At 70.6% G+C, this 922,746-nt stretch carries 782 protein-coding genes, 1 tRNA gene, 10 pseudogenes and 3 riboswitches (2 of these 796 cut by a window edge); of the genes and pseudogenes, 450 read left to right on the plus strand and 343 right to left on the minus strand.

Annotated elements, in window-relative coordinates; genetic code table 11:
- The 6 genes from ACQP2O_RS22400 to ACQP2O_RS22425 form a co-directional block, all read left to right on the plus strand.
- On the plus strand, positions 1 to 790 hold the 3' portion of the coding sequence (locus tag ACQP2O_RS22400) for a copper transporter (RefSeq protein ID WP_433188376.1). 185 nt of this gene lie to the left of the window's left edge; the window shows 790 of its 975 coding nt (coding positions 186–975); its start codon lies beyond the left edge, outside the window; its stop codon occupies positions 788 to 790.
- Positions 791 to 796: 6 nt separating this feature from the next.
- Positions 797 to 1,693 carry a hypothetical protein gene (locus ACQP2O_RS22405; RefSeq protein WP_433188379.1) on the plus strand — a complete coding sequence of 299 codons (897 nt, stop codon included), beginning with the start codon at positions 797 to 799 and terminating at the stop codon, positions 1,691 to 1,693.
- Positions 1,690 to 3,345, plus strand: a complete 1,656-nt coding sequence (murJ, locus tag ACQP2O_RS22410) for a murein biosynthesis integral membrane protein MurJ (RefSeq protein WP_433188382.1) — start codon at positions 1,690 to 1,692, stop codon at positions 3,343 to 3,345. Before ACQP2O_RS22405 ends, murJ begins: the two co-directional genes overlap by 4 nt.
- A gap of 23 nt (positions 3,346 to 3,368) precedes the next feature.
- Positions 3,369 to 4,502: a glycosyltransferase gene (locus tag ACQP2O_RS22415; RefSeq protein ID WP_433188386.1), complete on the plus strand. Its 1,134-nt coding sequence runs from the start codon at positions 3,369 to 3,371 to the stop codon at positions 4,500 to 4,502.
- A gap of 189 nt (positions 4,503 to 4,691) precedes the next feature.
- On the plus strand, positions 4,692 to 5,888 hold the full coding sequence (locus ACQP2O_RS22420; protein ID WP_433188389.1) for a TerC family protein: 1,197 nt from the start codon (positions 4,692 to 4,694) through the stop codon (positions 5,886 to 5,888).
- Between the two features lie 93 nt (positions 5,889 to 5,981).
- Positions 5,982 to 6,476 carry a hypothetical protein gene (locus ACQP2O_RS22425; protein ID WP_433188392.1) on the plus strand — a complete coding sequence of 165 codons (495 nt, stop codon included), beginning with the start codon at positions 5,982 to 5,984 and terminating at the stop codon, positions 6,474 to 6,476.
- Positions 6,477 to 6,484: 8 nt separating this feature from the next.
- Here the strand turns inward: ACQP2O_RS22425 and ACQP2O_RS22430 are convergent, their stop codons facing one another.
- Entirely contained in the window at positions 6,485 to 6,931 is a 447-nt protein-coding gene (locus tag ACQP2O_RS22430) for a MarR family winged helix-turn-helix transcriptional regulator (protein ID WP_433188395.1), read from the minus strand.
- Between the two features lie 230 nt (positions 6,932 to 7,161).
- Positions 7,162 to 7,815 carry an MBL fold metallo-hydrolase gene (locus tag ACQP2O_RS22435; RefSeq protein WP_433188398.1) on the minus strand — a complete coding sequence of 218 codons (654 nt, stop codon included), beginning with the start codon at positions 7,813 to 7,815 and terminating at the stop codon, positions 7,162 to 7,164.
- Positions 7,816 to 7,954: 139 nt separating this feature from the next.
- On the opposite strand from ACQP2O_RS22435, the gene ACQP2O_RS22440 reads away from it, so the two are divergent.
- The 16 genes from ACQP2O_RS22440 to ACQP2O_RS22515 all read left to right on the plus strand — a co-directional run bounded on the left by ACQP2O_RS22440 (position 7,955) and on the right by ACQP2O_RS22515 (position 25,160).
- A complete protein-coding gene (locus ACQP2O_RS22440) occupies positions 7,955 to 8,773 on the plus strand; it encodes an MBL fold metallo-hydrolase (protein ID WP_433188401.1) in 819 nt (272 codons plus the stop codon).
- A gap of 196 nt (positions 8,774 to 8,969) precedes the next feature.
- Positions 8,970 to 11,810, plus strand: coding sequence for an excinuclease ABC subunit UvrA (gene uvrA / locus ACQP2O_RS22445; protein WP_433188404.1), 2,841 nt, complete (start codon positions 8,970 to 8,972; stop codon positions 11,808 to 11,810).
- 180 nt (positions 11,811 to 11,990) lie between these two features.
- A complete protein-coding gene (locus ACQP2O_RS22450; RefSeq protein WP_433188407.1) occupies positions 11,991 to 12,413 on the plus strand; it encodes a Rieske (2Fe-2S) protein in 423 nt (140 codons plus the stop codon).
- A 65-nt stretch (positions 12,414 to 12,478) separates the two neighbouring features.
- Positions 12,479 to 12,931 carry a Rieske (2Fe-2S) protein gene (locus ACQP2O_RS22455; RefSeq protein ID WP_433188410.1) on the plus strand — a complete coding sequence of 151 codons (453 nt, stop codon included), beginning with the start codon at positions 12,479 to 12,481 and terminating at the stop codon, positions 12,929 to 12,931.
- A 217-nt stretch (positions 12,932 to 13,148) separates the two neighbouring features.
- The gene (gene uvrC / locus ACQP2O_RS22460; RefSeq protein WP_433188413.1) at positions 13,149 to 15,134 is read left to right on the plus strand and encodes an excinuclease ABC subunit UvrC; all 1,986 of its coding nucleotides are present in this window, start codon (positions 13,149 to 13,151) and stop codon (positions 15,132 to 15,134) included.
- On the plus strand, positions 15,131 to 16,033 hold the full coding sequence (rapZ, locus tag ACQP2O_RS22465) for an RNase adapter RapZ (RefSeq protein ID WP_433188416.1): 903 nt from the start codon (positions 15,131 to 15,133) through the stop codon (positions 16,031 to 16,033). The genes uvrC and rapZ overlap by 4 nt, the downstream gene beginning before the upstream one ends.
- A gap of 6 nt (positions 16,034 to 16,039) precedes the next feature.
- Positions 16,040 to 17,017, plus strand: coding sequence for a gluconeogenesis factor YvcK family protein (locus ACQP2O_RS22470; protein ID WP_433188419.1), 978 nt, complete (start codon positions 16,040 to 16,042; stop codon positions 17,015 to 17,017).
- Between the two features lie 33 nt (positions 17,018 to 17,050).
- Positions 17,051 to 18,031 carry a DNA-binding protein WhiA gene (gene whiA, locus ACQP2O_RS22475; RefSeq protein ID WP_433188422.1) on the plus strand — a complete coding sequence of 327 codons (981 nt, stop codon included), beginning with the start codon at positions 17,051 to 17,053 and terminating at the stop codon, positions 18,029 to 18,031.
- A 38-nt stretch (positions 18,032 to 18,069) separates the two neighbouring features.
- Entirely contained in the window at positions 18,070 to 18,243 is a 174-nt protein-coding gene (locus ACQP2O_RS22480) for a hypothetical protein (protein WP_433188425.1), read from the plus strand.
- A gap of 297 nt (positions 18,244 to 18,540) precedes the next feature.
- Positions 18,541 to 19,545 (plus strand): type I glyceraldehyde-3-phosphate dehydrogenase, encoded by a 1,005-nt coding sequence (gap, locus tag ACQP2O_RS22485; protein ID WP_433188428.1) that lies wholly within the window; start codon positions 18,541 to 18,543, stop codon positions 19,543 to 19,545.
- A gap of 100 nt (positions 19,546 to 19,645) precedes the next feature.
- Positions 19,646 to 20,836 (plus strand): phosphoglycerate kinase, encoded by a 1,191-nt coding sequence (locus tag ACQP2O_RS22490; RefSeq protein WP_433191114.1) that lies wholly within the window; start codon positions 19,646 to 19,648, stop codon positions 20,834 to 20,836.
- Between the two features lie 2 nt (positions 20,837 to 20,838).
- Positions 20,839 to 21,639 carry a triose-phosphate isomerase gene (gene tpiA, locus ACQP2O_RS22495; protein ID WP_433188431.1) on the plus strand — a complete coding sequence of 267 codons (801 nt, stop codon included), beginning with the start codon at positions 20,839 to 20,841 and terminating at the stop codon, positions 21,637 to 21,639.
- A gap of 129 nt (positions 21,640 to 21,768) precedes the next feature.
- Positions 21,769 to 22,011, plus strand: coding sequence for a preprotein translocase subunit SecG (gene secG / locus ACQP2O_RS22500; protein WP_360878932.1), 243 nt, complete (start codon positions 21,769 to 21,771; stop codon positions 22,009 to 22,011).
- 71 nt (positions 22,012 to 22,082) lie between these two features.
- Positions 22,083 to 22,454: an RNA polymerase-binding protein RbpA gene (locus ACQP2O_RS22505; RefSeq protein WP_360878935.1), complete on the plus strand. Its 372-nt coding sequence runs from the start codon at positions 22,083 to 22,085 to the stop codon at positions 22,452 to 22,454.
- 115 nt (positions 22,455 to 22,569) lie between these two features.
- A riboswitch (ZMP/ZTP riboswitch) is annotated at positions 22,570 to 22,653 on the plus strand.
- Positions 22,654 to 22,675: 22 nt separating this feature from the next.
- Positions 22,676 to 23,941 carry a serine hydroxymethyltransferase gene (glyA, locus tag ACQP2O_RS22510; RefSeq protein ID WP_433188436.1) on the plus strand — a complete coding sequence of 422 codons (1,266 nt, stop codon included), beginning with the start codon at positions 22,676 to 22,678 and terminating at the stop codon, positions 23,939 to 23,941.
- A gap of 151 nt (positions 23,942 to 24,092) precedes the next feature.
- Positions 24,093 to 25,160 carry an N-acetyltransferase family protein gene (locus ACQP2O_RS22515; RefSeq protein WP_433188439.1) on the plus strand — a complete coding sequence of 356 codons (1,068 nt, stop codon included), beginning with the start codon at positions 24,093 to 24,095 and terminating at the stop codon, positions 25,158 to 25,160.
- Positions 25,161 to 25,193: 33 nt separating this feature from the next.
- Here ACQP2O_RS22515 and ACQP2O_RS22520 read toward each other — a convergent pair whose 3' ends face one another.
- On the minus strand, positions 25,194 to 26,033 hold the full coding sequence (locus ACQP2O_RS22520) for a LysR family transcriptional regulator (RefSeq protein ID WP_433188442.1): 840 nt from the start codon (positions 26,031 to 26,033) through the stop codon (positions 25,194 to 25,196).
- 79 nt (positions 26,034 to 26,112) lie between these two features.
- On the opposite strand from ACQP2O_RS22520, the gene ACQP2O_RS22525 reads away from it, so the two are divergent.
- The 3 genes from ACQP2O_RS22525 to ACQP2O_RS22535 are packed head-to-tail and all read left to right on the plus strand — an operon-like array spanning position 26,113 to position 29,710.
- Positions 26,113 to 26,985 (plus strand): PhzF family phenazine biosynthesis protein, encoded by an 873-nt coding sequence (locus ACQP2O_RS22525; protein WP_433188445.1) that lies wholly within the window; start codon positions 26,113 to 26,115, stop codon positions 26,983 to 26,985.
- Positions 26,982 to 27,992, plus strand: a complete 1,011-nt coding sequence (locus ACQP2O_RS22530; RefSeq protein ID WP_433188448.1) for an ornithine cyclodeaminase family protein — start codon at positions 26,982 to 26,984, stop codon at positions 27,990 to 27,992. Before ACQP2O_RS22525 ends, ACQP2O_RS22530 begins: the two co-directional genes overlap by 4 nt.
- 29 nt (positions 27,993 to 28,021) lie before the next feature.
- Positions 28,022 to 29,710, plus strand: a complete 1,689-nt coding sequence (locus ACQP2O_RS22535) for a DUF885 domain-containing protein (protein ID WP_433188451.1) — start codon at positions 28,022 to 28,024, stop codon at positions 29,708 to 29,710.
- Positions 29,711 to 29,895: 185 nt separating this feature from the next.
- Here ACQP2O_RS22535 and ACQP2O_RS22540 read toward each other — a convergent pair whose 3' ends face one another.
- Entirely contained in the window at positions 29,896 to 30,558 is a 663-nt protein-coding gene (locus tag ACQP2O_RS22540; protein ID WP_433191116.1) for a (2Fe-2S)-binding protein, read from the minus strand.
- Positions 30,559 to 30,668: 110 nt separating this feature from the next.
- Here ACQP2O_RS22540 and ACQP2O_RS22545 point away from each other — a divergent pair, with 110 nt between their 5' ends.
- Positions 30,669 to 31,433 carry a class I SAM-dependent methyltransferase gene (locus ACQP2O_RS22545; protein WP_433188454.1) on the plus strand — a complete coding sequence of 255 codons (765 nt, stop codon included), beginning with the start codon at positions 30,669 to 30,671 and terminating at the stop codon, positions 31,431 to 31,433.
- Positions 31,434 to 31,462: 29 nt separating this feature from the next.
- Here the strand turns inward: ACQP2O_RS22545 and pgl are convergent, their stop codons facing one another.
- The 6 genes from pgl to tkt all read right to left on the minus strand — a co-directional run bounded on the left by pgl (position 31,463) and on the right by tkt (position 40,022).
- Positions 31,463 to 32,239, minus strand: coding sequence for a 6-phosphogluconolactonase (gene pgl / locus ACQP2O_RS22550; RefSeq protein WP_433188457.1), 777 nt, complete (start codon positions 32,237 to 32,239; stop codon positions 31,463 to 31,465).
- Positions 32,236 to 33,225: a glucose-6-phosphate dehydrogenase assembly protein OpcA gene (locus ACQP2O_RS22555; RefSeq protein WP_433188460.1), complete on the minus strand. Its 990-nt coding sequence runs from the start codon at positions 33,223 to 33,225 to the stop codon at positions 32,236 to 32,238. The genes pgl and ACQP2O_RS22555 overlap by 4 nt, the downstream gene beginning before the upstream one ends.
- Entirely contained in the window at positions 33,225 to 34,760 is a 1,536-nt protein-coding gene (gene zwf, locus ACQP2O_RS22560; protein WP_433188463.1) for a glucose-6-phosphate dehydrogenase, read from the minus strand. Before zwf ends, ACQP2O_RS22555 begins: the two co-directional genes overlap by 1 nt.
- Positions 34,761 to 35,063: 303 nt before the next feature.
- On the minus strand, positions 35,064 to 36,680 hold the full coding sequence (locus tag ACQP2O_RS22565; RefSeq protein WP_433188466.1) for a glucose-6-phosphate isomerase: 1,617 nt from the start codon (positions 36,678 to 36,680) through the stop codon (positions 35,064 to 35,066).
- Positions 36,681 to 36,873: 193 nt separating this feature from the next.
- The gene (gene tal / locus ACQP2O_RS22570; protein WP_433188469.1) at positions 36,874 to 37,971 is read right to left on the minus strand and encodes a transaldolase; all 1,098 of its coding nucleotides are present in this window, start codon (positions 37,969 to 37,971) and stop codon (positions 36,874 to 36,876) included.
- 8 nt (positions 37,972 to 37,979) lie between these two features.
- Positions 37,980 to 40,022, minus strand: coding sequence for a transketolase (gene tkt / locus ACQP2O_RS22575; protein WP_433191118.1), 2,043 nt, complete (start codon positions 40,020 to 40,022; stop codon positions 37,980 to 37,982).
- A 442-nt stretch (positions 40,023 to 40,464) separates the two neighbouring features.
- On the opposite strand from tkt, the gene ACQP2O_RS22580 reads away from it, so the two are divergent.
- Positions 40,465 to 41,409: a heme o synthase gene (locus ACQP2O_RS22580; RefSeq protein WP_433188472.1), complete on the plus strand. Its 945-nt coding sequence runs from the start codon at positions 40,465 to 40,467 to the stop codon at positions 41,407 to 41,409.
- 17 nt (positions 41,410 to 41,426) lie between these two features.
- A complete protein-coding gene (locus tag ACQP2O_RS22585) occupies positions 41,427 to 42,854 on the plus strand; it encodes a PrsW family intramembrane metalloprotease (RefSeq protein ID WP_433188475.1) in 1,428 nt (475 codons plus the stop codon).
- A 17-nt stretch (positions 42,855 to 42,871) separates the two neighbouring features.
- On the opposite strand, the gene ACQP2O_RS22590 is transcribed toward ACQP2O_RS22585, so the two are convergent.
- Entirely contained in the window at positions 42,872 to 43,339 is a 468-nt protein-coding gene (locus ACQP2O_RS22590) for a DUF2871 domain-containing protein (protein ID WP_433188478.1), read from the minus strand.
- A gap of 294 nt (positions 43,340 to 43,633) precedes the next feature.
- Here ACQP2O_RS22590 and ACQP2O_RS22595 point away from each other — a divergent pair, with 294 nt between their 5' ends.
- A complete protein-coding gene (locus ACQP2O_RS22595; RefSeq protein ID WP_433188481.1) occupies positions 43,634 to 46,921 on the plus strand; it encodes a GH92 family glycosyl hydrolase in 3,288 nt (1,095 codons plus the stop codon).
- A 187-nt stretch (positions 46,922 to 47,108) separates the two neighbouring features.
- Here ACQP2O_RS22595 and ACQP2O_RS22600 read toward each other — a convergent pair whose 3' ends face one another.
- From ACQP2O_RS22600 to ACQP2O_RS22625, 6 genes are all read right to left on the minus strand, one after another.
- Complete coding sequence (locus ACQP2O_RS22600; RefSeq protein WP_433188484.1) at positions 47,109 to 48,050, minus strand: hypothetical protein; 942 nt, start codon at positions 48,048 to 48,050, stop codon at positions 47,109 to 47,111.
- 113 nt (positions 48,051 to 48,163) lie between these two features.
- Positions 48,164 to 49,381, minus strand: coding sequence for a cytochrome P450 (locus ACQP2O_RS22605; RefSeq protein WP_433188487.1), 1,218 nt, complete (start codon positions 49,379 to 49,381; stop codon positions 48,164 to 48,166).
- Positions 49,382 to 49,411: 30 nt separating this feature from the next.
- On the minus strand, positions 49,412 to 51,064 hold the full coding sequence (locus tag ACQP2O_RS22610) for an FAD-dependent oxidoreductase (protein WP_433188490.1): 1,653 nt from the start codon (positions 51,062 to 51,064) through the stop codon (positions 49,412 to 49,414).
- A 90-nt stretch (positions 51,065 to 51,154) separates the two neighbouring features.
- A complete protein-coding gene (locus ACQP2O_RS22615) occupies positions 51,155 to 51,811 on the minus strand; it encodes a response regulator (RefSeq protein WP_433188493.1) in 657 nt (218 codons plus the stop codon).
- On the minus strand, positions 51,808 to 52,974 hold the full coding sequence (locus tag ACQP2O_RS22620; RefSeq protein WP_433188496.1) for a sensor histidine kinase: 1,167 nt from the start codon (positions 52,972 to 52,974) through the stop codon (positions 51,808 to 51,810). Before ACQP2O_RS22620 ends, ACQP2O_RS22615 begins: the two co-directional genes overlap by 4 nt.
- Positions 52,971 to 54,164: a sensor histidine kinase gene (locus ACQP2O_RS22625; protein ID WP_433188499.1), complete on the minus strand. Its 1,194-nt coding sequence runs from the start codon at positions 54,162 to 54,164 to the stop codon at positions 52,971 to 52,973. The genes ACQP2O_RS22620 and ACQP2O_RS22625 overlap by 4 nt, the downstream gene beginning before the upstream one ends.
- Positions 54,165 to 54,298: 134 nt before the next feature.
- Here ACQP2O_RS22625 and ACQP2O_RS22630 point away from each other — a divergent pair, with 134 nt between their 5' ends.
- The 3 genes from ACQP2O_RS22630 to ACQP2O_RS22640 are packed head-to-tail and all read left to right on the plus strand — an operon-like array spanning position 54,299 to position 57,159.
- Positions 54,299 to 55,210, plus strand: coding sequence for an ABC transporter ATP-binding protein (locus tag ACQP2O_RS22630; protein ID WP_433188502.1), 912 nt, complete (start codon positions 54,299 to 54,301; stop codon positions 55,208 to 55,210).
- Positions 55,207 to 56,058: a hypothetical protein gene (locus ACQP2O_RS22635; RefSeq protein ID WP_433188504.1), complete on the plus strand. Its 852-nt coding sequence runs from the start codon at positions 55,207 to 55,209 to the stop codon at positions 56,056 to 56,058. Before ACQP2O_RS22630 ends, ACQP2O_RS22635 begins: the two co-directional genes overlap by 4 nt.
- Positions 56,059 to 56,061: 3 nt before the next feature.
- Positions 56,062 to 57,159, plus strand: coding sequence for a glycosyltransferase family 4 protein (locus ACQP2O_RS22640; protein ID WP_433188507.1), 1,098 nt, complete (start codon positions 56,062 to 56,064; stop codon positions 57,157 to 57,159).
- 67 nt (positions 57,160 to 57,226) lie between these two features.
- Here the strand turns inward: ACQP2O_RS22640 and ACQP2O_RS22645 are convergent, their stop codons facing one another.
- The 3 genes from ACQP2O_RS22645 to pdhA are packed head-to-tail and all read right to left on the minus strand — an operon-like array spanning position 57,227 to position 60,572.
- A complete protein-coding gene (locus tag ACQP2O_RS22645) occupies positions 57,227 to 58,498 on the minus strand; it encodes a dihydrolipoamide acetyltransferase family protein (RefSeq protein ID WP_433188510.1) in 1,272 nt (423 codons plus the stop codon).
- Between the two features lie 8 nt (positions 58,499 to 58,506).
- The gene (locus tag ACQP2O_RS22650) at positions 58,507 to 59,502 is read right to left on the minus strand and encodes an alpha-ketoacid dehydrogenase subunit beta (RefSeq protein ID WP_433188513.1); all 996 of its coding nucleotides are present in this window, start codon (positions 59,500 to 59,502) and stop codon (positions 58,507 to 58,509) included.
- An 11-nt stretch (positions 59,503 to 59,513) separates the two neighbouring features.
- Positions 59,514 to 60,572: a pyruvate dehydrogenase (acetyl-transferring) E1 component subunit alpha gene (gene pdhA, locus ACQP2O_RS22655; protein ID WP_433188516.1), complete on the minus strand. Its 1,059-nt coding sequence runs from the start codon at positions 60,570 to 60,572 to the stop codon at positions 59,514 to 59,516.
- 140 nt (positions 60,573 to 60,712) lie between these two features.
- On the opposite strand from pdhA, the gene ACQP2O_RS22660 reads away from it, so the two are divergent.
- The 5 genes from ACQP2O_RS22660 to ACQP2O_RS22680 all read left to right on the plus strand — a co-directional run bounded on the left by ACQP2O_RS22660 (position 60,713) and on the right by ACQP2O_RS22680 (position 66,061).
- Entirely contained in the window at positions 60,713 to 61,330 is a 618-nt protein-coding gene (locus ACQP2O_RS22660; RefSeq protein WP_433188519.1) for a GntR family transcriptional regulator, read from the plus strand.
- Positions 61,331 to 61,399: 69 nt separating this feature from the next.
- On the plus strand, positions 61,400 to 63,112 hold the full coding sequence (polX, locus tag ACQP2O_RS22665; RefSeq protein ID WP_433188522.1) for a DNA polymerase/3'-5' exonuclease PolX: 1,713 nt from the start codon (positions 61,400 to 61,402) through the stop codon (positions 63,110 to 63,112).
- 166 nt (positions 63,113 to 63,278) lie between these two features.
- Positions 63,279 to 64,406 carry a GNAT family N-acetyltransferase gene (locus ACQP2O_RS22670; protein WP_433188525.1) on the plus strand — a complete coding sequence of 376 codons (1,128 nt, stop codon included), beginning with the start codon at positions 63,279 to 63,281 and terminating at the stop codon, positions 64,404 to 64,406.
- Between the two features lie 13 nt (positions 64,407 to 64,419).
- Positions 64,420 to 64,779 (plus strand): hypothetical protein, encoded by a 360-nt coding sequence (locus ACQP2O_RS22675; RefSeq protein WP_433188528.1) that lies wholly within the window; start codon positions 64,420 to 64,422, stop codon positions 64,777 to 64,779.
- Between the two features lie 214 nt (positions 64,780 to 64,993).
- Complete coding sequence (locus tag ACQP2O_RS22680) at positions 64,994 to 66,061, plus strand: alpha/beta hydrolase (protein WP_433188531.1); 1,068 nt, start codon at positions 64,994 to 64,996, stop codon at positions 66,059 to 66,061.
- Positions 66,062 to 66,118: 57 nt separating this feature from the next.
- Here the strand turns inward: ACQP2O_RS22680 and ACQP2O_RS22685 are convergent, their stop codons facing one another.
- The 4 genes from ACQP2O_RS22685 to ACQP2O_RS22700 are packed head-to-tail and all read right to left on the minus strand — an operon-like array spanning position 66,119 to position 69,786.
- The gene (locus ACQP2O_RS22685) at positions 66,119 to 67,117 is read right to left on the minus strand and encodes a COX15/CtaA family protein (protein WP_433188534.1); all 999 of its coding nucleotides are present in this window, start codon (positions 67,115 to 67,117) and stop codon (positions 66,119 to 66,121) included.
- A 48-nt stretch (positions 67,118 to 67,165) separates the two neighbouring features.
- Positions 67,166 to 68,107: an EamA family transporter gene (locus ACQP2O_RS22690; RefSeq protein WP_433188537.1), complete on the minus strand. Its 942-nt coding sequence runs from the start codon at positions 68,105 to 68,107 to the stop codon at positions 67,166 to 67,168.
- Positions 68,108 to 68,110: 3 nt separating this feature from the next.
- Entirely contained in the window at positions 68,111 to 68,827 is a 717-nt protein-coding gene (locus ACQP2O_RS22695) for an ABC transporter permease (protein WP_433191120.1), read from the minus strand.
- Between the two features lie 47 nt (positions 68,828 to 68,874).
- The gene (locus tag ACQP2O_RS22700; protein ID WP_433188540.1) at positions 68,875 to 69,786 is read right to left on the minus strand and encodes an ABC transporter ATP-binding protein; all 912 of its coding nucleotides are present in this window, start codon (positions 69,784 to 69,786) and stop codon (positions 68,875 to 68,877) included.
- A 98-nt stretch (positions 69,787 to 69,884) separates the two neighbouring features.
- On the opposite strand from ACQP2O_RS22700, the gene argF reads away from it, so the two are divergent.
- The 10 genes from argF (at position 69,885) to ACQP2O_RS22750 (ending at position 78,836) form a co-directional block, all read left to right on the plus strand.
- Entirely contained in the window at positions 69,885 to 70,895 is a 1,011-nt protein-coding gene (argF, locus tag ACQP2O_RS22705; protein ID WP_433188543.1) for an ornithine carbamoyltransferase, read from the plus strand.
- A 67-nt stretch (positions 70,896 to 70,962) separates the two neighbouring features.
- Entirely contained in the window at positions 70,963 to 72,330 is a 1,368-nt protein-coding gene (locus tag ACQP2O_RS22710; RefSeq protein WP_433188546.1) for an MFS transporter, read from the plus strand.
- Positions 72,331 to 72,406: 76 nt separating this feature from the next.
- Positions 72,407 to 73,165, plus strand: a complete 759-nt coding sequence (locus ACQP2O_RS22715; RefSeq protein ID WP_433188549.1) for a helix-turn-helix transcriptional regulator — start codon at positions 72,407 to 72,409, stop codon at positions 73,163 to 73,165.
- Complete coding sequence (gene sufB, locus ACQP2O_RS22720) at positions 73,162 to 74,574, plus strand: Fe-S cluster assembly protein SufB (protein WP_433188552.1); 1,413 nt, start codon at positions 73,162 to 73,164, stop codon at positions 74,572 to 74,574. The genes ACQP2O_RS22715 and sufB overlap by 4 nt, the downstream gene beginning before the upstream one ends.
- A 2-nt stretch (positions 74,575 to 74,576) precedes the next feature.
- The gene (gene sufD / locus ACQP2O_RS22725; RefSeq protein ID WP_433188555.1) at positions 74,577 to 75,695 is read left to right on the plus strand and encodes a Fe-S cluster assembly protein SufD; all 1,119 of its coding nucleotides are present in this window, start codon (positions 74,577 to 74,579) and stop codon (positions 75,693 to 75,695) included.
- Positions 75,692 to 76,006, plus strand: a complete 315-nt coding sequence (locus tag ACQP2O_RS22730) for a non-heme iron oxygenase ferredoxin subunit (RefSeq protein WP_345436417.1) — start codon at positions 75,692 to 75,694, stop codon at positions 76,004 to 76,006. Before sufD ends, ACQP2O_RS22730 begins: the two co-directional genes overlap by 4 nt.
- Before the next feature lie 5 nt (positions 76,007 to 76,011).
- Positions 76,012 to 76,761 carry a Fe-S cluster assembly ATPase SufC gene (gene sufC / locus ACQP2O_RS22735; protein ID WP_433188558.1) on the plus strand — a complete coding sequence of 250 codons (750 nt, stop codon included), beginning with the start codon at positions 76,012 to 76,014 and terminating at the stop codon, positions 76,759 to 76,761.
- Positions 76,762 to 76,763: 2 nt separating this feature from the next.
- Positions 76,764 to 78,038: a cysteine desulfurase gene (locus ACQP2O_RS22740; protein ID WP_433191122.1), complete on the plus strand. Its 1,275-nt coding sequence runs from the start codon at positions 76,764 to 76,766 to the stop codon at positions 78,036 to 78,038.
- 34 nt (positions 78,039 to 78,072) lie between these two features.
- Positions 78,073 to 78,519 (plus strand): Fe-S cluster assembly sulfur transfer protein SufU, encoded by a 447-nt coding sequence (sufU, locus tag ACQP2O_RS22745; RefSeq protein ID WP_433188561.1) that lies wholly within the window; start codon positions 78,073 to 78,075, stop codon positions 78,517 to 78,519.
- A complete protein-coding gene (locus tag ACQP2O_RS22750) occupies positions 78,516 to 78,836 on the plus strand; it encodes a metal-sulfur cluster assembly factor (RefSeq protein ID WP_360879074.1) in 321 nt (106 codons plus the stop codon). The genes sufU and ACQP2O_RS22750 overlap by 4 nt, the downstream gene beginning before the upstream one ends.
- 6 nt (positions 78,837 to 78,842) lie before the next feature.
- Here ACQP2O_RS22750 and ACQP2O_RS22755 read toward each other — a convergent pair whose 3' ends face one another.
- On the minus strand, positions 78,843 to 79,352 hold the full coding sequence (locus ACQP2O_RS22755; RefSeq protein WP_433188564.1) for a hypothetical protein: 510 nt from the start codon (positions 79,350 to 79,352) through the stop codon (positions 78,843 to 78,845).
- A 74-nt stretch (positions 79,353 to 79,426) separates the two neighbouring features.
- Here ACQP2O_RS22755 and ACQP2O_RS22760 point away from each other — a divergent pair, with 74 nt between their 5' ends.
- Positions 79,427 to 80,020 carry an HD domain-containing protein gene (locus ACQP2O_RS22760; protein ID WP_433188567.1) on the plus strand — a complete coding sequence of 198 codons (594 nt, stop codon included), beginning with the start codon at positions 79,427 to 79,429 and terminating at the stop codon, positions 80,018 to 80,020.
- Positions 80,021 to 80,177: 157 nt separating this feature from the next.
- Complete coding sequence (locus ACQP2O_RS22765) at positions 80,178 to 80,660, plus strand: SRPBCC family protein (protein WP_433188570.1); 483 nt, start codon at positions 80,178 to 80,180, stop codon at positions 80,658 to 80,660.
- On the opposite strand, the gene ACQP2O_RS22770 is transcribed toward ACQP2O_RS22765, so the two are convergent.
- Genes ACQP2O_RS22770 through ACQP2O_RS22780 form a run of 3 tightly spaced genes read right to left on the minus strand, consistent with a single transcriptional unit; the run spans position 80,638 to position 82,252 of the window.
- Positions 80,638 to 80,937 (minus strand): hypothetical protein, encoded by a 300-nt coding sequence (locus tag ACQP2O_RS22770; protein WP_433188573.1) that lies wholly within the window; start codon positions 80,935 to 80,937, stop codon positions 80,638 to 80,640. The two genes, ACQP2O_RS22765 and ACQP2O_RS22770, sit on opposite strands and share 23 nt — an antisense overlap.
- A gap of 7 nt (positions 80,938 to 80,944) precedes the next feature.
- Positions 80,945 to 81,421, minus strand: coding sequence for an SDR family oxidoreductase (locus tag ACQP2O_RS22775; protein ID WP_433188576.1), 477 nt, complete (start codon positions 81,419 to 81,421; stop codon positions 80,945 to 80,947).
- Positions 81,422 to 81,424: 3 nt separating this feature from the next.
- Complete coding sequence (locus ACQP2O_RS22780; RefSeq protein ID WP_433188579.1) at positions 81,425 to 82,252, minus strand: alpha/beta fold hydrolase; 828 nt, start codon at positions 82,250 to 82,252, stop codon at positions 81,425 to 81,427.
- Positions 82,253 to 82,343: 91 nt separating this feature from the next.
- Between ACQP2O_RS22780 and ACQP2O_RS22785 the strand changes: the two genes are divergently transcribed.
- A complete protein-coding gene (locus ACQP2O_RS22785; protein WP_433188582.1) occupies positions 82,344 to 83,672 on the plus strand; it encodes a PLP-dependent aminotransferase family protein in 1,329 nt (442 codons plus the stop codon).
- 5 nt (positions 83,673 to 83,677) lie between these two features.
- Here the strand turns inward: ACQP2O_RS22785 and ACQP2O_RS22790 are convergent, their stop codons facing one another.
- Positions 83,678 to 84,217, minus strand: a complete 540-nt coding sequence (locus ACQP2O_RS22790) for a hypothetical protein (protein ID WP_433188585.1) — start codon at positions 84,215 to 84,217, stop codon at positions 83,678 to 83,680.
- Positions 84,218 to 84,350: 133 nt separating this feature from the next.
- Between ACQP2O_RS22790 and ACQP2O_RS22795 the strand changes: the two genes are divergently transcribed.
- From ACQP2O_RS22795 to ACQP2O_RS22805, 3 genes are all read left to right on the plus strand, one after another.
- Entirely contained in the window at positions 84,351 to 85,541 is a 1,191-nt protein-coding gene (locus ACQP2O_RS22795) for a sensor histidine kinase (protein ID WP_433188588.1), read from the plus strand.
- A gap of 148 nt (positions 85,542 to 85,689) precedes the next feature.
- Complete coding sequence (locus ACQP2O_RS22800; protein WP_433188591.1) at positions 85,690 to 86,328, plus strand: response regulator; 639 nt, start codon at positions 85,690 to 85,692, stop codon at positions 86,326 to 86,328.
- Between the two features lie 159 nt (positions 86,329 to 86,487).
- On the plus strand, positions 86,488 to 87,687 hold the full coding sequence (locus ACQP2O_RS22805; protein ID WP_433188594.1) for an alpha/beta hydrolase fold domain-containing protein: 1,200 nt from the start codon (positions 86,488 to 86,490) through the stop codon (positions 87,685 to 87,687).
- A gap of 4 nt (positions 87,688 to 87,691) precedes the next feature.
- Here ACQP2O_RS22805 and ACQP2O_RS22810 read toward each other — a convergent pair whose 3' ends face one another.
- The 4 genes from ACQP2O_RS22810 to ACQP2O_RS22825 form a co-directional block, all read right to left on the minus strand.
- Complete coding sequence (locus tag ACQP2O_RS22810) at positions 87,692 to 88,921, minus strand: EAL domain-containing protein (protein ID WP_433188596.1); 1,230 nt, start codon at positions 88,919 to 88,921, stop codon at positions 87,692 to 87,694.
- Positions 88,922 to 89,073: 152 nt separating this feature from the next.
- Positions 89,074 to 89,469, minus strand: coding sequence for an ABC transporter permease (locus ACQP2O_RS22815; protein ID WP_433188599.1), 396 nt, complete (start codon positions 89,467 to 89,469; stop codon positions 89,074 to 89,076).
- 119 nt (positions 89,470 to 89,588) lie between these two features.
- Positions 89,589 to 90,653, minus strand: coding sequence for a DUF2330 domain-containing protein (locus tag ACQP2O_RS22820; RefSeq protein ID WP_433188601.1), 1,065 nt, complete (start codon positions 90,651 to 90,653; stop codon positions 89,589 to 89,591).
- A gap of 321 nt (positions 90,654 to 90,974) precedes the next feature.
- On the minus strand, positions 90,975 to 91,214 hold the full coding sequence (locus ACQP2O_RS22825) for a hypothetical protein (RefSeq protein WP_433188604.1): 240 nt from the start codon (positions 91,212 to 91,214) through the stop codon (positions 90,975 to 90,977).
- Positions 91,215 to 91,493: 279 nt separating this feature from the next.
- Here ACQP2O_RS22825 and ACQP2O_RS22830 point away from each other — a divergent pair, with 279 nt between their 5' ends.
- From ACQP2O_RS22830 to ACQP2O_RS22870, 9 genes are all read left to right on the plus strand, one after another.
- On the plus strand, positions 91,494 to 93,092 hold the full coding sequence (locus ACQP2O_RS22830) for an ABC-F family ATP-binding cassette domain-containing protein (RefSeq protein WP_433188606.1): 1,599 nt from the start codon (positions 91,494 to 91,496) through the stop codon (positions 93,090 to 93,092).
- Between the two features lie 126 nt (positions 93,093 to 93,218).
- The gene (locus ACQP2O_RS22835) at positions 93,219 to 93,431 is read left to right on the plus strand and encodes a helix-turn-helix domain-containing protein (protein ID WP_141961196.1); all 213 of its coding nucleotides are present in this window, start codon (positions 93,219 to 93,221) and stop codon (positions 93,429 to 93,431) included.
- A gap of 119 nt (positions 93,432 to 93,550) precedes the next feature.
- Positions 93,551 to 94,312 (plus strand): enoyl-CoA hydratase/isomerase family protein, encoded by a 762-nt coding sequence (locus ACQP2O_RS22840; protein WP_433188610.1) that lies wholly within the window; start codon positions 93,551 to 93,553, stop codon positions 94,310 to 94,312.
- 102 nt (positions 94,313 to 94,414) lie between these two features.
- Positions 94,415 to 95,473 carry a biotin synthase BioB gene (gene bioB / locus ACQP2O_RS22845; RefSeq protein ID WP_433188613.1) on the plus strand — a complete coding sequence of 353 codons (1,059 nt, stop codon included), beginning with the start codon at positions 94,415 to 94,417 and terminating at the stop codon, positions 95,471 to 95,473.
- A 145-nt stretch (positions 95,474 to 95,618) separates the two neighbouring features.
- A complete protein-coding gene (locus ACQP2O_RS22850) occupies positions 95,619 to 96,413 on the plus strand; it encodes an aldo/keto reductase (RefSeq protein ID WP_433191124.1) in 795 nt (264 codons plus the stop codon).
- A 242-nt stretch (positions 96,414 to 96,655) separates the two neighbouring features.
- Positions 96,656 to 98,572, plus strand: a complete 1,917-nt coding sequence (locus ACQP2O_RS22855) for an ABC transporter ATP-binding protein (RefSeq protein ID WP_433191126.1) — start codon at positions 96,656 to 96,658, stop codon at positions 98,570 to 98,572.
- A gap of 405 nt (positions 98,573 to 98,977) precedes the next feature.
- Positions 98,978 to 99,223: a hypothetical protein gene (locus ACQP2O_RS22860; protein ID WP_433188616.1), complete on the plus strand. Its 246-nt coding sequence runs from the start codon at positions 98,978 to 98,980 to the stop codon at positions 99,221 to 99,223.
- Between the two features lie 54 nt (positions 99,224 to 99,277).
- Positions 99,278 to 99,832 carry a hypothetical protein gene (locus tag ACQP2O_RS22865; RefSeq protein WP_433188619.1) on the plus strand — a complete coding sequence of 185 codons (555 nt, stop codon included), beginning with the start codon at positions 99,278 to 99,280 and terminating at the stop codon, positions 99,830 to 99,832.
- A gap of 22 nt (positions 99,833 to 99,854) precedes the next feature.
- A complete protein-coding gene (locus ACQP2O_RS22870; RefSeq protein ID WP_433188622.1) occupies positions 99,855 to 100,244 on the plus strand; it encodes a hypothetical protein in 390 nt (129 codons plus the stop codon).
- Between the two features lie 372 nt (positions 100,245 to 100,616).
- Here ACQP2O_RS22870 and ACQP2O_RS22875 read toward each other — a convergent pair whose 3' ends face one another.
- The 4 genes from ACQP2O_RS22875 to ACQP2O_RS22890 form a co-directional block, all read right to left on the minus strand.
- Positions 100,617 to 101,528: a sulfotransferase family protein gene (locus ACQP2O_RS22875; RefSeq protein ID WP_433188625.1), complete on the minus strand. Its 912-nt coding sequence runs from the start codon at positions 101,526 to 101,528 to the stop codon at positions 100,617 to 100,619.
- A 181-nt stretch (positions 101,529 to 101,709) separates the two neighbouring features.
- Complete coding sequence (locus ACQP2O_RS22880) at positions 101,710 to 102,813, minus strand: glycoside hydrolase family 3 N-terminal domain-containing protein (RefSeq protein ID WP_433188628.1); 1,104 nt, start codon at positions 102,811 to 102,813, stop codon at positions 101,710 to 101,712.
- A gap of 176 nt (positions 102,814 to 102,989) precedes the next feature.
- On the minus strand, positions 102,990 to 103,745 hold the full coding sequence (locus ACQP2O_RS22885) for an SDR family NAD(P)-dependent oxidoreductase (RefSeq protein WP_433188631.1): 756 nt from the start codon (positions 103,743 to 103,745) through the stop codon (positions 102,990 to 102,992).
- A gap of 36 nt (positions 103,746 to 103,781) precedes the next feature.
- Positions 103,782 to 104,507, minus strand: a complete 726-nt coding sequence (locus tag ACQP2O_RS22890) for an SDR family NAD(P)-dependent oxidoreductase (protein ID WP_433188634.1) — start codon at positions 104,505 to 104,507, stop codon at positions 103,782 to 103,784.
- 49 nt (positions 104,508 to 104,556) lie between these two features.
- Here ACQP2O_RS22890 and ACQP2O_RS22895 point away from each other — a divergent pair, with 49 nt between their 5' ends.
- The 4 genes from ACQP2O_RS22895 (at position 104,557) to ACQP2O_RS22910 (ending at position 108,751) form a co-directional block, all read left to right on the plus strand.
- The gene (locus ACQP2O_RS22895) at positions 104,557 to 105,117 is read left to right on the plus strand and encodes a MarR family winged helix-turn-helix transcriptional regulator (protein ID WP_433188637.1); all 561 of its coding nucleotides are present in this window, start codon (positions 104,557 to 104,559) and stop codon (positions 105,115 to 105,117) included.
- A gap of 221 nt (positions 105,118 to 105,338) precedes the next feature.
- Positions 105,339 to 106,298, plus strand: a complete 960-nt coding sequence (locus ACQP2O_RS22900; protein WP_433188640.1) for a S66 peptidase family protein — start codon at positions 105,339 to 105,341, stop codon at positions 106,296 to 106,298.
- Positions 106,295 to 107,158 carry a hypothetical protein gene (locus tag ACQP2O_RS22905; RefSeq protein ID WP_433188642.1) on the plus strand — a complete coding sequence of 288 codons (864 nt, stop codon included), beginning with the start codon at positions 106,295 to 106,297 and terminating at the stop codon, positions 107,156 to 107,158. The genes ACQP2O_RS22900 and ACQP2O_RS22905 overlap by 4 nt, the downstream gene beginning before the upstream one ends.
- A 78-nt stretch (positions 107,159 to 107,236) precedes the next feature.
- Entirely contained in the window at positions 107,237 to 108,751 is a 1,515-nt protein-coding gene (locus tag ACQP2O_RS22910) for a beta-N-acetylhexosaminidase (RefSeq protein WP_433188645.1), read from the plus strand.
- Positions 108,752 to 108,784: 33 nt separating this feature from the next.
- Here the strand turns inward: ACQP2O_RS22910 and ACQP2O_RS22915 are convergent, their stop codons facing one another.
- The 4 genes from ACQP2O_RS22915 to ACQP2O_RS22930 form a co-directional block, all read right to left on the minus strand.
- On the minus strand, positions 108,785 to 109,771 hold the full coding sequence (locus tag ACQP2O_RS22915; RefSeq protein ID WP_433188648.1) for an MBL fold metallo-hydrolase: 987 nt from the start codon (positions 109,769 to 109,771) through the stop codon (positions 108,785 to 108,787).
- Between the two features lie 165 nt (positions 109,772 to 109,936).
- A complete protein-coding gene (locus ACQP2O_RS22920; RefSeq protein ID WP_433188651.1) occupies positions 109,937 to 110,485 on the minus strand; it encodes a flavoprotein in 549 nt (182 codons plus the stop codon).
- Positions 110,486 to 110,505: 20 nt separating this feature from the next.
- A complete protein-coding gene (locus ACQP2O_RS22925) occupies positions 110,506 to 112,353 on the minus strand; it encodes a glycoside hydrolase family 15 protein (RefSeq protein WP_433188654.1) in 1,848 nt (615 codons plus the stop codon).
- A gap of 242 nt (positions 112,354 to 112,595) precedes the next feature.
- Positions 112,596 to 113,225, minus strand: a complete 630-nt coding sequence (locus ACQP2O_RS22930; RefSeq protein ID WP_433188657.1) for a YczE/YyaS/YitT family protein — start codon at positions 113,223 to 113,225, stop codon at positions 112,596 to 112,598.
- 143 nt (positions 113,226 to 113,368) lie between these two features.
- On the opposite strand from ACQP2O_RS22930, the gene ACQP2O_RS22935 reads away from it, so the two are divergent.
- On the plus strand, positions 113,369 to 114,787 hold the full coding sequence (locus ACQP2O_RS22935) for a PLP-dependent aminotransferase family protein (RefSeq protein ID WP_433188659.1): 1,419 nt from the start codon (positions 113,369 to 113,371) through the stop codon (positions 114,785 to 114,787).
- Positions 114,788 to 114,875: 88 nt separating this feature from the next.
- A complete protein-coding gene (locus tag ACQP2O_RS22940) occupies positions 114,876 to 115,022 on the plus strand; it encodes a hypothetical protein (protein ID WP_433188662.1) in 147 nt (48 codons plus the stop codon).
- Between the two features lie 83 nt (positions 115,023 to 115,105).
- On the opposite strand, the gene ACQP2O_RS22945 is transcribed toward ACQP2O_RS22940, so the two are convergent.
- Both ACQP2O_RS22945 and fdhD read right to left on the minus strand, forming a co-directional pair.
- The gene (locus ACQP2O_RS22945) at positions 115,106 to 116,071 is read right to left on the minus strand and encodes an alpha/beta fold hydrolase (RefSeq protein WP_433188665.1); all 966 of its coding nucleotides are present in this window, start codon (positions 116,069 to 116,071) and stop codon (positions 115,106 to 115,108) included.
- Between the two features lie 154 nt (positions 116,072 to 116,225).
- Positions 116,226 to 117,035, minus strand: a complete 810-nt coding sequence (fdhD, locus tag ACQP2O_RS22950) for a formate dehydrogenase accessory sulfurtransferase FdhD (protein WP_433188668.1) — start codon at positions 117,033 to 117,035, stop codon at positions 116,226 to 116,228.
- A gap of 94 nt (positions 117,036 to 117,129) precedes the next feature.
- Here fdhD and ACQP2O_RS22955 point away from each other — a divergent pair, with 94 nt between their 5' ends.
- The 4 genes from ACQP2O_RS22955 (at position 117,130) to nrfD (ending at position 122,885) form a co-directional block, all read left to right on the plus strand.
- Entirely contained in the window at positions 117,130 to 117,756 is a 627-nt protein-coding gene (locus ACQP2O_RS22955; protein WP_433188671.1) for an FMN-dependent NADH-azoreductase, read from the plus strand.
- 145 nt (positions 117,757 to 117,901) lie between these two features.
- Positions 117,902 to 121,114: a formate dehydrogenase gene (fdh, locus tag ACQP2O_RS22960; RefSeq protein WP_433188674.1), complete on the plus strand. Its 3,213-nt coding sequence runs from the start codon at positions 117,902 to 117,904 to the stop codon at positions 121,112 to 121,114.
- 2 nt (positions 121,115 to 121,116) lie between these two features.
- Complete coding sequence (locus ACQP2O_RS22965; RefSeq protein WP_433188677.1) at positions 121,117 to 121,953, plus strand: 4Fe-4S dicluster domain-containing protein; 837 nt, start codon at positions 121,117 to 121,119, stop codon at positions 121,951 to 121,953.
- Positions 121,953 to 122,885, plus strand: a complete 933-nt coding sequence (gene nrfD, locus ACQP2O_RS22970; RefSeq protein WP_433188680.1) for an NrfD/PsrC family molybdoenzyme membrane anchor subunit — start codon at positions 121,953 to 121,955, stop codon at positions 122,883 to 122,885. The genes ACQP2O_RS22965 and nrfD overlap by 1 nt, the downstream gene beginning before the upstream one ends.
- Before the next feature lie 21 nt (positions 122,886 to 122,906).
- Here nrfD and ACQP2O_RS22975 read toward each other — a convergent pair whose 3' ends face one another.
- From ACQP2O_RS22975 to selD, 3 genes are all read right to left on the minus strand, one after another.
- Positions 122,907 to 123,680, minus strand: coding sequence for an LppU/SCO3897 family protein (locus ACQP2O_RS22975; protein ID WP_433188683.1), 774 nt, complete (start codon positions 123,678 to 123,680; stop codon positions 122,907 to 122,909).
- A gap of 150 nt (positions 123,681 to 123,830) precedes the next feature.
- The gene (locus ACQP2O_RS22980; protein WP_433188686.1) at positions 123,831 to 124,472 is read right to left on the minus strand and encodes a trimeric intracellular cation channel family protein; all 642 of its coding nucleotides are present in this window, start codon (positions 124,470 to 124,472) and stop codon (positions 123,831 to 123,833) included.
- Between the two features lie 211 nt (positions 124,473 to 124,683).
- Positions 124,684 to 125,691, minus strand: a complete 1,008-nt coding sequence (gene selD, locus ACQP2O_RS22985; protein WP_433188689.1) for a selenide, water dikinase SelD — start codon at positions 125,689 to 125,691, stop codon at positions 124,684 to 124,686.
- Between the two features lie 288 nt (positions 125,692 to 125,979).
- Between selD and ACQP2O_RS22990 the strand changes: the two genes are divergently transcribed.
- The 5 genes from ACQP2O_RS22990 to ACQP2O_RS23010 all read left to right on the plus strand — a co-directional run bounded on the left by ACQP2O_RS22990 (position 125,980) and on the right by ACQP2O_RS23010 (position 130,172).
- The gene (locus ACQP2O_RS22990) at positions 125,980 to 126,246 is read left to right on the plus strand and encodes a DUF6412 domain-containing protein (protein WP_433188693.1); all 267 of its coding nucleotides are present in this window, start codon (positions 125,980 to 125,982) and stop codon (positions 126,244 to 126,246) included.
- A gap of 125 nt (positions 126,247 to 126,371) precedes the next feature.
- Entirely contained in the window at positions 126,372 to 127,076 is a 705-nt protein-coding gene (locus ACQP2O_RS22995) for a YidC/Oxa1 family membrane protein insertase (RefSeq protein WP_433188696.1), read from the plus strand.
- 14 nt (positions 127,077 to 127,090) lie between these two features.
- Positions 127,091 to 127,186: transfer RNA gene (locus tag ACQP2O_RS23000), tRNA-Sec, on the plus strand.
- A 289-nt stretch (positions 127,187 to 127,475) separates the two neighbouring features.
- Complete coding sequence (locus ACQP2O_RS23005; protein WP_433188699.1) at positions 127,476 to 128,828, plus strand: hypothetical protein; 1,353 nt, start codon at positions 127,476 to 127,478, stop codon at positions 128,826 to 128,828.
- A gap of 138 nt (positions 128,829 to 128,966) precedes the next feature.
- Positions 128,967 to 130,172 carry a GTP pyrophosphokinase gene (locus ACQP2O_RS23010; RefSeq protein WP_433188702.1) on the plus strand — a complete coding sequence of 402 codons (1,206 nt, stop codon included), beginning with the start codon at positions 128,967 to 128,969 and terminating at the stop codon, positions 130,170 to 130,172.
- 112 nt (positions 130,173 to 130,284) lie between these two features.
- Here ACQP2O_RS23010 and ACQP2O_RS23015 read toward each other — a convergent pair whose 3' ends face one another.
- The 4 genes from ACQP2O_RS23015 to ACQP2O_RS23030 form a co-directional block, all read right to left on the minus strand.
- Positions 130,285 to 130,797, minus strand: a complete 513-nt coding sequence (locus ACQP2O_RS23015; protein WP_433188705.1) for a DUF4145 domain-containing protein — start codon at positions 130,795 to 130,797, stop codon at positions 130,285 to 130,287.
- Positions 130,798 to 131,026: 229 nt separating this feature from the next.
- Entirely contained in the window at positions 131,027 to 131,935 is a 909-nt protein-coding gene (locus ACQP2O_RS23020; RefSeq protein ID WP_433188708.1) for an NUDIX hydrolase, read from the minus strand.
- Positions 131,932 to 132,765: a protein phosphatase 2C domain-containing protein gene (locus ACQP2O_RS23025; protein ID WP_433188711.1), complete on the minus strand. Its 834-nt coding sequence runs from the start codon at positions 132,763 to 132,765 to the stop codon at positions 131,932 to 131,934. Before ACQP2O_RS23025 ends, ACQP2O_RS23020 begins: the two co-directional genes overlap by 4 nt.
- A 46-nt stretch (positions 132,766 to 132,811) precedes the next feature.
- Positions 132,812 to 133,576, minus strand: coding sequence for a GntR family transcriptional regulator (locus tag ACQP2O_RS23030; RefSeq protein ID WP_433188714.1), 765 nt, complete (start codon positions 133,574 to 133,576; stop codon positions 132,812 to 132,814).
- Positions 133,577 to 133,740: 164 nt separating this feature from the next.
- Here ACQP2O_RS23030 and ACQP2O_RS23035 point away from each other — a divergent pair, with 164 nt between their 5' ends.
- From ACQP2O_RS23035 to ACQP2O_RS23130, 20 genes are all read left to right on the plus strand, one after another.
- Positions 133,741 to 134,169 carry a hypothetical protein gene (locus ACQP2O_RS23035; RefSeq protein WP_433188717.1) on the plus strand — a complete coding sequence of 143 codons (429 nt, stop codon included), beginning with the start codon at positions 133,741 to 133,743 and terminating at the stop codon, positions 134,167 to 134,169.
- Positions 134,170 to 134,194: 25 nt separating this feature from the next.
- A complete protein-coding gene (locus ACQP2O_RS23040; protein WP_433188720.1) occupies positions 134,195 to 134,401 on the plus strand; it encodes a BldC family transcriptional regulator in 207 nt (68 codons plus the stop codon).
- Positions 134,398 to 134,856 (plus strand): hypothetical protein, encoded by a 459-nt coding sequence (locus tag ACQP2O_RS23045; protein ID WP_433188723.1) that lies wholly within the window; start codon positions 134,398 to 134,400, stop codon positions 134,854 to 134,856. Before ACQP2O_RS23040 ends, ACQP2O_RS23045 begins: the two co-directional genes overlap by 4 nt.
- Positions 134,853 to 135,239, plus strand: coding sequence for a WhiB family transcriptional regulator (locus ACQP2O_RS23050; protein ID WP_433188726.1), 387 nt, complete (start codon positions 134,853 to 134,855; stop codon positions 135,237 to 135,239). The genes ACQP2O_RS23045 and ACQP2O_RS23050 overlap by 4 nt, the downstream gene beginning before the upstream one ends.
- Positions 135,236 to 135,577, plus strand: a complete 342-nt coding sequence (locus ACQP2O_RS23055; protein WP_433188729.1) for a hypothetical protein — start codon at positions 135,236 to 135,238, stop codon at positions 135,575 to 135,577. The genes ACQP2O_RS23050 and ACQP2O_RS23055 overlap by 4 nt, the downstream gene beginning before the upstream one ends.
- Positions 135,574 to 135,858, plus strand: a complete 285-nt coding sequence (locus tag ACQP2O_RS23060) for a hypothetical protein (RefSeq protein ID WP_433188732.1) — start codon at positions 135,574 to 135,576, stop codon at positions 135,856 to 135,858. The genes ACQP2O_RS23055 and ACQP2O_RS23060 overlap by 4 nt, the downstream gene beginning before the upstream one ends.
- The gene (locus ACQP2O_RS23065) at positions 135,855 to 136,094 is read left to right on the plus strand and encodes a hypothetical protein (protein ID WP_433188735.1); all 240 of its coding nucleotides are present in this window, start codon (positions 135,855 to 135,857) and stop codon (positions 136,092 to 136,094) included. The genes ACQP2O_RS23060 and ACQP2O_RS23065 overlap by 4 nt, the downstream gene beginning before the upstream one ends.
- Positions 136,091 to 137,266, plus strand: coding sequence for a hypothetical protein (locus ACQP2O_RS23070; protein WP_433188738.1), 1,176 nt, complete (start codon positions 136,091 to 136,093; stop codon positions 137,264 to 137,266). Before ACQP2O_RS23065 ends, ACQP2O_RS23070 begins: the two co-directional genes overlap by 4 nt.
- The gene (locus ACQP2O_RS23075) at positions 137,263 to 137,523 is read left to right on the plus strand and encodes a hypothetical protein (RefSeq protein WP_433188741.1); all 261 of its coding nucleotides are present in this window, start codon (positions 137,263 to 137,265) and stop codon (positions 137,521 to 137,523) included. Before ACQP2O_RS23070 ends, ACQP2O_RS23075 begins: the two co-directional genes overlap by 4 nt.
- Complete coding sequence (locus tag ACQP2O_RS23080) at positions 137,520 to 137,987, plus strand: Pycsar system effector family protein (protein WP_433188744.1); 468 nt, start codon at positions 137,520 to 137,522, stop codon at positions 137,985 to 137,987. Before ACQP2O_RS23075 ends, ACQP2O_RS23080 begins: the two co-directional genes overlap by 4 nt.
- Positions 137,984 to 138,412 carry an ATP-binding protein gene (locus ACQP2O_RS23085; protein ID WP_433188747.1) on the plus strand — a complete coding sequence of 143 codons (429 nt, stop codon included), beginning with the start codon at positions 137,984 to 137,986 and terminating at the stop codon, positions 138,410 to 138,412. The genes ACQP2O_RS23080 and ACQP2O_RS23085 overlap by 4 nt, the downstream gene beginning before the upstream one ends.
- 2 nt (positions 138,413 to 138,414) lie before the next feature.
- Positions 138,415 to 139,071 carry a hypothetical protein gene (locus ACQP2O_RS23090; RefSeq protein WP_433188750.1) on the plus strand — a complete coding sequence of 219 codons (657 nt, stop codon included), beginning with the start codon at positions 138,415 to 138,417 and terminating at the stop codon, positions 139,069 to 139,071.
- On the plus strand, positions 139,071 to 139,325 hold the full coding sequence (locus ACQP2O_RS23095; protein WP_433188752.1) for a hypothetical protein: 255 nt from the start codon (positions 139,071 to 139,073) through the stop codon (positions 139,323 to 139,325). The genes ACQP2O_RS23090 and ACQP2O_RS23095 overlap by 1 nt, the downstream gene beginning before the upstream one ends.
- Positions 139,322 to 139,615 (plus strand): hypothetical protein, encoded by a 294-nt coding sequence (locus ACQP2O_RS23100; RefSeq protein ID WP_433188755.1) that lies wholly within the window; start codon positions 139,322 to 139,324, stop codon positions 139,613 to 139,615. Before ACQP2O_RS23095 ends, ACQP2O_RS23100 begins: the two co-directional genes overlap by 4 nt.
- Positions 139,612 to 139,968 carry a hypothetical protein gene (locus ACQP2O_RS23105; protein ID WP_433188758.1) on the plus strand — a complete coding sequence of 119 codons (357 nt, stop codon included), beginning with the start codon at positions 139,612 to 139,614 and terminating at the stop codon, positions 139,966 to 139,968. The genes ACQP2O_RS23100 and ACQP2O_RS23105 overlap by 4 nt, the downstream gene beginning before the upstream one ends.
- 30 nt (positions 139,969 to 139,998) lie before the next feature.
- Positions 139,999 to 142,044 (plus strand): hypothetical protein, encoded by a 2,046-nt coding sequence (locus ACQP2O_RS23110; RefSeq protein WP_433188760.1) that lies wholly within the window; start codon positions 139,999 to 140,001, stop codon positions 142,042 to 142,044.
- A gap of 396 nt (positions 142,045 to 142,440) precedes the next feature.
- Positions 142,441 to 142,590, plus strand: a complete 150-nt coding sequence (locus ACQP2O_RS23115) for a hypothetical protein (protein ID WP_433188763.1) — start codon at positions 142,441 to 142,443, stop codon at positions 142,588 to 142,590.
- Positions 142,591 to 142,669: 79 nt separating this feature from the next.
- Positions 142,670 to 142,867, plus strand: coding sequence for a helix-turn-helix transcriptional regulator (locus ACQP2O_RS23120; RefSeq protein WP_433188766.1), 198 nt, complete (start codon positions 142,670 to 142,672; stop codon positions 142,865 to 142,867).
- Positions 142,864 to 144,219, plus strand: coding sequence for a tyrosine-type recombinase/integrase (locus ACQP2O_RS23125; protein ID WP_433188768.1), 1,356 nt, complete (start codon positions 142,864 to 142,866; stop codon positions 144,217 to 144,219). The genes ACQP2O_RS23120 and ACQP2O_RS23125 overlap by 4 nt, the downstream gene beginning before the upstream one ends.
- A 266-nt stretch (positions 144,220 to 144,485) precedes the next feature.
- Entirely contained in the window at positions 144,486 to 144,704 is a 219-nt protein-coding gene (locus ACQP2O_RS23130) for a hypothetical protein (protein WP_433188770.1), read from the plus strand.
- A 279-nt stretch (positions 144,705 to 144,983) separates the two neighbouring features.
- Here the strand turns inward: ACQP2O_RS23130 and ACQP2O_RS23135 are convergent, their stop codons facing one another.
- Positions 144,984 to 145,655 (minus strand): transcriptional regulator, encoded by a 672-nt coding sequence (locus ACQP2O_RS23135; RefSeq protein WP_433188772.1) that lies wholly within the window; start codon positions 145,653 to 145,655, stop codon positions 144,984 to 144,986.
- Positions 145,656 to 145,739: 84 nt separating this feature from the next.
- Positions 145,740 to 146,384 (minus strand): HAD family hydrolase, encoded by a 645-nt coding sequence (locus ACQP2O_RS23140; RefSeq protein WP_433188775.1) that lies wholly within the window; start codon positions 146,382 to 146,384, stop codon positions 145,740 to 145,742.
- Between the two features lie 191 nt (positions 146,385 to 146,575).
- Between ACQP2O_RS23140 and ACQP2O_RS23145 the strand changes: the two genes are divergently transcribed.
- Genes ACQP2O_RS23145 through ACQP2O_RS23155 form a run of 3 tightly spaced genes read left to right on the plus strand, consistent with a single transcriptional unit; the run spans position 146,576 to position 149,828 of the window.
- On the plus strand, positions 146,576 to 147,235 hold the full coding sequence (locus ACQP2O_RS23145; RefSeq protein ID WP_433188778.1) for a response regulator transcription factor: 660 nt from the start codon (positions 146,576 to 146,578) through the stop codon (positions 147,233 to 147,235).
- Positions 147,236 to 147,237: 2 nt separating this feature from the next.
- The gene (locus ACQP2O_RS23150) at positions 147,238 to 148,863 is read left to right on the plus strand and encodes a sensor histidine kinase (RefSeq protein WP_433188782.1); all 1,626 of its coding nucleotides are present in this window, start codon (positions 147,238 to 147,240) and stop codon (positions 148,861 to 148,863) included.
- A complete protein-coding gene (locus ACQP2O_RS23155; protein ID WP_433188785.1) occupies positions 148,860 to 149,828 on the plus strand; it encodes a TAXI family TRAP transporter solute-binding subunit in 969 nt (322 codons plus the stop codon). The genes ACQP2O_RS23150 and ACQP2O_RS23155 overlap by 4 nt, the downstream gene beginning before the upstream one ends.
- Positions 149,829 to 149,946: 118 nt before the next feature.
- Here the strand turns inward: ACQP2O_RS23155 and ACQP2O_RS23160 are convergent, their stop codons facing one another.
- Both ACQP2O_RS23160 and ACQP2O_RS23165 read right to left on the minus strand, forming a co-directional pair.
- Positions 149,947 to 150,321, minus strand: coding sequence for a hypothetical protein (locus tag ACQP2O_RS23160; RefSeq protein WP_433188788.1), 375 nt, complete (start codon positions 150,319 to 150,321; stop codon positions 149,947 to 149,949).
- The gene (locus ACQP2O_RS23165) at positions 150,318 to 150,716 is read right to left on the minus strand and encodes a hypothetical protein (protein ID WP_433188791.1); all 399 of its coding nucleotides are present in this window, start codon (positions 150,714 to 150,716) and stop codon (positions 150,318 to 150,320) included. Before ACQP2O_RS23165 ends, ACQP2O_RS23160 begins: the two co-directional genes overlap by 4 nt.
- A gap of 646 nt (positions 150,717 to 151,362) precedes the next feature.
- Here ACQP2O_RS23165 and ACQP2O_RS23170 point away from each other — a divergent pair.
- The 3 genes from ACQP2O_RS23170 (at position 151,363) to ACQP2O_RS23180 (ending at position 153,723) form a co-directional block, all read left to right on the plus strand.
- Complete coding sequence (locus ACQP2O_RS23170) at positions 151,363 to 151,935, plus strand: TetR/AcrR family transcriptional regulator (RefSeq protein ID WP_433188794.1); 573 nt, start codon at positions 151,363 to 151,365, stop codon at positions 151,933 to 151,935.
- 49 nt (positions 151,936 to 151,984) lie between these two features.
- The gene (locus ACQP2O_RS23175) at positions 151,985 to 152,668 is read left to right on the plus strand and encodes an alkylmercury lyase family protein (RefSeq protein ID WP_433188797.1); all 684 of its coding nucleotides are present in this window, start codon (positions 151,985 to 151,987) and stop codon (positions 152,666 to 152,668) included.
- A 254-nt stretch (positions 152,669 to 152,922) separates the two neighbouring features.
- Positions 152,923 to 153,723: a protein phosphatase 2C domain-containing protein gene (locus tag ACQP2O_RS23180; protein WP_433188800.1), complete on the plus strand. Its 801-nt coding sequence runs from the start codon at positions 152,923 to 152,925 to the stop codon at positions 153,721 to 153,723.
- A gap of 42 nt (positions 153,724 to 153,765) precedes the next feature.
- Here ACQP2O_RS23180 and ACQP2O_RS23185 read toward each other — a convergent pair whose 3' ends face one another.
- Positions 153,766 to 155,235 (minus strand): MFS transporter, encoded by a 1,470-nt coding sequence (locus ACQP2O_RS23185; protein WP_433188803.1) that lies wholly within the window; start codon positions 155,233 to 155,235, stop codon positions 153,766 to 153,768.
- An 85-nt stretch (positions 155,236 to 155,320) separates the two neighbouring features.
- Here ACQP2O_RS23185 and ACQP2O_RS23190 point away from each other — a divergent pair, with 85 nt between their 5' ends.
- Together ACQP2O_RS23190 and ACQP2O_RS23195 are read left to right on the plus strand one after the other, a co-directional pair.
- Positions 155,321 to 155,716: a MarR family winged helix-turn-helix transcriptional regulator gene (locus ACQP2O_RS23190; protein ID WP_433188806.1), complete on the plus strand. Its 396-nt coding sequence runs from the start codon at positions 155,321 to 155,323 to the stop codon at positions 155,714 to 155,716.
- An 82-nt stretch (positions 155,717 to 155,798) separates the two neighbouring features.
- On the plus strand, positions 155,799 to 156,722 hold the full coding sequence (locus tag ACQP2O_RS23195; RefSeq protein ID WP_433188809.1) for a hypothetical protein: 924 nt from the start codon (positions 155,799 to 155,801) through the stop codon (positions 156,720 to 156,722).
- Between the two features lie 200 nt (positions 156,723 to 156,922).
- Here ACQP2O_RS23195 and ACQP2O_RS23200 read toward each other — a convergent pair whose 3' ends face one another.
- Positions 156,923 to 157,447 carry a DinB family protein gene (locus ACQP2O_RS23200; RefSeq protein ID WP_433188811.1) on the minus strand — a complete coding sequence of 175 codons (525 nt, stop codon included), beginning with the start codon at positions 157,445 to 157,447 and terminating at the stop codon, positions 156,923 to 156,925.
- Positions 157,448 to 157,537: 90 nt separating this feature from the next.
- Here ACQP2O_RS23200 and ACQP2O_RS23205 point away from each other — a divergent pair, with 90 nt between their 5' ends.
- The 6 genes from ACQP2O_RS23205 to ACQP2O_RS23230 all read left to right on the plus strand — a co-directional run bounded on the left by ACQP2O_RS23205 (position 157,538) and on the right by ACQP2O_RS23230 (position 165,283).
- Entirely contained in the window at positions 157,538 to 158,494 is a 957-nt protein-coding gene (locus tag ACQP2O_RS23205) for a GlxA family transcriptional regulator (protein ID WP_433188814.1), read from the plus strand.
- Positions 158,491 to 159,090 (plus strand): DJ-1/PfpI family protein, encoded by a 600-nt coding sequence (locus tag ACQP2O_RS23210; RefSeq protein ID WP_433188817.1) that lies wholly within the window; start codon positions 158,491 to 158,493, stop codon positions 159,088 to 159,090. Before ACQP2O_RS23205 ends, ACQP2O_RS23210 begins: the two co-directional genes overlap by 4 nt.
- A gap of 337 nt (positions 159,091 to 159,427) precedes the next feature.
- The gene (locus tag ACQP2O_RS23215) at positions 159,428 to 160,300 is read left to right on the plus strand and encodes a helix-turn-helix domain-containing protein (protein ID WP_433188820.1); all 873 of its coding nucleotides are present in this window, start codon (positions 159,428 to 159,430) and stop codon (positions 160,298 to 160,300) included.
- A gap of 425 nt (positions 160,301 to 160,725) precedes the next feature.
- Positions 160,726 to 162,030 (plus strand): L-seryl-tRNA(Sec) selenium transferase, encoded by a 1,305-nt coding sequence (gene selA, locus ACQP2O_RS23220; protein WP_433188823.1) that lies wholly within the window; start codon positions 160,726 to 160,728, stop codon positions 162,028 to 162,030.
- Positions 162,031 to 162,061: 31 nt separating this feature from the next.
- Positions 162,062 to 163,795, plus strand: a complete 1,734-nt coding sequence (gene selB, locus ACQP2O_RS23225) for a selenocysteine-specific translation elongation factor (protein ID WP_433188825.1) — start codon at positions 162,062 to 162,064, stop codon at positions 163,793 to 163,795.
- Between the two features lie 297 nt (positions 163,796 to 164,092).
- Complete coding sequence (locus ACQP2O_RS23230) at positions 164,093 to 165,283, plus strand: RtcB family protein (protein ID WP_433188828.1); 1,191 nt, start codon at positions 164,093 to 164,095, stop codon at positions 165,281 to 165,283.
- Positions 165,284 to 165,496: 213 nt separating this feature from the next.
- Here ACQP2O_RS23230 and ACQP2O_RS23235 read toward each other — a convergent pair whose 3' ends face one another.
- On the minus strand, positions 165,497 to 165,988 hold the full coding sequence (locus ACQP2O_RS23235) for a hypothetical protein (protein WP_433188831.1): 492 nt from the start codon (positions 165,986 to 165,988) through the stop codon (positions 165,497 to 165,499).
- A gap of 221 nt (positions 165,989 to 166,209) precedes the next feature.
- On the opposite strand from ACQP2O_RS23235, the gene moaA reads away from it, so the two are divergent.
- The 4 genes from moaA to ACQP2O_RS23255 are packed head-to-tail and all read left to right on the plus strand — an operon-like array spanning position 166,210 to position 168,315.
- Complete coding sequence (gene moaA, locus ACQP2O_RS23240) at positions 166,210 to 167,199, plus strand: GTP 3',8-cyclase MoaA (RefSeq protein WP_433188834.1); 990 nt, start codon at positions 166,210 to 166,212, stop codon at positions 167,197 to 167,199.
- Positions 167,200 to 167,209: 10 nt separating this feature from the next.
- Positions 167,210 to 167,521, plus strand: coding sequence for a DUF3467 domain-containing protein (locus ACQP2O_RS23245; RefSeq protein WP_360879319.1), 312 nt, complete (start codon positions 167,210 to 167,212; stop codon positions 167,519 to 167,521).
- A complete protein-coding gene (gene mobA / locus ACQP2O_RS23250; protein WP_433188837.1) occupies positions 167,508 to 168,092 on the plus strand; it encodes a molybdenum cofactor guanylyltransferase in 585 nt (194 codons plus the stop codon). The genes ACQP2O_RS23245 and mobA overlap by 14 nt, the downstream gene beginning before the upstream one ends.
- Positions 168,085 to 168,315, plus strand: a complete 231-nt coding sequence (locus tag ACQP2O_RS23255) for a DUF6457 domain-containing protein (protein ID WP_433188840.1) — start codon at positions 168,085 to 168,087, stop codon at positions 168,313 to 168,315. Before mobA ends, ACQP2O_RS23255 begins: the two co-directional genes overlap by 8 nt.
- 155 nt (positions 168,316 to 168,470) lie before the next feature.
- Here ACQP2O_RS23255 and ACQP2O_RS23260 read toward each other — a convergent pair whose 3' ends face one another.
- Positions 168,471 to 169,157, minus strand: coding sequence for a YoaK family protein (locus ACQP2O_RS23260; protein WP_433188843.1), 687 nt, complete (start codon positions 169,155 to 169,157; stop codon positions 168,471 to 168,473).
- A gap of 323 nt (positions 169,158 to 169,480) precedes the next feature.
- Complete coding sequence (locus tag ACQP2O_RS23265; protein WP_433188845.1) at positions 169,481 to 169,687, minus strand: hypothetical protein; 207 nt, start codon at positions 169,685 to 169,687, stop codon at positions 169,481 to 169,483.
- 231 nt (positions 169,688 to 169,918) lie between these two features.
- Between ACQP2O_RS23265 and ACQP2O_RS23270 the strand changes: the two genes are divergently transcribed.
- Positions 169,919 to 170,641 (plus strand): hemerythrin domain-containing protein, encoded by a 723-nt coding sequence (locus tag ACQP2O_RS23270; RefSeq protein ID WP_433188848.1) that lies wholly within the window; start codon positions 169,919 to 169,921, stop codon positions 170,639 to 170,641.
- Here the strand turns inward: ACQP2O_RS23270 and ACQP2O_RS23275 are convergent.
- The 6 genes and pseudogenes from ACQP2O_RS23275 to ACQP2O_RS23300 form a co-directional block, all read right to left on the minus strand.
- Positions 170,631 to 170,951: a hypothetical protein gene (locus tag ACQP2O_RS23275; protein ID WP_433188851.1), complete on the minus strand. Its 321-nt coding sequence runs from the start codon at positions 170,949 to 170,951 to the stop codon at positions 170,631 to 170,633. The two genes, ACQP2O_RS23270 and ACQP2O_RS23275, sit on opposite strands and share 11 nt — an antisense overlap.
- 95 nt (positions 170,952 to 171,046) lie before the next feature.
- Positions 171,047 to 171,223 carry a hypothetical protein gene (locus ACQP2O_RS23280; protein ID WP_433188854.1) on the minus strand — a complete coding sequence of 59 codons (177 nt, stop codon included), beginning with the start codon at positions 171,221 to 171,223 and terminating at the stop codon, positions 171,047 to 171,049.
- 24 nt (positions 171,224 to 171,247) lie between these two features.
- Positions 171,248 to 171,454 carry a hypothetical protein gene (locus ACQP2O_RS23285; protein WP_433188857.1) on the minus strand — a complete coding sequence of 69 codons (207 nt, stop codon included), beginning with the start codon at positions 171,452 to 171,454 and terminating at the stop codon, positions 171,248 to 171,250.
- A gap of 16 nt (positions 171,455 to 171,470) precedes the next feature.
- Positions 171,471 to 171,788: pseudogene (locus tag ACQP2O_RS23290) on the minus strand (proton-conducting transporter transmembrane domain-containing protein); the annotation flags it as partial.
- Positions 171,789 to 172,012: 224 nt separating this feature from the next.
- Positions 172,013 to 172,366 (minus strand): DUF3099 domain-containing protein, encoded by a 354-nt coding sequence (locus ACQP2O_RS23295; protein WP_433188860.1) that lies wholly within the window; start codon positions 172,364 to 172,366, stop codon positions 172,013 to 172,015.
- Positions 172,363 to 173,418: an alpha-hydroxy acid oxidase gene (locus ACQP2O_RS23300; RefSeq protein WP_433188863.1), complete on the minus strand. Its 1,056-nt coding sequence runs from the start codon at positions 173,416 to 173,418 to the stop codon at positions 172,363 to 172,365. The genes ACQP2O_RS23295 and ACQP2O_RS23300 overlap by 4 nt, the downstream gene beginning before the upstream one ends.
- Before the next feature lie 92 nt (positions 173,419 to 173,510).
- Between ACQP2O_RS23300 and ACQP2O_RS23305 the strand changes: the two genes are divergently transcribed.
- Complete coding sequence (locus tag ACQP2O_RS23305) at positions 173,511 to 173,723, plus strand: dodecin (protein ID WP_360879349.1); 213 nt, start codon at positions 173,511 to 173,513, stop codon at positions 173,721 to 173,723.
- Positions 173,724 to 173,798: 75 nt separating this feature from the next.
- Here the strand turns inward: ACQP2O_RS23305 and ACQP2O_RS23310 are convergent, their stop codons facing one another.
- Together ACQP2O_RS23310 and ACQP2O_RS23315 are read right to left on the minus strand one after the other, a co-directional pair.
- On the minus strand, positions 173,799 to 175,190 hold the full coding sequence (locus ACQP2O_RS23310; protein ID WP_433188866.1) for a metallopeptidase TldD-related protein: 1,392 nt from the start codon (positions 175,188 to 175,190) through the stop codon (positions 173,799 to 173,801).
- Positions 175,187 to 176,686, minus strand: a complete 1,500-nt coding sequence (locus ACQP2O_RS23315; RefSeq protein ID WP_433188869.1) for a TldD/PmbA family protein — start codon at positions 176,684 to 176,686, stop codon at positions 175,187 to 175,189. The genes ACQP2O_RS23310 and ACQP2O_RS23315 overlap by 4 nt, the downstream gene beginning before the upstream one ends.
- Before the next feature lie 116 nt (positions 176,687 to 176,802).
- Here ACQP2O_RS23315 and ACQP2O_RS23320 point away from each other — a divergent pair, with 116 nt between their 5' ends.
- Positions 176,803 to 177,507 carry a beta-ketoacyl-ACP reductase gene (locus ACQP2O_RS23320; RefSeq protein WP_433188872.1) on the plus strand — a complete coding sequence of 235 codons (705 nt, stop codon included), beginning with the start codon at positions 176,803 to 176,805 and terminating at the stop codon, positions 177,505 to 177,507.
- Between the two features lie 186 nt (positions 177,508 to 177,693).
- Positions 177,694 to 178,461 carry an enoyl-ACP reductase FabI gene (gene fabI, locus ACQP2O_RS23325; RefSeq protein WP_433188875.1) on the plus strand — a complete coding sequence of 256 codons (768 nt, stop codon included), beginning with the start codon at positions 177,694 to 177,696 and terminating at the stop codon, positions 178,459 to 178,461.
- Positions 178,462 to 178,830: 369 nt separating this feature from the next.
- Here the strand turns inward: fabI and ACQP2O_RS23330 are convergent, their stop codons facing one another.
- From ACQP2O_RS23330 to ACQP2O_RS23345, 4 genes are all read right to left on the minus strand, one after another.
- Complete coding sequence (locus tag ACQP2O_RS23330; protein WP_433188878.1) at positions 178,831 to 180,267, minus strand: serine hydrolase; 1,437 nt, start codon at positions 180,265 to 180,267, stop codon at positions 178,831 to 178,833.
- Entirely contained in the window at positions 180,264 to 180,902 is a 639-nt protein-coding gene (locus tag ACQP2O_RS23335; protein WP_433188881.1) for a hypothetical protein, read from the minus strand. The genes ACQP2O_RS23330 and ACQP2O_RS23335 overlap by 4 nt, the downstream gene beginning before the upstream one ends.
- Positions 180,903 to 180,993: 91 nt before the next feature.
- Positions 180,994 to 182,598 (minus strand): helix-hairpin-helix domain-containing protein, encoded by a 1,605-nt coding sequence (locus ACQP2O_RS23340; RefSeq protein ID WP_433188884.1) that lies wholly within the window; start codon positions 182,596 to 182,598, stop codon positions 180,994 to 180,996.
- A gap of 144 nt (positions 182,599 to 182,742) precedes the next feature.
- Positions 182,743 to 183,681 (minus strand): aldo/keto reductase, encoded by a 939-nt coding sequence (locus ACQP2O_RS23345; RefSeq protein ID WP_360879373.1) that lies wholly within the window; start codon positions 183,679 to 183,681, stop codon positions 182,743 to 182,745.
- A 151-nt stretch (positions 183,682 to 183,832) separates the two neighbouring features.
- On the opposite strand from ACQP2O_RS23345, the gene ACQP2O_RS23350 reads away from it, so the two are divergent.
- Positions 183,833 to 184,651: an undecaprenyl-diphosphate phosphatase gene (locus ACQP2O_RS23350; RefSeq protein ID WP_433188887.1), complete on the plus strand. Its 819-nt coding sequence runs from the start codon at positions 183,833 to 183,835 to the stop codon at positions 184,649 to 184,651.
- 6 nt (positions 184,652 to 184,657) lie between these two features.
- Here the strand turns inward: ACQP2O_RS23350 and corA are convergent, their stop codons facing one another.
- Positions 184,658 to 185,629 (minus strand): magnesium/cobalt transporter CorA, encoded by a 972-nt coding sequence (gene corA / locus ACQP2O_RS23355; protein ID WP_433188890.1) that lies wholly within the window; start codon positions 185,627 to 185,629, stop codon positions 184,658 to 184,660.
- A 103-nt stretch (positions 185,630 to 185,732) separates the two neighbouring features.
- Between corA and ACQP2O_RS23360 the strand changes: the two genes are divergently transcribed.
- From ACQP2O_RS23360 to ACQP2O_RS23370, 3 genes are read left to right on the plus strand one after another with little or no spacing between them, the layout of a single operon-like run.
- Entirely contained in the window at positions 185,733 to 186,395 is a 663-nt protein-coding gene (locus ACQP2O_RS23360) for a histidine phosphatase family protein (protein WP_433188893.1), read from the plus strand.
- Positions 186,396 to 186,405: 10 nt separating this feature from the next.
- Positions 186,406 to 186,957 (plus strand): DUF3090 domain-containing protein, encoded by a 552-nt coding sequence (locus ACQP2O_RS23365; protein WP_433188896.1) that lies wholly within the window; start codon positions 186,406 to 186,408, stop codon positions 186,955 to 186,957.
- Between the two features lie 27 nt (positions 186,958 to 186,984).
- Positions 186,985 to 187,749, plus strand: coding sequence for an SCO1664 family protein (locus ACQP2O_RS23370; protein ID WP_433188899.1), 765 nt, complete (start codon positions 186,985 to 186,987; stop codon positions 187,747 to 187,749).
- A 50-nt stretch (positions 187,750 to 187,799) separates the two neighbouring features.
- Here ACQP2O_RS23370 and ACQP2O_RS23375 read toward each other — a convergent pair whose 3' ends face one another.
- Entirely contained in the window at positions 187,800 to 188,771 is a 972-nt protein-coding gene (locus tag ACQP2O_RS23375) for an alpha/beta hydrolase (RefSeq protein WP_433188902.1), read from the minus strand.
- 194 nt (positions 188,772 to 188,965) lie between these two features.
- On the opposite strand from ACQP2O_RS23375, the gene mshC reads away from it, so the two are divergent.
- The gene (gene mshC, locus ACQP2O_RS23380) at positions 188,966 to 190,228 is read left to right on the plus strand and encodes a cysteine--1-D-myo-inosityl 2-amino-2-deoxy-alpha-D-glucopyranoside ligase (protein ID WP_433191128.1); all 1,263 of its coding nucleotides are present in this window, start codon (positions 188,966 to 188,968) and stop codon (positions 190,226 to 190,228) included.
- A gap of 105 nt (positions 190,229 to 190,333) precedes the next feature.
- On the opposite strand, the gene ACQP2O_RS23385 is transcribed toward mshC, so the two are convergent.
- Positions 190,334 to 191,182 (minus strand): PAC2 family protein, encoded by an 849-nt coding sequence (locus ACQP2O_RS23385; RefSeq protein ID WP_433191130.1) that lies wholly within the window; start codon positions 191,180 to 191,182, stop codon positions 190,334 to 190,336.
- A 101-nt stretch (positions 191,183 to 191,283) separates the two neighbouring features.
- Positions 191,284 to 191,742, minus strand: a complete 459-nt coding sequence (locus ACQP2O_RS23390) for a universal stress protein (protein ID WP_433188905.1) — start codon at positions 191,740 to 191,742, stop codon at positions 191,284 to 191,286.
- 153 nt (positions 191,743 to 191,895) lie between these two features.
- Between ACQP2O_RS23390 and metH (ACQP2O_RS23395) the strand changes: the two genes are divergently transcribed.
- The 9 genes from metH (ACQP2O_RS23395) (at position 191,896) to ACQP2O_RS23435 (ending at position 205,055) form a co-directional block, all read left to right on the plus strand.
- On the plus strand, positions 191,896 to 195,369 hold the full coding sequence (metH, locus tag ACQP2O_RS23395; protein WP_433188908.1) for a methionine synthase: 3,474 nt from the start codon (positions 191,896 to 191,898) through the stop codon (positions 195,367 to 195,369).
- A gap of 88 nt (positions 195,370 to 195,457) precedes the next feature.
- Positions 195,458 to 196,108, plus strand: coding sequence for an HAD family hydrolase (locus ACQP2O_RS23400; protein WP_433188911.1), 651 nt, complete (start codon positions 195,458 to 195,460; stop codon positions 196,106 to 196,108).
- 339 nt (positions 196,109 to 196,447) lie between these two features.
- Entirely contained in the window at positions 196,448 to 196,882 is a 435-nt protein-coding gene (locus ACQP2O_RS23405) for a hypothetical protein (protein ID WP_433188914.1), read from the plus strand.
- A 255-nt stretch (positions 196,883 to 197,137) separates the two neighbouring features.
- Positions 197,138 to 198,136 carry an ABC transporter permease gene (locus ACQP2O_RS23410; RefSeq protein WP_433188917.1) on the plus strand — a complete coding sequence of 333 codons (999 nt, stop codon included), beginning with the start codon at positions 197,138 to 197,140 and terminating at the stop codon, positions 198,134 to 198,136.
- Between the two features lie 47 nt (positions 198,137 to 198,183).
- A complete protein-coding gene (locus ACQP2O_RS23415) occupies positions 198,184 to 199,935 on the plus strand; it encodes an ABC transporter substrate-binding protein (RefSeq protein ID WP_433188920.1) in 1,752 nt (583 codons plus the stop codon).
- A gap of 47 nt (positions 199,936 to 199,982) precedes the next feature.
- The gene (locus ACQP2O_RS23420; RefSeq protein ID WP_433188923.1) at positions 199,983 to 200,996 is read left to right on the plus strand and encodes an ABC transporter permease; all 1,014 of its coding nucleotides are present in this window, start codon (positions 199,983 to 199,985) and stop codon (positions 200,994 to 200,996) included.
- A complete protein-coding gene (locus tag ACQP2O_RS23425) occupies positions 200,993 to 202,045 on the plus strand; it encodes an ABC transporter ATP-binding protein (protein WP_433188926.1) in 1,053 nt (350 codons plus the stop codon). Before ACQP2O_RS23420 ends, ACQP2O_RS23425 begins: the two co-directional genes overlap by 4 nt.
- A 76-nt stretch (positions 202,046 to 202,121) precedes the next feature.
- Positions 202,122 to 203,210 carry an ABC transporter ATP-binding protein gene (locus tag ACQP2O_RS23430; protein WP_433188928.1) on the plus strand — a complete coding sequence of 363 codons (1,089 nt, stop codon included), beginning with the start codon at positions 202,122 to 202,124 and terminating at the stop codon, positions 203,208 to 203,210.
- A 129-nt stretch (positions 203,211 to 203,339) separates the two neighbouring features.
- Positions 203,340 to 205,055 carry an ABC transporter substrate-binding protein gene (locus tag ACQP2O_RS23435; protein WP_433188931.1) on the plus strand — a complete coding sequence of 572 codons (1,716 nt, stop codon included), beginning with the start codon at positions 203,340 to 203,342 and terminating at the stop codon, positions 205,053 to 205,055.
- A 27-nt stretch (positions 205,056 to 205,082) separates the two neighbouring features.
- Here ACQP2O_RS23435 and ACQP2O_RS23440 read toward each other — a convergent pair whose 3' ends face one another.
- The 6 genes from ACQP2O_RS23440 to ACQP2O_RS23465 form a co-directional block, all read right to left on the minus strand.
- Positions 205,083 to 207,596, minus strand: coding sequence for an ABC transporter permease (locus ACQP2O_RS23440; protein ID WP_433188934.1), 2,514 nt, complete (start codon positions 207,594 to 207,596; stop codon positions 205,083 to 205,085).
- On the minus strand, positions 207,593 to 208,387 hold the full coding sequence (locus tag ACQP2O_RS23445; RefSeq protein WP_433188937.1) for an ABC transporter ATP-binding protein: 795 nt from the start codon (positions 208,385 to 208,387) through the stop codon (positions 207,593 to 207,595). Before ACQP2O_RS23445 ends, ACQP2O_RS23440 begins: the two co-directional genes overlap by 4 nt.
- 208 nt (positions 208,388 to 208,595) lie before the next feature.
- Entirely contained in the window at positions 208,596 to 209,273 is a 678-nt protein-coding gene (locus ACQP2O_RS23450; RefSeq protein ID WP_252783550.1) for a response regulator, read from the minus strand.
- On the minus strand, positions 209,274 to 210,461 hold the full coding sequence (locus ACQP2O_RS23455; protein WP_433188941.1) for a sensor histidine kinase: 1,188 nt from the start codon (positions 210,459 to 210,461) through the stop codon (positions 209,274 to 209,276).
- A gap of 75 nt (positions 210,462 to 210,536) precedes the next feature.
- Positions 210,537 to 211,166 (minus strand): 3'-5' exonuclease, encoded by a 630-nt coding sequence (locus ACQP2O_RS23460; protein ID WP_433188944.1) that lies wholly within the window; start codon positions 211,164 to 211,166, stop codon positions 210,537 to 210,539.
- Between the two features lie 53 nt (positions 211,167 to 211,219).
- Positions 211,220 to 212,131: a RecB family exonuclease gene (locus ACQP2O_RS23465; RefSeq protein ID WP_433188947.1), complete on the minus strand. Its 912-nt coding sequence runs from the start codon at positions 212,129 to 212,131 to the stop codon at positions 211,220 to 211,222.
- 97 nt (positions 212,132 to 212,228) lie between these two features.
- Here ACQP2O_RS23465 and ACQP2O_RS23470 point away from each other — a divergent pair, with 97 nt between their 5' ends.
- From ACQP2O_RS23470 to ACQP2O_RS23530, 13 genes are all read left to right on the plus strand, one after another.
- Positions 212,229 to 213,359 (plus strand): site-2 protease family protein, encoded by a 1,131-nt coding sequence (locus ACQP2O_RS23470; RefSeq protein WP_433188950.1) that lies wholly within the window; start codon positions 212,229 to 212,231, stop codon positions 213,357 to 213,359.
- A 9-nt stretch (positions 213,360 to 213,368) separates the two neighbouring features.
- Positions 213,369 to 214,298, plus strand: coding sequence for a tRNA (adenine-N1)-methyltransferase (locus ACQP2O_RS23475; RefSeq protein WP_433188953.1), 930 nt, complete (start codon positions 213,369 to 213,371; stop codon positions 214,296 to 214,298).
- A 238-nt stretch (positions 214,299 to 214,536) separates the two neighbouring features.
- Positions 214,537 to 216,309, plus strand: a complete 1,773-nt coding sequence (gene arc / locus ACQP2O_RS23480; protein ID WP_433188956.1) for a proteasome ATPase — start codon at positions 214,537 to 214,539, stop codon at positions 216,307 to 216,309.
- A gap of 338 nt (positions 216,310 to 216,647) precedes the next feature.
- Positions 216,648 to 218,162 carry a depupylase/deamidase Dop gene (gene dop, locus ACQP2O_RS23485; RefSeq protein ID WP_433188959.1) on the plus strand — a complete coding sequence of 505 codons (1,515 nt, stop codon included), beginning with the start codon at positions 216,648 to 216,650 and terminating at the stop codon, positions 218,160 to 218,162.
- A 235-nt stretch (positions 218,163 to 218,397) separates the two neighbouring features.
- Positions 218,398 to 218,607 carry a ubiquitin-like protein Pup gene (locus ACQP2O_RS23490; RefSeq protein WP_252844060.1) on the plus strand — a complete coding sequence of 70 codons (210 nt, stop codon included), beginning with the start codon at positions 218,398 to 218,400 and terminating at the stop codon, positions 218,605 to 218,607.
- Positions 218,608 to 218,613: 6 nt separating this feature from the next.
- Positions 218,614 to 219,462, plus strand: coding sequence for an endonuclease VII domain-containing protein (locus ACQP2O_RS23495; protein WP_433188963.1), 849 nt, complete (start codon positions 218,614 to 218,616; stop codon positions 219,460 to 219,462).
- 168 nt (positions 219,463 to 219,630) lie between these two features.
- Complete coding sequence (gene prcB, locus ACQP2O_RS23500; protein ID WP_433191132.1) at positions 219,631 to 220,434, plus strand: proteasome subunit beta; 804 nt, start codon at positions 219,631 to 219,633, stop codon at positions 220,432 to 220,434.
- A gap of 49 nt (positions 220,435 to 220,483) precedes the next feature.
- Positions 220,484 to 221,224 (plus strand): proteasome subunit alpha, encoded by a 741-nt coding sequence (gene prcA, locus ACQP2O_RS23505; protein ID WP_433191134.1) that lies wholly within the window; start codon positions 220,484 to 220,486, stop codon positions 221,222 to 221,224.
- Between the two features lie 242 nt (positions 221,225 to 221,466).
- Complete coding sequence (gene pafA, locus ACQP2O_RS23510) at positions 221,467 to 222,825, plus strand: Pup--protein ligase (protein ID WP_345436671.1); 1,359 nt, start codon at positions 221,467 to 221,469, stop codon at positions 222,823 to 222,825.
- An 84-nt stretch (positions 222,826 to 222,909) separates the two neighbouring features.
- Positions 222,910 to 224,274 (plus strand): FKBP-type peptidyl-prolyl cis-trans isomerase, encoded by a 1,365-nt coding sequence (locus ACQP2O_RS23515; RefSeq protein ID WP_433188967.1) that lies wholly within the window; start codon positions 222,910 to 222,912, stop codon positions 224,272 to 224,274.
- A 25-nt stretch (positions 224,275 to 224,299) separates the two neighbouring features.
- Positions 224,300 to 225,208: an FKBP-type peptidyl-prolyl cis-trans isomerase gene (locus tag ACQP2O_RS23520; protein ID WP_433188970.1), complete on the plus strand. Its 909-nt coding sequence runs from the start codon at positions 224,300 to 224,302 to the stop codon at positions 225,206 to 225,208.
- A 73-nt stretch (positions 225,209 to 225,281) separates the two neighbouring features.
- The gene (locus ACQP2O_RS23525) at positions 225,282 to 226,133 is read left to right on the plus strand and encodes a helix-turn-helix transcriptional regulator (protein WP_433188973.1); all 852 of its coding nucleotides are present in this window, start codon (positions 225,282 to 225,284) and stop codon (positions 226,131 to 226,133) included.
- A 33-nt stretch (positions 226,134 to 226,166) separates the two neighbouring features.
- Positions 226,167 to 226,631, plus strand: coding sequence for a DUF3291 domain-containing protein (locus ACQP2O_RS23530; protein WP_433188976.1), 465 nt, complete (start codon positions 226,167 to 226,169; stop codon positions 226,629 to 226,631).
- 101 nt (positions 226,632 to 226,732) lie between these two features.
- Here ACQP2O_RS23530 and ACQP2O_RS23535 read toward each other — a convergent pair whose 3' ends face one another.
- Positions 226,733 to 227,167 carry a hypothetical protein gene (locus tag ACQP2O_RS23535; RefSeq protein WP_433188978.1) on the minus strand — a complete coding sequence of 145 codons (435 nt, stop codon included), beginning with the start codon at positions 227,165 to 227,167 and terminating at the stop codon, positions 226,733 to 226,735.
- A 182-nt stretch (positions 227,168 to 227,349) separates the two neighbouring features.
- Complete coding sequence (locus tag ACQP2O_RS23540; RefSeq protein WP_433188981.1) at positions 227,350 to 228,417, minus strand: DUF3866 family protein; 1,068 nt, start codon at positions 228,415 to 228,417, stop codon at positions 227,350 to 227,352.
- Between the two features lie 50 nt (positions 228,418 to 228,467).
- Between ACQP2O_RS23540 and ACQP2O_RS23545 the strand changes: the two genes are divergently transcribed.
- The 6 genes from ACQP2O_RS23545 to ACQP2O_RS23570 all read left to right on the plus strand — a co-directional run bounded on the left by ACQP2O_RS23545 (position 228,468) and on the right by ACQP2O_RS23570 (position 234,859).
- Entirely contained in the window at positions 228,468 to 229,412 is a 945-nt protein-coding gene (locus tag ACQP2O_RS23545) for a helix-turn-helix transcriptional regulator (RefSeq protein WP_433188983.1), read from the plus strand.
- Positions 229,409 to 230,350 carry a helix-turn-helix transcriptional regulator gene (locus ACQP2O_RS23550; protein WP_433188986.1) on the plus strand — a complete coding sequence of 314 codons (942 nt, stop codon included), beginning with the start codon at positions 229,409 to 229,411 and terminating at the stop codon, positions 230,348 to 230,350. Before ACQP2O_RS23545 ends, ACQP2O_RS23550 begins: the two co-directional genes overlap by 4 nt.
- 161 nt (positions 230,351 to 230,511) lie before the next feature.
- The gene (locus ACQP2O_RS23555; RefSeq protein ID WP_433188989.1) at positions 230,512 to 230,700 is read left to right on the plus strand and encodes a hypothetical protein; all 189 of its coding nucleotides are present in this window, start codon (positions 230,512 to 230,514) and stop codon (positions 230,698 to 230,700) included.
- A 60-nt stretch (positions 230,701 to 230,760) separates the two neighbouring features.
- Complete coding sequence (tatA, locus tag ACQP2O_RS23560; RefSeq protein ID WP_433188992.1) at positions 230,761 to 231,093, plus strand: Sec-independent protein translocase subunit TatA; 333 nt, start codon at positions 230,761 to 230,763, stop codon at positions 231,091 to 231,093.
- Between the two features lie 22 nt (positions 231,094 to 231,115).
- The gene (gene tatC / locus ACQP2O_RS23565) at positions 231,116 to 231,970 is read left to right on the plus strand and encodes a twin-arginine translocase subunit TatC (protein ID WP_433188995.1); all 855 of its coding nucleotides are present in this window, start codon (positions 231,116 to 231,118) and stop codon (positions 231,968 to 231,970) included.
- Positions 231,971 to 232,135: 165 nt separating this feature from the next.
- Positions 232,136 to 234,859 carry a DEAD/DEAH box helicase gene (locus ACQP2O_RS23570; RefSeq protein ID WP_433188998.1) on the plus strand — a complete coding sequence of 908 codons (2,724 nt, stop codon included), beginning with the start codon at positions 232,136 to 232,138 and terminating at the stop codon, positions 234,857 to 234,859.
- Positions 234,860 to 235,026: 167 nt separating this feature from the next.
- Here ACQP2O_RS23570 and ACQP2O_RS23575 read toward each other — a convergent pair whose 3' ends face one another.
- The 6 genes from ACQP2O_RS23575 to ACQP2O_RS23600 all read right to left on the minus strand — a co-directional run bounded on the left by ACQP2O_RS23575 (position 235,027) and on the right by ACQP2O_RS23600 (position 242,593).
- On the minus strand, positions 235,027 to 236,394 hold the full coding sequence (locus ACQP2O_RS23575; protein ID WP_433189001.1) for an extracellular solute-binding protein: 1,368 nt from the start codon (positions 236,392 to 236,394) through the stop codon (positions 235,027 to 235,029).
- Positions 236,391 to 238,340: a hypothetical protein gene (locus ACQP2O_RS23580; RefSeq protein ID WP_433189004.1), complete on the minus strand. Its 1,950-nt coding sequence runs from the start codon at positions 238,338 to 238,340 to the stop codon at positions 236,391 to 236,393. The genes ACQP2O_RS23575 and ACQP2O_RS23580 overlap by 4 nt, the downstream gene beginning before the upstream one ends.
- Before the next feature lie 210 nt (positions 238,341 to 238,550).
- Entirely contained in the window at positions 238,551 to 239,246 is a 696-nt protein-coding gene (locus ACQP2O_RS23585; RefSeq protein WP_433189007.1) for a Crp/Fnr family transcriptional regulator, read from the minus strand.
- 158 nt (positions 239,247 to 239,404) lie between these two features.
- Positions 239,405 to 239,905: a hypothetical protein gene (locus ACQP2O_RS23590; protein WP_433189010.1), complete on the minus strand. Its 501-nt coding sequence runs from the start codon at positions 239,903 to 239,905 to the stop codon at positions 239,405 to 239,407.
- Between the two features lie 206 nt (positions 239,906 to 240,111).
- Positions 240,112 to 241,020: a 5'-3' exonuclease gene (locus ACQP2O_RS23595; RefSeq protein WP_433189013.1), complete on the minus strand. Its 909-nt coding sequence runs from the start codon at positions 241,018 to 241,020 to the stop codon at positions 240,112 to 240,114.
- A 40-nt stretch (positions 241,021 to 241,060) separates the two neighbouring features.
- A complete protein-coding gene (locus tag ACQP2O_RS23600) occupies positions 241,061 to 242,593 on the minus strand; it encodes a SpoIIE family protein phosphatase (protein ID WP_433189016.1) in 1,533 nt (510 codons plus the stop codon).
- A gap of 344 nt (positions 242,594 to 242,937) precedes the next feature.
- Between ACQP2O_RS23600 and ACQP2O_RS23605 the strand changes: the two genes are divergently transcribed.
- The 8 genes from ACQP2O_RS23605 (at position 242,938) to ACQP2O_RS23640 (ending at position 250,465) form a co-directional block, all read left to right on the plus strand.
- Positions 242,938 to 244,056, plus strand: coding sequence for a M24 family metallopeptidase (locus ACQP2O_RS23605; RefSeq protein ID WP_433189019.1), 1,119 nt, complete (start codon positions 242,938 to 242,940; stop codon positions 244,054 to 244,056).
- 162 nt (positions 244,057 to 244,218) lie between these two features.
- Positions 244,219 to 245,367, plus strand: a complete 1,149-nt coding sequence (locus tag ACQP2O_RS23610) for an acyl-CoA dehydrogenase family protein (protein WP_433191136.1) — start codon at positions 244,219 to 244,221, stop codon at positions 245,365 to 245,367.
- Between the two features lie 61 nt (positions 245,368 to 245,428).
- Entirely contained in the window at positions 245,429 to 245,869 is a 441-nt protein-coding gene (locus ACQP2O_RS23615; protein ID WP_433189022.1) for an Lrp/AsnC family transcriptional regulator, read from the plus strand.
- Positions 245,870 to 246,139: 270 nt separating this feature from the next.
- Complete coding sequence (locus tag ACQP2O_RS23620) at positions 246,140 to 246,346, plus strand: hypothetical protein (RefSeq protein WP_433189025.1); 207 nt, start codon at positions 246,140 to 246,142, stop codon at positions 246,344 to 246,346.
- Positions 246,346 to 247,086 (plus strand): hypothetical protein, encoded by a 741-nt coding sequence (locus tag ACQP2O_RS23625; protein WP_433189028.1) that lies wholly within the window; start codon positions 246,346 to 246,348, stop codon positions 247,084 to 247,086. The genes ACQP2O_RS23620 and ACQP2O_RS23625 overlap by 1 nt, the downstream gene beginning before the upstream one ends.
- Before the next feature lie 38 nt (positions 247,087 to 247,124).
- Positions 247,125 to 247,799: a PAQR family membrane homeostasis protein TrhA gene (gene trhA / locus ACQP2O_RS23630; RefSeq protein WP_433189031.1), complete on the plus strand. Its 675-nt coding sequence runs from the start codon at positions 247,125 to 247,127 to the stop codon at positions 247,797 to 247,799.
- 101 nt (positions 247,800 to 247,900) lie between these two features.
- On the plus strand, positions 247,901 to 249,286 hold the full coding sequence (lpdA, locus tag ACQP2O_RS23635) for a dihydrolipoyl dehydrogenase (protein WP_433189034.1): 1,386 nt from the start codon (positions 247,901 to 247,903) through the stop codon (positions 249,284 to 249,286).
- Between the two features lie 123 nt (positions 249,287 to 249,409).
- On the plus strand, positions 249,410 to 250,465 hold the full coding sequence (locus ACQP2O_RS23640; RefSeq protein ID WP_433189037.1) for a ThiF family adenylyltransferase: 1,056 nt from the start codon (positions 249,410 to 249,412) through the stop codon (positions 250,463 to 250,465).
- A gap of 54 nt (positions 250,466 to 250,519) precedes the next feature.
- Here the strand turns inward: ACQP2O_RS23640 and ACQP2O_RS23645 are convergent, their stop codons facing one another.
- Positions 250,520 to 251,341, minus strand: a complete 822-nt coding sequence (locus tag ACQP2O_RS23645) for an NAD(P)H-binding protein (protein WP_433189040.1) — start codon at positions 251,339 to 251,341, stop codon at positions 250,520 to 250,522.
- Between the two features lie 94 nt (positions 251,342 to 251,435).
- On the opposite strand from ACQP2O_RS23645, the gene ACQP2O_RS23650 reads away from it, so the two are divergent.
- The gene (locus ACQP2O_RS23650) at positions 251,436 to 251,903 is read left to right on the plus strand and encodes a MarR family winged helix-turn-helix transcriptional regulator (protein ID WP_433189043.1); all 468 of its coding nucleotides are present in this window, start codon (positions 251,436 to 251,438) and stop codon (positions 251,901 to 251,903) included.
- Positions 251,904 to 252,053: 150 nt separating this feature from the next.
- Here ACQP2O_RS23650 and ACQP2O_RS23655 read toward each other — a convergent pair whose 3' ends face one another.
- A complete protein-coding gene (locus ACQP2O_RS23655; RefSeq protein ID WP_433189046.1) occupies positions 252,054 to 254,804 on the minus strand; it encodes a lectin in 2,751 nt (916 codons plus the stop codon).
- A 198-nt stretch (positions 254,805 to 255,002) separates the two neighbouring features.
- Positions 255,003 to 255,080: riboswitch (S-adenosyl-L-homocysteine riboswitch) on the plus strand.
- Positions 255,081 to 255,094: 14 nt separating this feature from the next.
- On the opposite strand from ACQP2O_RS23655, the gene metH (ACQP2O_RS23660) reads away from it, so the two are divergent.
- Entirely contained in the window at positions 255,095 to 258,736 is a 3,642-nt protein-coding gene (gene metH, locus ACQP2O_RS23660; protein ID WP_433189049.1) for a methionine synthase, read from the plus strand.
- Positions 258,737 to 258,910: 174 nt separating this feature from the next.
- Positions 258,911 to 260,125, plus strand: coding sequence for an MFS transporter (locus tag ACQP2O_RS23665; RefSeq protein WP_433191138.1), 1,215 nt, complete (start codon positions 258,911 to 258,913; stop codon positions 260,123 to 260,125).
- A gap of 204 nt (positions 260,126 to 260,329) precedes the next feature.
- Here ACQP2O_RS23665 and ACQP2O_RS23670 read toward each other — a convergent pair whose 3' ends face one another.
- Positions 260,330 to 260,527: a DUF5999 family protein gene (locus tag ACQP2O_RS23670; protein WP_360879547.1), complete on the minus strand. Its 198-nt coding sequence runs from the start codon at positions 260,525 to 260,527 to the stop codon at positions 260,330 to 260,332.
- A 214-nt stretch (positions 260,528 to 260,741) separates the two neighbouring features.
- Here ACQP2O_RS23670 and ACQP2O_RS23675 point away from each other — a divergent pair, with 214 nt between their 5' ends.
- Complete coding sequence (locus tag ACQP2O_RS23675; protein WP_433189052.1) at positions 260,742 to 261,431, plus strand: HAD family hydrolase; 690 nt, start codon at positions 260,742 to 260,744, stop codon at positions 261,429 to 261,431.
- A gap of 96 nt (positions 261,432 to 261,527) precedes the next feature.
- Here the strand turns inward: ACQP2O_RS23675 and ACQP2O_RS23680 are convergent, their stop codons facing one another.
- Genes ACQP2O_RS23680 through ACQP2O_RS23695 form a run of 4 tightly spaced genes read right to left on the minus strand, consistent with a single transcriptional unit; the run spans position 261,528 to position 266,201 of the window.
- Entirely contained in the window at positions 261,528 to 262,574 is a 1,047-nt protein-coding gene (locus ACQP2O_RS23680; RefSeq protein WP_433189055.1) for an alcohol dehydrogenase catalytic domain-containing protein, read from the minus strand.
- On the minus strand, positions 262,571 to 263,839 hold the full coding sequence (locus ACQP2O_RS23685; RefSeq protein WP_433189058.1) for an aspartate aminotransferase family protein: 1,269 nt from the start codon (positions 263,837 to 263,839) through the stop codon (positions 262,571 to 262,573). Before ACQP2O_RS23685 ends, ACQP2O_RS23680 begins: the two co-directional genes overlap by 4 nt.
- Positions 263,839 to 265,263 (minus strand): trehalose-6-phosphate synthase, encoded by a 1,425-nt coding sequence (locus ACQP2O_RS23690; RefSeq protein ID WP_433189061.1) that lies wholly within the window; start codon positions 265,261 to 265,263, stop codon positions 263,839 to 263,841. Before ACQP2O_RS23690 ends, ACQP2O_RS23685 begins: the two co-directional genes overlap by 1 nt.
- Before the next feature lie 2 nt (positions 265,264 to 265,265).
- Complete coding sequence (locus ACQP2O_RS23695; RefSeq protein WP_433189064.1) at positions 265,266 to 266,201, minus strand: SDR family oxidoreductase; 936 nt, start codon at positions 266,199 to 266,201, stop codon at positions 265,266 to 265,268.
- Positions 266,202 to 266,442: 241 nt separating this feature from the next.
- Between ACQP2O_RS23695 and aroB the strand changes: the two genes are divergently transcribed.
- The 3 genes from aroB to ACQP2O_RS23710 are packed head-to-tail and all read left to right on the plus strand — an operon-like array spanning position 266,443 to position 270,738.
- Complete coding sequence (gene aroB / locus ACQP2O_RS23700; RefSeq protein WP_433189067.1) at positions 266,443 to 267,615, plus strand: 3-dehydroquinate synthase; 1,173 nt, start codon at positions 266,443 to 266,445, stop codon at positions 267,613 to 267,615.
- Positions 267,612 to 269,594 (plus strand): TIM barrel protein, encoded by a 1,983-nt coding sequence (locus ACQP2O_RS23705; RefSeq protein ID WP_433189070.1) that lies wholly within the window; start codon positions 267,612 to 267,614, stop codon positions 269,592 to 269,594. The genes aroB and ACQP2O_RS23705 overlap by 4 nt, the downstream gene beginning before the upstream one ends.
- A 34-nt stretch (positions 269,595 to 269,628) precedes the next feature.
- Positions 269,629 to 270,738: a sugar phosphate nucleotidyltransferase gene (locus ACQP2O_RS23710; RefSeq protein WP_433189073.1), complete on the plus strand. Its 1,110-nt coding sequence runs from the start codon at positions 269,629 to 269,631 to the stop codon at positions 270,736 to 270,738.
- A 108-nt stretch (positions 270,739 to 270,846) separates the two neighbouring features.
- Here ACQP2O_RS23710 and ACQP2O_RS23715 read toward each other — a convergent pair whose 3' ends face one another.
- On the minus strand, positions 270,847 to 272,949 hold the full coding sequence (locus tag ACQP2O_RS23715; protein WP_433189076.1) for a PQQ-dependent sugar dehydrogenase: 2,103 nt from the start codon (positions 272,947 to 272,949) through the stop codon (positions 270,847 to 270,849).
- Positions 272,950 to 273,321: 372 nt separating this feature from the next.
- Between ACQP2O_RS23715 and ACQP2O_RS23720 the strand changes: the two genes are divergently transcribed.
- Both ACQP2O_RS23720 and ACQP2O_RS23725 read left to right on the plus strand, forming a co-directional pair.
- The gene (locus tag ACQP2O_RS23720) at positions 273,322 to 273,876 is read left to right on the plus strand and encodes a M15 family metallopeptidase (protein ID WP_433189079.1); all 555 of its coding nucleotides are present in this window, start codon (positions 273,322 to 273,324) and stop codon (positions 273,874 to 273,876) included.
- Between the two features lie 139 nt (positions 273,877 to 274,015).
- Positions 274,016 to 275,584, plus strand: a complete 1,569-nt coding sequence (locus tag ACQP2O_RS23725; protein WP_433189082.1) for a cellulose binding domain-containing protein — start codon at positions 274,016 to 274,018, stop codon at positions 275,582 to 275,584.
- A gap of 165 nt (positions 275,585 to 275,749) precedes the next feature.
- Here ACQP2O_RS23725 and ACQP2O_RS23730 read toward each other — a convergent pair whose 3' ends face one another.
- The gene (locus ACQP2O_RS23730; protein ID WP_433189085.1) at positions 275,750 to 276,103 is read right to left on the minus strand and encodes a PfkB family carbohydrate kinase; all 354 of its coding nucleotides are present in this window, start codon (positions 276,101 to 276,103) and stop codon (positions 275,750 to 275,752) included.
- A 155-nt stretch (positions 276,104 to 276,258) separates the two neighbouring features.
- Between ACQP2O_RS23730 and ACQP2O_RS23735 the strand changes: the two genes are divergently transcribed.
- A complete protein-coding gene (locus ACQP2O_RS23735) occupies positions 276,259 to 277,467 on the plus strand; it encodes an RNA-guided endonuclease InsQ/TnpB family protein (protein ID WP_433189088.1) in 1,209 nt (402 codons plus the stop codon).
- 187 nt (positions 277,468 to 277,654) lie between these two features.
- Here ACQP2O_RS23735 and ACQP2O_RS23740 read toward each other — a convergent pair whose 3' ends face one another.
- Both ACQP2O_RS23740 and ACQP2O_RS23745 read right to left on the minus strand, forming a co-directional pair.
- A complete protein-coding gene (locus ACQP2O_RS23740) occupies positions 277,655 to 278,656 on the minus strand; it encodes an ADP-ribosylglycohydrolase family protein (protein ID WP_433189091.1) in 1,002 nt (333 codons plus the stop codon).
- On the minus strand, positions 278,653 to 279,369 hold the full coding sequence (locus ACQP2O_RS23745) for a GntR family transcriptional regulator (RefSeq protein ID WP_433189094.1): 717 nt from the start codon (positions 279,367 to 279,369) through the stop codon (positions 278,653 to 278,655). The genes ACQP2O_RS23740 and ACQP2O_RS23745 overlap by 4 nt, the downstream gene beginning before the upstream one ends.
- Before the next feature lie 135 nt (positions 279,370 to 279,504).
- Between ACQP2O_RS23745 and ACQP2O_RS23750 the strand changes: the two genes are divergently transcribed.
- Positions 279,505 to 279,762, plus strand: a complete 258-nt coding sequence (locus ACQP2O_RS23750; RefSeq protein ID WP_433189097.1) for a hypothetical protein — start codon at positions 279,505 to 279,507, stop codon at positions 279,760 to 279,762.
- Between the two features lie 51 nt (positions 279,763 to 279,813).
- Here ACQP2O_RS23750 and ACQP2O_RS23755 read toward each other — a convergent pair whose 3' ends face one another.
- From ACQP2O_RS23755 to ACQP2O_RS23795, 9 genes are all read right to left on the minus strand, one after another.
- Complete coding sequence (locus ACQP2O_RS23755) at positions 279,814 to 280,128, minus strand: hypothetical protein (protein ID WP_433189100.1); 315 nt, start codon at positions 280,126 to 280,128, stop codon at positions 279,814 to 279,816.
- Between the two features lie 369 nt (positions 280,129 to 280,497).
- A complete protein-coding gene (locus tag ACQP2O_RS23760) occupies positions 280,498 to 281,454 on the minus strand; it encodes an N-acetylglucosamine kinase (protein WP_433189102.1) in 957 nt (318 codons plus the stop codon).
- Positions 281,451 to 282,713 (minus strand): 6-phospho-beta-glucosidase, encoded by a 1,263-nt coding sequence (locus ACQP2O_RS23765; RefSeq protein WP_433189105.1) that lies wholly within the window; start codon positions 282,711 to 282,713, stop codon positions 281,451 to 281,453. Before ACQP2O_RS23765 ends, ACQP2O_RS23760 begins: the two co-directional genes overlap by 4 nt.
- Positions 282,710 to 283,606 carry a carbohydrate ABC transporter permease gene (locus ACQP2O_RS23770; protein WP_433189106.1) on the minus strand — a complete coding sequence of 299 codons (897 nt, stop codon included), beginning with the start codon at positions 283,604 to 283,606 and terminating at the stop codon, positions 282,710 to 282,712. The genes ACQP2O_RS23765 and ACQP2O_RS23770 overlap by 4 nt, the downstream gene beginning before the upstream one ends.
- Before the next feature lie 14 nt (positions 283,607 to 283,620).
- Entirely contained in the window at positions 283,621 to 284,568 is a 948-nt protein-coding gene (locus tag ACQP2O_RS23775; RefSeq protein ID WP_433189109.1) for a carbohydrate ABC transporter permease, read from the minus strand.
- 2 nt (positions 284,569 to 284,570) lie between these two features.
- Entirely contained in the window at positions 284,571 to 285,893 is a 1,323-nt protein-coding gene (locus ACQP2O_RS23780) for an ABC transporter substrate-binding protein (protein WP_433189112.1), read from the minus strand.
- A gap of 42 nt (positions 285,894 to 285,935) precedes the next feature.
- Positions 285,936 to 287,135: an ROK family transcriptional regulator gene (locus ACQP2O_RS23785; RefSeq protein ID WP_433189115.1), complete on the minus strand. Its 1,200-nt coding sequence runs from the start codon at positions 287,133 to 287,135 to the stop codon at positions 285,936 to 285,938.
- A gap of 186 nt (positions 287,136 to 287,321) precedes the next feature.
- Positions 287,322 to 288,818, minus strand: a complete 1,497-nt coding sequence (locus ACQP2O_RS23790) for an MFS transporter (protein ID WP_433189118.1) — start codon at positions 288,816 to 288,818, stop codon at positions 287,322 to 287,324.
- Positions 288,815 to 289,444, minus strand: coding sequence for a TetR/AcrR family transcriptional regulator (locus ACQP2O_RS23795; protein ID WP_433189121.1), 630 nt, complete (start codon positions 289,442 to 289,444; stop codon positions 288,815 to 288,817). Before ACQP2O_RS23795 ends, ACQP2O_RS23790 begins: the two co-directional genes overlap by 4 nt.
- Positions 289,445 to 289,534: 90 nt before the next feature.
- Here ACQP2O_RS23795 and ACQP2O_RS23800 point away from each other — a divergent pair, with 90 nt between their 5' ends.
- From ACQP2O_RS23800 to ACQP2O_RS23810, 3 genes are all read left to right on the plus strand, one after another.
- Positions 289,535 to 289,714 carry a CopG family transcriptional regulator gene (locus ACQP2O_RS23800; protein ID WP_433189124.1) on the plus strand — a complete coding sequence of 60 codons (180 nt, stop codon included), beginning with the start codon at positions 289,535 to 289,537 and terminating at the stop codon, positions 289,712 to 289,714.
- Between the two features lies 1 nt (position 289,715).
- Positions 289,716 to 290,060, plus strand: coding sequence for a VOC family protein (locus ACQP2O_RS23805; RefSeq protein ID WP_433189127.1), 345 nt, complete (start codon positions 289,716 to 289,718; stop codon positions 290,058 to 290,060).
- A 64-nt stretch (positions 290,061 to 290,124) separates the two neighbouring features.
- Positions 290,125 to 291,741 (plus strand): DHA2 family efflux MFS transporter permease subunit, encoded by a 1,617-nt coding sequence (locus ACQP2O_RS23810; RefSeq protein ID WP_433189130.1) that lies wholly within the window; start codon positions 290,125 to 290,127, stop codon positions 291,739 to 291,741.
- A gap of 176 nt (positions 291,742 to 291,917) precedes the next feature.
- Here the strand turns inward: ACQP2O_RS23810 and ACQP2O_RS23815 are convergent, their stop codons facing one another.
- On the minus strand, positions 291,918 to 292,448 hold the full coding sequence (locus ACQP2O_RS23815) for an FHA domain-containing protein (RefSeq protein WP_433189133.1): 531 nt from the start codon (positions 292,446 to 292,448) through the stop codon (positions 291,918 to 291,920).
- A gap of 105 nt (positions 292,449 to 292,553) precedes the next feature.
- Positions 292,554 to 293,729, minus strand: coding sequence for a cytochrome P450 (locus ACQP2O_RS23820; protein WP_433189135.1), 1,176 nt, complete (start codon positions 293,727 to 293,729; stop codon positions 292,554 to 292,556).
- Positions 293,730 to 293,753: 24 nt separating this feature from the next.
- On the opposite strand from ACQP2O_RS23820, the gene ACQP2O_RS23825 reads away from it, so the two are divergent.
- Entirely contained in the window at positions 293,754 to 294,578 is an 825-nt protein-coding gene (locus ACQP2O_RS23825; RefSeq protein ID WP_433189138.1) for a hypothetical protein, read from the plus strand.
- Here the strand turns inward: ACQP2O_RS23825 and ACQP2O_RS23830 are convergent.
- Positions 294,560 to 295,111 carry a hypothetical protein gene (locus tag ACQP2O_RS23830; RefSeq protein ID WP_433189141.1) on the minus strand — a complete coding sequence of 184 codons (552 nt, stop codon included), beginning with the start codon at positions 295,109 to 295,111 and terminating at the stop codon, positions 294,560 to 294,562. The genes ACQP2O_RS23825 and ACQP2O_RS23830 overlap by 19 nt on opposite strands.
- 170 nt (positions 295,112 to 295,281) lie before the next feature.
- Between ACQP2O_RS23830 and ACQP2O_RS23835 the strand changes: the two genes are divergently transcribed.
- Positions 295,282 to 296,880 (plus strand): serine/threonine-protein kinase, encoded by a 1,599-nt coding sequence (locus ACQP2O_RS23835; RefSeq protein WP_433189144.1) that lies wholly within the window; start codon positions 295,282 to 295,284, stop codon positions 296,878 to 296,880.
- Between the two features lie 25 nt (positions 296,881 to 296,905).
- Here ACQP2O_RS23835 and ACQP2O_RS23840 read toward each other — a convergent pair whose 3' ends face one another.
- Positions 296,906 to 298,342 carry a KamA family radical SAM protein gene (locus ACQP2O_RS23840; RefSeq protein ID WP_433189147.1) on the minus strand — a complete coding sequence of 479 codons (1,437 nt, stop codon included), beginning with the start codon at positions 298,340 to 298,342 and terminating at the stop codon, positions 296,906 to 296,908.
- Between the two features lie 100 nt (positions 298,343 to 298,442).
- Between ACQP2O_RS23840 and ACQP2O_RS23845 the strand changes: the two genes are divergently transcribed.
- From ACQP2O_RS23845 to ACQP2O_RS23870, 6 genes are all read left to right on the plus strand, one after another.
- Positions 298,443 to 299,468, plus strand: a complete 1,026-nt coding sequence (locus tag ACQP2O_RS23845) for an L-erythro-3,5-diaminohexanoate dehydrogenase (protein WP_433189149.1) — start codon at positions 298,443 to 298,445, stop codon at positions 299,466 to 299,468.
- Positions 299,465 to 301,060 (plus strand): lysine 5,6-aminomutase subunit alpha, encoded by a 1,596-nt coding sequence (locus ACQP2O_RS23850; protein ID WP_433189152.1) that lies wholly within the window; start codon positions 299,465 to 299,467, stop codon positions 301,058 to 301,060. Before ACQP2O_RS23845 ends, ACQP2O_RS23850 begins: the two co-directional genes overlap by 4 nt.
- Entirely contained in the window at positions 301,057 to 301,884 is an 828-nt protein-coding gene (locus ACQP2O_RS23855; protein WP_433189155.1) for an OAM dimerization domain-containing protein, read from the plus strand. The genes ACQP2O_RS23850 and ACQP2O_RS23855 overlap by 4 nt, the downstream gene beginning before the upstream one ends.
- 46 nt (positions 301,885 to 301,930) lie before the next feature.
- Positions 301,931 to 302,344 carry a hotdog domain-containing protein gene (locus ACQP2O_RS23860; protein WP_433189158.1) on the plus strand — a complete coding sequence of 138 codons (414 nt, stop codon included), beginning with the start codon at positions 301,931 to 301,933 and terminating at the stop codon, positions 302,342 to 302,344.
- Positions 302,345 to 303,009: 665 nt separating this feature from the next.
- Positions 303,010 to 304,671, plus strand: coding sequence for an apolipoprotein N-acyltransferase (gene lnt, locus ACQP2O_RS23865; protein WP_433189161.1), 1,662 nt, complete (start codon positions 303,010 to 303,012; stop codon positions 304,669 to 304,671).
- A gap of 12 nt (positions 304,672 to 304,683) precedes the next feature.
- Positions 304,684 to 305,427, plus strand: coding sequence for a polyprenol monophosphomannose synthase (locus ACQP2O_RS23870; RefSeq protein ID WP_433191140.1), 744 nt, complete (start codon positions 304,684 to 304,686; stop codon positions 305,425 to 305,427).
- Positions 305,428 to 305,478: 51 nt separating this feature from the next.
- Here ACQP2O_RS23870 and larA read toward each other — a convergent pair whose 3' ends face one another.
- The 7 genes from larA to ACQP2O_RS23905 form a co-directional block, all read right to left on the minus strand.
- Positions 305,479 to 306,759, minus strand: a complete 1,281-nt coding sequence (larA, locus tag ACQP2O_RS23875) for a nickel-dependent lactate racemase (RefSeq protein ID WP_433189164.1) — start codon at positions 306,757 to 306,759, stop codon at positions 305,479 to 305,481.
- Between the two features lie 132 nt (positions 306,760 to 306,891).
- Positions 306,892 to 307,332: a hypothetical protein gene (locus tag ACQP2O_RS23880; protein WP_433189167.1), complete on the minus strand. Its 441-nt coding sequence runs from the start codon at positions 307,330 to 307,332 to the stop codon at positions 306,892 to 306,894.
- 181 nt (positions 307,333 to 307,513) lie between these two features.
- Positions 307,514 to 308,446, minus strand: coding sequence for a non-homologous end-joining DNA ligase (gene ligD / locus ACQP2O_RS23885; RefSeq protein WP_433189170.1), 933 nt, complete (start codon positions 308,444 to 308,446; stop codon positions 307,514 to 307,516).
- A 67-nt stretch (positions 308,447 to 308,513) separates the two neighbouring features.
- Positions 308,514 to 308,786: a hypothetical protein gene (locus tag ACQP2O_RS23890; protein WP_433189173.1), complete on the minus strand. Its 273-nt coding sequence runs from the start codon at positions 308,784 to 308,786 to the stop codon at positions 308,514 to 308,516.
- Positions 308,787 to 308,964: 178 nt separating this feature from the next.
- Positions 308,965 to 309,672 carry an SAM-dependent methyltransferase gene (locus ACQP2O_RS23895; protein WP_433191142.1) on the minus strand — a complete coding sequence of 236 codons (708 nt, stop codon included), beginning with the start codon at positions 309,670 to 309,672 and terminating at the stop codon, positions 308,965 to 308,967.
- A gap of 108 nt (positions 309,673 to 309,780) precedes the next feature.
- A complete protein-coding gene (locus ACQP2O_RS23900) occupies positions 309,781 to 310,020 on the minus strand; it encodes a tyrosine-type recombinase/integrase (RefSeq protein WP_433191144.1) in 240 nt (79 codons plus the stop codon).
- Positions 309,945 to 310,319, minus strand: coding sequence for a hypothetical protein (locus ACQP2O_RS23905; protein ID WP_433189175.1), 375 nt, complete (start codon positions 310,317 to 310,319; stop codon positions 309,945 to 309,947). The genes ACQP2O_RS23900 and ACQP2O_RS23905 overlap by 76 nt, the downstream gene beginning before the upstream one ends.
- A gap of 31 nt (positions 310,320 to 310,350) precedes the next feature.
- On the opposite strand from ACQP2O_RS23905, the gene ACQP2O_RS23910 reads away from it, so the two are divergent.
- Positions 310,351 to 310,743: a DUF5919 domain-containing protein gene (locus ACQP2O_RS23910; protein WP_433189178.1), complete on the plus strand. Its 393-nt coding sequence runs from the start codon at positions 310,351 to 310,353 to the stop codon at positions 310,741 to 310,743.
- A 102-nt stretch (positions 310,744 to 310,845) separates the two neighbouring features.
- Here the strand turns inward: ACQP2O_RS23910 and ACQP2O_RS23915 are convergent, their stop codons facing one another.
- On the minus strand, positions 310,846 to 311,034 hold the full coding sequence (locus tag ACQP2O_RS23915) for a hypothetical protein (RefSeq protein WP_433189180.1): 189 nt from the start codon (positions 311,032 to 311,034) through the stop codon (positions 310,846 to 310,848).
- Between the two features lie 237 nt (positions 311,035 to 311,271).
- Complete coding sequence (locus ACQP2O_RS23920) at positions 311,272 to 312,195, minus strand: alpha/beta hydrolase fold domain-containing protein (protein ID WP_433191146.1); 924 nt, start codon at positions 312,193 to 312,195, stop codon at positions 311,272 to 311,274.
- Between the two features lie 244 nt (positions 312,196 to 312,439).
- Here ACQP2O_RS23920 and ACQP2O_RS23925 point away from each other — a divergent pair, with 244 nt between their 5' ends.
- Positions 312,440 to 312,775, plus strand: a complete 336-nt coding sequence (locus ACQP2O_RS23925; RefSeq protein ID WP_433189183.1) for a hypothetical protein — start codon at positions 312,440 to 312,442, stop codon at positions 312,773 to 312,775.
- A gap of 503 nt (positions 312,776 to 313,278) precedes the next feature.
- Here ACQP2O_RS23925 and ACQP2O_RS23930 read toward each other — a convergent pair.
- Positions 313,279 to 313,401: an SAM-dependent methyltransferase gene (locus ACQP2O_RS23930; protein WP_433189186.1), complete on the minus strand. Its 123-nt coding sequence runs from the start codon at positions 313,399 to 313,401 to the stop codon at positions 313,279 to 313,281.
- Between the two features lie 197 nt (positions 313,402 to 313,598).
- Between ACQP2O_RS23930 and ACQP2O_RS23935 the strand changes: the two genes are divergently transcribed.
- Positions 313,599 to 314,114, plus strand: a complete 516-nt coding sequence (locus tag ACQP2O_RS23935; protein WP_433189188.1) for an FxsA family protein — start codon at positions 313,599 to 313,601, stop codon at positions 314,112 to 314,114.
- Between the two features lie 63 nt (positions 314,115 to 314,177).
- Here ACQP2O_RS23935 and ACQP2O_RS23940 read toward each other — a convergent pair whose 3' ends face one another.
- Positions 314,178 to 314,522: an RNA polymerase-binding protein RbpA gene (locus tag ACQP2O_RS23940; protein WP_252783493.1), complete on the minus strand. Its 345-nt coding sequence runs from the start codon at positions 314,520 to 314,522 to the stop codon at positions 314,178 to 314,180.
- A gap of 1,086 nt (positions 314,523 to 315,608) precedes the next feature.
- Here ACQP2O_RS23940 and ACQP2O_RS23945 point away from each other — a divergent pair.
- Positions 315,609 to 315,878, plus strand: a complete 270-nt coding sequence (locus tag ACQP2O_RS23945; protein ID WP_433189192.1) for a helix-turn-helix domain-containing protein — start codon at positions 315,609 to 315,611, stop codon at positions 315,876 to 315,878.
- A 144-nt stretch (positions 315,879 to 316,022) separates the two neighbouring features.
- Here the strand turns inward: ACQP2O_RS23945 and ACQP2O_RS23950 are convergent, their stop codons facing one another.
- A complete protein-coding gene (locus tag ACQP2O_RS23950; protein ID WP_433189194.1) occupies positions 316,023 to 316,415 on the minus strand; it encodes a tyrosine-type recombinase/integrase in 393 nt (130 codons plus the stop codon).
- The gene (locus ACQP2O_RS23955; RefSeq protein WP_433189196.1) at positions 316,412 to 317,257 is read right to left on the minus strand and encodes a phage integrase central domain-containing protein; all 846 of its coding nucleotides are present in this window, start codon (positions 317,255 to 317,257) and stop codon (positions 316,412 to 316,414) included. The genes ACQP2O_RS23950 and ACQP2O_RS23955 overlap by 4 nt, the downstream gene beginning before the upstream one ends.
- A 498-nt stretch (positions 317,258 to 317,755) precedes the next feature.
- Between ACQP2O_RS23955 and ACQP2O_RS23960 the strand changes: the two genes are divergently transcribed.
- On the plus strand, positions 317,756 to 318,145 hold the full coding sequence (locus ACQP2O_RS23960) for a CPCC family cysteine-rich protein (protein WP_433189199.1): 390 nt from the start codon (positions 317,756 to 317,758) through the stop codon (positions 318,143 to 318,145).
- A gap of 6 nt (positions 318,146 to 318,151) precedes the next feature.
- Here ACQP2O_RS23960 and ACQP2O_RS23965 read toward each other — a convergent pair whose 3' ends face one another.
- The gene (locus ACQP2O_RS23965; RefSeq protein WP_433189202.1) at positions 318,152 to 318,517 is read right to left on the minus strand and encodes a hypothetical protein; all 366 of its coding nucleotides are present in this window, start codon (positions 318,515 to 318,517) and stop codon (positions 318,152 to 318,154) included.
- A gap of 691 nt (positions 318,518 to 319,208) precedes the next feature.
- On the opposite strand from ACQP2O_RS23965, the gene ACQP2O_RS23970 reads away from it, so the two are divergent.
- Positions 319,209 to 320,123, plus strand: coding sequence for a hypothetical protein (locus ACQP2O_RS23970; RefSeq protein WP_433189205.1), 915 nt, complete (start codon positions 319,209 to 319,211; stop codon positions 320,121 to 320,123).
- 27 nt (positions 320,124 to 320,150) lie between these two features.
- Here the strand turns inward: ACQP2O_RS23970 and ACQP2O_RS23975 are convergent, their stop codons facing one another.
- Positions 320,151 to 320,294: a hypothetical protein gene (locus tag ACQP2O_RS23975; protein WP_433189208.1), complete on the minus strand. Its 144-nt coding sequence runs from the start codon at positions 320,292 to 320,294 to the stop codon at positions 320,151 to 320,153.
- A gap of 90 nt (positions 320,295 to 320,384) precedes the next feature.
- On the opposite strand from ACQP2O_RS23975, the gene ACQP2O_RS23980 reads away from it, so the two are divergent.
- Positions 320,385 to 321,347 carry a DNA glycosylase AlkZ-like family protein gene (locus tag ACQP2O_RS23980; RefSeq protein ID WP_433189211.1) on the plus strand — a complete coding sequence of 321 codons (963 nt, stop codon included), beginning with the start codon at positions 320,385 to 320,387 and terminating at the stop codon, positions 321,345 to 321,347.
- 70 nt (positions 321,348 to 321,417) lie between these two features.
- A complete protein-coding gene (locus ACQP2O_RS23985; RefSeq protein ID WP_433189214.1) occupies positions 321,418 to 321,735 on the plus strand; it encodes a MazG nucleotide pyrophosphohydrolase domain-containing protein in 318 nt (105 codons plus the stop codon).
- A gap of 159 nt (positions 321,736 to 321,894) precedes the next feature.
- Here ACQP2O_RS23985 and ACQP2O_RS23990 read toward each other — a convergent pair whose 3' ends face one another.
- Both ACQP2O_RS23990 and ACQP2O_RS23995 read right to left on the minus strand, forming a co-directional pair.
- Entirely contained in the window at positions 321,895 to 323,214 is a 1,320-nt protein-coding gene (locus tag ACQP2O_RS23990) for a B12-binding domain-containing radical SAM protein (protein ID WP_433189217.1), read from the minus strand.
- 15 nt (positions 323,215 to 323,229) lie between these two features.
- On the minus strand, positions 323,230 to 323,841 hold the full coding sequence (locus ACQP2O_RS23995) for a dTMP kinase (RefSeq protein ID WP_433189220.1): 612 nt from the start codon (positions 323,839 to 323,841) through the stop codon (positions 323,230 to 323,232).
- Between the two features lie 622 nt (positions 323,842 to 324,463).
- Between ACQP2O_RS23995 and ACQP2O_RS24000 the strand changes: the two genes are divergently transcribed.
- Complete coding sequence (locus tag ACQP2O_RS24000) at positions 324,464 to 325,252, plus strand: DUF6879 family protein (RefSeq protein ID WP_433189223.1); 789 nt, start codon at positions 324,464 to 324,466, stop codon at positions 325,250 to 325,252.
- Here the strand turns inward: ACQP2O_RS24000 and ACQP2O_RS24005 are convergent.
- Both ACQP2O_RS24005 and ACQP2O_RS24010 read right to left on the minus strand, forming a co-directional pair.
- Positions 325,237 to 326,124 (minus strand): helix-turn-helix domain-containing protein, encoded by an 888-nt coding sequence (locus tag ACQP2O_RS24005; protein WP_433189226.1) that lies wholly within the window; start codon positions 326,122 to 326,124, stop codon positions 325,237 to 325,239. The two genes, ACQP2O_RS24000 and ACQP2O_RS24005, sit on opposite strands and share 16 nt — an antisense overlap.
- 290 nt (positions 326,125 to 326,414) lie before the next feature.
- Entirely contained in the window at positions 326,415 to 327,017 is a 603-nt protein-coding gene (locus ACQP2O_RS24010; protein ID WP_433189229.1) for a TetR family transcriptional regulator, read from the minus strand.
- Between the two features lie 594 nt (positions 327,018 to 327,611).
- Here ACQP2O_RS24010 and ACQP2O_RS24015 point away from each other — a divergent pair.
- Together ACQP2O_RS24015 and ACQP2O_RS24020 are read left to right on the plus strand one after the other, a co-directional pair.
- Positions 327,612 to 328,463, plus strand: a complete 852-nt coding sequence (locus ACQP2O_RS24015; RefSeq protein ID WP_433189232.1) for an alpha/beta fold hydrolase — start codon at positions 327,612 to 327,614, stop codon at positions 328,461 to 328,463.
- 861 nt (positions 328,464 to 329,324) lie between these two features.
- Complete coding sequence (locus ACQP2O_RS24020; RefSeq protein WP_433189235.1) at positions 329,325 to 330,191, plus strand: alpha/beta fold hydrolase; 867 nt, start codon at positions 329,325 to 329,327, stop codon at positions 330,189 to 330,191.
- A 115-nt stretch (positions 330,192 to 330,306) separates the two neighbouring features.
- On the opposite strand, the pseudogene ACQP2O_RS24025 reads toward ACQP2O_RS24020, so the two are convergent.
- The 3 genes and pseudogenes from ACQP2O_RS24025 to ACQP2O_RS24035 all read right to left on the minus strand — a co-directional run.
- A pseudogene (locus ACQP2O_RS24025) lies at positions 330,307 to 330,587 on the minus strand (IS5/IS1182 family transposase); the annotation flags it as partial.
- 110 nt (positions 330,588 to 330,697) lie between these two features.
- Positions 330,698 to 331,270 carry a TetR/AcrR family transcriptional regulator gene (locus tag ACQP2O_RS24030; protein WP_433189237.1) on the minus strand — a complete coding sequence of 191 codons (573 nt, stop codon included), beginning with the start codon at positions 331,268 to 331,270 and terminating at the stop codon, positions 330,698 to 330,700.
- 154 nt (positions 331,271 to 331,424) lie between these two features.
- A complete protein-coding gene (locus ACQP2O_RS24035; RefSeq protein WP_433189240.1) occupies positions 331,425 to 331,892 on the minus strand; it encodes a winged helix-turn-helix transcriptional regulator in 468 nt (155 codons plus the stop codon).
- Positions 331,893 to 331,983: 91 nt separating this feature from the next.
- On the opposite strand from ACQP2O_RS24035, the gene ACQP2O_RS24040 reads away from it, so the two are divergent.
- The gene (locus ACQP2O_RS24040) at positions 331,984 to 332,487 is read left to right on the plus strand and encodes a PaaI family thioesterase (RefSeq protein ID WP_433189243.1); all 504 of its coding nucleotides are present in this window, start codon (positions 331,984 to 331,986) and stop codon (positions 332,485 to 332,487) included.
- A gap of 217 nt (positions 332,488 to 332,704) precedes the next feature.
- Here ACQP2O_RS24040 and ACQP2O_RS24045 read toward each other — a convergent pair whose 3' ends face one another.
- From ACQP2O_RS24045 to ACQP2O_RS24060, 4 genes are all read right to left on the minus strand, one after another.
- Positions 332,705 to 333,772, minus strand: coding sequence for an alkene reductase (locus tag ACQP2O_RS24045; RefSeq protein ID WP_433189246.1), 1,068 nt, complete (start codon positions 333,770 to 333,772; stop codon positions 332,705 to 332,707).
- Between the two features lie 587 nt (positions 333,773 to 334,359).
- The gene (locus tag ACQP2O_RS24050) at positions 334,360 to 336,552 is read right to left on the minus strand and encodes an ATP-binding SpoIIE family protein phosphatase (RefSeq protein ID WP_433189249.1); all 2,193 of its coding nucleotides are present in this window, start codon (positions 336,550 to 336,552) and stop codon (positions 334,360 to 334,362) included.
- Between the two features lie 95 nt (positions 336,553 to 336,647).
- On the minus strand, positions 336,648 to 338,537 hold the full coding sequence (locus ACQP2O_RS24055) for a propionyl-CoA synthetase (protein ID WP_433189252.1): 1,890 nt from the start codon (positions 338,535 to 338,537) through the stop codon (positions 336,648 to 336,650).
- Positions 338,538 to 338,718: 181 nt separating this feature from the next.
- Positions 338,719 to 339,630: an alpha/beta hydrolase gene (locus ACQP2O_RS24060; protein WP_433189255.1), complete on the minus strand. Its 912-nt coding sequence runs from the start codon at positions 339,628 to 339,630 to the stop codon at positions 338,719 to 338,721.
- 123 nt (positions 339,631 to 339,753) lie between these two features.
- Here ACQP2O_RS24060 and ACQP2O_RS24065 point away from each other — a divergent pair, with 123 nt between their 5' ends.
- From ACQP2O_RS24065 to ACQP2O_RS24080, 4 genes and pseudogenes are all read left to right on the plus strand, one after another.
- Positions 339,754 to 340,263, plus strand: coding sequence for a winged helix-turn-helix transcriptional regulator (locus ACQP2O_RS24065; RefSeq protein WP_433189258.1), 510 nt, complete (start codon positions 339,754 to 339,756; stop codon positions 340,261 to 340,263).
- 271 nt (positions 340,264 to 340,534) lie between these two features.
- Positions 340,535 to 341,086: pseudogene (locus tag ACQP2O_RS24070) on the plus strand (enoyl-CoA hydratase/isomerase family protein); the annotation flags it as partial.
- A 148-nt stretch (positions 341,087 to 341,234) separates the two neighbouring features.
- Positions 341,235 to 341,504: an enoyl-CoA hydratase/isomerase family protein gene (locus ACQP2O_RS24075; RefSeq protein ID WP_433191148.1), complete on the plus strand. Its 270-nt coding sequence runs from the start codon at positions 341,235 to 341,237 to the stop codon at positions 341,502 to 341,504.
- 279 nt (positions 341,505 to 341,783) lie between these two features.
- On the plus strand, positions 341,784 to 342,797 hold the full coding sequence (locus ACQP2O_RS24080; protein ID WP_433189261.1) for an NADP-dependent oxidoreductase: 1,014 nt from the start codon (positions 341,784 to 341,786) through the stop codon (positions 342,795 to 342,797).
- Positions 342,798 to 342,922: 125 nt separating this feature from the next.
- Here the strand turns inward: ACQP2O_RS24080 and ACQP2O_RS24085 are convergent, their stop codons facing one another.
- Both ACQP2O_RS24085 and ACQP2O_RS24090 read right to left on the minus strand, forming a co-directional pair.
- On the minus strand, positions 342,923 to 343,051 hold the full coding sequence (locus ACQP2O_RS24085) for a CGNR zinc finger domain-containing protein (RefSeq protein ID WP_433191149.1): 129 nt from the start codon (positions 343,049 to 343,051) through the stop codon (positions 342,923 to 342,925).
- 131 nt (positions 343,052 to 343,182) lie between these two features.
- Positions 343,183 to 343,530 (minus strand): annotated as a pseudogene (locus ACQP2O_RS24090) (ABATE domain-containing protein); the annotation flags it as partial.
- Between the two features lie 49 nt (positions 343,531 to 343,579).
- Here ACQP2O_RS24090 and ACQP2O_RS24095 point away from each other — a divergent pair.
- A complete protein-coding gene (locus ACQP2O_RS24095; RefSeq protein WP_433189264.1) occupies positions 343,580 to 344,452 on the plus strand; it encodes an alpha/beta fold hydrolase in 873 nt (290 codons plus the stop codon).
- 184 nt (positions 344,453 to 344,636) lie between these two features.
- Here the strand turns inward: ACQP2O_RS24095 and ACQP2O_RS24100 are convergent, their stop codons facing one another.
- The 7 genes from ACQP2O_RS24100 to ACQP2O_RS24130 form a co-directional block, all read right to left on the minus strand.
- Positions 344,637 to 346,088 carry a DHA2 family efflux MFS transporter permease subunit gene (locus ACQP2O_RS24100; RefSeq protein WP_433189267.1) on the minus strand — a complete coding sequence of 484 codons (1,452 nt, stop codon included), beginning with the start codon at positions 346,086 to 346,088 and terminating at the stop codon, positions 344,637 to 344,639.
- 125 nt (positions 346,089 to 346,213) lie between these two features.
- Positions 346,214 to 346,912 (minus strand): SDR family oxidoreductase, encoded by a 699-nt coding sequence (locus ACQP2O_RS24105; protein WP_433189269.1) that lies wholly within the window; start codon positions 346,910 to 346,912, stop codon positions 346,214 to 346,216.
- Positions 346,913 to 347,410: 498 nt separating this feature from the next.
- Complete coding sequence (locus ACQP2O_RS24110; RefSeq protein ID WP_433189272.1) at positions 347,411 to 348,427, minus strand: NADP-dependent oxidoreductase; 1,017 nt, start codon at positions 348,425 to 348,427, stop codon at positions 347,411 to 347,413.
- Between the two features lie 471 nt (positions 348,428 to 348,898).
- Positions 348,899 to 350,509, minus strand: a complete 1,611-nt coding sequence (locus ACQP2O_RS24115; RefSeq protein ID WP_433189275.1) for a 4-coumarate--CoA ligase family protein — start codon at positions 350,507 to 350,509, stop codon at positions 348,899 to 348,901.
- A 149-nt stretch (positions 350,510 to 350,658) separates the two neighbouring features.
- Positions 350,659 to 351,585 (minus strand): alpha/beta fold hydrolase, encoded by a 927-nt coding sequence (locus ACQP2O_RS24120; protein ID WP_433189278.1) that lies wholly within the window; start codon positions 351,583 to 351,585, stop codon positions 350,659 to 350,661.
- A complete protein-coding gene (locus ACQP2O_RS24125) occupies positions 351,582 to 353,105 on the minus strand; it encodes a flavin-containing monooxygenase (RefSeq protein ID WP_433189281.1) in 1,524 nt (507 codons plus the stop codon). Before ACQP2O_RS24125 ends, ACQP2O_RS24120 begins: the two co-directional genes overlap by 4 nt.
- A gap of 62 nt (positions 353,106 to 353,167) precedes the next feature.
- Entirely contained in the window at positions 353,168 to 354,115 is a 948-nt protein-coding gene (locus ACQP2O_RS24130) for a 3-hydroxyacyl-CoA dehydrogenase (protein WP_433189284.1), read from the minus strand.
- Between the two features lie 343 nt (positions 354,116 to 354,458).
- Here ACQP2O_RS24130 and ACQP2O_RS24135 point away from each other — a divergent pair, with 343 nt between their 5' ends.
- The 5 genes from ACQP2O_RS24135 to ACQP2O_RS24155 all read left to right on the plus strand — a co-directional run bounded on the left by ACQP2O_RS24135 (position 354,459) and on the right by ACQP2O_RS24155 (position 361,264).
- On the plus strand, positions 354,459 to 355,760 hold the full coding sequence (locus tag ACQP2O_RS24135; protein ID WP_433189287.1) for a PucR family transcriptional regulator: 1,302 nt from the start codon (positions 354,459 to 354,461) through the stop codon (positions 355,758 to 355,760).
- A 235-nt stretch (positions 355,761 to 355,995) separates the two neighbouring features.
- Positions 355,996 to 358,107 carry an MFS transporter gene (locus tag ACQP2O_RS24140; protein WP_433189290.1) on the plus strand — a complete coding sequence of 704 codons (2,112 nt, stop codon included), beginning with the start codon at positions 355,996 to 355,998 and terminating at the stop codon, positions 358,105 to 358,107.
- Between the two features lie 234 nt (positions 358,108 to 358,341).
- Positions 358,342 to 359,451 (plus strand): zinc-binding dehydrogenase, encoded by a 1,110-nt coding sequence (locus ACQP2O_RS24145; RefSeq protein WP_433189293.1) that lies wholly within the window; start codon positions 358,342 to 358,344, stop codon positions 359,449 to 359,451.
- A 49-nt stretch (positions 359,452 to 359,500) separates the two neighbouring features.
- Entirely contained in the window at positions 359,501 to 360,046 is a 546-nt protein-coding gene (locus tag ACQP2O_RS24150; protein ID WP_433189296.1) for a 2,4'-dihydroxyacetophenone dioxygenase family protein, read from the plus strand.
- A 156-nt stretch (positions 360,047 to 360,202) separates the two neighbouring features.
- Positions 360,203 to 361,264 carry an alpha/beta fold hydrolase gene (locus ACQP2O_RS24155; protein ID WP_433189299.1) on the plus strand — a complete coding sequence of 354 codons (1,062 nt, stop codon included), beginning with the start codon at positions 360,203 to 360,205 and terminating at the stop codon, positions 361,262 to 361,264.
- Between the two features lie 488 nt (positions 361,265 to 361,752).
- On the opposite strand, the gene ACQP2O_RS24160 is transcribed toward ACQP2O_RS24155, so the two are convergent.
- Positions 361,753 to 362,712, minus strand: a complete 960-nt coding sequence (locus ACQP2O_RS24160; RefSeq protein ID WP_433189302.1) for a GlxA family transcriptional regulator — start codon at positions 362,710 to 362,712, stop codon at positions 361,753 to 361,755.
- Positions 362,713 to 362,909: 197 nt separating this feature from the next.
- Between ACQP2O_RS24160 and ACQP2O_RS24165 the strand changes: the two genes are divergently transcribed.
- From ACQP2O_RS24165 to ACQP2O_RS24175, 3 genes and pseudogenes are all read left to right on the plus strand, one after another.
- Complete coding sequence (locus tag ACQP2O_RS24165; RefSeq protein WP_433189305.1) at positions 362,910 to 363,827, plus strand: alpha/beta hydrolase; 918 nt, start codon at positions 362,910 to 362,912, stop codon at positions 363,825 to 363,827.
- 603 nt (positions 363,828 to 364,430) lie between these two features.
- Positions 364,431 to 365,366: pseudogene (locus tag ACQP2O_RS24170) on the plus strand (NADP-dependent oxidoreductase); the annotation flags it as partial.
- Between the two features lie 33 nt (positions 365,367 to 365,399).
- Positions 365,400 to 366,158 (plus strand): annotated as a pseudogene (locus ACQP2O_RS24175) (nuclear transport factor 2 family protein); the annotation flags it as partial.
- Between the two features lie 86 nt (positions 366,159 to 366,244).
- Here the strand turns inward: ACQP2O_RS24175 and ACQP2O_RS24180 are convergent.
- The 3 genes from ACQP2O_RS24180 to ACQP2O_RS24190 form a co-directional block, all read right to left on the minus strand.
- The gene (locus ACQP2O_RS24180; RefSeq protein ID WP_433189308.1) at positions 366,245 to 366,556 is read right to left on the minus strand and encodes a hypothetical protein; all 312 of its coding nucleotides are present in this window, start codon (positions 366,554 to 366,556) and stop codon (positions 366,245 to 366,247) included.
- 265 nt (positions 366,557 to 366,821) lie between these two features.
- A complete protein-coding gene (locus ACQP2O_RS24185) occupies positions 366,822 to 369,158 on the minus strand; it encodes an ATP-binding protein (protein ID WP_433189311.1) in 2,337 nt (778 codons plus the stop codon).
- A 919-nt stretch (positions 369,159 to 370,077) separates the two neighbouring features.
- Positions 370,078 to 371,133, minus strand: a complete 1,056-nt coding sequence (locus tag ACQP2O_RS24190) for an aldo/keto reductase (protein ID WP_433189314.1) — start codon at positions 371,131 to 371,133, stop codon at positions 370,078 to 370,080.
- A 239-nt stretch (positions 371,134 to 371,372) separates the two neighbouring features.
- On the opposite strand from ACQP2O_RS24190, the gene ACQP2O_RS24195 reads away from it, so the two are divergent.
- A complete protein-coding gene (locus ACQP2O_RS24195) occupies positions 371,373 to 371,981 on the plus strand; it encodes a TetR/AcrR family transcriptional regulator (RefSeq protein ID WP_433189317.1) in 609 nt (202 codons plus the stop codon).
- A 338-nt stretch (positions 371,982 to 372,319) separates the two neighbouring features.
- Here the strand turns inward: ACQP2O_RS24195 and ACQP2O_RS24200 are convergent, their stop codons facing one another.
- The gene (locus tag ACQP2O_RS24200; RefSeq protein WP_433191151.1) at positions 372,320 to 372,985 is read right to left on the minus strand and encodes a VOC family protein; all 666 of its coding nucleotides are present in this window, start codon (positions 372,983 to 372,985) and stop codon (positions 372,320 to 372,322) included.
- 560 nt (positions 372,986 to 373,545) lie between these two features.
- Here ACQP2O_RS24200 and ACQP2O_RS24205 point away from each other — a divergent pair.
- From ACQP2O_RS24205 to ACQP2O_RS24215, 3 genes are all read left to right on the plus strand, one after another.
- Positions 373,546 to 375,378, plus strand: coding sequence for a flavin-containing monooxygenase (locus ACQP2O_RS24205; RefSeq protein ID WP_433189320.1), 1,833 nt, complete (start codon positions 373,546 to 373,548; stop codon positions 375,376 to 375,378).
- A gap of 84 nt (positions 375,379 to 375,462) precedes the next feature.
- A complete protein-coding gene (locus ACQP2O_RS24210) occupies positions 375,463 to 376,230 on the plus strand; it encodes an SDR family NAD(P)-dependent oxidoreductase (RefSeq protein ID WP_433189323.1) in 768 nt (255 codons plus the stop codon).
- Between the two features lie 329 nt (positions 376,231 to 376,559).
- Positions 376,560 to 377,213 (plus strand): TetR/AcrR family transcriptional regulator, encoded by a 654-nt coding sequence (locus ACQP2O_RS24215; RefSeq protein ID WP_433189326.1) that lies wholly within the window; start codon positions 376,560 to 376,562, stop codon positions 377,211 to 377,213.
- A gap of 186 nt (positions 377,214 to 377,399) precedes the next feature.
- Here the strand turns inward: ACQP2O_RS24215 and ACQP2O_RS24220 are convergent, their stop codons facing one another.
- Together ACQP2O_RS24220 and ACQP2O_RS24225 are read right to left on the minus strand one after the other, a co-directional pair.
- Positions 377,400 to 378,101 (minus strand): hypothetical protein, encoded by a 702-nt coding sequence (locus ACQP2O_RS24220; RefSeq protein ID WP_433189329.1) that lies wholly within the window; start codon positions 378,099 to 378,101, stop codon positions 377,400 to 377,402.
- A 149-nt stretch (positions 378,102 to 378,250) separates the two neighbouring features.
- Positions 378,251 to 380,272: a GH36-type glycosyl hydrolase domain-containing protein gene (locus ACQP2O_RS24225; protein WP_433189331.1), complete on the minus strand. Its 2,022-nt coding sequence runs from the start codon at positions 380,270 to 380,272 to the stop codon at positions 378,251 to 378,253.
- Positions 380,273 to 380,429: 157 nt separating this feature from the next.
- On the opposite strand from ACQP2O_RS24225, the gene ACQP2O_RS24230 reads away from it, so the two are divergent.
- Positions 380,430 to 381,167, plus strand: a complete 738-nt coding sequence (locus ACQP2O_RS24230; RefSeq protein WP_433189333.1) for an esterase/lipase family protein — start codon at positions 380,430 to 380,432, stop codon at positions 381,165 to 381,167.
- Positions 381,168 to 381,269: 102 nt separating this feature from the next.
- Here ACQP2O_RS24230 and ACQP2O_RS24235 read toward each other — a convergent pair whose 3' ends face one another.
- From ACQP2O_RS24235 to ACQP2O_RS24255, 5 genes are all read right to left on the minus strand, one after another.
- A complete protein-coding gene (locus ACQP2O_RS24235; protein WP_433189336.1) occupies positions 381,270 to 381,833 on the minus strand; it encodes a TetR/AcrR family transcriptional regulator in 564 nt (187 codons plus the stop codon).
- A gap of 88 nt (positions 381,834 to 381,921) precedes the next feature.
- On the minus strand, positions 381,922 to 382,257 hold the full coding sequence (locus ACQP2O_RS24240) for an SPW repeat protein (protein ID WP_433189339.1): 336 nt from the start codon (positions 382,255 to 382,257) through the stop codon (positions 381,922 to 381,924).
- A gap of 141 nt (positions 382,258 to 382,398) precedes the next feature.
- Entirely contained in the window at positions 382,399 to 384,459 is a 2,061-nt protein-coding gene (locus ACQP2O_RS24245) for a serine/threonine-protein kinase (protein WP_433189342.1), read from the minus strand.
- Between the two features lie 136 nt (positions 384,460 to 384,595).
- Entirely contained in the window at positions 384,596 to 384,772 is a 177-nt protein-coding gene (locus tag ACQP2O_RS24250) for a hypothetical protein (protein WP_433189345.1), read from the minus strand.
- A 13-nt stretch (positions 384,773 to 384,785) separates the two neighbouring features.
- Complete coding sequence (locus ACQP2O_RS24255; protein ID WP_433189348.1) at positions 384,786 to 385,427, minus strand: TetR/AcrR family transcriptional regulator; 642 nt, start codon at positions 385,425 to 385,427, stop codon at positions 384,786 to 384,788.
- Positions 385,428 to 385,639: 212 nt separating this feature from the next.
- On the opposite strand from ACQP2O_RS24255, the gene ACQP2O_RS24260 reads away from it, so the two are divergent.
- Complete coding sequence (locus tag ACQP2O_RS24260) at positions 385,640 to 386,767, plus strand: glycosyltransferase (protein ID WP_433189351.1); 1,128 nt, start codon at positions 385,640 to 385,642, stop codon at positions 386,765 to 386,767.
- A gap of 98 nt (positions 386,768 to 386,865) precedes the next feature.
- Positions 386,866 to 387,138 (plus strand): LysR family transcriptional regulator, encoded by a 273-nt coding sequence (locus tag ACQP2O_RS24265; protein ID WP_433189354.1) that lies wholly within the window; start codon positions 386,866 to 386,868, stop codon positions 387,136 to 387,138.
- Positions 387,139 to 387,222: 84 nt separating this feature from the next.
- Here the strand turns inward: ACQP2O_RS24265 and ACQP2O_RS24270 are convergent, their stop codons facing one another.
- The 3 genes from ACQP2O_RS24270 to ACQP2O_RS24280 form a co-directional block, all read right to left on the minus strand.
- The gene (locus tag ACQP2O_RS24270) at positions 387,223 to 387,501 is read right to left on the minus strand and encodes a hypothetical protein (protein WP_433189356.1); all 279 of its coding nucleotides are present in this window, start codon (positions 387,499 to 387,501) and stop codon (positions 387,223 to 387,225) included.
- 231 nt (positions 387,502 to 387,732) lie between these two features.
- Positions 387,733 to 388,212: a dihydrofolate reductase gene (locus tag ACQP2O_RS24275; protein WP_433189359.1), complete on the minus strand. Its 480-nt coding sequence runs from the start codon at positions 388,210 to 388,212 to the stop codon at positions 387,733 to 387,735.
- Complete coding sequence (locus ACQP2O_RS24280) at positions 388,209 to 389,006, minus strand: thymidylate synthase (RefSeq protein ID WP_433189362.1); 798 nt, start codon at positions 389,004 to 389,006, stop codon at positions 388,209 to 388,211. The genes ACQP2O_RS24275 and ACQP2O_RS24280 overlap by 4 nt, the downstream gene beginning before the upstream one ends.
- 60 nt (positions 389,007 to 389,066) lie before the next feature.
- Here ACQP2O_RS24280 and ACQP2O_RS24285 point away from each other — a divergent pair, with 60 nt between their 5' ends.
- Positions 389,067 to 390,047, plus strand: coding sequence for a threonine ammonia-lyase (locus tag ACQP2O_RS24285; protein ID WP_433189364.1), 981 nt, complete (start codon positions 389,067 to 389,069; stop codon positions 390,045 to 390,047).
- Between the two features lie 112 nt (positions 390,048 to 390,159).
- Here the strand turns inward: ACQP2O_RS24285 and ACQP2O_RS24290 are convergent, their stop codons facing one another.
- The 3 genes from ACQP2O_RS24290 to ACQP2O_RS24300 form a co-directional block, all read right to left on the minus strand.
- Entirely contained in the window at positions 390,160 to 390,705 is a 546-nt protein-coding gene (locus tag ACQP2O_RS24290) for a hypothetical protein (protein ID WP_433189367.1), read from the minus strand.
- 30 nt (positions 390,706 to 390,735) lie between these two features.
- Positions 390,736 to 391,254: a hypothetical protein gene (locus ACQP2O_RS24295; protein ID WP_433189370.1), complete on the minus strand. Its 519-nt coding sequence runs from the start codon at positions 391,252 to 391,254 to the stop codon at positions 390,736 to 390,738.
- A gap of 106 nt (positions 391,255 to 391,360) precedes the next feature.
- On the minus strand, positions 391,361 to 391,834 hold the full coding sequence (locus ACQP2O_RS24300; RefSeq protein WP_433189373.1) for a hypothetical protein: 474 nt from the start codon (positions 391,832 to 391,834) through the stop codon (positions 391,361 to 391,363).
- A 264-nt stretch (positions 391,835 to 392,098) separates the two neighbouring features.
- On the opposite strand from ACQP2O_RS24300, the pseudogene ACQP2O_RS24305 reads away from it, so the two are divergent.
- From ACQP2O_RS24305 to ACQP2O_RS24320, 4 genes and pseudogenes are all read left to right on the plus strand, one after another.
- Positions 392,099 to 392,239 (plus strand): annotated as a pseudogene (locus tag ACQP2O_RS24305) (helix-turn-helix transcriptional regulator); the annotation flags it as partial.
- Positions 392,240 to 392,257: 18 nt separating this feature from the next.
- A complete protein-coding gene (locus tag ACQP2O_RS24310; protein WP_433191153.1) occupies positions 392,258 to 394,468 on the plus strand; it encodes an ATP-binding protein in 2,211 nt (736 codons plus the stop codon).
- A gap of 113 nt (positions 394,469 to 394,581) precedes the next feature.
- A complete protein-coding gene (locus ACQP2O_RS24315; protein ID WP_433189376.1) occupies positions 394,582 to 394,794 on the plus strand; it encodes a hypothetical protein in 213 nt (70 codons plus the stop codon).
- A gap of 12 nt (positions 394,795 to 394,806) precedes the next feature.
- Entirely contained in the window at positions 394,807 to 395,256 is a 450-nt protein-coding gene (locus tag ACQP2O_RS24320; RefSeq protein ID WP_433189379.1) for a hypothetical protein, read from the plus strand.
- Between the two features lie 110 nt (positions 395,257 to 395,366).
- Here the strand turns inward: ACQP2O_RS24320 and ACQP2O_RS24325 are convergent, their stop codons facing one another.
- The 18 genes from ACQP2O_RS24325 to uraD all read right to left on the minus strand — a co-directional run bounded on the left by ACQP2O_RS24325 (position 395,367) and on the right by uraD (position 412,186).
- Positions 395,367 to 395,828 carry a nucleoside deaminase gene (locus ACQP2O_RS24325; RefSeq protein ID WP_433189381.1) on the minus strand — a complete coding sequence of 154 codons (462 nt, stop codon included), beginning with the start codon at positions 395,826 to 395,828 and terminating at the stop codon, positions 395,367 to 395,369.
- 80 nt (positions 395,829 to 395,908) lie between these two features.
- Positions 395,909 to 396,682 carry an urease accessory protein UreD gene (locus ACQP2O_RS24330; RefSeq protein WP_433189383.1) on the minus strand — a complete coding sequence of 258 codons (774 nt, stop codon included), beginning with the start codon at positions 396,680 to 396,682 and terminating at the stop codon, positions 395,909 to 395,911.
- Positions 396,679 to 397,332, minus strand: a complete 654-nt coding sequence (ureG, locus tag ACQP2O_RS24335; protein WP_433189386.1) for an urease accessory protein UreG — start codon at positions 397,330 to 397,332, stop codon at positions 396,679 to 396,681. The genes ACQP2O_RS24330 and ureG overlap by 4 nt, the downstream gene beginning before the upstream one ends.
- Positions 397,333 to 397,345: 13 nt before the next feature.
- On the minus strand, positions 397,346 to 398,047 hold the full coding sequence (locus tag ACQP2O_RS24340; RefSeq protein ID WP_433189389.1) for an urease accessory protein UreF: 702 nt from the start codon (positions 398,045 to 398,047) through the stop codon (positions 397,346 to 397,348).
- 10 nt (positions 398,048 to 398,057) lie between these two features.
- The gene (locus tag ACQP2O_RS24345) at positions 398,058 to 399,755 is read right to left on the minus strand and encodes an urease subunit alpha (protein WP_433189392.1); all 1,698 of its coding nucleotides are present in this window, start codon (positions 399,753 to 399,755) and stop codon (positions 398,058 to 398,060) included.
- Complete coding sequence (locus tag ACQP2O_RS24350) at positions 399,748 to 400,050, minus strand: urease subunit beta (protein WP_433189395.1); 303 nt, start codon at positions 400,048 to 400,050, stop codon at positions 399,748 to 399,750. The genes ACQP2O_RS24345 and ACQP2O_RS24350 overlap by 8 nt, the downstream gene beginning before the upstream one ends.
- A 55-nt stretch (positions 400,051 to 400,105) precedes the next feature.
- Positions 400,106 to 400,408 (minus strand): urease subunit gamma, encoded by a 303-nt coding sequence (locus ACQP2O_RS24355; RefSeq protein WP_360893825.1) that lies wholly within the window; start codon positions 400,406 to 400,408, stop codon positions 400,106 to 400,108.
- An 82-nt stretch (positions 400,409 to 400,490) separates the two neighbouring features.
- A complete protein-coding gene (gene alc, locus ACQP2O_RS24360; RefSeq protein WP_433189399.1) occupies positions 400,491 to 401,528 on the minus strand; it encodes an allantoicase in 1,038 nt (345 codons plus the stop codon).
- Between the two features lie 3 nt (positions 401,529 to 401,531).
- The gene (gene allB, locus ACQP2O_RS24365) at positions 401,532 to 402,857 is read right to left on the minus strand and encodes an allantoinase AllB (protein ID WP_433189402.1); all 1,326 of its coding nucleotides are present in this window, start codon (positions 402,855 to 402,857) and stop codon (positions 401,532 to 401,534) included.
- Positions 402,854 to 403,234, minus strand: coding sequence for an allophanate hydrolase-related protein (locus ACQP2O_RS24370; RefSeq protein ID WP_433189405.1), 381 nt, complete (start codon positions 403,232 to 403,234; stop codon positions 402,854 to 402,856). The genes allB and ACQP2O_RS24370 overlap by 4 nt, the downstream gene beginning before the upstream one ends.
- Complete coding sequence (locus ACQP2O_RS24375) at positions 403,225 to 405,534, minus strand: xanthine dehydrogenase family protein molybdopterin-binding subunit (RefSeq protein WP_433189408.1); 2,310 nt, start codon at positions 405,532 to 405,534, stop codon at positions 403,225 to 403,227. Before ACQP2O_RS24375 ends, ACQP2O_RS24370 begins: the two co-directional genes overlap by 10 nt.
- Complete coding sequence (locus ACQP2O_RS24380; RefSeq protein ID WP_433189411.1) at positions 405,531 to 406,892, minus strand: 8-oxoguanine deaminase; 1,362 nt, start codon at positions 406,890 to 406,892, stop codon at positions 405,531 to 405,533. The genes ACQP2O_RS24375 and ACQP2O_RS24380 overlap by 4 nt, the downstream gene beginning before the upstream one ends.
- Positions 406,889 to 407,362: a (2Fe-2S)-binding protein gene (locus tag ACQP2O_RS24385; protein WP_433189413.1), complete on the minus strand. Its 474-nt coding sequence runs from the start codon at positions 407,360 to 407,362 to the stop codon at positions 406,889 to 406,891. Before ACQP2O_RS24385 ends, ACQP2O_RS24380 begins: the two co-directional genes overlap by 4 nt.
- Positions 407,353 to 408,222 carry an FAD binding domain-containing protein gene (locus ACQP2O_RS24390; RefSeq protein WP_433189416.1) on the minus strand — a complete coding sequence of 290 codons (870 nt, stop codon included), beginning with the start codon at positions 408,220 to 408,222 and terminating at the stop codon, positions 407,353 to 407,355. Before ACQP2O_RS24390 ends, ACQP2O_RS24385 begins: the two co-directional genes overlap by 10 nt.
- Positions 408,223 to 408,224: 2 nt before the next feature.
- Positions 408,225 to 409,097, minus strand: coding sequence for a factor-independent urate hydroxylase (pucL, locus tag ACQP2O_RS24395; RefSeq protein WP_433189419.1), 873 nt, complete (start codon positions 409,095 to 409,097; stop codon positions 408,225 to 408,227).
- 2 nt (positions 409,098 to 409,099) lie between these two features.
- Positions 409,100 to 409,411 carry a hydroxyisourate hydrolase gene (gene uraH / locus ACQP2O_RS24400; RefSeq protein WP_433189422.1) on the minus strand — a complete coding sequence of 104 codons (312 nt, stop codon included), beginning with the start codon at positions 409,409 to 409,411 and terminating at the stop codon, positions 409,100 to 409,102.
- Position 409,412: 1 nt separating this feature from the next.
- Positions 409,413 to 411,461, minus strand: a complete 2,049-nt coding sequence (locus tag ACQP2O_RS24405) for a zinc ribbon domain-containing protein (protein ID WP_433189425.1) — start codon at positions 411,459 to 411,461, stop codon at positions 409,413 to 409,415.
- 206 nt (positions 411,462 to 411,667) lie between these two features.
- Positions 411,668 to 412,186 (minus strand): 2-oxo-4-hydroxy-4-carboxy-5-ureidoimidazoline decarboxylase, encoded by a 519-nt coding sequence (gene uraD, locus ACQP2O_RS24410; RefSeq protein WP_433189428.1) that lies wholly within the window; start codon positions 412,184 to 412,186, stop codon positions 411,668 to 411,670.
- Positions 412,187 to 412,376: 190 nt separating this feature from the next.
- Between uraD and ACQP2O_RS24415 the strand changes: the two genes are divergently transcribed.
- A complete protein-coding gene (locus ACQP2O_RS24415) occupies positions 412,377 to 413,891 on the plus strand; it encodes a PucR family transcriptional regulator (protein WP_433189431.1) in 1,515 nt (504 codons plus the stop codon).
- A gap of 28 nt (positions 413,892 to 413,919) precedes the next feature.
- On the opposite strand, the gene ACQP2O_RS24420 is transcribed toward ACQP2O_RS24415, so the two are convergent.
- Positions 413,920 to 414,798 carry a maleate cis-trans isomerase family protein gene (locus ACQP2O_RS24420; RefSeq protein ID WP_433189434.1) on the minus strand — a complete coding sequence of 293 codons (879 nt, stop codon included), beginning with the start codon at positions 414,796 to 414,798 and terminating at the stop codon, positions 413,920 to 413,922.
- 234 nt (positions 414,799 to 415,032) lie between these two features.
- Between ACQP2O_RS24420 and ACQP2O_RS24425 the strand changes: the two genes are divergently transcribed.
- From ACQP2O_RS24425 to ACQP2O_RS24435, 3 genes are all read left to right on the plus strand, one after another.
- Positions 415,033 to 415,941, plus strand: a complete 909-nt coding sequence (locus ACQP2O_RS24425; RefSeq protein ID WP_433189437.1) for a LysR family transcriptional regulator — start codon at positions 415,033 to 415,035, stop codon at positions 415,939 to 415,941.
- A 251-nt stretch (positions 415,942 to 416,192) separates the two neighbouring features.
- On the plus strand, positions 416,193 to 417,209 hold the full coding sequence (locus ACQP2O_RS24430) for an MFS transporter (protein ID WP_433189440.1): 1,017 nt from the start codon (positions 416,193 to 416,195) through the stop codon (positions 417,207 to 417,209).
- A 160-nt stretch (positions 417,210 to 417,369) separates the two neighbouring features.
- The gene (locus tag ACQP2O_RS24435; RefSeq protein ID WP_433191155.1) at positions 417,370 to 417,855 is read left to right on the plus strand and encodes a DUF3830 family protein; all 486 of its coding nucleotides are present in this window, start codon (positions 417,370 to 417,372) and stop codon (positions 417,853 to 417,855) included.
- Positions 417,856 to 417,912: 57 nt separating this feature from the next.
- Here ACQP2O_RS24435 and ACQP2O_RS24440 read toward each other — a convergent pair whose 3' ends face one another.
- Both ACQP2O_RS24440 and ACQP2O_RS24445 read right to left on the minus strand, forming a co-directional pair.
- On the minus strand, positions 417,913 to 419,382 hold the full coding sequence (locus ACQP2O_RS24440) for an amidase (RefSeq protein WP_433189443.1): 1,470 nt from the start codon (positions 419,380 to 419,382) through the stop codon (positions 417,913 to 417,915).
- Positions 419,382 to 420,386 (minus strand): D-2-hydroxyacid dehydrogenase, encoded by a 1,005-nt coding sequence (locus ACQP2O_RS24445; RefSeq protein WP_433189446.1) that lies wholly within the window; start codon positions 420,384 to 420,386, stop codon positions 419,382 to 419,384. Before ACQP2O_RS24445 ends, ACQP2O_RS24440 begins: the two co-directional genes overlap by 1 nt.
- A gap of 258 nt (positions 420,387 to 420,644) precedes the next feature.
- Here ACQP2O_RS24445 and ACQP2O_RS24450 point away from each other — a divergent pair, with 258 nt between their 5' ends.
- The gene (locus tag ACQP2O_RS24450; protein WP_433189449.1) at positions 420,645 to 421,409 is read left to right on the plus strand and encodes a maleate cis-trans isomerase family protein; all 765 of its coding nucleotides are present in this window, start codon (positions 420,645 to 420,647) and stop codon (positions 421,407 to 421,409) included.
- 18 nt (positions 421,410 to 421,427) lie between these two features.
- Positions 421,428 to 422,138 carry a GntR family transcriptional regulator gene (locus ACQP2O_RS24455; protein WP_433189452.1) on the plus strand — a complete coding sequence of 237 codons (711 nt, stop codon included), beginning with the start codon at positions 421,428 to 421,430 and terminating at the stop codon, positions 422,136 to 422,138.
- Positions 422,139 to 422,147: 9 nt separating this feature from the next.
- On the opposite strand, the gene ACQP2O_RS24460 is transcribed toward ACQP2O_RS24455, so the two are convergent.
- The 5 genes from ACQP2O_RS24460 to ACQP2O_RS24480 all read right to left on the minus strand — a co-directional run bounded on the left by ACQP2O_RS24460 (position 422,148) and on the right by ACQP2O_RS24480 (position 425,738).
- A complete protein-coding gene (locus ACQP2O_RS24460) occupies positions 422,148 to 422,873 on the minus strand; it encodes an SDR family oxidoreductase (protein WP_433189455.1) in 726 nt (241 codons plus the stop codon).
- A gap of 156 nt (positions 422,874 to 423,029) precedes the next feature.
- Positions 423,030 to 423,677: a Rieske (2Fe-2S) protein gene (locus ACQP2O_RS24465; protein WP_433189458.1), complete on the minus strand. Its 648-nt coding sequence runs from the start codon at positions 423,675 to 423,677 to the stop codon at positions 423,030 to 423,032.
- A gap of 3 nt (positions 423,678 to 423,680) precedes the next feature.
- Positions 423,681 to 424,283 carry an RNA polymerase sigma factor gene (locus ACQP2O_RS24470; protein WP_433189461.1) on the minus strand — a complete coding sequence of 201 codons (603 nt, stop codon included), beginning with the start codon at positions 424,281 to 424,283 and terminating at the stop codon, positions 423,681 to 423,683.
- Positions 424,284 to 424,329: 46 nt separating this feature from the next.
- Positions 424,330 to 425,283, minus strand: coding sequence for a metallophosphoesterase family protein (locus tag ACQP2O_RS24475; protein ID WP_433189464.1), 954 nt, complete (start codon positions 425,281 to 425,283; stop codon positions 424,330 to 424,332).
- Entirely contained in the window at positions 425,280 to 425,738 is a 459-nt protein-coding gene (locus ACQP2O_RS24480) for a plastocyanin/azurin family copper-binding protein (RefSeq protein WP_433189467.1), read from the minus strand. Before ACQP2O_RS24480 ends, ACQP2O_RS24475 begins: the two co-directional genes overlap by 4 nt.
- A 248-nt stretch (positions 425,739 to 425,986) precedes the next feature.
- Between ACQP2O_RS24480 and ACQP2O_RS24485 the strand changes: the two are divergent.
- From ACQP2O_RS24485 to ACQP2O_RS24535, 11 genes and pseudogenes are all read left to right on the plus strand, one after another.
- Positions 425,987 to 426,160, plus strand: a pseudogene (locus ACQP2O_RS24485) (DUF5999 family protein); the annotation flags it as partial.
- A gap of 98 nt (positions 426,161 to 426,258) precedes the next feature.
- Positions 426,259 to 428,199: a glycoside hydrolase family 15 protein gene (locus ACQP2O_RS24490; RefSeq protein WP_433189470.1), complete on the plus strand. Its 1,941-nt coding sequence runs from the start codon at positions 426,259 to 426,261 to the stop codon at positions 428,197 to 428,199.
- Positions 428,200 to 428,342: 143 nt separating this feature from the next.
- Positions 428,343 to 429,596: an extracellular solute-binding protein gene (locus ACQP2O_RS24495; protein ID WP_433189473.1), complete on the plus strand. Its 1,254-nt coding sequence runs from the start codon at positions 428,343 to 428,345 to the stop codon at positions 429,594 to 429,596.
- 71 nt (positions 429,597 to 429,667) lie between these two features.
- The gene (locus tag ACQP2O_RS24500) at positions 429,668 to 430,552 is read left to right on the plus strand and encodes a carbohydrate ABC transporter permease (RefSeq protein ID WP_433189476.1); all 885 of its coding nucleotides are present in this window, start codon (positions 429,668 to 429,670) and stop codon (positions 430,550 to 430,552) included.
- Entirely contained in the window at positions 430,549 to 431,460 is a 912-nt protein-coding gene (locus ACQP2O_RS24505) for a carbohydrate ABC transporter permease (protein ID WP_433189479.1), read from the plus strand. The genes ACQP2O_RS24500 and ACQP2O_RS24505 overlap by 4 nt, the downstream gene beginning before the upstream one ends.
- 127 nt (positions 431,461 to 431,587) lie before the next feature.
- Positions 431,588 to 432,349, plus strand: a complete 762-nt coding sequence (locus ACQP2O_RS24510) for a GntR family transcriptional regulator (protein WP_433189482.1) — start codon at positions 431,588 to 431,590, stop codon at positions 432,347 to 432,349.
- A gap of 190 nt (positions 432,350 to 432,539) precedes the next feature.
- Complete coding sequence (locus ACQP2O_RS24515; protein ID WP_433189484.1) at positions 432,540 to 432,767, plus strand: 4Fe-4S dicluster domain-containing protein; 228 nt, start codon at positions 432,540 to 432,542, stop codon at positions 432,765 to 432,767.
- A gap of 22 nt (positions 432,768 to 432,789) precedes the next feature.
- A complete protein-coding gene (locus ACQP2O_RS24520) occupies positions 432,790 to 434,220 on the plus strand; it encodes an ABC transporter substrate-binding protein (RefSeq protein WP_433189487.1) in 1,431 nt (476 codons plus the stop codon).
- On the plus strand, positions 434,217 to 435,086 hold the full coding sequence (locus tag ACQP2O_RS24525) for an ABC transporter permease (protein WP_433189490.1): 870 nt from the start codon (positions 434,217 to 434,219) through the stop codon (positions 435,084 to 435,086). The genes ACQP2O_RS24520 and ACQP2O_RS24525 overlap by 4 nt, the downstream gene beginning before the upstream one ends.
- A gap of 79 nt (positions 435,087 to 435,165) precedes the next feature.
- Positions 435,166 to 435,969 (plus strand): ABC transporter ATP-binding protein, encoded by an 804-nt coding sequence (locus ACQP2O_RS24530; RefSeq protein ID WP_433189493.1) that lies wholly within the window; start codon positions 435,166 to 435,168, stop codon positions 435,967 to 435,969.
- Entirely contained in the window at positions 435,969 to 438,710 is a 2,742-nt protein-coding gene (locus ACQP2O_RS24535; RefSeq protein ID WP_433189496.1) for a fumarate reductase/succinate dehydrogenase flavoprotein subunit, read from the plus strand. Before ACQP2O_RS24530 ends, ACQP2O_RS24535 begins: the two co-directional genes overlap by 1 nt.
- A 112-nt stretch (positions 438,711 to 438,822) precedes the next feature.
- Here ACQP2O_RS24535 and ACQP2O_RS24540 read toward each other — a convergent pair whose 3' ends face one another.
- The 3 genes from ACQP2O_RS24540 to ACQP2O_RS24550 all read right to left on the minus strand — a co-directional run bounded on the left by ACQP2O_RS24540 (position 438,823) and on the right by ACQP2O_RS24550 (position 441,229).
- On the minus strand, positions 438,823 to 439,278 hold the full coding sequence (locus tag ACQP2O_RS24540) for a DUF6069 family protein (protein ID WP_433189499.1): 456 nt from the start codon (positions 439,276 to 439,278) through the stop codon (positions 438,823 to 438,825).
- A 135-nt stretch (positions 439,279 to 439,413) separates the two neighbouring features.
- Entirely contained in the window at positions 439,414 to 440,427 is a 1,014-nt protein-coding gene (locus tag ACQP2O_RS24545) for an RNA polymerase subunit sigma-70 (protein ID WP_433189502.1), read from the minus strand.
- Between the two features lie 112 nt (positions 440,428 to 440,539).
- Entirely contained in the window at positions 440,540 to 441,229 is a 690-nt protein-coding gene (locus ACQP2O_RS24550; RefSeq protein ID WP_433189505.1) for a cytidylate kinase family protein, read from the minus strand.
- A 243-nt stretch (positions 441,230 to 441,472) separates the two neighbouring features.
- Here ACQP2O_RS24550 and ACQP2O_RS24555 point away from each other — a divergent pair, with 243 nt between their 5' ends.
- The 12 genes from ACQP2O_RS24555 (at position 441,473) to ACQP2O_RS24610 (ending at position 450,832) form a co-directional block, all read left to right on the plus strand.
- Positions 441,473 to 442,684 carry a cytochrome P450 family protein gene (locus ACQP2O_RS24555; protein WP_433189508.1) on the plus strand — a complete coding sequence of 404 codons (1,212 nt, stop codon included), beginning with the start codon at positions 441,473 to 441,475 and terminating at the stop codon, positions 442,682 to 442,684.
- A 38-nt stretch (positions 442,685 to 442,722) separates the two neighbouring features.
- Positions 442,723 to 444,996 (plus strand): FdhF/YdeP family oxidoreductase, encoded by a 2,274-nt coding sequence (locus tag ACQP2O_RS24560; RefSeq protein ID WP_433189511.1) that lies wholly within the window; start codon positions 442,723 to 442,725, stop codon positions 444,994 to 444,996.
- A gap of 203 nt (positions 444,997 to 445,199) precedes the next feature.
- Positions 445,200 to 445,826 carry a hypothetical protein gene (locus tag ACQP2O_RS24565; RefSeq protein ID WP_433189514.1) on the plus strand — a complete coding sequence of 209 codons (627 nt, stop codon included), beginning with the start codon at positions 445,200 to 445,202 and terminating at the stop codon, positions 445,824 to 445,826.
- A 5-nt stretch (positions 445,827 to 445,831) separates the two neighbouring features.
- A complete protein-coding gene (locus ACQP2O_RS24570; RefSeq protein ID WP_433189517.1) occupies positions 445,832 to 447,019 on the plus strand; it encodes an SRPBCC family protein in 1,188 nt (395 codons plus the stop codon).
- A 23-nt stretch (positions 447,020 to 447,042) separates the two neighbouring features.
- On the plus strand, positions 447,043 to 447,441 hold the full coding sequence (gvpJ, locus tag ACQP2O_RS24575; protein WP_433189520.1) for a gas vesicle protein GvpJ: 399 nt from the start codon (positions 447,043 to 447,045) through the stop codon (positions 447,439 to 447,441).
- 1 nt (position 447,442) lies between these two features.
- Positions 447,443 to 448,228 (plus strand): GvpL/GvpF family gas vesicle protein, encoded by a 786-nt coding sequence (locus ACQP2O_RS24580; protein WP_433189522.1) that lies wholly within the window; start codon positions 447,443 to 447,445, stop codon positions 448,226 to 448,228.
- A gap of 4 nt (positions 448,229 to 448,232) precedes the next feature.
- Positions 448,233 to 448,475, plus strand: a complete 243-nt coding sequence (locus tag ACQP2O_RS24585; protein ID WP_433189525.1) for a gas vesicle protein GvpG — start codon at positions 448,233 to 448,235, stop codon at positions 448,473 to 448,475.
- Between the two features lie 34 nt (positions 448,476 to 448,509).
- The gene (gvpO, locus tag ACQP2O_RS24590) at positions 448,510 to 448,917 is read left to right on the plus strand and encodes a gas vesicle protein GvpO (protein WP_433189529.1); all 408 of its coding nucleotides are present in this window, start codon (positions 448,510 to 448,512) and stop codon (positions 448,915 to 448,917) included.
- Positions 448,914 to 449,393 carry a gas vesicle protein gene (locus tag ACQP2O_RS24595; protein ID WP_433189531.1) on the plus strand — a complete coding sequence of 160 codons (480 nt, stop codon included), beginning with the start codon at positions 448,914 to 448,916 and terminating at the stop codon, positions 449,391 to 449,393. The genes gvpO and ACQP2O_RS24595 overlap by 4 nt, the downstream gene beginning before the upstream one ends.
- Complete coding sequence (locus ACQP2O_RS24600; protein WP_433189534.1) at positions 449,386 to 450,177, plus strand: GvpL/GvpF family gas vesicle protein; 792 nt, start codon at positions 449,386 to 449,388, stop codon at positions 450,175 to 450,177. The genes ACQP2O_RS24595 and ACQP2O_RS24600 overlap by 8 nt, the downstream gene beginning before the upstream one ends.
- Positions 450,178 to 450,263: 86 nt before the next feature.
- Positions 450,264 to 450,488, plus strand: a complete 225-nt coding sequence (locus ACQP2O_RS24605; protein WP_433189537.1) for a gas vesicle protein — start codon at positions 450,264 to 450,266, stop codon at positions 450,486 to 450,488.
- Positions 450,485 to 450,832, plus strand: a complete 348-nt coding sequence (locus ACQP2O_RS24610; protein ID WP_433189540.1) for a gas vesicle protein K — start codon at positions 450,485 to 450,487, stop codon at positions 450,830 to 450,832. Before ACQP2O_RS24605 ends, ACQP2O_RS24610 begins: the two co-directional genes overlap by 4 nt.
- A gap of 162 nt (positions 450,833 to 450,994) precedes the next feature.
- On the opposite strand, the gene ACQP2O_RS24615 is transcribed toward ACQP2O_RS24610, so the two are convergent.
- A complete protein-coding gene (locus tag ACQP2O_RS24615) occupies positions 450,995 to 451,618 on the minus strand; it encodes a LysE family translocator (RefSeq protein ID WP_433189543.1) in 624 nt (207 codons plus the stop codon).
- Positions 451,615 to 453,219, minus strand: coding sequence for a DUF885 family protein (locus ACQP2O_RS24620; protein WP_433189546.1), 1,605 nt, complete (start codon positions 453,217 to 453,219; stop codon positions 451,615 to 451,617). The genes ACQP2O_RS24615 and ACQP2O_RS24620 overlap by 4 nt, the downstream gene beginning before the upstream one ends.
- A gap of 23 nt (positions 453,220 to 453,242) precedes the next feature.
- Between ACQP2O_RS24620 and ACQP2O_RS24625 the strand changes: the two genes are divergently transcribed.
- Entirely contained in the window at positions 453,243 to 454,745 is a 1,503-nt protein-coding gene (locus tag ACQP2O_RS24625) for a PLP-dependent aminotransferase family protein (protein ID WP_433189549.1), read from the plus strand.
- Positions 454,746 to 455,006: 261 nt separating this feature from the next.
- On the opposite strand, the gene ACQP2O_RS24630 is transcribed toward ACQP2O_RS24625, so the two are convergent.
- Positions 455,007 to 461,537: an RHS repeat-associated core domain-containing protein gene (locus tag ACQP2O_RS24630; protein WP_433189552.1), complete on the minus strand. Its 6,531-nt coding sequence runs from the start codon at positions 461,535 to 461,537 to the stop codon at positions 455,007 to 455,009.
- 564 nt (positions 461,538 to 462,101) lie between these two features.
- On the opposite strand from ACQP2O_RS24630, the gene ACQP2O_RS24635 reads away from it, so the two are divergent.
- Together ACQP2O_RS24635 and ACQP2O_RS24640 are read left to right on the plus strand one after the other, a co-directional pair.
- Positions 462,102 to 463,010 carry a hypothetical protein gene (locus tag ACQP2O_RS24635; RefSeq protein WP_433189555.1) on the plus strand — a complete coding sequence of 303 codons (909 nt, stop codon included), beginning with the start codon at positions 462,102 to 462,104 and terminating at the stop codon, positions 463,008 to 463,010.
- Between the two features lie 266 nt (positions 463,011 to 463,276).
- Positions 463,277 to 464,038 (plus strand): N-formylglutamate amidohydrolase, encoded by a 762-nt coding sequence (locus ACQP2O_RS24640; RefSeq protein WP_433189558.1) that lies wholly within the window; start codon positions 463,277 to 463,279, stop codon positions 464,036 to 464,038.
- Positions 464,039 to 464,125: 87 nt separating this feature from the next.
- Here ACQP2O_RS24640 and ACQP2O_RS24645 read toward each other — a convergent pair whose 3' ends face one another.
- Positions 464,126 to 465,184 carry an RICIN domain-containing protein gene (locus tag ACQP2O_RS24645; protein ID WP_433189561.1) on the minus strand — a complete coding sequence of 353 codons (1,059 nt, stop codon included), beginning with the start codon at positions 465,182 to 465,184 and terminating at the stop codon, positions 464,126 to 464,128.
- A 166-nt stretch (positions 465,185 to 465,350) separates the two neighbouring features.
- Between ACQP2O_RS24645 and ACQP2O_RS24650 the strand changes: the two genes are divergently transcribed.
- Positions 465,351 to 465,983 (plus strand): hypothetical protein, encoded by a 633-nt coding sequence (locus ACQP2O_RS24650; protein WP_433189563.1) that lies wholly within the window; start codon positions 465,351 to 465,353, stop codon positions 465,981 to 465,983.
- A 347-nt stretch (positions 465,984 to 466,330) separates the two neighbouring features.
- Here ACQP2O_RS24650 and ACQP2O_RS24655 read toward each other — a convergent pair whose 3' ends face one another.
- Entirely contained in the window at positions 466,331 to 466,486 is a 156-nt protein-coding gene (locus ACQP2O_RS24655; RefSeq protein ID WP_433189566.1) for a hypothetical protein, read from the minus strand.
- A gap of 487 nt (positions 466,487 to 466,973) precedes the next feature.
- Between ACQP2O_RS24655 and ACQP2O_RS24660 the strand changes: the two genes are divergently transcribed.
- A complete protein-coding gene (locus tag ACQP2O_RS24660) occupies positions 466,974 to 467,348 on the plus strand; it encodes a hypothetical protein (RefSeq protein WP_433189569.1) in 375 nt (124 codons plus the stop codon).
- Positions 467,349 to 467,397: 49 nt separating this feature from the next.
- Here ACQP2O_RS24660 and ACQP2O_RS24665 read toward each other — a convergent pair whose 3' ends face one another.
- The 3 genes from ACQP2O_RS24665 to ACQP2O_RS24675 form a co-directional block, all read right to left on the minus strand.
- Positions 467,398 to 467,796, minus strand: a complete 399-nt coding sequence (locus tag ACQP2O_RS24665; protein ID WP_433189572.1) for a hypothetical protein — start codon at positions 467,794 to 467,796, stop codon at positions 467,398 to 467,400.
- Positions 467,797 to 468,053: 257 nt separating this feature from the next.
- On the minus strand, positions 468,054 to 469,067 hold the full coding sequence (locus ACQP2O_RS24670) for a LacI family DNA-binding transcriptional regulator (protein WP_433189575.1): 1,014 nt from the start codon (positions 469,065 to 469,067) through the stop codon (positions 468,054 to 468,056).
- Between the two features lie 138 nt (positions 469,068 to 469,205).
- Positions 469,206 to 471,689, minus strand: coding sequence for an ATP-binding protein (locus ACQP2O_RS24675; RefSeq protein ID WP_433189578.1), 2,484 nt, complete (start codon positions 471,687 to 471,689; stop codon positions 469,206 to 469,208).
- A gap of 215 nt (positions 471,690 to 471,904) precedes the next feature.
- Here ACQP2O_RS24675 and ACQP2O_RS24680 point away from each other — a divergent pair, with 215 nt between their 5' ends.
- A complete protein-coding gene (locus ACQP2O_RS24680) occupies positions 471,905 to 474,289 on the plus strand; it encodes a xanthine dehydrogenase family protein molybdopterin-binding subunit (protein ID WP_433189581.1) in 2,385 nt (794 codons plus the stop codon).
- Positions 474,290 to 474,293: 4 nt separating this feature from the next.
- Here ACQP2O_RS24680 and ACQP2O_RS24685 read toward each other — a convergent pair whose 3' ends face one another.
- Positions 474,294 to 475,679, minus strand: a complete 1,386-nt coding sequence (locus ACQP2O_RS24685; protein WP_433189584.1) for a cytochrome P450 — start codon at positions 475,677 to 475,679, stop codon at positions 474,294 to 474,296.
- 234 nt (positions 475,680 to 475,913) lie between these two features.
- On the opposite strand from ACQP2O_RS24685, the gene ACQP2O_RS24690 reads away from it, so the two are divergent.
- Positions 475,914 to 476,774 carry a haloalkane dehalogenase gene (locus ACQP2O_RS24690; protein ID WP_433189587.1) on the plus strand — a complete coding sequence of 287 codons (861 nt, stop codon included), beginning with the start codon at positions 475,914 to 475,916 and terminating at the stop codon, positions 476,772 to 476,774.
- Positions 476,775 to 477,236: 462 nt separating this feature from the next.
- Positions 477,237 to 478,838: an FAD-dependent oxidoreductase gene (locus ACQP2O_RS24695; RefSeq protein WP_433189590.1), complete on the plus strand. Its 1,602-nt coding sequence runs from the start codon at positions 477,237 to 477,239 to the stop codon at positions 478,836 to 478,838.
- A 25-nt stretch (positions 478,839 to 478,863) separates the two neighbouring features.
- Here the strand turns inward: ACQP2O_RS24695 and ACQP2O_RS24700 are convergent, their stop codons facing one another.
- The 3 genes from ACQP2O_RS24700 to ACQP2O_RS24710 all read right to left on the minus strand — a co-directional run bounded on the left by ACQP2O_RS24700 (position 478,864) and on the right by ACQP2O_RS24710 (position 484,989).
- The gene (locus ACQP2O_RS24700; RefSeq protein WP_433189592.1) at positions 478,864 to 480,114 is read right to left on the minus strand and encodes an MFS transporter; all 1,251 of its coding nucleotides are present in this window, start codon (positions 480,112 to 480,114) and stop codon (positions 478,864 to 478,866) included.
- Positions 480,111 to 481,475, minus strand: coding sequence for an MBL fold metallo-hydrolase (locus ACQP2O_RS24705; protein WP_433189595.1), 1,365 nt, complete (start codon positions 481,473 to 481,475; stop codon positions 480,111 to 480,113). The genes ACQP2O_RS24700 and ACQP2O_RS24705 overlap by 4 nt, the downstream gene beginning before the upstream one ends.
- 163 nt (positions 481,476 to 481,638) lie before the next feature.
- The gene (locus tag ACQP2O_RS24710) at positions 481,639 to 484,989 is read right to left on the minus strand and encodes a hypothetical protein (RefSeq protein ID WP_433189598.1); all 3,351 of its coding nucleotides are present in this window, start codon (positions 484,987 to 484,989) and stop codon (positions 481,639 to 481,641) included.
- 232 nt (positions 484,990 to 485,221) lie between these two features.
- Between ACQP2O_RS24710 and ACQP2O_RS24715 the strand changes: the two genes are divergently transcribed.
- Both ACQP2O_RS24715 and ACQP2O_RS24720 read left to right on the plus strand, forming a co-directional pair.
- Complete coding sequence (locus ACQP2O_RS24715) at positions 485,222 to 487,549, plus strand: ATP-binding protein (protein ID WP_433189601.1); 2,328 nt, start codon at positions 485,222 to 485,224, stop codon at positions 487,547 to 487,549.
- Positions 487,550 to 487,711: 162 nt separating this feature from the next.
- Positions 487,712 to 488,479, plus strand: a complete 768-nt coding sequence (locus ACQP2O_RS24720) for an NYN domain-containing protein (RefSeq protein WP_433189604.1) — start codon at positions 487,712 to 487,714, stop codon at positions 488,477 to 488,479.
- 27 nt (positions 488,480 to 488,506) lie between these two features.
- Here the strand turns inward: ACQP2O_RS24720 and ACQP2O_RS24725 are convergent, their stop codons facing one another.
- Positions 488,507 to 488,857 (minus strand): DUF3054 domain-containing protein, encoded by a 351-nt coding sequence (locus ACQP2O_RS24725; protein WP_433189607.1) that lies wholly within the window; start codon positions 488,855 to 488,857, stop codon positions 488,507 to 488,509.
- 426 nt (positions 488,858 to 489,283) lie between these two features.
- Here ACQP2O_RS24725 and ACQP2O_RS24730 point away from each other — a divergent pair, with 426 nt between their 5' ends.
- Positions 489,284 to 490,588: a cation:proton antiporter gene (locus ACQP2O_RS24730; RefSeq protein WP_433189610.1), complete on the plus strand. Its 1,305-nt coding sequence runs from the start codon at positions 489,284 to 489,286 to the stop codon at positions 490,586 to 490,588.
- 141 nt (positions 490,589 to 490,729) lie between these two features.
- Here ACQP2O_RS24730 and ACQP2O_RS24735 read toward each other — a convergent pair whose 3' ends face one another.
- Genes ACQP2O_RS24735 through ACQP2O_RS24745 form a run of 3 tightly spaced genes read right to left on the minus strand, consistent with a single transcriptional unit; the run spans position 490,730 to position 493,109 of the window.
- On the minus strand, positions 490,730 to 491,140 hold the full coding sequence (locus tag ACQP2O_RS24735; protein ID WP_433189613.1) for a VOC family protein: 411 nt from the start codon (positions 491,138 to 491,140) through the stop codon (positions 490,730 to 490,732).
- Positions 491,137 to 491,793 carry a hypothetical protein gene (locus tag ACQP2O_RS24740; protein WP_433189616.1) on the minus strand — a complete coding sequence of 219 codons (657 nt, stop codon included), beginning with the start codon at positions 491,791 to 491,793 and terminating at the stop codon, positions 491,137 to 491,139. Before ACQP2O_RS24740 ends, ACQP2O_RS24735 begins: the two co-directional genes overlap by 4 nt.
- Entirely contained in the window at positions 491,790 to 493,109 is a 1,320-nt protein-coding gene (locus ACQP2O_RS24745; protein WP_433189619.1) for an APC family permease, read from the minus strand. The genes ACQP2O_RS24740 and ACQP2O_RS24745 overlap by 4 nt, the downstream gene beginning before the upstream one ends.
- 1,078 nt (positions 493,110 to 494,187) lie before the next feature.
- On the opposite strand from ACQP2O_RS24745, the gene ACQP2O_RS24750 reads away from it, so the two are divergent.
- The 16 genes from ACQP2O_RS24750 to ACQP2O_RS24825 all read left to right on the plus strand — a co-directional run bounded on the left by ACQP2O_RS24750 (position 494,188) and on the right by ACQP2O_RS24825 (position 513,168).
- A complete protein-coding gene (locus ACQP2O_RS24750) occupies positions 494,188 to 495,126 on the plus strand; it encodes a ParB N-terminal domain-containing protein (protein WP_433189622.1) in 939 nt (312 codons plus the stop codon).
- 95 nt (positions 495,127 to 495,221) lie between these two features.
- The gene (gene pepN / locus ACQP2O_RS24755; RefSeq protein ID WP_433189625.1) at positions 495,222 to 497,732 is read left to right on the plus strand and encodes an aminopeptidase N; all 2,511 of its coding nucleotides are present in this window, start codon (positions 495,222 to 495,224) and stop codon (positions 497,730 to 497,732) included.
- 25 nt (positions 497,733 to 497,757) lie between these two features.
- Positions 497,758 to 498,771, plus strand: coding sequence for an FAD-dependent oxidoreductase (locus tag ACQP2O_RS24760; protein ID WP_433189628.1), 1,014 nt, complete (start codon positions 497,758 to 497,760; stop codon positions 498,769 to 498,771).
- A 299-nt stretch (positions 498,772 to 499,070) separates the two neighbouring features.
- Positions 499,071 to 500,036, plus strand: coding sequence for a 3-oxoacyl-[acyl-carrier-protein] synthase III C-terminal domain-containing protein (locus ACQP2O_RS24765; RefSeq protein ID WP_433189631.1), 966 nt, complete (start codon positions 499,071 to 499,073; stop codon positions 500,034 to 500,036).
- 17 nt (positions 500,037 to 500,053) lie between these two features.
- Complete coding sequence (locus ACQP2O_RS24770) at positions 500,054 to 501,877, plus strand: HAD-IIIC family phosphatase (protein WP_433189634.1); 1,824 nt, start codon at positions 500,054 to 500,056, stop codon at positions 501,875 to 501,877.
- A gap of 1 nt (position 501,878) precedes the next feature.
- Positions 501,879 to 502,139, plus strand: a complete 261-nt coding sequence (locus ACQP2O_RS24775) for an acyl carrier protein (protein WP_433189637.1) — start codon at positions 501,879 to 501,881, stop codon at positions 502,137 to 502,139.
- Entirely contained in the window at positions 502,136 to 503,464 is a 1,329-nt protein-coding gene (locus ACQP2O_RS24780; RefSeq protein WP_433189640.1) for a lysine N(6)-hydroxylase/L-ornithine N(5)-oxygenase family protein, read from the plus strand. Before ACQP2O_RS24775 ends, ACQP2O_RS24780 begins: the two co-directional genes overlap by 4 nt.
- A 24-nt stretch (positions 503,465 to 503,488) precedes the next feature.
- Positions 503,489 to 503,854 carry a cupin domain-containing protein gene (locus ACQP2O_RS24785; RefSeq protein ID WP_433189643.1) on the plus strand — a complete coding sequence of 122 codons (366 nt, stop codon included), beginning with the start codon at positions 503,489 to 503,491 and terminating at the stop codon, positions 503,852 to 503,854.
- The gene (locus tag ACQP2O_RS24790) at positions 503,851 to 505,446 is read left to right on the plus strand and encodes a class I tRNA ligase family protein (RefSeq protein ID WP_433189646.1); all 1,596 of its coding nucleotides are present in this window, start codon (positions 503,851 to 503,853) and stop codon (positions 505,444 to 505,446) included. The genes ACQP2O_RS24785 and ACQP2O_RS24790 overlap by 4 nt, the downstream gene beginning before the upstream one ends.
- 31 nt (positions 505,447 to 505,477) lie before the next feature.
- The gene (locus ACQP2O_RS24795) at positions 505,478 to 506,722 is read left to right on the plus strand and encodes an ATP-grasp domain-containing protein (RefSeq protein WP_433189649.1); all 1,245 of its coding nucleotides are present in this window, start codon (positions 505,478 to 505,480) and stop codon (positions 506,720 to 506,722) included.
- Between the two features lie 10 nt (positions 506,723 to 506,732).
- Positions 506,733 to 507,587 (plus strand): dimethylargininase, encoded by an 855-nt coding sequence (gene ddaH / locus ACQP2O_RS24800; RefSeq protein ID WP_433189652.1) that lies wholly within the window; start codon positions 506,733 to 506,735, stop codon positions 507,585 to 507,587.
- Positions 507,588 to 507,598: 11 nt separating this feature from the next.
- Positions 507,599 to 507,925, plus strand: a complete 327-nt coding sequence (locus ACQP2O_RS24805; RefSeq protein WP_433189655.1) for a hypothetical protein — start codon at positions 507,599 to 507,601, stop codon at positions 507,923 to 507,925.
- 13 nt (positions 507,926 to 507,938) lie between these two features.
- Positions 507,939 to 509,744 carry an ABC transporter substrate-binding protein gene (locus tag ACQP2O_RS24810; protein WP_433189658.1) on the plus strand — a complete coding sequence of 602 codons (1,806 nt, stop codon included), beginning with the start codon at positions 507,939 to 507,941 and terminating at the stop codon, positions 509,742 to 509,744.
- A 40-nt stretch (positions 509,745 to 509,784) separates the two neighbouring features.
- The gene (locus tag ACQP2O_RS24815; RefSeq protein WP_433189661.1) at positions 509,785 to 511,026 is read left to right on the plus strand and encodes an ATP-grasp domain-containing protein; all 1,242 of its coding nucleotides are present in this window, start codon (positions 509,785 to 509,787) and stop codon (positions 511,024 to 511,026) included.
- A complete protein-coding gene (locus ACQP2O_RS24820; RefSeq protein ID WP_433189664.1) occupies positions 511,023 to 512,267 on the plus strand; it encodes an MFS transporter in 1,245 nt (414 codons plus the stop codon). The genes ACQP2O_RS24815 and ACQP2O_RS24820 overlap by 4 nt, the downstream gene beginning before the upstream one ends.
- A 10-nt stretch (positions 512,268 to 512,277) precedes the next feature.
- The gene (locus ACQP2O_RS24825) at positions 512,278 to 513,168 is read left to right on the plus strand and encodes a TIGR03621 family F420-dependent LLM class oxidoreductase (RefSeq protein ID WP_433189667.1); all 891 of its coding nucleotides are present in this window, start codon (positions 512,278 to 512,280) and stop codon (positions 513,166 to 513,168) included.
- Positions 513,169 to 513,228: 60 nt separating this feature from the next.
- Here the strand turns inward: ACQP2O_RS24825 and ACQP2O_RS24830 are convergent, their stop codons facing one another.
- Entirely contained in the window at positions 513,229 to 513,576 is a 348-nt protein-coding gene (locus ACQP2O_RS24830) for a hypothetical protein (protein WP_433189669.1), read from the minus strand.
- On the minus strand, positions 513,566 to 514,768 hold the full coding sequence (locus tag ACQP2O_RS24835) for an amidohydrolase family protein (protein ID WP_433189672.1): 1,203 nt from the start codon (positions 514,766 to 514,768) through the stop codon (positions 513,566 to 513,568). Before ACQP2O_RS24835 ends, ACQP2O_RS24830 begins: the two co-directional genes overlap by 11 nt.
- 322 nt (positions 514,769 to 515,090) lie before the next feature.
- On the opposite strand from ACQP2O_RS24835, the gene ACQP2O_RS24840 reads away from it, so the two are divergent.
- The 6 genes from ACQP2O_RS24840 to ACQP2O_RS24865 all read left to right on the plus strand — a co-directional run bounded on the left by ACQP2O_RS24840 (position 515,091) and on the right by ACQP2O_RS24865 (position 522,362).
- Complete coding sequence (locus ACQP2O_RS24840; RefSeq protein ID WP_433189675.1) at positions 515,091 to 516,143, plus strand: LacI family DNA-binding transcriptional regulator; 1,053 nt, start codon at positions 515,091 to 515,093, stop codon at positions 516,141 to 516,143.
- 212 nt (positions 516,144 to 516,355) lie between these two features.
- Positions 516,356 to 517,309, plus strand: coding sequence for a 5-dehydro-2-deoxygluconokinase (gene iolC, locus ACQP2O_RS24845; RefSeq protein ID WP_433189678.1), 954 nt, complete (start codon positions 516,356 to 516,358; stop codon positions 517,307 to 517,309).
- Positions 517,302 to 518,171 carry a Cgl0159 family (beta/alpha)8-fold protein gene (locus ACQP2O_RS24850; protein ID WP_433189681.1) on the plus strand — a complete coding sequence of 290 codons (870 nt, stop codon included), beginning with the start codon at positions 517,302 to 517,304 and terminating at the stop codon, positions 518,169 to 518,171. Before iolC ends, ACQP2O_RS24850 begins: the two co-directional genes overlap by 8 nt.
- The gene (gene iolB / locus ACQP2O_RS24855; protein ID WP_433189684.1) at positions 518,168 to 519,007 is read left to right on the plus strand and encodes a 5-deoxy-glucuronate isomerase; all 840 of its coding nucleotides are present in this window, start codon (positions 518,168 to 518,170) and stop codon (positions 519,005 to 519,007) included. The genes ACQP2O_RS24850 and iolB overlap by 4 nt, the downstream gene beginning before the upstream one ends.
- Positions 519,004 to 520,860: a 3D-(3,5/4)-trihydroxycyclohexane-1,2-dione acylhydrolase (decyclizing) gene (gene iolD, locus ACQP2O_RS24860; protein WP_433189687.1), complete on the plus strand. Its 1,857-nt coding sequence runs from the start codon at positions 519,004 to 519,006 to the stop codon at positions 520,858 to 520,860. Before iolB ends, iolD begins: the two co-directional genes overlap by 4 nt.
- A gap of 8 nt (positions 520,861 to 520,868) precedes the next feature.
- Positions 520,869 to 522,362, plus strand: coding sequence for a CoA-acylating methylmalonate-semialdehyde dehydrogenase (locus tag ACQP2O_RS24865; RefSeq protein WP_433189690.1), 1,494 nt, complete (start codon positions 520,869 to 520,871; stop codon positions 522,360 to 522,362).
- Positions 522,363 to 522,418: 56 nt separating this feature from the next.
- On the opposite strand, the gene ACQP2O_RS24870 is transcribed toward ACQP2O_RS24865, so the two are convergent.
- The 5 genes from ACQP2O_RS24870 to ACQP2O_RS24890 form a co-directional block, all read right to left on the minus strand.
- Positions 522,419 to 523,486, minus strand: a complete 1,068-nt coding sequence (locus tag ACQP2O_RS24870) for a HEAT repeat domain-containing protein (RefSeq protein WP_433189693.1) — start codon at positions 523,484 to 523,486, stop codon at positions 522,419 to 522,421.
- A 121-nt stretch (positions 523,487 to 523,607) separates the two neighbouring features.
- The gene (locus ACQP2O_RS24875; RefSeq protein ID WP_433189696.1) at positions 523,608 to 525,743 is read right to left on the minus strand and encodes a glycoside hydrolase family 3 C-terminal domain-containing protein; all 2,136 of its coding nucleotides are present in this window, start codon (positions 525,741 to 525,743) and stop codon (positions 523,608 to 523,610) included.
- A 117-nt stretch (positions 525,744 to 525,860) separates the two neighbouring features.
- On the minus strand, positions 525,861 to 526,052 hold the full coding sequence (locus tag ACQP2O_RS24880) for a hypothetical protein (RefSeq protein WP_433189699.1): 192 nt from the start codon (positions 526,050 to 526,052) through the stop codon (positions 525,861 to 525,863).
- A 118-nt stretch (positions 526,053 to 526,170) separates the two neighbouring features.
- Entirely contained in the window at positions 526,171 to 528,447 is a 2,277-nt protein-coding gene (locus tag ACQP2O_RS24885) for a protein kinase domain-containing protein (RefSeq protein WP_433189702.1), read from the minus strand.
- A 54-nt stretch (positions 528,448 to 528,501) separates the two neighbouring features.
- Positions 528,502 to 528,678 carry a hypothetical protein gene (locus ACQP2O_RS24890; protein ID WP_433189705.1) on the minus strand — a complete coding sequence of 59 codons (177 nt, stop codon included), beginning with the start codon at positions 528,676 to 528,678 and terminating at the stop codon, positions 528,502 to 528,504.
- A 319-nt stretch (positions 528,679 to 528,997) separates the two neighbouring features.
- Here ACQP2O_RS24890 and ACQP2O_RS24895 point away from each other — a divergent pair, with 319 nt between their 5' ends.
- The gene (locus ACQP2O_RS24895; protein ID WP_433189708.1) at positions 528,998 to 529,975 is read left to right on the plus strand and encodes a hypothetical protein; all 978 of its coding nucleotides are present in this window, start codon (positions 528,998 to 529,000) and stop codon (positions 529,973 to 529,975) included.
- 100 nt (positions 529,976 to 530,075) lie between these two features.
- On the opposite strand, the gene ligA is transcribed toward ACQP2O_RS24895, so the two are convergent.
- Together ligA and ACQP2O_RS24905 are read right to left on the minus strand one after the other, a co-directional pair.
- Positions 530,076 to 532,070 (minus strand): NAD-dependent DNA ligase LigA, encoded by a 1,995-nt coding sequence (gene ligA, locus ACQP2O_RS24900; protein ID WP_433189711.1) that lies wholly within the window; start codon positions 532,068 to 532,070, stop codon positions 530,076 to 530,078.
- Positions 532,071 to 532,286: 216 nt separating this feature from the next.
- Complete coding sequence (locus tag ACQP2O_RS24905; protein WP_433189714.1) at positions 532,287 to 533,264, minus strand: Lrp/AsnC family transcriptional regulator; 978 nt, start codon at positions 533,262 to 533,264, stop codon at positions 532,287 to 532,289.
- Between the two features lie 110 nt (positions 533,265 to 533,374).
- On the opposite strand from ACQP2O_RS24905, the gene ACQP2O_RS24910 reads away from it, so the two are divergent.
- Positions 533,375 to 534,826, plus strand: coding sequence for a carboxylesterase/lipase family protein (locus ACQP2O_RS24910; RefSeq protein ID WP_433189717.1), 1,452 nt, complete (start codon positions 533,375 to 533,377; stop codon positions 534,824 to 534,826).
- A 76-nt stretch (positions 534,827 to 534,902) separates the two neighbouring features.
- Positions 534,903 to 535,592 carry a GNAT family N-acetyltransferase gene (locus ACQP2O_RS24915; protein ID WP_433189720.1) on the plus strand — a complete coding sequence of 230 codons (690 nt, stop codon included), beginning with the start codon at positions 534,903 to 534,905 and terminating at the stop codon, positions 535,590 to 535,592.
- Between the two features lie 28 nt (positions 535,593 to 535,620).
- On the opposite strand, the gene ACQP2O_RS24920 is transcribed toward ACQP2O_RS24915, so the two are convergent.
- On the minus strand, positions 535,621 to 536,622 hold the full coding sequence (locus ACQP2O_RS24920) for an alcohol dehydrogenase catalytic domain-containing protein (RefSeq protein WP_433189723.1): 1,002 nt from the start codon (positions 536,620 to 536,622) through the stop codon (positions 535,621 to 535,623).
- Positions 536,623 to 537,142: 520 nt separating this feature from the next.
- Here ACQP2O_RS24920 and ACQP2O_RS24925 point away from each other — a divergent pair.
- The 6 genes from ACQP2O_RS24925 (at position 537,143) to ACQP2O_RS24950 (ending at position 541,661) form a co-directional block, all read left to right on the plus strand.
- Positions 537,143 to 537,688 carry a TlpA family protein disulfide reductase gene (locus ACQP2O_RS24925; RefSeq protein WP_433189726.1) on the plus strand — a complete coding sequence of 182 codons (546 nt, stop codon included), beginning with the start codon at positions 537,143 to 537,145 and terminating at the stop codon, positions 537,686 to 537,688.
- A 112-nt stretch (positions 537,689 to 537,800) separates the two neighbouring features.
- Positions 537,801 to 538,004 carry a hypothetical protein gene (locus ACQP2O_RS24930; protein ID WP_433189729.1) on the plus strand — a complete coding sequence of 68 codons (204 nt, stop codon included), beginning with the start codon at positions 537,801 to 537,803 and terminating at the stop codon, positions 538,002 to 538,004.
- 133 nt (positions 538,005 to 538,137) lie between these two features.
- Complete coding sequence (locus ACQP2O_RS24935) at positions 538,138 to 538,680, plus strand: MauE/DoxX family redox-associated membrane protein (protein ID WP_433189732.1); 543 nt, start codon at positions 538,138 to 538,140, stop codon at positions 538,678 to 538,680.
- 25 nt (positions 538,681 to 538,705) lie between these two features.
- A complete protein-coding gene (locus ACQP2O_RS24940; RefSeq protein WP_433189735.1) occupies positions 538,706 to 539,275 on the plus strand; it encodes a peroxiredoxin family protein in 570 nt (189 codons plus the stop codon).
- A complete protein-coding gene (locus ACQP2O_RS24945; RefSeq protein WP_433189738.1) occupies positions 539,272 to 541,203 on the plus strand; it encodes an ABC transporter ATP-binding protein in 1,932 nt (643 codons plus the stop codon). Before ACQP2O_RS24940 ends, ACQP2O_RS24945 begins: the two co-directional genes overlap by 4 nt.
- Positions 541,200 to 541,661, plus strand: a complete 462-nt coding sequence (locus ACQP2O_RS24950; RefSeq protein ID WP_433189741.1) for a S26 family signal peptidase — start codon at positions 541,200 to 541,202, stop codon at positions 541,659 to 541,661. Before ACQP2O_RS24945 ends, ACQP2O_RS24950 begins: the two co-directional genes overlap by 4 nt.
- Before the next feature lie 89 nt (positions 541,662 to 541,750).
- On the opposite strand, the gene ACQP2O_RS24955 is transcribed toward ACQP2O_RS24950, so the two are convergent.
- The 8 genes from ACQP2O_RS24955 to ACQP2O_RS24990 form a co-directional block, all read right to left on the minus strand.
- Positions 541,751 to 541,948, minus strand: coding sequence for a helix-turn-helix domain-containing protein (locus tag ACQP2O_RS24955; protein ID WP_433189744.1), 198 nt, complete (start codon positions 541,946 to 541,948; stop codon positions 541,751 to 541,753).
- A gap of 132 nt (positions 541,949 to 542,080) precedes the next feature.
- On the minus strand, positions 542,081 to 542,983 hold the full coding sequence (locus ACQP2O_RS24960; RefSeq protein ID WP_433189747.1) for an IS5 family transposase: 903 nt from the start codon (positions 542,981 to 542,983) through the stop codon (positions 542,081 to 542,083).
- 107 nt (positions 542,984 to 543,090) lie between these two features.
- On the minus strand, positions 543,091 to 543,714 hold the full coding sequence (locus ACQP2O_RS24965; RefSeq protein ID WP_433189750.1) for a hypothetical protein: 624 nt from the start codon (positions 543,712 to 543,714) through the stop codon (positions 543,091 to 543,093).
- A gap of 183 nt (positions 543,715 to 543,897) precedes the next feature.
- The gene (locus ACQP2O_RS24970; protein WP_433189753.1) at positions 543,898 to 544,758 is read right to left on the minus strand and encodes a GNAT family N-acetyltransferase; all 861 of its coding nucleotides are present in this window, start codon (positions 544,756 to 544,758) and stop codon (positions 543,898 to 543,900) included.
- Between the two features lie 73 nt (positions 544,759 to 544,831).
- On the minus strand, positions 544,832 to 544,960 hold the full coding sequence (locus ACQP2O_RS24975; protein ID WP_433189756.1) for a hypothetical protein: 129 nt from the start codon (positions 544,958 to 544,960) through the stop codon (positions 544,832 to 544,834).
- Complete coding sequence (locus ACQP2O_RS24980) at positions 544,957 to 546,072, minus strand: radical SAM protein (RefSeq protein WP_433189759.1); 1,116 nt, start codon at positions 546,070 to 546,072, stop codon at positions 544,957 to 544,959. Before ACQP2O_RS24980 ends, ACQP2O_RS24975 begins: the two co-directional genes overlap by 4 nt.
- Positions 546,073 to 546,098: 26 nt before the next feature.
- Positions 546,099 to 546,419, minus strand: a complete 321-nt coding sequence (locus ACQP2O_RS24985) for a hypothetical protein (protein WP_433189762.1) — start codon at positions 546,417 to 546,419, stop codon at positions 546,099 to 546,101.
- Positions 546,409 to 546,789 carry a hypothetical protein gene (locus tag ACQP2O_RS24990; RefSeq protein WP_433189765.1) on the minus strand — a complete coding sequence of 127 codons (381 nt, stop codon included), beginning with the start codon at positions 546,787 to 546,789 and terminating at the stop codon, positions 546,409 to 546,411. Before ACQP2O_RS24990 ends, ACQP2O_RS24985 begins: the two co-directional genes overlap by 11 nt.
- 383 nt (positions 546,790 to 547,172) lie before the next feature.
- Here ACQP2O_RS24990 and ACQP2O_RS24995 point away from each other — a divergent pair, with 383 nt between their 5' ends.
- Complete coding sequence (locus ACQP2O_RS24995) at positions 547,173 to 548,636, plus strand: hypothetical protein (protein ID WP_433189768.1); 1,464 nt, start codon at positions 547,173 to 547,175, stop codon at positions 548,634 to 548,636.
- A gap of 51 nt (positions 548,637 to 548,687) precedes the next feature.
- On the plus strand, positions 548,688 to 549,221 hold the full coding sequence (locus tag ACQP2O_RS25000; protein WP_433189773.1) for an NUDIX domain-containing protein: 534 nt from the start codon (positions 548,688 to 548,690) through the stop codon (positions 549,219 to 549,221).
- Positions 549,222 to 549,323: 102 nt separating this feature from the next.
- On the opposite strand, the gene ACQP2O_RS25005 is transcribed toward ACQP2O_RS25000, so the two are convergent.
- From ACQP2O_RS25005 to ACQP2O_RS25030, 6 genes are all read right to left on the minus strand, one after another.
- Positions 549,324 to 551,102: an IS481 family transposase gene (locus tag ACQP2O_RS25005; RefSeq protein WP_433191157.1), complete on the minus strand. Its 1,779-nt coding sequence runs from the start codon at positions 551,100 to 551,102 to the stop codon at positions 549,324 to 549,326.
- Positions 551,103 to 551,304: 202 nt separating this feature from the next.
- Positions 551,305 to 553,083: an IS481 family transposase gene (locus tag ACQP2O_RS25010; RefSeq protein ID WP_433191157.1), complete on the minus strand. Its 1,779-nt coding sequence runs from the start codon at positions 553,081 to 553,083 to the stop codon at positions 551,305 to 551,307.
- A gap of 371 nt (positions 553,084 to 553,454) precedes the next feature.
- Complete coding sequence (locus tag ACQP2O_RS25015; RefSeq protein WP_433189776.1) at positions 553,455 to 553,835, minus strand: hypothetical protein; 381 nt, start codon at positions 553,833 to 553,835, stop codon at positions 553,455 to 553,457.
- Positions 553,836 to 554,437: 602 nt separating this feature from the next.
- A complete protein-coding gene (locus tag ACQP2O_RS25020; protein ID WP_433189779.1) occupies positions 554,438 to 556,021 on the minus strand; it encodes a hypothetical protein in 1,584 nt (527 codons plus the stop codon).
- 599 nt (positions 556,022 to 556,620) lie between these two features.
- Entirely contained in the window at positions 556,621 to 557,175 is a 555-nt protein-coding gene (locus ACQP2O_RS25025) for a hypothetical protein (RefSeq protein WP_433189781.1), read from the minus strand.
- A gap of 774 nt (positions 557,176 to 557,949) precedes the next feature.
- The gene (locus ACQP2O_RS25030; protein WP_433189784.1) at positions 557,950 to 558,975 is read right to left on the minus strand and encodes a LacI family DNA-binding transcriptional regulator; all 1,026 of its coding nucleotides are present in this window, start codon (positions 558,973 to 558,975) and stop codon (positions 557,950 to 557,952) included.
- 197 nt (positions 558,976 to 559,172) lie between these two features.
- On the opposite strand from ACQP2O_RS25030, the gene ACQP2O_RS25035 reads away from it, so the two are divergent.
- The 5 genes from ACQP2O_RS25035 to ACQP2O_RS25055 all read left to right on the plus strand — a co-directional run bounded on the left by ACQP2O_RS25035 (position 559,173) and on the right by ACQP2O_RS25055 (position 564,956).
- Positions 559,173 to 560,438: a sugar ABC transporter substrate-binding protein gene (locus tag ACQP2O_RS25035; RefSeq protein WP_433189786.1), complete on the plus strand. Its 1,266-nt coding sequence runs from the start codon at positions 559,173 to 559,175 to the stop codon at positions 560,436 to 560,438.
- A 38-nt stretch (positions 560,439 to 560,476) separates the two neighbouring features.
- On the plus strand, positions 560,477 to 561,397 hold the full coding sequence (locus tag ACQP2O_RS25040) for a carbohydrate ABC transporter permease (protein ID WP_433189789.1): 921 nt from the start codon (positions 560,477 to 560,479) through the stop codon (positions 561,395 to 561,397).
- Positions 561,394 to 562,212, plus strand: coding sequence for a carbohydrate ABC transporter permease (locus ACQP2O_RS25045; RefSeq protein WP_433189792.1), 819 nt, complete (start codon positions 561,394 to 561,396; stop codon positions 562,210 to 562,212). The genes ACQP2O_RS25040 and ACQP2O_RS25045 overlap by 4 nt, the downstream gene beginning before the upstream one ends.
- 100 nt (positions 562,213 to 562,312) lie before the next feature.
- Positions 562,313 to 564,028, plus strand: coding sequence for an amylo-alpha-1,6-glucosidase (locus ACQP2O_RS25050; protein WP_433189795.1), 1,716 nt, complete (start codon positions 562,313 to 562,315; stop codon positions 564,026 to 564,028).
- Positions 564,029 to 564,081: 53 nt separating this feature from the next.
- Positions 564,082 to 564,956 (plus strand): IS5 family transposase gene (locus ACQP2O_RS25055; RefSeq protein ID WP_433189798.1). Its coding sequence is split into 2 segments (ribosomal slippage): positions 564,082 to 564,475 and positions 564,475 to 564,956, totalling 876 coding nucleotides; the frame shifts between segments, so codons are not numbered across the junction.
- 9 nt (positions 564,957 to 564,965) lie between these two features.
- Here ACQP2O_RS25055 and ACQP2O_RS25060 read toward each other — a convergent pair.
- The 18 genes from ACQP2O_RS25060 to ACQP2O_RS25145 form a co-directional block, all read right to left on the minus strand.
- Positions 564,966 to 565,511, minus strand: a complete 546-nt coding sequence (locus tag ACQP2O_RS25060) for an N-acetyltransferase family protein (protein WP_433189801.1) — start codon at positions 565,509 to 565,511, stop codon at positions 564,966 to 564,968.
- Positions 565,512 to 565,571: 60 nt separating this feature from the next.
- Positions 565,572 to 566,357 carry a respiratory nitrate reductase subunit gamma gene (gene narI, locus ACQP2O_RS25065; RefSeq protein WP_433189804.1) on the minus strand — a complete coding sequence of 262 codons (786 nt, stop codon included), beginning with the start codon at positions 566,355 to 566,357 and terminating at the stop codon, positions 565,572 to 565,574.
- On the minus strand, positions 566,354 to 567,028 hold the full coding sequence (gene narJ / locus ACQP2O_RS25070) for a nitrate reductase molybdenum cofactor assembly chaperone (protein WP_433189807.1): 675 nt from the start codon (positions 567,026 to 567,028) through the stop codon (positions 566,354 to 566,356). The genes narI and narJ overlap by 4 nt, the downstream gene beginning before the upstream one ends.
- Positions 567,025 to 568,752, minus strand: coding sequence for a nitrate reductase subunit beta (gene narH / locus ACQP2O_RS25075; protein WP_433189810.1), 1,728 nt, complete (start codon positions 568,750 to 568,752; stop codon positions 567,025 to 567,027). The genes narJ and narH overlap by 4 nt, the downstream gene beginning before the upstream one ends.
- Positions 568,753 to 568,834: 82 nt before the next feature.
- Complete coding sequence (locus tag ACQP2O_RS25080) at positions 568,835 to 572,533, minus strand: nitrate reductase subunit alpha (protein WP_433189812.1); 3,699 nt, start codon at positions 572,531 to 572,533, stop codon at positions 568,835 to 568,837.
- Positions 572,534 to 572,535: 2 nt separating this feature from the next.
- A complete protein-coding gene (locus tag ACQP2O_RS25085) occupies positions 572,536 to 573,759 on the minus strand; it encodes an MFS transporter (RefSeq protein WP_433189815.1) in 1,224 nt (407 codons plus the stop codon).
- A gap of 284 nt (positions 573,760 to 574,043) precedes the next feature.
- Positions 574,044 to 575,750, minus strand: coding sequence for a CehA/McbA family metallohydrolase (locus tag ACQP2O_RS25090; protein ID WP_433189818.1), 1,707 nt, complete (start codon positions 575,748 to 575,750; stop codon positions 574,044 to 574,046).
- Between the two features lie 109 nt (positions 575,751 to 575,859).
- Entirely contained in the window at positions 575,860 to 576,618 is a 759-nt protein-coding gene (locus ACQP2O_RS25095; protein ID WP_433189821.1) for a maleate cis-trans isomerase family protein, read from the minus strand.
- Between the two features lie 35 nt (positions 576,619 to 576,653).
- Positions 576,654 to 577,685, minus strand: coding sequence for a leucyl aminopeptidase (locus ACQP2O_RS25100; protein WP_433189824.1), 1,032 nt, complete (start codon positions 577,683 to 577,685; stop codon positions 576,654 to 576,656).
- Positions 577,686 to 577,798: 113 nt separating this feature from the next.
- On the minus strand, positions 577,799 to 578,662 hold the full coding sequence (locus ACQP2O_RS25105; RefSeq protein WP_433189827.1) for an alpha/beta fold hydrolase: 864 nt from the start codon (positions 578,660 to 578,662) through the stop codon (positions 577,799 to 577,801).
- Complete coding sequence (locus tag ACQP2O_RS25110; RefSeq protein ID WP_433189830.1) at positions 578,655 to 579,314, minus strand: isochorismatase family protein; 660 nt, start codon at positions 579,312 to 579,314, stop codon at positions 578,655 to 578,657. Before ACQP2O_RS25110 ends, ACQP2O_RS25105 begins: the two co-directional genes overlap by 8 nt.
- Positions 579,307 to 580,023 carry an SRPBCC family protein gene (locus tag ACQP2O_RS25115; protein ID WP_433189833.1) on the minus strand — a complete coding sequence of 239 codons (717 nt, stop codon included), beginning with the start codon at positions 580,021 to 580,023 and terminating at the stop codon, positions 579,307 to 579,309. The genes ACQP2O_RS25110 and ACQP2O_RS25115 overlap by 8 nt, the downstream gene beginning before the upstream one ends.
- Positions 580,020 to 580,514: a (2Fe-2S)-binding protein gene (locus tag ACQP2O_RS25120; protein WP_433189836.1), complete on the minus strand. Its 495-nt coding sequence runs from the start codon at positions 580,512 to 580,514 to the stop codon at positions 580,020 to 580,022. Before ACQP2O_RS25120 ends, ACQP2O_RS25115 begins: the two co-directional genes overlap by 4 nt.
- Positions 580,511 to 582,844 (minus strand): xanthine dehydrogenase family protein molybdopterin-binding subunit, encoded by a 2,334-nt coding sequence (locus ACQP2O_RS25125; protein ID WP_433189839.1) that lies wholly within the window; start codon positions 582,842 to 582,844, stop codon positions 580,511 to 580,513. The genes ACQP2O_RS25120 and ACQP2O_RS25125 overlap by 4 nt, the downstream gene beginning before the upstream one ends.
- Positions 582,841 to 583,671: an FAD binding domain-containing protein gene (locus ACQP2O_RS25130; protein ID WP_433189842.1), complete on the minus strand. Its 831-nt coding sequence runs from the start codon at positions 583,669 to 583,671 to the stop codon at positions 582,841 to 582,843. The genes ACQP2O_RS25125 and ACQP2O_RS25130 overlap by 4 nt, the downstream gene beginning before the upstream one ends.
- Positions 583,672 to 583,687: 16 nt before the next feature.
- The gene (locus ACQP2O_RS25135; RefSeq protein WP_433189845.1) at positions 583,688 to 585,070 is read right to left on the minus strand and encodes an MFS transporter; all 1,383 of its coding nucleotides are present in this window, start codon (positions 585,068 to 585,070) and stop codon (positions 583,688 to 583,690) included.
- A gap of 131 nt (positions 585,071 to 585,201) precedes the next feature.
- Positions 585,202 to 586,470: an FAD-dependent oxidoreductase gene (locus ACQP2O_RS25140; RefSeq protein ID WP_433189849.1), complete on the minus strand. Its 1,269-nt coding sequence runs from the start codon at positions 586,468 to 586,470 to the stop codon at positions 585,202 to 585,204.
- Positions 586,471 to 586,693: 223 nt separating this feature from the next.
- On the minus strand, positions 586,694 to 587,173 hold the full coding sequence (locus tag ACQP2O_RS25145; RefSeq protein WP_433189852.1) for a MarR family winged helix-turn-helix transcriptional regulator: 480 nt from the start codon (positions 587,171 to 587,173) through the stop codon (positions 586,694 to 586,696).
- Between the two features lie 203 nt (positions 587,174 to 587,376).
- Here ACQP2O_RS25145 and ACQP2O_RS25150 point away from each other — a divergent pair, with 203 nt between their 5' ends.
- On the plus strand, positions 587,377 to 588,915 hold the full coding sequence (locus ACQP2O_RS25150; RefSeq protein ID WP_433189855.1) for a purine-cytosine permease family protein: 1,539 nt from the start codon (positions 587,377 to 587,379) through the stop codon (positions 588,913 to 588,915).
- Positions 588,890 to 591,604 (plus strand): hypothetical protein, encoded by a 2,715-nt coding sequence (locus ACQP2O_RS25155; RefSeq protein ID WP_433189858.1) that lies wholly within the window; start codon positions 588,890 to 588,892, stop codon positions 591,602 to 591,604. The genes ACQP2O_RS25150 and ACQP2O_RS25155 overlap by 26 nt, the downstream gene beginning before the upstream one ends.
- Before the next feature lie 11 nt (positions 591,605 to 591,615).
- Here the strand turns inward: ACQP2O_RS25155 and ACQP2O_RS25160 are convergent, their stop codons facing one another.
- Positions 591,616 to 592,260, minus strand: a complete 645-nt coding sequence (locus ACQP2O_RS25160) for a TMEM175 family protein (RefSeq protein WP_433189861.1) — start codon at positions 592,258 to 592,260, stop codon at positions 591,616 to 591,618.
- 107 nt (positions 592,261 to 592,367) lie between these two features.
- The gene (locus ACQP2O_RS25165; RefSeq protein WP_433189864.1) at positions 592,368 to 593,759 is read right to left on the minus strand and encodes a PLP-dependent aminotransferase family protein; all 1,392 of its coding nucleotides are present in this window, start codon (positions 593,757 to 593,759) and stop codon (positions 592,368 to 592,370) included.
- A 109-nt stretch (positions 593,760 to 593,868) separates the two neighbouring features.
- Between ACQP2O_RS25165 and ACQP2O_RS25170 the strand changes: the two genes are divergently transcribed.
- On the plus strand, positions 593,869 to 594,978 hold the full coding sequence (locus ACQP2O_RS25170; protein ID WP_433189867.1) for a YbfB/YjiJ family MFS transporter: 1,110 nt from the start codon (positions 593,869 to 593,871) through the stop codon (positions 594,976 to 594,978).
- A gap of 16 nt (positions 594,979 to 594,994) precedes the next feature.
- Here ACQP2O_RS25170 and ACQP2O_RS25175 read toward each other — a convergent pair whose 3' ends face one another.
- The 3 genes from ACQP2O_RS25175 to ACQP2O_RS25185 form a co-directional block, all read right to left on the minus strand.
- Positions 594,995 to 595,699 carry a DUF998 domain-containing protein gene (locus ACQP2O_RS25175; protein ID WP_433189870.1) on the minus strand — a complete coding sequence of 235 codons (705 nt, stop codon included), beginning with the start codon at positions 595,697 to 595,699 and terminating at the stop codon, positions 594,995 to 594,997.
- Between the two features lie 14 nt (positions 595,700 to 595,713).
- Positions 595,714 to 596,250, minus strand: a complete 537-nt coding sequence (locus tag ACQP2O_RS25180; RefSeq protein WP_433189872.1) for a MarR family winged helix-turn-helix transcriptional regulator — start codon at positions 596,248 to 596,250, stop codon at positions 595,714 to 595,716.
- 137 nt (positions 596,251 to 596,387) lie between these two features.
- On the minus strand, positions 596,388 to 597,506 hold the full coding sequence (locus ACQP2O_RS25185) for a S1 family peptidase (protein WP_433189875.1): 1,119 nt from the start codon (positions 597,504 to 597,506) through the stop codon (positions 596,388 to 596,390).
- A gap of 530 nt (positions 597,507 to 598,036) precedes the next feature.
- Here ACQP2O_RS25185 and tcuA point away from each other — a divergent pair.
- From tcuA to ACQP2O_RS25210, 5 genes are read left to right on the plus strand one after another with little or no spacing between them, the layout of a single operon-like run.
- Positions 598,037 to 599,560, plus strand: a complete 1,524-nt coding sequence (tcuA, locus tag ACQP2O_RS25190) for an FAD-dependent tricarballylate dehydrogenase TcuA (protein ID WP_433189878.1) — start codon at positions 598,037 to 598,039, stop codon at positions 599,558 to 599,560.
- Between the two features lie 48 nt (positions 599,561 to 599,608).
- Complete coding sequence (locus tag ACQP2O_RS25195; protein WP_433189881.1) at positions 599,609 to 601,048, plus strand: aldehyde dehydrogenase; 1,440 nt, start codon at positions 599,609 to 599,611, stop codon at positions 601,046 to 601,048.
- Between the two features lies 1 nt (position 601,049).
- Entirely contained in the window at positions 601,050 to 601,847 is a 798-nt protein-coding gene (locus tag ACQP2O_RS25200; RefSeq protein ID WP_433189884.1) for an N-acyl homoserine lactonase family protein, read from the plus strand.
- 2 nt (positions 601,848 to 601,849) lie between these two features.
- Positions 601,850 to 602,986 (plus strand): alcohol dehydrogenase catalytic domain-containing protein, encoded by a 1,137-nt coding sequence (locus ACQP2O_RS25205; protein ID WP_433191159.1) that lies wholly within the window; start codon positions 601,850 to 601,852, stop codon positions 602,984 to 602,986.
- A gap of 10 nt (positions 602,987 to 602,996) precedes the next feature.
- Complete coding sequence (locus tag ACQP2O_RS25210) at positions 602,997 to 603,866, plus strand: enoyl-CoA hydratase/isomerase family protein (protein WP_433189887.1); 870 nt, start codon at positions 602,997 to 602,999, stop codon at positions 603,864 to 603,866.
- A 52-nt stretch (positions 603,867 to 603,918) separates the two neighbouring features.
- Here the strand turns inward: ACQP2O_RS25210 and ACQP2O_RS25215 are convergent, their stop codons facing one another.
- The 3 genes from ACQP2O_RS25215 to ACQP2O_RS25225 form a co-directional block, all read right to left on the minus strand.
- Positions 603,919 to 604,059, minus strand: a complete 141-nt coding sequence (locus ACQP2O_RS25215; protein ID WP_433189890.1) for an NUDIX domain-containing protein — start codon at positions 604,057 to 604,059, stop codon at positions 603,919 to 603,921.
- A gap of 116 nt (positions 604,060 to 604,175) precedes the next feature.
- On the minus strand, positions 604,176 to 604,370 hold the full coding sequence (locus tag ACQP2O_RS25220; protein ID WP_433189893.1) for a hypothetical protein: 195 nt from the start codon (positions 604,368 to 604,370) through the stop codon (positions 604,176 to 604,178).
- 373 nt (positions 604,371 to 604,743) lie between these two features.
- Positions 604,744 to 605,700: an NADP-dependent oxidoreductase gene (locus ACQP2O_RS25225; protein WP_433189896.1), complete on the minus strand. Its 957-nt coding sequence runs from the start codon at positions 605,698 to 605,700 to the stop codon at positions 604,744 to 604,746.
- 88 nt (positions 605,701 to 605,788) lie between these two features.
- Here ACQP2O_RS25225 and ACQP2O_RS25230 point away from each other — a divergent pair, with 88 nt between their 5' ends.
- On the plus strand, positions 605,789 to 606,367 hold the full coding sequence (locus ACQP2O_RS25230) for a TetR/AcrR family transcriptional regulator (RefSeq protein WP_433189899.1): 579 nt from the start codon (positions 605,789 to 605,791) through the stop codon (positions 606,365 to 606,367).
- Positions 606,368 to 606,484: 117 nt separating this feature from the next.
- Here ACQP2O_RS25230 and ACQP2O_RS25235 read toward each other — a convergent pair.
- Positions 606,485 to 606,688: pseudogene (locus ACQP2O_RS25235) on the minus strand (IS630 family transposase); the annotation flags it as partial.
- A gap of 38 nt (positions 606,689 to 606,726) precedes the next feature.
- Positions 606,727 to 606,954: an EAL domain-containing protein gene (locus ACQP2O_RS25240; protein ID WP_433189901.1), complete on the minus strand. Its 228-nt coding sequence runs from the start codon at positions 606,952 to 606,954 to the stop codon at positions 606,727 to 606,729.
- A 587-nt stretch (positions 606,955 to 607,541) separates the two neighbouring features.
- Between ACQP2O_RS25240 and ACQP2O_RS25245 the strand changes: the two genes are divergently transcribed.
- Positions 607,542 to 607,781, plus strand: coding sequence for a DUF397 domain-containing protein (locus ACQP2O_RS25245; RefSeq protein WP_433189904.1), 240 nt, complete (start codon positions 607,542 to 607,544; stop codon positions 607,779 to 607,781).
- Positions 607,782 to 608,262: 481 nt separating this feature from the next.
- Here the strand turns inward: ACQP2O_RS25245 and ACQP2O_RS25250 are convergent, their stop codons facing one another.
- Positions 608,263 to 609,066 (minus strand): SDR family oxidoreductase, encoded by an 804-nt coding sequence (locus ACQP2O_RS25250; protein ID WP_433189907.1) that lies wholly within the window; start codon positions 609,064 to 609,066, stop codon positions 608,263 to 608,265.
- Between the two features lie 68 nt (positions 609,067 to 609,134).
- Between ACQP2O_RS25250 and ACQP2O_RS25255 the strand changes: the two genes are divergently transcribed.
- Positions 609,135 to 609,905 (plus strand): SDR family NAD(P)-dependent oxidoreductase, encoded by a 771-nt coding sequence (locus ACQP2O_RS25255; RefSeq protein WP_433189910.1) that lies wholly within the window; start codon positions 609,135 to 609,137, stop codon positions 609,903 to 609,905.
- Positions 609,906 to 609,964: 59 nt separating this feature from the next.
- On the opposite strand, the gene ACQP2O_RS25260 is transcribed toward ACQP2O_RS25255, so the two are convergent.
- A complete protein-coding gene (locus ACQP2O_RS25260) occupies positions 609,965 to 610,729 on the minus strand; it encodes a crotonase/enoyl-CoA hydratase family protein (protein WP_433189913.1) in 765 nt (254 codons plus the stop codon).
- An 89-nt stretch (positions 610,730 to 610,818) separates the two neighbouring features.
- On the opposite strand from ACQP2O_RS25260, the gene ACQP2O_RS25265 reads away from it, so the two are divergent.
- Together ACQP2O_RS25265 and ACQP2O_RS25270 are read left to right on the plus strand one after the other, a co-directional pair.
- Positions 610,819 to 612,033 carry a thiolase family protein gene (locus ACQP2O_RS25265; protein WP_433189916.1) on the plus strand — a complete coding sequence of 405 codons (1,215 nt, stop codon included), beginning with the start codon at positions 610,819 to 610,821 and terminating at the stop codon, positions 612,031 to 612,033.
- A gap of 39 nt (positions 612,034 to 612,072) precedes the next feature.
- Positions 612,073 to 612,834: an SDR family NAD(P)-dependent oxidoreductase gene (locus tag ACQP2O_RS25270; protein WP_433189919.1), complete on the plus strand. Its 762-nt coding sequence runs from the start codon at positions 612,073 to 612,075 to the stop codon at positions 612,832 to 612,834.
- Between the two features lie 54 nt (positions 612,835 to 612,888).
- Here the strand turns inward: ACQP2O_RS25270 and ACQP2O_RS25275 are convergent, their stop codons facing one another.
- The gene (locus ACQP2O_RS25275) at positions 612,889 to 613,380 is read right to left on the minus strand and encodes a nuclear transport factor 2 family protein (protein WP_433189922.1); all 492 of its coding nucleotides are present in this window, start codon (positions 613,378 to 613,380) and stop codon (positions 612,889 to 612,891) included.
- A gap of 66 nt (positions 613,381 to 613,446) precedes the next feature.
- On the opposite strand from ACQP2O_RS25275, the gene ACQP2O_RS25280 reads away from it, so the two are divergent.
- Positions 613,447 to 614,418, plus strand: coding sequence for an LLM class flavin-dependent oxidoreductase (locus ACQP2O_RS25280; protein ID WP_433189925.1), 972 nt, complete (start codon positions 613,447 to 613,449; stop codon positions 614,416 to 614,418).
- Positions 614,419 to 614,511: 93 nt separating this feature from the next.
- Here ACQP2O_RS25280 and ACQP2O_RS25285 read toward each other — a convergent pair whose 3' ends face one another.
- Positions 614,512 to 615,654 (minus strand): CaiB/BaiF CoA transferase family protein, encoded by a 1,143-nt coding sequence (locus ACQP2O_RS25285; protein WP_433189928.1) that lies wholly within the window; start codon positions 615,652 to 615,654, stop codon positions 614,512 to 614,514.
- Between the two features lie 65 nt (positions 615,655 to 615,719).
- On the opposite strand from ACQP2O_RS25285, the gene ACQP2O_RS25290 reads away from it, so the two are divergent.
- Genes ACQP2O_RS25290 through ACQP2O_RS25300 form a run of 3 tightly spaced genes read left to right on the plus strand, consistent with a single transcriptional unit; the run spans position 615,720 to position 618,804 of the window.
- Complete coding sequence (locus ACQP2O_RS25290; RefSeq protein ID WP_433189931.1) at positions 615,720 to 616,136, plus strand: Zn-ribbon domain-containing OB-fold protein; 417 nt, start codon at positions 615,720 to 615,722, stop codon at positions 616,134 to 616,136.
- Positions 616,133 to 617,335 (plus strand): thiolase family protein, encoded by a 1,203-nt coding sequence (locus ACQP2O_RS25295; RefSeq protein ID WP_433189934.1) that lies wholly within the window; start codon positions 616,133 to 616,135, stop codon positions 617,333 to 617,335. The genes ACQP2O_RS25290 and ACQP2O_RS25295 overlap by 4 nt, the downstream gene beginning before the upstream one ends.
- Before the next feature lie 8 nt (positions 617,336 to 617,343).
- On the plus strand, positions 617,344 to 618,804 hold the full coding sequence (locus ACQP2O_RS25300) for an aldehyde dehydrogenase (RefSeq protein ID WP_433189937.1): 1,461 nt from the start codon (positions 617,344 to 617,346) through the stop codon (positions 618,802 to 618,804).
- 12 nt (positions 618,805 to 618,816) lie between these two features.
- Here ACQP2O_RS25300 and ACQP2O_RS25305 read toward each other — a convergent pair whose 3' ends face one another.
- Positions 618,817 to 619,941, minus strand: coding sequence for a hypothetical protein (locus ACQP2O_RS25305; RefSeq protein WP_433189940.1), 1,125 nt, complete (start codon positions 619,939 to 619,941; stop codon positions 618,817 to 618,819).
- A gap of 95 nt (positions 619,942 to 620,036) precedes the next feature.
- Here ACQP2O_RS25305 and ACQP2O_RS25310 point away from each other — a divergent pair, with 95 nt between their 5' ends.
- The 3 genes from ACQP2O_RS25310 to ACQP2O_RS25320 are packed head-to-tail and all read left to right on the plus strand — an operon-like array spanning position 620,037 to position 623,359.
- Positions 620,037 to 620,822 (plus strand): crotonase/enoyl-CoA hydratase family protein, encoded by a 786-nt coding sequence (locus tag ACQP2O_RS25310; protein ID WP_433189943.1) that lies wholly within the window; start codon positions 620,037 to 620,039, stop codon positions 620,820 to 620,822.
- A 7-nt stretch (positions 620,823 to 620,829) separates the two neighbouring features.
- Entirely contained in the window at positions 620,830 to 623,052 is a 2,223-nt protein-coding gene (locus ACQP2O_RS25315) for an acetate--CoA ligase family protein (RefSeq protein ID WP_433189945.1), read from the plus strand.
- A complete protein-coding gene (locus ACQP2O_RS25320; RefSeq protein ID WP_433189948.1) occupies positions 623,036 to 623,359 on the plus strand; it encodes a putative quinol monooxygenase in 324 nt (107 codons plus the stop codon). The genes ACQP2O_RS25315 and ACQP2O_RS25320 overlap by 17 nt, the downstream gene beginning before the upstream one ends.
- Positions 623,360 to 623,382: 23 nt before the next feature.
- Here ACQP2O_RS25320 and ACQP2O_RS25325 read toward each other — a convergent pair whose 3' ends face one another.
- Positions 623,383 to 624,492, minus strand: a complete 1,110-nt coding sequence (locus ACQP2O_RS25325) for a nitronate monooxygenase (RefSeq protein ID WP_433189951.1) — start codon at positions 624,490 to 624,492, stop codon at positions 623,383 to 623,385.
- A gap of 70 nt (positions 624,493 to 624,562) precedes the next feature.
- Between ACQP2O_RS25325 and ACQP2O_RS25330 the strand changes: the two genes are divergently transcribed.
- The 5 genes from ACQP2O_RS25330 to ACQP2O_RS25350 all read left to right on the plus strand — a co-directional run bounded on the left by ACQP2O_RS25330 (position 624,563) and on the right by ACQP2O_RS25350 (position 630,351).
- Positions 624,563 to 625,531, plus strand: a complete 969-nt coding sequence (locus ACQP2O_RS25330) for an alpha/beta hydrolase (protein ID WP_433189954.1) — start codon at positions 624,563 to 624,565, stop codon at positions 625,529 to 625,531.
- Complete coding sequence (locus tag ACQP2O_RS25335; RefSeq protein ID WP_433189957.1) at positions 625,528 to 625,947, plus strand: nuclear transport factor 2 family protein; 420 nt, start codon at positions 625,528 to 625,530, stop codon at positions 625,945 to 625,947. The genes ACQP2O_RS25330 and ACQP2O_RS25335 overlap by 4 nt, the downstream gene beginning before the upstream one ends.
- A gap of 107 nt (positions 625,948 to 626,054) precedes the next feature.
- Positions 626,055 to 627,515, plus strand: coding sequence for an aldehyde dehydrogenase (locus ACQP2O_RS25340; RefSeq protein WP_433189960.1), 1,461 nt, complete (start codon positions 626,055 to 626,057; stop codon positions 627,513 to 627,515).
- Positions 627,516 to 627,526: 11 nt separating this feature from the next.
- On the plus strand, positions 627,527 to 628,759 hold the full coding sequence (locus tag ACQP2O_RS25345) for a cytochrome P450 (RefSeq protein WP_433189963.1): 1,233 nt from the start codon (positions 627,527 to 627,529) through the stop codon (positions 628,757 to 628,759).
- A 20-nt stretch (positions 628,760 to 628,779) separates the two neighbouring features.
- Positions 628,780 to 630,351, plus strand: coding sequence for a class I adenylate-forming enzyme family protein (locus ACQP2O_RS25350; RefSeq protein WP_433189966.1), 1,572 nt, complete (start codon positions 628,780 to 628,782; stop codon positions 630,349 to 630,351).
- Positions 630,352 to 630,467: 116 nt separating this feature from the next.
- Here ACQP2O_RS25350 and ACQP2O_RS25355 read toward each other — a convergent pair whose 3' ends face one another.
- Genes ACQP2O_RS25355 through ACQP2O_RS25370 form a run of 4 tightly spaced genes read right to left on the minus strand, consistent with a single transcriptional unit; the run spans position 630,468 to position 634,486 of the window.
- On the minus strand, positions 630,468 to 631,280 hold the full coding sequence (locus ACQP2O_RS25355) for an alpha/beta fold hydrolase (protein WP_433189969.1): 813 nt from the start codon (positions 631,278 to 631,280) through the stop codon (positions 630,468 to 630,470).
- 8 nt (positions 631,281 to 631,288) lie between these two features.
- Entirely contained in the window at positions 631,289 to 632,515 is a 1,227-nt protein-coding gene (locus tag ACQP2O_RS25360; RefSeq protein ID WP_433189972.1) for a cytochrome P450, read from the minus strand.
- 38 nt (positions 632,516 to 632,553) lie between these two features.
- Positions 632,554 to 633,414 (minus strand): SDR family NAD(P)-dependent oxidoreductase, encoded by an 861-nt coding sequence (locus tag ACQP2O_RS25365; RefSeq protein ID WP_433189975.1) that lies wholly within the window; start codon positions 633,412 to 633,414, stop codon positions 632,554 to 632,556.
- The gene (locus ACQP2O_RS25370; RefSeq protein WP_433189978.1) at positions 633,407 to 634,486 is read right to left on the minus strand and encodes a zinc-binding dehydrogenase; all 1,080 of its coding nucleotides are present in this window, start codon (positions 634,484 to 634,486) and stop codon (positions 633,407 to 633,409) included. Before ACQP2O_RS25370 ends, ACQP2O_RS25365 begins: the two co-directional genes overlap by 8 nt.
- A gap of 215 nt (positions 634,487 to 634,701) precedes the next feature.
- Here ACQP2O_RS25370 and ACQP2O_RS25375 point away from each other — a divergent pair, with 215 nt between their 5' ends.
- From ACQP2O_RS25375 to ACQP2O_RS25385, 3 genes are all read left to right on the plus strand, one after another.
- The gene (locus ACQP2O_RS25375; protein ID WP_433189981.1) at positions 634,702 to 635,976 is read left to right on the plus strand and encodes an ABC transporter substrate-binding protein; all 1,275 of its coding nucleotides are present in this window, start codon (positions 634,702 to 634,704) and stop codon (positions 635,974 to 635,976) included.
- A gap of 106 nt (positions 635,977 to 636,082) precedes the next feature.
- Positions 636,083 to 638,869, plus strand: a complete 2,787-nt coding sequence (locus ACQP2O_RS25380; RefSeq protein WP_433189984.1) for an ABC transporter permease subunit — start codon at positions 636,083 to 636,085, stop codon at positions 638,867 to 638,869.
- Positions 638,866 to 639,627, plus strand: coding sequence for an ABC transporter ATP-binding protein (locus tag ACQP2O_RS25385; RefSeq protein ID WP_433189987.1), 762 nt, complete (start codon positions 638,866 to 638,868; stop codon positions 639,625 to 639,627). Before ACQP2O_RS25380 ends, ACQP2O_RS25385 begins: the two co-directional genes overlap by 4 nt.
- 81 nt (positions 639,628 to 639,708) lie before the next feature.
- Here ACQP2O_RS25385 and ACQP2O_RS25390 read toward each other — a convergent pair whose 3' ends face one another.
- Positions 639,709 to 639,903 carry a ferredoxin gene (locus ACQP2O_RS25390; RefSeq protein WP_433189990.1) on the minus strand — a complete coding sequence of 65 codons (195 nt, stop codon included), beginning with the start codon at positions 639,901 to 639,903 and terminating at the stop codon, positions 639,709 to 639,711.
- 98 nt (positions 639,904 to 640,001) lie between these two features.
- Here ACQP2O_RS25390 and ACQP2O_RS25395 point away from each other — a divergent pair, with 98 nt between their 5' ends.
- Entirely contained in the window at positions 640,002 to 641,648 is a 1,647-nt protein-coding gene (locus ACQP2O_RS25395; protein ID WP_433189993.1) for a GMC family oxidoreductase, read from the plus strand.
- Between the two features lie 12 nt (positions 641,649 to 641,660).
- On the opposite strand, the gene ACQP2O_RS25400 is transcribed toward ACQP2O_RS25395, so the two are convergent.
- On the minus strand, positions 641,661 to 643,796 hold the full coding sequence (locus tag ACQP2O_RS25400) for an acyl-CoA dehydrogenase family protein (protein WP_433189996.1): 2,136 nt from the start codon (positions 643,794 to 643,796) through the stop codon (positions 641,661 to 641,663).
- 86 nt (positions 643,797 to 643,882) lie between these two features.
- Here ACQP2O_RS25400 and ACQP2O_RS25405 point away from each other — a divergent pair, with 86 nt between their 5' ends.
- The gene (locus tag ACQP2O_RS25405) at positions 643,883 to 645,502 is read left to right on the plus strand and encodes a flavin-containing monooxygenase (protein ID WP_433189999.1); all 1,620 of its coding nucleotides are present in this window, start codon (positions 643,883 to 643,885) and stop codon (positions 645,500 to 645,502) included.
- Positions 645,503 to 645,860: 358 nt separating this feature from the next.
- Here the strand turns inward: ACQP2O_RS25405 and ACQP2O_RS25410 are convergent, their stop codons facing one another.
- From ACQP2O_RS25410 to ACQP2O_RS25430, 5 genes are all read right to left on the minus strand, one after another.
- Entirely contained in the window at positions 645,861 to 646,388 is a 528-nt protein-coding gene (locus ACQP2O_RS25410) for a hypothetical protein (protein WP_433190002.1), read from the minus strand.
- Positions 646,385 to 648,025, minus strand: a complete 1,641-nt coding sequence (locus ACQP2O_RS25415; protein ID WP_433190005.1) for a CHAT domain-containing protein — start codon at positions 648,023 to 648,025, stop codon at positions 646,385 to 646,387. The genes ACQP2O_RS25410 and ACQP2O_RS25415 overlap by 4 nt, the downstream gene beginning before the upstream one ends.
- A gap of 61 nt (positions 648,026 to 648,086) precedes the next feature.
- Positions 648,087 to 648,989 carry an IS5 family transposase gene (locus ACQP2O_RS25420; RefSeq protein WP_433189747.1) on the minus strand — a complete coding sequence of 301 codons (903 nt, stop codon included), beginning with the start codon at positions 648,987 to 648,989 and terminating at the stop codon, positions 648,087 to 648,089.
- 61 nt (positions 648,990 to 649,050) lie between these two features.
- Entirely contained in the window at positions 649,051 to 650,376 is a 1,326-nt protein-coding gene (locus ACQP2O_RS25425) for a tetratricopeptide repeat protein (protein WP_433190008.1), read from the minus strand.
- Positions 650,369 to 651,496, minus strand: a complete 1,128-nt coding sequence (locus tag ACQP2O_RS25430; protein WP_433190011.1) for a hypothetical protein — start codon at positions 651,494 to 651,496, stop codon at positions 650,369 to 650,371. The genes ACQP2O_RS25425 and ACQP2O_RS25430 overlap by 8 nt, the downstream gene beginning before the upstream one ends.
- A gap of 349 nt (positions 651,497 to 651,845) precedes the next feature.
- Between ACQP2O_RS25430 and ACQP2O_RS25435 the strand changes: the two genes are divergently transcribed.
- Entirely contained in the window at positions 651,846 to 652,079 is a 234-nt protein-coding gene (locus ACQP2O_RS25435) for a hypothetical protein (RefSeq protein ID WP_433190014.1), read from the plus strand.
- 257 nt (positions 652,080 to 652,336) lie between these two features.
- On the opposite strand, the gene ACQP2O_RS25440 is transcribed toward ACQP2O_RS25435, so the two are convergent.
- From ACQP2O_RS25440 to ACQP2O_RS25450, 3 genes are read right to left on the minus strand one after another with little or no spacing between them, the layout of a single operon-like run.
- Positions 652,337 to 653,467 carry an acyl-CoA dehydrogenase family protein gene (locus tag ACQP2O_RS25440; protein WP_433190017.1) on the minus strand — a complete coding sequence of 377 codons (1,131 nt, stop codon included), beginning with the start codon at positions 653,465 to 653,467 and terminating at the stop codon, positions 652,337 to 652,339.
- A gap of 52 nt (positions 653,468 to 653,519) precedes the next feature.
- Complete coding sequence (locus tag ACQP2O_RS25445) at positions 653,520 to 654,737, minus strand: acyl-CoA dehydrogenase family protein (protein WP_433190020.1); 1,218 nt, start codon at positions 654,735 to 654,737, stop codon at positions 653,520 to 653,522.
- A 4-nt stretch (positions 654,738 to 654,741) separates the two neighbouring features.
- Positions 654,742 to 656,250 (minus strand): class I adenylate-forming enzyme family protein, encoded by a 1,509-nt coding sequence (locus ACQP2O_RS25450; protein WP_433190022.1) that lies wholly within the window; start codon positions 656,248 to 656,250, stop codon positions 654,742 to 654,744.
- Positions 656,251 to 656,343: 93 nt separating this feature from the next.
- On the opposite strand from ACQP2O_RS25450, the gene ACQP2O_RS25455 reads away from it, so the two are divergent.
- The 3 genes from ACQP2O_RS25455 (at position 656,344) to ACQP2O_RS25465 (ending at position 660,138) form a co-directional block, all read left to right on the plus strand.
- Complete coding sequence (locus ACQP2O_RS25455) at positions 656,344 to 657,426, plus strand: hypothetical protein (protein ID WP_433190025.1); 1,083 nt, start codon at positions 656,344 to 656,346, stop codon at positions 657,424 to 657,426.
- A 154-nt stretch (positions 657,427 to 657,580) separates the two neighbouring features.
- On the plus strand, positions 657,581 to 659,023 hold the full coding sequence (locus ACQP2O_RS25460) for an aldehyde dehydrogenase (RefSeq protein ID WP_433190027.1): 1,443 nt from the start codon (positions 657,581 to 657,583) through the stop codon (positions 659,021 to 659,023).
- The gene (locus tag ACQP2O_RS25465; protein WP_433190030.1) at positions 659,023 to 660,138 is read left to right on the plus strand and encodes an NDMA-dependent alcohol dehydrogenase; all 1,116 of its coding nucleotides are present in this window, start codon (positions 659,023 to 659,025) and stop codon (positions 660,136 to 660,138) included. Before ACQP2O_RS25460 ends, ACQP2O_RS25465 begins: the two co-directional genes overlap by 1 nt.
- 59 nt (positions 660,139 to 660,197) lie before the next feature.
- Here ACQP2O_RS25465 and ACQP2O_RS25470 read toward each other — a convergent pair whose 3' ends face one another.
- Entirely contained in the window at positions 660,198 to 660,917 is a 720-nt protein-coding gene (locus tag ACQP2O_RS25470; protein ID WP_433190033.1) for an SDR family NAD(P)-dependent oxidoreductase, read from the minus strand.
- Positions 660,918 to 661,054: 137 nt separating this feature from the next.
- Here ACQP2O_RS25470 and ACQP2O_RS25475 point away from each other — a divergent pair, with 137 nt between their 5' ends.
- The 13 genes from ACQP2O_RS25475 to ACQP2O_RS25535 all read left to right on the plus strand — a co-directional run bounded on the left by ACQP2O_RS25475 (position 661,055) and on the right by ACQP2O_RS25535 (position 674,988).
- Positions 661,055 to 661,825: an enoyl-CoA hydratase/isomerase family protein gene (locus ACQP2O_RS25475; RefSeq protein ID WP_433190036.1), complete on the plus strand. Its 771-nt coding sequence runs from the start codon at positions 661,055 to 661,057 to the stop codon at positions 661,823 to 661,825.
- A 62-nt stretch (positions 661,826 to 661,887) separates the two neighbouring features.
- Positions 661,888 to 662,796 (plus strand): SDR family NAD(P)-dependent oxidoreductase, encoded by a 909-nt coding sequence (locus ACQP2O_RS25480; protein ID WP_433190039.1) that lies wholly within the window; start codon positions 661,888 to 661,890, stop codon positions 662,794 to 662,796.
- 8 nt (positions 662,797 to 662,804) lie between these two features.
- Complete coding sequence (locus ACQP2O_RS25485; protein ID WP_433190042.1) at positions 662,805 to 663,986, plus strand: amidohydrolase family protein; 1,182 nt, start codon at positions 662,805 to 662,807, stop codon at positions 663,984 to 663,986.
- Between the two features lie 7 nt (positions 663,987 to 663,993).
- Positions 663,994 to 665,091, plus strand: coding sequence for an FAS1-like dehydratase domain-containing protein (locus ACQP2O_RS25490; protein ID WP_433190045.1), 1,098 nt, complete (start codon positions 663,994 to 663,996; stop codon positions 665,089 to 665,091).
- A gap of 122 nt (positions 665,092 to 665,213) precedes the next feature.
- Positions 665,214 to 665,957: a FadR/GntR family transcriptional regulator gene (locus ACQP2O_RS25495; protein ID WP_433190048.1), complete on the plus strand. Its 744-nt coding sequence runs from the start codon at positions 665,214 to 665,216 to the stop codon at positions 665,955 to 665,957.
- Between the two features lie 325 nt (positions 665,958 to 666,282).
- A complete protein-coding gene (locus tag ACQP2O_RS25500; protein ID WP_433190051.1) occupies positions 666,283 to 667,458 on the plus strand; it encodes an acyl-CoA dehydrogenase family protein in 1,176 nt (391 codons plus the stop codon).
- Between the two features lie 7 nt (positions 667,459 to 667,465).
- Positions 667,466 to 668,533, plus strand: coding sequence for an acyl-CoA dehydrogenase family protein (locus tag ACQP2O_RS25505; protein WP_433190054.1), 1,068 nt, complete (start codon positions 667,466 to 667,468; stop codon positions 668,531 to 668,533).
- An 18-nt stretch (positions 668,534 to 668,551) separates the two neighbouring features.
- A complete protein-coding gene (locus ACQP2O_RS25510; protein ID WP_433190057.1) occupies positions 668,552 to 669,838 on the plus strand; it encodes an acyl-CoA dehydrogenase family protein in 1,287 nt (428 codons plus the stop codon).
- A 35-nt stretch (positions 669,839 to 669,873) separates the two neighbouring features.
- Positions 669,874 to 670,911 (plus strand): phosphotransferase family protein, encoded by a 1,038-nt coding sequence (locus ACQP2O_RS25515; RefSeq protein ID WP_433190060.1) that lies wholly within the window; start codon positions 669,874 to 669,876, stop codon positions 670,909 to 670,911.
- Complete coding sequence (locus ACQP2O_RS25520; protein ID WP_433190063.1) at positions 670,911 to 671,867, plus strand: LLM class F420-dependent oxidoreductase; 957 nt, start codon at positions 670,911 to 670,913, stop codon at positions 671,865 to 671,867. The genes ACQP2O_RS25515 and ACQP2O_RS25520 overlap by 1 nt, the downstream gene beginning before the upstream one ends.
- Before the next feature lie 18 nt (positions 671,868 to 671,885).
- Positions 671,886 to 673,508: an AMP-binding protein gene (locus tag ACQP2O_RS25525; protein WP_433190066.1), complete on the plus strand. Its 1,623-nt coding sequence runs from the start codon at positions 671,886 to 671,888 to the stop codon at positions 673,506 to 673,508.
- Between the two features lie 23 nt (positions 673,509 to 673,531).
- Positions 673,532 to 674,338, plus strand: a complete 807-nt coding sequence (locus ACQP2O_RS25530) for a CoA transferase subunit A (protein WP_433190069.1) — start codon at positions 673,532 to 673,534, stop codon at positions 674,336 to 674,338.
- Positions 674,335 to 674,988: a 3-oxoacid CoA-transferase subunit B gene (locus ACQP2O_RS25535; RefSeq protein ID WP_433190071.1), complete on the plus strand. Its 654-nt coding sequence runs from the start codon at positions 674,335 to 674,337 to the stop codon at positions 674,986 to 674,988. The genes ACQP2O_RS25530 and ACQP2O_RS25535 overlap by 4 nt, the downstream gene beginning before the upstream one ends.
- Here ACQP2O_RS25535 and ACQP2O_RS25540 read toward each other — a convergent pair.
- Positions 674,985 to 676,223: a CaiB/BaiF CoA transferase family protein gene (locus tag ACQP2O_RS25540; protein ID WP_433190074.1), complete on the minus strand. Its 1,239-nt coding sequence runs from the start codon at positions 676,221 to 676,223 to the stop codon at positions 674,985 to 674,987. The genes ACQP2O_RS25535 and ACQP2O_RS25540 overlap by 4 nt on opposite strands.
- 25 nt (positions 676,224 to 676,248) lie before the next feature.
- Positions 676,249 to 677,742, minus strand: a complete 1,494-nt coding sequence (locus tag ACQP2O_RS25545) for an acyl-CoA carboxylase subunit beta (protein WP_433190077.1) — start codon at positions 677,740 to 677,742, stop codon at positions 676,249 to 676,251.
- 94 nt (positions 677,743 to 677,836) lie between these two features.
- Between ACQP2O_RS25545 and ACQP2O_RS25550 the strand changes: the two genes are divergently transcribed.
- From ACQP2O_RS25550 to ACQP2O_RS25565, 4 genes are read left to right on the plus strand one after another with little or no spacing between them, the layout of a single operon-like run.
- A complete protein-coding gene (locus tag ACQP2O_RS25550) occupies positions 677,837 to 678,994 on the plus strand; it encodes a thiolase family protein (RefSeq protein WP_433190080.1) in 1,158 nt (385 codons plus the stop codon).
- Positions 678,991 to 679,392 (plus strand): Zn-ribbon domain-containing OB-fold protein, encoded by a 402-nt coding sequence (locus ACQP2O_RS25555; RefSeq protein ID WP_433190083.1) that lies wholly within the window; start codon positions 678,991 to 678,993, stop codon positions 679,390 to 679,392. The genes ACQP2O_RS25550 and ACQP2O_RS25555 overlap by 4 nt, the downstream gene beginning before the upstream one ends.
- A 1-nt stretch (position 679,393) precedes the next feature.
- Entirely contained in the window at positions 679,394 to 681,205 is a 1,812-nt protein-coding gene (locus tag ACQP2O_RS25560) for a biotin carboxylase N-terminal domain-containing protein (RefSeq protein ID WP_433190085.1), read from the plus strand.
- Between the two features lies 1 nt (position 681,206).
- The gene (locus ACQP2O_RS25565) at positions 681,207 to 682,829 is read left to right on the plus strand and encodes a flavin-containing monooxygenase (RefSeq protein ID WP_433190088.1); all 1,623 of its coding nucleotides are present in this window, start codon (positions 681,207 to 681,209) and stop codon (positions 682,827 to 682,829) included.
- 83 nt (positions 682,830 to 682,912) lie between these two features.
- Here the strand turns inward: ACQP2O_RS25565 and ACQP2O_RS25570 are convergent, their stop codons facing one another.
- From ACQP2O_RS25570 to ACQP2O_RS25580, 3 genes are all read right to left on the minus strand, one after another.
- A complete protein-coding gene (locus tag ACQP2O_RS25570) occupies positions 682,913 to 683,569 on the minus strand; it encodes a DUF4982 domain-containing protein (protein ID WP_433191161.1) in 657 nt (218 codons plus the stop codon).
- Positions 683,570 to 683,855: 286 nt separating this feature from the next.
- The gene (locus ACQP2O_RS25575) at positions 683,856 to 685,334 is read right to left on the minus strand and encodes a glycoside hydrolase family 2 protein (RefSeq protein ID WP_433190091.1); all 1,479 of its coding nucleotides are present in this window, start codon (positions 685,332 to 685,334) and stop codon (positions 683,856 to 683,858) included.
- Between the two features lie 219 nt (positions 685,335 to 685,553).
- Entirely contained in the window at positions 685,554 to 687,032 is a 1,479-nt protein-coding gene (locus ACQP2O_RS25580; protein WP_433190093.1) for an AAA family ATPase, read from the minus strand.
- A gap of 179 nt (positions 687,033 to 687,211) precedes the next feature.
- On the opposite strand from ACQP2O_RS25580, the gene ACQP2O_RS25585 reads away from it, so the two are divergent.
- From ACQP2O_RS25585 to ACQP2O_RS25620, 8 genes are all read left to right on the plus strand, one after another.
- On the plus strand, positions 687,212 to 687,643 hold the full coding sequence (locus ACQP2O_RS25585) for a universal stress protein (protein ID WP_433190096.1): 432 nt from the start codon (positions 687,212 to 687,214) through the stop codon (positions 687,641 to 687,643).
- Positions 687,644 to 687,730: 87 nt separating this feature from the next.
- On the plus strand, positions 687,731 to 690,445 hold the full coding sequence (locus tag ACQP2O_RS25590; RefSeq protein ID WP_433190099.1) for a GNAT family N-acetyltransferase: 2,715 nt from the start codon (positions 687,731 to 687,733) through the stop codon (positions 690,443 to 690,445).
- Between the two features lie 183 nt (positions 690,446 to 690,628).
- Complete coding sequence (locus ACQP2O_RS25595; RefSeq protein WP_433190101.1) at positions 690,629 to 691,726, plus strand: 4Fe-4S dicluster domain-containing protein; 1,098 nt, start codon at positions 690,629 to 690,631, stop codon at positions 691,724 to 691,726.
- Positions 691,719 to 692,207 (plus strand): Crp/Fnr family transcriptional regulator, encoded by a 489-nt coding sequence (locus ACQP2O_RS25600; RefSeq protein WP_433190104.1) that lies wholly within the window; start codon positions 691,719 to 691,721, stop codon positions 692,205 to 692,207. Before ACQP2O_RS25595 ends, ACQP2O_RS25600 begins: the two co-directional genes overlap by 8 nt.
- Positions 692,204 to 693,007 (plus strand): FAD/NAD(P)-binding protein, encoded by an 804-nt coding sequence (locus ACQP2O_RS25605; RefSeq protein WP_433190107.1) that lies wholly within the window; start codon positions 692,204 to 692,206, stop codon positions 693,005 to 693,007. The genes ACQP2O_RS25600 and ACQP2O_RS25605 overlap by 4 nt, the downstream gene beginning before the upstream one ends.
- Positions 693,008 to 693,766 (plus strand): oxidoreductase, encoded by a 759-nt coding sequence (locus ACQP2O_RS25610; RefSeq protein ID WP_433190108.1) that lies wholly within the window; start codon positions 693,008 to 693,010, stop codon positions 693,764 to 693,766.
- A complete protein-coding gene (locus ACQP2O_RS25615; protein ID WP_433190111.1) occupies positions 693,753 to 695,045 on the plus strand; it encodes a Ni/Fe hydrogenase subunit alpha in 1,293 nt (430 codons plus the stop codon). Before ACQP2O_RS25610 ends, ACQP2O_RS25615 begins: the two co-directional genes overlap by 14 nt.
- Positions 695,042 to 695,512, plus strand: a complete 471-nt coding sequence (locus ACQP2O_RS25620; protein WP_433190114.1) for a hydrogenase maturation protease — start codon at positions 695,042 to 695,044, stop codon at positions 695,510 to 695,512. Before ACQP2O_RS25615 ends, ACQP2O_RS25620 begins: the two co-directional genes overlap by 4 nt.
- A gap of 8 nt (positions 695,513 to 695,520) precedes the next feature.
- Here the strand turns inward: ACQP2O_RS25620 and ACQP2O_RS25625 are convergent, their stop codons facing one another.
- Positions 695,521 to 697,926 (minus strand): glycoside hydrolase family 65 protein, encoded by a 2,406-nt coding sequence (locus ACQP2O_RS25625; RefSeq protein WP_433190117.1) that lies wholly within the window; start codon positions 697,924 to 697,926, stop codon positions 695,521 to 695,523.
- A 331-nt stretch (positions 697,927 to 698,257) separates the two neighbouring features.
- On the opposite strand from ACQP2O_RS25625, the gene ACQP2O_RS25630 reads away from it, so the two are divergent.
- A complete protein-coding gene (locus tag ACQP2O_RS25630) occupies positions 698,258 to 699,106 on the plus strand; it encodes a universal stress protein (protein ID WP_433190120.1) in 849 nt (282 codons plus the stop codon).
- Positions 699,107 to 699,198: 92 nt separating this feature from the next.
- Complete coding sequence (locus ACQP2O_RS25635) at positions 699,199 to 700,065, plus strand: universal stress protein (protein ID WP_433190123.1); 867 nt, start codon at positions 699,199 to 699,201, stop codon at positions 700,063 to 700,065.
- A 156-nt stretch (positions 700,066 to 700,221) separates the two neighbouring features.
- Here the strand turns inward: ACQP2O_RS25635 and ACQP2O_RS25640 are convergent, their stop codons facing one another.
- Positions 700,222 to 701,058: an HAD family hydrolase gene (locus ACQP2O_RS25640; protein WP_433190125.1), complete on the minus strand. Its 837-nt coding sequence runs from the start codon at positions 701,056 to 701,058 to the stop codon at positions 700,222 to 700,224.
- A gap of 158 nt (positions 701,059 to 701,216) precedes the next feature.
- Positions 701,217 to 701,624: an Hsp20/alpha crystallin family protein gene (locus tag ACQP2O_RS25645; protein ID WP_433190128.1), complete on the minus strand. Its 408-nt coding sequence runs from the start codon at positions 701,622 to 701,624 to the stop codon at positions 701,217 to 701,219.
- Positions 701,625 to 701,910: 286 nt separating this feature from the next.
- Between ACQP2O_RS25645 and ACQP2O_RS25650 the strand changes: the two genes are divergently transcribed.
- Both ACQP2O_RS25650 and ACQP2O_RS25655 read left to right on the plus strand, forming a co-directional pair.
- Positions 701,911 to 702,747 carry a universal stress protein gene (locus ACQP2O_RS25650; protein ID WP_433190130.1) on the plus strand — a complete coding sequence of 279 codons (837 nt, stop codon included), beginning with the start codon at positions 701,911 to 701,913 and terminating at the stop codon, positions 702,745 to 702,747.
- Positions 702,748 to 702,784: 37 nt separating this feature from the next.
- Positions 702,785 to 703,297: a flavodoxin domain-containing protein gene (locus ACQP2O_RS25655; RefSeq protein ID WP_433190133.1), complete on the plus strand. Its 513-nt coding sequence runs from the start codon at positions 702,785 to 702,787 to the stop codon at positions 703,295 to 703,297.
- A gap of 144 nt (positions 703,298 to 703,441) precedes the next feature.
- Here the strand turns inward: ACQP2O_RS25655 and ACQP2O_RS25660 are convergent, their stop codons facing one another.
- From ACQP2O_RS25660 to ACQP2O_RS25670, 3 genes are read right to left on the minus strand one after another with little or no spacing between them, the layout of a single operon-like run.
- A complete protein-coding gene (locus tag ACQP2O_RS25660; protein WP_433190136.1) occupies positions 703,442 to 704,122 on the minus strand; it encodes a CBS domain-containing protein in 681 nt (226 codons plus the stop codon).
- Between the two features lie 48 nt (positions 704,123 to 704,170).
- Complete coding sequence (locus tag ACQP2O_RS25665) at positions 704,171 to 704,632, minus strand: pyridoxamine 5'-phosphate oxidase family protein (RefSeq protein ID WP_433190139.1); 462 nt, start codon at positions 704,630 to 704,632, stop codon at positions 704,171 to 704,173.
- A 12-nt stretch (positions 704,633 to 704,644) separates the two neighbouring features.
- Positions 704,645 to 705,091 carry a pyridoxamine 5'-phosphate oxidase family protein gene (locus tag ACQP2O_RS25670; protein ID WP_433190142.1) on the minus strand — a complete coding sequence of 149 codons (447 nt, stop codon included), beginning with the start codon at positions 705,089 to 705,091 and terminating at the stop codon, positions 704,645 to 704,647.
- A gap of 245 nt (positions 705,092 to 705,336) precedes the next feature.
- Between ACQP2O_RS25670 and ACQP2O_RS25675 the strand changes: the two genes are divergently transcribed.
- The 3 genes from ACQP2O_RS25675 (at position 705,337) to ppk2 (ending at position 709,459) form a co-directional block, all read left to right on the plus strand.
- A complete protein-coding gene (locus ACQP2O_RS25675) occupies positions 705,337 to 707,943 on the plus strand; it encodes a cation-translocating P-type ATPase (protein ID WP_433190145.1) in 2,607 nt (868 codons plus the stop codon).
- A gap of 83 nt (positions 707,944 to 708,026) precedes the next feature.
- A complete protein-coding gene (locus ACQP2O_RS25680) occupies positions 708,027 to 708,449 on the plus strand; it encodes a CBS domain-containing protein (protein ID WP_433190148.1) in 423 nt (140 codons plus the stop codon).
- Positions 708,450 to 708,643: 194 nt separating this feature from the next.
- Positions 708,644 to 709,459, plus strand: coding sequence for a polyphosphate kinase 2 (ppk2, locus tag ACQP2O_RS25685; RefSeq protein WP_433190151.1), 816 nt, complete (start codon positions 708,644 to 708,646; stop codon positions 709,457 to 709,459).
- A gap of 127 nt (positions 709,460 to 709,586) precedes the next feature.
- Here ppk2 and ACQP2O_RS25690 read toward each other — a convergent pair whose 3' ends face one another.
- From ACQP2O_RS25690 to ACQP2O_RS25700, 3 genes are all read right to left on the minus strand, one after another.
- Positions 709,587 to 710,303, minus strand: coding sequence for an acetate uptake transporter family protein (locus tag ACQP2O_RS25690; protein ID WP_433190154.1), 717 nt, complete (start codon positions 710,301 to 710,303; stop codon positions 709,587 to 709,589).
- Positions 710,304 to 710,601: 298 nt separating this feature from the next.
- Positions 710,602 to 711,957 (minus strand): acyltransferase family protein, encoded by a 1,356-nt coding sequence (locus ACQP2O_RS25695; RefSeq protein WP_433190157.1) that lies wholly within the window; start codon positions 711,955 to 711,957, stop codon positions 710,602 to 710,604.
- A 140-nt stretch (positions 711,958 to 712,097) separates the two neighbouring features.
- Positions 712,098 to 712,295 (minus strand): hypothetical protein, encoded by a 198-nt coding sequence (locus ACQP2O_RS25700; RefSeq protein ID WP_433190160.1) that lies wholly within the window; start codon positions 712,293 to 712,295, stop codon positions 712,098 to 712,100.
- 238 nt (positions 712,296 to 712,533) lie between these two features.
- Between ACQP2O_RS25700 and ACQP2O_RS25705 the strand changes: the two genes are divergently transcribed.
- The gene (locus ACQP2O_RS25705; protein WP_433190162.1) at positions 712,534 to 713,808 is read left to right on the plus strand and encodes an APC family permease; all 1,275 of its coding nucleotides are present in this window, start codon (positions 712,534 to 712,536) and stop codon (positions 713,806 to 713,808) included.
- 85 nt (positions 713,809 to 713,893) lie between these two features.
- Here the strand turns inward: ACQP2O_RS25705 and ACQP2O_RS25710 are convergent, their stop codons facing one another.
- On the minus strand, positions 713,894 to 715,471 hold the full coding sequence (locus ACQP2O_RS25710) for a Mur ligase family protein (protein ID WP_433190165.1): 1,578 nt from the start codon (positions 715,469 to 715,471) through the stop codon (positions 713,894 to 713,896).
- Between the two features lie 1,008 nt (positions 715,472 to 716,479).
- Between ACQP2O_RS25710 and ACQP2O_RS25715 the strand changes: the two are divergent.
- Positions 716,480 to 716,899 (plus strand): annotated as a pseudogene (locus ACQP2O_RS25715) (polysaccharide deacetylase family protein); the annotation flags it as partial.
- Between the two features lie 100 nt (positions 716,900 to 716,999).
- Here ACQP2O_RS25715 and ACQP2O_RS25720 read toward each other — a convergent pair.
- Both ACQP2O_RS25720 and ACQP2O_RS25725 read right to left on the minus strand, forming a co-directional pair.
- Positions 717,000 to 718,736, minus strand: a complete 1,737-nt coding sequence (locus ACQP2O_RS25720) for an FUSC family protein (protein WP_433190167.1) — start codon at positions 718,734 to 718,736, stop codon at positions 717,000 to 717,002.
- Positions 718,737 to 718,885: 149 nt separating this feature from the next.
- Positions 718,886 to 721,681 carry a helix-turn-helix transcriptional regulator gene (locus ACQP2O_RS25725; RefSeq protein WP_433190170.1) on the minus strand — a complete coding sequence of 932 codons (2,796 nt, stop codon included), beginning with the start codon at positions 721,679 to 721,681 and terminating at the stop codon, positions 718,886 to 718,888.
- 180 nt (positions 721,682 to 721,861) lie between these two features.
- On the opposite strand from ACQP2O_RS25725, the gene ACQP2O_RS25730 reads away from it, so the two are divergent.
- The 14 genes from ACQP2O_RS25730 to ACQP2O_RS25795 all read left to right on the plus strand — a co-directional run bounded on the left by ACQP2O_RS25730 (position 721,862) and on the right by ACQP2O_RS25795 (position 736,750).
- A complete protein-coding gene (locus tag ACQP2O_RS25730) occupies positions 721,862 to 722,776 on the plus strand; it encodes an MBL fold metallo-hydrolase (RefSeq protein WP_433190173.1) in 915 nt (304 codons plus the stop codon).
- Between the two features lie 21 nt (positions 722,777 to 722,797).
- Positions 722,798 to 724,282, plus strand: a complete 1,485-nt coding sequence (locus tag ACQP2O_RS25735; RefSeq protein ID WP_433190176.1) for a carboxylesterase/lipase family protein — start codon at positions 722,798 to 722,800, stop codon at positions 724,280 to 724,282.
- A gap of 41 nt (positions 724,283 to 724,323) precedes the next feature.
- The gene (locus ACQP2O_RS25740) at positions 724,324 to 724,716 is read left to right on the plus strand and encodes a RidA family protein (RefSeq protein ID WP_433190178.1); all 393 of its coding nucleotides are present in this window, start codon (positions 724,324 to 724,326) and stop codon (positions 724,714 to 724,716) included.
- 7 nt (positions 724,717 to 724,723) lie between these two features.
- The gene (locus ACQP2O_RS25745; protein WP_433190181.1) at positions 724,724 to 725,518 is read left to right on the plus strand and encodes an IclR family transcriptional regulator; all 795 of its coding nucleotides are present in this window, start codon (positions 724,724 to 724,726) and stop codon (positions 725,516 to 725,518) included.
- A 166-nt stretch (positions 725,519 to 725,684) separates the two neighbouring features.
- On the plus strand, positions 725,685 to 726,617 hold the full coding sequence (locus ACQP2O_RS25750) for a PDR/VanB family oxidoreductase (protein WP_433190184.1): 933 nt from the start codon (positions 725,685 to 725,687) through the stop codon (positions 726,615 to 726,617).
- Between the two features lie 28 nt (positions 726,618 to 726,645).
- Positions 726,646 to 727,872: a cytochrome P450 gene (locus tag ACQP2O_RS25755; RefSeq protein ID WP_433190187.1), complete on the plus strand. Its 1,227-nt coding sequence runs from the start codon at positions 726,646 to 726,648 to the stop codon at positions 727,870 to 727,872.
- Positions 727,873 to 728,069: 197 nt separating this feature from the next.
- A complete protein-coding gene (locus ACQP2O_RS25760; RefSeq protein ID WP_433190190.1) occupies positions 728,070 to 728,666 on the plus strand; it encodes a hypothetical protein in 597 nt (198 codons plus the stop codon).
- A gap of 230 nt (positions 728,667 to 728,896) precedes the next feature.
- Positions 728,897 to 729,256 carry a CU044_2847 family protein gene (locus tag ACQP2O_RS25765; protein ID WP_433190193.1) on the plus strand — a complete coding sequence of 120 codons (360 nt, stop codon included), beginning with the start codon at positions 728,897 to 728,899 and terminating at the stop codon, positions 729,254 to 729,256.
- Positions 729,257 to 730,201, plus strand: a complete 945-nt coding sequence (locus tag ACQP2O_RS25770) for an AAA family ATPase (protein ID WP_433190196.1) — start codon at positions 729,257 to 729,259, stop codon at positions 730,199 to 730,201.
- Positions 730,202 to 730,203: 2 nt separating this feature from the next.
- The gene (locus tag ACQP2O_RS25775; RefSeq protein ID WP_433190199.1) at positions 730,204 to 731,940 is read left to right on the plus strand and encodes a hypothetical protein; all 1,737 of its coding nucleotides are present in this window, start codon (positions 730,204 to 730,206) and stop codon (positions 731,938 to 731,940) included.
- Positions 731,941 to 732,169: 229 nt separating this feature from the next.
- On the plus strand, positions 732,170 to 733,279 hold the full coding sequence (locus ACQP2O_RS25780; RefSeq protein ID WP_433190202.1) for a CHAT domain-containing protein: 1,110 nt from the start codon (positions 732,170 to 732,172) through the stop codon (positions 733,277 to 733,279).
- A 1-nt stretch (position 733,280) separates the two neighbouring features.
- Positions 733,281 to 734,468, plus strand: coding sequence for a hypothetical protein (locus ACQP2O_RS25785; RefSeq protein WP_433190205.1), 1,188 nt, complete (start codon positions 733,281 to 733,283; stop codon positions 734,466 to 734,468).
- Positions 734,469 to 734,484: 16 nt separating this feature from the next.
- The gene (locus ACQP2O_RS25790; RefSeq protein WP_433190207.1) at positions 734,485 to 735,489 is read left to right on the plus strand and encodes an AAA family ATPase; all 1,005 of its coding nucleotides are present in this window, start codon (positions 734,485 to 734,487) and stop codon (positions 735,487 to 735,489) included.
- Positions 735,482 to 736,750 carry an SAV_2336 N-terminal domain-related protein gene (locus ACQP2O_RS25795; protein WP_433190210.1) on the plus strand — a complete coding sequence of 423 codons (1,269 nt, stop codon included), beginning with the start codon at positions 735,482 to 735,484 and terminating at the stop codon, positions 736,748 to 736,750. Before ACQP2O_RS25790 ends, ACQP2O_RS25795 begins: the two co-directional genes overlap by 8 nt.
- A 99-nt stretch (positions 736,751 to 736,849) precedes the next feature.
- Here ACQP2O_RS25795 and ACQP2O_RS25800 read toward each other — a convergent pair whose 3' ends face one another.
- Together ACQP2O_RS25800 and ACQP2O_RS25805 are read right to left on the minus strand one after the other, a co-directional pair.
- Positions 736,850 to 738,316 carry an ABC transporter substrate-binding protein gene (locus ACQP2O_RS25800; RefSeq protein ID WP_433190213.1) on the minus strand — a complete coding sequence of 489 codons (1,467 nt, stop codon included), beginning with the start codon at positions 738,314 to 738,316 and terminating at the stop codon, positions 736,850 to 736,852.
- Between the two features lie 23 nt (positions 738,317 to 738,339).
- Positions 738,340 to 739,836, minus strand: coding sequence for an exo-alpha-sialidase (locus ACQP2O_RS25805; protein ID WP_433190215.1), 1,497 nt, complete (start codon positions 739,834 to 739,836; stop codon positions 738,340 to 738,342).
- 443 nt (positions 739,837 to 740,279) lie between these two features.
- On the opposite strand from ACQP2O_RS25805, the gene ACQP2O_RS25810 reads away from it, so the two are divergent.
- Genes ACQP2O_RS25810 through ACQP2O_RS25820 form a run of 3 tightly spaced genes read left to right on the plus strand, consistent with a single transcriptional unit; the run spans position 740,280 to position 745,623 of the window.
- Positions 740,280 to 741,743 carry a glycoside hydrolase family 28 protein gene (locus ACQP2O_RS25810; protein WP_433190218.1) on the plus strand — a complete coding sequence of 488 codons (1,464 nt, stop codon included), beginning with the start codon at positions 740,280 to 740,282 and terminating at the stop codon, positions 741,741 to 741,743.
- 13 nt (positions 741,744 to 741,756) lie between these two features.
- A complete protein-coding gene (locus ACQP2O_RS25815; RefSeq protein WP_433190221.1) occupies positions 741,757 to 743,073 on the plus strand; it encodes a DUF1593 domain-containing protein in 1,317 nt (438 codons plus the stop codon).
- 24 nt (positions 743,074 to 743,097) lie between these two features.
- Positions 743,098 to 745,623: an amylo-alpha-1,6-glucosidase gene (locus ACQP2O_RS25820; protein ID WP_433190224.1), complete on the plus strand. Its 2,526-nt coding sequence runs from the start codon at positions 743,098 to 743,100 to the stop codon at positions 745,621 to 745,623.
- 4 nt (positions 745,624 to 745,627) lie between these two features.
- Here ACQP2O_RS25820 and ACQP2O_RS25825 read toward each other — a convergent pair whose 3' ends face one another.
- Positions 745,628 to 746,839 (minus strand): hypothetical protein, encoded by a 1,212-nt coding sequence (locus ACQP2O_RS25825; protein ID WP_433190227.1) that lies wholly within the window; start codon positions 746,837 to 746,839, stop codon positions 745,628 to 745,630.
- A 263-nt stretch (positions 746,840 to 747,102) separates the two neighbouring features.
- On the opposite strand from ACQP2O_RS25825, the gene ACQP2O_RS25830 reads away from it, so the two are divergent.
- The gene (locus tag ACQP2O_RS25830; RefSeq protein WP_433190230.1) at positions 747,103 to 750,621 is read left to right on the plus strand and encodes a glycosyl hydrolase; all 3,519 of its coding nucleotides are present in this window, start codon (positions 747,103 to 747,105) and stop codon (positions 750,619 to 750,621) included.
- Between the two features lie 66 nt (positions 750,622 to 750,687).
- Here the strand turns inward: ACQP2O_RS25830 and ACQP2O_RS25835 are convergent, their stop codons facing one another.
- Positions 750,688 to 754,674: a glycoside hydrolase family 2 TIM barrel-domain containing protein gene (locus ACQP2O_RS25835; RefSeq protein ID WP_433190233.1), complete on the minus strand. Its 3,987-nt coding sequence runs from the start codon at positions 754,672 to 754,674 to the stop codon at positions 750,688 to 750,690.
- A 21-nt stretch (positions 754,675 to 754,695) separates the two neighbouring features.
- Between ACQP2O_RS25835 and ACQP2O_RS25840 the strand changes: the two genes are divergently transcribed.
- On the plus strand, positions 754,696 to 756,903 hold the full coding sequence (locus tag ACQP2O_RS25840; RefSeq protein WP_433190235.1) for a glycoside hydrolase family 15 protein: 2,208 nt from the start codon (positions 754,696 to 754,698) through the stop codon (positions 756,901 to 756,903).
- Positions 756,904 to 757,302: 399 nt separating this feature from the next.
- Here ACQP2O_RS25840 and ACQP2O_RS25845 read toward each other — a convergent pair whose 3' ends face one another.
- From ACQP2O_RS25845 to ACQP2O_RS25860, 4 genes are all read right to left on the minus strand, one after another.
- Positions 757,303 to 757,629 carry a hypothetical protein gene (locus ACQP2O_RS25845; protein WP_433190238.1) on the minus strand — a complete coding sequence of 109 codons (327 nt, stop codon included), beginning with the start codon at positions 757,627 to 757,629 and terminating at the stop codon, positions 757,303 to 757,305.
- 94 nt (positions 757,630 to 757,723) lie between these two features.
- Positions 757,724 to 758,068 carry a hypothetical protein gene (locus ACQP2O_RS25850; RefSeq protein WP_433190241.1) on the minus strand — a complete coding sequence of 115 codons (345 nt, stop codon included), beginning with the start codon at positions 758,066 to 758,068 and terminating at the stop codon, positions 757,724 to 757,726.
- 320 nt (positions 758,069 to 758,388) lie between these two features.
- Entirely contained in the window at positions 758,389 to 759,534 is a 1,146-nt protein-coding gene (locus ACQP2O_RS25855; RefSeq protein ID WP_433190244.1) for a MalY/PatB family protein, read from the minus strand.
- A gap of 46 nt (positions 759,535 to 759,580) precedes the next feature.
- Positions 759,581 to 761,236, minus strand: coding sequence for an APC family permease (locus ACQP2O_RS25860; protein WP_433190247.1), 1,656 nt, complete (start codon positions 761,234 to 761,236; stop codon positions 759,581 to 759,583).
- A gap of 185 nt (positions 761,237 to 761,421) precedes the next feature.
- Here ACQP2O_RS25860 and ACQP2O_RS25865 point away from each other — a divergent pair, with 185 nt between their 5' ends.
- The 3 genes from ACQP2O_RS25865 (at position 761,422) to ACQP2O_RS25875 (ending at position 764,704) form a co-directional block, all read left to right on the plus strand.
- Positions 761,422 to 762,351 (plus strand): LysR family transcriptional regulator, encoded by a 930-nt coding sequence (locus tag ACQP2O_RS25865; RefSeq protein ID WP_433190250.1) that lies wholly within the window; start codon positions 761,422 to 761,424, stop codon positions 762,349 to 762,351.
- Positions 762,352 to 762,593: 242 nt separating this feature from the next.
- Entirely contained in the window at positions 762,594 to 763,205 is a 612-nt protein-coding gene (locus ACQP2O_RS25870; protein ID WP_433190253.1) for a methyltransferase family protein, read from the plus strand.
- 314 nt (positions 763,206 to 763,519) lie between these two features.
- Positions 763,520 to 764,704 (plus strand): cytochrome P450 family protein, encoded by a 1,185-nt coding sequence (locus ACQP2O_RS25875; RefSeq protein WP_433190256.1) that lies wholly within the window; start codon positions 763,520 to 763,522, stop codon positions 764,702 to 764,704.
- Here ACQP2O_RS25875 and ACQP2O_RS25880 read toward each other — a convergent pair.
- Positions 764,661 to 767,777 carry a hypothetical protein gene (locus ACQP2O_RS25880; RefSeq protein WP_433190257.1) on the minus strand — a complete coding sequence of 1,039 codons (3,117 nt, stop codon included), beginning with the start codon at positions 767,775 to 767,777 and terminating at the stop codon, positions 764,661 to 764,663. The genes ACQP2O_RS25875 and ACQP2O_RS25880 overlap by 44 nt on opposite strands.
- 119 nt (positions 767,778 to 767,896) lie before the next feature.
- Positions 767,897 to 768,526 (minus strand): hypothetical protein, encoded by a 630-nt coding sequence (locus ACQP2O_RS25885; protein ID WP_433190260.1) that lies wholly within the window; start codon positions 768,524 to 768,526, stop codon positions 767,897 to 767,899.
- A gap of 287 nt (positions 768,527 to 768,813) precedes the next feature.
- Between ACQP2O_RS25885 and ACQP2O_RS25890 the strand changes: the two genes are divergently transcribed.
- Positions 768,814 to 769,785, plus strand: a complete 972-nt coding sequence (locus tag ACQP2O_RS25890; RefSeq protein ID WP_433190263.1) for a YihY/virulence factor BrkB family protein — start codon at positions 768,814 to 768,816, stop codon at positions 769,783 to 769,785.
- A gap of 58 nt (positions 769,786 to 769,843) precedes the next feature.
- On the plus strand, positions 769,844 to 771,622 hold the full coding sequence (locus ACQP2O_RS25895; RefSeq protein ID WP_433191162.1) for a gamma-glutamyltransferase family protein: 1,779 nt from the start codon (positions 769,844 to 769,846) through the stop codon (positions 771,620 to 771,622).
- Positions 771,623 to 771,670: 48 nt separating this feature from the next.
- Here ACQP2O_RS25895 and ACQP2O_RS25900 read toward each other — a convergent pair whose 3' ends face one another.
- Positions 771,671 to 772,537 (minus strand): aminoglycoside phosphotransferase family protein, encoded by an 867-nt coding sequence (locus ACQP2O_RS25900; RefSeq protein WP_433190266.1) that lies wholly within the window; start codon positions 772,535 to 772,537, stop codon positions 771,671 to 771,673.
- Between the two features lie 108 nt (positions 772,538 to 772,645).
- On the opposite strand from ACQP2O_RS25900, the gene ACQP2O_RS25905 reads away from it, so the two are divergent.
- The 3 genes from ACQP2O_RS25905 to mtnB are packed head-to-tail and all read left to right on the plus strand — an operon-like array spanning position 772,646 to position 775,043.
- The gene (locus tag ACQP2O_RS25905) at positions 772,646 to 773,725 is read left to right on the plus strand and encodes a hypothetical protein (protein ID WP_433190269.1); all 1,080 of its coding nucleotides are present in this window, start codon (positions 772,646 to 772,648) and stop codon (positions 773,723 to 773,725) included.
- Entirely contained in the window at positions 773,722 to 774,414 is a 693-nt protein-coding gene (gene mtnC / locus ACQP2O_RS25910) for an acireductone synthase (RefSeq protein WP_433190272.1), read from the plus strand. Before ACQP2O_RS25905 ends, mtnC begins: the two co-directional genes overlap by 4 nt.
- Positions 774,411 to 775,043 carry a methylthioribulose 1-phosphate dehydratase gene (gene mtnB / locus ACQP2O_RS25915; RefSeq protein ID WP_433190275.1) on the plus strand — a complete coding sequence of 211 codons (633 nt, stop codon included), beginning with the start codon at positions 774,411 to 774,413 and terminating at the stop codon, positions 775,041 to 775,043. The genes mtnC and mtnB overlap by 4 nt, the downstream gene beginning before the upstream one ends.
- A 33-nt stretch (positions 775,044 to 775,076) precedes the next feature.
- Here mtnB and mtnK read toward each other — a convergent pair whose 3' ends face one another.
- From mtnK to ACQP2O_RS25940, 5 genes are all read right to left on the minus strand, one after another.
- Positions 775,077 to 776,291 (minus strand): S-methyl-5-thioribose kinase, encoded by a 1,215-nt coding sequence (gene mtnK / locus ACQP2O_RS25920; protein ID WP_433190278.1) that lies wholly within the window; start codon positions 776,289 to 776,291, stop codon positions 775,077 to 775,079.
- Positions 776,288 to 777,319 carry an ABC transporter permease gene (locus ACQP2O_RS25925; RefSeq protein ID WP_433190281.1) on the minus strand — a complete coding sequence of 344 codons (1,032 nt, stop codon included), beginning with the start codon at positions 777,317 to 777,319 and terminating at the stop codon, positions 776,288 to 776,290. The genes mtnK and ACQP2O_RS25925 overlap by 4 nt, the downstream gene beginning before the upstream one ends.
- Positions 777,316 to 778,827 carry a sugar ABC transporter ATP-binding protein gene (locus tag ACQP2O_RS25930; protein ID WP_433190283.1) on the minus strand — a complete coding sequence of 504 codons (1,512 nt, stop codon included), beginning with the start codon at positions 778,825 to 778,827 and terminating at the stop codon, positions 777,316 to 777,318. The genes ACQP2O_RS25925 and ACQP2O_RS25930 overlap by 4 nt, the downstream gene beginning before the upstream one ends.
- Positions 778,818 to 779,897, minus strand: a complete 1,080-nt coding sequence (locus ACQP2O_RS25935; protein WP_433190286.1) for a substrate-binding domain-containing protein — start codon at positions 779,895 to 779,897, stop codon at positions 778,818 to 778,820. Before ACQP2O_RS25935 ends, ACQP2O_RS25930 begins: the two co-directional genes overlap by 10 nt.
- A 118-nt stretch (positions 779,898 to 780,015) precedes the next feature.
- Entirely contained in the window at positions 780,016 to 780,087 is a 72-nt protein-coding gene (locus ACQP2O_RS25940) for a putative leader peptide (protein ID WP_433191164.1), read from the minus strand.
- Positions 780,088 to 780,178: 91 nt separating this feature from the next.
- Between ACQP2O_RS25940 and ACQP2O_RS25945 the strand changes: the two genes are divergently transcribed.
- A complete protein-coding gene (locus tag ACQP2O_RS25945; protein WP_433190289.1) occupies positions 780,179 to 780,760 on the plus strand; it encodes a 1,2-dihydroxy-3-keto-5-methylthiopentene dioxygenase in 582 nt (193 codons plus the stop codon).
- 68 nt (positions 780,761 to 780,828) lie between these two features.
- Here ACQP2O_RS25945 and ACQP2O_RS25950 read toward each other — a convergent pair whose 3' ends face one another.
- Positions 780,829 to 781,476, minus strand: a complete 648-nt coding sequence (locus tag ACQP2O_RS25950; RefSeq protein WP_433190291.1) for a hypothetical protein — start codon at positions 781,474 to 781,476, stop codon at positions 780,829 to 780,831.
- Between the two features lie 126 nt (positions 781,477 to 781,602).
- On the opposite strand from ACQP2O_RS25950, the gene ACQP2O_RS25955 reads away from it, so the two are divergent.
- From ACQP2O_RS25955 to ACQP2O_RS25975, 5 genes are all read left to right on the plus strand, one after another.
- A complete protein-coding gene (locus ACQP2O_RS25955) occupies positions 781,603 to 782,634 on the plus strand; it encodes a BMP family ABC transporter substrate-binding protein (RefSeq protein WP_433190294.1) in 1,032 nt (343 codons plus the stop codon).
- Complete coding sequence (locus tag ACQP2O_RS25960) at positions 782,634 to 784,136, plus strand: ABC transporter ATP-binding protein (RefSeq protein WP_433190297.1); 1,503 nt, start codon at positions 782,634 to 782,636, stop codon at positions 784,134 to 784,136. Before ACQP2O_RS25955 ends, ACQP2O_RS25960 begins: the two co-directional genes overlap by 1 nt.
- Positions 784,133 to 785,173 carry an ABC transporter permease gene (locus ACQP2O_RS25965; protein WP_433190300.1) on the plus strand — a complete coding sequence of 347 codons (1,041 nt, stop codon included), beginning with the start codon at positions 784,133 to 784,135 and terminating at the stop codon, positions 785,171 to 785,173. The genes ACQP2O_RS25960 and ACQP2O_RS25965 overlap by 4 nt, the downstream gene beginning before the upstream one ends.
- Positions 785,174 to 785,303: 130 nt before the next feature.
- Positions 785,304 to 786,164, plus strand: a complete 861-nt coding sequence (locus ACQP2O_RS25970; protein WP_433190303.1) for an ABC transporter permease — start codon at positions 785,304 to 785,306, stop codon at positions 786,162 to 786,164.
- On the plus strand, positions 786,161 to 787,153 hold the full coding sequence (locus ACQP2O_RS25975; protein WP_433190306.1) for a nucleoside hydrolase: 993 nt from the start codon (positions 786,161 to 786,163) through the stop codon (positions 787,151 to 787,153). Before ACQP2O_RS25970 ends, ACQP2O_RS25975 begins: the two co-directional genes overlap by 4 nt.
- Before the next feature lie 21 nt (positions 787,154 to 787,174).
- Here the strand turns inward: ACQP2O_RS25975 and ACQP2O_RS25980 are convergent, their stop codons facing one another.
- The 3 genes from ACQP2O_RS25980 to ACQP2O_RS25990 form a co-directional block, all read right to left on the minus strand.
- Positions 787,175 to 788,515, minus strand: coding sequence for a serine/threonine-protein kinase (locus tag ACQP2O_RS25980; protein WP_433190309.1), 1,341 nt, complete (start codon positions 788,513 to 788,515; stop codon positions 787,175 to 787,177).
- Positions 788,516 to 788,657: 142 nt separating this feature from the next.
- On the minus strand, positions 788,658 to 789,095 hold the full coding sequence (locus ACQP2O_RS25985) for a hypothetical protein (protein ID WP_433190312.1): 438 nt from the start codon (positions 789,093 to 789,095) through the stop codon (positions 788,658 to 788,660).
- 191 nt (positions 789,096 to 789,286) lie between these two features.
- The gene (locus ACQP2O_RS25990; RefSeq protein ID WP_433191166.1) at positions 789,287 to 789,913 is read right to left on the minus strand and encodes an SRPBCC family protein; all 627 of its coding nucleotides are present in this window, start codon (positions 789,911 to 789,913) and stop codon (positions 789,287 to 789,289) included.
- A gap of 28 nt (positions 789,914 to 789,941) precedes the next feature.
- Here ACQP2O_RS25990 and ACQP2O_RS25995 point away from each other — a divergent pair, with 28 nt between their 5' ends.
- Positions 789,942 to 790,583 carry a TetR/AcrR family transcriptional regulator gene (locus ACQP2O_RS25995; RefSeq protein WP_433190314.1) on the plus strand — a complete coding sequence of 214 codons (642 nt, stop codon included), beginning with the start codon at positions 789,942 to 789,944 and terminating at the stop codon, positions 790,581 to 790,583.
- A gap of 26 nt (positions 790,584 to 790,609) precedes the next feature.
- Here ACQP2O_RS25995 and ACQP2O_RS26000 read toward each other — a convergent pair whose 3' ends face one another.
- Both ACQP2O_RS26000 and ACQP2O_RS26005 read right to left on the minus strand, forming a co-directional pair.
- A complete protein-coding gene (locus tag ACQP2O_RS26000; RefSeq protein ID WP_433190317.1) occupies positions 790,610 to 791,506 on the minus strand; it encodes a Vgb family protein in 897 nt (298 codons plus the stop codon).
- Positions 791,507 to 791,625: 119 nt separating this feature from the next.
- Entirely contained in the window at positions 791,626 to 794,943 is a 3,318-nt protein-coding gene (locus ACQP2O_RS26005; protein ID WP_433190319.1) for a right-handed parallel beta-helix repeat-containing protein, read from the minus strand.
- Positions 794,944 to 795,100: 157 nt separating this feature from the next.
- Between ACQP2O_RS26005 and ACQP2O_RS26010 the strand changes: the two genes are divergently transcribed.
- Entirely contained in the window at positions 795,101 to 796,354 is a 1,254-nt protein-coding gene (locus ACQP2O_RS26010) for a S8 family serine peptidase (protein ID WP_433190322.1), read from the plus strand.
- 237 nt (positions 796,355 to 796,591) lie between these two features.
- Positions 796,592 to 797,203 carry a sigma-70 family RNA polymerase sigma factor gene (locus ACQP2O_RS26015; RefSeq protein ID WP_433190325.1) on the plus strand — a complete coding sequence of 204 codons (612 nt, stop codon included), beginning with the start codon at positions 796,592 to 796,594 and terminating at the stop codon, positions 797,201 to 797,203.
- Between the two features lie 13 nt (positions 797,204 to 797,216).
- Here ACQP2O_RS26015 and ACQP2O_RS26020 read toward each other — a convergent pair whose 3' ends face one another.
- The gene (locus ACQP2O_RS26020; RefSeq protein ID WP_433190327.1) at positions 797,217 to 797,936 is read right to left on the minus strand and encodes a TetR/AcrR family transcriptional regulator; all 720 of its coding nucleotides are present in this window, start codon (positions 797,934 to 797,936) and stop codon (positions 797,217 to 797,219) included.
- A 44-nt stretch (positions 797,937 to 797,980) separates the two neighbouring features.
- Between ACQP2O_RS26020 and ACQP2O_RS26025 the strand changes: the two genes are divergently transcribed.
- Positions 797,981 to 799,090 carry an FAD-dependent oxidoreductase gene (locus ACQP2O_RS26025; RefSeq protein WP_433190330.1) on the plus strand — a complete coding sequence of 370 codons (1,110 nt, stop codon included), beginning with the start codon at positions 797,981 to 797,983 and terminating at the stop codon, positions 799,088 to 799,090.
- Between the two features lie 135 nt (positions 799,091 to 799,225).
- Here ACQP2O_RS26025 and eccCa read toward each other — a convergent pair whose 3' ends face one another.
- Positions 799,226 to 803,164 (minus strand): type VII secretion protein EccCa, encoded by a 3,939-nt coding sequence (eccCa, locus tag ACQP2O_RS26030; RefSeq protein WP_433191168.1) that lies wholly within the window; start codon positions 803,162 to 803,164, stop codon positions 799,226 to 799,228.
- Positions 803,165 to 803,513: 349 nt separating this feature from the next.
- On the opposite strand from eccCa, the gene eccD reads away from it, so the two are divergent.
- From eccD to ACQP2O_RS26140, 22 genes are all read left to right on the plus strand, one after another.
- Positions 803,514 to 804,911, plus strand: coding sequence for a type VII secretion integral membrane protein EccD (gene eccD, locus ACQP2O_RS26035; RefSeq protein WP_433190333.1), 1,398 nt, complete (start codon positions 803,514 to 803,516; stop codon positions 804,909 to 804,911).
- A 33-nt stretch (positions 804,912 to 804,944) separates the two neighbouring features.
- Complete coding sequence (gene eccB / locus ACQP2O_RS26040; RefSeq protein WP_433190336.1) at positions 804,945 to 806,408, plus strand: type VII secretion protein EccB; 1,464 nt, start codon at positions 804,945 to 804,947, stop codon at positions 806,406 to 806,408.
- A gap of 161 nt (positions 806,409 to 806,569) precedes the next feature.
- Entirely contained in the window at positions 806,570 to 806,896 is a 327-nt protein-coding gene (locus ACQP2O_RS26045) for a WXG100 family type VII secretion target (protein ID WP_433190339.1), read from the plus strand.
- A gap of 52 nt (positions 806,897 to 806,948) precedes the next feature.
- Entirely contained in the window at positions 806,949 to 807,272 is a 324-nt protein-coding gene (locus ACQP2O_RS26050; RefSeq protein WP_433190342.1) for a WXG100 family type VII secretion target, read from the plus strand.
- A gap of 124 nt (positions 807,273 to 807,396) precedes the next feature.
- Positions 807,397 to 807,861 (plus strand): type VII secretion system-associated protein, encoded by a 465-nt coding sequence (locus tag ACQP2O_RS26055; protein WP_433190345.1) that lies wholly within the window; start codon positions 807,397 to 807,399, stop codon positions 807,859 to 807,861.
- A 55-nt stretch (positions 807,862 to 807,916) separates the two neighbouring features.
- The gene (locus tag ACQP2O_RS26060) at positions 807,917 to 811,210 is read left to right on the plus strand and encodes an AAWKG family protein (protein WP_433190347.1); all 3,294 of its coding nucleotides are present in this window, start codon (positions 807,917 to 807,919) and stop codon (positions 811,208 to 811,210) included.
- Positions 811,211 to 811,272: 62 nt separating this feature from the next.
- The gene (locus tag ACQP2O_RS26065; RefSeq protein ID WP_433190350.1) at positions 811,273 to 811,743 is read left to right on the plus strand and encodes a YbaB/EbfC family nucleoid-associated protein; all 471 of its coding nucleotides are present in this window, start codon (positions 811,273 to 811,275) and stop codon (positions 811,741 to 811,743) included.
- The gene (locus ACQP2O_RS26070; protein ID WP_433190353.1) at positions 811,736 to 812,098 is read left to right on the plus strand and encodes a hypothetical protein; all 363 of its coding nucleotides are present in this window, start codon (positions 811,736 to 811,738) and stop codon (positions 812,096 to 812,098) included. Before ACQP2O_RS26065 ends, ACQP2O_RS26070 begins: the two co-directional genes overlap by 8 nt.
- 9 nt (positions 812,099 to 812,107) lie before the next feature.
- Entirely contained in the window at positions 812,108 to 858,895 is a 46,788-nt protein-coding gene (locus ACQP2O_RS26075; protein ID WP_433190354.1) for a protein-glutamine glutaminase family protein, read from the plus strand.
- The gene (locus ACQP2O_RS26080; RefSeq protein WP_433190357.1) at positions 858,892 to 859,308 is read left to right on the plus strand and encodes a hypothetical protein; all 417 of its coding nucleotides are present in this window, start codon (positions 858,892 to 858,894) and stop codon (positions 859,306 to 859,308) included. The genes ACQP2O_RS26075 and ACQP2O_RS26080 overlap by 4 nt, the downstream gene beginning before the upstream one ends.
- On the plus strand, positions 859,305 to 859,994 hold the full coding sequence (locus tag ACQP2O_RS26085; RefSeq protein WP_433190360.1) for a type VII secretion system-associated protein: 690 nt from the start codon (positions 859,305 to 859,307) through the stop codon (positions 859,992 to 859,994). Before ACQP2O_RS26080 ends, ACQP2O_RS26085 begins: the two co-directional genes overlap by 4 nt.
- 267 nt (positions 859,995 to 860,261) lie before the next feature.
- Positions 860,262 to 863,417 (plus strand): hypothetical protein, encoded by a 3,156-nt coding sequence (locus tag ACQP2O_RS26090; protein WP_433190363.1) that lies wholly within the window; start codon positions 860,262 to 860,264, stop codon positions 863,415 to 863,417.
- Positions 863,418 to 863,442: 25 nt separating this feature from the next.
- Complete coding sequence (locus ACQP2O_RS26095; protein ID WP_433190366.1) at positions 863,443 to 864,798, plus strand: RICIN domain-containing protein; 1,356 nt, start codon at positions 863,443 to 863,445, stop codon at positions 864,796 to 864,798.
- 82 nt (positions 864,799 to 864,880) lie between these two features.
- Positions 864,881 to 867,076, plus strand: a complete 2,196-nt coding sequence (locus ACQP2O_RS26100; protein ID WP_433190369.1) for a BTAD domain-containing putative transcriptional regulator — start codon at positions 864,881 to 864,883, stop codon at positions 867,074 to 867,076.
- A 330-nt stretch (positions 867,077 to 867,406) separates the two neighbouring features.
- The gene (locus ACQP2O_RS26105; RefSeq protein WP_433190372.1) at positions 867,407 to 867,814 is read left to right on the plus strand and encodes a four-helix bundle copper-binding protein; all 408 of its coding nucleotides are present in this window, start codon (positions 867,407 to 867,409) and stop codon (positions 867,812 to 867,814) included.
- A 203-nt stretch (positions 867,815 to 868,017) separates the two neighbouring features.
- Positions 868,018 to 868,680 (plus strand): hypothetical protein, encoded by a 663-nt coding sequence (locus ACQP2O_RS26110; protein ID WP_433190375.1) that lies wholly within the window; start codon positions 868,018 to 868,020, stop codon positions 868,678 to 868,680.
- 152 nt (positions 868,681 to 868,832) lie between these two features.
- On the plus strand, positions 868,833 to 869,525 hold the full coding sequence (locus ACQP2O_RS26115; protein WP_433190378.1) for a YcnI family protein: 693 nt from the start codon (positions 868,833 to 868,835) through the stop codon (positions 869,523 to 869,525).
- Positions 869,522 to 870,199, plus strand: coding sequence for an SCO family protein (locus ACQP2O_RS26120; RefSeq protein WP_433190380.1), 678 nt, complete (start codon positions 869,522 to 869,524; stop codon positions 870,197 to 870,199). The genes ACQP2O_RS26115 and ACQP2O_RS26120 overlap by 4 nt, the downstream gene beginning before the upstream one ends.
- Before the next feature lie 28 nt (positions 870,200 to 870,227).
- A complete protein-coding gene (locus tag ACQP2O_RS26125; protein ID WP_433190383.1) occupies positions 870,228 to 871,442 on the plus strand; it encodes a Dyp-type peroxidase in 1,215 nt (404 codons plus the stop codon).
- Positions 871,443 to 871,462: 20 nt separating this feature from the next.
- On the plus strand, positions 871,463 to 871,681 hold the full coding sequence (locus ACQP2O_RS26130; RefSeq protein ID WP_433190386.1) for a hypothetical protein: 219 nt from the start codon (positions 871,463 to 871,465) through the stop codon (positions 871,679 to 871,681).
- Positions 871,678 to 873,867, plus strand: coding sequence for a heavy metal translocating P-type ATPase (locus ACQP2O_RS26135; RefSeq protein ID WP_433190389.1), 2,190 nt, complete (start codon positions 871,678 to 871,680; stop codon positions 873,865 to 873,867). The genes ACQP2O_RS26130 and ACQP2O_RS26135 overlap by 4 nt, the downstream gene beginning before the upstream one ends.
- Complete coding sequence (locus tag ACQP2O_RS26140) at positions 873,864 to 874,328, plus strand: copper chaperone PCu(A)C (protein WP_433190391.1); 465 nt, start codon at positions 873,864 to 873,866, stop codon at positions 874,326 to 874,328. Before ACQP2O_RS26135 ends, ACQP2O_RS26140 begins: the two co-directional genes overlap by 4 nt.
- A 129-nt stretch (positions 874,329 to 874,457) precedes the next feature.
- On the opposite strand, the gene ACQP2O_RS26145 is transcribed toward ACQP2O_RS26140, so the two are convergent.
- Both ACQP2O_RS26145 and ACQP2O_RS26150 read right to left on the minus strand, forming a co-directional pair.
- The gene (locus ACQP2O_RS26145; RefSeq protein WP_433190393.1) at positions 874,458 to 875,054 is read right to left on the minus strand and encodes a cation transporter; all 597 of its coding nucleotides are present in this window, start codon (positions 875,052 to 875,054) and stop codon (positions 874,458 to 874,460) included.
- Between the two features lie 29 nt (positions 875,055 to 875,083).
- Positions 875,084 to 875,353: a hypothetical protein gene (locus ACQP2O_RS26150; protein WP_433190396.1), complete on the minus strand. Its 270-nt coding sequence runs from the start codon at positions 875,351 to 875,353 to the stop codon at positions 875,084 to 875,086.
- Positions 875,354 to 875,462: 109 nt separating this feature from the next.
- Positions 875,463 to 875,635, plus strand: a riboswitch (M-box (ykoK) riboswitch).
- A 363-nt stretch (positions 875,636 to 875,998) separates the two neighbouring features.
- Between ACQP2O_RS26150 and ACQP2O_RS26155 the strand changes: the two genes are divergently transcribed.
- The 3 genes from ACQP2O_RS26155 (at position 875,999) to ACQP2O_RS26165 (ending at position 881,857) form a co-directional block, all read left to right on the plus strand.
- Complete coding sequence (locus ACQP2O_RS26155) at positions 875,999 to 877,348, plus strand: magnesium transporter MgtE N-terminal domain-containing protein (RefSeq protein WP_433190399.1); 1,350 nt, start codon at positions 875,999 to 876,001, stop codon at positions 877,346 to 877,348.
- Positions 877,345 to 878,682: an NRAMP family divalent metal transporter gene (locus ACQP2O_RS26160; RefSeq protein ID WP_433190402.1), complete on the plus strand. Its 1,338-nt coding sequence runs from the start codon at positions 877,345 to 877,347 to the stop codon at positions 878,680 to 878,682. The genes ACQP2O_RS26155 and ACQP2O_RS26160 overlap by 4 nt, the downstream gene beginning before the upstream one ends.
- 316 nt (positions 878,683 to 878,998) lie before the next feature.
- On the plus strand, positions 878,999 to 881,857 hold the full coding sequence (locus tag ACQP2O_RS26165) for a choice-of-anchor P family protein (protein WP_433190404.1): 2,859 nt from the start codon (positions 878,999 to 879,001) through the stop codon (positions 881,855 to 881,857).
- Between the two features lie 98 nt (positions 881,858 to 881,955).
- On the opposite strand, the gene ACQP2O_RS26170 is transcribed toward ACQP2O_RS26165, so the two are convergent.
- Both ACQP2O_RS26170 and ACQP2O_RS26175 read right to left on the minus strand, forming a co-directional pair.
- Complete coding sequence (locus ACQP2O_RS26170) at positions 881,956 to 883,200, minus strand: SGNH/GDSL hydrolase family protein (protein ID WP_433190406.1); 1,245 nt, start codon at positions 883,198 to 883,200, stop codon at positions 881,956 to 881,958.
- Between the two features lie 83 nt (positions 883,201 to 883,283).
- The gene (locus tag ACQP2O_RS26175; protein ID WP_433190407.1) at positions 883,284 to 884,435 is read right to left on the minus strand and encodes an exo-beta-N-acetylmuramidase NamZ family protein; all 1,152 of its coding nucleotides are present in this window, start codon (positions 884,433 to 884,435) and stop codon (positions 883,284 to 883,286) included.
- A 180-nt stretch (positions 884,436 to 884,615) separates the two neighbouring features.
- Here ACQP2O_RS26175 and nagZ point away from each other — a divergent pair, with 180 nt between their 5' ends.
- The 12 genes from nagZ to ACQP2O_RS26235 are packed head-to-tail and all read left to right on the plus strand — an operon-like array spanning position 884,616 to position 897,076.
- Entirely contained in the window at positions 884,616 to 886,067 is a 1,452-nt protein-coding gene (gene nagZ / locus ACQP2O_RS26180; RefSeq protein ID WP_433190409.1) for a beta-N-acetylhexosaminidase, read from the plus strand.
- A gap of 7 nt (positions 886,068 to 886,074) precedes the next feature.
- Positions 886,075 to 887,031 (plus strand): GNAT family N-acetyltransferase, encoded by a 957-nt coding sequence (locus ACQP2O_RS26185; protein ID WP_433190411.1) that lies wholly within the window; start codon positions 886,075 to 886,077, stop codon positions 887,029 to 887,031.
- Positions 887,028 to 887,729 carry a PIG-L deacetylase family protein gene (locus ACQP2O_RS26190; protein ID WP_433190413.1) on the plus strand — a complete coding sequence of 234 codons (702 nt, stop codon included), beginning with the start codon at positions 887,028 to 887,030 and terminating at the stop codon, positions 887,727 to 887,729. The genes ACQP2O_RS26185 and ACQP2O_RS26190 overlap by 4 nt, the downstream gene beginning before the upstream one ends.
- Before the next feature lie 7 nt (positions 887,730 to 887,736).
- Positions 887,737 to 889,380: an ABC transporter substrate-binding protein gene (locus ACQP2O_RS26195; protein WP_433190415.1), complete on the plus strand. Its 1,644-nt coding sequence runs from the start codon at positions 887,737 to 887,739 to the stop codon at positions 889,378 to 889,380.
- Positions 889,377 to 890,354 carry an ABC transporter permease gene (locus ACQP2O_RS26200; protein WP_433190416.1) on the plus strand — a complete coding sequence of 326 codons (978 nt, stop codon included), beginning with the start codon at positions 889,377 to 889,379 and terminating at the stop codon, positions 890,352 to 890,354. Before ACQP2O_RS26195 ends, ACQP2O_RS26200 begins: the two co-directional genes overlap by 4 nt.
- Positions 890,354 to 891,235: an ABC transporter permease gene (locus ACQP2O_RS26205; protein ID WP_433190418.1), complete on the plus strand. Its 882-nt coding sequence runs from the start codon at positions 890,354 to 890,356 to the stop codon at positions 891,233 to 891,235. Before ACQP2O_RS26200 ends, ACQP2O_RS26205 begins: the two co-directional genes overlap by 1 nt.
- Positions 891,232 to 892,263 carry an ABC transporter ATP-binding protein gene (locus ACQP2O_RS26210; RefSeq protein ID WP_433190420.1) on the plus strand — a complete coding sequence of 344 codons (1,032 nt, stop codon included), beginning with the start codon at positions 891,232 to 891,234 and terminating at the stop codon, positions 892,261 to 892,263. Before ACQP2O_RS26205 ends, ACQP2O_RS26210 begins: the two co-directional genes overlap by 4 nt.
- A 42-nt stretch (positions 892,264 to 892,305) precedes the next feature.
- Positions 892,306 to 893,298 carry an ABC transporter ATP-binding protein gene (locus ACQP2O_RS26215; protein ID WP_433190422.1) on the plus strand — a complete coding sequence of 331 codons (993 nt, stop codon included), beginning with the start codon at positions 892,306 to 892,308 and terminating at the stop codon, positions 893,296 to 893,298.
- 48 nt (positions 893,299 to 893,346) lie between these two features.
- The gene (locus ACQP2O_RS26220) at positions 893,347 to 894,510 is read left to right on the plus strand and encodes a DUF5005 domain-containing protein (RefSeq protein WP_433190424.1); all 1,164 of its coding nucleotides are present in this window, start codon (positions 893,347 to 893,349) and stop codon (positions 894,508 to 894,510) included.
- The gene (locus tag ACQP2O_RS26225; RefSeq protein WP_433190425.1) at positions 894,510 to 895,505 is read left to right on the plus strand and encodes a DUF4432 family protein; all 996 of its coding nucleotides are present in this window, start codon (positions 894,510 to 894,512) and stop codon (positions 895,503 to 895,505) included. Before ACQP2O_RS26220 ends, ACQP2O_RS26225 begins: the two co-directional genes overlap by 1 nt.
- A complete protein-coding gene (locus tag ACQP2O_RS26230) occupies positions 895,502 to 896,269 on the plus strand; it encodes an SDR family NAD(P)-dependent oxidoreductase (protein ID WP_433190427.1) in 768 nt (255 codons plus the stop codon). The genes ACQP2O_RS26225 and ACQP2O_RS26230 overlap by 4 nt, the downstream gene beginning before the upstream one ends.
- The gene (locus tag ACQP2O_RS26235; protein ID WP_433190429.1) at positions 896,270 to 897,076 is read left to right on the plus strand and encodes an SMP-30/gluconolactonase/LRE family protein; all 807 of its coding nucleotides are present in this window, start codon (positions 896,270 to 896,272) and stop codon (positions 897,074 to 897,076) included.
- 97 nt (positions 897,077 to 897,173) lie between these two features.
- On the opposite strand, the gene ACQP2O_RS26240 is transcribed toward ACQP2O_RS26235, so the two are convergent.
- From ACQP2O_RS26240 to ACQP2O_RS26265, 6 genes are all read right to left on the minus strand, one after another.
- Positions 897,174 to 900,254: a glycoside hydrolase family 38 C-terminal domain-containing protein gene (locus ACQP2O_RS26240; RefSeq protein ID WP_433190430.1), complete on the minus strand. Its 3,081-nt coding sequence runs from the start codon at positions 900,252 to 900,254 to the stop codon at positions 897,174 to 897,176.
- Between the two features lie 25 nt (positions 900,255 to 900,279).
- Positions 900,280 to 901,086, minus strand: a complete 807-nt coding sequence (locus ACQP2O_RS26245) for a carbohydrate ABC transporter permease (RefSeq protein ID WP_433190432.1) — start codon at positions 901,084 to 901,086, stop codon at positions 900,280 to 900,282.
- Positions 901,079 to 901,963, minus strand: a complete 885-nt coding sequence (locus tag ACQP2O_RS26250) for a carbohydrate ABC transporter permease (RefSeq protein WP_433190434.1) — start codon at positions 901,961 to 901,963, stop codon at positions 901,079 to 901,081. Before ACQP2O_RS26250 ends, ACQP2O_RS26245 begins: the two co-directional genes overlap by 8 nt.
- A 4-nt stretch (positions 901,964 to 901,967) precedes the next feature.
- A complete protein-coding gene (locus tag ACQP2O_RS26255; protein WP_433190436.1) occupies positions 901,968 to 903,233 on the minus strand; it encodes an ABC transporter substrate-binding protein in 1,266 nt (421 codons plus the stop codon).
- 154 nt (positions 903,234 to 903,387) lie between these two features.
- Positions 903,388 to 904,083 carry a FadR/GntR family transcriptional regulator gene (locus ACQP2O_RS26260; protein WP_433190438.1) on the minus strand — a complete coding sequence of 232 codons (696 nt, stop codon included), beginning with the start codon at positions 904,081 to 904,083 and terminating at the stop codon, positions 903,388 to 903,390.
- 33 nt (positions 904,084 to 904,116) lie between these two features.
- Entirely contained in the window at positions 904,117 to 904,371 is a 255-nt protein-coding gene (locus tag ACQP2O_RS26265) for a hypothetical protein (RefSeq protein ID WP_433190440.1), read from the minus strand.
- Between the two features lie 48 nt (positions 904,372 to 904,419).
- Here ACQP2O_RS26265 and ACQP2O_RS26270 point away from each other — a divergent pair, with 48 nt between their 5' ends.
- Positions 904,420 to 906,630: a tetratricopeptide repeat protein gene (locus ACQP2O_RS26270; RefSeq protein ID WP_433190441.1), complete on the plus strand. Its 2,211-nt coding sequence runs from the start codon at positions 904,420 to 904,422 to the stop codon at positions 906,628 to 906,630.
- A 5-nt stretch (positions 906,631 to 906,635) separates the two neighbouring features.
- Here ACQP2O_RS26270 and ACQP2O_RS26275 read toward each other — a convergent pair whose 3' ends face one another.
- The 3 genes from ACQP2O_RS26275 to ACQP2O_RS26285 all read right to left on the minus strand — a co-directional run bounded on the left by ACQP2O_RS26275 (position 906,636) and on the right by ACQP2O_RS26285 (position 909,728).
- Positions 906,636 to 907,877 (minus strand): MFS transporter, encoded by a 1,242-nt coding sequence (locus ACQP2O_RS26275; protein ID WP_433190443.1) that lies wholly within the window; start codon positions 907,875 to 907,877, stop codon positions 906,636 to 906,638.
- A gap of 298 nt (positions 907,878 to 908,175) precedes the next feature.
- Complete coding sequence (locus ACQP2O_RS26280; protein ID WP_433190445.1) at positions 908,176 to 908,841, minus strand: NAD(P)-dependent oxidoreductase; 666 nt, start codon at positions 908,839 to 908,841, stop codon at positions 908,176 to 908,178.
- A complete protein-coding gene (locus ACQP2O_RS26285) occupies positions 908,838 to 909,728 on the minus strand; it encodes an NAD(P)H-binding protein (protein WP_433190447.1) in 891 nt (296 codons plus the stop codon). Before ACQP2O_RS26285 ends, ACQP2O_RS26280 begins: the two co-directional genes overlap by 4 nt.
- A 142-nt stretch (positions 909,729 to 909,870) precedes the next feature.
- On the opposite strand from ACQP2O_RS26285, the gene sigI reads away from it, so the two are divergent.
- The gene (gene sigI / locus ACQP2O_RS26290) at positions 909,871 to 910,740 is read left to right on the plus strand and encodes an RNA polymerase sigma factor SigI (RefSeq protein ID WP_433190448.1); all 870 of its coding nucleotides are present in this window, start codon (positions 909,871 to 909,873) and stop codon (positions 910,738 to 910,740) included.
- A 78-nt stretch (positions 910,741 to 910,818) separates the two neighbouring features.
- On the opposite strand, the gene ACQP2O_RS26295 is transcribed toward sigI, so the two are convergent.
- Positions 910,819 to 912,285, minus strand: a complete 1,467-nt coding sequence (locus ACQP2O_RS26295; protein ID WP_433190450.1) for an FAD-binding protein — start codon at positions 912,283 to 912,285, stop codon at positions 910,819 to 910,821.
- A 245-nt stretch (positions 912,286 to 912,530) separates the two neighbouring features.
- Here ACQP2O_RS26295 and ACQP2O_RS26300 point away from each other — a divergent pair, with 245 nt between their 5' ends.
- Complete coding sequence (locus tag ACQP2O_RS26300; RefSeq protein ID WP_433190451.1) at positions 912,531 to 915,833, plus strand: DUF4132 domain-containing protein; 3,303 nt, start codon at positions 912,531 to 912,533, stop codon at positions 915,831 to 915,833.
- Between the two features lie 175 nt (positions 915,834 to 916,008).
- Positions 916,009 to 916,443 carry a DUF6196 family protein gene (locus ACQP2O_RS26305; RefSeq protein ID WP_433190453.1) on the plus strand — a complete coding sequence of 145 codons (435 nt, stop codon included), beginning with the start codon at positions 916,009 to 916,011 and terminating at the stop codon, positions 916,441 to 916,443.
- Positions 916,444 to 916,522: 79 nt separating this feature from the next.
- On the opposite strand, the gene ACQP2O_RS26310 is transcribed toward ACQP2O_RS26305, so the two are convergent.
- Entirely contained in the window at positions 916,523 to 916,819 is a 297-nt protein-coding gene (locus ACQP2O_RS26310) for a LysR family transcriptional regulator (protein ID WP_433190455.1), read from the minus strand.
- Between the two features lie 234 nt (positions 916,820 to 917,053).
- Entirely contained in the window at positions 917,054 to 917,794 is a 741-nt protein-coding gene (locus ACQP2O_RS26315; RefSeq protein ID WP_433190456.1) for an SDR family NAD(P)-dependent oxidoreductase, read from the minus strand.
- A gap of 89 nt (positions 917,795 to 917,883) precedes the next feature.
- Between ACQP2O_RS26315 and ACQP2O_RS26320 the strand changes: the two genes are divergently transcribed.
- The 3 genes from ACQP2O_RS26320 to ACQP2O_RS26330 all read left to right on the plus strand — a co-directional run bounded on the left by ACQP2O_RS26320 (position 917,884) and on the right by ACQP2O_RS26330 (position 919,262).
- Positions 917,884 to 918,195, plus strand: a complete 312-nt coding sequence (locus tag ACQP2O_RS26320) for a class I SAM-dependent methyltransferase (protein ID WP_433190458.1) — start codon at positions 917,884 to 917,886, stop codon at positions 918,193 to 918,195.
- A gap of 78 nt (positions 918,196 to 918,273) precedes the next feature.
- Positions 918,274 to 918,825, plus strand: coding sequence for a TetR/AcrR family transcriptional regulator (locus ACQP2O_RS26325; protein ID WP_433190460.1), 552 nt, complete (start codon positions 918,274 to 918,276; stop codon positions 918,823 to 918,825).
- 206 nt (positions 918,826 to 919,031) lie between these two features.
- A complete protein-coding gene (locus ACQP2O_RS26330) occupies positions 919,032 to 919,262 on the plus strand; it encodes a TetR family transcriptional regulator (protein ID WP_433191170.1) in 231 nt (76 codons plus the stop codon).
- A gap of 159 nt (positions 919,263 to 919,421) precedes the next feature.
- Here the strand turns inward: ACQP2O_RS26330 and ACQP2O_RS26335 are convergent, their stop codons facing one another.
- A complete protein-coding gene (locus ACQP2O_RS26335) occupies positions 919,422 to 919,853 on the minus strand; it encodes a hypothetical protein (RefSeq protein WP_433190461.1) in 432 nt (143 codons plus the stop codon).
- 163 nt (positions 919,854 to 920,016) lie between these two features.
- Between ACQP2O_RS26335 and ACQP2O_RS26340 the strand changes: the two genes are divergently transcribed.
- Positions 920,017 to 920,508: a TetR/AcrR family transcriptional regulator gene (locus tag ACQP2O_RS26340; RefSeq protein ID WP_433190463.1), complete on the plus strand. Its 492-nt coding sequence runs from the start codon at positions 920,017 to 920,019 to the stop codon at positions 920,506 to 920,508.
- Between the two features lie 114 nt (positions 920,509 to 920,622).
- Here the strand turns inward: ACQP2O_RS26340 and ACQP2O_RS26345 are convergent, their stop codons facing one another.
- Positions 920,623 to 921,480 carry a hypothetical protein gene (locus tag ACQP2O_RS26345; RefSeq protein WP_433190465.1) on the minus strand — a complete coding sequence of 286 codons (858 nt, stop codon included), beginning with the start codon at positions 921,478 to 921,480 and terminating at the stop codon, positions 920,623 to 920,625.
- Between the two features lie 133 nt (positions 921,481 to 921,613).
- On the opposite strand from ACQP2O_RS26345, the gene ACQP2O_RS26350 reads away from it, so the two are divergent.
- From ACQP2O_RS26350 to ACQP2O_RS26360, 3 genes are all read left to right on the plus strand, one after another.
- Complete coding sequence (locus tag ACQP2O_RS26350; protein ID WP_433190466.1) at positions 921,614 to 921,778, plus strand: hypothetical protein; 165 nt, start codon at positions 921,614 to 921,616, stop codon at positions 921,776 to 921,778.
- A gap of 14 nt (positions 921,779 to 921,792) precedes the next feature.
- The gene (locus ACQP2O_RS26355; protein ID WP_433190468.1) at positions 921,793 to 922,215 is read left to right on the plus strand and encodes an ArsR/SmtB family transcription factor; all 423 of its coding nucleotides are present in this window, start codon (positions 921,793 to 921,795) and stop codon (positions 922,213 to 922,215) included.
- A 149-nt stretch (positions 922,216 to 922,364) separates the two neighbouring features.
- Positions 922,365 to 922,746, plus strand: the 5' portion of a protein-coding gene (locus ACQP2O_RS26360) for a VWA domain-containing protein (protein WP_433190470.1). Its footprint extends 566 nt past the window's final position; 382 of the gene's 948 nt are visible here — the first part of the coding sequence; the start codon lies at positions 922,365 to 922,367; its stop codon lies off the right edge, out of view.

Below are 922,746 nucleotides of genomic sequence, written 5' to 3' on the forward strand. Positions count from 1 at the left end.
TGACTACGGCAGTCAGGTCACCGACGCGGTCGCGGCGCAGGTCGTCGCCGGCCGGCTCAAGGACCAGAGCGTCGTGTTCGTCGAGGCTCCCGGCGCGGACGACCAGATGCGGGCGCAGACCGCCGACATGGTGCAGAAGGCCGGGGCGCGGATCAGCGGTTACGTCACGCTGCAGAGCAAGTACCTCGACCCGAACCAGCTGGCCACGCTGAACGAGCTCACCGACCAGCTGAAGCCCGCCGGCCTGACCTTCCCGGCCGACGCGACGTCGTACGACCGTACGGCGAGCGAGCTGGCGTCGGTGCTGGTCACCAAGCAGGCGTCGCGCAACGGCCAGGAGGACCCGGCGGCCGGGCAGGTCCTGTCCGGTTTCAAGGAGGCGGGTTTCCTGACTTTCAGCGGGCAGCCCGCGACCCGTGCGACACTCGCCATCGTGATCGCGCCCGCCGCCGCGAGCAACGCCAAGAACGCCGATGCCCAGAACAAGGCGCTCGGCGCGTTGCCCATCGCCCTCTACACCTACGGTGGGGGCACCGTCGCGGTGGGCGACCCCGACTCGGCGACTCAGGGCGGCATGATCAAGGCGCTGCGCGACAGCGACGATGCCGACGGGCACGTCTCCACCGTCGACACGGCGGACGTTCCGGCCGGTCGGCTGGCCGCCGTGCTCGCGCTGGCCGCCGCCAAGCAGGGCAAGGCCGGTGACTACGGCATCGGGTCGAAGGTGGACGGACCGCTCCCGACCCCGGTGCCGACGCCCACGCCGACGACGACGAAGACGAAGAAGTGAGGCGGCATGCGTAAGGCAGTGGCGGGGGCCGTGCTGGGTGCGGCGGCGGCACGGGCGGCGTACGTCGCGCTGACCAGCCGTCCGCCTCGCGACGAGAAGCTCTGGGTGCGGACCAACCACCGCGGTGAGCCGGTGACCCTCCTCGAAGGGCCCGCGTTCGTGGTGGGCGCGGTGACGGCGGTGGCCGTGGCACCGGGCGTGCCGGCGCGGATGCGCGCCGCCGCGATCCTCGCGGGCGGTGCCACCGGCGCCCTCGGCGGCTACGACGACCTCGCCGGGTCCGGCGACTCCCGGGGGTTCAAGGGCCACCTTTCGGCGCTCGCCCGCGGTGAGGTCACCACGGGCGCGGTGAAGATCCTCGGCATCGGTGCCGCCGGTCTGGCCGCCGCCGTGGTCGCCGGCAGCGGCGCGCCCACCCGCCGGGGCGCCCTGCTCGACGTCCTGATCAACGGCGCGCTCATCGCCGGCACCGCCAATCTGCTCAACCTGTTCGACCTGCGGCCCGGCCGGGCGATCAAGGCGGGGCTCCTGGCGAGCCCGCTGGTGTTCGCCGCGCCGTCGCCCTCGATGCCGCGCGGCCGGTTCGCCGGGCTGCTCAGCGGCTCGGCCGTCGCGGCCGCCCCGCTCGGCGCGGCGATCGCCCTGCTGCCGGAGGACCTCGGCGAGCGCGCGATGCTCGGCGACGCGGGCGCGAACGCCTTCGGCGCCCTGATCGGCCTGTCGGCGACGGGCCTGAGCCGCCGGTCCCGCCTGGGCATTCTCGCGGGCGTGACCGCGCTCAACGCCGCGAGTGAGGTCGTCAGCTTCACGAAGGTGATCCGGGCGACGCCGCCGCTGAACTGGCTCGACCAGCTGGGCCGCCGTCCCGTCGTACCGGAGGCGCGTCCGTCGGGCACCCCGTGACGGCACCGGACGTGACCGAGGAGGCCGGGGAGACCACCGTCGGCCGGGGGAGGGGCCTCGCCGGCGCCGCCGTCCTCATCGGCGTCATCACCATCTTCGCCCGGATCGTCGGGTTCTCCCGCAGCCTCGTCCTGTCCCACACCGTCGGCAACGACTGCCTGGCCACCGCGTACTTCACCGGCAACCAGGTGACGAACATCGTCTTCGAGGTGGTGGCGGGAGGCGCGCTGGCGGGCCTCGTCATTCCGGTCCTGGCGGGCCCCGCCGCTCGCCGGGCGCCGGAGGCCGGCCGGATCGCCGCGGCGCTGATGACCTGGACCGTGCTGATCCTCCTGCCCCTCACCCTGATCGCCGCCGCGGCCGCCCGCCCCCTGATGGCGGACGTCCTCGTCCGCGGAGCGGTGCCGGGCTGTTCGCGCGACCAGGTGATCGACGCGGGCACGCGCATGCTGGTGGCGTTCGCCCCGCAGATCCTGTTCTACGGGCTCGCCGTGGTGCTGTACGGCGTACTTCAGGCGCACCGCAGGTTCCTCGGCCCGGCGCTGGCCCCCCTCGTGTCGAGCCTCGTCGTCATCGGCGCGTACCTGGCGTTCCTGTCGACCGGCGCGGCCTACCGGCAGGCCGCGAACCAGCACGACCTGTCCACCGTCACGCGGGGCGCGGAGCTGACGCTGTCGGTCGGGACGACCCTCGGCGTGGTGGCGCTCGTCGTCACCGTGGTCGGCCCGGCGGCGCGGCTGCGGCTCGGGCTGCTGCGGCCCACGCTGAGGTTCCCGCCCGGCGTCGCCGCGCGCATCCGGCGGCTGGCCCTGGCGGGTCTGGCCACGCTGGTCGCCCAGCAGGCCGCCTGGGGCATCGTCATCATCCTCGCGAACGCGAGGGGCGGGTCGGGCGCGCTGGCGGTCTACCAGTACGCCTGGGCGCTGTTCCAGCTCCCGTACGCCGTCCTCGCCGTCCCGCTGGCGACCAGTGCGTTCCCCGTCCTGTCGGCACGTGCGAGCGACGGGGACCAAGAGGGCTTCGACCGTACCGCCGCGTCGACGACGCGCGCGATCGTGCTGCTGTCCTGCGCCGGGGCGGCCGTGCTGGCCGCGACCGCGCTTCCCGTGGCGCGGGTGTTCCTGCTCGGGACCAAGGGGGGCGTGCCGCCGTCGGATCTGGCCCGCGCGATCGTCGCCTTCGCGCCCGGCCTCATCGGCTACGGGCTGATGGCGCACATCGGCCGTGTCCTGTTCGCCGCCGGCAAGGGACGGGCGTCGGCGGTCGCCCAGGTGACCGGCTGGATCGCGGTGATCGCCGCGGAGATCGCGCTGGTGGAGGCGGCGGGGCGGCGCGACGCCGTCGCCGCGCTCGGGCTGGGAAACTCGATCGGCATGACGCTCGCCGGCGTGCTCCTGCTGATCACGGTGGCGCGGACCCGCGGCAGGACGGCGTTCCGCGGCATGGGGCGGGCGGTCGCGACGGGGCTGACCGGCGCGGCGGCCGGGTACGCCGCAGGAGCCGGGGTCGTGGCGGCGTTCGGTGCGACCGGTCTGGCCGCCAGCGTCGGGGTGGGTGTCCTGGCCGCGCTGGCCGCCGGCGCCGCCTTCGCCGCCGTCGCGTACGCGGGCGACCGGAACGATCTACGAGGCCTGATCGGGCGGAGACTGTGACGGAGAGGACGGCCGGAGTGGTGATGGACGGACTGAAGGTCGCGCTCGTGCTGGCGACGGCCGCAGGCGGGCTCGGACGGCACGTCCGGTCGGTGGCCGACGGCCTGCGGGCGCGCGGCGCGAAGGTCGTCGTCCTGGGTCCGGCCTCGGCCGACGCGCTGTTCGGCTTCACCGCGTCCGGCGCGGCGTTCGCCCCCGTCGAGATCGCCGACCGCCCGCATCCTCTGGGCGACGTACGCGCGATCGCCCGGCTCCGGCGCCTCACCCGGGACGCCGACGTCGTCCACGCGCACGGTCTGCGGGCCGGCGGGCTGGCCGCGCTCGCCCGGGTCCGTACCGTTCCGGGGCCGCTGCGCCTCGGCGCGGCGGGTCCGCCGCTCGTCGTCACGCTGCACAACGCCTCCATCGCGGGCGGCCTGACCGGCGCGGCCTACGCCACGCTCGAACGCGTCGTCGCGCGGGGCGCGACCGAGGTCCTGGGCGTATCCCCGGACCTGGAGGAGCGGATGCGCTCGCTGGGCGCGCGCTCGGTGGGGCTCGCGCTCGTCCCCGCGCCGGCCGCTCCGCCCTCCGACGACCCCGAGGCGCCGAAACGCATCCGCGCCGAACTCGGCGCCGGAGACCGCCCGCTCATCCTGACGGTGGCGCGGCTGGCGGACCAGAAGGGACTGCCGACCCTGCTGGACGCCGCCGTCGGCTGGGCCCGGCTGGACGCCGCGCCGCTGGTGCTCATCGCCGGGGACGGGCCGCTGGAGGCGGAACTCCGCGACCGGATCGCGGCCGAACGCCTCCCGGTGCGGCTGCTCGGCCGCCGTACGGACGTCGCCGACCTCCTCTCCGCCGCCGACGTCGCCGTCGTGCCGAGCGTCTGGGAGGGGCAGCCGCTGATCGTCCAGGAGATCCTGCGCGCCGGCCGGCCTCTCGTCGCCACGCGCGTCGGCGGAGTGCCCCGCATGGTGGGGGAGGCGGCGCTGCTGGTGCCCTCGGGAGACGCCGCCGCGCTCGAACGCGCGGTATCGCGGGTGCTCGACGAGCCCGCGCTCGCCGACCGGCTCGCGGCGGCCGCCGCCCAGCAGGCCTCCCGGCTGCCGACCGACGAGGACGCGCTCGACCAACTCGCCTCGGTGTACGCACGGGTCACCTCGAGCACAGCTTGATCACACCTCGGTACAACGAAGGTAAGCCTTTGTATATAGTCAGTGCCCAGGAGGGGAGTATTCCTTCGCGGCAGTGTCGTCACCACGGTCCCAGGAGCCACATGCGGCCCGGTGCTGTCGGCCCTCATCGATGAGTGAGGGCGGAAGAGACCTCCGGGGCCGTTGCCTGCCACCGGAGGAAGTGCTCTTGTGAACGTCACCCTTTGGGTCTGGGGTCTCACCCTGCTGGGGCTGCTCGCGTTCATCATGTTCGACCTGTGGGTGGTCGACCGTGGAAAGCCACGCGACTTCTCCATGCGGCAGGCGACCGGGTGGGTGACGTTCTACGTCCTCCTGGCGATCCTCTTCGGCATCGGCCTGCTGTTCGTGGTCGGGGCCGACTATTCGACGCAGTTCTTCGCCGGTTACCTCACCGAGTACAGCCTCAGCGTCGACAATCTCTTCATCTTCTATGTGATCATGGCGCGGTTCGCCGTTCCCCGGGCCAACCAGCACAAGGTCCTGCTGATCGGCATCATGATCGCGCTGTTGATGCGAGGGATCTTCATCGCCGTGGGCGCCGCCGCCCTGGCCCGGTTCGAGTGGCTGTTCTACATCTTCGGCGCGTTCCTCATCTGGACCGCGTACGGCCTGGTGCGCGGTGAGCCCGACGAGGACGAGTACGAGGAGAACATCCTCGTGCGCTGGATCCGCCGGGCCGTCCCGACGACGGAGGAGTACCACGAGCACCGGCTGACCGTCCGCATCGACGGCAAGCGCCTCATCACCCCGATGCTGATCGTGATGGTCGCCATCGGATCGACCGACCTGCTGTTCGCCCTCGACTCCATCCCCGCGATCTTCGGGCTGACCAAGGAGTCCTACCTCGTCTTCACCGCCAACGCCTTCGCGCTGATGGGGCTGCGGCAGTTGTACTTCCTCCTCCGGGGACTGCTCGACCGCCTCGTGTACCTCAGCAAGGGGCTCGCGTTCATCCTGGCCTTCATCGGCATCAAGCTCGTCCTCGAGGCGATGCACACGACCTGGTTCCCGAGCGTCCCGGAGATCTCGACCGCCCTTTCCCTCGCCGTCATCGGGGCGACGATGTTCGTCACCACCGTCGCCAGCCTCATCAGGGTCCCGCGCGGTGAGGCGGAGGACCGGGAGTCCGGAGAAGGACCCGGTCAGGCCGTCGCCGACGGCCCCGGCCCCGGTCCGGCCGTTCCCGCTCCGGCGGTCCCGGACGCCTCCGGCCCGGTGCCGGAGGCGGGCACGGACCAGGATCCCGGCCGCGACGACCCCGAAGGCGACGCCGGCCCGGAGCCGGACGACACCGCCACGGACGAGACCGACACCGACACCGGCATGACCGACGTCGACGCGCGGGCCGGGCGCACGCGTCGCTGACCGCCTCGCCAGGGCGCCTTCATCGGGGATGTCCCGGAGCAGGTTTTCGCCCTGTAACGTGATCACAGGGGAAGATTTCTGGGGAAGGTACGCATGCGCTTGCCCTCGGTGGCGCCCGCGGTGACGCGGACGATCTCGATCGTGCTGGCGGTCGCCGCCGTCGGCATCCTGCTGATCACCGCCCTCGCCGACCGGCACGGCAGTCGCAGGCCGGACGCCCGGCCATCCCGCCCCGCCTCACCGGTGGCAGAGTCCACCATGCCGGGAAGCGTCGACCTGCCGCCCAGCACCGAGCCCGCGACGCCGCACGTGCGTGCCGCCGATGCCAAGGCCTGGCTCCGCAAGCTCGCCGGCAAGTGGAGCCAGGACGGGGGGAAGGACTACTTCCAGTTCCAGCGCGACGGCACCGGTCAGTGGATGGCGTTCGGCCAGAAACTGTGGAGCGGCAAGGCCACCCCGCGAAACGCGACGACGTTCGACCTGTCCGACCTCACCGGCCAGGGCGCCTCGTATTGGCGGGTCGAGTTGCAGAGCGGCAACAAGAGGCTGTTCTTCGTCGGCCTCCAGAAGACCTACCGCAAGGCCTAGGCGGGCCCTCAGGTCTCGGCCAGGTCCTCGAGGACGTCGAGGGCCGAGACCAGCGCGGCGCGCTGCGCGGGCGACAGGGTGCCGAGCCGTTCGACGAGGAACGCCGACCGCTCGGTGCGCAGCTGTTCGAGCTGGCGGCGGCCCTCCGGGGTGATCTCCAGGAGTGTGGCCCGGCGGTCGTCGACGTCGGGAGTACGGCGCAGCAGGGACTGGGCCTCGAGGGAGGCGACCAGGCGGCTCTGCGTCGGCGCGCTGACCCCCTCGGCGGCGGCCAGGTCACCGAGGCGCACCGGGCCGATCGCCTCCACGCTGGCGAGGGTCGACGCCTGGCTGGACGTCAGCGTCTGCGGGCCGTGCTGGCGGAGGCGACGGCTCAGCCGACCCAATGTCATACGCAGCCGTGCCGCGAGCTCCACGTCCGTCAGACCCTCGGTCTCGGCCACCTGCCTGGTCACGCCCGTCATGCCCCTTTGCCCGGCTCGCGTTCGCGGCGCGCTCCGCACGCCCCTCTCCACCAATCATCCCCTCATCGCAGCCGCCGAAATGCCGATCCGCGGCCTGGAGGATCTCACGGTGTATCCGATCAACGTCCGATTTGCGACGATCGTGGCGCATTGTGGCCAGGATCACCAACCCGGGCGGGTGGACCCGGGACGACCACCTGCCGCCTGGGGCCGGCGCGCGATCACCAGCCGCGGGCGCGCCACTCCTTGAGGTGCGGGCGTTCGCGGCCGAGAGTGGTGTCCTTGCCGTGGCCCGGATAGACCCACGTCTCGTCCGGCAGGGTGCCGAAGACCCGCTCTTCGAGGTCGTCCATCAGCTGGTTGAACAGCGTCGCGTCGCCCCAGGTGTTGCCCGGCCCGCCCGGGAACAGGCTGTCGCCGGTGAACAGGTGCGGCGTGTCGCCGTCGCCGTACAGCAACGCGATCGACCCGGGGGTGTGGCCGCGCAGGTGGATCACGGACAGGGTGTTCTGCCCGACGCGGACGGTGCCGCCGTGCTGGACCGGCTCGGTGACCGGCAACGGCAGGACCTCGGCGTCGTCAGGGTGGGCGACGACCGACGGATGCGTCGCGTCGACGACCGAGCCGAGCGCGCCCCAGTGGTCCTGGTGGCGATGCGTCGTGACGACGCGGGAGAGGGGGGCGTCGCCGAGGAGCTCGAGCAGTCGCTCCGGCTCGGCGCCGGCGTCGATCAGGACCTGCTCGCCGGTGGCGGTGCAACGCAGGAGGTAGGCGTTGTTGTCGAACGGCCCGACGGCCAGTTTGGAGACCGTCAGGCCGGGCAGCTCGCGGACGTCGGGAGGACCGCCGACCTCGACATCGCCTGTGTAGGACACGCGCTCTCCCTCCAGTCGGTCAACGGGGACATGGCCGCCGACCCGTCCATCCTTTCACTCCCGCGTCGCTCGTCGCTCCGTCCGGCGGATGCCCGCGGCGGTACCCGGACCCGCGCCCGTCCGGACGTAGGCTCCGATCATGGACGAAGATCTGCCGATCTGCCGCACGTGCGGGGTGCAGTACGGCGCGTCCCGCTCGGACTGCCCGATCTGCGAGGACGAACGGCAGTACGTCGGGTGGGGCGGCCAGCAGTGGACCACGCTCGCCGAGCTGCGGGCCGCCGGGCACCGCGGCAAGGTCGCCGAGGAGGGGCCGGGCATCGTCGGCGTCGGTACCGAGCCGCCGACCGCGATCGGGCAGCGGGCGCTGCTCGTCCGCACTCCGTCGGGCAACGTCCTCTGGGACATGATCACCTACCTGGACGACGATCTCCTCGCCCGGGTCGCCGACCTCGGTGGCGTCGACGCGATCGCGATCAGCCACCCCCACTTCTACGGCTCGATGATCGAGTGGGCGCACGCCTTCGACGCGCCCGTCTACATTCACGCGGCCGACCGGGAGTGGGTGGCCCGGCCCGACGAGTCGATCGTCTTCTGGGAGGGCGAGACCCGGGAGATCGGCGACGGGCTCACCCTCGTGAACGCAGGCGTGCACTTCGCGGGCGGCCAGGTGCTGCACTGGCGCGACGGCGAGGACGGCAGAGGCGCGCTGCTGACCGGCGACATCTTCACCGTCGTCCCGGATCGCCGGTACGTCAGTTTTATGTACAGCTACCCCAACCTGATCCCCGAGCGCCCCCGGATCATCCGCCGCGCCCTGCGCCGCATGGAGCCGTTCCCGTTCGAGCGGGTGTACGGCGGCTGGTGGCGGCGGGTCGTCGCCGCCGACGGTGCCGCCGCCGTACGCCGGTCGGCCGGGCGTTACCTCGAACGCGCCCTCGACGACGGGCCTGAGTAGACGACGGGCCAGAGTAAAGGTCGCATGAGCCCCACCGGCCTCCCGCGTTTCGGTGGCGATCTCTCTTCGAACACGTGTACGGTTCTGCTGCGACGAGGAGCCCGCCGTCAGGGGCGACTGGAAGAAAACCGTCCGTCTCCTCGTTAGCCTGAAGCTGACCTGTCTCAACCAGGCTCTAGGGGATAGCGAATACGCCGTGGCTGACCGTCTCATCGTGCGCGGAGCGCGTGAACACAACCTCAAAGACGTCTCACTCGATCTTCCGCGCGACGCGCTGATCGTGTTCACCGGTATGTCCGGCTCTGGGAAGTCCAGCCTGGCGTTCGACACGATCTTCGCGGAGGGCCAGCGCCGCTACGTCGAGTCCCTGTCGGCGTACGCCCGTCAGTTCCTCGGCCAGATGGACAAGCCCGACGTCGACTTCATCGAGGGGCTGTCCCCTGCGGTCTCGATCGACCAGAAGTCGACGTCCAAGAACCCTCGCTCGACCGTCGGCACCATCACCGAGGTCTACGACTACCTCCGTCTGCTGTGGGCCCGCATCGGGCACCCGCACTGCCCGGTCTGCGGCCGCCCGATCTCCAAGCAGACGCCCCAGCAGATCGTCGACCGGGTGATGGAGTTCGACGAGGGCAGCCGGTTCCAGGTGCTCGCCCCGGTGATCCGCGGCCGCAAGGGCGAATACGCCGAGCTGTTCCGCGACATGCAGACCAAGGGCTTCTCCCGCGCCCGCGTCGACGGCAACCTCGTACGCCTCGACGAGGCGCCCAAGCTCAAGAAGTACGAGAAGCACGACATCGAGGTCGTCGTCGACCGGCTGAGCGTCAAGGACGGTTCGCGCCGCCGGCTCGCCGATTCGATCGAGACGGCGCTCGGGCTCACCGGCGGCACGGTCATCCTCGACTTCGTCGACCTGCCCGAGGACGACGAGCAGCGCGAGCGGATGTTCTCCGAGCACCTCTACTGCCCGTACGACGACCTGTCCTTCGACGAGCTCGAGCCGCGGTCCTTCTCGTTCAACTCCCCGTACGGCGCCTGTCCCGACTGCACCGGCCTGGGCACCCGCATGGAGGTCGACCCGGAGCTGCTCATCCCCGACCCGGAGAAGACCCTCGAGGAGGGGGCGATCTCGCCGTGGTCGAACGGCCACATCAGCGACTACTTCCTGCGGCTGCTCGGCGCGCTCGGCGACGCGCTGGGCTTCGACCTCGACACCTCCTGGGAGCGGCTCCCGGCCAAGGCCCGCAAGGCGATCCTGCAGGGCCACGACACGCAGGTGCACGTCAGCTACCGCAACCGGTACGGCCGGCTGCGGTCCTACTACACGACGTACGAGGGCGTGATCCCGTACGTCCAGCGGCGCCACTCCGAGGCGGAGAGCGACTCCAGCCGGGAGCGGTTCGAGGGCTACATGCGGGAGATCCCGTGCCCGTCGTGCGAGGGCAAGCGGCTCAAGCCCGTCGTCCTGGCCGTCACGGTCAACGAGCGGTCGATCGCCGACGTGGCCGCCATGCCGATCGGGGAGTGCGCGAAGTTCCTGCTCAACATGGAGCTGAGCGAGCGGGAGAAGCACATCGCCGAGGCGGTGCTGAAGGAGATCAACGCCCGGCTCGGCTTCCTGCTCGACGTCGGCCTCGACTACCTCAGCCTGGACCGGGCGTCGGCGACCCTGGCCGGAGGTGAGGCGCAGCGCATCCGCCTGGCCACCCAGATCGGCTCCGGGCTGGTCGGCGTGCTGTACGTCCTGGACGAGCCGTCGATCGGGCTGCACCAGCGCGACAACCACCGGCTGCTCGAGACGCTGATCCGGCTGCGCGACATCGGCAACACCCTCATCGTCGTCGAGCACGACGAGGACACCATCCGGGCCGCCGACTGGGTCGTGGACATCGGCCCGGGCGCGGGCGAGCACGGCGGTCAGATCGTCGTCAGCGGCACGGTCGAGGAGCTCCTGGCCAGCGACGGCTCGATGACCGGGGCGTACATCTCCGGCCGCAAGGAGATCGCCGTCCCGGCGACCCGCCGCAAGCGCCAGCGCGGGCGCGAACTGGTCGTCAAGGGCGCCCGCGAGCACAACCTGCGCGACATCGACGTCGCGTTCCCGCTCGGCGTCTTCACCGCCGTCACCGGCGTGTCGGGGTCGGGCAAGTCGACGCTGGTCAACGACATCCTCTACACCTCGCTGGCCAAGAATCTCCACGGGGCCCGCACGGTGCCCGGCCGGCACAAGCGGATCAACGGGGTCGACCAGCTCGACAAGGTCGTCCACGTCGACCAGTCGCCGATCGGCCGCACCCCGCGGTCCAACCCGGCCACCTACACGGGCGTGTTCGACCACGTCCGCAAGCTGTTCGCGGCGACCGCCGAGGCGAAGGTCCGCGGCTACCAGCCCGGCCGGTTCTCGTTCAACGTCAAGGGCGGGCGCTGCGAGGCGTGCTCGGGCGACGGCACCATCAAGATCGAGATGCAGTTCCTGCCCGACGTCTACGTGCCCTGCGAGGTCTGCCACGGCGCCCGGTACAACCGGGAGACCCTCGACGTGCACTACAAGGGCAAGACGATCTCCGAGGTCCTCGACATGCCGATCGAGGAGGGCCTGGAGTTCTTCGAGGCCATCCCGGCGATCCGCCGCCACCTGCAGACGCTCAACGACGTCGGTCTCGGCTACGTCCGGCTCGGCCAGCCCGCGCCGACCCTGTCCGGCGGCGAGGCTCAGCGGGTCAAGCTCGCCTCCGAGCTGCAGCGCCGCTCCACGGGCCGCACGATCTACGTGCTCGACGAGCCCACGACCGGCCTGCACTTCGAGGACATCCGCAAGCTGCTCGGCGTGCTGAACGGCCTCGTGGACAAGGGCAACACCGTCATCGTCATCGAGCACAACCTCGACGTCATCAAGACGGCGGACTGGATCATCGACATGGGTCCGGAGGGCGGCTCGCGCGGCGGCACCGTCGTCGCGACCGGCACCCCCGAGGACATCGCGAACGTCGGGGAGAGCCACACGGGCCAGTTCCTCGCCAAGATCCTCGGCGTCTGACGGAAGGCACCGGCCGGAGGCCCGCTCGCCCATCAGCGGGACGGCCTCCGCCGCGCCGCGAGTGATGCTCCCGGAGTGCGACGGCCTGGTGGTGCCTCGGGTCATCTCGGCTGGAACCGGGCGATAGCATGAGGCCGCGATGTACTACAGCGTGTAGTACATGACCCCGTGGGGAGACGGATGACAGAGGAAGCGGTGGGCTGCTGCTCCCGGCGGCGGCTGCTGGGCACGGCGGCGCTGGCGAGCGCGGGGATGGTCGGCCTCGGCGCGTGCGGGACGCGGTCGGCGAAGGCCATCGTGCCTCCGGCGATCAAGGGCAAGGTGATCGCCCGGACGGGGGAGATCCCCGTCGGCGGCGGCAAGATCATCGACAAGTGGAAGATCGTCCTGGCGCAGCCGTCGCAGGGGACGTTCAAGGCGTTCACCGCCACCTGCACCCACCAGGGATGCACCGTCGGCAGCCCGGAGAACGGCGTGATCACCTGCCCCTGTCACGGCAGCGAGTTCAACGCGACGGACGGATCGGTCAAGCAGGGACCGGCCGGCGCACCTCTGCAGGAGTTCACCGTGCGGGTGCAGGGCGACGGAATCATTATCGAATAACGTTGAACCGAACGGACATGCCCTCCGTGAAACCCGGATGTAGACCCGAACACGAGGAGGAGTCCATGCCGTTCGATCCCTCGGCCGCTCCGGCCGCCGGTTCCACGGACGCCGACACCGAACCGGGCGCGGCGCCGACGCGCCGTGGCATGCTGCTCGGCGTCGGCCTGGCCGGCCTCGCCGGCACGCTCTCCGCCTGCGGCGGTTCCGGCTCGAAATCGGCGAGCAGCAGCGACGGGCTCGGCAAGTCCTCCGACATCCCGGTCGGCGGCGGAAAGATCTTCAAGGACCAGAAGGTCGTCGTCACCCAGCCGAAGAAGGGGGAGTTCGTGGCGTTCAGCGCGGTCTGTACCCATCGAGGCTGCACGGTCGGCACGGTCTCCGACGGCACCATCGACTGCCCGTGCCACGGCAGCAAGTTCCACATCAGCGACGGTTCCGTCGCCCACGGCCCGGCGGCGCAGCCGTTGCCGAGCAAGTCCGTCAAGGTGGAGAACGGCGAGATCAAGCTGGCCTGACCGCACGGGACGAGCGGCCGGCGGGCCGGGGGCTCGCCGGCCGGACCACCGCGGTGACGGTCGACACGATGAAGGTCCCCTTAGTGCGTCAATGACGAAAACCTGACGGTGCAGATACGCCGTCGTTCCCGCAAGTCGCCGATATTCACAGGTGACGCATATCACCCCAAATCACCGCTGAAGCCGCCTCGCTCCGCGAGCGCATTAGGCTTACGGCGTGGCAGATCCGGCGACCTATCGGCCCGCGCCCGGCTCCGTACCTGAATCGCCCGGGGTCTACCGATTCCGCGACGGGACCGGCCGGGTCATCTACGTGGGCAAGGCGAAGAACCTCCGTGCCCGGCTGAACTCCTACTTCGCCGATTTCGCGGGGCTGCACCCACGCACCCAGACGATGCTGCAGACCGCCACCGACGTCGCCTGGACGGTCGTCGGCACCGAGGTCGAGGCGCTCCAGCTGGAGTACTCCTGGATCAAGGAGTTCGACCCGCGGTTCAACGTGAAGTACCGCGACGACAAGTCCTATCCCTACCTCGCGGTGACGATGCACGAGGACGTCCCGCGCGTGCAGGTCATGCGCGGCGCCAAGAAGAAGGGCGTCCGCTACTTCGGCCCCTACTCCCACGCGTGGGCGATCCGCGAGACCGTCGACCAGCTGCTGCGCGTGTTCCCCGTGCGCACCTGCTCGGCCGGGGTGTTCCAGCGGCAGCGTCAGATGGGCCGGCCCTGCCTGCTCGGCGACATCGGCAAGTGCGCCGCGCCCTGTGTCGGGCGGATCACCGAGCAGGGCCACCGCGACCTGGCCGAGGACTTCTGCGCCTTCATGGCGGGCGACACCGCGCGCTTCATCAGGGCCCTCGAGAAGGACATGAAGGCGGCCGCCGCCGAGCAGGAGTACGAGCGCGCGGCGCGGCTGCGCGACGACATCCGGGCGCTGCAGCGGGCGCTGGAGAAGCAGTCCGTGGTGCTGGGTGACACCACCGACTGCGACGTGATCGCCTTCACGGACGACCAGCTCGAGGCCGCCGTGCAGGTCTTCTACGTCCGCGGCGGGCGCATCCGCGGCCAGCGCGGCTGGGTGGTCGACAAGGTCGAGGACGTCACGACCGGCGAGCTCGTCGAGCAGTTCCTGCTCCAGATGTACGGCGAGACCGCCTCCGAGGCGGTGCCCCGGGAGATCCTCGTGCCCGCGCTACCGCCCGACACCGACGCGGTCGTGGAGCTGCTCGCCGAGCACCGGGGCGGCCGGGTCGACCTGCGCGTGCCCCAGCGCGGCGACAAGAAGACGCTGATGGAGACCGTCGAGCGCAACGCCGTCGAGGCTTTCAAGCAGCACAAGACGCGCCGGGCGACCGACCTGACGACCCGCAGCAAGGGCTTGCAGGAGCTCCAGGACGCCCTGGAGCTCGAGCAGGCGCCGCTGCGCATGGAGTGCTACGACGTCTCCAACCTCCAGGGCACCAACGTCGTCGCCTCGATGGTCGTCTTCGAGGACGGCCTGGCCCGCAAGAGCGAATACCGGCGGTTCTCCATCAAGACGGTCGAGGGCCAGGACGACGTGCGCTCGATCCACGAGGTGATCCGCCGGCGCTTCAAGCGCTACCTCGAGGAGACGGAGAAGACGGGCGAGCTGGACGTCCTGGGCGAGCCGGAGGCCGGCGGGCCGATCGACCCGGAGACCGGACGGCCGCGCAAGTTCGCCTATCCGCCGAACCTCGTCGTGGTCGACGGCGGCCCGCCGCAGGTGGCCGCCGCCCAGCGGGCGCTCGACGAGCTCGGCATCGACGACGTCGACGTGTGCGGCATCGCCAAGCGGCTGGAGGAGATCTGGCTGCCCGGCGAGGAGGACCCGGTGATCCTCCCGCGCAACAGCGAGGCGATGTACCTCGTGCAGCGGCTGCGCGACCAGGCGCACGACTTCGCCATCCGGTACCACCGGTCCAAGCGCAGCAAGGGCATGCTCGTCAGCGAGCTCGACGACGTCCCCGGCCTCGGCCCGGGCCGTCGCAAGGCGCTGATCAAGCACTTCGGGTCGGTGAAGCTCCTCAAGGAGGCCGGTCCGGACCAGATCGCGGAGGTTCCTGGCATCGGACGCCGTACGGCTGAGAACATCGTCGCGGCGCTGCGCGGCAACGACGGGGCCGCACCAGGCGCTCAGGACGGGGCGGCGTCACCGGCCCAGGACGGGGGAGGCAGGACGTGAACCACACGACAGGGGCGAATCTCACGGGCGGGCCACAGGTGCCCGACATAGTGATCATCACCGGTATGTCGGGCGCGGGGCGGAGCACGGCGGCCAAGTCGCTGGAGGACCTGGACTGGTTCGTCGTCGACAACCTGCCGCCCGCGCTGCTGGCCACGATGGCCGACCTGGCCGAGCGGGGCAAGGGGGCGGTGCCGCGCATCGCGGTCGTCGTCGACGTGCGCAGCCGCGCCTTCACCACCGACCTGCAGTCGGCCTTCGACGACCTGGAGGCGCGGGGCGCGCACCCGCGCGTTGTCTACCTCGAGGCGTCCGACGACGTCCTCGTCCGCCGCTTCGAGAGCGTACGCCGGCCGCATCCGCTGCAGGGCGACGGCCGGATCGTCGACGGCATCGCCCGCGAGCGTGACCGGCTGCGCGAGGTGCGCGCCGAGGCCGATCTCGTCCTGGACACCAGCGCGCTGAACGTCCACGAACTGCGGGCCAAGATCGTCGAGTTCTTCGGCGGCGAGGCGTCGGAGTCGAGCCTGCGCGCGACCGTGGTCTCCTTCGGCTACAAGTACGGCCTGCCCGTCGACGCCGACCTGGTCGTCGACTGCCGGTTCCTGCCGAACCCGCACTGGATCCCCGAGCTGCGCCCGCAGAACGGCCGCGACGCGGCGGTGCGCGACTACGTGCTGTCCCGCCCGGGGGCCAAGGAGTTCCTCGACTCCTACACCGAGGTGCTGCGGCTCCTCGTGGAGGGGTACGAGCGCGAGGGCAAGCACTACGTGACGCTCGCCGTCGGCTGTACCGGCGGCAAGCATCGCAGTGTCGCCATGGCCGAGCAGTTCGGCGCCCGGCTGGGCGACGAGGGGCTCGAGGTAAGGGTCGTCCACCGGGATCTGGGACGGGAATAACCGCACGTGACTTCCCCCAAGGTCGTCGCCCTCGGCGGCGGGCACGGATTGTTCGCCTCGTTGTCCGCGCTGCGGCGCGTCACCGACCGCCTCACGGCCGTGGTGACCGTCGCCGACGACGGCGGGTCCAGCGGCCGGCTGCGGCGGGAGCTCGGCGTCCTGCCGCCCGGCGACCTGCGCATGGCCCTGGCCGCGCTGTGCCAGGACGACGACTGGGGGCGCACCTGGAGCGAGGTCGTCCAGCACCGCTTCCGCAGCCAGGGCGAGCTGCACGGGCACGCCGTGGGCAACCTGCTGATGGTGGCGCTGTGGGAGCTGCTCGACGATCCGGTCGCCGGCCTCGACTGGATGGGGCGGCTGCTGGGCGCGCAGGGACGGGTGCTGCCCATGGCGTCCGTCCCCCTCGACATCGTCGCGGAGGTCCGCGGCGCCGACCCGGAGCGGCCGCAGGAGATCACGCACGTTCAGGGGCAGGTGGCGTGCGCGAAGACGCCGGGACAGGTGCTGAGCGTCTCCCTGGTTCCCGCGGACCCGCCGGCCTCCCCGGAGGCGCTGCGCGCCATCGAGGAGGCCGATTGGGTCGTCTTCGGGCCCGGCTCCTGGTTCACCAGCGTGCTACCCCACCTGAAGGTGCCGGAGCTGGCCGGCGCGCTGCTGCGCACCTCGGCCCGGCGGATCGTCGCGCTCAACCTCGAACCCCAGCCCGGCGAGACCGATGACTTCTCGCCGCAGCGGCACCTGGAGGTGCTGCGGGCGCACGCCCCCGACCTCCGGGTCGATGTCGTCCTCGCCGACCGGAATGTCGTCGAAGAGCGCGATGTTCTTGAAAAGGCGGCACGTACCCTCGGTGGAACGCTCGTGCTCGCCGACGTGGCGGCCGGAGATGGATCTCCACGGCATGATCCGGCACGGTTGGCCCAAGCGTTCGCACAGATCTTTGTCAGCGGCCACTGTCCCCGGCAAGATTCCGCGAGACTGCCCTGACGGGATGATGGCTACAGGGGGAGGATCACATCCATGGCGATGACCGGCGTGGTGAAGGACGAGCTGAGCAGGCTGTCCGTCATGAAGCCGTGCTGCCGCAAGTCCGAGGTGTCGACGCTGCTGCGCTTCGCCGGGGGCCTGCACATTGTCAGCGGGCGCATCGTGATCGAGGCGGAGCTCGACACCGGAGCCGCGGCGCGACGTCTGCGCAAGGACCTCGCCGAGGTCTTCGGTCACAGCTCCGACGTCGTGGTGCTGGCGCCGAGCGGCCTGCGCAAGGGCAACCGGTACGTCGTGCGGGTGTTCCGCGACGGTGAGTCCCTGGCCCGCCAGACCGGCCTGATCGACAACAACGGCCGTCCGGTACGGGGCCTGCCCCGGCACGTCGTCTCCGGCGGCGCCTGCGACGCCGAGTCGGCGTGGCGCGGGGCGTTCCTGGCGCACGGGTCGCTGACCGAGCCCGGCCGGTCGATGTCCCTCGAGGTCACCTGCCCCGGGCCGGAGGCCGCCCTGGCCCTGGTCGGCTCGGCCCGGCGGCTGCGGATCCACGCCAAGGCGCGCGAGGTGCGCGGCGTGGACCGCGTCGTCGTCCGCGACGGCGACGCGATCTCGGCGCTGCTGACCCGGCTCGGCGCGCACGACTCGGTGCTCGCCTGGGAAGAGCGCCGCATGCGCCGTGAGGTGCGCGCGACCGCCAACCGGCTGGCCAACTTCGACGACGCCAACCTGCGTCGTTCGGCGCGGGCCGCGGTCGCGGCCGGAGCGCGCGTCGCGCGCGCCCTGGAGATCCTCTCCGACGACGCGCCGGAGCACCTCGTCGCCGCCGGCCGGCTGCGGCTGGAGCACAAGCAGGCGTCGCTGGAGGAGCTCGGGCAGCTCGCCGACCCGCCGCTGACCAAGGACGCCATCGCCGGCCGGATCCGGCGGCTGCTGGCCATGGCCGACAAGCGCGCCATGGACCAGGGCATCGCCGGCACCGAGGCCAACGTCACCGCCGACATGCTCGCTCCCTGATCAGGTCGGAAAAATCTCGGGGAACATGGAAGCACGCCGTGGAGATCGCCGCTGAGATCCCCTTCGCGTCCGTCCGGGCGGTCGAGCTCTGGCCGATCCTGCACGAGGCCCCCCGGGAACACTCTGTGAGCTCCGCTGAGGCACCGCCCGGGGACCTGCCGCACCGCCTGGTGCGGCAGGTCCCCGGCGCCGCTTCCACGCCCGCACGCTAGGCCTCACGGGCCTCGCTGCCCGGAAGCAGTCCCCTGAGTGACGACCGTCACGTCGCATGAATCGCCTTTTCTGTATCGATTTGGTCTAGACCATTAGGTCTAGACCAAATACGCTTTCCGTGGTCCGCCGCCCGCCATCGGATGTTGGCTCCCGGCAGGGCGGCGGACCGGTCGCTTCCCACCCGGTGGTTACAGTCACATCACACCGGGTTCGGTAGGGTCGACCTGAGAACACATACGTCAGGTTCACAGGCCCCGGTGACGTCCGGGGAATCGAAGCATGAGGAGATCGGTGCCGTGACCATCCGGGTTGGCGTTAACGGCTTCGGCCGCATCGGCCGCAACTTCTGGCGAGCGCTGAACGCCGCCGGTGGCGACGTCGAGGTCGTGGCGGTCAACGACCTCACCGACAACGCCACGCTCGCTCACCTGCTCAAGTACGACAGCATCCTCGGCCGGCTCTCCGAAGAGGTGAAGGCCGGCGCGGACGAGATCACCGTGGGTGGCAAGACCATCAAGGCCTTCGCCGAGCGCGACCCGGCCAAGCTGCCGTGGGGCGACCTGGGCGTCGACGTCGTCATCGAGTCGACCGGCCTGTTCACCGACGCCAACAAGGCGAAGGTCCACGTCGAGAACGGCGCGAAGAAGGTCATCATCTCCGCGCCGGCCAAGAACGAGGACGTCACGATCGTCATGGGCGTGAACGACGACGCCTACGACCCGGAGCTGCACACCGTCATCTCCAACGCGTCCTGCACCACCAACTGCCTGGGCCCGATGGCGAAGGTCATCAACGACACCTTCGGCATCGAGCGTGGTCTGATGACCACGATCCACGCCTACACCCAGGACCAGAACCTCCAGGACGGCCCGCACAAGGACCTCCGCCGCGCCCGCGCCGCCGCCATCAACATCGTCCCGACCAGCACCGGGGCGGCCAAGGCCATCGGCCTCGTCCTGCCGGCGCTGAAGGGCAAGCTCGACGGCTACGCGCTGCGCGTCCCGGTGCCGACCGGCTCGGCCACCGACCTCACCGTCACGGTCGGTCGCGAGACCAGCGTCGAGGAGGTCAACGCGGCGCTGCGCGAGGCGGCCGAGGGCCCGCTGCGCGGCATCCTCACCTACACCGAGGACCCGATCGTCTCCTCCGACATCGTCACCGACCCGGCGTCCTGCATCTTCGACTCCGGGCTCACCAAGGTGATCGGTGACCAGGTCAAGGTCGTCGGCTGGTACGACAACGAGTGGGGCTACTCCAACCGTCTCGTCGACATCACCAAGCTGGTGGGCTCGCGCCTCTGACGGGCTGCGGGCCCGGCCGGCAACGGCGACACGAACGAGCGCAGCAGGTGGTGAGCCTGCTGCGCTCGTTCCCACACGACCAGGAGTGCGATCAATGAGCATGTCCACGATCGACGATCTCGGCGACGTGCGCGGCAGGCGGGTGCTGGTCCGCTCGGACCTCAACGTTCCGCTGCAGGACGGCGTGATCGGGGACGACGGCCGGATCCGGGCCAGCGTCCCGACCATCACCAAGCTCGCCGACCAGGGCGCCCGCGTCATCGTGTGCGCCCACCTCGGCCGCCCCAAGGGGCAGGTGAAACCGGAGTTCTCCCTCGCCCCCGTCGCGAAGCGGCTGGGTGAGCTGCTGGGCCGCGAGGTCCGCTTCGCCGCCGACACCGTCGGCGACTCCGCGCAGGCGACGGTCGACGCGCTCCAGGACGGCGAGGTCGCCCTCCTGGAGAACCTCCGCTTCGAGGCCGGCGAGACCAGCAAGGACGACGCCGAGCGCGGCGCGTTCGCCGACCGGCTCGCCGCCCTCGCCGAGCTGTACGTCGGTGACGGCTTCGGCGCCGTGCACCGCAAGCACGCCAGCGTCTACGACGTGCCGCAGCGGCTCCCGCACGCGGCCGGCGGCCTCATCGCCGCCGAGGTCGAGGTGCTGCGGCGTCTCACCGGCGAGCCCGCCCGGCCGTACGTCGTGGTGCTGGGCGGCGCGAAGGTCTCCGACAAGCTCGGGGTCATCGCGAACCTCCTCGGCAAGGTCGACCGGCTGGTCATCGGCGGCGGCATGGCGTACACCTTCCTCAAGGCCCAGGGCCATGAGGTCGGCAACTCGCTGCTGCAGGAGGACCAGCTCGACCAGGTCCGCGGGTTCATCGAGGAGGCGCGCAAGCGCGACGTCGAGCTCGTGCTGCCGGTCGACGTGCTGGCCGCCACCGAGTTCGCCTCCGACGCGCCGCACGAGGCCGTCGACGCGACCGCCATCCCGGCCGACCGGGAGGGCCTGGACATCGGCCCGCGCACCCGTGAGCTGTTCGCGAGCAAGCTCGCCGACGCGGCCACGGTCTTCTGGAACGGCCCGATGGGCGTCTTCGAGTTCGACGCCTTCGCCGGCGGCACCCGCGCGGTGGCCGAGGCGCTGATCGCGTCGAAGGCGTTCACCGTGGTCGGCGGCGGCGACTCGGCCGCGGCCGTACGCAAGCTCGGCCTCCCCGAGGACGGCTTCTCTCACATCTCGACCGGTGGCGGCGCGAGCCTCGAGTACCTCGAGGGCAAGACGCTGCCCGGCCTGGCCGTTCTGGAGGACTGAACGTGGCCGCCAAACCCGCACCGCCGCAGCGCAAGCCGCTGATCGCCGGCAACTGGAAGATGAACCTCACGCACTTCGAGGGCATCGCGCACGTCCAGAAGATCGCCTTCGGCCTCAGGGAGGCCGACTACGAGGCGGTGGACGTCGCGCTGCTGCCGCCGTTCACCTTCATCCGCAGCATGCAGATGCTGGTGGACGCGGACAAGCTGCAGCTGACGTACGGCGCGCAGGACGTGTCGGCCCACGACAAGGGCGCCTACACGGGAGAGATCTCGGCGCTGATGCTCGAGAAGCTCGGCTGCGCGTACGTCCTGGCCGGGCACTCCGAGCGCCGGGAGTACCACCACGAGGACGACGCGCTCGTCAACGCCAAGGTGAAGCAGGCTTTCAAGCACGATGTGACGCCGATCCTGTGCGTCGGCGAGGGCCTGGAGATCCGTAAGGCGGGCGAGCACCTGTCCCACACGCTCTCCCAGGTCGAGGGCGGGCTGCAGAAGGTCTCCGCCGAGCAGGCGCAGCGCGTCGTCATCGCCTACGAGCCGGTCTGGGCGATCGGCACCGGCGAGGTCGCCACCCCGGAAGACGCGCAGGAGGTGTGCGGCGCGATCCGGAAGCGGCTGGCCGAGCTGTACAGTGGAGATCTCGCCGAGCAGGTCCGCGTGCTCTACGGGGGCTCCGTCAAGGGCGGCAACATCGCCGGGATCATGGCGAAGCCGGACATCGACGGAGCGCTCGTCGGCGGAGCGAGCCTGGACGCGGGGGACTTCGTCAAGATCTGTAGGTATCGCGAACTGCCGGTGTGATCTAGCGCATCAGACTGCGCGTTTCTGCTGAACCACGCGGTAGAACGTCGTACCCTCGGTAACGGATGACCTGAACACGAGAACATTCCCCGTGAAGAGCGGGGTGAATCACGAAAGCGCTGGGCTGCTGTGATCATCGCAACTTCCATCGTGCTCATCATCACGAGCGCGCTGATGGTGCTGCTCGTCCTCCTGCACAAGGGCAAGGGCGGCGGCCTGTCGGATCTGTTCGGCGGCGGTATCAGTTCGTCGCTCGGTGGGTCGTCCGTGGTCGAGCGTAACCTCGACCGGCTCACGATCGGCACGGGCGTGATCTGGTTCGTGGCGATCATCGCGCTGGGTCTGTTGCTCAAGCACGGCCACCACGGCTGAGCAGCCCAGACCCGCAGTGTGTTGACGCCGTCGCCCCTCGCTGCGGCGGCAAAGGAAGCGAGGAGTAGTCCGTGGGTAGTGGCAACGCTATTCGGGGCAGCCGAGTCGGTGCTGGCCCGATGGGAGAGGCCGAGCGTGGCGAAGCGGCACCGCGTGTGTGGGTGACCTTCTACTGCGCGAACCGGCACGAGTCCCGGCCGAGTTTCGCGACCGACGTCGCGGTTCCCGACCAGTGGGACTGCCCGCGGTGCGGGTTCCCCGCCGGTAAGGACCCTGAGAACCCGCCGGCGCCGCCGCGTAACGAGCCCTACAAGACGCATCTCGCCTACGTGAAGGAGCGGCGCAGCGACGCCGACGGCGAGGCCATCCTCGAGGAGGCTCTGGCCAAGCTGCGTGCCGAGCGTGCTGCGATCGCGGCCGCGATGCAGCGCGCCCGGAACTGACTCCGCAGATCGTTCATATGATCGGCCCGGTGGCCCGCCTCGGCGGCCACCGGGCCGATCGTATGAGCGGGCACCCCAGCGCGGCGGCCTGAGCCGGGGCGGAGCTTTCGGTACGATGTGAGTCCGCGACTGGCGCATGAGGTGGAGTTCACCACCGGGGAGCGAAGAAGATCTGGCACCGCGCGCCTGGGTGCTGGGAGCCGAGCCCGTATGGAGGCCCCATGCACCAGCCAGCGCTGTCCCATCTCACCGCGGCCGATCCCGACCTGGCCGGTCTCATCGAGACCGAGGCCCGCCGCCAGCACGACAAGGTCCGCCTCATCGCCTCGGAGAACTACGTCTCCCCGGCGGTGCTGGAGGCGACCGGCTCCGTCCTGACCAACAAGTACTCCGAGGGCTATCCCGGCAAGCGCTATTACGAGGGCCAGCAGGTCGTCGACCCCGTCGAGGAGCTGGCCCAGGCGCGCGCGCGTGAGCTGTTCGGCGTCGACCACGCCAACGTCCAGCCGTACTCCGGCTCGCCGGCCAACCTCGCCGTGCACCTGGCGTTCCTGAACCCGGGCGACACGTTCCTGTCGCTCGAGCTCGCCCACGGCGGCCACCTCACGCACGGGTCGCCCGTGTCGATCTCCGGCAAGTGGTTGCGCCCGGTGCACTACGGCGTCGGCCGTGAGACCGGCCGCGTCGACATGGACCACGTGCGCGACCTCGCCCGCGCGGAGCAGCCGAAGGTGATCTTCTGCGGCGGCACCGCGATCCCGCGGACGATCGACTTCCCGGCGTTCGCCGAGATCGCCCGCGAGGTGGGCGCCGTCCTCGTCGCGGACATCGCGCACATCGCCGGGCTCGTCGCCGGCGGCGCCCACCCGTCGCCGGTCGGGTACGCCGATGTCATCACCACGACCACGCACAAGACCCTCCGCGGCCCGCGCGGCGCCATGATCCTGACGACCGCGGAGCACGCGACCGCGATCGACAAGGCGATCTTCCCCGGCCTGCAGGGCGGCCCGCACAACCACACGACCGCCGCGATCGCGGTGGCGCTCCGGGAGGCCGCCCGGGAGGAGTTCAAGGCGTACTCCCGCCAGATCGTGGTGAACGCCCAGGCGCTCGCCGCCGCGCTGACCGAGCGCGGGTTCGACCTGGTCTCCGGCGGCACCGACAACCACCTGATCCTCATCGACCTGACCGCCAAGGGCATCGGCGGCAAGCCGGCCGCCAAGGCGCTCGACCGCGCCGGCATCGAGCTGAACTTCAACACGGTGCCCTTCGACCCGCGCAAGCCGTGGAACCCCTCGGGCATCCGGCTCGGCACCGCCGCGATCACGACGCGTGGCCTCACCGAGGAGCACATGCCGTTCATCGCGGCGTCGATCGACCAGGCCGTCGCCGCCGCGGATGACGAGGCGGTCCTCGACAAGATCGCCGCGGAGATTCGCGAACTGCTCGCCGGCTTCCCGATGCCCGGCTGGACCGCGACGCCCTGACCCGCCATCGATGACGAGGGCCCGGCGTCTCGGGGCGCCGGGCCCCGTCGCGTTCGGCCCGGAGAGCGCTGATCTCGCGGAAACGGTCACGTAGCGACCCGGAAACAGCGATGCGGAACGCTGGTCCCGTTCAGCCGCCGAAGGGGATCATATGCCGCTGCTCCGCGTACGCACCGAGATCGACGACCGGCCGGGCCGCCTGGCCGTCCTGACCGCCGCGCTGGCCGCGCAGGGGGCGAACATCCTCGACCTGTCCGTCCAGGTCGACGCGGACGGCGTGGTGGACGAGTTCGTCGTGGACGTGCCCACCGGAACGACCGCGGAGGCGCTCAGCGTCGCCGTCGCGGCCGCCGCGGGCCGCCGGACCAGCGTCGTTCCGGCGACCCCGCACGAGCTCATCGACGAGCCGAGCCGCGCGCTCTCCCTCGCCGTACGCCTCCGGTCCAACCCGCGAGCCCTGCCGGAGATCCTCGCCGAGCTGCTGCGCGCCGACAGCGCAGAGTGGGTGGCCGGCCCGGCCGCGCTCGACGAGCAGCCCGATCCGGCGACGATCAGCGTCTCCGTCGGGCACCTGCGCGGGGTCCTGCTGCACCGGAAGGGGCTGCCCTTCACGCTTACGGAGATCGCCCGGGCCAACGCCCTGGTCCGCTCCCTGCTCCCCGCCCACGGCCCGGCTCCCACCCGGCGATGCCTGACCCTCGGCGACGGCACCGAGATCACCGTGCGGCCGCTGACGCTCCTCGACGCCGACGGCGTACGGGACCTGCACGCCCGCTGCTCGAGCGAGAGCCGGCGCCGCCGCTACTTCAGTGCGCGGGACGACATCCCGGAGCGGCTGCTGCGGGTCTTCTGCGACCGCGCGCACGGGCTGACCATGGCGGCCGAGGGCCCGGACGGGTCGATCCTCGCCCTCGCGCACCTGATGTACACGCTCGACCCAGGCGTCGGTGAGCTGGCGTTCCTCGTGGAGGACGGCTGGCAGGGCCGAGGCATCGGGGCGGTGCTGGCCCGCCGTCTCCTCGCCGTCGCGCACGAGCAGGGCCTGGCCGAGGTCCGCGCGACCATGCTGGCCGACAACTCCCGCATGCGCGCCCTGCTCGACGGCCTCGGCGGGCGATTCCTGCGGTCCGACGACCCGAGGCTGCTCGACGCGCGCATCGCGCTCGGCCCCGACCGTACGGAAGCGCTCGAACCGACGCGGGCGGGAGCGGCACGGTAGCCCAGGTGGGCCCGTCACCCGGTGGAGAAGATCTCAGACGAGGCCGCGCAGGACCGCTTCGACGGCATCGACGAGAGGGTCGCCTTCGGTGCCGGACCTGCGGATGAGGCCGAGCTCGACGTCGGGCAGGGCGGGGAGCCGGGCGGTGTCGGCGGCAGCGGTCAGGTCCGCGTCGAGGTTGGCGGGCAGGAGCGCGGCGACGCCCAGCCCGGCGCGGACCGCGGCGAGCACACCGGCAAGGCCGGTGCTCTCGAAGACGACCCGCCAACGGCGGCCCGCGGCGTCGAGCGTGTCGAGCACGGGCGCCCGCCATCGGCACGGCTGGGAGAACAGGACGAGCGGCAGCGGGTCGGTCCGCGTGTCGAATCCGGGGGCGAACGCCCAGGTCAAGGGAAGCCGCACCGACCACCGTGGCGGTTCGGGCAGGTAGGTCGGGTCGCAGAGCGCGAGATCCAGCCGCCCGCTCTCGAAGGCGTGGCGCATCGCGGGCCCGGAGACGCTAATCACCTCGAGCGTGGCGTCGGGGTGGACACCGGCGAAGTCGGCCAGGGCTTGGGGCAGCCGGGCGGCGGCGAGGTCTTCGATCAGGCCGATGCCGCAGTGTCCGGTGAGCATGTGGCGTGCGTCGGTGAGCGCCTGGGCCGACAGCGCGAGGATCCGTTCGGCGTACGGCAGCAGAGTCTCGCCGGCCGGCGTCAGCGTCACTCCCGAGGACGTCCGATGCAGCAGTGGCCGGCCGACGGTGCGTTCCAAGCGGCGTATCTGCTGGCTGAGGGCCGGCTGAGTCTGCTCCAGCGCGGCGGCGGCGCGGCTGATGCTGCCGGCGCGGACGGCGGTGACGAAGGCGCGGAGAAGGCCGGTTTCCAAGTCCATCGGCATAACGAACCGTTATAGCCGGGGGTGACATATCGCCACTTCCTTGGGGCGGTCGCCGGTGGATAGCGTGCCGACCGTGCGTTACCACCACGTCGATGTCTTCACGCGAATGCCCTACAGCGGCAACAGCCTCGCCGTGTTCCCCGATGCCTCCGGCCTGGACGGCGCGCAGATGGCGCGGATCACCAAGGAGCTCCGGCATTTCGAGTCGATCTTCCTCGAGCCCGGTACGGACCGTCGGACCTACCGGGCGAGAGTGTTCGATCTCATCGAAGAGCTGGACTTCGCGGGGCATCCGGTGATCGGGGCGGCATGCGTGGCGCACCATCTGACCGGCGACAGCGCGGCGGAACGCTGGACGATCCGGTTGCCGGCACGGACCGTCACGGCGATGACCACGCGCCGCGGGCCCGGTCACTACTTGGCGGTGCTCGATCAGGGTGGAGCGGAGTTCCTCGGCGCGCCGGCGGAGTCGCGTCGCGCCGAGATCGCCTCCTGGTTCTCTTTGAGCGAGGCGGAACTCGACCCGATGCTCACGCCGGAGGTCGTCTCCACCGGTCTGCGCTACCTCATCGTGCCGGTGGCCCACGAGGCCCTGGCCCGCGCGCACATCGCACCGCCCGATCTGGACGCCAAGCTGGCGGAACTCGACGCGCAGTTCGCGTACGTGCTCGACGCCGCCGCGTTGGAAGGACGGCACTGGAACAACGACGGGCTGGTCGAGGACGTCGCGACCGGCAGCGCCGCCGGTTGCGTGGGGGCGTACCTGCGCCGCCACGGCCGCGTCGGCGACGGCGAGACGGTGACCCTGCACCAGGGGCGCTTCACCGGACGGCCCAGCGAGATCACCGTCCGGGCACACGGGTCCGGGACCAGCGTCGGTTCGGTCGAGGTCGGCGGCGACGTCGTGCTCGTGGGAACCGGAACCCTCGACCGGGTGCCGTCGTGAACGGTGCGGCCCCGCACTTCGGCGCCGAGGCCATCCGCGCCGTCGTCGGGTTCGAGGATCTCATCGAGCCGGTGTCCGCGGCGTTCGCCGACTTCAGCCGGGGGCTGGGCGATTCACCGGTCTCGGTGTTCGCCCCGGCCGGTGCGGACGGCGACGTGCACGTCAAGTCCGCATGGCTGCCGGGATATCCGATCTTCACGGTGAAGGTGGCGACCTGGTTCGCCGAGCGGGCCCGCCGGGGCGGCTCCGCAGGCGCCGGGATGGTCGCGGTCTTCGACGCCGAGACCGGCGACCTGCGCGCCCTCCTGCACGACGACCATCATCTGTCCGACGTCCGTACGGCGGCCGCGGGAGCGCTGGCGACGCGGATCCTGGCCCGCCCCGATGCGGCGACGCTCGGGGTGCTCGGCACCGGCGTGCAGGCATATCTGCAGGTGCTCGCCGCCGCTGCCGAGCGCCCGATCCGTACGGTCCGGGTCTGGGGGCGCTCCCACGCGGCCGTCGAACGACTGACCGCGGCACTGCGGGCCCGACGCCCGGACCTGCGGGTCGACCCGGTCGGCACCGTGCGTACGGCGTGCGCGGGTGCCGATGTGCTGATCACCGCGACGGCCAGCAGAGAGCCGCTGGTCGAGGCGGCATGGTTGAACTCGGGGACCCACGTCACCGCGGTCGGCGCGGACGATCCCGGGAAAGCCGAGCTGTCTCCGGCGTGTCTGCTGCGAGCCGACCGGATCGTGGTCGACAGCCGGGCGCTGAGCGCCGTGCACGGCGACCTCGCCCTGGCGAGGGCCGAGCGCGTCGAGCTCGACCCGGTCCCCACCGAACTCGGCGAACTGCTCGCGGGGAGCGCACCCGCCCGAACCCGCCCGGAGGAGATCACCATCTGCAAGCTCATCGGCCTCGGCGTGCAGGATCTCGCCGCGGCCGCCGTGACCTTGGAACGACTGACCAGCGGCCGGATCCCGGCGCATCGGCCGGCGAGTGTGGAGGATCTGCGACGATGAGCATCGCCGCCTGCTGACCGGAGAACCACATGCCAAAGATCAGGCCGATCACCGCGGTCGACCGAGTGATGGACGGCTTCTTGGACGAGTACGCGGCGCTCGATCCGATCGCGGCGACCGAGTTCGGCGTGTCCGGCCATGAGGAGCGCCTGCCGGATCTGTCACCGGACGGCCTCGCCGAGATCTCCGCGCTGCGACGACGCACCCTCGCCGCGCTGGACCGTGCCCGCCCCGAGGACGCCGTCGACCGGGTCACCGTGGCCGCCGCGCGCGAGCACCTCCAGGTCGCCGAACTCCTCCGGGACGCCGGAACCGAGGAATCACGCCTGAACAACATCGAAAGCCCGCTTCAGGGAGTACGGCAGGTCTTCGACTCGATGCCCACCGCCACCGTGCGGGACTGGGCTGCCATCGCGACGAGGCTCGCCCGGGTGCCCGAAGCGATCGGCGGATACGTCGCGTCGCTGCGCACCGCGGCGGCGGACGGGCGGATCAGTCCGCGACGCCAGGTACAGGCGGGGATCGCACAGAGCCGCGCGTGCACCGGACCGGACGGCTTCTTCGCCCGCCTGGCCGCCGGCGCGGGGCCACGGGATGGCGTCCTCCCCGACTCGGTCCGCCGCGATCTGGAACGCGGCGCGCGCGCCGCCGCCGCGGCCTATGAGGAACTGGCCCGTTTTCTCGCCGACGAACTCCTTCCCAAGGCGCCGGACGAGGACGCCGTCGGCCGTGACATGTACGCGCTGTTCTCCCGGTCGTTCCTCGGCTCCCAGGTCGACCTGGCGGAGGCCTACGAATGGGGGCAGGAGGAGCTCGCCCGCATCACCGGGCGGAAACGTGACATCGCCCGGCGGATCCTGCCCGGAGCGACGGTCGGCGAGGCGATGGAGCACCTGACGGCCGATCCGGCCCGCAGGCTGTCCGGCGTCGACACCCTGCGCGCGTGGATGCAGGAGAAATCCGACGCGGCGGTGGCCGCCCTCGCCGATCGCCACTTCGACATCCCCGCCGCGATCCGCACACTGGAGTGCCGTATCGCCCCGACCAGCACCGGGGGCATCTACTACACCGGGCCGAGCGAGGATCTCACCAGGCCGGGCCGCATGTGGTGGGCGGTCCCGGCCGGAGTCACGGAGTTCTCCACCTGGCGCGAGCTGAGCACCGTTTACCACGAGGGCGTGCCCGGCCACCACCTGCAGATCGGGCAGACCGCACTCCGCCGCGAGGAGCTCAACCGGTGGCGCCGGCTGGCGTCCTGGGTGGCCGGCCACGGCGAGGGCTGGGCGCTGTACGCCGAACGCCTCATGGCCGACCTCGGCTTCCTCGATGACCCCGGAGACCATCTCGGCATGCTCGACAGCCATTCCTTCCGGGCCGTCCGCGTGGTGATCGACATCGGTTTCCACTGCGGATTCGCCGCCCCCGCGGAGGCCGGAGGCGGCGCGTGGACGCCGGACAAGGCGTGGCGGCTGCTCGCCGCTCATTCCGCCAAGAACGCCGCCCGCCTGCGCGAAGAGCTCGATCGCTACCTCGGCTGGCCCGGACAGGCCTCCGCGTACAAGCTCGGCGAGCGGTCCTGGCTGCGGCTACGCGACGAGGTGCGCGCTCGCGAAGGCGCCGCGTTCGACCTGAAGGCCTTCCACCACAGGGCACTCGCCGTCGGCAGCGTCGGTCTCGACGTGCTCCGCTCGGCGCTGTCCGGAGAGTTCGACCATTGACGGGGCGGGCTAGGGTCGTGGGGAGTCGTACGGAGGGGGCACCCGATGACGATGCCGTCTTTTCCGCCCGAGTTCCCCGGCGCCCCGAAGGGGCCGTCGTAGCTCGCCCGTAGCCACGGTGGCACACGAGGCGTGTGAGCCCGTCTCCATCGTGCGGAGACGGGCTCAGAGTTAGGTCCGGAGGCTCAGAGGAGCGCGCAGTCGCCGCACTTGCCGCCGCCCGGTACCCGGTAGTAGAGGCAGCAGCTTCGCCGGCGGAAGCCGTAGCGACCGAAGCCGCCGGTTCCCGCCAGCGGAGACCCGGCGAGGAGCTCCTCGGCGAACCGCAGCGCCGTCCCGGAGACCGGAGGACGGGCCCGGGAGACGACCGTCATCGCACCGACGAGGGCCGACGCCGCGTTGCCCCACAGCAGGCCCTCGGCGACCGGCGTGACCGCCCGTACCGCCGCGACCAGCGGTGCCAGGTGATCCTCGATCACGACGCGACGGAGCGTGGGCAGGTCCGCGGGAAGCGCCGCCGCGCCCGGCGTCGCCAGGAGGATCGGCCCGGGGGAGGCGGCTCGCCAGTAGGTACGGGCGGGATCGAGGTCCGGCACGCGGCCGTGGACGACGGCGGTGGCGAGCGCCGGCGACCAGAGACGGCCCGCGACTCCCTGGAACAGCAGGGAGGCCGCGACCCGGTCCTCGGACGTGCCGAGACGCACCCGTACGGCCGCGATCTGGTCGGGCAGCGCGGGACCGTACAGCTCGGTCAGCGGCCGCCACAGCGGATGGTCCGCGACGTCGGGGTCGACGGCGACGGAGAAGTACGGCCCGACCCGGGCCACGTCGGCGAGCGCCTCGTCCATTGTCACCTGCGAACCCTGTCTCATCGCGCTCGAGCCTGCCCCGGCGCACCGCGTCCGGTCAAACCAGGCCCTGGACCGATCACCGTCACGGTTCTGGGAGCATGGAATGCGTGATCTACGACCATCCTTGGGCGTACGAGCTCGCCTGTTCGTTCCGTGACGTCGGCGGCGAGGTCGACGTGCTGCGGCGCTGGGCGGGCGACGCGCGGAACGTTCTGGAGCTGGCGGCCGGGCCGGCGGAGCACGCCCGGGAGTTCGCCCGCCGGGGCGTGGCCGCGACCGCTCTGGACCTCAGCCCGGCGATGTGCGCCTATGCCCGTGAACGGGGGAGCGGGCTGCCCTTGGAGGTCGTCGAGGCCGATATGACCGACTTCAAGCTCGGCCGCCGCTTCGACCTCGTCATCACCATGCTCGACTCGACGGCGCACCTGATGACGCTGGACGCCTTCGTGGCGTACCTGCGGTGCGTCGCGGAGCACCTCGCCGAGGACGGGCTCGCGCTGATCGAGATGAGCCACCCCGCCGACCGGCTCAGCGAGACGCCTCGCGTCTCGGCGGCGTGGGCCGTGGAGAAGGACGGTGCCAGCGCCCGCGTCCGGTGGGGTGAGCCGTCGGATGAGATCGATCCGATCACCCAGATCGTCGAGGACCACGTGACGATCGCCATCGACGGCGGCGACGTGATCCAGGGCGTGGTGCCCTACCGCTTCTGGACGGCGACCGAGCTGGACGCGGCGCTCCGGCTCGCCGGCGGCCTCACGGTGGAGGCGCAGTACGGCGACTTCGACCCCGGCGTGCCCCTCGACTCTCCGGAGGCCTGGCGCATGATCACCCTGCTGCGCCGGTCGGCCGGTGCGGGGCCCTCATCCGGCTGAGCCCGGACGAGAGCCCCCCAGGGCCAGCCTCACGGCGAGGCGATGCGGCCGATCTCGGGCGGCAGCTGGCTCGCGGCCGCCCGGTCGAGCAGGAACAGCGTGCGCTGCCGGCCGCGGGCGCCCGCGCCGGGGACCTGCACCGGGCCGGCGTCGGACAGCGCCAGGTGCACGGCGCCCGCCTTCGACTCGCCCGCCGCGATGATCCAGATCTCCCGCGCCGTGTGGATCGCCGGCAGGGTCAGGGAGAGGCGGGTCGGCGGCGGCTTGGGCGCGCCGTGCACGGCCACCACCGGACGCTCCTCCTCGTAGAGGGCGGGCATGCCGGGGAACAGCGAGGCGACGTGGGCGTCCGGACCGAGGCCGAGCATCAGCACGTCGAACGACGGGACGACCCCGTGGTCCTCCGGGCGGGTCGCGGCCCGCAGCTCGGCGGCGTAGTGCTCCGCCGCGTCCTCCGGGGTCAGGCCCGAGTCGGTCGACGGCATGGCGTGCACCCGTTTCGGGTCGACGTCGACGTGGTCGAGCAGGGCCTTGCGCGCGCCGGTCTCGTTGCGCTCCTCGTCACCCGTCGGCAGGTAGCGCTCGTCGCCCCACCAGATGTCCAGGTGTCCCCAGTCGACGGCGTCCCGGGCGGGGGTGGCCGCGATCTCCTCGAGCACCGCGGTGCCGACGCCGCCGCCGGTCAGGACGAGGTGCGCCCCGCCGCGGGCCGCCTGGACGTCGACGAGACCGGTCACCAGGCGGGCCGCGACGGCCTTGGCGAGCAGGGACTGGTCCTGGTGGACCAGCACGGACGGGGCGGTCACGACTTCTTGCCCCTCCCGGCTCCGCGCGGGGCCTTCGCCGCGGCCGGAGCCGTCGCCGGAGCGGCGGCCTCGGCGGGCTCGTCGAGACCCTTGGCGCACCGCAGGACGGCCTCGCGGTAGACCTCGTCCGGGTCGAGGCGGCGCAGCTCTTCCGCCAGGAGCTCGGACGTCGGCCGCCGGTGCAGCGCGACCTGACGGTCCGGCTGGTCGGGCCGGGACAGCGTCGCCACACGGCCGTCGGGCCGGGTGATCGCGACGTCGCCGCCGTTGGTCGTGGTGAGGCGTACGGCGGTGATGCCCGGCCCGTGCGACTCGGTCACGGCGCACGGGATGGCGAGACGCACCGACAGCCACGAGGCGAGCAGCGCGGCGCTGGGATTCTGCGGCTCGGCCTCGACGATCGCACCGGTGATGTCCTCGCGCGGCTGGTCGAGGATCGCGGCCAGCAGCGAGCGCCATGGGGTGATACGGGTCCAGGCGAAGTCGGTGTCGCCGGGCACGTACGCCCCGGCCAGCCGGGTCAGCGTGTCGATCGGGTCGGTGCTGCCCTTGGCGTCGGTGACGCGGCGCTGGGCGAGCGCGCCGAGCGGCTCGTCGGCCGGCTTGCGCGGAGCCACGCCGGGCCACCAGGTCACGACGGGCGTGTCCGGGACCAGCAGCGGCAGCACGACCGAGTCGGAGTGCTCGATGAGCTGGCCGTACAGCCGCAGGATCACGGTCTCGCCGGGCCCCGTCTCGCCGACGCGGACCTCGGCGTCGAGCCGGGGCTCCCCGTTGGCATGGCGGGCGATCACCGCGATGATCCGGCACGGGTGCTCGCGGGCGGCCTCGGTGGAGGCGCGGACGGCGTCGTACTGCGCGGCCTCGTCGGTGTAGATGACGAGGGTCAGGACCTTGCCGGTCGCGGGTCCGCCCATCCGGTGCCGGGCGGCGCTCAGCGCGTCCTGGATCTTCCGGGTGGTGGTGTTCGCGAGGTCGATGTTCATCAGAGTCGCCTCCACGCCCGGCCGTCGCGGGCCATCATCTCGTCCGCGGCCTTCGGCCCCCCGCCGCCCGACTTGTACGGTTCGGGCTTACCGTGCTTGTCCCAGTACTCCTCGATCGGGTCGAGGATCTCCCAGGACAGCTCGACCTCCTCCTGACGGGGGAAGAGCGGCGGGTCGCCGATGAGCACGTCGAGCAGCAGGCGCTCGTACGCCTCGGGGGAAGATTCGGTGAACGACTCGCCGTAGTCGAAGTCCATGTTCACGTCCCGGACCTCCATGGAGGTGCCGGGGACCTTCGAGCCGAACCGCATGGTGACGCCCTCGTCCGGCTGCACGCGGATGACCAGGGCGTTCTCCCCGAGCTCCTCGGTGTCCGTGACGGCGAACGGCAGGTGCGGAGCGCGCTGGAAGACGAGCGCGACCTCGGTGGCGCGGCGGGTCAGCCGCTTGCCGGTGCGCAGGTAGAACGGCACGCCCGCCCAGCGGCGCGTGTCGACGTCCAGGCGGACCGCGGAGTAGGTGTCGGTACGGGAGTTCGGCGGGATGCCCTCCTCCTCGAGGTAGCCGCGCACCTTGACGCCGCCCTGCCAGCCGGCGGAGTACTGCCCGCGCACGGTGTAGGCGCCCAGGTCCTTGGGCAGGCGTACGGCCGACAGGACCTTCGCCTTCTCCGCCCGCACGGACTCGGCCGCGAACGACACCGGCTCTTCCATCGCGGTCAGCGCCAGCAGCTGCAGCAGGTGGTTCTGGATGACGTCCCGTGCGGTGCCGACGCCGTCGAAGTAGCCCGCCCGGCCGCCGATGCCGATGTCCTCGGCCATCGTGATCTGCACGTGGTCGACGTAGGAGCGGTTCCAGATCGGCTCGAACAGGTTGTTGGCGAACCGCAGCGCCAGGATGTTCTGCACCGTCTCCTTGCCGAGGTAGTGGTCGATCCGGAAGATCGACTCCTCGGGGAAGACCTCGTGCAGGATCGCGTTGAGCTCCTGCGCGCTGGCCAGGTCGTGTCCGAAGGGCTTCTCGATCACGACGCGGCGCCAGGAACCCTCCGACGGCTGCGACAGGCCGCTGGCCTGCAGCTGCTTGACGACGTCCTGGAAGAACTTCGGCGGGATCGACAGGTAGAACGCGTAGTTGCCGCCGGTGCCGCGCTTCTCGTCCAGCTCCTTGACCGCCATGGCGAGGGCCTCGAACGCGCCCGGGTCGTCGAACGTGCCCGGCACGAAGTGGATGCCCTCGGCGAGCTGGTTCCAGACGTCCTCACGGAACGGGGTACGGGCGTGTTCCTTCACCGCGTCGTGCGCGAGTTGCCGGAAGTCCTGGTGTGCCCAGTCACGGCGAGCGAACCCGACGAGCGAGAAGCCCGGCGGCAGCAGGCCCCGGTTGGCGAGGTCGTAGATGGCGGGCAACAGCTTCTTACGGGACAGATCACCGGTGACGCCGAACAGCACGAGCACACACGGCCCGGCCACCCGCGGCAGCCGCTTGTCCCGGGGATCGCGAAGCGGGTTGAGCGCCTCTAGAGCCCTCTTCATCGCGTGTCTCCGTTCCCGTCGGCTTCGTGTTCATCACAGGGAGTACGCGGCGGCGCCCCGATCGTCCCGGTGGGCCATCTCATGCCCAACTTCCCTGTCCTTCCTAGTGGCGCCCGGGCGGTGGGCCGCCTTGGCGTCGTCCTCTTCGTTCAAGCGGCCGTCCGTGCTCGGCCGAGCCGGTGACCATCTTTCGCTAACCCTCGTATCGCGCGCGATCTTCCCAGCGTCGCAGGATCTACACGGTCAGGTACCGGAAAGGCGGAGAACCCGGACAGGAACCAGGATGGCATGCTCGGCTCTCCCTCAGTCGCCTAGGGCGGTCTCCAATTCGGTGAGGCCGGCCGCGCGGTCCCGCAGGTGCAGCCGGACGGCCGAACGGCCCCGGGAGCGCAGCGCGCGTAGATCACCGAAGGCCTGGGCGAGTTGCAGCGCCTTCAGGCCGTACGGCCGGCCGGGCACCTCGACGTCCCGTTCGACCGCGCCGGTGATCTGGACGACCAGCCCGCCCGGAGGGCCGTCCTTGTGGGCCTGGCCGGTGGAGTGGAGGGCCGCCGAGCCCCAGCCGAAGCCGACCGGGACATCGCGGCGCCGCCGGCCGAGCAGCGGACGCAGGCGAGCGGCGGCGGCGTCCGCGACGCGGTCCAGGTGGGCGATCACCGCGAGGTGCCCGCGGTCGGGGACCGCGCGGAGCACCGCGTCGAGAGCGCTCCGCAGGTCCTTGGCCCCGTGGAGCAGCTCCGCGGGGCCGTGCACCTCGACGGCGCCGTCCACCAGTGCCGGCTCGCCGGCGATGAGCGTTGGGGCGGCGCCGTCCTCCGAACCGCGCAGCAGGGCCGAGACCGCGCTCTGGGACTCGCGCAGCGCGGGCTCGTCGAACGGGTCGACGCCGATGATCCGGGCGGCCACGGCCATGGCGTAAGCCCACAGCGGGAACTGCGCGCCGAGCGGGCCGGACACCGCGAGGCCGGGGCCGCCGACCCGGTCGCCCAGGGCGAGGAGCCACCGGTCCTCGCCGGATCCCAGCGCGCCCACGTCCTCGACGGCGATCGGCACGACGCCCTTGCCGTCCTTGCCCGTCGCCGCCGCGGTCAGCTGCTCGACCCAGCCGGCCAGCCCGGGAAGGCCCGAGCCGTTGTCGGCGATGATCAGTTTGTCGCGGCCGTGCGCGGCGGCGGCGCCCAGCGCCGCGCCGAGCGTCAGGCCCGGATTGTCGTACGGCGGGCGAAGGGCGGGCAGGAGGGCGGCGGCCTCGTCGAGCAGCCGCTCGACGTCGGCCCCGGACAGCGCGGCCGGAAGCAGCGCGGACGCCGACAGCGCCCCGAACCGGCCGGTCGTCTCCGGGTCGGACAGGACCACCCGGTAGCCGGTCTCCTTCGCCCAGGACTCCATCGGCGAGCCCGGGTCGGTGACCACGACGATCCGCTCGGCCGGATCGACGCCCGCCGCGCGGAAGGCCCCCTCGAAGACGCGGCGCAGGGCGTCGGTCTCCATCGTGAGACCGCTCTTGTCCGCCACCACCAGGGCCGTGCGGTCCGGCCGGTCGTCGAGCGCGCGGCGCACCTCGTGCGGATCGACGGTGTCGAGCACCGTCAGGTCGGCGCCCTGCCCATGCGCGATCACGTCGGCGGCGCGTGCCGAACCGCCCACCCCGGCCAGCACGACCCGGTCGAGTCCCGCGAACCGGTTCACCAGCTCGGACAGCTCGGGAAGCAGGCGGCGGGACGTCTCCGGCGCGTCGACCCAGCCGAGCCGGCCGGCGGCCCGGCCCGCCGCGTCCGCGCCCCACAGGCTGGCGTTCTTGGCCATGAGCGCCGTGGGCACGCCGTCGTAGGTCAGCCGCCCCAGGGCCTTGTCGGTGCGGCTGACGGCATCGCCCTCGACGGTCACGGACACGCGTCCGGCGGTCACTCGCAAGGTCACGGCGTCTCCTGGCCCGATCCATTCGCCACGCCCCTGCGAGCGGACCCCGCCGGACGTGGGGTGTCGTTCGTTTCTCGCGTCCGGACCCCGGCATACCCGGTCCGACGCGTGTCACTCACAGTACATGGATGATCGCGAGACGCGCCCGGCCGGCTCCGTCGGGTGACGGTCACCGGCCGGGCGAGGCACCAGATCAGGCCTTGTCGCGCAGCTCGCTCTTGATGCTGTCGAGCAGCTCGTTCCAGGACGCCTCGAACTTCTCGACGCCCTCCTCCTCGAGGACCCGGACGACGTCGTCGTAGTCCACGCCGGCCTCCTTGAGGGCGGCCATGTGGGCACGGGCGTCGTCGTAGAAGGACCGCACCCGGTCACCGCGGATGTCCGCGTGGTCGGCGACGGCGTCGAGGGTCGGCTCCGGCATCGTGTTCACGGTGTCGGGGGCGACGAGCTCGTCCACGTACATCGTGTCGGAGTACTCCGGGTTCTTGACCCCGGTCGACGCCCACAGGGGCCGCTGGACGCGCGCGCCCGCGTCCTTGAGCGCCTTCCACCGGTCGGTGCCGAACTTCTCCTCGTACAGCGCGTACGCGAGGCGTGCGTTGGCGATGCCCGCCTTGCCGGCCAGGTCCGTGCGGCCGAGCTTGTCGAGGCGCTTGTCGATCTCGGTGTCGACGCGGCTGACGAAGAACGACGCCACCGACGCGATCTTCGACAGGTCGTGGCCGTTGGCCCGCGCCTTCTCCAGGCCCTCGAAGAACGCGTCGATGACCTGGCCGTACCGCTCCAGCGAGAAGATCAGCGTGACGTTGACGCTGATGCCGTGCGCCAGCGTCTCGGTGATCGCCGGCAGGCCGGCGAGCGTCGCCGGGATCTTGATGAAGACGTTCGGCCGGTCGACCATCCACCACAGCGCCTTGGCCTCGGCCGTGGTCTTCTCGGTCTCGTGCGCCAGCCGCGGGTCGACCTCGATCGACACGCGGCCGTCGAGGCCCTCGGTGCGGTCGTAGACCGGGCGCAGCACGTCGGCGGCCCAGCGGATGTCGTGCGTCGTGATGGCCCGGGAGGCCTCCTCGACGTCGACGCCCCGGACGGACAGCTCGCGTACCTGCTCGTCGTACGCCGAGCCCTTGCTCAGCGCCTTGGAGAAGATCGTCGGGTTGGAGGTCACGCCGACGACGTGCTTCTCGCGGATCAGGGCCTCGAGGTTGCCCGTGCTCAGGCGCTCCCGGCTGATGTCGTCCAGCCAGATCGACACGCCCTCGTCCGAGAGCTTCTTCAGGATGTCACTCATGTCTCTCCTCAGTTGCCGGTCGTTTCACCACGCCCGCCGATGCCCGCCTTGATCAGGCTGGACCCGGCCGCGGCGACGACGCGGTCGGCGGTGAAGCCGAACTGCTGGAACAGGGTCTTGTAGTCGGAGGAGGCGCCGAAGTGCTCCAGGCTGACCGACTCGCCGCAGTCGCCGACGAACGCCCGCCAGCCCAGGCCGATCCCGGCCTCGACCGAGACGCGGGCCCGGACGGAAGGCGGCAGGACGTGGTTGCGGTAGGCCTCGTCCTGGCTCAGGAACCACTCCACGCACGGCATCGACACCACCCGGGTCGGCGTGCCCTTGGCCTCCAGGATCTCGCGCGCCTCCACGGCGATCTCGACCTCGCTGCCGGTCGCGATCAGGATGACGTGCGGCTGGTGGTCGGACGCCTCCGCGAGGATGTAGCCGCCCTTGGCGGTGCCCTCGGCGCTCGCCATCTCGCCGCGGTCGAACACCGGAAGCTTCTGCCGGGTCAGGCAGAGACCGGCGGGCCGGTCCGTGTGCTCGAGGATCGTGCGCCAGGCGACGACGGTCTCGTTCGCGTCGGCGGGCCGGACGACGTCCAGCCCGGGGATGGCGCGCAGCGCCCACAGGTGCTCGACCGGCTGGTGCGTCGGGCCGTCCTCGCCCAGGCCGATCGAGTCGTGCGTCCACACGTACGTCACCGGCAGCTTCATCAGCGCCGCGAGGCGCACGGCGGGGCGCATGTAGTCGCTGAAGACCAGGAACGTGCCGCCGTAGGGCCGGGTGCCGCCGTGCAGGGCGATGCCGTTGAGGATGGCGCCCATGCCGTGCTCGCGGATGCCGAAGTGCAGTGTGCGGCCGTAGCGGTTGCCGGGCCAGTCCTTGGTCTGGAACTCCTCGGGGATGAAGGACGGCTCGCCCTTCATCGTGGTGAGGTTGCTCTCCGCCAGGTCGGCGGAGCCGCCCCACAGCTCGGGGAGGACCGGGCCGATCGCGGTCAGGATCTCGCCGGAGGCGCCGCGGGTGGCGATCTGCTTGCCGGCCTCGAACTCCGGCAGCTTGGCCGTCCAACTGTCCGGCAGGCGCCGCGCGGAGATCCGGTCGAACTCGGCGGCCCGCTCGGGATTGGCGGCGCGCCAGGCTTGGAACTTCTGGTCCCATTCGGCGTGCAGCGCCCGGCCCCGCGTGATGACCTCCCGCGAGTGGGCGAGCACGTCCTTGGGCACGTCGAAGGAGACGTTCGGGTCCAGGCCGAGGATCCGCTTTGTCGCCGCGACCTCCTCCTCGCCGAGCGCCGCGCCGTGGGCCTTGCCGGTGTTCTTCTTGTTCGGCGCGGGCCAGCCGATGATCGTGCGGAGCGCGATGAACGACGGGCGGTCGGTCTCGGCCTTCGCGGCCTCCATGGCCTGGGCCAGAGCCTCGACGTTCTCGTGGTAGTCGCCGTCGGTGGTCCAGTCGACCCGCTGCACGTGCCAGCCGTAGGCCCGGTATCGCGCGTCCACGTCCTCCGACAGCGCGATCGCGGTGTCGTCCTCGATCGAGATGTGGTTGTCGTCGTAAATGACGGTGAGGTTGCCGAGGCGCTGGTGCGCGGCGAGGGCGCTGGCCTCGTGGCTGATGCCCTCCTCGATGTCGCCGTCGGAGGCGATCGCCCAGATGTAGTGGTCGAACAGGCTCTTCCCCGGCGCGGTGTCAGGGTCGAAGATCCCCCGCTCCCGGCGCGCGGCCATCGCCATGCCGACGGCGTTGCCCAGGCCCTGGCCCAGCGGCCCCGTCGTCGTCTCGACGCCTCGCGTGTGGCCGTACTCCGGGTGCCCGGGCGTCTGGCTGCCCCACTTGCGAAGCGCCTTCAGGTCGTCCAGCGACAACCCGTACCCCGACAGGAAAAGCTGAATGTAGAGCGTCAGGCTGGAATGGCCGGCGGAAAGGACGAACCGGTCCCGGCCCGGCCACTTCGGGTCGGTCGGGTCGTGGCGCAGGAACCGCTGGAACAACAGGTAGGCGGCCGGAGCGAGGCTCATGGCCGTGCCGGGGTGGCCCGATCCGGCCTCCTCGACGGCGTCCATGGCCAGCGCGCGGATGACGTCCACGGCCCGCCGGTCCAGGTCGGTCCATTCGAACGAGTTATCAGAATGCGTACTCACGAGACGCTCCAGGCTCCTCTCGACTACGTGTCAGTGTCCCCGCGACCCGTCCCCAGCCGAAAAGAGCCCGTGACCAGGCCACTGCCGGGGCCCGTAGTGAGCCTATCGCTCACGTCGCCACCGCCTTGACAGGTGTTCCTTCATGGTCAACGCCGCGACCCTCATACGGCATTTCCGTAAGATGCCGGGCTTAACCCGTTGTGCCGCGCCCACCCCGGTGACGGGGTGCGCGGGGACCGGCATTACAGTGATTGCGCGGTCCAGCCCATAGGGCGGCGGCCCGATCACAGCCGACTGGCGGCAAGGAAACCCGAGGATCAGACACAGTGTCCCTTAACGTCGTGAACGCGCAGGTGAACATCCGGTGACGGTGGTCATCAACCGTCCGGCGAGGACTCCCGCGCCGCCCACGCCCGGCCGTCGACCGTTCGGCGCGCTGGTCCGTGCCTATGTGGCGCTGACCAAGCCGCGCATCATCGAGCTCCTGCTCATCACGACGATTCCGGTGATGTTCCTCGCCGCCGGCGGCCTGCCGCCGCTGTGGCCCGTCATCGCCACCCTCGTCGGCGGCATGCTCTCGGCGGGCGGCGCCAACGTACTGAACTGCTACATCGACCGCGACATCGACGCGAAGATGCGCCGCACCCGCCGCCGGCCGCTGCCGATGGTGCAGGTCACGCCGAAGGAGACCCTGCTCTTCGGGATCGCCCTCTCCGTCGCCTCCACCGTGTTCCTCGCGCTGGCCGTGAACCCGCTGTCCGCCGGGCTGTCGGTGTTCGCGATCCTGTTCTACGTCTTCGTCTACTCGCTGGTGCTCAAGCGGCGCACGAAGCAGAACGTCGTGTGGGGCGGGATCGCCGGGTGCATGCCGGTCATGATCGGCTGGTCCGCCCTCACGAACAGCATGTCGCTGACCCCGGTCGTGCTGTTCCTCGTGGTGTTCTTCTGGACGCCGCCGCACACCTGGACGCTGGCCATGCGCTACCGCGAGGACTACGCGGCGGCCGAGGTGCCCATGCTGCCGGTCGTGGCCACCGAGCGGCGGGTCGCCGTCGAGGTGATCGTCTACACGTGGGTGACCGTGGCGTGCTCACTGGCGCTGTGGCCGATCGCCCACACGACGATCTTCTACCCGATCGCCGCGGCCGTCCTCGGCGTCGCCTTCCTCGTCGAGGCGTACCGCCTGCTCGGCCGGGTCCGCGCGGGCATCACCGGCGCCGTGCTCAAGCCGATGCGCTACTTCCACCTGTCGAACGCGTACCTGGCGCTACTCTTCCTGGCGGTCGCGATCGACCCGCTGCTGCACTGACGGGTTAACCTCCCGGCATGGCGCGTGTTGATCCAAAGGCGATCCTCGAAGGTCGCATGCCCGGCCGGGCCCCCGTCGGACTGATCATCGGGCTGGTCGTCTCGTCGGTCTGTGCGATCGTGGTCCTGGGCATCGACGCGGTGAACGGGGCGCCGTTCATCGTCGGGTTCGTCCTGGCGATCCTCCCGGTGCCCCTGCTGATCTCGCTGGTCCTCACCCTCGACCGGCTCGAACCCGAGCCGTGGCGTGCGCTGCTGTTCGCCTTCATGTGGGGCGCCGGCGTCGCCGTGCTCGGCGCGCTGATCCTCAACACCGCCGGGTACGAGCTGCTGACCAAGCCGGTGTTCGGGGAGCGGGGCGAGCTCGTCACCGCCTCCGTCGGCGCGCCCCTGGTCGAGGAGTCACTGAAGGGCGCGGTGCTCTTCGGCTTCCTGTGGTTCCGCCGCAACGAGCTGGACGGCCTGACCGACGGCATCATCTACGCCGCCATGGTCGCCCTCGGGTTCGCGATGATGGAGAACGTCGGGTACTACATCCGGGCGTTCCACCAGCACAACCTCGAGGCCGTCTTCATCATGCGCGGGGTGATCTCCCCGTTCGGGCACCCGCTGTTCACCTCGATGACCGGCCTCGGCGTCGCCTACGCCGCCCTGCACCGGGGTGCCGCCCGCGTCGTGGCGCCCGTCGTCGGGCTGTGCGCGGCCATGCTGCTGCACGGTGCCTGGAACTTCTCCACCGCCTTCGGCCTCCAGGGCCTGATGATCGCCTACGGCATCGACTTCCTCATCCTCATCGGGCTGATCGTCACCATCCGGTGGGAGCGCCGCCAGACCGTCAAGCTGATCCAGCGGCACCTGCCGATGTACGCCGGAACCGGCCTGGTCACGCCGCAGGACGTCAACATGCTCGGCAACCTCAAGCTGCGCCGGCGCGCCCGCCAGTGGGCCCGCATGGCGGGCGGCGCGCGGGCGGCGCGCGCGATGGCCGACTACCAGCTCGCCGCCACGGAGCTGGCGCTGCTGCACCAGCGCGCCGAGCGGCACGTCGCCGAGCCGACCTGGTTCTACCGCCGTCGGCAGGACCTGCTGAACCTCATGCACCTGGCCCGCCAGGCCTTCCAGGGCCGGCAGCCGCGGCCGCTCGTGCCGCCGTGGGCCGGACGCGGCGAGTCCGGGTTCCTCCAGCCGGGCCCGTCGTACGGCCCGCCGCCGCCCGGCCCGTTCTCGGCCCAGGGCCCGTACAACCCGCCGGGCCCGTACGGCCCGCAGGAACCCCAGGACACGCCGCCGTACGGTCCGCAGGAACCCCAGGACAGGCCGCCGTACGGCCCGCCCGGTCCGCAGGACACACCGGGACCGAACGGACCGCAGCGTCCGGGACCGTACGGGCAGGGGCCACAGGAGCCTCCGGGCCCCTACGGTCCGGGTCCACACCGGCCGCTCTAGGGGCCTCACGGCGCGGTTCAGCCGTCGGTGAGCGGCTCGGCCGGGGCGACGCCGCGCGCCGTGCCGCGGTCCGCGATCTCCCGCCGGGCGGGGATGCGCTTGCCGAGGGCGATGAAGAACAGGATCAGGCCAACGGTCAGCAGGATGTGCCCCAGCCCGGCGACGAGGGCGATGGCGTCGCCGCTCCCGTGTCCGAGGACGGTCAGCGTCCCGTGGAGCGTCATCATGGCGACGGTCACCGCGAGACCGGCGTTGTAGATCCAGAAGAACCAGCCGAACAGTTTGCTCGTGCTCAGGGCGAACTGCTTCTCCAGCATCAGGACGATGAGGAAGAACAGCATCCCGAGCGCGAGTACGTGGGTGTGCACCAGGCCGAGCTGCGACTGGCCGGTGAAGTGCTTGATCTTGGTGACCTCGCGGTAGTAGAAGCCGCTCACCAATCCGATGATCATGTACAGGTGGGCGGCGTTATAGATCTTCTTCACGGTTCCTGACCTCAGGGTTGGTACTCGACTCAAGTGGCCCAACCCTTCCGCGCCGCCCGATCGCCATCAACGACGGAATCGGTAACGTCTGTTGACTCATCGCTAATCAATCGCGGGTGTGGCGATCGCGATCCCGATGACGCCGGCGTGACTCGGGAACATCGGTGTGGCCGGTATTGCCCATTGACTGTGGAGTGACACAGATCAACAATGCCGGTAACCCGTGACAACGTTGTCATGATTCTGCGGTGGTCCTCCGCCAGCGCACCCTGTGACCTCCCCAGAGGAGCAGTTGTGTTCAGACGCTCGCGTGCCCGATTGGCGGGCCTCGTCGGCCTCGCCCTGACCTCCCTGGTCCTACCGGTCGTCCCCGCCCACGCGGCAGCCCCCGACCTCGCCTCCTACGTCAATCCGTTCGTCGGCACCCAGGACGGCGGGCCCGACTTCGGGCACGGCGGCGGCGCCGGGATGAACTTCCCCGGCGCCGTCACTCCATTCGGGATGATGCAGTGGAGCCCCGACACCGTCCGCAACTCCGGCGGTGGCTACAAGTACGAGGACAACCGCCTGCGCGGCTTCAGCATGACCCACATCTCCGGGCCCGGCTGCACGGGCGCGCAGGACTTCCCGGTCATCCCGTTCTCCGGGCCGGTCACGACGTCGCCCGCCACCCACGGCACCGACTACGTCCAGACCTTCAAGCACGAGAACGAGCAGGCGTCACCCGGGTCGTACGCCGTCACGCTCGACTCCGGCGTGAAGACCGAGCTGACCGCGACGCAGCGGGCCGGCGTCGCGCGGTTCACCTTCCCCACCGACAAGGTGGGCACGCTGCTGCTCAACGTGACGGGGTCCATCAACGGCGTGGACGACGCCGAGGCCACCGTCAAGGGCAACACCGTGTCGGGCTGGGCGAAGACCGGCGGGTTCTGCGGCGCGGACACCAAGTACTACGTGTACTTCACCGCGACCTTCGACCGGCCCTTCCAGACGTACGGCACGTGGAAGAACGACTCGGTGGAGCCGGGTGAGGACGCCGTGCGCGGCAGCGCCCCGGCGAAGGTGCCCCAGCAGACGCAGAAGACCTTCGGGCGGTTGAACAACGGCCCCGAGGGCCGGCCGATGCCGCAGCGCTCCCCGCAGGCCCTCGCCCGTGACGTCACCGTCAAGGGCCCGGGCTCGGGCGTCTACCTGCAGTTCGACACCAGCAAGGCCCAGCCGGTGCAGATGCGCGCCGCGGTGTCGTACGTGAGCGTCGACGGCGCGAAGCAGAACCTCAAGAAGGAGATCGGCGGCCGGGGCTTCGACTCCGTGCGCGACGCCGCGCACGCCGCGTGGAACAAGCGCCTCGGGCAGATCAAGGTGAGCGGCGGCGCGGACGACCGGCTGCGGACCTTCTACACCGCGCTCTACCACGCGATGCTCCAGCCGTACATCTTCGACGACGTCGACGGCACCTACACCGGGTTCGACTACCGCACCCACAAGGTGAAGAAGGGCCACCACCAGTACGCGACGTTCTCCGGCTGGGACATTTACCGCAGCGAGGCACAGCTCATCGCGCTGCTGGCGCCGGACGTGGGCGCCGACATCGCCCAGTCGATGTACAACGACGCGCACTCGGTCGGGGACGTCTGGGACCGCTGGTCGCACCAGAACACCATCACCGGCGTCATGAACGGAGACCCGTACCACTCGATCGTGTCGACGATGTACGCCTTCGGCGCCCGGGACTTCGACGCGAACGGCGCGCTGGCCGCCATGATCAAGGGCGCGAACCGGGTCGGGGAGGACAAGAACACCAGTTACACCGAGCGGCCCGGCAACGCCGACTACCTCAAGCTCGGCTACGTGCCCGCCGACCCGGCGACCACGCTGGAGTACGGCATCGCCGACTTCGGCATCGCCCAACTCGCCCAGCGCCTGGGGGACAAGAGCACCTACCAGGACTTCATGAAGCGGGCGCACGGCTGGGAGACCATTTACAACCCGCAGAACGACTGGATCCAGCCGCGCTTCGCGGACGGCTCCTTCCTCACGCCGTTCGACCCGGCCGACTCGAACTGGTACGTCGAGGGCAACGGCTCGCAGTACCACTGGATGGTCTACGACGACGTCGCCGGCCTGTTCAACGCGATGGGCGGCCGCGACCAGGCGGCCAAGCGGCTCGACACCTTCTTCACCAAGCTCAACGCCGGCTCGCACGAGCCGTACGCCTACCTGGGCAACGAGCCGTCGCTGCAGTCCCCGTGGCTGTACGCCTGGGCCGGGCAGCCGTACAAGACGCAGGACGTCGTGGCGCGGGCCCGCAAGGAGCTGTTCAAGCCGACGCCGGGCGGCCTGGTCGGCAACGACGACCTCGGCACGATGTCGGCGTGGCGGGTGTTCGCCGGACTCGGCATGTTCCCGGCGATCCCGGGCCGCGCCGAGATGGTCCTGAACAGCCCGGAGTTCCCGCAGATCACGGTCACACGGTCCAGCGGCCAGAAGATCACCATCAACGCGCCGGGGGCGTCCGACACCGACAAGTACGTGCAGTCGCTGAAGGTCGGCGGCAAGGCGACCAGCCGCGCCTGGCTGCCCGAGTCGTTCGTCGCCTCCGGCGGCCGGCTCGACTACACGCTCGGGGCCCAGCCGAACACCACCTTCGGCAGCGACCCGAAGGACGCCCCGCCGTCCTTCGGCACCGGCGCCCGCCCGTTCCTGTCGGCGACCACGCCGGGCAACGCGTCCGTCGAGCCGGGCGGCTCCGTGGAGGCGACCCTGCGCGTGCAGGCCGTCGGCACGGGCGACACCGTCACCTGGACCGCCAAGCCGCCGGCGGGCATCACCGTCACGCCGTCCTCCGGCACGCTGAAGGTTCCCGACGCCGGCCACGCCGACCAGAAGGTGACCATCTCGGTGGCCGCCGACCAGAAGCTGGACTACTACTCGGCGCCGATCGAGCTGACCGCCTCGGGACAGTCGGTGGGCACCACCGGCATCACGCTCAACGTCGCCAAGCGCGGCACGATCGAGTGGTACCAGAACAACGCCGGCATCTCCGACGACGGCAAGCAGGGCAACGCCAACTTCGACGGCGGCGGGTGGAGCTACTCCGCGCAGGCCCTCGCGGCGGCCGGGCTCGCCCCCGGCCGGCCGGTGACCTGGAACGGCTTCACCTTCACCTGGCCGAACCGCAAGCCCGGCCAGCTCGACAACATCCAGGCGAACGGCCAGGCCGTCGACCTGCCCGACGCTTCGAAGGGCGCGTCCAAGCTGGCGTTCCTCGGCTCGGCGGGCAACGGCAACGCGCCGTCGACGGTCACGATCACCTACACCGACGGGTCGACGGCGACGGGCAAGCTGGAGTTCAGCGACTGGGCGCTCGGCGCCGACGCCTACCCGCCGCAGTACGGCAACGAGATCGTCGCCAAGACCCCCTACCGCAACGGGTCCGACGGCAACCAGCAGAAGCTCAACATCTACGTGTTCGGCGCCACGCCGATCGCGCTCGACGCGAGCAAGCAGGTCAAGAGCGTCACGCTGAACACCCCGTCAGGCGGAGGGTCGCTGCACGTCTTCGCCTGGTCCTTCTCCTGAGCGAGCCCCGGTGAGCCCGCCGACGGGCTCACCGGGCCTCCTGACCCCCGCGCTGCCCCGGTGTGCCCACGCACCGGGGCAGCACCCTCCAGGGCCTGTCTCAACGCCTCCGTCCTACTGCGCGGGGTCCAGGCGGCTTTCGCCGCCGTGCCGGACGGGTGCTGCCGCGATGGTGATCCTCGTCATGTCAGGCGGGGATGGGGCGGTGTTCACCCAGGCGAATCGGGCGGCCGGTCGTGTCGAGCACCACCCGCCCGCCGACCGGGCCGGTCAGCGTGACGTCCAGAGTGCGCGCCGTCCCGAAACCGGGGCAGTCGCCGGTGCGGCCGGTCACCGCGCTCCCGACGACGATCGCGTGCGGCGACTCGTAGACCCGGCTGCGGACGGAGCGCGCCCCGCACTTACCGTCGGGCGTGAGAACCGTCACGCGCAGCCGCAGGGGGTCGCCGGGGACCGCGTCGAGCCCGTACACGGGATCGCCTCCCGGAGCGGTCGAGGGCGTCGGAAGCGCGCCGACGGTCTCCGGCCGGACCGCCACCCGCACGACCGGGCTCTTCAGCTTCGGGACCGTGAACCACCAGGCGGGGACCTGCGCGACGCCTCGGCTGGTGTGCAGGGAGACCGGCCCGAGCCGGGCACCCGTCACCGTGAGGTCGCATTCGGGGCACGGCACGGCGGACGCTCCCGTCGCCGCGTCCGGCGGCGTGGTTCCCGGGCTCGCCTTATTCGGGACCGTCCGGCTCATCGGCCCGCGGTCCAGCGCCGCGTACGCCTCCCGGGCACTGGTCAGCGGAAGGGAGAGCGTCCGGCCGTCGGGCCAGCGGACCGTGCCGCGCCGGGGCGCGTTCTCGGGCAGGCGGCCGCTGAGCCGGTAGGCGCCGATGCGGTACGCGAGCCGGGTGGTGTCGGTGAAGCCGGGGTCGCGCGGAAGGAGCGTGAGCTCTTCGAGCGGCACGAAGCCGGAGGTCCACGCCTTCGGCCTGCCCGCGGCCTCCCACGTCGCGACCACCTGCGCGGCACGCTGCCTGAAGTCGTCCTTGGCGGGCCTCGACCCGCCGGCGGTCCGCTGGCCGCAGGCGGTGAGGGTCAGCGCGAGTCCGGCGGCGACGGCGATCAGACGAGAGCGCATGACGGCCTTTCGGCGGAGGACGAGCCTGTTAGACGCATCCCCGCGGTGGGCGGTTCCCTTCGCGAGGCCCCGTACGCCGACGGCCGTCCGGGACCTCGCGCGCTCCGAACGGATCAGCCGGCGACGCCGTCGACGTCGACGAGGAGGTGGCGTGGCCCTCGCAGGCCCGCGCTGGGTCGGTACGGCGGCGGATCGGTGACGAGGCGGGGGTTCCGCAGCCGTTTCGCCAGCTCGCTGAGGGCGATCTGCACCTCCAGCCTGGCCAGCGGAGCGCCGAAGCAGTAGTGGATCCCGGCGCCGAAACCGAGGTGCTCGTTGTACCGGCGGTCCGGGATGAAGCGGTCGGGCTCGGGCACGTGCTCCGGGTCGCGGCTTCCCGCTGCCAGCGCCAGGGCGATGGGCGCGCCCTTGGGGATCGTGGTCCCGGCGATGTCGATGTCCTCCAGGGCGACCCGCGAGGAGATGAACTGTACCGGCGGCTCGTAGCGCAGGAGCTCCTCGACCATGTAGATCACCAGATCGGGCTCGTCGCGCAGCCGGTGGATCATCTCCGGATGGCGGAGCAGGGTGAGCATCCCGTTCGTGATCAGGTTGACCGTCGTCTCGTGGCCGGCGACGAGCAGCAGCGAGCCGGTGACCACGACGTCGGCCGGCGACATGGCGCCTTCCGGGCCCTCGTAGCCGATCAGGCCGGAGAGCAGGTCGTCGCCCAGGTTCTTCCGCCGTTCGTCGGCGAGCCCGCCGAGGTACCGTCCGAGCTCGAGCTGCGCGTTCTCCCGGCGCCGCTCGCGCTCGGCCCGGTCCGCCTCCCCGGGGCCGATCGATTCCGCGATGGCGTCGGCCCACACGTGGAACCGCTGCTCGTCCTCACGCGGCACTCCGAGGAGCCGGCAGATCACGGACACCGGGAACGGGTAGGCGATGTCGTCGACGATGTCGATCCGCGTCCGGCCGGCGACGCCGTCGATCAGGCCGCCGACGATGCGGACCATCTCGGGCCGCAGGTTCTCGATCCGGTGCGGCGAATGCGGCGGGCCGAAGTGGCGCATCGTCAGAGCGCGGAGCCGGTCGTGCTCGGGCGGATCGGTACTGATGAAGCCGGGCAGACCCGTCGGCTCCTCCTCGGACCCGGGCGGCCGCGGGCGGTTGCGACGGTCGGAGCTGATGCGCGGGTCGTGCAGCAGCGCGACGATCTCCTTGTAGCCGCTGACGACATAGGTGCCGTCCTCCTGCCGCTCCACCGGCGTCTTGCGCAGTTCGGCGTACAGGGAGTACGGGTCGGCGCGGTGGGACTGGTCGAGGATCTGCTCGAAGACGCTGGACGGTGCCATGGCGGCGCCTCCTCGTGACTCGTTCATCGGTCAGCGGTGCACCAGGGTGGCGCGGCGTTCGGCCGGATCGTGCCCGGTCACCACCACGGTGACCTGCGTCGCCTCGAGCCGCTCCGGAATCTCGGCCGGGACCGGCCGCAGCGTCTCCGGCCGGTCGGCGGCGCGGAACTCGGGCGGGAAGGGCGCGGCCCGCTCGATCAGGTCCTGGTAGAACTCCAGCCACATCGCCCGGTCGAACGTGACCGCCGCGGTGACACGGCCCCGGTAGCCGTAGACGGCGACGAACCGGCGCTCCTCCGTGGAGCCGTGCGCGATGACCACCTCGTCGGCGAAGGTCGGCACGCCGACGGACTTGATGCTGGTCCCGAACTGGTTGGACCAGAACACCGGCAGTGACAGGTGCGGCCAGCGGTGCGCCTGGTCGCTGAGCATGTTGTGCGCGGCGATCTCGGCCTGGGCGACCGCGTTGCCCCAGTGCTCGAGCGTCATGAACTGGTAGTTGTAAACCGGGTGGGGGAAGCGCGCGACGTCGCCCGCGACGAAGACGTCGTCGGTGACCAGACCGTTGATGTCGACGGCGCGGCAGCCCGCGTCGCAGGCCACCCCCCACACGCCGGCGGCCAGCCCCGAGTCGCGCAGCCACTCGACGTTGCGGATCGCCCCGAGCGCGACCACCGCGACGTCGGCCTCCACCGTGTCGCCGTCGGAGAGCCGCGCGGCGCGGAGCCGGCCGTCCGCGTCGCCCTCCAGGGCCTCCACCGTGACGCCGCACCTCAGGTCCACGCCGTGCGCGCGCTGCATCTCGGCCGCGACTTTGCCGATGACGCCGCCCAGCGCGCCGATGAGCGGCGCCGGACCGCGTTCGGCTACGGTCACCGGGAGGTCCAGGTCACGGCAGACCGACGCGACCTCCGAGCCGGTGAATCCCGCGCCGATCACCAGGACCCGGCGTGGGCGTGCGGCGAGACGCTCCCGGAGCCGGGACGACTCCTCGATCGTGCGCAGCGGGAGGACCCCGTCCAGCGCGGCCTCCTCCGGGTTCGGCCACGGCCGGGCGCGCGCACCCGTCGCGATCAGCAGCCGGTCGAAGCCGATCTCGCGGCCGTCGGCGAGCCGTACCGTCTTGGCGGCCAGGTCGAGTCCGGAGGCGGCGACGCCGGGCAGCCATTCGGCGTCGACCTCGCGCAGGCGGGGGAGCAGCGTGTGATCCGCGGGCACCCGCCCGGTCAGCACCTGCTTGGACAGCGGCGGACGGTCGTACGGCTCGTACGGCTCGTCCCCGATCAGGGTCAGTGAGCCGGTGAAGCCGTCGCGGCGGAGCACGCCCGCGGCACGCGCCCCGGCCAGCGAGGCGCCGACGATCACGATCCGGCCGGTCTTCCGGAACCAGTCACCGACCGGAGGGGAGACGACCGTGCCCGTCCGCATTCCCCGGTGCTGGGTCGCCATCTGGTCGAGGTGGATGGCCTGAACCGGGCAGGCCGCCGCCGCGCGGAGGACGTGCTCGCGCTGCGCCTCGTCCGCGTCGGTGTCGTACAGCAGCGCTTCCTCACCGTTCATGGCGAACACGTCCGGCGCGAGAAACGCGCACTGGCCGTACCCCTGACATCGTGTGAGATCGACGATCACCCGCACGGCGCACTCCCCCCTGTCGTGCGCGACCGCCCGGCGAACCCGGCCCACACCGGCGCGGCGGCCTTCCCCCGTTGTCCGTCCGAGACCTACCCTGCGTTCCAGCCGTTTAGGCAGGCCACAGGCCGGAGCCGGGGACCGTCACCGGGAGGGCGCGACCAGGCCCGTCTCGTAGGCGATGATCACGAGCTGGACCCGGTCGCGGGCGTCCAGCTTGGTGAGCAGCCGCGTCACGTAGGTCTTGACGGTGGCGATGCTGATGACCAGCTCGGCGGCGATCTCGGAGTTCGACAGGCCGCGCCCGACGAGGGTCAGCACTTCGTGCTCCCGTTCGGTGATGCCGTCGAGCGTGCGCCGCCCTGGAACGGGCCCCGGGCGGCCGGCGAACTCCTCGATCAGGCGGCGCGTGACCTTCGGCGCGATCAGGCCGTCCCCGTCGGCGACGACGCGGATGGCGGCGAGGATGTCGTCCAGCGCCATGTCCTTGACGAGGAACCCGGCCGCGCCGGCGCGCAGCGCGCCGTACACGTAGTCGTCATCGTCGAACGTGGTGAGGACGACGACGTGCGTCGAACCCGACCCGGCCGTGATCTCCCGGGTGGCCTCGATCCCGTCCATGCCGGGCATCCGGATGTCCATCACGACGACATCCGGCTCGAGGCTCTGGGTCAGCTCCACCGCCTCGGCACCGGTTCCGGCCTCGCCGACGACCTCGATGTCGGGGGCGTCGGTGATGACCATTTGCAGCGCGGTGCGCACCAGCGGCTGGTCGTCGGCGAGAACAACGCGGACGGTCATGTCACTCCTGTCGGTAGGGGGAGGCGGGCCGTCACGCGGAAGCCGCCTTCGGGGTGTGGTCCGGCGGTGAAGTCGCCGTGGAGCAGGGCGACGCGTTCGCGCATGCCGACCAGGCCGTAGCCGGTGCCGGGGGTGGCGCTGTGGCCGCGCCCGCCGTCGGTGACCTCGATGGTCAGGTCCTCGTCCTGGTAGTCGATGGACACGGTGCAGGATCGGCTCTCGGCGTGCCGTACGACGTTGGTGACGGCCTCCTGGATGATCCGGAACGCCGACAGGTCGACGTCCGGGGGGAGCGCACGTCGTTCTCCGTGCCATCGGACGTCGACGCGGACGCCGGCGGCCGTGGTGGCCTCGGCGAGCCGATCGACGTCCGCCAGGCCGGGCATCTCGTGCAACGGCGCTGCCTCCGCTTCCGCCTGGCGGAGCGCGCCGAGCATCCGGCGCAGCCCGGACAGCGTCTCCCGGCTCGCGGTCTCGACCTCGCCGAGCGCCTCGCGGGCCCGGGTGGGTTGCGTGTCGATGACCCGCTTGGCCGCGCCGGCCTGCAGGGCGACGATGCCGATGGTGTGCGCGACCATGTCGTGCAGTTCGCGCGCGATCCGGAGCCGCTCGGCGGTGACGGCGTCGGCCACTGCGCGCGAACGCAGCGCCGCCGCGTGCTCGCGGCGCTCACGGAACAGCCTGCCGACCACGTAGGCCGTGGTCACCGCCAGGACGGAGATCTCGGCGTTGGTCGTGAGATCCGTCCCGGAAGAGAAGAAGGCGGTGGCCAGGGACTGCAGGACGAGCGACAGCACCACGGCAGCGGTCGAGACCCGTGAGCTCCGGGTGGCGACGATGTACGCCAGAGCCAGATCCGCCACCAGAAAGGTAAGAAACGGGGTTCGGGGAGCGCCCATCCGCTGGGGCCCGGCCAGCACGACCACGAGGACACCGCCGAGGAGCATCATGACCAGCGCGAACAGCGGAACCCGCCGGAGGACGCCGATGAGCAGGCTCATCGACAGCATCGCCGCGATGAGCTGGGCAGGGCTGTATTGCGGGCTGTATTGCGGTCCCATGCGCGGCGACGCCAATTGCGACCAGGCCAGCGCGAAGGGGTAGAGGACGGCTCCGGCCCAGGCCACGATTCCCCTCATCCGCATCGCAGGAGCGCGCATCATGCGACATCCACGGGGAGAGGGAGGCGGACCGTGACCCGGAAGCCGCCTTCGGGGTGTGGTCCGGCGGTGAAGTCGCCGTGGAGCAGGGCGACGCGTTCGCGCATGCCGACCAGGCCGTAGCCGGTGCCGGGGGTGGCGCTGTGGCCGCGCCCGCCGTCGGTGACCTCGATGGTCAGGTCCTCGTCCTGGTAGTCGATGGAGACGGTGCAGGATCGGGTGTCGGCGTGGCGTACGACGTTGGTGACGGCCTCCTGGATGATCCGGAACGCCGACAGGTCGACCTCTGGCGGGAGCGGCCGGGGTTCTCCCCGCCACCGTACGTCGACGTGGACACCGGCGGCCGTGGTGGCCTCCGCCAGCCGATCGAGGTCTGCCAGGCCGGGTAGATCGTGGAGCGGTGCCGCCTCTGCTTCAGCCTGCCGGAGAGCGCCGAGCATCCGGCGCAGCCCCGACAGCGTCTCCCGGCTCGACGTCTCCACCGCCTTCAAGGCGTCGCGGGCCCGGGTGGGCTGGGTGTCGATGACTCTCCGCGCCGCTCCGGCCTGCAGGGCGACGATGCCGATGTTGTGGGCCACCGCGTCGTGCAGCTCGCGGGCGATGCGGAGCCGTTCGGTGGTCACCGCCTGCGTGGCGGCCTGGGCGCGCAGGTCCTCGGCGTGCTCTCGCGCCTGGTGCGCCGAGTTGCCGATGAGCCAGGCGATGGCGGCGGTCATCGCCACGGCCAGCTCCGTCGAGGTGCCGATGATCCACCCGGACAGAAGCCGGACGGCCAGGTACCCGCCCAGCGTGGCGAACGCCAGACCGGCCGCGGCGCGCGACGTCCGGCGCTGCCCGGTGGCCGCGATGAACCACAGGGCGACGTCGACGGAGAGGAACTGCGACAACGGGATCGCGCCGACGCTCAGCGGGAGCGTCCCGAGGACGGAGCCGGCGAGCAACAGGACGAGTGCCGTGAGCGGCCGCCGCCGCAGCAGGCCGCTGCCGATCAGCGTGAGAGCGGTGGCCACCGCCAGCCACGTCCGGCCGTCCCACCGTTCGAAGAGGACCCCGGCCTGGACCGAGGGCATGCCCTCACCGGGCAGCCGCACGCGGATGAGGAACGTGAACACCGTGCCGGCGCACCAGGCCGCGGCCGTCCACGCGCCCGGCGGAACGCGCCTGAGCAGGGGAGAAAGGGGCACGGCGGACATGCCCGAATCGTAATGGTGCGATCTCCGCGCCGGCATCGGACCACGGGTGTACGACCACGGTCGGTACGCGAGCCCCGCGAATGCCGACGACGGCTCGATGTGCGCGGAGCCCGGCCCGCGACACCGTTGGCCGCGTGATCGAAGTGAACGGACTGACGAAACGCTATGGATCTAAGACGGCCGTCAATGGATTGACCTTCACGGTGCGTCCCGGACATGTCACCGGATTCCTCGGACCGAACGGCGCGGGCAAGAGCACCACGCTGCGGATGATCCTCGGGCTGAACGAGCCGACCAGCGGAACGGCCACCGTCGCCGGCCTCCCGTTCCGCGACCGCCCGCGCGGGCTGCGGCACGTCGGGGCGCTGCTCGACGCCCAGGACGTGCACGGCGGCCGCACCGCGTACGCGCACCTGTCCGCGCTGGCGCGCGGCAACCGGATCCCGCGTCGCCGGGTGGACGAGGTGCTGCGCGAGGTGGGCCTGACCGAGGTGGCGCGCCGCCGCATCGGAGGCTTCTCCCTCGGCATGAGGCAGCGGCTCGGCATCGCCACCGCCCTGCTCGGCGACCCGCCCGTCCTGCTGTTCGACGAACCGATCAACGGCCTCGACCCCGAAGGCGTGCGATGGGTCCGGGGCCTGTTCCGGCGGCTGGCCGCCGAGGGCCGGACCGTGTTCGTGTCCAGCCACCTCATGAGCGAGATGGAGCACACCGCCGACCACCTCATCGTCATCGGTCGCGGCGAACTGATCGCCGACGAGAGCCTGGCGGCGTTCGCGGCCCGCGGCACACCCCAGGGCGTGACCGTGCGCACCCCCGACGCCTCGTCGCTGACGGCCGTCCTGACCGCCGACGGCGCGACCGTCCGGCCGGACGGCGATCGGGCGCTCACGGTCACCGGACTGAGCGCCGCCCGCATCGGCGAGCTCGCCTTCCAGCACCGGATCATGCTCCACGAACTCGCCCCCCGCATCGCCTCCCTGGAAGAGGCGTTCATGGAGCTCACCGCCGACAGCGTCGAATACCTAGCCGGAGACGCCCGATGACCGCACCGACCACCACCGTCCGCCCCACCGCCACCGAGCCCCGGGCCCGGTTCCGCGACCTCCTCGCCGCCGAGTGGACCAAACTCTGGTCGCTCCGCTCGACCTACTGGACCCTGCTCCTCAGCGGGCTGGTCATCATCGGGCTGAACGTGAACGCCGCCGTCGCCGACTACCGCAACTGGCCGCACTACGGCGCCGACATCCGCGCCATCTTCGTCCCGATCTGGGCGATGCGGGACGCCTTCCCGGACGGCGCCGGCCTGCTCCTCATGCTCGCCACCGGCAGCGTCGGCGCCATCACGCTCACGGGCGAGTACGGGACCGGGCAGATCCGCACCACCTTCGCGGCCGTACCGGCTCGCCGTTCGCTGGTGACGGCGAAGCTGATCGACGTGACGGTGGTCATGCTGGGCTACGGGACGGTCGTCGCGGGCACGTCCTTCTGGGCGACGCAGGCGATCCTCTCAGGACGCCACGTCGGCATGTCGATCGGCTACCCCGGGGCGTTCCAGGCGGTCGCGGCGTCGGCGGTGCTGGCCCCGGTGTGCGCGCTCATCGGCATGGGCATCGGCGCGATCGTCCGGCACAGCGCGGCGACCATGGTCATCACGGCCGCGGCCCTTCTGCTGCTGCCGCTCTTCTTCACCGACCACTACCGCTGGACGGCCGACATCAAGCACGCGCTGCCCGCCAGCGCTTGGGAACGCCTGACCGACCTCGGATACGGACGCTTCGGCTTCACCGTGCGCCATCCGACGACGACCACCGAGGCGTGGATCGCACTGGCCGTGTGGGCGCTCGCCTCGGCGGCCGTCGCCATCACCGTCGTCCACCGTCGCGACGTGTGAACCATGGGCTCCACGCTCATCGTCACCAACGACTTCCCGCCGCGGCTCGGCGGCATCGAGACGTTCGTCTACGAACTGGCGCGCCGGTTCCCGCCCGGCGAGGTGGTCGTATACACGTCCCGCGAACCGCACGGGGACCGGTTCGACGCGGGGCTGCCGTTCCCGGTGGTGCGGGACCGGGCCCGTACGCTGCTGCCGACGCGTGAGGTGGCCGCGACGGCGGTGGCGCTGGCGAAGGGGTACGGGTGCGACCGGGTGTGGTTCGGCGCGGCCGCGCCGCTGGGCCTGCTCGCCGGCCGGCTCGGCCTGCCCTCGGTCGCCACCACGCACGGCCACGAGATCTGGTGGGCGTCGTTGCCGGGGTCGCGGCAGGTGCTGCGCCGCATCGGTGACCAGGTCGACACGGTCACGTACCTGACCGGATACACGAGGCGGCGGATCGCCCGGGCGTTCGGCCCCCGGACGCGCACGACCCGGCTGGTGCCGGGCGTGGACACCTCGGTGTTCCGTCCGGATGCCGGCGGCGCGGCGGTCCGGGAGCGGTACGGCCTGGGGGAGCGGCCCGTCATCCTGAGCGTGTCACGGCTGGTGCCGCGCAAGGGCCAGGACCGGCTGATCGGCGCCCTGCCGCTCGTGCGCCGCGCCGTGCCGGACGCGACCCTGCTGATCGTCGGGGCGGGACCGTACGAGGACCGGCTGCGCCGCCTCGCCGGGGACGGGGTGGTGTTCGCGGGCGGGCACCCGCACCACGACCTCCCGCCCTTCTACGCCGCCGCGGACGCCTTCGCGATGCCGTGCCGGAGCCGGTTGTCGGGTCTGGAGGTCGAGGGGCTCGGGATCGTCTTCCTGGAGGCCGCCGCCGCCGGTTTGCCGGTGCTCGCCGGGGACTCCGGCGGTGCCCCGGACGCCGTACGCGACGGGGAGACCGGGCACGTCGTCGACGGGCGGTCGGTGCCGGCCATCGCCGACCGGCTGGTCGAGCTGCTGACCGACCCGGGCGCGATGGGGGAGAAGGGCCGCGCGTGGGTCCGCGCGGAGTGGAGCTGGGACCGCTCCTACGAGCGCCTCCGCGACCTGCTGGCGCGAGCGGCCATCCGATGAATCAGCAACGGAGCCAAAAGCGCCCTCCCATGTTGGCCGTGGAAGGGCGCCCTTCGGCGTACGTGACTCAGGCGACGATGCGGAGCGGGTTCTCCAGCAGCTCGGCCAGCTCGCCGAGGAACTTCGCGCCGGTCGCGCCGTCGCAGGCCCGGTGGTCGACGGACAGCGTGAGCGTCAGCCGGTCACGGGCGGTGAACTCGCCGTCGTCGCCGACCACGACGTCCTTGCGGGTCGCGCCGACGGCGAGGATCCCCGCCTCCGGCGGGTTGATGACGGCGGTGAAGGCGTCGACGCCGAACATCCCGAGGTTGCTGACGGTGAACGTCCCTCCGGACATCTCCTGCGGGGTGAGCCGCTGCTCGCGCGCCCGCCCGGCCAGCTCCCGGGTCTCCTCGCCGATCTGCGACACGCTCTTGCGGTCCGCGTCGCGGATCACCGGGACCACGAGGCCGTCCTCCAGCGCAACGGCCACGCCGACGTTCACGCGCTTGTGCACGAGGAGGTTGTCCTCGGTGAACGAGACGTTCAGCACCGGGTTGGCGCGCAGGGCCGTCGCGCACGCCTTGACGATGAGGTCGTTGACGCTGACCTTGGCCGGGTTGAGGGCCTCGTTCAGCGTCTTGCGGAACGCGAGCAGCGCGCCGACGTCGATGATCCGCGTCAGGTAGAAGTGCGGCGTCGTCTGCATGCTCTCGGTCAGCCGGCGGGCCGTGACCTTCCGGATCCGGCTCAGCGGCACCCGCTCGACGTCCGGGTCCTCCGCCACCGCGGGCGCCGGGGCCTGCGGAGCGGGCGCGGGGGCCGACGCCGGCGCGGCCGGGGCGTTCTTCAGCGCGGCCTCGATGTCGGCGCGGACGATCCGGCCGCCGGGGCCGGAGCCGGACAGCGAGGTGAGGTCGATGTCGTTCTCCCGCGCGAGCCGCCGGGCGAGCGGGGAGGACGGCGGGCGCGACCGGGTGCCGTTGGCCGGCGCGGTCTCGACGGCCTGCGCCGGGGCGGGCGCGGTCGCGGCTGGAGCCGGAGCCGGGGCCGCCACGGTCGCCGCAGGAGCGGCGGAGGCCGCCTCGGTGACCGGCGCCTGCCGCGCGGCCGGGACGGTCTCGCCCGCGCCGACGAGGGTGGCGATGGGCGTGCCGATGGTGGCGGTCTCGCCCTCGGCGACCAGGATCTCGCCGAGCACGCCGTCCTCGTATGCCTCGTACTCCATGAGGGCCTTGTCGGTCTCGATGTCGACGAGGGAGTCCCCGGCGCTCACCTTGTCGCCTGGCTTCTTGTGCCAGGAACTGATGACGCCTTCCTCCATGGTGTCGGACAGGCGGGGCATGAGAATGTCGGACATGGATCTTCCTAACGGCCGGTCGCGCGGACGGTGTCGCGGACGGCGGTGACGAGCGATTCGGCCGACGGCAGGGCGGCCAGTTCGAGCGGCTTGGAATAGGGCAGCGGCACCTCGGCCATGGCGACCCGGCGGACCGGCGCGTCGAGCCAGTCGAACGCGCCCTCCTGGATCGTCGCGGCGATCTCGGCGCCGATGCCGTACGTGAGCCAGTCGTCCTCGGCGACGACGGCGCAGCCGGTGCGGCGGACCGACTCGACGACGGTCTCCCGGTCGAGCGGGCGCAGGCTGCGCAGGTCGACGATCTCGGCGCTGATGCCGTCGGTGGCGAGCTTCTCGGCGGCCTCGGCCGCGACGTGCGCCATCCGCGAGTACGCGACGATCGTCACGTCCGTGCCCGGCCGGGTCACGGCGGCGCGGCCGATCTCGGCGGGCTCGAGGTCCTCGAGGTTCTCGGGCACCTCGCCGCGCGTGTTGTACAGCGCGAGGTTCTCCAGGAACAGCACCGGGTCGTTGTCGCGGATCGCCGCCCGCAGCATCGCCGACGCCTCGGCGGGCGTGCTGGGGGCGAGGACCTTCAGGCCCGGGATGAAGGAGTAGAACAGCTCGACGTTCTGCGAGTGGGTGGCCCCGAGCTGCTGCCCGCCGCCACCGGGCGTGCGGATCACCATCGGGACGCTGCACTGCCCGCCGAACATGCCGTAGATCTTCGCGGCGTGGTTGACGATCTGGTCGAGCGCCAGCAGCGAGAAGTTGATCGTCATGATCTCGACGACGGGGCGCAGGCCGAGCATGGCCGCGCCGATCGCGGCGCCGACGAAGCCCTCCTCGGCGATCGGGGTGTCGCGGACGCGCTTCGGCCCGAACTCCTTGAGCAGCCCCTCGGTGATCTTGTACGAGCCCTCGAAGACGCCGATCTCCTCGCCCATGACGAAGACGTTCTCGTCGCGCAGCATCTCGTCGCGCAGGGTGTCCCGGAGGGCCTGGCGGTAGGTCATGGTCGCCATGTGGATTCTCCTCAGAAGACCGGGTCGGCCGGCAGGCGGCGGGACTCGCCCCGTACGGGGCTGGCGTAGGTGTAGTCGAACAGCGTCGACACGTCCGGGTGCGGGCTTTCGTCGGCGAACGCGGCGGCGTCGTCGACCTCGGCCTTCACCTCGGCGTCGAGCTTGTCGCGAGCCTCCGCGTCGAGGACACCCGCCTCCTCCAGCTCCAGCGCGAAGTGGGCGAGGGGATCTGCGGCCTTGAGGGCGTCCTTCTCCTCCGCCGTGCGGTAGCGGGCCGGGTCGACGACCGAGTGGCCGCGCAGGCGCGGGCTCGTCGTCTCCAGCAGGAACGGCTTCTGCTCGGCGCGGGCCCGCTCGACCGCCGCGTGGGCGGCCTCGCGTACGGCGACGATGTCGGCGCCGTCGACGCGGGCACTCTCCATGCGGTAGGCGGAGGCCCGGCGGTACAGCTCCGGCTCGGCCGAGGACGCCTCGACCGTGGTGCCCATGCCCAGGCCGTTGTTGATGACGACGAACACGATCGGCAGGTCCCACAGGGCGGCCATGTTCAGCGACTCGTGGAAGGCGCCGATGTTGGTCGTCCCGTCGCCCATCTGGCACATGACGACCTCGTCGCCGCCCTTGTACGACACGGCGAGCGCCGCGCCCGTGGCGAGCGGGAGCTGCCCGCCGACGATGCCGTACCCGCCGAGCAGCCGCGCGTCCAGGTCGAACATGTGCATCGACCCGCCCCAGCCCTTGGACACGCCGGTGCTGCGGCCGTACAGCTCGGCCATGACCCGGCGGGCGTCGATGCCGCGGGCGAGGGCGTAGCCGTGCTCACGGTAGTTCGTGAACAGGTAGTCACGAGGCTCCAGCGCCGCCATCAGCCCGGTGACCGTCGCCTCCTCGCCGAGGTTCAGGTGACAGTAGCCACCGATCTTGGCTTCGGTATATGCGCGGGCGGCGCGTTCCTCGAACCTGCGTATCAGCAGCATCTGCCGGTAGTACGCGACGAGCGTCTCCGGCTCGGGTCGCGCCTTCCGGGTCCGGGTCCGGCGTGCCGGAGTCCTCGTCTTGGTGTCACCCATCGAGGTCTTCCCTTCGTGCTCGGGCGCTGCGATGGGGTTCCCATGACTTGCGCCCATACAATCAGGAGGCGATCAATGATCGATCATAGATCAGTCATATTAGAGTTCGTCCACGTTAGCGGCAGCTACCATGGAGTAACATGAACGCCTCTTCCGCTTTGGTGCGTACCGGCCTCGGCGACCAGATCCGCCAGGTGCTCATCGACGGCATCACCTCCGGCCGGTGGGCACCCGGTGAGCGTATCGTCGAGCGCCGCATCGCCGTCGAGCTCGGCGTCAGCCAGGCGCCCGTCCGTGAGGCGTTGCGTCATCTCGAGGCTCTCCGGCTGATCGAGACGCTGCCCAACCGCGGCGCAAGAGTGCGCGATTTCACAGACGAGGACCTCGCCGAGGTCTTCCCCGTCCGCGCCGGGCTGGAAGAGACCGCCGCCGACCTCGCCGTTCACCGGCTGGCCGGCCGGGTCGACGCGCTCGAGGTCCACATCGCGCGCCTCGCCGCGGCGACGGACCCGGGAGAGGTCATGCGGCACAGCATCGCGTTCCACCGCGAGATCGTGGAGGCGTCCGGCAACCGTCTGCTCCGCTCGGTGTGGCAGTCGCTCGGTATCGAGGTCTGGACGACCCTGTCGCTGCGGCGCCGGGGCACCGAGCTGTGCGGCAAGGCCGCCGAGCATACCGACATCACCGAGGCGTTCCGCCGTCAGGACCCGAGCGTCGGCCGCCTGCTCCACGCCCACGTGATGAGCTACGCGCCCTGACGGCGGTCGTGAGAGCCGCCCTCGCCGCCGGGCCGGAGAACGTCGGGGGTGCCTTCTAGGATCAGGAGCATGGGGCGCCCTAACGACGACGTCGCGGCTCTGTTCCAGGAGTTCGCCGACCTGCTCTCGATCACCGGTGAGGCCGCGTACAAGGTGCGTGCCTACGAGAAGGCGGCACGCGCCATCGGCGGATATGCGGAGGACGTCACCCGGCTCGACCTCAAGGGCCTGCGGAAGATCCCCAACGTCGGTGAGGCGATCGCCAAGAAGATCCTCGACTACCAGCAGACCGGCACGATCCGGCAGCTGGAGGCGCTGCGCGAGCGCATCCCGGCGGGCGTGCGGGCCCTCACCGCCATCCCGACTCTCGGGCCGAAGAAGGCCATGGTGCTCTACGAGGAGCTGGGGATCTCTTCGGTCGAGCAGCTCGCCGAGGCGATCCCGGCCGGCCGGCTCGAAGGCCTCAAGGGCTTCGGCGCCAAGACCGAGGAGAACATCCTCCACGGCATCGAGCTGCTGCGGCACGCGGGCGAGCGGGCGCTCATGGACGTCGCCACCGAGCTGGCCGAGGAGATCGTCGCCGAGCTGTCCCCGCTCGCCGGGCGGTGCGCGTACGCCGGGTCGCTGCGGCGATGCCGGGAGACGGTCGGCGACGTCGACATCCTCGCCACCGCCGAGGACTCGGGCCCGCTGATGGCGGCGTTCACCGCCCTGCCCTTCGTCACCGAGATCATCGGCAGCGGCGAGACCAAGACCTCCGTCCGTACGGTCAAGGGGCTCCAGGTCGATCTGCGCGTCGTGCCGCCGGAGGCGTGGGGCGCGGCGCTGCAGTACTTCACCGGGTCGAAGGCGCACAACGTCCGCACCCGCGAGATGGCCGTCCGCGCCGGGCTGAAGCTGTCGGAGTACGGCCTGTTCTCCGTCGAGACCGGCGAGCTCATCGTCTCCGCCACCGAGGAGGACGTCTACGCGCGGCTCGGCCTGCCGTGGATCCCGCCGCCGCTGCGCGAGGACGAGGGGGAGATCGAGGCGGCGCTGCGCGGCGAGCTGCCCCGCCTCGTCGAGCTCGCCGACCTCCGCGGCGACCTGCACACCCACACGAACCTGACCGACGGCGTCGCCTCGCTGGAGGACATGGTCGCCGCCGCGGCCGCGCGCGGCAACGAGTACTACGCGATCACCGACCACGCGCCGAACCTGTTCATGCAGCGCATGACGGACGAGAAGATGCTCGCCCAGCGGGAGGCCGTGCGGGCGCTGCAGAAGCGCTACCCGGACATGACGCTCCTGCACGGCACCGAGCTGAACATCGACCCCGACGGCGCGGTCGACTGGCCGGCCGAGTTCCTGGCGGGCTTCGACATCTGCGTCGCGTCGGTCCACTCGCACTTCACCCAGGACCGGGAGGAGATGACCCGCCGGATCGTCCGCGCGGTGGAGAACCCTCACGTCCACGTCCTCGGCCACCCCACCGCCCGCAGCATCGGGCGCCGCGCCCCCGTCGACGCCGACTGGGAGGCCGTGTTCGCGGCGTGCGCCCGGTCCCGGACGATCCTGGAGATCGACGCCTTCCCCGACCGTCTCGACCTGCCCGCCGATCTGATCCGGCACGCCCGGCGGCACGGCGTGAAGTTCGCCATCGACAGCGACGCGCACGCCCCCGGCCACTTCGACAACCTCCGCTACGCCGTCGGCACGGCCCAGCGCGGCTGGCTCACCCCGGACGACGTCGTTAACACCTGGCCGTTGGAGCGCCTGCGCGCTTACCTTAATGTCGGCTGAACATTCCGATATGCGTCATCGACCTGGCGATGACATTTTTAATCGCAAGGAAGTTTAATGTTCAACCGATGATCTGATCGGTTAGCGTGTCTCCGTTCGAGCGGAACGGAGTGAATTTTCCTTGGGCGTAGGTATCGGCCGCAGTGGGCGGATCGGCGACCTTCAGGTGACGAAAGTCGCCACGGCCGAAACCGTATCCGCCGGCGAATGGGACGCCCTGATCGGGCCCGATGGGTTCTATTCGAGCCACGAATGGATCCGTTCGCTGGAACTCGCGCACGGCGCGGACCCGGTGATCGTCGCCAGGGCCGCAGGCGGCATCGCGGGCGTGGCACCCACCTGGGGCGGCGATCCGGCCGACCGTGAGCTGTTCTCCCTCAGCGCGCTCGCCGGTGGCCTGGCCGGGCCGTGGGGTCGGCCGTTCCTGTGGATCGGCGGCCGGCGGGCGACCGCCAACGCGGTGCCGTGCGCCCCCGGAGAACGGCGGGAGGAAGTTCTCCGCGCACTGCTGGCGGAGGCGCGCGCGGAGGCCCGGCGCCGAGGGGCGGCCGGGGTCGTCTGGCCGTACCTGCCAGGGCCGGCAGCACGTGAGCTGGCCGGATCGGCGTCCGGCGCCCGCGCCCTGCTGCAGACGGCGGACACGATGCTGCACGTTCCCGCCGACGGCATGGACGGCTTGGCGGACACCGCCCGGCGCGAGGACCGCAACAAGTGGCGGCGGGAGTCCAGGGCGTTCGAAGCGCACGGCGGCACGGTCGAATGGCGATCGCTCGCCGATGCGGCGCCCGACCGGATCGCCGAACTCGTCGCGGGAACACGGGCACGATATGGATCCGGCGGCGGCATCGAGCGGATGCGCCGCGTGCTGGCCGCCCAGCAGACCGCGGGGGTGGCACGTCACGCCGTCGTCTGCCTCGCCCGACATGAGGGCCGGATCGTCGCCGCCGCCGTCTTTTATCGGCATCACGATTGGCTTTATGGCCGTTATTGGGGAGTCGATGAGGATGCGCCACCGTTCGCCTATTACGTGCTGACGCATTACGCGGCGGTGAATTGGGCCGCCGCCCACGGTCTTCGCCGGATTCATCTGTCGGTGTCGGCGTGGGAGGCCAAGGTCCGCCGCGGTGCACGACTGTTCCCGCTGGCGATGGTGGTCGCCTCGGCTGACGGCTTGCCCGACCTGGTATCCGACGCCGACGTCGCGGCGCACAACTCCCGTGTCGCCGGTTCCTGGCGCGAACGTTTCCGGTCCCGGCCCGAGGCGCTCGACGCCTCGTGGCAGCAGTGGTTCTGAGAGAGGGCATGAAGTGATCTACCTGGTGTACACGTTCCGGCCGACCCCCTACGCGCAGGAGAATCTGCCGGAGTTCTGGGAGTGGGTACGGGACCGCGAAGACTGGTTCTACGACGGGCTCGACATGGTGCTGGAGACCGACTGGTTCGTGCGCACCATCGGCCCCGACGTCCACTGCGTCGAACACTTCGTCGCGTTCGCCGACGAAGCGGCCTGGGGCGCATACCGCCGGGCGGTCGCGGACAAGAGCCGTGACCCGAAGTGGGAGACGCGCCGTACCGAGCAAGGCCGGTGGTACGACATCCTGGACGCGCGGATCCTGACCGATCCGCCGGTGCGGCTCGGCCGAACCTCGACGGTCACGCCTGCGTGATCGTGCCACCGCGGCACCCGGGTGTCCCACGCCGGGAGGGCCGGGCGGCAACCTTCACGTCAGGTGAACGCGGAGTACACGCGAAGGACACCTGTGATCAAGCAAAGGTGAACCTGAGGGCCCCTACGATCGGCCCGCGATACACGCATATTGAGCCGCCATCCAGCTTCTGTTGCGGCGATGCTCAGTTCCATGCCTTTCGGGGAGGCCACGGGTGAGTCTGCTGGGCTGGCCGCTGCTCGTCCTGTCGATCCTGCTCGCGGTCGCCGCGCCGGTCGGCTGTGCGCTGCTGTGGGGGCGGGTGCGAGGCACGGGCGCCTGGCCGGTGAGGGTCTCGCTGATCGTGCTGAGCCAGGTGACGGCGGTCCTCGTGGCGGGCGTCGGCCTGAACGACCACTTCGAGTTCTTCGCCTCGTGGAGCGACCTGACCGGTCAGAACGGCGCCGACGCGCCCATCCAGCAGCAGAACGGCGGATCCGAGCCCCTGGGGCGCGGTCTGTCCAAGCGCCTCCGCAAGGACTTCCGGCCCGACCACGGCAAGAACACCTTCTCGGCGGAGCTCGTGGGCGCCAAGTCGGGGATCCGCAGCAAGGTCTGGGTGTGGCTGCCGCCGCAGTACCAGCAGCACCCGCAGCAGCGGTTCCCCGTCATCGAGCTGTTCCCCGGCTTCCCCGGCACACCGGTCACCTGGCTCCACACCATGCAGGGGCCGAAGAAGCTGCAGGAGGCGATGAAGAAGGGCGCCGCGCAGCCGTACATCCTCGTCGCGCCGACCATCACCGTGGTCCCCGGCCACGACACCGAGTGTGCCAACGTGCCGCACGGCCCCAAGGTGGCCACCTGGCTCGCCGAGGACGTCCGGCGCATCGTCACCGAGAACTTCCGCGCCCTGCCCGACCGCGACGCCTGGGGGACCATGGGCTACTCGACGGGCGGGTACTGCGCCGCCAAGCTCACCGCGCAGTACCCCCACCTGTTCCGCGCGGGCGTCAGCATGTCCGGCTACTTCACCCCGTCCACGGCGGCGCTCGCCAAAGTGCAGGGAGAGAACGTCCCCGCCCTCCTGGAGACCAGGCACCCGCCCATCGACCTGCTCCTGACCGCCAGCAAGCAGGACCCCGGCACCACGAACGCGGTGAACACGATGGTCAAGGCGGCCCGCCCGCCCTCGATCGTCTACACCTACGTGGTCCCGCGCGGCGGCCACAACATCGGGGTCTGGACCGCCATGCTCCCCAAGTGCTTCCAATGGCTCACCACCAAGCTCACCCACGCCTCCTGAGCCCCGCCCCTGCCCCCTGAGCCCGAGAGGGCCCCACGGGGCCGGAGCGCGGCCGTGTCAGGTGCCGAGAGAGGCGGCCGGAGCGGTGTCGCGGGTGGCGGCCGGGGGCTCCGGCGCCGGGGCGGCGGGCATGGGGCCGCGGTCGCGGAGCGCGAAGACCACGCGCAGGGTCGCGATCCACACGAGGGCCGCGCCCAGGACGTGCGCGACGACGAGCGTGCCGGGGACGTTGGTGAAGTACTGAACGTAGCCGATGACGCCCTGCGCCAGCTCCACCACCAGGAGCTCGAGCGCCCGCCGCTGCACGCGCGTCGGGGCACTGGTGAGGCGGAGGCCGAGGAGCAGGGCGAAGGTCAGCCCGACCGTGGCCCAGACGATGTCGACGTGCAGCTGGGCGACCTGCTCGATCTGGAAGTCGTAGCGCCGGGCCTTCGGGTCGCCGGCGTGCGGTCCGGTGCCGGTCACGACGGTGCCGGCCACCAGCAGCAGGAACACGACACCCGTCAGGGCGCGCCCCAGCCAGACGAGCTCTTGGCGGACGAGGCTCCGGGCCGGCTCGTCGCCCTCGTCCGCGCGCACCCACAGGACCACGGCCGCCGCCAGAATCGCCGGCGACAGCAGGAAGTGCACGGTCACCGCGACCGGGTGCAGGTCGGTGAGAACGACGATGCCGCCGACGATCGCCTGCGCCACCACGCTGAACGGCTGGATCGCGGCCAGCCCCACCAGGCCACGGCGCCGGGGACGCAGCCGCAGCGCCGCGACGAACACCAGCGCGCCGAGCGCGAGCACGAGGAAGGTCAACATCCGGTTGCCGAACTCGATCGCCATGTTGACGGCCGAGTGCTCCGGGGTGTGCGTCGGCACCAGGCTGCTACCGGTGCACTTCGGCCACGTGGGGCAGCCGAGACCCGAACCGCTGACGCGCACGGCCGCGCCCGTCGCCATGATCAAGGCGTTGCCCACCACGCTCGAGAGCGCGAGCCCGCGCAGGGAGGCGGGCGTGGGACGCCACACGAGGTCACGGAGCCGGGTCAGCGGGTTATCGGATCGCACGTCCTTCATCGTACGAGCGCCCGCCCATGCCCCGGATCCGGGTCCCTGTCAGGCCTCGGGGGCTTCGGGTGGGGACTGCTGGGAGCGGGTGGCGCCGACGCAGGCGGCGATGACGCAGCCGATCGCGAGCCACTCGCGCCACTGGAGGATCTCGCCGAGGAAGACGAGGCCGACCAGGGCCGCCACCGCGGGCTCCAGGCTCATCAGGATGCCGAACACCTGGGCCGGCATCCGGCGCAGCGCCTCCAGCTCCAGGCTGTACGGGATGACCGAGGACAGCAGGCCGACGCCGAGGCCGATCAGCAGGATCTTCGGGTCGAGAAGCGCCGATCCGCCGGTGGTGATCCCGACCGGCATCATGGCGGCCGCCCCGACGACGCTGGCGATCGCGAGGCCGGTGGATCCGGAGAACCGCTTGCCCGTCGCCCCGCTCAGCAGGATGTACAGGGCCCAGCCGACCGCCGCGAGCAGCCCGAACGCCACGCCCGTCAGTGAGATGTCCCCGCTGCCGCGGGCGAGCAGCGCCACCCCGCCCAGCGCCAGGACCGCCCAGATCAGGTCGAGCCGGCGTCGCGACGCGACGATCGCGACGGTGAGCGGTCCGAGGAACTCGATCGTCACCGCCACGCCGAGCGGGATCCGGGCGATCGCCTGGTAGAAGCTGAAGTTCATGCCGGCGAGGGTGAGGCCGAACAGCACGGCGATCCCGAGGTCCCGCAGGGAGTGCGCGCGGCGCAGGTCGCGTAGCGCGGAGCGGGCCATCACCGAGAGGACGACGGCCGAGGTGAGCAGGCGCAGCGTCACGATCGCGTCCGGGGAGATCTGGCCGAAGAGGTTCTTGGCCAGGCCGGCGCCGACCTGCACCGAGACGATGCCGAGAATGATCAGGGCCGGCGGCGGCACCGAGCCCAGGGACAACCGGGGACCGGCGGGGCGGGAACGGAACCATCCGGCGCGGCCGTAGGAACCCGGGGTGTCAGCGAGCGCCATGCGTCACTCCCACTTGAAGAAGCGCGCGGCGAGTGCCAGGCCGAGCACCGCCCACACGGCGAGGATCACCAGATCGCGGACGGGGAACCCGGCACCGTGCTGCAGTACCTGACGCAGCCCGTCGGCGAGCGCGGAGATCGGTAGCAGTTCGAGTACCGACCGTACGCCGCCGGAGAACTTTGTCAACGGAAATACGACACCGCCCAGAACGAGCAGGAGCAGGTAGACGAGGTTGGCGGCGGCCAGGGTGGCCTCCGCGCGCAGGGTGCCGGCCATGAGCAGCCCGAAGCCGCTGAACGCCGCCGTGCCCACGATCAGCAGCAGGATGACGGTCGCCGGGTTCCCGTGCGGGCTCCAGCCGAGCGCGAACGCCACGACGCAGAGCACGACCGCCTGCAGGACCTCGACGGCTACGACCGTGAGGGTCTTCGCGGCGATCAGCCCGGACCGGGGGAGCGGCGTCGAGCCGAGGCGCTTCAGCACGCCGTACCGGCGTTCGAAGCCCGTCCCGATCGCCTGCCCGGTGAACGCGGTGGACATCACGGCGAGCGCCAGGATGCCGGGGGCGAGGAAGTCGACCCGCTTGCCCGCGCCGACGTCGAGCAGCGGCGCGGCGCTGAAGAGGACGAGCAACGCGATGGGGATGATGAGGGTGAGCAGCAGCTGCTCGCCGTTGCGCAGCAGCGTGCGCAGCTCGTACGCGGTCTGGGCCCGGATCATCCGGGACGCCGGCGCAGCGCCGGGCGAGGGGGTGAAGGTCAGGTCCGTCACGAGCGGAGCTCCCGTCCGGTCAGTTCCAGGAACACGTCTTCGAGGGTCCGCCGCTCGATCCGCAGGTCCTCGGTCATGACGCCGTTGGAGGCGCACCAGGCGGTCACGGTCGCCAGCAGCTCGGGCACGAGATCGCCTTCGATGACGTAGTGCCCGGCCGGCGACTCCTTGGCCATCGTCGCGGGCGGCAGCGCGGACAGCAGCTCGTCCAGGCCGAGCCCGGGGCGTGCCCGGAAGCGGAGCTGGCGCTCGGCGCCGGTCAGCGAGGACGGCGGGCCGGAGGAGATGACCGTCCCGTGGTCGACGATCACCACCTGGTCGGCCAGCCGTTCGGCCTCGTCCATGTGGTGGGTGGTGAGGATCACCGCGACGCCGGCGGCCTTGAGGTCCTCGACGAGCTCCCACGTCGCGTGGCGGGCCTGGGGGTCGAGGCCGGCGGTGGGTTCGTCGAGGAAGACCAGCTCGGGGCGGCCCACCACCGCGGCGGCGAGGGCCAGCCGCTGCTGCTGGCCGCCGGACAGGCGGCGGTACGGCGTACGGGCCGAGGCGGTGAGGCCGAGCCGCTCCAAGAGCGCGACGGGGGCGAGGGGCGTGGCGTAGAAGCTCGCGATCAGGCTGAGGAACTCCCCGGCGCGTGCGTTGGTCGGCACGCCCCCGGACTGCAGCATCACGCCGATGCGCGTCTTCAGCTCCGGGTCGCGGGGGTCGCGGCCGAGGACGCGCACGGTGCCCGCGTCGGCGCGCCGGTAGCCCTCACAGATCTCGACCGTGGTGGTCTTGCCCGCTCCGTTGGGGCCCAGGAGGGCGGTCACCTCGCCGTGCCGGGCGTCGAATGAGAGACCGTCGGCCGCGGTGATTATGCCATAGCGTTTGACCAGGTCATTCACTGCGACGGCGAGGGGTTCCATGCCCCCGAGTCTAGGAGGGGCGGCTCGGCGCGACGCATGGACCCCGGAGATCTTTCTGAATATTGATTCAGCTAGACGCATGACGATACAGTCGGTCCATGTCACTGGGAGGTCACATGCTGCGCGGCCGGAGCTTCCTCAAAGAGCTCGACTTCACCGCCGAGGAGTTCCGCTCGCTCGTCGACCTGGCCGGCGAGCTGAAGGCGGCCCGCCGCGCGGGCACCGAGCAGCCCCGCCTGACCGGCCGCAACATCGCGTTGATCTTCGAGAAGACCTCGACCCGCACGCGCAGCGCGTTCGAGGTCGCGGCGCACGATCAGGGCGCGCACGTGACCTACCTGGACCCGTCGGGCTCCCAGATCGGGCACAAGGAGTCGGTGAAGGACACCGCGCGGGTGCTGGGCCGGATGTTCGACGGTATTCAGTACCGCGGCAGGCGCCAGGCGGACGTCGAGGTCCTCGCCGCGCACGCCGGCGTCCCCGTTTGGAACGGTCTCACCGACGAGTGGCACCCGACCCAGAGCCTGTGCGACGCGTTCACGATGGCCGAGCACGCGGCCAAGCCCCTGGGCGAGATCGCCTTCGCCTACCTCGGCGACGCGCGCAACAACATGGGCAACTCCCTGCTCGTCATGGGTGCCCTGCTGGGCATGGACGTCCGGCTCGTCGCGCCCGGCGGGCTGCTGCCGTCCGCCGAGGTCCAGGCCGCGGCCCGCGCCCTGGCCGAGCGCAGCGGCGCCCGGATCACCCTGACCGACGACGTCGCCGAGGGCGTGCGCGGCGCCGACTTCCTGCACACCGACGTCTGGGTGTCGATGGGCGAGCCGAAGGAGGTCTGGGCCGAGCGGATCGCGCTGCTCAAGCCGTACCAGGTCAACGCCGAGGCGCTCGCCGCGACCGGGAACCCGTCGGTGCGGTTCATGCACTGCCTCCCGGCGTTCCACGACCGGGAGACGACGGTCGGCGAGGAGATCTACGTGCAGTTCGGCCTGGAGGGGCTCGAGGTCACCGACGAGGTCTTCGAGTCGGAGGCCTCGATCGTCTTCGACCAGGCCGAGAACCGCCTGCACACCATCAAGGCCGTCCTGGTCGCGACCCTCGCCCGCTGAACCCGCCCCAGGCCGTCGCGGCGACGTTTCGGCGATCGTCTAAACGAATGCGGGCCAGCATCGGGGCATGTTCGCCCTGAAATCCGGCACGCGGTCCCGGCCGCGGGCCGGAGCGCTGCCTCTGCTCGCCATCTGCCTCGGCTATTTCATGGTCATCATCGATGCCACGGCGGTGACCCTGTCGCTGCCCGCGCTGGGTCGTGACCTCGGCGGCGGGATGGGCGTCCTGCAGTGGGTGGTCGACGGCTACACGCTCACGTTCGCGACGCTGCTGCTGTCCGCCGGCGCGCTCGGCGACCGGGTGGGACCCCACCGGGTGTTCTGCGCCGGGCTCCTGCTGTTCACCGTCGCCTCGGCCGCCTGCGGGATCGCGCCGACCGCGGCCCTCCTCGTCGCCGCGCGGGTGGTGCAGGGCGCCGCGGCGGCGATCCTGGTGCCGTCGTCCCTGGCGCTGCTGCAGGCCGCCAACCTCGATCCGGCGGCGCGCGCCCGGGCCGTCGGCGTGTGGGGCGCGGTCGCCGGGATCGCGGCCGCGTCGGGTCCGGTGTTCGGCGGGGTACTGACCGACGCGGTGAGCTGGCGGGTCGTGTTCTTCGTCAACGTGCCGATCGGGCTGGTCGCCCTGCTGCTGACGATCCGCCACGTCGTACGGCCGGAGGGGCACGGCCGGCGGGGGATCGATCCGGGCGCGCAGGTCGCCGCGGTCGCCGCGCTCGGCCTGCTGACCTTCGCCCTCATCGAGGCCCGGACCCGCGGCTGGCTCTCGCCGGCCGTCCTCGGCGCGCTGGCCCTCGCCGCGCTGTCGGCCGCGGCCTTCGTCGCGGTCGAGCGGCGGTCGGCGAACCCGATGCTGCCCCTGAGCCTGTTCCGGAGCCGGCCGTTCTCCGGCGGCAACGCGGTCGGACTGCTGATCAACCTCGGCTTCTACGGCCAGCTGTTCGTGGTCAGCCTGTTCTTCCAGGACGTCCGGCGGATGAGCCCGACGACGGCCGGCCTGGCGCTGCTGCCGGAGGGGATCCTCGTCTCGGTGGCGTCGTTCCTGTCCGGGCGGCTCTCGGGCCGGTCCGGCACTCGCCCGACGATGCTGATCGGGTTGTGCACGGGAGCGGCCGGGCTGCTCGCGCTCATGGCGGTGGGCCCGCGCACGCCGTACCTGCTGATCATGCTCGGGCTGATGGCGGTGGGCTTCGGGATGGCGTTCACGATGCCGGCCGCCACCACCACTGTCGTCGAGGCCGCGCCGCCGGAGCGGGCGGGCGTCGCCTCGGGGGCGGTCAACGCGGCCCGGCAGGTCGGCAGCACGGTCGGCGTCGCCCTGCTCGGCACGCTGGGCGGCGGAGGCCGGCTCGCGGCGCCGATGGCCGGCGCGGGCGCGGCGTTCCTCCTCGGAGCCGTGGTCGTGGCCCTCACCGTACGGGAGGGTCCGCGCAGGTGAGGCAAGGCTCGCCTTAGTGATGCGGATTACCGGGATCCGTTTGTGTCGGGGGAAGGAATTAGGCCACACTGATGTTGTGAAAAACGTGACCGAGACCACGAGCGGCGACCCGGCGGTCGCCGGCGTGCCCGCGCTCGGTCCGAACCACACCGAGCGCACCACCCGCGCCCGGGTGGCGCGTCTGATTCTTGAATATGGTCCCATCAGCGCCTCGGCGCTCGGACAGCGGCTCGGGCTCACGCCCGCGGCCGTGCGCCGCCACCTCGAGCACCTCCTCGACGAGGGGATGATCGAGGAGCGGCGGAGCCGTCCGCAGTCCAGGCGCGGGCGCGGCCGTCCGGCCAAGCTGTTCGTCATCACCGACGCCGGGCGCAGCGCCTTCGTGCACGCCTACGACGATCTCGCGGCCAACGCCCTGCGGTTCCTGGCCGACAAACTCGGCGAGGAGGCCGTCGCGGAGTTCGCCCGCCGCCAGGTGAGCGACCTGGAGGCGCGCTACGGCGCGTCGATCCGGGAGGTTCCGCCGCAGCAGCGGGCGCAGGCCCTCGCCGAGGCGCTGTCCGTCGACGGCTACGCCGCCTCGGCCGGCACCGCCCCGGCCGGCGGGCAGCAGCTGTGCCAGCACCACTGCCCGGTCGCGCACGTCGCGGCCCGGTTCCCGCAGCTGTGCGAGGCGGAGACGGCGGCGTTCGGGCGGCTGCTCGGCGTCCCCGTGCAGCGGCTGGCCACGATCGCGCACGGCGATGGAATATGCACGACCCACGTGACGTCACGTGAACTGACCGAAAAAACCGATAAGAACGACAAGCAGGACTCCGGAGGCACCTCCGCATGACTACGGCAGCCCATCCCGAGCTCGAAGGGCTCGGAAACTACAAGTTCGGCTGGGCCGACTCTGACGTGGCCGGCGCCTCGGCCCGTCGCGGGCTGTCCGATGAGGTCGTCCGCGACATCTCGGCGAAGAAGAACGAGCCCGACTGGATGCTCGACCTTCGCCTGAAGGGCCTGCGCCTGTTCGGCAAGAAGCCGCTGCCGACGTGGGGCGCCGACCTCACCGACATCGACTTCGACAACATCAAGTACTTCGTCCGGTCGACGGAGAAGCAGGCCGCGTCGTGGGAAGAGCTCCCGGCGGACATCAAGAACACCTACGACAAGCTCGGCATCCCCGAGGCGGAGAAACAGCGCCTGGTGGCCGGCGTCGCGGCCCAGTACGAGTCCGAGGTCGTCTACCACCAGATCCGCGAGGACCTGGAGCAGCAGGGCGTCATCTTCCTCGACACCGACACCGGCCTCAAGGAGCACCCGGAGATCTTCCAGGAGTACTTCGGCTCGGTGATCCCGGTGGGCGACAACAAGTTCGCCGCGCTCAACTCGGCCGTGTGGTCGGGCGGGTCGTTCATCTACGTGCCGCCGGGCGTGCACGTCGAGATCCCGCTGCAGGCCTACTTCCGGATCAACACCGAGAACATGGGCCAGTTCGAGCGGACGCTGATCATCGTCGACGAGGGCGCGTACGTCCACTACGTCGAGGGCTGCACCGCGCCGATCTACAAGTCCGACTCGCTGCACTCCGCGGTCGTCGAGATCATCGTGAAGAAGAACGCCCGCTGCCGTTACACGACCATCCAGAACTGGTCGAATAACGTCTACAACCTCGTCACCAAGCGCGCCGTCGCCTACGAGGGCGCGACGATGGAGTGGATCGACGGCAACATCGGGTCCAAGGTCACGATGAAGTACCCGGCCGTCTACCTCATGGGCGAGCACGCCAAGGGCGAGACGCTGTCCATCGCCTTCGCGGGCGAGGGCCAGCACCAGGACGCGGGTTCGAAGATGGTGCACGCCGCGCCCAACACCTCCTCGACGATCATCTCCAAGTCGGTGGCGCGCGGCGGCGGCCGCACGAGCTACCGCGGCCTGGTCCAGATCCAGGAGGGCGCCGAGCACTCCAAGTCGACGGTCAAGTGCGATGCGCTGCTGGTCGACCAGATCAGCCGCTCCGACACCTACCCCTACGTCGACGTCCGTGAGGACGACGTCGAGATGGGCCACGAGGCCACCGTCTCCAAGGTCTCGGAGAACCAGCTGTTCTACCTCATGAGCCGCGGGCTCACCGAGGACGAGGCGATGGCGATGATCGTGCGCGGCTTCGTCGAGCCGATCGCGCGCGAGCTGCCGATGGAGTACGCCCTCGAGCTCAACCGCCTGATCGAGCTGCAGATGGAAGGAGCGGTGGGCTGACAATGGGCCTCGAGACCAAACCGCTGTCCACCCTCCACGAGCACTCGTCGTACGACGTCGACGACTTCGCCGTGCCCACCGGGCGCGAGGAGGAGTGGCGGTTCACCCCGCTACGCCGCATCCGCGACCTGCACAAGGGCGCGGCCGCCGACGGCAAGGTGATCGTCGACGTGTCCGCGGCGCCCGAGGTCACCGTCGAGACGGTGTCCCGGGACGACGAGCGCGTCGGCAGGGCGTACGTCCCGTCCGACCGCGTCAGCGCGCAGGCGTACGCCTCGTTCACGCAGGCGACCGTGGTCACCGTGCCGAAGGAGGTCGTGGCCACCGAGCCGACCGTCCTGTCGCTGCGCGGTGAGGGCGGCGGCGTCGCCTACGGCCACACGACCATCGTCCTGGAGCCGTTCGCGCAGGCCACGGTCGTGCTGGAGCACACCGGCTCGGCCGCCTACGCCGACAACGTCGAGTTCGTCGTCGGCGACGGGGCCTCGCTCACGGTGTTCAGCCTGCAGAACTGGGCGCCGGACACCGTGCACCTGTCACACCAGCACGCCAAGCTCGGCCGCGACGCGCGGTTCAAGAGCTTCCTCGTCAGCCTCGGCGGCAAGGTCGTGCGCATCGCCCCGACGGTGGCCTACGACGCGCCCGGCGGCGACGCCGAGCTGTACGGCGTGTACTTCGCCGACGGCGGCCAGCACCTCGAGCACCGCCTGCTCGTCGACCACACGCAGCCCAACTGCCGCAGCCGCGTCGACTACCGCGGCGCGCTGCAGGACGAGGACGCGCACGCCGTCTGGATCGGCGACGTGATCATCCGGGCCGAGGCCGAGGGCACCGACACGTACGAGCTCAACCGCAACCTCGTGCTCACCGACGGCACCCGCGTCGACTCGGTGCCGAACCTCGAGATCCTCACCGGCGAGGTCGCCGGCGCGGGCCACGCCTCGGCGTCCGGCCGCCTCGACGACCAGCACCTGTTCTACCTCCAGGCGCGGGGCATCCCGTACGACACCGCGCGGCGGATGGTCGTGCGCGGCTTCCTCGGCCAGCTCGTCGAGAAGATCGACCTGCCGCAGATCCAGGAGCGGGTCCTCGCCGCGATCGACGAGGAGCTCGACCGATGAGCTTCACGCGCGCCTGCTCGCTGTCCGAGCTGCCCGAGGAGGGCGCGCTCGCGGTGGAGATCGACGGCACGCCGGTGGCGGTCGTCCGCACCGGCGACGACGTCTACGCCATGCGCGACGTCTGCTCGCACGCCGAGGTCGCGCTCAGCGAGGGCGACGTCTACAACCACACCATCGAGTGCTGGCTGCACGGCTCGTGCTTCGACCTGCGCACCGGCAAGCCCACCAACCCGCCGGCCACGCAGCCGGTTCCCACGTACCCAGTGAAGATCGAGGGCGACGACGTGTACGTGTCGCTCAAGGAGTCCTGAACACCATGGCCACGCTTGAGATCCGCGACCTGCACGTCTCCGTCGAGGACAAAGAGATCCTCCGGGGCGTCGACCTGACCGTGAAGGCGGGCGAGACCCACGCGATCATGGGGCCGAACGGCTCCGGCAAGTCGACCCTCGCCTACGCCATCGCCGGTCACCCGAAGTACACCGTCACCGGCGGCGAGGTGCTCCTGGACGGCGAGAGCGTCCTGGACATGAAGGTCGACGAGCGCGCCCGCGCCGGGCTGTTCCTCGCGATGCAGTACCCCGTCGAGGTGCCGGGCGTTTCGGTGTCGAACTTCCTGCGCACCGCCGTCACCGCCGTGCGCGGCGAGGCGCCGAAGCTGCGGGAGTTCTCCAAGGAGATGCGCCAGGCGATGGCCGAGCTGCAGATCGACTCGGCGTTCGCCCAGCGCAACCTCAACGAGGGCTTCTCCGGCGGTGAGAAGAAGCGCCACGAGATCCTCCAGCTCGAGATGCTCAAGCCGAAGGTCGCGGTGCTCGACGAGACCGACTCCGGCCTCGACATCGACGCGCTGAAAGTCGTCTCCGAGGGCGTCAACCGGTTCCGCGCCGGCGACACCGGCGTGCTGCTGATCACGCACTACACCCGCATCCTCCGCTACGTGAAGCCCGACTTCGTGCACGTCTTCGCCGCCGGCCGCATCGTCGAGCAGGGCGGCCCGGAGCTGGCGGAGCTGCTGGAGACCGAGGGCTACGAGAAGTTCACGAAGGCGGGCGCGTCCGCGTGAGCATCGACGTCGAACGGATCCGGGCGGACTTCCCGATCCTGACCCGCACCGTCCGCGACGGGCGGCCGCTGGTCTACCTCGACAGCGCCAACACCTCGCAGAAGCCCCGCCAGGTGATCGACGCCATCGACGACTTCTACGCCGCGCACAACGCCAACATCCACCGGGCGACGCACCAGCTCGGTGAGGAGGCGACCGAGGCGTACGAAGGCGCCCGGATCAAGGCCGCGAACCTCATCGGCGCGGCGAGCGAGACCGAGGTGGTGTTCACCAAGAACATCTCCGAGGGCATCAACCTCGTCGCCTACGCCATGGGCAACGCGGCCACCTTCGGTCCCGAGGCCGAGCGGTTCCGCGTCGGCCCCGGCGACGAGATCGTCATCACCGAGATGGAGCACCACTCCAACATCGTGCCGTGGCAGCTGCTCGCCCAGCGCACCGGCGCGACGCTCCGCTGGTTCGGGGTGACCGACGACGGCCGCCTGGACCTGTCGAACATCGACGACCTCATCAACGAGCGCACGAAGATCGTCGCGGTCGCGCACCAGTCGAACGTCCTCGGCACGATCAACCCGCTGCGTCTCATCGCGGACAAGGCCCACGCGGTCGGCGCGCTCGTGCTCGCCGACGGCGCCCAGGCCGTGCCGCACATGCGGGTCGACGTCCAGGAGCTCGGCGTCGACTTCTACGGCTTCACCGCGCACAAGCTCTGCGGCCCGACCGGCATCGGGGTGCTGTGGGGCCGCGCCGAGCTGCTCGAGACGCTCCCGCCGTTCCTCGGCGGCGGTGAGATGATCGAGACGGTGGCGATGGAGGGCTCGACGTACGCGCCGCCGCCGCACAAGTTCGAGGCCGGCACGATGCCGATCGCCGAGGCCGCCGGACTCGGCGCCGCCATCGACTACCTCACCGAGCTGGGCCTGGACGAGATCGAGGCGCAGCAGAACGAGCTGCTCGCGTACGCGCTCAAGTCGCTCACCGCCGTCGACGGCCTGCGGATCATCGGCCCGGTCGACGCGGAGGACCGCGGCACCGCCATCTCCTTCACCCTGGAGGGCCCGGACGGGCGGGAGATCCACCCGCACGACGTCAGCCAGGTGCTCGACGCCCACGGCGTCGCGGTGCGCGCCGGCCACCACTGCGCCAAGCCGCTGCACAAGCGCTTCGGTGTCACCGCCAGCACGCGCGCGTCGCTGTACTTCTACAACACCCGCGACGACGTCGACGCGCTCGTCGAGGGGCTCCGGGAGACGCAGAAATTCTTCGGCGCGGTCTGACGTTGCACCGATCGGCCGTTTGGAAGGGGAGCAGATGCAGCTCGAGTCGATGTACCAGGAGATCATCCTGGACCACTACCGGAACCCTCATCACAAGGGTCTCCGGGAGCCGTACGACGCCGAGGTGCACCATGTGAACCCGACCTGCGGTGACGAGGTGACGTTGCGCGTCAAGCTGGACGGCGACGAGGTCGTCGACGTGTCCTACGACGCGCTCGGCTGCTCGATCAGCCAGGCCAGCGCGTCGGTGATGACCGACCTCATCATCGGCAGGCCGGTGACGGACGCGATGGTGACCGGCGACGAGTTCCTCAAGCTGATGCAGTCCCGCGGGCAGACCGAGCCCGACGAGGACGTGCTCGAGGACGCCGTCGCCTTCGTCGGAGTGTCGAAGTACCCCGCCCGTATCAAGTGCGCCCTGCTCGCCTGGATGGCGTGGAAGGACGCGACCGCGAAGGCCATGGAAGGCAACAACTCATGAGCGACACGAAGGCCGCCGAGGACGACGTCCTCGAGGCGATGCGCGACGTCGTCGACCCCGAGCTCGGCATCAACGTCGTCGACCTCGGACTGGTCTACGGCGTCAACATCGGCGACGACAACGTCGCCACGCTCGACATGACGCTCACGAGCGCGGCCTGCCCGCTCACCGACGTGATCGAGGACCAGACGGCGAGCGCCCTGGAGGGGCTCGTGGAGAAGGTCACGATCAACTGGGTGTGGCTGCCGCCGTGGGGCCCGGACAAGATCACCGAGGACGGGCGGGAACAGCTGCGCGCCCTGGGCTTCAACGTCTGAGCCCGGTCAGTCGAGGCCGGCGTGCCGCCGCCAGCCCGTCGGCTGCTGGGAGTTGGCGATCCACTGGTCGGTGTAGCGCAGGATCGCCGTGAGGGCGTCGAGCGCGCCGGCGGGCCCGCCGGTGCGCCATGACGTCTCCACGATCGTGTGCGCCCGGTGCGGGGTCTCGCACCGGCACGCGATGGTCAGGCTGGCACCGAGCCGGCAGTGGTTCGGGTAGAAGTCGACCGTCTCCATCCGGATCGCCACCTCGAGCCAGTCGTCCCCGGCCTCGTAGGTGTGGCAGTCGTAGATCCGGTGCGCGGGCGGGTGCCACATCCACTGGCCGGGCTGCGGCCCGGGGCCTTCGCCGGTGGCCGCCGGGGCCGGATGGCGGGCGTGCCACTGGCCGGTGAGGGTGAGGAAACGGGCGCGGATCTCCGGGCCGTCCCACGCCGGTCCGAAGACCTCGGTGAGGGGGAGCGCCCGAGGCCATATCCACACCGCGATGGCATGATCGTCGGGCGGATTCCTCACCGTGCAATGATGCCGCGAGCGTACGGCTTCGCGCAGGCTCACGGGCGATCGAGACGACCTCGTGACGATGCGCGGTGACTCGGGGAAAGGGCACAGTGGAGATCTTCACCAACTGGCGCACGTGGGAGCAGGCCCGCGCCGCTCTGGCCTCGCGGCCGGTCGATCTGGCGACCCTCGATCGGGCCGCCGAAGCCGCGCTGCGCTGGCACGGCGAGCAGCGGCGGCCCACCGGCGCCCCCTACGTCGAGCACCTCCTCGAAGCGCTGGAGGTGCTGGTCCGCGGCGTCGGCGTCACCGAGACCGACCTGCTCGTGGCGGCCCTGCTGCACGACGCGGTGGAGGACACCCCGGCGACGCTCGCCGACGTCGAGGCGGGGTTCGGCCCGGTCGTCGGGGAGCTGGTGGACTGGGTGACCAAGCCGCCGGTGCAGGGGAAGGCAGCCAAGCGGGCCGCGAAGGTGTCCTACCTGCGGCGGCTGCGCGACGCGCCCCGCGAGGCGATCCTGGTCAAGCTCGCCGACCGGGTCAGCAACGTCCAGACCCTGGACCGGATGCCGCTGGACTTCCAGCGCCGCTACCACGCCGAGACGGTCACCTACATCGTGCCGCTGGCCGCGGGCGAGCCCTGGTTCGCCGACTGGCAGGAGCGATTCGCCCACCTGCGCTGACCGGACGAGATGTCGGGCGCGATTCGCCCACCTGCGCTGACCGTTCGAGGCGTCAGGCGCGATTCGCTCACCTCGCCGATCGAGCCTCGGCCGTACGCGATGGCGATTCGCTCACCTGCGCTGACCGCGCCCCCGGCCGTACGAGATGATCGCGGGCATGGAACGCCAGTGGACGGTCGAGGAGAGCGTCGTCATCGACGCGGCGCCGGAGCGGGTGTACGAGGCGGTGGCCGACCCGCGCCGCATGGGCGAGTGGAGCCCGGAGGTCTTCGCGGTCTGGGTGCGCGGCCGCCGCGTGGTCCCCGGCCTGCCGTTCGTCGGGTTCAACCGCATGGGGCCGCGCGTGTGGTTCACGAACTGCCGGGTCACCGAGGCGGTGCCCGGCAAGGCCTTCGCGTTCCGGGTGACGAGCTTCGGGATCCCGGTGGCCGTGTGGGGCTACCGGGTCGACCCGGCCGAAGGCGGGGCGACCCGGCTGACGGAGCACTGGGAGGACCTGCGGCGGGACAACCGTGGAGCGGGGTTCGTCTCCCTCCTCGGCAGGGTCTTCACCGGCGTCCCCGCGGAGGGGCGCGCCGACGTCAACTGGCAGGGCATGCGCACGACCCTCGCCCGCATCAAGACGGCGCTGGAACGCTGACCGACCGGTCCACCGCGAACGCCGCGAAGCTCTGGGCCACGGGCATCAGCTCGATGACGTTGATGTTGACGTGGGCCGGCAGTGACGCGGCCCAGGACACGGCCTCGGCGACGTCGTCGGGGCCGAGCGGCCGCATCCCGGCGTAGACGGCGTCGGCCTTTTCCCGGTCCCCGCCGAACCGCACGGTGGAGAACTCCGTGCCTCCGCACATGCCGGGCTCGACGCAGGTGACGCGGACGCCCGTCCCGTGCAGGTCGCTCCGCAGGTTCAGACTCACTTTTTGGTCACTCTTGGCGATCGCATGGTACCGTTCTGTGGTCAATACGCCCCGTGCCCAGGCGACGCGGGGCACCCTCCTTGGTCCTATAGCTGTGCAGGCTGGACCGATAGCGTCCGGAGGGACGTGCCACGCGGGTCGGCGGCTTTGCCTGCCGACACCAGGGGACGAAGACGATTGGTGCATACCTGGCATCCAGCCGGGGCGATTCCTCAGGATTCCTCAGAATTCCTGAGCCAATCAGAGACGCTGAACTGATGGACGAACGGAACTCCGCGGGCAGGGTGGCGATCGCGTGCTCGACCGCCGTCCTGTCCCGGACGTCCAGTTCGAGCGGGTGGACGGCGCCGGGATGGTCGGCCGCCAGTTCGGCGAGCAGGTGCGCTCGGCGCGCCGACGCGACGACGCGTGCGCCGTCGGCGGCGAGACGGCGGGCGATGGCGGCGCCGAATCCGGTGCTGGCACCGGTGACGAATGCGATCACGGCTCAGCGCTCCTCGGGGATCGTGGCGAGGAACTTGCCCAGCGCCTCGTTGAACTCGGCCGGCCGTTCCAGGTTGGGCATGTGCGCGGTGCCCTCGATCACCACGAGCGTGGATCCCGGGATGACCTCGTGCATGAGCCGGGCGTCCGCGATCGGGGTGAACTCGTCGTCGCTGCCGACGACGATGAGCGTGGGGACGCGGACACGCGCCAGGGATGCGACGTAGTCGGGACGCTCGGCGCGGCCGCGCTGCGCGGCGGCGGCGCCCTCCGGAGGCGCTCCTCGCATCATGCCGAGGACGTGTTCGGCCACCGCCGGGAACCGCCGGATGTTGGCCGGCGCCACCATCTTGGGCAGGACCTCATCCGCGTAGCCGCCCATGCCCTCCCGGACCAACCGGTCGGCCATGGCGTTGCGGGCCCGCCCGCTCTCCTCGTTCTCCGCCTGGGGAGTCGTGTCGGCGAGCAGAAGGCCGCGCAGCCGCTCCGGGAACAGGCGGTGGAACTCCATGACGATCTGGCCGCCCATGGACAGGCCGCCGAGCACGATCTCCTCGACGCCGAGGTGGTCGAGGAGGCCGGCGATGTCCTCGGCGAACGCCTGGAACGGCGTTTTACCCGGGACGACGGTGCTCCGGCCGTAGCCGCGCAGGTCCGGCACGATCACCCGCCGCGTGTCGATGTGCTCGACCTGGGGCGTCCACATCGAGCGGTCGAAGGGGTGACCGTGGACGAGCACCAGCGGCGGAGAGGCGCCGTCGGAGCGATGATCGTCGTATTCGATCGTTACCTGGCCATTGCGGAAAACGCCCATGTCCTGTGTCTCCTTCATGGGTCATGCTTGACGGATCGATGCTATTGACGCCAATATCTCGGTGCAATAGTTAAATTGCTCTCGGTGCAATGTTGGCGTGGAGGCGGGTATGGACGACTACCGGCGGATCGCGGACGCGCTGGCGGCGCAGATCACCGACGGCCGCCTCCGGCCGGGGGACCGGCTGCCGCCGCAGCGGCAGTTCGCCCGCAGGCACCGCATCGCCGGTTCCACCGCGGCGCGGGTGTACGGCGAGCTGATCCGCCGCGGCCTCGCCGTCGGTGAGGTGGGGCGCGGCACCTTCGTCCGCGCCGCGGCCCCGGCCGGTGAGCCCGCCCTCGCCGAGCCGGCCCGGGCGCGGGTCGACCTTGAGCTGAACTTCTCTCTCCCGCCCGAGCAGCCCGCGCTCCTCGCGGAGAGCCTCGGCGGCCTGCTGCGCCCCGACGTGCTGGCCGGGGCGCTGACCCCCATGGGAGCGGCGGGCACGCCGGCCGTCCGGGAGGCGGCCGCCGCGACGCTCGCCCGTCCCGGCTGGACCCCCGACCCCGGGCGCGTGCTCATCGCCGGCAACGGACGGCAGGCGATCGCCGCGGCGCTGGCGGCGCTGGTGCCCGCCGGCGACCGGGTCGGCGTCGAGGAGCTGACCTACCCCCTGGTCAAGGGCATCGCCACCCGCCTCGGCATCACGCTGGTGCCCCTTGCCATGGACGAGTCCGGCGTGCTCCCGGAGGCCATCCGATCGGCCGGGCCGCTGCGCGCGGTCTATCTCCAGCCCACGCTGCACAACCCGCTCGGGGTCACCATGCCCGAGTGCCGGCGCGCCGAGGTCGCCGCCGCACTGTGCGACCTCGGCGTCTACGCCGTCGAGGACGCCATCTACGCCTTCCTCCGCGACGATCCTCCGCCGCTGGCCGCACTGGCGCCGGAGCGCGTCATCGTCGTCGACAGCCTGTCCAAGCGGGTGGCCCCGGGCCTGACCGTCGGCTTCGCCGTGCCACCGGAGGCGATCGGCGACCGCGTCGCCTCGGCGCTGCGCTCCGGCGGCTGGACGGCCTCACGCTTCGCCGTCGAGGCCGCGACGCGATGGCTGACCGACGGCACGGCCAGGACCCTTCAGGAGATCAAACGCCGCGACGCGGCGGCCCGCCAGCGGCTCGTCCGCGAGCATCTGGCCGGATTCGCCGTCGAGGCCGATCCGCAGGCCTTCCACTGCTGGTGGCGGCTGCCCGATCCTTGGCGGGCCGACACGTTCGTCGCGGCCGCCGCCCGACGCGGCATTGCCGTCACCCCGGGCGCGGCCTTCACCGTCGTGGTGTCCCGCGCGCCCAACGCCGTCCGCCTCGCCCTGTCGGCGCCGCCGATCGACACCCTGGCCGCCGCTCTCGAGACGCTGGCCGCCCTGGCCAGAAGCGCTCCTGAGGACGTTGAGGTGGAATGAGTGGTTCAGGTCTTCTTCGGTTTGGCGGGCCAGATCGTGTAGGTGATCGGCCACAGCGCCCAGATGCCGAGGATGACCGTGAGGCGGCCCAGCCAGCCGCTCAGCGCGGCCGTGCGGTCCGCGTCGCCGACCAGGGCGATCGCCGCGAGGAGGAGCGCACAGGAGATCGCCCAGGCGATGACGGCCTTGCCGAACTCTCTCCACTCGTGCCGGGCGCGCGCCCGGCCGTAGCGGGGCGGCTTGCTCGGCGGCGGCCCGCCCGCGAACCGGTGCGCGAACCGCTCGTCGGCCCAGCGGATCATCCCGTGGCCGAACGCGACCGAGAAGCCGAGGTACGCGGCGGCGAGACCGTGGGGGAAGCCGGCCGTCGCGCCCCGGCGCAGGTCGACGACCGTGGCGATCAGCAGGGCCAGGTCGGTGAGCGGCACGCAGAGCAGCAGCGCCGCGCCGAGCCCGCGCCGGCGGGCGAGGTAACGGGTCGCCAGCCCCGCGAACAGGAACAGCCAGAAGCCGACCTCACAGCCGGCGATGATCAGGAAGAGCACGGTCCCATCGTCGGCCGGGAGACCTCGCCGGACGCTCGTCGCGGGTGATGAATCGGGGGTCCTCCTTTCGATGTACGCGTCGATCGGCCTCTGGCCGGTGCGAACGCCGTCGGGGGGATGGTGTGATCGACCCATGAGATGGACGACGCGGCAGGACGCGTTGCTGGCCACCGCCGCGCTCGCCGGGGGCGCGGTGATGCTGGCCGCCCACTCCTACATCCACTGGCCCGGGCGGCCCGACCCCGGCCCGCTGTGGCGGGCGATCCCGCTGCTCGGCGTGTGCGCGGCGATGCTCTTCCGCCGTACCGCGCCGATGGCCACGCTCGCCATCGCCACGCCCGCCGTCGTCGCGGATGCCGTCCTGGGGACGAGCTTCCCGACTGTCGCGATCTTCACCGACGCGCTTTACGCGGCGGCGCTGTACGGACCGGCGGCCTCTCCTCGCCGGCTGCTGACCGCGACCGGAGCGGTCACGCTCGCGCTCACCGGCGTCATCAGCCTGCTCGACGCCAGCAGTCCCGGCACGATCGTCACCAACCTGGCCAGCCTCGCGCTGGTGCTCGTGGTGCCGGTGCTCACCGCGATCGTCGTCCGCGAGCACCGCGACCGGGCCGAGGCGGAACGCGTACGCGCGGAGCAGGCCGCCCAGCTGGCGGAGGCGGAACGCGTACGCGCCGAGCAGGTCGCCCGGCTGGCCGAGCTGGACCGCCGGGAGGCGGTGGCCGACGAGCGCGCGCGGATGGCACGGGAGCTGCACGACGTCATCGCCAACCACCTCAGTGCGGCCGCCCTGCACTCGTCGGCGCTGCTCTCGGTGCCGGACATGGACGCCGCGGCCGTACGGAGAGCGCTGGAGGTGATCAGGGAGAACAGCGTGCAGGGGCTCGCGGAGATGCGCCGCATGATCGGACTGCTGCGCGGGAGTGAGGGCACCGGCGCCGCGGCGCGTCCGCGCCTCGACGACGTCACCGCCCTCGTCGAGCGCACCCGGCGGGACGGCCTCACCACCCGTCTCACCACGGACGGCGAGCCCGCGGAGCTGCCGGCCGCCGTCGAACTGGCCGCGTACCGGATCGTTCAGGAGTCGCTGACCAACGTCGTCAAGCACGCCGGCGACGGTGAGGCGGCGGTCGCGATCACACATGGCCGGGACGCCGTCACCATCGTCGTCGACAGTCCGCTCGGCGGGAGGACGGGGATTCTGGGGACCGGCACCGGACTCATCGGGATGCGCGAACGGGCGTCGCTGCTCGGCGGCTCATTCACCGCCGGCCGAGACGGCGGCCGATGGCGGGTCCACGCCCGGCTTCCGGTGAGCGGATGAATGGATCCAGGCCCGGCTTCTGGGTGGGTGGATGAAGGGGTGCACGCTCGGCTTCCGGTGGATGGATGAACGGGTCCAGGCCTGGCTTCTGGGTGGGTGGATGAATGGATCCACGCCCGGCTGCCGGTCGGCGAATGAAGGAGAGAGTATGACCATCCGGGTACTGGTCGCCGACGACCAAGCGGCCGTACGGGCCGGGCTCGTGCTGATCCTGGGCTCCGCGCGCGGCATCGAGGTCGCCGGTGAGGCCGCCGACGGCCGGGAGGCGGTCGCCATGGCCCGTGAGCTTCGTCCGGACGTGGTGGTCATGGACATCCGGATGCCGCGCCTCGACGGCATCGCGGCCACCCGCGAGCTGGCCGGCGTGGCCGACGTCCTCGTGCTGACCACCTTCGACCTCGACGAGTACGTCTTCGGAGCGTTGCGCGCCGGCGCCGCCGGTTTCCTTTTGAAGGACATCGACGCGAATCGTCTCATCGAGGCCGTACGGCTGGTCGCCGCCGGGGACGGCTTCATCGCGCCGGCGGTCACCCGGCGGCTGATCTCGGCCTTCGCCGCCACCCGCCCGCCCGCCGCCACCGGACCGGTGGCCGCGCTCACCCCTCGGGAACGCGACGTGCTTGCCTGTCTGGGGGAGGGGCTGTCCAACCAGGAGATCGCGGTCCGGCTCGCGATGGCGGAGACGACGACCAAGACCCACGTCAGCCGCATCCTCGCCAAGCTGGGGCTGCGCAGCCGCGTCCAGGCGGCGATCTACGCCCAGGAGATCGGCCTGACCTCGGCCTGAATCCCGATCGCGAAGCCCCGTCCGGCCGTCGCCTGCCCGGATCTCAGAGCCCGGCCCGGACCTCGTCGTCGGCCCGCCCCCCACGGCGTGTGGCTGTGGTCAGGTTGTCGGCGCGCGCCCTGTGGTGGATGGTGAAATCGGCTGATCCTCGGAGGCACGATGCCGTACGTTCTCCTCGCCTCGGGCGTCCTCGCGTTGCTGACCACGGTCAACGCGCTGCGGCCGCGCCGGGGGCGCCTCCTGCTCCCCGGCTTCTTCGTCGCGTGGCTCACGATCGAGCTCGCGCCCTGGGTCCTCGTGATCGAGGCGGTGGTCACGGCGCTCATCGCCGGTGCGGGAGGTCTCGCGGGCCCGGCCGGCTGGGCGGGGATCGCCGCGACCGTCCTCGGCTGGGCCGGACTGGCGGTGGTCATGGCGCGGGCACGGCGGACGACGGTGACCGTCCGGGAGTGGAGCGCGGAACTGGAGCTCGATCCGGGGGAGCGGGCACCGGCGTTTCCCCGGTCCCACGTCGTCTTCCCCGTCCTCATGACCCGTCGTTCCGGGGTGACGCGGACCCGGAACATCGCGTACGGGGACGAGCCGGACATGCGGCTCGACGTCTACCGGCCGTCCGCGCCGGGGGAGCGCCGCCCGGGGATCATGGAGGTGCACGGCGGGGCCTGGATGATCGGCAGCAAGCGGGAGCAGGGGATCCCGCTGTTGAACCACCTCGCCGCCAACGGCTGGGTGGGCGTCAACGTCGACTACCGGCTCAGCCCGCGCGTGAAGTTCCCCGACCACCTCATCGACCTCAAACGGGCGATCCGGTGGTACCGCGAGCACGCGACGGAGTACGGGGCCGACCCGGACTTCCTGTGCGTCACCGGCGGGTCGGCGGGCGGCCACCTCGCCGCCCTCCTCGCGCTCACGCCCGGTGTCCCGGAGTACCAGCCGGGGTTCGAGGACGTCGACACGACCGTGCGGGCGGCCGTGACCTTCTACGGCGTCTACGACATCGTCGCCCTGCTGGACGGCGGCTCGAAGACGTTCGCGTCCGCCATGGAACGCCACGTCATGGGCGCACGGCGGGCGGAGCACCCCGAGGCGTACGAGAAGGCCTCACCGGCGCACTGGATCAACGCGGACGCGCCGCCCTTCCTCGTCGTCCACGGGAGCCTGGACACGCTGGTGCCGGTGACGCAGGCGCGCTCCTTCGCGGAGCGGCTGAGGGAGGTGTCGGCGGCCCCCGTGCTGTACGCCGAGATGAAGGGCGCCCAGCACGCCTTCGACATCTTCCCGTCGTACCGCACGGCCCGCGTCATCGAGGGCGTCGAGCGTTTCCTCACCTCGGTGCGGCGGGCCGAGCACCCCGTCTGAAACGTCAGTGATCGAGCGCGGACAGGCTGCGGATCAGGTCGCCGACCCGCGCGATGCCCAGACAGCGCCCGACCTCGTCGATCACCACGAGGTCTTCGTAGACGCGCTCGGCGTCGTTGCCCGCCGCGCGGAGGGCCGCGATCGCCGGCACCGTCCGGGGGACCGGCCGAGGCGCGTCGGCGAGCCGCGCGGCCGGCTTGTGGGCGTGCAGGGCGTGGCCGTACGCCCCGGCGAGCCGGAGCAGGAACCGGGTGCGGTCGACCATGTGCCGTGGGCGCTGGGCCTGGTCGACGAGCACGACGCTGCTGGTGGCCGGATCCGCGTTGAACACCGTGAGCACCTCTTCGGCGGTGGCCGTGTCGGGCATGACCGTCGCCGGCATCATGAACTCCGTGACGCGCGGACCGAGCCGGTCGCGTTCGACGTCGCGCGATCCGACCGGGACGTTCACCGGCACCCCGGGCAGCCACTGCGGAGACGCCAGCAGCGGTCCCTGCGCCAGCCGCACCCCGCGTCCCCGCAGGTGGGTGAGCTGATCGTCGGAGATCACGCCGGGGGCGAGCACATGACCACCGATGCGGCGGCCGAGCGCGACCAGAGCCTCGGCGATCGCGGAGCGCCGGGGGTCCGCGGTGGCTCGCCGGGTCACCTCGGGCGTGAGCATCAGGATCGTCGGGGCGATGTCGGCGACGAACCGCGTCGGCAGGTCCCCCGCCTCCACGGCGAGCAGGTACCCGCCCGAGCGGATCCCGCCCAGCCGGGCGGCGGCCTCGTCGAGTGACACCCCGGCCGTGTCGCCCGTCACCCCCAGGATGACGCCGCCCGGTCGGCGGCCCAGGCTCGCCAGCGTCCGGTGCAGCCGCTCCATCGGCCGGTCGTAGGCGAGCGTGCCCATCCGCAGCACGAGCAGGACGGGGAGCAACGTCTCCCGGCGGGACAGGGAACGGGCGGCGAGGATCGCGCAGTCGACGTCGAGATCCGGATCGAGGACCGGGGGACCGGGTACGGAGGGCGCCACGGCGACGACGGTTCCGGCATCGAGGTCGACGATGGGGTGGAAGGTGACGTGTGCCGTAGGCGGGACGTCCGAACGCCCCGCATGCGCCGAAGGCGAGACGTCTGGACGCGCCGCGAACGCGGACTCCGCGCGCGCTGCGTGCGTCGAAGGCGAGACGTCGGGACGCCCCGCGAACGCGGACTCCGGGCCGCCGGGGGCGGCGGCGAAAGCGGTCACGAGACCATTCTGCGACCTCTTCCGCGCCTTTGGGTGGCTCTGACCTCACTATTCATCGGAAATTTCACAGCTTGCCGCTGTTTTGATATCGGGCGGGGTCGTGTTGTGGTAAGTGATCTTCCGTAACCTCCCGGGGCGGGGAGCTGCGCCGGTCAGTACGTGCGGTTGAGCATCACGATCGACAGGAAGTAGGTCACGCCCGCGACGGCGGCGAGGCCGGCGAGAAGGCCGATCTCCGCGCCCCGCAGCGCCTGCACCAGCATCGCCGCGACGATCACCCCGACGAGCACGTCACCGGTCATCGCGGCGGCGCGCAGATGGATCCCCGAGCGCCTGCCGACTCCGAACGCCTCGTGCGTGGTGAGGACCGACTCGCCCCGGCGGTAGGCCAGCAGCACCCCGTAGCCGAGGAGCACCGCGAACCCCACCAGGCCCGTCGACATGTGCCCTCGGGTGGCCTCGGTGGCTCCGATCGCCACACCGGCGGCGACGGCGAGCGCCGGTGCGATCCACCGGCCCAAGCGCCGGCGTTCGGGAGCGATCCACATGCCCGACATCCTCCCACCGGGTCGCGGTTCCCAAACCGACGGTGATGAAAATGGCGATCACCGGTCAGGGCGCGGCAAATCGAGTCTCACCCGACCAACCGACCCCGACCACCCCTTGGTCACGAGGGCTCTGGGACGCGTCCGCGGCGTGCGCGCCCGGAACGCCGGGCCACCAGCACGACCACCACGGCCACGAGCGCCACCACTGGCGTCCCGAGCAGCCACAGGAAGGCCGGCACGCCCAGGAACGTCACCAGGCCGCCCTCCACGTAGTCCACCTGCTGGTAGGGCGTGTCGCCGGCATTGGCGAACGTCAGGTCGTCTGTGAAGTCGGACGGGGGGATCCCCTGGCGCACCACCTCGGTCAGGAACGCCCCGCCGCCCAGCAGGCCGCGCAGGCCGGGGGAGGAGACCTGTGCGGGGCTCACCCGGCCCGCGTACGTGGTGAACAGCCCGAGGCCGCGGACGGTGACCCGATGGGGCGCGAGGACGTACAGGTGCACGGCCTGGGGCGTGCTCGCCAGCCGCGACAACCGGATCGGGTAGACCGGCGCGGCGGTCGTGAACCTGATGCGCAGCGGATCGAGCTCACCGGTGAGCGGGCCGCTCTCGGGGGCGAGCCTGATCGCCGTGTAGGTCCACTGCCGCGCCACGTACGGTTCGAGCGCCTGGGAGAGCCGGCCCTTCAGGCGGTAGCCATGGCTCGTCAGCCAGGACGCGAGCGCGTGCGAATCGCGGGCGGACAGCGTCGTGACCTCGAAGGGGCCGAGCCGCTGCTGCTTGAGCACCCCCACGCCGCCGGGCATCCTCGGCGCCGGGGCGCCCGCCACGCGGGCCGGGCCAAGGTCCGGGAACCAGTGCCGGCGCTTCACGACACGGGGTTCGGTGAGGCGGTCGAGCTGCTCGAACCAGCCGCGTTCGCCGAGCGTCACCGTGGCGCGGGCCGGGGTCGGCATCAGCCACGCGGCGTCACGGGCGCTGGACCGCACCGACAGGCGCATGACGATCTCCTCCGCCGAGCCGTCGTAGCGGACGATGGAGGTCTCCTCGGCGACGTTGACTCCGGAGTCCGTCGAGGTGATGAGCGCCCCGCAGCCACAGGCCCAGGACGGTCGGACGACGCCCATTGCGGCCGCGGCGACCACGAGGGGGATCAGGAGCCGGGCGAGCGATCTTCCACGCATGCCGGCTCAGACGAGGGCGACGTCAGAACGGTTGCGGGCCGCGGATCACGATCTGGACTCGGCGCGGTCCGCCGGTCAGGGGGATGGGGGGTCAGTAGGGGAGCACGCGGCCGGAGGGGGTGCGCAGGTCGAGCTCGGCGGCTGAGGTCGGACGCGGGCGTTTGACCTTGACCTGCTGGATGCGGCGCATCGGACGATCTCTCCTCGGAGGTCAGGGGATGGAAACGGTCGATATCCACTCTCGTTGCGGGAACGGTGCGCGACTACGGGAGGACTCCCCGTATGGGTACGCGTTCCCGGGTGGCCGGGCGGGGATACGCGTCACTCCCGGCCCAACCGCCGCAGGAGTACCGCACGCCGTTCCTCCAGCTGCCCGAGGAGTGCTTCCTGCTCATCGGCGTTCTCGATCATCGCGGCACTCTCGGCGGGATCGGTCGCGCCCTCGTCCCGGTCGCCGATCCGCCGGCGCATCTCCTTCAGCTCCGGGCGGACGGACGCGATGTCGTCCTCCACCACCCGGAGCTCCTCCTCCAGGTCCTCCCTCGACTGATCGTCGGCCATGTCACGGCCTCCCGTCCTGGTCGTGCGGTCCGCCGTGCGCGGCGGGCCGGTCGCCGTACACGTTTCCCCCTGATCCCGGTCGCCACACGTGGAAGATCACCGAGTTCGCCCCGTCGGAGGCGGCGATGCCGAGATCCCCGGCGTTGTCCCTTACACTGAGAGCATGCTTGCGAGCTGATCAGGCGCTCCTTGGGCGCGGCCGGGCCGGACGAGGCCCCGGGCGGCGCCCTTTTCGTCGTCCCCGCCTCTCCCAGCCCGCCCCCCAGGAGCGTTCTCACTGTGATCACCGCCCGTGACATCGAACTCCGCGCCGGTTCCCGTCTGCTGCTCGACGGAGCCACGTTCCGCGTCAACCCCGGCGACCGGGTCGGCCTGGTCGGCCGCAACGGGGCCGGCAAGACCACCCTCACCAAAGTGCTCGCCGGAGAGGGTCTGCCCGCCGCCGGCGAGGTGACGCGGTCCGGCACCGTGGGTTATCTCCCGCAGGATCCCCGCACCGGCGACCTGGAGGTCCTCGCCCGCGACCGGATCCTGTCCGCGCGCGGACTGGACGAGGTCATCAGGGGGATGCGCCAGGCCGAGGAGAAGATGGCGACGGCCGAGGGCGCCGAGCGCGACAAGGCCGTCCGCCGCTACGGTCGGCTGGAGGACCGGCTGCACGTCCTCGGCGGCTACGCCGCCGACGCGGAGGCGGCCTCCATCGCCTCGAGCCTGAGCCTGCCGGACCGGGTGCTCGGCCAGCCGCTGCGGACCCTCTCCGGCGGTCAGCGCCGCCGGGTCGAGCTGGCCCGCATCCTGTTCTCCGGGGCCGACACCCTCCTGCTCGACGAGCCGACCAACCACCTCGACGCCGACTCGATCACCTGGCTCCGCGACTTCCTGAAGTCGCACCAGGGCGGACTGATCATGATCAGCCACGACGTCGGCCTGCTCGACGCGGTCGTGAACAAGGTGTTCCACCTCGACGCGAACCGCAACGTCATCGACCTCTACAACGTCGGCTGGAAGACCTACCTGACCCAGCGGGAGACCGACGAGCGGCGCCGCAAGCGCGAGCGTGCCAACGCCGAGCGCCAGGCGAACACCCTGCAGACCCAGGCCGACAAGATGCGGGCCAAGGCGACGAAGGCGAGGGCCGCGCAACAGATGGAGCGCCGTGCCCAGCGCCTCCTGGCGGGGGTCGAGGACGAGCGTCAGTCCGACAAGGTGGCCAAGATTCGGTTCCCCGCGCCGGCCCCGTGCGGCAAAACGCCGCTCATGGCACGAGCTTTGTCCAAATCGTACGGTTCGTTGGAAGTCTTCGCCGATGTCGACCTAGCGGTTGATCGGGGCAGCCGAGTGGTCGTCCTGGGCCTCAACGGCGCGGGCAAGACGACCCTGCTGCGCATGCTCGCAGGCGTCGAAAAGCCCGATACGGGCGAGCTTATCGACGGGCACGGCCTGCGCCTGGGGTACTACGCCCAGGAGCACGAAACGCTCGACGTCGACCGTACCGTGCTGGAGAACATGCGGTCCGCCGCCCCCGACCTTCCGGAGACGGAGACGCGCAAGATCCTGGGCTCCTTCCTGTTCACCGGGGACGACGTCGAAAAGCCCGCAGGCGTGCTCTCCGGGGGCGAGAAGACCCGCCTGGCGCTCGCCACTCTCGTCGTGTCCAGCGCCAATGTGCTGCTGCTCGACGAGCCCACGAACAACCTCGATCCGGCGAGCCGCGAGGAGATCCTGGCGGCCCTCCGCACCTACGCCGGGGCCATCGTTCTGGTGACCCACGATGAGGGTGCGGTGCAGGCGTTGCAACCGGAAAGAGTGATCTTGCTTCCGGATGGTGTAGAGGACATCTGGAGTGACGAATTTTCCGATCTCGTGGCACTTGCCTGACCTGCAGCGCAACCTTGACCCAAGGAAGCAGATCTTTTCTGGCGTAGTGGGTAGCCGATCGCGCGCGAATGTCTGATCATGGCTGGGGATAACGCAGCGGTCACCGCATCACTACGGGAGGTACTCGTGGCCGAGACCCTAAAGAAGGGCACCCGCGTGACCGGTGCCGAGCGAGATAAGTTGGCGGAGCAGTTGAAGAAGCGTTACGACTCCGGCGAGAGCATCCGTGCCCTGGCTGCAGCAACCGGACGGTCGTACGGCTTCATCCACCGCATCCTCACCGAGTCCGGCGTGAACCTGCGCGGACGCGGTGGGGCTACCCGCGGTAAGAAGTCCTGACGGACTAGCTCCCCCCAACTCTCGGCGCCGGACCGCATGAGAGGCCACCGTGCCCGACCCGCTAGGGTCGGGCACGGTGGCGGGCCCTCCGCCACGACGCACACGCCAGAAGGAGCGTCATGGCGGATTCACCGCTCACCACCGCCGAGCTCGAACGAGCCGGTCTGCGCCTCGACGTCGACGACGCCGTGGCGACGATCACTCTGGCCCGGCCCGAGCGGCGCAACGCTCTGACCTTCAGCACGTGGCGGACGCTCGCCCGGATCGGCGAGACGCTGCCCGACGGTGTGCGCGTCGTCGTCGTACGCGGCGACGGACCGTCGTTCTCGGCAGGGATCGACCTGCGCCTGTTCAGCCCGGAGGGCGTTCCCGGAGAGGACACCGCAGGCCCTCGCGACGAGGAGTTCATCGCCGGCCTGCAGGCCGGCTACCTCTGGCTGCGCCGCCCCGACATCGTCTCCGTCGCCGCCGTTCACGGGCACGCCATCGGCGGCGGCTTCCAGCTCGCGCTAGCGTGCGACCTGCGCGTGGTCGCCGACGACGTGAAGTTCGCGATGAAGGAGCCCGCGCTCGGCATCGTCCCGGACCTCACCGGCACCAAGCCGCTCGTCGACATCGTCGGCGTGCCCCGGGCCCTGGAGATCTGCCTGACGACCCGTACGATCTTCGCCGACGAGGCCGCCCGCCTCGGCCTGGCCGAGCTGGTCGTGCCCGCCGCCGAGCTCGACTCCGCGGTCGCCGACCTCGTCGCGGCGATCCTCCAGGTTAAGCCGGAGACGGCGGCCGCGACCAAGCGTCTCCTGCGGCAGGCCCCGCACAACACCCTCGAGGAGCAGGCGGCGGCCGAGCGCCGCGAGCAGGTGCCCCTCCTCGGCGGCTGAATCGCGCGCCGGCGTCAAGTAGACCGCGTCTACAAGCCACGGTCCGCCCTGTTGTGCCGGTGGCTGTTCCACGCCTCGAGCGCGACACGGCAGACTCGCCCCATGGACGATCTCGTGGATCCGATCGTGGCCAAGGCGATGCGCCGGGAGGCGCCGACCCGCGACGAGGCCCGTGCGGTGCTCGGCGTCTCCGACGCGGGCACGCTCGAACTCGTCACGGCGGTCGCGCGCGTACGGCGGGAGTTCTTCGGCGACCGGGTGAAGCTGAACTACCTGGTCAACATGAAGAGCGGCCTGTGCCCGGAAGACTGCTTCTACTGCTCCCAGCGCAAGGGGTCCGACGCCGACATCCTCAAGTACTCCTGGCAGGACACCGAGGAGATGGTCCGCGCGGCCGACAAGGCCGTCGCGCGCGGCGCTCGCCGGGTGTGCCTGGTGGCCAGCGGCCGCGGACCGGCCCAGCGGGACATCGACCGGGTCGGCGACGCCGTCCGGGAGATCGCCTCCCGCGACGTCGAGGTCTGCGTGTGCCTCGGCCTGCTCAAGCCGGGCCAGGCCGAGCAACTGCGCGAGGCCGGGGCGTTCGCCTACAACCACAACCTCAACACCAGCGCCGAGCGCTACGGCGACATCTGCACGACCCACGGCTTCCAGGACCGGGTCGACACGGTCAACGAGGCGGCGGCGGCCGGGCTGTCCCCGTGCTCCGGAGCGATCTTCGGCATGGGAGAGAGCGACGAGGACGTCATCGACGTCGCCTTCGCGCTGCGCGAGCTGAACCCGGACTCGGTGCCGGTGAACTTCCTCATCCCGTTCGAGGGCACGCCCCTGGCCCGCACCTGGGAGCTGACGCCGCTGCGCTGTCTGCGCATCCTCGCGCTGTTCCGGCTCGTCTTCCCGGACGTCGAGGTGCGGCTCGCCGGCGGGCGGGAGATCCACCTGCGGAGCCTGCAGCCCCTCGCGCTGCACGTGGTCAACTCGATCTTCCTGGGCGACTACCTCACCAGCGAGGGGCAGGCCGGCGACGACGATCTGCGGATGATCGCCGACGCGGGGTTCGTCGTCGAGGGCGCCGACGAGGGGAAGGGCCCGGAGGCCCGGCACGACCTCGTCGCCGTCCGCGACCGCGGGATAGGGACCGACAAAGAGGGCAATACGTGATGGTCCGCCCCCCAGGGGCTGAACCGGCCCCGGCCGGAGGCGCGTTCCGGCCGGGGGCCTACCGTGGGGCGAGCACATGACGACTAGGGAAGGACTCTTCCTCGTGACCACCGTCCCGACCGTGACCCTGAACACCGGTGCCGCGATGCCGCAGCTGGGGTTCGGGGTCTGGCAGGTCCCCGATGAGGAGGCCGTCTCTGCGGTCCGCACCGCCATCGAGGCGGGCTACCGCAGCATCGACACCGCCGCGGCGTACGAGAACGAGGCGGGCGTCGGCAAGGCGATCGCCCCGCCCGAGGTGCCCCGCGACGAACTGTTCGTGACCACGAAGCTGTGGAACGGCGACCAGGGGTACGACCGCGCGCTGCGGGCCTTCGACCTGAGCCTGGACAAGCTCGGCCTCGACTACGTCGACCTCTACCTGATCCACTGGCCCCTTCCGGCCAAGGACGCCTACGTCGAGACCTGGAAGGCGCTCGAGAAGGTGCACAACGAGGGCCGCGCCAGGGCGATCGGCGTCTCGAACTTCCAGATCCCGCACCTGCGGCGGCTCTTCGAGGAGACGGACGTCGTGCCCGCCGTCAACCAGATCGAGCTGCATCCGTACCTCCAGCAGGAGGAGCTGCGGGCGTTCCACGCCGAGCACGACATCGCGACGGAGGCCTGGAGCCCCCTCGCCCAGGGCGGCACGCTGCTCAAGGACGACACCATCGCCCGGCTGGCGGCCGAGCACGGCAGGACCCCCGCGCAGATCGTCCTGCGCTGGCACGTCCAGATCGGCAACGTGGTGATCCCCAAGTCGGTCACGCCGTCCCGTATCCGCGAGAACATCGAGGTCTTCGACTTCGACCTGAGCGACGACGACCTGGCCGCCATCGCCCGCCTGAACCGCGACGAGCGCACCGGACCGGACCCGGACACCTTCAACCTCGGCGCGTGACCGGCTTCGGCGGCCCGACGGAGGCGCGATCGTGGACACGAGCCCCGTCCGGGCGTCGTAGGTCCTCGGCCTAAGTCCTTCTCCGGCGCATGGCCGATGGCGCGGCCCTCGCGAATGGCGCAGGCTGTTCGTGAGGGCCGCGATCGGCGTTCTGGAGGGTGGGAATCAACCGCCGGTCCGGTACGTTGTCGCGGACGCTTACATGATTACGTGCTGAACCCAACGGGAGGGTCGCCGTGGGCATGCCGGACAACGGCTGGATGATGATGGCGTCGTTTCGCCGTGACAAATCCGTCGTCAAGGAGCGGTTGAAGGCCGGGACGGTCCGGCGCATCGCCGGTTACGCCCGCCCCTACATCCGCGAGCTCATCCTGTTCCTGGCCCTGAACGCCGTCGCCGCGGTGATCGTCGTGGCCAATCCGCTGCTGCTCAAGTCGATCATCGACAAGGGCATCGTGCCGCACAAGAGCGGCGTCGTCCTCGGCCTCGCCATCGCGGTCGGCGGCCTGGCCCTGATCGAGGCGCTGATCGGGCTCGCCCAGCGCTGGTACTCCGCGCGCATCGGCGAGGGTCTCATCTACGACCTGCGCACCGAGGTCTTCGACCACGTCCAGCGCATGCCGGTCGCCTTCTTCATGCGGGCGCAGACGGGGTCGCTGGTCAGCCGGCTCAACAGCGACGTCATCGGCGCCCAGCGCGCCCTCACCACGACCCTGTCGTCGGTCGTCTCCAACGTGATCAGCCTGCTGCTGGTGCTCGGCACGATGTTCCTGCTGTCCTGGCAGGTCACGTTGATCGCGCTGGTGCTGACGCCGATCTTCATCTTCCCCGCCAAGTGGGTGGGGCGGCGGCTGCAGAAGATCAGCCGGGAGCAGATGCAGCTGGACGCGGAGATGAGCTCGCTGATGACCGAGCGGTTCAACGTCGCCGGCGCGATGCTCGCCAAGCTGTACGGCCGCCCGGAGGAGGAGTCGGCGGGGTTCGCCGACCGGGCGCGGCGGGTGCGCGACATCGGCATCACCTCCGCGATGTACGGACGGGTCTTCTTCACCGCGCTGACGCTGGTGGCCTCGCTCGCCACCGCCATGGTGTACGGCGTGGGCGGCACGCTCGTCGTGAACGGCGGGTTCCAGCTCGGCACGCTGGTCGCCCTGGCGGCGCTCCTCACCCGGCTGTACGGCCCGCTGACCGCGCTGTCGAACGTCCAGGTCGACGTGATGACCGCCCTGGTCAGCTTCGACCGCGTCTTCGAGGTGCTCGACCTCAAGCCCATGATCGATGAGAAGCCGGACGCGGACCCGCTCACCGCGAACGACGACCCCGAGTCGGCCGACGACGGTGGCGACGCCGCCCCGGCGATCGAGTTCGACGACGTGGTCTTCAGCTACCCCGCGGCCTCCGAGGTCTCCCTCGCCTCGCTGGAGTCGATCGCCCGGGCCGACACCGCGCCGGCCCGCGAGGTGCTGCACGGGGTGACCTTCCGCGTCGAACCCGGAACGATGACCGCTCTGGTGGGGCCCTCAGGGGCCGGGAAGACGACGATCACCCAGCTCGTGTCCCGGCTGTACGACGTCTCGGACGGCGCCGTACGGATCGGCGGCCAGGACCTGCGGGACGTGACCCTGGAGTCGCTGCGCGGCACCATCGGCGTGGTCACCCAGGACGCGCACCTGTTCCACGACACGATCCGCGCGAACCTCGAGTACGCCCGGCCCGGCGCCACCGACGAGCAGCTGGCCGAGGCCCTCCGGGCCGCGCAGATCTGGAACCTCGTCGCGAGCATGCCCGACGGCCTCGACACCGTCGTCGGCGATCGGGGCTACCGGCTCTCCGGCGGCGAGAAGCAGCGCCTGGCCATCGCCCGGCTGCTGCTGAAGGCCCCGTCCGTCGTGGTGCTCGACGAGGCGACGGCCCACCTGGACTCCGAGTCCGAGGCGGCCGTGCAGCGGGCCCTGAGCACGGCGCTCGCGGGCCGTACGTCGATCGTCATCGCGCACCGGCTGTCGACGATCCGCGAGGCCGACCAGATCCTCGTGATCGAGGACGGCCGCGTCGCCGAACGGGGCCGGCACGAGGAACTGCTCGACGAGGGTGGCCTGTACAGCGAGCTGTACGACACGCAGTTCGCCCGGCAGAGCCTCCCCGACGCGGTGCACTGACCGACCGTACGCCCGGGCCGGCGCCGCCCGGAGTCGAGCGCGTCGGCGAGGGAGGGGCCGTCAGGAGTCGGTTGCGTCGGTGGGGGAGCGGAGGTGCCCGGGTCGGCCGCGCCGGCGGGCGCTGGAGTCGGGCGCGTCGGCGGGGGACGGGCCGTCAGGAGTCGGTTGCGTCGGTGGGGGAGCGGAGGTGCCCGGGTCGGCCGCGCCGGCGGGCGCTGGAGTCGGGCGCGTCGGCGGGGGACGGGCCGCGGGGAGTCGGTTGCGCCGACGGAGGAGCGGAGGTGCCCAGGTCAGGCGCGCCGGGGTCGGTCGCGTCGGCGGAGGAGTGGGGCCGCCGGGCGTACAACGGCCGATCGCGGGTAGACGATCTCATCGAGCACCCGTCCGCGAGCGAAGGGAACGGTCATGGTGATGCCGGATGACCGCGCCCGTACCCATATCCCGCCGCCGGTCGAGCTCTGGCCGATCAGCGAGCTGATGCGGCAAGTCGGCCGCGTCGTCGCCGAGGAGCTCGAACGCCCTGGCCGGAGCGCTGGGAAGGATCAGGCGCGGGAGCACGCACCCCGGAGGCCGCGACCGGAGCCGACGAGGTCCGCCGAGCGGGGGCAGGAGCCGGAGACGGCCGTCCAGCCCGACGGCCACGACCGCTGACCGCGTGCCGTGATTCCCAGGAGTAAGCGGTGGCGGGGAGGGTAGATCCACCGCGTGAGCGCTGCGTATAACGCACGGGCACTGTGGGTAACCGTCGTCGCGGCGAGCGCCTGCGTGAGCGGTCTGCTGCTGACCGGCGCGCGGACGGAAGGGGCCGACCCGCCGGCGCCCGGCGCGCCGTCGGCGTCTCCCAGCGCGGAGTCCGGCACGGAGTCCGGCACGGAGACCGCAGCTCCCGGGCCGGCGTACGCGAACCGGTCCCGCGTGTTCGGCCTGGTCGAGGCGGGTCCCACCACGGACATGGTGCTGTTCGCCCCGGCCCGCAAGGTGCAGCCCGGAGGGCCGGAGACGGTCTACCCGGCGAACGTGGGGCCGTACGTCCGGCTCCGGCTGGCCTCCGGTGCCGCGATCCGGGCGTCGGCCCCGATCGCGAACGAGGGCGTCACCGACTGGGTGCGCGGGGTCCGGCTGAGCCCGCAACAGTTCCACACGCTGCTCTTGAAACTTCAGGAGCGGCTTCACCCGCTGCTGGACCGCTCGCACATGTTCGAGCTCTGGTTCGACGCCCAGGGGCGGGTCACGCGGATGCAGCACTACTTCAGTCCCTGAGGGACGCGAATCGGGGGAGAGGATGAGACGTTCGCTCGCCGTGGCGGGCGCGGCGTTCGGAGCCGCGCTGGCGGTGGCCGGCTGCCACCAGGAGACCGGGCCGCCGGACGCGGACCTCTCCCATCACCGGACGATGAGGGCCTTCCGCGTCCACCACGAACGTGGGCCGGCCCACCGCGGGGACGGGGACGCCTGGACGGGACGGGCGATCAGGGAGAGGGTGGCCCGCGAGGTCACGCCGGTCCCGCTCCGACCGCGTCCGCCGACGCAACCCGAGAACGGCTGCGCCTCCTCCCACCGATCGGATCGCGGCGCCGCGGTGCACTGTGTCCAGCGGTCCGGGCAGGACGTCGACCGGTCGGGCGACACCGTCGTGCGCGACAACGGCCCGGACGACGGCTCAGACGACTGACCGCCCGGGGTTCCACCGGCCAGTCGCCCCAGGGCGTGCGGACCCACGCCCCGGCATCACGACCGCGAGTCGCACCGACCGGGCGCGGAGAGGACGCGGGAACCAGGACGCTCAACGCCGTTCGGAGCGTCCGGCCGAGCACGCACGGCTCATGCTCAGCCCTTTGGAACGGTTTCACCTGAGCGCATTCTCATGGCAACGCCGCCGTCGCGCGTTCTGGTGAGTCTGAGATCAGGCGGCGAATCGTCACTGCGGAGTTGAGTGCGATGTTGAAGAACAACAGGCGCGGAGTGCGGCGGATCACCGCACTCGTCGTCGGATGCGGCGCGGCCGGGCTCGCGATCGGCTGGCGCTATGCCGAACGAGCGCGGGTCACGACGTCGATGACCGGTCGGTGAGCCGGTAGCCCAGGCGGGTGAGCTCCATCCCGGCGACCTTCTCGACCTGGGTGATCTGCTTGGGCGTCAGCTCCTCCTGCCACCGGCCGACACCTCCGTCGTGGACGCCGTACAGCGCGGTGCGGGAGATCCGCTGGTCGAGGTAGTCGGACACGGCCGAGATGACGTCCCGCGGCCGTGCCACGAGCTCCTCGTAGCGGACCGTGAGCAGCTGCTCCTCCGGCGTCTGGGCCCGGAGCCGGGCGCTGAGCCGGATCGATCCCCGCCAGCGCAGCGCGCACTTGACGGCGACTCCGGCACGCGGCCAGCGGAGGCGCTCGGTCACGTCCTCGACGCCGAGGAACGGGTTCGGGAACACCTCGTCGAGGTTGGCGAACCCGGGCCGGAACCACGCCAGGCAGCGCTCGTCGGTGAGCATCCCGGCGACGGCGTCGCGGCCGTCCCGGATCACCTGGATCAGCTGCGCGTCGGGGAAGGCGTCCAGCAGCACGTCCGTGCTGTAGATCAGGTCGGGGGTGGCGTCGCCGAACCGCTGGACGCCGCGCGGATCCCCGCACGTGCCGTCGGCCCCGATCCGGCCCAGCTCCCGGCACTCCGCCGGGCACTCTCCGCAGCCCTCCCGGGTGACCTGCCAGCTGTGCGCGTACGCGTCGCGCAGCACGCGCGCCGCGCCCTGTCCCCGTTCACTGGCGATCGAGGGACGCCGGGCGAAGGCGTACACCGTGCGGACCACACCGGGCCGTCCCATCGTCACGTGGAACGCGGCGGTGCGCCGCAGGGCACGCGCCAGCAGGTCCGTGCCCGAGTGGGGGGCGCCCAGGAGGAAGACCGGGCGTCGGACCTTGGTGCCGTTGACCACGAGGATGTGGGAGGGCGTCGTGCGCATGGGGTCCATAAGTCTGCCATCCCGGTCAGGTCGCCATCGCCCTGATCGCCACTCATGGGGGCCTCTCTCCGGATGCGTCGGCCGTGCCCACGACCGGTTGATGGACACACCGGATCGTAGTGCCCGAAACCCGGATTTTGCCGCAGGCACGTTCGATCAAACGCGGAACGCATCGCCGGGCTCAGCCGAGGGCGCGACGCAGGGCCGCGACCCGCGCCCCGGCGGCGTCGAAGTCGCCCCGGTCGAGCCGGCCGTTCCGCAGAGCGCCGGCCAGGCCGGCGACGACCGCCTGCCCGTCCGCGACCCGCTGGGAGCACACCAGGATGAGGTCGATCCCGGCCTGTGCGGCGGTCACCGCCCGCTGCGCGTACGTGCCGAACGCCGTCAGCGCGCCGGCGTTGATGGCGTCGCTCACCGTTACGCCCCGGAATCCGAACCGGTCGCGCAGCTCACGGAGGACGACCGGGGACAGGCCGGCGGGCCGAGCCCGGTCGAGCGCCGGATAAACGGCCCACGACGGCATGACGAGCTCGACGCCGGCCGTGATCGCCGTAGCGTACGGTGGCTGGTCGACGCGCTGCAGGTCGGCGCGGGAGACGTCGAGCGTGACGGGTCTCAGGTCGGTGTTCTCCCCGGCCCCGGCCGCGCCGAGCCCGGGGAAGTGCTTGACGGTCGCCGCGACCCCGGCCTGTTGCTGCGCCGTGACGAAGGCGGCGCCCAGCCGACCGCACACGGCCGGATCCGTGCTGTACGAGCGCCCGAGCCGGTCGGCGAAGTCGCCTTCGACGCGATGGACGTCCAGCACGGGAGCGAGGTTGACGTTCATCCCGACGCCCGCGAGCAGCCGTCCGGCGGTCTCGCCCGCCCGGCCCGCGGACGCGAGGGGGTCGGACGCCGCGCCGATCTCCTTCTGCGACATGACGGGGCCGCCCGGCAGGCGTCGTATCCGGCCGCCCTCCTGGTCGGTCATGAGCAGCAGGGGGGCCTGCGCCGGCCCGGCCCGCCGCGCGGCGGCCTCCAGCCTCCGGATCTCCGAGGCGATCTGATCCAGACCCGTGACGTTGTCGGCGAAGAAGATCACGCCTCCCACGGTGCCGGCCCGGATCTGATCGAGCAGGGGCTGCGGCACGGCGGATCCGGAGTAGGAGAAGATCACCCGCCGCCCGGCCTGCTGCTCCGGCGTCGGCGCGTTCGCGGCGGCCGCGCGCGCCGGCCCGAGGGCCACGGCGGTGAGCCCGGCCCCTGCGCGGATCGCGTCCCGTCGGCTGATCGGTCGATGCGTCATGGCCGTCAGGCGCCCCGGTGGTGCGGGGCGCGCCTCCTCCCGCTCCTGAGGCCCGCCTCGGCGGGCGGCCGGATTCGGACTCCTCCTCCGATTGTGGAACAGCGCCCTGTCCGGACCGCGACCCGGGGGCCGGTGGCACGGCCCCCGCCGCGGCCGTCTCCGGACCGCGGAGCGGGTCAGCCGCCCATGATGTCGTCGGTCATGCGCTGGTTGCCCGCCAGCAGGCCGCCGTCCACGGGCAGTGTCGTCCCGCTGATCCAGGCGGCGTCGTCCGAGGCCAGGAAGGCCACGGCGGCGGCGACGTCGTCCGGGGTGCCCACCCGGCGGAGGGGATACCAGCCCGCGACCCGGTCGAGGACGCCCGGGCTGCGCCGTTCGCGGTCGTCCCACGTGCCGGTGCGGATCGTGCCGGGCGCGACGGCGTTGCAGCGGATCCCCTGCGGGCCGTAGCGGACCGCGACGCTGCGGGTGAGGCTGAGGATCCCGGCCTTGGCCGCGCTGTAGGCCTCGTTGCCGACGTGGACGAGGCCGTTGACCGAGGCGACGTTGACGATCGCGCCGCCGCCCCGCTGGAGCATCGCGGGCAGTACGGCCTGTGTGCACAGGAAGGTCCCCTTCAGGCACAGGTCGACGTCCCGGTCCCAGGCATCCTCGGACAGCGTCTCGAACGCGGCGTCGGTCGCGCCGCCGGCGTTGTTGACGAGGACGTCCACGGGCGTGCCGGTCAGGGCGGCCCGGACGCTCGCGCGGTCGGTGACGTCGACGGTGACCGCCCGGGCGCCGGGGATCTCATGGGCGGTGCGCTCGGCGCTCGCGGCGTCCAGGTCGGCGACGAGGACCTCGGCGCCCTCCGCGCCGAACCTCCGGGCGATCGCCCGCCCGATCCCCGTGCCGGCACCGGTCACCGCGACCACGCGTCCAGAGAATCGCATCCCCCGATCATGCAGCACGGCCCGTGGACCGTGCGGTCAGCGGCCCAGGAGCGATCCGCCGTTGACGTGGATCACCTGGCCGGTGATGTGCCCGGCCGACGGGGACGCCAGGAAGGCCACCGTCGCCGCGACCTCGCCCGGCGTGCCCGCCCGGCCGTTGAACGTCTGGGAGTTCAGCCACTCGCGCCGCTCCTGGGTCAGCGTCCCGCCGAAGAACTCGGTGTCCTCCACCAGTCCGGGTGCCACGGTGTTCACGGTGATGCCCCGGGGGCCGAGCCGGGCCCCGAGGTCGGCGGCCAGGTTGTGCACCGCCGCCTTGGCCGCGCCGTACGCGCCGCTGCCGCGCGCGCCGGCGATGGACCCGAACAGGATGACCCGGCCGTCGTCGGCGAGGCGGGGCGTCAACGCCGTCGTCACGAGCACCGCGCTGATGACGTTCTGGTCGTACTGCGCCAGCCACCGCTCGCGCAGCCCCGCCAGGTCGCCGTCGCCGATCGGCGGAAGGCGGCGCTCGGCGTTGCCGCCCGCGTTGTTGACCAGCACGTCGACCCGGTCGGGCAACTCGGCGAGCGCTCCTTCGACCGCGGCCGGGTCCGCCGCATCGAACGCCACCGCACGCGCCCCGATCGCGGCGGCGGTCTCCTCCAGCACCTCCTTACGGCGCCCGGTGATCGTCACGTCCAGGCCCTGCTCGATCAGCGTCTCCGCGATCGCCCGGCCGATGCCGGTGCCACCGCCGGTCACCACGGCCGTCCGTGTCATCACAAGCCTCCTTGTTTAGGGCTAAACAACGTCGGCTACGCTAGGCGCCGTGCAGGCTGAACGCAAACCCGATCCTTCCGTCCGCGAGCCCGACGCCGTCGACGAGATCCAGCACGCCTGGCTGCGGGAGCTGCCTGGCGTCCCCGTGGAGTCGATCGGAGTGATCACCCGGGTGTGGCGGGCGGCGAAGATCCTCGGTGACGAGCGACGCCGCACCCTCACCCGGCTCGGGATCGACAGCGCGACCCTCGACCTGCTGTCCACCCTGCGGCGCGCCGGCCCCCCGTACGCCATGACGCCCGCCCGGCTGAAGGACCAGTGCCTCGTCACCGCCGGCGCGATCAGCCAGCGGGTGGCGCGCGCGGAGGCCGCCGGGGCCGTCCGCGCCGTCCGCAGCCCCGGCGGCCGTACGCTCCACGTCGAGCTCACCGACACCGGGCACGCGCTGATCGAGGGCAGCGTCGAGCGGCTGCTCTCCTACGAGGACGACCTGATCGGCCACCTCAGCCCGGCCGAACGCGACCGGCTCACCGAACTGCTGCGCAAGCTCCTCGACGGCCTGCTCGAACGCGGACCCGCCGACTCCCGGATCGGGCCGCCGGAGGACTGACCGGCGGCCGGAGATGAGACGGGCCGCGATCGTCCAGGGGTGGCGGACGCCGTATGATCACTTTGCCCGCCGCATGATCAGCGAGCCGATCGGGGAGGTTCTGACCGCCTGCTGTCAGAGGTGGGCTGCCGCCGAGGGCTCCGGCGCGCGACACCTGACCTCTTCCGCTGCGGGGGTTTTTGGTGTCATGCTCTGACGCAGCACATAACAAGGAGGGGCGGATGCGCGACCCCGGGGGCGGTCAGCCATCGTCCCTCCATGCCGGGGATCGAGTCGCCGTCGTCGCCCCCAGCGGTCCGGTGGATCCTGACCGCCTTGAGCGCGGTGTGGCGGTGCTGCGCGACCTCGGTCTCGAGGTCACCATCGGCCCGCACGTCCTCGACACCGCTCCCGGCCTGGCCTACCTCGCCGGCGCCGACGCCGACCGCGCGGCCGACCTGCAGGAGGCCTGGTGCGACCCGCGGGTCGCCGCCGTCCTGTGCGCCCGCGGCGGCTACGGCGCGACGCGGGTCCTCGACCACCTCGACTGGACCGCGCTCCGCCGCGCGACCCCCAAACTCCTGCACGGATCCAGCGACATCACGGCCCTGCACGTGGCCTTCGGGCGGCGGCTCGGGGTGGCCACCTCCTTCGGGCCCATGGTCGCCTCACTGATAATCGCCGACGCCGAACCGGAGGCGGTCGCCCACCTGCGCGCCGGCCTCTTCGACCGGGGAGCGTCCGTGCACGGCACGCACGCGCTGCGCGGAGGCCGCGCCACCGGCGTCCTGACCGGGGGCAACCTCGCCCTCCTGACCTCCCTCGTCGGCACGCCGTACGCTCCGGAGTCGGCGACCGGGCGCGTCGCGTTCCTCGAAGACGTCCATGAGGCGCCCTACCGCGTCGACCGCATGCTCACGCAGCTTCGCCAGGCGGGCTGGTTCGACGGCGTCGCCGGCGTCGTCCTCGGCACCTGGACCGGCTGCGGCGACCTCGACGCGGTGTTCGCCGACCGCCTCGGTCCGCTCGGCGTCCCGATCCTCACGGGCGTGCCGGTCGGGCACGGCCCTCGGCAGCTCACCATCCGGCTGGGCGTTCCCGTCCTGCTCGACGCGGACGCGCTCGTACTCCACCCGGGCGTGCCGGACGCCCGGGGGCGGCGGACCGGACCTCCGGGCGCCTTCGCGGGGGAGACACCATGACGACCTTCGAACGCCGCGACCACCGGCCCGCCCCGGCCGGCGGCGATGACCGGGCCCTCGACTCGCTCGTCGTGCTCGTGGCCGAGAGCCACGGCTACGGCTGCCGTCCCGTCCAGAACGACGCCATGCTCCTCGACGGCCCGCAGCGCCTGCACATCGGCATGCGCAACCTGCGGCAGCTGGCCCGGCAGGTGCCCCGCGACGACTGGCCCGCACTGGTCGCCGACCACGTCGGCACCATCATCACCGCCATCGAGGAGCCGCTCGACCTGCGCGACTTCCCGCTGGTCCGGGGCCTGCTGCGGGCCCGCGTCTATCCGGCCGAGGCCCGCACCGGCCGCCTCATCTGCCGGCCGTTCGCGCCCGGGCTCATCGAGGCGATCGTCGCCGACACTCCCACGACCGTCCGCACCATCGTCACCGACGACGCCCTGACCTGGCCGGTGACGGCCGATGAGCTGTTCGCCGTCGGCCGCGACGGCGTGCGCGCGGACGGCCCCCTGGAGTGCGACGTCATCGACGACACCGGCATCCGCGTGCTGGAAGGGCAGACGTTCTACGCCGCGACGCACCTGCTCTGGCTGGACGCCTACCTCGATCCGGGGCCGTACGGCGCGCTCGCCGTCGCGCCGACCCGGAGCGCGATCGCCGCCTGCGCGATCCGTAAGAACACCGCGCTGGTCACCGCCGAGCGGCTGCACGCCTTCGCGCGCAACGCCTACGACGAGGGGCCCGGCTCGCTCACCCCCGAGCTGTTCTGGAGCCGCAACGGCAGCCTGACCCTGCTGGAGACCCGCAACGTCGGGGGCCGCCTCGTCCTGCCCGCCGACTTCCTCCAATTCCTCGACAGCCTTCCCTAGGCGTACTGACGACAGAGACCGAGTACGGGCCTGGCGGGTGAGTCGTTCTGCGATGAGACTGGGCGTGTGGCGACTGAGGTGAGCTTGATACCCGCCCCCCGCCGGCTCGAGTGGCTGGGAGGCTCTGGGCCGTTCAACGGGAATGTGCGTACCGAAGTGGATTCGTCGCTCGCGCCGGAGGCGTACCGGCTGACCGTGTCGGCCGACGGCGCCGAGATCGTGGGCGGTGATGAGGCCGGCGTCTTCTGGGGCCGTCAGACCTTGCGGCAGCTGCTGGGCCCGGACGCCTTTCGCCGCGCCCCCATCGCGCGGGAACCGGTCACGGTGCCGTACGTGACGATCGACGACGCGCCGCGTTTCGCCTGGCGGGGCTTCATGCTCGACGTCGCGCGACACTTCCTGCCCAAGGAGGACGTGCTCCGCTATGTCGACCTGCTGGCCGCCCACAAGCTGAACGTGCTGCACCTCCATCTCACCGACGACCAGGGGTGGCGCGTCGAGATCGAACGACACCCCCGACTGACCGAGATCGGCGCCTGGCGGCGGCGGACCCGCAGGGGCTGGGGCGAGCCGGTGCTCTGGGACGAGCGACCGCACGGCGGCTTCTACACGCAGGACGATCTGCGGGAGATCGTCGCGTACGCGGCGGAGCGGCACGTCACGGTCCTCCCGGAGATCGACCTGCCGGGTCATTCGCAGGCGGCCATCGCCGCCTATCCCGAACTGGGGAACGCCGACGTCATCGACACCGCCGCGCTGGAGGTGCTGACCGACTGGGGCATCAATCCCAACGTGCTGGCCCCTACCGACGCCGTGCTGCGTTTCTACGAGGATGTCCTGGAGGAGGTGCTGGAGATCTTCCCCGGCCGGTTCGTCCATATCGGCGGTGACGAGTGCCGCAAGGACCAGTGGCGCAAGTCGCCCACGGCCCAGGCGCGCATCCGTGAGTTGGGGCTCAAGGACGAGGACGAGCTTCAGTCCTGGATGATCCGACACTTCGGCCGCTGGCTCGCCGCGCGTGGACGGCGTCTCATCGGCTGGGACGAGATACTGGAGGGCGGCCTGGCGGAGGGCGCCGCCGTCATGTGCTGGCGGTGGTACAGGGGCGGGATCGCCGCCGCGGAGGCCGGCCACAGCGTGGTGATGTGTCCTCAACAGGAGGTCTACCTCGACCACGCCCAGGCCCACGGTGCCGACGAGCCCGTGCCCGTCGGGTGGGTGCACACGCTCGAGGACGTCTACCGGTTCGAGCCGATACCACCCCGGCTGACCGGCACACCGCACGCGGCGAACGTCATCGGCACCCAGGCCAACCTGTGGACCGAAGTCGCCGAGGACCGCGGCCGGGTGGACTACCAGGCGTTCCCCCGGCTCGCCGCGTTCGCCGAAGTGGCCTGGTCGGACCTGCCAGGCCCGGATGAACGCGACTTCGCCGGCTTCGAGCGCCGGATGAACGACGCGCACTACGCCCGCCTGGACGCACTGGGCGTCGGTTACCGCCCGCCCACCGGACCCCACCCGTGGCAGCGACGCCCCGGCATCCCCGGACGGATGCACGGCAAGCCCCGGAAGACCTGGCGGATGGCGGACTGACCCGCTTGCCGTGACCCGCACGGGCGCGGCGGCTCAGGATGCGCTGTGCTGGTGCTGCTCGGGCAGGCGGCTCTCCGGGTGCGCCCACAGCACGACGTTGTCCGGCCGTGAGTCCGTCGCCTCCTCCCACTCCCGCCGGAAGAACGCGAGGATCTCCCGGTCCGAGTAGCGCAGACTGAAGTGGGTCAGGACGAACAAGGTCTCCGGGTGAGCCTCGACCACGGGCCGGAGCCGGCTCCACACCGTGTGCCCGACCCGATTCGCACGATCCATCTCGGCATCGTCGATGAAGGTGCACTCGGTGATGACGACCGGGTACTCGAAGAGCCATGGATTCCGCTCGAACACGTTCACGTGCGTGTCACCGAGGAAGGCGAACAGCGGCCGGTGGACCTCCTCGTCGACCTCGACGCCCTCCGCGCGGTTCCGCGCCATGATCCGGCCGAATTCCCCGCCCCGGCCTTCTCGCGCCAGCGACCGCCGCAGCTCCTCGAACTCCGGCCGCAGCGCCTTGCGCCGCTCCGAGAAGGCGTATCCCACGCACGGCACCTTGTGCTCGCATTCCACCACCCGCACGCGGTGTCCGCGGCGCCCGAAGACGAACTCGTCGTCCTGCCGCACGCCGTGCAGGCGGTAGCCGCCCGCCAGGGCCGGGTCGAACCCCGCTCCGTGGTTCAGCTCGGCGGAAGCGCGCAGGTAGGACTCCACGTACGGCATCGCCTCGGCCGGCAGGTAGATGTCCGTGCCCGAGTCCTTGGAAGCGAGGTAGTCGAGGTCCTTGGAATGGTCGTGGTGGGTGTGCGTCAGGAAGACCGTGTCGACCTGCCGCCCTTCGCACAGCCCCGCGTCGAGGCTGCACCGTAGCTCGGGGATGTGAAAGAAGGTCTTGTCGTTCGCGCGGGAGTAGCCGCTGAGGGTCAGCTCGGTCCCGGGAATCCGCCAGGTCTTCCACTGCCGGAAAGGATGCGCCCGTTCCAGCAGCTCGGGGTGGCCGGGCCGTTGTGCCGGAATCCGCGTCATCGGGAGCGCCTTTCCAGGAACGGTCGTGGGCGGCGCGTCCCCACCGCCGTGATCAAGTGTCCGCGATCGTAGCGGCCGATCTACCGCGGACACAGCGATTTTCGTGCGGCCCGCCGCCGGGCGAGGGCGGTCCGGCCGCCACCGCGCCCTCGGGATGCGGCACGGTCATCCCGTCGAGTAGGTCCGGTCCTTGAGAGCGTCGATCACCAGGTCCCAGGGGTAGTCTCCGCCTCCGCTCCCAGGGGGCGACGGCTCATAGACGCCCGGGCCGTACAGGACGTTCACCCCGGCGGCGCGCAGGACGGCGAGGCTCTGGTCGAACGCCGGATGCCCGGCTTGCGCGCTGTTCAGAGCCGGTGCGGCCACGAGCGGCAGGCCGAGGCCGATCGCCTCGGTGAGGAGCCCCAGCGCCAGCGTGTCGCTGATTCCCAGCGCCCATTTGTTCAGCGTGTTGAAGGTCGCCGGACAGACCGCCATGGCATCGGCGGCGGGCAGCACGTCAGGCTCGTCGGGGTGCTTGTAGTCGTGACGGACAGGGTGACCGGTCTGCGCGGCGAGCGCATCGGTGTCGATGAACTTCCGGGCCTGCGGCGTGGAGATGACGCAGACGTCCCAGCCGTCGGCCTGAAGAAGTCCCACCAACTCCGCGATGCGGCGGGCTCGCGGGGATGCGCAGGCGATGAGGTAGAGGACGCCGCGTGACTGTTCGCTCATGCCGGTGATTCAACCGTGGCTCAGGTCGCGGCGCGTGGGCGGCGGAGGCCGTCGTGGCCGTCGAGGTCGTAGGCGGTGAGCACGAGGGGCACGTGGCTGAACGCCTGCGGGAAGTTGCCGACCTGACGGCGCAGGCGCGGGTCGTACTCCTCCGCCAGCAGGCCGACGTCGTTGCGCAGGTCGAGCAGCCGCTCGAAGAGCTCGCGGGCCTCGTCGACCCGGCCGATCTGCTGCAGCGCGCCGGCCAGCCAGAAGCTGCAGGCGAGGAACGCGCCCTCGCGTCCCGGCAGGCCGTCGACGCCGTGCTCCTGCTCGCCGGTCTGGTACCGCTCGACGAAGCCGTCGACGGTGAGCTCGCGCTGGATCGCCTCGACCGTGCCGACGACGCGCGGGTCGTCGGGAGGCAGGAAGCCGACCCGGGGGATGAGCAGCAGGGCGGCGTCCAGCTCCTGCGACCCGTACGACTGGGTGAAGGTGCCGCGGTCGGTGTCGAACCCCTTGGCGCACACCTCGCGGTGGATCTCGTCGCGCAGCGCCCGCCACTTGTCCAGCGGGCCCTGGCGGTCGAAGGTCTCGATCATGCGGACGGCGCGGTCGACCGCGACCCACGTCATGACCTTCGAGTGGACGAACTGCCGCCGCGGTCCGCGGACCTCCCACAGGCCCTCGTCCGGGTCGCCCCAGTGCTCCTCCAGGAAGCCCGTCAGTGCGCGCTGCAGCGACCAGGCGTGCCGTTCGGGCTGGATGCCGCTGTTCAGGGCGAGGAACAGCGAGTCGGCGACCTCACCGAAGACGTCGAGCTGCAGTTGCTTGGACGCGGAGTTGCCGACACGGACGGGCCGGGAGTCCTCGTACCCGGGCAGCCATGGCAGCTCGTACTCCTCCAGCCGGCGCTCCCCGGCCACGCCGTACATGATCTGCAGATCCTGAGGCTCGCCGGCCACGGCGCGCATCAGCCAGGACCGCCAGGCCTTCGCCTCGTCGCGGTAGCCGCTGCGCAGCAGCGCCTCGAGGGTCATCGTCGCGTCGCGCAGCCAGCAGAAGCGGTAGTCCCAGTTGCGCACCCCGCCGATGGCCTCCGGCAGCGAGGTCGTGGCGGCGGCGATGATCCCGCCGGTGGGCTCGAAGGTGAGCGCCTTGAGGGTGGCCAGGGAGCGTACGACCGCGTCACGGTACTGGCCGTCGTACGTGCACTGCTGTGCCCAGTCGGTCCAGAACCGCTCGGTGCCCTCGAGGGCCTCGTACGGGTCGACGTCGCGCGGGGCGGGCAGGTGCGAGGGGTGCCACGTGCACACGAACGGCAGCGAGTCGCCCTCGCAGACCACGAACGTCGCGCGGTGCGCGAAGTCGCGGCCCTCCAGCTCGATGGGGCTGCGCAGCCAGACGGAGCCGGGACCGGCGATGCCGGTGAGGTGGTCGCCGGTGCGGCGCATCCAGGGGATGACCCGCCCGTAGTCGAACCGGAGCCGCAGATCGAGGCGCATGGGGACCCGGCCCGACACGCCCTCGATGATGCGGACGACGTCGGCCGCGTCGCCGCGCTCCGGCATGAAGTCGATCACCCGGACGGTGCCGTCCGGGGTGTCCCACTCGGTCTCCAGGATCAGGGTGTCGCCGCGGTAGCGGCGGCGCGTCGCCTGGCCGCCGGAGACCGGGGCGATCTGCCACCGGCCGTTGTCGGGCGTTCCGAGCAGGCCGGCGAAGCAGGCGGGGGAGTCGAAGCGCGGCAGGCACATCCAGTCGATCGAGCCGTCCCGCCCGACGAGCGCGCAGCTGAACAGGTCGCCGATGAGCGCGTAGTCCTCGATACGTCCGGGCACCCCAGCCCCCTCTTTGTAGCGGATCCCCGTCGTACCGTAGCGCTCCATCGCGGTCGCGCAACCGTCAAACCTGCCCGTTCCGTGTGTTGTTTACCGGTGAATCGGGCGGTTACGTCTCCTCTGTCCCTCGCAACGGTGCGTGGACCGAGGAGATGACCCTTCGCGGTCGCTGCTCGGCGCGGTGCTGATGATCAGCCGGTCGTTCCTCTACAACGCGATCTTCTTCACGTACGGGCTGGTGCTCACCCACTTCTACGGCGTCGCCGACCACGACGTCCCGAAGTACTTCTTCAGGGTGCGTTCCCGCCCTCGGCCGGGACGGGCACGGCCGGGCGCCGGGGCGCGTCGTCTCGCTTCGACGCCCGCTTGATCTGCAGCATCGGGATGAAGACGTGCGTGAGCGGGCCGATGGTCACCGCGTAGACGAGCGTGCCGATGCCGACGGTGCCGCCCAGCACCCAGCCGACGGCGAGCACCGTCAGTTCGATGCCGGTCCGGACGACGCGGATCGAGTGCCCGCGCGCGGCCAGGCCGGTGGTCAGGCCGTCGCGCGGCCCCGGACCCAGCCCCGCCCCGATGTAGCACCCGGTCGCGAACCCGCCGACGATGATCGCGGTGACGAGGTAGCCCCAGCGGAGGGCGAGGGTGCCGGGATGGGGGAGCGCCCACAGGAAGAGGTCGGCGAACAGGCCGACGAGGATGGCGTTGCTGATCGTGCCGATCCCGGGCCGCTGGCGGAGCGGGATCCACAGGGCCATCACGGCCACACCGGCGATGATGATCCACGTGCCGATCGACAGCCCGGTCTGGCGGGCGAGCCCTTGGTGGAGGGTGTCCCACGGGTCGTTGCCGAGCCGTGAGGCCACCTGGAGGGCGATGCCGAGGCCGTAGAGGGCCAATCCGACATACAGCTGGGCCAATCGGCGGACGATCACTGGTCTCCTCTGAGCGTTGGGCGAGTCTGCCTGCGGATCCTTGGTGATCCGCGGACGCCCGTCCGGGATGTCCCATTCCCTCATGGAAGTGGCTTGCCGATTAAGGGCCAATCAGGAAAAGTGGCCATATGGCGTCTCGGACGATCAATGCCACCGGCCTTGCCCGGCTTCTCGGCGGTACGCCGGAGGGCCGGCCCCTGTACGCCGCACTGGCGCGGAGCCTCCGGGGTCTCGTCCTCGACGGCCGGCTCCCGCTGCGAACGCGGTTGCCCGCCGAACGCGACCTCGCGGCCGCCCTGGGGCTGAGCCGGACGACGGTGACCTCCGCGTACGACGCGCTGCGCGCCGAGGGATACGTGGAGAGCCGCCAGGGCGCGGGCAGCTGGACGGCGCTGCCCGCCGGCAGCCCCGGGGCGGCGCGTCACGGCCTCGCCGAGGACCGGACGCTCATCGACCTGGCCTGCGTCGCACCGCCCGCGCCGCGCGGGTTCGAGGACGATGTCGCCGCCGCCGTGGCCGAGCTCCCGTGCTACACCCGCGGGCCCGGCTACGAACCGCTCGGACTGTGGACGCTGCGCGAGGCCATCGCCGCGCGCTACACCGCCCGCGGCGTGCCCACCCTGCCGGAGCAGATCCTGGTGACGACCGGCGCGCAGCACGCACTGTGCCTCGTCGTCCAGGCGTTCGTACGCCCCGGCGATCCGGTGCTCGTCGAGTCACCGACCTACCCGCACGCCCTCGACGCGCTGCGCCGCGCGGGGGCGCGCCTCGTGCCGGCGGGCGTCAACGCCGGCTGGGACCCCGAGCTCATCACGAGCGGACTGCGGCAGTCCGCCGCCCGGCTGGCGTACCTCATCCCCGACTTCCAGAACCCCACCGGCCTGCTCATGGACGACGACGTCCGTGCCGCGGTGGTGGCGGCCGCGCGGGCCACCGGAGCGTACGTCATCACCGACGAGACCTTCACCGAGCTGGCCGTGGACGATGTCGCGCGGCCGCGCCCACTCGCCGCCCACGACACCGACGGGCGTGTGATCAGCATCGGGTCGGCGTCGAAGGTGTTGTGGGGCGGCCTGCGGATCGGGTGGATCCGGGCGACCCAGGCGCTCGTCCGCAGGCTGGTCGAGGCCCGGGAGTCGGTCGATCTTGCCAGTCCGGTGCTGGAGCAGCTGATCGTCGCCGGGCTGCTCGGCCGCATGGACGCGGTGGCCGGCGAGCGGCGTGCCATGCTGCGCGAACGGCGCGCGGCCCTCGTCGACGCCCTGCGCCGCGAGTGCCCGGACTGGGAGTTCACCGTCCCGCCGGGCGGCCTGTCGCTGTGGGTACGGCTGCCGGGGACGTCGAGCACGGCGCTGGCGGCGACCGCGGCCCGGTACGGCCTGCACGTCGTGCCGGGGACGGCCTTCGGCGTGGACGGCGTCCTCGACGACCACGTGCGCGTGCCGTACGTGCTCCCGCCAGAGGTGCTGCGAGACGCCGTCTCCCGGCTCGCCGCGGCCTGTCGCGAGCCCGCCGGCGCGCAGCCGCCTCGCCCCGCGTTCGTCTAGGGGGTTTCGGTCGCGCGGTGAAGGAGAAGCACTCCTACGTCGACGGAGCGGCGATGCAGGCGGCGCTGGCCCCAGCCGGGGTCGCCTCGTGACCCGCGCGGCCGCCGAGCGCGACGGCGCCGCGCCGGCGGCGGCACGTCGCGACGGTCCCATGCTGGGCCCGAACCTCGTGGCGGAGCTCCTGGGAATGGTGGCGGCGACCGGTGAGGAGCGGGCCGCGGTGCGCAGTTCATGACGCTCTCGCTGCGGCTCATGAGACGCCTGCCGCGCGCTTGACGCCACGGCCCGGCGTCGCCTCGCCGGGCCGCCGTGGTGCGGTCAGGGGGCGGCGGTGTGATCGATGTGGTCGGCGATGAGCCGCGCGATCTCCTCCGGCTGGGCGAGGAGCCCCCAATGCGACATCGGGACCGGCCGTACGCGCAGGTGCTCGGTGAAGGGGCGAGGGGCCTCGGCGGCCAGCGCGGGGGTCGCGTAGGCGTCCTCGGTGGGCACGATGACCTGCGTCGGCACGGTCACGTGCGGCGAGACGCCGGTCCGGCGCGCGCTGCGGCTCAGGCCGAGCATGTTGGCCCGGTACAGGTTCAGGCCCGCGACGGCGTCCTGGAGCAGCGTCGGGGCGGGGTGACCGTCGCCGGCCGGGATGCCTTCGGCCCGTTCCAGGCGCCGGCTCCAGCGGCCGGCCAGCCAGTGTCGCCAGACCAGTTCGGGCACCACCGGCACCTGGAAGGCCGCCATGTACCAGGAGTGCAGCAGCTGCCGCGCGGCGGCCGGCACGCCGGAGGGCCGTCGCAGGCGGGACCGGAACCAGTGCGACGCGTGGTCGAGGCAGGGCCCGGAGATGGACGTGAACGAGGCGAACCGCTCCGGCGTCGCACGGACGGCCTCCCACGACTGGATCGAGCCCCAGTCATGGGCGGCGAGATGCACGGGCGCGTCGGGGGAGACGGCGTCGAGCACGGCCCTCATGTCCGCCAGGAGATGACCGAACCCGTACGCCTCCCGACCCGACGGGCGGGACGACGCTCCCGCGCCCCGCACGTCGTACGCCACGACGTGGAACCGGCCGGGAGACCGGTCGGGGTCGGTTGGTCGGGGTCGGCCGGGAGGTCGGTCGGGGTCGGTTGGTCGGGGCCGGCCCGCCAGCCGCGCGGCGACCCCGTCCCAGACGGCGTGGGTGTCCGGGTAGCCGTGCACGAGCAGCACCGTCGGCCCGGAGCCGCGCTCGTACACCGCCAGGTCGACGCCGTCGCCGCGGATCCGGCGCGTTCGCGTGTCGTCGGGCATGGGGTCCACCGTACGGCCGCGCGCTCACCACCGCACTCGCCGCGTGCCCACTTCCACGCTCGCCGCGCTCGTTCCGCGACCGGATCGTTCCTCACCGGCCGTCTGCCGGTCTCCAGCCCCCTGTCGGGGGCCCACCCAGCCTCGCTCGCCGCGGTCAGTCCTTGAGGCGCTCGGCCCCCGAGTAGACGTTCATGGACTGCCCGCGGAGGAAGCCGACGAGTGTCATCCCGGACTCCTCCGCCAGCTCGGCGGCGAGTGAGGACGGCGCGGACACGGCCGCCAGCGCCGGTATCCCGGCCAGCAGGGCCTTCTGGGTGAGTTCGAACGACGCGCGGCCGCTGACCAGGAGCACGTGGCCGGCCAGCGGCAGGCGGCCGTCCTTCAGCGCCCACCCGATCACCTTGTCGACGGCGTTGTGCCGCCCGACGTCCTCACGGAGGGCGAGGAGCGCGCCGGTCGCGTCGAACAGCCCGGCGGCGTGCAGCCCACCGGTCCGCTCGAACACCCGCTGCGCCTCGCGCAGTGTCTGCGGCAGGGAGACCAGGACCTCCGGGTCGAGCACGGTCGCGTCGGACCGGACGTCGTACGTCGCCCGCTGCCGGATCGCGTCGATGCTGGTCTTCCCGCACACCCCGCACGCGCTGGTCGTGTAGAAGGAGCGCTCCACCGAGACCTCCGGCGGGCGTACCTCCTCGGCGAGGGTGACGTCGACGACGTTGAAGGTGTCGGTGTCGGCGCAGTAGCGCATCGCGGCGACGTCGGAGGCCGCGCGGATGACGCCTTCGGCGTACAGGAACCCGGTGATCAGGTCGAAGTCGTTCCCCGGTGTCCGCATGGTGACCGACAGCGGACGTCCCGCCAGGCGGATCTCGAGGGGTTCCTCGACGACGAGCGTGTCGGGCATCGCTCGGCGTCCTCGTTCGTCGATGTGCGCGATCCGCCGTCGCACGGTCACTCGGCCCATGATCCGACGGTACCGCTTGAAGAATCGGACCACAGTCCGGTAATCTCCGAGGCCACGGATAACCGGACTGTGGTCCGATTGAGAGGATGAACCGATGAGTCGTCTGCTGCACATCTCCGCGTCGCCGCGCGGTGACCGATCCGCGTCGCTGACCCTCGCGCGCGCCTTCCTGGACGCCTACCGGGAGGCCGCACCGGGGCGCGTCGTCGACACCTTCGACCTGTGGGACGGCACCCTGCCGGCGTTCGGGTCGCCCGCCGCCGCCGCGAAGATGGCGGTGTTCGCGGGCGAGGAGCCGGTCGGCGAGCAGGCGGACGCCTGGCAGGCGGCGCGGGAGACCTTCGAGCGGTTCGATTCCTACGACCGGTACCTCTTCAGCGTCCCGATGTGGAACGCCGGAGTGCCGTACATCCTCAAGCAGTTCATCGACGTCGTGTCCCAGCCCGGCATGGTCTTCGCGTTCGATCCGGAGCAGGGCTACACGGGCCTGCTGCGCGGCAAGAAGGCGGCCGTCGTCTACACCGGCGCCGTCTACGGCGAGGGGCGCGGCCCCGCCTTCGGCAACGACTTCCAGCGGCCCTTCTTCGAGGACTGGCTGCGCTGGGCGGGGATCACGGACGTCGAGGCCGTGGAGTTCCGGCCGAACCTCGTCACCGCCGACGCGGACGCCGGCCGCCGCACGGCGCTCGCCCGCGCCCGCGACCTCGGCAAGGCCTTCTGAGCGCACCGAACCGGACTGAACGGCAGGGCCCGCCGGACCTCCGGCGGGCCCTTCGCGGTTCCGGGGAGAAACATGCTTCAACAGCCGCGAACGGGGAAAGGGGCGGGCGAGGAGGAGATCTACCGGGAGGGGGCGACGAGCGGACGTGGGCATCGACGCCTGGCCGGTGATCCGCCAGCTCACCGGCGCCGACCGGCTGGGGCGGGGCCGGGCGGCGCGTTCCCGGCGCACGGACGCCCTCGTCGCGCGCACCGAGACGGCCGACCGAGTAGCGGACTCCATCTGCCCGTACTGCGCGGTCGGCTGCGGGCAGAAGGTCTACGTCAAGGACGAGAAGGTCGTCCAGATCGAGGGGGACCCCGCCTCGCCGATCTCCCGCGGCCGGCTGTGCCCGAAGGGCTCGGCCAGCAAGCAACTCGTCACGTCGCCGACTCGGCAGACCACGGTGCTGTACCGCCGGCCGCATACCACCGAGTGGGAGCCGCTCGGCCTCGACGAGGCGATGGACATGATCGTCGACCGGGTGCTCGAGGCTCGCCGGGATGGCTGGCAGGACACCGTCGAGGACAAGAAGGTCCGGCGCACGATGGGCTTCGCGCACCTCGGCGGCGCCACGCTCGACAACGAGGAGAACTACCTCATCAAGAAGCTCTGGACCGCGCTGGGGGCGATCCAGATCGAGAACCAGGCCCGTATTTGACACTCCGCCACCGTCCCCGGTCTGGGGACCAGTTTCGGGCGCGGCGGCGCGACGACGTTCCAGCAGGACCTCGCCAACGCCGACTGCATCGTCATCCAGGGTTCGAACATGGCCGAGTGCCATCCGGTCGGGTTCCAGTGGGTGATGGAGGCGAAGGCGCGCGGGGCGCGGATCTTCCACATCGACCCGCGGTTCACCCGCACGAGCGCGATGGCGCACCGGCACCTGCCGATCCGCGCGGGCGGCGACATCGTCCTGCTCGGCGCGCTGATCAACCACGTGCTGAGCGGCGGCCACGACTTCCGCGAGTACGTCCTGCGCTACACCAACGCCGCGGTCCTCCTGAACGAGGACTTCCGGGACACCGAGGACCTCGACGGGTTGTTCTCCGGCTACGACGCCGACACCCACTCCTATGACCCGGAGACCTGGGCGTACGCCGACGGCGGTGAGGAGACGGCGCCCGCGGCCGGAGCGCGCGAGGAGCAGGAACCGCACCGGCCCTCATCAGGCATCACCCACGAGCATGGCCCCGGCGCGACGTACGAGGCGACCGCAGCGCGGACCGGTCCCGCCGAGCACCGCGACGAGACGCTTCAGCATCCGCGCTGCGTCTACCAGGTGCTGAAGCGGCACTTCGCGCGCTACACGCCGGAGATGGTCGAGCAGGTCTGCGGCATCTCCCGGCGCGACTTCGCCGAACTCGCCGACACGGTCGTCGCGAACTCGGGGCCGGACCGCACCACCGCCTGGGTGTACAGCGTCGGCTGGACCCAGCACACGGTCGGCGCGCAGTACATCCGCACCGCCTCGATCCTGCAGCTCCTGCTCGGCAACATCGGGCGGCCCGGCGGGGGCATCCTCGCGCTGCGCGGCCACGCGAGCATCCAGGGCTCCACGGACATCCCCACTCTGTTCAACATCCTGCCCGGCTACCTGCCGATGCCGTACGCCCACCACCACGAGGACCTCGACACCTACCTCGAACGCGCCGCGGGGGACACCGGCTTCTGGGGGCGCAAGCGCGCCTACATGGTCAGCCTTCTCAAGGCGTGGTGGGGCGACGCCGCCACCGAGGACAACGACTTCTGCTTCGACTACCTGCCGCGCCTCACCGGCGACCACGGCACGTACCAGACCGTCCTCGACCAGATCGACGGCATGGTCAAGGGCTACTTCCTCATGGGGGAGAACCCCGCCGTCGGCTCGGCGGCCGGTCGGCTGCAACGTCTCGGGCTCGCCTCCCTCGACTGGCTGGTCGTCCGGGACCTGCAGCTCATCGAGAGCGCGACCTTCTGGAAGGAGGGCCCGGAGATCGAGTCGGGGGAGTGGACCCCGGAGGAGATCGGCACCGAGGTGTTCTTCCTGCCCGCGGCCTCCCACGTGGAGAAGGACGGGACGTTCACCAACACCCAGCGTCTCCTGCAGTGGCACCACAAGGCGCTCGACCCGCCGAACGACGCCCGCAGCGACCTGTGGTTCATGTACCACCTGGGCCTGCGGATCCGCGAGCGGCTGGCCGGCTCCGCCGACCCGATCGACCGGCCCGTCCTCGACCTCACCTGGGACTACCCGGAGGAGGGCCCGTACCGCGACCCGTCCGCGGAGGCGGTCCTTCGCGAGATCAACGGATACGACGCCGAGGGGAGGACACTCAGCGGGTTCACCGCGCTGAAGGAGGACGGCTCGACGACCAGCGGCTGCTGGATCTACTCCGGCTGCTTCACCGACGACGTCAACCAGACCGCCCGACGCAAGCCCGGCTCGGAGCAGTCCTGGGTCGCGCCCGAGTGGGGCTGGGCGTGGCCGTCCAACCGCCGCATCCTCTACAACCGCGCCTCCGCCGACCCGCGGGGCCGCCCGTGGAGCGAGCGGAAGGCCTACGTCTGGTGGGACGGCGAGCAGTGGACCGGCCACGACGTCCCCGACTTCGAGAAGACCAAGCCGCCGTCGTACGAACCGCCGCCCGGCGCCACCGCCGAGGCCGCCCTGGCCGGGACCGACCCGTTCATCATGCAGACGGATGGCAAGGGCTGGCTGTTCGTCCCGCGCGGCCTGGTCGACGGACCGCTGCCCGCCCACTACGAGCCGCAGGAGTCGCCGGTGCGCAACCTGCTGTACGGGCAGCAGGCGAACCCGACGCGGCAGGTCTACCCGCGTCCCGGCAACCGCTACAACCCCGTCGGCGGCGACGTCTACCCGTACGTCGTCACGACCTACCGGCTCACCGAGCACCACACCGCGGGCGGCATGAGCCGGTTCCTGCCGTACCTGTCCGAACTGCAGCCGGAGATGTTCTGCGAGGTGTCGCCGGAACTGGCCGCCGAACGCGGCCTCGTCCACGGCGACTGGGCGACGATCATCTCCGCGCGCACCGCCATCGAGGCCCGGATCCTCGTCACCGACCGCGTCAGGCCGCTCCGCGTCCACGGCCGCGTCATCCACCAGGTCGGGCTGCCGTACCACTGGGGCTCCGCCGGCGTCGTCCGCGGCGACTCGGCCAACGACCTGCTGCCGATCGTGCTGGACGCGAACACCCACATCCAGGAGAGCAAGGCGGCCACCTGCGACATCCAGCCCGGTCGCCGCCCGCAGGGCCCGGCCCTGCGCGCCCTGGTGCGCCGTTACCGCCGCATGGCCGGGATCCCGGAGGACTGACCATGAGCAACAGCCTGTACGGACCGCTCCCGGACGTCGCCGAGGACGCCGGCTACCCCGATCCGCCCGAGCGCCGGGGATTCTTCACCGACACCTCCGTCTGCATCGGCTGCAAGGCGTGCGAGGTGGCCTGCAAGGAGTGGAACGCCGTCCCCGACGACGGCTTCACGCTCACCGGCATGTCGTACGACAACACCGGCGCGCTCGGCGCGAGCACGTGGCGGCACGTCGCGTTCGTCGAGCAGACCCGGCAGCATCAGGTCGGCGACGGTGACGGGACCCGCTGGCTCATGGCCTCCGACGTGTGCAAGCACTGCACCCACGCCGCGTGCCTCGACGTCTGCCCCACCGGCGCGCTGATCCGCACCGAGCTCGGCACGGTCGTCGTGCAGGAGGACATCTGCAACGGCTGCGCCTACTGCGTGTCCGCCTGCCCGTACGGCGTCATCGACCGCCGCGAGGACGACGGCCGCGCCTGGAAGTGCACCCTGTGCTACGACCGGACCGGTGACGGTCTCGAACCCGCCTGCGCCAAGGCCTGCCCGACCGACTCCATCCAGTACGGTCCCCTCGACGAACTACGAGAACGCGCCCAGACCCGCCTGGACGCGCTCCACGAGGACGGCGTGACCGAGGCGCGCCTCTACGGCGAGGACGAGAACGACGGAGTCGGTGGCGCGGGCGCGTTCTTCCTGCTCCTCGACGAGCCCGAGGTGTACGGACTGCCGCCGGACCCGGTCGTCACCACCCGCGACCTGCCCGCCATGTGGCGGTGGGCCGGCGGCGCCGCACTCGCCCTGGCGGGGGGAGCGGCCCTGTCGTTCCTCGGGAGGCGCTGATGTCGCGGGGCCGCGAGGAGCGCATGGTTCCGCGCGCGGAGTTCCGCTCCTACTACGGCCGCCCGGTGCTGAAGAAGCCGCGCTGGAAGGCTCCGCACATGCCCGTCTACCTCTACCTGGGCGGGCTGTCGGGCGCCTCCTCGACGATGGCGGCGCTGGCTGACGCGACCGGACGGCGCAGGCTCGCGCTGACCGGCAGGCTCACGGCCGCGGCGGCGGGCACGGCGGGTGCCGGGGTACTCGTCGCCGAGCTCGGCCGTCCGGAGCGGTTCTTCAACATGCTGCGGGTCTTCAAGCCCACCTCGCCGATGAGCGTCGGCTCCTGGGTCCTCGCCGGGCAGGGCGGCTTCACGATGGCGGCGGCGGCCTCCGCCGTCACCGGGATCGCCCCGTCGCTGGGCCGCGCGGCGGGCATGGCCTCGGCAGTGACCGGGCCGATCGTGGCGACCTACACGGGCGTGGTGCTGGCCGACACGGCCGTGCCCGCCTGGCACGAGGCCTACCGCCACCTGCCGCTGCTGTTCACCGGCAGCTCACTGGCCAGCGGCGGCGCCATCGGCATGATCGCCACGCCGCGCGGCGAATCGGGGCCGGCCCGCCGGATGGCACTGCTCGGCGCCGGACTCGAACTGGCGGCCGCCGGGGCCCTCGAGCGCGGCGTCGGCATGCGCGAGCGGCCGGAACTGATCTCCGAGCCGTACCGGATCGGACGCGCGGGCGTCCTGATGCGCTGCGGGCGCGCGTTGACCGCGGTCGGAGCGGCCGGCACTCTCGCGGCGGGGCGGAGCCGGCTGGCCGGCGTCCTCGCCGGCCTGTCGCTCACCGGAGGCGCGCTGTGCACCCGCTTCGCGGTGCTGTACGCCGGGCACACCTCGGCCGAGGATCCGAAGTACACCGTCGTCCCGCAGCGCGAGCGCCGTACCGTCCCATGAGCGCCGGGCCCCGTCCGCAGGTCAGAGCTTCTTCATGCAGAGCACGAAGCTCATGAAGGTGTAGGTGTTGCGCCGGCGGTACGCCGCCGTGTAGCCCGGGACGCTCTTGCACTTGTCCCAGTCGGACGTGCCGCTGTACCGCTTGAGCACCTTGTAGACGCCCGAGTGACAGCTCGAGTCCTCCAGGTGCGGCTTCGTCGACGAGCCGGTGTTCTTGACGCAGTCACCCGGCTGCGCCGTCGCAGCCGCGTCCAGCGTCGGCGAGGACGTGGGCACCGAAGGGCTTTCAGACGGATCGACCGTGGGGTAGCCCCCCGTCGGCGACGTGGTCGGCAGCAGCGGCGACGTGCTGACGGCGATCGGCGGCTTCTTCTTGTCATCGCCGCCGCTCAGCGCCACGGCGGTCGCGATGCCACCCCCGAGGACGACCAGGGCGGCCACGATCGACACGACGATGACCGGCCCGTTGTTCTTCCGGCCTCCCCCCGGCGGCGGCCCCCAGCCTCCGGGTCCGCCCGGCTCCGACGGGCCGTACCCGCCGCCTCCGCCCCAGCCGCCGCCGGGCGGCTGACCCCCGGGCGGCTGAGCGCCGTACGGCTGCTGCGGGTCGTTCGGGTAGTACGGCGACTGCTGGCCTTCGCCGGGATAGCCCCCCTGGCCCGGGTAGGGCTGCTGGCCCTGCCCATAGCCCTGACCTGGCTGACCTGGGTACGGCTGCTGGGGAGGGTAGCCGCCCTGACCCTGCGGTTGGTTGGAGTACGGCCCCTGGCCGTAGCCCTCAGGTGATTCGTGCACGGACAACCGCCCCTCGTTGCATAACCCCACAAAGCTGTACTAGCCAACTAGTCTGCGGCCCGCTGTGCAAACCGGCTTTAACCTAAGACGTTAGGTTTCGGCTCCTGGATCCCACTGATCCGCGCCTGACCGAAGCCGGACAGGAACGTTTCACGTGCGGTCCTGAATGCCGCGCGCCCGCGGCATTCGCCACCGTAGCCGGATCGCCAGCAGCCGGACCCCGAACGCCAGCGCGGCCGTGACGAGCGTCACGACGTATCCGCGCGCGCCCAGACCGTACGCGATCGTGGCGGTCGTCGCACCCAGGAGAGCGGGGACGATGTACAGCTGGCGATCGTGCAGGACGTTCGGCACCTCGCGCGCCAGCACGTCGCGCAGGATGCCGCCGCCGATCGCCGTCGTCACCCCCAGCGCGACCGCGGCCGGCGATCCCAGCCCGAACGTGAGGGCCTTCGTCGCGCCCGCCACGCTGAACAGCCCCAGCCCGGCGGCGTCGAGCACCAGCACGATTCGGCGGATGCGTTCCAGATGCGGATGCCAGACGACGGTCAGCGCGGTCGCCACGAGCGGGACGGTCGTGTACCCCAGATCCCGGAACGCCGCCGGCGGCACATCCCCGATGACCAGGTCGCGCAGCACCCCGCCACCCAGCGCGGTGATCTCCGCGAGCACCGCCATGCCGACGACGTCGAAACGCTTGCGCACGCCGACCAGCGCGCCGGTGATCGCGAAGACGAAGATCCCGGCGAGGTCGGCGACGTACTCCACGTCGGTACCGTGCACGGAGCTCACAGCTGGGATCATGCCGTGTCCGCCCCCGAACCGGCCACACGGGGTACCGCCTCGGTGACGTACGGAAACGCATCAGCGGACGACCAGGGCGTTCCGGCGGGGGTCGTGCTATCGGACGACCAGGGTGTGCGGGGGCGTGCTATCGGACGACCAGGGTGTTCCGGGGGGCGTGCTATCGGACGACCAGGGCGTCCGGCCCCCCGGGATCGTGCTACCGGACGACCAGGGCGTCCGGCCCCCGGGCGATGAGCTCGCCCACCACCGGCGCGCCGGGCACCTCACCGGCGACGAGCAGCCCGCCGGAGGTCTGGGCGTCGGCCAGCAGCAGCCGGTCCTCCTCCGGCACCCCGCCGAAGTCGGCGTGCGGCGTCACCCACGCCAGATTGCGGCGCGTCCCCCCGGAGACGTATCCCGCGCGGACGGCCTCCCGCGCCCCCTCCAGATAGGGCACGGCCGCGGAGTCCACCACCGCCGTCACGCCGCTCGCCCGCGCCATCTTGTACAGGTGCCCCAGGAGGCCGAAGCCGGTCACGTCGGTCGCGCAGCGGTGACCGCGTTCCAGCGCGGCCCGCGACGCCTCGGCGTTCAGCGTCGTCATCGCCGCGACGGCCTCCGGGAAGACCTCGCCCGTCGCCTTGTGCCGGGTGTTCAGCACCCCGATCCCGAGCGGCTTGGTGAGGGACAGCGGAGTGCCCGGCCGCCCGGCGTCCAGGCGCAACAGCCGCCCCGGATCCGCCAGCCCCGTCACGGCCATCCCATACTTCGGCTCCGGGTCGTCCACGCTGTGCCCGCCCGCCACGTGACAGCGGGCCTCGCGCGCCACGTCGAGCCCCCCGCGCAGGACCTCCCGCGCGAGCTCCATCGGAAGCGTGTCCCGGGGCCAGCCCAGAAGGTTCACCGCGACGACGGGGACGCCGCCGACGGCGTACACGTCCGACAGGGCGTTCGCCGCCGCGATCCGCCCCCAGTCGTACGGATCGTCGACGACCGGCGTGAAGAAGTCGGCGGTGGCCACCACCGCCCGGTCGCCCTGGATCCGCACGACCGCGGCGTCGTCGCCGTCGTCCAGCCCGATGAGCAGATCGTCCGGGCGCTCCGCGTCGATGAGCCCGGCCACGACCTCCTCGAGCTCCCCGGGCGGGATCTTGCAGGCGCATCCGCCGCCGTGCGCGTACTGCGTCAGACGGTAGGTCGCCCCGAGCGCTCCGCTCTCTCCCATACCGCGAAACCTACCGCGCGGCCGTCTCCCGGGCCCGGGACACCGGATCGACGGGAACCGGTCCGGTGACACGGGATCCACGGGGAGCCGGACGGGGACATCGGATCCATGGGACCAGGCCGGGGCACTGGATCCGTGGGAAGCGGGCCGGGCACTGGATCCATGGGACCGGGCCGGGGCACTGGATCCATGGAAAGCGGGCCGGGGACATCGGGGGTCCACGGGAACCGAGCCTGATAAATCGGATTCGTGGGGAACCGGGCGCGGATCAAGTGCGTCATTCAGGGCATGGCCCGGGTACTCGCGGCAGCCGTCGCGGCAATGCTCGCGTGGTGGGATCTCACCGACGCGCTCACCCCGTCGGCCGTCCTCTTCGTGGCCGCGACCCTGGCCGTCGCCGGGCTCATCGTCCTGGCCGTCCACCATGCCCCGACGGCGATCGCCGCGGACACGCCCGTACGCGCCGCCGCGCTCCGCGACCGCGCGGGCCGCTCCGCGCTCGTACGGCTCCGCGATCCCGACGCACCCGGCCGCCCGCGCGTCCGAGCCCCGTGAGACGAGGCGTTCTCGCCGCCGTTTCTTGATCACTGATGCCTGCCGCGTCTGCGTACGCGGCGGACACCGGTGACGGGCGCGGCCCTTCCGCCTGTCCACGATCTGCTCGAAGGGGCTCTTCTCCCATGCTCGCTGTTCTCGACGGCGCCGTCCGCGTCGCGTACGACCTCGTCACCGGACTGACCTCCGCCCTCCACCCGCTCACCGGCGGCCTCAGCGCCGCCCTCGCGATCGTCGTCTTCACCGCCGCCGTCCGCCTCGCACTGCTTCCCCTGAGCCGCCGCCAGGCCGCCGCCGGCCGAGCCCGCCTCCGGCTCGCCCCTCAGGTCGAAGAACTGAGGAGACGCCATCGCGACGACCCCCTGCGCGCCCACCAGGAGGTGACCGCGCTGTACCGGGCCGAAGGCACGTCGATGTTCGCCGGCATCGGCCCCGCCCTGCTGCAACTGCCCGTCTTCACCGTCGTCTACCGGCTGTTCCTGTCCCCGTCCGTCGGCGGCCACGCCAACCTGCTGCTCGCCCAGACGCTCTTCGGCGTGCCGCTCGGGCGGCGCTGGCTGCTGTCGGCGGGCGCCTTCGGCCCGCACGGCCTGGTCTTCCTCGCCGTCTTCGTCCTGCTGGCCATGGTCGCCTGGTGGACGTCGCGCCGCATGTTCGCGGGGCAGACTCCTCAGCCGGGAGCCATCGGGGCGGTCATGCGCCTGCTGCCGTTCGGCACCGTCCTGGTCGCCGCGTACGTTCCACTCGCGGCGGGCCTGTACCTGCTGACCTCCACCGCGTGGAGCGCAGCCGAACGCGCCATTCTCTGGCGTGGCACCACCGTGGGATGAGTAGGCTCAGCGGCGGAGGCGGGAGGGCGCCTGGTGGCCCCCGAGGTCTTCAAAACCTTTGGACGGCGCTCGGCGTCGTCGGCGGGTTCGATTCCCGTACGCCTCCGCCACTTCCCCTAATGTCCCGCTGACCAGGGAAAACGTCCCTGTCGACGCGCGTTGTGCAGGCCGCAGCGGGTGCCATGCTGTGCCAGCCTCGGCCTGCCCGTGCCAGCAGGCGCGGAATATACGCGGAATGATCTTCCTCTGCCTGGCCTGCCAGGCGGGGGGGGCCAAGTGACGGCGGCCGCCGCCCGGGCTGCGGCGCCTCGTGGCTACGTCCAGATCCCTCGATCGTTGCTGTACTCCTCCGGGCACAGCGCCTTGGCCGTGTGGGTCTGGGCGACCTACGAAACGCTCATGCCGCACGGGCTCGGTGGCGGCCGCGTCCCGGCGATCGCCCGCCGGCGGTTCGTCGCCGAGCGGGCCGGGACGTCGACGACCGCGCTCGACGACGCGCGCCGCCAGCTCCTGGCATCTGCGGCGGGCGGGCCGTACCTGTCCCGGTCGGCTCCGCGGGGTGCGAAGCGCAGCGTGAAGCACGCGGTCCTTCGGCTGCCGGGGGAGACCGGCGAGGCCTTCGCGCCGACACCGTCCTGGACGCTGGACCTAGTGTGGGCCGGGCGGCGTCGCCCGGTCGGCCGCGTTTCTCCGGATGCCTGGAGGCTGTATGCGGCGTGCGTCGATCGCGCCTGTCGCGAGGGTCGACCGCAGGCCTTCGACAGCACGGCGGGCCGTCTGGGGGCAGTCCTGCGAGCCTCGGCGGCCACCGGACGCCGCCGTCTGGCCGAGTTGGAGGGCGCCGGGCTTGTCGAGGTGACCGAGCGGCCCGGCGGCTGGCTGTCGATCCGCGTCGTCCTCGACGTCGACGAGGCCGCCGGCGTCGCCGAGACCTACGTCCGCGAGGGTCGGCGGCGCGTCCAGCCGCGTCAGGACCCCTCGCATATGGCGGCACTCACCCCGGGCAAGAACCGGCAGGAACCCCTTGCAGTTTCCGGCCCTCCACAGGAGTCACCCATCAAGGAGACACCAGTTGAGGAGGCACCGGCGGTTCCCGCCGTAGGCGAACAGACCCGCCGTTACGCGCGGGCGCGCGCGACGGCCGAGGTCGGGAAGCCGAAGACTCCGCGCAAGGGACGACCGACGCCGAAGCGGCCACAGCGGCGGGTGCCGCGCGCGGCCTCCGAGCTGTACCGGACGCTGCCTGTCGAGCTGATCCGGCACATTCCTGAGCACGGCTCCCGGCGGGTGCTGTCGGCAATCGCCGCGGAGCTGGAGCACCGCAGCCCGGCCGAGCTGGCCGACCGAATCGCCCGCAACTGGGAGCACTGGCGCTACCGGATCAGCGCGAGAGAGCCGGTACATGACCCGGTGGCTGTCGCGATCCGGCTCGCCCGCCGGGGCATCGACTGCCCGGACGTCCGCTGCGAGGACGGCCACCAGCTCGACCTGGACGCTACCTGCAAGGCCTGCGACCAACGTCAACCGGACACTCGGGCGAGGGCATGGCGCTCTGCGCTGACGTGCGAGCTCAAGATCGACGAAACTAGTGAGCCGTCACCGGATTGCGTCGACGTGCCGACGGTCGAGGCGATGAAACCGAACGTCGACGTCGCCCGCTACAGCGCCCTCGCCCGAGCGCTCCTTAACGCGCGTACCGATGCTGAGCGCGACGAGATTTTCGTCCAACGGGGCCTGGCTCGCTTGGCCTAGGCCTTTCGACTGTCCGAGATCACGTACATCCGCGACTCAGATTGCCCGCTCAGGCGGGATCTTCCGCGATTCACCTGCTTGCGCCAGGACACTTTGAGATGATGGCTGGTATCCGGTTTTTCTATGATCACAGATGGGATGCGGGTAATCGTGACAGATCCAGCCGACGGTGAAGGCGTTTTTGAAGTGGCAAATGAAGCTTCGATGGACCCGGAGAATCTGGGTAGCGATACGTTTGGATTTGAGGGCGAGCGATCTCGGCACGCAGAAGATTGGGGCGAGAAATATCGACTTGCTCGGGGACAGTACGAATCGTTCAAATTGCGCCTCGAGGCGCTTATTACGGACCTTATTCGCAGGTCGGAAGTTGATATAATACAGCTGGACACAAGAACCAAAGAGGTGGCGAGTTTTGTCGAAAAAGTCCAGAGAAAGGGGCAGCGTTATTCTAATCCACTCGACGACATGACTGATCTTGTCGGCGTCCGAGTGATAACACACTATGTTGAGGATGTGGCATTGATTGGCAAGCTAATCGAGCGAGAATTTCGAATTGATGCTGAAAATTCTATCAACAAAAGCCATTTGCTAGACCCTGATCGCTTCGGTTATGTCTCGGTCCATTTCGTAGCTTCCATTTCTGAGGCGAGGGAGGATCTGCCAGAGTGGAAGCCATACAAGGGGATCAGATTTGAGATCCAGGTTCGAACTGCGCTGCAACATGCGTGGGCGGCCGTCAATCATAAGCTTGACTACAAGTCGTCCCGCGAAATCCCGTCTGAACTGCGACGGCGACTGTTTCGACTCAGCGCGCTATTTGAACTAGCGGATGAGCAGCTATCGGGAATTCGCCGAGAGAGCTCTCGTATCAGCAGCGAATATGCTGCAGGGATTCAAGGTGGAAATTTTGACCTTCCGCTCAACAAGCTTTCGCTTGATGCCTACCTTAAATATCATCCGACGGTTGCGGCGGCCAGGGCTGCAATGGAAAGCTCGGGGCATCTTCTGTCAGACGAATCCGCCCTCTCCGATGAACAGCGAGAACTGGTGCGGCATAGGCTTCTTATCGCATTGCGGGCGGTGAGCATAGATAGCCTATACGGCTTTGATAGCTTTATCAGAGAAGAACTCCCATTGAGCTTGAAAGCAGTTTCTTCTGAGCGGAGAGAATCCAGCAAGGCGGGCATAAGTGCGGCCTTTGAAGTGCGTCTTTCGAGTAGATTGTTTGTTGCGAGAGGCGTTGCGAAGGAGGCCTTCCGTAAGGTTTTCAGTGAGGATAGTTGGGATAAATATGAGCTCGACCGTGAAAAGTACCTGGAGCTCGTGGAGGCAGTCCGAGGCTGAGTCGTTCGCGTCTTTCATCTGTCGCTAGGTTTTCGCATAATCGTGCCGCAATATGCCTCAATGTGTTCTAGCGCCAGAAACTCCCTTCCGGGAAGCGGGTCGGCTGGTCTTCTTACTTGCCCTGTTCGCGTCTAGCTTTAAATTGCTCGAACCGTTTTCGCAATACATAAATGTGATCTAGGAGCGCCTCGGTGAAGGCGAGAGCATCTTCAGCATCCACCCTGGCGACAGGCTGGCCAGTGTAGTGTGCGCCTTCATTGCCGACTACTCGTAGCGCATCCATCCATTCAGCCAAAGTATCATTTATTAGGCCGGATTCTTTAAGTTTCTCAAGACTTCTGGCTAGCGTTCTCTCTTGTACATTGTTTTCCTTGCATGTGCCCTCAAGTGTTCGGCGAACCATAACCACGGCGGCCGTGTATGCTTTGGCTTTAAAGCAGCTCGTCGCCTCGTTGTATTCTCGTCGTAGCGCCTCGGGAACTTCGAAGCTCAGATTTGGAGTTCCCGGATAAATGGTGTAGTAATCGCCGTGCTCGATGCCATCGCCGTAGTCTTCGCGAACCGAAACAGAGACCCCGCCGCAACTTCCGCACTGTTCCAGATTGTACTCTGTAGGAAGCTGCACTATATTATTTGGGAACTGTCTATACCGCCCATCGAAAGCGCGGCCTCGATTTTGGGCTAGGGACGGCTTCTCACAGTCCGGGCAGATGAACGCACGTGCCTGGGGATCGCCTGTCTCGTTCGACATATGAGTATTATCGCGCGTTGGCTCCAAGATGTCACCATCCATGCCATATTGCGCCTCATCGTTTCCTCAGAACGATTTTGACGGCCGGAGATCTGGCGGCGACCTAGCCGAGGACCCGCTCGCCGTCATGGATTCGCACGTACGGCCAGCCCCTATCAAGCGCGTCGAGTAGACGGACGGCGAATGCCTCTGCCATTCGGCCGGTGACCGCGTCGCGATCGAGCCATGCGACGGCGGCGGCCTCCTCGGTCGGATGCGGCTCACCGGATAGTGGCCGACAGCGGAAGACGAGTGAGACGATTCCGCGCTTCATGTTCTTGTAGACGCCGGTGAGCACCTCGGGCTCGACGTGGACTCCGGTCTCTTCGAGAACTTCCCGTCGGACGGCGTCGCGGGGGTCTTCGTCGAGTTCGACGATGCCGCCTGGTTGCACCCAGGCGCCGTTGTCCGCTCGCTTGATCGCGAGAATACGGCCGTCTTCTCTCACTACAGCGGCGCCCGCGCTGACGGAGTGACGGGGAAGGCTGGCTGGGTAGCCGTGCTTCTCGCCGACGGTGAACGTCCTCGTTCGCGCTTCTTCAGGGCGAAGCAAGGTGACCCCATTATGTGTACGTATGGCCGGTGCAGCGCTAGCGCGGTAGGCGTCCAGCACCCGGTAGGCGAATACTTCTGTCGTCAGCGCGGCGACTTCATCGGGTGAGACCCAGCGGAATGCGTCAGCTTCGGGGTTCGTTGTGAGCTGGCCGCCGAGGGCGCGGCAGCGGAAGGTCAGCGCGACGATGCCGTGGGCTATGTTCTTGTACACGCCGGTGAGGGCTTCGGGCTCGACGGTGAGTCCGGATTCTTCTTTGACTTCGCGGCGGAGCCCGTCGGTGATGGTTTCGTCCAGTTCCAGGACGCCGCCTGGAGGTTCCCAGCGGCCGTTGTCGCGTCGGCGGACGAGCAGCGCCCTGCCGCAGTCGTCGATGACGATGCCGGCGACGGCCACCGAGTGGCGAGGAAGGTCGCTCATCTCGTCTCATCCTCGCTCGGCTTCGGCTCGGGGAAGGCGATGAGGGCGGCTGCCTTGTCGTCGTGTGTCTTGGGGCGGCGCCAGCGCTCGCAGTTAGGGTCTCCGGCTTCCGCCTTATGGACAGTGTCGACGAGCGCCTCCAGTCCATCGGTGAGAGCGAGGGCCAATGCCGATGGCCAGGACGGTGGGACGTGATATTCGTCGATGCCGCAGCTGACGCCGTCGGTGACAGCCAGGACGGCGCGTACGTCTTCAGTGGGCCAGCTGCGGACGATGGCGCGATGGCCGGCCTCTGGGGTCGCTTCGGCGATCCAGTAGCCGTCGGGACGGTTCATGCGCGCAAGCTTGGCTGGCCGTGTGGCGCGGATAAGCTCCTGCAGGTCGTCGATGTGCTGACCGGCGTCGCGCCGCAGCCCGGCGACGACCACGTCGTGGCGGCTGTCGCGAAGAACGTCAGTGCCTCCGTCGCGGCCGAAGACGACGATGGGGCTGTCGCCGAGGACCAGGCATTCGATGTGGTCGTCGTCCCACCGGGCGATCGAGACCGTGCTCGCCGGCGCTTTCCCAGGGATGAGGGAGTGCTTCTTGGCGACGTGGTCGATGGCGGTGGCGAGGACATCGGGGAGTTCGGCGGCCGGATCGACTTCGAGCAGTTCGAGGATGCGTTGACCGAGCGCGTCGGGGTACCAGCCGCTGCGATCTCCGTCCGAGCGCAGCGGGCTGACGCCGTCCAGGACAACGACCGCATTGTCGGCGGCGAAGACGCGGTCTTCGGACCGGCCATCTTCCCCTGGGCGCTCGGCGATGTGAACGCGCGCTGGCGGCCTCATTCGCCAGGCCTCCCTGCGCGATGTGTCATCCGGCGTTCCTCCAGCCTCAGTCCGTCACCGGCATTTCGTAGCAGAAAACGTACCGGTCGCCGGCCAGGATGCCCTGCAGAAGCTCGATCGGTTTGTCGTTCGAGAACGAGACTCGGTGCAGTTCGGCGACAGGCGTGCCGGGCTCCAGCCGCAACGCACGGACCTCATCCGGCGTCGGCATCCGCAGAGCGATCTCTTCACGGACCCGGGTGAGCGGGTAGCCGAGCTCTTCCAGGACCCTGTAGCCGCCGCCGGGCCCGGTGCGCTCCTCCATGATTCGTGTGCCGGTCACCAGGTCGAGTCGGTAGTAGCTGTCGGCGAGCTGTGATGGGTGGTCATCGATCCAGAAGCGCCGTCGGCGGACGAACACCGGCGTCTCGGGCGCGAGGTCGTACCACTTCGCCACCCATTCCGGCGCGGGGACTTCGGCGAGTTCGGTGACCTCCTGGCGCCACTTCAGTCCGAGCTCTTCGACTTCTGCCTGGAGAGGTGCCTTGCCCTGGTCGCGACGCCATCGCGCGTAGCGGTCGGATCCCACGCGGAGGACGGGAGGGCGTTCCCGCACGAACACGCCGCGCCCCGGCATGCCGACGACGAGCCCTTCGGTCTTCAGGAGGCTCACGGCCTGGCGGGCTGTCTGTGCCGAGGTCCCGTACCGCTCGACGAGTTCGCGTTCAGAAGGCAGCCGGGCACCGGGTTCGAGCGCACCGCTGTGAATGTCGTTGCGCAGGTCATCCGCTATCTGCCGGGAGGGAGAGCGCGGGTCCGTCGGGTCGATCATCCTCACATCCTACGCAACCTCACTAGCGAGGTTGTTGACCCGGGTGCCGTCAGAGGGTTACCGTGCCTGCAAGCTCACAACCTCACTAGTGAGGTACCGAGATGGGGTAGCTGTTCTCGATGAGCTTTCTGTCCGATTAGCCCCCGTTTTCCCGTGAGGTCGATGTGCACGGCAAGGACGTTGAGCCCGGCGGCCTATACGCGCTCCGCCCCTGGCAGAAGAGGGGAAAGCCGCTCCGCTGCGTACGAGCGATCCGCGCGGAAGGTGCGTCGCTGGTCTATGAAGGCCCCGACGGGCAGGAATGGCTCGGCAACCTCTCTCGCGTCGTCGGGCCGTGGCAGCCCCACGAAGACGCCCGCCTCGCCGCGCGTGAGGCGGTCGAGGAGCTGTACCAGGCGCAGGAATCCCATCCCGGACGGATGGTCTTCGGATGCGCCGTAGCGGTCGAGCACGGCTATCGCGACTTCCGCATTCATGTGACCTGCGAGCTCGAGGAAGCCCAGCGTCTCGCTGAGCTGATCTCCGTACCGCAGCGTACTGACGACAGCGGCTCCGGTGCTGGCACACCGGAGCCGCCCATCGAGTCGAGCTGAGTTCCCAACGAATGGAGATCGACCCATGCCCACCGTAGCCGAACCGTTCCAGCCCGAACGGCTCATGACCTCGGCCGAGGTCGCAGAGGCCTTCCGCGTTGATCCGAAGACCGTGACGCGCTGGGCGGCGGCCGGCCGGATCCGGAGCGTCCGGACGCCGGGTGGTCACCGCCGGTTCAGGGAGTCTGCCGTCCGCGCACTCCTGGAGGAGACCGAGGGGGCCGACCGATGACGCGGCACCCTCACGAGCCGATCACCCGGCAGAGCGACGTCGGGCACTCGTTGCCCGATCAGATGGAGCGTTTCCAGGAGCTGACCTGGCGCGATCTGTACGCCCGATCGATCGCGGCGCTCAAGGAGCGCGACCAGTACGACCCGACCCGCCACGGCGACGCGGCGGACTGCGCGCCGCTGACGCTCGCCGAGCACCTGGAGGTGCTGGCGCTCGGCGACGCGATCGGCCGGCACTTCCGGCACCCGGCCCACGTCGACCAGGCCGTCAAGGCCGGCGCGAGCTGGCGGCAGATCGCCCAGGCGCTCGGTGAGGACGAGCAGGCCGTACGCGAGGCCTACCGGTCGTGGGCCGACGGCCAGCGGCACCTGCACCAAACCAGCGACGGCGCATTCGGGCTCAGCGAGGCCGAGCACGCCGCGGCGATCGCCCGGGCGGGAGGTGAAGACCGATGACACGCCAGACCTACCCGCGCTCCGTCGACCGGGGCATCGGCGACGACGTCACCGCGCTGCCGGCCTCCGTGCTGCGTCACCGCGTCGCCCTGGGTGACTGCTCGGGCCTGGCCACCAACGAGTGGTTCCCGCCGGAGCCGGACGTCAAGTACCCCGAGGCGCGCACCAAGTACGAGGCCGTGGCCAGACAGCTGTGCGGCGGCTGCCCGGTCATCGCTGAGTGCCTGGAGCTGGCCCTGCGGGCCGAGTCGCGGCCGTTCGTGATCCCGCACGGCGTCTTCGGCGGCCGCGCGCCGTGGGAGCGCCAGGCGCTGATCCGCGCCCGCCGGCGCCGCGCTCACGCCGCCCGTCTGCGTGACCAGGCGGAGGAGGTGTCGGCATGACCAAGCGCGTGATCAGCATCGAGATCGACGTAGCGGGCCTGGAGGGCTACAGCGACGCGTTTTTGGTGACCTGCTGGCACGTCGCCCAGGCCAACCCGCAGGACGGCTTCGCCACCGAGACTCCCGGCGAGCTGGCTGAGCGGATCGGCCGAGAGATCATCCGCCGCTGGCTGGCCACCGTTCAGCCGGAGCTGTGGCATCACCAGGGCCGCCACTACTACTGGCGCGAGCTGACCAAGCTCGCCCGGTACCAGCCCAGCGACCCGGAGTGGACGAACGGGACCTGGGTCCCACGCGCTCTGGACGAGACGCCCGAGGCCGCAGGGGGTGCCTCGTGATCATCCCCCTCCGCCTTCCGAACGGGCTGCCCGACCTGGGCCGCCTCGGCGAGTGGGCCGCGGTCTGCGACCGGTGCGATGACCGTCGGCCGATCCAGAAATGCTCGACGTGGTTGGTCGGCCGTAGCACCAATGCGGCCGTGTACTGCCCGCCGTGCGCCTTCGCGCTGGCCGCCGAGCTGATCGGCCAAGTCAGCAGGTGCCGCCTGGCCCTGGTCCGACTCCAGACGGCCGTCCCCCGGGCCATCGCCGCGCTGGCCCGCAAGGAGGTGCACCAGTGAGCAAGCAGACCACCACCCATAAGCAGATCGAGTTCTTCGTCGTCATGACCGTCCAGGGAAACGTGGACGGCATCTTCCGGGCACAGACCCGGACCACGACCGGTGCCTTCGACCCGGCCACTCGTGCCCACATCTTCGCGTGGATGCAGAAGCACTTCCCGCCCGAGCTGGCCGGCCTCCCGGTGGTGTTCTTCTCCGCCGAGCCGAACCGCATCGCGGGGGAGGTGCCGGCATGACGAAGGCTGCCAAGCTCGCCCAGGCCGCCAAGGCGGCCGCCGAAGTGCGGGCCTACCAGACCGACCCGGACGTCGTCGCGCTGCGCGTCGAGCGAGTGCGCGGCTGGGTCGACCGCCTCATCTGGACCGGCATGGTCCTGGGGCTGCTGTTCACGATGGCCAACGTCGCGCACTTCGCCGCCGGCGACGCCAAGAAGTGGACGCTGCCGTGGACCACCGCCTGGCTGCTGGACCCGATGGTCTCCCTCGTCCTTATCGGCGTGCTGATGGGCGAGCAGGTCATCAACCGGCACAAACTGGAGGCCGGCGGCTGGGTCCGGACCACCAAGTGGGTCGCGCTCAGCGGCACGTACGCGATGAACACGTGGTCGGCCTGGGCCGCGCTGAACCCGGCGAAGATCCTGCAGCACTCAGTACCCGTGGCGATCGTGTTCTGCGCCGCCGAGGCGGTCGTGACAATTCGCCAGAAGATCACCGAGGCCGTCACGGTCGCCTACGAGCAGGCCGCCGAACGGCGCACCGCTCTGGAGCAGACCCGCGCGGATTCCGCACCGTCCGCCACGGACGACAGGCAGCAGATCCGCACGCAGTCCCGCACCGAGCCCGCACCGTGTGCGGACGAGACCCGCACGGACAATCCGCACGCGCCGGTCCGCGCGGAATTTCCGCAGCCCGCGCCGCATGCGGATTCCGCACGTCCCCTCGCCCGCGTTCCCGCAAGCGGAAACGGGAGCGGAAACGCTGTCAGGTCCGCGGACGGGGCTCCGCCGGTCGACCGGGATGCGCTGGTGGCCGAGCTGGCCGAGCAGATCCGCGAGGCCATTCGTGCTGGTGAGAAGTGGCGTCCGGACTATCCGGAGCTCATGGAGCACACCGGCTACAAGCGCCGCTGGTGTGAGGAGGTCGTCCGCGACGCCCGCCACACCGTGCTCCGCGCGGACGCCCCTGAGGACGACACGGACTCGTCCGCGGATTCCGCACCGGACAGCGACCAAACCCGCGCGGAGACTCCGCAGGCCGTCCGTGCGGAGGCCACGCGGAACGCCCCTGCTTCGCCGGATGCGGATTCCACCAGCGTTCCCGCACGCGGAAACGACACCGAAGACGCCGACCCGGCCCACGACGCGGCCGAGGCCACCGAACTGGCCGGGGTCGGGGGTGAGCGGTCATGACGACGGTCACCGGTACCGACATGCGTCAGCGGCTGCGCCTGCTGGAGTGCCAGCACGCCGAACTGCTCGCCCACGCCCGCGCGGCCGTCGCGGCCGCCCGGCGCGGGGAGCTAGACCCGACCGGCTACATCGCCTGCCTCCTGGAGGAGCGCGGGCAGCTCCCGCCGCCGGAAGCGACCCCGGGCGAGCTGCTGGCCCAGGCACACGAGTGCGGCGCCCTGGTGGAAGCCGCCCTGGGAGGAGGTGAGCGGTCATGACCACGCCGACCACGACGCCGTCGCTGCTGGAGGCCGAGCTGGCTGCCGTGCGCGGCGAGCTGGCCCGCGTCGACGGCAAGTGCTCCACGCTGGCCGGCCTGGCCGGTGCGGCGCTCGCGCTGCTGATCGCCTCGCTCAAAGGCAGTGACTTCGCCAATCCGTGCTGGTGGCTGGTGGGGACGGCGACCCTGCTCATGGCCGGTGCGGCCCTGGCGCTGCTGACGGTGCTGCGGCCCCGTCTGGGCACCACCGGGTTCCGCCGGTACGCGGCCATGACCACTGCGCAGATCGAGGGCCTGGCCCACGCCAACGAGATCAAGCGGACCCGGTTCGCGGCCGAGGACCTGCGGACCCTGTCCGAGATCGTCAACCGCAAGTACCTCGGGCTTCGCCTGGCGGTCGACCTGGTCCTGGCCGCGGTTGTGTGCGTCGCCGCCGCGCTGGTCGAGGCGGTGATCGCATGACCGCCCCCACGATGGTCCAGCAGACCTTCCCGCACGTCGCCCGCAAGACGTTCCAGGGCGACGCGGCCTCGGTCGCCGAGGTGCGGGTGTTCCTCGCCCAGGCGCTCGCCGGCACCGGCTTCGACGTCGAGGACGCGGTCCTGGCCGTCGACGAGCTGGCCGCCAACGCCGTCCTGTACAGCCGCTCCCGCAACGACAAGTTCGACGTGTGGGCCGGATGGTCCGCCTCGATCCTCCAGGTCCTGGTGGTCGATGAGGGCCCGCTGCCCGAGACCGAACGGCCGGTCGAGCTGGAGCGCTGCGGCGGGCAGGGCCTGCGCATCGTCAAGACGCTGACCAGCGACTACGGGTCCTACGACGACCCCAACGGATGCCACGTCGCGTGGTTCCGCCTCACCCTTCCGGCCGACCCCAAGGGGGCCTGACTATGAACAACTTCGACATGCTCGCCCGCACGCTCCGTCGACAGACCATCTCCCGCTCGACGATCACGGCCGTATTCGCGGCGATCGGCGCGGTCGGCGTCACCGTCGCCCACCTGGAGATCCCGGTCCGCCACGGCGCGGCGGTCGCCATGCTGGCCGGCCTCGGCGTCGTAACCCTGCTGGACCTACCCGCGAACTGGATCCAGGCCCGCTATGAGCTGCGGATACCGTCCTGGTCGCCGCGTTCCTGGTCCGCCGGGCGCCGCTGGTACGGCCCGCACCGGCCGGTCACGGTCGTCACCGGCACCGAGGTCCAAGTCGGCATCGCCCTCGACTGGACCGACTCAGGTGGTGAGTACGGCGCGGGCATCTGGGTCCTCGTCCTGACCTGGACCAAGGACCCCCAGGCCACCACCACCGCCTGGTACCCGCTGTCCCAGCTTCAGGCCCCGTACCGACCGCGGCTTCCGCGCCGCCGGATCCGCTGGGCCTCGATGTTCCGCTGCAAGGCCACCGGTCAGCGGCTGTTCACCAGCGGGCACCGGCACGCACACCGTCTCGGCCCGCGCTACCGGTGCCGCCCGAGCCTGTGGAGGCTGTGGCCGGCCCTGGTCCGCGAGACCGGCCTGCCCGCCCTCCCTCGTGGGGATGAGCGCTGATGGCCCGCAAACTCCGCGTCCCGAAAGTCGTCGACACGTTCGCGGTCGCCTTCATCGCCGGCGGGATCACCTGGATCGCGCTGACCTCGCACTACCTGCGCTGCCCGCACACCCCGGCCCTGGTCATCTCCTGCGTGGCCGGCGGGATCGTGCTCGGCACCTACGTGCGGCGGCCGGTGCTGCGACTCGGCCCGGTGCGGATCAGCATCGGCTCGGCCCGCCACGGCCGATCGCGGAAGGGGGCCCGGCGATGAACCACATCCCCCTCATCACCGACGCCGAGCCCCGCCGCTTCGACGTGCGCGGGATCGCCCGCGGGATCTGGTCCGTGGTCGTACTGCTGGTCAGCGCGGTCGACCACTACCTGGCCGCGCTGTTCGGCATCCCACCCCTGGCCTGGTGCGCCCGCCAAATCGGCGGCGTGATCCGCGACGCCTACCGCCAGGGCCGCTACGGGCCCGCCAGCGACTGCACCACCGTCGTCCAGGCCGTCTACGACGGCGAGTTCGTCGACGACCAGCCCCAGCGGAAGGAGACCCGTTGAGCAGGAACCGCATCCCCGAACTCGAGGTCATCGAGTTCAAGGGCGCCCAGTCCATCGCTGAGTACTCCCGCAAGGCCCGGGCGCTCGGCCGGGACCTGGCCGCCGAGTTCGAAGCGGCATCCGAAGAGATCAAGGCGGTGCTGGCGGCCCAGTCGGGCCACCCGCTGCTGTTCGGCATCGATGTGAAGATGCGGGCGCGCAAGGTCGCCCGCCGCCTCAGGCGCGCTGCCGAGCTCGGCCAGGGCATCGCGACCGAGGCCGTGCGCTTCAACAGCGAGTTCCGCATCCAGTTCGCCGAGGTCATCAACCCCCGGCCTCGCCGCAACAAGAAGTTCGACTTCAACGACGAGTAACCCCAGCCCAGACGAAGGGAGTTGACGCTGATGGCTCGCAAGGGCGCCAACACGGTCACGGTCATGGAGGACACCTCCATGGAGCGGCTCGTGGCCCGTGGCATCTCCAAGCTCGCGCCGCTGGCCCCGCCGTGGATCGTGGTGGTCCTGGCGGTCATCGGCGCGGCGATCTTCCACCACATGTGGGGCCGACCGGGTACGGCCCCGTGGGCGGCGATCCTGCTCACCGCAGGGACGCTGGTGCTCACGGGGCTGACCTGGCTGGTCACCCACGAACGACGCGGCCCGATCGGCCGCGCCCACTCCACCCTCACCACCTTCCTCGCCGGCGGCTGGATCACGGCCGCGACCATCACCGGGCCCGGTGCTCCTGCCGTGAAGTCCCTGGCCGTCGGCGGCGGCGCGATCCTCGCCCTGTCGTGGAACATTCGGCACGTGATCCGGGATCACCACGGCGATGGCCAGCCCGGCGACGCGCTGAACTTCCTGTTCAACCGGAGCAAGGACACTTTCGGCCTAGAGGGCGCCCAGGCCCACACCAAGAAGGCCGGCGAGCACAAGATCGAGGCCACCCTGTCGCTGCCATCGGGTGAGAAGTCCGTCGACGACGTGCAGAAGAAGGTCGACTACATCGAGGGCGGCATGGGCCTGCCGCCCGGCTCGGTCAGCATCGCCCCCAACCAGGACCGCGCCGACTTCGCCCACATGACCATCTCCGACCCGCGCGTGATGAAGGCCCCGATCCCCTTCCCGGGTCCCTCGCTGGCCGGTGCCTCGATCGCCGCGCCGATCCGGCCCGGCCTGTGGCAGAACCTGGACCCGGTCCAGTACGTCATCACCGGCCACCACCTGCAGCTCATGGGCATGGTCGGCTCGGGCAAATCCATCGGTGGGGCCTGGAACATCCTGGCCGAGGTCGTCACGCGCCACGACGTGGCGGTGTTCGCCGCCGATATCACCAAGGGAGAGCAGACCCTGGGCCCGCTGCGCCCGGCGCTGCACCGCTTCGAGACCACCGAGGCGGGCGTGAAGAAGATGCTCAGCGAGCTGCACTTCCAGGTGAAGCCTCGTACGGACTGGCTGTCGGCCCACGGCTACCAGAAATGGGTCGAGGGCTGCGGGCTGGCGTACTGGCTGGTCTGGCTGGAGGAGTTCCCCGACATCGGCGACGCCATCGACATGGAGCTGTTCATCAAGTTCCTCAAGGCCTGCCGCTCAGCCGGAATCGGCGTGGTCATGTCCCTGCAGCGCAGCGACTGGACCCAGATGCCCACCATCGCCCGCGGCCAGCTCGCCAAGATGTGCTTCGGCGTCGCCGACCCCGATGACGCCGACTTCGGCCTCACCACCATGCAGGACAAGCGCGGCGCCCGCCCGGACCTGTGGCAGAACAAGCAACCCGGCATGGCCTACCTCGACGCCCCCTCCATCCCCGAAGAGCTGGTCGCGCTGCCCCTGCGGACCTTCGCCTGGGGCGAGACCGACAACGAGGCCAACGAACGCATGCACGCCTACACCGCCAACTACCCTGCGGCCGCCAAGAAGGCCGACCACTTCACCGCCGAGCTGATGACGCCCGGCGGTGCGGCCGCCACCGCCCCCGCCGGCGGGTCGGTGCTGCTGACCAAGGCCCAGCGAACCCGCGCCGCCGGATCGGCTACGCCACCCCCGGCGATCGCGGCGGCCGGTGCCGAGCGCGAGGACCAGGACGACGAAGAGGACGTGACCGACGTGGCAGCCGAGTACCTCAAGACCGACGACCCCAACCCCGACAACACCGCAGGCCCCGACGACCCGATCGACGAAGACGGCTACGACGACTTCACCTTCGCCGAACCGCCGGGAGACAAGCTCCCACCCGAAGAAGCCCGCCGGCTGCTGCTCGGCACGATCGAGGACTGGGCCGCCGAGGGCCGCGAGCACTTTCAGACCAAGGACCTGGCCCCGGTCTGGATCCGCGCGAAGATGACCCGCCAGTGGGCCCAGAACCACATCCGCGCGCTCATGAAGGACGGCGTCCTGGAGCGCGACGACGAAGGCCGGTACGTCATCCTGCGCCGCCCGGAGGCCGCGTGAACCGCGCGTCGTTGCACCCCTCGTTGCGCCCCGCGCGGGGGCCGGGGGGTGCAACGCGCGGCCGGGTCCCAGGTCACACGCCCGTTGCACCCCGCGTTGCACCAGCGCATTGCGCCCCCGTTGCGCCCCCCCGTTGCACCCGCGTGCGGGCATACGCCACGCGCCTCACGAGCGCGCACGCACAAGATCAACAAGCGAGCGCGCGCGCATCCCACGCGCAGCCCTACGGGCGCGCACGCGCACGGGGCGCGCGCACGTCGCACACACGCGCCGGCCGCGCCCGGAGGTCCGCCGCGAAATTTTCTGCGGGCGGGTGTCACACACCGACTCCGCGCTGCACCTCCATCGGGATGAACGCACAACAAGGGACGCCGCTGTGGAGGAGGAGACGCTGTCATGAAGATCCGCCTCATGGGCCTGCCGCAGGAAGTCAACGAGGCCGCCGACCGCATCAAGCAGGTCCTGGACGTCATCAACGACTCCGGCCATCTGCGGCCCCGCGGCGACCACCGCCAGGTCTCCGTCTACCTCGACGTCCGCCTCTAACCCGGGCGGCCCCGGCGCCCAACACCGCCAAGCATCACGCGCCGGGACCGCTGCCCCCATAGAAAGGAGCACCTTCACGATGACACGCCCCAAGAGCTCCCAGTGGCTCACCGTGCAAGAAATCCTCGACGAACTCGGCATCCCACGCCGCACGTGGCAGCGCTGGCGCGCGCTCGGCCGCACCCCCAAGCGCATGACGCGGCTGCCGAACGGCGAACTGCGCATCCGCCGGATCGACTACGACGCCTGGCTCGCCGACCTTGAGGTCGACGCGTGAAGTCCTACGACGTCAAGTTCTGGAAGACCAAGAAGAACGCCTCCAGCAAGACGCCCTCCTACGTCGTGCGCTGGATCGTCGCCGGCAAGGAATGCTCGAAGACCTTCCGCGGCTCGGAGCTGGCCGAGAACTTTCTGTCCGACCTTCGGCAGGCGGCCCGCCGCGGCGAGTGGTTCGACACGGACACCGGCCTGCCCGAATCGATGCTCAAGGCCAAGAACGCCCGTACCTGGCTGGAGTTCGCCGAGGCGTACGTGCGGATCCGCTGGCCGCACCAGGCGGCGAACTCTCGGGCCTCGGCGGTGGATGCGCTCCTGGTGGTCACAGTCGCGTTGGCGGCCGAACGCAAGGGCCGGCCCGATCGGGACCTGCTTCGCCGAGCGCTCCGTGACCACGTGCTCGTGCCGGAAGACCGCCGACGCGAGCTGCCCGCCGAGGTTCGCACGGCTCTCCGCTGGCTGGAAGCGGCGTCTCTGCCCCTCACCGACCTGGAGGAGCCGCGCCACGCCCGGGCCGTGCTCGAGGCCCTGGCCGTACGCCTCGACGGCGCTGCGGCCGCGACGAACACCTTCCGGCGTCGGCGCGCGGTGTTCCACCACGCACTGGAGTACGCCGTCGAGCTAGGCGAGCTGCCGGGCAACCCCCTCGACCGAGTCAAGTGGAAGCCGACCAAGCAGAACGACGTCGTCGACCGACGTGTCGTCGTCAACCCGCAACAGGCTTGCGAGCTCCTGGCGGGCGTCACGTACGTCGGCCGGACCCGTGGCCCGATGCTCGCCGCGATGTTCGCCTGCATGTACTTCGCCGCGTTGCGGCCGTCCGAGGCGATCGGGCTACGCCGGCAGGACTGCATCCTGCCCGAGCGCGGTTGGGGCCAGATCACCGTCACGAAGACCAGGTCCTACACCACCAAGCGGTTCACGGATTCGGGGGAGTCCTACGACGAGCGCGGGCTCAAGCACCGCGACGGAGACGAGGACCGCCCCGTGCCGATCCCGCCGGATCTGGTGGCCATCCTCCGGGCGCACATCGCGAAGTTCGGGACGGCCCCAGACGGTCGGCTGTTCTTCACTGGAGGCGGCGGCGCATTCGGCACCGAGTACATCCGCATCTGGAAGCAGGCGCGCCCCTACGGGCTGACGCCCGACCAGGTCGCCTCGCCGCTGGCCGCCCGGCCGTACGACCTCAGGCACGCCGCCGTGTCGCTGTGGCTCAATGCCGGCGTCCACGCTCCCGAGGTCGCCGAGCGGGCCGGGCACAGCGTCGACGTCCTGCTGCGGGTCTACGCGAAGTGCATCGACGGCCAGCGCGAGATCGCCAACCAACGGATCCAGAAGGCCCTGGCGGAATGATCGACAACGAGACCTCACGGAATTTACGCGGAATGATCATCACCCCTATGTCGCCTGCGCCGGGCTCCGGCGCAGGTCAGACGGCACATCGCCCCGTAGATCATCCGTTCTCTTCAAAACCTTTGGACGGCGCTCGGCGTCGTCGGCGGGTTCGATTCCCGTACGCCTCCGCCACTTCTCCTAATGCCGCACTAACCTGGAAAGCGGCGCTGTCGACGTGCGAGCAGACTGGTATGCGGGGCCATCGTGGATCAGGAGTGCACAGGGTGAGTCGTTCCAGAGTGCGCAGACTGGTGATGATCGCCATCGCGTCGGCGGTGGTCACCGGAATCGCGGTGATCCGTTACGCGGCCGCGTCGACCACGTCGTCACCTCCGCCGGACACCGGCTCCACGGGCAGCCCGGTCCAGCCGTCTCCGACGACCCAGTACTGGACGCCGGAACGCATGCGCAACGCCAAGCCGGCGGAGATGCCACCGCCCTGAGCCGCCTGGTCAGACCGGCGCGCGGGCGGCTACACGGCCCGCGGGAGCAACGGAACGGCCATTGGCGATAGAGGGCCCGCAGAACGTGGTGGCCCCCGCTGACGCACGTGCAACCCCTACAGCCGCGTCGACCTGGTCCTGACCGCCCAGGCCGCGATGGAGCCTGGACCGCGCGTCCTGAGGGGGAGGCCACGGAGGCCGCCAGGTGATGACGCCGGCATGAGCGGCAGGACGGCCTCAGGCGCGCATTGACGTGCGGGCACGTCCGGAGCGGGCCGCTCAGCGCAGCTGGTCGGTGGGCTGTGTCGCCTGGGAGGGGGTGGCCGCCAGGCTGGCGAGGACTTTGAGGCGCTCTTCGGAGGTCGTGCCTGGTTCGGCGGTGTAGAGGGTCAGGTCGTGCACGGCCCGGTGGGACATGGGCAGGTCCAGGGACTGGTAGGTGAGCTCGAGGAGGCCGACCTCGGGGTGCTGCAGCCGCTTGGTGCCGTCGTGGCGGATGCGGACGTCGTGGGCGGCCCACTGACCGCGGAAGTCGGGGCTGAGGGTGGACAGCTCGCCGATGAGCTCGCGCAGGGCCCGGTCATGGGGTTCGCGTCCGGCTTCCGCGCGCAGCAGTGCCGCGGTGATGGCGGCGGCGGAGTCCCAGTCGACGAATAAGCCCTGGGAGCCGGGGTCGAGGAAGATGTAGCGGGCGACGTTGGGGCAGCCGTGCTCGTCCGTGGTGATGCTGTCGAACATCGGCGTGTGCAGGGCTCGGGCCAGCGCGTTGTGGGCGATGACGTCCTGGCGGCCGTTGCGCACGAACGCGGAGGACATCGTCATGGAGTCGAGCAGCCACTGGATGCGGGGCGGGACCGGGACGTCCTTGCGGCGGGACGGCGTGCGGTGGGCGGGCCGGGCGGTGCGCGCAAGGTCGAACAGGTAGGTGCGTTCGTCCTCGTTCAGCCGCACGGTGATCGGCGCGAGTCGGCGCGCTCGCACACCATCACAGCCCGCGGCGGGACCGGCATCCGTACTTGTACTCAGACGCGGTGATCAAGGAGCGTCGGTGAGGAGGGCGCGGCCGAGCGCGTACGCCTCGGTCAGGTCGCTGCCGTGGTAGCTGAGGACGGCCAGGTCCGCGAGGTGGTGATCGGCGTTCACCGCGACCGTCTTGGTCAGCCGGCGGAACAGCGGAGCGTCGGACATCGAGTCGCCGTAGGCGACGCATCGTGTGTGCGCGAGACCGGCCCGCTCGCATATCTCCTCCACGATGCGGACCTTGTCATCCGGGGTGAGGACGTTCGCCGGATCGAGCGGTTCCACGAGGGGCAGCGCCGGGAACCGGGAGGCCACCACCTCGTCGAAGCCCAGTTCCAGGAGGTGTCGGGCGAAGAAGTCAGGCGACATGGTGATCACCATCGACCGTTCGCCGCGTTCGCGGATGTCCGCGCAGACCTCGCGGATGCCGGTCAGCCACGGACTGGAGGCGAAGGCGTCGGCGACCGCCGACGGCGTCAGGTCCCGCCACATCCGGTGGATGGCGGTCGAGAAACCCCGGGTGTCGATCTCACCGGCGGCGAACCGCGCCTCCAGCTCGACCAGCTCCGCGGTCGACCCGAGGCGCCGGGCGATCTGCAGGCTGGCCGTCGTTCCCTCGAGGAGGGTTCCGTCCATGTCGAAGACGTGCAGCGATCCCACGGCAACCCAGTGTGGATGATCACGCCGCACGGCACCAGCGAATAAACGCAGGACGAGGGACGGCGGTACCCGGCCGGCACCTCGGCTCCGAACCTCGGAATGAGCCCTGAGTCCCTCGTGCGGCCACAACCCTGCGAGTTATGATCACCGGCGGCTCCGCGCCCGGAGCCACCAGCGCGAGGAGACCTGCGATGGTGAGAGCTCTCCTGGTGGAGGACGACCGGCGCTTCGTGGCGGCCCTGACCAAGGCGCTCGGCCGGTGCGGGTTCGAGGTCGAGCACGCGCCCGGCGCGGTCGCCGCGCTGGCCGCACCCCCATGCGACATCGTCCTGCTGGACCTCGGCCTGCCGGACGGCGACGGCCTGGAGGTGTGCCGCCGGCTGCGCGACCGCAGCGAGGTCGGCATCATCGTGCTGACCTCGCGCGGCACTGAGCGCGACCGGGTGATCGGGCTGCGTGCGGGCGCCGACGACTACCTGGTCAAGCCGTTCGGCATGGCCGAGTTGCAGGCCCGGATGGAGGCGGTGCTGCGGCGGGCCCGCCCTCGGCACGACGGGGTACGGGTCGTCGGCCGGCTGACCGTGGATCTCGCGGCCCACACGCTGACCGTGGGCGGTGAGGCCGTCCGGGTGACGCCCAAGGAGTTCACGCTCCTGGCACGGCTGACCCGTGAGCCCGGCGCGGCCGTGGAGCGCGAGACTCTGCTGCGAGAGGTGTGGGGCACCTCCTGGCAGAGCCGTTCGCGCACCCTCGACGTGCACATCTCGACGCTCCGCGGCAAGCTCGGCGACGAGGTACGGATCGAGACGCTGCACGGCGTCGGCTACCGCATCGTCGCCTGCGGGGAATGAGGATGCGGCGGCGCCTGTATCTGACCTACCTACCGCTGCTGGCCGCCGCCGTACTGGCGATGGCGTATCCGCTGGCGACCGACGTGGCCGCCCGCTACTCCCAGGCGATGTACATCGACCGGGCGGACGACACCGCCCGCTTCGCCTCTCTCGCCGAGACGGCGCTGCGCACCGGCCGGACCGCCGCTCTGCGTGCCGAGCTGCGACAGTACGACACCCTGTTCGGGATCCGGGTGGCCATCGTGGATCGGGACCGGGCGCTCGCCATCGGTTCCCGGCCTGGCCTCGACCTGCGTCCCGGGCCCGTACGGGACCGGATCGAGGAGGCGCTGACCGGCGAGAGCATCCACGTGAACCGCACGACCTGGCCCTGGCAGCACACGCCGATGGTCGTCGCCAACCCGGTCACCAACGACGGCGAGGTGATCGGCGCCGCCGTCACCATCTCCCCGACCGGGCGGCTCCGGGCGGGGATCGTCGATACCTGGGGCCGGCTGCTGGCCGGAACCCTGCTGGCCGTCCTCGTGGGCGTGGTGGTGGTCGCGCTCGTCGCCCGGTGGGTGCTGCGGCCGGTCGCCGAGCTAGATCTCGCCGCGCACGCGCTCAGTCAGGGACGGTTCGGTGAGCGGGTGGCGAGCGGCACCGGGCCACCCGAGTTGCGACGGCTGGGCGCGTCCTTCAACGCGATGGTGAGCCAGATCGCGGTGCTGCTGGAGCGACAGCGCTCGTTCGTCTCCCACGCCAGCCACCAGATGCGCACGCCGCTCGCGGCGCTGCGGTTGTGGCTGGAGAACCTGGAGCCTTCGGTCGGCCCCGGCGGACGCCACGACCACGCGATGGCGCTGGAGGAGGTCGGCCGCATGGCCCGTCTCTACGACTCGCTGCTCGCCTTCGCCTCCGCCGAGGCCAGCGCGGTCAGGGCGGTGGACGTGGACGTCGCGGCGGCGGCGCGGGACCGGGTCGACGGGTGGCGGGAGCTCGCCGCGCGGCGCGGGGTGCGGATCACCGGCCCAGAGCCGGGGGAACTCCATGCTCGCGCCGCCCCCGACACCTTGGACCAGGCACTGGATGTGATCATCGACAACGCGGTGAAGTTCTCCGGGCGGGGAAGTACGGTGACGGTCGCCGTCGAGGCCGTCCCGCCGGATCGGGTGGCGGTGTCCGTCACCGACACCGGCCCCGGCATGACCGCGCAGGAGGCGTGCGACGCGCTCCAGCCGTTCTGGCGGCGCCCCGCCGATCAGAACGTCGAAGGCTCCGGACTCGGTCTGACGATCGCGCACGCACTGGTCGCCGCGTCGGGCGGGCGGCTCGACCTGTCCGCCGCCGAACCGCGCGGTCTGCGGGTGCGGATCGAACTGCCCGCCGCGTCCGCCCGCGTGACGTCCGCGGTACGTGAGACGCCGGCCGTGCCGGGAACGCCGACCGCACGGACCGTGCTGGGAGCGCCGACCGCACGGACCGCACGGACCGCGCCGACCGTGCTGGGAGCGCCGACCGCGCCGACCGCGTCGGGAACGCCGGCCGCGCCCGGAGCGCCGGCCGCGCCGGGCGCGTCCGGGGTGTCGGCCGGACCTGGGACGGAACGGCCGGTGCCCGAACACGCTGAGACGGAGGGCGAGCGATGAGGGCGGCGGTCGTCCGGGCACTGGCGCTCACGGCGCTGGCCGGCCTGGCAGCGGCCGCCGCGTGCCGTCCGTCCACCCCTCCGCTGACGCCGCTCGTGATCGCCACCGGTGGGGAGGGCGGGGTCTATCGTGCGCTCGGTGAGGCGTTCGCCGCCACCCTGCACGACCGCTGGGGAGTGCACGCGACGGTGCTCACCACGGCGGCGTCCATCGAGAACCTACGGCTGCTCCGCGTCGGGAAGGCGGACCTGGCCTTCACGACGGTCGACTCGGCCGACCTGGCGATGCGCGGACAGCCGCCCTTCTCCACCGCGGTCCGGATCTCGGCCCTCGCCGGGCTGTACGACGACTACCTGCAGATCGTGGTCCGGGCCGGCGCCTCCATCAGCACCGTGCAGGACCTGCGCGGACGCCGGGTGTCCACCGGCGCCGCCGGATCGGGAACCGAGATCGTCGCCGACCGGGTGCTGCACGCGGCCGGCCTCGGCGGCGAGGGCGCGATCGTGCGGTCCCGGCTGTCGGCGAGCGCGTCAGGGGAGGCGCTGCGAGCCGGACGCATCGACGCGTTCTTCTTCACCGGAGGGCTGCCGACGCCCGCCATCGCCGAACTCGCTCGGACGGTCCGGGTCCGCCTGCTCTCGGTCGGGAGCATCGCCGCCGATCTGCAGCGTACCTATGGGGAGGTGTACCTGGCCCGGTCGATCCCCGCGGCGACGTACGGGATGGAGCACGAGGTGCCGACGCTGGCGATCCCCAACGTACTGGTGGTGCGCAGTGACATGCCCGTGGCGGAGGCCCGGGAGGTGACCGCGCTGCTGTTCGCGAGCAAAGCGCGGTTGGAGGAGGTGCACGCGCAGGCCCGGCGGCTGGACCGGCGCGCGGCGCTGGCGACCTTCCCGGTGCCTCTGCACCCCGGCGCGGCCCGCTACTTCCGGGAGACGAAGGTCTGGGTGTCGGGCCGCTGAGGCGGTCGACGGACGGGCGTTCACGGGTGGGGCGTCCGCGGGGGACACCCCACCCGTGGTGCTCAACCGGACCGGCCGACGGGCACTGGGACGCGGGCGGTCGGGTGGGCCGACCTGATCAGCAGTGCGTCACCTGCTTGACCGACCGGATCGTCGGCTGGGTCGAGGGCAGGACGATGGGGACGGGCGCGACGTAGACCTTGCTCTTCTTATGGCCCGCCACCTTGAAGCACTTGTCCCGGCGCCCACGGAGGTCGAGTTTCAGGTAGTGCGCCGCCTTGCATCGGTTGTGGTAGTAGACGTTCGCGCTGTAGGCGTAGCCGTAGCTGTACGACCATGCGATGCAGCCGCTCACCCCGCGCTCCATCGTGTGGACGGTGCCGCTGGCCGCCGCGGCGGGCACTGTGGCGTTCGCCGGGCACGCCAGGGCGGATGCCGCGGCGGCCGCGGCGGTCACCAGACCGACCCGCAGGGCGGTCCTCGAGGCGCTCACGAGCACTTCTTCACCTGCTTCACGCCCGTGACCGACTCCGGGAACGGGACGATCGGCGGCTTCGGCGTGGGGACCGCAGCGTGGCCTTTCTTGTGGCCCTTTACGACGAAACACCAGTCGCGAGACGCGGATACCCAGATCTTGATGTTGTGCGTGGTCTTGCAGCGGTTGTGCCAGTAGACCGTGGTCGTGGTGATGCCCGGGTTGTAGGAGTAGGCGAAGCAGCCGCTGACGCCACGGGTCATGGTGTGCATGGTGGGTCCGCTCGCCGCCGTCACGGCGCCGGCCTGGCCGGTCGTGGCGGCGTCGGCGGAACCGGCGGCGAGCGCCAGCCCGGCGGTGGCGGTGACGGTCGCGGCCGAGAGGCCGATGGCGCGTTTCACGGGAAGCCTCATTCGAAGTCTCCTGCCTCAGTGCGTTCGTGTGCGGAGGCACACCCAGCTACTACCGGCTGCCGGTTTCGTTCCCATGGGCCCGACGTGATGCGCTTCACAACTTAAGAAGGATGATCTTCTCTGGCGAGCGTTCGAACTTTTCTCTTACAAGTCGTTAACATCTTGAATGGCGGCAGATCTTAAAGAAATGTAAAGGCGCCGTGAGTGGCCTGTGGCCGACCTGGAATGACGGGCGTCGGACTGCCTTGAGCTCGGGACGCGCCTGAAAGATTGAGGTGCCCGAGACGCTACGCCGCCTCCGGCCGGTCCGGTGTGGCAGCCGGCATGCGAGCGGGATACGCCGTGGACACCGGCGTTGTTTTTACGGCGTCGCCTTCGGCGAACGGAATTCTCGGGCGTCCGCCGCCGGCCGTCGAACCGCGCGGGCCAAGGCGCTCGCCGCGAAGGCCGCCCGACCCGAGGATCACCGTACGCCTCGCGACTAAGCCCGCATTCCGGCGGCGTCGTGACGGTGCGACGCTCCGGGCGCGCGGGATGAGCCTCCCGCAGGCGGCGGCCGGTGCGGTGCCTCGGCCGGCCCCACCAAGTCGCAGGCGCCGGATCCGCGCCTTGCCGCCGTACGATACCGATCTGTATCGTACGGGCCATGACCGGAACGAAGGACGCCCGGGTCCGGCTGCTGCGGGCGGCCGAGGCGATGTTCTACGAGCAGGGCATCGGCAACACGGGCATCGACGAGCTCGCCGCGCGGGCCGGCGTCGGCAAGATGTCGCTCTACCGGCATTTCGCGGGCAAGGAGGAACTGGTAGCGGAGACGCTGCGGCAGCGCGACGCGCGGCACCGTGCCTGGCTCCTGCCCGAGGAGCCCGGTGATCCGCGAGGTCGCCTGCTCGGGGTCTTCGACCGCATCGCCGAAGCGATCGAGAGCGGCGACGGCACCTTCCGCGGGTGCCCGTTCGTCAAGGCCGTCAGCGAACTGGAGGACGCCGCTCACCCGGCATGGGCGGCGGCACGTGAGCACAAGGCCCGCCTGATCTCCGCGCTCGTCCGGCTGGCGGCCGAGGCGGGTGCGGCGGACGCGGACCGGTTGGCCGGCGACCTGCTCGTGCTCATCGACGGAGCGGCGGTCCAGGGCGTCATCCGGCAGGACGCCGCACCGGTCCGCGCGGCCCGGCGAATGGCGGCGCTGGTGATCGACGATGCAACGGGTGCCGGATGATCGACGATGCGTCCGGTGCCGGATGGCCGACGATGCGACAGGGGGACGGATGAACGAGGAACGGCGGCTGGAAGGCCTGCGCACGGCGGTCTACGCCACCCTCGCGGAAGAGAGTCGCTCGCCGTCGGTGGGTGAGCTCGCGGCCAGGTGGGGGCGCTCGCCGGAGGAGACGGTGCGGGGCCTCCAGGAACTGGCCGTCCGTCACGCCATCGTGCTGGGAGCGGCCGACGACGTGATCCGGATGGCCCATCCCTTCTCCGCCGCCCCGATGGGATTCGTGGTGTCACCGCTGGACGGCCGCGACGACCGTCACTGGTGGGGTGGCTGTGCGTGGGACTCCTTCGGGATCAGCGCCGCGCTCGGGCTGGAGGTCCTGATCGACACGGCGTGCCCGGAGTGCGGCCGGCGCCATCGCGTCACCTCCGGGCCCGAACGGCCACCGGAGCCGGAGCTGACCGTGCACTTCCCGCTGCCCGCCGCACGGTGGTGGGACGACGTCGTCGCCACCTGTTCCAATATCCGGATGTTCTGCTCACCGGACCATCTGGCCGCCTGGACGTCGCGTACGGGACGGACCACGGGCCGGGCCGTCGGCGCGGCCACCGTCTGGGCCCTGTCCCGGCCCTGGTACGGCGACCGGCTCGCCCCGGACTTCCGGCCGCACGCCACGGAGCACAACCAGCGGCTGCTCACCGAGGCGGGCCTGGTCGGAGACTTCTGGCGGCTGCCCTGACCGTCGTGCCCTCGAGGAGCGGCAGGCCGCTCTGCGCTCCGAGTGATGGGCCGATGCCTTGACGGGGCGGATGCCTTGACCGGGGTCGGCGGCCTGACGGGGCGGATGCCCTGATCGGGCCGATGGCCTGACGGGGCCCGATCGCCGAAAGGCGCTCGCGTCGGCCTGCGGCTGGAGCGCCTTGCTGTACGCCTCCCGTCGGGAGCGGTGGGGGCGGGGTCCCGTGCGGCGCGGGGTCACGGGACGATCGGATGGTGCAGATCACCTATGCGACCCAGGCCGCTCCGGGCGGCGTCAATGAGGACTGCGTGGTGGCCGGCCCGGACTGGGCGATCGTGCTGGACGGGGCGACCGCGCCGGCCGGCGTCGACAGCGGGTGTGTCCATGATGTCGCGTGGCTGGTGCGCCGGCTCGCGGCGGCGCTGAGCGCCCGTCTGGCGGACGGTTCCGGCGGATCGCTCGCGGACATCGTGGCGGAGTCGATCGAGCAGGTGTGCGCCTCGCACGGCGGAACGTGTGATCTGTCCAACCCGGACAGCCCTTCGTCGACGGTCGCGGCGATGCGCCGGCGTAACGGCATGGTCGAGTGCCTCCTCCTGGCCGACTCGCCGATCGCGGTACGCCGCCGCGACGGATCGCTCCACGTGGTGGAGGACGACCGCGTTGCGCATCTGCCGGGCGGGCGTCCGTACACGCTGGAGAAGGTACGGACGCACCGGAACCGGCCGGGCGGATTCTGGGTCGCGAGCAGTGTGCCGGAGGCCGCCCACCAGGCGGTGACGGCGGCCTTCCCGGAGACGGAGGTCGAGGAGATCGCCATGTGCACCGATGGGGTCACCCGGCTGATCGACCACTACGGCTACGACTGGCCGGGGCTGTTCGGCTCCTTGCGGACCGGCGGCCCGGCCCACGTCATCGACCTGGTACGGCGGGCGGAGCGGGAGCAGCCGATACCGGGCGCGAAACCGCACGACGACGCCACGGCGCTGTACGCGACCTGCGGGGGAGTCGGGCCCTCTCCGGAGGCCGGGAGTACCCGCCCCCGCAACGACTGATCACCCGGGGACGGCTCCCCGGGTGACCGAATCGAGGGTGGGTCAGTCCAGCGCCTCCAGCGCCGCCTGCCGCGCAGTGCGGCGGCGCAGCAGCGGGACCAGCGTGATGGCCAGCCCGCCGAGGGCCACGGCCGTGACGAAGATCAGGCCGGGCCGGTAGTCGGCGAGCATGGTCGCCGGCGAGCGGACCGCCGACCGCGCGTCATCGCTGGAGATGATGGCGGTGGTGACGGCCAGGACCAGGGCGGCGCCGACCTGGCCGGCGGTCTGCACGAGCCCGGCGGCCAGGCCCTGCTCGTCGTCTTCGACGCCCGCGGTGGCCTGCACGTTGATGGACGGGAAGCCGAGGGCGAAGCCGACGCCGAGCAGCAGCGCCGTCGGCAGGATGGCGACGACGTACACCGGGTGGGTGTCGACCCGCAGGAACAGCAGGTAGCCGATCGTCATCGCGACCATTCCGCCGACGATGAACCGGGCCGTGCCGAACCGGTCGATCATCGTTCCGGCGAACGGGGCGCTGAGCGCCACCAGGAGCCCCGTGGGTAGCAGCGCCAGGGCCATGGTGATCGGCTTCCAGCCGAGGACGGACTGCAGGTAGAGCGTGACGATGAACTGGAACGCGGTGTAGGAGCCGAACAGCGCGACGATCGCGAGGTTGGCGCGGACGAGCGTGCCCTTGCGCAGGATGCCGAGCCGGATCAGCGGGTGCCGGACACGGCGCTCGACCAGCACGAATGCGCCGAGGAGCAGGACGGCGGCACCGAAGAGCGCGAGCGTCACCGGGGCGGTCCAGCCGCGGCCCGGCGCGGACACCAGGTCGTACACCAGGAGCAGCATGGCCGTCGTCGAGGTGAGTGCCCCGAGGATGTCATGGCCGCCTTCGGACGCCGCCCGGTCGCGGGGGATCAGGGAGAGCCCGGCGACCAGCGCGATGATCGCGACCGGAACGGGCATCAGGAAGGTCCAGCGCCAGCCGATCCCGGTCATGAGACCGCCGAAGATCAGTCCGGAGGAGTAGCCGCTGGCGCCGAACACGGTGTAGATCGACAGGGCCTTGTTGCGTGCCTTGCCCTCCGCGAACGTCGTCGTGATGATCGACAGCCCGGTGGGCGCGGTGAACGCGGCGCTGACGCCCTTGATGAAACGGGTGGCGATCAGGAGCGGGCCGGAGTCGACCATGCCGCCGAGCAGCGAGGCGACGGCGAAGACCGCGAGCGCGATGAGGAAGACCCGCCGGCGGCCGAGCAGGTCGGCGGTGCGGCCGCCGAGCAGCAGCAGTCCGCCGTAGCCCAGGACGTATCCGCTGACGATCCACTGGAGGCTCGACGTGGACAGGCTCAGGGCCGAGCCGATGGACGGGAGCGCGACGCCGACCATCGACACGTCGAGTCCGTCGAGGAAGAGGACCAGGGAGAGAACGGCGAGGATGCCCCAGAGCCGGGCGGACCACCGGTGTTGATCGGCCGGGGCGCCGGGAAGGGTGCGTGAGTCTGGGAGTGCTGTCGTGGTCACCGGACAGAAGTTACATGCACATGCATCAGATGTCCAAACATTAAATGTGTTTGCATTTGATGTGCGAGCATGCTATGGTCCGGCCATGACGGAGACGGGCGAAACCGAGCTCGTGCGACGCTGGCGTGACCTCCTGGCCTGCTACAGCACGGTCTCGTGTGCTCTCGATCGCACGCTGCAGGAGGCTCACGGCATCGGGATGAGCGAGTTCGAGGTGCTCGATCGGCTGGTCGACGCCTCGTGCGAGAAGTCCCGGATGCACGACCTCGCCGATGCGATGTACCTCAGCCAGAGCGCGCTGTCGCGTACGGTGGCCCGTCTGGAGCGCGACGGCCTGCTCGAGCGCAGCATGTGCGCCGACGACCGGCGCGCCATCTTCGTGAAGCTCACCGCCGCCGGGCGAGAGCGGCACGAGGGGGCACGCAAGACGCAACGCGCCGTCCTCGCCGAGCATTTCACGGCCACGCCGGCCACGGTCTGACCACCGCGGGTTATCCTCGGCGGAGACCGTCCTCCACCACCCCGCGCCGTGTCCTGGCCGACAGGGCGACGGCAGGAGACCCGTGCAACCCGCATCCGGTCGGCCCCCGGCCTCACCGCATCCGCGGATCACCGCGCCCGGGCGCGAGCTGAGATCTCTCGGGTTCGGCGACGACCCGATCGCCCGGCCCCTGACCTACCCGGGCCGCCTGCCGCCCGGATCGGGCCTCCTCGTCGACGGATGCTTCCTCGGCCTGCACGCGGATCACCGATCGCCTGCCCCTCGGTCCGCCGACCAGGCCGCACGGACGGGACGCTGGATGCTCGACACCTCCGCGGTGGCACCCCATGCCTTCGGCGGACCGGAGATCCCACTCGACGACGCCCTGCGGTCCTGCGGCCGGCCGCTCATGGCCGACCGCCGGCCGATCCTGGCCGTCGGATCGAACGGCTCGCCCGCCCAGATCGTTCGCAAGCTCGCGGGGCGGGCACGCGTGGTCGTCCCGATGACGTACGCGCGGGTGGACGGGCTGGTCGCCGGCGCCTCCGCGCACGTGAGCAGGCCGGGATACGTCCCGGCGGCACCGGTCCTGGAACCGGGCGCGAGCACGGAGCTGGTGGTCCTGTGGCTCGACGACGAGCAACTCGCCGCCGTGGACGCCACCGAGCCGAACTACCACCGGACGCGGCTGCCCGCGTCGGCGTCGGCCTCGCTGCCCGGCCTGGGCCGGCTGCGCGCCTGCGACCTGTACGTCGGGCGGCACGGCTGCCTCGTCGACCAGAGCGGCGCCCCGATCCGCCTGGCCGGTCAGCAGGAGCTCCTGGCCCGGCTTCTCGCGACGTCCCCGGGCCTGTCCACGCTGACCGGCGCCCGGACCCCGGAGGAGTTCGTCGCCCGGACCCGCTCCGAGCCGGGGCTGCGCGACGCGGTCCGGCGGCTCTGGCGGCGCGAGCGACGAGTACTCGTCCAGCCGGAGCTCCCCGCCGGTCCGACGGCCACCCCTTGATCACTCGGGCAGAGCCCTCGCCCTTCCACGCAGAGCTCCCCGGCGGGTCGACGGCCGGGCTCTCACGCGCCGCTCCGTCGGAGCCCCGTACGTCCGCGTTCTCCCGCGTCGCCTCGCTGGAGCTCCGTATCGGGTCGATGGCCGGGCCCTGATGCCTTGCTTCGCTGGAGCTCCGTACCGGACCGATCGTCGCGGCCTGATCACTCGCCGACGGCCCCGTCGATGAGTTCCCGGACCACGTCCAGCTGCCCGACGTGCCGCGCGTACTCCTGCAGCAGGTGGAACAGGATCCGGCTCAGCGCCGGGCGGACCGCCGGCGGCGTGAACCGGCCGCCGGCGGCTGCCACGTCGGTCAGCCGCGCCCCCGCGACGATCTCCCGGGAACGCCGGCACTGCGTCATGAAGAAGGCCGTGACGTCCTCGACGGTCTCGTCGTCGGCGACATGCCATCGGCCGTCCGACCCGTCGTCGCCCCAAGGGTCCACGACCTGCTCTCCGGCGAATCCCCAGCACAGCCAGCGCCGCTCGACGTGGGCCAGGTGCTTGAGGAGCTCCAGAGGTGTCCAGCCGCTCGGCAGCACGCTCGTGCGCAGCTGTCGTTCGGACAGGCCCTCGAGCTTGCGCAGGAGGGCGTCCCGGTAGAAGTCGAGGTACGCGGCGAGAAGATCGGCCGGGTCGCTCATCTTCTGCGGCGGCTCGGGCGCGGGGTCTCTGGCGGCGATCACCGTTCCGACGGTAGCGGCTCTCAGGGCATGGCGTGATCCGTGGGGTACCCGTCATTGACGCCATTCTCCCGGCCGGACGAGGCTGGGGACATGGACGCGCCCCAGGTCACCCTCGTCGTCTTCGACGGATTCCAGCCGCTCGACCTCGTCGGGCCGCACGAGGTCTTCGGCCACGCCGGATACCGGTGCCGGATCGTCGCTCCGGGGGCCGGGCTCGTACGCTCGCGCAGCGCGCTTCCGATCCACGCGGAGTACGGCGTGGCCGACGTCGACCCCGGTGGCGTCGACACGCTCATCGTGGTGGGCGGGGCGGGCGTCGACGAGGCCCGGCGGGACCGGGCGCTGGTCGAATGGGTGGCCGCTGCCGGAGCGGGCGCCCGGCGTGTCGCGTCCGTCTGCAGCGGCGTCTTCCTGCTGGCGGCCTCGGGCCTCCTGGCCGGCCGCCGCGTGACCACCCACTGGAAACGCCGCGACCAGCTGACCGCCGAGCATCCGGAGCTGACCGTCGACTGCGAGCCGATCTTCATCCGCGACGGGAGGTTCTGGACGTCCGCGGGGGTGACCGCCGGCATGGACCTGGCGCTCGCCCTGGTCGAGGAGGACCTCGGCCGGGACCGGGCCCACGCCGTCGCCCAGGAGCTGGTGATGTTCCTGCGCAGGCCGGGAAGCCAGTCCCAGTTCAGCGTTCCGCTGTGGTCGGCTCAGCCGTCGAGCGACCCCATCCGCCTCGCGGTGGACGCCGTGCACGCGGCCCCGGGGGACCGCCACGGCGTCGAGGACCTGGCCGCCAGGGCCGGTCTGAGCCCCCGTCACCTGCAGCGCCGGTTCACCGCCGAGCTCGGCGTGCCCCCGGCGGCGTACGTCGAGCGCGTGCGCGTCGAGGCGGCGCGCCGCGCGCTGGCCGAGGGCGACGACCCCGTCGACGCGATCGCCCGGCGATGCGGCTTCGGCACCGCCGAGACGCTGCGCCGGGCGTTCCACCGGCACGTCGGCGTTCCCCCGTCCGACTACCGGGACCGTTTCCGATCAACGAAGGAGTACGCATGACGACCTACGGACTGCTGGTGTTCGACGGGGTGGAGGAGCTGGACTTCGTCGGGCCATGGGAGGTGTTCACGGCCTCCTCCATGCTCCGTGACGGGGCCGACACCGCGGTAACGATCGCCGAGCGGCCGGGTCCGCTGCGCTGCAACAAAGGACTCCGCGTACTGCCCGACCACTCCTTCGGCGATCACCCGCCCCTCGATGTCCTGCTGGTTCCGGGCGGGAGCGGCACCCGGCGCGAGGTGTCCAACCCGGTCTTGATCGACTGGCTCAGGCACGCCGACGCGGCTTGGGTCACGAGCGTGTGCACGGGTGCGCTGCTCCTCCATGAGGCGGGGCACGCTCGTGGACGCAAGGTGGCGACGCATCACGCCTTCGAGGACACGCTGGAGGCGCGCGGTGACATCACGGTCGTACGGGACGCGCGCTATGTCGTCGACGGGCACCTCGTCACGAGTCAGGGCGTCTCGGCGGGCATCGACATGGCACTGTGGCTCGTCGGTCGCCTGCACGGCAGGGAGCACGCCCGGGCCGTCCGCAGGTACATCCAGTACGAGCCGGCACCGCCCTACCTCGCCGACGAGCCGGTCGGCGCCTGAGCGCCGGCCCGGATCCCCTGGTCTCTCGGCCGGAGCTTCGCCCCGCCACCACGCGATGCGCGGTGGCGGGGCGCTGTAATCAGTGTCACAAGATGGGAAGGGCGGCGGCCGAGGTGATTGCCGTGCTGCTATGCATGCGGGTAGCGCGTGCAAGGTCGCCGGCTCGGTTCGTCATCGATTCGCCGTACCTCGCACGCTAAGGTATATTGCGTCGCAAGTTTCACTAAAGGTTGCGACGGCGATTTCTTGACACCATTACGGCTGACCTCTATAACGGTTATGCCATGTAGTAACGCACGGCCGAGGGAGTCTCGTCGGTCGGCTGGGGAGGACAAAGGTGCCCGGGCCCAGTAGTGGCACGGTTCGTAACCGTAGACTGGCCACAGAGCTGCGCCGCCTCCGTGAGAGAGCCGAACTGACCGGTGATGACGTCGCCGAGCATCTCGGCTGGTCGGCCTCGAAGGTCAGCCGGATTGAAAACGCCCGTCAAGCCCCCCGTCTAGGAGACGTGAGGAGCTTGCTGGAGCTCTATGGTGTCGAGGGCACGTACCGCGAGCAGCTTCTCCAACTCGCCAGGGACGCGGTGCGCAAGGGATGGTGGGAGGCCTACTCCGACGCCCTTCCCGAGCCGTACGCCTCCTATATCGGCCTGGAGATGGAGGCGGAGGAGATCTTCCAGTGGGAGACTCAGGTCGTCCCCGGTCTGCTCCAGACGGAGGCCTACGCGTCGGCGATCGAGCAGTGGCTCCATTCGATCGAGATGGTCCCGCCGAGCCGGGTGGACGCCCGCGTGGAGACGCGGCTGGCGCGCCAGTCCGTGCTCACCCGTGAGACGCCGCTGCGGCTGTCCATCGTCCTGGACGAGGCCACCCTGCTGCGGCGTTACGCGGGCATGGAGGTCATGCGCGAGCAGCTCGAACACCTCCTGGAATTGGCGGAACGGCCCAACATCGCCCTCCAGGTCCTTCCACTTGACGGGCCCCATCCGATCACGACGGGGTCCTTCACGCTTCTGCAGTTCCCGCAGGTCGGTGGCATAAAGTTTCACGATGTCACATACATCGAGCACCTGAACGGTTGCTCGTATCTCGAAGAAGAGACCGAAACCTACCGGCACCGGCTCAGTTTCGAACGACTCAGTGCAGAGGCGCTCGACCCGGCGGAATCCATGGAATTGATCTCCAGGACGGCCCGGGATGCGTGGGGATAATTGGTGAAAGGAGGTGAGAATGATGGGGAAGACAGTCGAGCATCCCGGTGCCATCTGGCGCAAAGCATCTCGAAGCATGGCCAATGGGGCGTGCGTTGAGGTGACTTCGATGTCGTTGACCGCGCCGCAGGACGGCGCTTCGGCGGCGTCGACGGATAAGCATTCATAATTGAATAATTTTGAATAATCAGATCGCTCGCAATAAGCATATTGTGGGCGATTGTGCGTGAAATAGCGGTCCACTTCCTTCGCGGTGTCGCGAAGGAAGTGGACTCTCCTGACGTTTCGCGGACGCGCGCCGGGCGGGGCACCGCCGGACGCCCCGGCGTACCGTGACGGGCGGGAACGACCTGGCACGGGACGGGAGACCGCCCGGCACCGCGCGTTCCGTGACGGCCGGGATGCGACGGTCGTAGGTTTCTGGCATGGACTCTCGACGCCGGGTTCCGCGTACGGACGCCGTGCTCGCCGACCCGCGGCTCACGGAGGCGATGCTCCGGCTGGGACGCGGCACCGTGAAATCGGCGGTCGCGGCCGCGCAGGAGCGCGCGCGGCACGGGGAGATCACCGCTGAGGACGTGGCCGACGCCGCCGTCGCGTCCCTGCCGCCGTATGCGACGACCCTGCGCCCCGTGATCAACGCGACGGGTGTGCTCCTTCACACCAACCTGGGCCGTGCCCCGCTGTCCGTGGCCGCCCGGGAGGCGGTGCTCGCCGCCGCCGGATGCACCGACGTCGAGTACGACCTGGCCACCGGCCGCCGCGCCCGGCGCGGCCGCGGCACCCTCGAGGCCCTGGCCGAGGCCTGCCCGGCGGCGGAGGCGGTGCACGTCGTGAACAACAACGCGGCCGCCCTCGTGCTGGCCGCCACGGCCCTCGCACAGGGCCGGGAGATCGTGATCAGCCGCGGCGAGATGGTGGAGATCGGGGACGGTTTCCGCCTCCCCGACCTTCTCGTCTCCACCGGCGCCCGGCTGCGCGAGGTCGGCACCACGAATCGCACCACCGCCGCCGACTACGCGGCCGCGCTCGGCCCCGACACCGGCTTCCTCCTGAAGGTCCATCCCTCCAACTTCCGGATCGAGGGCTTCACGGCGCAGGCGTCGGTACGTGAACTGGCCGGGCTGGGTGTTCCCGTCGTCGTCGACATCGGCTCCGGCCTGCTCGCCGCCGAACCGTCCCTGCCCGAAGAGCCCGACGCCGCGACGGTGCTGCGGGACGGTGCCGCCCTCGTCACCGCCAGCGGCGACAAACTGCTGGGCGGCCCGCAGGCCGGCCTGCTGCTCGGCCGGGCCGACCTGATCGAACGCCTGCGGCGGCACCCGCTGGCCCGCGCCCTGCGCGTCGACAAGCTCACGCTCGCCGCTCTGGAGGCGACCGTCCGCGGACCGCGGACGCCCACCGCACACGCCCTGCACGCCGACGCCCGCCCCCTGCGGCAGCGGGCCGAACGCCTCGTCAAGGAGCTCACCGAACACGACGCCCTCGCCGTCGAGTCGACCGCCCGGATCGGCGGGGGCGGAGCGCCCGGCGTCGAACTGCCCAGCGCGGCCGTCAGTCTCCCCGCCTCGTACGCCGAGCCGCTACGCCGCGCCGGGATCGTCGGCCGGATCGAGTCGGGCCGGCTGCTCCTCGACCTGCGAACCGTCCCCGCCGACCTCCACGACGCCGAGCTGGTCCGGCGGGTCGAGCGGGCCGTCGGGGCGGGGGAGGAGCGCCGGTGCATGTGATCGCCACCGTCGGGGCGGGGGAGGAGCGCCCGTGCATGTGATCGCCACCGCCGGCCACGTCGATCACGGCAAGTCCACGCTGGTCCGGGCGCTGACCGGGATGGAACCGGACCGCTGGGCCGAGGAACGCCGCCGCGGCATGACCATCGGCCTCGGGTACGCCTGGACGACGTCGCCGTCGGGGGAGCGGATCGCGTTCGTGGACGTCCCCGGCCACGAGCGCTTCGTCACCACCATGCTCGCCGGCGTCGGGCCGGTGCCCGCCGTGATGATCGTGGTCGCCGCCGACGAGGGCTGGATGCCCCAGTCCGCCGAGCATCTGGCGGCGATCGACGCCCTCGGCGTCCGCCACGGCCTCCTCGTGGTCACCCGCGCCGACCTCGCCGAGGCCGGCGCCGCCCGCGACCAGGCGGCCGCGGAGATCGCCCGCACCGGCCTGGGGCAGGTCGAGGCGGTGACCGTGAGCGGCACCACCGGCGCGGGCCTGCCCGCCCTGCGCGACGCCCTCGACCGGCTGGTCGCCCGGCTTCCCCCGCCCGACGTCACCGCGCCCGTCCGGGTCTGGGTCGACCGCGCCTTCACGATCAAGGGCAGCGGCACGGTGGTCACCGGCACCCTCCCCGCCGGGACCATCCAGGTCGGCGCCGAGCTCCGCCTCGGCGGCCGCCCGGTACGGGTCCGAGCCCTGCAGACGCTCAAGGAGACCGCCGAAACCGTCGCCGCCGTCGCCCGTGTGGCGATCAACCTGCGCGGCGTCGACCGCGACGAGGTCGCCCGCGGCATGGCGCTGACGAGCGACGAGTGGACGCTCACCGACCTCGTCGACGTGCGCCTCCATGGTGCGGCGGCCCGGACGCTGCCCCGCGAGCCGGTCCTGCACATCGGCTCCGCCGCCGTCCCCGTACGCCTGCGGCCCCTGGGCGACGACACCGCGCGGCTCGTCCTGACCCGGCCGCTGCCGCTGCACATCGGCGACCGAGCGCTGCTGCGCGACCCGGGCGCCCGCCGCGTCGCCGGGGTCACGGTGCTGGACGTGCGGCCGCCGGAGCTGCGGCGGCGCGGGGCGGCCGCGGCGCGCGCCCGGGAGCTCGCGTCCGGCACCCCGGATGCCGCTGCGCTCCTTCGCAGGTACGGGCTGATCCGCGAACACGACCTCCGGGCGATGGGCGTCTCGTCGGACGCGGAGCCCATCGCCGCCGACTGGCTCGCCGACCCGCCGCACTGGGCCGCCCTCCGGCACCGCCTCGCGGAGGAGGTGCGCAGGCACGCGGCGGCCGACCCGCTCAATCCCGGTCTGCCGGTCGAGGCGGCCCGCTCCGCGCTCGAGCTGCCCGACCGCCGCCTGGTGGACGCGCTGGTGGAACCCCCGCTGCGCCTCGGCTCCGGCCGGATCCACGGGCCGGGCGGCACCGCCCTCCCGCCGCCGGTCGCCGACGCCGTACGGCGGCTGCGCGCCGATCTGGAGAAAGAGCCGTTCCGCGCCCCGGAGGCGGGCCGGCTGGCCGAGCTCGGGCTCACGGAGCGGGCGCTCGGCGCGGCCATGCGCTCCGGTGCCCTGCTCAAGATCGCCGATGGGATCGTCCTGCTGCCGGGCGCGGACGCCGAGGCGGCGCGCGTCCTGGCCGGACTGCCCCAGCCGTTCACGGTCAGCGAGGCGCGCCGCGCCCTCGGCACCAGCCGCCGGGTGGCGGTGCCCCTCCTGGAGTACCTCGATCGAGGTCGCGTCACCGTACGAGCGGAGGACGGCCGCCGCACCCTCACCTGACGCCCGCAGGGCCGGGAATGCCCGTCGTCGGAGGCCTTGCCGCTGCCGGGTGACCGGCACCACGTCCGCCGGACGCCGCAGGGCAAGCCCGGACGCCGCAGGGCAAGAACTCGGACGCCGCGGCCGTGGACCTCCACCCGGACCCCACGGGGCGGGGACTCCGCCGCTGCCGGGTGGCCCGGACCGCGTCCGCCGGACGCCGCGCACCCGTCACCGAGCATTAATTCGGTTGAACCGGGCAGGGCCTGTCTGGCGTCATAGACCCCGGCTCACCGACGATCTGGAGAGGAGATGGTGATGCCGTACACGATGAAGGGCGGCCACGTTCCGATCCGGATGTGGACCGACCCGGCCGACGTCGAGACGGTGGCGCTCGACCAGCTGCGCAACGTGTCGAGCCTGCCGTGGGTGCACGGCCTCGCGGTCATGCCCGACGTGCACTACGGGAAGGGCGCGACCGTCGGATCGGTGATCGCGATGCGGGACGCCGTGGCGCCGGCCGCGGTCGGCGTGGACATCGGCTGCGGGATGACCGCGGTCAAGTCCAGCCTCACCGTGGCGGACCTGCCGGACGACCTGAGCCGTCTGCGGGCGAAGATCGAGAAGGCGGTTCCGGTGGGGCGCGGGGCGCACAAGGTGCCCGTCGACCCCTCGGCCGTACCCGGGCTGAAGGAACGCGGCTGGTACGAGTTCTGGAAGCGGTACGACGAGCTGGCACCGGTCGCGCGGTCCCGGCGGGGCAAGGCGACGTCGCAGCTCGGCACGCTCGGCTCGGGCAACCACTTCCTGGAGGTCTGCGCCGACGACGAGGGCTCGGTATGGATCGTCCTGCACTCCGGGTCGCGCAACATCGGCAAGGAGCTGGCCGAGTACCACATCGAGGCCGCGATGCGCCTGCCGCACAACCAGGACCTGCCCGACCGCGACCTCGCCGTCTTCATCAACGGCACCCGGAAGATGGAGGAGTACCGCCGGGACCTGTTCTGGGCACAGGACTACGCGCGGCGCAACCGCGCCACGATGATGGCCCTCACCCAGAACGTCGTCACGCTGTTCTTCGCCGGCAAGCGGGTCCGCTGGGACGACGTCATCTCCTGCCACCACAACTACGTGGCGGAGGAGGTGTACGACGGCGTGGAGCTGCTCGTCACCCGCAAGGGCGCGATCCGGGCGGGCGACGGGGACCTGGGCATCATCCCGGGCTCGATGGCGACCGGCACGTACATCGTGCGCGGACTGGGCAACGAGAAGGCCTTCAACTCCGCGTCACACGGCGCGGGCCGGAGGATGAGCCGTAACCAGGCGAAGCGGTCGTTCACCGTCGACGACCTGATCGAGCAGACCAAGGGCGTCGAATGCCGGAAGGACTCCGGGGTGATCGACGAGATCCCCGGAGCGTACAAGGACATCGAGTCGGTGATCGACGCGCAGTCCGACCTCGTGGAGGTCGTCGCCCACCTGCGCCAGCTGATCTGCGTGAAGGGCTGACGGAACGCCCGCCGGGCCGCGGCCCGGCGGGCGTCCTCATGCCATCCCGGAGCCGTTGAGCCGTCCCCACCCCAGAGGTGGGGACGGCTCCGGCGTGCTCACGGCAGTGCTCGCCTCGTCGCCGGCTCGTTCCTCACCGGCCGCGGATCGCCGACCGGGCCCCTACCGGGGCTCAATCTCGCTCGGCGGCTCGCCGCTCGCATACCGTCGGTCTCAGTCCATCCAGGGCTTGAGAGGACCGACCTTGATCTTCGAGCTCGGGTTCTTGGCATTCCACCGGACCGGCTTGAACGTCCCGTCGTGGCGCATGATCGAGACACGGACGTACGCCGGACGGACGGTGTGCTTGCCCCCGGTCGTGTAGGACAGGTGGAACACCGCCTGGTGCTTCGGCCCGACCAACACCTTGCCCGGGGTGCCCAGCCAGAAGCTGATGACCCGGTGCTTCTTGTCGAGCAGCTGGACGAGCGGCCGGCCGCTGAGAAGGCAGTTCTTCTTGCCCTTCGTGCTGATCGACAGCGGCTGGTCGACCTTCTTGCGCACGACGTAGTCGTGGGCGAAGGCGAGGACCAGCTTGTTCTTGGCGACCGAGCAGGCGGCCGGCTTGGCGGTCGGGGAGACGGCGGCCTGCGCCGGGGACGCGAGACCGAACGCGGCGATCGCGCCGGCGACGCCGGTGGCCGCGAGCGTGGTGCTGAGCTTCACCTGGGTGACTCTCACTCTCCGTAGGAGGCGGCTCCCGCTGGGCGCGGGAGGGACGGGCGCCCCGTCCGGTCACCATGATCATGTAACTTCACGGGGCCGTTCCGTGCTTTCTGGAGAAAAGCCGAAAGATCGCTCGACGTCACAAAAGGCCAGCGGGTCGCGCAGATCGTCGGTGTGGCGACATAGGCTGAAGTGTCCGTATCGATAGAGGGGGTTCGTCCGTGCTGGTGGACGGCTTCGGCCGGGTCGCGACCGATCTTCGCGTGTCGCTCACCGACCGCTGCAACCTGCGTTGCACCTACTGCATGCCCCCGGAAGGCCTCGAGTGGCTGCCCAAACCGGAGCTCCTCACCGACGAGGAGGTGATCCGCCTGGTCGCCGTCGGCGTCGAGCGCCTCGGGATCACCGAGGTCCGCTACACCGGAGGCGAGCCGCTGCTCCGCAGGGGGCTGGTGGACATCGTGGCGCACACCACCGCGCTGCGCCCGCGCCCGCAGGTGTCGCTGACGACCAACGGCATCGGCCTGGCCCGGCTCGCCGAGCCCCTGCACGACGCGGGCCTCGACCGGGTGAACGTCTCCCTCGACACGCTCGACCGTGACACGTTCGTCCGGCTCGCGCACCGAGACCGGCTGCCGGACGTGCTCGCCGGGCTCGACGCCGCCGAGCGCGCGGGGCTGCGGCCGGTGAAGGTCAACACGGTGCTCATGCGCGGCGTCAACGACCAGGAGGCGGTGCCGTTGCTGCGCTTCTGCCTCGATCGAGGCTACGAGCTGCGGTTCATCGAGCAGATGCCCCTGGACGCCCAGCACGGCTGGCGGCGGGAGAACATGGTCACCGCCGATGAGATCCTCGACCGGTTGTCGGCGGAGTTCACGCTGGTCCCGGAGGACGCCGCCGCCCGCGGCAGCGCTCCCGCCGAGATCTTCCTCATCGACGGCGGGCCGGCCCGGGTCGGCGTCATCGGTTCGGTCACCCGGCCGTTCTGCGGAGCGTGCGACCGCGTCCGGCTCACCGCGGACGGCCAGATTCGCAACTGCCTGTTCGCCCGCGAAGAGTCCGACCTGCGCGGCGCCCTGCGCTCCGGCGCGTCCGACACCGAACTCGCCGAGCGCTGGACGGCCGCCGTGGCGGCCAAGCGCGCCGGCCACGGCATCGACGACATCGGTTTCCTGCAGCCCGCACGTCCGATGTCCGCGATCGGCGGGTAAAAAGGACGACGTGACGGAGCAGCCGCGCGAACACCGGGTCGAAATCAGCGTGCCGCCCGACCACGAGGTCGGCGTGTACGCCGGCTTCGCCTCCGTGTGGCGCACCCAGGATTCCTTTGTGATCGACTTCTCCACCGCGGTACGCCCGCCCGAGGTGATGGAGGACACCGAGGACGGCACCTCCTACGTCCACGTCCCGGCCCAGGTGGTGTCCCGCGTACGGATCCCGCCGAGCCAGGTCTGGGAGCTCATGAAGGCCCTCGAGCAGAACCTCAGCGCCTACGAGCGGGAGAGCGGCAAGAGCGCGCATGACGACGGGTGATCCCTACGACGCCGTGATCCTCGCCGGCGGGGCCGCGTCGCGACTCGGCGGCGCCGACAAGCCCGGAACGCTCGTCGGTGGCCGGTCGCTGGTGTCCCGCGTCGGTGCGGCGGTGGCGGACGCGGAGCGGATCGTGCTCGTCGGGCCGGACCGCCCGGAGCTGCCCGGCGCCATCACCGTACGCGAGGATCCGCCGGGATCCGGGCCGGTTCCCGCGCTGCGCGCCGGGCTGGCGCAGGTCCGGGCGCCGTCGGTGGCCGTCCTCGCCGCCGATCTGCCGTTCCTCACCACAGACGACGTCAACGCGCTGCGCCGCCGGGCAGGGGGCCGGTCCGGGGCCGTCTTCGTCGATGACGGGGACCGGCCGCAGTGGCTGGCCGGCGTGTGGCGGACCGCGGGCTTGCGCGCCGCCCTCGCCGGGTACGCAGGTGCTTCGTTGCGGGGGCTGATGGCGCCGCTCGAGCCCGCCCACCTGAGAGCGACCGGGCACCGCCGGCCCGCGTGGTACGACTGTGACACGGAGGACGACGTCGCCGAGGCGTCACGGCTGATCGAGGAGAACCGTGCTTGACGAGTGGCTCGATACGGCATGCGCGGAGTTGGGCATCGACCCCGCCGAGGTGGACCGAGACCTGATCCTCGACCTCGCGCGCGACGTCGCGCACGGGGTGGCGCGACCCGCCGCTCCGCTCACCGCCTACCTGCTCGGGTTGGCCGTGGGCCGAGGCGAGCCCGCGCGAGACGCGGCCGCCCGCGTCACCGCGCTCGCCGCCGGCTGGGACGCGAAGCGCTGATCCCGCGAGGCGTCGAGGCGGAAGCCGCCGACGCCGTGAGGCGCTGCCCCTGTGAGGCGCTGCCCCTGTGAGGCGCTGCCCCTGTGAGGCGCTGCCCCTGTGAGGCGCTGACGGCGCGGGGCGCTGACGCGGAACCGGCGGTCTCTGGCCGGCGGTCACGATCGTCGGTGGGAAGGCGCGGTGGGGCGGAGGACGACGGTCGTCACGACGATGAGGGCGGCGGCCAGCGGAAGCGCCGGTGCCGTAGGGCGCGCCCAGGTCAGAAGGATCGCCTCGAGCGCGGCGCCGGCGAGGGCGGCGGCCAGCACGGCCAGCCGCCGTCGCATGGTGTGCGGGGAGCCGGTCGTGGCCAGTTCGGTCATGAGCGCGGTCAGCGTTCCGGTGAGATAGGTGGTGGCGGCCCCGCTCACCGCGAGCGTGTTGACCGCGGTGCTCTGCACGCCCATCGCCGCGGCGGACACCGCGATCAGCGTGATCTGCAGAGCGGTGGCGGGACGGGCGGCCGCGGCAAGCCATGCGGTCAGCACGGCGGCCTGTGCCGCCGGTACGACGCTCAGTGCGCCGATGACGCGTCCGGGCCACGGGCCGGAGTCGGCGGGCCCGGTTCCCCTGAGCCATGAGGCCGCGCCGAGCACCCCGACGGCGTACGCCGCGATCGACACGGCGGCGCGCACGGCGGCACCGGGGTCGGTGTGGACGACGGCGACGCCGAACAGCACGAGGTTGCCGGTCATCACACTGGTGAACACGGCACCGAGTGCGACGAAGCTGAACGCGTCGGCCGCTCCCGAACCCAGGGCGAGCAGCACGATCGCCGCCGTGACGGCTCCCGGCCGGGGCATGCCCCCCGGCCGTGCGAACCATCGCGGCCGACGACGCGACCGGGCCTCGGAGGACCGCGCGATCCACCGGTCCCGCGCCGACCGCGCGAAGCGTCTCCCCGGCCTCACATGGATCGTGTTCCCGCCCGCGCACATTCCAGGCAGCCCCGCGCACGTTTTAGGCCGCGGGCGGTCGTTCCCGTCCGTCCGGCGTGGATGTCGGGTCGCCGCACGGATGTTCCAGTCCGTCATGCGTTTCAGGCCGTCGCGCGCATGGTCCAGTCCGCCTCGCGTGCACTGCGGCGTGTTCCAGGGCTGCCGCACCCGCGGACTCGGTGAGGCGCTCAGCGAACCTCTTCGACCGGGACGGTGTCGCGCAGGAAGCCCCGGCGCGACAGGAACTCGCTCAGGTGTTCCTTGTGCTCGTCGCAGGCGAGCCAGACCTTCCGCCGGTCGGGATCGTGGATCTTCGGGTTGTTCCAGCGCAGGGCCCATCGGGCGTCGGCCCGGCAGCCCTTGGCGGAGCACTGGAGGGGTTCGGAACCGGTCACCGTCCCAGTCTGACGGATCCCCGGTTCTGCCGGGGCCGTCGTACGGCCCCGCCGAGCCGTCGTCGCCTGTGATACTGGTCATCCGCATCTCACCCTGACTGTCCGTATTTATGGGCGTTTGTTTGCGTTGTGAGTTCGCGGGGTACGCGGGGCGCAACGGTTGAGCAGACAGCCGACTCCGCGTGGGCGGGGCGCTGTCGCTCGCCCAGGGTCGGCGGACAAGGAGGCATCGTGCCGACCCATCGTGGGTCCCGGGACGTCATCGACGTTCTCACACGGGATCACCGCCGAGTCGAGGACATGTTCGTCCGCGTCATCGCGCTCTCTCCCGGAGACGGACGACGCCGTTACGTCGTGGCGAGAGTGATCACTGAGCTCATGCGCCACGCCGCCGCCGAGGAGGAGTATCTCTACCCGGCGGTTCGCGCGCACGTGCCGGACGGGGACCGGCTCGCCGCGGAGAATCTCGCCGCTCATGCCCGGGCCCGTCAGACGGTCAAGGAGCTGGACGGCCTCGACCCGTCCGACGCGCGGTTCGAGGAGGTCTTCCGCCGCCTGGTCGGGACGACCCATGAGCACCTCGCGGACGAGGAGGCGAACGTCTTCCCCCGTCTGGCCGGTGCCTGCGATCCCGACATGCTTCGCGAGCTCGGCAGGAAGGTCGAACGCGCCGAGCGGGCGACGTGCGCCTGGCCGTCCGCCGGCACGGCGGACGTTCCGCCGACCGAGGGCTGGGCCGGATGGTTCCAGCGCGGGTTCGGCGGGTGGCCCGCACGCGGCTTCGATCCGCCCGCACGCGGACCCGGCGGGTGGCCCGCACGTGGGTTCGGCGGGTGGCCCGCACGTGGGTTCGGCGGGTGGCCTGCACATGGGTTCGGCGGGTGGTTCGCACGCGGGTCTGGTGGGTTGCCCGCACGTGGGCTGGACGGGCGGTCCGCCCGCCTCACACCGTGAACAGGAGCAGGCCGAAGAACGCCACCCCCGCCGTTAGCCAGGCGGCGTAGTCCCCGACATGGCCCGAATGCGCCGCCCGGAGACGCGACGTCACCGGGCGCAGGACCCGCGGTGTCCGATGCCGCAGGCTGAGCACGGCGACCACGGCCGCCGGCACCACGCCGACCGCTCCGCTGAGGACGCCCGCCGCCGTCCAGGGCTCGAGTGGCGCTGACGCGGCACGCCACGGGCGGCCGTCCAGGACCGCCGACGCGTAGCCGCGGTGGTCGACGGAGAGCGCCGCCGCGTGCGACACGCCATGCCCGCTCACGAAGCCCGAGCACGGCGGCGCCGAGGACGAGGAACAGGCCCGGGGCGAGCATGGTCCAGGGAAGGTGGGACGGCTGCGGCACCGTCTCGGCGTCCTCATACTCGGCCGAACCACCCTCCGCCGGGGGCGAGCATGGTCCAGGGAAGGTGGGACAGCCGCGGCACCGTCTCGGCGTCTTCACGCTCCGCCGGACCGCCTTCCGCCGGTCCGACGCCCCGGAACACCCACAGCCAGACGCGCAGCACCGCGGCTGCCGTCAGGGCGGACGCCATCACCCCGACCGGGGCGGTCTACCACTAGCCGATACGGCCGGCGGCCTCGTCCATGAGGGACTTGCCGGCCCACAGGCCGAACGGCGGTGCTCCGGCCAGGCCGAGCCCGCTGAGGAGGAAGACCGTGCCGGACACCCGTATCCCGCGACCGCGGCCGTGCAGGTCGTGTTCGTCGAGGGTCCCGAACCGGTTGAGCAGCCTTCCGGCGGCGAGGAAGAGTGTCGGCTTCACCCCGGGCGTGGCCGAGCACGTAGTACGCCGCCCCGGAGAGGGAGTCGCGGTCCAGGGCCGCGACACCCACCAGGAGAACGCTCACGTGGCCGATGGTGGAGTACGCCAGCAGCCGTTTGACGTGGCGTTGCAGCACGCACATCCGGGCCGGCCCGGCGCCCGGGACGGTCTGCCCGAACGTCGCGCAGTACGTTCGTGCGACCGCGTGGACGCCGAGCTCGACCATGACGCCGGAGAACAGCACGCACACCGGGGTGGGGGCGACCGCGTGGGCGTCGGCCGGCCATGCGCCTAGGGGGCGGCTCTCCTGGGGCGTGCGTCCCGAAGCGAGGATGGCCGGATCCGGCGATCGGGTGTCCTGACTGGGCCTCTACAGTTTGTCAGACCGGCCGGCCGGAGAAATGGCGACGCCGGGAGGATACGGGGGCAATCCTCCCGGCGTCGCGATCATCGGTGTTCCGACGGGGGCCCGGAACACCGGCACGGGCGCCCCGACGGGGGACCAGAGCGCCGGTACAAATCGTACACCGAACCCCCCCTGAGTTAGTCAAGAGATTGTCACGAGCCGATTTCGTCGTGAGGGCCGGAAATCTGTTTTCGGTCAACGTCGTTCCCCTCATATGGTGCGAATCGGGCACCAGACTCAGGTTCGCGTCCGCCGTTGGCAAAGATGACGGCAACGTAGGGCAACACGACCGATCCGATCAGCGCGACGACCGCCAGCCACCGCCAGGCGCCGGGCAGCGCGAAGGCGAAGAGGATGCTCAGCAGGAAGCAGAGCGCCCGGATGCCCATCATGATCAGGTACCGGCGCTCGCGGTACATGATGTCCTCGGACAGCGGCTTGCGCGCGTCCGTCACCGTGTAGACCACCGGCTGCTTGTGGCGCCGGCCCAGCGGTTTGACCCTCACTCCTCCACGGTAGTCCCCGGGTGGGTACGGGCAAGCCTCCGGGTGATCTCCGCCGTCGTGGCCGTCCCCGCCAGCCCCATCGCCCGCGTCAGCGCGTCGGCCAGCTCCGTCAGCCCGGCGGTCACCGTGTCCGCGCCGCCCACGGCCAGGCACCACAGCGCCGGCTGTCCGACGAACACCATGCGCGCCCCCAGCGCCAGCGCCCGGAGCACGTCCACGCCCGTACGGACGCCGCCGTCGGCGTACACCTCGACGGCGTCGCCCACCGCGTCCGCGACCTCCGGCAGGGCCTCTGCCGTCGCGACGGCGCCGTCGAGCTGCCGCCCGCCGTGGTTGGACACCCACACGCCGGCGGCGCCCTCCGCGACGCACTCCCGCGCGTCGTCGCCGCGCAGGACGCCCTTGACCACGACCGGCAGGCCGGAGACGTCCCGCAGCGCGGCGACGTCGGCGTAGGTCACGTCCGGCGCCTGCTCGGCGAGGGCCCGGTCGAACCCCGGCCCGAGGTTCACCCCGAACATCTCGTCCGGGATCAGTCCGGCGTCCCGGTCGCGGCGCCGCCGCCCGAGGTAGGGCGTGTCACCCGTCAGCACGATCGCCGTCGCCCCGGCCGCGGCGGCACGCCGTACGAGCTCTCGCGTCAGGCCGCGGTCGCGCAGGACGTACGCCTGGAACCACCACGGACCCGCTTCGGCGGCGACCTCCTCGATCCGCCGGGAACTGCGGGACGAGACCGTCAGCAGCGCACCCGCCCGCCGAGCGCCGCGCGCCATCGCCACCTCGCCCTCCGGATGGGCGAGCCGCTGATAGCCGACCGGGGCCACGCCGACCGGTGTCGGCAGCTCGCGGCCGAGCACGCGGACCCGCGAGTCGATCCTCGAGACGTCGCGCAGGACCCGTGGCCGTAGCCGTACGCCGCGCCAGGCCGCCTCATTGGCGGCGAGGGTCGTCTCGTCACCGGCGCCGCCGGCGTAGAAATCGAAGACGTCGGGTGCCAGGACCTGCCGCGCCCGTTCGACGAGCCGCTGGTGGTCCGCTTCGCTGGAGAACACGGCAGCCAGCCTGCCCCACATCACCGCATGGGGCGCGCGGTGGGCGGGAAGAAGCCGATCAAAGCCGTCCATCGCCTCGCGGGAGGAACGCCATGACGGATCGGACGTATCGGGTAACGGAGATCGTGGGCACCTCGCCGGACAGCGTGGACGCCGCGATCCGCAACGGCCTCAGGAGAGCCGGGCAGACGCTGCGCCACCTGGACTGGTTCGAGGTGATCGAGGTGCGCGGGCAGATCACCGACGGGGAGGTGGCGCACTACCAGGTCGGCCTGAAGGTGGGCTTCCGCCTCGAGGACTCCTGAGCGCGACGGTGCCGACGTGCGGCGCGGTGGCCGGACCCCGGTCGCCCCCCGTACGGAGGCGGCCGGGACGGCCGGTCAGCTGGCCTTGCTGACCGTCGACATGTTGAAGTCCCGGATCCGCAGCGGCGGCATGGCCGTCCGGGTGAAGTAGTCCGACCACTCGCGCGCGAGCGTCCGCCCCGTCGCACCGGCCTCCGCGACGCGCTGCAGCATCCCGACCGGGCTCTCGTTGAACCGGAAGTTGTTGACCTCGCCGACGACCTCGCCGTCCTCGACGAGGTACACCCCGTCGCGGGTCAGCCCGGTGAGCAGGAGCGACTGCGGGTCCACCTCGCGGATGTACCACAGGCAGGTGAGGAGCAGCCCGCGCCGGGTGCCGGCGATCATCTCGTCCAGCGTGGCGGTGCTGCCCGGCACCTCCATGAGCAGGTTGTCGACCCCGGGCGTGAAGGGCAGGCCGGTCAGCCGGGCCGAGTGGCGGGACTGCATCAGCGCGGAGAGCCTGCCCTCGGAGATCCAGTCGACGGGGGGCAGCGCGACGCCGTTGTCGAACGCCGACGAGTCGCGGCTGGACGCGTGCGCGACGACGAACGGCGTGCACTCGAGGCCGGGCGCGGCCGGGTCGCTGTACAGCCGGACGGGCGTCTCGGACAGGCTCTCGCCGACCCGAGTGCCCCCACCGGGCTTGCTGAAGACCGTACGGCCGTCGTGGGCGTCGCGGGCCCCGGCCGACCAGTACAGGTAGACCATCAGGTCGGCGACCGCGCTCGGCGGCAGCAGCGTCTCGTAGCGGCCGGCGGGCAGGTCGATCCGCCGCTTCCCCCACTCGAGCCGCCGGGCGAGCTCGTCGGCCATCCCGGCGACGTCGACGTCGCGGAAGTCGCGCGTGCCCACGCCGTTCCACGCGGACCGGGACAGGTCGGCGGACTTGGCGTTCAGCTCGACCTTCCCGGTCGGCTCGTCGGACCGGAGCCGCAGCCCGGACGACGTGCCGAGGAAGGTGCTGTGCATCGAGTGCTCGGCGAAGCCGTAGAGCCGGCGCGCGTTCGCGTCGGCGGCGGCGAACGCCTCGCCGAGCGCCGGCGCGAAGCCCTCGAAGACGCCGATGGACGTCTCGGCGGCCGGGTCCTCCCAGCGGCCGGACGGGCCGGCCTCGGACGCGTCGACCAGGGACGTGGCGTCCTCGGCCGGGGCGTTGTCGGCCGCCGCGCGCTCGGCCGCGCGGACGAGGTCCTCGATCTGGTCCTCGGTCACGCCCGTACGGGACATGACCCCGGTCGAGACGCCGTCGGCCTTGTTCTTGATCGCGATGACGGTGAGCCGGCGGGACCGGGCGACGCCGTTGGTGGTCAGCGTGTTGCCGGCCCAGCGCAGGTTCGTGCCACTGGACTCATCGGCGATGACGACGCAGTCGTCCGTGCGGGACAGGGCGAGGGCCCGCTCGACCGTCTCCTGCGGGGTGGTCACTTGCCCGCCTCCTTCACCGCGTTGAGGATGTTGACGCCGCGGAACAGCGCGGAGGGCGCGCCGTGGCTGACCGGCGCGACCTGGCCGGGCTGTCCCTTGCCGCAGTTGAACGCGCCGCCGAGGACGTAGGTCTGCGGCCCGCCGACGGCCTCCATCGAGTTCCAGAAGTCGGTGGTGGTCGCCTGGTAGGCGGCGTCGCGCAGCTGCCCCGCGAGCCGGCCCTTCTCGATCTTGTAGAACCGCTGGCCGGTGAACTGGAAGTTGTAGCGCTGCATGTCGATCGACCAGCTCTTGTCGCCGACGACGTAGATGCCGCGGTCGACCCCGGCGATGAGCTCCTCGGTCGACGGGCCGTCCGGCGCCGGCCGCAGGGAGACGTTCGCCATCCGCTGCAGCGGCATGCTGGACGGCGAGTCGGCGAACGCGCAGCCGTTGGAGCGCTCCGCCCCGGTCAGATGGGCGATCCGCCGGTCCAGCTGATAGCCGACGAACAGGCCGTCGCGGACGATGTCCCACTGCTGGGTCTCGACGCCCTCGTCGTCGTAGCCGATGGTGGCCAGGCCGTGCTCGGCGGTGCGGTCACCGGTGATGTTCATGACCTTGGAGCCGTACTGCAGGCTGCCGAGCTTGTCGGGCGTCGCGAAGGACGTGCCGGCGTACGCGGCCTCGTACCCGAGCGCGCGGTCGAGCTCGGTCGCGTGCCCGATCGACTCGTGGATGGTCAGCCAGAGGTTCGACGGGTCGATGACGAGGTCGTACGTCCCGGCCTCGACCGACGGCGCCGCGAGCTTCTCGGCGAGCAACTCGGGAATGCGGGCCAGCTCGTGGTCCCAGTCCCACCTGCCGCCGGTGAGGAACTCATAGCCCTGGCCCACCGGCGGGGCGAGCGTACGCATCGTGTCGAACGCCCCATCGCGGATGCCGACGGCGTTCAGCACCGGGTGCAGCCGCACCCGCTGCTGAGTGGTCACGGTGCCCGCCGTGTCGGCGTAGAACTTGTTCTCCTTCACCTGCAGGAGCGACGCGTCGGCGTGCGCGACCCGGTCGTCGCCCAGCAGCCGGGCGCTCCAGTCGGCCAGCAGGGCGATCTTGTCCCGGACGGCCACGTCGAACGGGTCGACCTCGTAGGAGGAGATCCACACCCGCTCGCCGTGGGTCGGCTCGGCGGCCAGCTCGATGCGCTCGCGGTTGATGGCCTTGGCCACCTTGGCCACCTCGACCGCCTGCTCGGCCACCCGGACGGCGGCGTCGGTGGTCAGGTCGATGCCCGCCGCGAACCCCCACGTGCCGTCCAGGATCACGCGGACGGCGAAGCCGACGTCGTCGGCGTCGAGGGCCGTCTCGAGGTTGCCGTCGGACATTCGCAGCGTCTGATGGCGGATCCGTTCGAGGCGGAAGTCGACGTGCTCGGCGCCGAGGTCGCGCGCTCTGGACAGTGCCGCGTCGGCCAAGGCGCGCGACGGCAGGGCGGTGAACTCTGGATCGATCTCTCGCACGGATGCAACCTATCGCGTCCTACAAAGACCGACCGGTGTCCCTTGGCGGTGGCGTCCTCGTGTTACCTATCGGTAGCGCAATAGGCTCGCCACCGACCGAACTGGAGGTTTGTCGAATGAGTCGCTCCGTCCTCGTGACCGGAGGCAATCGCGGAATCGGGCTGGCCATCGCCCACGAGCTGAAGAACACCGGGGACGCCGTCGCCGTGACCTACCGTTCCGGCGAGCCCCCCGAGGGCCTGTTCGGCGTGCGCTGTGACATCACGAGCGTCGAGGACGTCGACGCGGCGTTCGGCAAGGTCGAGGCCGAGCAGGGCCCGGTCGAGGTGCTGGTGGCCAACGCCGGCATCACCAGGGACAACCTGCTCGCCCTGATGAGCGAAGAGGAGTTCACCTCCGTCCTCGACACCAACCTCACCGGCGCCTACCGCGTCGCCAAGCGCGCGGTACGCGGCATGATGCGCAAGCGCAACGGCCGGATCATCCTCGTCTCCTCCGTCGTCGGGCTGCTCGGCTCCGGCGGCCAGGCCAACTACGCCGCCTCGAAGGCCGGGCTGGTCGGCTTCGCCCGATCGCTCGCCCGTGAGCTCGGCTCCCGCAACATCACGGTCAACGTCGTCGCGCCCGGCTTCGTGGACACCGACATGACGGCGGCGCTGGGGGAGGACCGCCAGGCCGAGATCAAGAAGCAGATCCCGCTGGGCCGCGTCGCCCGGCCCGTGGAGATCGCCAAGGCCGTCCGCTTCCTGTCCGGGGAGGACGCCGCCTACATCACGGGCGCGGTCATCCCCGTCGACGGCGGCCTCGGCATGGGCCACTGACCGTCGGGGCACCGAACCGGCAGCCGATCACCGGCCGGCCATCCACGGGCACCCGCGGCCGGCGGGCCGGCTCCCCGGGGAGGGCGGTCGGTGGATCGGCTCCCCGGGGAGTGACGATCGGCGCATCCTGACAACGAGCAGCGGGCCGCAGCGCACGGCGGCCGATATCTGGAAATGGGACAGCGAATGGGCATTCTCGACGGCAAGCGGATTCTCGTCACCGGCGTCCTCACCGACGCCTCCATCGGCTTCCACGTGGCACGGCTGGCCCAGCAGGAGGGCGCGAGCGTCGTCGTGACCGGTTTCGGCCGCATGTCGCTCGTCGAGCGCATCGCCAAGCGGCTCCCGGAGACCCCGCCGGTGCTCGAGCTGGACGTCACCAGCGCCGAGCACCTCGACGGCCTCGCCGCGAAGGTCTCCGAGCACGTCGACGGGCTCGACGGGGTCGTGCACTCCATCGGGTTCGCGCCGCAGAGCGCGATGGGCGGCAACTTCATGAACACCCCGTGGGACGACGTCGCCACCGCGGTGCAGATCTCGACCTACTCGCTGAAGTCCCTCACGGCCGCCTGCCTGCCCCTGATGAAGAACGGCGGCTCGGTCGTGGGCCTGGACTTCGACAACGCCACGCAGGCCTGGCCGGTGTACGACTGGATGGGCGTGGCCAAGGCGGGCCTGGAGTCCACCGCCCGCTACCTCGCGAAGTACCTCGGCCCCGACGGCGTGCGGGTCAACCTCGTGGCCGCCGGGCCGCTCAAGACGATGGCGGCCAAGAGCATCCCGGGCTTCGAGGAGTTCACGAACGTCTGGCCGGAGAAGGCCCCGCTGGGCTGGGACGTCGCCGACCCGGAGCCGACCGCGAAGGCATGCGTGGCGCTGCTGTCCGACTGGTTCCCCGCGACGACGGGCGAGATCGTCCACGTCGACGGCGGCGTGCACGCCGTCGGCGGCTGACCCGCCGGCCCGACCGTACGGACCGCCGCCGCGAGGGGGCCGGCCGCGCCCCGCGCGGCCGGCCCCCTCGCGTCCTGTCGGCGCCGTCCCGTGCGGCGGAGCGCGTGTCGGCGTCGTCCCCGAGCTGCGGACCACCCGTCAGCGCTGTTCCCGGCGGCGGACCACGCCGGGCGGTCGAGCGCAGGGAACCGCCCGCGCACACCGACCTCGAACTCTGTCTGGATTTCATGGCAGGCCCTCTTCACCGGGGCACCGCCATCCGCCAGGCGCCCGCCGGCCCGGACCGCCTCGAACGCCTCACCGACGAGATGATCGCCGCCTTGGCCGCCTGACCACAGAGGTCGAAGCGACACGAGGCTCGTACGGCGGTCAGCGGCAGGCCGCGAGGACGGCGTCGGCGACCTCGCTCACATGGTCGGCGCCGTGTGGCCGGGACGGCAGCAGGTCGGTCAGGTAGGCGAAGACCAGCCGCCGCGACGGGTCGGCCCAGGCGATGCAGCAGTTGCTGCCGTTGTGGCCGAACGCCCGCGGGCTGCTGAGGCGGCCCATCGCCGGGCTCAGGTCGCGTCCCGGAACCGGGCCGCCCAGTTGGAAGCCCTGCGACCACCGGATCGGCACGCCGAGGAAACGGTCGACCTCACCGTCGCTGGAAGGCCGGGTCGCCTCCTCGACCGTCGCGGGCCGGAGGACCCGTGCGCCGTCCAGCGCGCCGCCGTCCAAGAGCGCCTGGTAGAAGCGCGCCAGATCGCGCGCGGTCGCGGACACCGCTGCGGCGGGGATGACCGCCTCGCGCGTCGAACGCCGGTTGAACAGCATCGCCGCCGGCCGCCCGGCCACGCCGGCGGAACGCACCGGAACATGCCGGGGCCACAGCGCGCGGGGGAGCCCCAAGTGGATGTCGGTCAGGCCGAGCGGATCCAGGAACGCCTCCCGGAGCAGGGCGCGCACCGGCGTTCCGGCGACCCGCTGGACCAGCTCGCCGAGGATCACGCCGTAGGTGAGGATGTGATAGGCGGGGACCCGGCCGGGCGGCCATCGCGGACGGGCCCGCTCGACCTCGCGTACGGCCCGCTCCCAGTGCCGCATGGCCAGCGCGTCACCCGCCACTCCGCGGGCCACCGGGACGCCGGACCGGTGCTGCAGGACCTGCCGCACCGTGACGTCCTCCTTGCCGCGCCGACCGAACTCCGGCCAGTACGCCGCGACGCGCTCGTCGAGCTCCAGGTCGCCTCGCTGGGCCAGCAGGTGGACCAGCAACGCCGTGACCGGTTTCCCGGCCGAGAACAGGCAGAACAGCGCGTCCGGGCGGCAGCCGATCGCGCGGTCGAGGAGCACCCGCCCCTCCCGCAACACGCACAGCTGCGCCGCGCCGCCGCGCGCGCCGACGAGCTCAAGGGCACGGGACAACCGCGCCGGGTCGACACCGAGCTCCTCGGGCGCGCGTTCCGCCCAGTCGGTCAACGGCCCTCGCCATGGGCGTGAGCCGGGCGGGCCGACGCCGGGTTCGGGCGGCGATATCGCGTCGATGGGCGGGGTGATGCCGGGTTCGGGTGGCGATGCCGTGTCGATGGGCGGGGTGATGCCGGGTTCGGGTGGCGATGCCGTGTCGATGGGCGGGGTGATGCCGGGTTCGGGTGGCGATGCCGTGTCGATGGGCGGGGTGATGCCGGGTTCGGGTGGCGATGCCGCGTCGACGGGCAGGGAGACGCCGGGTCTGGGCGGCGATGCGGTGTCGTCGGGCGCGGGCGGTCGCTCGAGCGGGGACGACGATGAAGCGCTCCGGCCACGGCCGAGGGCACCCGTCAACGGGAGCGCGGTCGGCGCAGGCGGCGGTTCAGCACGCTGAGGTTCAGTGCCGTGACCGCGCCGATCAGGCCGGAGGCGGTCGCCACGAGCAGCGGCGGGACCGGCTCTCCCGCCGGATCGCTGGCGGCCACCAGGCGGGCCGGCGTCTGCTCCTGGCGGACCGGTGAATCCTGCGGGTACACGAGCGGGTTCTGGGAGGTGATGTCGGGCAGCGCGGGGCCCTGCTGCTGGGGCGCGGCCACCTGCGGCGCGCCCCCGGTCGTGCCCGCCGCCGGGGGAGCGATCGGCTGATCCACCGAGCCGGATCCGGATCCACCGCCCGAACCCGAGTGCGACCCGCCATCCGAGCCGGACCCCGAGTGACCGGAGTGCCCGGACGACGGCCTGGTCTTCGGCGTGGACCTGGGCTTCGGCTTGGAGGATCCGCCCGACTTCGGCGGTGCCGCCGGTTTGCCCGTACCGCCGCCCAGGATGCTGCAGAGGAGGGGACCGAGCTTGCATTCGCCCGCCGTACGGACCGTGGAGCGCGAATCCGCCGACGCCGGACCGGCGCCGACCGTGAAGAACACCACCGCGCCGGCGGACACCGTCGCCGACGCGGCGCCGACGCGCCGCCAGTCTCGCCTTGAGGCCATGTCGCTTCGCTCCCCTGAGTCGTCTCCCGTTGTTACTGACAACTGGTCCAACGAGACGAGCGTTACATGGAAACGCGCGAAACGATAGGGCTTACAGGTCCGCCATGTTCTCGCGCAGCAGCGCGGTGAGGCGGGTGCGGCGGGACGGCTCGGCGCGATCGCGCACCGCGCGGGCCAGCTCCGGGCCGGCGGCGTGCACCACCGACAGGTGCCGCCGCGCCCGGCTGAACGCGCCCACCGTCAGCGGCCGGGACAGCGCGCCGCCCGCCTCCCCGGGCAGCACGGCCACGACGGCCGGCCAGAGCGTGCCCTGGGCACGGAGGACGGTCACCGCCCAGCCGTGCCGCACCACCGCCGAGGGGACCGTCGCCTTGCCGGACGGGAACGCGACCTCCAGCATGCCCCGGCCCGGGTCCGTGCCGATCACCGAGCCGAACTCGCCCGCCGCCGCGCTCGGCAGGTCCGCGACCGCGACGACCCGGTCACCGGCGTCGTACGGGCCCGGCCCGGGATTGAGCCTGTCCTTCAGCGCCCGGTTGAGCGCGTCGGCGCCGGCCTCCCCGCGGCGTACGGGCGTCACCGCGAGGATCTCCTCGACCGGGATGCCCAGCGCGCGGGGGATCGAGTCCGTGACGAGCTGGACCGCGCGGTGCGCCGCCTCGCGGGCCTCGGCCGCCGGGACGATGACGACCTCGCGGTCCGGGGACTCCACCGCGGCGAGGGTGCCCTCCCGGACCGCGGCCGTGAGCCGGCCGATGACGTCCTGCGGCGTGGCCGGCAGCTCTGTCACCGGCACCGTGCCGGAGGCGATGACGTCGGCGAGGACGCGGCCCGCGCCGGACGGCGACGGTGCCGCCGGGTCGCCGGCGAGTACCAGATGCGTGCCGTCCATGCAGGCCTCGACGAGCGCGGCCGCGCGCTCGACGTCGAGGGTGCCGGCCTCCGCCACGACGACGAGGTCGGCCTCGAGCGGACGGTCCTCCCCGCGGGAGTAGCCTCCCGGCCCCGGCTCCAGCAGCAGGTGCAGGGACCGGGCTCCGCCGAGCGCCTGCGCGGCCCGGTCCGTCGGGGCGGTGACGATCACTCCGGGGACGTCGCGCAGCCCCCTTAGGGCCTCCTCCACGGCCTGCGGCGCCCCAGCCAGCACGCTGACGCCGCTCTCGAAGACCGCCGCCGGGACGCCGTCGGCGGTGGGCAGCGGGTCGGCCGTGGCGGTCAGCCGCGCCAGGCCCTCGGCGACCGTCTCCTCCGCGGTGGTGAGGCGGGCCAGCCCGAGCAGCTCGCTCTCGGACGCCTCGTCCATCACGGCGGCGATCTCCCCGGCGGCGATGGACGCGCGCAGCGCCTCCACGGCGTCGCCCGGATCGAATGCCTCCAGGGCCGACAGGACCGCCTTCGCGGCGGTGACCGTGTGGCCATCGCCCGCAGCCCGCAGCAGCAGGTGCGCGGCGAGTGCGGCGGCGCGGCGCGGATCGTGCGGCCCGGCGTCCCCGCCGAGCAGCCGGCGGGCGAAGAAGTCGGCCTGCTCGGGCCGTACGCCGGGGATCTCCAGCAGCCGCCATGGGTCGTCGCGCAGGATCTTGGGGGCGGCCTCGCCGAGGCGGGCCAGCGCCTCGGGCGCGAGCCGGGCCGGAACGTCGGTGGCCGCGAAGAGCTCGGCCACCTCGGAGAGGGGGCCGGAGAAGGTCTCAGTCATCGCTCGCTCACTTTAGTGCCGCCGCGCCCGGCGATGGGCCCGGACGATCCGGACAGTGGGGGACGGCGGCGTACCCTCGCTCCCGCGAGGCCGGCCGGACCCGCGTCGGCCCGTCGGACGCCCGCGTATTCGACGGGCGGGGCGTCACTCGGATGAGACGTCGTCGAGCGCGTCGCGGATCTCGGCCGGCAGGGCGACCTCCTCGGCCTTGAGGATCGCGGCCAGCTGGACCGCCGTACGCGCCCCGATGATCGGGGCGGCCACGCCGGGCCGGTCGCGCACCCAGCTGAGCGCGACGGCAAGCGGCGAAACGCCGAGTCCCTCGGCGGCCGTGGACACCGACTCGACGATCTGGGCGCCCCGCTCGCTCAGGTATGGCTGCACGAACTCGGCGTAGTGCGGGGTCGCCGCCCGTGAGTCGGCCGGGATGCCGGTGCGGTACTTGCCGGTGAGCACCCCGCGGCCGAGCGGCGAGCAGGGGAGCACACCGACGCCGAGCTCGGCCGCCGCTGGCAGCACGTCGTCCTCGATGTCGCGTCGCAGCAGGGAGTACTCCACCTGCGTGGAGACGATGGGCGTGCGGCCCGGCCAGGCCTTCTGCCAGGTCGCCGCGCGGGCAAGCTCCCACGCGGCGAAGTGCGACACGCCCACGTAGCGCGCCCGGCCGGAGCCGACGGCGTCGTCGAGGGCGGACAGCGTCTCCTCGAGCGGGGTGTGCGCGTCGTACGCGTGCAGCTGCCAGAGGTCCACGTGGTCGACGCCCAGCCGCTCGAGGGAGTCGTCGAGGGCGCGCAGCAGGTGACGCCGTGAGGCGTCGCGCATGCCGTCCACGGTGAGCACGGCCTTCGTGGCGATCACCAGGTCGTCACGGGCGACGACCTGGCCGATGAGCGCGCCGAGCACCCGCTCGCTCTCGCCGCCGCAGTAGACGTCCGCGGTGTCGACCAGGGTGCCGCCCGCCTCGACGAAGGCGGTGAGCTGGGCGGCGGCGTCCTCGACCTCGGTGTCCCCGCCCCACGTCATCGTTCCGAGGCCGAGGCGGGAAACGGCCAGCCCGCTCCGGCCGAGGTGACGCTGTTCCATGCCTGCGGAGCGTATCGGCAGTCAAGGGCTGCGTCCGCACTCGGGACACGCCCACCCACAGGACGTCCCAGGGCCGTCGCGGCACTAGGCTGCCATCGTCATTCGGCGATCCCGCGCCTGCCGGCCGGGTGTTCAAGGAGAGACCGGACTCGTGAACTTCGTGCAAGCGACCGTGTTGGGCATCGTGCAGGGCCTCACCGAGTTCCTGCCGATCTCCAGCTCGGCACATCTTCTGATCGTGCCGCGGCTGCTCGGCTGGAAGGACCCGGGTGCGGCGTTCACGGCGGTCATCCAGCTCGGCACGATGCTCGCGGTCCTGCTCTTCTTCTGGAAGGACATCGTCCGCATCATCAGCACGTGGTTCCGCAGCCTCTTCGACAAGGAGCTGCGCGGCCACCTCGACGCGCGGATGGGGTGGTACGTCGGGCTCGGCACGATCCCGGTCTCGGTCGTCGGCCTGGCGTTCAACCACCTGATCGAGGGCCCGGCCCGCAACCTCTGGATCAACGCGGCCTCGCTCATCATCATGGGCCTGGTGATGATGGTCGCCGAGTGGGCGGGCCGGCAGAAGCTCGAGGTCGGCGACCTGAACATGCGGGACGGCCTCATCATCGGCGGCTTCCAGTGCCTCGCGCTGATCCCCGGGTCCTCGCGGTCGGGCTCCACCATCACCGGCGGGCTGTTCCTCGGCTACACGCGCGAGGCCGCGGCGCGCTACTCCTTCCTGCTGTCCATCCCGGCGGTGGTCCTGTCCGGCCTGTTCGAGCTGCGCAAGGTGAGCGACGGCGGCCTGCCGGTCGCCGGCACGGCCGTCGCCACCGTCGTGTCGTTCGTGGTCGGGTACGCCTCGATCGCCTGGCTGCTGAAGTTCCTGGTCCGCCACTCGACGCTGCTGTTCACCTACTACCGCGTGGCGCTCGGCGGCGTCCTGATCGGCCTGCTCGCCGCCGGGGCGATCACCGCGACCTGAGCCGCGTCAGAGCCAGCCGCTCTTGCGGAACCAGCGGTACAGCCCGACGCAGATCGACAGGATCAGCAGGAGCGCCACCGGATAGCCCCACGATTCCTTCAGCTCCGGCATGTGCGTGAAGTTCATGCCGTACACGCCGGTCACCATCGTGGGCACGGCCAGGATGGCCGCCCAGGCGGAGATCTTGCGCATGTCCTCGTTCTGCTGCATGCTCACCTGGGCCAGGTGCGCGTTCAGCACGTTCGTCAGCAGCTCGCTGTGGGAGTCGACGCGCTCGTCGACGCGCAGCAGGTGGTCCAGGACGTCGCGGAAGTACTCCAGCGCCCCGTCCGGGAGCTGGACCCGGCCCTTGACGATGTCCTGCAGGACCGGGATGAGCGGGTCCTCCGCGCCGCGGAACTCCAGCACCTCGCGCTTGAGGTCGTAGATCCTCTCGGTCACCGTGACGCGCTGCGGGGAGAAGACCTCGCGTTCCAGCTCGATGATGTCGGTCTCGACCTCGTGCGCGATCGTCTCGTACCGGTCGACGATCTCGTCGAGGACGGTGTAGAGGACGGCCCCGGGCCCGTAGGACATCAGGTCCGCGTCGCCCTCCAGGCGCCGGCGCACCTCCTTGAGAGGGCTGCCCTGCCCGTGCCGGACCGTGATGACGAAGTCGGCGCCGACGAACAGCATGATCTCGCCGACCTCGATGTCGGAACTCTCGTCGACGTAGTGCAGCGTCTTCACGACGACGAACAGCACGTCGCCGTAGCGTTCGAGCTTGGGCCGCTGGTGAGCGTTGACGGCGTCCTCGATCGCCAGCGGATGGAGCTGCAGTTCATCGGCGACGAGGTCGAACTCCTCGCGGGTCGGCTCGTGCAGGCCGATCCACATGAAGGCGTCGCCGTTCTCGCGGGCGAGGTCGAGGGCGTCGCTGAGATCGCCGTCGACGGTCTGCCGCTCGCCCTTCCGGTAGATGGCGCAATCCATGATCATGGCAGCACATTGTCGCGTATCGGGGGTTAACAAATCGTCCAATACTGCCTACCCACGGAAACGCGCGGCAAGCACCGTCCGTACTGCGGCTAGAGTTCACCGGGTGGCCACACTTCTGCTGGTACGCCATGGGCTGACCGAGATGACCGGGCCGGTGCTCGCGGGCTGGACACCGGGGGTGCACCTGGACGAGCGCGGCCGGCGGCAGGTCGCCGAGCTCGCGGCGCGGCTCGCGCCGGTGTCCCTGGACGTGATCGTCTCGAGTCCGCTGGAGCGCTGCCAGGAGACCGCGCGGGCGATCCTGGCCGGCCGTGACGGTCTGGGCGTCCAGACCGACGAGCGGTTCGGCGAGGTCCGGTACGGCGAGTGGACCGGCCGCCCCCTCGAGGAGCTGGCCAAGGAGGACCTCTGGAAGGTCGTCCAGGCGCACCCGAGCGCCGCCCGGTTCCCCGGCGGGGAGTCCCTGGCCGAGGCGCAGCACCGGGCCGTGTCCGCGGTCCGGGAGTGGAACGCCCGGCTCGCCCCGGAGGCCACCTACCTCGTCTGCAGCCACGGCGACATCATCAAGGCGATCGTGGCCGACGCGCTCGGTCTCCACCTGGATCAGTTCCAGCGCATCCAGGCCGATCCGGCGGCCCTCACCGTCCTCCGATACACCGAGCTGCGCCCGTTCCTCGTCCGCCTGAACGACGTCGGCGGCCGAGTCGACGATCTTCTTGCGAAGTCGGGGCGGGACAGTGACGCAGCGGTCGGCGGCGGAGCGTAGGGTCATCCTCATGCCGGTCATCGCATACGACATGCCCGACAGGTTCGTGGCGGGCACCGTCGGCCAGCCGGGGGATCGCGCCTTCTTCCTTCAGGCGCGGGACGGACGTCGCGTCACCAGCGTGGGGCTGGAGAAGTTCCAGGTGACGTTGCTGGCCGAACGCCTCGAGGAGCTCTTGGACGAGGTCCTGCGCCAGGGCGGAGGCGCCCCGATGGTGCCCGCGGTCGCGCCCGTCGAACTGCAGGACGACGAGCCCCTCGAGCAGCCGATCGAAGAGGAGTTCCGGGTCGGGACCATGGCCCTCGCCTGGGATCCGGAGGATCAGCGTGTCGTCATCGAGGCCCAGGAGATGACCGAGCGCGAGGACGACGAGGCCGACATCGGCAGCGACGACCCCGCCGTCGCGGTGCTGCGGGTGACCATCACCGCGGCCCAGGCCCGCGCGTTCGCGCAGCGGGCCCTGAAGATCGTCGCGGCGGGCCGGCCGCCGTGCCCGCTGTGCGGGCTCCCGCTCGACGCCCAGGGTCACGTGTGCCCTCGGCAGAACGGCCATCTTGGCTGAGACCTCGATCCCCTGGACACTGAAGCCATGAGTCAGCCCTCCAGGTCCGGCGTCGGCGGTGACGGCGCACTGACGCCGGCCGACACCGAGGCCGCCCTCCGCCTCCTGCAGCACGGCGACATCACCGTCGAAGGGCGACTCGTCGCGGCCAGCAACGCGACGCTGTACTGCTCGATCACGCACGACGACCTGCGGGCCAACTGCGTCTACAAGCCCGTGTCCGGCGAGCGCCCGCTGTGGGACTTCCCCGACGGCACCCTGGCCGGCCGTGAGGTCGCCGCCTATCTGGTCTCCGAGCAGATGGGCTGGCAGGTCGTGCCGCCGACCGTGCACCGCGACGGCCCCTTCGGGCCCGGCATGGTGCAGCTGTGGATCGAGCACGACACCGAGGTCGACCTGCTGGCGCTGTCGCGCGGCGACGACCCGGCCGTGCGGCGCATGGCCGTCTTCGACGCGGTCGTCAACAACGCCGACCGGAAGATCGGCCACCTCCTGCCGATCCGGAGCGGCCACGTCTACGGCTGCGACCACGGGGTGTGCTTCTCCGCCGAGTACAAACTCCGCACCGTGCTGTGGCAGTGGCGGGGCAAGACCCTCACCTCCGAGGCCGTCGACGCCCTGCAGCGGCTGCGCCGCGCCTTCACCCGGGACGGCTTCGCCCGCCGGCTGTCCGCGCTGCTGACCGGCGAGGAGATCGAGGCGATCCACGGCCGGATCGAGCTCATGCTCAAACACCGGATCCACCCCTACCCGCCGGAGGATTGGCCCGCCATCCCGTGGCCGCCCCTGTAAGCCCGTCGTCGCCCGCGCAGAGCCGGACCACGGTCGGGGACGGGCAGCGGCTACTGGGGTGAGCCGGTCGGGCTGGGGGAGTCGCGCACGGGGCCCGGCGCTCCGGCCTTCGTCCAGCCCTGGGCGAGGAACCCGAAGGCGTCCGGGAGGACGCTGCGCACGTAGTCCCAGTCGTGCTCGCCGGGGCGCACGTCGAGCACGGCCGGCACCCCGGCGGCGTCGAGCAGCTTCTTGAACCGCTGCGGCTCGCCCTTGATGACGTCGTTGTCATCGTTCTCGGCGGCGGACAGGAAGATCCGCAGCCGCCGGGCGGCGGCGAGGTTCTGGTCCGGCCGGTTCGCGGCGATGACGGCGTCCTTGTCGGCGAACATGTGCGACGGGTCGTCGACGTGGAAGTAGCCGGAGATCGAGGTCACCGAGCCGAACACGTCGGGGTGCCGCAGCGCGAGGTTCATCGAGCCGTACCCGCCCATGGAGAAGCCGCCGATGGCGCGGTGCGCGGCGTCGCGGTGATGCCGGCCCTCGACGGCGGGGATCACCTGGTCGAGCAGCCGGTCCTCGATCCGGTCGGACCCGTCGACGGCGTTCGCCCATTCGGTGTCGTCGTGGTGGCTGCCGTTGCCGTCCGGCACCGCCAGCACGAACGGCGTGCCGCCGTGGGCGACGTACGCCGCGACCTGCCGGGCGAGCCCCTCGTCATCGACCAGCGTCTTGGGGTCGCTGGGCACGCCGTGCAGGAAGTACAGGACGGGCAGCTTGCGCGTCTCCGGCACGTCCGGACGCCACACGTACACCCCGTACGCCTTGTGGTCGGCCGGGTCGGTGACCTGGATCTGCGTCAGCCCCGGGCGCGCCGGGGACGGGGTGTCGGCGTCGGCCGGGCGGCGGGTGTCGGCCGCGCCGTGGTGCAGTCCCACGGTGACGGTCACGTACGCGAGCCCGAGCGCCAGCGCGAGCGTCGCCGCCCACACGGAAAGGCCCGCCAGCGGCGGGCGACGGCGTTTCCTACGGTGTTTCGACACGGCGTGGACTCAGACCTGGGGGAGGGGGCAGGCGCAACCAGACTTCCATATCGCCGATGGACCAGCAGTTATTCCACGCCACATGGGCGACTCTTTACCCTTTGCCCGCGAGGCGGAACCGTGTCCGGGTTTAAGAATGATCGTCCGTGGGCCGAACCTGCCCGACGGCCCGCCCGGCAGCTGCGGTTAGGCTGCTGGGTATGCGATCGTGGCCCGCCCCCAAGGTCCCCAGCCTGGCCGAACACGGCCTTCCCACGCCCGGCGACGTCCGGTTGAGCGTCTACGACTCGGCCGCCGGTGTCGTACGCCCCACCGATCCCGGCCCGACCGCGCGGATGTACGTCTGCGGCATCACGCCCTACGACGCGACCCATCTGGGTCACGCCGCGACCTACCTCGCGTTCGACCTGGTGAACCGCGTGTGGCGCGACGCCGGGCACGACGTCCACTACGTGCAGAACACCACCGACGTCGACGACCCCCTGCTCGAGCGTGCCGGGCAGACCGGGGAGGACTGGCGGGTGCTGGCCGAGCGGGAGATCGAGCTGTTCCGCGACGACATGACCGCCCTGCGCGTGCTTCCTCCCCGTGAGTACGTCGGCGCCGTCGAGTCGATCCCGCTGATCGTCGAGTTCATCGACCGGCTCCGGTCCAAGGGCGCGACGTACGAGCTGGACGGCGACGTGTACTTCCCGGTCTCCGCCGACCCGTCGTTCGGGTCGGTGAGCGGCCTGCCACCGAATCAGATGCTGCCGCTGTTCGCCGAGCGCGGCGGCGATCCCGGCCGCAAGGGCAAGAAGGACCCCCTGGACGCCCTCCTGTGGCAGGCCGAGCGCCCCGGCGAGCCGGCCTGGGACTCTCCGTTCGGCCGGGGCCGGCCCGGCTGGCACGTCGAGTGCTCGGCGATCTCCGTGCACAACCTCGGCATGGCCTTCGACATCGAGGGCGGCGGCTCGGACCTGGTCTTCCCCCACCACGAGATGGGCGCCTCCCACGCCGAGGTCGCCACGGGCGAGCGCCCGCACGCCAAGGCGTACGTCCACGCGGGCATGGTCGCCCTGGACGGCGAGAAGATGTCCAAGTCGCGCGGCAACCTCGTCTTCGTGTCGCGCCTGCGCGCCGACGGCGCCGACCCGATGGCGATCCGGCTCGCGCTGCTCGACCACCACTACCGGTCCGACTGGGAGTGGACCGCGGACGATCTGACCCGTGCCCAGGCACGCCTGGCCCGCTGGCGGGAGGCCGTCCTGCTGCCGGCGGCGCCCCCGGCGGCCGACGTCGTGGGCCGGATCCGGCGGCACCTCGCCGACGACCTCGACGCGCCCGCGGCGCTCCTCGCCGTCGACCGCTGGGCGGACCACGCCCTCGACGTCACCGACGAGGACCGGGAGGCGGATGCCGCCGCGCCCGGGCTGGTCCGTGCCGCCCTCGACGCGCTCCTCGGCATCGAACTGTGAGACTCACCCGGCGAGGCGCGCGCCTCGCCGGGCTCTCCGGGGCCCGGCCGGACCGTTCACCGCCCCGGCGCCTCGCCGGGGCGTTCGGAGCCGCGGGCTCTTCGGCTATTCGGAGTCGCCGCGGCGACGCAGGTAGCGCTCGAACTCCCGGGCGATCGCGTCGCCGCTGGCCTCCGGAAGCTCGGTGGCGTCCTTCTGCTCCTCCAGGGCGCGGACGTACTCCGCGACCTCCGTGTCCTGCTCGGCCAGCTCGTTGACGCCGTTCTCCCAGGCCCGCGCCTGTTCGGGCAGCTCGCCGAGGTCCACCGAGATGTCGAGGATGTCCTCGACCCACCGCAGCAGCGCCAGCGTCGCCTTCGGGGACGGCGGCTGCGCCACGTAGTGCGGCACCGCGGCCCACAGGGAGACCGTCTCCAGGTCGGCGTTCGCGCACGCGTCCTGCAGCACGCCCAGGATGCCCGTCGGCCCTTCGTACCGGGCCGGCTCGAGCCGCATCCGCTTGGCCAGGCCGGCGTCGGAGGAGGCCGCGGTCACCGGCACGGGACGGGTGTGCGGGGCGTCGGCCAGGAGCGCGCCGAGCAGCACGACGGTCTCGGCGCCCAGCTCCAGCATGATGCCGACGAGGTCGCGGCAGAACGCCCGCCAGCGCATGTTCGGCTCGATGCCGTGGATCAGCACGACGTCACGGTCGGAGCCCGGCAGCTTGGCCACCGACAGGCGGGTCGTCGGCCAGCTGATGCGCCGCGTCTGCCCGTCGACCATCTCGACGGTGGGCCGCGTCACCTGAAAGTCGTAGTAGTCGTCCGGGTCGAGCGCCGCCAGCGGGGTGGCACCCCAGCTCTCCTCCAGGTGGGTTATCACTCCGCTCGCCGCTTCGCCGGCGTCGTTCCACCCTTCGAAGGCGGCGATCACCACCGGCTCGACGAGCTCCGGCACATCGTCGAGCTCGACCACGCGCTGCCTCCCCATCGACGTCCGATAAACGACATCTCCAGCCTATGTCCTGTACGCGCCCTGGCGTCCCCTTGAGATCACGTCAGGTTCCACGGCGGCCGTCACCGGCCGTCGGTCGTCCGGACGATGAGGACGTCACAGGGGGAGCGGTGGGACAGGTTCGCCGGCACGGAGCCCAGTATCCGGCCCGCGAGGCTGTTCAGCCCGCGGTTGCCGACGACGATCAGGTCGGCGTGGCGGCTGCCGGCCAGTTCGACCAGGGTGTCGACGGCGTCGCCCTCGACGGCGACCTCGTCGATGTCGCGGGCCCCGGCGGCGACGGCCCGCTCGCGGGCGGCGCGCAGCGCGTCGTCGGCGGGCGTGGAGCCCTCGACCTTGTAGGCGAGGTCGCCGAGCCGGTCGGCGGCGTGCTGACGCTCGCGGGCGGGCATCGGGTGGTAGGCGCAGGCGAGGACCAGCGTCGCACCGGCGTCGGCCGCGATCCGCGCCGCGGCCTCGACCGCCCGGAACGAGGATGTGGAACCGTCGGTGCCGACGAGGACGGTGCTGTACGAACCCACGGGCCCTCCTTGGTTTGATCCGTAAGTCACAACGCGCCTCGACCGTAACGGTTACGGAACGCACGCGGGCCGAGACGTCGATCACTCTTCCCGCCAACGGCCCGGGGCGCGCACCCTCGGCGCCCGGGCGGGCCGCCGATAGGCTAGGGGCCCATGAGCGCGACGCCAGAGACCCTTCGCCAGGCCCTCCGTGACCGTGTCGTCGTGGCCGACGGCGGCATGGGGACGATGCTCCAGGCGGCGGGCCCCACCCTCGACGACTTCGAGGGCCACGAGGGCTGCAACGAGATCCTCAACGTGACCCGCCCCGACATCGTTCGCCAGGTGCACGCGGAGTACTTCGCCGCCGGTGTCGACTGCGTCGAGACCAACACCTTCGGCGCCAACCTCGGCAACCTCGGCGAGTACGGCATCACCGAGCGCGTCGAGGAGCTGTCGGAGGCCGGAGCACGGATCGCGGGTGAGGTCGCCGCGGAGCTGTCGACGCCCGACCGGCCGCGCTGGGTCCTGGGCTCGATGGGCCCCGGCACGAAGCTGCCGACGCTCGGCCACGTGCCGTTCCGCGAGCTGCGCGACGCGTACGAGCGCAATGCCGCCGGCCTGATCGCGGGCGGCGCGCACGCCCTCATCGTCGAGACCTGCCAGGACGTGCTGCAGGCCAAGGCGGCCATCGTCGGCGCCAAACGGGCGATCGCCAAGGCCGGCACCGACACGGTCCTCATCGGGCAGGTCACCATCGAGCAGAACGGCGCGATGCTGCTCGGCTCGGAGATCGGCGCGGCGCTGACCGCCCTGGAGCCGCTCCAACTCGACGTCATCGGCCTCAACTGCGCGACCGGCCCGGCCGAGATGAGCGAGCACCTGCGCTACCTCGCCCGGCACTCCACCACCGCGCTGTCCTGCATGCCCAACGCCGGGCTGCCGGAGCTGACCGCCGACGGCGCGTTCTACCCGCTGACGCCGGATCAGCTCGCCGACGCGCACGACACCTTCACCCGGGAGTTCGGCCTGTCGCTGGTCGGCGGCTGCTGCGGCACCACCCCCGAGCACCTGCGCCACGTCGTCGAAAGGGTCCGGGGCCGGGAGGTCGCCGCCCGCCGGCCGCGGCCGGAGGCCGGCGCGGCCTCGCTCTACCAACACGTGCCGTTCCGGCAGGACACCTCCTACCTGGCGATCGGCGAGCGCACCAACGCCAACGGCTCCAAGGCTTTCCGGGAGGCGATGCTGGAGGGCCGCTGGGACGACTGCGTCAAGATCGCTCGCGACCAGGCCCGCGACGGCGCCCACATGCTCGACCTGTGCGTCGACTACGTCGGCCGCGACGGCGTCGCCGACATGAAGGAGCTGGCGTTCCGGTTCGCCACCGCCTCCACCCTGCCGATCGTGCTCGACTCGACGGAGCCGCCGGTCATCCAGGCCGGGCTGGAGATGCTGGGCGGCCGCGCCGTGATCAACTCGGTCAACTACGAGGACGGCGACGGCCCGGAGTCCCGCACCGCGCGGCTCATGCCGGTCGTCAAGGAGCACGGCGCCGCGGTCATCGCCCTGACGATCGACGAGGAGGGCCAGGCCCGTACGGCTGAGTGGAAGGCCCGGGTCGCCGACCGGCTGATCGCGGACCTGACCGGCACGTGGGGCATGCGGCCCGAGGACATCATCATCGACTGCCTGACCTTCACCATCGGCACCGGCCAGGAGGAGTCGCGGCGCGACGCCGTCGAGACGATCGACGCGATCCGCGAGATCAAGCACCGCCACCCGACCGTCCAGACCACGCTCGGCCTGTCCAACGTCTCCTTCGGCCTCAACCCGGCCGCCCGCATCGTCCTCAACTCCGTCTTCCTCAACGAGTGCGCCAACGCGGGCCTGGACTCCGCGATCGTGCACGCCTCCAAGATCCTGCCGATGGCGCGGATCCCCGACGAGCAGCGCCAGGTGGCGCTCGACCTCGTCTACGACCGGCGCCGGGACGGCTACGACCCGCTGCAGCGGTTCCTGGAGCTGTTCGAGGGCGTCGACGCCGCCGCGATGCGCGCCGACCGGGTCGCCGAGCTGGTCGGCCTGCCGCTGTGGGAGCGGTTGAAGCGCCGCATCATCGACGGCGAGCCGGACGGGCTGAACGCCGACCTGGACGAGGCCTTGGGCGGGCGACCGGCGCTGGAGATCGTCAACGACGTGCTGCTCGACGGCATGAAGACCGTGGGTGAGCTGTTCGGCTCCGGCGAGATGCAGCTGCCGTTCGTGCTGCAGTCCGCCGAGGTGATGAAGAACGCCGTGGCCTACCTCGAGCCGCACATGGAGAAGAGCGACGAGGGCGGCAAGGGCCGGATCGTGCTGGCCACCGTCAAGGGCGACGTCCACGACATCGGCAAGAACCTCGTCGACATCATCCTGTCCAACAACGGCTACGAGGTGATCAACCTCGGGATCAAGCAGCCGATGTCGGCGATCCTCGACGCCGCCAAGGAGCAGCGCGCCGACGTGATCGGCATGTCCGGCCTCCTGGTCAAGTCCACGGTGATCATGAAGGAGAATCTCGAGGAGCTCAACTCCCGGGGGCTCGCCGACCATTGGCCCGTGCTGCTCGGCGGCGCGGCGCTGACCCGCGCCTACGTCGAGCAGGACCTCGCCGAGCTGTTCGAGGGGGAGGTCCGCTACGCCCGGGACGCCTTCGAGGGACTCCGCCTCATGGACGCGGCCATGGCGGTCAAGCGCGGCGAGGAGGGCGCGGCGCTGCCGCCGCTCCGGCGCCGCCGCGTCACCGGCGGCGCGAAGCTCACGGTCACCGAGCCGGAGGACATGCCGAAGCGCTCCGACGTGGCCACCGACAACAAGGTCCCCGAGCCGCCGTTCTGGGGCGACCGGGTCGTCAAGGGCGTCCCGATGGCCGACTACGCCGCCTTCCTCGACGAGCGCGCCACCTTCATGGGGCAGTGGGGCCTGCGCGGATCGCGCGGCGGCGACGGCCCCTCGTACGAGGAGCTCGTGGAGGCTGAGGGGCGGCCCCGGCTGCGGGCGTGGCTGGACCGCATCCAGACCGAGGGGCTCGTCGAGGCCGGCGTCGTGTACGGCTACTTCCCGTGCGTGAGCGAGGGCGACGACGTGGTCGTGCTGGACACCGACGGGTCCGAGCGCACCCGCTTCACCTTCCCCCGGCAGCGGCGTGACCGGCACCTGTGCCTCGCCGACTTCTTCCGGCCCCGCGAGTCCGGGGAGACCGACGTGATCGGCTTCCAGCTCGTGACGGTCGGCCCGAAGATCAGCAAGGCCACCCAGGAGCTGTTCGAGAAGAACGCCTACCGCGACTACCTCGAACTGCACGGCCTGTCGGTGCAGCTCGCCGAGGCGCTCGCCGAGTACTGGCACACCCGCGTCCGCGCGGAGCTGGGATTCGGCGCCGAGGACCCCGGCGACCTCGAGGAGTTCTTCAAGCTCGGCTACCGGGGCGCGCGGTTCTCCCTCGGGTACGGCGCCTGCCCCGACCTCGAGGACCGCGCCAAGATCGTCGAGCTGCTGCGCCCGGACCGCATCGGCGTGACGCTGTCGGAGGAGTTCCAGCTCGTCCCCGAGCAGTCCACCGACGCGATCGTCGTGCACCACCCGGAGGCCAAGTACTTCAACACGTGACACCTGAGCTCCATCGCTCCGTTTCCCACCGCGGTGTCCGCTGCGGGTACGCTTCGTTGCCCCATTTCCGCGGGGGACCTGGGAGGAGATGGTGCGGGTGTTGCAGGCGGTCCTGTTCGACATGGACGGGTTGCTGCTCGACTCCGAGCGGCTCTGGCTGGAGGCCGAGGCCGAGGTGATGGCCTGGCTCGGCGGGTCGTGGGGGCCGGAGCACCAGGAGTTCCTGGTCGGCGGCTCGCTCGACCGCACGGTCGCCTACATGCTGGAGCTGACCGGTACGCCGGCCGCCCCCGAAGAGGTCGGACGTAGGTTGCTCGACGCGATGGCCGGACTGCTGCGCGCCGACGTCCCGCTGATGCCGGGCGCCCGCGGCCTGCTCGACGAGGTCCGCGCCGCCGGCCTGCCGTCCGCGCTGGTCTCCTCCACCCACCGGGCGCTGATGGAGTACGCCCTCGACGGCCTGGGGCGCGACAGCTTCACCGTGACGGTGGCGGGCGACGAGGTGAGCCGCACCAAGCCCCACCCTGAGCCGTACCTCGCGGCGACCCGCCTTCTGGACGTCGACCCGCGTCGCTGCGTCGCCCTGGAGGACTCGCTCAACGGGGCGACCAGCGGCGCGGCCGCCGGCTGCCACGTCGTCGCGGTGCCCAGCGTGGTGCCGATCGACGAGGCGCCGCGCCGTACGGTCGTGACCTCCCTGCGCGAGATCGACCTGGACCGCCTCCGGGCCCTGATCTGACCGGCCACCTCAAGGATCGTCCGACCGGCCGCCTCAGGGGTCGTCCGACCGGCCGCCTCCGGGCCCTGATCCGACCGGCCGCCTCAGGGATCGTCCGACCGGCCGCCTCAGGGGTCGTCCGACCGGCCGCCTCCGGGCCCTGATCCGACCGGCCGCCTCAGGGATCGCCCCGGGTCATGCCGGGGGAGTACCCGGAACGGTCCCGGAGGAGGAGTGCCAGACGCGTCATGACGTGTCACGATGGAGAGGTCACGACAGGGGTCGGGGTGAAGGCCCGGCCGGTCCGGCGGCGTCCGCCCGCGCCGGAAGGGTCGCCCCCCGCAGCGGTGAGGTGCGTCAATGAGCGATGTCCTTCTGTTCACGATCAGCCTGGCGGCCACGGTGCTGGGCCTGCTGGGCAGCTGGGGTGCCTACCGCAGGCGCGGGGCCGCCTCGGGCATGCGGGGCGCCGCCTGGTCCATGGTGCCGATGGGCGCCTACCTCACCGGCCTGACCAAGTTCCTCGCCGATCTGGCGTTCAGCCCGGTCAAGTGGGTCGGAGTGGCCCTGTTCGGGCTCGGCGCGCTCCTCTACGTCGCCTCGGGCGTCATGCTGCGCAAGGGTTCCCCGGCCGAGGACGAGGCCGGTCGCAAGAGCGCTCCCAAGGCGCCCAAGAGCGCGTCCAAGGGTGCGGCGAAGGGTGAGCTCGAGAGCCGCCGGGCGGCTCCGGGATCGGCGGTCGACCCGGACCTTGCGGAGATCGAGAAGATTTTGAAGAACCGCGGTATCAGCTGATGACCTGCGAAGATATGAAAAGAGAGTAACGCTCCGCGTCCGGAGGCTCACGTCTCCGCAGATCACGTCTGCCCTTGATGACGACGAGATCACAATCGAGACACGGGTACTAGCGCGAGGCTGCTCACGGGCGTGAGAGTCATTCAGGAGAAGGTAAGTTCCCTCTCCGATGGGCCGTAAAGGTCGGAGTTTTCCTGCTCAGGGACTTCGTGACGGTCCTGTGATGCATGCGGCCGAACGTGGGAGGTACCTGTCGTGACCGCACCGATCGAGGTCACCGGATCGGAGCTCGAGGCACAGCCCGATGCCGTCCTCGGTGGCGCGCGCAAGATCGAGGGGCGCTCGCTCGGTCAGATCGCGCTGATGCGGCTGCGGCGCGACAAGCTCGCGATGATCGGCGGCATCGTGGTGATCCTGCTGATCCTCATGGCGATCATGGCCCCGCTGCTGAGCTCCTGGTTCGGGCACCCGCCGAGCCAGTTCCACCAGGACCAGATCGACCCCAACCTTCAGCGCCCGCTGCACGGCCCGTGGCACTCGGGGATCAGCGGGAAGTTCCCGCTCGGCGTCGAGCCGACCAACGGCCGGGACATCTTCAGCCGCATCGTCTACGGCGCCCGCATCTCGCTGCTCATCGCCTTCCTGGCCACGCTCCTGTCCGTCGTCATCGGCACCGTCCTCGGCATGGTCGCCGGCTACTTCGGCGGCTGGGTCGACACGATCATCGCCCGGGCGATGGACGTCTTCCTCGCCTTCCCGATCCTGCTGTTCGCCATCGCGCTCGGCGGCGTCGTGCAGGGCAAGGCGTTCGGGCTGTCCGGCAACGGGCTGCGCATCGCCCTGCTGATCTTCGTCATCGGCTTCTTCAACTGGGCCTACATCGGCCGGATCATCCGGGGCCAGACCCTGTCACTGCGCGAGCGGGAGTTCGTCGACGCCGCGCGGGCGATGGGAGCACGCGCACCGTACATCCTGTTCCGTGAGCTGCTGCCGAACCTCGTCGCCCCGATCCTCGTGTACTCCACGCTGCTGATCCCGACGAACATCCTGTTCGAGGCGGCGCTGTCCTACCTCGGCGTAGGCGTCAACGAGCCCACGCCCACCTGGGGCGGCATGCTCTCCCAGGCGGTACCGATCTACTCGCTCGACCCCTGGTTCATGATCGTGCCCGGTGTCGCGATCTTCGTGACGGTGCTCGCGTTCAATCTGTTCGGCGACGGTCTCCGCGACGCTCTGGATCCGCGGACCCGCTGACCACTCGCTTTCCCCAAGAAATGTCCCACAAGGAGGAACGTAGCCAAATGAGGAGATCAATCCCTCTCGTCGCGACGGGGCTCGCGGCGACCCTCGCCCTGGCCGCCTGTGGCGGCGGGAGCGGTGGTTCGAGCGGGAGCAGCAGCGGTGACGGCTCGTTCAACGCCGGCCTCACGCGGGTGGTGAACCCGTCGACCAAGACGGGCGGCACGCTGCACCTCGCCAACGCGGGTGACTGGGACAACGTCGACCCGGCCGACACCTACTACGCGTTCTCGTGGAACTTCGCGCGGTTCTACGGACGGACGCTGATGATGTTCAAGCCCGCGGTGGGCAAGGCCGGCCTGGAGCTGACCCCCGACCTCGCGCAGGGCCCGGGCCAGCACAGCGCCGACCTGAAGACCTGGACCTACAAGATCAAGCCGGGCGTCAAGTACGAAGATGGCACGCCGATCAAGACCCAGGACATCAAGTACGACATCGAGCGGTCGCTGGACAAGAAGACGTTCCCGAACGGGCCGACGTACTTCAACGACTACCTCGACACGCAGGGCTACACCTCGCCCTACAACGACAAGACCCCGGGCAAGCTGGGCCTGAAGGCCATCGACACGCCGGACGACTCGACGATCGTCTTCCATCTGAAGAAGCCGTTCGGCGCGTTCGACTACTTCGCGATGCTGCCGTCCACGATGCCGGTGCCGCCGGCCAAGGACACGGGCGCGAACTACAAGCAGCACGTCGTCGCCACCGGCCCGTACAAGTTCGAGAGCTACACGCCGAACAAGTCGATCGTGCTGGTCCGCAACACCAACTGGGACCCGAGCACCGACCCGAACCGCAAGCAGCTGCCCGACCGGGTCGAGGTCCAGCTCGGCATCAACGCCGACGACGTCGACAACCGCCTCATCAACGGGACCCTGCAGAGCGACGTGCAGAGCACCGGCGTGCAGGCGGCCGCCGCCGGCAAGATCCAGTCACAGCCGCGGCTGAAGAAGAACGCCGACGCCGCCCCGACGGCCCGCCTCTGGTACGTCGCGGTCTCCGGTGACGTCGCGCCGTTCAACAACGTCCACTGCCGCAAGGCGATCGAGTACGCCGCCGACAAGCAGGCCATGCAGACCGCCTTCGGCGGCCCGCTCTCGGGCGGCGACATCGCCACCCACCTGATCATGCCGGTGCTGCCGGGCAGCAAGGACATGAACCCTTACCCGTCCGGCCCGGACAACCACGGCGACGTCGCCAAGGCCAAGCAGGAGCTGGCGGCCTGCGGCCAGCCGAACGGCTTCAAGACCTCCATCAGCGCCCGCACCGAGCGGACCAAGGAGGTCAACGCCGCGCTCGCGCTGCAGCAGAGCCTCGCCAAGGTCGGCATCCAGGCCGACATCAAGAAGTACCCCCAGGGCGACTACTTCAAGCTGTACGCCGGTAAGCCGGAGTACGTGAAGAAGAACGGCCTCGGCCTGATGATGATGGCGTGGGCCGCGGACTGGCCGGAGGGCTTCGGCTACCTGTCCCAGATCGTCGACAGCCGCGTCATCCGTGACGCCGGCAACACCAACCTCGGCGTCAAGGACCCCGTGGTCGACCAGACGCTGGACAAGGCCGTGGTCACCGCCGACACGAACGCCCGGAACGACCTGTGGGCCCAGATCGACGCCAAGGTCATGGACGACGCCTACATCGTGCCGTTCCTCAACGTGAAGGGCCTGATGTACCGGCCGCCGTCCGCGAAGAACGCGTACATCAACCAGGGCCTCAACGGCGAGTACGACTTCGTCCAGATGGGCGTGAAGTAACTTCTCTTCCCTAGAAGGCAGGTGAAGGCCGTCGGTGGCCGGGCACTGTGGTCACATTCCTCATCCGGCGTCTGCTCGCCGCGATCGCGTTGCTCGTCATCGTGAGCATGGTGACGTTCGCGATCTTCTTCCTCGTGCCGAGGCTGACCGGGGCCACCACCGCGGACCTCGCGTCCCGGTACGTCGGCAAGAGCGCCGGTCCGCAGGCGGTCCACGAGGTCGAGATACGGCTCGGGCTGAACAAGCCGCTGGCGATCCAGTACTGGAACTTCGTCAAGGGCATCATCATCGGCGCCCACTATGACGCCGGCCCCTCGAAGGTCTGGTGCGGGCCGCCGTGCTTCGGCTACTCCTTCATCAACCAGACGCCGGTCTGGCCGACACTGCTCGACCGGGCTCCGATCACCCTCTGGCTCGCGGCCGGCGCGGCGATCATCTGGCTGCTGTTCGGCGTCTCGGCGGGCGTCGTGTCCGCGCTGAAGCGGGGCACGGTCGTCGACCGTCTCTCGATGGGCCTCGCGCTGGCCGGAGTGTCGCTGCCGATCTACTTCACCGGCCTGCTCTCACTGGCCATCTTCCGCGACAAACTCGAATGGTTCCCCGACGCCGGAACCTACGTCGGATTCACCGACAATCCGCTCCAGTGGGCGTCGAACCTGGCCCTGCCCTGGGTCACCCTCGCCTTTCTCCAGGCGGCGCTGTACGCCCGGCTCACCCGGGCGGGCATGCTCGAGACGATGGGGGAGGACTACATCCGGACGGCGCGCGCCAAGGGCCTGCCCGAGCGCACCGTGATCGTCCGGCATGCGCTGCGGGCCACGCTCACCCCGGTGCTGACCATCTTCGGCCTGGACCTGGGCATGCTGCTCGGCGGCGCGGTGCTCACCGAGAGCACCTTCTCCCTGCCCGGGCTGGGCAAGTTCGCCATCGACTCGATCAGGAACAACGACCTCCCGAGCGTGCTCGGCGTGGTCATGCTCGGTGCGTTCTTCATCGTGCTGGCCAACCTCATCGTGGACGTCCTGTACGCGGTGATCGACCCGAGGGTGAGGCTGTCGTGACCGAGGACCAGACCGCCGCCCCGGCGGCGCCCCGGGCCTTCCTGGAGGTCCGGGACCTGCGCATCCACTTCCCGACCGACGACGGCCTGGTCAAGTCCGTCGACGGGCTGTCGTTCAGTCTCGAACGCGGCCGCACGCTCGGCATCGTCGGCGAGTCCGGCTCGGGCAAGAGCGTCACCAGCCTCGGTCTGCTCGGCCTGCACAACCGCCGCAACGCCAAGGTCTCCGGCGAGATCTGGCTGGACGGTGAGGAGGTCGTCGGCTCCTCCCCGGAGCAGGTCCGCCGCATGCGCGGCCGGAAGATGGCGATGATCTTCCAGGACCCGCTGTCGTCGATGCACCCGCTGTACACGATCGGCGCCCAGATCATCGAGGCGTACCGGATCCACAACAACGTCAGCAAGGACGTCGCGCGCAAGCACGCGATCGACATGCTGGGCCGGGTCGGCATCCCGCAGCCGGACCGGCGCGTCGACGACTACCCGCACCAGTTCTCCGGCGGCATGCGGCAGCGCGCGATGATCGCCATGGCGCTGTCCTGCGACCCCGAGCTGCTCATCGCCGACGAGCCCACCACGGCGCTCGATGTGACGGTGCAGGCGCAGATCCTCGACCTGATCCGCGACCTGCAGGAGGAGTTCGACTCCGCCGTCATCATGATCACCCATGACCTGGGCGTGGTCGCCGAGCTGTCCGACGACATCCTCGTGATGTACGGCGGACGGTGCGTGGAGTACGGCTCGGCCGAGGACATCTTCCACCGGCCCGAACACCCCTACACCTGGGGCCTGCTCGGCTCGATGCCGCGCCTGGACCGCGACCGGTCCGAGCGCCTGCTGCCCATCAAGGGCTCCCCGCCCAGCCTCATCAACGTCCCGGTCGGCTGCGCGTTCAGCCCCCGCTGCGCCTACGCTGAGCTCAACCAGGGTCGCAGTGAGACCGAGCGGCCGGAGCTGCGCGAGATCGCGCCGGGCCATCGGGTCGCCTGCCACCTCGCCAGAGACGACCGGCGGCGCATCTGGAACGACGAGATCCGGCCGAGGCTTTGAGCAACAGCGGCGGCCGCGCGGCGCCGGCGGTCGACGGACGGCACCGGCCCGAGGGCCGGAGTGAACTGGAGAGACAGTGACTACACCCGACAGCGAGGTCGTGGCGGAGCAGCGGCCGGCCGACGACGGCGACGCGCTGCTGGAGGTCCGTGGGCTGCGCAAGCACTTCCCGGTGACCCGCGGCGCGGTGGTCAAGCGCCAGGTGGGCGCGGTCAAGGCGGTCGACGGCATCGACTTCACGGTGCGGCCGGGCGAGACGCTCGGCCTGGTGGGGGAGTCCGGCTGCGGCAAGACCACCACCGGACGGATGATCACTCGTCTGCTGGAGCCGTCGGACGGCCAGATCATCTTCGAGGGCCAGGACATCACCCACGTCTCCCAGGGGAAGATGCGGCCGCTGCGGCGCGACCTGCAGATGATCTTCCAGGATCCGTACTCGTCGCTGAACCCGCGCAAGACCGTCGGCTCGATCATCGGCGCGCCGTTCCGGCTGCAGGGCATCGAGACCGAGAACGGCGTGAAGCGGGCCGTCCAGGACCTCCTCGAGGTCGTCGGGCTCAACCCCGAGCACTACAACCGATACCCGCACGAGTTCTCCGGCGGTCAGCGCCAGCGCATCGGCATCGCCCGCACCCTCGCCCTGCGGCCCAAGCTCATCGTCGCGGACGAGCCGGTCTCCGCGCTCGACGTGTCGATCCAGGCGCAGGTGGTCAACCTCCTGGAGGACCTGCAGGAGGAGTTCAACCTCACCTACGTCGTCATCGCCCACGACCTGTCGGTGGTGCGCCACATCTCCGACCGGGTCGGCGTGATGTACCTCGGCAAGATGGTCGAGATGTCCGACGGCAAGGGCCTGTACGAGAGCCCGATGCACCCCTACACCGTCGCGCTGCTGTCGGCGGTCCCGGTCCCCGACCCGACCAAGCGCAAGGGCCGCGAGCGCGTCCGGCTGCAGGGCGACGTGCCCAGCCCGCTCAACCCGCCGCCGGCCTGCCGATTCCACACGCGGTGCTGGAAGGCCCAGGAGATCTGCGGCAAGGTCGAGCCGCCGCTCGTCGAGATCCTTCCCGGGCATCGCGTCGCCTGCCACTTCCCGGAGAACGCGCCGGAGGGCGCGGGCGAGAAGGTCACCAAAGCGGCCGAGGAGGCCGGCCTCGCCGACTAGGGCGGCCACCGGATCGCACGCCCGCCCCCGCGCCGCCGACGGCGCGGGGGCGGGCGTTTCTCATGAAGGTGGCGAAGCTCTCACGGCATGCGCTTGGTGCAAACATGCACTCGTTGCAATGATTTACGTGTGAGAGGTAGATTCGCGGCCTGCGCCGTCCTCCTCGTGCTCGGCGTCGCCGCCTGCGGCGGCGGACGTGGCACCGTGCGCCCCGGCACGTCGTACGACCAGGCGTCGTCCCGGGTCGTACGCCCGTCGACGGCCCGCGGCGGCACCCTGCGCCTCGCCGTCACCGACGCCCCGGTCTCTCTCGACCCCGGCGACATCGGCCTGGCCTACGAAGCGGACCTCGCCCGCCTGTACGCCCGCTCCCTCGTCACCTACGCGCCGGCGCCCGGAGCGGCGGGCCTGCGCCTCGTCCCGGACCTGGCCGAGAGCCTCGGGCGGCCGAGCGACGGCGGCCGCACCTGGACGTACCGGCTGCGGCGCGGCCTCACGTACGAGGACGGCACCCCCGTCCGGGCACGCGACGTCAAGTACGCCGTCGCCCGCAGCGGCTACACCGCCCAGCTCACCCACGGGCCTCGCGACCTGCGCGAGGCGCTCGCCGGCACTTACTGGGGGCCCTACCTCGACCGCGACCTGGACCACTTCACCGGCGTCACCACCCCGGACGACCGTACGGTCGTGTTCCATCTGCGGCATCCGGACTTCGACTTCGACCAGCTGGCGGCGAGTCCGCAGACCGCGCCCGTGCCCCCGGCGAAGGACACCCGGCTCGCCTACGAGAAGCACCCCCTGTCGACAGGGCCCTACCGCTTCGCGCGCCACGACGTCGGCACGGGCTTCACGCTCGTCCGCAACCCGCACTGGCGCGACGACCCGAACCGCGCGGCCCTGCCCGACCGCATCGAGGTGACCGAGAGGGTCGCCGCCGCCGACCTCGACTCCCGGCTGCGCGCCGGGTCCCTCGACGCCGACCTGGCCGGTGCCGGGGTCCAGCCGGATGCGCGCACCGCGATCCTCGCCTCGCCCGCGGCGAGAGCACGGGCGGACGACCCGCCGACCGGGCTGGTGCGCTATGCCGCGCTGTCGACCGGCGTCGAACCGTTCGGTGACGTCCACTGCCGCCGCGCCGTCCAGTACGCCGTCGACCGGTCCGCAGTCCAGCACGCCTATGGCGGCCCCGCCGCGGGCGCCCCGGCCACGAACGTGCTGCCGCCCACCGTCACCGGGTACCGTCCCGCCGACCCGTACCCCCGTGACCTCGCGCGGGCCCGGCGGGAGCTGCGGGCGTGCGGCCGCCCCGGCGGGTTCACCACGGGCATCGCCGTACGCGGGGACCGCCCGGGCGACGTCGCCGCCGCCCAGGCCCTGCGAAGGTCCCTGGCGGACGTCGGCATCGGCGCGCAGGTCACCACCCTGTCGGCGTTCCAGTGGGGCAGCACCGCCGGGTCGCCCGCTTACGTCCACCGGCACGGCCTCGGCGTCCTCATCGACGCCTGGGCCGCGAACCGGCCCACCGGCTACGCCTTCCTGCGGCCCCTGACCGGCCCCATCGCGAAGGTCAACAACCCGAACCTCATGGAACTGAGCGACCCGCACGTCGACCGGATCCTGACCGAGGGGGCCGGGACCTCCGACGACCGGCGCCGGGCGGACGCGTGGGCCGAGGCCGACCGCGCCGTCATGGAGTCGGCCGCCTTCGTGCCCCTCCTCGCCGAGAAGACCGTGCTGTACCGGCCGGACACCCTCACCGGCGTCTACGTCCACCCGGCCTACGGGACGTACGACTACGCCGCGCTCGGCCTGCGGCCCGGTCCCCGGACGACGGCGTCCCCCTGACCGTGCGGTCAGGGGGACGGCCCGGACTCACTCGAAGGCGATCGCCTTCAGCACGTCCATCCGGGAGGCCCGCCAGGCCGGCCAGAGCGCCGCGAGGACGCCGATGACCGCCGCCAGGACGACGTAGCCGATGAGGGTGGAGACCGGCACGCTCAGGACGTTCACGCCCTGGTCGCTGACCGCCCGCTGCACGCCGATCCCGAAGATCACGCCGATACCGATGCCGAGCACCGCGCCGAACAGCGCGATCAGCACCGACTCCAGGCGGATCATCCGGCGCGTCTGCCGGCGGCTGGTGCCGATGGCCCGCAGCAACCCGATCTCCCGCGTCCGCTCGATCACCGACAGCGCCAGGGTGTTGATGATCCCGAGCCCGGCGATGATGATCGACAGCGCCAGCAGCACCGTCAGCAGCGTCACGAACTGGTCGACGCTCTTCTGGACGCTCTTCTTCACGTCCGACTGATCCTGCACCTGCAGGTCGGGGTAGGCGCTCAGCGCCTGCTCGATGCCCTTCTTCGTGGCGGCGTCGGCCTTCGTCGTCTTGATCATCAGGCCGGTGCCCGTCGGACGGTCCGTGTGCGCCAGGTACGCCGGCAGCGCCAGCACCCGCGAACCCAGGAGCGGATTCTTGGCGTACACGCCGGCGACCCGTATCGAGGCGGTCTTCCCGTCGGGGAAGCGGACGGGGACCGTCGAACCCACCTGAAGATGGTCGGAGGTGGCGGTCGGCTCGGCCACCAGCAGACCGTCGTCGCCGAGCTCCGTCGAGCCGGACACCAGCGACAGCTTGGCCGTCTGCTTCAGGTCGTCGGGGCGGTCGGTGGCCAGGAACGACTGCGCCTTCTTCCCGACCGCGAACCGGCCGGAGTACAGCGCCGTGACCAGTTCGACGCCGGGCACGGACCGCACCGCCTGCGCGGGCTCGGCCGGGCTGAACGCCCGCGCCGTCGCGGAGACCATGTAGTCGGCGGCGAAGCTCTTGTCGACCTGCCGGGAGATCGACGCCTTCGCCGACGCGCTCATCACGTTGATCCCGCTGACCAGCGCCAGCCCGATCATCAACGCCGACGCGGTCGCCGCCGTACGGCGCGGGTTGCGCAGGGCGTTCTGCTTCGCCAGGCGGCCCGGCGTGCGGAACAGCCGTGGGTAGACCGCGCCGACCACCTTCACGACCGGGCGCGCGATCACCGGCGCGAGCATCGCCACGCCGAGGAAGACCAGCGCCAGGCCCACGCCCAGCAGCGCCAGCCCCGACCCGCCGAGCCCGAGCCCGGCGAGCACGACGCCGGCGACGGTCAGCAGCGACCCGATCAGCACACGGATCCGCAGCGACCGCTGAGGCATGGCGACGTCGTCGCGCATCGCGGCGACCGGCGGGATCTTCGCTGCCCGGCGGGCGGGGAAGTAGGCCGCCACGACCGTGACCACCATGCCGATCGCGTACGACCAGACCACCGGCTTGTAGGTGAGGGCCAGTCCACCCGAGAAGTCGGCGCCGAGCGCCTTGAACAGCTGCCGCAGCAGCAGCGCGAGGCCCACGCCGGCGGCCAGGCCCATCGTCGAGCCGACGAACCCGACGCCGATCGCCTCGCCGAGCACCGCGCGGGTGACCTGCCGGCGCGAGGCGCCCACGGCGCGCAGCAGCGCCAGCTCGCGGGAGCGCTGGGCCACGAGCATCGAGAAGGTGTTGAAGATGATGAACGCGCCGACGAAGATCGAGATCACCGCGAACACCAGCAGGAACGTCCGGATGAACGAGAGGATGCGCCCGACCTCGCTCTTGTTCTCGTCGCGCATCTTCGTGCCGGTGATCGCCTCGTAGTCCGGCGACGGCAGCACCTGCTGGATCCGGTCGCGCAGCGCCGTCTCGGAGACGCCGCCCTGCGCGGTCACGGTGATGTCGCTGAACCGCCCCGGCTTCAGCAGCAGCCGCTGCGCGGTGCGCTGGTCGAAGGCCGTGACCGTGGCGCCCATGAGGTTGCCGGAGTCGACGACCCCGACGACCGTGACGGTCTGCGGCGGCCCCTGGACGATGACGCGGGTCTGATCCCCGACCTTCAGGCCGGCCTTGGCGGCCGCCTTGTCGTCGATGGCGACCTCGCCCGGGCCGGTCGGGCCGCGTCCCGCCTTCAGCGGGAAGTCCTTGTTGTCCGGGTCCCAGTCGGTGCCCAGCTGCGGCGCCCCGGACCCGCCGACCACCTTGCCGTTCTTGCCGACCAGGGCGGCGAAGCCGCCCACCGAACCGTGCACCCGCCCCACGCCCGGCACCTTGGTGATGGTCGTCACCAGGGACCCGGGGAGCGTCGGCGCCTCGGCGCCGTTCTCGCCGTCCCCGCCGTCGACGACCTTCTTCGGCCGGACCTGCACCGCGACGCCCTTGCCGGTCTTGGAGAACAGCTGGTCGAACTGGCGGCTCATCGTGTCGGTGAACACCAGGGTCCCGGCGACGAACGCCACCCCGAGCACGACCGCGAACGCCGTCAGCGCCAGGCGTAGCTTGTGCGCGACCAGGTTGCGCACGGTGACCTTGAGTATCACCGGGAGCCGACCCCCGGCAGCTCGAAGCCCTTCATGCGCTCCAGGACCTTCTCCGCCGTCGGATCCGCCATCTGGTCGACGAGGCGCCCGTCGGCGAGGAACAGCACCAGGTCCGAATAGGCCGCGGCCACCGGGTCGTGCGTCACCATGACGACCGTCTGGCCCATCTCCCGCACCGCGTTGCGCAGGAACGACAGGACCTCCGCGCCCGAACGGGAGTCCAGGTTGCCGGTCGGCTCGTCCGCGAAGATGATCTCCGGGCGGCCGACGAGGGCACGGGCGCACGCGACCCGCTGCTGCTGACCGCCGGACAGCTCGCTCGGCCGGTGCTTCAGCCGGTCACGCAGCCCGATCGTGTCGATGACGGTGTCCAGCCACGCCTGGTCCGGCTTACGGCCGGCGATGTCCAGCGGCAGCGTGATGTTCTCCAGCGCCGTCAGCGTCGGCACGAGGTTGAACGCCTGGAAGATGAACCCGATCCGGTCCCGCCGCAGCCGCGTCAGGCGCTTGTCGTCCAGCCGGGTCAGATCGACGTCCCCGATGAACACCCGCCCGGCGCTCACCGCGTCCAGACCCGCCATGCAGTGCATGAGGGTCGATTTCCCCGACCCGGACGGCCCCATGATCGCGGTGAACCGGCCCGCGGGCAGATCCACCGACACCTCGTTCAGCGCGACGACCTTCGCGTCACCCCGGCCGTACTCCTTGGTGATCCGCTCGGCGCGCGCGGCCGGCGCGGCGACGACGGGACCGGGCGGACCGCCGGTCACGGGGGAGGGGATATCGGTCACGGAAGAGGCTCCCTGCTCGCATGTCGGGGGTGTCGCAGATGAGACTAAGACGCGGCGCGAACGGTTTCGTCGGCCCTGCGAACGGGAGCATGATTCCACCCCCAGACGGAGCGATCCGGCCGTCTCCTCCTGCGGGAGGAGACCCTCTCGGAGGAGTGACCTCGGGGAGCGGCCCCAGGGGAGCGGCCCCCGGGAAGCGGCCCGCCGGCTATCCCTGGCCCGGCTGGGTGAGGCCCGTCTCGTAGGCGAACACGACGGCCTGCACGCGGTCGCGCAGCCCCAGCTTGGCGAGAAGGTTGCCCACGTGGGTCTTCACCGTCGTCTCGCTGACCACCAGCTCCGCCGCGATCTCCGCGTTCGACAGCCCCCGGGCGACGTGCCGCAGCACCTCCAGCTCCCGCTCGGTGAGCATCCGCAGCCCGCGCGGCGGCGCCGTCTCCCGCACGGCCGGCAGCCGCGTCGCGAACTTGTCCAGCAGCCGCCGCGTCACGCTCGGCGCGACGATCGCGTCACCGGCCGCCACGATCCGGATCGCGGTCACCAGATCCTCCGGCGGCGCGTCCTTCAGCAGGAACCCGCTGGCCCCCGCCCGTACCGCCTCGACGACGTACTCGTCCAGGTCGAACGTGGTCAGGATCAGCACCCGCGGATCGTGCGTCGCCGCGCCCTCCCGGACGATCCGCCGCGTCGCCTCGATCCCGTCGACGCCCGGCATCCGGATGTCCATGAGGACCACCTCCGGCAGGAGCGTCCGGGTGAGCTCCACGGCCTGCGCGCCGTCGCCCGCCTCGCCGACCACCGCGATATCCGGCTCCCCCTCGAGGATGAGCCGGAAGCCGGTGCGCAGCAGCGGCTGATCGTCGACGAGGAGCACCCTGATCGTCACCTAGACCTCCAAGGGGAAACGGGCGCGGACTTCGAAGCCACCGCCGGAGCGTGGCCCGATCCGCAGATCGCCACCATAAAGGGCGACGCGTTCGCGCATGCCCACCAGCCCATGCCCACGGCTGCCGTTGGACTGTCCAAGCCCGGCCGCCAGCCCCCGGCCGTCGTCCTCGACCTCCACCGTCAGGTGGCGGTCGGTGAAGTGAATGCGCACCCACGCCCGCGCCTGCGGGCCGGCGTGCTTCAGCGTATTGGTCAGCGCCTCCTGGATCAGCCGGAACGCCGCGAGGTCGACGCCCGGCGACAGCGACCGGCTCTCCCCCTCGATCCACAGCTGCACCTGCATCCCCGTCTCCCGCAAGTGATCCACCAGCTCGCCGACGTCGCTCACCCCGGGTTGCGGCGAAAGCTCCCCGCGCACCGGCTCGGCCTCCGTCCGCAGGACCCCCACCACACGCCGCATCTCGCCCAGAGCCGTACGCCCCATCTGCTCGATCGTCGTCAGCGCGTCCCGTACGGCGTCCGGATCCCGCTCGAGGATCCGCCGCGCCGCACCCGCCTGCACGGTCATCACGCTGACGTGGTGGGCCACCACGTCGTGCAACTCCCGCGCGATGCGCGAACGCTCCTCCGTGCGCGCAGCCCGCGAGTCGGCCTCCCGCGCCCGTTCCAGACGCCGCGCCCGGGCCTCGAGCTCGTCCAGGTACGCCCGGCGCAGCCGCAGGCTCCGCCCCAGCCACCAGACGCCGATGAACAGGATCGAGTTGGTCACCGTCGGCCAGAAGTCGGCGCCCAGCGAGATCAGCATCCCGATCAACGCCATCAGCGTCGCCGCACCGGCCGGAAGGCTCGTCGCCAGCCCGCGATGCGCCGCGACCGTGTACGTGGCGATGAGCAGGGCCACGGCGGGCGCCGAGATGTCGTACCCCGCCGCCGTCAGCGCCAGGCACACGCCCGTCGCGAACGCCAGCACCACGACCGGGGCCCGCCGCCGCACCGTGAGGGCCAGCAGGGCCATGGTGCCCAGCACGAGGCTGAAGGCGTCCGGCCGCGTCCCCGTCGCGGTGTCGTCTCCCTGAAGCGTGGCCGCGGACAGGAAGGCCGCCGCCATTAGAACGGACATCACCGCATCCGCCATGATCGGATGCGCCTCCAGCCACGCGCGGCGACCACGGATGAGCTCGGACACACCCACACGTTAGGGCGTGTGGCCGGATGTGGTCCCCTCCTGCGCGCGGATCCCGTCTCCTCCTGCGGGAGGAGGTCACCCGTCCTCCGGGGTGTTCCAGGCCATCAGGTTCTGCAACAGCTCGGCCTGCTCCATCGCGTCGTCGAGCGCGTTGTGCGTGTGCGGCCGCCGGGACAGCAGGTGACGCGGCATCCTCCCCTTGACCGACCGGGTCACCGTCTCCCCGGACCTGGCGGCGTACAGCGTCTTGAGGTCCAGGAAACGCGAGTGCCCGAACGGCGATCCCGTCTCGGCGAACCTCACGAAATACCAGTAGAGGAACATCCAGTCGAAGCCGAGCGGATACGCCGCGAAGACCGCCTTGCCGCCTTCCGCCGCCGTGACCTCCCGTACCCAGCGTGCCGCCGCCGACATCGCCTCCGCCGGGTCACGGCCCTCCCGGATCAGGCGGTCACGATCCAGGCCGCTGACCGCCAGCGCGTCCGCGTCGTAGGAATCGCTGATCGGCCGCAGCTCGGCGTAGAACGTCGTCGCCTCCGGATCCCGGCGCACGAACGCGCGGCCGTCGTACGTCCCCGCGACCGTGAGCCCGAAACTGATCATCGAGTACGGGCCGGGGATCGGGCCGTCGGCCTCCACGTCGGCCGAGATGTACACATCCGGGGCGGACCGGCCGCCCGGCCGCGACGTCTCGTTCCGGCTCATGGCAGCAGATCATGCCCCTGACAGGGCACACCGGTCACCTGGTTTTCCGGCCCTCAGACGTCGTCGCGTGGGTCGCGTGGGGACACCTCGTCCCGCAGCGCCGCCGCTCCCGCGGGCGCGGCCGGCAGCGGCGGGGGCTCGCCCCCGAACGAAGGGCAGCGCTGCTGATGGTCGCACCAGTCGCACAGTCGGCTCTTGCGCGGCCGCCACTCACCGGAGTCCATCGCCCGGCGGATCGCCTGCCACAGCGCGTCGACCTTCCGCTCGGTCGCCCGCAGGTCGGCCTCGTCCGGGGAGTAGCGCAGGATCTCACCGTTGCCGAGATACATCAGCTGCAGCAGCCGCGGCACCGTGCCGCGCAGCCGCCACAGCACCAGCGCGTAGAACTTCATCTGGAACAGCGCCCGCGCCTCGAAGTCCGCGCTCGGCGCCCGGCCCGTCTTGTAGTCGACGACCCGCACCTCGCCGGTCGGAGCGACGTCGAGCCGGTCGATGTAGCCCCGCAGCTGCAGCCCCGAATCCAGGACCGTCTCCACGTACAGCTCACGGCTCGCCGGCTCCAGCCGCCGCGGATCCTCCAGCGCGAAGTAGCGCTCGACCATCGTCCGCGCCTCCGCCAGCCACTCCGCGCGGGCCGCCTCGTCGTCCGCGCCGCCCTCGCCGTCGAAGAGGGTCGCCAGCTCCGGCTCCTCGGCCAGCAGCCGATCCCACTCCGGCCCCAGCAGCTCCAGCGCCGCCGCCGGCGTCCGCCCCGCCGCCGGGATGTCGTACAGCCGCTCCAGCACCGCGTGCACGAGCGTGCCGCGCACGGCCGCCGGACTCGGCCGCTCCGGGATCCGGTCGATCACCCGGAAGCGGTACAGCAACGGGCACGTCATGAAATCACCCGCCCGCGACGGGGACAACGTGCCGATCACGCTGGCGTCGCCGCCCGAACGGGCCGCGCCGGTCTCGATCGCCGTCATGCCCGCAACCCTAGGGGAGACCCGCGACAGAATCGGGCCGGAACCGCGCCCCGCGAGCTTAGGCCGCCTTGACGACCCGCCGCGTACCATTCCGAACGTGGCAGACAGCACCCCCCGCGACGGCGAACGCCCCACCCGCCCGGGAATCCTCATGGGCCGGCCGTTCGGCATTCCGGTGTACGTCTCGCCGACCTGGTTCATCGTCGCGATCATCATCACGGTGATGTTCGAGCCCACCGCGCTGCGCATCGTCGACCGGCCGGAGAGCTTCCTCGTCGCCTTCGCCTACGCCGTGCTGCTGTACGCGTCCGTGCTCGTGCACGAGCTCAGCCACTCCGTCGTCGCCCGGAGATTCGGCCTCCCCGTGCGCGCCATCACGCTCCACATCCTCGGCGGCGTCTCCGAGATCGAACGCGAGCCCCGCACGCCCGGCCGTGAGTTCGCCGTCGCGGCCGCCGGCCCGATCCTGTCCCTCGCCCTGGCCGCCGGCGGCTTCGCCGCCCTCCACCTCGCCACCCTGCCCCCGGTCGGCGAGCTGCTCCTCGAAGCGCTCACCGTCGCCAACCTCATCGTCGGCGTCTTCAACCTCCTGCCCGGGCTGCCCCTCGACGGAGGCCGCATCGTCCGCGCCGGCGTGTGGAAGATCACCGGCAGGCAGCGCACCGCCACCGTCACGGCCGGCTGGATCGGCCGGGGCGTCGCCATCGCCGTCCTCGCCGCCAGCGCCGCCATGTCCGTCACCGGCGGCAACCACTGGCTCACCGTGCTGTGGGGCGCCCTCGTCGCCTCCTTCATCTGGATGGGCGCCGGCGAGGCCATCCGCGTCGCCGAACTGCGCGAGCGCATCCCCCTCCTCAACGCCCGCGCCCTCGCCCGCCGCGCCGTCCGCGTCCCCCAGGACCTGCCCCTCGCCGAGGCCATCCGCCGCGCCCGCGAGGCCCGCGCCGGCGCCATCGTCGTCGTCGGACCGGACGGCGCCCCGATCGGCATCATCAGCGAGAGCGCCGTCAACGCCACCCCCGAACACCGCCGCCCCTGGGTCGACGCCTCCGCGGTCACCCGCACCCTCGACCCCGATCTCATCCTGCCCGCCGACACCGCCGGCGAGGACCTCCTCGCCGCCATCCAGCGCGCCCCCGCCACCGAATATCTCCTCGTCGAACCCACCGGGGAGATGTACGGCGTGCTCGCCACCGAGGACGTCAGCCGTACGGTCGCGAGGCCGTAGCCTTAGAACATGACCGAACCCTCCATCGCCGGTTCCCGCATGCCCAAGGTCCCGCACGGACCGTTCCGTCCCGGCGACCGGGTTCAGCTCACCGACCCCAAGGGTCGCATCAACACCATCACCCTCCAGGCCGGCAAGCTCTACCACAGCCACAAGGGCTCCATCCCGCACGACGAGATCATCGGCAGCCCCGAAGGCACCGTCTTCCGCTCCTCCGGCGGCACCGAGTACCTCGCCTTCCGCCCCCTCCTCTCGGACCACACTCTGCGCATGCCGCGCGGCGCCGCCGTCGTCTACCCCAAGGACGCCGCCCAGATCCTCGCCGCCGCCGACATCTTCCCCGGCGCCCGCGTCGTCGAGGCCGGCGTCGGCTCCGGAGCCCTCACCTGCTGGCTCCTGCGCGCCGTCGGCGAGCACGGCCACGTCTCCTCCTACGAGCGCCGCGCCGACTTCGCCGACATCGCCCGCGCCAACGTCGAGGGCTACTTCGGCGGCCCGCACCCCGCCTGGAGCCTCACCGTCGGCTCCCTCGAGGACGTCCTCGCCGACACCGACGTCGACCGCGTCGTCCTCGACATGCTCGCCCCCTGGGAATGCCTCGACGCCGTCGCCAAGGCCCTCGTCCCCGGCGGCATGGTCTGCGCCTACGTCGCCACCACCACCCAGCTCTCCCGCGTCGTCGAGGCCCTCCGCGAGCACGGCACCTTCGCCGAGCCGTACGCCTTCGAGACCCTCGTCCGCTCCTGGCACGTCGAAGGCCTCGCCGTCCGCCCCGACCACCGCATGGTCGGCCACACCGGATTCCTCGCCACCGCGCGGCGCCTCGCCGACGGCGTACGCCCCCCGGCGCGCCGCCGCCGCCCCGCCAAGGGCGCCTACGCCGACAGCGAGACGACGCCCCGGGAACCCGCCGCCGAACCCGATCTGTCCGGAGAGTGACGAGAATCTCTCCACCACGAACGGCCCTGTCCGAACGCGAGGACTTGCGCCGTTCGGCCCCCGAAGCGATCTTTTTGTCCTAGACCGGGGGCTTCCACCGCAGGTCCTTCAGCTCTCAGACCTGCCACTTCATCCAGAACATGGTTCCCACGCCACGACACGAGTACCCACGGGCCAGGTTACGGAAGCGCTCGGGATAGGTAGGGTTTCAGATAGGTCGTCGTCTCTGCCTGAGGAGGTGACGAGCGTGGCCGCTCGTGACGATGCCGGGGCGCGTAAGGCGCAGCACGAAAAGGAGGTCCGCGACCTCCAGACGCAGGTCTCCTTCCTGGAGGAGGAGATCTCCGTGCTGCGCCGCAAGCTCGCGGAGTCCCCCCGACAAGTTCGTGTACTCGAAGAGCGCCTTCACGAGGCGCAGGCAAGCCTGGCCGCTGTTACGGGCCAGAACGAACGTCTCGTGGCGACTCTCAAGGAAGCCCGAGAGCAGATCATCGCCCTGAAGGAGGAGGTCGACCGGCTCGCGCAGCCACCGTCGGCCTTCGGAACGTTCCTCGCCGCGCGCGAGGACGGCACGGTCGACATCTTCACCGGCGGACGCAAGCTGCGGGTGAACGTCAGTCCGGGCATTGAGATCGACGAGTTGCAGCGTGGCCAGGAGGTCATGCTCAACGAGGCGCTCAATGTCGTCGCCGCGCTCGAGTTCGAGACGCAGGGCGAGGTCGTCATGCTGAAGGAGGCCTTCGAAGACGGCGAACGCGCCCTCGTGATCGCCCACGCCGACGAAGAACGTGTCGTCAAGCTGGCCGAGCCCCTGCGCGGAGTGGCCCTGCGCGCCGGCGACTCGCTCATGCTCGACACCCGATCCGGATACGCCTACGAGAAGATCCACAAGGCGGAGGTCGAGGAGCTCGTCCTCGAAGAGGTCCCCGACATCTCCTACCAGGAGATCGGCGGGCTCGGACCGCAGATCGAACAGATCCGCGACGCCGTCGAGCTGCCCTACCTCCACGCCGACCTGTTCCGCGAGCACCAGCTCCGTCCCCCGAAGGGAGTCCTGCTGTACGGCCCGCCCGGCTGCGGCAAGACCCTCATCGCCAAGGCGGTCGCCAACTCCCTCGCCAAGCAGGTCGCCGAGAAGACCGGAGCCGAGGGGAAGAGCTTCTTCCTCAACATCAAGGGCCCCGAGCTGCTCAACAAGTACGTCGGTGAGACCGAGCGGCACATCCGCCTCGTCTTCCAGCGGGCCCGCGAGAAGGCCTCCGCGGGAACCCCCGTGATCGTGTTCTTCGATGAGATGGACTCCATCTTCCGCACCCGCGGATCCGGTGTCTCATCCGACGTCGAGAACACCATCGTCCCCCAGCTGCTGTCGGAGATCGACGGTGTCGAGGGCCTGGAGAACGTCATCGTCATCGGCGCCTCCAACCGGGAGGACATGATCGACCCGGCGATCCTCCGCCCCGGCCGTCTCGACGTGAAGATCAAGATCGAGCGTCCCGACGCCGAAGCGGCCAAGGACATCTTCTCCAAGTACATCCTCACCGGCCTGCCGCTCCACCCCGACGACCTGAAGGAGCACGGCAACTCGGCGGACGCCACCGTCGACGCGATGATCCAGCGGGTCGTCGAGCGGATGTACAGCGAGACCGAGGAGAACCGCTTCCTGGAGGTCACCTACGCCAACGGTGACAAGGAGGTCCTGTACTTCAAGGACTTCAACTCCGGCGCGATGATCCAGAACATCGTCGACCGGGCCAAGAAGATGGCCATCAAGGACTTCCTCGACCACGGTCAGAAGGGCATGCGGGTCACTCACCTTCTCGCCGCCTGCGTCGACGAGTTCAGCGAGAACGAGGACCTGCCCAACACCACCAACCCCGACGACTGGGCCCGCATCTCCGGGAAGAAGGGCGAGCGGATCGTGTACATCCGCACCCTCGTCTCCGGAAAGCAGGGCACGGAGGCCGGGCGTTCGATCGACACCGTCGCGAACACCGGGCAGTACCTCTGACCCAGCACCACCCCGTGGCGGCCGGAACACCCGTTCCGGCCGCCACGCGGCATTTCCGGCACCCGTACGGCCCCGGACAGCGCCGTGCCGGGCCGCCTCGTGCCCGGGACCGCACCCGGCAGCGCTACGGCGGGTGAGGCCGCACCCGGCCGCGTCGGGCACGCCCACGGCCCCGTCACGCCGCCCGTGACACCTTTCCGCCCCGGCCCGTCCGCCGTCCCCAGCGGGCCTGTGGTGACCGTTTGCGGGCATCCCCGGCCTGCTCTCACGACGCGTTTCGCATCACGATCCCGCCGCGCCGCGCGGGACCACGGCCATGGCGCATTAGGCTCAGACCTATGAGCGTGCGGCGGGTGATGGGTATCGAGACCGAGTACGGCATTTCCGTGCCCGGTCAGCCAGGGGCCAACGCGATGGTGACCTCCTCGCAGGTCGTCAACGCCTACCTCGCGGCATCGGCGGCGAAGGCCAGGCGGGCGCGGTGGGACTTCGAGGAGGAGAACCCCCTCCGCGACGCCCGCGGCTTCGACCTGGCGCGGGAGGTCGCCGACCCCTCCCAGCTCACCGACGAGGATCTCGGGCTGGCCAACGTCATCCTGACCAACGGGGCCCGCCTCTACGTCGACCACGCCCACCCGGAGTACTCCACGCCCGAGTGCACCAACCCCCGGGACGCCGTGATCTGGGACAAGGCCGGAGAGCGCGTCATGGCCGACGCCGCCGCCCGGGCCGCCCGGGTGCCGGGCACCCACCCCATCCAGCTTTACAAGAACAACACCGACAACAAGGGTGCCTCCTACGGCTGCCACGAGAACTACCTCATGCGCCGGGAGACCCCGTTCTCCGACATCGTCCGGCACCTCACGCCGTTCTTCGTCACCCGGCAGGTGGTCTGCGGCGCCGGCCGGGTCGGCATCGGCGTGGACGGCCGTGGCGATGGCTTCCAGATCAGCCAGCGGGCCGACTTCTTCGAGGTCGAGGTCGGCCTCGAGACCACCCTCAAGCGCCCCATCATCAACACCCGTGACGAGCCGCACGCCGACCCGGAGAAGTACCGCCGGCTGCACGTCATCATCGGCGACGCGAACATGAGCGAGGTCTCCACCTACCTCAAGCTCGGCACGACGGGCCTGGTCCTCGCGATGATCGAGGACGGCTTCCTCACCGTCGACCTGTCGGTGGACATGCCGGTCGCCACCCTGCGGGCGATCTCCCACGACCCGAGCTGCAAGCACCTGCTCACGCTGCGCGACGGCCGCAAGATGACCGCCGTCCAGTTGCAGATGGAGTACCTCGAGCAGTCCCGCAAGTACGTCGAGGACCGCTTCGGCAGCGACGTCGACGACCTGACCACCGACATCCTCGCCCGCTGGGAGTCGGTCCTGCAGCGGCTCGGCGAGGACCCGATGCAGCTGTCCCGCGAGCTGGACTGGGTCGCCAAGCTCGAGCTCCTCGAGGGCTACCGCAGCCGCGACGGGCTCGACTGGTCCCACCCGCGCCTGCAGCTGGTCGACCTGCAGTACTCCGACGTCCGCGCCGAGCGCGGCCTGTACAACCGTCTCGCGGCCCGTGGGCGCATGGAGCGCATCATCTCGGACGCCGACATCGAGGCGGCGATCGAGAACCCGCCGGAGGACACCCGGGCCTACTTCCGGGGCCGGTGCCTGCGGCAGTACGCCGACTCCGTCGCGGCGGCGTCCTGGGACTCGGTCATCTTCGACGTGCCCGGCCGGGAGTCGCTGCAGCGGGTCCCGACTCTCGAGCCGCTGCGCGGCACCAAGGCGCACGTCGGGACGCTCCTGGACCGCTGCCGCACCGCCGCCGACCTCGTGACGGCCCTCACCGGCGAATGACCCGCACGCCCGCCCGTACGCCCTCCTAGGACCGCGTGCGGGCGGGCGTTTGAGCGGGTGGCGGCTGTGATCGCTGCACAGTTGTGACGGCTATGCCCGTTTCGCGGAGATCGCCACCGGCGATAACGGCGTCAGAAGACCAACCGTCGATCGGCGTGGCACACGGTGCGTGATCCACTCCATGTCGGCGGGCGACGATAGAGTCAAGGTCTCGGCACGAACGGGAGGATCACTCATGGCAACGAGGGACACCGGCGGTCAGAAGCAGACGACCCGGCGCGAGGAAGAGGTCGACGAGACCCAGGCCGCGCCCAGCGAGGACGTCCAGGAACGCCAGGAGAAACTGACCGACGACGTCGACGCAATTCTGGACGAAATCGACGAAGTACTAGAAGAGAACGCAGAAGAGTTCGTTCGTAGCTACGTACAGAAAGGCGGGGAATGATAGGATATGTCCGAATTTATTCCCGCCACCAAGACGTGCCCGGACTGTGGGTTAGAAAAGCCTGCATCTGAGTTCCGGCGTAATGTCAAGCGTCCGGACGGCCTCGGCTTCTACTGTCGTGACTGCGTCTCTCGGCGGGAGAAGGACACCTACCGGAAGCGGCGAGAGCGGCAGGGCAAGACGGTTCGAGAGCGAGTCGAGGCGCCGGAGGGCCACAAGTGGTGCCCCGGCTGCGAGAAGGTCAGGCCTCTGGAGGAGTGGGGGCGGAACAGGCGCAGCCGGGATGGTTATAACTCTTATTGTCGTGAGTGCAAGAATGCGCGGAGCGCTCGTGACTATCTCAAAAAGACGCATCAGCTGACTCCTGAAGACGTGCAGCGCCTGATCTCGGAGCAAGGCGGCGTCTGTCTCATCTGCATGAAGGCGGCAGCGGAGCACGTGGACCACGATCACGTCACCGGTGAGCGGCGTGGGGTCCTCTGCTTCAACTGCAATGTTGCCCTGGGGCAGTTCAAAGACGACCCGTGGATACTGAGACGCGCGATCGAGTACCTCACGGGAGGGCTCATCGGTCTCCGGCCCAGGAGCGACGGAACGCTCGAGGTCGCAGAGGTCCGCCGATCCCGCCGGCCGGTGGGGGACGACTGGCCGGACAGGGATTTCGCGGTGCTCGACGCGCGGATCCGAGGGGCCTCGGACGCCCCTTGGGAGACCGATGTGATGGTCGCGAGTGCGGAGCCGACGGAGTTGCGGTTTCCCCCGCTGGACCTGAGTGATCCGGGGTTTCCCGATCTTGAGGTGTTGCCGCGGGAGCCGCTGGGGGCGCCGGAGTATGTGTTGACGGCCGCTGACTGAGGCGGTCGGGTTCGCCCTGGGCGGACGGGGGCAGGGATCACGCGGAATGCGCCTGACGTCGCAGTGACAGTAGGGTCTGAGTTGCGGAGGCGCATCGCATCCGTTGCCTTTGGAAGGAGTCGTGTGACGTCGCAAGGTTCCGCGCCGGGGCGTCTGCCGGGCGCGTTCATGAGCCAGGGCCCCCCGTCGTTCACCGAGTTCCTGTCGTCGTACTCGCCGGGGCTGCTGCCGGGGTCGCGTGAGCTTCCGGCGGGGGTGTCGGCCGGGGATCAGATCCCGCACGGCACGACGATCGTCGCGATCACGTTCCCGGGCGGTGTCGTGATGGCGGGCGACCGGCGGGCGACTGCGGGCAATGTGATCGCTCAGCGGGACATCGAGAAGGTCTACCGCGCCGACGAGTACTCCGTCGTCGCGATCGCGGGCACCGCGGGCATCGGCCTCGAGGTGGTGCGCCTGTTCCAGGTCGAGCTGGAGCACTACGAGAAGATGGAGGGCCGTACGCTCTCGCTGGAGGGCAAGGCCAACCGGCTGGCCACGATGGTCCGGGGCAACCTCGGCATGGCTCTGCAGGGGCTGGTGGTCGTGCCGTTGTTCGCCGGCTACGACGAGGACCGGGACCAGGGCCGGATCTTCAGCTACGACCCGGCCGGCGGGCGCTATGAGGAGCACGAGTTCTACAGCATCGGCTCGGGGTCGGTGTTCGCCAAGGGTGCGCTGAAGAAGCTGTTCCGGGGGGACCTGGAGGAGGAGGACGCGGTGATCGCCTCCCTTCAGGCGCTGTACGACGCGGCGGACGACGATTCGGCCACCGGCGGTCCGGACCTGGCGCGCCGCATCTTCCCGGTGGTCGCCGTGGTCACCTCCGACGGGTTCCGGCGGGTGCCGGACGAGGAGGTCGGTGGTCTGGCGGAGCGGGTCGTCGAGGGGCGGATGCAATCGCCCGGCGGGCCGTCGGCTCCGCTCCTGTAACGTCCGCGATCGAGTACTGAACGAGTAGTAAGGAACGCCACCGGTGTCCATGCCGTTCTACGTGTCGCCCGAACAGCAGATGAAGGACAAGGCCGACTACGCGCGTAAGGGCATCGCGCGCGGCCGTAGCGTCGTCGTGCTGCAGTACGACGACGGCATCCTGTTCGTGGCCGACAATCCGTCCCGTGCGCTGCACAAGATCAGCGAGATCTACGACCGGATGGCGTTCGCCGCGGTCGGCAAGTACAACGAGTTCGAGAACCTCCGTCAGGCCGGTGTGCGCTACGCCGACGTCAACGGGTACATGTACGACCGCCGTGACGTGACCGCGCGGGGCCTGGCGAACGCGTACGCGACGACGCTGGGCACGGTGTTCACCGAGATGAACAAGCCGTACGAGGTGGAGCTGGTCGTCGCGGAGCTGGGTGAGGACGCGGCCTCGGACCAGATCTACCGGCTGACCTTCGACGGGTCGGTCGCGGATGAGCGCGGTTACGTCGCGATGGGCGGGCAGGCCGACCAGGTCGCGGCGGCGCTGCAGGAGCACTTCGAGGAGGGGCAGCCGCTGGCGCGGGCGCTTCGGCTGGGCGTGCGGGCGCTGGAGCGGCAGGACGCCGACCGGCACCTGCAGGCGGAGCAGCTGGAGGTCGCGGTGCTGGACCGGAACCGGACGCACCGGCTGTTCCGGCGGTTGCCGGCGGCGCGGATCCGGGCGCTGCTGGAGGAGGCGGAGTCCGCCGAGCCGCAGGATGAGTCGGGTTCTGAGGCGGGGGACACCGCCGCGGAGTGACGTGATGGTGCCCGTCGTGCCTTCCGGGGCACGGCGGGCGTTCTCAATTTATTGATCTACAACGTAAAGGCCATGACCGGTGGTGATCACCATTGTGCCTGGTCACGGCCCTGCAGGCGGTGCTCCGGCCCGCCGTCGAGCCCGCCGAGCGCCCGCCGCCGGGTGGGGGCCGACACAACCGTCACGTCATCCGCTCCGCGATCTCTACCGTCGGCGGCCTTCGGACGCATAGCCTTGCGGATGTGGATAGGCGCATCTTCGGGTTGGAGAACGAGTACGGCGTAACGTGCACCTTCCGAGGGCAGCGGCGGTTGTCACCTGATGAGGTGGCGCGGTACCTGTTCCGCAGGGTTGTGTCGTGGGGCCGTAGCAGCAACGTGTTCCTGCGCAACGGGGCACGGCTGTACCTCGATGTCGGCAGTCATCCTGAGTACGCGACGCCCGAGTGTGACAGCGTCGACGAGCTCGTCGTACACGACAAGGCGGGGGAGCGGATCCTGGAGGGTCTGCTGGTCGACGCCGAGCGGCGTCTCCGCGAGGAGGGCATCGCGGGTGACATCTACCTGTTCAAGAACAACACCGATTCGGCTGGCAACTCCTATGGCTGCCACGAGAACTACCTGGTCGGGCGGCACGGCGAGTTCGGCCGCCTGGCCGACGTACTGATCCCGTTCCTCGTCACCCGCCAGATCATCTGCGGCGCCGGCAAGGTGCTGCAGACTCCCCGGGGCGCGGTGTACTGCGTGAGCCAGCGCGCCGAGCACATCTGGGAGGGCGTGTCGTCGGCGACGACGCGGTCGCGGCCGATCATCAACACCCGGGACGAGCCGCATGCGGACGCGGAGCGGTTCCGCCGGCTGCACGTCATCGTCGGCGACTCGAACATGAGCGAGACGACGATGCTGCTCAAGGTCGGCGCGACGGACCTCGTGCTGCGCATGGTCGAGGCCGGGGTCGTGATGCGCGACCTGACGCTGGAGAACCCCATCCGGGCGATCCGGGAGGTCAGCCACGACATGACCGGCCGGCGGAAGGTGCGCCTGGCCAACGGCCGGGAGGCCAGCTCGCTGGAGATCCAGAAGGAGTACCTCGACAAGGCGCGGGAGTTCATCGACCGGCGCGGCGCGGATCCGGTGGTGCTGCGGGTGCTCGATCTGTGGGAGCGGACCGTGCGCGCGGTCGAGACGGGTGATCTGGACCTGGTCGCCCGCGAGATCGACTGGGTGACGAAGTTCCAGCTCATCGAGCGGTATCGGCGCAAGTACGACCTGCCGCTGAGCTCGCCGCGGGTGGCACAGCTCGACCTCGCGTACCACGACGTGCACCGCGGCCGCGGCCTGTACTACCTGCTGGAGCGCAAGGGCGCCGTCGAGCGGGTGGCCCGGGACCTGGACATCTTCCAGGCCAAGTCGGTGCCGCCGCAGACGACGCGGGCGCGGCTGCGCGGGGAGTTCATCCGCAAGGCGCAGGAGAAGCGGCGGGACTTCACGGTCGACTGGGTGCACCTGAAGCTGAACGACCAGGCACAGCGGACGGTGCTGTGCAAGGACCCATTCCGGTCGGTCGATGACCGCGTCGACAAGCTGATCGCGGGAATGTAGGGCGATCTCACGCTACCTTTAGATGCCCGCTGACAGGGTGGGGGCCCTGTCGCGATAGTCGTCGACCCGCGAACGGTGGAGAAGATGTCTGAAGTCAAAGGCCGCGCGCAGACGCGTACGGACGAGCCGCAGGACGCCGAGGGGGTGGACGCCTCGGCGGCGGACGCCCCGGCGGGCGGCGAGCCCGGAGCCGCCGAGCGGCCCGAGACGGAGGACACGCGCGCGGAGACCGAGGAGCCGCAGGACACCGTGGGCGAGTCCGAGGAGGCCGCTGAGGACGCCGAGGATGCCGCCTCCGGCTCCGAGGCGACCGACACCGACACCGACGCCGAGGCCGGCTCGGGCGAGGACGACGCGGACGACGAGCCGAAGAGCCGGTTCGCGCATCCGGACCCGATCAAGCTGAAGATTCCGGCGGCCAAGGAGATCACCCAGACGGATTTCCAGCCGCACGCGCTGGGCGCCAAGGGCCGTGGCGCGCCGCGCTCGGGCACCCGCGCGCAGGCGAAGCGGCGCAGGATCCTGTTCGTGACGGCCGCCGTGGTGCTCGTCGGGCTGGCGACCGGCGCGGCGGTCTGGTACGAGACCCTCCCGCCGCCGTCGGTCAAGGTGACGGGGGCGTTCGGCAAGGCGCTCTCCCTGAAGGCCCCCGGGGACAAGGCACCCGTCAAGAGGCAGGTCAAGGAGGTCGTCCGCGGCTCGGGTGCGACCGTGGCCAACGGCGACCTCGTGGTCGCCCAGCTGGTCGCCTACAAGTGGGCGGCCAAGGGCGGCGGCAAGGAACAGCTGAACACCTACAGCAAGAAGCAGCCGATCATCGGCCAGTCGGGCCAGCTGACCGGGCTCTCCCCGCTCGACAAGGCGCTGGTCGGCCGCAAGGCGGGCACCCGGCTGGTGATGACCCTCCCGTACGGGGAGGTCGGTCAGCAGATCGCCCAGTCGCTGCAGCTCGCCAAGGATGACGACCTGGTCGTGGCGGTCGACGTGCTCAACGCCTACGGCAAGACCGCGTCGGCGCAGGGCACGCCGCAGAAGGTCGACGATCCGAAGCTGCCGACGGTGACCGCCGGGGCGGCCGGCGCCGCGCCGACGGTCAAGATCCCGTCCACGGGCGCTCCCGACAAGCTCCAGGTCAAGACCTTGATCCAGGGCAACGGCCCGGTGGTGCAGAAGGGGCAGACGCTGATCGCGCAGTACCACGGCGTGCTGTGGCGCAACGGGCAGGTCTTCGACTCGTCCTGGAAGCGCGGCGCGCCGGCGTCGTTCCCGATCGGCGTCAAGCAGGTCATCCCGGGCTGGGACACCGGCCTGGTCGGCCAGAAGGCCGGCAGCCGGGTCCTGCTCGTGGTGCCTCCGAGCGACGGATACGGCAAGCAGGGCTCCCCGCAGGGTGGCATCAAGGGCACCGACACGCTGGTGTTCGTCGTCGACATTCTCGGCTCGTACTGATCGCCCGGTGTCCGGAGGTTCACGCATGCGGCGGGTGGCCGCGCTGGCGGTGCTCCCCCTCGCCGCCGTCACGGCGTGCAGTGGGGGCGACCTGCCCGACGGGCTGAAGGTCGCCGGCGTCGTGGGCCGGCAGCCGACGGTGACGATCCCAGGGTCGTCACCGTCGGGGAAGCTGAAGGTCGAGACGCTGCGCAAGGGCAAGGGCCCGGAGGTGGCCGACGGCGACCTCGTGGTCGCCAACTACGTCGGGTACCGCTGGAACGGCGGCGACCACAAGCTGGTCGCCAGCAGCTACGACGCCGGGCGGCCGGCGATGTTCCCGTACGGCCGCCTGGTCACCGGCCTGAACAAGGCCCTCGAGGGCCAGCGGCCGGGCGGCCGGGTGCTGGCGGTCATCCCGCCGAACCAGGGTTACGGCGCGGGCGGGTACGCGCCGTGGCAGATCGGTGCGAACGACTCCATGGTCTTCGTGCTCGACGTGATCGCGACATATCACAACGGCGCGAGCGCGCAGGGTCAGCCGCAGTTGCAGAACGACCCGGCGATGCCGCAGGTGACGCCGGGGGCGACGCCGAGGATGAAGATCCCGTCGACGGCGCCGCCGGGGCGGCTGCGGGTCCGGACGATCATCCAGGGGAGCGGTCCGCCGGTGCAGGCGCACCAGCTCGTCGTCTTCCACGATCTCGGGCAGGTCTGGCGGACGGGCAAGGTGTTCGAGGACTCGCGGGGCCGGGGACGCCCGGACTCGGTGGTGGCCGGAGCCGGTCAGATGATCAGCGGCTGGGACCGCGCGGTGGTCGGGCAGCGGGTCGGCAGCCGCGTGCTCGTCGTCATCCCCTCGAAGGACGGGTACGGCGCGACGGGACACGCCGCCTCCGGGATCAAGAAGAACGACACCCTGGCCTTCGTCATCGACGTCCTCGCGGCGTACTGACCTGCCGGGCAAGGACGCCGGCCGTCGCCGTCCGATGGGCGGGAGTGTTCCGCGCCGTCCTTAGACTCGGCGTGTGGACGACGTCGAGGCCATCGCGGCCCTGCAGGACCCGGTACGCCGCAGGCTCTACGAGTACGTGGCCGGGCAGGATCACGAGGTGGGCCGGGCGGAGGCCGCGGACGCCGCCGGCATCCAGCGCACCCTGGCCGCCTTTCACCTCGACCGGCTGACCGACGTGGGTCTGCTGGAGGCGATCTACCGACGGCCCGCCGGGCGCACCGGCCCGGGGGCCGGACGCCCTGCGAAGCTGTACCGGCGTTCGGCGGCGGAGCGGGTGGTGAGCGTGCCGCCGCGCGACTATCGCGCCGCGGCCGAGTTGCTCGCCGAGGTCGTGGAGACGGTCGGCGGCGAGGAGGTCCTGGAGCGGCTGGCGCGGGCCCACGGCCGGTCCGCCGGAGCCGCACGGCCCGAGACCGTACGAGCCGAAAGGGCCACCGGGGCCACGCACGCCGAAGGGACCGCCGAGGCGGTACGAGCCGCTGGGGCTGCCGGGACCGCACATGCCGAAGGAGCTGCCGGGACCGTACGAGCCGATGGGGCTGCCTGGACCGCGCACGCCGACGGACCGGCTGAGAACGGCGCGGGCGCGGCTCCGGACGGGGCCGGGAACGAGATGGGCGACCGGGTGGAGGGCGCGCTGGCGGCCCGGGGCTATGAGCCGTACCGCGAGGGCGAGCAGGTGCGCCTGCGCAACTGCCCGTTCCACGCGCTGGCGGTGGAGTTCCCGCCTCTCGTCTGCGGAATGAACCTGGCGCTGCTGGAGGGCCTCCTGGAGGGCCTGGGGCCGACGGGGATGGCGGCGCGCATGGATCCGCGGCCGGGGGAGTGCTGTGTGGTGCTGGCTTCTAAAAATAATGACAGTTGACATAGATTGCCGAGCGATGGTCTGCTGGCGACCATGACCGACCACCACCTGGCCCAGCTCAACGTGGCCCGGCTCCGCGCGCCCCTCGACGCTCCGGCGATGGCCGAGTTCCTGAGCCTCTTCAAGCCCATCAACGCCCTGGCCGACTCGGCGCCGGGGTTCGTCTGGCGGCTGACCGACGGCGAGGCCGACGACGCGACGAGCATCCGGCCCTACGGGGACGATGTGATCATCAACATGTCGGTGTGGGAGTCGCGGGAGGCGCTGTGGGACTTCGCCTACCGGTCGGCCCACCTCGACGTGCTGCGGCGGCGCCGCGAGTGGTCCCTGCGCATGGCGGAGCCGTACATCGTGCTGTGGTGGGTTCCGGCGGGCCGGATCCCGGCGGTGGAGGAGGCGCGGGAGCGGCTCGAGCGGGTGCGCCGTGACGGTCCCGGCCCGGCGGCGTTCACGTTCCGGCAGATGTACGACCCGGTCGGCCACCTCGTCGAAATGTGATCTACAGCGTAAAGGCCATCACGGAAATCCCGATGTGACGGCCCGGCCGTGCGGCAGACGCCGGAGCGCATGCTCCGGCGTCTTTGTGCTCTGTTGCCGTTTCACCATCCATGGGAGACCGCGACGTTGGTGTTCGCGTTACTGATCCCGAAATTGTTGGACACCACATTGACGTTACGGTTTGCATTCCCGTCGAAGCCGCCGAAACCGCCGTCGCCGAAACCGTCGTCGCGGAAGCCCGCATCGTGGAAGCCGCCAGGGCGGAAGCCGAATTCGTGGAAGCCTCCGAAGTGCCGGAAGTGGTGACGCGGGAAGAAGAAGCCGTGGTGACGGAAGTGGCGATGGTGCCGGAAGTGGCGGTGGCGCCACCACCAGCCGTCGCCGTACGGCGCGCTCGCGCTCACCTGGGCCGCGACGGCGCTGACGTGCGTCGGTGCCGCGATGCTCTGGGCGGACGCGGGCGAGGTCATGAAGAGCGTGCCGGCCGTCGTGGCGATCGCCGCCAGGCCGACAGAGGCGTTGATCCTGCTGGGCACGGTGTTCTCCTCGCTGCCGGAAAAGCGGGAAGGCCGGTAGAGATATGCTCCTCTCCTGAGATATGGCCTTCGACTTCCAGCATCCTCCGGTGCTGTACCGGTAAAACAATCAAACGGTAATGAGAAGGACATTTCCGTGCGGCTTGGGCGATTCTCGACTTAGGATCTATGCCGTAAAGGCGTCACCTTAGGAGATTTGCGACATGGCGGCCGGCGGCGGCGACGGCCAGGAACCCCGCGCGGTCCTCGTCCAGGCCCCGGCCCATGGTCGACACCCGCACCGGCGAGTCGCGCACCGCTTCGTCGAGGCCGTCCACGGGCACGGTGACGAGCTCGTGCCGCTCGCCGAGCGGCTTCGCCTCGGCCCGCACCCGGTCCCCGAACGCGCCCGGCAGATCCGGCACGACCACCTGAGCCCGGGCCAGCGCGACGCGGCCGTAGGCGGTCAGGCTGTGGTGGGAGATCCCTCGGTGGCGCTCGCGGGCGTCCGCCTCGCTGACCCGCAGGGACGCGACGGGGCGGCCCTCCAGGACGGCGGCGGCGTTCACCGCTTCACCCGCCGACACGCCCGAGAAGCCCCACCGCGTGCCCGTGCCGAGGTTGCCGGGGCCCTGCGCGACGATCGCCACCTCGGCGTCCAGCACCAGCCGCGCGGCGAGCAGGCCGGTGTGCAGGGTCACGGCCTCCAGGTCCCCGCCGAACGCCTGGCCGACGGTCACCGTCGCGGCCAGCGCCCCGGCCTCGCGCAGCGCCGCGATCGTCCGGGAGAACCAGGCGGGCAGCGCGCCGCCGTCCGGCATGACGTAGACGACGCGGGTGCCGGGGCGGTCCAGGTGCAGTCCCGCGATGATCGCCGGCAGCGCCGAGTGCAGGTCGGCGACGACGACCGGCATGCCGCCGACCGACTCGGCGTCGCGCAGGACCTCGTGGTGCGCGGAGTCCTGCTCGTCCGCGCCGAGCACCGTGGCCTGCAGCGGGGTGTAGCGTGCCTTGACCAGATGGCCTGGACCGGACGGATCGGGCGGGAAACGGTCGGGTACCGCCACCACCATCGCGTACCCTCCGGTGCCAAGCCCCATCGCGAGCGCCGTCGTGTTCAGCAGCACGACGTCGCCCGGGTGGGGCCGTCCCACCAGCGCCGGATAGGCCAGGGCGCGGGCTTCGCCGTCGTCGATCGTGACGTCGAGTTCGACCGCTCCGGGCCATTCGCGGCGTATCTTGACAACCGTGCCTTTGCGCCATCGGATCACCCGCCAACGGTAGCGTCGGAGGCCACGGGGACGGGCCAGAAGGAGTGACGATGTCGCGCCGCAAGACCGAGCGGCTGCTCAATCTCGTGGTGTGCCTGCTGGCCACCCGGCGGTACCTCACCGCGGAGCAGATCCGCCAGGCCGTGCCGGGCTATCCCGGCGGGGACGAGGCGTTCAAGCGCATGTTCGAGCGCGACAAGGAGGAGCTGCGCGAGCTCGGCATCCCCTTGGAGATGGGCAGCGACGGCGACGAGGAGGCCGGCTACCGGATCCAGCGCCAGGCGTACGAACTGCCGGAGATCCAGTTCGCCCCCGACGAGGCCGCCGTGCTCGGGCTGGCCGCCCGGGTCTGGCAGCGGGCCAGCCTGGCCGAGGCGGCCTCCGGGGCCCTGCTGAAACTGCGCGCGGCCGGGATCGACACCGACGAGGCCGCCTCCCTCGGCGTCGAGCCCAGGGTCGGCGCCGACGAGCCCGCGTTCCCGGCGCTGTGGCGGGCCGTCCGCGACCGCCGGCCGGTCACCTTCGAATACCAGGGCGTCGGGCGCAGCGGCCCGCAGCGGCGTCACCTGGAGCCGTGGGGCGTGGTCAGCAGGCGCGGTCGCTGGTACGTCGCCGGCCATGACCGGGACCGCGGGGAGACCCGGGTGTTCCGGCTCAGCCGCATCAGGGGCGAGGTCGTCGCCGACGGCCCCGCCGGCGCGGTGACGGTCCCGGAGGGCATCGACCTGCGGGAGGTCGTCACCTCGATGGGCGGCCCGGTGCCCGGGCGGCGCACGGCCACCGTACGGCTGCGGCGCGGCGCGGCGGACGGCATCCGGCGCTGGGCGGCGAACATCCGCCGCGAGGACGACGAATGGGACCTGGCCGAGCTGACATTCGCCGAGGTCGAGCGGCTCGCCGACTACCTGGCCGGGTTCGCCGACGACGTCGTGGCCGTCGACCCGCCCGACGTACGCGACGCGATGATCCAGCACCTGAAGGCGGTGTGCCAGTGAGCTCCTCGGAACGACTGCGGCGGCTGCTGGCGCTGGTCCCGTACGTCATCAACCGCAGCTCGGTCAGCGTCGAGGAGGCCGCCGCGGCCTTCGGCGTGACCGAGAAGCAGATCATCGACGACCTCAACCTCCTGTGGTGCGTCGAGCTGCGCGCGCCCGACCCGTACTGCCCGATCGACCTGTCCTACGAGGGCGGCGAGATCGTGGTGTGCGAGGCGGAGTCGATCAGCCGGCCGCTCCGGCTCGACGTCGACGAGGCCGCCGCCCTGCTGGTCGCGCTGCGCACGATCGCCGAGATCCCCGAGCACGGCGACGCCGTGAGCCGGCTGATCGCCAAGCTTGAGGAGGCGGCGGGTGCCGCCGCCCGGCCGAGCAGCCAGGTCGCCGTTGAGCTGGACGTCCACCCGGACGTTCTGGTCCAGGTGCGGTCGGGGCTGGACCAGGGGCGTCGCCTGCGGATGACCTATTACGTGCCGGGCCGGGACGAGAACACCGAGCGCGACGTGGACCCGATGCGGCTGCTCATCGTCGACGGCTGGTCCTACCTGGAGGGCTGGTGCCGCCGCGCCGAGGCGGTGCGCCTGTTCCGCCTGGACCGCATCGTGGATCTGCAGGTCCTCGACGTTCCCGGGAGCATCCCGGACGAGGCCGAGCCGCTCGACCTGGACGACGGGCTGTTCCGCCCGTCACCCGAGGACGTGCGGGTGACCTTCGAGCTGTCCCCGGCCGGGCGCTGGGTCGCCGACCACTACCCGTGCGAGAGCGTCACCGAGCTCGGGGAGGGCCGGGTCCGCGTGGTGCTGCGCACCCCGGACGTCCGCTGGGTGCGGCGCCTGGCGCTGCGGCTGGCGGGCAGCGGCCGGATCACCGAGCCCGTCGACCTGGCCGCCCAGGTCCGCGAAGACGCCGCCCGCGCCCTCAAGCTCTACGACGCGTGATCGCACGCCGTGAGCGGCGCGCGTCGTCTGGACTGAGGAACGGCGGGAGCGAAACGACCAGAGCGTGAGCGGGCGCGTGGGGCGCCCGCGAACCGCGCTCGCGGAGCGAGCGCCATTGAGCAGGGGGAGACGTCGCGCCGGTGATTCGCTAGTGTCTGCCTGTGCCGTGGATGATGCTTTTCGTCGCGCTGGCCTTCGCCGGGCTGATGGTTCTCGGTGGCTGCGCGATCAAGGTGTCGCTCGCGGTGCGTGGTCTCGGCCGTGAACTGCGGCGGACCAGGGAGCGTCTGGAGCCGGAACACGCGAAACTCGCCCGTGAGATGCGGCGTCTTGAGGGGGCGGGGGAGTGAGACATCCGGCCCGACGGCGTACGATCGGGTGAGAAAGAGCCACTGCTGAAGAGGACTGACATGGATCTTGGCCCGTGGGAAATCGCGATCATCGCGGTCGTCATCCTGGTGCTGTTCGGTTCTGCCAAGCTGCCCCAGGCCGCCCGTTCGCTCGGCCGGTCGATGCGCATCTTCAAGTCCGAGACCAAGGGCCTGATCAGCGACGACGATGACGAGCCGCGCCCGCAGTCGCAGCCGCAGGACCCGCGTGCCCAGGCTGCACGGCTCCGGGAGCAGGCGGCGCTGCTCGAGCAGCAGGCTGCCCAGCAGCCGCGGCTGAGCGGTCCGGCTGAGGATGGCACCACGATCAGCGGCGTGCCGCTGTCCCAGACGGAGCACGGCAAGAAGTCCTGACCGACCGCCACAATTAGGGATCATGACGACCAAGCCGTCGCGGAGTGCGAACCCTGATGGGCGCATGCCGCTCATGGAGCACATCCGCGAACTCCGAAGCCGCCTGCTCAAGGCCATGCTGGCCATTCTCGTGGGCACCGGCATCGGGCTGTGGCAATTCGACCGTGTCTGGAGCTTCCTCCAGCAGCCGTACTGCCAGCTTCCCCAGCAGAATCGTCTGGGTAAGGGCTGCGGCTTGGTCGTCAACGGCCTGACCGAAGGCTTCTTCCTCAACCTGAAGATCGCGCTGATCGTCGGCGTGGTGCTCGCCTCGCCGATCTGGCTGTACCAGCTCTGGGCGTTCGTCGCGCCGGGGCTGTATCAGCGCGAGCGTCGCTGGACGTACATCTTCCTGACCGCCTCGGTGCCGCTGTTCGTCGGCGGCGCCTTCCTGGCCTACGTCACGCTCGACAAGGGGCTGGGCATCCTGCTCTCCTTTGTCCCGCACGGCACGACCGCGCTGGTCACGGTGACGAGCTACCTCGGCTACGCGGTGGCGATGCTCCTGATCTTCGGGGTGACGTTCGAGCTGCCGCTGTTCGTCGTCATCCTCAACCTGGCGGGCGTCCTCACGCACGCCCGCATCAAGAAGTCGCGCCGGCTGATCATTTTCGGCCTCTTCGTGTTCGCCGCGGTCGCCACGCCGAGCCAGGACCCCTTCACGATGCTGGCGCTTGCGCTGCCGACCGTCGTGCTGTTCGAGGTCGCCGAGGTCATCGCCTACATCCATGACCGGCGTAAGGCCGCCCGGCCCGACCCGTACGCGGACCTGTCCGACGACGAGGCCTCGCCGCTCGACCTGCCGGACGGCGAGATCGAGGACGGCGAGCGCGTCTAGGGCCTGTCTCGAAGCGCCGCCGTCCTACTGCGCGGCGCTCGCTACGGACCGGGACTTCGAGACGGGCCCTAGGGCCTGTCTCCAGGCCCCGCCGTCCTACCGCACCGAGCGGCCGATCGCGGGAGCGCAGCCGTTTCGGTCAGCGGTGGTCCGTAGGCTTGACCCATGACCACCCCCGCGGAACGCTACGCCGCGCACCGGCAGCGCATGGCGGTCTTCACGCCCGCACTGACCGAGTTCCAAAGCCTGTACGACTTCGACCTGGACTTCTTCCAGGTCGACGCCTGCCGCGCGCTGGAGGACGGCCACGGCGTGCTGGTCGCGGCGCCCACCGGGTCGGGCAAGACCGTCGTCGGCGAGTTCGCGGTTCACCTGGCGCTGGCGGGCGGCCAGAAGTGCTTCTACACCACCCCGATCAAGGCGCTGTCGAACCAGAAGTACGCCGACCTCGTGCGCCGGTACGGCACGGGGAAGGTCGGCCTGCTCACCGGCGACAACGCCATCAACGGTGAGGCGCCGATCGTCGTCATGACGACCGAGGTCCTGCGCAACATGCTGTACGCCGGGTCGCCGACGCTGTCGGGGCTGGCGTACGTCGTCATGGACGAGGTGCACTACCTCGCCGACCGGTTCCGGGGCGCGGTCTGGGAAGAGGTGATCATCCACCTTCCCGAGTCGGTGCGGCTGGTGGCGCTGTCGGCGACGGTCAGCAACGCCGAGGAGTTCGGCGAGTGGCTGCAGGAGGTCCGCGGCGAGACCACCGTCATCGTGGACGAGGAGCGCCCGGTGCCGCTGTGGCAGCACATGCTGGCCGGCAACCGGCTGTACGACCTGTTCGTCGACGACGATCACACGAAGGTCAACCCGGACCTGCGCCGGTTCGCGCTCGACGACCTGCGGCGCACGAGGATCAACCAGAGCCGCCGCAGCGGCCGTCGGCGCGAAGGCCGCCCCGAGCGTTACCGGCCGCCGTCGCGCGCCGACGTCATCGACCGGCTCGACCGCGCCGGGCTGCTGCCCGCGATCACCTTCATCTTCAGCCGCGCCGGCTGCGACGCGGCGGTCGAGCAGTGCATGTACTCCAGGCTGCGGCTCACCACGAAGGAGGAGGCCGAGCAGATCCGAGCGCACGTCGAGACGCGCACCGCCGACATCCCGCGGGCCGACCTGGAGGTCCTCGGCTACGGCACGTGGCTCGCCGGGCTGGAGCGGGGCCTGGCCGCCCACCACGCGGGCATGCTGCCGACGTTCAAGGAGATCGTCGAGGAGCTGTTCACCGAAGGGCTGATCAAGGCGGTCTTCGCGACCGAGACCCTGGCGCTGGGCATCAACATGCCCGCCCGCACCGTCGTGATCGAGCGCCTCGTCAAGTGGAACGGCGAGATGCACGCCGACCTGACCCCCGGCGAGTACACCCAGCTCACCGGGCGGGCCGGGCGGCGCGGCATCGACGTGGAGGGCCACGCCGTCGTCCTGTGGGCGCCCGGCATCGACCCGGCGTCGGTGGCCGGCCTGGCCGGCACGCGCACCTACCCGCTGAACTCCAGCTTCCGCCCGTCGTACAACATGGCCGTGAACCTCGTCGGCCAGGTCGGCCGCGAACGCGCCCGTACCCTCCTGGAGGAGTCCTTCGCGCAGTTCCAGGCCGACCGTGCCGTCGTCGGGCTCGCCAAGCAGCTGCACCGCAACGAGGAGGCCCTCGAGGGCTACCTGGAGGCGGCGACCTGCGACAAGGGCGACTTCATGGCGTACGCCCGCCTGCGGCAGCGCCTGACCGAACGCGAGCGGGAGCTGGCCCGGGAGCGGTCGGGCGTCCGGCGGGCGGAGGCCGCGCGCTCCCTGGAACGCCTGCGTTTCGGGGACGTCATCATGGTCCCGCACGGCCGGTTCGCCGGTGCGGCGGTGGTCCTGGAGCCGGGGGCCGGGAAGCGCTCCGACGACCCGTCCCCGCTGGTCCTCACCATCAACCGGCAGGTCAAGCAGCTGGCGCTGGCCGACTTCCGGGGGCCGGTGGAGCCGGTGGACCGCATCAAGATCCCGCAGTGGTTCAGTCGCAGGTCGGCGCAGCACCGCCGCGACCTGGCCTCGACGCTGCGCAACAAGACGGCGCACCTCGACAAGCCTCGTCCGCAGAAGCACCCGGACTCCACGCGCGAGGACCCGGAGATCACCGACCTGCGGCGGCGGCTGCGTGAGCACTCCTGCCACGGCTGCGCCGACCGGGAGGACCACGCACGCTGGGGCGAGCGCTACTTCCGGCTGGAGAAGGAGACGGCGGCGCTGCGCCGCCGCGTCGAGGGCCGCTCGCAGGTGATCTCCCGGACCTTCGACCGGGTCTGCGCCGTGCTCGAGCAACTCGGTTACCTCGACGGCGAGCGGGTCACCGACGAGGGCCGCAGGCTCGGGCGCATCTACACCGAGCTGGACCTGCTCACGGCGGAGTCCCTGCGCGCCGGCCTCTTCGACGACCTGGGGCCCGCGCAGCTCGCCGCGGTCGTGTCGGCGCTGGTGTACGAGTCCCGGCAGCCGGAGGACGGGCGGGCGCCCCGCGTGCCCAGCGGCCCCGTACGGGAGGTGCTCACCGAGATGATCCGGCTGTGGGGTGAGCTGCAGGAGATCGAGAAGGACCATCGGGTCGCGTTCCTGCGCGAGCCGGACCTGGGCTTCGCCTGGGCGGCGCACCGGTGGGCGAGCGGTGATCAGCTGGACGCCGTGCTGGCCGACGCCGACCTGACGGCCGGTGACTTCGTCCGCTGGATGAAGCAGCTGCTGGACATGCTCGGGCAGGTCGCGGACGCCGCCCCGTCCGGCAGCCCGGTGCGTCGCGTCGCAGGCCGGGCCATGGACGCGATCCGGCGCGGCGTCGTGGCCTACTCCTCCGTCGGCTGAGTCCGCGGGGACGGCCGGGCCCGTCCGGTCCGCCGCGGCGGGCGGGGTGCCGCGACGACATGTTGCGGTGCATCCGGCTCGGCCGCCCGGCCCGGTCCGCCGCGCCGGGCGCGCCCGGCGGGCCGCGGCGGCGGCCCGCTCCGGTCCGCTCGGCTCAACCGCTCGGCTCAGCCGCACGGCCGGCGCGGGTCGGCGCGGACCGGCCGTCCGGAGTACGCCGCGCGGAGCAGCCGGGCGAAGGCGGCGTAGTCCACATTTTCTGCCTCGAACGCGGCGGCGCGGAAGCAACGCCGGAAGACCTCGCTGAACACCTGGTAGGCCGGGGTCACCGGGCGCGGACGCGCTTTCGCGATCGCCTGCCGGATCTGGGCGGCGAGCTGGGCGAGATCGGCCTGCCCGATCTGCTGTTCGCTCGGGGAGGACCTGGGGCAGGGCCGGGGCGTCTGGTACGCCGACTCCCGGGTCGGCGCGAACCCTCCGCAGGCGAACAGCTCGGCCTGCGCGTTCCGGTCGGTGAGGTACTCGACGAGACGGCGGGCCTGGTCCTGTTTCTTGCCGAAGGCCGAGATGGCGAGGTTCTGGCCGCCGAGCACGCTCGAGCCGGGCAGCGGTGACACCCCGAATCTCAGCCGGCCGCCGCCGCGCATCCGCGGGTCGGCGGCCAGCACCCGGAAGGCGTACGGCCAGTTGCGCATGAAGGCGGTCTTGCGGTCCTCGAACGCCTGGATGCTCGAGGCCTCGGTCGCGTCGGCCGCGGTGGGGCCGACGCCCCGCCCCCGCAGTTCGGTGTGGAGGGCGGCCAGCGCGGCCCGGATCTGCGTCGCGTACGCGTCGACGACCACCCGGTCGTCGTCGACGACGTCACCGCCGAACCCCCAGATGAGCTCCAAGGCGTTCACGGTGCCGCCTTCGTAGTCGGCGAGCTGAAGGGAGTAGCCGGCCTCGAAGCCGCGCGCCTCGGCCGCTTCGGCGGCCTGGCCGAGCAGGTCGGGCAGGCCCACGGGCGGCTGCCGCCGGGCGTCGTTCCAGTAGTACAGCAGGCCGACGTCGGCGTTGACCGGCAGCGCGTACACCGTGCCGTGCCAGGTCACCGACTGCCGCAGCTCCGGCAGGAAGTCCGGATCCCAGCCGTGCGGCAGCGGGAACGGGACGATCGCCTTCCTCTCGGCGAACTCGGCCGTCCAGGGCGCGTCGAGTTCGAGCACGTCGTAGTCGCAGCCGTGCGCCTCCGAGGTCGCCGCGAGCTGCGCGCGCTGCAGGTCGGCGAGGCCGGAGATCTCCACGAGCCGCGCCTGCAGGTCGGGGTCGTCCTGGTGTTGCGCGTTCCACTCTCGGATGAGCGCCTGGCGTTCGCTCGAGGCGCTGACGTCCGTGCCGCCGGCCACCACGAGGCCGGTGTGCCCCGGGCAGGGGGTACGGCCGGCCGAGTCGCTCCACGGCGCCAGCGGCACCAGGACGGCCAGCACGCCGAACACCACGCCGGCGAGCATCGCGGTCCGGTGATTCCGGAGATGGCGTCCCAGCATCCGTCTCATCCCCCGCCAGACTGCGTCGTGAGGTCGAAGACCGACGTCACCACGTCGCTCGGCTCCCGATCGCCGGCGTCCACGCATCGTACGGACGCTCCCAGGGCCTTGATCGCCGCCGATCCGGCACAGGTGTCGGTGCCGGTCAGAACGACGACCGGGCGGGTCCTCAGCGCGCGTTTCAGGGCCGCGGCGCGGGCCCGGGGGTCGGCCGCCTCGGATCCGCCGTCGGTGAAGACCACGACGGCCGCCTGCGGGTAGGCGGCGACCCGGGCGGCCGCGCCGCCGATCGCGTCGTAGAGCGGAATGTCGCTGCCCTGCGGCGTCAGGCCGTCGAGCGCGGTGCCGATCGCGCCGCGGGGACCCGGGGGAGCCGCCGGACGGATCGGGGGCTGCCCCTGAATACGGGAGAAGGCGTCGAGTTCGACCGTGTCGGTGTCGTGGACGGCGGTCTGTGCTGCGGTCCGGGCGACCTGGACGGCGTAGGTGAACCGGGAGCCGCCCTGTGAACGGCCGCCGCTCATCGAGCCCGACACGTCGAGGGCCATGGCGATGTGCAGGGGAGGCCGGACCTGGGCGAACCGGGACAGCGCGTCGTCGATCTCCGCCCGTCGGTAGGGCCGGACGGCGACCCGCGGCCTCGGGCCGAGGTAGAGACGGCCGTCGCTGGAGTCGGCGGTGCCCGCGCGGCCGGCCGTGTCGCGGAACGCCTCGCTCCGCAGCCGGCCGCGGCCGAGCCAGCGCCGGAAGTCGTCGATCTCGTGCGCCCGGCGCGCCGACGACTGGCCGTCCCACGTGACGCGGATGAAGGGGTAGTCGAACACGCGCGCGTCCGACACCCAGTGGACGGCGAGCGGCGGACCGCCCCCACCCGGGGCCGGGCAGGTGGTGCCCAGTGCCCGGCCGTGCCCGTAGTCCTCGATCACCTGCTCGGGTGCGATCACGGCGATGCGCTCGGGCGCGACGGGCCGGCGCCGCAGCCCGCACAGTAGCGCGGCGGAGTCGCTGAGGGGCAGGTCGGCGCTGCCGAGCGCGTGCTCGGTGGCCTGCGGATCACCGAGCGCGCCGCTGGTGTACAGGTCGACGTCGGCCAGCGCGCCGATCTCCGACACGTCCGGGCTCGCGCGGTAGACGCGCTGCACGCCGTTGCGGCGGGCCGCGGCGAGGAGCTCGCCGAGGCTCGGCCGGTCGCGGCCGGCCAGCGCGTTGCGCAGGTCGTCACTGGCGGAGGCGGAGATCCCGACGACCAGCGGTGAGCTGCCGATCGACCCTTCGTCCGCCAGCCGTACACCCGGGTGGGGCGCCGCGAGGAGCCGGTCGGCCTCACCGGAGGAGGCCGGGATGAGGATGTCCGGCTGGAGGGCGCCGCGGCCGCCCTCGCCCGCCCCCGGTACGGAGTACCAGCCGTTCTGGAAGCCGGACGCGACGTTGAGGACGCTGCCGGAGGCCGCCACGGTGATCCGCACGGGCGGGCATCGGGCCTCGGCGGTGTACTCCGCGGCGGCCCGCGTCAGGGCCGTGAGGTTCTCCGGCGCGGTCAGCACGCGCAGGTCGATGGGCGGAGCGCACGATCCTCCGAACACCGCGGCCACCGTGCCGGTGGCGGCCCAGCCGAGCGCGGCGACCAGGGCGGCCGTCAGGCCGAACGCGAGGAGGGATCGGCCGAGCCGGGACAGCTGCCCGCCGGCGTGATCGGCCCACCCGCGGAGCCACTTGGTGATCGTGTCCTTCTCGCGGGCCAGGACCGCGAGGCCGGACAGCGAACTGGCAACGGCGATCACCCAGGTCAGCGCGATCGAGATCTGGTCCAGATGGCGCAGGACGAGGGCCGCGCCGATGCCCGCCACGGGGATCAGGAAGACGAGGAGCTGCCACAGGTTGGTGACGACTTCCAGGACCTCACGCAGAACCTTCGACCGCCCCGGCCCACCGCCGGGCGATCGATCGCTCGTCATCTGGGAGTGACGCTCCCCTCAGCGCGGGGGGTTACTCGGGGTGATGAAGTGTAACCGCCCTGGTCCCCGGGCTGTGTGGCATATGACGCACAGGCTTCGCGGGCCGCGCGGCAGGACACGCGTCGCGGCCGTCATGCCTACCGCGCGTACGGCGACACCCGCGCGCCGCAGCTGCGCGCGGCGGCATCCGCCGACCGTACGCGCGCCGGCTCAGCCGTCGTCGTCGCGCTCGGCGATGTCGTGCAGCGCCTCCGGACGCAGGATCACGATGCGCATCCGGCGGGTCACCACGATCCCCTCCCGGCGCCAGACGGTCAGCGCCCGCGCGACCGTCTCCCGGGCCCGGCCGATCATGGTGGCGAGCTCCTGCTGGGTGAGGGGCAGCGGCAGGGTGACGGACCCGCCCGGGCCCGGCACGCCGTAGCGCTCGGCCAGGTCCAGCAGGAGCAGGGCGAGCAGCTTCGGGCCGCTCGTCCCGACCTGTGAGGTCATCCGCCGGTCGGCGTCGTCCATCCGCCCGACCATCACCCGCGCGAGGACCTGCGCCGCGTGCGCGTGACTGTTGAGGAAGGCGGCGAACTGCTCGGCCGGGATCGCGAGCGCGCGGACCTTGCCCAGCGCCTTCACGTTCGCCGACCGCGGCCGGCCGTTCAGCCAGCCGCTCTCGCCGATCGTGTCCGACGGACCACGGATGGCGAGCATGACCTCCTGACCGTCCGCCCGCCCGGCGGTCACCTTCACCCAGCCGTCCAAGATGATCAGGACGTGATCGGGATCGGCGCCCTGGCTGCACAGCAGCGTTCCGGGCGCATACTCACGAGTCCGACCCGCCGTACGCAACGCGGCACGTTCGGACTCCTGCAACGCCTGCCAAAAACCGTTCCTGTTCGCGAGGATCTCCTGCACCCGATCTCCGTCTGCCCGTGACGGCAGAGGTTCGCTATTGAACCTCATTACCTCCAGTGGACCCAATAAAGGGGAAATCTGTCTAGTGGTCGGCACCCGGGTCATGGGGAAGGGGAGCGGAGTTTCCACGCCCGGATGCCGGCCGGTCCGTGTCGCCCTCAGTGACCGAAGGCCGCCGCCGTCGCGGCGGCGCTCCAGGCGAGGAACGCGGCCCCTGAGACGTATGCCCAGGCCAGGGCCTTCCGGGTGAGGATCGAACGGTGGCGGGTGGCGGCGGTCAGTAGCCGCAGTTGCCGGAACGCCGGGGCGGCGAACTCCGGCATGTCCGGCGGGGTGATCGCGATGAAGCGATGGAAGTCCTCCTGGGCCCCGGCGGTGACGGCGTGGGCGCGCGCCAGGAGCAGCAGGACGTACGCCAGGCCGACGGCGACGGGGAGGAGCGCGGCCAGCAGCGCGCGGCCCGGGGTGGATCCGTAGAGTGCCTCGATCGTGCGCCACTGCAGCACCAGGCCCATGGCGCTCGTCGTGACCGTCCACCCGGCGAAGGCCGTGGCGTGGTTCGAGCGCTGCGTCATGGCGAACATCTCCGTCACGGTCGCGAACGCCGCCTCATCGTCTCCAGGCGAGACCGGCGTCCTGCGGCTGAGGGTGGGCGTCATGGGCAGCCTTCCTCCTGTCAGGATTGCAACTTTCACTGACCCTGTCACTGAAATGAGAACGCTGCAGATGCCGCGGTAGTGCGCCAAATGACGCTTTTGCTGCAAACAGTCACCCGCTGGTCACATGACGGGACCAAGAGGTTTCAAACCCACCCGCTGGGAAACGGCGAAAGGTCGGTCCGAGCGCTGAGAACCGCCGGGGAGGGTCAGCCGGCGGCGACCGCGGCCAGGAGCCGGTTGACCGGGCTGTCGAGGCTCCAGCGCTCGCTCAGCGCGACGAGGCGCTCCGGATCGCGCGGCGTGCGCGGCACCTCCGCGTCGAACGCCGGAATGGGGATCCGTGTTTCGACCCTGACCACCGTCCGCGCCGCCGCGAGATAGTCCCGTGCCTTCTCCAGCTTCAGCCGGCTCCCTGCGGGGAAACCCGACGTCTCGCCCTCGTCGAGGGCGCGCTCGATCCCCTCCAGGTCACCGAACCGGGTGATCAGCGCCGCGGCGGTCTTGTCGCCCACGCCCGGAACGCCGGGCAGCCCGTCGCTCGGGTCGCCGCGCAACGTGGCGTAGTCGGCGTAGGCGCGGCCGGGAATGCCGTACTTCGCGGTGACCTCGGCCTCGTCGACGATCTGCAGGGCCTTGATCCCACGCGCCGTGTAGAGCACCCGCACGGGCTTGTCGTCGCGGACGAGCTGGAACAGGTCGCGGTCGCCGGTGACGACGTCCACCTCGCCGTCGTGCACGGTGGCCAGCGTGCCGATGACGTCGTCGGCCTCGTAACCGGGAGCGCCGACCCGGGCGATCCCGAAGGCGTCGAGGACCTCCTCGATCACCGGGACCTGGGTCGCGAGCGCGTCCGGCGTCTGGTCGCCGCCGTCCGGACCCACCCGGTGCGCCTTGTAGGACGGCAGCGCCTCCACCCGGAACGCCGGCCGCCAATCCGCGTCCATGCACGCCACGAGGGAGTGCGGCGCGCGGTCCCGGACGAGGCGCGCGATCATGTCGAGGAGCCCGCGTACGGCGTTGACCGGCGTGCCATCGGACGCGGTCACCGACTCGGGGACCCCGAAGAACGCGCGGAAGTACAGCGACGGCGTGTCGAGCAGCATGAGTCCACCCACGCCGCCATCCTCTCAGCTTCGCGCCGTGGCCCGCCGCGGGTCAGACGATCTGGATGGCCACGACGCAGGTGTCATCGTTGGGGTTGGGAGCGCCGAACGCCGACAACACCCGGTCCAGGACGGTCTCCGGGTCGTTGCTGCCGACCGTGGACGCGACGCGCAACAGCAGGTCCAGGCCGACCTGCAGGTCGCGGTCGCGCCGCTCGATCAATCCATCGGTGTAGAGAAGTAGCAGGTCACCCGATTCCAGTGGCGTCGTCGCGACGCCGAACTCCGCGTCCTCGACCGCGCCGAGCAGCATCCCCTCCGGCGGGTCGAGCGTCGTGGCCTTGCCGTCGCGGATCAGCAGCGGCGGGAAGTGCCCGCCCTGCGCCCACGTGAGCGTGCGGGTCTCCGGATCGAACCGGCCGGCCAGCGCCGTGGCGGTCAGCGACGTCGGCCAGTGCAGCGTCAGGCGGTTGAGCCAGGCCAGCAGGCGGTCCGGCGATGCTCCCGTGAACGCCAGTCCGCTGAGGCCGTTGCGCAGCCGGGCCATGGCTGCCGCGGCGTTCCGTCCATGTCCGGAGACGTCGCCGATGGCCAGGAACACCCCTTCCCCGTCGATCGCACTCGTCTCGTACCAGTCACCGCCGACGCGGGCGAGGATGCCGGCCGGAAGGTAGCGGACCGCCGCCCGCAGGCCCGGCTTGTCGATGACGCGCGGCGGCAGGGGCAGGATCGACCGCTGCATGTCGATGGCGTGGCGCCGCTCCTCGTCGACGCGGAGCTGCTCGAGCTGCCGCCGGGAGGCGGTGAGCGCCCGCTCGCCCCGGCGCCAGCCCGTGACGTCCTGGTAGACACAGCGCACGGCGACGGGCCGGCCCGCCCCGTCGACGACGGGCTCTCCGATCAGCCGCAGCTCGCGGGTCTCCGCGCCGCGCCGGATGTGGATCTCGCTGTCGACCGCCTCCCTGCCGTCCACCAGCGTGCTGACGAGGTGGGCGGTGAGGGGGACGTCCTCCGGCACGACGACCGCGGCGAGCCGGTCGAGCGGCAGCGGCCCGTCGGCCGGGTCACGCCCGAAGATCACGTAGACCTGGTCGGACCAATGGCTCGTGCCGGTCGCCGGCTCCCACACGCCGCAGCCGAGATTGCCGAGGCGCTGGGCGTGCTGGAACTGGTCGAGGCGATCATCTGGGGCCGGCCGGGAGGGCGGCCCGGAGCGGACCGGCGGGACGGTCTCGGGCGGACACGGGGTGACGGCCGCCGGCGCGGAGTCACCGGTGTCGTCGGCGGGAGAGCGGGGCACCGGCGGGGACTCGCCGTCGCGCTGCTCCGTGGCGAACATTAATGACGCGGCGTCCTGCGGGGAGATGCCGCTGTCGCGCGCGATCTGGAGGAGATGCGTGTAGGCGGCGTCGACGCCGCACCGCAGGCGCTCGGCCAGAGCGCCCTTGGCCTGTTCGACGGCGGCGGTGGTGCGGAGCCTGTCGCGCAGCTGCTCGTTCTCGGCGAGGAGCTGCTCGACCGTCGCCTCCGAGGTGCCCGCCTGCTGCTCTTGGGGCGTGTCGCCCGTGGTGTGAGGGAATCCCATGGAGACCACTTTCGATGGTGATCGTCTGCGGGGCGATTGTGGATCTGCTCGTTGAGATGGTCGTCGGTCGGTCGGTCGGGAATGGTGTGACACACGGGGCGGATGGGGCTCTCGCTCGCCCTGTGCACGCCCTGAGCGTGTACGTCATGGTAGCGATTTTCGCTGTCCGTGATGGGGTTATCGCACACAGCGAGCATCGTCCATCGCTCTTGTGCGCGTCTTGTGCACGCTTCCGCGGCGGCCGGGACCGGCGGATCGGGCCATGGAGCGCTGGCGGATACTCGAGGTGGAAGGCGAGGAGTAGATTGCCGCCGTCATGTAGGTCTCACAGGAGAGGGAACGGTGTGACTAGCCCGAAAGCCCTATTCGAGCCCGACCGTCTCGCCCGGGTGCGCGAGGCGACCGCCGAGTCCGGACTCGGCGCGCTGCTGCTGACGCCAGGGCCGGACCTGCGCTACGTCACGGGCTACGACGCCATCCCGCTGGAGCGGCTCACGTGCCTGGTGGTGCCCGCCGCGGACGATCCCTTCCTGGTCGTGCCCCGGCTGGAGCTGGCCGCGGCGCAGGCGTCGACCGCGGGCGCGCTCGGTGTCGAGCTGGTGCCCTGGGGCGAGCTCGACGACCCGTACGCGCTGGTCGCCGCCCGGCTGCCGCGCGACCTGGGCCGCGTCGGCGTCGCGGACCGGATGTGGGCGGTCATGGCGCTGCGGTTCCGCGACGCGATGCCCGGCGCGGAGCAGGTCGCGGCCGGTTCGGTCCTCGGCGAGCTCCGCAAGCGCAAGAGCGCGGCGGAGGTCGAGGCGCTCCGGGAGGCGGGCGCCGCGATCGACCGGGTGCACGGCATCGTGCCGGCGCTGCTGAAGGCGGGGCGCACCGAGCGGGAGGTGGGCCGCGACATCGCCGAGGCGATCGTGGCCGAGGGGCACGCGACGGTCGACTTCGTGATCGTCGGCTCGGGGCCCAACGGCGCGAGCCCCCACCATGAGCTGTCGGACCGGGTCATCCAGGCCGGCGAGCCCGTCGTCGTCGACATCGGCGGCACCATGCCCAGCGGGTACTGCTCCGACGAGACCCGCGTGTACGCCGTCGGCGAGGCGCCGGCGGACTTCCACGCCTACTACGCGGTGCTGAAGGACGCGCAGGAGGCGGCCCGCGCGGCCGTACGCCCCGGGGTCACCCCCGAGGCGGTCGACGCGGCCGCGCGCGACGTCATCGCGGCCGCCGGGTACGGGGAGTACTTCATCCACCGCACCGGCCACGGCATCGGCCTGGAGACGCACGAGGAGCCCTACATCGTGGCGGGCAACACCGAGCCGCTGGAGCCGGGGATGGCCTTCTCCATCGAGCCGGGCATCTATCCGGGACCGCACGGGGCGCGCATCGAGGACATCGTCGTGTGCACCGCCGACGGTCACGAGAGCGTGAACCATGTGAGCCGCGACCTCATCGTCGCGGGCGGCTGACCTGCCGCCGGACCGGTCATTACGGGCCGGTCCGGCGGAAGTTCGTCCCCGAATGCCGGATTGTGTCCCGCGGTCGATGGCAATCAGTTACTTGGACGTCCTACTATTTTCCCGATGTGTCCCCTCAGCGTGGAGGGGCCATGGCCGGGAGGCGAGTGGACGATGGGCGTTGATCGTGAACTGCCGACGCCGGAGGCGTACGACCTGCTCGAGCTGACCCGTGACCTGGTCACCGCCGAGCTCGCCCCGCGGGCGGCCGCCGACGAGGAGTCCGGCCGGTTCCCCCGTGAGGTGTTCCGCACGCTCGGACGGGCCGGGCTGCTGGGCCTGCCCTATCCGGAGGAGTGCGGCGGCGGGCAGCCGTACGAGGTGTACCTGCAGGTCGTGGAGGAGCTGGCCGCGGGCTGGCTCGCGGTCGGCCTCGGAGTGAGCGTGCACACCCTGGCGTGCTTCCCGACCGCGGCGTACGGCTCGGCCGAGCAGCGGGAACGGCTCCTGCCGGACCTGCTCGGCGGCGACCTGCTCGGCGCCTACTGCCTGTCGGAGCCCCACTCCGGGTCCGACGCCGCCGCGCTGACCACCAAGGCCTTCCACGACGGCGGCGCGTACACGATCAACGGCACCAAGGCGTGGATCACCCACGGCGGACACGCCGACTTCTACACCGTCTTCGCGCGCACCGGCGCCGACAAGAGTCGCGGCATCTCCTGCTTCCACGTCCCCGCCGGCACCGACGGCGTCCGTGCCGCACCGCCGGAGAAGAAGATGGGCCTGCGCTCGTCCCCGACCGCCCAGATGCACTTCGACGACGTGCTCGTCCCCGAGGGCGACCGGATCGGCGCGGAGGGACAGGGCTTCCCGATCGCGCTGTCGGCGCTGGACGGCGGGCGGCTCGGCATCGCCGCCTGCGCCGTCGGCGTCGCCCAGGCGGCGCTGGACACCGCGGTCTCCTACGCCCGCGAGCGCCGTCAGTTCGGGCAGCGGATCGCCGACTTCCAGGGCCTGCGGTTCATGCTCGCCGACATGGCCACCGGAGTGGCGGCGGCCCGGGCGCTGTACCTCGCCGCGGCCCGCCGCCGCGACGCCGGGAGGCCGTACGGCCCGGAGGCGGCGATGGCCAAGCTGTTCGCCACCGACACGGCGATGCGGGTGGCCACCGACGCCGTCCAGGTGCTCGGCGGCTACGGCTACGTCACCGACTTCCCCGCCGAGCGGTTCCTGCGGGAGGCGAAGGTCCTGCAGATCGTCGAGGGCACCAACCAGGTCCAGCGCATGGTCATCGGCCGCCACCTCGCCGGCCCTGGGAAGTGATGGCGTAAGCGGCGACGGTGCGTTCCCCCGCGAAATCGTCCATCGCGATAGGTTCTGAGGCGTGGAGGACATCGACCGGCAGATCGTGGCCCTGCTCGCCGAGGACGGCCGCATGAGCTTCACAGACCTGGCGCGCGAGACGGGGCTGTCCGTCTCGGCCGTGCACCAGCGCGTACGGCGGCTGCAGAAGCGCGGTGTGATCAGGGGTTACTCGGCGGTGCTCGACCATGAGGCGGTCGGTCTGCCGCTCACCGCGTTCATCTCGATCAAGCCGATCGACCCGGCGGCGCCGGACGACGCGCCGGAGAAGCTCGGCCACCTTCAGGAGATCGAGGCCTGCCACTCGGTGGCGGGCGAGGAGAGCTACATCTTGAAGGTGCGGGTCGCCTCACCGTTCGCGCTGGAGGAGCTCCTGCAGCAGATCCGGGCCGCGGCCAACGTCTCCACGCGGACCACGGTCGTGCTGAGCACCCCCTACGAGGGCCGCCCGCCCCGGCTCTGAACGCCGCCGCTCAAACCGGTAGCGGCGGCTGGGATCCCAGCGGCCCCGGGTCGTCGACTTACTATGTAAAGGACGCGGCCTCTTCGTTCTCGCACCGCGGGAACCCCGGATCCGCCTCCGAGCCCACCGGAGTCCCCGGTCCGCGAAGAATCCGCCGGGATGGCGGGGACTCGCCACAACTCTGCCGTGCGGATGCCGTGGGCAGGGCGTTCGGAAGGCATTGCCGCGCGGTCGTCGCCTTCCCCGGGCCCGCTGGCGAAAGTACTCGCCATGGCGACACGAATGCGCCGGGGCACGGCCTCGGGCACAGGGGATTGGCTGCTGGTGTTCCTCCAGGCGAGGGACGCGCCGCCGCGCCGCTGGCACGGCGCGGCGACCGGGCCGGGGGAGTGGCTCCTGGTCTTCCTGGAGGCCGCTCGGGCGGGCCGGCCGATGGTCCTCGGCGGCCTCGAGCCGGTACGCGCGAGGGGGGCCTAGTGGTCACGAGGATGCTCTTCGCGGCCCTGCTCGGCGCTCTCATCGGCGGCGCCGAGCTGGCCGGCCGCTACCAGGACAAGCCCGCGTCGGCGGTGTTCTCGCCGTCCGGGATGCTCTACGTCATCGTCAACGCCTCCGCGTCGACGCTGGCGCTCATCCTGGCCGAGTCGATGGGCTGGCGGTTCGCGCTGCCGGAGGGCGCTCCGCCCATCGGCGCCGACGTCGCGCAGGTCATGGCCGCCGCGGTCGGCTCGGCCGCGGTCTTCCGCTCCTCCTTCATGATCGCTCAGGACAAGGGCGTCAGCATCGGGCCGATCCTCCTCCTGTCCGGGCTGCTGAAGATCGTCGACGCGGCGATGGACCGCAAGCGGGCGCTCAGCCGGCTGGCGGGCAACGACCTGCACGGCCTGTCCTTCGCCCGCGACCACGCCGCGCTGGCGGAGCTGTGCAGCCACGCGCTGCGGCGGTACGAGCTCGCGGAGGCGCAGCGCCTCGGTGAGCTCGCCGCCGACCTGCGGGCCCGCGACGACCTGACCGACGCCGACAAGCTGGACTGCTTCGGCCTGGAGCTGAGCCGTCTCGTCGGCGAGCGGGCGCTGCGCAAGGCCGCGGAGCGGCTCCGTGACCGCCCGGCGCTGGAAGACGTGGCCGTCACGGTCGAGGACGTCCAGGAGGTGGACACCGAGTTCACCTCACGCCTGGGTGGAGGGAGACGGCTCGCCCGCCGTTCGGAATACTGAGTGTCGGCACACTCAGCGGACGGACGGAGGAGGAGCCCATGGCTGGACCGGCGGCACGCGTGGGAGAGCTCGCCCAGGCGGTCAAACCACGGCTGCGCGGCTGGCTGCACGCCGGCACCTTCCCGGCCGCGCTGGTCGCCGGCATCGTCCTGGTGGCGCTCGGCCCCACACTGTCGGCGCGGCTGGCCGCCGCGGTGTACGCGGTGACGTCGGCGCTGCTGTTCGGCGTCTCGGCGCTCTACCACCGCGGGCACTGGTCGGCGCGGGCCGAGGCGGTGTTGCGGCGGTTCGACCACGCCAACATCTACCTGATCATCGCCGGCACCTACACGCCGTTCGCGCTGCTGGCGCTGCACGGTACGGCGCGTACCGTGGTGCTGTCGGTGATCTGGTCGGGCGCCGCCGCCGGGGTGCTGTTCCGCATCGTGTGGGTGGGCGCGCCGCGCTGGCTGTACACCGCGCTGTACGTCGGGCTCGGCTGGGTCGCGGCGGCGGTCATGCCGCAGCTGCTGAACGGCGCGGGCTGGGCCGCGCTCACCCTGGTGTGCGTGGGCGGTCTGCTCTACAGCGTGGGCGGCCTGGTGTACGGGCTGCGCCGCCCGGATCCGTCACCGCGCTGGTTCGGCTTCCACGAGGTGTTCCACGCCTTCACGATCGCCGCGTACGTGGCGCAGTACATCGCGGTCTCGTTCGTCGTGTACCGGGCCGCCTGATGATCCATCTCGACGGCGAGCGCTGAGCCTGTGATCGAGGTCCGGGCGACGCCGGGGACGGTGTCGGCCGGACCCACCAGCGGGCAATATCGTTACTGCTCATGAGCACTCATTTCGACGTCGTCGTTCTCGGCGCGGGCCCGGGCGGGTACGTCGCCGCGATCCGGTCCGCCCAGCTGGGCCTTAAGACCGCGGTCATCGAGGAGAAGTACTGGGGAGGCGTCTGCCTCAACGTGGGCTGCATCCCCTCCAAGGCCCTGCTGCGCAACGCCGAGCTGGCGCACATCTTCACCCGTGAGGCGAAGACGTTCGGCATCCAGGCCAACGGCGAGGTGCGCTTCGACTACGGCGAGGCGTTCCGCCGCAGCCGGACGGTCGCGGACGGCCGGGTCAAGGGCGTCCACTACCTGATGAAGAAGAACGGCATCACGGAGTTCAACGGCCGGGGCACCTTCACCGACCCGAACACCATCCAGGTGGGCGGCGAGACCGTCACGTTCGACCACTGCATCCTCGCGACCGGCGCGAGCGCGCGGCTGCTGCCGGGCACGTCGCTGAGCGACCGGGTCGTGACGTTCGAGGAGCAGATCCTCAGCGAGGACCTGCCGGGCAGCATCGTCATCGCCGGCGCGGGCGCCATCGGCGTGGAGTTCGCGTACGTCCTGAGCAACTACGGCGTCAAGGTCACGATCGTGGAGTTCCTCGACCGGCTCGTGCCGCTGGAGGACGAGGAGGTCTCCAAGGAGCTGGCGCGCCGCTACCGCAAGCTCGGCGTCGACGTGCTGACCTCCACCCGCGTCGAGGGCATCGACGAGTCGGGCGAGAAGGTCCGCGTCACCGTCTCCAAGGACGGGCAGCAGCAGGTCCTGGAGGCCGACAAGGTGCTGCAGGCGATCGGCTTCCGGCCGAACGTCGACGGTTACGGCCTGGAGAAGACCGGCGTCCGGCTGACCGAGCGGGGCGCGATCGACATCGACGGGCGCGGCCGCACCAGCGTGCCGCACATCTTCGCGATCGGCGACGTGACCGCCAAGCTGATGCTGGCGCACGCGGCCGAGTCGATGGGCATCGTCGCCGCCGAGACCATCGCGGCCGCCGAGACGATGGAGCTCGACTACGTGATGATCCCGCGGGCGACCTACTGCCAGCCGCAGATCGCCAGCTTCGGCTGGACGGAGGCGCAGGCGCGGGAGAAGGGCTTCGACGTCCAGGTCGCCAAGTTCCCCTTCACCGCGAACGGCAAGTCGCACGGCCTGGGCGACCCGACCGGCTTCGTGAAGATCCTCAGCGACAAGAAGTACGGCGAGCTGCTCGGCGCGCACCTCATCGGCCCGGACGTCACGGAGCTGCTGCCCGAGCTGACCCTCGCCCAGCAGTGGGACCTGACCGTCCACGAGGTCGCGCGGAACGTCCACGCCCACCCGACGCTGGGCGAGGCGGTCAAGGAAGCGATCCACGGCCTGGCCGGCCACATGATCAACTTCTGATCTCGTGCGACGCGGGCCGCCGGCGGCGGCCCGCACGACCGGGAGTCATCTCGGGGGTTGCGCCGTCAGAGGAGTCGATATTTACTTGACCAAGTCAAACTTAACGTTGACGAGGGCAAGAAAATGATCGATCTTGATGCTTTCGCGGGAACGCTCGACGCCCCGTCCGGGCACAGCTGGCGCCCGGTGATCGTGCGCCTGCGCCCGGGGGAGATGGGCCGTTTCACGATGCTGTGCCGGCGGCGGGGCATCGCGGTCATCGACACGATCGACCGCCAGCTCAGCGAGCTGGCGGCCGTTCGGCTGCCGGACCGGCCGGGCGAGCACGAGCGGTACGCCCGGGAGGTGGCGGGCGACCACGTGTCGGCCTACGGTGCCTGGGTCCATCTGCCATGGATGTCGCAGGTCGCGCACGTGCTGCCTCCCTCGGACTACTTCGAGGTCGTCACCGCGCGCAACCAGCTCAAGATCACGCGTGCCGAGCAGGATCTGCTGCGGAAGAAGCGGGTCGCGGTGATCGGATTATCCGTCGGTGGTGAGGCGGCGGTCGCGCTGGCCCAGGAGCATCTGTGCGGCCACATCGTGCTGGCCGACCATGACCGCCTCGATCTGTCGAACCTCAATCGTCTGGGCGCGGGCCTGCACGATCTGGGTCTGCCCAAGACCCGTATCGTCGCCCGCCGGATCGCCGTGATCGATCCCTATCTGGAGATCACCCTCGTCGAGGAAGGCGTGACGGAGGACAACGCGGCGGAGTTCGTGGCGGGCCTCGACCTCCTCGTGGACGAGTGCGACGGGCTCGCGATCAAGCACCTCGTGCGGCGGCTCGCCAGGGAACGGGGAGTCGACGTCGTCTACGCCGCCGACGAGCGCGGTTTCCTGAGCGTCGAGCCGTACGGCGCCGATCCGGGCCTGGAACCGTTCCACGGTCTGGTTGCAGGCCGTCCCGAGACCTACCTCGACGGGCTCATCGCCTGGCTCGGCGGGCGGGAGGAGCTGTCGGAGCGGTCACGGCGTTCGGTCGAGCTCATCGGAACCTCGCTGTCGGGCTATCCGCAGCTCGCCGGCGAGGCGAGGTACGCGGCCGGGCAGGTCGCCCATGTCGCGCGCCGGCTCCTGCTCGGCGAGCGCATGCCGCCCTTCCATGGTCACCTGGGTCCCGAGGAGTTCCTTCCATAGAAAGGGCTCGCTCCGGCGGGCCGCCGGACGGCGGCCCGCGCGGGCCTCGAGGGCTTATGCCCGGAAGGCGTCGGCGTGGTCGCGCGCCCAGGTGGCGAAGGTGCGCGCGGGGTGGCCGGTCAGCTCCCGCACGGCCTGAGTGAGCTCGACGGGGACGCCGTCGTTGGACGCCCACCAGTCCAGGAGGGAGTCGGCGAAGGCGGCCGGGACGTGCTCGGCCATCTCCTCCTTCCACTCCTCCCGGGTGACCTTCCGGAAGCGGATCGGCCGGCCGGTCTCCCGGCTCAGGATGTCGATCTGCTCGGCGAAGGTGAGCGACTCCGGACCGGTCAGGGTGTACGGGCGGCCGCCCAGGCCGGGGTCGGTGAGCACGGCCAGGGCGGCCTCGGCGACGTCGGCCTCGTGGATCGAGTCGTTGTGGGAGCCGGGGAAGGGCAGGCTGATCGGCCGGCCCGACCGCAGGCTCCAGCTCCAGGCCAGCGCGTTGCTCGCGAACGCGCCGGGGCGCAGCGACGTCGCACGGATGGAGGAGGCGGTCAGGGCCCGCTCCACGTCCAGGTGGTTCTTGGCCACCGTGCTGTCGTCGGCGTTCGGGGCGAGGACCGCGGAGGAGGACAGCAGCACGATGTGCTCGACGCCCGCCCCGGTGGCCTCCTCGACGAACGCGCCGATGTGGGACGGCGAGGCGTACAGGAAGACCGAGGTCACGCCCTTCAGGGCGGCGGCGAAGGTGGACGGGTCGGTCAGGTCGCAGCGGATCGTGTCCGGGCTCTCGGGGGTGCTGGAGGCCGCGCGGACGGCGAGCCCCCGCTCCTCCAGCAGGGCGATGAGGTGCCGGGCGACGGCGCCGCGGCTTCCGGTGACGAGGACGGTCATGGAGATTATTCCTTTCGCATATACTTTGTCACGCGGATTCTGTGTGACGAAGTATCTTCGTGACGAAGGTAAATTTGAGGCATGGAGGTGCCGGGTGTCAAACCGGGCGGAGTTGCTCGCGCGTGTCGTGGGGGAGAGCCAGCGGCACTATGCCGCGTACACGCTGTTCAATCAGGCGATGGCCGACCGGATCGGGCTGCACCCCACCGACGTGCAGTGCATCGCGCTGCTCGACCTGGAGCCCGGGCCGGTGACCACCGGGGAGATCGCCCGGCTCACCGGCCTGGCGTCAGGATCCGCGTCCCGGCTGGTCGACCGCCTGGAGAAGGCCGGCTTCGTGCAGCGGCAGCCCGATCCGAACGACCGCCGACGGGCCCTCGTCGCTCTCGCCCCCGACGCGGCCGCCCGGATCGCGGAGGCGTGGGAGACGCCGGGACAGGCGTTCGGTGCGGTGCTCGAGCGCTACACCGACGAGCAGCTGGAGATCATCGTCGACTATCTCCGCCAGGCCGCCGACGTGGGCCGCGACCAGGCCCGCCGTCTCACCACCGAGACACCGTAGGCCGCGTCCGGCGGATCTCCGTCCCGCTCGCAAGGGACGGCCCCGCCGGACACGCCCTGGCCGCGCCCGGCGGGGCCGTCCGTCACCGAACAGCGCCCCGCCGTGCGCGGAGTGCGGGGCGGGCGGGCACCCCGCACTCCACTCCGTGCCTCAGCCCGGCAGCGTCCACTGCTGGGCGGCGGTCTTGTTACAGCCGTAGATCTGCAGCTGGGTGCCGTCCGTGGTGCTGCTGTTCGGATCGTCGAGGCACTTGCCCGATTCCGGGTTGGTCAGTGCCTTGTTCGCCGTGTCGTAGGTCCACTGCTGCGCGCCGGAGGTGTTGCAGTCCCAGAGCTGGACCTTCGTGCCGTCGGCGGTGCCGCTGTGGTCGACGTCCAGGCACTTGCCGAAGGCCGTCAGCGTGCCGTCGCCCTGCACCGTCCACTGCTGCGCGTTGGAGTTGTTGCAGCCGTAGATCTGGACGTGCGCGCCGTTGGCCGCGGAGCTGTTCGCCACGTCGACGCACTTCCCGGCGATGCCGGAGGTGATCGGGCCGGTCCGGGTGGTCGTGCCTCCGGTGCCCGGGTAGGACGGGGGAGCCGACGAGGCGGAGGTCGCCCACGAGGTGTTCGCCGTCGTGCCGAGCGTCAGGCTGAGCGTCCCGCCGCCGGTCGCGGCCGAGGCGGGCAGGTAGGCGTTGTTCCAGTCGCCGCCGTTCCAGGTGGCGCTCTGCACGTACGGCACATCCGTCGCGGCCTGCGGCGCGTTGATGGTCAGTTTGTTGCCCGTGCTGAGGGTGATGACGACCTGGGTGAACAGCGGGCTGCCGAGCGCCAGGTCGGCCGTGCCCGGCGTTTCGGGGAACATCCCCATCGCCGACCAGACGTACCAGGCGCTCATCGTGCCGAGGTCGTCGTTGCCGACGCCCCACCCGGTCGGGGAATCCGGCCACAGCTTGTTCTGCACGTTCCGGATGACCTCCTGCGTACGCCACGGCCGGCCCACGTAGTCGTACTCCCACGGCAGTTCGACGCTCGGCTCGTTGCCGAGGTCGGCGTGGTCGCCGCCGCTGCCGTCGTACGCCGCCAGCACGTGGTCGAGGTAGCTCACCATCCCGGCGTTGCCGCCCTTCGCGTCGGCGAGGCCGCGGACGTTGAAGGGCACCATCCCGGTGTACTGCCACGACGTGCCCTCGACCATCTCGGTGCCGCTCGTCGCGGAGAAACCGCCCGCCCACGGCCCGCTGGCCGTACGCGGCTGCATGAAGCCGCTGGAGGTGTTCAGCAGGTTCTTCCAGTTCTGGGCGCGGTCGACGAACTTCTTCTGGTTCGCCGTGTCACCGAGCGCACCGGCGAACGCCCCGAGCGCGAAGTCGGCCGTGTCGTACTCCAGGGTCGTCGAGACGGACCCGTAGTAGTTGCAGCAGCCGTACGTCCCGTCGCTGGGCAGGTAGCCGATGCTCGAGAGGTAGTTCAGGCCGGGCCGGTCGTTGTTCGTGACGGTGGCCTGGTGGACCATCGCGTTCTTCGCCGCGGTCGTGTCGAAGTCCCGGCCGCCGAAGGCGTAGATGTCGGCGATGATCGAGGCCGCCGGGTCGCCGACCATGACGTAGGACTCGCCGTTGGCCTGCGCCCACTTCGGCAGCTGACCGCCCTGCGCGTAGTCGTTGACCGCCGATTGCGCCACGTCGCTCGCCTGCGTCGGCGCGATCATGCCGATGAGCTGGGCTTGGCTGCGGTAGATGTCCCAGCCGGAGTAGTTGGCGTACTGCGCGTGCCCGGAGGCGGCGGTGTGCACGGTGTTGTCGAACCCCATGTACTGGCCGTTCGCGTCGCTGAACACGTTGGGATGCAGCAGCGCGTGGTAGAGCGACGTGTAGAAGACGTGCTGCTGCGCGGTGGTGCCGCCGGCCGTCTGGATCTTGCCGAGCATGGTGTTCCAGGCGTTGTGCGCCGCCGTACGGGTGCCGTCGAAGTCGAAGTTCGGCACCTCGCCGTCCCGGTTCGCCTTCGCGTTCGCGTCGGAGGTGTACGAGACCCCGACCCGGGCGGTCACCACGTGGTTCGCGGTCGTGTCGAAGGTCAGGTATCCGCCGTTCGGGGCGGCCAGCGGTGCCGCCGCGGTCCCCGCCGTGCCGTGCAGGCGGGGCTGGTTGGGCCGGTCCGCCGCGTGCGGTGACACGGCCGTGCGGGTGGCGTGCGCGGTCGACTTCTGGGCCAGCCGCCCGGCTCCGGCCCGCACGCCGGACGCGAGCCAGGTCCCGGTGCTGAACGGGTGGTCGAAGGCCACCGAGAAGTGCAGCGTGTAGGCGTTGCCGGCACCGCAGAACCGGCCGCTGGTCACCGAGCCGACGACCTCGGTGTTGCCGACGGTCTGCCAGGTCGTCGCGGAGTCGCCGTTCTGGCTGCCGGTCAGCTTGAACAGCAGGTTCGCCTGGGTGGTGGACGGGAAGGTGAAGCGGCCGACGCCGCCTCGCGTCGTGGTGGTCAGCTCGGTCTTGACGCCGTTGCCGAGCGTCACGCCGTAGTACCCGGGGGACGCCGACTCGTTCGCGTGCGAGTACGCCGAACTGGCCGAGTCGGGGGAGGTGACCGCGCCGGTCGTGGGCATGATCGGCACGTCACCGTACGCGCCGCAGCCCGGTCCGGCCATGTGGGTCAGGCTGAACCCGGTGATCGTGGAACTGTTGTAGGAGTAACCGCCGCCCAGGGCTCGGCTGGCGGTGTCGGGACTCCACTGCAGCATGCCGAACGGGACGTCGGCGCCGGGGAAGTCATTGCCTCCGTTGGTCGTGCCGAGGAGCGGGTTGACGAGGGAGGCCGGGTCGGAGACGAGCGTGGCGGCGCTCGCCGGGGCGGGGAGAAGCACGCCCACCACCAGAAGACAGGGCAGGAGGACGCGCAGGGGGCGGAGGAGTCTCATTTCTGACCGCCGTTTCGCGGGGGATCAGGGCGGATGACAACGTTGTCGAGTGGTTCTTATGTCGCCATTTCTGGCAAGTCAATACCTTTGTCAGCAGTCGGCCACCCGGGTCGGCTCGGCGTGCGTCACCGTCCGGGCACCGCCTCGAAACCCGGTGTCCATCTTTCACGGCGTCAGATCTTGATACGCTCGATCTCATAGGCCGAGAGGCGCTGCAACGGGCTCAGGCCCGCCACGCTCGGCCGCCATCGATGTTCGCAAGGGCGCCTCCCAGTAAACGGGAGGTGTCGGTGACCACATCAGCGAACCACGACGGCCAGGAGCGCGCGGCCCGAACGCAGGCGCTGCGCGACCTGCTGGACCGGCGGATCGCGGTCCTCGACGGCGCCTGGGGCACCATGCTGCAGGGTGCCGGGCTGACGCCCGCCGACTACCGGGGCGACCGGTTCGGCGACCATCCCCGTGACGTCACCGGCGACCCCGACCTGCTCAACCTGACCCGCCCGGACGTCATCCTGGACGTGCACCGGCGCTACCTCGCCGCCGGCGCCGACATCACGACGACCAACACGTTCACCGCGACCAGCGTCGGCCAGGCCGACTACGGGCTGCAGTCCCACGTGCGGGAGATGAACCTGGAGGCCGCGCGGCTCGCGCGCCAGGCCGCCGACGAGGTCGGCGGGCGGTTCGTCGCCGGCTCGGTCGGCCCGCTCAACGTCACGCTGTCGCTGTCCCCGCGGGTGGAGGACCCCGCCTACCGGGCCGTGACCTACGACCAGGTCCGCGAGTCGTACGCCGAGCAGATCCAGGCGCTCGCCGACGGCGGGGTCGACCTGCTGCTGATCGAGACGATCTTCGACACGCTCAACGCCAAGGCCGCGATCACGGCCGCCCGCGAGGTCGCCCCGGACCTGCCGCTGTGGATCTCGGTGACGATCGTCGACCTGAGCGGGCGGACGCTGTCCGGCCAGACGGTCGAGGCGTTCTGGAACTCCATCGAGCACGCCGAGCCGCTCGTCGTCGGCGTGAACTGCTCGCTCGGCGCCGCGGAGATGCGCCCGCACGTCACCGAGCTGTCCCGGATCGCCGGCACCTACACCGCGTGCCATCCCAACGCCGGCCTGCCCAACGCGTTCGGCGGCTACGACCAGACGCCGGAGGAGACCGCCGGGCTGCTCGCCGAGTTCGCCGACGGGGGAGCCGTCAACGTCGTCGGCGGTTGCTGCGGCACGTCCCCGGAGCACATCGCGCGCATCGCCGCCGCCGTCACCGGGCTGACACCGCGACCGGTCCCGGCCCCGGAGAGGCGCACCCGCTTCAGCGGCCTGGAGCCGTTCGAGATCGCCCCCGACACCGGCTTCGTCATGATCGGCGAGCGGACCAACGTCACCGGCTCGGCGCGGTTCCGGCGCCTCATCGAGGCCGACGACTACCAGGGCGCGGTCGACGTCGCCGCGGAGCAGGTACGCGGCGGCGCGAACATCCTCGACGTCAACATGGACGCCGACCTGCTCGAAAGCGAGCAGGCCATGACGACGTTCCTCAACCTGATCGCGACCGAGCCCGAGGTCGCCCGCATCCCGATCATGGTCGACAGCTCGCGGTGGAGCGTGCTGGAGGCCGGGCTCAAGTGCGTGCAGGGCAAGGCCGTCGTCAACTCCATCAGCCTCAAGGAGGGCGAGGAGCCGTTCCTGGCGCAGGCGCGGCGCATCCGCGACTACGGCGCCGGCGTCGTCGTCATGGCCTTCGACGAGCAGGGCCAGGCCGACACCACCGAGCGCAAGGTCGCGATCTGCGCCCGAGCGTACGACCTGCTGACGCGGGAGGCCGGGTTCGCGCCCGAGGACATCGTCTTCGACCCGAACGTCCTGGCCGTCGCCACCGGCATCGCCGAGCACAACGGCTACGCCAAGGCGTTCATCGACGCGCTCCCGCAGATCAAGGAGCGATGCCCCGGCGCCCGCACCAGCGGCGGCATCTCCAACCTGTCGTTCTCCTTCCGCGGCAACGACGTCGTACGGGAGGCGATGCACTCGGCGTTCCTGCTCCACGCCGTACGCGCCGGGCTGGACATGGGCATCGTCAACGCCGGCCAGCTCGCCGTCTACCAGGACATCCCCGCCGACCTGCTCGAACTCGTCGAGGACGTGCTGTTCGACCGGCGCCCCGACGCCACCGACCGGCTCGTCGCCTTCGCCGAGACGGTGAACGGCAAGGGCACCCAGCGGACGGTGGACCTGTCCTGGCGGGACGCGCCCGTGGAGAAGCGGCTGGCGCACGCCCTCGTCCACGGCATCGTCGACTTCGTCGAGGAGGACACCGAGGAGGCCCGGCAGCGGGCCGCCCGGCCCCTCGACGTGATCGAGGGTTCGCTGATGGACGGCATGAAGATCGTCGGCGACCTGTTCGGGGCCGGGAAGATGTTCCTGCCGCAGGTCGTCAAGAGCGCCCGGGTCATGAAGCGCGCCGTCGCCTACCTCGAGCCGTACATGGAGGCGGAGAAGGAACAGGCCCGGCTGGAGGGCCGCGCCGAGGCTGAGCGCGGCAACGGCAAGGTCGTGCTCGCCACCGTCAAGGGCGACGTGCACGACATCGGCAAGAACATCGTCGGCGTCGTCCTCGGCTGCAACAACTACGAGGTCATCGACCTCGGCGTCATGGTCCCCGCCGCCACCATCCTCGACACCGCCGTCGCCGAGAACGCCGACGCCGTCGGCCTGTCCGGGCTGATCACCCCGTCCCTGGACGAGATGGTCGCCGTCGCCGCCGAGATGGACCGCCGCGGCCTGAAGATGCCGCTGCTGATCGGCGGTGCCACCACCTCGCGCCAGCACACCGCGGTCCGGATCGCCCCGGCGTACGACGGCACGACCGTCCACGTGCTCGACGCCTCCCGCGTCGTCGGCGTCGTCTCCGACCTGCTCGACCCCGACCGGGCCGAGGAACTGGACGCGAGCAACCGCGCCGAGCAGGACCGCCTGCGCACCGAGCACGAGACCCGTCGGCGCAGCCCCCTGCTCACCCTCGAGCAGATCCGCGCCAACCCCGAGCGCGTCGCGTACGACGACCTGCCCGTCCCCGCCTTCACCGGCGTACGGACCGTCGAACCGGAGCTGACCGAGCTCCGCGAGATGATCGACTGGCAGTTCCTGTTCCTCGCCTGGGAGCTGAAGGGCAAGTACCCGGCGATCCTGGAACAGCCGGTGGCGCGCGAGCTGTTCGACGACGCCAACGCCCTGCTCGACCAGATCATCGCCGACGGCTCCCTGCGGGCCCAGGGCCGGTACGCCTTCTGGCCCGCCCACTCCGAGGGCGACGACATCGTCCTCGACGGCGGCGAGCGGTTCCCGATGCTGCGCCAGCAGACCGCCAAGCCCGAGGGGCGTCCCAACCGCTGCCTCGCCGACTACCTGGCCCCCTCCGGCGACCACCTCGGCGGCTTCGCCGTCGCGGTCCACGGCGCCGAGGAACTGGCCGCGACGTACGAAGCCGCGGGCGACGACTACCGGGCGATCATGGTCAAGGCGCTCGCCGACCGCCTCGCCGAGGCGTTCGCCGAGTACCTGCACCTGAAGGCGCGGCGTGAGTGGTTCGAGCCGGACGCCGACCCGGCCATCGAGGACCTGCACGCCGAACGCTTCCGCGGCATCCGCCCGGCCCTCGGCTACCCGGCGAGCCCGGACCACAGCCAGAAGCGAACGCTGTTCGGTCTGCTCGGCTCGGACGAGATCGGCATGGGCCTGACCGAATCGTTCGCGATGACCCCGGCGGCGAGCGTCAGCGGCCTGGTGTTCGCCCATCCGGCGTCCCGGTACTTCACCGTGGGCCGCATCGGCCGTGACCAGGCCGAGGACTACGCCGAGCGCTGCGGCGTCCCCCTCGCCGAGGTCGAGCGCTGGCTCCGCCCGAACCTCGCCTACGACCCCGAGTGAGGGAGGACCTCAGGGGATCCTGAGGTCCTCCTGGTCAGTGCCCATGATCCGGACCGACCCCTGACGGCATCGGGCCGCCGGGCGCCGGTCCGGATCGGCTGGGCGCGGGTACCGGTGTGCTCTCGATACCGTGGTCGCTCGCGATCTTGACGACCACGGGTCCAAGGAGTTCCCATCGCCTCGCCACGCAGCCTCGTCTTCTCGGCGTTCACGGCATTTGCCGCCTTCGGTGCTTTTTGGGGCGTCTGGGGTGCCTCGGTGCCCCGGGTGCAGGACCAGGCCGGGGTCGACGACGGCGAACTCGGGTTCGCGCTGCTCTTCGTCGGCGCGGGCGCTCTTCCGGCCATGCTGCTGGTGGGCAGGGCCCTCGACCGCTGGGGGCTGAAGGTCGCCGCCGGCGTCATCGCCCTGCTCGGCATTGTGGGAGCCGTACTGGCGCTGACGGCGGTGAACCTGCCGAGCCTGTGCGCCGGGCTGGCCGTCGCCGGAGCGACGAGCGGCGCGGCCGACGTGGCCATGAACGCGGTGGCCGGACGGGCCGAGAAGATCGCCGGACGGCCGGTCATCACCCACGCCCACGGCACGTTCTCCGCCCTCGTCGTGCTCGCCAGCCTCGGCACGGGGGCCGCCTCCGCCGCGTCCTGGCCGCTCGCCGTGCCGTTCATCGCGATGGCCGCCGTCGCCGTCGTCGCGGGCGCGGCCCTCCTCCGGACGCTGCCGCCGAACACCGCCGGCCACGATGAGGCCGACGCGGGCACCGGCCCGGCAGAGGCGTCGTCCACCGCCCGATCCCGTTACCTTCCCCTGCTTCTCGTGGGGGTCCTGGGCACGCTCGCCTTCGCGAGCGAGAACGCCCACCAGAGCTGGAGCGCCGTCTTCGCCCAGGACGAACTGCATGCCGGGGCGTGGCTCACCACGGTGGCCCCTGCCGTCTTCGCCGGAACCGTCGCGATCACACGCTTCTCGATCGGCGGACTCAAAGACGGCCACGCGCGGACCGTCGTCCTGACCGGCGCGCTCGCCGCCGCACTCGGAGCGCTGATCATCGCGGCCGCCCCCACCCTGCTGGTGGCCGCGCTGGGGCTCGTCCTGGGCGGAGCGGGGACCGCCGTGCTGTTCCCGACCCTCCTCGGCATCGTGTCGCGTGACGTCGACGAGGCGTACCGGGGCCGTGCGACGTCGATCGTCGGCACGGTCTCGTACCTGGGCTTCCTTCTCAGCCCGGTCTACGTCGGCCTGTGGGCCGACGCCGTCGGGCTCCGCGGGGCCATGGTCGCGGTCGCGGCCCTCGGCGTCGCCCTGTTCGTCCTGGTGCCACCGCTGCTCCGCCTCGGTGGCTTCGCCGGCAGGAGGACCGCGCGAACATCACCGGGCCGTGTGGACGCATGACGACGCCTGCTGGAGGCCAGAGGCCGCGCTAGGAGGGCTTTCGGCGCACGAAGTGGGCGCCGGAGCCGACACATGGGGGCATGTCGGCTCCGGCGCCCATTGGGGGGACCCGGGGGGTTCGGGTGGCTCCGTCACGAGGCTCACGCGGCGGCTCGGGGCCTGCCGAGGGCCGTGTCGTCGCGCGTTCGCGGCGGCGCGTGCGGGCTATGCGGCCACGGGTTCGAACATGTCGTCGTGGATGGGGACACTGCGGCCGTCGGGCAGCAGCTCGCCGGTGTCGTCGAAGACGATGACGCCGTTGCAGAGCAGACCCCAGCCCTGCTCGGCGTGGTACGTGACGAGGCGGGCTGCGTCGTGATCGGGAGCGTCCGCGGACGGGCACTTCGGTCGGTGCTGGCACATTGCGGATCTCCCCCTTCTGGCTGGTCGTGGTGTACCTCTTCCAGTTACAAGAATGCCTCGGATCTGACGGCTGCGAAGTGGGACAAATACCTGCGTGGGTACCCGAACCGCCGCCTACGTATACGTAGGCCGGTCCGATCCTCGGTCTCAGCCGTGGCCACTGAGGCTGGAGGGGGCCGAGGTGCCTGCGGGCCGCCGCCCCTATGCTGTCGCCGTGGACGAACTGGCGGACGCCCGCGTGGAAGCTGTTCTGTTCGACTTTTCCGGCACGCTGTTCGACGACACCGGGGTGCTGGACCCGGCGGCCCTCGTCGCGACGGCCGCCCGCCACGGCGTCGAACTCGACCAGGTCATGGCCGCCGACGTCATCCGGCGGACCCTGCGCCACGTCGACTCGCCCGAGGGCTTCGCGGCGCGGGAGGGAAGCGACCTTTCCCCGGAGGCGCACCGGGCGGTGTGGACCAGGTTGATCGCCGAGGCCGGGCCGTTCGGGCCCGACCTGGTCGCGGCGCTCTACGCGTGCCTGACCGCCCCGGAGGCGTGGCTGCCGTACCCGGACACCGTGCCGGTGCTGCGCGCCCTGCGGGACTCCGGCGTCCGCACCGGGGTGCTCAGCAACATCGGCTGGGACATCCGGCCGGCGTTCGCGCGGGTGGGCGCGCTGGAGTCGCTGCACACCGTGGTGCTGTCCTGCGAGCACGGGATGGCCAAGCCGGATCCCGCGCTGTTCGCCGTGGCCTGCGAGCGGCTGGGCGTCTCCCCGGACCGCGTGCTGTACGTCGGGGACGACCCGGTGAAGGACGGCGCGGCCGTGCGCGCCGGGCTGCCCGTCTACCTGCTGCCCAGCGAGCGGTCCGTGCGCACGCCGCGGGGGCTCACCGCCGTGCTCCGGCTGGTCCGCTGACGGCGCCGGCCGCCGGCCCGGCCGGACTGGCCGCCACAAGTGCGGCGCATGAGCACAGATGATGCGAATGGGCACCATGTGGCGCGCAACGGCGGGTCAAGGACGGGCCAGCACCTTGCCGAATCGCCGTTCCGCGGCGAGTCGGCTCAGAGTGGCCGGCAGCTCGGACAGGGACACCTCGGCGATGATCAGCCGCTCGACGCCCAGCCCGTCCGGGGAGTCGGACAGCGCCCGCAGCGCGCGCCGGAAGTCGTCGGGCGTCGTTCCGTAGCTTCCTCCGACCTGGACCGGTTTGCCGCGCCACTCCGCCGCCTGAACCCGCTCGCCCCGCCGCAGGCGGTCCAGGTCGCAGGCCAGACCGGGCAGCCGGTCGCCCGCGGCGGTGCCGCCGTAGAGCATGACGAGCCCGTGGCGGTGCGCCAGCCGCAGCGCGTGCTCCAGAAGTTCCGGCAGCACGAAGCTGGTGGCGACCACCACGATGTCGTGGGCGTCGGAGGACGTCTCGCCCAGGGGCGCGCCGCCGGTCTTGGGGAGCATCCGCCGCGCGGCGAGGAAGGCCAGCCGGTCGGCGGCACCGTTCACGATCAGGACGCGGGCGCCGGCGGCCTCGGCCAGCCGGGCGATGAGCACGCCGGCCGTTCCCGCGCCCAGGACACAGACGGTCGCGCCGCGAAGGTCGGAGCCGCCGAGATGGCGGCTGATCATGGTGAGGCAGTGCGCGGCGCACGCGAGCGGCTCGGCGAAGACCAGGCGGCGTTCCCCGACCCCGGCCGGGGCCGGCGGCAGGGCCCGTACCAGCGCGTCGCCGTCCCCACCCGCCCACATCGAGCGCGCGAAGCCGGTGCTCCGCAGCACCGGAACGTTCGGATCGAGGCAGACGCGGGCGCCGACCGGCAGGCGGGGAGTCGAACTGCGCGCCACCACGCCGACCAGCTCGTGGCCGAACTGGCTCGGCCCCGGCCGCCGGCCGGCGATCTCTTTCAGGTCGGAGTTGCAGATCCCGATCAGTGCCGGTTCGACGAGCACCGCCTCCGGTGTGTCCGGGCGGCGGGGCCGGGCGCGGGACAGCCGTGGCCCGGAGCTCGTCAGCTCCACGCTCAGCGGCGCCGCTCCCCGCGCCGCGGTGTCCGATGCGCCGCTCACGGCCGCAGTGTCTCCAGCGCCTCGCCGAAGCGGTCGGCGATCAGGCCGGCGTCCTCGGCCGTCAGCACCAGCGGCGGCCGCAGCTCTATCACGTTGCCCTGGCCGTGCTCGGACACCCGCGTGATCACCGCCCGGTCGGTGAGGGCCTTGTTGAGCGCGGTGGCCAGCCGGGGGGAGCGGGCGCCGTCGGGCTCGACCAGCTCGACTCCCAGCATGAGGCCGACGCCGCGCACGTCGCCCACGCAGGGGAAGTCCGAGCGGAGCGCCCGTAGCCGCTCCAGCAGCACGGTCCCGGTCGCGCGCACGCCGGCGAGGAACTCCGGGCGGCGCACCTCGTTCAGGGTCGCGACGGCGGCGGCCGCGGACAGGGTGTGGCTGCCGTAGGTGAACCCGTGCATCGAGCGCGGCATGCCCACGAGGCGTTCCTCGGTGAGGATCGCGGCGAGGGGGAAACCGCTGCCGGTCAGCCCCTTGGACAGCGTCATCATGTGCGGGGTCACGCCGAAGTGCTCGGCCGCGAACAGCCGGCCGGTCCGGCCCAGTCCCGTCTGGTTCTCGTCGAAGATCAGGATGATGTCGCGTTCCTCGCAGAACTCCTTGAGCCGCCGGAGGTAGCCCGGGGGCGGGACGACGTTGCCGCCCACCCCGCTGATCGGCTCGATGATCATCGCCGCGACGCTGCCCGAGCTGGCGTAGGTGATGAAGTCCTCGATCCGGTCCACGCACCACATGCCGCAGGTGTCCGGAGTCTGCCGGTAGAAGCAGCGGAAGCAGTACGGCTCGGGCACGTGCACCGCCCCGGGCAGGTGGTACGGGAACGGCGCCCGCATCCGCGACGTCCCGTTGTAGCTGGTGGCGGCGACGCTCTGGCCGACGTGCCCGCGGAACGGCACGATGACGTCCCGTTTGCCGGTGATCCACTGGGCGATCTTGATGGCGCCCTCGTTGGCGGTGGAGCCGCCGGAACTGCGCAGGTTCACGCGGGTCAGCGCCGGCGGGCTCAGCTCGACGAGCAGCTCCATGACCTGGTCGGTCGGCGTCGTACGGAACGAGGAGCTGGCGAACACCAGGTCGCCGAGCTGGTCCCGGACCGCCGCCAGCACGGCCGGGTGGTTGTGCCCCAGCACGAGGTTGAACGTCCCGGACACGCAGTCGAGATACTCCCGGCCGTCCGCGTCCCAGACGCGCACGCCCTCGCCGCGGACCAGATGGACGTCGCCCAGCTCGTAGTAGGCGAACGCCTGCGGGTCGGAGCCGGCGTCCATCACCCGACGTCCAGACTGGCCAGCTGCGCGGTGACCCAGGACTCCAGGGTCCACGGCCGGGCGGTCTCGCGCCGCCGCTCCGCCGCCTCGGCCCGTTCCTTCGGGTCGGCCAGCAGCCCGGCGGCGATCGCCTCGGCCTGCTCGATCAGGTCGTAGGGGTTGACCGTGCGGCACACCGGGGCGAGGATCTCGGCCGCGCCGGCCATCTCCGACAGCACGACGTCGGCGTCCCGCTCGTTCACCAGGGGCGCCTCGAAGACGCTGAGGTTCTGGCCGTCCACCGTGGAGTTGAAGATCAGCAGGTCGGCCCGTTCGAAGCAGCCGAAGGTGTGGCCGACCTCGTTGTCGCAGTGCGTGCGTACCGTGTCGGCTCCCAGCGTGGCGTTGGCCTCGGCGACGGCCTGCTCCACCCGTCTCTGGTACTCGGCGTTGGCCGTGACGTACAGGCGGTTCGGGTTCATCCGCACGAGCATCCGGGTCCCGCGCAGGCGCTCGTTCCGCTGGACGGCCAGCACGAAGGCCTGGACAGCGCGCTCGCCGTTCTTGATCGGGTCGGTGCGGCCGGAGTGCACGACGAGCGGGCGGTCGCCGGCCCATTCGGCGATGCCCGCGGGCAGCCGCGCGTCACGGCGGTGCAGCGTCTCCGGGCTGTACCCGAGAGGCTGGGTGCGCACCTTGGTCAGGTGGCCGGCGCGCCGTACGGTGCAGGCGTCCGTGTCGACCTCGGCGTCGGGCAGGAGGTCGGCCACGCAGGCCAGGAAGTTGGCCGTCCAGCGGTGGGCGAAGAACCCGATGGTGTCGGCCGCGAGCATGCCCTCCAGCACGCCGGTCCGGATCGTCCGGGGGAGGATCCGCCAGTAGTCCGCGGACGGCCAGGGAATGTGCACGAACAGCAGGATCGGCGCGTCCGGGCGCCGGGCCCGGAGCCGTTCGGGGACACGGACGAGCTGGTAGTCGTGGACGAGGAAGACCGGGTCGGGCTCGTCCGCGGAGCGCCGCAGCAGTTCACCCGCGAAGTCCTCGGTGAACTCCCCGAACCGCTCCCACGCCTGCCGGGTCTCCTCGCCGAAGGACGGCTGGGTCCAGCGGTCCCAACCGTAGTTGTTCCCGGCCCACATCAGCTCGGCGGTGAAGAAGTTCTGCACGGTCCGGAAGGCGTCGCGGTCGTGGCGCAGCTGGTGGAGCCGTACCGTGCGGCCCGACGGCAGCTCGATGCTCATGCCGTCCGGGTTCTCGATCGCCGCCCGGTGGTCGTCGTCGCTGTCCGCGCTCACGATCCACGCCACGTCCAGGTACCCGGCCTGCTCGGCGACCACGTTGCCGGTGCCGCCCGGGGCCAGCCACGCGCGCAGCCGCCCGGTCTCCGGCTCGGGGGCGTAGCTGACCACCGCGCGTTTGCTGGCGAGGAAGACCCGCTTGCTCACTCTCACTCCTCCACGGATCGGGGGGCGGGGACGGTGAAGGGTGTTTCGGGGGAGAGCGCACGCCCGGCCAGCCGGCGGGTGCCCTCGTCGACGTCCACCGGCCACAGGCCGGCCAGCTCCGGCAGGTCGGCCGCGTACTCGCTGTGCAGGCAGGCATTGGCCGGGCGGCAGGCGTAGGCCGTACCCGCCTTGCGGACCGGACGGATCAGGCTCTCGTCCAGCCCGAGGCCCCGGGCGATCCGGCCGGCCCACGCGTACCGCGAGAGGCGATCGGGCCCGGCCAGGTGCAGCACACCCGTCCGCCGGGTCCGCACGAGCTCGGCCGACCAGGCGGCGACGTCGTCGACGAGCACCGGGGTGTTCCAGTGGTCGGGCGGGGCCTCCACCGGAAGCCCCGCCCGGAGCCTGCGGACGCAGGTCGTGAAGTAGTTGGGCCGGTGGCCGTCGGGGTCCCAGCCGTAGACGAGGCTGACGCGCAGCACCAGGGCGGAGCCGGTGTCCAGCAGGGTCCGTTCGGCGGCCAGCTTGGCGCGGCCGTACGCGTTGGCGGGCGCGACCTCGTCGGACTCGCGGTGGCTGTGCCGGGTGCCGGCGAAGACGTTGTCCGTCGAGATCAGCAGGACGGGACGTCTCCCGAGGGCCTCCGCGAGGTTGGCCGCGCCGTCGCCGTGCGCGGCCATCGCCTCCTCGGGATGCCGCTCGCACCAGGTGATGTCGGAGGGGCCGTGCACGACGACGACGGCGTCCGGCGCGACGAGGCGGAAGGCGTCCCGGCAGGCCCAGGGATCGCGTACGTCCAGCTCTCGCCATTCCATGCCCGTCGAGGACCGGGCCGTCGGCGGTCGTCTGGAGCACAGGACCGCCCTGCCGCCGAGCGCGCGGATCCGGGCGCCGATGCGCCCGCCGAGATAACCGCTGCCGACCACCATCGTCAGCATGGGCGGGCCTCGCGCCGGGCGGATCCGTCGACCCGCGCGGCGGCCGGCCCGTTGCGAGCGGAGCATGTCGCATCCGCCGGAGATCTCACCCGCTCGGCGTTCCGGCCGGCGCCCTCAGATGTACGCATCGACCCACATCATTGGCAAATCTCCCATTTGACAAACATGGTGACTTAGGGGGTTACCGAATCTGATTCGGGGGTAAACCCGACTCATTTGGTTGATCTCGGTAAGGAGGAAGATGGCCGAAAGCGGCTATGTCGTTCGTGATCGCATCCCGTTGTCCACGAATCCGTCGGCCATTGAGCTGAAAATCAACCGAGAGGACACCTACCGCATCCACGTCGTGCGTGATTCGTCGGCGGCCACCGAGGCGCTCCTCGCCGAACTCGACGGCCGCCGCGCCGCGGTGATCACCGAGCGGACCGTCGCCTCGCTTCCCGCATACCGGATCACCGGCGCCCTCGGCGAACGCGGGAGACTGCTCGGCAGCATCGCCATCCCGCCGGGGGAGCGCAGCAAGAGCCTCGACACCGCCTACCTGCTCATCGACTGGCTGGCCCAGCTCGGCCTGGCGCGGCGGGACGTCGTGGTCGCGCTCGGCGGCGGAATGATCATGGATACGGTCGGCTGGGTGGCCAGCGCGTACATGCGCGGCGTGCCCTACGTCAACGTCCCCACCACCCTCCTCGCCCAGGTCGACGCGGGGCTCGGCGGAAAGGTCGCGGTCGACCACAACGCCGCCAAGAACCTGGTCGGCGCGTTCTACCAGCCACGCGCCGTCATCTCGTGCCTGGAGTTCCTCGAGACGCTCGACCCGCGGCAGGCGCGCGCGGGTCTCGCCGAGGTCGTGAAAAAAGCGGTCATCGCCTCCCCGGAACTGTTCCAGTTCATCGAGCAGAACGCCGATGAACTGGTGCGATGCAGTCCCCGGCCATCCGAGACGCTGGTCCGCGCGGCCAGCACCATCAAGTGCGAACTCGTCGGACGCGACCCTTATGAGGTCGACCTGCGCCGCCCGCTGAACTTCGGGCACACCGTCGGGCACGCCGTGGAGACGACCACCGGGTACGGCCCGGTGCTGCACGGTGAGGCGGTGGCCTTCGGGATGGCCATCGCCGTCGACATCTCCCGGGCCCGCGGCCTCCTCGCCCCGGCCCTCGCCGACCGGATCACCCGGCTGCTGACCGGCCTCGGCCTGCCGGTCCGCCTGGAACAGCTCCGGTCCGTACCGCCCGTCGAGGACGTGCTGGCCGCACTGGACAAGATCCGTGAGATCCGGGACGGCAGCCTGCGTTTCGTGCTCCCGGTCGAGCTGGGCACCACCCTCATCGCCGATGACGTCACCGAGGACGAGGTGCGGGCCGCCCTCCTGCGCAACGTCGCGGAGGACGTCCCGGCGGGCCGCCGATGACGGCGCTGTGGGCGGTCGACGCCGGCGGCAGCACCACCTCGGCGATCATCTCGACGGGCGTCGTCCGGACGTACGGGCCGGTCAATCCCGCGTCCGTCGGCGCCGACGCGGCCGACCGGACCCTGCGCGCCCTGTTCGGCGAGGTCGCCGCCGCACTGGACGGCCGGCCGGGAACCGGGTGGATCGCCACCGCGACCGTGGACCTCGCCGACCCGGGCGGGGAACCGGACCGCCTGCGCGCGCTCGCCCGCGAGGCGGGCGTGCACGGCCGGCTGCTGCTGTCCAACGACGCCCTGCCCTGGCTCGTCGCCCCGCCTCTCGACGGCCGGGGCGTCGCGCTGGTGTGCGGCACCGGGTCGGGATTCATCGCCGCCGGTGACCGTGCCGCCCTGACGCGGGTGGGCGGCTGTGAGTACCTGGGCAGCGACGAGGGCAGCGCCTTCGACCTCGGGCTGGCCGGGCTCCGCGCCGCCGTCCGCGCCGAGGACGGCCGGGGCCCGGCGACCGCGATCGCCGCCCGGCTGGCCGACCGGCACGGGGCGGCCCCGGCCGAACTGGCCCGCCGGCTCGCCGCCGAGGCGTTCCCCAAGGCCGCGGTGGCCGCCCTCGCGCCGGCCGTGTGCGACGCCTGGCTGGACGGCGACGGTCCCGCGGCCGCGCTGGTGTCCGCCGCGCTCGACGAGCTCGTCCTGGGCGTGCGCGCCGCCCGCGACCGGGCCGGCCTCACCGGCCACTGGTCCGTCGCCGCCGGCGGCGGTGTGCTGCGCGGCTGCCCCCCGCTGCTGACCGAACTCACCCGGAGGCTGCGCTCCGAGCTGTCGGCGGCCGAGGTCGTCCCGGTCACCGAACCGGTGGCGTCCGTGCACGCCGCGCTCCGGAACCACGTTCGGGACGGCCGGGTCCACCCGCCGGACGGGCCGGCCGGCGGCGCCACCTGGCTCATCGACCTGGACCCGGCGCCGCGCCGCGCCCGGCCGAACCCCGCACCGCCGCCCCCGGAGGCCGGCGACCCGCAGGTGCGCGTCGGACTGTGCCTGGCGGCCTGGGGCGGTTCCGGGCTCGCCGCGGCGCTCGAGCAGGCCACGCTGGTCGAGGCGGACGCCGTGGACCTGCCCACCGACACCACCTCGGGCCTGCTGGATCTGGCGCGCTGGTCCCGGGACGAGGCCTACCGCGCGGAACTGCGCGCCGCGCTCGCGGGCGGGCGCGTCGGCTGCGTGAGCAACAGCCGGGACACCCAGCTGCTGCTCGGCCCGCACGGCCCGCACACCGATCCCGTACTCGACGGCTCCGAGCAGGCCAAGCGCGAGCACGCCCTGCGGCACGCCCTCGACACGGTCCGGCTCGCCGCCGACCTGGGCGCGCCCCACGCCCGGCTGATGTTCGGCGTCCCGGACGTCGCCCGCTGGCTCTCCTGGTGGCACAGCACCGTGAGCTGGGCCGACAACGTCACCGACTGGTGCGAGCGGGCACGGCCGGTCCTGAGGCTGGCCGCCGAGCACGGCGTGACACTGCTGGTCGAACCGCATCCCAAACAGGTCGCCTACGACCGGGCCAGCGCCCGGCACCTGCTCGACGCGGCGGCGCGGGCGGAGCCGCGCGCCGCGGTCCGGCTCTGCGTCGACCCGGCCAACCTCGCCGCCACGGGACACGACCCGGTGGACGCGGTCCGCGGTTGGGGCACCGACCTCGGCGCCGCTCACGCGAAGGACCTGCAGGTCTGGAAGGGCGCCGAGGCGCCGCGCGGAGCGGGCTGGTCCCGGTACGGTCCAGGGCCGCCGATCCGGTTCCGCGCCCTCGGCACCGGCGGGCTGCCCTGGCCGGCGATCGTCTCCGCGCTGCTCGACGAGGACTTCCACGGCGTGCTGTACGTCGAGCACGAGGACGCCCTGCTGCCCCGGGAGCAGAGCGTGGGCGTCTCGGCACGGCTCCTGCGCGAGCTGCTGCCGCGGGCCCGCCCGCAGGGGCGCACATGGTGACGGACCGGCCGTCTCACTTCCGGAGGAGGACCCGATGACCCTGCAGGACGTGCGCGCGGCGCTGCTCGCCGGTGGTCTCGGCGAGCGGATGGGCCGGCTGACCGACGCCATGTGCAAGCCGCTCGTCCCGTACGCCGCGTCCTGCCGTCTGGTCGACTTCAGCGTCGCGAACGCGGCCCGCTCCGGGGTGCCCGAGGTGGTGCTGCTGTCCCTGCATCGGGAGCGGGACCTGATCGACCATCTCACGTCGCACTGGGACGGCAGGGGAGTCCGGGTGAACTTCGGCCCCCATGACGAACTCGTACGCTCGGGCGATCTCGCGGCCGGTGCCCCGCTGCCGCCCCGGCCCGCCGAGTCCGGCACCGCCGACGCCCTCCTGAACAACGCCGAGTACCTGTTCGCGCCCGGCGCGAGAGACGTCCTGGTGCAGCACGCCGATCACGTCTACGTCTTCGACTACGGGCCGATGGTCGCGGCGCACCGCGCGGCCGGCGCCGACGCGACCATCGGGGTGCAGCGCATCGAACGGCGCTTCGTCCACCTGTTCGGCATGGTGGACGTCGACGCGGACCTGCGCGTGCGCCGCCTGGTCGAGAAGCCCGCCGAGCCGACGTCGGACCTGGTGTTCACCGCGTTCTGCCTGTTCCGGGCGGACGTGCTGGAGGAGGTGCTCACCTCGCTCGCCGCGCTCGGCGAGAACGGCTGGCGGCACGACATCAGCCGGGACGTCCTGCCCGTGATGATCGGGGAGGGACGTCGTGTCCTGGCCCATCCGATCTCCGGATACTGGGCCGACATCGGCACCGTGGAGCGCTACCACCTGGAGCAGATGCGGTTGCTCGACCGTCCGTTCCCGCTGCCGCCGGAGACTCTCCCGCGCACGCTGGCCGACGCGCCGCCTCGCTTCGTCCCCCACCTGCGCAGCCTCGTCGGGGCGGGTGCCGACGTGCCGCCCGGCGCGGTCGTACGGTCCAGTCTGCTGTACCCCGGGTGTGTCCTGGAGCCGGGGGCGGAGGTGGATCGGTCGGTGGTTCTCCCCGGCGCACGCGTGCGGGCCGGGGCGCGCCTGAGCGGCGCGGTGGCGGCGGTCGGTGAGGACGTCACGGGCACGCGCACCGGCCTGGCCGACCTGGGACCGGCCTGATCGACCGTGGGCCGCGGGTACGAGCCCGGGTCGAGCGGCGTCACCGACGCCTGTCAGGGCGGTCGCGCGGCGGCCGGCGGGCGCTTCCGCCGACCGCCGCGCTGCCTGTCAGGACACCGAGACGTGGAAGATCTGGTTGTCGCTGTTGTGCGCGGTGCTGTCCTTGTCGCCGCCGTTGGAGGTGGCCAGCCAGATGCCGCCGTCCGGCGCCGGCTCGACGGTGCGCAGCCGCCCGTGGGCGCCGTTCAGGTACTCCTTGACGTTGGTCAGGTCGCTCCCGCTGATCTGCTCGCGGTAGAGGCGCGTGCCGCGCTCGCACGCGACGTACAGGTAGCCGCGGACGATCGTGATGCCGCTGCAGGAGCCGTCGGCCACCGGATACGTGTGCTTGGGCGCGATGAACCCGGACGTTCCGCAGGTGCCGGACGTGCCCTCGCAGGACGGCCAGCCGTAGTTCCCGCCCTTCGTGATGAGGTTCGTCTCGTCCATGACGCTGTTGCCGAACTCCTGCTCCCACAGGCGCCCCTGCGCGTCGAACGCCAGGCCCTGCACGTTGCGGTGGCCGTAGCTCCACACGGCGTTGTGGAACGGGTTGTCCGCCGGGATCGAGCCGTCCGGGTCGATCCGGAGGACCTTGCCGTTGAGGCTGCTGGTGTTCTGGGCGTTGTCGCCGTTCTGCGCGTCACCGGTGCCGGCGAACAGGTACTTGCCGTCGGGGCTGAAGCGCAGCCGGCCGCCGTCGTGGAACTTGTTGCGCTGGATGCCGGAGACGAGAACCTGCTCGGTGCCGGTCTGCAGCGCGTCCGCGGACGGGTCGTACTTGATCCGCACGATCCGGTTGTCCGACGGCGAGGTGTGCATGATGTAGAGCCAGTGGTCGGAGGAGAAGCTCACCGGGTTGATCTCCAGCCCGGTCAGGCCGCCCTCGCCGTCGGTGCTCTGCACGTTCGGGACCGTGCCGATCGTCTTCTTCGCCCCGGTCCTGGGGTCGAGGTGGACGATGGAGTGCGCGTCGCGTTCGTTGAACAGGATCGTGCCGTCGGGCAGGGTGACCAGACCCCAGACGACGTCGTCGTCCGTGCCGACCTGGGTCACCACGCAGACGCCCTCAGCGGGGGTGCACTGCGAGCTACCGGAGGTCGTGACGTCCAGGACCGGCGTGCTGCCGTCACTCTCGTTGCCGTTGCCGTCGTACGCCGTCACCTGCAGGTGGTAGGTGGTGTTCGGCGTCAGGCCGTCCACGGTCGCGCGCGGGGTGTCCGCGTCCGACGCGCCGATCCGCGTTCGGGTTCCGCCGGTCACGTCGTAGACGCGGTAACCGGCGACGCCCACGTTGTCGGTCGAGGCGGTCCAGGCCAGGTCGATGCCGGTGCCGGTCACCGCGGTGGTGTGCACGTCGGCCGGCGCGGTCGGCGGCGTGTGGTCGTCGGACGGAGGCGTCGTCACCGACAGCGTGCCGCTCGGCTGGGAGACGTTGCCGGCCGCGTCGCGGGCGTTCACGTAGAAGCCGTACGCCGTGTTGGGGTTCAGGCCGCCGCAGGTGCCGGTCAGCGTCGAACCGTCGACGCTCGCGCACAGCTGGCCGTCATGGTAGACGTCGTAGCCGGTCACGCCGGTGTCATCGGTGGAGGCGGTCCAGCGGATGGTCGCGCTGTTCGGCGTGTCGCCGACGAGGGTGGGGGTGCCCGGCGGGGCCGGTGGCGTCGTGTCACCGCCGATGGTGCCGTAGACGCCGTACTCCTGCAGCGAGTACCCGTGAGAGGAGTCGCTGCGACACCGCTTTGAACCGTACACCCGCACGTATCGCCCCGTGCCGTCGAGCGATGTCAGGTCCTCGACGCCGCCCTTGCCGCTGGTCGTCGAGTAGATGCGCGTCCAGGTCGCCTGGTCGTTCGACGTGTCGATCTCGTACGCGGCGGCGCACGAGGCGTCCCACTGCAGGCGCACCCGGCTGATGTGGGCGACCGCGCCGAGGTCGACGTAGATCCACTGGGGATCCTTGCCCGAGGCGCTGGCCCACCGTGTCGACGAGTCGCCGTCCACGGCGTTCTTCGCGGCGCAGCAGCCGCCGGACGAGGACGCCGTCACGGGCCGGTTCAGCGACAGCAGCTGATCGGCCGCGACGCCTCCCGCCGCGTGCGCGCTCGCCGCGGTCGCGCACATCGCCGTCACGAGCGCGAACAGGGTTGTTCCAAGCCTCCGCCGTCTCATCCAGTCCTCCTATGTCTGGGCGGGGGCGTGCCGCTTCAGCGACACCGCGGGGCGCGTGTCACCCAGGGGATGGGAACGGCTCGCCGTTCTCTCGCATGCCGGTCGGACCGGCATGCGTGAAAACCTTTGCAGGATCTCTGACTGCATTATGAGCCAGACATCGGATGAGTCAACGCGAAACACGCCGCTGCCGGAGCGGCGGTGCCGCTGCGCGGGTTCATCGCCCTCCGCGACGGGGGACGGCGTGGATGCGATCATGGAGGCGATGGCGGTCGGCTCCCGGCGAATGGACGCTTCTTGCTGTTGCTCAGTGATCCTCGGGTCCAGCGGGTTCCTGTGATCGACTGCGGGGAGCCTCTCGCCGACGTCGGTATGGTCCCGGGCCTGCGCCTGGATTCGCGCGAACGGGACGCCGCGGGCGCCTACGGCCGTGTGCGGGCGGGTGTCCTGGACCGCCTCGGCGCAGCGGCCGCGATGCTTCCCGATGGGGTCGAGCTGCTCGTCATCGAAGGCCATCGCACGACCGCTGAACAGGCTCGGCGGTTCGCGCGTCATGAAGAACGCCTTCGGAGCGAAGGCGTCAGCGACCCTGCCGAGCTGCGGAAGCGGACCAGCGCCTTCGTCTCTCCCGTAGACGTCGCTCCGCACTGCGCCGGTGCCGCGGTGGATCTGACTCTCGCGGCCGCCGGCGCTCTTGAGCTTGATATGGGCGGTCCGGTGAACGGCCACCGTACAGGCCAGGAGGACACCTGTCCGATGAGCGCCCCTGTCTCCAGTACCGCTCGAGCCAACCGTGACCTGCTGGCCGAGGTGATGACCGCCGTGGGATTCGTCAACTACCCCACCGAGTGGTGGCACTGGTCATTCGGCGATCGCTACTGGGCTTTGACCACCGGCGCGGAGAGCGCGGTCTACGGACCGATCTGACACTCCCGGGGGCGAGGTGCCGGTACCGGTCGGCGCGGCCTTGACTTGGACGGTGTGACCGGGTAACAACTAACAGGAAAGCTTACTAAAAGCTTTCTCGGGGGCCATCCTTCCTCCTCTCCCCGCCAGGAGCGAGACGTTGAGACGCCTATTCGTCACTCTCGCCGCGACGGCCCTGCTCGCCGGCTTCGTCGTCGCCCGCCCCGCCCACGCGGCCACCGCCGCCACCGCCACGTTCGCCAGGACCTCGAGCTGGGACACCGGCTACCAGGGTCAGTACACGATCAAGAACACCGGAACCGCGACGATCAGCGGCTGGACCGTGGAGTTCGACCTCACCGCGTCGACCACGGTCGGCACCTACTGGGACGCGCTGCTCTCGAAGTCCGGTGACCACTACACGCTCAAGAACCGCGAGTACAACGGGCAGATCGCCCCTGGTGCCACGGTGAGCTTCGGATTCGTCGTCTCCGGCACCGCCGACCCGTCCGGCTGCCGGCTGAACGGCGCCTCGTGCGACGGCGGCAGCGGCGGCGGCGACACCCAACCGCCGTCCGCGCCATCGGGCCTCAAGGCGACCGGCCACACCTCGTCGAGCGTGTCGCTGTCCTGGACCGCCGCCACGGACGACACCGGCGTCACGGGATACGAGGTCTTCCAGGGCACGACCCTGGCGACCACGGCCTCCGGCACGAGCGCCACGGTCACCGGGCTCCAGCCTGCGACGACCTACACGTTCAAGGTGCGGGCCAGGGACGCCGCCGGAAACCTCTCCGCCTTCTCCGCCCAGGTGAGCGCGACCACCGACGCCGGTTCTCCGCCGCCCTCGGGCAACCGGCCGTACGTCGCACCGTACGTCGACATGGGCTCCTGGCCGACCCCCGTCCTCAGCGATATGGCGCAGGCGGGTGGGCTCAAGGGCTTCACCCTCGCGTTCGTGACGAGCGCCGGCTGTAAGGCGAGCTGGTTCAACGCCTACGATCCGAGGGCCGCCTGGCAGAAGGACGAGATCGACAAGCTGCGCGCCGCAGGCGGCGACGTGAAGATCTCCTTCGGCGGCGCGTCCGGCATCGAACTCGCCCAGGCCTGCGGCGACGTGAACGCGCTGTACACCGAGTACGCCGCGGTCGTGGACGCCTATGGCGCCAAGTACGTCGACTTCGACATCGAGGGCGCCGCGGTGGCCGACACGGCGTCGATCGACCGGCGGTCGCAGGCCCTGGCCCGGCTGCAGCAGAGCCACCCCGGCCTGAAGATCTCCCTCACCCTGCCGGTGCTGCCGGAGGGCCTGACCTCCGACGGCCTGAACGTCGTCACGTCCGCCAAGAACGCCGGGGTCGACCTCGACCTCGTCAACGTCATGGCCATGGACTACTACCGCTCCGTCGACTACGGCGACGCGGCGGTGCAGGCCGCACAGTCCACCCACGACCAGCTCAAGACGCTGTACCCGGGCAAGACCGACGCCCAGCTCTGGGCGATGGTCGGCGTCACCCCGATGCTCGGCGAGAACGACGACCACAACGTCTACAACCAGGACGACGCCCGCCAGCTCGTGACCTTCGCCAAGCAGCACCACCTCGGGATGCTCGCGTTCTGGGAGGAGACCAGAGACCGCAACGCCTGCACCGGCGCGCTCTACCAGTGCACCAACATCCCGCAGCAGCCCTACGAGTTCTCCAAGATCTTCGCCCCGTACACCGGCTGACCTCACCGCCGCTCGCCGGTGCTCACGCGCGAACCGTGTGAGCACCGGCGAGCGGCACGCTCGCCCGCTGGACGAACTGGAGCGCCGAGGGTGCGGTCGCCTATCCCAAAGCGCGCGGGTCGTTCCCGTCAGCGGTGGCCGCCTGCCCCCAAGGGTCGTTTTCCGTCATGCCCCGTCGAGGAGACGATCGACGTCCGTGCGGGTCGGTGCCGTCGCCGGGCCGCGGCGCGTGACGGCGATCGCGGCGGCGGCGTTGGCGCGCAGCGCGGCCCGCGCCGGTGACAGCCCTTCGGCGAGACCGGCGACGAAGACGCCGACGTGCGCGTCGCCGGCGCCATTGCTGTCGACCGCCCGTACGTCGAAGGCGGGGACGCGCAGGACCTCGGCTCCGGGCATGGCGAGGACGCACCCGGCCGGGCCGATGCGGACGATGACACGACGGTGAGCACGGAACTCGCGCCGACGCCGAAGGCGATGTGGAGGATGCGAGCAGGGCGTACGCGGCGGTGGTCTGTTCACCTGCTCCTCCGAGGGACGTTGCGGCCTTCAGGTCGGGGAGGAATTCGGACTCCGTCAGGAACGGCCCGGCCCAGCCGGGATGGTCCAAAAACGGAATTCACCGCAATTCGACGAACCGCTTTACGCGTGCGCATGTCATCTGTAAGTTCGCGGTCATGCGGACGGCGTACAAGTGCCGGGCCTACCCGGACCCCGAACAAGCGGCGGTGTTCAGCCGCACGTTCGGGTGTGTGCGCCTGGTGTGGAACAAGACCCTCGCCGAACGCCACGCGGCGTATCACCAGCGGGGCCAGAAGACCTCCTACAAGCAGACCGATGCGGCGCTGACGGAGTGGAAGAAGACCGAGGACCTGGCGTTTCTGTCGGAGGTGTCTTCGGTTCCGCTGCAGCAGACGCTGCGGCATCAGCACGCGGCGTTCGCGAACTTCTTCGCCGGTCGCGCCAAATACCCCCGCTTCAAGAACCGCAACTCCCGCCAATCCGCGCACTACACCCGCTCGGCGTTCCGGATGAAGAACGGTGAGTTGTACATGGCCAAGACGGCCACGCCGCTGAGGTTCGTGTGGTCCTTCGACGATGTCGAGGTGTCCACGCTCAACCCCACCATGGTCGTCATCTCCCGCGACACGGACGGCCGCTGGTACGTGACGTTCGCCATCGACACCGACACCCCCGAGCCCATGGACGAGGCCGGGCACGCCATCGGCGTCGACCTCGGGATCAAGGACTTCGCGGTCACCTCCGACGGGGAACGCATCGCCAACCCCCGCCATCTGGAACGTAAGGCCCGCAACCTGGCCCGCTACCAGCGGCGCATGGCCCGCTGCCAGCGCGGGAGCATGAACCGCCGCAAGGCCAAGGCCAAAGTCGCCCGCGCCCACCGCAAGATCCGCAACGCCCGCGCCGACTTCCTGCACCGCACCAGCACCAACCTCATCCGCAGAGCCGACACCATCGTCATCGAAGACCTCGCCGTCACCAACATGGTGAAGAACCGGACACTGGCGCGGGTGATCTCCGATGCGGGGTGGGGGGAGTTCCGCAGACAGTTGGAGTACAAGGCCGAACGTGCCGGGCGGCGCCTGGTGGTGATCGACCGCTGGTACCCCTCCTCCAAGACCTGCTCGGTCTGCGGGCACCTGCTCGCGGCGCTGAGTCTTTCCACCCGGCACTGGACGTGTCCGGGCTGCCGCACCCGGCACGACCGGGACATCAACGCGGCCAAGAACATCCTTGCGGCTGGTCAAGCCGTAACCGGGCACAGTCCCGGTGATGCCTGTGGAGCTGGTGTAAGACGGCAAGGGTCCTCCCTTCCGCAGTCGGCGCTGAACCAGGAAACCCGCGCCGCGAGGCGCCCGGCCTAAGCCGGATCGGCCACAAGGCCGACGGGAATCCCCCTCCCTCGGGAGGGAGGAAGTCAACACCTCCCAGCCGACCCTCGAACCGCCGCGGCGTTCCTCGTCGGGCACGGGCTCGATGCCGCGGGTTTCGACGGCGCCGACCTTGTTGTGGTTGGACATGGGGACCTTCTCAGGGGATCTAGTGGGGCGGTCAGGCCCCGTGACGCAGGGTGAGGAGGCGGAGCGCCAGGTCGTCGAGCGGGAGGTCGTTGACCCGGCGCACGGTCGCGACGGCCTCTTCGGGCAGGGAGCGGATGCCGTGGCAGGCCCCCGCGATGGCTCCGGCGATCGCCGCGATCGTGTCGCAGTCGCCGCCGAGTGAGGCCGCGAGCAGGCATGCCTGCCAGGGGTCGTCGGGGTACAGGGCGAGGACCGCGAAAGCGGCCGGCACCGACTCCTGGGTGGCCACGCTGGTCCCGACGAGGTCGTAGATGTCCTCGGCGGCGGCCGCGACGGGCCGGTCGGCCACGAGACCGGTCGCCCACCGGATGCGCGCGGCGATGTCGGCGGCGGCCACCCAGTGACCACGGCGGACACCGGCGGCCGCGGCGCGCTCGGCGTGCCGGACGGCCTCTTCGACGTCCGCGCCGTCGATTCCGGCGCTCACGGCCGCCGCGACGGCCGCGGCGCCGGCGAGGGCGACGCTGGTGTTGTGGGTGACGCTGCTCGCCTCGACGACGCTGTCGAGAAGGGCGTCGGGTCCGTCCCCGCCGGCGGCGATGCCGACGGGCGTGATCCGCATGGCGGCGCCGTTGGTGTCGCCGTAACGGCCGGCCTCCTCGACCGGCGTGCCACCGGCGACGGCGGCCACGGCGCGTTTCGTCGAGGGGCCGAGCAGGTCCAGCGAGCCCCGCCGGCGCATGTCGTCCTCCCACTCCAGCAGGGACCGCGCCAGCACGAGCGGGTCGATCCGCCCACCGCCGTCGATCAGCAGGCGGGCGAGCAGGACGGCCTGCTCGGTGTCGTCGGTGACCGCTCCGGCCGGCATTCCGGCTGCCAGGGGCTGGTCGGGCGGAGCGGCCTCGAATCCGGTGAGCGTCCCGAACGTCTCCTGGATCCGCTGGCGGGGGAGCGACTGGGTCGGCATGCCGAGCGCGTCACCGATCGCCAGCCCGTACAGCGCTCCGAGGGCACGGTCGGCGGCACCGGTCATGAGGAGGCCCCGAAGCGCAGGTGCAGCTGGAACCGCGCCGGGTCGAGCAGGCTCTCGACGTGCTCCACGAGGTCACCGGCCGCGGTCCAGCTGACGCGCCGCGTGCGGAGGAACCACTCACCGGGCCGGCGGCCCAGTTCCTCCGCGTCGGCGGTCTCGAGGGGCCCGGCGGAAACCCATTCGTCGCCGTGGTCGGCGTACAGCCCGACGGAGGCCAGGGTCGCGGTCAGTGATCCTTCGATCAGGCCTCTGGCGGGCAGGTCGAGCAGGCCGTCGACGCCGGGGATGCGGCTGCGCTCCAGCGATACCGCCGGCCCGTCCGCCAGGGTCCGTACGCGGTCGACGGCGAAGAACGACGACGACTCCAGGCCGAGCCGCTCCGCGAGGCCGGGGTCGTCGACCTTCTCCAGGCGCAGCAGCCGGGTCTCGGTGGCCACGCCCTGGTCGGCCAGCGCGCGGGCCCAGCCCAGCCCATCGTCGAGAAGGCGACCGTCGAAGGTGACGAACGATCCCTTGCCCGAATGGGTCGCGATGAGCCCTTCCCGGCTCAGCTCGGTCAGCGCCGAGCGAATGGTGTTCCGGCTGACCGAGAACCGGGCGGCGAGGGCGTGCTCGCCGGGCAGCCGGCTGCCCCGCTTCAACCGGCCCGCCCGGATCTCCCCGGCGAGGGTGCGGGCGATGTTCTGATGCTTGAGGACAGGAGCGTCCGTCATGTCCACCCCTGTTCCCTGACCTGTTCAGACATGTCCAGCACCGTACGCTGGGGACATGTAGCCAGACAACCCCCCAAAACAGACATTCGGTCATCGATGTTGCCGGGGTGTCGCCGGTCCGTGATGCTGATCGGCATGCCAGGGCAGAGGAAGCGGAAGCGGCGGCGGGAAGAGCTGCGACGGCGAGCCAGGGCCGCGTACGAGGAGCGGGCGGGGCGCTGGGAGGTCGTCTTCCAGACCTGCGACGAAGCCGAGTGGGAGGACTTCAGGCGCCGCTTCGCGTCCGAGTTCGAGGTGACCGATCCGTCGATGGTCCGGATCGACATGTTCTGCGGGCGACTGGTGCAGCCGACTACCTACCGGATGAGCGTGTTCGTGCCGGCGTCCGAATAGCGCGATCGGGTCGCGCCCTGCGAAACGAGCGCGACCCGATGACGAATACTCTTAGTCGATCTCGAACTGCCGCTGACGCTCGGCCTGGCGCTCGAACTGGTTCTGCCGCTCCGCCTGCGCCTGCGTGTTCCGCGCGATGGCGATGTTGTTGTTCCGGTTGTGGATCCGGATGCGGAGGTGGTTGAACAGCTCGTTCTGGTTGGCGTTGAAGTTCCGGTGGTGCGAGAAGAACCGGAAATGGCTGGAGCTGCCGCAGCAGCCGCCGCCCCAGGCGGGAACCGACGCAGACGCGGCCGAGCCTGTGAACAGGGCCCCGGCGGCCGTGGTGAGGAACAGGCCGCCGATGATGCACGTCTTCTTCAGCACGTCAATCTCCTTTTGTCGGAATCAAGCGATAGCCGTCGCTAGCCGCGCTCTCCCGCTTTTCGGGACTGCGCTGCAATTTGTAGCATTCCCCGGTAGATTCCCGACAAGACAAGTGCAAGGTAAGATGGCAACAAAGGCGCAGTCCTGCAAATCGGACCTATCGTGCTGTATAGCGGTTAGAGGCCGCATTGGCCGCTAGACCGGGCAGAACCCTTCGTCTGGCCGACCATATCGACGCTTAGCGGCGCTTTGTCCGATACGCAGCCGTGCTACAAGACAGGAAAAATCCCGACATCACGGCTGAAGCTCGCTGAGTCCTTTCGTTGTGACAGGCGACCGTCCTCCCTCACACCCCCCCGCGATCACGCCCTAGCCGAAATGGGCGCGCAGGCGGTCGTACGCCTCCGGTGGGGCGTTGGCGGCGTCGAGGCCGAGGAGGGCGGCGCCCAGCAGTGGGGGAGCCTCGACGACGACGGGCTTGGCCTGCGGGGCGAGGCCCGCCAGCCGGTCCTCGATCGCGGCCATCAGCAGGGGATGCCTGGCGGCGAGGACACCGCCACCGAGGACGACCTCCACCGGGACGTCGAGCAGGTCCAGGCGGCGCAGCGCCACGGTGGCGAGCGCGACGATCTCCTCCGCCTGGCGGTCGACCAGGCTCCGCGCGACCGGGTCGCCCGCCGCCGCGACCGCGAACAGGACCGGGGACAGCTCTCCCAGCCGCGCTTCGGAGAGCTCCCCGAAGTGGATCGCGAGCGCGACGTCCTCGACGCCGGCGCGGCCGAAGTGCGCGGCGACGGCGTCGGCCAGGGCGGTGTGCGGGCCACGGCCGTCCTCGGCGCGGACGGCGTGCCACAGCGCCTCCTCACCGAGGTGGTGACCGCCACCCCAGTCGCCGGTCACCCGCCCGATCGAGGGGAACCGCGCGACCCGCCCGTCGGGGGCGACGCCGGCGCAGTTGATGCCCGCCCCGCACACGACCGCGACACCCCACGGCTCGGTGGCTCCCGCCCGCAGCAGCGCGAAGGTGTCGTTGCCGACCCGTACGCCGCGGCCCCACCCGCGTTCGGTGAACAGCCGGTGGAACCGCTCCTCCTCCACGGGCAGGTCGACGTTGGCCAGGTAGGCCGAGACGTGGTCGACGGGCGTGCCCGCCCCGGCCGCCGAGAGGGCGCGCGTGACCGCCTCGGCGACGGTGCCCACCGCCTCGGTCACGCCGTCGGCGACCGGGCGGAACCCGTCGCCGCGCGCGGTGGCCAGGACCTCGCCGGCGGCGGTCAGCACGGCGACGTCGGTCTTGCTGTTCCCGCCGTCGATCGCCAGGATCACGCGTTCACCGCCCAGGGCAGGTGGGCGGCGTTCGCGGCGACGAGGCGGGGGGCGAGCTCGTCGGCGATGCTCGCCTGCCCGATCAGTGGGTTGGCCAGCAGCGCGTCGGCGACCCGGTCCACGCCGCCCTTCAGCGCCGCCTCCAGGGCCAGTTCCTCGTACGCGGTGACGTGCGCGATCAGCCCGGCGTACAGCGGCTCGACCGGGTCGACCGGCAGCGCTTCGGGCCCGGACGCGGTGATCCGGGCCGGGACCTCGATCACCGCCTCGTCCGGCAGGAACGGCAGCCGGCCGCCGTTGCGGAGGTTGACGACCTGGACGTCGCCGCGGTCGCCGGCCAGGGAGGCGACCAGGTCGACGGCGGCCTCGGAGTAGTACGCCCCGCCGCGTTCCTCCAACAGGGCCGGTTTCTCGTCGAGCGCGGGGTCGGCGTACATCTCCAGCAGCCCCTCCTCGATCACCGCGACCTGCTCCGCCCTCGAGGGTGCGTGCAACTGCTCGGCCACGACCGCGTCGTGCTCGTAGAAGTAGCGCAGGTAGTACGACGGGACGACGCCGAGACGGCGGATGAGGGCGGCCGGCAGCTCGAGGTCGGCGGCGATCTCCTCGGCGTGGTCGGCCAGCAGCCGCGGCAGGACGTCCTCATCGTCGAGGTACACCGCGCGTTCCCAGGTCAGGTGGTTCAGGCCGACGTGCCCGAGGCGTACGCGGTCGGGCCGGACGCCGAGCGTGGCGGCGAAGCGGCGCTGGAAGCCGATCGCGACGTTGCACAGGCCGACCGCCCGGTGCCCGGCGTCCAGCAGGGCCCGGGTGACGATCCCGACCGGGTTGGTGAAGTCGACGATCCAGGCGTCCGGTGCCAGCGCGGCGACCCGGTCGGCGATGTTCAGCACGATGGGCACGGTGCGCAGCGCCTTGGCCAGTCCGCCCGCGCCGGTCGTCTCCTGCCCGACGCAGCCGCAGTCCAGCGGCAGGGTCTCGTCGACGTGGCGGGCCGCCTGCCCGCCGACGCGCAGCTGCAGGAGCACGGCCGAGGCCCCGTCGACGCCCTCGTCCAGGTCGGACGTCGTACGGATCGTTCCGGGGTGCCCCTGCCGGGCGAAGATGCGCCGGGACAGCCCGCCGACCAGGTCCAGGCGGGTCTTGTCCGGGTCGACCAGCGCCAGCTCCGAGACCGGCAGGGTCGAACGCAGGCGGGCGATGCCGTCGACCAGCTCCGGCGTGTACGTCGACCCGCCGCCGACCACACAGATCTTCATCCCTTCACCCCTGTCAAGGTCACGCCCTGGATGAACACGCGCTGTGCCAGGAAGAACACCACGATCACCGGCAGCACGGTCAGGAGCGTCGCGGCCATGGTCAGGTTCCACTCGACATGGTGGGCGGCACGGAAGGTCGACAGGCCCACCGCGAGGGTCCAGGTCTCCGGTTTGGTGTAGATGAGCGGGCCGAAGTAGTCGTTCCAGGCGTAGAAGAACTGGAACAGCGCCACCGCGGCGATCGCCGGCCGGGCCATCGGCAGGATCACCCGGATCATCGCCCGGAACTCCCCGCAGCCGTCGACCCGCGCCGCGTCGGTGTACTCCTTCGGGATCGTCAGCAGGAACTGCCGGAGCAGGAAGATCGAGAAGGCGTCGCCGAACAGCAGCGGGAGGATCAGCGGCCACAGCGTGCCGGTCAGGTGGAAGCGCGCCCAGAGGATGTACAAGGGCACGATCGTCACCTGCGGCGGCAGCATCATCGTCGTGATGACCAGGACGAATGCCAGCTTGCGGCCGCGGAAGCGGAACCTCGCCAGGGCGTACGCCACCGGAACGCTCGAGACCAGCATGAAGGCGGTGGCCAGGACCGCGTAGATCAACGTGTTGGCGACCCAGTGCAGCATGACGCCGTTGTCGGTGGTCAGCGCCTTCCAGAAGTTCCCCCAGTGCCAGCTGCTCGGCCACAGCGCGCCGGTGAGGGTCTGGTCGGAGCTCATCACCGCGGTGAGGAACATGAAGATCAACGGCGCCAGGAACATGATCGCGAGGGCGATGGCGATCGCGTGGGTCGCCGTCCAGTACAGGAAGCGCCGCCCGCGCCGCCCTCGTATGCTGGGCCGCGGCGACGAGCCGACGGCCGGTGGGCGTACGGCGAGAGTCGTGCCGGTCATCTGTTTCCCTCCTTTCAGTCGTCGCCGAACGCGTGGAACCGGCGGAGCAGGATCAGGGTGAAGAACATCGCGACGGCGAACAGCACGAGGGCCAGCACGCAGGCGTAGCCCATGTTGAACTGCTGGAAGCCCTCGTTGTAGAGCGTCTGCGGGAAGGTGAGCGACGCCCCGTCCGGATAGCCGGGAGCGGTGGTCGTGCCCGCCTGGTCGGCGTTGCCCTGCGAGACATGCGCCGCGACCATCGCCTGCGTGAAGTACTGCAGCGTCTGGATGACGCCCGTCACGGCGGAGAACATCAGCACCGGCGAGATCGTCGGCAGCGTGATCTGGCGGAACTGCTGCCAGGCGTTCGCCCCGTCGATGGCCGCCGCCTCGTACAGCGCCTTGGGCACGTCCAGCAGCGCGGCCAGCAAGATGATCATGACGTCGCCGATGCCCCACAGGGCCAGGAGCGTCAGGCCCGGCTTGGTCCACGTCGGGTCGTTGAACCAGTCCGGAAGGTGGATGCCGACCTTGGCGAAGAGGCCGTTGATCGGCCCGGTGCCGGGGTTGACCACGAACACGAACGCGACCGTGGCGGCGACCGGCGGGATCAGGAACGGCAGGTAGAAGATCGAGCGCAGGATGTTCCCGCCTCGTTTGATCTTCGTCAGCAACTGCGCGAGGCCGAGCCCGAACAGCACCCGCAGCGGCACCATGACGACGACCAGCCACAGGGTGTTCTTGATCGCCGTCCAGGCGTACGGGTCCTTGAACAGGAACTTGTAGTTCTCCAGCCCGACGGGCGTGAGCTGGAACAGGTTGTAGCGGAAGAAGGAGAAGTAGACGGTCGCGGCGAGCGGGTAGGCGAAGAACAGCGAGAACCCGACCAGCCACGGGGACATGAACGCCAGGACGCGGAGCCGGTGACGGCGGCGGGCATGCGCCGCCGTCACCGGGCCGGCCGAGAGCACGGCCGCCATCGTCAGCCGCCCGCCAGCTTCAGGGCGCTGTTGACCTTGTTGTCCAGGTCGGTGAGACCCTGCTGCAGGTTGGGCACCTTGCCGGGTTCCCACTGGTCCTGCACGAAACTGTCGAACTTGACGACGAAGTCACCGCCGTTGACCGTCGACGGGATCGTCGTGCTGTTCGGGTTCTTGAACACGTCCAGGAAGGTGTGGAACTGCGGTGGCAGCGTCAGCTTCGGCGAGGACAGTGCCGGGATCGTGCTCGGCACGTTGCCGAGGCCGTTGGCGAAGGTGACCAGCGCGTCGGTGTTCGTCGTCAGGTACTTCACGAACTCCCACGACGCCTGCGGGTGCTTGGCGCCGCGCGGGACTCCGACGATGGTGCCGGTGACGAAGCCGCCGCCGTAGGCGTTCTGCCGGTCGTCGTTCACCGGCACGGGCGTGGTGTCGTACTGGACCTTCGGTGCCTCGTCCTGGAGGAACTTCACGCGCCATTCGCCGTCGATCGCCATGGCGACCTTGCCCTTCTCGAACGGGTTGGAGGCCTCGAACTCCTGTCCCATCGAGTGGACGAACTTCTTGACGTTGTCATAGCCGTACCAGTCGAGCAGGCTCTTCTCCCACTGCAGGTACTTGGCGAAGCCCGGGTCGGTGGCGAAGTTCGCCCGCCCCTGGCCGTTCAGCCAGTTGACGCCGAAGCTCGGGGCGACGTGCTCGCCCACGTGCTCGTAGTACGTCACCGAGGGCAGGAACCCGGCGACCTTTATCGTGCCGTCCGGGTTGCGGACCGTGAGCTTCTTGGCCAGGGCGGTCAGCTCGCTGATCGTCTTCGGCGGCTGGTTGCCCTTCATCAGTGCCTTGTTGGAGTACAGCGCGTAGTCGTCGGCGAGCAGGGGGAGGGTGCAGCGGACGCCCTTGTACTGGGTGTAGGTCTGCACGGTCTGCGGGAAGACGCTCATGTCGACCTTGTCCTTCTTCAGGAAGGGCGTCAGGTCCTGGAGCGCGCCGCTCGAGCAGAACTGGCCGACGTTGTTGGTGGAGAAGGACGAGACCACGTCCGGCGGGTTGCCGCTGCGGATCGCGTTGAGGATCTTGGTGTCGTCCTGGCCCTTCACCAGTTTGACGGTGATGTTGGGGTGCAGCTTGTGGAACCCGGCGACGGCGGCGTCGAACGCCTGGACCTCGTGCGGGGCGCTCCAGCCGTGCCAGACCTCGATGGTCTGCGGGGCCTCCGCTTTGGGCCCGGACTCGGTGGCGGACCCGCCGCTGCCCGCCGTACAGGCCGTCGCGGTGAGGGTGACGATGAGGGCGGTTACGAGCCGCCGATGGCGTGGGAACACTCCTGTTCTCCTTAACGCGGCCGGCCGGGGAAACGGTCGGGATCAGGGTTGGCGAACGGTGTTGGAGAAGATCTGTTCTCGGGTCTCGCCGAGGGCGAGGTGGAGCGCGCCGGCCAGGACGGGATCGCCGCCGACCGAGCTGAGCAGCACTGGGGGACGAGGGATGGTCATCGAGTAGAGCTCACGCGCGACTTTGCAGCGCAACGGTTCCCCGCCGGCGATGGGGGTGTCGCCGGCGAGCACGATCAGTTCGGGGTCCAGGACGCTGACGATCGCGGCCAGGCCGGTCGCGAGCCGGGCGCCGAGCTCGCCGAGCCCGGCCGCGGCCCGTTCGTCGCCGGCCTCCAGCGCCGTACGGGCCCGGTCGACGATCTGTCCGGCGTCGCTGCCGCGGAAGCCGTGCGCGCGCAGCAGCTTGAGCACGGCGGGCGCGCCCGCGACGGCCTGTAGACCACCGGTGTTGGCGCGGCCCGGCTCGCGGATGATCGGAGCGGCGGCGACCGGCATGTAGCCGACCTCGCCGGCGCCTCCGGTCGCGCCGCGGACCAGCGAGCCGTCGAGCACGATCGCCATGCCGATGCCGGCGCTGACCCACAGCAGGACGAAGTTGCGGGATCCCGTGGCCTGACCGTGCGTGAGCTCGGCCATGGCGACGAGGTTGACGTCGTTCTCGACGGCGACGGGCCGGCCGATGCCGTCGCGTAGCCGGCTGAGCAGGTCGGGAATGTGCCAGCCTGGAAGGTGGGAGGCGTACCCGAGCCGCTCGGTCCGCGGGTCCAGGGCGCCGGGGAGGCCGATGACGATCCGGTCGATCCGGTCGAGGGCCAGGCCGGCGGCCTCGGCGGCGCCCTCCACGGCGGCCCGGGCCCGCGCCACGGCGTCGCCGCCGGAAGTGCCCGGCGTGTGCAGCTCGAACGTTCCGGTGACGGCGCCGGTGAGGTCGGCGACGGAGGCCCGGATGCGGGCGCGCCGGACGTCCAGCCCCGCGACGTACCCGGCGTCCGGGTTGATGCGGTACAACTCCGCCGTGCGCCCCGGCCCGCCCTCGCGGATCCCGTCGAGGACGACGAGGCCCGCCTCCCGCAGCCGGGTGAGGAGCTGGGAGGCGGTGGGCTTTGACAGGCCGGTGAGGGCTCCGATCTCGGGCCGGGTCAGCGGGCCCCGAGCGAGCAGCGCTTCCAGCGCGGCGCGGTCGTTGATGGCCCGCAGCAGGCTGGGAGTCCCAGGCGTCGAGGTGGTCACGGCGTCTCCGCTGCTCAGGCGTGGTTAGGAAACTTTCCTAACCCATGTGCGGGAACCTACGACCGTCGGCTCCCGGCGTCAAGACGGTGCGACGCACTCGTTATCGAACGACGGCTGTGTCGGCCTGGGCGCCCCGGTCCGCGCCCGCGCGGGGCCTGGAACGCCGCCGGCGGGAGGCGGCCGATCTCAGGCGGGTCCGCGGCGCGCCGGTGACGGCCGGGCGCCGGTCGGGTCCTGGCGCGGGGCGGGATGCTCGCCGCCCGTGGGAATGGGCAGGTCGCGCATGAACAGGAGCGCCGTCAGGGCGAGCAGTCCGGCGACGGTGCCGCCCCAGGCGACGGTGGAGCCGGTTGCCGAAGCGGTGGGGGCGGCCGCGGCGTGACCGCCCATCAGGGACTGGACGCAGGCCAGGCCGAACGCGCCGCCGATCTGCTTGGTGAGGGCGGAGCCGGCGGTGGCCGTGCCCATGTCGGCGTGCGGCACGCAGCTCTGAGTGGCGATGGTGATGCCGCCCATCGCCGGTCCGATGCCCAGCCCGATGAGCAGCAGCCACGTGCAGGCCAGCACGAGCGGCGTCGTGGCGTCCAGGGTGAAGAACGCCGCGGTGCCGGCGGTGAGCAGCCCGGCGCCGGTCAGGAGCGCGGGCTTGGCGCGGCCGCTGCGCAGTACGGCGGCGGCGGTGAGCCGATTGCCCAGCGTCATCCCGATCAGCAGCGGGAGGACCAGCAGGCCGGAGACGGTCGCCGACGCGCCGCGGACACGCTGGAAGTACAACGGCAGCAGGATCCCCACCGGCAGCGCCGCGACCTGGAAGAAGAACCCGGCGCTCAGCAGTGCCGTGTACGTGCGGTTGCGGAACAGCCGCAGCGGCAGGACGGGGACGGCCGCCCGCCGCTCGACGGGCACGAGCAGGGCGAGCAGGGTGAGGCCGCCGAGCAGGGAGCCCGCGATCGGCGGATCGGTCCAGGACCGGGACTCCGTGGCGGTGGCGTTGCCCTTGAGGCTGAGGCCGATCAGGATCAGCGAGAGGCCGGCGGTGAGCAGGAGGACCCCGGCCGCGTCGAGGCGGCCGGCGTGCGCCGTGGCGGGCCGATGCCCGGGCAGTGCGAGGACGAGGACCGTCGCGGCGGCCAGGCCGATGGGAAGGTTGAGCCAGAACGCCCAGCGCCAGCCGGCGTGGTCGGCCAGCAGACCGCCGACGATCGGGCCGCCCACCATGCCGAGCACCATCATCGTGGCCAGCGCGGTCTGCATGCGGATCAGTCCCTGCGCGCGGCCGGGCGGGTACAGGTCGCGGATGAGGGCCATGCCGAGGGTGAGCAGGGCGCCGGCGCCCACGCCCTGGACCGCACGCGAGACGATCAACGTCTCGATGGAGCCGGCGAGGCCGCAGGCGAGCGAGCCGGCCAGGAAGATCGACAGCCCGCCGAGCAGCAGCGCGCGGCGGCCGTACAGGTCGGAGAAGCGCCCGTAGACCGGCACGCTGACCGAGGAGGTCAGCAGGTAGGCGGTGACGAGCCAGACGTACCAGGAGCCGCCGCCGACCTGCTCGACGATGCGCGGCAGCGCGGTGCCGACGACGGTGCCGTCGAGCATGGCCAGGAAGGCGCAGCCCAGCAGGGCGAAGGTCACCAGCGTCCGGCGACGCGGCGCGAGTGCGTCGTACGCGGCGACCGCGGTCACCGAGCGTCCTCGCCCGAGGAGATCGCGCCGTGCAGGAACAGATCCACGAGTTCTTCGGCGGTCAGCGGGTCGGGCGCGCCGGTGCGACCGGCGGACATCACCACGAGCTGGAAGGCGTCCGCCAGTCGTTCGGCGGAGAGTCGCAGCCGGTCCTGGTCGGGCTCGAACAGGGCGGCCAGCGCCGCGCGAGGTGCCGCCAGCCCCGCTTCGCGATCCGGGAGGCGGCCCTCCGCATCCGGCTTGGGAGGCTCGAGCCGCCCGGTCGCGGCCAGGGCCGAGATCACGGCGCCCATGCGGGTCAGGTAACCGCGGATCACCTCGGCCGCCTCGGTGAGCCGGTCCGCGAGCGGCTGATCGAGCGAGATCGCCTCCAGGTGCCGGACGGTGTCGTCGGGCCGCAGGGCCTCGGCCACGCAGGCCTTGAGCAGGGCGTCCTTGTCCGGGAACACCCGGAAGATCGTGCCTTCGCCGATGCCCGCGGCTCTGGCGACCTTCGCCGTCGTCACCGAGGCGCCGTACTCGACGACGAGGGGGAGGGCCGCGGCGACGATCATCGCGCGGCGCTGGTCGGCGTCCATGGCCGGCGCGCGGCGCCGGGAAGGCGTGGGGGAGCTTTTTTCCGTCATGCCTCCACAGTATGGAGTGAGTACTCACTCCGTCAATCGATCGACACGCGAGCTAGAGAGTTAGAAAGCTAGTGTGCTAGCATCGGCCTCATGGGTGATGCGGAGGTCAAGCAGTTCAACGTGTACCTGCCGGTGGAGCTGATCAAGCAGGTCAAGCATCACGCCATCGAGGAGGGCATGTCCCTGTCGGCGTTGGTCGCCGACGCGCTGCGCGCCTACCTCGACGACGCACACAGGCAGCGACGGCAATCGTCTGAAAAGGAGTCATGACATGGCGACCGAAGGGTTCGAAGCGGTTTTCCTGGAGACCCACAACTGGGGAAAGACCGCGAAGTTCTTTCAGTCCCTGGGGTTCGAGCTGGAAATCGCCACCGGCGACGATTCCGGCGTGTTCCGCAACGGCGAGGGTCCTTTTCTCGTCGTCTCCGAGATCCCCGAGGACCGAGAGCCCAAGATGCAGCTCGCGCTGAAAGTGGCCGACGCGGACGCGTTCCGTCCCGGTCCGGCCGTCGACGTGGTCACACCGTTCGAGAACACCCATTACGGGACCCGCGAAATGATCGTACGCGACCCCGACGGGCGGCTCTGGAGCCTCCAGGCTCCCGCCAAGAGCTGACACATTTCGGCGGTTCGAACGGCCTGATCGCGTTTGCGCCTGCCCGGCGAACGGAGGGATACGAATGAGCGGATGGCGCGGCAATCCATGGGCGGTGTTGCTCACGCTCAGCCTGGGATTCTTCATGACGCTGCTCGACCTGACGGCCGTCAACGTCGCCATCCCCAGCATGATCGACAAGCTGCACGCGTCGCTCGACGAAGTGCTGTGGGTGATCAATGTCTACATCCTCGTCCTCGCCGCGCTGCTGATCACCTCCGGTCGACTGGGCGATGTGCGCGGGCCGCGCACGATGTTCATCTGGGGCGTCGCGCTGTTCACGGTGGCGTCCGTGCTGTGCGGCGTGTCACGGGATCCGGCCCAGCTCATCGCCGCCCGCGCCGCGCAGGGCCTGGGCGCGGCGACGCTGATGCCGCAGACGATGACCATCATCATCGGCACCTTCCCGCCCGAGCGCCGAGGCGCGGCGCTCGGCGTCTGGGGAGCGGTCGCGGGCGTGGCCACGATCGCCGGGCCCACGCTCGGCGGTCTCCTGGTCAGCGCGGCCGACTGGCGCTGGATCTTCTTCGTGAACGTCCCGATCGGCGCGGTGGTGCTCGCGATGGCCGTCAGGCTCGTGCCGGACCTTCGGCACGGCGTCCGCCACAGACTGGACGTGCCGGGCGTCGCGCTCGCCACCGCGACGCTGTTCGGCCTCACCTTCGGGCTCACCGAGGGCCAGCGGTACGACTGGAACACCGGGATCTGGGCGCTGCTGGGCGGGGCCGCGCTGCTCCTCGTCGTCTTCCTGATCTACCAGGGCACCCGGCAGCGCGGTGAACCGCTGCTGCCCTTCAGGCTCTTCCGCGACCGTGATTACGCGGTCATGAGTCTGGTGTCCGCGGCCGTCCAGGTCGGAATGATCGGCCTGTTCCTCCCGGTGATGATCTACCTGCAGTCGGTGCTGGGCTTCGGCGCGCTGAAGGCCGGCCTGGTCATGGCGCCGGCGATGGTGGTGTCGGCATCCGTGTCGCCGCTCGCGGGCCGGATGTCGGATCGGATCGGCGGCAAGTACATCCTGATGACCGGTCTGGCCCTGTTCGCCATCGGCATGGCCTGGCTCGCCGCGGCCGCCGGCGTGGGTCGCGCTTGGTACGTGTTCCAGCCGCCGCTGATCGTTTCCGGGTTCGGCATCGGCTGCGTGTTCGGCCCGATGATCACCGTCGCGATGTACAACGTGGAGCCCAGGATGGCCGGGGCCGCCTCCGGTGTGCTGAACACGATCCGGCAGATCGGGACGGTCATCGGCAGTGCTGCGGTCGGCGCGGTGCTGCAGAATCGCCTCGCCGTCTCGCTCCGGCACGAGGCGGCCGAGCGGGCCGCCGCCCTTCCGGAGAGCGTCCGCGGTCAGTTCGTGGCCGCCTTCAAGAACACCGCCGAGGGCGGCCTGGAGGTCGGCACCGGGCAGACCGGCGCGGCGATCACGCTGCCGCCGGGAACGCCGGCGAGCGTCGCGCAGCACGTTCAGCGGGTCGCGGCGTCCACGTTCGAGCACGGCTTCATCCACGCGATGCGGCCGACCTTGGCGCTGCCCATCGCCGTGATCGCGGTCGGCGCCGTCTCGTGCGCCTTGGTACGACGCCGACCGTCCGACGCCCGGCCCGCCGCTCCGGAGGCCGTCGACGTGGGCACCTCGGCCTAGGGCCTGTCTCGAAGTCCCGCTGTCCTACTGCGCGGTGTCCAGGCGGCGCCTCGCCGCGTTGTCGTCGGTCGCCAGCCAAAACCAGGCTGACTCCCTCCTCCGCCTTGCGAGGCACCACCTGGACACCGCTCGCTACGGACGGGGACTTCGAGACAGGCCCTAGAAGGCGGCGAAGGTCAGCCGGCGGTCAGGATGAACCGCTGCCGGCCGAAGGTGATCTCATCGCCGGGGCGCACGCGGGTCGGGCCGGAGATCCGGTACCCGTTGACCTGGGTGCCGTTCATCGATCCCAGGTCCGACAGCAGCCAGGCGTTCCCGGCCCGCCGCAGCTCCGCGTGGAGTCGGGAGACGGTCAGGTCCGTGACCACGAACTCACACGTCGGCGCCCGCCCGATGACCAGGCGCGCCCGATCGCGCGGGGGGAGGACGAAGCGCGGGAGGCGCGGGGCGCGCCAGGCCGCCTCGACGCGCGCCGTCATCGACGACAGCGAGGAGACGACGCCGGTCAGGCCGCGCACGATGCGGTTGCCCGGCGGCAGGTCGTGGACCAGCTGGGACAGCTCCGCCTGGGTACGCGCCTGAAGCGCGGATTCGACGCGTCGCTCGAACGTCTCGTGCGACAGCCGGCCCTCGGCTGCGCGGTCGCGGAGCACCCTCAGGACGCGGTCGCGATCTTCGTCCGAAGCGCGTACCGGCAGGCCCTCCATGACAGGAAGTATCGGGTCCGAAAAGTCCCTTGTCCAGCAACGCCCCGCCGTCCCTCGTCAGGGCGCGGCGAAGATCGTTGATCTACAATGTAAAGGCGGTCGGTTTCACGAAATCTTCGAAGAACCGTCCCACCCGACGTCCAGCACGGAAGGCTTCCGGAAGACCAGTCCCTCCGGCGTGGCGGCACGGGTCAGGCGGAGGCCCGGCAGGCGCAGCAGCGCGCCCAGGAGGGTCGTCGTCTCCAGGCGTGCCAGGTGCGCGCCGAAGCAGAAGTGCGGGCCGTGTGCGAACGCCAGATGCCGGTCGACGTCGGCCCGCCGGAGGTCGTACCGGTCCGGATCGGCGAAGACGGCCGGATCCCGGTTGGCGGCGGCGATCGAGACGCGAACGAGGTCGCCCTTGGCGATGCGGGCGCCCCCGAGGGTGACGTCCTGGGTGGCGTAGCGGTCCACCACCGAGGCGGCGGGCTCCAGGCGTACCGACTCCTCGATGGCGGCGGGGAGAAGGCCCGGCTCTTCGCGCAGCAGCCTCACCAGGTCCGGACGGCTCAGCACGTGGAGGACGGCGTTCGTGATCATGCCTTCGGTCGTGTCGATGCCGCCGAACATCAGCACCGCCGCGTTCGCCACGACCTCGTCCGTCGTCAGGTCGCCGGCGGCGGTGACCAGGAGCGGGGGAGCGCCGTCCGCCGGTGCGCCCCCGTCGTCGGAGAGCGCCGCCTCGACCTTCGCCCGCAACCGCGTGTACGCGTCCGTGGCGTTCGCCGGACGGCCCGCCGTGATCGCCGAGACCGCCGTGACGAACGCGTCGTACCACGACCGTACGGTGGTGGCCGTGACGTCCCGCAGGCCGAGGGCCTCGGTGACGACGGCGACGGCCAGGGGACCGGCGAGGTCGGCGCGGACCTCGGCGTGCCCGCGCGCCGCGACCGCCGAGATCAGCCGGTCGACCTCGCTCTCGACGAACGCCGTGAAGCGGGAGCGCGTCTCGGCGGGCCGGAACCGGCGGGCGAAGGCGTCACGGTGCCGGGTGTGCTCCGCTCCGTCGAGGGAGAGCATGCTCGTGCCGACCACCTGCGCCGTCGAGAAGCGCGGATCGTCGACGGTGAAGGCCCGTGCGTCGCGCATGACCTGGAGCGCCAGATCGTGCCGGGTGACGAGCCAGCCGTCGAAGTCCGGGATCCACGAGACCGGCTCGGCCGCGCGCAGCCGGGCCAGCACGGGATGCGGGTCGGCCTGCAATTCTTCGATGGTGACATCGGCACCGACAGCGAACTCCATCAGCCCAGACTAGGCTCACGCCTCGTGTCGATCTTCACCCGCCGCCGCGTTCTCATCACCGGCATCGGCGGAATCGCCGCGCTCGCGGGTGCCGGCACCGCGTACGGTCTCGTCGAGGAGGATGTGCTGCCCGGGCGTTACCGGCTGGCGCCGTATCTGGGGAAGTGCGGGACGATGCCGCCGCTTCCGAAGGTCGCCCCCGGCGCGGTCCAGCAGGTGCGCTTCTCGGCGAGCGGCGGCACGGCGCAGGCCGTGATCGGATATCCCGCCGGCGTGACGAAGAACCTTCCGGTCGTCGTGCTGCTGCACGGCTCGGACGGGGACGCCCGGACGCCGTTCGACGTGTACGGCATTCAGCACTTTCTCGCCGACGCGGTGCGCCGGGGCGCCGCCCCGTTCGCCGTGGCCGCGATCGACGCCTGGGCCGACGCGCAGTGGCGGCCCGCACCGGTGATCACGCGCGACCTGCTGCCCTTCCTCCGCGACCGCGGACTGCCGACGAGCCGGATCGGGCTTCTCGGCTGGTCGATCGGCGGCCGGGGCGCTCTGCTGCTCGCGTCCTCCCTGGGGGCCGACCGGGTCGCCGCGGTGGCGGCGGCCTCGCCCGCGCTGACGCGCTCGGACGACGCCACGCTGGCACCGGCGCTCGCGGGTGTCCCGGCGTCCCTGACCTGCGGGCGCGACGACCCGTTCGCCGCCCCGACCAGGGATCTGCTCGCCCGGCTTCGCCGCGCCGGTCGGGCCGAGGTCACCGGCGGCATCCACGCCGGCTGCCACGACGCGGCGTTCCGCCGCCGCATGCTGCCGGACCAGGTCGCCTTCCTAGCCCGTCACCTCTCCCGTGCGTGACCTTCCGAGGCGCGGACGCGCAGGTCGCGGATGGCGGCCAGGACCTTTGCGCGGTTGCCGGCGGCCTTGATCCAGGCGGGGAGGCGTTCGACGAGGCTGCCGGACCCGGTGTACGGGTGGCGTTCGCGCAGCCGGGCCGTGACGTAGCCCTCCAGCACGTCCAGGTGGGCGGCGTTGTAGGCCCACAGGGTCCGCCCGCAGCACCGGCGGGACAGCCACAGCGGCAGCCCGAAGAACGGGTCGTCCGGGCCGGTCAGGCGCGGCACGGCCAGCGGGGGACCGCCGGCGAAGTACAGGTCCGCGTCGCCCTTCCGCGCGGGCCGCGGGGACCAGCCGCGGGTGTGGCCGCAGCCGGGGCAGGTCAGGCGGTGCGGCTCGGTGAGGCGTGCGACGGCGTACCGCCGGCACGCCCGGTGGTCGGGGTGGACGGTGACGTGCGCCCGGCCGGCGCAGCGCGGGCAGACCACGAGGATCTCCTGGGCGAAGTCGAACAGCCGCCACCCTCGGTCCCGGAACCGCTCGTCGTCGCGCACATCTCATGATCGCAGGCCGGTCTCCCGGCACCGTCCGGCGGCCGTCGGAACCGGTCACGGACCGCTCATCGGCGGTGATCGAGAGTTGCCGGAACGAGGCTCATGATCGCTAAGATCGCCCGGATGCACGGCTGGCGTGCACGAACAGATCATCACGGAGCAGCCCGACCATGGAGGCACTGCGCGCCGGCGACCCGGCCGAGACCGGAGGGTACCGACTGCTGGCCCGGCTGGGCGCCGGTGGGATGGGACAGGTCTACCTCGGGCTGTCCCCGGGTGGCCGCCACGTCGCGATCAAGGTGATCCGCAGTGACTTCGACAGCCCCGAGGCGCTGGCGCGATTCCGGCGCGAGGTGGCGACCGTACGGGAGCTGCGCAGCCCGTTCACCGCGGCGCTGGTCGGCGCCGGCCTCGACGCGCCTCCGTACTGGCTGGCCACCGAGTACGTGCAGGGACCGACCCTGTCGCAGGCCGTGGCGCGGTACGGGCCGCTGCCCGTCGCGACCTGCCTGCGGCTGATGGCCGCGCTCGGCGAGGCACTCGCGGACGTTCACGCGCGCGGGGTGCAGCATCGCGACCTCAAGCCGCACAACGTCATCCTCGCCCCGGACGGCCCGCGTCTGATCGACTTCGGTATCGCCCGGGGCGACGACCAGACGGCGATCACGCACACCGGCGCGGCGGCGGGCACGCCCGGGTATCTCGCGCCGGAGGTGATCCGGTGGCAGCAGATGAGCCCGGCCGCCGACGTCTTCGCGCTGGCCGGGACGATCGCGTACGCGGCGACCGGACGCCCGCCGTTCGGCGTCGGCGACGTGCACGCGGTGATGTACCGCAGCGTTCACGCGCCCGTCGACGTCGCCGGGGTCGACCCGGGCCTGGCCGGGCTCATCGCGCGGTGCGCGGACAAGGATCCGGCGGCGCGGCCCGCCGCGGGGCAGGTGCCGGCTCTGTGCGGCGTCCAGGGCGCGATCGCCGACGATCCGGCGTACCGGCGGCTGCTCGAGCTGACCGAGGCCCCGCCGCCGGACCTTCCGACGGCGGTCGCCCACGGCCTCGTCCCGCCCGGCCACGGCGAGACGACCACCCGATCGGTGCCGGTCGTCCGTTCCCGCCGGACCCTGTTCGGGGTGATCGGCGGCGGCGCGGCGGCGGCCGTCGTCGCGGGCGTGCTGCTCTTCCAGTTCGCCCCGGGCCTCGGCGACAAGGGCGGCACCCACTCGGGGCAGGCCGGGACCGGCGGCCGCTCCCCGGGCACCGGCACCGGCTCCCCGGGCACCGGCGCCACCGGCTCGCCGACCCGGCCGACGTCCGCCGGGAAGCCCACGGACGTCTTCGCCAAGGAGACCGACCCGGACTTCGACGCGCTCGCCTGGTCCGGCGGTCGGTGCGCACCCGCCGTGCGTACCGAGGGCTCCTCGGGCGCGCTGGGACTCCAGTGGTCGGCTCCCCGCGAACCGGCGAAGCCGAAGACCAGCGCGGACGTCGCGTTCCGGGCACAGAACGGTGCGCCCGGCGGCTACTACGTCGCGGCCGAGATGCGTCCCCCGGTCGCGCTGCGCGGTAACCACGTCACCGGGGTCGTCAAGACCCGGCCGGTCCAGGTGACGGGATCCGCCTGGGTGACGCTGCACTATCCGCGGGACTTCACCCAGCCGAAGGACTGGGCGTACGACCTGCAGACCGGCGACTGGACGGTGATCTGGTACCACGTCCACCCGAACGGGGACGCCTACTACGTCGGCTGCGACGGGTTCGCGGTGTCCTGAGGGCCCGCCCCCGCGGCGCCCTCGGTCAGTCCGTGATCAGGGCCTCGGAGGCCGTGCGGCTGGCGGCGGCCAGGTCGGCGGCCTTGCCGGGGATCTCGCGGGCGTGCGCGCGCCACCAGGCCTGCCCCGCCTCGGGCAGGGTGTGGATCGGGTCGTAGTACTCGTAGCGCCGGTTGAGGGCCTCCGGGTCGTCGCTCTCCAGGGCGGTCCGGTAGTTCTTGGTCCAGTAGGAGATGCCGCGCTCGGTGTCGTACTCGGCGACCTGGTGCACCCAGCGCTTGCCGACGTACGGCACGTCGCAGACGATGCGGGGCGTGGCGAAGCCGGGCAGGTAGCCCATGATCCCGTGCTGCAGGCGCTGCGCCTCGCCGAGGGACAGCCGCCAGTGCTCGCTGAACGGGATCATGTCGCACAGGTAGAAGTAGTACGGCAGCACGCCGTTGTCCTGCAGCGCGAAGCACAGGTCGAGGAGCTCCTCGACGGTGGTGTTGACGCCGCGCAGCAGCACGCCCTGGTTGCGCACGTCGCGGACGCCGGCGTCGAGCATCGCCCGCGCGGCCTTGGCGACCAGCGGGGTCATCGACTGGGCGGTGTTGACGTGCGTGTGGATCGCCAGCTGCGCGCCCCGGGAACGCGCCTTGGTCGCCAGGCGTTCGACGCCGGCGCGTACGTCGTCCTGGAGCCAGTGCTGGGGCAGGCCCATCAGCGCCTTGGTGGCCAGCCGGATGTCGCGGATGTTGTCGATGTCGAGCAGCTGGTCGACGAAGGACTCCAGGCGCGCCCACGGCATGTTGGCCACGTCGCCGCCGGAGACGACGACGTCGCGGACCTGCGGGGTGCGGCGCATGTAGTCCAGCATCGTCTGGACCCGGTCGGGCTGCTTCAGCGTGAACTTGTGCTTGTCGATCTGCGGGGTGGAGTTGCCGACCAGGTCCATGCGGGTGCAGTGCCCGCAGTACTGCGGGCAGGTCGGGAGCAGCTCGGCGAGGACCTTGGTCGGGTAGCGGTGGGTGAGGCCCTCGACCGCCCACATCTCCGCCTCGTGCAGCGAGTCGCGGCTGGCGACCGGGTGGGAGGGCCAGTCGGTGCGCCGGTCGCTGAACACCGGGAGCATGTAGCGGCGCACCGGGTCGGCGTAGAACGCCTCCGTCGAGCTCACGTCCATCGTGTTCAGCATCTGCGGCGGCACCAGCATCGACATGGTCGCCCGCTCGCGCTGGTCACGTTCCAGGTCGGCGTAGAACTCCTCGCTCAGCAGGTCGCCCATCACCTGGCGCAGCTGGCGGATGTTCTTCACGCAGTGCGAGCGCTGCCACTGTGCCGACTCCCACTCCGCGGCGGTGACCGCACGCCAGCCGGGGAACCGCCGCCAGTCGGGCTCGACGAGCTCGTGGTGACGGTAGGCGTACGGCTGCGGGTGCCCTCCGGGCGCGTGCGCGGACTCCGCGGCGACAGCGGTCACAATGCCCTCCAGGATGAACTCTTGCGTTAGCCTGACGATACGAGAAATATTCTTCTAGAGCCAAGCGTACCCAGAAGATTTTCCGTCAGCGAGGTGAGGGATGAGAAGTTCTCCGGTCGGTCTGCACCGGGTCGCCGAACCGCCGGGCGTGCTGCCGCAGGCGGCCGACCGCCTCGACACCGACCCCCGGATCCACGACGACGAGGTACGGCTGCGGGTCGAGCGGCTCAACCTGGACGCCGCCTCGTACCGGCAGCTGCACACCAAGCACGGCGGCGATCCCGGCCGGATCCGTGCCGAGGTCGCCGAGATCATCGAGACGCGCGGGAAGATGCACAACCCGGTGACCGGTTCGGGCGGCATGCTGATCGGCGTCGTCGACGAGGCCGGACCCCGTTCCCCGCTCGGGCTGCGGCCCGGCATGCGCGTGGCCACCCTGGTCTCCCTGACGCTCACCCCGCTGAAGATCACCGACGGCCTCGCCCGCTGGGACGGACGGAGCGAACAGGTGCCCGCCGAGGGGCACGCGATCCTGTTCGCCCGCTCGATCGCCGCCGAGCTGCCCGCCGACCTGCCGCCCGAGCTGTCCCTGGCCGTCCTCGACGTGTGCGGCGCACCCGCCCTGACCTCCCGCGTCGTCGGCTCCTACGCCTCGCCGACCGTGGCGGTGCTGGGCGCGGCGGGCAAGAGCGGCTCGCTGTCCCTGGCAGCCGCCCGCCGCGCCGGCGCCAAGCGGACCGTCGGCGTGGTGCCGAACGAGACGGAGGCCGCGCGGCTGTGCGCCTCCGGCCTGGCCGACGAGGTCGTGCTCGCCGACGCCCGCGACCCGATCGCGCTCGCCGAGGCCGTCGGCGGCACCGGAGCCGACGTCACGGTCGTGTGCGTGGACGTCCCCGGCTGCGAGCACGGCGCGATCCTGGCCACCGCCTCCGGCGGCACGGTGATCTTCTTCTCGATGGCAACGTCGTTCTCGGCGGCGGCGCTCGGCGCCGAAGGGCTGGCGGCCGACGTGACCATGCTGATCGGAAACGGGTACGTCCCCGGTCACGCGGAGCTGGCCCTGGACCTACTGCGCGCCGAGCCGAGCCTGCGCAAGATCTTCGAGGATCGGGTGGAGACGGAATGACGAAACTGGATCTTGACCCCCAGGTGGTGCGCAAGGCCCGGGCACTGGCCGAGCGCGCCGCCCGGCCGGTGATCGAGATGGCCCGCACCCACACGACCGTGTCCGTGGAGCGGGCGCAGCTGCGGCTGGCCGGCCTCACCGGCGCGGACTCCGACGGCCTGCCCTGGGTCAACCACCTCGTCGACGCCGTACGCGACCAGGTGGGCCTGGAGCACGGCGTGGCGCTACCCGTCTTCGACGCCCTGCTGCGCGAGCCGTACGAGGACCTGGGCGACCTGGCGCGGGCCGCCGCGCTGGGCGCGGTGACCTTCCGCCTGCCGGCCGGCGGCGACGCCGACACGGCCGCCGAGCTCGCTCGCCGCGCGGCCCGCCACGGCATCGGCCGCATCGACGCGCGCCGTGCCGAACGTGCCGCGATGCTGCGCGAGACCGGCGACCCCCGCCAGCCCTGGATCTACCTGATCGTGGCCACCGGCGACATCTACGAGGACATCCCGCAGGCGCAGGCCGCCGCCCGCGAGGGCGCCGACGTCGTCGCGGTGATCCGCTCCACTGGGCAGTCGCTGCTGGACTACGTGCCCGAGGGCGCCACTCGTGAGGGGTACGCCGGGACGTACGCCACGCAGGAGAACTTCCGGCTCATGCGCGGCGCGCTCGACGACGTCTCCCGCGAGCTCGGCCGGTACGTGCGGCTGACCAACTACGCGTCGGGTCTGTGCATGCCCGAGATCGCCACGCTCGCCGGGCTCGAGCGCCTCGACATGATGCTCAATGACTGCATGTACGGCATCATCTTCCGCGACATCAACCCCCGGCGGACCTTCATCGACCAGCGGTTCTCGCGGCAGATCCACGCCCGCGCCGGCATCGTGATCAACACCGGCGAGGACAACTACCTCACCACCGCCGACGCCGTCGACGCCGCCCACACCGTCGTCGTCAGCCAGCTGCTGAACGAGCGGTTCGGCACGGAGGCGGGCCTGGCCGACTGGCAGCTCGGCCTCGGCCATGCCTTCGAGATCAACCCGGCGATCCCCGACTCCTTCCGCCTGGAGCTGGCCCACGCCCAGCTCGTACGGGAGCTGTTCCCGGACGCGCCGCTGAAGTACATGCCGCCGACCAAGCACATGACCGGCAACATCTTCGCCGGCTACCTGCTGGACGCCTTCTTCAACCTCGCCGGCGTGATGACCGGCCAGTCGATCATCCTGATCGGGATGATGACGGAGGGCATCCACACCCCCTGGCTGTCCGACCGCGACCTGGCCCTGGAGAACGTCCGGTACGTCCGGGACGCCTGCGGCGCCCTCGCCGAGGACTTCGTCCCGCGTCCGGACGGGTTCATCGTCCGGCGTGCCCGGCAGGTGCTGTCCGAGTCCGTCGACCTGCTCGAGCGGATCTGCGACGACACGCTGCTGGCCGCGATCGCCGACGGGACGTTCGGGGTGACCCGCCGGCCCGCCGACGGCGGCAAGGGCCTGGACGGCGTCGTCGAGCGCGCCGACGGCTACCTCAACCCCGTCCTGGAGATCCTGGAGTCGGAGGACCCGCACGCGGCCGCCGTGCCGACGACCGCAGGGAGCGCAGAATGAGACCGCAGGACGCCACCAGGACCGACCGGCCCGACGTCCAGGACCTGCCGTCGATCATCCGGCCGTACGGCGACACGACCGGCGACGCGATGGTGCAGGTGTCGTTCACCCTGCCCGTGCCCGCCGGGAAACGCGCCGAGCTGGCCGCCCTCCAGCTGGCCGGGAAGATGGGCCTGGATCCGGCCAGTGTCGTGCATTCCAAGGCGATGGGGCCGAACTTCACGTTCTTCATCGTGTACGGCAAGGTCAACCACCTCATCGACTACGTCGGCATCGAGGTGCCCGAGGGCCGGGAGTACCCGCTGCTGTCGGGCAAGGAGATCGATCTGGCGATCCGCAGCGTCCTGAACCGCCGCATGGTCGTCGTGGGGGCCTGCATCGGCACCGACGCGCACACCGTCGGCATCGACGCGATCCTCAACGTCAAGGGATTCGCGGGGGAGAAGGGCCTGGAGTACCACCGCGAGATCCAGGTGATCAACATGGGCGCCCAGGTGACGGTCGAGGAGCTCGTCGAGCGGGCCAAGGCCGAGAACGCCGACGCCGTGCTCGTCTCCCAGGTCGTCACCCAGAAGAACGCCCACATCCACAACACCAAGCAGATGGCCGCGGCCTTCCACGCCGCCTATCCGACCGCGGTCGGGCCCGGCATGGGACGGCCGCTGCTCATCGCGGGCGGACCGCGCTTCGACACCGTCACCGAGCAGGAGCTCGGCGTCGACCGCATCTTCGGCAAGGGCACCACCCCCGGCGAGGTCGCCGGCTACCTCGTGCACGCCCTGCTGCCCAGCTGGACCCCCGAGAACCCCGCAGAGGACGCATGAGCGAGCGGAGCGAGTGAATCATGAGCGCAGCACGTCTGGAGGCCGCGTGACCACCGCACCCGAGGGCGGTGACCCGCGCGTCGGCCTGACCGTCACGCACCGCCGGTACGTCCCCTACGCCCACGCCCACTACGGCGGTGACCTCGTCGACGGCGCGTACGTCCTGGGCATGTTCGGCGACGTCGCCACGGAGGTGTGCATCCGCGACGGCGGCGACGAGGGCCTGTTCGCCTCCTACGACGACGTGCAGTTCCGCGCGCCCGTCCGCGCCGGAGACGTCCTGGAGGCGACCGCGACGGTGGTCCGGGCGGGGCGCCGCAGCCGCACCGTCGCGTTCGAGGCGCGGGTCGTGTGCCGGGCGCGCCCGGACAAGGGCCCGTCCGCCGCCGAGGTCCTCCCGGAGCCGATCGTCGTCGTGACCGCGACCGGGACGGTCGTCCTACCGCACGCCGGAACGTGAGCGGCGGACCGACACGCGATGAACGGCACGGATCCGAGGGATTTCCAGGTCCTGTCACGGCCCTGCTGACCTGCGGAGACGTGGCAATCCGCAGGTCGGGGCCGCCTTGACATCGCTCCGGATCTCGATAGGTTGCCTGAACGTCCACCGCAGGACTGACCGGTCGGCCGACCGGGGCGCCGCGAATCTTGCGCCGCGACGGGGGTTGCGAGCACGCGCCGGCTCAGGCGCCCATCCGTCCGTGCCAGACGCACGATCTCGCGACCGCCCAAGGCCGGAGCACCCCGGCCGGCGGGGGGTGGAACTCGGTAAGGGCCTGGGCACCCATCAGACAACGGACTACGCGCTCGCCGCCGACGAGACGGGTCCGGTTCGAAGGGAGCGCCCGGGTCCTCTTCCGTTTTCGCCCCTTTTGGCCTCGGACGGCTTCCGCCTCCTCGCGTTCCGTCGGCCGCGGTCCTCTTCCGTTGCCCTTGCGATCCACCGGCCCGGGTACTCTGCGTAGTCCGGCGGGGCCTCTCGTACGGCCGCCTGCCGCCCGGCGTCCATCTTCCGTATCCCCGGGCGCTGCGGCTTCTGCCCGGAAGTGGGATCATCCCTAAGAAGCGGCGTGCCCGTATCCCGGGTAGCGTTCCGCCGAAGGTCCGACCTGATGAGGAGTGCCGGTGGCGTCAGAGATGCTCGCCGAGAAGACGCCCGCCGCCGTCGAAGGCGGCCGGGCGTCGCGAGTTCCGGCCTGGCTGCCGCGCCCGGCGGGCGTGGTGGTGGCCGGTCTGCTGCTGGCTGCGGCGTTCCCCCCGATCGGGTGGTGGCCGCTGGCACCCGTCGCCACGGCGATGCTCGCGCTGCTGTTCCGCGGCCGCACCTGGCGGCGCGGGCTCGCGCTCGGCATGCTGTTCGGCCTGGCGTTCTGCTTCCCGACCTTCGAGGGCCTGCGGCCCGTCGGCCTGGACGCGTGGATCGCACTGAGCATCTTCGAGGCGCTGTACTTCGCGCTCCTGGGCGCCGGCCTCGCCCTCGTCACCCGGCTGCCCGGCTGGCCCGTGTGGACGGCCGCGCTATGGATCACCGAGGAGCTGGTCCGAGGCCGGGTGCCGTTCGGCGGGTTCCCCTGGGCGCGGCTGGCGTTCAGCCAGAGCGCCTCGCCACTCACCGGCTACGCCTCGCTGGGCGGCGCCCCGCTGGTCAGCTTCGTCACCGCGCTCACCGGCGGGCTGCTGGCCGCGGTGGTCCTGCTCCTGTGGCGCCGCCGGACGGCCGCCGCGCGCCCCGAGGCGGTCGAGGACGCGATCGCCGACGCTGACACTGACGCCGCCGAGCCCGCCACCGCCGACCCCGCGCCGGGCACGGCCCCGGGGCGCCCGCTCCGCTGGGTCGCGGTGGGGTTGGCCAGTGTGCTCGCGCTCGGGCTGATCGGCATGTTCGTCCCCCGCCCGACCGGCGGACGCAAGGTGACGGTCGCGGTCGTGCAGGGCAACGTGCCCCGTGCCGGCCTGGACTTCCTCGGCCAGCGCGAGGCCGTCCTGAACAACCACGCCCGCGAGACGCACCGGCTGGCCGAGCAGGTCCGCGCCGGGAAGCTGCCGCGGCCCGACCTGGTCATCTGGCCGGAGAACTCCAGCGACCTCGACCCGTACGCCGACGACCAGGCCCGCGGGGTGATCGACGCGGCGGTTCGCGACATCGGCGTGCCCGTGCTGGTCGGCGCCGTCATCGACGCGGGCGACGGCGAGCACGTCGAGAACCGCGGGATCGTCTGGAGCCCCACCACCGGGCCCGGCGCCTACTACGTCAAACGCCACCCGCTGCCGTTCGGCGAGTACATCCCGATCTTCCGGGGCCTGCTGAAAAAGCTCATCACCCGTTTCGATCGGGTTGGGGAATTCGTCAAGGGCCGTTCACGCGGATCCCTTCAGCTCGGTCCGGTGAAAATCGGAGACGTCATCTGCTTCGAGGTGGCCTACGACGGACTCGTGCGGGATGTCGCCGACGCCCCGCTGCTCGTTGTCCAGACCAACAACGCCACGTTCGGGAAGACGAGCCTGCCGCCGCAGCAGTTCGCGATGTCGCGGATGCGCGCGATCGAGCACGGGCGCAGCGTGCTCGTGGCCTCCACGAGTGGGATCAGCGGCATCATCGCCCCGGATGGCAAGGTTCTGACGCAGTCAAAGGAATTCACTCCGGATATTCAGGTGCGCAGCGTGCCACTGCGCACCTCGCGTACCCTTACTGATCACCTGGGTGCCGCGCCGGAGTGGGTGCTGGCGCTGCTGGGATTTGCGGCCGCGGTCGCCGCCGGCTGGAGAACACGGACGAGGAAGGCCTGACCGGTGCAGATCATGGAGGACATCGGGCGGGTGCTCGTGATCATCCCGACGTACAACGAGCGGGAGAACATCGAGAGCATCGTCGGCCGGGTGCGCGCCGCCGTGTCCGAGGCCGACATCCTGGTCGCCGATGACAACAGTCCCGACGGCACCGGAAAGATCGCCGACGCGCTCGCCGACGACGACGAGCAGGTCCACGTCCTGCACCGGGCCGGCAAGGAGGGCCTTGGCGCGGCGTACATCGCCGGTTTCCACTGGGGGATCGAGCACGGCTTCGACGTGCTCGTCGAGATGGACGCCGACGGCTCCCACCAGCCGGAGGAGCTGCCCCGGGTGCTCAGCGCGCTCGGCGAGGCCGACCTGGTCATCGGCTCGCGGTGGACCCGCGGCGGAACGGTGGAGAACTGGCCGATCAACCGCGAGATCATCTCGCGGGGCGCGAACCTCTACGCGCGGATCATGCTGGGTTTCCCGGTGCGCGACTCGACCGGCGGATTCCGCGCCTACCGCGCGACGACCCTGCAGAAGATCGACATCGACGGTGTCTCGTCGCAGGGCTACTGCTTCCAGGTCGACCTGACGCTGCGCACGGTGCGCAATGGCCTGCGGGTGACCGAGGTCCCGATCCGGTTCGTCGAACGCACCCACGGTGCCAGCAAGATGAGCCGCTCGATCATGATCGAGGCGTTCACGCGGATCGCCCAGTGGGGCTTCGCCTACTGGCTGGGCCGCCTCACCGGCCGCGGCCGCCGCTGAGCCACGCCTAGGGCCTGTCTCAGCCCACCGCGCGATGCCCCGGCCGCCCGGTCATCGCGCCGTCCCGGCCAGGTACGGGATCGTCTGCGGACCCTCGGGCAGCACGCAGAGCCGGGCGCCGGGGCCTGCCGCCGCCAAGGCGGCGGCGACGGTGGCGGAGATGTCGCGGGTCTGCTCCAGATGGGCGGTGGCGAGGTCGGCGTCGCTGAGGTGGCCGGTGTGCATGACGACCCGGCTGCCGGACTGGATACGGGCCTGGATCTGCACCTGCCACTGGTCGGGCACCGTCTCGGTGCGGGCGCTGATGGCGTCGAACAGCTCCTGCGGCGAGGACGCGGAGGCCAGGACCTCCCGGTAGGAGCCGTGGTCGGGGAAACCGTCGCGGCACTCGGCGGCGCAGACGATCGTGCCGCCCGGGCGGACGACCTGGTAGGCGGCGGACATGCCCTTGACCGCCTGGTACAGGTTCTGGTCCAGGGGGAAGCCGGAGTTGGTGGTGACCACCACGTCGAAGGGCGCCTGGACGGGCCGCATCGCCATGCGCTTCGCGGCCGCCGTCGCGGCGGCGTGCATCGGCGACAGGTCGCCTCCGAAGGCGGCCACGACGTCCTTGTCCCGGTTGAGGACCACGTCCATGGCGAAGGTGACCCCGGTGGCCTCCGCGATCGCCCGTACGTCGTCGTGGACCGGGTTGCCGTGCGTGACGCCCCAGGTCGCCCGCGGATCGCCGATGCGGGCGGCGTCGTGCAGCACGAGAACGGTCTCCAGCGCGGCCAGCCCCGGGGCGACGAGTTTCGGCCCGCCGGAGAACCCCGCGAAGAAGTGCGGCTCGACGAAGCCGGTGGTGATCCGTACGTCGGCCTCGGTCCACTCGCGGTTGAGCCACACCGGCACGTCCTTGCCGAACCGTCCCATCCAGGTGAGCTCGTCGAGGCGCCGCGCGTCGTGGTTGACGATCCGTACGGCATCGACGACCTGGTCGCCGAACATCTGCCGTAGTTCGGCGTCGGTGTTGCCGCGGTGGGTGCCGGTGGCGATCAGGATCACGACGTCCTCCAGCCGGACGACGCCGTCGAGTTCGGCCAGCAGCGCCGGGACGACCAGCCGGCGGGGCTGGGGCCGAGTGCCGTCACAGACCGAGATCGCCACCGTCTGACCGGGGCGTACCCGCTCGCGCAGCGGCGGCCCGGCGACCGGGTGACGCAGCGCCGCGCGCACCAGGGCGACCTGGTCGGCGGCGGCCTCGTGGTGAACGGGCTCGACCACCGTGGTCACCTCGCGGGCCACGTCGATGTCCAGCCCCGACTCGCCGTACGCCAGGTGCACTCGCATGATCCGTCCTCCGGAAGTCGGTGCCGGCGGTCAGGGGGCGCCTGGTCGCCGGCGGTGCCGTTATGCGCTGGTTCACGCCGACTCCGGTGGAGCGTATCGGGGCGGCCCGGCCCGGGCCGCCTCGAGGGCGCGCTACCCCGCGTAGGCGCGGCAGGAGTCGTTCTGGTCGGTGCCCAGGCCGATGACGGTGACGTGGTTCAACGAGCGCACATTCTTGATCAGCAGGGTGTGCCGGGTGTCGCCGCCCTTGAAGGCGTAGGTGACGCCCGAGGTCGCCGGGTCGCCGGTGACGGGGTTGTCGTCGGCGTCGTCGGCCTCGAAGTTGAGGGTGATGGGGGTCTTGCCCACCTGGGCGGTGACCTGCACGTCCGCGCCGGTGACGCGGTACGAGACGGTCGTGCACGTCGGGGCGTCGCTGTCGCCCTTGGGAGAGGCGGTGGGCAGCGGAACGCCGGCGGCCGCGCCGCCGGTCTTGGCGGATGCGGCGGTCTTGTCATGATGCGCGGATCCGCTGCCGCAGCCCGCCAGGCCCAGGCCGGACACGGCGACGAGAACGAGCACATGCTTGCGCACGAGGACACTCCAGAGGTGAGGGGAACGAGCGGCGACCCGTCGCGCGGGCCGCCGGATCGGGACCGGCCGGGACGCCGGGGAAACTCTGCTTCCAACACCATGATCCCGCAAATGGACACGCCGGAAGAACATCGGGAGAAGCCACGAATCCGGGCCTTCGCGCATACAGGAGGGAAGGGCGTCAACCGGGGTCTTCGCGGTGGACCTCACGGGGCTGCTTGTCCGGGCGCAGCCCCCGCCAGCTCGGGTGCCGCAGGACGCCGTCCGGGGTCCACTCGCCGAACGCGACCTCGCCCACCAGCGCGGGCCGCACCCAGTGCGCGCGCCGGGCGACCTCGCGGGGCGCCGGCGGGTCGAAGGGCTCCTCGTCCCGGGCCAGGGGCGCCAGCCGCGCGGCCATGTCCCGCAGGTCCGCCTCGGTGAAGCCGGTGCCCACGTTCCCCGCGTACCGCAGACGGTCCCCGTCGTAGACGCCCAGCGAGAGGGATCCGATCAGGTCGGCGCGGCGGCCCGCCCCGGGGATCCACCCGGCGACCACGACCTCCTGGTGACGGACGTTCTTCACCTTGATCCAGGGCCCGCGCCGCCCCGGGTGGTAGCGGGACCGCAGTGGCTTGCCGACGACGCCCTCCAGGCCCTGGGCCAGGCCCACGGCGAAGACGGCCTCACCGTCGCCGCGCCACCAGGGCGGCACGCGTACGGGCTCCTCATCGAGGCCGAGCGCGTCCAGGCGGTCCCGCCGCTCGGTGTAGGGGAACGGCAGCAGCGACTCATCGTCGAGATGGAGAAGATCGAACAGGTAGTACTGGACCGGCACGGACCGGACGAGCCGCTCGCCGGGGTGCTGGACGTGCATCCGCAGCTGAAGCGTCGCGAAGCTCGGGCGGCCGTCGCGCAGGGCGACGATCTCGCCGTCGAGGATCGCGGGGCGGGGCAGCACCCGGGCCAGGCCGGCCAGCTCGGGGTAGGAGTGTGTGATGTCCCTGTCGTTGCGGGACCTCAGCCGCAGGCCGCCCTCCTGGACGTAGGCGACGGCCCGGACGCCGTCCCACTTCAGCTCCCAGCCGTAGGCGTCCTGGCCGGACGGCAGGGACCGCCGCAGGAGGGCCGTCATGGGCCGGATGAGCCGTGGAAGTCCGGCCAACCGGAGCTCCGGTGACCTTCTCCGGTACGTGCGGGGCTCAGCCCACCGGCATCGCCTCCCGGACGCGGTGCTTCATCCGCTCGGCCCGCTCACTCGGCGTCTCCTCGCCGTACTCCTCCTCCATCCGCAGGGCGACGCCGAGCGCGAAGAAGGTCGGCGCCCACTCGCCGACGAAGATCCCCCAGCGGTCCGCCCGGTCCATACCGGCCTTCTCGGCTCGCATCGACATCGCCCAGCTGGCGATCGACGCCATGATCGATCCGAAGCCGGCGATGTACATCATGTCGGACGTGATTCCGGCGCGGCGCATGAGCCTCAGCATCGTAACCCCCCGTTGACCTGCTGTTTTCTTTCGATAGGAAGCGGTACCCGGGGCCTGGGCCACTACGCCGACGCGGTGTTCAAATCGCCGTCAACCGGTGCCCGTTGGGCCGCGCGCCGTACCCGGAAGAGGACGGACCGGCCACGGAACCGATCTCCACCAGGGCTCAGCCCTTGCGCGCGACGCCGCCCGCGCAGGCCACTTCGGGCGGCTCGCCCCAGGGGTTCGGCTCGGGGCGCCACCGGGGCACGGACACGACACCGGGCTCCAGCAGTTCCAGGCCGTCGAAGAACCCGGTGATCTGCTCCATGCCGCGGGGCGTGTACGGGACCGCGCCGCTGCCCGCGTTGTACGCGCGGATCGCCTCGACGTACGCCGGATCGGTGTCGGTCCCGTCGTGGCTTCCGGCCGGCAGCGCCGCCACCAGCCGCCGCACGATCGAGCGCGCCTCCTCGTCATCGGGGACCAGGCCGAGGATGCCCATCAGCATGAGGCCGACGGGCCGGGTGAAATCCAGCGTCCTGGCGGCCTCGCGCAGGATGAGGTCGGGATCGCGGACGTCCGCCTCCAGGTAGTCGGTGACTCCCTCCGGGCTGCTCGTGAGCAGTGCCTGGGCGTGCACGAGCACGAGCGGATCGTTGTCGACGTAGACGACGCGGCACTCCGGGGCCACCCGCTGGGCGACCTCATGGGTGTTGTCGGCCGTGGGCAGGCCGGTCCCGATGTCCAGGAACTGGCGGATCCCCGCCTCGCCCGCCAAGTGACGGACGGCACGGGCGAGCATGTGCCGCGAGTGGCGGGCGATGTCGGCCATGCCGGGGAAGGCGGCGCAGATTCGCTCGGCGGCCGCGCGGTCGACGGGGTAGTTGTCCATGTGTCCCACTGACGCAGCATGGCCGTGTTTCCGCAGGTAGGAGGCTTGCCCTACGTGGAGGTAGCTGGACCGCGTCATCGTTTTGTCACCTCGCTGCGTTCGTGCAGGTCAGGCGCGTGCCGGTACGCCCGCGCCGCCGTCGTCGGGGTCATCGCCGGAGAACGCGTCATCGATGGCGGAGCGCGTCCGGTCATCTTCGGTCGGCAGGAGATGCCCGTAGATGTCGGAGGTGACATGGATGGAGCCGTGCCCCATGCGCCGTTGAAGCGCGGTCAGTGACGTGCCTGCGGCGATCTGGAGGGAGGCGTAGGTGTGGCGGAGTGTGTGGAAGGTGACCGCGTCCGGCAGGCCCGAGCGATCTGGGACGCGCGGGACATGTCACGGTGGTTGCCCGCTTTGCCGTTCGCCCGCGTGAACACCAGTTCCGCGTCACGCACGGTTGAGCCGTCCGTGTGGGCGATGTCTTGGCGCGTCGGGGGGAAGCCCGCGCGATGCTTGATCAGCGCGTCAGCGACCATGTCAGGCATCGGGACGACCCGCTTGGACCGCTTGGTCTTGGGAAGCCCGAACATGCCGCGCGGAGTGATCTGCCGGTCGACCTTGACCGTCCGTGCCTCCAGGTCGACCCGATCCCAGGTCAGCCACACCAACTACTTCTTGTGGCTGGAGCACCCCAGCTTGCGAAACGTCCTCCGGCGCAAGGCGGAGAGTGGTTGCCGCATCCGGTTCCTCGTCGGAGACCCGGACAGCGAGATCACCCGGCATCGGGAAGAACTCGAAGCTGTGCCGCTGACAGTGAGCACACGGATTAGGGTCACACTCGATGAGCTCTCCAAACTGGAGGGAGTCTCTGGGATCGAGACCCGTTTCAGCGACGAGCACATCGCCATGAGCGTCTTCGTTTTCGACGAAGACATGCTCGTCACCCCACACCTCGCCAGGCTGGTCGGGCACGACTCACCGATGCTGCACATCCGGCGACACCAGAACGAAGGACTCTACGACCGCTTCGCGTACCACGTCGCCGAGCTTTGGGAGTCCGGCCACGTCGAGACACCGGCATCTAGCTGAGCCCGTCTCTGGACGGGCGGGCTGTCTCTGCATCGGTTGAAGTCTTGTCTAGTCCCGGTTGATGTTTGACAGTTGTGTCCCGGCTGATGCTTGACGGGTGGGCTAGGAACCATGGCCGGCCTTGCGGGGCCGGTGGGCTTTGGTGTTCCGCACCGGTGTGGTGGTGGTTCGCCGGACGGTGCGGGTGTCGTCGGTGCCCAGGTCGATGGTGAAGACGGTCTCGGCGACGTGGACGGTGATGGTCTGTCCGGCGTGCAGCCGCCCCAGGGCGATCTTCTGCCCGCAGACCAACTTCGCTCGCCCCTCCGGGGTCGCCTACGGCCATCAACCGGCCTCACCTCCCGTAGTCAGAGAACGGCCGGGCGGGAATCGGCAGGCCCGCCGGAATCCGGGCTGCGGGCGGCGCTCCGCGCCGTCCTCGCCCGTCCCGGCGGCCTGCCACCCCGCCCTCCGTCCCCGACACGAACCGCAGCCCGACCGCCGCGCCAGCGTCCGTAGGACCGGATCAGGCCCTGTACAAACGCTCGTTCACTCCACCCGTAGCGCTGTTGAGAGGAAGTCAACGCTGGCTTTGACCAGCGGGCGATGGTCAACACCCTCGAAAACGTGATCGGCATTATCGATAGGCATGAACCGAGCGTTCGCACCTGCGCGGTCGTAGGCATCGGCGAGCATCCTGCTCTGATCGACCGGAACGAGCCGATCTTCGACGCCATGAATTATCAAAATCGGCGCTGCTCCGGAAGACACGTGCGTGACCGGACTGGCGATGGCGGCGCGCTCCAGCACCGTCTGCACCGGCGCACCGAGCAAGCGGGATACAACTGAGTCGGGAGCATCATAGTCATCGGTCGCCAGCGGATGCGACTGAGCCTGCATACTGGCCAAATGCGCTGGACCGTACCAGTCGACACAAGCCTGAACGGCGCTGCTCACACCCGTCACACCTAGATCGCCCTCAAGGTCCCCGCGATGCCCGGTGACAGCGAGTAGAGCAGCGAGATGCCCACCGGCCGAGTCACCCCAGGCCCCGAATCGACCAGGATCAAGTCCAAGCTCGACCGCGTGGTGACGCAGCCAGCGCACGGCAGCCTTCACGTCGTACAACTGGGCGGGAAAAATCGCCTCTGCGCTGAGTCTGTACTGGACACTGGCGACAGCGATGCCAGCGTCCAGCAGACCGTCTCGGATGAGATCCACCGGAACCGGCGTGGGGTACGGCTTATTGGTCCCACGCATCCAAGCTCCGCCATGGATCCACAAGACAACCGGGACCGGTCCGCCGCCGACGGGCGTTACCAAGTCAAGCAGTAGAGGGCGGAATCCATCCACATGCGCCACGACGGCATCCCGGTAGATCATCCGGTCACCGCGTCTGTCGGCCGACGGCGGACCATCAAAGCGCCCAGATGCCAGACCCCTAGGCCTGAGCGTTCCCGTGTCTTCGGGCATTTCTTCTCCGATCAAGCAGGCCAACGGTAGTCGTTCGATCCACTCCCGTAAGCGTTCGGCATCGATCCACAGCAGGATAGATGATCAACCAATCCCTCCGGATCAAGATCACCCTGCGGCGGCATGCAGCGACAGTGGGGGACCTCGGCGGCAAGGCTTCCCATCTGTTCGGCGTGGGTCGAAGACCGGGGCGAAGAAGGTCACCTCGGGCTGAATGATCGCTGTAGTGCGTCGTGGTGAGCTGATGGAGACTCAACAGAGGGAAGACCGCGCCCGGAAGGCACGGACCGTGAGCCACGACCAGGACCACGCCAATCTCGTCGCCCAGTGGGCGGAACAGCTCCGCCGCACCGGAGGCCTAGACGCCCGCTACACCGATGACGAAGACCTCGCGCGCTACCGCCGCATCGGTCGCGACGCGGGCAAGCTGCTGGACCGGCCCGTGCAGACCGTTGCACGACACGGCATCATCCACGTCAGCCTCACCGACTGGGGAGACAACCCGCTAGAGACCCGCCTCGAAGACGCGCGGACCCGCAACGCCATCGACAAAGCGTTCCGCGCCTACCCCGAACGCTGATCAGAAGGTCAGGCGCGGAGCCGACCCGAGAGCCCCGGTTGCGCGACCCGTGAGACGTCCCAAGCTCACGGCCCAGCCGGGTCGCCCAAAACGTCCACTGACACGGCTTACGGCGAGCCTCCTACGGGGACGCACACTCGGCCATCGCGGGCAGCGGCACACCGTGCCCGTTCGCCCCGGCAAGGCTACGCGCCCCCGCCCTCACCGCAAGCCGCGCCAGCGGCCGCCCCGGTCCACCCTCCCTCACGGCCCCGCCCACCCAACGCCCGCACCGCTTGAGCTGATCCGGCAACGTCCCACCGTCACCGGTCAACACCCCCGATGACGCGCGATGACCAGACCCCCGCCCCGTCATCACCACGTCACCCGAACGGGCCGGAACGCCCCCCAGCAGACCCGAACCCACACGCACGCCAGCACCCCCAAAACGCCGACTGGCCTGGACAGACACCACCGCACCGGATTACGCCGGAACGGCCAGGAATGCCCAGGCCAGCCGTAGGTCAGTTGTTGTCCTTGCCGCCGAGGAGGACGTTCCAGACGCGGGCCGAGTGGGGCACGGTGTTGTCGATGCGGGATTCCGGGGCGGACCCGGAGCCCGATGGCGCGCCGGCGATGAGAGCCACCTCCTGATCCGGTGTCTACAGATCCTAAACGCCGGAAGGGCGCTTCCCGGAAGAGGTGCGCGTGGCCGGGGCCGGCCGCCGTCGACGCCGGGCGGGCGCGGCGTGTCCGCCGGGAGCGAAGCGGGAACTCTCCGCACGGCCAACTCGTCCCCCGGCCGCGTCGGTGAAGCATCCATTCGGCACGTCACAATGGAGACATGCTCCCTGCGGTGCTGTTCCTCGCGTTCCTGTTGCTGCCCGTCCTGGAGATCTACGTCATCATCCAGGTGGGCGAGCTGATCGGCGGCTGGCCCACGGTCGCGCTGCTGCTGGCCGAGAGCCTTCTGGGAGCGTGGATCATCCGGCATGAGGGCCGCCGGGCGTGGCGGGCGCTGAAAGAGACCTTCGGGAACGGCGGCATGCCCGACCGCGAGCTCGCCGACGCCGGACTCGTACTGGTCGGCGGGGCGCTGCTGCTGACGCCCGGCTTCGTGACGGACGTTTTTGGATTCCTGTTCGTGCTGCCGTTCACCCGGCCGCTCGTACGCCGCCTGCTGTCGTGGTACGTCGGACGGCGGATGTCGGCGGCGCGCCGCCGGGCCGGCCTGCGGCTCGGGGACCTGAGCGGGATGTACGGACCCGGGGCGAACGAGCCGGAGCCAGGTGCGGGTCCGGGGCCGCAGGTCGTGCGCGGCGAGGTCATCGAGGACGACCGTCGGGGCGAGCGGCGCTGAGAACACGCACGAGCCGTGCCGCCGAGGGGCGTACGGCACGGCTCGTGTGCGTTCGGTGTTCGGTTACGCGGTCCTCCTGCGCTGGGCGCGCAGAACGGCCAATCGCTCGGCCAGGACCTCCTCGAGGTCTTCGATCGTGCGGCGCTCCATGAGCATGTCCCAGTGCGTGCGGGGCGGTTTACCCTTCTTGGACTGAGGCATCTCACCGTTGACCATCAGGGCGGTGGCGCCGCAGCTCCGGCACTCCCAGGTCATCGGCACCTCGGCCTCAGCGGCCAAGATGACGGTGAACCGGTGGCCCTTCGGGCAGTCGTACATGACCTCCTGACGAGGGGCCAGGTCGGTGTTTCGATCATTCTCGTAGCTCGTGGCTCCGAGGCGGGTGCCGCGAAGTGCGCGCTCGGCCATCGTGACGTGCCTCCCAGACGGCTTGCGTTCTCCTAGCGTGAACGCTGGATACCGAGACAAGATTCCCGTCTTGGCCTTGATCCAACCCTGGGAAGACTCACCGTTTTCCCGGGTCAACCAGGCTTCCCTCGCCTGAGCAGCAGTAACAGCCTATCAACCCGCGCCGGTGTGGGGTGCTGGGGACTACGGATCGGTCACGATCAGATCGCCTGGCCCGGTGCGGTTCGGGGCGTTACGCGTAACGGTTACATCATTGATGTCACACTCCGTAGTGGTCGATGCAGGCCACGGCTCTCACGCTGTTCGCGCTTGAGGGTTGATCCAGAGGGCTGGGGGCGGGCCGACATGAGCCGCGAGGCGCTGGACCAGCATGCCGCCCGGCTGGCACCCGGACAGACCACGGCCCAGACCCAGCAGAAACGTTTCGATCGTGGCCGTGAGACCCGGCATGGGCGCCGTTGGTGACCAGTGGGACCAGACGGGGCCCGGGTGGCGTACAGGGCCGGAAGCCGGTTGCCGACCACGCCGCGCTGGAAGCCATCCGGTGGTCGAGTCGGGCCCGGAGCAAGCGGTGTCCAAGAACATCTACCCGGGCGCCGGTCGGCGAAGGGCCGGCCACGGAGCGCCGGGGCCCGGTATGAAGTGCCATGCAGTTGATGATGACTACGGATGTGTTGGCGCGGCGTTCGGGATCGAGTGCTTGACCGGGGTGCAGACCCTGCCGGTGGGGCCGCGGATAGGTCTCCGCGACGATCGTGAACAGGGCTTGATCCACCTGTTGTCGGTGTTCCCTCGGCGACGCGAAGAACCCTCGGATGGGCCGTATGGGAATCTACACTCGGAGGTTCCTGTGAGTGTCGTGGTGATCGTCTTCGGCCCGGCGCTTGTTCGGCACCGCCGCGGTGCCCCTGCTGCGGTCAAAGTGGGGAGACGCTACCTTTGGGCATGTCGGGCCCATCTGCTGACGCCGTGCTTACCCGTTGCTGATCCTCTCGCCTTAAGGTGACGACTCGCCGATCTGCGTCTCGATGCGGTCGTTGACCCTGCCGGGTCGGCGTCTGGTCGTTGTACGGAGCGGTGCCTTACATGTCCATGGCTTGGCTGGGCATGCTCAGCTGGAGAGGGGTGAATGGAACCGTGGCGTCTAAGTATCCCCGGCGTCCCCCAGAGCCGGATCCGGAGATTTATATTACCGAGGTCCGTCTTGCCGAACGCTTTGGTTGTAATCGCGACACGTTGTACGAGCTGCGCCGCCAGAAGCGGATACCGTTCATGCGCGTATCGAACCGCATCGTGTACCGGATCAAGGATCTTGACCGGATCGAGCAGGTGTTTTTCTATGATGCGGCAGACTGACTTGGGATCTGCAGCGGTGCCTGTCGACCCGTTCTGCCCTTGATCACGCGATCCGCTCGCGACACGGTGCTAGTTGATGCGGGGTCCGCGAACGACCCACTCGTGACGCGTTGGATTGCCTGCGGTCGGCTTTTGGGAGGTGTGTCAGGCGACTGGGTGCAGTCGCCGGAACCGTCGTTGTATTTTATCGCCGTCGCTGTGGCGCCAGGTAAGGTCGGCGATAAAAGGTTGGAGCTCGGCTATTTGGGGATCGGTCAGGCGATCAACCGCGTAGTGGCTGGTAGCGCCAGTCAATCGGGTGTGTCCCAGGAGCCTTTTGATCTGATCGGCGGTGGCGCCCCGATCTTGTACGGCTTGGCTGAAACCCCGCCGCAGGGCATGCGGGGTGATGCGATGGTCGTAGCCATGCTGGACGAGGGCGGCTTCGCGGGTTGTGGCGAAGCCGCGTTCTGCAAGGCTGCGGTAGATCCGCCCGCCGCGTGGGGCCGTGAACAGCCAGTCGCTCGCCTTGCGGCTTTGGATCCGTCGTTTGATCATGACGATGAGCGGGTCGTCGTCCTGGCGGGGAGGGGGACGTCCCGGAAGGCGTTGTCGGATTTTCCTCGGTCGGTGGCGACTCTCGTCCCGCCCTCGATACCTGCTCGCTCGACCTGGCGGATCCGGAGCATCCGGCGATCCAGATTGATCGCCCCGGCGGTGAGCACCGCGGCCTCTTGCCATCGAAGGCCGGTCCCATACAGCTGGGTCGCGAAGTCCCCGAGCAGTTCGGAAACGCCGTAGCAGTGGTCCAGGAACATCGGCGCGTCCTGCAGTTCGAGCGCAGGTTTCATCGTGCGTCTGTCGCTGATCTGTTTGAGGGCGGCCCGGCAGGGGTTGGCGCGTTCTCGCCACTCTCGGTCAATGGCGTAGTCGAAGATCGGTGACAGCCTGCCGCCGATCAGGACCTTGAGGGTGCTGGCGGCCAGGTCGGCCTGCTGCATCACCGCATCGACGTCTTCGACGCGGATGTCGTTGATGTGCTTGTCGCCGAAGTGTGGGTAGCAGTGCTTGTTCAGCGCGTAGCGGTACTTGCGGAGGTAGCCCGGATCGGCGGTCCGGGTCTGGAGGTAGAGGTCGGCGACCGCCCGGAAGGTGCGGGTCTGGGTCTTGACCGGGCCGGTGGCCCGCGACGCCCTGCGTGGCCTGCTGCCGTAGGTCTTCCCCAGTTCACGGGGATCGCAGTAGTCGTTGGCGACCAGATCCAGGGCGAAGCGCAGGACCTCGGTCTTGTCGGTGTTGGTATAACTCTTTGTCCCCCGGCCCCACCGAACGCGGAAGCGCTGGGGGCTGTGCTTAGTCGCCTGCAGCGTTGTGATCTTCGGGATGCCCTTGAGACGCACGTCAGCCCCCTGTCGTCTCTGGTTGGAGAGGGTGTAAGGCCCTCTTCCAGCGGGTCGCCGCGAGCAGCATGCTGGACACCAGCAACACCGCCGCGATCCCCGGCTGTGATGGACGGCTACCCGAGGCGTGAAGTCCCTCGGTGGAGGCCGCCCTCCTCGAAGGCGATCGGCGTGTAGGCGAGCGATCGGGCCACTCACGATTGGCCGCTCTCCGTCGTCTTCGCCCCCAGGACTCGGTGCTGTCCGTTGTGAGGTTTGGGGCCGCCGCCGGGCCTCTGGGGGACTGCGGAGGCGTCGCTGGCGTCGCTCAGCCGGGGAAACCCATACCCAGCCGACTGCCCTGCCCTCCACTCGAGCCCGGCTGAACCCGATCACCTGCGTGACGGCGGAGCTGAGATTGTCATACCGGACCTTGCCGGTCGGCACTCCTTTAATACGCGGGTCTCGATGTCAAGCCCTGGGGAACTCGCTGGGGGCTCCGTGGTGCAGTGAGGCAGGATGACGGCCGTGATCAATTACCCGTGCGTGTGCTGCGGTCATCGGACTCTCGGCTGGCCACCGGGCTCGTTTGAGATCTGCTCGGTGTGCTTCTGGGAGGACGACCGCGTGCAGCTGCGTTGGCCTGACTGGGCAGTGGGCGCCAACCGGACCTCGCTGATCGAGGCCCAGGCGAACTTCAAGCAGTTCGGCGCATCTGAGGAACGATTCGTGGCCAAGGTCCGGCCGCCTCGGGACGACGAGCCGTTGGATCCGCACTGGCGCCCCATCGACCTTGAGCGCGACGTCTTCGAGCGCCGGGGCGAAAGGGATGCCCCATGGCCCGATGACTGCACGGTGTTGTACTGGTGGCGCTATCGCGACGCGGGATCTTGGCGTCGCAGTAGCTGAGGCACGTCAGGAAGCTTCTCCATCGAGTCGGCTGAGGAGTCCGTCGAAGATCTGCTCGCGGGCCACCTGTCCCTTGGCGGCCGCATCATCCCGCTGGCGTTCGAGGGTGGGCTGGAACTCGATTGCGGTGACGAAGAAGGTGCAGGACTCGCAGATCGACTCGAAGTGGCAGTCCATCTCGACGGGGCGAGCGCAGTATCCGTTGCCGAGCATGCGGCGGTGCATCTGCCGGCGGAGCTTGGCCATCTCCGAGCCCTCGGCGTCCGCCGGCAGTTGGCGCGGGCCGTCGTAGAGGGCCTCCACCTTCTCCGAGACCGCGAAGTACTCGTCCGCGACGGTCCGGTCGGCGATCCGCGCGTAAACACGTGTCATGGACAACGACCGTGATGGTCCGTGCCGAAAGCCCTGCTTCACCGTCTTCGAGCCGGACCGCCTTCGGCCCTCGCCGCGGTTTCTTCTGTGCGGTGATGAACGCGAAGATGTCGGCGGTGACGATGTCGGCCGGTTCCTTGGGAACCACCGAGAAGAAGACCTTCAGGTCGTAGGCGGTGGCCAGCAAGGTGTTGGGCCGGCAGCGTGCCGCCACGAACTCCAGGTAGTCGTCGACCACGGCGTGTCCGAGCGATGCCACGGGGTGCCCAGCGGCATCGACGCGTCGTACCAACTGCGGCTGCCAGGCCATCCGGGCTGCTCGACGGGAGCGACCATCCTGACCGGGAACACGGGATCGCGGAAGAGTCGTCAGCCACATAACCGCCCAGCACGCTGATGGTATGCACGTGGTCCTCGAAGAACGCCTCCTGCCCGCAGGATGCGCTCACGCGATGGACGGCGGCCGGCCTGTCGCCGGTGGGCCGAACTCCGCGAGCTGATCGCCAGTGAGCGGCCTCAGGCTCTTGGCACGGCCGACTCAGGGGTGAACGATCGCCCTTGAACCCGAACCAGATCCCGACGAAGGGGAGGGGTGGGCATGCAACGGTGGGACTCCTCGTCACCGACCGGCAGCGGCCACGATGCAGGGCGCAGACAGTTCCTGCGCAGCGCCGGGGTTTTCGGTGCCGCTATGACCGTCGGCGTCGGCAGCACTCTCGGCGGCCGGGACCTGATGCAGACCCACGTCGCTGCGCGGGCCGCCCTCGGGAGGCTGGACAACCTGTACGGGGCGCCGACCGTCTACGCCCAGGCGCTGCGCCAGCATCGCCAGGTCCTCACCTGGCACGCCACCGTGCGCACCAGCGCGCAGCGACGGCAGATCGCGGCCCTTGCCGCTGACACCGGTGGCTTCGTCGCCTTCCTGGCCAACGACATGGGTGCCACCCGGGCCGGGATTACGCACTACAGCGACGCCATCAGCTATGCCCAGCAGGCGGGCGATCTGTCGTCATGGGTCGCTTTGCGCGGGCAGCTGAGCCGGGTCCTGGCCGACCAGGGGCGTGACCAGGATGCCTTGGCCCTCGCCGATGCAGCGGTGCGCCGGGCCGGCACCCAGGCCCATCCCGCCGTACGGTCCTGGCTGCACGCCGTACGCGCCCACCACCATGCCTGCCAAGGCGACGTCCGCGCCGCCCAGACCGATCTCGCCATGGCCTGGGCGCTGCTCGAGCGCGCCGACGACGGCGAGGTCCCCGCCTACATCGGCTTCCTTGATGCCGCCGAACTGTGGAAGTGGACCGGCCACGTCACCGTCGCACTTCTACGCCGGGATGAGGTCAGCCCATCGGTGCTGCGTGCGGGCGAGACCGCGCTTGAGCAGGCCCGCGTTGCCTGGCCGGCTTCGGCCGTCCGTGGCTCAGCCGAGATGCTCACCGCGAGCGCCCGCGTTCGCGCTGCTGGCCGAGACCTGGACTTGGCGGCCGCCCTGGCGTCTCGATCGGTAACGGTCGCTCGTCAAACTGGATCCGCGCGGAACCTGCGCGCAGCCCTGACCACCCGGGCGGTCATCGTCGAACCCCGCCCGAGGCCAGTGTTGTTCCTCTAGCCTCCCTATGTGACCCGGGTGTTCTCATCACTCACAGGAACGGCCGTCCATCACCTCAGTGAGCCGGATGCGGCTGCGCTGTGGGAGCATCTGCTCGCTCGTCAAGGGCTCGCTCCCAACAGCCGCCAGGGTTCCGTTGTCGAGGTCGCAGACGCCACGCTCGGTCTGCATGCCGCTCGGCTACCGTCCCCGTTCGGGATCGTCGCCTCCCGCAGTCGTGACCCGGGTATCCCGCTGACGTTGTTCTCCAAGGCGGTGCGTGTGGAGCTGCTGACCGTGCGCTGCATGCGCAAGACTCTGCACGCGCTGCCGCTTCCCCTTGCGGCCGCCGCGCACTCGGCAACGCTGCGTTTCCGAGCACGCGACGCTCGGCGTGCGGCCGTCAACGCCGGCGTCAGCGATGAGGACCTGGGTCGCGCCGTCGACCGGATCCTGACGGTCCTAGAAGCCGGGCCGTTGCAGCACCGGGTGCTCGAACAACGGCTTATGAGCCAGGGAATCCCTGTGCCGGTCGGCCGGATCGCCATCAAGACTGCGTGGGAGAACGGCCAGATCGTCTACGGCAACGCCACCACCGCCTGGAACCGTGAGGCGCGCACTTTCGCCCTTCCCGCCACCACCTTTCCCGGCTTCGTACTCGACCTCGACCGGGGACGCGCGCTAACCACGCTGATCGAGGCGTACTTCGACCGGTACGGCCCGGCCACCATCCGAGACGCGACCTGGTGGTCTGGGCTGTCGGCCGCAGACATCCTCACCGCACTGTCCTCCTGTGGACGCGAAGTGGTCCGCGTCGGTACCCCGTGGTCCGACGCCGATGCCCTGATGTTCGCCGACCGCCTGGAGGACTTCCGGACGGCCGATCCGGTCACAACGGGGGTGAATCTCCTCGCCCACGAAGACACTGCCCTGAAGGCCTACCACCAGACCCGCACCCGCTACCTCGGCGACCTGCCTCAACGCCGGGCGTTCAACCAGATCGGCGAGGCACTGCCCACCGTCATGGTCGACGGGCGGATCGCTGGGACCTGGCAGTGGGACCCAGCCCGTCGCGCCGTGGTGGTCTCCCTGGCTCGCGGCCGGACCACCGCCTCCCAGCGTCGGCAGGTCAAGAACGCCGCAGACGCCCTCACCTCGACCCTCCGCCAAGGCTGGGTGGCAACCAGAACCTCGGCCATCGACGCCGACGGTCGGCAACTGCTGCTGACCGGGACCAGCGAATGAGCCGTACGCGGCGTCGATACGCGCTACCGTCGCGACTCACCAGTCCCACAACGTCGCAGGGATCACACACATGGACGCGCTGGCACCCAGAGCCTCACTGGCCGATGTCCAGGACTACGTCGCGAAGATGGAAGTCGAACGCGGCCTGGACCACCTCGACATCGACTCCCAATGCCTCAAGCTCGGCGAAGAGGTCGGCGAGCTTTACCGCTCGGTGCGCAAGGCCAACGGCGATCCGTCCGATCCGAACGGCCGCGTCGTGGACATCGCCGAGGAATGCGCTGACGTCTTGATCCTGGTGGCCTCCATCGCCAACCGGAAGGGGATCGACCTCGAGGCGGCATTCCGTGCCAAAGAGGCCAAAAACAACCATCGCACCTGGGTCTAACACCTCACCGCCCGCTCCCGATGCCCAGGCCAGCAACCGGCCGGTCCGCTCGTCCAGATCGGTCCATGAGGAGCTCCGAGCCGGAGACGACGCAACAGCCCGTCGGCAGGCTGACGACGCAACGGCGGGCGCCGGACGGGATGCTTGGGCGCGGTCAGGTCAGCTTTGGGGGCCCCAGGTGGCTTCTACGAAGGCACGTAGCCGCGCGTAGGAGGACTCCACCTCGGCCCACTGCTCGTCGGTGCCCCACCAGCGACGGGTGTTGTGGTGGATATGGAACCTCGACCAGTCGCCGTCCCAACCGGGCTGCAGGTGCGTGCCGGTGATCTGGTAGCGGTCTGGGTCGGCATACACCTGGGTGCCGGGAAGCGGAACGAACCGGAACAACGCCACGCGCGCCAGGTGGGGGGCGAGCTCTTCCAGCAGGGAGATGGTCTCGTCGGTGGTGGCGTCGTTCTCCCCGGGGAAGCCGTGGATGACGAAGACTTTCGCGCCGATCCCGGCATCGGCCGTCATCCGTACGGCGTTGCTGATCTGGGTTCGGCGCGTGTTCTTGCGCATCGCTTTTAGCAGCGGCTCGTTTCCGGATTCCATCCCGTACTTGATTTCGATGCAGCCCGCGGCGGCCATCTTCTTCAGCAGGGGAGCGTCGACGGTGTCGACGCGCGACAGCGCCGACCAGCGCAGGCCAAGGTCGGCGATCTCGTCGCAGATCGCTGCGACCTTGCCCTTGTGGACGATGAAGTTGTCATCGACGATCGCGAATCCCTCGATCCCGTAGGCGTTGATGAGGTGCTCGAGCTCACGGCGGGCCGAGGCGGCGCCTCGGTATTGGATGCGGGATTGAGCGGCGGCGCAGAACGCGCACGGGAACGGGCAGCCGCGCGAGAACATCACGTGCGCCATCTCGGTGTCGGTTCCGGCCAGCCGGTCGGACATCACGACGTTCTGGCGGGGGAGCAGGTGACGGGCGGGCAGCGGCAGCTCGTCGATGTTGCGCATCAGCGCCCGCGGGGGCCCTTGGATGATCTGGCCGGTCGCATCCCGCCAGTAGATGCCAGGGATCCCGGTGAAGTCCCGGCCGAAGTCGGCGCTGCGGTGGAGCAGGTCGAGGATGATCTCCTCTGATTCGCCGTCGGCGACCACGTGTGCGTCGAAGTCGACCAGCGACTCGGTGGGATAGAAGTTGGCGTGGACCCCGCCCACCATGACCAGGCAGTCCGGGGCGAACACCGACGTCTTGCGGGCGGTGAGCATTAACCTGTACGTGGCAGAGGAGGCGAGACTGAACCCGACGGCATCGAAGCCGGTCAGATCGAGAGTCGTCCGGGTCGGGGTGACCGCTTCGATGACGGCCTCGTGGCCGGCCTGCTCGATCACCGCGGCCAGATACAGCACACCGAACGGCGGGAACTCTTTGCGGGCCTCCTTGAACCGGGCCATGTCGTAGACCTCGGGGTACAGCAGTGCCACGCGCACGCGATCACCTTCCATTCACTGGTCGGCCGAAACAGAGACAAGATCGTTGATGAGCGCCAGGACCTCCGCGGCGACACGGGCCGCCGGACGGCCGGTGGTGTCCACGGTGGCCAGCGGGTAGCCGACCTCGGACAACAACTGTCCGGCCCCGGCGTACAACGCCGCCTCCCGCTCGCCCGCCGCAGTGCCGCCCTCGTGGAACCGGCTGTAGGTGCCCCGCGCCGCAGCGCGCGCCCGACAGGTCGCCGACTCGCCGGTGAGCAGCACCGCCAGATCCGGGCGGTACATATGCCGGTACACAGCCATGATGAAGCCGGGATCGGTCCCGTCCAGCTGGTCCAGGACCAGAGCCGTCGGCACGTACCGGTCGCAGACCACCACCAAGCCGTCATCGAGGGCGGGAATGATCACCTCGGCCTGGTGGTGGTGCCGGTCGGCCGCCATGAGAAACGTCAGCGCCAAACCGTGCAGTTCGTGGGTGGACGAGCGCGCTAACTTCCCCATCGGCGACTGCGACGGTTGTCCCGTCGCCAGCGCCGGAACACCCCGCTCGAGGAGCGCATCAGCGACCAGCCGAGTCACGGTGGTCTTGCCCACGCCACAGGGCCCGTCCACGGCGACCAGCACGCCAAGCCTTCCGTGCTGTGGCGCCATCACTGGCGGATCAGTGGGTGTGCTGGCGTCCGTCGGGCCTGCTGATGGGAGCATCGCACGACTCCTTCGCACGGCCGAAGACTCACCTACCGCTGGGCGGGGTGCCAGCGGCGATCAGGAGTGCCGCGCATGCGCTGTCGGAAGACCTTCCGGGATCGAGAGTGCGCCGCGGAAAGCGTCGGCGCCAGTGACACCTCACTGCACTCCCTCGCGCCATGGCTTCATGTGGTCGCCATCCCGGCGCCATGCGCGCGTATGGTCGAGCGCCGACGCGCCCACTGCTCGATTGTCCGACTGGCTCCCTCCGGAAACCGGCCAGCCTGCTTTCACGCTGCTTCTGAGCACATCAGCACCTCAACCGGAACCGTCCACTAGCCTCGCCGCTCGGCGGCATGATCGACCCAGTGGGTCACAGTCCGGCGTCTTTCCCCGCCTGTTGCGGGGCTCCCCAGAAGGCATACGTGCGTAGCACCGTTGCGCGCTAGGAAGTTCACAGACATTCACACCGACCGGCACCCGTTCCTTGACCGCCGGCCGGGGCCACCGTCATGGTCGAATGGTTCACGCTCGAGAATGGTCTCGGTCAGGAGCCCTCATGCCTGAAACCCCCGAAGCACCCCACAGCGCTGCTCCAGGGGACGTCGACTTCGTTGGGGTCGACGATGGTTCACCGGCCAACAAATGCCCAGCCGTCCTCGTGGTCCCCGGCACCGGCGACATCCTGCAGGTTGGCCGGCGGGTCACCGACCCCGGCACCCTTGCCCAGCTGTCCCGGCACACCTCGATCGCCGATGACGAGGTCGCGATCTGGACTCCAGCGAACCTGAAGCAAATCCTGCTAGAGGCTCTCACCGGCGCCTACGAACCAGGCCAGACCGGACCGGGCGAACCGGCCTTCGAAGACCTGCTGGCCGCAACCGAACGGTCCGTCGTGCACCTGGAGGCCCGCGATACCTACGACGCCACCGACCCAGCGTTCGTGAAATGGCAGACCGACGGCGACACCACCTACACGTGGGACGGCTGGATCGACCTGGTCGGCGGCGTCGTGGCCCGCGGCGTACGGTTCCGCCGCCTGAGAATCGTGTCCGAGCCGGTCAGCGACTACATCCGCTGGGAACACGCCATCAGCTACGGCAACCTCAAAGCGGGCGAGGAACTGCGCTGGCTGCCCCGCCACCTCGCCTACGACCTACCGCATCCCGTCGCCGACTTCTTCATGTACGACCAACGCCTCATCGCCTACAACTTCACCGCTGGCGACGGCACCGACACCGGCCGGATGGAGTACGTGGCCGACCCCCGCAAGATCCTCCCGATCGTCGGCATGTTCGAGATGCTCTGGGAGCGCGCCATCCCGCACGCCGACTACACCCCATCCTGACCATCCAACCGGGCAAGGGCGGCGCGGACCCGCCTCGTCGCCGCCTCGCCGGTCTCCGCCAGCGACCACAACCGATTCCACGTGGCGACATACAGCGCGACCTCGGCGGGCTGAGTCACCGACAGATAGCCCGACACCAGCTCCACGGTCACCAGATGGCCGTCGGTGATGTCGAACGGCTCCTCCGGATGCACCGCCCGCCGGCCAGCATCGACCGGAATGATCCCCAAGAACACGTTCGGCCGCCGCCGGACCTCCAGCAGATACCGCAGCTGCTCACGGTGCAGCTCCCGCGCATACGGCCGGTACCACAACACCGGCTCCTCCAGCAGGAAAAACCAGCGGGCGTCCGGCCGGCTGAGAAGCCTTTGACGGTCCATCCGTTCGGCCACCGCATTTGCGACCTCGCCGTCCGGATCGTCCGTCTCCACCGCCTGCTCGACGATTACCCCGGTCAACGCCGCACGGGCGTAGGCCTCGGTCTGCACCATGCCGGGAAACACCTTCGGCTGATACGACCGCGCCAGAGCCAGCTCCTCGTACTGCTGCCGGATCGACTTCTGCGCCGCCTCCAGACCGCCCCTGTTCAGCTGCTCGTACGGGACCCACATTCTTGCGACGGCCGCCTGCTCTTGGAGCAGCTCTTCCGTCCGGCGCTCGGAGACGCCGCAGATCGAACACCACAACCGGACATGACGAGCCGAGATCGTCCTCCGCCCGTTCTCGATCATCGAAACCTGCGAGGCCGACTTCCAACCGGCCAAAGACGCGAACGCCCGACCCGAGATGTTCCGGGACTCCCGTAGACCGCGGAGCTCGCCGCCCAACAGCTCTCGAGCTGCCTGAGCGGACGAAGATGGCGACGAAGGCATGGTCCCGCAATCATGCCCACCCGAGCACGATGGCCGGTTGAGACTTCACCGAGATTCACACCGATCCACATCGCATCGCACTTTTAGGTTTTCACGGCCTCAGATCGCGAAGCCGTGCCGTCGCGGTTGCACCGAAGCGGGTTCCCAGCGGACTGTCTGGATCCTTCTTTGGGGGCGGGCCGGCGATCGCCTCTATGTGGCGCGGAGTCGACGCCGTCTGGGGCCAAGTGGTGTGCCGCCCAGGCGTAACGGGCGACCTGTGGTGCGGACGGGTGCGTTCTGTGGCTACGTCACTTCGAGGTCCCGGCGTTCTTATGCTCGACGCCCAGCAGCGCGAGGGCGTTGTGGATGCCCTGCTCGAGGAGTTCATCGGCGAGTTGCCCGTCGGCGAGGGCGCGGGAGAGCTGCAGGGTCCCGGCCATCATGGCGTAGGCGCTGAGCGTCTTGGTGCGGACGGAGGGCGGATCGTCGGGTGCCAGGCGGGCGGCGATGCCGTCGATGACAACCAGTACGCCGTCGGTGTACGCCTGCTTGGTCGTGTCTGCGCAGCGCCCGATTTCGTCGAGCAGGGCGGCGGAGGGGCAGCCGTCGTCGAGGCTGTCGCGGTGATGGGCGGACAGGTACCACCGCACGATCTGCTCAAGCCCGGCGCGGCCGGGTGCCGCCTGCGCGACGATGTTCGCGTTCTGTGCCTGCAACTGGTCGGCGACCGCGGTGGCCACGAGGTCGTCCTTTGATGTGAAGTGGGTGTAGAAGGCGCCGTTGGTCAGCCCTGCGTCCTTCATGAGTGTCGAGATGCCCGAGCCGTCGATGCCGTCCCGCTTGAACCGGCGGCCGGCCATCTCGATGATCCGCTGCCTGGTCGCCTGCTTGTGCATTTCCCCGTATCGCACCGCACGCTCCTTCGCTCGCCGGAAGAGCCGCTCGCCCTCTGCGGCTCCCTCGTCTTATTGTATTGCGAACGTAATCTAATGACGTCGGGGGTGCCGGCGACCGCTCGGTCAACGGCGGGGTGCCGCCGGGCGGCCTCGTGCCCACTCTCGCGACAGGTCGTCTCGGTGCCGGCTTGGGCTCATTCCGTAGCGCGCCGCGGGCTGCCGTCTGCCGCGAGGGCCCACTTGCGCCCCGCGGTCTCTCGTGCATAGTATTACGAGCATAATCTAATAGCTCCACCCCGGAAGGTGCCGCCCTCGCGCTCGGCAAGGCGGATTCCGAGGTGATCGGAACGAGTCGGAGGATGTGGGGTCATCCGTCGTGACGGCTGATCTTCCTCGAGCTCGATGCAATCGGCGACGCGCAGGTCTACAGCGTGGTCGAGCAGGTGATCGGCGAATTCGGGTGGATCCACGATCTGGTCGACAACGCCGGCTCGGCGCATCGGGCGCCGGCGAAGAGGACTCCGTCCCGCAGTCCCAGCACGTCTTCGGTGTGCTGCGCGAGCAGACCGGCGAGATGCCGCGCACACCCGCCAACAAGGGAAGGACATCATGAGTACGTATCTGGCAGACAAGGCAGAGGACCTCGCCGTCGCGGGTCCCTCCGCGCGGTTCACCTACCGGCGGATGGGTCCGCAGGGCGGCGTCCCGCTGGTCCTGCTGAACCGCTTCCGCGGGACCATCGACTGGTGGGACCCGGAGTTCCTGGACTACCTGGCCGCCGACCACGACGTGATCGTGTTCGACAACGTCGGCGTCGGCTACACCGACGGCGAGCCGCGCGACTCCCTCGAAGGATTCGCCGAGGGAGCCATCGAGTTCATCGAGGCACTCGGCCTCGCGCAGGCCGACCTGCTCGGCTGGTCCCTGGGTGGCATCGTGGCCCAGCGCGTGGCCCTGCGACGCCCCGAGCTGGTGCGCAAGCTCGTCGTGGCGGGCAGCGGCCCGGCCGGCTGGGTGCCCGATGCGCCGCCCTTCAGCGAGAAGGTCCTGGGCATTATGGCCAAGCCCGATGCCGACCTGGAGGATATGCTGTACCTGTTCTACCCCGAGACGGACACGGCCCGCGCCTCTGGGCGCGAGCACTTCGGCCATGTCTCGACCCGGCTCGCCGCCGGCGGCCCGGCGGTCTCTGAGGCGGCGGCGCAGGGCATGCTGACCGCGGCGGGCACTCTCCTGGCGGCCCCCTTCGACCAGGTGGTGGCGGAACTGGAGGCCATCAAGCATCCCGTCCTCTACGCCAATGGCCTGAACGACGTGATGATCCCCGCCCACAACTCCTACGTCGCGGTCCAGCACCTCGACAACGCCATCCTCGTGCTCTATAGCGGCGCCGGCCACGCCTTCCTCTTCCAGTACGCCAAGGCCTTCACCAAGCAGGTGGTTGACTTCCTCGCCGCCTGACCACGCCGACTCCGAACGATGCAGGGCGGCGTCCGATGACCCATCGTGCAGGCGCCGTCTCACGGCTGTGTGAGGCGGCGCCTGCACGATTGTCGAACGTCACCACCACAAGACCCGGCCGGCAGCCGGTGCGTCCCGGCGACGTGACCTCACGGAGGTGGCCCATGCTCAACCTGGCTGTCCTGCTCAGCCCGCGTGCGCCATGAGCGCCGAGCCATCGACGCCGTCTCCCTGAACCGGCGGCGGGCCGTGTCGCTGATCCGCCGCATCGTCGCCGACAGCATCGCGCGGGGAGATCATCAAGGGCCCCGTCCTCATCGCCAGTGAGGCGCACGACGGGTTGGCCTCCGCCGCGGTCTCCTTCTTCGCCGTCCGGTGACGTGCGATGAGGTGCTGTCCAGCACGATCACGCATGGCCGCACGCGCTGCCATCGGGGGTGGGCAAGCCACGGTAGTCGCCCTGCCGGGCGAGCGGGCAAGGGGCGCACATGACCTCCGGCATCGCGCTGGAGCCCGTCGGCGATCGTCGACGGCGTCCAGGTCCGAACCACGGCCGCCGCGGTATGAGCACCTGCTCCACGACGTGAACGAGACCGCCGGCAGAACCGATTCGCGATTCCGACGATGACGTCATCTCGTTCGGCTCGCCTACTTGCAGCCACATAGAATTACGGTCATAATTTAATCGTCGACGTGATGCTGAGGGGCTCGACCGCCCAGGGTTCCGAGTCCCACGGCCTTTGATCGTCGACCCCGCAGACTGCAGCCGCAGCCGGGAGACGCAGGTGACTGCTCCGCGCCCTCCCCCTCCATGAAGGAGGGGAGGCGTGCTCGCAGAACCCCCCACCGAAGGGCACGACCGTGAATGACTCACAAGAACAACGAGGCGACGTGGTGACGTCGTACGAGAACGCACCGACCCGCACCACCACTGCCGGGGGAGTGACCTTCGCCTACCGCGAGCTCGGTCCCCGGTCCGGCTTCCCGGTGGTCTTTCTCAACCATCTCGCCGGGGTCCTCGACAACTGGGACCCTCGGGTCGTCGACGGCATCGCCGCCAAGCGCCGGGTCATCACGTTCGACAACAGGGGCGTCGGCGCTTCCACTGGTTCGACGCCGCGCACCATCCAGGCGATGGCGAGGGATGCCGTCACCTTCATCCGGGCGCTCGGGTTCGAGCACGTCGATCTCCACGGCTTCTCCATGGGCGGCATGATCGCCCAGGCGATCGCCCAGACCGAACCGCAACTCGTCCGTAAGCTGATCCTCACGGGTACCGGCCCTGCGGGCGGCGAGGGCATCAAGAACGTCACCCGGTTGTCCCATCTCGACACCGTTCGAGGACTGCTCACCCTTCAGGACCCGAAGCAGTTCCTCTTCTTCACTCGTACCGCCAACGGGCGTCGGGCCGGGAAGGAGTTCCTGGCCCGCCTGAAGGAGCGCACGCACGACCGGGACAAGGCGATCTCCCTCAGGTCGTACGGTGCCCAGCTCAAGGCCATTCATCGCTGGGGGCTGGAGCAGCCCCACGATCTCTCCGTCATCCACCAGCCCGTGCTCGTTGCAAACGGTGAGAGCGACAGGATGGTTCCGTCGAAGAACTCGGCCGACCTGGCGCGGCGACTACCGAACGGCGAGTTGGTGATCTACCCGGACGCCGGCCACGGCGGCATCTTCCAGTTCCACCGGCAGTTCGTGGAGACGGCTCTCGAGTTCCTCGAACGGTAGTAGGCGCGAAGTACGGTCGTCGCATGGGCCGAGGACGTTGCCTTAAGAGCCGTGACGCCCTTCGGGCAGCGGCTCGAGTCACCCGTTCGGAGTTGCCGACCTGCTTGCTTCCTGGTCATCCGGCGATGGTGAGGCGATGCGGGACGGCGATATTGAGCTTGGCGTGGTGGACGCCACGGAGCGGCGGCTTCGGTGGATCTTCCAGCTCTTCGGCCGGGCGAAGACGTTCTCGTCGCGCGAACGGGCTTCGCGGTGTGGGCGGTTGTGTTCCTCCTGCCAAGCCGGCAGTTCGGTCTGGCCGCGCTCGCGACGGTGCGCGATTACCAGGCCGGTGTCCGGGTGGCCGCCACCCGCGATTGTGGTTCTGCTGACGGCGTGCTTCGCATCGGATAACTCTCACGCCTTGCAGTCGTTGCCCTCGGCCAAATCTGCCTCGCGGCTGGCCGGTGCGAGGTGAGGTTGGAGAAGCCTCCCGGCGACGCCGTGGGCGGCCATGAGCCATCCCCTCAGTTCATGAATGTGAGGGCGTTCTCAATTCCCCGCTCAAGGACCTCATCGGCGAACTTCCGGTCGGAGAGGGCGCGGGACAGTTGCAACGTCCCCACCATCATGGTGAAGAGCCCGATGGCCTTGCCGCGAGCTGACTGCGGATGCTCAGGTGTCAGGCGGGCGGCGATCTCTTCCACGATGTCCCGCGCGCCGTCGGTGTAGGCCTGCTTGGTCCCGTCCCCGCAGCGGCCGATTTCGTCGAGCAGGGCGGCGGAGGGGCATCCGACGCCGGGGTGGTCCCGGTGCTCAGGCGAGAGATAGTCGCGAACGAGGTCCTCGAGTCCCGGGCGGCCGGGCCGCAGAGTGCCGTACCTCGCGACCTGCGTGCGCAGTTCGTCGGCCACGACATGGGCGACGAGGTCGTCCTTGGACGCGAAGTGGGCGTAGAAGGCTCCGTTGGTTAGCCCGGCATCCGACATCAGCGTGGAGACGCCCGAACCGTCTATGCCGTCCTGCTTGAACCGATGGCCGGCCTTCTCGATGATCCGTTGCCGCGTCACCTGTTTGTGCTCCTTGGCGTAGCGCACCACGAGCTTCCTCCATTCGCTGGGTTAGGCCATTGCCTCGCGCTCAAGCCTAATCTATGGTCTGACACCCGTAATATTATGATCGGTAGGTCACGTGAGGGCTGTGGTTCCCCCCGTGCGTCGCTACACCTCGGCCTGCGAGTCCCAGGCCGATGGCTCACGACCGCAGACGAGCACCAGGTCCCAGCCGGGCAGTGACTTCCCCAGGGGTGAGGGCGGAATGCTCCGCGGAGCACTCGACGACGACGCGGACCGGAGCGTCGCAGTCAGAGTGACGAACGTCCAGTACGGGGCCCTCGGGACCGAGGGTGTACGTCTCGCCCCACTGGCTCAGCGCCATCAGGACGGGCCACAGGTCCCAGCCCTTGCGGGTCAGGCGGTACTCGTTGCGGGAGCGGCTGCCGGGCTCCTGGTAGGGGGCGGTCTTCAGGACGCCGGCCCAGATCAGCTTCCGGAGGCGGTCGCTGAGGACGGCCTCCGACAGGCCGATGTGGCGATGGAAGTCGTCGAAGCGGCGGACTCCGTTGACGGCGTCACGCAGGATCAGCAACGTCCATTTCTCTCCGACCACGTCGAGCGTGCGCTGGACGGGACAGTTCTCCGTGCTCGCCTCAAGCCACTCCATCCTGCCATCGTAAGGGCCTGGCTTCGTCATTGACAGTCAGGTGACGCGAGGCTAGCTTCACTTGAAAAAGCCAGATGGAGGGCGCTCGGCCGTGGGACGAACACGTACGTATCACTGGGAAGATCCCACCATCCTCGCGGAAGCCGCCGGACGCATGGCCGGCATCGACTTCCTGCGCGACGTGCGTGCGGGACGACTGCCGGGGCCGCCCATCAACTACACCATCGACTTCACCCTGGACGAGGTCGAGCCCGGCAGGGCGGTCTTCTCCCTGACGCCGGGTGAGGAGCACTACAACCCGATCGGCAGCGTGCACGGCGGCATCTTCGCCACTCTGCTGGACTCGGCAGCGGGTTGTGCCGTCCAGTCCACCCTCCCGCAAGGCATGGCATACACCTCACTCGACCTGACGGTGAAGTTTCTGCGGCGGATCACCGTGGACACGGGCACGGTGCGCGCCATCGGCACGGTTGTCAGCAGGGGCCGTCAAACCGCCCTCGCCCAGGCGCAGTTGGTCGACGGGACGGACCGTCTGCTCGCCCACGCCACCAGTAGCTGCCTGCTCTTCCCGGTGCTTCCTCCCTCTCAAGGATGACCCTCAGTGGCGGCCGGTGAATCGGGCCTGGCCACCGACGCACCGCGAGGTGATGCCGGATTCCCTCGTAGCTTGGCGCATAACGACGGGGCGCGAGGTGAAGCGGCTGTGGCGCACGTCGGTAGCGGTGCAGTAGCTCCTCGGGTCGCGGGCCACCGTGCGCCACAGCTGTATCGAGGTGCCCGAAGTCGGTGATTCCCGCATGCACCGGGCTTCGTTAGGCGGCGTGGGTGGGGTAGTCGGTGTAGCCAGCCGCGCCACCGCCGTAGAAGGTGGCGGGGTCGGGGGAGTTCAGGGGTGCGCCGGAGCGCACGCGCTCGACGAGGTCGGGGTTGGCGAGGGCCATGGTGCCGACAGTGATGACGTCGGCCAGGCCGTCTTCGATGTCCTTGGCGCGGGTGGGAATGTCAGCACCGGCCCGGTTGAGTATCAGTGTGGTCGGCCACAGCTTGCGGAGGGTGAAGAGGAGCTCCTCGTCGCCGCCGTGGCCGATGTGCAGGTAAGCGAGGTTGAGGGAGGCGAGGGCGCGCAGGAGGTGCGGGTAGAGCTCGTGGGGGTCGCTCTCTGTGAGGTCGTTGAGTTGGAAGGGGTTGCCAGGAGAGATCCGGATGCCGGTTCGGCCGGCGCCGATCTCGTCGGCCACGGCCGTGGCGACCTCCACCGCGAAACGGATGCGGTTGTCGAGGGAGCCCCCGTACTGGTCGGTGCGTTGGTTGGCGCTGGGGAAGAGGAACTGGTTGACCAGGTAGCCGTTGGCGCCGTGGATCTCGACGCCGTCGGCGCCGGCCGCGATGGCGGCCGCGGCAGCGCGCCGGAAGTCGTCGACCGTCGCGGCGACCGCCTCGGTGGACAGCTCGCGCGGCACCGGCATTTCCTGGAGCCCGGACGCGGTGAACGTGAGACCCGCCGGCTTGATCGCGGAGGGGGCCACCGGCAGCCGGTGGTGGGGGGTGTTGTCCGGGTGGGAGATTCGCCCGGCGTGCATCAGCTGGATGACGATGCGCCCGTCGGCCTCGTGTACGGCGTCGGTGACCTTGCGCCAGCCCGCGATGTGTTCCTCGGTGTAGATGCCTGGGGTCACCGGGTAGCCCTGACCGTCGGCTGAGGGCTGGGTGCCCTCAGTGATGATGAGCGCGTGCGAGGCGCGCTGGGCGTAGTACTCGGCGTTCAGCTCGGTCGGTACGCCGTCCGGGGTGGCCCGGCTGCGGGTCAGTGGGGCCATGGCCAGCCGGTGCGGCAAGGAGATCTCTCCGACGGTGGTCGAGTTCCACAATGCGTTGAGCATGGGTGGTTCCTCAGGTAATGGGTGGTGGATCGCTAAGGGCGGGGGCGGACGCCGTGTGGGCGTGGTCGACTGTGCGGACACCGGGCTTTCCTGCTTCTGAGCCCGATGGCACACCCGTCAGGACCCCCTACCGGTCGAACTGCCCGTCGGCCGGGTTTATAAAATTACGTTCATAATACTATGTGTCGAGGTGGGCGTCGCAAGCGGGGTCCCTGGGGTGAGTCAAGAAGCCTGCGGCCATGTGTGCGGAAGCGGACGCGGCCGGGAACCTTTCACCGGCCTCGCCGGCAGACTGCTCGGTCGCGCCGCCAACCGTCTGTTCAGCCCGCTCCGATGTGAACCGGCACCCCGGCCGACGGCAGCGTGACTTCCAGGGGATGGCCGCGTTCCCCGCGGCACGCGCCCGGCGGTGCCGCACTGAAGTTCATCGGTGGGGTTGCCCGCAACACGACATGCGCACCCGTGCGTCACGCCCAAGGACGCCAGTGGCGGCACCACAGTCGGTCGCCATGGCCCGGATCGCCGGCCTCACGACGGCGCCGGCTCGAGCCATCGTCTTCGACATCCTCTGTAGCTCGCGCAGAACCTCACGCCAGAGCGGATGAGACTTCGGCAAGGGAGGCTGGAATCAGCTGCTCCGCCCAGATGACCTTGCCTTCGCGGCTGTGCCGTGTGCCCCAGCGTTCGGTGAGCTGGGCGACGAGGAGCAGGCCGCGGCCGCCTTCGTCGAGGACCCGGGCACGGCGCAGGTGAGGGGCGGTGCTGCTGGCGTCGAAAACTTCGCACGTCAGAGTGGATTGGAGGATCATCCGTAGTTGGATGGGGCTCTTGCCGTAGCGGATGGCGTTCGTCACCAGTTCGCTGACCACGAGCTCAGTGGTGAAGGCCATAGCTTCCAGACCCCAGGCGGCCAGCTGAGCGGACGCGTGGACGCGGGCCTTGGAGACGACTGCCGGGTCGCAGGGGAGATCCCATGTGGCGACGTGATCGGCGTCAAGAGCTCCGGTTCGTGCCACAAGGAGGGCGATGTCATCCGCAGGGCGGCTGGGCAGCAGCGCGGACAGCAGTTCGTCACAGGTCTCCTCGAGCGACGCCGGTGCTCGGGCGAGGACGTCGCGCAGCAATGCGAGGGCGGTCTCGACGTCACGAGAGCGGCTTTGGACGAGACCGTCGGTGTACAGAACCAGCCAACTGCCCGGTGGCAGTTCGAACTGGGCGGTTTCGAAGGGGAGCCCGCCCAGGCCCAGGGGCGGGCCGATCGGCAGCTCAGGGAAGTCGACCGCGCGGGATGCGGTGGCATCGCCGTCAGCGGTCGGGGGAGTCACCATGGCCGGCGGAATGTGTCCGGCGCTGGCCAGGGAGCACATGCGGGAGACAGGGTCGTAGACCGCATACAGGCAGGTGGCGCTGATCTCGTCCGTGCCCCGTTCCTCCTCGCGCTGCAGGCGGATGACCACGTCATCAAGGTGTGTCAGCAGTTCGTCGGGCGTCAGGTCGATGTCCGCCAGAGTGCGGACGGCCATCCGCAGCCGGCCCATGGTGGCCGCGGCATGGAGGCCGTGACCGATCACGTCTCCCACGACGAGCGCGACGCGGGCTCCGGAGAGCGGTATCACGTCGAACCAGTCGCCTCCCACGCCCGCTCGCGATCCGCTGGGCAGGTAGCGCGATGCCGTCTCTACGGCGGACTCCTCCGGCACGTGCTGCGGCAGCAAGCTGCGTTGGAGGGTGAGTGCGGTGGAACGCTCCTGGGTGTAGCGACGGGCGTTGTCGATGTTCACCGCTGCTCTGGACACGATCTCCTGGGCCAGAAGCAGCTCATCGTCGTCGAAGGGGGCAGCCGTTTGACGGCGGACGAACTGTGCAAGTCCCAGTGGGCTTCCACGGGCCCACAGCGGGACCAGGCGCATGGAGCGGAGGCCCAAGGCGCGCAGGGCGGGCTCGTGGTCCGCCGACATCGCCAACCATGTGGGGACGTCGCCGGCGGTGGTGCGGAGCCGGAGGGGCTGTCCGCTGGCCAGCACGCAAGCCGGCTCCGAGCCTTCCGGATACGCGTACGTCTGTCCTGTGACGACTCCCGGGTCCGGACAGCTGTCCGAGACCGACTGGGCGACTCGGCGGAGCGTCGGAGGTCCGGCTACCACGTACGTCCCCTCCTCTTGGAGGGCGGAGGAAAGGAGGTCGACGGTGACGAGGTCTGCGAGGTGGTCGGTACCGACGTCCGCCAGTTCCTGCGCGGTACGGGTGGTGTCCAGGGCGGTCCCGATCCGTGTCCCGGCCTCGTTTATCATGATCAGCCGCCGCTGCAGCCAGCGGTCGCGTTCCCTCTGGTATGCCGCGACGGTCTGTTCCGCCGTGCGATCGACGTACTCGAAGGCCATCGCGCTCAGTGTGACCGTCGTCGCGTTGATCAGCTCCTGGGACCCGGCGACACGAGCTGTTTCCGTATAAAGCTGATGAAGCAGATCTGCGTGGACGAGCCGATAGATACGAAGAAGCTGGCTGATCGGCACCCCGTGATCAGCGAGTCGGCAAGCGAACTCGATGGCGGCAGGCGGTGTCCTGACCTCGGTCATATCAAGGTCGCGCTCCAGGAAATCCAGACTGGCGGCGACGTGTTCGGACAACGCTACCGGCGCCAGGGCGGCGATGTCCTTGTACTTCCACACCTCGGGAAGCTCGCCGCGCAGGTGTCGCAGGATCACGTCGACCAACTGATCCGCTCGGGGTGCGAGGCCTCGAGCGAGATCGCTGAGGAAGACATTGGCGTCGGTCCCCATAATCAGAATGTACCCACACCCTGGTCGACGGGCCGTGCCCTGCGGAGTCCGGTGGACGCGCTCGCCCACCGTCGGCCAGGCCGTGAGTCAGCCGTTCAGGGGGTGTGACCGGAACGGCGGAGAACAGGGCGCAGGACCTCGATGACGCCGGGGTCGTCCACCGTGGAGGGGACGGGTTCGTCGCGGCCATCGGCGATGCCGCGCATCGTCTTGCGCAGAATCTTTCCCGAGCGGGTCTTGGGCAGGGCGGCCACGACCGCGACGTCCTTGAGAGAGGCGACGGCGCCGATGCGCTCGCGTACGAGCTGGACGAGTTCGGCCTCGACCTCGCTCGGTTCGCGGTTGATGCCGGCTTTGAGGACGACGAAGCCGCGGGGTACTTGTCCCTTCAGGGCGTCGGCGACGCCGATGACGGCGCATTCGGCAATGTCGGGATGGGCGGCCAGGGCCTCTTCCATGCTGCCGGTGGACAGCCGGTGTCCGGCGACATTGATGACGTCGTCGGTTCGGCCCATGACGAAGACGTAGCCGTCGTCGTCGATGTGGCCGCTGTCGCCGGTGAGGTAGTAGCCCGTGTAGGCGGAGAGGTAGGAGGCGACGTATCGGTCGTCGTCCTTCCAGAGAGTGGGGAGTGCGCCGGGCGGCAGGGGGAGCCTCACGACGATCGCACCGTCGACGCCCGCGGGCGCCGGCTCGCCCGAAGGGTCGAGGACACGTACGTCCCAGCCCGGCAGTGGGCGGGTGGGGGACCCGGGCTTGATGGGAGCGGCCTCGATGCCCACGGGGTTGGCGACGATGGGCCAGCCGGTCTCGGTCTGCCACCAGTGGTCGATCACCGGGATGCCCAGAAGTGCGCTCGCCCAGTGATAGGTCTCGGGGTCGAGGCGCTCGCCGGCGAGGAAGAGGTGGCGCAGGCCGGTCAGGTCGTAGTCCGCGGTGAGCGTTCCCTTCGGGTCCTCCTTGCGGATGGCCCGGAAGGCGGTGGGTGCCGTGAACATGGTCTTGACCCGGTGCTCGGCGGCAACGCGCCAGAACTGGCCCGCGTCCGGGGTGCCGACCGGCTTGCCTTCGTACAGGACCGTCGTGGCGCCGACGAGCAGGGGCGCGTAGACGATGTACGAGTGCCCGACGACCCAGCCGACGTCGGAGCCGGTGAACATCGTCTCGCCCGGGCCCACGTCGTAGACGGCTCCCATCGACCAGTGGAGGGCGACCGCGTAGCCACCGCAGTCACGCACGACTCCCTTGGGTTTTCCGGTCGTCCCTGACGTGTAGAGGATGTAGAGGGGATCAGTGGCGGGGATGGGAACGCAGTCGGCCGGCGCTGCGGCGGCGACCAGGTCGCCCCAGTCGAGATCGTCGGGTCCCAACTCGGTCGGCTCCTGCGGGCGTTGCAGGATCACACTCTTCTCGGGCTTGTGGACCGCGAGTTCGATCGCCCGGTCGAGCAGGGGCTTGTAAGCGATGACACGGTTGCCCTCGATGCCACAGGAGGCGGAGACGACCACCTTGGGAGCCGCGTCATCGATACGGAGGGCGAGTTCGTGCGGCGCGAACCCACCGAAGACGACCGAGTGGACCGCGCCGATACGTGCGCAGGCCAGCATCGCGACAACGGCCTCGGGGACCATCGGCATGTAGATGACCACACGATCACCGTGCCCGACGCCGAGCTGCGCGAGTGCTCCGGCGAAGGCCGCCACCTCGTTCCTCAGCTGCGCGTAGGTGTAAGTGCGCCGAGTGTCGGTCACCGGTGAGTCATAGATGAGCGCGGGCTGTTCGCCGCGGCCGGCTTCGACGTGCCGATCGACCGCGTTGAAACAGACGTTGAGCCGCCCGCCGGGAAACCAGCGATAGAAGGGCGCGCCTGAGGAGTCCAGGGCGCGTTGCGGAGTGACATCCCAGTCGATGCCCTCTGCCGCCTTCAGCCAGAAGCTCTCCGGGTCTTCGGTACTGGCACGGAAGACATCCTCGTATATCCCCATCGCGCACTCCTTTGCGGCTTCGGGGCCGGGCTGCGGCGGCGGTGTACACAGCGGTGTGGGACACGAATACCCCATGCCGGACGCCATGGTCCAGCAGGCCTGCGCGGACCCGGCCGGCATATGTTGGACAGGGCTGCGACCGGGTGCGCCGAAGCCCTGCGTCAACAAGCGGCTCTTCTGGTCAGGCACCGAGGTGCTTGCGGAGCCACTGCCCCATCTGCCCGATCGCCTCGTCCACCTCGGGCACGCGGCCCGCGCCCAGGACGAACGAGTGCTGTCCCTCGGGCAGTGAGTGGACCTGGGAGGTGACCTTGAAATCGGCGAGCCGGCGGCCGAGCTCGGCACCGTCGTCGGCGAGGGTCTCGTACTCGCCGTAGTAGACGATCGTGGGCGGGAGGCCGGTCAGATCGGCGTTCACGAGGCTGATTTGGGGGTCGGCGAAGTCCACTGCGGGGTCCTGCAGCCAGGCTCCTCGGAAGAGTTCGAGGGTGGCGCGGCTGAGCATCTTGTCGTTGTCTTCGTTCTCGTCTACCGACGGGTTCTGGATGGTGAGGTCGGTCCACGGCGAGACGCTGACGATCGCGCCCGGGGTCGCCTCACCCTTTGCGAGCAGACGCAGCGGCAGCATCACCGCGAGGGTGCCGCCGATGGAGTGGCCGGTACTGCCGATGTTCCGGGGCTCGTAGCCCTGCGAGAGCAGCCACTGGTAGGCCGTCTCGGCGTCGTCGAGCTGCGCCGGGTACGGATGTTCCGGCGCCAGGCGGAAGTCCACGACGAGGGAGCGGGCGCCGGCCGCCTTCGCGATGTGGCCCGCGGCCTTGCGGTCGGAGTGCATCGAGGCGGTGACCGACCCGCCGAAGTGGAAGTGGAGCAGGGCCCGGTCGGGGTCGGCGCCCTCGGGGATGGCCCACAGGGCCGGGACGCCGCCTGCGTCAACCTCCGCGTAGGTGACGCCTTCCGGCTCGGTGGACGCCTTGTGGTTGGAGTCGACGATGTCGCGGATGACGGCGAGATCGAGGCCCGGCGTCGCGGACTTCGCGCTCACTCCGGCGAGGAACTCGGCGAACTCGTGTGCTTCCTTGCTTACGCCCATGATGGCGCTCCTTCTCAGGCGGGTGCCGTGCCGGGGGTTTCCGCGCAGCGGCCGGATCGATGTGCTGGTGACGCTACTATCTGAGTATTAGAAAGTAAACTCAGGCTCGGCTAGAATCCCTCCATGGACGCGTGGAATGAAGCTCGTACGGCCGTCGACCTGGATCCCGGCCTCGAGCGGGACATGTCGAACTGCTCGATCGCGCGGACCCTGGAGATCGTGGGTGAGAAGTGGACGATCCTGATCCTGCGAGAGATCTGGTACGGCGCGTCCCGGTTCAGCGACTTCGAACGCATCCTGGGCTGTCCCCGTAACCTGCTCGCGGCACGACTGCGAATGCTCGTCGAGGAAGGGATCCTGGCCACCGAGACGTACAAGGAGCCCGGCTCGCGGAGCCGGCCGAAGTACGTGATCACTTCCAAGGGCATGGATCTGGTACCGGCGGTGATGGGGCTCATGCAGTGGGGCGATCACTACTGCGCTGATCCCGAAGGGCCCGCCGTAATGGCGCGACACCAGGCGTGCGGCGCGCACGTCGACGTCCACCTGCGGTGCGCGGAGGGTCACTCCGTGCCAGCCGAGGAGATAGAGAGCGTCCCTGGCCCCGGCTTTCGAACGAAGCCGGCCGAGTGAGACGGACCGACCGCGGGCCGAGGTCGGTCGGGGCGGTTACGGCACCGGACGGTGCGTGGCGTTCATCCGGGGATGAGTTCGGCGCTCCGCTCGGTGACCTCGTCCCGCAGAGCGGTCCACAGGGTTCGTACGGCGGGGTGCGTCACCGCCTCGCGGCGAACAGCCAGGGTGATGGGGAGTCGGATGTCGATCTCGTTGGCGAGCAGCCGGTGCAGTCGCGCTCGCTGCGCCAGGAACGCCGGGAGAACGCCGATACCGGCCCCCCAAGGCGCTCAACGCCCTGACAGCAGGCATGGTCGCCGCCATCGACCGTGCACTCGCCGCGTGGGAGCGCATGCCGCTGTCTGCTGTGGTGCTCGCCAGTACCAGCACGAAGGCGTTCTGTGCCGGCAGAGACATCCGCACTATTCGCGAGCACAGCCTTGCCGGGGATGCCGAGGCCAGTGAGTGGTTCTTCGCCTCCGAGTACCGGCTCAACGCCCGGATCGCCGAATATCCCGTCCCGGTCGTGTCGCTCATCGACGGCCTGTGCATGGGCGGCGGCCTCGGCCTGTCCGTCCACGGCGCCCTCCGCGTCGTCACCGAGAACGCGGTGCTGGCCATACCCGAGACCGGGATCGGGTTCTTTCCGGATGTCGGGGCCAGCTATTTTCTGTCGAGGCTGCCCGGCGCGATCGGTATGTACCTGGGACTGACAGGGCGCCGGCTCGACGCGGCCGACGCCCTGTACACGGGGCTGGCCACGCACTTCGTCCCCATGGACGGGCTCGACGTGGTCGGGGACGCCCTGGTCGACAACCCCGGCGACCCGGTGGACGTCGTTCTCAACCGCCTCGGCGGCGCCTGCCCGGTGGCGGATAGGGGGCTGGCGAAGGCATGCGGGGACGTGGACTGGGCGTTCGGCGCCCCCGACACTCGGCGAGATCGAGAGACGCCTGCGCCACCTCGATACCCCTTGGGCGGCAGCCACACTGGCCTCTTTGGAGCCCGCCTCGCCGCAGAGCCTGGAGATCACCCACGCCCTGCTGGCCCGGGGCGGGCAGCACACGTTACGCGAGTGTCTCGACACCGAATTCGCCTTAACGCGCACGACCATCCGCACGCCGGACTTCCTGGAGGGCGTGCGCGCGGGCCTGGTTGACAAGGACCGCAGTCCCGTCTGGCAGCGAGCGTCGCGCGGCGGACCACGCTGCCGGCCAGACTTCGGAGACTGGGTTTATTTTTCTATACTCAGCTGCTAGCGTTGTCCGCGTGCAGACGGGATCCCTGCGTGCGACGAGCCCGTGTGGCACAGAAGAGAAGTCTCGCGGTGGCCATGAGCCCTGAGAAGGGGCCGTTTGCGTAGGCGCTTCCGATTGACCGGCGGGCCTCCGCGGTCATCCACCAGGTGCGGACCCGGCGATCGAGCGGATAGACCGGCTGCTCCGGCGGCGACTTGAGGCCCGAGGTGGAAGACCGCCCGACAAACACATCGACCGCCGAGAAAACCACTGAGAAGATCACGCAGAAGGCTGGCTGACATGAAGGCATTCGTCGTCGAGAAGTACGGCAAGGACGGCGTGCGCGCCGCTGAGGTACCCGAGCCCACCGTCGGGGACTGCGACGTCCTGGTGCGGGTGAGCGCCACCAGCATCAACCCATTGGACAAAATGGTCCGCAACGGGGAGTTCAAGCAGCTCCTGAAGTACAAGGCACCGTTCGTGCTCGGTCACGACGTGGCAGGCATCGTGACGCGGGTCGGCTCCGCCGTACGCGACTTCAGAGTCGGCGACGCGGTCTACGCTCGTCCGCGCGACCTGCGCGTCGGAGGCTTCGCGGAGTTCATCTCGATCGACCAGGACGATGTCGCGCTCAAACCGGAGTCGCTCACCCTGCAGGAGGCGGCCGCGGTTCCGCTCGTGGCCTTGGCCGCCTGGCAGGTTCTCGTCGACCGTGCCCGCGTCAGGCCGGGGCAGAAGGTGCTCATCCATGCCGGTGCCGGTGGCCTCGGGTCGACGGTCATCCAGCTCGCCAAGCACCTCGGCGCCACGGTGGCGACGACCACGGACACCCGCACCGAGGAGTTGGTGAGGAGCCTCGGTGCCGACATCGTCTTCGACTACACCAAGGAGGACTTCTCGAAGGTGCTGTCCGGCTACGACCTGGTGCTGGACTCCGTGGGTGGGGCGAATCTCGAGAAGTCGCTGACCGTACTGAAGCCCGGTGGCCTGGCCATCAGTGTCGTGGGCCCGCCGACCGCCGGGTTCGCCAAGCAGCTCGGCGCCCCATCGTTCCTGGGTGTGGCGATGAACATGCTCAGTCGCAAGGTCCGCAAGCAGGCCAAGGCGCTGGGTGTGCGCTACCAGTTCTTCTTCATGCAGGCCAATGGCTCCCAGTTGCGCGAGCTCGGCGCCCTCTACGACAGCGGGCGGCTCCGCCCGGTCATCGACCGGGTCTTCCCGTTCGACCAGACACTCGAGGCGATGGCGCACGTCGAGCAGGGCCGCACCAAGGCTGGCAAGGTCGTGGTCTCGATGGTGCCCGACAACCACTGAGATCGGGCTTTACGACAACCTGGTCCATGGCCAAGGCCCTGCGCCTGTCGCCTGTCGGGGTTGATCACGGTGGCCATCCGTGAGTCGGGCGCGGTCGCATCAGGCGATTTACGCGAACGCCTCCGTCAGCCTTCGGGGGCGCGCTCACTTGATCTGGCTCGGGCCTGATGGAGACGGACCTTGGTGCGATTTCCGCAGCGGGACATGGAGTACCAGCGGCGGTTGTGGGCGGGGGAGTGGTCCAGGAAGCGCAGGGCGCAACGGCCCGCCCCGCGGACGCGTACCTGCCGGATCTCGGCGGACAACAACAGGTCGACGCCGTCCTGCGCGATGAGCGCAAGTGAAACATCAGGATTGTCGCTGAGACTCGCGGTGCCGACGGCATCCAGGTGCTCGTCGACGATGGCGAGCTGCAGAGCGGGCCGGGGGCAGCTGCTGCCGATCGGTTGAGCAGCGTCACGTCGCCGGATGTGGGCAGCTGGCCGTCGGCGACCGTTAGTACGGCCCGATCGATCACCTCGCGCAGCCGTCGGCCGGACGCCAGAACTTCCGCCGTGGCAGGCATGGGTGCGCCCGGCGAGAGCAGGGCGGCGGCCTGGAGCCAGCGCACGAGGTCGTCCGGTTCCCGGAGCGTCTCACCCGGGGCGGTTCTCCACCGGTGCCGAAGGGTGTTGACGAAGTCCAGACAGGGGCGCCCGCCGTGCCAAATCCACTCGCTGTCCGTTGCCAGCACATTAGATTAACCCTCTAAGACGGTTAAATACGTGTAGGGGAGGCGGACCATGAGCCAGCCGACAGTGACGACCGGAGTCACGCAGGTGGACGGGCTCCGTCTGCACTACGTCCGTGCAGGATCCGGACCTCTGCTCGTCCTCCTCCATGGCTGGCCGCAGACCTCCGACTGCTGGCGGCCAGTGTTGGGAGAGCTCGCCGCCGACTTCACCGTCGTGGCTCCCGACCTGCGCGGGTACGGCCTGAGCGACAAGCCCACGACTGGCTACGACAAGCGCCGGATGGCCGCAGACATGGCCGGCCTCGTCGAGGCGCTCGGCTTCGAGCGCGCCGCGGTCGTCGGCCATGACCGTGGCGCCCGCGTGGGGCACCGCTGGGCGCTGGACCGCCCGGACCAGGTGGAACGGCTGGCCGTGCTCGACATCGTGCCCACCCGGGAGATGTTCCGCCGACTGGACGCCTCACTCGCCTCCGGGTACTGGCACTGGCTGTTCCACATGCAACCCGATCTGCCCGAGCGCCTCGTGGGACGCGATATCCGTGGGTATCTCGAGTACTTCTTCGAGCGGTGGACCTACAACCGCCACGGACTGACTCCCGAAGCGGTCGACGCCTACGTCCGCGCGTTCTCCCGTCCGGGCGCCATGCGCGCGAGTTTCGACGACTACCGTGCCATGGAGCAGGACATCGCGCTCGACGACATCGACGTCGCCGAAGCCCGCCGCCTCACCATGCCGGTGCTGGCGCTGTGGGGTTCCGCGGGACTGCCCGCCCGCCTGCCCACTCTGGAGATCTGGCGCGCGTACGCGGACGACGTCACCGGTGCCGAGATCCCAGAATGCGGCCACTTCATCCCGGAGGAGCAACCGGAGGCGCTGCTGGCGCATCTGCGGGCCTTCCTGGACGGCGGGACGAACCGGTGACCCCGCCACCGTGACGGAAACGGCGCCCCTACGATCAAGCGAGCACATGGCCGGCCAGGCAAGCCGTTCGACGGGCCTCGACCACGGCGTGATTTCCCCGCACGGCGAACGCGCCTGGAAGGCAGGACTGGCCGAGGAGGCGGCCCAGCCACAGCTGGCACAGTCGCCCCCCTCAACGCGGGCCTCAGATCGCGACCGGGGCGCCGGCCGGGGCATCCCCCGAGGCCAGGCCGGCAGCCGGACCATCGGCCTTGCGCTGGCGGGGCATCAGGAACGCCAGCACCGCCGCCAGGGCGACTGCACCGGCCCCGACCCAGAGCGCTGGGACCAGCCCGTCCACGAACAGCGAGGCGGACTCGTAGCCGCCTTGGGCGGAGAAGACGGCTGCCAGCGATGCGACGCCGATGGCTCCGCCGACCTCGCGGATCGCGCTGTTGGCGCCGGAGGCGATGCCCTGTTCCTGCGGCCGGACCGTGCTCATTACGAGGTTCGCGCTCGGGGCGAAGAACATCCCCATGCCGATGCCGCAGACGATCAGTGCCGGCAGCAAGGTGGTGTACGACACCTGCGGCTCTACGGCCAGCGCCCAGAGCCCGAGGCCCACCGCGTTCAGGGCTATCCCCACCGCGACGACCGGACCGCCGCCGATACGGTCGGACAGCGCCCCGGCCAGCGGCCCTGCGATCATGGGCATGGCAGTCCAGGGCAGCATCCGCACCCCCGCCTCCATCGGCGAGTAGCCGCCGACCGTCTGCAAGTACTGGCTGAGCAGGAAGATCGCCCCGAACATGCCCAGGAACATCAGCAAGCTCGCCACGTTGATCGCGCTGAAGGCACGGTGGCGGAAGAGCCGCATCGGCAGCATCGGGTGCTTGGCGTGCAGCTCGTAGAAAACGAAGGCGACGAGCAGGGCTGTACCCCCGATCAGACCGCCCAGGTCCGGAACGCTGGTCCAGCCCTCCGCGTTGCCGCGCACCAGTGCGTACACGATGCCGAACAGGCCGCCGCTGGCCAGCACCGCGCCGGCGAGGTCGAGGCTCGGGTCCGGGCCGTGGTTCTCGTCCAACCGCAGCCGGGCGAGCGGGATCAGCGCCAGGCCGAGTGGGACGTTCAGCCAGAAGATCGCCTGCCAGGCGATGTGCTCGGTGAGTGTGCCGCCGATGAGTGGTCCGGTGGCGACGGCGATGCCGCTGGCCGCACCGGAGATACCGAAAGCCGTACCGCGCCGTTCGGCCGGGACGGCCGCCGACAGCAGGGTGAATGTCAGTGGTGTCACGATCGCGGCACCGAGGCCCTGCATCGCACGGGCGGCGATCAGTTCGTTCATACCCGGTGCGAGTGCGGCCGCGGCCGAGGCGGCGGTGAAGATCCCGAGCCCGATGACGAACAGCCGTCGGCGGCCGAAGCGGTCGCCGAGGGAAGCGCCGAACATGAGCAGGACAGCGAAGGTGAGGGTGTAGGCGCTCACCGTCCATTCGAGGTCGTCGAGACCGCCGCCGAGGTCCTCGCGGATGGAGGGGAGAGCGGTGGTGACGACCAGATTGTCGAGCGCGGTGATGAATCCGGCCACGCTGGTGATGAGCACGGCCCATACGGTGGTGCCGCGCCCGGCCGGTTGGCTGCGGTGCTGTTGCATGACGTCCCCTTGCCAGACGTGATCAGTGTTCGATCAAATGGATGTGGAAGTCGGCACGCGACGGCGCGCCGTGAGATTCCGGCCCTCGGTGTCCAAGGGCTCAACGGATTCCTGGGCGGCTGTCCTCAGGGGAGCTGCGGGTACAGGACTGCGACGCCCCCGGACAGCGCGGCCTGCGCCTGGCGGGCGGCGTTGTCCGCAAGGATCTCGTAGGCGCCGGCGGCGATGCCGTCGACGGCGATCCGGGCGATGTCTGCGGGGTCGGACTTGGCTGCGGTGACCTCCCGGACCATGTCGGTGTCCATGTAGCCGACGTGCAGTCCGGACACCCGGATGCCTTGGTCAGCGAGCTGCACGCGCAGGGCGTTGGTGAGCGACCACTCCGCGGATTTGGCGGCGCAGTAGGCGCCGATCTCCGGGAAGCTGACCCAGGACAGGCCGGACAGGATGTTCAGGATCGCCCCGCCGCCGTTGGCTGCGATCTGGGGCGCGAAGCTCCGGATTACCGAAAGGGTGCCGAAGCAATGGGTGTCCATCTCCAGGCGGATGTCGTTCAGGTCGGCGGCGAGCAGGTCGGCACCGCTGGATGACCCCGCGTTATTGATCAGGACCGTCACGTCGTCGGTGGCCTCGGCGGCGGCCGCGACGGAGGCCGGGTCGGTGATGTCCAGCGCGATCGGTTTAACGCCCGGCAGGTCGACCTGGTCGGGGTTGCGGGCGCCGGCGTAGACGGTGGCGCCGCGGCCGAGCAGTTCGGCGGCGAGCGCCCGGCCGAAGCCCCGATTGGCTCCGGTGACAAGGGCGGTGCTGGTGGAAAGGTCCATGGAGAGTTCCTGGTGAAGTAGGAATGGCATGCTGATCGGACCGACCGCGCCGCTGGTGTTCCCGGTCAGCCGCTGGGCAGGTGGTCGGGCCGGTGTGGTGACCGTTGGGTGCGGCTCAGGCGGTGGGGCTGGACCGAAGGGAGACCAGGGCGCTGGTGGCGTGGCCTGGTCCATGAGAGCTGTCGGACGAGTCGTCGTTCGTGAGGACTCACCGCCGTTAAATTATGATCGTAATACTAAGTAGGTAGGCCAGTGATCGCAAGCGCTCCGCGCGGAGAGGGGGAGGGGCGCGTCGTGCCGCCGCAGAGCTCGGTGCTGTCCGTGACGTCGCCCCGGATGGTCCGAGGCGGTGCCGAACCCCGTCGTCGGCAATGAAGGCCGCCGTCGTTCCGGTGCGTTTCCGGCTGGCGCATGGCGTGCACCGATCGTGCTGCGACCAACACGCGAGGGGCCTGCCGTGCGCACGGCAGGCCCACGCGCAGTCCGCTGAAGGCGGACTCAGAGTTTGACGATCATCTTTCCGACGTTCTCGCCCCGCATCAGCGCGAGGAAGGCGTCCAGGGTGTTGTCGAGGCCGTCCCTCACGGTTTCGCGGTAGTGGAGCTTGCCCTCGGCGAGCCAGCCGCCGACCTCGCGGACGAAGTCCGGCTGGAGATCCAGCTCCTCGCTGAACATGAACGCCAGGATGTCCGAACGCGTGACGGACAGGTTCCACAGGTTGCGCGGCCCCACGACCTTCTCGTCGTTGTACTGGGAGACCATCCCGCTCAGGACGATCCGTGCGTGCAGCTTGAGTGCGCCGATCGCCGCCTCCAGGTGCTCGCCCCCGACGTTGTCGAAGAAGACGTCGATGCCGTCCGGCGCCGCCTGCGCCAGCTGCTCGGCGACCGGCCCGTTCTTGTAGTTGAACGCTGCGTCGAAGCCGTACTCCTCGACCAGCAGCTTGACCTTCTCGTCCGAGCCTGCGCTGCCGATCACCCGTCCGGCGCCCTTCAGCTTGGCGATCTGGCCGACCTGGCTGCCGACCGCGCCAGCCGCGCCGGAGACGAAGACCGTGTCGCCCTCCTTGATCTTCGCGAACCGCTCAAGCCCGATGTAGGCGGTGAGGCCGGTGACGCCGAGCACGCCCAGGTAGGCGGTGAGCGGCGCCAGATTCGGGTCCACCTTCTGGGCGGTCGCCGCGTCGATGACCGCATAGTCGCGCCAGCCGAGGACGTGCAGCACATGGTCGCCGGGCGCGAAGCCCTCGGCGTTGGAGGCCAGGACGCGGCCGACCGCGGGGCCGTCCATCGGCGCGCCCACCTCGTACGGCTCGATGTAGGACTTCTTGTCGCTCATCCGACCGCGCATGTAGGGGTCGACCGAGAGGTACTCGTTGGCGACCAAGAGCTGTCCTGGGCCGGGTGCGGGGATGTCCACCTCGCGCAGCGAGAAGTCGGACGCCCCCGGCCAGCCCTCTGGTCGGGCGTCCAGGTGCCATGCACGTGCGGTGGTGGGCAGGGTCTGCTCGGACATGTGGATCAAGTCCCTTCGGTGGGGAGGTGGTGCTCGGATGTGTCGCGGCAAGCCCGCCGTCTGCGCTCTGCCCGGCTTCCGAGACCATTGGCTTATGATCATAATATTAAACCGAAGGGATTGGCGGCTGCAAGGCGGGCGCGCCCGCAGCGAGTTGAGGAGCTCCTCCATCGTCCGGTCGCCTGGGTCGACATCGGTCCCGGATCGCACCGAGCGGTTCCGACGCCCGCTTGGCGGCCTCGCAGGCGGCGTCGGCATGTTCGACGCGCGTCGCGGCCGGCGTGCCGTCGATGAGGGGCGTGAGCTGGAATGCGAGCGTGTCGCGGTCCGCATCACGGGCTGTGGCGGCCGGGTCGCGCCCCCCCGGGCGCGGACGGTGCGCTTGTGCTCGGCGGTGATGGCGTGCGCGGTGCTGCCGGGTCGTACACCGTGCAGGCGGGCGAGATCCTCGGGCCGGATGCGCGTGTGTCGTCACGCGGTCGGGGCGCGGAGGTCCTTGCGCAGGATCTTGCCCGATGCGGACTTGGGGATGATGTCGATGAACTCGACCCGCCGGACCTTCTTGTACGGGGCCACCTGGCGCGCGACGAATTCGATGACTTCGTCCGCGGTGAGGTCGGTGCCGGGTCGGCGGACGATGAAGGCCTTGGGAATCTCCTCACCGTCGTCGGTGACTCCGATGACCGCGGTGTCGGTGATGGCCGGGTGGGTCAGCAGCAGGGCTTCGAGTTCGGCGGGCGGAACCTGGTAGCCCTTGTACTTGATCAGTTCCTTGAGCCGGTCGACGATGAACACCCGGCCCGTGTGATCGACGCGGGCGAGGTCGCCGGTGTGCAGGAACCCGTCGGGGTCGATCGTGGCAGTGGTCTCTTTCTCGTTGGCCAGGTAGCCGGTCATCACGTTCGGCCCCTTGACCCACAACTCGCCGGGCTCGCTCAGCCCCTCCGTGGGGTAGGTGACCTCGTTGCCGGTGGCGGGGTCGACGATCTTGTTGATCGTGTTGGGGACGGGCCATCCACAGGAGTTGAGTGGTGCGATTTCACCGAAGCGTTCCTGGCCGCCGTCCGCAGGCATGCAGTGGCTGACCGGGCTCAGTTCGCTCATTCCGTAGCCCTGGATCATCCGCACGTCCAACCGCTCGGCCACGGCGGTGCCGAGTTCGGCGTCCAGTGGTGCGGCGCCGGACAGGATGGTGTGCAGTGATGACACGTCGTACTGGTCGACCAGTGGATGCTTGGCCAGCGCCACCGCGACCGGAGGTGCGATGAAGCCGTAGGTGACGCGGTGTTCCTGGATGGTGTCAAGGAATGCGGCCAGATCGAACCGGGGCATGACGACCAGTGTCGCTCGCGCCTGCAACGCGGCGTTGAGCAGCACGGTCATGCCGTAGATGTGGAAGAACGGCAGCACCGCGAGGACCCTGTCGTCGGACCTCATTGCGAGCAGCGGCCGGATCTGCGCCATGTTGGCCACCAGGTTCTGATGGGTGAGCATGACGCCCTTGGGGTTGCCCGTGGTTCCGGAACTGTAGGGCAACACCGCCAGGCGCGTGGCGGGGTCGAGGTCGATCTGTGGTGCCGGGACGTTGTGGGCGAGCAGGTCGTCGGCGTTGGCGTGTCCGGTGGCGGCATCGCCGTCGCCGTCCAGGACGATCAGACGCTCTGGCGCGATCCCGACTGTCCGTGCCGCCTCCTGCGCCTGCGGGAGCAACGCACTCACGGTGATCAGCATCGTCGCGTTCGCGTCGGTGAGCTGTTTGGCGATGTCGTGGGCGGTGAACAACGCGTTGATGGTGGTCGCAGTGGCGCCCGCCCGCAGAATGCCGTGGAAGGCCACGGCGAACAAGGACGAGTTGGGCGCCAGCAGGCCCACCACGGCCCCGGCACCGATACCGCGAGCGGCCAGCCCGCCGGCCGTCGCGTTCACCCGCTCGATCAGCTCCCGGTAGGTGGTCCGCGCGCCACCGGCGGCATCGATGAGCGCGATCCGGTCCAGATCCGACTGGCCGATGTTTGCGAAGAGCAGGTCGAACACGCTCACTTCGGGGATATCGACGTCGGGGAACGGGCTGGCGAAACCCATGAACGGCCTCCATTGGTCGTGCAGCGATCAGAGAGTGGTCGCTGCGCCCTGCGACAACGCGATCAGGTGGACATTGTGTGCCGCTGTGCCGAACAGCCGGCTGGTCAGCAGCAAGTTCTGGACCATCCTGTCGACGACACCAACACGCCTCAGGGCGAGGCCGCACGGCGACGGGAGGCGGCATGCCGAGGTGTCGAAGCCGCCGGCGATTGAACTGAAGGGCCGGTTGCGCGTTCGGCCGTTGTGAGGAACGCCAGCACTCGGGTGGCGAAGTCGTCGGGGCACTCGATCTGCGGCATGTGACCGACACCGGCGAACAGTTCGTGCTCGGCGTGCGGGAGGAGTCGACGCGCGGTGTCGAGGTGAGCGGCGGGCAGGATGCGGTCGCGGTCGCCCCAGATGACGAGCGTGGGGCGTGGATGCTTCGCGGCTGCAGCGGTCAACTCCGCGCGCCAACCGGCCTTGACCCCGCGGAAGGTGGCGAGCGCACGCGTGGTCTCGAGAAGTACCGTGCTCGTGTCCGGTCGGCCGGCGATGGCCAAGGCGTGCTCGATGCGCGCCGTTGTCACCAGCCCTGGATCGGCGAACGTCAGGCGTTCGGTCATCCGTGCACTGCGACGCGTGGTCCGCCGGCCTAGTAGATCGCCGAGGACGGGGACGGCCAGCAGCCGTAGCGGAAATGCGACCTCGGTGCCGAAGCCCGCGCTGTTGGCCAGCACTAGGCTCGCGATCCGTTCCGGATCCAGGACGAGCAGCTGCATGGCGAGCGCACCGCCGAGCGAGTTGCCGATCACGTGCAGAGATCTCTGCTCGCCAAGGATGTCGAGCGTCTCGAGCACGCCGCGTGCCAACACCTCCAGCGTGGCGTGCTCGGGCGAGCGGGCCGAGAACCCGGAGCCGGGAAGGTCGAGGGCGATCACACGGTGAGTACCGGCCAGGCGTGGGTACTGGGGTGCCCAGTCCTCGAGGCTGCGGCCGATGCCGTGCAACAGCAGCATCGGCGGGTTGGCCGGGTCCCCTTCGACCCGGACGCGGGTCCGACGGCCGCGGACGGTGATCATGGCCGGTGTGCTCATACAGCCGCTCCCGATGGGGCCGTCACAGCCGCTCCCAGCGTCGCGTCGGTGAACATCAGGGCGGGGTCATCGATGGGGTCCTTGCCCAGCAGGACGCGGTCGAGCTTGTAGTTCTGGGCGACCTTCCAGGGGCCGTGTGATCCCTGCTGGGGGAACAGGTGCATGGCGCGGCTGAGATATCCGCTGCCCATCTCGATGTAAGGCCGTCGGGTGAGCGTCGGGTCGTTGGCAACCGGGGTGACGGTCGCATAACCGTGCTGGTCCATATAGGCGAGCAGCCGACAGAACCAATGGGCCACCAGGTCGGCCTTGAGGGTCCACGCGTGGTTGACGTAGCCGACGGTGAAGGCGAAGTTGGGAACGTCACTGACCATCAAGGTCTTGTAGAGGAGGTGATCGTTCAGGTTCACCTCCTCTCCGTCGACGTGGAGTGGAATCTTGCCGAAGGGCACCATGTTCAGTCCGGTGGCGGTGACGATGATGTCGGCCTCCAGTTCGGTGCCGGACTTCAGCAGGATCCCCTTCTCGGTGAAGCGGACGATGTGATCGGTGACCACCGAGGCCGCGCCGTTGGAGATGGCCTTGAACAGGTCGGAGTCGGGGACCACGCACATCCGCTGGTCCCACGGGGCGTAGTGCGGGTTGAAGTGAGTGTCGACTTCGTACCCCTCGGGGAGCGCACCCGTGTTGACCTTGCGGATCAGCGCGCGCATCTGCTTCGGGAAGCGTCTGCTCGCGCCGTACAGCATGATCTGCTTGTTGATGTTGATCTTCCGGGTGATCGCGTAAGCAATGGGGTCCGGCAGGAGGCGGCGCAGCGTGTTGGCGATTGGGTCCTGGCGCGGGGCCGGCATGACGTACGACGGTGAGCGCTGCAGCATCGTGACGTGACCGGCGGTCTCGGCCATGGCCGGGATGAGGGTCACGGCAGTGGCGCCACTGCCGATGACCACCACCTTCTTACCGGCGTAGTCGAGGTCCTGGGGCCAGTGCTGCGGGTGCACGATCTCGCCCCCGAAGTCCTCACGTCCCTCGAACGCCGGGGTGTAGCCGTTCTCCGTGTCGTAGTACCCGGCAGCGGAGAACAACATGGTGCACGAGACGTCGATCTGCTTCCCGTCACTCATCCTCTGGAGCGTGACGGTCCAGAGCCCCTCCTCCGACGAGAAGTCCGCCCGTATCACCTTGTGTCCGAGGTGGATGTGCCGGCCGAGGTCGTTCTCGTCGATCGTCTCCTGTAGGTACTCGAGGATTTCGTCACCGTCGGCGATCGCGTTCTCCCTGGTCCAAGGCTTGAACCCGAAACCGAACGTGTGCAGGTCGGCGTCGGACCGGATGCCGGGGTAGCGGAACAGATCCCACGTCCCGCCGATCGCGTCGCGCGTCTCGACGATCGCGAAGGTCTTGCCGGGCTGCTCCGCCCTCATGTGGTACCCCATGCCGATGCCGGTGAGGCCGGCACCGACGACGAGGACGTCGACGTGCTCGAAGTCGATGGTCTTAGCGCTGCTTCCGCTCATGTCGGTTCTCTCATCTCGTTTGCGGCAAGGCGCGGTGTTGGTGGTCCGGCGGACGCCCAGGGCTACTCCGGCAGCATCAGGGACACGATGTCGGCGACGGCGGAGATGTGGGGGGCGTCGAGGAAGCCGGGCCGGGCGTAGGCCGGGTCGGGGTACTCGTAGTAGCCCTTGCCCGTCCGTACCCCCAGCAGTCCCTTGTCGAGGAAGTGCTCCTTGATGTAGTCCGCGTTGGCGCTCATCTGCGCATCGCTGCTCTCCCTGCCCCAGAAGACCAGGACGTCGTACGCGGTCTTCATGCCCACCATGTCCAACATGCCCAGCGGTCCGACCGCGCGCCCGCCGATCATGAACGTGCGGTCCACGTCTTCAGGTGTGGCGATTCCGTTGGTCACCAGGGTCTGAGCCGCATTGACCAAGGGAACGAACCAGGTGTTGACGATGTAGCCGTTCTGCTCCTTGAGTACGGGGATCGGCACCATCCCGATCTCGACGGCGAACTCTCCCACCTGCGTGAGGGTCGCCCGTGAGGTGCCCGGGTGAGCCATCAGCTCGGCGAAGTTCATCGCCCAGATCCCGTTGCCGAAATGCAGTGCGCAGAACTGTTCCGGGCGGCCGGTGTCCGAGGCGAAGTCGCTGGGCAGGAAGGTGGAGGAGTTGGTCGCGATCAGGATGTCCGGAGACAGGAGCCCTGCCATCTCCTGGTAGACGGCAGACTTCACTTCCGGGATCTCCGGCACTGCCTCGATCACAAGGTCGGCATGTGCCACGGCTTCGGCCAAGTCGGTCGTGAACCTCAGCCGATTCCTGGCGGCGGAGATGTCCACCTGGCTCGCACCGAGTTCGGACAGGTAGATGTCGGCGTATTGGTCGTGCGCGGTCCGGCAGCGCTCGATGGCATCCTGCGCGATGTCGTACACGACGACCGTCTTGCCGTTGAAGGCGCTATGCCAGGCGATCTGCCCACCCAGCACACCCGCCCCAAGGACCGTGAGGTTCTCCAGACGCGACATGAGCAATCGTTCCCTTCCTCAGCCGACGCGCACGCAACCGTGACGCTTCGCGGGGGACTGCATGGCCCCACGCGCGTTGCCACAGGCTGATGCCGATGTGCGATTTCCTGTCACCCGGCGCCGGTGTGAGCGCGGACACAACGTAAGACGATGGCAAACTCTTGTGCTCGTGCAGCAACACCAACGTCGCCCTCGGCGTTTGTCGTCACGAGACAAGCGACTGTCCGGCCGGGTTTGAGACCCGGGCCACGACTCGGGGAGATTCCGCCGGTACCGGCGAATCGGAACAGCCGCCATCGGGGCGCTGTTGACACCCGACAATCGTGCGAGTAATCCGGGCGACATGGAGGTTGCCTGGCCACCGATCCGCGACGAGCCCGCATACATGGTCTGGCGCGACGTGCTGCAGCCCATCGCGGTCGAGATGCGCCTGTCCGCTGCCGGCATCGCCGAGCAGTCGATCTCACGTGGACGAGACGAGATTCCGCGCATGTTCCCCGAGGCGCAGATCATCGACGAGGCCACCTCCAGCACCGAGGAGAGCCTGCGCCAGCTCGCGCAGATCGTCGAGTTCGGGGAGGACCCGAGAGAGGCCGAGCCGCCGCTGTCGACCATCGCGATCGTGCGCGCCACGGTGTGGCGGCAGGTTCCGCTTGCAGACCACATGCGGTTCTACCGTGTGGCCCAGGAGGTCCTGTGGGAATGGCTGCTCGCGCGCCTCACCACGACCTCGCGCGACGCAGCGCAGCTGGCAACCGCGATGGAATTGATCTCAGGCTGGCTCTTCGCTTACGTGGATCATGCCTTGGTCCGCGTGGAGCAGGTGTACGAGTCCGAGCGAGAGGCGTGGCTGCACGGAGCCGCTGCCGCTCGAGCCACCGCGGTGGAGGACGTCCTCGCCGATCGGGAACGCAACCCACAAGCCGCAGCCAGGCGCTTGCGATACGACCTCAACCGCCACCACATCGCGATCATCGCGTGGGTGGATCACGTGCCCGACGGACGCGAGCCACTGGTCCTGTTGAGCGAGTCGATCGCCGACATTGCTCGGTTCCTCAAGGCTGAGAGCAGCATCACCCACCCGTTGGGGGCTCTGGCGATCGTCGGCTGGCTCAGCGGCCGCGGTTCCTTCGCCACCGACGCCACGAAGGCGCTCGACAACGCTTCCCGAGGGCTACACCTCGCCCAGGGCGTCAGTCTGGCCGCCGGCGAGCCGGGCTACCAGCTCAAGGGGTTCCGCCGCACGTATATCGAGGCTGGTCACGCGAGACGAGTCGCATCTCTGGTCGATCATCACGGCGCGACCCTGACGCGGTACCGCGACGTCGCGCTCGCGGCACTTTGTACTGCGGACAGTGATCACGCGCTGACATTCGCCAAGCGCGTCCTGGGACCGCTGGCCAACACCGACGAGGTCACCGCTCGGCTGGCGTCAACGCTGGCGGCCTACTTGCGTGCGAACCGGAGTCGGACACGGGCCGCAACGTTGCTGGGGGTCCACCCCAACACCGTCAGCTACCGGGTCAACCAGGCCGAGGAACTCCTTGGCCGCAGCGTCAGCACCGACAACCTCGAGCTGCAGGTCGCGCTGGCCCTGCTACCCACGTTGCAAAAGCTTGAGCACACCCGGGCTCTCGAGAGCTGACACGCACGCGGTTCGGGTCGGCACTGTCCATCGGTCTCAAGCACGCCACGTGTTCGGGGCCGCTCAGACTCCGCAAGCATGATCGTCGCTGCGTGGCTCGGCGGCGGCTGACCGGCGATGCCGGCTGCCGCACCGTGAGGAGCCCTGTCCGTCTCGTCGTTGTGACCGGCTCACAATCAACGCCTCGCGCATGTCGCCCAGACACATGGACGCTTGGCTGTGACGCGGACCACACTTGCTGGCAGTCGATCACACCCCGCTACTCGGGGTTCCGCAGCTGACGTGTGAAGACACCGCGTCCGTCCTCGCTCATGAGCGCCGTCGAATTTCGACCAACGCAGAACCACGTCCGCGCGCTCCATCGCGCCCGATCAATCGAGGTCTCGTGACTGCAACTCCTGCCACCACCCAGTCCCCACCCTCCGGCGTCCGCCGGCTCTGGGACCGGGAGCTCCCTCACTACCCGGATACGGCCGCGCGGTGGACGTACCTCGCCATCACGGTCGTCATCACCGTGGCCCTGTACTACCAGCTGTACGTCCAGGGATCGGTCGCCACCCGCATCATCGCCGAGTACGGGTTCTCCTTCACCGAGTTCGTCTTCGTCACGGTCATCGGCTTCGCCGTAGGGGCATTCGCCGCTCTGGCCGCAGGCCTGGCGGACAGGTGGGGGCGTGTCAATCTCGTCGTCATCGGCTTGCTCCTCACCGGCCTGCTCACCACCTTCGCAGTGCCCAACGCGCCGAACAAGACTGCCTATACGGCCTTGATGGCCTTGGTCTTCCTCGTCGAGGGCGTCATCTTGATCGTGACACCTGCCCTCATCCGCGACTTCTCGCCACAGATGGGCCGGGCAGCCGCGATGGGCTTGTGGACCCTCGGCTCCGTCGTCGGCTACCTCGTCGTCACGTCAGTGTCGAGCAACACGGTGGACAGTCATCCCGACTGGCGCTTCCAGTTCCACCTCGCCGGTGGGTTGGGCCTCGCAGCGTTCGTGCTCGCCGCGCTCGGCTTGCGCGAGCTGGCTCCACGCCTACGCGATCAGCTTATGGTCAGCACCCGCGACCGCGCCCTCATCGAGGCGCGGGCCCTCGGTCTGGACGAGGAACAGGCGCTCAAGGGTCACTGGCGTCAAGTCCTGAAGGCGGATGTCGTGATCTCGGCCCTGGCCATCAGCACGTTCCTCATCTTCTTCCTCGTCGTCGTCGGTTTCCTCGTCGTCTACATGGCCACCGTCTTCGGCTACAGCGAGGCTCGCGCGAACTCGCTGGGCAACTGGTTCGCGGGCAGCACTGCCGTGGTGCTCGTCGCAACGGGCCTGCTGTCGGACCGGCTCCTGGTGCGCAAGCCGTTCATGATCGTGGGTGCCGCGCTCAGCGTGTCCGGCACCATCGGCTTCACACTGGCAGCGACCGAGCCGTCGACCGGCTACCGCACCTTCGTCGTCTGCTTCGTCCTGGCGGGGACAGGACTGGGCATGGCCTACGTCGCCTGGATGGCGAGCTTCACCGAGACGGTCGAGCGACACAACCCCGCCGCGACGGCCACCGGCCTGGCGATCTGGGGTTGGATCCAGCGCCTGATCGCGACCGTCGCGGTGGCGGCCCTCACCCTGGTCGTCCCCGCGACGTCGGTGCTGGCCGACAAGGGATCACGACTCGCCAAGATCGTGAAAACGTACCCGGACCAGGTCGCCGTGCTGCGGAAGGTCGACGCATCCACCCTGGCCGTGCTCCGGAACAACCCGAATGACCCGAACGCGCGAACGTCCGCACTGTCCGCTCTGTCCGGGGCGCCGGCGGCCGACGTCCGCAAGGCGATCACGCTCAGCACGAAGTACGCCGACCAGATCGCCACCAGTAAGGCGATCGAACCCGCGACGCTGCAGGCATTGGGCACACACCCGACGGACACCGGCACCCGCACCCAGGCCATCCAGCAGATCACGAGCGCCCTCGGCATCTCGACGGACGCAGCTGTGCATCGGCTCGATGCCCTCGCTGCGGTTCCGTCGGCCGATCTCGCCTTCCTCCGGGCCACCGGGCCATCGATGGAACAGGCTGCGACCCGTCTTCAGTCGGTCTCCAAGGTTCCCGCCGAAGACCTCGCCTACCTGTCCGCGAACGGCGCAAAGGTGAGCCAGGCGCAGAAGGACAACCCCCGGCAGTGGCAGCGGTGGTGGTGGTTGTGTGCCATCGGCCAGTTCCTCTTCATCCCGGCCATCTTCTTGATGACGGGTCGATGGAGCCCGCGCAAGGCGCGCCAGGACGCTGAGGCGCACGAGCGCATGGTGACCGCCGAGCTCGACGCCTTGGCTTCTGAGAGCAACGCCCCGCAGTCCACCTGATCCGCCCCCGAACGCCCCCGTTGCGGGGGCGTGTGGTCCGTTCGCCTCGCCTCGCTCGTGGTTGTCGTCTCACCACAACGACCAGCCAGAACTTGGCGTTCGGTAACGAGCGGCTCGCCGCGTCGCGCTCGTACGTTGTGCCGAAGGTCACGATGACGAGGTGAGGGTTCCGTCAGCACCGTGACCGCTGTCACCAGGGTGGTGAAGTCTCCCATCACTCGGAGGAGGAGTTCCATGGACAAACGCGACTCGCCCCACAGCATGGACGCGGTGGTCATGATCAACGGTGGCCTCAACCTGGTCACCGCGCCAATCCCCACTCCCGGCTCTGGCGAGGTGCTGGTCAAGGTGCTCGCCACGGGGATCTGTGGCAGTGACCTGCACTGCCTTGCGCACACCTCCGAACTGCTGGCCAGCACCAAGGCGGCAACAGGCATCGATCTCTTCAAGATCGATGAACCGGTGGTCATGGGGCACGAGTTCTGCGCGGAGGTCGTGGAGTATGGTCCCGAGACGCGCGGGACCATCCCGCCCGGCACCCGCGTCGCGTCGCCCGGGTTCCTCCTGCGCGAGCCGGTCGTCCTCCTGGGCTACGGCGGCCCCGACATCCCAGGTGGCTACGCCGAGTACATGCTCCTCTCCGAGGACCTCCTGATCCGGGTGCCGGACAACGTGCCCGACGAGATCGCCGCCCTCACCGAGCCAATGGCCGTTGCCCTGCACGCCGTCAACCGCGGCGACCTCAGCCCCGACGACGTCCCCCTCGTCATCGGGTGCGGCCCCATCGGACTCGCGGTGATCGCCATCCTCAAGATGCGGGGCTTCGGGCCGATCGTCGCCGCCGACTTCTCGCCCTCGCGGCGAGCCATGGCCACGGCCCTCGGGGCCGACGTCGTCGTCGACCCGCGCGAGACCTCGCCGTACGAGTCGTGGAAGGAGGTCGCCGCCACTTCGGACCCCACACGCATGGGACCCCCGAACGTCATGTTTCCGCCGGGATTTCGACCGTCGACAGTGTTCGAGTGCGTCGGCGTGCCGGGCATCATCCAGCAGATTCTGGCCGGCGCGGCCGCCAACTCCAAGGTGGTCGTCGTGGGTGTCTGCATGGAGCAGGACTCGTTCCACCCCACCGTCGCGATCCTCAAGGAGATCGACCTGATCTTCAGCATCGCGTTCTCCCTGGAGGAGTACGCCGAGGTCCTCGGGCACCTCGCCTCCGGCGCACTGCAGGCCGCGCCCCTGATCACCAGCCGGGTCGGCCTGCACGAGGTGCCCGAGGCATTCGCCCGCCTTGCCGACCCCGAGAAGGAAGCCAAGATCGTCGTCCTCCCCGCCGCCCGCTGATGCCTCACACCCACTCGTTCTCAGCGCTGAAAGGCAGGCTCGCTCCACGATGACCGCCACCGACATCACCTCCGAGAAGACGGCGAGCAAGGTCCCGGTCTTCTCACTCCCGCAGACCGAACTGCTCACGGTCAACATGGCCGACATCCCGGTCCTCAAGGACTCTCTGGGCCCGGGCATCGACTTCCAGCCGCTGTTCCTTGACCCCGAGATCGGCGTGTGGTCGGTCATCGGCACGTTCGCCCCCGGCGTCGAACTGCCCATCCACCTCCACACCGGCCCGGTCCACGGCTTCACGCTCAAGGGCGAATGGTTCTACAAGGAGTACCCGGACCAGCCACAGACCGAGGGCTCCTATCTCTATGAGCCGGCCTCGTCGGTCCACACCTTCGCCGTCCCGGAGACGGCCACCGAGCCGACGATCGTGCTGTTCATCGTGTACGGCGCCAACGTGGCCTTCACCGACGAGGGCAAGTTCCACTCGGTCCTGGACGCGGTCACCGTGATGAAGCTGACCGAGCAGGCCGCCCTGGCGCAGGGCATCCCAACGGTCAACTATCTGACGGGTGGCACGGCCAAGTTCAACAACGCCTGATCCCGTATGCCGGATGGCCGGTCCGGGTGTTGATCCGGCAGCCGGACCGACCGACCACCACCCCATCACCCCACAGGCCACCCGCCCGAGTCATCTGGGCAGTGGCCCGCCCTGGCCGTCGCCGGGTTCGCGAAACCCGGAGAGAAGGAACCCGTCATGGCCTTCACTGATCACCCCACGCGCACCGTTCGTACCAACGGTCAGCGCATCCACCTGCACATCGCCGGCACGATCGGCCCGCTGATCCTTTTCTGCCACGGCTTTCCGGAGTCCTCGTACTCCTGGCGTCATCAGCTCGACGCACTCTCGGAGGCCGGATACCGAGCCGTAGCCATGGACATGCGTGGCTACGGCCGTTCGTCCAAGCCCGCCGACCTGGCCGCCTACTCCATTTCCAGGCTGGTGGAGGACTGCGTTGGCGTCGTCGAGGCCCTTGGAGACTCGACCGCCGTCATCGTCGGACACGACTTCGGTGCGCCGGTGGCGTGGACCGCCGCATGGACCCGCCCCGACGTCTTTTCCGCGGTAGTGGGTATCAGCCTGCCGTTCGCCGCACGCGGGTTCGCGGCCCTCCCCGGCGATCCGTTCGGCAAGGTCCGGCCGAGCAAGGTCCACCTCGACCTTGCGGGCCCGGACCTCGTCTTCTACCAGGACTATTTTGCCCACCCCGGCCACGTCGCCGAGCAGGAGATCGAGGAGGACCTACGCTCCTGGCTGACCGGTGGCCTCTACAGCCTTTCGGCCGACCGCCCCATGCCATCGGAACTCGCCGCGGTCGACCTCCTGAGCCTCCCCTACGAGTCGGTCGTGGAGTTCGTGCGCGCCTCGATGTGCATTCCGAAGGGCGAGAAGTTCGCCGTCCGGATGGAGGTGCCGGACGAACTGCCGGGCTGGCTGAGCCAGGACGATCTCGACTATCTCGTCGCGGAGCTGGAACACAGCGGGATGCGGGCCCCGCTGGCCTATTACAACAACATCGACCTGGCCTGGGAGGAGCTGGAGAGGTTCGATGGGCGGCCCCTGACGGTGCCGGCACTGTTCATCGGCGGCGACCGCGACGTGGGCACCATTTGGAGCCAGGAGGCCGCCGCACGGTCGCACGAGCTGGTCGAGGACCTGCGCGGATCAGTCATCGTCCCGAACTGCGGGCACTGGATCCAGCAGGAGCACCCCGAGGCGGTCAACCGGGAGATCCTGGCCTTCCTCGAGGGGCTCTGACCCTCCGATGTCCCGGCGCCTGCGGCCGTCCAGGCTCCCGCGACGACCGGATACGGGTGGAGGTCTGTTCGCTGAGCTCGACATAGCGGCAGCGTCGTGCCGAAAGATCAATACCGGCTGGCGAGATCACTGGCCATGTTCTGGGAATGCCGTCCTATCTGGGACATCTGCCTATTCGGCCTTGCGTTGATCACCAGCGAGCGCCCTCCCCATCGGTGCCTGCTGGCTCAATCTGCGAGAGGGCTGATGACGACTGTTCCGCAAGGCGCCCCGGGCCGGCGCTTCGCCCCTGGCGGGCATGCTTCCGGAGGGAAGACGGCCTCCTTGCGAAACGTCTCTTTGGTGGTCTGGAACCTACGGCTGGCGTGGCATGGGACAACACCGGAGGCGCCGGCCGTGATCGAGGTGCTCGTTTCCGGTTTGCGGCGAGGTCCCAATGCCGGGCCGGTTCATCGCCGTGTTCGGAGAGGGATGCCTGCGGGTGATGTTCAGCGGTTGGGCGACAAGGCGCCGCGGAAGGTGCGCCGGTAGACGAGCGGGGAGACACCGATGGCGGCATGCAGGTGTTCTCGTAGCGACGTGCCGCCAGCGAAGCCGACTTGGCCGGCGATCTCGTCCACCAGCAGGTCGGTGGTTTCCAGGAGGTGTCGTGCCCGGTCGACGCGCTGCTGAATCAGCCAGCGTCCCGGGCTCATGCCCACCTCTTTGGTGAAGCGGCGGACGAAGGTGCGCAGGCTCATGTGGGAATGCTCGGCGAGGTCTGCCAGGGTCATCGGCTCGTGGAGGTTCTCCAGCGCCCACTGGCGGGCGGTGGCCGTTCCGCTGGCCGTGGTCTCGGGCACCGGGTGCTGGATGTACTGCGCCTGTCCTCCTTCGCGCCATGGGGGGACGACGCACATGCGGGCCACCTGGTTGGCGACTTCGCTGCCGTGGTCCTTCCGGATGATGTGCAGGCAGATGTCGAGCCCGGAGGCGGCACCGGCCGAGGTCAGCACGTCTCCGTCGTCGATGAACAGGACGTCAGGATCCAGTGCGACCAGTGGGAACCATTCGCGGAACAGGCCCGCAACCACCCAGTGAGTGGTGGCCGGCCGTCCGTCGAGGAGCCCGGCGGCGGCGAGGACGAAGGCGCCGGTGCAAATCGATACGAGGCGTGTGCCAGGAGCCACGGACGCGAGCGCCTCCACCACGGCCTGTGGCACTTCCCGGGTGACGGCGGTGGTGACGAAGGGTGGAATGAAGACGGTGTCAGCGGTGCGCAGTGCCTCGGGACCGTGCTCGACGGTGATCGAGAAGTCGGAGTTGGTGCGGACCTGGGGGCCGTCGACGGTGCAGGTGAGGACCTCGTAGCGGCCGTCCGCGGCCCCGAAGACCCGGCTGGGAATGCCCAGTTCGAAAGGGTATACGCCGTCGGCGGCCAGAACGACGATTCGGTGAACGTGCGCCATGGCAGGATCCCGTCGGAAGTTGGCATTCATGCCATGAAGACTGAGTTGACTTTCTAAACCTAGCACTTCTAAGGTCGGATGCGACAGTCGAACCGGCTGCGCACCTCCGCAAGACGCCCTCGCTCCTCACGCGTTCCCGAAGGTAAGGAGCATGCGGGTCTTTGGTGCGCCCCAAAGATGCCCCATGGAGGTGCCGCGTGTCTGATCACGCCGCCGTTGAGCTGAGCCCAGAGGCGATCGAATTTGCGGACTGGATGGCCGGACTGGTGATTCCCGAGTCGGAGTTGGATGCGACGCGCACCCGGGTGGAGAGCGTCCATCTCAAGGCTCGGGAGCCCGAAGGCGTCACCTATCGGGAAGTGGATACGGGTGGCGTTCTGGGGATCTGGTGCGAACCGGTCGACTCCAACACCGACTATGTTCTCCTGCACAGTCACGCTGGCGGCTCCGTGCTGTCGTCGGGATTCGTCGACCGAAAGCTCGCAGGCCATGTCGCGAAGGCCGCGGGGGCTCCGGTACTGGTCCTGGACTTCCGGCGGGCACCGGAACACAAATACCCGGCTCAGCTGGACGATGCGGAGGCGGCCTTCAACTGGCTGCTCTCCGAAGGGTATGTGCCGGGGAACATCATCACGATCGGCCACTCGATCGGCGGGTTCATCGCTGTTGCCCTGGCGCTTCGCCTCCGAGACAAGAAGCTGCCCCTGCCCGGCGCCATCGTGTCGATTTCCCCCTGGTGCGACCTCGAAATCGCTAACGAGACCATGGACACCAACGCCGAGACGGACAAGATGCTCAGCAAGGGACTGCTGGAGTTCTTCCGGGAGTCCTGGGTCGGCGGCACGGGCATCGAGTTCACGGACACGAGGATCAATTTGAACCGCGCAGACCTGAGTGGTCTGCCCCCGACCCTCGTCTCCTGGGGAACGTACGAGATCCTTGCGGGGGAGGACGAGGAGTTCGCTGCTCGCGTCAAGCATGCAGGAATCGACACGGCGACCGTTGTAGTGCCCGGCGGCCAGCACTCATACATCTACGGCGCCGGCCGCGTGCCGGAGGCCGACGCCGCAATCGCGCAGATCGGCGCGTGGGTCCGCGAAAAGATAAAGATCTGACCGGTCCGAGCTTGGCAGCGGCAAGATCCGTTCGGCGGAAGGTGCGACGACATGCTTGCCGCACGACTGAACCTTGATGCGCTGAGTCCGGGGTCAAGGAGTTGCCCATCCCGGAGCCACAGCCGGGGTACACGTGAGAGGGAGAGCCGCCGGGGTCTGGCTCTCGGGCCGAGCCTGACGGCGAAATCGCGGCAATGTCGAAGGGCTGCGAATCCGGGATCCCGGCCAACGTGGATGCCGGCGTCACCGCGTTCTCAGCCAAGCCGCCGTCGAAATCGAGACCGATCGTGTCGTGCCGGACGCTGTGTCCGCGCGGTGGGCCGCTATTGCACAAACCGCACAGATCAAGCCCGGTGAAGCGGTGAGGGCGTGAGGGTCGGCGGTGTCGAGTCGCCGGGCCTCGGGCGTCGCAGCGGCCGTCCGTGACCCCGAAGCCCGGCTGGGAATGCCGAGTTCGAGAGGGCGGGCCCCGCCGACGGCTGGCGCGACGACCGGCGAACGTACGCCATGGCGCGATCCCGTTGAAAGTTGGCATTCATGCCATGGCGTCGAAGAGCGACAGGCAGCGACGCTGGACGCATGACGAACACCATCACCGCCACGATGCGCGCCATCCGTCAGGAAGCCCACGGTTCTCCCGAGGTGCTCAAGGAGGTTGAACTTCCCCGGCCCGAGCCAGGCCTGAGTGAGATCCTGGTCGCCGTCCGCGCGGCCGGCGTCAACCCGACCGACTGGTGGAACCGCGCCCAAGCCCTGACCATCGACCGCCTGCCACTCGTCTTGGGCTGGGACGTCTCCGGAGTGGTCGAGGCCGTCGGTACCGGCGTCACCCTGTTCAAGCCGGGTGACGAGGTCTTCGGCATGCTGCCCTACCCCTACGGGGTCGGCTCCCACGCCGAGTACGTGACGGCCCCTGCCCGCTCCTTCGCCCACAAGCCCGCCGGCATCGACCACGTCCAGGCTGGTGCCCTCCCGCTCGCAGCCCTCACGGCCTATCAGGCACTCGTCGATACCGCCGATGTCCAGCCCAGGCAGCGCGTGCTCATCCACGCGGCCGCCGGCGGAGTCGGTCACCTCGCCGTCCAGATCGCCAAGTCCCGCGGTGCGTACGTCATCGGCACGGCCAGCGCCGCCAAGCACGACTTCCTGCGGTCCCTCGGAGCGGATGAGGCCATCGACTATCACACGGTCGACTTCGCCGAGGCTCTCACGAACATCGACGTGGTCCTCGACCCGATCTCGTTGGACACCGGCGCCCGCGCCCGCTCGCTCGCCGTACTGCGCCCGGGCGGCACTCTCGTCTCGATCCTGCCGGTACCCATCGACGCCGAGGAGCTGGCGAAGATCGCCGAGCGGGGCATCCGTTTCGAGTCCCTCCTCGTCGAGGCCGACCGGGCCGGAATGCAAGCCATCGCCGGCCTCGTCGAAACCGGCGCCCTGCGCGCTCACATCGAGGCCACCTTCCCGCTCGCCGAGGCGAGCAAGGCCCACGCCCTCGGCGAGACCGGCCGTACGACCGGCAAGATCGTGCTCACCGTGGAGGGGACCGGGAAGGCGCAGATTGCCGTCCGGGTTCTCAGGGCCGCGTTCGAGGGGGGCGACACGGCCGTCATCGATCGTTTCGTGCGGCCGGACTACATCCAGCACAACCCGCTGGCCGCCGACGGCCCCGAGGCCATGAAGGCCTTCGGTGCCGCCTGGCTGCAGCAGTTCCCGGACGCCACGTACGAGGAGAGTCGGGTCATCTCCGAGGGCGACCTGGTGCTCCTGCACTCCAGCGGCGTCCTGACCCCCGGCACCCCCGGGCTCGCCGTCTTCGACATCTTCCGTTTCCGGGACGGGAAGATCGCCGAGCACTGGGACATCCTCCAGGAGGTGCCGGCGACCACGATCAACGGCAACGACATGTTCTCCACGCTCAGCCGGCCGCAGGCCGGAGCGCCGGGGCAGCGGTGGTTCACCGCGTACAACAAGAAGCTCGTCACCGACTACGTCGACCAGCTCCTGGTCCGCAAGGACTTGGCCGCCATCGACACGTACCTGGCCCCCGAGTACCACGAGCACAGCCCGAACATCCCCGACGGCGTGACGGGCGTGAAGGCCGGGCTGAGTGCGTACTTCGAGCAGTTCCCGCAGCTGAGCGTGGCGCCGAAGCGGGTCATCGCGGAGGGCGATCTGGTGGCCGTCCACAGCCACTACGTGGACACGCCGGGCGAGCGCGGCCGGTCGGTCATCGACCTCTTCCGGGTGCGGCACGGAAAGATCGTCGAGCACTGGGATGGCTCGCAGGACGTGCCGGAGACCTCCGCCAACGACAACACGATGTTCTGACGGCCGCCGGGTCGTTAGCGGGCGCGTTACGACGCTGGGTAGCGGTCTCTAAAATATCTTCGCCGTTCAGCTCTCCGTTTCGCGCTTCAGGAAGAGAGAAGCATGGACGCATTGGGGCACGGGGTGTTTGTGACGCCCGCCATCTCGCAGAGCACCGGCACCCTGAACCTTCCCAATGGGGATTCCATGGTGTGGTCGCCGATCTCGAGGACCCTGATCTCTGGCGAGCGCGACGCTGTCGTCGGCGAGGAGGAGCCGAGCCTGGAGGGGAACGCGCTCATCCCGATCACAGCGACGGCGTGGCCGGCCGCAAAGACCCCGCCCGAGCGGACGACCCCGCCGACATCGGCCGCTCCCGGCGCTACCTCGACGACGCGGACCGGCTGCTGAAGGCTCACCCACACCTGTGACCTGGCCCTGGGGACGGCGCATCGGGAGAAGCCGGCCCCAGGGCCGCATCGGGGCGACCTGGGGGCGAGGGATCGATCTGTTCCCGTCATCGATCATCATGCCGACCGACCGTGATCGTCGGCATCGGCAGAAATACCTGCTCCCTACCCGAAGAATCGAGGCTCGGGGCGAAGCCGCCGCACCGCACTCGCGTCATCGAAGTCGTCCACCACCGCAAGGTCACCAAGCAGCGCTTGGCCGCCGTCGGAGCGTTTACGGTGTGTCCTCCTCCGATGCCTTCTGTACGATCACCCAGGTCGCGACCTGGGTGCGGGAGTTGACGCCGAGTTTGGCCATGATGTGCTCGACGTGGGCCTCGGCGGTGCGCGGGGCGATGACGAGGGTGGCGGCGATCTGCTTGTTGCTCATCCCTTGGGCGACTAGTTCAGCGACCTCCCGCTCTCGTGCGGTCAGCGGCGAGGATGTCGTCACCGCCGCCAGGATGTCCGGTCCGCCTTCTGCCCGGGCGCCGACTGCCTCGGCGATGGCCTGCTCCACCGTCAACTGGCAGCCTTGCCGCAGCGCACGGGTAAAAGCTTGTTCTCCCAGGCTGTTCTTCAAAGCGTCGAGACACTGATGATGACGGCGCGGGAGCAGTACAAAGGGAGCGATCCCGGCGGAGCGGCCGACGGTCTCGGCGGCACCCAGCATTCGGGCCGCGTCTTCGCGGTGACCCTGGCCGGCGAGAGCCAAGGCCAGGATTTCGATCGCCGACGTCATGTTCTGCCGGTCGTTGAGAGCACGCCCGACCAGCAAGCTCTCCCGCGCCGCATGGATGGCGCGTTCGTTGTCGCCGCAATTCCACATGTGGAAGGCGAAGGATATGAGCGCCCAGGCACGGCACCAGCTGTCTCCGGCGCGATGGGTCAGCGTGAGGGCGCGCTCGAACGGCTCCTTGGCCCGCGGCTCCTGGCCCAGGCAGCCGAGGACCGCTGCGAACACAGGCAGGGTGAGCACGACACCGAATTCGTCGCCCACGGCGGTGTACTGTGCCACGGCCCTTTCCAGCAGAGTCGCTGCTTGCGCGTGGTCGTTCTGCCAGTAGGCACCGAACCCGCAGACCATGTATATCTGGGCCATATAGGGCGGGTCGTCCAGCCGATCGGCCAGTGCCCGGGCTTCGGCGATCAGCGGTCGGCCCGCCGCGAAGTCGCCAAGGAGGTACGCGAGCAAGGCGTCGGCGCATAGTGCTCGTCCGCGGGTCGTGGTGGGCGCGGGGTTCGCGTGCAGCATTCGGTCCAGCCAATGGCGGCCCTCGTTGTAGAACGCGTTGGCCAGCCAGTGCGGCCGGTGCAGGTCGGTGGCCATGCGCAGCCCGATCTCGGCCTGGCCGGGCTCGGTCAAGCAGAAGTCCATGGCGGCGCGCAGGTGGGCGTGTGCCAGCCGGAGCCGGGTGAACCAGGTCGCCTGCTCGGGCCCGTACCATTTCGCGGCCGCCTGCTCCGCCAGATGGGCATTCCAGTCGCGGTGCCGGTACAGAAGTGACCGCCGCTCGGGTTCGGCCAGGTGCATCTGGCCGAACTCGCGGATGGTCTCCAGCATGCGGTAACGGGCCTGGCCGGCGTGTTCCTCACGCAGCAGCAGCGATTTGTCCAGCAGGGCGTCGATCAGGTCGATCACGTCTTCCTGCTCGATGCCGTCGCCAGCGCAGACGGCTTCCACGGCCTCCAGATCGACGTGCCCTGGGAAGATCGACATACGGCTCCACAGCGCCTGCTCGGCGGGTGACAGCAGCTGGAAGCTCCAGTCGATCAGGGCGTGCAACGTCCGATGTCGTGGCACGGCAGCTCCGTGCCCGCCGGTCAGTAGGCGGTAGCACTGGCTGAGGTGCTCGGCGAGCCGGCCTACTGACAGGTTCCGTAGCTGCACTGCGGCCAGCTCGATCGCCAGCGGGATCCCGTCCAGGTGACGGCACAATCGGGCGACGTCGCGCTGATTGTCCTCATCCACACAGAAACCGGGCGTCACGGTGGTGGCACGATCCACCAGCAGGGTGACCGCGTCGAAGAGTTGCAGCGCCCTGGGGGTCAGCGCTTGATCGGGTTCGGGGACGGACAACGGCGCGACACTCAGCTGTCGTTCTCCGGTGATCCCGAGCGACTGTCGGCTGGTGGCCAGGATTCGCAGCGTGGGCACGGCGCGCAGGAGATGCCCGGCGAGCCCCGCACAGGCGTCCAGCAGGTGCTCGCAATTGTCCAGCACCAATAGCGTCCGCTTTGAAGCCAGGAAATCAATCAGCGCCTGTAGCGGGGTGGCTCCGGAGTGGTCGTCGCGCAGGCCGATCGTTGCGGCCACGGTCTGCAGGACGAGCGCGGGGTCGGTGAGACTGGTCAGGTCCACCAGCCAGACGGAGTCATGGGCGCGGTATTGCTGGGCTGCCGCCCGCCGGGCCAGCCGGGTCTTACCGACACCACCCACCCCGATCAAGGTCACCAATCGGGAGACGGTCTGCAGCCGCCTGATCTCGGCCAGTTCCTGCCTGCGGCCCACGAAACTGGTCTGATCAGCCGGAAGGTTGCCGGCCTGCCGCGCGAAGCTGGGACCAGCCACGAGATAACGCTAGGACAGGCAAAGTCGCTGGTCAACGGATGCGGATTTGCTCCGATGTGCCCTGCTCAGAGGTGGATGGCAGCGAGCGTCATCCAGCACCCGCGGAACGTCGACCTACGCGAGGCCACCCCTCTGCCACGGCTCGACGCCTGGTCGAGCAAGTAGTTCGCCCCGCACCGTCGCACCGAGACCATCGCGGCCATCGCCACCGTCACGGGCACCGAACCGGAAGAGGACGCGATCACCACTCCTGCGCCTCGTCGCGCAGACAGATCTCGCCGTCCCCGACCTCCGTGACTGTTTGGCGCTGAACACCACGGTGGAGTTCGGCCGCACGGACGAATCCGTGACGGCGCTGGTGCCAAGGCATGTCCGACCGCATCGAGGGTGCCTTTCGCGCCCTGATCGGGGAGGGGCAGCGCGCCGGGGAGATCGTCCCTGGAGTGACGCGAAGGTCCTCCCTGCCTGCTGCTGAACACTGTCAACGGCATGCGGGCTCACGGCCCGTGTCGAGTCGGGCCCGAACGCCTCCTCGGGGTCCGCGACCAACCACTTCGGTGCCACGCTCAGCTGCGGGCCGGCACTTCGCGCCCGCCACGCCGGCGCGGGCTGTGCTCGTGGTACTCGGGGCCCACGTATGTGTCGATGGCGGCCTCGCGGACCGGGAGCTTCCTGGGGGATGTCCCGATGCTCGGCGGTCTTCCGGTCCTGGAAGCGGAAGACGGCGAGCCTGGGGGCGCCGGGGGTCAGGACGCCGCTGGAGTGCAGGAGTACCAGGGCGCCCCTGGGAGATGACTCGCTTGGTTCGTAGATGATGCGTCTCTGGTCCGGTTGGGCCGACCGCCGGGTGGCTGCCGTCGGGTTGCCGGGCTTCTGGGGCAGAGCGGTTCCCGAGGGCCAGGTCCCACGCCTTCGGGTGTCAGGCCACCGGCGTGGCCGGGGGGAGCATGCGGTTGTCGTCGCCTCCCTGGACGGCGTCTCGGACGCCGGCGCTCGCCTCGTGGGGCACGCCGAGAGGGATTGCGCTGACGACGGACAGGCGTGCGAACTGCTTCGAGGTGAGTTGGGTGTCCAGGGTGCCCAGGTAGTCGTCGAGCTGGGTGAGGTTGCGCGGGCCGATGATCGGGATGAATGAAGTAGACGCCTGGGAGGCACGCTCACGGAGCCAGGCCACCGACACCTGGGCGGGCGTCGCGCCGGTCTCCTCGGCGATGGCTAGGACGGTGTCGACGACGGCGGTCTTCTGCTCGGTGCTCTCGGTGTGGATGACCGCCTTGAGATCGGTCAGCCGTCCCTCGGCGCTTCGGCGGTACTTGCCGGTGAGCAGTCCACCGCCGAGCGGGGACCACAGGGCGGCACCGAGTCCCAGGCTCTCGGCCATCGGTAGCAGCTCGCGGTCGGCGGTCCTCTCGACGAGGCTGTACTCGAGCTGGATGCCCGTGACCGGTGCCCAGTTCTTCAGGTCCGCGAGGGTGACGGCGCGGGAGACACGCCATGCGGGGAAGTTGGACAGGGCGGCGTGGAGGATCTTGCCGGACCTGACCAGGTCGTCCAGGCCGCGCAGGATCTCCTCCATGGGCGTGAGGTCGTCGGGGAAGTGGACCCAGTACAGGTCGATGTAGTCGGTGCCGAGGCGCTTCAGGCTCGCCTCGAGTGAAGCGACCATGTTCTTGCGGCTGTTGCCCGTCCTGGAGATGCCGGGTTGTGGGGTGGCGCCGTTGGTGAACTTGGTGGCCAGGACGAAGTGGTCCCGGTCGGCGGCGACGAATTTCCCCACCAGCTCTTCCGACTCGCCGAACTGGTAGCCGTCCGCGGTATCGAGAAACGTTCCGCCGGCCTCGGCGAACCTGTCGAACATTCGGCGTGACTCGTCCGGGTCGGCACCGGCACCCCAGCCGGTGCCGAAGTTCCCTGTGCCGAGTGCGTACTCGGAAACGCGTAGTCCTGTTCGTCGTCCGAAAGTCGTGTAACGCATCAGGTCTCCTTGGTGCTGATTTCGCATCGATGGTCGGGGCGGGTGAGGCGTCGAGCAGGACGATGGCCCGGCGGGGCAATCAGGGGGCCGAGCGAGCCCTGGATGGATGCGGCGCCGACGAACCACCCATCCGCGTGCGGCGCGATGCCGGGCGTGGCTAAGTAAGACGATCGGTCTACTTAGAACTCCACTGTAGCTGGGCCACCAGCCTATGTAAAACGATCGGTATCCTTAAGGTTGTGATCGAACCTCACCCCGTACGTCGGCGTCGTGGGCGTGGCGCCCGGGAGCGGATCCTGAAAGCGGCGACCGAGCTGTTCACGGCGCAAGGGATCAACGCGACCGGGATGGAGCAGCTGTCGACCGTCGCCGAGGTGTCGAAACGCACTCTCTACACGCACTTCCCCAGCAAGGACGAACTCGTCGAGGCATACCTGCAGTCCCTGGAGGACGATCTCCTACCCGTCGCCCCGTCGCTCGCCCAACCGACACCGAGCCCGCGTGAGCAGCTCCTCGCCGTCTTCGACTGGAAGCTGCCGGAAACCACCGTTCCCTTCCGGGGATGCCCGTTCCTGAACGTCAGCGTCGAGGTACCCGACCCCGGGCATTCCGCCCACCGGCTGGCCGCGGCATACAAGAGGGAGTTCGCCCGCCGCCTTACGGACATCGCACGGCAGGCCGGGGTCGCCGACCCGGAAAACCTCGGTGAGCAACTGGCACTGCTCTTTGACGGCGCGGCCGCACGCGGCACCGCGCTCAACAACAGCCACACCGGCGCGTGCGCGCGATCCATCGCAGAGGTGTTGGTCGATGCCGCCCTCGCCGGCGTCGGCCGGGCATCTCCGTGATGAGGTCGGCAACCTTCCGCGCGAAGTCGTCACCATCCGTGACGGACGGGAAGGCGGGCCGACCGTCTCGGAGCCGCCGCCCGGGAACACGCGTGGCCTCGAAACGCCGGGCGGCGAGCGACCGGCAGCCGACGCAATCCGGGGCAGGCGCGGGAATCCATAAGATCGCAGCGCAGCTCGAACTCGTGGCGTTCGGGGATCGTGGCGGCCGCGCGAACCTTGACCAGAATCCACACGCTGACCTTCATTGGTCGCGCCGAGCTCGGAGAACGGTTGTATCAGCATGTGGGATCCGTTCGTGCATCGCTGATGCACCCTCCCCGCGCGGCAGGTTCGCGTCAGCTGATCTGTTCGGCTAGGGCGACGATGATGCCGGCGGGGCCGCGGAGGTAGCAGAGCCGGAAGATGCTCTCGAATTGCGCGACGTCACCGAGGAGTTCGGCGCCGTGGGTGCGGAGGCGGGCGATGGTGTCGTCGATGTCGTCGACGGCGAGCATGACGTGGTGCAGGCCCAGCGTGTTGGGCCGTGGGTTGTCCGGCTCGGCACCGGACACCGCGGGGGTGTGGTACTTCGTCAGCGCCAGCCTGCTGTGGCCGTCCGGGGTCCGCATCATCGCGATGTCGCTCCGGACGCCGTCGAGTTCGACGGCGCGGTCCGCCCAAAGGCCTTCGATATGCCCCTTGCCTGGACCGGGCGACCTGACGGCGTAACACCGCCAACTGATGGCGCAGCACCAGGATTTCCGCCTCCTTGGAGACGTCCGCGGAGAAGCAGGGCAAGGGCACCTCGGATGAAGATCAGATAGACCAGGCGCAAAGCCATGAACCGGGATCCTGCCGCTCTCAGGCAGGGCCCGCACCCCGAACGGAAAAACCCAGGTCACGTCGCGAAGCCGTGCGGTCGCGGGCACCGGAAGAGCCATTGGGCCGGCACAGTGTGGCCGTGCCGAACCAAATGAGACTCCCGCGCGGGATGGTGCTGGAGCCGGTGGCGTACAACTCATTGCGGATAGGGCGGCCGCCACCGGTTTGGCGGTGGCCGTGCGCCGGGCTGGTCTGCGTGGTCGCGGCCGTTACGCGTTACACCCCGAGTCACCCGTATCAATTCTTTGGCGTCCCTGCTGTGATTTGCATGGATGGCCCTTTTGTAACTCAGAGTCACAGAACTGGGATCCCGCTGCATGTTCCTGGGCGATGTTTTTGCAGGTCAAGGCCAGCATGGCGGCATACCGAGACAAGATTCCCGTCTTGGCCTTGATCCAACCCTGGGAAGACTCACCGTTTTCCCGGGTCAACCCCGCTTTCCCCCTTCGAGCTGCATGAACGATCTATCGGCGCATGCCCGAGTGGGTGCTGAGTCGACGGCTACCAGGTCACCGGCAGTTCATAGACGCCATAGACGACACCGTCCTCCTTGGACGGCGGCTTCCCCAGGTCGGTCGCCAGGCGCAGGGTGGGGACGCGACACGAGATTAAGTCAACGAGTTGACTTAATCTCGTAGGAGATCTTCGATCCCCGACGCTTCGCGGCCACCCGGAAGGACCCAGAGAGGAAAGGACACGCATGTCCGTCCCCCGCACCTCCTCCCGCCCCACTGACCCCGACCCTGACCTCGACTTCGATCCCGACGCCCTGCGGGCCAAGTACCGTGCCGAACGCGACCGCCGCATCCGATCCGACGGAAACGCCCAATACCAGGGCACCGGCGGTGAGTTCGGCTACTACGCCGACGACCCCTACGCCGACCCGGAGTTCACGCGAGAGCCGCTGCACGACCGGGTCGAGGCGCTGATCGTCGGCGGCGGGTTCGGTGGCCTGCTCGCCGCCGCCCGATTGCGGCAGGCGGGCGTGGAGTCGATCCGGGTGATCGACAAGGGCGGGGACTTCGGCGGCACCTGGTACTGGAACCGCTACCCGGGCATCCACTGCGACATCGAGTCGTACGTCTACCTGCCGCTGCTGGAGGAGGTCGGCTACATCCCCAAGTGGCGGTACGCGCCGGGGGAGGAGATCCGGCAGCACGCGCGGGCCATCGCCCGGCACTTCGACCTCTACGACGAGGCCTGCTTCCAGACACAGGCGACCGAACTCCGATGGAACGACGCCGAGGCGGAGTGGGCCGTCTCCACCGATCGCGGCGACCGTATGCGGGCACGCTACGTGATCGTCGCCACCGGAACGCTCAGCCAGGCCAAACTCCCCGGCATCCCTGGTATCGAGACCTTCCAGGGACACACCTTCCACACGAGCCGCTGGGATTACTCCTACACGGGAGGCGACGCGAACGGCGGCCTGCACAAGCTGGCCGGCAAGCGCGTCGCCCTGATCGGCACCGGCGCGACCGCCATCCAGGTCGTGCCCCACCTGGGACGGGACGCGAAACACCTGTACCTGTTCCAGCGCACGCCCTCCTCCGTCGACGTACGGGACAACCGCCCCACCGACCCGGACTGGGCCAGGTCACTGAAGCCCGGCTGGCAGCGGCACCGTATGGAGAACTTCCTCAAGGTCGTCACCGGCATCCGGACCGACGAGGACCTGGTGGACGACTCCTGGACCAGCAGTGCCCGGCTCCAGGAGAAGCTCGTCCCGACCAACGCCTACCGGGACGTTCCGGCCGAGGAGCGCGAACGCGCCTACGAACTCGCCGACTTCCAGAAGATGAACCAGATCCGCGCCCGGGTCGACGCCGTCGTTCAGGACCCGGCCACGGCGGAGAAGCTCAAGCCCTGGTACCGCTACATGTGCAAGCGGCCCACGTTCAGCGACGAGTACCTGCAGACCTTCAACCGGCCCAACGTCACCCTCGTCGACACCGCCGACACGCACGGTGTCGAGCGGATCACCGAGAACGCCGTCGTGGTCGGGGACCGGGCGTACGAGGTCGACTGCGTCATCTTCGCGACCGGCTTCGAGGCCGGCATCTCGGGGATCCTCTCCGGACGACTCCCCGTGTACGGACGGCGAGGTGTCCACCTGTTCGAGGCCTGGTCGCAGGGTCCGAAGACGCTCCACGGGTTCTACACCCACGGTTTTCCCAACCTCTTCCAACTCGGCCCGACGCAGAGCGCGGCCGCCGTGAACTTCGTCCACGTCCTCGACGAACAGGCCACCCATGTCGCCGAGGTCGTCGCACAGGCTCGGGAGCGCCGGGCCCGGTACGTCGAGCCGTGCCCCGAGGCCCAAAACGCCTGGCTGGCCACACTTCGAAAGAACGCGCCCGACCTGTACAAGTTCAGGGCCGAGTGCACCCCCGGTTACTACAACAACGAGGGCATGCCACCGGAGCGGAATGAGGCGTACGCCGACGGGCCGGTGGCCTTCCACGAACTGCTCCGGCGCTGGCGCGAGGACGGCGGCGTGGAGGAGGTGCTCGTGGAGGCGGAGCGGGCGTGACCACCACGTACACCGGCCGCTTCGGCGATAGCCGCGGGCCGGCTCACGGAAGACCACAGGCAGTCCAGAGAGAAGGTGCGTCACATGATCGGTACGGGACTCGAAGGTCGCGGTGTCGTCGTCACCGGAGCTGCGTCCGGAATCGGCAGGGCCACGGCCCTGATGTTCGCGCGGGAGGGTGCGAAGGTGCTGGTCGCGGATCTCGATCGGGCGGGTGCGGAGGAGACGGTCAAGGAGATCGAGGCCGCTGGGGGAGTCGCGCTGGCAGTCGTCGGTGACCTGAGTGACCAGCGGGTCGTGGATACGGTCGTGGAGCGGGCCATGGAGGCCTTCGGCCGTCTGGACGTCCTGGTGAACAACGCCGGGATCATGGACCGCATGTCCGCGCTCGGTGAGACCGACGACGCCGAGTGGGAACGGGTCATCCGGATCAATCTGACGGCGCCGTTCATGCTGACCCGTGCGGTCCTGCCGCACATGCTGGCCGCCGGACGCGGCTCGGTCGTCTTCACCGCGTCCGAGGCCGGTCTGCGTGGTGGTGCGGCGGGTGCCGCCTACACCGCTTCCAAGCACGGCATCGTCGGTCTGGTGAAGAACCTGGCCGTCATGTACCGGGGGCAGGGCATCCGCGCCAACGCCGTCGCCCCCGGTCCGACCGCGACCAACATGCGCGTGGACGCCGGTGAAGGGGCCCACGGGCCCGCCGTCATCGGCGGGTTGATCGGTGCCGGTATCGGCCAGCTGGGTTCGGCGGAGGAACAGGCGGCCGCCATCGTTTTCCTGGCCTCCGACGCCGCGTCCTTCGTCAACGGCGCCGTCCTTCCCGTCGACGACGGCTGGGCCGCCGTCTGACAGCAGGGGACCTACGCCTTCCGGCCGGCGCCCGCGGTGCCGACCGCCTCGGCAGGGGCCCCGGGTGCCGTGGCGCTCTTGCGCTGCCGGGGGAGGAAGGAGGCCAGGAGCACGGCGACGAGGGCGGCGTCAGAGGTTCGGCCGTGTCAAGCGGGGCCGGTTGAAGCCGGCGCGAACGCCGGGTGGCGGGGTCGTGGAGGGGGCGCCCGAACCGGCCGTGTTCTTGCGTACGCTTTCGTGGCTTGACCTCGCCGACCAGGTCGAGGGTCTGCGGGGGCTTGGGGACGGGCCGCCGCGGACTGGTGTGATGTCCCGAAGTGGTGGTGATGATGGCCGGCAGGACGAGGCGGGATGAGCAGGTCAGTGCGACGAGGGAGGCGCTCCTGGCCGCGGCGGAGCGGCTGTTCGCCGAACATGGGGTGCATGCGGTCGCCAACCGCCAGATCAGCGAGGCCGCCGGGCAGGGCAACAATGCCGCGGTCAGCTATCACTTCGGCACCAAGGTCGATCTGGTACGCGCCATCGCCCGCCGGCACACCGAGGGGATAGAGGCCGGCCGGCTGCGCATGATGGCCGACATCGGCGACTCCGTCGACCTGCGGGACTGGGTGGCCTGCGCGGTTCGCCCCGTCACCGAGCACGTGGAGGCTCTGGGTTCCCCCAGTTGGTACGCGCGGTTCATCGCCCAGGTCACGGCCGATCCGGCACTGCGCGCGGCCACCGTCGAGGAGTTCGCGGCCGGCTCACCGTCGATGCGGAAGCTGCAGGAGGGCCTGGATCGCTGTCTGCCCGACCTGCCCGCCGAGGTGCACGCCGAACGCGCCGCCATGACGCGTCACCTGATCACGCAGATGACCGCGGAACGGGAGCGCGCCCTCGCGGACAACGCGCCGACCTTCCGCGCCACCTGGCGTGAGGCGGCGAACGGCCTGATCGACGCCATCGTGGCCCTCTGGCAGGCGCCGGTCACGCCGGAGGGCTGACCGCCGGCCGACTTCGGCCGAGCCCGTCGGACCGGGCGACGACCTGACGGAGGCGGGTGTCGTCGGCGTGGCGATGGGAACAGCCCGAGGCTCACGCCGGCGACGTACACCGTGCGGTCACGCTGGGCGGCTGAAACGGAGCTTGCGGATGCTCCACCCCTGCAACGCCCTGCGCCCGGTCTTCGGTCAGCCGGTGAACTTCGGCTGCTTCGTCACCGGGGATGCTGCCGGAGCCTCGCTCGCCGGGGAAGACGTGGCGTCGCTCGGTGACGGCTCCGGATCGCTGTCCGATGGAGACGGCTCAGGAGAGTCCGAGGTCGGCGTCGGTGTCGGAGTCGGGGTCGGCTTCGGGCAGTCCTTCCCGGCGATACTTCCCTGCACGTGCGCGTACTGGGAGTCTTCGACCATCCGCTCGCAGTACGTCCGATACACCCACCGCCACGGGTTGATCCCCGTCGTGGTCGCGTCCTTGCCGAAGTAGTGCAGTGGCCATTGACCGGTCGGCGGGTCAGCGGTGCCGTCGTACTGCTCGCCATCGACGCAGTGAGGTGAGGTCGTACTCGTCACCGCGTAGTCACCGCTGCCGCTGAACCGGCCTTCCACCTTGTTCACGATCGTGTCGCCGGAGTCGGATTTCGTTCCCGGTACGGTCGTGAAGTGCCCGGCGTCGCGGATGTGCACCGTCCACGTGCCGTCGGTGCTGCCCGGCGCGAACGTCGTCGTCCGCGTGAACGCGTCGAGAGCCCACGGCGGTGAGGAGTTCTCGGGGTGGTTCGTGAACGTAGCGGTGCAGGTCGGCAGCTTGCTGCCGGTGTACGCATACGCGACCGCCGGCACGGCGAAAGCCCCTGCGGCAACCGCCGTGGAAACGGCGAGAAGTCTCCTCATGCGAACTATGACGCTTGGCAGGCACTGGAAGATCGCAGGGTGTCCTGTTCAGGACACACATGACTGAGAGTCAGGTCTCGCGCTGCCCGGAGTCAGATGCCCGCCTGTTCAAGCCGGGCCGGTTCTTCCGCCGGTGACACCGGCGGGACTCACTGCCACGCCAGCTCGCCCGTGCCGCGAACCGTCCGGCCGTCCCGAGTGAGCACTCCGATCGGCCCCACGCCCCGAAGCCGTCCCGAACCGTCAGGACGGACCGTGAGCGTGCGGCTTTCGAAGTGCCCGCCCCCGCCGCACCGCATCCGCCCGTCGGCGGTGGGTTCCACGCCGAGCAGCCGCAGGTAGCCCAGCAACGGCTGGGCGTGGCTGTGCAGGTTGGCGACCGGGTACGCCTGCATCGCGACGCCGAGCGCCGGGAGGGCCCACGTCTCCCCGGGACGATCGCTCTCCGGAGCGAGGTAGGCGTCCGGGCCGGAGAGCGTGCCCGCCCACGTGCCGGGATAGGCCGCCGAATGCGCGTGCAGGGTCATGCGCCGCCACTCGTCCCACGCGAGGCCGGGATCGTGGCGCGCGGCCGCCCAGATCAGGGTCATGTTGATGGAGAACCACACCGAACCGCGATCCCCCTGGCGGGACGGCGGGCGGACCCGCGCACCGAGCGGTGACCCTGCCCGGCAGGTCTCGTCGATCGTGGTGAGCAGCGCCCGTGCCCGCGCGGGGTCGGCCGCACCGCACAGGATCGCCCACGGCTGCACCTCCAGCCAGAGGTCGTTGTCGCCGACCGGGTCGGCGCCGGGGCCGTGCGCGCGCCGGAACCAGCGGCCGTTCCATTCACTCGCGACCCGCTCACGAAGGTCTGCCGCGTACGCGCGGGCCTCCACGGCGGTGGCGGTGTCACCGAGCCGTTCGGCCAGTCCGGCGTACACCGGAAGCACCCATGCGGCCATCGCCGAGTTGAGCACGGACTCGCCGTGCTCGATCATCGCCTCCCGGTCGATCCCGGTCTCGCCGAGCGCGAGGTCGTTCCAGTCCGCGTTGAGGATGCGCACGTGACCGTGCTCGCCCACGCCCACCTCGTCGATGAAGAACCGGAACTGCCGCCGGAGGTTCTCCTCGAGCGGCACCGGATCGGCGCGATGGCAGGGGTGGTACGGCACCGGCCGCGCGAAGGCATCGAGGTCTCCGGTCGCCGCGGCGTACTCGGCGGCCAGCCACAGCGCCCACAGGTTCTGGTCGGACGGCCGGAACAGCTCGGTCCAGGGTCGTTTTCGACCGTCGAGCGCGTACGGCAGGTCGCCGTCCGGGCTCCCCCATGCGCAGGTGTTACGAAGCACCGACAGGGCGAGGTCCGGTTCGATGTAGACCAGCGGCAGCGCGTGCTGCAGCGGGTCCCGCGCCGCGCCGTTGAAACCGTGCCGGAACGAGTATGCCGAGCCCTGGTCGAGAGTGTGGCCTCCGAGGACCCCGTCGACGCATGCTCCCCCGGTGAGGAGGGCCGCGTGCCACGGGACCTCGGCGGCAGCCTCCGGCGCCCGCCTCGCCGCCGCCGACGGGAGCCGTTCCCGCAACGCGGTCAGGCTGCCGGAATACAGCGCGGCGGGGTCCGTGGGCGAACACCCGTCGTCCAGCCCGAACCGGAACCACAGCGTCCGGCTTCCACCCGGCGGCAGATCGACCTCGACCGTCAGGGCCAGCGGTCCCGACGCGGCGGTGACCCGCTCGCCGCCGATGTTCTCGAGCAGCACGGCCTGGCCTTCAGCCTCGGCGCCGCCGTGGCGCGGGCCGAACTCCAGGTCGACCAGGCGTGGGCGCACCACCCACTCCTCGGTCAACGCGCGACGCATCACCGCGTCGTTCCGGTTGACGACCTCGATGCGGATCAGCGCCCACGGCGCCTCGCCCTCGGGGCACAGCACGGTGCGCTCCAGCGTCGCGGTCTCGTCCGCCACCCGGACCCGGGAGAAGGTCGGCCCGAACACTCCTGTACGGGCGCCCTCAGTAGACAGCCCGCCCAGCCGGGACACCCCGGTCCGCTCGGTGATCCACCGGCATCCCGTGTGCTCATCCCACAGGCCGCTGCGCCCCTCAGTGTCCGCTGCCAGGGTGATCCGGCGGTTGCCCAGGTGCACCCGGTGCCCGGTGGCGGGCGGGTCGATGATCGGGTCCCAGGTCATGCCGGCATCTTGATAAGCGAAGGCCGGAAGGCCCTCGGCTCGCGTCCAATACCCGAACACGCTCACTTCTTCACGCCTCCCAAGGGCAGTACGGGGTTCGGTGCGCGTACATTGTGATGCGTCACGACCTATTTCCTCACTCGAGGAAGGGGACATCGTGCACTCACCGGATTCACCCCGCCCGCCGGGTGCGAGATCCGCGCTCGTTTCCGGGCTCGCCGCCCTGCTCACGCTGATCGGATTCGTCTCCGCCCTTCCCGCGCGCGCCGCCGTCCGGGAGCCGGTCCTGCTCATCAGTGGTTTCGACGCTCAACGGACCTCTCTCGACGGCTTCGCGTCCTGGCTTCGGTCCGAAGGGGACACCGTCTACACCATGCAGTTGCCCGGCTCTCCCCCCGGGACCACGGCGATAAAGGAGGCGGCGGCCGTCGTCGCCTCGGCGGTCACGCGGATCCGCGGAGCCACGGGTGCGTCGCGGGTCGACATCGTTGCGCATTCCGAAGGGGGGCTCGCCGGGCGCTACTACGTCAAGTACCTTCGCGGACTCGATCGGGTCGCCACCTTCGTCGACGTGGGAACGCCGAACTACGGCGTCGTCGTGGCGGTCCTGTGCGCGGCCATCTGGCAGGGCTGCGCCGACATGGTGCCCGACTCCGCCTTCTTGAATGAGCTGAACGCAGGAGATCCGACCCCTGGCACGATCCCCTATTTCCACCTGTTCAGCGACAACGGTAATGAAGAGAAGGTGTCCCTTCCGGGCGCGACCAACGCGAGCGTCCAGTCGTTCTGCCCCGGACGTGTGGTCGACCACGCCAAGGAATTCGACGACATGGCGATGCGTCGGCTCATCTCGTCGGCTCTCCACGGCGGCCCTCTCACGACCGACTGCTCGTGACCGCACCTACCCGACGTCAGCGGTGACCGGACCGGGTGCCCGCGACCGGGTCGACGTCGGCATCGCAGGGCGCCGGCCGGCGCCCGGACGAGTTGGAGAAAGTCACGCGCCGAGGGCGTGGACGATGAGCTCGGCGACCGCGTCGGGATCGATGTGCTGGCCGGTGAGGTGCTGAAGGCCCTCCTGGTAGAGCAGGACCGTGGCGAACGTGGCCGCGGCGGCCTCGAGGCGTGCGGCGTCGCCGCGGCTGCCGGGCAGGGTGAGTTCGAGCGCGCTGCGGGCGCGCCGTACGACCTCGGCGTTGACCCGCCTGAGACGCTCACGGGCCGAGCCGTGCGTGTCGGCCTCGCGGAAGAGGATGCGGCGCATGGTCGGCGAGGCCTGCAGCGGAAACCGTCGCGCGAGCCGGGACAGCGCGTCGGCCGGGTCACCGTGCGCGGTCTCGGCGTCGGAGACCTCCTCGACGAACGTTCGCTCGTGGATCAGTGCGGTCAGGACGTCGATCTTCTGCGGGAAGTAGTGGAAGACCAGCCCCTTGGGGACCCTGGCCCGTTTGGCGATCCCCGCGGTGGAGGAGCCGTTGTAACCGGCCTGCGCGAAGAGCTCCTCGGCGGCGTCGAGAATCCGGGTGCGTGTATCGGCGGATACGTCATGTGACCGTCTCATACGCCCTCCCGGTGTTATTTCGTGGAACCGCCGAAAAGAGTCGCGGCCCCTGAGCGGGTGCGCCCAGGGGCCGTCTCGGGGCCTTGGCTCATGTCGCCGCTGACGTGCTCCGAACCTGGATCGCATCCCACACGCCGACAATAGTCGCGACGCCGCCGGCGATCCATGCCGTCCAGGCCGCGGCGTCCGAACCCGTGAATCCGAAGGCCCACGGCGAGACGAAGATCAGCGCCGCGAAGGCCGTTGTCGTCCACGGCAGAGGGCCCGCCGCCGACAGGAGCGCGTACAGACCCGAGAGCGCGAGCAGGGCGCCGAGCACCATGAGGGGCTGCTTGCCCGCGTTGTCCGCCCACAGGCCGGGGGCGAGCAGTACGGCGAGTCCGGCCAGAAACGCGACCGCGTTCTGCCACGTGATTTTACCCATTGGGCCGCCTCCAGGAGGTCCGATGTGGAGGTCTTGTCCCTTCAAGAATTCCCTGACTGACCGCCCGGTCAATCGGACCGGAATGGACATATGAGAGAAGTGAGAAAGATAGTTTTATGTAGCAACTGCGGGGCGGGCCTGCTACGCGTGCAGGCCGTACAGGGTGTTCTTCTCCACGGCCGGGGAGCAGGTGAGGATGAGAGTGTTGTCGCTGGTGGTGGCGACTCGCTGTGGCTTGATGGCGTGGTAGCTCCACAGGAGGCGTCCGGTTTCGGCGTGCAGGGCGTAGGTCATGTCGTGAAAGCCGGTCAGGTAGACGACGCCGCTGAACGGGCCCCAGACGCCCCCGAAGCCCGTGCCTTCGAACTTCCACCGCTCGGATCCGTCGGTGACATTAAGAGCGTGCAGCGTGTTGGCGCTGTCGTCGATGACGTACACCGTCGACCGGTCGGCCACCGGCGCCGTGTCGGCCTGCCCGAACGCGGCCTTCCAGCGGACCTGCCCGGTCTTGGCGTCGAGCGCGCAGAACGGCGATGATTTCTGACCGCCCGCATACACCGTGTCGTTGGTGGCGAGCGGAGGGCCGAAATACCTGCCGGCGGCGAACTGCCAGCGCTGCTTGCCCGTGACCGTGTCCATGGCGTAGACGTTCGGAGCGGTCATTTCACTGCCGTCGGCGAAGGCCACGATCGTGTCGGAGACGCTGATCCAGTCCGTGTCGACGGCACCGGCGCTGTACGTCCATCGCCGGTGGCCGCCGGCCCGATCCAGGCAGATCAAGGTCGAGGGGCCAGAACCGTCATCGGCCCAGCCCGCCACCGCCGTGTCCACCACGTCGAACACCCAGAAAGGAGCCTTAGCGGACCATAGCTGCTTCCTGCTGGACTCCTGGAGCGCGTAGAACCGGGATTCGGTGGCCACGTAGAGCGCGTTGTGACTCTGGGCGACCGCGCGGATCATCGTCGGCACGCCGGGAGCGGTCCACTTCCAACGGCGCGCGCCGTTCTTGGGATCCAGGCCGGACAGCGTCCCGTCGACCTCGCCACCGTCCTTATCGGCGTTCTCGGCCATCAGGACCGTATTCCCGGTGGCGACCGCGGTCGTTTCGCCCGGGGTGATTCCGATGTTGACGGTCAGCTGCCACAGGGTCCGGGGCGGGTTGACCGGGTGCGTGTCGACCGGTGCCGGGCTGGGGCCGTTCGTACGAGGCTTCTTCCGGCTGCCGGTCAGGAGTGCGGGGGCGCTGAGCGCGGCGGTGACGGCGACCGCGGCCGCACCTCCGGCGGCCAGGACGCGCCGACGGCTGAGCCCGGAGGGCACAGGCAGGGTTCTGGTCGCCACGCGGGTGTCGGTCTGCTCGACGAGGGTCGGGGTCTGCTCGACGGGGGTCGGGGCGACCATCACCGGTGGCACGACGGTGGCCAGGATCTGGGGGACGGTCGGCCGCGCCTGGGGATGTTTGTCCAGGCAGGCAGTGATCAAGGGCAGCAGCGCATCGGGTACGCCGGTCAGGTCGGGTGGGTTGTGCACGACCCGGTACAGCAGGGCGGGAGTGGCGCCCGCGCCGAACGGGGACCGGCCGGTGGCGGCGTAGGCGAGCACCGCGCCGAGGGAGAACACATCGCTGGGTGTCTCCACGGGCCGGCCGTTGATCTGCTCGGGGGACATGTAACCCGGGGATCCGATCGTCACACCGGTACGGGTCAGCGCGCTGGCCTCGGCCGCTCGAGCGATACCGAAGTCGATGACGCGGGGGCCGTCGTCGGCGAGCAGGATGTTGGAGGGCTTCAGATCACGGTGGATCAGCCCGGCGGCGTGGATCGCCGAGAGCGCGTACGCCAAGCCGGCGGCCAGGCGGCGCAACTGGGCCTCGTCCATCGCACCGTGATCGATGATGTGGTCGGCCAACGAGGAGCCCGGAATGTAGGCGGTGGCCAGCCACGGGGTCTCGGCGTCGGGGTCGGCGTCCAAGACCGCGGCGGTGTAGCGGCCGTCGACCGCGCGGGCGGCGTTGACCTCGCGGGCGAACCGGCGGCGGAAGTCGCGTTCCTCGGCGAGCTCGGGCCGTACCACCTTGATGGCCGCCTCACGGCCCTCGGCGTCGCGGCCGAGATAGACCCGCCCCATCCCGCCCGCGCCAAGACGACCGACCAATGCGTACGGGCCGATGTTCGCCGGATCTCCCGGCGCGAGCGACTCCACCACACCCCCACACGCACGCGATCATCCGGACATGGCACCGGACCTTCCGGGCCACCTTAGCGATCACTCGCGAACCGGGCGATCCGTGGCGGTGCCCGCCTTCAGGCGGTCCGCTCAACGGCGTGGGCGGTCGTGCCTATTCATCGCTGGGCGGGGCCATTCCGGCTCCGGGCAGGCCGGCGTAGAAGTCGCCGCTCGAGCAGGAGGTGAGTTCCATCTGCATGCCCCAGGGGGTCAGGAAGTAGAACCAGCGTTGGCCGGCGATGGGGGAGTCCGAGGCGACGCCGTTGGGTCGGAATGAGCACGCGGTCATCCGATGGCAGGTGTCAGTCCCTCTGCTGAGGGCGATCGAGCAGGGCGGCGGACAGTGCTTCCCTGAGCCAGGTCTCGGACTCCTCGAGCGACCAGCCGAGGTCGTCGGTGCGGATGAAGTAGGCGGAGTTGCAGAGATGGAGCCAGAGCAGATCGGTGGCTCGGGAAACGTCCACGCCTTCGCGGAGCGCGTCCATCTCGGCGAGCCGGCGGGCGGTCAGTGACAGCCCACGGCGCATGCTGGCATGAGCGATCTGCTGGATCTCCCGCACGCTCGGCTCCTGCGGGGCAGCGGCGGCGACCTGCCGCATCAGGCCGGACCACTCCTCGAACTTGACGCGTGTGGCGTGCACGATGAAGTGAACCAGCTCCTGCGGCTCCTCGATCGACTCGATCCGGGCGAGGATGCGCGGGATGTCACTGGCGGTGGTGCCGGACTCGATCAGCGTGCGGAGCAGTCCGTGCTTTCCGCCGCCGACCGCATACACGGTCGCCGGCGCGACGCGAGCACCCCGGGCGATCTCCTCGACCTTCGTGGCGAAGTACCCCTTCTGGACGAACAGGTCGCGCGCCACGTCCAGGATCGCCTGACGTGTGATCTGGGCGTACTCGGCCCTCCTGCCCATTCGAGCAGCGTTGCCCCGCGGTTGTGCCATGCCGGTGATCCTAGCTTTGCTACTCTCAATAGAGTCGACTCTGATGAGTGGGGCGAACTCTACAAACTGTGGGGCGGTCGTGGTCGCGGGTGGGTCCGTCACCATCGCCGGGATCGAGACGAGGCCGTCCCCGTAGTTGTGCGTTCCGCTCTTCAGGAACGTCGTGCCGGAAACACCCGGCTCACCGACTCGAAAGGGACGACACCCCTGTCATGAAAGCGCTCTTCACCACCTTCCCCGCGTACGGCCATCTGCTGCCGATGCTTCCGCTCGCCGAGGCGGCTGCCGCGGCAGGGGACGAGGTGGTCATCGCCGCAGCAAAGGATCTGCACGCGACGGCCGGCGACTTGACGACGCGTGCCCTCGGACCGTCGTTGCCCGACATCCTCGCCGAGAACACCAGCCGCTTCGGGCGGGACGTTCTCGGTTACCGGGCCGACGATTCTGATCTGCTCGCCGAGAACGTGGCCCTGTTCACGACGACCCGCGCCGACATGGCCTTCGACGAACTGTGTGAACTGACCGCGGAAGAGCGGCCGGATGTCATCGTCGCGGAGATGTGGGACTACCTCGCGCCGCTGGTGGCGCGGCGGCTCGACATCCCGTGGGTGACCTTCGTGCACAGCCCCGCCACTCCTATCGACGCCGCTCTCGAGGGCGGCCTGGCGAGGACGTTGGAGCAGCGTGGGCTGACGATGCCTGCCCGGCGGGCGACCGTCCAGCTGTGGCCGGAGTGGCTTGAGAGTGAGCAGACCCCTGCTCGGGATGAGGCCGTGTTCGCGATCCAGAACGTCCCGTACAACACCTCCGCGATGGTCGACATCCCCGCGTTCGACGGTGAACGCCCGGTGGTGCTGGTGAGCCTCGGTACGGTCGTGGACGACCTGGCGCTGCTCAAAACCGCTGTGCGCGCTGTGCTCGACGCCGGTGCCGATGCCCTCGTCACGACGGGGTTCACTACAGGAGCGGAGGACATCGAGGGCGACTCCGGCCGGGTGCGCGCCATCCCGTTCGCTCCGATGGCGCAGCTACTGGACCGGGTCCAGGCAGTGGTCGCCGCCGGCGGCTCGGGGACCACACTCGCTGCGCTCTCACGCGGCCTGCCACTGGCCTTCGTGCCACGCATGGCGAATAACCCGCTGGTGGCGTCCGTCGTCGCCGGCTTCGGAGCCGGTGTCGTCTGCGACGACCCGGCCAAGCTCACGGCGGCGGTGCCGATGCTGCTGGACGAGCCGGAGCTACGAGCACAGGCGCGGGCCGCGTCCGAACTGCTGGGCGGGCGCCCCGCGCCGGGCGCGGTGTGGTCGGCACTGCAGAACCGGGTCGGTCAGGCCGGGTGACGAGATGCCGGGGTGAGTGCGGCGCACCCGCCCCGGTCAGGCGTTCGGGGTGTTGACGGGTGGTGGCAGGACCTCACTCGCATTCACGGAGGGAATGCATGGACTTCCGGTCGCTTCGTTTTGCGATCACGCTTGCGGAGGAGTTGCACTTCGGCCGGGCCGCGCAGCGGCATTACATCGGTGCGCAGCCGTTCGGCCGGCACATCCAGGAGCTGGAGCGTGAACTGGGCGTCCGGCTGTTCGAACGCAACAGCCGGCGAGTCACCGTGACCCAGGCCGGCGCGCGGGTCCTGGCCGAGGCCCAGGCCATCCTGAACGCAGTGGACGCGCTCACCGACTCACGCACCAATGGTGGAGGGCCGGTGCCATAGATATGGCACCGACCCTCCACGGCTTGGCCATCGCGCCGGTGGGGCGGGTGACCGGTCAGGAACCGCGGACAGCGCCGATCTTGTTCACGTCGTGAAGCCGTTGACGTTGAGAGGCGGCGAACCGGCCGCCCGCCAGGCCGCCTCGTCCTTCTTGGTGGGGAAGGCGACCTGAACGTCCAGCGGCAGGCGCGACCGGAGCCGCATGCCGGTCTCGCCGGGCGGGGTGCATGCCCAGCTCTCGTCGCTGCTCGCGCCCCTCGCCTGGAACGTCTGGGGCTTGCCCTGGGGGATCGGGCTGCCCTGGGGGATCGGGCTGTGCTGGGGGATGGGGGTGGCTTTCGGGCCGGGCTGTTGGGGCTCCATGGGCGCCAGGTGGTCATCCCACGTGCGCGTCCGGCTGTACCAGCACGTCCCATGGGTGGCGGGCTGCTTGGCGGCCGTCTCCGCGCTGGCCAGCAGGAACGGTTCCCGCAGTGGGCGGACCCGCTGGTCGAGCGGCTCGCCTCCGGGGGGACCGTCAACGCTGTCTTCGGCCCGGTGCGATCGATCTTGCTTGGTGTGGAACCGCCGGCTCGGCGTGTGCCTCGCGGCTGGTCAGCGAGTTTTGCCGGTAGCCCAGTCCCAGGTCAGGAACCGGTAGTGCAGCCCGGTCGATGACTCCTGCCACGCCCCGACGGAGTCCGGCGGGCGTCCCACGCCCGGCGCGTGCGTGTCGCCTTCGAAGGACTCCTGGATCTCGGTGACCACGATCCGGTCCGCGATCGGCAGCGCAGCGCGATACACCCCCGCGCCGCCGATCACCCACACGTCCCCGGACACCGCGGCGAGCGCCTGTGGCAGGTCGGGGAACGTGTCCACGCCCTCTTGCGGCGTGCGCGACAGCACAAGATTGCGCCTGTTCGGCAGCGGGCGGAACCGCGGTGGCAGCGACTCCCATGTGCGGCGGCCCATGAGCACGGTCGCGCCCGCGGTCACGGAGCGGAAGTGCTTCGAGTCCTCGGGCAGGTGCCACGGCAGGGTGCCGTCGCGGCCGATGACGCCGTTCGCCGACTGCGCCCAGATGAGCCCGATCACACCGCCACCGGTGCCTTGATGCCGGGGTGCGGGTCGTAGCCGTCGAGCGTGATGTGCTCGTAGGTGTAGTCGAACAGGCTGTCCGCCGGCTTCAGGCTCAGCGTGGGGAACGGACGCGCTTCGCGCGTGAGCTGCGTGCGGACCTGGTCCTCGTGGTTGTCATAGATGTGACAGTCGCCTCCGGTCCAGACGAAGTCACCGACGCCGAGGCCCACCTGCTCGGCGATCATGTGCGTCAGCAGCGCGTAGCTCGCGATGTTGAACGGCACGCCGAGGAACAGGTCCGCGCTGCGCTGGTACAGCTGGCAGGAGAGCCTGCCGTCGGCGACGTAGAACTGGAAGAACGCGTGGCACGGCGGCAGCGCCATCCGGGGGATGTCGGCGACGTTCCACGCGGACACGATGATCCGCCGAGAGTCGGGGTTTTCGCGCAGCGTGCGCAGCACCTGGCTGATCTGGTCGACGTGCCCGCCGTCCGGGGTCGGCCACGACCGCCACTGCACGCCGTAGACCGGGCCGAGATCACCGTCCGGCGCCGCCCACTCGTCCCAGATCGTGACGCCGTTCTCCCGCAGCCACGTGACGTTCGCGTCGCCGCGCAGGAACCACAGCAGCTCGTACGCGATCGAGCGGAAGTGGACCTTCTTCGTCGTGATCAGCGGGAAGCCGTCGGCCAGCCGGTAGCGCAGCTGGTGACCGAAGATCGACCGTGTGCCCGTGCCCGTGCGGTCCTCCTTACGGGCGCCCGTGTCGAGCACGTGGCGGAGCAGGTCTTCGTACTGCGTGTCCGGCATACCCATGAGCCTAGACGAGCGCGAGGCCGACGGTCGCCAGGGGCGCTACGCTGCTGTGTCGTGCAGGAGACGCGCCTCGACACTGCCCGGATCCGGGCGGCTCGCCGGGTGATCGACCCGATTTTTCGCGACACACCGCTGTACCGCTGCGAGGCGCTGGAGCCCGGCCTCGGGTGCACGGTGAGCATCAAGCTCGAAACGGCGAACCCGGTCCGCAGCTTCAAGGGCCGTGGCACCGAGGTCGTCGCGAGCCTGCTCGCCGGCAACGGCTCGCGAGCCGTGGTGTGCGCCAGCGCGGGCAACCTCGGCCAAGCCCTCGCCTGGTCCGGTCGCGGCCGGGGGCTCGACGTCACCGTCGTGGCATCCCGCTTCGCGCCCGCGGCCAAGCTCGATCGCATCCGCGCGTTGGGTGCCACGTTGGAGCTGGTGGACGGCGACTTCGACATGGCTCGCGAGCGGGCGGCGGCCATCGCGCGACACGACGGCATCCGGCTGGTCGAAGACAGCCTGGACATCGAGACCTGCGAGGGCGCGGCGACCATCGGCCTCGAACTGGTGGACGCCGAGCCGTCGTTCGATGCCGTCCTGATCGCCCTGGGCGGCGGGGCGATGGCCACCGGCGTGGGCCACGTGGTGAAGGCCTTGGCACCCGACGTCGAGGTGATCTGCGTCCAGCCGCTGGGCGCACCGGCGATGACACACTCCTGGCGCCGGCGGCGCGTCATCACCACCGACTCGACCGACACCATCGCCGACGGCGTCGCCGGCCGGCGTCCCATCCCGGCCGTCCTGGACGACCTCCTCCTGGTCGCCGACGACGCCGTCTTGGTCCAGGAGGCGTCGATCATGACCGGTATGCGGATGCTCCTCGACCACGCCGGCCTCGTCGTCGAGCCCTCAGCCGCGCTCGGCATCGCGGCGATCCTGGAAGACCGTGACCGATTCGCCGGCCGCCACGTGGTCACCATCGTGTGCGGCAGCAACGTCGACGTGGACGCCTACCACCGCTGGGTCGGAGCGGCTCCCATCCACCGGTCTTGACGGCTGGCAGCACCGCGTCCGGTGGAGGTGTTCCTCGATCGCCTTACCGGCCCGCATGTGCTCACCGGCCACGGCCGAACCGAGGTTCTTGAGCCGCAGTCGTGCGGTGGGGTCAGCAGAAGTTGACGTCGCCGGAGCCGGGGTTGGTGACTCCCCCGCTGAAGCTCCAGGTCGGGGTGTCGGCGGAGCAGAGGTAGTCGAAGGTGCCGTAGTCGTGGATCTCCAGATACCCGTGGTAGGTGCGGACGTTGGAGGGGGCGGAGTAGATCGACAGGGGCTGGCTGTCCCACCAGTACGTCCCGTCGGGTGCCTCGACGGGGGCGGTGACGGTGCCCGAGCCGGAGGATGTGGATGTTCCGTTGGTGACGTAGATATAGCCGTCCATGGTGAAGCCGTAGACGGAGGAGGTGATGTGCGCCTCGGTGTAGGCGTTGTGGCCGGGGACGCCGTCGATCGTGTAGTTGCAGGAGTTCCACGCCAGGTAGTAGATCCCAACCTGGCCGAGGTCCGAGCTGAGTTTGTGGATGGGGCCGAGAACCTGCTTGCCACAGGAGGCGGCCTGCGCGGGCATGGCCGGGGCGGCCGCGACGGTGGTGAGGGAGGCGGCGGCGACCGCCGCGCCCACGACGGCGGTTCTCAGGCGGTGGCGTGGTTTCATGATCTTCCTTTCGATGGGGTGGCCGAGCCGTCAGGCGTTGGGGAGACCCCAGTACTGGTAATTGTTGTTGGTGTTGCAGCCGTTCTCCCTGAACAGCAGGCTGCTGGGTTGTCCGGAGTCCAGGCAGGCGTGGATGTCGTAGGTAAAGAACTGGTAGTTGAAGCTCTTGTAGTTGTTGCCGGTCAACGCCCAGATCTGGCTGGAAACCTGTCCCGGTTTGCAGATATCGACCGAGGCCTTGTCGTCCTTGACGGTCATGCAGTTCTTGCTGGCGAGGTTGTAGACCCGCACGTTGTGGATGCCGTTGGTGTCGCCGTTGTAGGAGGCGACTTCCCATTTCTGCCAACTGCTGTTATTGCAGCCATCCAGATACAAGCGCGTTTCGCCGTTGTGCTGTGTGAGGCATTTCCCGCCCTGCTTGGCCTGGATGTGGACACTCGGGAGGAAGATGTCGGCATGGGCGGGGCCGGTCATCAGAGCACCCGTGACGGCGGCGGTAGCGGTGACGGTCGCGGCGGAGCGGAGTTTACGGCTGGACAGGAGCTTCATGCATGCCTCCACGGAGTCGAGGTGAGTTTCACCTGGGTGATCCCGATCAGGGGATGTGGCTGAAAGTGCTTCGCGACGAGACCGGCTTCGACTTACAAACCGGGGATTACCAAGCAAGCGGGACGGAGCCGGATTCGACGTCGCCGGAGATTTCTCCGGAGTCCATCAGACGGGCGCGGGCGAATACGCGCGCGATGCCCCTGCCGCCGGGAATGGGGACGAACTTCGACCACTCGTAGGCCGATCCGCTGCCGACCGGGTTGACGGCCGGACCGATGTTCTGGCCGACGCCCCACTGGATGCTGCCGTCCTGGTACTGGACGCCGAGCTCGGCGATGAGGTGCACGTCGGTGTTGCCGCCATGGTAGGTGATCTTGGCGACGGCGATGTGGCTGTCGTAGTCGAGGTAGACGCAGGGCTGCGCGGTCCAGCCGTGGCCGAGCGGGCCGTCGGTCTGGACGCCGTTGACGATGCGACAGGCATGCCAGACGTCGACGGCGTGCGCGGGTGTGACGGCGAGTGCGAGCGTGGCGGCGACGGTACCCGCGGAGGCGAGTCCGGTGGCGAACCAGCGTTTCACGGAGGGTGTCTCCTTCGTTTCGGATTGATGACGGCCGGGACGAGGGCTACGCATCGGCGTGCTCGTCGGCGCTTCGGGTCGGCCACACACGTGCACCGCCAAGGGTGCGCTCCAGGTCCTCGTTGGCGGGCACTCCTTGCCGGCACTTGATGAGAGTGACCATGACCTTGACCGCCTTGAACATCGTCCGTAGACAGGAGCGAGGACTCCAGGCAGAATCGCTGGCAGAAATTTCGGCAGTTTCACCGCGAATCGGGGGATCGGGTGCGCGGCCAGTCACACGCAGGGCTTGGTGCCGCGCTCCGCGCGCGGCGGATCGAGGCCGGGCTCACACAGGAACAGCTCGCCGAACGATCGGGGATGAGCGTACGGGCGATTGGCGATCTGGAGCGCGGCAAGGTTTCCAGGCCGCATCGCGAGACGGTGCGACTGCTCGCCGAGGCGCTCGGACTCGACGAGGAGGGAAGCCGAGATCTGATGCGACGCGTCGGCCCGCAAGCCCTCGCCGACGGCCCCGCCCTGGATCTGCCGACTCACCCCTCGGCCCGCAATACGGTCATGGTCACCGAGAAGATCGAAGCACCCCGGCCATCGGTCTCGACGGTCTCCGTCGACGAGTCCGCGAGCACACCCCCGGGCGAGCCGCGCCGATCGCCCTGGCCCGCACCGGCCCAGTTGCCGGCCGACATCCCTGACTTCACCGGACGCGCCGTGGAACTGCATGTAGTGACCAGCAGTCTGGACAGTGACGCGGCATCCGCGAGAGTGACCGTCGTCACCGGCTCGCCGGGGGTGGGGAAGACGACCCTGGCATTACACGCCGCCCACCGACTGCGCCACGTCTTCACCGACGGCACCCTGTTCACCGACCTGCGTGGGGCCGGCACAGCCCCCCGGGACCCTGGGGACGTCCTCAACTCCCTGCTCAGATCCCTGGGCGTGCCAGGCCGAACCATTCCTCCCGGCCTGGCCGATCGGTCGGCGCTGTACCGGTCGATACTCGCCGATCGCGCGGTCCTTCTCGTGCTGGACAACGCCGCCACCAGCGCCCAGGTACGGTCGCTGCTACCCGGCGGAGGTCCGAGCGCCGCGCTGGTCACCAGCCGCGCCCAGCTGACCGGCCTGGTAGGCGCGACCAGGCTCGACCTGCCGCCTATGAGCGAGCTGGAGGCCACCGCCCTGTTCGCGGCCACGGCAGGCCACGGGCGGGTGGCGGATGACGACACTGCCGTCACAGACGTGATCACCAGCTGCGGTCGGCTACCTCTTGCGGTGCGGATCGCCGGTGCCAAGCTCGCCTCCCGGCCGGCATGGTCGGTGCGGCACCTGGCCGACCGGCTGGCCGACAGGCATCGCCGGATGGACGAACTCCACGTCGAAGACCTCGATGTGCGCGCCAGCCTCATGCTCAGCTATCGCGGGCTCGGACCCGCGGCCGCACAGGCGTTCCGGCTGCTCGCACTGCTCGACTATCCGGCCTCCTCACTCCGTACGGCGGCCGCCCTGCTCAACGTGCCCGCCTCGGACGCCGAACACCTCTTGGACCAACTGCTCGATGCCCACCTGGTGACCAACCCGGCACCAGACCGCTACAGCTTCCACGACCTACTCCGCAGCTTCGCCAAGGAGCAGGCGCTCCGCGAAGACTCCGGCGATGTGCGTCGCCGATCCCTCACCCGCGCCGTCCGCGCCTCCCTCACCGACCTCGCCGGGCAGGTCCCGCACCCCCGGCCCGACGCAGTGCCCCAGGGAACCGGCCGCACAGCGGAACCGTCCCGCGCCAAGCGGACGGGCGAAGCGGTATCCGACGTCGAGCAGGACAACCTGGTTGCCGCGATCATGCTCGTGACCTCCACCCCCGAGCTGGATGCCGCCCTTGCCGCACAGCTTCTGGAACTCCTTCAGCGTCCGCTCATCCTTTCCGGCCGCTGGGACGACCTGTCCCGCTGCGCGGCCGCCGTTGAGCACGTCACCGGAGGCTGGGCCCAGGCGACAGCCCAGCGCGTCCGGGCTCGTATCGCGATCCACCGCAACGAGCGGGCCACCGCACGGCGGCTCCTGTCCATCACCCTCGAGCAGGCCCGCGCGACCGGTGATCGCCCCGGTGAAGCCAGCAGCCTCATCCTGCTCGGCACCTTGCACGGCCGCTCCGGCGACCACGACGCAGCGGTCGCCGCCCTCGAACAGGCCATTACGGTCGGGCTGACCATCAACATGCCGGTCCATATGATCATGGCCCACAACTACGCCGGCGAACAGTACCTCCACCTCGACCGGCCCGATACCGCGCTCTACCACCTCCGGACCGGGCTCAGCCTGGCCCGCGACAACAACGACGAAGATCTCATGGCCATGGCGCTCTACCTCCTTGGCGCCGCCCACAGCCGCCTCGGCGACCACCACACCGCCCTCATCCACCACCATGACGCCCTCCAACTCGCCCGGACGCGCGGCTCGGCCCACAGCGAAGCCATCGCTCGCCTCCACCTCGGCCGAACCCTCCAGGCTGCCGGAAGGCACGACGAAGCCGACAGAGCGCTCGCCATCGCAGTAGAAGGCTTCCGGGCGCACGGCGACCACCACAGCGCAGCACAAGCACTCGCCGCCGCCAAATCCCTCAGCGGGACGGTCTGAAACTCACCGCGGACGGACCTCCACGATGCCGGCACCGTGTCCACCGTTCGGTGGACACGGGAATGACCGGATCACCGATCGCATGAGGTGCCCGCTGCCGCGACGCTGGCGGTATGGATGAAACGTCGGTGCGCGTACATGGTCGGCCCACGCGGTACGGCGACGTCGCGGTGAACGACGTCGACCTCGGGCGGCCCATCCGGCGGCGCCGGCTCCGCATCGGCATCGCGTCGAAGACGTCGGCCGAGCGGCTCCGGCTCGCAGCTTGGTGGTCGTCATGGCCGCAGCGCGTCGACGGATCCATTCTTGTCCCGAACTTCGGCTGAAGGAAAGTACTGATGCACGCAAAAGATGCTGAACTGGCCGCCGCTTTGACCGAGCAACTCGGCGACGAAAAGATCGTGGCGGCCGCGTACGCCAGAGTCGACACCGCGCTCAGCCCCGCGCGGATGCTCTCGCCGCTCGGTAACTACCTCATCGCCAGGCCCGCCGCTCGCGCGGCGGCGAAGAAGATGACCGAAGAGACCGACATTCCGCTCGACGCGGCCGTCGTCTTCGGCATCAGCGACAGTGCCCTGCACGTGTGGGCCGCCGACCCGATGCTCAACCGGGTCGGCGAGCATCTCGGCCAGATTCCGCTGGAGCGCATCGCGTCCATCAAGGTCGAGGGCGGCAAGAGCTGGCAGCCGGTCACGATCAGCATGGCCGACGGAAAGGGCGTCGAGCTCGAGGGCCGGGGCTCCATTCACGCGGTCGCAGCGGAGTTCGACAAGCGCAAGGCCGGATAGCCCGGCTCGTGGGCGGCCGGGCTGGAGCGTCGTCGGGGCGGGGCGGACCGTGAGCTGCTCATGCGACCGTTCCCCCGCCGGCGCTCCTCGGGGAACGACGCCACTCGTACTCACGAGCTCTCGCCGATGTCCTCGTTCCAGATGTCGGGGTGTTCCCCGATGAAGGCGGTCATGAGCCCGGCACACTCCGGGTCGTCGAGTACGACGACCTCGACACCGTGCCCGGCCAGCCACTCGTGGTGGCCCTCGAACGTCCGCGCCTCGCCGACGACCACCCGGGAGATGCCGAACTGCAGGATCAGCCCGCTGCAGTACCAGCACGGCGACAGCGTCGTGGCCATGGTCGTGCCGCGGTACGTGAGCTGCCGGCCGGCCGCGCGGAACGCCGCGGTCTCGCCGTGGGTCGACGGGTCGTCGTCCTGGACCCGCCGGTTGCGCCCACGCCCGAGCAGCCGCCCGTCGGCGCCGAACAGCGCGGCCCCGACCGGGACGCCGCCCTCGGCGTACCCGGCGCGCGCCTCCTCCAGCGCGACGTTCAGCATCGCGGCGTCATCGACGACATCACTGGTCATGGGCCCACTATCGCCGCGCGACCCGGAAAGGGGAATGGACAAGACGCCCGGATCTCGATCCACCGCCGGAGGACCGCACGTCAGGTGAGGAGGCGGCGGCCCCGTTCCAATCGCTCGCGCAGCCGTACCGTGTCGGCGGCCATGGCCGTCACCAGGACGCCGGGGCCGGCGAGCGGCAGCACGGCCAGCCCTTCGTCGGCGTACGGCTCCGCGGTGACGCCGGTGACCAGCAGGGTGCCGACGGCCCCCGCGTCGCCGAGCACGGCGCCGCTCGTGGCGTCCTCGTCGATCCGCAGCTCGTGGCGGAGCAGCGGCTCCGCGCCGACCGTGACATCGAACCGGCCGACGTAGCGGCCGGCGGGCTCACCGTGGCGGCCCAGCACGATCTCCTCCCGCCACACCAGCTCCGCGCCTTCGGCGAGCGTCACCTCCGCACGCGCCCGGTGGTCGCAGCCGGCCGCGGCGATCACGGGTTCGGGACTGAAGACGAGCCGCGCTCCGGCCGCGACGTCGGCCCGTACGACCAGGCGTGACGCTCCCGCGTTTCGGCGTCCCGGCAGGACGAGCGTTGCCGCCGCCGAGCGGACGTCGAGCCGCGCGCCTGGCCCGACGTCGATGGTCAGCTCCAGGTCGTCGCCCCCGAGCGGCCCCGCCCCCGCACCGACCAGATAGACCGACTCGCCGCACTCGCGCAGCGCGAGCGGACCGTCGGAACGCAGCCGCGTGATGCGGATCCGCCCGCCGGGGCCGCACTCGGCGCGCACGGCCGCGCGCGCCGCGAAACCGGTGCGGCCACCCGTGTCCCGGCCGGTGTCCGTGAGAGCGGTCGCGTGGCCTCCCGTGGCCAGGGTCACGCGGGTGCGCGTTCGGCGAGGGCGGAGCGGACCCAGGCGGTGACCTCCGGAACGTCCGGGCGCTCGCGCAGCGAGGTGAAGGCGATCGGCAGGCCGGCCCGCACGCGTTCGGCGTCGCGTGCCATGACGGTCAGGTCGGCGCCGACCAACGGCGCGAGGTCGGTCTTGTTGATCACCAGCAGGTCCGCGGTGGTGACCCCCGGGCCGCCCTTGCGGGGGACCTTGTCGCCGCCGGACACGTCGAGGACGAAGATCTGCCGGTCGACCAGCCCGCGGCTGAACGTCGCGGTGAGATTGTCACCACCGCTCTCCACGATCACCAGGTCGAGGGGGCCGTGCCGGTCCTCCAGCGCCTCGACGGCGTCGAGGTTGGCGGAGATGTCGTCACGGATCGCCGTGTGCGGGCAGCAGCCGGTCCGGACGGCCGCGATCCGGTCGTCGTCCAGCACGCCGTTCCGGCGCAGGAAGTCGGCGTCCTCGGTCGTGTAGATGTCGTTCGTGACGACGGCCAGCGCGACCTCGTCGCGGAGTAGGCGGCACAGCGCGGCGACCAGGGCGGTCTTGCCGCTGCCGACCGGGCCTCCGATGCCGAGCCGCAGGGCACGGTGCGCGTGCGGCTCGTGCGGGTCGTGGCTGTGGTCCAGTCCCACGGGGCCTCCGATCTCAGGATTCGAACAGGCGGAGTTCGGCCTGCTGGTGAAGCTCGGCGAACACGTCCAGCGCGGGCGCGGAGGCCGCGGGCAGGTCACCGGCGCGTACGCCCTCGGCCGCCTCCGCCGCGACGGCGTCGATCCGCCCGGCGAGGCCCGCGAGCATCCGGTGCACGCCCAGGGGATCGAGCCCGAGCAGGCGGACCGCCGCCGAGGCCGGACCGGTCACGGAGCCGTACGCCGCGATCTGCGCCGCGCGTTCCGGAGCGCCGTCCGCGGCGGCGACCGCGGCGCCGAGCGCGACCGGATGGTGCGGGCTGCCGGACGCCGCGGCCAGGCTCTCCAGCACGGGACCGGGCCAGGTGGCGCGGGCGACGCGCAGCAGCGCCCGTCCCTGCGCCCGCGAGGCCCGCCGCTGCGCGGGCGACGGCGTGCGCGCGTCGGCCTCGGTGTCGAGCCGGGCCCAACCGGCACTCGGCGTCGTTTCCGCGAGTGGTGTGTGGGCGCCGGCTCCGGGCCGTGCGTGCGCGCAGGCGGCCGCCGCCAGGCCCGCCGTGACGAGTCCCGCGGTCGCGAGTCGGCCGCGCAGGAAGCCGGCGAGTGTGGCCAGATCGTGGACGACGCCGGTCGCGGCGGCCGTCTCGAGGCCGCCCGAGTGCGCGTGCCCGCCCGCGGGGAGCCGGGAGTCGGCGAGCAGCAGCAGCGCGGCGTCCATCAGGAGTCCATCAGAACAGGAAGTACCGCTGGGCCATGGGCAGCTCGGAGGCGGGCGCGGGCTCGACCTCGTTCCCGTCGACGCTCACCGTGAACGTGTCCGGGTCGACCTTGATCTCCGGCAGCGCGTCGTTCAGCGGCATGTCCGCCTTCCCCACCCGCCGGGTGTCGTTGACCGCGACCAGGCGCCGCCGCACCTCGAGGCGCTCGGCGAGGCCGTCGTCCAGCGCGGCGGGGGCGACGAAGTGCACCGATGTGGCCGGGGCCGCGGTGGCGCCCCACATCGGGCGGGGGAACACCGGCTGCGGCGTCGGGATGGAGGCGTTCGCGTCGCCCATCTGGCCCCAGGCGATCATGCCGCCCTTGAGCACGACGTGCGGCCGGACACCGAAGAACGCCGGGTCCCACAGCACCAGGTCGGCGAGCTTGCCCACCTCGACGGAGCCGATCTCCGCGTCGAGGCCGTGCGCGATCGCCGGGCAGATCGTGTACTTGGCGACGTAACGACGGGCGCGCAGGTTGTCGTCCAGGCCGCCCCGGTGGCCTTTCATCACATGCGCGGTCTGCCAGGTACGGATGACGGTCTCGCCGATCCGGCCCATCGCCTGGGAGTCCGAGCCGATCATCGAAATCGCGCCGATGTCGTGCAGGACGTCCTCGGCCGCCATCGTGGTCGGGCGGATCCGCGACTCGGCGAACGCGAGGTCCTCCGGCACCGACGGATTCAGGTGATGGCAGACCATGAGCATGTCGAGGTGCTCGTCGAGCGTGTTGACCGTGTGCGGCCGGGTCGGGTTGGTCGAGGACGGCAGGACGTTCGGGTACCCGGCGGCCGTGATGATGTCCGGCGCGTGCCCGCCGCCCGCGCCCTCGGTGTGGTAGGCGTGGACGGACCGGCCGCCGACGGCGTTCAGCGTCGACTCGACGTAACCGGCCTCGTTGAGGGTGTCGGAGTGCAGGGCGACCTGGACGCCCGAGACGTCGGCGACGCGCAGGCACGCGTCGATCGCGGCCGGAGTCGACCCCCAGTCTTCGTGCAGTTTGAACCCGGACGCGCCGCCGCGCAGCGCCTCCCACATGCTCTCCTCGGACACCGTGTTGCCCTTCGCGAGCAGCGCCACGTTGACCGGGTAGGGATCCATCGCCTCCAGCATCCGGGCCAGGTTCCAGGCGCCGGGGGTCACCGTCGTCGCCTTGGTGCCCTCTGCCGGGCCGGTGCCGCCGCCGATGAGCGTGGTGACACCAGCGCCGAGCGCCTCGTCGACGAGCTGCGGGCAGATCAGGTGGACGTGCGAGTCGACCGCCCCGGCCGTGAGGATCCTGCCGTTGCCGGCCAGGATCTCGGTGGACGGGCCGATCACCAGGCCGGGATGGACACCGTCCATCGTGTCCGGATTGCCGGCCTTGCCGAGCGCGACGATCCGGCCGTCGCGCACCCCCACGTCGGCCTTGACCACGCCCCAGTGGTCCAGCACCACGACCCCGGTGATCACCAGGTCGGGTGCCCCGTCGGCGCGTGTCGCCATGCCCTGGCCCATGGACTCGCGGATCACCTTGCCGCCGCCGAAGACCGCCTCGTCGCCCGCCCCCACACCTCGGGACAGATCCTCGGTGACCTCGATGAACAGGTCGGTGTCGGCCAGGCGCACGCGGTCGCCGGCGGTCGGTCCGTACAGCTGGGCGTAGCGGGAGCGCGAGATCTCAGTCATGGCGCAGCCCCGGTACGACCGCGCGCCCGGCGAACGGCACCAGCGACACCTCGCGGGCGATTCCCGGCTCGAACCGCACGGCGGTGCCCGCGGGCACGTCGAGCCGGTGGCCGCGCGCGGCCACCCGGTCGAAGTCGAGCGCGTCGTTGGCCTGCGCGAAGTGATAGTGCGAGCCGACCTGCACCGGCCGGTCCCCGGTGTTGACGACCGTGATCGTCGTACGTGGACGGCCGGGGTTCAGCTCCACCCGGCCCTCTCCGGTCACGATCTCGCCCGGGACGGATCCGGCGCTCATTCGAACCTCCCTCTGGGCGGAACCTCCGTGGCCTCCTCGCCTCGGGCGAGGGGCGTCATGGGATCGGCCGATGGACGGTGACGAGTTTGGTGCCGTCGGGGAAGGTCGCCTCGACCTGCACGGAGTCGAGCATCTCCGGAATCCCCTCCATGACGTCCTCGCGGGTGAGCACGGTGCGCCCGGTCTCCATGAGCTCGGCGACGCTCCGCCCGTCGCGGGCGCCCTCCAGGACATAGGAGGCGATGACCGCGGTCGCTTCGGGATGATTGAGCCGCAATCCGCGGGCGCGCCGGTCGCGGGCGAGGCCGGCCGCCACGTGGATCAGCAGCCGTTCCTGCTCGTGTGGGCTGATCAGCACAGCTGGACGCTACCTCTCGCTCGAGCCCGCGGGAACGGGCCGGTCATGGATGTAACAGGAACTTCACGTGAGCCGGACGGAGTCAAGAATCGAAGGCGTCCCAGCGGTCGCGGAGGGCCCGCTCGCCGTCGGCCGTCAGCTCACCCCAGACACGGAGCCGGCCCACGCCGCCGTCGGGGTAGATGTCGAGCCGTACGTGCGTCACCTCGGCCGGTGGGGCGGCGGCGTCGAGCCGGAAGCGGTGGCGGCCGTCCGGCTGGATCCGGGTGGGCGGCAGGAGAGGGGCCCACTCCTCCGACACCCGGGCGTCCCGGCCGGAGAGCGCCGCCCAGCCCGGGGCGTTGTACTTGAGGTGCGTGGTGTCGATCTCGACCAGCCTCGGCCTGCCGGGGGCGGCCAGTTCCACCGTGACCCAGTCGTTGCCGTCGTCGCGCCGCCGCGCGGTCTCCCAGCCCTCGCCCTGGTGGCGTGGCAGGCCTGGGGCCAGGATGTTCTCCGGCGCGGAGTAGAACAGGTTCGAGCAGTCGGTGACGCGCGCGCCGTTCTCCAGCGCGGCCAGGTCCACCGTCAGGCCGGTCAGCAGCCGTGGATCCGGGACGACCTCGCCGTGCACGCGGAGCCGCGCGACACCGCCGTCCGGGAAGATGTTCAGGCGGACATGCGTGAACCTCCGCGCCGCCAGGACCGGGAAACGGTGCTCGGCGTCCCCGGTCAGGGGGCTCCGCGGCACGATCTCCACCCACGCGAGGGCGGCCAGCTCCTCGGCCGACGGATGGCCTTCCGCCGCGCAGGCCTCGACCGAGGCGTAGGCCGGGAAGTTCCCCCGGAACCAGGCGGTGTCGATGACGACCCCCCGGATCACGCCGGGCAGCCCGAGCCGGACCAGGGCCCAGTCGTGGCCGCGGTCGTCGACCGTCAGCCCGAGCGCGGACGGCCGCCGCCGGGCGGTCTCCCAGCCGTCGTAGACCTGGCCCTTCCGGCCGAAGGTCTCCGCCTGATGCCCGGCCGCCCAGGGGTTGATCAGGTTCTCCCGTTCCGCGAAGGACTCGTCGCTCGCGGCGAGGACGGAGCCGCCGAGGTTCCGGACCGCCAGATCCGGCAACGAGGTGAAATCGGCCATCGATCAACCCTCCGCGACCGCGGAGCGGCTCCGCAGGAGGCGCCCGCGAGGCGTGTCGCCCACGACCTCGCCGCGTAGCCAGGTGGCCCGCACGACGCCGGTGAGCTCGCGGCCCGCATAGGGCGTGACGCGGTGACGGGTCCGTAGCGCCGCCGGGTCGACGGTGAACGTCTCGTCCGCGGCGAAGGCCACGAGGTCGGCGTCGTTGCCGACCGCGATGGCGCCCTTGCCCGGGACGCCCGCCAGCGCCGCCGGCGCGGCCGACATCCACCGCACCACGTCCGCCAGGTCGTGACCGCGGCGGCGCGCCTCGGTCCAGACGGCGGGCAGGCCGAGCTGCAGGGAGGAGATCCCACCCCAGGCCTCGTCGAATCCGCCGCGCTTGAGCTCGGGTGGGCAGGGCGAGTGGTCGGTCACGACGCAGCCGACCACTCCGGCGGCGAGGCCCTGCCAGAGCCCGTCCCGGTTGGCGGCGTCGCGGATCGGCGGGCAGCACTTGAAGTGGGTGGCGTCCGCCCGGATCTCGGCGGCCGACAGCGTCAGGTAGTGCGGGCAGGTCTCGGCGGTGATCCGCACGCCCCGGGCCTGTGCCCGGGCCAGCGGCTCGAGGCAGTCGGCGGCCGACAGGTGCAGGATGTGCGCCCGTACCCCCGTCGTCTCGGCCAGCCGGATCACCTGCTCGACCGCCTTGTGCTCCGCGCTCGGCGGCCGCGCGGCCAAGAAGGCGTCATAACCGCCGTCCGCCGGGGCCGACAGCGACCCGGGGTCCTCGGCGTGCACGATGACCAGCCCCCGCAGTGACGCGATCTCGGCGAAGGCCTCCTCCATCGCGTCATAGGTCAGCGGCGGGAACTCCGGCACGCCGGAGTCCGCGGTGAAGCACTTGAAGCCGAAGACACCGCCGTCGTGCAGGGCCCGCAGCTCCCGCGTGTTGCCCGGAACGGCGCCGCCCCAGAAGCCGACGTCCGTGAAGCACCGGCCGGCCGCCGCCTCCTTCTTGACGGCCAGCGCGGCGGCGGTGGTCACGGGCGGGAGCGAGTTGAGCGGCATGTCCACGATCGTGGTCACGCCGCCCGCGGCGGCCGCGCGGGTCGCCGTCGCGAAGCCCTCCCACTCCGTACGGCCCGGCTCGTTGACGTGAACGTGGGTGTCGACGAGTCCCGGAAGCAGCGCGATGTCGCCGAGGTCCACGCGGGTCCCGGCCGGCAGAGGGTCATCGTGGTCGCCGACGGCGGCGACCCTCCCGTCCCGCACGGCCACGGCCGCGGGCCGCTCTCCGTCCGGGAGCAGCGCGCGACGCGAGCGTACGACCAGGTCGTACGGGCTCATGAGGAACGTCCCCGGTAGGCGGGCCAACTGCCGTATTCGGTGATGTCGACCAGTTCGGGGAAGGACGTCGGCGGGCGCCGCAGCACCATCGCCAGGGAGGAACTGCCGTCGACCAGCTCGATCACGCCCAGCTCCAGCTCGGGCGGCTCGGCCGGCAGCAGCCGGTCACGCAGCACGTCCATCGCCACGTCGTAGACCTCGCCCGCGACACGGGCGCCGCCGTGCGCGACCGGGAGGAGTCCGGGGAACCGGTCGCCGACCGCGAAGAAGCGATACCGCGGCGCGGTCGTGGTCTCGGCGACCAGCGGCGCGCCGTCCAGGAGGCGGTGCAGCGGCCCGCCGCGCATCGCCCCGCCGTTGAGGAACATCAGTGGCATATGTGCTCCGGTCGGATCGGTACTCGGGTGAGCGCCCTTCCGGTGGCGTCGCGGACGGCCGCGACGATGGCGGGCGTGGAGGAGAGCGTGGGCGGTTCTCCCGCGCCGCGCAGCCCGTACGGGGCGGCCGGGTCGGGACTCTCGAGGATGTCCAGCCGCATGGGCGGCATGTCGAGGATCGTGGGGATGAGGTAGTCGGTGAAGGACGGGTTCCGGACGAGGCCGTCCTGGACGACGATCTCCTCCATCAGCGCCAGCCCGAGGCCCTGCGCGGAGCCGCCGTGGATCTGGCCTTCCAGCGCGAGCCGGTTCATGATCTTCCCGACGTCCTGGACGGCGGCCAGCTCCACCACCTTGACCAGGCCGAGCTCCACGTCGACGTCGACCACGGCGCGGTGCACGCAGAGCGCGAGCTGGACGTGGCTGTCGCCCTGCCCGGTCACCGGATCCATGGCGACGGTGCGCCGGTGGCGGTATTCGCGGGTCTGCTCGACGACCCGGTCACCGAGGATGTCGGCGATCTCGGCCAGCGCGCCCGCCGACGCCGACACGACCTTTCCGCCGATGAGCGACAGATCGCCGAGGGTCGTACCGAGGCGTTCCCGGGCCAGCGCGAGGAGGTCCGCGCGGACCGCCTCGCAGGCCGCCTTCACCGCCCCACCGGTCATGTAGGACTGGCGCGACGCGGAAGAGGAACCCGCGTCGCCGACCCGGTCGTCGGCGGGCCGCACGGTCACCCGGTCGACGCCCAGCTCGGTACGGGCGATCTGCTCCTGCAGCGTGACCAGGCCCTGGCCGACCTCGGCGGCGGCGGTGTGCACGACCGCCGTCGCCTCGCCGCCGACGGCCTCCAGCCGTACCCGGGCGGTCGAGTAGTCGTCGAAGCCCTCGGAGAAGCAGATGTTCTTGATGCCGACGCCGTAGCCGACGCCGCGGACCACTCCCTCGCCGTGGGTGGTCTGGGAGACACCGCCCGGCAGGTCACGCAGGTCGGTGGCGCCCGGCGGCACGGGCAGTGGCATGGCCTTCAGCCGGGTGAGCATCTCCTTCAGCGGGGCGGGCGAGTCGATGACCTGGCCGGTGGCCAGCTTGGACCCCTGGCCGGCGGCGTTGATCCGGCGGATCTCCACCGGGCCGACGCCACACGCCTCGCCCAGCCGGTCCATCATCGACTCGTAGGCGAAGCAGGCCTGCACCGCGCCGAAGCCCCGCATCGCGCCGCACGGCGGGTTGTTGGTGTAGACGCCGTACGCGTCCATCCGCAGGTTCGGGACCTCGTACGGGCCGACTCCGAGCGAGGCCGCGTTCGCCACCACGGCGAGCGAGGAGGAGGTGTAGGCGCCGCCGTCGAGGACGATCTCGGCGTCGGCGTAGAGAATCCTGCCGTCGCGGGTCGCGCCGTACTCGTAGCGCATCAGCGCGGGGTGCCGGTGCACGTGGCCGAAGAACGACTCGTACCGGTTGTAGACGATCTTGACCGGCCGGCCGGTGTACAACGCCAGCATGCCGGCGTGGATCTGCATCGATAGGTCCTCGCGGCCGCCGAACGCTCCGCCGACGCCGGCCAGCGTCATCCGGACCTTCCCGTCGGGCAGACCGAGGCAGGGCGCGATCTGCCGGAGGTCGTTGTGCAGCCACTGGGTGGCGACGAACAGGTCGATCCCGCCGTCCTCGGCCGGCACCGCCAGGCCGGACTCCGGCCCGAGGAACGCCTGGTCCTGGATGCCGACGGAGAAGTCACCGGACACGACGACCTCCGCCCGCGCGCGGGCGGCGGCCACGTCTCCCACCCGGACCGGCTGGTGGCGGACGATGCCGCCGCGCTCCTGGACCCTGAGGCGGTCCGGGTCGGCGATCACGGCGCGCGCGTCGGTGATCGGTTCGAGGACCTCCCACTCGATCCTGATCTGCTCCGCCGCGTGCCGGGCCGTCTCCGGGTGGTCGGCCGCGACCAGCGCGATCGGCTCGCCCTGGTGACGGACCTCGCCGATGGCGAGCACGGGCTGGTCGGCGTGCTCCAGTCCGTACACCTTGCGCCCGGGCACGTCCTCGTGTGTGAGGACCGCCTCGACGCCGGGCACCGCGAGTGCGGGGCCGAGGTCGATCGAGCGGATCCTGGCGCGTGCGTGCGGGCTGCGCAGCGTCACGCCGAACAGCATCCCGTCGATCCACAGGTCGGAGGCGAAGGCGAACTCGCCCGTGACCTTGAGCGTGCCGTCGGGCCGGAGCAGGCTGTCGCCCACCCCGCCCCGGCCGGGGGCGAGGACGCCCTCGGCCGCGCCTGCCGGAACCGTCGTCACAGGACCTCCTTCGCGAGTTCCATCAGGCGGCGGCGCGCGTCGGCGCCGGCCCTGCCGATCTCGTGCTGTGGCGCGGAGACGAGTTCGTCGTCGTCGACCACCGTCCGGCCGCCCACCAGCAGCCTCGCCAGCGGCGGCGAGTGGCCGTGGACGAGCGCGACCACCGGGTCCTCCACGGCGGCGTGGAAGCCGTCCATCCGCCAGACGGCGATGTCGGCGAGCTTGCCGGTCTCGAGCGAGCCGATCTCGTTCTCCCGGCCCAGGAGCCGCGCGCCGCCGAGGGTGCCGAGTTCCAGGGCCTGCCGGGCGGTCAGCGCGCTCGGCCCGTACCTGGCCCGCTGCAGGTACATGGCCTGTCGGAGCTCGCCGATCAGGGGGACCATCTCGGCCGACGCCGCGCCGTCCACTCCCAGACCGACCGGAACGCCGGCGCCGAGCAGGTCGCGGACGCGGGCGATGCCCGCGCCCAGCCGCGCGTTCGAGCTGGGGCAGTGCGCCGTGCCGGTGCCCGTCTCCGCCATCGTGGCGATGTCGGAGTCGCTCAGGTGGACGGTGTGCGCGAACCACACGTCGCCGCCGAGCCAGCCGACCTGCTCCATGTACTCCACCGGCGTGCGGTTCAGCCGCTCGCGGCAGTACTCCTCCTCGTCGAGGGTCTCGGCGAGGTGGGTGTGCAGCCGTACGCCCTTGGCCCGCGCCAGGCCGGCCGACTCGACCAGCAGGTCCCTGCTGACGGAGAACGGGGAGCAGGGGGCCACCGCGATCCGCAGCATGGAGGAGAACGAGTCGTCGTGGTAGGCGTCGATCGCGGCGGCGGTGGCCTCGAGGATGTCGTCGAGACTCTCCACCACCTCGTCCGGCGGCAGCCCGCCGTCCGACCGACCGCGGTCCATCGAGCCCCGGCAGGGATGGAAGCGGACGCCGACGCGCCGGGCCGCGTCGATCTCGGCGGCGAACAGGTCGCCGCGCCCCTTGGGAAAGATGTAATGGTGGTCGGTGGTGGTCGTGGCGCCCGACCTGGCCAGCCAGCCGAGCCCGGCGGCCGCCGCTCCGCTCACCACCTCGGCGTCCATCCGCGCCCAGATCGGATAGAGCGTCACCAGCCAGTCGAACAGCGTGTCGTCCTTGGCCAGCCCCTGAGAGGCCCACTGGTAGAGGTGATGGTGGGTGTTGACCAGGCCCGGGGTGACCAGGCAGCCTCGGGCGTCGATCCGCTCCGCCCGGTCCGCGCCGGCGACGGACGGCGCCGGGCCGGGCCCGATCGCGGTGATCCGGTCGCCTTCGACCACCAGATGGCCGTCGGGGATCTCGGCGCCGGCGACCGGCGCGAGGTAGGCCCCCTCGATGATGACGGTCATCGCCCGGCGGCCTTCAGCTCGGCCGCACGGCGTACGGCGTCCAGGATCTTCTCGTAGCCGGTGCAACGGCACAGGTTGCCGGCGAGCGCCTCGCGGATGTCCGCGTCGGAGGGGTCGGGCACCCGCGTGATCAGGTCGTCGGCCTGCACGAGCAGGCCCGGTGTGCAGAAGCCGCACTGCACGGCTCCGCACTCCACGAACGCCTGCTGGACGGCCGTGAGCCCGTCGGCGGAGGCCAGGCCCTCCACCGTCCGCACCTCCCGGCCCTGCGCCTGCCCCGCGGCGACGAGGCACGCGCAGACCGGAACGCCATCGAGGTAGACCGTGCACGAGCCGCATTCGCCCTGCTCGCAGGCGTTCTTTGCCCCGGGCAGGCCCAGGCGCTCGCGGAGCACGAACAGAAGGCTCTCGCCCTCCCACACGTCGTCGGCGACCTGTTCCCGGTCGTTGACGCTGAACTTCACGCGCACTCCAGGGCTCCCTTCCGGTGGTCGTTCCACGCCCAGGTCAGGGTCCGGCGCGCCATGACGCCCAGCGCGTGCCGGCGGTATTCGGCCGTGCCGCGCACGTCGTCGATCGGGCTCGCCGCCGCGCCGACCAGCTCGCCGAAGCGCTCGGCCACCGCCCTGTCCAGGTCGGCGTCCCAGTCCGCCTCGCCGGCCAGGAACTCCTCCGCCGCGTACGCGCGGAGCGGGGTCGGAGCGGCGGAGCCGACCCCGGTGCCGACGCGCCGCTCGCTCGGCAGGAGCGCGATGGAGAACGAGCAGACCGCGATCACCATCGCGTTGCGGGTGCCGATCTTGGAGAAGTACTGCGGGCCCGTCACGGGCGGCAGCCGGAACGCGCGGATCAGTTCGTCGGGCCGCAGCGCGTTGCGCTTGACGCCCAGGTAGAACTCGGTGGCCGGGATCGTCCGGACGCCCCGGGCCGCCGATTCGACCTCGTACACCGCACCCGCCGCCAGCAGCGGCGGATGCGCGTCGCCGGCCGGTGACGCCGCGCCGAGGTTGCCGCCGACCGTGCCGCGGTTGCGGATCTGCGGCGAGCCGACCGTACGGGCGGCCTGCGCGAGGCCGGGCAGGCGGTCGGCCAGCTCGGTGATCAGCCGGGTGTACGAAACGCCCGCTCCGACGCGCACGGACCCGTCGGGCAGCGGCTCCCAGGTCGCGAGCTCGCCGACCGGGCCGAGGTCGAGCAGCGCCGCAGGGCGCTGCACGCCGAAGTTCAGCTCGACCATCACGTCGGTGCCGCCCTGGATGGGCAGGGCCTCCGGGCGCTCGGCCTTGGCGGCGAGCGCCTCCTCCCAGCTCGTGGGGCGCAGGAAGTCCATGCTCACTCCCAGGCGAATCCGGCGTCGGGTGCGTCGTCGGCGAGGACGGCGCCCTCGATCAGGCCGTACGGGCGGTCGGCCGCGAAGAACACCTCTTGCGGGTTGTCCAGGCCGAAGGGCTCCAGGTCGACCGTGAAATGATGCTTGTTCGGCATCGCGAGGCGGATCTCGCAGATCTCCTCGCGGGCGTTCAGGACCCGGCATCCCATCGCGTACAGCGTCTGCTGGAGCGAGAGGCTGTGGGTCCCGGAGAACGCGTCGAGCATGGCCCGGCGCGCCCGCTCGTACGACGCGCCGAAGGCGTCGTGCTCGGCCCGATGCCGCCACGCGGCGCTGACCTCGGTGGCCAGGACCCGGTCGTGGGTCGGCTCGAGGGTCGTGTACTCGTCCTCGATGAAGCCGTGGAACTCCGAGCCGGTGGAGTTGAGGACGGTCAGCCCCTTCAGCCCGGACACGATCGTGGCCTGGCGCGACGGCCCGTCGTGGTGCACGACGCAGGTGCGGATCTCGCGGCCGGACCGGACGAAGGAGTGCTGCCTGCCTCCGTACGTCGGGATCCGGTCCCAGAAGTACTCCTCGACCTCGACCCGCGCGTGGTGGATGGTCGGCTGCGAGTTGACGAAGTGCCGCGCCAGCAGCAGCGCGAACTCCTCGATCTCGGTGATGCCGTACTTCCTGGCGAAGGCGAAGACCGTGTTCTTCTGGCTGTCGGTCGGCAGGACCGCCGCGTTGTCGCCGTTCCGATGGACCGCGTCCAGGTCACCGGAGAGGGAGACGCTGACATTGCAGTCCTTGATGTGGTGGACGCGGCCGTCCCTGGTGATCCGAACGACCCGCGTTTCGGCCTTGCCGTACCTGTTCGGACCGAGCCGCACGGCTAGCTCCCGCGGTAGGTGGAGTAGGCGAACGGGCTGAGCAGCAGGGGGATGTGGTGGTGCCGCTCGGCGTCGGTGATCGTGAACGCCACCGTGACCTCGGGGTAGAAGTCGGAGATGCCCTCGGTTTCGAAAATCAGCCGGTGGACGCCCGCGCCGGGAGCCGGCCAGTCGCCGAACCGCCCGTCGGCGTCGGTACGGCCTGCGGCCACCGGCTTCCAGGATCCGTCGGCCGCGCGGCTCTCGAGCCGTATGGGCACGCCCTCGGCGGGCCGCCCGACCGCGGCGTCCAGGACGTGGGTGGACAGGGACATCTCAGCGGTCTCCTTCCGTGATGAGCGTCTCTGATCGGCTTAGGGATCCGTAGTCACAATGGAGTGTTGTGGCTGGGGGATCTGTCCACCGGGGTGGGGTGGAGTGGGCGTTCAGGTGGAAGCCTGCGCCCAGTGCCGCCCCTCGCGGCCGGTGCCGTGGACGGTTCCGGCCGGTGGTGGGGGTGTTTGAGCTGATCGTGCGCACGCCCTGGTACCGGCAGGCCGCGCGTGGCGGTCTGTGGTCCGTGTGAGCGCGTCCCTCCGGACGCTGACCCACCGACTTTTGAGGGCCGTGGGTGGAGGGTGCCCCGCGTCGCCTGGGCGCGGGGCGTGGGGTTCGGCGGGGGGTGGGGCCGGTCTTGGACCGGTCACCCCCGCTGGCTGGAGGAGCGGCGGTCAGGGCGATGACCGCACTCGCTTCAAACTTGTCGATGATGCGGCCGATGGCCATGTGGCCGGTGGCGCGGTCGAGGGTGGTGTGGTGCTGGTGGGTGAGGCCGCGGGCGGCGATGCGGCGCCACGCGCCGTGGTCGCGGTCGCCCTGCCAGCCACAGTGCGGGTCGGGGCAGATCGCCCATTTCCAGCCGGGTGTGGTGGGCCGGTCGGGTGCCTTGCAGTGGCGTAGCGGCAGCAGACACTGTGGGCAGTGTTTGGAGGTGTTGGCGGCCGGGACGGTGACGACGGCAATACCGGTCTCGGCGGCCAGGTGCCGCATGTTGCCGACGACCTGCCCGCGCACGGCCTGGGACAGGCGGGTGTTGAGGGTGCGGCCCATGCCTTTGGCCTCCATCGACCGCAGATCCTCCACATAGATCACACTCGCCCCAGCGGCGATCGCCTGGTCCACGACCCACCGGGCGGCCGACCAGGCCAGCGCGTCGTTCAGGCCCGACCGGCGATCGGCCACGTACTGGCGTTCGGCCGTCAGCACGGCGTGTTTGACGACCAGGTGGTGGCCGTCCTGGTCGGCGATGAGGCGGGCGTAGGTGTCGGTTTTGGCGTGCAGGTGTTCGCTGTGGCGGCGTAGCCGGTGCTGGCGGGCCATCACCCCGGCTGCCCGGAACATCGCCCCGGCACCGAGTGCGGTGATGGTGCCGTCGGGATGCAAGCGGCAGGCCCCGGCGCTGAGCAGGGTGTTCAGGCCCCAGTCCACGCCCAGCGCCGTCGTGTGACCCTTCCGTTCGGCTTTGGAGACGGGATGGGAGAACGCCAGGTCGGCATGCACCCTGCCACCAGCTGGCCCGGTGGTGGGGCGGAGTGTGGGCAGGTGCAGCACCGCGTCCGGTGGGACGGTGGGCGGCAGTGTGATCGGGCAGACCACCCAGGTCCAGTCGGCGTAGGAGCGCGGATCCGGGCGGGTGGGCAACTGCACGCGCAGCAGCACCTTGGCCGGGTCGTCGTCGGCGCGTTCCAGGGTGGCCTGTTGCCGGTCGACGGCGGCCAGCACCAGCATCCGCGCCGCGCGCGGCGCCTCTTCCAGTTCGAACACATCGACCGGAAGCCGCCCATGAGCGTCGAGAAAGACGGTGATCTGCCGGGTGCGCGCCTTGATCACACCGCTGGTCAGGGACCGGCCGTCGGGGATCGTCTCGCGGACGGTGTCCCATTCGGCGGCCGTGCGCTTGTCCGGGTCGGCAGGCCAGGTCGCCAGGATCCCGGCGACCGTCTCGGCGCGGTGCTGCGCACCGCGCAGGATCCGCCCGGCTTCTTCTTGCGCCATCCGCACGATCCGGTCATTGATCTTGACCCCATCGGGGACCCTCACGCCCCAGCCCAGGCGGCGCAACGCCATCCACGCATTCGACGGCAACGCGCGGCCCGCCGCATCCACCCCGGCGGCCAGCACGGCCACATCCCCGGCGTTCCAACGCTCGGCTAGCAGTCCGGCGGCCATCCCAGCAACCAGGTCCGCGCCCCAGCCCACCCGCTCGGCCACCGTCCGGGCCGTCAGGGCCTGTCCGGTTTTCTCATCCACCCCGCCACACAGCAGCGCGTGGGCGGCCGCGGTCCGCGCCACCTGACCGGCGGCCAGGGCAACCTTACGGCTCATGCGACATGACCGGATGACATGCGACCAAGCATGTACGCACAGTAGCGGCCTGTATCCGGAACCCGCTCGATGATTCGAAAATTCGAGCGAGACCGGCCCATCAGGACGTCGACCGCCTACCAGCGAAGCGTCATCGAGTGCAGCCCGCTTTCGCCATCGTGAGCAACCACAGCGACTCGACGCTCTCCAGTGACCGCTACGCAACATCACCGATCCCTAAGGAAACCTGTGAGCCTGGCGAGACGAAGATCGACGATCTTGGCCAGCTCGGTGCGGACGACGCGGCGCTCGGTCTCGACGTCGTGGTCCAGTCGGGCCCGCAGCTCGGCGAGCAGCTCGGCGGCGCTCCGCCCGGTGGCGCAGATCAGGAAGACATGGCCGAAACGTTCCTCGTACGCCACGTTACTCTCGGCCATCTCCCGCCGGATCTCCCCGGCGGCCGCGTCCATCCCGGACTGCTCGCCGCGGGACCACCGGGCCTCGCGCCCGGCTCCGGCCGGCCGGTCCCCGATCCGGGGATGGGCGGCCAGTGCCTCGAGGACGTCGTCCCAGCCCAGCCCGGCCAGGGCGCGGGCCGAGGCGGCCCGCAGGGCGGCCAGGTCGTCGTGGTGCCCCGCCGCGACCGCGCGGGCCCATCGGCGGGAGGCGCAGCAGGTCAGCAGCTCCGCCTCGGACGGCGCTCGCGTAGACTCATCCGGCCTCCCTTGATCGGACCGTGCCGCCACCGCGCCTCCTCACCCGTTCGCCCATTCCCGGCAAGTACACATAGGCCGGACGGGGTAGGTCGAGACGCAGGACCTCCGAACCGTGACCGCCGGCCTCTGCGGTGTTCCGTAGGTTCCTCCAAACTCGGCCGTTCCGCCGCGACACCGCCCGGTGTCCACTGATCGGAGACGATCGACGAAGGGAGCCTTCATGCGGCTGCGGAGTCTCCTGGCCATGCCCGATCTGCGGCTGGAACTCGTCACCGGACACGGTGAGCTCGACCGGACGATCCGCTGGGTGGTCACCACCGACCTGAAGGAGCCCGGCCGCTACCTGAGCGGCGGTGAGCTGGTCCTGTCCGGCCTCGTGTGGCGGGCCCGTCCCAGCGACACCGAGATCTTCGTGCGGGCCCTGGCCAAGGCCCGGGTCTCCGCGCTGGCGGCCGGGGACGCCCAGTTCCACACCATTCCCGCCGACCTGATCGATGCCTGCCGCCGTCGCGGCCTGCCGCTGTTCCGGGTGCCGGAGGACGTCGCCTTCGCCAGCGTGACCGAGCAGGTCATGCGGCGTCTGTCGACCGCTCGCGCCGCCGACCTGACCGCCGTGCTGGGCCGTCACCGCCGCCTGGTCGAGGGCGTCACCGAGGGCTCCGGCCTCGGTCCCCTTCTTGATCTGATCGGCCGTGACCTGGGCATGCGCTGTTGGGTGCTGGCGCCTCCCGGCCGGCTGGTCGCCGGCTCCCATGACCTGCCCGACGCCTTTTCGCGCGCCGACCTGGTCCGCGCCTTCCTCACCGCCCCGCGCCTGCCGGTCCCGCTCCCGGGCCGGGACCTCTCGATCCTTCCCGTCGCCGGGGACACCACGTCACGCGTCGCCGACTGGCTCCTCGTCTGCGAGGGCGACTGGACGGAGTGGTCCGCCGAACGCCAGGCCCTGATCTCCGAGCTGACCGCGATCGTGGCCATCGAGCGCGCCCGCTCGGACGATCGCGTGAGCGCCGGGAGACGTCTGGCCCAGGAGCTCGTACGTCTCGTCGTGGCCGATGCCGCCACCACCGAGATCCTGCCCCGCCTGGAACTGGCCGGGCTCGACCCCGCCGCCGTCATCGCCGTGGCCGCGAGCGCCGAGCGCGCACCGCGTCCGGACGAGCTCTGCCGCCTGCTCCGCGAGATCCTTCCCATCGGGTCCGCCGTCGGACTCGTCGACGACGAGGCGGTCGCGCTCGTCCCGGACGCCGGGCCCGACCTCGCCGGAGAGATCCGGCGGGCGCTCCTGGCCCTGGCCCCCGGGCTCACCGACGGCGGCCTGGCGGTGGGCGTCGCCAAGGCCACCACCGCGGAGGGACTGCGCGGCGCGGTCAAGGAGGCCCGCCACGCCCGCTCGCTGGCCGTCGGCGGCACCGGCCCGGTCCGGGTCGTCGGCCCCGGCGAACTCGCCACCCACGCCCTGCTGCTGGCGAGTGTTCCCGACGACGCGCGGACCATGTTCAGGGATCGCGTGCTCGGACCGCTGTGCGCCTACGACGAGGCGCACCGCACCGACCTGATCCGCACGCTGGAGGTCTTCCTCCAGGTCTCCGGCTCCTGGACCAGATGCGCCGACCAGATGCACCTCCACGTCAACTCGGTGCGCTACCGCATCCAGCGCATCGAGGAGCTCACCGGCCGTGACCTCGCCTGTCTCGAAGACCGTGTCGACCTCTTCCTGGCCCTCCGCCTCCGCTGAACGGAAGCAGGCTCCGGTCGTGGATGTGTCAGTTGAGGAGCGGGTCATCGGGCGGGGGAGGAGGGTCCAGAGCCTCGAGCATCTCCCCGTCGCCGAGCGCCTGGCCGGCCAGCGCGACCTCGGGGAACGTCTGGCCGGTCGGTAGCTGTGGCACCGGTCCGATCCCGAGGCGGGCGGCCGGGTCGATCAGCGCCTGATCCGGCCCGACCGCCGATACGTTCATGCGCCGGAGCGCGGCCCACATCGTCACCTGGTTGGCGGAGAGCACCGGACGTTGCAGCTCGGCCTCCAGGTACGGGATCACGTCGTAGGTGGGGAGATTCGTGCAGCTGATGAACAGCGCGTCGGCGGCGCCGACCATCGCCTGGCGAGCCATCTCCGCGACGTCGCGATACGGGACCTTCCATATCTCCCGCGTCAGGCCGAGGTAAGCCCGCCCGGTCACCGCGACGCCCGCCTCGCCGAGAAAGTCCTCCAGCGAGTCGGTCACCGATTTGGTGTACGGGGTGACGATCGCGACATTGCGCGCACCGATCTCCGCCAGCGCTTCGAGGAGCGCGCCCGAGGTGGTCACCGCGGGTAGCTCCGCGGCCTCGGTCATCGCCATGGACATCGCCTGTTCGCCCGCCATCCCGCCGACGAAGCTGCCGGAGGTGCACGCGTAGGCGACCACCTCGGGCCGCACCGCGTGCAGCGCGCGGACGGCCTCACGCAGCGTCTCGTGCTCGCTGACGATCCGCGCCATGTCGAGGCTGACCTCGACCGGGACGAACGGCGTGCGCGTCAGATACAGCGACGTGTCGTCCGGTACCCATCGCCACAGCTCGCGGTCGAGCGCGAAGTCGAACGGCGCGACGACGCCGATGCCGCGCTGCGGGATCGGACCGCCGAGAAAGGTGAGCTGCAAGACGACCCCCTTAGGGGCGAAGGGTACCGGGCAAGATCGCATGTTGCTGACTGTCGACAATCTTCTGCCGTCAGGGCGCACGGCAAGGCGTACGGCCGGATGTGGTCGAAGCGCGAAACACGAGGCCAGCGGGGTGGACCGCCGGTAAGAGCTCGGGTGTCACGGGATCAGTCTGCGATGCGGCCCGTCGTCGCACCAGCAAGAATTTCCAAGGTCTGGCATTAGCATCCCTACATGTTCGAGGTGCGTCGGCTCAGGCTGCTTTGGGAGTTGGCCGCGCACGGGACGATCGCAGCCGTGGCCGAGGCCTGCGCGCTGTCACCGTCGGCCGTGTCGCAGCAGTTGTCGTTGCTGGAGCGGGAGGTGCGCACCCCGCTCCTCATCCGGGATGGCAGACGCCTGGTACTGACCGAGGCGGCCCGCATTCTCGTCGCGCATACCGAGCGCGTCCTGGCCGAGCTGGAACAGGCGCGCGCGGAGGTGGCGGCGCTCGACCACAACGTGCGGGGGACGGTGGGGCTGGTCGCCTTCCCGAGCGCGGCGGGCGTGCTCGCCGCGCCGGCCATCGCCGAGTGCCAGACGACCTATCCGGACCTGCGCGTCCTGCTCGGCGAAGAGGAACCCGAGCAGAGCGTGGCGGGCCTGCGGGCCCGGCGAATCGACGTCGCGCTGGTGTACGAGTACAACGTCCTGCCACGACTGCAGGACGCCGGCATCGAGCTACAGCCGCTGCTGCACGAGCCCCTGCTGCTGGCCCTGCCGCCGAGACGCGCCACCCAGATGGGGGACGGTGGTTCCGGCAGCCTCGAAGGGCTCAGCCAGGAGCGCTGGATCGCGCCGGGCAGCGACAGCGCGCTGCGGTCCGTGCTGGTGCGGGCCTGTAACGCCGCGGGGTTCGATCCGCAGCTGGACTACATCAGCGACGACTACCGGGTGATCATGGCGCTCGTGCAGGCCGGAGTCGGGGTGTCGCTGATCCCTCGTCTCGCGGCGGAACAGCTGGCCGCCGAGGTGCGCCTGCAGCCGGTCACCGACCTGCGGCTGAACCGCACCGTGTCGGTGGCCGTGCGGTCGGGCAGCGGCGGCGACCCGGCGATCGCCGCACTCGTCCGCGCGCTGCGTCGTGTGGCCGGGTGCGAGTGAGCGCCCATCGGCCCGCGCGTCCGTCGCGCGGGCGCATCGGCGGGAGCTTCCGCTCGGTAACCGCTCGGCCACTTGCCAAATGATCGCCAAGCTGTTGTCATAACCGGATCGTGTCGACATTCGATTGTCGACAAGAGGGCAGTCGGCTGCGGAGGGGCTCCGGCTGCTGCTTGTCCGGCTTGTCGTAAATCAGCGACATCGGATGTGGGCAGCCGAAGGTTCTGGACAGACGGGCGGAAGGGATCACCGCGATGGGCAACGCCATCGAGTGGTTCGACTACGGCATCTACGGATACCTGGCCAGCTATGTGGGCAAGGCGTTCTTTCCGGCGCATGACTCCACGACCCGACTGCTGTCGACCTTCGGCGTCCTGGCGATCTCTTTCGCGATCCGCCCGTTCGGCGGGATGTTCTTCGGGCCGCTCGGCGACCGGCTCGGGCGGCAGCGCGTGCTCGTGCTGACGCTCACCCTGATGTCGCTGTCCACGTTCGCGATCGGCGTGCTGCCCACCTACGCCGTGATCGGCGTCTGGTCTCCCATCCTGCTGATCCTGGCGCGGCTGCTCCAGGGATTCTCCACCGGCGGTGAGTACGGCGGTGCCGCCACGTTCATGGCGGAGTACGCGCCGGACGACAGGCGCGGCTTCTACGGAAGCTTCCTGGAGTTCGGCACCCTCATCGGCCTGAGCGTCGGCGCGTCCATGGCCACGCTGATGTCGACGCTCTTCAGCGACGCGACCGTCTCCTCCTGGGCCTGGCGGGTGCCGTTCCTGATCGCGCTGCCGCTGGGCGGGATCGGCCTTTACCTGCGGACACGGCTGGAGGACACCCCGATCTTCGAGGAGCTCGCCGCCCGCGGCGAGACCGCGAGGGCGCCCTTCCGGGAGACCCTCAGGTACTGGCGGCCGATCCTCATCCTGATGGGCTTCGTGCTGCTGCTGAACGTCACCGACTACGGCATCCTCACCTACATGCCGACGTACCTGAAGGACGTGCTGGGTCTCAGCGAGGTGGCCGGCGACGCGATCCCGCTGGCCGGTGATGGTCGGCATGATGGTGGTGATCGCGCCGATCGGGGCGCTCTCCGACCGGATCGGGCGCAAGCCGATCATCCTCACCTCGTGCATCGGCTCGATCCTGCTGTCGGTGCCGCTGGTGGCGCTGATGGGCGTCAAGAACATGGCCGCGACCGTGGTCGGCCTCATGCTGCTGGCGTTGCTCCTGCTTATGCCGGAGACAGCCGGGCATTCACTCCGCGGACGCCGTGACCCGGCCGCGACCGAGACGGCCTCGGGCATCTTCGAGGGCGTACGCGGCGTGGCGCCGACCGTGGGAATGGCCGGATCCGAAGCCGCCGGCGGCTGACGAAGAGACCGTCCCGCCAAGCCGAATCGCCGAACGATCGGAGGATCGACAGTGGATCGCTACATCGAGATCACGCTTGAGAAGCGCGGCGTGAGTTGCGTCGCGAAGCTGCTGGACGACAGGGCCCCGCGTACCTGCGAGGCGGTCTGGAACGCCCTGCCCCTGGGCAAGGACGTCTTCCACGGCAAGTACGCCCGCAACGAGATCTACACGCTGGTGCCGGCGTTCGCCGAGGTCGAGCCGGGCACCGAGAACCCAACGATCACCCCGATCCCCGGCGACGTCGCCTACTTCTCCTTCGCCAACTGGCAGCTGAACACCAGCTCGCACGGATACACGCAGGGAGGCCGTCCGCAGGAGCACGAGAGCATCGTCGACCTCGCGTTGTTCTACGAGCGCAACAACCTGCTGCTCAACCCGGACACCGGCTTCGTACCCGGCAACATCTTCGCCACCATCACCGAAGGCCTGGACCGGATGGCCGAGGCGGCGCAGGATCTGTGGCTGTCCGGTGTGATCGGGGAATCCCTCACCTTCAAGCGCGCCTGACCGGTTCCAGACGGAAGTGGGGCCGGGCGAACGCCCGGCCCCACCCCCCCTGCTCGATCAGCCGTGCGGCCGGACCGGGCCCGCGGACACGACCCCATCGCTCACCAGCGCCTCGAAGAGCGTGTGAGAGGCGCGCAGCACCAGCGCGTCCCGGTGCCGGGCGGCGACCAGTTGCACACCCACCGGAAGTCCCTCCGCGGTCGTTCCACAGGGCACACTGGCCGCCGGCTGCTGAGTGAGGTTGAAGGGGTAGCTGAACGGCGTCCAACCGGTCCAGCGCTCGAGACCGCTGCCCTCAGGGACCTCCCGGCCGGCCTCGAAGGCGGGTATCGGGATGGTCGGGGTCACCAGCAGGTCATGGCGTTCGTGGAACGCGCCCATCTTCCGGCCCAGCGCCATGCGCTCGTCCACCGCGCCGAGGTAGTCGAGGGCGCTCATGGCCGCTCCCTGCCGGCATATCTCCCGCAGCCCGGGGTCGAGCCGCTCCAACTGCTCGGCCGTCAGGTGCTCGACCACCTTGGCCGCGCCGGAGAACCACAGGGTGTGGTAGGCCTCCACCGGATCGGCGAATCCGGGGTCGACCTCCTCGACGTGCGCACCCGCCTCGGCGAGCAGCGCGACCGCCCGTCGCACCCGGGCGGCCACCTGCGGATCCACCGGCGCGCCCGCCAGGGTCGGGCTGTAGGCGACGCGCAGACCGCGTACCCCGCCGGCTTCAGGGGCGATCTCGGCCCGGAAGCTGCCCGCGTACGGCGCGAGAGCCGACCAGTCGCGGCTGTCGGCGCCACAGATCACGTCCATCATGAGGGCCGCGTCCGCCACGGTACGGGTCATCGGCCCGGCGTGGGCCAGCGTGCCGAACGGGCTCGCCGGGTAGAGCGGGATCCTGCCGTAGGTGGGCTTGAGGCCGAAGATGCCGCAGAACGCGGCGGGGATGCGCACCGAGCCGCCGCCGTCGGTGCCCACCGACAGCGGGGCCAGGCCCAGCGCGACGCCGGCCGCACTGCCCCCGCTGGATCCTCCGGAGGTGCGCGAGGGATCCCACGGGTTGCGCGTCACTCCGGTCAGCGGGTTGTCGGTGACTCCCTTCCAGCCGAATTCCGGAGTCGTCGTCTTGCCGACGAAGACCGCTCCGTGCTCGCGCAGCCGGGCCACGCTCGGCGCGTCCTCGTCCCAGTCGCGGTCGGGGTCCACGCTCAGCGAGCCGCGCAGCGTCGGCCGGCCCTTGGTGAGCAGCAGGTCCTTGATGGAGACCGGAACGCCGTCGAGCAGGCCCTGGGGTTCACCTCGGCGCCAGCGCTCCTGCGATTCCCGCGCCTGCGCGCGCGCCGTGTCACCCTCGATCAGGCAGAAGGCGTTCACCAGAGGGTCGAGCCGTTCGATGCGGTCGAGCACGGCATCGACCACCTCGACGGGGGACAGGCTCCGGTTCGCGTACGCCGTGACCAGCTCTGTCGCGGTGTACGCGCAGAGTGCGTCGGCGCCGGGACCCTCCGTTGCGGTTCTGCCGTCGTCGAGCTCGGTCATCAGATGCCCTCCTCGATCTTCGGGGTGTCCGCCGCGGCCACGGGCACGTACCCCAGCTTCTTGTCCACGATGTTGTGCAGGGGACGGCCGGTCACCCAGCGCTCGAAGTTGCTCAGGAAGACCTCGGCGAGGTCTTCCAGCCAGCCGTGTGTGTCGGCCGACATGTGCGGGGAGACGAGTAGCCCGGGGGTCTGCCACAGCGGGCTGTCCTCGGGCAGCGGCTCCTCCCGGAACACGTCCAGGGCCGCCCCTCCCAGCCGGCCCTCGCGCAGCGCCGCCACCAGGTCGTCCTCGACGACCAGCGGGCCGCGGCCGACGTTGATGAAGCGCGCGCCGCGCTTCATCCGGCCGAACGTCGCGGCGTCGAACATGTCGGCCGTCTCGTCGGTCAGCGGCGCGGCACTGACCACCCAGTCCGCCTCCGGAAGCAGCCGGGGCAGCTCGGCGAAGCCGTGGACGCGGCCGAAGTCCGGATCGGCCGCACGGGCGGTGCGTGCCACGAGTGCCGTTCGCAGGCCGAGCGCGGACAGCAGCTGGGCCGTGGCGCGCCCGATGGGGCCGCCGCCCACCACCACGGCACGGGTGCCGGCCACCCGTTCCGTCTCCCGGTGCCGCCAGACGCGAGAGCGCTGCAGGTCGTACGTGCCGGGCAGATCCTTGGCCATGGCCAGTACGAGACCGGCCACGTACTCGGCGATCGGCCGCTCGAAGACCCCACGGGAATTGGTGATCACGGCGTCCGAGTCGATCAGCGCGGGGAAGATCAGGCGATCCACACCGGCGCTGGCGGTGTGCACCCACCGTGGTCCGCCGTGGGCGGGCCAGGCCTCGGGCAGGGCGTCGGTCAGGAAGTCCCACACCAAGAGGACGTCGGCCTCCGCCAGCGCCTCGCGCAGGCCCTTCTGCGTGACCTGCCGTAGCCGGGCCGCCTGACCTAGACGTTCCAGGAGCGGTGGTCTGTCGTCCCCGAGAACCACGACGACAGGGGGTCCGGTCTCGCTCATCAGGCGCCCTTCAGATCGCTGCGACGTGCTGGGGGTCCCGCATGCCCGGGCGGGAGCCTTCCGGGCATCCGAAAACGCCGCCTCGTCATGGTGTTGACACGCTAGGTACCCGTTCCTACTGTTGTCAACAATCTACATATCGGTGCCGAGGTGGTTCGGCACGCGCCACTCTCCTCGGCCACGGCCCGACTTATTGCCGAATGTCAACAGGCTGCAAGGCGACTTAGACTGTCCCCTGCTTCGAAAGGGCGCTAACGCATGACTGACCGGACCGCGACGGTGGGATTCCTTTACCCGGGATATTCCGCGGAGGATGACTACCCGCTGCTGGAGAGCAAGGTCGCGGGCGGAGTTCGGCTTCCCCTCGTGCATACGGACATCGGGGAGGACGCCCACCGTGTGGACGCTCTGCTGGAGATGGGGGCGATCCACCGGCTGGCCGACCGGGTGGGACGGCTCAAGGAACACGACGTCGACGCGGTGGTGTGGGCCTGCACCAGCGCTAGTTTCATCTACGGGTGGGACGGCGCCCGGCAGCAGATCGAGGAGCTCTCGCGGGTGAGCGGCCTGCCGGCGTCCAGCACCTCTTTCGCCTTCGCGCACGCGGTGCGGGCACTGGGCGTACGCCGCCTCGCGGTGGGCGCCACCTATCCCGAGGACGTCGCGGCCTATTTCGTCCGCTTCCTCGAGGCCTCGGGCGCCGAGGTGATCCAGGTCTCCGGCCGGGGCATCATCACCGCCGCGGAGGTGGGCACGCTCGGGCGCGAACAGGTGCTCGAGCTGGCGCGCTCGAACGATCACCCTGACGCCGATGCCGTGCTTCTTCCCGATACCGCACTGCACACCGCCGCATGGCTCGACGAACTGGAAGAGGCCGTCGGCAAGCCGGTCCTGACGGCGAATCAGGTCAGCGTGTGGGAAGGTCTTCGGCTGGCGGGGGACACCCGGCCGCGGGATGGGCTCGGTTCCCTTTTTCGAAGCACCCACATCATCGCTCCTGTGGGAACTGAGGAGCGGCCTTGACAAAGGAACGAACGCACCATGGCGGAATCGAGAACGCTGCGGCCGCTCAAACGAGAACCGGCGGTGACCATCATCGCGTCTCGGCTGACCGACGCGATCATGGACGGCACGCTTCCACCGGGCGTTCAGCTCGGTGAGGCGGAGCTGGCCGCGCAGCTCGGCGTCAGCCGCGGCCCGTTGCGCGAGGCCCTGCAACGCCTCGTGCAACAGGGCATCGCCCGAAGTGTGCCCCACCGCGGTGTGTTCGTCATGACCCTGAACGAAGACGACGTGCGCGACATCTACCTCGCCCGGACGGCCATCGAGTCCGCCGCCTGCCGTCTGGTGCTGCAGCAGAATCCGCAACGTACCGCCGACCGCCTGGCCAAGGTGCACCGCGCCATGGCCACTGCCGCTCGCAAGGGAGACCCGGCCGCCCTCAGCGCGGCCGACATGGAGTTGCACCAGGTGCTCGTCGAGGAGTCGGGCAGCGTCCGGCTGAAGCGGATGGCGGAGACCCTGTTCGTCGAGACCCGGATGTGCATGACCGCGCTGGCGGACGAATACCCGATGCCGGTGGAGCTGGTCGAGGAGCACGCCGCGATCATCGAGGCCCTGCGCGCGGGCGACGAGGCGCGGCTGTACGCCCTGCTGGACGACCACATGCAGGACGCCGTCCGTCGGCTGACCGGTCACGGCCGGCTCACCGACCCGTCCGGACCGATCGCGGCGGCCGACCGGACGGCCTGACTTTGTGTCTTAGGTCAGGCCGCCGTCGACGGCGATGCTCTGGCCGGTGACCCATCGGGCGTCATCGGAGGCGAGGAAACCGACGACATCGGCGACATCCTCGGGTCGGCCGACCCGGCCCATCGGGATCCTCCGGGCGATCTCCTCGGTGGGAAGGCCCAGCGTCGCCCTCAGTCCGTCGGTGTCGGTCAATCCGGCCAGCACGCTGTTGACGGTGATGCGCCGAGCGGCGGCCTCGCGGGCGAACGTGCGCACCAGTTGCTCGCCGGCCGCCTTGCTCGCCGAATACAGCGCGGGTGGGTTGCCCGTCCGAGTGAGCGACGAGGAAATGAACACGATCCGGCCATTGTCCCGTAGCCGGGTCGCGGCCTCCCGGAGCGCCACGAATGTGGCGCGGGCATTGGCGCTGAACGTACGGTCATAATCGTCGTCGTCGGCCTCGGCGATGGTGCCGTAAGCGACTCCGTAGGCGTTGTGCACGAACACGTCGAGGCCACCGTAATGCTGTTCGGCGGCCTGGAAGAGCGTGCGCAACTGCGCCGGATCGGTCACGTCCGCCTGTACGACGGTGGCCCGCTCGCCGGACTTCTCGATGGCCGAGGCGACGTCTTTCGCGGCGTCGAAGTCGTTCTTGTAGTTGATGATCACGCGCATTCCGTCAGCGGCCAGTCGCGAGGCTATGGCCCGGCCGATCCCTCGCGAGCTCCCCGTGACCACGGCGACCTTGTCCGTCATGACGCCTCCCCGATCGTATGAGTATCGAATGATATGCAAACCATACATCATCTGAGTCGAGATCCGAGGGAGCCGTGTCCAGTACGACGCAGCGTTGGTCTTCCGGTGAGTTGCTCGATGGCGCCGCACTCGTCACCACGGTGGCGGCTCGGTCCGTCAGGCGGAGGAGACGTACACCTGGATGATGCCGGCCGCCACGCGTACGGCCATCCGCGGCAGAGCCGGAAGCGGTGCCGGAAGCCGGTGGTGGAGGACGGCGCCGTCGAGCGCGAAGAGCGCCTGATGGCAGGGGCAGCGCAGCCGTGCGCCGCCTTCCAGATGCAGGCGGCATCCCTGGTGCGTGCACACGCCGGAGACGGCGCGCAGCCGGCCGCCGTCGCGGGTCACGAAGCCGGTGACACTGCCGGCGTCGAAGGAGCGCACCGCGCCCTCCGCCAGGTCGGCGGCGGCGACCACCGGGTGCCACCGGCCGCTGTCGGGGATCATCGTGCCGTCGCCCGGCGGTGTCTCGCCACCGGTGAGCGCGCGGTCGATCGACACTCCCGCCACGGCGCCGGCCCCGGCGAGCGCGCCTCCCAGGACCAACCGGCGTCCGACCGGCATCGGCGCTCGCGCGACGTCCGGCTCCGCCAGGCGACGGTGCAGGTCGGCGACGAACTCCTCGCGCGGCGCGTCCGATCCCGGGCGCGCGGCACGCAGCTCGATGGCGAGGCGGAGCGCGTCGGCGTCCGCGTCGTCGACCGGGAAGGTACGCGGGCGGCGGCCCTTGAGCAGATCCTCGACGTAACGCCGGAGACCCTTCATGGGTCACCTCCCCATCCTGTCGTCCCGGCGATCCTCTCGCAGGACCTCGGCCGCGAGCCTGAGCGCACGATGCTGGAGGACCTTCGCGTTGCCGACGCTGACTCCCAGCTCCCGCGCCGCCTCACGGATCGAGTAGGACCGGAGGAACCGCAGTTCGAGGACGCGCCGGTAGCGGTCGGGCAGCGCCGAGAGGATCCTGGCCACGCGTTCGGGCGAACGACCGTCCTCGGGCGGCCGGCCGAAGTCGGCCGCCACACGTTCGATGTCGATGGCGGTGATCTCGTGCCCGAGCGTCCGGCGCCAGTGCGCGGCCAGCACCGAACGCGCGGTCGCCAGCAGGTACGCGCGGACCTCGCCCACGCTGGCGGAGGTCCGCAGCGGGCGCAGGGCGGCGAGGAAGACCTCGGCGGTGAGGTCTTCCGCGTCCGGCCGGTTGCCGACCTTGGAGAACATCAACCGGTAGATGCGATGCACGTTGTCCAGGTAGATGGCCTCCCAGCCGGTATAGGCCTCACCCTCCACCAAGCGGAGCGGCGTCCGGGGCTCGGAAGAAGTCTCGGCATCCGGCCCCGGGCGCTCGCGCCGGCCCGGGATCCAGCGGTCCATGACCAGCCCCCTTCACCATTTTCACATGGCGGTACGGCCAGGGCCCTCAGCCGAGCTTCTCGTCGCGGATCGCCAGGGCGTGCCGGCCTCGTACGTAGCCGACCTCGCGGATGCCGAGGGCGTGCCGCAGTCTGCCGGCCGGCAGGGTGACCGGAGCGGGCGCCGGACCGACCCCGGGACGGGGCAGCGGGTAGGCGGTGGTCGTGGCGCTGTGGAAGGTGACGTTGCCCTCGGTCTTGGTGAACAACTGGTGGATGTGGCCGTTGAGGCAGGTCACGGACGCGAAGCGGCGCAGGAGGCTCAGGGCCTGTACCGAGTCGTCGGTCGCCCAGCCCCAGTTCGGGTACAGCGCGAACATCGGGATATGGCTGAACACGACGATCGGTGTGTCGCTCGACAGGCCGGCCACGTCCTTGCGGATGAAGTCGAGTTGCTCGGTGCCGAGATGGCCGAGCTTGCTCATGTGCAGCGTGTTCACCAGCGCGATGAAGTGCACGCCCCGCACGTCGAAGCTGTACCAGCCGTCCCCGCGGGCACCGGCGCCGAAGGCCTTGCGGTACTTCTGGCCCGCGTCGTCGATGGAGTCGTGCTCGCCCGGCACCGTGAAGACGTGACCCGTCTTCAACCCGGTCATCATCTGCTTGACCTGGTCGAACTGGCCCGGTGTGGCCAGGTGGGTCAGATCCCCGGTGTGGATGACGAAGTCCGGCCGGTGCTCCAGCGCGTCGATCCGGTGGAGCGCGTCGGAGAACGAGTCGGCGACGTCGGTGTTCGCCGGTCCGTGGAAGCCGATGTGGCTGTCGCTGATCTGCGCGAACCGCACCGTGGCGTTCGCGGGCAGGGCGTCGCTCGAGTCGGCGACGCGGCTGACCACCTCACCGGCGGCGACCGCGAGGACGACCGCGCCGCCGAACCACGCGCTGTGCCGGAGCAGCTGACGTCGGGTCATGCCGGCCGGGTCGTTCTGGTCTTCGGGCGTCGGCGTGTTCGGCGCGTTCATGGCCGCACCACCACCGTTCCGCGCATGAACGGGTGGATCGTGCAGGAGTACGGGTAGCTGCCGGGCTTGGTGAACGTGAACCGGAACGTCTTCCCGGATCCCAGTGTCGGGGAGCGGAACGCGCCGCCGTCGGCCGTCACCGTGTGCGGCTCCTCGTCCTGGTTCGTCCAGGTCACCGTGGTGCCGACCTTGACGGACACCGACGCGGGCCCGAACGCGAAGCTCTTGATCGACACCGCGTTCGCGGCGACGGGAGCGCCGCGCGGCGCGGCGCCGGAGCCACCGGGCATTTTCATCCCGGGCATCGCATTGCCGGGCGCGTTCGGCCGCGGGGCGGGCTGGGAGCTTCCAGCCGCCGGCCCCCAGCCGCAGGCGGCCTGCACGGCCAGCCCGCCGATGGCCACGAGCGCCGCGGGCCGGCGTCGCCCGCGCGCGAGGTGTGTGTAGAGGTTCATCTGTCGTCCCATCCGTTCCGCCTGGGCGGACGTCGTCGCGTATCCGCTGTTCGCGGACCTTCGACCACAGATAGGACCGGGGGTTACACCGTGATCTCCGAATACCGGCCGTAACCTCCCCGCCTATCTCCTTTCGAGGGGTTCGCCGCCCGACCTGGCCGCTGCTGCCAGAGCCCCGGCGGCACGTACTCGACAGATCACCTTGATGCCGCGGATCGCGTCCGTGGCCCCGTTTTCGGAGGTATGCCATGTGCCGCCATCGACCGCACTGCCCACCGGCCGACGCCGTCGACCGGGACGCCGCCCACACCGTCGCCTCCCATCCCGAGCAGGGATGGAGCCTGCTGTGCAACGGCGTCATCGTCTTCGACGACACGGGAGAGCTCTTGCCGGACGGCGGCGTCGTCCCGCCGCACCGGCCGACCGATGTCCCTCACGGTCCCGTACCGCGACCACGGCCTGCGCGGCCTCGTCCGCAATGGCGACACGCACGCTGCGGCCGCGACCGAGGAGGTACGGCGTGAGCACCCGGCCGATCAATGATCACGGCCTCTTGTCGGACTGCCGCTCGGCCGCGCTGGTCACGTCGGACGGCTCGGTGGACTGGCTGTGCTCGCCGCGCTTCGACAGCCCGGCGACCTTCGCCAGGCTGCTGGACGAGGACGCCGGCCACTGGTCCATCCGCCCTCGCGGTCCCGCGCAGGTCACCCGCAGGTACCTGGAGGACACCCTCGTCCTGGAGACGACCTTCCACACCCGCGGTGGCACGCTCGTGCTCGTGGACGCCCTCGCCCTGGGCGACCGCGAGCGCGGGCACCGCCTGGGCGTGTCCTCGCCGGGTGTCCTGCTGCGCGAGGCGATCTGCGTCCAGGGGCGCGTCGACCTCGAGGTGACCTACGCTCCGCGTCCCGAGTTCGGGCTCGTCCATCCGCTGCTGGAATCTCTCCCCGGTGCGCTGGTCGCGCGCGGCGGTGCACAGGTGCTCACGCTGTCGACGCCGATCGACCTCCGGGTGAGCGGTTCGATCGCGCACGGCACGGTCGCGCTCCGAGCCGGCGAACGCCTCGGAATGGCCCTGCACGCCCGCCCGTGCTGGGAGGTGGAACCGGTGTGCTGGAGCCCGCGTGCCGTCCACCGCCGCATCATGGACACCATCGCCGGCTGGCGCTCCTGGTCCCGGCTGCACGCCGACTACCACGGGCCCTGGCAGGACGAGGTGGGACACAGCGGACGAGTGCTGCGCGCGTTGACCTTCGCCCCCACGGGAGCGATCGTCGCCGCGGCTACCACCTCCCTGCCCGAACGCATCGGCGGAGAACGCAACTGGGACTACCGCTACACCTGGATCCGCGACGCCAGCCTCACCGTCCAGGCCCTCACGACCGTCTCCTCGTGCGACACAGAGCAGGAGGCGTTCTTCGCCTTCCTCGCCCGGACCGCGGCCACCCAGCTCGACCGGGGCGTGGACCTGCAGATCATGTACGGCATCGGAGGCGAATGCGATCTGACCGAGCGGCCGCTGCCGCACCTGACCGGCTGGCGCGACAGCGCGCCCGTGCGCGTCGGCAACGACGCGTGGCGCCAGCGCCAGCTGGACGTCTACGGCGAGATGCTCGACGCCGCTCACCGGCTCTCCGGTCACACCACCGAGCACCGCCTCGACGCCGTCACGCGCGCCTTCCTGCTCGGCGCGGCCGACGCGGCGGCCCGCCGCTGGCGGGAACCGGACCAGGGCATCTGGGAGATCCGCGGGCCCAGCCGCCACTTCCTGCACTCGAAGCTCATGTGCTGGGTGGCCCTCGACCGAGCGATCGCCCTGGCACCCGCCCTCGGCGCCACCAGCCGCGTCGACGACTGGAAGCGCACCCGCGCCCAGATCCGCGCCGCGATCCTCACGGAGGGCTGGAACCCGGAGACCGGCACGTTCACCCGCGCGTTCGGCGACACCGACCTCGACGCGTCCGCGCTGACCATCCCCATCGTCGGCTTCCTGCCCGGCGACGACCCTCGCGTCCGCGCCACGGTGGCGGCCGTCGCCACCCGCCTGACCGACACGCGAGGCCTGGTCCGCCGTTACGACGCCGCCGACGGGATCGCCGGGGAAGAGGGCGCCTTCCTCCTGTGCACCTTCTGGCTCTCCCACGCACTCGCCCTCACCGGCCGGCGCGCACCCGCCGAGCAGGCGTTCCGGACGGCCGCCTCCTACGCCAACGACGTCGGCCTCCTCGCCGAAGAGGTCGACTCCGTCACCGGGGAGCCCATCGGGAACTTCCCCCAGGCGTTCAGCCACGTCGGCCTGATCAACGCCGCGCGCGCCATCCGTGACACCGCGCGCGGACGGCCCACGGCCGCAGAGACACCGGTTGCGGCCATGGCGTGCCGCGCCAGGACGCTCACGCCGGCACCGATGCGTCGGCGCCTGTCCCGTACGGCCGAAGGCGGGGCGCGGCGAGAGCCCTGATACGCCGAGTGAATCCCGTGAAAGCGGATGAAAGGCCATTGCGGCTTGATCGGCTGATTGTTGTGCTTTTCGCAGCCCCGCGAAGCCCTCCGTCCGCGACCGGTCCGACCTGTCGCGGGCGGATTCCGGTGATCGGAGATGGTATGCGAAGGACCTTGGCCGTCTGCGCCGCCCTGCTCGCCGCCCTCGGCGCGGGCTGCGCGACCAGTGGCACGTCCGGTCAGAAGCAGGCCGACCAGAACGCCCCGGCCACGCTCACCTACTGGTCGACCGGAGGCGACGACGACACCGCCATCTTCCAGGGAGCGGCCGACCTCTACCACCGGTCGCACCCCCGGGTGACGATCAAGGTCCAGACACTGACCTGGGACGACGCGTACGCCAAGATCCTCGCCGCGGTGACCGCCCGCAACGGACCGGACATCATCTCCGGCGGTATGACGTGGGGCATCCAGTTCGGCCGCAGGGGCGGCATGGTCGACCTGCGCAAGTACGGGATCGACCCGCTCAAGGCGCAGGCACATCCGGCCCAGTGGAAGTCGGCCGTCTCTCCCGACGGCACCATCTACGGCGTCCCGCTCGACATGTCCACCGAACTCCTCTACTACCGCACCGACCTGCTGAAGAAGGCGAACGTGGCCGCGCCGCCGAAGACCTGGGAGGAGCTGACCGCCGACATCGGCAAGCTCAAGGCGGCCGGGGTCGCGCGGCCGTTCAGCATCGACTGGGGAAACCTCGACTGGATCGGCTACTTCAACTTCCTCTATCAGGCGGGCGGCTCCTTCTACACCCCGGACTGCAAGCCCGCGCTGGACACGCCGCAGGCGCGCCGGGCCCTGGACTTCTACGTCGGCCTCTACCGCACATACGGCGCGCCGACCGCGAACATCAGCGGCGAGAACGCCCTGGAGACCGGGACCGCGATGACGTACGCCGGGAACTGGATCGGCAACACGATCACCGCCTCCAAGCCGAAGCTGAAGGGCCGGTGGGCGGTGACGACGATCCCGGCGGGCCCGGTGAACCCGACGGCGTTCATCGGCGGGCGCGCGATCGGCGTGATGTCGTCCAGTAAGCACGTCGCCCAGTCGGTCGACTTCATCAAGTTCCTCTACTCCGACCAGGCGATCGAGACGATGGCCGGCGTCGCCAAGGGCCGCGGAGTGCCCTACCTTCCGCCCCGGCCCGACCGGCTGGACCGGGTGGACCTGACGCCCGGCGAGCGCACGGCCATCGCCGAGTCGTTCAAGACCGGCGTCGCCGCGCCCGGCTGCCCGGGCTGGGACGAGAGCGCACCGGAGGTCGCCAAGCAGCTACAGGCCGCCATCCTCGGCAAGGCCGATGAGGGGACGGCGCTACAGCGCAGCGCGCAGGTGATGCAGCGGAACGCAGGATGACGCGCGGTGCCGCGAGCGCCGAGCGACGCTCCATCGCACGACCGTATCCGGCTGAGGGGAGCCGGACGCGGGTGCGGCGTGGCGCCGTGTCGTACGTGATGTTGCTGCCGTTCGTCGCCCTGTTCGTCGCGTTCCTGCTGTGGCCGCTGGCCAACTCGCTGTACCTCAGCCTGACCGACTTCGACGGGATCAACGCCCCGCGGTTCACCGGGCTCGGGAACTTCCGCCGGATGCTGCACGACGACCGGTTCCGCCACGCCCTGTCCAACACCGCGCTGTACGTCGTCGCGACGGTCGTGCTCACGACGGTGCTGTCGCTGGGGATCGCGCTGGCCTTCCGGAGTTCGGCCTGGCGGGACCGTGTGATGCGGACGATCTTCTTTCTGCCGTCGGTCACCTCCACGATCGCGATCATGCTGATCTGGAAGTGGATCTTCGATCCGAACGACTTCGGGCTGGCCAACACGGTCATCGGCTGGTTCGGCCATGGGCCGGTCCAGTGGCTGGCGACCCCCGGCCTTAGCGTGCCGATCCTCGTGCTGATGGCGGTCTGGGGCGGCATGGGCTACGGGATGGTCATCTTCGTGGCCGGCCTGAACGCCATCCCCGAGGAGTACTACGAGGCCGCCCGGATCGACGGGGCGTCCACCTGGCAGCAGTTCCGCCGGATCACTCTTCCGCTGCTGCGCCCGGTGACGACGTACGTCGTCGTAACCTCGCTGATCGGCGCCTTCCAGGTGTTCGAGGCGGTCTACATCGTCTACCGGACGCAGGCCAACACCATCGGCGGCGTCCTGGACTCGGCGCTGATGATCGTGCCGTACCTGTACGACATGGGGTTCACGCACTTCCAGCTCGGCTACGCCTCGGCGATCGCCTGGGTGCTGTTCGCCGTCATCTTCGGGATCAGCCTGGTCAACCTGCGCGCCGGCCGGGCGCTGGAGGAGATCCGATGACCGCCACGGGAGTCACCGGCCGGCGTCGGGACGTCCGGGGAACGCTGCTGCGCCTGCCCTTCTACCTGCTCGCGCTGACCATGATCGCGCCGTTCTACTGGATGCTGATCACCGTCTTCAAGCCGTTCTCCGAGGTGACTCGCCAGCCGCCGTCCTTCGTGCCGGAGCATCCGACGTTCGACTCCTTCTACGATCCGGCCTGGACGCCCGCCCGGACCTCGGCCGCGCACACCAACGGGTTGTTCCAGCGTTTCCCGCAGGTGTCGCTCGGGTTCTGGCGCTTCCTGATCAACAGCCTGCTGATCACGACGACGATCACGGTCGGCTCGCTCCTGATCTGCTCGCTGGCCGCGTACGTCATCGCCAAGCACCGGATCCGCGGCCGGCGGGTGATCTTTCTGGTGATCGTCGCGTCGATGATGGTGCCATGGCAGACGACGCTGGTGCCGAACTACGTGATCGTCCGCAATCTCGGCTGGCTCGACACCTACCAGGGGTACATCGTGCCCGCGCTGGCCAAGGCGTTCGTCGTGTTCTTCCTCGTGCAGTACCTGCACGCGATCCCCGACGAGCTGATCCAGGCCGCCCGCGTCGACGGCGCGGGGGAGTGGCGGATCTGGTGGCGGATCGTGCTGCCGTTGCTCCGGCCGGCCCTCGCCGCCATGTCGATCCTCATCGTGCTGGCGGAGTGGAACAACTTCCTTTGGCCGCTGATCATCGTGCAGAGCGACCGGATGGCGAACGTCCCGGTCGCGCTGGCCCGGATGAACTCCTACTACGTCGGCGCGCAGAGCGAGGGCGCGATCATGGCCGGGGCCCTGCTGGCGTCGCTGCCGACGATCGTCTTCTTCCTGGCCTTCCAGCGGCACTTCACCCGAGGGATCGTCCTGTCGGGTATGAAGGGCTGAGCCGCCGGGTGGCGGAACCACCGGTCGAGGGGGCGTCGATGCAGGTCAGTGCGGTTTGTGGCTGAATTCGGGTGGCGTGACTCCGGCGCTATTCCCTATTCCCGGTTGACTTTGTAGGGTTTTGTCCGTGTCCAGAACGGAAGTCCCGGTGCTGTCGCTGACCGACGCGCGTCGTCGGCGTGCCGACCGCGCCCGCCAGGTCGCCGACATGCTGCGCCGCCGGCTGCACGTCGGCGTTCTGCCGGGGGAGCCCGAGCTCGTCCGGGAGTTCGGCACCTCACGGAACACCGTGCGCGACGCGCTCGACCTGCTGCGCGCGGAAGGACTGATCGAACGCCTGCCCGGCGTCGGCACCGTGGTCGTGGGCCGGAAGTACGCGCACGGCCTCGACCACCTGCTCGGGCTGGCCGAGACGCTCCACTCCCACGGAGAGGTCACCAACGAGCTCCGGGCGACCGGACTGATCACCGCACCGCCGGCCATCACCGCGCGGCTGCGCCTGCCCGACGGCGAGCCCGTCGTCTACATCGAACGGCTCCGCCGCCTGGCCGGCAGCCCGCTCTCCCTCGATCTGACCTACCTGGTGCGCGACGTGGGAGAGCCGCTGCTGCGCGAGGACCTCGCCCACAACGACGTCTTCGTGCTCATCGAGCGGCTCACCGGGACGCGCCTGGGCACCGCCGACCTGACCGTCGAGGCGGTCAACGCCGACCAGCACTCGGCGGCCGTCCTGGAGGCGGCCCCGAACTCGGCGCTGCTGATGGTCGAGCGCCTGACCCACCTGGCCGACGGCCGGCCGGTGGACCTGGAGTACATCCGCTTCCGCGGCGACCGCCTGGCCATGCGCGGCACGGCGCGGCGGGACCCGGCCGAGGAGGCCGGAGCATGAGGGGGCCGGCGGACATACGGCGACGCCACGGCGTACGGCTCGTCCGCCGTCTCCACGTCGACCTGCGCCGTCAGGCCGGAGCCCTGTGTAGCCGCTGAGAGCGGGGCTGGACCCACGCCCTTCGCGAAGCCGCGCCGCGATGTCCGGCGCGATCACCTTTCACCGCTGGTACGGCCTTCGGAGTCCCACCATGCCTCTTGTCAACCATCGTGCCGACGTGCCCGTGACCGTCGACGAGTCGCTGTGCATCGCCGGCTGCACGCTCTGCGTCGACGTGTGCCCGCTGGACGCCCTGGCCATCCACCCGGAGACCGGCAAGGCGTACATGCACGTCGACGAGTGCTGGTACTGCGGCCCCTGCGCGGATCGATGCCCCACCGGCGCCGTGACCGTGAACATCCCCTACCTGCTGCGTTGACGCTGCGGAGCGCGAGAACGAGATGCGAACAACGAGAACGCCCGCCCTGCTTGCCGCCCTGATCCCGATCGTCGCCGGCTGCACCGTGGCCGGCAACGCCGCCGAGGGGACCATCCGCGTCGTCGTCGGCTACCAGTCCAAGACCATCAACACCGTCACGGCCGGCACACTGCTGCGCTCGCTCGGCTCGTTCGAGTCCCGGCTCGCCGCCCTCGGCCGGCGGACCGGCAAGAAGTACACGGTCGTCTGGCAGGACTACGACACCGGAGCGCCGATCACCGCGCAGATGATCGCCGGGAAGATCGACATCGGTTCCATGGGCGACTACCCGCTGCTGATCAACGGGTCCCGCTCCCAGGCCCAGGGCGGTGACGCCGTCACCGAGATGGTGTCCGTCACCGGGTACAACCTCAAGGGCGCGCTGAACGGCGTCGTTGTCGCACCGGGTTCGAGCGCCCGGACGCTGCGGGACCTCAAGGGGCAGGCCGTCTCCGCCAGCGTCGGATCCGCGGGGCACGGGACGCTCGTCCAGGCGATGCGGAAGTACGGTCTCGACCCCGCCCACGACGTCCGGATCGAGAACCAGCAGCCGCCGGTCGGCACGTCGGCGCTGCAGTCCGGCAGCGTGAAGGCGCTGGCCCAGTTCGTCGCCTGGCCCGGCCTCCTGGTCCAGAAGGGGCAGGCGCGGCTGCTCTACGACGGCGGCTCGCTCGACGTCCCCACCTTCCACGGGGTCGTGGTGCGCAAGAGCCTCGCCGGTGCTCGGCCGGACGTGCTGAAGGCCTTCCTCCAGGCGCAGATCGACGCGACCCGCTACCTCCACACCGAGCCGGTCAAGGCCGCGGAGCGCGTCGCGCGGGCGACCGGCCTGCCCCCGGAGGTGGTCTACCTGTACAACGGCGCCGGCGGAGTGGCGACCTTCGACCTGACGATCAAAGCCCCACTGCGGGCGGCCTTCGAGCACGACATACCGTTCCTGAAGTCGATCGGCGTGCTGCAGAAGCCGCTCGACCCCGCGAAGTTCATCGATGACAGCTACCTGCGGCAGGTGTACGGCGGCTCCTACGCCACGGACGCGGCGGCCACCGCGAACCCGGCCGCCATCACCGGGACGGACGCCGCCTGCCACGTTCCCGTCAAGGACGCGGCGACTGCGGGTGAGATCTGGCTGAACGGCGAAGAGGCCACGCACCCGGCGGCCGATCCCGTCTGCCTGCTCCGCGGGATCCGGGCGTTCCAGGACTCCGGCCGGACGGTCCGCGCCGCGTATGTGCCCGGCGCGGCGACCGGGACCCGGTGGTTCGCCGACAAGATGGTCTGGGTGCTGGACCCCGCGGCCGCGAAGGACCGTCGGCTCATCCCGTTCACCACGCCGGAACAGGCGCGCGCCTACCTCGCCGGGCACGCCGGCGCGAAGACCGTCGCGTACGCGGAGGCGGTGAGCGCGGCATGAGCGGCCTGGTCACCCGGCGAGAGGACACGCGCCTCCGGGCGCGGCCCGCGCGGGAGACGACGCCGCCCCTCGCGCCGCCCGCGGCTCCGCGCCTCCGGCGGGTGGCGCTTCGCACGGCGTCCGTGCTCGCCGCCCTCCTGATCTGGCAGGCGGTCACGGCGACGAACCTGCGGCTGGGGGTGCGGTTCGACCGCCTGCCCGGCCCCATCGAGGTCGCCCGGCAGTTCGCCGACCACCTCGGCGGCGGCCAGTACTACCTCGACGTGGCGCAGAGCCTGGTCCGGATCCTGACCGGATTCACACTGGCCGCCGCGCTGGGGATCACGGTGGGCGTCCTGGTGGCGCGGTCGCGGCTCGCCGAGGACATCCTGCAGCCTCTCTTCGAGCTGGTCCGCCCGATCCCCGCGATCGCGATGGTGCCGGTCGCCATCCTGATCTTCCCGAAGAACGAGCAGGGGATCGTGTTCATCACCTTCGCCGCGGCGTTCTTCCCCATCCTCGTCAGCACCCGGCACGCCGTACGGGCCCTGCCGACCGTGTGGGAGGACGCGGTCCGGACCATGGGCGCCGGACGGTGGCGCGTGCTGTGGAGCGTCGTGCTGCCCGGCGCCCTGCCGGGGGTGTTCGGCGGGCTGTCGATCGGCATGGGCGTGGCCTGGATCTGCGTGATCTCCGCCGAGATGATCTCCGGCGACTACGGCATCGGCTACCGGACCTGGCAGGCGTACACGATCGTCGACTATCCCGGAGTCATCATCGGCATGCTCACGATCGGCCTGCTCGGCAAGTTCACCTCGGGCGCCGTGGAGCTGGTCGGCCGCCGGGCCACGCGCTGGCTCCCCGCCGAGGCGAGGAGCCGGTCATGAACGTGCTGGAACCGCGTACGGAGGAGCCGGTCATGAGCGCGCTGGAGCCGCGTGGGGAGTCGCGTGGGGAGGAGCGGTCATGAGTGTGCTGGAGTCGCGTGCGGAGGAGCAGATCGTGAGCGCCCTCGAACTGCGCGCCGAGGACGCCGCGCTCGGCTACCCCGGCTCGCCCGTCATCACCGGACTCGACCTGTGGGTACGGGCCGGGGAGATCCTGGTCGTCGTCGGGCCGTCCGGCTGCGGCAAGTCGACCCTGCTGCGCGCGTTCGCCGGCCTGCTGCCGGCCTCTACGGGCCGCCTCCTGGCCGACGGCGCGCCGATCACCGGGCCGTCCTCCGACCGGGCGCTGATCTTCCAGGACGACGCTCTGCTGCCGTGGCGATCGGTCCGCCGCAACGTCGAACTGCCCCTCGCCGTGCGCGGCGTACCCCGGCGGGAGCGGAGGGCGCGGGCCGAGGAGTGGCTGCACGGGGTGGGCCTGGGTGAAACCGGGGACCGGCTGCCGCGCGAGCTGTCCGGCGGCATGCGCCAGCGGGTCCAGCTCGCCCGCACGCTGGCCGGCGCCCCCCGCGCCGTCCTGATGGACGAGCCGTTCGGCGCGCTGGACGCCCAGACCCGCGCGGTGATGCAGCACCTGCTCGTCGGCGTGTGGCAGGCCGCCCCCACCACCGTCGTCTTCGTCACCCACGACGTCGAGGAGGCGCTCCTGCTCGGCGACCGGGTCGCGGTTCTGGGCCCGGCCGGGATCGAGGTGGAGATCGACGTCTCCGATCCCCGGCGACCCGATTCACCCCTGCGCGAGGAGGAGCGGACCCGGATCCTCGCGGCACTCGGTACCCGCGCCGGCGTGCCCGCCGGAGCGGCCGGAGAGGAGAGCGGCTGATGGACGTCCCCCCGCCGAGTACGCGGCAGGAACTCCGCGCCGACGTGGTGGTCGTCGGCGGCGGGACCGCCGGGACGATGGCCGCGATCACCGCGGCCGAGCACGGGGCCTCCGTGCTCCTGCTGGAGAAGGCGCACGTCCGGCACTCCGGCGCGCTGGCGATGGGCATGGACGGCGTCAACAACGCGGTCATCCCGGGCCGCGCCGAACCCGAGGACTACGTCGCCGAGATCACCCGCGCCAACGACGGCATCGTGAACCAGCGCACGATCCACCAGACCGCCACGCGGGGCTTCGCGATGGTCCGCCGGCTCGAACGCTACGGCGTGAAGTTCGAGAAGGACGAGCACGGCGAGTACAACGTCCGCCGGGTGCACCGCTCCGGCAGCTACGTCCTGCCGATGCCCGAGGGCAAGGACGTCAAGAAGGTGCTCTACCGGGTGCTGCGGCAGCGGTCGATGCGCGAGCGGATCCGCATCGAGAACCGCGTCATGCCGGTGCGCGTGCTCACAGACACCGGGAGGTCGGCCGGGGTGGGTCGGTCGGGTGAGACGCGCCGCGCCGTCGGCGTCGTGGGGTTCGACACGCGCACCGGGGAGTTCACGGTCGTCTCCGCCGGCGCGGTCATCCTGGCGACCGGCGCGGCCGGACGGCTCGGCCTGCCCGCCAGCGGCTATCTGTACGGCACGTACGAGAACCCGACGAACGCCGGCGACGGCCACGCGATGGCCTACCACGCCGGCGCCGAGCTCAGCGGCATCGAGTGCTTCCAGATCAACCCGCTGATCAAGGACTACAACGGGCCCGCCTGCGCGTACGTCGCCAATCCCTTCGGCGGCTACCAGGTCAACGCCACGGGGGACCGGTTCGTCGACTGCGACTATTGGTCGGGGCAGATGATGTCCGAGGTCAAGCGGGAGATCGACTCGGCGCGTGGGCCGATCTACCTGAAGCTGACCCATCTGCCGGGCGAGACGATCGACACCCTCAAGGGCATCCTGCACACCACCGAACGGCCGACCCGCGGCACGTTCCACGCCGGTCGCGGCCACGACTACCGCACCCACGACGTGGAGATGCACATCTCCGAGATCGGCCTGTGCGGAGGGCACTCATCCTCGGGCGTGTGGGTCGACGAGAACGCCGCGACCACCGTGCCGGGCCTGTACGCGGCCGGCGACCTCGCCTGCGTGCCGCACAACTACATGATCGGCGCCTTCGTCTTCGGCGACCTGGCGGGCGCGCACGCCGCCGCCCACGTGAAACACGGCACCCTGCCCGAGGACCAGATCGCCGCCGCGCACGAGCTGATCTACCGGCCGCTGCGCAACCCCGACGGCCCGCCGCAGGAGCAGGTGGAGTACAAGCTGCGCCGCTTCGTCAACGACTATGTCGCCCCGCCGAAGACCGCGGCCAAGCTGGAGATCGCGGTCGAGACGTTCACGCGGATGGAGCGGGAGATCGCCGCGATGGGCGCCCGAGACCCGCACGAGCTGATGCGCTGCGTGGAGGTCACCTTCATCCGCGACTGCGCCGAGATGGCCGCGCGGTCCTCCCTGGCCCGCACCGAGAGCCGGTGGGGGCTGTACCACGACCGCGCCGACCTGCCCGAACGCGACGACTCTTCGTGGTTCTGCCACCTCAACCTGCGCCGCGCCGCCGACGGGTCCATGGAGTTCCTGAAGCGGCCCGTCGCACCGTACATCGTGCCGGTCGAGGAGTTCACCGTGCCCGAGGCGGACCCCGAGCCGGTCGTCCTCGGCCCGGTGGGCGGCACGTACCGGCCCGTGAGCCCGGAGGAGGAGACCGCCACCCGCCTCGGCGGCCGGGGAGGCGGACGGTCGCCGCGCATGCTGGAACTCCTCGAACTGGTCGAGGAACGCCCCGAGCTCGGCCGGCTCCGGCCCTACCTGACGGACCCCGACCCGAAGGTCCGCAGGGCGGCCGTGACGGCCCTGACCGAGGTGGTGCCGGACGGCGTGGCCGTCGCGCTCGCCGAGCGCCTGGACGACGACCACCCGTCCGTCCGCCGTGCCGCCGCCATCGGCCTGCGGGAGCTGGTCGAGGTGCTGCCGGCCACCGAAGAGGTACGCGCGTGCCTCACCCGGCGGCTCACCGCCCGCGACCCGCTCGCCCGCGCCGCCGTCCTCGACGTGCTGCGCGCGCTCCGCCTCGCCGATCAGAACGCCTTCACCGGAGCGCTCACCGACGAGGATCAGCGGGTGCGTCTGCAGGCCGTCCGGGGGCTCGTGTCCCTGGACGCCGCCGAGACCGTCACGCGCGCCGCCGCCGACCCGTCCCGCGAGGTACGGGTGGCCGTCGCCCATGGGCTGGGGGCGATCGGCTCGCCCCTGTCGGCCGGCGCCCTGCGCGAACTCGGCGCCGACCCCGACCCGCTGGTCCGGGCCGCCGCTCTCGAGGCGTTCGCGCCGATCGGCTGCCCGCCGCCCCTGGACGCCGACGCAACGGCCGCGCTCGGCGATCCGGCCTGGCAGGTGCGGACCGGAGCCGCACGCGGCCTGGCCGGCGCCGAGGGCGCGGTCGCGATCGGCCCGCTGGTCAAGGCCCTGGCAGACTCGCACCTCGACGTCCGCAAGGCGGCGGTGATCTCACTCGGCCGGTGGGCCGCCGACCCGGACGCCGCCGAGGCGCTGCGCAGGGCCCTGGACGACGGCGACGCGGACGTACGCGGCTACGCCCGCCACGCGCTGGGCCTACGTGGGGCGGGCACGTCGCGCTGACGGCCGGCCACCGAAGCCGATGTGCGCGGCCACTCGACCCGGGAGAGGGTCAGATCCCGGCTCAAGCCGCCGCGCACGCCCTTGCGCCGCGCGTTGTCCCGCTGCGGGATCGTCAATCGGTCCGGGTGCGGAGGCTCCGCGCCAGGGTGGGGACCATCACCGTCGCGGGAACGAGGTGTAGCCCGAGGAGGGCGGTGGTGGTGGCGGTGTTCGCTCCGGAGAGGAGGGGCGGGATCAACGAGATCGCGGTCAGCGACACTGCCGTCCACACGAATCGCTCGGCGGGGCGAGCGCTCCAACGAAGAAGAGCGACGGCAATGACGATGCCCACGACCGAGAAGAAGCCGGTCACCACGGCGAACCCGGACAACGGGATCGTCTCGCCACCATCGGGGACCTCGAAGTCGACGCCGATGGCCTGGGCAAGCGCAGCGGCGAGGGTGGTGGCCACCATCGCTGCGAGCGTGGCAACGAAGCCGGTGACGGCGAGCCCGCGGACTCGGTGGGTGTGGCCGGCCTGGCCCGATGCCGGGCCTGCGCCGACCCCGGTGTCATTCATGCTGTTCATGTCATCCTCCATCATTCGGTGACCGGCGTAGGGGTGTGTTGACGGGCATGTGACGGTCCTGGCCCTGGGGGTGACGCTTGGCCGCGACCACCGCGACACGCGCGCCACCGCGCAGCGCGAGCGTCCGCACCGGGACTACTCCGTGCCGTCCGCCGGCAGGCGCTCCGGCAGCCCGAGCCGCGGGAACTGGTCGTCGTGGAATGTGACGATCTCGGTGATCGCCCCGCCGGTGACGCGCAGGACGTCGATCGTCAGCGGCAGGTACGCGCCCTCCCGCTTCCGCCAGAGGTAGAAGGCGACGGCGGGCTGCCGGTTCACGGAGGTGAGGACGGTGCGCAGGTGCTTCATGCCCTCGAAGCCGCTCTCGACCCAGCCGTTCACCACTGTGTCGCGGCCGACGTACAGGCCCGGCGTGGGCGGCATCGAGAAGCGGACGTCGTCCCGCAGCAGTGCGGCGAGCCCGTCGACGTCCGTGGCCACGCTGGCTTCGGTATAGCGGCGCACCAGCTCTCGCGTTCCGGCGTCCTCCTCGCCGCCGGTCCAGTCTTGCCGCTCGGCGGGAAGGTGCTCCCGCATTCCGGCGCGGGCCCGCTGTAGCGCGCTGTTCACGGAGTTGACGGAGTCCCCGAGAAGCTCCGCGACGTCCTTCGCCGGCCAGCCGAGCACGTCCCGCAGGATCAGCACGGCCCGCGGGCGCGGCGCGAGGTGCTGGACTGCGACCAGGTACGCCAGCTCGATCGTCTCCCGCGCGACGGCGACGGTCTCCGGCTCGTCCGCGTCGCCTGCGGGCAGCTCGTCGAGCAGGCGGTCCGGGTAGGGCTGCAGCCACAGCACCTCGCCGCCGGTCGCGGGCTCCGGGCGGCGCTCGGCGAGCAGGTCCAGGCAGGCGTTGGTGGCGATCCGGTACAGCCAGGCCCGGAACGTCGACCGCCCCTCGAAGGTCTCCCGCCGCCGCCAGGCACGGAGGAACGTCTCCTGCACGGTGTCCTCGGCGTCCTCGAACGACCCGAGCATCCGGTAGCAGTGCACGTGCAGCTCCCGCCGATGCCGCTCCGCCAGCCCCGAGAACGCCGGCTCGTCGACCTCGCCCAGACCGCTCCCGCCCAGACCGCTCCCGCCCAGCTCCTCCAGCCGCGTGTCCGCACTCATCACGTCATCCTTCCGCCTCGTCGTTTCCCGTCGTAGGTGTGACGGGTGCGGGCGCGACAACTCATCACCAGGGGGCGGTCGGCCTGGCTGATCCAGTGATTTTGGGTACCGGTCAGTGCGGTCTGACTTCCCATGCAGGCCGCTGGAGCTCATCGTTGTTCACGATGATGTCGGCGTGGTCGGTCGGACGGTCCTGAGCGAAGTAGAGCTGTTGGGAGGGGATGTAGCGGTCGCGCCAGGACCGCTCGATCTCGGTTGCGTCGGCGGTGAGTCCGGCCAGTGCTGTGCCTCGGGCCTGGGCGCGATCCAACGTCCGATCGAACGTGACGGCCATGAAGATGCTCAGGTCCCACCGGTCGAGCAGCTCTGGGCGCAGGAGGAAGACACCGTCGAAGAGCAGCACAGCGTCCGCGGGGGCCGTGGTGATCGGGAGGGACAGCGTGGTGTCGGTTTCCCGGTGGTAGACCGCTGTCTGGAACCTTCGATCTCCGTCCGGGCCCAGCGGGTCGAGCAGCACCCGGCGCATCGCGTCGTGGTCGTGGGCGTCGAAGTAGCAGCCTTCGGCCGAGTACTGGCCGCGTCGATAGCGCTGGGCGCGGGGGAACAGGAAGTCATCGATCGTTGCGCGGATGACTTCGCGGCCCTGCGCGCGGAGGACGACGGCGAGTTCGTCGGCCAGCGTGGTCTTGCCCGCGCCGGGCGGCCCGTCGATGGCAACCCTTAGCGGGTGCGTGGTCGTGGCGGATCCGATCTCCGCGGCCAGTCGGCCGAGGAGATCGTCGCGGGTGCCGTGTTGCATCATCTGTCCCCTTGTCCGTTCGCCTACCGTACTGCACCAGATATATCGACTCGATATATCGAGATGATACGTGTAGTTGATGCTCTTGTGCCGGTCGTCGCTCCTGTCAGCCGCTTTTGCTCCAGCCGATCGGGCGGATATCGATCACGGGGCCGTCGCCTTCGTCTGTCCATACGGCTTGTAGCCGGTTCGGCGCCCACTTCCGGTCGCTGACGTACGAAGGTTGTGGATGAGCGGAGGCGTCCGGTGCCCGGTACATTCAAGGCGGTGCAGCCGATGAAGATCGACTCCGAGTTCGTCACGGATCCACGCGCCACGTACGCCCGCCTCCGCGAGCAGGGACCGGTGCATCGTGCCCTGGCCCCGGACGGAACCGAGGTCTGGCTGGTCACCCGGTACGAGGACGTACGCAAGGCGCTGGCCGATCCGCGGCTGTCGCTGGACAAGGCCCGGTCCAACGGCGGGTACAAGGGCTTCTCGCTGCCGCCCGCCCTGGACGCGAACCTGCTGAACATGGACCCGCCGGCCCACACGCGGCTGCGCCGGATCGTGGCGAAGGGGTTCACGCCGCGCCGGATCGAGCGGCTTCGGCCCCGCGTACGGGACGTCGCCGAGGAACTGCTGGACGCGCTCGACGGACGCGACGAGGTCGACCTCCTCGCCGCGTACTGCGCGCCGTTGCCGATCGTCGTGATCTGCGAGCTCCTCGGCGTCGACGCGGCGGACCGGCCGGACTTCCGGTCCTGGACCGATGGCCTGCTCGCGCCCGAGAGCCCGCAGCAGGCGCGCGACTCGCTGGGCTCGTTGTACCGCTTCATCCTCGGCCTCATCGCGGCCAAGCGGGCGACGCCGGGTGAGGATCTGCTCAGCGCGCTGATCCAGCTCCGCGACGAGGAGGACCGGCTCAGCGAGGACGAGCTGACCTCTGCGGCGTTCCTGGTCCTGTTCGCCGGCTACGAGAACACCATGCACCTGCTGGGCAACGGCCTCGTCGCGCTGTTGACCCGCCCGGAGGCGCTGACCAGGGCGCGCGCGGAGCTTACGCCGGCCGTGGTGGACGAGTTGCTGCGGTTCGACCCGCCGCCACAGCTCGCGATCCGGCGGTTCCCGGTGACGGACGTGGAGATCGGCGGGGTGACGATCCCGGCGGGGGAGACGGTCATGCTCTCCCTGGTGTCCGCCCACCACGACCCGGACCGGTTCCCCGATCCGGAGCGGCTCGACCCGAGCCGCACCGACAATCCGCACCTCGGCTTCGGGCACGGCCCGCACTACTGCCTGGGCGCGTCGCTGGCGCGCACGGAGGTCGAGGCGGGCATCGCCGCGCTGCTGGACCGGTTCCCGCACCTCGCGCTCGCCGTCGACGAGAAGGATCTGGAGTGGCGCGACTCCTTCCGCAACCGCGGGCTCCGCGCCCTCCCGGTCATTCTGTCCGGATCCGGGAGATGTCATCCTTGACGCGGACGGGCGCCGAACCCGGGAACAGGAGAACAGCGATGTCATCGCGCAGGCCCGCTACCGACGATGCCGACGACACGCGGATGGAGGTCACTCCGCCGGAGCGCGCCGCGGCCGGTCTCCCCGGCGTCCGCGCCGGCCTGGGCGAGGCGCTGCGGGAGATGGGGCCGCGCCGCACGGCGCTCACTCTGCTCCGCGTGAACCAGAAGGACGGGTTCGACTGCCCCGGCTGCGCCTGGCCGGAGGGCGACCACCGGCACGTCGCGGAGTTCTGCGAGAACGGCGCCAAGGCCGTCGCGGAGGAGGCCACGACCAGCCGGGTGACGCGGGAGTTCTTCGCCGCCCACCCGGTGACGGAGCTGGCGGAGCGGAGCGACCACTGGCTGGGTAAGCAGGGCCGGCTCACCGAGCCCATGCTGAAGCGGGCCGGGAGCGACCACTACGAGCCGGTCTCGTGGGACGAGGCGTTCGCGCTGGTGGCGACCGAGCTGAACGCGCTGTCGTCCCCGGACGAGGCCGTCTTCTACACCTCCGGCCGTACGTCCAATGAGGCCGCCTTCGCCTACCAGCTCTTCGTCCGGGCGTTCGGCACGAACAACCTGCCGGACTGCTCGAACATGTGCCACGAGTCGTCGGGTTCGGCGCTGACCGAGACGCTCGGCGTCGGCAAGGGATCGGTGCTGCTCGAGGACCTGCACACCACCGACCTCATCTTCGTGGTCGGGCAGAACCCGGGGACCAACCACCCGCGCATGCTGTCCGCGCTGGAACGGGCCAAGAAGGCCGGGGCGCGGATCGTGGCGGTCAACCCGCTGCCGGAGGCCGGGCTGATCCGCTTCAAGAACCCGCAGAAGGCGTCCGGGTTGGTGGGCCGGGGCACGCCGCTGGCCGACCTGTTCCTGCAGATCCGGGTCAACGGCGACCTGGCGCTGTTCCAGGCCCTGAACCGCCTGCTGCTGGACAAGGACGCCGTCGACCACGACTTCCTGGCCGCCCACACCGACGGGTTCGACGAACTGGTCGCCCACCTGCGCACGCTCGACTGGGCGCAGGTCCTGGAGGCGACCGGGCTGTCGCGGGAACAGATCGACGAGACGCTCGCCGAGGTGCTGAAGGCCGAGCGGATCGTCGTCTGCTGGGCGATGGGGCTGACCCAGCACAAGAACTCCGTGCCGACCATCCGCGAGGTCGTGAACTTCCTGCTGCTGCGCGGCAACGTCGGCCGGCCCGGCGCGGGGGTGTGCCCGGTGCGCGGGCACTCGAACGTCCAGGGCGACCGGACGATGGGCATCTACGAGAAGCCGGCGCCGGCGTTCCTGGACGCGCTGGGCGCCGAGTTCGGGTTCGAGCCGCCGCGCGAGCACGGCGTGGACACGGTCGCGGCGATCCGCGCGATGCGGGAGGGCCGGATCGGGGTCTTCTTCGGCATGGGCGGCAACTTCGTCCGGGCGGCCCCGGACTCGGCGGTGACCGAGGCGGCGATGCGGACCTGCCGGCTCACCGTCCAGGTGTCCACCAAGCTCAACCGCTCGCACGCCGTCGCGGGGGAGCAGGCGCTGATCCTGCCGACGCTCGGCCGTACGGAGCTGGACGTACGGGCGAGCGGCCCGCAGTTCGTGTCGGTCGAGGACTCGATGGGAATGGTGCACGCCTCGCGCGGCCGGCTGCGGCCCGCCTCCCCGGAGCTGCTGTCGGAGGTCGCGATCGTGTGCCGACTGGCCCGGGCCGCCCTGCCCGGCGCGGAGATCGACTGGGCGGCGCTGGAGGACGACTACGACCGGATCCGGGACCACATCTCCCGGGTCGTCCCGGGCTTCACCGACTACAACGCCCGCGTCCGGCGGGAGGGCGGGTTCACGCTGCCGCACGCCCCGCGCGACGAGCGGCGCTTCCCGACCGCCTCGGGGAAGGCCCGGATCACGGTCAATCCCCTGGAGGTGCTGCGGGTGCCGGAGGGACGCCTGCTGCTGCAGACCATCCGGAGCCACGACCAGTACAACACGACCGTCTACGGCCTGGACGATCGCTACCGGGGGGTAAAGGCCGGACGCCGCGTGGTGTTCGTCAACCCGGCCGACCTGGAGGCGCTCGGGATCGCCGACGGCGCCCTCGTCGACCTGGTCGGCGAGTGGGCCGACGGTGTGGAGCGTCGGGCGCCCGCCTTCCGCGTCATCGGGTATCCGACCGCGCGCGGCTGCGCGGCGGCCTACTTCCCCGAGACGAACGTCCTGGTCCCCCTCGACAGCACGGCCGACGTCAGCAACACCCCGACGTCCAAGTCCGTGATCGTCAGGCTCGAACCGGCGGGGTGACGGACGGTCGTGTCCGGCCGCTTGCGCAGCGTGTTTTGGGGGCGACCCTGGGGGTAAGGCGAAGCGTGTTAGACGGACGAATTGATCGTATATGCGCCTGATTTCGACGTTTCCGGCATCGGGGGATCGCCGAGTTCGAGATCGGTCCAGGGCGGTGCGGGGCACGGTCACCCGCCCTGGCGACGGCGCTAAGGGGGACGATCATGAAGGACGGACTGCGGATCGCCCTGGCCGTCGGCGCCGGCTATCTGATGGGGCGCAGGCGCAAGATGAAGCTGGCGTTGACGCTCGCGGCGGCGGGGGCGTCCGGCCGTATCGCCAAGGACCCGGCCGGCCTGGTCAGGCAGGGCACCAAGCTGCTCAGCGCCTCTCCCGAGGTCAAGGTCCTGACCGAGACCGTTCGCGGACGCCTCGTCGAGGCCGGCAAGGCCGCCGCCGTCACGGCGGCGAGCAGCCAGATCGACGCGCTGAGCGACCGCCTCCAGCGGCGGACCGACTCTCTGCTCCAGCCGCGGACGCCGGGTGGCGCGCGGGAGGACGAGGAGGCCTACGAGGCCGAAGGCTACGACGAAGAGCGTGCGGAACGCCCGAAGCGTCGGCCTCCCGTCGGCCGCGGCCGGCCCCGCGTCTCCCGGGAGGACGTCGAGGAGCGGCCACGGGCCGCACGGCGCGGGACCAGGGCGGAAGCCGCCGACGAGGATGAGGACGTCGAGCGGCCGCGGGCCGCCCGGCGCGGTGCGGATGCCGGGGACGAGGTCGACGAGGAGAGCGAGCGGCCACGCCGGGCCGGCCGGTTCGGCGGGTCACCCGTCCGGCGGACACGGAGGTGAGCCCCGTGACGGAGGCGACGCGCTCGGCCAGGGAGGCGGCACGCTCGGCGACCCGACCGCTGGAGGAGGCCACCGAACGCCTCCCCGGCGGCGAACTGCTCAAGAGCCTGCACACCGACCGGCTGCTCAATGAGGTCCAGGGCCTGATCACCGCCATGGCCACGCGAGCCCTTCTCCGCCTCATCAGCCGGGTCGAAGGCGCCGCGGACCGGCTCGGCGACTACTCCGAGCACGGTGGGGGCGGCCTGCTGCCGGCGCTGACGGGAGGTGCCGGAGGCGGTCTGGTGTCGGCGGTGACCAAGGGGGGCGGCGGTCGGCTGCTGTCCGTCCTGACCGGGGGAGGCGAAGGTGAGTCGCTGAAGGACCGGCTCGCCCCCGGGTTCAACGCGCTGAAGGCGTTCGCCAGGACCAAGCTCGAGCAGAAGGCGCGCGGGGGCAAGGGCGGCAAGGGCAAGAAGCTCAAGGTCACCAACATCGTCGAGACGCTCGACGTCGGCGTGCCGGTTCGGCTGGCCTACGACCAGTGGACCCGGTTCGAGGACTTCCCGTCGTTCACCAAGAAGGTGGAGGACGTCCACCAGGAGTCCGACGAGAAGGTCCGCTGGAAGGCCCATATCCTCTGGTCGCACCGCGACTGGGAGTCGACCATCATCGAGCAGGTCCCCGACCGGCGGATCGTCTGGCGGTCCAAGGGCCCCAAGGGCTACGTGGACGGCGCGGTGGTGTTCAGCGAGATCGGGCCGGACCTGACCCGCATCGCGCTCGTGCTGGAGTACCACCCGAAGGGGTTCTTCGAGTACACCGGCAACCTGTGGCGCGCCCAGGGACGCCGTGCGCGCCTGGAGTTCAAGCACTTCCAGCGGCACGCCATGACCCAGGCGATCCTGCGTCCGGACGAGATCGAGGGCTGGCGCGGGGAGATCCACGACGGTCAGGTCGTCAAGGACCACGAGACCGCGCTGCACGAGGAGCAGGAGGGCCGGCCCGCGGAGCGCGCGAAGTACGGCGCGGACGAGGAAGAGCCGGAACGCGCGGAGCGGCGCGGACGCGAGGAACGGTACGCGGAGGAGGAAGCCGAGTACGAGTACGACTACGAGGACGAAGAGCCCGGCGAGGAGTTCCGGCGCCGCGAGGCCGTGAGCGGCGGGCGAGGGGACCGGCCGGACCGGGCACGCCGCGAGCGTCGAGGCTGACCGAGGACACGTTGGGGGGGACCATGACCACGGCAGTGGAGCCGGCGGGCGGGGGCGGCATGGGGCGGCCTTCGGCGGGCGGCCTGGCCGACGTCATCGACACGATCCTGGACAAGGGCCTGGTCATCGACGCGTACGTCCGGGTTTCGCTGGTCGGCATCGAGGTGCTGGCCATCGACGCGCGCATCGTGGTGGCCAGCGTCGAGACCTACCTGCAGTTCGCCGAGGCGGCCGGCCGCCTGGACCTGACCCGGACCGAGGAGCAGGGGATCCCCGGACTGATGAAGGACATTCAGGAGGGCGGCGCCAAGCACAAGACCCGGGGCGCCATCGAGGGCGTCGGCGAGAAGTTCCGTGAGTTCGTGGGCGTCGATGACGCCGAGCGGGCCGCACGGCGGCGCCGCCGCACAGGGGAGGAGTGAGATGGCAGCACCCGAGCAGGCCCCGGATGCGCAGGAGGAGCGCGCCGTCGGCTGCTACGTGTACGGCATCCTGCCCGGAGACGTCGAGGTGAGCCCCGACGCGCGCGGCCTGCGGGACGGCGACGTCGACCTGGTCCGCCACGGGCGGATCGCCGCCCTCGTGAGCGAGATCCGGACCGGATCCCCGATCGGCCGGCCGGAGGACCTCACCACGCACCAGCGGCTGCTGGACGAGGCGGCCGTGGAGGTCCCGGTGCTGCCACTGCGCTTCGGCGCGGTGCTGACGAGCCGCGAGGCCGTCGAAGACGAGCTGCTGGCCGCCAACCACGACCAGTTCCTGGCCGCGTTGAACGAGATGGAAGGGCGCGTCGAGTACGTTCTGAAGGGCCGTTACGAGGAGCGTGCCGTGCTCCGCGAGATCCTGGCCGAGGTCCCCGAGGCCGCCCGCCTCCGCGAGGAGATCCACGGCCGGCTCGAAGAGCTCACGCGCGACGCCCGGATCCGGTTGGGCGAGGTCATCAACCAGGCGATCTCCTCCAAGCGCGAGGCCGACACCCAGCGGGCCGTCCAGGCGCTGTCGGGCCACGCGGTGGCGACCGTCCTGCGCGAGCCGACGCACCACGAGGACGCCGTCCAGACCGCATTCCTCGTCGAGACCGAGCAGCGGCAGCAGTTCGAGAAGGCCGTGGAGGAGTTCGCCCGAGAGTGGCAGGGCCGCGTGAGCCTCCGCCTGCTCGGCCCGATGGCGCCGTACGACTTCGTCATCACGCCGAGGCCGGGAGGGTGATCCGGTGGGGCTGATCTCGTCGATCCTCACGTTGCCGGTCCTCCCGGTGAAAGGCGTGGTCAAGCTGGGCGAGGTGATCCAGCAACAGGTCGAGCAGGAGCTCACGAGCCCGATGGCGATCCGCGCCCGGCTCGAGGAGCTCGAGCGGCAACGCCAGGCCGGCCTGATCTCGGAGGAGGAAGAGGCCGAGGCACAGCAGGAGATCCTCGGCCGTCTGATCGGCGGTCGGACCACCGGCGCTCCGTAAGGGGTCCCGGCCGTCCCGCCGGAAGGGAGAAACCGTGTCCGCCAGCCGCAGAGACCGGCCGGAACGCGCGCGCGGGCGGCGGCTCGACGAGTCCGACGAGGACTACGCGGCCGAGTACGAGGACGCCTACGAGGAGGACGAGCCGGAGACGCGGCCGAGGCGTCGCCGCGCGACCTCGGGCGCGCGGCTGTCCGCGGCGGAGGCGGCGAAGGCCGCGCTACGGGAGATCACCACGCTGACCGGCAAGAACGCGGAGAGCGTGACGTCCGTGCACCCGGCGGAGGACGGCTGGGTGGCCGGCGTGGAACTGCTCGAGGCGCGCCGCGTCCCCTCCTCCTCGGACACGCTCGCCCTCTACGAGGTCGAGATCGACGACGGCGGCGACCTGACGTCGTACCGCCGGATCCAGCGGTACCCGCGCGGCCGCGGTGAGGCGTCATGACCCCGGGCGAGCCGCGCGGCGGCTACGTCACTCCGTACGGTGCGGGGCAGGGCGGCGGACGCGAGCCCGCCAACCTCGGCGACATCCTCGAGCGCGTCCTGGACAAGGGCATCGTGATCGCCGGCGACATCCAGGTGAACCTCCTCGACATCGAGCTGCTGACCATCAAGCTGCGGCTGCTGATCGTGTCGGTGGAGACCGCACGGGAGCTGGGCATCGACTGGTGGGAGCACGACCCGTGGCTGACGGGTGACCGGCGCGGCCTGGAGGAGGAGAACCGCCGGCTGCGGGAGCGGGTCGCCGACCTGGAAGAGGACCGGGGCGGCCAGCGGGCCGGCCTGGGAGAGAAGCGGCGGGCCGCCGGTCTGGAGGAGGGCCGGGGCGGGCGGCGGGCCGTCGAGGCCCCGTACGAGGAGTCGTCCGGCCGCCCGGACCCGGAGCGCCGCCGTACCGATCCGGAGCGCCGCCGTGACTGAGTCCGGAACGTACCTGTACGCCATCGCCCGGGACACTGGGGCGGTCCCGCCGCCGGGTCTGACGGGGCTGCTCGGCGCGCCGGTGCGGACGATCACGGAGGCGGGGCTCGTCGCGTACGCCGGGACGGTGCCACTCGAGCAGTTCGGCGAGGAGGGCCTGAAGCGCAACCTGGAGGACCTGGCGTGGCTGGAGGGCACCGCCCGCGCCCACCACCAGGTCGTGGAGGCGGCCGCGGCGGTGGGCCCGGTCGCTCCCGTCCGGCTCGTGACCGTCTACCGCGACGACGACCAGATACGCCGTCTGCTGCGGGAACGCGCCGAGGAGTTCACCGACGTGCTCGCCCGGGTGACCGGACGCCGGGAGTGGGGCGTGAAGGTGTACGCGACCACCCAGCACACCCCATCCGGCGACGTGCGGACGCCCGGACCTTCGGAGCAGGCCATCGGACGGCCCGGCACCGCGTACCTCAAGCGCCGCCGGACGGACCTGCACACGCGCGAGGAGGCGTGGCGCAAGGCGGCCTCGCGCGCCGAGCGGATCGACGCGGCCCTGGCCGAGATCGCGGTGGCGCGCCGCCACCACCGGGCGCAGGACCCGCAGCTGTCCGGCCGCGACGACTGGATGGTGCTGAACGGCGCGTACCTCGTCGACGACGATCGAGGCGATGAGTTCGCCGCCACGGTCGCCGCCCTTCGCGAGCCGGAGCTGGAGGTGCAACTCACCGGGCCGTGGGCGCCGTACTCCTTCACGATCTCCGAACCCGGCGCGGGAGGGCCCGCGTGACGGTCGACCGATCCACCGGGTACCCGCCGACCGCACGAAGCGGCGCAGACCGCTCCACCGGATACTCGCCGGCCGCGCGGAGCGGCGTGGATCGCTCGTCCGCGCGGGGCGGCGTCCCCGCACAGCGTGTGGCGCTCGTCGACCTGCTCGACCGTCTGCTGGCCGGCGGTGTCGTCATCAGCGGCGACCTGGTCCTGTCCATCGCCGACGTCGACCTCGTCCGGATCTCGCTGCGGGTGCTGATCGGCTCGGTCGGCGGGGACGACGTCATCGCCCCGCGAGACCCCGAACGCCGGAGGACGGCACCATGAACGATCGCATCCACGCCCGAGATCCGGACGCCGTCCACCCGGCGGGCGCCCCGGTTCGCCGCGGTGGCCGGCGCATCGAGGCCGACTCCGAGACCGTCCAGCGCGACCTGGCCCAGCTGGTCCTCACCATCGTCGAACTCGTACGGCAACTGGTCGAACGCCAGTGCATCCGCCGCGTCGACCAGGGCGACCTGTCCGACGAGCAGGTCGAGGAGATCGGCGTCACGCTGATGCGCCTGGAGGAGGCCATGGAGGAGCTGTGCGACCGGTTCGACCTGAAGATGTCCGACCTCAACCTCGACCTCGGCCCGCTCGGCACCCTCCTGCCCACCGACGGCGACTGATCGCCGTGATCCCGTCCGCCGCCATGCGGGCGGCGCATGGCACTCCCGCAGGCCACGCTCGCCCCCTCGCGCGGCGGTGATGGCGATCGCCCGGCCGTTGCCGACCGGGGCCTCCGGGTCGTCGTACGTGCGGGTTCCGGCACCGATCACCAGGAGCGCCGGTCAGGGCACTCCGGCAGCCGTCAGGAGTGCGAGGCAGAGGTAGACGGCTGCGGCCGGATACCGCAGCCGATGCCTGTTCTGTGCGAGTCGGCCGCTGAGCGCGGCGCCGGCGAGGGCGTAGCACAGGTCCATGCCGAGGGCGATGACCAGGAAGACCGAGCCTAGTTCGAGCATCCGGGTCCGAGTCGCGCCCGGCCCTAGCCCGGTAGGCAGGAACTGTGGCAGGAATGCCAGGAAGAACAGGGCGACTTTCGGGTTGAGGACATTGACGAGTACGCCGGAGCCGTAGGCCCGGAGTAGTCCGCGACCGCCGGGCGCGGGTGCGGTCGCGGGGCCTTCCGACTTTCCATGGCTTGTCAGGGCGCTCACACCCAACCAGGCAAGGTACCCGGCGCCGGCGTACCGCAGAACCGCGAAGGCCACCGGGGAGCGGGATACGAGCGCGGCCAGGCCGAAGGCGGCTGCCGCCACATGGACGAGGGTGGCGGTCTCCACTCCCAGTGCGGAGGCGATGCCCGCCCGGCGCCCCTCGACCATGCTGCGGGTGATGATGTAGAGCAGATTCGGGCCGGGGACGAGGATCAACAGCAGCGATGCCGCTGCGAACGCGGGCAGTGAGGTCATCCGCGATCCAGGGCGGTGTCGAGGAGCCCCAGCGGGGGTGCGCCGAGATCGAGCAGCGCGTTGTGGAAGCGGGGCAGCGTGAAGCTGTTGCCCCAGCGTTCCTTGGCGCGTCGGCGCAGGTCCACGATCGCGAACTTGCCCCAGGTGTAGCGCCCGTAGGTGGGGTCGAACAGGCCGCGACGGGCCTCGTGTTCCGCGGCCGGCCCGGCGAGCGAGGCGTCCTCGGCGAAGCGTTGGGCCGCGTCCGCCACCGTCATCGCCCCGGTGTGCAGGCCGATGGCGCAGGCGAAGCGGGTCACCCGCCGCAGCGCGTCCAGGGCGACGGCCACACCGACCCGGGGGTCGGCGCCGCGGAAGCCCTGTTCCAGCGCCAGTTCCTCGCAGTAGTGAGCCCAGCCCTCGACGAACACCTCCGACTGGAGCGTACGGCGCACGTCGCTGGTGGCCCGGCGCAGCGCCCTGAAGTGGCTGGCATGCCCGGGGGCGACCTCGTGGACGGCCATGTTGGGCAGCACGGTCCGGTTGAACCCGGTCGACAGCCACTGCTCGGTCTCCGCCTCGCTCCAGGACGGCTCGGGCAGTGAGATGTAGAAGCGGCCCGGCGCGTCGGCTTCGTAGGGCGCCGCGCCGAAGAATCCGGCAAGTGCCCGGCGCTGGGAGTCCGGCATCGGCCGGACCTGCACCTCCACGTCGTCGTAGGGTGTGAGCCGGTGCTCGGCGGCCCAGGCGACCGTCTCCTTCACCAGTTCCTCGAACTCGGGGAGCACCTGGTCGGGGCCGGGGTGGTCGGCCTGCAGGGCCCGCAGGGTGTCCGCGGGCTCCGCGTGCGGGCCGACCCGTCGCAGCGACTCGTCCCGCAGGGCCCGCAGCCGGTCCCGCTCGGCGTCCGCCCGGGCGGACAACTCGCCGAGGTCCACCTCGCACGCCTCCGCCGAGCCCAGCAGACGGGCGAGCCCGGTCCCGCCTAGAGCCGCGGACGGCGGACCGGAGACCGCGGCCTGCTCCATGTGGCCGAGCAGCCGGTTGAGGGCCACGCGGGCGTCGGCGTGCACCGGGCCGCGTTGCGGATCGACGAAGGACGCCAGCCCGCGGGCGAGCGGCAAGGTGGCCTCGGCCAGTGGCGCGGGCGCCCGGTCCAGGGCCGTGACGGCCGCGTCCACCGCGGCGGGCCAACCACGCAGGTGGGCCAGGCGGGCGACGGCGCGCTCGGGTTCCGGCGCGTACTCGCGGTCGTAACTGGACAGATCTAGGTTCTCGATGTGCCACAACGGGTTGACCCGGTGCAGCTCCAGTTCGCCGAAGCGGACGCGGAGCGCGTCCTCCACCGCGGCGGCGTGCGCCTCGTCGTGGGCGTCCGAGTACGGTACGGTCCCGGCGGGCCCACCGAGGGCGGTGAGACCGCGCCGGACGCCGGCCGGGGACAGATCCTGCAGGACACCGTCGTACTCGTGCCGTCCGGCGTCCTGCCGGGCGGCGAAGACGTTCAGGTCGCAGATCGCCCTGAGCCGGGCGTCGAGCGGAGCGGGGATGGTCACGGAAAGGCCCTTCGCCGGCGGACTATTGATGCCTACTCGCTTAGCCTCTGACCTGCGCGGAGCCATCACCCGTGCCAATGGGGGGAGAAGTGGACCGTATTGACGACACGTCCGAGCCGACCGTGCTGCTTGAGCTGCTCGGCGACTGGACGTCCGCCCCGGGGCCCCGGTACCGAGGGCTCGCCGAGGCGCTCCGCCATACAATCCGCACCGGCGACCTTCGGCCCGGCGAGCGGCTCCCGGCCGAACGGCGGCTCGCCGAGGCGCTGGCCGTCAGCCGGGCTACCGTGGTCGCCGCCTACGACACGCTGCGCGCCTCAGGGTTGGTGGAGAGCCGACGCGGCAGCGGTACCCGGGTCGCGCAGGCGGCTGGAGCCACCCGCTCCCCGGTCGACGGACGGCTGCGCGGCAGCCGCGCTACCGCGATCGTGCAGCGACTCCTCGGCAGGCCACAGAACGTGATCTCCCTGGGGCAGGCCGCCGAACCCGGCGGGCCTGACCTGCGCGCGGCGCTGCTCGACCTGGTGCACGAGGACCTGCCCAGCCTTCTCGGCGATGCGGGATACCACCCGGCCGGCCTGCCCGCGCTGCGTAGCGCGATCGCCGCCCACCACACCGCATGCGGGCTGCCGACGACGCCTGACCAGGTGCTGGTGACGAGCGGGGCGACGCAGGCGATCGGGCTGACGGCCCAGCTGTTCGTCGGCCGCGGGTCCACCGTCCTGGTCGAGTCACCCGGCTGGGCGGGCTGCCTCGACCTCTTCCGCGCCGCCGGCGCCCGACTCGTCGGCGTGGCCACCGACTCCGACGGCGTCCGCATCGACGCGCTGGCGGCTGCGCTGGCCGAGCACCGGCCCGCCCTGCTGTACGTCATGCCGACCTTCCACAACCCCACCGGCGTCCTGATGTCGGCAGGACGCCGCCACCGTGTCGCCGAGCTCGCGGCCGCTCACGGCGTCGCCGCGCTGGAGGACAGCGCCCACGAGGCCGCCCTCGTCCCAGGCCAGGCCCCACCGCCGATCGCCGCAGCGCCGGCGGCCCGGGGCGGAGCGGTGCCCGGCGCACCGGTGCTCACCGTCGGTTCGCTGACCAAGGCGGTCTGGGGCGGTCTGCGCATCGGCTGGCTCCGCGCCCCTGCGGAGATCCTCGAACGCGCCGCCCGGCTCAAGGCCCTGGCCGACCTCGGCAGCCCGCTGCTGGACCAGGCCCTCGCGGCGAGACTGCTGCCACGGCTGCCCGGGCTCGCACCCGAGCGCGAGGCACTCCAGCAGCAACGCCTCTCCACCATGGGAGAGCTGCTGTCCCGTGGGCTTCCGCAATGGCGCTGGCAGCCCCCCGACGGAGGCTCGGTCCTGTGGATCGAACTGCCAGGCGCCACGGACGCCCAAGTCTTCGCCCAGATAGCACTCCGGCATGGTGCGGAGGTCGTTCCGGGCGCTGCCCTGGATGTCACCGGTGCCCACGACCACTGCATCAGGCTTCCCTACGCCTTCCCTCCTGCGACAGCCGCCGCGCTGGTCGACCGCCTCACAACCGCCTGGGCCGAGTACTCCACGTCACGCGGCACTGCCGGATACAACGGATCGTGGTAGAGCAATCCCGGCAGGGCGTCCCGGCCCGACCCAACAACCTCGGTGAAGCCGTCGAGTGAACCGTGACCAAACACCGCCACCATCTGCGCGACCTCCCTTACCGCCGCCGTACCCCGCCCCCGATCGCTTGCTCAAGTCCCGCCGGCACGCCCTGTACGGTCCCCGGATTCGCCCCGCACACCTGGATCAGCAGGTCGCCGTGGCAGGCGAGGAGCGACCCGGCCGGCACGTCCCGGCGGCACATCATGTCGTCACTCGTCGTTACTCTGTTTCGCCACACTCTTCCTGATGGCTCCCGGTCGGCGTATTGCCCTTCGCATGGCGGCCGCGTCCCGTCGTGTTCACGTGCTTCCCCTGGACGGCCAGTGAGTTGTACGTCTTTACTGCCGCCCGCAGGCCCCAACCGATCCGGACCAGTTGCTTCACCGTCGCAGTGATCTTCGGGAACGGGGTCGCGGTGTCGGGGAGTTGCGACGTGAAGTTCCCAGCGCTGTCGTACGCCAACCTGCCCGTTCTGATCGCCTCAACGATCCGGGGGATCCGTCCCGCGCGGTTGAACAGGTCGTACGCGTTCTCATGTTGGCCGATGTAATCGGGCGGCTGGCTGCCCTCCGGGAGTTCGTTCTGGTTGTGGACGAGCACGTCGGTGCCGCCGGCGTCTGCGAAGTACGTGTGAGTGCCGGACACCGTGAGGTTTCGGACCTCGGCGTGCCGCGCCGTATGCACGTCGATTGCGTTGACCTGGACACGGGCACCCGACGCCGTCTGGAGCCACATGCCGGGCCGCAGCCGCGCCGCATCGACCCAGGCGCCGAGGTCCGTGACCCAGAACGGGTGGTTGTCCGTCGCGGTCAGGGAACGGGTTCCGTGTCCGGTGGCGACGGTGATCGTGACCAGGCGTTTGGTGCCCTCGCCGGTGATCACCGTGTCGACACGGCGTGCCGTCGTGCGGCCCGTCGCTGGATCGACGGTGCGGACCTTGTCGCCGGCCCGCACCTCCTTGATCGGCTTGCGCGTACCGTCGGCCATCAGGATCTTTGTGCCGTCGGTGAGGCTGTTCGGCGTGCACAGATCGGTGTCGTCCGGCTTGGTGCCCATCGGGTCGGTGAGGTCCGTTGGGGCGTCGAACGCGTACGTGTACAGGTCGGTGTCACCGGACGCCATGCCCAGCGGATCGGCGCTGGTGAACCGCCCGTCGGCCGGGCTGTAGTAGCGGGCGCGGTAGTAGTACAGGCCCGTTTCATCGTCCTCGCGGCCGGTGAAGCGGAACGGGTTGCCGTTGTCGTCGCCGCGGACCGTGGTGGCGCCGAACGGTTCGTAGGTGTAACTCGACTGCACGGCGCCCTGGTCGTCGGTGAGCGCGACCGTGCTGCCGAGCGCGTCGGTCAGGTATGTATCCGACGGCCGGTACACCTCGGGCTTGGCGGACGAGCCGGAGTCTTTTTCGGCGGCCGACCGCGAGTAATACTGGTCGATGCCGCCGGACAGCAGATTCCACGCCTGTCCGCCGGTCCGCTCCTGCACCGGGTTGACGCCGTCGTACACGTACGTCGTGCCCTGATCGCCAACGGTTTTGCCGATGCGGCGGCCGAACGCGTCGTAGCGGAACGAGGCCGTGCTCCCCTGGCCCTTCAGGCCGGTGAGCAGGCCGCGCGCGTCCCACGTGTACGAGGTCGCGCCGGCGCGCGTGAGGTTGCCGTCGCGGTCATAGGTGAACCCGGTAGTGCCCTGCTGGGTGAGCTGGTCGGCCGCATCGTAGCCTGCCTGCACCGAGCGCGGGACCGTGGTGCGCGCGTACGATCCGCTCAGCTCGGCGACGCTGCCGCCGGCGTCGTATCCGTACGCCAGGGCGCCGAGGCTGCCGTTGCCGTGCCGGTAGTCGATGCCGGTGACCTGGTCGGCGCTGTCGTAGCGGTACGTCTGGGAAACACCGCCGGGCAGTGATTCCGCGATGAGCCGGGCGGCGCCGTCGTACCGCAGACCGACCTTGTCGTCACCCTGAGCGACTCCGGTCAGGTCTCCGGCGGGGTCGTGACTGTAGGTGATCTTCGGTTGGCCGCTGACCGTCATGCCGGTCCGCTGGTCCGCGGCGTCGTACTCGTAGGAGATCGTGCCCTGGCCGCTCGTGGTCCGGGTCATCCGGTCAAGCCCGTCGTAGGCGTAGGTGATCGCCCCGGTGCGGGAGTCGTTCGCCTTGATCAGCCGGTCCCCGGCGTCATAGCCGCGTGTGACCGTGCCGCCGTCGCCGCTGTAGGCCGTCGTGACCAGGCGGTCGAGCGCATCGTAGGCGTACGTGGTGCCTCGGCCGCTCGCGGACGTCAACTTGGTCAGATCGCCGCCGCGGTCGTAGGCGTACCGCGTCGTCCGCTTCAGCGGATCGGTCTGCGCCGTGAGCCGGTCCGTCGGGTCGTACGCGTAGCGGGTGACGGAGCCGCGCGGGTCGGTCGACAACGTGATGTTGCCGTTGCCGTCGTAGCCGAACGACGTCGCGTGGCCGAGCGGGTCGGTGAGCGCCACCAGGTGATCGGCCGCGTCGTACGCGCTGGTCGTGGTGGCGCCCGCGAGGTCGGTCTGGAACAGCACCCGCCCGGCCGCGTCGGTGAACATCCGCGCGGTGCGGCCCAGTGGGTCGGTGATGGCCGTCGGGTCACCCATGGTGTACGCCACCCGTGTCGTGTGCCCGAGTCCGTCGGTGACGGAGGTGACCTGGCCGGCCGCGTTCGCGGTGAAGCGGGTCGTCCGGCCGGATGCGTCCCGCATGGCGCGTAGATCGCCCTGCGTCCCGTACGTGAACCGCGTCGTGTGCGCGGCCGGGTCGGTCATGGATGTGGGCTGGTCGTACGGTCCGTACGTGAAGGTGGTCGCGCGGGCGTTGGCCGTGCCGGCCAGGCGGGTGATCTTGGTGACGTCGCCGTCGGCGTCGTACGCCAGGTCGGTGCGCCGGCCGAGCGGGTCGGTGATGGTGGTCGGGCGGTCGGTCGTCGGGTCCAGGGTCAGCTTGACGGTTTGCGCCTGGTCGGTGCCGTACGCGGAGGTGTCGCTGGTCACGGCGCCGTCGGCGTTGAACGTGACGCGGCGGACGTGGCCGCGCGGGTCGGTGACGCGGGTGGCGGTGACGTTGCCCTTGTCGTCGGTGGTGTACGCGAAGGTGTACGTGCCGCCGTCGGCGGCTTTCTGCTCGGTCACCCGGCCCGCGCTGTCGTAGGTGTTGCGCAGGTACGTCGTGCCGCGAGGGTCGGTGATCGAGGTCATCCGGCCCTTGGCGTCGTAGGCGTACTTGCTGACGCCGCCGCGCGGGTTCGTCACCGACATGAGCAGGCCGCCGGTGTTGTAGGTGTAGTGAACGGTACGGCCGGTGTTGTCGGTCGCCTTCGTGAACCGCCACTTGTCGGGGTCGCCACCGACGTTCTCGTGGGTGTAGGCGAGCCACTTGCCGTTCGGGGAAGTGACCTGCGCTATCGCGCCCCGCTCGCGGCGGTTGCCGTCGGTGTCGATCTTCGCGGGGTCACGGGTGATGGTCGTGGTGTTGCCGTACGGATCGCGGATCGCGCGCAGCGGGCCCTCGTCGTTGAAGACCAGCTCGGTGCCGTTGGCCTCGCGCAGTGTCCAGCCGTTGCCGTTCCACGCCATGGTGGCGTTCTGGAACTCTCCGGAGCCGGGCGCGGCGCGGTATACGACGGTCTCGAACTGGTCGAGCCCGACGTCGGGCGGTGCCTGCGTGGTGATCAGGTCGAACCGGACCCGGCCGCCGTCGGGGCGGATCAGGTACGCGGTGTTGTATTGCGTGTCGAAACCGGTGGCCCACAGGTACAGGCCCTCGTCGAAGTTGCCTCCCGCGCCGAACGCGTGGACGGTCGCGTCATCCTGCCGGTACGTGCGGTGCACCGCGATCGGCTGCGTGTCCGGCAGCGATAGGTCGGTGTGCTGGTCGATGAGCAGGCCGGTGGCCAGGTCGACCGGATCGCCGTCGCCGGCCGGGTTCGGCGCCTGCGGTGGGCCGCCGGGCGGTGCGCTGGTGCCGCCGGGCGGCAGGATCATCGCGCCGGTGAACTGGTACACGCGCACGCCCTTGTCGGGAACGACCTGCGTCCCGTCGGGAGTCACCGTGCCGTGGCCGTAGACGTACCAGCCGCGGCCCTTCGGGTCGTACTGGGTGAACGGCACACGGGTGCCCGGCCACAGATGCCAGTAGTTCGGGTAGACGATGCGCGCGCCCGAGGGGAACAGGTACGCCCCACCCGGCTGGATCGTGTAGTAGATCGGCACCGGGCTGTTCTTCGGCAGCGGGAACGGCGTGCGGTCCACCGGGATCGCGGTGATCCCCACCTTGTGAACGATCTTGCCGGAGGAGTCCCGGATCACCGTGCCCTTCGGGATGTGCACCTCGAGGCCCGGGATGCGCGGCGTGCGCAGCACCGTCTCCTTGCCCGTCGGCGAGCCGATCCGCTGTTCGTGGGCGGTGTCGAGCAGCGGCATCCAGATCGTCTGTGGCAGCCGCGTCGTCGTGCCGGGGGCGAGGTCCACCGCCTCGTCGAACAGCCCGTACGACCGGCCCTTCCGGTTCGCGCTGCTGCCGTCGATGTGCAGAACCTGACGGCCGGCGGGGACGCCGCGCAGCAGGAAGGCGCCGTCGGCGCCGGTCATGGTGCGTGCGTCGCCGACGCTGACGGTCACGTCGGGCAGCGGGTCGCCGTTCAGCGTGAGCGCCCGCCCGGACACCGCGGTCACGCCCCGCGCCACCTGCAAACCGACGGGCGTGTCGAGCGGCGCGCGGCCCCAGCCGGTCGTCCACGGTCCGCCGCTCAGGCTCGCCTTGGCGGGCCGCCACTCCTGCGTTCTCGGTGCGCCGCCCGCCCGAGCGGCACCCGCGCGCGACGCCGCGTTCGTACCGGCGCCGTTCGTCTGGGCACTGGTATCGGGGGCGCTTTCCGGTTTCGCCCCGGCGGCGCTACGGGTCAATGTGACGGTCGCCGAGCCGGTGGTGCCGCGCGGGTCGACGACCACGTCGTACGGCAGCTTCTCGTAGCCGGGGATCGGCTGCGGCAGCGCGGGCAGCACGAGCTGGTCGCCGTCGCCGCCGGTGAACGATACGCCCCACGGCACGTACACGGTGAGCGCCGGGTGACGGGCGAACGTGCTGCCGGCGACGTGCAGCGTCAGGGTGTCGCCCGGCGAGCCGGTGAACTGCAGGAGCGCGCTTTCGCCCGGCTTGTCCGCGGTGACCTTGGTGCCGCCGCCGACGGTCAGCGTGCTGACCTGCGTGATACGGGCGACGCGCACCCTGACCGAACTGGTCTCGCCACGGTACGGGCCGACGATCAGCCGGTGCGTTCCGGTCGCATGCGGGATGAACGGGATGCCGCCGCTGCTCGCCGGCAGCAGCACGCGGTCGCGCACGTTCTCCCCGTAAGGCCCGGTCACCCGGGTGAAGACACCGAAGTCCTTGCCGCCGGCCGGGTCGGAGTAGCCGACCGATAGCGGCTGATTCTTCGTGGCGGAGAACGTCAGCTCGGTGAACTGGCCGGGGCGCAGCGCCCGTACGGTCGCGGCACCGCCGACGTCGACCGTGCCGGTGGCGCGGGTCGACAGCGTGACCGTGGCCGAGCCATGCCCGGCGCCGTCGGGATCCAGCACCAGCAGGTAGTCACCGGTGACCGGCACGGTCTGCGGGAACGGGTACCCGGCGTCGCCGACGAACCAGCCCGGCGGTACGAAGTCCTCGACGAACGCCGGCTTGCCGTCCTCGCGTGTGTACATGTAGCCGGGCGGGCGGTCGTACTGCTCACGGCCGAAGCCCGCACCATACGGGTCGTACGCCGGCGCCCACAGCTGTGTCTTGATCGTCGAATGGGTGATGCCGAGGTCGAGCTTCTGCCCACGCACGGCGTGGAACCGCAGCAGCGCGATCTTGCCGACGTCGATGTTCACCCGCTTGCTCGCGCCGTCGACCGCGATCGTCCCGGTGGACTGGACGTCCGCGGCCGTGTACGCGCCGGGCTTGGGAAAGATCGTGCGTGGCACCGGGAAGAACGCCTGCACACTGGCGGCCGTCCCGCCCGGCGTCTGCACGGAGACCGGGCCCGCGCCTGCCGCGTCGGGCACCGTGACCCGGAGGGTGCGGGACGTGGCGGAGGTGACGCGGGCGCGAGTGCGGCCGAATGTGACGACATCGTGCGCCACATCGGCGAACCCGCTGCCGGTGATCGTGACCGTGTCGCCCCGGTCGCCTACGGTACGAGACAGCTTCGTGACGCTCGGGCGTGGCTGGGCGGCGGTGACGGTGAACCGATCGTGCGCGGTCGCGGTGGCGCCGTGCGCCCGTACCGTGACCGTGCCATCGTGTGCCCCCTTCGGCACCGTCACGGTGAGACTCGACACGGACGCGCTGGTCACGGCGGCGCGCCTGCTGCCGAACGTGACGGTGTTCTGCCCGGGTGCGGCCGCGAACCCGGTCCCGGTGATCACCACGCGCGTGCCCGGTGCGGCCCGCTCCGGAACGACGCTGAGCACGGACGTCTTCGATGTCGGGTACCGGTTGATCGCAGTGAGGTTCCCGGAGGCGTCGTAGTCGTACCGCGCCGTGTCCCCATGCTCGGCGCTGACGCCGGTCAGCCGCCCGGCCGCGTCGTGCGCGTACCGCACCGGCCCGGCCGTGCCGGCCGGTTCCGTCGATGCGGGCCGCGCGCTCACCGGCGCCGAGGGCAGCAGCGCCACCGCGAACGTGGCGACCACCCCCGGGATCGCCCACCTGGTCGTTCGTCGTGTGGTGCGCAGTACCTGCCCCGTCGACACGGTCCCTCCTCGCCCGAGATGCCCCGACCGAATAGGAAACCCCGCCGCGCCCGAGATCCGCAGCACAGTTCAGGACGGCCTTAAAAAGCCAGGTCAGCGAGTCGCGGTGGTGCGGAGGATTGCCACGCCTTGGTAATGTCTCACGGTGGTGTAGGAGATCTCGGCGCGGTGTGGGCCTGGCCGACGAGTCCGTCGGCGAGCACTGCCTCGATCACCTCGTGCAACTGCACCGAGTCGCGGCGGGAGCGGATGTCTCGACGGAGTTGTCGTGTTAGCGCCCGCGTCGTCGTGACGGTAATTATCACGGGTGCGGTCACGGCGTGCGGTTCGGGGCACGACCGGTCGGCCAAGTCCAGCGGCGTGACCGGTGTGTCTCCGGTACCAGGTGGCGCGCCTGCCTGGCACCGGATGGCGAGACTGCCGCTTCGGGGCATCGGCGGCCTGGACGATGTGTCTGCGGCCGATGCGCATGCCGTGTTCGCCGTGGGACATACCGGGACCGGACAGGCCGGTACGCCCAGCCATCCGTACGCGGTCCGCTGGGATGGAAGCCGCTGGACGGAGATGACCGAGGGGCTGCCCTCGTCGGTTCTGCTCAAGGACGTGGCGGCGGTATCGGCCACCGATGTCTGGGCCGCCGGAGGCGACCTGGTTCATGGCGGCAACCAGGTCTTTCACTGGGATGGCAGGTCCTGGCGACCTGTTCCGTTCAGCGCGCTGCCTGGAGCCGGCCCGGCCGATGAGTTGCGGTTGACGGCTGCCCCCGGCGGGCCTGTCTGGCTGAACTACTTCCCCGGGATAGAAATTGAGCTACCGAGGCATTCCACGCTGCTGCGCTGGGACGGCCGTCGATGGCGTCGTCAGTCGCTGCCGTGCGCACGAGGCTGCGGCGTAGACCGGTTGACCGTGGGGTCGGCGTCCGACGTATGGGCCACCGGCACCGACGACCGGCGGCCGCTGGCCGCGCACTGGGACGGCCGTCGGTGGCTGCGCACGGTGTTGCCCTCGGCGGGCACTGTGGCCGGAGCCGTCGTTGCCTCCTCTCCCGGCAACGCGTGGCTGCCGGAATATGCGTGCGCCTCCACAGAGAAGGCGCAAATGCACGATGCCACACCTGTCTTGGTCTGCACGTCCTCGCGGCTCCAGGTGGCACACTGGAACGGTCGCCGCTGGAGCGCAAACGCGTTCCCCGCACCCCTGCCGGGTCAGCCGGTCGAACGGCACGCGTACGCGGCCGCCGACACCGCGGGACGCCTACGACTCCTCGCGCCCACCGGGGACGCCGGCTCCGGCGACCGCTACCTCTACTTCGATCGGGAACGATGGTGCGTCGGTGCGGCGCCCAAAGACAGCGAGGACGTCACCGCGATGGCGGCCGTGCCTGGAACCTCCGCCACCATCGCGGTGGGATCGATGCCACCGGATTCCTTCAAAAGCGAGCCATTCGCCATGTTCAGCGGCCCGCTGAGGTAACGACGGGAGTGGACCTCCCCCGTATTCGGGGCGGACATGGTCCCGACCGGGTGGCGGGTCGATTGGCGGGGATCGCCATTCCGGGTGCTGCGCTACCGGGCCAGGATGTGGTGGGCTGGAGCCTGGTCGCGATCATTGGCGCCGGGCGGGGTTGGTGTCGATGTGCGCGAGTCGGCTGCTTCGGCGGGATCAGGCTGGTGATCGGTGTGGGTCCGAACGGATCCGGGGTGGGCTTCGAGGTCACGGTCGGGGACGGTGGGTCCCCAGTGATCCTGCATGTTCCGCATGGATCCCGCGCTTTGACCGCTCATGCTCGCGAGAGGATCCTGCTCGATGATGCCGCGTTGTCCGGCGAGTTGGACCACATGACCGACGCGCACACCGGGCTCATCGCCACTCGTGCCGCCAAGGGCGCCGACCTGGCCCCGTGGATGTTCAGTAACCGGCTGTCCCGGCTGGTCATCGACCCCGAGCGGTTTCCCGACGAGCGCGAGGAAATGCGAGCGGTGGGCATGGGCGCGGTGTATCTGTGCACCTCGCACGGTGCGAGGCTGCGTGCCGAGGATCCCGACCACGTGGAGGACCTGCTTGCTCGGCACTACCGCCCTTACGCCGCCGCCATGGCCGCTTTGGTGGACGCCCGCGTGGCCGCGACGGGCCACGCGGTGATCCTTGACCTGCATTCCTATCCCAGCCGCGCCTTGCCGTATGAGTTGCACGCGACAGGCGACCGGCCTGCCATTTGTCTGGGCGTCGACTCCTTTCACACTCCTGGCTGGCTGCGTGAGGCCGCGGTGGAGGCGTTCTCGTGCTTCGACGACCTTGGCGTGAACACCCCCTTCGCCGGTAGTTATGTCCCGCTCAAGCATCACCAGCAGGCCAAGGCGGTAATGGCACTGATGATCGAGATCCGCCGAGACCTCTACATGGCCGAACCCGGAGGAGCCCCCGGCGAGGGCATCACAGCGGTCGTACACGCAATCACGAACCTTGTCGACGCGGTGGTCACGACCGGGCGCCGCCGCTGAATGGGCCCGTTCATGCCGCCCTGCCCCGCCGCCGCTGTAGGTTCCGCGATCCTGTGAGCACTCGCAGGCCCGTGCTAGCGAGGGCGGTTAGACGCGGCCGTTGGTGATGTCTGTGAGCTTCCACCGCTGGCCGGGGCCACCGTCGCAGGTGCGGACCTGGAGGGGAGCGCCGCCTTGCACGGCTGTGAGGCAGGTCTGCTGATCATCGGTGATGAGGTACCAGTTGCCGTCTGCTGGGTGGAACGTCCAACGTTGGCTGGGGGAACGTTCGTTCACGGTGAGGGTGGTCGTGCCGGTGGGCGAATGGTCGATGACGGCGCCTTGGGCGAATTTCGCTACACCATCGGTTCTGTAGGTCTCGATGAGAGCCTGCCGCTCGTCGGGGAGGCCGGCCCTTGTTCCGAACCAGATGGCCCAGCGTTGGGAGTCGGTTGCGTTGGGCTGTGCGGCGCGGGGGTAGTTGCCTGCCTGCGTGTGAGTCTGGACGTCATCGATCGCCAAGCCGTTGGCGGAGTGAATCCTGGCTACTCCGCCGTATCCGATCGGGGGCGATGTCTCAGGGCCGAGTGTGAACGTGTGACCGTGGAGCTCAACGGCTCCCATCACCACTGCCGTCGCAGCCGCCCCTGTCAGTGCGATGAGCAGGACAATCATGGGCCGCTTCGGCGGACGCCAAGACCGGCTGACCGGCTGACCGGCGTCCGGACCGATCGCGGTGGAAGGATCCGGCACCGAGATATCAGGTTGGTTGCCGGTGTCCAGTGCGTCGGCGGGTGCTGCTGCCGGCAGTCCGGCGCTTCGCTCATTGGCGAACTGAAGGTCGCCGGGGGATTGGGCGGGCGTGAGCGGCTGCTTGGAGGCCGAGGCTGCTTCCCACAACGGTTTAATCGCATTCAGGTGGATCTGCCGTCCATGGTCGTCACCGCCGGTGCAGGCCTTCACGAACGCCTCGATGAACGGCCAGTCCGGGCATCGTTCCCCGTTCAGGTTGGCCGAGACCGAACTCTTGCCGTAGCCCGGCATCCGCTCGGCCACCCGTCGCACCGACAGGCCGTGCTCGTCTGTCAGCTCCCGTAGAGCCTTGGCGAGCGTGTTGTACTCGACCCACTCCCCGCGCAATTCGCCCCACTCGGACTTCCTGGCCATCAGCGCGACCGCCCTTGCCGGTCAAGCGTCACCGAGCGGCCGGACATCGCTTCTGTCCGGAGTTCTCCTGGTCGGACACTGCTCCGGACAGCTGGACACTGTCCGCCACGACTACTGCTGGGAGGGCGCAGCAAGCCGTCACATCCTTTCTTACGAGGAGTTCGTCATGAGCAAGTTCTTCCGGCTGTCCGTCGCGACGGCGGCCCTGACCGCAGCGGGGTTCGGCATCTGGGCCCTCGCCCCCGCAGCCGCCCCTACCACCGCGGCGTCTCATGCCCGGCCTGCCACCACCGGCGGCCGGCACTCTGCCCCTGCCGTGCGCCGAGCGGATTCCGCTGTCAAGGTCATGGCAGTGGACGACCCGGTCGGCGGTGGCGGTGGCGGCCCCAGCGTCGGCGTCAACTTCAACATCGATCTCGTCCAGCTCGGCAACTCGATCCGAAGCTGGGTGAAGTCCTCTACCACCCAGCAGGAGATGGTCGAGAACGCCGCCAACACAGCGTGGTACGCCGGTCATCAGCACTACAACGTGATCGTCTGCAACCTGAACAGCGGCTGCCTTGCCGGCAAACTGCAGGGCGTGGCGGCCTACACCTCCTTCACCTTCAACGGGGACGTCTTCGGTGTCTGGATGTTCGACCACGGAGAGTTCCGGATCTGGGGGGACGGCGGATACGAAAACTGGTACATGATCGGCTGGTTCTACCGCTACAACGACGGCCCCGACGGGTGGGGGAACAACGACGGAGAGCGCGTGGGGACCGGCAAGAACGTGCACTTCGACTCCCCGCCCGCTTGATCCGCGAGGCCGCCGAGACGGACCCGCCCGAGGTGGTGGTGTGACATCGGCGGCGACGCCGATCGCCGCGCACGTCCGGCTCACGCCGTGAGCCGGACGTCCGTTACTGTCTCCAGGCTCTGCACCGCTCCGGAAGGACCACTACAAGCGCAGGAGCATGTCGATTTTGGCGTCACTAACGTAGAGGTAGTACTTAAACGACACACTGCCCCCAACCCGGTCAATCTCGCGACGATCGTGACGTATACAAGTCTCCCGAAGGCAAGCGAGTTCGTCTACTGCAACGGCCATCTGCAGTCGTTGCTCATTTAGCCCGGATTTTACTCCCGGGCATCTGCGGCGTGCGGTCACTGACCGTAAGAGAACCGAAGGTCGGCGAAGAGCAGGTGGTTGAGTCGCCGCCGAAGGTGCCCGGTCTTGCTCTGATCAGGAGTTTCATCGGGAGTGAGCAGGGTGAACTTCAGTGAGGTCTCGCCGCCCGCGGCCGTCAGTTCGAAGTGCACCTGGTCGTTGGGTCTACTTGGCCAAAGCGATGACCATACGACCCGGTTGGGCTTTTCGGCATCCAAGACCCTCGGCTCTACTTCATCGGAGAGCAGGTTCAGCCATGGCCGAGATCCCTGCCGATGAGGCTCCATAAGCGACTCCCAGACCACTGACGGTGGGGCTGGAAGTTTGCGCGCCCTCGAGCCGATTTCGATCACCTCAGAAGCGTATGTGAACTCGCACGGCGCTCGATCTTTCAACGACAGCCAGGTATACCGCTCCGCGGCGGATGAGGGTGTCGTGGGCTCGAGGCACGTTCCCGAGGGCGCGCTGGTTACTCGGGCAGATCCGGGTTGGGGCAGGGGAAAGCCACGCCCGTTGTCCGGCCCCGCCAGGCGGCGGAGCCGGTCGGCGAGCAGGTTGGTCGCGATGCCGGGGAGGCCGTCGATCGGGTCCCGGTAGCGGGCCACAGGCCACCGGCGGCGGAAGCCGACCGTAGCCGAGATGACCCAATACCGCCGGGCTCTGGACACCCCCGAGCGGCGCCAGGCCTCTGCCGCACTCCCCGGCCGAGTCCTGGCCAGCCGGGCCTTCTTCGCCGAGGTCGAGGCCGGCCTTGCGGACATTGCCCACCTGCCGACACTGATCGTGTGGGGTGACGCCGACATCGCCTTCCGTCCCCAGGAGCGCGAACGCCTGGAAGCGACCTTCACCGACCACAAGACCGTGATCGTCGAGGGCGCCGGCACCTACGTGGAGTCCGACGCACCCGAGGAGTTCGTCGCCGCGATCCGCAACTGGGCAGCGACGCAGCTCGCAGACACGAGTCGTGCGGGTGCGACAGACCTACTAGGCCAATCTCACCCGCCCCGGTCGTGACGGCAGCGCGCAGCAAGACGCGCCGAAGGCTCGGATGTCTGCGCCGCGGTCAGTCTTCGTTGTCGCTGGGCGGAAGCGCGAAGACGTCACCACGAAGACAGTTACTCCGAGGTCCCGGCAACAAGGGAGCCGGTTCGTCGATCACGATCCGCGCACCCCACCCACCGACCGCCAGTCCGTCGGCGGCATGACCGGAAAGTCGGCTGTCGGCTGCGTCGCCGAGCAGACCGACATGCTCAAGAATGACGAACAGCGCGTCCGCGGCGCAGGTCACCGTCCCGGAGGCTTCGGCGGCGCTCGCGTCCGGATTGAGTTCGCGGTAGATCCGGCGCGCGACCGTTAGGAGACGACCGGCGTCGGTCACGGTGAAGTCGCGCCGCAGCCGGAGGGATAGGGCCATTCCGTTGACAAGCGGATCGTCCCCAATGACACGGTCATCGCCCGGCATGCGGACACGATACGGGATAGATACCCGTGTGAGGCGGCACGCTCCCAACATCGTTCAACGCGCCCGTTCCGCCGATCAAGGGAGGAAACGCTGCGCCCAGCCCCGGCCGTGGCCAGACGTGTACGACAACGGCATGAGCGGGCGTCCAAGTCACTCCGCGCCGTTCAGCCCGCGCGAAGGACGTCCAGAGCGCGCCGACACACGGCGTGCCAGGCGTTAGGTCACTGCGCGAAACCGAATTTTCGAGCGGCACAGGGTCAGGCCGGGGCCGTGGAGTCGCGGATGATCAGACGACACGGCATCCGGTGGACGCCCGGGGTGGCGCCGCCGTCGATCGCGGCGAACAGCTGCTGCGCCGCCGTGCGGCCGAGACTCTCCAGGTTCATGTCGACGGTGGTCAGCGGGGGCCTGGTCTCGGCGGCCAGCACCTCCCAGTTGTCGTAGCCGACGACCGCCACGTCGTCGGGCACGCGACGGCCGCGTTCGCGGGCCGCGTCGATGAAACCGGCGGCGATCTGGTCGTTGCCGCACACCACGGCATCGGGCTCCGGGTCGGTCCGGAACACCATCTCCGCGGCCTGCCGCCCCCACCGCTGGGACCACGCGCCGTGCCACGCCTGGCCGCAGAGCGTCAGCCCGGCGTCCTCCAGGGCCGCTCGTACGCCGGCGGCCCGGTCGAGGGCGGCCTGGTAGTCGACCGGCCCCGTGATGTGGGCGATCCGGCGGCGTCCCAAGGCCAGCAGGTGCTCGACGGCGAGCCGCGCGCCGCCGACGTCGTCCGGCACGAACGAGACGTCGCCGGGGTCCTCGGACGGGGCGTACGCGTAGACGACGGGGACCGGCAGGCCCCGGCTGAGCGAGGGGCGCGGGTCGGTGCTCTGGCCGACGACGATGAGCCCGTCGACCCGGTGACTCAGCAGCGTGCGCAGGTGATGCTGCTCGCGGATGGAGTCGCCGCGGGCGTCGCAGAGCAGAACGGCCATCTCGCCGACCCCGAAGGCGTCCTCGGCGCCGAACAGCACCGGGATGCCGAATCGCCCGACACTGTCGCTCGTGAGCAGTCCCACCATCCGGCTCTGCCCGGACAGGAGGCTGCGGGCGATGGCGTTGGGCCGGAACCCCAGCTCCTCGGCGGCCTGGAGAACGCGCTCCCGGGTCTCGGCGCGGACCTGCGCCCGGCCGTTGATCGCCTTCGAGGCCGTCGCGATGGACACCCCGGCCCGCGCCGCGACATCCGTGATCGTGACCGCTCGTGGTCGCTGAGCTGGCAAGGAGAAACCCTTTTCGGTAGCCGCCGAGATGATCGCTCATGAACGTCGTTGACAGGCCGAGAATAAAAGCTTACGCCACCGAAAACGTTTCAGGTCAGGAGGCAGCTGGCGGCGGTCCGATGGTCGTGAGTCGAGACTTCACGGTGGCGTCTCGCCTCCTGGACGGTCGGCGGCATCCTCCCGCTGCGCCGTGACCCAGGCGGCGATCTGGGAGCGCGAGGTGAAGCCCAGCTTCTTGAGGATGTTCTGAGTATGGCCCTCTGCCGTACGGACGGCGATCACCAGTTCCGCGGCGATGTCACGGTTGCGCATGCCGGCGGCGACGAGCTCGGCGATCTGCCACTCACGCCGGGTCAGGGCGCCGACGGTGGCGGCAGGCCCGGGCACGGATTCCCCGCCGGCGGGAGGCCGGGGGCGGGCCGGCGACACGTCGTCGGTGCGGTACGCACCGGCCTCGGAGCGAGTGACCGCGCGAGGGTGCCCCTGGGCGCCGTGCCGGTCGGCCGTGGCCTCCAGCGCGTAGTCGAGCGCCTCCTCCCTCGTGCGCTCCGCGCCCTCGCGGAAGGCGGTCTCGTAGGCGGTGTCCCCCAACGCGCGGCGCGCCGTCGCCACCGCCTTCTCGTGCCCGGCGACGAGATGCTCGAACGTCGACAGGCGTGCCCCGATCGCTTGCAGGATCGCCTCCGCGGCGCCCAGCAGGCGCGCGCCGCGCTCGGCCCGGTCGTCCGCGACGGTGCTCCAGGCCATCACCTCGACGGCCAGGCCGCTGACGACGGCGTCGTTGAACGGCCGTTTGAGCAGGACGCTCTCGTGCGCGGCGGCGACGGCTCGCCGGTGCTCACCCTGACGCGACAGCGCGATCGCGAGAGCGTACAGGGCCAGGCACCGGAGCCAGCGCTCGCCGCAGGCGACGCATTCGGCCAGGCACTCCTCGTACAGCTCCCGGGCGCGGTCGTGCGCGTCCAGCAGGGACAGGGCCTGGCCCAGCTCGATCTTGTCGTGGATCGCCCCGGCCGCGTCGCCGGCGACCTCGTGATGGGCGAGCGCCTGCTCGCAGAGCGGCGCCGCGTCGGTGGAGTCGCCGCCGAACAGCGCCGTCAGGCCGAGGACCTGCGCGATATAGCCGGCATCGGCCTCGGGGAGAGAATCGCCGCCGAACTCCTGGACGAGCGCGTCGACCTCGCGCATCCGGTCGATCGCGGCGGCCCGGTCGCTGAGCAACAGGGCCAGGTAGGCGTCGACGTAGAGGCCTTTCAGCCGGGCCGAGCCGGATGCCGTGTCGGCGGCGAGCAGGCGGCCGAGCCAGTGCCGGCCTTCGTGGAGCAGGCCACCGCCGACCCAGTAGAAGCGCAGGGCGGCCGCGATGGTCAGTCCCGCCGTCACATCGCCACCCTCGGCGAGGCTGAAGTTCAGCGCGGAACGCAGGTTGGCCAGCTCCGACCGCAGGCGGGCCAGCCATTCCAGCTGTGCCGGACCGAACCACTCCCGCTCGGAGCGCTCGGCGATCCGCTGGTACCAGTCTCGGTGCCGCCGCCGCAGCATCGGCAGCTCACCGGACTCGGCCAATCGTTCCTGCCCGTACTCGCGGAGCGTCTCCAGCAGCACGAACCGCACCTGATCCCCGTGCGGCTCACGCAGCACGATCGACTTGTCGACCAGGGAGGACAGCAGATCGTGCAGCGCTTCCGGCGGCAACGTCTCGTCGGCGCACACCGCCATGACGGCCTCGATGTCGAAGCGCTCGGCGAACACCGACAGCCGTGCCCACAGCACCTGCTCCGGCACGGAGCACAGCGCGTGACTCCAGTCGATCAGCGCACGCAGGGTCTGCTGGCGGGGCACCGCGGTCCGGTAGCCGGAGGAGAGCAGCTCGAACCGGTTCGTGAGCCGGTCGAGGATCTGCTGGGCCGACAGGGCGCGCAGCCGTACGGCCGCGAGTTCGATCGCGAGGGGGATCCCGTCCAGGCGCCGGCAGATCCGGGCCGCCGTGACGTGCGATCCCGTGTCGGTCCGGAAGCCGCCCACCACCGATTCGGCGCGGTCGAGGAACAGCGCCACGGCCTCGCTCTGGGTGAGGTCGGCCGCCTGCGGCTCGTGATCGAGCGGGGGAACCGACATCGGCGGCACGATGAGGATGTGCTCTCCGGCGATACCGAGCGACTGCCGGCTGGTGGCGAGGACCCGCACGTCCGGGCAGTGCCGGAGAAGGACGTCGACCACCGAGGCGCAGGTGTCGTGGAGGTGCTCGCAGTTGTCCAGGACCAGGAGCAGCCGCCGGTCCTCGAGGTACTGCGTGAGACTCGCGAGGGGCTGCCGCGTCGAGTGGTCACAGGCGCCCACCGTGACGGCGGCCGTCAGGGCGACGAGCTCGGGGTCCTCCAGCCCGGCGAGCTGGACCAGCCACGCGCCGTCCGCGAAGGATCGATCGAGATCGGCCGCGACCCGGAGCGCCAGCCGGGTCTTGCCGACCCCGCCGACGCCGGTGAGCGTCACCAGCCGTGCCTGCGACAGCAGACGCCGGACCTCGGCCAACAGGTCTCTGCGTCCGACGAAACTCGTCACGTCGGCCGGAAGATTGCCCTTGCGCCGGCGTGTCGGTCGTTCCCAATCGGCGCACGTCATGGACACACGATCGATCGAAGTCGGCAATCCCGTTGATCACTCACTGTACGGTACAATTTACCAGGCGTGATCCGAGATCTACTGCGGCGTCCCGCGGGGATGAACGACGCGGTCCGCGCCGAGTCCCGCACCCAGGCCGGCCCCGGCCGTGCGCCCCGGTGCCGGGGCGTCGCCGGACGACACGCCTCGGTCGTCCGGTGGCCGAGGAGGACGGCATGACCGATGCGCGCTCGGCGAGACCATACGTCGCGTCGCGGTCCCAGTACGGCATCGGCGCCGCGCGCCTCCGCGTCGAGGACGCCCGCCACCTTCGCGGCCAGGCCCGCTTTCTCGCGGACATCGCGTTGCCCGGCATGCGGGACGCGGTCTTCGTGCGCAGTCCCGTGGCGCACGGCCGGCTGCTCGACGTGCGGCCGCCCTCGGACACCCCGTCCGGCGCCTGCTGGACCGCCGCCGACCTGGGCGCGTCGGCGCGTCCCGTGGCCGCCACCGGCGCCCTGCCGGGCTTCCGCGCCGCCGCCTATCCACCGCTGGCGACGGACACGGTGCGTTACGTCGGCGAGCCGATCGCGATGGTCCTGGGCGATGACCGGGCGGCCGCGGCGGACCTCGCCGACCGCGTCGACGTGCGGATCGAGGCCCTCCCGGCCGTCAGCGACCTCGACCAGGCCCTCGCCGAGCGGCCGGCGCTCGTGCACGAGTCCTGGCCCGACAACGTCTACGTCCGCGTCGCGCGTTCCTTCGGCGACGTGGAGGCCGCCGCGCGGGCGGCGGACGTGTCGATCACGCGGGAGTACCGCATCGCCCGGCAGTCCTGCGCGCCCCTGGAGTGCCGGGGCGTCATCGCCCACTACGACCCCGGCATGGACCAGCTGGTCGTCTACTCCGCCACGCAGTTCCCCCACGTCCTCCGCGACGCTCTCGCCGAGCGGCTCGAGCCGGAGGTTCGGCGCCTCCGGGTGATCGCGCCGGACGTCGGCGGGGGCTTCGGCGCCAAAGTGTCCCTGTATCCGGAGGAGCTGGCGATCGCGGCCGCGGCGCTCCGGTGCGGCCATCCGATCCGGTGGGTGGAGAGTCGCCGGGAGCACCTCGTCGCCGCGACCCAGGCGCACGGCCATCGCATACGGGTCACGGCCCACGCCTCCGCGAGCGGTGCGATCCTCGCCGTCGAAGCGGAGATCGTCGCCGACGCCGGCGCGTACTCCATCTGGCCCTGGACCGCGTCGATGGACGCGACCATGGCCGCGGCGATGATCCCCGGCCCGTACCGGATCCGCGACTACCGGTTCACGAGCACGACGGTCGCGACGAACAAGGCCCCACTGGGCCCGTACCGCGGAGTCAGCCGTCCGGTGGCCTGCTTCGCGATCGAGCGCACCGTCGACGAGCTGGCACGCCGCCTGGGCGCCGAGCCGTACGACCTGCGCGTCCGGAACATGGTGCGCCCGGAGCAGATGCCCTACACCTCGGTGGCCGGCAGGGTCTACGACAGCGGTGACTACCCGGAGGCCGTACGCCAGGCGGTGAAGCTCATCGGGCACAACGCCTGGCGATGCCGGCAGCGGCAGACGGACCCGGGGGAACGCACCCGGATCGGCATCGGGTACGCCGCGTTCACCGAGCAGACGGCGCACGGCGTCGCGGAGTGGGTCAACCGGGGCATACCCGTCACGTTCGGGACGGAGAGCGCCCGCGTCGTCCTGGACGCCACCGGGAGGCTCACCGTGGCCTGCGGGATCAAGGAGCTGGGCCAGGGGCTGGAGACCTGTCTCGCCCAGGTGGTGGGCGAGGTGTTCGACGTCGATCCGGGCGCCGTCGCCGTCGTGCAGGGCGACACCGCCCTGACCCCGCGCGGGGACGGGACGTTCTCCTCGCGCAGCATCGTCATGGCCGGCGGCGCCGCGCACGGCGCGGCGACCACGCTCGCGGCGAAGGTACGCCGGGCCGCCGCGGCCCTGCTCGACCGCCCGGCCGACGAGCTGCGGTTCGCCGACGGCCGGATCGCCGGCTCCGACGCGTCGATCACCCTGCGGGAGCTGGCCCGGACCTTCCTCCTCCGCCCCGAACGCGTCCCGGCCGAGATCGAGCCGGGGCTGGAGGCCACCTGCCACTACCGGCCGGACGTGCAGACGGGCGCCTTCACGTACGCGACGCACGCCGCCGTGGTCGAGGTGGACCTCGACACCGGGCTGGTCCGGGTCCTCGACTACGCGGTCGCCGAGGACTGCGGGACCGTCGTCAACCCCCTCATCGTGGACGATCAGATCGTCGGCGGAGTCGCCCAGGGCATCGGGACCGCGCTCCTGGAGGAGCTGGTCTACGACGGCGACGGCCGGCCCCGGGCGACCTCACTGACCGACTACTTCCTGCCAGGCGTGTCGGACGTCCCGCGCATCCGCGTTCATCACCTCGAGACGCCGTCCCCGCACACGGTCCACGGCGTGAAGGGGGTGGGTGAGAGCGGGGCGATCGCGCCACCGGCGGCGATCGCCAACGCCGTCAGCGACGCTCTCGCCGCGTTCGATGTCTTCATCGGGGAGGTCCCGCTGACCCCCGCCCGGGTCTGGACGGCCCTCCGCGGCGCCGGCAACGGGCCCTGAGGCGTCAGCGCCCGCGCCACCAGCCGACCAGGGAGTTCCACCATCGGGGGCGTTCCGCGCCGGCCGCGGCGGCCTGTGGCGGTGCACTGGCCGGTGGTACCGGCGCCGACGGGGCGGGCGTCTCCGGTCGGCTCATCGCCGGGGCCGGGGCCGGCTGGGACGACACCGATGTGGGCGGGAAGCGGACCGGCAGCGCGGTCAGCGCGCGGTGGAACATCCCCGGCCGCCACTCCAGCCGGTCGGCGGGAACCGCGAGCTCCATGTCGGGGACGCCGTCGAGAAGGCTCTCGACCGCGATGGAGGCGATGAGGCGTCCGTGGCCCTGTGCCGGGCAGGTGTGCGGCCCGGCACCCCATGCCAGGTGCGCCCGGTTGCCCGCCCGGCGATCCGTCACGAGCGACGGGTCGGTGTTCGCGGCGGCGAAGCTGATGACGACGGGCTGGTCCGCGGGCAGCCGGACCCCGGCGAGCTCGGCGTCCTGCCGGGGATAGGTCGCCGCGTAGTTGGCGATGGGCGGGTCCGTCCAGAGCACCTCGTCGAGGGCGTCCTCGACGGGCAGGCTGCCGCCCGACAGGTCACCGGCGAAACGGTCGTCGGACAGCAGGAGCAGCATCGTGTTGGCGATCAGGTTCTGCTCGGGCTCGGTCCCGCCTCCGAGGAGGGTGACGAGCTGGTGCAGCATCTCCTCGTCCGTCAGCCGCGTCGGATGGGCCATCAGCCAGGAGGTCACGTCCGCGCCCGGCTGGGAGCGTTTGAGGGCCACCAGCTCCATGAGGGCCTCGCCGAGGATCACGTTGGACTTCTCCGGGTCGACGCCGTCGAAGATCCCGCTCATGCCCTCCACCAGGCGGTCGCCGATCGTCGTCGGGCAGCCGAACAGCGAGTTGAACACGTACAGCGGCAGGACGCGGGCGTACTCGGTGATCAGATCGGCTTCGCCGTTCGGCGCGAACCGCGCGATGAGCAGATCGGCGCTGCTCTCGACGTAGCCCCGCAGGAGGTTCGGGTCGACGCGCGCCAGGCTGTCGGTCACCGCCGCCCGCAGGCGCGCGTGGACGCTGCCGTCGCTGAACAGGGCGTTCGGCCGGTAGCCCATCATCGGCAGGAGCGGGCAGTCGGGCGGGACGGTCGCCTGCCAGCGGCGGGGGTCCTTCGGGAACGTGATCGGGTCGCGCAGCACCTCCAGCGCGGCCTCGTAGCCGATGACGAGCATGCCCGGCACGCCGGGCGCGAGCTCGACCGGCGCGACGGCGCCGTGCCGGCGCAACTGGGAGTAGGTCCGTGCGGGGTCGGCGGCGAACTCCGGCCCGTACAACGGGGCGGAGCCGGAGTGGGCCGGGCAGCCCGGCGGCGGCGACGAGGGACCGGTGGCGGAGGAATCGGAGGTCACGCGGACTCCTGTTCGGAACGGGGGGCGGGGACTCGGCGTAACGACCGGCGCGCCTGCGTCCACCGGGCACGGGGGATCGGACGGCGAGGATCCCAGGGGGCTCTCGTGAGGCCAAGAGATTACAGCTGGTGATCGTCATCTACCAGTGCGATGCGGTATTCCGGTCGCGCCGTTTTCGTGTAAGTTAGTCAACTGACTCAGGCGAGTCGCAATCGATGACGGAGAGGTCCTGCCATGCCCACCCAGCGCGTTCTCGACTCGACGATCTTCTACCGGGAGATCGGAACGGGCGTCCCGATGGTGTTCCTGCACGGGAACCCGACATCGTCGTATCTCTGGCGGAACATCCTGCCCGCCGTCGGTGACCGGGGCCGGCGTCTGGCCCCGGACCTGATCGGCATGGGTGATTCCGGCAAGCCGGACATCGACTACACCTTCGATGACCACGCTCGGTACCTGGACGCGTGGTTCGACGCCCTCGGCCTCGAGAGCGTCGTGCTGATCGGCCATGACTGGGGCGGTGCGCTCGCCTTCGACTGGGCCGCCCGTCATCCCGGCCGGGTCCGCGGGGTCGCCTTCGCCGAGACGATCCTGAAGCCGATGTACGGACCGGAGTTCCCCGAGGCCGGCCGCGGGCTGTTCGAGACGATCAAGACTCCGGGGGCGGGGGAGGCCCTGATCCTGGAGCAGAATGCCTTCATCGACCAGTTGCTGCCGAAGAGCGTCGTCGGCTCTATGAGCGAGGAGGACCTCGCGGAGTACCGCCGGCCGTATCCCACGCCGGAGAGCCGTCGGCCCCTCCTGCAGTGGGCGCGGGCGATGCCGCTGGACGGACGGCCCGCCGACATCGTGGCCAGAGTCGAGCGGTACGACGAGTGGCTGGCGACCAGCGCCGACGTCCCCAAGCTCCTGCTCGCCTTCGAACCCGGACCCGGCGCGATGACCGGCCCGGACAGCGTCGACTGGGCCGCCGCGAACATCGCGAACCTGGAGATCACCCGGCACGGGATCGCCGGGCATCACGTCCAGGAGGACCAGCCCGAGGCGATCGCCGCGGCCATCTCCGCCTGGGTGGACAAGCACGACCTGCGATGAGCCGGCCGCTCGGCGATGGGGACGTCCCTGATCACCGTTAGGTGGTGTCGGTCAACCCACGGTGACGACCCGAGGTATGCTGGGGGCGACGTCAAAAAGTTACACATCCCCACACGATGACGTCGCCCTCTTGCATACCGGCCGCCGCCGTCCCCGCGTGTCGCCGAGTAGCGGGCGGCCGTTCACAGGAGCGTCTCTGATCGGCTAGGTGATTCCTGAGAGATCCTCAGGAATCATCCCGGCTGGATGCCGGGCATGTGCCAATCGTCTTCGTGCCCTGGTGTCGGCGGCCAGAGCCGCCGACCCGCGTGACACGTCCCTCCGGACGCTGTCGGCCCAGCGTGCACGGCTATCGGACCGAGGAGGGTGCCCCGCGTCGCCTGGGCACGGGGCGTGCTGATAACAGAACGGTATCACGAGAACACTGAAAGTGACTAAGAAAAGAAACGAGCCTTCCCCCAAATGGAGATTCACACCGATGTCCTCGTCGTGGGCGGAGGACTGGGCGGCGTCGCCGCCGCGCTGGCGCTGCTGAAGGCGGGCCGTTCGGTCGTGCTGACCGAGGAGTACGACTGGATGGGCGGTCAGCTCACCAGCCAGGCGGTGCCGCCCGACGAGCACACCTGGGTCGAGCGCTTCGGCGTCACCGCCGGCTACCGCGCGCTGCGCGACGGGATCCGCGGCTACTACCGCGACCACTACCCCCTCACCGGGCGGGCTCGCGCCTGGGGCGAGCTGAACCCCGGCGCGGGCTGGGTGAGCCGGCTCTGCCACGAGCCCCGCGTCGCGCTCGCGGTCATCGAGGCCATGCTCGCCCCCTACCGCGGCTCGGGCCGGCTGCGCGTTCTCCAGCCGTACCGGCCGGCCGGGGCGGACGTCGACGGCGACCGCGTGACCGCCGTGACGCTGGCGCACCGCGACACGGGCGCGCGGGTGACCGTCTCCGCCCCGTACGTGCTGGACGCCACCGAGACCGGCGAGCTGCTGCCCCTGACGGGCACCGAGTACGTCACCGGCTTCGAGTCGCAGGCCGAGACCGGAGAGCCCAGCGCGCCGGCGGAGGCCCAGCCGCAGAACATGCAGGCCATCTCGGTGTGCTTCGCCATCGACCACGTCGACGGCGACCACACGATCGAGCGGCCGAGGACCTACGACTACTGGCGGGAGTACCAGCCGGAGTTCTGGGGCGACCGCCTGCTGTCCTGGCGGGCGCCGGTGCCGCGCACGCTGGAGCCGGTCGAGCGGTCCTTCACCCCCAACCCCGACGGCGACCCGATCGACGTCCTCGGCGACCAGCGGCGCTTCGGCGGTGACCTGGACCTGTGGACGTTCCGCCGGATCGCCGCGCGGCGCAACTTCGAGGACGGCGCCTACGCCAGCGACATCACGCTCGTGAACTGGCCGATGATCGACTACTTCGACGGCTCGATCATCGACGTCCCGGACGCCGATCGGCACCGGGAGGCCGCGCGCGAGCTGTCGCGATCGGCGCTGTACTGGATGCAGACCGATGCGCCGCGACCGGACGGCGGCACCGGATACCCGGGCCTGCGCCTGCGCGGCGACATCACCGGAGGCACCGACGGCCTCGCCCAGGCCCCCTACATCCGGGAGTCGCGCCGCATCCGCGCCCTCTACACCGTCCCCGAGCAGGACCTGTCCCTCGCCCTGCGCGGCGACGAGGGCGCCGTCCGCTACCGCGACTCGGTGGGCATCGGCATGTACCGGATCGACCTGCACCCCTCGACCGGCGGCGACAACTACATCGACGTGGGCTGCTCGCCGTTCGAGATCCCGCTCGGCGCCCTGATCCCGCGGCGCATGGACAACCTCCTCGCGGCGGCGAAGAACATCGGCACCACCCACATCAGCAACGGCGCCTACCGCCTGCACCCCGTCGAGTGGAACATCGGCGAGGCGGCGGGGACCCTCGCGGCGTTCTGCCTGGACACGTCCGCGACGCCGCACGCCGTCCGCAAGAAGGACGAACTGCTCGCCGACTACCAGGACCGGCTCGTCCGGTCGGGCGTCGAGCTGCACTGGCCGCAGGTGAGGGGCTACTGATCCGGTTCTGCCGGGTTGCGGGTCTTCACCGGTGCGGGTGGGTTTCGTACATGCGCGTCGCCACGGTCAGTCCGGAGGCCGCGGTGAGGGCGGCCACGGCCCAGATGGCGGTGGTCAGGCCGTAGGCGTCGGCGAGGGCGCCGGCGAGCAGGGCGCCGACGGCGAAGCCGCCGTCGCGCCAGAGGCGGTAGACGCCGACGGCGCGGGCGCGCCAGGCGGGGTGGGCGACGTCGCCGATGGTCGCGAGCAGGGTGGGGTAGACCAGCGCGGTGCCGGCGCCGAGCAGGACCTGGGCCGCGGCCCACAGGGGGAAGGCGGTGCCGACCGCCACCAGGGCGATGGCGGCGGCTTGGGTCAGCATGCCGGCGGTGATCAGGTGCTTGCGGCCGATCCGGTCGGACCACCAGCCGGTGACCAACTGCCCGACGCCCCATACCGCGGGGTAGAGGGCGGCGAGCACGCCGATCGCGGCGACGGACAGGCCGTGGGCGGCGAACAGCAGGGGGAAGATGCCCCACGCGAGGGCGTCGTTGAGGTTGTTGACCATTCCGGCCTGGCTGGCCGCCGACAGGGCCCTGTCACGGGCGCTGGTGATCCAGGCGACCTGGCTTGTGGTGAGCTCGCCGTCGGTCGGCGCGCGGTGACGGGCGGCTTCCGCGCGGGCGTGGGTGCGGGTCTCGCGGACGGCCAGGGTGGACAGGCCCAGGGCCAGGGCGGTGTAGGCGGCGCCGAGCAGGAACGGGCCGGGCCGTAGCCCGGCGTGGGCGGCGATGGCGCCGGTGGCCATGGCGGTGGCGGCCATGGCGACGTAGCCGGAGGCTTCGTTGCAGCCCATCGCCAGCCCGCGGCGGGTCGGCCCGACCAGGTCGATCTTCATGATGACGGTGGTGGACCAGGTCAGGCCCTGGTTGATGCCGAGCAGGACGTTGGCGAACACGATCCAGCCCCAGGCCGGTCCCCAGATGAGCAGGACCGGCACCGGGAGGGCGACCAGCCATCCGGCGACCAGGACGGGCTTACGGCCGTAGCGGTCCGACAGGGTGCCGGCGAAGAAGTTGGTGATCGCCTTGGCGGCACCGAAGGCCACGATGTAGGTGAGGGCCGCAGTGTAGGCGGACAGGTGGAAGACCTCGCGCGCGAGCAGGGGCAGCACGGTGCGTTCTTGGCCGAGCATGCCGCCGACCAGGGCGTTGACCGCCACCAGAAGGGTGAACTGGGCCAAATTGGCGCGCAGCCCGAGCCGGACGCCGTGGCCGGGCGCGCCGGTCGTGGTCACCGGCCCTCCTCCAGGGGGCGGCCGGTGGCCCGCACCCAGTCGGCGGGCCCGCCGACCAGCACGGCCACGTCGTCGGCGCCGCCGCGGGCCAGGATGCTGGCGGCGGTCACGGCGCGCTCGCCGTGCCCGCACATCACCACGGTGCCGGCCGGCGCCGGCTCGGGCCACCGGGGCAGGGCGCCGAGTTCGGCGTGCCGGGCGTGGGGGATGTGCCCGGCCGCGTACTCGGCGTCCTGCCGTACGTCGAGGACGGGGCGGTCGCCGATGCGGTCGGCCGTGACCAGCCCCAGCGTGCGTACGGGCCCGCCGCTCGCCCGCCAGGCGTCCATGCCGCCGTGCAGCCGGCCGGCGAGACGGTCGTAGCCGATCTTCGCCGCCTGCCACGCCACCTCCGCGCCTTCCTGGCCGGGGCCGAGCAGGAACACCAGCGGCACGTCCGGCGGGAGCAGCCAGCCCAGCCAGGTCGCGAACGCCTCGCGCAGCGGGATCGAGACGGCCCCGGGAACGTGCCCGGCGGCGAACTGCTCGACCGGGCGGACATCGACCAGCTGCGCGCCCTGGGCGCGCAGCTCCCGTACGGCCGCCGCGGTCAGGGGCGCCGGTTCCACGACGGCCGGGAGCAGGGCGGGCCCGCGCCGGTTGACCTCTGCGAGCCGGTCGAAGTACGCGGGGTAGGAGCCGAGGCCGTCCAGGAGGCGCTGGGCGAAGGTGTTCTCGTCCGGCGTCGCGAGCAGCGTGTTGGTCCTCTTCTGGCCGCCGATGGTGGTGGTGCGCTCGGTGCCGGGCGGGGCCGAGCAGTACGAGCCCGCCCCGTGGGTGGGCCACACCGCGATCCGGTCGGGGAGGGCGGCCAGGCGCTGGAGGGAGCGGTACTGGGCCCGGGCGAGCTCCTCGGCCCGGTCGGCGCCGAGCAGGTCGGTACGGGCGGCGGAGTTCACGATCAGCGAGCCGCCGGTGAACACGCCCAGCTCCCGGTCGCCGTCCAGCAGCAGATAGGACAGGTGCTCGTCGGTGTGGCCGGGCGTGGCCAGGGCCCGCAGCCGCAGCCCTCCCAGGTCGACCTCATCACCGTCCGCGAGCGGGGTGTGGGCGAAGGACCGCCGTCCGGCGGCGGAGGCCAGCACGGTGGCGCCGGAATCGTGGGCGAGCTGGACGGCGCCGGACAGGAAGTCGGCGTGCAGATGCGTGTCCGCCGCGTAGGCGACGTCCAGGCCGCGCCGCCGCACGGCGGCCCGCAGGCTGCGCAGATCCCGGCCGGCGTCGACGACCAGGGCGCGGCCATCGCCAAGGTCGAGGAGGTAGGCGCTGTTGCCCAGGCCTTCATCGACCAGCGGTATCAGGTGGTCCTCGGCGAAACCCACGAAGTCCTCCAACCACTAACCCGAGGTTAGTGCGGCAGGAAGCGTTTCGGGCGGAACGCCATCACGTCCACAACCGTCCTCGGCCTCCCCTCAGTCCATCCGGGCCTCCCCCGCGCGGCCATGGTCACCTCGGTATCTTCGGCGGGCCGAGTCTCGAATGGCGTCATTCCTGGGCGGTGTGGATCGTCTTGGCGACGAAGGCGACGTCCGGTGCGGTGTGGGCGCGCAGCCCGCGCAGGAGATCCCGCCACGCCTGCGGCCAGCCCGCGCGGGGCCCGTGGCGCTCGGCGAGCGCGCACGCGAACAGGCCACCGGCCAGGTCGCCCCGTGCGGCGAGCCGGGCGGCGTGCGGGTACACCTGGTCCGGCTCGGGTAGATCGTGGCGGGCGAAGACGGCCTGGGGATGGCGCCCCTCGATCGGTCCGTCGGCCAGCGCACCCGCGACGTGCAGGATGGCCAGTGGCCCGCCCGTGCACCGGTCGGCCAGCGCGTCGACGGCCTCGGCGGCGCAGGGGGAGTCCCACCGCAGGGTGGCGGCGGTGAGCTCGCCCGCGAGGGGTTCCGGAAGGCGCCCGTCCACGGCGCGGACGGCGCGATCGGCGCTGCGGCGGTCGTGCGCGGCGGTGCCGCGGACGACGCCCACCAGCGCGGTCAGCCGTTGCAGGGCGGGCAGGTCGCGGTCGGCCGCGGCGTCGGGCAGGTCCGGTGCGGCGGCCAGTTCGGCCGCGACCGCGCCCAGCTCCGCTGCGCCGGCGCCCTCGGCCACGCAGCCGACGAGCGCGGACAGGGCCGCCCGCCAGCTCCGCGTCTCGCCGAGGTCGGTGATCAGGGCGGCGAGCACGGCCGGTGCGTCCGGCGCCCAGGGTGCCCACGCCGGGATGGCGGTCAGCGCCGCGTCCCGCGCTTCCGGGTCCGCGGACCGGGCCACGCGCACCACCAGTGCGGCGTACTCCGTCCGGAACCGTTCGTCGATCTGCAGCGGCAGCACGCCGAGGACCTGGCGGGCCAGGTCCCGTGGCCCCTCGGCGGCCTCGGTCAGGATCCGCCGCACGGCCGGCTCGGCCAGGTGGTCGCGGACGGCCGAGACGATCGCCGCGCGCACGTCGCGGTGCTGGCCGGGGTCCTCCCACGCCGCCGTGACGAGGTCCATCGCCTCCGGCACCCGGTTGCGCAGCAGGATCCGCAGCGCCTCCTTCCGTGCGGTGATCTTGCCTTCGGTCAGGACCGGCCCGAGCTCGCCCGCCAGCGCCGACGGCGGCACGAAGCGCGCGGCCCGGCTCGCGGCGTACACGGCGACGTGCGCGTCGTCCGAGGAGGCGTGCGCGAGCAGGTCCGGCAGGACGTCCTGCGGGGACGCCGTCCACGCGGCGGCCGTGAGCGCCACCCGGCGGATGTAGCCCTCCGACGCGAAGTAGGGCCGCAGTCGCGTCGCGGTCGTCCCGGGGACGTTCGCGATGGCCGAGACGGCGGCCGCCCGCTGGCTGTCGGGCACGCCCGGCGAGGCCGCGGCGCGTTCGAGGAGCGCGAGGTACGCGTCGCGCTGCCGGCCGGTCCAGCGCCGGACCCACGACCGCGCCGCGATCGGCACGTAGGTCACGTCCGCGCGCTGGAACCGGCCCGCCGGGGTGTTCCGGCTCAGCACGAGGTGCAGCAGGTCGGTGCGCCCGAGCGCGATGGCGGCGAGGACCGCGGGGATCGCGACCGTCGACGGATCGCGCTCGACGACCACCGCGACGCGCTCGTCGCGCGTGCGCGGCGGAGCGAGCCAGAGCTCGATCGCCCGGCGCAGGACGAAGTCGCTGGTGGCCTCCAGCGCCGCCCGCAGCGCGTCCTGGATCGGGGCGAGGTCGTAGGCGCGGCGGCCGAGTGACCGGGCGAGGATCAGCGCGAGGCGGTGGTCGTCACGTCGCGCCGCGTCCCGCAGGTAGGGCGCCAGCGTCGCGGCGAGGCGGTGTTCCTGGCCGCGCCTCAGCACGTGGTCGAGCCGGCCCAGCGTGAACATGCCCGCATGGCCCGTGAGGCGCGTGAACAGGTCGAGTCCGAACACCACCAGCTCGCCGTCGTCGCGGATCGCGCCCTGGCGGCAGAGCACGGTGGCGATCTGGGAGATCGTGTGGCGGGTGGCGTGGGAGCAGTCGCGGGCGTCCAGCGCGTCGTCGGTGAGTTGTCCGACCGCCGCCGCGTGGAGGGGCAGCAGAAGGTTCTCCGGGACGGCGACGAGCGCCCGCAGCGCGGTGCCGCGGACCGGGTCCTGCTCGTTGCGGAGCCGCCCGAGCGATTCGAACATGCGCGTCAGCACGTCCGGGTCGCCGGTACGGCCGGCACAGTGGATCAGCAGCCGGTATCCGGTCGCGCGCTCGTCGGCGTCCGGCCGGCGCGTCAGCTCGCCCAGCACCGGCAGAGCCTCGTCGTACGGCAGGTGGGCCGTCAGCTCCCGCACGCGTGCGGGCGTCTCGGCGACGTGGCGCAGACCCAGCATCCGGCGGGCCTCCCTGATCCGGACGGCGCGGGGCAGCACGTCCAGCAGAGCGTCGCCGAGCTCCGCCTCGCTCAGGTCCACGCCGCTCATCGCGGCGTCGAACAGCCGTCCCCGCCGCGAGGGCGCGAACGCGACGAGCAGTCCGCTCAGCGCGTTCTCGTCCTCCCGCACCGCCCGTGCCACGGCGGCCAGGTCGGTGTCGTCGAGCCGGGCGAGGCGGTCCCGTAGCGCCCGGCGGCCCAGGAGGTATCGCAGGTGCCCGCGGTGCCGTTCGGACAGCAGCAGGCGCAGCATGCGGTCCGGCTCGGCGGCCAGCAGCAGCCCGGCCCGCCTTTGCAGGGCGTACGGCAACCCGGGGGTGTGGCAGTGACGTTCCAGCAGCGTGACGACCCGCCCGGGGTCATGCGGCACCGCCGCCGCGATCCCGTCGCCGTGCCGGTTCCACCAGGCGTTCCGGGCCCCCTCGGGCAGCTCGGCGAGCCGCCGCTCCGCGTGATCCAGGATCGGGCCGGGGTGTGCGTGGCCGAGGCGCTTCCAGCTCGCCACGGCGTGCGCCAGCGCGTCCAGCCGCGCCCGTACGACCGTGTCGCCGCATGCCGGCAGCAGCGCCACCGCCTCTTGATCGCCAAACCGGTCGGCGACCGGGCCGATGAGCGCGTCGGCGAGGTCCGTCCGCCGCCGCTTGCGGACGGCGTCGTAGATCACCGCGCGAACCGCGGCCGGAGCGTCCTCGAGCCGTTCCAGGAGCGGCTCCGGGCCGACCCCGTACTTCACGCCGTACCGGATCGCCTCGCACGCGAGCTGTGCGTCCGGGTCCTGCGTGGTCCGCCCGATGTACCCGAGCGACGCGTCGTCCCGTACGGCCGCCGCGATGAACAGCGCGAGGGACCGCTCGTAGTTTCCGCGCGCACCCAGCCCGTCCAGCAGGCCGGCGAGGGCGGGGTCGCCCGCCAGGCGGCGCAGTTGCGCCAGCCGCTCGCAGCGCCGCTTGTAGGTCAGTGGCTCGATCTCGTCCAGCAGGTCATCGACGCGCATGGCGCGCCATCTTGCCGCATGGACGGCCCGGTTTCACCGGGATTACCCCGCCCGCCGCCCGTCCTCGGTACCCCGGTCATGCGCACCGGCGCGTACACGATCACCGGCTGCCCGGGCCTGGGCGTCGACGGTGTTCGCCCTGGTGGCGCGCGAGATACCAGGAAGATTAGGGTGTTCATGTCGGCTTGTCGCAATCGACGGCGAGCACGGCCGGAGCCGATACGAGGCGTCGATGACCATTGCCACGTCGGGCACCTCGAAGCGGAGGAACGATCTCGGCCTTCCCGCCGAGGTGACCAGCTTCATCGGACGTCGGCAGGAGGTTGCCGACGTCAAGCGCCTCCTGTCCGCTTCACGGATGGTGACCCTCACCGGTCCGGGCGGTATCGGGAAGACAAGGCTGGCGCTGCGCGTCGCCACCGAACTGCGGCGCGGCTTCCCCGACGACGTCTGGCTGGTCGAACTCGCGGAGCTGGACAACCCCACGCTGCTGCCCGAGGCGCTGGTCGCCGCGCTGCAGATTCAGGATCACTCGGCACACCGGCCCATCGACGTACTGGTCGAGCGGCTGCGTGACGATCGGATGCTAGTGATCTTGGACAACTGTGAGCATGTCCTCCACGAGTCCGCCGTGCTGGTGCAGAGGCTGCTGCCCTCCGTTCCAGGGCTGCGGATCCTGGCCACCAGCCGGCAACCGTTGGGGATCTTCAGCGAGCAGACGTTCACCGTTCCCACGCTGTCCCTGCCGGATGGACCGCGGCATGGCGCGGCGACGACGTCCGACGCCGTCCGGCTCTTCGCCGAGCGGGCCGAGGCGGTGCTGCCCGAGTTCGCCGTCACGGAGCAGAACCGGGATGTCGTCGATCGGATCTGCCGGCGTCTGGACGGCCTTCCGCTGGGTATCGAACTCGCCGCCGCACGGCTGCGCGTGCTGTCCGTCGAGCAGTTGCTGGACCGGCTGGACGACCGTTTCCGGCTGCTCAGCGCGGGATCGAATGCCGTCGCGCCCCGGCACCGGACACTCCGCGCCCTGATCGACTGGAGTTACTCCCTGTGCACCGAGAACGAGCGCCTGCTGTGGGCACGCGTCTCGGTGTTCACCGGCAGTCTGGACCTGGAGGGGGCCGAGGAGGTCTGTTCCGGGGACGGCATCGCCCGTGACGAGATCGTCGGTCTGGTCATCGGCCTGGTGGAGAAGTCCGTTCTCGTCCGCGATGAGTACCCGTGCGGGGTCCGCTACCGGCTGCTGGACACGATCCGCCAGTACGGCCGGGAGCGGCTGGCCGCCTCGGGTGAGGAATCCGCGGTGAAACGGCGGTACCGCGACTACTACCGGCGGCTCTCGCGGGAGGCGAAGGCCCGGCTGTTCGGCCCGGGGCAGGCCGAACTCCTCACCCGGCTGCGCGTGGAGCACCCGAACCTGCGCACCGCCCTGGAGTACTGCCACGCCGAACACGCCGGGCTGTGCATCGACATGGCCAGCGACCTCCTGCACCACTGGATCACCAGCTGCCACATGGGGGAGGGGCGTGTCTGGCTCGAACAGGGGCTCGCGGACAGCGGCGGCGGCTCCGAGGTCAGGGCCCGGGCACTGTGGGCGTGCAGCTGGCTCGCCATCATCCAGGGCGATCAGGCCTCGGCCACGAAGATGCTCGCCGAGAGCAGGGCCCTCGGTGAGCGGCTCGGGCTGGAGCCGGTCCTCGGGTACGTCGCCCTGTACTCCGGGATGGTCGCCATGCACGAGGGAGACGGCGCGTCGGCGGTCCGGTTCTTCGAGGAGGCGGTGGCCCGTCACCGCGCCACCGAAGATCCTTTCGGCGAGGTTCTGGCCCTGACCCGGCTGTCCCTCGCGTACTCCGTCCTCGGGGACGCGGAACGCGCCATCGCCGCCGCCGAGGACAGCCTGTCCGTCTGTGACGCCCACGGAGAGCACTGGCAGAAGGCGTCCACGATGACGGTGCTCGGCATCGAGGCCTGGCGCGAGGGCGACACTCGGCGCGCCGCCTACCTGGAACGGGAGAGCCTGCGGTTCAACCGTTCGCTCGGCGATTCGCTCGGGGTCGGCTTGAACCTCGAGGTGCTGGCGTGGATCGCCGCCACCGAACGGGATTACGAGCGGGCCGCCGCGATGCTGGGCATCCTGCGGAACGTCTGGGAGGCGGTCGGCGTGCCGCTGCCGGGATACGCCCATCTCGCGGGCTACCACGACGAATGCGAGTCCCGTACGCGCGAGGCCCTCGGCCGGTCGGCCTTCCGGGCGGCCGTCGAACGAGGCGCCAGGCTCTCCGATGACGAAGCGCTCGCCGACGTCCTCGACGAGCCCACGCCGACGGCCGGCCGGTCCGGCGGGACCGACCGGTGGTCGCCCTTGACCCGGCGGGAGACGGAGATCGCCCGGCTCGTCGGTCAAGGAATGAGCAACAAGGAGATCGCGGCGTCACTGGTGATCGCCCAGCGCACCGCCGAAGGTCACATCGAGCACATTCTCCGCAAGCTCGGGTTCACCTCCCGCGCCCAGGTCGCCACCTGGGTCGCCGAGCAGGCCGCGCCCGCGGACTGACGGACCCGATCGCGTCGACGCGGGGACCGCCCTCGACGGCGGGATCCGGCACCTGGTCGGCCATTCCATGCCCGAGCAATGCGCGCCGGCCTGGCGTCCTGCCACACTGGCTGCGGGTCCGACCTTGGCCTCCCGGTACCCCCGAGACGAGGAGAAGCGCCTGTGGTCAGCGAGAATGCTGCCAAACTCGCCGTGCTCATCGACGCCGACAACGCCCAGTCCTCGGTGATCGAGGACTTGCTGGCGGAGGTCGCGAAGTACGGCACAGCGCATGTCAAACGGGCGTACGGCGACTGGACGGGCACGAGCCTGAAAGGCTGGAAAGAGCAGTTGCTGACCCAGTCGATTCAGCCGATCCAGCAGTTCGCCTACACCACGGGCAAGAATGCCACCGACGCCGCGATGGTCATCGACGCGATGGACCTGCTGTACACCGGGCGCTTCGACGGCTTCTGTCTCGTCTCCAGCGACAGCGACTTCACTCGCCTGGCCGCGCGTATCCGCGAGTCCGGTCTGACCGTGTACGGGTTCGGTGAACGGAAGACGCCCAAGCCCTTCGTCTCGGCCTGTGACAAGTTCATCTACATCGAGAACCTCAGCTACGCCACGGGCCCGGCCACTCCCACCGACGTCTCGCTGAGGCCGGCTCCGTCGGCGTCGGCCGCGAAGCTCAAGGCGGATACCGCGCTGGTGAATCAGCTGCGCAACGCCGTGGAGGCGGCCTCCGACGACGACGGATGGGCCCCGCTCGCCAACGTCGGGCACATCATCACCAAGCAGCGCCCCGACTTCGACTCCCGCAACTACGGATACGCCAAGCTCAGCGACCTGATGACCGCCACGACCCTGTTCGCGCTGGACCGCCGTAGCCCCGGCGACGGAAAACAGGCGGTCATCTACGCCCGGGACAAGCGCCGCCAGGGCGGCTGACCTCGCTCCAGGCCGTGGGGCGTGGCGCTATGCCCGCACGAGTCGGTAGGCCACGGCACGCCAGCCGAGCATGACCAGCCCGAGGAAGACCAGCGCGACGAGTATGAAGGTCACCGCGGTCCCCTGACCGGAGACGACGCGCAGCGCCATACCGGCGGCGACGGTCACCAGCCAGACGCCGACGCCGGTGCCCGCAAGCGCCGTGGGTCGCCGCCAGGCCCGGGTCACCGCCCAGCCGATCAGTAGTCCCAGCAGGAACGGCCAGGCCGTCTTCGCGATCCCGGCGATGGTCTCGCCCTCGCTGTGGCCGGCCCGCCCGATCACCACGAACGCCATCACACAGCACAGGTCAAGGACCACCGCGGTTACCGAACGCATGTGCGTCAGCGTACCGACGGGCGCGTGATGGTCGGCTCCGCCACCCCACCATCCGACCCGAAGCGAGCGCGACGGCGTGTTCAACTGAATCGATACCGCAGTTGAACACACGGGTCGGCGGGCGCGGCCGAGCGTGGGCATTTCCGTGGCAACCGCCGGGGCGATACCGTCATTTGACCGCAGAGTCATTCCTCAGGAAAACGAGAAGTCGTCACCGGCGTGATGTGAGCAAAAGGTTGGCATCCGTCCATGTGTGAAGCCTTTTCCTTGACTCACTCGGCATTCCCGGGTGAGGATGCGCCCTGTCGATCAGAACGGTAAGTCGCGGTGAAATTCGGCACCGCGACGCCGGACGCGAATGCATTTCTCGTGGTCGCGCCGGACACGCCGCGTTCTGTGACTCTTCTGAGGAGTGAGGAACTGCTCATGGCACCTGTCGCCCCTCTCAACAGTCACCAACTATTGGTGTTCCTTCTCCAAATCGGGTTGCTCCTGGGCTCCGCGCTCGTGCTGGGCCGGTTGGCGCGGCGGCTGGGCATGCCGGCCATCGTCGGCGAATTGTTCGCCGGGGTGCTCTTGGGGCCCTCGTTGCTCGATCACGTGGCGCCCGGGTTCGCGGGGTGGCTGTTGCCACAGCGGCCTGACCAGCAGCATCTGCTGGACGCGGCGGGGCAGTTCGGTGTCCTCCTCCTTGTCGGCATCACCGGCATGCACATCGACCTGGACCTGGTCAAACGCCAGGGCATGACGGCGGTACGCGTCAGTGCCGGCGGCCTGCTCGTACCGCTCGGCTTGGGGATCGGCGTCGGTTTCATCCTCCCCGGCTCACTTCTGGTCGCCGGCGAGGACCGTACGGTCTTCGCCTGGTTCCTCGGGGTCGCGCTGTGCGTGAGCGCGATCCCCGTCATCGCCAAGACGCTGCTGGAGATGCGGCTGCTCCACCGCGACATCGGCCAGCAGATCGTCAACTCGGCGGTGGTGGACGACGCGGCCGGATGGCTGCTGCTGTCGGTCGTGTCGGCGATGGCCACCACGGGAGTGCACGCCTCCGGTGTCGCGAGGTCCGTGGCCGGCCTGGCCGGAGTGGTCGTGTTCACCATCGTCCTCGGGCGCCCGCTCGTGCGCGTCATCATGCGGCTCGCCGATCGATCGGAGGGCGAGGGGGTCGGCGTCGCGGCGGCCGTGGTGGTGATCTTCCTGTGCGGAGCCGGCACCCAGGCCCTGGGGATGGAGTCGGTCCTGGGCGCCTTTATCGCCGGCATCCTGCTCAGCTCGGCGGGCTGGGGCGCGGGCTCGGAGCGGCTCGCGGCGCTGCGGACGTTCGTGATGGCCGTGCTGGCGCCGCTGTACTTCGCCACCGCCGGCCTTCGCGCGGACCTCACCGCACTCACCCGGCCGGCCGTCGCGGTCACGGCCGTGGCGGTCCTCCTGGTCGCGGTGATCGGCAAGTTCGTCGGCGCTTACACCGGGGCCCGGGCCAGCCGACTCGGCCACTGGGAGGCACTGTCCCTGGGTGCGGGGATGAACGCCCGGGGGGTCATCGGGCTGGTCATCGCGATGGTCGGACTACGGCTCAACGTACTGTCCACGGCGATGTACACGATCGTCGTCCTCGTGGCGATCGTGACGTCGGTGATGGCGCCGCCGATCCTCCGCTACGCGGTGCGCCGGATCGAGGTCACCAGCGAGGAGGAGCACCGGGAGCGGGTGCTGCTCGGCGGATATCGATGATCACCATCCCCGTGCCGATCCGAAGGTGATCACCATCCCCGTGCCGATCTCAAGGTGATGACCATCCTCGTGCCGATCCGAAGCGGTCTTCCCGCGGGCGTACGCCCGCGGGAAGACCGCTTCGGATCGGGGTCCGGAGAGTCAACGCTCCTGGTAGCGGACGAGTTCGATCAGCAGCGCGGCGGGACGGCGCGAGTACATGAACGCGACCTCCATGCCCTCCTTGGCGCCGGCGCACGGCCGCGCGTCGATCGGGACGAACCCGTGTCCGCGCAGCCGGCCGAGCTCGGCGTCGATGTCGTCCACGACGAAGGCCAGGTGGTACAGCCCGGGTCCGCTGCGCTCGAGGCGACCGGCCACCGAGGAGTCGTCGGTGACCGGGGAGACGACCTCCACGGCGGGCTGGCCCGGGTACTGCCAGAACTCGCAGGCGACGCCGTACGCGTCGGCGATGCCCGCGTCGGTCTTGGACATGCCCAGCGCGGCCAGGAAGACGCCGACTCCGGCGGGGTCGTCGCTCGCGAGTCCAACGTGGTCGATGCCGAGGATCATCCGGACTCCAATCTCGTGAACCGCAGGTAGCAGTAGTCGTCCAGCATCTTGGCCAGCGGTCGGCCGGGCCGGCCGATCAAGTCGGCCAGCTCCTCTTCGGCCAGGCCGGCCTCGGCGAGCAGTGCGGTGGCCCACGCGCGGCCGAGGCGCTGGTGCGCGGCGTACGCCGCGGCGTCACGGGCCCCGTGCAGGTGGTCGGCGATCGCCTCGTCCCAGGGCATGAGCGCCTTGGGGCGCAGCGCGTGGAGCAGCTTGGACGCCGCGGTCGGCCCGAGCGCACGCGGCCGTACGGGGCTGCCGACCTGCGCCGCGACCAGATCCGCGTAGCACTCGCCGAGCTCGGCGATCGCCTCGTCGGTGAGAGCGGACAGAGCGGTGTCCTCGTCCGGCAGTGCGTGTCGCCGGCGGGCCCACCACGCGCCGACGCCGAGGTCGAACAGGTCAGGCTCGCCGGGACGCGGGTATCTGATCCGGCAGCCCCAGGAGTTCAACCAGGTCAGCAGGGCGCGCCGGTGCGCGGGCACGGTCAGGTCGGGTCGGGGTGCGGTCGCCAGCGCGAATGCCGCGGACGCGCGGTCCACCCCGGTGAAACCGGCGAAGGCGGTGACGGCGGCGCGGAGGCTCTCCAGGTCGGGCCTGAGGTCGGTCGTCACGGGCTGCTGCTCTCCGGTGCGTCGAGGGCGGGTACGGGCGGTGGCGCGATCTCGTGGCGACGCCGGCCCACCCGCAGGTACAGCAGTGCGGCGCCGGTCACGAGCAACGGCCAGACGAGGTAGATCCCGGCCATGACGAGCAGCGCGAGGACCCCGGCGAGCGACACCAGAGCCGCGATGTGCGCCTTGCCGCCGCGGGGGAGCAGCTTGATCGCCGCGGCGACGCCCACGGCGTACACCGTCGTGAACTGGCCCGTGGCGAGCAGCACGAGCGGCCGGGTGCCCACGCCGGTGCCGATGACGATGAACAGCGCGAGGAAGTAGAGGGCCGCCACGACGACGAGGCTGCGTCGCGGTACCTCACCCGCCATGCTGCCCCGCGACAGGCCGCGGGGGAAGGCGCCGTCGCGGCTCAACGCGGAGCCGAGCTTCGCGGCGGCGGCGCAGTAGACGTTCATGGTGGCGAGTGTGACGAGGGTCGCCACGATCGCGGCGAGCACGCGGGCGTTCCCGCCGAGTCCTCGCGCCATCAGCTCGCCCAGTGGTGCCTCGCTGCTCCCCGCGGACGCGCCGAGCACGGCGATGATCGCGAAGGCCAGGGAGACGTACAGCGCGCCCACCGTCACGACGGCCACCGCGGTCGCCCGGGGCAGGTCGCGACGCGGACGGCGGAACTCCGCGGCCAGGTGCGTGATGGCCTCCCAGCCGGCGAAGCTCCACACCAGCAGCGCCGCCGCCGGGCCGATGGCCGTCCACCCGTGCGGCGCGAACGGCGTCAGGTTGTGGAGCCGGGCGTGGGGGAGGGACAGGGCGATCGAGACGAGAAGGAGGCCGACCAGCAGCCCGGCGAACGCGAACTGCAGCCGCCCGGTCAGCTGCACGCCCACGGCGTTGGCCACGGTGACCACGACCGTCATCGTCACCGCCGTGATGACCGTGGTCGTCGTCCCGCCGCCGAGGGCGGCGGAGACGTACGCGCCGCCGAACAGGGCGGCGGCCGACATGCCCGGCGGCACCGCGAAGAAGAAGCACCAGCCCACGACCGCCGCGGCGCGTTCTCCGAACGCCAGGCGCGCGTACGTCGAGACGCCCCCGGCATCGGGATGGCGGGCGCCGAGTGCGGCGAAGACCGCGGCGAGCGGCGCGGAAAGGACGACGAGGGCGAGCCAGGCGAGGAGCGACGCCGGTCCGGCGACTCTGGCGGCGAGCGCGGGGAGGGCGATGACCCCCGTGCCGAGCACCGCGCCCACGTACATCGCGGTCCCCTGAGCCAGGGTCAGCCGGCCTGCGGGATTCTCTGGAATTGTGTCCGCCACGAGCGCCTAGCCTTCCATATCCGCACCCCGTCATCCAGGGAGAAATGAGCCGTCCCATTTCGCGGTGTGTCACGGAGCGCTGACATATTGCGCTGCCGGATACCGCGTGCACGGTGTCCGGTATGAACGATTTTGAATTCTCATCGGCTCATGAGATTTCAGTTCACAGGCGGCTCACCAGCCTGTTCGGCGAAAGCGACTCCCGGACATCGGGTCATGGACCTGACTCGTTCCTGACCCGTCCGGCCCTCCGGGGCGGCACGGCCGTGTCCGAGATGGCCCGGTCCAGGTGTCGTTCGGGGACCCGTACGCGTGGCCGCCGACCCGCGTCGATGTCGCGTGGCGTCGATGCCCCGTGTCCACCCGCCCGCGCCTGGCGTCGCGTCCGGCACCTCTGCCCAGGGTGCGTCGGGTCCGAGGCTGTGCGTGTCGCGAGCGGCCGGGCCGGCGTCGGCGCGGCCGTGTGTCCGCGGGAGCCGTGCACAACACCCATTCCGGAAAGTGCGAACGTACTTGAACTAACTTGCGTCACATCTGACTATGAACTTCACTCCAGTCACAACCTTAACAGTGTGCGCCCTGTCGGATCGGTCTCACCGGTCACTCCGGTCGGGTCCGTGCGCACTAGTGACATCTGACTCGCTGGTCAGCGCGACGACATGCCTGCTCATCGGCCTCAGGTGTGGGTTTCGGCTGTCCGACCAGATTGCTTCGGGTCGCCTAAAAAGGCAACTTTCTATCTCCGAAAAGGCCAAGAATCGCTTCTCCAAGAGTCGCCCGCGCTCGTCGCTGACGGCGCTCCGTAAGCGATCGTCGTCGGTCGGTAAGCGTTCGAATAATTGCGCATCCGCGAAGGCTATGGCAGCCTACTTTCGAGCTACAAAGGCCGTAGATCAATTTCGCCTGCCGTGGCTACCTTCCGGATCTTTCTGCATTGTTTCATGGTACGGAGGCGGGGTCGTTGTTCGAAGTAAATGAGCGGGGACGGGCGCACGATGGAGGAAAAGAATCCATTGCGCACCCACACGATGACCTCCTGTCCGACGCGCCGGAGACCGGCCCGATCACCCTGGTACCGGTGGATTCTCTGCTGCCGGCCGACTCGCCTCGACTGGCCGGGGAGGACGCGGCGCACACGCGGGTCCTGGCCGGCCTCGAATCAAGACTTCCCCCTATTCTCGTCCATCGCGAAACCATGCGGGTCATCGACGGAATGCACCGCCTCATGGCCGCGAAGATGTGCGGATCGAAGACCATCGAAGTGCGGTTTTTCGACGGCACCGAGGCCATGGCGTTCCTGCTGGCGGTCAAGTCGAACATCACCCATGGCCTACCGCTCTCGCTGGCCGATCGGGAGGCCGCGGCGGCTCGGGTCATCGGCTCCCGGCCGGAGTGGTCCGATCGGGCGATCGGCGCCGCGACCGGGCTCTCCGCCAAGACCGTGAGCGCGATCCGTCAGCGTGCAACTGCGGATTCCCCGCAGTTGCACGCCCGGATCGGCAGGGACGGGCGCGTGCGCCCCCTCGACGCCAGCCAGGGACGGCTGCGGGCCAGCGAGATCATCCGGAACCGGCCCGACGCGGCACTCCGGGAGATCGCGCGAGAGGCGGGCATCTCCGTAGGGACGGCTCGTGACGTGCGTGAACGGATAAAGGACGGCCGAGATCCGCTACCGCTCAAGCAGCGCGCGACGGAGGGGAAGGCCGCCGCCCCCGCCGCCGCGCGGCCGGCCGTCCGGCCGCCTCTGCTGCGCCGCCCCCGGCGGAGCGTCGAGGTCATCGACTGGGGCTCGACGCGGGAGAAGCTGAGGGCCGATCCCGCGTTGAAGTACGCCGAGTCCGGTCGGCAATTCCTGCGCTGGTTCGACGCCCACGTCGTCGGCCTAGACGACTGGAAACTGGTCGTCGACGCCGTCCCTCCGCACTGGGCGAATGACATCGTCGTGCTGGCTCGTTACTGTTCTGACCGATGGCTGGATATCGCTCGACAGGTCGAGCAGAATTGCAGCACTTTGTAGGGCGTTCATCAGGCGCTGACCAGGTCAGGCATCCGGCATCAGCATTTACGCGGAGCGTCAGATGACTTGACTCAACCGTCATGGAGGGTAACCGAATGCGCAGTCTTACTCGTATCGAGGCCGCGGGGCGAAGTGCGTTGCTGAGCGTTCGCTCGTACCACGTCGACCTTGATCTGACGACCGGACCGAGCATCTTCCGCTCCACGACGACGATCGCGTTCGACGCCACCGATCCGGATGAGACCACATTTCTCGATATCAAGCCGGAGACACTGCATTCGGCGTACCTGAACGGCAGGCCATTGGACGTCGGCGCGCTCAGCGACGGACGGCTGCCGTTGACCGGTCTCGCGGCGCGGAACGAGATCGTCGTGACGGCGGACATGAGGTACTCCCGAGAGTGCGAGGGCATGCACCGCTACGTCGACCCCGCCGACGGCCAGGTATACCTCTACACGTTCGTCTACGTCGACAACGCGCCCCGCGTGTTCGCCTGCTTCGACCAGCCGGATCTCAAGGCGCCGTACACCTTCACCGCGACGGTTCCGGACGACTGGACGGTGCTGGGCACCAGCGCCGCGGTCAAGACCGGGCCGGGCCGCTGGGAGCTGGCCGAGACACCGCCGCAGGCGACGTACCTCACCGCGCTGGCCGCCGGGCCGTACGCCTCCTTCCACACCGAGCACGGCGGCACCACCCTCGGCCTGCACTGCCGGGCCTCGCTGCGGGACTCCCTCGCCCCCGACGTCGACGAGGTCTTCGAGATCACCGGGCAGTGCCTGGACGCGTGCGGGCGGCTGTTCGGCGTGGAGTATCCGTTCGGGAAGTTCGACCAGCTGTTCGCTCCGGAGTTCAGCGTGCTGTCGCTCGACCATCCGGGCCTCGTCCTGCTCAGGGAGCTGTACCTGTTCAGCTCCGCGGCGGCCGTCAGCGAGCGTGAGACGCGCGCCGTCGTCCTCGCGCACGGCATCTCGCTCATGTGGATGGCCGGCCTGGTGACGAACAGATGGTGGGACGACCTGTGGCTCGGCCAGGCGTTCGCCGACTACCTGGCGCACCGGGTGTCCAGCGAGGCCACCCGGTTCCCCGGCCCGCCGACGACCTTCGCGGTGCGCCGCAAGGCGCAGGCGTACGTCGCCGATCAGCGCCCGTCGACGCATCCGATCAGTCTCGAGGGGCCGGACGTGCAGACCGTGCTGCTGGAGATGGACCGGATCTCCTATTTCAAGGGCCACTCGGCGCTGCGCCAGCTCGCGGCGCGGGTCGGGGACGACGCACTGCGCGCCGGCCTGCGGATCTATTTCGAGCGGCACGCGTACGGCAGTGCGACGTTCAGCGACTTCATGGCCGCGTTGAGCACGGCCGTGGGCACCGACCTCAGCGGCTGGGCGGACAAGTGGCTGAAGTCGGCGAACGTGAACACGCTGTGGCCGGAGATCACGATCGCGGACGGCCGGGTTCGTACGGCGGCGATCTGTCAGTCCGCGCCCGACACCCACGCGACCCTGCGGCCGCACACGCTCGACGTCGGCCTGTACGGCCCGGGCGAGGCGCGGACGACGCTGCGCGTCCAGGTGGAGGGGGACCGCCGCCCACTGCCGGAGCTCGCCGGCCGGCCGGCGCCGTCGCTGCTGCTGCTCAACGACGGCGACCTGACGTACGCGAAGGTCAGGTTCGACGCCGCGTCGCTGGCCGCCCTGCCGGACCTGCTGCCGACACTGGCCCCGATCAACCGGGCGATGGTGTGGTGCGCGCTGCTGCTCGGGGTCCAGGACGGCGTCTTCCCGCCTGCGGACCATCTCGCGCTGGTCTGCCGGATGATCGCGGTGGAGACCGAGCCGTCCATCCTGGCCGAGGTTCTCGAGCAGGCTCGCGACGACGTCGCCGACCGCTTCCTCCTGCCCGAAGAGCGCCCGGCGGCACTCGACCGCATCGCCGAGAGCCTGCGGGAACGCCTCGCGCGGACCGGCGCCGGCGACGAACGCCAGATCACGCTGTTCCGCGCGCTGATCGGCTCGACCGCGGAGGCCAGGGAGCTGCGCGGCTGGCTCGCCGGCACCGGGCTGCCGGCCGGGCTCACGCTCGACGCCGACCTGGCCTGGCGGGTCCGCTACCGGCTCGCGGTCCTGGGCGCGCTGACGGAGGCGGAGATCTCCGCCGCGTACGACGCCGATCCCACGAGCGACAGCGAGCAGTTCGCCACGAAATGCCGTGCCGCCCGCCCCGATCCGGCGGCGAAGGAAGCGGCCTGGAACGCGATCATCAACGACACCGGCCTGTCCAGCTACACGCTGTGGGCCCTCGCCGAGGGGTTCTGGCAGCCGGAGCAGGACGAGCTCACGGCGCCGTACGTCGAGCGGTTCTTCGCGACGATGCCGGAGGCGGCCGAGCGGCGCGGCGACCTGGTGCTGGACGTCCTGCTCCGCTTCCTCTACCCCCGGTACGCCGCGACGATCGAGACCCTGGAACTGGCCGGCGCCATGCTCGCCCGCGAGGACGTTCCGTTGCCCCTGCACCGCCGGGTGACCGACTTCACCGACGACCTGCGGCGCGTGGCCGAGGCGAGGGACCGGCAGGTCCGCCGGACGACCGCGATGTCGCGGTGAGCCCGGGTTCCGGCGAGGAGGAGTCATGCGGATAGCGATCATCGGCGGCGGCATCGCCGGCGCCCTGCTCGCGCTCCGGCTGCGCCAGGCGTCCCGGCGGGTCGAGCCGGTCGTGTACACCGGCTCGTCCGCCGACGCCTCCGGCGCTTCCGGCGGTCTGACCCGCGCGTTCGAGAGCGACCCGGAGGCGTGCCGGACCGCGGCCGAGAGCCTCGCCGAGCTGCGGGCGAGCGCCACGCTCCGCGACTGGGCCGGATTCCGGGAGATCGGATCGCTTTACCTCCTGCCCGCCGGCGCCGACCCGGCCGGCCCGGTCGCGGTGGTCGATGAGGTGCTGCCCGGGTCGGCCGTGGTCCTCGACCGGGAGGGTCTCCGGCGGGCTTATCCGTTCCGTGACCTCCCGGCCGGCGCGCTCGGCGTCGCCGAGCGTCACGCCGGCCACATTCACCCGGACCGGCTGCGCGCCGCCGCGCTCCGCGATCCCGGGATCTCGGTACGCCGGACCCCGGTCCTGGCGGTCACGCCGAAGGCGGAGGTGCGGCTGCCCGACGGATCGACGCTCGGTCATGACGCCGTGGTCGTGGCGGCCGGTGCGTGGACGGCCCGCCTGCTGGCCCGCAGCGGCCTGCCCGCCGACGGCCTGCGCACGAAGCAGATCCAGTACACCGTGTGCGCCGCCGACATCCGCGGCCTCGGCGCGTTCGTCGACGAGCCCACCGGTTTCTACGGCCGTCCGGCCGAACCCGGGACGTTCCTGCTGGGCCTGCCCGGTGACCGGTGGGGCATCGATCCGGACGCGGTGACGCCCGACGCGGACCTGACACGCCGGACGGTCGCGCACGCGCGCGACACGTTCGGGGTCCCCGTGGAGCCGATCCGTACCGTCGCGTCGTTCGACTGCTACCACGATCCGGCCGGGCTACGGCTGCGCCCGGTCGCGGCCGGCGCACCGGTCTTCACCTTCACCGGGGGCAGCGGCGGCGCCGCCAAGACGATCCTGGCGACCAGCCGGATCGCGGCGGCGGCCCTGCTGGCCTGAGCCCCGACGGCGCGGCCGCCGGCTCCCGTTCGGGAGCCGGCGGCCGCGCCGTTCTTGCTCGCAAGGGGCATTCGATATGACGCCGGCCGCATTCGTTCACCTGTCAAGGCTGCCCGATCGTACGCCTTTTCGCGGTTGATGATTATTCGCCGCCGTTCAATATCGGCGGCTATTGCCGCTGAACGCCTCCACGGGACAGAATTTCGGCGTATCGGGCAAAAGAAGGAGTGGTGATGGCGGGTCCATCGGTAGATTTCGGAATTGTTGGATTCGGATATTCCTTCGGCGAAGACCAGGACGTGGAAAAGACGGTCGGGTCCTATGTGACGGACCCGGAGCGGGTACTTCAGTGGGGCTATCACACCTTCCACCGGGCCGCGGACGGCGTCACCGCCACCGACCTGGCGGCCGAGGCCGCCCAGGACGCGCTCGACCGCACGGAGCTGAGCGTCGACGACATCGACCTCGTGGTGCTCGTGACCTCGGAAATGCCGGAATACCCGCACTGGGATTCGTCGGCGGCGCTCGCCAGAGAGCTGAAGATCAGCCAGGCGCAGACGCTCCTGCTCAATGAGGGATGCGCGTCAGGCGTCACCGGCCTGGGCATCGTAGCCGGAGTCCTCGCCGTTCAACCAGAGATCGAGACCGTTCTCTTCACCGCGGTCAACCGGGTCAGCGAGTACCACCGGAACCGCATGAAGGTGAATAACGCGGTGCACAGCGACGGGGCCGTCGCCGCCGTTCTCCGCCGGGGTCACCCCCGCAACCGGTGGCTGTCGACCGACCAGTTCACCGACCCCGACCTGTGCGACTGGTTCCGTACGGACTACGGCGGGGCCGTCGCGCCGGTGGCGCCGGAGGGATGGTCCAGCCTGACGGCCCCGGCCGGGCACGAGCGGGTGCAGGAGCACTTCCAGAAGGACCCGCGCCGGCTGCGGGAGTTCGCCGGGCAGGCCATCGCGCGCTCCGTCGAGGTCATCGAGGGGGCGTGCCGCCGGGCGGGCGTGAGCCGCGACGACGTCACCCACGTGATCTACATCAACGACAGCGCGGACTCCATCGACGACATCGCCCGGCCGTTCGGCGTCCCGCTGGAACGGACCAACGCCGCGATCTCCGTCACGCACGGGCACATGGGCGCCGCCGACCAGCTCGTGTCCCTCGGCCAACTGATCGAGCAGGGCGCCATCGCCCCCGGTGACCTGGTCGCGCTGACCGGGATCTCCATCGGCATGCGCTGGTACTGCACGCTCGTCCGGCACTGAGGGCGGTGACGAACCCGATGGGTGACACCACCCTGAACGAACTGCGGGCCGCCGTCGCCGAGCACCGGCTGCCGGCACCGGCCGTACGCCGGGCGCTGGCCGGATCCACCGACGCCGCCCTGATGCGGAAGGCCGGCCGGCTGCTGGCCGGACTGGAGGCCGAGGACGCCCCGGCCGTGACCGTGGCGGTGCACGCGACGTTCACCGCCGGCTCCTTCGAGCCGCTGCTGCGCGCCGCGCTCGTCGGCACCGGGCTCGTGCCCGCGATCGAGCACGGCGAGTACGGCACCTTCGACCTGACCCTGGCCACGGCCGCCTTCACCGCCGACGTCGTCACGCTGCTGCTGGACGCGGCGTACTTCCTGCCTCGCGACTGGAGCGCCGACCTCGAGACGCTGGAGAAGCACGTCGAGGCGCGCCTGGCGGAGTTCCGGAGCCTGCTCGCGGGGGCCCGGGAACGCACATCCGCGCTCCTGGTGCTGCACACCGTCCCGCTGACGGCCGAGGTGCGCGACGCCTTCATCAGCGTGCGGGCGCGGGCCGGCGTGGCACGCCTGTGGTGCGAGCTCAACGCGTCTCTGCTCCGCCTCGCCGAGGAGGACGCCCAGGTCGTGACCGTGGACCTGGCCGGGGCGCTGGCCGAGGCGCCGGTGCCCGTACGGGACGCGCGGCTGCACCGGTACGGCGACATGCCCTACACCGACGGCGCGCTGCTCGTCCTGGCGCGGCAGGTACGCCGGGTCGTGCAGGCGAAGCGGGGGCTGTCGCGCAAGGTGCTCGCCCTCGACCTGGACAACACCCTGTGGGGCGGTGTCGTCGGCGAGGTCGGCGCGCAGGGCGTCCAGCTCGGCGGCCTGTACCCGGGCAACTGCTACCTGGAGCTGCAGCGCACCGCGCGACGGCTCCGCGACCAGGGCGTCATCCTGGTGCTGGCCAGCAAGAACGACCCGCAGGTGGTCGAGGAGGCGCTCACCGGGCATCCGGAGGTGCTGCTACGCCCGGACGCCTTCTCGGTGCGCGCGGTGAACTGGTCCGCGAAGGCCGGCAACCTTTGTGACGCCGCGCGGTCGCTGGGCCTGGCCACCGACGCGTTCGTGTTCATGGACGACTCGGACTTCGAGCGCGGCCACGTCGCCGAGGAACTGCCCGAGGTCGCACTCGTCCCGGCCAACGGTGATCCCGCGTACCTCGTGGGCGCGCTCCTGGACGACGGCTGGTTCGACGTCATGGCGCTCACCGAGACCGACCGCCGGCGCCCGGAGCTGTACCGGACCCGCGCGTTGCGCAGCGACTTCGCCACCGGCTTCGGATCCTCCGAGGAGTACCTCGCGGAGCTGGGCATCGAGGTGGAGATCGCGCCGGCGACCGGCTTCACCGTGGCCCGCCTGGCGCAGCTCGCCGCGCGGACCAACCAGTTCAACCTGACCGGGATCCGCTTCGACGAGGCCGAGACCGCCGCCATGAGCGCCGACCCGGGGCACCTGGTCGCCTCGATCGCGGTGGCGGACCGCTTCGGGGACGACGGGATCGTCGGAGCCGTCTGGGTGGACCGCCGGGCCGGGGCCTGGAAGGTGCTGAACCTGGTGCTGAGCTGCCGCGTCCTCGGCCGCGGCGTCGAGCTCGCGATCGCCGGATGGCTCCTGCGGACGGCACGGGACGGCGGCGCCGGAACGGTCGAGGGCCGGTTCACGCGCTCGCCGAAGAACGGCGTGGCCGCCGACTTCTGGACGCGGGCCGGATTCACCCAGGCCGGTGACGGCGAGGCGTTCGCCTTCGACCTGAGCGACGAGCTCCCCGACATCCCGGAATGGATCACATTGCGCGAGCGGAGTGACGACTGAAATGAGCGCCTCATCCACGGTCGAGCCGACCGTGCTGGAGATCCTCGGCGACATCCTGAGCGAGACGCCCGACGGCCTTTACGCCGAACCGGTCCTCGCCGCGCACGGGTGGGACAGCATCGCCTCCCTCGAAGCCCTCGCGCAGCTGGAGGACCGGCTCCAGATCACGCTGGACCTGCGGTCCTTCCACGCCGCGCACACGGTCCCCGACATGGTCGCCCTCGTCACGGACGCGGTGGCCGGCAAGGCGCGCATCCCATGACCAAGAGACCCCGTATCCCGGAATCCCTGGAGGACAGAGTGGAGCGTCAAGAAGTCGAGCTACTCGCGATCGGCGCCGGTCCGGCGAACCTCGCCCTGGGCGTGGCGCTGGAGGAGATGGCGCTCGAGGAGATCGCCCACGACACGCTGATCATCGAACAGCACGACAGCGTGGAATGGCAGCGGGGAATGCTCCTGCCCTGGACCCAGAGTCAGGTGTCGTTCCTGAAGGACCTGGTGACCCTGCGCAACCCGCGGAGCCGGTTCTCGTTCGTCAACTACCTGCACTCGGTCGGCCGCCTCGACGAGTTCATCAACCTCGGCAGCTTCACGCCGTACCGGCTGGAGATCTCCGGCTACCTGCGCTGGGTCGCCGAGTCGCTGCGCGCCGTGCGTATCGAGCACGGACGGCGCTGCGTCTCGATCAAGCCCTGCCACGCGAGCGACGGGCAGGTGGACGAGTGGCTGGTCGAGCTGGCCGACGGCGGGCAGATCGTCTGCCGGAACCTGGTCATCGGCGCCGGGCGGGACACGCACATCCCCGCCGAGTTCTCGGGACTGCCGCGGGCGCGGGTGATCCACAGCACGGAGTTCTCGGCGCGCGTCGCCGACCTGGACACGGGCGACCCGCTGCGGGTCGCGGTGATCGGCGGTGCGCAGAGCGCCGCGGAGATGCTGTGGGCGACCTACCAGGGCTTCCCCCGCGCGCGGTGCACGATGGTCATGCGGTCGATCGGCCTCAACGCCTACGAGACCAGCAAGTTCACCAACGAGCTGTTCTACCCGTCGTTCATCGACGAGTTCCACGCGGCGCTGCCCGAGGCCCGCGAGCAGCTCCTGCGTGAAATGCACCGGACCAACTACGCCGGCCTGGCGCCGAACATGCTCGACTCCCTGTACCGGGCGATCTACCAGGACCGGCTCACGGGCACCGAGCGGCTCCGCATGGTCACGATGGCGGAGGTCACCGACGCGCGCATGGACGGCGGCGACGTCGTGCTCACCCTCGCCGACCGCAAGAGCCACCGCGTCGACGAACTCCGCTGCGACGTCGTGATGCTCGGCACCGGCTTCGTCCGCGGGATGCCGCGGATGGTGCGCGACCTGGCGGCGACGGCCGGCGTCGGCGAGGCGCGCGTGAGCCGCAACTACCGGATGGACCTGCCGCCGTCGTTCACCGCGGGCTGCTACCTGCAGGGCGTGAACGAGGCCACTCACGGCATCGCGGACTCCCTGCTCAGCGTGCTGGCCGCCCGCTCCGAGGAGATCGTCACCGAGCTGCTCGCCAGCCGCCACGACCCCGAACTCGTCCTCAACACCCACTGACAAGAAACCCACGAAGGAGCCACCGTGGAGATCCGCAAACTCGACCGGGACAACCTCAAACAGGACAACGGGCTGATCGCGCAGCGGCTGATGCCGTGGCCGGTCCTCAACGCGCCGTTCGAGGGATCGTGGTGCGTCGTCGAACCCGGCGCGTCCTCCGGCGCCCACGGGCACCACGAGTACGAGATCTGGGTCGCGATGACCGGCGCCGCCGAGATCATCAGCGAGGGGAAGCGGGTGCCGTTCGTCGCCGGCGACATCGTCCACTTCCCGCCGGAGCAGCGCCACCAGGTCGTCAACGACGGCGACGCCGACTTCGAGATGTACGCCGTGTGGTGGGACGCCGAGATGACCGAGCGGTTCAGCGCACGCCACGGCGGGCCGGCGTGACCGCCGGCGGGCGCCCGGCGATCGTCGTCGCCGCGACGCCGACCTCCAACGGCGACCTGCACGTCGGTCACATGGCCGGACCGTACCTCGCCGGCGACGTCTACAGCCGCTACCTGGCGGCCACGGGCCGCCCGGTCATCTACACGACCTGCACCGACGACAGCCAGAGCTATGTGATCACGACGGCGCACCGGAAGGGCGTCCCGCCCGAGCGGCTGTGCGCGACGTCGACCGAGGCGATCGAGCGGACCCTCACGGCGATGGGCATCTCGATGGCCGGGCTGCCGCCGATCGACGACCGCTACCGCGAGACCGTGCTGGAGTTCTTCACGGCCCTGCACGAGGCGGGACGGCTCCGGCTCCGCACCGTGCGCCTGCCGTACGCGAACGGCGCCTACCTCTACGACGGGCTGCTGACCGGCACCTGCCCGGCCTGCCTGAGCGGGAGCAGCGGCGGCGTCTGCGAGGGGTGCGGGCACCCGAACAACTACGACGAGCTGCTCGATCCCCGCTCGACGCTCGATCCCGACGCGCCGGTGACGTTCCGCGAGCAGACCATCCTGGTGCTGCCCATGGAGGAGTACCGCGACCGGCTCACCGCCTACTTCGCCGCGCGGGAGGGGCGCTGGCGGCCGCACGGCATGCAGCTCATCCACGAGCTCCTCGACCGCCCGCTGCCGGACATTCCGGTGACGTTCCCCGGCACCTGGGGTGTCGCGGCGCCGTTCCCCGAGACCCCCGGGCAGATCTTCTATCCGTGGGTCGAGGCCATGCCGGCCGTGATGTACAGCACGTGGTGGTCGGCGGCACAGCGCGGCGAGCGCGCCGAGTCGGTCGACGCGCACTGGCGCAGCGAGCAGGGCGCGGAGCTCGTCTACTTCCACGGCTTCGACAACGTCTACCACTGGGGGCTGCTGGACCTGGTCCTGCTGATGGCCCACGGCGACCGCTACGTCCTGCCCGAGGTGAACGTCTGCAACGAGTTCTACGAGCTCGAGGGGCAGAAGTTCTCCACCAGCCGGGATCACCTCATCTGGACCGCGGACCTGCTCGCGGAGGTGCCGCGCGACCTCGTGCGGTTCCACCTCGCGCTGACCGCGCCGGAGTACCAGCGCACCGACTTCAGCGTGGCCGCGCTGCGCGAGGTGACCGGCCGCCGGCTGGTCGAGCCGTGGAACGCCCTCGCCGACGCGCTCTGGCTCACGTCGGCGGGTGCCGGCGACGCGCCGCTGCCGACGTCGGAGACGGGACGGCGGCGGGCGGAGATCCTCATCGAGCGCGTCCGGCTCGGGTACGAGCTGCCCAGCTTCTCCAGGGTGGCGGACACGATCGCCGGCCGGCTCGAGGGCCTGGCGGAGGAGGCCGCGGTCGCGGACGGCGAGCCCGTCGCGCTCGGCGACCTGTTCCTGCAGGTACGCGCGCTTTTGGCCTGCGCCGCGCCCATCCTCATCGACGTCGCCGCCGAGGCCGCGGAGGCCGGCGTCGACCTCGGTCTCGCCGCCGCGCAGCCGGCCGAGATCGGCGCGTTCCCGCTCCCGCGCCTGCGGACCGCGGACGCCGGCGAGACGACCGGCGTACGGGCCGGCGCCTGATCCCGATGACCCACTCACGGACGGGTACGCCATGAAGCTGCTCACCATCGAGACGCGCCAGTATCTGAACTACTACCACTCCCGCTACAAGCAGGTGCAGGACCTCGGCATCGACCTGTACGTCCTGAACGGCGAGGGCACCGAGGACTTCTGGCCCGCCGACCACTACCGGTTCGTCGGGAACAAGAAGATCGACGACATCGTCGCCCTGGCCCGCGAGTGGCACGCCGTCGAGAAGTTCGACGGCGTGATCACGTTCTCCGAGTCCGCGGTCATCACCGTCGCGGCGGTCGCCGAGGCCCTCGAGCTGCCCAGTATCGGCGTCGACGCCGCGGTCCGCAGCCGCAACAAGTACCTGATGCGGCAGGCGTACGAGAAGGCCGGCGTGCCGATCCCGTCGTACCGGCTGGTCCCCGAGCTGTCCGACGCGCTGCGGGCCGCCGAGGACTTCGGGTACCCGGTGATCCTCAAGCCGACGCTGGGCGCGGGCAGCCACTTCGTCTCCCGCGTCGACACGCCTGAGGAGATGGCCGAGCGGTTCGCCCAGGCGGCCGACGGCATCAAAGAGATGTTCTGGGTGAACTCCGAGGCCGACGGCGTCGACCTGGGCCCGAACGGCCTGCTCGTCGAGTCGTTCCTCGACGGCAAGGAGTACCTGATGGAGGCCGTCGCCTGGGACGACGAGGTCTACCTCGGCTCGGTCGTGGACCGGATCACCGCCGAGGGCGCGACGTTCGACGACGACGTCCACCACGCGCCCACCTCGCTCGCCCCGGAGGACGTCGCCAAGGTACAGCGCGCGGTCAAGGCCGCCGCGCACGCCCAGGGGCTGCGGCGCAGCGTGATGCACGCGGAGGTCCGCTTCCACGAGGGGGAGCCGTACCTCCTGGAGATCGCCGCCCGGGTCGGAGGCGGCGGTCTGGACATGATCGCCCGGCTGACCGCCGACCACGACCCGATCGCCGCGGTCGTCGACATCGGACTGGGACGGCGTCCTGAGGTCCGGCACTTCCAGCCGACCGGAGTGCACGTCACGGCGATGTGCCTCATCTGCGACGAGGGCGTCGTCGAGCACGTCGAGGTGCCGCCGGCGGTGAGCGAGTCGGACCAGGTGTTCCTGCTGAAGATCACCGCACGTCCGGGGGACGTGATCAAGAGGCCGCCGAACGGCAACACGATCCTCGGCTTCCTCGGCACGACCGGCAGGTCAGAGGCCGAGGCCTTCCGGACCATGAACGAGTTCGCCGACAAGATCAAGGTCACGTTCGCGAAGTAGCGGGGGAGCAGTGTCCGTACCAGAACAGATCGATGACACGCGTGCCGGCCGTCCGGCGCGCGTGTCCCGGCGCCGTCGTTTCCTGATGTGCCCGCCGGCCCACTTCGACGTCCGCTACTCCATCAACCCGTGGATGGACCCCGGCAAGCCGACCGACGCGGCCCTGGCCGTCGCGCAGTGGGAGCGGCTGCGGAGCCTGTATCTCGGGCTCGGCCACCAGGTCGAGGTGATCACTCCGTCGCCGGGCCTGCCGGACATGGTGTTCGCCGCCAACGGCGCGACCGTCGTCGACGGCAGGGTGCTGGCCGCGCGGTTCCGGTACCCCGAGCGGGCCGCCGAGGCGGGGGCCTACGCGGACTGGTTCCGCGAGCGTGGCCATGAGGTGCACGAACCCGTGTACGTCAACGAGGGCGAGGGCGACTACCTCGTGGCCGGCGACCGGATCCTGGCGGGCACCGGATTCCGTACGGACCGGCGGTCGCACGCGGAGGCGGAGCGGTTCCTCGGCCGCCCGGTGGTCGCCCTGACCCTGGTCGACCCGCGCTTCTACCACCTCGACACCGCCCTGGCCGTCCTCGACGACGACCAGATCATGTACTACCCGGCGGCGTTCTCCGCCGGCAGCCGCGCGCTCCTGCGCGAGCTGTACCCCGACGCGATCCTGGCCACCGACGCCGACGCGGAGGTGTTCGGGCTCAACGCGGTCTCCGACGGCCGGTACGTCGTGCTGGCCGAACAGGCGACCCATCTGATCGACGAATTGTGGGCGCGTGGATTCGTGCCCATCAGCGTGGACCTGTCGGAACTGAAGAAGTCCGGCGGTGGCGCCAAATGCTGCACGTTGGAATTGCGTGCCGATCGATGAAGGTGCGGACAATGATCGATTATGACGGCCGCCGGTTCCGTCCGGCGGAGGCCGCCGAGAGCGGCCGGGTGGCGATCTACCGGCAGGACGGCGACCTGCTCTGGGGCGAGTTCACCGGGGGCAAGGCCCGGCGCGGTTCGCTCGCCGGGCGATGCGCTCCCGACGGCTCGCTCGACTTCGCCTACTGCATCGTCCTGGACAGCGGAGAAGTGATCTCCGGGCACTGCCGGAGCACCCCGGAGTTCCGCTCCGACGGCGGCGTCGACCTGCGCGAGGAGTGGGAGCGCTTCGGCGCCCACGCCTCCACGGGCGTGTCGTACCTGACCGAGATCCGATAGCGGGAGGGACCCGATGACGCAGCAGACCACCGCCGTGGCGACGGCGGGCGGCCGGCCGAAGAAGGGCGGCGTGGTCACCTGGGCGATGGCCCCCGGGTTTCCGCCCGCCGTGATCTTCCCGTTCACCCCGGCGGAACGCATGGGGATGCGGAACAACTACGAGTTCCAGATGCTGATGTACCGGCCGCTGTACTACTTCGGCAGCCGCGGTACGCCTGAGGTGGACTACGAGCAGAGCATCGGCGAGCCCCCGCAGTGGAGCGACGACGGCCGCACGGTGACCATCAGGATCAGGCCGTGGAAATGGTCGAACGGCGAGACGTTGTGCGCGGACAACGTGCTGTTCTGGGTCAACCTCATGAAGGTCAAGGGCGAACGCTACGGCGAGTACGTCCCCGGCTATTTCCCGGACAACTGCACCTCGTACGGCAAGCTGGCCGAGGACGTCGTCTATTTCACCTTCGACAAGCCGTACTCCAAGAAATGGGTGCTGATGAACCAGCTCAGCACCATCACCCCGCTGCCGAAGGCGTGGGACCGTACCGCCGACGGCCCGGCGAACGCCTCCGGTGACACCGCGGACGTCCTGGCCGTCTACGACTACCTGATGGAGCAGCAGGGCAACATCGTCGACGAGGGCAACGCGCACCGGACCCGCTGGCCGGACAGCCCCCTCTGGAGCGTCGTCAGCGGACCCTGGCGCCTGAAGAGCTACACCCTCGACGCCGTGGTCACCTTCGTCCCCAACGAGCACTACTCGGGGCCGAACAAGCCGTACCTGGACGAGTTCCGGCAGATCCCGATGCCCTCCGACGACGCGGAGTTCGAGATCCTGGGGCGCGGGCCGGACGGGCCGGGCTCGGTGCAGGTCGGCTACCTGCCGCTGAGCTTCTCCACGGAGCCGACCACCGACCCCACCCAGGGCGGCCCGAACCCCCTCGACGAGCACTACCGGCTCGTTCCCCAGGTGGCGTACTGCATCCGGTACACCAGCCTGAACTTCAACAACCCCACCGTCGTGGGGAAGATGTTCAAGCAGACGTACATCCGGCAGGCCCTGCAGCGGACGCTCGACCAGGACTCGGCCGTCCGCGACATCTACCACGGGTACGCCTACCGCCAGGACGGCCCCGTGCCGGTCATCCCGGTGACCGATCTGGTCGCGCCGGAACTCGTCGGCGGGACGGGACCGCTGCCATTCGACCCCGAGGCGGCACGCGCGCTGCTCGAGGCCAACGGCTGGGACACCAGCACGACCCCGGCCGTGTGCGTGAACCCCGGCACCGGGCCGGGCCAGGCGGGGGAGGGCATCCCGGCGGGCACGCGGCTCAGCATCCTGCTCCGGTACGTCGAGGGCCGGCCCGCCCTCACACGGTGGATGCGGAAGTACAAGGAGGACGCCGCCGCGGCCGGCATCGAGCTCCGCCTGGAAGAGGTGTACGGCTCGATCCTCGTCGCGGAGGACGCCCCCTGCGTGCCGGGTCCCGGCGTGCCGTGCCTGTGGGAGATGTGCTGCTGGAACGGCGGCTGGGCGTACCACTATCCGAGCGGCGAGATCCTGTTCAAGACCGATGCCGGCGGCAATTTCGGGCACTACTCCGACCCTCGTTGCGACGAACTGGTCGAGCGGACCGTCACCAGCGACGATCTGGACGCGCTGTACGAATTCCAGCGCTTCATCGCCGAAGAGGTGCCGGTCATCTTCAGCCCCAATTTCCCGATCCGGCTGTTCGAGGTGGACAAGAGACTCGGTGGCTTCGAGCCGGTGAATCCGTTCGGGATGCTCAACCCCGAGAACTGGTACTACACCGAGGACTAGGGGGTGTCCGGTGGACACCTCATGGCGGAAAGGGCGGAAAATGGCCGAGCAACGTGACCCTCTGCTGCTCGTGGTCGCGACGGGTATGCGCACGTACCGCGAATACCTGCTGCGCTCCATCGGCACCCGATTTCGCATTCACCTCTTCCACGTCAGCGAGCCGACCTGGGAGAAGGAGTACATCAGCGGCTGGACGGTCGTGCCGAGCACGATCGACGGCCCGGCCATGGCCGAGGCGGCCGTGAAGGTCCACGCGCAGGAGCCCGTGGCCGGCGTCCTGTGCTGGGACGAGGGCCGGATCCACGCGACCGCGTACGTCGCCGAGGCGATCGGCGCCCGCAACGGCGACCCGGCCGTCATCTGGCGGCTGCGCGACAAGTGGCAGACACGCGCCGCGCTCGACGCGGCCGGTGTGTCCCAGCCGCGATCAGTCGCGGTGAAGACCCTCGACGAGGCCCTGAAGGCCGCGGAGCGGGTCGGCTATCCGGCGATCCTCAAGCCGCGCGGACTGGGCGCGAGCCTCGGCGTCGTCCGCGTCGACGACGCCGGTGAACTCCGCGACCGGTTCGCCTTCTCCCGCGACACCAAGGCGCCGGACCCGGTCGTCTACAGCACCGACCAGCCGCTCCTCGTCGAGGAGTGCGTGACCGGCGAGGAGATCAGCGTCGACGCGCTGGTGCAGGACGGCAAGGTCACCCCGCTGTACGTCGCGCGCAAGGTCGTCGGCTACCCGCCGTACGCCGAGGAGATCGGTCACTTCGTCGACGCCGCCGACCCTCTGCTCGGCGACCCGGCGCTCCTCCAGGCGCTGCAGGACACCCACACCGCGCTGGGCTTCCTCGACGGCTGGACGCACACCGAGTTCATGCTCACCGACGGCGGGCCGCGGCTCATCGAGGTCAACGGCCGGCTCGGCGGCGACATGATCCCGTACCTCGGGATGCTGGCCACCGGCGTCGACCCGGGCCTGGCGGCGGCGTCCGCGGCGTGCGGCCTGGCGCCGGACACCCATCCGGTGCGCCGGCGCGTCGCGGCGATCCGTTTCTTCTACGTCGACGAGGAGGACACGACCATCGGATCCGTCGCCTTCGACGAGGACGCCCTGCCGGCCGCGATCGAGCGCGCGGTCGCGGTCGCCACGCCGGGCGCCGTGGTGTCCCCGCCCCCCAAAGGCACCGTGTGGGGCCGGATCGCCTTCGCGATCGCCGTCGCGGACACCGCCGAGGAGTGCCTGCGCGCGCTGGACGGCGCGGAGGCCGCGCTCACCGTCACGACGGGATGACCATGGCGATCGACATCGAGGCCGAGGAGAGGGGGACCGTCGCCGTCTGGAACACCTTCCGCGAGTCACAACTCGCGGTGAAGGTGCTCCTCGTCGGCGTCTTCCTGAGCCGGCTCGGCGGATTTCTCAACATCTTCATCGTGCTGTACCTCGCGGCCAAGGGGTACTCCACCGAACGGTCGGCGCTCGCGCTGAGCGTGTACGGCGCCGGCGGGGTGGCCGGGCTGCTCCTCGGCGCGACGCTGGCCGACCGGCTGGGAGCACGGAACTCCGCCGTGCTCGGCATGACGGCGACCGCCGTGCTCACCGCCTCACTGCTCTACCTGCCCGGCTATCCGGCCGTGCTCGTCGCGGTGGGCCTGGCGAGCGTGGCCGCCCAGATCTACCGGCCGTCCTCGGCGTCGCTGCTCTCCGAGCTGACGCCCGAGGACCGGCAGGTGATGATCTTCGGGATGTACCGGTTCGGGCTGAACCTCGGCGCGACGGCCGCGCCTCTCCTCGGCTTCGCGCTGTTCTACCTGGGCGGCCGGGAGTACACGCTGCTGTTCTGGGGCGAAGGGCTGATCGCGCTCGCGTACGCGGCGCTGGCGCTCGTCGCGATCCCGGCCCGCTCACGTCCCACGACCGGCCCGGACGCCTCGGCGGAGTCCGGGCCGGCCCGCTACCTCGCGATGTTCCGCGACCGCCGGTACCTGCTGTTCCTGTTCGCCACGATGCTCAACGCCATCGTCTACGTGCAGTACCTGTCCACCCTGCCGCTCGAGGTGAAGGCCGCCCACGTCTGGGTGCTCTGGTACACCGTCGCGGTCTCGCTCAACGGGCTCATCGTGGTGGTGTTCGAGCTCCCGCTGACGAAGATCTCTCAGCACTGGCCCACCCGGTTCACGGTCGGCCTGACGTTGACCCTCGTCGGCCTCGGCAACGCCTGTTACGGATTCCCGATCTCGCCCGTCGTGATCATCGGCGCCACGCTGGTGTGGACGCTGGGCGAGATCCTCGGCGGGCCCTCCGTCTTCGCCTATCCGGCGATGGCGGGCCCGCCTCGGCTGAAGAGCCTGTACATCGGCGGCTTCCAGTTCATGCACACCCTCGGCACGGCGGTCGGTCCCATCATCGGCGGCGCCCTGTTCGTCCGGCTCGGGCATGGCGTCTGGCCGGTGATGGCCCTCATCGGGCTGGCCGCCGCCGTGCTGGGCGTCGCCGCCATCCGTCCCACCGATTCCCCTGATTCTCGTCACTAGGAGGAGACAAATGCGCGACTTCCGATTCGGCTTCACCTTGGGAAACGTCCCGTCATACCGGCAGCTTGCGGACACGATGGCCACCGCGGAGGGATACGGCTTCGACATCGCGCTGGCCGTGGAGCACCTGGGTACCGGGCGGACGTCCCCGTTCCAGGGCCTGCTGGCCGCCGCGACCACCACGGACCGGCTGCGGATCGGCACGTACGTGCTGAACAACGGCTACTGGAACCCCACGATCCTCGCGCGGGAGGTCGCCACGGCCGCCCGGCTGAGCGGCGGCCGGTTCGAGCTCGGCCTCGGCGCCGGCATCGTCAAGGAGCAGTACGACGCCGCGCGGATCCCCTGGCACGCCTTCGGCGAGCGCATGGACGGGCTGGCGGCCACGATCGAGGAGGTCGACGCGCTGCTCGCCCTGGAGGAGGACGTCGAACGCCCGCCGCTGCTGCTCGGCGGGGCCAGCGAGCGCGCGCTCCGGCTCGCCGCGGAACGCGCCGACATCGCGAGCTTCGGCGGGCGCTTCCAGCTGCCGGGCGAGCCGCCGGGCACCATGCGGATCATCAAGGCGGACGAGGCGGACCGGCGCGTGGAGTTCTTCCGCGAGATCGCGGGGTCGCGGGCCGACGAGATGGAGTGGAACGCCTTCGTCCTGGTGGTCGAGGTGACCGACGACCGCCGTGCGGTGGCCGAGCGGATCGCCGCCGAGAAGGTCCCCTACCTCCAGCTGGACGACGTACGGGACGCCCTGGAGAGCCCCTTCATGCTGATCGGCACGGAGGAGGAGATCGCCCGGCGGATCCTGGAGAACCGGGAGCGCTACGGCTTCTCCTACATCTGCGTGCAGCGCCCGCACATGGACGTCCTCGGGCCGATCATCAAGCGCGTCCGCGACCTGGCCTGACGGCTACGACGAAGCGGCCCGGCCCCTTTCGGGGGCCGGGCCGCTTCGTCGTCGGGCCCGTCATCCGGTGGCGGACCACTCCTCGATGACCCGGCGCGACACCGGCACCAGCGTGGTGTGGTACTCCTGGATCATCTTCATCACCGGCTCTTCGTACTTCTCCTCCCACTCCTTCGTGGCGTAGACGGACGGCGCGAGCTCATTCCGCACCTCCACCGACGGGAAGGCGCGGATCAGGAAGTAGCCGTCGTCGTCGGTCGGCGAAGGGCCGTGCGCCAGCACGGTGATCCCGCATTCGCGCATCAGTGGAATCGTGCCGTCGCGGCTGATCCGGTGAAATTCCGGCCGCGCGTCGGGGCTCACTGTGAAAAGCCGGATCTCAAGGATCCAGTCGTCGTCATTTGACACGCCGGCCCGCCTTCCAGACTCCGGTGATGTGGTCGGGCTCGGCCATGATCGCCATGTCCGCCAGGGGATCGACGTCGAGGGTGATGACGTCGGCGTCGTACCCGGGCTGCAGCTGCCCGGAGCGCGGCGCCTGCGGGCCAAGAGTCGCCGGGCCGTTGGCCGTCGCCGCCTCGATGATCTCCAGGGGAGTGAGCCCGATCTTGGCGAGCAGCGGCAGCTCGCGGCCGTTGCGCCCCCAGGAGTTGAGCATGTCCGGGCCGCTCGCGGAGATGTCGGTGCCCGAGGCGATCGTGACGCCGTGCTCCCGGGCGATGGCGATCGCCTCCGCGTGCCGGCCCATCGTCTCCTCGAGCTTGCGCACGGCGTACGCCGGGACCTCGTCGCTGTGGTCGAGGAGCTCCTGGAAGATGGTGCGGGTGGTGACGAGGATGGCGCCGCACTCCCGCATGGCGACGGCCGCCTCTTCGTCGAGGTAGGTGCCGTGCTCGATCGTGGTGACGCCCGCCTCCAGCGCCGCCATGATGCCCGGCTTGCCGTGGCAGTGCGCGGCGACGATCCGGTCCGCCATCCCGGCCACCTCGACGATCGCGCGCAGCTCCGCGCCGGTGAACTGCTGGTGGATCGGGTGGTCGACCTCCGACAGCACGCCGCCGGAGGCGTAGACCTTGATGAGCTTGGCGTTCTGGCGAAGCTGCTCGCGCGCGCCCCGTACGCACTCCGCGGGCCCGTCGACCAGCGTCAGCTCGCCGCCGAGGTGGCTGTAGTCGCGCATCCACGACAGCGGGTAGCTGTGCATGTCGCCGTGCCCGCCCGTGGTCGACAGGGTCGACCCCGCCGCGTAGATCGACGGGCCTTCGACGGTGCCTTCGGCCACCGCGCGGGCCATGTGGATGCCGAGGCCGCCCACCTCACGGACCGAGGTGACGCCAGCGCCCAGGGCCGCCCGCAGATCGCTGCTGACGCGTGCCGCCCGCAGCGCGATGGGCTCCTGGAGCATCACCGTCATGTCGGCGGACCGCAGGCCCATGAAATGCGTATGGCTGTCCCACAGCCCCGGCATCACGGTGGGCGTGCGGACGGCGGTGACTCCGGGCGTCGCCGGCGCTTCCGCGGCGGGTCCGGCGTAGCTGATCGTGCCGTCGTCGAGAATGACGACGGCGTCGCCAATGGGGTTGCCTCTTCCTGGAATCAATTGATCCGCTTCGATACGCTGCAACATATTCGCAGCCAATCAACATCTCCGACGAATAACAATGAATCCGCGCACTCGGAATGTTGAACGCGACGGCGAAATGACGCATTCTAGAATGCGGCGCACCGGTCAGCGCAAGAGCGCTTCGATGAACCGGGCGGCGTCGGTGACGCCTTCGACGGCGTCCTGGACGGAGTGTCGTCCAGCCCGAATGACTGTGTTGTCCGTATCTCTTCGTCAAGGGGCAATTTAGATCGATCTACACTGTTGGTGAGGCGGTTCAGCGAGAAGCCCCTGCCACAGCCGAGGTCCCGGAGGTCGCATGTCCACCCCTAAGGCGTCCCGCCCCTCGGGCTCGAAGGGGGGCCCATCGGACGCGGGCACGGGGCGACGGCCGACCCTGCTGGACGTCGCGCGGCGTGCGGGCGTGTCGCGGGCGACGGCATCGCTGGTCATCCGCGATGCGGCCGGCCCGAGTGCCGAATCCCGCGAGCGTGTGCGGAAGGCGGCCGCCGAGCTCGACTACCGCCCTGACCAGGCCGCACGGTTGCTCCGGCGCCGGAACAGCCGCCTGATCGGGGTGATGTTCACCGTGCACGAGCCGTTCCACGCCGATCTGATCGAGAGCATCTACGCCGCCACCGAAGAGGTCGGCTATGACGTGGTGCTCAGCGCCGTGGTCCCGAGTCGTGGCGAGCGCCGCGCCCTCGAGGCGCTCATCGCCTCCCGCTGCGAAGCGGTGGTCCTGCTCGGTGCGGGCGAGGCAAGCACCACCGATTTCGGCAACCGGTTGCCGGTGGTGGAGATCGGCCGCCCGCCGAACGAGACGGTGTTCGACGCGGTCCACACCGCCGACGACGAGGGCGCCCGCCTCGCCGTGGACCACCTTGTCTCGCTGGGTCATCGCGACATCGTCCACGTCGACGGCGGCGACCAGCCCGGTGCCGTCGAGCGGCGGTCGGGCTACCTCGACGCGATGCGCCGCCACGGACTGCAGGACCGGGCGCGAGTACTGCCCGGCGACTACACCGAGTCGTCCGGCTTCGCGGCGGCACGCGCCCTGCTCGACGACGGCGAACTCCCCACCGCCGTCGTCGCGGGCAACGACCAGTGCGCCATCGGACTGCTCGTCGAACTGCGGCACGCCGGAATCGACGTCCCCGGTCGGGTCTCGATCGTGGGATACGACGACAGCCGGCTCGCGCGGCTCGCGCACATCGACCTCACCACCGTGCGCCAGGACGCCAAGCAGCTGGCCCGGCTCGCCGTCCAGGCCGCCGTCGAACGGCTCGACAAGGGCCTGGACGGCGAGACATGGGTCTTCCGGCTCGCCCCCCACCTGGTGGTCCGCGGATCGACCGGTCCGGCACGCTGACGGACACCGCTGGCATCACCCTCCTGGCGGGAACACGCAGGGAGTTCAGCCGAGAGTCGGCGCCATTTCGCGATCAGGTGATGGCGTCGGTCGTGCCTGTATCGACAGCATGTATGTATGTGTCTATGTCTGTATGTCTTGACAAAGTCACGTAGCATCGACAGTGTTCGGCTCAAGCCGGTGAGAGCAAACGCGGAAGGCGGCGAGCACCCATGACCGCACAGTTCGACCTCGTGACGATGGGCCGGATCGGTGTGGATATCTATCCGCTACAGACCGGCGTGGGCCTGGAGGACGTCACCTCGTTCGGTAAGTACCTCGGCGGCACCGCGACCAACGTGGCGGTGGCGGCCGCGCGGTACGGCCGGAGATCGGCGGTCGTGACGAAGACCGGCGCGGACCCGTTCGGCCGGTTCATCCACCGCGCGCTGCGGGAGTACGGAGTGGACGATCGCTTCGTCGGCACCTCCGAGCACCTGCCCACGCCCGTGACGTTCTGCGAGATCTTCCCGCCCGACGACTTCCCGTTGTACTTCTACCGCTTCCCGCAGGCGCCCGATCTGGACCTGCGCGAAGAGGACATCGACTTCGACGCCGTGCGCGAGGCGAAGATCTTCTGGGTCACCGGCACCGGCTTCTCGGAGGAACCCAGCCGGTCGGCGACCCTGGCGGCGCTGGAGGCGCGTGGCCGCAGGGGCATCACCGTGCTGGATCTGGACTACCGGCCGATGTTCTGGGAGTCGCGCGAACACGCGCGGGAGTGGGTGGGCAAGGCGCTCGACCACGTCACGGTGGCCGTCGGCAACCTCGACGAGTGCCTGACCGCCGTCGGCACCGACCGGCCGCGCGAGGCGGCGAAGGCGTTGCGTGACCGGGGGATCTCGCTCGCCGTCGTCAAACAGGGCCCCGAGGGCGTGCTCGCGGTGGACGACTCCGGCGAGGTCGTGGTGCCGCCGGCGCCGGTCGAGGTCGTCAACGGGCTGGGCGCGGGCGACGCGTTCGGCGGCGCGCTGTGTCACGGGCTGCTTTCCGGCTGGGACACCGAGCGGATCATGCGCTTCGCCAACGCGGCGGGCGCGCACGTGGCGGGGGAACTGGCCTGCTCGGACGCCATGCCGACCGAGGAACAGGTACTGCGCAGACTGGAAGGGACCCAGGGTGTCTGACACCGTGCGGCGGATCGTCGCGAAGCGGGTGCACGAGCCGGAGGCGATCGCCGAGGCCGCCGCGAACCGCGTGCGGGCGAAGTCGCCGTTCAACGACAAGGGCCGGATGATGATCATCGCCGCGGACCATCCGGCACGCGGCGCCAACGCCGTCGGCGGCGACCCGCTCGCGATGGCCGACCGCGGCGAACTGCTGGAGCGGCTGTGCCTGGCGCTGGAGCGCCCCGGCGTCACCGGCGTGCTGGCGACCCCGGACGTCATCGACGACCTGCTGCTGCTCGGCGCGCTGGACGGCAAGACCGTGATCGGCTCGATGAACCGTACCGGCCTGGCGAAGTCCACCTTCGAGATCGACGACCGCTTCGCCTGCTACGACGCGGAGTCCATCGAACGCATGCGCTTCGACGGCGGCAAGACGCTGACCCGCATCTGCCTCGACGATCCCGCGACGCCGAGCGTCCTGGCGAACACCGCAGCTGCGGTCAACGACCTGGCCGCGCGCAGGCTGATCGCGATGGTGGAGCCGTTCGTGTCGGTGTGGACCGACGGACGGCTGCAGAACGACCTGTCGCCGGAGGCGGTGATCCGCTCGATCACGATCGCCTCCGCGCTGGGCAGGACGTCGGCCTACACGTGGCTGAAGCTGCCCGTGGTGGCCGACATGGAACGGGTGCTCGCCTCGTCGACACTGCCCGCCGTGCTGCTGGGCGGCGAGGTCAAGGACCCGGACGCGGCGTTCGCCGCCTGGCAGCACGCACTGTCCCTGCCGACGGTGCAGGGGCTCGTGGTCGGGCGATCGCTGCTGTATCCGCACGACGGAGACGTCGCCAAGGCAGTCGACACGGCAGTGGGGTTGACATGAAGTCGTATCGGGAGGCGGGCAGCACCGCCGAAGGTCCGTTCAGCACGGTGGTCACGCCGGAGTCCGCGGGCTGGGGCTACTCCGGGCTGCGGGTGCTCGAGCTGGACGGCACCGAGACCGTCGGCACCGGTGACGCGGAGGCGCTGGTCCTGCCGCTGTCCGGTTCCTGCACGGTCAGCGTGGATGGGCAGACGTTCGAACTGGCCGGGCGGACCGGGGTGTTCGACGCGGTCACCGACTTCGCCTACCTGCCGCGCGACGCGGAGGCGACGATCACCGGCACCGGCCGCTTCGCGCTGCCGAGCGCGAAGACGCGCAAGCGCCTGCCCGCGCGGTACGGGCCGGCGAGCGGCGTGCCCACCGAACTGCGCGGCGCGGGAAACTGCAGCCGCCAGGTCAACAACTACTGCCTGCCGCACACGTTCGAGGCCGACCAGTTGCTGGTGTGCGAGGTGCTGACGCCGGGCGGCAACTGGTCGTCGTACCCGCCGCACAAGCACGACGAGGCGCGCGAGGGCGAGAGCGAGCTCGAGGAGATCTACTACTTCGAGGTCGCCCGTGACGGCATGGCCTACCAGCGTGTGTACGGCACCGCCGAGCGGCCGATCGACGTGCTCGCCGAGGTGCGCAGCGGCGACGTCGTCCTCATCCCGCACGGCTGGCACGGACCGTCGATGGCCGCGCCCGGCTACGACCTGTACTACCTCAACGTCATGGCCGGGCCGGGTCAGGAACGCGCGTGGCTGATCTGCGACGACCCCGCGCACGGCTGGGTGCGCGGACTGTGGGAGTCGCAGGACACCGACCCGCGCCTGCCGTTCGGAGGTGCGCGATGAGGCTCACCACGGCGCAGGCGCTCGTACGGTTCCTGGCCGGCCAGTACTCCGAACGCGACGGCGTCGAGCAGCGGCTCATTCCCGGCATGTGGGGCATCTTCGGGCACGGCAACGTGGCGGGCATCGGCCAGGCGCTGCTGCAGTACCGGGACGAGATGCCGTACTACCTGGCTCGCAACGAGCAGGGTCAGGTGCACGCGGCCGCGGCGTTCGCCAAGATGCGCAACCGGCTGCAGACCTTCGCCTGCACCGCCTCGACCGGTCCCGGCTCGACCAACATGATCACCGGCGCGGCGCTGGCGACCACCAACCGGCTGCCCGTGCTGCTCTTGCCGTCGGACATGTTCGCCACCCGCTCCCCGGATCCGGTGCTGCAGCAACTGGAGGACACGCGCGGCGGCGATGTGACCGTCAACGACGCGTTCCGCCCGGTGTCGAAGTACTTCGACCGCGTCACGCGCCCCGAGCAGCTGATCCCGGCGGCGCTCGCGGCCGTGCGCGTGCTGACCGATCCGGTGGAGACCGGCGCGGTGACGCTGTGCCTGCCGCAGGACGTGCAGGCCGAGGCGTACGACTGGCCCGAGGAGTTCTTCCGCCGCCGCGTCTGGCACATCGGCCGGCCGGTGCCGGAACCCGAGGCGGTCGAGCGGGCCGTGGCACTGCTGCGCGGAGCCGAGAAGCCGCTGATCGTCGCGGGCGGGGGAGTCGTGTACTCCGAGGCCGAACGCGAACTGCGTGCCTTCGCCGAGGCGACCGGCATCCCCGTGGCCGACACGCACGCCGGGAAGGGCGCCGTGCCGTGGGACCACCCGTGCGCGGTCGGCGGCATCGGTTCCACCGGCACGTCGGCGGCCAACGCGCTGGCCGCCGAGGCCGACGTCGTGCTCGGCATCGGCACGCGCTACAGCGACTTCACCACCGCCTCGCACACGGTCTTCGGCAACCCGGACGTGCGGTTCGTCAACCTCAACGTGGCCCGGCTCGACGCCGCGAAGCACTCCGCCGAGATGGTCGAGGCCGACGCGAAACGCGGCATCGCGGCGTTGCACGAGGCGCTGTCCGGCTGGCAGGTGGACGACGCGTACCGCGCGCGGACGCGCATGCTGGCCGACGACTGGAACCGCAAGGCCGACGAGTGCTTCCACCTCGGCCACGGCCCCCTGCCCGCGCAGACCGAGATCCTGGGCGCGCTGGGCGAGGCGCTCGACGACCGCGACGTGGTGATCAACGCGGCCGGTTCCATGCCCGGCGACCTGCAGATGCTGTGGCGGGCACGGGATCCGAAGGCCTACCACGTCGAGTACGCGTACTCGTGCATGGGCTACGAGGTCGCCGCCGGCGTGGGAGCCAAACTGGCCGCGCCCGACCGCGAGGTCGTGGTGCTGGTCGGCGACGGCTCGTACCTGATGATGTCGCAGGAGATCGTCACGATGGTCTCCGAGGGGCTGAAGGTGATCATCGTGCTCGTGCAGAACCACGGGTTCGCCTCGATCGGCTCGCTGTCGGAATCCCTCGGCTCGCAGCGGTTCGGCACGTCGTACCGCTACCGCGCCCAGGACTCCGGGCAGCTCGACGGCGGCAGGCTGCCCGTCGACCTCGCCGCCAACGCCGAGAGCCTCGGCGCCACGGTGCTGCGCGCGTCCACCGTGGAGGAGTTCACGGCCGCGATCGCCACCGCCAAGGCGAACTCCACGACCACCGTCGTGCACGTCGAGACCGACCTGTTCGGGCCCAACCCGCCCGGCAGCGCCTGGTGGGACGTGCCCGTCAGCGAGGTGTCCGAGCTGGAATCCACGCGGAAGGCCTACGAGACCTACGCCGCTGCAAAACGTACCCAGCGTCATTACCTGTAGGAGCAGGCGTGAAGACCATCGAACACTGGATCAACGGCACCACAACCCCGGCGAACTCGACCCGCACGGCGCCCGTCTACGACCCCGCCACCGGAGCCCGCCAGGCCGACGTGCTGCTGGCCGAAACGGCCGACGTGGACTCCGCGGTCGCCGCCGCGAGCAAGGCCTTCGTGGCGTGGGGCGACTCGTCGCTGTCCCAGCGCGTCAAGGTCATGTTCGCCTTCCGCGAGCTGCTGGTGAAGCACGAGGACGAGCTCGCGCGCATCATCTCCAGCGAGCACGGCAAGGTCATCGACGACGCGCGCGGCGAGATCGTACGGGGCCGCGAGATCGTGGAGTACGCCTGCGGGATCGCCGACGCGCTCAAGGGCGACTTCTCCGACCAGGTGTCGCGCGGCGTGGACGTGCACAACTTCCGGCAGCCGCTCGGCGTGTGCGCCGGCATCACGCCGTTCAACTTCCCGATCATGGTGCCGCTGTGGATGCACCCGATCGCGATCGCCACCGGCAACACGTTCGTGCTCAAGCCCAGCGAACGCGATCCGTCCGCGTCCGGGTTCGTGGCCGAGCTGTACGCCGAGGCCGGGCTGCCCGACGGCGTGTTCAACGTCGTCAACGGCGACAAGGTCGCGGTGGACGCGATCCTCGACCACCCGGACATCGAGGCGGTGTCGTTCGTCGGCTCCACCCCGATCGCGAAGTACGTGCACGAGCGCGCCACCGCGAGCGGCAAGCGGGTGCAGGCGCTCGGCGGCGCGAAGAACCACGCCGTCGTGCTGCCCGACGCCGACCTGGAGTACGCCGCCGACCACCTCACCGCCGCCGCCTTCGGCTCCGCGGGCCAGCGCTGCATGGCCGTTTCCGTCGGCGTCGCGGTCGGCTCGGCCGGCGACGCGCTCGTCGAGATCCTGGCGCGCAAGGCCCGCGAGGTGAAGGTCGGCCCCGGCTCCGACGTGAGCAACGACATGGGGCCGCTGGTCACCGAGGCCGCCCGGCAGCGGGTCGTCGACGCGGTCGCGACCGGCGCCGAGCAGGGCGCCACCGTGGTGGTCGACGGCCGGGACCTCACCGTCGCCGGGCACGAGGACGGTTTCTTCGTCGGCCCGTCCCTGCTCGACCACGTCACCACGGACATGAAGGCCTACACCGAGGAGATCTTCGGCCCCGTCCTGTCGATCGTGCGCGCCGAGACCCTCGACGAGGCCATCGAGATCATCAACGACAACCCCTACGGCAACGGCACCGCGCTGTTCACCGCCAGCGGCGAGGCGGCACGGCGGTTCCAGCGTCAGGTCAGGGTCGGCATGATCGGCGTCAATGTGCCCATCCCGGTGCCGATGTCGTACTACTCCTTCGGCGGCTGGAAGGACTCGCTGATCGGCGACAGTCCGATCCACGGCGCCGAGGGCGTGCGCTTCTACACCCGCCCGAAGGTCGTCACCACGCGCTGGCCCGCGACGGAGACCCACACGGCGGCGTTCAACTTCCCCACCTCGAGCTGAGGTCGTCTCGGATGAGTGGTGCGGAACGCCTCGGGCGTTCCGCACCACCCGATGACTCACTCCGCGTCGGCGATGTTCCCGAGAATGCGTTCGGCGCGTTCGCGGACCGCGGCGTCGGTGTCCGCGAGCCGTCCTTGCGCGATTTCACCGATAACCGATGCCGCCGCCCGCCGGACGGCGGGAGTCACGTCGGTCAGAAGCGGGCGCACCACGTCGAAGACGACGGTGGCATCGGCGTCCTGCTGTGCGCGCAACGCTCTCACCGCCTGCAGCCGTACCGTGGGATCGGTGTCGCGGAGCGCGGGCACGATCGCCGACGTGGCGCCTTGGCTGCATCCGGTGGCCAGTGCCCACATCGCGGCGGCGCGCACGCGCGCCGGTCGCGGCGGTACGGCGGCCGCTCCGAGATTCGCGATCTGCAGCGCGGAGGGGCGCCGATGCTGCAACAGCCGCGCCGTCACCCCTGTCGTCCGCGCGGCCCACACCGCCTCCTCGACATCGGGATGCCCCAGAGAATCGCCTGGCCGGTCGAAGTCGTTCTCCCGAAGCCGGGAGCGGCCGCCGGAGACCTCCCTGTCCAGCCAATCCTCATACCAGGCGATGAAGTCCCGGGCCGGGTGAAAGATGGGGTCGAAGAAGTCGTTGTCCTTCTCGACCACGACCATCCGTCCGCGTCCCGGACCGCTCACCACCAGCAGGGTCCAGATCTCGGCGGAATCGTGGTACCTCCATTCCTCGTCGTACTGACGATTCAGCCACAAGGTGCCGCAGGACAGCGCATCGGCTCCGTGACCTCGCGTCCACGCGGGCCCCGCGAATTCCTCAGGGTGAAACGGGAAATCTTCGGTCAGCCTCACGTGGCGCCGATCCGGATCCAGGGGTTCCAGGCCCCGGTACGGCCCGGCGCCGCCGTCGCCCAGCGTCGTGACAAAGGCGCGGTACTCCTCCGGCAGCCGTACTCCGTGGCGTTCTTCGAACGCGATCACCGCGTTCTCGGCCAGGACCGGCTTCAGAACGTATCCCTGCGGGGTCCGTACGTCCGGCCGGCTTCGATCCCGCAGCGTTTCCAGCTTCGCCGCGACCCGGCCGAGCCGCTCCGCGACCGACTCCGCATTCCCGCTCATGAGCCCCGCCCGCACACCCTTTCGTTCCGAGCCGAAGAGCCGACGGCCCGCGTCCTCCATTCCTACTGGAGCCGTTCGTCGGTCGCACCGGACGGGTGCGCGATGGTTCCCCGATGCCGTGTCAGGAACGCGTCGCGCCGGCGACGTGGACCGTGGCGCGAAGGGGCAGGTCGCGGGACGAGTCGCCGACCGCGACCTGGTACGAGCCGCGAACGGTCGTCCAGGCGTGTGCGGCTGTGTCCCAGACCGAGAAGGCGCGTCGGTCGAGGGTGAACGTCAGCCGCCGCGTCTGGCCCGGCCGCAGGGACACCTTCTGGAAGCCCTTCAACTGGCGGGGCGGTTCGCCGGCGACGGCCGGGTCGCTCACGTACACCTGCGCCACGTCGGTGCCGGCCCTGCGCCCGGTGTTGGTGACGTCCACCTGGACCGTGACCCTGCCGTCACGCGCCGGCACCGGGCTGACGTGCAGTCGCCCGTACCGGAAGGTGGTGTAGGACAGGCCGAAGCCGAACGGGAACAGCGGCGTGATGTCCTGGCCGTCGTACCAGCGGTAGCCGATCTGCAGACCTTCGGAGTACGTCGCCGTGCCCCCGACGCCGGGCCACCGCTCCGGCGTGTGCGCCGGGGTGTCACCATCGGCGCGCGGGAATGTCACCGGCAGCTTGCCGGACGGGTTGACGTCCCCGAACAGGACGGCGCTCACCGCGTTGCCGTCCTCTTCTCCGGGGTACCACGCCTCGACGACGGCGGGCACCTTGTCCAGCCACGGCATGAGCACCGGCGCGCCGCTCTTCACGACGACGACGGTGTGCGGGTTGGCCGCCGCCACCGCCGCGACGAGCCGATCCTGGTCGCCGGACAGGGACAGGCCGGTTCGGTCCTCTCCCTCCTTCTCGGAATCGCCCACCATGACGACCGCGACGTCCGCCGACCGGGCGAGCGTCGCGGCGGCGGTCGCGTCGGAGCCGTCGGCGTACGACACGGTCGAACCGGACGGCAGCCGGTTCTTGATGCCGGTGACCGGATCCACCGTGTAGAGGGGCAGCACCTGCGAGCTGCCGCCGCCACCGGTGTGCGCCGCGCCGGCGTACGGCCCGATCACCGCGACCGACCGTGTCCGGGTGGGATCGAGCGGGAGCTGCGCGCCGGAGTTCTTGAGCAGCACGGTGCCCTGCTCGGCGATGCTCCTGGCGACGGCACCGTCCTGCTGGGCGGGGATGGGAGCCGGCGTGAGCGGCCGGTCGAAGAGACCTGCCCGGATCATGACCGCGTACCGCCGCGCGATCATCCGGTCGATCACCGACTCCTTGATCTGGCCCGCCTCGATGGCCTGGCGCATCGCGGTGTCGAAGTACGTGCCGGTCGGCATCTCCAGGTCCTCACCGGCGAGCGCGGACGGCACCGCGCTGTGCGTCGCGCCGAAGTCGGACTGCACGAACCCGTTGAAACCCCACTGTCCGCGCAGCACGGTGTCCAGCAGGGAGGAGTTCTCGCATGCGTAGGACCCGTTCACCTTCGGGTACGCGCACATGACCGATCCGACATGTCCCTCCTTCACCGACGCTTCGAAGGCGGGCAGGTAGATCTCCTGCAGGGTCCGCTCGTCGATCCGCTCGTCGACGGTCAGCCGGTCGGTCTCCTGGTTGTTGGCCGCGTAGTGCTTGACCTCGGCGATGACGCCCTTCCGCTGGATGGCACGGATGTTCGCGACCGCCAGCCGCCCGGCGAGGTACGGGTCCTCGCCGTAGGTTTCGAACGTCCGGCCGTTCTGCGGGACGCGCGTCAGGTTGATGTCGGGTGCCTCGATCAGGCTGTGCGCCAGGTCGCGGGTCTCGTTCGCCTGCACCGTCCCGTACACCTCGGCGAGGCGGGTGTCGAAGGTCGCCGCGAGGCCGATCGGCGCGGGCATCGCGGTGGCGGGCTTGTACGGGCGGTCGTCGCTGTGGCCGATGCCGGCCGGACCGTTCGTGATCCGCAGGGGCGGGATACCGAGCCGGGGGACGCCGGGGACATAACGGAGGTGCTCGGCGTCCTGGATGCCGTGCAACTGCGAGATCTTCTCGTCCAGCGTCAGCTGAGCGACGAGCCGCGCCGCCCGCTGCTCAGGAGTGAGGGTGGCCTGCGCCGCCTGCCGTCCGGGAACCGCACCCGGGGAGAGACGCGCTGCCGTTGCCACTCCCGGCGTCGCGACGAGGGACGCGATCAACGCCGTCAGGCCGGCCAGGCCGCCGGCGGCCCGGGGAGTTCGAATGCCCATTACGCCCACCCTCACCGTACGGAGACGCCGTTGAGAGCGTGCAAAGGTTTTCCCGTCCTGTCAAGACCGCTCATCGGACGGCAAGGCGCCCCCCTGGAGGGGAGCGGGGCGCATTTGTCAGCTCAACAGCACGATGAGCAGCTGACGGAGCGACCACCACAGGCAGACGACGCAGCCCATGATCGGGGCGCCGTGCAGGCGTAAAGCGCGGAGGAGCCGGCGGGGACGTGACGGCTGCGAGCGCAGCCTGAAGGCCTCTGGCGGAGGCGGCCAGTCGTCGCCGTAGTCCATCCAGTAGCCATCGTCCATCGCGCCCCTTTCAGTCCCTCCGCGGTAAAGACGTGCCACGGCGAGCTACGGATGACGACGCGGAAGGCCTGCTCCTCCGCCCGTTCCGGACGCGGAGCGGCGCCCTGTCGGGCCAGGCTCAGCGGAGCTTCCAGAGCCGGAGGGCGCCGTTGTCGTACCCGAGGGCCAGTGTCGTCGCGTTGGGGCTGAAGGCATGGGCCCGGACGCCGCCGGGCTGAGGGGCGAGGTCGTTCTCACGGGTGGCGTAACGGGTGGTCGCATCGCTGATCCATACGTGGAGCGCTCCGCTGCAGCTCTCCTCTGTGACCGGGCAGTTGAAGCTCGCGAGCGTGCCGCCGGTGGTACTGAACGCGATCCAGTTGCCGCCGTACCCGGGTGACGGGGTGATGACCTGGCGGGTCGTGACGTCCCAGAGCCGTACACCGTTCTTCGTGGTGGTGCCGTCGCAGCCGCCGGCCAGGGCCTTGCCGTCCGGGCTGAAGGACAGCGAGCGTACGCCCTGGTCGCAGGGGCCGCCGTCGGAACCGGTGTTGATGACGCCGTTGGCGCGGTCACCCGTGACGTCCCAGAGGCGGACGACTCGCGTTCCGGGTGCCCCGGAGGCGTTGTCGCTGGTGGCGAGGGTCCTGCCGTCGGGGCTGAAGGCCATGCCGAGGATGTGGCCGTGGACGGAGAAGCTCGCCGTGACCCGACCCGTGGCCGTATCCCACAGCTGAACGATGTCCTGGTACACGTCCTTGGCGTGGGCGTCGTTGGTGGCACTGGCCAGGGTGCTCCCATCCGGGCTGAACAGCAGGGACGGGCCGGTGATGTACGCCCCGAGGAGGCCGCTGCGGGGGAGGGTGTCGGTCATCTTGTCGTTGAACAGGTCCCACAGTTCGATGCGGGTGCCGTAGCCGCTGACGTCGCTGGCAGCGGCCAGGGTCGTGCCGCCGGAGCCGAACGCGAGGGCGAGGACGTTCCCCGGAGCGGTGAGAGTGGTCGTGTTGCTGCCGGTGGACACATTCCACAGCCGGATGGTGCGCTGATGCCGGCTGGCGCTGGCCAAGGTCGTGCCGTCCGGGCTGAACACGGCGTGATCGACACTCGCTCCCTTGGCCAGGAGGGTGTCCGGGGACAGGGTGGGGGTGCGCACTGCGGTGGGCGCCCGCGACCGTGCCTTTCCCCGTGCGGGTGATGAGGAGAAGCTGAGGGCCGTCGCGGTGCCGAGCGTCAACGCCAGGGCCGCAGCCGCCGCCAGCATGGCGCGGGTGCGTCGCGTCAGCCGCGTACGCGGGCGAGGTCGCGCCGGGCCGAGCGCGGGCGGTGCCTGGTCCGCCCGGGTGGCCGCCTGACCAGGACCGGGCTGATGCGTCACCCCTGGCTTGGACGCGACCGCGAGCGCGTCGGACGGTCCCGCGGCGACGAGTTCACGCGCCTTCGGGGCGGTGCCCGTACGCTCCGGCTCGGCTGAGGGCGGCTGGGCAGGGGCGCCCGATCGCGTGTGGCCCATGCCGGAACCGTCCAGGGCCGGAGGCGCGCTGCCGGGGGTCGCCCTCCGTTCGGCGACCATTGTGGTGACGGCCGGCGGCAGCCACCGGGTCGGCAGGTCGGGCGCCGTGCCGAGGGTGTCGAGGACGGCGGCCAGAGTGGGCCGGTCAGCGGGGTTCTTGGCCAGGCACGCGGTGATCAGATCGGCGAGTCGCGCCGGCAGTCCGGCCAGGCGGGTGAGGTCGGGCTGGTCGTGGACGACGCGGTAGACGACGGCGTGGGCCGCCCCGGTGCCGAAAGGACTGGTGCCGGTGGCGGCGAAGGTCAGCACCGACCCGAGGGAGAACACGTCGCTCTGCGGCCCGAGCGGGTCGCCTCGTCCTTGTTCGGGTGACATGAACGCCGGGGTACCGACGATCGAGGTCGTGTGGTGGGTGGCATCCAGGGCCCGGGCGATGCCGAAGTCGATCACGCGGGGTCCGTCGTCGGCCAGGATCACGTTGGCGGGTTTGAGGTCGCGATGCACCAGGCCGCGGTCGTGGATCGCGACCAGTCCCTCGGCCAGGCCGGCCCCTAGAACGGCCACCGCCGTCGCGGGCAGCGGCCCGTGTGCCCGCACCGCCTCGTGCAGGGACGGGCCTGGGACGTAAGCGGTGACCAGCCACGGCTGATCGGCCTGCACATCGGCGTCGACGACCTGCGCGGTGTAGAAGCCGCCCACCCGGCGGGCCGCCTCCACCTCGACGGCGAACCGCTCCCGGAACCGCGCGTCGCCCGCCAACTCCGGCCGGACCAGCTTCACCGCCACCGGCCGGCCGCCGGGTGAACGCCCGAGGAACACCTGGCCCATCCCGCCGCCGCCCAACCGCCCCTCCAGACGGTACGGCCCCACCCGCTGCGGATCGGCCGCCTCCAGCGGACCCATCGATACCTATCCTCGAATCAGAGGAACATATCTGTCTATCTGGATCGAATCTTTTCACGAAATGGCCCTCCCCGTGAACCGGCCGTCGATGGTCGCGCGGCGGATGCCGTCGATGTCCTCGTTGGGGACAGCGGCTGCGACGATCCGGGTGTCGAGGTACTGGATCAGGCGGGCCTTGCCGTCACCCCCCAGGGCTTGCCGGGGTCGGGGGTGCCGATCAGGTGTGCCCACTTCGTCGAGGGCGGGTCTGTCGGGGGTGGGTCTTCGAAGAAGCCCAGCTCTGCGCGCGGCGTCGTCGGGCCGCCGCCATAAACCTCGGTCGTTACCTCTCCGGAGGGCGCGGGGCCGCCGAGGCGGCTCCTCGGTGGCGACCCGCCGATGAACCGCGAATGAATTGTGGACGGTCCTGCCTCGGACGCCGTGAGCTGGCCGCTTGCGGACACTCCGCAGGTATAGGTAAATCACTGGATATCGGCTCTCATTGCTGCCTGTCGACCCGAGTCAAGGAATTCGTTGAGGTCGGGCGACGCGATGAGTAATGGGAGACCGAATGTCGTACGTACGCCGATGGGTGCTGTCGGCGGGGGCCGCGCTGGCCCTCATGATCGGATTCGCGGGAGCGGGCGCGACCGCGCACGCCGCCCCGAACCCCGCCGGGACGACGAGCGCGACCGCGCGCCTCAGCGACGGCCAGGCCGTCGACTCGGCGGCCGCCCTCAAGAAGGTGGCCGACTACTGGACCCCGGAGCGGATGCGTCACGCCACCCCGGTTCCGGAACAGACTCCGGGCCCGCTGACCAAGGCACTGCCCACTCGACCGAGCGGCCCGCGGGGCTCCACTCCGCCGGCCAAGCCCGCCGCCTCCGGCTCAGTCTCGCCGATGATCACCGAGTCGGCGGTGGCCGGCAAGGTCTTCTTCCACAAGCCGAGCGGCGGCGACTGGGTCTGCTCCGCGAGCGCGCTGAACAGCGATTCCAAGCAACTCGTCATCACGGCCGGCCACTGCGTCCATGAGGGCGCGGGCGGGAACTGGATGCAGAACTGGACGTTCGTGCCGCGCTACCGCAGTGGAGCGCGGCCGTTCGGCACGTTCGCGGCCAAGGAGTTCCGCACCTTCAACTCCTGGATCAGCAGCAGCGACCTGAGCCGCGACGTCGGCATGGTGACGACCTGGCCGCTCAACGGCAACAAGCTCGTCAATGTCGTCGGTGGCCACGGCCTCAACTGGAACTGGGGGAATTCCGTCGCCATCACGATCCTCGGCTACCCCGCCAACGCGAACAACGGTGAGATCCAGCAGTGGTGCCAGGGCACGACCAGTGACGGCGGCGGAGGCACCATCAAGCTCCAGTGCAACTTCAACGGCGGCTCCAGCGGCAGCGGCTGGCTGATGAACTTCAACGACAGCACGGGACTCGGGCAGGTCGACGGTGTGATGAGCACACTCGACAGCACGGGCTGGAACCGGGCGTCCTACTTCGATGACGCGGTGAAGGCCATGTTCGACGCCCAGGGCGGCGTGACCTGACAGATCGACGCCCGGTGGCCCCGCTGATGCCTGGACTGGCATGCGGGGCCATCGGCCTGGATCAGGAGTGCACAGGGTGAGACGTAGGGCAAGCACCCGTTCACGAGAGCACGCCGGCCTCGGCCAGCCACTGCCACAGCTCGTCCTGCCGGACGACCGTGACGCCGAGCTTCTCGGCCTTGGCGGTCTTGGCGGCTCCGACGTTGTCGCCGGCGAGCAGGTAGTCGGTGTTGGCCGAGACCGACGAGGCGGTCGTCGCCGCCGCCTGCTCGACCAGGCGCGTGACGTCCGGGCGGCTGATCTTCGCGCCCGAGCGCGGGTCGGTGAACGCACCGGTGATCACGGCCGATCTACCCTTCAGCGGCGAGTCGCTCGCGGCCGCCGCGTCGAGCGGCCGGTCCTCGTCCAGCACGTCGAGGTCGACGCCGCGCTCACGCAGCATGGCGATCTCCTCCTTGATCTCTGTGCGGGCGAAGAACGCGACGACGCTCGCGGCGGCTTTCGGGCCGATGTCGCGGATCGCCACCAGGTCCTCGGCCGTCGCCGCGGCGACGTCCTCGATGCGCTCGTAGCCGGCGAGGCACAGGCGCTTGGCCGTGCCCTCCGAAGCCATCGGGATCGCCAGGCCGATCAGCGCGCGCCGTAGCCCCATGCCCTTCGAGGATGCGATTGAGTCGACCATGTTCCTGGCGCTGACCTCGCCCATCCGCTCATAGCCGAGCAACTGCTCAGCCGTCAGGTCATAGAAGTCGCTACGGCGCTTGAGCACACCGTCCTCGGCGAGCTTCTCGATCCAGACGTCGCCGACGCCCTCCATGTCGGCCGCCTGCCGCGAGGCCCAGTGCATCAGCCGGCGCGTCACCTGCGCCGGGCACTGCAGGTTCACACACCAGCGCTCCTCGCCGGTGCCGCGGACCTCCAGCTCGGAACCGCACGACGGGCAGTGCGCCGGCGGGATGATCTCGACCTCGGTGCCGTCGCGCTCCTCGGGCAGCGAGCGGCCCGCGAACGGGATCACGTCGCCGCGCCGTACGACCGCCACCATGTCCCCGATCCGCAGGTCGCGCTCACGGATCAGCCTGGGGTTGTGGAGGGTGACGTTCTCCACGGTCACGCCGCCGACGAACACCGGCGCGACCCTCGCGCGCGGCGGAACTCGGCCGATCTTGCCCACTGGCCACTCCACCGACAGCAGCCTCGTCAGCTTCTCCTCCGGCGGGTACTTGAACGCGATCGCCCCGCGCGGCTCGGCGCTGTTGAAGCCCGCCGCGTCGAACGCCTCCGGCTCGTGCAACCGGACGACCGCGCCGTCGATGTCGTAGTCCAGCCCGTCGCGGCGGGCGCCGATCTCCTCGATCGCCGCCAGCACCTCCTCGGCGCTCGCGCAGACGTACTGGGCGACCGGCTCGAAGCCCGCCGGGATCTCCAGCGCGGCGCCGTCACGGTCGGCACCGAACGCGAAGAACCGCAGCAGCCGCCTGGCGGCCGCGGCAGCCGCGGGGTCCTTCAGCACCAGCGTCCCGGCCGCGCCCGACCGCGGGTTGGTCAGCGTACGGTCCGGGTGCGCCTCGTTGTAGGCGGCCCACACCGACCGCAGCATCACCGCCTCGCCGCGGACCTCCACACGCCCCGGCGCGTCGATCTCGACCGGCAGACCGGGAATCACGTACCGCACCTTCTCGGTCACCAGCTCACCGACCGTGCCCGTGCCGCGCGTGGCGACATGGTCCAGGCTCCCGTCGAGGTAGACCACGCTGAGCGAGAGCCCGTCGAGCTTCTCCGACACACGGAACACCTGGCCGCGGAAGCGCTCGCAGAAGGTGCGGATCTGCTCCTCACCCGTCGCCTTCGCCAATGAGAGCATCGGACGCGCGTGCCGCACCGTCGGGCCGGTCAGCTCCGCGGGCGCGTTGACCTTGCCGAGCGGGCTGTCGGCCGGCTCCAGCTCCGGGTGCTCGGCGACGAGCGCCGCCAGCTCGTCCTTCAACGCGTCGTAGTCGGCGTCTGGCAGCGGGCTGTCGCCGGTGCCGTAATACAGGTCGTTCAGCCGCTTGACCTCAGCGGTCAGCTCAGCAATGCGCTCACCTATGTTCACCCCCCCGATTAAACGTCAGGCCACCGACATCCACGCCCCGCAGAGCCCGCCGGGTGCTCGGCACGGACGGGAAGACGCGCCCCGGGAACGCCATCGATACGTTCCTCCGACCCGACCGCCGGGCCATGCTTCGGCCGGAGAACGCCACCGCACCACCCGGTCACCGGTCGCGCGTCCGGCGCTGCGCGACGTTGCCGAAGACGACGTGTGGTCCGCTCAGAGGCTTCCTGGGCGGACCAGACCGGTCCGTTTGACCCCGGCCAGGATGGGGGTGACCTCGACGGTGGAGACGTGGTCGAGGGCACCGATGGTGTCGCTCAGGAAGTGGTAGAGCGCGTTGAGGTCGGCCGCGGCGACGGCCACGAGGAGGTTGGCCGGGCCGGTGGTGGCGGAGGCGAAGCGTACCTGCGGGTGGCGGCTGAGCCGCTGGCCCGTCTCCTCCAGGCCACCGGGCGCGACCGTGATCCATAGGAGCGCCTCGGTACGGATGCCCAGCCGGGCGAGGTCGACTTCGGTCGCGAGTCTGAGGGCCTGGCCGCCCACCAGCGCCTCCAGCCGGCGGCGGGCGGTGAGGGGAGTGGTGCCGGCGCGGGCGGCGAGGTCGGTATAGGAGGCTCGTCCGTCCTCGATCAGCGCGGCGATCAACTGGTGGTCGACGGGCAGGAGGGCGGAGCGGGCGGGCGCGGCGGAGGTGTCCGGCCGCAGGCCGGCCAGCTCGGCTTCCGACAGCAGCCCGCCGCTCCAGTCGAAGGCGGCCGGGAAGACCCGCAGGAGGACATGAGAGGTCCACGACTGGACCGCGGGTGTGGCGGGCAGGTCGCGCAGCAAGAGCGTGTTGCGTGCGTCCGGCCCGTCCAGGAACAGGATGGTGCAGATCTCGTCGCCACCGCCGAGGACGTCCACCCAGATGGTGTCGGGACGACGGGCCAGGGTGGCGGCGATGGCGCTGATCCGGTTGGGCCGGCACCGGATGCGCAGGGCCAGCGGAATCAGGTCAGGGAACCACACGGGGTTGCGCACGGCTGTGGCCCGCAGCGTTCCGTCGTGGAACAGCGGTGCCGCACGACGCACCACGGTGCGCTCCGAGATGCCGAGGACGCGGCCGACCGTGCGCCACGAGGCACGAGGCGAGGCCAGCATCGCGGCGGCGATCCGGCTGTCCGTGTCATTCAACCGATGGCCTACTTTCTCCATATCATGAGATAATATGTCCTGTATTCGCGCCCAACATCCCGGTTTCTGGCTCAGATGGGTGCTCCCGGATAGAACGGCTCAGAGCGACCGAGACCAGAGAGGGGAGCACGATGACGGGCACCGAAGGCCGGATCGTGGACACGGATCGCGGCAAGGTCAGAGGCGTCGCGCAGGGCGAGGCGATCTCCTTCCGGGGAATCCCTTATGCCGCGTCGCCGGTCGGTGAGCTGCGTTTCGCGCCGCCACGGCCACACCCGGGATGGACCGGGGTGAGGGAGGCGACGCAGGCCGGACCGGCCGTCCCGCAGGCGGCCTCCCGGCTGGAACAGGTGATGGGGCACCGCGTGCCGGACTGGAACGAGGACGGCAGCCTGACCGTCAACGTCCACAGTCCGCTGCGGACGTTCGAGGACGGTGCGGCCCGTCCGGTCCTGGTCTGGTGGCACGGGGGCGGCTTCACCAGCGGCTCCGGCGGATGGGACTGGTACGACGGGGGCCCGCTGGCCGCCCTGGGCGACATCGTGGTGGTGACCGCGAACTACCGGGTGGGCCCGCTCGGCTACCTGTACCTGCCGGAGATCGGCGCCGCCAACCTCGGCCCCCAGGACCAGGCCGCCGTGCTGCGCTGGGTGCAGGACAACATCGCCTCGTTCGGCGGCGACCCGCGCGACGTGACGGTCGGCGGGCAGTCGGCCGGGGCGTACTCGGCCCTGTCGTTGGCGCTCGATCCGCAGACGACGGGACTCGTCACCCGGGTGCTGCTGGAAAGCGGCCCCTTCGGCCTGCCGCCGCAGGACCCGCAGAACGCGGCCGAGAACGCCGAGGCGTACCTGCGGCTGCTCGACGTGGCGAGCGACGCGGACGCCGCGACGGCCCTGCGCGCACTGCCCGTCGAACAGCTACTGTCCGCCTATGGCCGGCTCGCGGGGCGACTCGCGCGTCCGGGCAACGTGGCCCCGCCGATGTATCCGGTGCTCGGCGGCCCTGGTCTTCCCCGCTCCTGGCAGCGGGCGCTCGCCGACGGCGCCCTGGACGGCAAGGCGCTGCTGATCGGTACCACCCGGGACGAGGCGACGGCCTTCTACGCCTTCGACCCGCGCATCCAGAACCTCACGTCCGCCGGCGCGCTGGACATCCTGACCGGTCAGATCGGCGAACAGGCCCACGAGGTCTACCAGCGGCATGCCGCCCGGCTTCCGCGGGCGACGCCGGCGCAGATCTTCACCGCGGTGCAGACCGATGAGCTGTTCAGCGACGGCGCGCTGCAGATCGCCGACCACCACGCGGCAGGTGGCAACGCGACCTACGTCTACCGATTCGACTACCAGCCGGCCGAGGACGAGCACGCCTTGGGCGCCACCCACTGCGGCGAACTGCCCTTCCTATTCAACACCTTCGACGCCTACCCGGACAGCGCGATGCTGGGCAAGCCCACAGATTCCGAGCGGACCCTGGGACACGGCTTCGCGACCGCGGTCGCCGAGTTCGTCACGACCGGATCGGTGAACGACTGGCCGCCCTACGCGCCCGCGACGGCCACGCGCATCCGGCACTTCGGCTGAGGGGAGGCGAGGGCGACCTGGTGTGGGCCCGTACGGAATCCTGATAGAGCCCGTACGAGACGAGAGGTGCAGCACGATGGGGAACCGCGACGCCGTCGCACTCGATGACCCGGTGGGCGAATCACTCCGCGGTCGCCACGCACATCTCGCCCGCCGATGGGGCCGGGCCGCCACCTACCTGCCGGAAGTCGCGACCTTCTCCGCGGTGACCGCCGACCCGGATCCGGAGGAGTGGGCCGACCTCGCCCGGCTGCTCGGCCCGGGCGAGTTCGCCGACATGTTCGGCTGCCCCGCGACCCCGCCGTCGGACTGGGAGCCGGTCTTCGTCCTCCAAGGCCGGCAGATGGTCTGGCCCGGCAGCAGCCACCCCGATGCCGAGGCCGGTGTGGTCGAACTGGGCGCGGACAGTGTGCCCGAGATGCTCGACCTCGTCGCGCGGGCCCAACCGGGGCCGTTCTGGCCGCGCACCCATGAACTCGGCACCTTTCTCGGCGTCCGCGACAACGGCACATTGGTGGCGATGGCGGGCGAACGGCTCCGGCCACCGGGATGGACCGAGATCAGCGCCGTCTGCACGGCTCCCGAGGCGCGCGGGCGAGGCCACGCCGCCCGCCTGGTCAGCGCGCTCGTCGCGCGTATCCTGGCGCGCGGCGAACGTCCCTTCCTGCACGTGGCCGAGACGAACACCGGCGCCATCGGTCTCTACGAGCGGCTCGGTTTCGAGACCCGAAGGCACGTGACCTTCCGGGGGTTCCGCACGCCCTGACGGCCTCGGGCACTGGTGGAGAGCCTGCTCACTTCCCGCGGGCGGTGTCCAGGACGATGCGGAAGCGGGGAGCTCCGGAGCGCAGCCGGGCAACGGCTTCGCCGGCCTGTTCCAGCGGCATGCGCTCGATCATGGGGCGTACGCCGGTGGTGACGGCGAACTCCATCGCCTCCTCCGTCTCGTGTGCGCTGCCGGTCAGGTGTCCGGTGATGGTGTGGCCGTTCACGACGAGCCGGGCGACTGGAACGGTCAGGGATCCGGCGTCGACACCGATGAGGGTGAGTTGTCCGTGCGTGTTCAGCCCGGTGAGGAGTTCGTCGACGGGGGCGGTGGAGGAGGCGGTGTAGACGATCAGGTCCGCGCCGCCGAGTTCCTTCAGGGCGGCTCCGGGCGTCTGGGCGTTGCCGTCGATGTAGTGGTGGGCGCCGAGGCCGCGGGCGAGTTCCTCGCGGTCCCCGCCCCGGGCGATCGCGATGGTCTCGTAACCGAGCTTTGCCGCGAACTGAACGGCGAGGTGCCCCAGTCCACCGATCCCGAACACGGCGACTCGTCCGCCCACGCGCGTGCCGGCCCCGCGTACGGCGTTGAAGGTCGTCACGCCCGCGCAGCCGAACGGTGCCGCCTCAGAGAGGTCGAGACCGTAGGGGATGCGCGCGAGCGCGTCGGCGGGCACGGTGATGCTCTGCGCCCAGCCACCCGGATAGGACAGGCCGGGCACCTTGCGTTCGGGACAGTGGACGACGTCACCGGCGCGGCAGAACGCGCAGTGCCCACAGCTGCCGCCGAACCAGCCGACGGCCACGCGGTCCCCGACCGCCCAGCCTTCGACCTGGCCGCCCAGTTCTGCGATGACCCCGGCGACCTCGTGTCCCGGGGTGACCGGAAAGGAGGCACCCGGGCCGGTGGCTGCGGCCGTCGCGATGTCGGCGTTGCACACTCCGCTCGCCGTGACCGACACACGGACCCACGTGCCCATCGGCGATGTCGTCTCCGCCACGAAGGCTTTCAGCGGCGCTCCGGGCTCAGTCACGGACATGGTGATGGCGGAGTCTGACACAGCGCTCCTTCCGCTTGGGACACGACGGTTTATATAGCTGATCGTTATGATTAATCGGCAGAAGTCCCACCGTAGATAGCGGAAGACGAGCCCGGTAGGGGACATCCGCGAATGCAGTGATAAGGCATGCTTATGGTGGGTCGCCGGAACCTCGAAGGACTCCGGTACGCGCAGGCGGGCGCCGAGGCCGAGTCGTTCAGCGCCGCTGCGCGGGCGTACGGCGTCACCCGGCCCGTAAGGATTACCTCATCCTCGTACCCGAGGCGCGCGTCTACGACGCCACCTGAGCATCCCCTCCCGGCCCTGTCACGGCGCCGGGCGTACCTGTCCCTAGCCGGATCAACGTGTGCCCGTGTGCGGAGGGATGGGCCGCTGGAACCAGGGATTTTGGGTCGTTGCATATCCGGCATTGCAGCAAGATCACTTTTAGACGATCATGGGCGCGTGGCCGCGGCCTACCGGTTCCCGTAGGTTCTGGGAGAGGACGCATGTCGTGATATTCGCTGTAGTGGGGCTGGTGCTGGTCGGCGTCGTCGGTGTGCTGAACCTGGCGATCCTTCTGGTCATGCTCCGTCGGTGGCGAGAGCTGGATGCCGCAGGCGGCTTTCCCACTACCGGAGCCGTCTCCAACGTCCGGATGATCGATCGGATTCCGAACTTCTCGGCCCATGCCCTCGACGGCACCGCCGTGACGGAGCGGACCCTGCTCGGGAAGGAGACCCTGGTCGGATTCTTCTCGCTCACGTGCAAGGCCTGCGTCGAGGCCGTACCCGTCTTCGCCGGGCACGCCGAGCGGCTGCGGGCCGCCGGGGGGACCTCCCTGGCGATCGTCCACGGAGACGACTCGGCCGACAGCGAGCTGGCCGCGATGCTCAGCGACGTGATGGACATCGTGATCGCCGAGGACTCGAAGGCCGAGCTGTCGCAGCGGTACGGAGCCAAGCACTACCCGACCTACGCCTGGTACGGCCCCAACGGCATGGTGACCTCGGCGGGCGTGGGCCTCGCCGCCCTGCGCACCGAACTGGCCGCCACTTAACGCGCCGAAGCGCCACCCCCATGCCCCGCGGGCCTCGTCCGCCGCGTTCGACCCTTTCTCGGCGGCACTCGGCCCGTGCGTGGAAACAGTTAACCCCCCACAAGGAGGAACCATGTTCCAAAGCGTGACCCAGCGTGTCACCCGCGCCATCGAGACGCTGCTTCCCACGACCACCGCCGACGCCGGCTGCACGCCGGACTCGTGGATGGAGTACAAGGAAATGGGCGGCACCTGCTTCGGGCGCACCTGCTCGCTCAACGGTGCCTGTGTGACTCACTGCGGCGCCTGGTACAGCTACAGCCAGAACTACTGCTGACGCCTCGCCGGCCTGCGTGACGGCCGGCGTGGCCGCCCTCGCCGAGGGCGGCCACGTCGGCTCCGGCGTTCCCCGAACGCATGGGCCCACTTCCGTCAGGGGCGCTCACGCACCACCTCTTCCAGGAGTTTCCGTGCTGTACGTATCGCTCGCCTGCCGCGTCACTCTGGCGTTGGTGATGACGCTGGCGGCGGTGGCCAAGCTGCGCTCACCAGGTGTCTTCGCCGCATCCCTGAAAGGCTTCGACTTCATCCCCGCGCGGCTGCGCCGCCCGCTGGCCGTGCTGGTCCCGGCCGCCGAGCTGCTCATCGCGCTGCTGCTGGCCCTGCCCGCCACCGTCACCGTCGGTTTCCTCGCCGCCGCGCTGTTCTGCTGCGGCCTGACGGCCGTCCCGACCCTCGTCGTGGCCCGCGGGAAGAAGGTGAAGTGCGCCTGCTTCGGCGCGAGCGAAGTACCTATGAGCGGCTGGCACATCGCCCGCAACGCGGTGCTGCTGGCGGCGGCGATCCTGGGCTCGCTCGTGGCGCTGTCCCTAGGCGACGGCGTTCCCGGCCAGGTGCCGGGGATCGCCCTGGCCGTGGTCTCAGCGGGCGTGCTCACCGCATTGACCGTCTTCGTCGATGACATCGCCGCGCTCTTCCAGTCCCCGGTCGCGGCCGGGGACCTCGGCCGGTGAGGCACCGGAGCCGGAAAGGACATCCGTGGAATACCTCGTCGCAGGGCTCGTTCTCGTCGCGGTGATCACCGCGCTGAACCTCGTGCTGACCGTGGCCGTGGTGCGTCGCTGGCGTGCCCGCCTGGGCGCTCCGCCGGCCGCCCGGCACCATGGCCACGACCACGGGGACCCGGAACTGGGCATCGCGCCCGGAGACCGGATGCCCGAGTTCACCGCGACCACCGCCGACGGCGCGACGGTCACCAGGGACGAACTGGCCGGCCGGCCGGCGCTGATCGCCTTCCTGTCCCTGGACTGCTCGAGCTGCGACGACAGCGTGCCGGAGTTCGCCGAGCACGCGCGCCGGGTACGGGACGCGGGAGGCCAGGTGCTCGCCACGGTGGTCGGCGTCGACGCGGCCGGCAGTGAACTGGCCGCCCGGCTCGCCGGCGTCGCGGACCATGTGGTGCCCGAATTCCTCGACTCGCCCGTCGGCGCCGCCTTCAAGGTCCGTTTCTACCCCGGGTTCGCCCACTACGGCCCCGACGGGGTCGCCACCGCCGCCGGCGTCGGCCTGCAGGGACTGGGCGAGACCGCGCTGCCCTCGATGCCGTGAGCGGCGACGATGACGTGACGGAGTCCGGCGTCTCCGTCATCCGCGGGATGAAGGCGGCCTACGCGCTCGCCTGGCAGGCATGCCCCGGCATGCTGTTCCTCCAGCTCGTCATGGCGGTGATCGGTGGCACGGCGCCGGTGGCCACCGCGTGGCTGACCAAGGTCGCGCTCGACGAGCTCACCGCCGCCCACCCCCGAACCGGGGCGCTGGTGTGGATGGCGGCCGGCATCGGTGCCCTGGGAATCGCGATGGCCTCCAGTTCGGCCGTCACCACCTATGCGCAGGGGCGTGCCCGGCGCGCCATCGGCCTGCTCTCACAGGACCGGCTGTTCGACGCGGTCAACCGGATGAACGGGCTGGCGCGCCTGGAGGAACCGCGCTTCCACGACCGGCTGCGGCTGGCCCAGCAGTCCGCCGAACACGCCCCGGACCAGCTCGTCCAGATGGGCCTGTCCACCCTGCAGGGGACCCTGGGCATCGTCGGGTTCCTGGGCACCCTGGTGGCGATCAACCCGATCATGGCGGGCGCCGCGCTGGCCGCCGCCGCACCCGCGATGATCGCCCATCTGACGCTCAGCCGGCGGCGGGCGGGCCTACTGTGGCGCACCAGTCCCGGGATGCGGCGCAAGATCTTCTACCAGATGCTGCTGACGGACCTGCAGGCCGCCAAGGAGGTCCGCCTGTTCGGGCTGGGAAGCTTCCTGCACGGCCGGATGCTCACCGAACTGCGCGCGGCCAACGACGCCGAGGACCGGCTGGAGCGAGGCGTGGTGCGCGTCCAGGTCTTCCTCGCCGCGCTCGGGGCGCTGCTGGCGGCCGGGGGGCTGGTGTGGGCCGTGCACGCCGCGGCCGCCAGGACGATCAGCATCGGCGATGTGTCGGTCTTCATCGGCGCCCTGGCCGGGCTCCAGTCCGGGCTCAGCTCGCTGGTGCAGGGCATCGCCATGGGACATCAGTCCGCTCTGGTCTTCCACCACTATCTGACGGTGGTCGGGAGCCGGGACGACCTGGCCGGGCCCTTGCAGCCCCGGGAGCTCGCCCCGCTGGCCCACTCCATCGAACTGCGCGATGTGTGGTTCCGCTACGGCGAGGACGCCCCGTGGGTGCTGCGCGGGCTGAATCTGACCATCCCGTACGGCACCAGCCTGGCCGTGGTCGGGCTCAACGGCGCCGGCAAGAGCACGCTCGTCAAGCTGCTCTGCCGGTTCTACGATCCGCAGCGCGGTGCCGTGCTGTGGGACGGGGTGGACATCCGCGACGTTCCCGTGGCGCAGCTGCGTCAGCGGATCGGGGCGGTGTTCCAGGACTACATGGACTACGACCTCACCGCCGCCGAGAACATCGGGCTCGGGGACCTGGCGGCGATCGAGGACCAGGAGCGGGTCCGCGCCGCCGCCGAGCGCGCCGGGGTCCACGAGACCGTCGAGCGGCTGCCGGTCGGCTACCAGACGATGCTGAGCAGGGTGTTCCACGCGGGAGACGAGGAGGACGACGATGAGGAGGCTGCACGGACGAGCGGCGTCCACCTCTCCGGCGGGCAGTGGCAGCGTTTGGCGCTGGCCCGCGGGCTGATGCGTCAGGGCCGCGACCTGATGATCCTGGACGAGCCCAGTTCCGGCCTCGACGCGATGGCCGAGGCGGCGGTCCACGACCGGCTCCGGGAACTGCGCGCGGGCTCCACCAGCGTCCTGGTCTCCCACCGGCTCAGCGCCGTACGCCGCGCCGACCGGATCGTCGTCGTGCAGGACGGCCAGATCCTGGAGAGCGGCGACCACGCCACCCTCATCGCGTCCCCGGACGGCGTCTACGCCCAGCTCTTCCGCAGTCAGGCGGAGGGCTACCAGGAGGACCCGGCGCCGCCGGCGGGCAGCGCCGCGCCGCTGCCCGGGGAGAGCGAGACGGCGCCGACCACGATGGCCGCCGGATGAGCCAGGCCCTGAGCTGGGCCGTCGCGGCGGCGCTGATGATCGGGGCCGTGCTGGCAGCCCGGCTGCTGCTGTCCACCGTCACCGTACGGGGCGGCAGCATGACCCCGACCCTGCACCATGGTGATGTACTGCTGGTGCTGCGCCACCGCCGCCGGGCCAGGCCCGGCCGGCTCGTGGTCGTCCAGCGGCCCGACCGGCACACGGGGTGGAACGGCCCCGTCGACCTTTCTGGCGCCGCCGGGTGGTACGTCAAACGGGTCGTCGCGGCGACTGGGGACCCGGTACCAGCCTGGGTGGCGGGGGACCGGCCCGGCCGCGTGCCGCCGGGCATGCTGGCGCTGCGCGGAGACCACCCCAGCTCGGAGGATTCGAAACAGTGGGGCCTGTGCCCGACGGACCGGATGTACGGAGTGGTGCTGCTGCGGCTGCGCACCGGGGACGAGCGAACCACCGCCTGATCCGGAAGCGGGATCAACCGTGCCGTCGGGCGGCGACGGTGGAGGACGAACGTAGGGGTAGCTTCACAGCACTACAACAACAGACGGGCTCACGATCGGCCACGGGCAGCCGCCCCGGCCCGGGCACCCAGCCATCGTGACGGACCGGCCGCCGGGAAGCACCGCACGATCAGTGCCACGCCTTGATGCGAACAGCCCACCTGCGGGCCGATCTCACGCAGCGACAAACCGCGCGCTTTCAGCCGAAGTGCCAGTTGCCGCTGCTCCATCGTCAGATGCGGCCGCATCCACAGCCTCCTTAGCTCATCGAGAAATCCTCTCGACTCACCGAGCCTTTTGCGTGGACTACTTGAATCCGCCCACTTCTGTCCCAGTTGATGCTTGGCGGTCGATCTATGATGAGTGCTCTAGGGCCTGTCTCAAAGGCAGGTCAGCCAGTCGTTGATGACGGCGATGTGGAGTGTGGCCTCGTAGCGGACGGCGAGCTTGTCATACCGCGTGGCCACCGCACGGTGTCGTTTAAGCCGGTTGATTCCACACTCCACGGCATGGCGCTGCCGGTAGTCGATCGCGCAGAACCGGGGTGGCCGGCCACCGCGGCTGCCCCGGTTCTTGCGGTGCCGGATCTGGTCGGTCTTGAGCGGGATCGTGCACGAGATGCCCCGTCGGCGCAGGTAGGCACGATTCGCGCGTGAGCTGTAGGCCTTGTCGGCCCGGACCTTGCCGGGGCGTTTGCGAGGACGACCCGCACCCACCCTGGGCACGCTGATCGCCTCCAGGACGGGCTGGAACTGGGGTGAGTCTCCCCGCTGGCCGGCGGTGATGAGCAGGGACATGACTTTTTGTCCCTGCTCGCACGACAGGTGGATCTTGGTGGTCAGCCCGCCTCGTGAACGCCCCAGCCCGTGATCGGCTGGTTCGCCGCCGACTGTGTCGGGAGGTTCTTTCTGCTGATCCGGGCGGGTGCGGGCCCCGGCGGCGTGCTGATGGGCCCGGGCGATCGTGGAGTCCACGCTCACCTCCCAGGTGATCAGCCCGGCCGCATCGGCCCGGGCCTGCAAGCCGGTGACGACCCGCGCCCATACCCCCGCCCGTTGCCAGCGGCGGAACAGCGAGTACACCGCCTGCCAGGAGCCGTAGCACTCCGGCACATCCCGCCACGGCGCGCCTGCCCGCACCCGCCACCGAATCCCATCGATGAGCTGCCGTTTCGTCCACTCCGACGGCCGACCTGGCCGCTTGGCCACCGGAAGCAGCGGCTCCAAGCGCGCCCACTGCTCATCGGTCAGGTCGAACCGCCTCGTCACCGCTAGGGTGGTCACGAGGTCTCCGGTATTTCAGGTTCTTCTTGGTCGATGAACCCTCTACCGGAGACCTCTTTGCTTAGCGATCACGACACACCGTCACACACCGGACTTCGAGACAAGCCCTAGCTCACGTCGGCGGCGATCTCCATCAACCGGGCGACTGCCAGGAGGTCCCGCACGCGGAAGTAAGCGACCTGGTCGTTGCTCCACAGGCCAGGCTGCGTGAGGCGCAGCTGAAGTTCGGCGATGCAGTCGGAAAGCATCTGCCGCTGGTCCATCGTCAGTGGACCGCCCGAGTCAAGAGACGCAATCACGCAGGAGTTCAGGTTTTCTTTCAGCTGGTCGGGCGGCGCAAGGAGAGCAGGGAGACGGGCACGCTGCCAGACCTTCAGGGCGTGCAGGGCCGCCTGCCGGGGGGTGCCATACCAGTGTCTGGGGAAGTGGCTGGGGTTCGGGTCTTTGGGCCGGGGGCTTCGCTGGCCTCGACGTTTTGCCTGCCGACGCATGGCTGCGTACTCACGGACCTCGGCCTGCCAGCCCTCACGGCTTGCGGTGAGCGCATCGAGGGCCCGCAGGAGGGATGCTTCATCGCGTTGGAACGGCCCCGCGATCTCCTCCAAGAAGCTCAGGCCCGCATGGAAGCCGATCGGCCGATACAGCTGAACACACGATCGGAGCGCTGATACCCGGCGGCTGTACGGCAGGCGCGCATTACGCACCTTTCGCGCGTAAGTGCCGAAGCTCACGCGAAGAGGTTAACGGGTGGGTGCCAAGCATGTGGCGGGACTGAAGAGACAAGCATCTATCGGGACACAAGCCGGGCTGCTGGGCGTACAACCATCGGTTGATGGGAGACGTTTCGTTATCGGACACATGTGCGCGAAGATCGAAGCACTCGACGAGCGCACCAAGGATCTCTGATCACGGGCTCAGGAACCGACGCCAACGGCGTGCATGAAACCGAGCGTCACGAGTCTTTCTGACAGGTAGAGTTGTTCGGCCGGTGTGCCGACGGAGGCTTGAAGGACCTTATGGCCGGCACCGTTCGCTCGGCCCCAGGCCATCGAGGCGCGCCACAGGTTCCGTCCATGACCGCGGCTCCGGTAGCCCGGATGGACGGCGAAGTACTGGGGCGGCTGGATAATGGCACCGGTCGAGTCGGTCATTGTCGCCAGTGGACCAATGGCACCTACGATGCGATCATCCTGCACCGCAACCAGGACAGGCCCGTCGTCGATTCCGGCTTGCATCCGTTGGTAGAGGAAGGCGAAGCCCTCAGGGCCGATCTCCTCAGTGAACGCCGGGAAGGTAGAAGCGTACGGGCAATCCTTCAGGCTCATCACCGCCCCGGAGTCACCCGGTTCCTGATCTTCGAAGGTCTTGAGCATCAAGCGCGTGCGTGCGCCCTCGCCCATGTCGTCGAACCAGATGAGACGGCCAGTCGCCGCGCCATAGGTAATCATCCATGTTCGGGACCACTCGCTCGCATGACCGACATCGGGCTCGCCGTGCCCGTAGTAGTGGATTTTGAGCACGCCGCGCCCACGAGTCGACAGTGTCGGAATCACCGTGAGTTCGGGCCGGTGGATGATCTCTTGTGTGATCACCCGTTCGTCTTTCGTTGAGGACCAGCGCCGGTCTTTGTTGTAGGGCAGGAAATGGCCTGTGTGAGCGACTGACGCCACCGCGTCGAAAAGTTCTGCGGATAGGGCCTGTGGTCTGACCGGTCCGAGCGTAGGGACGTACGGAACGGAAATCGCCGAGCTGAGCCAGTCCCACCGGAATCTCACGCAACTAGTATAACGAAAGTCACACATGAAACAGGCTCCGACCTAAAAGCCGGAGCCTGCTTTGATCTTTCGATCAGAATGGGTTGTCGTCACCTGCGCTGCATGAGCGCAGGTTGCCGTCCGACAGTGCGTCGATGTCGTCCAGGAACGTGATCTCATCGCCCGACATGGGCGGCGCCGGCTGGAGCAGGTCCACGGTCATTTTTCCTCCTCTCTGGGCTCTCGGTGCTGGCAGTAGGCCGCCAGCGGTGCCTTGGCCTTGCGGTAGAGCTGGACGAGCGGCATGCATGTGCCGCAGGTGCCCTGGAGTTGGCAGCCCGAGCAGCCGCCTTGACGTAGAAGTAGCCGATCGGCGATCGAGCCCAGCCGTGCCAAGCCTTCGACGCCTTCCTCCATGAGAGGGACGTTCGGGTCGCGTCCCACCTTGCAGATACTCGCCTTGCCGAACGGGTCGACGTGGAAGAAGGTGTGACCGGCGTTGCAGCCCTTGAACACCTGGCGTTTGCGCAGGTGTTCCTTGGACTGTGACGGCAGCGTTTCGGCACCGCCGTAGATCGTCGGCACCATGTTGACGTACTCGTCCATCGGGATGCCCAGGCGGTCGGCGAGGGCACGCATCTGGTCGACCTCGTGGGCGTTGTGCTTGGTGACGATCATGCTGAGTGCGAGGGGGAGACCCGCCTCGTGCCCGGCGTGCAGTCCCTTCATGAACAGGCGGTACGCGCCCTTGCGCCGGGTCAGCCCGTCGTAACTCTCTTCGGTCGCGCCGTACACGCTGAGCGTGATGCGGTGCGGGCGGCACGTGGTGAGCAGGTCGAGGACTTTTGGATTGAACAGCCGGGACCCGTTGGACAGGAGAGTTAACATCATGCCCAGCTCATAGGCGCGCTGGTAGACCTCGCGGAACAGGCGGTCGATCATCGGTTCGCCGCCGGTGAGCTGGAGCCAGAGGACACCTGCGTCACGCAGGATATAAAGCAACCGTTCGCGGTCTGGCCATTCCAGGCCCTCGAATTTCTTCCGGCCGAGATAGCAGTGTTCGCAGTCGTAATTGCAGCCGAGGTTCAGTTCGTAGGACGCTCGGCCATATCCGTATCCGCTGTCCATGCGGATGAGGGTGGTCTCCCGCAGTGGGCGGTCAGAGATGTCGATGCTCCATGCGTTACGGGCCGATTCGGTGAGCCAGGCCGGTGCGGAACTGTCGGCCTTCGTGATCTCCTCATATCTTGCTTGAGAGATCTTGATTCCGTTCGGCTTGCCTGGGCGAAGTATGACGTGGCTGCCGAGGAAGGGACTGACGATCAGTTCGTGCATGATGCCTCTTCTTGGAGTCGCGTTCATCAGCGGACCATGTGCTTTGGGCGGGCTGCTGGCCGGGAGGGTTCGGAGCGCTCACCAGGTGAGCCGCGTCCCTGGTTGTGGTGTTGGGGAGGGCGCGTCGTCCGCCGGGCCGGGGCGTTCGTGTGCTCCTTGCGGAGGTAGTTCTCGGCCTTGGCCATACGAATGGCCAGGCGATCCGGATCGGTGTCGTAGATCCAGAAGGCGTTACGCAGATGCCCTGGAAGCGCCACCAGCATCAGGTACCGCTGGTCGGGCAGCACGATCCATCCAGGGTGATCTGCCATGAGATCGGACGCCACGGCGTCCAGGTCACGCGTCATGCCGTCGCACCTCCGCCGTCAGGGCGGTACGAACCGCCGGCGCTCCCGTGCGGGTCCAGGCATGCGCGGCGATGGCAGCAGCCGCCCCAGCCGGATCCGTCACCGGGTGGCTGCCAGCCCTCGAATCCCAGCCGAAGTAGTCACCCGTCACCGCGATCACGACGACAAGCCGCCCCGTGGCTGAGTGGATGAAGGCGGCCGGCACCGCGTCACTCATTCCGACCTGAAAGCCGAAGCCGGCCAGTTCTCGCGCCAGATCGGCTAGGAGGCGTATCTCTCGCTTGTGCTGTTCCGCGCTGTCCACCGAAGCACCCTTCTGGTTGGACGCGGGACCGGTGGCGGAGGCGTTGAAGGTGTGGATCGACGCCACCGGTCCCGCAGCTCATCACGTCACCCAAGTCGACGCGTCTGGCCGGCTTAGGCAGACCGTTCGGCCCGCATACTCGGCGACGAGGTCACCCGCCGGGCGATCTCGGCGAGCAACGCTTGACGTTCGGACTCTGTCAAGCCCGTTGTTGTCCTCTTCCGTGCCTGCTTATTGCGTGCCTGGTCAATCGACGCGACCTGTCCCGAACTCCGCATGCGAACAAGGTGGCCGACGGCGCCCGGCAAACCCATTCCCTAGCGTCATGCCCTGCGGATATACCTCGCCTGGGTATACGATCGGGGCCTGAAGGCGCAGCGGGAGGTGCGATGTCAGGCGGCGTAGTCGCTCCTGTCAATGTGCCGGACTCACTGTGGAGCCGGTCCGAGATGACCACGGCCCTCGAAGTGGCACGATCTTCAGGGGACGTTGGTCCGCTTCTGAAACTCGTGGCCCAGTACGCCGGAGCCTCTCAGACCCAACTGGCGGTCGCGTTGGAGACGACCCAGGGCAAGATCAGCAAGTACATCAACAGCCTCGTTCGCGTTGAGAAGCTGGAGATGTACCAGCGCATCGCCGAAGGCATCGGGATGCCCGACCATGCGCGGATGTCCCTCGGCCTCGCGCCACGGTCTGTCTCTTCGCATCCGTTGCCCTCCACTCCTCGTCCAGCCACCCAGTCGGAAGCTGTCCAGTCAGATCGGCCGAACACGCCCGAGGCGGGCGGAACGGCAGCAATAGCGACAACAGCCATGCAAGGCTTGACAGCGGAGATTACGAATCTCGTACTTACCGGTCTCACTGGTGGCGCTGAACCTGGCCAAGACGCTGACCGCGACGCGGGACGATCGTTCGCGTTGCTCCGTGACTGGTGCAGAGATCAGGACAGGCTCCCTCCGGGCGTCCTTCACTTCTCACCGGGTCGTCTCAGTCTTGAGCAGCTCAGACAGCTAGAGATCACTGCTGATGCCTTCCGCGCCTGGGATCACCAGTTCGGCGGGGGCTTGCGACGCAAGGCGGTCATCGGCCAGCTCAGCGAGGTCTCTGACCTGCTCGACGAGCCCCAGCCCAGCGCTATAACCCGTCGGCTCCTAGGCATAACCGCCCGTTTGGCGATCACCGCCGCACAGATGTCCGACGACACTGGTCACCGAAGCGAGGCCTTCCGGTACCTGGGGCTCGCGCTCAAGGCGGCCAAAGAGGCCGGCAATCATTCGCTCGGAGCCCGTGTCGCCAACTCGATGGCCCGCAAACATCTGCAGTCCGGCGTCGACGGGCAAGGCGTAGCGCTACAGCTTGTACAACAGACAAGAACATCGCTCGGTCAGCGCCTCGGCCCCGACACGACTGCCTTGCTGATAACCACTGAGGCATGGATCCACGCGCACCACGGTGCCGACACCGCGGTCCATCGGACCCTCGAAGAGGCCGCCCAACTCGTCTCCCAACAGGGCAGCACCGCCGGACTCTTCGGCGTGGCGGAGCTCGCGGGGGTGGCGGGGGCTTGCTTTGAGGTTCTGGCGAAGAGCAACCAGGCGAAGGCAGTGCATTACCTCGCTGAGTCCGAGCGTCGAATCAACGAAGCGCTCAACTTGCGCGACGGACTGTACGTCCGCAGTCGTGCCCTCGACTTCGTCGGGCTCGCCAACGTCCATCTCGCGCAGGGCGAGGTGGAACAGGCATGCCAGGATGCCCGGACGGCGATTGATCTAGCCGCTGGGCTCCGCTCCCCCCGAGTCACGAAGCGTCTCCACGCGTTCGCTGTCGGAGCGCTCGAACTTCATCCGGACGAGGATGGGGTATGGGAACTGGCCGAGTATGTCCGCGCCAAGCTTCCCGTAGTCTCGATGTAGATCGATCCTTGCCCGCATCCCACGAGACCGTTCAACAGAAGGAGCGCCGACATGGAGTGGACGATCCACGGACGCCGGGCCATCTACGAAAGCCCGTGGATCAGCCTTGACCTCGTCGATGTCGAGCTACCTGACGGCCAGCGGTTCGAGCAGCATGTAGTCCGCATGGCGCGTCCTGTGGCGGGAGCCGTCGTCGTTGACGATCAGCACCGTGCCCTCCTCATGTGGAGACACCGGCACGTGACCGACACATGGGGGTGGGAGATCCCGACCGGCCGCATCGACGAAGGTGAATCGCCGGAGGAGGCCGCACGCCGGGAGGTCGAAGAGGAGACCGGCTGGCGCCCAGGCTCCTTGCAACTGATCGTCGCTTCCCAGCCGTCCAACGGCTCCATCAACACCGAGCACTATCTGTACCGTGCGGACGGCGCGCAACACATCGGCCCGCCGACCGACATCACCGAAGCCGAACGCATCGAGTGGATTCCGCTGTCCGAGATCCGGTCCCGAATCGCAAAGGGCGAGATCGTCAGCGGCCCAACATTGATCGCCTTGCTCCACGTCCTGTCCGAAGCAACAGCCTGACCGACCAGCAACCGGCGGAACAGACGAGCCAGCCGGGCTACTGAGTGTCTAGTCCCACCTGATGCTTGACAGTTCTGTCCCGGCTGATGCTTGACGGGTGGGCTAGGAACCATGGCCGGCCTTGCGGGGCCGGTGGGCTTTGGTGTTCCGCACCGGAGTGGTCGTGGTCCGCCGGATGGTGCGGGTGTCATCGGTGCCCAGGTCGATGGTGAAGACGGTCTCGGCGACGTGGACGGTGATGGTCTGACCGGCGTGCAGTCGCCCCAGGGCGATCTTCTGGCCGCAGACCATGATGACGCCGGTGTTGCTGGCCCGCCGCTGGACCGTGACCGGCCCGTCCGCCGGTGCCGGGGGCGGACCGGCCGGGCGGGCTCCCCGCAGCCGCCGAACCTGCTCGGCCGTGAAGGGGTTCGGGCGGGTGCGCAGCAGCTCGCGGGTGTCAGGGTCGAAGAACATCAGCGTCGTGGCGTCGATGCGGATGCTCACCCGGCGTCCCGCCAGGATCTCAGCGGCCAGGACCAGGCGCCCGGCCAGGCCGACGTTGCCGTCCTTGCTGACGGTGCGGTCGACCTCGACCGCTTCCCCGTGTTCGGGGTTGGGCAAGGGCGGTGGCCCGGCCTTGCGGGCACCTGCGGCCCGCAGCGCGGTCAGATCGGCCGCCGACAGGTGTGAGCGGACGCTCTTGAGCCGGGTTCCGGCGGCGAGCAGGTGGATGACGTCGGCATCGGCCCAGAACGTCACCGTCATGCCCGCGCGGGCCGGTCCGAGCCAGAACTGCTTGCCGGCCAGGGCCATGTTCCCGCTGGCGGGCACGACCCGTTCGAACTCGATCGCCTCTCCATCCCAGACCCGTGGAACGAGCGCTTCGGCGACCGTCTGTTCCGCAGGAGCCGGCGGTGGCGTCGGCTGCTGGTCGCCGACGGTGGCCAGGCGGATCGGCGCGGGCAGCCGCAGCGGCAGCACGTCTTGTTCGGCCTGGGTGCGGGCGGTGCTGAACCGCTCGACCGGGGTGGCCATGTTCAGGGCCTGATGGGGGCGGCTGCTGTTGTATTCGCCCACCCAGCCGGTGACGGCGGCCTGGGCTGCGGCCAGATCGGGGAACGGGACGGCCTCATCCAGCAGCTCACGGCGCAGACTCCCGTGGAACCGCTCGATCTTGCCGGTCGTGGTCGGAGACCGGGGCTGGGTGAGGCGGTGGACGATGCCGTTGTCCCGGCAGATCCGATCGAACAACACCTCACCGCCATGCCCGAACCGGTCGGTGAACTGCTTGCCATTGTCCGTGAGCACCTCTTCGGGCACCCCAAAGGCACCCAGCGCGTTCGCGAACGCCAGGCACACCGCCCGCCCCGTCGCCCGCTTGACGACCGAGGCGATCACGCAGAACCGGGAGTGGTCATCGACCCCGGTCACGACCTTGCACTCGGTGCCATCGGTGAGGAACACACCGCCGACGATGTCCATCTGCCAAAGCGCCATCGGCTCGTCCCGCTCCCACCGGCGGAACTCCCGGCGGCTGCCCCGACGCTTGCCCGGCTCGATCAGCCCATGGCGCACCAGGGCCCGATACACGCTCATTCGTGAGGGCACCGGGTCGACTCCCAGGCGGCCGAGTTCGTGGACCAGGCGGACCGGGCCCCACCGCGGATGCTTGCGCCGCAGCTCACACACCACCACTTCGACCTCGGCCGCCAGCTGATGCGGGCACGAGACCGGCCGCTTCGACCGGTCCATCAACCCCGCCAGCCCCGCGTCCTGATACCGGCGCAGCCACGAGTGGACACTCTGCCGCGAGACCCCGAACCGGGCCGCGACCTCGGTCACCGACACCCCCGCCTGCACCTGCAACACCGCCCGATACCGCTGCTCGACAACGGACAACTCCACCAGGGCCAATCCCGGCCTCCCACCGCGCGAAGTCCGCAAACGAACACGCGACAGCAAAACCGATCAGGCACCCGTCAAGCATCTGGTGGGACTGAAGTGACAAGCATCTACCGGGATACGACAAAGCCGGGCTACTGAGTGTCTAGTCCCACCTGATGCTTGACAGTTCTGTCCCGGCTGATGCTTGACGGGTGGGCTAGGAACCATGGCCGGCCTTGCGGGGCCGGTGGGCTTTGGTGTTCCGCACCGGAGTGGTCGTGGTCCGCCGGATGGTGCGGGTGTCATCGGTGCCCAGGTCGATGGTGAAGACGGTCTCGGCGACGTGGACGGTGATGGTCTGACCGGCGTGCAGTCGCCCCAGGGCGATCTTCTGGCCGCAGACCATGATGACGCCGGTGTTGCTGGCCCGCCGCTGGACCGTGACCGGCCCGTCCGCCGGTGCCGGGGGCGGACCGGCCGGGCGGGCTCCCCGCAGCCGCCGAACCTGCTCGGCCGTGAAGGGGTTCGGGCGGGTGCGCAGCAGCTCGCGGGTGTCAGGGTCGAAGAACATCAGCGTCGTGGCGTCGATGCGGATGCTCACCCGGCGTCCCGCCAGGATCTCAGCGGCCAGGACCAGGCGCCCGGCCAGGCCGACGTTGCCGTCCTTGCTGACGGTGCGGTCGACCTCGACCGCTTCCCCGTGTTCGGGGTTGGGCAAGGGCGGTGGCCCGGCCTTGCGGGCACCTGCGGCCCGCAGCGCGGTCAGATCGGCCGCCGACAGGTGTGAGCGGACGCTCTTGAGCCGGGTTCCGGCGGCGAGCAGGTGGATGACGTCGGCATCGGCCCAGAACGTCACCGTCATGCCCGCGCGGGCCGGTCCGAGCCAGAACTGCTTGCCGGCCAGGGCCATGTTCCCGCTGGCGGGCACGACCCGTTCGAACTCGATCGCCTCTCCATCCCAGACCCGTGGAACGAGCGCTTCGGCGACCGTCTGTTCCGCAGGAGCCGGCGGTGGCGTCGGCTGCTGGTCGCCGACGGTGGCCAGGCGGATCGGCGCGGGCAGCCGCAGCGGCAGCACGTCTTGTTCGGCCTGGGTGCGGGCGGTGCTGAACCGCTCGACCGGGGTGGCCATGTTCAGGGCCTGATGGGGGCGGCTGCTGTTGTATTCGCCCACCCAGCCGGTGACGGCGGCCTGGGCTGCGGCCAGATCGGGGAACGGGACGGCCTCATCCAGCAGCTCACGGCGCAGACTCCCGTGGAACCGCTCGATCTTGCCGGTCGTGGTCGGAGACCGGGGCTGGGTGAGGCGGTGGACGATGCCGTTGTCCCGGCAGATCCGATCGAACAACACCTCACCGCCATGCCCGAACCGGTCGGTGAACTGCTTGCCATTGTCCGTGAGCACCTCTTCGGGCACCCCAAAGGCACCCAGCGCGTTCGCGAACGCCAGGCACACCGCCCGCCCCGTCGCCCGCTTGACGACCGAGGCGATCACGCAGAACCGGGAGTGGTCATCGACCCCGGTCACGACCTTGCACTCGGTGCCATCGGTGAGGAACACACCGCCGACGATGTCCATCTGCCAAAGCGCCATCGGCTCGTCCCGCTCCCACCGGCGGAACTCCCGGCGGCTGCCCCGACGCTTGCCCGGCTCGATCAGCCCATGGCGCACCAGGGCCCGATACACGCTCATTCGTGAGGGCACCGGGTCGACTCCCAGGCGGCCGAGTTCGTGGACCAGGCGGACCGGGCCCCACCGCGGATGCTTGCGCCGCAGCTCACACACCACCACTTCGACCTCGGCCGCCAGCTGATGCGGGCACGAGACCGGCCGCTTCGACCGGTCCATCAACCCCGCCAGCCCCGCGTCCTGATACCGGCGCAGCCACGAGTGGACACTCTGCCGCGAGACCCCGAACCGGGCCGCGACCTCGGTCACCGACACCCCCGCCTGCACCTGCAACACCGCCCGATACCGCTGCTCGACAACGGACAACTCCACCAGGGCCAATCCCGGCCTCCCACCGCGCGAAGTCCGCAAACGAACACGCGACAGCAAAACCGATCAGGCACCCGTCAAGCATCTGGTGGGACTGAAGTGACAAGCATCTACCGGGATACGACAAAGCCGGGCTACTGAGGCGGATGAGACCTTTCTCTACGTCTTCAAGGGCGCCCCGCTACGCGGGCCGCCGGCGGCCGACCGGCCCTCGGGCCGGGCTGCGGCCTCTGCGGGCCGGTCCCGTCCCGAGACCGAACGGCCGCCCCACCCGATACGGAACACCAACGAAGCCGAAGAACGACCGCTCACGGCTCGGATCTCGTCCGCGTCGTGCCTGTCGCGCAGCCTCAGCCGGATTCGCCTGATCAAGTAACGAAAAGTGCGATCACTGCTGCGATCCCTGACGCCGCTCCGCCCAACGCGCTCACGGTTGCCACGCGGTCTTGGGGGGACGCCCAAAGACCCCGGTTTAGCTCGCGCCAGGCGTGCGGAATGAAGACCATCTTGAGCTTCTGCCACTTATGGTGCCTGAGCCTACAGCCCATCAAGAGACCATGGGCATTGTTGCGGCAGAGCGTCCCATCACGATTGTCCGCCCCACACCAGCCGGGAGCTTGGAAGAGGAAGTAAGCCACTGTCATCACCGACAGAAGGATCAGAATCGCCGGAGCAACGCCACCGAACCACCAGACAACAGCCAAGATGGCCAGAAGAAGGTAACCCCAGTACCGCTTAATCCCCGTCACGCAACGCAACATAGTTTGACGGCTTGTCGACGTGAAGAGTTAAGGCCGTATCTGGCCACGGACAAGCGAGGCGAAGCCGACACCAAGGCCGTGACGATCGCCGTGGGTGGTTGCGCGCCGTTCGGGTTGGGGCGATCGGCTGCCGCCCCCGCTTCCGTTCCTCGGGCCGTGAACGGCCCTGCGGTACGGGTCGGGGTTGCCCTCGATCACGGTGGTACTCTCGCAGGTCAGCGCGATGCGACCAGTCTGAGCGCGTGCAATTAGCGTGCAACTAGCCAGGGTGAACAGGGGGCAAAAGGGGTCACTCGCGGGCTGTCGGCACCGCAGGTCAGAGGCGCTGAAGGCTGATCTTCATTTAATTCCCAAGCTGGTAGCGTGGGTTCGATTTCCGTCACCCGCTCCAACAGTCAAGGCCCAGGTCAGGACGTGAATCCCGACCCGGGCCTTGACCGTTTTCAGAGCCTTAACGATCTCCCGTGCAATTAGGCCACAGGCACCAGCACGCCCGCCGCACCGCCGTCGCCGTCATCCTCGCGGTTGTCGCGCTGAGCCTTCAGGAGGGCATCGAGGCCCTGGGTGATCGCCTGGTCTTCTACACGTTGTCAGTGTTGGGCGATCCACTTGACCCCCACGCCCCCCCACGCCCCGGTGCCGTCATCCCCTTGCTGCTGCACATTTATCCCGTAGCCCGCGAAGCTGATCCAGCCGTTGCGGTCGCCTCTCCCTTGGACCTTTTTGGCGGTCACGCTGTTGAGGTCGGCGTTGTCTGCGGCCACGGTTCCCCAGGTTCTTGTCCCGTTCTGGTATACGTTGAGTCCGCTCTTGGGGAAGCTGATCCATCCGTCGTCGGTGTTTTTTCCTTGCACCCAGTTGGTGTTCACGCCGTCGAAGGTGGCTTTGTCGGCCGTTAGGCTGCCTGTTTTGATGCTCGTGGTGGCGGTGAGTTTGTCGACGGTGAGGTCGCCCGCTCCTTGGACCTTTTTGGCGGTCACGCTGTTGAGGTCGGCGTTGTCTGCGGCCACGGTTCCCCAGGTTCTTGTCCCGTTCTGGTATACGTTGAGTCCGCTCTTGGGGAAGCTGATCCATCCGTCGTCGGTGTTTTTTCCTTGCACCCAGTTGGTGTTCACGCCGTCGAAGGTGGCTTTGTCGGCCGTTAGGCTGCCTGTTTTGATGCTCGTGGTGGCGGTGAGTTTGTCGACGGTGAGGTCGCCCGCTCCTTGGACCTTTTTGGCGGTCACGCTGTTGAGGTCGGCGTTGTCTGCGGCCACGGTTCCCCAGGTTCTTGTCCCGTTCTGGTATACGTTGAGTCCGCTCTTGGGGAAGCTGATCCATCCGTCGTCGGTGTTTTTTCCTTGCACCCAGTTGGTGTTCACGCCGTCGAAGGTGGCTTTGTCGGCCGTTAGGCTGCCTGTCTTGATGCTCGTGGTGGCGGTGAGCTCGTCCACGATGGGGCCGCGTACCTGAACGGTCGTGGCGAGGAGGTGTTGCTGGTTGGTTCTGGTGGAGGTGGCGAGGAGGGTGTAGGCGGTGTCCCGCTTCGGGGCATCGGCGCCCTTCAACGACACGGTGTACCTGCCCTGCGGCCCGGCAGACGAGGTGACGGGTTTGCGCCCACCCGGGAACAGGATCTCGTAGGTGAAGTCTGCGGACCCTTCCCAACTCAGCTCGGTCGTTGTTCCGGCGTCGATAATGTCGTGGTCCAGGCGGAAGTCGCGCGGCGCCCGTGCGGTTTTCGCCAGCGCCACCGCCGTATAGCGGTTCTTGGCTGTCAGACCTTGTGTTTTGGCGGACTCGGTCACCGTCAGCGCCGCCAGGCCGGCGGCCTTGGCGACGGTGACGTTCTTCAGTGTCAGCACCATGTGGTCACCGGGCTTCAGGGTTCCGCCGCCAGCGGCAATGAGCCGGAAGGTTTTGGGGTCCGGCTGCTGGACGGTCACCGGGCTGGCTTGGGGCTGAGTCCGGTCTTTGTGCCAGCCCTTCGCATTGATCTGGGTGGTGTGCGGGGTGAGGTCATCGGTGCCGTCGCCGAGAGGCACCACCACATCGATGCTGTACCAGGTCGCATCGCGCTGCTGTCCGGTGTAGGTCACGACCAGGTACACCGTCGCGGTGGACGGAGACGGGCTGGTGCCGGATGCCTCCAGCGAGGCCGGGTCGGTGACGACGGTGTAGGTCAGCACGGTCATGGTCGCGACTCCTTCACCTGAAACACGGCGCAGGCCAGTGACCCACGCGCCAAGAAAGGAATGGGCAGGCAGGACAGGCAGCGACACCGGTAATACAATCCGAAACCCACCGCTTGACCCGCAGAACAGCACCCCCCTAGATCCAAACCCCGGTAGGAGAACGCGACAAGAGCACTCGGGGTTGCCAAGACAGGGCGATTTGGCAATACCATCACTGTCTTGACAGATATCGTAACAACGGGTCACAGTACGCGTCCGAGCACGGCAAGCTGGCGCCGACCGTGATCCTGCCGGTACGCATCGAGGAGGTAGTGCGCGCCGAGTGCTAACGCTGGTGCTAACAACCGCCCTGGACGATCTTGGACAGGTCTGGACTGGTGGGCGGCCGAACGCCAGGTCACAGGCCGAGTCTGGATGGCCGTGGACAGGCATAGCCTGACTCGTAATGAATGTGTAAGCGCCGCCGATGGCCATCCTCTACGCCGCCGCCCCAAAGCAGTTTTTTGCTGAATAGTGCTCTGCGGTTCGCTCAATGTTTCGGCTTCACGGGAATCCGGGTACTCATCCCAGTATGGGCATAAATGGCCGACGCGTACGGGTTAGTCCGCATCCAGGCCAATGCCGGACGATCTAGCTAGCTCCCGGCGCATTGCAGCCATTAGCTGCAGACGCGCGTCTCGCACTTGCTGAAAGTTATCATTCAGCAGGGCATGCGCTGCTTCTTTTATGTCTTGCTGTGCTGTACCTAAGCCATGGTCAGTTGAAATCCCCAGCCGACAGGTGACGTCTAACAACCGGTCTTCGACTTCATCAACTAGGGCCCGCACTTCCCTCCCTGCTAGAAGATCTGTTTCATAGGTCAGTTTGTGGTAGGAGCGCTCGATCTCGTGTATCTCGTCTTCCAGGTGGCCCGGCTCGCTGTCCGAAATAAGGGCCCAGCTCACTCTACGCAAGAGTCGAACCCAATCATTGGCCGAGCTATGAATCGCTCGAAAAGTTTGTCGCTTCTCGTCCGTCCACCGGTTTCTTTCCGCATGCACACGCTGATCGGATTCTCGGCGCAGTTGTATGCGTTGGCCGAGCCAGCCACTGGCCAACGTCGTCACGGCACCCGCCAAGGTCCCTAGTAACCCGTAAAGCGCGGCTCCATCCATAGGAGATAACTATCTCAGACGTAGCGGTTCGCCAACAGCCTCGGCATGCGAGGCCAGACAACGCAGTACTGGGGTCCGGCTGACCATGCTGCCAGCTAGCCGCCCGCCGTTCGGCAGCGCGATCGGCTCCTTACGTGCCTACGGGATATACGCGGGATGGACGGAGGCGTCAATGGTCCGGAGTATGGTTTGAGCACAGGTCACGCATGATGGTGGTTGCGATCGCCGACCCTCTGTAAAGCCGTCGGCTCGTCTTGGCGGAGCCGATCGCCCGCGTCGGAGGGTTCAGCGTCCCGGCTCCTCGGGCGGAGTACGCTGCTTGTGGGTAGCAGGTGGGTACACGAAGCGTTCTGATCGAAGATTGCGCAGGTCAGAAGTGCTTCAGTCGTTGCGTTCCTAAACCGTGTGCCTGTCGATCGTTGCAGTCGGTAGAGCGGCTCGCTGGCAGCTATCTGAGCCCGGACGGTGGTCTAGACGCCCACATGGGGGCCTTCGCAGCGTGCAATTAGCCACGGCGATCAGAAGTCAATAGGGGTACTCACGCGTAGCCGCATCTGCAGGTCAGTGGCGCTGAGAGCCGGTTTCCCTTAATTCCTCTGCCACCATGTGACGCTGAACTGTGCATGTCGGGTCGGAACGCCGCCACCCAGGCGTTGGTCTCTATTCGCCTCACCTAGCGAACCGGTTCGACAGTGCTCAGCCGAGAAGGGCCTGCGCCAGCCGCCGGGCCGACCGCGGTCGAACGGCACCGGCGCGCGTATCGAGACGCCGTCGTCAGCGGAGCGGGTCGTGGGGGCGGGCGGGTGCGGTTGTTCCGCGCAGGGAGATGGGTGGGGCGACGAGGACGTGGCGGTGTGGGGTTGCGGGATCGGTGATGCGTTGGATGAGCATCTCCACGGCCTGGGCGCCGAGTTCGTCGGCGGGCACGTCGGCGGCGGTGAGGGGCGGGTGGAGGTTCTCCGCCCAGTCCTGGGCGGCGACTCCGGCGATGGAGAAGTCCCTGGGCACCGCCAGGCCCGCCTGGGCCAGTGCGTGGTACATACCCGGGATGGCGGCCTCGTTGATGGTGGCGACGGCGGTCAGGTCGGGGTGCTCGGTGAGGAGTCGTTCGACGCAGGACATGCCGGACTGGGCGTCGTCGGCGCAGCAGGTCTGCACGCCCTCCAGGTCGCGTTCGGCGATCGCGCGCGCGAAGCCGGCCTGGGCTCGGTGGCCGGGGCCGTACCCTGCCGCCACCAGTTCCGCGGAGCGGTTGACCAGGGCGATGCGGCGGTGGCCCAGGTCGGCCAGGTGATGGACGCATCGGGAGATCAGCGTCTCGTAGTCGATGTCGACCCAGGACATCTCCTCCGGGCGGGCGGTGCGGCCGATGCCGACGAACGGCAGTCCGGTCTCCCGTAGGCGGGTGACCCGGTCGTCCTCCAGCCGGATCTCCATGACGACGACGCCGTCGACGCGTCGGCTGCCGACCACGCGCTCGAACGAACGGTCGTGCTCACCCCCGGACGGCGACAGCAGGACGTCCAGGTCGGCGCGTGCGGCGGCGTCGACGACGCTGGCCACGAAGCCGAGCTGCATGTCGGTCAGGCGCCGGCCGGCCGGCGGGATGACCAGGCCGATCGTGTGGGTCTTGCCCTCCTTGAGCGCCTTGGCGACGGCGTTGGGCCGGTAGCCGAGCTCGTCGATGACGCCCTGGATGCGCCGCCGGGTCTCCTCCGACACCGGGCGCTTGCCGCTGAGGGCGTACGAGACGGTGCTGCGTGACACGCCCGACCGCCTGGCGATCTCCCCGATGTTCACCAGCGCTCCCTTGCTCGATCCACCCGACCCGCCACATCGTAGGTCGAATCGAGTGTACGGGAGGACGAGGTCCAGGTTGCGGTGGTTTTTCGCGGTAGCCCATTGACGTGTGCGAATGTGCGGTCCTATGTTCATGCGAACCGATTCGACACCAGACGGAAACAACCGCGCAACGCGGGGCAGTGGAGGTCACAATCATGGGATCAGTGGCAACGAGCCGGCGTGCGGCCGGCCTGATCCTCGCGGTCCTGGCGGCCGCGGGCGGCATGGTCGCGTGCTCCACGTCGTCCGGCGGCGGTAACGATCAAGGGGGTGCGGCCCAGGGCGGGACGTTCACCGTCTGGGATCCGTACCCGCAGTACGACAACGGCTCCGACTGGGTGAAGCTGCTGGACAAGTGCGGCGCCCAGGCCGGGGTGAGCGTCAAGCGCACCGGCTTCGACACCAGCGATCTGACCAACAAGGTGCTGCTGGCCGCCCAGCAGGGCAACGCGCCCGACGTGCTCGTCGTGGACAACCCGGTCGTGTCCACGCTGGCGGAGGGCGGCATCCTCACGACCACGGCCGAGAACAAGCTCGACACCTCCGCCATCGCGCCGAACCTGCTGGCCGCCGGGCAGCGTGGCGGCAAGACGTACGGCGTCCCGATCGGCGCCAACACGCTGGCTCTCTACTACAACAAGAAGGTCCTCGCGAAGGCCGGGGTGGACATCGCCTCGGTCAAGGACTGGACGTCGCTGACCGCCGCCCTCCAGAAGGTCAAGGCCGTGGGCAAGAAGGGCATCACCTTCTCCGCGATCGGCACGGAGGAGGGCAGCTTCCAGTTCCTGCCCTGGTTCTGGGGATCCGGTGCCAACCTCACCAAGCTGGACTCCCCGGAGGGCGTCTCGGCGGCGACACTCTGGACGGACTGGCTCAAGAAGGGCTACGCCCCCAACTCGGTCATCAACAACACCCAGACCACGAGCTGGCAGGAGTTCGCCGCCGGCGACTACGCCTTCGCCGAGAACGGCACCTGGCAGCTGGCCAATGCCAAGAAGGCCGGCCTCTCGTACGGCATCATCCCGATCCCCGGCCGGAACGGCGGCACGGCGCCGGCACCGACCGGCGGTGAGTTCGTCAGCATCCCCGTACAGAAGAAGACGGCCCGCTACACCACATCCCAGAAGCTCGTCACCTGCCTGACCAGCACCGACAACTCGCTCACCACCACGACGACGCTGTCGTACGTCGCCCCCACCACGCAGGTGCAGGCCAAGCAGGTCGCCGCGAACCCGGAGCTGAAGGTGTGGGTGGAGGCGGTCAAGGCCGCCAAGGGCCGGACCAGCGACGACCTCGGCACGAAGTACCCGAAGATCTCCGAGCCGATGTGGGGCGCGGTGCAGGCGGGCCTGAGCGGGGCGAAGAGTCCGCAGCGGGCGATGGCCGACGCGCAGGCGACGGCCGCGAACGCGACGCGATAGGCAGTCGGGTGATACAAGCACAGACGACCGTCCGGCCCTTGCCGGCGCCGGGACGCGGTGGCCGGCGGGCGCCGCGCCCCCGGTCCGGCCAGTGGGCGGCCTGGGCCTTCCTGACCCCGGTCGTCGCCTATCTGCTGGTCTTCTACGCCTATCCGCTCTACCGCAACATCGACCTGAGCCTGCGCGACTACACGGTGCGCTCGTTCGTCCAGGGCGACGCGCCCTTCACCGGGCTCGCCAACTACGCCAAGGTCCTGCGCGACGCGACGTTCGGTCCCGCCCTGTGGCACACGGCGGTGTTCACGCTGGTGTCGCTGGCCTTCCAGTTCGGGATCGGGCTCGCGCTGGCCGTCTTCTTCCACAAGAACTTCCGGCTGTCGGCCACCCTGCGGGCGCTGTTCCTGATCCCGTGGCTGCTGCCGCTGATCGTGTCGGCCTCGACCTGGTCGTGGATGCTGAACAGCGACTCGGGTGTCGTCAACGCCGCGCTCGGCGTGTTCGGCGTCGGGCCCGTCGACTGGCTGACCTCCCCGGACTGGTCGCTGTGGTCGGTGACCATCGCCAACATCTGGATCGGCGTCCCGTTCAACCTGGTCGTCCTGTACGCCGGTCTGCAGGCGATCGACCCGGCCATCTACGAGGCGGCCGAGCTGGACGGCGCGAGCGCCTGGCAGCGGTTCTGGAGGGTGACCTTCCCGCTGCTGCGGCCGGTCTCGGCGATCACTCTCCTGCTGGGGCTGGTCTACACGCTGAAGGTGTTCGACATCATCTGGATCATGACCAAGGGCGGGCCGAGCACGTCCTCCACCACGTTCGCCACCTGGTCGTACCGCCTCGGGTTCGGCAACCTGCTGCCGGCCTTCGGGCCAGGGGCAGCGGTCGGGAACCTCCTGATCCTCGCGGCCCTGATCTTCGGACTCATCTACATCCGCGTGCAGCGAAGGCAGGCCCTCACATGAGCACCGTACGGCGCCGCGGGAAGACCGTGATCGGGCTGGTGCTGACCGCGGTGATGCTGTTCCCGGTCTACTGGATGATCAACGTGTCGTTCACCCGCGACCAGGACATGCGCAAGAGCCCGCCCTCGTTGTTCCCGGCCGGCGGCACGCTGGAGGGCTACCGAGCGGTCTTCGATCAGCAGTTGCCCTACCTGGGCAACAGCATGGTCGTGGGGCTGGGCACGGTGGCGCTGACCCTGCTGATCGCGGCGCCGGCCGCGTACTCCCTGGCCAAGCTGCGCCCGCGCGGCAGCGGAGTGCTGAGCTTCGTGCTGCTGATCGCCCAGATGATCCCGGGGATCATCATGGCGATGGGGTTCTACGCCGTCTTCCTGGGCGCCGGGGTGCTCAACACCGTCCCGGGGCTGATCGTGGCCGACTCCACGCTGGCGGTCCCGTTCGCGGTGCTCGTCCTCACCACGTTCATGTCCGGCATCCCCGAGGAGCTCCTGCAGGCGGCCCGAGTGGACGGCGCCGGGAGCCTGCGGACCTTCCGGTCCATCGTCCTGCCGGTCAGCCGCAACGCCCTCATCACGGTGTCGCTGTTCACGTTCCTGTGGGCCTGGTCGGACTTCATCTTCGCCAGCACCCTTGACGGCGGAGGCCGCCGCCAGCCGATCACCCTCGGCATCTACCACTACATCGGCAACAACAACCAGCAGTGGAACGCCATCATGGCCACCGCCGTCGTCGCCTCCGTGCCCGCCGCCGTCCTCCTCGTCATCGCTCAGCGCTACGTCGCCGCCGGTGTCACGGCGGGTGCGGTGAAGAACTGACCCGCCACCGCGACAGAAGCGACTCGCCTTTCATGACCGCCACCGCGACAGAAGCGACCGGCCTTTCATGACCGCCCGTGACAGAAGGGACCCGCCTTTCATGACCGCCGCCGCAGGCCCGGCGTTCTCCCCGCAGGAGATTCCGTTCAGTTATCGCGGATCATGGTTCGACCTCTCCTTCGTGGTGGGGGAGAACACCTACGCACGGGACGTCCACCTGGTGTCCCACCAGAACGGCATGCATCCGATCCTGCGGCTGATCCCCACGATGGCGGGCGCCCGCGCCGAGACGACCGTCACCGCCACGCCGTACCGGCTCACCTGGACCTGCGACGCCGGCCGGATCGACCTCGCGTACGAGACCCCGGACACGGTGCGCGTACGCGGTCACGGCCTGGGCCTGCGCCTGCCAGCGGCCGACCCGGACCTGACGCCGTTCAGCGGACCGTACTTCTACCAGGATCCCCGCGACGGCTCCTGGGTGTTCACCGTCTACCAGACCGGGCGCCGCTACCGGGTCACGCTCCTGGCCGGACGGGTCGCCGGGCAGCCGGGCGTGCAGGCGCTCGGCACGGCCGAGCGCGGCATCGTGCTGCCGGGCGACGGCGAACCGTGGGAACTCGCCATCGAGGAGTACGAGACCGCGCGCGCCCCGTACGCGAGCGAGACCCCGTTCGCGGAGGTGGTCTCGGCCGCCCGAGCCGCATTCGAATCGTTTCGCGACGCGGCGGCGCCCTGGCGCAGCGACCGGACGCCCGCCGCCGAGCTCGCCGCCTATGTCCTGTGGTCGGCCACGGTCCGACCGGCCGGCTTCGTCACCCGGCCCGCCGTGCTGATGTCCAAGCACTGGATGGACAAGGTCTGGAGCTGGGACCACTGCTTCAACGCGATCGCCCTCGCCGACGGCCTGCCGGACCTGGCCTGGGACCAGTTCCAGTTGGTGTTCGACCACCAGGATGCCGCCGGCGCGCTGCCCGACTCGATCACGCACTCCGAGATCCTCTACAACTTCGTCAAGCCGCCCATCCACGGCTGGGCCCTCCGGCGGCTGCGTCCGCCGCACGATGGCGAACCGGACGAGGTCTACCGGAGGCTGGAGCGGTGGACCTCCTTCTGGCTGACCTCCCGGCGCGCCCCCGGCCACGAGCTCGCCCACTACCAGCACGGCAACGACAGCGGCTGGGACAACGCCACCACCTTCGATCCCGAGCGCGTCGTCGAGACCGCCGACCTGGCGGCCTTCCTCGTCCTCCAGATGCGCGAGCTCGCCCGTCTGGCCGCCGAGCTGGCCCGGCCAGGCGAGTCCGCTCACTGGGGGCGGGCGGCCGACCGCATGCGCGACGCACTGCTCGCCGAGCTGTGGACCGGTGAGCGCTTCGTCGCCCGGGGCGTGCGCTCCGGGCGGACCTGGTCCAGCGCTGGCCTGCTCGACCTCATGCCGATCGTCCTGGGGGATGAACTGCCCGAAACCGTACGCGCGACGCTGGCGGCCGCGGTCGAGACGCACCTGACCGCCTTCGGGCTCGCCACCGAACTGCCCACCTCACCGCACTACCAGGACGACGGGTACTGGCGCGGACCGATCTGGGCGCCGTCCACGATCCTCATCGAGGACGGCCTCCGCCGCGCGGGATACCCGGACCTGGCCGACGAGATCAGCGCGCGCTTCCGCGCCCTGTGCGAGAAGTCGGGGTTCGCGGAGAACTTCGACGCCCGCAGCGGCACCGGTCTCCGCGACCGCGCCTACACCTGGACGGCCGCCGCGTACCTCATCCTCGCCGCCGCCCACGAGCGCCGGGCGAAGACGACGCCGTGAGGCCTCTAGGGCGCGTATCGAAAGTGGATTTTGACATGGGATGATCTTGGTTCATGCCGCGTGGAGACCTGACGGATGAGCAATGGGCGGTGCTGGAGCCGCTGTTGCCGAAGGGCAAGAAGCCCGGCCGACCGCCGACATGGGCCCGGCGGCAGCTGATCGACGGCATACGGTTCCGGGTCCGCACCGGCATCCCTTGGCGGGACCTGCCCGAGCAGTACGGACCGTGGGGCCGGGTATACGACCTGTTCCGCCGCTGGCAGCGCAACGGTACCTGGCAGCGGATCTTCACCGCGCTGCAGGCCTGGGCGGACGTCAAGCACCTGATCACCTGGGACCTGAATGTCGATTCCACCGTTGTCCGCGCCCACCAGCACGCCGCCGGAGCGTGCAAAGGGGGGACCTGCAGAAGGAGCCGCCCGGCGGCGTCACTGCCGAGCCGGCCGACCACGGCCTTGGGCGCTCGCGCGGCGGCCTGACCACGAAGCTGCACCTGGCCGTCGAGCAGGGGCAAAAGCCCATGTCGATCGTGGTCACGGCGGGGCAGCGGGGTGACTCCCCGCAGTTCGAGGTCGTCCTGGGCCGTATCCGGGTACCCCGCCTGGGGCCGGGCAGGCCCCGCACCCGGCCTCGGCGGGTCCGCGCCGACAAGGCATACGCCTCCCGCGCAAACCGCGCCTACCTGCGGCGACGCGGGATCCGCGGCACCATCCCGGACAAGGCCGACCAGGCCCGCAACCGCAAGAAGCGCGGCTCTCGCGGCGGTCGGCCGCCAAAGTTCGATCCGGAGGACTACAAGGCCCGACATGCGGTCGAGTGCGGCATCAATCGCCTCAAGAGGCACCGGGCCGTGGCCACGCGATACGACAAGCTCGCGGTCCGCTACGAGGCGACCGTCCTCGTCGCCGCCATCAACGAGTGGCTGTGACCAGCCACATCACGATGCCGCCGCATAGCAGTGAATGGCCACCAGCTGAGACGGGCCCCATCGTTGCTCGACCGTAGCCATCAGTTCCCAGCCCAGCCGCTTGTAGAGGGCAGCCGCAGCGGTATCGGACGCCACAACGTCGAGCACCGGGTGCAGACCACGACGTCGTGCTTCCTCCACGGCATGGCCGATCAGCAGTGCACCGATGCCATGCCCCCTGGCCTGCGGGGCGACGAACAGCCGACTGACCACCGCAGCCAGGGCCTTGCTCGTCCCGTTCCGCTCGCTCCACAAGCCGGGGGCCAGATCTCCCTCGCCGCCGCGGGACAAGCTGACATGGCCAACGAAGCGGCCGCCAAGTTCAGCAACCCAGACTCCCAACAGGGAGTCGTGCGACAGCCACTCATCAGGCTGGTCGGGCCAGTTTACCGGGTAACCGTCACTTTGATGGACTTCCGCGAGAACCCGTACACACGTCTCGACATCGCCATCAGTCCTCGGCCGGATCTGCAGATCTGACCTCTCCACGCCAGCCCCGAGGCTCTCGATGTTCATTTCGGCATGGAAGCACAGGGCACAGAACCACAACCAACCACTTTCGATACAGGCCCTAGGTCAGGGGAGGGGCTCCCACCCGCGGCGCGGTGGTCGTTGGCCGAGGGCGGTGTCGCGGCTGCGGTAGACGATGTAGGGGCGGGTGAGGTAGCCGAGCGGTGCGGTGAGCATGTGCACGAGCCGGGTGAACGGCCAGATCGTGAACAGCAGGAGTGCGCTGAGCGCGTGCAGCCGGAACAGGATCGGCACACCCGCCATGGACTCGGCGCGCGGGCGGAGATAGAAGACCGATCGGAACCACGGCGAGACGGTCTCGCGGTAGTCGTAGCCGCCGCCGACGGTGTTCGCCGCGACGGTGGCGGACAGGCCGAGCACGATGACGAGCGTCAGGACGGCGTACATCGCCTTGTCGTTGCGGGTGGTGGCGGAGAAGACGGGTCCGACGGTGCGGCGCCGGTAGATGAGGATGGCCAGGCCCACCAGGGTGCAGAAGCCCGCGACGGTGCCGAGCGCGACGGCCGTGACGTGGTAGGCGTGCTCGCCGATGCCGACCGCGGTGGTCCAGCTCTTGGGGATGACCAGGCCGCCGATGTGGCCGAGCAGTACGACGAGGATGCCGAAGTGGAACAGCGGGCTGCCGATGCGCAGCAGGCGGCTCTCGTACAACTGCGAGGAGCGGGTGGTCCAGCCGAACTTGTCGTAGCGGTAGCGCCAGATGTGGCCGAGCACGAAGACGGCGATGACGACGTAGGGGAGGGCCACCCACAGCAGGATGTCGGAGGTGGCGACCTGAGCGGAGTGCGCGCCCGCCGTGACGTGGTACGGGATCGGGCCGGTGGCGGTCATGGCCGTGCTCCTGACTGGTCGGGCTGGACGACGGAAAGGGACGGGTCGCCGCCGAACGGCGCCAGACCGACCTCTTCCTCGGGCGGGCCCTCGGCGGCCAGGCGCGCGACGGCGTCGTGGTGCCGGCCGGTGAGCGGTGGCAGCGTGGCCGACACGGCGTCGAGTACGTCGCGCCACGGCGAGCCGGCGTCGGTGAGGGCCAGGCGGAGCAGTTCGAGCCCGGCCCGGTGTTCGGACAGCAGCCGCAGGCCCGCGTCGGCGTCGCCGATGGCGGCGAACTCCAGGACGACGGCCAGGTGGTCGGGCAGTTCACCGTCGTCGAGGATGAGGCCGGCCGTGGTGTAGGCGTGCTTGAACCGCAGCAGCGCCATGCCGCGTTTTCGGGTGTCGCCGTAGGCGTAGTAGGTCAGGTAGAGGCAGCACCGTTTGCGGTGGTCGAACGTCGCGACGTAGTCGGCGGCCAGTTCGGGCAACGGCGTCGTGTCGAGGTGGTCGAGGAAGCGCGTCAGCGGCGCGGCCACGCCGTCCGGCAGGGCCGCCACCGCGCGCCGCAGCAGCGGGCGGCGGGCGAGCAGTGCCTCGTCCGGGTAGCCGAGGAGCAGCGAGGCGGTCTGCCACGCGGCGGCACACTGCGTGTCGGTGAGCGTCGTCGTCCGCCTGCGTTTGATCATGGCTTCGGCTCCGTCTCCGCGGCGCCGGAGTCGGCGGGTGGGTTGGTCCCGCCGGGGCCGGGCTGCTCGCCGTGGCGTGGCGGGAACAGCCCTTCGGGCAGGCCCTTGCCGTCCCAGTTCAGCAGGTTCACGCGGCCGCGCAGATGTTCCCGCTCGGCGGGGACGTCGCTCGTCTGGCGCTGGCGCAGCATGTGGAAGTTCTCCACGGCGATCGGGGCGGCGCCGCCGGAGGCCTCGCCGAACGGCCCCCAGCCGGTCATGCCGGGCCCGCCTTCATAGTCGAGGCTGCACTCGGTGGCGAGTTCTTCGAGCTTGTGCGCGTTCTCGGCGTGCGCCGGCGGGATGACGTAGCGGTCGTCGTACTTGGCGAGGGCGAGCAGGTGGTACATCGCGTACATCTGCTCGCCGGTCATGCCGACCCGGGCGGGGATCGCCTCGTCGGGATCCCGGCCGAGGTTGATGTCGCGCATGTACGACCGCATCGCGGCCATGCGGCGCAGCACGGCGTCGACCGGTGCCGGGTCGCCGGCGGTGAACAGCTGCGCGAGATAGTCGACGGGGATCCGCAGCGCCTCGATGGCGGCGAACAGGTTGCCGGCGTTCTCGGCGTCGTGGCCGGTGTCGCGGACGACGTCGACGACCGGGGACAGCGGCGGGATGTACCAGACCATCGGCATGGTGCGGTACTCCGGGTGCAGCGGCAGCGCCACCTCGTAGGTGTTGATCAGGGCCCAGATCGGTGATCGCCGCGCCGCCTCGATCCAGTCGTGGGGGATGCCGTCGCGTTCGGCGGCGGCGATCACCTCGGGGTCGTGCGGGTCGAGGAAGACCTGGCGTTGCGCCGCGTACAGGTCGGTGTCGTCCGGCGTGGACGCGGCCTCGAGCACCTTGTCGACGTCGTAGAGCATCAGGCCGATGTAACGCAGCCGGCCCACGCACGTCTCCGAGCAGACGGTGGGGATGCCGACCTCGACGCGCGGGAAGCAGAAGGTGCACTTCTCGGCCTTGCCGGTGCGGTGGTTGAAGTAGATCTTCTTGTACGGGCAGCCGGTGACGCACATCCGCCAGCCGCGGCAGCGGTCCTGGTCGACCAGGACGATGCCGTCCTCGGACCGCTTGTAGATCGCGCCCGACGGGCAGGAGGCCGCGCAGCTGGGGTTGAGGCAGTGCTCGCAGATGCGCGGCAGGTAGAACATGAACGTCTTGTCGAACTCCAGCTTCACCTTCTCGGCGATCTCACCGAGGATGACGTCCCGCTTCCCTGTCTCGGCGGCCCCGCCCAGGTCGTCGTCCCAGTTCGCCGACCAGGACACCTTGATGTACTTCCCGGAGATCAGCGATCGGGGGCGGGCGACCGGCGTGTGCTCCTGCAGCGGCGCGTTCGTGAGCGTCTCGTAGTCGTACGTCCAGGGCTCGTAGTAGTCGCCGATGCCGGGCAGCTTCGGGTTGGCGAAGATGGTCAGCAGCTTGCGCGCCCGGCCACCGGCCTTGAGCGTGAGCCGGCCCCGTCTGTTCAGCGTCCAGCCGCCCCGCCAGCGCTCCTGGTCCTCGTACTGCCGCGGGTAGCCCTGGCCCGGCCTGGTCTCGACGTTGTTGAACCAGACGTACTCCACACCGGAACGGTTCGTCCACGCCTGTTTGCAGGTGACCGAGCAGGTGTGGCAGCCGATGCACTTGTCGAGGTTCATCACCATCGCCATCTGCGCCATGACGCGCGGGCTCATGGTCGCGCTCCCCTTCTCACTCGCTCCGCGGGCGGCTCGTCCCTCACCGCCCACTCCGCTCGCTCGGCGGCTCGCCGCTCCATCAGTACTCCACCTCCTGGCCGCGGCGACGGATCACGGTGACCTCGTCGCGCTGGTTGCCGGTGGGGCCCAGGTAGTTGAAGGCGTAGGAGAGCTGGGCGTACCCGCCGATCAGGTGGCTGGGTTTGATCAGCAACCGGGTGAGGGAGTTGTGGATCCCGCCCCGGCGGCCGTTCGTCTCGGTGCGGGGCACGTCGATGAGCCGATCCTGAGCGTGGTGCATGTAGACCGTGCCTTCGGGCATCCGGTGCGACACGATCGCGCGGGCGACGACGACGCCGTTGCGGTTCACCGCCTCGATCCAGTCGTTGTCGGCGGCACCGATCTTGGCGGCGTCCTGCGTGCTCATCCAGATCGTCGGCCCGCCGCGCGACAGCGACAGCATGAACAGGTTGTCCTGGTATTCGGAATGGATGGACCACTTGTTGTGCGGGGTGAGATAGCGGACCGTGATGCCGAGCTCGCCCTGTTCACCGACGCGTGGTTCGCCGAACAGGTCGTGCATGTTCAGCGGCGGCCGGAAGACGGGCAGCTGTTCGCCGAACTCGGCCATCCAGTCGTGGTCGAGGTAGAAGTGCTGCCGGCCGGTGAGAGTGTGCCAGGGTTTGAGCCGCTCGACGTTGATGGTGAACGGGGAGTACCGGCGGCCGCCGGATTCGGACCCGGACCATTCGGGTGAGGTGATGACCGGGGTGGGCCGAGCCTGGGTGTCGGCGAAGGTGATCCGCTTGCCCTCGTGCTCGGCTGCCAGGTCCGCCAGCCGGGTGCCGGTGCGGCGTTCGACGGCACGGAACCCCTGGGTGGCCAGGCGGCCGTTCGTGGTGCCCGACATGGCGAGGATCGCCTCACAGGCGTCGACGTCGCGGGCGAGGGACGGGCGTCCGTCGGCCGGACCGCCGCGGATCACACCGTTCTTCTCCTTCAGGTACTCCACTTCCTGGCCCAGCTCGAACGTCACGCCCTTCGTCGTGGCGCCGAGCGTGTCGACGAGCGGCCCGAGCGCCGTCATCTTGGCCGCGATCGCCGGGTAGTCCCGCTCCACGACGACGAGCTTGGGCATGGTCCGGCCGGGCGCCGGCTCGCACTCGCCCGCCGCCCAGTCGGCGACCCTGCCGTGCGGGGTGGCCAGCTCATCGGGTGTGTCGTGGGCCAGCGGCAGCGCCACGACGTCCTTGCGCACGCCCAGGTGCCCGCCGGCCAGGCGGCTGAAGGTCATCGCGATCGTCTGGAAGGCGTCCCAGTCCGTACGGGTCTGCCAGGGCGGAGCGATCGCGGGGTTGAAGGAGTGCACGAACGGGTGCATGTCCGTGGTGTTCAGATCGTGCTTCTCGTACCAGGTCGCGGCCGGAAGCACGATGTCGGAGTACACGGTGGTGCTGGTCATCCGGAAGTCCAGTGACAGCAGCAGGTCGAGCTTGCCGGTCGGGGCCTCCTCCCGCCAGACGACGTTCCTCGGTCGTCTGCCCGGCGGGGCCTCGGTGGCGCGGACCGCGGAGTCGGCGCCGAGCAGGTGCTTAAGGAAGTACTCACTGCCCTTGGCCGAGGAGCCGAACAGGTTGGCGCGCCAGACGGTGAGCACGCGCGGGAAGTTCTCCGGTGCGTCGGGGTCCTCGCAGGCGAATCGCAGTGCCCCGCTGCGCAGCCCGGCGATGACATGCTCGGCGACCGGGACACCGGCGGCGTCGGCCTCGTCGGCGAGGTCGAGCGGATTGCGGTCGAACGTCGGGTAGGACGGCATCCAACCGAGGCGGGAGGCCTGGGCGATGACGTCGGCGGTGGCCTTCCCGGCGAGCAGGCCGTTCGCGGCCGGACCGGCCAGGGCGTCGGCGCCGAAGTGGTCGTAGCGGTACTGGTCGGTGTGCAGGTACCAGTACGCGGTGCCGATCATCTGACGGGGCGGGCGGGACCAGTCCAGGCCGAAGGCGACCTGGGCGAAGCCGGTGATCGGGCGGACCTTCTCCTGCCCCACGTAGTGCGCCCACCCGCCGCCGTTGACGCCCTGGCAGCCGGTGAGCGTGGTCAGCGCGAGGAACGCCCGGTAGATGGTGTCGGAGTGGAACCAATGGTTGGTACCCGCCCCCATGACGATCATCGACCGGCCGCGCGACTCCTCGGCGTTGGCGGCGAACTCCCGGCCGATGCGGGCGGCGGCCTGCGCGGGCACGCCGGTGATGGTCTCCTGCCACGCGGGCGTGTACGGCCCGGTGGCGTCGTCGTAGCCGGTCGGCCACGCGCCCGGCAGCCCCTCGCGCGCCACCCCGTACTGGGCGAGGAGCAGGTCGTACACCGTGGTGACCAGGTGGGCGCCGACCCGCCGCACCGGGACGCCACGCCGCAGCGTGCCGGCGGAGCCGTCCGGGGCGTCGAAGCGCGGCAGGTCGACGAGCACACCTGGCTCGTCGCCGCCGGCCGCCGACAGCAACGGGTCCGCGTCACCGAGGTCGAGGTTCCACCGGCCGGCGCCGGATTCGCCGTACCGGAAGCCCAGCGAGCCGTTCGGCACCAGCGGGCCGCCGGTCGTCGCGTCCAGCAGCACCGTCTTGAACGCGGCGTGTTCGGTGCCGGCCTCGGCGCCGGGCAGGTCGGCGGCGGTCAGGAACTTGCCCGGCACGTAGCCGTCGCCGGCCGGCTCCAGGCGAACGAGGAACGGCAGGTCGGTGTACCGCTTGACGTAGTCGGTGAAGTAGTCCACCCGCCGGTCGACGAAGAACTCCCGCAGGATCACGTGCCCCATCGCGAGCGCCAGCGCGCCGTCCGTGCCGGGCTGGGCGGCCAGCCACTCGTCGGCGAACTTGACGTTGTCCGCGTAGTCGGGCGAGACCGCCACGACCTTCTGCCCCCGGTAGCGGGCCTCGGCCATCCAGTGCGCGTCCGGCGTCCGGGTGACCGGCAGGTTCGACCCCCACATGATCAGATAGCCGGCGTCCCACCAGTCACCCGACTCCGGCACGTCGGTCTGGTCGCCGAACACCTGCGGGGATGCCACCGGCAGGTCGGCGTACCAGTCGTAGAACGACAGCATCGTGCCGCCCAGCAGGGAGATGAACCGCGCGCCCGACGCGTACGACACCATCGACATCGCCGGGATCGGGGAGAACCCCACGATCCGGTCCGGCCCGAACGTCTTGACGGTGTGCACGTGCGCGGCGGCGATGACCTCGGTGACCTCCTCCCAGGACGCCCGCACCAGCCCGCCCTTGCCGCGAACCGACTTGTACGCCCGGGCCTGCTCCGGGTCGGAGACGATCCGCGCCCACGCCTCCACCGGATCCCCCGTACGGGCCCTGGCCTCGCGGTACATCTCCAGCAGCACGCCGCGCACGTACGGGTACCGCACTCGGGTGGGGGAGTAGGTGTACCAGGAGAACGCCGCCCCCCGCGGGCAGCCGCGCGGCTCGTACTCCGGCCGGTCCGGGCCCACCGACGGGTAGTCGGTCTGCTGCGCTTCCCAGGTGATGATCCCGTCCTTGACGAACACCTTCCACGAGCATGAGCCGGTGCAGTTCACTCCGTGGGTGGAACGCACCACCTTGTCGTGCGCCCATCGGTCCCGGTAGAAGGAGTCCGCCTGGCGTCCTCCGGACTTGTGCAACGTCCGCAGGTCCGCAGAGACCTCCGCGCGGGTGAAGAACCGGCGGGTGGCCACCAGCGCGTCGGTCAGCGGCCCGTCCATCCGTGACCGTCCGTCGCCCGAGCTCATCCTCACTCCTTCCGGTCGCGAGCGTCATCGGCGACGGCCCGGCCCGGCTGCGCCGCTCGGCGCACGGCCGTCGCGGTGAACACGGCCGCCGCCACGGCCACGATGGACAGCAGGCCCAGGCCGACGCCGTAACCGCCGTAGGCGCCGTAGATGGAGCCCATCACCAGCGGCGGCACGAACCCGCCCAATCCACCGGCCGCGCCCACCACCCCGGTCACCGCGCCGACCTTGTCCGCCGGAGCCAGGATCGCCACGAGAGCGAAGGTCGCACCGCTGCCCGCGCCCAGCGCTGCGGCCATCACCAGGAACGCGATCGTGCCCACCGGCATCAACGGCAGAGTGAACGCCTGCACGGCCGCGCCCACGGTGACCAACCCCAGTGACACGGTCAGTACCCGCACCGGGCCGAGCCGGTCCGACAGCCAGCCGCCGACCGGGCGCATCACGACCGCCAGGACCACGAACCCGGCCATCCGGTTCGCCGCGTCCGCTGGCCCCAGCCCGTATTCGGTCTTCAGGTAGGTCGGCAGGTACACCGAGAACGCCACATATCCGCCGAAGACCACCGCGTACAGCGCCGATGCCTGCCAGGTCACCCGCAGCCGGGCGGTCCCCACCAGCCGCCGCACCAGCGGCTCGGTCGGTGCCGTACGGCCGGGCGCCTCCCGCAGCACCAGCGCCGCCGCCACCGCGTACGCCGCCAGCAGGATCGCGGAAACCGCGAACGGCGTCGCCGTCCCCCAGGCGTCGACCATCTTCACCGTCGTCAGCGCGCTGATCGCGGTGCCGCCCATTCCGACGCCGAACACGCCGATCGCCAGGCCGCGCCGCTCGGGCGGGAACCACTGGTTGAGGAACGGGACGCCCACGGCGAACGCCGTGCCGCCGATGCCGAGGAAGAACCCGCCGAGCTCCAGCTCGCCGATCGACGAGTGCCCGGCCAGACCCAGGTACAGCACGGGGACGATGGTCGCCGCCGACACCAGCGGGAACATCACCCGCCCGCCGAACCGATCGGTGAGCGCCCCGACCGGAATGCGCCCCACGGATCCCACCAGCACCGGGACCGCCACCAGCAACGCCTGCTCAAGGGAGCCGAGATGCAGCGCGTCCTTGAACCGGGGACCGAGCGGGCTCAGCAGGGCCCACGCCCAGAAGTTCACCGCGAACCCGAGCGTCGCCATCACCAGCATGACGACCGGACGCCCGGCCGGCTCGGTCCTCACCTCGCCCGACCGTGGCCCTGCCCGTTCCAGCGATCTGCCCATCGCTCGTACCTCCGCCGCGCACAAGCGTCACCATGCGTGATGGACCACATATCCGGTTCTGCGCGGCGTACTCGCATCGATCGCCTGGCTTTAACCTCCGTTTCCACCCTGACCGATGGCGATCAGCCGGCGGCAGGGACCTTCGTCCCTGCCGCCGACGCCGTCCCGAAGGCGTGTCGGCAAGAACTTGTCGGCGACACGCCGCGTGCGGCGGTTTCTCCCGATCGGGTACGGCGGATGCGTCAGGCGCCGGAGCGCCGGAGGAAGACCGGGTTGGTCAGGGCGGCCATCGGGCCCCACATGAGGTTCGGGCCCATCGTGTTGCCCTTGCCGGGCGTGCCGTCGGCCATCGGATGCCGGACCTCCGCGCGCACGTAGGCGGCGAGCGAGGTGGTGGTCTGCCACACGACGCTGCCCGAGCCGGAGGCGGGCAGCGACTCCTGGTGCATCTGACCCTCGTCCGTGATGAACCGGACCGTGCCGTTCGGCACGCCCTCGACGTCCAGCCGTACCTCGATCGGAGCGCCGGTGGGTGCGGTCAGCGTCTCGCCGATGCCGGCCTTGCGCCCGTTGCCGGTGACGGCGAACGTCAGCTGCACCGTGTGCGACTCGGCGATCCAGGTGCGGCCCGCGCGCAGGCCGCCGAGAATGGCGTCGGTGGCGAGGTCGTCGGCGTACACGACGTTGTGCGGCAGGCCGATGACCTGCGGTTCACTGTGGGCGTCGCTGTTGCCCATCGCCGGGAGCCAGCGCTTGCCCGTGCGCACGGCCTCGCCCAGCTTCGCGTCCCAGGTGTCGACGGCGGACTCGTCGTCGTAGGTCCAGGGGCCGTTCCACACCTCGACGAGGTCGGCGTCGTCGTACCCGAACTTCCACTGGCAGGCGACGTACGGGCAGTACGGATGCGCGGGCACCACGAGACCACCGACGCTGTGCACCTGCTGTGCGAAGCGGCCGAACGCGTCGTCGCGCGAACGATAGCGCCAGTCGATCCAATCCCCGGCGGGCAGGCCGAGGGCCAGCCAGTGACCATTGCGGGTGGTGACCTCCTCGCCGGTGACGATGAGCAGATCATCGCCGGCGTACTGCCCCCAGACGCCATGGGACGCCGAGGTGTTGTGGTCGGTGGAGACCATGAAGTCGAGTCCGGCCGCCCGGGCGCCGGCCGCGACCTCGGCGGGCAGCCTCTTGCCGTCGGAGTACACCGTGTGCAGATGACCGTCGCCGCGGTACCAGGCGCGACCGCGGCCCTTGGCGCGCTTCGGCGGGTAGTTCGGGGTGAAGGCCGGGCCCGGCTCGCCGTACGTCAGCGTGATCTGGACCTGGTAGTTCATGCCCTGCGGCGCCACCTGGTACGGCCCGAGGACGATGTGCCAGGTGCCGGGGTTGACCGGGCCGGGCAGGTAGCCGGGGGTGGCCTCGCTGTTGCTGATCTCGAACGACGTGCGGAACCCGCCGGACCAGCCGCGGAAGCCCTTGCCGCCGAGCTTGAGACCCCGCTCGTCGAAGACGCCGATGTCGCAGGAGTTCCCCGGGGTGCCGGCGGGGACGGCCGGCTTGTCGTAGGAGTACTGCACCGCGATCTTCTGCACGCCCTTCGGGACCTCCACCGGGAGGTACACGAAGTCCGCCGCGCCCGTCGCGAGATGCCCCGTCACGACGCGGGTCACCTGGCCGTCGGCCGGGACGTCGCCCTTCGTGGTGTCGGCCCGGGCCGGGGTGAAGGAGATCGGGGCGAGGGTGAGCGCGACGCCCGTCGCGGCCGCCATCAGCATGCGCCGCCGGTCGACGGTGTCCGCGCTCGGCTGCACACCGTCGTCCACGCCGGCCGCCAAGGGGGCGGTGCTGTGCTCACAGATCTCGTCGCGGCACATGGTGTCCTCCTCAGGTCGGGGAACGGCACGTCCGCGCCGCATCGATGCCGGATACTCCTCCAGCCGATCGAACATCAGATGATCTTCGCACGAATGACGCGAATCACGCGTGTGGCGGACAGGAAGGGTAGGGCTCGCGAAACAAATCGGTAAGGGCCGGGACGGTGCCCGGCCCTTAGCGATGTCAGAGGGTGTACTTGCCGTTCAGCAGGCTCCCCGCGCCAGGGACGGTGGGGGACAGGCCCAACTGCTCCAGGACGCAGAAGGCCGTTGCCGTCGCCGCCGACAGGACCGGCAGGCCCGCTTCATCCTCGACCGTCTGGATGGCGGACAGGGACGGCATCTGGACGCATGCCGACAGGACCAGCGCGTCCGCTCCGGCCAGATCGAGCCGCCGCCAGTGCTCGCGCAGATCCCCCGGATCGAGGCGGCCGACCGCGAGGTTGTCCGAGACCTCCAGGCTCAGCGCGTCCACGACCTCCACCCCGGATTCCTCGAGGTACTCGACGACCTTTCCGGTCAGCGGCTTGAGGTACGGCGTGATGATGGCGATCCGCCGCGCCGAGAGAGCGCCGAGCGCGGCCAGCAGCGCGCCCGCACTGGACACGACCGGCGCCTCGGCACTCTCCTCGCGCAGTACCGCGCGGATCGAATCCTCGGCGACGCAGTGGTAGCCGGGCCCCTGCGCCATGATGGCGACCAGACAGGCGGTCGTGACGACGTCGGGGCGCGCGTCGGCGAGTTCCAGAGCGGCCCGCTCGGCCTGCGCGTTCATCGCGATCAGCTCTTCGGGGGTCACCTGCCGCATCCGGGCCCGCGCGCTGTGGAACACGAACCGGTCGCCCGGCTCGACGTCCTCCCGAGCCCGCATCATGCGCGGCAGCTCCGTCTCCATGGTCAGATTGGAGCTCGGCACGATCAGGCCGATGTGGTGGTCGGTCACGTCCGCGGCCTCCTCTCGGGCGGATGCCGGGGCGGTCACCGCCGCCCCGCCGGGCGCATCTCGGGGACGACCACGTCGCCGTCGCGCACGACGGGCTCGTCGTCGAGGAACAGGCTGCAGCCGCGCATGGGGATGTCGAAGTGGCACGGCGTGTCGTTCGGGCCGCCCAGCTCGTTGTTCGGGCCGATGGAGAACATGACGTTCCCGTAGAAGGAGCGCAGCTCCATGCCCATGCCGCCGGGGAACTGCATCAGGCCGTGCCAGTGCGCCCGCTCGTCCAGGCCCCATCCGACGTGCGACATTCCGTACCCGCGCGGGTCGTCGAAGGACGTGATGTACGACGACAGCAGCTCGGCGTCCAGCCCGCCCCGGATGTCGGTGATGAATCCCTGCTCGATCGTGAGCGTGACCGGGCTCTGCACGTACGTGTTGAACGGAAGCAGCACGTCGCCCGGCGACAGCACGATGGTCCCGTCCACCCCGTCGTCGGCCCCGCCCGTGAACACGAACGCGGCCGGCCAGTGGTCCCAGCGCCCGGGCTGGTCGGTGCAGCCGTACTCGCTCATGGTCGGGTAGACGCCGAGCCGGTAGGTGACGTCCGTCCCCGCCGGGCTGGTGATGCGCATCGAGGTCGCCTTGCCCAGCAGTTCGGCGCCGACCTCGACCCGCTCCCGCAGCTCCCGCGTCGGCATCAGCCGCGCCAGCAGCGGCGCCGGTTCGACGACGGTCAGGATCCGTGTCGCCGCGTCCTGGATGGCGAACTGCTCCTTGCTGAAGAGCAGGAATTTCAGGTCCACCAGCATGTCCGCCTGCTTGAACGCCTCCACCACCTGCGGATTGGCGCCGAGCGCGGTCTGCCCGACCGCCCACGCGCCCGACGCGCTCGACTCCTCCGGCAGCCGCACATGGTAGGCGGTCGCCCCCAGGCGTTGGGCGGCGAAGAGGAAGGCGTCCGCGTAGTCCAGCCGCTCGGCTCCCTGAGAGAGCACGGCGATGGTCTCGCCTTCGTGTACGCCGCTCATCGTCAGCTGCCGCACGCAGATGTCGTTCAACAGATTCTGATCCATCGCACCTCCCGCGATGAGGCCCCAGTTAATCCGAACACGGACTATCCGGTCCGGACGAAGCCCAGCTCCTTGGGGCAGATTGATTCGGACTATTCGGGCGTAAGCCCTGGCATTCAGTTCTTGCCGGCCGGGTCCCCGGGTACCCACTGCGAGAGCGCCTCGCGGAGGGCGGCCAGAGCGCCGCCGGGGTTGTCCCAGAAGACCATGTGGCCGGCGTCGGGGATCTCGACCAGGCGGGCGGCGGGGTTGGCGCGGGCGGCCTCCGCGGCGCCGGACTGCGTGACGACGGGGCTCTGCGCGCCGTACAGCAGCACGGACGGGGCCGGTACGGCGGGCCAGGTGTCGAAGAAGTCCTCGGTCTCGAAGCCCTGATGCGTCGCGGCGATCGCCTCCGCGCCGCAACTCGCGAGCCAGCGGGCCCGCAGCTCCTGCTCGCGGCGCGGCCATCGTGGCCACGACAACGCCACCTCGTCGGCGTCGGTGCCGCGCCTCGCCTGGTCCAGCTGAGACTGGAAGGCCGAGAGCGTGGTCGGGTACGGACCGCGAGCCGGGCCGCTCATCGGCGGGTCCACCAGCACGCTCCCGCGCAGCGGCACGGCGGATCGGGCGGCGGCGACGGCGGCGATCCGGGCGCCCATCGAGTGCCCGAGCAGCAGCGGGCGGTGCAGGTCCAGCCCCCGGATCACCGCCTCGACGTCGGCCGCGTAATCCTCCAGCGTGTACGAGGCGCCGTCGTCGGACAGCCCGCGGCCGCGCACGTCGAGGACGATCGGCCGGACCAGATCGGTCAGCTCGCGGGCGACGAAGTCCATGCTGATCGCCGGGCTGGTGATGCCGGGCACGACGACCAGCGGTAGACCCTCACCGCCGTAGTCGAGGGCGTGCAGCTGCAGGGAGCCCGACCGGACCCAGCGGCCGAGCGCGGGAATGTCCGCCAGGTCGGCGAGTGCGGACTGGGAGAGGACGCGGTCAGACATGCTGGGGGCTCCTGCCGAGATAGCCGAGGGCGTCGGCGAGTGCGATGACGTCGCCGTACTTGGCCTGGATGTCGAAGAGCGCGGCGTCGTGCGGGCCCGCGGCCCGGTCGCCGCAGCACTCGCGCGGCACCAGGACCGAGAAGCCGGACTGCACCGCGTCCACGACCGTCGCGCGGACGCAGCCGCTGGTCGTCGCCCCGCAGACGACGACCGTGTCGCAGCCAGCACCGGTGAGGATCGAGGCGAGCGAGGTGCCGAAGAACGCGGACGCGCCTTTCTTCACCACGAGCACGTCCTCGTCGCGGCGCGGCAGGCGCTCGTCGACCGCCACGGCCGGGCTGCCCTCCCGCAGCGCCCGCATCCCGGGTGCCTTGTCCAGCCAGCGCACGACCGTCCCGTCCGCCTCGGCCGGGGTGTAGGCGATGGTGGTGAAGACGACCGGTACGCCGGCGTCGCGCCCCGTCTCGAGCAGCGCGGCCGTGGCCGCGACCACGTCGCCGAGGTCCGCGCCGGAGGGGTACGCCGGGTCCGTGAACCCGTTGGTCAGGTCCACGACGACGATCGCCGGTCGCCTGCCCCGCTGGACGGCGGCCCCGAACCCGGCGGTCGCGTAGACGTCGTCGGTCCGGCGTCCGTACATTCCGTCAGCCACGGCGCAGCTCCTTCAGCTGTTTGGCCTGCGATCGCACGGTGGCGATCAGCCAGCCCTGCAACGCCCCGAACGCGAACGCGGCGACCACCGGCGCGTACTTGGCCGCCGACGGTGGCACCAGCATCGCCAGCCCGTCGAGCTCCGCCGCGGCCACCCGCTCCGCTGGCCGGTGCGGACCGGAACGGACGGCCGCTCCGGCCCCATCGGAGCGCTCGATGCCGGGGGAGTGCCCGACGCCGGCGGCCAAGGCGGGTTCGGCGGTCCGGTCGGACTCGACGAGGACGGCCAGGTTCCGGGCGAACTGGGCGAGGAGGCGGTCGGACACCGTGACGATCGCGCCCTTGCCGAACTGGGCGAGCTTCCCCCGGATCAGCAGGTCGGTCGTCAGCCGCAGCACCGCGCCACCGGGCGCCTCGTCCACCGAGAGGCGCACCTCGGCCTCGGCGTCGCCGCTGCCGCGCGTGTCGGCGCCCCGCCCCTGGAGGCGCAGGTGCCGGCGTTCCGGATCGGTCTCCAGGAACCGTACGGTCCCGGCGTACTCGGCGGTGATCGGCCCGACCTTGACCTTGATACCGCCCTGGTAGGTGTCGCCGTCACGGCCGTGGATCGACGCACCGGGCAGGCACGTGACGACCCGTTCCACGTCGTTGACCAGTGTGAACACTTCGTCGGGCGAGGCGTTCACCGTGATCTCGTTGTCCAGGATCATTGCCTTCCCTCTCCGCGTCGTTCGCGCGCGCAGCCGTCGATCGCCTCGACGATGGTCTGGTAGCCGGTACACCGGCACAGGTTGGCCGAGACGACCTCGCGGATCTCCTCTTTGGTCGCCTGCGGCCGCTCGGCCAGGAACCCTTCGGCCAGCATGAGGAAGCCGGGCGTGCAGAAGCCGCACTGCAGCCCGTGGTGCTCCGAGAACGCGCGTTGCAGATCGCTCAACTCGTCGTCGCCGTCCGACAGTGACTCCACCGTGCGGATGTCGGCGCCCTCGGCCTGCACGGCGAACATCAGGCAGGCGCGCGCCGGGGCGCCGTCGACCAGCACCGTGCAGGCGCCACAGACGCCGTGCTCGCAGCCGACGTGGGTGCCGGTCAGCCTGAGGCCGTGGCGCAGCACGTCGACGAGCGTGTGGCGAGCCTCGACCAGGACGTCGTCGTACGCCGTGCCGTTGACGGTGAGACTGATCAAGATCTTGTCGGTCATAGCGTCGCTCCATGGCGCTGTAGCGCGCGCTGTACGGTCTCCGGCCGGATGGGCGTGTCGTCGAGTTCCACCCCGGTCCGGCGCAGCGCGTCGTTCACGGCGTTGAGCACGGCGGCCGGTGCGCCGATCGTGCCGCCCTCGCCCGCGCCCTTCGCGCCGCTCTCGGTGAACTCGCACGGCGTCTCCAGGTGGTGGATCGCGACCTCCGGGATCTCCAGGGCGGTGGGCACCTTGTAGTCGATGAAGCTCGCGCACGACGGCTCGCCCTGCGCGTCGTAGGTCACCTGCTCGAACAGCGCCCCGGCGATGCCCTGCGCGATGCCGCCCCGGCACTGGCCCTCCACGACCTGCGGGTGGATGGCGACCCCGCAGTCCTCCACGCACACGTACCGCAGGATCCGCACCCGCCCGGTGCCCGGATCCAGTTCGACCACCACGCCGTGGGCGGCGTTGGAGAACGTGCCGTCGCCCTGCACGTCGAACGACGCTCGGGCGGTCAGGCCCGGCTCGGCGCCGGCGGGCAGCAGGTGCGCCTTCAGGTACGCGACGTCGGCGATCTCCTCGAACGACACGCTGCGGCCGTCGTGCGCCCGGACCGAGCCGCAGTGCAGCTCGACCTGGTCGCGCGTGGTCTCCAGCAGGTGCGCGCCGAGGCGCAGCAGCCGGTCGGCCAACGCGGTCGCGGCGCGGGCGACGGCGCTGCCGCCGATGGTCGCCGAGCGGCTCGCGAAGCTGCCGAAGCCGTAGGTGACGCGGTCGGTGTCGCCCTGATGGATCTTCACCTGGGCGAGGTCGAGGCCGAGCCGGTCGGCGACGATCTGGGCGAGGGTGGTCTCGTGGCTCTGGCCGTGGCTCAGGGTCCCGGTCGTGACGGTCACGGCGGCGCTGAGGTCCATCCGGATCTCGGCCAGGTCGTAGCCCGGCACCACGGCCATCTTCCGCTTGGCGAACGCCGCCGAGCCGTAGCCGGTGCGTTCGCTGAAGCAGGAGTAGCCGATCCCGACCACCCGGTCGGCGGAGTCCCGGACCGAGTACCAGTCCTCGTCCCGGAGTATCCGCTCGCACAGGTCGAGCGACTCCAGGTAGGAGCCCGGGTCGTAGGTGACGCCGTTGACGCCGGTGTAGGGGAACTCGGTGATGAGGTTGCGGCGCCGGATCTCGACCGGATCCACGCCCAGTTCGCGGGCGGCCCGCTCGAACAGCCGCTCCACGACCATCACGATCTGCGGCCTGCTGACGCCCCGGTACGGCGCGGTCGGCGCCTTGTTGGTGGTGACCGCGCGGCCCCGGACGCGATACGCCGGGACCCGGTAGACGCCGGGCAGTTCGGCGGAGGCCATCAGGGGCTCGATGCCGGCCGTGAACGGGTAGCAGGAGTAGGCGCCCATGTCGCACACCACGTCGGCGTCGATCCCGAGGATCCGGCCGTCGGCGTCGAACGCCGCCCGCAGGTCGTAGCGCTGCTCGCGGGCCAGGAACGAGGCGGTCAGCGCGTCCTTGCGGTCCTCGATCCACTTCACCGGCCGCCGCAGCCGCAGCGCCGCCGCCCCGGCGGCGATCTCCTCCCGTCCGACCACGCACTTCAGTCCGAAGCCGCCGCCCATGTCGGGGACGACGACGCGGACGTTCCGCTCGGCCAGGCCCAGGCAGTCGGCCATGACGGTGCGCACCAGGTGGGGCACCTGCGTGCAGGTCTGGACGAGCAGTTGCTCGTCCCGCGCGTCCCAGTTCGCGACGGCGCCGCGGGTCTCCAGCGGCAGGGCGTTCTGCCGGCCGGTCTTCATCCGCACGTTCACCACGCAGGGCGCGGCGGCGAAGACGTCGTCGATGCCCTCGGTCGCGAACATCGACACGTCGACGAGCGTGTTCGCCGTGGCGGCGGCGTGGACGAGCGGTGCTCCCGGCGCGAGGGCCTGCTCGTCGGAGACCACCGGCGGCAGCACGTCATAGGTCACCTTGGCGGCCTCGAGACCGTCCTCGACCGCGTAGGGATCCTCGGCGAGCACGATGGCGATCGGCTCCCCGACGTACCGGACCCGGTCCCGCGCCAGGACGGGCATCGCGGTCGGCACGAACTCGCTGAGCGGCCGGTCGAGCACCGCGGTGATGTCGCCGAGCTCCAGGTCACCGGCGGTGAAGGCCGCGACCACTCCCGGCACCTCGAGCGTCCGCGACAGGTCGACGCCCGTGACCGTTCCGTGCGCGACGGTGCTGCGGACGAACTGCGCGTGCAGCATGCGCGGTAGGTGGAGGTCGTCCACGAACCGGCCGCGCCCGGTGAGGAGCCGGGGGTCCTCCCGGCGCGCGACCGACGTCCCGACCCAGCTCATCGCCACATCGCCTCCTCACAGGCCCGGGTGACCAGGGTCCGGGTGAGGACCCTGCGATAGGTGCCGTCGCCGTTGCCGTCGCTCGGCGGATCGATGGCCGCCGCGGCGGCCTCCGCGCACTCGGCGAACACGTCGGGGTTCCGGCCGCCGGCCAGCACCGCCTCGGCCTCTGGGACTCGGACCGGGGCGGGCGCGACCCCGCCCAGCGCGACGCGCCCGTGGTCCAGGTCGACGGCGGCGGCGACGACGGCGAAGTCCCCGTGCCGCTCGGCGAACTCGCTGAGCGCGGCCCGCCGAGCCGCTCTCGGGAAGACCACCTCCACGATGAGCTCGGCGGGCTCCAGCGTCGTGGTGTAGAAGCCGAGGAACAGGTCGCCGGCCGGGACGACCCGCCGCCCGTCCGGCCCGTGGACGACGATCTCGGCGTCCAGGAGCACCGCGAGCAGGCACCATTCGGCGGTGGCGTCGGCGTGGGCGAGGCTGCCGCCGACCGTGCCCCGCGTACGGATCGGCAGGTGACCGATCCACCGCATCGCCTCCCGGATCACCTGGAAGCCCGGCCCCAGCTCGGCGGTCTCCACCTCGTGGTGGGTGGTCAGCGCCCCGATCCGCAGCGCGCCGTCGGTGCTGAGGCGGACGTACGCCAGGTCGCGCCGCAGCCGCCCGAGGTCGATGAGGTGGGCGGGCCGGGCCAGCCGGAAGTTCATCATCGCGACCAGGCTCTGGCCGCCCGCGATGACCTTGGCGTCCTCGCCCAGTTCCGCGAGCAGCCGCACGGCGCCGGCGACGTCGCGAGCCCGGTGGTAGGTGAACGATGCGGGTTTCATGATCCCTTCTCTGGCGTCAGGCGGATTCGGCGATCGGGGCCGGCGCGGGGACGGTGGGAGCGTCGGCGTCCAGGTTCCGGCCCTTGGTCTCCGGCCCGGCGATCGTCATCCAGACCACGGCGACCAGCACGAACGCGGCCGTCACGGTGAACGTCATCGTCAGTCCCAGCTGCGGCCACAGGACGCTGCCGAAGATGAACGGGATGAATCCCGAGGCGATCCGGCTCATGCTGGAGGCCCAGCCGAATCCGCTGGCCCGCAGCGCCGTCGGGTACAACTCGGCCACGTAGGCGTACAGCACCGGGATCGTGAACTGGATGACGAACCCGAAGACCGCGATCCACAGCAGCGCCACCGAGTGGACCTTCAACGTCGACGCGAACAGCACCAGGACGGCGGACGCGAGCGGCGCGCTGATCCCGATGACCCACTTACGCCCGACCACCTCGACGAGGAACGCGGACAGGATCACGCCGACGGCCCCCACCGCCGTCATCGCCGTGGTGCCCGAGAACGCCGCGTACGAGCCGTAGCCCTGGCTCTTCAGAATCGTGGGCAGCCACGTCAGCGACACGTAGTACACCAGCATGATCGAGACGAACAGCAGCCAGGCCACCGAGGTGATGCGCGGGCTGTAACGCCAGATCCGGGCGAGTTGCGCGAATGTCGCCTGCACGCCGCGCGGCGCGCGCGGCCCCGGGGCGACGATGGCGTACGGCCTGCTCTCCGCTCCGGTGCGTGCGACCAGGTCGTCGATGACAGCGCGGGCCGCCGCCTCCCGGCCGGCCCCGGCGAGGTAGAGCGGCGACTCCGGCACGCCGCGCCGTACCCAGAACAGCAGCAGCGCGGGGAGGACCATGACGGCGAGCATCCACCGCCAGTTCCCGTGGACGGGCAGCAGCGCGGTGGCCACCAGCCCGCACAGGGTTCCACCGATCGGCCACCACACGTCCATCGCGGTGAGCACCCGGCCGCGCTGCCGGCTCGGCGTGAACTCGCCGACCAGCGCGTAGTCGACCGGGATGCAGCCGCCGAGGCCGACGCCCGCGAGGAAGCGGGCCGCCAGGAAGAAGTCGTACGTTGGCGACAGCGCGGCGAGGACCGAGAACAGGGCGAACACCAGCAGCGTGAGGCTGAAGGCCTTCTTCCGGCCCACCCGGTCGGCGATGGTGCCCCAGACGACCGCGCCGACCGCCATGCCGATCAGGTTGGCGGTGGCGACGAGACCCTTCTCGGCGACCGTGAGGTCGAAGTGCTCGGCCAGCAGGGGAGTGAGGTAGCCGTTGAGCGTGACGTCCCAGGCGTCGAACATGTAGCCGAGGCCGCCGATGATGAAGATCTTTCCCTGTACCCGCCACCTCCAGGGCAGGCCCTGAACGATCTCGCTTCCCGTCCCCATGTAGACTCCAGCTGTTTCGGAGAGAGGTGGAGCGCGCTGGTACGCGCTTCCCTGACCGACGCCGCCCGCCGCGCCAACGGCGGTGACGTCACGATCCTTCGGGGCCGCGGTGCCTCGCGAGCCCCGGAGGATCAGCCGTGAAACTGGTACGCGAACCGCTCCTCGTCAGGATCGTTCAGGGGCGTACCACTCCACAGCCACTCGTAGGAGACGTTGGACTCGCCATCGAAATTCTTGAGTCTCGCGTCACGTCGCCTTTGCTCGGGCCCGTCGGGTAGGTGGTAGAACGCCATGTTCTCCCAGGCGGCGTCCTGCACCATCCCCGCGTGCTTCGCCCGTCGCGCGACATAGCGCATGAGGGCGTGCCCGACCCCCTCGACCGGGACGGAGCCGAGCTCCTCCGCGAGCACCGCCGCGTCCTCCATCGCCTGCGAGGCGCCCTGCGCCTGGTAGGGCAGCATCGCGTGACAGGCGTCACCGAGCAGCGCGACGTGGCCGTCCACCCAGACCGGGTCCCGGCGCCGGTGGTACATCGCCCACGCGGAGATGTCGCCCTCCGCCTTGGAGAGCATCGCGGCGACCCGGTCGTCCCAGCCGGGGAAGGCGTCCACGAGCTCCTCGACGGTCGCCGACGCGGTCCACTGGTCGCGCGCCTCCGGGGAGCAGGGCACGATCGCCACGACGTTGAGGTACTCCCCGCCGCGGATCATGTAGTGGACGAGGTGCCGGTCCGGGCCGTACCAGATCGTGCTCTGGAAGCGGTCCACCAGCCAGCGCGTCGCCGGATCCGCGGCGATCTTGTCGCCCGGAATGAGCGCTCGGTAGGCCATCTCGCCGGAGAACACGAGCGTGTCCGCGAAACCCAGCAGGTCACGCACGCTCGATCTGATGCCGTCGGCACCGATCAGCACGTCCGCCTGATGCGCGTCCCCGGTCTGGGTGACCGCGACCGGCCGGGCCGGGTCGCTCTGGTCGATCTCCACGACCTTGCTGCTGGTCCGTACCTCGACCACCGGCCCGGCACCCTCCGCGTCCAGGCACGCGTCGAGCAGGACCTTGTGCAGGTCGGCGCGGTGGTAATGCCAGTACGGGGCGTTGAACTCGCGCTTGCAGAAGTCCCCGAGGCTGGTCAGCCCGATGACGCTGCCGTCCTGCCAGCGGCGGCGTACCTGGTCGAGGGGCTCGGTGCGGATGGCCTCGAGCCGAGCGCGCAGTCCGAGACCCAGCAGAACGCGGCTGGCGTTCGGCGCGGTCTGGATGCCGGCGCCCACCTCGCCGAGCTCGGCGGCCTGCTCGAGGACGGTGACGCGGAGCCCGCGCCGACGCAGGGCCAACGCGGCCGTCAGTCCTCCGAGGCCGCCTCCCACGATCGTGACGTCGTATGACTGGCTAGCCGGCACTGCTCCTCCTCCACACCCGTGTTCCGCAACACGCGTCCGCCGTTCACTACAGGATGGGAACGGAGTGCAAGCCGCCACAATTCAGGCATTTCGGCGGCGGCCAGCGGTTCGTATGACGGAAGCGCGAGCTGGTGTTCGCAGGAACTAATCCGAACACGGACTATCTCGGAAAGCAAGAGCCTGGGACGGATGGAACGACACGGAAACGCGGAACGAACGTTCGTCAGCGGTCGTCGAGCAGGCTTTCCCAGTGGCCGGCCAGCCTGGTGAGCTCCCGCATGATCCGATCGCGCTCGGCGCCCTCGTAGCCGCGCAGCAGTTCCTCGTCCAGCGTGCGGGCCAGCCGGTTCACCTCGGCCAGCCGCCGCCGGCCCTCGTCGGTCATGAAGAGCAGCTTGCGTCGGCCGTCGTGCAGGGCGGTCTGCCGGACGATCAACCCGGCGGCCTCCATCCGGCGGACGACATCGGTCATCGTGGACCGGTCGAGTGCGACCGACGATGCCAGCGACCCCTGGTCCATCCCCGGATGGCTGTCGACCACGGTCAGCACCGCGAACTGCGGACCGGTCAGCACCGGGTCCACGACCCGCGTCCAGAGCGCGACGTACGACTGATAGATCCGGCGGGCCAGGTATCCGGGGGCGGCCATCAACGCGGGAGGCGTCGTGACCGCCTCCCGCGCCCGCTCGGCATCGGCTGTCATGCCTCTACCTTGCCACGGCCTCCGCGGTGCGCGAGGTCCCGGGTGATCCCAAGCCCGAGGGCTCGGGCCCTTGCTTTTCCAGATAGTCCGTGTTCGGATTACCTCTCGCACGTGGAGCCCCCGCTTCCGACGGTACGGAAGGCGGGTCGCCGTCGAATGCCCGGCGTACGCCAGAGCGTGATCATCACCGAAAAGGACCGGGAATGAGCACAGAAGAAATCACGGATCGGCCGAATACCGGCTCTGGCATTGAGAAGAACGGGATCAACCCGGTGTCCGATGCCGAACGGCGAGGCACCCCCAGAGGACTGTTCGGGATCTGGTTCTCGTGGAACGTCTCGATCCTCGGCGTCAGCTACGGGATCTACGTGTTCTCCCTCGGGCTGAGCGTTTGGCAGGCGATCGTCGCCGGCATCGTCGGCTACGCGGCGTCCTCATTCCTGGTCGGTGTGCTCGCCGTCGGCGGGCCGCGGACCGGACTGCCCACGCTCACCCAGACCCGCTTCGCGTTCGGCATACACGGCAACAAATTCCCGAGCTTCTTCGCCTATCTGTCGAACGTCGGTTGGAAGGTCACGATCATCACACTGGCGTCCACCACCGGCGCCGAACTCTTCGCCAGGCTGTGGCCGTCGGTCTTCGCCTCCTCGAACGGCAAGGCGACCGTGACGGCCATCGTGCTGTGGTTCGTGGTCGTCCTCGCCGTCACCATGACCGCGGCGGTCTTCGGCCACGAGCTGATCACCCGGATCGAGAACTGGATCGCCTGGTTGACGGGCGTGATGACGATCGCGTTCATCGTGATCATCATTCCGCACGTGCACTGGAGCAGGCTCGGCAGCACCCCTGACGGCTCGGCCTGGGCGTTCCTCGGCGGCATCGTGATGGCGATGACGATGGTCGGCATCGGATTCCTCAACTACGGCGGCGACTTCGCCCGGTACCTGCCGCGGCGGACCAGAGCGCGGGGCGTCATCGGCTGGACGGCCGGCGGCATCACACTGCCGGTCGCCGTACTGCTGATCCTCGGCGTACTGCTCGCCGGCAGCGACCACGCGCTCGGCGAAGCGGCCGCGGCCGACCCGATCGCGGCGCTCACCGCGCTGCTGCCGTTGTGGTTCTTCATCCCGTTCTCGGTCGTCATCGTCATCTCGCTGATCGCGGCGGCCATCACCGGCCTGTACTCCTCGGGTCTGGCACTGCTCGCCCTGGGCGTGCCGCTGTCGCGCGCCGCCACGACGGTGATCAACATGGTGGTCATCTCCGCGGGCGCGTTCTACCTGCTGTTCATCTCCGACTCGTTCCTGGCCACCTTCCAGGCGTTCCTCGCGCTCATCGCCGTGGTGATGGGAACGATGGGCGGAATCCAGCTGCTCGACTTCATCCGGCAGCGCCGACTCGGCTGGAACGTCGGCATGGCACAGGCGGCCGGGTACGGCGGACGGGCGGGCCGGTGGACCGCGCTCGTCTCGCTCGCGGCCGCGACCGTGGTCGGTCTCGGTATGGTCACCTCGAGCGACAAGAACATCGGACGGGTCGTCGGTTTCCTGCTCTCCAAGAGCCAGGAGAAAGGCGTCATCGGCCAGACCAACATGGGTGTGCTCATCGCGATGGCGATCGGCATCGTGCTCTACGGCCTGCTCACCTTCGTGCTGAAGTTCGACGTCCCTCCGAACTTCAGCAAGGCGCCCCAGCTCCAGGAAGGCGGCCTCCGAGATGGCGAGCAGCCCCGCGTGGCGTGAGCCCGATCCATGGCACGCCCCCGCGACGTACTGGTTCTGGCACCGGCTTCCGACTCCTGCGGAGATCCGGGAACAGGTCGCGCAGATGGCACGGGCGGGCTTTCGTTCCTTCCAGATCCAGGCCCGCCTGTCCTTCCCGCGGCAGGAGTACCTGAGCGAGGATTACCTCGCGGCCTGCCGGCTGGCGGCCGACGAAGCGGCCGGGCACCGCATGATCATCGGTGTCTACGACGAGTACAACTGGCTCTCCGGCCACGCGGGCGGCCGTACCGTCGAAGGCCATGACGAGCTGCGCGAACGCCATCTCTTCTGGTCGACGGCGCAGCTCACGGACGCGGGAACCGACGTCGAGTGCACGGTGGACGACATCCACCCCACGGACGTCGAGTACCTCCTGGACCCGGGGATGCACTGGGTCTTCGAGAACGGCGAAGTGCGGTGGGACGAGTGGGAGCTCGTCGCGGCCCTGGCGCACCCGGCCGGTGACGTGACCGACGAGGCGCAGATCTGCGATCTCACCCAATCGGCCCGGATCGGTTCGGCCGGTGCCGACGGCTGCACTGTCGTCGTTCCCCGCGATGCGCTTCCCACGGGATCGACCGCGGTGACCGTCTTCGTCGCGGCCCGATGCGCGACGAGCCGGATGATCAACTACCTGCTTCCCGAGGCGGCGGAGCGTTACACGGACGTCGGCTACGCCCCGTACGCCGAGGCGTTCGGCCCGCACTGGGGCAGCACGGTCAAGTACGCGTTCTTCGACCAACCGCACGCGTGCTTCTTCCGCTGGCGTCAGCATCACGGGCATGTCGGCTCGTCGCTGATGTACACGCCGGAACTCGGCCGCCGATACGAGGCCGAGCACGACGCCCCCTTCCGGCGTTCGCTGCTGGCGCTCGTGCGCGACATCGGCCCGATGACGCCCGCACGCCGCTGCGACTTCTTCGAGACCTACTCCACGCTGGGCATCGACGGCTTCTTCGGCACCCTCGCCCGCTGGTGCCGGCAGCACGGCATCGCGCTGTCGGGGCACGAGGTCCTCGGCCATGTCTCCTCATGGGACCCGACAGGGACGATCATCACCGACGACCCCCGGACGAACTTCGGGACCGACTACTTCGGGCTCGACCGGTGGCGGGACCACACCGCCGTCGACGCCCGGAACACGGATCCGCAGCTCAGCGCGAAGTTCGGCGACTCGGTCGCGCGGGCGAACGGCCGCAGCGGATGCCTGGTCGAGCAGTACTTCGGCAGTACGGCGACCGGGTCGCACTTCGCGGCCGGACAGTGGGAGCTCACCCTGCGGGACCTGCGCGCGCAGACGATCCGCCACCACCTGCTCGGCGCCCGCCAGCTGCTGACGCACGCGTTCTGGCAGACCGACGGGGACGACCGCGAGGAGATGTTCACGAACCCGCGTTTCGACTTCGCGCCGGGGGTGAACTTCGAGCCTTGGTTCCCATATCACCGCGCGTTCGCCGAAGAATCCGGCCGCCTGTCGGTGTTCCTCGACGACACGGAGCCACAGTGCGAGATCGCGGTCGTCTACCCGCTACGCAGCAGCTGGGCCGGTGGTCCAGCGCACCCGTACGGTGAGCACACCGCCTTCTGGACCGAGCATCTCGCGCGGAAGGGCTACGGCTATCACCTGGTCGACGAGCGCGACGTGCGGGCCGCCGCGGTCGAAGACGGGTGCATGGCCATCGGCGGACGCCGGTACCGCGGCGTGGTGCTGCCGGGCGTCGAGGTCGTACGGGACGGATCGACGGTCGACGTGCTCGCCCGGTTCGTCGACGCCGGTGGCACGCTCCTCGCGTCCGGACCGCTCCCCGGTGCCACGCAGGCCGGCGGTGTGGACGCGACGCTGGCGGCGCGGATGGCCGGCCTGTGCGACGCGGCGACCATGTCCTACTGGCCGGAACCACCCTCCGCGCGGCAGGTCGAGGTGGTCCTGCGCCCGCTGCGTGCCCGGCACGCCGTCGTGGAGGTGGACGACCCGATGGGCTCGGCGGACTCCGGCGAGACCGTGTGGCAGTACGCGGGCCGCGACGCCGCGGGCACCCGGCTGGCTCTGTTCAACGACGCCGACCATCCCAGAACGGTGGCCGTCCGCCCCTCCTCGACTCCGGCCGAGGTGACCCGATGGCGGCCCGAATCGGGCGCGATCGAACCGCTGCGGACCACAGATGGCGCGTCGCTCACGCTCTCCCTCGCGCCCTGGGAACTGGTGTGCCTGAGTCTCCGCGACGGGACCACGCCCGTCCCCGGCGACCTGGTGCTGGCGGAGGGCTGGACCCTGCGCGCCGCAGGGCCGGAGATCCCGATCCGGGTGGACCGCGGCTGGGAGCTGCAGGGCCTCGCCGAGTTCTCCGGCATCGGCGAGTACCGGCTCACCTTCACCATTCCCGCCGGGGATCTCGCGTGGCCCGACTGGGAACTGATCCTGCCCGTCGTCGACACCAGCGCCGAGATCGAACTCAACCGCACACCGCTCGGCCGGTACGGCTGGGGCCCGATCCGCCGCGCGGTACCCCCTGGTCTGCTTCGCGGCCAGGGCAACGACCTGCGGGTGCACGTCGCCTCGACGGCCGCGAACCGCTACTACGCCGGTACGTCGCAGCGCGCCACACCCGCCCCCTGCGGGCTCGGCGCCGCCCCGCTGTTGCGCCCCAACTTGGAAGGCGCGAGCTGACGCACGTGAGGTCAGGCGGGCTGGACCTGCCGCTGCGCCACCCGCGTGGCGACGCGCGTGACGCCCGCGGCCGCGATCCAGCAGAGGTACGCCCAGTTGCCGGCGAACGCGACGGGGATCGACACGGCGAAGCAGGCGGCGATGGCGGCACTGCGCAGCATCGCGTTGGTGAAGCGTTCCGGCGGCGTGCCTTCGGCGGCCAGCCCGGCCCGTCGTACGTGCCAGGCCATCAGCAGGAACAGCAGGCTGGTCACCGTCTCGATCAGCGCGTAGAAACCGAAGCGCAGCTGGAACGCCCCGTCGCCGGCGAGTACCTTCGTGGCGAACGGGATGAGCACGACCATCAACAGCCACAACCCGTTGAGCGAGCCGAGGATCCGGTCGAGGCCGCGCAGGCCGCGGAGGACGTTGCGGTGCGCGGACCAGTGGGCCCAGATGACCACGAAGCTGATCAGGAACGCCTTGTACTCGGGTTGCGCCTCGACCGCCGAGTGCCACAGCTCGGCATTGGTACCGCCCTTGGGAACGGGCAGCTCCAGAGCGAGCAGAGTGATCGCGATGGCCACGACGGCGTCGGTGAACAGCAGCATGCGTTCGACGACAGGGCCCTCATGCTCACTATCGGGCTTCTCCACAGCTGACTCGGTCTCCGTCACAGCGGTCACCGTAGCAGCGCGATGGGCTACGCCCGGATCATCGTCACCGCGAAGCGGAGGCGGCATGGCCCGGTCGGTCACGCCTGGAGCGGGCTCCACCCCAGCCTTCACTCCCGCTCTTCGAGGGCGGTGGTGAGGGCGGTCAAGGCGGCCGGCCAGGCGTGGCCCGGTGGTGTCGCGTAGCCGATGACGAGGGCGTCCGGGTTCGGTGCGGCGGTGTAGCGGCTCATGTCGTTCACGGCCACACCCGCCCGGTCCAGGCGGGCGAGCATGTCGCGCGTGCCCTCCGGCAGCGGCACCACCGCGTGCAGGCCGGCCGCGACGCCCGTGGCCCGCCGCGGCGGCGTACAACCGGCGAGCGCGCGGACGAGTTCATCACGGCGACGCCGGTAGCGCAGGCGGCACCGGCGTACGTGCCGGTCGTAGTCGCCGCGGTCGATGAGCTCGGCGAGGACCAGGTGGTCGAGTGTGTTGGAGTGGCGGTCGGCGAGACGCTTCTCCGCCAGGATCGCGTCGAGCAGGCGCGGCGGCACGACCAGCCAGCCCAGGCGAAGACCCGGTGCGAGGGTCTTGCCGGCGGATCCGGCGTAGAGCACGTGGTCCGGGGCGAGGCCCTGCAGGGCACCGACAGGCTGGCGGTCGTACCGGAACTCACCGTCGTAGTCGTCCTCGAGCACGAGACCACCGGTACGGCGGCACCATTCCAGCACGGCGGCGCGCCGGTCCGCGGACAGCTGCGCCCCCGTCGGGAACTGATGCGCCGGCGTGAGCACCGCCATCTCCACGTCCAGTGCGCCGAGCAGGTCGGTGCGGGCGCCGTCGTCGTCGACGGGAAGGTCCACCGACGTCAGGCCGGCTCGGATCAGCGCCTCGGGCACCTCCGGCAGGCCGGGGGATTCGACCGCGACCCGCACGACGCCGGACCGGGCGAGCGCGGCGCCCACCAGCGCGACCGCCTGCCGGTATCCGGTGCACAGCACGACGCGGTCCGGGTCGGCGTCGACGCCGCGGACGCGGGCCAGGTACGCGGCGAGGGCGCGGCGCGCGGCCAGCGGACCCCGCGGGTCGCCGTAGGTGAGGGCATCGGACGGCCCGGCGTCCAGCACGCGCCGTGTCGCGGTCAGCCATGCGGTGCGCGGGAAGATGCCGAGGTCCGGCCGGCCGGGGCGCAGGTCGTACCGCGGCGCGGACTCGTCGTCGTCCGGCGCCGCCGATGCCGTGGCGCGGCCAGGGGTTCCCGCGACGTACGTGCCCGCGCCGCGGCGGCTCGTCAGGTACCCCTCGGCGACGAGCTGGGTGTAGGCGTCGGCGACGGTGTTGCGGGCGACGCCGAGGTCGGCCGCGAGCTGGCGGGAGGAAGGCAGCCGCGTCCCCGCTCCGAGCCGGCCGCCGCGCACCGCGGCGCGCAGCGAGTGCTCCAGCCCGGCACGCAGGCCGGTACCACCGGTCCGCTCCACGTACAGGTGCAGGTCCACACCCGGCTTGGCCCAAGAATTCATCTGCCGATTGGACCATGAGTGTGGGCCATCACCCCCTTAGCGTCCTCCCTGGACGATCGACCGGGGAGGTACGGCGATGAAGTGCCCTCGGGGGTGGATACTCGCTCTGATGCTGGTGCCGGCCGCCGCGAACGGGTTCGGGCGGTTCTCGTACGGCCTCCTCGTGCCGGCGATGCAGCACCATCTCGGCTGGTCGAGCCTCACCGTCGGCGGGCTGAGCGCCGCCAACTCCGCCGGTTACCTGATCGGCGCGGTCGTCGCCGACCGCGTGCTCACGGTGTTCGGTGAGCGCGGCGCCGTGCTCGGCCCGCTCGCCGTGGCCACGCTGACCGTCCCCGCGTGCGGCGCGACCGGTGACGTCGCCGCGCTGCTGGTCCTCCGGCTGGTCGCCGGAGCGGCGGGGGCCATCGCCTTCATCGCGGGCGCCGCGGTGCTGACACGGCTCACCGCCGAACGCGAGACACGCGCCCTGGGCGTGTACTTCGCCGGGCCCGGGCTGGGCATCGCGGTCTCGGCTCTCCTCATCACGCCCGTCGCGGTCACCGGGCACTGGCGTACGGGCTGGCTGCTGGCCGGCGCGCTGTGCGCGGTGTGCGTGGCGCTGGTCGCCCCGGTGCTGGCGCGGATGCCGCTCGCGCGGCCGGTCCGGGGCGGCCGCCCACGCTCGTGGGAGCGCCGTCGCGTCGGCGCGCTCCTCGCCTCGTACGGGTTGTTCGGCGCGGGCTACATCACCTATATGACCTTTTCCGTCGCCTACCTGCGCGGCAACGGGCGCACGCCGGGCCAGCTCGTATGGCTCTGGTTCGTTCTCGGCGCGGCCGGCATCGTGATCGGCCTGACGCTGGCCGCGCCGCTGAGCCGGATCGGCGGGGGCGGTGGCGTCGCCGTGCCGGTGGCGATGACCGCGCTGGCGTCGGCCCTTCCCCTTCTTTCGGGCAGCCGCGCGGTCGAGCTGGCCTCCGCGGCGCTGTTCGGCAGCTTCTTCTCGGTCAGCGCGACCGTCACCGCCTCCGCGCGCCAGAGCCTGCCGCCCACCGAGTGGCCGCCCGCGATCGCCGGCCTCACCGCCGCGTTCGGGGTCGGGCAGTGCGCCGGTCCGCTCATCAGCGGAGCCATGGCCGATGGCCCGTACGGTCTGCGCGCCGGGCTGCTCACCGGGACGCTGTTGCTGGCGGCGAGCGCCGTGTGCGCCCTGTTCCAGCCCGGCGTCCCGGCATAGGCGACGCTGAGATCGGTCAGCGATCGCTCCCGTCGCGTCCGAGCCGGACGACGTGGGCGGCCACGGCGATGCCCCAGATCGCGCCGCCGAATGCGATCGTTCGCTGAGTCAGTCCCTGATATGCGGCCGTCTGGGGTGCCAGTATCGCGATCAGGCCGATGATGAAGACGACTCCCAGCAGGACCGAGGGAACGGTGAACCGGCGCCACTGTGGCAGGCGCTTGAAGCGGCGGGCGAGCACGAACGGCGTGACGATCAGCACGAGGACGCATGCGAAGCCGGTCGCGCTGTGCACCTGCGCATGCCAGGAAGTGGTCGCGTGGGCCTGGTCGCAGCCGTCGGCGGCCCGGCAGTCGAGCCGGAACGCCGCGTCGGTCAGGTCTTGAATCCCCGAGAGTGCGGCCAGCCAGGGCCCGGATCGGCCGGCTCGCCCGTCGTACGTGAGTGACGGACGCAGCCCGAACAGGATGAAGGCGATACTTCCGGCACCGGCGAGCGCCTGCGGGATGAGGTACGCCCACGCGTGCGGGGCGGTGAGGGCGCCCATGTCGCTGATGTCGTCGTGAACCGGGCTGTAGGCGGGGCCCTGCCATGCGCCGGCCACCAGCCACGTGCACACGGCGACGATTTCCGAGATCAGGCCGATCGATCCCCATCGGGCTAGGGAGCGGGGCGCGGGTCGTGCGGCGGTGCTGCGGGACGCAGGTCGTATGCCGGTCATGGTGTGCCTTCCCTTCACGAGCCCGACGGGGCCGTGGTCGGCGAGCCGTCGTCCGGGCGCGCGGACCGCTGGTGAGCCGCCGCTCGCCGCACCTTCGGTGTGGTCCGGATGCGCCGGGCGTGGCGGGCTCGCCGCTCGGACCCGTCGGCGAAGAACCGGACCAGGGTGTCCAGCTCGGATACGGAGTAGCGGTCAAGCTCGGCGGTGGCCTCTGCGGCGAACGGTTTGAAGATCTCGGCGACGCGGGTGAGGAGGGCGGGCGTGAGCTGCACGAGGAAGCGGCGCCGATCGCCGGGGTCCCGGGTTCTGCAGGCGTATCCGGCCCGTTCCAGGCGGTCGAGTGCCGTCGTCATCGCCGACTGGCTGAGACCGGCGTGTTCGGCCAGCTCGGTCAGGCTCAGCGGCCGGTCAAGGAGTAGGTCGACGCATCGAAGATCGGTTCGGTTGAGCCCCAGTCGTTCGGCGACGGCCTGGTCGAAGGCGTCGATCTCGCGCTGGTAGCGCCGGATCGCGGCGGACAACCTCGCGACCGTGATCTCTCTGTCGGGCATAACTCCGACTATAGGATATTCCGAAAATCGAAGCATCTACCGAACAGGACAGGTCGACCCGGCGGCTCGGCCATGAGCCGGAGCCGCCGGGTCGACCAGGTGTCGGACGCCGGTGTCCACCACCTTCGTCCGCTTTCTCAGGGCTGGGGCCTGTCCCACAGCGTGAAGGCGAAGTTCCGCAGGACGGGGGTGACGGGCTGGTAGAACGTGGTGCCGCCGACGGAGCAGTTGCCGGAGCCGCCGGAGAGCATTCCGAGTCCGGTGCCGCCGGCGTAGAACGGGCCACCGCTATCGCCCGGCTCGGCGCAAGCCGTCGTTTGGGTCAGACCATTGACCGTTTCGCCACTGCCGTAGGTCACGGTCACATTGAGCGCCGTGACGGTGCCACCGCGGACACCGGTGGTGCTGCCGCTTCGCTGTACCGCCTCGCCGACGAAGGCGTCGCCCGAACCGGAAATGAACTGCCTGGTGCCGGCGACCGTACCCCAAACGTGGATTCCGGCAGTGTCGTATTCGACGACGCCGTAGTCACCGCCGGCGCCGAAGACGTTCGCTTGGCCCGAATTGCTGCCGAGACGGCTGGTCAGGCCCTGGTTGGCGAACCAGGTAGAGCTGAGGTGCGTGCAATGTCCGGCGGTAATGAAGAAGTGCCGGGCACCGTTGAAAACATTGAAACCCAGTGAGCAGCGTGCCGTGCCCCCTGCAGCGCTTGCGTAGATGGCCGTGCCGTCCAGCATGGTGGGGCCATCGAGCGTGCTCAGCCTTCCGTTGAGAGGCACGATCCTGGCCGCCGGACCGAGCCTGCCGGCGACGGACCTGAGCTTGGTCAGCTTGGAACCGGTGACGGATTCGTCCGCTGAGATCACGACCTGGTCGGTGGCGGGGTCGATCGCCCACGCGGTACCGGGGATCCGGGCAGAGCGGTCGAGTTCGTCGGTCGCCCTGGTGAGGTCGGCGTGGCTGCGAGCGACCATTCGCGGGGTCGCGCCGGCCGCACGAACGCTCTGGGCCGCGGCGTTGTCGGTGACGGTGACGGTGAGCCGACCCGTCGCCTTGTCGAAATACGAGCCGACGCTTCGGTTGTCGCCCAGGCGTTCGGCCAGCGTGGTCGCGAGGTTCGCCAGATGTTGCCGGTCGGTCGGCGCGGTCGGTTTCGGCGATGGCGACGCCGCGGCCTGCGCACTCGGCATGGCAGCCGAGAAAACGGCCGTAACAGCCATCGCGACCACACATGAGAATGAAGCGATCTTGACCACGGTCCCTCCGGACGGATTCCTTGGACGCGCCGGTCATAATTGACCGCGTCCCCGTTCCGTCAGGACGTTAGGTGATTCACAAGACAGCGCGAATCGGTCGAATTGTGCAACCCGGGAAGCCGGTGATGGGTAATTTCACCCACGCGCTGCATTGACGCGATCCAGGCCGCGCCCGCCTTTTTCGCGCACGATGGGACCGATTCGTGGGCGTGGTGCAGGTGCCGAAACGGGTGCGGGGAAATCAGTCTTGCCGTGAGCTGTGCTCGTGTTCGCGCGAGCCTGCCGGTGGGCCGCCGTCGACCGCTGTCATGAACGCACGGCTCCTGGCCGGCGGCGTCATGGTGGCCGCCGCCGCGCTCCTGCGCGGCTCGCGGCCTCGACGCGGGTCCTCGGAGTAGAGATAGAGTATACTGATATCGGTAATCCTCGGCCAAAGGCTTCGTGGTCGCGGGTGATCGAACTGGTCTACGTGACTCGTCTTTCGTGTGCTAGGCCGATGCACTCAGTGCACCGAATGTGAGGTTGGGTCGATGATTCAGACCGAAGTGCTCGTGGTCGGCGCGGGTAATGCGGCGATGTGCGCGGCGCTCGCGGCCAGGGAGGCGGGTGCCGACGTCCTGGTTCTGGAGCGGGCTCCCGAGGCCGAACGCGGTGGCAACACCGCGTACACGGCGGGTGCCATGCGCACCGTCTACGAGAGTGTGGCCGACCTGCGGGCGTTGATGCCCGACCTCACCGACGACGAGGTCGCGAGCACCGACTTCGGGGTCTACGGCGCCGAGACCTTCTACGGCGACATGGAGCGGGTCACCGACTACCGCGCCGATCCCGACCTCGTCGACGTGCTCGTACGGAAGAGCCACGAGACGCTGGTCTGGCTGGCCGGCAAGGGTGTCCGGTTCGCGCCGGCCTACGGCCGTCAGGCGTTCAAGGTCGACGGGCGGTTCCGGTTCTGGGGCGGGCTGACGGTCGAGGCGGTCGGCGGCGGGCCCGGCCTGGTCGAGACGGAGCACACGGTCGCCGCCGAAGCCGGCGTCGAGATCCTCTACAACAGCCGCGCCGTCAGCCTGATCGCCGACGACTCGGGCGTACACGGCGTGATCGCGGTGATCGACGGCGTCACGACCGAGATCAGCGCGCGCGCCGTCGTGTTGGCGACCGGCGGGTTCCAGGCCGACACCGAGTGGCGAACGCGCTATCTCGGCCCGGGTTGGGATCTCGCCAAGGTCCGCGGCACCCGGTTCGACACGGGGGACGGCCACCGCATGGCGCTGGAGGCCGGAGCCTCCCCGGCGGGCCACTGGTCGGGTTGCCACGCCGTGGGATGGGATCGCAACGCGCCCGAGTACGGCGATCTCGCGGTCGGCGACGGATTCCAGAAGCACAGCTATCCGCTAGGGATCATGGTCAACGCCGACGGGAAGCGGTTCGTCGACGAGGGCGCGGACTTCCGCAACTACACGTACGCCAAGTACGGGCGCCGCATCCTCGAACAGCCCCATCAGTTCGCCTGGCAGGTGTTCGACCAGAAGGTGGCGCACCTCCTGCGCGAGGAGTACCGCATCCGCGAGGTCACGCGGGTGCAGGCGGCGACGCTCGAAGAGCTCGCCCGGCGTCTCGACGGCGTGGACGCCGACGGCTTCCTTGGCGAGGTCGCGGCGTTCAACGCGGCGGTGCGGACCGATATCGCCTTCGACCCGACCGTGAAGGACGGCCGCGGCACGGTCGGTCTCGCCGTGCCCAAGTCGAACTGGGCCAACCCGCTCACCGACGGACCGTTCCTGGCGTTCCAGGTGACCTGCGGCGTGACGTTCACGTTCGGTGGCCTCCGCATCACCCCGCAGGCTCAGGTGTGCGGCGCCGAGGGCCCGGTGCTGCCCGGCCTGTTCGCGTGCGGCGAGATCGTCGGCGGGCTTTTCTACCACAACTACCCGGGCGGCACCGGCCTGACGGCCGGCTCGGTGTTCGGGCGCATCGCGGGAACGCGGGCCGCCGCCTACCAGCCCAAAAAGGTATCCCCAAGGTCGAGGGTGACGTCCGCCGCAGTGCGTTGATCTTCTCCTATTAGAGTATACTTTTTATGGATGGAGGGAGGAGAGGCCATGCGTGAGCTGGGCATGATGATCGGAGGCCGGCCGACGGCGGCCGACGACGGCCGGACGTTCGCGTCGGTCGATCCGTACACGGGCCGCGAATGGGCGACCATCGCGCGCGGAAGCGCGGCCGACGTCGACGCGGCGGTACGCGACGCGGACACCGCCTTCCGGTCCGAAGCGTGGCGAGCCCTGACCGCCGGGGCACGTGGCGCCCTGCTCGTCCGGCTCGCCGACCTGGCGATCGAGCGGCTCGACGAGCTGGTCGAGATCGAGTCCCGCGACAACGGCAAGTCCCGCAAGGAACTGCGTGCGTCCCTGCGCACGATGGCCGCCTGGTACCGGTACTACGGCGGCCTGGCCGACAAAGTGCAGGGCGACGTCATCCCCGTCGACCGGCCGGCCTCGCTCAACTACACGGTGCACGAGCCGTACGGTGTCGTCGCGGCGATCCTGCCCTGGAACTCCCCGCTGCGCCTCGCCGCCTGGAAGATCGCACCCGCGCTCGCCGCCGGCAACGCGGTGGTGCTCAAACCGAGCGAGCACGCGAGCGCGTCCAATCTCATCTTCAACGCGCTGTTCGAGGAGGCCGGTCTGCCGCCCGGCATCGTCAACGTCGTCACCGGGTTCGGCCCGGACGTCGTACCGGCGCTGATCGCGCATCCCCTGGTCAAGAAGGTCTCCTTCACCGGCGGTGTCGCCGCCGGGACACTCGTGAGCGAGCTGGCGGGCCGGCACCTCAAGCCGTGCACCCTCGAACTCGGCGGCAAGTCACCGCAGATCGTGTTCGGCGACGCCGACCTCGACCGCGCCGCGGACGGCATCGCGGCCGGAGTGTTCTTCTCCGGTGGGCAGACCTGTCTGGCCGGGTCGCGGCTGCTCGTCCACGCGTCGGTGCACGACGCGCTGCTCGAACGAATCGTCGACCGGGCCAAGAAGGTACGCCTCGGTGACCCGGCCGACCCGGAGACGGACGTCGGCCCGGTCGCGACCGCCGTCCAGCATCAGGCGATCGCCGAGCACATCACGGCGGCCCGTGCGACCGACGCCGTGCTGGTCACCGGCGGCGACACCGAGGACGGGCGCTTCATCGGGCCCACGGTGTTCGACGAAGTGGCGCGGGACAGCCGGCTCTTCCAGGACGAGGTCTTCGGGCCCGTGCTGGCCGTCACCTCCTTCGACACCGAGGACGAAGCGGTCGAACTGGCCAACGACACCCCGTTCGGCCTGGCGGCCGGGATCTGGACCCGCGACATCGGCCGGGCCCATCGCGTCGCCGGCCGGGTGCAGGCAGGCACCGTCTGGATCAACACGTACCGCAACACGGTTCCCCAGTCGCCGTTCGGCGGCTACAAGGCGTCGGGCGTCGGACGCGAGAGCGGCTTCGCGGGAATCACCGAATACCTGCAGGTCAAGAGCGTCTGGGTCGATCTCGGTGGAGGCGGCTGACATGGACTACCGCATCTTCGCCCTCAGGTACGGATCGAACGGGCGACGACGGCGCTTCGAGAACGTGATCCACAACCGCCCGGCCGACCGCCCCGAGGCGTCGATGCCGATGGACTTCTTCGTCTGGGCGATCGTCTGCGGCGATCGCGTGGTCCTCGTCGACACCGGTTCCGGGCCGGAGACGATGACGGCACGCGGCCATGATCACCTGCGTTCGCCGGTAGCGGCGCTGGCCGACATCGGGCTCGGGCCCGCCGACGTCGGCGACGTCATCACCACGCACATGCACTGGGACCACGCCGGGAACGTGCTCGACTTTCCGGACGCCCGGCTGCACGTCCAGCGCACCGAACTCGCCCATGCCACCGGACCGTCGATGTGCAGCGGCTTCCTGCGCCGGCCGTACGACCTGCCGCAGGTGAGTGAGTGGCTGCAGGCGCTCTACGGCGGCCGGGTGACGTTCCACGACGGCGACGACGAGATCGCGCCCGGCATCTCGATCCACCACGTGGGAGGCCACACACCGGGCATGCAGGTCGTCCGGGTCGCCACCGAGCGCGGGCCCGTCGTCCTCGCCTCGGACGCCGTGCACTACTACGAGAACCTCGACGCCGAGAACCCGTTCCCGGTGCTCGTCGACACGATCGCGTACGTCGAGGCGCTGCGCACCGTCGCGCGGCTGGCGGACGGGCCGGACCACATCATCCCCGGCCACGATCCGCTCGTACGGACGCGCTTTCCGAGTACGGCGGAGGGCGCCGTCGCGCTGCACCTCGAACCGGTGGCGGTGCCGTCGTGAGGATGCGCGCAGCGGTGCTGCGGACGGCCGGTTCGGCCAGGCCGTTCGGCGGGAGCCGGCCGTTCGAGGTCGCCGAGGTCGACCTCGAGGGCCCCGGGCCGGGCGAAGTGCTGGTACGGATCGCGGCTGCGGGCGTCTGCCACTCGGACCTCTCCGCCGTGACCGGTGACCGGCCACGGAAGCTCCCGGCGGTCGCCGGCCACGAGGCGGCCGGGGTGGTCGAAGACGTCGGCGCCGGGGTGAGCGGGCTCACGGTCGGCGACCACGTGGTGATGGTGTTCGTCGCCAGCTGCGGCGACTGCGCCGTGTGCCTGTCCGGGCGGCCGAACCTGTGCACGTCGTCCTGGCAGGCGCGCGCCGACGGGACGCTGCCGACCGGCGCGCGGCGCCTCAACCTGGCCGGGGAGCCGCTGAACCACTGGAGCGGCGTCTCGGCCTTCGCCCAGTACGCCGTGGTCACCCCGCAGTCGCTCGTACGCGTCGACGCCGACATCCCACTGGACATCGCCGCGATCTTCGGGTGCGCCGTCGTGACCGGCGTCGGCGCGGTGCTCAACACCGCGCGGCTCCGCCCCGGCTCGTCGGCCGCGGTCGTCGGGCTCGGCGGAGTCGGCCTGAGCGCGCTCCTCGGCGTGGTCGCGGCCGGCGCGACGCGGATCGCCGCCGTCGACGTGTCGCCGCGGAAACGCGAACTCGCGAGGTCGCTCGGCGCGACCCACGTGTACGACGCGGCGCGGCCGGACTGCGCGGAGCGGATCCTCGACGATTTCGGCGCGGCCGACCACGTGCTCGAGATGGCCGGCGCCGCGCCCGCCGCCCGGCTCGCGTACGCGATCACCGGTCGCGGCGGCACGATGGTCACCGCCGGGCTGCCCGATCCGAGCCAGCGGCTCGACGTTCCGCTCGCCGACCTCGTGGCCACCGAGCGCACGCTGAAGGGCAGCTACATGGGGAGCGCGTCGCCGCGCCGCGACATCCCGCGCTACCTGGACCTGTACCGCGCGGGCCGGCTGCCGGTCGACCGGCTCCGCTCGGCGACTCTGCCCCTCGACGAGGTCAACGAGGCCTTCGACCGCCTGGCGTCCGGGACGTCGGTGCGCGACGTCGTGGACCCGTGGCAACCCACCGCGAACAGCTAAGGACGGCAACGTGGACGACGATGTGCTCTTCGAGAAGGATTCCACGACCCACATCGCCCGGGTGACGCTGAACCGCCCGGCCAAGCTCAACGCGATGACGCTCGAGATGTACGACCGCATCGTGGCCTGCCTCGACGATGTGGCCGAGGACGACGACATCAAGGTCGTCATTCTGCGCGGGGCCGGCGAGAACTTCACGTCCGGCGTGGACATGGGCGAGGTCTACAACTGGTACGACTCGCCGAACGGGGCGGGTGACGGCAGCGGCGATGGTGAGCGCAAGCGCCGGCCCAGCCAGCGCCGCCGCCTGGTCGTGGACCGGAAGACGTCGCGTGTCTACGACCGCGTCACGTACCACCCGAAGGTCACGATCACCGAGGTCCGGGGCTTCGCGCTCGGCGGCGGGTTCGAGTTCCTCATGGGGTCGGACATGTGCGTGGTCGGCGACGACGCAAAGGTCGGGATGCCCGCGACCCGCTACCTCGGTCCGGTGCTCGGCGACCTGCACCTCTTCTTCCACCGGCTGGGTCCGGTGCTCGCCAAGGACCTGCTGCTGACCGGCCGGATCGCGCCGGCCTCCGAGCTGGCGCACCTCGGGATCTTCACGCGGTTCGTCCCCGCGGACGAGGTGCACGCCACGGCCGAGGAACTCGCGGCCCAGGTCGCGCGCATGCCGGCCGACGGGATCGTCATCGCGAAGGAGGCGTATCGGCTCGTCGAGCAGAGCATGGGGATGGCCCTGTCGGAGGTGTGCAGCTACCTGCTGCACGCGTACGGGACGAACCTGCAGTTCGAGAAGGACGAGTTCAACTTCGTCCAGAAGCGGTCGGCGGGCGGCCTCGCCGAGACCTTCGACAAGGCCGACCGCCACTACGGCTGATCCGGTCTCACTGGTCCATCTGTATCGCCGTTGAGGGACGGCGGCCGACTGACTACCAGCCGTGGAGTGCGAGGGTGGCCAACCGCAGGTCGGTGGGATCGATCCGGACGCCGACCTCTTCGTATGCTTCGCGGGTGGCGCCTTCGGTGACGGGCTCGCCTTCGTCGAGGTGGCCGCTGGGCAGGTGGAGCATGCCGTCGCAGTAACCGGTGCCCTAGCGTTCCAGGAGCAGGATCTCGTCGTCGCGTTCGAGGATGACGTGGACGTCGATGATCGACCGGTACCGCTCTGGCATGCGTCCTCCTGTGGTCACTGATGCGTGGGCGACCTTAGCGTCTGGACGGACGTGACGACTTGCCCGGCGAGGAAATCGGCATCGTGCTTGGCCGAATCCAGAAGCAGCACGGGAATGCCGTCGCGTGCGAGCATGTCCGTGACATCCCGGTACGGGCGGGTCTCGGCGAGCACAGCGCGCACCATGTTGACGCTCAGCTGCTCGATCATGGCCCGGGACGTCACCTGAGCAACGCCGGCGACGGCCGCAGTAGGCCGGGATCGAGGAGGTGGGGAGCGGATGGCCGAGCCCGTCACAGCATGCCGGTTAACCGTCCACGACGGGCCTACACCTAACGCAGCTGGTCGGACAGGGCCACACCAACCCTCTGCGATCCGCAGGGCGACGATCATCATGGGCTCGGCATCGGGAACGCCAGTGCCGGCGATCGCGCGGTGGTCGCCGTGGACAAGGACACCGTCCGCGGCGTCATTCTCGGTTGCAACGAGAAGAGCATCCCACCCTGGCCCCTTAGCGGGCGGGAGGCCGTCCCCGCCTGATCAGTGACGACGACATCGCGTTCATCGTCGCGACGGACCTGATCTAGAGGTCGATGACGACCTTGCCGTGTACGTGCCGGCCGGCCTGGAGCTCGGCCGCGCTGCGGATCTGCTCGATTGGGAAGCTCGCCGCGACAGGCACCCGGAGTCGGCCCGCCGCGACCAGGCGAGCGAGCTCGTCCAGGGCGCCGACAGCGGCGTTCGCGCCGTTGGCCGTCGACACGCCCTCGACCTGCGCAGCGATGGTGCAGATGCGGCCGTCCGGGACGCCGAGTTCCCTTGCGGCGCGCACTGTCTCCGTCCCGTGCAGATCAATGGCGGCGGTGACGCCGCCGGGAGCGAGTGCTCGGACCCGGTCGGCCAGGCCGTCGCCGTAGGCGACCGGCTCGGCTCCGAGATCGCGCAGGAAAGCAGCCGATGTCGCCGATCCCGTCCCGATCACGCGCGCTCCGGCGATCCGGGCCAGCTGGACGGCGAACACCCCGACCCCGCCCGCCGCGCCGCCGATCAGCACTGTGTCGTCCGGGCCGGGGCCGACCACGGCGAGGGCGGCGGATGCCGTGCGGCCGGCGATCGCGAGGGTGGCGGCGGTGCGGTCGTCGACGCCGTCGGGGGTGTGATGGGCCTCGTTCGCCGCGGTTTCCCCGGCCGGGTCGACCACCACGAAGTCGGCGACCGCGCGGGACAGGGCGCTCCCGAAGACCCGGTCGCCCGGTGCGAAGCCGGTCACCCCGGCGCCGACCTGGTCGACCACTCCCGCGTAGTCGGTCCCGAACCCGGCCGGGAGGCTCAAGCCGAACCGGGCGGCGGTGTCCGCGTCGGCGGTCATGATCCAGTCCATCGGGTTCAGGCCGGCCGTGGTGACCCGCACCCGGACTTGGCCCGGACCAGCCTGCGGCACGGGAATCTCCCGGATGTCCAGGACTTCAGGGCCGCCGAACGAATCGAGCCGGACCGCCCTGCCCCTGCCCGTCGACGGTTGATCACTCTGTTGCTGCATGGACGCCTGTCTCCTTGGATTGGGGGGCGCGGCGAAACGGACTATGCTCCGGTTAGAAGACCTTAACACAACCGGAGCGTGATCCGTTTTGACTGAGCCGGAGAGGCGCCCGCCACGGGCGGACGCAGCCCGCAACCGCGACCAGTTGCTCGCGGTGGCGACCCGCGTGTTCGTCTCGGCTGACGGCGAGCCGTCGATGCGGGCGATCGCCCGTGAGGCCGGGGTCGGCATCGCCACGCTCTACCGGCACTTCCCGACCCGCGAGTCTCTGGTCGACGCGGTCTACCGGGACCAGGTCGTGCGGCTGACGACCGGAGCCCGTGAGCTGCTCGGCCGGCTGGCCCCGGCCGCGGCGATGCGGCGCTGGATGGACTTGTTCGGGGACTGGATCGCGACCAAGAACGGCATGCTCGACACGCTGCTCGCGATGATCGAGTCGGGTGAGATCGCCCATGCGCAGACACGGACCGAGCTACTGGCGGCCATCACCGCGATTCTCGACGCAGGCCGCGCGGCGGGCGACCTCCGTTCCGACGTCACCGCCGAAGACATCGCCGCCTCGCTCATCGGCATCTTCACCGTGGCCCCCCGGCCCGGGCGCAAAGCCAAGGCCGACCGCCTGCTGAACCTCCTGATGGACGGCCTCCGGCCCGCGCCGCCCGGCTGAGCCGCCTCGAACCGCGGGACGTCTACGTAGAGTAACGAGCTAGCGCTCTGTCTAGATAGCTTCGCAGGGTTGGTCAGGCGGCTGGGGTGAGGTGTTGGCCGCCCCAGCGGATGCCTTTCTCGCTGCGGACTCGTGCGCGTTCGCGGCGTTGTGCGCGGAGAGGTTGTCCAGGATGAGATAGATCGGTGCTCCGTCCGGGCGGGCGGCGCGGATCGACTTCAACGCGGCCAGGGTGTTCGCGGCGGACTTTTTCTCGTGGACTACGCCCCAGAGGGTGTCGTCGCCGACGGGGTAGCAGCCGTGGAACTGCCGGACCCCGTGCTGCTGAAAGTGTCGCCGAACTAGGGCAGTTCGAGGTGCTATACGGCGGTCGAGTACTTAACCAAAGCAGGGTAGGTGGCGTAACCCCGGCCGTAGTCATCGATCGACAGCCGTACGCCCATCTGGGCAATGAGGGTGAGGTTGCGTCGGACCGTACGGCAGAGCTCCAGGGGCTCCGTCTCGATGAACTCCAGGACGAGCAGTGTGGGAGACAGCCCGCTGTTGAGGAGGAGGTCCGCGATCTCCTGGGGGAAGCATGCAGGCACCGCGGAAAGACGTTGACCGACAGCTCAAGCCCCGGCAGCCCGAACTTGGCCACCTGCGCGCACGCCTCCAGGCGCACCAGCCGGTCGTACACCTCGGCCTCGAGAGGTGTGAGGCGGGCAAACACGGCCGGGTTGGTCGAGAGCGCCTCCAGCCGCATCGTGCCAGGACCAACAATCGGCATGTAGTGAACGACGGGCGCCGTTGCCTCCGTATAGGGGAAGCGCCCGTGTCCCTCATCACGGGTGCTTCCCCTCACCGAGACGGCGACGGGGTGACTGGGGGGATAACGCAGCCGCCGCCGTCCCGGAGCTTGTAGACGGGGTAAAGAGGTGTGGCCGGCGAGTGTGGCCACGAGGTGGCAAGGTCTACCGACTGCAGCGCTTGCGTCCGGTACCTCGGCACTTGGGGCAGGAGCGGCCAAGGCTGGTGATGAGACCGCTGCCCTGGCACCGGCTACAGGGACCGAAGAAGTAGATGGCCAGTCTCCACACGGCGAACACGATGCCGAGGGCGATGAAGGCCCGGACGCCCTCGCTCATAGCGCGAACCTCTGCTCGGCCCAGACGAGCTTGCCGCCCTCACGGCAATGGGTCGCCGACCAGTTGACGCACAGGTACTCGATGATGCCGAGTCCGCGGCCGTTCGTGTCGAGGGCATCGGCCTGGCGCTTGGTCGGCAGCGCTGGGTTGATGTCCCAGACCTCGGTGAAGAGGCTGGGCCGGTCTCCTCCCGCGCCATCTGGCGCAAGAGCACGCGCAGCAACGGCGGCGAAGGCGCGTGCGTTGAAGTAGCTGCCCTCGACGAGGGCGTCGCCAGCAACGACTGACCCACTACAGCCGAGAAGCCCTGACCTATGCTTGGCCGGTCCGGCTGAAGTCGATGAGCAGGTCCATCAAGGTCACGGGCCGACTGTGCCAGGTGTCCCGTAAGCGCGCATCCCCGTTTCCTGCAGGACGGGGCTTCGGCCGTCACGGGGTACCAGGGGGGAGGTTCTTCCTCCGGAGAAGATCGAAGCGATACCCATCCTGGCAGCTCGTGCTTCAGAGAAGCCTTTTTGAGCGGCGAAGCGGTGATTCTGGTCGTGCGCGGGTTCGACGTTTTCCCCGAGGGGCCGATCCGATCTGGCTCGGGCCGCGGCTGCTGACCACGCCGGACGCCGCACCTGGCCCGGCAGACCGCCGCGAAAGTCGCCTGGATCCTCGCCGAGGACATCGGCCGATACCTGCGGGGAATCCGTTGGCCCACGCCGCGAAGGCCTGACCGGCCGTCCGTGCCGGGCGCGTCACTCGTCTCGAAGGAAGGCCGCGTCACAAGCGGTCGAGGACTGACCGCGCAAACTCCTCGTCCTCGACGGTGTGCCGCTCAGCGACGAGGCGGGTCGCGTCCGCGCCGATCGGGACCCGCAGTGGAGGGTCGTCGCGGCCGACGAGATCCGCGATGGCCTCCGCCGCCTGTTCCGAGGTCAGGGCGTCGACGCGCATCCCCTGGATGAGCCGGTACGCGCGCTCGGTGAAGTCGGCGTAGTCGGCGTCTTCGACCTCGACCGGCGTCCGGTTGCTGCCGAACGACGACACGACCGCGGCCGGCTCGGCGAGGACGACGTCGATGCCGAACAGCGCCAGTTCGAGCCGCAGCGACTCGCTCAGCGCCTCGAGCGCGGTCTTGCTGGCGACGTACAGCCCGAGCAGCGGATGTCCGCGCAGCGCGGCCGAGCTGACGGTGATCACGCGGCCGCGCCGGTTGGCGCGCATCGCCGGCAGCAGCGCCTGGGCCACGCGCAGCATCCCCCAGACGTTCGTCTCGAAGACGCGCTGCGCGATGTCGATCGGCATCGCCTCGAGCGGCGCCCAGGCGGAGATCCCGGCGTTGCTGATGAGGACGTCGACCGGTCCGGCCGCCTCAGCGGCGGCGGCGACGGACCGGGCGTCGGTGACGTCGAGTTCGAGACGTGACTCGACCGGCAGGCCGGCCAGCGTGGCGACGTTCCGCGCCGTCGCGACAACGTGGTGACCGCGCTCGTGTAGTGCTGTGCACAGTGCCCGCCCGATGCCCGACGAGCAACCCGTGACGAGGACGCGGGCCGGATCGCCCTCGCTCCACCCCATCGACATATCGACCCTCCCGTTGACAGCCATGAAGACGATATCAGTATCCTAAATACTCGACGAGAGGAGTCTGAATGGACATCGAGGGCGCATCCGCGATCGTGACCGGCGGCGCCGGTGGGCTCGGCGCCGCGACGGCGCGCCGGCTCGTGAGCCTTGGCGTCAGTGTGGTGATCGCCGACCTCGCGGAGGACGCCGGAGGACGGCTCGCCGACGAGCTCGGCCCGGCCGCGCGTTTCGTGCGTACCGATGTCACCGACGAGTCGTCCATGCGGGCCGCCGTCGACGCGGCGAGCGAGAGCGGTCCGTTGCGGATCGCCGTCGCCGCGCACGGCGGGCCGGTGGCGGGTAGCCGCATCCTCGACCGCTCGAACCAGCCCTACGACCTGGACGTCTTCCGCCGTACGCTGGACATCTACCTGGTGGGCACGTTCAACGCCCTGCGCCTGTCCGCCGCGCGGATGGTCGAAGCACCGGCCCTCGACTCCGGCCAGCGGGGCGTCGTGATCAACACGGCGAGCATCGCCGCGTTCGAGGGGCAGATCGGCCAGTCCGACTATGCCGCGGCAAAGGGCGGCGTCGTGGGCCTCGGCCTGGTCGCGGCCCGTGATCTCGCGCCGCTCGGAATCAGGGTGATGACGATCGCGCCCGGCACGTTCTTCACGCCCGCGTTCCAGATGAGCGAGGAGGACGCGCAGGAACGATGGGGCGGCGCGATCCCCAATCCGCGGCGAATGGGACGCCCGGACGAGTACGCCCGGCTCGTGCAGGCCATCGCCGAGAACGACTACCTCAACGGCGAGGTCATCCGCATCGACGGCGCCCACCGCTTCGGCCCCCGCTGAAAAGGCCGCTCGGCCCCGGGCCCATCGAGCGACCGGCGGTGGGCCGGGGTCGGCGAGTGTCAGTGGCCGGTCCAGATCGGTGCTCGTTTCTCGGCGAAGGCGAGTGAGCCTTCACGGGCGTCGTCCGAGCGCAGGATCCGATCGATGAGGGGTTCCTGCTCGGCGAAGCCCTCGTCGACCGTACGGTCGCCCGCTCCGTCGAGGATCTGCTTGGTGACCTGCACGGCGAGCGGTCCGTTCGGGGTGATCTGGCGCGCGAGGTCCAGTGCGCCTTCCAGGGCCGCGCCGCTCGGCGTGAGCTCGTTCACCAGGCCGTACCGAAGGGCGTCCGTGGCGCTCATCGGCTCGCCGGTCAGTGCCAACTGCATGGCGATCGCCCGCGGGATGCGGCGGGGCAGGCGGAGCAGGCCGCCGGCCGCGGCGACCAGGCCGCGTTTGACCTCCGGGACGCCGAATCGCGCGTCCTCGGCCGCGACGATCAGGTCGCAGGTCAGCGCGATCTCGAAGCCGCCGGCCAGCGCCCAGCCCTCGACCGCGGCGATCATCGGCTTGCGAGGTGGCCGCCGGCAGATCCCGGCCAGGCCGCGCCCCGGCAGTGTCACGTCCTCGCCGGCGAGGAACGCCTTGAGATCCATTCCCGCGCAGAAGTTGCCGCCGGTTCCCGTGATGATCCCGAGTGACAGGTCGTCCCGTTCGTCGAGTTCGTCCACGGCGGCCGCGATCACCTCGGTCACCTCCCGGTTGATCGCGTTGCGCGCCTGCGGCCGGTTGATCGAGATCACGAGCACTCGATCGAGGTGTTCCACGATCACGCTGTCCGCCACGTGTCCGCTCCCGGGTTCGAGAAGAGGGTGATTTTGGAAATATAGTATACTCTTATGGCAGTTGTAGTCGCGAGCAGCCTGGAGCCGCCGTGCCGTCCGCAGTGATCGTTGATGTCGTCCGTACCGGGTCGGGCAGGGGCAAGCCGGGCGGTGGGCTGTCACGGGTGCATCCCGCGACCCTGCTCGCGACCGCGTTGCTCGCGCTGATGGATCGCACGGACACCGACCCCGCCCTTGTCGACGACGTCATCGCCGGCTGCGTCACGCAGAGCGGCGAGCAGACGCACAACATCGGCCGTACGGCACTGCTCGCCGCCGGGCTGCCCGAGTCGATCCCGGCGACGACCATCGACCGTCAGTGCGGTTCGAGCCAGCAGGCGATGCACTTCGCGGCCCAGGGCGTCATCGCCGGCGCGTACGACGTGGTGATCGCGTGCGGCGTCGAATCGATGAGCCGCGTCCCGATGTTCTCGTCCGCCCAGGGGATGGACGCGAACGTGGGGCCGATCCGGCTCCGGTACCCGCACGGGCTCGTCCAGCAGGGCATCTCGGCCGAGCTGATCGCCGCCGAGTACAAGCTGAGCCGCGACGCGCTCGACGAGTTCGCCGCGCGTTCGCACCGGCTCGCCGCCGCCGCGACGATCGGTGGCGCGTTCGCCGACGAGATCATCCCGGTACGGCTCGACGACGAGCGCGACGTCGTCTTCGATCGGGACGATAGCGATGTCGTCTTCGATCGGGACGAGACGATCCGGCCGAGCACGACGGTGGCCGGGCTGGCGGATCTGCCGCCGGCGTTCCGCGACGCCGCTCTCTCGCGCCGGTTCCCGCAGATCGGCTGGAGCGTCACGGCCGGAAACTCCTCGCCACTCACCGACGGTGCCTCGGCCGCGCTGATCATGAGCGAGGAGTCGGCCGTACGACTGGGGCTGCGGCCACGCGCGAGGTTCCACGCGTTCGCGGTCGTGGGCAGCGATCCCCTCCTCATGCTCACCGGGCCGATCGCCGCGACCGAGCGGGTGTTGCGGCGCGGCGGCCTCACGATCGACGACATCGACGCCTTCGAGGTCAACGAGGCCTTCGCGTCGGTTCCGCTGGCGTGGCAGGCCCGATTCTCCGTCGATCCGGACCGGCTCAACCCGCGCGGCGGGGCGATCGCCCTCGGCCACCCGCTCGGCGCCTCGGGCACCCGCATCCTGGCGACGATGATCAACTACCTCGAGTCGACCGGCGGGCGGTACGGCCTGCAGACGATGTGCGAGGGCGGCGGGATGGCGAACGCGACGATCATCGAGCGGCTCTGACCACCTCTTTTCTCCAACTCCGCGAAGGCAGGTAGTCCGATGAAGCTGACCGAAGGCGTCGCCGTCGTCACCGGGGGAGCCTCCGGTCTCGGCGAGGCGACGACACGCCGTCTCGCCGGCGACGGAGTACGGGTCGTCATCGTCGACCTGCCCGGATCACGCGGCGAGAAGCTCGCCGCCGAACTCGGTGAGCCGGTGGAGTTCGCGCCCGCCGACGTGACGAGCGAGGAGGACGTCGTCTCCGCACTGGACGTCGCGGAGTCTCGGGGCCCGATCCGGCTCGTGGTGAACTGCGCCGGAATCGGCACGCCGGGCCGCATCATCGGCAAACGGGGACTGCTGCCGCTCGAGCAGTTCCGGCGCGTCGTCGACGTGAACCTGGTCGGCACGTTCAACGTGGTCCGGCTCGCGGCCGACCGCATGATGCGCAACGAGCCGATCGACGGCGAGCGGGGCGTCCTGCTCATGACCGCGTCGGTCGCGGCCTTCGAAGGGCAGATCGGCCAGATCGCCTACTCGGCGAGCAAGGGCGGCGTCCACGCGATGACGATCGTCGCGGCCCGCGACCTCGCCGACAAGCAGATCCGCGTGAACACGATCGCGCCCGGCATCTTCCTCACGCCGATGCTGATGACGCTGCCCGAGGACGCACGCGCCTCACTCGGCGCGCAGATCCCCCACCCGGCCCGGCTCGGCGACCCGAGCGAGTACGCCGACCTGGTCTGCGCGATCGCCGCCAACCCGATGCTGAACGGCGAAACGATCCGCCTCGACGGCGCGATCCGGATGGGCCCGCGCTGACGGTCGCCGTCGACATGATGCCGCGGCTCGCCGGGTGCCGTGCCCCGGGGCGGTTCACCGGTCGGTCCGCCGGTAGAAGGCCGGGAGCCCGCCCTCCAGTGGGATGATCTTGATTCGGGTCAGCCTGCTGGACGTGATCCGCCACGCGCCGTCCTCCTGCGCGTAACGGTCCACGTAGTGGCCGAAGCCCCGGAAGCCGACCGGCGGCGTGGTGCCGAGCGTCTCGTAGTAGTCCGACATCGCCCAGGTCCCGGTCGCGTCGCCGGCGCCGACGACCTCGATCTCCGGCAGGAAGCCCTGGTGGGCCATGCGCGCGTTCTGCGACATCGCCGCGATGTACTCCACGATCGCCGGGCGGCCGACCACCTGCTGAGGACCGCCCCCGACCACGGCGTCCCGGGCGAAGACCTCGCCGAACTCCGTCCAGTTCTGCTGATCCATGTGGCGGAAGTACCGGGCCTTGAGTTGCTTGATCGCCTCGATGTCGGCGAGTCGAGCGCAGTCCGGACAGCGGTCCGGCGCGACCGGCGGTTCCGGTGAGTCCACGATTCCACGCTCCCACTGACGGTGCCTGAGTGCTAAAAAGGATACTAAATCCCTGGGAAGTGGCCCATGAAACTCGGCATCTACCTCGACATGCGGAACCCGCCGCCGTGGTCGCGCACCTGGCGCGACCTCTACCGCTCGACACTCGACCTCGTCGCCGCCGCCGAACGGCGCGGCGCGCAGGCCGTCTGGCTGACCGAGCACCACGGGTTCGAGGACGGCTACCTGTCCCAGCCCCTCGTCCTCGGGGCCGCCCTCGCGGAGCGTACGACCTCGCTCCGGATCGGGACGGCGGTGGTCCTCGCGCCGTTGCGCCATCCGCGGCACCTGGCGGAGGAGGCGGCGCTCGTCGACGTGCTCTCCGGCGGCCGGCTCGAACTCGGGCTGGGCGCCGGGTACGTACGGTCGGAGTTCGAGACCTTCGGCGCGGATGAGGCGCAGCGTTACCGGACGACCGCCGCCACGGTCTGGCACCTTCGGTCCTGGTTCGAACGCGGCGAGATCAAGCCCGCTCCGGTCCAGGACCCGCTGCCGGTCTGGCTGGGCTATCAGGGGCCGCGCGGCGCCCGTACGGCCGGGTCGCTCGACGTCGGCCTGCTGAGCCTCGACCCCGGCCTCTACCGGCACTATCTCGCCGGCCGCGCCGATGCCGGGATCGATGGCCCGGGCCGGGTGGGCGGCGTCGTCGATCTGCTGCTGGTCCGCGACCCGGAGCGGGCGCTGGAGCAGCTCCTGCCGCATCTCGCGTACCACCTCAACAGCTACCGCCAGGCGATCGCCGACGGCCGCGGCCGCACGCCCCGCGTGCTGAAGGTCGACGAACTGCGCGAGGAGTTCCGCGCCACCGGCGCGGTTCGCGGCTACCGGATTCTCGACGCCACCCGGGCCGCCGCCGAACTCACCGCGCGAATCGACGGCCTGCCCGTCGAACATCTGCTGTTCTGGTGCCGCATCGGAGGGATGCCGGACTCGATGGTCGAGGAGCATCTCGACCTGCTCTTCGGCGATGTCCGGACGGCGCTCATCGCGGACCGGTGACCGAGCGAAGCCAGGAGATCGAAGGCACGGCCACACCAAGAGGGTCCATGACCGAGGAATCAGCGTGCACAGCCCGCCCGGTCACAGGAGGGCTCATGACCTGTTCCGGCCGTCGCGGAGCGCCCCGCCGTTCAGGAGTTCGTCGACGCCCGGGACGCCCCAGTCCTCGAAGACCTCCCGGCTGTGAGCGCCCGCCGCCGGTGCGGCGGGACCGATGCGGCCGGGCGTACGGGAGAAGCGGGGGGCGGGTGCGGGCTGGAGTACGCCGTCGCGGGTCACGAGCGTGCCGCGGGCGGCGAGTTGCGGGTGGTCGGCCGCCTCCGCGAAGGACAGGATCGGCGCGACGCACGCGTCCGTTCCCGCGAAGACCTTCGTCCACTCCTCCCGCGTTCGCCGGCGGAAGGCGGCGGCCAGCGCCGCGCGCAACTCCGGCCAGCGTGACCGGTCGTCCTGCGGCGGCGGGTCGTCGAGTGCGAGCAGCCGGACCAGCTCGGCGAAGAACCGTGGCTCGATCGCGCCGACCGCCATCCATTCGCCGTCCGCGGTCTCGTACACGTCGTAGTACGGCGCGCCCGTGTCGAGCGGATTGACGCCCCGTTCGTCGCGCCACATCCCGGCCGCGCGTACGCCGTGCACGAATGCCGTCAGGGACGCCGTGCCGTCGACGATCGACGCGTCGATCACCTGGCCCTGTCCCGACCTCTCGCGCTCCCAGAGGGTGGCCAGCACGCCGACGAGCAGGAACATGCTGCCGCCGCCGAAGTCGCCCAGCAGGTTGAGGGGCGGCTGCGGCGGCCCGCCCTCCCGGCCGATCGCGTGCAGTGCCCCGGTGACGGCGATGTAGTCGATGTCGTGGCCGGCCATCCGGCTCCACGGGCCGGCCTGCCCCCAGCCGGTCATGCGCCCGTAGACGAGGGCCGGGTTGCGGGACAGGCAGATCTCCGGCCCGATGCCGAGACGTTCGGCCACGCCGGGGCGGTACGGCTCGAGCAGCACGTCGGCCCGGTCGATCAGCGCGAGCAGCGCGTCCGCCCCGGCCTCGTTCTTGAGGTCCACCACCACGGACCGCCGCCCGCGCCCCAGCACCGGCCAGGGCGGATCGGCGGGCAGCCCCGGCCGGTCGACGCGTACGACGTCGGCGCCGAGGTCGGCCAGGAGCATCGCGCAGTACGGGGCCGGCCCGAGACCGGCGAGCTCCACGACCCGTATTCCCGCCAGTGGACCGAAATCCGGCACAGGGCCTCCAGATGAAGCGCCGAGGGAGCTATCCTGATTGAGGATACTTTATTGAAAGGCGATGCATGCCGACCGAGATCCCCCTGGTGGCCTACCTCGCACTCGGCGAGCGCCCCCACCTCGTCGCCCATCAGTGCCGCGACTGCGCCGCGCGGTTCTTCGACCGGCGCAACGCCTGCGCCTCCTGCGGCGCGCAGGCCGGATTCGACGACGTCGAGCTACCGACCGAGGGCGTGCTGCGCACCTTCACGATCGTCTCGGTCGCCGCACCCGGCGTCCGCGTGCCGTACGTCGCCGGGGTCGTCGACCTCGGCGGCACCAGCGTGCGCGCGAACCTCGTCAACGTGACGCCCGAACCCGATCGGCTGCGCTCCGGCATGGCGGTCCGGCTGGCCACGTTCAGCCTGGGCGAAGACCGCGACGGCGTGACCGCGATCGGCTTCGGCTTCGAGCCTGCCGACGGAGGAGAAGAGAACTCGTGAACGTATGGATTCTCGGCATCCACATGACCAAGTTCGGCAAGCACCCGGACAAGGATCTCGTGGACCTCGCCGCCGAGGCCGCACTCGGCGCGCTCGGCGACGGCGGCGTGTCCATCAAGGACGTCCAGGTCATCGCGGCGGGCAACGTCACCGGCGGGCCGGCCGGCATCGGGCAGCGTTTGCAGAAGCAGATCGGGCAGACCGGCGTGCCGGTCTACAACGTCACCAACGCCTGCGCGACGGGCGCGACCGCGCTGCGCACCGCCATCATGGCGATCAAGGCCGGAGAGGCGGACCTCGCCCTGGCGTTCGGCGTCGAGAAGCTCTCGGGCGTGGGCCTGCTCGGCGTCACCGGAACCGCACGGGCCGACGGCGAGCCGTGGACCCCGGCCGGCCGGTACGGGAACGTCGCGCCGATGGACGGCTGGGTCGGCACCGAGACGATGCCGGGGGTCTTCGCGCAGATCGGGATGCAGTACCTGCATGAGCACGCGTACGAGGGGGTGCCGCTGGAGCTGTTCGCCCGGATCAGCGAGAAGAACCACGCCCACTCCACGCTGAATCCGCTCGCCGCCTACACCAGGCGGCTGAGCCTGGAGCAGATCATGAACGACGTGATGGTGGCCTACCCCAACACGCGCCCGATGTGCTCGGCCAACTGCGACGGTGCGTCCGCCGCGGTGCTCGTCTCGGAGACGGCGCTGAAGAAGCTGTCACCCGAGCAGCGTCGGCGGGCCGTGAAGGTGTCGGCGTCGGTGCTGACGAGCGACCCCTGGCAGGAGGCATGCCAGGTGCTGCCGGACGTCAGCACGCTGACCCGCCAGGCCGCGGCGACCGCGTACGAGGCCGCGGGTGTCGATCCGGGCGACCTCGACCTCGTCGAGCTGCATGACTGTTTCGCCACGGCCGAGCTGATCCACTACGACAACCTCATGCTGTGCGAGCCGGGCGGCGCCGTGGACCTCTTCGAGAGCGGGGCCACCTGGCGGGACGGCCGGCTGCCGGTCAACGTGTCGGGCGGGCTCCAGTCGAAGGGCCATCCGATCGGCGCGACGGGTGTGGCGAACGTCTGGGAGGTGTGCCAGCACCTGCGCGACGAGGGCGGTGACCGGCAGATCGACGGCGCGCGTGTCGGCCTGGCCCACGTCATCGGGCTCGGGTCGGCGTGTGGTGTCCACATTCTCGAACGCGCCGCCTGAGGAGCGCTATGACCACCATCGACCAGCAGGCCTTCTTCATCGACGGAGGCTTCGCGAAACCACACGGCGACGACCGCCTCGACGTGATCAATCCGGCGACCGAGGCGCTGACGGGCAGCGTGCCGCGCGCCGTCACCGCGGACATGGACGACGCGGTCGCTGCGGCGCGCCGCGCCTTCGACGAGACCGACTGGCCGCACCGGCCGCACGCCGAGCGCGCCGAACTGCTGCGCGCCGTCGGTCGGGGCCTGGCGGCTCGCAACGACGAGATCGCCCGCATCATGACCGACGAGAACGGCGCGCTGTACCGGCTGAACACCCACACGGTCGGCCACGGGTTCTGCTCGTACTACGCGGACCTGGCCGCCGAGGTCGAGTGGGAGGAGTTGCGCCAGGGCGCCGTCGGCCCCGCCGTGATGCGGCGCGAACCGGCCGGCGTCGTGGCGCTCATCGTCCCGTGGAACGCGCCGCTCGCCCTGCTCATGGTCAAGCTCGCGCCGGCGCTCGTCGCCGGGTGCACCGTCATCGCCAAGCCGGCCCCCGAGACGCCGCTCGACACGTACCCGCTCGCCGAGGTGCTGCGCGACGCGGGGATTCCGGACGGCGTGGTCAACATCGTTCCCGGCGACGCCGAGGTGGGCGACCACCTCGTGCGCCACCCCGGCGTCGACGGCGTCAGCCTCACCGGCAGCGTACGGGCCGGCAAGCGGATCATGCAGGTCTGCGCCGACCGGCTGGCCCGCGTCCACCTGGAACTCGGCGGGAAGTCGGCCTCGATCCTGCTCGAAGACGCGCCCCTGGACGATGCGATCGCCGGCACCCTCGGCGCGTTCCTGCTCGTCAACGGGCAGGCGTGCGCGGCCCTCACCCGGACGCTGGTGCCGCGCCACCGGTACGCGGAGGTCGTGGACGCCCTGGCCGCGGCGGCGAGCGAGGCCGTCGTCGGCGATCCCTACGACGAGTCGTCCGACCTGGGCCCCATGACCTGCCGGCGGCAGTACGACCGGGTGCTGGGCTACCTCGAGACCGGTAAGGCCGAGGGCGCGCGGGTCGTCGCCGGCGGCGGGCGCGCGGCGGGGTTCGACCGGGGGTTCTATGTCGCGCCGACCGTGTTCGCCGACGTCGACAACGGGATGCGGATCGCCCGCGAGGAGATCTTCGGACCGGTCAACTGCGTGATCCCGTACGACACCGTCGAGGAGGCCGTCGCGATCGCGAACGACAGCGAGTACGGCCTCTCCGGCGCGGTGTGGGGCGAGGACCTCAAGCGGGCGATGGACGTCGCCCGCCGGATCCGCACCGGGACGTTCACGCTGAACGGCTACACGCTCGATCCGCACATCCCGTTCGGCGGCTTCAAGGCGTCGGGGATCGGCCGGCAGAACGGGATGGCGGGCCTGGAGGCGTTCGTCGAGCTCAAGTCGGTGCACGTGACACCGGCACAGGCGACCGCCCTCGGGTACCGGTGACCGGGTGCTCCGCTAGGAACGGACGCGGATCTCGTAGAGCGAGCCGTCCGGCTCGTGGTACTCGCCGGTCGAGAAGCTGCGGCGCAGGCATGAGATGTACATGCGGTCACGGTCGAAACGCAGCTCGTTCCAGCCGCCCTGGAGCCCCTCCGCGAAGACGTGGGTCTCGCCGGAGGGGTCGACGCGGAGGATCTTCGAGTCGTACGGCAACGGCCCGGGCTCGGCCTTCGAGACGTGCATGAAGTTCGTCGCGCCGAACTCGAACAGGAACGTGTGCCCGCCGTACGGGCCGAACTCCGGCGGGGCGACCTCGGCCATCGCCCAGCCGATGTCGCGTCTGGCGACGGGCTCGGTATCGATCTTGTCGCCGTCGATGACGTAGTACTCGATGACGTTGTGTCCCGGGTCGTCCACCTCGAAGCTCGAGTTGGGCATCCCGCCGAGCAGCAGCTTGCCCTCGAGCTCCGGCCCCCACACCGGGGGAGCGTAGAAGAGGAAGTACGGCATGACGGGGGAGCCGAACGCCTCCTCGAGGATGATCAGCGGCCTGCATTCGCGGTCCGGGGTGATCTGGTAGATCACGCAGTTCATCATGGTCTGGCACAGGTAGGTGCCCTCGTGCGGCGTCCCCGCGCGTCCGAAGCCGCCGATCATCATGGCGCCCGGCGTGCCGCCACCGGTCGTGCCGGCGTGCGGGATGTCGACGAACGTCTCCGGCGCCGGCTCGCCCTCGACGAGGCGGTACAGCCGGTGACCGCTGAGCGCCCCCTCGCGCCCGCCCTTCGCCTGGCCGGGGAAGAAGATGTCCCCGCCGAAGTCGCCGAACTCGGCCGGGGCGCGGCGGATCAGGTACGGCATGCCGGGGACCGCGCCGGGCTCGAACAGCCGGGAGTGCTCACCCTCGCGGGTCAGCCGGTGGATCGTCCCGTGCCCGGCGTACGGGACCCAGACCTCCGGGTCCTTCTGCGGGCCGTGGTCGCTGAAGTAGAGCGTCCCGTCGTCCTCGACCCAGCCGAGGATCGGGTCGTACAGGAACTCGCCCGCGTCGATGACGACCCGGCCCTCGAAACCGTCGTCCTGGACGCGCATCTTGTACGCGCACTCGGCCATCAGCTGCGCATGGGGCACCGTCGTCATGACTCTCCTATCGCGATGAGGTGAATTAAGGCTACTTTGTAGCCCCAGCGAAAGCCAAGGCTGGCAGGATGAGGGAAAATAAGTACACTGAAATAGTGAACGCAGCGCTTATGAGTCGGAACGGTCCGGTAGCGGTCATCACGCTCAACCGGCCCGAGGTCCGCAACGCCGTGAACACCGAGATGGCGGTCGCCGTCGGTCGCCTCCTGGAGGAGGCGAACGACGACCCGGAGGTCCGGGCGATCGTGATCACCGGTGCGGGCGACAAGTCCTTCTGTGCCGGCGCCGACCTCAAGGCCGTCGCAAGCGGCGCCGGGAAGCCGCTCGACCCCGATCATCTGGAGTGGGGCTTCGCCGGCTTCGTACGCCACGAGATCGACAAGCCGCTCATCGCCGCGGTCAACGGGTTCGCCCTCGGCGGGGGAACGGAGATCGCCCTGGCGTGCGATCTGGTCGTCGCGTCGGCGACGGCGAGTTTCGGCCTTCCCGAGGTGCGCCGGGGACTGGCCGCGGGAGCCGGCGGGCTGGTGCGCCTGAAGCAGCAGATCCCGATCAAGGTGGCCATGCGACTCACACTGACGGGGGAGCCGATGAGCGCGGCCGAGGCGGAGCGATGGGGCCTGGTCAACGAGGTCGTCGAGCCCGGCGAGCTGCTGCCCGCCGCGCTCAGGCTGGCCCGGTGCATCGCCGAGAACGCGCCGCTGGCCGTGCGGTGGAGCCGGCGCGTCATCCTCGAACTCGACGACGGCTCCCGGGCGGGAGAGCAGACGGGCTGGCGGATCAATGAGCAGGCGACCGAGGCGATCCGGGGGAGCGCCGACGCCGTCGAAGGGGCGCGCGCCTTCGCCGCCAAGCGGGCCCCGCAGTGGAAAGGTGCGTGATCGCCTCATGGCTGACGCCAGCGAGCCGGCCGGCTCCCCTTCCGGCGACGTGACGCGGCCCGGCGACGTGACGCGGCCGTGGACGCCGGCCCGTCTCGAGCGGCTCTTCACCCCGCGCTCCATCGCGCTGGTCGGCGCCTCGGAGCGCTCCAGCTGGGCCCGCATGCTCCTGAGCTCCCTCGAGCGCACCGGGTTCCCGGGGCGGATCGAACTCGTCAACGGCCGCGGCGGCGAGGTCTTCGGCCGGACGGCCCTCGCGCGGCTCACCGACCTGCGGGAGCCGGTCGACGCCGTCTACGTCATGGTCCCCTCCCATCTCGTGCTCGGCTCGGTGCGGGACGGGCGCGACGCGGGCATCCGGAACTTCGTGGTGCTCACCTCCGGGTTCGCCGAGGCCGGGGACGACGGACGGGCCGCGCAGGAGGAACTGCGCGGCCTCGCGCTCCAGGACGACCTGGCGATCATCGGCCCCAACACGATGGGCTTCATCAACGCGACCGACGCCATCACCCTGATGCCGAACTCCCTGGCCGGGCTGCCCAAGGTCGGCGACGTCGCGCTGGTGACGCAGAGCGGCGCGCTCGCGGGTGCGATGCTGCGCCACTGCCAGGCCCAGGGCATCGGCGTCAGCAAGGTGATCGCGCTGGGCAACGAGGCCGTGATCGGCGTCGCCGAGGTGATCGACTACCTGGTTGACGACCCGCACACCCGCGCGATCGCCGTGATGATGGAGGCGATCCGCTCGCCGGAGGAGTTCATCCGCGTCGCGGGCCGCGCGCTCGACGCGGGCAAGCCGATCGTCACGCTGAAGGCGGGGCGGACCGAGGCCGGCGCCCGGGTCGGCGCCGCGCACACCGGCGCGATGGTGGACGACGACCGGGTCGTCGACGCCGCCCTCCGCCAGTTCGGCGTGATCCGGGAGTCCTCCCTGGAGGCCCTTGTGACGACCGCTTCGGTGCTGACGCGGCAAGGCCGTCCGCTCGCCGGCGACCGCCTTGCGGTCATCGGCATCTCGGGCGGCGCGTGCAACATCATCGCCGACCGTGCCGAGGACGAGGGCTTGCGGCTCGAACCGTTCAACGCGCCCACCCTCGCGTCTCTGCGGGGGCTGATCTCGGGGTACGGCGCGCTCAACAACCCCCTCGACGTGACCGGCGCGGCGGTGAGCCGGCCCGAGCTGTTCGCGAACATCATCGACGCGGTGACCCGGGACGGCGACGCCGACGCGCTGCTCATCCAGCACGACATACCCGGGCCGAACACGTCGGCCATCGAGACGTTCACCGGCGTCCTGCGCGCCGCGGCGGACAACGACCGCGTGCCGGCCTTCGTCGTCGGGAGCGTCCCGCAGAACCTCCCCGACACCGGCGAGTGGTCGCAGGTGCCCGGCGGTGAGCGGATCCTGCCGTGCGGGATGGACCGCGCCGTCGCCGCCCTCGGCCGCGCGGCGTGGTGGGGCGAGCGATACCGTCGCGGATCACGCCGGCCCGCCTGGTCGGGCCCGGCCACGGATCTCGAGGTGCCCGAGCACGCGGCGGGCGAGATCTGGGGCGAGGACCGGGCGCGGCCGCTGCTCGAAGCCGCCGGCTTCCCCCTCGTCCCCGCGACCGTCGCGGCCACGGTCGACGACGCCTTGGCCGGCGCCGAGCGACACGGGTTCCCCGTAGCCCTCAAGGCCGTCATTCCCGGACTGGCCCACAAGTCCGACATCGGCGGCGTCGAGCTCGGTGTCGGCGACCCGGAGGAACTGCGGGTCGCCGCCAAGCGGATCACCGAGCGCGTGACCGCGGCCGGGCACCGGCCGGACGGTTTCCTCGTCAGCCCGATGCGCCCGCCCGGCGTGGAGCTGATCGCCGGAGTGGTGCGCAACCCGCTGTGGGGCCCGGTGCTGGCGGTCGGCTTCGGCGGAGTCCGGGCCGAGGCGCTCGGCGACACGGCGCTGCGCGTCCTGCCCGTCGACGAGCGCGATGTCCGCGAGATGCTCGGCGAGCTGCGGGGCGCGTCCCTGCTGCGCGCGCCGCGAGGCCTGCCGCCGGCCGACATCGACGCCGTCGTCGCGGCCGTGCTGGCCCTCGCCGCGCTGGCGGAGTCACTCCCCGACGACCTCGAGTCGATCGAGGTCAACCCGCTCTGGGTCCACGGCGACCAGGTCGAGGGCCTCGACGCGCTCATCACCTGGCGACAGCAACCCACCCCGGTAACAGAGGAGCAGCATGACGGCCACGCCTGACGCATCGACGGAGAAGTTCGCCTGCCTCGTCCGGACCCGGGCACACCCGGGTCGCGGCGACGAGCTCATCAAGGGTTACGCCCCGGTGTTCGCCCAGGTCAGCGAGGAGAAGGCAACAGAGGTGTTCACCCTGAGCCGCTCGGTCGACGATCCGGACCTGTTCTTCTGCTTCGAGATCTTCAGCTCCCGGGCCGACTTCGACGCCCACCGGGCCCACGCTCTCGCCGGCGATGCGCTCGACGCCCTCAACGCGGCGACCGCGGAGCGAGAGTACGTGTGGGGCATCCCCGTCTGGTCGAAAGACTGAAGAACGCCGCGCGCACCCGCGGGTCAGGCCGACTCGCGGGTGCCGGCGCCGAGGCGCTCGACGACCTCGACGTACTCCTCCACCATGTCGAGCACGACGCGCCGGGCGGGGCGCACGGTGTTCAGCGAGCCGACCACCTGCCCGACGAAGTAGTTGATCAGCCTGCTCGCGCCGCTGTCCGGCGTGTGCGCGCCGCGCTGGATGCGCGCCCGCGCGTCGGCGGTCAGGACGATCTGCAGCGGCATGGGCAGCGGGTCGGGGTTGCCCGGATCCTCCCACTCGTCGGTCCATGCCGAGCGCAGCTGGCGGGCCGGCTTTCCCGTGCTGGCACGCGACCGGATCGTGTCGCTCGACGTCGCCCGCAGGAACTTCTGAACGACCGCCGGATGGGTCTCGGCCTCGGTGGTCGTCAGCCAGACCGAGCCGGTCCACACGCCCTGCGCGCCGAGCGCCAGCGCGGCGGCGACCTGACGTCCGGACGCGATCCCGCCGGCCGCCAGCACCGGCAACGGGGCGACCGTGTCGACGATCTCGGGGACGAGCACCATCGTCCCGATCTCACCGACGTGCCCGCCCGCCTCGTACCCCTGGGCGACGATGATGTCGACGCCGGCGTCCCGTTGCCGCTCGGCGTGCTCGCGCTTCCCGACCAGCGCGGCGACCGGGACGCCGCGTTCGTGCGCACGCGCCACCATCTCCGGCGGCGGTGGCCCCAGCGCGCTCGCGACCAGCCCGACGCGGTGCTCCAGGGCGGCCTCGATCAGTGCCGCGCTGTGGGCGGCCATCGCACTGGACACGGTGCGCACCGACCCCGGGTCGGGCAGCGGCGGGACGCCGTAGCGGGCCAGCAGATCGGCGACGAACTCCTTGTGCGCCTGGGGGAGGAGGTCCTCGACCCGGACGGGCCTGTCCGTCTCCGGGGCGGGCAGGAGGACGTCCACGCCGTACGGCTTGTCTCCGACGGCGTCCTCGATCCAGGTCAGCTCGTGATCGAGCTCCTCGACCGTGGTCCCGCTGATCCCGAGGACGCCGAGCCCGCCGGCGTTCGAGACCGCGGCGACGACGTCACGGCAGTGGCTGAAGGCCACGATCGGGAACTCCATGCCGAGGGTCCGGCACAGCTCGGTCTGCATGCGCTGCCTCCTGTCGGTCGGCGCGTCCACTCACTCGCGCCCTGTCGACTCTATAGAGTATACTTAAATCATGGAAGCCACGGATCCGGTGCCGTTGGACCCGGAGATCGCCGCCGTGTTCGCCGCACTCCCGCCCGGGACCTTCGACTTCGACGAGTGGACGCTCGAGACCGTCGCCGCCCGGCGCGCCGAGCGGGCGGCGCTTCCCGCCCCGGTGCCCCCGCCGACGACGACGGTGTTCCGCGACGAGCAGGTCGACGGCGCCGTACGGGTGCGCGTCTACTCCCCGCCCGATCGGCTCGCGCCGCCGCGGCCCTGCGTCTACTGGATCCACGGCGGCGGCTACATCAGCGGCAGCGCGCTCACCGTCGACCCGCGCCTCAACCGCTGGGTGGAGACGCTGGACTGCGTGATCGTCGCCGTCGACTACCGGCTGGCGCCCGAGCATCCGTACCCGGCCCCGCTCGAGGACTGCTTCACCGGGTTGACGTGGACCGTGGCGCACGCGGACGAGCTCGGCATCGACCCGGCGCGCGTCGTCGTCGCCGGTTCGAGCGCGGGAGCCGGGCTGGCGGCGGCGCTCACGCTGCTGGCCCTGGATCGCGGCGGGCCGTCGCCGGTTCATCAGGTGCTCATGTACCCGATGCTCGACGACCGGCAGAGCACACCGTCCAGCCGGATGGACGGCACCGTGGTCTGGGGCCGGCGGGCCACCGCGCTCGGCTGGCGCGCCTACCTGGGCACGGCCGTCGCGGACGTGCCCGCGTACGCCGCTCCGGCGCGGGCCGTCGACCTGGCCGGCCTCCCGCCGGCGTTCGTCGCGGTCGGTGGCGCGGACCTGTTCCGCGACGAGAGCGTGGCCTACGCCGCCCGTCTCCTCGCGGCCGGTGTCCCGACCGAACTGCACGTCTACCCGGGCGCGCCACACGGCTTCGACGTGATCGTCCCGGCGGCCGAGGTGTCGCGGCGCTGCGACGCCGAGCTCCTCGGGGCGCTCCGGCGCGCCCTCCGTCCGACAGTGCGGGGAGCCCCGTCATGAGCCTCGGCGTCGAGGACCGGCTCGCCATCGAGGACCTGATCGTCGGCTACGCGACGGCGCTCGACACGCAGGACTGGGACCTGTGCCGCTCGTGCTTCCGGCCCGACGCCCGTACGACGATGGACCGGGTCGGGGAGTTCGACACGTGCGAAGCGCTGATCGCGCGGCTGGCCCCGCGACTCACGATCTTCACCGCGCTCCAGCACTTCGTCTCGAACTTCGTCATCCGCGGGGACGGCGACACGGCGACGGCGCGCAACCACTTCGTCTCCCACCACGTGCCTAAGGACGGGGCGCCCTACACCTACGGCGGTGTCTTCGAGTTCGACGTGGTCCGCGATGCCGACGGATGGCGGTTCGCCGCGCACGCGATCCGGATCCTCTGGGAGGCCGGCACGCCACGTCCGGTCGACTGAGTCCGCGTCCCTTGGCAATGGCCAACGACGACAATAGAGTATACGGAATTGGGTCGGCGGGCTCATGGCGCCCACAACGCGACCGGTGACGACAAGAGGTGCGTACCATGATCACTCACGACGAGCTGTTCATCGGGGGCCAGTGGGTCAAGCCCGATTCGGACGCGACGTTCGACGTCATCTCGCCGTCGACCGAGGAGGTGGTGGGACGGGTCCCCGCGCCCTCCGCCGAGGACGTCGACCGCGCCGTACGGGCCGCCCGCGAGGCGTTCGACAACGGCCCGTGGCCGCGCACGCCGGCCGCCGAGCGCGCGGCCGTGCTGCGCCGGATCGCGGACGGGCTCGAGGCGCGCGCCGACGAGCTCGCCCCGCTCATGACCGCCGAGGCCGGCACTCCGATAGCGATCAGCCGACGCGCGCAGGTGCTCGGGGCGATCCCGCACCTGCGGTTCCACGCCGACCTCGTCGAAGGGTACGAGTTCGGCGAGACACGCGAGGGCGTCTCGATGCGTGCCGCGATCCTGCGGGAGCCCGTCGGCGTCGTCGCCGGCATCGTCCCGTGGAACGGCCCGCTCGTGCTCGCGCTGATGAAGCTCGCGCCCGCGCTGGCCGCGGGGTGCACGTTCGTCTGCAAGCCGCCGCCGGAGACCCCGCTGGCCTTCAGCGTCCTGGCCGAGGTCTGCGAGCAGGCGGGCCTGCCCGAAGGGGTGCTGAGCATCCTCCCCGGCGACCGTGAGGTGGGGCGCGTCCTGGTCGGGCACCCCGGCGTCGACAAGGTGGCGTTCACCGGCAGCACGGCGGCCGGGCAGTGGATCATGGGGGAGTGCGCGCGGCAGATCAAGCGCGTCAGCCTCGAACTCGGCGGGAAGTCGGCGGCGATCATCCTCGACGACGCGGACGCCGAGGTCGCCATCGGGCAGCTGCTGCCGATGGCGACGATGCTGTCGGGGCAGATGTGCCTGCTTCAGTCGCGCGTCCTCGTCCCACGGCAACGCCAGGCGGAGTTCGTCGACGCCTTCTGCGACGCCGTCAGCGCCCTCAAGGTCGGCGACCCGTACGACGCCGACACCTACTACGGACCGCTGATCGCCGAACGGCAGCGCGAGCGGGTCGAAGGCTACATCGCGGCCGGTCTGCGGGAGGGCGCCACCATGGTGCTGGGGGGCGGGCGGCCGAAGGACCTGCCCAAGGGCTGGTACGTCGAGCCGACCGTCTTCGCCGACGTCGACAACGGCATGCGGATCGCCCGTGAGGAGATCTTCGGGCCGGTCACGTCGATCATCGCCTACCACGACGTGGACGAGGCGATCGCGATCGCCAACGACACCGACTTCGGCCTGGCCGGCGCGGTGTACACCGCCGACTCGTCCCGCGGCTTCGACGTCGCCCGCCGGGTGCGCGCGGGGACCTACGGCGTCAACGGCTACGGAACCGACGCGGGGGTCCCGTTCGGCGGGTACAGGCAGTCCGGTCTCGGGCGGGAGAACGGCCGGGAGGGACTCGACGCCTACCTGGAGACGAAGGCCGTCGCGCTCCCCGACGGATTCGCTCCCTTCGCGACGGCCTGAAGGGCGTGGCCATGACGACGGACCGGCCGGTCATCGAGTTCGACCACCTCTCGGCGCGGTACGCCGCCGATCCACTCGAGGTCTACCGCGAAATGCGGGAGCGGTGCCCCGTGGCGTGGACCGACGCCCACGACGGCTTCTGGGTGACCTCGACGTACTCCTCGGTGTTCGCGGCGAGCCGCGACGACGAGACCTACTCCTCGAAGAAGGGGCGGCACGGCGACCTCGACCACACCGGGGTCGTCATTCCGTCCGAACCGACGCTGCGACTGCTGCCGATCGAGGTGGACCCGCCCGAGCTCCGCCCGTTTCGGAAGGTGATGAACCCCGCCTTCGGCCCGAAGGTGGTCGCCCGGCTCGTCCCCGAGTTCGAGCGCCTCGCGGCGTGGTGCCTCGACCAGGTGATCGAGTCCGGCGAGATCGACTTCGTGGAGGACCTCGCCAGCCCGGTGCCCGCGATGGCGACCCTGCTGCTCGTGGGGCTGCCGGTGGAGGACTGGCCACGGCACTCACGGGCCTTCCACGGCCTGGTCGCCAACGCTCCGGGCACCCCGGAGCACGCCGAGGCGCTCGAACTGATCCACGGCATCGCCGGGACGGTGCTGACGGAGATCGCCGACCGCCGGCCGCATCCCAGGGACGACCTGCTGACCATGCTGACCCAGGTCGAGATCGACGGCCGCCGCCTGGAGGACCACGAGGTCGGGTCGATCATTACGACGACGCTCGGCGGGGGCATCGACACCACCACGGCGCTCATCGCGAACGCCCTGGTGTACCTCGACGAGCACCCGGAGCACCGCGCCCGCCTCGTCACCGACGACGCGTTCATGAGCTCCTTCTGCGAGGAGATGCTGCGGTACTTCAGCCCGGTGCAGGGCTTCGCGCGTACGGTCACCAAGGACACCGAGCTCGGCGGCTGCCCGTTGCGGCGCGGCGACCGGGTGTTCCTGAGCTGGGCCGCCGCCAACCACGATCCGGAGGTCTTCGACGAGCCGGAGCAGATCATCCCGGACCGGTTCCCCAACCGGCACACCAGCTTCGGGATCGGGTCCCACCGATGCGTCGGCTCGACGCTGGCCCGGGCCGAGTTCGCCGTGGTGGTGCGCGAGGTGCTCCGGCGGATGCCGGACTACACGCTGGCCGACGGCGCCGTGCGCTACTCCAACGTCGGCACCGTCAACGGGTGGCATCGCCTTCCGGCCAGGTTCACCCCGGGCGAGCCCGCGAGGCCGGAGGCATGAGCGAGCGGAGCGAGCGAATCATGAGCACAGTGCGCCCGGTCACTCCGCCGACGAAGGAGGCCTCGTGTGCCGGGCTGCTCGTCGCCGACCTCGTCGCCGCCGGCGCCTCGCGTGCGCTGACCGAGCGGGTGGCGCTCACCGGTGACGGCTGGACGATGTCGTACGGTCGGCTCGCCGACGACGCGCGCCGCTGGCACCGGCTGCTGCACGAGTCGGGCCTGCGGAGCGGCGAACGCATCGCGATCCTCGCTCTCAACGGGCCGGAGTACCTCGGCGTGCTGTACGGCGCCTCGATGTGCGGTGCCGTCGTCGTGCTCCTCAACACCCGGCTCGACGCCGCGTCGATCCGCTACCAGCTGGAGGACTCGGCCGCGCGGCTCGTCATCGTCGACCCCGCCCACCACCGGCTGGCGGCCGATGCGGGCGCCTTCGACCTGCCCGCCGTCACGCTGGACGCCGACTACCGCGACCGGTTCCGCGCAATCGAGCCGGCACCGGCCGGGACCGTACGCCCCGACCCCGACGGCCCCTTCGTCCAGCTCTACACGTCCGGCACGACAGGGCGGTCGAAGGGGTGCGTGATCTCGCAGCGCGCCTGGGTGGCGTCGGCGACGAACCTCGTGACCGCGCTCCGCCTGACCGACGCGGACGTACACATCGGCGCGGGGCCGTTCTTCCACGTCGCGGGCCTGGGGACGGCGATGTCCGTGCTCTCCGCGGGCGGGCGGCTGGTCTTCGGGTCCAGCCGTTCCCTCGACGAGTCATGGGAGCTGGTCGCCCGCCACGGCGTCACGATCGGGACCTTCGTGGGCGGCGCCGTCGTCAACGCGGCCCGGCATCCGATGAGCGCCACGCACGCCGGAACCCTGCGCGTGCTCACCGGCCAGGCCGGCAAGCACACACCGGCGGAGCACCGGGAGATGGCCGAGCTGGTGCCGCACGCCGGCTACGTCGGCATCTACGGATCCACCGAGGCCGGTAACTTCGCCACCTGCACGACCCGCGCCGATGAGATCGCCCGCCCCGGCACCGTGGGCCGGCCGCTGATCGGCTTCCGCGCCGCGGTCGTCGACCCCGATGACCGCCCGCTCGAGCCGGGGGAGGCGGGCGAGCTCGTCCTCCGCGGCGGGAGCGTGATGTCGGAGTACTGGGGCCTGCCGGAGGCGACGGCCGAGACCCTCCGCGGCGGCTGGCTGCACACCGGCGACGTGATGCGGATGGACGAGGACGGCTACCTCTACATGCTCGACCGGCTCAAGGACATGGTGAAGACCGGCGGCGAGAACGTCTACAGCATCGAGGTGGAACAGGTACTGCGGCGGCATCCGGCGGTCCGCGACTGCGCGGTGATCGGCGTACCCGACGCGCGTTGGGGCGAAGGCGTCAAGGCGGTCGTCGTGCCCGCGTCCAATGCCGAGGCCGACGTCGAGTCGCTCGACGCCTGGTGCCTTGAGCGGCTCGCGGCGTACAAACGGCCCCGGTGGTACCAGTTCGAGGACGCCCTGCCGACCAACGGCGCCAAGGTCGACAAGAAGCGGCTGCGCGCCGACCACGATCCCCGGACCTGCGTCCGGCTGCCGGAACGGCGCTGAACGTCGGCGGAGCCCCCGCGCGGACTCCCCGGGGGCTTCGCCGTACGGACGGGATCGGGTCAGGCCCGGCTGCGACCGGAGTGCATCGGGTCAGGCGCGGCTGGAACCGGGCGGCATCAGGTCGGGCGGCCGGAATCGGGCAGCGTCTCAAGCCAGCGCCGTACGGCGGTGGCGAACCGTTCCGGTGCTTCCTGATGCAGGAAGTGGCCGTGCTCGGGCCAGAACTCGATCGCGTCGAGGGGCCCGCGCTGTAGCCGGCGTTCGAGGGCGACTTCGGCTGGTTTGTCGCCACCGTAGAACGCCAGGGTCGGGACGCCGCGGCGCGGCAGATATCGCTCGGCCACGACTCTGCGTCCGAGCCCGTCGGTGCCGTCCTGCAGACCGACGATCGTGCCCAGGACGGCGCCTTCGTCCGTGCCGAGCAGTCGGCGGCGATGCCAGATCGGGATCCAGGACGGGGTCCGCTCGCTGTAGAAGAAGTCTCCGTAGAGCTCCGCGGCGACCTCGTGCGGCGCGCGCCGGAGGGCATCGACCACGGCGGCGAGCCTGGCATCCTCCCCGTGGTAGACGGGATCGACCAGGACCAGCGCGCGCATCACCTCGGGGTGTTCCACCGCGAGCACCGAACCGATGAGCGTTCCCAGTGAATGCCCGATGATGACGGGCCGTACCAGGCCCAGCCGGTCGATGACCTCGAGCGCGTCCGCGGCGAACGCACGCGGGGCGTAGGCACCGGGCACCCCCGCGGAACGGCCGTGTCCACGGTTGTCGATCGCGACGCACCGGTGATCGCGGGACAGGTCGGCCATCAGCCATGCCCAGTCCGACCCATCGCAGCCCCAGCCATGGATCATGAGAACGGCATCGGGCCCCGATCCCTCTTCGGCGTAGAAGATCCGGCGTCCGCCGTCAACCTGAACGTAGGGCATGGCCGGGCTCAGCCGCCGACGAGCAGGTGCAGGCTGTCGAGCCCCCGGACGTAGCCGAAGTGCCGCTCCACCGGCTTGGCGGGGTCCAGCGTGTAGCGCGGCATCCGCCGGTGGATCTCCTCCATTGCCACGCGCATCTCCGTCCGGGCCAGGTGCGAACCCGCACACCGGTGGATGCCGCCCCCGAACCCGAAGTGCGGGTTGGGATGCCGGGAGAAGTCGATGCGGTACGGATCGGGGAACTGTTCCGGGTCACGCCCGGCCGCGCCGTACATGACCATCAGCATGTCCCCGGCCTTGATCGCCTTCCCGCCGAGCTCGAGGTCCGTGGTCGCCTTCCGGCAGTCGTTGACCAGGCCGTCGAAGCGCATCAGCTCCTCGATCGCATGCGGCACGAGGGAGGGATCCGCGGCGAGCTGGTCCCGCAGGTCCGGATGCGTGGCGAGGTGGTGGATCGCCAGTGACAGCTGCGCGGTCACCGTGTCCAGGCCCGCCGACCAGAGCAGGCAGGCGATGCCGACGAACTCCTTGAGCGTCAGGGGCCGCGCGTCGTCGAAGCGCGCCTTGACGAGGTTGCCGATCAGGTCGTCGCCGGGGTCGGCGCGGCGCCGGCGCTCGTTGAACACCTCGGTGAAGTACGCCTGCAGTTCGGCGTTGACCGTGGCGAAGACCTTCTTCTTCTCGGCCGGGTCGTAGGTGTGCAGGATCTTGTTCTTCCAGTCCAGGAAGGTGCCGAGCTCGGATTCGGGCAGCCCCATCAACGGGACGAAGATCAGCGATGGGTACGGCACGGCGAAGTCGGCGAGGAAGTCGCATCGTCCGGCGTCGACGATGCCGTCGATCAGCTCGCCGACCAGGGCGTGCATGCGCGGCCGGAGCGCGGCGACGACACGCGGCGACAGCAGCGGGTTCAGGATCCGCCGGTACTTGCCGTGGTCCGGAGGATCGATCTGGGTGGGGATGTCCGGCCCGAGCTCGGTCTTTTGAATATGCGGAATTACGTTCTGGTGTGAGGAGAACAGGTCGGGGTTCTGCAGCACGAAGCGGCAGTCCTGGTAACGCGTGATCACCCAGAAGCCGCCCATGACCTCGCTGCGCGCGACCGGGCATCCCACCCGCAAGCGGTCGACCTGCGGATACGGGTCGTCCTGCAGCTCCGCGTTGTAGAGGTGGAAACCTCGGGCGAGTTGCTCGGCGTCGGCGACTCCCGTGTGCTCCTCGGGTGCGGCGCTCATCCGCTTCTCCCAGTGCTTGGAGATATTCAGTGCACTCTTTATAGCCTCTTCTGGTGGGGAGCACCAGAGGCCGGCCCTTCGTCGAGCGCGTCGAGGATGGGCCCGAGCCGGGCCTCCACCCGGGCCCTCGATCCGGGGTTGGTGAACACGTAGAACCGGTCCCGCTCCACGGCGGCCACGGCCGCCGCCGCCACCTCCTCCGGAGTCAGCCCCGGCCCCCAGCGCGCCTGCCGGCCTCCGGCTCCGGGGGCGACGGCCCACGGCCTGCCGTCTCCGACCTGGGCGAGCCGGTCGTGTTCACGCGACGCGAGTTCCGTGCTCACCGCGCCGGGGCACAGGACCGTGACGCCGACCGGCGCGCCCCGCGCGGTGAGCTGAGCCCGCAGCGACTCCGACAGCGCGACGACCGCGTGCTTGCTCACGGTGTACTCGGGGATGAGCGTGCCGGACGTGACCCCCTGCATCGACGCGGTGTTGACGACGTGGCCCGCCTCACCGGCCGCCAGGATCACCGGGAGGAACGCCTGGATGCCGTGCAGGACACCCCAGAGATTGACCGCCATCACGCGCTGCCATTCGTCGATCGGCAGCTCCCACAGGGGGTCGCCGGCAGGCCCCATCACGCCGGCGTTGTTGCACAGCACGTGGACGGTGCCGAACCTGGCCAGCGCGGCGTGCCGCAGCTCGAGCACCTGCTCCCGGTCCGAGACGTCCGTGCTCGCCGTCATCACCTCGGCGCCCGACGCGGACAGCTCGCGGCCCACCGCCTCGACCCGTGGCCCGTCGACGTCCGCCAGGACGAGCCGGGCGCCTGCGGTCGCGAAGGCGCCGGCGAGGGCCTTGCCGATTCCGTCCGCGGCGCCGGTGATGACGGCGATCCGGCCGGCGAGGTCAGTCATACGTGATCACCGAACGGGTGACGCGGCCGTGTGTCATGTCCTCGAACGCCGCGCCGACGTCCTCGAGACGGATTGTCTTGGACACCAGCGACCCCAGGTCGAAACGGCCCGCCTCCGCCAGCTTGACGATCAGCGGGATCAGCTTCTGCGCGTCGCCGCCCGCGAAGATGGAGCCCTTGATGGTCTTCCGGCTGAGGACGAGGTCGGCGGCGCCGAGGGACACGACCTGGGCCGGATCGGCGGCTCCCACGACGACGATCGTGCCGCCGCGGCGGGTGATCTCCCACGCCGTCGTGATCGTCACGGCGGAGCCGACCGCCTCGATGGCGACGTCGACTCCCCGGCCCTCGGTGAGGTCCGCGACCTCGGCCGCCAGACCGTCGCCGGGCGCGAGCGCGACCGACGCGCCGAACCGCACGGCGGACTCGCGCTTGCGCTCGACCGGGTCGATGGCCACGACGCGGGCCGCGCCCGACAGCACGGCCGCCTGGATCGCCGACTGGCCCACACCGCCGCATCCGATCACGGCGACGATCATCCCGGGCTCGACGCGCGCGGTGTTGAAGACGGCACCCACGCCGGTCACGACCCCGCAGCCGACGAGCGCGAGCTGCTCGGCGGGCAGGTCGGTGCGTACCGGGATCACCGATGACTCGTGCACGGTCATCATCTCGGCGAACGTTCCCAGCCCGGCGTACCCCTGAAGCGGGGCACCGGTGCCGTCGACGAACCTTGGGGTGGCCACCAGCGTGGAGATCTGCTCGCAGGTCTGTGGCTCGCCCCGGACACAGTAGAAGCACGCTCCGCAGGCGCCCGCGGCGGAGGTGATCACGCGGTCGCCGGGGCGTATCCGGCGCACGGCCGAACCGACCCGCTCGACCACGCCGGTTCCCTCGTGCCCGAGCACCGCCGGGACGGGTGCGTGCAGACCGCCGTTCAGCACCGACAGGTCGGTGTGGCAGACCCCGCTCGCCGTCAGGCGCGTCACCACCTCGTGCGGGCCGGGGTCGGCCGTCCGGATCTCCCGCACGACGAGCGGACGCTCCCGCGCTTCCATGACTGCTGCTCGCATCGGCTGCTCCCTTCTGGCCGCCAAGCCTACGTCGGCGGCACCGGTTGAGGATACTTATCTATCCATCAAAGTCTCGTGGCCGTTCTCGATCTCCCGAGCCACCAGGGCATGGAGTCTGGTCATTGACGCACTGTGGGCGGACACGTATATTGCGCTCACCTAAAAGAGTGTGCTCAATAACACATTCTAAAGATCACGGCGCTGAGAGGGAGAACATGAAGCCTCGAAGGCGGCTGAGCTGGATGGCGGGCCTCGCCTGTGTCCTGCTCGCAGCAGCGGCATGCGGGAAAAGCGGCGGCGACACGTCGCCCTCGGCGAACTCCACGGTCGCACCGGCGGCCGCCCCGACGCTCAGTGGCGACCCGGTGGTCATCGGGTCCATGTACCCGGTGAACGCGGCGCTCGCGTCGTTCCCCGATCTGCAGTACATGGCCCAGATCGCCGTCGACGTCGTCAACGCCAAGGGCGGCATCAAGGGCCGCCCGTTCAAGTGGGTGCACTGTGACGACAAGGGCGACCCCAACGTGGCGGCGACCTGCGTCAACCAGCTGATCAACCAGGACAAGGTGCAGGCGCTCGTCGAGTCCGTCGGCCTGCAGGGCAACATCGCCTGGCCGGCGATCAAGAAGGCGGACATCCTCAACTGGTTCAACGTGCCGATCTGGCCCGACGACGGAACGAGCCCGCTGTCGTACCCGGCGGGCCTCGGCATCTACGCGCACCAGAACGTCGGCCTGCTGGTCAAGCAGGGTGAGTTCAAGAAGGTCCGCTGCCTCAGCGCGACCGGGAACGTCTCTCCTAAGCTCTGCGGCTTCGCCCAGGCCTCGCTCGCCGCCAAGGGCGTCACCGACTTCAAGAACATCTTCTGGCCGCCCGGCACCACGGCGTTCCAGCCGTACGCGTCCAAGGTCCTGGCCGACGGCGCCGACGCCGTCGTCGTCGCGATCAGCGACGCCGGGGCCGCTCCCGTCCTGCAGGCGCTGGCGGACGCTGGCGCCAACGTCACCGCGCTCGCGCCCAGCACGTCGATCGGCAGCAAGTCGATCGACGTGGCGAAGAAGAACAACATCCCCCTCCGGGTGGCGGGCAGCTGGGCGGTGGACCCCGCCAGGTTCAAGGGACGGCAGGAGATGCTCGACAACGTCCAGCGGTACAGCAAGGCCGTGGGCGCTCCGGCCACCATGGACACCACCAGCGACAACGCCTTCAACATCTACCAGGGCATCGTGTCCCTGGCCGCCGTGATGAACGGGGCGAAGTCCCTCAAGACGGCCGATCTGCAGGACTACATCAAGACACACCCGATCGCGACCGGTGTCGCGCCGCCGCTCGACTGGACCAAACCCGGTCCGGTCCCCGCCAGCCCGCGGATCGTGCAGATCTACGGAACCCCGGAGAAAATCGACGGCGGCAAGGGGCTGGTGTCGGACTCGACCACCTGGAGCTCCAGCTTCCCCGGCGTCTCGGCAGTGTCCTGCTGCACGCCATGACGAAGCACAACGGCCACGTCGCCGCCGAGCACGTGCCGTCACGGGGACCGGCCCGGCCCCCGGGCGGCGGAGACCGCGGCGTGCGAACACGAGGGAGCGTGCTCAGGTGACCCAGTTGTGGACCTTCATCATCGTCGGGCTCACCGCCGGCGGGGCCTACGCGCTGACCGCGATCGGCGTCGTGACGATCTACCGCGGCTCCGGCGTGCTCAACTTCGCCCACGGCGCGATCGGCATGGCCGGGACGTACGCCTTCTGGGAGTTCTACGAGAACGGCGCCGCGACGCACGGCCTGTTCTCACTGGCGCGGTGGCCGGTCGGCGCCGCCATGGCGGTCGGGATCGGCGCCGGCGCAGTGATCGGCCTGCTCGCCTACCTGCTGGTCATGTACCCGCTGCGCAACGCGTCGGAGCTGGCGCGGGTCATCGCGACGCTCGGCATGCTGCTGATCGTCCAGAACGTCGCGCTGCTGTTCTACTCGTCGGAGACCACCGTCATCCCGCGGTTCCTGGGGCGCGGGAGCTTCCGGCTGTTCGGCGCCCCGTTCCGGTACGACTCGGCGACCGTGCTGGTCGTCGTGATCGTGCTCGCGATCGGGCTGACGCTGCTGTTCCGCTACACCCGTCTCGGCCTCTCCGCGACCGCGCTGCAGGTCCAGCCGGTGGCGGCGGCCACGCTCGGCATCTCACCCCACCCCGCGGGCATCATCACCTGGACGCTGGGCGGGGCGCTGGCCGCCTCCGCCGGCATCCTGGTGGTCCCCGCCATCGGGCTCTCGCCGACCCAGCTGACACTGCTCATCAACTACGCCCTGGCCGCGAGCCTCGTGGCCAAGTTCCGCAACTACTTCCTCACCGTCGCGGTGGCGCTCGCCATGGGCATCGCCGAGTCGGTGATGATCTACTACAACGTCCCCGACTGGGTTCGTCTCATGACCCCGTTCGCCGTCATCCTCATCGCGCTCATCGCGGGCGGGACGGCCGTGCCGGGCCGTGGGTTCGCCGAGAGCCGCCTGCCGCAGGTGGGCTCGGGGCGCCTCCAGCCCGTCCCGACCGCGATCTGGATGGGCGTGGCCGTCTTCGCCGCCTTGGGGTTCGGCAACGGCTGGTCGATCTCCGTGGCGAACGCCGCGATCGCCGCCCTGGTCAGCCTCGCGATCGTCATCGTCACCGGCTACGCCGGCCAGATCAGCCTCGCGACGTACGCCTTCATGGGCATCGGCGCGATGGTGGGGGCGCACGCGGTGGCGTCGTGGGGCCTGGGCTACCCCATGACCATCGTGCTGGGCACGCTCGGCGGCGGCCTCGCCGGGCTGCTGCTCGGGCTGCCGGCCATCCGCGTCCGCGGCATCGACCTCACCGTCACGACGCTGGTGTTCAGCATCGTCATCGCCAACACCGTGTTCATCTCGGCGGTCTTCATCGGCAACGACGGTTTCAGCGGGATCGTGGTCCCGACGCCGAAGCTGTTCGGCCTCAACCTCGACCCCGGCGTGCACCCGGCGCGGTTCACGATCCTGTGCCTGGCCGCGCTCCTCCTGGTGGGTCTCGGCATCGCGAACCTGCGCAGGTCGGCGGCCGGCCGCCGGCTGCTCGCCGTGCGCGCCAACGAGCGCGGGGCCGCGGCGCTCGGCATCTCGGTCGGCGGCGCCAAGGTCGCGGCCTTCGCCCTGGGCGGGGCCATCGCGGGACTGGCCGGTTCGCTCGCGGTGTTCCGCAGCCGGACCGTGACGTTCGCCGAGTTCGACGTCTTCAAGTCGATCTTCGCCCTCGCGTTCACCATCGTCAGCGGCGTCGGGTACGTCGCGGGGGCGATCTACGCCGGTGTGATCAGCGCGGGCGGGCCGATCTCCTACCTCTTCCACGGCGTGTCGTCGAAGGTCGACCTGATCCTCGCCATCGCCTCGGGACTGCTCGTCGTGCAGATCATGCTCCAGAACCCCGACGGCATGATCCCGCTGTTCCGCCGTCAGGCGGGCTGGGTCCGCGAACGGGTGCGGCGGCACGGGGCCGCGGCCCGGAAGGCCCGGCACCGGCAGGACGAACTGGCGGAGCCGGAGCCCGTCGCGGTGCCGTCGGCCCGTCCGGGTGACAGCCTCCTCCGGGTCGACGAGCTCAGCCTCCACTACGGTGCGGTGCGCGCGGTCGACCAGGTGTCGCTCGAGGTGCGCGCGGGGGAGATCGTCGGCGTGATCGGGCCGAACGGGGCCGGCAAGACGAGCCTCATCGACGCCATCACCGGGTTCGCCCACAAGACCGGGGGCTCGGTCCACCTCGGCGGCGCCGACATCGCCGAGTGGAACATCCGGCGGCGGGCCCGGGCCGGGCTCGGCCGGACCTTCCAGAACCTGGAGCTCTTCTCCGACCTGACCGTCAGGGAGAACCTCCTGGCCGCGCACGACCCACGTGGCGTCGGCGCCTACTTCGGCGGATGGGTGCGCCCAGGCAACGACCGCCTCTCCGGCGCCGCCGCGCAGGCCGCGAGCCTGCTCGGCCTGAAGGAGTGGCTGGACACCGAGATCCGCACCCTTCCCCAGGGCACCCGGCAGCTCGTCGCGGTGGCGCGGGCGCTGGCGGCCGGCCCGCGGGTGCTCTGCCTCGACGAGCCCGCGGCAGGGCTGGACCAGGCCGAGCGCGACGCGATGAGCCGGGCGATCCGGCTCGTCGTCGAGCGGCTGCGCGTCGGCGTGCTGCTCATCGAGCACAACATCGACGTCGTGTCAGGGCTGTGCGACCGCGTCGTCGTCCTGGACTTCGGCGCGGTGGTCGCCAGCGGTCCGCCGGACGAGGTGCTCGCGTCGGACATCGTCCGGCGGGCCTACCTGGGGTCCGGGGAATCGCCGCGTGACGACGACCTGGAACGGATGGCGCTCGAAGGCGAGGTGGACCGATGACGACCGACGCGACCGGTATCCGCACCACGGGACTCGATGTTCGGGACCTGTCGGCCGGGTACGGCACGGCACCCGTCGTGTCCGGGCTGAACCTCCACGTCGACCCGGGCGAGGTCGTCGCGATGCTCGGCCGGAACGGGGCCGGCAAGACGACGACGCTGATGGCGGTCGGCGGGTTCCTGAAGCGCTGCACGGGCACCGTCGTGGTCGACGGCGTCGCCGTCGGCGGCGCGCCGCACCGCCGCATGCGCCAGAGCATCGGGCTCGTGCTCGAAGGGCGAAGTGTCTTCGCGCCGTTGACCACCGCGCAGAACCTCAAGGTGGGGCGGGTGGAGGCGGCCGAGGCTCTGGCGGTGTTCCCCGAGCTCGAGGCGCGCCTGCACGTCCGGGCCGGAAACCTGTCCGGGGGCGAGCAGCAGATGCTCAGCCTCGCCCGGGCGATGTGCCGGCGCCCGCGGGTCTTGCTGCTCGACGAGTTGTCCTTCGGGCTCGCTCCGGTCATCTGCGACCGCCTGTTCTCGGGCATCAGGCGGTTCGCGGAGGAGCACGGCATCGCCGTGATCGTCGTCGAGCAGCACCTGCACTACGCCGCCATGGTCGCCGACCGGGCGGTGGTGATGAACCAGGGGGAGATGGCTCTGGAGCTCCCGTCGTCGCAGTTGCTCGGCCGGGCCGGTGAGATCGAGCGACTCTACCTCGGCGGCCCGGACGTGAGCGATGCGGAGCCGGATCTTTCGACCTCGCCGGGCTCTCCCTGAACGGGCGACGACGAGATGGTCCCACGATGCCTGATAAGAGGATCCTCTTATCAGGCATCGTGGGGCATGGTCGATGGATCGTCAGTCGTCCTCGAGCGTGATCGCCTGTTCGGGGCATCCGCCGGCGCCGAGCTGCGCGGCGGCCTCCAGCTCGGGTGTGATCGTCTCATGCTTGAGCACGCTGAATCCCTCGTCGTCGTAGTCGAAGACCTCTGGCGCGAGGCTGAAGCAGCGACCGTGCCCGGAGCATCGGCTCCGGTCGAGGTGGATGCGCATGACGTCCCTTTCGGATGGCGGCCGGCGCCCGAAGGGCAGGACAAGACCAGTAGAGCAATTTAGTATACCGAATATCGTCGCGCGAGGGAGTCTGACCCATGAACCAGCGCCCCGACTACATCGTCATCGGAGCGGGCTCGGCCGGGTGCGTCCTGGCCAACCGCCTCACCGAGGACGGCCGCAGCCGAGTCCTCCTGCTCGAGGCCGGCGGCGAGGACCGCACCCCGTTCATCCGGATACCGGCGGGCTTCCCGATGTTGGACCCGGAGAAGTACAACTGGCGCTACACCGCCGAGCCGGATCCCAGCCGGGGCGGCATCGTCGAGCACTGGGGCGGCGGCAAGGTCGTCGGCGGATCCAGCTCCATCAACGGCCAGGTGTGGACGCGAGGCAACCGCGCCGACTACGACGAGTGGGCCTCGCTCGGCTGCGAGGGCTGGGACCACGCCTCGGTGCTGCCGTACTTCATGCGCGCGGAGAACTTCCGGGGCGGACAGGGCCGGCTGCGGGGCCGGCGAGGGCCGCTGCACGTGTCGTATCCCCGGTTCGACCACGCCATCACCGATGCCTTCATCGCGGCCGCTCAGCAGGCCGGCCTGCCGTTCAACGCGGACTACAACGACACCGTGCAGGACGGCGTCGGGTACGGGCAGCTGAGTCAGCGCCGCGGGTGGCGCAACAGCACTGCCCGCGCGTACCTGGCGCCGGCCCGCAGGCGCCGGAACCTGACGGTGGAGACGCACGCCCTCGTGACCCGGATCCTGCTGAAGGACGGGCGGGCGACGGGCGTCGAGTACCGGAAGGGCGGGCAGACCCGGCAGGTACGGGCGCGGCGTGAGGTGATCCTCGCCGCGGGCGCACTCGCCTCGCCGAAGGTGCTCATGCTGTCGGGCATCGGGCCGGCGGATGTGCTCGGCGAGCACGGCATCACCGTGAGCGTGGACAGCCCCGGCGTCGGTGCCAACCTGCAGGAGCACATCTACGCCACGATGGTGTACTCGGTGAACATCCCGACGCTCAACATGGAGCTCACGCCGATGGGGTTCCTGCGGCACGGTCTGGACTTCGTCGTACGCGGGCGCGGCGCGGTCACCGTGGCGGCCGCCCACTCGATCGCCTTCGGCCGGCTCCCGGTGGACCGCGGCCGACCCGACTACGAGATCATCTTCGCGCCGCTGGGCCTGAGCGGAGCGGTCCCGGGGACCGACGCCGGCGAGGGCGTCGAATACCGCCACGACGTCAACGAGCTCAAACCGATGAAGATCTCGACGTGCATGGCGCTGCCGTCGGTCAGCCATCCCAAGGCCCGGGGCCGGGTCACCCTGCACTCCGCCCGGCCGGAGGACAAGCCGAAGATCGAGCACCGGCTCCTCGCCGAGGAGGACGACATCGCCGCGCTCACGGCCATCTGCCGGCGGACGCGCGACATCTTCCAGCGCGACGCGCTCCGCCCGTACGTCGTCGGCGAGCACCTGCCCGGTGACAAGATCCAGTCTGACGCCGACTGGGCGGAGTACTTCCGGAGCTACTCGTGGCGCGGAGAGCACCCGGTCGGCACGTGCAAGATGGGGCTCGACGAGATGTCGGTGGTGGATCCGCAACTGCGCGTACGCGGTGTCGAGGGTCTGCGCGTGGTGGACGCGTCCGTCATGCCGACGCTCATCACCGGCCACACCAACGCGCCGACGGTCATGATCGGGGAGCGGGCCGCCGACCTCATCCGGGCCACCGCGAGCGAGACCTGATCGCGGGCCGCGTCAGCGCGGCAGGCCGAGGGCGCGGGCGACCAGGTTCCGCTGGATGTCGATGGTGCCGCCACCGACGACCTGCTTGATCGACAGCCGGAGGTTGTACTCGAACGCACCCCGGCCCGGCACGCCCGCCACGTTCTCCCCGAGCGCCGCGGCCGGTCCGAAGACGCGCAACGCGGCCTCGCTGAAGTCCTCCAGCAGTTGAGTCGCGAGGATCTTGGCCATCGGGGCTTCGAGGCGTGCGCCGCCGCCGGTCTTCGCGGTGGCCCGCACGCTCGCGTTGACGAGCACCCGGGACGCCTGCAGCCGGGCGGCGAGTTCGCTGATCAGGTGCCGCTTGGCCGAACCGGCGGCGCCGACCGTCCCCTCGGGATCCTTCCTGATCTCGGCGAGCATGTCGTCCATCAGGCGCAGCAGGTGAGAGGCGGTGTTCGCCATGGCGACGCGTTCTTGTGCCAGCGCCTCGCCGATGACCTTCCAGCCGCCGTTGACCTCACCCACCCGGTCCGCGTCGGGGACGCGGAAGTCGTCGAAGAAGGTGGAGCAGGAGATCTCACCGGACAGCGCCGTGTGCTGCCGCACCTCGAACCCGGGCCGGTCGACGCGCGTGAGGAACACGGTGATGCCGGCGTGCGGGGGTGTGGCGTGCGGGTCGGTGCGGGTCGCCAGCCACACCCACTCCGCCCGGTGTGCTCCGGTGCCCCACATCTTCCGGCCGTTGACGATCCAGTCGTCGCCGTCGCGCACCGCGGTGGTGCGCAGGCCGGCCAGGTCGGATCCGACCTCCGGCTCGGAGTAGCCCAGGTAGAAGGGGAAGTTCCCGGAGGCGAGCAGCGGGAGGTAACGGGCCTGCTGTTCTGGGGATCCATGCCGGATGATCGCCTTCCCGAGCAGGTCCGCGGCCCCTTTGCCCATCACGTGGATGCGCTGGTACGCGAGTTCCTCGCTCAGGACCATCTGCTCCTCGACGGTCGCCTCCCGGCCGCCCGCGCTCGCGGGCCACGACAGGGTCAGGTAGCCGCCCTCGACAGCGGCCTCACGCAGCTTCTGATCGTTGCGGTCGTCGAAGTGCACGACGGCGGCGGCCGGACGGAACGGCTCGGCGAAGCGGCGAACCTCCTCGCGGAACCGCTCCGCCCGCTCGCCGAGCTCCGGCACCGGCAGCCCCTCGGTGGAGTCGATCAGCATGTCGGCCACGTCACCGGCCCGCAGGGCGATGCCGTCGAGCGCGCTGACGTCCGCGTTGACCCGGCGGAACAGCCACGGCGCGTCGTGCTCCTCGAAGTACCCCGAGGCGGCGAGCGTGTGGTGTGCGCCGAACTGCGCCTCGACCGCCGCCGGCGCCGCGAACCGTACCGCGATCTCGGCGGCGAGCGGCCAGGTGCGGCGGTCGGCGAGGTAGCCGTCGACGGCCTCGCGGATCAGCGCCCGCGACGCCGTCATGGCGGTCGCCCCGTCGACGGCGCGATGCGACACGGCCTGGAACGCGCCGATCGGCCTGCCGAACGCGACGCGCTCCTTGGCGTGCGCGATCGAGTACTCCACCGTGCGCTCGGCCGCGCCGGCCGCGCGGGCCGCCAGCCCGAGGCGCAACAGCGCCTTGGCCTGCTCCGTGGCGTCGCGCCCCGGTGCCGCCCGCCACGTGATGGCGCCGGACAGCTCCACGTCCGCCCAGTGCGGGCGGGCCAGGCCGGGCGTCTCGGTCACCGCCGCGATCTCGCGCAGGACGACCTCGCCGTCCAGTACGAGGAGCACGTGGGTGGCGCACGAGGCGGCCTCGACGAACCGTACGGACGACGAGCCGGCGGTGCCGGTCGCGGCGACGGGGCGGACGTCACCCGCCGTGATGGCGCGCACGAGTTCCCCGTCATCGGACAGCAGCGTCGCGGTGACGTAGACGTCCATCAACGGCAGCGGGCACGCCACTCGGCCCAGGCGCGCCGTCGCCGCCACCACGGCGTCGAGCGCGCGATCGTCGGCCAGCGCCGTCCATCCGTGCCGCGCGCCGTCCTGCCACACGGCGCGCAGCAGGCCGCCGTCCCGGTCCTCTCCCGCGGTGCAGGCCCGGGGCCACAGCGATGACAGGACGCCGTCGACGGCGTCGGAGAAGTGCCGCAACTCACTCGTCGACAGTCCAGGCATGCCACGTCCCTCCGCCGATCACTTTTGGGGAATAAGGTATACTCTTATCGTCTAAGGGTGGAAGTAGCGAGTCGCGGGAGGCGTGGGTGGACGAGGTCGACGCCGTGGTGATCGGCGCGGGATTTGCCGGGTTGTACCAGCTGTATCGCCTGCGTGAACTGGGATTCTCCGCGCAGGGCTTCGAGGCCGGCAGCGGCGTCGGCGGCACGTGGTTCTGGAATCGGTATCCCGGAGCCCGCTGCGACGTCGAGAGCATGGACTACTCTTATTCGTTCTCCGAGGAGCTCGAGCAGGAGTGGGAGTGGACGGAGCGATTCCCGACTCAGCCGGAGATCCTGCGTTACCTCAACTATGTGGCCGACCGGTTCGAGCTGCGTCGCATGATCCGGTTCAACACCCGTGTCACGTCCGCCAGGTACGACGACCGGACCGCCCGATGGGCGGTCACCACCGACCAGGGTCAGGAGATCTCGGCCCGATTCGTCATCGCCGCCACCGGCTGCCTGTCGGTGTGGCAGATACCGGACTTCCCGGGACTCGAGTCGTTCCAGGGCAGCGCCTTCCACACCGGCAACTGGCCGCACGAGCCCGTCGACTTCACTGGCCTGCGCGTCGGGGTGATCGGCACCGGATCGACCGGCATCCAGGCGATCCCGCAGATCGCCAAGCAGGCCGCACACCTGTTCGTCTTCCAGCGCACGCCGAACTTCAGCGTGCCGGCCCGCAACCACCTGCTCACGGCGGAATACCAGGCTTTCCGCAAGACGACCTACCGCGAGTACCGGGAGCGGGCCAAGGTGTCCGGCGGCGGCCACTCGGCCATCCTGCCGACGAAGTCGGCGCTCGACGACACCGACGCCGACCGCCGGCGCGAGTACGAGCAGCGGTGGCAGAAGGGCGGGGCGCCGGCGATGCAGATGGCCTACACCGACCTGATGACGAACCCCCAGGCCAACGAGACCATCGCCGAGTTCGTCCGCTCGAAGATCCGGGAGACCGTCAAGGACCCAGCGGTCGCCGAGAAGCTGACGCCGGCCGACTACCCGTTCGGCGCCAAGCGGCTGTGCGTCGACATCGACTACTTCGAGACGTACAACCGCGACAACGTCACGCTGGTCGACGTCCGCGACGCCCCCATCGAGAAGATCACCCCACGGGGGATCGCCACCGGTGGGCGGGAGTACGAACTCGACGCCATCGTGTTCGCCACCGGCTACGACGCCATGACCGGACCGCTGCTGAGCATGGACGTCCGCGGCCGGGACGGGAAGCCGCTGCGGGATGCCTGGGCGGCGGGACCGCGCACCTATCTGGGCATCCAGGTCACCGGTTTCCCGAACCTGTTCACCATCACCGGGCCGGGCAGCCCCTCGGTGATCAGCAACATGGTGGTGTCGATCGAGCAGCACGTGGACTGGGTCAGCGACTGCCTGGTCCACATGAGAGAGCACGGCGTCGAGACGGTCGAGCCGGTCGCCGAGGCCCAGGACGCCTGGGTCGCCCACGTGAACGACGCCGCCGCCGGGACCCTGTTCGTACGGGCCAAGTCCTGGTACCTGGGTGACAACATCCCGGGCAAACCACGGGTCTTCATGCCGTTCGTGGGCGGGGTGGGCGTCTACCGGAAGAAGTGCGACGAGGTCGTCGCCAACGGCTACGAGGGATTCGTCATGTCTCCCCGCCAGGACCGCCAAGCGACCGGCTGAGGAGACGGCAGAACGCGGAGACATCCCGAACGACCTAGGGCAAACGCACAGGGTGCTCCGTACGGTTCAGAGTACGGTGGCGTGCCGTCAGCCTGACCGCCGAGCAGGCCACAGCAGCGAACTCGCCGGTCTGCGGGCAACAGGGCTCTCCGAGCATCGGCCCAGGTCAACGATATCCGTTGTGCTTGCGGCGGATGATACGGCGACACTACGCCGAAGCCTTGGTCCCGCCCTACCTCCCGCCAGCGCTTCCCGCCGTAACCAGCGCGCTGGCGGTACTGAGTCGGCGCCTCGGCCGGGCGATCGACTGGCTCGCTTCCGGGCCAGCTCAGCCCGAGGCGACCGCAGCGGCTAGGCCCTAGCCCAGCGGCGGCGGTCCAGGAGGGCCACCGCCGAGAAGGCGGGCGATGACGGCGGACAGTTCGCGGAGGAGCGGGGCGGACGAGGCGGTCTTGGTCAGCCGGAACTCAAACTCCGACTTGCCCTCCTTGCGTATGATCCGGATGTCCACCTTGGTCTGCAGCCAGGCGACCAGCGCGCCTAGCACGACGGCCGCGGTGGCGGCGGTCTCCACGGACATTTGCTCGTCCGCGGGCGGGTCGGCCAGAACGGCACCCGCCGACTCCGCGGTGTCGGGGTCCTCGGCGATGTGGGTCAGCAGCCGACGGGCGGCTGTCAGCATCCGCTGTTCCGGCAGCCCGGAGATGGTGACGGACGGCTGCTCGCTAACCCGCAGCAGTGCCGAGAGCAGGGACTCGGCCTCGTCCGCGTCCAGAGGAGTACGGGTGGTGTCGGTTGTGCCGATGTCCTCCGCGATTTCCTGCAGGGACAGCAGGACGGAGCGGCCGGACAGGTCGGCGATGGTGCGGGCGGCGAACGTGGTCATGGATGCCTCCAGTTGTCGGAACCGTCGCCGAAGAGAGCAAGGGCCGCCCAGTGATAGGGGTGGGCGTCCCAGGGCCGGCCCGGAGTTTCGAGCATCTTCTTCTGGGCATGCCAGAAGGTCCGCCACAGCGGTTGGTCGGGGTCGGACCGCAGGCCGCGGTAGAAGTCGACCAGGAGCTGCCGCGAGCTGTGCTCGTCGACGTTCCACAGCGACGCGACCACGGTGTCTGCACCGGCGTACAGCAGCGCCTGGACCAACCCCTCGAGGTCTCCGGCGGCGTGTTCGTCCCTCAGGCCGGTCGCACAGGCACGCAGGGTCAGCAGCCGGGTGGGGAGGGCGCTGCGGCTGAGGTCCCGGGCAGTCAGCAGATGATCGAGCCGAGCGATCAGGGCCTGCCCCTCGGGCATTTTGCTCGGGCGGCGGCCGTTCTGGGCCAGCAGCAGTCCCGAGTCGAGGGGTTCCCGGGTGTCGAAGTATCCGTGGCAGGTGATGTGGGCGATGGCGGCCGTGCCCAGCCGTTGGAGGACCGCTTGGCGGGTCGCGTCCTCCCCGGTCAGCGCAGTGACCGGCCAGCCCGCGGCATTCAGCAGCTCGGCGTCGCCCTCCAGCTGCTCGGGCACCGGGTCCTCACGGGCCGCCACCGCGGCGCAGAAGACCTCCGGCGTACGGTGTCCCTGCTGCGCCTGATGGCGGGCGGCCGAGTGCAGCAACGCGCTCGCACTGCTGACATACACGACGGCGTGCCGGGCGGCGAGCGGCGGGCCCTCGGGGGTAGGCACCGCGGACAGCGGCAGCCCGGGCAGTGGGCCATCCCCGGAGACGTACAGCAGCTCGCGGCCGCGAGTCAGGGGCAGGAAGGCGGCCAGCAGCGGGGTCAGCTCGGCCAGGAAGGAGATGTCGCGGCGCCAGGGACGCCGTGGGTGCAGCGGTGCCCTGGGAGGGAAGTCGTCCGGCGTGCCGTCGAAGGTGTGCCGCAGCTGCCGTGCCAGGTCGGCGATCCGCTGCTCTCCCACCGGTACCCGTGAGACGGTCAGCCGGTCAGTGCCCGGTACGTAGGTGAACACGGTGGTCGTCCTGGCGCCGCAGTGGAAGGACACGAAGGCGATGTGCCCGGCGTCGGGCAGGGATTGCAGGTGGCGGCGGAGGTCCGCGAATCGATAAGGCCGGCCTCGACGGAGCCGCGCGTAGTCCGGGGCGTGTGCGGACATGCTGTCGTGGACCTCGGCGAGCCGCGCCGCTGCAGCGCGGTGTTGTTCGACGGTGGGGGACGGGTCGGCGAGCGCGGCCAGCAGCTCGTCCTCCGCGCGCCGCAGGTCCTCGGGGACGCCGTCGGGAGGTGCCATGGGCGCCCGCGCCATCTGCCGGAGGAGGGCTCCTGCGCGGATTTCCTCGTGCAGGTCGAATGCGAGCTCGGTGGACGTGCGGGAGTCGGGCAGCCGCAGATCCTGCTCGTGGTCGAGAAGCAGATCCGCCAGCCGCAGATGGATGCCGCGATAGTCCTTCACCACCGCGTGGTGGTCGGCGGACGTGCCTGCTGTGTCGTCGAAGTCCGCGGCCATTCCCTCGCGTGCCTGCCAGAGGACGTCAAAGGCCTCCTGCAGGATGCCAGGTCGGCCTTCCTGTTCATGCCAGAGCATCAGGCCGTCGACCAGTTCTCCGGCAGCGGTCAGCCGCCACTGCCGGCCCCTAGGGCCTGTCTCAAAGGCAGGTCAGCCAGTCGTTGATGACGGCGATGTGGAGTGTGGCCTCGTAGCGGACGGCGAGCTTGTCATACCGCGTGGCCACCGCACGGTGTCGTTTAAGCCGGTTGATTCCACACTCCACGGCATGGCGCTGCCGGTAGTCGATCGCGCAGAACCGGGGTGGCCGGCCACCGCGGCTGCCCCGGTTCTTGCGGTGCCGGATCTGGTCGGTCTTGAGCGGGATCGTGCACGAGATGCCCCGTCGGCGCAGGTAGGCACGATTCGCGCGTGAGCTGTAGGCCTTGTCGGCCCGGACCTTGCCGGGGCGTTTGCGAGGACGACCCGCACCCACCCTGGGCACGCTGATCGCCTCCAGGACGGGCTGGAACTGGGGTGAGTCTCCCCGCTGGCCGGCGGTGATGAGCAGGGACATGACTTTTTGTCCCTGCTCGCACGACAGGTGGATCTTGGTGGTCAGCCCGCCTCGTGAACGCCCCAGCCCGTGATCGGCTGGTTCGCCGCCGACTGTGTCGGGAGGTTCTTTCTGCTGATCCGGGCGGGTGCGGGCCCCGGCGGCGTGCTGATGGGCCCGGGCGATCGTGGAGTCCACGCTCACCTCCCAGGTGATCAGCCCGGCCGCATCGGCCCGGGCCTGCAAGCCGGTGACGACCCGCGCCCATACCCCCGCCCGTTGCCAGCGGCGGAACAGCGAGTACACCGCCTGCCAGGAGCCGTAGCACTCCGGCACATCCCGCCACGGCGCGCCTGCCCGCACCCGCCACCGAATCCCATCGATGAGCTGCCGTTTCGTCCACTCCGACGGCCGACCTGGCCGCTTGGCCACCGGAAGCAGCGGCTCCAAGCGCGCCCACTGCTCATCGGTCAGGTCGAACCGCCTCGTCACCGCTAGGGTGGTCACGAGGTCTCCGGTATTTCAGGTTCTTCTTGGTCGATGAACCCTCTACCGGAGACCTCTTTGCTTAGCGATCACGACACACCGTCACACACCGGACTTCGAGACAAGCCCTAGGGGCGGCATCACGGGCGAGTTCACGCAGCTTCACCGTCGCTGCGTCGTGGCTCCCGTGGCGCCGGACCAACCCACCGAGGGCACGCCCCAAGGACCAGGTGAGCAGCCAGTCGTCCTGCTCGTCGTCGATGAGAGTCATGCAGAAGAGCGTGGCCGTCTCCAAGAGCTCGTCGTCCCCGGGGAGAACCTTGTGTAGCCGCATCAGGGTGTCGAGGACGCCTTGCCTGGTCGCGTCGGCGGCGATGGCGCTCCAGAATCCGTTGGTGTACGCGGTGAGCGCCCCGGCCGTGTCCTCCTCGCCGCGGGCCAGGTCGCCCAGTCGGAACCAGGCGGCGGACTGGCTGGTGCCGGTCGCCTCCAGTTTCTCGAAGATGCCGAGTACGTGCAGGTAGTGGGAGCGCGCGGCTTCCCGCTCCCCGACATCGCACAGTGCCGTCCCCAGGTTGTTGAGTGCCGCGACGAACCACTGCGGGTCGCGCAGCGACCGGGTGAACGCCACGATCCGGCGGTATTCGGTGACCGCCTGCCGGTAACTGCCGGACTTGCTGTAGGAGGCCGCGAGGCAACTCCACGCCCGGAAGCTCCATGGAGCGGCACCGGAGCGTTCGGCGTGGTGGAGCGCCCTGCGGTAGGCCACCCGGCCGAGCCGGTAGTCGCCGACGTCCTCGAGGAGGAGTCCACGCAGGATGTGCAGGCGCGCGGCGGCGACTTCCACGTACGCCGAGTCCGTGCCCACGGAGGACGGCGAAAACTCCACGTCTTCCAGGACGTCGAGCGCATCCCGGGCGCGCCCTGCCTGGCGCAGCAGCTCCGCCAGCCCCAGCCTGACGCTGGTGATGGCAAACAACTCGACCGGGTCGACGGACGGGACCTCGGTGGCCCGGCGTGCGGCCCGCACCGCCTCGTCCAGATCTCCTCGGTCGACCAGGTCGGCGACGCCGCGTTCGAGCACCGCCCGCGTCAGATGCTCCGGCAGTTGAATATCATGTAGCCAGCTGCCGCGCCTGCGGCCGGCTTCGGTCTGCTCGTACTCCTCTGCCAACCTCTCCAGCATGGCGCGGTGCTCCTCGACCATACTGGCCAGGAATTCCACCAGCGCTGCCTCTGCGGAGCGTCCGCACTCCGCCAACCGCAAGCGGCGGCTGCGGAGTTCGGTGAGTAGCCCGTCGATGTCATACGGATCCTCGACGTACGTGCCGAACAGGGCCGTTTCCACCTGCTGAGGCGTCTCCGCGGCCAGCAGCCGGTCCGCCACGGCTCGCGCACGCTCACCCATTGCCGCCGACCTCGGCGCTCAGCGAGCCGGCTCCGATCCCCCGCAGCATCTTGTGGACGTCTTCCCGGTCCCGCTCGGTCGCGGCGGTCTGCAGGGCGCGCACACAGTGCCTACGCGCCTCGGCGTAGTCGTGCCTGTGCCAGTGGAACTGCGTCAGGTGGAAGTGCACGTAGTGGTCGCCGTCCCGATCCGCGGCGAGTTCCTGGGCCGTACGCAGGGCTTCCGCCCGCTCTCCCCGCGAGTTCAGCGCCATGACCAACCCGATCCGGTACTCCGGGGCGTCCGGGTTCTGTCTGAGCCGGTCACGGATCTCCGCTTCGGCCTCCGGGTCGCCCTCGATGGCCCTGCCGATCAGATCCACGGAGTGACGTCTGTGCGCGGCGACCTCCGCCTCGAAGGACGGATCGGGGCGGGACACCATCCGGATGCCCTCCAGCACCTTGGAGTGCGGGGCAACCGCTTCCAGCCTCCGCAGTGCCTCCGCCCGTTCCTCGAATAGTTGCGCCTGGGTGAGCACGGCAACGAGGAGTTCCAGCGGTGCCGGGTCGGACGGGTCCTCGACGTGTGCGGCGCGAGCGGCGGCGAGCGTGTCGTCCAAGGTGACACGTTGGCCCGGGGAGAACATCAGGAAAACCAGCAGCTTGGCCAGCCGGAGCCTGTCGCCGCGCTCGCCGCGGCTCACGGCGAGGCGTTCACGGAGAGCGGCGACCTGCATTTCCTTCAGCCGCAGTATTCTCGCGGCCTGGTCGCGGACTTCCAGGAGCTCCCGTGACTTCGCGTCCACCTGAGCCACCAGGGCCGGATCGTGGGCGAGCGCCTCCCGAGCCCGCCGGAGCGCGTCGGCCGCTCCGTCGGGCCGGTTGCAGAGGAGGCAGGCGGTGGCCAGGTTGAGCCAGACCGTAAGCGAGTACGGGCGCAGGCGCGTCAGGTGCTCCCACGCCCGCGCCGCCTGTTCCGGACGGCCGCATACGGACAGTGCCAGCGCATACCTCCGGAGGTGTGCCGGGTCGCCTTGGGCCGCCCGCCCGGCGAGGGCCGCGAGCCGCTGCGCGACCGATCCTGGGGACAGGGCACGGAGCTCCTCCGCCAGCTCGCTTTCCCCAGGGGTGTCGTCGAGCATCCAGAACCATGACACCGGCATGTCGGCAACTCCCCCGTGGTGCTCCGCGCGTGCCCCGCGCCGGCACGGCGAACCCTTCTCACCGTACTCCGCCGTTGGCCTGAATGTACGTCAGTGGCGGCGCCGTCAGGGTACGAATCAGACGCCGCGTGATTCCCGGCCGCACGGCGTACCGGCTTCGAACGACTTGTGTCGGAGATGGCGGCCTCCCCCGGCCGACCGCTACTCAATACCTGAACTGCTTCCTCCGGGCCTCATCAGTAGACCATTCGGCAGACGGCCAAACAGCCCGCGACGGCGTCGGACGGTTCGGTCTGCGTGAAACCTCGCGGTGCCTCCCTCTCCGGACGTGGCCATGAAGGCGTTAACGGTTCAGTCGGTCGAGGAGACGCGAGACGCGGACTGGTTCGAGTTGGCGGTGGTGCACCACACAGACTGCGGGTCTGGGTTCTTCGCTTACGAGGGTCTTCGTCATGGCTTCGCCACTCGCGGCTTCGACGACGCGGAGCTCGCCAGACGGGCCGTCCTGGACCCGGCGGCCACCGTTCCCGGCGATGTCGAGAAGATCATCAACGCGCCGTAGGTCTCACCCAGAATCAAGGTCTCGGGTTACTCCTACGACGTTAAGACCGGCCTGGTCACCACCGTCGCACCGCCACGGTCCCGCCAGGACCGCTGACCCACGCACTGAGCCTGGCCTGCTCCGCGAGCGCACGTACGCCACGAAACCGGACGACAGAAATCCGCTGGCCACAGGCGATCCAGCAGAAGCTCCTGCGTATAGCTGAGGGGAATGTCTGGTGGATCACCGGACACCCCCTAGCCTGTCCTGCCTGCCGCTCAGCCGTCGAGGAGCAGTCGCGCCAGGCGTTCGCGCTGGACCGACGGGTCGCCGAGGTAGAGCTCGTCGAACTTCGCGCGTTTGAACAGGCGATGGCAGTCGTGCTCCCAGGTGTAGCCGATGCCGCCGTGTACCTGGATCGCGTCGCCCGCCACCTTCGTCGCCGCGTCCCTCGCGTACGAACTCGCCACCGCGACGAGCCGGCGAGCGTCCCTGCCCTCATCGAGCGCGGCCGCCGCCCCGTCCACGGCCACCGACGCACCCTGGACGAGCACGTACATGTCGGCCAGCTTGTGTTTGATCGCCTGGAACGAGCCGATCGGCCGGCCGAACTGCTCCCGCTGCTTCGCGTATTCCACGGCCATGTCGAGGGCGCGCCGCGCGACCCCCAGCGCGTCGGCCGCGAGTACGAGCGCCGCGCGGTCGAGCATCGCCGGGAACGCGTCCGCGCCGCGCGGCAGGCGCGCGGACGCGTCCACGCGCACGTCGCGGAACACCACGCCGGACAGCCGGTGGGTCCGGTCGACACCGAGCAGTTCGGTCGTCTCGACACCGGGGGTGCCGCCGGGAACGGCATAGAGCTCGGGCTCCGCCCGCCCGGCGCGGCGGGCGGCCACCACCAGGAGGTCGGCGTCCTCGCCGTCCAGGACGAACCCGGCCTCGCCGCGCAACACGGTGTCCTCGCCGTCGCCGGTCGCCTCCACGTCGAGCAGTTCGGGCCCGAGGCGTCCCGACCGTCCGGTGAGCAGCGCGGCGCTCCGCAGGCGGCCGGCGGCCAGGCCCGGGAGCCAGCGCTCCCGCGCGGCGGCGTCGCCGCCCACGGAAACGGCGGTGCAGCCGAGCACGGCGCTGGACAGGAACGGCATGACGGTGAGGTGAGCGCCGAGCTCCTCGGCGACGACGACGGCCTCGAGCAGACCGGCCCCCGCACCGCCCCACTCCTCGTCGACCAGCAGGCCCAGCCAGCCGAGGCCCGCGGCCTGCTCGTACGCTGACGGGTCCACGGTCTCGGCCGCCCAGACCGGTCGCGGGCCACGAGCCGCCGCCTGCTTCAGCACGCCGCGCACCGACTGCCGGAACTCCTCGCGTATCTCCGCGCGCTCGGGGTCGATGCCGGGGACGTCGCTCATGAGCCCTCCTCCGTCGGGGGAGGGACCGGACTCCCGTTGCCCATCGATCCGCTCATGGTTGTGGCTCCCGTGGCAGGGCGAGGACGCGTTCGCCGATGATGTTGCGCTGGATCTCGTTGCTGCCGGCCGCGATGGTCCAGTTCCATGACTTGAGGTGGTCGATCATCCAGTGTCCCGAGGTCCAGGTGGTGGCGAACTCGCGCCGTTCGTCGAGCATCGCCGGCATGCCCTGCATCCGCAGGGCCAGCCCGGTCAGTTTCTGCAGGGTCTCGCTGTACATGAGCTTGACGATCGAGCCTTCGGGGCCGACCTCGCCGGTCAGCTCGACGCTCTGCGCCAGCCGCTGCCCGAGCAGGCCGAGCACGTCGACCTCCGCGGCACGTGCGGCCAGGTCCTGCCGGAACGACGCGTCGTCCGCGGCGGTCCGGCCGACTCCTGCCGGCGTCACCCGCGCCCGCACGGCGATCTCGTCGAGGGCCACGGCCAGCCTGGCCTGCAGCTCCAGGATGTTGAAGACCCGCTCGGTGGCCAGGGTCGTCTGGGCCATCCGCCAGCCGGCGTTCTCCTCGCCGAGGCGGTGCGCGACCGGTATCTCGGCGTCGGTCAAGAACAGCTCGCAGAACTCCTCCGTGCCGGTCGCCTGCCGGGTCGGTCGCAGTTCGACGCCGGGTGAGTCCAGGTCGAGCATGAACATCGACAGCCCGCGGTGCTTGGGCGCGTCCGAATCGGTACGGGCGAGCAACAGGCACCAGGAGGCCTGGTCCGCGTAGCTCGACCAGACCTTCTGCCCGTTGACGACGTACACGTCGCCGCGGCGTACGGCCCGGGTGCGGAGCGCGGCCAGGTCCGATCCGGCCTCTGGCTCGGAGAAGCCCTGACACCAGATCTCGCCGTCGAGGATCGCCGAGAGGTGGGCGCGCTGCTCCGCCGAGCCGTACGCGATCAGGGTCGCGGCGATGTGCGCGAGCGAGATCTCGAGCAGCCGGGGCTGCGGAAAGTCGGCCCGGACGAGCTCCTCCTGGATGATGAGCTGTTCGCGGAAGCTGAATCCGCCGCCGCCGTACTCGGCGGGCCAGTGGGTCGCGAGCAGCCCGGCCGACCGCAGCAGCTGTGCCTGGCGGATGTTGAAGGCGCGGAACCGTTCCTTCGTCGCGGTCTTGAGCTCGTCGTGCCAGCCGGCGGGCGTGTTGGCCGCGAGCCACGCGCGGACCGCGTCCCGGAGCCGATCGTGGTCGGCGGACGGCGTGATACGCGTCGGGAGAGCACTCATGGCCTCAGCCCTTCAGCAGGTCGAGCAGTTGCCGTTGGGCGATCTTCATCGTCGGCGTTCGCGGGAGCGCGCCGACGGTCCGGATCCGGACCGGCACCGCGTACGGGGCGAGGTGGCCGCGTACCCAGGTCTGCAGGTCGGCTTCCAGATCGGGCCGGTCCGGCGCGCCGTCCCGCAGGACGACTGCGGCGCCGGGCACCTGCCCGAGGCGCGCGTCGGGCAGCGCTACGACCGCCGCGTCGGCCACGTCGGGGTGCCGGCACAGCACGGCGGCGACCGAACGCGGATCGACCTTGAACCCGCCGCGGATGATGACGTCGTCGACGCGCCCTTCGATGAACAAGAAGCCGTCCTCGTCGATGCGGGCGAGATCGTTCGTTCGGGTCCAACCGCCGGGCTCGGCGCCCGCGATCTGCGGGGCGCGCGCGAGGAGTACGCCCACGGCGCCGGGTTCCAGGTCGCGGCCGTCCCCTGGGTCGACGATGCGGAGCTCGACGCCGGGGTGCGGGCGGCCGACACTGCCGCGTTTCGCCGTTCCCCAGCGGCGCCGGTCGGCCATCGTGAGCCCGGCGAGCGCCCCGGAGAACTCGGTCGCGCCGTACGACACGATCACCGGCACGTCGTACCTCTCCTCGAACGTCCTGGCGAGCTCCGGATCGAGCGGCGCCGAGCCGGAGCGGACGACGCGCAGGCTCGTCAGCCACTCCTTCGGGATCTCGGCGTCGACCACCATGCGCATGGCCGTCGGGACGAGGAGTGCGACGACGACCTTGTGGTCGCGGACGGCCTGCCCCCACGCCCGGGGCTCGAACCGCCGCATCAGGCAGATCCGGCGCCCGGCGGCCGCGGTCATCGCGATGTCGAGGTACGACGTGATGTTGAACAGGGGCAGATCGATGATCGAGGTGGCCTCGCGCAGCCGCGGCGGTGCGTCGGCGCGCTTGCCCTCGTGATGCACTGTCGCGCTGTACACGGCGTGCGCCAGGCCGTTGAGCGTCACCGCCACGCGCTTCGGCGGACCGGTCGTACCGCTGGTGAGCATGGTGGCCGCGGTGCCGGACCCCGCGGTGAAGTGGTCCGCGCCCGGAGCGTACGCGGTCTCGGGCACGGCCGCCGCGCCGTCGTCACCGAGCTGTACGCCCAGCCCGCCGGCGGTCCGTACGGCGTCGGCGAGGCCGGGACGGGCCCAGTCGGCGGACAGGCCGACGAGGGCGGCGGGCCGGTTGGCCCTGACGTCGTCGGCGAGCGCGGCGTCGGGCAGCAGCGGGCTGAACGTGAGCACGGGACGCCGGGCGCGCAGCGCGGACAGCAGCACCGCCACGCAGAGGGGATCGTTGCGGAGGATCACGCCAACGCTCTCGTCGGCGGGTACTCCGGCGCCGGCGACGCGTGACAGCACCTCGTCGCCGCGAGCGGTGAGCTCGCCCCAGGAGTACCACCGTCCCTCGAACCACAGGGCCGGAGCGTCGGCGTCGAGATGCGCGACCTCGTCGATGACGCGGGCTAGTTCCATGACTCCCCGCCTTTGCGATGTCGGTTCTGGCACCGAAATTCCATAATAGAGTATACTACATTCGCCTTACTGGCTGAGACCGGGAGAGCGATGATGACCGACCGATTCACCGGCAAGCTGCTCGGAGTGGTGGAGGGGTGCACCAACCCGGAGAGTGCCGAGATGCTCGAGGACGGTGAGACCTTCGTCTTCGGCAACTGCCGGCTCGACGTCGGGTTCCCGTGGTTCCGGGAGAGTCAGGGGCTGGTCTACCTCGAAGGAGAGGCGTTCGTGACCAGGGCGCGCATCTCGCGCGACGGCGAGGTCACGGTCGAGGAGCGCAGGCTGATCGACGGGCTCACCACGACGCTCGGCTGTGACGTGCTCCGGGCCGACATCGAGGCGTTCCCGCGCGGCACCGCGTTCATCGTCGCGGACGGCAAGCCGATCGCGCATCCGGACGGTTCCGGTCCCGCCGACGCGCGTCCGCACGTGCTCGCGTTCGACCCGATGAGCGGCGAGGTTCGCGGCCGCGTCCCGCTGTGGGAGGGCTCGCGGATCGCGCGGCGCTTCGAGGCGCTGGAGATGCCGAACGGGCTGGCGATCGACGCCGACGGGAACATGTACATCGCCGACTGCCCGCACACCAACCCGGGCGTCGATCCCGCCCTGCCGCCTCCGGTCTCCCCGGCCGTGTACCGCATCCCCGCCGCCGCTCTGGGACCGCTGGTGCGCGACGAGCCCGGGGCCGCCGACGAGGTGACCCGGGTGGTGATGCCGGGGTACGTGAACGGCTGCGCGGTCTCGCCGCTGGACGGCGTGTGCTGGGGCGTCAGCTGCTCGCCGGTCGATCCGGTGGGGGGCGGCGTCTACCGGCTGCCGATGAGCGCCTTCCGGTCCGGTGTGCAGCCGCCGCCCGTCCACCGTGACCTCGGGGAACTCGACGGAGTCTGCGTGACGCGGCGGGGCACGGTGGTGGTGACCGCGCCGATGAAGAACGAGATCCACGCCTTCACGGCCGATGGCGGGCACTTCCTGGTTGGCGGCGCCGGGCTGCCGACCCGGATGCCGGCCGACATCAACGTGGTCTACCCGCGCCACCTGGACGGAGAGCCCGCGCTGATGGTGGCCGACATCATGGTGGGCACGCCGCCGGGGGACTGCACCGTGTCCGTGCTCGCGGTCCCCGGCCTCTGATCTGCCACATACAGAGCACTCTTAATGCCGCCTGTGTCGTGAGATAGGGCATTGGCGGGAAAAGAGTATAAGGATATCGTCTCACTAGGCCGCCTGGTCCGTCCAGGGCCGGACGGCACCCACGATCGTGGGGGAACCGAGAGGAGACGATCCGATGCTCGAGTTCGACCAGTTGTTCATCGGCGGCCGGTGGAGCGCGCCCGCCGGCCAAGGGGTGCTCGAGGTGATCTCCCCGACCACCGAGCAGGTCGTCGGCCGGTTGCCGGCGGCGGAACCGGCCGACATGGACGCGGCGGTGGCGGCGGCGCGTACGGCCTTCGACACCGGTCCGTGGCCGCGGATGTCGTTCGAGGAACGCGCCGAGATCACCCTCCGCCTCATCGACGCACTCGCCCCGCGGGCCGAGGAACTGGCGCTCCTGCAGACCGACGAGATGGGCTCTCCGGTCCGGTTCACCCGGCCGACGACGCAGCGCGTCGTACGCGGGCTGGTCGAGGAGTACGTCGAGACGGCGCGGCAGGTCCCGCTTCGCGAACTGCGTCAGGGCGCCGCCGGCCCCTCGCTGATCGTCCGGGAGCCGGTCGGCGTGGTGGCCGGCGTCGTCCCCTGGAACGTGCCGCTCGGGCTTCTCATGGCGAAGCTGCTCCCGGCCACGCTCACCGGATGCACGGTCATCGTGAAGCCGGCGCCCGAGACCCCGCTCGACGGCTACGCCATCGCCGAGGCGGTCCAGAAGGCGGGCTATCCGGAGGGTGTGATCAGCATCATCCCGGCCGGCCGCGAGGTGGGGGAGCACCTCATCAGCCATCCGGGCGTCGACAAGGTCGCCTTCACCGGCAGCACGGCCGCGGGCCGCCGGATCGGGGCCATCTGCGGCGAGCAGGTGAAGCGGGTGACCCTCGAGCTCGGCGGCAAGTCCGCGGCGATCGTGCTGGAGGACGCCGACCTCGAGCGCGACATCCCCAAGATGGTGAACGGGGTGATGCAGAACAACGGGCAGATCTGCGCCGCGATCAGCCGGGTGCTCGCGCCGATGAGCCGCTATCAGGAGATCGCGGATCGCTACTGCGAGGCGGTCTCCACGCTGACCGTCGGCGACCCGCGGGACGCCGAGACGCAGATCGGCCCGCTCGTCGCCGAGCGCCAGCGAGCCAGGGTGGAGGGCTACATCGCCTCCGGACGGGAGCAGGGGGCCAAGGTCGCCATCGGCGGCGGCCGACCGTCCGGCCGGTCCCACGGGTGGTACGTCGAGCCGACCGTGTTCGTCGACGTCGACAACGGGATGCGCATCGCCCAGGAGGAGATCTTCGGGCCGGTCGCCGTGATCATCCCGTACGAGACCGAGGAGGACGCGGTCCGCATCGCCAACGACTCGTCGTACGGCCTGTCCGGGTCGGTGTTCACGGGGGACGTCGAGCGGGGCATCGGCGTCGCCGGCAGGATCCGCACCGGCGGCGTGACCGTGAACGACTTCCGCATCGGTAGCCCGTTCGGCGGCTACAAGTGCTCCGGGATCGGGCGTGAGGGCGGTCCCGAGGGTGTGAGCGGCTACCTGGAGTACAAGTCTCTGCACCTTCCGGAAGGGGTGAGCGCCTGATGCGCACGCAGGCCGCCGTGCTCTGGGGAGCCGGCCAGGAATGGAAGATCGAGACCGTTGACCTCGGCGAGCCGAAGCGGCACGAGGTCCGGGTCAAGCTGGCCGCGAGCGGGTTGTGCCACTCCGATGACCACGTCGCGACCGGGGACTCGCACTACCAGGGATATCCGGTGGTGGGCGGGCATGAGGGCGCGGGCGTCGTCGAGGCCGTCGGGCCGGACGTCGACACCCTCGCCGTCGGCGACCACGTCGTGCTGAGCTGGGTCGCGGCGTGCGGGCGCTGCCGGCCGTGCGTCCGCGGCTGGCAGAACCTCTGCGAGAGCGGCGCGCGGATGGCGAGCGGCACCGCCCTGTCCGACGGCACCCACCGCATCCACATCGACGATCAGCCGGTCACGGCGTTCTGCATGCTGGGATCCTTCTCGCCGTACGTCGTCGTGCACGAGAACTCCGCCGTGCGGATCGACAAGGACCTGCCGCTCGACAAGGCGGCCCTGGTGGGCTGCGGCGTGACGACCGGCTGGGGCACGGCGGTCAACGCCGGGGAGGTACGCGCGGGCGACACCGTCGTCGTGGTCGGTGTGGGCGGCCTCGGCATGGCGGCCGTCCAGGGCGCCCGCATGGCGGGGGCCAGCCAGGTCGTCGCCGTGGATCCGGTCGCCTGGAAACGAGACGCGGCCATGGACTTCGGCGCCACGCACGGCGCGCCCGACGTCCACGAGGCGCTGCCGCTCGTCACCGAGATCACCTCCGGGCACATGGCCGACGCCGTGGTGCTCACGTCGTCGCTGGCCGCGGGCGATCTCATCGCGCCGTCGATTGGGCTCGCCGGCAAGCGGGGCCGGATCGTGGTCGCCGCGGTGGCGCCGACCGCGACGACGGAGATCACCTGCAACCTCAACGATCTGACGTTCTCGGAGAAACAGCTGCGCGGCTCCAGGCTCGGCAGCGAGAACCCCCGGACGGCAATGCCCCAGCTGCTCGACCTCTACCGGCGGGGACAGCTCAAGCTCGACGAGATGGTCACCAAGACGTACACCCTCGACGAGATCAACGAGGGCTACGCCGACCTCCGGGCCGGACGGAACATCCGCGGCCTGATCGTGTTCGACTAGGGCCTGGGTGAGGGCGGCCCTGACCAGGTGATGGCCAGGGCCGCCCTCACAGCCGGCGGTCAGCGGGCCGTGACCTTGCCGGAGGTGAGGCCGCCGTCGACGTAGAGGGTCTGCCCGGTCACGTACTCGGCCGCGTCGGAGGCCAGGTACGCGATGGCGTCGGCGATGTCCTCCGGCCGGCCCATCCGGCTGGCCGGGATGGTCCGTTCGCGTTCGGCCCGGTCGCTCTCGCTGAGGATCTTCGCGGTGGCCTCGGTCAGGATCGAGCCGGGAGCGACGGCGTTGACCCGTACGCCGAGCGGGCCGAGCTCGACGGCGAGCTGGACGGTCAGCGCCTCGATCGCGTTCTTGGTGGTCGGATAGACGCCGGTTCCCGGCGAGTGCATGCGGGCGGCGCCGGACGACAGGTTGATCACCGAGCCGCCGCGCCCGGCCATGCCGGGGACGAACGCCTGCACGCACCACAGCGTCCCGAGCAGGTTGACGTTCACGACGTCGATCACGTCTTCGCGGCCGAGGTCGAGCAGCGGGCCGAAGCGCCAGATGCCCGCGTTGTTGACGAGGACGTCGACCGGCCCGACCTGCTCCGCCACCTCGCGCACGGCGTCGCGGTCGGCGACGTCGCAGCCGAACCCGCGGCCGCCGACGGCCGCGGCGGTGTCGGCGGCGCCGTCCGCGTCCACGTCGATCGCGACGATCGAATGACCTCGCTGCGCGAGCGTCCGCGCGGTCTGGAGACCGAGTCCCCGGCCGGCGCCTGTGACTACCGCGACGCTCATCTGCTCTCCTCTTGTTCGGACCACACTCAGTGTTTTCAATTACGGTGCTGTTTAGCCTGATCTGCACCGTAGACGAGTGCTGGTCTGTCGTGATAGTAATAGAGTATACTTTAAATGCTCGGAGATGAGGTGGGGTCGTGGGTGGTGCTCCGTCGCCGGATGACGAGCTTCTGGTGGAGCGGGACGGCCACGTCGTGGTGCTCACGATCAACCGGCCGCAGCAGCTCAACGCCTTCTCCCGCTCGGTGCGATCCAGGCTGACCGAGCTCTGGCCGAAGCTCGACGCCGATCCGGACGTCCGGGCGGTCGTCGTCACCGCGGCCGGCGATCGGGCGTTCTCCTCGGGCGGCGACGTCTCCGAGCTCGACGGGCCCGAGGACTACCCGCGCTACACCGCACGGCAGGCCGGTGTGTTCACGCCGACGATCACAGCCGTCAACGGGCTCTGCGCGTCGGCAGGGCTGCACTTCGTCGCCGACGCGGACATCGTGATCTGCAGCGAGAACGCCACCTTCTTCGACACGCACGTCCACGTCGGGCAGGTCAGCGCGCTGGAGCCGATCGGGCTCGCGCGGCGGATCCCGCTCGGCGAGGTCCTGCGCATGGTCACGCTGGGCAAGTCGTACCGGATCGGCGCGCAGCGGGCCCTCGAGCTGGGCCTGGTCAGTGAGGTCGTGCCGGTCGAGAGGCTGCGGGACCGGGCGGTCGAGCTCGGCCACATCATCGCGAGCGCGTCACCCCAGAGCGTGAAGACGTCGCTGCGGGCGATCTGGGAGAGCCTCGACCGCGGCCTGGACGACGGCCTCAAGCACGGCTACGAGCTGCTGCAGGCGCACCTGGAACACCCGGACGCCACCGAGGGGCCGGCCGCGTTCATGGCGAAGCGCAAGCCGAACTGGACCGTGTGAGACCGAAACCGCGTGTCCGTAAATATTCAGTGTCCTGATCTGTGAGAAGGTGAGGAGGGCAGATGCCGGACGTCGACTTCGGCGGCAAGGTCGCGGTCATCACCGGCGGCGGGCGAGGCATCGGCCGCGCGTACGGGCTTCTCCTGGCCTCGCGGGGCGCCGCGGTGGTGATCAATGATCCGGGCGTCCAGCCGAAGGGCGGCGACCCCGACGCGTCCGTCGCCGCCGAGGTGGTCGAGGAGATCACGGCGGCCGGTGGGCGGGCCGTGGCGTCGCTGGACTCGGTGGCGACCGCCGAGGGCGGAGCCGCCGTCGTGCGGACTGCGCTGGACGCGTTCGGGCAGGTCGACCTGCTGGTGCACAACGCCGGCGTCGTCAACGCCGGCATGTTCGCGGACCAGCCGATGCGGGAGGTGCTCGACGTGCTGGCCGTGCACCTACTCGGCGCGTGGCACGTCGGCCAGCCGGCGTGGCGGGACATGGAGAAGCGCGGCTACGGACGGATCGTGCTGACGTCGTCGATGGCCCAGTTCGGTCACTATCGCCAGCCCGCGTACTCCGCGGCCAAGACCGGCATCATCGGCCTGACCAAGTGCCTCGCCTACGAGGCACGGCACAAGGGACTCGATATCAAGGTCAACTCCATCGCCCCCCTCGCCGGGACCCGCCTCGCGCGGCCCGAGGCCAAGGAGCTGTGGGGCGACCTGATGTCGCCCCAGAACGTCGCCGCGGTCGTCGCGTACCTGCTGAGCGAGGAATGCCCGGTCAACGGGGAGGTCGTCCACGCCGGCGGGAGCCACGTCGCCCGCGGCTTCCTGGCCCAGACACGCGGGTGGGCCGCGCGGACCACGCTGACGCCCGAACAGGTCCGCGCTCACTTCCGCGAAGCCTTCGACATCGGCGACTACGACATCCCAGCCGACGCGAACGATCAGATGCGGATCGTCGAGCAGGCCGTACTCGGTCACTAGGAGGTTCCATGCCACTCACCGACGACATCAAGATGATCTCGATTGACGATCATCTCATCGAACCGCCCGGCCTCTGGGTCGATCGCCTGCCCGCCAAGTACCACGACCGGTGCCCGCACGTCGAAGAGATCACCGAGGACCGGGTCGAGCCCTTCTACGCGAAGGAGGTCCACCTCAAGAAGGGGATGCAGGTCTGGCGGTACGAGGACACCCTCGAGCCGAACGTCGGCCTGACCGCGACGGCGGGGCTGGACGTCAAGGACCGCAACTTCAGCCCGGTCCGGTTCGACCAGATGCGCCGGGGCACCTACGACCCGGTGGCCAGGCTGGCCGACATGGACGAGGACGGCGTGTGGGCCCAGGCGCCCTTCCCGAGCCTCCCCGGATTCTCCGGGAGCAAGTTCCTGCGCGGCAAGGACAAGGACCTCGCCCTCCTCTGCGTGCGGGCGTACAACGACTTCGTGCTGGACGAGTGGTGCGCGGCCGCGCCCGACAGGTACATCTCCCTGATCATCCTTCCGATGTGGGACCAGGACCTGTCCGCACAGGAGGTGCGGCGCTGCGCCGCGAAGGGCGCACGATCGATCGCGTTCCCGGACAACCCGGCCGGCCTCGGCCTGCCGTCGTACCAGACCACCGCGTGGGACGGGGTGTTCGCGGCGGCGGCCGAGGCGCAGATGCCGCTGTCCATGCACTTCGGCGGCTCCAAGATCATCCCGTTCGTGTCGCCCGAGGCGCCACAGGCCGCCGTGACGGCGCTGTTCGGGATCACCCTGTTCAACTCCATGGCCGAGCTGGTCATGTCACCGGTGTTCAAGAAGCACCCGACGCTCAAGGTCGCCTACTCCGAGGGCGGCATCGGGTGGGTGCCCTACGCGCTGATGCGCATGGACCAGGTGTGGGAGGACTACCGGGAGTACCCGATCGAGAACAACGTCGACCCCGACCGGCGCCCGTCCGACGTCGTCCGCGAGCACATCTACTCCTGCTTCATCGATGACCCGGTCGGCATCGGGCTGCGCCACGACATCGGGGTCGACAAGCTGCTGTGGGAGAGCGACTATCCGCACTCGGACTCGCTGTGGCCGAACAGCCGTGCCAACGCGCAGAAGGTGTTCGCCGACGTGCCGACCGAGGAGGTCCGCAAGATCGTGGAGACCAACGCCCGAGACCTCTTCCGCTTCCACTGAGCACGTCATGAGCGAGCAGTGGCAGCGGGCATGGCAGCCGATGATCGACGCGGTCGGGACCGACTTCGGGGACGGTGAACTCCGGGAAGGTCCCGAACCGGTCGAGGCGGGTGCCGTACGCAGGTTCGCCGAGCCGCTCGAGTTCGGCTGCCCGCTGCACCACGACCGGGAGCTCGCGCGCCGGTACGGCTACCGCGACATCCCGGCTCCGGTGAGCAGCCTCATCACGTTCACGATCCCACCGGTGTGGAGCCCCGGCGACGCACCGGTGTTCACGAGTTCGGAGCGCGACGCGCAGCCGGCCTGGACGGGGTCCGGGCCGGTCCGGGCGAAGCTCGCTCCGGCCACCCGTGGGGGATTCGCGACCGATCTGGCGATCGACCACCTGAAGCCGGTGGTCGTGGGAGATCGGCTCGCGGTCAAGGGCAACGTGCTGGTCTCCTGCGTGCCGAAGCAGACGAGCGTGGGTCGCGGGGCGTTTCTGACCTGGGAGTCGGAGATCCACGATCAGCGCGGCGAGCTCGTCGCCCGGCGCCGCACGACGGGCTACAGCTACGAACCCGGACCGGCCCGGCCGAGCGCCGGCTCACCGGCCCCGTCGCAGGATCACCAGCCACGCCCTGACGCGGAACCGCAGGCCGGCCGGCCGATCGCGTGGGATCGTCAGCTCTGGTGGGACGATCTCGCCGAAGGCCGTCCGCTGCCGGCCGTCCGGTTCCCGCTCACGGTGTACCGCCTCGTCATGGCGGCCGGAAGCAACCGGGACTTCCACGCGATCCATCACAACACCGAGTGGGCGCGATCGACCGGCGCCCCGGAGATGTACGCGAACGTCCTCTTCCTGCACGGCATGTGGGAGCGCTGCGTCCGCGAGTTCATCGGCCTGGGCGGCGAGATCCGGGGGTTCTCCGGCTTCCGGATGCGCTCCTTCAACACGGTCGGCGACGTCGTGACCGTACGCGGCGAGGTGGCGCGCGTCTGGGAAGAGGCGGACACCGGCGTGGCCGAGCTGCGCCTGTGGTCGGAGAACCGGCACGGGGTGTCGGTCGGGCCGGGCACGGTGACGGTGACCCTGCCGCGCCGGCCGGCGCGGCAGGCCCGGTGACCAGCGCGTTCACACCTCGAACGCGGCGGCGTCGGACACGAGCGCTCGCGTGTCATCACCGGCCGTGGACTTTGGTACCTTGGTTACTAAATGAGGAACCTGTATTCGGCGATGGAGTGATGATGAGCCGCAAACCGGCCGCCCCGGTGCAGAGCGGAAACCACACCAAGAAACTCGCCGAGCTCACCTGCGAGAAAATCGAGATGCGCATCATCGAGATGGACTGGCCGGTGGGTAAGGTCATCGGCTCCGAGGCCGAGTTGCTCGCCGAGTACGGCGTGAGCCGTGCCGCGTTCCGCGAGGCGATCCGGTTGCTCGAGCATCACAACGTCGCCTACATGCGCCGGGGGCCGGGCGGCGGCCTCGTCGTCGCCGAGCCCGATCCCGACGCGATGGCCCACGCTGCCGCGGTCTACCTCCGCTACCGCAAGGTGAACCCGCCGGACCTGTTCGAGGCGCGCACGGCGCTGGAGCTGGCGGCCGTGCGCAGCGCCGCCGAGAACATCGACGAGGCGGGCATCGTCAAACTGCGCGGCGCGCTGGCGCACGAGTCGGAGTTCCTGGGCGGCGAGTCGGACGCGACCATCCACGACTTCCACGTCGTCGTCGCCGAGCTCAGCGGGAACCCGGCGCTGCACCTGTTCGTCAACGTCCTGACCCAGCTGAGCGCGGCGCGCTTCCTCGGCACGACCGCGATGTACGACAAGCAGGCGGCGCGCAGCGTCTCCTCGGCCAAGGAGGTCGAGGAGGTCCACCACGCCCACGAGGTCATCGCCGAGGCGATCGTCGCGGGAGACACGTCCCTCGCCCAGCACCGCATGCTCAAGCACCTCAACGCCCTGGCCGCCGCAGCCGCAGGCGAGTAACGCCCGGCACGAGGTCCTCCGGGCCGCCTCCGCCGAGCGGGATCGAGTTCCGCTCGGCCGAGTGCGGCCCTATTTGAGTATACTCTTATTTGCCGCGTAGGCCCAGGTGCGTATGCGCATCGGGCGGGTGAGCGTGTTCCCGGCGAGGAACCCCCCCCGCGTGGTCTCCTGATGGAGGAGTGGACGCCCGCCCTTAGGTGTTCCGCAGCGCGCCATTGGTTCATTCAGTGCACTGTTACTCATCGCTTGTGGCGGTGGACGGTTGTCGCCGTCGCAACAATAGAGTATCCTAAATAGGCCATCACTCGGACGACCTGAGGTGGAGATGGACCTGACGTACGGCCCCGACTACGAGGTGTTCCGCGAAGAGGTACGCACCTTTCTCCGGCAGCACTGGCGGGCCTCCGACGACCCTGCCGAAGTCGCCGCGTTCCGCAAGGAGGCCGTGGCCGCCGGCTATCTCTACCGGTCCGTTCCGCGCCGTTACGGCGGGTCCGAACAGCCGTCCGACGTCCTCAAGGCGCGCGTCATCCGCGAGGAGTTCGCCGCGGCGCACGCGCCGATGGAGGTCAAGTCGCTCGGCACGCAGCTCCTCGTCCCCACCCTGCTCGAAGCCGGCGTGGAGTGGCAGAAGGAACGCTTCATCGAGCCGACCATCAACGGCCAGATCAAGTGGTGCCAGGGCTACAGCGAGCCGAACGCGGGCAGCGATCTCGCGTCGCTGCGGACGCGGGCGACGCTTGTCGACGACCGCTGGGTGATCAGTGGCCAGAAGGTGTGGACGAGCTTCGCGCACGAGGCCGACTACATGTTCCTGCTCGCCCGCACCGACCCCGACGCTCCGAAGCGCAAGGGCATCTCGTACCTGCTTGTACCGATGCGCCAGCCCGGCATCGAGGTGCGCCCGCTGCGCCAGATCACCGGCGAGTCGGAGTTCAACGAGGTCTTCCTGACCGACGCGACGACCGATGCGGACTGGATCGTCGGCAAGCCCGGCGAGGGCTGGGGCGTCGCCAACACCACGCTCAAGCACGAACGGGCCTGGGTCGGGGACGTCAGCGGATCCGACCAGCTGATGAACAGCCTGATCCGGCTCGCGCGGCGGACCCGGGGCCCGTCCGGGCGCCCGTGGATCGAGGACCCCGGGCTGCGATCCCGGCTGGTCGAGGTCCAGGGCTTCCTGGAGGCCCACCGATACTCGGGCTACTACCAGCTCTCGCGCGCGCTGAAGGGGGAGTCGTCCGGCGCGCTCGGGCTGACCAACAAGATCCTCAGCACCAACATCGCCGAGCGGATCGCCGCGATCGCGATCGACATTCTCGGCGACGCGAGCCTGCTGCCCCACACGGGAGCCGGAAACCGAGCGGACGTCGGTGCCGAACGCTGGATGTACCAGTACTTCGGATCGCTGGGCAGCGCGATCGCCGGCGGCGCCTCGAACATTCAGCGCAACATCATCGCCCAGCGCGGCCTGGGGCTGCCGCGCGTCCAGGAGAACTAGGAGCGTCGTGGACTTCGATCTGAACGAGGAGCAGCGGCTGCTCGAACAGTCGATCGATGCCTTTTTCGCAGCCGGGCGGCCTCATTCCCACGCGCGGGACCGCTACGACGGGCAGACCGGCTCGCTGGGCGATCTCGACGCCCTCTGCCTGAACGAGATGCTGATCCCGGAGGAGCACGGTGGCGGCGGGGCGGGCGCGCTCGACGTGGCCGTCGCGGCCGAGCGGCTCGGCGCCGCCGCCGCGCCCGGTCCGTTCATCGGGCGTGTGCTGGCCGGCTACGCGATCACGCTCGCGGGCAGCGAGGCACAGCGCGCGGAGTGGCTGCCCAAGCTGGCCTCCGGCGAGCGCCGCGCCACCGTCGCGATCGGCGAGCCCGGCACACGGTGGGGCCTCGACGAGCTCGAGATGGGCGGCGGCCGGCTCGTCGGTGAGAAGCGGAACGTCCTGGTCGGTGACGGTATCGACCTGGCGGTCGTCGTGCTCGCGGACGGGCTGGCGCTGGTCGAGTTCGGCACCGCCGGCCTCAGAGCCACCGACACCGACGTGATCGACCGTACGCGGCCGATGGCCACACTCGCCTTCGACGGTCCCGACCACGAGCGGCTCCCCGGCGGTGCCACGGCGGCCGGGCGGGTCCTCGACCTCGGCGCGGTGCTGGTCGCGGCGGACGCCTACGGCGGGGCCGCCAGGTGCCTGGACCTCGCGGTGCGCTACAGCCAGGAGCGTGAGCAGTTCGGGACGACGATCGCGCACTTCCAGGCGATCCAGCACCAGTTGGCCGACGTCGCCATCGACGTGCTGCCGTCTCGCGGACTGTACTGGTACGCGGCGCACGCGCTGGACCGCCGTCAGGACGACGCGAGCGGCTTCGCCTCACTGGCCAAGGCGCACATCACCGAGCGGTACATCGCGGCCGCCCGGCGCGCCATCGAGGTGCACGGCGGCATCGGCTACACCTGGGAGTGCGATCTGCATCTCTTCCTTCGCCGCGCCGTCTTCGACCGCGCGTACCTGGGCTCGCCCGAGATGCACCGGCAGCGTCGCGCACGCGGCCAGTTCGCCGACGTCGGCTGACGGGAGGCAGGCACCGCCATGTGGGATTTCTCGACCGAGCCGGAGTACCAGGAGAAGCTGGACTGGGCCCGCGAGTTCGTCACGACCGAGGTGCGCGACCTGGAGGTGCTCGGCGTCGACCGGGACACCCTGCTCCGCCTCGAGGAGCCGCTCAAGCAGAAGGTGAAGGACGCCGGGCTGTGGGCGGCGCACCTGCCTCCCGACCTCGGCGGTGGCGGCATGGGCCAGGTCAGGCTGGCGCTGTTGCACGAGATCCTCGGCCAGGCGTTCTACGCGTCCGAGGTGTTCGGCAACATGGCGCCCGACTCGGGCAACGCGGAACTGATCGCCGTCGGCGCCACGGACGAGCAGAAGGAACGCTGGCTGTATCCGCTGCTCGACGGCACGCTGCGGTCGGCCTTCTCGATGACCGAACCCGGCGCCGGCGCCGACCCGACACTGCTCTCGACCCGGGCCGTACGCGACGGCGACGACTGGGTGATCAACGGGCACAAGTGGTTCACCTCGAACGGCCCGACCGCCGACTTCCTCATCGTCATGGCCGTGACCGATCCGGACGCCGCGCCGCACCGGCGCGCGTCGATGTTCATCGTCCCGAAGGGCACCCCGGGCGTGCACATGCTCCGGACCATCGGGACGATGGCCGAGCCGTGCGAGCACCATCTCAACTGGTCGACCGGCGACTCCGAGATCCTCTACGAGGACGTCCGGGTCCCCGCCGACCACCTGATCGGGCGGCCGGGGGAGGGCTTCCTGCTGGCCCAGAAACGGCTCGGCCCCGGCCGGATCCACCACTGCATGCGCTGGATCGGCATGATGCGGCGCGCGTTCGACATGATGTGCGAGCGGTCGTTGTCGCGGTACGCACACGGCTCGCTGCTGTCGGAGAAGCAGTCCATCCAGAACTACATCGCCGACTCGGCCGCCCAGATGCATGCCGCGCGGCTCATGACACTTCACGCGGCGTGGAAGATCGACCAGGTGGGGGCCTCCGAGGCGCGGACCGAGATCGCGATGATCAAGTACTTCGGCTCGCGCGCGCTCTTCGACGTCGTCGACAAGGCGATCCAGGTCCACGGCTCGCTCGGGTACTCCACCGATCTCCCGCTGGAGCTCATGTTCCGGCAGGCGAGATCCTTCTCCATCGTCGACGGTCCCGACGAGATCCACCGGGTCACCGTCGCGCGGCGGACACTGCGGGGCTACGAGGCGCGTGAGGTGCCGAGCGAGCACATCCCGAGTCGCGCGGCCGGGGCCAGGGAGCGGTTCGCGGACGCGCTGGAGGCGCTGAGTCTCAACCGCTGACACGACCGGAGCACCGACGAACCAGGGGCGGCCAGGTGACAGAGCTACGGCAGTACCTCGACGAGCGGACCCTGTTCTCCTACCTGGAGCGCGCGGTCCCCTCGATCGGGGCCGTGCGCGACATCCGGCGGATCACCTCGGGCAGCTCCAACGAGATCTTCGAGCTGACGACCGACGCCGATCCGGTGATCCTGCGCCGCCCGCCGCGGCACCGCCTGTCCGCGTCCGCGCACGACGTCGCGCGCGAGTACCGGGTCCTGCGCGCGCTGACGAACACGTCCGTGCCGCACCCCGACGCGATCCACCTCTGCACCGACGAGGACGTGATCGGCACGCCGTTCCTGCTGATGTCGAAGGTCGAGGGCTTCCACCTCAAGGCCCCGTACCCGGAGCACGCACTGGCCGACGGCGCGATGCGCGCGATGATGTTCGACTTCATCGAGGTGATCGCCCACCTGTCGCGCATCGACTGGGAGGCCGCCGGGCTGGCGGGCTTCGGGCGGCCGGCGGGCTATCTCGACCGTCAGGTCGATCGGTGGCTGGGGCAGCTCGCGAACTACCGAACGCGGGACCTTCCCCGGCTCGACGAGGTCGCCGGCTGGCTGCGCGTCAACCAGCCCGAATCAGGACCCCCCGGGATCATCCACGGCGACTACCAGTTCCTGAACGTCCTGTTCGCGAACGACCGGCCGCCTCGCGTGTCGGGCGTGCTCGACTGGGAGCAGTCGACGGTCGGCGACCCGCTCGTCGACCTCGGCTGGGTGCTCGGGCTGTGGGCGGAGGCCGGTGAGGAATCACCGCTCAACGCGTTCTACGGAAACGCCAGCCAGGAGCCGGACGCGCCGACGCGGGCCGAACTCGCGGAGCGCTACGCCGCGGTCTCGGGACGCGACGTCGTCGACCGCCGCTACTACGAGACCCTCGCCCTGTTCAAGCTCGGCTGTATAGCGGAGGGTTCCCACTACCGCCACGTCACCGGCCAGAGCGACACGGCGCTGCACGCCGACTTCGAGTGGATCGTTCCCAAGCTCATCGCGACCGCCTACTCGATCACCAAGGGGGAGCGAGACTGATGGCCTGGGGCATCACGGTTCCACTCGACGGCATCCCACTCGCCGAGCATCCCGCGCTCTACCGGGAGCTCGCCGACGTGGGCTACACCGATCTGTGGTCGGCCGAGTCCAACGGCGCCGACGCCTTCACGCCGCTGGCGCTCGCCGCCGCCGAGCCACGCCTGCGCCTGGGAACGGCGATCGTCTCGTCGTTCACCCGCGGGCCGGCCGTCATCGCGCAGTCGGCCGCCGCGCTGGCCTCGGCCGCCCCCGGCCGGTTCACGCTCGGCATCGGGGCGTCCTCCAACGTGATCGCGGCGAAGTGGAACGACATCGCGTTCGAAGCGCCGTACTCACGCACGCGCGACCTGGTCGCGTTCCTGCGCACGGCGTTCACGGGGGCGCGGATCAAGGAGCACTACGACTCGTTCGCCGTGGACGGCTTCCGGCTCGGCCTCGTGCCGGAACCGGCGCCGAAGATTCTGGTGGCGGCGCTGCGGGAGCGGATGCTGCGGCTGGGCGCCCGCGACGCGGACGGCGTCATCCTGAACTGGGTGTCGCCGCGGGACGTCCGCCGCGTCGCCGCGATCGTCCGCGAGGAGAACCCGGCGGCCGAGATCGTCACCCGGATCATGGTGTGTCCCTCGCAGGACGCCGACGCCGTACGGGCGATGGTCCGACCGCTGGTCACCGGCTACCTCACCGTCCCGGTGTACCGTGCCTACCAGACCTGGCTCGGCCACGGCGCGGCGCTGGCGGACATGTGGGAAGCCTGGGACGCGGGCGACCGGAAGGCCGCGGTGGCCGCCGTGCCCGCCGAGGTCGTCGACGCGGTCTGTGTGCACGGCTCACCCGCCGAGTGCCGGGAGCGGATCGCCGAATACGTCCAAGGCGGCGTCACGACTCCGGTCCTCGCGCTGTTGCCCATCGGCCCCGATCCGCGCGAGGCCCTCCGCTCACTCGCCCCATCGTCCTGAGCAGCCTGGGAGTCACCTATGCACATCGTCGATCTGTCCCGCCTGACCGACCGGGTCGTGGGACGCGTCCTGTTCGAGCAGGCCGAGGTCGCGGGGGACACGACGTGGCTGATGTCCGACGACCGCACCGTGACCTTCGGGGAGGCGCGGCAGCAGGTGTCGCGGATCGCCGCGAGCCTGCGCGGGTTCGGCATCGGGCGCGGCGACGTCGTCGCGGTGTACATGGACCCCTCGATCGAGCTGGTCCTGACCGGCGTCGGCACCTCCGAGCTCGGCGCGCTGTTCGCGCCGATGAGCACCGACTACCGGGGTGAGTTCCTGGCCCGCAACCTCGCGGCGTCCACCGCACGCGTTCTCGTCGCGGACGCCCATCTGGCGCGGCACTGCGCCGAACTCGAATCGCTGGCGCAGGTGCGCCATCTCGTGGTCACCGGCGATGCCGATCTCGACGCGCTGCGGCGTCCGGGGCTCACGGTGCACGCCTGGGACGAGCTGCCGGCCGGTGAGCCGATCGCGCTCCCGTCCGTCGCGACCTATGACGACGTGCTGATGATGTGGTGGTCCTCCGGTACGACGGGGGTGCCCAAGGGCATCATGCAGACGCACGCCGGGCTGATGTGGTCCGCGTCGCAGTGGATCGCCGACCGCGACATCCGCGAGGACGAGGTCTGGTACTCCTGCCTGCCGATGTACCTCGGCGGGGCGTACACCACCGCAGTGTGGCCGTCGCTGGTGAGCGGGACCGCGGTCGGCATCGACACGCGGCTGTCGGTCTCCCGGTTCTGGGACCGGGTACGCCACTACGGCGCGACTCAGATCTTCACCCTCGGCGCGATGCACATGTTCCTCATGGAGGCCGAGGAACGTCCCGACGACCGGGACAACCCGGTGCGCTGCGCCGTTCCGGTGCCGATGCCGTGGAGCGACGTCCCCCGGTTCAAGGAGCGCTTCGGCATCGACCAGGTCCAGCAGGCGTACGGCCAGAGCGAGGTGCCCTGCCGCATCTTCGCCGCTCCCGACGACGGCACCGTCTGGCGGGCCAACGCGATCGGCCGTCCGGTGCCGTGGCTGGAGGTGCGGCTCGTCGACGACAACGACGAGGACGTCCCGGTCGGCGAGGTCGGCGAGATCGTCGTACGGCCCAAGGAGCCGTTCGTGATGTTCGCCGGCTACTTCAACGCCCCGGAGGTGACCGCGCGGACGTGGCGCAATCTGTGGCATCACACCGGAGACCTGGCCCGCGCCGAGCCGGACGGGCAGTACTTCTTCGCCGACCGCAAGAAGGACTACATCCGCTACAAGGGCCGCAACATCTCGATGGTCGAGGTGGAGGCGGTCGTGGCCGAGCACGAGGGCGTCGCCGACGTCGCGGCGTTCGGACGGCAGTCGGCCGAACTGGAGTCCGAGGCGGAGCTGGCCGTCTCGGTCGTGCCGCGGCCCGGTACGACGGTGAAGCCGGACGAGATCGCCCGCTTCATCAACGACAACGCGCCGTACTACTTCGTCCCGCGCTACATCGAGATCGTGGCCGAGCTCCCGCGCAACGCCCAGTACAAGACCGACAAGGTCGCGCTCCGCGCCCGGCCCCTCGCGGACGACGCGTGGGATCGCGAGCTCGCCGGCTTCGAGGTGACGCGGTGAGCGGCGCGAGCGGGGGAGCATCGGTGAGCGAGGGGACCGGGGCAGTGCCGGTGAGCGAGGCGACCGGGGACGTGCCGGTGGGCAAGGTGACGGACCTCGCCGCCGCGGTGGCCGGCATCCCCGACGGCGCCAGCCTCGCGGTCGGCGGCTTCGGGCTCTGCGGCATCCCGATGGACCTGATCGGCGCGCTGTCGGCTCGCGGCGTCCGGCGGCTGCACGTGGTCTCCAACAACTGCGGCGTGGAGGACTGGGGACTCGGCGTCCTGCTCAAGGCCGGTCAGATCGCTCGCATGACGTCGTCGTACATGGGTGAGCACGGTGAGTTCCAGCGCCGGTACCTGTCGGGTGAGCTGGAGGTCGAGCTGGTGCCGCAGGGCACACTGGCCGAGCGGCTGCGGGCCGGCGGTGCCGGGATCCCCGCGTTCTACACCCCGGTCGGCGTCGGCACCGATGTCGCGTCCGGCGGCATGCCGGTCCGGTACGGCCTCGGCGGCGAGGTGGTGGAGCGCGGCGAACCTCGGGAGACCCGGGTGCTCGGCGGCGTCGAGGTCGTCCTCGAGCACGCCATCGCGACCGACTTCGGTCTGGTGCACGCGGCCGTCGCCGACACCGACGGGAATCTGGTCTTCCACTCGACGGCCCGCAACTTCAACCCGCTGTGCGCGATGGCCGGCCGGGAGACCATCGCCGAGGCCGAGCGGGTCGTCGAGGCGGGGTCGCTCGATCCGGACCACATCCACCTGCCGGGCATCTTCGTGCAGCGCGTGGTCAGGGCCGCGAGCTCGACGCCGAAGCGCGTCGAGCGCCGAGCGGCGGTGAGCGCCGGATGAACACGCGGGCGGTGATCGCGGCCCGTGGAGCGCGGGAGCTGCGCGACGGCATGTACGTCAACCTCGGCATCGGCATTCCGACCTCGGTGCCGCACTACCTCGATCCGGCGACGAGGGTGATCTTCCACAGCGAGAACGGCCTGCTGGGCGTCGGCGGGTTCCCGGCGATCGAGGATGAGGACCCGGACACGATCAACGCGGGCAAGGAGCCGGTCACCCTCGCGCCCGGCGCCGCGATCTTCGACTCCGCGCTGTCGTTCGCCATGGTCCGCGGCGGGCACCTCGACCTCGCCCTGCTGGGCGGTATGCAGGTGTCGGCGGCCGGAGACCTGGCCAACTGGATGATCGCCGGCCGAGTCGTCAAGGGGATGGGCGGCGCGATGGACATCGTGCGCGGTGCCCGGCGCGTGGTGATCATGATGGAGCACCGCGCGAAGGACGGCGGCAGCAAGCTCGTCGGGACCTGCACGCTGCCCCTGACCGGGCGCGGTGTGGTGCACCGCGTGATCACGGAACTCGCGGTCGTCGACGTCACCCCTGAGGGGTTCGTGCTCCGGGAGATCGCGCCGGGCGTCGGCGTCGACGACGTCCGTGCCGCCACCGCGGCCCCCCTCACGATCGCCGCGGACCTCGCCGAGATGGTCGTCTAGCGGTCCGGCCGGGCGTGCACGTTCAAGGCGATGAAGTCGTCCTCGACGTGCTCGGCCGTGGTGACGTGGTCGGTCGCCAGCCTGCTGATCGCGTCCGCTTCGTAGCCCAGTTCGCGGAGTACGGCATCGGTGTCGGCGCCGTGCTCCGGCGCGGGCCGCGGTTCCGGAGTCGCGGTGCCGTCGACGAGCACGGGCTGGCCGATGTAGACGATCTCATCGCCTTCGGCGTCCCGGCCCGGGATGAGCAGCCGGCGGGCCGTGATCTGCGGATCGGCGGCGACCTCGTCGATTCCCGCGTGAGCCGGGCCGATGGGCAGCCGGTGCTCGATCGCCACCTCCATCCACTCGGCCAGCGTCCGGGTGCGCATGATCGCCTGTACCTCCCGGCGCAGGTCCTCCCCGTAGACCTGGTCGACGAGGTCGTCTCGCCCGGTCAGCGCGCAGAAGGCGGTCCAGAACCTCCGTTCCTCCGGGCAGAACAGCACGAACTTGTGATCGGACGTCTCGTACCACTGGTAGCGGGCGACGCCGCGGCGTTGCGCCGGGTCCGCCACGGCGGCGGCGACCTCTGGCTGGTTCAGCAGTGCCGCGACGGCGGTCCACGCGTTGGCGGCGACCGCGGTGGCCGCGGCGACGTCGAGGTAACAGCCCTCGCCGGTCCGTTCGCGCCGGGCCAGGGCGGCGGCGATGTGGAACGCGGCGTAGATCGCTCCGGTCGCCGTGCCCTCGCCGCCGATGCTCAGGCTGGGCCAGGACACCGCGCCGCCGGCCGGCCGGGTGAGATCGTCCTCATCGAGGGTGACCGGCCGGGCCCCGGCCAGGGCGTCCATCATCTGGCCGTGCACGGGCAGATCCGCGTACGGGCCGGTCGCACCGAAGCCGGTGTTCTGGCAGTAGACGATGTCGGCGCGGTGGGCGCGCAGCTGTTCGTAGGACACGCCCAGCTTCGCGGTGCGATTCCCCGTGGCGTTCGTGACGAAGACGTCCGCGGTGGCGATGAGCCGGCGGAGGACCTCCTGCCCGCCGCTCGTCGCGAGGTCGACGGCGATGCTGCGCTTGTTGCGGTTGGCCTGCTGGTGCAGGTATCGGGTCTCGTCGATGCGGAGGTAGTCACCGAGCCGCGGGCTCTCGAGCTTGATGACGTCGGCACCGAGGTCGGCGAGCATCATCGCCGTGGAGGCGCCGTTGAGCAGCATCGACACCTCGACGACGCGGTAGCCGCTGAGCAGGCCCATCGCTGTACCTCTGTTCCTAAGTCGGTCACCAGGGTTCGACGGGCCGGCCGCTCGGGCGGGTGCCGGGCATCACCGCGGCCAGCCAGTCCACGAGCGCGTCGCGCGTCTCGGCCGGATCGATCAGGTCGTCGATGGCGAAGATCTCGGCCATCTTCAGCGAGGCGCCCTCGCGGCGCAGCGCCATCGAGTGCTCGTGTTCGGCATCGCCCCCGAGCACCTTGGCCGCGCCCTCCGGTCCCATCGCGCCGTACTCGGCCGTGGGCCACGCGACGACCATCGACGCGCCGAGCGGCCTGCCGCCCATCGCGAAGTGGGCCAGGCCGTACGACTTGCGCAGTGTCACCGTGAAGAACGGCACCCGCGCGTGCGTCAGCGCATGGATGACACGCGTGCTGTGCCGCATGAGCGCCGTGTTCTCGGCCGCCGGCCCGACGAGGAAGCCGGGCGAGTCGACCAGGAAGACGACCGGGAGGCCGAAGGCGTCGCACAGCCGTACGAAGCGCGCGATCTTGTCCGACGCCGGGGCGTCGATCGCGCCCGCCAGCACCATGGGCTGGCTCGCGACGAAGCCGACCGGCCACCCGTCGACGCGCCCGAGGGCGGTGACGAGGTTGGGTGCGAAGCCGGCCCGCAGCTCCAGGATCTCGCCCAGGTCGCACAGCCCGGAGATGATTTCGCGTACGTCGTAGGGCCGCCGCGGGTCCTCGGGCACGACGCCGCGCAGGTCGGCCCCCGGCCGCGCGGGATCGGCCGGTTCGAGCCGCCCTTCGAAGTACGACAGGTACACCGAGATCAGGTCGATCATCTCGCCCTCGTCGCGGGCGACCGCTTCGGCCGCGCCCGAGGCGGCGTGGACGCTCGCGGCGCCGATCTGCTCCGGAGTCAGGCGCTCGCCCAGCGCCGCTTCGACCAGGGGCGGGCCGGCCATGCCGATCGCGGCGTTCCGCGTGGCGACGACGAAGTCGCACAGCCCGGCCAGGACCGCGTGGCCCGCGAACGCCCGGCCCGGAATCCCGCACACGGTCGGCACCTTGCCCGACAGGCGGGCGAGCGTGGGGAAGGCCCCCTCACCGCCGCCGCGTGAGTTCATGGACGCCTCCTGGACGCGGTGTCCGGCGCCTTCGGCGAAGATCACGACCGGCAGGTCGCGTTCCTCGGCGAGTTGGAGCACGCGGACGAGCTTGACGTTGTTGACGTCGCCCTGGCTGCCGCCCAGCACGGTGTAGTCGTAGGACGCCACGGCGATCGGCCGGCCGCGCACACGGGCGACGCCGGTGACGAGCCCGTCGGCGGGGGCGTCGAGCCCGGCCTGCAACGCCCTGGCCAGCAGGCCGTACTCGCGGAACGATCCGGGGTCGACCAGCGCGTCGACGCGCTCTCGGGCCGTCCAGGCGCCCCGGGCGCGCTGCTTGGCGACGGCCTTCGGCCGGGCGGCGTCGGTGGGGATCCGGCGGAGTTCGCCCAGCGCCTCCGCCAGTGTGGGTGTGGTGCCCTCGAATACGGCATCGGCCTCTGCCATGCCGGAAGTATAGCCAGGCGAGCGCAATCAGTAGCCTCTTTTTGACAAAAAGAGTATCCTTAATTAGATCATTGGTGGCTGAGAGTGGAGGAACATGTCGAGACCGATGACGGCCATCGCCGGCCTGGGGCTGACCGAGCTCGGCAAGGTCTACGGCCAATCCGCGAGCGAGCTCGCCGCCCGAGCCGTCGCCCTGGCGGCGGACGACGCCGGCCTTCGCCTCGGCGACATCGACGGGCTCCTCGTCAGCTCCGGGGCGACCCGTGGTGTCACCCCGCAGACACAGAGCACGCTCGGGCTGCGCGACCTCCGCGTGCTGGCCCAGATCGAGGCCTACGGCAGCACCGCGATCGGGATGGTGCAGTACGCCTCGCTGGTGATCGAGGCCGGCATGGCCGACGTGGTCGCCTGCGTCTGGGCCGACACGCCGCTCCAGCGAGAGCGGCCGTCCGCCTACGCGAGCCCGCGGCCCCACAGCGGCTTCGAGAGCATTCCGGCCGCGACCGGAGTGATCGGGGCGAATCCCCGCTACGCGCTGGCCGCTCGACGGCACATGGAGACGTACGGCACCACGACCGACGACTTCGCGGCGGTCGCCGTCGGGCAGCGTTCCTGGGCGGCGCACAATCCGCGGGCGCAGTTCCGCAAGCCCATCACCGTCGCCGACCACCAGGCCTCACGGATGATCGCCGACCCCTTTCGCCTGCTGGACTGCTGCCTGGTGTCCAACGGCGGCATCGCGGTGATCGTCACGTCCGCCGACCGGGCCGCCGACCTGCGGCAGCCGCCCGTGCACGTTTTGGGGTGGGGGCAGGCACACCCGGGCTACCCGATGTCCCGGGGCAGCGCGTTCGGCCTCGAATCGGGCGCGAAACAGTCGGGCGCGGCGGCGCTGGCCATGGCCGGGCTGGACGTCGGCGACGTGGACGTCTGCGAGATCTACGACTGCTATACCTACACCGTCATCATCACGCTCGAGGACTACGGCTTCTGCAAGAAAGGCGAGGGCGGCGCGTTCGCCTCGAGCGGCGCGCTGGCCCCAGGCGGCGAGCTGCCGACGAACACCGGCGGAGGTCAGCTGTCGAGTTACTACGCCTGGGGCATGACGCCGCTCTCCGAAGCGGTCATCCAGGCCCGGGGGCACGGCGGCGAACGCCAGGCCGACCGGCATGACGTCGTTCTGGTGAGCGGCAACGGCGGCATCCTCGACTACCACGCGACCCTGATCCTGAGCCCGGAGCGGCAGCGATGACGAACGGCATCCCGGCGGTGCGCGACGAGCGGTCGGCCGCGTTCTTCGACGTCCTGAAAGAGGGCACTCTGCTGCTGCGCCGGTGTCGCCCCCACGGTCACCTCAGCGCGCCCGAGGTGCTCTTCTGCGCCACCTGCGCAGACCCGGACCTCGGCTGGTCGGCGGCGCGGGGGACCGGCCGGGTCGTCAGCTGGACGGCGATCCACTCACGGCCGGACCCGTCGGGGGCGACCACGGTCAACACCATCGTCGGCGTCGTCGAGCTCGACGAGGGTCCGTGGCTGCTCGCCCGGTTGCTCGCGCCCGACATCCGTACCGGCATGACCGTGCGCCTGGAAGTCGTCGAGACCGGCGGCGAGCCCATCTACGCGTTCCGGCCCGCCGGCGACGAGGCGTAGCGTGCTGAAGAAGGTCCTGATCGCCAACCGGGGCGAGATCGCGGTCCGCGTCATGCGCACGTGCCGGGAGCTCGGCCTGTCCACGGTGGCCGTCTACGCCGACCCGGACCGCGACGCGGCGCACGTCCGGTACGCCGACGAGGCGTACGCGCTCGGCCCGGGCGGCTATCTCGACGACGGCGCGATCCTCGGCGTGCTCGAGCGCTCAGGAGCGGACGGTCTCCACCCCGGTTACGGCTTCCTGTCCGAGAACGCCGACTTCGCCCAGGCCGTCATCGACCGCGGGGTGGCGTTCGTCGGACCACCGCCGGCGGCGATCGCGACCATGGGCGACAAGATCAGCGCGCGGCGGGCCGCGGAGGCTGCGCGGGTTCCGCTGGCGGCCGGCGGCACCGGAGCGCTGAGCGGTGTCGCCGAGCTGATCGAGTTCGGTGAGGCGTACGGCTGGCCGGTCGCGGTCAAGGCGGCCTTCGGCGGTGGCGGACGCGGGATGAAGGTCGTCGCCTCCGCGGCGGAGGCCATCGAGGCGATGGAGGCGGCCCAGCGTGAGGCGCTCGCGTACTTCGGGCGGTCCGAGGTCTACGCCGAGCGATTCCTCGCCCGGCCGCGGCACATCGAGATGCAGGTGCTCGCCGACACGTACGGCAACGTCGTCTGGCTCGGCGAGCGGGACTGCTCGGTCCAGCGGCGTCACCAGAAGCTGATCGAGGAGAGCCCGGCGGCCGATTTCCCGGACGACGTGCGGCGGGAGATGGGGGAGGCCGCCGTGCGCCTCGCCCGCGCCTGCTCGTACGCCGGGGCGGGCACGGTCGAGTTCCTGTACGACGACGGGTCGATCTCCTTTCTGGAGATGAACACCCGCCTCCAGGTCGAGCACCCGGTGACGGAGCTGGTCACCGGGCTGGACCTGGTCGAGTGGCAGCTGCGGGTCGCGGCCGGCGAGCCGCTGGCGTTCGGGCAGGACGACGTGACCGTCACGGGCCACGCCATCGAGGTCCGGATCAACGCCGAGGATCCGGCCGACGGGCGGTTCGTTCCCTCGCCCGGGACGCTGACGCGATTCGTCGCGCCGTCGGGGCCCGGAGTGCGCGTCGACGCGGGCTACGCCGCCGGTGACACGGTCGGCCCGGACTACGACAGCCTCGTCGCGAAGACCATCGTGTGGGCGCCGGACCGCGACCGGGCGCGTACGCGGATGCTGCGCGCGCTGGGGGAGACGCGCATCGAGGGCGTCGCGACGAGCATCCCGGCGCAGGTCGCGATCCTCGGCCACCCCGACTTCATCGCCGTACGGCACTCGACGAACTGGGTCGATCACGAGCTCGACCTGTCGTTCATCGACGGAGCGCCCGTCCCGGCCGGATCCGCGGGCGAGGCTCCGTACGCCCTGCCCGGCCTCACGGCCGAGATCGACGGCCGCCGTTTCGCGGTGCGGCTGTGGACGTCCGATCCGCGAGGTCCGGTGGCGTGCCTGGGCACGCCGGCGGCCGAGCGGCCGGGCCGGCGCTCGCGCCGTGGCGTGCCGTCGCTCACGACCTGGCCGGCGGACCGTGACGCGCCGCCGTCCCGGAACGGTGCCGAGGCGGCGCCCCTGCCGGGCGGGATCGTCGCACCGATGCACGGGACGGTCGTCCGGGTGCTCGTCGCCGTCGGCGATCTCGTGGGCGCCGGCGATGGCATCTGCGTCGTCGAGGCGATGAAGATGGAGAACACCATCAAGGCCGGCGCCGCCGGACGCGTCATGGAAATCCTCGTCACCACGGGCGAGAATGTCGACTCCGGTCGTCCGATCGCCCTGATTCAGGAGGCCTGAGATGACGGACGAGTTCGACGTGGTCATCGTGGGCGCCGGCGTGGCGGGCCTGCAGATGCTGCACAAGGTCCGTGAGCTGGGCCTCACGGTGCGGGTGTTCGAGGCGGGCGGCGACGCGGGCGGCACCTGGTACTGGAACCGCTACCCGGGCGCCCGCTGCGATGTGGAGAGCCTCGAGTACTCCTACCAGTTCTCCGAGGAACTGCAGCAGGAGTGGGAATGGACCGAGCGCTTCGCCACCCAGCCCGAGATCCTGAGCTACATCGACCACGTCGTCGAGCGCTTCGACCTGCGGCGCGACATCCGGTTCGACACCCGCATCGCGGCGTTGACGTACGACGAGCCGGCCGCTCGGTGGACGGCGCGCACCGAAGCCGGTGACGAGGTGGTGGCGCGGTTCGTCATCATGGCGACGGGATGCCTGTCCGCAGCCAACGTGCCGGAGATCGCCGGATTGGAGACCTTCGCCGGCGAGATCTACCACACCGGCCGCTGGCCGCACGGGCCGGTCGAGCTGTCCGGCAAGCGGGTCGGCGTGATCGGTACGGGCTCGTCCGGTGTCCAGTCGATCCCGGTGATCGCCGAGGAGGCGGAGGAGCTCTACGTCTTCCAGCGCACGGCCGCGTACACCCTGCCAGCGGGCAACCAGCCGCTCGATGCGGAGCTGCAGGCCGCCGTCAAGGCCGACTACGCGGGGTTCCGCGCTCGCAACAGCGCGATGCCGTCGGCCGGCCTGGCGCGGTTCCCGCCCAACCCGGCTTCGGTCTTCCTGGTCTCGGACAGGGAGCGCGAGGCCGCCTTCGAATACCGCTGGCAGCGGGGCGGGCCGGTGCTGCTCGGCGCCTTCAACGACATCATGGTCGACAAGGCCGCCAACGATCTGGCCGCCGACTTCGTCCGGCGGAAGATCCGCCAGATCGTCAAGGACCCCGACGTCGCGGCGCTGCTGTCGCCGAAGCAGCTCATCGGCTGCAAGCGCATCTGCCTCGACACCGGCTACTACGAGACCTTCAACCGGCCCAACGTGCACCTGGTCGATGTCGCATCGGCCCCGATCCAGCAGATCACACCCGGCGGGATACGTACCTCGGCCGGCGACCACGAACTCGACGTGATCGTGTTCGCCACCGGATTCGACGCCATGACGGGCCCGCTGCTGAGGATCGACATCCGTGGGCGAGGGGGCCTGCCGCTGAAGGAGAAGTGGTCCGCCGGCCCGCGCACCTATCTGGGACTGGGCGTTCCCGGCTTCCCGAACCTGTTCACGATGACCGGTCCCGGCAGCCCGTCGGTGCTCACGAACATGATGGTGTCGATCCACCAGCATGTGACGTGGATCGGCGGCTGTCTGAAGTACCTGGCCGACAACGACATCAGCGCGGTCGAGGCCACCACCGAGGCCACGGACGCCTGGGTGCTGCACGTCAACGAAGTCGCGGACCGCACCCTCTTCCCTTCGTGCAATTCCTGGTACCTGGGAGCGAACATCCCCGGTAAGACACGCGTGTTCATGCCCCTCTTCGGCTTCCCCGCCTACGCGCAGACGTGTGCCGAGGTCGCCGCCAACGCGTACGAGGGCTTCACACTGACACGCTCTGGGATGGCTCCGGCTCAGGCGACGTAACGCGAGCGCACGCGTCGGCGTGGCGGTCGGCGACCGCGGCGGCGCGTGCCTTGAACACGCGCCGCCCGCGGAGGATCGCCGCGCTACGGCCGCCGGTTCACCGCGGTGACCGGCAGTCGTATGGTGGCCGGCTCAAGCCCCTGTGCCGTGGCGGTGAGCGTGACGTTGCCGGGTCTCTTGGCCGGCCGCAGGATGGCCAGGGCTTTCCCGTGCCACGTCCAGCGCCTGGGACGCTGGAAGCTGTCGAGGTTGTGCGGGTTGCCGTTTCCGACGCCGATGAGTTCACCGGCACCCTCGACCCGGAAGGACACTTTGACCACGGCGTCGGGGACCGGACGACCACGGTCGTCGATCACCTCGACGAGCACGTGCGCCAGGTCACCTCGGCCGGTGGTGAGTGACCGCACGTCGGACGAGAGGCGTATACCGGCGGGCCGGCCGGCGGTGGCGAGCGTCTTGCGGGCGATCGGCCGACCGCCTCGGCTTGCGACGGCGGTCAGTTCCCCTGGCGTGTAGGGCACGCTGAAGGTGACTCTGCGCTGGTCGGCGTCCGTCACGGTCCCGGTCGCGATCTGCCGTCCGTTGAGCATGAGCGTCACGCTGTCGCCGGAGGTGTAGACGCGGACGACCATCGCCTTGCCTTCCGGGACGTCCCACGTCCAGCTGGGCAGCTCGTCGTAGTAGCAGGACCGGACGTGATACTGCTGCGTGCCCGGGGGCGTCGGGCGCTCGACCATCATCTCGAGCGGGCTGAGCCCGTTCACGACCGCTCGCCAGTAGTTCTGCGGCTTGCGTTGTCCGATCAGGTCGATGTCGCCCTGGAAATTGATGTACCAGGGGTACGGGATCTTTCCGATGGACCCGTCCAGGCCCCTGGCGTTGGCCTCGGCCTCGTTGCGCGCGACCAGGCCGGCGCCGCTGCCGGATTCGCCGATGTAGTCCCACGCCGCCCATACCCAGGTACCCGCGTACCAGGCGTTGTCCTGGGCGAGCTTCCAGTCGTCGTAGATCTTCGACGAGGTGTCCTCACCCTGGATGAACGCCTTGTCCGGGTGTGCGGCGTGGTCCGCGGCGGACGGGGCGTCGGACGAGCATGCCGAGCCGGTCGCAGGCGTCGAGCAGGACGGAGGAACGCGGGTTGTGGGCCGCACGCACGGCGTTGAATCCGGCGGCCTTGAGGATCTCGATCTTGCGCTCCTCGGCGCGATCGATGGCGACCGCGCCCAGCGGCCCGTGGTCGTGGTGAATGTTGCCGCCGCGCACCTTGTACGGTCTGCCGTTGAGCAGGAAGCCCGCAGTGCCATTGAAGACCAGGGAGCGGACCCCGAACGTGGTGGTGACGACGTCAGCGGCACGGTCTCCGACCAGGATCTCGGCGCGGACCTGGTAGAGGTTCGGTTCCTCCGGCGACCACAACTCGGCGTCGGAGATGGACAGTTCTGACGTGTACGTCCGCGTTGCCGCGGTGCCGACCGCCTTGGCGGGGGTCGTCGTCCTCGCGACCGGACGGCCTCGCTGATCCAGCACTGTCATCCGCACGCTCGCCGTCGTCGGCGCGCCGGAGCTGACGACCTGCACCTCCACGCGGGCGACCGATCCGCGCTCGTCGACCACCGGAGTCGTCACGTGGACCCCCCACAACGGGATCCGCACCGGCCCGGTGACCGTCAGCCAGGTGTGCCGATTTATCCCTGACCCGGAGTACCAGCGGCTGGTCTTGCCGGTGTTGTCGACCCGGACCGCGACCACATTGGCCCCATCGCGGTTGAGGTGAGGTGTGAGGTCGTACGCGAAGGACGTGTAGCCGTTCGGGTGAAAACCGAGGTGGACACCGTTCAGCCAGACGTCGGCACTCTGATGGACGCCGTCGAAGCCCAGTTCGACGCGCCGGCCCTCCTGCGGATGGCCTGCGATCTCCGGCACCGTGAAGTGCTTGCGATACCAGCCGACGCCGCCGACGGTGTATCCCTGGCTCCGGCCGCCGGGGAACAAGATGTGCCCGATACCGGGATAGGTGATGTCGACGTCGGGAACGGGATCGGCATTCACGTCGAACGGTCCGATCGCCTGCGGCGGCTCACCGTCCGGGGACGGCTTCGTCTCGAACGCGAAGGTGGAAGGATCGGCGGTCGCGCCCCCGTCGTCGGACCTGGCGTAGGACAGATCCTCGATCCGCCAGTCGTGCGGCAGGTCCAAGGCCCGCCACCCGCTGTCGTCGAACGAGGGTGCCTCCGCCCCGCCTACGTTGCCGCGGTAGAACCGCCAACCTTCATCGAACGTCTGCTCCCAGCGCGGCGCGCCGGTCCACCTCGTCGCGCGTTGCGTGCCGGCTGCCGCCGGGGTAGAGCCCACCGCCACGAGCGCGACCGCTCCCGCACCGCCCCCCAGCACCTGCCGCCGTGTCACGCCAGAGCTTGCCTGTTGCGCGGCCGTGCCGCCGGACAGGTTCTCCGCTGACTCCGCTGTCCCCGTGCTGATCACGTTGACGCGTTGTTCGATGGTCATGACGACAACTCCCAGGGACGGACTCCGTGGCGGAGCTGGGGCGGAGTAGGAATTATGAGGATACTTAATAGTGAGTCGCGAGGATATCTGGAGTGGATTCAGGGGCGATAGTCGATGGATTGCGAGGGAAGAAGGCGATCTTGTCGCTATACATGACACTCTTATATCCTCGCCCCTGAGCATGGTCAAGGTGCTGGCCACCGCCGACCGGCCGCCGGATCAGTCGGGGGACATGCGTGGGCGGCGTTGCCAGGAATGCTCGGGTCCGTGGGGCCGGACGGCTCTCAGCGCCCGCTCGGCCGAGTCCTCGATCGGCCCGGACGTGTCGATCGCGACGGCTTCCGGCCACGGGTCGGCCGACTGGGCCATCTGGGCGGCGATCGCCGGGTCGGCGTCGGACACGCCGCGGGGGCGGGTCTGCAGGCGCTCGGCGGCCAGTGGAGTGTGGCACCGTAGGGGGATCAGGTCCGCGTGCGTCTGGTGGGCGGTGCGGGCGGCGTCGGCGCGATGCCGGGCCGATGTCCAGGAGGCGTCGACGATGACGGATTCGCCGTAGGAGAGCAGGCGCGCGGCGCGGTCGAGGAGTTCGGTGTAGGTGCGCCGGGTCCAGAAGGCGTTGTAGATGCCGGCGCCGTACGGGGCCGATGCCGGGGTGTCCGGTGAGAGCTCGGCGAGTTCCTTGCGTACGCGATCGCTGTTCAGGACGGTGTACCCGAGCCGGTCGCCGAGGGCTTCGCTGAGGGCGCTCTTGCCGGTGCCGGGCAGGCCTCCGACCAGGATCAGGCTGACCGAGCCGGCGTTCAGGTGACGCAGTGCGATCTCGGTGTAGTGGCCGGCGTCGGCGGCCGCGTGGGTGTCTCCCTGACTCCAGCGCAGGCAGGCGACCTTGGCGCGGACGAACGCGCGGTAGGCCACGTAGTGGTGGCGCAGTGATGGTGGGGCCGGGTCGTCGGCGTATTCGGCGTACCAGGAGATGAAGTGCTCGGCGAGGTGTGGGGCGTTCAGGCGTTCCAGGTCCATGGCCAGGAAGGCGGCGTCGTCGAGCCCGTCGAGCCACCGCAGGCGGTCGTCGAAGTCCAGGCAGTCCAGCACGCGGGGCCCGTCGTCGAGGCAGAAGATGTCGTCGGCCATCAGGTCCCCGTGCCCGTCGACGATGCGTCCCTCGTGGATTCGGGCGGTGAAGAGCGGCTCGCGGGCTTCCAGGAAGCGCAGCGTCAGCCGTTCTGCTTCGGAGGCGTCGATCGCGCGTCCGTGGAACGGCCGGACCTGGTCGAAACTCGCCGTCCACCGCTCACGCAGGGCGTCGCGGGTTCCCTGAGCGGCGATCTCGTCGCTGCGGGGCGAGGCGGCGTGGGCGCGGGCGAGCAGGCGGGCGATCGCCCGCAGCGCGTCGTCGACCGGAACGTGCGCCCGCACCAGGTCGGAGAGGCGGCGTTCGGCGGGCATCCGGCGCATGACGACGAGGTGGTCGCACAGTGTCCCGGGGGACATGGTCACGTCGGCGACGCCCAGGTAGACGTCGGGGGCGAAGCGCCGGTTGAGCTCGACCTCGCGGTGACACGCTCGTTCCCGTCGCTCGCGAGTGGAGAAGTCCAGGAAGCCGAGATCCACCGGTTTCTTGAGCTTGTAGGCCCGGTCTCCGGTGAAGAACACCACCCCGGCGTGGGTCTCGGCGACGTCGGCGGCCCAGGTCTCCATGGCCCCTCCTCCCACACTGGCAGCCTGGCGTTAGGGACACGGCCATCACCAGGGGCGTCGGTCCTGCGGAAACGGCCCGAAGGCCTCTGGGCACCGGCCGTCCGGCCGTGTCGTACTGGATCAAGGCGCGGTCCGGCGGCCATCGGCGGGCCGCTTTGCCGGCGCGGGGGGAGGCTGTCATGGCGGGAATCGTGGTGGGCGTCGACGGATCGGCCGATTCGGATGTGGCGCTGGAGTGGGCCGTTGCGGAGGCCGAACGGTGGAAGGTTCCGGTGACCGCGATCATCGTGGTGCCGCGTATGGTGACCGTCGGTGCGGGCGCTCCGATGCTGGGGCCGGTCGACCAGGAGACGCTTCACGCCATGGGCGAGACCGTTCGCGCCGCGGTGGACAAGGCCGCGGTGGGGCATGAGGTGGCAGTCGAGGTACGGGCGACCTCCGGTGTTGCGGCCGAAGAGCTCCTGAACGCCTCGGCGGACGCCGACATGCTCGTCCTCGGATCGCGGGGCCATGGCGGGTTCGCCCGACTGCTTCTGGGCTCGGTGAGCAGCCAGTGCGTTCACCACGCCGGCTGCCCGGTCGTCGTCGTCCCGTCACGCCCCCGAGGCTGACGCGGAGAACCGGTAGGGGCCAAAGGTCCCGCCCCTGGGTGACGTCGGCCTGCTGACCGGACGATTCAGCCGGTCGAGGGTTGAAACGTGGCCGAACGAACGCATCCGCAGGCATCGTGCGATGACGCCTCCATGACGGGAGGCGCCATCGCGGCAGAACGCGCGTCGGTGGAGCCGGCCTTCGCGTTGCTCACCGACGGCAGGGCGATCCAGATCCGCGAAGTGTGTCCGGGTGACCTGGACGCCGTACGAGACCTGCACCGCGGCATGTCACTGGAAAACCTCTACCTGCGCTTCTTCGGCCTCAGCCCGCGGATCGCCGACGAGATCTCCGAACGGCTGTGCCGGAGTGCCGGCTCGGCCCATGCGGTTCTCGGAGCCTGGCTCGGCGATGAGCTCGTCGGCGTCGCGAACTACGAGCCCACCGAGGACCCCGGCAGCGCGGAGATCGCGCTCGCGGTGGCGGATGGAATGCACCATCGCGGCGTCGGCACCTTGCTGCTGGAGCACCTGGTCTCGCTGGCCCGCTCACGTGGAGTCCGGGAGTTCCGCGCCGACACTCTGACGCAGAACACCGCGATGCTGCGTGTGTTCGCCTCCGCCGGTCTGGCGACCGACCGCGGTTGCTGCGCGGACGGTGTGGTCGAGGTGCGAATCCCGTTGACGGCGGACGCGCGATACCTCGACGCCGTCGCCGAACGGGAGCGGTATGCGGACGTCGCGAGCCTGCGCCATCTGCTGGGCCCGGCGTCCGTAGCCGTCGTCGGCGCCGGACGGCGTCCCGAATCGGTCGGCGGGGCGATCCTTCGCAACCTGGTCTCCGGTGGTTTTCCCGGCACGGTGTTCGCGGTCAATCCTCGTGCCGGCGAGCGGCTGGCGGGTGCGCCGTGCGTGGCGTCGGTGGCCGCCCTACCGGAGGCTCCGGAACTCGCCGTGCTCGCGGTGCCGCCGGACGCCGTGGCCCAGGTCGCCGAGGACTGTGGCCGGCGGGGAGTGCGATCACTGGTGGTGATCACCTCGGGTTGCGACGGCCGGGCGTTGCTCGCCACCTGCCGGCGGTACGGCATGCGGCTGGTCGGGCCCAACTGCTTTGGCGTCGCCAACAGCGCCGTGCGGCTTGACGCGACCTTCGCCGCCCGACCTACCCGTGCGGGGGCGGCCGGGGTCGTCGTGCAGTCCGGGGGCGTCGGGATCGCGCTGCGCGACCATCTGTCCCGCCTGGACATCGGCGTGTCGTCCTTCGTCTCGGTCGGTGACAAGTACGACGTCAGCAGCAACGACATGCTGCTGTGGTGGGAGGCGGACCCGGCGACCCGCCTGGGCGTCCTGCACGTCGAGTCGTTCGGTAATCCGCGCAAGTTCGCGCGGACCGCCCGGCGCGTCGGGCGCCGGATGCCGCTGCTGACCGTCGTGGCGGGGCGCTCGGCGGCCGGGCACCGGGCCGCGGCGTCGCATACGGCGGCTGCGGCGACGCCGACCGTCACGCAGGAGGCGCTGTTCCGGCAGGCCGGCATCATCGCGACCCACGGTCTCGGCGAGCTCCTCGACGCCACCGCGCTGCTCGCCCATCAGCCGATACCGACTGGTGAGCGCGTCGCCGTCATCTCGAACGCCGGAGGTGTGGGTGTGCTGGCCGCCGACGCCTGCGCCGACGCCGGCCTGTGCGCCGCCTCGTTGAGTGAGAGAACCGTCTCCGAGCTGACACGGCTCCTGCCGCACGGAGCCGCCTGCACCGGCCCGGTCGACACCACCGCGGCCATCGACCCCGAACGGTTCACGCGCTGCCTCGATCTCGTCGCCACCGATGACGGGGTGGACGCCGTCCTGGCACTGGTCGTCCCGACGGCCGCCTCCGACCTGACCTCCGCTGTCGCCGCCGGTGGAGCCGCCAAGCCGCTCGCCGCGGTCGTTCTCGGCCAGCCCGAGTCGGTGCGGGTCCGGTACGGGCCCGGCGGTCGGCGCGTCCCGTCGTACGCCTTTCCGGAGGACGCGGCCCGTGCCCTGTCCCTCGCCCGGTCCCACGGCCGTTGGCTCGAACGTCCGGTCGGGGACGAGCCGCGGTTCTCTGACCTGCGGGAGAACACGGTGACCCGGATCATCCAGCGGCACCTCGACACGGTCCCCGCAGGCGGCTGGCTGCCGCCGGCCGACACGATGGAGCTCCTGGGCGCCTACGGCCTGCCGCTGGCGGCCTGGCGTCCGGCCACCTCGGCGGACGAAGCCGTACGCGCCGCGGCCGAACACGGCGACCACGTCGTGCTCAAGGCGGACGTGCCGGGAATCGTGCACAAGAGCGACGTCGGTGCGGTCGAGCTCGACCTGCGCGGCGAAGCCGATGTCCGGTTTGCCTATGCCCGGCTGGCCGCCCGTTTCGGCGATCGGCTGGGCGGGGTCCTGGTTCAGCCGATGGCCCGTGGCGGCGTCGAGATCCTGTGCGGGATCGTGCAGGAGCCGGTCTTCGGCCCTTTGATCGTCTTCGGCCTGGGCGGCGTCGCCACCGAGGTGCTGGGCGACCGGTCGGCTCGGCTGACGCCGCTCACCGACGTGGACGCCGCGGAGCTGATCCGCTCGGTGCGCGGCGCGCCCCTGCTGCTGGGTCACCGGGGCGCACCGGCCGTGGACACCGCGTCGCTGGAGGAGGCCCTGCTACGGCTGTCCCGGCTCGCTGACGATCACCCGGAGGTCGCCGAGGTCGACCTCAATCCGATCATCGCCCGGCCCGACGGCGTCGTCGCCGTCGACGCGCGGGTCCGCGTTCTCCCACAACGACGCTGGGATCCCTACCTCCGCCGTCTCCGCTGACTCCGGAGCGGATGACCCTCCGTCGCCTTGGGAAGGTACGGGTGGGGCGCGTCGCCCGCTGCCGGAAACGAGGTGGCGGCGTCGGACCGAGTGACCCGGCCAGTGGGGACCTTTGCCTCTCCACGCCGGGCAGCCGCTCCGCGAAGCTGAAGGAAACGGGGGCGTTCGCGAGGGGGCATGGACATGGCCTGGATGCTCAACGGCCTGGTCGGACTGCACGGCGCACTGACCGATTCCGGCTATACGGTGATCGGCCCGACCGTCCGTGACCGGGCGATCGTCCTGGCCGAACTGGCCTCGGCCGACGATCTTCCTTACGGCTGGGGCGTCGCGCTCGAGCCGGGTGGGTACCGGATCCAGCGTCGTGCCGACTCCGCGGCGTTCGCCCACTCGGCGGGGCCGCAGTCGTGGAAGCCGTTCCTGCACCCGCCGCGCTCCAAGTTGTGGGACGCCCGCCGTACCGATGACGGCTTTGAGATCGATGAGGCCAGGGAAGAGCCTCCGCGCTACGCCTTCCTGGGGGTACGGCCGTGTGATCTGAGGGCCATCGGGATCCTCGATCGGGTCCTCGCCGGTGGCCGGCACCCCGACGATGCCTATGCCGCGCGCCGGGACGGTGTGTTCATCATCGTCGTCAACTGCACCGAGCCGGGGGAGACGTGCTTCTGCACCTCCATGGGGACCGGGCCGGGGGCCGACTCGGGTTACGACCTGGCGTTGACCGAGTTCGCAGGGGAGGGGCGGTTCCTCGTCGACGTCGGCAGCGACGCCGGGGCCGGCATGCTCGCGCGGATCGAACACCAGGAGGCGGACGCGGTGACGGAGACGCGGGCGCGGGCGGAGGTCGACGCGGCGGCGGGCCGGATGGGCCGGGAGATGCCCGCCGAAGGCCTGCGGGACCTGATGGCCGGCAGCCTGGAGGCGGCCCGCTGGGACGACGTGGCCTCACGCTGTCTCACCTGCGGTAACTGCACGATGGTCTGCCCGACCTGTTTCTGCACGACCGTCGAGGACGTCACCGACCTGACCGGCGACCACGCCGAGCGGTGGCAGCGCTGGGACTCCTGCTTCGACCTGGACTTCTCCCATCTGCAGGGAGGCAGCGTGCGCACGTCGACCAGGAGCCGCTACCGCCAGTGGCTCACCCACAAGCTCGGGACGTGGCACGACCAGTTCGGTTCTTCTGGGTGCGTCGGATGCGGGCGGTGCATCGTGTGGTGCCCGGTCGGAATCGACCTGACCGAAGAGGTGGCCGCACTCCGGGAGGAAAGCGATGGGTGAACTGCCGGACGCACTACCGGGCTCGGCCCTGACCTGCCACGCCTTCATCCGTGGCATGCCCGAGCACCACATCGCGAGGCTGGCCTCGGTGGCGTGCTACGAGGACGTGCCCGCCGGTCACCGCTTCTTCGAGGAGGGCGGTTCCGCGGACCGGTTCTGGTTGATCCAGGCCGGCCGGGTCGCCCTCGATCTGCACATCCCCGGCCGCGGCACCGTGATCGTCGAGTCGCTCGGGCGTGGCACGGTGCTGGGCTGGTCGTGGCTGTTCCCGCCGTACGAGTGGCGGTTCGGGGCCGTCGCGGCCGAGCCGGTCCGCGCGATCCGCCTGGACGCGAGAGCGGTCCGGGAGATGTGCGCCGAGGATCCGGCGCTCGGGTACGAGCTCACCCGCCGGTTCACCGCCGTCATGCTCGACCGGCTGCAGAACACCCGGATACGCCTGCTCGACCTGTACGGCGCGCCGTTGGGGCGTGAGATATGACGGCCATGACGCCGGTCCCGTACCGGGTCACGGAACGGCGGGAGGAGACCCGCGACACCGCGACGCTCGTCCTGGAGCCGTGCGGCGCACCGATCCCGCGGGTCCGCCCCGGACAGTTCACCATGCTGTACGCGTTCGGCATCGGGGAGGCGCCGATCTCCGTCAGCCGCACCGGAGGAGTGCTCGAGCAGACGGTCCGTGACGTCGGCGCGGTCAGCCGCGCGCTGGTCGGGAGCGGGCCCGGCCGGATGATCGGCGTCCGGGGGCCGTACGGCGTCGGCTGGGGCGTCGAGGACGCGGTCGGCCGGGACCTGGTCTTCGCCGGGGGCGGGATCGGGCTCGCACCGCTGCGCCCGGCCCTGCTTTACGCACTGGAACGGCGGCGATCCTTTGGATCCATCACGGTCCTCATCGGCGCCCGTACCCCTGCGGACCTGCTGTACCGGGCTGAGCTGGATGGATGGCGTGAGCGTGGCGCGCGCGTCGAGGTGACCGTCGACCGCGCCGACGCCGCCTGGCCCGGCCACGTCGGACTGATCACCTCGCTTCTCGGACTCGTGGACGCCGCCCCGGAGAACGCCACGGCCTTCGTCTGCGGCCCGGAGATCATGATGCGCCTGACCGCGCAGGCGCTGTGCGACAGGGGCATGGCCGACGTGCGGATCTCCCTCGAACGCAATATGCGCTGCGGCATCGGATGGTGCGGCCACTGCCAGCTGGGCCCCTGGCTGATCTGCCGCGACGGCCCGGTCGTCGCCTACCGGGACGCCGCCGCGCAGCTGAGCGTGAAGGAGCGGTAGATGGCGCCCAAGCTCGCGGTGTGGAAGTTCGCCTCCTGTGACGGCTGCCAGCTCAGCCTCCTCGACTGCGAGGACGAGCTGCTGACGCTGGCGGGCGAGGTCGAGATCGCGCATTTCCTGGAGGCCTCCAGCGCCGTCGTGGCGGGCCCGTACGACGTGTCGCTGGTCGAGGGCTCGATCTCCACCCCGGCCGATGCCGAGAAGATCCAGCACGTCAGAAAGGCCTCTCGGACGCTGGTCACGATCGGGGCCTGCGCCACCGCGGGCGGTATCCAGGCGCTGCGGAACTACGCCGATGCCGAGGAGTACCGGTCGGTCGTCTACGCCAAGCCCGAGTACGTCGCCACGCTCGCCGACTCCACACCGATCTCCGCGCACGTGCCGGTCGACTTCGAGCTTCGCGGCTGTCCGATCGACCGGCACCAGCTCCTCGAGGTGATCTCGGCCTACCTCGCCGGCCGCAAGCCGGGCATCCCGAACCACCCGGTCTGCTTCGAATGCAAGATGCGCGGCACCGTCTGCGTCATGGTCGCCCACGGCACACCATGCCTGGGCCCGGTCACCCACACCGGCTGCGGAGCGATCTGCCCGGCCTACGGACGCGGCTGCTACGGCTGCTTCGGGCCCGCGACCAGGCCCAACATGGGTTCGCTGAAGACCTGGCTGGGAAACATCGGTATGTCACGCCCGGAGGTGGACCGGGCGTTCTCGACCTTCAACGTCGCCGCGTTCGAGGAGCAGCCGGATGACCCACCGTGAGCGCACGTTAGCGGTGGGCGCCCTGGCCCGTGTGGAGGGTCAGGGCGCGATGTACGTACGCGCTCGCGACGGCGTCGTGGAGGAGGTCCGGCTCGACATCTACGAGCCGCCCCGGTTCTTCGAGGCATTTCTGCGGGGCCGCGCCCACACCGAGCCGCCCGACATCACCGCCCGGATCTGCGGGATCTGCCCGGTCGCCTACCAGATGAGCGCATGCCGGGCCATCGAGGCCGCCTGCGGCGTCACCGCGGACGAGCACATCGAGGCGCTGCGGCGCCTGCTGTACTGCGGTGAGTGGATTGAAAGCCACACCCTGCACATCTACCTCCTGCACGCCCCCGACTTCCTCGGCTACCCCAGCGCCGTGGAGATGGCCCACGATCACCGGCACGCCGTCGAGCGCGGTCTGGCCCTGAAGAAGGCCGGCAATGCGATCATGGAATTGATCGGCGGTCGGCCCATTCACCCGATCAACGTCCGCGTCGGCGGCTTCTACCGAGCTCCTGCTCGCGCCGAACTCACGCCGCTGGCCGAGCGGCTGCGCCGGGCGCTGGATGACGCCTTGGCCACCGTGGAATGGGTGGCCGGCTTCGACATGCCCGAGGACGAGCTCGGCCACGAGTTCCTCGCCCTCACGGCGGACGTCTATCCGATCGAGGCCGGTCTTCCCCGGACCACGGGTGGGCGGACGTTCGCGGTCACCGACTTCGAGGACCACATCGTCGAGGAACAGGTGCCGCACTCGACGGCCCTGCACGCCCGCCTGGCAGCGGGCGGGCGTTACCTGACCGGGCCGCTGGCCCGGTACGCGCTGAACCACGACCGGCTCTCGCCGCTGGCCCGCGAGGCCGCGCGGGCGGCCGGACTCGGCGAGATCTGCCGCAACCCCTTCCAGAGCATCATCGTCCGCGCCGTCGAGGTGGTCTACGCCGTCGAGGAGGCGCTGCGGATCATCGAGGCCTACCGGCCACCGGCGCAGCCGTTCGTCGATGTGCCGTCCCGCGCGGGAGTCGGGCGCGGCGCGACGGAGGCACCACGGGGTGTGCTCTTCCACCGTTACGAACTCGGCCCGGACGGGATGATCAGCTCGGCGCGCATCGTGCCACCGACCTCGCAGAACCAGGCGGCGATCGAGGACGACATGTGCGAGGTGGTGCAGGCACGCCTCGACCTGGACGACGCCGCTTTGACCGCGGTGTGCGAGCGGGCGATCCGCAACTACGACCCGTGCATCTCATGCGCGGCGCATTTCCTCGACCTGACCGTGGAGCGCGCGTGATCGTCATCGGCGTCGGCAACGAGCTCCGCCGCGACGACGGCGCCGGCCCTGCCGTGATCGGCGAGCTACGCGACCGGCGGCTGACGGGCGTGACGCTCGCGGTCTCCGACGGTGAGCCGGCCCGTCTGATCGATCTGTGGACCGGGGCGGACCTGGCCGTCGTGGTCGACGCCGTGCAGACCACCTCGGGTGAGCCCGGTCGCGTCCGGGAACTCGACTCCATCAACGGTGTCCACCCCGGCACCAGCAGCAGCCACGCCCTCGGACCCGGCGCCGCGATGCGCCTGGCCGAGGCCCTCGACCGGATGCCCGGCAGATTGCGGATCTACAGCATCGAAGGCGCCGACTTCGGTCTCGGCCCCGGCCTGTCCGCACCGGTTGCCCAGGCCGTCACGGAGGTCGCGCAGCGGATCACCACGCTCGCCCGGAACGCCCACCAGCAGCCGACCGGCAGGCCCGACGGATGATCCGACCGTCACCCGATCTCTTCAACCTCTCCCGGCCCGGGGAACCAGACGGTTCGCCCGGCCGGGAGGGTGGTGACCGGCCCGCCGTTCACCGCGATCCGGATCGGCGGCTGTGCCGATCGGCGCAGCCCGATGCGGATACCGGCGTGGTCCGTGTGGAGACGGATTCCCCAGTGGCCGCGGTAGCGCAGTTCCACACCCAGGCCGGGGAGGCCGGGTGGCAGGCGGGGGTTGAGGTGGAGGACGTCGCCGTGGAGCTCGATGCCGGTGTAGCAGCGTTGTGCCAGGTCGAGGGTGCCGGCCATGGCACCCAGATGGATGCCCTCCGCGGTGGTGCCGCCTTGGACGTCGTGCAGGTCGCTGTCCAGGGCCTGGAGGAAGAACCGCCAGGAGGCGGCGCGGTCGGAACGAGCGAGGACCCAGGCGTGCACGATCGCGCTGAGGGTCGAGCCGTGGGAGGTGCGGGCCAGGTAGTACTCGATGGTCTTCGGGATGGCGGCACGGTCCAGGCCGTAGCCGAGCCGGTCGAACAGGGCGGTCAGCTGGTCGGCGGACAGGAGGTAGAACAGCATGAGCACGTCGGCCTGTTTGGAAGCCTTGTACCGGTTGGTGGTGTCGCCTTCGGCCTCGAGGATGCGATCGAGGCGGCGGATGTCGCCGTACTTGGCCCGGTATCCGTCCCAGTCGAACTCGGTGAGGTTCTCGTATCCCTCGAACTGGCTGATGATCCCGTCGGCGTGGAAGACGACCCGCAGTCGCCGGCTCACGTCTTCGAAGCGGGCGATCTCCTCGGGCCGCAGGCCGAGGTGTTCGAGGAGTTCGGCGCGGCGCACCGAGGGCAGGAGAGCCAAGACGTCGAGCGCGCGGCACAGCGTCCAGGCCGCCATGACGTTGGTGTAGGCGTTGTTGTCCAGGCCTGGTGCGGCCGCGCCCGGGTAGGCGTCGTGGTACTCATCCGGGCCCATCACCCCGCGGATGTCGTACCGGCCGGAGGACGTGTCCAGGGTGGCGAGGCCCGCCCAGAACCGGGCGATCTCGATGAGCATCTCCGCGCCGTACGAGCAGAGGAACTCCAGGTCACCGGTGGCCTGGTAGTACTGCCAGACGTTGTACGCGATCGCCAGGCCGACATGCCGCTGCAGCCGGGAGTTGTCCGGCAGCCACCGCCCCGAGCGCGGGTTGACGTGCATGCGCGGGGTCTCGTCCCGGCCGTCGCTGCCGCTCTGCCACGGGTACATCGCGCCGGTGTGCCCGGCCGCCCGGGCCGCCCGGCGCGCCGCCGGCAGCCGGTGCCAGCGGTAGAGCAGGAGCGAGCGTACGACGTCCGGGAATCGCAGGCTGAGAAAGGGCAGCACGAACAGCTCATCCCAGAAGACGTGCCCTCGGTAGGCCTCGCCGTGCAGCCCACGGGCGGGAACGCCGACGTCGAGCCCCACGGTGTGCGGGGACAGCGTCTGCAGCAGGTGGAACAGGTGAAGGTTGATGGTGCTCTGCGCGCCGGGGCGGCCGACGTCGAGGCGGGCGCGCCGCCACAGATGTTCCCAGGCCAAGCCGTGTCGGTCGCGCAGCTCCGCGAAGCGCGGTGCACGCTCGGCTCCGAGCCGGGCCGCCTCCAGCGGCCCGCCCGTGGCCCGGTCGCGGGACGTGTGCAGCGCCACGACCTTCTCGACGGTCACCGGCTCGTCGCGACGCATTTCCACGGTCAGGTGCTGGGCGATCCACCCTGGCCCGTCCCGCCTCTCCTGCCGTATCGCCCCGCCGGCGTCCACGGTCGTGCGCGCGGCCTCGGCGATGCGCACCGCCGAGGTGACCGTCTCAGCGTCAAGCCAGATCAGATCCTCGTCGGCACCGGTCGAGCCGGCGAACAGGTGGACGTCGGTCAGCCCTCGATAGCGGGCCACGCCGCAGTTGCGGACGCGCCCGTCCAGGCCCGATCGGATCTCCAGCGTTCCCGACCAGTTCTCCGCGCGGATCGTCGTCCGCAGTGCGGCCAGGTGAGGGTCGTCCATGGACACGAGCCGCTCCTGGTCGACCGCGGTGATACGGCCGGCGGCGTCCCCGTAGCGAAGACGCCGGGTGAGAAGCCCGTGGCGAAGGTCCAGTTCCTGCCGGTATCCGAGCAGATCGGAAGCACGGACGTCGAACCATTCGCCACCTTCGGCGCGGAACGTCAGCGGCAGCCAGTTCGGCGCGTTCACGAGATCTTCGTTGACCACCGCCCGTCCGGCCAGCGGTGACGACAGCCGGTCATAGCATCCGGCGATGTAGGTGCCGGGGTAGTGCACGTCGTCGGCGATTGCCTCCGGGGCCGCTCCACGGGTGGCGAAGTATCCGTTGCCCAACGTGCACAACGCCTCCCGCAGGCGTTCCGCGTCGGGGTCGAAGCCGTCGTATACGACACGCCAGACCCCCATGGCCCGCCCCCTCCCGCTTGCTCGCAACCTCATCTCAGCCCGCCGGGCATCGTTCGCAGGAGAGGCGGACTTCCCGCCGATCCGGGACTTCCGTCCCTGCCAAAACCGCTTCCTGGGTCTCCGCGGCAGACGACGCGAGTGCCGCCTTCCGCCTGCGCGGGAGATCTCAAGGCCACAAGGAGGTCCGCGACGGGACCTTCGGCCCCTGGCGATGTTCATCGTCGGCGGATGCGATGGAACCGATGGTGAACGCGGTGATGAGGGTGCCCGCGTTCTTCCCGACGGCTGCGGTGCGGAGCCCGCCTCCGCCGACAGCAGGAAGAGGATCGCCGTGGAGTGGATCGTCGCGGGAACCGACGGCTCGCCCTGTGCCACGACCGCCGTGGAATGGGCCGCACGCGAAGCCGCACGCCGGCGGCGTGCACTGCACATCGTGCACGCCGCCGAACACCGGGGCTCGGGAATCCCCTTTCACCCGGCGGTCCGGTCTTTGGAATCTCTCACCGAGACGGGAGAACGCATCCTTGTGGAAGCCGCCGTACGAGCGGCCAAGGAATGCCCCGAGCTCAGGATCACCACAGAGGTGATCTTCGAAGCGCCCGCGTACGCACTACGCGCGCGGGCCGAACACGCCTACGAAGTCGTCGTCGGCCACCGCGGGCTCGGTGGCTTCCGCGGTCTCCTGCTGGGGTCCACGAGTTTGCGGGTCGCCGGGCACACGCCGTGCCCCGTGGTCGTCGTCCGGGGCGAGACCGACGAGAGCCGCGGTGAGGTGCTGGTCGGCGTGGACCTGTCCGAGGAGTCGCCGATCGTCCTGGAACACGCTTTCGAGGCCGCTGCCATCCGCGGCGCCTGGGTACGAGCGGTCCACGCGTGGCCGGTGCCGAGCACGGTGTACGAGGACGCTGATCCGGTCACCGTCCGCCGGGCGACCGCCGCGGTTCACGAACTTCTGGGGCAGGAGGTGGCGCCGTGGCGAGAGAGATTTCCGGAGGTCAAGGTCATCGAGCAACCGCTCCCCGGCCACCCGGTCGAGAGGCTCGCCGAAAGCTCTCGGCGGGCCGACCTGCTCGTCGTCGGATCCGCCGGACACGACAACCGGTACTTCGGCTCGGTGGTCCACGGCGTCATCCACCACGCCGACTGCCCGGTCACCGTCGTCGGACACCGAAGCCCGTGAGGCCGGCCGTCACCGGCTCGCGCGGACACCGCGGAGCAGAAGCCTCGACCGTCGCAACGCAACAGGTGAAAAGGCGGAAGAAAGGGTTGACCATGAATACGATCATCGTCGGCACCGACGGGTCGGACCAGAGCCTGAACGCGGTCGCCTGGGCGGCCGAGGAGGCGGTACGCCGAGGGCTGCCCCTGCGGATCGTTCATGCCGAGGCCGAGTGGTTGTACGACACCCCGGTCGATCCGCGGATAGGTCTCGTCCGGGAATGGCTGCTGACCGGCGGCAAGGACCTGCTCGAAAAAGCGGTGGCCGCCGCGCGTGAACGCGCCCCCGGCATCGCGGTCGACACGGAGACCGTGTCCGGCCAGGTGGCCCATGTCCTCCTGGAGAAGGCGGCAGACGCGGCGATGATCGTGCTCGGCGGCCATGGCGTGGGCACGGCGACCGGTCTGCTGCTGGGCTCGACCACACTGCAGGTCGTCACGCACGCGAGGATTCCCGCCGTGGTCGTACGAGATCTGGAACCCGCGGAGCGGCGCGAGATCGCGGTCGGCGTGGACGCGTCGCCGGTCAGCGAGCCGGCCATCGCGTTCGCGTTCGAGGAGGCCGCGCTGCGCAGGGCGCGGTTGCGTGCCGTCCACGTCTGGTCGCATCCCGCCCCAAGAGGACCGGGCGTCATGCAGCCGCTGGTCTACGACCCGCAGATCGTGGCGGAAGAGAAACTGCGCCTGGTGCAGCAGTCGCTGGCCACCTGGCGGGACAAGTTCCCCGACGTCGAGGTCGTCTTCGACATCGAACACGGTCGTCCGGTGCGGATTCTGGCCGACGCGTCGGCACACGCCGATCTTCTGGTGGTCGGGAGCCGGGGGAGAGGGGGCTTCACCGGACTGCTCCTGGGGTCGGTCAGCCACGCGTTGCTGCACCACGCACACTGCCCCCTGGCCGTCGTACGGACCGCCGGCTGACCTCGACACGGTGCCGGCCAGGCCCCGGCCGAAACCTTGGTGCTCGGCAATGGTCGTGTTACCGCAGAGGGCCATATCACGCGCCGCTCGCAGATTCCCGCCCTGCTGCACGCCGTACGCCAGGTCGAAGGTGTCGTGTCGGCGGACCCGCCTCGCTTACGAGGTGGACGACATGTTCGTGGGCGTCGTGCCCTCGATGGGACCGGCTCGCTGAGCGATCAACTCATATGGCCGCGAGCGCCCCGCCATGGTCGGCCCTGCGGGCAGCCGCATCTCGGACAGATCGTTGATCACCACGTCCGCGCCGTGTTCGCGGAGCGCGGCGGCGGCCTGGCCGATGCGATCGACTCCCACTACCAGCCCGAAGGCGCCATGCCGAGCGGCCGATACGCCGGCGAGTGACTGCTCGACGATGGCGATCCGCCCCGGTGGCGTTCTCAGCCGTAGGGCCGCCTCACAGAACAGGCCCGGCTCGGGATGTCCCGGCAGACGTGTCCCCGGAGCGTCCAAGCCGTCCAGCCGTACGTCGAACATCTCCGTGACGCCCGCTCGGGTGAGCAACTCTGCGGCGTACCAGTCGACGGAGACGGCGGCCGTGCGCCGCCCGCTACGACGCACTGCATGAAGGAGGCGGACGGTCGAGGTGAAGGGAGCGATGCCGTAGCGGCGGACCTCGGTGAGGAACAACTCCTCCTCGCGTCCGGCAAGGCCGCGTAGATCGTCGTACGGCAGTGTGATCTCTCGGGAGCAAAGAAAGGCCCGCACGCCGTCGAGCCGCGGTTTGCCATGCATATGTCCCAGGTAGTCGTCGCGGACCTCGAACGGCTTGAACTCCGCTTCCTGCGTCACGGCGTAGGAGCGCAGGAACGGGTCCAGCACCGCTTTCCAGGCGGCGGCTGCGGCCCGGTCGACGTCGACGACGATCCCGTCGACGCCGAAGATGATCGCAGCGATGTCATCGCCGAGCACGTATTGATCAGCCGTGGTACGCATGGCTTCTCCATCCCCCGCTTCAGAACGTCATCGGACGACCTGTGCCGTGTCAGTCGTGGCCCTGGCCCCATTTCAGGTGAAGCTCGACACGCCACCTCCCCGCCGTTCGCCCTTCATCCCGGGTCCCGATGAAGTCCCCTCCACCAGCCGAGCGCGGCTCAGTGCTCGATGGCGACCCGCCGGGTTGCCTCTTTGGCTTCTTGAAGCGGAACGGTGATCGTTAGGACACCCTTGTCGTAGGTCGCCTTGATGTCGTCTTCGTGCGCGTTCTCCGGCAGCCGGATGTGTCGTTCGTAGGTGCCGTACCGGAATTCTGAATGACGGCGTTCTTCGTGCTCTTCCTTCCGCTCGGCGTGGATCGTCAGGATGCCCCGCGAGACGCTGATCTCCACGTCGTGGTCTGGGTCGACGCCGGGAAGTTCGGCTCGGATGACGTATTTGTCCTCGTCGATGTAGTCCTCGATCCGGATGGCCTGAGCGGTGAAGGGCCGCAGTGTGGTGAACGGCATCTCGAAGAGGTCGAAGAGATCAGGAAGTCTGGTTTCTCTGCGGGCCGGTGTTCCCATGGGAACCTCCTCAATTCGACGTGCTCCTTCATTCCACGCGAATCGCGGGCCGGGCCCTAGAGGCGGACTTCCCTCGCGCGGGAGGACTTCGGTCCCGCCTTGACCTGCTCGTTCGTCGCCTCGTCAGAGAGACACCGACCCGTGCGGCGTCAGGTTCGGTGCGTCGGCTGGTGCGTTGTCCTGGCGCTCAGGAAGCGCAGGGCTGATGTCGTCAGGTTCGGGCCGTTGGTCCCCTGCCCGAACAACGTCGCTGCTGATGGGGTGGAAATGATCCGAGGAGGTCGAGATGGACACAGAGTCGGCGGTGAAGCCGGTGTTCGTCGGTGTGGACGGCTCGGAGTGCAGCCTGACCGCGGTCGATTGGGCAGCGGACGAGGCGAAACTGCGCCGCTGCCGGCTTCGGATCGTGCACGTTTTCGCCTGGCCCTTGCTGTACACCCCGCTCGGCGCACCGTTGCTGGGCTCGCGGCTGGATGAACTGATGGAGACCGCCAGGCAGATCGTTCACACGGCGGAACGCCGTGCCCAGGCCCGTGCCCCTGAGGTCGACGTCGAATCGGAGCTGATCGACGGCGCGCCCATTCCCGCTTTGCTCGAGGAAGCGGCCAGGGCATCTTTGGCGGTGGTCGGCTCGCGCGGCCTCCGCGCCGTCGGAGCGCTGTTCCTGGGATCCACCGGTGTGGAACTGGCGGCACGGGCCGCATGCCCGGTCGTCGCCGTACGAGGGCGAGAGCACAAGGCGCAGCGGATCGTCGTAGGCGTGGACGGTTCGGACAACTCGCTGATGGCCCTGTGGTCCGCGTTCGAGGAGGCCGCTCTGCGTGCGGCGGGACTCACCGCCGTCCATGCCATTCACCATCCAGCGGACGAAGCGGACGGCGACATCACTGACGCGGTGACCCGCCTGCGTGAACGGTTCCCTGACGTCCCTGCCGAACTGGCCACGGTGACCGCGCATCCTGCCGAGGCGCTCATCAACGCGTCCGCAGACGCCGATCTGCTCGTGGTCGGCTCACGTGGCCGGGGCGGCTTCCGGGGCCTGCTGCTGGGTTCGGTGAGTCAGGCGGTACTGCACAACGCGGACTGCCCGGTCGCCGTCCAGCGAGCAGGCAAGGCCCACTGAGCGTCCACTGTGACCGGCCGGGAAGGAGCTCGCTGTCATGACACAGATATTGGTGGCCTACGGATCCAGGCACGGCGGAACCGCGGAGATCGCCCACTGGATCGGTGACGAACTGCGAAAGGCTGGTCTCCACGTTGACGTGTGCGACGCGCGGTCAGTGCGCGAAGTGACCCCGTACCACGCGGTGATCCTCGGCGGTGCCGTTTACGCGGGCCGCTGGCAGCGCGACGCGCGTCGTCTCGCTCGGAAACAAGAGCGGGTCCTCCGCGAGATGCCGATATGGCTGTTCGGCAGTGGCCCGCTCGGCGGGGGAGCGGGCGAACCGCTCAGATTGCCTGTTTGGGGGATGCGAAGGATCGCCGAGCGGCTCGGCGCCCGCGACCACGTCACCTTTGGTGGTCGGCTGCGGAAGGACGCCCGAGGGTTTCTGGCCGCGCCTTTGGCGAAGCGTTTTGCCGGAGATTACCGTGACGAGGAGGCGGTGCGAGCGTGGGCGCGGCGGATCGCCGCGGAACTCCTCAGCCGGAGCCCACGAAAGGTCCGCTCGTGACCTCGGCACACGCCCAAGGCTTCGTGTCGACTCTTTGGGCCGCCGGCCGCGGGTGACAGGGCCGCCGGAAACGCCGCGCACCGTGTTGATCAACTCCGCACTGGAGCACCGACCCGCGGCATGACCTGTGACAGCCGCGTTGGATCAGGTGCCGGGCGCCTCCTGGCCCGCCTTCTCGGCGGTGCCGTCGACGGCGAAGCGCAATTCGTCGATCACGCTGACGACTCCGTCGGTGGCAGCGGTCAACCGGAGGAGGACCGGTATGAGGGCCTTGTCGTCCAGAGTGCCGGTGAGAGTGACGATGCCGTGGTCGACGTGGACCGACACCGCCTCGGGTGCAGCCGGTATGAGCAGCGTAAGCACATCCTGCAGGATCTCGTCGCGGATCTCCTCGTCTGAGCGGGTGAAGACACGGAGCAGGTCTCGGCGGCTGACGATGCCGAGGAGACGGTTGTGATCGTCGACGACCGGCAGCCGCTTGATCCGGTGCTGCTCGAGAAGCCGGGCGGCCTGAACGATCGATGCATCGGGGCTTATCGTGATCGCGGGCGTGGTCATCAGATCTCGGGCGGTGACCGCCTGGGCCTTCGGCCTCGATAGCCGATCTTGACGTGTCTCCGGCCAGACGCCCTTGTACTCCTCCTTGGCCAGCAGATCCGCCTCCGATACGACGCCGGCCACGTGCCGGTCCTTATCGATCACCGGCAGTGCGGTGATGCCGCGCTCGATCATCATCTGGGCGATGTCCTTGAACGAAGCACCCCGGTAGGCGCTCACAACGGCCGTCGTCATCACGTCTCTGACGAAGCGTTGTCTGGTACTCATTCGGCACCTCCCAGGTCGGAACGCGTCCCGATATCCCCGTACCTGTGATTAGCGTGTGTTGTTTTCTGGGCCGAGGCGTTCGTGTGTCACGCCACCCGGATGAAGAGGGAGCCGGCGGCCGGTGATCTGGTCCGGAGGGAGCCGTATGAAACAGGATCTGGGCAGGGGAGCCCACGGGGCCAGTGGCGAGTGTTCGAGGCGGTCGATCAGCGCGCGGTCGGTGACGAGCTCGGCGGTGCCGCTGACCAGGACGCTCCATCCGGTTCGAAGACCCAGTTCGACATCGTCGGCCTCGAATGACAGATGGCGTCCCTCTCGTACGGCGGACAGCTTGCCGCCCTCCGCGGTACGGAAGACGATCGCTTCTCCGTCCGTGATGAAGTTGACCGGCAGTACGACGACGCGGCCGTCGTCGTCGGCCCACGCGACACGGCCGATCACCACGCTCCGCAGCAGCCTCAAGCAGGCGTCACGGTCGAGGGTCTGAGCCGCGCCCGCGTCGTGCGTCATCGGTGTGGCCGCCTATCCGGAGGCCGATCCATCGACTCGGCGAATGCGGCGTCCGGTGATACGGCTGGGGATGATGCGAACGAAGAGCTCGCGTTCGCCGCCGGGCCATGGTTCAACGCCTGCCCGCGTCAGGGATGCGCGCTCGGTCTCGGAGTCCACGTGGTGCGCGGAGCCTTGGATGAGGACGCTCCAGCCTTCCCTGGCCGTCACGTCGATCTCATCGATCTCGAAGGCCACCAGGTACTCGGCTTCGGCTATCCCGGTCCTCAGGTCCTCGTCCATCGGACTGCCTGGTGCCGTACGGAAGACGATGGCTCCGTCATGGAGCTTGTAGTTGACCGGAAGCACCACCGGCCCGAACCGGCCGGTGTAGGAGATGCGGCCGATACCGCCTGCTGAGATCAGCCGCAGGCACTCGGTCTCGCCCAGTTCCTCGATCGTCCTGGCTTGCTCGGTCACGATCGGATCGTCCCCCTCACCTGGCGGTGCTAATCGCCGGCGATCAGCGGTTGGAGTCGAAAGTCCCCTTCTTCCTGGGACAACGCCTCTGAACGGACAGCCCTGTCCCGATCAAGGGTTGATGGTGGCCACATGTGAGGGCGTCGCATGTGGGCATGGTCGGCGACTGCCGTACACGGCCTGACCGCCCCGGCCGTGGCTTTGAGGCGTGACGTCTGGTGACTCGAGCGTCCGTGGGGGGACAGGTGATCGGAAGCGGGACATTCGCGGCTGGCCTGTCCTCGGCCGAGGCGGCCGCACGACTCACGCGTGATGGGCCGAATCTGCTGCCGCAGACGCGCCCGACCCGGCTGTGGCGCAGGGTCGCCGCCCAGCTGCGCGATCCACTGATCATGGTGTTGCTGGTCGCGGCGGTGCTGACGGCCGCCACCGGTGACTGGACGGACATGGCCGTCATCGTCCTGGTGATCGTGGTCAATACCTCGGTGGGTGTGGGCCAGGAGGTGCGCGCGGACCGGGCGATCACCGCGCTCGCGGAGCTCACCGCGCCCACGGCCCGCGTGGTTCGGGACGGAACGCAGCGGTCGGTTCCCGCGGCCGAGGTCGTGGTGGGGGACCTGCTGATCCTGGCGGAAGGCGACATCGTTCCGGCCGATGCCCGGCTGGTGGAAGCGGCGGCGCTGCTCGTCGATGAGTCCGCCCTGACGGGCGAGGCCGTGCCCGTGGACAAAGGGCCGGGGGCCGATGAGATCGTGTCGGCGGGAACGGCCGTGGTCAAGGGCCGTGGCCGGGCACTCGTCACCGCCATCGGAGCGGCGAGCGCCACCGGGCGGATCGCATCGATCATGGGCAGGGGCGGCGGCCTGACGCCGTTGCAGCGTCGCCTCGTCGATATCGGCCGGATGCTGGCGGGCGTGACGGTCGTCCTGTGCCTGGTCGTCCTGGGCCTGGGACTGGCGCGGGGGCAGCCGGCGGAGCTGATGGTGGTGACCGCGATCAGCCTGGTCGTGGCCGCTGTCCCCGAATCACTGCCCGCCGTCGTGACGTTGAGCCTGGCTCTGGGCGCCCGCCGGATGGCCGCCCGCAATGCCCTCATCCGTAGGCTTCCGGCCGTCGAGACGCTCGGGTCGGTCACCGTACTGGGCACCGACAAGACCGGCACCCTGACCGAAGGCCGGATGACCGTCCGCCGCGTCTGGACACCAACCGCGGAAGCCGTCATCACCGGTTCCGGTTACGCGCCCGATGGCGATGTCCTGCGGGACCATCGACCGCTACGCCCGGCGGACGGGGACGCGGTCACCGACCTGCTGTCCGCGGCGGTGCTGTGCAACGACGCCAGGCTCTCACCGCCGGACGGCAGCGACGGGGAATGGACGGCCCTGGGCGACCCGACCGAGGCCGCTTTGCTGGCCGCCGCCGCCAAACTGGGACTGGATCGCGAAGACCTGCAGGCGCGGCTGCCCCGGTCCGGCGAACGCCCCTTCGACAGCGACCGCAAACGCATGACCACCGTTCACCGCCTTCCCGACGGCGGCTTCCGCGTGATCTGTAAGGGAGCACCCGAGGCGCTCCTACGCCCGCCCGTCCTGGCCGATGATCCAGCGCTCCTCGCCGAGGCCACCGACCGCGCCGGCGCTCTCGCCCAGGCCGGTTTCCGGGTACTGGCGGTCGCGCAGGCCGATCACGACCCGGCGCTCCGCGCGGACGAGGAACTGGAACGCGGATTGCGTCTGGTCGGCCTGATCGCCATCGTGGACCCGCCACGCCCGGCGGCGTTCGCGACCATCGCGGCCTGCCGCCGCGCCGGAATCAGGCCGATCCTCATCACCGGCGATCATCCCGGTACCGCCCGCGCCATCGCCGCCGAACTGGGCATCATGGGTGTCGGTGACCGGCTGCTCGACTGCCGGTCCATCGGTGAATCCGGACCGGCCGCAGACGACCTGAGCGAGATCACCGTCTTCGCGCGGGCCACCCCGCACCACAAGCTCCACATCATCCAGACACTGCGCGAACGCGGTCAGGTCGTCGCGATGACCGGTGACGGCGTCAACGACGGACCCGCGCTGCGCCGCGCCGACATCGGCGTCGCGATGGGGCGGCGCGGTACCGAGGTGGCCCGCCAAGCCGCGGACCTCGTGCTCGCCGACGACCAACTCGGCACCGTGGTGGCCGCCGTCGAGGAAGGCCGGCGCGTGTACGGCAACATGCGCCGGTTCCTGATCTACGCGCTGTCCGGAGGAGCAGCCGAGATCGCCGTGATGCTGCTGGGCCCTTTCCTGGGCCTGGCGCTTCCCCTCCTGCCCGCCCAGATTCTGTGGATCAACCTGATCACCCATGGCCTGCCCGGAGTCGCGCTGGGCGGCGAGCCCGCACAGAGCGGCGTCATGACCCGACCGCCCCGGCCACCGGCCCAGAGCATCCTCGGAGGCGGCCTGTGGCAGCGCGTGATCCGGATCGCCGTCGTCCTGGCAGCCGTCACCCTGGGAGTGGCCCTCTGGGCACACCAGAGCGGCCGGCCCTGGCAGAGCATGGCCTTCTTCGCGCTCGGCGTCACGCAGCTCGGCGTCGCCCTCGGCTCCCGCGCCCGGCTCTGTTCCTGGGCCAATCCCATGCTGCTCGCGGCCGTCGCGTCCGCCTTCGTCATGCAACTGGCCGGCCTGTACCTGCCGCCGGTCCGAGAGATGCTCGGCACCCAACCGCTCACCGGCCCCGACCTGCTAGTCGTCATCGCCCTTTCCACCCTCGGGTTCGTCGCGGTACGCCTCGATCGGAAACTGCATCCCGGCACGCCTGCGGGTGACGCCGACAGTTCAGGAACAGCGAGGGGCATCTCGCCGACCTGCTGACCGCACGTCGGGGATATTCGGAACGTTTCGCCCCGCCGAGGGAGAGCAGGATTCGGGCAAGGGGACCAAGGGGGAGGTCGATCATGACGACCGCACGTGAAGTCATGCACCACGGGTGCGAGTGCCTGAGGATGAATGAGAATCTGACTGCGGCGGCCCGGCGGATGGCCGAGCTGGATGTGGGCGCGATGCCGGTATGCGGTGAGGACGGCCGGTTGAAGGGGATCATCACCGACCGTGACATCGTGGTGAAGGCCATCGCGCGGGGCAGGAACCCATCGGAGGTCCAGGCGGGAGACCTCATCCACGGCGAGGTCTGGTCCGTCGACGCCAACTCTGATGTCGAGGATGTCCTGCATCAGATGGCCGAACACCACATCCGTCGCCTGCCGGTGATGGAAAGGGAAGAACTGGTCGGCATCATCAGCCAGGCCGATCTCGCGGCGAAGCTGCCCCAGGACAAGGTCGGTGAACTGGTGGAGGCCATCTCCGGCACGCCACACTGACGACGTCTCAGACGCCGTCCGGCCGACATGCCGGCGAGTGATTCATCGACGACGGCGGTGTCAGCGTCCGGTCGAGGCAGAGCCGGACGCGGTTGGTTCCGGTGAGGCCCTTATCGAGGTAGATCCGGTCCTTGGGGACGCCGGATCTCGCGTTGGGCGGTGAAACCTTGCAGGGCGGTCGAGGGGGATGGCGCATGGCCAAGGGCGGCAAGGCGAGACGGCTTTCCCGGCGGGTTTACGAACGGGAGCTCTACCGGCTTCAGGGCGAACTCGTGAAGTTGCAGGAATGGGTCCGTGTGACCGGGGCGCGCCTGGTCGTGGTCTTCGAGGGGCGTGATGCGGCCGGTAAGGGCAGCACGATCAAGCGCGTCATCGAGTATCTGAATCCGCGCGTCGTCAGGATCGTGGCACTGCCCGCCCCGACCGAGCGCCAGCGCACGCAGTGGTACTTCCAGCGCTACGTCGAGCACCTGCCGGCGGCGGGCGAGGTCGTGTTGTTCGACCGCAGCTGGTACAACCGGGCCGGCGTCGAGCATGTCATGGGCTTTTGCACGGAGGAGGAGTACACGCGCTTCCTCCACCAGTGCCCGGTCTTCGAGCGGCTGCTGATCGAAGACGGCATCTTGCTCCGCAAGTACTGGTTCTCCGTCAGCGACGCCGAACAGGAAGCCCGATTCCATGACCGGCTCGTGGACCCGATGAGGCGCTGGAAGCTGTCGCCGATCGACGTGGACTCGATTCTCCGTTGGGAGGACTACTCGCGTGCGAAAGACGAGATGTTCCGCCATACGGACATCCCAGAGGCGCCGTGGCATGTGGTCGAGAGCGAGGACAAGAGGCGGGCGCGCATCAACATGGTCGCGCATCTGCTCTCGACCGTGCCCTACGGCGAGATCGAGCCGCCTCGCCTGACGCTGCCGGCCCGGCCGCGGTCCACGGGATACCGGCGCCCGCCTCGCGAGACCCAGACCTATGTCCCGGACCACTCCGCGACACTCGGCGAACCTTGAGACCTGTCACGTGTCCCGCCCGTCGCAACCAGACATGGGAGCCGGACCACGAGCAGTCGCCGACCTCTGGAGGGTTCCGTCACGTACGACGAGACCCTCCAGACGTATCCCGACCGGAGTGATGGGATCACTGGCCGATCTTGACTCCGGGCTGGCCGTATCGGTACTCCAGCGGCCGGCTCATCCTGCGGCCCGGGATGTCGGCCGCGGCGCGGGACTTGCCCAGCGGCATGACCGTCCGCCCGAAGCAGGACTCGAGCAACATCGCGCCCGCGGTGTACAGGGCCGCCGCCGCGGAGATCACGAACAGCCAGCCGGCGATGCGCACCGGCCAGGTCGCGCCCGAGAAGAAGCCGGCCGCGGTGAACCCCGAGCCCACGGCCAAGAGGGCGAGCACCACCGTCATGCCCATGTTCTCGGCCGTCGCGGCCATCGCGCACAGCCCGGTGATCACGCACAGCGCGATGAACCAGAAGGCGAACGGCGGATTGACGGCCCCGATCCTCGGCGCCAGCAGGGCCGGGAAGGCCCCCGCGCCGACGAGCATGAAGATCAGTCCGAAGGCGAGCCAGAACGCTCCCCACATCCCGTGCACGGCGGTCGCCAGGCCGTCGCGAGCACGGTAGGACCACATCCCGGCCAGGAACTGCGCGAGACCGCCCGCGGTCAACACGAACGGGAAAAGAATCAGCGGGGTGAGCACGGTGCCGTACCAACCCGCCATCCATGCGCCGACCATCATCGTCGCCGTCGCGAGCCCGAAGAGCCCGAGGATCGACGGTGCCGCGATCGGCTGCAGGAACACACGGCTTCTTTCCTGCCAGAACTCGCGTTCGGCCTCCATCTCGCCCGTCCCCGGGCCGGGCGTCCTGCCGACCTCATGCGCCCTGGGTTCCGGTCCGGACGGCCTTTCGTAGGCACCATGGCCCCTTGATTCCGTCATGACATCCTTCCCCCCGTTCGCGGATGCACGATCTCCATATACCGCAATCTCGCCCGTCAAAACGGCGCTATATATATCAAGCAGTACTAATGCGCCTCAAAAACCCCAGCAGCCCCTTCAGTTGCCGCGTAAATGTCCCGAAATTGAGGTGTCAGGCGTTGAAAGTGCGGCTAATGCGAACAGTTGAGTCAAAAAACGTTCAGATTGCGGGAGGCGGTGTGGCGGGGCGAGCGCGCATCCCACCGGCCGCGACCAGAAGGAGCATTCCCGCGGCGTAGGCGACGAGCACGGTGATCGGGAGCCGCCCGCTTGGGGCGAATCCCTTCGCCGCGAGCCAGGACAAGGCGAGGCCGGCCACGGCGACACCGGCCACCAGCAGAGGCCACGCGCCATGGCGAAGGGGGTCGGCATCCGCTCCCCGGTGGGCGGGCACCACCGGCCCGGCCGGCCGGAGCGCCATGGCCAGCGGGATGAACAGGATGGTCAGGGCGGCCACCCACACCAGGCGCTGTTGCAACCAGGCCGCCGATCCGATGGGCACCGATGGGAGCAGACCGGTGGGATACAGGGCGATGGCCACGGGTATCACCGGCGCCATGTGCCATAGGTACAGCGTCATGACCATCCGGTTGGCCCGGGCCACCGCCCGTCGTGGACGCGGCCCGCGCAGTCGGCGCGTCACGGCGGATTCGGCGGCGAGCAGCAGCCCCACCTGGCCGGCGGCGTAGGCGAGGAGGGCGATCGAGGGCGGGGAGGTGTTCTTGATCCGTTCGCCGGGTACCCCGACCATGCTCACCGGGAAGGGCCCCAGCCATACCAGGCCGGCCAGGACGGTGATCCCAGCGACCGCCAGTGCCGGCGGACGCCGCCGGTCGCGGGTGAGCGTGCCGTCCTGCCAGGCGAAGCCCAGCTGGTGTATCGATCCCCAGACCAGCAGGTAGTTCAGCCCTCCCAGCAGGGGCGGATGCCATCGCAGGACCGCGGTGTTCACCCCGGCCACGCCGAGGGCGAGGGCGGCCGGAACGCCGAGTCCCCATCGCCGGTGGGCGGCATGAAGCGCCGGGGTAATCGACAGCAGGGCAAGATATACCGGCAGAAACCACAGGTGGAGGGCCACGCCCCATCCTGCGGACGCGAGCACGTCGCGGTCGACCCCGGCGGCGCGGCAGCCGGCCACGGCGGCGGTGGCCACGGCGACGTACATCGTGGTGGGGACCAGGATCCGCACGGCCCGGCCGTACAGCCAACGCGCCCAGTCCTCGCCACGTCCGCGGTGTGATGTCCAAGAGGCGGCGTTGGCGAAGCCGCCCACCAGGAAGAACACCGGCATCACCTGGAAGACCAGGCTGAGCCATCGGGTCCACGGCAGTCGTCCCAGCACATTCGACCCGCCCAGGTGACCCGCGTTGTAGGTGATCGAGGTCGCCAGCCAGTGGCCGAGCACCACCGCGCCGATCGCCGCGACCCGCAGCAGGTCCACGTAGCGGTTGCGGGACGCCTCCCCACAGCCGGTGTCCGGATGCTGCGGTGGCAGACCTCCTGCGTCACCGCTCATAGCCTGACAGCCCCCGAACGCTCGATCCCAGTCTCCCACCCTGGTCGGGCGGCGGAGGCGGCGGCTTTACCGGCCGGGTCCCGAGCCGTCGGGAAGCCGCACTCCTTCGCGTCGGACGGTGACTGAGGGTGAGCGGCCGTTCAGAAGGGACGGTCGGTGCACAGGTGCTGCCCCGGCGCGCCGACCCCCAGCAGGACGGTGTTGCACCCATCACACGCCCACACGCCGTCGGGTACGAGGAGGCTCTGGGTCGCCATGTCGTCACGAGCGCAGGCGATGCGGTAGGCGCGGACGGACCGGCGTACCAGTGAACTGCAGAACCCGGCCATGCGTGACACGTGAGACTCCCGCCCGGGGACGACGTCGAACTGGGGGACCGCGTCGAGCATAGCGGACGGAAAATCGGCCACGACCAGGGACTTCGCTATCAGGACGACCTGCGGAGCACCGTGCGGGAGATCAGCGGGCCGAAGGGCTCTCAGCACCGTTCGATCGCTCGTCCGGGCGCGGTCAGCGCCAGGACATCCGGGTCACGTATCGTCCTTCGACATCGGATGACGTTGCCGAGGGGGGCTGATGGGCAAGGCGGCGACCGCGGCCGGGGTGCCGGATGAGTTGCGACGTCGGCTGGGGGTCTTCGACGCGGTGGTGATCGGCCTGGGGTCGATGATCGGCGCGGGAATCTTCGCCGCGCTCGCGCCCGCGGCGCGGGCGGCCGGGTCCGGGCTGCTCGTCGGTCTGGGCGTGGCCGCGGTGGTCGCCTACTGCAACGCCACATCATCGGCCCGGCTCGCGGCCCGCTACCCGGCCTCCGGCGGCACCTACGTCTACGGCCGCGAACGCCTGGGAGAGTTCTGGGGCTACCTGGCGGGCTGGGGGTTCGTGGTCGGCAAGACCGCCTCGTGTGCGGCGATGGCGCTCACCGTCGGGTTCTACGTCTGGCCCGGGCAGGCGCACGCGGTGGCGGTCGCGGCCGTCGTGGCGTTGACGGGCGTGAACTATGCCGGGGTGCACAAGTCGGCCTGGCTGACCCGCCTCATCGTCGCCGTGGTGCTGGCGGTGCTGGCCGCCGTGGTGGTCGCCACCCTGACCTCCGGCGTTTCGGACACGGCCCGGCTGAACGTCGGTGGGGACGCCTCCTTCGGCGGCGTGCTGCAGGCGGCGGGTTTGTTGTTCTTCGCCTTCGCTGGATACGCGCGGATCGCCACGCTGGGTGAGGAGGTCCGCGATCCGAAGCGGACGATTCCCCGCGCGATCCCGCTGGCGTTGGCCATCACTCTGGTGGTCTACGCGGCGGTCGCGGTGGCGGCGCTGAGCGTGCTGGGCAGCGGAGGGCTGGGCCGGGCGGCCGCCCCGCTGGCCGAGGTCGTCCGAGCGACCGGGCTGCCGGGCCTGGCGCCAGTGGTACGGGCCGGGGCGGCGGTCGCCGCGATCGGCTCGCTGCTCGCGCTGATCCTGGGCGTCTCACGCACGACGCTGGCGATGGCCCGCGACCGGCACCTGCCGCACGTCCTGGCCGCCGTCCACCCCCGCTTCGGCGTCCCACACCGGGCCGAGCTGGCGGTCGGGGTGGTGGTGGCCGTGGTGGCGGGCATCGCGGACGTGCGCGGGGCGATCGGGTTCTCCTCTTTCGGCGTGCTGGTCTACTACGCCATCGCCAACGCCTCCGCGACGACCCTCACCACGGCCGAGGGCCGCCCGCCCCGCCTCGTCCCCGCCGTCGGCCTGGCCGGCTGCCTGATCTTGGCCTTCGCGCTGCCGCTGACCTCGGTGATCACAGGGGCCGCCGTACTGGCCGTCGGTGCCGTCGCCTATGCCCTGCGCCGGACGGTCGCGACCCGCTCGCCGTGACGAGGCGAGGACGCCACCACCGCGTCGTCGACGGCGGCCGCCTCGCCGGCGCCGAACTCCGCGCCGCGACCTTCACCGGCGCCGATCAGCGCCGTCTGACGGCGGCGTAGCTCCACTGACGCGGGGCGAAGCCGCTCACCCTCGGACCGGTCGCGTTCGTCGCCCGCGCGGTGGCCCGGCCCAGTTCATCGAGGGCGTCCTCCGCCTCGGCCTGTTCGTCCCAGGGCGCGGGGCCGTCGGCGAGCAGCATGGTGCGTTCGGGACCCTTGCCGGCCAGGACGACCACATCACCCGGCCGGGCCATCTCGATCGCCCGCCGAATCGCGGCCCGCCGGTCCAGGATGACCTCGTAGTCGATGCCGCGTCGCCGTGCCCCGACGCCTGATTCGATCTGCCGGGCGAGGTCCACCGGGTCCTTGCCGGCCGGATCGTCGGTCGTGAGGATGAAGAAGTCCGCGTACTCCGCCGCCGCGCCTCCCATCCCCGCCGGGTCATGGTCGGCGTGGCCGGTGGCGCCGAAGACGGCGATCAGCCGGCCGGAGGTGGTGGTGCGGAGTTCGCTCAGCACACTGCGCAGGCGCAGCGAGGAGTGCGCGAAGTCGAGATAGACGGTGAACGGCTGTCCGCGGTCGATGGGCTGGAGACGCCCGCGTACGCCGCCGAAAGCGGACAGGGCATCGGCGACGGCGTCGATCGGCGCCCCGAAGGCCAGGCCGGACGCGGCCGCGCAGAGCGCGTTGCGGACGTTGAAGAGGGTCGGCAGGCGCAGGTGGACCGGGGCTGATCCGTCGGGGCCGCGCAGGACGAACCGGGTGTGGTTCCGGCCGGGGGACAGGTCGGTGGCCCGTACGTCGGCAGGATGATCGATCGCGTACGTGAGGCACCTTTCGGTCGTGCAGTGCGCACTGAGGCGTTCGAACGAGGGATCGTCGCGGTTGAGGATCGTGGTCTTCGGGACGCCTTTGCCGGCCGATCCCGCGGTCAGATCCATGAGCCGTGCCTTGGCGTTGAAGTAGTTCTGTGAGGTCCGGTGGTAGTCCAGGTGGTCCTGATCGACGTTGGTGTACGCGGCGACGTCGAACTCGCAGGCGGCGACCCTGCCTTGTTCCAAGGCGTGCGAACTGCTCTCGATGACCGCCGCGCGCATGCGCCGCTCGACCATCCGTACCAGCCACTCCTGGTTGTCGGGGGCGGCCATGGTGGTCTGGCCGGATCTGTTCTCGTCGGCGTGGGTTCCGGCTCCATGGGCCACGGTGCTGAGGTATCCGGCGGGGATACCGGCGGCGGTGAGGACGTGGGCGGTCATATGCGTGGTCGTCGTCTTGCCCGCGGTGCCGGTGACGCCGACCATCAGCAGCCGGCGGGCGGGCCTTCCGCGCAGCGCGGCGGACAACTCGGCCAGACCGGTGCGGGTGTCCGGGAGGATCAAGGCGGGTGTCCCCGCGGGGATCGGTACGGGCCGCTCGACGGCGACCGCGATGCCCTCGGCCGTGAGGCGAGGCACGTGGTCGTGGCCGTCCGACCGCAGGCCGCGTACGGCGACGAACAGATCACCAACCCGCGCCTGCCGGGAGTCGTGGACGACGCGGAGCACGTCGTAGTCACCGCTCGAGGGGTGCAGTTCGGCGGCGGGCACGTCGGCGGCGAGGTCACGTAGGCGCATGGGGGTCCACTTCTGTGTCAAGGTCGCTGGAACGGGTGGTCGAGCGTGCGATCACGAGCCGTGGTTCCGGCACGGCCCCGGTATGGAAGGTGCGAGACGGGGTCCTCTGCGGCCTTGCGTGAGAGCTCCCATGAGGCCGCCCCTCGGCTCCGGGTGGGGGTGCGGCGGCGGTCGACATGCCCAAGGTCGCCGTCGCGCGACCGGAGTCAGCCGGGGAACGGGTGACCGGTGACCGGGTCGGTCACCGGCCTCGGACCGGCCGCGACGTGCAGGGCATCGACCGCGTTCGCGTATCTGAGATCCGCCGTGCGAGCGAGAGCCGAATGCGCCGGTGATGGCCGGGACGCCAGATCAGCCGGTGGTGGGAGAACCGCCGGATGGGAGCCTCACTGCCGTTCAAATCTCTGGTGTCTCTGCCGAACGTTCCCCGATGCGTTGCAGGCCTCCATCAATTGGGCGCGGTCGAATCACTAAGCGGGTGTTTTTTTGCTGGAATTCGTGACGGCGCCGAATGTAGCTTCTTTAAGGCTAATGCTCAGGAAACATTCAGTTAGCTGGTAATAACCTCGTGATGTGGCAGGTCGAAGCCATGACGGTATGACTATCGCATCGTCACAGATCGTAATAGGCGCTGGATCGCGCCTTGAGTCCCCCCGGCGGCGCGGACGCCGATGGGCGGGGGATTATCGGCTGCCCGCTACGACGTCCGTCGACTTTTCTCCGCGTTAACCGGATAGTCGGTATGTTCCGGCGGCGGTGTGCGGGGGCTTTCCGGGAATCGTCGAAGACCCCCGTGTCTTCAGGTGCGGGCGTCGAAGGAGACTGATGGGGCCGGGTGGCGGTCGGTTCGTGGTTTCACCCGTCTTGTGGGCGTTGGCCGTAACCGCCGTCGCGGTGAGCGGCTGCTCCGGCGGGGGCGGACGGCCGCCGGCCGGGGCGACCGTGGGGCCGGCTCCCGCGCCTGGGGCCGCCGCCGCGGGCGCATGGGCCCGGTGGGGCCTGAAGTCGATGCGCCCGGCGCCGGCTCCGCCGAGCAGAAAGCCGATCAGGTTGACCACGACGGGCCCGGTCCCGGTGATCTTCCGGATCCCGACCAAGCGCAAGGTCGTATTCGTCACCATCGACGACGGCAAGGAGAAGGACCCGAGGTTCATGCGCTTGATGGCCGACCTGAAGGTCCCGATCACCATGTTCCTGATGGACGACGCGATCAAGGACGACTACGCGTACTTCAAGCCGCTGCAGGCGATGGGCGACCACATCCAGAACCACACGCTCCACCACCCGCTGATGAGCACGTTGCCGCTTCCCCGGCAGCGACAGGAGGTCTGTGGCGACCAACAGGTGCTGACCAGGCGGTACGGCGTCGCACCGTTCCTGTTCCGGCCTCCGTACGGCGGCTGGAACGCCGCGACCAAGGTCGCCGTCGCCGGCTGCGGACCACGGGCGATCGTGTTGTGGCGTGAGTCGATGGAGATCCACGACATGCAGTACCTGAACCCGGACAAGAGACTGAGCCCCGGGGACATCATCCTCGCGCACTTCCGCGGCCCGACCGAGCTGAAAGGCGAGACGATGACCGCCATGTTCGTCGCCCTGCTGAAGCACATCGAGCGCCAGGGCTTCGCGGTCGCCCGTCTCGAGGACTACATCCAGCCGCCCCGGCACGGCGCAGCGGCACGCTGATCACCGTGGCTTCCACGCGTTCGAGGAGACGGCGGACCCGGGCGCGTTCGGCGCGGCGGGGATTGAGCGGATGCACCAGAGGGCGGCAGGCCTTGCGGAAGGCCTCCAGCGCCTGATCAAGATCACGTGCATCGGGCGCGGGCTCCGCGACACCGGCCTGCGGCGCGCATCGCTCGATATGGTCGAGAACGAGAAGCAACTCCCTCAGCCGCATTTCGGCGACCGCGTGGACGCTCGTGGGGACGACCAGCGCGGCTGCCAGGATCCCGCACCCGGCCCCCAGAACGGTCTCCTGGACACGCAGGGCGAGCAGCTCGGGGGAGAGGGTGTGCAGGACCGCGAGCACCATGCTGAGCGAGCCGGTGATGAAGAAGGTCACCGCCCAGTAGCTTCCGGAGGGGGTGTAGAACATCCCGAAGACACAGGCGAGGAGAAAGACCAGGGCCAAGGTCGTGTGCCCGGCGGCCAGGACGGCGAGGCCGTATCCGAATGGCACCCCGGCGACGGTGCCGATCAGCCGCCGGCCGCTCTGCAGCAGGATGTCCCCGGTGTGCTCGGCGTTGATGAAGACGACCCATGCCGTGGCCACGGCCCAGTACCACAGGTGCGGGGAGACCAGATGCCCGCCGAGTACCGCGAGCGCGGACGCGGCGGTCACTTGGAAGGCCTGCCGCGTCGTATGCCGCCACGGGCCTGAAGGCTGTGCCGCCCCTGGTCGGAGCGCCATCGGGTCGCACCCTGTTCGGTTCGTCGGGTCCACTGTCAGGGTGTTGGCGGAGGACGCCGTCGATTCCTTCGACGAGCGGATCGCGAGCACGCCGAGGCGCTGCGCGGTCGCGTCCGCACGTGCCGTCCGCTCGAGCTCCGCCGCCGTGTCGCGGAGCAGCCCGGCCGGAGCCTCGTACAGGAACTCCTGAAGCAGCAGCGCGGAGGCATGCAGCCGGTCGAGACGTCGTTCGAGTCTGCGGACGTCGGCCAGACTGTCTGCCGGTAGGTCCGACGTGGCCTGCTGCGCATCACGAAGGCGTCTGCTGAATGCCGTCCTGAGGCGTCTGTGGATTCCGAAGGACGTCGTGGGCACCAGACAGAGACGAGTGACGGCGGCCGCCGCGAAGGCGACGGCCAACGCCCCGGTCAGCTGCGGGAGTTGGTGGGGCTGGATCCTGGCGAACTGGGACAGGAAGTAGGACATGAAGGCGAAGATTCCGAGGTCCAGGCCCCGTCGCCCGAAGCGGCGCGCATAGACCGCGGCGAAGATCAGCAGCAGGAAGGCCAGGCGGGAGGCGAAGGGGAAGGGCGCCAGCAGCCCCCCGGCCGTCACGGCGGCAAGAGCCACAGGCACCCCGGCGAGCAGAGTGCGGAACTGGTTACGGGGGTGCAGGTCGCTGATCGCCAACGAGGTGACCACCGCCGTGAAGCCGCCGGCCAGCAGCACGACGGAGGACTGATCCAATACCGTCAACGCGGCCAGGGTGAGAGTGAGGCCGAAGACGGCACGCAGCCCGGCGGCCAGATGCAACAGCCCCGGATCGGCGGCGGCGAACCGGTCCCACAGCGACGCCGTCCTCGCAGCCACCATGGATTTCCGTTCCTTCGTCGTGGTGGGCCGTCCCCGTCCGACCGCGACGAGCGAGGCCGCGTCCAGCGCGGGCCCTTGTGGTCAGTCTGGTCCGGCGGAAATGGCGCGCGGTATGCGTCAGGTGACTGCTTCTACGGCCGGGCGTGCCCTTATTCCTGGTGGCCGGCCGTCGCGAGGGCGCCCTCGATGAGGTCGCGCAGCTGGGAGCGGGCGGTGATGCCGAGCTTGGGGAAGCTGCGGTAGAGGTGCGAGCTGACCGTGCGCGGGGACAGGAAGAGCCTCTCGCCGATCTCGCGGTTGGTCAGCCCACGGGCGGCGAGCCTGATGATCTGCTGCTGTTGCGGGGAGAGTTCGGCGAGCGCGTCGGGGGTGGAGTCGGTGACGTCGAGGCCGGCGGCGCGGGACTCGGCCCGGGCTCGCTCGATCCACGGGCGTGCGCCCAGGCGGCGGAAGGTCTCCAGGGCCTCGGCGAGCGGCGCCCGCGCCTCTGCGATGCGCCGACGGCGCCGCAGCCACTCGGCGAGGTCGAGCAGGGTCTGGGCGCGTTCGAAGGGCCAGTGCTCCAGCACCGGGTCCGCCAGGGCCGCCCGGAAGTGCGGCTCGGCGTCCTCCGGGTCCGCCAGCAGGCCACGGGCTCGGCTGATCAGCGCACGCAGGCGGGGAGAGGCGTTCTCCGCGAGCGCTCGCGCGGAACGCTCGACGATCGGGGCGGCCTCCTCGCGGCGGCCGCAGCGCACAGCGGCGGCGGCCAGATCCGCGAGGGCCGGATAGGAGGCGTGATAGTGCACGGGCGCGCCGTCCGCCGTGAAGACCATGCGGAGTTGGTCGTACGCGGTCTCGTACGCGCCTTCCGCGGCTGCCGCGGCACCGAGCGCGCGACGGGCATAGACGGCGACCGAGCGGCTCTCCAGCGGATCGATCAGGGCGAGCGCGTCGTCGGCCCGGGCGCGGGCCGTCGCCGCGTCACCCTGGTAGGCCAGCACGATGGCATCCACGGTGGCCGCACAGGCCACGGCGTGGTCGAGGCCGGCCGCCCGGCCGATCGCGGTGGTGCGGGCGCAGGCCGCACGGGCCTGGTCCCATCGTCCGCGTTCCACATAGGCCCAGGCGACCGCGCCGCCCAGCCCCTCGGGCAGCGTTCCCTGCAGCCTCCAGCGGTCGAAGGCCTCGTCGAAGGTGCGGACGGCCAGCGGGGTCTCGTCGAGGAGCCACGCCATGATCCCGACGGTGGTGAGCCGCTCCGGCCGGGTCTCCGCGTCGGCGGCCAACCGCGGGAGCAGGCGGACGAGTCCGGCCCGGTCGTCGAAGGGGTCCGACACGGCCCGCACCCAGGTGCGCAAGCCCGCGTGTGAGCCGTCCTCGGGAAGGCGTCGCAGGATGCCCTGGACGCGGTGGCGCTGGCCGTCGTCTCCGGAGTAGAAGCGGACCACGGCGGCGCCGGCCAGGAGGTCCAGCGCGGCGGCGGGCTGGGAGACCGCCGACTCCTCGGCGGTGTCGGCCAGCCGGGAGAAGACCGTGGCGTGGCGTCCGGTCAGGACCGCCAGCCGTCCGGCCTGTACGGCGGCGGACGCCAGCAGCGACCGGTCATCCGTGCGCGCGCGTGCCGCGGCGGCCAGTTCCTCGACCCAGGCGAGGTCCCCGGTGAACGCGGCCGCCGAAGCGGCTTCGACCAGCAGCCGGGCGCTGTCCTCGCGCTGCGGTGAGAGCTCCGCGGCGCGCTGGAGGGCCTTGGCCGCCGCCGCATGGCCGCCGCGTCGGCGGGCCCGGTCGGCGGTCCGCTCCAGCTCCGCCGATACGGTCGCGTCCGGGCGCGGGCAGGCGGCGGCCAGATGCCAGGCACGCCGATCCGGCTCATCCCGCAGCATCTCGGCGAGCGCGAGGTGAGCCTCGCGCTGGGCGCCCAAGGAAGCCGCGTGATACACGGCGGACCGGATCAGCGGGTGACGGAACCGGACGTCACGGCCGGTCCGGCGGACCAGTGCGGCCTGCTCGGCGGGCAGCCAGGCATCGTCCTCGGCGTTCGGAAGCCCGGCCGCGACGGCGATCGCGGAGTCGACGCTGTCCATGGCGGCCAGGAGCAGCAGGGCCCGCGTCGTGGAGGCGGGCAGGCCGCTCAGGCGGGCGGCGAAGATCCGCTCCAGGTGATCGGTGAGCGGGAGCGGACCCGCGGACGGCAGCCCCGGAGCCGTGTCGTGCGCGGTGGCCGCCCTCGTCAGTTCCACCAGTGCCAGTGGGTTGCCGCCCGCCTGGTCGAGGATCCGCGTCCTGATGTGGCCGGTGGGGCTCTTCGGCTGCAGGTCCAGCAGCCGGTTGGCCGCAGCGTTGTCGAGTGGTCCCAGGGTGAGCGTCGGCACGTGACGGTCGAATCCCGGGAGGTGATCGCCGCCACGGGCCGCGATCAGCGTCGTGACCGGTTCGCCTTCCAACCGCCTGGCGGCGAAGGACAGCGCGTCCAGGGAAGCACGGTCGAACCACTGCGCGTCGTCCAGCACCACGAGCACGGGACGCCGGTCGCCCACGGCTGACAGCAGGCTCAGGACGGCGACCCCGATCAGCATGGGATCGGGTGCGCTCGAGGGCATGGCCGGCCCCTTGCCGAAGGCGTCCTGAATCGCGGCGCGCTGCCGGTCCGGCAGCCCGTCCACCTCGGCCGACACCGGCCGCAGCAACTGGTGCAGGGCGGAGAACGCCAGGCTTGACTCCGACTCGCCGCCCTCGGCGCGCAGGACGCGAGCGCCGCTCGCTTCGGCCTGACGCACCGCGCGGTCCAGCAGCGCGCTCTTTCCCATGCCCACGTCACCGAGAATCATCAGAACCGGGTCAGCTGACGCCGAGTCCATCGCACGAAAGAGGCGTGCCAATTCCGCGTCCCTGCCGATGATCGGCTTATCCGTATCCGACTCCGGTCCCCCGGCCGCACGGGGGGCGCCTGCGTGCTCGTCCACGGGGTCTCCAGGAATTTTGGCTTTTCGACGGGAGTCGCCGTGCCTTGCCGCACCCAGGCTACAAGCGGTCTGGCCTGGGTGCCCGGGGCAGGTGGGCAGGTGCAGTCACGTGACGGATACCGTGTGTACAGGGCTGCTCGTATGGTTCCTGGAAAGCCTCCGAATTCTCGAGGAAGCGACATGGAACAGATCAAGCTCGGCAACGTCACCATCACCCGGGTCTGGGAATACTACGGTTCCGTCGAGATGACGCCCGACACCTTCTTTCCAGAAAGTCCGAAGGAAGTCTGGGAAAGCGGTGCTCCCTGGCTGACTCCGTATTTCCTGGATTCCGCGACCAATATCGTGAATTCCGCGATCCAGACCTGGCTGCTGCGCAGCGAGGGCAAGACCATCCTCGTGGACACCGGCGTGGGCAATCACAAGGAGCGCCCGTACGCGCCGGTCTGGAGCCGCCTGGAAACGGACTTCCTGGCCAATCTCGCCCGGGCCGGCGTCGAGCCTGAGGACGTGGACATCGTGATCAACACGCATCTCCACATCGATCACGTCGGCTGGAACACCTACCTGGACGGGCCGCGCTGGGTTCCCACCTTCCCCAACGCCACCTATCTGATGCCGAAGGACGACTTCGACTTCTGGAACCCGGAGAACAGTCACAAGCCGCTGCTCGGCCGCGGCAACCAGAACGTCTTCGAGGACAGCGTGGCGCCGGTGCACGAGGCCGGCCTGACGCTGCTGTGGGAGAACAGCCACCAGATCGACGCCGACCTGCGCCTGGACGCGGCTCCCGGACACACCCCCGGCTCCTCCGTGCTGACCCTCGCCTCCGGATCGGACCGCGCGGTGTTCGTTGGCGACATACTGCACAGCCCGGTGCAGATCATCGAACCGGACACCAACAGCTGCTTCTGCGAGGACCCCGAGGGCGCCCGCGCCACCCGCCGCAAGATTCTGGGCTGGGCGGCCGACACCAACGCACTCGTGATCCCCGCGCACCTGGGCGGCCACGGCGCCGCCGAAGTCGTGCGCGACGGCAGCAAGTTCGCCATCAAGGACTGGGCCCCCTTCACCCCGTACGGCGAGCAGGCCTGAGGCCCGCGGAAAGGCATCACTGTGAACCACCCCATCGTGACCACGGCGCAGGGGGCCGTCCGCGGCCTGCGCCAGGACGACGGCACCGTCGCTTTCCTGAACATCCCCTACGCCGCCCCGCCCCGCGGCGCCGGCCGATTCGCCCCGCCGCAGCCCCACGAGCCGTGGGATGGCGTACGGGACGCCACCGTGCCGGGGCCGAACGCGCCGCAGTCCGAGCGCAAGCTCGGCAGCGTGGACATGTCCCCCTACTTCGGCACCGGTTGGAGCCGCGGCGAGGACTACCTCACCGTCAACGTCTGGACGCCCGCCGCCGCCGACGGCGACCTGCCCGTCATGGTGTTCGTCCACGGCGGGGGATTCGTCGCCGGGTCGACGCGGTCCGTGCTGTACGACGGCTCCGCCTTCGCCCGCGGCGACGTCGTCCTCGTCACCCTCAACTACCGGCTCGGCATCGCCGGGTTCCTCGACCTCCCCGGCGCGCCCGCCAACCGTGGTCTGCTCGACGTCGTCACCGGGCTGCGCTGGGTCCAGGAGAACATCGCCGCCTTTGGCGGTGATCCGCAGAACGTCACCCTTTTCGGCCAGTCGGCCGGGGCGACCGTCGTCGGTGGCGTCCTCGCCACCCCCGATGCCACGGGTCTCTTTCGCCGGGCGATCGTCCAAAGCGGTAGCGGCCTGGGTGCGTTCACCACCGAGCAGGCCGCCCGCGTCACCAGGGCGGCAGCCGAGGCCCTGGGTATCGAGCCCCATGCCGACGCCTTCGCGGACGTCTCCGACGACCGCCTGGTCGAGGCCGCCTCCCAGCTCGCGGGCATCGACCTGCGGTCCGAGACGCATCGCGACCCACTGATCGGACTCAGCCCCTTCAGCCTGGTCCTCGACACGCAGCCCGCCGAATCCGTCGCCGCCGGCCTCAGCGCCGACATCGACCTGCTCATCGGGACCAACACCGAGGAGGGGAACCTCTACCTGGTCCCCGTGGACAAGTACTCCACCTCGACCGCCAGGGACGTCGACGACACGGCGGCCCGCGCGCACCCGAATCCCGCGCAACTCGTCGAGACCTACCGGAAGGCGCGCCCCGAGGCGTCCTTCGGCGAGCTGCGCTCCGCCATCATGGGCGACGCTCTGTTCGGCGCGGGCAGCCGGGCCCTGGCCGGCGCACATGCCGCTCATCCCCGGTCCGCCACCTACGCCTACGAGTTCGCCTGGCGCTCCCACGCCCTGGACGGAGAGCTCGGCGCCACCCACGCGGTGGAGCTGCCCTTCGTCTTCGATCTCGCGCACCTTCCCCAGCTCCACGGCCCCGCCGCCCTGCTCGGCCCCGACAAGCCCCCCGCGGATCTCGCCGCCCGCATGCACGAGACCTGGGTCCGGTTCGCCAGGACCGGCAACCTCGGCTGGGACCCGTACGACACCGAGCGCAGGGCCACCATGCGCATCGACGCTGACTGGACCCAGGTCGACGACCCCCGCAGCCAGGAACGACAGGCCTGGAGCTGACCCCTCGTACACCTCTGTACGCATCCCCTTCAAGGAACACCATGACCAGAACCGTCATCACCACCGAGAACGCCCCCGCCCTGGCAGCCCCGCTGTCCCAAGGCATCCGCAAGGGCCCGGTCCTGCAGGTCTCCGGGCAGCTCCCGCTCGATCCGGACACGGGCCAGGTCGTCGGCACCACGGTCGCCGAGCAGACCACACAGACCCTGCGCAACGTCACCGCCGTACTCAAGGCGGGCGGCGCGGGCCTGGAGGACGTCGTGATGCTGCGCGTGTACCTCACCGACCCCGCCCACCTGGCCGAGATGAACGAGGCGTACGCCGCGGCCGTCGGCGAACCCTTCCCCGCCCGCACCACCGTCTACATGCCGCTTCCGCCGGGGCTGCTCGTGGAGGTCGACGCCCTGGCAGTGCTGGACGACCGCGTCCGATGATGGTGAGGTGAGGACACGGAACGGCGAGTCGGTTCTGACCAGGGTCGTACGGATCTTCGAGGCGTTCACGCCGGAGGAGCCGGCCCTGACCGTCTCGGAGATCTCCCGGCGTACGGGGCTGCATGTGGCGACCGCGTCGCGGCTGGTGGCCGAGTTGGTCTCGCACGAGTTCCTCGCCCGGGACGCGGATCGCCGGGTGCGCATCGGCATGCGCATGTGGGAGCTGGGGACGCGGGCGTCGCCCGCTCTGTCGCTGCGGGACGTGGCGATGCCGTTCATGGAGGGCGTCCACGACGTCGTCGGCCACCACGTGCAGCTCGGGGTGCTGGACGGTGACGAGGTGCTGTTCCTGGAACGGCTGTCGGCACCGGGGGCAGTGATCAACTACACGCGTATCGCCGGCCGCCTGCCCCTGCATGTCTCCTCGAGCGGCCTGGTACTCCTGGCACATGGCCCGGCCGACCTGCGCCGGCGGGTGCTCGCCGGGCCGCTGGACCGCTACACCCCGGACACTCCCGCCACCGCCGCACGGCTGCGGGCCATGCTGGCCGAGGTCCGCCGGCAGGGGTACGCGTACTGCCCGGGGTACGTGCACCCGGACGCGCTGGGCATCGCGGCGCCGGTACGCGGCGGCAGCGGCGAGGTGGTGGCCGCGCTGGCGGTGATCGTACCGAACGAGGCCGGCGCCACGGCTGTCGTGCCGGTGGTGCGGACCGCCGCACGCGGTGTCTCGCGCGCACTCGGGGCCCCTGACCCTCGGGGGCGACGTCATGGCTCGGGTGGCAGTGCGCACGCGGTGTGAAGCGCGCCGGAAGTTCGTCTCTCACTGTTTGAGAATGCCCTCGCGGCCGTCCGTCCTGGCCGCGCATCCTGCCTCCAACCCAAGCGTGGGAGGCGACGACGTGGTTGCGGATGCCGTGTCCGGCGGCGGTACGAGACGGCCGACGCCGGGCAGAGCGGCGAACGCGGTGACTCTCACGGTCTCCGCCAAGGAACGGGTGGCCGAGGGCGTCGTGTCCCTCACACTCCGGCACCCGGACGGCGCCCGGCTGCCGGACTGGACGCCGGGTTCCCACATCGACCTGGTGCTCCCGGACGGGACGACCCGGCAGTACTCCCTGTGCGGCGACCGATGGGACGCGCGGACCTACCGGATCGCCGTCCTGAGAGAGCCCGCAGGCCGGGGCGGGTCCGCCCACGTGCACGACCGGCTCCGGCCTGGTGACCGGGTCGGCGTCGGCGGCCCGCGGAACCACTTCCCGCTGGTGCCGTCGGAGAAGTACCTGTTCATCGCGGGCGGCATCGGCATCACGCCGCTGTTGCCGATGGTGCGGCAGGCGGACCTGCTCGGTGCGGACTGGCGGTTGCTGTACGGCGGCCGGACCCGTGCGTCGATGGCCTTCCGCGAGGAGTTGACGGCGGCCTACGGCGAGCGGGCGCGCATCGTCCCGCAGGACGAGTTCGGGCTGCTGGATCTGAACGCCCGGCTGAGCGCGCCGCGCCCGGGCACCAAGGTCTACTGCTGTGGCCCCGCCCCGCTGCTCGCCGCGGTGGAGGCGGCCTGTGCGTCCTGGCCGCCGTACGCGCTTCGCACCGAACGCTTCACCGCCGCCGAGGCCGAGCCGCTCAGGCACACCCCGTTCGAGGTGGAGCTGCGGCGGACGGGACGCACCGTCGCCGTCACCCCGGACGTCTCCGTGCTGGAGGCGGTGCGCCGAGCCGGAGCGGACGTGCTGTCCTCCTGCGAGCAGGGCACCTGCGGCACGTGTCTGACGCCCGTCCTGGACGGCCGCCCCGACCACCGGGACTCCGCCCTCGCCGACCACGAACGGGCCGCGAACGACTGCATGCTCCTGTGCGTGTCGCGGTCCTGCGGCGACCGTCTCGTCCTCGACCTGTGAGACCTCCGCGCTTCCCGAAGGAGCCGCAATGACCGAAGCACCGGAGCGTGCCGTCGTACCCGCCGACGATGTCGACCCATTCGCCCACGCGGTCCTCCTGGACCCGGAACCACTGCACCAGGCCCTGCGCGCGGCCGGTCCCGTCGTGTACCTGTCCCGCTACGACGTGTACGCCCTGGCCCGCTACGAGCACGTGCACGCCGCCCTGGTGGACTGGCAGCACTTCGAGTCGGGCGCGGGCGTGGGCCTGGCCGACTTCCGCCGCGAGGAGCCGTGGCGCCCGCCGAGCCTGCTCCTGGAGGCCGACCCGCCCCGGCACGACGCCCCACGCCGGGTGCTGCGCGAGATCCTCGCCCCGCCCGCTCTGCGCCGCCTGCGCGCGGCGTGGTCCACGGGCGCCGAGGAACTGGTCGACCAGGTGCTCTCGAACGGGCCGGAGTTCGACGCGTTCACGGCGCTGGCCGAGGCGTTCCCGCTGCGGGTCTTCCCGGACGCCGTGGGCCTTGGCCCCGACGGACGCGAGAACCTCCTGCCGTACGGCAATCTCGCCTTCAACGCCTTCGGACCCGTCAATGACCTGGTGCGGGCCGACGCGCACCGCGTGGCCGAACTGTCGGCGTGGGTGAACGCCCAGTGCGCCCGCGAGGCGCTGAGCGAGGACGGGTTCGGCGCCCGGATCTGGGCCGCCGCCGACCGTGGGGAACTGACGTACGAGCAGGCGCCGCTGGTGGTGCGCTCTCTGCTCACCGCCGGCGTCGACACCACCGTGCACGGCCTCGCGGCTGCGCTCTACGGCTTCGCCACGCACCCCGACCAGTGGCGACGCCTTCGGGAGCGGCCGGAGTCGGCGCGGGTCGCGTTCGACGAGGCGGTGCGCTGGCAGTCGCCCGTCCAGACGTTCTTCCGCACCGCCACCACCGACGTGACGATCGCGGACACCGTCATCCCGGCGGGCACGAAGATCCTCATGTTCCTCGGGTCGGCCAACCGCGATCCGGCCCGCTGGGCCGAGCCCGACCGGTTCGACCTCGCCCGCGACCCGTCCGGGCACGTCGGTTTCGGCATGGGCATCCACCAGTGCGTCGGCCAGCACGTCGCCCGCCTGGAAGCCGAGACTCTGCTCACCGCCCTGGCCCGCCGAGTCGAACGGATCGAACTCACCGGCACACCACGCCGCCACCCGAACAACACTCTGCGCTCATGGGAGTCCCTGCCCGTGCGCGTCCGGCCGTCCGGGAACGGCGACGTTCATTGAACAAAGACACCATCTTCCGGCGGTCGCCAAGGGCAGTGTCCGGGTGGCCGAAGCCACGCGGCTGGTGATTGCGCGCGCTCGGTGGGCATGAAAGGAATGATCCGTTGCCTCGGCGGTCCGGGCGCCGACCGTGATCGACCACTGATCGTGGCCCTGCGCCTGGGCGGCCACCCGACGATCGCCTGAGGAGCGGTGCGGTGCTACACGCCTTCGTCTACAACGAGATCGCGATCCTCGTCCGGCACTGGTTCGAGGTCAGCCTCGAGGACAGTCACCTCGAGCACGGGGTGCGCATCGAGCTGCGCCTGCGAAGCCCCCAGCCTCATCGCGGGACCGAGTCGGCGGCCCAACGGATCGTGGCGGATCAGCCGCTGTGGCGAGCCGATCTCTTCGATCGCATCGACGGCGTGCGCGGAGGGTTCGAGGCGGCGCACTTCCACCCGCGCTTCGACGGTGTCGAACCATGCGAACGTCATTGGGCCGACGAGGTCAAAGCCGCCCCCTGGGACTGGCTGCACGACCAGCTGTCCGACGTCGCGGGTGTCGCCGCGGCGGCCGGGACGCCGCTCCGGGACCCTGTCGCGGACGGAGAGCAGGTCCGGGCCGACGCCCCGGCGATCGTCGCCGCCGCGCAGAGCCGCGCCGCGATCGAGTGCGGAGGCAAAGAGCAGTGCTACGCGTGGACACAGGACGCGGCGGACCTGGTGCACCTCATGCTGGACCAGCTCGCCAAGCCCGAGCTCCTCGATCGTGATCGCGTCTCCCCGTGGCTGACGCCGCAGAACACGCGCTGACGGCCATACCGCTCCCCAACTCGTCGCAAGCATCTGTATAGGGGAGTGTGAGCTGCTGCGGCCAGAAGGGCGTCGCATGTGCGCATCGCGCCGGCAACATCTCCCTTTGCAAGATGCGCACGTACGGACAATCCCGTATTCGTATCGACTTTTCCCACAGCGATTGCGCGGCCGACATCCGACCTGAACTATGGGAGCCTGGACTGCGGGGGCACGAAGGGGAGGCGCGCGTGACCGTCGTTTCGGTGGACAATGGAAGAGGCAGAGCCCAGATTCTCATCGAGGTCGACGACACGCAGGCCGAAGTGGCCCGTGCGGAGCTCGCGGACATCTACGATCAACCGACGCGCGACGGTCTCGCGGACAGGATCACCAAGGTGAGCCGGCCACTTTTCAGCGAGGCGATGGATCTCGTGGAGTCGTGCGCGGACGCGGTCGCGGAACGCATTGCGGCGATGCCCGACGAACGGCGGCCGGACGAGGTCGAGATGCAGCTCGCCGTGAAGATGGACACCAAGGTCGGCGCGAAGATAGTCGAGCTCTCGGGTGGTGCGCAGCTGCAGGTCACCCTGCGGTGGAAGGCGTCGTGAATGACCGCCTCGACGGTCGCCCTTCTTCCGTACAGCTACATCGTGGGCCAGCGGGCGCTTCGGGAGGCACTGGAGCTCGCGTACGTCGCGCCATCGATCGGCGGGGTGCTGATCACGGGAGAGCGGGGCACCGCGAAATCCACGACGGTGCGGGCGTTCTGCCGCATGGTCTACGACGGACGGCTGCCGGTCACCTTGCCCCTCAACGCGACGGACGACCGCGTGCTGGGCGGCTGGAACGTCGACGCTCTGATGCGCGGTGAGCCCCAGCGCCTGCCCGGTCTCCTCGAGCAGGCGAACGGCGGGGTTCTGTACATCGATGAGGTGAACCTCCTCGACGATCACCTCGTCGACATCATCCTCGACGTCGCGTCCACCGGATTCCTTGTGGTTCAGCGCGAAGGGCTGGACCTGCCGGAGGTCCCGGTCTCCTTCACCTTGGTCGGCACGATGAATCCTGAGGAAGGTGGGCTGAGACCTCAGCTGCTCGACCGCTTCGGCATGGTCGTCCCCGTGTCCGCGGAGAAGGGCACCGCGCGACGCGAGGAGATCCTGCTGACCGTGTTGAGGTTCGAGCGGGAGTCGGTGGAGGACGGATCGGCCTGGATCGCCGAGGGCCGAGAACGGGATGGGCGGTGGTTCGGCCGGCTCGTCGCGGCCCGCGCGCGCTGTGCGGCGGTCGAGGTCCCGGTGCCGATGGTGCGGCTGTGCGCCCAGATCGCCGAGGATTTCGGGGCGGCCGGGCACCGCGGCGAAAGTGTGATGGCCCGGGCGGCGCAGGCTCGCGCGGCGCTGAACGAGCGGAAGGAGGTCACGGCGGAGGACGTCGCCTCCGTCGCCCCGTTCGCCGTGGCACATCGCCGGCCGGAGGCGGCATACGGAGACGGCATCGACTGGACGCCGGAGGACACGGCCCGGCTCAGCGAGATCATCGCGGCTGGCTGAGCATGGAGTCCGCGGCAGAGCGCGTCTCCACCGCGCTGTCCTGTATGGCGGTCGATGACCGGTTGTCGGGAATCCTGTTCTTCGACATGGCTCCCGGGACCCTGGTGACGTTGGCCCGTGAATTCGCTCATCGATTCGGCCGGAGAGCAGCCTTTCTCCTGCTGACAGCGGGGAGCACCGAGGAGGGCCTGTGGAGCACGCTCGACGCCTCCGTGGACGGCCTCGGGATCGTCCCCGGCCGATTGGCCGGGGCAGCGCAGGTCGTCGCGGTGCCGGACCTCGCACGGGTGAGCATCGCCGCCAAACGTGCGGCCGTCGCGACACTCGGGGCGGACGTGGCACATCTTGAACGTGACGGGGTGAGCATGGCCTGGCATCCGCGGGCGCGATGGCTCGCGGCCTGCTCGCGTGAGGACGCGAGCAGGGTCTCCGCGCACCTGCTGGACCGGTTCGCGCTCCGGATCGACGCCGCCGGGCTTCGGGAGGGAACGCGGGGGATACGGATGCCGGCGTACGGTCACTCGGGCGGCATCCCGGACTTCCCGCCCGCCGCCGCCTCCCGGGTGACTGAACTCGCCCCAGCCGGTACGGGCGCCCGCCGCGACCTCGCGCTCGCACGCATCGCCCGGGCGCTGGCCGGGCTGCGGGGCCTGCCCGCGGTCACCCCGGCGGACGTGGACGCGGCCGCACGACTGATCGGATTGGCGATCCCGGGGCCGTCGACCGGGGCTGCCGCGGCGGAGCCGATCGGTGCGGAGCCCGCCGGGCCGGAACGCTCCGGACCAGAGGCCGCAGGGCCGGAGGCCGCCGAGAGGTACACGGACATCGGCCGGGAGGCGATCGTCCGTGAATCGGTTCCGGTCGTCATCCCGGACCGGGCCGAGTCGCTTCCGGCCGGTCCAGTGGAGGAAGCGCCATCGCCGTACCCGGAGGACGAGACGGGCGGCGACGCGTCGGTTCCGTTGTCCGTCCTTCACGAGCCGGATCGGGAAGGACGGGCCGCCCGCGGCGCGCCGGTCGGTACGACGCGGACGCTGGACGTCCGGGACATCGCCGTGGTCCCGACCCTCCTCGTGGCCGCCCGATTCCAGCGGATCCGATGCCCCGGCCACTTCGCGGGACCGCCCCACCGGCCGCACCTGTCCGCAGCCGACCTGCGTGCGTACAGGCGCGTGTCCCATCCGGCCCGCCTCCTCGTGCTCGTGCTCGACCACACCACGCGCCGCAACTGGTATCCGGCGGTGGCGCCATACTTGCGCTGGGCCTACTCCGTACGCTCCACGGTCTGCGTTGTCGAGGTCGGAGCGGCGGGCGAGGACGAGTTGCGCGCCCGGCTCTTCGCCACCCGCAGCCTCCTCGACCCCCGCGTCGCCGACGCGATGGAGCGCCCACCGGGGCACGCCACTCCGCTGGCCCACGGGCTGGTGCTGGCCAACGAGATGCTGCGCTCGGCAATGGACGGGGAGTCCCTGCTCCTCGTCGTGACGGACGGACGCGGCAACGTGCCGCTCAGCGCGAGCCTGGCCGGACGGATCGAGCCGCCCGTGACCACGCAAGGCGTGGACGACGCCCTGGAGGTCGCCGGCCGTATCCGCGAGCTACGCCGGGTGCGTAGCGTCGTCATCGACCCGGGTCCACGGCCACAGGCGTCGCTGACCCGCAGGCTGGCAGACGCTCTGGGCGCCGACCTGCGGAGCGCCGATGAGCCGGCCGCCGATCTGGGAGGCGCCGGCGCATGAGCGAGTGGACCGTTGCTTCGATCGCGTGCCCGGTGAGGGAAGTCGGGTGAGTGGGGCGACCCGCCGGTTGGCCGGCCTGCTCTTCCGCCAGGGAACGCAGGGTACGGCCCCGCCCGGCTCGGGAGCTCCGCCTGGCCCGGGAAGCCGGCCGGGCCTGGGAGGTCCGCCTGGAGCGAGTCCGCCGCCCGATCTGCCGACGGGCGAAGCCGAACGGCTCGGGGGGAGCACGGTGAACCGCGATGACCGGCTGCCGCATGCGACGGCTGAGCTCACGGTCACCCGGGCCGCACTCGACGGCGTGCCCGGGCACGCGGTCTTCCAGCTCATCGGATTCTGCTGTTGCGGCGAGAACCTCGCCCCCACCAAGAACGAACGCCATGGCCGTCCGCCGCAGATCGCTCTCGGCACGCTCATCAGCGGGGGTGAGGGAGGCGAGTCACCGACCCAGACCCTGCACCGGATGCGGAGCTGGTCGAGGACCAAATACGAACTGCTGGACTGGCTGCGGCGCCTCCTCCTCCGCCACGGCGACGACCTCCGCTTGATCATCTGGGACGACAGCGGTTTCGACATCCCCTGGGAACTGTTCTGGCTGCCGCCGGACCGCGCCGGCCGGACGGCCGGCGGATGGCTGGGGGCACTGGCCACCGTCACCCGGTGGACGACGATCCAGGCGCCCGACGGTCCCGTGCCGTACGTCTCCGGGCGGTGCGCCGGGGACATCGCCGGCTACATCGCCGAGGAGATGCGTGAGGACCGCGCCTTCCTGCCGCTCCCCGCGGAGCGGCTGGCCGGTACGGTGTCGGAGCTGTTCACCGAGCTCGAGACGCCCGGTCCGGGACTGGCCCTCATCTACGTCGCCTGTCATGGGACGTACGGTGAGACCGGGTTCGAGCTCACCCTCGGCGGCCTGTCAGTGGGTGAGGTCGACTGGCGGACGTTCGCCCGCATCACCGATTCCGGCGGGCTGGTGTTCATCAACGCCTGTCACTCGGGTCGGCTGATCACGGACCCGCACATCAACGATGCGACCATCCGCGGGTTCGCCGAGATCTTCCTTCGTTCCGGAGCGTACGGCTTCGTGGGCACGGCGGGAGCGGTGCTCGAGACGGAGGCGCGCTCGGTCGCCGAGCACGTACTGCGGCGCCTGCGCGAGCAGCCCGGCGTCCCGGTCGCCACGCTGCTCCGGGACTACCGGCGGATCACCGCCGTGGCCGAACTGCCGCCGGTCGCGGACCGCCGTCGGGGCAAGGACATGCTCCGGTTCGTGAACTCCTACATGTACTTGTACTTCGGCGGTCCGGAGACCACCGTCGCGCTGTACGGCGGAGGCGGGTGACATGGCGGTGCTGGAGATAGAACCGGTCGTCCGCTGGCCCCGCCGGATGACGCCGGGCCTCGCCTACCTCGTCGAGGTCGACCTCGTGCTCGCCGGGGAGGGCGCGTGGCCGTACGACGATGAGGAGGAGCTCGCCTTCACGATCATGCTGGCCGGCGGGCCCTGGGTCACCGTGGAGGCGCTGGGCGACTCGGCCCTGATCCTGCATCGGTTCGGCGGGACGTACGGTCCGGTCAGGTTCGTGGCCGTCGCCGACGAGGCCGCAGGTCCGCGGTCGATGTGGTTGAACCTTCTCACCGAGCGCGGCGTCATCGCGCGCACCGACGAGCTCCCGACCGTCGTCGGCCGTTCGGAGCGCGGCCGGGCCGAAGAGACGACCGTCCTTTCGGACGTCACCCGAAGAGTGCTGTCCCGTACGCTGCGGTCCGGCGTCCGCCATTTCGCCATGGTGGAAGTGGAGCCCGCCGGCGTCGTCGAAGACACCTACCGGACCACCGTGTGGTCCCAAGTGGAAGGTGACGACTACCCGGTCACTCTCCTGGCGGATGACCATGGGTGGCGCCTGGACGAGATCCCCACTGTCGTGGGACCCGTGCTGCGCGACCTCGACAGCCGGATCGCGGGAAACTCCGAGATGTCCGTGGAGTTCATCCTGCCGCGCCGGCTCCTCGGGCTCGCGGTCGACGAATGGCGGCTCGGCGATCACGGGTTCGGACGTCTCTGGCCGGTGGTCGTCCGTGACCGGGAGCGGATCCGTTCGCGTGATTCGGAACTGCGCGACCGGTGGCGGGAACGATGGCGGCACCTGCAGGTTCCACGACTGGACCCGGAATACCTGCTGCAGGTACCCCGCAGTGGTCTGAATCCGCAGATCGCGGAGAATGCGAGCTTCGCGTTCTTCGACCCGCGTTCCAGCGTGCCGGACGACGCCACCCTCGGCATGATGGTGAACGCGGGCGTCCCGGCGATGCTCTGGGGCCGTGGCGGCGCGGAGCCCGCCATGGCGGCACCCATTCGTCAACTCGAGTCGGTGATCACGCGCCGGGAGATCGGACGGCTGCCCCAGTACGTGCACCGGCTACGGCGGGAGATCAAAGCCCCGCTCGTGGATCCGGTGCCGCTCGGCCTCCTGTGGGACGACCCCGACCGGCTGCCCGAACCCTTCGCCCCGCTCGCGTTCCCCCGGTGACAGAGATGAGGAGACGATGACCGATCAGGCCGATGACTGGCTGATCTACCGAGGAGCCGGCGTGCCGCATGACGGCATCACGCGGCTACCGCCGCCTCCGCCGTGGCGGGCGTTCGGGGGCGGCCCCCCGATCGCGCCCGCCGAGGGCGGATTCGACCGTCGCGGCGTGACGTACCAGCCGGCCACGGGCGAGGTCGAGGCGGTCAACGCCGCGCTGTACCTGCGGCGACCGCTCCTGGTCACCGGTGCGCCGGGCAGTGGAAAGTCGACGCTCGCCTACAGCATCGCCCACGAGCTCGGCCTCGGGCCGGTGCTCAGCTGGCCCATCACGAGCCGGTCGACGCTTCAGGAGGGCCTGTACCGGTACGACGCCATCGGACGACTCCAGGATGCTCAAGTGGCCGTGACCGACAGGGTTGCTGACGTGGGTTCCCCATGGGACCGCCCAGAGGTCGCCAGGTACATCAGCCTGGGCCCACTCGGCACGGCCCTGTTGCCCTGGGATCGCCCCCGGGTCGTCTTGATCGACGAACTGGACAACAGCGACATCGACCTGCCGAACGACCTCCTCAACATCTTCGAAGAGGGGGCGTTCGTCATCCCGGAGCTCGCCCGGCTCGCGCACTACGTCCCGGACGTCGAGATCGCGGGCGAGGGCGGAAACCGCGTGCTCATCAGACACGGCGAGATCCGATGCCGGACCTTCCCGATCGTGGTGATCACGAGTAGCGGAGAACGCGAGTTCCCACCCCGCATGCTCCGGCGATGCGTGCGGCTGCAGCTCGCCCCACCGTCTATTGAGAGGCTGTCCCAGATCGTCACCGCCCATCTGGGGGAGGAGGCCATGGCGCAGGCGTCCACCCTCATCGAGCGGTTCCTGGAGGCGCGGCGCTACGGCGAAACGACCACCGACCAACTCCTCAACGCCATCTACCTGGCCACCAGCGGTCTCGGCGGCTCCGAGCGTCGCGCGCGGCTCGCGGACGAGATCCTGCGTTCGGCGACCACCGACGATGGCTGACCTCGAACGCGTCCTCGCCGCGCTCGCCGACGCGGGACTGCCTCCGGACGCAGTGGAGATCGCCGACGCGCTGTGGCTGGCCCGGTACCTTCCCACGCATCCGGACCATCCCCTGGGCGTTCCCGAGGAGGACGGTCGTGGCGATCCGCCGGATGAGGTCGACCGGGCATCCCCCGGAGCCGGGCCATCAGGGGCGATGATCACGCGGGCGCTGCGGCCGTTGCTGCAGACGGTGCCGTCCAGGACCTCCTTCGTCCTGGATGAGGCGGCGACCGCCGAGTGGTACGCCGCGGGCGGCGCGGGGAGCGCCGTATTCCGGCCCGCATCCGAACGATGGCTGGACGCCGTCCTCGTGGTCGACGACGGCCCATCCATGGTCATCTGGCGGTCGTGGATCGACGAGACATCCCGGTTGCTGCAGCGCACCGGGGGCTTTCGGGACGTACGGGTCTGGATGCTCGACACCGACGGTCCGCTCGGACTCCGGCGGCGTTCGTCGTACGGTCCGGTGCGCAGCGTCCGGGAGCTCGCCGGAGGTCCCGGAGAACGCGTCATCCTCGTGCTGAGCGACTGCGTGGGCAGCGCGTGGCAGGACGGCAGGATGGCCGCGACCCTCGAGATCTGGGCCCGATCGGGACTCGTGACCGTTGTGCAGCCGCTCGTCGAGCGGCTGTGGAGCCGATGTGGCCCGGAGTTCTTCCGGGTACGCCTGTCGGCGCTCCGGCCCGGAACCGCCAACGCCGGGCTGCGCGCCGAACTCACGGAGACGCCCGGCATTACCCCTGAAGGGGCTCCGATCCCCGTCCTCAGACTCGATCCCGAATGGATCAACTGGTGGGGCAGGGTCGTCACCGGGCGCACCAGCGCCGCCCGCACGGGAGTCGCCCTGTTCACCAGGACGCCATCGCGCGAACGGCCTCCCGCGGCGGAGCCACCGACCTCGCGTGACCTTGTGGGCAGGTTCCGTGCCTCGGTCTCCCCACTCGCCTTCGAACTCGCCGTACAGCTCTCGGCCGTCCCGCTGAACCTCCGCGTAATGCGCCGCGTGCAGGCTCTCATGCGGAAGACGACGACGCTCCACCTCGCAGAGGTGATGCTCGGCGGCCTGCTCCACCGGCTCCCGTCCCCCGACCGGACCGACCCGCTGGCGCCGTCCTATGACTTTCACCCTGGAGTACGCGAGGAACTCGGCTCCTACCTGGGAGACGAGGAGGCACGACGGCTACGACGAGAGGTCAGCGGCCTGTCCATGCACATCTAGAGAATCGTCCGTGGCTTACCGAGGCAGCACACCGGTGACCGCGGTGCCCTGTTTCTCGTGGGCGGGCCGCGGCACCGGCGCGTTGCGGGTCCGGCTGCGCTACCAGTCCAGACCGGCGGCGGCCTGGCTCCTGATGTAGGCCGGGATGTCCTCGGTCTCCGCGGCGGTCAGGGCCGAGCCGGTCGTCATGCCGTCCCGCAGCACGTGTTGGCGGAAGACCGCGTACATCGGGATGTCCCAGTACTTGGTGTTCTGGTAGTTCTGCAGCACCGCGTTCGAACCCCAGTACACGCCCGACGTGTCGACGCCGGTGAGCTCCGGGACGGCCTTGCCGAAGCTGTTCACGACCGCCGGGCTCGGCAGAACTCCCTTGATGGCGTGACGTGACAGCTCGGCCTGCCCATCCTCGGACACCAGCCACTTCACGATGTTCATCGCGTCCTGCTGGTGGCGCGACTGCGGCGGGATGAAGGCCGCGGTCTCATTGGGCTGGTACGTCGCGTGCGAGCCCTTGCCGAGCACCGGAACCGAGGTGACGCCGACGCCGATGCTCTTCCGCCATTCATCGTAGGACGGCACGTCGGACTGCTTGATGAAGAGGTCGTTGCCGGCGTACGTGGGCAGTTTGCTCAGTGTGTCCACGGCCATCGCGACATGGCCCGGACGGCTCATGTCTCCCTTGAGGAAGTCGTTGGTCGTGGTGAATCCGTTGTGCGGAATCGAGAGGAGCCGATTGAGGCTGTCGGTGAGCTTTTGCCATCCCGGCGTGGTGATATCCACCTTCATATCTTCGGGCGCGGGATTCCAGCTGCCGGTCGGCGTGAACGGATACAACCCCATCTGGTTGTACTGCAGGTAGTAGTCGGGATGCTGCATGTACCCCTTGTAGGCGTCGAGCCCCACCTGCCGGGTCAGCTTCTTGGCCGACTTGTAGATCTGGTCGAAGGTCATCCCCGGCTTCGGATATCTCACCCCGAACTTGTCGAAGATCTTTTTGTTGTAGTAGAGCACGTAGTCGTCGACGAAGACGGGAACCCCGTACAGCCCACCGGCGGATCGCGACTTCACCTGCTCCACCGCGGCCTGGTCGAGCTTGCCGACGTCCAGTCCGGCCTGCTTGATCATCGGCGTCATGTCCTGAACCCAGCCGCGCGGTTTGAGGTCCCGGGCGATCCGGTTGTACGGACTGTCGAGGATGATGTCCGGTACGACTCCGGCCGCCTGCAGATCCTCGTAGCGCACCGGGTAGTCCCACGTAGCATATTTGATCTTGAGATTCGGAAAGGCCTGCCGCAGCTTGTCACCGATGACCGTGTCGAAGACCTTTTCGGCCGTACGCTGCGGGGTGACCGTCGCCTCGAACGGCTTGTAGTTGGCCGCGAAGATGAGGACCTCGTCGTTCTTGACGCAGAAGGGTTGGTTGTAGCGGTTGGGCACATTGACGCCGCCGACGCAGTCGTCCGCCGCGCTGCCTTTCGCCGAGCCGGCGGCCGCTTTCGGCGCCCATCCGAGCACCAGGACCGCAATCGCCGATGCGAGCAGCCGTCGCGTGAACTGGCTTTTCACTTCGTTACACCTCCACATATCGGTCAGCCGTTGGTCGCGGTCCTGATGTCCTGCGCGAGCAGCGTCGCGTACGCCGGCGTGATGCCCTTGCCGGACCGTTCGCCGACCCGTCGGTCCAGGGCGCCGAGTTCACTGGCGATGGCCGGTCCGCTCGCGCCGCTCCCGACGTCCTTCAAGATCTTGTTGGCCTGGCCGATCAGCTGGACCGCGAGGCCGGCGCTGATCGCGTGGGTCTGCGCGCCCTCGAGGATGATGCCGGGCAGGTCGGCCACGGTGACGGGCAGCGATGACAGTGGCACCTTGGTGATGGCGACGTCCTCCTTGTTGACCGAGTAGACGACCCAGAGGTCCGTGTTCGTGGCGATCGCGGACGGGTACTCGAATCCGAGGTTCTTGTGGGCGCCCGTGTAGCGCAGCGGCGGGGCGGCGTAGCGGATCACACCGACCCGATCGAAGTGCACTCCGTCACTCGCGAGAGAGATCGAGATCGGATCGCGGTGGCCGCCGGGCTGTTCGTTGCCGACGATGTACGCCTGACCGTCCGGCAGCCGGCCGACGAACGACTTGCTGCGCGCGTCGGGCAGGCTGGTGCGGATGGCCGGGTCCCAGGTTCTGCCGTGGTCGTGGCTCGCCTGCGCGTAGAGCCGGCCGGTGTTCGAGTCGCGCCAGATCCGCACGTACGTGCCATCGGCTTGGACGTAGGCGTGCGTGGGGTGGGCGAGCTTCTGGCCGTCGGCGGCGGGAACGTCTTCGGTCCAGCCGCTCTTGTAATCCCACGGTGGGGTGTTGCGAGGGTCGGCGAGGTACGCGGCGATCTGCCGCGCGATCGCGCCGTACCTCGGGTCGGAGGCGTTCGGATAGCTCGGGAAGCCGGGCTTGGGTTCGGGTGAGGTCATCTCCAGCCAGAAGATCGGCCCGAGTGTGCCGTTGGGCGCGACCCGCCGCGCGATGCGCCCCCATCCCCGCTTGACGGTGTCGGACTCCGTCCGCACCCAGTCCCAGACCTCGGCGACGGCGTAGACGTCACCGCCGATCGTCGCGTACCCGTCGGCGGTCACGACGCGGCCGGGGACGCGACCGTCGGAACCGGGCTCGTCCGGCGGGGTCTTGTCGTGCGGCGGAAAGTAGACCTTCCACCCGGCCCAGCTACCGCCGTCGGTCGAGACGGTGCCGAGCACCCGCTGGCCGGGGTTGTCCTCGTTGACCACGCCGTTGGACCACGAGGTGTACAGCGTGCGGCCCTGGACGGTCACCATCGGGTGGTGGCTGTAGGTCCCGGTGGCGGGGGTCGCGTGGTACAGCTCGGTCGTCGACAGGTTTCCGAGCACGGGGTATCCCCGGGTGGGCTGGTCGTCCTGGGGATAGGGGGCGGTCCAGTCGATGAGGGGGCGGGCCGCCGTCGGGGCCGCCGCCACCACCTGGCGTGGCGCACCGTTCGACGTGGCCGTCGCCGCCATCACCGGGGGCGGCACGAGGAAGAGGAGCGCCGTGATCCACGCGGTCTTGCTCACCAATCGCATGCGGGTCACCTTCCGCTGACGTGACGGCAGGGCGCGGCTCCCGCTCGGTCACGGACGACACTCGGATCTAGGCAAACCTTTTCCCGACCGGCCCGCATCGTGCGCCGCGCTCGGAAGATTGTCAACAACCTCCTTGACGCATCCGTTCCGGACATGTCCGATCCCGGTCGCGGTATTGACCGCAGTCGAGTACGGTGCGAGCCTCCGCGAGTAGGCAAAGGTTTTCCCGCACCCGCCCATGAGAGCGCGGAGGCCGTGACGCGCTCCCTTATTCACGACGTTGTCCCAAGTCATGCCCAGGTCCGCCGAACACGCGAGCCTGTGGGCCGCGTTGAGGAGTGTCTCGTGTTCGATCGCCGACATTTCCCGTCCGCCGCGCCCGGACGACGGCACCTGGACCGTCCGCTGGGAGAACCTCAGCCCCGCACTCTAGGGAGGCCGACATGACATGGTCACGACGAGACTTCCTCGCCACGAGCGTCGCGGCGACGGCCGGCGGCGCGGTACTGAGTGGGATCGCCCCCGGCGCCACGTCGCCGGAGACCGGCACGTCACCGGTGAGCGGCGCGGTGACCGGGTGGCGGCGCGCCGCGGAGATCAGCCGGCGCGTCCGACCGCCGCGGTTTCCCGCCCGTCGGTTCGCCGTCACCGACTTCGGCGCGGTCGGCGACGGCACGACCGACTGCACGGAGGCGTTCCGCCGCGCGATCGCCGCCTGTCATGCCGCCGGCGGCGGCCACGTCGACGTCCCGGCGGGAACGTTCCTCACCGGCGCGATCCACCTGCGCAGCCGCGTCGACCTGCACGTCGGCGAGGGAGCGACGATCCTGTTCAGCACCGACCCGGCGGCCTACCTGCCGGCTGTCTACACCCGTTTCTCCTCCATCGAGTGCTACAACTACTCGCCCTTCATCTACGCGTACGGCCAGGAGAACATCGCGGTCACGGGCTCGGGGACGCTCGACGGGCAGGGCGGCGTGGAGCACTGGTGGCCGTGGGTGGGCGACACGCACTACGGCTGGCATCCGGGCGACCCCGAGGAGAGCGCCGACTGGGCGGCGCTGCAGGACATGGCCGACCGGGGCGTCCCCGTGGAGCGGCGGGTGTTCGGCGCCGGCCACTACCTGCGGCCGAACTTCCTGCAGTTCTACCGCTGCCGCGGCGTGCTGGTCGAGGGCGTCACGATCGTCCGGTCGCCGATGTGGGAGATCCACCCGGTGCTCTCGGCGAACGTCACCGTGCGCGACGTCCACGTCAACAGCAAGGGGCCCAACAACGACGGCTGCGACCCCGAGTCGTGCTCGGGCGTGGTGATCCAGCGGTGCGTGTTCGACGCGGGCGACGACTCCATCGCCATCAAGGCCGGTCGTGGCGCCGACGGACGGCGGGTGAACGTGCCCTGTGAGGACGTCCTCATCGAGGACTGCGACATGCGGATCCGCTACGGCGGGGTCGCGATCGGGAGCGACACGACCGGCGGCATCCGCAACGTGTTCGTACGCCGCTGCACCATGGGCAGCCCGAACCTGTACTTCGGCCTGTACATCAAGACCAACTCGGTGCGCGGCGGCTTCGTCGAGAACGTCTACCTGCGCGACATCCGCATCAGCACGCTGCGGAAGGAGACCATCTCGATCGACCTGTATCACGGTGAGGGGAACACCGGCTCGTACCCCCCTCTCGTGCGGAACATCGAGATCCGCGACCTGTCCTGCGATACGAGCCGCGCTCCCATGACCCTGCGGGGCTACCCGGACGACCCGTTGCGCGATATCCGCCTCGTGAACTGCGTGTTCACGAACGTCGAGAGCGACAGCACCATCGCGAACGTCGACGGTCTGGTCTTCGACCGAGTGACCGTCGGCGGCGAGCCGGTGCCCACGCCTCCGGTCACGAAACACGCGTGAGGAAGGCGCCCGCATGGTCCAAAGACGAGACTTTCTGCGCTACGCGGCGTTGGCGACGGGAACAGCGTTGGGCTCGGCCGCACTGGCGAATTCGCCTGCCGCCGCCCGGGGCCGCCCGCACCGCCGTCCGCGCATCATCTGGAATGACGACATCGGCGGCACCGACCCGGACGACTGGCAGTCCATGGTCCATCTCCTCGTGTACGCGGACCGCTTCGACATCGAGGGATTGGTCCACTCGCCGCCCGGAACGGACAGCGCACAGCCGATTCTCGACGTCATCGACGTCTACGAGCGCGACTTTCCGTACCTGAGGACGTATTCCCCTCACTACCCCGAGCCCGACAGGCTGCGCGCGATCACCAAGCAGGGAGGGTCCGGATACGGCTGGCAACGGCCCGCGGGATTCGGCCACCCGACCGAAGGCTCGAGATGGATCGTCCAACGTGCGCGTCGTCATGATCCGCGCCCGTTGAACATCCTGATCGGAGGCGGAATCGACGACCTCGCGCAGGCGCTGCACGACGCTCCCGACATCATGCCGAGGATACGCGTCTATTTCATCGGCGGGCCGAACAAGATGTGGAGCGTCGACGCCTACAACTACATCGAGACCCACCACCCGAAGCTTTGGATGATCGAGTCCAACTCGACGTATCGCGGCTGGTTCGTCGGCGGCGACCAGACCGGCGAGTGGGGAGACAGCGCGTTCGTCCAGACGCACATCGCCGGCAAGGGAGCGCTCGGCGACTTCTTCGCCTCCCAGCGCGGCGGCGAGCTGAAAATGGGCGACACCCCGGCCGTCGCCTGGTTCCTGCACGGCGCCCAGGACCCCGCAAAGCCGAGTTGGGGCGGACGGTACGTGTGCGTCTGGGATGGCCGGAAGAGCGTCTTCGACCGCCTGACGACCGCGGCGGACACGGTCGAGGCCTACGGCGTCACCGAGATCGCCCTGCCGGTCCCCGACGGCTTCACCGCCGAGAACTCCGCCCGAATGGTGGTCGATGGCCGGGTTCCGGCTCCTGCGCTGAACGACGGCGAAGTGCTGCGTTTTCGTTTCTCCCCGAAGGCGCCACAGGTCTGGTCGTACGCGATCCAGAGCGACTTCGCCGGGCTCGACGGCCTGTCCGGCGCGTTCACCGCCGTACCGCCACCGACCGAGCGCGCGGGCAGGCCGTCCGCCGTCCATCCGAACTGGTGGTGTGACGATCAGGATCCCGCGGCAGCCGAGGGCGGCTATCCCGGTGCGAAGAGCGTGAACCAGTGGCGCGTGGACTACCTGCGCGATTTCGCCGAACGGATGCTCCGCTGCGCTTCCGCCCGGCGTTGACAGAGCGAATCGATAGGAGCCGCGATGACGGACATGGCACGCCGGCGATTCCTGGTCGGTACCGGCCTGGTGGGGCTGGGCGGACTGACCGTGGAGTCGCTCGGACCGGCGTCCCGCGCCGCGACGCCGACGAGTGGTCCGCCGGCCGTCACCGATCGAACGGCGATCCCATACCCGACGCTCGCCCGCCCGTTCGCCATGCCGGGCGTCAAGGACCAGGACTGGACCGGCGCGTTGTTCGTGACGCGCGACGAGGCCCGATTCGCGGTCCGGGTGGGCCTGCTGACGGCGTCGGGAGCCTTGATCCGGGAGAAGATGACCGGCAACCTCTGGCGATTCGGCCCTTCGGCTCCCGACGGCGTCTACAAACAGGTTGTGGTCAGCTCGGACGACCGCAAGATCATGCCGGCGCATCTCGACGCGCTGCGTGAGGTGATCGCGCATCCCGACTGGTTCACCGCACAGGAGGTCACCCAGGCCCAGGCGACGCTTCCGCAGCTGGAGGCGACGTACGCGATGGTCCAGGCGCAGAAGCGGAGCATTCGCGTCCGCTACGCGCGGACCGACGGTGGCCGCAGCGTCGTCGCGGCCGTGACGGCGCTCGACGCGGACCTGTCGATCGTGCTCGAAGCGGCTGCGCCGTGGACCGAGACTCCGACGTTCGCGCTGGCGAACGGATGCGTGCTCGGCACCGAACCCGGCCCGCTGAACCCGTCGCGGACCGGCCACTTCGCCTTGGCGCCGGACGAGCCGGCCCGGCGCGCGACGCTCTACGCATCGGTCGGCGACATGATCGCCGGTGAGACCGGCAAGTCCGGCACGGCCGGCACCGCCGTCGCGGCGCTGCGCTACGACCTGGCCAAGGGGCAGACGATCACCTTCACCGCGACCTGCGACGATGTGCCGGTCACCCTTGAGCCCGCGCCGCGGCACAAGGTGATCGCCCTGCTCGACTCCGCCCAGGCACGGGTCGCTCGCGGCTACCTCACCGGCACCGGGCCCGTCGGGCGCGTCGCCGACGCCGTCCGAGACGCGCTGTCGCTCAACACCAACTACGACAAGACGACCCTCCGCAACTTCGTGATGTGGGGCTGGGGCGGCGCCGGCGGCCTGTTCACCGGATGGGACTCCGCCTTCGACGCGATCGAGGCCGCGTCGGTGAGCGCCGATCTGGCCATGCAGCACGAGCGCGACGTCTTCGCCGCGCCGCCACCACCGAACCAAGTGAAGATCAACGGACCGCGGTACGACCAGCAGAACTCCGGGCCCATGCACGCGTACGCGGTGTGGCGGCTGTACACCAGGCTCGGGGATCGAGACCTCGTCGATACCGTCTACCCCCAGCTGGTCACGTTCTTCGATCTGCTGCCGGAGTGGGACGCCGACGGCGACGGCCTGCTCGAATCTCCCTACTTCGGCGATCGTGTCGGCGGGCGCGGCAACCATCTGGGCTTGGACGACAGCCCCGTCTACGCCGACTACCAGAAGATCCCGAAGAAGGGCGGAAGCGGCGACCCACGTCCGAACAGCAACCTGACCGACGTCGCGCTGAACGCCTACTACGCGCTGATGGCGGAGATCCTGGCGAAGATGGCGCGAACGCAGGGCAGGTCGGCCGACGCGACCCGGTTCGACGCGATCTACGAGCGGATCAAGGCAGGTGTCAACGCCAGGCTCTGGAACGAGGAGCGCGGGCTGTACCTGAGCCGTTACCTGGACGGCCGCTGGAACGAGGTCGTGACACCGACCGTCTTCTATCCGCTGTTCGCCGGGCTCGCCACGCCGGAGCGCGCTCGCGTGCTCGTCGAGGAGCACCTGCTCGACCGGGAGGAGTTCTGGGGCGACTACGTCATCCCCAGCGTCGCACGCGACGACCCGACGTACTGCTCGGGTGGCCCGGTGCATCCGCGGTCGAGGCACTTCAGGTTCTTCACCAAATACGGTGACGGCACGGCGCCGGAGCAGTGGAAGGGCGCGGCGTGGCCGCCGATGAACTTCACCGTCTACGAGGGGCTCAAGCGCTACGGCTTCGAGCGCGAGGCCGGTGAGTTCGCGGCACGGAGCGCCCGCATGTACCTGGACGCGTACGACCGTGACGGATGGTTCCCCGAGTCGTTCGACCCGGAGCCCGGCCAGTCGATCATGGACTCGGCCGTCGACACCGCCTGGCGCACCTACTCGTGGAGCAACGCCATGGCCGTCCAGACCATGCAGGAACTGCTGTCGGACGACCCGTGGGGCGACGACCCCGAGGCGCTGATGTTCGGCGGCGTGACGCTCCCCGGGACGAATTCGCTCGCGAACCTGGTGCTGCGCGGGCACCGGTACGCGATCACCTCGGGCCCTCGGTCGACGACCTTGACCAGGGACGGGCTACCGATCTTCCGCGCCAGGGGCGGACGGGTCGCCGTGCGCGACTTCGTGATGTCGAAGAACGGGGCCTCCTTCGACATCACCGCCGACGCGCCCACGGACGTGGTGGTGATCCCCGGGAACGGCCGGGCCCACCGCGTCAGAGTGCCGGCCGGACGCAGCCACGTCGAGTTCTGACCTTCTAGGGGAGGTGGGCGCAGTTGGCGTCGAGGTCCCAGAGGATGACGGACAGCGCGTACGGGCTGATGGTGTGCTGGCCGTGGGTGGCGTCCTCGAGCAGTTCCCAGTGGCCGCCGGCGCCGTCACCGCCGCCGATCACGGCGATGCGCTGTCGTACGGCGGGTTCGTAGCCGCGGTGCCCGACGCCGTTGAAGCAGCACTCGTCGAAGCGGTTGAGGATCTGCATCTGCCGGCGGTGTGGCCCGACCGAGCCGAGCGCGTAGATGTCCGGGAAGTCGGCGACGCCGTAGAAGCCGGGTTGTTTGTCCTGGCGCTGTTCCCAGTCGCCGCGGGTCGGGCCCGGCTTCGGCGATCCGGGGCGGACGAAGAACGGCAGGGAGCCGGCCGTCGGGTACGAGCGGGTGATCCGGGGGTCCAGCGCCGGGTAGACCGTGGTCGTCCATCCTCCGCCGGACAGCCCGACCATCTGCACCGACGAAGGGCGGTAGGCCGCCCGCACGTGGTTCATCGCCACCGCCGGCGGCTCGAGGAAGAACGCCAGCGGCGAGAACTCCGCCGACTCCCACAGGCCCAGGTCGTTGTGCGACGGCTGCCTGGTCGCCGACGGGTCGTTCGGGTCCTGGAGCGTCTTCGGGTTCCAGTGGTAGAAGGGCATCGCGAACAGCAGCACGACATAGCCGTGGTCGAGCAGCCCCTGAGCGGTCCGCTGCATGGTGTCCAGTGGCTCGCCGTGGCCGTTGTGGTAGAAGGCGACGCGGCTGTGCGGCCGGTGCCGTGGCTCGAGCGCGAACATCGTCGAGAACAGCCCGAACGGCATCCGGACCGTGAGCCGGTCGTAGCGGCGTACGCCCTCGAACGCCGGCAGCTCGGCCGGGGCGCCGACGCCGCGCTGGACCTCGGGCAGGCCGGCCGGCAGCCGGCCGGTGGTCTTCCAGACCTTGGCGAGGAGCCGGGGCCGCATCGCCTCGACGTCGGCCGCGGTGTGGATCGTCATCAGGTCCTCGACGTCGACGCCGACCACCTCCTGCGGCAGCGTCTTGTACGCCGCGCTGTGCGCCGCCGCCACCTCGGCGTTGACCGGCGCCACCGGGCGCGGCCGGACGCCGCCCGCGGTGCGCGTGTCCGCGGCGGCCGGGAGCGTCCAGCCGACGGAGGCGGACGCGGCAGCGGCGCCGAGCGTACCCAGCACCGATCTGCGGTTCACAGGGGTCATCGGTCCACCTCTCTCGGAAAACCTTTTCCCAGCCACCGTCGCCGCGCAGCGCGGAGACGTCAAGACCTTCGTGCCGCCGCCGATGAGGCGGGGGAGAGGAGACGGCCATGCGTGGACGGAGACCGCGAGGGACGGCGGCCAGGCGCCCCCACCTCCGTGCGTTCGTCGCGGCGATCCTGACCGCGACCCTCCCGACGCCGGTGTCGGCGGCGGTTGCCGGGTCCTCCCCGGACCGAGGTGCGTCGGTGCGGGCAGGTGCCCTCGTGCCCGCGTTGAGCGCGGGCACCTTCGCAGACCCGCCGGCCACGGTGCGCCCGAAGTACCGGTGGTGGCTTCCGGTAGCGGACACCAGCGATACGGAGCTACGCCGGGAACTCGGGCAGATCGCTCAGGCCGGCGGGGGAGGCGTCGAGGTCACCGCGTTTCCGGTGCCGCACGCCACCACCGATCCGGTCTTCGGCAGCCGCAGCTACCTCGATGTGAACGGCTGGGGCACGCCGAAGTGGCGGCACAGGCTTCAGGTCATCGCCGAGGCGGCCCGGAACGACGGCCTGATCCTCGATATGGCCGCCGGGCCGGCCTGGCCGCCGGTCGTGCCCTCCGTGCACAACTTCAACCAGCCGGCAGCCGCGCAGCAACTCATCTACGGCGCCGAGTTCACCGACGCCGGCCGCAGCCGCGACGGAGCACTCCCACCGACGACCACGAACCCGCCGACCGTGAACACTCTCGCCTGCGCACCGACGGCGGGCGGTGCCACGGACGTTCGGCTCGCGAGCACCGCGGGTCTGGCCGTCGGCGACCGGATCACGCTCGGCACGGGCGCCGACCTCGACGCCGTCACGGTCGAGCGGGTGGGAACCTCGATGGGCTGCACCACCGCGGCGACGGACACGGCCGCCGGTGCGAGCATCGTCTCGGTCACGGACGTGCCGGACGGCCTGCGGACCGGTGACCGGATCGTCATCGGCTCCGGCGCCGGCGAGGACGTCGCCGCCGTCACTGACCTCGGCTCGCAGAGTCAGAAGTCGACGCTGTACGCCGCGGCCGACACGGGCGCCACCAGCGTGGTGGTCGCCAACGACATGAACCTCCAGCCCGGTGGCACGGTCGTGATCGGTATCGGATCCGATCAGGAGACGCGGACCGTCACCAACGTCGCGCACAGCAACAGTGGGCGGCCGGGCACCCTGACGCTCGACGCCCCGCTCGAACACGCACAGGCCCGTGGCGCCGCCACCGCGACTCCGAGCGGCGGCATCACCGTCACGCCCGCGCTGCCCCATCGCCATCCGGCCGGCGACCTGGTCCGCCGGTACGGCGGCGCGACGGCGACCGTCGTGACCCCGGCGGCCCATCCGCATCCCGCGGGCGCGCCGGTCGTGGACACGGCGAAGACGACCCTCGTGGCCGTGGTGGCCGCCCAGTGCGGCGCCGACTGCGCACCCGGGGGCGCCGCGCCACAGAAACTCGACCGCGCGTCGGTGCGCGACGTGACGAAACTGGTCGACGCCGGCGGCGGACTCCACTACACGTTCCCCGTCGGCAACGGCCACCCGTGGGTCCTTCTGGACTTCTACCGGACCGCCGACGGGCGGGTGCAGACGACGACCGCGGCGGAGGCGCCCGACTACGCCCTCGACCACCTGAGCGCGCGCGGCGCCGACGCCATGGGCGACTTCTGGGACCAGGCGATTATTTCCCGACCAACCCACCCCGGCCGACCTCCCGGTCTTCCCCTGTCGGCTCACTCGGGAGGCGCCATCTTCGAGGACTCCCTCGAACTGGGCTACAACGAGACCTGGACCGCCGACTTCGCGGACCGGTTCCGGGAGCGCCGTGGCTACTCGGTGGCGCCGTTCCTCCCGGCGCTGGCCGGTGCCGCGATCACGCGCAAGGGGCCGGTCACGCCGGCCTTCGACTTCTCCGACGGCACCGGTGACCGGGTGCGCTGGGACTACGCGCAGACGTGGAGCGACCTGTACGCGGACAGGTACCTGCCCGCCCTGCAGCGGTGGACGGAGAGCCACGGCATGACGCTGCGCGCCCAGCCGTACGGCGATCCGATCGACGCGGCGCATGCCGCGGAGCACATCGGCATTCCCGAGGGCGAGGGCCTGGAGTTCTCCGGCCACGATCCGGACCAGCTGTTCAAGGTGATCGCATCCGGGGCGTACATGAGCGGCGCGCCGGTGGTCTCGAGCGAGTGCTGCGCGATGGCCGGCAAGGTGTGGGCGACCACCGTCGCGCAGAACCTGGCGACCCAGCTCTACCCCGGCATGGCCGGCGGGGACAACCAGGTCGTCTGGCACGGTTTCCCGTACCTGACAGCGCCGCCCGGCTCCGGAGAGCAGACACGGTGGCCGGGGTTCAGCTACGGCGGGAACACCAGCTTCGCGGAGGCGTGGGGCCCGCGGATGCCGCAGTGGTCCGACATGAAGGCGGTCAACGACCACCTCGCGCGGCTGTCACTCGTGCTGCGGCAGGGCACGCCGCAGTTCGACGTGGGCGTCTACTACCAGAACCTCGGCCTGGCGGGACAGGCCGGCGACCGGCCGGAGACCATCATCCCCGACACGTCGGCGATGGCGGGCGCCGGATACACCTACGGGTACGTCAGCCCCGAGTTCCTGAAGGAGCCGTCGGCGACGTACAGCGGTGGGCGGCTCTTCCCCGGCAGGTCCGGCTACCGGGCGCTGCTGCTGAACGACCAGCGGACCTACCGGCGCGACGCCGCGGACAAGATCCTTGGCCTGGCGCGACAGGGCCTGCCGATCGTCATCGTCGGATCGGACCACCCGCCGACCGTCACGACCCCGGGGTACGGCCCCGCGGACGACGCCGTGGTGCGGAAGGACATCGACACGCTGTACTCCTACATCGGCGACGGGCGGCATCATGTCGCGCGGGCCGCGGCACAGGACGATGTCCCGGCGGCGCTCGCCTCGCTCGGCGTGACGGCGGCCGCCGCGCATGTCGGCACGGGGTCCGGCCGGATCCTGGACGTACGCCGCCACACCGCCGACGCCGACTACTACTTCCTGTACAACGACTCCGACACCGCGGCCGACCAGACCGTACGGCTGACCGGTGACGGCGCCGCGTACCGTCTCGACACCTGGACCGGGAGGATCACGTCGCTCGGGGAGCGCACCGCCGGCTCCCACACGGTGACCGTGCCGGTACGGCTCGCCGCCCACGACGTCATGGTGATCGCGGTGGGCCGCGCCGACCGGTTCGGCACCCCGGCGGCTCCGCCTCGTACGCCGGGCGGAACGGTCGCCGTCCAGTGGCTGACGTCCTGGGACCTGACCGTCGACAGCTGGACCCCGGGCCGCTCCGGCCGGCCCGATGACACGGCCCACACCGCACTCGGGCCGATCACGGTCACCGCGGATGCCGCCGGAGCGCTTCCCGCGTGGACCCGTATCGCCAAGTCGGCCGGCTACCCGGTTGATCTGGCCGACGTGGCGGGAGTGGGGACGTACACCACTCGTGTCCGGCTCGGAACCCTCGGACACGGCGCCTATCTCGATCTCGGCGCCGTTGTGGACACGTGCCGGGTGTCCGTCAACGGTCACGCGTTGCCGCCCCTGGACAGTCTCGACGTCGGCCACGTCGACATCGGCCGCTACCTGCGGCCGGGGGACAACACGATCACGGTGCGGGTCGCCACTCCGCTGATCAACGCGGTACGCGTCGCTCCGGGGACCGGCGCGGCCGGCCGGCAGCGCACGGACAACGGTCTGATCGGGCCGGTGACACTGACGTCCACGAGGTGAGCATCCGGCTCTGCCAGGGCCTGTCTCGAAGCCGCGCAGTAGGACAGCGGGGCTTCGAGACGGGCCCTAGGGCCGTTCGTAGAGCGCGTGGACCTGGCCGTCGGACAGCGCTCGCCCGAAGACGCGCAACTCGTCCACGGCACCGGGCAGGTAGGGATCCCCGGAGAACTGTGACCGGCCGACGTAATTCCGCGGGGTGTCGCCCAGGTACATCGGTACGAGGTCCATGGCGGGGTTGGCGTCGACCTGGACGCCGTCCACGTACAGGCGGCCGCCGCCGCTGTCGCCGGCCAGCGTGACCGCCACGTGTCTCCATTCGCCGGCCGGCAGGGGAGGCGCGTGCAGGTGCTGCTCCGCGCCGGAGCCGTTCATCGTGATGGCGAACATCAGCATGTCGTCGGTCAGCTCCGGCGGACGCAGGTTGGTGCCCTGCGTCAGGAACATGTACGTGACCCGGTCAAATCCGAAGTCGAAGACGCGCAGCCACCGTGGCAGGGAGGTCGGCCTGACCCAGCAGGCGATGGTGGCCTCGCGCGCCCCGGCCAGGATCCCCTGCGGCAGCCGGATGTGGCCGTCGTTCGATCCGGAGGCGTTGAGGTGCACGGCGTTGCCGACCCGGCCCGCACCCCAGGTGGCGTCGCCGACGAGCGTCGCCGTCAGGTCCCTGTCCCGCCGGCCGCTCGAGTCGGCGGCGGTTCGCCCCGCGCTCTCGCCGAACCTGTACCAGGCGACCATCTCCGGCGGCTCGGGGCCGCTGCCCACGACCGCGTCCTTCGCTTCGCTCCACACCCGTCGATGAGCCGTCCGGTCCAGATAGCCCGCCTCGGCCCGGAGGGAGAATTTGCCGAAGATGCCGGCCGGTGGTGTGACGGCCCATGTCGTCTCGACCGTCTGGCCAGGGGCCACGGTACGGAAGCGATCCGGCGTGCGTGGCGTGACGCTCCAGCCCCGTGGCACGTCCAGCGCGAGGCGGACGTCGCGAGCGGGAGATCCGTCCTCGGCCTGGTTCGAGAGCCGGGCGGTGATCTCGGACCTGCCGTGGGCGATCTCGCCGATATCGTCGACCGCCAGCCGCACCGTCTTGCTCTCGAAGGAGAGCCAGATCGTCCGCCGGTAGTCTCCGTCCCCCGAGTTCGGCCGCCCTGAGGGGCCGGTCTGGGGCGGGGCGTGGTTCTTGTCGCCGATGGGCGCGATGGCGTCAAGGAATGAGATGTCCCCGCCGGGGAACGCCGCCGTCGCGGTGCCGGGATTGGTGCCGAACTTGGGGGTGCACAGGCGGAGGAACAGGTCCTCCTGCTCCGTGACGATCGTGATGTCGCCCTCGCGGGCGCCCAGCACCGCCCAGTAGGTCCCGGCATGGTAGCCCTTGAATTCGGGATACTTCCAGTGATCGGCCCCCCAGAGGTCGGAACCGGTCGACGTATCGTTGTAATCCTTTTGCCACACGTCGGTGACAGGGCCGAGCGTTCGGTTTTTCCAAACCCGGTACGGCCCCTTTCCGAGCCATTTGACGCCGCCGATCTGGTGCTCGGGATAGTCGAATGAGACGCCCGAGAAGTCCCGGTCGCCGGTGACGCGATACCGATACTCCAGTTGAAGCCACCCGTTGCCCAGCATGCGCCAGGTGACATATGAAAGATCGCCGCTGTAGTCGGCGCGGACGACGTGAGCGGCGCCTTCCTTGTAGTGGGTGATTTCGGAGAGCGTCGCCTTTCCGGTGGTCAGCACGGGCCCGTTGGTGAGCGACATGGGGATACCGTTATTCCGGACGCCGGTCAACAGGCCGGTGTGTTTGCCGATGGTGACCGCGGTTCCCGAGGCGGTCATGGTGATCGCGTCCGGGGTCTCCGTCGCCGTCACGGTGCCGGTTCCGGCCGGGACGATGCGGTCCTTGTACCCCGTGGCCGTCGTGATCGGCCACACCCATGAGCACACCTCGCGGCCGGAGGGGTCGACGGCGGCCAGCGCCAGCGCGTCGGACCGCTTCACCGCCGGCGGCGGGAGACGTAGCGTCAGCGTCGCACTCTCACCCGGCCCGGCGCCACGGACGTTCGCCGCGCCGTTCACCACCACCGTGTGACCGGTGGAATCCTCGTGCGGCCCACGGAATCTGATCAGTTTCCAGTCGAACCGGCAGTCGTCGAGGTTCGTGAAGTCGTATCGGTTGGTGAGCTCGATGTCGAACACCGCCGGGTTCGGACCAGAGCCTCGCAGGGTGGCGAGAATCGGCGACCAGATCTCCCGGATCGCGTAAAAGCTCCCCTCCTTCTCGCGGTACGGCCCCACGACGCCGTCCGGGGCGCGGTCGCCCGCCACGTCGATCCGGCCGCCCTGGTCGGTACGGACGATCCCACTGTCGAGAAATGCCCAGATGAATCCGCCGCCGGAGTTCGGTTTGCTCATCATGAGGTTCCAGTAGTCCGCCAGCCCGGCGCCGCCACCTCCGTCGTACATGGAGTGGAGAAACTCCGTCGGCAGGTAGATCGAGCCAGGCTCGTTCCGCAGGTAGTCCTGGACGTTCTCGTACGTCGGGTAATGGGTGGTCCGGACGCCGTTGAACGGTTCACTCGAAGGGTGCAGGACCGGCCGCCGTTGTGGGTCATACAGCGCGAAGTCGCCGTCCACGGCGGTGTTCCAGCCGCCCTCGTTGCCGTTGTCCCAGAAGATGACGGACGGATGGTTGACGTCCCGGACGACCATCTCCTCCACGAGCCGTTTCGCGCTCGGCGTGTCGTACGGCGTGTGCCAACCGGGCAGCTCGTCGAGAACGTACAGGCCGAGCTCGTCGGCGAGGTCGTAGAAGTCCTGGTCCTGTGGGTAGTGCGACAGCCGGACGGCATTGATGTTCATCTCCTTCATCAGGAGAATGTCGTCGCGGTTCATCTTCGGGCTGGTCGCGCGACCGGAGTCCGGCCATTCGGCGTGCCGCGTGATGCCCTTGAGCATGATCCGTTTTCCGTTGAGAAAGATGCCTTTTCCCGGGCGTACCTCGACGGTGCGGAAGCCGAACCGCTCGCTGACCCGGTGCAGCACCTCGTCGCCCTTGCCCAGCGTCACTTCCAGCCGATAGAGATTCGGGGTCTCCGCCGTCCAGAGCCTCGGGTCGTCCACGCGAGTGGACAGGGTCACCTTGCCTCCATCGGCGCGGACGCCCGCGGAGAAGGGACGGCCGACCTTCGTCCCGTCCATGGACCTGACCTGCGCTCGGAGAATGTCGGCCTCGGCGACGGCACCCGGGAAGACGTCGACGGAGAGCGACCCGTCGGCCTGGGCGTCGATCGCCAGACGGTCGATGAATTCGGCGGGATGCGCCAGCAGATAGACCGGCCGGTAGATGCCGCCGAAGATCCAGTAATCGCCCCTGCGCTCCGCACCGTTGATCGAGGCGTTGGCGGATTCCTTGTCGACCGTCACCCTCAACAGGTTCGGGCCGCCGAAAGCGAGCACCTCAGTGACCTCGTACGTGAAGCGGACGAAGCCGCCCTGGTGCGTCGGCCCGACGGCCGACCCGTTGATCCGCACCTGGGTGTCCGTCATGCTGCCTTCGAAGACGATGAAGATCTTCCTGCCACGCCAGCCCGGCGGGACCGTGAACGCACGCTCGTACACGCCCTGCTCGTTCGGCTGGTCGGGGTGGTCCTTGACGAAGTTTCCGTAGTCGTACGTGCCGTGGCCGTGGAGTTCCCAGTTCGACGGCACGGGAATGGTGGTCCATTCACCGGAACCCCGTCCGCCGCTCACCATGAAACGCCACTCGACCGCGTGATCCTTGTCCGTGCCCGACAGGTACGCGACCTCGGACGTCATCGGCGTCGATGAGCCTCCGGAACCCGATGCCGTACCTCGGCCGGTCAATGGTTTCGCCGCGATGCCGAGCGCCCCGATCTTGAGGACCGTTCTCCGGCTGAACATCTGCCGTCCTTTCCATTCGGCCCGCACGGCCGGCGAGGAAAAGGTTTTCCTCAATCTAGGCGCGGGATGGGGGACGGTCAACAGCCGTGGATCTTGTCGCGCCTCCCGATCCCGCCTATGTTCGGGCGGGCGGTCTCTCACGGAGCGTTGAGGAGCATTGCCATGAGCTGGTGCGCGCGGCTTGGTCGGCTCGGTACGGCGCTCCTGCTGGGAGCGGTCACGGTCTCGGGAACCACGGCGTATGCGGCCGGTGACGCTCCCGGCGCGCCGGGCGGCGGCTCCTCATGGACCACCGGCGACAAGACCGCGCTCGGCACCGCCACCGGCGCGGCCTCCAAGGTCTGGTTCACCGTGGCCAAGGGCGTCACGTCCGAGGTCTTCTATCCCCGGACCGACGTGCCCGACGTGCAGGACCTGCAGTACGTGGTGACCGACGGCTCGAGCTTCACCGATCTCGAACGCGACGCGACCACGCACACGGTGTCGATGCCGGACGAGAGGTCGCCGGAATACACCGTGACCAACACGGCGACGAGCGGCCGGTACCGGCTGACCGAGACGTACGTGACCGACCCGGCCCGTTCGACCCTGCTGATCAAGACGCGTTTCCAGTCGCTGGACGGCGGCGCGTACAAGCTGTACGCGCTGTTCAACCCCTCGCTGGCCGGCAGCGGCGGCAACGACACCGGCGCGTGGGACGCCGCGGACGGCGCGCTGGTCGCCTCTGACGGGCAGCCGGTGTTCGGGTCGACGGTGGCCTCGGCGCTGAAGTCCTCGGCCGCCTTCACCACCCACACGAGCGGCTACAGCGGCACGGCCAGTGACGGCCTCGTCGACCTGCGCGCCAACAGGCGGCTGACCGGCCAGTACGACACCGCGAGCAGCGCCGGCAACATCGTGCAGGCCGGCCAGGTCCCGGTTGGCACGGACACGACGTTCACGCTCGCGCTGGGCTTCGGCGCCGACCGTACGGCCGCTGCCTCGGCGGCCACCGCGTCGCTGTCGGCGGGCTTCACCGCGGCCGAGTCGTCGTACGGGTCCGGCTGGCACGGCTACCTGAGCGGCAAGACCGTGCCCGCGAGCGTGTCCGGCGACACCCTGCGCCGCCGCACGTACCTGGTGGGCCTGATGACGCTGCACGGCCTGGAGGACAAGACCTTCCCGGGCGCGAACGTCGCGTCCCTGGCCACGCCCTGGGGCGACTACGTCGACGGCGGCGCGCTGAACGACGGTTACCATCGCGTCTGGGCCCGCGACCTGTACCAGCAGGGCACGGCCCTGCTCGCGGCCGGCGACGCCGCGCAGGCCAAGCGTATGGCCCAGTGGCTCTGGAACCGCCAGCAGATCACCGCGTGGACCCCGGGCGACGGCGTCACGTACGGACCCGGATCCTTCCCCCGCTACTCACCGGTCGGCGGAGTGAGCGGCGCGACCTCGCAGCAGCTCGGCTGCTGCGAGCAACTGGACGAGGACGCCTTCCCGATCGTCCTGGCCTGGCAGACCGGGCTCACGGACTCCGCCACCTGGTCGAAGATCAAACTGACCGCCGACCACATCGTGAGCTTCGGTCCCGCCACGCCGGGGGAGCGCTGGGAGGAACAGAACGGCCTGTCGCCGTCCACCGTCGCGGCCGAGATCGCCGGCCTGGTCTGCGCCGGCGACATCGCCCGCCGCAACGGCGACACCGCGAGCGCCACGACGTACGAGAACACCGCCGACTCGTGGCGGAACGCACTCGACCGGCAGACGTTCACCACGACCGGGTACTTCGGCGACCACTCCTACTACGAGCGGATCGAGCACGACACCGACCCGAACGACACCTACGCCCGTACCTTCGCCGACGGCACCTGGTGGGAGCGCGACATCGTCGACGGCGGCTTCCTGGACCTGGTACGGCTCGGCGTTCGCCCCGCGTCCTACGGCGACGTGACGGCCTCCCTGCCCGAGCTCGACGCGGTCGACTCGGTCACCGCCCCGAACGGCGATGTGTACTGGCACCGCTACAACCACGACTCCTACGGCGAGAGCCAGGACGACGGCACCGGCTGGCCCGCCGGCCACGGCCACCCGACCGGCCGGGTGTGGCCGCTGCTGTCCGGCGAACGCGGCGAGTACGAACTGGCCGCGGGCCGGCCGGCGACCGCTCAGCTGAAGGCCATGGCCGACAGCGCGAACGCCGGCTACCTGATCCCCGAACAGGTGTGGGACCGGGCCGACCGGTACGGGTTCACCTTCGGCGGCGCGACGGGCTCGGCGGCACCGCTCGCCTGGGCCGAGGCGCAGTACGTCCGGCTCGCCCAGTCCATCGACGCCGGGCGCCCCGTCGACCGGCCCTCGGTCGTCGCCGCCCGGTACGGCACATCCTGAGCGCCCGCACTTCGCCGCGGGATCCCCTCCGGGAACGGCCCCAGCCGTCGGCGCGAGCCGTACCAGGAATGAGGAGGCACGTCGCCAGAGTGAGAGGGGCGCCGGCCAGTTTCGTCGGCCGCGCGGAGGAGGTGGCCCGTGTCTCCGGGCGACTGTCGGCGGACCGGCTGGTGACCCTCGTCGGTCCGGGGGAGTCGGCAAGGCCACGATCCGGGCAGTCGGAGCCCGCCGACCGCCTCGTACAACGGTGATCTCCCAACGCACTGCCGCGTCAGCGGTACCGCTACGTGCGCGCGGCAGTCTCGGCCGGTCGCGGCGAAGTAGGGAAGGTGTCTTTGTGCGCAAGCGGTGATGCCGGTGGTGGGGCACCTGTTCAGCCTGCGCCGTGGTCCTTTCGGGTCACAGCGCTGCGTGTCGGTATGCCAGTCGCGCTGGAAAATGCCGCCACGATGCCGACGGGTGCGTTTGCCCCGGGCGTACGAGTTTCGCCTTCCGCAGCTCGAATCTGTAGTCGTAGTCGTCCAGGATTCGTGGGACGGCTCCACGCAGTAGCCGGGTATAGGTTGTGCCGGGCCACGATGCGAGCTGCGGTACCGCCTGCTCGATGTCCACAGCGTCCAGCATGAAGTGCAGCTTCTCGCGGCTCTCGAGAATCGGCACGCCGTAGGCGACCTTGGTGTCACAGATGATCAGGCGTTGCCGCCCATCCGCCACCGGCGTGATCAACGAATACCACCACGTCGCATAAGCCCATCTCAGACTATGTACCTCGATATTCGAGCGGCACGCGGACGGAAACACGATGCCCGACCGCTCGAGCTCAGGCGGTGGGGGTGGTCACGGTGGTGTCGGCGTCGCGTTCGCTGTCGGTCGGCTTGGCGTCGTCGCTGTGTGCGGCGACGAAGTCCTCGCCCAGCACGTCCTTGGCCACCCGCAGATGATCCAGTTCGATCTCTCCAGAGTCGGCGACATGGCCATCGATGGCCTTCATTATGCGCTCCACCGTGTCGTGGTCGTGGCCCAGGCGCTGCTCAGCGTAGACGGCGACGCCCAGCTTGAGCAGCAGCCTCTGCGCGCGCCGGTGCTCGTTCCACTCCTCGACGGCCTCGACGCTGGAGTCGAAGCCCTTTTCGGTGATCTCGAATGCCTTGGTAATGAAGCTCATATCGCACCTTTTCCAGCTTGTTGTCCGTATTTCCGGACGGACGATCAGATATGTGCAGGTGCGATCATAGAGCTCCCGAGCCACCGCTCGGCGGGTACGGGTTCACCGGACACCAACCCCTCCCGGCTGGTGTAAGTGGGGCGTCTCTGATCCTGGGTTCGTCCTGGGAGGAGTCGGCGACCTCGATCAGCACTGTGCCGTCCTCCGGTCGATGTGAGGCGACGGCGTGCCGTGGGGGCAGAACGCTCGACGCCGTTGACGGTCAAAGTGCTATAGGCGAACGTCTCGGTGGCGGGGGCTGGGGGAGGGGCGCATACCGATCACAGTCGTTTGGTCAGGGCGGTCGTGATCCGCTCCAGCGCCTCGATGAGGGCCGGTTGTGGGGTGGCGAAGTTCAGGCGGACGTGCCCCGCACCGCCGTGACCGTAGGTCGGGCCGGCTCCGGTGGCGACGCCGGCGTGCTCCAGGAGGAACGCCGCGGGTCGGTCGATGTCGAAGGCGGTCAGGTTCAGCCAGGAGAAGTACGTCGCTTCCGGGGCGTCGGCGTGGATGGGGAGTTCGGCTCCGGCGAGGAATTCGGTGACCAGGCGGCGGTTGTCGTCCAGGAACGTCAGCGCCTCGTCGAGCCATGGTGCGCCTTCGGCGAGGGCGGCCGTGGTGGCGACCATGCCGAGTGGGCTGATGCCGCTCTTTTCGACGTGGCGGATGCCGTCCCAGATCGCGGGGTCGCGGCCGTTGGTCAACGCGACCATGGCGCACCGCAGCCCGGGGAAGTTCCACGCCTTGGTCGCGCTGGTGACGGTGATCGCGTGTCGCCGGGCGGTCTCGTTGAGGGCGGCGTACGGGGTGAAGGGTTCGGTGTAGCGGATCGGGGCGTGGACCTCGTCGGAGATGACGCGGGCGCCGTACCGGTCGACGATCGCCGCGAGTTCGGCGAGCTCGTTCGCGGTGAAGACGCGTCCCACCGGATTGGCGGGGTGACAGAGGATCACCGAGCCCGCCCCGGCGCGCAGGGCGCGCTCGATTCCCGCCAGGTCGAGGCGGTACCTGCCGGCCTCGGGGCGCATCGGGACCTGTACGCAGGGGCGGCCGGTGACCGCGACGACCTCGAAGAAGCGGGGATAGGAGGGGGTGGGTACGACGACCGGAGACGACGGCTCGGTCAGATGCCGGATCGCGAGCAGGATGCCGCGCATCGCGTCGGGGATGAGCCGGATGTCGGCCGGCTTCACCGAGAGTCCCTGTCGTCCGAGCCAGGCTGCCGTCGCCGTGGGGACGCCGCTGAGGTGGTCGTCGACCGGATAGCCGAACGCCTGGCGGTCGGTCGCCTCACGGACGGCGGCGAGGATGGGGTCGGCGATCGGCAGGTCCATCTCCGCGACGCCGAGATCGAGCACGTCCGGCCCGTGGTTCGACCAGCGTTTGCATCCGCGCGCCCGTGAGCGGGAGACGTCCCAGTTCAGCAATTCGGTTCTCCTGTTCGGTTTCTCCGCCGCCGCCGGTTCGGCGCGGTCACGTCTGAGGTCCTTCCGCGGGGATCGGTGAGCCCGATGCGGGCGCCGCCGGTTCGCTCGCGGTCGTCCCGGTCTCAACGCCGGCCGACCGGTGCCAGCTGAGCCCGGACCGGTAGGCCGCCCGCCAGATGACGAGGCTGGCGAGTCCGACGAGAAGCGAGTCGTACGGCGCCGCGATCACGTCACGGCCCTCGAAGCTGCCGAGGAAGGACACGAGGCCGAGGCCGCAGAGGAAGACGATCAGCCATGCACCGGTCCGGTACGACAGGCGCGTACGGGATGTGCGGCCGATGCCCTGAAAGGCGTAGACGACCAGGCCGATGAGCAGGAGCGGGGCGGCGACGCGGACGCGTTCCCATCCCGACCAGTACAGGATGAGACCCGACAGGACGAACGAACTCGCCCCGACCGGGAGACTCCACCGCCCGAGCCAGCCGCCGCTGCGGTCGCCGGCCGCGTACAGGACGGTGACCGCGACGGACACGGCCGCGTAGCTGAGCCCGTAGTAGAAGCTGAGGGAGCTGGCGATGTCGGACCAGTTGCCCAGGGCCAGGACGATGACCACGCCGATGGTGAGGTTCAGCATCAGGGCGCGGCGCGGGATGCCGGTGCGTTCGTGCACGGCGGCGAAGAATCGGGGCAGGATGCCGTTCTGGGCGGCGCCGTAGGTGTAGCGGCCCTTGACCGACGCGGAGATCAGGATGCTCCCGGTCGGGGAGAAGGCGGCGTCGGCCAGCAGCAGCCACGACAGCCATCCCATGCCGATCAGGCTCGCGAGCTGGGCGAGTGGCGAGGTCAGGTTGATGCCGCGCCATCCGGTGCCGAGCAGGCCGGTGGGGAGGGTGAACAGCATGGACAGCTGCAGGCCCAGGTAGATGACGAAGGAGACGGCGAGGGCGGTCAGCGTCGCGCGGGGCACCGTACGCCGGGGATCGCGTGCCTCCCCGGACAGCACCGCCGCGGCGTTGATGCCGGTGAAGGAGTAGATCAGGCCGGCGCCGACGATCGCGGTCAGCGACGCCGCGAAGCCGTTGGGCGCGAAGCCGCCTCCCGCCGCGTAGTTCTTGGTGTCGAACCCGCTGGCCAGCAGCAACACCACGGTCAGTGCCGGGACGATGAACTTCACCGCGGTGACGGCGTTGTTGACCCGTGCGACGAAGCCGATGCCGATCATGTTGAGGGCGAACACGGCGATGAGCAGCACGGCCGCGCACAGGCGGCCTGGCACGGTGAGCGCCTCACCCGAGACCAGCCACGGCAGCCACCGGCCGGAGTACTGGGCGACCGCGGTCGCCTCGCTCGGTCCGGCGTAGGCGGCCTGCAGGAAGACCGCCCAGCCGATCACCGTGCCGACCAGCGGGCCGGAGGCGAGCTGAGGCCACCGGACGTTGCCTCCGGACAGCGGTCGGCGAAACGACAGGTCGATGTAGACCAGCGCGATCAGCAACGTGGCCAGCCCGGCGACGACCCAGGAGATCAAGGCCGCGGGCCCGGCCAGCTTCGAGGCCTTGTAGGCGGCGAACAGCCAGCCGGAGCCGATGACGCTGGAGAAGGTGATGGCGGTCAGCGAGAGCGTTCCCAGGCTGCGGTGGAGCCGCTGGTCGTCGCGGGGTGAGACGCCGGACGTCTGCGGCGCCGCGTCACGGTCGGGCATGTGTGCTCCTTCTGTGCTCGGCACGGTCGGCAGGACCCCCGGCGAGAGGTGGCGACCGGAATCGCCGGTCACCAACCCGACTTCACTGCTCAAACCCAAGGTCAGGGCCTGTACCGGTACCGTGCCGTACGCGGGCGTCGGTCGAGTAGACGGCGTTTGCCTGGACCTAGCCCTAAGCTGCGCCTATGCCGCTGGAAAGCATAGAAACAGCCGATTTGGTGGTTTTTGACGCTGTTGCCCGGACCGGCAGCTTCGGTGGCGCGGCCGTCGAACTCCAGCTGTCCCAGCCCTCGGTGAGCACCCGCATGTCCGCTCTGGAACGCAGACTCCAGGCACGGCTGTTCACCAGAGGGGCTCGCGGCACGACGCTCACCCCGGCCGGAACGCGCTTCCTCGGTTACGCGCGCCGATGCCTGGAACTCCTCGACGAGGCCCGGCTCGCCGTACGCCGGCAGGACCTCAGCCGACTCACCCTCACCGCGCCCGCCAGCCTCGCCACCACGCTGTTCCGGCCCGTTCTGAAGGCCTTGGCCGAGCACCCTCTCGACGTCCGCTGCCGGGTCGCGACCAGCGACGAAGCCATCACCCTCCTGCTCGACGGCGCCGTCGACGCCGCGTTCGTCGTGCATCGGGTACTGCCCGCGAGCCTGCGGTCGCGACTCGTCGCACGCTCACCTTTCGTCGCGGTGTGCGGGCCGGACCACACGCTGGCCGAACGCGACGGGCTTTCCCCTGCGGACCTCACGGCGACGAAGGTCGCGGTCCACTACACCGTGCACGCACTTCCACGGCCCGCGGCCGGAAGCGACCCCGCGGACGAACTCGCCAACCTGTTCGCCCACCCCGAACGCGACCGGCATCACCCCGTCCAACTCGTCGGAGCGCCCGACGTCGCCGTCGAACTCGCCGTCGAGGCCGACTACGTGGCCGTCGTCCCGCTGTACGCGGCATCCCAGGCCCTGAACGCGGGCCGCGTCCGCCTGCTCCCGCTGACGCTGCCGAACTGGCAACTGGAGATCTGGCTCGCCCACCGAGCCGACTCCGAAGACCACGCGGGTCTCCAGCGGCTGCTCCACGAGCTTCCAGCCGTCACCGCTGCCGCAGCCCCCGCCTGACCTGGGAATATCGCGAGCCCGCGTCACCGTCGTGGCACGCCGGAATCGTCGCGGCGTCAGACGGCCGCGTCGCGATGAGCGACGCCGAGGCCGCTCGGCCTTGTTCCAGAGATCCAATATCCCTATGGTCAACGTATGAGAAGTTGTTCAGATGTTCATCAATGTCCCCGCACGCCCATGAACGGGGCGCGGCGGGACCGGCACATTCAGCGACGAGTGTTCGACTCCTCAAGGAGGAAGCCATGGCGGTGGCCGCATTGGTCCTCTACCTGCTCTGGGCGGCATTGGCGTTCGGGCTGCGCGGCGTGATCCAGCGGCACCGCACGGGCGACGCCGGATTCCGGGGCGGGGGCCTTCGGCGGGGCAGTGTCCAATGGTGGGCGCGCGTCCTGTTCATCGGTGCTCTGGTGGTCGCTCCGGCCGGCCCGGTCGCTGAACTCGTCGGGCACGATCCCATCGGACTTCTGGACCGTACGAGCGTCCGAACGGCCGGCGCGGTGATCACCGTGCTCGGAGTGGCGGCCACGATGGCGGCCCAATGGTCGATGGGCGTGTCCTGGCGGGTGGGCGTCGACGAGACCGAACGCACCGACCTGGTGACGACCGGTGCGTTCGCTCTGGCCCGCAACCCCATCTTCACCGCGATGATCGCCACGGCGATCGGGCTGGTGGCGATGGTGCCGAACCTCATCGCCGTCGCGGGGCTGGCCCTGGCGGTCGTGGCGATCGAGCTTCAGGTCCGCGCCGTTGAAGAGCCCTACCTGCATCGCGTCCACGGCGAGCACTACCGCCGCTACTCCGCGTCGGTCGGCCGGTTTCTGCCCGGCATCGGTCGCTACCGAGGACTCCTCTAGAGGCCGTTCGCTACGACCTGCTATTTGGCCGCATGGCCAGCGGCTAGCACCCGCATTCAATTTCCTGGCCGGACCCTGAACGCGTCAGAAGTCGCGTCCCGGACGCGGCCGGGCCACCGCGGAGTCCGACGCTTCCTTGTCCGTCGCCGCCATCGCTCGGTGAATCGAACGCCACGGCGGTCCTCGCTCACGGCCAGATCGCATCGTCACCTCTCACAGCGCGGAATCAGCCGAAGGCTCGCGTTCCGGGCGTTGATCGACGATGATCATCTCGTGAGGTCGGAACGTTCCATGCCTTCCCCCAGGAGGAACACGTGACTCCGCAGCGGATCCCGGTACCGACAGAGCACATCTACGACACTCAGGCGCGGCTACGTGACATCGGACCGGTCGTGCCGATCGAGCTCGCCGGCGGAGTCTCCGTGTGGGCGGTGACCACGCACGCCGCGGCGCACGAGGTCCTGGCCAACGACAAGGCGTACGCGCGCAACTCCCGCAACTGGCCCGCGCTGCACGACGGCAGCATCCCGGCGGACTGGCCGTTCCGGCCGTTCATCGAGGCCGACCACATGGCGACGGCGGACGGCCTCGACCACCGACGGCTGCGCACGATGGTGAACAAGGCGTTCACCCCGTCCAGGGTGGCGGCCCTGGCACCCCGCGTCGAGGAGATCACCGCCGCGCTCATCGACGATCTGAAGGCGGCCGGCGACGGCGTGGACCTGGTCCCGGCCTTCGGCGAGGCCCTGCCGATCAAGGTGATCTGCGAGTTGTTCGGCATACCGGAGGAGGACCGGGCACCGCTCCGAGGCTGGACCCAATCGGTGATCAGCGCCGGCGACCAGTCGGTCGAAGCGCAGTTCGCGATGCTCGGTTACCTCGCCCGGTTCGCCGAACGCCGGCGCGCCGACCCGCAGGACGACCTCACCTCAATGCTGATCAAGGTGCAGGAGGACGGCGAGGTCACCCTCTCCGACGACGAACTCGCCGGCATGCTCTTCCTGTTCGTGATCGCCGGGCACGAGACCACGATGCACCTGCTCGACAACGCCATCGTGGCGCTGTCAGTGCACCCCGACCAGCGCGACCTCGCCATCCGGGACGGCCTCTGGGAACAGGTGGTCGAGGAGACACTGCGCCGCTATCCCTCCGTGCCGATGGCCGTCTTCCGATTCACCACTCAGGACACCACGCTGGCCGGCGTGGAACTCCCCGCCGGCGCCCCATTGCTGCTGTCCCTGTCGGGGACCGACTCGGCCCAGCACGGCGCCGACGCCGACGGGTTCGACATCACCCGCACCTCGAGAGCCCACCTGGCCTTCGGGCACGGGCCGCACTTCTGTGTCGGCGCGCCGCTCGCCCGGCTGGAAGGCAGGATCGGCCTGTCCGCGCTGTACCAGCGCTTCCCGAAGCTACGCATGGCGGTCGACCCGTCCGAGGTGCCGTACACCTCGTTCACCACGAGCGGACCCGCCTCGCTCCCGGTCCACCTGTACTGACCGGCGCCGGCCGGCCGGCGGCGACCAGGCCGCCGGCCGCGACCAGCGTGCCGCCGACGGCGGTGACCAGCTTGGGCAGCCACGGCGGGACGTCCAGGAAGCCGGTGACGCCGAGGATGCGGTGCATGCCCCAGGGCAGCAGGGCCATCTGGTCGTTCCACGCGGCCAGCGAGGTCTCCATCCCGGCCGCCCAGAGGATCGCGCCGAGCAGGACGAACGGGGCGCCGGCGGCGGCGAGGACCGGTGCGACGGTGGACCGGGCGCCGAGCGCGCGGAGCGCGAGGTGCGCGGCGACCGGTACCCAGAGGAAGGCCGCGAAGGCGACGGTGATGTACACCGATCGCGCCTGCGGCCGGGTCCAGAAGTCGTACCAGTACCGGCCTGGTCCGCGCTCGGCCAAGGCGCCGAGCATTATCAGGGTGCGCACGACAGCGGCTCCGCCGACGGCCGCGTACAGGCCGAACCGGTCGCGGCCGCGCAGGAGCACGCGCAGCACACCGGCGAAGGCTCCCCACCCGCCGAGGGTGATCAGCAGGTGGGCGGGTGAGGCGAACCGGCTGTAGCAAGCCCGGCTGAGCACCAGTGCGGCCGCGGGCAGCGCCCACACCAGCACCCGGTCCAGGACAGTGGGCGGCGGGCCGAGGTCACCGACGCGCCACGGTCTCGTGGTGCCGAGCCACAGCGCGCGCAGGGCCGCGGCGCCGGGCGGGCGCCGACGGCGGGTCAGCGCCCGCAGCAGCCGCTGCCCGGCCGAGGTACCCAGGGCCAGCATGGCGATGAGCACGACCAGCAGCCCGCGGGCCAGCCACGCCATCGCCAAGTCCCGTTCCGCGCGGGCCAGCCCGATGTCGGCCGCCGGGAACCGGTACGGCGGCAGGTCGACGTTCCCGGTGTATCGCCGCAGGTGCTCGTCGCGCGCCGCGGTGTACCGGGACCGGGCGGCCAGCCACTGCGTGCGGGCGTCCGCCGACCCGGTGTCCAGCCACTGCGCGTACCGCAGGAACATGGTCCGGTACGCGGCCAGCGTGTCGAACAGGTCGACCTCATAGTCCAGAGCGCCGGCGAAGGACCGGCGTTGCGCCGGCTCGCGCCAGGCGGCGGGGTCGGTCGCGGCGAGCAGGCCGCGCATCCGCCGCGCCGTGGCGGTCGCCTCGTCGCCCTCCCGGATCGCCTCGTCCAGGTGGTCCCGGCTCACCGCGTAGATGCTGTCGAGCACCGCGCTGTCGCCAGTGACGATGTCCCACTCGAAGATCCACATCATCGGCGGGGGTTCCAGGCCGAGCGCCTTGACCGTGCGCTGCGCGTACGGCCCGATGTAGAGGCCGTTGGTGATCGCCTGGCGGGACAGGGCCAGCACCTGGCCTATCGCCCGTACGGTGGACGGATCGGTGCTGAACGTCTGGCGGATCCAGTCCGCGGACAGCCGCGCCGGGTCGGCGTCCAGGTCGGCGGCCAGCCGCGCCGCGGTGTAGACGTTCAGGTCGAACATCTGCCAGAAGCCGGCGCGCAGGTAGAGGGTGCGCGGCCCGGCGCGCAGCGGTCCGCCCATCTGGGACCAGGTCCAGATGCCCTCGATGCGCGGGTTGGCGGCCAGCAGGGTGCGCAGCGCCTCCTGGTGCAGCGTGGTCAGGTCGTTGGGCAGCGCCCCGAAGCCCTCGAACTCCCGCCGCGCCTGGAACTCCACGATCCGCCGCTGCTTGCCGACCTTCAGCGTGTCGTTGAACGGAAGGTGGCTGTAGTAGTCGCCGAGGCAGTACTTGGTCGACACGACCAGGTGCGGGTCGTCGATGCCGCCGAGCACCTGCTCGTACCGCTGCGGGTTGGTGTGCAGGTCGCCGATGGAGCCGATGCCGATGGTCCAGGTGCGGAAGATGATGTCCCGGCCGCCCTCGCCGGCGACCGCGAGCAGCGCGCGCAGCATGGCGCGCACCGAGGCCGGAGTCTTCACCGCGATCCGCGAGGTGTAGTCCCAGCCTGGGAACCGGTACGCGGCGCCGCCCTCGCCGACCCTGATGACCAGCCCGTCCGCGTACGGCAGCGCGGTGAACAGCTCGCGCAGCCCGGCCTGGTACACCTCCCAGAGTCGAGCGTCGCGGGTCGCCAGGCCGCCGAAACGCCGCTGGAGGTACCGCTGCAGCGGCGGCGACAGCGCCAGCATGTCGGTCGCGAAGTAGACCTTCATCCCCGCGTCGTGCGCGTACCGCCAGACCGGGCCGAACGCGGCGACCATCGCCTTCGCGCGGGCGATGTGGCCGTCCCCGGCCGGGTACACCTGGTGTCCGTCGCCGACGCCGGCGAACGTGACGTACTCCAGGAAGCCGGGCACCACCACGCCGTTGTAGCCCTCGGCGAGCCCGCGGTCGACCAGCTGCCGGAACTGCGCCGCGATCCGGGCGACGGCCGCCGCGTCCGCATAGGGCGGCCCGGCGAGGACGGCGGGCCCGACCACGTCGGTGTTGAGTGAGTAGTCGTCGCTGGCGACGAAGCCGGCCGGGTCGTCGGGCAGCCCGACCGACCCGGTGTCCAGCAGCCGCAGGCCCAACCGGGGCGCGATGAGCCTGTCGCTCTGGCCGGCCGGCGGTATCTCCTCGCCGGAACGGATCCGGTCGGCCATCGCGTACAGCCCGGTCGCGGCACCGGCCGGATGCGCCGCCCGCAGCACCAGTCCGGCAGCGGTGCGGGTCAGCCGGTACGCCTCCTCGGGCGCGCCGCCGACGCCATCGTCCAGCTCGACCCGCAGCACTGCCCCGCGTGGCGCCACCAGCCCCGTGACGATGGCCGGGCGCGCCTCGCCCCGGCCGACCAGCGCATCGGCCACCGCTCGCGCGGCCAGCCGTACCGGGAGATCGTCGGGGGCGACGATCTGGGTGATGGGCGGCGCGGCGGCCATCCCGCGCGGGGCCGCCGCGGTCAGATCTTCGCGCGGTACGTCGGCCGGTTCGAACGACAGCCCGAGCGCGGCGCCGACCTGATAGGCGACCGCGGCACCGATGCCGAGCAGACCGGCCACGGTGGCGGCCACCACCCAAGGGCGCATGCCGCGCGCGGCGGTCGCATGCCGTTTGGGGCCCACGCGCACATGTTAGGCCACCAGCCTGTCCGGCTCAGCTGGCCGCGACGCCGGATCGCTTTCAGGGGCGGCCGCGCGCTAACGAACTCGGCGAGTGCTCCGGGAACGCGGCGCGGGCCGCGTCAGTCCTTCGCCTTGTCCGCCAGGTCCTTGGCCTCGTCGTTGGAGATGAACTCCGCCGCCGCCTTGGTGCCCTTCTTGTGGTAGCGCACCGCTTCCCACAGCGGCCCCGGAATCACGTGGATGCCGTAGTGGGCGCGGTGGTGGTTGGCGCAGAGCACCTCGAGGTTGCCCGGGGACTCCACCCACTCCTGGAAGTCCTCATCGGTTTCGAAATGCAGGCCGAGGTGCTTCTCGATCGCCTTCGGGTCCACCTGGTTGATCTGGGAGAACTCGACGTGCGTGTGGTGCAGCTCCGGCTGCCCGTCGCAGAGCTCGTCGTCGATGACGCACTTCCAGAGGCCCTGACGCTTCAGGCGCTCCTTGGCCTGCTCGAACAGGTGGTAGTGCGGGTCTTCCTCACGTGGATGATGGCTCGGGATGTGGGTCAGCATGTGCAGCGTCAGAGCCTGCTGGTGGGCGGCCGTGACGACGGCGGCCTTCGCGTGCGAGGCGTGCTCGCGAGCGTGCTCAGCCTTCTCCTTCACCTTCGAGGCGGCCTTCGCCGCCTTCGGGTGAGACGTCGCCGCCTTCTTGGCGCGCGTCTTGACCCGCGCCTTCTCCTTGCCGAACAACCTGCTGAACAAACCCATCGTGGGCTCACGTCCTCAAATGATGTGCCACTGCCGGCAGATTCTCCTGCCCACCGCAGGCCGGTTGGCGAGCACGAACGCTATCGACAGTCGTCGTCCTTGATCAACCGAAACGCACGATTTGTGCTGCAGCGGTGACACAGTGCTCGGCCGGGTCGCGCGCCGCGTCGGTGCTCCGCGGTTGATCGGCTAAGCGACATTGGTCCGGGACCTCAGGCGGACCTGGACGCGAGGAGACTTCGCGTTGTGCGTGCGCGGTGACCGTCCGCGCCCGTATCGTCTCTCCCGTGTCTGAAGATCAGCGACATATCCGGATTGCACTGCTCCTCAGGAGGATCCTGCACGCCAAGGCGATGCGCCGGGCCATCGCCGGGCCTGAGGGCTACACCGTGCGCGCCTGGGTCATCCTGCTCCGCAAGGTGCGCCGCGAGGCGAAGGAGGACAACCTGCCGCTGATCGCGGCCGGTGTCACCTTCTGGATCGCTCTGTCGATCGTCCCGCTGACCGTCGGCGTGATCGCGGTGTGCGCGCTGGTGATCACCCCCACGCAGATCGAGGAGCAGCTCGCGCCGCTGACCGACGTACTCCCGCCACTGCTCGGCAGGCTGCTGGCGGGCCAGGCGCGCGACGCGGCCGCCATGAGCGGGCAGGGACTCACGCTCAGGCTGATCGGCGCTCTGGCCGGCGTGCTGTGGACCTGCTCGCGCGCGTTCGACGCGCTGATCAGCGGCCTGCACGTCGTCATCGACGAGCAGGAGACGCGTGGATTCGTCCGCAAGAAGCTCATCGCGCTCGGGCTCGCGGCCGGCGCGCTGGTCACCGTGCTGGCGGCGTTCGCCATCGTCGCCGCCGTGCCGCACGCCCGGCTGCACACCGTCGACCGTGTCCTCGGCCTCGGCATCCGCTTCATGATGCTCGCGGTGCTGACGATGGCCGGCCTGATCCTGCTGTACCGGTACGGGCCCGACCGCAAGAAGGCGGACTGGCACGCGGTGCGGTGGGGCGCGGGCATCGCGATGACGGCGTGGCTCGCCATGTCGATCGCGCTGGCCGTGTACGACAGCGGGAAGAGCGGGGACAGCGCGACGTACGGCACGCTCGCCGGGGCGGCGGCGCTGGCGAGCTGGCTGTACCTGTCGATGTACATCATCCTCTTCGGTGCCGAGGCCAACGCGGAGATCGAGAAGGACCTCGGCCGGCGCGCCGCCCTGGTGGGCGAGCAGCCAAAAGAGCCGCAGCAGCCGGTCCCATCAGCCTGACGGGCCTTTCGGCCCGGTCACGAGGGGCGGCCGCGTTCCTGCACAACTATGAGGAGGGCTGAGCGTGTTCACTACCCGTCCCGAGCTGGCCGGCGACTTCGGCATGGTGGCGAGTACCCATTGGCTCGCGTCCGCCGCCGGGATGAGCGTGCTGGAACGCGGCGGCAACGCCTTCGACGCGGCCGTCACCGCCGGATTCGTCCTGCAGGTCGTCGAACCCGACATGAACGGCCCCGGCGGCGAGGTGCCGATCCTGCTGTGGAGCGAGGACGACGGGAAGGTGACCGCCGTGTGCGGGCAGGGCACCGCGCCCGCCGCCGCCACGATCGACCGGTTCACCGGGCTCGGCCTGGACATCGTCCCCGGCACCGGGCTTCTCGCGGCGACGGTGCCGGGCGCGTTCGGCGGGTGGCTGCTCCTGCTGGAGCGCTGGGGGACCTGGACCCTGGCGGACGTGCTGGAGCCCGCAATCTCCTACGCCGAGCACGGGTTCCCCGTCGCTGACGGGATCGCCGCCACGATCGGCACGGTCGCCGAGATGTTCATCGACGACTGGCCGACCTCCTCGGCCGTCTGGCTGCCGGACGGCCGGCCGCCGCGCCCCGGATCGCGGCTGGCCAGCCCCGGGCTGGCCGCCACCTACCGGCGGATCGTCGCCGAGGCCCGTACGGCGTCGAGCACCCGCGAAGGACAGATCGCCGCCGCCCGCGACGCCTGGTACCGCGGGTTCGTCGCCGAGGCGATCACGAAGTTCTGCGCCGAGACCGCCTGGCGCGACAGCTCCGGACGCGCCCACGGCGGCCTGCTGACCGGCGACGACCTCGCGTCCTGGGAGGCGACCGTCGAAGACCCGCTCGGTCACGACTACCACGGCCACACGGTCTACAAGACGGCGCCGTGGGGGCAGGGCCCGGTCTTCCTGCAGCAGCTCGCCCTACTGTCGGGCTTCGACCTGGACGCGGCCGGGCACCTGTCCGCCGACTACGTCCACACGGTCATCGAGTGCGCGAAGCTCGCCTTCGCCGACCGGGAGGCATGGTACGGGGACCCGGACTTCACCGACGTGCCGATGAAGACACTGCTCGGCGACGCGTACAACGAGTCACGGCGTTCCCTCGTGGGTGCCACCGCGAGCCACGACCTGCGCCCGGGACGTCCGGACGGGCGCGACCCGGTGCTCCCGGCGCGCGGCGAGGCGGCGATCCCGATGTCCGGGGGAGTGGGCGAGCCGACCGTCCGCGCGGACGGGCGCGTGCGCGGCGACACGTGCCATCTGGACGTGGTCGACCGGCACGGCAACATGGTGTCCGCGACGCCGAGCGGAGGCTGGCTGCAGAGTTCGCCTCTCATCCCCGACCTCGGCTTCTGCCTCGGCACCCGGGCGCAGATGTTCTGGCTGGCGCCCGGCCTGCCCAGCTCGCTGCGTCCCGGCGCGCGACCCCGTACGACTCTGTCGCCCTCGTTCGCGCTGCGGGACGGGCGGCCGTGGCTCGCGTTCGGGACACCGGGCGGCGACCAGCAGGACCAGTGGAGCCTGAACTTCTTCCTGTCGGTCGTCCACGGCGGGCTGAACCTCCAGGAGGGGATCGACGCGCCGACGTTCCACTCGGTCCACTTCCCGAGCTCGTTCTTCCCCCGCGAAGCCCGGCCCGGCACGATGCTCATCGAGGACCGGGCCGATCCCGAGGTCGTCGCGGAACTCCGCCGGCGCGGCCACACCGTACAGACGCCGGGCCCGTGGTCGCTCGGCCGTCTCAGCGCGGTCGCGCGGGACGGCGGTTTTCTGCGGGCCGCCGCGAACCCGCGCGGCGCCCAGGGCTACGCCGTCGGCCGGTGAAGCCGCCGACGCGCAGATCGGCGGCCAGCATGCGAGAGCTCGGGCGGTCTATCCCAGAACGGCGCGGAAGGTGCGCTGCCCGATTCCGGCCATCAGCGGATTGTCGGCCGAGTGCGTCAAGAACACCAGTGACAAGGCGAGCGCCCACCCGCGCGCCCGCGCCCAGGTGTCGTCGTCCGCCCGGCCGTACGCCTGTCGGAAGACCTCGCGTTGCTCGGCGGGGAACAGCATCCACGCCACGGACAGGTCGGTGGCAGGGTCCCCGGAGGTGATGTCGCCGAAGTCGATCACGGCGCTGATCCGGCCGTGGTCGACCAGGATGTTGGCGGGATGCAGGTCCGCGTGCAGCCACAACGGCGGACCGTCCCACTCAGGTGCGGTGGCGGCGGTCTCCCACACACGCAGCGCGGCGTCGCGGTCGACGTGGCCGTCCAACCGGCTCACGTGGAGCATGACCCGTTCGGCGCGCCGTGCGAGCGCGACGCCGCGAAAGGCGTTGGCGGGGGCGTCCGGCGGAGCCGGGGCGTGCAACGCCGCCAGGAACTCACCGAGGACGAGCGCCGCCGACCGAAGGTCATCAGGTGCCGTTCGAGCGGTGATCTCGCCGGGCAGAAAGGGCACCACGCTCCACGACCACGGGTAACCGCAGGCCGGCCGCCCGACATGCACCGGTGCCGGAATCGGCAGCGGAAGGTGAGGGGCGAGGACCGGCAGCCACCGTTGTTCATGCGCGACGAGTTCGGCGGCCAGGGCACGTCTGGGCAGCCGGACGAGATACGCGTCGCCGAGCCTGCAGACCATGTTGTCCCACCCGTTGGCCAGCACCTCGATGTCGAGACCGGCGATATCCGGGTGCTGGTCGACCAGCAACCGATGCACCAGGTCGACAGAGACGGCGACTTCCGCGGCGGGCATACGTGGCACAGCATGACCCTACGGCCAACTCACCACATTTTGCCTATTGGATAAGTAGGAAATACACTCTCACCTTGTGAAACCGAAGGTGACCGGGGTGCGTGGCTGATGGGTCCGGCGGTGGAGAGGCGAGCCGGGCCGACGCTCGCCGACTCCGTGCGGATCACCGAGGCGGGCGTCGAGATCCTCGACAGGAGGGTCTTTCCGTTCGAGCGGCGATGGGTGCGGTGCGTGTCGGTCGAGGACGTCGCCGTGGCGATCGAGGAGATGGTCACGCAGAGCTCCGGCCCGCTCTTCGCGACGACCGCCGGCATGGTCCTGGCCGCCCGCGAGGTGGAACGTCTGGGGCCCGAGGCGGCCGATCGGCGGCTGCGGGAGGCGGGCCGGCGGCTGATCGCCACCCGCCCGACCAACAACGCCATCCGTGACGCGGTGCACGCGATCCTCGACGCCACCGTCGACGGACCGTTCGCCGGCGCCCCGGGGGACGAACTCGCCGCCGCGGTCATCGAGAGGGCGGCGGCCGTCGACGACGACTACCGGGCCCGCAGCGCCGCGCTCGGCGCGCACGCGGCCACCCTGCTGCCCGACGGCGCGAGGGTGCTCACCCACTGCTGGGCCGATTTCTACCTGATGGCGACGGTCGAGGCGGCGCAGCGCGCGGGCAAGCGCCTGGAGTTCGTGTGCACCGAGACCCGGCCGTACCTCCAGGGCGCGCGGCTGACCGCGACCACGCTGGTGGAGTACGGCTACGAGCCGACGGTGATCACTGATGGCATGGTGCCGGCCGCGTTCGCCGACGGCCTGGCGGACCTCGCCCTGACCGCGGCGGACCGGGTCACGCTCGACGGGCACGTGGTCAACAAGGTGGGCACGCTCGCGGTCGCGTTGGCCGCGCGGGAGTTCGGCGTGCCCTTCTACGCGCTGGTGCAGGCCCCCGATCCGCAGGCGCCGCACGCCGAGGACGTCGCCATCGAGCGCCGTGACGGCGCCGACGTGCTGCACGTCCTCGGTGTCCGGACCGCGGCCACCGGCACCCGCGGCTACTACCCGGCGTTCGACGCCACGCCGCCACGGCTGGTCACTCGCATCGTCACCGAGAACGGCGTCTTCGAGCCCGCCGCGATCGCCGACCACTTCGCGACCGTTCCGGGCCGGCGGTTCCGGGAGGAGAGGACGTTCCGATGACGACCGCCTGGATCGTGCTGGACATCGAGGGTACGACGAGCGCCACCGAGGCCGTCCACAAGGGCCTGTACGACTACGCGCGTCCGCGCTTGGGCGCCTGGATCGAGGACCACGCGGCCGATCCGCCCGTGCGGGCGGCGGTGGACGACGTCCGGGCGGAGACCGGCGCCGTCACGACGGCGGAGGTCGTCGCCGTGCTGCACCGCTGGATGGACGAGGACGTCAAGGCGACGCCGCTGAAGACGTTGCAGGGGCAGATCTGGGCGGCCGGTTTCGCGGCCGGCGAGCTGACCTCCCACTTCTTCGCCGATGTGCCGCCCGCCCTGCAGCGATGGCGGGCCGAGGGGACCCGCGTCGCGGTGTTCTCCTCCGGCTCGGTGGCGAGTCAGCGCCCGTGGTTCCGGCACGCGGATGCCGGTGACCTGTCCGCGTACGTCGAGGCGTACTTCGACACGGTGAACGCGGGGCCGAAGCGCGAGGAGACCTCCTACCGGCGCATCGCCGAGGCACTCGGCTCCGAGCGGGCGCGGGTCCTCTTCCTGTCCGACGTGCCCGCCGAGCTGGACGCCGCCGCGGCCGCGGGCTGGCGGACCATCGGCGTCGCCCGGCCCGGCGAACCGAACGCCACGGCCGACTTCGGCCCACATCCCGTGATCGACTCCTTCGACCGGCTCAAGGACCACTCATGACCTCCACCGAAACGCTCGCGCTCAAAGACGTCCTGGCGGCCGGGGACCGGCTGGCGGCGGAGTCGGCGCGCTTCGCGGGGCTCGGCTGGATGCGCGGCACATCCGGGAACCTGTCCGAGGTCGTGAGCCGCGACCCACTGCGGCTCGCGGTCACCGCGAGCGGCCTCGACAAGGGCGAACTGCGCGCCTCCGACATCGCGGTGGTCGACGGTGCCGGCGCCGCGGTCGCCGTCGACGGCCTGACGTCGCTGCGGCCGTCCGCGGAGGCGGGGCTGCACGCGCGCGTGGCGGCGGTCACCGGCGCGGACGCCGTCGTCCACGTGCACTCCCTCAACGCGGTCGTCGCCGGGCACCACTGGCCGGAGGGCGTCCGGCTGCGCGACCTCGAGATGCTCAAGGGGATCGGGCGCCGGGCCCATGACGACGAGGTCGTCGTCCCGGTGATCCCCAACAGCCAGGACATGGCCGAGCTCGGCGATCGGTTCGAGGACGCGTACGAGCAGGGCACTCCGGCGGTCATCGTCGCCTCCCACGGCCTGTACGCCTGGGGCTCGGACCTGACCCACGCCCGCCACGTCACCGAGTGCCTCGACTGGCTCCTCGGCTACACCGTCGCCACCGCGCGCTGACCCGGGCGGGCCGCCGCCGGCCTGCCCCGGGGATCAGGCCGCCGTGGCCAGGACGTCACCGACGCCGTCGAACAGGCGCCGCACGTCCGTGAAACGCGGGCCGTCCACGAGGAGAAGCCGTGCGGATCTGAGGACGCCGCGCACGGCCACCGACCGTTCGGCCTCCGGCAGGGTCTCGATGTCGGCCACCTTGGAGAACCCGATGACGCGCCGCGCCGCCTTCGCTCCGCCGAATCCGGCGGCGTCCGCGCGGACCGTACCGAGGAAGCGGTCGAGCACCGCGTCACCGAAGACCCGCGGATCGACACGGCCCGGCCACAGCGCCCGGAACTCCGCCTCGAAGGCGTCCCAGGCCACGCTCGCCTGCCGCAGCACCCATTCCGCGTGGTCCGCCGCGCCGAGGACGGTCGCGCGGGCGGCGGCCAGCACGAAATTGCCCCACAGCGCCCCGAGGTCGAAGCCGACCGGCCCGTAGAACGCGAACTCCGCGTCGAAGGCCCTGGTCGATCGGGGAGTGGTGCCGGTCGCGGCGCGGACCAGGACGGAGCCGGTGTGGAGGTCGCCGTGGATCAGCGCCTCGGCGTGCGTCATGAAGGCCAGCTTGGCCGCGCCGATCGCCGCGCGGACCTCCGGGTCGCCCGCGTACGCGGCGACGTCGGCCTCATTGGCGGGGAGCACGCTGTTGTGCTCGTGCCGGATGTACGGCTCGGTGAAGACCAGGTCCTCGGTGATCCGGCACAGCTCCGGGTTGACGGCGCGGGCGAGCGCGGCCTTCTGGTCGGCCGGGTCCAGGCCGAACACCGATGTGCCGAACGCGACCCGCGCGACGTACCGGCCCAGGTCGGCCGCCGCGCCTTCGTGGCGCAGGCCGTCGATGAGCGCGCCGCGCCAGACCCGGTGGTCGGACAGGTCCTCGACCGCGATGACGTGCCGGTCCTCGTCCGCGTCGTACAGGGCGGGGACGTACTCGGGTGCCACCGAGCCGTGCGCGGCCAGGGCGTTCGCCTCGAATCCGTTGCGGCCCGGGGTCACCGGCCAGTCCGGGGCGACCCGGACGTACGGCGGGGACTGCTTGAGGACGACGCTCTCCTGGCCGTCCGCCTCGACGACGAACACGAGGTTCATGTTGCCGTCACCGACCTCGCGGACGGCGGTGATGCGGTCGGGGTCGATCCGTTTCGCGATGGCCGGGCGGCCGGCGACGTAGGCCGGCACGGCATCGACGTTGAGGATCTCGTAGTCGTTCATCGGCGACGTCCTGGGGTGAGGGTGAAGCTGGCGACGAGGGACACGACGAGCAGTGCGCCTTGGACGAAGGTCTGCGTGTAGTACGGGGCGTTCAGCATGGTCAGCCCGTTGATGACCACGCCGATGAACAGCGCGCCGACCGTGGTGCCGAGGACGTTGGGCCGATTGGCGCCGAGCACGGCGAACCCGATCAGCGCGGCGGCGACGGCCTGCAGCAGGTACGGGTCGCCGGCGCCGACGTCGCCGCGGCCCAGCCGCGCGGACAGGAGGACGCCGGCGACGGCGGCGCACAGCCCGGACACGGCGTAGGCGAGCGCGCGGTACCGGCCGACGCGGATCCCGGCGAGCCGGGCGGCCTGGGCGTTGCCGCCGATGGCGTACAGCGCCCTGCCCCAGCGGGTGTTGTTCAGGAAGACGTACGCGGCGACCGCCAGCAGCGCCATGACGATGACGGGCACGGGGACGGACGCCACCGTCCCGGAGCCGAACCAGGTGAAACCCGCGGTGTAGCGTCCGGGCGCGGGTCGGCCGCCGATCGTCATCCCGGCGGACACCGACTGGCCGGAGGTGATGATCAGGGCCAGGCCCTGGAACAGGAACATGGTGCCGAGCGTGGCGATCAGGTCGGGTACTCCGGCCACCACCACGAGCAGCGCGTTGACGCCCGCCACCAGAAGCCCGGCGAGCAGGCCGATCACGATCGCGGTCGCGCCGGTCAGGTTGAACCGCACCATCGCGAGGGCGGTGACCATGACGACGAAGCTCACGTTCGCGCCGACGGACAGGTCGAAGCCTCCCGCGCTCATCGAGACGGTCACCCCGAGCGCGACGATGGCCACGATCGCCACCGACTGCAGCACGATGAGCAGGTTGTCGTACGTGGCGAACGACGACCGGGCCGTGCCGAAGAACACCGTGACCGCGACCAGCACCACGAGCAGGCCGTACCGGTAGCCGGCCGTGGCGACGCGCGTGGCCACCGGTGCGCGCGCGGGCGCCGCCGGCCGAGTGTCGGTGGTCAAGGTCATGTGTCTCCTCCTCCATCGGCGCCGCCCGCCATGAGCGCGGCCAGGCGCTCGGCCGACGCGTCCGCGGCGCTCACCTCCCCGGTTCGTACGCCGTCGTGCAGCACGATGACCCGGTCGGCCACCTGCAGGACCTCCTGCGGATCGGACGAGGCGATCACCACGCCGAGCGCGCCGGCCCGTTCCCGGATCCGCCGGGCGATGTCGGCGCGGGCGCCGACGTCCACGCCGCGGAAGGGCTCGTCCAGCAGGACCAGCCGGCACCGGCCGTCCAGCCAGCGCCCGACGACGACCTTCTGCTGGTTGCCGCCGGAGAGCGCGCCGATCTCGGCCTCCGGCCCGGGCCCGCGTACTCCGAACGTCTCGATGACCCGCCGGGCCGCCGCCGACTCCGACCGGCGGGACAGCAGGCCGATCCGGCTGTGGTCGCGGAGCCGGGGGAGGGTGACGTGCGCCCGCACGGACCAGCCGGGCAGCACGGCCTGAGCCTCGCGTTCCTCGGCGACGAACGCGACACCGGCGGCCGCCGCGGCACCGGGGTCACGGGGCCGGTACGGGCGCCCGTCGAGGTCGAGCGTTCCGGAGACCAGCGGCCGGGCGCCGTACAGCTGCTCGAGGAGTTCGGTCTTGCCGGAGCCGACGAGTCCGGTGACGCCGACGACCTCGCCGGCCCGGACCGTCAGATCGAGGGGCCGCAGGCCCGGGCGCGTGCGCAGGCCGGTCGCCCGCAGGACCGGCTCGCCGCCTTCGCGCACCTCGTGCGTCAGGGCGCCGACCTCCCCGCCCAGCATCGCCTCGACCAGCCGGTGTCCCTCGACCGGCCGCGCGAAGATGCGGCGTATCGCGCCGTCGCGCAGCACGGCGACGCGGTCGCAGACCTCCTGGATCTCGCTCAGCCGGTGCGAGACGTACAGGACGGCCACGCCGTCGGCAGCCAGCCGGCGCACCATCGAGACCAGCACGCGGATCTCGGCGGCCGAGAGCGCGGACGTCGGCTCGTCGAGGATGAGCACACGCGGCCGGCGGGACAGCACGCGCGCGATGACGATGTGCTGGCGGACCCCGGCCGGCAGCGACTCGACGGGCGCGTCCAGCGGTACGTCGAGGCGTGCGGCCTCGGCGATGGCGCGAGCGGCCGCGCGGGTACGGCCCCGGCTGACGAACACGCCGGACCGGCCCGGCGCCAGCGCGTCGAGCGTCAGGTTCTCGGCGACGTCCGCGCCGGACACCACTCCGGCGTCGATGTCCTGGTGGACGGTCTGCAGACCGGCCTCCTGGGCGCGGAGCGGGTCGGGCAGGTCGACGGGCGTCCCGTCGACGCGGATCTCCCCGCCGGTCGGGCGGGTCACGCCGGACAGGATCTTTATGAGGGTGGACTTCCCGGCGCCGTTGACGCCGATGAGACCGAGCACCTCGCCGGGTGCGATCTCCAGGCCGACGTCACGCAGCGCCCAGGTCGCGCCGTACCGCTTCGACAGCCCGGAGACCGAGACGACCGGTGTCACGCCCATGGCACGGGCGCCACGTCCGGGGTCTCCAGCGCGGGGAAGGCGCGGGCGAGCTGCTGGACGTTGGTGATGCCGTGGTCGCGCAGCGCCTGCTGGGCGATCAGCGTCGGCGGCACCTTCAACCCCGGGGCGACCTGCCGTCCGGCGACGCGCAGCGCCGCGGCCCGTACGGCGACCCGGCCGACGTTGGCGGGATCGGTCGCGGAGGTGGCCACCCAGGGACTCTTCGCCGCGATGATGACGCCGATGTCGGCGGTGGAGACGTCGGCGCCGTAGACCTTGACCTTGTTCTGCAGGCCGAGCTCGTTCACGGCGAGCGTGGCGCCCTTGGCGAACTCGTCGTACGGCGCGAAGATCGCGGTGACGTCCGGATGCGCCTGCAGCGCGGCCTTCGCCTGGTCGGCGACGGCGGACGCGGTGGAGCTGTTGACCACGCCGATCTTGGCGACCTGCGAGATGCCGGGGTTGTCCTTCGTGAACTGTGTCCAGGTCTCGTTGCGGCGGTCCAGCGGCGCGAACCCGGCGACGTACACGTAAATGGCCTTGGCCTTGCCGCCGGTGTCCTGCTTCAGCGCGCCCAGCGACTGCGACGCGATCTGATGGTCGTCCTGGTCGAGCGTCACGGCCTTGGGAGTTCCCGGGTCGACGTCGAAGGCGACGACCGGGATACCGGCGTCCACCGCCTTCTTGATCGCGGGCTGGATGGTCTGCGCGAAACCGTGGTCGACGATGATGGCGTCGGCCTTGTTACCGACCGCCTGCTGCAGGTTCAGGGCCTGCTTGTCGTTGTTGTTGTCGCCGCTGGACAGGTCCAGGGTCACGTTCAGGGCCTTCGCCTCGGCCTGCGCTCCGGCCAGCCACTGCTCGAAGTAGTCGCCGGAGGACAACTGGCGGACCAGGGCGATGTGCACCCCGCCCTTGGCGAACTTCTCGGGAACCTTCTCGGTCGGCCGGTGCGTACCGGCGTCGGTCGGCGCCGCGGCGGCCTGCGTGCCGGGGGACTTCTGCGAGCAGCCGGAGATCGCGGTCACCGAGAGCAGGCCGACGGCGACGGCGACGAGGGTCGTGCGCATGTTGATCTCATCATTCGTTCGGTGGGGCCGCGAGAACGCGGCGCGGGCGGAGCGGGATGTCGCTCCGGAGCGCGGGAGCGCGGGACCGTCTGGGGAAGGGCGGGCCGGAGCGGCCCGGTCAACAGGAGGCGCCGGCCACTCTCATCAGATCGATGTGGCGACGCCCCACGAGAAGCCGTCGCGGGATCACGGCGGCAGCGTAGCCGCGGGTCGGACGCTTTGTCTACTTTTCAGACTTGGTTAGTCTGGTTATCCGGTCCGGACTGGAGGAGAATCGGCTTATGACGTATCTGAGCGTGTACACCGACGGGGAGCACCCCGAGACGGTGCTCGAGACGGAGGACATCGCGGAGATCGCCGCGGTTCTGAAGGAGCTCGACGTCGTCCTGCGGCAGTGGGCGGTGATCGAGGGGCACGGCGGCTCGCAGGAGGAGATCCTCGACGCCTACCGCGGGCAGGTCGACCGCGTCGTCGCGGAGGAGGGCTACACGCTCGTCGACGTCGCGCAGCTGCATCCTGACGGCAGCCCCGAATGGCCGGAGAAGGCGCGAGCGGCGCGGGAGAAGTTCCTGTCCGAGCACACGCACGACGACGACGAGGTCCGTTACTTCGTCAGCGGGTCCGGCATCTTCTACCTGCACGTCGGAGGCCGGGTCTACGCCGTCCTGTGTGAGGCGGGCGACCTGCTGACCGTCCCGCGCGACACCACGCACTGGTTCGACATGGGCACCGAGCCCGACTTCACGGCGATCCGGTTCTTCCACGACGACGACGGCTGGGTCGGCAGGTTCACCGGCAACCCGGTCGCCGAGCGGATCCCCGACTTCGACTCCATCGCGGCCCGGAGGGCCTCCCGAAACTGATCGGCCCGGTCGTGGACGGGATGGGTTCCGTCCACGACCAGGCCGGCGTGTTCGCGGCCTGGTGATACTCAGCCGACGAACTCCCAGGCTCCGTAGGTGACCTTCGCCTTCGCCCAGTCGGCGCCGACCTTCGCGACGAGCTGCTTGATCAGCGGGAGGTCGGACACGGCGCCCAGCTCGATCAGCCGGCCGCCGAGCGTCACCGAGCCGCCGCCCAGCTTCTCACCCAGTGCCGGGTCGGACTGGATCACGTCGTGCAGCTTCTGGAACGACACGCCCTGCACCTGGACCTGAACGGCGTTGACGCTCTTCGACTGCCGGGGCAGGTACCGGAAGCTCAGTACGGACTGCTGGTGGTACGTCACGGCCAGCACGTGCGCGATGTCGTGGATCTTGGTGGCGGTCGCGCCGTCGACGTGGAACTCCCGGGAGCGCTCGTAGTCGGCCTTTCCCTGGCTGGAGTACCAGAACGTCCCGTTGAGCAGCGTCGAGCCGTGGGGGCGGCCGCCGTTCTTCCGGATGATCTTTTCGACCTGGCGGGCGAACGCGGTCAGGTGGGTCTTCAGCGCCGGGTCGTTCGGATCGAAGCTGCCGGACGTCTCGTTCGTGGCGAAGAACTCGGCCCGCGAACCGGTGGCCGCGTCGGCTGGAGCCACCGCCGCCGTGCCGGCCGCCACGGTCAGCCCCAGCACCATCACGATCGATCGCGCCTTCATCGTCGTACTCCTCACTCAGCGGGAATCGGTCCCGCCGGACCGTAGACGACCAGGAGCAGGTTGTCCAGTTTTCCTACTGGTTTGGTATGGTCTGCCCACATTCCTCGAGCAAGGACCGACAGAACCATGCGCAAAGCCCTCGTCGCCGCCGCCACACTGCCCCTTCTGCTGACCGCCTGCGGCGCCGCCTCCGGTACGTCCGGCTCCTCCAGCAAGGGCTCCGGCAAGTCGGTCATCCTCATCACGCCCACACCGGTGGGCACCGACAGCTTCCTGCAGCTCAGCGTCGCGGGCGGCAAGAAGGCCGCGCGGGAACTCGGGGCGAGTTTCAAGCTCTACGAGAGCCACGACCCGACGAGCATCGCGCAGAACGTGGACGCCGCGGTCCGGGCCAAGCCCACCGTCATCATCGGGGTCACGTTCTCCTTCGACGACGTCCTCGGCACCGTCCCGGCCCAGCATCCCTCCCAGCAGTTCCTCGAGGTCGACTCCTGCCCGAAGAAGCAGGCCACCAACCTGACCTGCGTGGCCTTCAAGGAGCACGAGGCGGCCTACCTCGCCGGGGTCGAGGCCGGTCAGCTGAGCAAGAAGCACAAGCTCGGCGTGGTCGCCGCGCTGGACTCCCCGTTCATCCACCGCTGGATCGACCCGTTCTTCGCCGGCGCCAAGTCGGTGGCCCCGCAGACCACCGGCACCCCGCTGTACGTCGGCGGCGGCAACCCCTTCAGCGACCCGGCCCGGGCCAAGGCACAGGCGCAGACCCTGTCGGCGAGCAAGGGCGCCGACATCATCGAGGCCGCCGCCTCCGGCGGTAACCAGGGCGTCTTCCAGGCCGCCGCGGCCGGCGGCTTCAAGTCGTTCGGCGTGGACGTCGACCAGTGCAAGCTGAGCCCGGGCAACGTCATCGACAACGTGCTCAAACACGTCGACGTCGCCGAGTACAACGCGATCAAGGATGTCGCCGCGGGCAAGAGCGGCGGATACAAGATCTACGGCCTGGCCGAGAACGGGGTCGGAGTGACCGCGCTCGACTCCGACCTGGCCTCCTCGGGCTGCACCGTGGCCTCGGACCCGGCCGTGGTGGCCAAGGTCAAGCAGGTCCGCGACGACATCGTGGCCGGCAAGATAAAGGTCGCCGACCCGGTCACCGGCGCCTGATGACGCCCACCGCCGAACTCTCCGGCATCACCAAGCGCTTCGGCCCGGTTCTGGCCAACGACAACGTGGACCTGGCCGTGGTGCGCGGAGAGATCCACGCCGTGGTCGGCGAGAACGGCGCCGGCAAGTCCACGTTGATGTCGATCCTGTACGGGCTGCACCGGCCGGACGCGGGCACCGTGCTACGCGACGGCCGGCCGGTCCGGTTCCGCTCGCCCGCCGACGCCATCGCCGCCGGGCTCGGCATGGTGCACCAGCGGGTTCAGCTGTTCCCCGAGCTGACCGTGGCGGAGAACGTGGTGCTCGGCGCCGAGCCGGTCACCCGCCGCGGCCTGCTCGACCGGGCTTCGGCGGTACGGCGGGTCACCGAGCTCGCCGAGCGGTACGGGCTGCCGGTCGACGCCTCGGCGGCGGTCGGCGGCCTGCCGGTCGGGCTCCGCCAGCGCGTGGAGCTGCTCAAGGCCCTGCACCGGCAGGCGGAGATCCTCATCCTGGACGAACCCACCTCGGTGCTCACGCCATCGCAGGCCACCCGGCTGTTCGAGGTGCTGCGCACGCTGGCCGAGAAGGGCACCTCGATCCTGCTCATCACCCACAAACTGGGCGAGGTCCTGGGAATCAGCGACCGGGTGACGGTGCTGCGCGACGGCCGGGTGACCGGCCGCTTCGCCACCGCCGAGACGTCCGCGGCCGAACTCGTCCACGCGATGATCGGCCGGAACCTCGCTCCCGCACCGCGGCGCCTCCGCGAGCGGCTGACGTCGCCGTACGCCCTGGAGGCGCGCGCGGTGCGGATCGGGAACGCCGAGGACGCCGACGTCACCTTCGGCGTCCGGCACGGCGAGATCGTCGGCATCGCCGGGGTCGCGGGCAGCGGCCAGCGTCCCCTGGTGGACGCGCTCACCGGCATGGGCCCCGCGACGGGAACGATCGAACTGCTCGGCACCGACATCACGGCCGCCGATGTGGCCACCCGCCGTCGCCTCGGCCTGGCGTACGTCCCGGACGACCGCGACGGACGGGCGACGGCGCCCGCCCTGTCACTGGCCGCCAACCTCGTCATGGGCGACCACCGCACCCCCGAACTGAGCAGCCGTCTCGGCCGCCGGCGCACTCGCGCGGTTGCGGCCCGTGCGGCCGACCTGGTGACCCGCTTCGGCATCCGGGCCGCCTCGGTCGGGGTCCCCCTCGCCACGCTGTCCGGCGGCAACGCGCAGAAGGCCGTGCTGGCCCGCGAACTGGCCCGCCATACCCCGGTCGTCATCATCGAGGAGCCCACTCAAGGTGTGGACGTCGGCGCCCAGGAGCAGATCCACGCCCTGATCGCCGGAGCCCGGGAGAGCGGCCAGGCCATCCTGCTGATCTCCAGCGAGCTGTCGGAGGTCCGCGCCTTGGCCGACCGCATCCTGATCCTCTTCGAGGGCCGCCTGGTCGCCGAGTTCCCCGCCGCCGAAGCCACCGAAGCCGCCCTTGGCGCCGCCATGACCGGAGTGGCCGGATGAGCGCCACTCAAGCCCCTGCCGTGCTGCGACGTGTGGTGCTGGCGCCGCCGGTGCTGGCGGTGGCCGGGGCCATCCTGCTCGGGGCGCTGGTCATGGCGGTGGCCGGCGTATCGCCGGGGAAGGCGTATCCCGCGCTGGTCAACGGGGCGATCGGTGACGGGAACCTGCCGTACACGATCGCCTCCTACGTGCCGACGCTGGGGATGGCGCTGGCGTTCGCGATCCCGTTCCGGGCCGGGGAGTTCAACCTGGGCGGCGACGGGCAGCTCGCGCTCGGCGGGATCGCGGCGGCCGTGGTGGCGCTGAAGGTCCCGTTGCCGGGCGTGCTCGCCGTCGCCGGGGCGCTCATCGCGGCGGTCCTCGCGGGCGCGCTCACCGCCGGGATCTCCGGGCCGCTCGCCACCCGGCTGGGGCTACCGGCGATCGTCACCACGCTGCTGATCAGCGCGCCCGCGACGGCGCTCGCCTCCTACCTCGTGCGGTTCCCGCTGGCCGAGAAGGGCACCGGGATCGCCGAGACACCGCTGCTGCCGGGGCGGGCACAGCTGCCCGCGCTGGGCGGGTCGGAGTACGTCACGGCCGGGCTGCCGATCATCCTGCTGGTCACGCTGGGCTGGCTGTGGGTGGACGGCGGGACGGTGCTCGGGTACGAGCTGCGGGCGCTCGGGGCGGGCCGGGAGTTCGCACGCTACGGCGGGCTGCCGGTCGCGCGGCTGGCCACGTCATCGCTGGCGGCCGGCGGGGCGCTGGCCGGGCTGAGCGGGGCGCTGCTCGTGCTGGCGCCGCCGTACCGCTACGTCGACGGGGCGCTCACCTCGCCCGGTTACACCTTCACCGGGGTGGCGGCCGTGCTGCTGGCCGCGGGGCGGCCGCGCGCGGTGCCGGTCACCGCGGCGCTGCTGACCGTGCTGCAGGTGGGCGGCGAGGGCATGGAGCGCGACGCGGGCGTGCCCGGCCAGCTCACCCAGGTGCTGGAAGGGCTGGTCATCGTGATCGTCGCCGTACTGGCCACCGCCAGGAAGCTGAGGCGGCCATGACCGGCTCATGGCCGCGCGGCGGGTCATGGCGCCCCGACGCCGGGCATTCCCTCGTCGCTCCAGCGGCGTGCCGCGCCACGGTCGCCCCGCGACCGCGGGCAGCCATCGCCTCGACGCGCCGGGAGGCGTCATGAGCCTCGTCTTCGCCGCCTCGGTCATCACCGCGACGGCACCGGTGCTGTTCGCCGCGCTCGGCGGGCTGCTGTGCGCGGCGGCCGGAGTGTTCAACATCGCGCTGGAGGGTCAGCTGTTGTGCGGCGCCTTCACCGCCGTGGTGGTCGGCCATGAGACCGGCGACGCCTGGCTCGGGGTACTGGCCGCCGTCGTGGCGACCGTGCTGTTCGCCGCGCTGCTGTCGGTGCCCACGGTGTCGCTGAACGCCGATCCGATCGTGGTCGCGGTCGGCACCAACCTGCTCGCGCTCGGGCTGACCTCCTTCCTCATGCGCCGGATCCTCGGCACCGGCGGCACGTACTCCTCACCGGATCTGAAAGGGCTGCCGGACCTGCCGCACACGTCGCAGTCGGTGCTGGTGCCGGTCGTCTTCCTCCTCACCGCCGTGGTCGCGTTCTGGCTCGGCCGGAGTCGCTCGGGGCTGCGGCTGCGGGCCCTCGGCGGGCAGCCGGAAGCGGCGCGCTCGCTCGGCCTGAAGGTCACCGGGTACCGGCACGCCGCCGTCCTCACCGCGGGTGCCCTGTGCGGACTCGGCGGCGCGCAGCTCTCGCTCGGCAACGTGACGCTGTTCAGCGAGGGCATGAGCGCCGGCCGCGGCTGGGTGGCGGTGGTCGCCGTCATGCTCGCCGGGACCCGCCCGTACCGGCTGCTCGGCGCGTGCCTGCTGTTCGGCGTCGCCGAGGCGCTGGGCTTTCGGCTGCAGGGAGCCGGGCTGCCGCAGCAGGCCGCCGACGCCGCCCCCTACCTCATCACGCTCGCGGTGCTGGTCCTGGCCCGCGTCATCTCGAGAAGGCGCAGAAAGGAACGTGCCGCATGAGCTCCGAAGGATCGAACCCGCCCGAGCGAGCAGGGGGGACCTCGGTACGCCGGGTGGTCGTCGACACCGATACCGGGATCGACGACGCCCACACGCTGCTGTATCTGGCGGCCCGCGCGGACGCGGAGATCGTGGCGATCACGTCGGTGTTCGGGAACTGCGCCGTCGACGACTCGGTGCGCAACATCGGTTACGTGACCCGGCTGCTCGACCTGGAGGTGCCGATCGCGCTGGGCGCGGCCGGGCCGCTGGAGGGCAGCCCGCACATCGCCTCGTACGTGCACGGCAAGGACGGGCTCGGTGACCGCGGCTACCTGCGGCCCACCCCGGAACTGGCCGCCGAGTCGTCGGCCGAGCTGCTGGTCAGGCTGGCCGACGAGGCGCCCGGCGAGCTGGACCTGCTCGCGCTCGGGCCGCTGACCAATCTCGGACTCGCGCTGCGGATCGACCCGAACCTGCTGCTGAAGTACCGCTCGGTCGTGCTCATGGGCGGCTCGGGGCCGTACGCCGAACCAGGCGTGCTGCGCATGATCGACGCCAACATCAACAATGACCCGGCCGCCGCCCGGCTGGTGTTCGCCGCGCCACGCAACCTGCTGGTCAGCGTCGGCGTGAACGTCACCGCGAGCACGATCCTGGACGAGCAGGCCATCGGGGCGCTGCGCGCGGTCAAGACCCCGGTCGCCCGGTTCGCCGTGGAGATCCTCGACTCCTACCTGGACTTCTACCAGAACGAGTGGGGGCGGCGGATCATCCCGCTGCACGACCCGCTCGCCGCCGGGGTGCTGCTGGATCCGGGCTTCGCGACCGGGTGGATCGACGGTCCGGTCAACGTGGTCGGCGACGGGTTCCTGTCCCGGGCCAGGCTGATGCGCACCAGCGACGGGCTGCCGCCCGCGTTCCGGTACGAGAAGACGCCCGACACCCGGGTGCTGACCTCGGTGGACGCCGCCCGGTTCGTGCAGGACTTCGTGGGGGCGCTGTCGTGAGCCGGGTCGCCGGACGGCGGTTCAGGCGACCTCGATCCGCACGAGAGTCCTGTCGTTCTGGAGTGCCACCTCGACCTGGATGACGCCGGGCGCGCGGACGGGCTTGACCCCGACGATGCAACTCCGTTCGTCCGGTGCCAGCATGGGGCTGCCCACGGCCGCGATGCCCGGTTTTATCATCAACCATTCTCGTATGGCCTTACACGTGTCCATATTGGCGGTGAACGTCTCGGAGCATCCGCCGCCGCACGTGCGGGTGGCGGTGAGCTCCACCCGTGCTCTGCCGCCACCAACGTTCTTCTCGGCCGTCCTGGTGTAGCCGCTCGGCGTTCCCAGCGCCTTGGCGATGCGAAGGTTGTGGTCGTACGCGGAGTCCGTTCTGGCGAAGAAGACGAATGCGGACACCGCCACGGCCACGGCGGCGACAGCCGCCGCGATGGACAGCGCGACCCAGCGGAGTCTCCCGCCTCGCGCCGCCGGTGACCCGGGTGCCGGAGCCGGGGGTGCCATGAGCGGCTGGTGAGGCGGTTGGGCGGGTACAGGGTGACCGGAGCCGAGCTGCGTGAGCATCGCGTAGAGGTGGTCGGTGGTCAGCCGCTGGGCGGGGTCTTTGCGGAGAAGACCGTTGACCACTGGTTCCAGGGGGCCGGCGTGCGTCGCGGGCGCGGGGTCTTCGGTCGCGACGGCGACGTAGACCGCTCCGGTGCTCGTACCGGTGAACGGAGGGCGGCCTTCCACGGCGGTGTAGAGGGTCGCGCCCAGTGACCACAGGTCGGACTCGGCAGTGGCCGGCAGACCGCGTACCTGTTCGGGAGACATGAAGGCGGGCGTTCCCATGACTTCGCCCGAGCGGGTCAGGGTGTCGTCGCCGTCGACGGCGGCGATGCCGAAGTCGGTCAGGACGACCCGATCGCCTTCCAGCAGAACGTTGGCGGGCTTGATGTCGCGGTGAGTGATACCCGCCTGATGCGCCGCGCGAAGCGCGTCCAGCATCTGCAGGCCGATCCCGGCGACCTGCTGGGGTGCAAGCGGCCCCTGCGCTTTGAGGAGATCGCCCAGGGATCCGTCACGCACCAACTCCATGACGATCCAGGGACGTTCGTCATCGCCGGTGACCAGATCGTGGACGGTGATGATGCCAGGGTGCTTCAGGCGCGCGGCGGCGCGCGCCTCCCGATTCAGCCGTGCGAGCCAGATCTGCCGCTGGGCGGCGTCCAGATGCTCGGGGAGCTGGAGCTCCTTGATGGCCACGTCCCGGTTCAGTTGCTCGTCGCGAGCACGCCAGACGGCGCCCATGCCGCCCTGCCCCAGCAGGCCGGTCAGCCGGTACCGATGAGCAAGGAGGCGGCCAAGATCTTCCACGTGCCGACCCTAGCCACCTCGCGACCCGACAGACAACTATGTCTGTAAGGAATCGTCCGCGGTGCATAAGGGGTGCCCAGGTGCGCGGGAAAACCGGTTTCCGCGCACCTGGGCGCCTAAGCGCGCGCCGCCGGAGAGGCGGTCACCTGACCAGGGTGTCCTTGCTGCAGATGCTGGTGTCGTCCGCCTTGAACAGGCACTTCTGCACAGAGATCTTCACCTTGGCCGCCTGGGCGGCGGTCTTCGCGGTGTACGACGGCGCGAACGCCCGGCCCTTCTTGGTGTCGGCGAAGTACTGCCGGAGCAGCACGAGCTTGCCGGACAGGCGGACGCTCACGACCACGCTCGCCGATGCGGAGTCGCCGGGGCTGTAGTCCTGGACCCTGCCGCTGATCGTGATCTTCTTGCCGTGGCGGCTCCAGTGCCCGGCGGTCCGGGCGTCCGCGGGCTTGACCTTCTTGTCCAGATTCCACGAGTGCGGTGGCTTGGGGGCAGTAGTAGTGGAGGCGGACGCCGCCGAGGCGCCCGCCCCGACGACGGTGCAGGCAAGAGCGGCGACGATCAGGGCCGGCTTCCGCATTGGCGGTTTCCTTCGCTTATGAAAGGCCACGGGCCGGTCCGCCGCAGGTGGAAGGCGGCATGGGTCGGCCCGTGAACGTCGAGTGGAATGCCACCGACCATCGCATCGGCAGGCCGCCCGGCGGTAGGGGCCGCAGGCCCAACTTCCGGCTGGGCCCTCAGTCCCCCGTCATCGTGACCGTACCGTTCGGCTCAGTGGGAGCGGGCTTCGGCGGCGGCTTTGAGGTCGGCCAGCCAGGCGTCGAGGCCGGGCGCGAGGTACCGGATGGCGGTGGCCGGGTCGGTCTCGATCTGGGCGCCGGTCCAGCTTTCTTCGGTGCGGACGAGGACGCCGCCTTTGACCTTGATGAAGTTCCAGACGTGGACGCCCCGGTCGATGCGTAGTCCGTTGCCGATCGCGGGTCCGGTCCAGCGGATGCAGTGGTCGTGCTTGATCTGCTGGACGGTGGAGGTGATGACCAGAGTGGTGGCGGGGGTCGTGGGTGTGGCGGGCGCCGGGGTCGTCCACTGGAACTGCGAACCCCTCCGCAGCGCTCCGGGGTCCAGCCGCTTCATGCTGGTGACGGCCGTCTGCCAGGAGGGCCACCCTGTCACGTCGGTGTGCAGCTTCCAGACGGTGCTCAGCGGCGGCTTGATGAAGGTCTCGGTCCGATGGTGGAGCCGGGCGGTGGGATCGATGCCCTGACCCCGGCAGGTCAGCGACTTCGGCGGAGTGGCGTGGCCGGACGTCGCGCGTTGGTCGGTGGTGGCGGCATGAGCCGGTACGGCGCCGAGGAGCCCGGCGGCGGCCAGCGGGATCGCGAGCAGGGTGGAACGCAGGCGAGCCTGGGGGCCGGGGGAGCGTGTGGTGCTGGTCGCGCAGAGCCCGCGGGAGCGCTACCGGGCTCAGGTGCGCATGGAGATCAAGCAGCACGCGTGGGAGCAGATCGCCGTGGAGGGAGTGTCCGCGCTGTCGCTCAACGCGATCGCCAAACAGATGGGCATGAGCGGCCCTGCCCTCTATCGGTACTTCGCCGGCCGCGACGAGTTGATCACCGCGCTCATCCGCGACGCCTACCGAAGTCTCGCCGACACCGTCCGGGCGGCGTTCGACTCCGGTGCCGACCTGGCCGGGTTGGCTCGCGTCATCCGGGAGTGGGCCCGGAGCGACCCGCACCGGTACTTCCTCATCTACGGCACGCCCGTCCCCGGCTACCACGCGCCCGAAGACACCACGGCGATCTCGTTCGAGGTCATGGCGGTGCTGCTCGAGGCCTGCGGTGCGCCGGCGATCGGCGAACCGGCGACCCCGTTCGACGCCCACCTCGAAAACCATCGCCAGTGGGTCGGCGGCCACCCGGCATCGGCCGCGACCCTGCATCGCGCCCTGTCCTTCTGGACCCGCCTGCACGGCGTGCTGTCGCTCGAGCTCACCGGCCACTTCGCGGGAATGGAGTTCGACCCAGGCCTGCTGATCGCCGACGAACTGAACGCTCTGCCAACGCGATGACACAGCGTCGGCCGCAGGGGACTACATCATGGGGCCAGCCGGGCGACCGCTCCGAATTCCAGGGCGGTCCACAGAGCACCTTCCGGGCCCACGGCGATGCCGTGGGGTTCCGATGAGGGGGTGGGCAGGTCGTATTCGGTGATCACACCGGCGGGGGTGATGCATCCGATGCGGTTGGCGCCCCATTCGGTGAACCAGCACTCTCCGGAGGGTGCCGTGGTGATGGCGTGAGGCTTGGCGCTCCGGTCGGGCAGCGGGAACTCCTGGATCGTGCCGTCCACACCGAGCCTGCCGATCTGCCCCGCGGCGATCTCCACGAACCAGATCGCCTCGTCGGCTCCGCACGTGATGCCCACCGGTGCGGCGCCGGCGGTGGGCAGCCGGTGGAGTGTCACTTCGCCGTCGAGGTCGATACGGCCGATGGCGTTGGCCTGGTTGAGGGTGAACCACAATGCCTCGTCCGGACCGGCTGTGATCATCGAGGGGAACGTCCCCTGCGCGGGGAGGGGGAAGTGGGTGACCTGGCCGTCGGTGGTGATGCGGCCGATCCGGTCGGTGTTCATCTCGGTGAACCACAGGGCGCCGTCCGGGCCCGCGCAGATCCCGAAGGGGCCACTGTCGGGTTCGGGCAGCGCGAACGCCGTGAGGGTCCCGTCGGTGGTGATCCGGCCGATGTGATGGTCCGCGGAGCGGGTGAACCACAGTGCCCCGTCCGGGCCTGTGGTGATGATGCTCGGCCTGCACTCCGCAGGGCCCGCGGGATACCGGCGGAGTTCACCGTTGCCGGACAGGCGGGCGATCTCACCGCTGTGGACCAGGGTGAGCCACAACGCGCCGTCGGGCCCGGTCGTGATGCCGTAGGGGCCCGCCTTCGCGTCCGTGACCGAGAACTCCTGAACCGACGGCTGATCGGAGCGCTGCATCTTCGTGTCCTTCCGGTGTCCTGCAAGCGGGCTTCGCCGGGATGAGTCCTAGCCCACAGACGCGATAGAAGCGGCAAAGTAGCCGAAACCGCGCGCCGGAGCCTATCCGCTCGGACCGCTCAGCGCGCGGTGGGAGTGCTCGCGGAGGGCAGGTCCTCGGGCAGCAGGAGGCGCAGGTCCGTCACGCCGGGCGACCGCATCGTGCCGAGCCGCCTCGCCTGATGAGTGATCATCGTCTCCAGCAACTGCCGGACGAGACGCGCGTTGCCGAAGGTCCGGTCCCGCGGCAGGGCGTCGAGGTACCCGTGCAGCGCCGCGAGCGTCTCGGGAGCGCATTCGTAGCCCGCGGCGGTGGCCTGGTTCCGTGTGATGGCGACGAGTTCGTCGGTGCTGTAGTCCTCGAACTCCACCTGCCGCGAGAACCGGGAGTCGAGCCCGGGGTTGGAGTTCAAGAAGCGCCGCATCTCGTCGGTGTAGCCGGCGACGATGACCACGACCTCGTCGCGGTGGTCCTCCATCAGCTTCAGCAAAGTCTCGACCGCCTCACGGCCGAAGTCGTTGGACGCCCCCTCGGGGGTCAGGGTGTACGCCTCGTCGATGAACAGGACGCCGCCCAGCGCGCGCTGGAACACCTCCTTGGTGAGCTGCGCGGTGTGGCCCACGTAGCGGCCCACGAGGTCGGCGCGCGCCACCTCCACGAGCTGGCCGCGCGGCAGCACCCCGAAGCTGTGCAGCAACTCGGCGTAGAGCCGGGCCACGGTGGTCTTGCCGGTGCCGGGCGAGCCGGTGAAGACGAGATGCCGGCTGAGCCGGGGCACGGGCAGCCCGGCGGCCTCTCGCTGCTTGGCCGTCGCGAGGAGGTCGACGATGTCCTTCACCTCGCGTTTCACGCCGGCCAGGCCGATCATGTCGGTCAGGCGGGCCAGCAGCGTGTCGCGCTCCGCGCCCACCGCGCCGTCCGTGGCCGCGGCGTCGCTGACGTCCTCCGGCAGCAACAGGGAGAGGTCGCTCTCGGCCGGGTCGGTCATGGACGCGAGCCGGAACGCCTGCCGTTCGATCATCTCCTCGAAGACCAGGCGCGCCGTACGGCCGTTGCCGAAGGTGGCGTCCCGCGGCATCCGCTCGTAGTGCGCGGCGAGCGCCTGACGGGTGGTCGGGTCCAGTTCGTAGCGGTGGCTCTCGCACATCTTCTCGGTGATCGTGACGAGCTCGTCGACCGAGTAGTTGGTGAACTCCACGGTCCGGCTGAACCGCGAGGCCATGCCCGGGTTGGCGGACAGGAACGACTGCATCTCGGCGGTGTAGCCGGCCGCCACCACGACGACTTCGTCGCGGTGGTCCTCCATCAGCTTCACGAGGGTGTCGATGGCCTCGCGGCCGAAGTCGTGCGAGCCGCCTTTGCCCTCGGTGACGAGGGTGTACGCCTCGTCGATGAACAGGACGCCGCCGAGCGCCTCGGTGAACGCCTCCGTCGTCTTGATGGCCGTCGCGCCGACGTACTGGGCGACCAGGTCGGCGCGGGAGACCTCCACCAGGTGCCCGGAGGGCAGCAGGCCGAGGGAGGCGAGGATCCCGCCGTACAGCCGGGCGACCGTGGTCTTGCCGGTGCCGGGCGGGCCCGCGAAGATCAGGTGCCGGCTCATCGGGGGTGCCGGCATGCCGAGCCGGGCCCTGCGCTGCGAGAGCTGGTTCAGGTTGACGAGCGCGCGCACCTGGCGTTTCACGCCCTCGAGGCCGATGAGGGCCCCCAGCTCCTCCAGCGGACCGGTGGGCGCGGGCGCGCGGGTGTCCGTGCCGTCCGCGGCGCCGCCGGCCTCCACGGCGACCTCGTCGCCCCAGGAATCGGGGACGGCGTTGCCGGAGCTGTCCAGGTCGCGCACTGTCAGCCGTCCGCCGGGGCGGGACTGCCGCAGCCCGGCGCCGCGGTTGTCGCGCGCGGCACAGCCGGTGACGGTGACGGCCTCCGCGGTGTCGACCCGGACGCCGTCGCCGACGCTCCCGGTGATCTCACAGGCGTCGAGCGTGGCCCGCGCACCGGCCGTGAGGAGCACGCCGTGGGCACCGGAGCCGCTGATCCGTGCCCGGCTGAGGCTCACGTCACCGCCCTCGCGTACGACCACGCCGGAGGCGTCGCTCCCGGAGACCTCGCAGTCCTGGATCGTGCCCATCCCGCCGGAGTCGACGGCGACCCCGGCGTCGCCGGGGGAGCGGAGGTCGCAGTCGCGGATGGAGACGTTGGCGCCGCTCGCGATGCGCACGGCGGCGCCGCCGGCCCGCTCGACGACGCAGCGCTCCAGCCGACCGCGCCCATCCTCGGTGACCTCGACGCCGGTCCCGCCGGGCGCGGTGATCGTCGCGTTGCGAACGAGCGGGTTGGCGCCGGACCGGATGGCGATCGCGGTACCGGCGGCGTCCACGACCTCCAGCCGGTCGAACTCGGCGAGGGAGTCCTCCGCCACCAGAACGGACGCGGACACGTCAGCGCACTCGCGCACCGTCGCGCCGATCAGCGTCGGCGAGCTGGACCCCACGACGCTGATCGCGGGCGCGGCCGATCCGGCGAACTCACAGTCCTCGAACGTGCCGCGGGAACGGTCGGCGACGGACAGCCCGCTGCCCTTCGTACGGGCCGTCCGGCAGCGCCGCAGCAGCGGATCCGCGCCATCGGCCAGCGCGATCCCCGAACCGGCGGTGATGTCGGAGACCGAGACCTCCTCCAGCGCCGGACGCGACCCGCTCGTCACGTACACGCCGACCGCGCAGTCACGAACGCTCGTCCGTACGATCCGGGTGGCGCTGTCGCCCTCCAGGGCGATGGCCGGCTTCGAGATCGTGGAGATCTCGCAGTCCTCGATCGTGCCCTGGGCCTCGCCGTTGGCGAGCACGCCGTTGCCGCGGGCGTCCCGCAGCCGGCAGCCCCGGATCGTCGACTGGGACTTCTCACTCAGCACGACGGCGGAGGTGCCGAGGTTCTCGATGAGACAGTCCTCGATGACGCTGGCCGTGTCCGCGGTGTCGACGATGCCCGCACCCTCGGCGTTGGTGATCCGGCAGCCGCGCATCGCGAGCGAACCGGACCCGCGGGCCAGCACGGCCGTCCAGCCGGAACCGGTCACGGTGCAGCCCTCCATCGCGACCTGCCCGCGCGCCGCGTCGATGACCGGCACGTCGTCGCCGCCACCGCGCAGAGTGAGGTCCGTGAGCATCACGGCGTCCGCCACGAGCATCACCGCGCTGCCGCTCCGCGGACAGATCTCGACGCTGCCCCGGTCCCCGTCGGCCACGATCGTGACCCGGGTCCGGATGAAGAGGCTCTCGGCGTACCGGCCCGGCCGGATACGGATGACCGACCCGGTGCGTGCCGCGGCCAGCGCCTCCTCGATTGTCCGGAAAGCGCCCGGCTCTTCCGGGGAGACCGTGAGCAACTGCCGAGACACGCTGAACCCTCCTCGGGTCGGTGTGGGTGCCGACGAGACAACCATCATGCCGTTCGCGCGGGCCGCTTGACACCCTCGCGCGCAATGGCTGTGACCAGCAGGGACCCTTGTCCCGGACGACAAGAGAACGACAAGATCGGGTTTCTACGCTGAGCGCATGCGACGTGTCCTCCGGCGCCTGCGCGCCGTGGCGTCGGTGGCCGCCGCCACGGCCCCGCTTTTCGTCTCCGCCTTCCCCGGAGCCGCGGCGGCCACGGCGTACGAACGGCCGCCCGGCGCCGCGCCCGGTCCAGTCGGCCTGCCCGTCATCCCGTCGGTGCTCGGGTCCGGCCGGTCGTGTACCGGCGCGTCTCCGACCGCGGCCCACGCGCAGCCGTGGACGGTGAGCGCGCTCGGGGCGTCTCGGGTCCGCGAGCTCAGCGACGGCGCCGGAGTCACCGTCGGCGTCGTGGACACCGGCGTGGCGACGAACGTTCCCGCGCTGGCCGGCCGGGTCACCGCGGTGGCGGACGGCGACCAGGACTGTGTCGGGCACGGCTCCTTCGTGGCCGGCCTGATCGCGGGGCGTGCCGAGGACGCGACCGGCGGCGGGATCGCGCCCCAGGCGCGGATCCTCGCCGTACGCGGCACCGGCAAGAACGGCGTCGCCTCGCCGGGCGCGGTCGCGGCGGGCATCCGCGCCGCCGTCGACCACGGGGCCCGCGTCGTCTACGTCGGCGCGGCCCTGACCGAGGGCAGAGCGGAACTGACGGCCGCGGTCGCCTACGCCACCCGCAAGAACGCCGTGGTGGTCGCGCCCGCCGCGCCGGACGCCGTGCCCACCTCCGCCGGCGGGACGCCCTCGGCGCCGCCCGCGCGGCCCTACTTTCCCGCCTTCATCCCGCAGGTGGTCGCGGTCGAGGATTTCGGGCCGGACGGCTCACGCCCGCAGGGAGCGCCGAACGTCTTCGCCGCCGACCTGGCCGCGCCCGGCGACGCCGTGGTGAGCATCGGGCCCAAGGGCGCCGGGAACTACATCGGATCCGGCTCCTCGCTGGCCGCGGCGTTCGTCGCCGGTACGGCCGCCCTCGTGCGCGCGTACCAGCCCCGGCTGACGGCGGCCGAGGTGGCGAACCGGCTGGTCACGTCCGCCTACCCCGACGCGAGACCCCTCCTGGACCCGTACGCCGCCGTCGCGGCGGTGTCGTCCCCGGCGACCGCACGGCCGACGCCCAGTGCCTCCATGCGGATGCCGGCCCACACCGCACACGTCCCTCGTACCCGCGCGTTGATCGTCGCTTCGATCGGGGGTGGGATCGTGGCTCTTGTCGCGGGCGCGGCGGTGATCATCCCACTCGGCCGGGCCCGGGGGTGGCGGCCGGCCGGCGGTGATCCCCGGCGAGAACTGCCGAAGGTGTCCACCTCGGCGTGATGACCCCTGCCCGGCCGGTCCCGAGCGTCTTTCCCGGCGGTCCGGCATCCGAGCCGGAGCGATGCACCGGGACGGGGCTCGGACGCGACGCCTGACTCCGCCGGTCAATGTCGGCAAGTCGGCGGCAAGGACTCGCCAAGACCACGGCTTGATGGTTGGAACTTCATCGGGGGGCCGAGGTCAGGTAGCGCCGTGGCCGGTCCGGATTGACGAATCGTGAGAATGAGGTCGCCTTTCATGTCGCGCATCCGAGTGCTGGACCGACCGCCGATGGTGACCCGGAGCGTGGTCATGCCGCGATGGCGTGGCGTTCCGCGTGTTCCGGCCCCGAAGCACGATCCGGCGCACGACGACGCCTTCTCACGCACGCTGTACGAGCGGCACGGCACCGTCCTGCTCAATTTCGCCCTCCGGCTGTGCAACGGCGACCGGCACCGGGCCGAGGACATCGTCCAGGAGACCGCCGTACGGGCCTGGCAGCACCGCGAGATCCTCGACCCCACGACGGACCGGGTGCGCACGTGGCTGTTCACCGTCGCGCACCGGCTCGTGATCGACCACCACCGCGCCCGGCAGGCCAGGCCGAACGAGGTCGGCGACGATCAGCCCGAGGAGCGGGCCGTGCCGGATCCGGCCGAGCGGGTCGTCACACTGCGGGCGGTGCTCGAGGCCATGTCCGAGCTCACCGAGCAGCAGCGCGAGGTCCTGATCTACACGTACTACCTCGGCTACGGCGTGGAGCAGACGGCGGCCGCGCTCGGTCTCGCGCCGGGAACGGTCAAGTCCCGCGCCCACTACGCCATGCGCGCGCTGCGGGCATGCCTGCGGGCCCGTGCCGTGATGGATTGAGCGGCGTCGCGCGTCAGCTTGAGATGCGGGCTTCGATGCCGTCGAGGAGGAACTCGAGGCCGATCCGGAAGGTCTCGTCGGCGCTCAGGTGGGGGCCGTCGCGTACGACCGTGGCCAGTGCGGGGAATCGCCCGGTTGCGAAGGTCCGTTCCAGATACGGCCCGTAGGCGGCCTGGAACTGCTTGATGTCCATCCCGCTGGCCCGCTCGGCGCGTCGCTCGGTGATCTCCCGGCGTACCGCGCCGACCACGTAGGCGTTGACCGCGGCGACCGCCGGCACGACGGTGTCCAGGTCGACGCCGCCCATGGCGGCCAGCACGGCATCCCCGGTGGCGAGCGTGTTCGGCCCGAGTTGTGGCCTCCCGCCGATCAGGTCGGCGAGCCATTCGTGCTGCCGGGCGGCCTGCCGGGTGGCTTCGGCAAGAGAGCGCAGCACCTGGCGCCAACCGTCTCCGGCCGGCCGGATCTCCGCGTAGACCGCATCGACCATCAGGTCGAGCAACTCCTCCTTGGTCTCGATGTAGCCGTAGAGCCGCATCGGTCCGACACCCAGCGCCGCGGCGACCTTGCGTAGCGATACCGCGTCCAAGCCGTCCGCGTCGGCCAGCTGGATCGCCGCCCGGACGAGCCGCTCCCGGCTCAGCGGGGCCGGCACCGGTCGATCCGGCGGCTCCGGCCGCTCCCACACCACCATGCCGCCGACCATACCGCGCCCGAGTGCTACGGTGACCACGTCCAATACACTGTATCGAGCAATACGTTGCATCGGAGGTAGTCATGACCATCGCGATCGTCGGAGCCGGCCTGGGCGGCTTGGCCCTTGCCCGGGTGCTGCACGTGAACGGCGTCGACGCCGTCGTGTACGAACGCGAATCCTCGCGCGACGCACGTGGGCAGGGCGGCATGCTCGACATCCACTCCGGCCAGCGGGCGCTGCGCGAGGCCGGTCTGATCGACGAGTTCTACGCGATCGCCCGTGGCGAAGGCCAGGACATGCGTCTTCTCGAGCCGGACGGCACCCTGCTGCTCCAGGAGGACACGCCCGACGACGCCCCGCTCCTGCGACCCGAGGTCGACCGCGCCGATCTGCGCAACCTGCTCCTGGATTCCCTTCCCCACGACGTGGTGCGCTGGGGGCACGCGTTCACGTCCGCGGACAACGGCCTGCTGCACTTCGCCGATGGCAGCAGTGCGGCGTATGACCTGCTGGTCGGCGCGGACGGCGCGGCCTCCCGGGTCCGCGCGCTGCTCACCGACGCCCGCCCGGTGCACATCGGCAAGAACGTCGTCGAGGTCGGCATTCCCGACATCGACCGCACGCACCCCGACCTCGCGGCGATGGTCGGGCGCGGCACCTACTGGGTGCTCGGCAACGGAATATCCCTGGCGGCGCAGCGCAACGGCGACGGCCGCGTTCGCATCGGCATCAGCTTCTACAACACCGCCGAGGACTGGTTCGCCACCAGCGGGATCCCGTTCGACGACCCGGCCGCCGCCCGGGCGCGGCTGATCGACCTGCTCGCCGGCTGGGACCCACGATTCATCGCGCTGATCGCGGCCTGCGACGACACGGTCGTGCCGCGGTCGATCGCCACTCTCCCGGTCGGCCTGACCTGGCCGTCGACGCCAGGGGTGACGCTGCTCGGCGATGCCGCGCACCTGATGCCGCCGACGGGGCAGGGCGCCAACATGGCGCTGCTCGACGGCGCCGTGCTCGGTCTAGCGCTGGCCGCGCACCCGGACGACCTTTCCACCGCCGTCAAGGAATACGAACGCGAGATGTTCGAACGCACCAGCGCCGCCGCCCGGATGTCCGCGGACATGCATGAACTGCTGACGTCGCCGGACGCCGCCCAGAAAATGCTCGCATTCTTCCAACCTGGCTGAAGGCGACCGAATACGACCGCCGAGCGGCGTACCGATCTTCGATGAGACCGGGATCTGAAGAAGGGGCCGACTGCCGTACCAGGGGACGTCCGGTGGATCTTCGTCCGGCTACGAACCAGATCCACCGGGTGCGCCCTAGTCGAGCACGGCCGTCTGGATCTGTACGGCCTTGCGCCGGGCGATCCGGATCGCCCGGCCGGGCGGCAGGATACGGCCCTTGACGTTGCCGAAGAGGTATCCCTCGTCCGGTGGGCAGGACATCAGCAGGGACGGCGTGTTGACCTCCTGCAGCCGGCGCATCATCATCTCGCCCATCCCGCGCCCGGCGCCCGAGGCGGAGCGGGCGACGACCATGTGCAGCCCGACCTCCCACCCGAGGGACAGGTGGTCGACGATCGGGTCGAACGGATGCTGCATGGGGCCCGCCCCGACCATGTCGTAGTCGTCGACCAGGATGAACAGCCGGGGCCCGTTCCACCAGTCGCACAGCTTCATCCGGGCCGGGGTGATGTCCGGCCCCGGCACGCGCGCCTTGATGGCCTGCCCCGCGCCGGTGACCAGGTCGCGCAGCGCGTCGATGGCGACCGCGTGCCCGAGGCGATACTCCTCGGGCACCGCCTCGACCAGCTCACGACGGTAGTCGACCATCATGATGCGCGCCTCCGTGGGCGTGAACCGCTCGGTCACGGCCCGGGCGACCAGACGCAGCAGGTTCGTCTTGCCGCTCTCGGTGTCGCCGACGACCACCATGTGCGGCGTCTCGGCGAAGTCGTGCACCACGGGGGAGAGCCGCTCCTCCTCCAGGCCGATCGCCACCCGGAAGTCGCCCTCGGGCGCCGGTAGCTCCCGCACGCTGAGCCGCGCCGGCAGCATCCGCACCGGAGGCGCGGCCGGGCCGGTCCAGCTCTCACGCACCGCGGCGACCAGGCCCGCGATGCCGTCGGCGAGGTCGGCGGCGCTCTCCACCGAGTCGATGCGCGGCAGCGCCGTGAGGTAGTGCAGCTTGGTGTCGCGGGTGATGCCGCGTCCCGGGAGGCGCGGCACGCTCGCCGCGCGGCGGGTGTCGACCTCCGAGTCCATCGGGTCGCCCATCCGCAGCTCCAGGTGGGTGGCGGCCTGGTCGCGCACGGCCGCCGTGAGCTCGACCCACCGCGCGGTGGTGACGATGAGGTGGATGCCGAAGCTGAGGCCGCGCGCCGCGATGGCGCTGAACGTCTGGATGTACCGGTCGAAGTCCTGGCGCACCGTCGACCAGCCGTCCACGACGAGGAACACGTCCCCGTGCGGCTGGTCGGTGAACTCCCCGGCGGCCCGGCGGCGCCGGTAGGTCGTCATGGAGTCGATCTCGTGGGCGAGGAAGAACTGCTCGCGGTCGGCGAGCAGCGCGGTGACCTCCGCGACGGTGCGGCTGACGCGCTCGTGGTCCAGGCGGGTGGCGACCCCGGCGACGTGCGGCAGGCCGGCGAGACCGGCGAGCGTGCCACCGCCGAAGTCGAGGCAGTAGAACTGCACCTCGCGCGGGGTGTGCGTGAGCGCCAGGGCGCTGATCAGCGTACGGACGAGTGTGCTCTTGCCGCTCTGTGGGCCGCCGGCGATGGCGACGTGCCCGCCGGCCCCGGACAGGTCGACGACCAGCAGGTCGCGGATCTGCTCGAAGGGCCGGTCGACGATGCCCACCGGCACGGTGAGCCCGCCGCGCCGCTCCCAGTCGACGGTCGTCAGGCCGAACCGGTCGTCGGGCGCGAGCGGCGGGAGGATCTGGTCGAGGGCGGGCGGCAGGTCGAGCGGCGGCAGCCACACCTGGTGGGCCGGCGGCCCGGCGTCGCGGAGCCGGTCGACGGCCGCCGACAGCAGGGTGTCGGCGGCCTCGTCCGGTTCTTCCGGCGTCACCTCCACCGGGGCGGGCTGGACCTGGGCGATCCGGGACGCGGACCAGGGGACCACCTGGCTCGCCACCCGCGCCTGGTCGGCCTTGCCGCGTCCCCGGTAGGGACCGGAGGAGTAGGCGGCGCGGAAGCGGGTGAGCGCCTCCACGCCCGTCTTGAGGAAACCGGCGCCGGGCTGCGGCGGCAGCTGGTGGGCGTCGGGCACGCCCAGCACGCCGCGGCTCTCCATGGCCGAGAAGGTGCGCAGGCCGATGCGGTAGGACAGGTGGCCCTCGAGCTGGTGCATCCGGCCCTCGTCGAGCCGCTGGGACGCGAGCAGCAGGTGGACGCCCAGGCTGCGGCCCAGCCGGCCGATCATGACGAACAGCTCCATGAAGTCGCGGTGCGCGGCGAGCAGCTCGCTGAACTCGTCGACCACCACGAACAGGCTGGGCAGCGGTTCCAGGGCGGCCCCGGCCGCGCGCGCCTTCTCGTACTCGAGAGCGGAGACGTAGTTGCCCGCGGCGCGCAGCAGCTCCTGGCGGCGCATGAGCTCACCGTGCAGCGCGTCCCGCATGCGCGAGACCAGGGCCGCCTCACCGGCCAGGTTGGTGATGACCGCGGAGACGTGCGGCAGCTCGTCCAGACCGAGGAAGGTCGCGCCGCCCTTGAAATCCACCAGGACGAAGTTGAGCGTCTCGGAGGAGTTGGTCAGCGCCATCGCCAGCACCAGCGTGCGCAGCAGCTCGCTCTTGCCCGAGCCGGTGGCGCCGATCAGCATGCCGTGCGGGCCGGTGCCGCCCTGGGCGGACTCCTTGATGTCCAGCTCCACCGGCTTCCCGTCGGCGCCGACCGCGATCGGCACCTTCAGCCGCTCCGCGGCGGTGCGCTTGCGCCAGAGGCTCCGGGGATCGTGCCGGTACAGGTCGGGGATGCCCAGGAGAGCGGCCAGGTCCGTGGTGGCCGACAGCGGCTCGGCGCTCTCGGCCCCGACGCCGAGGCGGTACGGGGCGAGCCGCCGGGCGAACGCGGTCGCGACCCGTACGCCCAGGCGGTCGGGGCGGCCGAGGGGGGTGAGCTGCTCCTTGCGCTCCCGGTCGGTGCGGACGAGCCGGATCTCGCCGTCGCTCACGTCGAGGCGGAGGGTGGTGCGGCCGGGCCGCCACGTCAGCGCGCCGGCCAGGTCCAGCAGGACGACGTTGCGCATGCCGGGGCCGTCCAGCGCGTGCCCGGCGGGCACGGTGCCCCCGTCCACGACGAGCACCGTGTAGGGCTCCTCCCGGCCGGGCATGGCCTCCGGGTCGTACGCCGGTCGCTCCCAGAACTCCGCGCCGAGCATGCCCTCCAGCTCCGGGAAGTCCGAGGCGATCATGCGGACCTGGCCGGCGGCGTCAGTGTCGTGCGGGTTCAGGTTGTGCGGCAGCCACTTGACCCACTCCCATTCCGCCAGGCGGTCCGGGGCGACGCAGACCGCGATCCACAGGTCGTCCGGAGAGTGGAAGAGGGCGAGCTGGGTGATCAGCGCGCGGACGGCGCCGCGGATCTGTGCCTCGTCCCCTCGGAGCAGCACCCGCGCCCAGGACTGCAGGTAGACGGCGGTGGGCTGGTCGGGCACGGTGGAGTAGGCCCGGATGAAGCCGCGCAGCGCGTGCGCGGTGAGCGGTTCGAGGTCCTGGACCGGTTTCGTCGTCGTCGGCGCGAGCCGCAGGCCCAGCTTCTGGTCGCCGACCGCGAGCCTCGCCTCGGCGAAGTCGGGGTCCGAGGGGCGGCGCTCCCACATCCGGGTCGTGCCGACCATGGACCACAGCGTCTGCGGCGCAGGATGCCGCCAGGCCAGGGCGCCCTGCTGTTCCCGTACGGCCGCGCGCACCTTGCGCCGGGTCTGGGAGAGGTAACGCAGGTAGTCCCGGCGGGCGCCCTTGAGCTTCTCCTTGCGCTCACTGCTCTTGCGCATGCCCTGCCCGACGAGCATGGCCCCGGCGGCGAGGACCATCAGGCCGAGGGAGAGCGGCAGGAAGCCGTTCCTCGCCCCACTGCCGCGCGTCATGTACATCATGACCATCGCCACCGACATCAGCGCCATCGGCAGGTACGTCCAGACGGCGGAGTTGTCGGGCACGGTCTCGGGCAGCGTCGGCGGCTCCTGGAGGGTGAGCTCTCCTTCGGGCATCTCGGGTGGACGCCGGCGCATCGGCCTGCGGAACAGCACGAAACTCAACGAACGGCCTCCTGGCGTGGTACGACGAAGCGCGGCGCCGGCGGACGGTGGTCGCCGGGCGCGCTCGGCGGAGTGGAGAGCCGCGGAGGGGACCTGCGGAGCAGGCCGGTTGCGTCACCGCGCATCGTACAGGGGAGACGCCCTCGGCGTCCCGGATCGCGCCCGCGCGGAACTTCGTCCGGATCATTCGCGAATCGGGGTGAACCACCTGGCCGTCGCGTGCGTATGCCCCGAGTGGAGAGCACTGCGCAGACGGACCGACGTGGAGTAACGACCCATATTCACGCGTCCCCGCTCGGCGAAGGCGGCGGGCGTGCGTGGAAAGAACGAGTGAGCCCCCATGAGCAAGAGCTCGGTGGCGGACCTGTGCCGGCTGACGGTACGCGCCCCCGCCAAGACCATCGACCTGGCCGTACCGGCCGACGTCCCGGTCGCGGACCTGCTCCCCGCCGTGCTCGGTTACGGCGGGGACGACCTCGGCGAGACCGGGATCGAACACGAAGGCTGGGTGCTGCAGCGCCTGGGCGGACCGCCGCTCGACGAGGACGCCACTCTCGAGTCGCTCGACCTGCACGACGGCGACACGCTCTACCTGCGGCCCCGTACCGAGGCGCTGCCCGAGGTGCTGCTGGACGACCTGGTGGACGGCATCTCCACCACGATGAAGGACAGCCCGTACGGGTGGAGCCCGAAGGCGAGCCGGCGACTGCTGCGCGGTCTGGCGGTGTTCGTGACGCTGACCGTCCTGGCGGTGCTCGCGCTGCCGAGCGGGCCGGTCGAGCAGCGGGTCGTGGCCGCCGGCGCCGCGGCGCTCCTGCTGCTCGCCGGGGCCGCGGCGGCGAGCCGCGCGGTGGGCGACGCCGCTTCGGCCGCGCTCCTGGGCGTCATGGCCGGTCCGTTCCTCATCCTGGCAGGGTTTCTGCTGCCGGGAGGGCGGCTGTCCGGGCCGGACGGTTTCGAGGTGGTGGGCGCCCGGCTGCTCGCCGCGTCCGCGGCCGAGGCGGGCGGAGCCGTGCTCGCGCTGGCGCTGGTGGCGGCGTACACGTCGTTGTTCGTCGGCGCGACCGTGCTGGCAGTCGCCGGCGCCCTCGCGGGAGCCCTCATGATGGTCGCGGGCTTCCCTCCGGAGGAGGCGGCCGCGGTGGTCGCGCTGCTGGCGGTCGTGTTCGGCGCGTTCGTGCCGGCCATGTCGTTCCGGCTGTCCGGAATGCGCATGCCGCCGCTGCCGACCAACCCCGACCAGCTCCAGGAAGGCATCGAGCCGCGCTCGCCGAAGGCCGTGGCCGCCCGCGCGGTCCTGGCGGACGGCTGGATGACGGGGCTGTACGGCACGGTCGGGCTGGCCTGCACCGCCTGCCTGGCGGCACTGGCCCATCAGGAGGACCTGGCACAGCTCGTGTTCGCGGCCGCGCTGTCCCTGCTGCTCGTGCTGCACAGCCGCGGTCTGGGCAACGTCTGGCAGCGCCTGTTCATGGCCCTGCCGGGAGCGTGGGGAGCGGCCACGATCATCGCCGTCGAGGTCGCCAGGACCGGATCGACCGGCCGGTTGATCATCGCCGTGGCGCTGATGGGGGTGACCGCGGCGCTCATGATCGCCGGTTGGACGGTGCCCGGCCGCCGGATGGTGCCGTACTGGGGTCGCGCCGCCGAACTCCTGCAGAGCCTGGTCGCGATCAGCATGCTGCCGCTGACCCTGTGGGTCCTGGGCGTGTTCGGCGAGCTGCGTGCCATCGGCTGACCAGGACACGAGAGCACGACGGAAGAGGCGCTGATGCAGTCCCGCCGCGACCAGGTCCACGCCCACATGTTCGTCATGGGCCGTATCACGTCGGGGATGCTCCGGGCGGACCCCGACGCCCCGGAGAGCCCCCAGGGCCGTACGAACCGGGGGGTGATCATCGGCATCGTCATCTCCGTGTTGCTGTGCGGCGGGGCGTTCGTCTGGGGCCTGATCTCCCCGGGCCGGTCCGCCTCCTGGCGCAACGCGCAGAGTCTGATCGTCGACCAGGAGACCGGCGCGTCCTACCTCTACGTGGACGGGCGGCTGCGCCCGGTCCAGAACTACGCGTCGGCGCGGCTGATCGGCGGCACCAAGCTGACCGCGCACCACGTCCGGACCAAGTCGCTGGACGGGACGCCGCACGGCCAGCCGGTGGGCATCGTCGGCGCGCCCGACGCGCTGCCGTCGGCCGGCGGCCTGGCCGAAGGGGCCTGGGCGGTGTGCTCCGGGACCGGGGTGGCGGGCTCCCCGGCGCCGGTCACGACCCTCGCCGTCGGGGCGGGGGACGCCGACGGCGACGGCGCGCTGACGTCCGGTCAGGGCTTGCTGGTCTCCGCGCCCGACGCGCACGTCTACCTGGTGTGGCAGGGCAGTCGGCTGCGGCTGGACTCGAAGGGCGGCGCGGTGACGGCCCTCGGCTACGGGAGCCGGACACCGGTACCGGTGTCGGCGGCGTTCGTCGACGCGCTGCCGGCCGGGCCGGATCTGGCCGCCCCGGCCGTGCCCGGCATGGGGCGTTCCGGCCCGTCGCTCGACGGGCACGCGACGCGCATCGGGCAGGTCTTCAAGATCGGCGTGCTCGGGTCGAAGCCGCGGTACTACCAACTGAGCCAGAGCGGCCTGGCGGAGGTCACCACGACCGTCGCCGCCCTGATCCTGGCCGATCCCGCCGTGCGCACGGGGGCGTACCGCGGCAGGACACCCGACGCGATCCCGCTCGCGCCCGACGCTCTGAACGGCCGGACGGCGCCGGACACGGCACCCGCCGGTGCGCTGCCCGAGACGCCACCGCGCCTGGTCGACGGGCAGCCGGACCAGGACGCCTGTGTCCGGGTCCAGCCGACGCCCGTGGGGCCCCGGGTGAGCGTCGTGCTGCAGGGCCCGGCCTCGCTCGGCACCGTCGCTCAGGCGGCGACCACGTCCGCGTGCGTGCCGGTCGACCGGATCACCGTGCCGCCCGGCGGGGGCGCGCTGGTGCGCGTTCTGCCGGCCGCGGGCGGCACGGTCGGCGGTACGACCTACCTGGTGACGGACACGGGCACCAAGTACCGCGTGGGCTCCGCATCCGACCTGGCGGCGCTGGGGTACTCGACCGGCCAGGTGGTGGCCCTGCCGTCGCCGCTGCTGAACATGCTGCCCACCGGACCTGACCTGAGCGCCACGGCCGCGCAGGAGGGGACCTCCTCGAGCACCGCGCCGCCGTGCGCCGGTCCGGGCAAGGTTGCGACAAGTTGATGGCAAGTCACGGTCACTACCACAGAGTGCGGAAGGAGACGCGAACCGGTTGGCGGCGGCGCGCGCCGACGGCGGTGCCGACCGAGCGGCCCACGACGCAGGATCTAGCTCCCGGTTTCCCGTGAGCACCGAACCAGAGAGGAAGGCGCAGCGTGGCAGGCATGCAGCAGTCAGAGGTCAGGGCGACGAAGAACGGCGTTCAGGCCCTGGAGATGGCGTACACCGGGATCACCAAGATCAAGCAGGACGTCGAGTCCACCCGCTTCAACCTGGCCTCCGGGTACAAGGGCTCGGACGGCCAGGCGTTCCAGGACCTCGTCAACTCCTGGGAGCAGCAGGCGGACGTCATCCTCAAGAACCTGCAGGACATGGTCGACAAGCTCAACCAGACCCTCACCTCGCAGCACCAGCAGCAGGGCTCCAGCAACGACCAGATCAACCAGGGCTATCAGCAGGCTCAGTCCGTCTTCAACGCCCTCCACGGCTGATCCCCCGGAACGATCCCGGCGCTTTCCCTCCCGACGCGAAACGAGGACACCGATGAGCGACGACTTCACCGACGGTTTCATCTACGTCGACTACAACCACATGGGCAACGCCGCCGACGACCTGGTCTCCCAGACCAAGGCCATCGCGCAGACGATCTCCAACATGGAGATGGAGCTCGCCGAGCTGAAGAAGCAGTGGATCGGTGACGACGCCCAGACCTACAACCAGAAGCAGCAGGCCTGGGACAACGCGATCAAGTCGATGGAGCAGATCCTCACCAGCCACTCGCAGCTGCTCGACGAGATCTCCGGCAGCTACAAGTACAACGAGAACAACCTCAGCCAGATGTGGTCCGAGGTGCGGATCGGCGGTTGACCGCCCGTCTTCGGTCGCCCGTCACGCGGGCGGCCGAAGACGGTCGGCATGCGGACACCGAAATCCCCGGCCGTGAACCGGAACGGCCGGCAATGGAACTGACAGACCTCGGAAGAGCGGAGCCATGGCGGACAAGACAAAGCTGGCGCTGGACAAGACCTCGCTGCAGAACTTCGTCAACCACGACATCGCCAACTTCAAGGACTCCCTCGACAAGATCGCGCACAAGACCGACACGCAGGGGACGCCGCCGATCGACTTCCTTCTGGGCAAGGGAGAGAGCACCTCGGAGAATGATTTCTATCGGCTCCACGCGCCGCTCGCGATCGGCGCGCTGGCCAAGGACACGGGCACCGGTGGCAAGGACATCGTCGATCACATCACCGCGTCGGCGGGGTCCATCTCCGATATCTACAAGAAGCAGATCAAGCTCTTCACCGATCTGGAGAAGTATCTCAACGCCACGATCACCAAGCTTATGGACGCCCAGCACGACTCCCTGACGAAGATCGACGGGAAGGCCTTCCTGGACGGCCTGGGCACGGTGCCCAGCGACTTCCAATCGACCGGCGGCGACCAGACCACCTGAGCCGTACTGGGCCATCCCCTTTCTTCCGACGCCAAGCATTCGATGGAGAGCAGATATGGCGGACCCCGCAGGAGACAAGCCTCCAGCCTCTTCGGTGAACGACCATTGGTATGACGCCATCACGCTGCTCACCGGCTACAAGCCGTCTGCCAAGCGCGGCGAGATCTTCAAGGACAATCTCTACGGCAACGATGACATCCCGCTGATGAAGGTGGAGATCGACACCTCGGGTGCCTCGCCGACCAACGCGGAGATGGAGGCCATCAATGACATGTCCTGGCGTTCGAGGAACTCCGGCTGGCGTATCAACGACACCGACTTCGTCGTCCCCTTCTTCGGTCCGACCGACAACTCGTCGGCCAGTACGCTGTCCAAGGGAACCGAAGTGCACATGCGCAGGGCGCGCATCACCCTGCTCGGCACCGATTCGGCGCACACCATCCCGCACGGGGGTGTTTCCCTCGGCTCGGAGTTCGGTGCGGGATCGCACCTCATGCCGGACGGTTTCAAGGGATGGAACTCCAAGCCGCTCGCCCAGTACAGCTACGGCGGTGGCCTCGCGCTCGAAAAACTGATGTACGAGCCGTACTCCACGCAGGGCTTCTCCTTCAACGACGTGCCCGTCGACGACAACGACGCCGTCGACCTCAAGGCCTTCGACCGGGCCGCGCTGGCTTACAACCGGGCGGCGCTCTTCTTCTCCAACGCCAGGGCGACGATCCAGCAGTGGGAGGACGCACTAGGGTCGGAGGACGCCACCTGGCGCGGCCAGGCGGCCGGCGTCTTCTGGGACATCATCCACCAGTTGGGCATCAACTATCAGAATTACACGGATGCTCTTTCGGTCGGTGGTTTGGGTCTTTCCAAGGTCGCTGTGGAGTTGATGGGCGCGAAGTCGGGTTTTCAGAAGGCGATCGAGGACCTCTATTGGGTCTGGAGCGACTGGGCGCTCCGGATGGGTAATCCGCTTCGGTGGCTCTACGACATCCTGTTCGACATCACCGACCAGATCTGGCTGAACAACATCACCAAGGTCCGGTGGCACGAGAGCTACGGCTATGAGTCTTACGACAGTTGGAATCAGATCGATGAGGACGGGTGGAGCGGCGACGCGACGACGAAAATCGGTGCGAAGAATTACGGCCCCCTGAACTCTCTCACGACGTGGAAGGCGATCGGTGAGGAGGCCATCAGTCGCTGGCAGGGCTCCACGAACGACTACCTGGGAAAGGCCGCCCAAGAGGCGATTCGCGCCATCAATAACTCCTGGACCAGCGTTCCCGACAGCATTCCCAAGCTCACGACCGTCCAGATCAACCTCGCCGCGGACCTCCAGGCGGACAAGGCGCAGGCCGCGCAGGACAAGGCGGATAAGGCCGCCGCAGACGCCAAGAAGAACCAGGAAGACTGGGAGAAGAAGCAGGAGCAGTGGCGCAAGGAGGACCAGGAACACCAGAAGGAGATCGAGGACGAGCAGAAGAAACAGCGCGATGAGGACCTGAAGCACCAGAAGGAGCTGGAGGACGAGCAGAAGAAACAGCGCGAAGAGGACCTGAAGCACCAGAAGGAGCTCGAGGACGAGCAGAAGAAGGAACGCGAAGAGGACAAGAAGCACCAGGAGGAGCAGGAGAAGAAACAGGAGGAGGAACAGAAGAAGCAGCAGGACGAGGCCAGAAAGCAGTACCAGGAGCAGCAGGCGCAGCAGAAGGAGCAGCAGGACGAGCAGAAGAAGCAGTACGAGGAGCAGCAGAAGCACCAGGAGGAGCAGGAGAAGAAGCAGGAAGAGCTGCAGAAGCAGCAGCAGGACGAGGCCCGGAAGCAGAACGAGCAGCAGATGGCGCTGCAGATGCAAATGCGGAAGGAGGACCAGAAGAAGCAGGAAGAGCAGGAGAAGAAGCAGGAGGAGCTGCAGAAGCAGCAGCAGGACGAGGCAAGGAAGCAGTACCAGGAGCAGCAGAAGCAACAGCAGCAGCAACAGGACGAGCAGAAGAAGCAGTACGAGGAGCAGCAGAAGCAACAACAGGAGCAGGAGAAGAAGCAGGAGCAGCTGCAGAAGCAGCAGCAGGACGAGGCCAGAAAGCAGTACGAGCAACAGCGCAAGGACCAGCAGGAGCAGGAGAAGAAGCAGGAGGAGCAGCAGAAGCAGCAACAGGACGAGGCCAAGAAGCAGTACGAGCAACAGCGCGAGGATCAGCAGGCGCAGGAGCGGAAACAGGAGCAGCTGCAGAAGCAGCAGCAGGACCAGGCTCAGAAGCAGTACGACGAACAGCAGAAGCAGCAGAAGGACATCGCCAAGCAGTACCTGCAGCCGGGGTCCCACGAGATCGTGCAGCCGGGCTCGTCGCAGCTGCAGCCCTCGCAGCTGAACACCCACGTGGTTCAGAACCCCGACGGCAGCCTCACCACCGTCTACGGCGACCACAACGGGGCCGGCATCGGTTCGCAGACGGGGCATCTCCAGCCCGGACAGGTCCAGAGCCACTCGACCCTGAACCCCGACGGCACCATCACCACCGACTACAGCGACGGCAGCTCGACGACCGTCAACCCGCACACGGGGCTTGAGACGACGATCCACCCGGACGGGTCGACCACCACCGACCACCTGACCCACGGCCACACGCTGACCAACCCGGACGGAAGCCGGACGACGGTCAACCCCGACGGGACCGTCACGACCCGCTACCCGGACGGCAGCTACACCACGGTCAACCCGCAGGCGGGCACCGCGGTCACTCACGAGCCGAACGGTCAGACCCTCACGACCCCGCTCGGCCGCGACGGCGTGTCGCTCCCGGGCGCCGGCATTCCTCTCGGCAACGGTGCGGCGTCCTACTACGAGCCCGCCCTGCACGACCTGCCGAGTTCCGGGAGCCCGCTGGGAGCTCCCTCGGCGGCGCTCGGCGGCCAGACCGGGGATCCCACCACGTTCCCGGTCGGCCAGTCCGGCGGAGTGCTGCCACCCGCCACGCGCCTCGACGGGACCACCACCGGCGGTGCACCCGCCGGAGGGGCAGGGGGGCCGATGGGCGGCATGGGCGGCATGGGGGGCATGGGCGGCGGCGAGAAGAACGGCAACAGCGAACGGGTGCGCCAGGTCTACGAGGACGAGGACATCGCCCCCACCGACGGCGGATCCCTCGGTCGTCGCACGCGGAGGAGCCGCGGCTACGAGGACGCGGTGCCGGGGGCGAAGCGCACTCCCACGAGTTCCGCCTACGACCCGTACTCGGGGACCGGGGATCACCGCCAGACGGAGAGCGGCGACCGCGAGCGCGAGGGGTGGGTGCCGGAGGAAGAGGACGTCTGGGGCACGGACGAAGGCGGAGCGCCGGCCGTCATCGGCTGAGCACGGCGGAGCCGGCCGGACCGGGCCCGGCGGTGACCTGGTACAGGGGAGGAGAACAGGCGATGGAGACCGAAGAGTCGATGGAGAAGCTCCTCGCGGAGGCGAGGGAGCGTCTCGAGTCGACGAGGGCCGCGGTGGCCCGGGCACGGGCCGACCTCAGCAGTTCGTCATCGACGGCGCGGTCCAAGGACCGCTCGGTGGAGGTGACCGTCGGCCCGCAGGGCGAACTGCAGCGGGTCAAGTTCCTGGACGAGAAGTACCGGACGATGGAGGCGTCGCAGCTGGCCGCCTCGATCGTCGAGGCCGCGAACAAGGGCCGGGCGACCATGGCGCGGCGGGTGATCGACACCTTCTCCGCGCTGACCCCGCCCGCCGACGACGCGCCCGACGGCCTCCCCGGCTTCAAGATCAACTTTGAGGAGATCTTCGGGTCGGCCCTGGCGGCCGGGCGGCGTGGACGGGGCACCGCGCGCGGCGGTAGGCCGTCCGCGAACCTGCACGACGAGATAGTGGAGGACGGCAACGATGGGTGAGACGGGCAAGTACACGGCGGACCCGGCGAAGGCCGAAGCGGCCGTCGAGGCCATGGAGAACCTCGCGAACCACGTCTACAACATGGCCGCGCGGTTCCGTAACGGCGTCAACTTCGATGTCTTCGGCAACGACCAAGCCTTCGGCGCCCCGGCCAAACGGGCCGCGATGCAGCTGGTCGACCAGATCGCCACGGGCACCGAGGCGGCGAGCCGGGTCCTGCTGGCCACCCCGATGGGGCTGCGGGCGAACCAGAGGAGCGTCCTGAACCAGCAGTTCCGGGTGCTCACGGCCGTCCAGGACGCCAACAGCCGGGGCGGCTGGCGGACGCCGGGAAGCTTCGGCGGCAGGGGGTAGACGCCGACCGTGTCCGATGAGCCGTGGGGCGGATTCGTCTTCAACGAGGACGAGCGCCGGCTGTTCCTGTTCCTGATGGGGATGGAACCGCCCGACGCCGTTCCCGGGCAGATCTTCGGCCTCGCCCAGGCTCCGGAAGACCTGGCGGCCGAGCTGGAGGGCCTGGCACAGCTCATCGAGGACACGCTCAACAAGGTCGACGGCGCGCTGCCCGACGAGGTCATCGCCCAGTACAAGGCGATGCTCCGGGAGCTCACGGGCGCGAACGGCTACGGCAGCCACATCGACGAGATCAGGGATGGCGCCCTGGCCGCGGCGGCGCAGTTCGGCACCTGGGCGCGGAGCCTCGGCCAGGCGCAGATCCAGATCATCTCGACCCTGATCGCGATGCAGATCCAGCTCGCGATCATGTCGGCGATGGCCTTCTTCACCGGCGGGGCCTCCCTGGGCGAAGAGGCGGTCGCCTACAACACCGCGCGCCTGAGCCTGACGATGATCCTGCAGCGGCTGGCGGGCCTCATCGAGTACATCGTGCCGACCGCGATCCAGGCGGCCATCGGTGCGTTGATCATGATGGCGGCGAGCCTGATCTCCACCGCGCTCGGCTACGGCGACCCGAACAAGCCGATCAACTGGACCTGGGTGGCCGAGGGCGCGGTCGGCGGCGCCCTGGCCGACCTGGGGATCCGCGGCGCGGGCGCCGGGCTCAGCGGCCTGGGCAAGTGGTTCGACGGGCTCGTCGGCGACAATTTCAAGAAGTACCTCGACACCAACATCGTCACCGAGCTGAAGAACATCGGCGGCGACTTCATCAAGATGGGGGTGGGTTCGGGGATCGCCGGGACGCTGGCGCCCGGGCTCGTCGAGGGCTACTGGCACTTCGATCCGATGATGATCGTCGGCGGCGGCATCGGCGGCGCCCTGTTCGGCTCGATCACCCGGGGCGTCCATCTGGGCGCCGGCGGGTACAGCATGAAGAAGATCGGCGGCGGTATCTCCGAGCTGATCGCGGAGGAGCGCCTCGACACGCCTCCCTCCGAGAAGCCCGGCGGCGGACCCGGCACCGACGGTCCGGGCGGCGGACGGCCGACGCCCGTGCCGGAGCCCTCCCCGGAGGGGCCGCCGCCGCAGGGCCCGCGTCGCTCGCCGCCGACGCGGCCGACGACCGTCGAGCCTCCCGAGCGGATCGGGACGGTCGGGGAGAACGACCCGATCCTGCGGACCAGCCTGGAAGACCCGCTGACCCCGACCGGTTCCCGCAACCCGGAGCCCTTCGGTGAGATCCCGACCCCGTCGCCGAGCCGTAACCTTCCGCAGTCCGTCGATCCAGCGCTCTCCGAGAGCCCCCTCCCGAACGGCGAGAACCGCGCATCGCTCCCGCCGCCCGTCCCGGCCCCGGTGTCCGAGCACACACCGATCACCACTCCGCCGGAACGGTCGGCGCCCCCCGCACCGAACCCGGCACGTTCCCCACGGCTCACCCCGTCGCCGGAGAACCTCGAATCCCACCCGGAGCCCGCGTCCCCGGTGGAGAGCCTCGCGCCGGAACCTGGTCCCGTTTCGCCTGTGGAGAGCGTCGGACCCCGGACGAACCTGACGTCGCCCGCCTCGCGGAACCTCACTTCGCCGAACGGCGAGGTCCCGGCGACGCCGCACACGGAGACCCCCGACCCGGCCCTCGGGGACGGGCGCGTCGAACCGGGCACCACCGGTGCCCCGCCCCGGTCCACGAACACCGAGACCCCGGTACAGCCGCCCCAGGCGACGCCACGCGGATCGCAGCACCCGCCCGCCGCCGAGGAGACCGTGACGCCGTCGTCCCGGCCGCGGACCACGTCGACGACACCGCCCGGGACGCCACCGCGACCGGAACCGAACGCCGACCTCACCGAGCCGGCCGTCACCTCCCCGTCCACCTCGGTACGGAACGCGCCCTCCAGCGGACGCGCGCCCGGACCACAGCTCGACAGAGTGCCGGGCGCCGCCACGGGCACCGACGAGGAGGCGCCTCCGGAGCCCGTACGGACCGAGACCGGCTCCACCACGAAGCCGGTGCGTCTCGACGAGCGTCTGCAGAACCCGCCCCCTCCCGACGAGGCGGAGACGCCCACGACGCCCCGGGGGAGGAACGCTTCCGTCGACGAGCGGCCCGCGACGCCCGTACGGACGGAGTCCACCTCGACGGAGTCGACGGGGCACGAGGAGCCTCCGCAGGACCCGCCGTCGGAGCATCACCGGCCCGAGACGGAGGGCGTCACGCCCGGCGGCCACCGGCCGGACGACGTGCTGGTGGACCCCATGGCCCTCGACCACGGGGACGTCACGCCGAACTTCCGGTTCGACGCCGGCGACCCGGTGGCGCAGGGCCGGTTCAACCTGGACCAGGCGGCGCTGACGGAACGGCACGAGGGGCTGCTCGGCGACGAGGACCGCCGGACCCGGCAGCAGTGGGAGGCCGACCAGCGGGTCGACGCGGCGATCGCCGCGTACCACGAAGGTCCGAATACCTTCGGCGTACCCGAGCGGGGGGCGAACTCCGACCCGAGGATCCGTCTCCGCGAGGCGGGCATGCCCGACCGTCTCACCCGTCCGATCGCCGAGGCGTACCGGGCCGCCCTCGCCGAGGACGACCGGGCGCGGGCGAAGCCGCCGAAGATCACGCTCGGCGGAGAGCGGCAGCTCATCGACAAGCCGCCGACATTGCAGCAGCGGCTCACCGCCAAGCTGGAGCCGGTGCTCGAGGACAACGAGTACTCCGCCTCACCGTCCGAGGTGGCCGAGCTGCTGCTCCGGCGGGACCCGCTGTCCGAGCCGGAGGGCTGGGCGCGGAAGGCGGGCGTGCCGGACGATCTCGTCGGAACGGTCGCCGAGGCGTACCGCACGGCCCGTGCCGAGCACAACCAGGCCCCGGCGGACGAGGCGAGGCCCTTCGAGGAGCGCCTGGCCGACGCGTTGGAGTCCCGGCTGCACGGACTGGACCACGACCTGTCCATCCCCGCGGTGGCCGACCGGATGATCCGCGGGCAGGCGCGGCTCGACGCCGACCGGACGCGGCCGTGGACCTTCGACGTACGGGACCGGTTCGACTCGCGGTGGAAGCCGGAGTACGACCGTTACCTGCGCGGCGAGCTGACCCAGGAGCAGTTCGAGCGGTCGTTCCAGAATCTGGTCGACGGGCTGCACGATGAGCTCGAGCTGGAGGCGGCGACGCGTTCGGCGCGGGCGCGCGCCGAGGACGCCTTCGACGCGGTCGTGGACCGGGATCGGTTCTCGCCGGACGAGGAGGCGCGCGCCCTGACGCGGTTCCTCGAGGCGAACGACGCCGAGGTCCGCCGCATCGCCGAGAATGTGGGCCTGCGCGGTGGGGCACACCGCGAGAACGCCCGGTACGACTTCGTGGACGAGGCCGGCGCCCGCACCGCGGAGCTGTCGCGGGGACTGCGGACCCGGCTGGAGCTCGAGCACGAGGCGAACCTCGGCTTCCGGCGCCTGGCGGAGACGGCGGGCCTGGACTCCGCCTCTGACCGGGCCCGGAGCCTGCGGGCGGACTACGTCGCGCACTTCGAGGCGTACACGCGGACCCTGCCGGACGGCCGGGAGACGCGCACACTCCCCGTGGAGGAGTTCGAACGGCACGCGACGGGGCTCGGACCTGCGCTTCGGCAACTGGACGAGCGCTTCACCGCCCGGATCCGCGCCGAGATGGCCGAGGACGCCCTGCCGGCCCGCGCCGAAGACGCGCTCGGCGACCACGACCTTCCCTGGCAAGAGATGTCGGACCGCCCGCGCGCCGAGCGCGAGGCCGTTGACTACGACGCGGTCCTGGCCGAGTTCCGGACCGACCTGCGGGCCGTGAGCACCCTGCTCCTCGGCGGCCACTCGCCCGCGGAGCTGACCGCCCGAGACTGGGAGCAGCACACGCGGGAACTGACCGCCGCGTACGAGCGGCTGGCCGCCGGGCTGCCCGGGCGGCTCGACGAGCACACGGGCCGGGCGGCGATGCTGCGCCGGGTGGACCGGGCGCTGGAGGGCACCGGCAGGCCCGACACGCACGTCGAGCGGGTCCGCGCGGACGCCCACGCGGCGCTGACCGACGCGTACAAGTCGGTGGTCGGCCGCCCCGAGGAGGGCCTCTGGTCGGGCGACGAGCTGATCCGCCGGGAGGAGGAGTTCTACCGCGACCACTTCCTGCCCTACCTGCACTCGCTGAACGAACGCCTGCGGTTCGAGGCGGGTCTCGAGGGCGCGCTCCGCCAGGGGGCCGGCCGGTTCAACGAGCTGACCGCCGAGGCGAGCGAGCTCACCGGCCGGGCGCAGCGGCGCTTCGCGATGAGCGAGGAGAGGTTCGAGGAGTTCGCGAACGACTACCGGGCCGACTCGGCGAGGCTCTACCAGGAGCACTTCGGCCCGAGCGATCGGAACGTGGCGAACTGGCTGGAGCTGGAACGGTCGCAGGGTGACGTCTTCGGCGTCGCGCTCCGGGAGAACTGGGAGGCGTTCCAGGCCGAGACCGACGCGCCACGGCTGGAACGGCTGCGCGAGCAGGCCGCAGAGGAGAGCGCCCGGAACCGGCAGTGGTTGATGACCGTCTTCGCCGACATGGTCCGCCGGGCCGACGCGCTGGAGAACCTGGAGCGGGTCTTCCAGGAGGGACGTCCGGACCTGCGGTCCCCGAACGCGCTCGCCGACTACCGAGCCGGGCAGGAGGCGCTCCGGACCCGCCTCCGCACCGAGATGAACGCGGCCGCGAGCGAGGAGCAGCGCACCGCGGTGCTGACCGAGGCGAGCGAGGGCCTCGCGGCCCTCCGCGAGCAGGTCGAGGCCAAGGAACAGGCCTACCGGGACTGGAGCCAGAACCCCGAGTGGACCCTGGACCTGGGGCGGCTGGACCTGACCCGTACCCCGCTCGCGGAGTACGAACGGCGCGCCGGGCTCGCGCCGGAACCGGAGTCCGTGCCCGCCGTCCCGGAACCGCCGGTGGGCCGGCGGGCGCACGTCGAGGACGTCCCGGACGAGGCGAACGCGCCCGTCGAGCACCTCGAGCAGGCTCAGCTGCTGCTCCAGGAGACGTCGCCGGAGATCCTCGAGGCGCCGCCCGAGGCCCGGGAGACGCCGGCAACACCACGCCCGGCGAGGTTCGTTGCGGCCGAGGCGCAGGTGGTCGAAGGGCTGGCCCGCCTGCGCGCCGAGGTCGAGCAGCGCGACCAGGCGCACCTGGCGTTCGACGCGGTGCTCGCCGAACAGCCGGACCGCGGCTTCATGTTCGGAGCGCTCGAGCAGGTCGAAACGGCGCGCGAGTGGTTCGTCCGGCAGTGGACCACCACGGAACCGGAGAGCCGCGGCGGGCTCGCGGCCGAGCTCACGCTGCGGCTGGACGAGGCGCGGGCGGTCGCCGACGCGCGCGACGCGTTCGCGCGGGAGGTCGCCTACTCGCGGTCGGCACTGCGCAACGTGGACCCGGTCTTCCACCACGGTCCCCAAGCCACCGCGCTGCGGGACGAGTTCGTCCAGGCGATGACCGAGGGTCCCGCCCAGACGGGGGATGTACGGACCGGGCTGGTGGAGGACTTCCGGGGGAGGTACGAAAGCGCGGCGCGCGCGTGGCGGCAGCAGTCCCTCGCCGAAAAGGCGTCCGAGGCCGCGCCGCGGGCCCAGGACGAGGAGAACGCCGCGAACCTGGACGGCGCCGAGGTCCAGCGCGACGACGCGGTGCCGGAGCCCCCGGTCCGGACGGTGGCCACCGACCGTCCCGCCGATCCGGAGTGGACGCCGGAGACGGCGTCCTGGTATCGCCAGGAGCAGGCCGCGCTCGCCAAGCGGATCACCGACTTCGTGGCCGGCCGGACGCTCGACGCGTCGACGCAGGCCCGGCTGGCGTCCGACCACGCGCGGCAACTCGACGCGCTGCATGAGGTCGCCGAGCGCCGCGACGTCGCGCAGCGGGAGTTCACCGAGTTCCTGTCCGGGCAGAGCGACGGCCGGGTGACGCTGCGGTCCGGGGGCACGGCGGGCTGGGTCCGCCGCCACCTCGACGACCTCCGCCTCCGCGTCGAGGACCTGAGCACGCCCTACATCGACGAGCACCTGGCCGCCACCGCCGTGCCGGAGACGGAGGAGCGCGGGTGGACGCCCGTCGCCGAACCGTCCTACGCGAAGCCCGGCGACTGGCGCACCTTCGCGTGGCACGCCGCGGAGGCACGCCTGTACGAGAACCTCGAGGCCACTTTCGGCCGGCACGACGCCGAGGCCGCCGTGCGGACCGGCACCGCCGCCGACCGGCAGGCGTTCGATGAGGTCTTCGAGTCGTGGGCCCCGGAGGGCGCCCGCGAGACGGTCGGCGGATACCTCGACGCGGTCCGCGACCGGGCGTGGAAGGAGTTCGACCGCCGGATCCTCACCGGCGACCAGGAGCGGCAGGAGATCCTCGACGGCCTGCCGGACGTGCTGGACCGGGAGGCCGCCCGGCAGGTCGCCCTGCAGGCCGGCCGGGACGCGTACGAGCGCGCCTTCCAGAGCTGGTACCAGAACCGCAGCCGGCGTCTGGGCGACGCGGACGAGGCCCTGCCGGTCGTGCTGACGGACACCGTGGCGGATTCCGTACGCGAGGGACAGCGCGCGGAGTTCGAGCGCGAGTGGGAGACCGTCGTCGACGAGTCCCTCGACGGCGTCTCCGGCCTTCGCGCCGCCCTGCCGCAGGTCCTGCCGGACGTCCGGCGCGCGGGCGATCGCCGCCTGGGGGAACTGACCGGCGACGACCTGTGGCAGGCCTTCGACCGGCGCGCCGGTCACGCGTCCGAGCAGGAGCGGTTCACCGAGCTGGTCTCCTCCACCGCCGAGTCCTTCCGGGGGAGCCTGTCCGAGCCCGACCGGGACCTGCTCGCCGCGTTCGCCGCCGAAGACGCCGTGCCGTCGGGGCCCGGGCGCGAGCAGGTCCGGTCCGACGGGTGGCGCGAGCTGGACACCGCGTACGCCGAGATCTTCCCGCCCGGCGCCGAGGTCACCGCGGAGATGCGGCAGCAGTGGAAGACGAGGTTCGACGCTGCCGCCGCGTCGCTGCCGTCGCGGCTGGCCCGGCAGACCGCCCGTGAGGGCGCGCTGACCCGCACCCTCGCCGACGTGAACACCGCGATCGAGTCCTGGCGGACCGCGCCGCCGGAGACGCTCGAGGAGTTCCGGCAGCGGTTCGGCGTCCAGTTCGGCGGCGAGCTGCCCGGCGGCGTGCGGCGTTCGCTGGAACAGTCCATCGCCCGGTCGGCCAACGACCGGTTCGGCGAGCTGTTCACCGGCGAGCGGAGCGGAACGCCGGCGGAGCGGCTCGAACAGTGGCAGTCCTGGTACGGCGAGACCACCGGCACGCCCCGGCTGCACACGTTGTTCGCGCGGGAGACGGCCCGGCAGGGCGTGGCCGCGAAGTCCGGGGAGGTCTTCGCGGCGGCGTATACGGCGTGGCGGCAGGACCATCCGGAGCCGGTGCTGTCCGGAGACGACCTCGCCCGTGCGCGTACCGGCCTGACCGAGCGGATGATGACGGCCTTCGACGAGGTCTTCGGCGGCGCCATCGAGAAACCGGAGGACCTGGCCGAGCGGGCCGCGCTCTGGGACCAGCGGGTGGAACGCCTCACGTCCGAGCTTCCGGCCCACCTCGCCTTCGAGGCCACCGTCCCGGCCGCGCTCAGGACCGCGGGCCGGTCGTTCCAGACCGTCGGCGAGGGCCACGACCTGGACGACACCGAGTGGGTGAACGAGACCGCCGAGTCCTTCCGCGAAGAGTTCTTCGACGAGTACCGCCTGTGGTGGGCGTCGCCGGACCGCGCCACGACGTCCTCGGAGGACGAGTCCACCGCCGACCTGTTCGAGACCGGCCGTGCCGAGGCCATGGCCGAAGAGCGGTCGACGATCAGCTCCGACACCGAGTCGATCATGAGTGTCGAGTCGACCATCAGCACCGAGACGACGAACAGCACCGAGACGGCCGTCAGCACCGAGACGGCCATCGCGCCCAAGACGCCGATCCGCACCGAGGTCGCCGAGACGACGCCGCCGGACACGAAGTCGATCGATCTGCCGGACGACGAGCCGGTCCACGCGCCACCGTCCGCGCCCGGCGATCTGCGGCCGGCCGCGAGCGTCGCGGGGGAGGACCTCCATCCGTCGTCGGGCTCGGAGTCGTTCGTCCCCGAGGACGCCTCGGGAGTCGTCACCCGCCTCACGTCGTCCGACCACGGAGATTCCTCGTGGTCGCCGTTCCGTCTCGGGCCCGTGGGAACCCGGCAGGCGTTCCCGTGGTTGCGCAAGATCAGCCCCTTGGTGGTCGAGGGCGGCGACTTCCTGACGAACTGCCTGCTCATCGCGATCGCCATTCATCTCACGCTGGAAGAGGCGCGGCTGAACCCGGATGAGGATCCGGAGCTGCTGGCCTGGTTCCAGGTTCCGCCGGACGTCCGATCGCCGTACGAGTACCTGGCCAATCTCGAGAAGGGCGACCCGATCGACGTGCCCGGGTTCCGGGCGATCGAGAACGCGCTGCTGACGGCGGGGTACGGCGCGCACGGGATCGTCGTGATCGGGTTGCACGGCACGGACGTGGACCACCTCGTCAACGCGGTCAACCGGAGGGGACGGGTCGTCTTCCTCGACGGCCAGCGGCGGGACGAGGCCGTCCTGCCGGGCGACTTCCGCAGCCTGCAGTTCCTGCCGACCAGCGAGGGCTTCCCGCGCGAACTGGTAGCGGCACGGTCGGAGCCGTGGCCGCACGGACGGCTGCTCGGCGCGGACCCCGGGGTGGGCTCGTCCGATGTCCAGGCCCGGATCCAAGACCCGGCGGCCGGGACGAACCCGACCGGGCTCACGAGCCTGGAGACACCGGCGGAGGAGCCGGACATCGTCGACCGCTGGCTCCAGGCGTCCGCGCTCGACAACAGACCGCGTTCCTCGGCGTTGCAGGATCTCGACGCCGCGGTGGCGAGGCTGCGCGGCAATCGCGACGACGTCCGAGCCATGCGCGCGGTGCTCCACGCGATCGACGAGTGGAGGACGCCGAAGAGCGGGCCCAGCGGGCGGGACGCGGCGGTCGCCCGGCTGCAGGCCGCGGTCGAAGCGGATCTGACCCGCCTGCGGAGCCTGACCGAGGCCGGTGGCCCGGAGCCGGCCGAGCCCGACCTCGGCGATGCCTTCGGCGATCGGGATCCGGAGGAGACGCAGGTCGCTCTGCGCGACCTGGAGGCCAGGTTCTTCCCGTCCCACCTGAACCTCGGCGCCGAGCATCGAGCCGACACGGTCGTCACCCCCCACGTGGACGGGGACGGGTACTTCGGGGCGATCGCCAAGGTCCTCGACACCCTGCACGGCCCGGGCGACCGCCTCTACATCAACTCCTGGTACCTCAACCTCGCCACCCGATTGCGGACCGGGGCCGGTGAGCCGAACCTGGGCGAGCGGCTGGTGGCCCTGGCCGAGGCCGGGGTCGACGTGCGGGTGGTCGTCGCGATCCCGCGGCACTCGCTCGGCTCGTCCGGAGCGCCGATGCTCCAGCAGGACTTCCTCCACATGCCGTACGCGACGATGGTCGGGGGCTTCGCGCGGACGAACGTCTACTCGGTGGAGTCGCTGCGGAGCGCGGGCGGCGAGGGCCGGCACCCGCTCGCCGACCGGGTGCTCATCGACTGGGGCGGCGGATTCGACTCCCGCCACGAGAAGACGACGGTCGCCTACAGCGCGACGACAGGCCGGTTGCACGCGTTCGTCGGCGGGATGGACTACGCGCCGAACCGGTTCACCGAAGAACGGCATGCCGGGGCCCCGCAGCACAACTACACGCACGACGCGGGCGTGCAACTGCAGGGGCGTGCCGCGGAGGAGGTGCTGCGCAACTTCTGGACCCGCTGGGACGAGGCCGCGACGCTGCCGGCGCGTGACTACTGGTCGAACGGGCAGAAGCAGCCGTACAACGCCGCGGTCAGCCCCAAGCCCGAGTCGCTGACGCCGGAGTACTCGCCCGCGTTGGTGCGCACGTCGAGCCGCGCGTACGCCGACGCCGGAGTACGGATCTGGCGGAGCTACGCGCCCCATCGGGTCACTCCTCTGGGCGACACCCTGCGACTCGACTGGCACACCCTGCCGCACGGCGGAGTGAGCGAGGTCTCCGACGGCCTGACCGCGGCGATCGACGCCGCCAGGACGTACATCTATGTCGAGGACCAGACGCTCAACCCCTCGCACGTCGGGAACGTCTACAACAAGCACGAGGTCCTGTTCCCGGCGGTCTCCAGGGCCCTGGCCCGCGGCGTCAAGGTGATCTTCGTGACGCAGGGCTTTCCCGGCCGGGGCGCCAAGTCCTCGGCCGACGCGACGCCCAAGGTGTCCGGTGAGATCGACGCCTTCGTGCTGCGTGGGCTGACGCCGGAGCAGCGCGCGAACTTCGCCCTGTTCACGGTGAAGGACACCAAGGTGCACTCGAAGATCGTGCTGGTCGACGACGAGTTCGCCTCCATCGGTTCGGCCAACTTCTGGGACCGCTCGATGGCCGGCGACGAGTCCGAGGTCACCGCGGCGATGGTGCACCCGGGCGGCCCGCACTCCCTCGTCGCCGATCTGCGGGTGCGGCTCTGGCATGAGCACCTCCGGCTGCCGGAGACGGAGTCGGCGGACGCCGATCTTCGTGACCTGAGCACCGGGCTCGGGTACTTCCGCCGTACGTGGGGCACCGCGACGACGTTCGACATCCCGGAGAGCGTGCTCGAGGAGGTGCGCGACCACGGCCTCGTGAGCCGGCTCATGGGCCGGGCGGGCGCGGCCGAGAGCTCCGGCTCCGTCGGCAAGGGCAAGGCCGTCGCGACGGCGCACGATGCGGACGACCCGGTGAGGAGCCTGCCCGATCGGCTGGAGCAGGGGCTGACGGAGACGGGCGTCGACCGGCGCGTGCACGCTCTGAGCACCGGCAACCTGATCCGGCTCGTACAGACGCCCGACATGTGGGGCGCGCCCATGGCGAAGGACGACGTCATGGCCTTCGGCGACCGGGCCGTCGACGAACTGGCCGGCACCGTGCGCGGGATCATGGGCAGCGGTACGCGGCTGGTCGACGTCGTCAGCCTCCTGCCGCCGACCGGCCGGATCCACGAAGCGGTGAAGAACGCGCTTCTCGACGTCGCGTCACGGGAGGACTCCGGGCCTGTTCTCGTGCGGTTCCTGTTCGGGAACGTCCCGCTGCGGGACACGTTCTCCGAGTTCGTCAAGGACCTGAGGAAGTTCCTCAAGGACAACGGCGTGCCGATGGACCGGATGACCGTCCTCGCCGGGCAGTTGTCCAACGTCCTCAGAGGTTTCTGGAACCACTCGAAGATCGTCGCGGCCGACGGCGCGGTGGCCCTGGTCGGCGGTCACAACCTCTGGGCGGAGACGTACGGCGGTTATCCTCCGGTCCACGACGTCTCCATCGAGATGATCGGCGAAGGCGCCCAGCACGCGCACGACTTCGCCGACTACCTGTGGACGAGCGGTGGCCGCGATCTGAAGGTCGAGCAGATCACCGCGAATTACGGGGCGAAGACGCTGTCTCCCGGCCCGGCCCGGAACAAGATCGCCCTCGTCGACCGGGCGGAGCTGCCGCGCACCGAGCCGGACATGAGCCGTGGTGCTCCGGAGCAGTGGCACAGCGGCCGGGCTCTGTCGCTCGGCCGGGCGGCGTTCCTCGGCGACCAGGCCAGTGACACCGCCAAGGAAGCGGTGATCAAGAACGCGCGCCACAGCCTGAAGATCAGCCAGCAGGACCTGGCGTTCACCGGCTTCACCGCGGAGAAGGACCACCAGGTCGCCCGGTGGATCGCCGAGGCGCTCGTGGACAAGCCGGAGCTCACGGTCGACATCGTCGTGTCATCGGCCAAGGCCGGCGCGGTGAACGGCGCGTACAGCTGGGGGTTCGGCGCGCCCGGCACGTACGCGATGATCAAGCGTTTCGTCCGGACGGTGGCCGATCCCGAGGCGCGGGGAGACCGCGACGAACTCATCGAGAGTGCCCTGCGGAGGGTGAAGGTCGCGCCCTTCGTCTTCACCGATCACGACGGAAGCGAGCGTGGATTCGCGTGGCCGGACCCGCCCGCGGGCACCATCGCGCGACGGTACGAACCGGGCTCGAAGTTCGCCATGGGGAAGAAGACCGTTCCGGAGCCGGCGAACCACGCGAAGGTCTACATCGCCGATGACGCCGTCTACTACGTCGGATCGGACAACCTTTATCCGCACAAGCTCGCGGAGTTCGGCTACCTCATCGAGGGTGAGGCCGTCCAGGACCTCGTCACCAACTACTGGGACAAGCTGTGGCACTACGCGGAGCCGCACGCCACGGACTTCCACCGGGACATCGTCGAGGACTGGAAGACCGAATCGAGCCTGGGGGCGCTGCACCCGCGGTCGGCGGCCCTGGCGGAGATCGACCGGGCACTCGACCGCTGGCAGCAGGAGGGGCGCTCGGACCCGTCCCGGCCGGACCACGACGAACGGCGGCTCGGGGACGTCCTGCGCGCGATCGACCGGTGGCGGAACGTCAAGCAGGGACAGCCCAGCGCACGGAGCGAGGCCGTGGACCGGCTGCGGACGAGCATCCAGCGGGAGCTCGACTCCGTGGTGGCCCGGCGCGTCTCGCGGACCGACCCGGCCGAGGCACCGGTCGACGCCTCCACCGCGGATCCGGGTGAGCGCGTTGAGCGGCCGGATCCGGACCTCTCGGCGCTGTACCCCCTGATCGGTGGGCCGGAGCAGGCCGATACGCCGTTGCATTCCGCCCCGTTCGCGCCATCGTCCAGGCGCCACCGAACCCTCGATCCCATCGGGGACTGGCGGGAGCTGTCCGCGGTCTCCGGTCAGTCGCGTTCGTCCGCTCTGCGCGCCATCGACCACGCGGTGGACAGGTTGCCGCGCGAGCCGAGTGAGCGTGATCTGCGTCGGGTGCTGCGTGCGGTGTCGGAGTGGAAGGCCGGTAAGTCCTCGCGGAGCAGCCGCTGGGACGCGGTCGGCCGGCTGGAGAGAGCGATCAGCGAACGGCTCGGGGCGAACGAGGCGCTCTCCTCCGCCTCCCGCCCGGCCGGCGCCCCGCCGGATACGTCCTACGGTGAGCCGTCGGCATCCGCGTCCGGAGCGACGCACGATGCGTATCAGGTCCTCGCGGGGCAGGAACGTGCGGTCACCGTGGAGGGCGACGCGGGGGCCGGCGGGTTCGAGGCGGAGCTGCACGGGTTCCGCGTCGTTCTGCCTGCCGGCGTCGACCCGGATGACTACGGAACGATCGTGACCAGGCCCGGCCTGTTGAAGATCGTCCTGGACAAGGGCGGGAGCGCGGCCATCCTGGAGGTCGTCAGCGAGCCGGCCCGGGCTCTGGCCGGAGCCCGGGACGATGGCCGGGCGGAACGCGCCGAGGTGCTGGCCGCGTTCGATGACGTGGTGCGGAAACTGGAGGGGGCTCCGAACGGCCGGCTGCTTTCCAGGATCTTCACCCCGGAGGACGGGTATGAGGTCGACCCGTTGGCGGCCGATCTGCCGGTTCGGCGGCACACGGCCGGATCCCCCATGCACGTCCATCACACGACGACCGCCCCCTTGAGCGGGCTGGTCGAAACCATGCGGCACGTGGCCCGGCGCATGCGCCGGGATCCGCGTCCGATCCAGATCGCCCACCAGGACCTGCTCACCGGGATCGACTACGGCGCATGGGGGGTCTCCGCCTACGAGACGTGGCTGGCCGCGAATCCGGACTACGCGGCGCTGGCACGGTCGGTGGATCGCCATGAGCTGGAGGGGGCTCTCGCCTTCGGGTTCACCCAGGTCGCCGCCACCGCGCGAGGAGCGCGTTCCCGGGACGCCCTGCCGAAGAACTATTCGGCGGTGACCTCGCGGGAATGGCTGGGTGCCGTGCGGTCCGGCCTCGGGGAGGCTCCTCAGGCGTTCTTGGAGAGTATGGCGCAGACCCTTCGCGACGGCTTCGTTCAGATGTTCACCAGCCGAGCGCAAGTCGGGGATTCGACCCTGCTGTCCTGGAACCTCCGGCGCGACTGGGGAGAGGACTGGGAAGCGCCAAGGGCGACGATCGGCCAGTACCTGGACAACCTTCTCCTCCAAACACCGGAACGTGTGGTCGGCCAGTACGAGGCGCTGGCGGTCCGCACCAGTTGGTGGGAACTCGACCACAACGTGGTGAACGGGGTGCCGCTGATCGCGCCGGCGGTCGTCCGGATGGAGACCCGGCCGTACTCGTCCGCGCGCTCGAGTGCGGCGACCATCCGCAACGAGGCCGACCGTCTGGCGGACGTCTCCATCCGCCAGTTCAACCGTGCCCGGGAACTGCACGGACTGGAGCCGGTAGGCGGACCCCTCCGTGCCGCGGATCCGTACCCCGTGGTGAGCGGGTGGAACGAGGAACCGTTGTACCCGGGGGCCTTCGCCCCGCAGGCCGAGGACCGGCTCGCGGTGGAGACCAGCCACGATGCGCTGGACCTGGTCGTGCGGCGCGGCGAGGAGTCCGTCGGGTCCTTTGAGTGGTGGGGCGACTCGCGTCTCGACCCGGCCGATGGGTTCCGGATGGCCGAGACGAACCTGTCCGGCCGGCCGGGCGACTTCGTGCGCTGGATCCGGGGGACCGGCCCGGAGCCGACGTCGGTGGGTTCGATGAACTCGGAGCAGGCGGTTCTGTTCACGGCCTACCGGGCCGGAGCGGTGGATCGGGAGTGGCTGGTCCGTGTTCATGACGCGGCCGCGCACGCCGCCTTCGCCGCCTTCGAGGCCGCGCGAACCTCCGGGCGCGATCAGGCCGAGGCGTACGGACCGGCGCATCGCGCCTACACCGAACGGCTTCTGGTCCTGTCGAGTTCGGGCCGGCCCACCGAGCACCGCCTCGATCCGGACCTGAGGCTCGTGCCGCCGATTCCCCGTGGTCACTGGGTATCGATCGGCGGCGCCCGCCATGTCGCCCTCGCGCTCGGCACGCGCGACGCCGATGGTCGCCAGCAGGTGCTGAGCCACTCGCGCCCCTCGTCGGCGGAACCCCCGGCGCAGTCGGCGCCCGGGCATTTGCGGGTGACGACGATCGATGAACTCCTGGAGGAGTTCGGCACCGACTCGACGGTCACGTCGGTGGCGCCCGCCTGGGCCGTACCGGGTGCCACCAGCGGAGTTTCCGAGCCGGGCGCGCAGGTCGCCAAGCCGGCGCCGTTCGCGACCTGGAAGGATCTGCGGCGCGACGCGCCGGTGACTTCGGTGGCGACGGAACGCGCGTTCGACGCGGGCCCGGACTTCCTGAAACACACCGCTCCGGAGGGCGGCGATCCGAGGATCGGGCGTCAGGTGCTCATCCGGGAGCATGTGCAGCGGATCCAGGCCCCGAACGGCCAGTGGGTCCGCTACCAGGTCACGGTCATCCCGGTGAAGCCGGTCGGCGGCGTCGGTGCCAAGGATGTCGCGGCCCTACAGGACGAGCTGAACCGCGAGCTCACCCACTACGTCAACGAGCGCTACTACGCCCTGCCGACGTCGAACGACCAGTTGCACGTCGACCTGAGACTGGTCGTCGCCCCCGAACACGGGGAGGCCGTCGAACTGGAACCGGGCGTGACAGCGCGTGCGGCCGCCCGGCGGTGGGGTCGGCGCGACGACATTCTCGCCCTGCTGCACGAGGTGTTGCACTACTCCGGACTGGTCGACGAGTACCGCGACCTGCTGTCGGTGTTCCGGCGGTCGGCGAAGTCTCTGGCGGTCAAGCGCGACGGCATCATGTCGGCGGCGCCGTTCCATCCGTCCCAGCAGATGCCGGCGCGTCATCTGGCGACGATCGAGGACGTCGTCGACACCACCGTCGTTCTACGCGATCTCCCGTGGGCCCCGGCCTCGGACGGCCCGCCGACTCACGCCGATCCGCCGGCGCCCATGGACCTGCGGCCCGCGGCGAGTGCCGCGGAGGAGGACGTCCTTCCGCTCATTCCGGCCACGGACCTGGACTGGAAGCAGCGCGTGCTGGAGGCCACGCTGCAGTCGGCCGGCCTCTACAAGTGGTCGCCGTCGGGACCCGATTGGGAGGACGGCTTCAAGCTCGTGATGGAGCCGGCGGGCCGTCCCAACGACTTCGCCCGGTGGCTCCGCGGTGAGGGGCCGGCGCTGTCGTCTCAGAGCAGGATGAACTGCTGGGAGGCGCTCCTCTACACGGCCTACTGGACCGATGCGGTCGATCGGACGTGGCTGGAGGGGATCCATCAGCAGGCCGCCCGGGCGGCGATCGGAGTGGTCTACCGGGCGCGCCAGGCCGGGGAGTCGGACCGCGACGCGTTGGCGGACGCGCTGGACGTGGCGTACTTCGGCACGCTGAGGGACCTCATGACGGCCGGGGACTTCACGCGTCATCCCGTCGATCCCCGGACCGGGCTGACGGCGCGGGACATCCCGCCGGGGCATCTCGTGGTGTTCGGCGACATGGACCACGTCGCGCTGGCGCTGGGAACCCGGGACGCCCAGGGCCGCCAGGAGGTTCTCAACAACTGGAACTTCCCCGAGAGAGAGCCCGGGCGGCCGACGACCCTTCCGTCCGGTCCGGGGTTCCTGCAGCGGACCACGGTGGAGGAGATCCAGGAGGCGCTGGCCCTCCACGACCTCTCCACGACCGTGACCTCCGCGGCACCGGCGTGGCCGGCGACGCGTTCCACCGCCGACCTCCGAGACGGGACGCCGAATTCGGTAGAGGAGCCGGGCGCGAAGGTCGAGCGGCCGGCGAGCCCCGATGAGTGGCTGGACCGGCGGTTCGACGCGCCGGTGGTGAAGGTCGCGACGGAGCGGTACGACCCGAAGGTCGACTTCTTCAAGGGCGAGCCCGGGAAGGGCGCCGCGTGGGAGACGCTGATCCGGGTCAACGTGCAGCGCGTCCAGGCGGAGAACGGGACCTGGGTCCGCGTCCACGTCGTCACGCTGCCGGTCAAGCCCATGTTCGGTGTGACCGAGGCCGATGTCAGGGCGCTGCAGGCGTCCCTGAACCGCCTGTACGACAAGCACGTGAACCGGGGATACGCGCTGCCGCGGTCGGGAGACCAGCTGTTCATGGCGGTGAAGCTGGTCGTCGATCCCGATCACGGGGAGGCCGTCGAGATACGCCCCGGACGTACGGCGGACGCCCCGGACCTCAAGCTGACGCGTCCGGACGCCCGGCACTGGGGTCTGCGCGACTTCCTGGTCGTGCTGGCGCATGAGTCGTCGCACGGCGGGGGGCTGCCGGACGAGAACGTGGACGCGGAGTCGTCGTTCCGGCGTCTGGCGACGTTGACGGTCGTCGGAAGCGACGGGATCCGGCGGACGGAGCCGCGTTCGGCGGTGAAGTTCGACGGGCTCATGGCGGGCGGACCGTTCGACCCGGCCCAGGAGATGCCGGCGCGGTACCTGGAGAGGATCGAGTCGGTGGTGGACGCCACCGGCGTGCTGCGCGACCACCCGCTGGAGTCCTCCGGCGGGCCGGCCTTCGCCATGGTGGTGACCACCGAGCAGAGCGGCGCCGCGGACACCGTCGCGGCCTCGTCGATCTACGAGGTCGTCGGCCGGCCGGACGACCGCCCGTCGCACCCTGCCGCGTCCGCACCCGGCGGTTCGGGCCTGAAACGGACCGCCGATGAGGAGGCCGGCCCGGAGTCGTCGGCCAAACGCACGCCGGGAACCGAGCAAGGCCTGACTCCAGGCGAGGGATGGTCGGCGCCGGTCCGGACCGGACGGATCACCGCTGCCGCGACGGAGGAGGAGCGAGGCCAGGCTTCGAGTGGTCCGGCGGCGAATGCCTACACGTTCGATCCGGCGATCGTGCGGTTCTGGACGCACCGCGTCCTGCAGATCGGGCTGGCCTCCGTCGGCTTCTACAAGTGGGTTTCCTCGTCGTTCAGCGCGAAGGACGGCTTCCAACTCGCCACGACGACGCCGCGCGGCACGAACGATTTCGCCAAATGGATCCGCGGTGAGGGCCCCATGCCGTCGGAGCAGAGCGCGATGAACTGCTGGGAGGCGTTGCTGCTCACGGCCCACCGGTCCGGGGCCGTCGACAAGGCCTGGCTGGAAGGGATCCACCAGGACGCCACCCGCGTGACGGCCGAGGCCTTCCGTACGCAGTTGGCCGTGGTGTCGCCTACCCGCGCGATGTGGGAGGCGGACTACGTGTTCGCCGAGGTGTTCGCGCGGTCGATGCTCGCCGGTGATCTCACGACTCATCAGGTCGATCCCCGGACCGGCCTGATCACGCCGGCGGTCCCCGAGGGGCATCTCGTGGTGTTCGGCGCCCTGGCGCATGTCGCGCTGGCGCTCGGAACGCGTGACGCCCAGGGCCGCCAGGAGATCCTGAGCCACTGGGTGTACCCCGAAGGCGAGCCCGGGCGGCCGAACCTCCGGCAGGGCACGGTCCCAGGCTTCCTGCAGAAGACCACGGTGGAGGAGCTGAACCGCTTCTTTCCCCCGCTCGGCTTCAGAGTCGTGTCCGCGCTGCCGGCGTGGACGGTGGCCCGGACCGGTGGGGGCCCTGGACATGAGGCGGCCGGGCCGGCGGCGTCGCAGCAGCCGCGCCCGCCCGTGGACCCGCTGACCTCCCCACCACCCGTCCTCTTCGGTCCGGTCTATCGCCACGCGGCCTGGCCCGTCCTGCGCGAGGGCCACGAGAAGGCCTTGGCCTCGACCCTGGCCGGACGCCAGACCGCGTACGCCGCCGCCCGGTTCGCCGTACGGACGCTGAGCGCGGACCTGTCGGCCACGCGGGGTGAGGGCGCCGCGTCGTGGTTCGCGACGGAACAACGACCGGTCGGTTCGCGGGCGGAGCTCGAAGCCCTGCTGGCCCGCCCCGACTGGGCCGTGCCCGAGACGATGGCCGCCTTCGCCGCCGCGGTGCGACGACAGGCTCCGCCGAACCCCGCCCAGGGGCCCGGGGGCCGTACCGCCGCATGGCGCACGGACATGCGGCAGATGCGCGGCTACCGGCTGGGCGACGCGCCGCTCGACCACGTTGAGAAGCTGTTCTCCGCGTATCGGAATCTGACGGCGAACCACCCGGATCCGCTGCCTGAGTCCGATCAGGGCCGGGGGATCCTCGCGGCGATGATCGCGTGGCGGGTGCCGCTGGGGGACTCGCTGTACGACATCGTGCTCGCCTGGCAGCGCGCCGGATTCGGCACCGTGAAGACTCGGTGGGCGCTGAACAGCGAGGCGGCGGACTTCTACGAGTTGATCCAGACGGCGTTCACGCCCCTCACCGGCATCACGGACGCGCGGGCGAAGATGGCGCTGCAACCGCCTCACCTGCTCCTCCACGGGAAGTTGGGCAGCCCGCGCCTCCTCCCCAGGACCGGGTTCGCGCCCGGTGGCCGGTTCGGCGGGCCGGTGGGCGGTCTTCGCGGAGGGTCGCGGGACACCGGGGTCGATCCGCTGCGGGCCGGCTGGGCGATCGGCCGGGAGTTCACGGTCGGGGGGCCACGTGAGGGCGGCCTCACCGAGGTGCCCGCTCCGGTGCCGGCGGGGACGGGTAAGTCCGCGGAGCGGTGGTTCAGGTACGAGCGCGCGTCCGAGTTCCGGTCCGTGCCGCTCCGTTATGACGTCAGTGACGCGGGCCGGGTCGGGCTTCCGGACGGGCGGACGCTGTCCTCGGACGGCTGGCTGCGGTTCGGCGACGACTTCTTCCACGGTCCGACGGGCGTGTTGCTGCGGGGTGACAACGGCTGGGTCGGCCAGGTCGCCAACGCCGACGAGTTGCGCGACGTCCTTGGCCTACCCGGGTTCGAGGTCACGCCGTACACGCTCGTCGGCGGGCCCTCCGGCATCCACCTGACGCCGGTGGAGGCGGAGGGCGGCCCGGCCGTCCTCGTCGCATTCTCGGACCATGGCGCGGTGATGACGCCGACCGAGGAGGCCTCGGCGCTGAAGCGGCCCGCCGGGGACGACGGCAGCCTGGAGCCGCCGGCCAAACGCGCGCGGGGGATCGAGACGGTGGACTCGCCGTCGCCGCGGTCGAGCTCGCCCGAGGACTCCGGCACTCTCGACGCGCCCGTACGGCTGGGCCTCGTCTACGACTACGAAACCTGGCCCGGCGTTCGTGATGGCTACGAGACGGCCCTCGCCTCATCGCTGGCGGAGGATCCGCGCGTGCTCGAAGCCGCGACCGCCGGCGTCCGCATGCTGCACCAGGACCTGTCCGCGAGATTCGGGCAGGACGCCGCGTCCTGGTTCGCGACGGAACTGTGGCCGGTCGGTTCGGCGGCGGAGCTGGAGCGTCTGCTGAGCGGCCCCGAGTGGGGCGTGCAGGAGACGATGGACGCCCTCGCCACCGCGGTCGGATACGTACGGAGCAGCGTCGGCGTGCACGCCCCCGGAGAGCGTGACGAGGCCTGGCGCGAGCAGATGCGGGAGTCGCGCGGATACCGCCTGGGCGACGAGCCGCTCGACCGGCTTACGGCGCTGTTCTCGGTCTACGAGGAACTGCTACCGGACTCCGACGGCCGGTGGATCCTCGGGGCGGCGACCGCCTGGCGGGTGCTCCGGCCGCACCGGGATCCGCTGTACGACGTCGTGTCCGCCTGGGAGCAGGCCGGGTACGGCCCCGGACCCGGTGCCGAACCCGTGCGCTCGGTGCTCACCACTGAGGCGGGCGACCTGTACGAATGGGCCGGCCGGACCTTCCCCAGCGCCCGCCTCACGGGTCCGCAGGAGGCGGCGCTGACGCCGCCGCATCTGCAGGTGTACGACCACCTGGTGGCACCGTCCATCCCCAGGAATCTCCAGGAAGCGGCCGGTCCGGGACGGATCGAGCAAGCGGCCGGTGAGCAGGGCCTGACGCTACGAGAGGTCGCCGCCTTGCTGAGCGTCGACGACCTGGAGCATGAGGGCGCCGACCCGATCGCGGACCTGGAGTGGCAGCTCGCTCGGCGGACGGCCGTACGCCTCGACCAGGAACAGCGGATCGTGTACTGGGCGCGGTGGCGGTCGGCAGAGCCGTCGCCCGCCACCGAGCCGGGCGATCCGGTGCCGGTGCCGCCGATCCACCCGGTCTGGGGGTCGGCCGAGGAGGCACTGGCCCGCGTCGAGCGGGGTGCCGGGCCCGGCCGGGTGGAGCTGTACCGGGTGGAGGAGACCGTGCAGGTCGCCGACCGGTTCGCCGAGGCGGCGGGTCTGGGTGAGCTGTACTACATCCTGGACGGCGAGCAGTTCTCCGTCGCCGGGATTCGCGCGGACACCGACCCGTCGACGGGCGGGCCCATGGCCGTGATGACGCTCGAATCCCCGGTCCATGACGAATCCTCCGTGGAGGAGATGTCGGTCGACCGAGCCGATGACGGGGCCTTCGCCGCCGCCGAGCTGTCGGCGGGGCAGGCCGACCTCCCGATTCGGCGGGGCGGCCTTCGCGGGGGGTCGCGGGACACCGGGGTCGATCCGCTGCGGGCGGGTTGGTCGATCGGCCGGGAGTTCACGGTCGAGGGGCCACGTCATGGCGGGCTCACCGAAGTGCCCGTTCCGGCGTCGGCGGGGACGGGCAAGTCGGCGGAGCGGTGGTTCACGTACGAGCGCGCGTTCGAGTTCCGGTCCGTGCCGGCCCGTTATGAGGTCAGCGACGCGGGGCGGGTTCGGCTTCCGGATGGGCGGACGTTGTCTTCGGACGGCTGGCTGCGGTTCGGCGACGACTTCTTCCACGGTCCGTCGGGCGCGTTGCTGCGGGGTGACAGTGGCTGGGTCGGCCAGGTCGCCAACGCGGACCGGTTGCGCGAGGTCCTCGGCGAACCGGGGTTCGAGGTCACGCCGTACACGCTCGTCGGCGGGCCTTTGGGCATCCATCTGACGCCGGCGGAGGCGGAGGGCGTTCCGGCCGTCCTCATCCCGCTCTCGGACGGCGGCGCGCCGCTCTCCGCCCGTCCGGTCAGTGCGTCCTCCCCGGCCGACCGCGTCGTCCTGACCGGCCCGTCCGAGGAGGATTACGCCGACAGCCTCGCCTCGCTGCTGGCCGGCGACCCGGTCGACCAGTCCGCGGTCGTGGAGACACTCCATCTTCGCCGCTCGCTCGGGGACGACCGGACGGCCGAGTCGCTGGACGCCGCGTTCCGCGAGCGCACCGGGGGAACCTCACTGGCCGAGGCGATGGACGACGCGGTCGCGGAGGGGCGTGCGCCGGAGACGCTGGTCGAGGACGTCCTCCGGATGCTCGGCCTGGTCTCGGAGTTCACTCTCGAGGCTCCGCCGCCCGGTCCGATCGCGGTCGCTCCGAAGGCGTCGCCGGCCTCGCTGCCGCAGGTCCAGGCCTTCGTCGAGAACCTGCACACGGTACTGGTGGAGCATGAGGACGCGGAGGGCGCGTTCGCCCTGCTGCGCCTCCTCGGCGAGGACCTGCCACAGTCTTGGGCCGTTCAGGAGGCCTATCAGGCCCGCTACGGCACGTCCATCGACCGGCATCTGAACGACCTGTGGGAGCGTGAGCACGGCGGCGTCGCCTGGCACCGGTGGACCGAGGTCTGGCCGCTGGCCGCCGCCGACAACCTGTTCGGCGAGAGCCGGCCGAACCCGGTGTCGTACGCGCAGGTCGCGCGGTGGTACGACCTGCTTACCGAGCTGAGCTTCCAGCACCACGAGCTCGGCGCCGTCCGAGTGCCCAGCGACCACGTCGCCGACGGCTGCTACCTCCGGGCCCATCTGGCCACGCTGCGGCTCCTGCAGTGGGGCGCCCCCGTTGGCAAGATCACGGTGACCGCCGCCGGCGCCGACGGCTGGGGGCTGGGGCTGCGCTCCGGCGACCTGCCGGGCTCCCTCGACCCGGTGCGTATTTCCTGGCGGTACCACATCGCCGCCGTGGTGTGGGCCCACGACGCGGAGGGCCGTCCGCAATGGATGGTCCTCGACACGGCGCTCGGCCGCGGGCCGCTGACCGCCGGTGAGTGGCTCACCGCCATCGGCGTCGATCCCGGCAACTCCCGCAACCTCTTCCTGACCGGCGCGCTGGACGACGTTCAGGGCGCATTGTGGGAGGAATTCGACAAGGCCCCGGCCTCCTGGTGGTTCTCCGACAGGGTGTTGAACCCGATCGGCCGGGCGATCGCAGTGATCACGGACGCGCACGCCGAGTCGCATCCCCTGCGTTACAACGCCGGCAATCTGGTCCAGGTCGACGCGAGCATGCGGGAGCGGACCGGCACTCTCGTCCAGCACGCCGTGGCGATGCGGGAACTCCGGTACGCCCGGCACGCGGGGCGCGTCCTGGAGGAGCTGCGCAGCGCGGGTACACCGGCCGAGGAGGCGGCACTCCGGCTGGAGAGCGAGCTCGGGGGCGCCAGCCCGAGGCGCGGCACGCTCGTGCGCTACGCCGACCTCGATCAACCGCTCCGCGACGTGCTCGGCGAGCGGTACGACGACCTGACAGGGAGACTCTTCCCACCCGAGCAGGAGGGCCAGGAGCCCTCGGTGGACGAACTCGCCGACGCACTCGCCCGTACCTCCCTGTCCGCGAACGCGGGCGAGGTCACCGTGCCGTCCGAGACAGCGGTGGAAGAGCCCTCGCCGGTGCCGTCTCCGCCGCCGGACTGGCCGCAGTGGACGAACGCGCCGCAGGCCCGGCCCGCGACCACCGAAGACCTCTCGGCGGATCTGGCGCACCCGGAGGACACCGACCACCTCCCCGGACCACCGGTCAGGTTCGGGCATGTCTACGACTCTCCCTCCTGGGCCTCGGCGCGCACCGTGTACGAGCGCGCCCTCGGTCGGGCCTTGGGGTCGGACCCGGAGGTGCTCCACGCCGCCCGTGACGCCGCCCGCCGCCTGTACGTCACCCTCGCGCGCCGCATGGGAGCCGACGCCGCCGCCAACGGATTCCGGGTGGCCAAGGGGGCCGAGCTGGAGCGGCTGCTCGGCGAGGACTCGGAGTGGACGCTCCAGGACGTCATGACCGGGATCTACGAGGCGGTCCACTACCACCACGCGGCCCTGACCGAACTGTGGAAGGACGTCCCGCACTCCCGGGAGCAGCGGAGCGACGAGTGGCGCACCGAGATGCGCGACGTCCGCGGCTACCAGGTGCATCTCCTGCCGCCCGACCAGACCGAGTGGCTGCTGCGCGTTCACCGGCGTCTCGCCTTCGGGCCGGATCACCGCCGGCTGTTCCTCCAGGCGGCGATCTCCTGGGGCACGGCCATGTCGCAGCCGCTGTTCGACGTGCTGCGGGCGGCGCTCGACGCTGACCCCCGCTCCCCGGTGCCCAAGGAGGCACTGTCCGGCGAGGCGGCGGACCTGTACGCCTGGACCGACGCGGATCTCGGCCCGCGTGAGCGTACCGACGACCGGGAGCTGCTCGCCGACCTGACACCGCCGCACCTCCTGACGCACGACGGGCCGGCTCCCGCCCCGGCCGAAGGCGTCGACGAGCGGGACCCGACGACGCAGGCGCCGTGGTCGCCGACCCTGCGCAGGCGGATCTTCACCGCCGCACCGGGCGAGGAGCCGTGGCAGCGCATCACGGACTCCGGCGGGGAATTCGTCGGGTTGCACCTCTTCCCGTCGTTCGACTGGTCCCTCCGCGCGCCGTTCTACGGCGGGCTGCGCGAGATGACCGGCATCGTCTGGCGCTGGTCGGAGGGACGGCTGCAGGGAGCGCGGTTCACCCCGCCGCTCACGAACGCGGCGCGGACGGCGTTCACCGCGGGCCACGGCGTCGACCTGGCGTGGCGCGCGGACCTCATCACGGTGGCGGCGCGGCGGATCGCGAGCCTGGGGTACACCGACAACGTGGTCCTGGTCTGCACTCCCGTGCGGACGGGCCGGGACGACCTCGACTCGACGGCCCACGAGACCGGCATGGTCATGCACCGGGTGACCCACGCCGTCGCGGTGACGCCGTCGGGGCACTTCCACCTCGCGCCGCAGGCCGACGGCCGGCCCAGCGCCTGGCGGGTCATCCACCCCGACGGCCGTACGGAGGAGTTTCCCGCGCAGGAGACGCTGACCTGGGACGTGCCTGCGTCGGAGTATCCGGATGCGCCCTACTTCAACACGGCCGGCGGTGCACCCGGCGGCGTAGGGACGTACGGGCCGCCGGCCGGGATTCCGTCGGGCTCAGAGGGGTTGGGCGACGGTGGTCTCAGACCATCCCCCATCCCCTCCGACGATGACGGTCTCGCGTCGCTCGCCATACCCGCCGAGACCGGACGGGGGACGCTGCTGAGCTGGACCGACGCGACCGGCCGGTACCAGTTCTTCCGCGGTGAGCTGGGCACCGGCGAGAGCACGGGGATCCCCGGGTTCGAGGGAGGCGCTCGTGCGGCGTGGGCGGCCGCGCACCGGGACACGCTCACCGCCCCCCACGGGAGGACGCAGCCGGCCAGACCGGGGAATCCGCTGGCGTCCCCGGGATACCGGCTGCGCACCGGCCAGGTCGTGCCGGTCCGCGATGACGCAGCGTCCGGTGAGGGCCTGTCGGCCCACGGGAGCGAGTCGTCCGGCGAGAACTCGTCGGTCCATGAGAGCGAGCCGTCCGGCAGGACGGCGTGGCCGGCGGCCGGGACCCGGAAGGGATACGGGGCCGGCAACGCGATGACGTTCGCCGACCTGTACTCGCGCGAGCAGACGCCCGAGACCGGCGCGTTCTCCTCGCCCGGCCGGCCACTCGGCGGGAACGACGCGGGCGCTCACGTCACGGGCCAGAGCAAGACCTTCACCGACCCGGTGATCGCCGAGCCGCCCCGGCCGTCTCGGGATCCGTTCGCGGGCACCGGTCGCGTGCTCGGCGCGGGTGACGGCAGGGGCACGGGCCTTCCGGGGCTGGACAACGACATCCGCGCCGAGTCCCAGCGGCTGCGGCAGGATCACGGGCTTTCGAAGGTCCCGCCGCCCGCGCTGTTCGCCAAGGCCAGGGTCGTCACCCTCGGACAGGTCACCGACACGCGGACCGAGGGCGGCGGACGCGCGCCGTCGGCAGGCGGCACCGGCGGACCGCTGGAGGTGCGCTCCGGCGACGGCACCGTCACGATGCTCGAACCGCCGGCGCGGCCGACGTCCTCCTCGGCGACGAGTACGGAGACGGACGCCTCCGTGACCGAGCGCCCACCCGCGCCTCAGCGGAGCACCGACGAGCCCGAACCCCCGGTCACCGTCCCGGCGATCGAACAGGCCGGGGACGAGGCCGAACCGCCGGCCACCGTCACGCCGGCCGAGAGGACCGAGCGTGAGGAGACGGCCACCTCTCCCGCGCCTGAGGAGACGGTCACGCCCCCCGAGCCTGAGGAGACGGTCACGCCTCCCGCGCTTGAGGAGACGGTCGCCCCTCCTGCGCCCACCCTGAATCTGGGCCGGGAGATCGAGTCCACCCCGGCGCCTCCCGAGTCCGTCACCCCGCCCGCGCCGACGACGGCGCTCGGCCGGGCGCGACAGGTCCTGGCCGGGCTCTCGGAGGAGCGGCGTGCCGAGGTGATGGGGCGGGCCGCGATGTTCGTGGGCGACCTGAGCGGCCGGGTGCCCTCGCTTCAGGACCCGGGCGGCCGGGTGCCGTGGGAGGACTGGGCCGGACTGCGCGTCGCGGCCGAGATCGCCCGTACCGGCCCGGAGGCCGGTGAGCGCCTCGCCCGCGACCTGGCCGCCTCGCATCGCGAGCGCGCCCGGAGGGCGGTCAGCGCGGGGGAGACCGTGCCCTCGACCCCGCTCGGCCGGGCGCGACAGGTCCTGGCCGGGCTGACGGAGGAGCGGCGTGCCGAGGTGATGGGGCGGGCCGCGATGTTCGTGGGCGACCTGAGCGGCCGGGTCCCCTCGCTCCAGGACCTTGGCGGCGAGGTCTCGCGGGTCGACCAGGCGGGGCTGCTGGTGGCGGCCGAGATCGCCCGTTCGGGGGCGGAGGCCGGTGAGACGCTCGCGCGGAGCCTGATGCACGACCTTGACGAGCCCCTCGTGCCGCGGGTCCTCATCGACGGGGCCCGGGAGAGCGTCGCCCGGACCACGGTCGGCTCGCTGCGGAGCAACGCGGAGGAGGACTACGCGCAGATCCGCCACGAGGCCCGGGTCATCATCCGGCAGCTCACCGGCATCACCCCGGACGACGGGCGGGCGGAGGCGCGGGGGCTCCAGCGCGTCCTGCTGGTGACCGAGGCGGAGATCGCCTGGGCCGGTCACCGGGCCGCCGCCGACCTCGCGGCCGACCTCCTCGGCCGGCCGCGCCTCCCGGACTCCCGCCTCCTCGACCGGTTGGCGAGCGCCGCCCGGTTCGACCTGGGCCGGGCCCGCGCGACACTCGGCCTGCTGTCCGACGTGCGGCAGGAGCAGCTCCGGCGGGAGACCGCCGGCATCGTCCGGGCGGCGATCAGCGGGTCGGCCCTCGAACGGGCGCCACGGGCCTGGCGGGAGCTGATCGCCGCCGAGATCGCCCGTTCCGGTCACCAGGCCGGTGAGGACCTCGCGCGCGACCTTCTGCTGCGCGAGGAGACGGCCACGGAGATGGTCGCGAAGACCCGATGGGGCAGGGCCGGCGACCGAACGGTGGCGCTGTGGCTGCCCGGCCAGGGCGAGTCCGCGCTGCCACGGGACGCCGAGACGCTCGCCAGGCTGAGCGAGCTGGTCCCCGAGGGGATGGTGCTGGTCGTCGGCGAGGCGCAGGACGGCCTGGCCACGGCCCGCGAGCAGGAGCTCAAGGCGTACGCGATGGCGAGGACCGTCGAGCGGCTGGCACCCGGCCTGCACCCGCTCCTGGTGATGACCGACGGCGCGAGCGTCGCCGAGCCCGTGTCGCGAGCGCTGAACGGGCCGGTGGTGGCCACCCCGTACGAGGCGGTGCTCGACCGGCGGACCGGTGACCTGGTCTCGCGTCCCTCCGGCGACACGGGGGCGGAGGAATCCCGCCGGGACGTGTGGTTCCGGATGTTCATCCCGGGAGACCGGGAGGGCCTGCCGATCACCCCGGGGCTGCTCACCTCGGTCGAAGGCGAGCGCGAGACGGAGTCCGTGGTCGAACCGGATCCGCTGCCGTTCCCCCCGGACGCCGAGGGCGAGGCGCCGCCCGCCCCTCCGGGACCGCCTGCGCCGACGGAGCCGCCGGTGCCGGCGCAGTCGGTGGAGATGACACCGGTCACCGTGGACCCGATGGTCGTCCGGGCCGGTGTTCCGCGCGAGGACCTCCCGCAGATCCTGGAGGTCGTCGCCCGCATCCGGCAGGAGCTGGACCGGGCCGGAGCGCATTACACCCAGGAGGACGTCGACCTGCTCCCGCAGCGGCTGCTGGCCAACTTCCCGCATCTGCTCGGGGGCCTGCAGGTGCCGATGGGCGACGCCGAGGTGCTGGTCAGGCTGGACGCCACCGACCCGCACAAGGTGGAGAACCCGGCCGGCTCGACGCGGAAGGTGTCGAACCTGCCGCCGGTCGAGGGCGGGCACACGGCCGGCGGCACGGTGAACTCGGTCTTCGCGACCGGCGCGCACACGCAGACCGTGTCCGGGCAGACCGGCGCGACGCGTGGGGCGATCTCGCTCTCCTTCGGCATCGGCGCGACGCCCTTCGTGCTCCAGGTCGTCAGGGTCGGCGCCTCGCTGTCCGGCACCGCCAACCAGTCCAACCGGTCCACCACCCATATCGCCGACGCCGAGGGCGGTCACGTCGAGGTCGCCGACGGCGGCCACACGCTGCTCGCCTACACCGGGCACTGGTCGTTCCAGGTCCGCGCGGGGTCAGCCCGGGACTGGGACACCCTTCCGGTGCACCGGATCGACGACCCGACCGACGAGAAGCTGCTCGTGTGGCTCCCCGACAGCTACCTCGGGACCGCGCCGGCCCAGGTCACCGCGACCGGCGACGCCGTGAAGACCGGGAGGCTGCCGGCCTTCTTCTTCGCCTCCGGCCTGTCGAACCTCCCCGAGCTGTTCGACGCGACGATGGCGGAGTTGCGGCAGCGCGGGCTGGACATGCCGGTGGGCGGCCAGCTCCGCAAGGAACTGCTCCAGAAGCTGTGGAACCTCAACATGCATCTGGACGCGGCCGTCAACGACGCCGACGGCGGGTACCAGTTCGACCTGCACAACGAGCACGGGCGGCCGGTGGCCACGGTGTCGGTCCGCTCCGAGCTGCTCGCGGGCGCCGTCCGGGTCGGCGCCACGAGCAAAGAGTCCGCCATCGAGAACGTACGGACCCTCATCTCCGGCTCCAGCGGGAGTCACGGCCTCACGAACAGCAGCACCCTGACGCTCCCGAGCGTCGACTTCGGCCTGCATCCGTTCCACAACACCGACGTCGGCATGGGCGTGTCCTTCAACCTGTCCTACACGTCGTCGAACACCGACTCGATCTCGGCGGGCAAGGTCGGGCTCTACGTCGTGGTGCCGCGCTACGTCGGCTACACCAGTGCGTACCGGATGTCGTTCCGCCACCAGGTCACGGTCAGCGTCCGCGGCAGCGCCCAGCCCGGGACGACCCGCCCGATCGACGGGAACGCGCTGGTCCGGGTGCCGGAGCCGATGGCGTACGAGCACGGTCTGCCGGTGGACGCCGCGGCGCTGAAGGGGGCGCAGACGGGCGGCACCCGGCCGTACGCCGAGGGCGACATCCGCCGCCTCGGGAAGCGTGAGATGCCGGCCGACCCCGCAGATCACCCGGCGCCGCCGCCGTGGCTCACGCAGGCCAAGGGCGTCGGAACGGGCCTGCCCTTCTGGTCCGACGACACCGTCCAACGGGTGCGGGACGCGGTCAAGACGATGGCCCGCAGGTACGGGTTCCTGCCCGCCCGGGACGACCACCCGTTCGCCGACTACTCCCGCCTCGGCCACGGCAACAAGCTCGACAGCCAGGCCGACATCCGCCGGCAGATCGAGAAGTTCGCCTCCGACCGCGGCCTGAGCTCCCACTTCGACCAGCTCCACCAGGACGGCATGACCTTCACGCTGAAGAAGCGGCGTGGCGGTCTGGGCGTGGACTGGGACGTCGACTCCATGAAGGTCACCATCACGGCGCGGGGGAGCGGTGGCGCTCCGCGATACCTCGGCACCGCGGCGGACCTCCGCATCGTCAACCTGGTGATGGGCATGAGCAGCGCCGGCATGTCCGTCGCCCACTCGCGCAGGATCGCGCTGGGTTTCAAGGTGCGCGGCCTTTACCAGGTGCTCAAGGGCGCCGTCATGGGCCTGGAGTACCAGCGGAGCGCCGGTGCGAGCGACGCGATGAGCGTCCTCACCAACCTTCCCCAGCTCATGGAGTTCGACGGGCCCACCCACGAGTTCCTGGTGACGAGAGACCTGGAGATCCGCTTCGAGCTCCAGCACTCGGGCCGGCAGGGCCGGGTCCTCGAGGGTCGGCGCAACCCGCCGCCGATCCGGCTCGCGGGCGAGACCGCCCGGGTGTTCACGGTGCCGGTCACCGAGGAGGGCGGTCCCACGTCGAGCGGTCCGACGTCGGCGCGCGTGCTGGAGCAGGGCGTCGTGACCTTCCTCGACACCACCGGCGTCCGTAAGGCGGTCCAGGGGCTCGGCCACCTGACCGACCCGGCGGGAACGGCGTCCTCGCTGCGGGACACCTTCGCCGGCACGGAGTCCATGCGGTCGTACTTCAAGGAGATCCTGGGCGGTCAGTACACCACCGAGAACGCGTTCGAGTCCCGTCTGACCCGCGACCGGCTCGGTGCGATCGACATCCGCGGCCACCTGGGACCCAGCAGCTTCGCGGGCGCCAGCGCCCACAAGGCGGTCACCGGCATCATCAAGCTCCAGCTGATGGAGGGGCGTGCCACCGCCACGAGCTCCCACGGCTGGACCTGGGAGCAGCTCGACGTCGCGGTCGGCGGCGACGCGGGGCCCGCCCACCTCAGCGGGGAGACGGACCTCAACCGGCACTGGCAGTTCAACCGTTCGCGCACCAGTGGCCGCACCGGCGGCAAGGAGCTCCTGCAGCTCGATTTCAACCGCGTGTACTTCTTCCGGAGCACGGTGAACTTCGACGTGCGGAGCCGCCTGGAGAAGCACGCCAAGCTGCTCCCCAGCGGCAGCGCGCACCACACGGAGACCGTGGGACCCCGGCTGGTGGAGTTCGCGCTGCCCGAGCCGGAGGCCCTGACGCAGTACGCCGACGGTCACCTGCCGATCTCCGACCGCCAGCTCCGGGACGCCATGCTCCGCTGGCACATCGGCAGGCTGAAGCTCAGCGGGGACCTCGCGGCGAAGATCCTGATGCGCTGGCAGAGCGAGGTGCCCACCCTCCCGAAGGACGCGAAGGTCGGGCGCGACAAGCTGGTCCGCACGCTCGTCCGGTTCCACGAGATCGGCGCGGCCCCGATCCTGGACGAGCGGGTCAGGGACCGGTTCAACACCGCCTTCGGGCGGCGGCTCGGCGCCCCGCACGACCCGTTCACCGCGCCCGACATGCCCGAGGACGTCGTCGCGTACGCCGAGGACCGCGCGCCGCTCACCGACCAGCGGCTGGGCGAGGTGCTGAGGGGATGGCTGGACGGCGATCTGCGGCTCAGCGGCGACGTGGTGGCGCGCCTCCTGCTGCGCTGGCACGCCGAGGTCCCCGAGCCGCCCGCCGGGCTGCCGGTGAACCGCGCGCCGCTCGTGGGCGTCCTGGCCGGTCTGCACACGGTCGGCGCGGTGCCGATCACGTCTCTGGAGATCCGCGACCGGTTCAACGCGACGTTCCGCCAGAAGCTGTCGCACCCGCGCCTCCCGTTCGACCGGATGACGCTGCCGGAGTACCTCACCAGGACGGACCCGGGCGGCTTCTTCCTCGGTCACCACGGCGTCCACCGCTGGACCCACGACGACGGCCGGACGACGGAACAGATCGTCCGGCAGCAGATCGACGGGGTGGCGCCGGGCCTGCTGGGCGCCGACCCGTCGCTCTGGGACGGGGCAGGCCGCCGGATCGGCCGCATGCAGGGCGGCGTCGACCTGCTGCAGTCCATCCTGGCGGAGGGGCGCGACCAGATGCTCTGGGAGGAACTGCCCTCCCAGAACGGCTTCACCTTCTACCTGGCCAACCCCGTCGGCCCGGTGCTGACCGATGTCGTCAGGGTCCGGATGCGGGCCGAGCGCATCTCCGAGCCGGAGGTGTACGACTACCGGTGGAACACCGGCCTCGCGGTCTACTCGCACGGCTACATCGGCACCGCCCAGTCCAGGTCCAGGGACGGGTCGCAGGCCCTCGTCCTGCCCAAGTTCAGCGCCGGCGGCACCAACGCCAGCGGCTCGGCCGACATCAAGACGGCCGAAGGGCACCACCGCGGCACGACCCGCGCGGAGAACGCGGTCAGCGAGATGACCGACTACGACTGGGCGAACCACTACGCCGTACGGGTCCGTCAGCGGCTGATCGTGGAGGTCGACCGGCTCGACATGTCGGGCCGCCCCCTGGACAACCTGCTCCTCGGCGGACTGGACAGGTGGACGCATCACAGCGCGACCGCCCGGACCACCGTGGACGGGACGCTGGACATCCAGCTGCCGCACGCGCTCGCCGAGGCGGGCACGCTGCACGGACCGGAGCAGGTGCGGAACCTCCTCCCGCTGCCGAAGCTGAACCGCAACCTGGCCGTCGTCGGCATGACGGCGGACGGCCTGCTGCCCGCCGCCCGGAAGCTGCTGGACACGCTGCTGGGCCCGCGCTGGTATGAGAAGGCGCTGGGCGCCGAGGCCGGCGACCCCGGCGTGCGGTCCTTCCAGTCGCTGCCGTTCCTGCTGTCGCGGTCGCACCTGGTCAACCACGTGCTCGAGGCCACCGGCGGCGGCAAGTACCGGCTGCCCCCCGACCTGTTCCGGGCCGGCGACTCCGACCTGCGCGCGGCGATGTCACTGCAGGGGGAGCTGTTCGACGCGCAGGTCCTCATGCGGATGGTCGACGGCAGCGGCGTCGGCCGCTACATCAAGCACCAAAGCGGGACCACCGCGAACAACAGCAGCGACCTGACGCGCGGCACCGGCGACTACGGCATCGGCGGCACCGACACGATCAACCCGCAGCCCGCTCCGCCACCCGGCACCGAGGTGCCGCCGCACCGCCCGGACCACTCGTGGTCGCTGAACCACGCGGGCAGCCGCGTCACGTCGGCCAACGAGAACAGCGCCGGCACCGAGAACTACCGGCGCGAGCAGGACGTCAAGGAGTACGGCTCGAAGCTGCTGGTGCGCCTGCGCGGCCAGTTCTGGCTGGAGGCGCAGAAGATGCGCCACCACCTCCTCACGCCCGGCAGGCCCAAGCCGGTCGGCGCGCCGGTCCGCAGCGACCCGATCACCGGCGACGTGGTCGTGGAGATGTTCGAGGCGCAGTACGAGGAGCTGCGCGCGGAACTGGCCGCGAACGAGAATCAGGCCCGCCAGGCGCTGCGCGAACGGGTCGACCCGAAGGCCTGGGCCGGCCTGGGCGCCGCGCCCCGCTTCGACCTGGCCCCGCTGCTCGCCGACGCGGCGGTGTACCGCCCGGACCCGACGCACCCGCAGCCCGGGCCGCGGCCGAAGTACACCGCCTCCCAGGCCCACCACGCCCTGGTGAACCACCTGCGGGAGCAGGGCGGCGCCCGCGGCCCGCTCGTGCTCACCCACGGCGCGAACACGCGGATCCTGCACTACCGGGCGATCCTCGACTGGGCCGCGCGGACGATCCGCCACGACCTGGCCGCCGCGCGCGCGGCGGACCCGTACGTGCCGGCGCCGGCCGTCCCCGACGTCTACGAGCAGCGGCGCGCCAGGCCGGACGCCCGGCTGTTCGACGGCCTGACCGGCTCCCTCGACGACGAGATCACCGCGATCATCAACGAGGTCAACCGGGTCCATGCGCTCCGCCCGGACAACCCGTCCGGCGCGCCCGCCGCGCTGCCGCCGGAGGCGGCGCTGCTCGCGCTCGACCCGGTCCACCTGGCCCGCGACGTCGCGCACGAGCTGAGCACGCACCTTCGGCTGGACGTCACGCAGGCGGACGGCCCGGTGCGCAGCCACTGGGCCGACCCGAGCGGCCGGCTCTACGCCTTCGACCCCACCACCTTCGACGACCTGACGCTGACCGCCGGCGACGCGTCGCACGCCGGGCTGTGGAGCGACTCGACCCGGCAGGCCGCCGCCGACCACGGGCTCGACCCGATCGACCTCGCCCGGCTGTACCGCACCTCCTGGGCGCACCAGCGGACCTTCGAGCAGGCGGTGCGGGTCGAGATCGCCGCGCGCCTCGATCGGATGGGCGCGGCCCACCCGGAACTGCCCGGCCTGTTCGGCCGGGCCGTACAGGCCGCCGCCGCGTGGCGGGGGATCGTCGCCCGGATCGAGGCGGAGCACGCCGCGGCGGCCGCGGAGACGACCCGGGCCCAGCGGGAGCTCGACGACCTCCGGCGTGCCCTGGACGACCTGGACACGCAGCGGATGCGGCTGATCCTGGACCTCTCCCCGGACCAGGCCGCGGTGGACGGCCTGCGGAACCGGATCTCGGACCTGGAGGCCCGGCAGACCCGGCAGCAGGAGCTGCTGGAGCGCCACGAGGAGTCGACGGCCTACCTGACGCCGCTCCTGGAGGACGCGCGTCACGGACTCCAGGAGACGGAAGCGGTCCTCGCCGACCTGCGCGTCACCGGGCGGGACGCCCGGGCCGACGAAGCGGCGCGCTGGACGGGCGACGCCGTACAGGAGGCCGTTGACCGCCTCACCGCGTCGGAGTCCGCCCTGGACGAACGACGGGTGAACCTGGCGTACCGGCGGCGGCAGGCGCCGTCGATCGAGCAGGCGATCCAGGGGCTGCACGACACGCTGTCGGCGGCCGGGGACGGCGCGGTCTCCCTGGCCGTAACCACCCACGCGGACGGTACCGCCGGACGGTTCACCGTGGTCGCCGACCAGGGCGAGATCCGGTGGTTCGAGGCCGTGTCCGGACTCCCGGTGCGGCCCCCGGAGAGCGCCGGGCGGCTGTACTCCCTGGACCTCGACCGGAACGGCCTGCTGCTCGGCCCGCCCGCGGGGCTGGACGGGCCACGGTCACCGGCCAGGTCGTTCGTCCCGGCGCGCGACCTCGCGCTGGCCTCCGTCGTGGACCACCTCGGCCCCGGCCTGGCCGGGCAGGTCGCGCGGCGGACGGAGGCTCATTCGCGGCCCACGCTCGACCAGGCCCTGCTCGCGTTCGAGGACCGGCTCGTCGACCGAAGTGCGAGCATCGCCGCGTTGACGGACACCCCCCGGCCGCCCATCGTCAGCCTGGACACCGCCCGGCGCGGCGGCGTTCCGGACGACGCGTACGTCTACGAGGACGAGCGGGGCCACCACGGGATCGGATCGGCCGACGCGGAGGTGGAGGGCTGGACGCCGCTGGGCCCGTTGGCGGACTTTACGGAGATCTTCTGGCTCACCCAGGGCGCGCCGAATCGGCCCACGACCGTTCAGGACATCGCCCGCACCGGGCTGGGCGCGGCGGTCCGGTTCCTGTCGGCGGCCGGCGGCGAGATCCTGGAAGAGGACGTCCTGGGGGCGCTCGAGGAGAGCCCCGACCGGCTGGCCGAGGAGGTCGACCGGCTCCCGGACGACCTGCCGCCCGGGACGTGGGTCTGGTTCACCGGCCCGTCCCGCACCGGGGCCGTGTCGGTGGTCACGGACGGGGCTGGCGCCGTCAGGTACCGCGTCCTGCTGGCCGGCGCGGCGGCCCCGCGCGAGGCGCGTGACCGGATCGCGCTGGCGCCGCTCGACAACGGCCGGCACACGCTCATCATCTCCCGGCCCCGCACCGCCGGGATTCGCTGGACCGAACCGGACCCCGGAACCGGCCGCATCCTCGGCACGAGCCGGACGGTACCGCCCGCCGGCCGGTCGGACACCCGTACCGTCGGCGAGAGCGAGATCGAGCGAGCGGCCGCGCGGGCACTGAAGGCCGACGCGGAGGCATTCGACCAGGCACGGCTCGACGCGGAGCTCAGCGCGCGTCACCTCCGGCCGATCGACGTTCCGGCCGACGACAACCGCTTCTATCACAGCCTCATCGCCATCGCCGGTCCGTACCTCGCCCGGGTGATCCCCGGCCTGCGGAGCACCCGGCCCGGCAGCCGCGAGGCCGTGCAGCTGGTGCGGAACTGGCTGGCGGACCGGCTGGCGGCGGATCTCGCGGTGGCGGGCGAGGGTCTGCTCTCGCGGTACGCCGGCTTCTTCCACGAGTCAGGAGACGGCACCTTCTTCGCGGACCGGGGCCGTGCGCTGGTGGACCAGATCCGCCGGATGGACAGCTGGCACAACGAGACGGGCGACCTCGTCGCGCACCTGGCGGCGAACGAGCTCGGCCTGCCCATCACGCTGGTCCAGGACCGGCACGTGACCCGGCTCGGGCCCGCCGGCGAGGCCCGTGTCCACTTCATCCGCACCCCGGGCCAGTTCCGGGGCGCCGAGAGCACGGACGAGGACGCGCCGCAGATCCCGTGGGACCGGCTCCGCCCGGCGCCGCCGACGCCCACCGACCGGTCCGCCCGCCAGTTCGCGTTGCTGCGCGGGTCCTCGGAACGACGCGTCGAGCGTGCGGGCACCGACTACCGGGACCTGCGGGAGCGCCTCGATCCGAACGTCAGGCCCGCGATCGACGCGCAGGCGCGGGCGATGGTCGACCGCTTCTGGAACGCCCACGCGGCGGGCGGCCACGTCGACGTGCCGGCACACCGCCGCGCACAGCACCGGCTCGATGGCATGCGGCGCGCGGCGGCCGACCTCGAAGGCCTGATCCGGAACCTCCGCGAGCAGCTCGGTGACCCGCCGGCTCCGGAACCGTCGAACCAGGGCGTACGGGCCGGCACTTACGTGTCGGACCACCTCGTGAGCGAGGTCAACTCCCAGCTGGCCCGCCTCGGCGGCGCATGGCTCGGCGGCCGGGTCGACCACGGGGAGGTCGAACAGGCGCTGCGCGACATCCCACGGGGCGGCCCCACGGACTTCCGAGGGCTGGCCACCGACCTCGCCCATCAGATCGCCCTCGATGAGGCGACCCGGGTGCTCGGGGGCGGACAGGGCACCGAGCATGAGCGGCCCTTCATCGTCCACGTTCACCAGGGCGAGCGATTCAGGGACAGCAGAGAGGTCCTCGTCTACAACCGGAGGACCGGCGTCAAGGTGGAGACCGACACCGGCGGCATCTACATGGCCGGCGGTCGTTACTTCGAGTCGCGACAGTCGGCGCGGGCGTCGGGGCGGGGACGGGTCAGGGACCAGAACGTCACGATCACCGAAGTGGTCACCGCGATCGAACGGGTGCTGCCGGGCGAGGAGAATCGGCACGACCCCGCGGTCGTGGAGGCCGGGATCCACGACGTGGAGCGGCGGCTGAACAACGCGGTGCGCCTTCGGGACGGCGAAGGCGGGCGCCATTCGCGCGGCAGCACCCTGAGGGAGCTGTTCGGCGACGACCCCGACTACGAGTACGGGCCCAGGGCGGACGACGTGACCATCCTCCGGCCGCCCGGATATGTCGGGACGGCCGGCCTGCACCTCACCGAGGGAGTACCGGTCGCGTTCACCCCCGCCTTCCTGGTCGCGGCCCGGAGGTTCGCGAACCACAGGGACATGACCAGCGCGCTGCGGGCCGGCTTGCGGTTCGCCGCGGAGGTGACGCGGGACTACCTGAATGAAGATCTGGGGCAGCGCGTGGGCCGGTTCGCCGTGCCGGCGATGGAACACGTGCCGGGCGTCGCGGACGTGCGGGCGGCGGCGATGCTGCTGAACACGCACGCGTACGCCGTGGCCCACGTGTTCCTTCGCGACGACGAACTGGCGAAGAACCTCGTGTACGGGGTCCTGCGCACGTCCTTCGCCGGCATCCGCGAATCATTCTGGGACGAGGTCCAGGAGTTCCTCGAGGGCGGCCGTGACCGAATCCGGACCAAACTGAAGACGGATCTCAGGAAACGGCTCGCCTCGGCCATCAGCCGCTACGAGCAGCGCCGACGCGCGTCGAACGAGCAGCCGCTCGATCTGTTCGACTACACGCTGAACGACAAGACGATGACCGTCGGCGACTACGCCGACAACATGCTGCTGCCGGTGAGCCGGAACCGCGTCCTCGTCGAGCAGTACGACGCGATGAACGTCCGGACGGACTTCCGCAGCACGGACGACAACCGCGGCGCCCTCGCGATCGACCTGGCCGTGCTCGAGATGCGCGAGGTCGGTCCGCCGGGGCCGAGCATCCGGGCGGAGATGCGCACCGCACGGGCGTTCGCCGAGCTCGCACGGCGGTTCTACGCGTGGGCCGAGCGGGTGGACCGCAACATCCGGACCTCCGAGGGCCGGGCCTTCAACGAGGGCCTGGCCGAGGCGGTGCGGGCGGTCAGCGCTCACAATCCCTCCGGCGGCGACCTGATGACGACCGTTCGCGACCTCCTCGACTCGATCGCGCGCAGGACCCCCGACGTGGTCATCGATCCGATCTTCCGCGGGAACGTGACCAGCAACCTGCAGGCCGACGCGGTCGTGGCACTGCGCGACCTCATCCGCTACACCGACGCCGAGGCCGCCCGCGGCGTACGGCACGCGCTCGCCGCGATCCGGACCGCCCTCGTCGACGAGCGGAACGCGGGCTCGGTGCGCGCCGGCCGTCGTGACCTGGACCACGTGCGCCGGCGCGTCGACCAGGTGATCGAGGACCTGCGCGCGTACGAACACCGGCACACCCCCGGCACGTCCGGCACGCAGACGCGGCGCCGTCGGTTCGGCGGCCTGCGCGGCGGATCCCCGGACCACGACAGGAATCCGCTGTCCGAGCAGTGGCCGATCGGCCGCCGGTTGACCGTCATGGCACCTCGGTTCGGCGACCTTGGTGACCTGACCGAGGTGTCCCTGGACGAGGTGCCGGTCCCCGGCGAGTCCGCCGGGGAGCCGTTCGCGTACGAGCGCCCGCATCCGTCCCGCTCGACGCCGTACACCTACGAGATCGATCGCACGGGCGTGATCAGGCTGTCCGGCGAGGAGCTGTCGCCCTTCGGATGGACGAGGTTCGGGGACGACTTCGTCCACGAGCCGACCGGCGCCTACCTGCGGGGGGACAACGGCTGGCTCGGTCGCGTCGACAATCACGACACGGTCCTGGAGGCACTGACCTCGCTGGGCCCAGCGGCCCGGCCGTACCGGCTCATGGTGGACGAGAACGCCATGTACCTGGTGCCGCTCGAGGAGAGCGGTACGGCGGTCCGCATTCCGTTGAAGGACGGTGCCGCCGGCGCCGGGCGTGACCAGTGGAGGACCGAGCCGGCCGACGACCGGCCGGTGACGGATCTGATGCTCCCCGCGCTGGTGTCCGACGAGCCTGCTCCGGCCGTACGACCCGCGGTGGAGACGACCGAGCCGGAGGTCCCGGTGCCGGTAGAGCCTGCCGTGGCGGTGACCGAGTCGCGGGTCTCGGTGCCGGTAGAGCCCGCGATGGCGGTGACCGAGTCGCGGGTCCGGGAGCCGGTGTCCACGGAGGACCCGCGGTCCGGCACGCTCGCCGACCAGACGTCGGCGGACGATGAGCTGTACGCCGCTTACCGGACCTTCTGGGATGCGCTGGAAGATCCCGGCGATACGGAGGCGCGAGATTCGGACGCGACGCCGCTCGTGCCGTGGTACGTGGAGCGTGGCGGGCTCGGCGACGGTTCCGTGTCGTCGGTCGCCGAAGTGGTGGACGGGTCGCTGCCGGACGGCCGGCCGGACGAGTCGGTCACCCGCTGGATCGATGGCGTCACCTCCGGCATGTCATCGTCCGTGGCGCGTGCGGTCCGCAAGAAGATCCTCGCGCTGCTGGCCGAGCAGGACCCCTCGAGGTGGGAGCGGCTGCTGCTCCACGGCAAGTTGATCGTCGAGAAGAACGCACGGGTCCAGCTGTCCTTCTCGGTGGAGCAGACGGAGTTCGCGCCACGGGAGGACGCGGGGACCGGTCCGGGCCATGAGACGTTCTTCAGCAAGTACGGCGACAGCACGTACGCCGAGGAGGTCGCGCGCCAATCCCTTAGCGGGCGGAACGCGCAGGTCGAGCCAATCCTGTTCCTCTCGGTGGGGTTGCAGGCAGGGCTGTCGCACGTCTCGCCGGTGTTCAAGGTCGGGACGGAGCGCGGCCACGGTACCTGGCACACCATCCTGATGGAGGTCCAGTCGGGGAACCGGGTCATCGCCAACGCCACCCATGGTCACACGGCACGGATCCGGGTGCGGGCCACCGTCAACCGGGTCGAGCGTCCGGATCTCCTGCTCCCCGGCAGGGCGCGGCTGGCGTTCCCCACGGTCTACTCGTCCGCCGCTGAGGCCGCGGCCCTCACAGCGCGGCAGGGTGATGGCGGACACCCGGTCGTGCGGGTCGTGGACCCGGCCGTGCTGGACGGCCTCGATCACGCGGTCACCGCGATCGTGCCCGAGGCACTGCTGGCGGGGCTGCGCGGCGTCCTCGACCGTCTCGGTCTCCCGGCGAAGGACGTCGATGAGATCGTGCAGGACGTCGCCGAGGAGTACGTCAACGAAAAGACGTTCAAGGACCGCAGCCAGTGGTGGCTGACCGGGAGCTGGGTGACGGGCCTGATCGCCAAGAGGCTGTCCGCCCTGTCCACATTCCAGGGACATCTGGAGGTCAGCGGCCGGCCGCACACCGTGCGTTATGTGACGACCACCGACAAAGAGGTTCTGCTCCGTAACGACATCGCGGACACGGTGCGGATCGGCGACGGTGAGAAGCACAGCTCCGGGGCGAGCGCCACCCCGGGCGTCGCCTTCGGCATCGAGCTCGGCTCGCATCTGGCCACGCCCAGCGTCGATCTGCCGAAGCTGGGCTCCTCGCGCGAGCACGGGCGCACCCTGACCTCCGGAGGCCAGGTCAAGAACGCCACCATGCGCAAGGACCGTCTGGTCCGCTATCAGACCGAGTTCGTGGTGACGATCTCGGTCAAATCCGACCAGGGTGATGTCCCCTTCACCCTCCCGGTCATCGGTGAGCTGGGGATCGGTCTCGCGCATGCCAAGGAGTTCGAGCGCAGCGCTCTGGGCGGAGTGCTCACCGGCTCCGGACTCATCCCCGCGGAGAAGCCGAAGGAATCGGAGGAGCCGAAGGAATCGGAGGAGCCGAAGGAATCGGGGGAGCAAGAGGATCTCGAAGCGCCCGCCGGGTCGAAGGCACTGGATGAAGGGCCGCCGACGGAGACGGAGACGCTCGAGGAGGGTGCACCGGCTCGGTCGGACGTGCCCGCCGGGCCGGAAACGCAGGAGTCGGAGACGGTCGCCGGTGGGACACTCGTCACGCCGGAGCCCGCGGCGGGGCGTTCGGCGCCGTCCTGGGCCGACTTCACGCGGTGGCTGAGGACGCGGTTCACGGACGGGGGCCCGCCCGCGCCCTTCCTCGGCGACGGGGTGCGGGACGTCGGTGACCTCCTCGCGTTGGCCTCCCGAGGGCCGATCGAGATCGTCCTTCCTCCCGCGCTGCACGACGCGCTCGTCCCCCACTGGCTGGTCGCGGAGGACGGCTGGCGGGCCCTGTACGCGCATCCCGGCATCACCTGGGTGCTGCCGACGGACGAGCACGCCTTCCTCGTCTCCAGTGAGGACTCTGGCGGCACGGTGTGGCGATACGTGCTGGACGATGATGCCCGGGTGGTCGGCGCCCTCCTCATGGACGAGCACGAGGGCGAGCGGGAGCCGCGCTGGTACGTCCCCAATCCGGCCAGGGAGCCGATGACGGCCCAGGCGCCGCCGCCGTGGTACGAGGATCTGCTGCCGCCGCTGCGCGCGGCGGGGCTGACGGCCGTCACCGACTTCCTGGCCTCAGGGGGGACGCCGCAGGTCCAGTTGACCGCGGCGTTGCGGAGCCGGCTGGAGGAGCCGGGCGAGGACCGGACTCTGCACGATGCCGTCGACGTGCTGCTGGCGGAGCCGCGGATCCAGGTGGTGGCCGCCGACGGCAGGCGAGTCCAGGAGCAGGAAGGCGGCGAGAAGGCCGGAGAGAAGCGGTTCGTCATCGACGAGCGCGGTCAGGTCCATGGTCCGCTGCGGACCTGGCGCCACGTGGTGCATCCCCGTGAGCCGCTCGCGCTGGCCACCCGTACCGGCCTGGGCCGGGGCATCGTGCGGGAGATGCCGGGCCGGGAGAAGGCCTACCGCGAACTGGTGGACGAACTCGCGCGGCAGATGCGTACGGCCGGCGTCGTGGGCAAGATGTCCGCCGCCGCGCGCCAGCATCTGGCGCGGGCGCTGGCGATGAAGTTCGGGGTGCCCGGCGCTCGCGGCACGCTGGCGGACGGCATCGACGGCGACATCAGCCACGAGGTGACGATCGGCGGGCACGTGTTCACCGCCGTGCTCTACACCGAGCTGCGGGCGCTGCGCCGGGATCCGGTGGCCGAGGTCAACGTCAGCCTGGACACCCAGCGGAAGAACGTCGTGGGGCTGGACACCGAGGACAAGAAGGGCTTCTCCGTCGGCGGGGGGTTCAAGCTCAGTTTCCGGGTCAAGCTGGCCCGGCTGTTCAGCTTGGACCTGCACCTGATCGAACTGAAGGCTGAGCGCGCCCGGCACCACAAGATCGGTAACAGCACGGGGGTCAAGGAGTACCGCCGCGAACGGACGAACGGGAACGTCACCCGCTTTGAATACGAGACCGCTTACACTTCGGCGGTCACGACGAGCCGTACGTCCGGAGACCTGGTCGCGGCCCGGGTATGGGAGCAGTCCGGTGACGAGTACTGGACCGCCGTCACCGTCTCCGACGCGCACCTGCCCGCCAAGCCGCTCCCCGCCGACGAGATCCTGGCGTACGGCGAGGTCACGGTGAAGACCGGGCCGATGGACGATGAGGGTTTCCGGCGGCTGGCCGCCCCGCTCGGGAAGGACAGGGGCGAGGAGTTCGACCTGGGCCGGGAGGGCCTGACCGGCATCCAGCTCAGCCTGACCGGCGTCAGCGAGATCTCGGCGCACATGGCCGAGCTGGTGGCCGCGCACAACAAGACGCCGGGGCTCAGGCCCCAGGCCGACGCGTTCAAGCAGGTGCTCGCCGCGCTCGTGCCGTCCGGTCGGCGGTACGGCGCGGCGGAGCGGATCCTGCGCACCGGCACGCACACGTTCCTGGAGTCCAATGCCCGGCGCCTGCTGAGCCGGCGTGGCCTGCGGATTCCGCTGCCCTCGACCGCCGGCGGGTGGCGGCAGGAGCTCAGAATCCGGATGCGGACCTTCAACGTCCGCCACGAGCAGACGGTCAAGGGCGCCACCTTGGAGCAGTACACCGAGGCCGATCTCCGGTTCGGTGAGGAGAGGGCCGCCGGTTACGGTCTCGACGGTTCCGCCGGCCTGGGCGGTGTGGTGCGGCTCGGCCTGCCGTCCGGGGAGAGCCACAACGAGGGCGACGGCCACCAGACGACCAGCCAGAAGGCGGGCAACCAGATCTCGGGCGGCTTCGTCGGCGGCGGCGATGTGTCCTTCCCGAGCCGCAGCGTGACCGACATGGGCGGTGCGCTGGATCTGAACCTGGGCACCTACTCGGGCGACGGTGAGCAGCTCGGCACCGATCCCGTCTACACCATCCAGTACCGGCGCTGGCGCCACGTGAGCGGGTCGCGCAAGTTGCGCCGCGCGTTCCTCCGGGGCAGGGGGAGTCGGTTCTCCTACCGCGTCGAACGGCACGTGAAGATCACTCGCGGGGCCGAACTCCTCGTCCCGTACGTCCGCGCCGCCGACCACGGCCTGCCCGTGCCGTCCCGGGAGGACCTGCCGTCCGCACAGGGCGAACATCACTACCTCAATGACGACCTGGCCTTGGCCGCCGCGCACATCGAGGACGTCGACGCGGCCGACGTCGTCGACACGATCGAGGCCATGCTCGGCGGTGACCTGGATCCGGACGTGCTCGGCGCGATCGAGACGGCCTTCGACGAGGAGGCGATCCGCGGCCAGTACAAAAGCGCGCGCCGAGGCGGGATCCACCGCGTCCTCACCACCCCCGCCCGGACGTGGGGGGAGGGCCGTGTCTGGGACTACCTGAAGATGCCCGCCCGCAATGGCGGGACGCTGCACACCGGAATCCGCGTGACCGCCATCGAGGACTCGGTCACCTACCGGCGGCCCAGGCCCGACGTGAAGGTGACGACCGGGGGGCAGGCGTTCGTCCAGATCGGCGAGCACCGGAACCGCGGCCACGCCTGGCGCGGCGGCGGCTTCTTCCACGGCCGGTGGGCGACCGCGCCGCTGGGCCTGCGGCCGGCCGGCGGAGTGAGCGTGAAGTACGAGCGCAGGCACGGGCTGAAGGTCGGAGTCGAATCCACCGCGCGCGACGTCCGGCGCGCCACGGCCAAGGACACCTCACAGGAGTTCCGGCACGGCGTCCGGTTCCGCGTCGAGGTGTTCCACCGGTACTCGCCGAGCGAATTCGCCCGGCGGACCGCCCAGGTGGCGAAGGCCGTGCCCACGCTCGTGGACATCCTCTCCCTGGGCGAGAGCCGGCGGATGTGGCGGCGCCTGTTCCCCGCCACCACCCCGGCGGCCGCCACCAGGGAGGTGGCCGGCCGGGCCACGGCCCTCGTGCCCACCCACCTGACCGCGGCCGGCCCGAGACCGTCCTCGACCGCGACCGGTGAGCCCGCGACCTCGGCCGGTCGGGCATCGGCCGCGGCGTCGGCCCCGGTACGGCCGATGATCACGCGCACGCGGCCGCCGGCCCCCACGGCACTGGCCACCTCGCTCGCCGAGCACGTGCATGCCATGGCGATGCCCGGAATCGAGCACCTGGCTCGCTGGGCGCCGGCCGCCGCGACGCCCCGCCGCCGGATCGACGGCGCGGCGGTGGCGCGCGGTGTCGCACCGACCGTCGAGGAGTTCGGCCCGACCCACCAGGACGGCCTGACCGGCGACATCGGGCTCGACGAACGCGACGCCGACGCCAACATCGACAAGCTGCTGCACGGCACTTACCGCATCCCGCTGGTCGGCGGTGAGTACCTCACCGTGCAGATGGTGCCCACCCGGGGACGATGGTTGACCCGGGGCGGCTACACCGGGCTCAACTTCCCCGAGCACTCCCAGGAACCGGCGCGGGAACACGAGGCCGAACGGGGGTGGAGCGTGGATGGCGAATTCGACCTCGGCCACGCGTTCGCCCGGCCGCTGGAAGATCACGCCGACCGGCCCCTGCTCGACCCCGGGATGTCCGCCGGCAGGGACAACCGGACCGCTCGCACGCACAAGAACTCGGCCGGCGACTATGTCGAGTCCAACCGGCAGCGCGACGACGACTACGACTACTACACCTTCGACGCCCGGTTCTACGTCAGCGGCCCGCACGGGCACTACGTCGTCCTGGACGTCCCCGACGGCTTCATCGGCATGCTCCCGGCCACGGTGGTCCGGCGGCTGGTCACCGACCTCGGCCTGGACCTGGAACGACCGCCACTGAGCGACGCCGACCTACCGGCGCAGTGGGCCGAGAGCGGCGCTCTTCCCCACGAGGCCACCGCCGAGGTCATCGACCGGGCGGGAGGCATGGCGGCGCTCCGCGGCCGGACACTGCGGCTGTGGACCCGCGCCGACCACCTGACGTCGGCCGCTGCGGCGGCGGACCGGATCACCACCCAGACCGGCGTACCGGTCGAACTGCTCATTCGCGACGCGGATGGAAGGATCAACCGGTACCCGCAGAGCGCGCGCCAGGACCTGCGGCCGGCGACCACGCCCGCCGACGAGCCGGTCGATGGCATCAAGCCACCGCACGACCGGCTCACGGGGCTGACGGATGAGGACCTGCCCGCCACCGCGCCTCTCATCGACGAAGGCCGGCAGGTCTCCTTCGCCGATCTCGAAGACGCCGGGATCGACCTGACGACCGCGCAACGGAGCCAGGCGATCCTGAGCGGCGGCCTACGAGGCGCGGACCTCACGCGCGTCCAGCGTTTCCAGCTGGCCGTGAAGACCGAGCCCGTCGTCTCCGAGGCACTGGCGGAGACGACCGAGCCGGTCGCTCCCGACGTACTGGCGGCGACAGTCGAGCCCGTCGTCCCTGAGGCATCGGCGGAGACGGCCGAGCTCGTCACTTCCGAGGCACTGGCGGAGACGGCCGGGCTCGTCACTTCTGAGGTACCAGCGGAGACGACCGAGCTCGTCACCCCCGACGCGCTGGCGAAGTCGACCGAGCCGGTCGCTCCCGAGGCGCCGGCGCCGACGCCGGGGGCGATCGACCTCCTGCCGGACGCCGCCGGCCGGGCCATGCCGGTGCGCCGCTACCGCCCCGACGGAGGCGTAGACCACCACGGTCCCGCGCCGGAGCACATCGCAGAACCGCTGCCGCAGGCGTCACCCGGAGGCGAGACCGTCGATGCCCACGACTCCGAAGTGCCGGAGGAGCCCGGCGGAGGTTTGGCCGAACTGCCGGTCGTCCCGCAGGAGGGCGAGGCGTTCGGCAGGGCGCTGGCACGGGCGCTGGACCGCGGAGCGTCCCTCCTGCGGACCGGGGACGAGACGAGCACGCCCGGCGGGCCGTCGGCGACGGGCTCCCCGTTCGACCGGTTGATGGCGGGTCTGACCGAGGAGAGCCTGCCCGCGTCCGCGCCGCTCTTCGGTGATGACGGGCACATCCGGGTCCAGGACCTGGAGAACGCCGGAGTCCCGCTGACGGCCGCCCAGCACACCCAGGCGATCCTGCAGGACGGTGCTCTGCCCCTCGCGAGCCTGACCCGCGTCCAGCGATTCCGGCTGGCGATGGAGAGCCCGTCCGCCGGCCATGAGACGTGGGCGGAGATACTGGCGGCCCTCGACTCCGCGGCCCGGGCGCTGGGCGCACGGCTGGTGCTCGCCGAATCGCCACACCAGCCCGGTCCGCCGGCCCTCCCGGACCCCGGCTTCCACAACGCGTCGAGCGTCACCGACGCGCACATGGGTCTGTGACGGCCTTCGTGGAGCGCCCCGACTTCCAGGACGCGAACGAGGAGGGCGGCCTGGACGACCGTCGGCTGATCACCCTGATCGGCGCGGTCGCGGCGCGGTGCCCGGAGGAGATCCCCGGCTTCTTCGAACCGCCCGGTCCCGACGCGGACCGGCGGCTCCTCGACGGCTTCCGTACGCTGCTCGGCGAGAACAGGCCGATCGTGGTCGGCACGCGATCGCCGGAAGAGGAAGGCAGCGATCAGCTGCTCGCCGCCGGTCTTCTCGAGGGCCATTACTACGACGTCGTTCTCGTGGACGACGAGGGATTCATCCACCTGCACAACCCGTGGAACCGACTGCATCCTCCGCCGCTCACGGCTCAGGGATTCAGGTCCGCCTTCTCGGGGTTCTCCATCACCTGGTTGGGATCATGACGACGGACAACATGCCCCCGATACCGGATTCGATCCGGGAGGCCGCCCGGCTCGCCCCGGACCACTGGCTCGGGATGCTCGACCCTGCCTGGACCGGCGAGGGCGAACCGCCCTCGTGGGCGATGCTCGGGCGGTGGCGGTCGGACCCGGACGGCGAGATCGTCGAGTGGCGGGAGAACGAGGATTACCGGCCGTCGCCCGCGGCCCTCGGCTGGCCCGAGCCGGCCGATGACGTGGACGCGGCGGTGCAGCTCGCGGCGACCGGTTATGGACCCGGCGAGGCGGTGACCGAGGCGCTGGCCGCCGCGAAGGAGGTGGCGGTCTTCGTCACTCCCACCGGCGACCCGGTGGCCGCGACCGCACCGGACGGGAGGACACCGGTGATCCCCGTGTTCACCTCGCCCGTCTACCTCCACGCCGCCGGCCGGCTGGCGTTCGAGCTGATGGACCTGTGGGAACTGGTCGACTCGTTGCCCGAGGAGCACGTTCTGTACCTCAACCCCTCGGCCCCGGTGAGCACGACGGTGGAGACCGGCATGCTCCTGGAGGCGCTGGAACAGGCCGGTACGGACGCCGACGAGGTCGGTGACCAGGAAGCGGACGCCGCTGATGGGCAGGAGGAGGACGACGAGCCGCCGGTGCGTCCGGCCACCGTCGGCGGCGGTCCGGCCGCCGACGAGAGCTGATCGGCTTCTCGCCTACGGGCGCCGCTGGGGCCGCGCGACCGCAAAACGGTCACAGACGGGCGTGATCGTAAAAATACGGTCATTCATAGTGAACCAAAAGCATCATCGCGTCGTATGCGTATGCGAGGCCACCTCTCTCCGAATCACCTCGGTCGGACCGGGAGGCGACCTCGATTCGCTGTGCGTAACGCGAAGGAGGTGCGCGGTGACGGAACCGTCGATCGGGCGGCCTTTCGCCGCGACCGCAGCCGTCGCCGGAGGTGAATCGTGACCCGCTGGAGAAGGGCCGCCGGCCGCCGGCCAGGACACGGCGGGCAGGACGCCTCCGCCTCGACCGGGCCGGGGAGAAGCGGCGCCGACCGCGCGAACAGGCGGGCACCGGTGGTGGCCGACGAGTACGACGGTCTGATCCTGCTGCGCTCCTCCCCGGACGCGGCGCCGCGTCCGGAGGACGCCGCCGAACTCGCCCGCGCCCTCGCCGGCGTGGACGAGTACTTCACCCTCGTCGTCGGTGCGGACGACGCGGGCAGCGAGCTCTGGGCGCGGCTCGGCACCGTGCTCGACTCCCTGTGCGCCAAGGGGGTCACCGCGGTTCGGCTCGTGCTGTCGGGCGCGGGTGCTCGACGCGCCGGCCGCCCCGCCCTCGCGCAGCGGATCGCCGACGCCTGGGGGATCGAGGTGATCGCTCCGGACGCGGGCGTCCTGATCCTGCCGGGCGGATCCCTGTTCGCCCTCGGCGCCGATGTGCCCGGCCACGGCTGGCGGTCGTTCACACCGGGCGCGGAGCCGAGGCTCCTCGGGCCGCGCAGCCCGGTGCCGGCCTGGCAGTCCGCGCTGGCGCGGTTGCCCGGCCGTACCGCCGGCGGATACATCGTGGAGCAGGTTCCCGCCGGCGTCCTCGTGCGGTCGGCGCGGGAGCCGAGAGCCTGGGCGGCGAACCTCTGCTACTCGGTCCCGGTGGACGGTGAGCGCCTCACCGTGCTCGTCGGCGCCCCTCGGCTCAGCGGCGACGCGGAGCTCCGGGCCGACGAACTCGCCTCCCTGCTGACGGCCCTGCCCGCGGCGACCCGTTCAGCGGTCCGTCTCGCCCCGTGCGGTCCCATCGACCTGCTGCCCGTCACCCAGGACACCGCCGAGATCCTGGGCGACGAGCTGGAGGTGTGGACCGGCCTCCCACTGGTCGTCGGCTCCGAGACCGAGCCCGTCGTCCGGCCGGTCCTGATCGACGCCGACGCCGAACCGACCTGGGCGCCGTTCGTCGAGACCGTCGCCTGCCGGCCGTACGGCGCCGACGGCACGGACGGTCCCGCCGCGCCCCGGCTGCTTCGCTGGCGTTCGCCCCTTTCCGACGGCGCCGAGGCGGACCAGGGCGTCATCCGCCTCTCCGACGGCTGGCAGGTCGCCGTGACGACCTCCGGGCTGGTGGTCGGACCCTACGGCGAGCCGCACGCCGTCGCCGGACGGCCGGTGTCACCGGAACAACTGGCGATCGAGGTGAACCTCCGCGGCGGGCCGGCCGACGACGCGCTCTTCAGCGGTCTGTCCCGCCTGCTCGCCGACCTGGGCGCCGACGCCCGTGAGTTCGTCGCCCTGCACCGGCCCGCACCGCCCGGGGGAGCGGACGACGCGGGATTCAGCCTGCTCCGGCTGGCCATCGAGCACAACGTGTCGCTCGTGGAGCCGCAACCGGTCGAGGCCGCGCCCGCTCCCGCGCCGCCCACCGTACGGACCGTCGCGACGCCGCGCGCCGCCCGGCCTCAGGCGGAGCGGCCCGGCGGGTCGCCCGCCACACCACCGGTGGCAGGAACGAGTGCTTCCGCCCATGCGGCCGACCACTCGGAACCCGCACGATCGACCTCCGCCGGACCCGTCGCCGACGCTTCCGCACCTCCCGCACCTCCCGCACGAATGAACCTCCCCGATCGCATGGCCGTTACGCGATCCGCGCAGGCCGGCCCGCCGAGCCCGCCCGTGCCTGGGCGTGAACGTCCCACGACCCCCGTACGCGCGAATCCTCCCGGAGACATGACGGAAGGCTCCGCCCCGCCCCAGGAACCGTCGCGCGTACCGGAACCGCCGACCCCACCGGCCGTCCCCGAGGCCGCGGCTCTTCCAGAGCCTTCGCGGTTCCCGGCCTCTCGGGAGTCCTCACAGTTCCCGGCCTCTCCGAAGAAGCCCCCGACGACGACCTCGAACCCGTTGGAGTCGCCCGAGACTCCGGCCGTCCCGGGGCCTCCGATCCCACCGGCCGCCCCCGAGGTCGCGGCTCCTCCGGACTCCTCGCGGTTCCCGGCCTCTCCGGAGCCGCCCCCGACGACGGCCCCGATCCCGTTGGAGTCGCCCGAGCCTCCGGCCGTCCCGAAGTCTCTGGTCGCTCAGGGGCCTCCGGTCACGCCACGGGCTCCGGCGGTCCCGGGGCCTCCGGTCCCACCGGCCGCCCCAGAGGCCGCGGCTCCTCCAGCGTCCTCGCGGTTCCCGGCACCTCCGGAGCAGCCCGCGACGACCCCCGCGCCGGAGAGCCGGGTCACGCCTCCATCCCCGCCTGTCGAGCACCGAGCCGGTTCGGCTCCCGTCACCGGGGGAGGGCGGCCGGGACCTGCCGTGAAACCTCTCCGCCGCAGCACCGAGGCGGAACAAGCGGATTTCCGATCCCTTGTGCAGCCGGTCTGGGAGCGGCACAGCGCCGCGGTGAACCGCGCGATGACGCGGATGCCGGCGCTGCGCGGCGGGCAGGTGGACGCGGCACGGATCGACCTCGTCGCGGTGCACGTCCACCTGTCGGGCGGGCTCGGCGTGCTGGACGGCCAGGAGCAGGGGTCACCGGGCGAGGCCGGACTGCCCGACTCGTACCTCGCCTGCCTCGCCTCCGGCCTGAGCCGCCTGCCGTCGTACCGGGGGGCCGCCGCGCGCGGCGGGTTGCCCGCCGCCGGCGACCTGGAGCGGTTCGTGCCGGGATCGGTGCTGCGCGGGCCGGGACCGGTCAGCGTGCTGCCCATCGGCGGCGACGCCGCGGGTCTGTCCGCCGCGACGGGCGGATACGTCATCTGGTCCTCGACCGGCCGGCGGGCGCGCCCCCTGCTCGGCACCGGATCCGACGCGGCGTCCGACGAGATCGTTTTCCCTCCCGGAACGGCCTTCCGCGTGCTCGGCGTACGGTCCGCCGCCGGTCAGGCTCCGATCGTCCTGCTGAGCGAGATCCTCCGCAGGGGATCGGAGACCGAAGACCGGCCCGGCGTGCTCGGTGACGCCGATCAGGCCGCTCTGGAAAAGCTCGACGAAGCGCTGCGCCGTACGGCGCCCTCGGCCGGAGGAACGTCTCCGGCCGCCTGGCCCGTCCGCTGCGCCGAGCCACTGGGTGGAGCCATGGGATGGCAGGAGGCCGCCTCGAGACCAGGCAGACCACCGGCCCCATCCGCGATCTGAACGAACACCAAAGGAGAGAAACATCGTGTCTTCCCAGTCGGGATCCGGCGACCGCACGAAGTCGCTCGGCGTCCGCCGACCGGTCGAGGTGCCTGAAGCGGACATGGAAGGGGCAGCGGACCTGGCGCCGGCCTCCGGTGCCGCGTCCGTGGACGAGCCGGGGCCGGCCTCCGCTCCCGCGTCGGCGGAGGAGCAGACCCCGGCGGACGGATCCGCGTCCGAGTCGGAGAACGACCGATCCGCTGCCGCCGGAGGGGAGAGCACCGACGCCGGAGCGGGCGGTTCGGCCGACGAGAGCTCCGAGGGCTCCGGGGACGCGCAGACGCCGGCGGCGTCACCGGATGAGGCCACGGAGCCGGCGGCGGACGAGAAGGCCGGTAAGAAGGACGACAAAGCCGCCGAGAAGGATGAGGCCGCGGGGCCGGCGGCGGACGGCAAGGCCGCCAAGGAGGATGACAAGGCCGCCAAGAAGGAGAAGCGCACCGCCTGGTTGCGCAACGTCGCGGTGGCGCCGGCGGCGTCGGACGGCGCCACGGCGGCCGGCGACGAGATGCCGCCGGACCGGCCGCGCAAACCCGTCCTCGCCGCCGTGGCGATCGGCGGAGTCGTCCTGCTCTCGATCCCGATCCTGCTGGTCGGGACGGGGTCTCACGACGGCAAGAAGCAACGCACCACCGCGGCGGCGGACAGGGTGATGGCCGGCGGCGGCCAGGCGGCGGCGGGCGCGTACGTCTCCACCTCGCCGACTCCCACCACGTCAGCGTCGGCGTCCGCGACCCCGAAGAAAGGCACGAAGGCCGGGGAGGCGACATCCAAAGCCACCACAGCCGCCGGCAAGCACGAGGCCGACACGGGCAAGGGCCAGGTCGGCGTGCTGAGAAACGGACGCGGCCCGACCGGCCCGAAGTTCTCCACGGTCACGCGTGTCCTGCTCCACAACACGATGACCGGCCTGTGCGCCGACGTCCCCGGCTACGGCAATGGCAGCATCGAAGGCCCGATCAACCAGTTCACCTGCACCCGGTCAAATAGCGACAACCAACTCTGGGATCTCGTCGTCAATATGAAGGGAGGCGGACCACACGGGGCCGACCTTTTCACCATCCGCAACAGTAAGGACAACTACTGCTTCGATCTGCCCGGCGCGGGCCCCGCACCCGCCCGTACCTCCCTGTCAGAGAACCTTTGCTATCCCGGGCTGAGCGACAACCAGATGTGGTACCTCGACGAGAGAAGCAGCGGCCACTTCTGGATCCGCAACTACGTCAGCCACAAACTGTGCCTGGACGTGTCGGGCTACTACGGTTCCGGGGGCAAGGACGCCCGGCTCACCCTCTTCCCATGCGACCCCAAGGACGACCACATCTGGTCCTTCGGCTGATCGACCAGCAGCCTTGCCGATCTCCGGCGCGCCATGCCCCGAGCCGGTCGAGCAGGCGAACACGGCCGTGGAAGGCGAACGATTGAGCGATCACCTCAGGTTCGTGCTGTTGGGCCCGCTGGAGGCCTGGTCGGGTGACACCCGGCTCGACCTGGGCCCGCCCAAACGACGTGCCCTCCTCGCCCGGCTGCTGATCGCCGACAGCCGTCCCGTGTCGGCGGATCGCCTGGGCGAGGACCTGTGGGAAGGGAGCCCGCCCGCGAGTGCCCTGTCCTCCATCCACTCCCACATCAGTCGGCTGCGCGCCGTGCTGGAGCCGGACCGTACGCGGCGGGGAGGGCACACCGTCCTGCTCAGCGGGTCGGCGGGGTACACGCTCAACGCGCCGCCCCACACCCGGGACTCGACCCGGTTCGAGGAGGCGGTCAGCCACGCGCGCGGGCTGCTGACGCGCGGGCGGCTCACCGAGGCCCGTCGGGAGGTGCGGCGCGGCCTGACCCTGTGGGCCGGCACCGCGCTGGCCGACGCCGCCAACTACGCCTTCGCCGAGAGGGAGATCGCCCGGCTGGAGGAGATCCGGCTGGCGGCCGGTGAACTGCATGCCACCGTCCTCCTCCAGGAGGGCCGTCCCGATGAGGCGGCCGTCATCGCCGAGGAGCTGACCACGCGGTCTCCGCTGCGGGAGGCCGCCTGGGCGCTGCTGCTGCGCGCCCTGTACCTGGCGGGCCGGCCCGCGGAGGCGCTCCGGCGTTTCGAGGCGATCCGTACGCTGCTCGCGGAGGAACTGGGCACCGTGCCGGGGCCCGAGCTCAGCGACGTTCACGTGGCGGTGCTCCGCCAGGACGCGGCGGCCCTGACTCCCTTCCGCTCGCGTACGGCACCTGTCCCGCTGGTGGAGCGTTCGGCGGGAGCGGCTTCGGTCATCGTCGGCCGGACCGGCGAACTGACCCGGTTCGACGAGATCCTGAGCGACGCGGGCCAGGGCCGTACCCGCTGGGTGTTGCTGTCCGGGGAAGGGGGCATCGGCAAGACGCGGCTGGCCGAGGAGTTCGCGGCCCGTGCCACGGACGCCGGGTTCAAGACCGTGTGGGTCCGGTGCGGCATCGACATCGGTTCAGAGGCGGACGGCGGGGACGGGGCGGACCCGATGGGCCGGCTGATCTCGATGGCGTACCCGGACATCCGCCTGGACGTCGGATCCGAGGCGGTCGTCGGCGAGCTGACGGAGCGGCTGACCCAGCAGCCCACCATCTGTCTCATCGAGGATCTGCACCGGGCCGGCCCTCGTTTCCGGCGCCTGCTCGGCAGCTACGCCGCACTGCTGCGGGACGTTCCGCTCATCGTCGTCTGCACGACGCAGGACACCGACGACGCGGGCCTGCGCGAGCTCCTGGCACTGCTCGTCCGGCAGACCCGCGCCACCCTCATGCCACTGAACCCGCTCACCGTCGCGGACGTCCACGAGCTGATGCACCGTCGGTCCACCCCGTTCAACCCGAGCGCACCGGGCAGCGAGCTCCATCAGCGAGAGGCGGCCGCGCTGCACCGGCGCGGCGAGGGGAACCCCTTCCTCATCACCGAGATCCTCGAGCTGCCCTCTGAGGAACGGACGGGACCGGGGGCGCGGCTTCCCGCGTCCGTCAGCAGGGTGCTGCGGGCACGCATGGACCTGCTGGACGAACGCGTGCTCACGATGCTGCAGGCGATCGCGGTGACGGGCGGGGAGCTCGCCCCCGAGCTCCTTCTCCGGATCCGGACGATCAGCCGCGAAGAACTGCTGTCCCTCATCGACGCGGCCGTCACCGCCCGGGTGCTGAACTGGGAGGACGGCACGGGCCCCGGCCGCCCGGGGCGGTACCTCATGCCCGACCTCGTTCGCGAGCTGGTGCTGCAGGACCTCACCCCGGCTCGCCGTCAGCTGCTGCACGCGGCCGCGGCCCGCGCGCTGGCCGAGTTGCCGCACCGCCATCCCGTGCACATCGCCCGCCACCTCATGGCCGCCGGCCCGCTCATCGCCCGTGAGGAACTGGTCGACGCGGCGTTCGCGGCCGGTAATCGCTGTGCCGACGACGACCAGCACGCCGAGGCGGCGCTCTGGTTCGACCATGCCGCGGCGCTGGCGGACGATCCCGGCGTATGGGCGGAGGCCCGGCACGCGGCGGACACGGCTCGCCGGCAGCTCGATCAGCTCGAGCAATGGATCGGCCATCCGTGCGATCCCGCCGATCTTCCCGGCGACTCCGCGTGGCCGACGGATCCCGAACACCGCGCAGGCTGACGCTATGACAACGTTGTCGCGCGGGGCGCTGGATCAGGTTCTGGGGGATACCGGTTGGCCTTGGGCGTTCAGCCGTTCTGTACGGCCGAGCGGGTCGATGAGATCGATGGAGGAGTGGCGATCGGGCGTGGCGATGGTCTGGATCGCGATGGTGGCGAGCCCGGGGGCGCTTACGGCGAGGTCGAAGGTCGCCGCAGTCTGCCGGATTAGCCGCCCGTCGCGACGACGGTCATAGAGTTGAACAAGAGCGGGTGGGCGGGTGAGCTGGTGATCTCGCCTCGGCCTTCCGCCGGCGGATGATTCGCCATCGATGCGTTTGGAGGGGCGATCATGCTCCCGACTCGTGAACTGATCGACAGTCTTTCGGTGCATGCCGCGTTGGACACCGAGACCCTCGCGTCCGTGGTGGATGCCTTGTCCGACTGCGAGGAGGTGGTGACCGCGTGTGCGGCGGGCATGCTCGGCGAACGCGACCTCGACCGGATGCGGTCCTCGGTGCTGCATGACCTGGACTGCGGCGATGTGGTCGTGGCCACCCGCAGGATGTTGACCCGGGCGACCGGCGATGACAGCGCCTTGATCGCCGCCCAGCTCGAGGTATGCCTGATGGCCTGCCTGCGCAGCCATGACAGCTGCATCCGGACCGCGGCCGCCCACGAGCACTGCCGCCTGTGCGCGGCCGCCACCGAACGCGCGGCCGAGGCCTGCCGCCGGGCACTGCAGGCGCTGCGTGGCTGAGTACCGGCTCCCCGCTGCACGCACTTCACACGCGCCGGGGGCTCGGCCGGTGAGGTGAACGGCCGGCGTTGTGATCGCCCCGGCCGCTGCGACGGCGGCCGCAGGTGGGGAGAGCACGAACGCGGGCCCGCTACCGGTGCGCTTCGTGCGGTGTAGTGCGGTGTAGTCTCCGTGTACTACATGCCGTAGTTGATGGTGAGGTCATGCGTCCGCCGGGTTGGTTCCGCTTGATGCGCGCCGGGGCTTTTGCCGTGGTGTGCGTCGTGCTGTCCTTGGCCGGGCATGATCTGATGGCCTCTCGCCCGGCGCCGGCGTGGGCGAGCTGGGCGGCATTGGCGGGCGTCACGGCGATCGGCTACTGCCTGGCCGACCGGCGGCGGTCCCCGTGGTGGATCCTGCTGGCGGTGGAAGTCGCTCAGGTCTGCCTGCATGAATGGTTCGCCTGGGCCACCCCGGCCGCTCCCGGCGCCGCGCCGGCACATATGGCCATGACGATGCACGGCGGAATGCACCCGGGGATGAACTCCGGCGGGTCCGTGCTCACGGACCAGGCCGCGGGGACCTCCGGGCTGGGCATGGCGGGTGCGCATGCCCTGGCCGGGGTGCTGGTCGCGCTGTGGCTGTATGCGGGGGAGCGGGCCGCCTGGCGGGTGCTGGAAGCGTTCGCCGAGTCGGTGCTCGGGCGTGCTCTGCGCGTCTTCATCGTGCTGGCGCGCGCCGATCTGGCCGTGGCAGGGCGTCCCGCCACGGGGCGGAATCGGCAGGGTGAGGACGAGGCCCGGCCGAAAGCGGCCGTGTTGCGGCATGTTCTCGTACGGCGTGGCCCTCCTCGGGGCAGCGGAATCGTCTTCTGCGTCTCCACGTGATCCACGGCTCTCCCGAGCGCGCTTCGAGGTCTTCGTAGCGGCATCTGTTCTCGTTGGTGCGTACGCCGACCGGGCGGTCGGCGTCCCCGCGGGACGGGGGATCGGCCGTGGTCACCGGCCTGCCTGTTCTCATGCCTTTTCCGAGGAGCACCATGTCTTTTCCGCATGCCGCAAAGCGTCTGCTGACCGGCGCCGGCATCGTCACGGCCACCGTCGTCGCGCTCGCGCTTCCCGCCGCCGCGCATGTCACCGTCAACCCGAGTACCGCCGAGCCGGGCGGGTACGGCGCGTTCAACGTCCGCGTGCCCAACGAGGAAGTCGACGCCGACACCACTCAGGTACAGCTGTACCTGCCGACCGACCACCCGATCGCGTCGGTGTCGGTGCAGCCGACGCCCGGCTGGACGGTCCAGGTGACCAAGGGCCGCCTGCCCAAGCCGATCAAGACCGACGACGCGGAGGTGACCCAGGCCGTCACCGAGATCACCTGGTCCGGTGGCCGGATCCAGCCGGGACAGTTCCAGCAGTTCTGGCTCTCGATGGGCCCCCTGCCCACCGACACGGCGAAGCTGTACTTCAAGGCTCTGCAGACCTACACCGACCACAGCGGCAAGACCAGCGTGGTGCGCTGGATCGACCTGCCCAGCGGAGGCGCCGAGCCGGAGCATCCCGCACCGTCGCTCACCCTGGCCAAGGCGACCGTGCCGCAGGCCGCACCGACCGTGAAGAAGAGCGGCGATGGCACGGGGACGGTGCTGGGCGCGGCCGGCCTGGTGGCCGGGCTGCTCGCGCTCGGCATCGCGATCGTCGCGCTGCGCCGGTCCGGCGGAGCGGCCGGCGCATGAGGACCGCTCACATCCGCCCAGGAGCCAGGCGCGCCGGGCGGCGTCGCCGCATGCTCGCACTCGCCTGCCTGGTGCCGTTCGTGCTCGCCGCGTGCGGCACCGGTACCGGAACCGACCGGCCCCCGGTGAAGATCTCGGCGCCGACGTCCGATCTGCACGGCACCCGGATCGGCACGCCGCTGCGCGAACCGGACCTGACCTTGACCGGCACCACCGGTCGGCCCGTCAACCTGATCAAGGCCACCCAGGGCAAGCTGACTCTGGTCTACTTCGGGTACACCCACTGCCCCGATGTGTGCCCGACGACAATGGCCGACCTGGCCGGGGCACTGCGGCTGCTCACGCCGGAACAGCGGGCCCGGATCGCGGTGGTGTTCATCACCACTGATCCCTGGCGCGACACTCCCAAGGTCATCAAGGCGTGGCTCGCCTCGTTCAACCCCTCGTTCATCGGGCTGACGGGCGACTACACCAAAATCCAGACGGCGGCCAAGTCGCTCGGCATCGCCCTGGAACGCCCGTCCTCGATGTCGGGGGAGTACGAGGTCACCCACGGCGCACAGGTGCTGCCCTTCGGCGGAGACCACCGGGCACACGTGATCTACACCGCCGGGGTGTCCGCGAAGGAGTTCGCAGCCGACCTGCCCAAGCTCCTGCAGGAGGACGACGGATGAGCCCGGCCACCCGATACGGACACCTCCGATGACCGACAGCGGTTCGCGACAGGTGGGACGCCGCCGCCTGCTGGCCATCGGCGCGCTGGCCGGCGGCGCCGCCGTGACCGGAGCTGCCGGCGCGGCCGTCACCGCCGCAGCCGGAGAAGGCACGCAACGGTCGATGGGGCGGCGCCGCATTCCGTTCGACGGCCTCCACCAGGCGGGCATCCTCGCCCCGAACGCGGCGCACGGCTGGTTCGCCGCCTTCGACGTGCGGCCGGGCGCGGACACCCACCGGCTCAGGGCGATGCTCCAGGAGTGGACGGCGGCGGCGCGCAGGCTCACCGCCGGGGTGCCGTCACCCGGTGACGACGCGATGGTGACCGGGTACGGCCCGGCCTCCCTGACCGTCACCGTCGGGTTCGGGGCGTCGCTGCTTCGCAGGCTGGGCGCCCCGATCCCGGGCGCGCTGGATCCGCTACCGGCCTTCCCCCGCGACGCGATCGATCCGGCCCGCAGCGACGGTGACGTCGGCGTCCTGTTCACCGCCGACGACGCCTTGGTGATCGCCCATGCGCTGCGGACGCTGACCCGCCTCGGCAACGGTGCCGTACGGGTCCGGTGGCAGATGACCGGCTTCAGCACCACCGGGGGTGTGGTCGCCGCGCCCGGTGCGACCCCTCGCAACCTGATGGGGCAACTGGACGGCACCGGGAACCCACGGCCGCAGGATCCCGGTTTCGCGGGACAGATCTTCGCCCGGGATCCGGCGTGGATGCGCGGCGGAAGCCATCTCGTGTTCCGGCGGATCCGGATGCTGCTGGATGAGTGGGATCGGCTGCCGCGCCATCGGCAGGAGCAGGTCGTCGGGCGGCGCAAGGACACCGGCGCGCCGCTGTCGGGCGGCACCGAGCACACCGCGCTCGATCTGGACAAGCAGAACCCCGATGGCGGGCTGGCCATCCCGGCGAGCGCTCACGTCCGCCAGGCCTCGGCACAGGCGAACGAGGGAGCCACCATTCTGCGGAAGGGCTTTTCCTACTTCGACGGCCACCGGCCCGACGGTGCCCCGGACGCGGGGTTGCTGTTCATGGCCTTCCAAGCCGATCCGCGGAACGCCTTCACACGCATCCAGCAGCGGCTGTCCGGCGCCGATGATCTCAGCCGGTTCCTCCGCCATGAGTCCAGCGCGCTGTTCGCCGTCCCCGGCGGCTGCCGGCCGGGCCGCTACCTGGGCCAGGACCTGATGGAGGGCCTGTGATGACCTTCAAGGACGTTGACGTGACCGTTCGCTCATCGATGACGCGGCCGGCGGTGCCGCTGCCGTCTCCGCGGGTCCTGTACTTCGTGGCGCTGCTGGCCGCGCTGTGCGCGATCGCGTTCGCCGCCGGGCGGCTGGCCGGGCCCATCGCACCCGGCATGCACCACACCGGCCCCGGCACCGCACCGGCCGGCGGCCGCGACACGGGCGGCATGACCATGCCGGGACGGCACCGGTGACCGCCCGGACCACCGACCTGACCGTCACGGGGATGACCTGCGGCGCGTGCGTGTCGCGCGTGGAAAAGCGGCTGGGCCGGATCGACGGGGTGAGCGCGGCGGTGAACCTGGCCACCGGCCAGGCCCGCATCACCCATCCGGCCTCGGTCACCGCCGAGGATCTGCTCGGTGCCGTGGAGCAGGCCGGATATCGCGGACGTCTCCTGCGCCGGACTCCGGAAGAGGCTCCCGCCGACGATCCGGCCGACCGGCGCGCCCGGGAACGCGTCCTCGTGCTGACCGCGCTCACGGTTCCCGTCCTCGCCCTGTCGATGGCCCCGGGCCTGCAGTTCCGGTACTGGCAGTGGCTGGGGCTGGCACTGGCCGCTCCCGTGGCGACCTGGGGCACATGGCCGTTCCACCGGAGGGCGGCGGCCGGGCTGCGGCACGCGACGGCGACGATGGACACGCTCGTCAGCCTCGGTGTGCTCGCCTCATTCGGCTGGTCGCTGTACGCGCTGTTCCTCGGCGGCGCGGGAGCGCCGGGGATGCGGATGCCGTTCGCCTGGACGGCCACCCCGGACGGCGCGAGCGCGCACCTGTACCTCGAGGCCGCGACCGGCGTCACGCTGTTCGTCTCGGTCGGCCGATACCTCGAGGCCCGTGCCCGGCGGCGTACCGGTTCGGCGCTGGCGGCCCTGAGCGCGCTGGTCCCCGAGAAGGCGGACCTGCGCGACGGCCGGCGGATCCCGGTCGGCGACCTGCGGCCGGGACAGCACTTCATCGTCCGGCCGGGACAGACCATCGCCACCGACGGCGTCATCGTCGAGGGCGGCTCGGCCCTCGACACCCGCCTGCTGACCGGCGAGGCGGTTCCGGCCGAGTGCGGCCCCGGAGACACGGTGACCGGCGGGGCGACCAACGTCGGCGGCGCCCTCGTCATCCGCGCCACCGCCGTCGGCGCCGACACCCGGCTCGCGAAGATCACCGCCCTGGTCGAGGAAGCCCAACTCGGTAAGGCCCGCGCACAGCGCCGCGCCGACCAGATCGCCGGGATCTTCGTACCGATGGTGCTGGCGATCGCGGTCACCGCACTCGGATTCTGGCTCGGCGCCGGTGCCGACCCTGGTGCGGCGCTCAGCACGGGCATCGCCGTCCTCGTGGTCGCCTGCCCCTGCGCACTCGGGCTGGCCACCCCGCTGGCGCTGCTGGCCGCCACCGGCGCCGGAGCCCGCCGTGGCGTACTGATCAGCGGGCCGGACGCCCTGGAACGGCTCGGCCGGATCGACACGGTGGTCCTCGACAAGACCGGCACGCTCACCACCGGCCGCATGTCCCTGCTGGCGACCGCCACCGTGCCAGGCGTGAGTGAGGTCGAGGCGTTGCGGCCGGCGGGCGCCCTCGAGGATCGGTCCGAGCATCCCATCGGCCGCGCCATCGCCCACGCGGCGCGCTCACGGGGCCCGCTGCCCGCGGTCGCCGGATTCCGCGCCACTCCCGGCCACGGGGTATCCGGCCAGGTGGACGGCCGGGCGATCAGCGTCGGCCGCTGGAACGGCGACCGGCTGCCCGGACCGCTCCGCGCCGCGATCGACCAGGCCGACCGGGACGGCCACACCAGCGTGCTCCTACGAGCCGACGACCGCCCGGTGGCGGTCCTCACGCTCGGGGACACCCTCCGCGACGGCGCGCGCGAGACGATCACGCGACTGCACAGGATGGGACTGCGCACGGTGCTGGCCACCGGAGACCGCCCCGCCGCCGCCCGCGCCGTCGCGGAACGGCTCGGCATCACCGACCGGCACGCCGAACTCGCTCCCGCGGCCAAGGCCGAAATCGTCGATGACCTGCGGGCGCAGGGCCGTGTCGTCGCCGTAGCCGGCGACGGAGTCAACGACACCGTCGCACTCGCCCGCGCCGACCTCGGTATCGCGGTCGCCGACGGCACCGACGCCGCCATCGGCGCGGCCGACGTCACGCTCATGCGCCCTGACGTGAGCGCGATCGCCGACGCCATCGCGATCGCCCGCCGCGCGAACATGACGATCAAGGTCAACCTGGCGTGGGCGTTCGCGTACAACCTCATCACCATCCCCCCGGCCGCGCTCGGGCGGCTCAACCCGATGCTGGCGGCCGCAGCAATGTCACTCAGCTCACTGCTGGTCGCTGCCAACAGCCTGCGCCTGCTGCGCGGGAGACGAAGGTGAGCACCGTACGGGCCGCCGTCCTGGCGAGCGCGGCGACGCTGGCACTGCTGGCGGGCTGGACCATGACCGGACAAGCCGGGCGCCCCGCGCAGGTCCAGGTCTCCGGCGCGTGGGTGATGGCGCCCACCGCCGCGCAGACCGGGGCGTACTTCACCATCGCCAATGACGGCGACCAGGCCGACGAACTGGCGCGCGTCAGCTCGCCGATCTCCGCATCGGCGATGCTCACCCGGCACGCCTACACGGCCGGGGTCGGACGGATGACCATGCTCGACGGCCTGATCGTCCCCGCCCATGCCGGCGTGCGGATGACGCCGTACACCACCAACGTCATGATCCGGCCGCGCGGACCGCTGCCCACCGGACGGACGGTGCCGTTCACCCTGGTCTTCCGGCACAGCGGCACGATCCGGGTCACCGCTGTCGTCGTCCCGCCCGGCGGCGGGCCCGCCGCACCCTGACGCTCCGAACGACGTCCGATGAACTTTGCGAAGGAATCCCTCGCCATGCTCAACCGCGGATTACGGCCTGGTGGTAGGGCTTCGGCCCGGCGTGAAGGTCAAGGACTCCAGGAGCTTGCGATGGGGCGGTCAGTGTTCATTGAAGATCGCTCGGGCTTCGCGCACCGCGTAACCGACCAGGACGTATCCGGCCAGCGGGTCGGCCCACCACCAGCCGAGCCCGGCGTTGAGGGCCAGGCCGGCCAGGACCGCGGCGGCCAGGATCCCGTCGATGAGGGTGACGCGTCCTTCGGTGCGCAGTACCGGGTTGTCCAGGGCGGCGCCGGTGCGGGCCTTGCCGGCGGCCAGCCCGAACATGGCCAGCGCGGTGATCGCGGTCCAGGCGATTCCGGGCGGCGAGTGGTGCGGGCGGTATCCGCTGACCAGCACCCATGTGGACTGGATCAGCAGGTAGAGCGCCAGCGCGGCGAACGCGCCGCCGATCAACCGCAGCGCCCGGCGCTGCCGAGCCGCACCGGTCCCCGACAACTCCCAGACCACCACGGTGGAGGCGCCGATCTCGACGAGGGAATCCAGCCCGAACCCGGCCAGCGCGACCGAACGAGCCGACCAGGCCGCGGCCGCGAGCACCCCGACGCCGATCACGTTCCAGCCGAGCGTGACGTACTCCAGGGCGAACCCCCGGCGGAGCAGAGCAGCGCGGGCCGATTCATCCAGAGTCGTCACCGAACGATTGTCCCCGCATCTGCCGGAGCTCAGTGGCGTCGTCGGCCACCGCGGGCAGCGGCGATCACGGCCACGATCAGCATGATGGCCAGGATGCCGATGCCGATGGTGGCGGCCCAATGGCTGTAGTGAGGGAAGCGACCGAAGCCCGCCTGGGCCATCGAACAGATCCACGGCGATCGGACAGCCGGAGGCGTCGGCAGGGGGATCGCCCGGCCTCCGGGGCGGGAGGTGACGGTCAGGACGGCCGGCCGAACCGTGATGGCCGCCGGCACGATCGCTGCCGTCGAGATGGCCATGTCTTCATCGTCGCGCCGCCTGTGTATATGCAGGGTTATCGCTCGGCTAACGATGTACCGGTCGGCTTGTTGGCACTTGCAGGCCGGTATTACGCTTTGTCATGTTCGAAAGGCACCTCGTTAGGTGAGGCGTCTGTCCGGATACAGGCCACTGACCCCACGACGTCGAGAGACGCCCAGGGTCAGGACACCTCTCCCCGGCTTAAGGGGACAGGCCAAGTGGCTTCCCGCGAGGGGATACGCCGGGCAGTGCCAAAGCTCTTACGAGACGCGAGGGGTGCGCACCCGGGCCTTACGGGGCGGGCACCTTGTCATGGCGCGGCGGCGTGTGGATGCACGCGGCCTGGACCGGGCGGAGGTGAGGACATGTCCGGCAGTAGTCCGGGGCGAAATCAGCCCCATCGTGGCGTGTTCCGCGTTCGTTCCGATGCGCGGTAGCGCTTTTCTTCTTTGCCGTCAGGGCCCGGCCCGGCACCCTTCGCGATGGTGCCGATCCGTCATGGCCGCCGGGGCGGGAAGAGTGGCTGCCGCGCGCTCTTGATGGCCCCGTCCCGGGGCCATGGAGGGGGTCTTCGTCATGGTCAAGCAGGTAATGATCGACTCCGCCATCGCCGGTCCGCGGCTCGATGAGGTCGGGGGCCGGTGATGGGGCGCCAGGGTCTTCTCGCAGCGGTACCGCGGGCGGTCCGGCAGCGGTACGGGCAGCGCAACGGCCGCCTGACCAGGACGCGGTCGGTGCGCGAGGCCCTGATCTCGCTGGCCGGGCTGGTCGGCCAGCCGGTGATCAACCAGGCCGGCCAGCAGATCGGCAGGCTGGTGGACCTGGTCGCCCGCTGGGACGGCCGTGAGACCTATCCGGCGGTGACCGGCCTGGTCATCCAGGTCGGCCGGCGACGGTCCTGGGTGCCGTACGAGGCCGTGCACCAGGTGGAGCCGCAGGCCGTGCGGCTGCGCAGCGCGCGTCTCGATCTCCGGGAGTTCCAAGAACGCCCCGGCGAGGTCGCCTTGGCCACTCACGTACTGGACCACCAGCTCGTCGACATCGAGGGCGTACGGGTGGTGCGCCCCTCGGACCTGTACCTCACCTCGGTCGAGGGCCGGCTGCGGCTGGTGGGCATGGACACCGGGCTCGGCGCGCTGGCACGCAGGCTGGGGCCGGTCCGCTGGCGCAGCCGCGCCGTCCCCGAGCAGGTGATCGACTGGTCCGATGTGCAGGCGTTCGGCAGTGCGGCGGGCCGAGGAGGGGCCCGGCTCGCCGCCTCTCGTACGGAACTGCGCCGCCTGCACCCGGCCGAGCTGGCCGACCTGCTGGAGGACCTGGGCCGCACCGAGCGGCGCGAACTTCTCGACCTGGTCGGCCCGGACAACGCCGCCGACGCCCTGGAGGAGATGCGACCCGATCAGCTGGAAGGCCTGTTGAGCGAGTCCGATCCGGGCGAGGCAGCCGTACTGCTGGCCAGGATGGAACCGGATGAGGCCGCCGACGCGCTGCGCGACCTGGACGCCGATCGACGTGCGGAACTGCTGAACCGGCTGCCGAGACCGACCAGGTCGATGGTGCAGGGTCTGCTCGGCCGGGACGAGGATTGCGCCGGTGGGGTCATGACCACGCTGGTGATCCGCGCGCGGCCCGAGCAGACCGTCGCCCAGATACGGGACCTGCTGGTGGCCGAAGCCGCGCACATCGCCGACGTCGAGTCGGTCGTGGTGGTGGACGAGAACGGCCGGCTGCTGGACGACGTCACCCTCGGTGAACTCCTGCTCGCCGAGCCGGACACGATGCTGGGCGAGATGGTCGGCCCGCCCTGGCCGGTGACCATCCCCCTCGGAGCGAGCCCGGCCGAGATCGCGTCCCGGTTCGTCGAGTCCCGCCGTCTGTCGGTGGTGGTCGTCGACGAGGAAGAACGCCCCGTCGGGCGGATCCTGGCCGATGACGTGGTCGACATGCTGCTGCCCGAACGTGGCCGGTTCCACTTCCCGCGGGTGCTGTCGTGACCGCCCGGCACACCCCGCCCACCGCGACCGGCCCGGACCTGACGCCGACCGGGACCGGCCAGGCCACCGCACCTCGGGCGGGCGGACCTGGCCGGTCCCGGAGCCCGCGGCGCATGCTGATCACGGCGCTGGCGTTCGCCGGGCCCGGGCTGATCGCCGCCAACGCCGGGAACGACGCCGGCGGGATCGCCACCTACGCCTCGGCCGGTGCGCAGTTCGGCTATCGGACCCTGTTCGTCATGCTGGTGGTCACGGTCGGACTCGTGGTCGTGCAGGAAATGTGCGCCCGGCTCGGCGCGCACACCGGTGAAGGGCTGGGGTCACTGATCCGTGAGCAGTTCTCCATCCGGGTGACCGCGTTCGCGCTGGTGGCGTTCCTGGTCGCGAACGTGGGTCTGGTGGTCTCGGAGTTCGCCGGTATCGCCGCTGCCCTGGACCTGGTCGGGGTGAGCCGATACATCTCCGTGCCGATCGCCGCCGTGGTGATCTGGGCACTGGTGGTCTTCGGCTCCTACCGCTACGCCGAACGAATCTTCCTGATCCTGTCGCTGGCGTTCTTGTCCTACCCGATCGCCGCCGCCCTGGCCCACCCGCACATCGGCGAGGCCGCACGCCAGACGATCTGGCCGCACCTACTCGGCACCAAGGCATTCCTGCTGCTGACGGTCGCCCTGATCGGCACCACCATCACCCCGTACATGCAGTTCTACGTCGCCGGTGCCGTCGCCGACAAAGGCATCGGCCCCACCGACTACAAGGCTGAACGCATCGACACGGTCGGCGGCGCGATCTTCGCCAACCTGATCAGCATGTTCATCATCATCGCCACCGCCGCCGCCATCCACACCCGCGCCCCACTCGACACCGCCGCCCAGGCGGCCCACGCGCTCAAACCGGTCGCCGGCCGCTTCGCCGAGCAACTCTTCGCCCTCGGCCTCCTCGGAGCCTCCGCCCTGGCCGCTGCGGTCGTCCCCCTGTCCACCGCCTACGCGATCAGCGAAGCCGCCGGCGTCGAACGCAGCGTCGGCCGCCGATTCCGCGAAGCACCCCTGTTCCTGGGCCTTTTCACCGCCCAGATCTTCATCGGCGCCGCCATCGCCCTCATCCCCGGCAACCTCATCCACCTCCTCATCAACGCCCAACTCCTCAACGGGATCATCACCCCGATCCTGCTCACCTACGTCCTGATCCTCGCCAACCGCAGAGGACTGCTCGGTGCGGCCGCCAACGGCCCCGTCTACCGCCTCATCGCCACCATCTGCGTCATCGTCGTAGCGATCATGGCCACCGCCGCGCTCGTCATCACCGTGCTCGGCTGGTTCGGCATCGGCTGACCAACCCGAGGAGCGGCACGGGGCACCCGCAGGGCCGCCGTCGCGGATCAGAACGGAGCGTGTACTGACCGTATCCGGCCACCAGTGACCGAAGATGGCCATTGCGATAGGCGGTCTGCTCCTTTTCTGGTCTTCTGTCATCAATTCTTCGCGTTGAGTTACCAGTCAACGCGTCGACCAACGGGGCCTTTGCGCTGCGACCGGTACTGAGATTTGCCGTAAATCCAGTCGGCCGGTGAGGGGTTAGTCATTGTGATGGCGTTTTCGGTTGCCGTCGCGGGGGCCCGCGCTTCGCGGCGAAAGGATGCCTCCCCCCATGTCCAAACCACGGATCGCGACGGTACCGGTCGCGGTCGCACTCGCCGTCGCGGCCACCCTCCCGGCGGCGTCGGCCGCCCACGCGACTGCTCCAGGCCACGTGTCCGCCAAGCCCCAGCCTGGGGGCCACTCGGCCTTCACCCCCGACGCCTTCACGACCGATCCGTCCCCGGCCACCCGCAGCAAAGCGGTCTCCGACGCGCGTAAGGCGCTCGCAGCCCACGAAGGTGCCGCGCACATCAAGCCGGGCGACGTCCTGACACCGCGAACCGTGGTGGTCGCCAAGGACGGTACGGCCGACGTGCGGTTCGACCGGACGTTCAAGGGCCTGCCGGTCTACGGCGGCGACCTGATCGTCCACCTCAAGCCCGGCGGGTCGTACAAGACGCTCAACACCGCCACCCCCGCCGCCGCCGTCTCCACGACCCCCACGGTCGCCGCCGCGAGCGCTGCCCGCACCTCACGCGCCCGACTGCACGGCACCGTCTCCTCGGTCGGTTCCCCTCACCTGGCGGTGTGGGCGACGCGCAGTTCGTCCCAACTCGTGTGGGAGACCGTCGTCCGCGGCGTCCGCGCCGACCAGGCGCCGAGCGTGCTGCACGTGCTGGTGGACGCGCGTAAGGGCACGGTCGTGACCGAGCGGGACGAGATCCAGACGCTGCTGTCGTCGGCGCAGCAGAAGGCCGCCGCCAAGGCGGGGGCGTCGCCGCAGATCGCCGGGACCGGGAACTCGATCTACAGCGGCTCGGTGTCGATCGACCTCACCCAGTCCGGCAGCACGTGGTCGATGAAGGACCCCTCGCACGGCAACGGGTTCACGACCGATCTCAATCACGCGACAAGTGGCACCGGCACCATTTTCAGTAACACGACGGGGACGTTCGGGAACGGCACGAACAGCGACCCGGCATCGGCGGGCGTGGACGCGCACTACGGCGCCGCCGACACCTATGACTACTACAAGAATGTGCACGGCCGTAGCGGCATCTTCGGTAATGGGGCCGGGGTGCCGTCTCGGACGCACTATGGCAACGCCTACGTCAATGCCTTCTGGGACGGCACCCAGATGACGTACGGCGACGGGGCGGGCAATGCCCGGCCGCTCGTCGAGCTTGACGTCGCCGGCCACGAGATGAGCCACGGCGTCAGCGGCGCTCTCACCGGCTGGGGTGAGAACGGTGAGACCGGCGGCATGAACGAGGGCACCAGCGACATCTTCGGCACCATGGTGGAGTTCTACGCGAACAACGCCAAGGACACGCCCGACTACACGATCGGCGAGCTGATCAACATCAACGGCGACAACAAGCCGCTGCGCTACATGTACCAGCCCTCGCTCGACGGCGCCTCGCCGGACTGCTACACGAGCAGCAACGGCTCGCTGGACCCGCACTACTCGCTCGGCCCACTGAGCCACTGGTTCTTCCTCCTGGCCGTCGGCAGCGGCGACCACGGGTACGGCAACAGCCCGACCTGCAACAGCTCGACCGTCACCGGCATCGGCAACGACAAGGCCGGCAAGATCTGGTACAAGGCGCTCGCGTCCTACGCCAACAGCAACGATACCTACGCCAACGCGCGCACCGACTCGCTCAAGGCCGCCGCCGATCTGTACGGCACGCACTGCACCGAGTACAACACCGTGAACGCCGCCTGGGCCGCCGTCAGCGTGACCGGCGCGGATCCGGTGCCGGGCAAGTGCCCGCCGCCGCCCGGCCATCTCGCCTACACCGGGCCCACCACGGCCGACTATCACGACTCCTTCACCGCATCGGCGAAACTGACGGTCGCGGGCGCTCCGGTCACCGGGGCGACGGTCGACTTCTCACTCGGTCACGGTGACGCCGGCGAGACCTGCAGCGCCGCGACCGATGGCTCCGGTACGGCGGCGTGCGCGCTCACTCCGGACGAAGCCGCCGGCTCGACGACGCTGACCGCCTCCTTCGCCGGCAACGACTCGGCGGGACCCGCGTCGGTGTCCGTGCCCTTCACCATCACCAAGGAGGAGACGACCCTCACCTACACCGGGCCCACGCACATCGCCAACGCCACACCCGTACATCTGAACGGTGTGCTGAAGGAGGACGGCACGGCGCCCATCGCCGGGCGTACGGTCACATTCCGGATCGGCGCCGGCTCGTCCCAGCAGACCTGCACCGGCACCACGAACGCGTCCGGCACCGCCGACTGCGTCATCACACCGGACCAGCCGCTGAACGACGCGGGGACGGTGCCGCTCACGGCCGACTTCGCGGGCGATGCGTTCTACCAGCCCTCCAGCGCATCCGCGACGCTGCTCCTGCAGTTCATGACCGGACGCGCGTACGGTCTCACGGCTACCGTGCAGCTGCCTCTGTTGTCGGTGACTCAGCCACCGACGCCGGACACCGGCCCGGTGCGCACGGCCGGCGCGACCACGACCAGCACACCGTGCTCGGTGAAGCTCACGCTGATCATCTTGTCGGCCGATGGGTTGTGCCCGAAGGTGACGACCACCGTCAACCCGGGTACCTCGACCGCCACGACGACCGTGGACGATGTCAGCATCGGCATTCCCGGCGTCCCGGCGATCAAGGTGACGAACATCAAGGCGACCTCCACCAGCCGCTGCACGGCGGCGAGCGGCAGCGTCACCGCGGCCACCCTCAGCATCGGAGGCGTGCCCGTCACGATTCCAACGGCTCCCAACAGCAAGATCGACCTGCCCGGCGTCGGGCGGCTCACGGTGAACGAGCAGATCCCGTTGAACGGCGCCGACGCGGGACTGACCGTCAACGGCCTTCACCTCACCGCCCTCGGCAACGCCGTTGACGTGGTGATCGCCTCGGCCACCAGCGACGCTCACAACTGCGGCTGACCACCTCGACGGCCGCCCGGCCGGGACACTGCGCCCGGCCGGGCGGCCCGCGGACCTGGTCGTTGCCCGGCCCTACGCGGCCCGGCAGGACGTCCGGATCACAGCAGCGACAGGTCGATCGCGCTGCCCATGGCGGCGTATCCGGTGTCGCCGGGATGGAGGTGGTCGCCGGAGTCGTAGGCGGGCAGCATCCGGTGCGCGTCCGCGGGGTCGCGGACGACCGCGTCGAAGTCCACCACGGCGTCGAAGACGCCGGCCGTGCGGATCCAGGTGTTGACCGCCTGCCGGGTCTCCTCCTCCGGGGTGGTGTAGCACGAGCAGCCCTCGAATGGGGTGAGCGTGCCGCCGAGAACGCGCAGGCCGTGGGCGTGGGAGCGCTGGACGATCTCGGCGAGGCCGGCTGTGATCTTCGCCGGATCGAGCTGGTGGGGTGTCTGCTGGATGTCGTTGATCCCTTCCAGCACGATGACGGTCCGGACGCCGGGCTGCGCGAACACGTCCTGGTCGAGACGCTTCAGGGCCGCCTCGCCCGCGGATCCGCCGTCGAGGAGGACACGGTTGCCGCTGATGCCGGCGTTCAGCACGCCGAACCGGTGGCCGGGCGGGCTCACGAGAATCCGGCCGGCCAGGATGTCGGGCCAGCGGTGGTCGAGGTCGTTGGCGGATCGGTAGCCGTCGGTGATGGAGTCGCCGAGGGCCACGACGGCACCACGGGCGCCTGAGCCGGCCACGTCGACGCCGGAGACGAAGTGCCAGGCGGTGGTGGTCTCCGGGAAGGCCGCCGCGCCGGTCGCGTCGGCCGCGTCGGCGCCGCGGGCGAAGAAGGAGTGCTGCACGGCGAGCGGGTGGTAGCTCATGGGGGTCGCGTACCCGGGCGTGAAGGTGGTGACGAGCAGGTCCCGGGCGGGCGGCACCGTCAGCGCCACCGGATCACTGACGACGGTGCCGCCCGGCGGAATCGTCACCGCCGCGACGCCGTGGAAGGTGACCTCGCGCAGCGTGCCCGGGGCCACCTGAGGGCTGTCGGAGACCACCGGCAGGGCCACCGTGGTGTGCCGTACCGGCAGGGCCGCCGTGCCGTACCTGTTGGACAGCCGCACGCGTACCGCGACGCCTCCGATGGTGGTGTGGACGACGTCGCGGATCGTGCAGTCGGCGCAGCCGTTGTCCACGGCGGCGGCGAGGGCGGCCGCCCAGGTGCCGACCCAGCGTCCGGGCGGATCGCCGGCGGACGGCCGCGGCCGGGAACCGGCGGCCACCGGCTGGACGGCGCCGAGCAGCGCCAGCAGAAGCGCGCCGATAGCGACCGTCAGGGACCTGCTTGAGGCTTTGATGCGGAACATCCGAAACCTCCCATGACAACGTTGTCAAAGTCGCCTGGAGTGTCCCTCCGCCGCCGGCCTTCGTCAATGCGTCAATTTCCGGCCTACCGACCCGGCTCATACAGGAGATGGCGCTCGCGGAGGGCTCGGAACGCGTTCAGGGGGTCCTCCCACGATGCGGTGATGTCGGCGGCGTCCCCGCCGGCGTCGATCGATTCGCGCAGCGCCGCCGAGCCGGCCAGTTTGTCGCAGAACGGTGTCCGCCACGCGAAGTCGTCCGGCCAGCGGCAGCGGACGGTGGCGAGGATCGCGACGGCGGCGTGGACGGGGTCGAACCGCCGGGTATCGGTGACGTGCAGCTGAAGACCGTGCACCGGTGTCCCGGCGTGCTTGGAGAACGCCGGAACGAAGCTGGTCGGCCGCACCGCCACCCCCGGCAGGTCCAGCGCGGCGATCGAGCGGGCGAGGCGTGCGTCCAGCCAGGGCGCGCCGAGCACCTCGAACGGCGTCGTCGTTCCCCTGCCCTCGGACAGGTTGGTGCCCTCGACCAGGCCGATACCGGGGTAGCACGCGGCGGTGACGGCGGTGGGGATGTTCGGCGACGGAGGAACCCACACGAGCCCGGTGTCGCCGAACCGCATCTCCCGTCGCCACCCGCGCATCGGCACGACATCGACCTGCACGTCCCCGATCAGATCGGCGAAGAGGCGCGCCAGTTCGCCGATGGTCATGCCGTGCCGCAGCGGGATGGGCGCACGTCCGACGAACGACGCGAATTCCGCGGCGAGCATCGGGCCGGCCACGATGTCGCCGCCCACGGGGTTGGGCCGGTCGAGGACCAGGACCGGCACTCCGGCCAGGCCCGCCGCCACGAGCATGTCGTACATGCTCCACACATAAGTGTAGAACCGGGCGCCGACATCTTGCAGGTCGATGAGCAGCAGTTCCACGCCGGCGGCGCGCACCCGGTCGGCGATCTCCGCCGGCTCTCGCCGATAGGTGTCGACGACCGGAATCCCGGTGTCCGCGTCGACCGTCGAGGATTCGGATTCGGCGGCCTGCGCGGTGCTGCGGAACCCGTGCTCGGGTCCGAAGACCGACACGACCTGGAAGCCCGCCGCCAGCAGTGCGTCGAGGTCGTGACGCAGGTCGGGCGTGACCGACGCGGCCGACGCCAGCAGCCCGATCGCGGCGCCTTTGACCTGCGAGGAGACCGCGTCATCAAGCAATTGGTCGATCCCCGGCGAAACGCGCATTTGCTCTCCCAGGACGTCGCGAGTCGGTGATTCCAGGACCGCTAGGCGCGGTCGTTTCCTGACAAATCCGGCTTTCGGGACACGCAATGCGGACGATCTGGTCTCTAGTGCGATCGCGTTCTTGATCGTAAGCTATCAACGTCACCGCTTGGCCGATCGAAGGAAATTTACAGAGGAGCCATGACGGACCTTGACCGTTGCCTGCTCGTGCGCATGCGAGGGCATGCCATCACCGACGAACTCGCCGCATGGTCGCGTGACGGCCTTGGCGGGGTCATCCTCTACCGCGACAACATCCGGGACCAGGAACAGCTCCGAACACTGATCGCCGATCTGCGGGCCGCCTCGCCGGATCTGCTGGTGGCGGTCGACGACGAGGGCGGCGACATCACCCGCCTCGAGGCCGCGACCGGATCGTCCTATCCCGGTCACCGGGCCCTCGGAGCGATCGACGACCCGGCGCTGACCCGGGACGTGGCCGCGGCGATCGGCGGCGAACTGGCCGCACTCGGCGTGAACCTGGACCTGGCGCCCGTCGCCGACGTCAACACCAATCCAATGAACCCGATCATCGGCGTCCGGTCCTTCGGCGCGGACCCCGCCGTCGTGGCGGCGCACTCGGCCGCGTTCGTCGGCGGTCTCCAGTCGCGCGGTGTCGCGGCGTGCGCCAAGCACTTTCCCGGGCACGGCGACACCGATCGAGACTCCCACCTCACCCTGCCGACCGTCTCGCGTGACGAGGCCGACCTGCGCCGGATCGACCTCCCGCCGTTCGCGGCGGCCATCCGAGCGGGGGTGCGTTCGGTCATGAGCGCCCACGTCCTCGTCCCGGCCCTCGACACCGAACCCGCCACCGTGAGCGAACGCATCCTGACCGGACTGCTGCGCGCGGAGATGGGCTTCGAGGGCGTCGTGATCACCGACGCGCTGAACATGAACGCCATCCAGGACACGATGGGGATCGAGGCCGGAGCCGTACACGCCATGAGCGCCGGCGCCGACCTGCTGTGCCTCGACACCGACTGGGAAACGCAGCAGGCCGTACGGCACGCGCTGGCCCGCGAGGCACGGTCCCGGCCGGCCTTCAGGGCCCGGCTCACGCAGGCCGCCGAGCGCGTGAACGCCCTGGCCGCGTGGGTGGACCCGGAGACGGAAGCCGAGGCCGACCCGGCGCTCGGCCTCCGAGCGGCACGGCGCGCGCTGCTGGTGTCCACCGGTGACGCGGCTCCGCTGCCACTCACCGGACCGCCCTACGTCGTGCAACTCCGCGTCACCCCCGACCGCGCGGGCATCGGCGGCCGCGCGGCCAGTCTGCTCGCGACACTCCGGGAGTTCGACCCGCGGGTCGACGGGGTGACGCTGACCGCCGAACCCGACCCCGACGCCGTACTGCCCGCCGCGGCCGGACGGCCACTCGTCGTCGCCGTGCGTGACGCGCACCGCCATGACTGGCAGCGCCGGACGATCGAGGGGCTGTGCGCGCGGCGGCCGGACGCCGTCGTCGTGGCGACCGGCCTTCCCTCCGACCGGGACCTGGCGCCCGGACGGTTCCTCTGCACGTACGGCGGAGGCCGGGCGCAGGTACGGGCCGCGGCCGAAGCGCTGCTGGGTGCTCCGGAAGACGGCAGGTGAGGCGTTGATGACCGAGATCACCATCCGAGGGTTCGCCCCGCACGACGCGCCGGACCTCGTCGACGCCTGGAACCGCTGCCTCCCGCACGACCCGATCACGGCCGGCTGGTTCCGCGACAGTGTCCTCCTCGACCCGAACTTCGACCCCGAAGGCCTGCGCGTCGCCGTCGCCGACGGCCAGGTCGCCGGATGCGCCTACGCGGTGAGGCGGCTCACGCCGCTCGCGGGCACCGATCTCGAACCCGAGACCGGCTGGATCCCGTTCTTCTTCGTCGATCCCCGACATCGGCGGCGGGGCGTCGGCCGGCGGCTGCTCGACGAGGCGCTGGGCTTCCTGCGCGCCGCCGGCCGCAGCCGGGTCGACTTCGCCTCCTACACGCCGAACTACTTTCTGCCCGGCGCCGACGCCGAGACGTACCCGGCCGGGTACGCGACGCTGCGGGCGCTGGGCTTCACCGACCTCTACTCACCGGTGGCCATGGACCGGAGCCTCGTCGGCCATGTCACTCCGGGCGACGTCCGTGCTCTCCAGGCCGCGCGTACGGCCGAAGGGTACGACTTCCGCCCACCGGATGACGGCGAGTTGCCGGAGCTCATCCGTTTCGCCGGTGAGGTGTTCAACCCGGACTGGGGGGAGGCCGTACGGAACGCCGTTCTGGGCGGGATCCCGCGCGACCGGATCCTGCTCGCCCGCACCGCCGACCGGCTCGCCGGGTTCGCGATGTACGGCGCGTACCGCGGCATCCCGGAGCGGTTCGGCCCGTTCGGCGTCGACCCGGCCGAGCGCGGCACCGGGCTCGGCAAGATCCTGCTGCACGCGGTGATGACCCGGATGCGCGCGGAAGGGCTGCACTCCTCCTGGTTCCTGTGGACGGGTGAGGCGAGCCCGGCCGGTCACCTCTACGCCAAGGCCGGCTACACGATCACGCGGAGGTTCCACGTCATGAGATGTCAGCTCGGATGACCCATGTCCTCGCCATCGGTGCCCACGCCGGAGACATGGATCTGACCACGGGAGGCGTGCTCGTCCAGCACATCCAGGCCGGCCACCGGGCGACGCTTCTCCATCTGACGCTCGGGGAGCGCGGTCACCCGACGGTGCCACCCGGCGAGTACGCCCGGCAGAAACGGGAGGAGGCCGAGCTCTTCGCGGAGCGGATCGGCGCCGGGGTCCGCGTCCTCGACTACGAGGACGGGTTGCTCCCCGAGGACGAGGACGTGAAGCTGCGGGTCGCCGACCTGATCCGCGAGCTGCGACCGGACGTGCTCCTGACGCACTGGAGCGCGAGCATCCACAAGGACCACGCTCGCACCCACCGGATCGTCGAGGACGCGCGGTTCTACGCCGGGCTGCGCACCCTCACCCGGGAGCGGCCCGCGCACTGGGCGCCCGAGCTGTACTACGCCGACAACTGGGAGGACGCGGAGGATTACCGGCCCGACGTCTTCATGGGCCTGACCGAGGAAGCCTACGAGACATGGTCCCAGGCGATGAGCGGCTACGCGTTCGCCCGAGGCGAGACGTACGGGTTCCCGTACGTCGACTACTACCGCGCGCTCGCGGTCGTCCGAGGGGCGCCCGCCGGCTTCCGCCACGCGCAGGCGTTCGCGGCACCGAAGGGGGCTCTCGATCGTCGTGCACGCTTCTTCGGAAAGGACTGACCTCCAGATGAGACGTCGCATGTCCGTCGCCGCCGCACTCGCCGTCGCGCTGTCCGCCTCCGCCTGCTCGGGCGGTTCGGGCGAGACGGCCGGCGCGACTCCACCCCTCGTCGTCCACGCGATCGACCAGGGTTCCTGGCAGGCCGACTTCAACCCGTTCGCGCTGGAGAACGTCAACATCGGGACCATCGGCCTGATCTACGAGCCGCTCGAGTTCTTCAACCGGCTGCGGGCCGACGACGTCACCCCGTGGCTGGCTCTCAAGCACCAGTGGTCCGACGGCGGCAAGACCCTGACCTTCACGCTCCGGCAGGGCGTGAAGTTCTCCGACGGGCAGCCGCTCACGCCCGACGATGTGGCCTTCACCTTCGACACGCTCCGGCAGCATCCCGAACTCAACAAGGGCGCCATCGACCTGACCGGCAGCAAGGTGACCGGCCCCGACACGGTCCAGTTGAGCTTCGGCACGCCGTCGTACGCCAAGATCTGGAACATCGCCGGCAGCGTCGGCATCGTCCAGAAGCGCCTGTTCGAGAGCCAGAATCCGACGACCTTCACCAACCCCAAGCCGGTGGGTACCGGGCCGTACGTCCTGAAGTCCTTCTCCTCTCAGGTGTACGAGCTGGCGAAGAACCCCGCGTACTGGCAGCCCGGCAAGCCGGTGGTGCCGACCGTGCGGTTCCCGGCCAACACCGCGAACGCCGTGCAGACCGGGTTGCAACAGGGGACCATCGACTGGGCGGGCGCGTTCGTGCCCGACATCCAGAAGATCTACGTGCAAGGCGACCCGGCGCACAACAAGTACTACTTCCCGCCCGGCGGGCTCATCTCGCTGTACCTCAACCTGACCGAGCCGGCGTTCGCCAAGCCGGAGGTGCGGCAGGCGATCAGCCTGGCCGTCGATCGGGACAACCTCGTCAAGGTGGCCGAGCACGGCTACACGCGCGTGGCCCACCCGACCGGCGTGCCGATGCCGGGCGGCGACGCCTACCTGCCGCCCGAGTACAAGGACACGAAGTTCTCCGTCGACACCGCGAAGGCCGCCCAACTGCTCCAGCAGGCGGGCTTCAGGAAGTCCGGCGACACCATGGTCGACGACAAGGGCGACAAGCTGTCCTTCACCCTGCTCGTCCCCTCGCCCTTCACCGACTTCGTCAACGCCGCGCAGCTCATCCGCGCCGACCTCGCCAAGATCGGCGTGAAGGTCGAGGCCCGGGGCGTGTCCGTCCAGGAGTGGGTCTCCAGCGTGGGCAAGGGCACGTACGACATGACGATCCGGGGCGGTGAGGCCGGCCCGACCCCGTACACCCTCCTGCGGCTCAACCTGGCGAGCCAGGTCACCAAACCGGTCGGCCAGATGGCCGCGAGCAACTACGAGCGCTGGAAGGACGCCACGACCGACAGGCTGCTCGCCGAGTACGCCGCCACCGATGGCAGGACCGCGCAGCAGAAGGCGATCCAGGGACTCGGCCGGATCATGGTGGAGAAGCAGCCGTTCCTGCCGCTGTTCTACAGCGCCGCCTGGGCGCAGTACCGCACGAACAAGTACGTCGGCTGGCCGACCGAACAGGACCCGTACGCGGTGCCCGCGCCGTACCAGCAACCCGACCTCGGGGTGGTCCTGCTCCACCTGCGGCCGGCGAAGGGATGAGGTATCTCCTCCGGCGGCTCGGGTTCTACCTGCTCACGGCCTGGGCCGCCGTCACCCTCAACTTCCTCATCCCGCGGATGATGCCGGGCGACCCCGTCTCGCTGCTCGCGGACCGCATGAAGGGCAACGTGGACCCGGCGGCGCTCACCGCGATGAAGCGGGCGTTCGGGTTCAGCGACGCCGGGCTCGGGCGGCAGTACCTCGACTACCTGGGGAACCTGCTCCACGGTGAGCTGGGACGGTCGATCACGTTCTTCCCGGAGAAGGTCTCCACCGTCATCGGCAGCGGCCTGCCCTGGACGATCGGGCTGGTCGGGATCGCCACGTTGCTCAGCTACGCGGTGGGCACGCTGATCGGCGCGCTCGCCGCGTGGCGGCGCGGGTCCTGGCTCGACGGCCTCGTTCCGGTGACGACGTCCCTGCACGCGGTGCCGTACTTCTGGGCGGCGCTGGCCCTGCTGTTCGTCTTCGGGGTGACGCTGCGCTGGTTCCCGGTGAGCGGCGCGTACGCGCTGTCGCTCCAGCCCGGGTGGAGCGGCCCGTTCGTGTCGACCGTGATCTATCACGCCACGCTGCCCGCCATCACGATCGTCGTGGCGTCGGTCGCCGACCGGATCCTCGGGATGCGGAACGTGATGGTGACCACGCTCGGCGAGGACTACGTCGTCATGGCGGAGGCGAAGGGGCTCACCAGCCGGCGGGTGATGTGGGCGTACGCGGCCCGCAACGCGATCCTGCCGAACATCACGAGCTTCGCCCTCTCGCTCGGCTTCGTGGTCGGCGGATCGGTGCTCACCGAGATCGTCTTCTCCTATCCGGGGATCGGATCGACCCTGCTCAAGGCGGTCGAGAACGAGGACTTCCCGCTGATGCAGGGCATCTTCCTGGTCATCTCCCTCGCCGTGCTGGCCGCGAACTTCCTGGCCGACCTGGCCTACGTGCTCCTCGACCCGCGTACCCGGCAGGAGGCATGATGCGCTCACCGAAGATCGTCTTCGGGCTGGGGATCCTGGCCTTCTTCGTGCTCCTGGCCCTGGCCGGGCCGCTGCTGGTCGGCGGTGACCCGACCGCGACCAGCGGCGACACACTTCAGGGGCCGTCGGCCCACCATTGGCTCGGAACCACCCAGACCGGGCAGGACGTCCTCACCCAACTGGTGTTCGGCGCGCGCGTCTCCCTCACGGTCGGCGGCCTGTCGGCCGTCATCGCCACCGTGCTGTCGATCGTCGTCGGCCTGGTCGGCGGCTACTTCGGCGGCGTGGTCGATGAGGTCCTGTCGGTGCTGACCAACATCTTCCTCGTCCTGCCGGCCCTGCCGCTGGTGATCGTGCTGGCCGGATACCTGCCGAAGCGCGGTGTCGCGTCGGTCGCGGTCGTCATCGCCCTGACGGGCTGGGCGTGGGGAGCCCGGATCCTGCGGGCGCAGACACTCTCCCTCCGCCGCCGCGACTTCGTCGAGGCGGCACGGGCCGCGGGGGAGCGGCCGTTGCGGATCATCTTCTGCGAGATCCTCCCGGTCGAACTCCCCGTGATCGCGACCAGCTTTCTGGCGACCGTGGTCGCCGCGATCCTCACCGAGACGGGCCTGTCGTTCCTCGGCCTGGCCGACCTGTCCAGCGTGAGCTGGGGAAGCATGCTCTACTACGCCCAGAACGGCCAGGCGCTCCTGCTGGGCGCGTGGTGGTGGTTCATACCGCCCGGCCTGTGCATCGCCCTCATCGGCACCGGTCTCGGGCTGGTCAACTTCGGCATCGACGAGATCGCCAATCCGCGGCTGCGCTCCGCGAAACTGCCGCGGCGCACACGCCGCGGCCGCGCCGCCGTGCTCGAGACGGCCGGGGAGGCGCACTCGTGAACGTCCTGGAGGTACGCGGCCTGAGCGTGGAGTACGCGGCCCCGGGCGGTGCCGTGCACGCGGTCAGCGATGTGTCGCTCGACCTGCGGCGGGGCGAGATTCTGGGGATCGCCGGTGAGAGCGGCAGCGGAAAGTCGACGCTCGCGCACGCGATGAGCCGGCTGCTGCGGCCTCCGGCCCGTGTCACCGCGGGTGCGGTCCGCTACTGCCCGCCGGACGACGCCGAGCCGGTGGACCTGCTGACGCTCGACCGGGCGGCGCTGCGCCGGTTCCGCTGGAAGGAACTGGCCGTCGTCTTCCAGAGCGCCATGAACTCCCTCAACCCGGTCAGCACCATCGGCGCGCAGATCGACGACGTGCTCCGCACCCACCGCACGGACATGAGCAAGGCCGACCGCCGGGAACGGGCGGTGGAACTGCTCGGGCGGGTGGGGATCGACCCCGAGCGCCGGCGAAGCTACCCGCACGAACTCTCCGGCGGGATGCGCCAACGCGCGGTGATCGCCATCGCGCTCGCCCTGAATCCCCAGATCATCGTGATGGACGAGCCGACGACCGCCCTCGACGTCGTGGTCCAGCGCGACATCCTGCACCAGATCAAGGAACTGAAGGACGAGTACGGCTTCGCGGTCGTCTTCATCACCCACGATCTGTCCCTCCTGCTGGAGATCGCCGATCACATCGCGATCATGTACGCCGGCCGGGTCGTCGAGACGGCGCCGGCCCGGTCCGTGCACGAGGCGCCGCGTCATCCGTACACCCTCGGCCTGGTGCGCTCGTTCCCCAAGCTGCACGGCCCGCGGGAGGAACTGCTCGGCATCCCCGGCACACCGCCGGACCTGCGCTCCCTGCCGCCCGGCTGTGCCTTCCATCCGCGGTGCCGGTTCGCCGTCGACGCGTGCCGGTCACACCGGCCCGGCCTGCTGACCACCGACGACGGCGTACAGGTGGCCTGCGCGCTCCACGACGCGAGCGTGTACGCGGGCGACCTGCCCGCGGAGCTGTCCCCACGGGAGGAGACGCGTTGACGGTGAGCGACAGGCCGGTGCCCATGAGGAGGAGGTGCCCTGGTGACCGGAGAGGTCGTGCTCGAAGGCCGTGAGCTGATGAAGCACTTCACGGCGGCCCGGTCCCGGCGACGAGGCGTGGTGGGCCGGCGTCCGCCGGTCCGCGCGGTGGAGGACGTGTCGCTGGCCTTGCGCGCCGGGTCCGTGACGGCGCTCGTCGGTGAGAGCGGAAGCGGCAAGAGCACGGTGGCCCGGCTGCTCGCCCAGGTGTACCCGCCGACCTCCGGCGAGGTCGTGCTGCGCGGCAGCCCGGTACGGGCGTCCGGCGGCTCCCGGTCCCGCGCGTTCCGCCGAGACGTTCAGCTCGTCTTCCAGGACCCGTTCGCGTCGCTGAACCCGTTCCACCGGGTCCGGTACCACCTCGCCCGGCCGCTGCGGATCCACGGGCACGCGCGATCATCCGCCGAGGCCGCCGAGCAGGCGGAGGCACTGCTCGAGAGAGTCAGCCTCACCCCGGTCGGCCAGTTCATGAACAAGCTCCCGCACGAGCTCTCCGGCGGCCAGCGGCAACGGGTCGCGATCGCGCGTGCCCTGGCCGCACGCCCCTCCGTGTTGATCGCCGACGAACCGGTCTCGATGCTCGATGTGTCGATTCGCCTGGGCGTGCTACGGCTGCTCGAGCAACTGGTCCGTGCGGATGACCTCGCGCTGCTCTACATCACCCACGACATCGCGACGGCGCGATACTTCGCGGACGAGATCATGGTCATGTACGCCGGGCGGCTCGTCGAGCGGGGCTCCGGCGAGGAGGTGACCCAGTCACCCGCGCATCCCTACACACGACTGCTCGTGGACTCGTCACCCGATCCCGGCCGCCCGAGCGCGGAGGACTCCCGGCCCGGGAGCCATGGGGAACCACCGAATCCGACCGCCCCGCCGGACGGCTGCCGGTTCCATCCACGGTGCCCGATCGCTCTGCCGATCTGCGCGGAGCGGGTACCGCACCGCACCGATCTCGGCGACGAGCGCTGGGTGCACTGCTGGAACCACGACTGATCTAATGACTAGAACTCTGGCGACGGATCCGTACCCCAGGAGACTCGGTTGAGATCACTGACGCCCGGAATCCCCCTGATCGCCGCGGGCCTGCTGACGGCCGGCCTGCTCGCCCCGGCCGCCCCCGCTGCAGCCGCCTCCGCGGAGGTCTGCGCCGGCGTCCCCGCTCCGAAACTGCGTGCCGTACGGCCGGACAGCCGGCTGAACGGCATGTTCACGAGCTATGGCAACGGCAATCGCCGACTGGATGACTGGACCGGCGCCGACGGCACGTATTCGGTGCGGCTCTCGGACGGCCGGGACCTCTGGATCTACTCCGACACCTTCCTCGGCAGGGTGAACAAGGACGGCACCCGGCCGCCGACCGTCGATGACGGCGGCACGACCCCGTTCGTCAACAACAGCTTCATCGTCCAGAAGGGCCGCCGGCTCACGACGGAGCACGGCGGCACCGCGAAGAATCCGACGGCCCTCCTGCCCCCGCCGGACAAGAACCACTGGTACTGGGCGGGGGACGGCACGACCGCGGGCGACAAGGTCGAGGTGACCTATCAGGAGTACGAGCGGTTCGGCCCGGGGGCATGGGACTGGCGCTGGAGCCGTAACGTCGTCGCCCGGTTCGCGCAGAAACGACTGTCGAAGCCGCTCAGCGTCACTCCACTGCCGTCGGGCCGGCAGATCGCCTGGGCGTCCGCGCTACGGCGCGTCGGGGGATTCACCTATATCTACGGCGTGGAGGACCACGACGCCACCAAGTACATGCACATCGCGAGGGTGCGGGGCGAGAGCCTGCTCGGCGCCTGGGAGTACTACGCGGGGAACGGCACGTGGTCGGCGTCCGAGCAGGACTCCGCGCGGGTGATGGACGGCGTCGCCAACGAATACAGCGTGAGCCGTCACGGCAGGGTCTACGTGCTGATCACCCACGACACCACGCAACGGCTCGGCGCCGAGATCGTCGCGTACTACTCGTGCACTCCGTACGGCCCGTTCGTCGACAAGACGCACGTCTACACGACCCCCGAGACCGGAGCGGACGGCTCATACCACAACGCGAACGTGTTCACGTACAACGCGCACGCTCATCCGGAGGTCGCGGGGCCCGGTGGTGACCTGGTGGTCTCCTACAACGTGAACAGCTTCGAGCCGAAGGACCTCTACGCCGACGCCGGTATCTACCGGGCCCGCTTCCTGGACCTGTCGTTCAGCTGATGTACCGGCGCAACTGGGGTTGCCGAGTCCACGAGATCACCCTCGCGGGGCTGCGCGCCATCGTGCTGGAGAACGAACTGCTGCGGGTGACCGTCCTGGCCGACAAGGGCGGGGACGTCGTGGAGTTCTGTCACAAGCCCCGCGACCTGGACTTCGCCTGGCTCGCGCCGGCGGGCCTACGCGATCCGCGTGACGTGGCCGGCGGCGCGGCCGATGACGCGGCGCTCTTCCACGACCAGTACGAAGGCGGATGGCAGGAGGTCTTCCCGAACGGCGGTGCCCCGAGCACGTATCGCGGCGCCGCTCTCGCCCAGCACGGCGAGGTCGCGGGCCTCCGCTGGGACGCGGTCATCGTCGAGGACGACCCGGGTGCGGTCGCCGTACGGCTCACGGTGCGCACCCGGCGTCTTCCGTTCCGGCTGGCGAAGACGTTCCGGCTGACCTCCGGCGAACCCACGCTGACGATCGAGGAGGAACTGCACAACGAGTCCGGCGTGGACCTGGACGCGATGTGGGGCCATCACATCGTGTTCGGCGCGCCGTTCCTGCGGCCCGGGGCGAGGATCCGGATGCCCGAGGGCGTCCACGTGATGCCCCACGAGACCGCGATCAATCCGCCGGAGCGGCGCGTCGGCGAGGCCGGCCCCTGGCCGGTGCCCGACGGCGTCACCGACCTCAGCGTCGTGCCCGAGCCGGGCGCGCCGAGCGACATCGTCTACCTGACCGGCTTCACCGACGGATGGTACGAGGTCGCGGACGCCCTGCGGGTGGAGTGGGACGCGAGCGTCCTGCCGTACGTGTGGATGTGGCAGGAGCTGGGCGCCTGGCGCGACTATCCCTGGTGGGGCCGCGCGTACGTGGTCGGGCTCGAACCCTTCTCGAGTCTCCCGACGAACGGGCTGGCCGAGGCGGTCGAGAACGGCTCGGCCCTGCGCGTGCCGGCCGGGGCCCGCCGCAGCCTGTGGCTGCGGGCGACCGTGTTGGAGGAGCAATGACGGAACTGGACGGCAAGGTCGCCCTGGTGACCGGCGGATCGCTCGGAATCGGCCGGGCCGTGGTCGAACGGCTGGCCGCCGACGGTGCGGCCGTCGTGTACTGCGGCCGGGAATCCGGCCCGGCCGGCGACCGCGTGCACGGCGTCGTCGCCGACGTCACCGACGCCGGGCGGATGCGCGACCTCGTCGCGGAGACGGTGACCCGGTTCGGCGGCCTCGACATCGTCGCCAACTGCGCGGGAATCCAGCGCTACGGCACGGTCGAGGACACGACGGAGGAGCTGTGGGACGAAGTCCTCTCCGTCAACCTGAAAGGGATCTTCCTGGTCTGCAAGGCGGCAGTACCCGAGCTGCGCAGGCGTGGCGGCGGGTCGATCGTCAACGTGTCGTCGGTGCAGGCGTTCGCCTCCCAGACGCGCGTCGCCGCCTACACGGCGAGCAAGGCCGCGATCAACGGCCTGACCCGGGCCATGGCGCTCGACCACGCACCGGACGGCATCCGGGTCAACGTCGTCTGCCCGGGCTCGGTGGACACGCCGATGCTGCGCTGGGCGGCGGACAGGTTCCGGGGCGAGCGCAGCCAGGACGAGCAGGTCGCCGAGTGGGGCCGGGCGCACCCGCTCGGCCGGGTCGCTCGGCCCGAGGAGGTCGCCGAGGTCGTCGCCTTCCTGGCCGGTCCACGCTCGTCGTTCGTCACCGGAGCCGAGCACACGGTCGACGGCGGCCTGCTCGCCCGCAACCCCGCCGCACTCCCGGAGGACTGAATGCGCGTCTTCTACGACGGTCTCTTCACCACGCCCCGCCTGGACCACCCCGAGGGCGTCGCGGTGCACTCGGACGGCAGCGTCTGGTGCGGCGGCGAGGCCGGCCAGCTGATCCGCATCGACCCGGACGGCGGGTCCGCCGAGCAGATCGCCTCCACCGGCGGGTTCATCCTCGGCATCGCCTTCGACCCGGCGGAGACGGCGCTGTACGCGTGCGACATCGCGCACCGCGCCGTGTTCCGCCTCGACCTGGCCTCAGGCGAGCTGTCGTCCTTCGCCGACGGCGCGGACGGGCACCGGTTCCGCAATCCCAACTTCCCCGCGTTCGACCCGGACGGCCGGCTCTACGTGTCCGACAGCTACCCGGCCGACGAACCCGGACCTCCGGTCTTCCGCTTCGAACCCGATGGCTCAGGTTCGGTGTGGTTCGCCGAACCGTTGAGCTTCGCCAACGGCCTGGCCCTCGTGCCGGGCGAGGCGCTGTACGTCGCCGAGTCGTTCCTGCCAGGCGTGAGCCGGATCGAGATCCGCCCCGACGGTACCGCCGGAACCCGGACCATCGCCGCCACCCTGCCGGGCACGGTGCCGGACGGGCTGGCGTTCGGCCCGGACGGGCTGCTCTACGTGGCCTGCTACGAGCCGAGCAAGGTGCTGCGCCTTCATCCGGACGGCCGCGTCGAGACCGTCGCCCACGACCCGACCGCCCACACGCTCTGTCACCCCACCAACATCGCCTTCCGCGGAAGCACGGCCTTCACCGCCAACCTGGGCCGCTGGCACATCACCGCCCTCGACCTGGGGGAGTAGAGCCCGACTACCAGGCACCACGCTCACCCGATCGGGGACAGTCCGGCCTCCGGGTCGTCCCCGCGGTCGCTGGGCACGAGCGGGTACCAGGAGATTCTCACTCGGCTCCCTCGAGTTCGATGAAGACGGCGGCGACTCCGCGAGCGGGCAGCGTGACTCGTACGGCACCGTCGCGGACACCGAGTTCGCGCAGGTCCTGCTCGAGCCCGGCGCTCTGGTGCGCCCGCCTCAACCCGGGTACGCGCAGCCCGGCCTCGACCGGGTCGGCCGCCATCGACTGGAGCCGTACGACGAGACCATCGCCGCGGCGGCCTCGGCCCACGGACGTGATGAGGACGTCCGGCGCGTCGACCGTCACGAGTTCGCCCACCGCGGGCGCCATGGCGGAGCCGGTGGCGAGCACCGCGATCAGCGGGTCGGTGAGGCCGGCCGCGGCGCTGCTCCCCAGCCGGGTCGCGGGCACGCCGGCGGCCGAGGCGATGGCGTACCGGAAGGTCGTCTCGCCCTGCTGCTGGGAGGGGAAGTTGGTGTCCCAGATGTTGTTCAGCGCCCAGGAGTAGATCGTTCCCGGCTCCCGGTCGAGTGTCGGGGGGAACGGCGCGTACGGCATGTGGATCGTGCCGAGCTGGACGAGTGGGGCCTCCAGCGTCGCCCACGCCACGGACAGATCCCGGTCCTCGAAGGCGATCCAGTGCCGGATCGGCAGCATGTGTCGCGCGGAGCCCGGGACCTGGGCGATGTCGGTGCCGCCGACGCCGCCCGTGAGCTCCCAGGCGGCCGGCGGTCCGGACACCGCGAACGGAAACGCGAAGAAGACGGCCTCCTTGCCGGAGACCCCCTGCTTGGCGAGCTGCATCCGGAGGTCGAGGCGGGGCACGCCCGCGTACAGCTCGAGCGTCGTGCGGATCCAGTCGACGCCCTTGCCGTTCGCCTCGACGACCAGACGCTCGCCCACCGCCGTGCGCTCGGCCTTCGTGATCACGGCGCCCGTGGCGATCGCCCGGTCGCCGAGCAGTGTCCTGTCGGACGCGGGCACGTGCCCGGACAGGTGATTGAAGTGTGGAGCCGTGGCGTACCGGTCGTAGATGTACTGGCCGAAGCCGGCGACGGCCTCGGTGTCGACCAGTTCCCGGCCGGTGACCTTGTCGAAGATCGACCGGAGATGTCCCTCCCGGATGTCGTACTCCACCCGGTAGAACTCGTTCTCGATGACACCGGCGTTGCCCAGGTCGACCGCTGCCGGCGCCGCCTCCTCGGCGCGGACCACGTCGAGCCGTACCTGACCGATCCCCGGTACGGCCGAGACGACGGCCTCGAGGTGGCGGCCGATCGGACGGCTCGGCCAGTCATCGGGCTCGACGATGGTCTCGTGGTGCGGCACACGCCTCCCCGTCCGCGCGTCGACCAGCGCGACCGGCTCGTCCAGGGCCACCACGTCACGCGGCAGGAAGGCCGTCACGACGTCGGTGCGCCGCACCGTGCCCGTGTTGACGACCAGGAATGAGGCGAGCGCGCCCGCCACACCGGCGGCGCTCGCGCCGAGCCGCCGGATCCCGGCGTGCAGCAGGTCGGCCGCGTCGTCGTAGGTTCCGTACCCCACCGCCGACTTACGGGTCCACTGCAGGCCGCCGGAGTCGCCCGCCTCTTCGGCGTCCTCCCACGGATTCGCCGCACCCCAGGTGTGCTCGTTGAACATCGCGGCCTTGTCGTAGCAGACGTCGACCGCCTCGGTGACGTCGCGATCGTCCTCGCCGTCACGCGTGTAGGCCATGGCGTGCACCGTCTCGGCGGCGCGCAGCAGGTTCTCCGCACGCCGTACGTACCCGAGCGGGCGGGCCCCGGAGCCGAGCCCGTCGGCCCACCAGTCGGTCCAGTCGCCCTCGTGCACCGGGAGACGATCGGCGTAGTGCTCCTCGATGTGGGTGAAGAAATCGGTGTTGGTGGCCATCCGCAGGCGCGGATACGCCCACTCCCCGTTCCAGCGTCGCGCGATCAGCGCCGGCATGATGCTCGGCCCGGCGTTGTCGGCGTGCGCGCCCTGCACCCGAAGGTGCACGGCGTCCAGCTCGTACGGGTCCTTGGGCACGTCCGGGCCGAGCCAGCCGAAGGTCCCGGGCCCGTACGGGTACGGGCGGTGTGCCAGCGAGTCGAGGTAGCGCGGAAGCAGGTCGAGGGCGAGGTCGTACCCGTCGACCAGGCCGACGGTGTTGCCCTCCATGTAGGCCATGCCGTGTGGCGTGTCGGTGAACCACACGAGCAGTTCCCGGCCGCTCGGCGCACGCCAGCGGAACGGCCGGGACAGCCGGTCGCCGCCGACGAGGTACGGCACCGAGCGGCCGGCCCAGTTGTGCGCGGCGGCCAGGTACCGTACGCCGGCCGCGGTCAGTGCGTCGACCACGCCGACGACGGCACCGGGCACGTCCGTGTGCATGGCCGAGCGGGTCTCGATGCCGTAGCGGTCGCGCAGGTCGGCGACGTGGCGGAGCAGGCGGTACAGCTCGTCGGTGGAGCACGCCTCGGTGTGCAACTGGAACGGGAACGCGGTGACCTCGATCGACCCCTCGCGGACCCGTCCGACGAACTCCCGCAACTCCGACACCGACTCGGCGGGCCGCTCCGCCAGCCACCGGAGCGCCGGCAGTGACGACTCGACCGTCCAGCGGAACCGCGCGTCGTCCGGCCAGCCGTCCGTTCGGGCGGCGAGCCGGAGAGCGGCGTCCACGTAGTCCAGGTGGTTGCGCAGCACCGTCGCCTGCGGATCGGTATAGCCGATGTCGAGGTGGGAGTGGTGGACGACGAACACGTTCCACTTGCGCTGTGGAGTGACGGTGACGGGCGCGGCGCCGACGACGCCGGAGCCGTCGCGGACCTCCAGCGTGAGGCGGCGCGGCTCCGCGACCTCGGGAACGAGAAGAAGGCCGTCGGTCCCCGACGCGACCTTGGTGTCTCCGTCCTTGAGGACGAACCCCAGGTCGCGGGGGACCTCACCGGTGACCGTGACGCGCACCGCCTGGAGCAGGCGGCCGGCCTCGTCCCGGCGGAACAGCGGCGGCACCTCGGCGCGCACGCCGAGGCCCCGCACGGAGAGCACCTCGGTCGAGGTGTCGTTCCGGAGCGCGTCCCGGATCCCGTCATAGTCGGGTGATCCCAGGCTGGCCTGGAGCAACCGGCTGGTCATCCGCTTCCTTCCTGGTTCATCGGTCTTATGCCTGTCCGAGCGTCAGTCCCTTGGCGAACAGTCGTTGTGTCGCGAGGAAGAGCACGACCGTGGGCAGTGAGACCACGAGCCCGGCGGCGAGGCCGATCGGGATGGGAGTGCCCGCGTACACGTCGTTCTGCAGCGCGGCCAGTGCGGTCATCACCGGCCGCACGGTCGGGCTCTGGGTCAGCGTCAGGCCCAGGAGGAGGTCGTTCCAGACGAAGGTGAACTCGAGGATGAAGATCGCCGCCAGGGCGCTGCGCGAGAGCGGGAGGTAGATCTGCCAGAAGATCCTCAGCGTCGAGGCGCCGTCCATCCGCGCCGCCTCGAAGATCGAGAACGCTACTCCGGTGAAGAAGTTCCGCATCACGAACGCGGCGAGCGGCACGCTGATCGCCGTGTAGATGATGATCATCCCGAGCCGGTGGTCGTACAGATTCGCGTCGCTGTACCGGACGAACAAGGGGACCAGGATCATCTGGTTCGGGATGGTCATGCCGCCGAAGATCAGCATGAACCACCAGAAGCCGCCACGAATCCGCAGCACGACGATGCCGTACCCGGCCAGCGCCGCGAACACCAGCGCGATGGCCGGCGAGACGGTGCTGTACAGCAGCGTGCTGCCCAGGCCCCCGCCGAGGTCGGCCTTGTGCCACGCCTTCACGACGTTGCCCCAGATCGCGATGTGGCCGGACGGCACCCAGGCCTTCGCCGGATCGTAGGCGGTCGCCGGCCGGAAGGCGTTCACCACCAGGAGATAGGTCGGCAGCAGCCAGACGAGCCCGAGCAGGGCCAGGATCACCCTACGCACGGGCGTCCTCCTTCCGGACCTGGGTTCGCAGGTAGAGGAACGAGGCCAGGCCCGTCACGACGGTGAGCAACACCGCGACGGCCGAGCCGTAGCCGTAGTCGTTCGCCACGAACGTGTCGCGGTACATCGTCACGCCGAGGGTCTCCGACGATCGGCCCGGCCCGCCCTGGGTCAGCACCCACACGATGTCGAACGTCTTCAGGCTCGCCACCAGCGCGAGACCGACCACCACGGTGGTGAGCGGGCGCATCAACGGCCAGATGATGTGCCGGAACAGCTGCCAGCCCGACGCTCCGTCGATCCTGGCCGCCTCGATCGGCGTCTTGGGGATCGACTGCAGCCCCACCACGAACAGCAAGGTGTTCACGCCGAGCTGCTGCCACGTCCAGACGACCACCAACGCGACGGTGTTGCCCGGCCCGTACTGCAGGAACGACGTGTGCCCGCCCGGCAGGCCGAGCGCGCCCAGCAGCTGGTTGGCGACACCGTCTTTGGTGAGGATGAAGCTCCACACCAGGCCCAGTCCCGCGCCGGACAGGGCGTACGGGAGCATGAACGGCAGCCGGAGCCAGGTCCCGCCCTTCACGTCGTACGACAGGACGGCGACCAGCAGGCCCAGCCCGACCGGCAGCAGGAGCGTGCCGGCCACCCAGAGCAGGGTGTTGCGCAGGGACGTGAGGAGCGCGGGGTCATGGAGCAGGGCGCCGAAGTTCTTCAGGCCGACGAACTCCGGCGAGGTCAGCCCGTCGTACTTGGTCAGGCTCAGGTACGCCGTCCACAGGAACGGCAGGTAGAGCAGGACGGCGACGAACAGCACGGCAGGGGAGACGTAACCGAGCCGGAACCGGCCGAGCAGCGGCGCCTTGCGAGTCGCCACCCCGTCAGCTCCCGGTCTTGTGCTGACTCCAGTAGCCGTCCGCGGCCTTCTGGATGGTCTGCAGGACCTTCATGTACGAGCCGGGGTCGGCGAGAAAGCCGCTGAACCCGTCGAGCGCCGCCGCGAGGATCGGCGCCGGGGTCGCCTCGAAGTACCGCTGCACGAGCTGGTACCTGCCGGTGCCCGCGTCCTTGGAGACCGGGGCGAACTCGGGATTCGAGACCTTTACCCTCGGGTTGGCGGACACGTCGCCGCGGCTGGCCGACCACTTCTCCTGCGCCGCCGGTGTGACCCACCAGCTCAGGAACTTCGTGTTCGCCGCCGGGTCGGCGGCCTTGTTGAGCGAGCACAGCGGGCCCGTCTCGAAGATCAGCGGGGTCTTGGGCAACGACGGGTCGACGCTCGGGATCACGAAGAAGCCGTAGTCCGAACCGGGTTTCATGCCGCGCTGGGTGAGGCTCGTCGCGAAGAACGTGCCGTAGTTCACCATGGCGGCCTTGCCGCTCTTGAACACGTCGGCCGGGTCGCTCGTGTCGGCCGGGTCGCTGAAGTAGCCGGCGTCCAGCATCGACTTCCAGCGCGTCATCGCGGCCACCACGCCGGGGTCGGTGTACTTGGCCTGGCCGGTCGAGAGCCGGTCGTACAGCGCGGGGTCGGAGCCGGCCAGCAACTGCTGGAACCAGGTGAAGGTGAACAGGTTCGGCGTCGCCTGGGTGAAGAATGCCTTCTGGCCGTGCTGCTTCAGCGTGTCCGCGGCCCTGATCAGATCGTTCCAGGTGGCGGGCGGCTTCAGGCCGTACTTCGCGAAGATCCTCTTGTTGTAGAACATGCCCCAGTAGGCGACGTTGGTGGGCACGCAGTACTGCTTCCCGCCGACCGTGAAGTACTTCTCGACGTCCTGGCTGAGGTCGCCGTTCTTGATCCCCTGCTGCCAGATGGCCGAGGTGTCGGCGACCTGCCTCAGGTCGACGATGTCCTTCAACTTCGAGCCGGTCTGCCAGGTGAAAAGGTCGGGCTTGATCCTGGTACGGAAGGACGCCGTGATGAAGGCGTCGTACGCGCGCTCATCGGAGTAGCCGACCGGTTTGATGCTCAGCCCGGTCTGCTGTTTGGACAGCGCGCCGAGCTCGTTGAAGAAGGGCGTCCAGGCGTTCTTGTCGTTGTAGAGCTTCAGTTCATTCTTCTTCGCCGAGCCGCCGGAGCAGCCCGCGATCGCGAACAGTGTCGCCGCCGCGCAGAGGGAAGCTGTCCGCAGTCCATGAATTCTCATGGTGACGTCTCCGTTATCGGGGGGTGAGCCGTTTTGGGTGCGGATGTTCTCAGGAGGTGGGGCGCTGTATTGGTGCGGACGTCGTCAGGAGGCGGGGCGCTGTATTGGTGCGAAGGGTTTCAGGAGGTGGGGCGTTTTATTGGTAAGAAGGGTTTCAGGGGGTGAGGCGTTGTTCGACGATGGACTTCACGTCTTGCAGATGCCGGTGCATCAGGTCACGCGCGGCTTTCGCGTCTCCGCGCTCGATCGCTTCGAGGATCGCGGTGTGCTCGTCGAAGTCGCGGGCGCGGTCGTTGAAGAGCCGGAGTATTTCCCGCTGCTCCACCGCGTGCACCGACAGCAGTGAGTCGAGCACCTCGGCCAGCACGCCGTTCCCGGCCGCCAGGCCGGTGGCCCGGTGGAAGTCCATATTGGCCAGATGCAGCTCCGCGTCCTCGTCGCGCAGGTGCCTGCCGGCCTCGGCGAGGACGGCCCGCATCCGGGCCACGGCCTCGGGTTCGGCGCGGCGGGCCGCGAGCTCGGCCGCCTGTGGCTCGATGAGGAGGCGTGTCTCCAGGAGCTGCATCACGCGTTCACCGCGCAGGTCCCGGACATTGGGGTTGGGGAGCACCACGCGGTCCAGGTCGGTGCCGACGTAGATGCCCGACCCGTGCCGCATCCGGATGGCGCCCGTGACCTCGAGGCGTCTTAGTACCTCTCGCAGCGTCGGAACGGTCACCGCGAAACGCTGTGACAGCTCACGGGTGGAGGGCAGCCGGTCGCCGGGGCGCAGACCGTCTGTACGGATCAGCTCGAGAATCCGTTCCGTGAGTGCGTCGGACAGGGTCGGCCGGGCCACTTCGCCACTCATCGTCACCTCGCGGCTAGTGATTAAGTCATCACATCACTCGCCCTGAGAGGTGTCCAGAGTGGTGTGCACCGGCTGTCCGAAGTCGGCTGCACCCGGATCGGGCCGTCTTGCCGAAATCGAGGATTGGTCTTTGTCTTGCGGGGCGATGATGAGTGGTATGGCGAGGCGGCAATGGGTCTGACCGGTCACGACGGCGTTCCGGGCGGCGATATGGGCGGGGTGGCGCAGGGCGCCGCAGCTTCCGAGCGTGGCCAGATCACCCAGGTGGGTCGGGACCAGCACGTCCATCATCATTACCCGGCGGGCGGATCGGCAGGTGGGCACGGGGCACCGTCGATGGTGTCGTTGCCGGGGGCTCCGGCGCTTTTGGTCGGCCGTGGCCAGGAGACCGAGCAACTGCTGGGTTTGCTGGAGCCGGAGGATCGGGGGAGGGCGGTGGTGGTGTCGGCGGTGCATGGGATGGCCGGGATCGGTAAGACGGCCTTGGCCCTGCACGTCGGCCACGAAGCGGCGGCACGAGGTTGGTTCGGCGGCGGGGTGCTGTTTCTCGGCATGCGCGGCTACGACCCGGCCGGCGCGGTGACCGACGCACAGGCGGTTGGCATGCTGCTGCGTGCACTCGGCATCGCCGACCAGCAACTGCCGCCCACGTTCCAAGAACAGCTGGGGCTGTACCAGGCGGAGCTGACCCGCCGCGGCCAGGCGGGATTACGAGTCCTGGTGGTGGCCGATGACGTGTCGTCCGCCGAGCAGATTCGCGCGCTGATCCCGGCGCATCGGGCGCATCGGATGCTGGTCACCTCCCGTGACACCTTGGCGGTCCTGGACGCCCGCCTGATCGACGTCGATGAACTGGCGGACGACGCGGCCGTCGATCTGATCCGCCAGACCCTGTTGCGGGCTCGTCCGCATGACCAGCGCCCGGACGCCCAAGTGGCGGCGCTGGCGGAGGTGGCGGATCGGTGCGGGCGGCTGCCGTTGGCCTTGCAGATCGCCGCCGCGGTCCTGGTGGGTGATCCGGGCCTGCCGATCACCGGCTTGGCGGACGCCCTGGCCGACGAGCGGACCCGGCTGGACGAACTACAACTGCCTGAGGGTTCCCGGGAGGCGGCGGCAAGGCGGTCGGTGCCGGTGCGGGCGGCGTTCGATCTGTCCTACCGCCGGCTGCGGCCCGGCGAGCAGGAGGTGTTCCGGTGGTTGTCGGTCAACCCCGGCCCCTATATCTCCACCGACGCCGCCGCTGCGCTCACCGGCGCACCGGCCCACCGGGCACGGCCAAGGCTGGTGGCCTTGGCCCAGGCCGGGCTGCTGACCGAGGCCCCGCCCGGGTCTGGGCGGTGGCGGATGCACGACCTGATCAAGGTGTACGCCGCCGAACTCGCCGACACCATCGACGGCGGTGACCGCCACCGGGCACTCGAGCGGCTGCTGAAGTACTACGAGGTCACCACCGGCGCTGCGGATGACCATGTGCGCGCGCTGGCCGGAGTGCCGCTGCCGGATCGGTTCCGAGGCCGCGGCGACGCGCTGGCCTGGCTGGACTCCGAACGCCCCAACGTGGTCGGCGTCGTCGCCTTGGCCGCCACCGTCCAGCCGCGCGCCGCCATGACCCTTGCCGGGTCTCTGGCCGAGTATCTGCGCTGGCGCCGCCACCTCGACGACGCCATCACCACTGCGCACCACGGTCTTACCGCCGCCCGTGACCTCGGTGACCGGCACGGGGAAGGTGCGGCGCTGAGCAACCTCGGCCTCGCCCTGCGCGAGATGCTCCGGTTCGACGAAGCGATCGACGCCCACCTCCGAGCCGTCACCATCTTCCGCGACCTCAAGGACCGGCAAGGGGAAGGCGCGGCGCTGAACAACCTCGGTTTCGACTTGCGTGAGGTACGTCGGTTCGCAGAGGCAATCGACGCCCATACCCGAGCCGTCGCCATCTTCCGTGACCTCGGTGACCGGCACGGGAAGGCCAGGGCGCTGAACAACCTCGGCCTCGCCCTGTCCGAGGTAGGCCGGTTCGACGAAGCCATCGACGCCCATACCCGAGCCGCCACCATCTTCCCCGACTTCGGCGACCGCCGCAGCGAAGGCAGGGTGCTGAACAACCTCGGCATCACCCTGCGCGAGGCGGGCCGGTTCGACGAAGCCGCCGACCACCACACCCGAGCCGCCAGCGTCTACCACGAGCTCGACGACCGGTACCTCGAAGGCACGGCGCTGAACAACCTCGGCCTCGCCCTGTACGAGATGCTCCGGTTCGACGAAGCGATCGACGCCCACCTCCGGGCCGTCACCATCTTCCGCGACCTGGGCGACCGGCGCTTCGAAGCCTGGACGCTGAGCAACCTCGGCCTCGCCCTGCGCGAGGCGGGCCGGATCGACGAAGCCATCGACCACCACACCAGAGCCGTCTCCATCTTCCGTGACCTGGATGACCGGCACGGCGAAGCGAAGGCGCTACGCGCCCTCGAGTCGGCCCGGCAGGAGATGCGCCGACGGCCGCGGCAAGGAAGGGGCTGGTGGCAGGCGGTCACCGGCGGGTCAGGGTAATGCGCTCAGCACGCCGCATCCGATGCCGTGTCCAGGCCGGTGGCGTCGTGGTGGCGTAGCCCGCTCAACCAGGCGATCGGGGCGGAGGCCGCCACGACCATGCCGGCGCCGAGGAAGACCAGGCGGGGGTTGCCGGACAGCATTTGGGTGACCATGCCGGCCAGGACCGCTCCGAGGGGGGTGGTGGCCAAGACGATGGAGCGTACGGTGCTGGTGACCCGGCCGAGCAGGTCACGGGGCACCAGGTGCTGGCGCAGGGTGCGGATCACGATGCTCGCCACGACGGTGGCCCACACCAGCACGGCGTTGCCGGCGGCCAGCCACCAGGCGTCGGGGGCTGAGCCGGTCACGCACAGCCCGATGCCGATCATCGCAGAGGCGGCCAGGGCCAGCCGGACCGGAGCGATGCGGGCGGTGAGATAGGGGGCGATGGCGGCGCCGGCGACCCCGCCCAGGCCTCCGCCGGCAACGGCCACGCCGACGAGCCAGGATGCGGCGCCCAGGTAGTCGCGGGCGAAGAAGACGATCAGTTTCTCCACGGCCAGGCACAGATTGATCACGACTTGCAGGACGGCGAAGGACAGGATGACCGGCGAGGACGCCAGGCAGCGCACGCCGTCGCGCCACTGGGTTCGCAGGGGGACCTGTTGGCGTGGCGGGCGCGGGATCGGCGGAGTGCGGCGCCGGGTGCCCGCCAATGTCGTCAGCGACACCACGAACGTGGCCGCGTCCACCAGCAGCGCGGCGTTCATGCCGAGGGCGACGGCCAGCAGGCCGACGATGGCCGGTCCGATCACCAGGGAGGTCTGGTTGGCGGTCTCCAGGAAAGAGTTGGCCCCGACCAGCGCCTGCCCCCGGTACAGGTCGCGTGTCGCGATTGCCAGCGCGGTTTCGAAGAAGACCCCGGCGGCTCCGGCGACGAATGCCAGCACCAAGATCACCGCGATCGTGCCGGCGTGCGCCCTCGTCAGCGTGAACAGCGCCACGAACACGGCGCAGCGAACCACATCGGCGCCGATCAACACCCGCCACGGATCCATCCGGTCCACCAGGGGACCGGCCGGCAGCCCGACCAGCAGGTAGCCGATCGTCCGTGGCGCGGAGGCCAGCGCGGCGGCCAGCGGACTACGCGTCATCTGCAGCACCAGCAGCGGGATGGCCAAGATGGCCAGGCCATCGCCCAGCAGCGAGACCGCCTGCCCGGCGAGAAAAAGCCGGTACCGGCGGCCGCCGGTCACGGCGGCCATGCGTACCCGGTCAGGGCCTCGGCCCGGCAGCCTAAGGACATCTTCACCTTCCAGGCCAACGTCGCGGGTGCCGATGGTTCCAGATCAAGGTGCGGTCGAGGAGTTCGCGCCGGCCGGTCCGCACCCACCGCTCCATGATGGCGTCGGTCCTCGGCATCCGCATACCCGTGAGTGCCGCGGCCGGCACCAGCGCCGCCGGCATCGTCTCCGCCGCTCACAAGCGCGTCGAGCGGGGGTGATGCGCGAGTACGGCGCGGCGGTGGTGCCGGTGCGGCTCAACCCGCCGACCTCCCGTCGGTCAGCGGGCGACGCCCACGGCTGCCTTGACGGTCTCCGGGCGGCTCAGCACGGCGAGCATGAGATGGGCGACGTCGGCCCGAGACACCCTGAGTCCGCCGCGGACGTTGCGGTCGAGTGCGGTGCGATATGCGCCGGTCATCGGCCCGTTGGTGAGGTACGGCGGCCGTACGACCGTCCAGTCCAGACCGCTGTCGCGAAGGGCGTCTTCGAGCGACGCCAGGTCGCGGTAGTTCGCGCGGAAGACGGCCTTGACCGTGGGGCCCAGGAGGTACCGCACGAAGGGGCCCTCGCCCGGGTCGTGCCTCGGCGGGTGCGGTCGGCCCGGCGAGGCGATGGTCGCGACGGGTGCGGCGCTGACAGCGACGATCCTGCGCGTGGCGGCCGTCTGCATCGCGGTGAGGAGGGTCTGTGTCCCGCGATGGGCGATGCCGACGTCGGCCCTCGACCGGGGCCCGAGGCAGGACAGCACCGCGTCCGCGCCTGAGACCGCCGGCGCCAGTGCCTGCGGTGTCGCCGTCGCGAGATCGGCGCGGACGACACGAACGTCCGCGGACAGCCGCGAGGGGTCCCGCACCACCGCGGTCACGTCGTGCCCCGCGGCCACGGACTGCTGGAGCAGGTGCCGGCCGATTCCTCCGGTCGCGCCGACGATCGTCAGCCTCATCGCCTGCCCCCGGGTACGCGGGGGCCGGAAGCGGCGAGGAACGCCTCGCGGTGCCGTTCGGCCCACGAGGCGAAGGTTCCGGCGTCGCGGCCGAGCACCTCGGTCACCACTTGTGTGGTCCGCGCCGGCTGCCTGGCAGCGTCCGCCTGCATGCGCAGGTACGCGACGGCGAACTGCTCGGGAAAGCCCTGCGCGACCATGATCTGCCTGGCCACCTCCGGCGGGACCTCCTGGTACCGCAGCGGCCGGCCGATCGCCGTGCCGACGATCGCCACCATCTCCTCCTGGGTGAGCGAGGCCGGGCCGGTCACCTCGAGCCGTTCGCCGAGCAGGTCGTCGCGGCGCAACGCGTGCGCCGCGACCTCCGCGATGTCCCGCTCGTCGATGGGCGCCGCCGCGGCGCGCGCGTACGGGCCGCGGATGACATCGCCCGCGCCGATCTGGGCGGCCCACAGGCCGATCACGTTGCCGGCGAAAGTCGTGGGACGAAGGCTCACCCACTCCATTCCGGAAGCCGTGACGGCTTGCTCGGCTTCCCTGTTGTAGTCACCGCGGTACCGCGACGGCTGCCGAGCCGGGTCCTCATCGACGTTGGACGCGGCGAGCACGACCGCACGCCGGACGTCGCGCTTCTCTGCGAGCGCGACCAGGGCGGCCGCCGCGTGTCCCACCGCCCGCGGGTTGATGAAGACGGCGTCGACGTCGTCGAGGGCTACGGCGAGCGTCCCGGGGTCGGACGGGTCCGCGCGGACCACGTCCACGCCGTCGGGCAGGCTTGCGGTGTGGGGGGTCCGCGTGACCGCCCGCACGGGGACACCCGCGTCGGCCAGGATGCCCACGAGAGGGCGCCCGACGTTGCCGGTCGCCCCGGTCACAAGAATCATCATTCGGCCTTTCCGTTCGATGAGTATCGGACCAGTACACGACGAGACGGCGGAGGAGAAAGTGACGGAGCGGAGGTTGTCACTTCTCGCACGCCCATCTCGTCGTGTCCTGAAGAGGGTTGGCACCACCGGGGAGGGACGATCCATGAGCGAAGTCGCCGACGGGTTCGCCGAGGCGTGGCGGCACCGCGGTTATCTGATCGACCTGGCGTTCCGGATACTCGGCGACGTCGGCGGGGCCGAAGACGTCGTCCAAGAGGCGTACGCACGTCTCGCCCGTGCCCGCGACGACATCGACGATGTACGTGGCTGGCTGACCGTCATCACGAGCCGGCTCTGCGTCGACCAGATCCGCTCGGCGCGGGTGCGCAGAGAGCGCATCACGGACGCGGCCGAATTCGAGGCCGCCGTGCCACTGGCCCAACCCATCCCCGTCGATCCGGCCGACCGGATCACGTTGGACGACGAGGTGCGGCTCGCCCTGTTCGTCGTGCTCGAGCGGCTGGGACCGGCCGAACGAGTGGCGTTCGTCCTGCACGACGTGTTCCAGCTGCCGTTCGACTCGATCGCGGGCATCCTCGGCCGACCGGTACCGACCTGCCGGCAGCTCGCTCGCCGGGCCAGGCAGAAGGTGCTCGCAGCCCAACCTCGCAGCTTCGACGTCGCCGCCGCCGAACACCGCGCGGTGACCGAGCGGTTCATCGAGGCGTGCGCGAACGGTGACCTCGACGCGCTGGTCACCGTGCTGGATCCGCAGGTGTGGGGTGCGGTCGAGTTCGCCACGCAGACCGGCCGAGAGTCAGTGACGGTCCACGGTCCCGAAGCGGTCGCCCGCAACATGCTCCGCTACTGGGGAAGCCACGCGACCTTGGTGTCACATCCGATCGGCACGAACCCCAAGCTGCTCGCCTTCGTGGACCGCCGGCCGGCGGCGCTCATCACACTCACCGTCCGACACGGCCTTGTCGCGAAGGTCCACGTGACCACGGAAGGCGACGCCATCCGCCGGCCGTAGTCGATCGAGGAATGATGTCGCTCGCCCGGAGCGAGGCGTCCAATTCCATACTCGGCACGGGTGATCCGGCCGCGGACTTCACGGTCTGGGAGGGAAGACGCCCTGGCCCGGAGTGAGGATTCCGTCGGGGTCGTAGCGTTCACGGGCCGTCTGGAAGGCGGCCCATGCGGGGCCGTAGTGGGTGCGCCACTCCTCATGCGTGGTGGGTATGGAGCCGACCGGGTACTGGTAGCCCCCGACGGCTTGGGCGCGCAGGTAGAGGGAACGGTTGGCCTCCACCATGTCCTGCGGGTTCTCGGCTCCGTGCGAGGCGGTTCTGAGCAGCGTGAAGAGGAAGACCGTCTCCTCGTCGGGCATGCGCAGCAAGGGCAGGTGCAGGCGGGCGCGGGGGAAGGGATAGAGCAGGACCACGCCGCTGGCGCCGACCTCGGTCTCGGTCAGGTCCTTGATGGCGGCCTCCACGAAGGCGTCGGTGCGGCTCGCGGGCAGGAACATGTTCCACCAGGGGTGCGGGCGGTACCACTCGCCTGTGGACTTCAGATAGGCGACGCCCGCGGCGAGCCGGTTGAGGAAGTCGAAGTAGGACATGTCCTGGATCTGCCGGTCGCCGGGCTGGTCGCTCAGACCGTCGAGAAGCCTGGCGTCGTCGGGCGGGGTCGTGCCGTTGAAGAAGGCGACCGCTTCCAGCTGGTAACTCCAGCCGGTGGAGCCGGTCGGCAGCCCGAGCTCTCCCTCCACGTAGGCGAAGCGGCCGTCGTTGACCACGCACCGCTGGTCGGCGGTCAGCGCGGCGACGCTCGGGTAGGAGAGCAGGTAGTGGCGGACCGTCGCGGGGGCGGGCAGCAGGCGCACGGTGGCCTTGGTGATGATGCCGCACTGTCCTCTTCCAGCCAGCGCCGCGCGGAAGAGCTCGGGGCGCGACTCCGCGGAACACCTCCTCAGGCTGGCCTCTCCCGTGACGACCTCCAGCTCCACGACGCCGTCCACCTGGGCTCCGTGGTGGTGGGTCTGGCCGCCGACACCGCCCACCGAGAGCGTGCCGCCGACCGAGAGCTCCAGGTAGTCGGTGAAGACCGGAGGGGTCAGGCCGTGGGCCAGGGTCGCCTGCGCCAAGCTGCTCCAGAGCGCGCCCGCCTCCACGACGGCCGTGTCCTCCCGCACCTCAACCGCGTTGAGCGGGGTCATGTCGATGATCAGACCGCCCGCGACCTGGCCCTGACCGAAGGTGGCGTGTCCCTGGCCGCGCGCGGCCACCTGCAGGTTGTGCGTCCGGCAGTACTTCATCATCAGCAGGATGTCCGACACGGCGCCGGGCTCCAGCACGGCCCCGGGGGTCCGGTGGACCAGGTGCCCGAAGTCGTCGGCCGCCCGGCCGCGCGAGGCGGGATCGGTCACCACCCTGCCCTTCAGCGGCGGCAGGTCGACCATCCCCTGAGACTGGGCGCCGTCGGTGACCCACGTGCGCGTGGACGGGTCGAAGCCGACCACGGCCGCCCCCGCCGTGAGTAACGCCTGTCTCCACGGATGCCACGTCATACCCGACATACCCGACCCTTTCGCGGCGCGGTCACGTCGCGTCGATAATCGCCGACGGCACCCGGCGACGCTACCCACGCGATACCGGATGACAGCCACAAAAGGGTTACTACGGCGCTTCGGGCCTCGACGGGCGAACCGTAAGGACAGGCGAGCATCATCGAGGCAGCGGAGGGCCTCCCACGGGGGTCTGTAACGACGATTTCCAGGGGTGTGCAGCGGCTTGTCGGGCTGCTGCCCTACGGTGTCCCGGCATGAACGTCCGATCCACCGCCACCTCCCGACGGCCCGACGAAGACGCCCTGTCCCTTCCTGCCGCGTGGAGAGAACGCCGGCATCCGCGGCGGGGTGATGCGCCGGTCGCCGCGGTGGACGAGCGCGCGCCGCGTACGCTCCTCTCGCCGGATGCCCGTGCCGAGATCGAGCAGGTGCTCCGCGACCCGGGGTCCGATCCCGAGCTGGCCGATCGGGGGCTCGCCCACCTTCACGGCGCTCCGAACCCGCTGGGCGCGGCGGTGGTCGCGTCGATCAAGGTGCACCGGTCCGTTGGAGGGGTCGCGTGGCCGTTCGCCGACGCCTGGGTAGCCGACCATGGCCTGCCGTTCGCCGCCTGTGCGTTCGCCGAGTTCGGTTCCGCCGCCGTCGACAGTGCCCCCGGCACCGGGGAGCTGCGGGTGGTCGCCGCCTCACGTTACGGCCGGCACACGCGCGCCTGGTGGAGGGACGAGTACGCGTCGCGCCGGCTCCGCACCCGGCTGGCCGCCGCCGGCGACGAGGTTTACGCCGAGGCCGTGGAGCGGCTCGCGGGCTGCCGGCGCGACCCCGCGCAGCGGGCCGTCGTCTCCTACCTGGTGCCGGACCGGCGGGACTGGGTGGACGAGTGCTGCGCAGCTCCTCCGGACGATCCGATTCGATGGATGCTGCTGCTCGCCCTGAGCTCGGCAGACCAGCTCGCCGTGCTCGGCGACCGGGTGCCGCCACGGTGGTGGGACTTTCCCACGGGCGTCGTCGCCACCATGGTCGACGGGCTCGGTCCGGCGATGGCGCCGCTGCTGACCGCTGCCCTGGACCAGGACCTCTCCGTGCCCGAAACCCGCACGATGCTCGGCGCGCTCGCCCTGCTGCCGTCCGACGAGGCGTTCCAGGCCCTGGTGGACCGCGTCGGCCGCAAGTACGTCCAGCCCGCGCTGCTCGGCGCGATGAAACGCTTCCCGATCCGCGCGATGCGGCTGCTCGCCCCCGCGACCCGCGGGTCATCGCGCGCGGCCGGGCTCGCCCGCGAACTGCTGGCCGGGCACCTGCTGGCCGCTCCGGCGCGTACGGCGGCCGCGCTGCCGGATCTACCGCCCGACGTCCGAGCCGTCATCGAGTCGCTCACGGCGGCGGGCAAGCGGGTGCCGGACGCCCCGGCCGACGCCCTCCCGCAGGTGCTGGTCACGCCACCGTGGACCCGGAGGCGCACGCCGCCGGAGCCCACCGTCCTGGCCGGGCTGACCCCGCCCGCCCGGCAGGCGGTGATCTGGGCCGATGGCGAGCGGGAGCGGTGGGCGGAGGCCACGTTGGGCACCTACGGGTACCAGCGTCGCGAAATCGCGATCAAGGCCATCGAGGAGTACCGGGCCGGAAGGACGACCGACTGCAACCCCGCGCTCTTCGTATGGGGCCCCGAGGAGCTGCTGCGACCGCTGGTCGGGAGCTGGCGACCCGGGCAGCTCGCGGGGGCGGCGACGTGGATGTCGGCCATCGTGGCGCGGTTCGAGCTCGACGCCCTCCCTCTCGCGCTGTACGCCGCCCGGTCGAACCCGTCCGGCGCCGCGGCCGTTCTCCTGCCGTTCCTGGACACCGAGGCCGCGCTGCTGGCGGCCGGCCGGCTGGCCCGGCTGACGTCGGTGCGCGAGGCCGCCGTCACCTGGTTCGGGCGGCACGGCACGGACGCCGTGCCGTACCTGGTGCCGGCCGCGCTCGGCGAGCCCGGAGAGCGGCGGAGGGACGCCGAGGGCGCCCTTCGCCACCTCGCGTCCGAGTACGGCGCGGATGCGATCGTGGCGGCCGCGCGTGTGTCCGGGGACGAGGCCGCGCGCGCGATCGAGCGGTTCCTGGCGGTCGATCCGATGGAGCTCCTCCCGGACCGGATGCCGACGATCGGGCGGTGGGCCGGGTCCGAGTTGCTCCCGCAGGTCCGGCTGCGCGACCGTACGCGGGCGCTGCCGCGTGAGGCGACCGCCCACCTCCTGACCATGCTCGCGATATCGAGGCCCGGCGCGATGTACCCGGGGATCGGGCCGGTCCGCGAGGCCTGCGACCCGGCCTCCCTGGCGGAGTTCTCCTGGGCGCTGTTCCGTGGCTGGCAGGCGGCCGGCGCGCCGGCCCGGGACGGCTGGGCGCTGACCCAGCTCGGCTGGCTCGGCGACGACGAGACGGTACGGCGGTTCGCACCGGTGATCCGGGCCTGGCCGGGCGAGGGCGGGAATGCCAAGGCGGTCAAGGGCCTGGACGTGCTCGGCGAGATCGGCACCGACGTCGCGCTGATGCACCTGAACGGAATCGCGCAGAAGGTGCGGTTCCCGGCGCTCAAGGCGCGGGCCCGGGAACGGATCGATGAGGTCGCCGTACGGCTGGGGTTGACGCCCGAGCGGCTCGCCGACCGGCTGGTGCCGGACTTCGGGCTCGACCCCGACGGGACCCTCATCCTCGACTACGGGCCCCGGCGGTTCGTCGCCGGTTTCGACGAACAGCTCCGCCCGTACGTCACCGACGAGCACGGCAAACGGCGCAAGACACTGCCAAAACCCGGAGCCAAGGACGACCCCGAGCGGGCTGAGGCGGCGTACCGAAGGTTCGCCGGGCTCAGGAAGGACGTCCGCGCGGTCGCCGGCGACCAGGTCCGCCGGCTCGAGACCGCCATGGTGACCCGGCGCCGCTGGACGCTCACCGAGTTCCGGGACCTGTTCGTCGCACACCCACTGACCTGGCACATCACGCGCAGGCTGGTATGGATCGCCGAGGACGGCGACCGGACGACGGCGTTCCGGATCGCCGAGGACCGCACCCTCGCCGGCATCACCGACGGCGCGCTGGACCTGCCCGGACGGGCCACGATCCACATCGCGCACCCTGTCGACCTCGGCCGCGACCTGCCGGCCTGGTCCGAGCTGTTCGCCGACTACGAGATCCTGCAGCCGTTCCGGCAACTCGATCGGACCGTGCACACCCTGACCGAGGACGAGCGGTCGAGCGGCCGGCTGGAACGCTTCGAGGGACGCGTGATGCCGATCCGCGGCGTGCTGCGGCTGATCCGGCGCGGCTGGGAACGCGGAGAGCCGCAGGATCGCGACGTCACGCGCTGGATCTCTCGGGAGATGGCCGCCGGCCGTCACCTGGTGGTCGGTCTCGATCCGGGCATCGTGGCCGGGGCCGGCATCGACGACCCCGAGCAGAAGATCCCGCACGTCCGGCTCGACGACCGGCCCGGCGACCCCCTGGACCCGGCGATCATCTCCGAGGCCCTTGCGGACCTGACCGAAGCGTTCGAGGAGACGGCGCCAACGATCGTGTGACCGGCGGTGGAGGAGTCCCCCCGACTCCGAACAGGCACGGCCAAGAAAGAAATCAACGAGGCCGCGACGGCGTTGTCCTGGTCGTCGAACATGCCGAGGCGCCACGCCCGGCGTGGGACGACCGCCCGATAACCCCCAGCGCAGTTCCCTGCCGCACGAATCAGGAGACCTCGTCATGGTCAGTGTCAGCGTGGAGACTCCGCAACAGACGGAAGAACGTCTACGTCGTGTGATCGCCATGGCCGAGATCGCCGTGCACGATGGCGTCTGGTGCTTCGAAGAATCTCCCGCGGACAGGCCACCGGCACTCACCGCTGACATACTGGCGGTGGTCCGAGACAGCGAGAGCTGGAGCCGACTTGTCCCGCTCACACAAGAGCACCGAGATGCCGAACAATTCGGGATCTTCTCCTTCCACTTCCCGCCCGAACTGGACAACAGCGGCTTCGTCGGATGGCTGGCCACCCACCTGAAGACCGAGCTGGGCACCGGGGTATTCGTCATCTGCGGCAGTAACCGAACTCGCGGAGGCATCTACGATTACTGGGGCTGCCCCATCGACTTGCTGGACGAGGCCATCGCGGTCATCAATACATTGCGCACCAGCTGAGCTGAGCGCGGCACGACCGCAGCAGGAGATCATCAGGCGGAAAGGTTGTGGTCCAGGGCGCGCCTCTTGGCTCGTCCGTTCAGCTGCGCGAGCCGGCCAGGGTTTCGGCCACGTCGGGTTCGGCCCAGCGGCGCGCGTCGGTGAGCGCGTCCACCGCGTCCACGATGGCCCGGGCCTCGGCCAGGACCCGCGCGCCCGCCGGGGTCAGGGTGACCCGCCGGCTGGTGCGCTCGAACAACCGGACGCCCAGTTCGCGCTCCAGATTCTGGATGTGCCGGCCGAACGGCTGGGCGCCGATGTAGTGCCGCTGGGCGGCGCGACCGAAGTGCAACTCCTCCACAAGCGTGATCGCATAACGAAGTGACCAGATCTCCATGCATTCCCTCCGTGAATGCGAGCGAGGTTCTGATAAAGGTCGGCGGCGGCGAACAGCCGGAGTTGTTCGCCAACGCCGTCATCGACTTCGTGGCCTCTCACAGCCGGCAGGCGCACGGCTGCCCAAACCCACCGATAAGGCGCAGCCTGCCCCGGCGGTCCAGTCACCGAGCCAGAGGCGTCAAGCGAGGCCGGCCAGGCACCTCAAGCGGCGTGCGCCGTTCGGTCGGCGGCGTCAGACCGCGCGCATTCCGCCGTCGGCGGCGAGGTTCGCGCCGTGCACGAAGGATGCCGCGGGGGAGGCGAGGAAGGCGATCACCGCGGCGATCTCCTCCGGCTCGGCGGGCCGTTGCGCCGGAGTGGTCGCCGCGAACGCGTGCATCTGGTCCCGCATGCCGGCGTTGGCCGGGGTCAGGACGACGCCGGGGCTGACCGTGTTGACGCGCACGCCCTGGGGCCCGTACTCGGCGGCCCACGTGCGGGTGAGCGACTCGAGCGCGGCCTTGGTCGCCGAGGTCAGCGCGATCCCGGGGACGCCCTTGCTCGCTGCGGCCATCGTCACGTTGATCACCGCGCCCTCGCCGCGCGAGGCCATCGCCGGCGCCAGCGCCGCGGTGAGGAAGTAGGGCGCGCGGAGGTTGACCGCGACGCGCAGGTCGAAGTCCGCGACCGTCGTGTCGGCGCTCGCCGTGTACGAGCCGGCGTCGAACGCGTTGTTGACAAGGACGTCGACTCCGCCGTTGACCGACGCGGCCCGGTCGGCCAGTTCCCGGATCTGTGCGACGTCCGCGAGATCGGCGAGCAGTAGCGTCGCCTCGCCGCCGGCGGCCTCGACCTCCTTGCGGACTTGCTCTCCGCGGGTCGCGTCACGGCCGTGGACGATCACGCACATGCCCTCCCGGGCGAGTGCGAGGGCGGTCGCCCGCCCGATTCCGCTCGTCGATCCAGTGACCAGGGCCGTAGCCCGTGCCGTCATGATGACTCCCCCTTGGCGCGGAATGAACGTTCATTCACAATACTGGTCATGACCGCACTGACAATCCCGGGGTCGATCGCGACTGCGGTGTGGCAACCGCCGCGATGCGCGCGTACGAGGGCGCGCGTTCCGACCCGCTCTTCGACGACCCGCTGGCGCGGCTGCTCGTCTCCCTCGCGCCCGCCGTTCCGGCCGGCCAGCGCGCGTACCTGGCCGACGGCATCACGGCGACCTCATCGCTGACCCAGATGATGGGCGACTACGTCACCGTGCGTACGCACTTCACCGGCCCGGTGGCTGCCGCAGGCGCAGTGGGAGGTGACGGAGTCGACCTTCGCGGCGCACGGCGCCCTGGTCAACCGCCACGTACCCGGCCACCGGGACCCGCGGCACGGTGGTGAGAACATGTGGATGTTCCACGCCCGGAGGCATCGTGACGAAGCCCGGACGGGCCCGGCGAGAGAGGACGGCACGTTGCCATGGCCAAACTGACCGAGCAGCGCATCCATGACCGCCGCAAGGCGATCATCGTGGCCGCCGAGGCGCTGTTCGCCGAGAGAGGGTTCGCGGAGACCTCGATGGCCGAGATCGTCCAGGCGTCCGGTGTGGCGACCGGCACCGTCTACCGCTACTTCGACAGCAAAGAGGCCGTGGTGATGGCGGTGAGCGAGAGCGCCGCGGGCGTTCGGTTCGACGCCGACGACGGCGACCCGCTTCCCCTGCCCGAGGCGATGAAGGCACTGATCTCCGCGGCGACCGACCGGCGCCGCGGCCGGCTGAGCAACCAGGTCTGGGCCCGCGCGGCCGGCTCGCCCTCACTCCAGTCGATGATCGCCGAGCGGCAGGCCCGGGTGTACCGGTTGCTGGCCCGTTCCATCGACCAGACCGCGAGCGAGCCCAGCCCGCAAGCCCTCCAGCGCGCGGAGGTCATCATCTGCGCGATCAGCGGCCTCCAGCAACGCATCGCCTCGGGTATGGAGGTCGACGCCGACGCGTTCACCGCAACGCTCCTCGCCTGGGCGGTCGCCTAGACGCCCCACGTCGAGCCCGCCGGTGGGCGGGTCTTCGGCAGGCAGCAGATCACCGACCTCGTCGACGAACTCGGCGACCACACTCAGGCGATCGCCACCGCCGATCCCAGGTGCAAGAGTGGCGACGGATGCGGAAATCCATGGGTCGTGGGGTCTCAGGGGGCGTCGCCGCTACCCTTGGTGCCATGGCTCGCACGCACTCGTCGATGAGCGATGGCGAGCTCGCTCGCCGTCGGATCCTGGATGCGGCACATGCCGAATTCGCTGCCCGCGGATATCGCGCCGCGACGGTTGACGCGATTGCGCGAAGTTCGGAACTATCACGCGCCGGCGTACAGTCTTCTGCGAGAAACCGGGCGGGCAGTCCGCGTGCGAGCTCCGCGAACTCGCCGCCCTCGCCACCGAGGCGCATACCGAGGTCGTCGTCGGGTACATGAAGCGGTTCGCTCCGGCGTACCAGGGTGCTCGGGAAGTGATCGGCTCCGTGGGCTTCGGCCCTCCCTCTCTGGCGCATTTCACGTTCGCGATGGGTCGCGTCACGAACCGTGGTGCGAAGCGCTCAGCGGGCCCGGAGCGGCAACCGGATCGACCTGGGGTCATGCTGTGGCCCGTGCGGTTGACCATGCTGTCCAGCCCTTGCTGAGCACATACGCGGCGACCAGCATGAGCGTGACCGCGCTGTCGGCGACCAACGCGGTGCCGGCTCCGTCGGTATCGCTCCCGAATGACAGCGCGGCCAGGCTCAGGCCGAGCTTGTTGAGTATGGAAAGCTCCCAGATCCCGGCGTAGAGCCGGGGGCGGTAGGCCAGCAGCAGGAACACGCCGGCGAAGACGCCGAAGCCGAGCATGCGCCAAGTCTCGACCATGCGCGTGGCAGGTCCGGCGTCCGCGACGGCGCCTACGGCGCCGACAGCGGCGACGATGGCACCGAGCGCGGCAAGGAAGAGGAGGGCCTGCGCGATCCGGCCGCGAACCCGTCCGTCGCGGGCGACGGCATCGGCAGTTCCGGATGGGGCGCGAACTGACATCGAGTCAGCCTTTCGGCTCGGGTCGCCCGGAAGAAGGCGGCCTAACGGTGTTAGGCTGGTAGCCTAACGCCGTTAGGGGAGTCTGGGAAGGGCGATCGAGATGCGCGGACGGCCGATGGTGCCCCAAGCACTGAGTCGGCTCAGTCCACGGGCCCGAGAGATCGTGCAGACCGCGCGGGAGCTACTCGAGCGGGAAGGCCCCGACGCGCTTTCGATGCGTCGCCTCGGCGCCCAACTCGGGATCCGCGCATCCTCGATCTACGAACACCTGCGCGACAAGCAAGCGTTGGAGGCGGCACTGATCTCCGTCGGCTTCGAGGAACAGGCCGAACTGTTCACCGATGCCGTCCATCGGGCCGACGACCCCATCGCCTCCCTCGTTCGCGCGTACCGTGACTTCGCCCACCGCCAGCCGAATCTGTACCGGTTGATGACCGAGCGGCCTTTGCGCCGCGACCTCCTCGTTCCCGGTGTCGAGGAGGCCGCCGCGATGCCGCTCCTCGATGCGACCGGCGGCGATCTCGAACGCGCGCGGGCCATCTGGGCTTTCGCGCACGGGATGGTCATCCTCGAGCTGAACCAGCGATTCGCACTCCATGCCGATCTCGACACCACGTGGCGCAAGGGAATCGAGGCGTTCTCCACCGCACCATGACCGGGGTCAATCAACGCGCCGGTGGCGCGGTGCCGTACCTGCCTGGGAAGTCCGGCTACAACAAATGCCTCCACACCGCGCTACCGCCCGGCGGTCCCGGCCAGATCACCTGGTCTACGACGTGTACCCCCTGGTGCGGCGGCGTGTGGACTCGGGCTGATCCGGCCGGACGGCCGCGGCGCGACGGCGGGGCGGGTCAGCGCAAGATGTTCGGTTTCGTGCGGGGCTGGTTCCAGATCTGGAGGAGGCACCCGGACGGCTTCGTGTGGAACCGTAGGCGGTAGTCGCCGTGGCCCGCGGGGAGCGGCGGCAGGGCAGCTTCCGTCCGGCGAGTTCGTGCAGGACGGCGTGGCCCGTGCCGAACCGGCAGCTCAGCTCCACGATCCGGTCGTAGGACCGGTCGGGTTCCGGGGGCGTCGGGGAGATCGTCACGGACAGGGTCAACTCGCCGTCGTGGATGGGCGGCCAGAACAGCGCCGAGCCCGGGACGGCGTCGACGAGGTCGGCGGACTCGGCGTAGGCGGGGACGGGGAGGATGTCGCCCACCGAGCCGTGGCGGTCGAGCAGGGCGAACTGGCGGGCCCGGATCCGGAGCGTGAGGTCGAGGTGCTCGACGGACGCGGTGGTGCGCCGGTCGGGGGCGAAGTCAGCGGGGACGCCGCCGGGGAACCCGCGCGCGGCGATGAAGTCGGCGAGTTCGGTGTCGGTCACCTGGAGGGCGCGTTCGGCGAGGCCGGGGACGTCGCCCGGTTCTGGCCGCTCGAAGGTGGACATGACGAGGAAGCCGCGGGTGCCCGGCTCCGGGGGCCGCCAGCGGCTGACCTGGATCATTCCGCATTGCCGGCAGGCGGTGCGGTTGATGTTGACGGTCCGTCCGTCCTCATCGGTGTCCGTGGCGGTCACTTCCAGGCGGTTCTCGTCGGGGATGTCGTGGTCGTGGCCGCAGGCGCGCAGGATCTGCTCCATCGCCACGTCGTCCCGGGTGATGGCGCTCGGCGGCGATGTGAACTAAGCTAGTTGCGCAATGATGCAAGTAGGTCGATTTCCGTCGGAGGGCGCCGTGAGGTGGCATGAAGGCCGCTGGGTGATGCGTCCAATGCCGGTCGTGGCGATGGTGCTGCTCAGCGAGATGCTGATCGTCTGGCTGTTGCCGGCCCCGGCGCGAGGCGTCGTTTCGCTGGTGTTGCTCACCGCGGCCGTCACCGCGTTGCTGATGGTCGGTGTCTATTCGCGGCGAGGGCTTCGGCGGCGTGGTAGCGGCCGTTCGTGAATTAGGGTTGTTGCATGAATGCGCAAGCTTCGTCTGAGTCACCGGTGGTCAGTGTCGACGCGATCGTCTCGGTTCTGAAGGCGGTCGCCGACCCGACGCGGTTTCAGATCTTGTGGGCGGTGGCCGATGAGGAGCAAGCGGTCGGCCAGCTATCGGAGCTGGTGGGGGCGCATGTGGCCGCGGTGTCACAGCATCTGGCGAAGTTGCGCGCAGCCGGTCTGGTGAGCTCGCGCCGGGATGGGACACGCATCTTTTACCGGGCGGCGAACCCCCAGGTTCGCAACCTGCTGGAGGGGGCGGGGCTGCTGACCGGGTACATCACCGGTCAGGTCGATCCGCCAGGGGGAGGGCAAGGACCGCAGGGGGGCGCGGTGCCCGCTCGGACGGGAGCCGTCGTGCCGGTACCGATCGTCGCGCCGGGTCCGGCGCCGGCGTGAGCACAAGCCCGGGGACCGGGGTACGGGGGCGTATCGCGTGACGGAGTCGTTGCGAGAGGTGATGCCGCCGGCCGACGGCCCGGGGCGGCACCGGCGATGATGACCTTGCGGCAACGTCTCGTGCCCGGATGCCGGGTCGGGTGGATCCCGTGACGTTCCTCTCTCCGGAGCGGCTGTGGTGGCTGCTGCTGGTTCCCGTCATGGTCGCCGCCTATCTGCTGATGCAGCGGCGTCGGAAGAAATATGCGGTGCGGTTCACCAACCTGGCGCTGCTGGCGCAGGTCGCGCCGCACCGCCCGGGGTGGCGACGGCATGTGACGGCGGGGCTGTTCCTGGCGACGATCGTGGTGCTGCTGATCGGGTTCGCGCGGCCGGCGCGGCCGGTGAGGGTTCCGCGTGAACGGGCCACGATCATCGTGGCGATCGATGTGTCCTTGTCGATGAAGGCGACCGACGTGGCGCCGAGCCGGGTCGAGGCCGCCAAGGCGCAGGCGAAGAAGTTCGTATGGAACCTGCCGGTCCGGTTCAACG

It is taken from the genome of Actinoallomurus sp. CA-150999 (assembly GCF_050942425.1).
GTDB lineage: Bacteria > Actinomycetota > Actinomycetes > Streptosporangiales > Streptosporangiaceae > Actinoallomurus.

Excerpts from the sequence above, each read along its gene's own strand:
- ACQP2O_RS22405 (WP_433188379.1), top strand. The coding sequence starts at position 797 with ATGCGTAAGGCAGTGGCGGGGGCCGTGCTGGGTGCGGCGGCGGCACGG.
- ACQP2O_RS22415 (WP_433188386.1), top strand. The coding sequence starts at position 3,369 with ATGGACGGACTGAAGGTCGCGCTCGTGCTGGCGACGGCCGCAGGCGGG.
- ACQP2O_RS22425 (WP_433188392.1), top strand. The coding sequence starts at position 5,982 with ATGCGCTTGCCCTCGGTGGCGCCCGCGGTGACGCGGACGATCTCGATC.
- ACQP2O_RS22440 (WP_433188401.1), top strand. The coding sequence starts at position 7,955 with ATGGACGAAGATCTGCCGATCTGCCGCACGTGCGGGGTGCAGTACGGC.
- ACQP2O_RS22450 (WP_433188407.1), top strand. The coding sequence starts at position 11,991 with ATGACAGAGGAAGCGGTGGGCTGCTGCTCCCGGCGGCGGCTGCTGGGC.
- ACQP2O_RS22455 (WP_433188410.1), top strand. The coding sequence starts at position 12,479 with ATGCCGTTCGATCCCTCGGCCGCTCCGGCCGCCGGTTCCACGGACGCC.
- whiA (WP_433188422.1), top strand. The coding sequence starts at position 17,051 with ATGGCGATGACCGGCGTGGTGAAGGACGAGCTGAGCAGGCTGTCCGTC.
- ACQP2O_RS22490 (WP_433191114.1), top strand. The coding sequence starts at position 19,646 with ATGTCCACGATCGACGATCTCGGCGACGTGCGCGGCAGGCGGGTGCTG.
- glyA (WP_433188436.1), top strand. The coding sequence starts at position 22,676 with ATGCACCAGCCAGCGCTGTCCCATCTCACCGCGGCCGATCCCGACCTG.
- ACQP2O_RS22515 (WP_433188439.1), top strand. The coding sequence starts at position 24,093 with ATGCCGCTGCTCCGCGTACGCACCGAGATCGACGACCGGCCGGGCCGC.
- ACQP2O_RS22520 (WP_433188442.1), bottom strand. The coding sequence starts at position 26,033 with ATGGACTTGGAAACCGGCCTTCTCCGCGCCTTCGTCACCGCCGTCCGC.
- ACQP2O_RS22535 (WP_433188451.1), top strand. The coding sequence starts at position 28,022 with ATGCCAAAGATCAGGCCGATCACCGCGGTCGACCGAGTGATGGACGGC.
- ACQP2O_RS22540 (WP_433191116.1), bottom strand. The coding sequence starts at position 30,558 with ATGGACGAGGCGCTCGCCGACGTGGCCCGGGTCGGGCCGTACTTCTCC.
- ACQP2O_RS22555 (WP_433188460.1), bottom strand. The coding sequence starts at position 33,225 with ATGAACATCGACCTCGCGAACACCACCACCCGGAAGATCCAGGACGCG.
- zwf (WP_433188463.1), bottom strand. The coding sequence starts at position 34,760 with ATGAAGAGGGCTCTAGAGGCGCTCAACCCGCTTCGCGATCCCCGGGAC.
- tal (WP_433188469.1), bottom strand. The coding sequence starts at position 37,971 with ATGAGTGACATCCTGAAGAAGCTCTCGGACGAGGGCGTGTCGATCTGG.
- tkt (WP_433191118.1), bottom strand. The coding sequence starts at position 40,022 with ATGGACGCCGTCGAGGAGGCCGGATCGGGCCACCCCGGCACGGCCATG.
- ACQP2O_RS22585 (WP_433188475.1), top strand. The coding sequence starts at position 41,427 with ATGGCGCGTGTTGATCCAAAGGCGATCCTCGAAGGTCGCATGCCCGGC.
- ACQP2O_RS22600 (WP_433188484.1), bottom strand. The coding sequence starts at position 48,050 with ATGCGCTCTCGTCTGATCGCCGTCGCCGCCGGACTCGCGCTGACCCTC.
- ACQP2O_RS22605 (WP_433188487.1), bottom strand. The coding sequence starts at position 49,381 with ATGGCACCGTCCAGCGTCTTCGAGCAGATCCTCGACCAGTCCCACCGC.
- ACQP2O_RS22615 (WP_433188493.1), bottom strand. The coding sequence starts at position 51,811 with ATGACCGTCCGCGTTGTTCTCGCCGACGACCAGCCGCTGGTGCGCACC.
- ACQP2O_RS22620 (WP_433188496.1), bottom strand. The coding sequence starts at position 52,974 with ATGATGCGCGCTCCTGCGATGCGGATGAGGGGAATCGTGGCCTGGGCC.
- ACQP2O_RS22625 (WP_433188499.1), bottom strand. The coding sequence starts at position 54,164 with ATGTCCGCCGTGCCCCTTTCTCCCCTGCTCAGGCGCGTTCCGCCGGGC.
- ACQP2O_RS22635 (WP_433188504.1), top strand. The coding sequence starts at position 55,207 with ATGACCGCACCGACCACCACCGTCCGCCCCACCGCCACCGAGCCCCGG.
- ACQP2O_RS22640 (WP_433188507.1), top strand. The coding sequence starts at position 56,062 with ATGGGCTCCACGCTCATCGTCACCAACGACTTCCCGCCGCGGCTCGGC.
- ACQP2O_RS22645 (WP_433188510.1), bottom strand. The coding sequence starts at position 58,498 with ATGTCCGACATTCTCATGCCCCGCCTGTCCGACACCATGGAGGAAGGC.
- ACQP2O_RS22650 (WP_433188513.1), bottom strand. The coding sequence starts at position 59,502 with ATGGCGACCATGACCTACCGCCAGGCCCTCCGGGACACCCTGCGCGAC.
- pdhA (WP_433188516.1), bottom strand. The coding sequence starts at position 60,572 with ATGGGTGACACCAAGACGAGGACTCCGGCACGCCGGACCCGGACCCGG.
- ACQP2O_RS22660 (WP_433188519.1), top strand. The coding sequence starts at position 60,713 with ATGAACGCCTCTTCCGCTTTGGTGCGTACCGGCCTCGGCGACCAGATC.
- polX (WP_433188522.1), top strand. The coding sequence starts at position 61,400 with ATGGGGCGCCCTAACGACGACGTCGCGGCTCTGTTCCAGGAGTTCGCC.
- ACQP2O_RS22690 (WP_433188537.1), bottom strand. The coding sequence starts at position 68,107 with ATGGCGCTCGCTGACACCCCGGGTTCCTACGGCCGCGCCGGATGGTTC.
- ACQP2O_RS22695 (WP_433191120.1), bottom strand. The coding sequence starts at position 68,827 with ATGATCCGGGCCCAGACCGCGTACGAGCTGCGCACGCTGCTGCGCAAC.
- ACQP2O_RS22700 (WP_433188540.1), bottom strand. The coding sequence starts at position 69,786 with ATGGAACCCCTCGCCGTCGCAGTGAATGACCTGGTCAAACGCTATGGC.
- argF (WP_433188543.1), top strand. The coding sequence starts at position 69,885 with ATGTCACTGGGAGGTCACATGCTGCGCGGCCGGAGCTTCCTCAAAGAG.
- ACQP2O_RS22710 (WP_433188546.1), top strand. The coding sequence starts at position 70,963 with ATGTTCGCCCTGAAATCCGGCACGCGGTCCCGGCCGCGGGCCGGAGCG.
- sufB (WP_433188552.1), top strand. The coding sequence starts at position 73,162 with ATGACTACGGCAGCCCATCCCGAGCTCGAAGGGCTCGGAAACTACAAG.
- sufD (WP_433188555.1), top strand. The coding sequence starts at position 74,577 with ATGGGCCTCGAGACCAAACCGCTGTCCACCCTCCACGAGCACTCGTCG.
- ACQP2O_RS22730 (WP_345436417.1), top strand. The coding sequence starts at position 75,692 with ATGAGCTTCACGCGCGCCTGCTCGCTGTCCGAGCTGCCCGAGGAGGGC.
- sufC (WP_433188558.1), top strand. The coding sequence starts at position 76,012 with ATGGCCACGCTTGAGATCCGCGACCTGCACGTCTCCGTCGAGGACAAA.
- sufU (WP_433188561.1), top strand. The coding sequence starts at position 78,073 with ATGCAGCTCGAGTCGATGTACCAGGAGATCATCCTGGACCACTACCGG.
- ACQP2O_RS22750 (WP_360879074.1), top strand. The coding sequence starts at position 78,516 with ATGAGCGACACGAAGGCCGCCGAGGACGACGTCCTCGAGGCGATGCGC.
- ACQP2O_RS22765 (WP_433188570.1), top strand. The coding sequence starts at position 80,178 with ATGGAACGCCAGTGGACGGTCGAGGAGAGCGTCGTCATCGACGCGGCG.
- ACQP2O_RS22780 (WP_433188579.1), bottom strand. The coding sequence starts at position 82,252 with ATGAAGGAGACACAGGACATGGGCGTTTTCCGCAATGGCCAGGTAACG.
- ACQP2O_RS22785 (WP_433188582.1), top strand. The coding sequence starts at position 82,344 with ATGGACGACTACCGGCGGATCGCGGACGCGCTGGCGGCGCAGATCACC.
- ACQP2O_RS22795 (WP_433188588.1), top strand. The coding sequence starts at position 84,351 with ATGAGATGGACGACGCGGCAGGACGCGTTGCTGGCCACCGCCGCGCTC.
- ACQP2O_RS22800 (WP_433188591.1), top strand. The coding sequence starts at position 85,690 with ATGACCATCCGGGTACTGGTCGCCGACGACCAAGCGGCCGTACGGGCC.
- ACQP2O_RS22805 (WP_433188594.1), top strand. The coding sequence starts at position 86,488 with ATGCCGTACGTTCTCCTCGCCTCGGGCGTCCTCGCGTTGCTGACCACG.
- ACQP2O_RS22815 (WP_433188599.1), bottom strand. The coding sequence starts at position 89,469 with ATGTGGATCGCTCCCGAACGCCGGCGCTTGGGCCGGTGGATCGCACCG.
- ACQP2O_RS22820 (WP_433188601.1), bottom strand. The coding sequence starts at position 90,653 with ATGCGTGGAAGATCGCTCGCCCGGCTCCTGATCCCCCTCGTGGTCGCC.
- ACQP2O_RS22825 (WP_433188604.1), bottom strand. The coding sequence starts at position 91,214 with ATGGCCGACGATCAGTCGAGGGAGGACCTGGAGGAGGAGCTCCGGGTG.
- ACQP2O_RS22840 (WP_433188610.1), top strand. The coding sequence starts at position 93,551 with ATGGCGGATTCACCGCTCACCACCGCCGAGCTCGAACGAGCCGGTCTG.
- bioB (WP_433188613.1), top strand. The coding sequence starts at position 94,415 with ATGGACGATCTCGTGGATCCGATCGTGGCCAAGGCGATGCGCCGGGAG.
- ACQP2O_RS22850 (WP_433191124.1), top strand. The coding sequence starts at position 95,619 with ATGCCGCAGCTGGGGTTCGGGGTCTGGCAGGTCCCCGATGAGGAGGCC.
- ACQP2O_RS22855 (WP_433191126.1), top strand. The coding sequence starts at position 96,656 with ATGCCGGACAACGGCTGGATGATGATGGCGTCGTTTCGCCGTGACAAA.
- ACQP2O_RS22860 (WP_433188616.1), top strand. The coding sequence starts at position 98,978 with ATGGTGATGCCGGATGACCGCGCCCGTACCCATATCCCGCCGCCGGTC.
- ACQP2O_RS22870 (WP_433188622.1), top strand. The coding sequence starts at position 99,855 with ATGAGACGTTCGCTCGCCGTGGCGGGCGCGGCGTTCGGAGCCGCGCTG.
- ACQP2O_RS22875 (WP_433188625.1), bottom strand. The coding sequence starts at position 101,528 with ATGCGCACGACGCCCTCCCACATCCTCGTGGTCAACGGCACCAAGGTC.
- ACQP2O_RS22880 (WP_433188628.1), bottom strand. The coding sequence starts at position 102,813 with ATGACGCATCGACCGATCAGCCGACGGGACGCGATCCGCGCAGGGGCC.
- ACQP2O_RS22885 (WP_433188631.1), bottom strand. The coding sequence starts at position 103,745 with ATGCGATTCTCTGGACGCGTGGTCGCGGTGACCGGTGCCGGCACGGGG.
- ACQP2O_RS22890 (WP_433188634.1), bottom strand. The coding sequence starts at position 104,507 with ATGACACGGACGGCCGTGGTGACCGGCGGTGGCACCGGCATCGGCCGG.
- ACQP2O_RS22900 (WP_433188640.1), top strand. The coding sequence starts at position 105,339 with ATGCGCGACCCCGGGGGCGGTCAGCCATCGTCCCTCCATGCCGGGGAT.
- ACQP2O_RS22905 (WP_433188642.1), top strand. The coding sequence starts at position 106,295 with ATGACGACCTTCGAACGCCGCGACCACCGGCCCGCCCCGGCCGGCGGC.
- ACQP2O_RS22915 (WP_433188648.1), bottom strand. The coding sequence starts at position 109,771 with ATGACGCGGATTCCGGCACAACGGCCCGGCCACCCCGAGCTGCTGGAA.
- ACQP2O_RS22920 (WP_433188651.1), bottom strand. The coding sequence starts at position 110,485 with ATGAGCGAACAGTCACGCGGCGTCCTCTACCTCATCGCCTGCGCATCC.
- ACQP2O_RS22925 (WP_433188654.1), bottom strand. The coding sequence starts at position 112,353 with ATGGAGCGCTACGGTACGACGGGGATCCGCTACAAAGAGGGGGCTGGG.
- ACQP2O_RS22935 (WP_433188659.1), top strand. The coding sequence starts at position 113,369 with ATGGCGTCTCGGACGATCAATGCCACCGGCCTTGCCCGGCTTCTCGGC.
- ACQP2O_RS22945 (WP_433188665.1), bottom strand. The coding sequence starts at position 116,071 with ATGCCCGACGACACGCGAACGCGCCGGATCCGCGGCGACGGCGTCGAC.
- fdhD (WP_433188668.1), bottom strand. The coding sequence starts at position 117,035 with ATGGGCCGAGTGACCGTGCGACGGCGGATCGCGCACATCGACGAACGA.
- ACQP2O_RS22955 (WP_433188671.1), top strand. The coding sequence starts at position 117,130 with ATGAGTCGTCTGCTGCACATCTCCGCGTCGCCGCGCGGTGACCGATCC.
- ACQP2O_RS22965 (WP_433188677.1), top strand. The coding sequence starts at position 121,117 with ATGAGCAACAGCCTGTACGGACCGCTCCCGGACGTCGCCGAGGACGCC.
- nrfD (WP_433188680.1), top strand. The coding sequence starts at position 121,953 with ATGTCGCGGGGCCGCGAGGAGCGCATGGTTCCGCGCGCGGAGTTCCGC.
- selD (WP_433188689.1), bottom strand. The coding sequence starts at position 125,691 with ATGGGAGAGAGCGGAGCGCTCGGGGCGACCTACCGTCTGACGCAGTAC.
- ACQP2O_RS22990 (WP_433188693.1), top strand. The coding sequence starts at position 125,980 with ATGGCCCGGGTACTCGCGGCAGCCGTCGCGGCAATGCTCGCGTGGTGG.
- ACQP2O_RS22995 (WP_433188696.1), top strand. The coding sequence starts at position 126,372 with ATGCTCGCTGTTCTCGACGGCGCCGTCCGCGTCGCGTACGACCTCGTC.
- ACQP2O_RS23005 (WP_433188699.1), top strand. The coding sequence starts at position 127,476 with ATGCCGCACGGGCTCGGTGGCGGCCGCGTCCCGGCGATCGCCCGCCGG.
- ACQP2O_RS23010 (WP_433188702.1), top strand. The coding sequence starts at position 128,967 with ATGCGGGTAATCGTGACAGATCCAGCCGACGGTGAAGGCGTTTTTGAA.
- ACQP2O_RS23020 (WP_433188708.1), bottom strand. The coding sequence starts at position 131,935 with ATGAGCGACCTTCCTCGCCACTCGGTGGCCGTCGCCGGCATCGTCATC.
- ACQP2O_RS23025 (WP_433188711.1), bottom strand. The coding sequence starts at position 132,765 with ATGAGGCCGCCAGCGCGCGTTCACATCGCCGAGCGCCCAGGGGAAGAT.
- ACQP2O_RS23030 (WP_433188714.1), bottom strand. The coding sequence starts at position 133,576 with ATGATCGACCCGACGGACCCGCGCTCTCCCTCCCGGCAGATAGCGGAT.
- ACQP2O_RS23040 (WP_433188720.1), top strand. The coding sequence starts at position 134,195 with ATGCCCACCGTAGCCGAACCGTTCCAGCCCGAACGGCTCATGACCTCG.
- ACQP2O_RS23045 (WP_433188723.1), top strand. The coding sequence starts at position 134,398 with ATGACGCGGCACCCTCACGAGCCGATCACCCGGCAGAGCGACGTCGGG.
- ACQP2O_RS23050 (WP_433188726.1), top strand. The coding sequence starts at position 134,853 with ATGACACGCCAGACCTACCCGCGCTCCGTCGACCGGGGCATCGGCGAC.
- ACQP2O_RS23055 (WP_433188729.1), top strand. The coding sequence starts at position 135,236 with ATGACCAAGCGCGTGATCAGCATCGAGATCGACGTAGCGGGCCTGGAG.
- ACQP2O_RS23070 (WP_433188738.1), top strand. The coding sequence starts at position 136,091 with ATGACGAAGGCTGCCAAGCTCGCCCAGGCCGCCAAGGCGGCCGCCGAA.
- ACQP2O_RS23075 (WP_433188741.1), top strand. The coding sequence starts at position 137,263 with ATGACGACGGTCACCGGTACCGACATGCGTCAGCGGCTGCGCCTGCTG.
- ACQP2O_RS23080 (WP_433188744.1), top strand. The coding sequence starts at position 137,520 with ATGACCACGCCGACCACGACGCCGTCGCTGCTGGAGGCCGAGCTGGCT.
- ACQP2O_RS23085 (WP_433188747.1), top strand. The coding sequence starts at position 137,984 with ATGACCGCCCCCACGATGGTCCAGCAGACCTTCCCGCACGTCGCCCGC.
- ACQP2O_RS23090 (WP_433188750.1), top strand. The coding sequence starts at position 138,415 with ATGAACAACTTCGACATGCTCGCCCGCACGCTCCGTCGACAGACCATC.
- ACQP2O_RS23095 (WP_433188752.1), top strand. The coding sequence starts at position 139,071 with ATGGCCCGCAAACTCCGCGTCCCGAAAGTCGTCGACACGTTCGCGGTC.
- ACQP2O_RS23100 (WP_433188755.1), top strand. The coding sequence starts at position 139,322 with ATGAACCACATCCCCCTCATCACCGACGCCGAGCCCCGCCGCTTCGAC.
- ACQP2O_RS23110 (WP_433188760.1), top strand. The coding sequence starts at position 139,999 with ATGGCTCGCAAGGGCGCCAACACGGTCACGGTCATGGAGGACACCTCC.
- ACQP2O_RS23115 (WP_433188763.1), top strand. The coding sequence starts at position 142,441 with ATGAAGATCCGCCTCATGGGCCTGCCGCAGGAAGTCAACGAGGCCGCC.
- ACQP2O_RS23120 (WP_433188766.1), top strand. The coding sequence starts at position 142,670 with ATGACACGCCCCAAGAGCTCCCAGTGGCTCACCGTGCAAGAAATCCTC.
- ACQP2O_RS23145 (WP_433188778.1), top strand. The coding sequence starts at position 146,576 with ATGGTGAGAGCTCTCCTGGTGGAGGACGACCGGCGCTTCGTGGCGGCC.
- ACQP2O_RS23150 (WP_433188782.1), top strand. The coding sequence starts at position 147,238 with ATGCGGCGGCGCCTGTATCTGACCTACCTACCGCTGCTGGCCGCCGCC.
- ACQP2O_RS23155 (WP_433188785.1), top strand. The coding sequence starts at position 148,860 with ATGAGGGCGGCGGTCGTCCGGGCACTGGCGCTCACGGCGCTGGCCGGC.
- ACQP2O_RS23165 (WP_433188791.1), bottom strand. The coding sequence starts at position 150,716 with ATGAGGCTTCCCGTGAAACGCGCCATCGGCCTCTCGGCCGCGACCGTC.
- ACQP2O_RS23170 (WP_433188794.1), top strand. The coding sequence starts at position 151,363 with ATGACCGGAACGAAGGACGCCCGGGTCCGGCTGCTGCGGGCGGCCGAG.
- ACQP2O_RS23175 (WP_433188797.1), top strand. The coding sequence starts at position 151,985 with ATGAACGAGGAACGGCGGCTGGAAGGCCTGCGCACGGCGGTCTACGCC.
- ACQP2O_RS23190 (WP_433188806.1), top strand. The coding sequence starts at position 155,321 with ATGACGGAGACGGGCGAAACCGAGCTCGTGCGACGCTGGCGTGACCTC.
- ACQP2O_RS23205 (WP_433188814.1), top strand. The coding sequence starts at position 157,538 with ATGGACGCGCCCCAGGTCACCCTCGTCGTCTTCGACGGATTCCAGCCG.
- ACQP2O_RS23210 (WP_433188817.1), top strand. The coding sequence starts at position 158,491 with ATGACGACCTACGGACTGCTGGTGTTCGACGGGGTGGAGGAGCTGGAC.
- selA (WP_433188823.1), top strand. The coding sequence starts at position 160,726 with ATGGACTCTCGACGCCGGGTTCCGCGTACGGACGCCGTGCTCGCCGAC.
- ACQP2O_RS23230 (WP_433188828.1), top strand. The coding sequence starts at position 164,093 with ATGCCGTACACGATGAAGGGCGGCCACGTTCCGATCCGGATGTGGACC.
- mobA (WP_433188837.1), top strand. The coding sequence starts at position 167,508 with ATGACGACGGGTGATCCCTACGACGCCGTGATCCTCGCCGGCGGGGCC.
- ACQP2O_RS23260 (WP_433188843.1), bottom strand. The coding sequence starts at position 169,157 with ATGCCCCGGCCGGGAGCCGTCACGGCGGCGATCGTGCTGCTCGCCCTG.
- ACQP2O_RS23280 (WP_433188854.1), bottom strand. The coding sequence starts at position 171,223 with ATGGCGTCCGCCCTGACGGCAGCCGCGGTGCTGCGCGTCTGGCTGTGG.
- ACQP2O_RS23305 (WP_360879349.1), top strand. The coding sequence starts at position 173,511 with ATGACGGATCGGACGTATCGGGTAACGGAGATCGTGGGCACCTCGCCG.
- ACQP2O_RS23320 (WP_433188872.1), top strand. The coding sequence starts at position 176,803 with ATGAGTCGCTCCGTCCTCGTGACCGGAGGCAATCGCGGAATCGGGCTG.
- fabI (WP_433188875.1), top strand. The coding sequence starts at position 177,694 with ATGGGCATTCTCGACGGCAAGCGGATTCTCGTCACCGGCGTCCTCACC.
- ACQP2O_RS23335 (WP_433188881.1), bottom strand. The coding sequence starts at position 180,902 with ATGGCCTCAAGGCGAGACTGGCGGCGCGTCGGCGCCGCGTCGGCGACG.
- ACQP2O_RS23340 (WP_433188884.1), bottom strand. The coding sequence starts at position 182,598 with ATGACTGAGACCTTCTCCGGCCCCCTCTCCGAGGTGGCCGAGCTCTTC.
- ACQP2O_RS23345 (WP_360879373.1), bottom strand. The coding sequence starts at position 183,681 with ATGGAACAGCGTCACCTCGGCCGGAGCGGGCTGGCCGTTTCCCGCCTC.
- corA (WP_433188890.1), bottom strand. The coding sequence starts at position 185,629 with ATGATCATGGATTGCGCCATCTACCGGAAGGGCGAGCGGCAGACCGTC.
- ACQP2O_RS23365 (WP_433188896.1), top strand. The coding sequence starts at position 186,406 with ATGCCGGTCATCGCATACGACATGCCCGACAGGTTCGTGGCGGGCACC.
- ACQP2O_RS23370 (WP_433188899.1), top strand. The coding sequence starts at position 186,985 with ATGAGTCAGCCCTCCAGGTCCGGCGTCGGCGGTGACGGCGCACTGACG.
- metH (WP_433188908.1), top strand. The coding sequence starts at position 191,896 with ATGAGCGCGACGCCAGAGACCCTTCGCCAGGCCCTCCGTGACCGTGTC.
- ACQP2O_RS23400 (WP_433188911.1), top strand. The coding sequence starts at position 195,458 with ATGGTGCGGGTGTTGCAGGCGGTCCTGTTCGACATGGACGGGTTGCTG.
- ACQP2O_RS23405 (WP_433188914.1), top strand. The coding sequence starts at position 196,448 with ATGAGCGATGTCCTTCTGTTCACGATCAGCCTGGCGGCCACGGTGCTG.
- ACQP2O_RS23415 (WP_433188920.1), top strand. The coding sequence starts at position 198,184 with ATGAGGAGATCAATCCCTCTCGTCGCGACGGGGCTCGCGGCGACCCTC.
- ACQP2O_RS23460 (WP_433188944.1), bottom strand. The coding sequence starts at position 211,166 with ATGAGCCGGAACGAGACGTCGCGGCCGGGCGGCCGGTCCGCCCCGGAT.
- ACQP2O_RS23465 (WP_433188947.1), bottom strand. The coding sequence starts at position 212,131 with ATGACGGCGATCGAGACCGGCGCGGCCCGTTCGGGCGGCGACGCCAGC.
- ACQP2O_RS23475 (WP_433188953.1), top strand. The coding sequence starts at position 213,369 with ATGACCGAACCCTCCATCGCCGGTTCCCGCATGCCCAAGGTCCCGCAC.
- dop (WP_433188959.1), top strand. The coding sequence starts at position 216,648 with ATGAGCGTGCGGCGGGTGATGGGTATCGAGACCGAGTACGGCATTTCC.
- ACQP2O_RS23490 (WP_252844060.1), top strand. The coding sequence starts at position 218,398 with ATGGCAACGAGGGACACCGGCGGTCAGAAGCAGACGACCCGGCGCGAG.
- ACQP2O_RS23495 (WP_433188963.1), top strand. The coding sequence starts at position 218,614 with ATGTCCGAATTTATTCCCGCCACCAAGACGTGCCCGGACTGTGGGTTA.
- prcB (WP_433191132.1), top strand. The coding sequence starts at position 219,631 with ATGAGCCAGGGCCCCCCGTCGTTCACCGAGTTCCTGTCGTCGTACTCG.
- prcA (WP_433191134.1), top strand. The coding sequence starts at position 220,484 with ATGCCGTTCTACGTGTCGCCCGAACAGCAGATGAAGGACAAGGCCGAC.
- ACQP2O_RS23515 (WP_433188967.1), top strand. The coding sequence starts at position 222,910 with ATGTCTGAAGTCAAAGGCCGCGCGCAGACGCGTACGGACGAGCCGCAG.
- ACQP2O_RS23520 (WP_433188970.1), top strand. The coding sequence starts at position 224,300 with ATGCGGCGGGTGGCCGCGCTGGCGGTGCTCCCCCTCGCCGCCGTCACG.
- ACQP2O_RS23530 (WP_433188976.1), top strand. The coding sequence starts at position 226,167 with ATGACCGACCACCACCTGGCCCAGCTCAACGTGGCCCGGCTCCGCGCG.
- ACQP2O_RS23545 (WP_433188983.1), top strand. The coding sequence starts at position 228,468 with ATGTCGCGCCGCAAGACCGAGCGGCTGCTCAATCTCGTGGTGTGCCTG.
- tatA (WP_433188992.1), top strand. The coding sequence starts at position 230,761 with ATGGATCTTGGCCCGTGGGAAATCGCGATCATCGCGGTCGTCATCCTG.
- tatC (WP_433188995.1), top strand. The coding sequence starts at position 231,116 with ATGACGACCAAGCCGTCGCGGAGTGCGAACCCTGATGGGCGCATGCCG.
- ACQP2O_RS23570 (WP_433188998.1), top strand. The coding sequence starts at position 232,136 with ATGACCACCCCCGCGGAACGCTACGCCGCGCACCGGCAGCGCATGGCG.
- ACQP2O_RS23575 (WP_433189001.1), bottom strand. The coding sequence starts at position 236,394 with ATGAGACGGATGCTGGGACGCCATCTCCGGAATCACCGGACCGCGATG.
- ACQP2O_RS23580 (WP_433189004.1), bottom strand. The coding sequence starts at position 238,340 with ATGACGAGCGATCGATCGCCCGGCGGTGGGCCGGGGCGGTCGAAGGTT.
- ACQP2O_RS23590 (WP_433189010.1), bottom strand. The coding sequence starts at position 239,905 with ATGACGCCCACCCTCAGCCGCAGGACGCCGGTCTCGCCTGGAGACGAT.
- ACQP2O_RS23600 (WP_433189016.1), bottom strand. The coding sequence starts at position 242,593 with ATGGGATTCCCTCACACCACGGGCGACACGCCCCAAGAGCAGCAGGCG.
- ACQP2O_RS23610 (WP_433191136.1), top strand. The coding sequence starts at position 244,219 with ATGGGCGTTGATCGTGAACTGCCGACGCCGGAGGCGTACGACCTGCTC.
- ACQP2O_RS23620 (WP_433189025.1), top strand. The coding sequence starts at position 246,140 with ATGGCGACACGAATGCGCCGGGGCACGGCCTCGGGCACAGGGGATTGG.
- trhA (WP_433189031.1), top strand. The coding sequence starts at position 247,125 with ATGGCTGGACCGGCGGCACGCGTGGGAGAGCTCGCCCAGGCGGTCAAA.
- lpdA (WP_433189034.1), top strand. The coding sequence starts at position 247,901 with ATGAGCACTCATTTCGACGTCGTCGTTCTCGGCGCGGGCCCGGGCGGG.
- ACQP2O_RS23640 (WP_433189037.1), top strand. The coding sequence starts at position 249,410 with ATGATCGATCTTGATGCTTTCGCGGGAACGCTCGACGCCCCGTCCGGG.
- ACQP2O_RS23645 (WP_433189040.1), bottom strand. The coding sequence starts at position 251,341 with ATGACCGTCCTCGTCACCGGAAGCCGCGGCGCCGTCGCCCGGCACCTC.
- ACQP2O_RS23655 (WP_433189046.1), bottom strand. The coding sequence starts at position 254,804 with ATGAGACTCCTCCGCCCCCTGCGCGTCCTCCTGCCCTGTCTTCTGGTG.
- ACQP2O_RS23670 (WP_360879547.1), bottom strand. The coding sequence starts at position 260,527 with ATGTGCCAGCACCGACCGAAGTGCCCGTCCGCGGACGCTCCCGATCAC.
- ACQP2O_RS23685 (WP_433189058.1), bottom strand. The coding sequence starts at position 263,839 with ATGGACGCCGGCTCCGACCCGCAGGCGTTCGCCTACTACGAGCTGGGC.
- ACQP2O_RS23695 (WP_433189064.1), bottom strand. The coding sequence starts at position 266,201 with ATGCTGACGATGGTGGTCGGCAGCGGTTATCTCGGCGGGCGCATCGGC.
- aroB (WP_433189067.1), top strand. The coding sequence starts at position 266,443 with ATGGCCGAAAGCGGCTATGTCGTTCGTGATCGCATCCCGTTGTCCACG.
- ACQP2O_RS23705 (WP_433189070.1), top strand. The coding sequence starts at position 267,612 with ATGACGGCGCTGTGGGCGGTCGACGCCGGCGGCAGCACCACCTCGGCG.
- ACQP2O_RS23710 (WP_433189073.1), top strand. The coding sequence starts at position 269,629 with ATGACCCTGCAGGACGTGCGCGCGGCGCTGCTCGCCGGTGGTCTCGGC.
- ACQP2O_RS23715 (WP_433189076.1), bottom strand. The coding sequence starts at position 272,949 with ATGAGACGGCGGAGGCTTGGAACAACCCTGTTCGCGCTCGTGACGGCG.
- ACQP2O_RS23720 (WP_433189079.1), top strand. The coding sequence starts at position 273,322 with ATGGTCCCGGGCCTGCGCCTGGATTCGCGCGAACGGGACGCCGCGGGC.
- ACQP2O_RS23735 (WP_433189088.1), top strand. The coding sequence starts at position 276,259 with ATGCGGACGGCGTACAAGTGCCGGGCCTACCCGGACCCCGAACAAGCG.
- ACQP2O_RS23740 (WP_433189091.1), bottom strand. The coding sequence starts at position 278,656 with ATGACCGGTGCCGCCGACCGTGCCCTCGGAGCGCTGTACGGGCTGGCG.
- ACQP2O_RS23745 (WP_433189094.1), bottom strand. The coding sequence starts at position 279,369 with ATGACGGACGCTCCTGTCCTCAAGCATCAGAACATCGCCCGCACCCTC.
- ACQP2O_RS23750 (WP_433189097.1), top strand. The coding sequence starts at position 279,505 with ATGCCAGGGCAGAGGAAGCGGAAGCGGCGGCGGGAAGAGCTGCGACGG.
- ACQP2O_RS23765 (WP_433189105.1), bottom strand. The coding sequence starts at position 282,713 with ATGAAGATCTGTGTGGTCGGCGGCGGGTCGACGTACACGCCGGAGCTG.
- ACQP2O_RS23770 (WP_433189106.1), bottom strand. The coding sequence starts at position 283,606 with ATGACCGGCACGACTCTCGCCGTACGCCCACCGGCCGTCGGCTCGTCG.
- ACQP2O_RS23775 (WP_433189109.1), bottom strand. The coding sequence starts at position 284,568 with ATGGCGGCCGTGCTCTCGGCCGGCCCGGTGACGGCGGCGCATGCCCGC.
- ACQP2O_RS23795 (WP_433189121.1), bottom strand. The coding sequence starts at position 289,444 with ATGACGGAAAAAAGCTCCCCCACGCCTTCCCGGCGCCGCGCGCCGGCC.
- ACQP2O_RS23800 (WP_433189124.1), top strand. The coding sequence starts at position 289,535 with ATGGGTGATGCGGAGGTCAAGCAGTTCAACGTGTACCTGCCGGTGGAG.
- ACQP2O_RS23805 (WP_433189127.1), top strand. The coding sequence starts at position 289,716 with ATGGCGACCGAAGGGTTCGAAGCGGTTTTCCTGGAGACCCACAACTGG.
- ACQP2O_RS23810 (WP_433189130.1), top strand. The coding sequence starts at position 290,125 with ATGAGCGGATGGCGCGGCAATCCATGGGCGGTGTTGCTCACGCTCAGC.
- ACQP2O_RS23815 (WP_433189133.1), bottom strand. The coding sequence starts at position 292,448 with ATGGAGGGCCTGCCGGTACGCGCTTCGGACGAAGATCGCGACCGCGTC.
- ACQP2O_RS23820 (WP_433189135.1), bottom strand. The coding sequence starts at position 293,729 with ATGGAGTTCGCTGTCGGTGCCGATGTCACCATCGAAGAATTGCAGGCC.
- ACQP2O_RS23835 (WP_433189144.1), top strand. The coding sequence starts at position 295,282 with ATGGAGGCACTGCGCGCCGGCGACCCGGCCGAGACCGGAGGGTACCGA.
- ACQP2O_RS23845 (WP_433189149.1), top strand. The coding sequence starts at position 298,443 with ATGAGAAGTTCTCCGGTCGGTCTGCACCGGGTCGCCGAACCGCCGGGC.
- ACQP2O_RS23850 (WP_433189152.1), top strand. The coding sequence starts at position 299,465 with ATGACGAAACTGGATCTTGACCCCCAGGTGGTGCGCAAGGCCCGGGCA.
- ACQP2O_RS23855 (WP_433189155.1), top strand. The coding sequence starts at position 301,057 with ATGAGACCGCAGGACGCCACCAGGACCGACCGGCCCGACGTCCAGGAC.
- ACQP2O_RS23870 (WP_433191140.1), top strand. The coding sequence starts at position 304,684 with ATGGAGGACATCGGGCGGGTGCTCGTGATCATCCCGACGTACAACGAG.
- larA (WP_433189164.1), bottom strand. The coding sequence starts at position 306,759 with ATGCGAGTGCACCTGGCGTACGGCGAGTCGGGGCTGGACATCGACGTG.
- ligD (WP_433189170.1), bottom strand. The coding sequence starts at position 308,446 with ATGACGGCCCTCCTGCGGCGGTCCCTGCCGTCCGGCCAGGACGCCTAC.
- ACQP2O_RS23890 (WP_433189173.1), bottom strand. The coding sequence starts at position 308,786 with ATGCGCCGCGCCGGAATCACGTCCGACATGATGTACATCGCCGGCTTC.
- ACQP2O_RS23895 (WP_433191142.1), bottom strand. The coding sequence starts at position 309,672 with ATGGACAACTACCCCGTCGACCGCGCGGCCGCCGAGCGAATCTGCGCC.
- ACQP2O_RS23920 (WP_433191146.1), bottom strand. The coding sequence starts at position 312,195 with ATGCCCGAAGACACGGGAACGCTCAGGCCTAGGGGTCTGGCATCTGGG.
- ACQP2O_RS23925 (WP_433189183.1), top strand. The coding sequence starts at position 312,440 with ATGGAGACTCAACAGAGGGAAGACCGCGCCCGGAAGGCACGGACCGTG.
- ACQP2O_RS23935 (WP_433189188.1), top strand. The coding sequence starts at position 313,599 with ATGCTCCCTGCGGTGCTGTTCCTCGCGTTCCTGTTGCTGCCCGTCCTG.
- ACQP2O_RS23940 (WP_252783493.1), bottom strand. The coding sequence starts at position 314,522 with ATGGCCGAGCGCGCACTTCGCGGCACCCGCCTCGGAGCCACGAGCTAC.
- ACQP2O_RS23945 (WP_433189192.1), top strand. The coding sequence starts at position 315,609 with ATGTCCATGGCTTGGCTGGGCATGCTCAGCTGGAGAGGGGTGAATGGA.
- ACQP2O_RS23950 (WP_433189194.1), bottom strand. The coding sequence starts at position 316,415 with ATGATCAAACGACGGATCCAAAGCCGCAAGGCGAGCGACTGGCTGTTC.
- ACQP2O_RS23960 (WP_433189199.1), top strand. The coding sequence starts at position 317,756 with ATGACGGCCGTGATCAATTACCCGTGCGTGTGCTGCGGTCATCGGACT.
- ACQP2O_RS23965 (WP_433189202.1), bottom strand. The coding sequence starts at position 318,517 with ATGACACGTGTTTACGCGCGGATCGCCGACCGGACCGTCGCGGACGAG.
- ACQP2O_RS23970 (WP_433189205.1), top strand. The coding sequence starts at position 319,209 with ATGACCGTCGGCGTCGGCAGCACTCTCGGCGGCCGGGACCTGATGCAG.
- ACQP2O_RS23975 (WP_433189208.1), bottom strand. The coding sequence starts at position 320,294 with ATGCAGACCGAGCGTGGCGTCTGCGACCTCGACAACGGAACCCTGGCG.
- ACQP2O_RS23985 (WP_433189214.1), top strand. The coding sequence starts at position 321,418 with ATGGACGCGCTGGCACCCAGAGCCTCACTGGCCGATGTCCAGGACTAC.
- ACQP2O_RS24000 (WP_433189223.1), top strand. The coding sequence starts at position 324,464 with ATGCCTGAAACCCCCGAAGCACCCCACAGCGCTGCTCCAGGGGACGTC.
- ACQP2O_RS24005 (WP_433189226.1), bottom strand. The coding sequence starts at position 326,124 with ATGCCTTCGTCGCCATCTTCGTCCGCTCAGGCAGCTCGAGAGCTGTTG.
- ACQP2O_RS24015 (WP_433189232.1), top strand. The coding sequence starts at position 327,612 with ATGAGTACGTATCTGGCAGACAAGGCAGAGGACCTCGCCGTCGCGGGT.
- ACQP2O_RS24035 (WP_433189240.1), bottom strand. The coding sequence starts at position 331,892 with ATGGAGTGGCTTGAGGCGAGCACGGAGAACTGTCCCGTCCAGCGCACG.
- ACQP2O_RS24045 (WP_433189246.1), bottom strand. The coding sequence starts at position 333,772 with ATGCTCAACGCATTGTGGAACTCGACCACCGTCGGAGAGATCTCCTTG.
- ACQP2O_RS24050 (WP_433189249.1), bottom strand. The coding sequence starts at position 336,552 with ATGGGGACCGACGCCAATGTCTTCCTCAGCGATCTCGCTCGAGGCCTC.
- ACQP2O_RS24055 (WP_433189252.1), bottom strand. The coding sequence starts at position 338,537 with ATGGGGATATACGAGGATGTCTTCCGTGCCAGTACCGAAGACCCGGAG.
- ACQP2O_RS24060 (WP_433189255.1), bottom strand. The coding sequence starts at position 339,630 with ATGGGCGTAAGCAAGGAAGCACACGAGTTCGCCGAGTTCCTCGCCGGA.
- ACQP2O_RS24065 (WP_433189258.1), top strand. The coding sequence starts at position 339,754 with ATGGACGCGTGGAATGAAGCTCGTACGGCCGTCGACCTGGATCCCGGC.
- ACQP2O_RS24080 (WP_433189261.1), top strand. The coding sequence starts at position 341,784 with ATGAAGGCATTCGTCGTCGAGAAGTACGGCAAGGACGGCGTGCGCGCC.
- ACQP2O_RS24095 (WP_433189264.1), top strand. The coding sequence starts at position 343,580 with ATGAGCCAGCCGACAGTGACGACCGGAGTCACGCAGGTGGACGGGCTC.
- ACQP2O_RS24100 (WP_433189267.1), bottom strand. The coding sequence starts at position 346,088 with ATGCAACAGCACCGCAGCCAACCGGCCGGGCGCGGCACCACCGTATGG.
- ACQP2O_RS24105 (WP_433189269.1), bottom strand. The coding sequence starts at position 346,912 with ATGGACCTTTCCACCAGCACCGCCCTTGTCACCGGAGCCAATCGGGGC.
- ACQP2O_RS24110 (WP_433189272.1), bottom strand. The coding sequence starts at position 348,427 with ATGTCCGAGCAGACCCTGCCCACCACCGCACGTGCATGGCACCTGGAC.
- ACQP2O_RS24115 (WP_433189275.1), bottom strand. The coding sequence starts at position 350,509 with ATGGGTTTCGCCAGCCCGTTCCCCGACGTCGATATCCCCGAAGTGAGC.
- ACQP2O_RS24120 (WP_433189278.1), bottom strand. The coding sequence starts at position 351,585 with ATGAGCACACCGGCCATGATCACCGTCCGCGGCCGTCGGACCCGCGTC.
- ACQP2O_RS24125 (WP_433189281.1), bottom strand. The coding sequence starts at position 353,105 with ATGAGCGGAAGCAGCGCTAAGACCATCGACTTCGAGCACGTCGACGTC.
- ACQP2O_RS24130 (WP_433189284.1), bottom strand. The coding sequence starts at position 354,115 with ATGTCGCGTCTGGAGAACCTCACGGTCCTTGGGGCGGGTGTGCTGGGT.
- ACQP2O_RS24135 (WP_433189287.1), top strand. The coding sequence starts at position 354,459 with ATGGAGGTTGCCTGGCCACCGATCCGCGACGAGCCCGCATACATGGTC.
- ACQP2O_RS24145 (WP_433189293.1), top strand. The coding sequence starts at position 358,342 with ATGGACAAACGCGACTCGCCCCACAGCATGGACGCGGTGGTCATGATC.
- ACQP2O_RS24150 (WP_433189296.1), top strand. The coding sequence starts at position 359,501 with ATGACCGCCACCGACATCACCTCCGAGAAGACGGCGAGCAAGGTCCCG.
- ACQP2O_RS24155 (WP_433189299.1), top strand. The coding sequence starts at position 360,203 with ATGGCCTTCACTGATCACCCCACGCGCACCGTTCGTACCAACGGTCAG.
- ACQP2O_RS24160 (WP_433189302.1), bottom strand. The coding sequence starts at position 362,712 with ATGGCGCACGTTCACCGAATCGTCGTTCTGGCCGCCGACGGCGTATAC.
- ACQP2O_RS24190 (WP_433189314.1), bottom strand. The coding sequence starts at position 371,133 with ATGCGTTACACGACTTTCGGACGACGAACAGGACTACGCGTTTCCGAG.
- ACQP2O_RS24200 (WP_433191151.1), bottom strand. The coding sequence starts at position 372,985 with ATGAGTTGTACGCCACCGGCTCCAGCACCATCCCGCGCGGGAGTCTCA.
- ACQP2O_RS24205 (WP_433189320.1), top strand. The coding sequence starts at position 373,546 with ATGTCCGTCCCCCGCACCTCCTCCCGCCCCACTGACCCCGACCCTGAC.
- ACQP2O_RS24210 (WP_433189323.1), top strand. The coding sequence starts at position 375,463 with ATGATCGGTACGGGACTCGAAGGTCGCGGTGTCGTCGTCACCGGAGCT.
- ACQP2O_RS24215 (WP_433189326.1), top strand. The coding sequence starts at position 376,560 with ATGGCCGGCAGGACGAGGCGGGATGAGCAGGTCAGTGCGACGAGGGAG.
- ACQP2O_RS24220 (WP_433189329.1), bottom strand. The coding sequence starts at position 378,101 with ATGAGGAGACTTCTCGCCGTTTCCACGGCGGTTGCCGCAGGGGCTTTC.
- ACQP2O_RS24225 (WP_433189331.1), bottom strand. The coding sequence starts at position 380,272 with ATGACCTGGGACCCGATCATCGACCCGCCCGCCACCGGGCACCGGGTG.
- ACQP2O_RS24235 (WP_433189336.1), bottom strand. The coding sequence starts at position 381,833 with ATGAGACGGTCACATGACGTATCCGCCGATACACGCACCCGGATTCTC.
- ACQP2O_RS24240 (WP_433189339.1), bottom strand. The coding sequence starts at position 382,257 with ATGGGTAAAATCACGTGGCAGAACGCGGTCGCGTTTCTGGCCGGACTC.
- ACQP2O_RS24250 (WP_433189345.1), bottom strand. The coding sequence starts at position 384,772 with ATGACCGCGTGCTCATTCCGACCCAACGGCGTCGCCTCGGACTCCCCC.
- ACQP2O_RS24255 (WP_433189348.1), bottom strand. The coding sequence starts at position 385,427 with ATGGCACAACCGCGGGGCAACGCTGCTCGAATGGGCAGGAGGGCCGAG.
- ACQP2O_RS24260 (WP_433189351.1), top strand. The coding sequence starts at position 385,640 with ATGAAAGCGCTCTTCACCACCTTCCCCGCGTACGGCCATCTGCTGCCG.
- ACQP2O_RS24265 (WP_433189354.1), top strand. The coding sequence starts at position 386,866 with ATGGACTTCCGGTCGCTTCGTTTTGCGATCACGCTTGCGGAGGAGTTG.
- ACQP2O_RS24270 (WP_433189356.1), bottom strand. The coding sequence starts at position 387,501 with ATGGAGCCCCAACAGCCCGGCCCGAAAGCCACCCCCATCCCCCAGCAC.
- ACQP2O_RS24280 (WP_433189362.1), bottom strand. The coding sequence starts at position 389,006 with ATGCCGGACACGCAGTACGAAGACCTGCTCCGCCACGTGCTCGACACG.
- ACQP2O_RS24290 (WP_433189367.1), bottom strand. The coding sequence starts at position 390,705 with ATGAAACCACGCCACCGCCTGAGAACCGCCGTCGTGGGCGCGGCGGTC.
- ACQP2O_RS24295 (WP_433189370.1), bottom strand. The coding sequence starts at position 391,254 with ATGAAGCTCCTGTCCAGCCGTAAACTCCGCTCCGCCGCGACCGTCACC.
- ACQP2O_RS24315 (WP_433189376.1), top strand. The coding sequence starts at position 394,582 with ATGGATGAAACGTCGGTGCGCGTACATGGTCGGCCCACGCGGTACGGC.
- ACQP2O_RS24320 (WP_433189379.1), top strand. The coding sequence starts at position 394,807 with ATGCACGCAAAAGATGCTGAACTGGCCGCCGCTTTGACCGAGCAACTC.
- ACQP2O_RS24325 (WP_433189381.1), bottom strand. The coding sequence starts at position 395,828 with ATGACCAGTGATGTCGTCGATGACGCCGCGATGCTGAACGTCGCGCTG.
- ACQP2O_RS24340 (WP_433189389.1), bottom strand. The coding sequence starts at position 398,047 with ATGGACGCCGCGCTGCTGCTGCTCGCCGACTCCCGGCTCCCCGCGGGC.
- ACQP2O_RS24345 (WP_433189392.1), bottom strand. The coding sequence starts at position 399,755 with ATGACTGAGATCTCGCGCTCCCGCTACGCCCAGCTGTACGGACCGACC.
- ACQP2O_RS24350 (WP_433189395.1), bottom strand. The coding sequence starts at position 400,050 with ATGAGCGCCGGATCCGTCCCGGGCGAGATCGTGACCGGAGAGGGCCGG.
- alc (WP_433189399.1), bottom strand. The coding sequence starts at position 401,528 with ATGGCCGATTTCACCTCGTTGCCGGATCTGGCGGTCCGGAACCTCGGC.
- allB (WP_433189402.1), bottom strand. The coding sequence starts at position 402,857 with ATGAGCCCGTACGACCTGGTCGTACGCTCGCGTCGCGCGCTGCTCCCG.
- ACQP2O_RS24370 (WP_433189405.1), bottom strand. The coding sequence starts at position 403,234 with ATGCCACTGATGTTCCTCAACGGCGGGGCGATGCGCGGCGGGCCGCTG.
- ACQP2O_RS24380 (WP_433189411.1), bottom strand. The coding sequence starts at position 406,892 with ATGACCGTCATCATCGAGGGGGCCTACCTCGCGCCGGTCGCCGGCGCC.
- ACQP2O_RS24390 (WP_433189416.1), bottom strand. The coding sequence starts at position 408,222 with ATGGACTTCCTGCGCCCCACGAGCTGGGAGGAGGCGCTCGCCGCCAAG.
- uraH (WP_433189422.1), bottom strand. The coding sequence starts at position 409,411 with ATGTCCCTGTCCACCCACGTCCTGGACGCCGCGGTCGGGCGGCCCGCC.
- ACQP2O_RS24405 (WP_433189425.1), bottom strand. The coding sequence starts at position 411,461 with ATGAGCCGTAAGGTTGCCCTGGCCGCCGGTCAGGTGGCGCGGACCGCG.
- ACQP2O_RS24415 (WP_433189431.1), top strand. The coding sequence starts at position 412,377 with ATGCGGCTGCGGAGTCTCCTGGCCATGCCCGATCTGCGGCTGGAACTC.
- ACQP2O_RS24425 (WP_433189437.1), top strand. The coding sequence starts at position 415,033 with ATGTTCGAGGTGCGTCGGCTCAGGCTGCTTTGGGAGTTGGCCGCGCAC.
- ACQP2O_RS24430 (WP_433189440.1), top strand. The coding sequence starts at position 416,193 with ATGGGCAACGCCATCGAGTGGTTCGACTACGGCATCTACGGATACCTG.
- ACQP2O_RS24440 (WP_433189443.1), bottom strand. The coding sequence starts at position 419,382 with ATGACCGAGCTCGACGACGGCAGAACCGCAACGGAGGGTCCCGGCGCC.
- ACQP2O_RS24445 (WP_433189446.1), bottom strand. The coding sequence starts at position 420,386 with ATGAGCGAGACCGGACCCCCTGTCGTCGTGGTTCTCGGGGACGACAGA.
- ACQP2O_RS24450 (WP_433189449.1), top strand. The coding sequence starts at position 420,645 with ATGACTGACCGGACCGCGACGGTGGGATTCCTTTACCCGGGATATTCC.
- ACQP2O_RS24455 (WP_433189452.1), top strand. The coding sequence starts at position 421,428 with ATGGCGGAATCGAGAACGCTGCGGCCGCTCAAACGAGAACCGGCGGTG.
- ACQP2O_RS24460 (WP_433189455.1), bottom strand. The coding sequence starts at position 422,873 with ATGACGGACAAGGTCGCCGTGGTCACGGGGAGCTCGCGAGGGATCGGC.
- ACQP2O_RS24465 (WP_433189458.1), bottom strand. The coding sequence starts at position 423,677 with ATGAAGGGTCTCCGGCGTTACGTCGAGGATCTGCTCAAGGGCCGCCGC.
- ACQP2O_RS24470 (WP_433189461.1), bottom strand. The coding sequence starts at position 424,283 with ATGGACCGCTGGATCCCGGGCCGGCGCGAGCGCCCGGGGCCGGATGCC.
- ACQP2O_RS24475 (WP_433189464.1), bottom strand. The coding sequence starts at position 425,283 with ATGAACGCGCCGAACACGCCGACGCCCGAAGACCAGAACGACCCGGCC.
- ACQP2O_RS24480 (WP_433189467.1), bottom strand. The coding sequence starts at position 425,738 with ATGAACCTCTACACACACCTCGCGCGCGGGCGACGCCGGCCCGCGGCG.
- ACQP2O_RS24495 (WP_433189473.1), top strand. The coding sequence starts at position 428,343 with ATGCGAAGGACCTTGGCCGTCTGCGCCGCCCTGCTCGCCGCCCTCGGC.
- ACQP2O_RS24505 (WP_433189479.1), top strand. The coding sequence starts at position 430,549 with ATGACCGCCACGGGAGTCACCGGCCGGCGTCGGGACGTCCGGGGAACG.
- ACQP2O_RS24515 (WP_433189484.1), top strand. The coding sequence starts at position 432,540 with ATGCCTCTTGTCAACCATCGTGCCGACGTGCCCGTGACCGTCGACGAG.
- ACQP2O_RS24520 (WP_433189487.1), top strand. The coding sequence starts at position 432,790 with ATGCGAACAACGAGAACGCCCGCCCTGCTTGCCGCCCTGATCCCGATC.
- ACQP2O_RS24525 (WP_433189490.1), top strand. The coding sequence starts at position 434,217 with ATGAGCGGCCTGGTCACCCGGCGAGAGGACACGCGCCTCCGGGCGCGG.
- ACQP2O_RS24530 (WP_433189493.1), top strand. The coding sequence starts at position 435,166 with ATGAGTGTGCTGGAGTCGCGTGCGGAGGAGCAGATCGTGAGCGCCCTC.
- ACQP2O_RS24535 (WP_433189496.1), top strand. The coding sequence starts at position 435,969 with ATGGACGTCCCCCCGCCGAGTACGCGGCAGGAACTCCGCGCCGACGTG.
- ACQP2O_RS24540 (WP_433189499.1), bottom strand. The coding sequence starts at position 439,278 with ATGAACAGCATGAATGACACCGGGGTCGGCGCAGGCCCGGCATCGGGC.
- ACQP2O_RS24545 (WP_433189502.1), bottom strand. The coding sequence starts at position 440,427 with ATGAGTGCGGACACGCGGCTGGAGGAGCTGGGCGGGAGCGGTCTGGGC.
- ACQP2O_RS24550 (WP_433189505.1), bottom strand. The coding sequence starts at position 441,229 with ATGATGCAACACGGCACCCGCGACGATCTCCTCGGCCGACTGGCCGCG.
- ACQP2O_RS24560 (WP_433189511.1), top strand. The coding sequence starts at position 442,723 with ATGTCATCGCGCAGGCCCGCTACCGACGATGCCGACGACACGCGGATG.
- ACQP2O_RS24565 (WP_433189514.1), top strand. The coding sequence starts at position 445,200 with ATGAAGGACGGACTGCGGATCGCCCTGGCCGTCGGCGCCGGCTATCTG.
- gvpJ (WP_433189520.1), top strand. The coding sequence starts at position 447,043 with ATGACCACGGCAGTGGAGCCGGCGGGCGGGGGCGGCATGGGGCGGCCT.
- ACQP2O_RS24580 (WP_433189522.1), top strand. The coding sequence starts at position 447,443 with ATGGCAGCACCCGAGCAGGCCCCGGATGCGCAGGAGGAGCGCGCCGTC.
- ACQP2O_RS24595 (WP_433189531.1), top strand. The coding sequence starts at position 448,914 with ATGACCCCGGGCGAGCCGCGCGGCGGCTACGTCACTCCGTACGGTGCG.
- ACQP2O_RS24610 (WP_433189540.1), top strand. The coding sequence starts at position 450,485 with ATGAACGATCGCATCCACGCCCGAGATCCGGACGCCGTCCACCCGGCG.
- ACQP2O_RS24615 (WP_433189543.1), bottom strand. The coding sequence starts at position 451,618 with ATGACCTCACTGCCCGCGTTCGCAGCGGCATCGCTGCTGTTGATCCTC.
- ACQP2O_RS24620 (WP_433189546.1), bottom strand. The coding sequence starts at position 453,219 with ATGGCTCCGCGCAGGTCAGAGGCTAAGCGAGTAGGCATCAATAGTCCG.
- ACQP2O_RS24635 (WP_433189555.1), top strand. The coding sequence starts at position 462,102 with ATGACCGAGGGGCTGCCCTCGTCGGTTCTGCTCAAGGACGTGGCGGCG.
- ACQP2O_RS24645 (WP_433189561.1), bottom strand. The coding sequence starts at position 465,184 with ATGGCCAGGAAGTCCGAGTGGGGCGAATTGCGCGGGGAGTGGGTCGAG.
- ACQP2O_RS24650 (WP_433189563.1), top strand. The coding sequence starts at position 465,351 with ATGAGCAAGTTCTTCCGGCTGTCCGTCGCGACGGCGGCCCTGACCGCA.
- ACQP2O_RS24660 (WP_433189569.1), top strand. The coding sequence starts at position 466,974 with ATGACCCAATACCGCCGGGCTCTGGACACCCCCGAGCGGCGCCAGGCC.
- ACQP2O_RS24665 (WP_433189572.1), bottom strand. The coding sequence starts at position 467,796 with ATGCCGGGCGATGACCGTGTCATTGGGGACGATCCGCTTGTCAACGGA.
- ACQP2O_RS24675 (WP_433189578.1), bottom strand. The coding sequence starts at position 471,689 with ATGACGTGCGCCGATTGGGAACGACCGACACGCCGGCGCAAGGGCAAT.
- ACQP2O_RS24680 (WP_433189581.1), top strand. The coding sequence starts at position 471,905 with ATGACCGATGCGCGCTCGGCGAGACCATACGTCGCGTCGCGGTCCCAG.
- ACQP2O_RS24690 (WP_433189587.1), top strand. The coding sequence starts at position 475,914 with ATGCCCACCCAGCGCGTTCTCGACTCGACGATCTTCTACCGGGAGATC.
- ACQP2O_RS24695 (WP_433189590.1), top strand. The coding sequence starts at position 477,237 with ATGGAGATTCACACCGATGTCCTCGTCGTGGGCGGAGGACTGGGCGGC.
- ACQP2O_RS24710 (WP_433189598.1), bottom strand. The coding sequence starts at position 484,989 with ATGCGCGTCGATGACCTGCTGGACGAGATCGAGCCACTGACCTACAAG.
- ACQP2O_RS24715 (WP_433189601.1), top strand. The coding sequence starts at position 485,222 with ATGACCATTGCCACGTCGGGCACCTCGAAGCGGAGGAACGATCTCGGC.
- ACQP2O_RS24725 (WP_433189607.1), bottom strand. The coding sequence starts at position 488,857 with ATGCGTTCGGTAACCGCGGTGGTCCTTGACCTGTGCTGTGTGATGGCG.
- ACQP2O_RS24730 (WP_433189610.1), top strand. The coding sequence starts at position 489,284 with ATGGCACCTGTCGCCCCTCTCAACAGTCACCAACTATTGGTGTTCCTT.
- ACQP2O_RS24735 (WP_433189613.1), bottom strand. The coding sequence starts at position 491,140 with ATGATCCTCGGCATCGACCACGTTGGACTCGCGAGCGACGACCCCGCC.
- pepN (WP_433189625.1), top strand. The coding sequence starts at position 495,222 with ATGCGCAGTCTTACTCGTATCGAGGCCGCGGGGCGAAGTGCGTTGCTG.
- ACQP2O_RS24760 (WP_433189628.1), top strand. The coding sequence starts at position 497,758 with ATGCGGATAGCGATCATCGGCGGCGGCATCGCCGGCGCCCTGCTCGCG.
- ACQP2O_RS24770 (WP_433189634.1), top strand. The coding sequence starts at position 500,054 with ATGGGTGACACCACCCTGAACGAACTGCGGGCCGCCGTCGCCGAGCAC.
- ACQP2O_RS24775 (WP_433189637.1), top strand. The coding sequence starts at position 501,879 with ATGAGCGCCTCATCCACGGTCGAGCCGACCGTGCTGGAGATCCTCGGC.
- ACQP2O_RS24780 (WP_433189640.1), top strand. The coding sequence starts at position 502,136 with ATGACCAAGAGACCCCGTATCCCGGAATCCCTGGAGGACAGAGTGGAG.
- ACQP2O_RS24795 (WP_433189649.1), top strand. The coding sequence starts at position 505,478 with ATGAAGCTGCTCACCATCGAGACGCGCCAGTATCTGAACTACTACCAC.
- ACQP2O_RS24805 (WP_433189655.1), top strand. The coding sequence starts at position 507,599 with ATGATCGATTATGACGGCCGCCGGTTCCGTCCGGCGGAGGCCGCCGAG.
- ACQP2O_RS24810 (WP_433189658.1), top strand. The coding sequence starts at position 507,939 with ATGACGCAGCAGACCACCGCCGTGGCGACGGCGGGCGGCCGGCCGAAG.
- ACQP2O_RS24815 (WP_433189661.1), top strand. The coding sequence starts at position 509,785 with ATGGCCGAGCAACGTGACCCTCTGCTGCTCGTGGTCGCGACGGGTATG.
- ACQP2O_RS24820 (WP_433189664.1), top strand. The coding sequence starts at position 511,023 with ATGACCATGGCGATCGACATCGAGGCCGAGGAGAGGGGGACCGTCGCC.
- ACQP2O_RS24825 (WP_433189667.1), top strand. The coding sequence starts at position 512,278 with ATGCGCGACTTCCGATTCGGCTTCACCTTGGGAAACGTCCCGTCATAC.
- ACQP2O_RS24840 (WP_433189675.1), top strand. The coding sequence starts at position 515,091 with ATGTCCACCCCTAAGGCGTCCCGCCCCTCGGGCTCGAAGGGGGGCCCA.
- iolC (WP_433189678.1), top strand. The coding sequence starts at position 516,356 with ATGACCGCACAGTTCGACCTCGTGACGATGGGCCGGATCGGTGTGGAT.
- iolB (WP_433189684.1), top strand. The coding sequence starts at position 518,168 with ATGAAGTCGTATCGGGAGGCGGGCAGCACCGCCGAAGGTCCGTTCAGC.
- iolD (WP_433189687.1), top strand. The coding sequence starts at position 519,004 with ATGAGGCTCACCACGGCGCAGGCGCTCGTACGGTTCCTGGCCGGCCAG.
- ACQP2O_RS24870 (WP_433189693.1), bottom strand. The coding sequence starts at position 523,486 with ATGAGCGGGAATGCGGAGTCGGTCGCGGAGCGGCTCGGCCGGGTCGCG.
- ACQP2O_RS24875 (WP_433189696.1), bottom strand. The coding sequence starts at position 525,743 with ATGGGCATTCGAACTCCCCGGGCCGCCGGCGGCCTGGCCGGCCTGACG.
- ACQP2O_RS24880 (WP_433189699.1), bottom strand. The coding sequence starts at position 526,052 with ATGGACGATGGCTACTGGATGGACTACGGCGACGACTGGCCGCCTCCG.
- ACQP2O_RS24885 (WP_433189702.1), bottom strand. The coding sequence starts at position 528,447 with ATGGGTCCGCTGGAGGCGGCCGATCCGCAGCGGGTGGGGCCGTACCGT.
- ACQP2O_RS24895 (WP_433189708.1), top strand. The coding sequence starts at position 528,998 with ATGTCGTACGTACGCCGATGGGTGCTGTCGGCGGGGGCCGCGCTGGCC.
- ACQP2O_RS24905 (WP_433189714.1), bottom strand. The coding sequence starts at position 533,264 with ATGGAGAAAGTAGGCCATCGGTTGAATGACACGGACAGCCGGATCGCC.
- ACQP2O_RS24910 (WP_433189717.1), top strand. The coding sequence starts at position 533,375 with ATGACGGGCACCGAAGGCCGGATCGTGGACACGGATCGCGGCAAGGTC.
- ACQP2O_RS24915 (WP_433189720.1), top strand. The coding sequence starts at position 534,903 with ATGGGGAACCGCGACGCCGTCGCACTCGATGACCCGGTGGGCGAATCA.
- ACQP2O_RS24930 (WP_433189729.1), top strand. The coding sequence starts at position 537,801 with ATGTTCCAAAGCGTGACCCAGCGTGTCACCCGCGCCATCGAGACGCTG.
- ACQP2O_RS24950 (WP_433189741.1), top strand. The coding sequence starts at position 541,200 with ATGAGCCAGGCCCTGAGCTGGGCCGTCGCGGCGGCGCTGATGATCGGG.
- ACQP2O_RS24955 (WP_433189744.1), bottom strand. The coding sequence starts at position 541,948 with ATGCGGCCGCATCTGACGATGGAGCAGCGGCAACTGGCACTTCGGCTG.
- ACQP2O_RS24975 (WP_433189756.1), bottom strand. The coding sequence starts at position 544,960 with ATGACCGTGGACCTGCTCCAGCCGGCGCCGCCCATGTCGGGCGATGAG.
- ACQP2O_RS24980 (WP_433189759.1), bottom strand. The coding sequence starts at position 546,072 with ATGCACGAACTGATCGTCAGTCCCTTCCTCGGCAGCCACGTCATACTT.
- ACQP2O_RS24985 (WP_433189762.1), bottom strand. The coding sequence starts at position 546,419 with ATGACGCGTGACCTGGACGCCGTGGCGTCCGATCTCATGGCAGATCAC.
- ACQP2O_RS24995 (WP_433189768.1), top strand. The coding sequence starts at position 547,173 with ATGACCACGGCCCTCGAAGTGGCACGATCTTCAGGGGACGTTGGTCCG.
- ACQP2O_RS25000 (WP_433189773.1), top strand. The coding sequence starts at position 548,688 with ATGGAGTGGACGATCCACGGACGCCGGGCCATCTACGAAAGCCCGTGG.
- ACQP2O_RS25020 (WP_433189779.1), bottom strand. The coding sequence starts at position 556,021 with ATGACCGTGCTGACCTACACCGTCGTCACCGACCCGGCCTCGCTGGAG.
- ACQP2O_RS25025 (WP_433189781.1), bottom strand. The coding sequence starts at position 557,175 with ATGGATGGAGCCGCGCTTTACGGGTTACTAGGGACCTTGGCGGGTGCC.
- ACQP2O_RS25035 (WP_433189786.1), top strand. The coding sequence starts at position 559,173 with ATGGGATCAGTGGCAACGAGCCGGCGTGCGGCCGGCCTGATCCTCGCG.
- ACQP2O_RS25045 (WP_433189792.1), top strand. The coding sequence starts at position 561,394 with ATGAGCACCGTACGGCGCCGCGGGAAGACCGTGATCGGGCTGGTGCTG.
- ACQP2O_RS25050 (WP_433189795.1), top strand. The coding sequence starts at position 562,313 with ATGACCGCCGCCGCAGGCCCGGCGTTCTCCCCGCAGGAGATTCCGTTC.
- ACQP2O_RS25060 (WP_433189801.1), bottom strand. The coding sequence starts at position 565,511 with ATGAACATCGAGAGCCTCGGGGCTGGCGTGGAGAGGTCAGATCTGCAG.
- narI (WP_433189804.1), bottom strand. The coding sequence starts at position 566,357 with ATGACCGCCACCGGCCCGATCCCGTACCACGTCACGGCGGGCGCGCAC.
- narJ (WP_433189807.1), bottom strand. The coding sequence starts at position 567,028 with ATGATCAAACGCAGGCGGACGACGACGCTCACCGACACGCAGTGTGCC.
- narH (WP_433189810.1), bottom strand. The coding sequence starts at position 568,752 with ATGAGCCCGCGCGTCATGGCGCAGATGGCGATGGTGATGAACCTCGAC.
- ACQP2O_RS25080 (WP_433189812.1), bottom strand. The coding sequence starts at position 572,533 with ATGAGCTCGGGCGACGGACGGTCACGGATGGACGGGCCGCTGACCGAC.
- ACQP2O_RS25090 (WP_433189818.1), bottom strand. The coding sequence starts at position 575,750 with ATGTTCGATCGGCTGGAGGAGTATCCGGCATCGATGCGGCGCGGACGT.
- ACQP2O_RS25100 (WP_433189824.1), bottom strand. The coding sequence starts at position 577,685 with ATGGATCAGAATCTGTTGAACGACATCTGCGTGCGGCAGCTGACGATG.
- ACQP2O_RS25105 (WP_433189827.1), bottom strand. The coding sequence starts at position 578,662 with ATGTCTGACCGCGTCCTCTCCCAGTCCGCACTCGCCGACCTGGCGGAC.
- ACQP2O_RS25115 (WP_433189833.1), bottom strand. The coding sequence starts at position 580,023 with ATGATCCTGGACAACGAGATCACGGTGAACGCCTCGCCCGACGAAGTG.
- ACQP2O_RS25120 (WP_433189836.1), bottom strand. The coding sequence starts at position 580,514 with ATGACCGACAAGATCTTGATCAGTCTCACCGTCAACGGCACGGCGTAC.
- ACQP2O_RS25125 (WP_433189839.1), bottom strand. The coding sequence starts at position 582,844 with ATGAGCTGGGTCGGGACGTCGGTCGCGCGCCGGGAGGACCCCCGGCTC.
- ACQP2O_RS25130 (WP_433189842.1), bottom strand. The coding sequence starts at position 583,671 with ATGAAACCCGCATCGTTCACCTACCACCGGGCTCGCGACGTCGCCGGC.
- ACQP2O_RS25135 (WP_433189845.1), bottom strand. The coding sequence starts at position 585,070 with ATGGGGACGGGAAGCGAGATCGTTCAGGGCCTGCCCTGGAGGTGGCGG.
- ACQP2O_RS25145 (WP_433189852.1), bottom strand. The coding sequence starts at position 587,173 with ATGACAGCCGATGCCGAGCGGGCGCGGGAGGCGGTCACGACGCCTCCC.
- ACQP2O_RS25150 (WP_433189855.1), top strand. The coding sequence starts at position 587,377 with ATGAGCACAGAAGAAATCACGGATCGGCCGAATACCGGCTCTGGCATT.
- ACQP2O_RS25155 (WP_433189858.1), top strand. The coding sequence starts at position 588,890 with ATGGCGAGCAGCCCCGCGTGGCGTGAGCCCGATCCATGGCACGCCCCC.
- ACQP2O_RS25165 (WP_433189864.1), bottom strand. The coding sequence starts at position 593,759 with ATGAATTCTTGGGCCAAGCCGGGTGTGGACCTGCACCTGTACGTGGAG.
- ACQP2O_RS25170 (WP_433189867.1), top strand. The coding sequence starts at position 593,869 with ATGCTGGTGCCGGCCGCCGCGAACGGGTTCGGGCGGTTCTCGTACGGC.
- ACQP2O_RS25175 (WP_433189870.1), bottom strand. The coding sequence starts at position 595,699 with ATGACCGGCATACGACCTGCGTCCCGCAGCACCGCCGCACGACCCGCG.
- ACQP2O_RS25180 (WP_433189872.1), bottom strand. The coding sequence starts at position 596,250 with ATGCCCGACAGAGAGATCACGGTCGCGAGGTTGTCCGCCGCGATCCGG.
- tcuA (WP_433189878.1), top strand. The coding sequence starts at position 598,037 with ATGATTCAGACCGAAGTGCTCGTGGTCGGCGCGGGTAATGCGGCGATG.
- ACQP2O_RS25195 (WP_433189881.1), top strand. The coding sequence starts at position 599,609 with ATGCGTGAGCTGGGCATGATGATCGGAGGCCGGCCGACGGCGGCCGAC.
- ACQP2O_RS25200 (WP_433189884.1), top strand. The coding sequence starts at position 601,050 with ATGGACTACCGCATCTTCGCCCTCAGGTACGGATCGAACGGGCGACGA.
- ACQP2O_RS25205 (WP_433191159.1), top strand. The coding sequence starts at position 601,850 with ATGCGCGCAGCGGTGCTGCGGACGGCCGGTTCGGCCAGGCCGTTCGGC.
- ACQP2O_RS25215 (WP_433189890.1), bottom strand. The coding sequence starts at position 604,059 with ATGCTCCACCTGCCCAGCGGCCACCTCGACGAAGGCGAGCCCGTCACC.
- ACQP2O_RS25220 (WP_433189893.1), bottom strand. The coding sequence starts at position 604,370 with ATGATCGAGCAGCTGAGCGTCAACATGGTGCGCGCTGTGCTCGCCGAG.
- ACQP2O_RS25225 (WP_433189896.1), bottom strand. The coding sequence starts at position 605,700 with ATGCAGCAACAGAGTGATCAACCGTCGACGGGCAGGGGCAGGGCGGTC.
- ACQP2O_RS25245 (WP_433189904.1), top strand. The coding sequence starts at position 607,542 with ATGGGTCGCCGACCAGTTGACGCACAGGTACTCGATGATGCCGAGTCC.
- ACQP2O_RS25250 (WP_433189907.1), bottom strand. The coding sequence starts at position 609,066 with ATGTCGATGGGGTGGAGCGAGGGCGATCCGGCCCGCGTCCTCGTCACG.
- ACQP2O_RS25255 (WP_433189910.1), top strand. The coding sequence starts at position 609,135 with ATGGACATCGAGGGCGCATCCGCGATCGTGACCGGCGGCGCCGGTGGG.
- ACQP2O_RS25270 (WP_433189919.1), top strand. The coding sequence starts at position 612,073 with ATGAAGCTGACCGAAGGCGTCGCCGTCGTCACCGGGGGAGCCTCCGGT.
- ACQP2O_RS25280 (WP_433189925.1), top strand. The coding sequence starts at position 613,447 with ATGAAACTCGGCATCTACCTCGACATGCGGAACCCGCCGCCGTGGTCG.
- ACQP2O_RS25290 (WP_433189931.1), top strand. The coding sequence starts at position 615,720 with ATGCCGACCGAGATCCCCCTGGTGGCCTACCTCGCACTCGGCGAGCGC.
- ACQP2O_RS25300 (WP_433189937.1), top strand. The coding sequence starts at position 617,344 with ATGACCACCATCGACCAGCAGGCCTTCTTCATCGACGGAGGCTTCGCG.
- ACQP2O_RS25305 (WP_433189940.1), bottom strand. The coding sequence starts at position 619,941 with ATGACGACGGTGCCCCATGCGCAGCTGATGGCCGAGTGCGCGTACAAG.
- ACQP2O_RS25315 (WP_433189945.1), top strand. The coding sequence starts at position 620,830 with ATGGCTGACGCCAGCGAGCCGGCCGGCTCCCCTTCCGGCGACGTGACG.
- ACQP2O_RS25320 (WP_433189948.1), top strand. The coding sequence starts at position 623,036 with ATGACGGCCACGCCTGACGCATCGACGGAGAAGTTCGCCTGCCTCGTC.
- ACQP2O_RS25325 (WP_433189951.1), bottom strand. The coding sequence starts at position 624,492 with ATGCAGACCGAGCTGTGCCGGACCCTCGGCATGGAGTTCCCGATCGTG.
- ACQP2O_RS25330 (WP_433189954.1), top strand. The coding sequence starts at position 624,563 with ATGGAAGCCACGGATCCGGTGCCGTTGGACCCGGAGATCGCCGCCGTG.
- ACQP2O_RS25335 (WP_433189957.1), top strand. The coding sequence starts at position 625,528 with ATGAGCCTCGGCGTCGAGGACCGGCTCGCCATCGAGGACCTGATCGTC.
- ACQP2O_RS25340 (WP_433189960.1), top strand. The coding sequence starts at position 626,055 with ATGATCACTCACGACGAGCTGTTCATCGGGGGCCAGTGGGTCAAGCCC.
- ACQP2O_RS25345 (WP_433189963.1), top strand. The coding sequence starts at position 627,527 with ATGACGACGGACCGGCCGGTCATCGAGTTCGACCACCTCTCGGCGCGG.
- ACQP2O_RS25350 (WP_433189966.1), top strand. The coding sequence starts at position 628,780 with ATGAGCACAGTGCGCCCGGTCACTCCGCCGACGAAGGAGGCCTCGTGT.
- ACQP2O_RS25355 (WP_433189969.1), bottom strand. The coding sequence starts at position 631,280 with ATGCCCTACGTTCAGGTTGACGGCGGACGCCGGATCTTCTACGCCGAA.
- ACQP2O_RS25360 (WP_433189972.1), bottom strand. The coding sequence starts at position 632,515 with ATGAGCGCCGCACCCGAGGAGCACACGGGAGTCGCCGACGCCGAGCAA.
- ACQP2O_RS25365 (WP_433189975.1), bottom strand. The coding sequence starts at position 633,414 with ATGACTGACCTCGCCGGCCGGATCGCCGTCATCACCGGCGCCGCGGAC.
- ACQP2O_RS25370 (WP_433189978.1), bottom strand. The coding sequence starts at position 634,486 with ATGCGAGCAGCAGTCATGGAAGCGCGGGAGCGTCCGCTCGTCGTGCGG.
- ACQP2O_RS25375 (WP_433189981.1), top strand. The coding sequence starts at position 634,702 with ATGAAGCCTCGAAGGCGGCTGAGCTGGATGGCGGGCCTCGCCTGTGTC.
- ACQP2O_RS25385 (WP_433189987.1), top strand. The coding sequence starts at position 638,866 with ATGACGACCGACGCGACCGGTATCCGCACCACGGGACTCGATGTTCGG.
- ACQP2O_RS25390 (WP_433189990.1), bottom strand. The coding sequence starts at position 639,903 with ATGCGCATCCACCTCGACCGGAGCCGATGCTCCGGGCACGGTCGCTGC.
- ACQP2O_RS25395 (WP_433189993.1), top strand. The coding sequence starts at position 640,002 with ATGAACCAGCGCCCCGACTACATCGTCATCGGAGCGGGCTCGGCCGGG.
- ACQP2O_RS25400 (WP_433189996.1), bottom strand. The coding sequence starts at position 643,796 with ATGCCTGGACTGTCGACGAGTGAGTTGCGGCACTTCTCCGACGCCGTC.
- ACQP2O_RS25410 (WP_433190002.1), bottom strand. The coding sequence starts at position 646,388 with ATGACCACGTTCGCCGCCCGCACCATCGCCGACCTGTCCGGCCGCTCC.
- ACQP2O_RS25415 (WP_433190005.1), bottom strand. The coding sequence starts at position 648,025 with ATGCTCTGGCATGAACAGGAAGGCCGACCTGGCATCCTGCAGGAGGCC.
- ACQP2O_RS25425 (WP_433190008.1), bottom strand. The coding sequence starts at position 650,376 with ATGGGTGAGCGTGCGCGAGCCGTGGCGGACCGGCTGCTGGCCGCGGAG.
- ACQP2O_RS25430 (WP_433190011.1), bottom strand. The coding sequence starts at position 651,496 with ATGCTCGACGACACCCCTGGGGAAAGCGAGCTGGCGGAGGAGCTCCGT.
- ACQP2O_RS25440 (WP_433190017.1), bottom strand. The coding sequence starts at position 653,467 with ATGAGCGACGTCCCCGGCATCGACCCCGAGCGCGCGGAGATACGCGAG.
- ACQP2O_RS25445 (WP_433190020.1), bottom strand. The coding sequence starts at position 654,737 with ATGAGTGCTCTCCCGACGCGTATCACGCCGTCCGCCGACCACGATCGG.
- ACQP2O_RS25450 (WP_433190022.1), bottom strand. The coding sequence starts at position 656,250 with ATGGAACTAGCCCGCGTCATCGACGAGGTCGCGCATCTCGACGCCGAC.
- ACQP2O_RS25455 (WP_433190025.1), top strand. The coding sequence starts at position 656,344 with ATGACCGACCGATTCACCGGCAAGCTGCTCGGAGTGGTGGAGGGGTGC.
- ACQP2O_RS25460 (WP_433190027.1), top strand. The coding sequence starts at position 657,581 with ATGCTCGAGTTCGACCAGTTGTTCATCGGCGGCCGGTGGAGCGCGCCC.
- ACQP2O_RS25465 (WP_433190030.1), top strand. The coding sequence starts at position 659,023 with ATGCGCACGCAGGCCGCCGTGCTCTGGGGAGCCGGCCAGGAATGGAAG.
- ACQP2O_RS25470 (WP_433190033.1), bottom strand. The coding sequence starts at position 660,917 with ATGAGCGTCGCGGTAGTCACAGGCGCCGGCCGGGGACTCGGTCTCCAG.
- ACQP2O_RS25480 (WP_433190039.1), top strand. The coding sequence starts at position 661,888 with ATGCCGGACGTCGACTTCGGCGGCAAGGTCGCGGTCATCACCGGCGGC.
- ACQP2O_RS25485 (WP_433190042.1), top strand. The coding sequence starts at position 662,805 with ATGCCACTCACCGACGACATCAAGATGATCTCGATTGACGATCATCTC.
- ACQP2O_RS25490 (WP_433190045.1), top strand. The coding sequence starts at position 663,994 with ATGAGCGAGCAGTGGCAGCGGGCATGGCAGCCGATGATCGACGCGGTC.
- ACQP2O_RS25495 (WP_433190048.1), top strand. The coding sequence starts at position 665,214 with ATGAGCCGCAAACCGGCCGCCCCGGTGCAGAGCGGAAACCACACCAAG.
- ACQP2O_RS25500 (WP_433190051.1), top strand. The coding sequence starts at position 666,283 with ATGGACCTGACGTACGGCCCCGACTACGAGGTGTTCCGCGAAGAGGTA.
- ACQP2O_RS25510 (WP_433190057.1), top strand. The coding sequence starts at position 668,552 with ATGTGGGATTTCTCGACCGAGCCGGAGTACCAGGAGAAGCTGGACTGG.
- ACQP2O_RS25520 (WP_433190063.1), top strand. The coding sequence starts at position 670,911 with ATGGCCTGGGGCATCACGGTTCCACTCGACGGCATCCCACTCGCCGAG.
- ACQP2O_RS25525 (WP_433190066.1), top strand. The coding sequence starts at position 671,886 with ATGCACATCGTCGATCTGTCCCGCCTGACCGACCGGGTCGTGGGACGC.
- ACQP2O_RS25535 (WP_433190071.1), top strand. The coding sequence starts at position 674,335 with ATGAACACGCGGGCGGTGATCGCGGCCCGTGGAGCGCGGGAGCTGCGC.
- ACQP2O_RS25540 (WP_433190074.1), bottom strand. The coding sequence starts at position 676,223 with ATGGGCCTGCTCAGCGGCTACCGCGTCGTCGAGGTGTCGATGCTGCTC.
- ACQP2O_RS25545 (WP_433190077.1), bottom strand. The coding sequence starts at position 677,742 with ATGGCAGAGGCCGATGCCGTATTCGAGGGCACCACACCCACACTGGCG.
- ACQP2O_RS25550 (WP_433190080.1), top strand. The coding sequence starts at position 677,837 with ATGTCGAGACCGATGACGGCCATCGCCGGCCTGGGGCTGACCGAGCTC.
- ACQP2O_RS25555 (WP_433190083.1), top strand. The coding sequence starts at position 678,991 with ATGACGAACGGCATCCCGGCGGTGCGCGACGAGCGGTCGGCCGCGTTC.
- ACQP2O_RS25565 (WP_433190088.1), top strand. The coding sequence starts at position 681,207 with ATGACGGACGAGTTCGACGTGGTCATCGTGGGCGCCGGCGTGGCGGGC.
- ACQP2O_RS25570 (WP_433191161.1), bottom strand. The coding sequence starts at position 683,569 with ATGATGGTCGAGCGCCCGACGCCCCCGGGCACGCAGCAGTATCACGTC.
- ACQP2O_RS25575 (WP_433190091.1), bottom strand. The coding sequence starts at position 685,334 with ATGACCATCGAACAACGCGTCAACGTGATCAGCACGGGGACAGCGGAG.
- ACQP2O_RS25580 (WP_433190093.1), bottom strand. The coding sequence starts at position 687,032 with ATGGAGACCTGGGCCGCCGACGTCGCCGAGACCCACGCCGGGGTGGTG.
- ACQP2O_RS25585 (WP_433190096.1), top strand. The coding sequence starts at position 687,212 with ATGGCGGGAATCGTGGTGGGCGTCGACGGATCGGCCGATTCGGATGTG.
- ACQP2O_RS25595 (WP_433190101.1), top strand. The coding sequence starts at position 690,629 with ATGGCCTGGATGCTCAACGGCCTGGTCGGACTGCACGGCGCACTGACC.
- ACQP2O_RS25600 (WP_433190104.1), top strand. The coding sequence starts at position 691,719 with ATGGGTGAACTGCCGGACGCACTACCGGGCTCGGCCCTGACCTGCCAC.
- ACQP2O_RS25605 (WP_433190107.1), top strand. The coding sequence starts at position 692,204 with ATGACGGCCATGACGCCGGTCCCGTACCGGGTCACGGAACGGCGGGAG.
- ACQP2O_RS25610 (WP_433190108.1), top strand. The coding sequence starts at position 693,008 with ATGGCGCCCAAGCTCGCGGTGTGGAAGTTCGCCTCCTGTGACGGCTGC.
- ACQP2O_RS25615 (WP_433190111.1), top strand. The coding sequence starts at position 693,753 with ATGACCCACCGTGAGCGCACGTTAGCGGTGGGCGCCCTGGCCCGTGTG.
- ACQP2O_RS25625 (WP_433190117.1), bottom strand. The coding sequence starts at position 697,926 with ATGGGGGTCTGGCGTGTCGTATACGACGGCTTCGACCCCGACGCGGAA.
- ACQP2O_RS25635 (WP_433190123.1), top strand. The coding sequence starts at position 699,199 with ATGAATACGATCATCGTCGGCACCGACGGGTCGGACCAGAGCCTGAAC.
- ACQP2O_RS25640 (WP_433190125.1), bottom strand. The coding sequence starts at position 701,058 with ATGCGTACCACGGCTGATCAATACGTGCTCGGCGATGACATCGCTGCG.
- ACQP2O_RS25645 (WP_433190128.1), bottom strand. The coding sequence starts at position 701,624 with ATGGGAACACCGGCCCGCAGAGAAACCAGACTTCCTGATCTCTTCGAC.
- ACQP2O_RS25650 (WP_433190130.1), top strand. The coding sequence starts at position 701,911 with ATGGACACAGAGTCGGCGGTGAAGCCGGTGTTCGTCGGTGTGGACGGC.
- ACQP2O_RS25655 (WP_433190133.1), top strand. The coding sequence starts at position 702,785 with ATGACACAGATATTGGTGGCCTACGGATCCAGGCACGGCGGAACCGCG.
- ACQP2O_RS25660 (WP_433190136.1), bottom strand. The coding sequence starts at position 704,122 with ATGAGTACCAGACAACGCTTCGTCAGAGACGTGATGACGACGGCCGTT.
- ACQP2O_RS25665 (WP_433190139.1), bottom strand. The coding sequence starts at position 704,632 with ATGACGCACGACGCGGGCGCGGCTCAGACCCTCGACCGTGACGCCTGC.
- ACQP2O_RS25680 (WP_433190148.1), top strand. The coding sequence starts at position 708,027 with ATGACGACCGCACGTGAAGTCATGCACCACGGGTGCGAGTGCCTGAGG.
- ppk2 (WP_433190151.1), top strand. The coding sequence starts at position 708,644 with ATGGCCAAGGGCGGCAAGGCGAGACGGCTTTCCCGGCGGGTTTACGAA.
- ACQP2O_RS25690 (WP_433190154.1), bottom strand. The coding sequence starts at position 710,303 with ATGGAGGCCGAACGCGAGTTCTGGCAGGAAAGAAGCCGTGTGTTCCTG.
- ACQP2O_RS25695 (WP_433190157.1), bottom strand. The coding sequence starts at position 711,957 with ATGAGCGGTGACGCAGGAGGTCTGCCACCGCAGCATCCGGACACCGGC.
- ACQP2O_RS25705 (WP_433190162.1), top strand. The coding sequence starts at position 712,534 with ATGGGCAAGGCGGCGACCGCGGCCGGGGTGCCGGATGAGTTGCGACGT.
- ACQP2O_RS25710 (WP_433190165.1), bottom strand. The coding sequence starts at position 715,471 with ATGCGCCTACGTGACCTCGCCGCCGACGTGCCCGCCGCCGAACTGCAC.
- ACQP2O_RS25720 (WP_433190167.1), bottom strand. The coding sequence starts at position 718,736 with ATGGTGGCTGCGAGGACGGCGTCGCTGTGGGACCGGTTCGCCGCCGCC.
- ACQP2O_RS25730 (WP_433190173.1), top strand. The coding sequence starts at position 721,862 with ATGGAACAGATCAAGCTCGGCAACGTCACCATCACCCGGGTCTGGGAA.
- ACQP2O_RS25740 (WP_433190178.1), top strand. The coding sequence starts at position 724,324 with ATGACCAGAACCGTCATCACCACCGAGAACGCCCCCGCCCTGGCAGCC.
- ACQP2O_RS25755 (WP_433190187.1), top strand. The coding sequence starts at position 726,646 with ATGACCGAAGCACCGGAGCGTGCCGTCGTACCCGCCGACGATGTCGAC.
- ACQP2O_RS25770 (WP_433190196.1), top strand. The coding sequence starts at position 729,257 with ATGACCGCCTCGACGGTCGCCCTTCTTCCGTACAGCTACATCGTGGGC.
- ACQP2O_RS25775 (WP_433190199.1), top strand. The coding sequence starts at position 730,204 with ATGGAGTCCGCGGCAGAGCGCGTCTCCACCGCGCTGTCCTGTATGGCG.
- ACQP2O_RS25785 (WP_433190205.1), top strand. The coding sequence starts at position 733,281 with ATGGCGGTGCTGGAGATAGAACCGGTCGTCCGCTGGCCCCGCCGGATG.
- ACQP2O_RS25790 (WP_433190207.1), top strand. The coding sequence starts at position 734,485 with ATGACCGATCAGGCCGATGACTGGCTGATCTACCGAGGAGCCGGCGTG.
- ACQP2O_RS25795 (WP_433190210.1), top strand. The coding sequence starts at position 735,482 with ATGGCTGACCTCGAACGCGTCCTCGCCGCGCTCGCCGACGCGGGACTG.
- ACQP2O_RS25805 (WP_433190215.1), bottom strand. The coding sequence starts at position 739,836 with ATGCGATTGGTGAGCAAGACCGCGTGGATCACGGCGCTCCTCTTCCTC.
- ACQP2O_RS25810 (WP_433190218.1), top strand. The coding sequence starts at position 740,280 with ATGACATGGTCACGACGAGACTTCCTCGCCACGAGCGTCGCGGCGACG.
- ACQP2O_RS25815 (WP_433190221.1), top strand. The coding sequence starts at position 741,757 with ATGGTCCAAAGACGAGACTTTCTGCGCTACGCGGCGTTGGCGACGGGA.
- ACQP2O_RS25820 (WP_433190224.1), top strand. The coding sequence starts at position 743,098 with ATGACGGACATGGCACGCCGGCGATTCCTGGTCGGTACCGGCCTGGTG.
- ACQP2O_RS25825 (WP_433190227.1), bottom strand. The coding sequence starts at position 746,839 with ATGACCCCTGTGAACCGCAGATCGGTGCTGGGTACGCTCGGCGCCGCT.
- ACQP2O_RS25840 (WP_433190235.1), top strand. The coding sequence starts at position 754,696 with ATGAGCTGGTGCGCGCGGCTTGGTCGGCTCGGTACGGCGCTCCTGCTG.
- ACQP2O_RS25850 (WP_433190241.1), bottom strand. The coding sequence starts at position 758,068 with ATGAGCTTCATTACCAAGGCATTCGAGATCACCGAAAAGGGCTTCGAC.
- ACQP2O_RS25860 (WP_433190247.1), bottom strand. The coding sequence starts at position 761,236 with ATGCCCGACCGTGACGCGGCGCCGCAGACGTCCGGCGTCTCACCCCGC.
- ACQP2O_RS25865 (WP_433190250.1), top strand. The coding sequence starts at position 761,422 with ATGCCGCTGGAAAGCATAGAAACAGCCGATTTGGTGGTTTTTGACGCT.
- ACQP2O_RS25870 (WP_433190253.1), top strand. The coding sequence starts at position 762,594 with ATGGCGGTGGCCGCATTGGTCCTCTACCTGCTCTGGGCGGCATTGGCG.
- ACQP2O_RS25885 (WP_433190260.1), bottom strand. The coding sequence starts at position 768,526 with ATGGGTTTGTTCAGCAGGTTGTTCGGCAAGGAGAAGGCGCGGGTCAAG.
- ACQP2O_RS25900 (WP_433190266.1), bottom strand. The coding sequence starts at position 772,537 with ATGCCCGCCGCGGAAGTCGCCGTCTCTGTCGACCTGGTGCATCGGTTG.
- ACQP2O_RS25905 (WP_433190269.1), top strand. The coding sequence starts at position 772,646 with ATGGGTCCGGCGGTGGAGAGGCGAGCCGGGCCGACGCTCGCCGACTCC.
- mtnC (WP_433190272.1), top strand. The coding sequence starts at position 773,722 with ATGACGACCGCCTGGATCGTGCTGGACATCGAGGGTACGACGAGCGCC.
- mtnB (WP_433190275.1), top strand. The coding sequence starts at position 774,411 with ATGACCTCCACCGAAACGCTCGCGCTCAAAGACGTCCTGGCGGCCGGG.
- mtnK (WP_433190278.1), bottom strand. The coding sequence starts at position 776,291 with ATGAACGACTACGAGATCCTCAACGTCGATGCCGTGCCGGCCTACGTC.
- ACQP2O_RS25925 (WP_433190281.1), bottom strand. The coding sequence starts at position 777,319 with ATGACCTTGACCACCGACACTCGGCCGGCGGCGCCCGCGCGCGCACCG.
- ACQP2O_RS25930 (WP_433190283.1), bottom strand. The coding sequence starts at position 778,827 with ATGGGCGTGACACCGGTCGTCTCGGTCTCCGGGCTGTCGAAGCGGTAC.
- ACQP2O_RS25935 (WP_433190286.1), bottom strand. The coding sequence starts at position 779,897 with ATGCGCACGACCCTCGTCGCCGTCGCCGTCGGCCTGCTCTCGGTGACC.
- ACQP2O_RS25945 (WP_433190289.1), top strand. The coding sequence starts at position 780,179 with ATGACGTATCTGAGCGTGTACACCGACGGGGAGCACCCCGAGACGGTG.
- ACQP2O_RS25950 (WP_433190291.1), bottom strand. The coding sequence starts at position 781,476 with ATGAAGGCGCGATCGATCGTGATGGTGCTGGGGCTGACCGTGGCGGCC.
- ACQP2O_RS25955 (WP_433190294.1), top strand. The coding sequence starts at position 781,603 with ATGCGCAAAGCCCTCGTCGCCGCCGCCACACTGCCCCTTCTGCTGACC.
- ACQP2O_RS25960 (WP_433190297.1), top strand. The coding sequence starts at position 782,634 with ATGACGCCCACCGCCGAACTCTCCGGCATCACCAAGCGCTTCGGCCCG.
- ACQP2O_RS25965 (WP_433190300.1), top strand. The coding sequence starts at position 784,133 with ATGAGCGCCACTCAAGCCCCTGCCGTGCTGCGACGTGTGGTGCTGGCG.
- ACQP2O_RS25970 (WP_433190303.1), top strand. The coding sequence starts at position 785,304 with ATGAGCCTCGTCTTCGCCGCCTCGGTCATCACCGCGACGGCACCGGTG.
- ACQP2O_RS25975 (WP_433190306.1), top strand. The coding sequence starts at position 786,161 with ATGAGCTCCGAAGGATCGAACCCGCCCGAGCGAGCAGGGGGGACCTCG.
- ACQP2O_RS25985 (WP_433190312.1), bottom strand. The coding sequence starts at position 789,095 with ATGCGGAAGCCGGCCCTGATCGTCGCCGCTCTTGCCTGCACCGTCGTC.
- ACQP2O_RS26000 (WP_433190317.1), bottom strand. The coding sequence starts at position 791,506 with ATGCAGCGCTCCGATCAGCCGTCGGTTCAGGAGTTCTCGGTCACGGAC.
- ACQP2O_RS26010 (WP_433190322.1), top strand. The coding sequence starts at position 795,101 with ATGCGACGTGTCCTCCGGCGCCTGCGCGCCGTGGCGTCGGTGGCCGCC.
- ACQP2O_RS26015 (WP_433190325.1), top strand. The coding sequence starts at position 796,592 with ATGTCGCGCATCCGAGTGCTGGACCGACCGCCGATGGTGACCCGGAGC.
- ACQP2O_RS26025 (WP_433190330.1), top strand. The coding sequence starts at position 797,981 with ATGACCATCGCGATCGTCGGAGCCGGCCTGGGCGGCTTGGCCCTTGCC.
- eccD (WP_433190333.1), top strand. The coding sequence starts at position 803,514 with ATGAGCAAGAGCTCGGTGGCGGACCTGTGCCGGCTGACGGTACGCGCC.
- eccB (WP_433190336.1), top strand. The coding sequence starts at position 804,945 with ATGCAGTCCCGCCGCGACCAGGTCCACGCCCACATGTTCGTCATGGGC.
- ACQP2O_RS26045 (WP_433190339.1), top strand. The coding sequence starts at position 806,570 with ATGCAGCAGTCAGAGGTCAGGGCGACGAAGAACGGCGTTCAGGCCCTG.
- ACQP2O_RS26050 (WP_433190342.1), top strand. The coding sequence starts at position 806,949 with ATGAGCGACGACTTCACCGACGGTTTCATCTACGTCGACTACAACCAC.
- ACQP2O_RS26055 (WP_433190345.1), top strand. The coding sequence starts at position 807,397 with ATGGCGGACAAGACAAAGCTGGCGCTGGACAAGACCTCGCTGCAGAAC.
- ACQP2O_RS26060 (WP_433190347.1), top strand. The coding sequence starts at position 807,917 with ATGGCGGACCCCGCAGGAGACAAGCCTCCAGCCTCTTCGGTGAACGAC.
- ACQP2O_RS26065 (WP_433190350.1), top strand. The coding sequence starts at position 811,273 with ATGGAGACCGAAGAGTCGATGGAGAAGCTCCTCGCGGAGGCGAGGGAG.
- ACQP2O_RS26070 (WP_433190353.1), top strand. The coding sequence starts at position 811,736 with ATGGGTGAGACGGGCAAGTACACGGCGGACCCGGCGAAGGCCGAAGCG.
- ACQP2O_RS26085 (WP_433190360.1), top strand. The coding sequence starts at position 859,305 with ATGACGACGGACAACATGCCCCCGATACCGGATTCGATCCGGGAGGCC.
- ACQP2O_RS26105 (WP_433190372.1), top strand. The coding sequence starts at position 867,407 with ATGCTCCCGACTCGTGAACTGATCGACAGTCTTTCGGTGCATGCCGCG.
- ACQP2O_RS26110 (WP_433190375.1), top strand. The coding sequence starts at position 868,018 with ATGCGTCCGCCGGGTTGGTTCCGCTTGATGCGCGCCGGGGCTTTTGCC.
- ACQP2O_RS26115 (WP_433190378.1), top strand. The coding sequence starts at position 868,833 with ATGTCTTTTCCGCATGCCGCAAAGCGTCTGCTGACCGGCGCCGGCATC.
- ACQP2O_RS26120 (WP_433190380.1), top strand. The coding sequence starts at position 869,522 with ATGAGGACCGCTCACATCCGCCCAGGAGCCAGGCGCGCCGGGCGGCGT.
- ACQP2O_RS26125 (WP_433190383.1), top strand. The coding sequence starts at position 870,228 with ATGACCGACAGCGGTTCGCGACAGGTGGGACGCCGCCGCCTGCTGGCC.
- ACQP2O_RS26150 (WP_433190396.1), bottom strand. The coding sequence starts at position 875,353 with ATGGCCATCTCGACGGCAGCGATCGTGCCGGCGGCCATCACGGTTCGG.
- ACQP2O_RS26155 (WP_433190399.1), top strand. The coding sequence starts at position 875,999 with ATGGGGCGCCAGGGTCTTCTCGCAGCGGTACCGCGGGCGGTCCGGCAG.
- ACQP2O_RS26165 (WP_433190404.1), top strand. The coding sequence starts at position 878,999 with ATGTCCAAACCACGGATCGCGACGGTACCGGTCGCGGTCGCACTCGCC.
- ACQP2O_RS26170 (WP_433190406.1), bottom strand. The coding sequence starts at position 883,200 with ATGTTCCGCATCAAAGCCTCAAGCAGGTCCCTGACGGTCGCTATCGGC.
- ACQP2O_RS26175 (WP_433190407.1), bottom strand. The coding sequence starts at position 884,435 with ATGCGCGTTTCGCCGGGGATCGACCAATTGCTTGATGACGCGGTCTCC.
- nagZ (WP_433190409.1), top strand. The coding sequence starts at position 884,616 with ATGACGGACCTTGACCGTTGCCTGCTCGTGCGCATGCGAGGGCATGCC.
- ACQP2O_RS26185 (WP_433190411.1), top strand. The coding sequence starts at position 886,075 with ATGACCGAGATCACCATCCGAGGGTTCGCCCCGCACGACGCGCCGGAC.
- ACQP2O_RS26190 (WP_433190413.1), top strand. The coding sequence starts at position 887,028 with ATGACCCATGTCCTCGCCATCGGTGCCCACGCCGGAGACATGGATCTG.
- ACQP2O_RS26195 (WP_433190415.1), top strand. The coding sequence starts at position 887,737 with ATGAGACGTCGCATGTCCGTCGCCGCCGCACTCGCCGTCGCGCTGTCC.
- ACQP2O_RS26200 (WP_433190416.1), top strand. The coding sequence starts at position 889,377 with ATGAGGTATCTCCTCCGGCGGCTCGGGTTCTACCTGCTCACGGCCTGG.
- ACQP2O_RS26205 (WP_433190418.1), top strand. The coding sequence starts at position 890,354 with ATGCGCTCACCGAAGATCGTCTTCGGGCTGGGGATCCTGGCCTTCTTC.
- ACQP2O_RS26225 (WP_433190425.1), top strand. The coding sequence starts at position 894,510 with ATGTACCGGCGCAACTGGGGTTGCCGAGTCCACGAGATCACCCTCGCG.
- ACQP2O_RS26230 (WP_433190427.1), top strand. The coding sequence starts at position 895,502 with ATGACGGAACTGGACGGCAAGGTCGCCCTGGTGACCGGCGGATCGCTC.
- ACQP2O_RS26235 (WP_433190429.1), top strand. The coding sequence starts at position 896,270 with ATGCGCGTCTTCTACGACGGTCTCTTCACCACGCCCCGCCTGGACCAC.
- ACQP2O_RS26240 (WP_433190430.1), bottom strand. The coding sequence starts at position 900,254 with ATGACCAGCCGGTTGCTCCAGGCCAGCCTGGGATCACCCGACTATGAC.
- ACQP2O_RS26255 (WP_433190436.1), bottom strand. The coding sequence starts at position 903,233 with ATGAGAATTCATGGACTGCGGACAGCTTCCCTCTGCGCGGCGGCGACA.
- ACQP2O_RS26260 (WP_433190438.1), bottom strand. The coding sequence starts at position 904,083 with ATGAGTGGCGAAGTGGCCCGGCCGACCCTGTCCGACGCACTCACGGAA.
- ACQP2O_RS26265 (WP_433190440.1), bottom strand. The coding sequence starts at position 904,371 with ATGGACGTGCTGGTCCCGACCCACCTGGGTGATCTGGCCACGCTCGGA.
- ACQP2O_RS26270 (WP_433190441.1), top strand. The coding sequence starts at position 904,420 with ATGGTGTCGTTGCCGGGGGCTCCGGCGCTTTTGGTCGGCCGTGGCCAG.
- ACQP2O_RS26275 (WP_433190443.1), bottom strand. The coding sequence starts at position 907,877 with ATGGCCGCCGTGACCGGCGGCCGCCGGTACCGGCTTTTTCTCGCCGGG.
- ACQP2O_RS26280 (WP_433190445.1), bottom strand. The coding sequence starts at position 908,841 with ATGAGGCTGACGATCGTCGGCGCGACCGGAGGAATCGGCCGGCACCTG.
- ACQP2O_RS26285 (WP_433190447.1), bottom strand. The coding sequence starts at position 909,728 with ATGATGATTCTTGTGACCGGGGCGACCGGCAACGTCGGGCGCCCTCTC.
- sigI (WP_433190448.1), top strand. The coding sequence starts at position 909,871 with ATGAGCGAAGTCGCCGACGGGTTCGCCGAGGCGTGGCGGCACCGCGGT.
- ACQP2O_RS26295 (WP_433190450.1), bottom strand. The coding sequence starts at position 912,285 with ATGTCGGGTATGACGTGGCATCCGTGGAGACAGGCGTTACTCACGGCG.
- ACQP2O_RS26300 (WP_433190451.1), top strand. The coding sequence starts at position 912,531 with ATGAACGTCCGATCCACCGCCACCTCCCGACGGCCCGACGAAGACGCC.
- ACQP2O_RS26305 (WP_433190453.1), top strand. The coding sequence starts at position 916,009 with ATGGTCAGTGTCAGCGTGGAGACTCCGCAACAGACGGAAGAACGTCTA.
- ACQP2O_RS26310 (WP_433190455.1), bottom strand. The coding sequence starts at position 916,819 with ATGGAGATCTGGTCACTTCGTTATGCGATCACGCTTGTGGAGGAGTTG.
- ACQP2O_RS26315 (WP_433190456.1), bottom strand. The coding sequence starts at position 917,794 with ATGACGGCACGGGCTACGGCCCTGGTCACTGGATCGACGAGCGGAATC.
- ACQP2O_RS26325 (WP_433190460.1), top strand. The coding sequence starts at position 918,274 with ATGGCCAAACTGACCGAGCAGCGCATCCATGACCGCCGCAAGGCGATC.
- ACQP2O_RS26330 (WP_433191170.1), top strand. The coding sequence starts at position 919,032 with ATGAGCGATGGCGAGCTCGCTCGCCGTCGGATCCTGGATGCGGCACAT.
- ACQP2O_RS26335 (WP_433190461.1), bottom strand. The coding sequence starts at position 919,853 with ATGTCAGTTCGCGCCCCATCCGGAACTGCCGATGCCGTCGCCCGCGAC.
- ACQP2O_RS26355 (WP_433190468.1), top strand. The coding sequence starts at position 921,793 with ATGAATGCGCAAGCTTCGTCTGAGTCACCGGTGGTCAGTGTCGACGCG.